Source organism: Candidatus Coxiella mudrowiae (assembly GCA_001077715.1).
GTDB lineage: Bacteria > Pseudomonadota > Gammaproteobacteria > Coxiellales > Coxiellaceae > Coxiella > Coxiella mudrowiae.
Genome location: CP011126.1, coordinates 1 through 922746 on the forward strand (window position 1 = coordinate 1; position 922746 = coordinate 922746).

Here is a 922746-nt window from a genome sequence, read left to right on the forward strand (position 1 = left end):
AACGCTAAATTTGTAAACATATCCTATGTCAGTGCCAACATCTTTATGGGACAAGTGTCTTAATTATTTGCGTGACGAAATTCCGCCGCAACAATATAACACTTGGATTCGACCCTTACACGCTGTGGAATCTAAACAAAACGGTTTATTATTGCTGGCGCCTAACCGGTTCGTGCTTGATTGGATTAATGAGCAATTTTTAACTCGAATTCGAGAACTTCTCGACGAATTAACTGAAACACCTCCGAAAATAGAGCTACAAATTGGGAATAAATCTTCCACAGAAGCTGATCCAAAAAACGGGATTAACACGCCTATCCATAAGACAATTGTTGGAACCCCGCTTGTTCATTCACACACCAATATCAACAGCAATTTCACTTTTGAAACATTTGTGGAAGGTAAATCTAATCAGCTTGCCCGAGCAGCTGCTACCCAAGTAGCGGAAAACCCGGGTCAGGCCTACAACCCGTTATTTACTTATGGAGGTGTGGGTTTAGGAAAAACCCATTTAATGCATGCTGTTGGTAACGCGATTTTACAGAAAAATCCTGAAATAAAAGTCCTGTACCTACACTCAGAACGCTTTGTTGCCGATATGATCAAAGCCCTACAGCACAATGCGATGAATGACTTCAAACGTTTTTATCGTTCGGTAAATGCCTTACTGATCGACGATATTCAATTTTTTGCTGGGAAGGATCGATCACAGGAAGAATTCTTCCATACTTTTAATGCTCTTCTCGATGGTCAGCAGCAAATTATATTAACTTGTGACCGTTATCCTAAAGAAATCAATGGGTTGGAAGAAAGGCTGCAATCGCGGTTTGGATGGGGATTGACCGTGGCCATTGAACCACCGGAATTAGAAACGCGGGTGGCCATTTTAATGACAAAAGCAGAACAATTAAAAATGCATCTTCCTCATGAAGTAGCGTTCTTTATAGCGAAGCACATCCAGTCTAACGTACGAGAGCTGGAAGGTGCTCTAAAAAGGGTTATTGCTAACGCTCACTTCACAGGGCAACCAATAACGGTTGAATTTACTCGAGATGCACTTAAAGATTTGCTTACACTTCAAGCCCGCCTGATTACTATCGAAAATATCCAAAGGATCGTAGCTGAGTATTACAAGATCAAAGTAGCTGATTTATTAGCCAAACGGCGAAGCCGCTCTATTGCTCGACCTCGTCAAATGGCAATGGCTCTCGCTAAAGAACTTACGAACCATAGCCTTCCTGAAATTGGCGATTCATTTGGTGGTAGAGATCATACAACCGTATTACATGCTTGTCGTAAGGTGAGGGAACTACTTGCCACATCGCTGGATATTTTAGAAGATTATAAAAATCTGATGCGAATTTTATCCGGTTAATTTAGATGATTAGTATATTAAGGAACGCCCATGAAACTGAACTTGATTCGTGAAACCCTCTTAAAAGCTTTACAACAAGTCATTGGAGTCTTGGAACGCAAACAAACGTTACCTATTCTCTCTAATGTGTTGCTGTCCACTGAAAACAATCAGCTTTCCATTACAGGCACAGATCTGGAGGTTGAATTAATAGGGCAAACGAAATTGGACGATGAAAATTTAGAGGCTTCCCGCTTAACCTTACCAGGCCGAAAATTGATGGATATCTGTCGTGCTCTTCCCGAAAACGCGCCAATTGAGTTACATCGCGATAAAGAAAAAATTATATTGCGTTCAGGCCAAAGTCGCTTCATGTTATCGACCTTACCGGCCAATGATTTTCCGACGGTAGAGAAACTCGAATATCATCTCAAATTGACCCTACCCCAATATCAACTTCATCGCTTGTTGCAGCGAACTTATTTCGCCATGGCCCAGAAAGATGTTCGATATTATTTAAACGGTTTACTTCTCGAAACACATCCGACTAAATTGCACGCTGTTGCCACCGATGGTCATCGCCTTGCTTTCCACGTCTTAGGAATTGAAACTGCTATTGAGCATCGGTTGCAAGTTATTATTCCTCGAAAAGGAGTTATTGAATTATTACGACTTCTAGCTGACAACGAAGATCCTGTTACGTTAATGATTGGAAACAATCATGTGTGTGTTTCTACTACGGATTTCACCTTTACTTCCAAATTAATCGAAGGCCGTTTCCCTGATTATGAACGAGTTATTCCCAAAGGGGGTAATAAACAAATTACTATCGATCGAGATCTCTTAAAGCAAGCGCTTAGTCGAACCGCTATTTTATGTAATGAAAAATTTAAGGGAATCCGTTTCGAGCTTCGCCACGGATTATTACGTATCTTGTCCAACAATCCGGAGCAAGAAACAGCTGAAGAGGAAATTGAAATTGATTACACTAAAGAAAAATTAGATATTGGATTTAACGTTAATTATTTGCTAGACATTTTAAATGTCGTTGAGCGGGGGAACGTGGTGTTAACCTTCTCTGATTCAAACAGCAGTGTATTAGTTACTGAGGCAGAAAATCAAATAGACACTGCCTTCGTCGTCATGCCTATGCGGCTTTAATTGGATGCCAATAATTGCATCATTAAAAATCAATCAATTTAGAAACTTAAAAGAGGTGGCTATTTCACCCACTTCAGGGTTCAATTTTGTCTTTGGCCCTAATGGAGCTGGAAAAACAAGTTTACTCGAATCGATTTATTTTTTAGGAGTCGGACGATCCTTCCGAACCCATCTTACTCAACGACTTATCCAACATACGGCTGATCATTTCTCCGTATTCGTTACTATTAAGGAAAAGGAATGCCTTACCCCTCTCGGAGTTGAACGCTATCAATCGGGGGATGGACGTTTAAAACTTGATGGTGAAGCAGTTTCTAATTGGGCTTTATCGGCAAAGCAATTGCCTCTTTGTTTATTAAGCGCCATGAGTCACCGATTTTTGCTGGACGGTCCAAAAATTCGTCGGCAATTTTTAGATTGGCTATTGTTTCATATGGAACCTACTTTTTTTCCTGCATGGCAACGGATTCAACGCTCATTGAAACAACGTAATGCGGCCCTGAAATCACAACTTCCACTCGATGAAATTACTCATTGGGACCAATTGCTTGCTGAAGACGCTGAGTCTGTTGATCTATTACGGCAGAACATTGTCTCTGAGTTCAAGACTCTATTTAGCCAGGTGCTGCAACATTTTTTGCCTAACCAAAGCATTCTGACTCATTATTATCGAGGTTGGCCTGAAAAAAAATCTCTGTTGGATCAGCTCCAATCTAATCTCAGGCAAGATTTACAGCGCGGTTATACCCAGAGTGGACCTCAACGCGCCGACTTTCGACTTTTAATTCGTGATATCCCGGCTCAAGATATTCTGTCTCAAGGACAACAAAAGCTCGTTACTTACGCACTCCATCTTACTCAAGGACTTTTTTTCAAAGAGAAAACTCAAACCACACCGATTTACTTAATCGATGACCTACCAGCCGAATTGGACACTGAGAAGCGTCACAGAGTAATCGATTTTTTAACTCAACTGCAATCCCAAGTGTTTATCACGGGAACAAATCCCGAAGAAATTGAAACTCCCAGAAATAGGACCGTGTTTCACGTGGAACATGGAGATGTTAATTCTCTCTCTAGGGAAAAAGAGAACACTAACTTTACTTGGCTTCAAAGGCCAAATTTATATGGATTTCCTCTTCTAGAGAATTAAATATCCATTTAACTTGCAATTCACTATCCCAAAGACAATCTCCCAAATCATAATGCCACCACTCATTGCGATAGTTTAGTTTATAAATCCAACATTAATCATCAGATGAAAAAGCATTCTACGATGGGTACGATATATATTCCACTGTTGGGGATCAATCCCAAGTGGGGGATTCTATTCGTTTTCAAAAAAGTCTGTTCGAGATAATTCACTGACTTCATCAAACTCGGTACCAAAAGCCCATACTTCTCCTGAATGACTATGACCAATAGCAAGATCAACTGCTCCCCCAGAATTGTGGGGAGAAATGGCAAACTGACTGGGATCATTAGGATGCGCCGCATATTTTCTGGTTTCTTGTTCAATATTTTCCTTTCTCCAATCGGGATACTGTTTCCTCACTGTTTCACACATAAAATTAAATATATCCACCTGCGTCTCTAGAGAACGATAGGTATCAAAAAGAAGCAAGCTATAATGCGGCGCCAGCTGTTTCGCTACGATTTGTAATTGTTCCAAAACAGAGCGACGTGTTAGGATATAATCTTGCATCCCTTTTCTGCCTTCATTTCGATAACTATTCAAGGGAATAAGGTGTTTTCTCTTGAGATCATACAGCATTTAGAACCTTGACGAATAACCTCAATCTCTTCCAAAGAGAGTGATTGATACTGAAAGCTAATGGGTTCATCCAATCTTTCTACTAACAAAGAATTTAATTTATCTCCATGGAGGTATCCTTCTAAGTGTCCTATAAACTTAAAAATTTATCGCCGCTGCCATCTTCGAGAAACAAAATTCTGACTAATGGGGTATGTTTCACGTGAAACATTGATTGTTCGTTTCTCTTCTCTTCAAAAGCTTAATTGAGATAACTATACTCCACAATAAACGTAACAGCTATCCTCTTTTATGATACAATTAACCCGTTATTTAGAAGAGTAGAAAGGGATCTATTTCAACCTGGTACGGAGTATAATGAACATGAGTGTCCCACAAAAATACGATTCTTCATCAATTAAAGTTCTTAAAGGCCTAGATGCCGTTCGCAAGCGACCGGGCATGTATATCGGCGATACGGATGACGGCTCTGGCCTTCACCATATGGTATTCGAAGTTGTTGATAACTCCATTGACGAAGCACTTGCTGGTTTTTGTACTCATATCTGGGTAATTATTCACGCCGATTCGTCTGTTACTGTCCGGGACAATGGACGGGGAATTCCTACAGGAATTCATCCGGAAGAAGGTCGCTCAGCGGCAGAAGTTATTATGACTGTGCTCCATGCGGGTGGAAAATTTGATAAAAACGTCTACAAAGTGTCTGGCGGTCTTCACGGTGTAGGGGTTTCAGTAGTCAATGCCCTTTCGGAAGAGCTTCATATGACCATCCACCAAAATGGAAATGTTCATTATCAACTCTACAAAATGGGACTTCCTCAAGCCCCTTTAACAGTAACAGGAAAAAGTGATAAAACCGGAACGGAAATTCGCTTTAAACCCAGTTCTGATATTTTTAGTGATACCGAATTTCATTATGATATTTTAGCCAAACGACTCCGTGAACTTTCCTTTTTAAATTCGGGAGTGCGCATCGAGCTCCTCGATGAACGGAGTGGGAAAGAAGATGTCTTCGAATACGAAGGAGGTATCAAAGCGTTCGTTGAGCACCTCAATAAGAATCCCCCCCCCCTTCATCCAGATGTTTTTCATTTTGCTACCGAAGAGAAAGACATCGTTCTGGAAGTGTCAATGCAATGGAATGATGGATTTCAAGAAACCATCTTTTGCTTCACTAACAACATCCCCCAAAGTGATGGCGGAACACATTTAGCTGGATTTCGGGCCGCATTGACTCGGACTCTTAACAATTATATTGAAAATGAAGGGCTTACTAAAAAAAGTAAGGTCGCTATAAGCGGTGATGATACTCGTGAAGGATTAACAGCCGTTCTTTCCGCCAAAGTACCTGACCCCAAATTTTCATCGCAAACAAAAGACAAATTGGTCTCCTCGGAAGTTAAGCCCGTAGTTGAAAGCGCAGTGGCTGAAAAATTTCGCAACTACCTATTAGAGAATCCCAAACAAGCACGTGCTATTGCCCTAAAAATCGTCGATGCTGCCCGAGCGCGAGAAGCGGCGCGCAAAGCGCGCGATATGACGCGACGGAAAAACGTACTTGATCTCGGTGGATTGCCTGGAAAATTAGCCGATTGCCAAGAAAAAGATCCAGCCCTATGTGAACTATTTTTAGTTGAGGGGGATTCGGCTGGCGGCTCAGCCAAACAAGCTCGTGATCGCTGCTATCAGGCTATCTTACCTTTAAAAGGTAAGATTCTTAATGTAGAGAAATCCCGATTTGAGAAAATGCTTTCTTCTGCCGAAGTTGGTACGTTAATCACTGCCATCGGTTGTGGAATTGGTCGCGAAGAATATAATCCTGATAAATTACGTTATCATCGAATCATAATGATGACCGATGCGGATGTCGATGGTTCCCATATTCGCACGCTTTTGCTCACTTTTTTCTATCGGCAAATGCCGGAACTGATCGAACGGGGTCATATTTACATTGCCCAACCGCCCCTGTATAAAGTGAAAAAAAACAAGCAAGAACAATATGTTAAAGATGATCTAGCACTCAACGCCTTGCTGCTCCAATTGGCCTTGGAGGGTGCCGAACTTTACGTAAACGCTCATGCTCCAGCCATTAGCGGATCAGCACTCGAACGTTTGGCTTCTCATTATCAGACTACTGCGAGAATCCTCAAGCGTTTAAGCAAACGTTACCCATCTCCTATTTTAGAACAGTTACTGGAAATTACTCCGTTAACGGTGGAACAGCTTAATAATAAGTCACAAGTAAGCGCTTGGATAAAAGAATTAGAAAACAAACTTTCAGGGCAAAAAATGGAAACCGGTACGCGATACCATCTTTCTCTGAAAAAAGACGAGGAACGGGAACTATATTTCCCTGTTGTTTCAATCACTAGCCATGGAATCACTCAAAAGTACCTTTTTAATCAAGACTTTTTTAGCTGTGCCGATTATCGTCACGTTGTTAATTTATATAGAGAAATATCAGGATTAATTGAGGCTGGAGCCTACATGAAACGTAATAATAAACAACAAGGAGTGAGTTCTTTTAGAGACGCATTAAACTGGCTTATTGAAGAAGGAAAAAAGGGATTAACAATACAACGCTATAAAGGTTTAGGTGAAATGAACCCTGAACAATTATGGGAAACTACAATGGATCCAGAAACTCGCCGCCTCTTATCTGTTGGTATCGAAAATGCTGTAATGGCAGACGAAATTTTTACTACTTTAATGGGCGACCAGGTTGAACCTCGCCGCATCTTCATCGAACAAAATGCATTGGCTGTTGAGAATCTAGACGTTTAAACAAACTATCCACTAAGTGTCGTATACTTAATCATTTTTACACTCTATGGTTTCGGCATTTCATACCGAGTTATGAAATTAACTCATCTACAGTGGCCTATAATAATTAAAGGATTAGCGTTCAAGGAAGAGGCAAATAGCAGAACGCTCCCTTTAGAAAGGTCAAATTTCGTTCGGTTTAGTTAAGGTTCCTGTTTCTCTGTATCCCGTAGTGGGTCGGGCAGAAGTTCATTTTCATCTATTATTTATAGTCACAATATAGCTGTCACAATATAGCTCGTATTCTTTATAAACGCGTGAACAAAGAGGCAGCGAAGAAGTTCCTTAGAATAAAATTGTAAAGGCTTATGAATACGATGCGGAGATTATGTTGTTGTTAAAGAAAAAGAGCTTAAAAAAGCAGCTCTAGAAAGCACCCAAAGCATAGAAATAGAGAGTTTCCTGCCCCGAAAAGAAGTCGACTATGTATAGCCTTATTACGCAGTGCGTGCCAAAGGAGAAAAAGGATATCTCATATTACGAGAGATATTTAAGAAAAACTGATACCGTAGGCATTTAAAAAATTGTGATCTATTCTAAGCAGTATTTAGCCTCTGTTTTTCCTTATAAAAATTGGCTCCTCGTTAATCTTCTACGTTTTGCAAAAGAATTCACAAAATTAGAGGATTTAAATTTACCCTCTCAAAACCATAAAACAATATAAAATAAAGAATCAACAGCTGGCGAAGAGTTAGTTAATTCCATGCTATCTAAATAGGAACCTGAAAATACCATGACGAATTTCATGAAAAAATTATGAAACAGATCGAAACGAAAATCAAAACAGGAAAAACAATTAGCTTCAAAGAAGAAGCTCCCGTTAGTTCTAACGTAGTCGATTTTATAGAATTGCTTAAGAAAAGGATTAAAGAAAAAGAAAAAAACAAAGAACCTCAGAAAAAAAAGAAAAACGACCGCTCGAAAAACAAGTGCAAGCAATAGGTAATTCGTTTTAAGTTTAAAAAAAATACCACTAAAAACCCGATTTCTCGTAAACCCATGAGCCCGAGGGCGAAATCATCTCACCATCAAATCAACCTGTTTTTATAGTTCAGAAACATGATTCCTCTTATATCTACTACGATCTTCGATTAGAAAAGGTATTTTAAAAAGTTAGTCCACTCCCAAAGGTTCTTAATTAAATTCTGATATAAAGCGGCTTTCTGTCCAAGTAGAATATCATTCTATGGAATATACAAATTTTAAAGTCAATATCACTAAAGGTCATTATAAAGTCGCCGGCGTTATTATATAGGATCTTGGAACATTAGAACCAAAAAAAATCCTTGTGAAAGTTTAGCCAGAAAGCTCGTTTTAACTCTTAATTGGAAAAAATTAAAAGGAAAGTAGTATTTAGTTAGGAATTAGACGCGGATAAAAAAAATAGTTATTAATTAAAAAAAGACAATTATGGTAATTCCTCTTTTGATATCGACGATGAACCTTTTAGTATAATCAGCGGTGCGTCCGTAGAAGAAATAGAGAAATTTCACTCTCCACTGGATATCTCATTGATAGAAGGCAATAAAATTAAAAATTCCTGCTTTCATTAAACCACAATTCGCTAAATTATTCAGCTCGATACATAATTCCTCCGAATGGATTAATAAAATTAAATTCGATAGTTATCAAATTATCTGTATTATAAAAACAATTACTTACTCGTAAAAAAAACAACATTAGACTTTAAAATTAGAACTCCTAGTTAATAAGGTAAAAATAATTCTTGTTAATAATACAATTTTAGATAGAGAAATAGTTGTTTTAGATGAGGAAAGCCGATCCGATTTTCAAATTTTACAAAATGTCCTAAGAACTAAAAGTCAAAATGAAATAAAATATTGTACCTTTGATATTCATTTTTCGAAAATTTCGATCTTTCATAAACGCATTTATTAAAACGCAAAGAGCTGTTAAAAAAATATTTTCTCGTTGGAGCGAAAAGAATTCTAATATACTTCATTCGAACCATATAAAAGGAAATGAAAAAGTATATTTAACAGAACCTAGAAATCGGGTCTCAAGGGTATCATTTCTAAAAGAGTAGATTCCTCTTACGAAAAAAAAGAACGAGTAGCTGATTAAAAACTAAATTTAAAAATCAGCAGGAATTTGTCATTGGAAGTTATATAGATTCTATCGGCGAAGAATCTTATTTTGGCGCTTTACTTTTTGGGTATTTTTAAGAAAAAAACCTTAATTATTCTGTCAGAATAGAAACTAGTTTTACTCAGTTATGGTTAAAACAAGTGTATCAAAAATTGATGTATAGAAAACAAACTAAATCTGCTTTTAGGGAGGTACCTGATTTTGAAAAATCCTCCACGCATTAGGTAAAACCCACTCTTGTTGCTGAAATCAAATTTTTAAATGGAGAGAAAATAAACGATTGAGACAGCTTATCTTTAAAGGATCGTACAAAGATAAAAAAGCTCAACAAATAAAATTAGAATCAATCCTATCAAAAAATAAAATTTCGACGAATAAAAATTTAATTCCTAGGAAAAAACTGAAAAATAAAGAAAAAATATTGTATCCCAAAAATTGGATTATCAAGCGCCAATTGACTAAATTTTATTTAAAAAATTTCTGACTGGTTGTTACCATACGTCATTCATTCTACCTTGATGCTACTACGCTATCCTGATAGATATAATAATGCGAAACCTTTCATTTACGGTGTAGAGCTTCAAGAAAAGAGTAAAAAAAGAATTTATGTAACTATCTGAGATTAAAAAGGGTCTTATTATTTTAATTCAAATGGAAGTTTTAAAAATTCATCCCTGGAATAGCCGAGACAACCATATCGAAAAGTTTAACTACCTAATCTTCGACCTCAATCCTCACCCCAAAGTTAATTGGAAAAGTATAATTAAATGCAAAAAAAAATTCAAGGAAGTTTTAAATTTTTTAAGTCTTAAAAGCTTTGTAAAAACATCTAGTGGAAAGGGATTAGATTTATATGTTCTCATTCCTCCTCATTCCAATTGTAATAAATTTTATTATTTCGCTCATCAATTGGCGAAATTAATTTTAAAAATTAATCCACGGCTTTACTACACGGCTGAGCTAATTAAATATAGGCGGATTAACAAAATATTTATAGATTATATTTGAAACAATCGAGGAGATATTTGTGTAGCTGCTTATAGAACTAGAGAAAAAACACGTTTTTCATCTCTACGACAATTCTCTGAGAAGAATTATTTTCAATCAAATCTAAATTATCAATATAATATGGAAAATATATTTCGTCTCCTGAAAGCGTTAAAAAAAGATTCACTGGAAGATTTCTTTACTATTCAGAAAAAATCACTAAAAAAAATGTGAAACATTTTCAACAATAAATTGAAAATTTAATCATTGATTGTTATAACGTTTACAAGAACTGTAAAATTAGGCACCATAATTTGCTTACGATCTTTCTATAAAATCGTATATCGAAAATGAATGTTAATAACTTTTCTAATACATTACTTACTGTAATACGGTCGTTTATACCGAAAGGCTCATAAAATAAAATCAAAAAACTAGAAAGCACATTGGAAAACATATTCTTTAGGATAAATCCCAATGAAAAACCAGTTAATCTCAAGTCAGTCGCCAGAGCAGTTACGTTAATACCCATCGTTCCTAAAGCAGTAATGCCTCTAACTACTAGCACCATTACATAACCAATCTGACCATAATTGCAACAAATAGTGGCGTCCTAAGCTCGATTAGGATAAAAAATAAAGAATTAAATAACGAACAATCAGAGCGACAAATCAAGCAGCGAAAAAAATCAGGACTCTCACTGAAATTTTAGGAAGAACACCCCATAATTTTGGAGTAGATAATAGTCATCCCTAATTCAATTGGTTTTAAATTATCCATGGTTAGTCTCCTTTTTTAAAGCGAAAAAATAAACTATAAAATATACTAGTTGTTCTCTTTTCGCGATAAATTTCCCAATTACTAGGAAGAATAAATGATATATTCTTTTCAGCTTCAACGTAAATATAAGCTTGTGGGGCAAGAATTTTTGTTTTCTCTAACCAAAGAGCAGCTTGATTGATAAGCCTTTGGTAAAAGGGTGGATCAAGAAAAACAATATTAAAAGGAACATTTTTTAGCTTGGGAATTTCTGAAGTAAATTCTTCACAAACAAATTCAGTATTTGTAGTATTTAAAATTTCTGCATTTTTCTGTAGGGTTTCAATAACGTTCTTTGAGCGATCAAGAAAGGTAACGTGAGCACATCCTCGGGACAAAGCTTCAAAACCCAAGGCTCCACTACCTGCAAACAAATCTAAACAATAAGCATCCTTGATATAAGGAGATAACCAATTAAAGAGGGTTTCCCGAATACGATCCGCAGTGGGTCGCAATTCTGGTAAGGAAGGAAAATCGATTTTCCTTCCTCGCCATTTTCCACCAATGATTCGTAATTTTCGTGGTAAATGCTGAACCATAAAAACCTATTACCTGGATTTTTTGGTACGCGTAGTAAGTCTTGTTCTTAACATTTATCCTACCTTCTTTTTCGGATGTAATACTCTCTTTAGTGTTTTAGTCCACTCTCGCTTCGACTCTTTGCCCAAGGAAAAAGACAAATCATTTAATGTGCTTTTTTTACCCACCACAATAACTGTCATTTCTTTAGGATGAATGAATTTTGCAAACGTAGCCTTTACTTGCTCCTCGGTTACCGCTTGTATTTTTTTTGTGATACGTATCAAGATAATTTAAAAGCAAATAATAAAATATAATATTTGTCACGTTGGCTAATAAATTCGCATTCGTAGATAATTTCATACTGAAATTACTAACAATATTTTTCTTTGTAACTTCTAAACTGGCATACATTTAAGCCTTTTTTAACAAACCTCCGCAACGCCGTTTGCGCCACTTCTAAAGCTTCATGCGCCTTGGGTATTCGCGTTTTTCAGTCCTATATAAAAAGTATCTCCATATTTTAAAGATGATAAACTACTGTAAGCGCCATAAGAAAGTATTTGTTAAAGAAGCTACCCCAAATTATTTCGATCGTAGGAAGAACCAACAGAAAAAACAGCTTCAATATCCACCATTGGAATTTCTGGCTCGCTTACAAAATAAACATCCATCCCATTTTTTTGTTTGTCAATACTGAATTTTGGGCTAAGGCTTTTTTTAACTCAGCAAGACTATAATCTTGAGTAGGGATCCCCATTATTGTGAATTGGTTACTATGCAATTGGTATGGATCGTAACTTGCTTGGGCCATATTGGCAATTTAATTTCCTCGAACTAAATCACGAGAAATCGGGAACTTATCACTACCATCCAACAAAGTAAAGTGGCTAAAACATCCACGGCATAAGCCTGCCATTGCTCTTTAGTTATCGTTAAGGAGGGGTGTGATATCGCATCATCTGTAATTTAGCGGGGAGCCGAACATAAATTAATTTCGTGCCTAACGAAGAAATTTCCGTTTGTGGTTTTAAATTCGGAATTTGTGGTTTTAAATTCGGAACAGGATGCGAGCTAATTAGGCCAAAATATTCTTTGGCTAACGCCAATATATTTTGTAGTTTAACATCCCCTAACTATTACGAGGATGGCATTATATAGGTACATACCAAGTATGGTACCAATTTTGCACGTCTTGCACCCTTTGCTTTGCACCCTCATGTGTTGAAGATCCGTCATCCAACCAATAGCTTGATGATGATATGGATTATTAACAAATGCTGTTGCTATAAAGCGTTCAAGAAGTTAAGGCGACAGGGTTATCATCAAAACGCATTCGCCGTTCTTCCATGACCACTTGAATTTCTTTATTTAAAGTCAGCTGGATTAAGTAATAAATTTCTCATGCGATCAGCTTCTAGATTAAATGCAATAGGTAGCTGATCAGAACTCACGTTCAAAATGAACAATAAAATCGTCGGCGGTCATAGCATTTTACTCAGCACCGAGGTCACTTATAGTCTTTTCGAAAACACCAGCGGGATATTTTTCCGTGCCACGAAAAATCATATATTCCAGTACATAAGAAATCCCCGTGATACCATCGGATTCACAACTCCCTCCAACTTTATACCAGACCAAAGAAAACATGACTAGTGCGTGATGGTCTTCTTCAAGAATCAATTTGAGGCCATTTTTCAATTGATATTCATGAATAGCGGCTGCTTGAGCTTCCCCGACCCAAACAATAAATAATTAATAAACTAATTAAACTGCATTGCTTTAGTATTCTATGCCCTGCAACCGTTCAATGTTACGATACAATTCACATTGTATCTGTTTTCAACAGGAATGCCATCTATGATATTTCGGTTTTCAAAATCAAAACGTCACGCAGAAGAAGCTAACGAAGAAGAGCTCCCTTTACCGCCAAAGAAGAAATGGCTCGGCCGGCTTAGTGAAAGTTTAAAACGCACCCGTCATCGATTCAGCGATAGGTTGGGAAATCTAATTCTCGAAAAAAAAACAATTGATGCTACACTTCTAGAAGAATTAAAAACGATTCTGCTCTCAGCTGATGTAGGTGTGGAAGCCAGCCAAACTATCCTCAGTAATCTCTCTCAACAAATTACTTGGAAGTCGTTAGCCGATTCAACGGAACTAATTAATGCGCTCAAAAATCAATTGCTTTCAATTCTTGAACCTTGTCAAAAACCTCTGGAAATCACTCAATCGCCTTTTGTTATTTTAATGGTGGGAGTCAACGGCGTAGGAAAAACAACTACCATCGCTAAGCTTGCTTATTTCTACCAGTCTCAAGGAAAGAGAATTATGCTAGCGGCAGGTGATACTTTCAGAGCAGCTGCTATCGAGCAACTTCAAACATGGGGAGAACATAATAATATGCCTGTGATCGCTCAACGTCCAGGCGCAGATAGCGCTTCCGTTATCTACAACGCACTAGAAGCAACGAGCACAAGAAATTATAATATATTAATCGCTGACACCGCCGGTCGCTTGCACACTCAATTACATCTTATGGATGAGTTAAAAAAAATTAAGCGCGTCATGAAAAAGGTCAATCCTGAAGCGCCTCACGAAATTCTGCTTGTTATTGATGCAGGAACGGGACAAAATGCACTCAATCAAGCAAACCAATTTAATGAATATATTGGACTGACAGGCATCGTCCTCACTAAATTAGATGGAACAGCAAAAGGAGGTGTAATTTTCGCCATCGCTCAGAAAATGCATTTGCCTATCCGTTTTATCGGTATTGGCGAACAAGTCGATGACTTAAGACCTTTTAATGCTAAAGAATTTATCGACGCATTATTTTAAGGAGTCATTCGTGATTCGTTTTATCAACGTCACCAAAAACTATTCAAACGGAAATCAAGCACTTAATAATATTTCTTTTAATTTGAAACAAGGAGAAATGGCCTTCTTGACTTGGTATTCGGGAGCCAGAAAAACTACATTATTAAAACTGATGATGATGGTAGAATGTATTACTCGATGGCAAATTTATATAAATAATCGAAATTTATCACGCCTTTCCAAAAGACAAATCCCCTATTTATGCCACCATATAGGGATGATTTTTCAGAATCCCCAATTACTTTAACATACCATCGCACCGTTTTTGATAATGTTGCTATTACCTTAGTTATTTCAGGCTATCGGCATCAAGAAATTAACCGGTGTGTTCGTGCAGCATTGAATAAAGTCAGATTATAATAAAGTCAGATTATTAAAAAAAGAAAATTTATATCCTTCTACTCTATCGAGTGGTGAAAACCAACGTACGTATCGGGATTGCATGGGCTATTATTAACAAACCAATGATTGTTTTAGCTGACGAACCTACGTGTAGTTTAGACCCTGGTAGTTTAGACCCTGAGCGAGCCTTTTATTTATTTTACAAAACTTCCAAGCTCTAAGCAAACCCTGAAATGGACAAGAAACTATTTCGCTTTATCTAAAATTAAATTACTCCAGAATCCTAAATAAAAACATTCATTGCTCAGCTCAAAAAATCGCAACGATATTTTCCACATTCAATATATTTCTCCTTCCTTGGGTTGGGGCTTAATGAATTAAAAAAAATCGATGTCTCTCAAAAATGTAATTGATACCTTAATAATCCAATCCGTTGCCTCCAGATCGTTGTTTCTTCCAAAAATAATAATTTCCATAATTTGTAAGGTTTAATAATGGACCTTAAGTCCTTTGCTTTAGTAGATACCGAGCAATTCGATTTAACGTGGGTAAAACGCTTGCATTATTTTGTCGTTCTTGGACAACGAATTATCGACACCTTAGCCATTTTATTTGGGATCGGAATAATTTTAATTATCGGCAATACCATTCGATTAACGACAGAGAGCCATCACCAAGAAATTATTATTCTCAAATTAGTGGGAACTACGCCTAGCTTCATTCGCCGTCTTTTGCCTTATCCTGGTTTCTTTTATAGCTTATCTGGTGGTTTTCTCGCATGGCTTAATTGTTATAGTTTAATGTTGTGGGCAGTTGCCTCCAACGTTGAACATTTGGCAGCTACTTACAATAACCATTTCCTGATTATAAGCGGCGCGAGCGTCCAAGTCGGCTTCGAAATACTCTTTTTTTCAATTTTTATGGGTCTCTGCGGATCTTGGCTCGCCATCTATCGCCAAGAGCCTGTTTTCAAATTCGCTAGCAGGCTAACTATTCCCAAACGTTCTTTGCACTTAGCTAAAAAGCCTATTCCATAGTCGTTCACGTGCTTCTCGATCTATCCTCTTTCTCGTCTTCAATAAGGGTCTCTAAAAGAGTATCCTTAAACGCCGCATTTCTTGTCGATACAGACTAACGAGTTCCTAAAAAAGGCTTAGGGCGATTGCCTTCTGATATAGCCTAAATAACTTTCTCTTTGACATATCTCATTTCCCCCTCATCCTTATCTTCTGAAAAAAAGTAAACTGGTCTAAATGACTGATAACACCTTATTCATCCTGTCTCTCAATACAAATCCCATTCGCTACAACAGTGTTTAACTTTCTCAGTATAGTGTGCAATAAGTTCTTCTATTGGTTTTGGCCGCTGGGGCCGGGCCACAATCCACTATTTTGGAAATCACTTGCCTCATTGCATAGAACATGGCTTCAGGAGCACACCCTGCTCGAGAAAATTCATAATCTTGTACCCAACCCGTCGTATCCCAAGAAGAATCTTCTTTAATCGTAATACCATTCCACGCACAGTACGCTTTAACGGAATCACAATAACGAGACCAATCGTGTTTTTTCCCTATTTCCTCTCAGACCTTCACTATTTACATAATACCGCCAGCAAGTTCTTTTATAGCCTAACACCATAGTTAGTAAAGTATGGTTTAATTAAACTCTGATTTGAAGTTTCAAATAATGCATATAAACCTTGCTTTAATTTCATTATTTCCTCCATCCGCTATCATTCTCATTATACGAATAAAAAATGAGATTATGACAACAACTCTCTGAAATTACGAGAGAGCCACATAGCACTGATCCGGAAACAATGTTAAAATAAGCGCTCTCAAAAAATATCAACCTATTTAAATATTGAACAAAATACGCCATGAATCAATTTCTAACACAAGTAGAAGAACGATCATTATCGATTGGAAGTTTAGGTAGCTATATTAGCTGGGTCAATCGTATTCCCATGCTAAGCGCCAAGGAAGAACACGAACTCGCTACCCAATTTCGGCAAAACAATGATCTTGAAGCAGCCAGAAAGCTCGTCCTTTCCCACCTACGATTTGTTGTTCGGATTGCACGAGGGTATTCGGGTTATGGCTTATCTCAAGCAGACTTAATTCAAGAAGGGAATATTGGCTTGATGAAGGCCGTTAAACGATTTAACCCTAAAATAGGTGTTCGCTTGGTCTCCTTCGCTATTCATTGGATCCGCGCTGAAGTACATGAATTTATTCTTAAAAATTGGCGTATTGTTAAAATTGCCACCACCAAAGCACAGCGAAAACTCTTTTTTAATCTGCGTAAACATGCAAAAAAACGAGGCTGGTTTAGTGACCACGAGGTAGCCGCTTTAGCCGAAGAGCTCAACCTAAATGCCAAAGATGTGCGACAAATGGAAGAAAGGCTAAACAGCCACGATGAAGCTTTTGACGGTATTGATGATGAGGGTGATGGAGGAAATGCAGGCTGGGCTGCACCAGCCCATTACCTGGAAGATAAACGCTATAATCCCGCTATACAATTAGAGCGAAGTGACTGGTCAGAAGATCAAGAACAGCGCCTTCATAAAGCACTTGAGATCTTAGATGAACGCAGTCGAGATATTCTCCATCAACGTTGGCTAAATGAAGAAAAGCTCACTCTGAATGAATTAGCAGAAAAATATACGGTTTCAGCAGAACGAATTCGTCAACTCGAAAAAAACGCTATGCAGAAAATTCGCGAGGCAATGACTGCTTAATCTTCAATTTTATAAAGAAGGAATTATCGTGAAAAAATGTTTTACTTTGTCCACTGTGTTTTCAGTTGCAATTCTGAGCGCTAATTTTAGCATAGCTGCTCCCTTAAATCCACCAACTGTGCCTCAACCTCCTGACGTCAGAGCACCAGCAGAAACCGCAACGTTCACACCCGAACAAAAACAAGAAATAGAAAAAATTATTTACGAGTATTTGATTAACAACCCCGAAGTATTAGTAGAGTCCTCCCAGGGATTACAAAAGGAAGAAGAAGCTCGACAACAACAACAAACTCAGGTGGCGATTAAGAAGAATGCACAAAAGCTCTTTCAAGATCCAGCTTCACCCATGGCAGGCAATCCGAATGGGAACGTTACGTTAGTAGAATTCTTCGATTATCAATGCAGTCACTGTAAGGAAATGAACCCGGTGATTCAAAATTTAGTAAAACAAAATAAAAACCTTCGTCTCGTTTTCAAAGAACTTCCCATTTTTGGAGGTCAATCCCAATTTACTGCTAAAGCTTCCTCGGCATCCCTAAGACAAGGCAAATATTACGCTTTTCATGGTGCCCTCCTTAGCGTCGATAAGCCATTAACCAATAAAATTGTTTTTCAAACGGCAGAAAAAGTGGACCTAAATGTAGACCAGTTGAAAAAGGATATGGAAGACTATTCTATCCAAGAACAACTTAAAGATAATTTCCAATTAGCACAGGCTTTACAACTGGTCGGTACTCCAACTTTCGTTGTGGGTAATAAATCGCTAGATCAATTTCATTTTATTCCTGGAGCGACTTCGCAGAAAAATATGCAAGATGCGATTAACCAAGTGGCGAATGCCAATACGAAAAATAAATAAAAGCTATTACCCACCTTTTATTTTCGATCTTCAACCACAGAAGAGGGAAAAATAGTGTTTTTATTGGTATTTTATTTGAGTAGCTTCCGGGTACCGGGTACTTGTCTGGCTTTCCATTCCAGATCGTGATAAAAGTCTGCAAATGAAATCATCACAACGGATCAATTTTCAGCAAACCATCTTCACCTTGCACGAATACTGGGACCAGCAAGGTTGTGTTTTGCTCCAACCTCTAGACATTGAAGTAGGAGCAGGCACCTTTCATCCGGCTACTTTTTTACGGGCGATCGGTCCTGAACCTTGGCGAGCTGCTTATGTTCAACCTTCTCGACGACCTACGGATGGTCGATATGGAAATAACCCCAATCGCACCCAACATTATTATCAATATCAAGTCGTCTTAAAACCCTCCCCGGATAATATCCAGGAACTCTATCTCGGTTCATTAAAAGCATTGGGGATCGATCCTTTAACCCACGATATCCGCTTCGTAGAAGACAATTGGGAAGCTCCGACATTAGGTTCCTGGGGGGTGGGATGGGAAGTTTGGCAAGATGGAATGGAAATTAGTCAGTTTACTTATTTTCAACAAATCGGTGGCCTTTCATGCAAACCTGTAACTGGGGAAATTACTTATGGTTTAGAACGATTAGCCATGTTTCTCCAAGGTGTAGACAACATATTTGATTTAATCTGGACAGAAGGGTCTGATAGACCTATCACCTATGGTCAAATTTTCCATCAAAACGAAGTTGAAATGTCAGCTTATAATTTTGAACACGCCAATGTGGACTCTCTCTTCAATCATTTTGATTTTTACGAAAAAGAGGCTGAACGATTAATTAAAGCAAAAATTCCTCTTGCAGCTTATGAAATGGTATTAAAAGCTTCCCATACTTTTAATCTTTTAGATGCCCGAAAAGCTATTTCGGTTACCGAACGGCAGAGTTATATCTTGCGCGTTAGAAAATTAGCCTATGCGGTAGCAAAAGCGTACTACTCAGCGAGAGAAGAACTTGGTTTTCCAATGTTAAAGGCAGCGAGAGTGTAATGCTTACCCAAGATTTTTTGTTGGAAATTGGTTGCGAAGAATTACCTCCACGTACCTTGGATAAATTATCGTGTACCTTGTCTCAAAATATTAAAAGAGAACTCGAAAAAGTTGAGCTGTCTTTCGAATCTATTCACCGTTATGCAACCCCTCGCAGATTAGCGGTATTAATAAAAAGTTTAACATCGGAACAGCCACCACGTACTTTAGAACGTCAAGGTCCTAGCGTAAAAGCGGCCTTTACTAAAGATGGCACCCCCACAATAGCCTGTTTAGGATTTGCTCGTTCCTGCGGTGTTTTAACGGATCAGCTTCAAATAAAAGAAAGAGAAAAAAAAGCATTTATTTATTGTCGAATTAAACAGCCGGGCCAAGCCACCTGTAAATTACTTCCCGAAATTATTCAATCTGCCATCAAAAACCTCTCTATTCCTAAAGCAATGCGCTGGGGGAGTCATCCTGAATCTTTTGTGCGCCCGGTTCGTTGGGTAACAATGTTATTTGATAAAGAGATCGTACCAACAACCCTTTTAGGCCATGCAGCGGATCGCAAAACGTTTGGGAATCGTTTCCATCACCCAAAGGGTATTACCATCACCCAACCTAGCGACTACCAGCAATTACTGCTAAACCATGGAATGGTTATCGCTGATTTTGATAAGCGACGCGAAAAAATCCGCGAGTTAATTAAAAAAACTGCGGCCTCAAAAGGAGAAGTAATAATTGATGAGGATCTACTAAAAGAAGTAACTGGGATGGTCGAATGGCCCGTAGCACTATTGGGCCATTTTAAACTGGGGTTTCTAAAGCTTCCCCCTGAAGTATTAATCACCACCATGAAAGTTCACCAACGCTGCTTCCCTATAAAAAATAATCAAGGTGATCTCTTGCCTTATTTTATTCTCATCAGCAATATTGCAAGCAAAGATCCTAAATACGTTATTGAAGGAAATGAGCGAGTCATAAATGCAAGATTATCAGATGCCTCCTTTTTCTATCACAACGACCTTAAAGTATCACTCGAAAGTCGACTCCGAAAACTATCAGGAATTATTTTTCAGCAACAATTGGGAACCCTAGCGGATAAAACTACACGCATATACAAACTTACTGATTTCATTGCCAAGCAAATTAAAGTCGATGAAAAGCTAACAAAAAGAGCGGCCTTATTAGCCAAATGTGATTTGCTCAGCGAAATGGTTTATGAATTTCCCAGTTTACAAGGGACAATGGGTTATTATTATGCTTTACATGATAAAGAATCTAACATCATCGCCCAAGGAATTAAAGATCATTATTTACCGAGGTTTTCAGGAGATGAGCTTCCAAAAAACTTAGAAGGGGTCTGCGTGGCTTTAGCAGATCGCTTAGACACACTTATCGGCATTATCGGTATCAATAAATCCCATACGGGCGATAAAGATCCATTTGCCTTGCGCCGAGCCGCTCTAGGAATTTTACGCCTTTTAATTGAAAAAGAACTTCCACTTGATTTATTAGAGTTATTAAAAGAATCAGAAAAAAATTATATTCACCAATTACCCAACCATAATGTGGTCAATCAATCCTTCAATTTCATTATCGAACGGCTTCGCGCTTGGTATCTTGAAAAAAATGTATCTCCTGCAGTTTTTATGGCAGTCCTTTCTGCTCATCCTACAGAACCACTTGATTTTGATCGGCGTATTAAGGCCGTTCAGTATTTTCAAACCTTGCCTGAAGCTAACGCCCTAACGGCTGCCTACAAGCGGGTAAGCAATATTTTAAAAAAACAATCGTCCGAAATGGCGGCCGATCATATCGATACTTCTCTATTCGATTCGGATGTGGAACGCGACCTAGCCGAAGCACTTAAAATTCATACAAAATCAGTCAATAATCTGTACAAAAAATCGGACTATACGAAAGCATTAAGTGAATTGGCCACATTAAAAGATCCTATTGATACGTTCTTCGATAAAGTCATGGTAATGGTCGACGACAAAAAAAAACGTAACAATCGATTAGAACTCTTAACGTCGCTGAGACAGTTATTTACAAAAATTGCTGATATTTCTTTGTTAACATGAATGTCCCCCGAAAAATCAGCGCTTATTCTAAGCGAAGTAATTGAAAAAAAGATCGCTGACGACTCTTTTACCCTACCAAAAAAATAATAAAGAGCAATCGCTTTTACAAAAGCTTTATTCTTTTACAAAAGCTTTATTATGGAGTTTTACGTTGGTACTTTAAATTAAAAATCATTACTCAAGCGTTGCTGCGTTCACCCTTAATTGAGAATTAATTTAACTAAAATAAGTCGAGATAATTATCTTAAATTGCTAAAGGAAAATAGAATTTCTGCACAAAAACTGGATCTCACGCCTACTGCCATTTATCTCAAAGAACCTTGTCCCGTTTACCAATTGCCCGGATTTGATAAAGGTTATATTGTTCTGTGCAAGACATATCAGGACAATATGCTGCTTATCTTTTGAACCTAGAGAATGATCAAACTGTTTTAGACGTGTGTACTGTGCACCGGGCAATAAAACCACTCACATTCTCGAACTTAACCACCCGTTGCGACAATTGATTGTATTATAGATAAAAGCGAACAACGATTAACAAGGATTAAAGAAAATGTGATTCGTTTAGGATCTATCACAAAAATCATTATAACTTTTATAGAGGCTGATGCGCCCTAACCAAATCAATGGGCAGGGAAGAAAAATTACCTTCGAGTGAATTCTACTCGACGGCCCCTGTTGTACCTCTGGCGTCATCAGACGTCATTCGGATATCAAATTACTCCGCCAACCTTCGGATATAACCCAATAACACTATGAAGAACAATTGCGTCTTCTAAGCAGTCTATGGCAGCTACTAAAACCCCGAAGGTGCCTTGCCTTACTTTACTCAACGTGTTCCATCTTGCCTGATGAAAATGAAAAAGTCATTAATGCTTTTTTAACGACGCAAACTACCACCAAAACATCCGCCCTAAAGGTTCTAGGGGCTATTTCATTAATTCACGGAATTTAAATTCTTCCCGGTCAAAATAGAGGCGATGGATTTTACTATGCGCTATTAAAAAAAATTATTCCTTAAGGCGTACAGCTAACACATCACATTTTGCACCATGTAAGACAGTGTTGGCTGTTGAGCCTAGAAGCAATTGGATGCCATGCCGGCCATGACTGCCCACCAGAATCAAATCAACTCCCAAGCTTTCCGCTTGATCCAAAATAAGAAATTTCGCTGGTCCAATTTTTACAATCTGGTGGTCTGAAGGAACATTCAAATTTGAGGAAATATTTTTTATGGATTTCTTAGCTTCTTCAAATAACATATCCTCTACATCCATACCTACAGAAATGCCATAGGCAGCACCGTAGCTACTCATACGTTCCACGGCATGAACCAAATACAATTCAGTCCCTTCTTCCACCATTAACTCTTTAGCTTTTTTAATAAGTAGTTGATCACTCGTTAAGTCTAATGACAAAGCAAGAAGAATTTTCTTATAGGCCATAACTAAGTCCTTTTCAGAAAGGAACTTTATTATAGCGCTGTTAATCATAATCCTTCAAGGATCAAAACTATGGATAACTTGTTATTAATAGGATCAATAGCTTGGATCGCCCCCAACTTATCCACAAATATCCACAGGATATTCTAATTTAACTCCTGCAGAGATTCACAGTGGACTACACTAACAACTCATTAATTTTTAAAAGCTATTAGCCTTATAAACAGTATCAACAGGTTCAAAAACAACTATCAAATAAATTAATATTTAGTTTTAGTGTTTGAAAAACTTGATAGAGACAAAATTACTGAAAGCTATCAGCAGTCTCTGGCTAGCCGTAAATCTGAGCCGGAAATTCTTAGAAAGCAATTCGTTTGTTTGACACGCTGGCGCACCCTGATTTATGATTACGGATCTTTTAATTACCTTGATTAGGTGAACAGTTATGAAACGAACCTATCAGCCCAGCAAACTGAAGCGAAATCGCACACATGGCTTTCGGACACGCATGGCTATTAAAAATGGTCGTCAAGTATTAAATCGGCGCCGAGCAAAAGGCAGAAAACACTTAGTAGTTTGATGAATCATGACTTCTCTACGAGTTGGCGAATCCGTACCACAGCTGAATTTCACCGCGTTTACTTGGGACGTCAACGTTTGTTAGGACATTACTATTTGCTCTATTTTAAAAACAATAACTTAGGTTATCCTCGTTTAGGTGTTGTAGCCAGCCGAAAAAGCTTAAAAAAAGCCGTAATGCGAAATCGTGCAAAACGAATAGTGAAAGAAGATTTTCGTCTTCAAAAGCATCGTCTACCCTCAATAGACATTGTTTTTATAGCAAAATCTCGATCAGAGGAGGTAAGCAAAAAAGAGTTGCATGAATGTGTAAACCGATTATTCAATCAATTGATCATGTAATCCGAAGTATCTTCCTCGGAATGATTAAAATTTATCAATACGTTATAAGTCCTTATGTAGGAAGCGCTTGTCGGTTTTATCCAAGTTGTTCTCGTTATGCTGAAACCGCTTTTAGCCGATTCAATGTAGTAAAAGCGATTTATTTAACCCTTTTCCGGCTCTTAAAATGCCACCCTTTCGATTCGGGGGGGATAGATCAGGTTCCTAAAAACTACAAAAAGTTGACGTAATGACGGATATTAAAAAAGCGATTTTATATATCATTGTGGCCCTTTTAGCTATTGCGCTTTTTAACGCTTGGATGAGTGATTACCCGCCTGATCTGGAGCAAAAACCTAAATCGGTGGGTACGGAAGTGAATGGAAAAACATCCACAGACTATACTCCACCCACGTTCACGCCGGGTACGGCAGAAAAAACCAGAACTGAAGTAGCTGTAGCTTCTACTCTGAATCAAGAAAAAGCTTTCGGAAGGTGGTTAGTTACCGTTAAAACCGACGTTTTGGAACTGGCTATCGACACTCACGGAGGAAATATTGTCTCAGCTAAGTTGCCTAAATATCCGATCTCCTTAGAAGAAAAGCAAACCTGTTTTCAAATTTTGAGTAACGATACGGACCGTTTTTACATCGCTCAAAGCGGCCTAACTAACTTGAATGGGCAAGTTCCTATTCATTACATGGCACAAAAAAAACAGTATGAATTAGCGGATAATCAAAATGAGCTTATTGTTCAATTAAGGGCCCAGACTCCAAATGGCTTGCACATCAGCAAAACCTATACTTTCCATCGCAATGATTATGCTGTGCAGATTGGATACCAAGTGCATAATGGCACAGCTAAACCCTGGGAAGGTAGCCTCTATACTCAAATTACACGGCGCGAGCCTACGGCTGAACACAGGCATTTTTATCTACGAAGTTATAACGGTGTGGCCATTTCCAGTCCGCAAATACCTTACGAAAAGGTAACTTATGAAGCAATGGATAAGCAAAATATTAATCGCACTTCCAAAGATGGCTGGATTGCCATGCAACAGCATTATTTTTTAAGCGCTTGGATTCCAGGCAATCCGGATTTTACGTATCATTATTACAGCCATGTCATTCCCTCTGGAACTGGCCCTAATCTTTACGTTATTGGTTTTGTTAGTCCTCAAATGAGTGTAGCCTCTGGGGAAACAGCTACAAGCTATGCAACATTTTATGTTGGTCCCGAGGTTGTAAAACGCTTAAAAGCATTAGCACCTGGACTAGATCGTACTATTGATTATGGCTGGTTATGGCCAATTTCGACCTTGTTATTTTGGATCATGAGCGCCATCCACGCGGTGGTTAAAAATTGGGGATGGACTATCGTCCTGACGACGATTCTCATCAAAATTGTTTTTTATTGGTTTTCTGCAAAAAGCTTCCGATCGATGGCTCGAATGCGTGAAATGCAGCCTCGTTTGCAAGCCTTAAAAGAGCGCTATGGTGATGATCGACAAGCATTAAGCCGCGCTACAATGGAACTTTATCGTAAAGAAAAAATTAATCCATTGGGTGGCTGTTTACCCATGCTAATCCAGATTCCGGTATTTATTGCATTTTATTACGTGATTATTGAAAGTGTGGAATTGCGCCAAGCGCAATTTATTCTTTGGATTCACGATTTATCTGTTAAAGATCCCTATTATATTCTGCCTATTTTAATGGGGGTGAGTATGTTAGCTCAGCAATCGCTATCACCAACCTCTCCCGATCCCGCCCAACAAAAAGTGATGTGGATTTTGCCAGTTATCTTTACGGTATTTTTTATCAATTTTCCTGTCGGTCTCGTACTGTATTGGTTAGCTAACAACGTGGTACAAACTTTACAGCAATGGTATGTGAATAAAATCTACGAAAGTCATAAAGCTAAATTAAAAATTCGACGGGAAAGAAAGAAGAAATAAAAATTCTACAAAAGGTGTAATACGTGTCTTATTCAATAAAAAAATCTTTGGCTTTTAGTTAACCTCCTCTGAGTCCGGGTTTTCAGTCCTTGACAATGTTATTTATATTTATCCACTTCTGTTCTGCTAGAGCCTTTCCACCTTTTTACCTGATTTAGAAAGACTATGCATTCGTTGTGATTGAGTCTTTTTTCTATATGAGATCGTCCTCCAGCACCTTCGGCCAGCAGTTTTTATTCCGCCTGATAGGCCTGCCATAACAACCTTATAAATACCACTTAGAAAATAAAAAAATCACCTTTTATACTTAAAAAATTATAGTACTTTTATTCAGCCTTTATATTTACCACTTATTTTAGATGGTAATGAGCAACTATAACTGGTTGAAGGCCTAAGGGTGGTAAGATTGTGTTATGATTAACATTTTTTGTATTAGGGTTAGTATCCAATGAAATCATTGCATAAAACCATTGCCGCGCTAGCCACTCCAGCAGGTCGAGGAGGGATAGGTATTATTCGCGTTTCAGGTCCGAGCACGCTCCATATTGCGAAAAAAATCATAGGATTTATTCCTAAACCGCGGTATGCCACCTTGAGTGTATTTAAAGATTCCGAGGGCGCCTTCCTCGATGAAGGAGTTGCCTTGTATTTTCCAAAGCCTAATTCTTTTACAGGTGAGGACGTATTAGAATTACAGGGGCATGGTGGGCCGGTAATTATGGATAGGCTTTTAAAAAATATTATCCAACTAGGAGCTCGATTAGCCCGGCCTGGAGAATTTTCCGAAATAGCTTTTTTAAATAATAAAATTGATTTAGTTCAAGCTGAGGCCATTTCGGATTTAATTAATGCTACTTCGGAACAAGCAGCACGTTCAGCGATTCGTTCGCTCCAAGGTAAATTTTCTAAGCGAATTAATGAATTGGTTAAAGGACTAGTTGAGTTACGCACCTATATTGAAGCAGCTATCGATTTTCCCGAAGAAGAAATTGATTTTTTTACAGATAAAATCCTCCAAGAAAAGCTCGAAAAATTATTAAAAAAGGTCGAAGAAATTGAAACAACAGCAAAACAAGGAGCTCTATTGCGGGATGGTGTCACTGTTGTTATTGCAGGTGAACCCAATGTAGGAAAATCCAGTCTATTGAACTTTTTAAGCGGGCAAGAAACAGCAATCGTTACGGATATTGCAGGTACTACTCGTGATATTTTGCGAGAATCAATTCATATTGATGGGATGCCGATTCACCTATTGGATACGGCGGGATTACGAATTACTCAGGATATCATAGAAAAAGAAGGTGTTCGGCGAACTAAAAAAGCTCTTGAGCGAGCCGATCTTATTTTACTAATGGTAGATGCTTCTCAAGCTTCATCAAGAATGATCAAAAAAACTTTAGCCAATCTTTTCTCTGAAAAAGAAAGTCGAGTTCTAATTATTGTTATTGAAAATAAAATTGATCTGACGGGAGAAAAACCATCAAAGGAAAAGAGCGATTACCTACGGATTAAACTTTCCGCTAAGACAGGAGCCGGTATTGAAATTTTAAAAGAACATTTAAAAGAAATAGTGGGATTAGAAACGACGAATGAAAGTAATTTTATCGCTAGAGGTCGTCATTGTGATGCCATTAGAAGAAGCAGAACGTTTCTTCAAAGTGCTTACGAGCAATTGGTTCATCAAAGAGCGGGTGAACTCGCAGCAGAAGATCTCCTTCATGCTCAGCAAGCTCTATCAGAAATTACCGGTGAATTTACCTCTGATGATTTGCTGGAAAAAATATTTTCGAAATTTTGCATTGGAAAATGATCAAAATAAGAAGTAATCGCTTTATAAAACAATGAATTGTGCTAAAATTCGCCACATGAAAAGTACCACTCAACAATTCGACGTTATTGTAGTTGGAGGGGGCCACGCGGGAACCGAAGCGGCTTTAGCAGCTGCGCGGATGGGTGCTCGAACTTTATTACTTACCCATAACATCGAAACACTCGGACAAATGTCTTGTAATCCTGCAATTGGTGGAATTGGTAAAACCCAGTTGGTTAAAGAAATAGATGCCTTGGGGGGTATCATGGCTTATGCGACTGATCAAGCTGGCATTCACTTTCGCACTCTTAATTCACGGAAGGGCCCAGCAGTTCGCGCGACCCGTGCCCAAGCTGATCGCACTCTCTACAAAGCATCCATCCGCCGAGCATTGGAAAATCAGCCAAACCTCTGGTTATTTCAACAAGCAGTGATTGATTTAATCCAAGAGCATAACCGAGTGAAAGGTGTCGTTACCCAAATAGGTCTTTGCTTTCATGCTCTTGCTGTCATATTGACCGTTGGAACTTTTTTGGGGGGTAAAATTCACATTGGTATAAAAAATTACAGCGGTGGTCGTATGGGGGATCCTCCCGCCCTCGCCCTCGCTGAGCAATTACGAACTATGCCCTTTCGGGTAGAACGGTTAAAAACTGGGACACCTCCGAGGATTGATGGGCGGACCATTGATTATTCTCAACTGGAAGAACAATTGGGTGACCAACCCCTACCTGTGATGTCCTATTGGGGAAAGGTAAGAGAACATCCGAAGCAAATTTCCTGTTTTATTACTCATACTAACGAAAAAACCCATGACATTATTCGCTCGGGATTGAAAACCTCGCCACTCTTTTCCGGCGTTATTGAAGGCATAGGACCCCGTTATTGTCCTTCTATCGAAGATAAAGTGGTTCGGTTTCAAGATCGTCTTTCACATCAAATCTTTTTAGAACCAGAAGGATTGAATACCCCTGAAGTTTATCCTAATGGCGTTTCTACGAGTTTAGATTTTGATGTCCAAGTGGATTTTATACACAGCATAAAAGGATTAGAGAATTGCCACATTACCCGCCTGGGCTATGCTATTGAATATGATTATTTTGATCCGCGTGACTTAAAATCTTCTTTAGAAACGAAGTATCTACCCGGACTTTATTTCGCAGGGCAAATTAACGGCACCACAGGTTATGAAGAGGCAGCAGCTCAAGGCCTTATTGCTGGAATTAATGCTGCTTTGCAAATTCAAGAGCGTGAGCCTTGGACGCCGGGGCGTGATGAAGCGTACATTGGGGTTTTAATTGATGATCTCATTACCCGAGGTACTAAAGAACCCTATCGCATGTTCACGAGTCGTTCGGAATATCGGTTATTGTTGCGCCAAGACAATGCAGATTTACGACTGACCCAAAAAGGATGGGAATTGGGGTGCGTGGACAATTTCCGGTGGGAATCTTTTATCCGTAAAAAGGAAATGATTGAGAAAGAACAACAACGATTAAAAAAATATTTGATTAAACCCAATACAATTATGGCGCAAGCTATTGAAACACGGTTTCAACAAACGTTAGAACGAGAATATTCTTTATTAGATCTTTTGCGTCGGCCAGAAATTACTTATTACCAATTGATGGATATTGAAAAGTTAGGGCCAGCAGTTTTAGATGCGGTTGCGGCTGAACAAATCGAAATTCAAGCAAAATACGAAGGCTATTTAGCCCACCAACGGGTGGAAATTTCCCGTCAAAAAAAATATGAAAGCGCACCAATTCCTCCAACAATGAATTATGAAGAAATTTCTGGTTTATCCAATGAGGTCCGCCAAAAATTACTGGAAATTAAACCTACTACCGTGGGTCAAGCAGGTCGCATTCCCGGAGTTACTCCTGCAGCAATTTCTTTATTGCTTGTTCATTTTAAAAAAAGAGGAATTTTCTGAGCATCCCACTTTTTTTCTACAGCATGTTTCTTCCTTAGCTTAAAAGCGATGAGGGAAAAATTAAAGAAAAACATCGAGGTTTTGAAAATTAATATCTCGGAAAGAGCGCAGCAAACGATGTTCGATTTTATTATTTTTCTTCAAAAAAGGACAAACTGTTTTAGATATTGGAAGTAGGGGCGGTTTTCCAGGGCTGCCTTTAGAATTGACCTGTCCAGATAAACATTTTACTCTACTCAATAGAAAATCCAAGAAAATCGCTTCCTTACGCTAGACGGTACTCATTTTTAGTTAACTAACGTAAGCGTGGTAGAATCCTGGGTAGAAATATATCAGCCCAAAGGATACTTTGAAGAGCAATCACGGCTCGCGCTTTTGGTCCTATAAGTTAATTGTGGATCAGAGCCAACATTTACTTTGCCCCCACGGACGATGGTTTATAATGAAAGGCACCTATCCGACGGAGAAATTACAAGAGCGATCGAACAATCCGATTTGGGTACATCGCTTGCTTGTGCCAGGTTTAACAGCGGAGCGTCATCTTGTCGAGATTGAAAACAGCAATAATTGCCGTAGCCAACCAAAAAGGGGGAGTCGGTAAGACCACGTCAGCGGTCAACCTCGCAGCTTCGTTAGCGGCAGCGAAACGCCGTATTTTGTTAATTGATATAGATCCGCAAGGTAGTGCCACGGTGGGCTCGGGAGTGGACAAACAAACCATTACTTCTTCAACTAACGATGTCCTTTTGGGGAATGTTACTGTACAACAGGCTATGATCTCTACAAGTTGGAAATACGATTTACTCCCTGCCAATGGTGGACTTACCGTGGCTGAAGTCCGCTTATTGAAAGCAGGACAGAGGGAATATTGTTTAGAAGAAGCGTTAAAGTCCATTAAGAATGCGTATGATTTTATTTTGATCGATTGCCCTCCTTCTTTAAATATGTTGACGGTGAATGCGTTAGTCGCGGCAGACAGTGTTTTAATTCCCATTCAATGTGAATATTATGCTTTAGAAGGTTTAACTAGTTTGCTGTCGAGTATCGAGCGGATTCGAAAAGCGGCCAACCCCGCGCTGAAAATTGAGGGATTATTACGAACAATGTACGATGGGCGCAATCGGCTGACTGTGGAAGTTTCCGAACAGTTACTCGCCCATTTTGGTGAGAAAGTTTATAAAACAGTTATTCCCCGAAATGTTCGTTTAGCAGAAGCACCCAGCCATGGTTTGCCCGTGATGAAATATGATAAAAGTTCTCAGGGGGCAGATGCCTATTTAGCTTTAGCGGGAGAAATAATGTGTTATCATGAGGTATTACAATGACACAAAAGCGGGGTCTTGGACGAGCATTAAGTGAGCTGGGATTAAATGAATTACTGACTGACATTAACTACTCAAGCGCGTCATTTTCCCAAAACAGCGAATTAAAGAAATTATCAATCGAGAAGATCCAGCCGGGTCGTTATCAGCCGCGGCAGCACATAAATAAAGAAGCCTTAAAAGAATTGGCCAGTTCGATTCGTTCACAGGGTATCATTCAACCTATTGTCGTTCGATCTCTTGGTACTCATTACGAAATAATTGCCGGTGAGCGTCGTTGGCGAGCAGCACAGTTAGCTGGACTGAAGGAAATTCCTGTTGTTATTCGCTCAATTTCTGATCAGGCCGCCATAGCCATCTCGCTTATTGAGAATATTCAGCGACAAAATTTAAATGTTATAGAAGAAGGAGTTGCTTTGCAACGATTATTAAATGAATTTTCCATGACTCATCAGGAAGTGGCTGAAGCTGTTGGTAAATCCCGTGCGAGCGTTACTAATCTATTGCGACTCTTAAAATTGAATTCTGATGTCCGTCAATTGCTCGAAGAAGGTCATTTAAATATGGGCCATGCTCGGGCTTTATTGGCGGTAGAGGAGGGGGTGCGTCAAAGCAACATAGCTAAAGACATTGTAAATAAAGGTTTGTCTGTGCGCGAAACGGAAAAATTAATTCGCCAGTTACAAGAGAATGGAAAAAGTCAAATACTTCGTACTTTTTCGGATCCAGACGTTGCACGCTTACAAAAGGATTTATCAGATAAATTAGGTGCTACAGTGGCTATTCGGCATAATCCAAAAGGTAAGGGTAAACTTATCATTCATTATAATAGCACGGATGAATTGGAGGGAATTTTAGAACGAATACGATAATAATGATGATTTATTTTTTATGGATAAACCGAAAGTTCAAATTAAATCCAAACTCATTGTCATTACTCATCAATTTTTATTGGGTTTAGGAGCTAGATCGCGCTGCCCGCTTTCTTACTCTTAAAGTTCATTTAGATTGTGATTTAGGAAATTGGAAGCCTAGAAAAAGCTGAATTATTTAATTAGTATTGAGAAATCTTTTGGCGTTGAATTGCCCGAATCCTTAATAGCGGAAGCGAAGCGATTAAAAGACTTGGTGGAAATAATAAAAGAAGCGCAACCTTTCTTGATACAGAGGAAAAAGCGAGAACTTATTTCAAAGCTTCCTCCCACTCATACAGCCCATTTTTTAGAAAAAAAATTAATCGAAGTTGTAACTCTTTATGCAAAAAATTATCTTAAACAGCAAAATATTTATTTACAGAATGAACGAAGAGATGAAACTATTATCTGCTACGAAGAATTTTTTAGTAAAGCAAAAACCTTCGCTAACGGATTAATTTATAAAGGCTTAACGTCCTGAGAAACCATTGCTATTATGCTTCCTACCTTGTGTGAATTTTTTTATGCTTTTTAGGAACTCTACTTACCGGTGGTATCCCTGTTCATCTTTATCCTCCGTTTCATATGGATCAACTTAAAAAGTATGCAAACTTTTGGTCGTGCTAAGTGTGAAGCACTTATATTGCAAACGGTTTAAACTCTATAGATTTTAAAATGAGGACTTTTTTCCTGTTTACGGGTTATCAGAATGTTCTTTAGCACTCACCTTTCCGCGACTGAATCGCTCGTCGCGCATCGATCGCATTAAACGATTTCCTTTTAAAAAAGAAGGAACAGCTGTACCTGTTTTGTTTGGAGAAAAAAATTATTATGAATTTGTTTCTTGCGGAAGCGTATTAAAAAAATCATGAAATTCGTATTTTTGATGGGTGATAATAACCAACTAGTGGCGGAACGAACGGTAGGAAGTATTCAATTTAAAGGACTTTCTGCCATGCAAGGTTATTGTCGAAATAATCAGGAGACTCAGGCAGCTTTTCATCAAGGCTGCTGAGATACACGCGATCTTGGTTATTTAGTTAGTCAACGGAGAACTTTTTATTACGAGAAGTAAAAAAAGATTTAATCGTTAAAGCCGGTCATAATTATTACCCTACCTAAATTGAAGAAATTGTTAGTCTGGTTGAAGGGATGCGCAGAGGTTCGGTAGTAGCATTTGGAGTTAAAGATAAAAAATCAGCCACCAAAAAGTTGATTATCGTTGCTGAAATAAAAAGTTTTGATGAAAAATCACGTTGAGATAGAGAACAAAATTGTCAGCAGGATGGATGGTTTCACAAATGGGGCTTCCCTACCCGATGAAGTAATCTTAGCATCGGCGCACGCGGTTCTAAAAAACATCCAGCGGAAAATTCCGCCGCTCTTCCTGCCAACAAGCGTATCTCGCTGGAAAATTAAGTTGTACATTTCTTCACCAAAATAGCAATTGGCTAAATTATTCTTCCAAGGTACACTTAAATTAAGAAGATAAAAAAATGTAATATTTATCTGGGGAAAGATTCTATATAATTATAATATTTATCTCTTTGTTATTCTAGTGGTAACGATTCCATTTTTATAGTTGTTAGTAGATATTTTACCATCCCAAAAATCAGCCTCGCTATTTAAATATTGGGCGCAATTAATTTTGAGATTGAAGTTATCTCTAACCATAATTGAGGGAAAAGAAAATATCAATAAGGAGGCGAAAGTCTATGTGGTAAATCAGATAAATTATATTGATATTATAATTTTAGTAAGTATTTTTCTGGAAGGAATTGATTTTATTGGTAAAATGGAATATTAAAAATTCCAATGATAAAAAGCTTTATTAAACAACTAAATTTACTAACTGTCGATCACATGGATTTTTCTAAAAGTTGCTCAGATACTAATTACATTGAAGAAAGGCTAAGCAAAGACGATCCATACTTATTTTTCCCGAAGCGAAGTTTAGTTGCGCAACGGGAATACGCCCTTTTAAATTAGGCACTTTAAAAATAGCTGTTGAATATTGAATCAGTGAACTCCCATTCGTCCTATTGCTATTTTTGGGCGAGGAAAATCCTACGTGCTACTCGTTTTTTGCTTAAACCAGCAAAAGTCAAAATTACTACCTGTCCATCTTTTTCCTGAAGGAATAGACTGTGATGAGATATGCGATTGCAACATCAAACACGCCTGCTAATTGACAAATATACGGTCAAACATACGAGAGAACAAACCATTAATTTAATAACAGCGAGATTTTCTGAGGGAAGTTAGCTATTAATACTTCAAAAATAATAAAACGAGGAATTATCACTTTGGCTTTATATGACTTAGCTAACTCTGCTTTTTCTACGGTGATTTTGACTTTTATTTTTTCTCCTTATTTTACTGAAAAAGTAGTTATTAATAATTTGTGGAGACTTTTCGTAATGGGGAACAGTTATTGCTATAGCAGGATTATGCATTGCTCTTTTAAATCCGCCCTTTGGGACTATTGCCGATTATGAAGGCCGGAGAAAACCCTGGGTGATGATTTTTGTGGGATTATCTATATTTTCAAGAGCCCTACTCCTAGGTTTACTCAACCCAATTCTGTTTATGTAATGTGGGAGCTTTGGTTTGGCTCGTATTTGGCGAAATCAGGGTAGAGGTAATATAGTATTTTATAATTCCATGCTGGGGGGGCTGTGGGATTTAGCACCTAAAAAAATATTTAGGTCGTATTTCAGGGTTGGGGTGGGGTTTATTAGGCTATCTTGGGGGACTTGTTAGTTTGTTAATTGCGCTCTTTGCATTTATTCCAGGTAATCTTGTTTAGCATTAATAATGCGACGCAAGAACATATTCGGGTGATAAGACCTTTTGTAACGTGCTAGTATTTTATTTTTTTCTTTGCCTTTGTAATTGGGACGCCTGATCGCCATCCTACTCGAATGCCTTATAAGCAAGCAGTACGGTTGAGTTTGAAATAATTTTGACAAACGCTTCGCCGATTGCCTAAGTACAAAGAAGCCTTTAAATTTTTAATCGCGCGCATGATATATATCGATGGCTTTAATAGCATCTTTGCTTTCGGACGAATTTATACGGCACGAAGATTTGGTGTGAGTTTTACATAAGTGGTTCTTCAGTTTGGGATCACTTTAAATATCGTGGCCTGTTTAGGAACTATAGTTTTTGCATAGTTAGATGATTTTTTGGGCCCAAATCTAAGATCTTAATTTCCTTGGGAATTATTTTACTCAGTAGTATTGCTATAGCCTTAGTAAAAACCCCATTTTTTTTAGTTTTTGGAATGGTGTTTATCTTTAGTGGTAGGCCCTGTCAATGCTGCTAGTCGATCATTAATGATTAAGCTAGCGCCGCCCTCATAATGACCAAGATGTTTGGCCTTTATGCATTTTCGGGGAAAGTCAAAGACTTTATGGACCCTTGGTTTATTGGCCTCTTTACAGTTCTTTTCAGTAGCCAACGGGTGGGAATGAGTGTGGTATTTTAGTTTTTAGCTCTTGGAGGACTTATTTTATTTTTTGTGAATGTCACTAAAAGAGACTTATTTTTTAAAGCATTGAATTTATTTTCTCAACTTCTGTATATTTTTGACTTAATCTTGAAACCAGCCTATCATTCAAGAAAGGCTCAACAATTAGGAGGTCCTGAATTGTTACCTTTTTTGTGATTGCTCTGATTGCCACCATATTTAGATTTACAGGTATATTTTCAGCTTTACTTCAGCTAGGATTGTGAAAGTTCTATTCATTAGCAGCTCTCCTCTTAAGGAGTAGGGATGACTAGTGAAATATAAGGAAATTAATCATACTGACTTGAGTACTAATATTTCTTGTTATTGCGCTCATCACAGCGCTTTTGGCTTTACCGGTATTACTACGAGTGTGTCCACGAGCATGACTAAGGTTATCTTATTCATATTTTTGGTTCTTTTTATTTTTTTCTTTTCTTTTCTTTTTATTATCTTATTGATAATTTATATAATATATTTTGAGGACACGAAAGAAGGATGCTAGAGATGCCGATGTATCAACCAACTGCATCAATGTTCACTGTGGAATCGCATTCCTAACAGGAGCTTCTGATTAACCTTGCTACCCCTGCCAAAAATCTATATACTCGCGAAATTCTAACCGTTTTTCGATGGCAGTGGAGGGGGCTTCATGCGTCAAAAGTCTCCTCTAAATAAGGTGACGCGATCAGCTCGCGTGATTGCTTACCGGCTAGTTGGACTGCAAGCAATGATCGTAGTTGTCGTTGCCTTGGGATGGTGGTGGATAAAGGGGGTGATAGAGGGTCTGTCTGTGCTTCTAGGAGGTATGGCCTGTTTGTTACCGAGTCTCTATTTTGCTCATTGTTTATTTGCTACCACAAGCCCTCGAGTGGTCAAACAAAGTATGGTCAGCTTCTATTTAGGAGAAGTGATCAAATTGGCACTAAGTGCTGGAATGGTAATTGTAATTATCTTATACATCTCAGTTTCTATTGTGCCGTTTATTATGGGATTTGTGGGAGCTCAATTTGGATTTTGGCTCGCAGCATTAGTTGTTAAATTAGATTTAAATTAGATAGGGTGTAAATGAGCACACAGGCTAACTTAACATCAGCCGAATATGTTCAACATCATATGGTACATTGGAAGTTGAACCTGCATAATTTTACATTTACGGATGGCGGCTTTTGGACACTTAATCTCGATACACTTATTATTTCTATAGTGCTTGGTCTCTTATTTCTTACTCTCTTTTATATGATTGCACGGCGTGCAACAGTCAATACTCCCGGGAAAGGACAAAATTTTGTAGAAATGGCTGTGGAAGCAGTCGACAATACCGTTAAAGATTCTTTTCATGGCGATCGAAGTTTAGTGGCGCCGCTAGCGCTAACTATTTTCATTTGGGTATTTTTAATGAATTTTATGGATCTTGTGCCCGTTGATTTAATACTCCGCTTGTTTGATTTTGCTGATGTAGAGCATTTCAAAGCAGTTCCTACCGCAGACCCCACCTTGACCTTTGCTATGTCGATTACTGTTTTTATTTTGGTTATTTTTTACAACTTCAAAATGAAAGGCGCTATCGGCTTAGGGAAGGAAGTTTTAAGCCGACCATTTGGCTGGTATCTCATGCCTATTAATGTAATTTTTCGTTTAATTGATGAAGGGGTTAAACCGATTTCCTTGGCGTTGCGACTTTTTGGAAATCTTTTTGCAGGAGAATTAATTTTCATATTAATTGCGTTGTTACCCTGGTGGAGTCAATTTACATTAGGCATGGTTTGGACTGTATTCCACTTGTTGGTGATCACAGTTCAGGCATTTATTTTTATGATGTTGACGGTTGTATATATCAGCCTCGCAGCGGAATCACATTAATATTAAAGAGGAGAAGTTGGATGAATATTGCTCAGTTAATTGCAAGTGTGCAAGGGCTTTCAGCGATTGCAGCAGGCTTATTTATTGGGCTTGCAGCTATGGGAACGGCCATTGGCTTTGGGATGCTCGGGGGGAAGTTTTTGGAAGGTGTGGCTCGACAGCCTGAATTGTCCACTATGTTAATGATTCGTATGTTTTTAATGGCAGGATTAGTAGATGCATTTGCGGCTATCTCGCTGGTGATGGGTTTAATTTTGATTTTTGCTCGAAATCCATTTTTGAATGCCGTAGTGAAAGCTGTAGGCAGAGCCGCCGCTGGTCAATAAAACCAAGCTTAGTTCGTGGATCGGTGAGTGGAAGTGCGAAGTGAAAAGAGGTAATTAGAGTGGATATTAATGTGTCGTTGATTGTACAAATGCTAGTTTTTATAGTCTTTATTGGATTAACGATGAAGTTTATATGGCCGCCAATGATAAAGGCACTAGAAACTCGGCGTAAAAATATCGCGGATGGATTAGCTGCTGCGGAAAAGGGACATAAGGAGCTTAAACTAGCAGAAATTAAAGCGAAAGAAGCATTAGTAGAAGCGAAAGCACAAGCGGCTCAAATAATTGAACAAGCAAACCAACGCGCGAATCACATAATTGAAACTGCTAAAAATAAAGCGCGCGAAGAAGGGGCACAACTTTTGCAGTTAGCAAAAAATGATATTGAACAGAAATACAATGCGGCAAAGACGGAATTGCTTAAGCAGGTATCCGAGATCGCCGTGGCAGGCGCGCAAAAAATTTTGCAACGTGAAGTAGATAAAGCCAGCAATGATCATTTGGTTGATGAATTGGTTAGTGAGATTTAAGGATGGCCTTACATTTAACACTTGCAAGACCCTACGCCAAAGCACTCTTTGCGGAAGCTAAAGAGACAGATCAATTAGCCTCTTGGTGGACAGTGTTAAATGCACTTGCAAAAATTATTAAAAATAAATCAATAATTCCAATAATTAATGATCCCAATATTTCAAATAAAGAAACAAAAGATTTATTGCTTGAGCTACTTTCTGAAATTAATCCAGAAACTACTGATATCCCAAAAGAAAGATTGGAGAATTTTCTTCAATTACTGATGAATGAAAAAAGATTAATTGCTTTACCCAATATCGCTTTGCTCTACTTTAATCTTTTAAGTGACTATCAAGGTGTAACAGAGGCTGAAATTATATCGGCTTTTTCTTTAAGTAATCACCAGCGAAAACAAGTTAAAAAGAAGCTGGAAAAACGATTTAATGCCAAAGTGAAATTAAAAGTCACAATCGATGAATCTTTGATAGGAGGCGCTATTATTCGCGCTGGTAATTGGGTCATGGATGGTTCTATTAGAGGCAAGCTAACCCGATTGTCAGAAAATTTAAAGGGGTAATATTTTATGACGAGGCAATTACGAGCAGCTGAAATTAGCGACATTATTAAATCGCGGATTGAAAAGTTTGGTATTAAAGCTGAAGAGCGTACAGAAGGCACTATCGTTAATCTCAAAGATGGTATTGTTCGAGTTTATGGGCTGCGCGATTTTATGTTCGGGGAAATGATCGAATTTCCAGAAAATACCTTTGGTTTAGCGTTTAACCTCGAGCGTGATTCAGTCGGGGCCGTCGTAATGGGGCCGTATGAACATTTAGAAGAAGGGATGACGGCCCGCTGTACCGGACAAATTTTGGAAGTTCCCATGGGCGAAGCTTTGTTAGGACGAGTAGTGAATGCTCTGGGTAAGCCTATCGACGGCAAGGGTCCTATTGAAACCACACTCACTTCCCCAATTGAAAAAGTTGCACCCGGCGTAATTACTCGAAAATCTGTAGATACACCTTTGCAAACTGGAATTAAATCAATCGATGCAATGGTTCCGATTGGTCGTGGTCAACGGGAATTGATTATCGGCGATCGTCAAACAGGAAAAACTGCTATTGCTATTGATACGATCATTAATCAAAAGAATACCGGTGTAAAATGTATTTACGTTGCCATTGGGCAAAAGCAGTCCTCCATTGCAGCCGTGGTGCGCAAATTAGAAGAACACGGAGCGATGGAGCACACCATTATTGTGAATGCAAGTGCTTCAGAAGCGGCTGCTTTACAGTATTTAGCTCCCTATGCGGGATGCTCGATGGGAGAGTATTTTAGAGATCGTGGGCAAAATGCATTAATTATTTATGATGATTTAACTAAACAGGCCTGGGCGTATCGTCAAATATCCCTTTTATTACGTCGCCCACCGGGACGTGAAGCTTACCCGGGCGATGTCTTTTATTTACATTCCCGATTATTGGAAAGAGCAGCCCATGTTAATGAACACTATGTAGAACAATTTACCGAAGGAAAAGTAAAAGGTAAAACCGGTTCGCTTACAGCATTACCCATTATTGAAACTCAAGCGGGTGATGTCTCGGCATTCATTCCAACCAATGTGATATCAATTACGGACGGACAAATTTATTTAGATGTTAATTTATTTAATGCTGGTATTCGTCCTGCTATTAATGCTGGTTTATCTGTTTCGCGAGTGGGTGGGGTAGCACAAACTAAAATTATTAAAAAATTGATTGGCGGTTTGCGAATTGCTTTGGCGCAATACCGTGAGTTGGAAGCTTTTGCTCAATTTGCATCCGATTTGGATGAAACTACTCGCAAACAATTAGAGCATGGACAGCGAGTAATTGAAGTGCTGAAACAACCTCAATACCAGCCCTTAAGCGTTGCAGAGATGGCCATTTTATGGTACGTCGTGAATAATAATTATTTGGAAGATGTAGAGTTGAAAAAAGTAGTAGATTTCGAAAAATCCTTAATAAGTTTTGTTCACGATCAGCATCAAGATTTATTAGATGAGATTAATAAGAATCCGGATTATTCCGAGTGGGTGATTGAAAAAATTAAAGCCGTTATAGAGGAATTTAAGAAAACACAGGCTTATTAATTCTGGATATTGATTTAATTATAACATTATGTCTAAAGCACAAGAAATACGAACAAAGATTGCCAGCATTAAAAATACGCAAAAAATTACGCGAGCAATGGAGCTTGTGGCAGCGAGTAAAATGCGAAAAGCGCAGGATCGCATGGCGATGTCTCGACCGTATGCTGATAAAATTCGCAAAGTCATTAGCCATGTAGCTGCAAGCCATGCTGAATACGCTCATCCTTATTTGGAACAGCGCAAAGTAACGGAGCACATAGGTTATATCATAGTGACTACGGATCGAGGCTTGTGTGGTGGGTTAAATATTAATTTATTTCAGGCCGCTGTGACGGAAATGAAAAAATGGAATGAAGAAAATATTGGAATTGATTTATGTGTTATTGGTCGAAAAGGTGAAGCCTTTTTCAGCCGTTATCGAGGCAATGTTATAGCTGTGGCAGATCATTTAGGGGATGAACCCAAAGTGCAAGATATTATCAGCTTGGTGAAAGTGATGCTGGATCGCTTTAACGACAAGAAAATTGATGCCATTTATATTGCTACCAATGAATTTGTAAATACTATGATCCAAAAACCGGTTATTCGCCAATTACTCCCCTTGGTAGCTGATAAAAAAGAAGTTGAAGAAGATTTTTGGGATTATATTTATGAGCCTGATGCCTCTAAAGAGTTATTAGAGATGTTATTAGTTCGGTATATTGAATCGCAGGTGTATCAAGCTGTCATTGAGAATATCGCTTGTGAACAAAGTGCGCGTAGGGTAGCTATGAAAAATGCGACAGAAAATGCTGGGCGATTAATCGATGAGTTACAGCTCATTTATAATAAAGTGCGTCAGGCTGGGATAACCAGGGAAATTGCGGAGATTGTCACAGGTGCTTCAGCAGTAGAATAAATTGAGAAAAAATGAGGTAACGCGAATGACAACGATTGGTACTATTACCGAAATCATTGGCGCTGTGGTTGATGTGGAATTTCCACGCAAGGCTATTCCTAAAGTCTATGATACTCTTCAGGTTAGTGATAACCAGTTGACATTGGAAGTCCAGCAGCAGCTTGGCGATGGCGTAGTCCGCACCATTGCTATTGGTACTACCGAGGGATTAAAACGAGGTATTGCTGTCGTAAATACTGGAAGGCCGATTGAGGTTCCGGTCGGGGAAAAAACGTTGGGGCGCATTATGAATGTTCTCGGTGACCCGATTGATGAAGCTGGTCCTATCAATGCGAAAGAACGGCTGCCTATCCATCGTGCGGCTCCTTCTTTCATTGAACAATCGGGAACCACCGAATTATTAGAAACCGGCATTAAAGTGATTGATTTACTATGTCCCTTCGCTAAAGGAGGTAAGGTAGGGCTCTTTGGCGGTGCAGGCGTAGGTAAAACCGTGAATATGATGGAATTAATTCGCAATATTGCTATTGAACACAGTGGTTATTCCGTTTTTGCCGGTGTAGGGGAACGGACTCGTGAAGGAAATGATTTCTATCAGGAAATGAAAGAATCCCAAGTCTTGGATAAAGTAGCCTTGGTATATGGCCAAATGAACGAGCCTCCAGGGAATAGGCTCCGAGTTGGTTTGACAGGACTTACCTTGGCGGAAGCCTTTCGGGACGAAGGTCGTGATGTGTTGTTATTTATCGATAACATTTTCCGCTACACATTAGCGGGTGTAGAAGTTTCCGCTCTTTTGGGTAGGATGCCCTCCGCAGTAGGTTACCAGCCTACTTTGGCCGAAGAGATGGGCGCGCTTCAAGAGCGAATCACATCTACTAAAACTGGTTCTATTACCTCTATCCAAGCAGTATATGTACCTGCCGATGATTTAACGGATCCTTCTCCGGCCACAACTTTTGCTCACTTAGATGCTACCGTGGTTCTTTCTCGTCAAATAGCTGAACGAGGTATTTATCCCGCAATTGATCCTCTTGATTCCACGAGTCGCCAACTTGACCCATTGATCATTGGCGAAGAGCATTATCGGGCTGCTTGCAGTGTTCAAGAAACACTCCAAAGGTACGAAGAATTAAAGGACATTATAGCTATTTTAGGAATGGATGAGCTTTCCGAAGAAGACAAGCTCTCTGTCCGTCGGGCGCGTAAAATCCAGCGCTTTTTGTCTCAACCTTTCTTTGTCGCCGAGGTATTTACAGGGGCTTCGGGTAAATACGTTTCGTTGCAGGATACCATTCGTGGGTTCAAAGGCATTATCAATGGGGAATATGACGAACTCCCTGAGCAAGCCTTTTATATGGTTGGGAGCATCGAAGAGGCGACTGAAAAGGCGAAGTCTTTATAATTATTTTCAAGGGATTTTTTGGAAACCGCCTTGCCTAAGGGCGACCTGTAGGAAGAAAAATTGCTGAGATCAGGTGTTTATGAAGAAAAGTCGTGAAATATTGATTGTTGAAAACTATGGCTAAAACAATGCAATTAGAAATCGTCTCAGCTGAGGCTGGTATATTTAGCGGCAAATTTGAGAAAATTATTGTCACGGGAAGTATGGGTGAGCTTGGTATCTACCCAGGGCATCGTCAGCTCTTAACTTCTTTGAAGCCAGGGCAAATCAGTGCTGTTTTAGAAAACGGCAAAGAAGAAGTATTTTATATATCGGGTGGAATGCTAGAAGTCCAGCCAGAGATCGTTACAGTTTTGGCAGATACAGCTTTACGTGCTGCTGATTTGAATGAAGCTGCTGTGATCGCCGCTAAAGAAGAAGCAGAGTGCCGATTAAGTGAGCAAAAGGCAGGAATTGAATATTCACGCGCAATGACGGAGCTCGCAGAAGCTGCCGCTCAGTTGCGTGCCATCCAGATGATTCGCAAACGCGCAAAAGGTTAAAGGATTTATAATGAGAGATTTTGAATGGGGTTAAGCATCGTCATTTTAGCAGCCGGCAAAGGAAAGCGAATGACTTCGAATATTCCTAAGGTCTTACATTCCTTGGCTGGCGTCCCCCTTTTAGAACGGGTAGTAAAGACGGCGCAAACTTTAAATGCTGATACAATTTATGTAGTCTATGGAAATGGAGGAAAGCAGGTCCGAGAAAAATTGGGTTATTTACTAGTTAATTGGGTCGAACAAGAAAAACAATTAGGCACAGGTCATGCTCTGCTACAAGCTATCTCCTTTTGTCATGATGACGATCAAGTTCTTGTTCTGTATGGAGATGTTCCACTTATTTCTTCTCAAACTCTCATGGGTTTATTACAAAACACACCCCCTAACGGGCTAGGATTAGTTGTTGCTGAATTACCGGATCCTCATGGGTTTGGACGAATTATTCGTGATGAATACGAAAATATCATTAGCATTGTGGAGCATAGAGATGCGAATGACCAACAACGAAAAATATGTGAAATTAATACCGGTATTCTGACTGCTTCGGCGAAGAATTTAAAAAACTGGTTACCCCGCCTAACTAACAACAATTGCCAACAAGAATACTACCTCACCGATACGGTGGCTTTAGCAGTCGCTGCAGGTTGTCCCGTGAAAAGTGTTAAGACCCCTTTTCATGAAGAAGTACAAGGTGTTAATGATCGTTGGCAATTAATTCATTTGGAGCGTTATTATCAGCGCTTAATGGTCCAGAAATTAGCCTTGAATGGGGTAACGATTGCTGATCCGGACCGAATAGATATTCGAGGTGAAAAGATTCAGGTCAGTCACGATGTTTTTATTGACGTTAATGTAGTTTTGGAAGGAGAAATTCAATTGGGAGCCAATGTGAGAATCGGCCCCAACGTTATTTTAAAGAACGTTATTATTGGTAATGATACGGAAATTCACGCAAATAGTATCATCGAAGGTGCCAGCATTGCAGCCCATTGTAGCGTCGGCCCATTTGCTCGCATTCGATCTGACAGTATTTTGGAAAAAGGAGCTAAAGTAGGAAATTTTGTAGAAATAAAAAAAACAATTTTGGGACCCAATAGCAAAGCCAACCATTTAACCTATCTCGGCGATGCTTCCATCGGCAAAAATGTTAATATTGGTGCCGGGACAATTACTTGTAATTACGATGGAGTTAATAAATGGGAAACTAAAATTGAAGATGGCGCTTTCATCGGCTCGAATACCTCTCTTGTTGCACCCATAATTATAGGAGAAGAAGCCACCATTGGAGCCGGTTCCACAATCACCCAAAATGCCCCTCCTCATCAACTGACCCTAGCTCGCAAACGCCAGCGCACCATTGAAGGTTGGCGCCGTGCGAAAGAATCCCAAGAGAATACTTCAGAAGATCATTCCTCTGAATAAAGATTTGCTCTAATAAATAGAGCATGGTAGATTTTTTTTGGATTGGCAGGAAGAAATATTTCTTTTATCAAATTAATCTAAAAAAACTTCTAAAAAATTAACTTACACCTATATATTTTTTAAAAAAATTTCAAATTAACGTGTCGTGAGGCAAACATCAATTCCATAACTTTTTTAAGGATGGGTTAAGGCTAGATAGATAATTTATTTTTTCTGAAAATATAAAGGATAAAAAATCATCTGTCGATTTTTCTCCGAGAAAATTTTTATCGCTCCGGCCAAGAAAAATCCAGATAATGCCATCCATTCCCCGGTAACACAATTTTAGATCAATTATTTCTCTATACTCAAGAACATCTATATATTTTGGTAATCTTAGAGAAGATGTTGGATAAGTAGTTAATTGTTTAAAATATATAAAAACCAATTTTGATTTTATTGCTTTTTTCGTCGAGCATCGTACGAATATCTGCCATTACCAAGATGATGCTGACTACGATCATTCTGTTCGTTATTTTTATGATGGTAGAACGCCTTTAAAAATTGCTGAACGTGACGGAAAAAATGGGGTGATTCGTGATTTTTTTGGGACGAGTCTGCATTTTAATTTCTATAGCAACTCTTTGGAAGCTCGAGGAGCACTTGCGCTTCATGTCCAAGAATTTGAGGATGACGTTCTATTTATGAAAAATAAAGGATACTTTGATTATTCGTTTGGTGTATCGAAGCACGGACGAGTGGAGCAATGGCTATCACAGCAGGCATTCGCAAAAGCGGTTTAACTTTAGATATTCTTTTTGAAAGTTTTTCCCATACAGGGGTGTTTAATAATCCCACCATTTCTGATTCTCTAAAAAGAAAGAAGGAACAACAATTTATTGCGCTTTATCTTTTCAAAAATACCTAAATGCATATTGCTCTTATATTTATTCGACTGCAAGAGTACTAGGTTTTTTGACGGATGTACAAACAATTGAACTTACCGAAGAGCACATCGATCGTTATATTAGAGAAATATTAGCAATTGATGATAATCATCAAAAATCGCAATTATCGGCAGAAGATATAAGCCGTCTTTATAAAAATCATTGAAATCAATGTTTCTACCTATCTTTTAAATAAGGCTAAAACTGGTGTGGAATATTATTTTTTTACTGAAAAATCTACAGGGGATTTTGTTGCCTTTTATAAAAAGTCTCTCAATTCTACATCCTTTGGGTGTTGAAGAAGCGCGTGTCACAAAAATTAAGAGGCGGATCTGACTGTCTTTGCTGTTGGACAGTGTTAAACAATTTGAGACGCTTACTCAAAAATCTCTATCCATCCCTAAAGCATATCGAAGATTTTTTTAATTCTTTACATAAGCACTTTCGTGAGCTTATTGAACATTCCTGCGCGTAAGTCAGCTGGTTTTTTATTCTTACTTGGTAAATATGAACGTGATTTGGAACGTATCTTCACATCGCCCGATAATATGGGTAAAAATTGTCGATTACTCCATTTGGTTGCCAAATTTCAACCGCCGGAAATCTTGTTAACGGTTAATAAAGAAAGTCAGTATTCAGGCTATTGATAGGATCTTAATTTTGCAAACTACTTCGGAACTTTCTAGGAAAGTAACTCCTTTGCAGGCAGTAGCTGAAAATCAACCGGCGAAAGCATTTTTGGTACTGTTAAATAAAAAAATTAGAAAGAAAATTAGTCAAAGCAAATTAGTTCGCAGTGGATGCTACCTTAAATATAGCCGATGTGGATGGTAGGAATCTACTTAGCTACGTTGTTCGCTATCAACCGGCGGAGTCCGGTTAGGGTTTTAAGTGATGCTTTCGTTAAGTAACCTGCTGAAGTGATCGAGTCATTTTTAGCTAAAGTCAGTACAAATTCTTTTGGGAAAGCGTTATTTTTAAAAAAACTCTAAATATCAAGAAGATTTTTTATGTGTCGCTTGCTGCCTGCCCTGCCAACAGAAGTATTTCTAGCATTTATAAACAAAATTAGTACAGTTATACTGGATGCAGCCTTAATTCTGCGGGCCAATGATGGAAGAATTTCCTTAATGACAGCTGCCATCTCTCAATCTGAGACCGGGTTTATGGTATTGATTGATAAAGCAACCTCTTCAGCAATTAATAAAACGCTTAACCTTATTGCTCGACAATGGATGGACCCTTTTATATGTTACATGCTGTTGCCCGCAACCAACCAGAATAAAGTTTTACCAATTTTGTAAGTAAAGCGAGTTCTGAAGCCTTGTCTTGCGCTCTGACTAAAAAAAACCAGAGGCGGCCAGACCAGTTTGGATATTTGTATAAAAGAGCAAAACTGGAATGCCACATTGCAGTTAATAAATAAGGTATCCAATGATGCATTAACGCAAGCCGTTTCCCATGGGGAATACAATATATCTTTTAAAAGCCTTATTTACTATCCTTCACGAGGCATCTCAGTTGAACTCTTTCCCCGCATTACGGGAAAAAAATTATTACGGCTATGATACGATTTTTAAAAAAACTGCAAATTTTAGCTGTAGAAAGATTTATTTGTCAGGCTAAACCCTTCAATTTAGATGGCGGTTTGTCCAGCGTACTTTTTGCCTAACCAAGAAAATCCCGATGATAGTTTAGAAATATTCACGTTACGCTTTCTATTAAGCTATGAGCCATCACCCGAATTATCCATAGAATGCTTCGCTTCTTGGAAGTGTCGAGAAATTTATATCATCAGTTTAACTAGTTTTCGTTATAATCTTCATTCGTCACAAACCATTCGCAGTATGTTGTTAGAAAATGGTCATGGGGGCATCCTATCCCGAAGAGGAAGAAAACCACGAGGTGATGCATGAGTTGTGCCAAGGCATTTGGCAAAAAGGTCTTGGTTCATTGATGGAATATCGAGCGTTACTCGCTCAAGCTCAAAACCCTTAGTTAAATCAGTTATTATTCTTGATGGATAAAATAGGGATTGTATTTAAGAGGATCTACAATTTTTCCTATCCTGAAAATTTCTTAAAAAGAATAGACAATCTAGCTACTGTTGCAGCAACAAGTAGTCTTTTAATTAAAATTGTCAAAGAAAAAAAATAGTTCACAGTTTTTAAAACGATTAAAAATCAGTTATTGTTATCAGCCTAATTTGAGAATCGAACCTCCGAAGGATGCCACCCATAAGTATCGCTATTTGACAGGTAGTTTAGAACCTCCACCGGTTCTTGTAACCTTATTAAGATTTGTAAAGGACATACACGTGAGCTATCTATGACATGGATTTCCCAAAACTTACAAACTCCTCTTTATGGAGAGTAGTGGAATAAAGAATGCTTGGTTGGGTTTGGATTTGATCGCCAAGCGTGTTGTTATTAAGGCTATGTTGTTTTCGGATAAGGGAACTTATTATCGAGATTGGATGGAAGAATACAATAAGGTTAAGTGCTATGCCGCGATTGGATAGCTCCCTTAAATTTCACAGAAGAACAAGCCTTATTTATTGGTCGTGATTCACCGCAATCGCAAAAATTGGCCAATCCAGTGCCAAACACGTGTCCAGAAAACCTTAGGCCTTACATTCCCTATTGTCTTTTATGATGCGCATCGGAATATACTCCTCCCCTACCACGAAGGAATTTTTAGAAATAGAGAAGAGAACAAAACAATCCATGTTAGGATACTTGATTTTTTTAGAAAAAAGAGTCGCTTTCTTTCTCCTCGAAAAAGCTGATCTCTGCTCGGCTCTTAGTACGAAGGTAGAGGACTGGATTAACACCAAAGCAATCTCTCTCGGAAAGCTGCTTAAGATAAAGTAAGTGTTGCAGACGCTGTTTTTTCTGTTATCACGAAAATAAAAAATGCCCCTTTCGTCTCTTTAAATCAGTCACCCCATCCAGTGAGATGGGGTAGTGAATGGGTCAGACACAGAATTTTTTAACTTTACTTGATTCATCGGAAATTTTTTCTTGTGCCTGTTTTTTTGACTAACCGAGCCTTTACTATTCCAGAGCATATAGTCCAATACTTGAGGAGTTCTCGATGGTGCGGCCCGAGGTTCGCCTAATTCTTTAATGACATCAACGGCTATCGAAGTAGGCATTGATAATATGTTTTCGACATAATTGGCAAGAGCTATAAGATCTTCTACGGGTTTTTTTTGATGGCTTGAGTCAGTCGCCTTTGATTTTAAAATAAGAGGAATTTCCACTTGTCGACTTAATTTATTTTTAAAAGTATTTAAGTAGGCGGGAATAAAGCGATAGAGACTGTTCGCAATGCTCGGGTGTAGATAAATGGGAGATAATGCTAAATCTAAAAAAATCAAATGCTAAGCGAAAATAGGCATTTGAATTAATTAGTTCTAACAAATTTTTGAGTCGCTAGCAGCCAGCTGTTCCGGGTAAAAAAGCACTGCTTATTATTACTAAAAATATGGTAGAGCAAATGCAAGTAGGGTCTGTTATTGTGAATGTGGCAGCTCCCATGGGTGGCAATTGTGAACTCATGGAAGCGGGAAAAATAATAAACCATCACGGCGTAAAAATTATTGGTCCACTCAATTTAGCCAGTGGACTAGCTCGCGATGCCAGCCAACTTTATGGAAGCAATTTAATTAATTTTCTCCAATTATTGTTAAATGAAAAAATGAAATTGCTATCGATTGGCAAGATGAAATCCTTGCTAAGAGCGTGGTTAGTAAAGGTGATAAATTATGATTGAATTAATTGCAGCTCTTTATATCGTAATGTTAGCGGCATTTGCTGGATATGAAATAATTGGGCGAGTTATGAGTATTTTACATACGCCGTTAATGTCCTAATGTCCGGAACTAATTTTATTCATGGGATTGTGTTGATCGGTGCAATGGTAGTGCTGGGAACTTCTCATACAGCAGTTATTCAAACGATCAGTTTTATTGGCGTTTTAATTGCAACCATCAATGCTGTAGTCGGCTATGTGGTCAAGCTACAAATGCTTTCTTTATTTAAAAAAGTCAGGATAAGGAAAGGTTGTGATTCATTTTATCCAGTTTGGTTATTTTTTCGCGGCTATTTTATTTCTGCTTGGATTAAAAAATGAGCTATCCTCGAATGGCTAGATTTGGTGTTGTCGTGGCTTGGATTTCTAGAAAAAGAGTGGTGATCACCGTAATGCCTCAAATTATCCCATTGTACAATGGCATAGGTTGTGGCGCGGCTAGCTGCTATCGCGGTTAGCGAAGCTTTGCACTCGGATCCTTCTTTTATCAATTTATTATTAGCACTCATTTTGGTGGACTGATCGGCATGATCGCCTTTAGTGGAATCTTAGTAGCTTTTACCAAACTCCAAGGTGTTATTCCGAAAACTATTACTCTCCTATTCCACAATGTAAGGATGGCAGTTTTAGGATTAATTATATTAGGTCTTTATAGGGGTAATTCTTTTTTATTTATTCAGAAAATTATTCTTTATTGGCTATTTATTTCGGTTTGTTATTTTTGTACGGCCTCTTTATGACGCTGCCGATTGGTGGCGCCAATATGCCCGTGGTAATTTCATTGTTTAATTCAATGAGAGGTTTAGCAGTTGCTTTTAAAGGCTTTGTTTTAAGCAATCCATTAATGATACTGGCTGGCATAGTGGTTGGAGCGTTGGGAACCTTGTTAACTTGATTAATGGCTAAGGACATTAATCAATCGGTAAGAGCTATTTTATTAACGCCATATTGAGAAGCCAGCGAAACAGATCAAGCTATTGAGGGAACCTCGAAGCTGATCAATGTAACCGATGCGCTAGTAATGTTAGGGAGTAATGTTAGGGAGTAATGTTAGGGAGTAATGTTAGGGAGTAATGTTAGGGAGTAATGTTAGCGTATTCCAAAAAATCATTATCGTTTCTATAGTATGACAGTCTAGTATGACAGTCGCTCAAGCCCAAAATAAAGTCTGGGAATTAGCAAAACTTTTGATGGATCAATATATTCAAGTTAAATTTGCTATTCACCCTATCGCGGGTCGCATTCTGGGTCATATGAACGTGTTAGCGGAAGCAGGTGTGTGCCCTATGATTACGTCTTCACCATGGATGAAATTAATGAAGAATTTGCCACGACGGATGTGGCTGTGGTCATTGGCGCCAACTACATCGTTAATCCCGTTACCAGTCAATCGCCTGACAGCCAACTCTACGGCTTACCCGTACTTCACGTCGAACGGGCCAAAAACGGTGATCGTAATTAAACGGGGTGAAGGCCGAGGCTTTTCTGGGGTTGAGAATGGGCTTTTTTATATGGATCACATCTGAATGTTATATGGCAATGCCAAAACAGTGATGGGCAAACTAATTCGAGCAGTGATAGCAGATTAATGAGAACATTTATAGAGTACGCCCTTTTGTCATTAAGCTTCTTTTTGCCAATTTCCATCTGTGCAGATTAACGTCGCACCAGAGGCGTCACTCCTGTTTGTTGCCTGAAGGACATTATTATTAATTAGAGAATCTTCAACAAGAGGCAGTATCAAAACGCATCCAGAGCTGTCTTCGCCGACGTGACAGCGGTAGTGGTATTCGCTATAAAGCTGGCAATCATAGCCAGTCCCTATCTTCTCCTCAAGCAATCATAATCGGCAAGAACCGGAATAACTCCAAGAGAAACTAAAAATCCCATACTTATACTTACAAAAATAAATTTTTTATACTTTTTTATAAGGAATTTCTAGAGAGATTGGCATTTAAAATGCTTTAGGAGATCATTAATTTCTAGGTCTTTTACACTCAATCGCTTTATTCTTTAGGGCAAGTGTACTGTCTACTATTTTTTCCCAGTTCAATGTAGAAGCACATTATGAAAAGAGAACTGGCATAATAGTCCCTTACTACGAGTTCTCTTCAATAGAGCATGATTTGAGCGCAATATCTACGATCGAATCTAGAATCGACTGTGATTGTGGGTGGTACCTGTACCTGGCTCCGCAGGTTCCGTAGCAGATTCCTGAACAACTGTCCGGCGGGTCAATAGTTATGTCAGGTTTTCCAGATATAGAATATGGCTTGGATTAAGGTAGAGGATATTTTAAGTCTCCAAAGTGACCTTGCAATAAACTCAAAGCAGTTACTGTCGCCGTTTCGGTACGTAAGACCCGGGGTCCGAGATACAAACGGATAAAATTGTTGGCCACTGCTTGGTGAACTTCATCCTCACTTAATCCTCGCTACTTAATCCTCGCTCAGGACCGATCAAGATCGTAACCCGCTCAATATTTTGGCTAAAATTAGAAAGTGTTTTTTGACCACTTAAGTCGAAAACAAAAGAGATCCCGTCTCGTTTTTGCTATAGCCAGTTATTTAAATGTTGCGGCTGATTTATTTCAGGAAGGTGAGCTCGACCCAATTGTTCGCAGGCACTTATTACTACCCCCTCCAAATGTGAAAATCGCCGCCCTACTTTTGCACTCCGGTCAGTGATCAAAGGGGTAATACGTTTGACTCCCAGTTCAACAGCTTTTTGTAAAACGTAATACATTTTATCGCTGTGGGAAATTCCTTGACCAAGTTCGATAAATAAAGGTGATTCGGTAGAGGCTGCGTACTGACTTTGAATGGCTACCTCTATCTGTTTTTTCTGAATGTGTACAATTTCCGCTTTGTAATCATGACCATCGCAATTAAATAAAACAATCATCCATCCTTCTTTGACACGCAATACATTCAACAAATAGTGACAATTACGTGAATCTAAAGCAATCGTCGTGTTTATTTTTAATTCTTCATGGTAAAATTTCCGAGGAATTCGCGTAAATTACTCAACTTACCAGAAATTTTCTTTCTATTATAGCATTTTATCCCCTTTAAGAACGCTGTATAATATCGTCGATGAATAAAATGAATGTTGAAATTGATCTACCCCAATTCAGTTCTATTGTGCTTAGTGATGTCGAAGAATCGCTGGATCAATTGCTGAGTAAAAGTCGAGGCAAAATCGAACAACTTGTCGTGTCAGGGAAAAATTATACTTGGCAAACTTTAATGCAACCTTTAGAAGATATTAACGATCAATTACATTGTTATTGGGCGCCCATTAGTCATCTCAATGCAGTTGTCAATTCTCCACTTTTGCGAGAAGTTTACCATGCATGTCTTCCTAAATTATCGAAATATACTACCGAAATTAGTCATCATTATGGTCTTTATCAAGCCATTCAATCGCTAGCCGATGGTATCGAATACCAAAAATTAAATAAAGCACAGCGCAAAGTTGTCGATAATGAAATTCATAACTTTAAATTAGCTGGCATTAGTTTGCCGCCTGAAAAAAAACAGCGTTTTGCAGAATTAGCAGAAACATTGTCACAACTTCAAAATAAATTTGAAGAAAATTTATTAGATGCTACTCAGGGGTGGTTTAAACAGGTTACAGATGAAAATGAACTGCGTGGTTTGCCACCTCATGCAATAACGCTGGCTCATCAAACAGCGGCACAACGCGAATTAGAGGGTTGGATATTTACGTTAGAAATTCCTTCTTATTTGGCTGTTATGACATATGCGAATTCTCGAGCATTACGACAAGAAATGTTGACGGCTTTTGTCACTCGTGCATCAGATCAGGGTCCCAATGCGGGAAAATGGGATAATACACAAGTAATAGAAAAAATTCTTAATGCTCGTTTGGAATTGGCGCAATTGCTTGATTTTAGAAATTTTGCTCAATATTCTCTAGAAACGAAGATGGTTAAGGAGCCCAAAAAAGTTCTCGAATTTTTAAATCAATTGGTAAAGGCCTCGCTTCCAAAAGCAAAGGAAGAGTTTAAAGAACTTTGTGAATTTGCAAGAAAAAATCTAGGAATTAAAAAATTAGAATCATGGGATATTGCATATACAGCTGAAAAATTATGTCAGCAGAGGTACGCTATTTCTCAAGAAGATTTGCGACCATATTTTCCAGAGGCACAAGTGGTTCAAGGGCTATTTAATGTCGTAAATCGTTTATTTCAGATCTCTGTAAGGCTGATGGTCGATGTAGATATTTGGCATCCCGATGTGCGCTGCTATGCGGTGTATGATGCACAAGATCAATTGCGCGGTTATTTTTATTTTGATCTTTATGCTCGTGAAAATAAGCGAGGTGGTGCGTGGATGGATGATCCTCGTTTAAGACGCCGATTATCCAATAGAGAAGTGCAACTTCCCGTAGCTTTTGTTAACTGTAATTTTAATCCGCCGGTAGCTAATCACCCTGCTCTCTTTAGTCATGACGAAGTGGTGACATTATTTCATGAATTTGGCCACGCGATTCAGCATATGCTTACTAAAATCGATTACGCAGAGGTTTCAGGAATTCATGGAATTCCCTGGGATGCTGTGGAATTAGCAAGTCAATTTTTAGAAAATTGGGCGTGGCAAAAAGAATCACTACTTATGCTCGCCAAGCATTATCAAACTGGTGAACCTTTGCCTGATGAATTATTTCAGAGAATGCATAAAGCGCGAAATTTTCAAGCAGCGATGCAAATGATACGTCAATTGGAATTCGCTTTATTTGATATGCGATTGCATATGGAATTTGATCTTTCTATAAAAAACCAAGTACAAAAACTTCTCGACGAAGTTCGTCAAGAAGTTTGTGTTGTTCCTATAGCGGCATTTAATCGATTTCAAAACAGTTTTTCTCACATTTTTTCGGGGAGTTACGCAGCAGGCTATTATAGTTATAAATGGGCGGAAGTAATGGCTGCCGATGCATTTTCGCTTTTCCAAGAGAAAGGAATATTTAACTCCCATAGCGCACAACAGTTTTTAACTTATATCTTAGAGCCAGGTGGTTCTGAAGAGCCCATGCATTTATTCAAAGCTTTTCGTGGACGAGAGCCAAAAATAGAAGCTTTATTACACCAAAAAGGTATTAAGCCTTCTTAGAAAGCTATAAGTAGCAAAAATTATGTTATATTTACAAGGACTTGGTCATTATCATCCCCTAAATGTCATAGATAACGCTTTTTTTAGAATCCTTAAATTATTAATACAAATAATGAATGGATTATAGATCGTGTTAGCATTCGCGAGCGGCGGACTGCATTTTCATTAAGTTATATTAAAAACACCTACAATAAAAATCCAATTGAGGCATATTATTCACCTCGAAGAACCACATCTTCAAGGTGCTGTAAAAGCTATTAATCAAGCGCTAGATCGAGAGATCGAGCAGGTATTAGTCCGAAGCAGGTGGAATTGATTGTATTGGGTGGTAGTGTATTTCAATACAACAATCTGGCTAATGCGAATATAATTGCTCATGCGTTAGGCGTTCAAGCAATGAGTCTGTATATCAATACCGGTTTTTCTTCTTTTACAATGCAATTACATTATTTAAGTCATTTGGATTTGATGGCTTTACCTGAATACACTGTTGTTAATCTCGAATTTTTAAAAAGTTTTGTCGATTTTTCGAATGGCTGATCTGCCGTGTTGTTTGGAGATTCTGTAGGTGCTGCTGTGTGTATTTAAGAAAATATATAAAAGTGTGCATGATGGTGTTTAAGAGATTCTTTTATTGGTTAGAATCCATTAGATTGGGAGGGAGCTGATGACAGCTAGAATTAGGGGACGTTTTACTCAAGGAGAGCCTCACGTTTAGCGCTTTACCATTACAAAAACCTGCCAAACGCTCACGCATTTAATAGAGCGCAATCAAGTGGAAGAGGATAAAGTCTATTTTATTGGACATCAATCTAACTTGCTTGTTCTTCAATCGGTTGTTTCTGGGGTGGGTATTTCACCAACTCAACATCTTTACAATATCGATCGGTTTGGCAATTGTGGGGCAGCACAGGCGCACCGGTAGTATTTTCTCAGCACTGGGAATCATTTAGAGCTGGCTGATCAAGTTGCTCTTTGTACCGTTGGCTCTGGGTTAATTTGGGGCAGTTTGCTTTTTGAAAAATGTGAGTAGTTATAAAAATCAGTTACGAATCGTTCAAAAATAAAAAAACGTTTTCATAAATGGAAATGGTCGCATTAACATTGGGTCACTTAATTGAAGACTTGCCCGCCGAGGGAATTCCTGCCCTTCTGGGACCGCCTCTCTTAATGGTAGATCGAATTATCGAAGTCGAGCATCGCAGAAGTCATAGCAAAATTATTGCAGAATCCGATGTTCATTTAGACGATTGGTTTTTTTAATATCATTTCCATCACTATCCTGTTCAGCCAGGATTTTTAGGTGTCGATGAGATTTGGCAATTATTAGGGTCTTTACATTGTACTTCGAGGAGGAGTGGGATCTGGACGCGCATTAGGCGCCAAAGAAATTGATTTTTTTGGCAGATTAGAGCGCATAACAAAGTCGTTCGCTATGAAGTGGCAATTCGCCGTTATTCTCATTTAGCACAGCAGGGTGTTTTGTTAGTGTTGGGTGAGGGGAATGTCTTCGTAGAAGATAAACACGTCTGTAGATGATGAACACGTCTATAAAATTACTGAGGTAAAAGTGTGTTCATTCTTATAATATTTGTTATGAAGATTAACCCTTAAAATCCAAAAGGGCCATAGGAGGGTGTGATGAGGCTACAATCGGAGAGTGGGAGTGAGCTGATAGAAACAGAAACGCTTATACAGCCTTTTACTTCAGCTGAATTAGTAGAGGCGCTGCCTCATCAAAAGCTGCTCCTTCAGTTTGTTGATAAAATTTTATTAGTTAATGACGATTATATTGAGGGGAAATATAAATTTAAACTAACAGAATCTTTTTATTCGGGACATTTTCTAAGGACATTTTTGCAGAAATCCAGTAACTCCTGGCGTAATTTTATTAGAATCCCTTCCTTAAGTTGGTATAGTGGCATTTACCCTTTACTTATTCCTTTACTTATTATTAAAAGAATATAAAAGGCCTTAAAAAAATTGCTGGCTCTTTTTACCGAAGCCAACGTTGGATTCTTATCGCCAACACATCCGGGTGATACTATTCATATTCGAGCAGAAAAATAGATGTGGTGCCGAAAAAAATAAGACGTCACGCCCAAGCTTAGAATTCTGAAAGACGCCTTGTGTGTCAAGGCGAAATAGCAGGGATAGGAGCACCAATCGAATGAGTCATTCAGTTGCGATAACGGGATTAGGAGTTGTTGCCTCGAATTGGTAATTCCGTCAATCAATTTGAGCACGCTTTACGCCATGGCATTTCAGGTATCCGCTATTATTCGGAGCTGAAAGAATTAAATTTTGCCTGACAGGTAGGAGGGATTCCTCAAAATATCGAAACAATTGATCAAACGTATTTTCTGAAGAAGAATTATTATCTATGAATACCAGTATGATTTATGCGGCTATTGCGATAGTAGATTGTTGACGAGATGCAGGATTTCAATATTCTAAAGAAAATAAAGAAACTGTTGATTGTCAAACGGGAGCGGTGATTGGGACGGACTTGGCGGTATTGATACTGTGGGCAAAAGATTAGTTCCAGGTTTTGATTTGGGTTGTGTAAAACGTTTAGGCAGCACCATGTGGTCGAATAAAAATAATAATGAGCGCCACCAGCGCAAAAATCGGTGGATTTTTAGGTTTAGGCGGATAACTGTCTAATATTTTGAGCACGTGCAGTTCGGGAAGCGAAGCTATTCTATTGATAGTGCTTTTTACTATTTAAAAAATGGAAAGCATCTCGAAATTGGTAGGCGGTGTGGAAGGTTATTCACCCTATATTTGGTTGGCTTTCGATGCGATACGAGTTTTGGGGAAAGGGTTTAATGAAACACCAAAAAAAGCTTCGCGACCAATAAGTGCTTCGGCCACTGGTTTTATGCCTTCTGTCGGAGCTGACATTCTGATGCTGGAAACTCTAGAGAGCGCCCAAAACAGAGATGCCAAAATTTATGCTAAAATTTTAGGAATAAATGTAAATACCAGGGGTCAACGTCAAGGGAGGTCGATAACTGTGCCTAATCCCATCGGCGTGCAGCTTTGTATTCAAGGAGCCGTTGAAGAAGCAAAAATTTCTCCTTCGTAAATTGATGCTATTATATGGACATTTGATTGGAACGATGGCAGACAAATTAGAACTTAAAAATTGGGCGGTGGCTTTAAATTGCAAGCTACAACAATTACCTTGGGTAAATTCTACAAAATCGCTAATTGGACAAGCATTAGGTGGTGATGGAGGGATAGAGGCTGTCGCTTCAGTTTTGTAATTACACAAAGAGTTTATTTATGGATCGTTAAATTGCTAAGATATCCATCCCGAATTAGAAGTGTTTCAAGATAGAATCATTCAGTAGACTCAAGAAAAATTCATTAATATTTTAACTAAAGCAAGTTTCAGTTTAGTGATGTGAATACTTGTTTAATTATGAAGCGTTGGTCATGAAAATCGAGGGTAAACGCCCTGGAGTCCCTTCGTTAATACCAATTGCCATAATTGATACGTGAGAGAACGAAAAGTACGAGTCAATGGATGCAAAAATAATCACACATCCGGTAAAAACGTTTATCGTATTTCTGAAGATACTGTTTTTTAATTTCCTCTCAGCTTGCTTTAAAGTTTCTATTCCCAAGCCATTAAAGTTTTATCATAATAGGGACCAAAATTATGCCAATCTTCCATAACGGATAAATTCTCAAGCGCTTTTCCAATTTGGGTAATAGAGCGTATTTGCCCGTTGGGAAAAATGTATTTATCAAATCAGGTGTTACCGCTTTTAGTAGATATATTTTCTACAATGGTCTGGAGTAGAAAAATTCGATTATTTTTTTTAAATAATTACGAATGGATTTTAAAAAAAAGTTCGATAATTTTTGTAACAGACATGTTTAAACATACCTAAGGAAGTAATGCGGTCAAATTTTTTGTTCAGATCAATTTCATGATAATCTTTTAACTCAACTATAACTGTCAACCTTTTCAATGCTCTTTCGCATATTCGCTTTGTTCCTCAAAAACTGTCACACCGTGTACTTTGACACCGTAATGTTTTGAAGCATACTTGGCTAAAGAACCCAAGCCACAACTGATATCTAAGTAAACTCATACCCGGTTTAGTTGGAGTTTTTGACAAACTAAATCTAATTTTGCTTGTTGAGCTTGTTTTAAATTTTCTGATTTCTGATAATAAGCACATGTATAAGTCATGTAAAAATTAAGCATTCGGATATAAAGTTCGTTGCCTATATCGTAATGGGTTTTAGAAACGATATAAGAATAAGCCTGTTTTTTTATTGAAATTTCATGAAATAATGTATGGCCAAACGAAATAGAAATTTTTTATCCTGATTAACTTTTGGTTTAAATTAGCGCACACAATTTGCGATATGAATTGACTAATATTCTCAAAATCCTACCAGCCATCCATATAGGATTTTCCGAGCCCCAACGTGACTTGGTGTAATACTCGATCATAAATTTGTTCATTGTGAACTTTGACGTTGAAAGGTCGGGATCCGTTAATTTGGATTCCAGCTAAAGCCAGTAATTCTTGACAGAGTTTTTTTAGATTTTTGAATTTTGGACTGATTAACTATTCAATAACGCTCCTTGTTTTCGTTAATACACCAAATTTATTAGAGGAAGTCAATCTTCCTTCTCCTTTAAGAGAAGTTAAAGTAACGATCAATGTATCCAAGTAGCGAGAGAGTATATTAGCATTTTGCCCACAATTGAATTGTACAGTATTTAATACTTGGATGGATCAAAAATTCTTTTTTGATTTAAAAACTAATAATATGCCTTTTATTAGAGAATATGTCTTTTATTAGAGAAGATAGAAATATGGATAAAACTGCAATATTCAACAAAGTTAAAGAGGTCGTAACACCCTTTAGTAAAGCGCCGGATGCGGTAGCTCATGCAACCTCCTCTTCTTGATTTACGGAAGATCTACAAATCAATTCACTGTGTTTAATTAATATTATTCTGGAATTTGAGGATGCGTTTGATATTAAAATTTCCTATGAATAGGCCAATGGAATTTTAACAATTTAGGACGCCATCAACTTAATCAGTAGTCAGTTGGAATCTGCTGTTTACTATGATTTATTTAGGAAATGATATCGTCGATTGAGCCTGGGACGCATAAAAAAATTCTGGATGTTCGTTTTTTGAAGACAGTTTTTTCCCTTTTGAACAAGAATCGATTTTGGCAGAAGTAAATCCAATAAAAAGGCTGCTTACAAAGAATGTAGTAAGCATATTCTCGAGCTTTGTTTTTCGCTTAAATTATTTTTTTGTCGGCGTCGGATTTAATTAAAATCCAACGACAGGAATTTTTTTTTACAGATTTTATATGTCAATTTTGGCGGAATGAATTGCTCCTTAAATTTAAAATAAAAAATGTAGTCAAAGAGGTTATTCATGCAGTTGCTTTGGTAGGAGAGCCAGCGATATCTTTTAGTTTTCGTCCAGTAATAACTTTCTTTCAACGTTTGAGGGGGCGGAAATTCCTACCAAGAAGAGTCAACCGCCGTAAGAACACTCGTAAAGGATTGGGCTAGGTCCGCCAGGTTGGGAAATCATATCAGAGTGGAAACGATCAAAAATTAAAGTAAAAAAACGTCTGGGTTCGCTATGTCTTTATTCAACGAACGATGATTTATCTTCCTTTCAATTCAGCCTGGCTTACTATGGTAGATGGGTTGGATTTGCACTACTGTCAAAAGGGATCGTCTGATGAACCAGGGAGAGAAAATTCCTTTTGGATTTGACGAAATAATCTTTAATAAAAGACGAGAATGGATGAAAGCGCAAGGATTAAATTGGCAACCTTGTGCCACAGAGCTTAGTGGCTCCTTCTCCTTGCGAGGATTAATTGAAAATCACATCAGACAAGTATTCTATTCCGATAGGATTAGCTGGGCCGTGTATTGTAAAAGGCACTTATCTGTAAGGAACTTATTATATTCCTATTGCCACGTTGGAGGGGACATTAACTCTATCGATGTCCCAGGGATTTAATGAAGCAGCTCAATGTGGAGGGATTTAAACGCAATATTTCTAACAAATTTTATCCCGGAGTTTCATATTTTCCTTTGCCGATCAAGAAAAAATACCTATTTTTTACGGTGGATTGATGATAATTTTCTAAATTTAAAAGAAGTTGTAGAAAAAACAGAACATGGTAAGATTTTAAAAATTGAGCAATATCAAATCTATCATTAGTTTATAATTGATTTTTTTATACGATAGCAGAAGTAGCAGCAAAAAATATGACAACCTTTTGCACGCATGAGGCCTGTCAGTTTATTAAAGCTAAGTTAGGATAAGAATTTGCTTTTTTCTAGTTGTTAAAATCAAACTTTTAATTCCGATAAAAATCCTTCTGCAAAAACGCTTCTTACTGGTCGTTGGCACAAAGTAATTACTTCTTGCACGTTTTCGGCTGAAGTTTGTGAAAACTTTTTAGGATCTTCTCCCGAAGCCTTAACGGATGAGATACGGATGGCTCGTTATGGAAGCGGAATGGCAAGTATCGTCGGCGTCAATTTCCATGTAGCAAACGTATTGACCGCTATTTATCTCGCTACATGTCAAGATTGTCCTTGTGTAGCTAAAAATGTGTTAGGATAATTTGATGTGATATTTTTTCCTAAAATTAATGATGTTAAATTTATATTAACTCTTCCCTTGATAACTGTCGGAACCGTTGGCGGTGTTACAAGACTTCCATAGCAGAAAGATAATTTAAAATTAATAGATTGTCTAGGAGAAAATTTTTCAAAACGATTTTCAGAGCTCGTGGGCGTGAGTGCTTTAGCTTTGGAAATATCCTTAGGAGCCGCTATGATAGCTAATAAATTTGCTCGGGCTCATCTCGGGCTCATCTGCGATTTGGTCCAAGGAGAAAAAGGTATAAATCTAATGCAAAAGGTTAGAGATTATTTCTATAAACTGGGATTTAAATAGTTTTTTTTTAATAGTTTTTCATTGCTACTGTCGTTTTTATGTATATGATCGTCAACATTTTCTAGAAGATTCTTACGTTTTATCCAGTAATTACTCCAGCTATATGGATATGCCCGCTTTCATCTTAGCTGAGGGACGTCCGTTTAAAGAATTTAGTATGTTAGTGGTGAAAGACTATTTTTTAAATCGTGAAGGAATGACATCTTTTCCTTAGAAATTAATGAATTTAATTGCGGTCGATAGAAAAAATCCGATAAAAGCTCTAAGAGATATTAAACGATATTGAAAAGACTTTAAAGAGAATAATTATAAATTGATTATTTACTCTGAAGGAATACACTAAAAAAATCGAATTTTTGGATTTCAAAAAAGGTACTACCTTTATTGCACTTGCCCTCCAATTACTACCCATCGTCCCTGTCTACATTGAAGGGACTAGTCAAGCCCTTTCTAAAGAAGCGTGGATGGGTTAGGCCGTGGCGAATAAAGGTTTATATCGGTGAGCTGATTTATCCCAAAACGTTTATAGCAAGTTTTTCTAAACTTTCGGTTTCTCAAGCTTCGTATGATCCAAGAAATTTATATAGCTATTACGCAACTAAGAAATTGGCATTATCAAAAAAAATAACTATCAGCTAGTTAGGGAGTAAACTCATATGATTATGAAATGGTTCGGTTTGGTAGCAGAAAATAAACAGGCTGATTTGGTCAAGATGCCAAAATTTTTGCCTTATCTAGAATGCATCATTGGCTGTAATGTTGCAGAAAAATATTCACCTATCGCATTTAAAAAAATTAATTGGCTCCGCTTCACATCAATCAAGCGTTTTTAACCCATTTGAGTAGCAGCTTTAGAGTAGATCAGCTTTTACAAACTAAATTACAACGACTTCGTCATGCTTATTGGAAAAGTTTCCAAGGCCTTTACCGCATTCGCCAAGGATTGATTTCGCGGGCTTCGGATTTGGTTGTTTATCCTGAAACCACAGAGCAAGTGGTAGTGCTTCTAAGTCTCACTTTAGAAAACGACATTTACATTATCCTCTTTGTAGGTGGAACTAATATCGTTGGAAATGATAGTTTTGTGTGATCTATAATGAATTAATAAAATTATGGAAGTAGACGACTGTTCTCGTTTGCCTATTATTCAAGTGGGGACATTGGGACCTGAATTAGAAGCGCAATTGAATGCTAAAGGTTTTTCTTTAGGTCATTTCCCGATTCTTTTCAATTTTCGACGTTAGAGGATGGATTGCTATATGATCCGTAGGGATGCAATCGGATCAATATGGTTCTATTAGCGATATGGTTTTAGCATTAGAAATAGTAACGCCTAAAGGCATAATTAACAAAAGTCCTGTGCCCCATGCTTCTTGTGGACCTGATCTGTAAGAATTATTTATTGGTAGCCAAGGAAAATTGGGAATGATTACTCAAGCGACGGTCAAAATACACTCACTGCCTGAAAAGGAATATTTTAGTGCTATCTTATTTCCCACTTTTATCTAAGGAACTAAGGCTCTTCAACACTGTGCGGTCGAAAAGAAATTGCTCCATATGATGTGATTAATGGATAATGACGAAACGGATTTAAGTGTTCATCTAAGACCAAAAGAGCTAAGATTTAAAGCTTTAGTTTATTCCTTAAGTAAAGCCTACTTACGAAGATTTAAATTCTTTCATCCCAAGCAATACGTTTGTATGATTCTAGCTTTCCGGAGTTCTTCGCGAGAAATTCACTAAAAGAAAAGGAATGTTTTGGCTATTTGTCGTGCTTATGGTGATTTAGTGGAACAATCTATAGGAAAAGCTTGGTATGCCTCGAAAATACGACTACCCTTATTTAGGGGATGTCGTGATGGATTTTGGTTGTGCGGTAGATGTGGCTGAAACGGCTACTTCGTGGTTGAATGTAGAAAATTTATATTAAAAAGTAAAAGCGGCCAGTTATCAGGCTCTTAAGGAATGCACCGAAGCAGTTGTTCAAAATAAAATTAGCCAGCTTGTCTAGTAAGGATGCCATCTTTCACATAATTATTAGAACATGCTTCTTTCCCGAAAGCGAACATACTTTAGAACAGTATTGGCATGTTAAAAATGATTCAAACGATTGTAGATTATGGCGGAGCATTATCTCATCATCATAGCATCGGTTATGAACACGAACCCTGGCTGAATCAATATATAGGTAGGTACGATATATAGATTACAATAAGCAGAGACATTTTAGATAACGTAAAACGAACTTTTGATCCAAATAATATTTTAAGTTCGAAAGAAAAACTTGATTTCGAGCTCGCTCAAACAAAGGAACATGCGAATAAGAAATCTTTATTGGCGTATTTTTATTCATCAATCTTCAAAAGTGATTTTAATTACAGGAAGTTTTAGAAGCCTTAGCAAGGCAAGGCACTAGCGATTCTATGCCAAGAAAGGTTATAATTTGCTATTAACTGGTCGGAATGAAGGAGTATGTAGGAAAGTGCAAAGCAATGTCGATCAAATAAAGTAGAAAATGAAAGATCAAAAAAAAGACTGTATTGGTAATATTGCCTCTTTCTACTCTTTTTTGCAGTCCCCCAATTTTATATGTCGCTACTAAATCGTTTGTAAAATCTTTTTAGCTAGATTTGGTAGCCGAAATTAAGAAGCAGCGGTATTTAAGTAAGTTATGCATCTCATGGGTCAACTCAGACACAATTTCATCGACGAATCGGCAGAAATGTGGAAGGCAGTTCTTTTACGTTATCGGCTTCAAGAGTAGCTCAAGTTATTTATAGAGGTATAAAGAAACATTGCTTAATAATTATTCCTGGGTGATACAATCGATTTTTTGTGTGGGCCGCTCGAATAGTTCCCACAATTTGGTTGCCTAAGTTGATTAGTTGGGCTGTTTATTGATTAAGAACATAAGAACATCTGATGGATAATCGTTATTTTATTTTGAATAATTAGGCTAAATTTAATTTATTTTTTATTTCCAAATAGATCTTTATTCTTCTCAGTCTTTCATAGATTTTCAATTGGAAAATTACCCAATTCATCCAACCCATCGTAATGCAATAATAGCGATCTAAAGTATGATGATGTAAGTTGTGATTAGCCAGAGTTAAAAGAAGGCGGTCCTTTTTTGTAAGTAATAAATGATTATTGGAGGCTCTCTCATGTGAGCCTATTTATGAATTTGATTTGTGAAAAGTAACTCTTCGGAAAGAACAAGAATAAAAACATAAAAGATAAAATTTAATAAATTGGTAGGATAAGATAAAAACAAAGCGGGAAAAATTATTAAATTGGCTTCAATTGTGTTATTTCCATTTGTTTCTAAAAAATTATTTTGGATTATTTCTAAGCGATCTATATGATGATTTCGGAATGGTTTAATAAACTATTTTTGATATGCTTATTTTGAATATCGATATTATAGATAATATAGTGTATCAAACTAGATATAAAATCTGCGAAAAATAACAGCAAGAAAAAATAAGCGGTTAATCTAACCAATTAACATTAAATGACGGTTTAAAAAATCGAGATAATAAATAAAAATATCCAAAAATGGCAAAAGTAATAACTGCTGTATCAACGCAGAGCGCTCCTAGCTTAAACTTTTCCATTAATTGGATTGTAGCATGATTAGAAAGGAGTTCAAGTAGATGGGAAACTGTTTTATGTTCAGAAAGAAAATTCTATCTTCTATTTAAGTAGAATTCTTTTCCTTTCTGCGAAGGCTTTTCAATTTCGGTTTCCCTATTCATATAGACAGGGACCTTGCTTTATTTTAAATAGGAAACAAGCGGAGATAAGCCTCACATAGGTTAAAAATGTGCCGGTGGTTTAAAAATTTATTCGCTATTTTGGTTATAACCTTTTATTTGTTAATTTCAGAATTTTTAGTGCTGTCAGTTATCATTTTAGCTGGTTTTTTCTTTGTTCTCGACGTTAAATCTTGGCGTCAAACTCTTCGAAGGTTCCCTTTAAGTATTCCCCTGTTATGGACAGGTTTTTCTAACTGGATATTGTGTCTGCGCCTCTGCGCCCTGGCTACCATTGGAGAATTGAAGGGGACGCCGACTTAGATCCTAAGTCCTGGTAAATTAATTAGCAATCATTGTTTAGCACTTGTATTAGTGTTAGTCTATGTCTTCAATCGTAAGATTCCCTCTATTAAATTCTTTATGAAAAGAGAATTATTATGGCAGTTACCTTTAGTTGGATTAGGCTGTTGGTTATTTAGGATATCCTTTCTTACATCGCCATTCGACTAGAGCTATTCGTAAGCGTCTGGAGTTAAAAGAGAGGCCGAGATATTAAAATTACAGAGAATGCTTGCAATAGATTTAGAGAGTTTCTAACCACAATAATGAACTTTTTGGAAGATACTCGTTTTAGTTCTGCCAAACATCAAAATCAAACATCACTTTATCTGAATTTGCTGAGATCGAAAGGCGCGTGAACAATCATTGTGCTAAATAAGTTGCATGACAAACTTAATGGTATTTTAAATGTAAAAATCTATTATTCTAAGGATCTTTCTTTTTGGAAATTTTTTGAGGCGAACCTTCGAAATTATGGTTCATTATTATGGTTCATTACGAACTATTACCAATAACTCCGAATCTTGTTATTAATCCGAAGATCATCAATTTCGTCTTAACTTTCAAGAGTGGTTAAATTCTTTATTAAAAAGTAAGGATTTACTATTGGAAGAAATACAACGGGAAGCGGCGGTTTCCCTCCTCGCCAATATCCTCACGTAAAAATACTTATCTTTCCAAACATCGTATTTCAAATTTTAATTAAAATGAGTATATTTATTGAGAAAGGAGAAATGGATGAAATTTTTTAACTCCAATGAGTGGGCTCTTATCCTTGTGGGTTCTAGCGGGTTTTAGATTAGCGAGTGCCAAAAAATTAGCGTTGGCGGGAATGAATTTATTTATAGTCCATTGCGACCGTCGGTGGAGCGATGGTAAAAATCAATCAATCTTTCAATGAAATTAGATCGTATGGAACGCAGTTTTGGTCTTGCAATATGGACGGCATTGAGTTAAAGAGGGTCAAGCTGAAATAATCGAACAGCTCAAATCAGCTCTAGAAGAACAAGGAAGAATTAAAGTTTTACTGCATTCCATTGCCTTTGGCAATTTAAAACCGATTGTTCCCGAAAAACCAACAGGGAAAACCCAATACTGGCCTTAAGGATTTTGCGACGGCATTAGGTATGCTTCCCGAAGCTCTAAAAAGAAAAAGTGAGTCATCATGAACAATATTTGCCTGAATTGTCTTTATTGTCTTTATTGTCTTTATTGTCTTTATTGTCTTTATTGTCTTTATTGTCTTTATTGTCTTTATTGCAACTCCCTCAATATAGTGAGCGCTTATCAAATAGGAAGATATCGTCAATACCATAGTATGAGCATCAGCCTTTTGACATGGACTCAGATGCTCCATCAACAGATCCTTTCTGTAAAAGACGCTCGAGTAATCAGTTTTACTAGTGAAGGCAACGAAGTGGCGTGGGCGGGGTTATGTTGCGGTCTTTGCTGCCAAGGTGGCGCTTGAGGCCGTGTCTCCCTCTATTGCTGTGGAATTTGCCGCCTATGGTATTTCGTTGTAACCTACTTCAGCCCGGAGTAACAGACACACCAGCATTGTGTTTAATTCCCCGGGGTAACTGCATGAAGGCAGTTGTGAAAATGAAAAACACCTTTAAGCGACTTACTCAGCCAGAAGATGTAGCGAACATGGTGGCATTATTAGCGATAGCAGAATCTGCGTGGATTAATGGAACCATTATTCGCGTGGATGGTAGTGAAAAAAATCGGAAGTTTATAATTAATTAGAAGTGAGAAAGAATGTCAAAAGACAACCTTAAAAAAACGGCAGCGCTGGAGGCTATTCAATATATCAAAAATATTGACATTATTGGTGTTGGCACTGGATCCACCGTGAATTATTTTATCGATGCGCTCGCTGAGATGAAACACCAAATCGAGGGAGCGGTGGTTAGTTCTGTTGTTACGAAAAGACGCTTAAAAGAAAAAGGGGTTCCTTTAATTGATCTTAATTCGGTTTCAAATTTGGAAGTGTATATAGATGGCGCAGATGAATTTAATAAACATTTTTATCTTATCAAGGGTGGCGGGGGCGCACTGACAAGCGAGAAAATTATCGCTGCTGCCTCTAAGCATTTTATTTGCGTGGCAGATGAAAGCAAACAAGTCGACGTTTTGGGTAAATTTCCTTTGCCCATCGAAGTTATTCCAATGGCCCGAAGTTTCGTCGCGCGTGAAATTGTAAAATTAAAAGGCGATCCTGTTTATCGTCAAGGGTACATTACCGATAATGGCAATGTTATTTTGGATGTTCATAATTTAAATATCCTTGATCCATTGGAACTTGAAAGAACACTGAATAATATCCCTGGCGTTGTCAGTAACGGACTTTTTGCTTATCGTCCCGCGGATACTTTACTCGTGGGAACTTCTGCTGGTGTTAAACTTTACAGAAGATCACAAATATAAATCAGGAGTTTCGAATACAAAATTTGACCCCTTGCACTTCTTTCTATCCTGGGTATAATGGCTCGCTCTAAAGCTTATCTATGGGCACGCTTTGATCGAATCTCGTGAGATTCCAAGGAGAACTATATAAAAAGGAAGTTCTGCGTGAAACTGCCACCGCTTTGGTAAGGTGGCTTTAAGATAAAGGAAGTTTATCATGTTAGTCCTAACAAGAACACTTGGTCAGCGTTTAATCATCGGCAAAGATGAGAAAGTCAAAACTAAAACAACCGAAACAACCGAAACCTCAGCACATTCAACTACTCTTCGGGGTGATTTATCCAACGAAAAGATTGTCATAACAGTCTTGGAAGTTCGAGGTAATCAAGTGCGAATTGGTATCGAGGCGCCGAAACATATTCCAGTCCATCGAGAAGAAATTTATCAGCGCATTCAGAACGAAGAAAAGACAAAAGTACCTGAAACGGAAAAAATCGAGCAAGAATAACCTCCTTTAAATCCCTGATAGTGGAGTCTCCCCCCCCACACACACAAAAAAAAGGGGGGGATCAATTAATTTTTAACTGCCCTCCGCTCTCCTCTACCATTTCGTCGTACACGTCTTGTCCGATTAAAAGGTTTATAGAATAATGAGTTATGTTTGAGAAGGACGATAATATCGGTGTTTCCCATTTTGTTGCGTAAAGACCAGAAATAAGAAGATTCGGTTAATACCATTTTAAAATAAGGAAATCTTTCTCGAAAAGAGGTATAATCCGTCCATCTGAAGTTACCATGGGAGTATCTGATGACAACAATGCAAAGGGTTTTAGATCCTCAACAGGTAAAGTTGTACAGTAACCTTTGTACCCTCGAAAAAAAAGAAAAACAGACCTATGAGGCGTTAGCCGCCTTAGTCACTTACTTAGATAACAAACGCCAAGGATGGGAACTCTCCGATTTTAATAAATTTAAAAAAGAAGTTTTAAAGAGCGCTGGTGAATTGGCCCTTTGTGAGAAGGCTAAAGGAGCTTGGCATGAACCCAAATTCAACGTGAAACATTACGAACGAGCGATTTTATATGCCTCGAATTCCACCTATCGGGACATGGCCATCCAGGCAGCTAACAAAGATTTGAATGAAGAGGCTATGGGTGAACTCATTACTGCCCTTTCTCGAGATTGCCGGCGGATTTCACGGGAATTGAAAGAAATCACTGCCGAATGGCGAAAATCCCGAGCCCTTTTTTCCAACTACAATCCCTTATGGCAGAGTATGGTTGAGCCCATATTTGAAGAGAGCACGGAGCGCCTTCACAGTTGATAAAATGAATGCTCTATCATCCTGCTGATCTGCTCAGCGAAGACATCGTATATTTAGCCAAACGTTCGTCTTCTGATTTCTGATTCTGAAGGTGAGAATCGTACTCTTTGAAAGAAATGAACGGTGTCTCCTATACAGCTAGCTGCTTTTACGGAGCTCGATTGGTGATATTCTCCTACCGGCGGAGTATTTTCATTTTTGCACGAATTGTTAAAAGCATCGAGGATGAAACCCAGGCAGGTCTTGATACTATCAAAAACAGCTCTCACATACGTTCCACGGAGACTTTTCCAGTAAGCTCATATTTTCAGTGCAAAAGACGATAACTCGATCATCTGTGGTCTTTACATCCAAATAAATCTCTTTGAGTTCATTAACAGAAAAAATATTTTTATGTAATTTACTATATCTATCATGGAAGAGAGAAAACTCCACCTTAATTTCCGTTAATATTTCTCGGGCGTCTCTATTTCTCCAAAAGGATCCCTGATAGATCCCTATTGCTCTCGATGTGAATTCAATTTCATTATTCAAATAACTTATTCTCTTAGTAATTTTGGGTTCAATTTTTTCTCATAAAAAAGGTTAAGAGAATAACTTAATTGCCGCCGAGTATCACAAATTTTATTTTCAAAATGGGTTTTGCAAGCATTGAAAGATTCAGATTCCGAAATTGCCTAATTCCAAGCTTTAAGTTTCTTGGTTAAAGATTCAAATCGTTCTAGTTCTTCGAGTGTAGGAATTTTGTTGCCATTTGTTTTTGTAGAAAATTCTCTAATTGAAACCTAAATTCTGCAATTAACCCTATCAGTTATTAATCGTATTGATGCTTCTAAATGTGTTCGAAATTGTTGGAGAGTTTCTTTCCATCTGTTAAGAACACGAGCGCTTGCGTTATTACGTACCTTGCTGGCTAGCGGGAGTTCTGTTAAAAGCGTGATCATTTCTGGAAAAAAATATTTCAGATTCTATTTCATAGCAGGTTATATCTTGATATTTTTTCAGCATCGGCCTTTAGTTCCAATATTTTTGCTCGGAGCTCTTCAATAGCTTTATTACACTGAATTATTAGCTTCTAATTGTACAATTGAAAGATTGTATTCATGAATGAGGGTTTCTTTAAATCGAATTTATTTTAATATTTTCTCTTCTTGTATATCCAATCTGAACTCTTCTTTTTTCTTTTTCAGCTCTGAAATATAAGCCTCAATCTCAAGGAATGGTTTTATTAATTGATAAGTTATACTAAAAAAGAGCTTAAAGGAATAATAAGATTCAATCCAGTCAGAAAGATTAGGCGAATTATTTTTTCAAAGAATCTCGCGTTGATTTTAGTAGCCAGCCTTAATTTTACTGTCGAGTATTTTAAAAATGTGAATTTGTGCTGAAGAGGGTCTGTTGCCAAATTAATAACGACCCATGATGCTTCTACCATGGTAACTATATAAAAAATCGGGATCTGCCTCTGCTTCTGATTAAAATTGTTTCCAAGAATCTAAACTTTTATGTGAATTGGTTATTCTACCTTTTCAATTTTTTAGTCAAAGTGTCATTTTGAGAGGGGTCTGTCTGATAATTTTCAAGACCTTTTTTAACGCCGGAAAAGATTAGTTTAAAAGATTAGTTTATTAATAGATATGAAGGGAAGTTCAATATCTTTAGCTTTCGCTTTGCCTTCAAGGAAGACTGGAATTTCAAAGTGCTTCGCTAGGATGCTAACAGGTTTTGGCTGAGTAGTCTTTAAAAAATCCTCATAGCTTAAAGGAGAAAGTTTTTCTTAGGAACGTCTTCTTTCGTGAAGTTAGTATATTGATTTTTAATGATATTTTTTTATATTCTAAGCCTTTTTGCAAGACTTTCTTTCTTTTTAAAAAGAATTGTTCGATAGTAGTATCGGATCTATTTTTTAGAGAATCCAGAATATTTTAAGACAGCTTTTATTTTTAATGAGGAATATAATTCTTCCAAATCTCTATAAGTTCGTTCTCTAAAGAGAGTAGCAATTTTACGATTCGTTTCTTTTACTAAATTTAAGAACCGTGCTTTTAATAATTTGCGAAGCTCTTTTCCTGTTTTTTTAAAAGCTAATGTTATCAACAGTTTATCAGTTACACGACGATAGAGTGGTGCATCGGGAAAATCTTTGACAAAAATAAATTCATATAAAGATAAAAACGTTAGTTAACTAAAAATTTTATTTGATCAGATGATAACTTTGCGGAGAATTATTCTAAAAAATTATTTAATCCAAAGCTGAGACGAGAAAATTCTTTAGTAAGTGTTTCTCTTTTAGAAGCCCTAAATAGCCCGCCTTTATTGAGTATTCTCTCATTAGCTTTCCTTTTTCGTTAAGCTAATTTGTTGAACTAAGAATATTTAATTGTTTTAATAACTTATTTAGTTTAAGAAAATTTTAAAATAAGTAAGAATTTTAAACAAGTTTTTTTAAACTTGAGTGGTTTACGTTTTAGGAGGTTATGAATGCAAGTTCCATTCCAAATAATATTGCGTAATATTGAGGCTACAGAAGCTATTGAAAATCGAATTCATAAAAAAGTGGATAAACTCAATCAATATTCTGATCAAATTATTTCTTGTCATGCTGTAGTAGAATTGCCAAAACGGAATCAACACCAAGGTAAGCTGTATAATGTGTGGATTAATCTCACATTACCTGGAAAAGAATTGATCGTAAATCGCAATGCAGAAGAAGATTTGTATGTTTCAATTCGTGATGCCTTTGATGATATGGCTCGATAAGTGGAAGAAGTCATGCGAATGCGCGAGGGCCAAATTAAATCTCACCCGAATTATTGCAGGGTAAAATTGTCTGTCTTTTCAAAGAAGATGATTTTGGTTTTATAGCAACTCCTAATGGCGATAAATTTTATTTTAATGGTTCCAACGTTGTTAATCATAGCTTTGATAAGTTGGAAAAGACGATGGTACTCAGGTCCATCGAGTGAGTGCTAAAGAACAATAATATTCGCTATTTTAAATCTACAGTTAAAATCTCGTCTAATAAGCGACTCGCCCCAAAACGGACAGTATTTGGAGAAATCCATTCTTTGCCCATATTTTTTTCCACTAATTGAAAATAAGCTAGCGCTTGTTCAATGGTGCGAACTCCACCAGATATTTTTAAACCAATTTTTTTCTCCAGATAATTTTTTATGGCCTCTAAAATTAATTCAACGGCTTCGGGAGTAGCGCCGGTAGTTGTTTTTCCTGTAGAAGTTTTAATAAAATCGGCTCCTGTCTGAATAGCCAAATTAGTAGCGCTGAAAATAACATCATGATTAATTAAGGCCCCTGTTTCAATGATAACTTTTAATACAGTAGGAGGTGTGCAAATACCCCGGCAAACTTGTAGAAATTCTTTGACGCTGCTTGTATTTCCTTCCAAATAGGTGGCGTAAGGCATAACTACATCGATTTCATCTGCCCCATCGGCGATTGATTGTTTAATGGTTTCGATACAATCAGTTATTAATTGATTTCCGTTAGGAAAATTGGCGACTGTTGCCACTTTTACGGGTGTGTTCATTAATAATTTATACGTGAGTTTAACAAATTGAGGATAAATACAGACAGCTGCTATAAAACCATAAGGTGTCTTTGCTTTATGGCATAATTTCTCAATAGTTTGGAGGGTATCCTCCTGGTCATCTAAGCTAGTTAAATCAATCAAAGGGATTAGCTTTTTAGTGGTATTTTCAGCTTTCATGATAGATATTGTTCGATAAAGGTTAAGATTAATCGGGTCAAATTTTCTGTAGCTAATTTTACCCCCCGTAATGTTTGTTCATGGGTAACTTTTTCTTCCGTCATTCCAGCGGCGAAATTACTGACGACGGAAATTACTGCAACGCGCATCCCACAATGTCGAGCGATGACTACCTCGGGAATAGTAGACATACCCACAACATCTGCGCCTAGAAGTTGATAGGCCTTAATTTCAGCGGGTGTTTCAAAAGCCGGTCCCAAGACACCAATATAAACCCCTTCTGGTAAATCGATAGATAAGTGATCTACAATTTGTAAAAATTTAGTACGAAGAATTGGATCGTAAGCATCCTCCATGCTAACAAAGCGAGATCCAAAATCATCTTCGTTGGGACCTACCAGAGCGTTATTAAATTGAAAATTTATGTGGTCTTTAACTAAAACCAAACTGCCAGGTTTGAGGTTTTCTCGTAAGGAACCTGCAGCGTTCGTAGCTAACCAAGTTTCACACCCCAGTAGTTTTAAAGTGCGAACCATAGTTTTAATGGAATTATTATCAACTCCTTCATAATGATGAGCGCGTCCTCGTAGGCAAGCTACCGGAATGCCTTTGATTTTACCTAAATAGAGTTTACCAGCATGGCCTTCAATTTTAGGTTTATGGAAACTCGGTAATTGATGATAAGAAATAATGATGGGCTCTTCAATTTGCTCAGTTAATTCGCCTAAACCTGAGCCCAGAACGATAGCCAATCGGGGTTGAAAATCGGGAGCATAATGTCGAATTTCTTTTAAAGCATCGTAAGAAGCGAGTGTCATTATTTAAACTTCCGTTAATAATTGTAAATGATTGCCAGTCTGTTGAGCGTGATCAACCAAAAAGCTGATTTGTTGTATTATTTTATACAAAAAAATAACGTTTAAGGATGCTAGAGTATTTTCAATTTGAAAAAGCGATTGTTGTACTTTAATTTGTAATTGGTCGGTCTGATATTCCGTATTGTTAAGTTGCTTGATTAGTTTATCTACATAATCCGTTTGTTTTCTCCGAAAGCCTGAGGCTAATAATTCATCAAGTTCATTGATTGCCTCTTGTGCTTGTGCTGAAGCTTTTACGCAATGATTTAAAAAATTTTTAAATTTGGTTACGAGAGGTGAAGGAATTTCCATTCGATGTCCGATCATAATTGCTGCAATATCCTTAGCGGTATTAGCTATTTTATCCTGCTTGGCCAGTAAGTCCAGAAAATCACCACGAGGTACCGGTAGTAGCAAACTTTTAGGTAAATGACGACGAAAATTCCATTTTAGTTCATCTGCTTCGTTTTCAAATTGAATAATAGTTTGATGCACGCTCGAAGCTTGTTTCCAATCTTGCGCGATAAGCGCCTCAAAAAAAGTGGGAGAACGACCGAACATGTCTAAGATTGAAGTTTGTGGCAACATAAAATTAGTATATCAACTTTTCGAGTCCGGCCTCAATCATCTTTTTGATGGCTTTTGGGAGCTCTTTACTTATTTTATCAGTAATCCAATTAGCTACGATAGTACTTATGGAACAGCATTCATGATTTAATAGCTTACTTAGTCCATAAATGGCCGCCGGCCCCCATTTCGAAATTAGTAATAACATGCTGGATCACTTTAAAGCTTCGTGCCATTTCAAGAAAATCTAAGCTAGCCAAAGGTGCACGTAGTTGACAATATTGCAGGCCATAAAATCCAATTAACGAAATGGTCAGTCCTTGATGTTCATCTTTAGAAAATAAATTTAGCAATGAAGATGTAGCTTTGGGAGCATAAAAATTACCAGTAACGAGAAATGAATAAAAATGATTTTTTAGATCTTGGGTTAATTTATCGTCAGTATTGGAATTAGCTTAAAAATTTATTAATCCATCGAAACCAATTGCGCGTTCTGAAACAACGTAACTGTCGACTGATATTTCGGGTTGCAATGCTACAGCCGTTCTGAATCGAATAAACCGCAATCTGGTTAATTTGGATTTTATTTTAAGCTCTTTAAAATCGACGTTAAATAAGGCATTGGCTTCATTGATAATTATGTCAATATTACCCTCCGAGCCTATGTCAATTCTAATAATGGATAACCGATGATTGCTAATTTTTTCAGTGTGAATGATGAATTCTCGTTTCGATTTTTTTATTTCAATGCAATCAAAATAACGCAAGACTAATTTGGCGTGTATAGGGTCCCCAACTAAAATAATAGTTTCAGCCAGTTCACCAGGAAATAAATCCAGGTGATAAATGCTGCCCTGTGGGCTCAAAAAATAACGCGGTTTTTGGTATTGGCATAATTACTTTTGCCAGCTCCTTAGTTAAGGAAAGGAAAGGATTATTGGGTAAGCCGTACTAAGAAAATTAACAGCGCCACTCAACGAGAACGGTGTAATTAAAGCCCTTGTCCCCTTTCATCTCTTGCTTTAGCAGCAGGAAGCTAGTTGATTATCCCCATATCTTTTGGGTTGTCCTATTTCAACGACTCATAATATTGTGGAAGCTGTTATTGGCTTTGGTTTAATGGTTCTAAGAGTTCAGGCTATTTATTGGCATTAAGTCGTCAATATCATTATAAATTGGACTGTCACCCCTTTAATCGCCTGCCTTATAGCTTATTTTTTATTTCGTAGTGTGCAATCGCTTATTTTTGAGAGCGAGAAGTCTCATCCACAATACTAAACGCTATGTACTTGGTATATTTTTTAGTAAGTTTAATAATTAGTTTAGTAACTTTTTTTGAATGGCTTAAAACATATTGGTCTAAAAATTCCAGAATTTATGCGTGGTGATTTCTATTTTTATTAGTCTTTTATTGGCTTATAGACCATCTATTGTTGCGGCGGATCCCCATTAGATCAAATGACAGCGCCCATATAATTTTCCAAAGATGGAAAAAATATTTGGTGTTCTCATGATTTTTACTGCTTGCGCTATGGCTTTTGCTCATGGGTCTAACGATGTAGCCAATGCCATTGAACTTTTGTCAGCTGTTGTCGGAATTGTTAAAGGAGGAGCAGTACTGGCGGAAGCTCGAATACCCTTTGGGATTTTGCTCTTAGGTGCTGCAGGAATTGTGAGTAGTCTTGCCATGTATGACTATAGGGTAATTGCAACTATCGATACAGATATTACTCAATTAACGCCGAGCCGTTGTTTTACTGCTCATCTGGCTACTGTTACTACAGTGGTTGTCGCCTCTGCTTCGGGGTTGCGTTGCCTATTTCGACTACCTAAACTTTAGTGGGTGTGCGGTATTGGGGGTAGGATTTTCGTGAGGTATTGGCGCTTTGAATCTTTCCATTATTAGGCATATCTTTATGTTCTGGATTATTACCCTACCTGCTGGCGCTTTATTCGCAATTGTTTATTTCTACCTTTTGAAACTGGTTCTTTCGCACAGTTTATAGATTGGTTCCCTCGGACAAGCCGCGGGACAACACCAATGTCTCTCTAGGATTAACTTAATAAAAGTTAAGTAGAGTACCTAGACTAGGGAATGATGAGGAATGTTTATGGTATCAAGTAACCCTCTAACTCCAGAAGTTATACGTTGCCTGCTTAAAAAATTAAATTATGCCTATGGACATTGGTTAAGAACTCAGGACCAACGATTGCAGGAACAGAGTGAACAGGAAATGCTCTATTTTTTATTACGAGAGGATAGCGATCGTGAAAATAAAAGGAATTTAATCGCCTCTACTTTATTTTAATCAATTGGCTCTTGATCCCTCTGCTGCCCCTTGTGAGAAAGAAGAAGGTTTTAACCAAATGCTGATAGAGTTTCGCCAACAAGCGGAAAAATTATGGCAAATATTGAGAGCGGATTCGCTGGAAAGGGCTGTGACAGGTTTAGTCATTTTCAATAGTTATGCGCAAGGACTTAGCCCGCAACCTCAAGCACTTATCGAGGAAAATCCGAATCGATACATTATTCAGTGTCTCGATTTTTTAAAATATTATTTGCTCCCTTTTGCTTATTACAATTCGAATTATTTCAAAGGAATTTTTTGCTCGCGATATGGGTTCACACCAGATGCCTGGCTCCGTCAGGGAATTTATCCGCGTAATGGAAACGTTGAAGCGGATACGAAAGAAAAAGAAAATACTTTCTTGCTAAAAATGTATAATTGAAAAAAAGAGGGATGGTTGCGGTTGGTAATCCCTACCAAAAAAATCTATCCTTAGACCTTTCTCGTTCCCTGAGACAAACTTTTCCTAAAACTATTCCCTGTTTACCCCCTTCCCAAAAGCGGTCTAAGTTACTCCCTTAACATGCAAGCAATTTAACATGTAATTCACTTATAACAAGAACATAGCGCCATAGGACTAACGTATAAATCCATTAATTCTCTCTCCAAAACCTGAAAATATATATATTCATTATATATATTCATTCAAACAATTAAATATTTTTTTTATTATTTATCAGGGAGCTAGAGAGATCTAGCAAATTATGAAATTAACTTAGTGTTTATTGAAAGATATCTCACAAGACGTGCTAAGTCTCTTAAAGATAGGCGATGTATCTGGGTAAATCCCGAACCACAAATAAAAAAGTGCAGCATTATGTTCTATTAACATGCCCAGGCCATCAAAACATTTATTAGCACCTTGACGTTTGGCCCATTGTAAAAATGGCAGAGCGATTTTTCTATAGGAAAGATCATAACAACAAGTCTTAGGTCCTATGATCGCTGCTGGCAAAGAGGGAAACTTACCGTGGTGACCTAAGCTAGTAGCATGAATGATAATGTCATAAGGTATGGGTTTTAAATCATTATAACCGATGCCCTGAAGTTCTCCCCGTAAATGGAAATTCGAAGCTAATTCGCTCGCCTTGGATACAGTTCGATTAACTATGACAATTTGTGTTGGTGTGGTATTCATTAATGGGCCTAAAATCCCTTGAGTGGCACCACCTGCTCCTAAAATTAGGATGGATTTTTGAGCGAGAGTGATATTGTGGTTGCACGTTAAATCTTGTACGAGTCCTAAGCCATCATAATTAACTCCATAAATAGTGCCATCATCGAGAAATTGCAAAGCACTCGCAGCTTGAGCTTCTTTTGCTTCACGACTCTGTTTATTCGACAGTTTGTAGGCTTCATATTTGAAAGGTAAAGTGATATTGGCTCCTTTACCTCCTTCTTTTTGAAATTCTTTTAATACCTTAGGAAAATCATTAAATGGAGCTTTTATTTTTAGATAACGAAACGTTCGTCGGGTTTGTTCTTTAAAAGCTTGAAAAATAATAGGCGATAAACTGTGATCGACAGGATTACCAATAATTGCATATTTATCCATGTTTATTTTTTCCCAAGGGATGTATAAGATTTCGCATATACGATCTTCGAGGTGGGTATAGAAATGATTTTTTCACGAAACCATTAATGATAACGAATGATAACATCCCATTATTTTATGTTTGTAGATAGCCTTCTAAAGTAGGCCTCCCCCCGCCATGGGGCCCGTCTTGGCATGGATACGCTCAGAATTAGTTAACGCTGACATATGCCCAGCCAGGGTACCATCTTTGCCGTCTATAGGCAAAGCTTTTAGTAAAAGCTTTTAGTAAAGGATCTCGAATTCGCGGATGATGATAAAGATGATAAGTAAAAATAAGAAATTTAGATAGTTAGTCAGGACTAACCAGATTATAACGTGAAAGCTCCGCACCATCGTTAATTAAATTGTCTTTAAAATTTATACCAGTGGAAGCTAATATCTTTTTAAGAGCACGGAGCCCATTCTGCGAAGAACCGGCTTCTTGGTAAAAGATTTCTCCCATCTTCTGGAGAAGAGAATCCGTTGTTAGATTATCTAGAATTCTTCATGTTCAAAGGTTGTGACCTAACAAGATTTCTTTTTGATAATTGATTCTTTATTAATTAAGTCTTGTCGTAAGGGCTTGTCGTAAAAGCATTTTTTCATAACGCATTGGATTGTGTATAGCTAAAGTTCGCTGCTGGCGAGCGACCCCAAGCCCGATTTATACATCCCGCTAATCGGTAATTATTGTAATTGTCACTATAAATAGTAAGTGGACAATCCTTTTCATGTGTTGCGGTGGTTTTTATAAATTGTAAAAGTGAGCCACACCCCTAGGTAAAATGGTTTCCAACTTAGGCTGAGCGTTAATTTTTTTCTGGCAAAATATGTAATAAAAATTTATTACGATCAATAATGATCGCATTTACAGGAGCCGAATAACCATAACTTAAGTAATCCCACATCCATCCTGGTGGGTAGGGAATATCGTTATAATGGGTGTTATCAATTAAGAAACGTCCATTAATACGGCGAATGCCTAACTCTTTTAATTTTTTAATTAATTGATTTAAGAATTAATTTAAGTCCTCAGTGGTTAAGTGGTTAATTCGGGATTGCCAGAAAATTTAAGAATTAAATTCCCCTGAAAGGTGTTTCCTTTTACGGTGCCATTAGTCAATAATGCAGTTACAAATTGATAATCAGCGCCTACTAAATATAAACTAAATAATATAAAGCAGACATTGCGATAAATAATTTCTGAGTGCTGGTCGCGAGGTGTATAAATATTCTGCGCGTTTGCTGAAAAGAACGCGCCCGGTTGTTGTATTTCTTACAACTAGGCTAACGTTAACATTAGATTTTACATGGCGCGAAATTTCTTAGAGTCCGGATTGTAAATTTGAGCTTAGAGAGATTTGAGCAGTTATGGAGGTGCAAATTAGGCTAACTAAGTCCAAGGAACAATAATAATCTGGTTATTATCATTAAACTTCATCTTCCAGTTTTTTATGATCTTGCGTCACAATGAAAAGAATAATTAAGAGTAACCAGTGAAATAATGGCGATCATAATTAACCAGAAGTAGGTTTTCACAAAAATGATACCCGTAGTTAAAATGCCCAATGTGACTTGACTCCAATGAACATAAAAATAATATCTATGTAGATATCAGTCAAATATAAAGTTAATGCTAGAATAAGGAGGATAAAAACAACCCAGCCTCGCGATTATTGACAATACGTCGGCTAACGAAAATAGCGATTAAATAAACGGCAGCGATTAAACCTGTCCAATGAAGAACATATGCCAAGCATTAGCAGGAAAAATCTTATCATGACGCCGCAGGGTACCATACAAGCCACGCACAAAGTTATTGTGTAGAATCCCCCCGTGCCATTACACACATAAATATCCAAGGCATTATATATTGAATTTCCATTATGACCAGACTGGCAATAAGCAAGAAATCAGCATGCCTAAACTAACAATTAACCGTGCTTTCCATCGCTGTCCCGATTTGGATGGGAGTTTGAAGGGGGTCCTTTTTAACAGTGGGTTGCTTCTGAGCATCTCCTTAAAAAGTACGCTACTTGATCGCCAGATTGTTGTCAATTAGGTTATCACCTTTTAAAAATCTACAATGAAGATCCTTAATAATGAAGATCCTTAATTGAGTAGCCAACTGCCCAAAATCACTAAACCTCAGAGATCCTAAGAATAACGGTCTCGCGTATAGAGGTGACAAAATTGGTAAATTATGATATAAGGGTCGGTTTCCCTACGAAATTGTTTTTATTGGTTTGGTGTTGTTATGGCGTTTGTCAGTAAGCGGTTGCAGTTGTTATCTCAACTCTCCTTCCGATGGTATTTTGTGAGCTGCCTTTTAGCAACCTTTGGTTCGGGCTTAAGCTACGTTACATTGAGTTGGCTGATTTTACAAGCCGATAATTCGGTTGCGGCAGTTTCGATTTTGATGCTCTACTTTTGGGTACCAACTGTATTATTGGGGCCTTTTTTAGGGGTTATTGCCGATCGCTATTCGCGTAAATGGTTAATGGTAGGTGGCAATGCCATTCGCGGAATTGTGTTAATTTTTTTTAGTAGCCATTTTAGTCACCATATCTCTGCCTATGTAATTTATTTTCTTACAATACTATTGGGAATAGGCTTCAGTGTTTATTTGCCTGCGGCAATCGCGCTAATTCGTGAAATAGTTATTTCAGATGATTTGCTTTATGCTAACTTCACCATTGATATTGCTTATGAAATTGGGAATGTGGCAGGAATGGGTTTGGCAGGTTTTTTTGTCGCTTGGTTATCTCCAGCACCAACGATATTAGTGACGGGAATTATTTTTATTCTTTCAACATTCGCGTTGATGCGGGTTAAGCCGACGTTACAAAAAATCAAGAAAACAAAAATTTCTTATCATTTTATTGTTGATGATTTCAAGTTAGGACTTGTTTACTTACGTAATCATCCAAAATTAATTGTGATTTATTCCGTGCAGTTGCTTATCTTAGTGTCCTTTATGACAACTCCTGTTTTACTAGCGCCTTTTGTTAAGAATGCATTACAGGGTAGCATTTCTCAATTTGGGCAAATCGATGCCGCTTTGTCTGTCGGGGTCGTCGTGGGAGGAATTTTTATGCCTTGGATAGCCGATCGATGGGGGCTTAGAAAAACTTTAATGCTATTGTGTTTTTTGTTAGCTATTTTCTTTGGTTGGTTTGGAGCGAATCGCACCATCGTTGGGGCTAAGATATTGTATTTTTTCATTGGCCTCTGTTTAGCTGTATGGCCATTGATGGTAACAAAAGCGCAGCACTTGACAAGGTTTCGCTTTCAAGCTCGAATGCAGTCTATATTCAATAGCTTAAGCGGCATCCTAATTTTATTGATCTACTTATTTGTAGACATCGGAAGTTATTACATCTCCGTCCAGTGTATGTATGTGTTTGAAGTGCTTCTTGTTTTTAGTGCTTTTTGCTTATTGTGGTGTTATCGGAGTGTGTTGATGAAGGATAAAGTCGCCTGAGCGATACAAACTGTTATAAATGCAAGGGGGATGAGATAATATTAATTTAATCTTTGTCAGGTAGTCTTCAAGATTTGATAACAATATTTAAATTTAATGATGAGCCGACCTTAGTCTGGAGAAGATAGAAGAAATTTATATAATTTTAGCCAGGACTTTAAAATTTTTTTTGAAAGTCGTGCGGAATTAAAGAAAATACTTGAAAATCAAAAGAATCCAGAACGATTAGGATTAGCAGTTATTAAACAATTTACTTATTATTATGAAATCTTACTCTCTTATTCCCTAGCCTGCTACAAAAACAACAACCGTCCTCGTCATTGTATAGAGCAATTAAGACATTGGTTAAAGGCATGGACAGCCAAGTTAGAATCCTTATTGAAGTTCTCAAGCGAAAGGATCAATTAAACCGCGAAGAAGAAAACCTATTGGAACATACGTTATCAGAGCTTGCTCTCGTCAGGAAACGACGAAGGAGAGTTGACAAGTTCAGCAGGTGTATTTTCAATAACAACCGTCTACAATGAATATGGTTATAGGAATAGGGAAATGATATTTTCGGCAGAGATGCCAGTAAAAAAGAACATTTCCTCATTCGTCTCAGCACAAAAATTTAACTTCTCCTTTACACCAATTAAGCGATTAAATTCGGGTTGCCTTGTGGAACTACCATCCTAGCGAGCGATCAAAAAAGCAGCAGCGTGACTCACTAGCTGTTGTTGAGAAGTATTTAAAGGAAGAGTTGAATGATAAGCAGCTTAATGATGATGAAAAATAAAGCAATTGCCGACCCTTTTAGAAGAAGAACTACAAAAAACTTTAGAGAATCATTATTCTTTATTCTTTTAATTGGTAGTTTATTCGAATGTGGAAGACAATGTATTACAACCAGTAGCTTATGGAGTTGCTATTAAGACGCTCTTAACTAAGGTTGATGTTTACCTTGATTCTTAAGGTGTCCTCTCTTTCATTACGACACTATAATGATTAGTTACTTTTTGACTTTCTGAAAGAATTTGCTCAGCCATTTAAATAGGATTCGCATTACTGATCACATGGGTTTCTACTTATTGGAGGGTGATGATATTTGTGATACCAGAGTGCCAAAAAAAATTAGAGCTAACAGCAGAAAATAAATAAATTTAACCAAATTTTACTGCCATAAAGACTGTTTTACGGGTTGGGAAGATAGAAGATAATTCGTCGAACTCTTCTTCAATGTTCATAAAGAAATTCTTTCATCATTTTCAACTAGATTATACCGATTTTTTATTCAAACTAGCAAAAAATAATTTTAAGGTATCGTCATTAATTTGACCCGAGACAAATGCACTCCCAATCCGTTCCAATAAAACGAGGCGTAGCCGGTCATTCATTGCTTTTTTGTCCCTATGCATAGCATCTAATAAGGAATCTTGAGAAATCTCTTTAGGTAATTGAGTAGGTAAGGGAATTTGTTGGAGCAGCTCTCGAGCCCGATTTACTTCGTCAGAACGAATAAGCCCTAGGTACGAGGATAATTCAGCCGCCAATATTAAGCCCACTGCTACTGCTTCGCCATGGAGCCAATATCCATAACCTAAAAGCTGCTCGATAGCGTGGCCAAAGGTATGGCCTAAGTTCAAGAGAGCACGTTGACTAGTCTTCTCTTTTTCATCTTCACTGACAATATCTCGCTTGATTTCGCAGGCTCGTTTAATAGCAGTTTGGAGATAATCTAAGTCTCGTCGTAATAAAGAGGTAATATTTGTTTCGAGATCAATATAAAATTCCTCATCGTAGATCAGCGCGGCTTTAATAATTTCAGCAATTCCTGCATTAAATTCACGTAGAGGTAAGGTGTGAAGAGTATTGAGATCAATAATTACGGCTTTAGGCTGATGAAATGCGCCGATAAGATTTTTACCTGATGGATGATTTACAGCAGTTTTGCCACCAATAGAAGCATCAACTTGAGCCAGGAGAGTTGTTGGCAATTGGATGAAATCGACTCCTCGTTGATAACACGCCGCGGCAAAACCTGTGAGATCGCCTACGACGCCCCCTCCTAAAGCAATTAAAGTGGTGTTCCGATGATGATTAACTGCAATTAGTTTATTTAGGATTTCCTGCCACTGTTTAATATCTTTGAACTGTTCGCCATCAGGCAAGAGAAATTGATCACACTGAATATCGTGAAAAATAGTTTTTAATGGTGCAAGATAGAATGGCGCAATCGTGTCATTAGTCACGATCATTATCTGAGAGCCTTCAATGTATTGGTAAAGAAGTTTTTTGTCGTTTAAGAGATCTGCACCAATATAAATGGGATAACTAGATTCTTTGATATTAACAAAAATACAAGCAGTATTCATAAGCTTACTTTATAAATTTTTTAATATCCGTCAAAATTCGAATTGATAATTGACGAGGTTTTAAATTATCCATTCGATAAGTGAAATCAGCAATAGCTTGATACAAAGGCTCGCGTTCTTCGTTGAGTTCCTGAAGTTTTTCTTTGGAATTATTTTTGATAAAGAGAGGGCGAGCCTTCCCTTTACGAGCGATCCGTTTTAATTGTGTTTCTACTGATACCGTTAAATAGACCACGATACCGTTTTCAGATAAAGAACGGCGGTTAGTTTCATTTAATACGACCCCTCCTCCGGTGGATAAAACAATATTATTAAATTTACACAATGAAGAAATCATTTCGGCTTCGCGTTTACGAAAACCTTCTTCCCCTTCCCGATCGAAAATCCATAGGATATCTGCGCCCGTGCGTTTTTCAATTTCGATATCCGAATCATAAAAACGATTTCCAGTTAAGTTAGCGAGCTGTTTACCCACACTCGTTTTTCCAGAACCCATCGGTCCGATGAGATAGAGGTTGCTGAGTTTTTTATATTGTTGTGCATGTATCGTAATCATTTGAGGTATTTTACAAAAATTAATAATTGTTTCTGCTCATTAATGCGCTGATGGTGACGAAATATCCCTCCTAAAAGAGGAATCCTACACAAACCGGGGATTCCAGTTTCTTCCTATTGGCTAGCCTGTTCATAGATTCCGCCTAAGGCTACCGTTTCTTGATCATCAACTATTACCTCAGTGGTTAATTGTTGAGTCTGAATAGCCGGTACACCATTTGCTAAAAAGAACTTATTTTATCCTGATTGACAGAAAGTTGTAAAAGGATGCGTCTAACTAAGTAAGACAATAGGTGTCACTTTAAGGGGGAGGGTTGGCTTTTAAAATGTCACACTAGTATTCCCTTCACCAGTTTTTTTTAGTAGGAAATCTCTTCCAGCGATTCGATTACTGCTGTTTAACGATTGTTAGTCATAAGTTTAGGGCTTGAGATAACCTCTGCCTCTCCCGCTTGTTCGAGCGCCGAAAGTGCTACATCTAACAATTGACCATTTTTTAATTTGATTATAGGGATATCCGCAATATCAAATTGGATAGTAAGGTTAGAATTGTCACACATAAGTCCGTCGACAGGTTCGCTTCTATTCTGCTTGGTTCCAAATAGAATACCTAGAGAGCATAAATTGTGTTCATCGACGCTTACAATTTATGTTTTAATTAATATTTGATCGATTGGAATATTTAAGTGTTTAATAAAAGATTGAATGGACCGAATATGGGATTTCTCATCCCAAATCAAAATCTGATTGGTACGGTTATCAGACAGTGCATAATCATTCTTAGATAACAGAGTAAATTTTTTATTATTGAGTATATCTCCTATAAATTTAGCTTTAGCATAATGAATTGAAAGAAAAATTGTTTTCATCGGAGATAAGGGTTGACCTAATGTGGGAAAAGAAAAAGGATCGCGTTCCCTTGTCGCGCAAAAAACTGCATTGACTAAACTTAAAGGAATAATTGTCCATAACAGATCTCTAATCATAATAAATATTGACCTTGCAATGTAAAACGATATGGTTATTTAAAGGTCGCATTTGTAGTTGTGATATGAGAAACAAATTTGGAAAATATAATAAAATTTCAAGAAAGGCGCTCAAATTTGAAAATTCACCTTCTGCAAGCAAATCTAATTGAATAAAAGAAAATGATTTACTCTTTTCTACTTTTTCAGGTTTAATACGAATTAATCACAAATATTTTTTGTTGAGCTACTGTGGTAAGAAGGGTAATAAGCTGGTTGGTGTCCATTGGATGTTTCAGTGCTCTTAATACATTCAGATAAACTAAATTGGCTGAAAGTTAATTTTTTGATGTGAGTGAGTCGTGATTCTTTCTCATGAAGCGCTTGATCGAGATGTTGATAGTGACGAAATTGCAATCGAAGCAAGAAGGAGTAGCCTGTTACTAAGATGGCCAGATGGCTAAGGAAAAAGACAGCTGCTATTAGACAGCTATTTTAGAGGACCTTAGGTGACTGAATGACAAAAAAAAACACGGTGGTCTTGACTCATATGGGTAATAAAAATAGATGAAAATTCAGGAATTTTTTTAAGGTGCTGGATGAAAATTAGGACAGAGTTGGTTTTAAACGTCATTCCTTCGATTTTCCAGTAATTATGTTCGAATGTTAACCGAGTCAAAATATACTGAGTAAGTAGCGCCTAAATAATTTTCTTTAAAGAATAAATATTATTATGTTCTTTAAGAATTTTTTCTAGTACAAGGGCCTTAGCGATATTTTACAATAGGTAAACTTTCTAATTCCTTATTCAGCAGAGTAATATGATTTTTCTTCATAGTAATATTTTTCGATAAACTGAAATGTAGACCTTTAATAGTTATTAAAGAAATTAGAATACTAACCAGCCATAAACTAAGATGTAGAAAATAACGCCGCCGTTGCAATAGCTGTTTCTAGGGAAGAAGATTGATGTTCATTTTGGCAATCCCCAGATTTCTGAAGCAAATGCTAGCCAAAAGCGATTGTCGAACTTCTTTTCTGAGACAATTTTTGGATTAAATTATGGAGATTCAATGTTAGACGATTCAGTCTTTTTAGTATCTAAATTATCGAGTAAAAATAATTTTTTTATTCGATATTGGGATCCTGATTGATAATAAAATTGCAAAGCTCGGCGTGAATACCTATATCAAGGTCGGAATACGCTACCTGTTCGATATGTAGTAATCGTTTGTTATCGACTACGTATAAGCGGATACTTTTATCTTGGAACAAAATAAATCCAACCGGCGTGACGAGGTGGTTTATTACGTTTAAGAGCCGTGTGCATGACAGAGTATTTACATCAATGGCAAGAAATTTTATTTGCGCATTTGCACAAACCATTCTAATTTTATCGACGACGGATCTTTTAATGGCAATAATACGATGGAAAGAATTTTGTATGGGGTAATAATCATAGTAGATTTCTGCGGTGTCCAAGCCGGAATAATAAGAGAAATTTTTGTTGTAGATGGTGTTGTTTTTCACTATCAGTGGCTGTTGGATTAAAACGTATCGTTTGGTTTAACATTTTAATAATTGACCGTCAAAATGGTTTTTTTCGCCTCGATACCCCCAATTTATGGCCCAGTTTAATTAGCGCTTGCGTGAGTTTTGGAAACTCTGTGCCTGATACAATGGCCTGAGAAAGAATCTCCCAGCATCTTTTTAAGCAGCGCACCTTAATCCCTTCAATTTCGTGAGTTCTAATCCCGATTCCTACTTGAATTGAAGTTCTGGGAAACAGCATGAGTAGAGTCTAATCTTCTCCATAAACAGCACAGCAGGGATTAGGATATGTGATAAAATTCCCCGCATAGGTAAAGTCCGCCATTTTTCGGCCTACACCGTGTAGAATTTGTTTAGTTTTGCTTTTTTACCGCTGTGTTTTAATTATTACGGTCTTTATATATACATGATATACATGGAATGGCAATTGCCGGATGTGAAACCTTGCGTGATGTGTATTTGCAAGTCCCTTTACTTATTTACACGGCTGACGGCAAGTTAATCTCCCAATTTTGGGCCAAAAGGCGAATTCCGGTCACTTTAGATCAAGTGCCCAAGCCATTAATTAATACCGTACTGGCGCCACTGAGGATGCGCGTTTTTATGAACATCCTTGTATTGATTTAATTGGGTTAATTGGAATGATTCGTGCAGCAAAATCGGTAATCACAACAGGCAAGCGCTCGCAAGGTGCCAGCACCATTACAATGCAAGTCGCACGTAATTTCTTTTTAATCCGAAAGAAAAACCTATTCCCGAAAAATTAACGAAATTCTGTTGGCCTTAAAAATTGATAAGGAGCTTAGCAAAGATAAAATCCTCGAGTTGTATTTAAATAAGATTTATTTTGGAAATCGTGCTATGGGGTGGCAGCTGCAGCCGAAGTTTATTATGGAAAATTGCTTAATCAATTAATGTTACCAGAAATGTCAATGATTCCAGGCTTACCTCAAGCCCCTTCGCGAAACAATCCCCTGAAAAATCCTGAATCGGCTCTCCGGAGACGTAATCATGTAATGTATCATAGCCGTATATGTATGAAGTAGGTTTTATTAGCAGCAATATTTAGAAGCGATTAAATCGCCGATTACGGCAAAATATTATGTGGCTACTACTTTATTTAGGTGCAAGCGCCTTATGTTCGCTGAGGAAGCGAATCGTTTTTTGCGGGATGGGTTGATTGCTTACGAAGAACGACACGGATATCGCAAATCTCAAGAAAATTTGGATGCTTTTGATCACGTAACGTGGATCCAAGCATTACAGAAGGAACCTATCATCGATGGTATTTTTCCAGCAGTAGTCCTAGTAGTAGGGACTAATAATATCCAGGCGCTCCTAGCCAATGGTCAGACGACAGTCATCCTCCCCTGGAGTGGCTTGTCCTGGGCCAGAGGCTTTAGAAGAGGGCTATATCGGCTTGGCGCCTGTGCAAGAGAGTGATATTGTACGGGAAGGAAATGTTATCGAGGTTATTCAAACTTAAAATGGCCAATAGGGATTGATGCAAATTCCTTAAGTGGGGGAAGGGAAAGCTTTAGTGGCTTTGAATCCGGAAAATTGGGCTCTATTAGCGCTGGTGTGGCATTTGATTATGGGCACGCAGCAGTTTTAATCGTGTCAATCAAGCGGAGCGTCAACCTGGTTCGAATTTTAAACCTTTTCTTTATGCGGCTGCTCTAGCTAAAGGATATACGTTGGCTACTATTGATTAATGATGCACCTGTTGTTATGTTGGACTCGGATGAAAATAGTCTGTGGAGACCAATGAATGACACAAGAAAGTTTTATGGCCCCTACCTCGATTCAAATTGGCCTAATCAAGTCTCGGAATTTGGTGTCCATACGCTTGGTTGTTGCAGAAAATTGGGATTCCTTACGCGATTCATTATCTGGAACGCTTTGCTTTCGAATCCTAAATATATTACCACATATTACCACTCTCTTTCATTGGATTTTGGGGGGCAAGCCTCTCACCTCTGCAGATCGCACGGGGTTATGCGCTTTTTGCTAATGGCGGCTTTCGTGTTAATCCCCATTTTATCGCTCGAATCGAAGATCAATCACAGCATATTTTATATCAAGCTCAGCCATTGCAAGCATGTAGTGCTTACGTTACGCAAACAGCACTCCTGGCCAAGCAATTACCAAATCCCATGGCACCTCAAGTAATCACTTTTTAAACCATGTATTTAATTACTTAAGCTTTTCATGATGTTATTCGTTTAACGGGACAGGCCGTGGTGTAAAAGTGTTCAATCACGGGGATTTAGGCCGGAAAAATAGGGACAACAAACGACAAATTAGGATACGACAATATGTGTCCCTTGCACGAATAGGTGCCCAAGCCGGCTTTTGCCCATTTGGGTACAATTCATGCGTGTGGCCCTCCGAGGTCAACCCGAAGCCACTTTGTCACAACCTCCTGTGGGTATTTTGGTAATGGTTCGGCATAGACCCTCATAGCGGCCTTTTAGCCTCGCCGAATCAGTCCAATGCGATATCTAAAATATTTCGCCAACGTTATGTTCGCCAACGTTATGCGCCTACGCAATTTTCCTTCGCGCCATCATTAGTTCCTTTTTGGGGGGGTAGTAGATATGGATGGTTCTGAAGACGATGAACATTTATTTTAGTTTGGACCTAATCCTTGACGGCTGTCTCCCCAAAGTTGAATTGGGGCGAAGGTATAAATTCTCAATTTCTTTGTGTCGAAAATAAGTTATGGTGTGGTCATTCACCATTCCCACGGCTTGCATAAAAGGCATAATGGATCGTACTGCCTACAAATTTAAGTCTACGTTTTTTAAAATCTTTTAACATCGCATGGGAAATCGCAGAGGTAGAGGGAACTTGTTTGGAAGTTTGCCAGTGATTTTGAACTGAGTACCCGCTTATAAAATGCCAAATATAATCTGAGAAATTTCCCCACTCTTCCATCACTTAAAAAATGCTTAGGAATTAGTAATAACTGGCTGAATTTTTAATTTATTGCAAATAATTCCTGAATCTTTAAGCAGTCGATTTATTTTCGACTGATTATAGCGGAAAATAATCTTTGCATCGAAATTATCAAAAGCGGTCCGACAATTATCACATTTTTTTAAAATAGTTAACCAATTTAAGTCCGCCCGCATCCCTTCTAGAATTAAAAATTCGAATAACTGTCGCTCATTATATAAAGGGACGCCCCATTCAATATCATGATGGGGTGGACATATTAATTCCCTCCAATAATCAAAATAATTGAAAGCCCTTTCAACTGATCTTAACGTTTGCTCGATGTCATTATCGGTATGAGCTGAAGAGATAAATCCTGACTCAAATGCTGAAGGCGCCAAATAAATGGCGTTATTAAGCATCACATGGAAAAATTGCTGAAAATGCTTTTTTGTTGTAAGCCAGTACTTGGTCGTAGCGGTATCTGTTCCTGGGTTGTAAAAAAATAAACCAAAATACCGGAACAAAAAAAATTGGTAGTTAATGGAATTTTTTTAGCGTTAGCGAGTGTTAAAATACCGAGGATTAAGCGTTCTGTTTTCTTTCAAAACAGAATAAAAATTCTCTTTCTTAAGTTCTTTTAAAGCAGCTAAACCGGCAGCCATAGCGATAGGGTTTCCGGATAAGGTTCCTGCCTGGTATACAGATCCTTGGGGTGTAAAACAAATGATCCATGATGTTGTTCGTCCACCATAAGCACGGACAGGTATTTCTCCTCCGATGATTTTATTTAGTGCAGTTAGGATATGGTTTGATCTTATATAGACTTTGGGCAGCACCCTTCGCCACGCGGAACCCTATAATTACTTTATCAAAAATTAACAAGCTTCCGTAGCGACTACAAAGCTCCCCGCAGCCCTTTAAAAATTCAAAAAATTCAAACGTTCCAGGAACTAAATTCATATTACCTGTAATCGGTTCTACGATGATGGTGGCAATTTCATGAGAGAATGTTTCGAAAAGCGAAATCACAGAGTTTAAGTCATTAAAGGTTACCGTCAAAGTATCTTGAGTAGTACCCATTGGCACCCCCTCCCGGGAGAGCTCGGAGCTCTAAAAGTGAGGGCGCCGGATCCCGCTTTTACGAGAAGATAATCGGCATGGCCGTGGTAACACACCCCTCAAATTTGGTAATTTTATCTCGCCTATTAAAACCTCTGGCTAGTCTAAGTGCGCTCATAGTGGCTTCGGTACCAGAGTTCACCATGCGCACCTTTTCAATGGAGGGTATAAACTCATGGATGGCAGCAGTTAACTTCACTTCATTTTCACACGGGGCGCGAAAGCTCAGCCAATTTTTAACGGCTTCGTAGACCGCTTGGATAATCGCCGGATGGGAAATGGATAAGGATCGTTAGGGCCACCAAGAGCCCACGTAATCAATGAAATGGTTATTATCCGCATCAAGCGCAAGAGGTATGGGGCCCCGTACGCCTTTTCTTGATAAATCGGGGCCAGGGGCTCTCTCTCTCTACAGCGTGGAAGGACCCGCACTGGTGAATTGACTCCGCTTGGCATATAATTTTGAGATTTCTCAAAGAGAACAGCGGAGTTATTGGTCATTCGTCCTGCGTAATTAATAAGGCACTCTATTATGCTATATAAAAAATACATGTGCTTATTATGTGGTTTCATCTACGAAGAAGAAAAAGGCTGGCCCGAAGACGGCATTGCTCGCGGCACGCGCTGGGACGATGTGTCCGAAGAGTGGCTTTGCCCTGAGTGTGGTGCGATGAAATCGGATTTTGAAATGATTGAAATGTAAAGATATTTTTAGGGTTTAATAATAGCTAATATCACGATCAGTATTAATAGCACCGTCGGAATTTCGTTAAATCAGCGGTAAAATTGGTGCGAATATGGATTGTGGTCGTGTTTAAAATCCAATAAATATTTCGCATAAATGAAATGAAAAACCCAAAAAAGTGCTACTGATCCTAATTTAATATACATCCATAGATTTAATATACATCCATAGGGCATGAGAATAGTAGGGTCAATCCCAGAGAAGTAACGATAAACCAAACACAGTTGTTAAAATACCACCGGGCATCCGGGCATCATCATCCGGGCATCATCATCATTATTCCAAAAAATAGTTTTCGCTCCATAATTTTAAATCGTTCATTACTAATTTGATCTTCCGTTTGAGTGTGATACACGAAAAGTCGCGGTAGGTAAAAAAGGTTGGAAAACCAGCAAACAACAAATATAATATGGAAAGCGAGAATCCAGCGCATGTGCTGTATTGTACAAGGGCGGGAGCCTAAAGAATAAAAAATCCTTGGATGAGTTCGCTCCAAAATCTCTAAGCGGTAGAGTAACTGCAAATGTGAAAAATAAGCTAGTTGACGCTGATGTTCAATAATTAGATAATCCATTACATGGTAGATTTAGCGCGATCCCCCCTCTCCCAGCCTACCCTAATCTTTACTGACGCTGCAGCCTGTAAAGTGAAGGGACTCATTGATGAGGAAAATAATCCTCATCTAAATTTGCGGGTCTTTATCACTGGTGGTGGTTGTTCAGGATTTCAATATGGATTCACTTTCGACGAAACCATAAACCCCGATGATTTGGTTATTGAGAAAGCCTTAGAGACAAAGGGAGAAGAGGATGAATATGGCGGGAGTGGCCAAGTAGGATTGGTAAGGTTATTAGTTGATCCTTTAAGTCTTCAATACCTCAAAGGTGCTGAAATCGATTACCGTGAGGATATAAGTGGCGCCCAATTTGTGATTCGTAACCCTAATGTAAAAACTACCTGCGGTTGCGGCTCTTCTTTTGCAGCGTGATGACTGGCTTCAAGTCAGATATCAGATAGACATCGAATCGGCTGCTTTTGCCTTTGTAAAATACGGTGGGATTGGCATCCGTTAATTTAAGCGCTAATCTTGGGCGTTTAACAACGACGCGATATTTTGCTTTCTTTAAAGCGATCTCTAAGAGTTGGGGTGCATCTTCATCTTTACCTACTACATGACGTAATACCCGCATTTCTTTTTTTACGAGCGCAGATTTTTTTCCAATGGGATACATCGGGTCCGTATAAATAACATCGTAAGAAGTTTTAAGTTTTAAAAGATAACTTTGCGCTTCTGTTTCGATTAATTTTAATTTTAAGGACTTAAACCACTCAGCTGTTTGAGCGCGAGCTAAACCCTCTTTCAATAGTGCAGCGATAATGGGATTGCGTTCTAGCATAGTTACGTTACATCCGAGAGTAGCGAGAATAAAAGCGTCTCGGCCTAAGCCTGCTGTTAAATCTAAAACAGTAGGGTGGGAATAGGTTTTTAATCCAACAGCGCGAGCGATTAATTGGCCTCGGCGGCCACCTCCAAATAAGTGTCGATGAGCCAATGCTCCTTTAAGGAAATCTACATACACAGGACCGGGCGCTTTTGGATCGGTCGAACGCAGTTCAATATGAGAAGGCATGACAGTCAATAAAATAGGATAATTCTTAGTAGTATGGGTAACCAAAGCCAATTTTAATTTGGTTGCAAGTTTTTCTGCATATTGTTGACGTGATTCGTCCAAGCAAGTAACGGCGATAGTATCAGTCATCCTTTAACTCTCAGTAAGTTTGTCGCGTATGGTTAAATTGTTTTTCCAGAAAATCGACGAATTGATCCGCGATATTGATTTTAAATTGAGTTTCTAATTCTCGAATCCCGGTGGGACTGGTGACATTAATTTCTGTTAAATAATCCCCAATTACATCAAGGCCAACAAACCAAAGGCCTTTTTGACACAAGGTGGGCCCTACTTGTTGACATATCCATCGATCGTGATCAGTCAGTTCTTGTCCTACTCCTCTAGCACCTACCGCTAAATTTCCACGAAAATCGCCTTTCGCGGGAATTCGCGCTAAAGCATAAGGAATGGGTTCACCATTAATTAAAATTATTCGCTTATCGCCATCTTTAATGGCTGGAATAAATTGCTGTGCCATGACGAGCCGTTTTCCGTTGGCTGTCATTGTGTCAATAACGACAAAGACATTGGGATCCTGAGTGGTTAATCGAAAAATTGATTTACCTGCCATTGCTCCGAGTGGTTTAATTATAATTTCTTTCTGTTCCTGGAGAAAGAGTTGTAATAACTCTTTACGCGAGGTGACCAAAGTTTTTGGTGTGCATTGAGGAAACCAACTAGCGAACAATTTTTCATTAGCATCTCGTAAACTCGCCGGTTTGTTTACCACAAACAATCCCTCTTTTTCAGCAAGTTCTAGCAAATACGTTAAATAAATATAAGACATATTAAAGGGTGGATCTTTTCGCATAAGAAAAATATCGAGCCCATTTAAGGGTTGGATATAGGGGGCGCTTAACTCAAACCATGAAGAGGTGTTATCTTTCACCTGAAGACGGCGTATAAAAGCGTGGACTTTCCTATTTTGTAAAAAGATATCCGGTGCTTCCATGTAATGAAGTTCATAATTTCTCGCTTGAAGCGCCAGTAACAGAGCAAAACTTGTGTCTTTATAGACATGAATGTTAGAGATAGGGTCCATGAGGATGCCAATTTTCATTGCAATCTACTCTTTATTAAATATTAAACAATACCAATTCACGAGCTGCCGCTAATGCGGCAAGACGTGCGATTGCGCCATAAACATAAAATCGGTTCACAGACTTATTAGTTTCACAGGGTGCGCTGCAAGGGGTGTCGAATGCCATAGGAATAAAATTCATCCCCGGGGTATTTAAATTTTCGTTGGGCCCGCGACCTTTATGAATACGATAGAAACCACCGATTACATGACGACCGAATAAATATACGACAGGTTCAGCTACAGTATTTTCTTCTCCCGCTGTTTCAAAAGAATACACGCCTTCTTGGATAATCGCTTTAGTCACGGGGACGCCGCCTTTCGAAGTAGACATTCGTGTGCGTTGTTTACGATTCAGGTGACGCAGGGCTTCAGGTTCTTGAATCATCATTACGCCCATTCCATAGGTCCCAGCATCTGCTTTAATAGCCAGAAATGGCTCTTCAGTAATATTGTATTGAGCATATTTTTTTTTAACAGCGCGCAGGATACCTTCAGCACGGTTGACGAGGCATTCCTCGCCTTCTTTTTTAAGAAAATCAACTTCCGGACATTGATCGAAAAGAGTGCTAATCAACCACGGATCAAGGTTGATGAGGGAGGCGAATTCTTCGGAAACAGCTCCATAAGCTGTGAAGTGCCCTGACTTCAGGCGAGTTGCCCAGCCAAGCTGAGGGGCTGGCATGATTCGTTGGTTCAGGTTTTGAAAAATATCGGAGATGTAGCCGGATAAGTCATTATTTAATATGACACAACAGGGGAAAAAATCCCTAACTCCCACTTGGTCTCCTTTGCATTCCAAAGGTTCAATCCGTAGTTTGCGGCCTGAAGGTAATTCATGAATTTGAAACTCGGGTAATGAAGAGTCCAACGAACCAATGCGCACCTCAAATCCTGAATTTTTCAAAATTTTCTGGAGCATGGCTAAACTTTCAAAATAATAGATGTTGCGGGAATGGCTCTCGGGGATGATGAGTAGACGTGTGACATCGGGGCAAATCTCCGCTATAGTGGCTTGCACAGCTTGGATGTAAAGTGGCATATAATCCGGATTTAGATTGTTGAAGCCGGCGGGAAAGAGATTGGTGTCTACCGGCGCCAATTTAAATCCTGAGTTGCGCAGGTCTACGGATGTATAAAAAGGCGGCGGTGTTTTTAACCATTGTTCGCGAAACCACGTTTCAATATTTATTTGATGTTCGAGAAAGCGTTTTTCCAATTGGCGCAAGGGGCCAGTAAAAACAGAGGTAAATTCCAATGCAGTTGGGTTGGGAAGCATACGTTAATTTCCTATGACATTGATTTTAAAATAGAATCATCAGAGAAGGCTCTGAACTTAGCGATTCCACCGGTTCGCGTGTTAATTAACTCCATTCTCATTTTTAACGCTAGTCTTTCCAGCATCGCTGATCTGGGGGGACTTACTTTCCTAGGGTTGTTCGATTTTAACGCAATTAATTGAGTGACAAGATAATGAATTGGACTGGTAAAATCATTGGGATGCTCTTGGGCTTTTTTTTGGCTGGCCCGGTGGGCTTTATTGCCGGTTTGATTTTTGGTCATATTATTTTCGATCAAGGTTGGTTTCGCCAGTGGTTGCAATCGGTTTCTTCCTCTTGCTCCTCGCAAACTAAAGTGCAGGAAGTATTTTTTAATACCACTTTCCGCGTAATGGGTTTCGTAGCTAAATCAGATGGCCGAGTTTCTGAAAATGAAATTCGTCAAGCTCGTCATGTAATGCAACAGATGGGATTGGACGATAACATGAAACGAGAAGCCATCCGTTTATTTACTGAGGGCAAACAACCCAATTTCAACCTCGGTGTTGTTCTCAATCAATTGGGGAATACATGCCTCTTCCAACCAACTTTATTGCGAATGTTTTTGGAAATCCAGATTCAAATGGCTTATGCGGATGGGGGATGGATTAGTGAATATAAACGACAAGTATTGCAATATATTTGCGAACGTCTGGAGATAAATGGTTTCCAATATTATCAATTTGAACAACGCTTCCAAGCCGAACAAAACTATAAACGGTACCACCAAAAGTCCCCATCCAATCCCCATTCTCATTTAAACGATGCCTATAAAATATTAGGACTAACCATGAGCGCTACTAATTCTGAAATTAAAAAAACTTATCGACGCTTGATGAGTCAACATCACCCTGATAAATTGATGGCGAAAGGATTACCGCCTGAAATGATAAAAGTGGCTACTCAGAAGACTCAAAAAATTAAAAATGCTTACGAACAAATTCGAAAAGCCAGCGGAATGGCATGAAAATAAAAAATGATCCCATTTCTCGGTCAGCTGGATTGGGATAGCATGAGCAGAGAGTTTTTGAAAAAAAAAATTATTTCTGCATCAATTTTATCAGCTAATTTCGCTTGCTTAGGAGAAGAAGTAAAGCAAGTTGTAGAAGCTGGCGTTGACTATATTCATTTTGATGTGATGGATCATCATTTTGTGCCTAATTTAAGTTTTGGTCCTGTAGTATGCGAAGCGTTGCGTAAAGCCGGAATTGCTGTTCCAATTGATGTTCATCTGATGGTGAAAAAGCCGAACGATTTTATAAAAGCGTTTGCGAATGCTGGCGCCAATTTGATTACCTTTCATCCCGAAACATCAAAAAATATCGAGAAAACACTAGCATTAATTGATAAAGCGGGGATGCAAAAGGGACTTGCTTTTAATCCAGAGCAATCAGTATTGTTGCCACATACTATTTTAAAAGAAGTTGATTTAATTTTACTTATGTCGGTTAATCCAGGTTTTGCAGACCAATTTTTTATAACAAAAAGTTTGGAAAAAATCACGATCACAAGACAATTGTTAGAAGAATTGAAGAGCAATGCGATGCTTGGGATCGATGGTGGAATAAAATTAAATAATATTGGAGCGGTTTCTCAAGCTGGAACTGATTTCTTTGTAATAGGCTCTGGATTGTTTCATGCTTCGAACTATCAAAAAGAAATTAAAGCCATTCGACAACAATTGATTTAGGATTAGGAAGAGGAAAAACTTAGCAATTAAATCCAATAAGCCAGAGTTGTCATAACTTTGGCATGGAGGCCCATTAATTTTTTTATGGTATAAGGCAATTCTTTTGCCCCTGCCGATTTTGCTTTTTGCCCATGTGAGACTTCATCTTTTTGCATTTGTTCCACAATTTTCCGGCTTTTAACATCAACAGAGGAAAGTTTGTGTAAATGATTTTCTAAATGTGCCTCGACTTGTTTTTCTGTTTCTTCAACAAAACCAAGGCTCCACAGATCCCCCGATGCACCTGCTAATAGTCCTATGAGAAAGGCATTGGAGTACCAAAAAATATTTAAATAACTAGTGTATCCCCCCAATTCCTCTATGCGATCTTTGCACCATGCTAAATGATCAGTTTCTTCCTCAACCGCTGTTGCTAACATCGATTGGACCGCTGAATTTTGAGATAAAATCATTTGTCCGCGATAAAGCGCTTGAGCACATATTTCTCCACTATGGTTCACTCGCATACACCCAATACTGTTCTGTTTTTCGGAATGGGTAAGAACTGGTTCGGAAAGCTCCTTTGCTGGGCTTTGCCGGCGGGCTCTGGATTGATTAAATACGGTTTCTACAAAATTATGATATTGTAGAATGACCTCATCAAGGACCGAATAATGGCGGAGATTATTGCGCATATTTACTCTGCGGGATTAATTTAAGTACTTTTACACCGTAAAACTTTTTTCCATCTGCCGGAAAGTCATAAGCTACACGCGCTTTGCTCGCTAATGCATAAGCATTGCAACCATCTTTTAATTGTTGTGAGAAAACCAGTCGTTAATAGTCGATAACGATGATGCGGTAATTTTACCGCATAGGGGAAATCTAAAATTTGCAAGGCACCTACATGCGGATAATTGTTTGTAATGTCTTGGTACCCCGACGCTGATTTTAATTCCTTCTTAGAAATTAAGACTGGAAAAGTAATGAATTGCTCCGTTGGCATTACCAGAAAATACCCTGTTCATTGATCCGCGATGTAAACATAATCTGAATGAATAACGTCAAGAGTATTATAGCGACGAATTTCTTTAAAAATCCCCCATCCGTTAATTTAAAGAAAGTTAAAGACTGCTGGCAGACGCTCTGCTTAACCAAGAGGTTTTGGACGGAAATTTTATAATTAGCAAAGAGTTCTTTTAATTTGCATTTCGATTTATTAATGCCTTTAATACAGCTAGCAGCCTTTTCATGATCAATATCACCCTTAAAATTAGGCGTGTTCTTGATTTCTACGAAGGCAGAAAAGGTAAAAGCACTGAAGAGAACTGTTCTTATTAACCACTGAGTTAACCACCGAGCGTTCATGGGAAATCTCTACTATTTTATCTAGATTATTTTAATCATATGTCAAACATATGTCAAAAATTGTTTTTATGACAAGCATTTTGAAAGAAAGAAACGCCCGGCGTTAAAACTGACAAATATCTAGAAATCTCATATACTCCTATCACTTAACCAATTGATATCTTTTTTTATGGTAGATAATAATATACGTGTCATTATTGAGCAGCAGCCTTTAGCAGAATTCACTGAAAAAGCCTATCTCGATTATTCCATGTCAGTAATATTGGATCGCGCGCTTCCCCATATTTCTGATGGGCTAAAGCCAGTTCAGCGGCGTATCATCTATGCCATGTCAGAATTAGGCTTAAAATCAACCGCTAAGTATAAAAAGTCCGCGCGAACGGTGGGGGACGTTCTCGGTAAATTTCATCCTCACGGAGATACAGCTTGTTATGAAGCAATGGTACTAATGGCGCAACCATTTTCGTATCGCTATCCCTTTGTGGACGGACAGGGGAACTTGGGGAGCCCTGACGATCCCAAATCCTTCGCAGCGATGCGTTATACAGAAGCCCGACTTTCTTCGTATGCTCAGCTTTTATTGGCTGAACTCGAAGAGGGGACTGTGGATTGGATCTCTAATTTTGATGGCACATTACAAGAACCGGTCCTTTTGCCGGCTCGATTACCCAATGTGTTATTAAATGGGACATCAGGGATTGCAGTAGGTATGGCAACAGATATCCCTCCCCATAACCTTGCTGAGGTAGTAGATGCCTGCGTGCATTTATTGGATAACCCCGAGGCCACTTTAAAAGAAGTGATGAAATTTATCCAAGGGCCTGACTATCCAACGTCTGCCGAAATTATCACTCCTATTAGTGAAATTCGAACCATCTATCGAACAGGCCAAGGAAGCTTGCGTATGCGCGCAACGTATCGGAGAGAAAATGGGGAAGTTGTAATTTCCGCTTTACCGCATCAAGTTTCAGGTAATAGAATTTTAGAGCAGATTGCAGCGCAGATGCTTTCTAAAAAGTTACCTACTGTGAGTGATATTCGCGATGAGTCAGATCATGAAAATCCCACGCGGCTTGTTATTTCTCCTCGCTCTAATCGGGTGGACATTGATGAGCTTATGGCGCATTTTTTTGCCACAACAGATTTAGAGCACAGTTATCGGGTTAATTTAAACGTTATAGGAGTCGACGGACGGCCGCAAGTTAAAGACTTGCTGTCTCTTTTGAAAGAATGGTTGGAGTATCGAATGCAGACCATTCGGAAACGGTTACAATATCGATTGGAGATCGTTATTGAACGATTGCACATCCTGGATGGATTGATTATTGCCTTTTTGAATTTAGACGAAATTATTGCGATTATTCGCCAAGAAGATAAGCCGAAACCTGCTTTAATGAAACAATTTAAACTAAGCGAAAAGCAAGCTGATGCCATTCTCGAAATTAAATTACGTCAATTGGCTAAACTCGAAGAAAAGAAAATTCGTGAAGAACAGACGCGATTAGCTCAAGAACGCGATGAGATCGAAAAAACCTTAGCATCAAAAACAAAATTAAAAAAATTGATTCGATCGGAATTAATTTCCGATAAAAAAAATTATGACAATGGGCGTCGATCTCCTTTAATTGAAAGACCTGTTGCAAAAGCCATTCGCGAAGAAGAAATGATTCCATCGGAGCCCATTACCGTGGTTTTATCAAAAAAAGGTTGGGTTCGCGCGGCAAAAGGACACGATATTGATGGCAGGGGGCTGAATTATCGTTCAGGAGATGAATTTTTAATTCAAGCCCAAGGCCGCACCAATGAGCTGGTTATTTTTTTAGATTCAGCTGGGAAAAGCTATTCATTACCAGCGCACACATTGCCGTCCGCTCGGGGGCTAGGTGAACCCTTAACAGTTCGATTGAAACCCGAAGCTGGTGCTCAATTTGTGGCAGTTTTAATGGGTAAAAATAAAGATCTTTTCTTGTTAACTTCTGACGCCGGTTATGGATTTTTAACGACTCTAGCTAATTTATATGTAAAAAGTCGAAGTGGGAAAAGTGTAATTAAAGTCCCCAAAGGAGCACAAGTGATGGAACCTCTGTGGGTGACAGATAAAGAATCGCAATATCTCGCAGCTATTACTTCGGAAGGACGGTTGCTAGTATTCCCCATCTCTGAATTACCCGAATTACCAAAAGGAAAAGGTAATAAAATCATTCAGATTCCTCCCGCACGTTTGGTGAACCGCGAAGAATATTGTGTAGCGTTAGCATTATTGAATGAGAATAGCACCTTGATTCTTTATTCGGGAAAACGACAACTAACGCTGAGAACCAGTGATTTAACCAATTTTCAAGGTGAACGAGGATGCCGAGGTAATAAACTGCCTCGAGGCTTTCACAAGGTGGATAGTGTGAGTGTGGTTTAAAATGTAAAAAAAATTTTTGGAGAATGATAATGTACCCTCCTTGCTACATAAAAGACACATTACTAAAAGATGAAAAATTAGTTTTTACTAGGCCTCATGGAATTATTTGCGCCCCGAGAGTTTCGGCTCTGATAGTTGCTTTTTTATTTTATGTGTACAGGCCCTCTTATTTTCTCTTTTGTTCCAATCTTTTTTTGGGGGGTGGTTATGCCTTATATGAAATTTGTGGTTTTATTGCATTAATAATAGGAATTTATTGGTTAATCTCAGCTTATTTCCTATCGGACTTCGAAATACGGAATAACGGACAAGCGGGTCATTATGAAAAAGGGCTGGATCTGCCCACAATTCGTTGGAAATTTTCTTGCGTCGTTTAGAAGGAGTCGATGTTAATCAAACCGTTACAGGAAATATTTTGAATTACGGAACTTTGGTTATTACGGAAATGGGTGGTACTCATAATTTTTATACTAATGTTCTAAAGCCACTTAAATTCCGACGTTGTATCCAACGTCAAGTCAACTTGCTGATTTATAAAAAGAAGAGACTGGTGGTAGGCAATCTTAGAGAATGGTGATAACAGGTATTTTTGCTGGAGCATCTGCAATTTCTTGTACTAATTTAGGAACGAGATAACCCGGAAGGCGTTTTATCATTTCTGCAATTAAATACTGTGCTTGCACTTTACTCACTTCAAAGTGCGCAGCTCCTTGCACCCGATCAAGGAGATGTAAATAATAAGGTAAAACCCCAGCTTCAAATAAATTTTCACTTAAACGAATTAGAGTTTCTACTTGGTCATTGACATTTTTTAATAAAACAGATTGATTTAGTAAGGTCGTTCTTGTCCTCTGTAAAGAACGGAGGGTTGTCGCAACAGATTTATCGATTTCATTGGGGTGGTTACAATGGATAACAATTGTAGGTAATAATTCCGTATGATCTAACAAATGAATAAATTCATTGGTAATTCTTTCAGGGATGACAATTGGCAAACGTGTATGAATGCGCAAGCGTTTGAGGTGAGTTATTTTTTCGAGATAAGAAACGAATTCAACTAGCACGTTGTCTTTCACTGTTAAAGGATCACCCCCGCTTAAAATAATTTCGGTGATGGAGGTATCCGATTTTAAATAATCAAAAATTTTGTTCCATCCTTTTTTCCCAGGCGTATTTTCATCGTAAGGAAAATGACGACGAAAACAATAGCGACAATGAATTGCGCAAGCGCCGCTTAGTGTGAGTAGTACTCGCCCATGATATTTATGCAAGAGACCAGGGACTCGATTCAATTTCTTTTCATTGAGAGGGTCTAGGCGGTAACCTGGAGAGTTGATTAGCTCCCTTGCTTGAGATAGCACTTGCAATAATAGAGGATCTTGTGGGTTGCCCTTTTCCATGCGCGCGATAAATCCACTCGGGACCCGTAAGGGGAAATGAGTAGTCGCTTCCAGAATTTGAGGAACCATTTTCGGATCGAGTGCTAATTCGCGGCATAATTCAGCTGGATCGGTAATAGCTTTTTTTAACGATAATTGCCAATTATACATGAACTTCTCATAGAGTAAAGAGCGACTATTGTAATCTTTTCTGAGTGTAAGCGCAGCAAAAGTGATTGCATGTGCTTACGATCATCCCTAGCGTTAGTCGCTCCAAAATCACTAAACCTGACCTTAGCGAGATCTCGTCGGAGAGGCTCTTTTCAAAGGAACTCTTCGCTTAGTATTATGGAATTACCTTCACAATGGCCCAGTTCTTGGGAGGTGCTTAGGAGAAAAATGGTTTGGATAGAGCGAATAAAGCAGCGATTTTGATGATTGCTCTTGGCATTGGGATTTTTGTAGGAAATGCTAAGGCTTCTATGTGGAATAATCCCCATGGAGGAGCAACGGCGCAGAACGTACGTTATGCCGCCATTGTGGAAGCTCCCAAATCGTTAGACCTAGCTCGTGCTTATTCTTTTCCAACGAAGTTGGAATTATTGCGCAAATTTACGAACCTGCCCTACAGTATCATTATCTCAAGCGGCCGTATCAATTGATTTCTTTAACAGCAACTAAAATATACATGGTAACTTATTATGATAAAGAATGGCAGAAAATTTCCCCACTAATAAATCAAAGGAAGTGGCATACAGTACCTATGACGTTTATTTAAATTCGGGTATTTATTATCAACGGTGTCAAGCGTTCGCTGAAAACAAAGAAGGAAATTATTTATATTACCCTTTCAATAAATCTTTTTTTGGAGAATTAATACTATTGCTGATTTCCCTAGAGTGGACACTCGGGAGCTAACGTCTGATGATTATGGTTATGAAATTAAGTGGCTTGCTTCTCCTAAAGTTCATTCACCTATTTTTTGGTTAATGAGCAATTATATTTTGGAATTTCTCGAATTATAGTAAAAAATTGAAAAAAAATTATAAATAAAACCAAGAAAATGAGAGTTTTTATATCTTCGAAAATGAGAGTTTTTATATCTTCGACAATATCTGCTGAAAGGGATTGATGTCCTTGGTCGTTACCATTATCGTATTATCCTTAATCCTTAAAGGCATTTACCCTCAATTTCCCTATTGGTTGAGCATAACTTTTTTGCTCCTATCCCCCTGGGAAGCTAATCGTTTTTATTCTCAAAAAGAATTAATTGATAAAAATATTAACTTAGATGTATATCCATTTGGGACTGGCCCTTTCATTTTAGAAGAAAACAATCCAAACAAACAAATTAGCCTAATTAAAAATCTGAATTTCCATTAAGAATGGTATCCGACACAAAGCGAACCAGAAGATTTAAAAGCAGGATATTTGGAAGCTGTGGAAAACAAGTTGCTTTTATTGGTAAAAATCGTTTTTCTTTTAGAAAAAGAAAGTATTCCATGATGGAAAAAGTTTTTTAAAAAAATATTATTACAAATCGGGAATCGGTGCAGAGAGTTTTGATCAGGCTATTACTATCAACCGTCAAGGAAAAACTTACTTAACAGCGCCTTTGCAACAAAAGGAATACAATTACAAAAACGGTTGTGCCTGCAATTTTTTATGTAGGTTTTAATATCCTGAATTTAGTAGTGGATGGATATAGTGAAAATAAGAAAAAATTAAGACAAGCTATTGCTATCGAATTAGATTATGAAGAATATATTGCTATTTTTCATAACGGGCGGGGAATTCTGGCTCAAGGGCCGATTCCGCTGGGAATTTTGGGTTATTTGGAAGGAGCAAAAGGACTCAATTCTTACGTCTATGAATGGTTTTATAGAAAACTGCTGCGTCGCTCATTGGATAAAATAAAACAATTATTAGCAGAAGCTGGTTATCCGGGAGGAAGAAATTTCAAGACGGGAAATTAATTTTAAATTATGATGTATCAACAACAGGTAGCCCTGAGGATCGAACCCGATTTAGTTAGATGCGCAAGCAATTTACTAAGTTAGGAATGAAACTAAATATTCGAGCAACGCTATATAATAGATTTTAGAATAAACTTAGAAGAGGGAGGCTCAAATTTTTTCCTGAGAATGGCTTGCTGATTACCATGACTCTGAAAATTTTCTGTTTCTAATTTATTCTCCAAATAGAAAGCTAAAATATGGCGGAGAAAATTCTAGGAATTATTCTAATCCAAAAGTGGATTCCTTGTTTGAAGAGATTCGAACGATATCCGATGGAACGCCAGAAAAAAAATAATGAATTATTAAAGATTGTTCGAGAAGATAATCCTTGGATCTGGGAAATGCACCCTGTCAATTTTGTGTTGAGTCATCAATGGAATTATCCTGCAAAAATCTACAGCATAGCTAATAATACCTTGAAATACAATCAGATTGATTCTGAAAAATGAGTCAAATTACAATAAAAATGGAATCCCCTATCGTTTGGCTTTTGTTCGTTATAGGAGCTCTACTAATTATTTTATTTATTTCTCTCTTATTGGTTTAGAGAAAATAGACCAGCTATTCAGAGAATATCTTTTTCACGTTCTAACAATAATGAACGTCTTAAAACGAGAAAATAATATTTTTATTTAATCCGGCGAATATTTTATGCTATACTAGTCTTCATTCGCGTTAACTTAATTACGTTAGAGTTATTTTTTTGTTAATTAGTCTGATTCCATAGTGGCTGTACATTTAGGAAAACGATATATCACCCAAGTGGCTATTGAAAGATCGAAAATAGAACATAGATACGATAAGCCACTTTTTTATAATCATGAGGCTAAAGGATTTAAAAAACTAACGGATATCTTATTCGTCACTAAATCGTTAGGACTATTCATTTTCCACTTTGGGCGTTCAGATTAAGGACGAAATATAGGGTACGATATCCAAGAACGGATGTGACCTAGTTTGGTTATTATTGCTGACCTTGCTCGTTGGCTTAGCAATCAATATCACTTTTCCATTATTTTTAGGACTTTTTAGTATAATCATTTGAGTAATTATTATGTCTATATCCAGTTTATTTTATATCATTGCAGGATAATATATTTTGGGAAAAACGTTTTACCTGGTTCCACTGTCGGGTTAGCACGGTGCTATCGTGCTATATTTTCAGAGGGAAATATATAAAGATTATGTGTGCAGTGCCAAAGCAAAAGGCTTATCGGAATTTAATCTGCTTTACAAGCACATATTGAAGAATGGATTAATTCCAATTTTGACCAGTGGGATAGTAATTATCTCTTCGTTATTTTTAGGAAGTTTAATACTGGAATTTTTTTTGGATTCCAGGTCTAGGTAGTTAGATATATGAGGCTATCCAACAACAAGATTTCAATATAGTTCGAGTAACGGTTTTTTTGGGAATGCTATTATATATCATTGGAATTAATTCTGACAGATTTTTCGTATGTAATAGTTGATCCGAGAGTGCGATTAACAAAAGGTTAACGATGCAAATCCATTTGGCAATGTTGGTGAGGGGTTCGTTGGTTTATGGCTTATTAGTGATAGTAATTATCCTAGCAATATATATCCTAGCAATATATGCTTATCGAAAACTTCAATTTCTAAGTATTGCTACAATAATTATTCCAAAAAAAGATAGCTGTGATTTCTCGTAGTTTTGAGCTTTTACATAAATGTTGGTTTATTAGATTCTGTTCATTTCGATGTTTTTATAAAGGGATTCAGCGCTATTTAATTTTTCAATTTTTAAGTCTTTGTTAGATTTAATTATTAGTCCATTGCATATTTATAGTAAAGAAATTATTACATTGCCATATGGTTAAGAAATACAGCCTTATCTGCCGATAAAATACGATCGAGTACATCTGAAAGATCAGGAATATTTAACAAAAAAATATTATTTTTGGAATAATAACTTTTATAAGCATGATTTTTCTTTTGATTGCGTACTTGTATTACCGAAACTCTTTCTTCTTGAGTTTACTAGAAAAATCTATTCCTAGGTAAGATATTAATTTCTTGGTGTGAAGCGATAATCACTTTTGGAATTATTTGGGTGTTAATTTAGGTAGCTGGCTTTTTAGGAGGCCGATACCATCTCTATTAGGAACAGATCCAGGTAGGTACAGATTTTTTTACGCAACGGTTAAAAGTATTTGAACAGGCTTATTAATTGGAACGCTGACTTCCTTATTTATACTCCCTTTTGCTTTATTATTTGGTATGTTGGTAGGATTCTTTGGTGGTTGGTTGGTTGGTTGGTTGGTATTATCAAATATTTATATACTATTTTAAGTTCCATTCCGGGTGTTCTATTAATTGCTGCATCTATTCTGGTATTGTAAATTTTTATTGCCACTCATTCTACTTATTTCTTTACGCTACCAGAGCGAGCTAATACCCAGCTTTTAGCATTGTGCTTAATTCTCGGCGTTACGAGCTGGGGTAATTTATGCCGTTTATTAAGAGCTGAGACATTGAAATTACGGGAATAGGAGTTTATGAACGCTGCCTGAATGATAGCATGGGCAGATGGAAGATTTTTTTTCGCCATATGATGCTGAATGTTATGCATATTGTATTAATTACAGTTGTGCTTGATTTTAGTGGACTGGTGCTTGCGGAAGCCGTGTTGTCTTACGTAGGAGTAGGAGTTGATCCTACCATGTTTAGTTGGGGAAATATGATTAATAGTTCCTAATTAGAATTAGATTGTGTGGTGGCCATTGCGGAGCTTTGGTATTTATGTTTGGTTTGGTACTTGCCCCCAATTTATTTGCAGATGCTCTTAGAGATGCATTGGAGCATCAGATTAGAAAAATACGAAAAGAATAAATGCCAAAATCATTAATAGAAATTAAGGATCTCTCCATTGCCTTCGGCTTGGGAAAAAATCGAAAAACAGTAGTTTCCGATGTGGATTTAACTCTATAGCGAGGTCAATGTTTGGGCTTAGTAGGTGAGTTGGGTAGTAGGAAAAGCCTGACTGCTTTAGCTATTATGTAGTTCTTGCAGTTACGGCGCAGGTCGATGTTCGAAGTCAGATTTTATGGGAAGGTAGGAATTTATTGAATTTTTTGGAACGTGCCATGAGGCAAATACGAGGATTAAAAATAAGTATGATTTTTAGGCCGCAATTTCCGCGTTTAACCCTCTTCTCACTACCCACCAACAAATAAGTGCAATATAGCGTTGCTTTTTATCAGTCATGACTTAGCTGTGGTCTCCTAAATTGCTAAGAAAATTGCTTTCTTGAAAGCGGGATAGCTTGTAGAGTACGCTAACAGCCAGCAATTTTCAAGCAGCCTAAGGAAGCTTACACCCGTAAATTGTTAGCAGCTATACCTTCGCTTAAGACATGAGTATGTGGTTGAGAACCCCGAGCCAGCGTTGTTAACTGACAGGGGATTAAGCGTTTATTTTCCTATGTGGAAAGGAATTTTTAAACGAAAAGTAGTGGATATTAAAGCAGTCGATGGCATTGATTTATCATTATCGACGGGGTAAACTTTGGCATTGGTAGGCGAATCCAGTTGTAGCAAAATTACAACGGCTAAAGTTATTGTCTAATTACTAAGAGTTACTGCGGGGAGCATTTTTTTGAAGGGACAGATTTAGTCGGTTTCTCTGATCGGCAAATGAAACGAGTGAGAAGTAATATTCAGCTGATTTTTAAGGATCCTTACAATGTATTAAATCCTTGTCGGATGGTGGCGGATAGTATTATTGAAAGTTTTTCCACTGAGAATTTAAAGCAAAAACGCAAAGCTTTAATTGGAATATGTCGATGAATTAGATGAATTTTCAGATGGTGAGCTACAAGGTTTGATGTATTGCTCAAGCATTGGTAGTAAAACCAAATAATTAAATATTAATTACTCGATGGACCTATAAGCGCCTTAGATGTCTCTATACAAATGGAAATATTAAAATTACTAGTTTGTTATCCAGAGAGAACATCAAATTTCTTATTTGTTAATTATTTTTAATTACGCACAATTTAGTAACGTTCCTTATTTAGCTTAGCTCATAAAATTAGTGGTAATGGAAGATGGAAAGATTGTAGAGAAAGGAAGCGACCGAAGTACTATTGAAAAATCCAAATTATCCTTTATACTAAGAAATTATTGGCGTCAATTCCGTAGGATTGATTCGCTGATTAGAAACTCAAGTTAATGCTCTGAGCTTAGTGATTTTGGAACGATTAGTAGAAAGGCAGAACGAATGAATTCAACAAATGATATCATTTTTTCAGAACTTTCAGGAAAGCAAGGAAATTTAGGCCATATTCTTTTAAATCTGGAGAAGGCATTAAACGCATTAACTACTGAAATGTAGGGCGAATTGCATAATCAATTGCTCCGATAGGAAAAAAATTCTTCAATTAAATCTGTGATTAATCCGGGGGGAAGGGGATCACGCCTTTTGCGTGGGGAGGGGTGATATTTCTGCTCTCTATATCTATTATAAAGAAAAATCCACAAGCGGCAGAAGATTTCTTCCGTGCTGAGTATCTAATGATACGGCCGCTATTTTCCATTTTTAAAGCCTTATATTTCTTTTTTGGACAAAATTATCATGGGTGGCGGCGTAGGTGTATCCTTACATGGGTTACATCGTGTTGCTACGGAAAGACTTTTATTTGCGATGCCAGAAACTGGAATTGGTTTTTCCCCGACATTGGTGCTGGCCATTTTCTTTCTCGATGTCAAAATAAAATGTGGTATTACTTGGGTTTTACTGGAGAGCATATTGGGGCCGGCGATACAAAATGGTTGGGATTGGTAAATCATATTATTTAAAGTGAAAAACAAGAGGCACTTGTAAAAGCTTTGGCTGATACGCCGATTTCTTCTAAAGACCATAATCAGGTTACAGAAATTATTCGTGATTTTGAATGTAGAATAGAACCCTCAGATTTATTTAATCATAAGCAAGGTATTGCTTATTGTTTCTCGGAAGTTTCTCTTGAAGAGATTATAACGTGGTTGGAGGAATATAATGACAAATGGAGTCAAGTCACTATGAAAACTTTATTGTCTAGATCCTTTGATCCTCTACAAGTTTAAAGGTTACTTTCGAGCAGTTAAAATGCGCTGAAAAAATGAATTTCGACGCAATTATGAATATAGAATTTAATATAGCCCTTCGATTTTTTAGGTTATTTGATTTTTTTAAGGGGGTATTCGCGCCTTTATTATCGATAAAGATCAGTCACCCCAATGGCAGCCCAATAAATTAGAAAAAGTTACTCCTGAAATTGTTTATTATTTTTTTCTTGCGAAGCTAAGTTGTATATGAAATAACTACGATATGGAGAGTTTTAAAAAATTAGTTAAGCTAAAAATTGATGTGAGGAGCTATGTCTTGGATTTGCTTTTTATTCCTCTTCTTAAATACTTAGTACTTCTGGGTGCATAAAACAGCCTAGCTTGCAGCAAGTAAATGCGAACATTTATTTAGCATTAGATTACTATTAGGAGAAAATGATAATATTTTATTAGCTAATTTCTATTATAAAAAGGCGATTGCATCGGAACCTCACTCTGCCAAAGCAAGAAATAATTACGGAATGTTTCTTTTCTGTCAGGGACGTTATAAACAAGCTATGGAACAATTTCTAATTGCAGCCTATAATCCAACATATAGATATCGAGTAGCAGCTTATCAAAATATGTGCTCATGTGGAAAAATTGCCCATATCCATGGATTATAATCTGTTATTATCCTATAGCTATAGCAAATTTTTAAAATATAGCTATACTTGGATATATTTCATCTAATCTAAAGTCAAAGGGAAGACGTATGAAAATTATGAAGTTAGCTCTAGGGACAGTAGTTTCGCTATTTATCTGTGGCACCGCTTTTGCTTATTCAACGGTGATCAAAATAATGACATTATATAAAATAAAAGTGATTGTCGTTAATAATCCTATCCTACTAGCCAAGATTTTAAGTTGATCTGATAAAAAATGGAAAAATCACGAATGCAAATTCCTGCTAACTAAGGGGTTCGCTAACCTCAAAATCAACCCAATGTCAATGACAAAGACAAAGAATGCGTGGTTGTAAATATAGGTGATTTTTAAAATTGTAAATTAACTATTTCTAAAGATAATTAAAATCCTTAGATCCGAATGATCCTCTGCGATAATAATAAACAGTTATCAAAAGTTGATGTAACGGTAGAAAAGAAGGATATGATCCCATGAATTAGAAACTTATTACGATCACCTTTGAAAAAGACGCTTTAAATGCGGCGAAGATTGTCTATTAAATAATTGCTTTCACAGCAACCTGACTTCTAAATCGATGGTTCACCTTCCATTCTCAAGATCCTCGACGTGTGCGAAAATAGTTTCGATACGGCTTGATTTATTCAATAATCGGCTGTTTGCACGTAATTCTCTTTAACTATTTTGTTTATAACTACGAAGTCTTGAATTTTGACCATATTAAGACACTTTTTATTACTGCTTTTATCATAGCCTTTATCAATTTTGTCTTTTCGAAATATTTTGCCTTTAAATTTTGCCTTTAAGATAGTGTCAAATGCTCCTTCTTAAGAAACATCAGCCGTTCCTTCTGAATGAACATTAGCTGTTTGGCTCTTGAAATAGTTAGTTTTCTCATCGGTGATGAAACAGGAAAAATAAGGCTTGAGCACTCCATCCCGGCTAAGTAGTAATGGAATTCTCTTTCTTTTGAGAAATTAAAGATCGCTACTATTCCGGATTTTCTAGAAACTATTTTATTAGTTGGCTTAAACTGATTTTAAGTGGAATTATGAATTTAAATCTGACCTTATTTCGAATTTTTGTGGAATCAATTGCGTAATGCTGATCATATCCCGGTCGGTCCGTGGTCCGTGACATGTTTGAGTAAGGTTTTTCAATATTTTCCCTAAGCGGGGGCTTTGGGAAATAGATCGACATAATCGGGAGTGGTTTTAAATAATTCGTCTACGATTTCGAAAAGTTTTGAAAGTAAATGTAAATTTTTAAGCTTGCCATCATAACCACCAATATTATAACACTCTCCTATTTTGCCTTGATTTAAAATTGTTTCGATCCTGCGACAATGATTAATGATGTGTAACAAATTTCCGATTTATTGACCATCACCATAAATGGGGATCACTTTGCTCTTCAGGATATTTACTAAGCTTAAAGGAATCAATTTTTGGGGATATTGATAAGGAACATAATTTTTTCAAAAATTAGTCGTTTTTAATCCATAAGTCACATTAAATATTCTAACGACATGATCGGCAGCTGCCTTAGAATCAGCATAAGAAGAATTGGGTTTATAAGGACGATTTTTAGTAAAAGAAAGTTCATAATTTTTTAAGGTTTCAAAGACTTGGTCTGTTAAAATATAATGAAAACGATGAGTAGAAAGATTCCATTCTTCTAGCCAGTATTTTTAGCGATGGTTAATAAGGAATGTGTACTCATTACATTAGTTTCTATAAAGATATTCGAACTTGTAATGAATCGATCAACATGAGATTAGGCAGAAAAATTAACAATAGTGTCAATTTTACGTTGTAAAAAAATTCATTTAATAGGTGAATATCGTTGATGTTTCCTTTTAATAAAAGCGAAACGCGAAGAAAGAGAGTTATGCTGAGAAAGGCTATGTAGCGGATCCGCTAAATTAGCTAAATTACCTGCATAGTTGAGTTTGTCTAAAATGATAAGGGCGTCCTTAGGATAGTATTCTCTCCAATAATGAAAAAAAATTGGAGCTAATAAATCGCACACCACTACCAGTAATTAAAAGTTTTCGCATTAATTTCTCATGAAAAAATTTTAGCTTCTTTAAGTTTCACGTTGTTACTATCTTTAGTCGATAATAATGGAGGCAAATTCCTTAATAACGGCCAATCAATTGATAAATCAGGGTTATTCTAAATAATGATATGTTCATCTTCAAGATGGTAGTATTCTGTGCATTTATAAATAACGTCACATAAGGTATAAAATCCATTTGCGAAACTAGGAGGCACCGATAACAAATACTTATTTTGTGTAAAGATGAAAGCCTTGGAACTTGCCAAAAGTAGGAGAGTTTTAGCGTAAATCTATAATAACATCATAAACAATCCTCGCCGTAATCCTAACTAATTTTCCTTTCGGATAATGAAGCTGATAATGAAGTTCTCGTAAAATATTGTGAGCTGATTTACTGTGATTGTCTTGAACAAAATTAAGTGGTTTGCCATTCAACAATGCGTCGTCAAATTTTTTCTGCTGCCAGGATTCTAAAAAAATCCGCGTTTATCGGCGAAGACAATGAGTTTGATTAACTTAGCATCTTGCAATTGTGGAATTAAGCATTCCATAATTATTTCTTTACGAGGCCAGTAGATATTACATTCCAATTTTTACACACAATTGACTAAATAATTCCTGTAGCTGCTTTTTAGCATAGTTTCGGCTAAATATTTTAGTTGATTTGCATTGATAAAGCCTTTTAGATAGGCGATTTTTTCCAAATATGCGATCCCTTAATCCTTGTTCCTCTTAGATAATTTTTATAAATTGACCGGCTTCTGTTAGTGAATGATGTGTCCCAGTGTATAACCAAGCTGCTCCACAGCCTAGAATGACAACGGATAATTGTTTTTTTCTAAGTAAATTCTATTAACGTCTGTAATTTTTAACTTGCCACGAGTAGAAGGTTTAAGTTTCTTAACAAAATTGATCACTTGATTGTCATAAAAATATAACCCGGTTACAGAATAATTCGATTTTAGATTTTGAAGTTTTTCTTCTATAGAAATTGTCCGCCCTTCTTTACCAAATTTGACAACCTCATAATCCGAAAGATTGTTCACGTAATAATCAAAAACAGTTTCGCCTTGCCGTTGCTTTGTCATATCACGTAACTTAGATACAAGTTGTGACATATAAAAAATATTGTCCCTAAGAATCAAACATACTCTGTCGTTATTAATAATAAAATTACGACCGACATTAAATGCATCTGCTAAGCCGCGTGCCGCGTGGCCGATCCTGAGCTACATAGGATAAATGAATTCCCCATTGAGAGCCGTCTTTCAATAAACTTTGCATTCGGGGTAAACTTTCGGGAGTTGAGATAAGCAAAATGTCACGGATACCCACTAACATTAAAACGGATAAAGGATAGTAGATCATAGGCTTATCATAAACCAGAAATAAATGCTTATTCACCACTGCAGTGAGTGGATATAGTCGTGAGGCTGTCCCGCCCAGCCAATATAATCCCTTTCATGAGCAAAATCATATCGGAAACATTTCTCTCTTCGGAAACATTTCTCTCTCACAACTTTTGAGTTCCTTTTTGCAGCTTGGGAGAATTCCGATAGTTTTAGTGAAGCAACTTTTTGACTTGCATTTTAAAAATAATGTTATAATGGCAAACTACTTAGGTTATAAAAATAGATAGAGGAGCTTAAAAAATGCTTAGCGAATTAAAAAGGAAAGAAAATGTAGGGCAACCGATTCGAATTGGCCTTATTGGGGCAGGTGCTATGGGGTTAGGAATCGCTTGGAAAATTCGTAGAACCACTGGTGTGGAACTTGCCTTTATTGCAGAATTAATATCTAAGCAGCAGAAAAAGCAAAAAATTATGTGAAAAAGACGAGCCTTTTTGATGACACTTCAAAAGGTTTAGACGATTTCACTATTTCCCTTGATGTTCTCGTGGAATCCAGTAATTCCATTTCCCCAGCTACTCCCTATTGTTTAAAAGCGATCGAATGTAAAGTACATGTGGTATTAATAAATGCTGAGGTGGACCTTGTGATCGGGGACCCTATTTGCAGCATCAAGCGCGCAAGCAGGAAGTTATTGTGACTAGTGATTCAGGTGATCAACACGATGTCTTAATGCGGATGATTGAAGAGATTGAATTCTGGGGATTTAAGATTGTCCAGGTGGGAAATATCAAAGGATTTTTAGATCGTTATGCGACAGCAGATAGCAAACGAGAAATAGCTAAAAAATTAATCTAAATTTAATTCAATGTATTGCCTATACAGGTGGAACGAAGTTAAATATCCAGATGGCCTTAATTGCCAACGGCGCTGGACTGACACCTCTTGGTACCTAGGATGGAAAGGCCCTAAAGCGGAACAGGTCACAGAAGCACTTGATCTCTTTAATTTTAACGCTTATGAAAAGCAAGGTCGTGTTGATTATATTTTAGGCGCATAACCCCGGCGGCGGTATTTATGTAGTTGGGCGTTGTGAAGATTCTTTCCAGCGCGACTATTTAAAATATTACAAAGTTCATGATCGCTATCCTTACTACCTTTTCTATCATCCTTATCATTTATGCCATTTAGAAACCACACGTGCTATTGCATTAGCCGCTCTTTGGAATAAAGCTGTGTTAACGCCTCGTTATGACCGTTTGACGGATGTATATGTATATGCTTATGCCAAACAACCATTGAAAGCAGGTGAACACATCGCACATTATATTGGCAATGATCAAATGTACGGTTTAATTCGAATTGCAGAGGAGACTGATAATGAGAATTTGCTTCCAATCGAATTATTGGATACAGAAAAAGGAGTGCCTAAAACTCGCATTAAGCATAAACTTTCTCAGAATAAAGTAATTCGATGGTCAGATGTTGAATTACCGGACAGTGAGGTGAGCTGCTTACTCTATACTAAGCTCAAGAAAGCTTATTGAAAATAGCTGTAATGGAAACTGCTTAAGTTAATTTGAAATATATTGCTATCCTTCGGTGGAGAACCTTGTGTGTGGTCTGTATGTGGCAAGAATTCTCACTCTCCAAAGGGGTTTAAAGTAACGGTTATCGACAAAGGTGAGCGTCCAGGAGGACTTGTAACCAGCTTTCCAATATGGTGAAAATTGGTATGACATGGGTGTGCACATGCTCTACGCCTTTAATCAAGAAATTTTCTACGATATTAAAGAAATTAATTAAAGAAATTATGGGCGATGAGCGCATTGAAGTTGAACTCAATGCTAAAATCTGATGAGTGGAGGGGGAATCTTATTGCTACCTACCCACTTCAATTTCAAGATATGATTAAAGGCATTCCTTTTTTAAATTGTGTAGGCAAGTGAGTAGATTATTTTGTACCCAACTTAAAAATTATATCCCAGCACGACAATGAAGCAATGTAGAAGAAGCCTTGATCCAACTTTACGGCAGCTGCTCTATAAATTTTTTTTGAAGATTTCACTTATCGTTATTGGGAATTACATCCTCGAAATTTATCGGCTACATTTATTACTACTAAAATGGCTAAACTTACAACGATTGACGTAATAAAAAAAGGGTTTAGAAAAACTTGATATAAAATAAAATATTAAAACAACAGAAGTGCTTTAGTTAAGGAAACACTACATTATTCTCGCACGGGTTCTGAGGTGATGCCGCGATGTTTAGCGCAAACAATTATGACCTTAGGTTGGACGATAATTCAAAATTCGGAAGTTAAACATGTTATTGTTGAAAATCAGATAGTAAAAAGCGTTATACTTATTTTATCCTAAAAGATTTTCTTTATGCAGTGATACTTGGACTTGTCTTTTTATTTGGCGTTTTGCTTTTAACAGAAACCACACCCAGTACAGATATGTAATTTTGATGGGTTTATGTCTAGCTATTGAAACTCTTATATGTCCCGTTAATTATTTTCTTATTTTTCCAGTTTTAATTGCTCTAATCTGTTTAATTTTATAGTAAATTACTATGGAAAAGAATAGCACTAATTTCATTAGGATTGATTTTGCCAAGCATGATTCTAGTTGGTGGGTGTTAAATTAGGAATAAAGTAACGATGAGTATATTTTAATACAGCATTATAACAGGTCCCACAGACACTAAAGCTTTTCACCTAAAAATTATGAGCTGTATTTCAAAACTAATAACATTCAAAAAATTATTACCTTAAAACTAATATCAGAGTTATTTTGACGTATCCTAGATTAGCAATTAAAGAAATATTCAAGGGATTCATTAAATTAATGATGGGATTTAATCTGCTTATGGTAGATTTTTTCAGTATGGCTGAATATATCAATTCTTACTTTAAAATACAGCATCTATTTAAAGTGGTAGATCCATGGCAGGATAAATCAATTTTTATAGAATCTTCATAACTTTTTTATTTTTTACTATAAAGTCAGCTTGATGGTTATTAATTTATTTCTCTATTTAACGGATTCAATAATTTTTCTTATCTTATGACTCAAAATAAAGCTTAGGATTTTTGTACACTTTTTTCTTATTGGAAGTATATTTTATTTAATTGCTGTCTGTTTGAATGCAGTTTATTACACCTGTTTTCGCTTACCTTTCTAGTTGATTATTGATCTTTATACCGCTTCTGGATGCGTTACTGTATGGAGAGAATTTAAATGGAAAGATCCGAAAGAGATTTATTGCGGTCTTATTTTTCTCTCACCCAGTGAAACAAATAGCTAAGCCCATAGCTCGTATAAATTATAATTAATAATTCAAAAGGTACCTGAAATCGGGTTTAAGAAATAGTATTAGAAAAAAACATAAATAAAATACAAGGTTGCTTAATAAAAAAAGATGAGAAAAATTATTTTTGTTCATATTTTTTTCACAGAAAGATAATTTCAGCTATCAAAAAGAAATAAAGTACAACTATAAAAATTTGTATGGGAAATGAGGTTATCAGAAACGTTATCTAATCTGCCAAATAACTTTTAAATAATTTAAAAAATTTTGAAAGATGAAGTCAAGTAATGTAATGATGCTATTGGCTGAATGCATTATAATCGATATACGGATTAAAGAATTAGATCTATGAATTATCTGATCTCAATATGAGTTGCGAAAAACTAGAAATCATTTTTTCGGTTAAAGCTTTGAAATTTTGTAGTAGAAATTAAGTGGCGACATAGTTCATAAAATGCATTTCTTGAGAAAGCGAAAGTGGCCCCTGCTCTTTTAATTTAGAAATTAGAAGATCATTAGCTTGCTGTTCTGTTAAGTGTTTCTGTTTTTGGATAATATTTTTGATATAGAACCAATATAAATTTCTAGAAGTAATGTTGGTGTAAGCATACGTATTGAATAGTAATTTGTTTCTAATTTGACATCCCCCTACTAACAGGATAGTAGGTAAAGAAAACAATACCAGTGCAACTATTATTTTTTTTCTAAGAAAAATTTCGTTTTAGGAAATAATAAACTGTCCCCATGAACAAAGGGAAGATATAACGATAGCTAAACTAAGCCTTAAGAGAAAAGAAAGCAAGTAAGGTGGGGGATGATTGGAAAATAAATAGATGTCAATTAAAAATACAAGACCAATAAGGATGGCGAATGGCAAATTGGATAAAATCATGACGGTTTAACTAAAAAAAGAAAATTGAGCGAAATCAAAAGATTAAAAAAAGAGCGGCCAACGGAAAAAATAAGCTGCGATCGATGTAATAGCCTTCAATGATTAACAAACTGCTTAATGTAATTTGAACAATGATGATGGCAGAAAGATTTTATCTAAATAAAGCGAAAATTCTAGCTAAGAAAGTAGGATAGCCCTGGGGTTATTTCAAACATAAACCCATAATTTCCCTGTAAGAAGTACCTTGGCAGGGGCTAAATAACCTTGTGAATCCGGCTGAGTGATTTGATAGATATTTCGGTGATATAAAATTAAGGAAATGATTAGTTTGAGAAGTAAGGCACCCAAGCTAATACTAGCTAGCGCCCAGCGTTGAAATGTTAGACTCATTTTTTTATCTTCTTGGATATTTATTTATTGAATCATCTCACAACCAATAAAGAACAAGGAGTATATCGCAAGACTTTTCGAGTGGTGCTTCCCATAACCACATTATGCAATCGGCTATGGCCTGTAGCGTCCATAACAATTAAGTCATAATTAAAGTCTTCAGCTATATTGAGAATGACATTCGCTGGAGTTCCAAAAAGAAACTGTTTTTTTATTGTAACTCCACTGAAATCAAAGTTAATTAGAAATTGATTTAGTTTGTGGACTTGTTCTTCTCTAAATTTTTCTTCTTGTGCTTGGATTTCAGAAATTTCCATCCCCAACGGGTTGAATTGGCTGTTAGGTAGTGCAGAAACTATACAAAGCGAAGCAGAAAAACGATGACAGAGATCAACAGCGAAATGTAGCATTTTCTCAGAAGCAGGAGAACCATCAATGCCTCATAGGACTTTGGATACTCTTGAATTTTTGCATGTCGAGTAACAGCTTCTATAGTTCGTGCTCGTTTTATAATGCCCAGTAGAGAAGCCTGATTTACATTTTCCGCCTAGGATAATTAAGTCGGCGTTAATAGATTTTACAGTTTTCAGAATTAAATCAGGAGGATTGCTGTAATCGACATATAATTTTTTACGGATCTTTTTATATTAATAAGCTCGAGTTGCCATTATTACAAGCGTTGTATCGCTTCTTCCTGGTAGGTTCCAGAAGCAAACCAGTCCTTCCAAAAAAGAGGGAATCACATGGATTAAGGCAAGATCAATGGAGAACTTTTGGAAAAGATGCTTTAAAAGTTGCAGGGCTTTTCTAGAATTTGATGAAAAATCCATAGCTAATAAAACTTTAAAATGATTTTCCATAATTTATCCTTGTATGAACTGGTTTTACGCAATTGCAACGGCGGGCGAAAAAAAGACATTAAGCTGTCCTTATAGCTTGAAGTTGTTTAATATTAAAATAAGTTAGGCTGTGAAGTCTAATTTTCTTTAAAAAAAGAGCCTCTATTGCAGAACAGATTTTTTAAAAAATGGTAAGTGTTCTAGAAAGACCAGCTGGCTTAGCGTTTTATCCTAGAATTCTAGAATTAACGTATCTATTTTTTTGGAGCAAAACTATGAAAAAATGGCATTCTCTCTAATCGGAATGGGCTTAGGTTTGGTGGTAAGTACTCCTCTTTTAGCAAGTGATGCTTGCACAGATATTATCTTTCTCAGTAACGGATATGACCAAGGAGATCGATTGTCTTTTAAAATTGATTATAACAACGATGTGAAATCCTGTTGGCACGTACACCAATAATACCAACCGCGGAGAACAATTGCCTACCGAAGGAAGGCGTAACCTTTTCTAAAACATGGGTTAGTACGAATTGTTACGCGATATGTTGCGATAAAATTGAACTCCCCATTCATTTTTTTAGGGGCACATTGTTTGGTGAATATGGGTAAGCCGCAAAAGGAACTCTCAAGGTATGGCTTAATTCTAAAGACCCAAATTATCACTGCACTGAATGGTCTGGTAATTCGAGCTTACCTCATACAATTACAGTTCAAGGGTTAAGCTCATTTTTCCGGTTCTGGTGCAAGCTAGACGCACTATTTGAAAATGGCTATGGGTGGGCTCGAACCACCGACCCCAGCATTATGAATGCCGTGCTCTGACCAACTGAGCTACATAGCCATAGAGAATTTGCGATAAAAAAGTTGCATTCTGGCGATTTGTCTGAATGATGTCAAGCCACTAACTTCTTCCCCCTCCCTCCCGGAAGTATATTATATCACCATCCTGGATGATGTAATCCCTGCCTTCGAGACGCCATTTGCCTGCGTCTTTAGCTCCCTGCTCCCCTTTAAATTGAATGTAATCGTCATAGCCAATGACTTCGGCGCGGATAAAACGCTTCTCAAAATCAGTGTGTATTACACCAGCAGCTTGTGGTGCTTTGGCGCTATTTGGACAGGTCCATGCCTGGATTTCTTTAACGCCAGCGGTGAAGAAGGTAATTAAACCCAACAAGTCATAACCTGCTTGAATGAGGCGGTTTAATCCTGGTTCTTCGATATTAAGGCTTTGTAAAAATTCTATTTGTTCCGAAGGAGCAAGTTCTACGATTTCTGATTCAATAGCCGCGCAAACAGGAACTAATTTTGCATTTTCTTTTACAGCATATTTGAAGACTTGATCTAAAAAAGGATTATTAACGAAACCTTCTTCGCCCACATTCGCGACATACAGCACAGGCTTCGAAGTTAAAAGCTGATAAGGACGGAGTAGTGATTCTTCTTCTTCCGTTAAATTGAGACTTCGTAAAGGGTTCCCTTCGTTCAACCAATTTTTAAATTTTTCGAACAAAAATTGGGTATCGCGAGATTTTTTATCCCCACTTTTGGCTTCTTTGGACAACTTAATTAAAATTTTATCAACCGTTTCCATGTCGGCTAACGCTAATTCCGTATTTATCACCTCAATATCGGAAACGGGATTAATAGTTCCAGAAACATGTGTGACGTTTTCATCTTTAAAGCAGCGGACAACGTGAGCAATCGCTTGAGTTTCACGAATATTGGCCAGAAATTGATTGCCTAGCCCTTCACCTTTAGAAGCTCCAGCAACAAGACCAGCGATGTCGACAAAATTAACGGTAGTTGGAATTGTTTGTTTAGGGTTAACAACTTGAGCAATTTTTTCAAGACGCCTGTCAGGGACGGGGACGATTCCCACGTTAGGTTCAATAGTACAAAAAGGATAATTCGACGCTTCGATGCCTGCTTTGGTTAATGCGTTAAATAATGTTGATTTTCCGACGTTAGGTAAGCCAACAATGCCACATTTAAAGCCCATTTTTTCTTCTCTCACCCCATGGCTAAAAACAGAAGAAATTATATTAACTATATAAATCGCGTATTGCTTTTTGAAACTCGCCGATTACCAATTCCTCAACAATAGATAATCCTTTTTCAATCGCTGCAAGAATAGCGCTTCGATCATTTTTTGAAGGAGGAGTTAGTACATAAGGAATAACCCGATCTCTATGTCCTAGATGACCTATACCAATCCGCAAGCGATAAAAATTAGCGGTTCCTAAATGCTGAATGATATTTCGCAATCCATTGTGCCCTCCGTGCCCCCCGTTTTCTTTTAAGCGAATATCCCCCGCTGGAAAGTCCAATTCATCATGGGCCACTAAGATTTCTTGTGGGATCAATTTATAAAATTGAGTCACAGCAGCCAGCGCTAAACCACTTTCGTTCATATAAGTGGAAGGCTTAAATAACCAACAACGGTTCCATTTACCAATAAGTCCATGAAATTTATTTTCTTTACGTAAGGATTGCTGTTTTTGGTTTGCTAGGGCTTCAACGAACCAAGCTCCCGCATTATGTCGGGTCCCAGCATATTCGTCGCCCGGATTTCCGAGACCGACAATGAGTTTAATACCGTTTGCCAATGGCGATTATTCCTTTTCTTTAGCGCTCGCCTCTTCGGATTCACCGCCAGCAGTTATTTCTTCAGATCACGCCAATGGTGGTTCTTCCACAGCTTTCGCAGCAGCTAGACTAGCTTCAGCAGCTTCATCCTCAATATCTGCTTTGCTCACTCGTGGCAAATGAACACTCACAATAGGTAAATCATTTTCTTCCTCGATAGCAGTAGCCAATTCAACACCGGAAGGCAGCTTGAGATCGGACAAATGGAACGATTCATCCAAGCCCAGTTTAGAGATGTCCACTTCGATATATTCCGGTAAATCGGCAGGAAGGCATCGAATGTCCACATCAGTTTGGACATGGGAAATGATGCCGCCGGCTTCAACCCCAGGACATTCTTCCTCATGAATAAAATGTAAGGGAATGTGCATAGTTAGTTTTTTGGATGCTTTAATGCGTTGAAAATCAATATGAAGAATTTTTGGCTTAGTGTGGTGACGCTGCATATCTTTAAGGATTACTTTTTGTTTCTTATCACCAATTTTGAGTGTCAAAATCGAAGAAAAAGTGGCCTCATTCTCGAAGGCTTTCAGTACATCTTTTTGCGACAAAGCGATAGATTGAGGAGCCTTCCCTGCCCCGTACACAGTGCCTAGTACTTTGTCATCAAATCGGCGCATTCGCCGTGTCGCTTTTTTACCAGTGTCTTCACGTAATTCAGCTAAGAATTCAAAACTTTCAGTGGCCATATCTTGCCCTTCCATTTGCGAATGAGGTATTTTACTGAGGTTTAATCCAAAAAGAAACCCCGTAGACCAAAACTTCGGCGGTTTCCCAAAACTCCTTCGGTCATAGAGAGATTTTTTATATAGGATGTACTTTATTTGCAGTTGCTTCCGTTGTGGCTGGTTTTTCTTTATTACCCCAAATGGTTAATTGCTTCTCGCTTTTTTCAGGCCATAGGTGCAGCGATCATTTTTCCTTTGATGAGCAGCACTTTGTTAATTCATATTTTTTGAAAATGAAATCCCAAAAGCGTTAGCGCTCTCAGGAACTGTGTGGAGTATGAGGTTAGCGATTAGGCCCGTGTTGGGCGGAATCATAACTTCATTAATTAGTTGGCGAGCAATTTTTATTTTAAACATGCCTCTTTACCTCATTGGTTTATTTATTGTCCTCCTTTGTCTACCGCATACACCAACTGAAAAAGGTGTGAAAATTGACTGGATTGGGATTGGATCTTATTCGTAATGAGCGTGGGTACTATTGTTTTAGGAGTTCTCAGTGGAGCGGAGCAAAGCTGGACATCCAGTGAGACGTATGGCTATTTTAGTGTAGGTGGTGTAGGTTTATTGCTATTTATTGTTTGGGAAGTAAGGGCAAAACAGCTCTTACTTAATGTTCAGTTATTTGAAAAACCTTTATTTTTTCCAGCGACAATGACTTGTGCGGCTGGCGGAACATTAAGCGGGATTCCTTTATTTATTAATCCCCTGTATTTTTAAATATGGTACGCGATGTTTCCCACGCTCAATACTGGATGGTTAGTTTTTTTTAATAACACTAGCTTTTCTAATTTTTACCTTATTTCTGAACACAATAATTAAAACAATTGGTGCCTTTGGAAGTATTTTGCAGGATTTTTTTTGTGGAATAATTGGAGCTTTATTGTATTTAATTATGAATCTTTTGGTTTTGGTGATCTACATTATTTTACCTTGCATTTTTTTTGGAATTTCGTGGGCTATTTACAACACGGTGTCAGGAGTAGCCGCCAGCATGTCTGTATCTAAGAATAAAGTCAGTGTGGCTATTGGCAGTGTTTACACATTTTTTAATTTAGTGGGTTCAATATGTTTAGCTATTGCTGTTGTGATTTTTTGAAAAGTTGAATTAAGCCATTTAGCAAATTTCTTAACTCAAAAAAATTTTATTTTGACTACTTCCTAAATGGACCAAATGCGCATAGTTCTTTCTAATCCCAAAAAATCGAAAAGTATAATTTCTCATTTAGGAGAAATTGTGAATACGGCATTGGTTGGCTTTAGATATGTCTTTGTGCGAGGCTATCATGGGGTTATGTTATTTTTGGATTTTTTCTTAATAGCTTTATTATAGCTTTATTAATTATCACGAGTATCGCTTGGCTAAAATATTGGTGTTCTTTTAATCCAAAAACATCGAGCTAACGGACTCTTTTTGGTTAATACGTGAAATGGTTTCGGCAATAAGGGGACTCAACGAGATTTGTTTTATTTTGGTACAAGCTGCGGCTTCTTTTTGTAAAGGGATAGTATCGGTGACGATTAGTTCGTCAATTGTGGATTCTGTGATATTTTCAATGGAATTTCCTGACAAAACCGGATGGGTACAATAGGACGATACTGTTACGGCGCCCTTGTCTTTTAAGGCTTGAGTAGCATGGCATAGCGTGCCAGCTGTATCGACGATATCATCTACAATAACACAATGACGCCCCTCTACATTGCCAATGACATTCATGACTTCAGTTTGATTAGGTCCAGGACGACGTTTGTCGATAATAGCCAAATCTGAATCGTTTAGTCGTTTAGCAATAGCGCGAGCACGAACTACACCACCGACATCAGGAGAAACAATCATGGGATTTTCTAATTTTTCGAGTAAGCGATATTCTTCTAACGCAGTGATACTGGCATAAATATTATCCACTGGCATATAAAAGAAGCCTTGAATTTGATCTGCGTGAAGATCGACAGTGATCAATCGGGAAAATCCTACATTTTGCATCATATCAGCGATCACTTTCGTGCTAATAGGGACTCGTGAAGACCGCACCCGACGATCTTGGCGTGCGTAGCCGAAATAAGGCACAACGGCGGTAATGCTCGCAGCGGATGCTCGACGAAAAGCATCCCCCATCAAAATTAATTCCATTACATTTTCATTGACTGGATGGCCTGTTGAATGAATAAGATAGATATCTCGTCCCCGGACATTTTCTTGTATTTCAATACGAATCTCGCCATCAATAAAGCGGGTAACTAACGCGTTTCCAATAGTGGTATTCAGTTCTCTCGCTACGTTAACAGCAAGCGTGGGGTTAGCGCTACCGTGAAAAATGCGAATATCGCGAAGATTAGACACCCAATTTCCTTTATAAATAAAAAATCATAGCTGGGGTGCCAGGATTCGAACCTGGGAATGCTGGGATCAAAACCCAGTGCCTTACCGCTTGGCGACACCCCATTAATCAGATCAAAAACAGATAAATGAGCAGCCATATTAGCAGTTTTAGTAGCTCTGTCAAACTTGTATAGATTACGGACAAGCCTTTAACGTTGGTGATTTTTCTACTTCGTAAGCTCCTGATCACTCTCACTCTTCCTTGATGCTGGTTGTTCTTAAATCATCGCGGTCGGAGTCTATGTGGTTGAAAACTTAACCGACAAAATTATTATGTATAGTATATAAATTATGTATAGTATATAATAAGTGCTATTCTCTTCCACCTGTTCTTGCGTAAGATTCCTTTCGTTTAAAGGGAATAGCCCAAGTTATTTCGATAGCTTTCAAACCAAGGCGGAATAGTCCTCGTAGGGATAGAGCGCGGAGATTGTGGAAAGTCAAAGAAAGAAAGATAGAAGGGATTATCAAAATACCTAATATACAAGGGAAACTAAAAACCTAAAACTAAAAAAGATTTTTTAATGAGATTTTTATTATTTTTTATTATTGCTCCAAAATATCAGTTTTATATTTTTTATACAAGTTTTTTGAATTTTTCTTGTAAAAAAGAAACAGTAGCATCGTTCAGTTTAGAAAAAGATAAATTAATTGTTAGTCGTATTAGTCGATTTAATAATAACTCCAAATAATATTTTTAATAAATCGAGAGGGTTGGAAAACATGGATAAATCCAAGATTTCAGACGATCCTCGATCTTTGTGTGTTTTTAAGTTTAGTGCATTTTAACTCAATGACTTCCTCAGGGGTTCGGTGCTCGAGTAGAAATGCTACTGTAGTTGAAGTAATTTTTTCATTTTCATTTTCGAGTGGTTGATTTTCTTCTTTGATTTTATATCCCAAGCTTTTAGCCATATAAGTTGTGATGTAGAGATGTTGACAGCCGTCAATGAAAATATAATTTGCCAGGGCGGTCTTTTGTAAAATATTAAGTGCTTTAAAAAGCATTCTTTATGACATGTTCAGTCAAAGTTCCAGAAAAGACAACAATTTTGATGCTTTCACTTTCAGTTTTGTTTAAGAATGTGTTAATATCTTGCATATCTTCTTGAGAAAAAATACAAGCTTTTTGATAGTTGTCGAGGTAGGGTTTTATATTTTTCTCATTAAAGTCAATACCTATAAATTTAAATTTATCCGCATATGGAACATTTTTGACTTTACTTTCTAATAACTTAAGAAAATTCCCATTTCCACAGCCAGCATCTAATGATAAAGAAATTTTTATTAGTATCTAAACTTTTTTCTAATTCGCAGATTTTATCGGAAAGGAATAATTTTGGTATAAAATTTATAACCAATGACGGTTAAACATACTGCATACCGGTAAAGGTTCGCATCACCCGTTTCATTTTCATCAATTCTAAAATAAAATTTATCTTTCCTATTTCAAAGATCTAACTTTATAATAATAATAGAATTTTTTTCCATTGAAGAAAGTTTTTATTTTATCGGAAAAAGCAGTTTGTGTGAATGAAGATTGTTTATCACTAAGGTTTTTTGAGGGGGGGGGATCCGTATTTTATTTCCTAGATAGAGCCACTAAATAGGTAAATAAAAAAATTTTATTGATTCAGAAAAAGTATATTTTTTTAATTTTTATAATTGCCAAGATTTGATAATGATTTTGATAGTAAAAGGTCCTTTATTTAATATTAAAGTGTAGGGTACGATAGAATCAATTGTGGAATATCGAGAAAAACGAATGCTCCAACCCTTTTGTTGTAAGACGGTTAAATGGCCGTAGGAATCAAAGTTGCCATGATAGATGCCTGGTGCAGGGATGCCCCGGACCCAATAATAAAGATTTGAAACAGGAAGTTGCCAACCCAATTGTTGCTGCAATAATTGCTCGGGTGTGCAAGTGGTATAATGTTCTTGAGAAGAGCGCCATAACATTACCATTCCGGGTCGGCCAGATATTTCAACGCTATAAATTCCCAAGGTAGAATGGATACGAATATGATAATTAGTTCCTTTTTGTTGCCATTCATATTCGGCGATGATGGTTCTGCCAGGCTCTTTAATGCTGAATGCACCATCGATATTCCAAAGTGAAAACTGGCTTAAAGCATGATAGTGTTTTTGCCAGGATTGAGCTTGGTAGGTGACAGTAGGCTGAGTCGGCAAACGGAGGGTAGGAGTGCAGCCGGCAGTTGCTGCTAAAGTACTCAGGAGAATTAATCTTGAATAATTTTTCACGGAGAAGCTCCTTCTCTTTCTGATTTCTGATTAAAGTAGATAACCGCTTTTTTTAATAAATATATTTTTTATGAAAACCATGCAATTATTTTTCTGTGAGGATGCTTGTCCACCGTTCGCGTTAGTTGTTCCAAAATCGTTAAACCCAATAGGAGTCAAGACTTCTATAACGCTATAGGAAGGCTCTCCTTTAACATTTCAACGATTTGCTTTAAAGTAATAGCATGTTGGTCAAAAAGTTACCAAAACCAGACCCCGTTGCCCAGCTTCATAGCGATCGCTTGAAGTTAAAAATTTTAGAAGAGATTGATCGACAAGGGCCGCTCACCTTTGCGCGTTATATGAACTTAGCTCTTTATTCACTAGGTCTAGGCTATTATAGCGCTGGCGCGCATAAATTTGGAGCAGCGGGCGATTTCGTTACTGCACCTGAAATTTCTCCTATTTTTTCTCAATGTGTAGCACGTCAATGTTATCAAATATTACAAGACTTAAACGGCGGCGATATTCTCGAACTTGGTGCGGGAACTGGAATGATGGCAGTCGGTATATTAAAAGAACTTAAGCGTAATCGATGTTTACCTAATTGTTATTTCATTTTAGAAGTCAGTGCGGATCTACGAGACCGTCAAAAAACATTTCTTCGAAAAGAGCTTCCAGAATTAGTTGACAGTGTTAGGTGGCTAAATCAATTGCCCACAAATTTTGTGGGCATTATTGTCGGAAATGAAGTGATAGATGCCTTGCCAGCCCATAAATTTAAAATTGAAAATAATGCTATTAAAGAAATTTATGTAGATAGTGAAAGAGAAGAGTTTGTATGGAAAATGGCTGATCCTTCGTCGCTTGATTTAACTCAGCAAATTAAAAATTTAGGCATTGATTTTCCTACTGATTACGAATCAGAAATTAATTTATTATTGACGCCTTGGATTGCTTCGTTGGCTGATGTTCTAAAGAAAGGATTAATTTTGTTGATTGATTACGGATTCCCGCGACATGAATATTATCACCCAAATCGTAACCGAGGTACTATTGCTTCCCATTACCGACATTATAGTCATTTCGATCCACTTATTTTGCCCGGCATTCAAGATATTACCATTCATGTCGATTTTACGGCCGTTGCAGAAGCGGCTGCTCGCCATCGATTGAGTGTAGCGGGATTTATTCATCAAGCGGGTTTTTTGTTAAATTGTGGCCTCACTTCATTCACCACTTCCCCAAAAAATGTAGTAGAGCATTATCAAATTGCACAACAAATTAAGAAACTAACATTGCCTAGTGAAATGGGAGAATTATTTAAAGTAATTGCCTTAACTCGTAATTATAATTCTGCTTTACTTGGCTTTTCGAGCAGAAATCAAATAGGCCGTCTTTCCTTCTGATTATACGTTCTTCTCCCTTGGAGCGGATGAAATTAAGGGGCGAATGGCTTCCAGTCGTAGCGTTTCCAGCGCTTTTGCGAAAGCTTCTCCTTTTAATTGTCTTTCTTGTAAGCGCTTAATGTCGATTGACTTAATGGCTTTAATGGTTTTTCGGATTTTGTCATCATTTTTAGCTGAGTTAGGATAAAGCGAGCTACAAATAAAAAGAAATTGTTCAAAACGTTCGTTCCTGCGCAACGCATCAGTTTTAATGATAAAATTCAGAAACTCTTTTTCATTCATTTGGTCGATATCTTTATATAATTCTTTGAATCGTGAAACCATAGTCGCTAAATCGGAATATTCATTGGGAACTCGATATTGTAAAGTTAGTTGTTGTTGAATCGCTCCGAATGAAAGATTGCTGAATAGAGCAGTAAAGCGAAGAATAGGGGATAAAGTTTTACTTGCGATTTGAGATAAAGTGTTCATGCTTTTGTATTGATGATGGAGAGTGGGGAATAAAATAGCTAAAGCGCCACAATCGTCTAATACTGTGAAAAATCGAGTGGGTGTTTCGTTAGCGAGTGCACGTACTAGCTCTTGCCAAACACGTTCAGGTACTAATGAATTTACCTCTCCTGCACTCGTCATTTTTTTCATCAGGTCTAATGTCTCAGGATGAATAGAAAATTCAGGAAATTTGGTCGCCAAGCGAGCTAAGCGTAAAATCCGCACAGGATCTTCTTGGAAGGCGGGAGAAACATGACGTAAGACTTTATTTTTTAGATCTTGTTGACCGCCGTAAGGATCAACGAGCTTGCCCTCGGGTGATTTAGCTATAGCGTTGATGGTTAAATCGCGCCGCTTTAAATCCTCTTCGAGAGCTACATTGGGTTCCGCATAGAAGCTAAACCCTTTATATCCCTTGGCTATTTTTCGCTCTGTACGGGCGAGTGCGTATTCTTCATGAGTTTTAGGATCTAAAAACACGGGGAATTCTTTCCCAACAGGTTTAAAACCATGAGCGATCATTTCTTCGGGCGTAGCGCCTACCACGACCCAATCTTTTTCTTTTACTGGCAGCCCTAATAATTCATCCCGAACAGCTCCACCTACCAAGTAAATTTTCAATTGTGTTATCCTCTCTTCTTTATCTTCGATCCTACCACAAATGAAGATGTGCTCCCTGATAATATTTACTAGGATTCCTAAAATTTAAAATATCATTATCATGAGTAAATTACCCAAATATCTGCTCCAACACACTCTATCAAGAATAGTGGGTTGGCTCGCTGATCGACGATGGGGTTCAATTACCCGCGCGATAATCCGGCTATTTATCTGTTGCTATGGGGTTAACATGCAAGAAGCAAAAAATCCCGATATCCAATCGTACAGCTCTTTTAACGCCTTTTTTACTCGATATTTGAATCCTACATTACGACTAATAACGACTGATTCCAAAGCGGTCGCTTCTCCCGTAGATGGAATTATTAGCGAAATAGGACAATTAAAAGGTGAAACCATTCTCCAGGCGAAAAAACATAGTTATACAGTAACTGACTTATTGGGTGGCAGCACGGAACAAGCGAAACCCTTTCAGGGTGGGGCTTATTTTACGGCATATTTAGCTCCAAAAGATTATCATCGAATTCACATGCCCATCGATGGTCATTTGTTAGAGATGGTGCATATCCCTGGTCGCCTTTTTCCTGTTAATCCATTTTTGGTTCAAACCATTCCTAGGCTATTTGCTCGTAATGAGCGAGTAGTATGTTTATTCGAAACGCGAGTGGGACCTATGGCTGTAGTGATTGTAGGTGCTACCTTAGTAAGTAGTATAAATACCGTTTGGTATGGCACTGTAACCCCCCCTACCCAGCGCGCTATTTCGGTATGGGATTATCGAGAAAACAATATTAATCTAGCGCGAGGGGATGAATTAGGTCATTTTAAAATGGGTTCTACCGTGATTTTATTATTCCCTTTTCGGGGAGTGCAATGGGAGTCTCATTGGCAAACCAATAGTCGTATTTTTTTTGGTGAAAAAATTGGAACACTGCTTGCTTAGAGAATGCTTAGATAATTTATCTCAGTTTAGTCTCACTTCTATCCACTTCATAAAATTTCAGAAATTCTAATTTTGGTTTTTGCAGAGATACGTCATTCCCGCGAAAGTGGGAATCCTGAAGAGAGAATGGCTTATGCTAGGCTGGATTCCCGCTTCCGCGGAAATGACGAATTCAAAATTAGAACTGGTGACAGAGTTTAAATTTGTAGTGAAGGTTGTTATAATCCTTTGAAAAGATAAGGAATTACTATGTTATAAGGAATTGCTATGTGATTAAGTACTTCTCTCCTTGGGCTTGCTTTTTCTAGCTTTGTAGCAGTCACTTACGCGAAAACGGTGAGCGTAAATTTAAACTGGATTGCAGAAACGGATCAAGGGTCATCGATGATGGGCTCCGTTACTTTAACGGACACGAAATATGGAATGTTGATTAGCTCTAATTTGCATGGATTATCATCGGGCATTCATGGTTTTCATATTTACATGTATCCCAACTGCGGGATACGGTGGCGAAGCTCTAGGAGAACATCTTGATCCTGGAAAAACTGGACAGCATTTTGGGCCTTATAAATCAAATACCCATTTAGAAAATCTGTCGGCTTTAACTATTGAAAAAATGGTACGGCAAAATTGCCGATTTTGGCTCCGCGTTTGAAAGTTCAAGAAGTGATGGTCATTCTTTGATTATTTATGTGGGTGGTGATAATTATTCCGATCATTCTGAAAAATTAGGTGGCGGCGGTGCCCAAATTTCCTGCGCGGTAGGGGTAATCCGTTAAATAGTGTTGGAAAGATGTTGATTCGCACTATAGGGGCTAGCACTGCATTTTCTAAGCAATATCCGCTGGGAAGGTGATCACCTCCTTAATTTGTTGGGCTTTTGTTTTAACCATGAGTAATCGATCTAAGCCTAAAGCAACCCCCGCACAAGGAGGTAACCCAGTTTCTAGTGAGGCAAGAAAGCGATGATCGATCTCAATTTCGAAAAGCCCTTTCTTTTGGCGCTTTAAAATATCCTGTTCAAAGCGGTAACGTTGTTCTTGGGCATCGGTTAATTCTTCAAAGCCATTTGCGCATTCTACCCCCTCAATATACAATTCGAATCGTAAAGCGACATTTGAGTTTTCTGGGTGGATTTTAGCTAAGGTTGATTGGGAGGCCGGAAAATCATAAACAAATAAGGGTTGACCAAATCCAATTTTTGCTTCGAAAGCATGAGTGAACAGAAACTGCAATAAAATGTCCTGATCATTATAATCATTGACATTTTCGAGCGAAAATTGTCGAGCTAGAGACTGCAATTCCTTTAATGAAACTCGAAATGGGTTAATCGATAGATGTTCTGAAAATAATTCGGAATAAGTTTTTCGGACAGATTTTTTTGTGTGGAGCGTAAATTGCAATAATTCATCCATTTCGTTCATCAAATCGTGATGACTAAAACTGGGTCTATACCATTCCAATAAAGTAAACTCAGGATTATGTTGAGAGCCTGTCTCACCATTACGAAAAGCTTTACATATTTGATAAATCGCTCCACTCCCATTAGCGAGAAGCCGCTTCATGGCATATTCCGGAGAGGTTTGTAGATAATAATGGCGTTTTTCTTTATGGTTGTAATAAGCTGTTTGGAAGCTTTCAATATGAATATCAGTTACGGTGTGTTGGGATAAGAGTGGAGTTTCAACTTCTAGAACGTCTCGCTCGGCGAAAAACTGCCGAATATTGGAGTACAATTTTGCACGGAGTTGTTGATTTATAAGGGAAGCAGTTGGTCGCCAGTTTAAATCAAACATTAATTTTATTTGAATGAGCTGGAAAAGATTTATTTTTTTCCTTTTTCTTTGCTCGAATGATGCCGAAGGTTTGGATTATTTCGCCCGGGAAACGTATTCTCCACGACGGGTATCGATTTTAATTACTTCGCCTTCATTCAAAAACAATGGAACGCGTACCACAGCGCCACTTTCAAGTTTCGCACGTTTTGTACCACCAGTGGCTGTATCGCCACGAACTCCAGGTTCTGTTTCAATGATTTTTAATTCCACGAAATTGGGGGGATCAACCGATAAAGGGGAGCCGTTCCACATAGTTACGGTGCATAGCGCTTCTTCTTTGAGCCATTGTTTCGTATCCCCTACGATTTCAGACGAAGCAGCGTATTGTTCGTAAGTTTCCGACACCATGAAATGCCAAAACCCTCCATTGTTGTATAAATATTGCATTTCTACTTCGACCACGTTGGCAGCGGGCAGAGTTTCACCAGACTTAAAAGTGTGTTCCAATACCCGGCCAGTCTTCAAGTTACGGAATTTAACACGATTAAAAGCCTGACCTTTGCCGGGTTTAACGAATTCATTCTCAATGATGCTGCAAGGATCTCCATCGACCATGACTTTTAATCCACCACGGAACTCGTTTGTACTATAGGTTGCCATAAGGGTCTCTTGTGGTTAGCATCGCAAGCGTTATCATATGTTCATGTCAATGATCTTGCAAGTTGCTGTACCAACGCCGTTATATCAGTGTTTTGATTATTTAGCACCTACCTCGTTTAAGAGTGCAAAATTACAGCCTGGCATTCGTTTAAAAATTCCTTTTGGTCGGCAAGACTGCGTAGGGGTGTTAATGGGAGTAAAACCTTATTCTTCTTTTCCCTCTGCGCGTCTTAAGCTTATCCAGGCAATCCTCGACGATGAACCGCTTATTCCACCGCCTTTACTTAAATTATTTCAATGGGCGAGTGAATATTATTATTATCCGATTGGTGAAGTTATCCTAGGTGCCCTACCGCGGATTTTTCGCCAAGGGAAACGGGTTACTGAAATTAGCGAGGACGGAGGTTCGTATATTCCGCATTCTCCGTTAGATTTAAATCCCTATCAGAAAAATGCGGTTACAGAAATTGTTAGTAATCAAAATTTTCAGACCTTTTTGCTTTCAGGAATTACTGGAAGCGGCAAAACTGAAGTTTATTTGCATTCCATTGAATCGTTAATTAAGCAGCGAAAACAAGCACTGGTACTGGTTCCAGAAATTGGATTAACGCCCCAAACTGTAAAGCGATTTCGTGAACGATTTAATGTGCCCATCGCTGTTTTGCATTCTAACTTAGCGGATAAAAAACGTGCGCAAGCGTGGCTTATGGCTAAGAAAGGTGTAGCTAAAATTATTATTGGTACTCGCTCAGCTATTTTTACTCCCCTTCTTAACCTTGGCATTATTATTTTAGACGAAGAGCACGACACTTCTTTTAAACAACAATCCGCTTTTCGTTATTCTGCACGTGATTTGGCCGTAATACGTGGCCAGTTTGAAAATATTCCCGTTGTGCTTGGTTCTGCAACTCCTTCGTTAGAAAGTTTTTATAACGTTAAACGCGAACGTTATAAATTATTGCGGTTACCCTACCGGGCGGGGAAGGCTTCTTTGCCTCGTGTGACAATAACCGATTTACGTCAAAAGCAATTAATAGCTGGAATGAGCGATGAATTATTAATTACCATCGAAAACCATATTAAAAGTAACGGCCAAGTTTTATTATTTTTAAATCGCCGTGGTTACGCGCCTACTTTGATGTGTCATGGTTGCGGCTGGATAATGCATTGTAATCGTTGTGATGCGCGATTAACTTTTCACTATCAACCTCCGCGACTTTACTGTCACCACTGTGGTTCTAATAAAAAAATCCCCCCCGTTTGTCCTCAATGTAAGCATCAAGAATTAATCGATTTTGGTTTAGGTACAGAACAATTAGAAGCGGTTTTACAAAAACGGTTTCCCAATTATGACATCGTGCGTATGGATCGCGATAGTACGCGCACTAAAAATAGCATGGAAGAAAAATTGAATTTAATTCACAACCGAAAAGCACCAATTTTAATTGGCACAAAAATGATCGCTAAAGGTCATCATTTTCCTCATTTAACTTTGGTAGCAATTGTGGATGCCGACAGTGGTTTGTACAGTGCTGATTTTCGTGCCGCGGAACGGATGGGACAGTTGTTAATTCAAGTAGCTGGCCGTGCAGGTCGTGCAGAACAACAGGGGGAGGTATTTATTCAAACTCATCATCCTACAAATCCTCTGTTTACTCTTTTATTAAAAGAAGGGTACGCTATGTTTGCAGAAGTCTTATTAAAAGAACGCGAAGCTGCTCAACTGCCTCCTTTTTCTTATTTAAGTATATTACGTGCTGAATCCCAAAAACCTGGGCCTCCTTCCGAATTTTTATCAGAAATAAAACAAAAAATTCTGGTTAACAGCGGCGTGGATATTTTAGGGCCCGTTCCTGCCAGTATGGAGCGTAAAGCAGGACGTTACCGCTATCAATTACTTTTTCAATCCAAACATCGCATTGGCTTGCGTAAGGTGTTAAATCAATTGATCGCTTTGCTTTCCAGTCAGCGTGCAAAAGTCCGGTGGTCTTTGGATGTGGATCCACAAGAGACAATCTAAGAGGGCATTCTAAAAATGTTACTACCCCCTAAACTCTTTAATGAGTCAGCTTGTAGCCTATTCCTAATCGTAAATAAGTCTGAATGCGGCAAAGGTAAGTTATGGAAAAAGCTATTTAAGAGGGTCTGCGACCATAGCCGTTAAAGTGAAGATATTGAAGATTCACGGACCAATACCAATTCCAATTGAAATAATATTTCAATCCGACGGGGGAAATAAAGGCGTCCAAAAATCACCGCTGAGAGGTAATTGGCTAGCGGGAGTGAAATTAAATTTGGTTCAAATATCAATTCCTGTCGCGCCGAATTTTCTAGAGCGATAAAAATTATGGTAAATAGGAATTATAGACTTGAGGGCAATATAAACATTATAAACATTCCATGAAATTTCTTTAATAATTCCTCCAGTGGGACTGAAATTCCTCCGGTGGGACTGACGATCCAAGGGTGGGGAACGAAATAACGCATTTTGGGTAAATGATTCCAACCAATTTCAGCGGCAATAAAGCGGTTCCATTTATATCCAAGAGTAAATCCTGCCGTAAATCCATCTTTGCCATTTTTAAAATCGCCGAAGGGCGGAGCGCCTCCTTGAATAATTCCTACAAAAACTTGGTAAGGTAAATTTTCTTTCCAGTCCGGGAGTGTATATCCAGATTGCCCTTCAAAATAAAAAACGGAATAAACAGGAGGTATCGGAAAATATTCTACTTCTTCATAGCCTCCTCCTCCTCAGACCGTGATTTTATTAAAAATTACCAAATAAAAGAGAATAGAAGACAGAAACAGAAAATAAAGCGGATCATAAGAAAATCCTTTTACGCTCGAGTAAGGTCCTAAAAAGGAAACATTTTATCAGTACTTTTTGGTATTGCCTAGGCTAAAAATGTTATTCCTACTCCAAAGAATTATTATAAATAAAATAACCATCTTTTCTTTCCTCCTCCTGCGGGTTAACTGTTTGCTCAATAAGTGGAGCAAAAAAAATTCAATGAATCAAAAAATTGTTGTTTAGTCTGAGAAGTTTTTATAGAATCGAATGGTTATTAACTTTGTAGGAAAAGGATAGGCTGATGGATTTGAGCTATTTTTTTAAAGGAGAATTTCTTTCCTTGCTGTAGTGGCATTAACGACCCTACTCCCTTTGTCCACTAACGTATGCGGGTGGTGGATCCGATGTCGTGGTTTACAATCCTTGGATGGTAACTAGAGTCTGGGTTATACGGTATATCAGGATATGTTTCGTAGTGACGGACAAACACCTGTCTATCACTTTGTGATTGGTCCAGATTTTCTAACGGGAGATCAGTTCAATTTTAGATGGGAAGTGGGCGTTCAAAATGGAAATACTATGCGCCTAGTGGCACCGGAAATTGCTCCAGATAAATGGGGGTTGCCTATTAACTCCATCGTAAAACCAATGTTGGATTTCTTGCTCACATTAAGATCGGGGCGTTTTGGTAGCTCTTGCCTGTTTGTGAAATTAAAAAAAAAGGGGGGTTGCTTACGGATGTTGGGATTTTGTGGATCGTGATAGCATCCCAAGCGAGTTAGAATTAGCAGGAGAAGTTTCATGGTAGGTTTTGGTTTTTGGCTCAATGAGCCGGCGAATTTAAATTTGATGTATCAAGCGATTTTTGGGGGTAATCAGAATTTCTGGATTAATGCCGATGGCGCGACAACAGGTCATGTTGATCACATTCCAGTGCGGCACGGGGTGTTTGTTCGGATTGACGATGATGGTGTAACACCTGATTGAAAATAAGGACAGCATTATAAAAAAACTTTATTATAAAAAAATTTCTTGGCTTTTGATTACCTTACCGCTCCCTTACCGCTCCTAACTCGAATAGGAATTAGTTATGCAGTGAATCCGGCTTCAACTCAATATTTAGAGAACCGGATTCAACAATTGTAGTCTCTGGATCCTAGTAGCTCCTCGAGGCCCCCACCCAAGGATTACAAAGACCTCAGGGAGAAACTGGGGCTACAGGCCCTGGGTGTGGCGCCAGGCGGAACGTCTGGCCAAATATTGGTAAAAACTAGTAATAGTAATTTTGATATGCAATGGGTGGATCCTCCCACCCACTTATACAGTGGGACAGCAGTCTTTGGGTGGTATAGTTTTTTTGGTGGATTTTCTTCCGGACAGCATGGACTTGTTGCTAAGTGCGCTGATAGACCTTGAGAGGATATTAGATGGGGGAACTCTATTAACTCTGGCTAATGGGAATGGGGCAGGCAAGGGCTGGTGAGATGAATACCTCCTTAGCAGTTGGCCTGCCAAGCTGCTGTGAATGATTCGGCTGATTCAGCTGTCCTTTTTCTTTTGCTCCAGCTTTGCGGTATAGGGGGGGGGAATGGTACCACTCCTTGTACTCCCGAGGGAAGTCATCCTGATACGGGGGAGATTTGCTATGGGGACTGGTATTTACCTTCGATATGAGAGCTTTCACAATTGTATCAACAAAGAGATGTGGCTGCAGGGTTCAATACTAGTACTGGAATATTGGAGTTCCACCGAAACTTCAGCGACGACCGTTTACGATATCTTTTTCTTTGATGGGAGCATAAGTTGCCACGACAGGAAAAGGCGAAACTGATGCCGTCCGCTGCATCCGCGCTTTCTAAGCATTGAGTTTGGCATTTTCGAAGAGGCCGCTTGGTTTGCGGTCTCTTCTTTTTAATCAAAAGAAAATCCCCATTGTTGAAGAATTTTTTTTAGTTTTGGATCCGGTGAGGGAGTTAATTGGATAGCAGAAAATTCCGGACGCAACAGATAACGACGGCGTAAGTTTTCAAACTGATCTTGATTATTTATCAATAACTCGCGCATAGTTTGAGTTTCTCTACTGGGATCGTAGATTTTTAACAGAACATCTTCGACGGTACGACATTCCCGAATATTAACCATCGTTTTTTCTGGTAATTGTTGCAGCTCTTTAAAGCGATGGATATCTATTAGCTGAAAATGTTGTAGAAAGGCTTCATAAATCATCAGCGATGCATGCAATTTTGCTTCTTTACTGTAACCCGCAATATGCGGCGTAGCGATAGTCACTTTTTCCAATAAAGCTAAATTAACATCAGGTTCGTTTTCCCATACATCCAAACAGGCTACGATATGCTTCTGTTTTAATAAAGCTTGATTGTCTACCACTGCGCCGCGTCCTGCATTTAATAAAACGCAGCCGGGTTTTAATCTTTTTAACAAGGCATCATGGATTAAATGATAGGTAGGAAACTCGCCAGCGTTGGTTAGAGGTGTATGTAAACAAATAAGGTCCATTTCCGTAAGTGATTCTAATGGGATAGAGATGAATTCTTTTTCAGAAATGGCCCGGGGTGGATCATTATGGAAAACAGAAAAGCCTATTTTTTTCAAACGATTGGAAACGATTTTACCCAGATGGCCGACTCCAACGACAGCGGCGTTTATCGACCCTTGAGGCAATAAACCTTTTTTCCGCAAAAAAGCGATGCAGTGGAGTACGTATTCTGCGACCGACACTGCATTAGCTCCAGGAGCATAAGACCATGAGATAAGTTGTTTTGCTAACCATTCATGATCAATATGATCAAATCCTGCGGTTGTGCTGCCTACAAACTCAATGGGGGTTCCTTTTAATAAAGTAGCATTGACCTGAGTTATCGACCGCGTCAATAAAACGTTGACTCTGCTTAAATCACTTTTTTTGATATTACTGCCCGGCCTTAAAAGCAATTTGCCATAGCCTCCAAATAATTCGGTAACAAAGGGAATACGGTCGTCAGCGAGAATGGTGATCATCTTTGAAGACTATCAAGGAAGACTCCTTGAATTCAACCATAAAATCATATACGGGTTAGCTATCTTTCTCTTCAATGAGTTAGAATGTATAGCTGTTGCAACCAGGCATAGCTAGATGTTCTGATGAAAAAAGCTTTTTCTATAGGACTTTTTATAATGCTCCTAGTAATAGGAATTAGCAGCTATGTCCAACTTTCCTTTACGTTCCCCTGAAGTCAATATGATAGAAGGAAATGGAGAAGTCCTTCCTAATGCAGCGTGAGAGCCACTGCCTTTTCCTTGAGTGTTACCGCGCTGACTCAAGCATTTAAGCTTAAAAGAAGCGATTTTACTTGCTCTTCGAAACAATGCCGATCTCATTAGTAGCGAAACAGCGGGTAGTAGATAAATTTGCTCTTGAAGTTGCACGAAATGAATTTTAACCTTATATATAAATATAAATTAGGTGGGACCGCAAATTATAGCAAAGGTATTAAACCCAGTTATACCATTTTGGCCCTACGTTAACAGTAAAAACTCCCATAGGCACGCAATTAGAAGCCACTTATGGAAATGCATTTCGCGGTGGTGTCGGCGCGATGTCACGTTAACTTATGATCAGCCCTTAAAAGGGGTGGGTTGGGCGTATAACACGATTAATTTAGCCAATACCGTCAACGATGAGAAAATAGCGAAATTAACTTTTAAAAATAGTGTGATTACCGTAGTGGTCGCCGTGATCAATAGTTATCGTGCTTTGGTCGAGGATATAATAATTTGGCCATCCAAAAGCGAATAGTATTGCGTGCCTAAGAAACTGTAAGGCAAACTCGCTTACAAGTGCGAGCAGGAAAAGTAGCTCCTAGTGATTTGTTGCAACAAGAGGCAAATTTAGAATCGACGCGTTTGTCGATGATGCAGAAAGAAAGTGGCTTTGATACTGATTATCAAACCTTTTTACAATCGTTTGGTTTTGTATCAGAATTCAGAGTCTAAATTGATACCTGCATGGAGCCCACGTTTTATCACATTCCCTCTTTGGAATGTTACTATTCGTTTGGCGTTATTAAACAATATTGAGTACCAAACCCTAGTAATTCGCTTGCGGGCTATCAAACTGGCAGTAATTACAGCTAAAAACGAGGCGCGTTGGCAGCTTGATTTAAGTGCCCAGCACAACCATCGGTCAAAATGCAGGCTCCACATTTATTCCTACAACCATTACCCGAGTCTTGGCACGATTACTTCAGGAGGCAAAGGACCTAGTTTTTGGTTCACATTAAATATATCGATAGATAATGTTAAAGCGCAGAAGCAGATCATCGACGCACGAATTGTGCTGGAACAAGCAAAATCATTCTTTAGAAAAGCAATGGGAACAGCTGGTTCGCAATATAACAAACAAAATTAATCATCTGGATAATCAATATCAGCAAATTTATCGTTGCTCGGTAAGTGGTTGAATTGCAAGCACAAACTGTTTGAGATGCCGAGCTTAAATTGAAATATGTAAATGTAAAAAACAACAGTGTTTGAAGTAAATCAATTGCAAGATGAGCTACTGAAATAACAAACTAATTTAGTAGCTGCACAAATTCAATTTTTGAATTCTATTACTACCTTAAATCAAACGTTAGGGGTAAAGTTGAATAAATGGGGAATTACCTTGAGGTGTACTGATAATGAGAAATCGATCTCTATTTAAATGGAAGTTTTGTTTCATACTTATGATGGCACTTTTTTGGGTGCTTGTAAAAAAGAATAAAAAAGGCAGATGAAAATGCTCAGCCACTTGTTATTACAGCCACCATGCAGCCGAGTGTAATGAAACTATATTTTACAAGCGCATTATCTCCATGAAAATTATCGTAATGCAGTTACTAAATACCTTCAAGCGAAAAACACCTGTGAAACCAGTATCAAATCCTTTGTGGGGACTCAAGCGTTTCATGAAGCGTGTATTATTCATGATGATGAATTTCGAATGGATCGAAGTCAACATTAAACCAACGTCTTAAAACTTTTATCAAGCTCGCTTCGAGTTAGAAAAAATACTGTGAGAAAGTCAATATCGATCCCAAAAACGATTGAACGATTAAGTATCATTGATACTTTGGCTGTTGCGCAGATAATGCAAAAACAATTCCAGCATATCGAAGTAAAAGCGCCTGGGAGGGGTTTTGCACTTTTCCCTGTAAAAACTGATAACGACGATAAAGATGGAAATGGGAAATTGACCGTGGAAACGGAAGTAAAGTGAGGTCAATTATTGTTATCCATCGGAAATTTATCAGGATTTACGATGACTTTGCCGGTTAGCGAAATTAACATCAATCGACTGCAACCGGGATTAAAAGCCATTGTAACGGGAGATACTTTTCTGGGAATCACTCTTGAGGGTGTTGTAACTTCTGTCACTCAGCAGACCAACCCTCAAAAAACCGCTGGCCAAGGAGCGCTTAGCATGTTCAATATTGAAATCAAAATTTCGAACGTTAGTGAAAAAGAAAGAGACGTTATTCATGTTGGAATGACTATGAACGTCGAAATCGATGTTAAAAACCACGCCCATATTCTATTGCCTATTCAAGCAGTGTTTCAAAAAAAATGGCCAAAGCTTAGTTACTATTTTGGATCCTAAAACTGGAGAGAAAAAGACATTCCCGTCGTCCCCGGAGACACCCACATTGACGGGGATAATTATTCTTGAAGGCGTTGAACCTGGCGATAAAGTGGTGATTCATGATTAAATTTAAAAATGTCACTAAAATTTATCAGTTTGGTACTAATCGGTATGAAGCATCAAAGGGAATTAATTTTTCCATCGAAAGGGAAAGAACTGGTTGGAATTGTAGGGTCATCTAGCTCGGGAAAGACCACCATGATGAATATCTTAGGGTTGTTGGATCGCCCTACGACGGGTGAATATTATTTAAATACAAAAAATGTATCTGAATTAACCCATAATCAACGAGCAGATTTTCGGAATCGAAGCATTGGCTTTATTTTTCAGTTATTTTTTTGTTAACTCGCTTGAATGCGCTGAGTAATGTAAGTTTGCGCTTAACTTATCGTAATCTCAACCGACGTGAAATTGGAAAACGCGTGCTGACTGCTTTAGAAAAAGTGGGTATGGCTCAATTTTATCATCATAAGCCCAGTGAATTATTTAGCGATGGATATTCAACCGCTACCAGGCCAAAGTCAAACTGATGGAACCTCTCAGGTTAAGATTAATACAATACCTGAAATCCAGAAAGACTCCAATCAAATCGCCCTGATTAGCCCCCTACAACCTTTCTTTCTATACCTTCTATTATCAAAGGAAATCAAACAGAGGGTCAGGTTTTAGGGGCCACAACAATTTGTTGATAGAGGTAGTAAAATTGAAGTTGATAAAGGCCATTTCGTTTCTTAATTTAGATCTTCATAGTTTTTTTTGTGTTATTGGAAGTGATTTGGCTAAAGATTTTCTTGATAAAGGCATTTCAAACCCTATTGGGCATCAAATTTTGCTTCGAAGCTTTGTTTTTAAAATTATTGGAGTAACAAAACCTTGGCAGCCAAATTGGTTTTTGTCCGCGGAGATTAATAAAGGAGTGATTATTCCCTTGGAAGTTTGTTATTTTTTAAGTAAGGATATCCAAATCAATAATATATTATTTCGCTGAAAATGAATGAATTATATCCTCAACTAAAAGTTACTTTTAGAAGCCCTAATCAAATTATTGGCATTATGCAAAAGCAACAAGAGACATTCACTTGGGTTTTTAGGGTCCATTGGCAGTATTGCTATTAGTAGGTGGTATCGGTGTAATGAATATTATGTACGTTTCTGTTATTGAGCGGTGTCGCGAAATTAGCATTCGTATGGCTATCAGTGCTCGACGCGCTAATATGCGGCGAATGTTTTTAATTGAATCGATTATTTTAACTATTTTTTTCTGGTGTTCTGGAAATTATAATCGGTATTACTATTGCTACCGCTCTTGCATTGGCAAGAGGTTGGAGCATTCTCATTCTAATTTTTCCTCCGATTTTAGGCTTTTTGGTATCAGTGTTTGGTAGGTGTCGTTTCTGGATTTTATCCTGATCAGGCTTCGAAACTAGATCCCATTGAAACCTTACGTGGAGAGTAATTAATATAGAAGTTCCGCGACGCTAACTGGATCAGACTATCCTTAGGCTTTCAATTTTAAACTCAAAATCAACATCTTGGCACCCATCGTATAAAACCGCCGTTGGATGATTCCGGCCAGATCAGTGTGTAATAAGCGAGTTAACTAGTTTTCATTGGGATAAACATAACTAGAAGCAAAATAAATTGCCTTCGGGAATTTTTTACTTACCTTTTCTGAAATTTTTGAAATTTGTTCCACAACATTGGTGGCAAAACCTCGATAAGATTCGGTAGCGATGCTTTGCATTTGTGAATATTTAACAAGATAATCAAGTGTGGCGTGAGTTTGTTCTTTTAATTTAGTCAGCGTTGCATCACTACCAAAACTTCCAATGTCAACTTCGCCCGCGCTTATGAAGATGAAATTATAAAAGTATTGAGTAAACATTCTCAATTTTTATTAATTCTTTTCTTTCGTGCCATGTAAAATTTAATATTAAAAGCAATAAGAGAATAAGAGGCTCTGCAATAAGTTTATAGGATTGATAATGGACAGGTAATAAACTAAAAATCGCGTCAGTTCCTGCTGTGATAGAAATAGCAATTGTCAAAATGTAATCGATAATTAGAGCTGCGCCGGATACTAGCCTCGAATAAGGACCTATATAACTGAGTTGCTACTTTATAACCCCCCCCATTAGGGAATAATTTAATCACTTGGTTGTATGCCAGTACGATTAAGAAAACGGTCATAGCAGTTGCGGCTGTAAGAAAGAGGGCTAATAAGTGAGTATGACGACCCAGTGTATAAAAAAAGGACTGTTCTGGACCATAGTAAGACGAAGAAAGCCCGTCGGCCTCCCAAGCCCGATCCATGCAAGAAACGCGATTAAAGGGATGTGCCAACACGTTTCTTTCTTCATAGGATGGGGTTCCCCCCCCGCGTGGCTTTCCAAAAATTAACTCGTGTAGACGACGCATGAGGTGATTCTACTAGACTGAGATGCAAATCTAACCTCCTTCTTTTAAAGACTAACCTCACCTACCTCTTCCTCTTTTCGTTTCTCCTAACTCTACGCACAGAGAAGGGGGAAAAATAGTACCCCTCTGCTTTGGGAAATCGTTTCTTTGCAATAAATTATTTTTTATTTTTTCGGATGGAGTGGGCTCTTTCTAAAGAAAGACGCATTTGACGTCTCATTTTTGCTTCTTCGAAACGTCGTTGTTCGATTTCATTATTAATTGTTAATGGTTTTATTTCTATGGGTTTTAAATTTTTATTGACAGCGACCATTGTGACATAACAAGAATTCGTGTGACGCTTTTCACCGGTGGTGAGATTTTCGGCGATAATTTTAATGCCGACTTCCATTGAAGAACGGCCTACATAATTGACGTTTGCATAACATGTTACCAATTCACCGACGTAAATGGGTTGTTTAAAAAGCACCCCATCAACGGATAGCGTTACAACATAATGTCCGCTATAGCGTGCTGCGCAAGCATAAGCGGTCTGATCAATTAATTTAAGAATGTATCCCCCGTGAATATTACCAGAAAAATTTACCTTTTCAGGGGTCATGATCTCAGTGATGGTCAATGAATGTGGGTTCTGATGTGGGTTCTGGTATTCCACTTGGTTCTCGCTCCCGTAGGGGCTGATCGAATTCGGGATCTTGAAGAAAACGTTGAGTGAGTTCGGAAGGCAATTTAAATTTTATTGCCAGCCAGAAAGTGAAAATACAAAATACACCAATGACAACAAAATCCCAGCCGAAAGTAATAATCCCCTTCCCTCCACCAAAATTGCCGAGATAGGAAATCAAAGCAATCCCTAGAAAATAAGGCCATACCCATATAGATGCTCGCCAATGGAAAGCAAATCGCTTATCGGGCTCGATAAAATAACGGTGAAGAATCAGCACAGCAAGTCCAATGAGTAAAGCAAGTCCAAGCTTAGAAATAATCATCCATCCACTCCAGTAAGTAAGAAGGGTACAGATGTAAAATGCCCCTGCAGCCCATAATGTCACAGCAGGTAATTTAAATGGCCGGGAATGGTTAGGTAGTTGTTGGCGTAAGGCTAGCAAGCAAATAGGAGCAACGCCATAGGTTAATGCCATTAGCGAGGTGAGGAAGGCTATCATACGATTCCATCCTGGTAGTGGTGCAAAGAGGCACATTCCTAAAACAAAATTAGCAATGATAGCAATTGAAGGGTTTCCTTGAGTAGTTAGGTGTTGAAATAAAAGAGGAATGTGGCGGTTTTTACTCATGCCATACAACGCGCGTGCTCCACTACTGGTGTACATCAATGCGGCGGTTAATGGCCCAATGACTGCTCCTAGGTACAATAGAGGAAGCAGAACATCTAAATGTCCTTGATGCACAATCGCGGTAATAGGGCTTGTGCCGTCTTGCAGGTTTAGGTGTGCCCAGCCATGGGCTAAATTAATGGGTAGAAGCGAAGATAGAAAAGCAAATTGTAGCAAAAGATAAATGATCAAACAAATCACTACAGATCCAATAATGGCAAAAGGTAAAGCACGGGAAGGATTTTGGGCCTCCCCAGCCATTTCACAGGCTTGTTTAAATCCATTGAAAGCAAAAACGATGCCGCCCGTAGTGACTGCCGCAAATATGCCGTGCGTCCCGTAAGGCATGAAAGCGGTATGAGCAGGGTGAATAAGCCGAGAAGGAGCAAAATATAACGCTAAAATAACTACGGCCACCACTGTGGGGATGGCAATTTTTAAAATGGTTAATGCGCTGTTAAACCGCAATAACCAACGTAAGGAAAAAATATTAATTGCTGAAATCGTTATCATTAACACCGAAGCTAAAAAATAACCATAGATGGTTAAACCACCATCGCTGTGAACTAAGGAGGGAAAGAAATAGTTTAAATATTGCAGGACCGCCTGAACTTCCGTGGAGGCTAATGAGGCGTAGGACAGCCAGATTATCCACGAAAAAAGAAAACTTACTATAGTGCCATGTGTGTAGTGGGGAATACGAATACTGGCCCCGGTAATTGGCAACATGGCGCAAAGCTCAGCAAAAACAAAAGCAATAAGGATGGCAGCTATGCCACCAATAAGCCAAGCAAAGATCGCAGAAGGGCCTGCTAGTTCCGAAATGTAATAAGTAGTAAATAACCATCCTGAACCCAAAATTGCACTTACGGACGTGAGTAACAAAGCAAAAGGTGATATAGATCTTTTTAGCATAGCCTTAATAGTCAACCTGATTATGGCTATATTATCAGTTTTAGAGCCTTCTTAACAGTTTTTAAACAAGCATTGCAGTGAGTTTCTATAGCCTAGTCTTTTATTTTAGATTATTCTAACTGAATTCTACATTTATATTTACGGGCAAAAACCACCTTTTCTAAAGCCAAAGATTCTGATTCTGGTTCCAATTGAGTTCGCCGGCGCTGTCTTAATCCAAAAAATCTGCTCTGGTGTGTGTGAGATACATCTTTTGAAAGTGCAGCGAGTTTTAGTCTTTCCCTCGTCATCGAAAGTATTGAAGCTTGTTGTAGATTAGTATCCCACCACCGAGTTGTTTCCTGTCAATGGTGAGAAATGTACCGACCAATGGCTGCTCTATTCTCTTCCAAAGTTACCAACTTGAGAAACAAAGGTTCGTATTTCACCCAATGTTCAATGATAAATTCGATAGCTTTCGAATCGGCCGGGTAAGAGAGTACACCTAGTTATTTTCTCTAATCTGACACAACTTCATTAATGCATTGCCTTGATCGACATTCCATGGACTACCCTCTCCTGCCAGAAGCATCGCACCCCCAAACCATACAACCCTTTGCAACCCTTTGCTATCACCGATTTCTGCTGCTTTCTGAAAAGTTTTCGTGCTCCTTTCCAATCCTGCATTCCGGCCATCGCCCTTATTAAACCATAAAAGCCAAATTAACGATTGCTCTGGAAACACCGCTCTTAACAGATTTTTGCACCAAGCGGCGCTCTTTAAAGTGAATACCCAAATTATTTAAAGTGAATACCCAAATTATTTGGGCATTTGAACAACCGGATAAAGCAGTGTCCTTGTAAATAGACTATCGCTTCTTTGGGATAGGTTTTTTCTTGGCTTTCCTTTCTGAGAAGACACGCCAAATTATTTTTAGCTTACAGATTACCCTCTTCAGCGGCTTTCCTATAAAGATTTTTAGCGAGTTAAAGATTTTTGGCGAGTTTGGTATCTTTTGATAACACATTCTCCGAACTCATATAGCACCCCATCTTCGTTTTGGCCGTAGTATGTCCCTCGCTAGCAGCCGCCTCATAGGAATTAATAGCCCTTCCCTAAATTGGGTGGAATCTCTGCGTTGTAAGCTATTCCTAATAAAAATTGGGAATCGGGTATAGGGGGAAGGAAGTGCTTGGATAAATTTAAAAAAATTCCTTTGTTGATCCATGGGTTTATAGGATTGCAGATTCGGTAGTTTCGACAAAATTAAACTTTTCTTTTGCGGCATCTCCTGTTGCTGCGAGGGTAGGTCTTGGCTAACTTAACTAAATTTTCAGAATGAGATTTATCAAAAGCTTTAATATGAATAATAGCTCCTATTATGTCCATCACGTATGAGTAAAAACCTTAATTTTTTCGTTAAAAACTCATATATAAGAATAAAATTAAGTAATTATGAGCCAATTTTTCGGGCTACTCGGTTCTCTTGGCCATTTTTTATTTGTCGTGTACTGAGCTTGTTTTCCACAAAAGATATTCTCTTCCTATCCATAGAATCTTTGCTCTCCCTTTTAAATAAAGTTGCCTTTTATGGCAAGCCGATTATGATGGGGTCTGATTATGATGGGGTCTTATGATCAATAAAACTACTAAACCATTCATCCTGGTGGACGGTTCCTCTTATCTCTTTCGAGCCTACTATGCATTACCACCATTGACCACCACCAAGGGGCATCCGACGGGGGCGATGTATGGAGTCATCAATATGCTGCGAAAATTAATGACGGAGTATCAACCCGAGTATATCGCCGTCATATTTGACCCCAAAGGAAAAACATTTCGCAATGAGCTCTATAGCGACTATAAAGCGAATCGACGAGAAATGCCGGGTGAACTTTCTCAGCAAATAAAACCATTGTTTGAAATTATCAAAGCGCTTGGGTTTCCGCTCATAATTAAAGCTGGTTATGAGGCTGATGACGTTATTGCTACCTTAGCTAAGAAAGCTAAAGAAGAGGGATTGTCGGTTTTAGTTTCTACGGGCGATAAAGATTTAGCGCAAATCGTCAATGATCACGTTACTTTAGTTAACACGATGACAGACCGTCTTTTAAATCCTGCTGGCGTGGTAGAAAAATTCGGTGTTCCTCCTGAAAAAATTATTGATTATTTAAGTTTAACCGGAGATAACACCGACAATATTCCTGGCATTCCCAAAGTGGGTCCTAAAACTGCTGTTAAATGGCTAAATGAATATAGCTCGCTTGAAAATATTCAAAAACAGGCTCACGAAATAAAAGGTGAAGTGGGAAAAAATCTTCGCGCTCATTTACATGAATTACCATTAATGCGTCAATTGGTTACAGTGATTTCCGATTTACCTTTGGAAGAAAAGCCAACGGATTTGAAATTAGGATCTAAAAACCTCGAAAAATTAATTGAATTATTTACTACCTACGAATTTAAATCCTGGCTCGCAGAAATTTTAGCGCAAGAAATGATTAGATCTCCTTCTGCCACGAATTATATTACTATCTCTGACAAAAAAACTTTTGAAAAATGGGCAAAGAAATTAATAAACGCCCAAGAATTTGCTTTTCATACACAGACTACTAACTCTTCTGCTTTAGAAGCGAGTTTAGTCGGAGTTTCATTTGCCATTAAACCTAATGAAGCGGCTTATCTTCCTGTGGGCCATAGTTATGCTAACGCCCCGATTCAACTCGAAAAAACTTGGGTCCTGCAACAATTAAAACCTATTATTGGCGATTCAAAAAAAACAATTATTGGGCAGAATTTAAAATATGACAGTCAAGTGCTAGCCAAAGAAGGATTAAACATCAAAGCAAAAATGTATGATACTCAACTGGAATCTTATATTTTAAATAGCAGTAGTAGTCAACATGATTTGGATACTTTGGCTTTGCATTATCTCGGGCGTTCAACAATTAAATTTGAAGATGTTGCGGGGAAAGGGGCTAAACAAATTAACTTTAATTTAGTTTCCATTGATAAAGCATCGGCTTATGCAGCTGAAGATGCGGATGTAACCTTACAATTGCATCATAGATTAATGCCACTGATCGAAAAAGAAAAAAAATTAAAGAAAGTTTTTAACGCAATTGAAATGCCACTCATGCCTATTTTAATGCAAATGGAAATGCACGGCGTATTAATTGACGCCCAAATGTTGCGTTCACAAAGCGATGGATTGAAACAGCGCATTAACCAGCTCGAACAAGAAGCTTACAAATTGGCGGGACAAGAATTTAATCTAGGTTCACCTAAACAATTACAAAACGTTTTTTATAAAGAATTAAAACTACCCATATTTAAAAAAACTCCTGGAGGTCAGCCTTCGACGGCGGAAAATGTGTTGCAAGATTTAGCGCTCGATTATCCCTTGCCGAAAATCATTTTGGAGCACCGAAGCCTTAGTAAATTAAAATCGACTTATACCGATCGTCTACCTGAGCAGGTGAATTCATTAACCGGTCGAGTACACACGTCCTACAATCAGACTGTTACTTCGACAGGCCGTTTATCTTCGAATAACCCTAATTTGCAAAATATCCCTATTCGTACCGACGAAGGCCGGAAAATCAGACGTGCTTTTATTGCACCCTCGAGCGCTCGTATCGTGGCGGCAGATTATTCACAAGTGGAATTGCGTATTATTGCCCATATTTCACAAGACCATGGGTTAATTAAGGCATTCGAAAAAGAATGGGATATTCATAGTGCCACTGCCTCTGAAGTTTTTGGAGTGCCATTGGAACAGGTCACTTTGGAGCAACGCCGCCGTGCCAAGGCAATTAATTTTGGATTGTTGTATGGCATGTCGAGTTTTGCTTTAGGGCGCCAACTGGGTATTGAGCGCGAGCTGGCCCAAGGGTACATCGATATTTACTTTAAACGCTATCCCAAAGTCCACGAATATATGCAGAAAATTCGCACTATCGCTGCTGAACAAGGTTATGTGGAAACCTTGTTCGGGCGACGTGTGTACCTTCCCAACATTAATGCTTCTAATCTTCAACGCCGTCGGGCTGCTGAACGTGCTGCGATTAATGCGCCTATGCAGGGCACGGCGGCGGATATCATCAAAATCGCTATGATCAAAGTTAATGATTGGCTCAAGTATAATACAGATAACGCCCATTTGATCATGCAGGTGCACGACGAGCTTGTTTTTGAGGTCGATGAAAAAGATCTCGATCATGTGGTTCCGAAAATCAAAAAAGCCATGGAAGAAGCTTCCTCCCTTTCGGTGCCGCTGGTGGTTGATATTGGAGTCGGCAGCAATTGGGATGAGGCACATTAGGGTTTATGGCGTTAACTCCCCTATTGATATTAAACGTTATCCTTGCCATTTGCCATTGATTGGTCAGGAGGGAAGGCAAGCGCGACTTTTAAATGCGCGTATTCTCTGTGTTGGTGCGTGCTGTGGGGGGGGGATTGGGTTCTTCTGTATTACAATATTTAGCAGCGGCAGGTATTGGCACCTTGGGCATTATTGATGGCGATCAAGTGGAAGTATCGAACTTTCAACGACAAGTCATTTTTACACCTAAATGATGTTGGCAAGCATAAAGCGATTCAAGCAAAATATTTCCTTGAACGATTTAATCCTTCATTGCAAATAATTACTTATGAAACTTTTATAAGCGAAGATAATGCAGAAAAAACAGTGCACGATTTTGAAATTATTTTTATCGATTGCACGGATAATTATCGCTTCCATTATTTATTGAATGATGTTTGCGTTAAATTTAAAAAACCATTAATTTCAGCCAGTATTTATCAATTTCAGGGACAATGTAGCGTCTTTAATTATCAAGATGGCCCATTTTACCGTTGTTTATATGAAACATCTTCAGAAGAACTTACTGCTAATTGTGAATTAGGGGGTGTTCTAGGTGTATTGCCTGGAATTTTAGGTGGTATTCAAGCCACCGAGGCTATAAAAATTTTACTAAGCAAAGAAAAAATGCTATCCGGGCGACTGCTAGCCATCGATGATTTATCGATAAGGATATAAAGATTTATTATACTCAAAAATCCTCGGCCCGTGTTGTGTTGAGGGTAAATCAGTCAGTGATCTTTTCCCAAAAGACAAGGATCGGGGACAAATTCAGGAAATAGAAGTTACAAAGCTCTCTCAGTGGTTAGAAAAATCAAACTCAGACATTTTATATTATTTATATTAATTGATATGCGTGAACTCTATGAAAGAGATATCTGTCATATTGGCGGACTAACATATTCCGTTACAGGAACTTAACGCGTTTCTAACGATATTACCGAAAGATAAACTTATCGTTTGTTATTGCAAATCTGGTCAGCGTAACCGTTTCGCTGCACAATTACTAAAAGATAGTGGGTTTACCCAAGTTTCAAGCTTACAAAGGAGGCATGCTTACCTAGATCGATTTCATCGACCCTTCGGCTAGTGAGGCTACTAATTGTCTGCTATAACCCGTCGAATTCGTAAGCTTTCATATAACTCTAAAGACTATAACTAAATATAAGTAGAGCTGGTTTCTGATCCCATGAGGGGGGATCAAGCGGGGAACCGCTACCGGTCAATAAGTTGGCTAATTTATGAACAGTTAGTATAGTGGCCATACTCCTAGTTTCCAGATTTAATGGGAAAAATTTTAATGTTACTAACTTCAAAGTTTAAAAAACTAACTCGAGTTTAGACCTTTTTAGCTGTCTCAAGTATGGCTTTATTGCTTCAAAAAACTGTTTTGGCGACTATACGCGTTAATTTTATATAAAGAACATTTCTAAATCTTCTTGGGTTGTTTCTTACTCACCTAATCCCCTATCAGGGGGATGTGAGATTTGACAATGGTTGTCCTGAAAACGGGCCTTGTACTATCCCGGACCGCCAAACGGTAGCAATTGTTATTACAACACCTTATGGGAATGCCGATGGCCTTGTTAAGATTGAGGACAAAAATGGAGTAAGTTGTACTTACGAACATGATAATGGAACCACGGGTCAGTGTCCCTGGATTATCTATGACTTATCCATGACTGCCGTACGTTTGCTGCTGCAGTGAATAACCTTCATAATAGCGATATTTATATTTTCTCTAATTTTTAACTAACTAACTAACTAACTAACTAACTAACTAACTAACTAACAAGATCTAATGATTGATATAATGAAGAAGCTAAGGAACGGCTTTTTTTCTTTGTAATAATTTGATTAAAGGATTAATCATTTACTCTGATTAGGCATTTTGTCCTGTCTTCCAATTTGTTAAACACTGGATTTAAGCTTTGGGATTGCTCTGAACATAGGGTCTCTTATGGTCCCTTTGTTCTGAGTGCTATTGATGGGATGAGCTTGAGTCTTCTTTTTCTCGTCGTTTTAAATGCCATCATCATCGACAGGCATTCTGATTTTTTATCGGCAGTGACTTCGTAGCCACCCGAGATTTTTTATGGGTTGATGACCGTGGGTATTTTTATAGTGTGCTAGATTTAGGGAGATTTTTCTGATACGATAGGTCAGAAAACCATTATTAATTTACTTAATGGGATCGTTTCTCAGTTATTTATTGTCGGCCTTTGCGGTAGTTATCCATAGTTTGGTCTTTTTAATCTTGGGACGAGTGATTGCCACCTTTACAGCAGGTAGCCAGCCCATTGTGCAAGCTGCGATTGTGGATGTCAGTTCTGAGGAACATAAAGCGCGAAATATTGGATTGATCTTACTTATCAATCTCATTAGGCTTTATCATTGGCCCGATTATTGGAGGCGTTCTGTCAGATAGCCGTTTTGTAAGTTGGTTTGGATTTTCGACACCGCTTTATTTTTCTTCTTTAATTTCATTGTTCAATGCATTTTTATTATGCTGTCTGTTTAAAGAAACCTTCAAACAGACAGGGAAAGTGCGTATTCGATTTCATTTTCATTATGCAGTAAATATTTTTATTTCGGCTCAAGCATGAAAAAAATCAAAAATTATCCATTGTTTTTATTGGTGATAATTTATGGCTGGAATAATTTTTTTCCTTCATTTCGATGTTTATTTTACACTGCTACATATAATACCACTTTAAAGGTTTCCTTACTGCTCGCTGATATGGGAATCAGTTTTAGCATCGGTTGTGGTTATTTAGTCGATTACTTTGTAAAGCAATTTTGATTGAAAGCGGTTATAACCATCAGTTTTTTTTGACTGCTTTATTTTATAGCCTTAATTGTCCTGACCCACGAGGTTTTGTTTATTTGTAGATTTTAATGGTGTTCGTAGAGATTTCAATCGCTGTCGTTTATTCATCAATTATTCCTTGTTTTATAATTCAAGTGAGCGAAAACGAACAAGGATGGGTGATGGGCGTCACTGGCGGCATTATGGCATTGTGTTTTGGCCTCACTTCCTTTTTAACCGCTTATTTGGTGAGTTATGGTGTAAATATTACTATGATTTGGCCTCTGGTAGCGGGCATGGTTGTGAGTGGTCTTAATGGTGCTCATTTTAAAGTTCCTGTAATATTAATTCAATAAGCAGGTACTTTAAGATGCATCATCGGGAAACGGCATATTGAAAGGATTCTTCTAAAATGTGCTAAGATGTTTCCCGTATTGGGAGTCTTAGCTCCTTGACAGGTAGAAAAAGCACCTTCTTAATGAAAGAGTGGTCCACCATCCTCAGTAGGGCACCTATCTCACTTTTGATAAGCAAGAAATCGCTCTAAGAGCAAAGCGCGCTCCAGAATAATTTCTATTAAACAAAAGTAGCCATCAATTCACCCCGCTCATCATCGATGAAGCCTAGAAGGTACCCCACATATTCGATTCTATAAAAGCATTAAAAGCATTGGTTGATGAAGAACGGCGGCTAGGTATTTTTACCCTTTCGAGTTCAGTAGAATTTTCCTCTAAAGTAGGGTTTCGAGAATCTTTAGCTGGTAGAATGGGGATCACGCGCCTGTATCCTATGACGATGTAGGAAATAAATAGTCAAGCGTTTATGGATCCCTGGGTGAAGTTTAAATTTAATGACGCAAGTCCAGATAAAATCAGCTAAAATCTAAAAGCGTTGAATACATGGCTTGAGCGAAGCAGAATGCCTATTTTCTGTGGTTTAAGCGATTCTGAGGAACGAATAAGTGTTATCAATATGTTGGTTAGAGGTGATCTGTTATAGAGATTTAAAACAGCTGGAAGACGGTGACTACGACAGTGAATTAGCTGTTAATTTACTAAATATCATTGCTGCAGTGCCTCTTATCTCTTTGTCTAAGTTGGCTCATGAATTGGGTACCAAACCGGCGTTTATTAAAAAAATTTATTAGCTTTAGGATCCTTATTTTTGATATACGAATTATCATCTTTTGAAAACCCGAAGGCATACTCTCAATATAGAATATTTGAGTCGGGGGGGTAAACGCTTTGCTTGGCGGAAAACAAAGCTTCATTTCGCATCACAACAGTTTATTGACGCTTCTCAGCAATGAAATTTATGCGCAATACGGAATATGCAGGAATATGCAGGGAAATTCAAGCCGAGTCTCTATTGTTATCAGATTTGGGGCGGTACTGAGATTGATTTAATTTTAAAAACTAAAGAAAAGCTTATCGAAATTGAATGTGTAACAGTTATTGATATATCTCTCTATCAACAAAGAGGGATGAAAAGTTTCCTCAAAAAAAAATATCCGGATGCTACAGGATATTTTATTGCTCCTATCCAAAAGTCCTATCAATTGGATAAAAATATTTTGGTGATTCCTTGGAAGCATATTGGGTCACTTTCTTGCTTTAAATCAGTAAAATTTGTTTCCGCCACTATTAACAGCCGGTTGATCAATGAATATTGAAATCGTTTGGAAAGGACAAAACGCTTTAGGCGAAGGACCGATATGCATCCTTTTGAAAATGTTTTGTATTGTATTTGATATTGCGAAGCCTTTTTTACATCGATTAAATCCCGTCAGCGGTGATTACCAGTCCTGGGAAATGCCAGATTTTATTGGTGCAGTTGTGCTACGTAAAAAAAGGTGGTGTTGTGATTGCTCTCGGCAATGCAGTTTTTGGAGTGGAAATTCTTTCTTTGAAAATGACCAGGCTTGCAGCGATCGAACCCTGGAGCAATGAATTGCGCATGAATGATGGAAAATTCGATCGAGCGGGACGATTTTGGATCGGAGTGGCGAACCTTGATGTTAAAAATTCTAAATGAGGTTTATAGTGCTTAGATCTTGATGGAAATCTGACTAAAATAGAAAAAGGGATTACTATTTCAAATGGGTTGGGGGGGGGTTAGTCCGGATGATCAAATTTTTTATTATACGGACGGTTTGAAATATCAGATTTATGAATATGATTTTGATATTAATCACGGAACAATTTTAAATCAGCGTATTTTCGTCCAATTAGAAAAAAGCCCCATAGAGCCTGACGGCTTAACGATCAGTAGTGAAGGATATATTCGGCAAGCACAATGGAATAGTGGGAAAATTTTCCGTTATGCACCTGCACCAGATGTGGCCAAGAAAATAAAATCATTGAAATGCCTGTCTAACGTCCTACGAGTTGTATTTTCGGCGGATGAAATTTGGGTCGTTTATACGTGACTTCTTGCTCTCAAGGAATTGGCGAAACTGAAATTTTGCCTCCACCGGCTGGCGCAGTTTTTGCAATCCATGTTGGTGTCAAAGGCTTGAAAGAACCTAGTTTTGCGGGATTAGATTCCTTCCATCATTACCACAAGTACAGTCATTTTCAGGAAAACGGGAATCTAAAGGCTAGCCTAAGACATTCTTTCCTCTGGATCTCCGTTTTCGCTGGAATGACGGACTTTGGGTTTTTTATAGCCCTCACTACTTCTGAGGAATGATATGATCCCTAGAATATATTTTAAAAATATTTCGATTCTCATAGGCCATGAGTAGTAATTTGGGAATGTTTGTGTTATACACTTTAATATCAATAATATATCAATCCTGCTTCCCATTAACCATTGCAAATATATGATTACCTGTTCTCGCTAGAGGTTGGATTTGTGGTCTACTAGCGAGAAAGAATTCCAATGCTATTCCACTGTGACCGATTTCGCCAAATTGCGTGGTTGGTCGACATCTGTCCCCTTTAAGACAGCCACATAATAGGCCAATAATTGTAGAGGCACAGTATAGGCGATCGGAGCGATAATATCAGCCATAGTAGGCATTCGGATAGCCGAGCTATTATCCATTTTGGATTCCCAGGGAATTTGTTCATCCATGAAAATATATAACTCGCCTCCCCGCGCTTGGACCTCTTGCATATTGGATTCCAATTTTTCAATCAAGTGATCATTAGGTGCAACGACGATTACCGGCATACCTTTTTCGATTAAAGCTAAAGGACCATGTTTTAATTCACCTGCAGGATAAGCTTCTGCGTGCATATAGGAAATTTCTTTTAATTTTAAAGCGCCTTCTAAGGCAATTGGGAAAAGTGCACCACGTCCCAGAAATAAAGCATGTTGTTTATCTACAAAACGTTTGGATAATTGCTTGATAGAAGCATCTAAATCTAAGGTTTTTTGTAAAAGGTCTGGCAAATTTCGTAAATGGTTAATAATAATTTCGTGATTGTCGTTATTTCCTCGGTGGAACAAAGCCGCCAATAATAATAAAGAAACTAATTGGGTGGTAAATGTTTTAGTGGCGGCAACGCCGATTTCGATTCCCGCGCGAGTAAGAAAAACTAGATCAGCTTCACGGGCTACTGAACTGGTTGGGACATTGCAAATACCTAAGGTTGCTGCATATCCTAATTTTTTCGCTTGGCGTAGAGCTGCTAATGTATCAGCTGTTTCACCCGATTGGGACATTGCGATGAATAAAGTATTAGGTTCCACTACAGCTTTGCGATATCGATTTTCGCTGGCAATCTCTACTTGACAGGGAATGTCGGCCAAGGCTTCCAACCAATAGCGACCCACTAAAGCAGCGTGAAAACTTGTACCGCAAGCAACAATTTGAAGGCGTTTTATTTTTCTAAAAATAGATTCCGCTTTATGTCCGAGACTCTGTGGAGTCACTGTGTTATTAATTAAATGCTCAGAAATCGTATCGAGCACGCCTTGGGGCTGCTCGAAAATTTCTTTTTGCATAAAATGACAGAATTTTCCTTTTGTCGCCGTATCGTAATTAATTTTTGAAGTATAGGAAGGCCGTTCAATTAATTTTCCAGCTTGGTCGTAGATGGAAACAGTATCAATTCCAATTTTAGCGACATCTCCTTCTTCTAAATAAATAAATTGCTGAGTTACGGGAAGCAAAGCGCTGACGTCTGAAGCAATAAAATTCTCCCCAATTCCTAATCCAATGACAAGAGGGCTGCCGCAGCGAACGACGTATAATGCTTCGGGTTTTATAGTTGAAATAATGGCTAATGCATAAGCTCCCCTCAATTCTTGAATGGCTTGTTGGATGGCTGATAATAATTCCTGTTTATTTTTACTGTGGTAATGAATTAAATGCGCAATTACTTCGGTATCGGTTTCCGTCTCAAACACATAGCTTGATTTTGTGAGTTTTTGTCGAAGTGATTCGTGATTTTCAATGATGCCATTGTGAACGATGGAAATGTCATTCTCTGAGCAGTGGGGATGTGCATTTTTTTCTGTTGGTTTTCCATGCGTTGCCCAGCGAGTATGGGCAATGCCGGTATAACCCCGTAGAGGTTTTTTTTGCAGCCTTTCCGCGAGTGCTTGAACTTTACCTTTGACGCGAATTCGTTGAATTTTTGTCGTTTTTGGATGGAGAATGGCAATCCCGGCTGAATCATAGCCACGGTATTCCAAACGATTCAGACCTTCCAATAAAATATTCGCCACATGACGTTGAGCAATGGCTCCTACAATGCCACACATGTTTGGTTCCTTTATCAAAAAATTTAAGAAATGCATTATACTTCTATTTTAAGAATAATGAGAAAAGATAGAAGAAGAGATGTGAAAATTCGCACTAAAATTAGCTCTTTTAAGGATAGTTTTATATGGGTTATTAGGTTACACTGATTCCTTGCGATTAGTAGGTCGCTACTGTACTGTTCCTACTTTTTTTGACTAGTGGAATTTAATTTAAAGTCAACCACTGTTGTAGAATTGAATAGAGTAATTGGTGGTTCAGCCGTGCCGGAACAAGGAAGCCCCTATACTTATTCTTTAAAAAGCGATGAGAGAAACAAAAGAATCTCAGATGTTTTAACTTTTAATTCTGGAAAAATTAGAGGGGTCTACAATAAAGCTAATAACATTCTAACCCTAGGAGATAATACTCCAGACCCTGGAGCGTATAGTTCAGCACATTGCCCCCCAACGCTGAGTTAAGTTCCAATTCTCAACGAAGGACGTCTACGAATTAATATGAATCTCCAAATTGCGTGACCCCTCCAGACGCGTTATCATTTGCGATTTGATTTAGAGCCATCTTTGATTTAGAGCCATCAAAGGAAAGCCAATGCCATCACGCCAAGAGTGTGCCAATGCGATTCGTGCGTTGGCAATGGATGCGGTAGAAAAAGCTAATTCAGGTCATCCCGGAATGCCGATGGGAATGGCGGATATTGCGGAAGTATTGTGGCGCGATTTTCTAAAATTCAATCCCGCTAATCCCCATTGGGCGAATCGCGATCGATTTATTTTATCGAACGGTCACGGTGCTATGTTGCAATATGCGCTGTTACATTTGACCGGTTTTGATTTATTAATTGAGGATTTAAAAAATTTTCGACAGTTCCATTCACGTACGCCGGGCCATCCCGAATTTAGACATACCCCGGGTGTGGAAACGACGACTGGACCACTTGGACAAGGACTAGCCAATGGTGTCGGGATGGCGATCGCCGAACAGATTCTGGCTAGGATTTTTAATTGTGAGGCATTTCCCATCGTGGACCATCATACCTACATTTTTGTTGGGGATGGCGACCTCATGGAAGGCATTTCTCATGAAGCTTGTTCGTTAGCAGGAACCTTGGGGTTGGGGAAGTTAATTGTTTTTTATGACGATAACGGAATTTCCATCGATGGGGATGTGAGAGGATGGTTTACCGACAATACGCCAAAGCGCTTCGAAGCCTATGGATGGCAGGTCATTCCCTATATTGATGGGCATGATCCCAAGGCCATTTCCCAAGCTATTATCGCGGCAAAAAATGAAATCACCAGGCCCACCCTTATTTGCTGCAAAACGATAATTGGATACGGAGCACCTATTTTGGCGGGCCAGGCGATGACACACGGGGCTCCCTTAGGAGAAGAAGAAGTGGCCGGTGCCCGTAAAATTTTAAATTGGCCTTATCCGCCATTTGAAATTCCAGAAGAGATTTATGCTGCATGGGATGCAAAAGAAAAAGGGAAGGAATGTGAAACTCATTGGAATCAACTATTTACGGATTATGAGAAACATCATCCGGAATTGGCAAAAGAGTTTTTGCGACGACAAAAAAAATTGTTATCCGCAGACTACGCCAAAAAAATAGAAGAGTTTATTTTAAATAGGGAAGAATCCAAAGAAGACAATGCTACGCGTAAATTATCCCTACAATGTTTAAATGCTATTGCATCTTCATTACCCGAAATAATTGGCGGCTCCGCGGATTTATCAGAATCCAATTGCACGAAATGGTCTGGAGCTACCATTTTGAGTCAAGAAAACCGCCAGGGAAATTATATTGAATATGGTGTGCGTGAATTTGCGATGACAGCTATTGTGAATGGCATTGCGTTACATGGTGGCTTTATCCCCTTCGCCGGTACTTTTTTAACTTTCTCGGATTATGCGCGAAATGCTGTTCGTCTGGCAACGCTCACCCAAGCGCATTCCATTTTTGTTTATTCTCATGATTCGATTGGTTTGGGAGAAGATGGGCCTACGCATCAACCGATTGAGCAATTGCCTTCCTTGCGAATGATTCCCGGTTTGCAGGTGTGGCGTCCTTGTGACGGTACTGAAGCAGCTGTTGCTTGGCGAGAGATGATTAAACATCATGGACCTAGTTGTCTTTTGTTAACTCGTCAAAAAGTTAGGCATCAAAATCGAGATTTCCAGCAAGTGGAATTAATTGCAAGAGGAGGGTATGTATTGTGGGAAGCAACAGAACCCGCCCAAATTATTCTCATCGCGACAGGTTCTGAAGTAATGATTACTGTTGAAGCGGCGAAGGCCTTGGAAAAAAATATCCCGGCGCGAGTGGTTTCCATGCCCTGTTGTGAAATTTTTAAAAATCAAGACATTGAATATCAAAAATTGGTTTTACCTTCACACATAACCAAGCGCATTGCTATTGAGGCGGCTCATCCAGATTATTGGTATCAATTTGTTGGGCGTGAAGGTAAAGTAATTGGAATTGATCAATTTGGTGCTTCAGCACCCTATCAAATGATGTACCGTGAATATGGTTTCACTCCAGAGCGAATTATTGAAACGGTGAAAGAATTTTTCCACGAATTTGAAATTAAGGAGAAGTAGCATGACATATAAAATTGCTATTAATGGTTATGGCCGCATTGGTCGAAATATTTTACGAGCTTTTTATAAATCAAAAAAGCATCACGATTTTAAAATTGTTGCTATCAATGATTTGGGAGATATCAACACTAATGCTCATTTAACTAAATATGACTCAGTGCATGGACGGTTTCCTGCTGATGTAAGTTTTGATAAAGAGGGATTAATAATCGATGGTGATAAAATTAAAGTAGGTGCAGTAAAGAATCCAGAGCAATTGCCCTGGAGGGAACTTGATATCGATTTGGTGCTTGAATGCACGGGGCTATTTACAAGTAAAGAAAAATCCGAAGCACATTTAAAAGCAGGAGCAAAAAAAGTTTTAATTTCCGCTCCGGCTGGTAACGACATTAAAACAATTGTGTTTGGCGTTAATGAAAATATTCTTACCAAAGAAGATAAAATTATCTCTAATGCCTCTTGCACAACAAATTGTTTGGCACCCCTAGTGAAAGTATTGAATGATGAAATTGGTGTTGAACGTGGATTAATGGTAACCGTTCACTCCTACACGAACGATCAAAACCTTACCGATAGTTATCACAAAGATTTACATCGAGCGCGTGCAGCTACACAATCGATGATCCCTACTAAAACCGGAGCAGTTGCTGCTGTTGGCTTGGTATTGCCGGAACTCGATGGAGAATTAGATGGGTATGCTATTCGGGTGCCTACCATTAATGTTTCGCTCATTGACTTTACTTTCGATTCCAAAAAATCCGTGAGCGTTTCGGAAGTTAATGCTGTGATGAAAAAAGCTGCTGAGGGTAAAATGAAAGGTGTGCTTGGTTATAATGAAGAGCCGCTTGTTTCCATCGATTTTAATCATGATCCACATTCATCGGTTTTCGATGCGTGGCAAACGCGACTAATCGATAAATTAGTAAAGGTAGTCGCTTGGTACGATAATGAGTGGGGATTTTCTAATCGTATGTTGGATGTCGCGGGTGCTTTTTTAGACCCTAGATCTTAAAACAACCTTCAGTAAACGAAATGGTACCTAGGGTCTAGGAAATGCACCATACCAGTATGACTGAAGAAAGTAATATGCTAAAAAATAAAAAAATATCCTTGTTTAAATGCTTATCAATGTCTGACATTGATCTCGATAACAAACGTGTTCTCATCCGTGAGGATCTTAATGTGCCAATGGAAAATGGCAAAATTACCAATGACGAAAGAATTATTCGAGTATTGCCGACCATTGAAAAAGCACTGAAGGCGAATGGACGGATAATAATTCTGTCTCATTTAGGGAGACCACAAGAAGGAAAATTTGATCCAGACTTTTCGCTAGCTCCTATAGCAGAAGTATTAAGTAAAAAATTAAATCGCAAGGTATCACTTGTTAAAAATTGGCTTGATGGAGTTACCGTTGAATCGGGAACTGTTGTGTTGTGTGAAAATGTTCGATTTAACGTGGGTGAAAATAATAATGATTCCGCCTTAGCTCAGCGTATGGCGAAATTGTGCGATGTTTTTGTTATGGATGCCTTTGCAACGGCGCATCGCGCGCAAGCTTCCACGGTGGGGGTTGCAGAATATGCTCCAATAGCTTGCGCAGGGCCTCTCCTTGTTTCTGAAATTGAAGCTTTATCGTGGGCATTACATAATCCAAAAAAACTTGTGGTGGCTATTGTAGGCGGCGCTAAAGTCTCTTCGAAAATCCATTTATTAGAGAATTTATTAGATAAAGTCGATCAATTAATTGTAGGAGGCGGAATCGCAAATACCTTTTTGAAGGTGAAAGGTTATGCAATTGGAAAATCTTTATGCGAGAACGACTGGTTATATCATGCGCGTCAATTTTGCGAAAAAGCAGCAGAAAAAAATATTTCTATTCCACTTCCAGTTGATGTTATTGTTGCGTCTCAACTTTCTAAAGACGCAAAATCAACAGTAAAAACTGTGGATGCAATTGCAGATAATGAATCTATTTTTGATATAGGACCGAAAACATCAGCAAGCTATGCTCGTCTTATGGCTCAGGCCGGTACCATAGTTTGGAATGGTCCTGTTGGTGTTTTTGAAATCGAGGCTTTTAGTCAAGGCACCTGCGCATTAGCACAGGCAATTGCTGATAGCGATGCTTATTCTATTGCGGGAGGTGGAGATACCTTAGCTGCTTTGGATCGATTTGGTCTGACAAATCAGCTTTCTTATATTAGCACCGGCGGTGGAGCCTTTTTAGAATTTTTAGAGGGGAAAACACTTCCTCCAATTGAAATTTTAATCCAACGAGCAAAGTCTTATGAGCAAAAATAATCAACACATGTTGCGTCGTACGAAAATTATCGCGACTTTAGGTCCTGCGACGGATGACCCTTCAACTTTAGAAGAAATTATTAACGAAGGTGTGGACATTGTTCGCTTGAATTTTTCTCACGACTCTCATGAGCGTCATAAAAAACGAATTGAGATGGTGCGTAAGGCTGCTAAAAAGCAAGAACGAGTAATTGGGATTTTGGCAGACTTGCAAGGACCCAAAATTCGTATATCGAGTTTTAAACTAGGAAAAATAAAATTAAAGAAAGGGGACCAGTTTATTTTAGACGCGGATTTACCTCCTGGTGAAGGAACGAAAGAAAAAGTAGGGATTGATTATAAAAACTTGCCGCAAGATGTAAAAGCTGACGACGTGTTATTGCTAGACGATGGGCGTCTCAAATTGATCGTTCAAGATGTTGATAGAAATAAAATTATTTGTCGGGTAGTAGAGGGTGCCGAATTGTCTAACCACAAAGGGATTAATCGTTTGGGGGGGGGGCTCTCGGCAGAGTCAATGACGGAAAAAGACATTGAAGATTTAAAGTTTGTTGTCAATCTCAATGTGGACTATATAGCGATTTCATTTCCCCGGGATGCAGAAGATGTTCTTAAGGCGAAACATTTGATTCAAGGTTATAAAGTGAAAGCGGACGTCATTGCTAAAATTGAACGTGCTGAAGCTGTGAAAAATATTGACGCCATTATCGAAGCCAGCGATGGTGTTATGGTTGCTCGTGGTGACTTAGCTGTTGAGATTGGAGATGCTCAAGTGCCCTTAGTTCAAAAAGATATTATCCATCGAGTCCGTTCTCTTGATAAGCCCGTTATTATTGCCACTCAAATGATGGAGTCGATGATCCACGCTTCTGTGCCTACTCGAGCAGAAGTATCTGATGTAGCTAACGCTGTTTTGGATAATACCGATGCGATTATGCTTTCGGCCGAAACGGCAGTGGGTGACTACCCGGTGTTAGCAGTTGGAGCGATGGCCCGAACCTGTTTGGCTTCCGAATTGCAACCCCGTTCGCATACTTCGCGTCATCGTGTAGAGTGCTGTTTTAAACGCATTGATGAAGCCATTGCAATGGCAACAATGTATACAGCCAATCATTTGGACATTAAAGCAATTGTAGCCTTAACAGAATCAGGAATCACTCCTCTGTGGATGTCACGAATTCGAACAGCAATTCCTATTTATGGTTTAAGTCGTTTTGATAAATCCTTGGGGAGAATGACTCTCTATCGTGGGGTTTACCCAATTAAATTCGATCCCACTCAATATAGCCGGGAAGAGGTCAATATTGTCAATATTAAGGCTATTGAAGTTATGGAAAAACAGGGCTTATTGAAGAAAGGAGATTTGGTAATATTGACTAAAGGTGATCATATGGGTGTTGGGGGTGGTTCAAACGCTATGAAGATTTTAACCGTGGGAAAAATAGTTTAACAAACTAAGGAGGTTCTATGGCCCTAATTACGTTGCGACAATTATTAGATCATGCAGCTGAGCACGGGTATGGTGTTCCAGCTTTTAATGTTAACAACTTAGAGCAAGTACGCGCCATTATGGAAGCGGCTGATGAGACTCGAAGCCCTGTCATCGTTCAGGCCTCAGCAGGCGCCCGTCAATATGCTGGCCCCCACTTTATTCGCGCGCTCATTCTCGCGGCAACCGAAGAATGGCCCCATATTCCGATTTGTATGCATCAAGATCACGGGGCCTCTCCGGCAGTGTGCCAACGGTCTATTCAAATGGGATTCACCTCAGTGATGATGGATGGTTCTCTCCTTGAAGACCAAAAAACCCCGGCGGACTATGAATACAATGTCTCTGTAACAGAATTAACTACGAAAATGGCTCATGCTTGTGGCGTTTCAGTGGAAGGTGAGCTTGGTTGCTTAGGTTCGCTAGAAACTTTGAGGGCAGGTGAGGAGGATGGCTCAGGTGCTGAAGAAAAATTATCACGTGACCAAATGTTGACTGATCCAGAACAAGCTATTGATTTTGTTAGAAAAACAAAAGTAGACGCGCTGGCTATTGCTATTGGTACCAGTCATGGCGCTTATAAATTTTTGCAACCTCCGACGGGAGAAGTACTCGTGATTGATAGAATTAAAGCTATTCACCAACGACTTCCAGATACCCATTTGGTAATGCATGGTTCTTCGTCGGTGCCCCAAGAATGGCTTAAAATAATTAATGAATATGGTGGTAAGATTCCTCAAACTTATGGTGTACCTGTCGAAGAAATCCAAGAAGGTATTCGCTATGGCGTTCGAAAAGTCAACATCGATACCGATTTGAGGTTAGCTTTTACAAGTTCCATTCGTCGTTATCTTGTTCAAAATCCTTCTCAATTTGATCCACGAAAATACTTGGGTGAAGCACTTAAAGCAATGAAAGCCATATGCGAAATGCGTTACGAAGCCTTTGGTGCTGTGGGACAAGCCGAAAAAATTAAAGTGATTTCGCTTGAAAATATGGCCGGACGCTATAAAAATGGAGAGTTGGAGCCGCGAATTCAGGAAAAACAAGCTGTTTCCTAGTTCATTTCTAGTGCTAATTGTTCCAAAAGCTCTTGATTCAAGAGTCGATTGCTCTTAACCCCGTGGTAATCATAGCGAATAATTGTATAAATTTTGACATGAACAACGTCTTTCTCATTTAGTGGCAGCGTTATTTTCAATTAAGGAAAAAGCTATTGTAAAGAATTATATACGTTGATATATTTTAATTTTCGAGGAAAGACGAGATGATTTAAATGAAATGGTTATTTTTAAAAGGAGAGACTACTAATCAATTTGGGATTGGCAATGATGAGAATGGTCACAACAATGCCATTTCCATTCAAGCAGAACAAAGCAATAATGCGATTATTATTAATGAGCCAATGGCAATCATCCAAATGTTGAAAAAAGTAATTCATCAGTGGGATGTTCGTCCCGATCAAGTATTTGTGTAAGCAATTATTGTTCGTATTGTTCGTATTGTTCGTATTGTTCGTATTGATGAAAGTTTATTAAGACAGTTAGGTATTCAATGGGGGGGACTATCCTACCGGGAAGTGACATTAGTGTAGCCAATTTTCCTGCGGGCATTCATTGGTTTTATTCCGAAAGGGAATCTGTGAGTGCTGATTCAGGCATTGGAAACGCATACCTCCACTGATATTTTAGGCACTCCATCAATTAGAGTATTAGATAATAAATCTGCCATCATTAGCGAAGGTGAAAATATGGCGATTATTAATCGTCAATATGAAGGAACTGGTGCACCAGTTTCTGATAATTCTACGTTGCCCTTTAATACTTTTGAACGTAAAGATGTTACTTTACAATTAAAAGTAACTCTGTAAATTACCCTTGATAACACCATAAATTTAGAAATTGAGCAGCAAGACAATTCTTTGGAACCTAATTCTAATTCCAGTCCTGATAATCCCACTATCGATACTAGCAAAATTAAAACCAGTGTATTGGCAAGCAGCGGTGACATCCTCGTGCTCGGTGGATTAATTGGAGATGAAAATAAACAAAGGAAAACAAGATTCCTATTCTGGGAGATATTCCTATTTTAGGAAATTTGTTCCGCTATAAAAATCACACCATTGAAAAGAAAAATCTAATGATTTTTATTCGTTCCCTTATTTTGCATAATCGATGGGATTGGTGTAAGGAGACTTTAAAACGATATGATTATATCCGATATCAGGAGTTTTTCAAAAAGGTAGGATTGTCTCCAGATACAGATAAACCGATGTTACCGCCAATCAATAAGGAGCGGGTAGCCGATTTGCCACCCCATTTTAAAAATAACGATGACGCTTGTTAAAAATCGATCTACCACAGCCAATGAAAAATTGGTGAAAGGGCGCTTGCCTTTTAATTATGCCAAATGCCATGGGGATATTCGTTCAATTTTTTACGGAAGAGCGAATCATTCATTGTGGCTCATTCGCCACTGCTTACTCCAGAAACCGTCCTCGAATTACAGCACTATTTTAATCGCCCTATTGAATTTCGGGCAGTACAGTAACCCCAACAGGAATTTAAAACTTTATTAGCACACGCGCTTACGAAATCGGAAAAGAAACGGCTATGGCGGCATTTCATCGAATGGACGTTGATTTAAGCCAGTTGATCACGGAACTTCTACCACACGAAGATTTATTGGAAAGTGAAGACGATGTTCCAATTATTCGTCTTTTAAATGCTATTCTGATTCAAGCCATTAAGTAAATGGCATCAGATATTCATTTTGAAACTTTTGAAGAAAAATTAGTCGTTCGTTTTCGCTGTGACGGCGTTTGCGCGAAATTTTATAGCTTCCTCGAGTGTTAGTGTTATCGCCGTTCATTGTTCACGAATTATAAAGTAATGGTGAAGCTTGTAATATCGCTGAAAAACGCTTGCCTCAGGATGGCCGTATTTATCTGCGAATTGCTGGTCAGGCCGTTGATGTTCGAGTATCTACAATTCCTACACACTTCGGTGAGCGTGTCGTTTTGCGTTTGTTGGATAAACAGAGCGCCCATTTGATTTGCAAAAACTGGGTATGAGCCACGATACCTTGAGTTTAATGAAGCAATTAATTTTAAAACCCACGGTATTATTTTAGTGACCAGCCCCTACACGGGTTCGGGAAAAACAACCACTTTATATGCAGCATTAACAGCATTGAACAGCGTAGTGCGAAATATTTTAACGGTTGAAGATCCCATTGAATACTATTTACCTCAAGCAGGACAGACTCTCAAGTAAATAATAAGATCGGAATGACGTTTGCTCACGGATTGAGAGCCATTTTGCGACAAGATCCTGACACATTTGTCATGGTAAAGGAAATCCCGTGATCTAGAGACTGCCGAAATGGTGATACAAGCAAGTTTAACGAATCATTTGGTGTTAATCTACCTTACATACCAACAGTGCTGTGGGGTAATCACCCATTTGCGAGATATGGGAATTGAACGTTTTCTATTATCTTCTACTTTGATTGGTATGGCAGCCCAACGCTTAGTCCGGGTAGGGTATTGTGCGCACAATACAAACAATCGAAATTAGCGACCCCTAGTGAACTCCGGCTCTTAGGTCTTAGTGAAAGAAAATTAGTCGCTCTCTATCAACTCGTAGGTTGTCATCATTGTAACTGCAGGGGTTATCAGGGACGAACGGGTATTTATGAATTAGTAGCGGTTACCTATAAAATGCGAGATGAGATTTATTGGAATGCTAGTGAGATACTCATCGAAATTAATACTCGTAAAAATCACCGTAGTATGCAGGAAGATGGTTTTCGATGCGTTTTGAACGGAGAGACTAGATTGGGGGTGTTGCATGTGGCAGGTAAATTTTAATGGAAGCTTATAGTTATTCAGCGCTAGACTCTAAAGGAAAACGTTAAAAAGGCATACTTAAAGCCGATACAGCGCGCTAAGTCCTCCAACGATTGTGTGATTATGGATTAATGGTGCTTGAAGTTAATGAAATATCCCAGCGTCGTCCTCTTCATCAAATAGAAAAAAATTTTCTGGAAGCGTTTCTTAACGAAACGAATGAGCGCGGCAGATTTGGCATTAGCCAGACGGCAAATGGCCACCTTACTGGGAGCTGGTATTCCCTTAGACGAAGTGTTACACGCCGTAGCTAATTAATCGGAAAAATTGCAGGCTAAAAGCTTATTACTGGGCGTATGAAGTAAAGTTTTAGAAGGGCAGCTACTAGCAAGCTGGGATGGATAATTTTCCTTTCGCTTTTCCAAAGTTGTATCGCACGACGGTTGTTACTTCCAGCGAAAAGTAGGGTAAGTTGGATGAAGTATTGATAAAATTAGAAGAATATACTGAAAAAAGGCTATTCGACGGAAAATTCAATAAGAATTACTTTATACGAGTTTAATGACACTGGTTTCAATTGGAATTATAATATTTTTATTAATTTATGTAGTTCCAAAAAAACGTTGCTGTTTTTGATCAAACGCAACAATCTTTTCCTGCGGCAACTCTTGTTTTGATTGCTATTAGCTAATTTATAAAACAAACTTTATGGGTTGTATTTTTTGACTCTATTTATTTTAGGGGGGGCTATGCTTTTCAACGGTTGTTAAAAAAAGAACGATTTAGAATCTGGCGCGATCGTTTTTTGTTAAAATTAGCTCTACCGTGAAAATGTATTCGTACCATCAATAGTGCTTGTTTTGGAAGAACGTTTGGTGTTTTGAATGCAGCTACAGTTCCTGTATTAGAAGCTATGCAGGCGACATCCCAATTAATTACTGTGCTTTCGATGTGCTATACTGTAGAAGTTGCTATCGAAAAAGTCCGCGAAGGCACTAATATCCATCGTGTCTTTCAAAAAATTCTTTATTTTTCAAATATTTTTATTCATTTAGTGGCAAGTGGCGAATCCAGTGGACAATTGGAAGCAGTGTTACAAAAAGCGGTAACTACTCAAGAAGAAGATATCGCCGAGCTAATTGATGGATCATTAACACTTTTGGAACCCGTAATGATTTTATTAATGGGCAGTGTCGTGCTCTTTATCGTGCTAGCGATTATGTTGCCTATTTTTGATTTGGATTAAATGAGTAGAGGATAGAATGAAAAAAATTAAAATTAAACTATCAATAAATGGGTGGCTTCACATTGATTGAAGTAATGGTCGTGGTTGTTATCTTAGCAATTTTGGCAGCAATTGTTGTCGCGAATAATGCACCGTCCCGATTAAGCTAAGATTGCGAAAGTAAGACAAGATGTATTATCTATTAAAAATGGAATGGATCTTTATAAATTAGATAATGGTTTTTATCCCACGACTGAACAAGGAATTGAGACACTTGTTAAAAAACTCAAAACTGATCCCGTGCCCCAAGATTGGGAAAGCGGCGGCTATTTAAAGCGGCTTCCTGTTGATCCATGGGGGAACCCTTATCATTACTTAAATCCAGGTAAATAGGGTGATATTGATATTTTCACTTATGGTTCCAATAATAAACCCGACGGTGAGGGTATAACGCGACGGTGGGAAATTGGAATATTAATTAAAAATAATAAAAACCAAGCAGAGTTTACGCTGTTTAAGGTTGTCGTCGTAATGACTATTATCGCCATTATGAGGACCATTGCCTTGTTATCGCCTCATCGTTTTGATCGTGGTCGACAAGTTATGCTTTTTGCGAATCAATTAACTCGAGCTTTGAAATTAGCACAAAAAGAAGCTTTATTTAAAACTTACTAATTTTATAGATAAAATTTTAACAAAATGACTGTCATTTTTATCAATTTCAAAAAAGACTCTCATTCACTGAAGCAGAAATGGCAATTATTTAAGAATCGTCCATTCTTAAGCTCACCTCAATTTTAAGACATTCAAATCAAATTATTAAAACGAAAGAAGAATATATTTTGCGATATTGTTTTTTTTATCTAATGGAGATTTGTCTGTTTTTTAATCTATTAATTTCTAATCAGAGGCGCGATCGCGTTTATCGTTTAGAACATGATTCTAGTAGGAATATTCAATTACAAGAAATTAAATAGCTAACAGGGATTTACTTTGATTGAAGTTCTGGTAGCTTTAATTATTATTGCGGTGGTGCTAACTGCTGTTATTTTAACGATGCGTAATAGTGTTCACAGCACTGCGCATGTAAAAAATAAAATAGCAGCTCATTGGATTGGGTTGTCATGAATGTAATTACGAGCATGCAAGTTAGTTTATTATCAGCGCCTACCAATGAATCAGTGCAAAAAGGTAAAAGCACCCTTGCTTGGTGAGTGATTTAACTGAGAAACTAGCTCTGATCAAACATGGGAAAACTATTATTGACGTATTTATGTTGATGTATGGGGCAGGAGGGGTCCAGGATTAAGATCGAACATTTAATCGGGTTCATAAAATGAATTACCGAAAAAGTATTCCAAAGGGATTTACGCTTATTGAGGTTATGATTGCTTTATTTATTTTTGCCATTATTACTACAATGGCTACATTGGATTTGCAATCTATTTTTCGTATTTGGAAACATTTACGAGCAAGTGATGCTCGAATACAAGAAATTCAAACGGCTTTGACTTTAATTCAAGATGATTTTAACCAAATTATTCAGTGCCCCATTACTGAAGAAATTGGAGAGGAGTTACCATCCCTCCTCATAAATAAAACAGACAGCTTGAAATTTACACGTGGAGGATACACTAATCTAACGAGTGAATTTAAATGAAGCACGTTACAACGCGTAGCTTATGAAAAAGTAGAGACTGATTTAAATTCGTTTGTCATAGGCCGTGCCGGATCGTGCTCCGCATATTATCCCAGAGAAACGTGTCCTGTTGCATCAAGCGACTAAAATGAGTCTTCATTACGTTAATGAGAAAGGTCAAATTGAAAATACTTGCGTTTCTAACGTGAATAAAAATAATTTAGTTAAAACAACTTATTTACCTAGAGCCATCATTGTAACTTTGACACTGAAAGGAATCGGTTCTGTTAAACGAATTTTTCCTCTAGTTGGACGAGGCCTATGCGGAACAGTAAAAAGCAAAATGGAAGTGCACTTTTGAGTGCTTTATTAATTATGGCGCTATTGGAGCAACAATTGCTACCGCGCTTATCGTTTCAGAGCGTTAGCTTGTCTATCATCAACCAAACCTTATTACAAATAGGGAGCAATTGTATCTTGATCTCCAAGGTGTCCAAGATTACGCGGAAATGATCCTTTTACAAAATACCGACTTAAAAAAAATTCCAGATCTTAAGCAGTCATTTTATGGAGCAGAAGTGATTGGAATGCTCTCTGCCTAGAAAGGATTGTTTAATATCAATTGTCTGGCGCAAACGACAAATTAATCCTCTTTTATTCGTTTAATACGATATCTCATTCCGGAGATGACGTTAAAAAAGCTGTTGATTTAGCTTAAGCTGTGAGCGATTGGTTATTTCGGGAAGTTATGGGTGACATTTACTTGCAAGCCAAACCTTCTTATCGCGCAGCTGATCAGGGCATAGTTTCTCTGAGTGAATTGCGTGCAGTATCGGGAGTTAACACCCCCTTATTTTATGAAAAATTATCCTCCCATTTAACTGCTTTTCCTGAAGATCAATGTCAAATTGATATTAATTATGCTTCTATAAAGAGTTTTTTTAACACTTAATGGTGTAAAATAACACTGGAACATGCAAAAGCGCTCTATACCTGCGGGCAAGAACATAGAATTTTTTACAGAGTGAATGATTTTATTAAATTATGTCAAGCGGATAGATTAGTTGAAGCTAATGCAATTTCTGTAACAGATAACTTCTATTTATTACGAGCAGTAGCAACGCGCGATCAGCAGCAATTGAAATTGATCAGTTTGTTAATGTGATATCAAAGATAAACAAGATAAAGTTAAAATTGTATGGCAACAGTTAAACACAGAATAACTGTGATACTCAGAACTTAATAGCGATGAGACCTTTACCTGGTTAGAGTGTGACGATTCAGGAACGGTTTTTTCACAAAAAATATTAGACCATTTAGCAGAGGCATCTTAGGCTATACTTAAAGAGCGTTTATTCGTCGTGACTCCTTGTCAATATGTGCTAATATCAACACGGTTTTACTATGCCAAGACTAAATCAGCACGAATTGGATAAAGCAATTCCTTCATTTTGCGCTTATTCCTAATTTTTTTTACTATCCTTCTTATAGAAGGACAATTGTCCGTATTGATTGAGGAGGGAAGAGCTTTAGTGCGGATGAGTCGTTAAAGAGGATTTTCGACACCGCTGAATAACCTCTCTTTACTCTTACAACTTACGCTTGAGAAATGGTAGAGCCATAAACCTACTCAGATTACTGTTTACCAACATGAAAAAAATTTTCTACCAACAATTTTCAGATTTAGGCCAAAAATTTCTGTACAATGTTCTGTTATGCTTCGAGCGAGTAATTATGCGAAATTAATTAAAGAGACTCCTTTCAATTCTTTTCCACGAAAATATCGATCAAAAAAATCTCCCTATCAACAAAAATATTGGAGAATCGCCAGCATTGCTTTTGTGGTTTGGTTTTTTCTGTTATTGGGTGTACGGAAGCTGGTAGAATGGACAATTTTAAAAATGTATTCAGATCATTTACAGAAAGAGACTGTGCCCACGCTCCAGCAACTATTTCCTTACTTAAAAAGTATTACCTATGCTCGAGAACAAATTTCTCGAGAATTACATTTATTAAGAAAGTCGAATCAGAGGATTAACCATATTCATTTATTAAATCGAGTGGGAGAGATTCCCGACCAATATTCCGAAATAAACGTAGAATCAACAAGCTATCAAAACAGCCAGTTAGTTTTACAAGTTACCACTGATCAACTATCCACTGTAGGAGATTTAGTCCACGTCCTTAACCAAGCTAAACTACAGATGAAACGGAAAATGAATAATCAAAATAAAAAGATAATTGCTGAGTTGACAATCCAATGATTGAAAAATGGTAGCAATTATTAAAGAGCGCGAGCGTCGTTTGATAAATGTGGGCGGTCTTTTGATTATGAATTTATTAGTTTACTTGTTAATTCTTAGTCCTTTATCCATGGCGATCGTTAATTTGCAAACCCATATTGCCTCGCAGAAATTTTTTATCGTTTGGGCAAAGCATGCTGTGGTCAATAAATCCATAAGTTGAGACAAGAAGGGTTTGGGATAAAGCAAGCAACCCAACCTTTATTGGTAATTGCTGAGCGGACAACATTAACCGAACAAAAATTAAGTGCTTATTTACAGGAGGTGCAGAAACTTGAAAGCAATAAAGTGACATTAACTTTCCACCAGGTGCCTTTTGATGATTGGATGGATTGGGTGCAATTGCTCTCTAAAAAAATACGAAATCAATGTAGAGCAATTGAAGGCACAAAGAACGAACCCGTGGGTACCGTTGATACGATTATCGTTTTGTCAAAATAAGGTAGCTTGTCACTGAGCGAAGCGAAGAATCTCACCATATGATTAAAAACGAGATCCCTCGTTTTGCTCGGGATGAGACGTATGTTACATCCTCAGAGGAGCAGCCTGTTGAATTAGATTGGAGCGCATTAATGCCATTCACATTGCCGAATTTGGCAGCTTCTTTAAACCATTTTACTGCCTGCACGGGATTGCGGTGAACGCTAATAATACCATAGTAGAACATGTAGCGAATGGGGCATATTGAGCTTGAATGTTTCCTCTTTTAGCACAAGCATACAGCCTATATAAAAGGATTATGGAAGTCTTGTTGATGATAAGGCGCTTCCCCTTTTGCGTATAGCCAATTGGCTGTCACTGCACAACTGCCTAAAAACCTGAGGAAAACAAATAAATAATATAGAAGATATCTTCTTCCAGATAAAAATTATTTACTAATGTCAGCAATTATTTCCGAAATTTTGGGTACCGGTTTTTGGGTACCGGTAATAATAAGCTTTCTAAGCGACCATTATCATCGAGGATAACACGATTACGAAAGATATTCCAGAATAATAGCCCCTCCAGGAATCATGGACCCGACTTGATAGATTTTTGGGGTAGCCAGGTGCTGAAATTAAAGCACGCGAAGTATACCCGAGTCGGATGATAGAGAAAAAGCGATGCCTTGGAGATTTAATTGCAATGTGGTGAGGGGCATGCTGTCGAGATTTTGACTTTATTGACCGAAAAGGTGAAATTCTGAAATCGATGAAACTTCGGTGGGAACGAAATGCACTATTTTAGCCAAAGATAGCGAAAAGGAGGGCAATGAAATAAATAATAATCCCAATTGCTAGAACGAATGAATAATCAGCAAACCAAACAATGCAGTAACTAGAAGCGGCACGTGTGTGTCTTTGCATAAAAAGTCATAAAAAATAGCTAGACGTGGCATTCCTTGATTTTAGTAAAGCCCTTGGCTTTAGATAAGTTCTGATCTTTCAGGACTCGGTGAACTTCGGTCACGTTTCGCATTCTATCTCAAACAATGCTATACTTCGCCTCTTTAGGATTAAACATTTAAGCTTATGACTAAATCTGTGTCCCCTGTGTATCAAGAGGCAAAATACCTCATCAGCGCAGCTGAATTTAGCGACTTACCGCTGGACGAAGGAGCCGAGGTTGCTTTCATTGGGCGGTCTAATGCCGGAAAATCCAGCGCATTAAATGTAATTACAGGTATTAAAGGATTGGCGCGTACCAGTAAAACACCTGGTCGAACGCAAATGATAAATTTTTTTGCTTTAAATGAGAGCAAACGTTTGGTAGACTTACCCGGCTATGGCTACGCTAAAGTTCCTCGTATGGTTCAAGAGCGTTGGGAAGAGTTAGTGGATAGTTATTTAAAAAAACGGTCCTGTCTGAAAGGATTAGTGGTGGTCATGGATGTACGACATCCTTTAAAAGAAATGGATGAAGATGTGATTAAATGGGCAGTGGAGTACGATATTCCCCTTCATATACTTCTCACGAAATCGGATAAGCTCAGCCAAAGCGCAGCGAAAAAAGTTTTTAGCGACGTACAAGTACAGCTGACCACATACAGCGATAAGATATCCGCTCAATTATTTTCTTCTCACGACCGCACTATTGGTCTGGATGAAATAAAATCAGTATTAAATGACTGGTATCGATAAAATTGAAAAAAAATCAATCAAAAGGGTTGCCTTTTCAAAAAAACCTCTGTAAAGTCCCTGTATTGTAAATAACCCACCTCTTTATGGGGGGTGGGTAGTGAAGCTTTTGTTACATTACACCTGCCTAAAACCTCCCAGTAGTCCCTTAACTTAGGATTGATGACAATTCGCTAGGTCGTTTTGAATTTTTGATTTTCGAGCAAGTACAGAAAGTCAATGAACAATGACTAATAATGACCAATATAGTAGAAATGTCATGTCTTAATTTGTTTGGACGTGGTATTACTAACTTCAGTTGATGCCACTGAAATTTCTCCATCACAAAAATGGAGCATGACATGTTCTCGTTTTCAAAAAAAACATATGCAAAAAATGAAGTCGTTTCATGGCCGATCCCGAATTATTGGGATGTGGTTGCTCTATTATTGGTTTTAGCCGTTCTCGTTTTATTGGACTATGGCGCCAACGCAATGATGGCAAGGTTTGATGTGGGGAAAACCTTCCCTATTTCATTAGATCCAGTCATGTTGCCCTATTACGCGTTACGCACGGTGTTACGGATGCTGATTGCGATGTTTTTTTCATTATTATTTACCTTTATTTTTGGTACTTGGGCTGCCAAAAGCCGCCATGCGGAACGCATTATTATCCCTATGATTGACATTTTGCAGTCAGTACCTGTGCTAGGGTTTTTAACGATCACAGTGACAGCTTTTGTCGCCCTATTTCGCGGTAGTTTGTTAGGCCCGGAGTGTGCAGCATTATTTGCAATCTTTACGGCACAGGCATGGAATATGGCCTTGAGCTTTTATCAAAGCCTTCGAACTGTGCCAAATGATTTGCAAGAAGCTGCCACAATGTTGCAATTATCCGCATGGCAACGCTTTTGGCGAGTGGAAGTTCCGTTTGCCATGCCTGGTTTACTGTGGAATACCATGATGTCGATGTCGGGCAGTTGGATTTTTTTAGTAGCTTCAGAAGCTATTACTGTGGCGGGACACAATATTATGTTACCAGGTATTGGTTCTTACATCGGGATGGCCATCGAGTACGCGGACAAAATGGCCGTCGTTTATGTAATTATTACGATGATTATTGTAATTGCATTATATGATCAATTGTTGTTTCGTCCACTGGTTGCTTGGGCAGAAAAATTCAGCGCAGAAGTAAGTGTGGGAGAAAGCGAAGCACAATCGTGGGTATTAAATTTATTTCAGCGGACGCGATTTTTACGTTTTATTGGCGAATATTTTTCCTTATTAGGAAATGCAATCGTTAATTGTCGGCTCTTTCGTTATCGTTCTCCACGAAAACCATCCGAATATCGATATTTATTGCGTCGATTTTTTACTGTGAGTTGGAATGCATTTTTAATTTTAGCCCTGCTGGTCTCTTTTTTCTTGTTAATGCGTTTTATTTTAGCAGAAGTGAGTTGGACTGAGGTATTCCATGTCTTTTATTTGGGTTTTGTAACAGGATTACGTGTTAGCGTTTTGCTTATTCTCAGTTCGCTCATTTGGGTCCCCATCGGCGTTTGGGTCGGCTTACGACCCAATGTTTCTCGGGTAGTTCAACCTCTCGCGCAATTTTTAGCAGCATTTCCTGCTAATTTATTATTTTCCATTGTGGTGATCCTTATCATTCGATTTGCTTTAAATGTAAATATTTGGACTTCGCCGCTGATGGTTTTAGGGGCGCAATGGTACATTTTGTTCAACGTCATTGCTGGAGCGATGGCCTTGCCTAAAAACTTGCACCATGTTATCGGTACGTTGAATGTTAAAGGATGGCTTTGGTGGAAACGATTTATGTTGCCTGGAATATTTTCTTATTACATTACAGGTGCCATTACGGCAGCAGGTGGTGCCTGGAATACGAGTATTATTGCTGAAGCAGTGAGCTGGGGAAATACGCATTTGCAGGCAACCGGATTGGGTGCTTATATCGCATCGATTTCCCAACAAGGTGATTTTCCTCGTCTTGCTTTGGCGATTATGGTGATGTCTTTGTATGTGTTGGCATTTAATCATGGCCTGTGGAGACCGCTTTATCGACTGGCGGAAGAAAGTTTTCAGGTTAAATAAACAGGCAGAGGTTAGCGATCGTGAAAAAAAATAATTTTCCTATTATCGAAGTTAAAAGTGTGAGAAAATTATTTAAAAAAAAAGGGTTACAAGATTTATTAGTATTAGACCGTATAAATTTTAACTTAAACGAAGGAGAAATCATTGCAATTTTAGGAAAATCCGGATCTGGAAAATCTACCCTATTGCGGATAATTGCAGGTTTAATTAAACCGTCATCGGGAGTAGTGCTTTATCACGATGAACCCATTATTGCACCTGTTCCTGGATTAAGTATGGTGTTTCAACATTTTGCCTTGATGCCATGGCTCACCGTGTTAGAAAACGTTGAGTTAGGCTTAGAGGCGAGGGGTGTCCAGCGTGAAGAACGTCGCACTCGTGCTCTTAAAGCTATCGACATCGTTGGCCTTGATGGCTTTGAATCAGCTTATCCGAAAGAATTATCTGGTGGCATGTCACAGCGAGTGGGATTAGCGCGAGCATTAGTGGTAGATCCAGAAGTATTATTGATGGATGAGCCATTTTCAGCATTGGATGTATTGACCGCTGAAAATTTACGGAGTGATTTAATCGATATATGGCGTTCTGGAAAAACCAACATTAAAAATGTCATTATTGTAACCCACAATATTGAAGAAGCTGCATTTTTAGCAGATCGTATTTTGGTATTCTCAATTAATCCGGGAACCATTCGTGCTGAAGTGAACGTAGATTTACCGCATCCGCGGAACGATCAAGATCCGAAATTTTGTCAAATTGTGGACAATATTTATGGATTAATGACCAAACCTGCAGTGGAAGCTGTTCCGGAAGCGATTAAATTTAAGATGATCGATGTGGGTTATTGGTTGCCGCAAGTACCTATTTCGGAAATGATGGGCTTTATAGAAAATTTGGCCTCTTACGAGCAGAAAAAGGTAGATTTACCTGAATTAACGGAAGAGTTGCATTATGAAATTGATGACTTGTTTCCAATTATAGAAGCGCTCGAAATACTGCATTTTGCCCATGTCTCCGGAGGAGACATTGAATTAACAACGGCAGGACGTAAGCTAGCAGAAGCGAATATTTTAGAACGTAAAAAAATATTTGCGAAGCACTTAACTGAATATGTCCCTCTAGCGAGTCAAATTCGTCAAGAATTAAATGAACATCCTAATCACGAGATTTCGGAAGAACATTTTCTGGATAATCTTGAGAATTATCTCAGTGAACAAGCAGCGGACGAAGTTTTAACTACTGTCATCGACTGGGGTCGTTATGCAGAAATTTTCGCTTACGATTATAATTCGGGTATTCTAAGTTTAGAGAATCCTTAAATGAAATTTTTTTCTGAAAAGACTGAGACATTTTTATTGGATGGGCTTGCAGGCAAGCTTGAGATAATGACTACGCTGGCTAACGATTCAGAAAGAGCTGTTATGGGTGTCATCTGTCACCCTCACCCGCTATACGGTGGGACAATGCATAATAAGGTTGTGACAACGGTGGCCAAAGCGTTTGAGCAATTGGGAGCAAAAACGGTGCGGTTTAATTTTCGTGGTGTAGGGAAAAGCGAAGGGCATTATGATGATGCTTTGGGTGAAGCTGATGATTTAAGAGTAATTCTGGGATGGGTTAAAGGAGTTTGTCCGAATGACGAAATTTGGTTAGCCGGATTTTCTTTCGGCTCTTATGTGGCTGCTAAAGCGGCCAACACAGACCCTGATATCACACGACTTATCACCATCGCGCCGACGGTGAACAATTATAATTACCACGCGTTCACAAGCATTACTTGTCCTTGGTTAGTAGTGCTTGGTGCTGAGGACGAATTGGTTCCTCTGGAGCAAGTTAAAGCCTTTGTGGAACAACCCCCGGTTCCTGTCCGTTTTGTAGTGGTCGAAAAAGCCAGCCATTTTTTTCATTGCAAACTGATTGAGTTGCGAGAAGCATTGGTACGCGAATTAGTTTGAGCTCAGCTAATCTATCAGTGATTGACAGGCTATCAGGCCTTCCACTAATATAAAATCAGATTTTATATTAGTGGGAAGTTTTTTAAGGAAGTAAGCAGGCGCTTTCGAGTGGTGCTGCTAAGCGGCCCTCAACAGCTGGGAAAGATGACCTTGCTTGAACATATTGAGAAAAAGGATCGGTCTTATGTAAGTTTTGATGATTTAAATAGACGAAGTGCAATATACCTTCCATTTTGCCTTTGTTAAAATAGCTTAAACTTAAAATAGCAGATAAAAAACCTGGGATTTTGGCTAATGAGTTCTCAACAATTTGAGGTGATGAAAAATATTTCTGAATCGCTGGCGAGGGGTGTCGCTATTCTTTAAGTTAGAAGGTCTTTCCCTCTTGCAGAAGAGCAAGGCCGTATCAATTTGTGAACCATTTTTACCTGACCTTAGGACCATAAAATCACAGAAAAAATAGCAAAACCATTAAGTTTATTGGAAATTTATCATAAAATCTGATGAGGTTCCTATCCGGGTATTGTATTGAGTAATGGCGAGCATTGGGAACGCTTTTATGATTCTTACGTAACCACTTATATTCAGAGGGAGGTTTGTGACTATTTGCAAATAAATGATCAAATGGCCTTTCATAAATTCATACAAAATAATAGCAGAAAGAACGGGTCAATTAATCAATTATAGAGACATAATATACTTGAGGCTTCAGGAATTGTTTATTTATTGCAACCTTAATTTTAATAATCATACAAAACGTTTATTAAAAACACCCAAATTATATTTTATGGATACAGGGTTATATGTGCCTTTTTAACAGGTTAGTTAACCCTCGAAATATTGGAACGTGGTGCTATGGCAGGAGCTTTATTTTTACCGCGATAAAGAAAAACGAGAAGAAATTGATCTATATAATCGAAAAAATACTGTGCTCTATCCCATCGAAATAAAAAAACTGTTTTTATTAAAAATATGAGTTTCCAAAATTTTGAAGTTTTGCAAAACCTGAAAGTTCCTATTGGACATGATGGTTTGTTGTGTTCTGTTAATGCTCCTTTACCGGTCTCCAAAGAAGTTGACGCAATTCCGAATTGGATACATCTAAAATTTAAGCTTCTAACCTCTATAATTACGAAAAGCTAGCGTCATGAAGTTCGTCTAAAAGCTAGAGTTCCACTAGCCTTCCAGCTTAGAAAAGACAAGCTAACCATTTCGGGGAGAAGTGAAGGTGCTCTTAAAGTTTAACAAGAATCATTATCATTTATCCTTGACACCTTTATAAGGATAGGGAGATAATAGCGAATATCTAATTGCATCTCATTCTCATTTAGGAGTAGCGGCATTGACCCTTTCCGATTTAAATCCTGGTGACTTTGGTAGAATTTGTGGATTTCATCCCGGCAATAAGTCTTATCGGCGAAAATTACTAGCTATGGGCCTCACGCCAAATACTCAGTTTCAAGTGATCCGGCGGGCGCCACTCGGAGACCCGATACAAATACAGGTACGAGATTTTTATCTCACTCTCCGGCAATGCGAAGTCATTCAATTAAAGATTGAGCGGGTGGTAAATGAGTAAGAATTTCACTGTTGCTTTAGCCGGAAACCCTAATTGCGGGAAAACTGTAGTATTTAATGCCCTGACAGGTAGCCGTCAACGTGTAGGAAATTGGCCAGGAGTAACTGTCGACAAAAAATCTGGTTTTTTTCAGCATCAAGGTTCTCGAGTGCAAGTAGTGGATTTACCCGGGGTCTATTCGACAAGTGTAACATCGGATGCGGTCGATGAAAAAATTGCTTGCCAATATTTGTTATCGAATGAAGCCGATGTGGCCATAAATGTCATTGACGGCAGCAACCTTGAGCGCAATCTGTATCTTACTTTGCAATTATTAGAAATGAATATTCCAGTAATTTTAGCTGTAAATATGATGGATATTGTGAAACTGCGTGGTTTAAAACTGGATCTCAAACAGCTCAGTAAATTGTTAGATTCCCCAGTCGTTAGTCTGGTAGCCCGTCAAAATCAAGGTATCGACTTATTAAGAGATGCTATTTTAAAATTAAAAAAAAATCTCCGCGCTTCTAAAGTTTGCTTATCATTGCCCGTTGAAATTAATAAAGCTGCACATTTGCTTACACAAGTTGTGTCTTTTGACAACAGCCCTTTGACAGGATGGTTGGTATTACGTTTGTTGGAGGATGATTATTTAGCCAAACAAATCGTGGATGAGTCGGTTTTAAAATTCGCTAAACAGCAAATTGATTTAATTAAAATCAAGCTTAATGAGGAGCCAGATATTTTAATTGCCGACGCGCGTTACGTATTTGTTAATCAGATAGCTGGGCAGGTAACACAACTTACCAAAACGCCTCGACAATCGGTAACACAATGGATCGATCGTATTGTATTAAATCGATTTTTAGGTATACCGATATTTTTTGGGATTATGTATTTAATGTTTTTATTCGCCATTAATATCGGCGGTGCTTTTCAAAGTTTCTTTGATATTAGTACCACCACTATTTTTATTGATGGTTTAACGCATTTGCTAATATCTTGGCATTTCTCTGTCTGGGTAACTGCACTCTTAGCCAGTGGCGTTGGAAAAGGCATAAATACCACTATTACGTTTACACCTATTATTGGAGGGATGTTTTTATTTCTCGCTTTCTTAGAAGATTCGGGTTATATGGCGCGAGCTGCATTTGTGATGGACCGTTTCATGCGAGCATTAGGATTGCCAGGAAAATCGTTTGTTCCAATGATTGTTGGTTTTGGTTGTAATGTACCAGCAGTAATGGGGGCACGGACGTTAGAAAATCGGTACGATCGGGTGCTGACAGTTATGATGATGCCATTTATGTCTTGTGGGGCACGGTTAGCCATTTTTACTGTGTTTGCTAGTGCTTTTTTTCCTAAAGGAGGCGCTTCAATTATTTTTATTTCGTATTTAATAGGTATTTTAATTGCTGTCCTTTCCGGTTTAGTTTTGCGAAAAACAATCCTTCCAGGAAAACCTGCGCCTTTGGTAATGGAATTGCCGCCTTATCATGTACCTCGATTAAATTCTTTGTGTTGCCATATGTGGCAGCGATTAAAAAACTTTTTGTTTCGAGCTGGCCGATACATCATTCCCATTTGCGTAATTATTGGCGTTTTAAATTCCGTCACGGTGACCGGGAAATTAGTGCAAGACACGACACAACAGTCATTATTGTCAGCTGTTGGCCGAATGGTTACCCCTGTATTCGCTCCGCTGGGGGTGAAAACTAATAATTGGCCAGCGACGGTAGGTTTAACCACGGGTATTTTAGCGAAAGAAGTGGTTGTGGGTACGCTAAATACTTTGTATAGCGAACAGGGTCATTTAAGTGAGCAGGCTGTATTAAAATTTAATTTTGGGAGGGGGCTGTGTGACGCAGTTATATCCGTTCCACAAAATTTAAGCCAACTTGGAGATGCCTTTAAAAATCCTATTTCAGCTAATGAGGGACCGCATGAAATGAATAGAACGGCATACGGAATTATGTACAAGCAGTTTGGTGGTAAGGCTGCTGCTTTTGCCTATCTTTTATTTGTTTTATTATATTTTCCGTGTGTTTCTACAATGACAGCGATGCGACGCGAAGTCGGCAAACGGTGGGCTTTATTTTCAGTGCTGTGGAGCATAGGTTTAGCTTATGGACTAGCCGTAATTTGTTATCAAGTGTTGACTGTGTTTGATCATCCCTGGGCTACATTGGCCTGGAGTGGTAGTTTACTAATTGTTTTAGCGACGGTTGTCATCGGATTACGACAATACGCTTCGCACGAAAATAATAACGATTCACTCTTCTCGTTACGAAGATTGTGAAGCGAGGGAGTCGTAACGTGCTTTTATCCTTAAAAGCCTTTTTAAAAGAACGAAAGACAGCTAATTTGCAAGAACTGTCTTTACATTTTTGTAAAGAACCTCAAATAATGCGCTGTATGTTAGAACACTGGATACGGAAAGGAAAAATATGCCGTCTCGGGAAATCTGCTGCTTGTGGAACGAAATGCCAACTTTGCCAGCCGCAGTTTGCTGAAACCTATCAATGGATAGAAATACAGTCTTAGTTGATTGGTGGATTATGCTCCCCGGTCGCGCTAATCCACCTTACGTTATATTAGCGGCACACACAGGGGTGTAATTCGCCAGTAAAAAAAACTGGATGATCTCATCATTTCATCCACCATCATTTTCTTGTCCAATAAATAACCCAATTAAGTCAGAGAAGGCAATGGCAGATAACGAAAAGCGTCAGGAACTTTCCCATGAGGTTCGGAAGACTCCTAAAAAGCTTCATTTAGAAAATGTAGATTAGGAACGGCCTTTAACGTCCTAAGAAATTGTCTACCTAGTAAACCGCTGTTCTTTTCTGCAAATAGTAAGTAGCTCTCCTGGCCCCCTCTGCTATTCAAGGGTGGTGATTACAGCGTTTTGCTAGAGGAAGATAATAGTGATGATGGTGGAATCATCAACTCGGGGAAAGGTACACTTGTTCGTCAAGCCTTTGATACTGCTTCGGAAATGATTCTTCTGGCTCAAAAATCGGGATAGCGTAGCGTCAGGGTGATTGACGGCCACCCCACTCATGCAATGGGCGGCGTGGATGCAGGCCTCCGATGATGAATTCTTTTTAGAAGGGTATGAACCCAACGAGAAAGCACGCCAAAAGCGCGAACGCGCTAAGCGATTGAAAATACAAGATAACTTGCAATACAACATCCAGCCATGATGTGGGGCGTAATCGCTTGTCATTTTCAATGACTCGGAGACGATCATGAGCATGAACGCAAGTGATTTTTTTAAATGTCCTGTGTCTTATCTAGAAACCTGTGTCTTATCTAGAAAAAGACAGACTAAATTCTGGGATTGGCTCAAGGATTTTAATCCCAAACTTAGCCAAAGCAGCTTCATAGATTTTTCTTTCGGCATTGGTATCAGGAATTACACCAGTTAATTTCATTTTGGTTTTTTTAATTTGAGTTCTCTACTAGCTATTTCTGCAAGAAATTCACATCGTTTTTGAAAATCATTGGAGCCCGCCACCTTCAGTTTAAGATCTACTTTCGTATCTTCTATTTGTCGGGTTAACGTACCTCCTTCATTGGGAAGTTCTACTTGGTAATTGCCGTTTTTACCTGGCGTCAAATAATCTTTAAACCTGAAGTGATTTCTGGTCTGTTTTAGAAACGGTTGCAACTATTTCCTGAAATTCATTTTTAAGAAGTGTGACACCGTCAAATTTAATGGAACTCTCATTAAAACCAGGAGGAAGAGCATTTGCGCTTTTAGCCTGATAAAGACGCCATTGCTGAGTCTTCATTGACTTTAAATCGCGATATTTTGTTGTTATTTGTTCTTTTAATTTGAGTGCATGCTCATTTGAAATTAGAGGCTTATTGTCATCGAGGAGTGCATCAAAATGAATGCTACCAAAATGACTGCGGTGATTATGAAGAGCTTCGCGAATTACGGCTGGATTAGCTTCTGCATTAGCTACTGCCTTTTAAGCGTCCGCTAATGAGTCAGAAAGTTGTCCGTTAACAGATAATTGAACTAATTGTAGAAGCAGCTGTTTGTCTCAATCAAATAGTGGGCGACCTTATTATATCGTTTCATCATCAAAATGATTACCAGTTTCAAAATCAATTTCTCTTGGAAGGGGCTGCTTGTTTAAGGCTCGCCTTAGCACGAATGGATCAGTTGCATTATGGATCGAACGTCGGATTAATTCTAAAGAAGCGAATTGCTTGATAGTTTGAGTCTGATCATCGGTTAATAATTTGAATCTTCCAAATGGCCTGAAAAATTAATATTTCCCAGTAGGGCATTTTTATTCAGAGCGTCTTTTATTGCTTAAGCACCTTCGGCCTATGCTAGCGTTTTAAGAGCTTGTTTTTGTGGATCTGAGAAACCCTTAAGAGAAGAAATGGAGAGCCTAAATAAACGAAGCGCAGCGAAAATCCTTATTCTGTCCGCAGCATCATTGGTAATTATAACTTCGTCCGTATGATGATTGTCGGTTTTAAAATCTATTTCTCCTAACAAATCATGTTTGTTGAGAGCCTCTTTTAATGTTTGAGGGGAAGGCGTTTTGACAAGCTCTTGTAATAACGCTGTGCGTCTCTCATTAAGAATATTTATCGAAGCAAGCAATAGCGCCTAATGTATTTTTCGGCGGTAAGGTTTCGGAGCTCCTTAGCTTGGTCAGCACTGATGATGCTATTGTCGTTTCTATGAATCTTCATCAGCATGAAATACAACATTTCCGAAACGAGTGTGATGGGCATCTAGCGCTGTTCAAACTGCTGTGGGACTTTCGGTTGCTGTTGCCACTGCACGAAAAGCGGTATAGTCTTTTAGACTACTGGCATTATCTGTACACAACTTTTCAATGGCGTCTTTAATAGTCTTAAATGACATGTTTGTTTCCCTGAATTTTCGTTATTAGCTCAGAGTAGGAGCCGCTGGCTCAAAACTACCTCTATTCCATTTTTTGGTCTTTTTTTAGCTTTTCGTTCTTCACGTACTGTCTGTTGAAGAATCCTGATAAAAGATTGTTTTGCAGTTGCAGCAGATAGTGGATTGCCGAAAGTATGAATATCGCCTGACCTTCTAAAGCAATTATAAGTATTGCGTTTTTTGTATTTTCCTTTCTCCTAATTATTTCCCATGTATTTTTTGAATGCTTTTTCCCATTCTTCTTTAGTAGGATTTAGCGGTTGGCCTTGATCATCAAGCAATTCTTCAGGCTGACCCGATTGATTATAATTGATATACTAGGACATGTTTTTTGAGTTCTGTAAATGCTTTCTTCGAAGCAGATTTTTAAGAGCAAAGATTGTCGCTCGAAGAACGAAGGACGTTCAATTCTTTTATCAAGTTCATTAAATTCTTGAGAGAATTCATCGTAACCTTTTATTCCTTTAAAAATCGTCAAATCGGCGTAGCTTTTCAGAGCATTTTTCAGTTTTTTCTAATCTTATTTGAGCTTTTTGATTTGATTATCATAGTCTTTCTCCAACAAAAAAAGGAGTGTGGTGCGCAGCGAATTTAAATATTTCGTATTGTTGATGAAGCTCTTCAAGGTCCTTTATTAACCGCTAAAATTAGATCCAGCAAATCTGAGTAATGATCTTCATGACCCAAGGTCGGTAGTTGGGGTGGCTTTTCTCTGACACAGCCTCGCTATTCAAAGAAAAGATATTAGCAAGCACATCTATTTTTTTGGCGGTGTAGTTAATTCGTCAATGTTGTCGATGTATATTTTAGCTTGGTCTCGGATAATAGATTCTTCCCGAGAACCTAAATTATTATTCTCTAATTAATTGTTCTTTGAGTGGTCATGCTTTTTTTGATAAATTTGTAATGATTTCTTCGTTTTTAAGCAGAAGTTCTTTTTCTTCTTTTCGGATGGAAAGCTTTAGCTCTAGGCGAGAAATTTTTCTTGCCATTATTCCTTTTTTACCCCTTCTTCAGAAGGTTCGTGTGTTGAGAGTTCGTCGCGCTCGAATAATTGATTTGATTTAATTTATCAATGCAGTTAGGTACCTCCATTAACCAATTCTTGCATCGAGTTTCTCTTGCTCCTATTTCTTCGAGGAATAAAAGGGGGTTTGCTTGAGCTGGTAAATGGTTAAAACGATGAATAAAGGAATCAGGTATTCTGGTATTCCTCATGAGAACAATATGATATCAATGTTAAGACATAAAGCTTGATTTAATATTAAATGTTTAAAGTGGACCAAAGCTTTACTGAATCCCTCGAATGAGCCCGTGGGCAAAAGAAGACGACATATTTTATTTTGTCATATAGAGAGCTTAGCGTGGGTTGTTTGGGGAATACGATACCACTTCCCATTGGGTAGGGTAGAAAGGGGTAAATGAAACTTACTTAACCATTTCTTTCAATTGTTTCAAAGGACAGACTTTGATGACGTCGTGGGCAGGTTTGGCTTTAAAAGTCATTTCTTCACCGGTTAAAGGATTGACATTGCGGTCGGGCTTTAGTGGCGTGTCTGTGTTTTACTACACATTTTACCAAGCCTAGAAGAGTAAATTTACAGGCACCACCTTTGCTGCGAAGATGTATGCATAACATTAGCAAGTTCCTCTAAGACAGCACTTACATCCTTTCTACTTAGAAGGGTTGCTTCCGCTAAGTGAGACATTAATTGGGATTTAATTAGATGTGTAAATTGGTGAGGTTGGAGATTTACTTTTTTGTGTGCTGGGACGCGCGATGTTTTTCTTTGTTTAGGGGCATGTCGCGAGCAGGGGGGGATAATATCCTAGTGCTTCTAGTTCGTCGTTTAGCGGATTTCCCTTTTTTCTTTCTGGCATAAGAATTCCTTCTTTTTTATGTATTCTCGTATTCTCCATACATAATTATGTGACAGCAAAAAAACCACTTGACAAAAATAACATAGTTTCTCTGAAAAGAATATGTTTTTTCGAAGTTTTTGCTTTTGCTCAGTTTACGGGGAGTATTTTTACGTTCCCACTCCAAAATCACGAAACTCCAAGCGCTCGCTGGGTTATAGGGGCAGTGAGCTTGCATATCAACAAAAATATGCTGTATCATAATTATCTTTTTCTTCGAGTTGAGGATTCTAAACTTATGGCGACTTACATGGCAAACGCAAAAACCGTTAGCCCGCAGTGGTTGTTAGTGGATGCGAAGGGTAAAACATTGGGGCGTTTGGCGAGTCAAATTGCTATGCGCTTACGAGGTAAGCATAAACCAGAATATACTCCTAATGTTGACACAGGTGATTTTATTGTTGTTATCAACGTCGATAAGCTTTGCGTCACTGGCAAGAAACTAGAAGATAAGCAATATAATCATCATTCCGGCTATCCTGGCGGGATAAAAACAATTAATTTTAATGACTTACAGTCAAAGCATCCAGAACGTGTGTTAGAATTAGCGGTCAAAGGGATGCTACCTAAAGGGTCTTTAGGGCGTGAAATGCACCGTAAGTTAAAAATTTATGTGGGAGATCAGTATCTCCATCAAGCGCAGCAACCTGAATTGATTGACTTAGAATAGAGGTCTTTTAAGATTATGGGACAAGCGGCAAAAAAGCAAAATTTAGGCACGGGCCGTCGTAAAACGTCTTCTGCGCGGGTTTTTTTAAGAAGAGGTTCTGGAAAGATCACCGTGAATGGAAGAGAGTTAGATGAATACTTTGGTCGAGAAACCGCTCGCATGGTGGTTCGTCAACCTTTAGTAAGCCTTGATGTTCAGTCTCAATTTGATATCTATGCCACCGTTGAAGGTGGTGGTGACAGCGGCCAATCAGGTGCTATTCGCCATGGGATTACCCGAGCTTTAATAGACTATGAGGAAGAAGGTGGAAAGGGTGGTTCATGGCGCAGAGTATTGCGAAAAGCAGGATTTGTCACTCGAGATCCTCGCATGGTTGAGCGTAAAAAAGTGGGTCGTCATAAGGCACGTAAAGGTACCCAATATTCCAAACGATAATCCTGAGATAAAACGGTAAGAATGATCATGTTAAAGCGTTCCATTATGACCCTCTATTCAGGCCCTACGGACATTTATAGCCACCAAGTACGGATTGTGTTGGCGGAAAAAGGTGTCAGTGTTGACATTATCAACGTTGACGCTAATCATCCCAGCGAAGATTTGACTGAACTTAATCCCTATGGTACTTTGCCCACTCTGGTAGATCGTGATTTAGTCTTGTTTAATTCGCACATTATCATGGAATATTTGGATGAACGCTTTCCCCATCCTCCTTTGCTGCCTGTTTATCCAGTAGCTCGAGCAAAATGTCGCGTATTAATGTATCGCATTGAGCGGGATTTATACCCTCGGGTAAAGTCTATTGAAGAAGGTTCTCCTAAACAGGGGCAAGCTGAAGGTGAGGCACTCAAAAAAGATTTAGTGCTGATGGAATCGATTTTTGCAGAAAAACCTTATCTTATGAATGATGAATTCACATTAGTGGATTGTGTCTTGTCGCCATTATTATGGCGATTAAGCTATTTAGGCATTCAATTACCTCGTTCGGTAAAAGCTATCGCTAACTATGAAAATCGATTGTTTGATCGAGAATCCTTTCAAGCCAGTTTGAATGAAGCCGAACGCGAATATAGAGAGCCAAATGACTTCTAGCCCTTCCGTGAAAATGACTTCTAGCCGCCCTTATTTATTACGGGCTATTTATGAGTGGCTTATTGATAATCAATTGACTCCCTACATTATGGTTGATGCCGTGATACCGAATGTGGAAGTTCCGGAACGGTTTGTAGAAGATGGAAAAATAATTTTGAATATCGAGCCTCAAGCAGTGGGCCGATTACGAATGGGTAACGACGCGGTTGAATTTGATGCTCGTTTTTCCGGAATTGCTCATCATATTTTTATTCCTATTTCAGCAATACAAGCGATTTATGCCTTTGAAAATGGCAGGGGAATGGTATTCAACGAGGAAGAAGACGGTGGTGATGGAAACCCGCCCCCTTTAAGCCAAAAATCGCCAGTGAAAAGAGGAAGGCCAAATCTGAAAATCGTTAAATAGTTTTTCACACTCTCTGGTATACTAGCCTCATGAATTATGGTGATATCATCCATCTCATCGCAGTCATTCTTTTACCTTTATTGTTTGCAATTACTCTGCATGAAGCGGCTCATGGATGGGTAGCCAGCAAGTTAGGCGATAAGACCGCTCTCATGATGGGACGGGTTACCCTTAATCCTGTGAAACACATTGACCCTTTGGGAACTCTTATTTTGCCTATTTTAATGCTCATTTTGAGTAAATTTACGTTTGCTTTTGGCTGGGCGAAACCGGTTCCTGTTACTTGGCAGAATTTGAGAAAACCTCGCCGAGATATGGCTCTTGTGGCGTTTGCAGGGCCCTTCGCTAATTTACTTATGGCCTTATTATGGGCGGCTATTGCGAAGGCGAGTTTCACTTTGGGAAGTGGAGCAGAAGAGTCAATCTTAAGAAACGCCACGGTTTTTTTCTATAACGCGGGTATTTTTGGAATATTAATCAACGTAGTATTGATGATTCTTAATTTAATTCCCCTTCCCCCTTTAGATGGAAGTCGCATCGTTTCTGCAATATTGCCTCCTAAAGCAGCTTATAGCTATTCAAAAATAGAGCCTTATGGAATTTGGATTTTGTTGGGTCTGTTGGTGTTTGGATTACTCGGTCGAATCCTTTTATCCCCCGTTATCCACCTTTCTCAATTTATTCGTTCTCTTTTTGGATTGTAATAACCTCAACGTAATTATTCATATTCAAAGACCTTGAGCACTTTTTCCACTCCCGAAATTCGACGTGCAACATCCGCTGCCATAGCTGCTTGTTTGGGACTGACCATACCCATCAAATAGACCACTTTATTTTCAGTAACCACTTTTAGATTAGAAGAGTGCAAACCGGCTTTACCTAACATAGCCGTTCGGACTTTACTAGTGATCCACGAATCGGCAGCTTGTTGTACTGGAGAAAGGGGAGCTCCAATAGTAATTTCGTTATAAGTTCGTCGGATATGTGAAGCTTTTTCTACAATTTGATAAGCGCGATCGCAAATTTCGGGTGTTTTAGCTTGTCCTACGAGCAGCGCTACATTATTGAATACCGAAATGGTAATATGAGACTGTCCTTTTAAGAGAGGATCATTATCTAATCGGTATTGGATGATCGAGCGAGCATTATGATCCTGGTTCATCGTTCGATAAGTTCTTTGATCATAGATCACCGCCCCACCGAGTGTAGCACCGGCAGCACCTGCTACTAACACGGCAGAAACACAGCCTACAAGAGGAAAAACAAGCGTTAATAACATTATTATTTTTTTCATCGTTAATGACTCCTCAAAATCCTGCGAAGCAGAGATTTTTTATTTGCCTGATTTAAATAGTTGGTGGTCGATAATGTCACAAAGGCAATGAATAATCAGTAAATGAGTTTCTTGAATACGAGCTGTAGATTCTGCAGGAACTAGGATTTCGATATCATTGGCAGTTAACAAAGTGGCAATTTCTCCTCCATCCCGTCCCGTCAATGCAATGACCTTCATTTCACGATGATGAGCAGCATCTACAGCATTAAGAATATTTTTTGAACGGCCGCTAGTGCTAATGGCCAATAAAATATCGCCGTTCGCTCCAAGCCCTTTAATTTGTCGAGAGAAGATTTCGTTGTAGCTGTAATCGTTTGCAATTGATGTGACGGTAGAGGCGTCAGTAGTAAGTGCAATAGCTGGAAGACTCGGGCGTTCTGCTTCAAACCGATTTAGCATTTCCGACGAAAAATGTTGTGCATCCGCTGCAGATCCACCATTGCCACAACTTAGAATTTTATGATTCGAAAGCAAACACTGAACCATTAATTCCCCTGCTTGAGCAATGGGATCGACTAATACTTCAGCGGCTGTTATTTTAGTTTGAACGCTTTCATTGAAATTGTGTTTAATACGTTGAAACAAGTCCATATCAACACTCTCAAAGGAAAATCAATATTCTACCTCAATTACATTTTTTATCCACGTAATTTGGTGTGGTTCTTAGCAATGCCGATGACATCAAAGTGACAAGCTCTCCTATCGGTAAGCCGATATTTTCTAGATAATACAAAGCAGTTTTGATAAGTCGGTGGCGTTTTTAGCAAGAAATAGTAGTTACAAGATCTATAAAATGGGATGAATGACGGTAGCAAACTTCTACAAAAACTAAAGTTGATTGGTGAGACATAATTAAATCAATTTCCCCCATTTTATGTCTAAAATTTTTTCCAATGAGAATTAAGCCTTATTTTTTAAGAAAGTGACGAGCTATTTTCTCAGCATTAAAAGCAATTTTTTGAGTTAAGTAAAACATAGTTTTAAATTATCAGGAGTAAAAGAAAAGGAGCAGATAACCGAGTTTTTTTTAATTATTATTTGATTAAGTGCGGTTGGCCATTAATTATTTTTCCCCATAAGAGCTGGCGATAAATTTTCTGATTAGGCAGTAAATATAAGACGCCGGTGGGGCCATTGGTATGGTATATTGAGAAATTGAAGCCATTTTACTTAGCTTAGGCAAAATTTGATAGGCATCTAACCCCCAATGCATAGAGGCGAGATAGTTTTGATTATAGGAATTCGGCCAGAGTGTACGTATTCGTTCCTGAGTTTGTTGAAGGGATAAGGGCGATTGTTCAGGAGCTAAAACCCAAGGCATATCGTCAAATATCACGCCATCTAGATCATAGTCGATAATTACCCTAGGAGAGTAAATGGCCGAAGTTACATAGATGGAAACATCGTCTGCGTAATAGAAGCGAAGCAATGGAATAATTTGTCTTTCCTGACTGGAGTTGGCAACCAGAAAAATAGTGTCAAAATCTTCTCGCCGACATTGGCGAATTTTATTGTTTAAATTCACGTTAACTTTATAAATTAATTGTGCAGTTATCTTGTCGCCCAGAAATTCCCATTGTGTTTAAAAGGCTTGAGCAACTTTATTTCCCTAACTTCCTCGTGGTATATGATCATGAGAATATGAGTATGCTCGTCATTCCACATTCGTAGCGCTGCTTGAGTGGCTTCATCCAGTGGGGACAATCCAAATTGGAATAAATAAGGATTCCTCAGGTTAGCTAAAGTATTTAAAGCTAATATGTGGACCGATAGCGTGTGAGAATTAACAAGTACAGCAATATTCTTTTTAGTAAGTGGGCCTACAATAATATTGGCCCCTTTTTGGAGAGTATCTTGGTAAATGGCGTTAATATTTTTATGACCTGTATTGAGGCACCAAAATCGTTGGCATTGGCTCTATTCCCTGATAATAGGCGGCAAAAAAACCATTACGAATCGCATTTGCTTGTTCAGCAAGAGGGCTCTCTAGTGGTTAAGAGTAAAGCAATTTTGAGAGAGGGATGCGAATTATTTACCCACGCCGTAAATACTCGCTTATTGATATCTGTAACGGACCATTTTGTATAATCAGTGAGCAGGAGAGTAGAGTGCAGCTAAGAATCAAGAAAGCACAGGCAGTTGAAAATTTTTGCCACATGGGCAAAGTCTATCGTAGACTGAAAGAGTGTCAAGAATTACTTCTTTGTCTGGTTGTTTATACATTGTGGCTACTCCCATTGGTAATCGGAAAGATATTACCTTACGAGCGATCGAGACCCTGAAAGCGGTTGACTTAATTGCAGCGGAGGATACTCGGTACAGCAAAGGCTTATTGCAATACCATGGAATAAGTACTACTTCGCTGTCTTTACACGAACATAATGAAGTCGCTCGGACCGCTTTACTGTGTGAAAAATTAAAGCAAGGATACGATATCGCCCTTATTTCTGATGCCGGTACTCCCCTTATTAGTGATCCGGGTTATCGATTAATCAGCGCGGTGCGAAAAGCGGGGATCCGGGTAGTTCCTATTCCTGGGGCCTGCGCAGGAATCGTTGCTTTAGTTGCCTCTGGCTTGTCCACCGAACACTTTGTTTTTGAGGGATTTCTTCCTTCCAAGGGAGAAATTCGCCAAAAAAAATTAGAAGCATTAAAAACAGAGTCGCGTACCCTTATTTTTTATGAATCCGTGCATCGGATTGAGAATTTGATTAGTTTATTAAACGAAATTTTCGGTCCAGAACGTATGGCCACGATAGCCCGTGAGTTAACGAAAAAATTCGAAACTATTTATACTACATCCTTATCGGAATTAAAAAAATGGCTAAGCGAAAACTCAGAGCAACAAAAGGGCGAATTTGTGGTTCTTGTTGAGGGACATCCGGAAAAGACAAAAGAAATAAATGAGGAACATCGCCATTTATTAACGGTGTTGCTCCAAGAGTTATCGCTTAAAGAGGCGGTAGCTTTAGCAACGAAAATCAGTGGTATTTCGCGAAAACAACTTTATCCGTTAGCGTTAACTATTCAACAACAGTATCAGCATCCATCATATTAATTTCAGTGATTTGATACCGATGTCGATTGTTATTAACACGGTCTCGTAGATCTTTGCCTGGTTTGAAATGCGGTGTGTATTTGGCTTCAGTGTAAACGTGTTCGCCTGTTTTTGGGTTATGTGCTTTGCGCGGAGGACGATAATGCAAAGAAAAACTACCAAATCCTCGGATTTCAATGCGCTCCCCATGGCCTAAAGTGATACTCATTTGCTCTAAAATATGGTTAACACTGAGTTCGACATCTTTTAATGAGAGGTTTTTTTGTTTCGCTGCGATGCGATTGATCAGTTCGGACTTAACCATGCCTCTTTACCTATGTGACTGATTGTTATGAATAGCAATTATACACTAGGGCCTATTGACAATTCTACTCTTCTGGCCTTTTTTCAAGAGTTTTCCTGCAAAACCCTGCTTAGTGATTTGATCGCACAAGGCAAAGGTTATTCGAGAAGAGAAGCATACGTCACTTTAAGCTCTTTTCCAGTCTTAGGTAATATTTCTTCGTTGTCCAACAGGACCTTGTGCCCTTTTCAGGGTTAGGCGGACGGATGCCATCCACGAAAGAACTTGAGGATAGACAATATGCTCAAGAGCGTGAACTCATGCGTGCAAATTTTCCAAAGTATCGTTGGGTGAGACCAAAAGCTTAGCGTGGCAAATAATGGGTCTTTCGTCTACCGTTTCGGTTACGTAATAAACACTGACGCCGTGTTCGCGATCACCTGCCATGAGCACGCGTGCATGGGTATCAAGGCCGGGGTATTTGGGAAGGAGGGCTGGATGGATATTGAGACCATCCGTCCTTCATAATAATTTACAAAATCCCCGCTCAGTTTTCTCATAAACCCCGTTAATACAATTAATTCAGTTTGATTTATTAATAGCCTTTCGGAGAGTCTGCTCAAAACTGCTACGCTCAGCAAAGTCTCTGTGAGGAATAACCTCTGTGGGAATATGATATTTTTAGCGCCTTCCAGCCCGTATGTATCCTGTATCCGCACGGTTGCTAATAACGCCGCGTATTACTGCTAAACCGTGTTCTATTGCATCAATAATGACTTGCAAGTTGCTACCATTTTCCGAAATGAGAACGACAATGGATAATTTTTCAGATGCCATCAACTAATCACGATGCTGGGCTTTTTTGGTGGAAGAACCTTGAATTTCACCAATCACCTAAGCTTTTTCGCCCAAGGTGAGAAGCAAATCCAAAATTTTGTCTGCGTCTTTTGCGGCAACACAGAGAATCATCCCTACTCCTATATTGTAAAGTGCGGACCATTTCTTGGTCTGTAACTTTTCCTTTTTTTTGCAACCACTGAAAAATTGCTGGCCAATCCCAACTGTGGGTATTTAAGGATGGCTTTCATAGAAGAGGGTAGAACTCGAGGAATATTTTCTATTAATCCCCCGCCGGTAATATGGGCTAATATGGGCTATAGAATGAAGATTAAAATGGCGCAAAAGCCGTTTAATGGTCTGTGTATAAATTCGAGTAGAGGCAAGTAATAGCCTCCCCCCCCAAAAAAAATAGTATCTTCGAAGGCATCATTGGGCTTAACGTGGGCACAGGCAAGAATTTTATAAATTAGGAAATAGCTGTTAGAATGGGGTCCTGGTGAACTTGGCTTCCATTAATAATCTTTTCTTTTTCGACAATACCTACGCAAAATCCTACCAGGTCATAATCGGCCTCGTCATAGAGTCCGGGCATTTCCGCTGTTTTGCCACCGAGCAAGGCCATCCCTGCCGTTTCGCAGCCTTTGCCCATTCCAGTGAGAATTTGCTGTGCTTGCTCAATATTTAAGTGGACCGTAGGATAATAATCGAGGAAAAATAAGGGCTCCGCCCCGGTAGTAATAACATCGTTGATACACATGGCGACTAAATCAATACCAGTTGTGGTATCATGGCGGTTAAGATCAATGGTTAATTTTAATTTCGTTCCTATGCCGTCTGTCCATGAAACGAGGAGGAGACGCTCCATAGTCACTCGGCAATTCGAATAAGCCGCCAAATCTCCCTATGCCGCTTAAAATATCTGGCCGATGAGTGCGTTTAAAACAATAGGTTTGATCGAATTTACAAATAAGTTCGCTTTTTTGATATCTCTACACCGGCATCGGAGTAAGATAAGGGTTTTTTTAGATTCTGACATTGGGGAAAGGATAGCAAAAGAGTGCAGACAAACGGAATAGAGAAATCGTATAATTTTCTTTTGGAAAAATTTTAAGTCATAAGACCATATGATAGCTATTCGGAAAACAAAGATCGTACTTGTACTACTTGCAGTACTCTTAATTTACAGATATGGGGATGGCCATTGAGGTTCGTGATATCAGCATTGCAACGATTGCCGTTAGTGATCAATCCCTCCACAATGTTCCAGAAAAGTTTGCCGAAAGCTTCTTGAACAAGTGCTGGTTCGAATTAGTGGTGATGCGAGGATAATGACTTTACCGGTCATTCGAGATGTATTGCCTAAAATCAATAACTATGTTGAAAAATACAGCTACCTGGCTAAGGCCATTGCGGGTTGTGTTCGATAAACGGGCCATGAGGCATTTGCTGGAGAATGCGAACCAAGCGATTTGGAGCACTCACCGACCTTTGACAATGGTCTTGGTTTCTGTTCCCAATGGTTCTCAATCCGAAACGCTTGCCAGTGAGAGCCAGAATCCAACGATTCGCAAGATAAAGCAGGTCGTATTTTTAGCCGGGTCTTCCTATTATTTTCGGGCAATGGATCTGAAAGACCAGACCAATGTGACCCAATCTATCTCTACTTTGCTTTCCAATCCTCAATTACAAACAATTTCGCAGCGCTACGGTGTCGATTCTATTCTAGCAGGTTGCAGTGGTTGTAGACGCTAATGGCCAGCTTCAAGTAGAATGGGCAATTATTTTTAAACGGTACCCCTTACGAATGGCAAACAACAGGCACCGATGTTACTCAAGTCGTCATGAATGAGTATCGACTGTGTGGCAGATATCATGGCGAATCAATTTGCTACTTTTGGATATGTAAGGGCATGGAGAATCTGATTACTATGGAAGTGACCGGCATTCAAACTCTGGATGATTATGTTCACGTGATATCGCTTTTAAAGCATTTATTACCCGGAAAGTATCGGTCAGTAGCAACATGAATGCCGATATGCTTTTACTCAAAATTAAAACAGACGGCAATTTAGAGGATTTAGTGAAAGCTCTAAAATCTGCTTCTCATCTTATCGCGGAAGGTTCTCCCTTTCATCCAGGTTTAGAGGCAGCTAATTTATTTTATCGATGGAAAGCAAGTCAGCCGGTTTCCGACTTTTGGACGACGATAAACTTTTCTCCCCTTAATTAGCAATGTTAGATCAATTACCCTTACGAATTAATTTACAAGAAGAAACTACTTTCAATAATTTTTATCCGGGTAAAAACGAAACGGTTCTACATGCACTAAACGAATTATTGGAAAATAAAGGGGAATCGTTCGTTTATTTATGGGGAGAGCCAGGGGTTGGCCGAACTCACTTGCTACAAGCTTGTTGTCACGAAATGAATAGTCGTGCGCTCGAAACCATGTATTTACCTTTGCGGATATCGCAACTCACACCAGTAATTTTGTGTGGCATGGAGACAAAGCATCTCATTTGTATCGACGATATTGACGCAGTATTAAATCAAAAAGATTGGGAAGAAGCACTTTTACATTTTTACAATCGGGCACGCGAGAGCACTGAGCCAAAATTAATTATTGCAGGTAAGGATATTCCCCCGCAATTAAATTGCCAATTAGCCGATTTACGTTCGCGTTTATCCTGGGGTTTGGTTTTCCAGGTAGTTGGTTTAAGCGATACGGAAAAGATAAAAGCATTACAAATGCGTGCACATGATCGCGGTTTTGAATTGTCTGATGAAGTTGGTCAATTTTTATTGCTTTACTACACACGCGATATGTCATTATTATTTAATTTATTGGATAAATTAGATCAGGCTTCGTTGATCGCCAAACGTAAATTGACCCTACCCTTTGTTAAAACTGTTCTTGAGCGTGAATTGGTGAAAAAGAGTTATCTCATATTATAAGTGAATTGATAAGTAAATTGATAAGAACTCTCTTCGTTAGCTCTCAGTTCATTTAATTGAGTATCTTGTCGCGACTCTCTAAAGAATTCTTTGAGATACGTCATTGCTGTCTTGTGACATTGGTGCGTTTGTAGAATGGTAATAAGCAGGGATAAAAGCACTATGGCGAAACCCACTTCCAAAAATACATCTCCCAGTATTTTAATATAGGGGTGAAGGGAAGCGTCGCTTTTGGAAAAACGAGGCAAGATGCCATGAGTGTAAAGGTTTTTCAGGCTTTCAAATGCTAGAAAGAAAAATCCAAAAGCATAAAAAAGCATCCAGGGTGAACACTTTCCAGAGTTTATTAGGATATGAATACTTGCTCCAAGAATTCTGGTGAGCTATTTCATGGCTTTGATTGCCCATCAAGCAGAAGCATCTTGTGTATCAAAAAGATGACTTTGAGAATTAGCAACTGCTTCACGTATCTTTTGAATATCAAAGTGCATGGTTTTCCAGGCTGTGCCACCGCTATCACAAAAATACTAAGTGGTCCTTTGATGAACAAGCTCACGTCCGAAGTTGCTATCGCAAAACTGTGCGTGAGTCCAAATAATAGAGGTAAGCCTGCCTCCACTCCACAATAAAAAAATGCTTAAATGCCGCTCTCATCAATTTTCTGCGTGCTTCAGGAGGGGGCATTGACTTATCCCCCGATTTAAACTACTCTTGGGCATCCTCCAATGGTTAGCGCCTGATTAGTGACGTTAGCGACAGTAGCTAAGCCTTTGAGGAAAAGACCACCTGAAGCTCCCACCACAACCAATAAAGCCAGAATACCTATTCGAACCTATAAAGCCGGCTCAAAACCCCAAGCAAAATTACCAAATAAAACTGTGGCTAGCGCAGAAGCATCGAAAAGCTCTGTGGCGAGGACGCTTAATATTTTTCTTCTCGTTGCTGTGTGTGGCTAATTTAGCTGCAGTTTGCCGCCATATAGGTATTAGGGCATCGGATTGAATTACCTGCTCTGGTAGATTTCGAAAATTGACTGTAAAACTAAATTTTTCTTTTAAAAAAGGTTAATAGCTTCTTAATAGCTTCCGAATCCCAATATAAACGATTTAACTTCTTCTCATTAAGTGGGCTGAATATTAGATTGCGTATTTAAATTGAATGGGAACCAGATATCGACTGATTAAAGGCACGAGAGCTCCACTTATCAATAGCAACCACCAAGAATATTCCACATGTTTATCCGTATTGTCCTCACTCAACAGACCAACAACGGATTGATAAATATGATAAATATAAATGACTAAAAAAGCAGCGCCGAGAGGTTTGAAAATGCTTTATGCCTGGAATGTAAGTCCCACTTTTTTTTAGAGAATGTGTTTCTTCTCTGGCGAAAATAAGATCGGGTTTGAGGTTCACCATTGAATTAGCTCGGCACACAGCTTCTAAAAATGCTAAACGGCTGACATACATTTGTGCGAGAGCCTTACTAGGTTCTGTTAGATTATTGAGTATATCGGTAACCTTATTGGGAATATAAGGAAAAATTCGATCATTTTTTCTGTTTTTGGCATTGACTGGAACTGAAAGTTAAATCTCATTTCCCTAGTAATTTTTGGAATCAATAGTTTCAATATTCCAGTCACCATACAGGTCGGATTTATGCACGATGGTAACTTCATCATTAGTGGTGATAGGAATTCTTCTGGTTCTGTGAGTATGTCTAAGTGCAAAATAAAAACGTTCATTGTGATTTAAATGGGGCATTCTTTCTGCTTTAACAGCGATTTTTATTCGATCGCTTTCTGAAACGACACTGCCATAATTAGAAGTTGAAATAAGATGTTCTTGGATATCAGATGGCATTTCAATATTTCTCTACATTCATTTTATTAAAAGAAAGTATAAAAAATTTAACCTAAAACTAAAAATAATTAAAAAACAGAGATTTTTTGTCCAATAATATTTCTTGATGATTAACGATAGGTTAAATATTGTAATGATTTTTTATATTTAATTTAGAACTATCTTATCGTCGAAGGAAAATTTGTCTAAAGAAAATTTGCCTTGATGATGCCATCAATGACTTGAATCTGCTTCAATAATGTTTCGTTAATCTTGGCGTTAACATCCATCCATAGTATAAGTAATTTCCTAGTGAGATTTATTAATCATATCAATAATATTGATATTAGCCTGAGATAAAAGAGTAGAAATTTGGGCAACCATATTGGAAATATTTTTATTAGCGATGGCAATTCGATATCCCTCTGTCGGTTCAAGCTTTACTGTTAGGAAATTAACGGAATTCCGAATATAAATATTTTTCAAATAATATTTAACTTGGTCAGGAATTATTATGGTGGTCAGAAATCATTATGGCAAAATTTTCTTCAGCTTATTTGGTAGAAGTACCAAGATGAGGTAGTCAGATTACCTAGGAATATTTCTTAAATAATGCGCTAGAAAAATTACAGACATAATTTCTAATTTTATTATCAGATAATCTTTTTAATAAAGGTTCATTATCTAAAATTTCAGCGCGTACGAAATTAAGGATCACGACATTATCTTTCATTTGAGCGATGGTTTGTCTATTTATTTATAATATAATTTGTATGTGAAGTTAATGGAACGTGCACGGTAACGAAATCACTATTTTGTAGAACATCTTCTCACATTGATTCCGCTTGAATGATATCGGCAGATAATTCCCAAGCATTTCGGACCGTTATTACTGGATCATAACCGACGGCGTTCATTCCTAATCGAATAGCAGTATTAGCTACTTGAACGTCAATTTTACCTAAGCCAATAATACATATGGTTTTACCAGGAAATTCAAAGCCCGGAAAACGTTTCTTATTTTTATCAACTTGATGGGTAATAGCTTTATCGTTACCATCCAAATGTTGACTATAAATATAGTACTAAATGAATATGACGACTAACTAACATCATGCCGATAATTACCAATTCTTTTAAGGTATTTGCGTTTGCTCCTGGCATGTTCAACATAGGAACACCAGGAGAAGTCAATTATGAAACTGGAATATTGTTAACGCCGACGCCTGCGCGCTCCACTACTTTAACACTTTCAGGAAAATCTATCATGAAAATTAAATGATCGAACCAAGATTGCATTGGATTGGAACACTTAGTTAATAGCGAATATTTTTGGGATCAAATTGCGCAATACTATGAGAGGATATGTTATCTAATAAAAGTATTTTATAGACCATTATAAAATTTTCAACGACATTAATAGAATTAAGCTAATGGCAACGGGCGTGAAATACCGTTTACTCGATCGCTAACAACGAAACAAAAAATTCGTAGGATTCCACCCTATAGTTTGTTGAATTAAATGCGCTGGAAAGCCAACATGTGAAAATAGCAATTAAGAGCCAACTAGCGGGGAGCATGATACCCGAAGTGATGAAGTCAATTCCTTAAAAGAAGGTCACATTAAAAAGATAAAAATACTCTTCGTGACTGAAAGAAAAAAATCATGCAAAAACTCAATATTTAAGAGAAGAATCCTGAAAGTGTGACAGCGCTCTTACGTGAAAATCCATGATTTTCTATAAGCTAAGCAACACCCAGTTCTAATAAAGAGATAGTAGAGATAAAAGCTAGGAATAATAATACTAGAAATAATAATGAAAGAAAAAATAACCCATCGAAAATATTTCCTAACAAATATAGCTGAAAGCCGAAGAAAAGGTACAAAAAATTAAACTTGAGCCCAACTCAATTATGAGGTGATTCGCAAATACAATAAGAAAAATAACCAACCCTGCTAATAGGAGCAATAGCTGTATCAGCGAAAGAAACGGCAAGAATGGAACTGATGATAGAGATATTTTTCGGTAAATAGTTGCCAAACATAATAATAATGCCTATGGCAATGTTCAAGCTAAAAAATGCCTGACCTAACGCCAATAAAGCAACTCAGGCAGTAACTTTCTGAAAATCCGGTTTAAGAAGAAAATAACTGCCTGTTGGAAATATCCAGTGGTAGCTTGATAAATCAACTAAAATTAACATTAATATATAAGACTATAAGACGAGAAACATGAATTTCACTGTACGTTCAAGCCCACCATTTTATTCCTAAAATAATAACGGACATTTTCGTTACGACGATGATGGTGCCACTTACAAACATTTGCTACAGATTATCTTGTAGATTCTTGAAATTATTAATAGCTAGAAGTTTTGTGGTATTTTGAAATTTTCCCAGAATGTCACGTATGAAGTAATCTAACACTCAGCCTGAAATAACGACTTAGTAAGTTAAAATTAAAAAAACCGGCTAGTATGTGTATGGTAGCCCACCTAATAATTTGCAATGCAGGATCCGTTTTATTTTAAGAGATACATTTCGCAAAGCTAGTGCTGGATTACCACGTCCTATGCGACCCAATAAAACTCTCAAGGTCATTAAAGGAATACCCAACAAAATTACAACAAAACAAAGATATAAAAAAAAGACACCACCGCCATTTTATCCATCTAAATAAGGAAAGTGCCAAATATTTTTGAGTCCCACAGCTGCTTCCGCGGTGGCGAATATAAAGGAAGTTTGGGAAGTCCAGCGGGTAGCGCTGTTCATCACGTTCATTATTATTTGTTAAGCGTAGTAAGTAGTTAGTATACAATAACGCTTTACTAAAGGTAGAGTAAGAAAAATGCTTCCTGCCATTTGGCGGTTAACAGAACCGCTTGATACTATTATTTTTGATTGTGACGGAACCTTAAGTCGCATTGAGGAGATAGACTATTTAGCAGTAAGCAATCACTTTGATTCTGATGTCCGATTGTTAACAGAAACAGCGATGAATCTCACAGGAATTACACCGGATATTTATCGTAACTCCCTAGATTTAGTCCGACTTACAGCTGAGCAAGTAGCTGGTTTAGACGATTATTATTATTATGTTAATTTAACGCTTAACGCTTAACGCTTAACGCTTAACGCTTAACGCTTAACGCTAAATGCTAAATGCTAAATGCTAAATGCTAAATGCTAAATGCTAAATGCTAAGAAAGTAATATCCACTTTTCAAAACGTCTAGGAATTCCTACCTCATACGTTTTTGGAGTTGATGTGTATTTTAAAAAAAGAAAAGCAGTTTTATGGATACGAAGAAAACTCTCCGATGACTTATTGACTGGGGAAACGCGAAATAATTGAAAAGCTAATAAAGAATCATCTCTGCATTTCTTGTATTGGAAATAGAATGAATGATGTAGAAGCTGCCAATTTAGTAGAGCGGTTTATCGGGTATGGTGGAGCATATTATCGCCACCATATTTCCGAAGTATTTTATTTTTATATTAAAAAAATACATTAGCCCGTTTTACCCTTGTGCCTCACCCTTGAGAAACATAAGCAACTGTCACAGACAGAGAAAAATCTTTTTCAAAAAGGTCTGAGTCAAATCAACCAAGGAAACGTAATAATTTTAAATAGGAAAATAATTTTAAATGAAATATATCAAAGAATAGTGAACGCAAAATAGCAGAAGTTAAAATTTATTTGAATAACTTCAGGATAAAATTTGTCAGACTCTTGAAAAAGAAGATGGAGGTGAAGCTCAATTTCAAGAAGTATTGTAGGAAAAACTAAGGGAAGTCGGCTTTTGAAAGATGGTTCTATGATTGAGCAAGGTGTCGTTAATTTTTCCTATGTCTACGGCAATTTACCCGCTTCAGCTACTCAAAAACATACAGAATTAAAGGATTCTTATTTTAACGCGGAAGGAATTTCTTTAGTTATTCACGCTAAAAATTCCTATGTGCCTAGAACTCACGGTAATTTTCGATTTTTTATTGTAGAACAAGAGGATTGTGAACTGGTATGGTAGTTCGGTGGCGGATACGATTTAACACCTTATTACGGATTTAAAGAAGACTGTTGTTATTGGGACCTTGTAGCCAAACAATCTTGTGATTCTTTTAGTAAAGAAATTTTTTTCAATTTAAATCAGCGTGCGATGATTATTTTTATCTTAAACATCGAAAAAGCAGTGCGGTATAGCGGTGATATTTTTTGATGATTTAAATTAAGTGGGGATTTGAGCGCACTTTGAATTTATTAAAATTCTAGGAAATAGTTTTTTACAAGCTTATTTAGCTATTTTTAAAAGGTGAAAAGAATATCCGTATGGCGAACGTGAACATGAATTCCAAATTTATTGTCGTGGCTGCTATGTGGAATTTAATTTATTGTATGATCGAGGCACTAGTTTCGGTTTAGAGTTTTGTGGAAGAACAGAATCGATATTAATGTCGCTACCACCTCTGGTAGTGTGGTGTCCCGATTGGCAGCCGCAAACCAAGTAGTCCAGAAGCTAAACTGTTGGAATATTACTTGGTGCAAAGGGATTGGATCGTTACTCAAAACTAACGGTTCCCTAACCTGAAAGTTTGGACAAATTGGGTGTCTCATTGAGCGCAATTTACAAGAAAGTTCTAGTTTATCGGCACGGATCCCATTCTTGACAAAGTAAAAGTACCACCGTATCTTGCCTCCATGCATTTTTTTTTACATGCCCTGGATATTTCAGGCGCTGTTTTTTCCTTTTTTTCTACAGTTTTTTATGTCAAAGCTTATAAATGGGCGTGGCCGCTTGGCGCCGTAGCTACAGCAATTAATATTGTGTTGTATGGTTTAAGGGGAATTTACGGTGATATGACCTTGGCTGGGATTTACTTTCTATCGATGTTTTATGGTTGGTATCAATGGACTCGAAATAAAGAAGCTGAAAATTTAGTAATAAAAAACCTTACGCTGCCTTTAGCGCTGATTTTAAGTATTGTAGCATTTTTCGGTATGTTTATAACCGCTGAATTGTTAAATCATTTTACGAATTCCCAAGTTCCGTATATTGACGCCATCACCACAATACTCAGCTTAATCGCTCAATGGATGATTTGTAAAAAGATGATTGAGACCTGGTTTTTATGGTTTGTCGTTGATGCTTTGTACGTAGGATTGTATTTCTATAAGGGTATTCCTGCCCATAGCATTCTATTGGTAATTTACCTCGGCATGGCAATCGTAGGTTATCTCCGCTGGCGGAGGTTGAAATGCTGCGAATCAGCCACATTGTAATTATATTATTTCCAAGGAAAATAGCGATCTTAAATTTCGCTGTAAGGATATTAGATAGATGAACAGATACCTTGTTATATTAAGTTTAGCGTATAGGAATAATAATATTTCTAATTCTTTAGGAAACGTAGGAGGAGAGGTGTTATTTGAGATGAGACGACTGTGTTTCTTGCTTCGGCTATCAGCTTTTCGTCTGAGGTATAAAAAATTTTTTAATGGAATAAAATCCGTAATTTTCTTAAAAATTCTGCTGTTGAGGTAACATGGAATTTATTGTGTGCTCGAAGAGAGGCCTTTATTGCCATGTCGACATGAATTAAAAAAAGATCAAAGCCCTTTTTTGTATTATTCACTCCAGATTCCTTTTGAAAAATGGTGGCTCCTATGTTTTTCTTTCTGGAACCTGCAAGATCATTGAAAGAAACATGAAGTGGATTTGATGTCTTAGTAGCACGCCTGTCACCACCATGCCTTGACAAATGAGTCATAGTGAATCATAATTATTATATATTTTACATTAAGATTTATTTAGAGCTGAGATTATGAGTTACAAGATTCAAATAACCGTAGATGAGAAATTAAATAAGATGATCAAAGCAAGAGCTAAAGAGATGGGTCTCTCAGTCAGCTCCTATGCGCGGTTAGCTTTGATGAGTGCTGTGCCTCGTAAAGAGAATAAACTGCTGAATCAAGCCATCGTAGATATCTGATCTAAGTAATGTAGAGACCTTAACATTAACTGAATTCAATCATCAGGTTGATGATCTCTAATCCTAAAATTAGGGTAAATCAAGACGTTCAAAAAATGTCTTAAAAATACCGGCATAAGAAATTGATTTTAGAAGAACTTAAGAAAGTGGTTGATCTGTTAGTTAACAATAAAACTATTCCCGTAAAAAATATCATGATCATGAACTAAATTATAAAGGCATTCGGGAATTAAACTTAAACCTAGATAATCTTTAAACCTAGATGATCTATTGATCTACATAAAAAAGGATGAAGAGAAAATTATACTCATGGCATTAGATAGTCATTCAGAAATTTTTTTATTGCGTATCTATAAAAATACAGGATTAACTAATGGTTAGGATTATTACCCTCGATGATGTGAAAAATTTAATTCGAAAGATGACTTTGGAGAAATTTTTTTCTCAGCTGATTGAGAGATTGGAGTTGACCTTTTCCCGCTGGGATGAGTTTGAAAAAATACCTCGCGTGGCTTCAACAGTAGAGAAAGGAATTCTGGAGTTGATGCCTTTTTGGGGGAAGGATTATTATTCCGTCAAATATGTTAATGGTTACCCACATAATCCAAAGGATAATAAACAAGCAATTGTTGGAATTGGGATACTGGCAGATGTGGCGACAGGCTATCCGCTTATGATAAGCGAGATGACACTATTAACTGCTTTACGAACTGCTGCTACGGCTGCCTTAGCCTCTAAATATTTGGCTAAACTCAATTCCAGAACGTTCGCCATCATAGGTACTGGAGCGCAATCGGAATTTCAAGTGATTGCCCATAAAATTCTGTTTGATATTCAAACTATTAATTATTTTGATATCGATCCAAACGTAATGGGAAAATTTGCAAAGAATTTGTTGCCTTATGGTTTTGATTTGCAACAAAAGGAAAATGCTGAATCTAGTGTGAAAAATGCTGATATTATTACCACTCTTACAGCTTCTCGAAAACAATCAAAAATATTAAAAGAAGAATGGATAAAGCCAGGGATGAGCATAAACGTTATTGGCGGAGATTGCCCAGGTAAAACGGAATTAGATCCCAAAATTCTAGAACAAAGTAAAATAGTTATTGAATTCCTCGAGCAATCTAAATCTAAAGAGGAAGGAGAAATACAAGATTATAATTCCATGAACATTTATGCGGAATTATGGGAGTTAAGTCAAGGGAAAAAATTAGGACGCACTTCAGATGATGAAATTTTTGTTTTTGATTCTGTGGGATTTGCCTTAGAAGATTATGTGATCTTGCGGTTGGTATACAGTCTCGCAGAAGATTTCCATGTTGGGCATATGCTTGATATGGTTCCTGAAAGCAGAAATCCTAACGATTTATTTGGATTATTATCTTGAATTCAGAATTTTCCTGAGATTAATTATTAATCCAACTGTTCCCGGTTAGTACTGATCTTTAAGATACTGATTTTTAAAGAAAAGTTTTGGTCCGCTTTCGCTTTGAAGATACTACTTAAGCTTCCTAAAACGAGAATAGAAATCTCTTTTTTAAAAAACGAGATTCCTCAGCTCGGAAATGAAAGCTATCCTGCGTTAAGGGCTAAGAAGGATTAGAGCGGAAACTCATTTTAGCCCTAATTTTTTTTCCAGATAGTGGATGTCTTGTGCTCCCTTGTAAAAAGCTTCGTCCTCCATCATCATCTGATGAAGCGGGATATTAGTTTTTATTCCTTCAATTACCAACTCAGTTAAGGCGTTTTTCATGCGAGCAGTAGCTTCGGGACGATTGTCATTGTAAGCGATTAATTTGCCGATGAGGGAATCGTAATAAGGAGGAACTCGATAATCGGTATAAAGGTGAGAATCCATACGCACGCCCAAACCTCCGGGAGCATGATAAGCGGTCACCACTCCAGGAGATGGCATAAAATTTTTAGGATCTTCAGCGTTGATGCGACATTCAATCGCGTGTCCTTTTATTTCAATATCTTTTTGTTTGTAACGTAAAGGCTGTCCCGCGGCCACACGAATTTGCTCTTTTACAATATCAATACCTGTAATCATTTCGGTGACGGGGTGTTCCACCTGAACCCGTGTGTTCATTTCGATAAAATAAAATTCACCTTTTTCATAGAGAAATTCGAAGGTTCCGGCACCTAGATAATTCATAGTAATACAAGCTCGGACACACCGCTCGCCGATAGTGGCACGTTGTTCCGGTGTGATACCTGGGGCTGGAGCCTCTTCAATAACTTTTTGATGACGGCGTTGCATGGAACAGTCACGTTCTCCCAGATGAATAGCATTCCCTTTACCATCTCCAAGTACTTGGATTTCGATGTGTCGGGGGGTTTCAAGGTATTTTTCCATATAAACTTCATCCGTCCCGAAAGCAGCGGCTGCTTCTGTTCGCGTCAAAGCGATGGAATTTAATAAATCTGCCTCTTGACGAACTACGTGCATCCCTCGACCGCCGCCTCCTCCCGCGGCCTTAATTAAAACGGGATAACCAATACGGCGGGCAATTGCTATATTGGCATCGTTGTCCTTAGTTAGGACGCCATCAGAGCCAGGAATGCAAGGAAGACTGGCTTCTTTCATCGCCTTAATGGCTGAGACTTTATTTCCCATGAGGTGGATAGTGTCATGGGAAGGGCCAATAAACGTAAATTCACTTTTTTCCACTTGCTCAGCAAAATTTGGATTTTCCGCAAGGAAGCCATAGCCTGGGTGGATGGCATCAGCATGAACGATTTCGGCGGCTGAAATAACGGATGGAATGCTCAAATAGCTATTAGTACTATTGGACGGTCCAATACAAACCGCTTCATCAGCCAATCGTACGTGCATGAGATTTTGATCGGCAGTAGAATAAGCGGCTACCGTCTGTATACCCATTTCTTTACAGGCTCGATGAATGCGTAAGGCAATTTCGCCACGGTTAGCGATTAATACTTTTTTAAACATGAAGATACCCGCCTAGTCTTGTTCAATGATAAAGAGTGGTTGATCAAACTCCACCGGCTGTTCATTTTCGATGAGGCGAGCGCTAATGACACCACTTTTGTCGGCTTCAATTTTATTAAACATCTTCATTGCTTCAATAAGGCACACGGTGTCGCCCATAGAAACCCGCTGTCCAACCTCTACGAAAGGCTTGGCTCCAGGGGTTGGTGATAAATAGACCGTCCCTACCATAGGAGATTTCAAAGAGTGACCTCTTAAGGTTCCCGCGGCAGGAGCTTCCTTCGCTTCTGGTTGAGTAGGAATAGGTCTAGCAGAGGGTGCCAGTAAACCCGCTAGCACAGTAGGCGTTGGAGGAGCGATAGAAGATTGTTGTTGAGAAAATCGACTGATGCGTACTGATTCTTCGCCGGATTTTACTTCGATTTCTCCTATACCTGTTTCATTGATCAATTCGATGAGTTTTTTAATTTTACGTATGTCCATGAAGAAGTTCCTTGTAATCTGTCAGAATACTTTTACCAAATCACTATCCCGCTTTTTGCGAGAAATAACTGTGTCAGTAATTCTGCCTTACTTGGCCCCGATTGTCTAGAATTGAAAGTTATCGACTTATTCGCTGCAGATCTAGGTAAGATCTAGACTTTTTAGAGTGTATTTGATCAGAAAATACTCAAATTAGGATTAGTTTTATCCTATTTTTTAAATAAATACATATATCTTACAATGATCCCATACCGCCAAAAAGTAAAGATCTCCATGGTAAGGACTACATAAGGGAAAAGGAATTGTCCGGGATCTTTACTATTTTTTTCGTTTTTTCAAGAATTTGGTAACGTCAGGGCTCTCATTTTTAACTGTTTTAAATGATTTAAAAATTTTGAAGCCGATATCTCACCTACAATACGTGAGTTAGGGATCTCCTTACCATTGACATTAAGAAATAGGACAGTGGGTAGGGCAATGACCCCAAAGTGTCTTTCCACCAATTAATTTTCTAAATTGTTTGTGCGTGTGACATCTGCACGCAACAAACGGAAAGGTTGTAGCGCTTTTTGTACTCTTGGATTTGCAAAGGTGAATTGCTCTCCATCTTGTTTGCAGGAAATGCACCAATCCACGTAAAAATCAATTATGATAGGTTGATTGTTGAGTTTGATCTATTTTTACTTGTTGCTCGACTTCTGGAAGTGAATAAACTGAAATAAATCGCTCTTGACTCCCTTTTTGTTTTTTAACATTCCCAGAAAAGGGTGAAGCGGATTAGTATTTCTAGAAACTGCACTAGTAACCAAGGCAATTCCGTAAGTAAATAAGATTAACTCCAGGGATTTTGCTATTTTTTGCAAAGTCGTTTGCGTGGTTGAAAGAGCACCTAACGCCAGGGCAGAGCTGATAGCTAATGCAACCCACAAAGGTAGATAAACAACCCAATTAAAGCCGTGCCTACGTAAGTGCCGCTTTGCTGATTACTAATTTCTGTTAAACGCGTTTGCCATTGGGAGGGGAGTTCTAGGCTATATAATCCAAATAGAGATAAAGCCATTCCAATAAAAATTAAACTGAATAAAGCAATAACCTATCGGTTTTGAAAAACAGCTTGAACAGTACCGTCAATATATCGAAAAATAACACCGGTAAGGGCATAAGTAATTCCCATTTCCAGTACATACGTTAGGGACAAACTAAACGATCGCCAAGGATGCAGTTTTTTTGTCCGGCAATAATTGCTCGATAAAATCGGAATCATAGGCAGCACACAGGGTGTAAAGGAAAGTAATAAACCAAAACCAAAAAAACTCGCTAAAATTAGGAATAAATTTTTATGCTCCAAGAGCTGGGTTACTTTTTAAACTAATTTTTTCGCTATTTAATGAGCTCATTAAGTGTGAGTCACAATCACTAAACCATATAGGGGCACCAAATAAAAATTCAAGGGCAAAAGTTAAAACAAAAATGAAAGCACAGAATTTGAGTATTAGTAGTAGTTCTGTACAGACGAAATGGGCAAGTGGAGGAAAGCGAAATTGACAAGCTCCAGATCTTGTTTGGTGGGAGGTGTAATTTCTTTTTTTTAAAGAGATTGTTTTATCCGGAGCAATATCTACTGGTAAGGGATAAGTAGGTTACAATATAATTTCCAGCGAGGTTGAGGACTATCGTTTTTGAAGTGGGGGGATAACAATAACCTTGTTCCAAACAACCTTGATAATTTATCCGAAGATAAGGTGTTGAGGGGCTTGATTTAATTATTGGAATAGGGATTTTTAATAGCCCCGAATAAACGGGCAGTTTTCCAAGCCCTGGATAATCTTTTAGTAGCGTTTGCTTCCGGCCAGAGTGGTTGTCCTAGGTGGTCTTCGGTCGATTTGAGTGAATCAAAAGAGATGTGATTGCGGTAAATATAGAATCCCGGTTTTATCTGCCAAATGCTAATGATGGTTTGGTAATCTTTGGCTGTAGCACTGAATTGAAACGCCTCATCAACAGAGAGAGGTTGTTCAGGCATTTCAGCATTTATTGAATAGAAAATAAAAATAATCCTAAAGCGAATAAAAAACCTCTCATTTCCCATATTCTAACATACTCCCCGATAAGCGCTAACTAAGCTGTCCCCTTGGGGAAGCCATCGGCTTCAGAATCCTTATCCCACAAAATAGCGCCTCTGAGGTGTTGGGTATGGATGAATTGGCAGAGGGACTTCAATTCGTCCCAGGGATTCATACCCCACAAACTGCTTCGCAATGGGACTATACTATATAAAGTAAGAAGCAATAATTTTATTGCCTTGTGTAATATGTTATGGTTCTGATAACCCCTCACCACTTTGTAAAATGGCGTTGATATATTTGTAAGGTAACATACCGTCTTGATTATTGCGATAACGGGCCGGAAAATGACTAGGACCCGACCCACCCAAGCTTGATTAAAGCCGGCATAGGAAGAAGTCCCCCTTTCTACCCCTTAAGAAGCCGCCGAGACCATAGCTCGCAATTCCGATTTGGAGTTTATTTGCAGCAGGCACTCCGTAATCCAATACTTGTTGAGCAATCTCTTCTAAGCCGTAATTAATACTATAGGAGTGGCTGAGAAAATTGGGTTGTTGGAGCATCATCACATACGATAGCGTTCCAGGATTGCTGGTGTGATCCCAAGGACCGTGTAAATCGTAGGTTATTAGCGAAATTGCATTTACGTACGGAGCAATTGTTTTAAACCAACCAACCCGGAACGGATTTATTAATGTATTGGAGATAATCTTTATTTGGGGTAATGGTTACAGAAATATTTAAGAATAACGCCTAGGCGTTCCCGAGTTGCTTTAATTAAATTAAATAACTGATTATAGTCCGGTTAAGGTTGAGGCATCGGGTTTTTTATGAACCATCAGGGTTAATTGGGTGGTTTGAAATCATAATCAACGCCATTGACAGCTTTTTATTTGATTTAACTAATTTTGCAGCGATGCTAAAAAATGCCTCTTGGTTGGCAAAAATAGTTTGAAAGGTATCGGTAGAAACCGAATTATTTTGAATGGTATTAGCGCCACCAATGGAAATAATTTTTTTTGTGTTAGATCGATCCTACAGCTAAATTTATAAAAGCGCCGAAATTATTCATTTGCCCGACGTCTTTATCGTTGTAATTTAACAAAGCTAAATGACAACTACCTGTCGAACAGTCTTGTTGAACAGCAGTTTAGGATCTTGTCGATGATTGCGAACAAAATCTTTGCTAGGTGGCATATTCAGGGATAGTCCTGCTGTCAGATTAGCCAATAAATCGTCGAAATGTAAATGTCGGACTGAGCTCGAAGGGACACCATATTTTTGGCTTGTTGCAGAATTTAAATCCCACACTTGCAATGCAAAAATGCATAGCCGATAACATCAGATTTCTCCACTTTATCTAACATATCAAGATTAGAATTTTTTTGTTGACTGCCATACTGGCTGGGATAAGAATTATCAAAGGGGATAAGCCGCATGCTGACCATCCGGAGGAGAATATCCGGACCACTCTGTCATATAAGTCATTAAGTTAGAAAAATTTTTTAATGATGAGGATAAAAAAATAAGGGGAAAAAGGAAATCTTTATCCAACTTTTCATGCCTATTTCTCCTGTTTGTTTTTTTATCTGAGCATATTTCAGTGACAATAGGAAATTACAAAATTAGACAAGGAATTTATAATAATTTCAAAAGATTAGAAAGAATTCTCTAAAATGGATTACGCACCTGCGGCGCTAATCCACCCTACGTAGTCGATAAAATTTGACGTAATACGAATGGTAAAATACCACCGTGGTGGTAATAAGCCAATTCATTTTCGGTGTCGATTCGACAATGCAGAGAAATTTTTTCAATAATTCCGCTTTTGCGCTTGATCGTCATGATAACACACCTACTGGGACGTAAATTATTTTCTATTCCCGTAATGTCAATTACTTCGTTGCCTTCTAATTTTAAGCTTTTACGGTTAGCGCCATTTTTAAATTCGAGTGGTAAAACACCCATGCCGATTAAATTAGAACGATGGATGCGTTCAAAACTTTCCGCAATAACGGCTGTAACGCCTAACAATCGCGGACCCTTAGCAGCCCAATCACGAGAAGAGCCTGTGCCATACTCCTTCCCGGCAATTACTACCAGGGGAATATTTTCATCGCGGTATTTCATGGCCGCATCATAAATGGATAATTGCTCACCATCAGGAAAATGCTTGGTAAATCCACCCTCTACGTTCGCGTTCGATAGCATTTCGTTTCGAATTCGAATATTGGCAAAGGTGCTTCGCGTCATCACTTCATGATTTCCCCGCCGAGAACCGTAGGAATTAAAATCTTTAATTCCAATACCCTTTCCAATTAAATATTTACCGGCGGGACTATCTGGTTTAATAGCGCCTGCGGGAGAGATGTGATCTGTTGTTACGCTGTCGCCGAGAACCGCTAAAATACGTGCCCCTTTTATTTCTTTTAAAGGTTCGGGCTGGCTTTTCATATTTTCGAAAAATGGAGGTTTTTTTATATACGTAGAATCTCCTTGCCACTCAAAAGTACTGCCCGCAGACACAGCAATACGTTGCCATTCACCATGGCCTTTAAACACATCCGCATATTCTTTGTGGAACATTTCGTTGCGTACTTGCTGAACGGCTTTGGCAATTTCTGCATTCGACGGCCAGATGTCATGTAAATAAACAGGCTCGCTCTGAGCATTTATTCCTACCGGATCTTTAGTAAGATCAATTCGAGTGGTCCCAGCTAAGGCAAAAGCTACTACTAGCGGGGGCGAGGCTAACCAATTCGCTTTGACTAAAGGATGGATTCGGCCTTCAAAGTTACGATTGCCCGATAAAACAGCTGAAACAATTAAATCATTTTCTGTGATCGTTTTAGCGATCGTTTCGGGCAACGGCCCAGAGTTACCGATACAGGTGGTACAACCATAGCCTACTAGATAAAACCCAAGTTTTTCTAAGTAACTGATTAATCCTGTTTTTTGTAAATAATCTGTGACCACTTTGGATCCCGGGGCTAGTGACGATTTTACCCAAGGCTTTCTTTGTAAGCCTTTTTCCACAGCTTTTTTGGCCAGAAGGCCTGCAGCAAGCATTACGCTGGGATTTGAGGTGTTCGTGCAGCTGGTAATCGCTGCAATCATTACATCTCCATGGTGGAGATCCATATCATCGGTGCTCTTGAATGCTTGGTCTAATTCTTGATCTCGTTTGGCCATCGTAACAAAATTTTCGGTAGCTTTTTTTAAAGCAGATAGCTCAACACCATCTTGTGGCCGCTTGGGACCTGCTAGGCTCGGTTCGACCGTGGAAAGATCTAGGGAGAGCGTGTCGCTAAAAGAGGGTTCTGGCGTATTTTCGTTGTACCAGGTGCCTTGTGCTTTAGAATAGGCTTTCACCAGTTCAGTGACTTCAGGATCACGACCGGTCAATTCCATGTACTTAATAGTTTCCACATCGATGGGAAATAAACCGCAAGTAGCTCCATATTCCGGAGCCATATTGCCAATAGTTGCACGATCGGCGAGGGGGAGTTCGGCGAGACCCGGACCATAAAACTCCACAAATTTTCCCACCACCCCTTTGTGCCGCAACATTTGAGTTACCGTTAAAACAAGGTCAGTCGCAGTTACGCCTTCTCGTAATTTACCTGACAGACGAAAGCCGATCACTTCAGGAATTAACATAGAAATAGGTTGACCTAACACGGCCGCTTCTGCCTCTATACCTCCCACGCCCCATCCGAGAACTCCCAGGCCGTTGATCATAGTAGTATGACTGTCCGTCCCTACCACGGTGTCCGGGTAGGCAAACAGTTTATCGCCCATGGGGCTGGACCATACTCCCCGCCCTAAATATTCCAAATTCACTTGATGGCAGATACCGGTTCCGGGGGGGACTAATTGGAAATGGCGGAATGATTGTTGTCCCCATTTTAAAAATGTATACCGCTCATAATTTCGTTTCATTTCTATATGCACATTATTGAGGAAAGCTTTTTCATTCCCGAATTCATCCACTTGGAGCGAATGATCAATGATAAGATCCACGGGACAGTGGGGATTAATTTTAGCTAGATCACCTTTCATGGCTGCCATAGCATCGCGCATGGCGGCTAAGTCCACAAAGGCAGGAACGCCAGTAAAGTCTTGCATCAATACTCTAGCGGGCCGATAGGTAATTTCTTGGTCGGAGTCCTTTTCTCGCAGCCAATGCGCGAAAGCTTCGATGTGGTTATGGGTAACTGTTTGGCCGTCTTCATAACGTAATTGATTTTCTAGAAGAATTTTTAGTGAATACGGTAAGGAATGAATATTTGAAAGCCCTGCTTCTTCTGCTGCTAAGAGACTATGGTAGTGATAAGTTTTGCCATTAACGGTCAGTGTGCGTAATGTTTTAAATGAATCTAGCAAAATAACCTCGCCACAGAAATCGAATTCGCGCTGAGCTTATCATAATCTTTCCCTTCACCCCAACCCTCCGTTTCTGGAGCTTGTCAATTTCGCTTTCCTCCACTTGCCCATTTCGTCTGTACAGAACTACTACTAATACTCAAATTCTGTGCTTTCATTTTTGTTTTAACTTTTGCCCTTGAATTTTTATTTGGTGCCCCTATATGGTTTAGTGATTGTGGCTCACACTTAATGAGCTCATTAAAGCGAAAAAATTAGTTTAAATATGGAGAGAAAGCATGAATATACGTCCATTACATGATCGAGTGGTGGTCCATCGCCTTGAAGAAAAAGAACGCACTTCAGCAGGTGGCATCGTCATTCCAGACTCTGCCGCTGAAAAACCTTCTGAAGGAAAAATTGTCGCGGTTGGGCCCGGCAAATTTGAGAAGGGTGAGGTTCGCGCTTTGAATGTCAAAGTGGGCGATCGTATTTTGTTTGGCAAATACGCTGGCACCGAAGTCAAAGTTGGTGGCAAGGAATATGTCGTCATGCGAGAAGATGACATTATGGGTGTAATTGAAGAATAACCGACAGTGGAAATAAAGAGGTAGAAGAAAAATGACTGCAAAAGTTTTAAAGTTTTCTCATGAAGCATTACACGCAATGAGCCGTGGTGTGGATGTTTTAGCAAACGCCGTGAAGGTAACTTTGGGCCCTAAAGGTCGCAACGTTGTATTAGATAAATCATTTGGTGCTCCAACCATTACTAAAGATGGTGTGAGTGTTGCTAAAGAAATTGAGTTAAAAGATAAATTCGAAAATATGGGTGCCCAAATGGTTAAAGAAGTGGCTTCCCGCACTTCGGACGATGCTGGTGACGGCACGACAACTGCTACTGTATTAGCGCAAGCTATTTTGGTAGAGGGCATCAAGGCCGTTATAGCCGGTATGAATCCGATGGATTTGAAACGCGGTATTGACAAAGCAGTAGCCGCTTCTGTTGCAGAATTGAAACAAATTTCTAAACCCTGCGAAGATAAAACTGCCATTGCTCAAGTGGGAACCATTTCAGCTAACTCAGATGAATCTATTGGTCAAATTATTGCTGATGCAATGGAAAAGGTAGGTAAAGAAGGCGTTATTACTGTAGAAGATGGCTCTGGGTTGGAAAATGAGTTGGAAGTAGTGGAAGGGATGCAGTTCGATCGTGGTTACCTGTCACCTTACTTCATCAACAATCAACAAAACATGAGCGTAGAACTTGAAAATCCATTCATTTTATTAGTGGACAAGAAGATTTCTAATATTCGTGAATTAATTTCGTTATTGGAAAACGTTGCAAAATCCGGTCGACCACTTTTAGTAGTGGCAGAAGATGTTGAAGGCGAAGCTTTAGCAACTTTAGTAGTAAATAACATCCGTGGGGTTGTGAAAGTAGCTGCTGTTAAGGCTCCAGGTTTTGGTGATCGTCGCAAAGCGATGCTGCAAGATATTGCTGTTTTGACTGGTGCTAAAGTAATTTCTGAAGAAGTTGGATTATCACTGGAATCAGCAACTCTGGATGATTTAGGTTCCGCTAAACGTGTAGTGGTCACTAAAGAAGACACCACTATTATTGATGGCGCGGGCGATACTGGCGACATTAAAGACCGCGTCAAACAAATCCGAGCAGAAATAGAAGCAAGCACTTCCGATTATGATAAAGAGAAATTGCAAGAACGTCTGGCTAAATTAGCTGGTGGTGTTGCAGTCATTAAGGTGGGTGCTGCGACGGAAGTTGAAATGAAGGAGAAAAAAGCGCGTGTGGAAGATGCTCTTCATGCAACTCGTGCTGCTGTGGAAGAAGGGGTAGTACCTGGCGGTGGTGTGGCATTGATCCGCGTTATAAGGGCTTTGGACAATATCAACGTGGACAATGAAGATCAACGCACGGGTGTTGAAATTGCCCGTCGCGCTATGGCTTATCCACTTTCTCAAATTGTAAAAAATGCAGGAGAACAAGCTGCCGTTATCGCCGATAAGGTATTGAATTATAAAGATGTAAATTATGGTTACAATGCTGCTAAAGGCGAATATGGGAACATGATTGAGATGGGTATTCTCGATCCCACCAAGGTTACCCGCACGGCCTTGCAAAATGCAGCTTCCATTGCGGGGCTTATGATTACTACGGAATGCATGGTGACTGAAGCTCCAAAAGAGAAAGAGGAACCCATGGTTGGTGGTGATATGGGAGGAATGGGCGGTATGGGTGGTATGGGCGGTGTCATGTAATTGCCCTCAAGCTTTTATCGCTAAAAAAACCCTGCTTTAAGCAGGGTTTTTTTTATCCTTAATTAAATCTCTGATTGCTTGGCATCCCTAGTCTTATCCAATATAATCTCTGCCATATGCTCCGACGCACGCCGCTCTACGAAGAACATTCTCAGGCAAAGGCTCACTTTGTTGATTTTGCTGGTTGGGAAATGCCTCTCCATTATGGATCACAAATTGATGAGCATCACCGAGTGCGGCAGCATCTTGGTATTTTTGATGTTTCCCACATGGGTATTGTTGATATAAAAGGCGAAAATGCTACGTCTTTTTTGCGCTTTTTATTAGCTAATGATATTGCGAAACTTAAGGAGCCCTGTCGTGCGCTCTATAGCTGTATATTGAACGACACTGGAGGAGTGATCGATGATCTTATTGTTTATTATTTATCCCACTCTCATTATCGACTTGTAATTAATGCGGCAACTCGAGAAAAAGATGTGGCTTGGATGAAAAAGCAAAGCCGATCTTATCAAGTGAGTGTTAACGAGCAGCCTAAAATGTGTATTATTGCCATTCAAGGCCCTGAGGTATTTTCCGTCGCTCAAAAGGTTTTTGATGAAGCGATCAATGTAAAATTAACGCAGCTCAAGCCTTTTCAATTTATTTTGTCAGATGATTTATTGATAGCTCGTACCGGATACACCGGGGAAGATGGGCTCGAAATGATTCTTCCCGATGCACAAGCGCGCGAATTATGGCAAAGAGCGGTGCGTGGTGGAGTGAGACCTTGTGGGTTAGGAGCTCGAGATACCCTCCGTTTGGAAGCGGGGTTAAATTTATATGGCATCGACATGGATGAAACAACATCTCCCCTTTGTTCCAATCTCGGTTGGACGGTGTCTTGGGACGATCCCAACCGCAATTTTATCGGTCGTACCGCTTTAGAGAACCAATTAGACCGAGGCATTGAAGAACAGCTGATTGGATTAATCATGGAAGAGCCTGGTGTTTTTCGGAATCATCAAAAAATTTGGTTAAATAATCAGCAGAAAGGAGAAATTACCAGCGGTAGTTTTTCTCCTACCTTAAAACAGGCTATTGCCCTGGCTCGTATTCCTAATGAGGCGTTTGAGGCCGCTTCTATCGAACGGCGAGGTAAACAAATTCCGGTTAAGATAATCAAGCCGCCTTTTGTGCGTCGAGGTAAAAAAACCTTTTAAAGGAGATAAGAATGGCAGAATTTCCTGCGGAACTACGCTACAGCAAAAGTCATGAATGGGTAAGGAAGGAATCCGATGGTACTTTTACGGTGGGGGTTACGGATCATGCTCAGGAACAGCTGGGGGACCTTGTATTTGTTGAATTACCGGATGTCGATAGCCAAGTAGATGCTAGTGATGAAGTAGCTGTGGTGGAATCCGTAAAGACAGCAGCTGATGTTTACTCCCCTTTAACGGGTGAAGTGGTGGAAGTTAATGAAGCACTTCAAACGGACCCAGCCTTGGTAAATCGTGACCCTTACGGAGATGGTTGGCTTTATCGCATCAGACCTGATGACGAAAGTGAACTCGATGAGTTATTAAACGCTCCCGATTATGAAGCTTTAACACAGGAAGAATAATGCCTTTTATTCCCCATACACCTAACGATCAAAAGGAAATGTTAGCCCTTATAGGTGCTGATAACATTGAACGATTATTTGATGAGATTCCTTCTAATTTAATGCGTGCTGCACTAAAGCAGATTCCAGAAGGATTAAATGAAGCAGCTATTAGCCATCTCATGGAGGAACGTGAGCCTCAAAAATCACTATGTTTTATTGGTGCCGGTGCTTATGAACACCACATTCCGGCGGCCGTGTGGGAAATTACCACGCGAGGAGAATTTTACACGGCATATACGCCTTATCAGGCTGAAGCCAGTCAAGGAAGCCTGCAATTAATTTACGAATATCAAACCATGATGGCTGAATTGCTTGCCATAGACGTTTCTAATGCCTCTTTATACGATGGCGCCAGCGCCTTAGCTGAAGCAGCGTTGATGGCAGTCCGCCTCAAGCGAGGCAAAACACGCCGTATTTTAGTCCCAGCCACTGTCCACCCAGCTTATCGACAAGTCCTGGCATCAATTGTCCAACAGCAAAAAATTAGTGTCGAGGTTATTCCTTATGATCTTAAACAAGGAATAGTAGATTCCCAATGGCTAAGTACTGCGGATATGACAGATGTTACCGCTCTCATTATTCCACAGCCTAATTTTTTTGGCGCTTTAGAAGCTGTGGATACGTTAACAGATTGGGCTCATGGGCAGGATATTTTAGTTATTGCTAGCGTGAATCCCCTAGCAATGACCTTATTAAAACCTCCTGGACAGTGGGGACAACGAGGCGTGGACATCGTCTGTGGCGAAGGACAGCCTTTAGGGGTTCCTTTAGCTTCCGGCGGACCTTATTTTGGATTTATAGGTTGCAAGAAAGAATACTTACGGCAACTTCCAGGGAGAATCGTAGCAAGAACCGTTGATGGGGAGGGTCGTGAAGGATTTACTTTAACCCTGCAAGCCCGTGAACAACACATTCGCCGTTCTAAAGCCACCTCAAATATTTGTACTAATCAAGGGTTGGCGGTAACCGCAGCTACTATTTATTTAAGTTTACTAGGAGCAAAAGGTTTACGTGAAGTGGCATTAGCGTCCCACACAAAAGCGCGGGATTTGTTTCAGCGTTTATCGGCTCTCAAAGAAATTACGCCGATATTTACTCGACCTATTTTTCATGAATTCGTAGTTCGATTGAAAAAACCAGTAGAAAAAGTGATTAGCCAAATGGCTGAACGAGGGATTTTAGTCGGGTATTCTTTAAAAGAGGATTACCCTGAACTAGGGAATTGTCTGTTAATTTGTGTAACGGAAACGAAGACCAATGAAGATATAGCCTATTATGAGAAAGTTTTTCTTGAAATAATTCACTCAATAGACTTTTTGATTACGACAGAAAACGAGTAAAAAAAATGCTAATTTTTGAAAAATCGCAAGAAAATCGACGTGCAGGGTCGCAAAAAATTCAGGGAAAAATAGAAGCTCATGATATTCCATCAGATTTATTACGTTGGGATTTGCCGCATCTTCCTGAATTATCTGAACTTGAAGTAGTTCGACATTTCACCCAATTATCCACGGAAAATTTTTCAATTGATACGCATTTTTATCCGCTAGGTTCTTGCACAATGAAATACAACCCCCGAGCAGCTAATCGATTAGCTTCGCTCCCAGGTTATTTAAAACGCCATCCGTTAACACCTGAGCCACAAAGCCAGTCTTTTTTGCAATGTCTTTATGAATTGCAAATTATGTTGGCAGATATCACGGGAATGGAAAAAGTTTCGCTAACGTCTATGGCAGGTGCTCAAGGTGAATTTGCCGGCGTGGCAATGATAAAGGCGTATCATGAAAGTTCGGGTGATTATGAACGCACGGAAATGCTGGTACCTGAGGCTGCCCACGGCACCAATCCTGCTTCTGCCGCCATGTGCGGGTATAGTGTTAAAGAAGTGGCGACGACAACTGAAGGCGATATCGATCTTGAAAAATTGAAAAAAATGGTGGGGCCAAAAACGGCCGGTATTATGCTAACTAATCCTTCGACGTTGGGTGTATTTGAAAGGAAAATTATAGAAGTTTCGAAAATTATTCACGACGCTGGTGGCTTGCTTTATTACGATGGAGCGAATTTAAATGCGATTTTAGGAAAATATCGACCGGGTGATATGGGATTTGATGTAATGCATTTAAATTTGCATAAAACCTTTGCGACCCCGCACGGTGGAGGAGGTCCTGGTGCAGGTCCTGTAGCAGCTAGCAAAAGACTTGTAGAATTTTTACCAGTGCCAATGATTGGAAAAAATGATGAGGGATATTATTGGATCACACAAAAACACCGGACAAAAACGATTGGCCGATTATCGACTTTCATGGGTAATGCAGGTGTATTATTGCGAGCGTATATTTATTTGCGCATGTTAGGCAAGGAAGGAACTGTTAGGGTCGCTGAATTTTCTACTTTAAATGCTAATTATTTAATGAAACGTTTAGCGCAGTTAAGATTTACTTTAGCTTTCCCGAATCGGCGTGCTTCTCATGAATTTATTGTGACAGTGAAACCTTTAACTCGCCAATATGGGATAACTGCATTGGATATCGCTAAGCGATTTTTAGATTACGGATTTCATGCGCCAACGATTTATTTTCCTTTATTAATTCCTGAATGTTTGTTAATCGAGCCCACCGAAACAGAAAGTAAACAGACTTTAGATCGTTTTATAGAAGCCTTACAAAAAATTTTGGTTGAGATAAAAGATAATTCTGAAATAGTGCAGAACGCACCGCATCGTCAGCCCGTGGGGCGATTGGATGAAGTTAAAGCGGCTCGCGATTTAGATCTTCGTTGGTATCCTCCGACTCCTAAAACTCTGCTTCCAAACTCAGAAGTCACGACAACTAATTTTTTAGTTAAGGAACAAAAATAAAGTTCTTACAGTAAAATGAGCACATTAATTTTGCTTACGAGAGGTTATTTATGGCTTGTTGTGCTTGATTATGAAAGCTTTAGTTCTAAAAGAGGTAGAACGCTTTACCAGCGGGGCGTAACGGATTGGAGTGTTTCTTTGGCGAGCTTTTGTGTTTCGGTGTTAGAGTTAGTTTTTTGGGTGAAGATAACCCCTCCTGAGCCCATGTACTGGTATCATGAAGAAAAGCTATGCCTTGCCGCCACTCCACTCCAAAGATCGAGAAATTTTTCAAAAAAAGAGAAACAAAGAGAACTTTTGATTTTATTATTTATCCTGGAATTTATTACACCATAATTATCAATACCCCTACCCCTGACTAGCCTCTCACAAAATGTTCTCTAAACCATACACTAAATGATCCAAGTCCATTACTTTTCGACACGCTAGAAAAATGCCAGACATTGTGCATCTGCGGTCCGTTCCGTCATGGCGAATGGTCAGAATTTCGCCATTCCCGCCGAAAATTACGGATTGATGGGAGAATAAACCGGGAAGACGAATAGAATGGATAGGCACATTATTTTTTAATACTCCGCGAGCGGGGTTGGGAGGGGTTTCTTCTTTAGTTCCTTGAGAAGAAGCATCTACTTCCGCCATCATTTGAGCGGTTTTGATTGCAGTGCCTGAAGGAGCATCCACTTTATGAGGATGATGCATTTCAATAATTTCGGCATCTGGGAAATAGTGGGTAGCGTCCCTGGCGTATTTCATCATCAAGATGGCGCCTAAAGAAAAATTGGGAGCAATTATTCCACCCAATTTTTTTACTTGACATTGTTTCGCTAGAATACCGATCTGTTCTAAGGTTAATCCCGTAGTCCCAACTACGAGACGCGCACCCGCGTTGATAATTGTTTCCGTGTTAGTAAAAACTACGTGAGGGGTAGTGAAGTCGATGACCACGTCTGCTTCCGTCGCTTTAATAATTTCCGTTAAATTATCTTGTCGTCCCGTTCCTGCAACTAAATTAAGATCAGATTGGGCCGTAATGCTCTCTTTAACCACATGGCCCATTTTACCGTTAATTCCATTGACAATAACGTTGATCATTTAGATTGAAAATTTTTTTTTGCAAAGTCCCAATTGACTATATGCCAAAAATTATTGACATATTTGGGACGATCGTTGCGGTTATCAATGTAATAGGCATGTTCCCATATATCCCAGGTTAATAATGGTTTCTTACCCTCCGTCATGGGATTGCGAGCGTTTACTGTACTTAAGACTTCCAGTTTTCCATTTTTATCTTGGACCAACCACGCCCACCCGGAACCGAAATGATTATTAGCGGAATTGGTGAATTCTTCTTTAAACTTTTCTAATGACCCAAAATGTTCTTTTAGCGCCAAAGCAAGATCAGCGTTCGGGTCCCCACCACCCTTTGGGCTCATACAATGCCAATAAAAGGTATGATTCCAGCTTTGGGCTGCATTGTTGAAAATGCCCTCATCAGATTGCATGATAATTTCTTCAAGGGATTTTTTTTCGAGGGAAGTGCCTTTAATGAGTTTGTTCAATTTGTCCACATAAGCACGATGGTGTTTGCCATGATGGTATTCCAGGGTTTCTTGAGAAATATAGGGTTCGAGGGCGTTTAACTTATAAGGCAGATTCGGTAGTTCAAAGGCCATTTTGAGTTTCCTTCTGATTGATTTAGAAGTTCTCAGCGAAAAAACCTAAACTTAGTGATTTTCTACTCATTGGCCACCGTGTTAGTAGCCTAAAAGATCACTAAACTCAGGTGTTCACCAGGAACGGCTTATTAATATTTTTATTGCTTGACTTTCGCACGATACCACATTATAGCTACAATTTCTAGCGGCAGCCGTGCGGTTAGTGCGGTTAGTGCGGTTAGTGCGGTTAGTGCGGTTAGAATGAAAAATTTATTCTTCATATTATTTGACAAATAACCAATATAGCACTAAATTAGTACCAATTTGAATGTGGAGGTAGCATTATGGCAGTTTTAGTGGGTCGCGAAGCCCCTAATTTTATGGTCCCTGCAGTGTTGGCGAATGGCGATATTGTAGAAAACTTTAATTTAACTGAAGCCATCCAAAACAAATACGGACTGGTTTTCTTTTATCCTCTTGATTTTACATTCGTATGTCCTTCTGAGTTGATTGCTTTGGATCATGCGATTGATGAATTCCACAAACGCAATGTAGAGGTAGTGGCTGTTTCTATAGATTCACAGTTTGCCCATTATGCTTGGCGTAATGTTCCCGTAGAAAAAGGTGGGATTGGACCTGTCCGGTATACTTTAGCTGCGGACGTTTCACATAGCATTTGCGGTAGCTACGGAGTAGAACATTCCGAAGCCGGAGTTGCTTTACGTGGTGCTTTCTTAATTGATAAGCAAGGAATTGTCCGATCTCAAATTGTAAATGACTTATCGTTGGGTCGAAGCATTCCGGAAATCCTGCGCATAGTGGATGCCCTCCAATTTACCGAAGAAAATGGTAAAGTTTGTCCGGCAAACTGGAAAAAAGGTGATATTGGGATGCAGGCTTCTCCAGCAGGTGTTGCAAAATATTTGGCGGAAAATGCGAACAATTTATAAACATAATTAATTTTTTCCATTTTTTAAAGGGCGACAGTAATCTCGAGAATCTCGAACTAAAATAGATCCGCAAATATTACAATTTGCGAAGCGGGAACGTCCTTCAACTCCAGTGAAACGCAGAAAACCTCTAGCACATAGCGCAAATGTGGTCCTCGGAAATAGAAGCACATTAAACAGAACCCGTATCTGAAGCAGAGATTGTTACTTCGGAAGAAGTCCTTTAATCCTTACTCTCGTTCACTTCTTCTTTGGGCGATGATGGAGAAGGGGAAGAGTGTTGTTGCTCTTCACGCCGCCATCGTCGCCCAATTTTATTGACAATGTAACAAAATAATTCAGCTGCGCACTTGGCATCATAAATGGCAGAGTGCGCTTCATTTTTATCAAAGGGGATACGAGCCTCTCGTAGTGCTTTAGCGAGCACCGGTTTGCCAAATACGGTAGCTGCTAAAGTAGCCGTATCAAAACAGGTAAACGCGTGAAAGGGAGATTTTTTTATCTTGCAACGCTTCATGGCTGTCTGGATAAAAGATAAATCAAAATGGGCGTTGTGGCCGACGAGCACTGCTCGGCGACAGCCCTGAGTTACCACGGCTTTTTCTACAAACACGAATAATTCCTGCAATGCTTTTTTTTCTTCAATAGCAAAGCGAAAAGGGTGGTAAGGATCAATTCGCGTGATTTCTAACGACGCGGGGTCTAAAGCAGCGCCTTCGAAGGGCAGTACATGACAGGCAAATAATTCTCCAGGATGTAATTTTTTTTCTTGATTGATTTCAATTAAAACTACAGCTATTTCCAATATAGGATTTTTAAGAGGTTCCAATCCACCCGTTTCAATATCAATAACAACGGGAAGATAACCGCCAAATCGCTCTTTTAAAGGGTTTGGATGGGAGTGGTTTTCGATCATAGGTTTTAATTTACGAGTCGTCTTTACTGAGAAATCTGACTAAGTCGCCAGTTCAATGTTTCACCTGCTAACAAGGGTACCACAGTATCTGGACCAAAAGATAAGGATTGAGCAACTTGCCAAGGCTGTTTAACCAAAGTAATTTTTGTGGCATTAAATGGCAAACCGTAGAATTGTGCACCAAAACGACTGGAAAAGCCTTCTAATTTGTCTAACGCATTATGGCGATCAAATAATTCCGTATAAATTTCGATAGAGGCGGGGGCGTTGTAAATACCCGCAGCACCACAAGCTGATTCTTTTTTTGTTTGCGAATGCGGAGCACTGTCGGTGCCTAAAAAGAATTTAGGATTGCCGCTAATAGCTGCTTTAATAAGCGCAGCTTGATCCCGGCTCGTTTTTAAAAGTGGCAAACAATAATAATGAGGGTGAAGGCCGTCTTTTAGCAAATGATTTTGGGTAAGCCAAAGATGATGAGGGGTAATAGTTGCTGCGAGTGTTGACACGGCTGTCTCAGTAATAAAATCTACCCCTATTTTGGTAGAGATATGTTCCAAAACCATTCGCAGATTAGGAAAATGTTTTAATAAAGGAATTAGTTCTCGTTCAATAAAAACAGCTTCTCGGTCGAAAATTTCGACGGTTGGATCGATGACTTCTCCATGGATCAACAAAGGTAGATTGATTGATTGCAGCACCTCTAAAATGCGATAAATTTTCTGTAAGCTTTTTACACCTGCTTGGGAATGCGTAGTGGATCCTGCAAGATAAAGTTTACAAGCTACAATAAAGCTCGATTGTTTGGCAGCTTTAATTTCATTTGCTGATAAAGTATCGGTAAGATAAAGCGTCATTAAGGGAATGAATTTGGAATTAGCAGGGATGTGTTTTTTGATTCTTTCACAATATGCTTTAGCTTGTGCCACTGTCGTCACGGGCGGAACTAAATTCGGCATAACAATGGCTCGCCCAAACCTAAGAGCAATATCGGTAACTGTTCGTCCAAGATAGGAATGATCACGTAAATGGCAGTGCCAATCATCGGGTTGAATTATTGTAATCTCATTCATTTTCAATCGTGCCTAATTCAAATGTTAGCGAGAAACACTGCTAAAAATTGATTCTAGCAAAACGCATTTAACCCGTGTATATTTAAAAAACCCTTTCTCGAAAATCTCTCAGAAGGCCAGAAAAACTAAAAGGAGTTTGTGAGATTTTTGGCGAGGGTAAGCATATTTCTTACGGGTTTGTTGCTTACTTTTCCTATTGATGCTCAAAGAATCTCCAATGATGAAGAAATAAAACACAGACTTCAATAAATAAGTCACACACCGAGAAGAAGAGTTAGACCACGAAATAAATAATTTAAAAGTGGAATTGCATTACATTCAAAAGTCATAAAAGAATAATTCCTCTCCCACTATACGTGCTTTAGCCCGAGAAGAAAAAGTGAAATTAGGTTGCCACCTTATGGGTTATTTGGGATTGTTATTTTCGCGTGTTGCGATTTCGTCATGGAATTACTGTAACGACATCGTCTTTACTCGGTTTAAAAAGTGCGTTTAATGCTGCTGATTTGCTCTACACCTATCTAAAAGTATGAATGAAGATTTACTTTTATTGCGACAGCGCCATTACTTTGGACAACATATTATGGATGGCCGGAGACACGCTCAAAAATCGAGCCATTGTAGTTCTAAGCGGTGCTTTGGAAGGACAGATTATTTATAACCATGATTTTGACGGTCGAAGGAAGTAAAGGGGATATTAATCTCAGTACGGCAGTGATCGATGTGATGCCGATGGTAAGCAGTTAGGCGAATAGGTTAATTGTATTGGAGTATGATTCTTCTGACCCAAACACCGATAGCCGTGTCACCAATTCGCAGGTTTATTTAAGTCGCTGATTTTTGACCATTAGCAACCTCGATGTATCTCCAGTCTATTTCACGATAGGGTAAATGTATGTCCCTTATGGAAGATTCGGCAGAGCCATGTTAACGACGCCGTTAACGGTTTTATTAATGCCGATTGAAGCTCGGGCTGCTAGTGTGGGTTAGGTTATACGCAGAACGGCTTTTATAGTTTTATTTATAGCTTTCAAGGATTCAACAATTCTCGTTCTAGGCGCCTTTTCCGTCAGGGCGGTGTAAATACCGGTTACCAAAATGATCATTTCTCCATTGGCGCTGGGTATGTTACCAATATTGCTAATTCGCAGGGAATGCAAGATAAACGCATTAATCCATTTATAATTTATAACGGCCTTTCTTGAGGAAAATATTCAGTATGCTACCTACCTTACAGAGTTCGGCGGATTAGGAGTGACTCCTGGAAGGGATCAACTACAACATTCAGTTCCTGAGGTAGATGGGCATATAGAAGTTATGAAAGGCCCCTTTAATCTAATCCTGAAATATCTTTCCGCGACACGAACTTTTGCACCGCAAGACGTGACCTTTAACGGCGTTGGGGCCTTTATTCGTGCGGGGCACATGCCGAAATTGATTTCACCACGCGTATTCATGATAGCTCTGTTTTATTTGGATTTGCCTATGGGTCAAACTTGGGAAGCACTTACTTTTAATTTACCAAAAAATAGTTATATCTTTAGTAAGTTAGTACTTCTATTTGGAAAAATACAATGGTGGGGCTTGAATATCGTCATGATATTAACTGCAGCAGAACTGTGCTGGCAAGAAGTAACCGGTGCAGGTTTGCCTGTTTGCCTGTTTGCCTGTTTGCCTGTTTGCCTGTTTGCCTGTTTGCCTGTTTGCCTGTTTGCCTGTTTGCCTGTCCCCACAGCAAACATTGGCGGTGCCTGAAACATGGTTATCTTCCAATTTGGTGCCTATTTCTAAAATCATGTTCCCGTTAAATAATGTGTCCCCGACTTCTTTTGAGGCCGGGGTTTTTTATTTTTAGCGGACCGCTTATTCGCTAGAGACAATATTTTTTGTAAGCCTTTTCAAGGCTTCAATATAAGTTTGCTCATCAGGTAGCGTATTATTTCGTTGGGCTTCCCAAATGAAGGTGGCCATCATATCCATGATCAAATGTTCCACCTTATGGGAGTCGCCCACTTTACTCAGCAATTGTTGATAATAAGATTTGATTCCCGAGGGACGATTCGTATTCAATTGTTCCAAGAGCCCTAAATGCAAACTCATATGTAAAAAAGGATTCGTATCAGTGGTGTAGTTTTGATGAAGTTGTTCACTCAGATTATCCAAAACGCTGTGATATTCAGGGTGAACTAGGATCACTGAAATTAGTTGGCTTTCCAGGGGAGAAAGCGGCTCTTTTTTATTATATTTTTCCCAGGTGGCGAAAAATATTTTTCGTAGATGATCGCGTTCGCTCATCATTTTAATAAATCGTTTTGTGGGTATTCACATAAGTCATTAATAAAACACTCGGGGCATTTAGGATGACGTGCGGTACATATATAACGACCATGTAAAACGAGCCAATGATGAGCATCAACAAGATATTTTTTAGGAACCACCTCCATTAATTTATTTTCAACGGCTAACGGTGTCTTTCCAGGAGCTAAGCCGGTACGATTAGCTAGGCGAAAAATATGAGTATCAACGGCAATAGCAGAATGGCCAAAGGCGGTATTTAAAATAACGTTTGCTGTTTTGCGACCAACACCTGGTAGTGCTTCAAATTCTTCTCGTGTTTGGGGTATTTGTGAATGATATTTTTCTACCAATATTTTGCAAGTTTTGATGATATTTTTAGCTTTGGTGTTATATAAGCCAATAGATTTAATATGGTTCTTTAAACCTTCTTCCCCGAGATTCAACATTTTTAAAGGCGTATTCGCTACTTTAAATAGCTCTTTAGTGCTTTTGTTAACACTCACATCGGTAGCTTGAGCGGACAACATTACTGCAATTAATAATTCAAATTCCGAGAGATAAATTAATTCTGAAGTGGGTTTCGCATTCCGAGCTTTAAAGCGACGAAAAATTTCTTCGCGTTCACTTTGATTCATGACATTTTCCTTTTTGCTTGAACGCGAGCCACGGCAATCCGAATAGCCATTTGACGAGCTTCTAATGTTTGCTTAGATGTATTGGCTAATTTGGCCTCCTGATATTTGCGTTGTTGTTCAATTTTATCTCGCACGAGCCTTTTTTGACGTTTTTCATAACGTGAGCGCCATTTGTGCGCCTGCTGTTTTTGTTCTTCAACGGTAATAATAGGGGGAAGTGTTTTTATTTCAATACAATCCACAGGGCAAGCTGGGAGGCACCGCTCACAGCCTGTGCACACATCGGTAATTATTGTGTGCATAAGCTTTGAAGCACCGACAATTGCGTCGGTGGGGCAAGCTTGGATGCATTTGGTGCAACCAATACATTCCTCTTCGCGAATGATGGCTATAGCCGGCGGCTTGGCTTTTTTCTCCATTTTCTCCCTATAGGGAGCAGGGTCCTGACCTAAGCAAGTGGCTATATTGATAAGTGTGTCGATTCCACCCGGTAAACAATGGTCTATCGTAGTTTCGTTATGCACAATTGCTGTGGCGTAAGGACGGCACGCCTTGTAGTTGCATAAACCGCATTGTGTTTGAGGCAATAAGTCATCTAGTTTATTAATTAATTCTTCTTTTGTGCTCATTGAGTTAATTGGGCAGTGGCATCAGGAGTTATTCTTTGAATTAAGGGTTTAAATGGATTGATGGAATAGTTAAGTAACGGTTCTTTAAAATTTGTGAAATTTAATTCATCACAATTGAGAAATATTTCTACCCTTTTGGCAGTGTCTGGTAAAATAGGTTTTAAATAAGTGGTGAGCACTTTAAATAAATTTAATCCTTGCGTACAGACGGCTTGAACGTGATTTTCTTGTCCCACTTGTTTTGCCAACGCCCATGGTTTTTCTCTATCGATATATTGGTTAGCCCGATCAGCGAGTGTCATAATTGTACGCACAGCTTTGTTATAATTTAAGGTTTCATAACATTCTGTAATGGTTTTTTCGGCTTTTATAAAAGATTCATAGAGTGAGGATTCTAGTAGTTCATTAGCTAATTTACCTTCATGATTTTTAGTGACGAAACCGGCACACCGGCTGGCTAGGTTAACATATTTACCAATTAGATCCGCATTAACACGTTGGGTAAAATCCTCCAGATTAAAATCGATATCTTCCACTTGGGGTCCTAGCTTAGCGGCAAAATAATATCGTAAGTATTCGGGGTTCAATCGTTCTAAATATTGACGAGCAGTGATGAATGTCCTTCGAGATTTTGACATTTTCTGACCGTTAATAGTGAGATAACCGTGGACATGAATTCCTGTAGGCAAACGAAAATCTGCACCGGCGAGCATGGCTGGCCAAAAAAGAGCATGAAAATAAACGATATCTTTTCCTATGAAATGATAAAGTTCAGCTGAACTTTCTCTTTGCCAATAGAAATCAAAATTAATTTCGGGGCGTTGCTTAGTAAGGTTTTTTAAACTAGCCATGTAGCCAACGGGTGCATCTAACCATACATAAAAATATTTATCAGCCGAGCCGGGAATTTCAAAACCAAAATAAGGAGCATCGCGAGAAATATCCCAAGCTTTAAGGTCATTTGAAAACCATTCTTTTAATTTATTTGCCACTTGGGGTTGCAAATGACCCCCATTGATCCATTTTTTTAATAAATCGCTATACCGATTTAAAGAAAAAAAGAAATGTTCCGAGCGCTTTTGTATGGGTTTGGTACCCGATAAAGCGGAAACGGGATCAATTAATTCTGTGGGACTATAAGTAGCACCGCACGATTCGCAAACATCGCCGTATTGATTGGGTGAGCCACAACGAGGACAGATTCCGCGAATAAAACGGTCAGGGAGAAATATATTTTGTACTGAGTCATAGGCTTGTGAAATGGTTTCCGTGAAAATGTCGCCATTATTTTTTAATTGTTGATATATGAATTCTGATAATTTACGATTTTCAGGAGAATGAGTTGTATAAAAGTTATCAAAATCAATTAAAAAATCTGCAAAATCTTTGGCGTGTTCTTTATGCATATTAGCTACTAGAACTTCAGGAGGAATGCCCTGTTTTTGCGCAGTAACCATAATAGCGGTCCCATGAGCATCTTCCCCACAAATATAAAGACAGGAGTTATCCATGAGGCGCTGGAAGCACACCCAAATATCCGCCTGAATATACTCCACCATGTGTCCTAGATGGATAGGGCCGTTAGCATAGGGAAGAGCGGCAGTAACTAGAATGTGTCGTTTTTTTCTGTTCATGCATCAGACACTATACTCATTTTATCAGGGATTTTCATCTGGAAGTTGTTAGTTAGGCCCAGTGCGGTAATCTAGCATTTCCGCTTTGGAGAAGGCCTGGGTGAGAGGGAAGACCATCTATGATAAAATTCCCTGCATGAAACAAGCCATCCGTGACAAATTAAAACAACGTTCTATTTCAGCGCATGCAGTGCAAGTGGGACAAAAAGGAATCCCTGCGATTAAAAATATCATTGCCATTGGTTCGGGAAAAGGGGGCGTTGGAAAGTCAACTACCGCCGCCAACCTTGCCTTAGCGCTTTGTAAAGCAGGGGCTGAAGTGGGTTTGTTGGACGCTGACATTCACGGACCCAATCAGCCTATTATGCTTGGGGTCAATGATAAGCTCCAAATGAGTCCTGACAAAAAATTTATTCCCATTCGCCGGCATAACATTCAGTCGATCTCAGTGGGCTATTTGATCGATGCGCAAACTCCTATGATATGGCTTGGACCGATGGTGAGCCAAGCCTTGCAGCAATTAGTCTATCAGACGCTTTGGGAAGATCTTGATTTTCTTATTCTGGATTTGCCTCCCGGCACTGGCGATATTCCCTTAACTTTAGCTAAAAAAGTCCCTTTAGCAGGAGCAGTCATCGTTACCACCCCTCAAGATGTAGCTTTAGCCGATGCAGGCAAAGCCCTCGCAATGTTTAAAAAACTTGGTATTACGGTTTTAGGTGTCATCGAAAATATGGCCACTTATCGATGCCCTCATTGCAACCATGAAGAAGCGATTTTTGGTATAGGTGGTGGAAAAAGAATGGCTGAGGACAACGGTGTTCCTCTATTAGGACAAATACCTCTCAATATCGCTATTCGTAAAAATGCAGATGGGGGGATGCCTATAATTGTTTCAGATCCAGAGAGCTTCTTAGCAGAAATTTATCAGGATATTGCATTTGCGTTGGTGGAACAATTGTCGTTACAGCCCATTAATTATGGATTAAAATTTCCCAATATCGTCGTGGAGGGAACGAAATAATGCCAATTAAGTCAGATAAATGGATTCGCCGCATGGTGGAAACGTATGGAATGATTAATCCCTTTGAACCGAACCAAGTCCGACAAACACCATCGGGAAAAATTGTGTCTTATGGAACTTCGAGTTACGGTTATGACGTTCGTTGCGCGGACGAATTTAAAATTTTTACCAACATTAATGCTTCCATTGTCGATCCAAAAAATTTCGATCGAAATGGATTTGTGGATTTGAAAGCGGATGTTTGTATTATTCCCGCTAACTCTTTCGCTTTAGCTCGCACAGTGGAATATTTTAAAATTCCGCGGAATGTATTGACAATTTGTTTAGGAAAATCTACCTATGCGCGATGTGGAATTATCGTCAACGTCACGCCCTTAGAACCGGAATGGGAAGGGTATGTTACTTTGGAGTTTTCTAATACCACCAATTTGCCTGCTAAAATCTATGCTCATGAAGGAGTCGCGCAAATGTTGTTTTTAGAGTCTGATGAAGTCTGCGAAGTTTCTTATAAAGATCGGGGAGGGAAATATCAGGGTCAGCGAGGAGTAACTCTCCCGATAGCTTAAAATTTAGCGCGTTGAATTCTGGATAATAATCCAAAAAGAGAGCTTCTTATGCGATATTTTAATTTCCCGAAGTTGTTAAGATGGGTATTGTATTAGCCTTTCTTCTCCAAGTACCTACTTCGGCGTGGGCTTGCTTGCTAGCAGGTAATGAGATGAATTATCAGATGTTAACGACATCCTAGTTTCTAGTTAGGATCACTTTTGGTAAAATGATTTCCCGTTTTTAGTAAAAAAACGGACGGGTCGTATGACACGATACATTTTTATTACCGGCGGAGTAGTTTCTTCTTTAGGAAAGGGTATTACTTCTGCATCCCTAGGCGCGATTCTTGAAGCCCAAGGTCTCAAGGTGACTCTTCTTAAACTCGATCCTTATATCAATGTCGATCCTGGAACCATGAGTCCGTTCCAGCATGGTGAAGTATTTGTAACAGAAGACGGAGCAGAAACCGATTTAGACTTAGGACATTATGAACGCTTTGTTAATGCGACCATGACGCGAAAAAATAATTTTACGACGGGTCAGGTTTATGCCGATATCATTCGAAAAGAAAGGCGAGGCGATTACTTGGGTGGAACGATTCAAGTGATCCCCCATATTACCGATGAAATTAAAGAAAAAATTCGTGAAGGTGCTGGCGAAGTGGATGTCGCTTTGGTGGAAATTGGGGGGACTGTTGGTGATATTGAATCATTACCTTTTCTAGAAGCCATTCGTCAAATGCGCATTGAATTGGGAGAAGAACAGACCTTATTTATTCATTTAACTTTAGTACCCTATATTGCTGTTGCAGGAGAGATTAAAACTAAACCCACCCAGCATTCAGTGAAAGAGTTGCGTTCCATTGGTATTCAGCCTGACATTTTAGTCTGCCGTTCCGAAAGATCTTTGCCCGAAGCGGAGCGGGCAAAGATTGCCTTGTTTACCAACGTGGCTGTCCCGAATGTTATTTCTTTATCGGATGTGGAATCCATTTATGAAATTCCTTTAATTTTGCGTGATCAAGGATTGGGATATCGGATTTGTGAAAAATTAAAAATTAAACCCACCCCCGCTGATTTGGATGATTGGAAAAACGTAATAGCGGCGCAAAAAAATCCCCTTCATGCAGTGACTATTGCGATGGTGGGGAAATATGTGGACCTTTCGGATTCTTACAAATCATTGAGTGAAGCGCTGATTCATGCTGGTATTCATTCCAACACGCGAGTTAATATTGAATATATTGACTCTGAAGCGATTGAATTGCATGGAGTTGATTTATTAAAAAATGCAGATGCTATTTTAGTGCCGGGCGGATTTGGCTCGAGAGGCATTGAGGGAAAGATTTTAGCGGCACGTTATGCGAGAGAAAATAATATCCCTTATTTGGGAATTTGTTTGGGAATGCAGGTAGCAGTAATTGAATTTGCTCGTCATAAGGCGGCAATGAAAAATGCCAACAGCACTGAATTCGATTCCGAGAGCCCCTATCTAGTTGTAGCACTAGTGAGTGAATGGTTAGCGAAAAATGGAATGGAAAAACGGAAACCTGGAGGAGATTTGGGTGGAACAATGCGATTGGGTGGGCAAGCCTGCCAACTCAAATCTCAAACCCTAGCTCGACAACTTTATGGCAAGGATATTATTACGGAACGGCATCGCCACCGCTATGAAATTAATAATGATTGGATTGGTGAGTTGGAAAAAAGAGGACTGGTTATATCGGGACGTTCGATTGATAATCGTCTCGTAGAGATGATTGAGCTGTCCGATCACCCATGGTTTGTAGGCTGTCAATTCCATCCGGAGTTCACTTCCACTCCGCGTGAAGGTCATCCACTTTTTATTGGCTTTATTAAAGCTGCATTGACAAGACAGGAAAGAAAAGAATCGATATCCAGAATGCCTCTAGATGAAACGGGAATAAAATAAATTTTTGCACGAATCGAAACGCAGGCACCTCTTAACTTTTTTATGGAGAGACAAATTATCGCTACTAAGCCTAAAGCTTAGCCAGAACCAGGCTGATGACGAAGGACTTTACTTGTTATTTCTTGCTAATTTCTTTAGAGTGTAGTCATGAAAATTGCTGATTTTGAAGTAGGTTTAGATAAACATTTATTTTTAATTGCGGGGCCTTGCGTGATTGAAAGCGAGCAGCTTGTCTTGGACGTGGCAGGTGAGCTTAATTCAATTACCCAGAAACTTGGGATACCTTTTATTTTTAAGACTTCGTTTGATAAAGCGAATCGTTCATCTCATTTGAGTTACCGGGGTCTTGGCATTGAAAAAGGATTAGCCATACTCGAAAAAGTTAAAAAAACAATTAATGTCCCGATTTTAACGGATGTTCATGAAGATACACCATTGAATGAAGTATCTGCTGTCGTGGATGTATTACAAACTCCAGCTTTTTTATGCCGACAAAGTAATTTTATTCGCAATGTTGCAGCCTGCGGCAAACCCGTTAACATCAAAAAAGGGCAATTTCTAGCACCCTGGGATATGAAACAGGTGGTGGCTAAAGCATGGACGACAGGGAATGAAAAGATTATGGTTTGCGAGAGGGGTTACGCTTTTGGTTATAATAATTTAATTTCTGATATGCGGGCTTTGGTTATCATGCGCGAGACTAGTTGTCCTGTAGTGTTTGATGCCACGCATTCCGTTCAATTGCCGGGGGGGCAAGGAGTGAACTCCGGAGGGCAGCGTGAATTTATTCCTGTTTTAGTGCGTGCAGCAGTTGCCACCGGAATTTCTGGAATTTTTATGGAAACTCATCCGAATCCTGATCAGGCATTAAGTGATGGACCTAATTCGTGGCCGTTGGCGAAGATGCAGCCTTTGTTAGAAACGTTAAAAGCTATTGATGAAGTTGTTAAAAAATCAGCATTTATAGAAAATACTCTATCTACTCCAAATTCTGAAAAGGTTTAAGACTCAGAAAAAAATTGGGCATTAAATAAAGATGGAAAATACAAAATGTACCCAATTAAACATTTAATGCTATAGTAATAACATAGTAATAACCATGACAACTACCATTACTAACATTGATGCTCGTGAAATTTTAGACTCCCGTGGCAATCCTACCATTGCGGTGGAAGTTACGTTATCTTCACATGCGCGAGGTTTTGCCGCTGTGCCTTCTGGAGCTTCGACCAGTGAGCATGAAGCCATAGAATTGCGCGATAACGATCCTGACCGTTATGGAGGGAAGGGTGTTTTGCAAGCAGTGGAAAATGTAAATGGCCCTATTCGAGATGCTTTGTTAGGTCAAGATCCCGGCTCGCAGGAAGATATCGATCGCATCATGATTGAATTGGATGGAAGTAAAAATAAAGCCAACTTAGGTGCCAATGCGATTCTGGGTGTTTCATTAGCAATAGCTTACGCCGCCGCCAACGACGCTAATTTACCGTTGTACCGCTATTTAGGGGGCGACGGTCCTTTTAGTATGCCTGTTCCCATGATGAATATCATAAATGGTGGGGTTCACGCGAATAATAATTTGGATTTTCAGGAATTTATGATTGTTCCTCTAGGGGCTTCGACTTTTGCCGAGGCTTTACGTTATGGGACTGAAGTTTTTCATGCGTTAAAGCGCCGTTTGATATCACGGGGGTTAATGACGGCAGTAGGTGATGAGGGCGGCTTTGCGCCAGATTTATCGCACACCGAGGCAGCATTTGAATTAATTTTAGAAGCTATTGAAGATGCTCATTATATTCCGGGAAAGGATATTTATTTAGCTCTCGATGCAGCGAGCTCAGAACTCTATCAAGAAGGTTATTATCTTTTTGAAAATAATAAACTCACCGGTGAAGTGCTAATCAATCGATATATAGAATGGACTAAAAAATATCCTCTTATTTCAATTGAGGATGGACTCTCAGAAAATGATTGGGGGGGGTGGGAATTATTAACTAAACGCTTCGGAAAAAGAGTGCAATTGGTGGGGGATGATATTTTTGTCACAAACTCGAAAATTCTCGAAGAAGGTATTGAAAATGGCGTAGGAAATGCCGTTTTAATTAAACTTAATCAAATCGGGACCTTAACAGAAACGTTAGCTACAGTGGGTTTAGCTAAGAGTGCTGATTATGGCGTTATTATTTCTCATCGTTCCGGGGAAACCGAAGATACTACAATTGCTGATTTAGCGGTGGCAACTACTGCAGGGCAAATAAAAACAGGTTCTTTGTGTCGATCCGACCGGGTGGCAAAATATAATCGTCTTCTACAAATTGAGCGCGAACTCGGTGAACAAGCGCCCTATAGCGGCAGGGAAGGATTTCCTTTTTAAGAGAAAACGAGGTTAAAAATGCGAGCGATTGTTTTAATTCTCGTTGCTTTTTTCTTTTTATTACAGTACGAATTATGGTTTGCAGCAGGTGGTATTTTATCGGCCTATCGCCTTCATGAGAATCTTAATTATCAAATGGCCGCGAACAAAAAATTAGCAGAGCGTAATGCAGTATTAATGGCTGATATTTTTGACTTAAAACACGGTAATCAAGCTATAGAAGAACATGCTCGGAATGATTTAGGAATGATTAAAAAAGGCGAAGTGTTTTATCAAATTGCTAATCCTTAATCCTTCTCAGCAGTTCTAGAAGTTTCCTATGCAGGTCCAGCTTATTCATCAAAAAATAGGGTATTCATAGTTTACGAAGATATTTAGTAACGCTTGGTTTTTAATCCAATCTCGATAAATGTAGAAAATCTTTTCTTTATCGTCAAATTAGATGCAAAATGTTAAGCTTCCTCGATGAAAAATACCTCAGATAAAAAAATGCACTTATTGCTTTCAAACGATGATGGTGTTTATGCCAAAGGACTATCAATTTTAGCTAAAACGTTAAAAGAGCTCGGTTGCGTGGACGTCGTAGCGCCAGACCGTAATCGCAGCGGTGCGAGCAATTCTTTAACTTTACATGCTCCCTTGCACATGAAAAATTTAGAAAATGGGATGATCAGTGTAGAAGGAACACCTACCGATTGTGTTCATTTAGCTATTACGGGAGTGCTTCCGGAAATGCCGGATATGGTGGTGGCCGGTATTAATGATGGGGCTAATTTAGGTGATGACGTTTGGTATTCCGGTACCGTTGCTGCTGCGATGGAAGGGCGGTTTCTGGGTTTGCCCGCACTGGCTGTTTCATTAGCGGGTGAACAATTTCGTTATCATGAAACGGCAGCCAAGGTGGCTCGCCAATTAATTAATCATATTTTAAAAGATCCCTTGCCTCCGAGTACGATATTAAATATCAACGTACCGGATCTGCCCTACCATGAACTAAAAGGTTTTGAAATTACTCGGTTAGGCACTCGACATCGGGCTGAGCCGATCATTCGACAAATCGATCCTCGTGGACATCCTATCTATTGGGTAGGAGCGGCAGGAGCTGAACAGGATGCGGGACCAGGAACTGATTTTTTTGCCATCAACAATCAATGTGTTTCAATCACCCCCTTGCGGGTAGACCTTACTTATTATGAAGCTTTTGATCAATTAGCCAATTGGGTGAAACGGCTTGAAAAATAAGGGAGTCAAATTAGGGTTAATAGTTGTACTCTTGCTATTAATAGTAGTAGTAGGCTGTATGAAAAGTACGGACCTAGCCCCAGTCGTAAACGTTTGGTTGCAGCCCGATGCAAAATCAAGTTTTTATCGAGTTAAATCTGGTGACACCATTTATTCCATTGCATGGGCATTCGGTTTAGATTACCGGGTATTAGCTGCCGTAAATAATTTGAATCCTCTCTATTCGATTCGGCCAGGTGAAGTTTTGCGGATGACAATTATTCCTCGTGGGAAAAAAATTATCCCTCCAACGAGATTGGCTACACAGACGTCGTTTTCGAGAACTCCGTTAAAATACTGGCAACCACCCCATATCGCACGGCCCGTTTCCAGTTGGCATTGGCCTGCACAAGGCCGAATTATCGGACGTTATTCCGTACGAATGATAGGGAATCAAGGGATTGATATTGCGGGGCGATATGGAGAGCCTGTTCGTGCAGCCGCTGACGGGATTGTCGTTTATAGTGGTGCAGGAGTGCGAGGTTATGGTAATCTTATAATTGTAAAGCACAATGAGAGTTATCTCAGCGCTTATGCATTCAACAAACGGATCCTCGTCAAGGAAGGTAGAAGGGTTCGTTCCGGGCAGAAGATCGCTGAAATGGGGCATACTGACGCAGGATGTGTCATGCTTCATTTTGAAATTCGTCGTGACGGCAAACCAGTGAATCCGCTCCGATACTTGTCGTGAAATAATACCGAATTTCATTGAACGTGTCAGTGATGGCATGGTCGGGGATCAAGGTTTAAGGATGACCGTGAAAACAAAAAATAAAACTGCAATAAAAAAACGACCGGCGCGCAATACGAAAAAAGTTGTTCAAGATCACAGTTTAATTTTTGTGAAACAAAAGAAAAAACCTTCAAAAAAGAAGATATTCTTTTTAATAATGTTAAAGAAATTAAAGAAAAAACGCGAAAACATCGTGAGATCCGAAGTTTTGATCCTATACAAATTTATTTACGAGAATTGAGGTTTCAACCTTTATTTAAGTGCAAAAGAAGAATTAAAAATAGCACGACATAGCACGACGCGTGCATAAAGGCGACAAAGAAGCTCGTAAACAAATGATTGAGGCCAATATTGCTGCGTTTGGTGGTTAAAATCGCGCGACGCGGCATTATGTTAATCGAGGATTGCCTTTTCTCGATTTAATCGAAGAATAATCGAAGAAGGGAATTTAGGTTTAATAATCACGGTCGAAAAATTTAATCCTGAGCGAGGATTTCGTTTTTCTACTTATGCCACTTAGTAGATTCGTCAAACTATCGAAAGAGCTATTATGAATCAAAGTCGAACTATGCGGTTGCCTATTCACATCATTAAAGAATTAATATTTACTTACGCGCCAAAAAAAACTAACCCAAGAAATTGACCACGGAGCAACTCCAGAGGAAGTGGCTAATTTAGTCGATAAGCCGGTGGAAGATATTCGTTAGATTATGGATTTAGCGCCGAGTACAATGATCTACTGACATTCCCATTTTGGAAGATGGACAGAAGTTGGTGGTCGATACTTTGACGGACGACAATAACATCGATCCTGCTAAATTAATTCAAGATATCGATTTTCACGACCACATTCAACGTTGGTTAAATCAGTTGGATGAACGCTAACGTCAGGTTGTGATTCTTCGTTTTGGTTTGCGAGAGAATGAAAAAGACACCTTAGAGGCAAGTAGGTAGAGCCAGTGGGTTTGACACGCGTGAGCGCGTTCGTCAAATTCAAATAGACGCCCTAGAACAGCTGAGACATATTATAGAAATTGAGGGCGTAACTGGCGAAGAAGTGGAAGATTAAAATTTTTTCTGCCGTTTTTGCAGTTCCGAAATAGATTAGGTTTTGGCGATTGCGTAAGAGATATCCATGTGTAATTGCCGTCTGATTTGTGAAGTAATAAAAATACCCCGTAATGTTTGGTGGGATTCATTTTCGTTTATGATAATAAGCGCATAATGCGTGCGTAAATTTTTTTAACATAACGATGATGTTGCCGACTTTTGCGTGTTCCAACGTGTGCATATCAAACGCATAGATTTTATCAAGCGGGTGTCATGACTATTTTTATTAGAATGTGAGAACGTTTAATCCATCTTTCTTGGCTGATTTTAATGGGTAGTTCGCCTAAGAAATCTTCAGATCTGACAAATAATGTTGTCATTTTCATTTCGCACTAAGAGTAAATGAACACCATAGACTTTTATGGCATTCAAGGCATCATCGATGGGGTTCCTCAGGACCGACTGTGCACGCGGGGCGTTTGTGAAAAATCGGTCATTACGGCTAATGCGGGATCATCAAGATGTGCTAACTCTGGTAATTTATGCGAACGGAAGAAAGTTGTTTCAGGCGAGAGCTTAATGGTTTTTAAAGATTCATAGCGTGCCATGAAAAGAGTCCTTAGTCCTTATTCTAAATTTTTAAATAATTATATCAAGCGATACAGAGCTTAGCATCTACAGTGGCCAGTCCTCAAAAATCCCTACGATTGCGCGCTGATCGCGCAATAAAAGATGAAAACAATATTAGAATAAATGCTAAGATTGCCCAATTTCGAAGAGGACTAATGATGACGAAACCTGAAAAACCTCAAGCTTCTACACGGCGACGTTATGAAATAACTCAGGAGGATTTGCCTCTTTCCTGTCCTATGCCCGAAGATCGTCTCTGGGACGCGCATCCTCGGGTTTACTTACCTATTGAGAGCGAGGGTCACTTTGTCTGCCCTTATTGCGAAGCAGAATATATTTTGAAAGATTTTAAAAAATTTAAGGAAAAAGCTGAAACGTAATTTATGAAAAATAATAGAAAAATATTGATTATCGGGGCTGCCTGGGTAGGTGATATGGTTATGGCCCAAACGTTGTTTAAGCTACTTAAACAACGAATGCCTGAGTGCCAAATCGATGTTTTAGCGCCCGCGTGGACTAAACCGTTGTTGGATCGGATGCCTGAAGTTCAGGAGTCCTTAGATTCTCCTTTTGGTCATGGGGAATTTCGCTTGATGGATCGTTATCGCCTTGGTTTAACTTTGCGCGAGCGTCGATATGACCAGGCTATCGTATTACCTAACTCCTATAAATCAGCGTTAGTTCCCTGGTTTGCAAAAGTTCCATGGCGTACGGGGTGGATGAGGGAAATGCGCTATGCTCTTTTAAACGATGTTCGATATTTAAATAAAAAACAGTTACCCTTAATGATTCAACGCTTTATTGCCTTGGGATTAGAGAAAGGCGAATCTTTACCGGATGAGCTTCCTCATCCTGAATTACAAATCTCAGAGTCGAATGTAAATACAACTCTTCATCGATTCTCTCTATCCGCCGACACTCCTATTCTTTCCTTGTGTCCGGGAGCTGAATTTGGGCCTTCTAAACAGTGGCCTGTTGCCTATTTTGCTGAAGTGGCGAATGTTAAATTAGCTGAAGGATGGCAGGTCTGGTTATTTGGTTCTGCGAAAGATAAATCGGTGACTGACTCAATTGTTTCTTTGGTGAGCCGTCCTATCGAAAATCTTGCTGGAGTCACTCAATTGAGTGAAGCCGTGGATTTATTGTCCTTAGCCTCTTTGGTGGTGACTAATGATTCTGGTCTCATGCACATCGCAGCAGCGCTTCAGCGGCCTCTTGTTGCAGTGTATGGTTCTACTTCGCCTGATTTTACTCCGCCGTTGTCCTCTCAGGCAAAGATTTTGAAATCGTCCCTATCATGCAGTCCCTGCTTTAAGCGTCATTGTCCCTATGGACACCATCGCTGCATGGAAGAATTAACGCCGAGACGTCTCTTGGAACTCGCGGATAATTATAACCATTTCTTTTTCTTAAAAAATTTATAGGGTAACCAAGCGGCTACTAACATGAGCAAAATCGTAAATGGATATCCTAATCGCCAAGAGAGTTCAGGCATGTGAATAAAATTCATACCATAAATGCTAGCGATTAATGTTGGTAGTAAGAGAATAACAAGCCGCAATAGAAAATATTTTTATAATATTATTTTGTTCTATATTGACCATTCCCAAAGTAGCGTCCAATAAAAAATTAACTTTGTTAGTAAAAAAGAAAAATAACGCAATCCGTGAGTGAATTAATGTCCTTAGTAAGGGGGTGGTTAATTCGGCTTTGAGTTGGGCATCGGGAGGCGGCGAAACATTTTTAATCAGAAAAAGAAATTAGGCGACTAAAAGTGATTAAACTTTCTTTGTACTTTTGTGCTTAGATCACTGCTGGCTCCGATATCCTGCAAATGATACTGAAAATCACGCTTTTCTGGAAATTTTTCTTTTTGTGAACTAAATATAATTTGCGAATAATTTTCTAAGCGATGAGAAATATTTTCCAATATGTCGGCCAATCAGTCGATAGAGATATTCAACCATTCCAGTAGTAAATCTACTTCTCGAAATTTACTAGTAGATTTTTTAGATGAACGTGATTAGATGAACGTGAAATAAATAGTGCAAATGAATAAGGTTAAACGTAACGAGTTGTTATTAAAATTGTTTTTAGTTAAGATCAGAGTAACTGCATCACTTTTGGGATATGCCGTGTCAGATTTAGATATGATATTTACTGTCATATAGAGGGCATCGTTTTCTTTATAAAGACCACTCGATAATTCAATTTCTTTCATTTCTTTTCATGTAGGAATTCCTTCCCTTCCAATGCTGTCTTCGACTAGATTTTCCTCTTCCTCGGAAGGGTTTAAAAGATCGATCCAAATGGCTTCCGATAATAAATTTTTATTTTTAGCAGTTACGTGCTGAGGTGAAAATTTATTTCCTTCGGAGTAGACTTTGATCATCGGTTTTCCTTAAATGATGAAAATCCTCTAATGATTATAAAGAGTATTAACTTTGAAGTGTACTTTTAGAAGATGCTTTTTAGCATAAAGGGTATCATGCAAGAGGCTAGAATGTGCTCAATAAATATGCAGAATAGTAAACTTTAACAAGCCATGCCAGAATTACCTGAAATTGAAACCTACCGCGCAGGATTGGCCCCGCACCTCGAAGGCTTAACCATCCATTCTATTTCTATTTTCCGCCGCGACTTACGTTATCCTACGGAACCCAAATTAAACAAATTATTGGGGATCCTTAACCAAATTAATCGACGAGGTAAGTATCTTTTGTTTCATGTGTCGAAAAAACACTAATCAAGACAGCGTCTTGTTATGGCATCTTGGGATCTCTGGTTCACTACGGTTGTCTATGAAGGAAAAGTTTCTAAAACCCCATGATCATATTCAAATAGCGATAGGCTCTTACTATTTAATGTATGACGATCCGCGACGCTTTGGTTTTATAAAGTGGGTAGAAGATTTTCCTACACATCCCACCTTGCGCCAGCTAGGTCTAGAGCCCTTGTCACGAGCTTTTTCTGGAATTTATTTATATAGCGTTTTTCAAAAAAACGAGTGAACTGTAAACATGCTATCATGGAGCAACACGTTGTAGCATGTGATGTGTTGGGAATATTTATACGAATGAAGCATTGTTTGAAGCGGGCATAAATCTACGACAATTAACCTATCAACTTTCTTTGAATCAATGTGCTGCCTTAGTGCGTGCGATAAAAGCAGTTTTAAGGAAAGCAATTGCCGAGTGTGGAACTACGTTAAAAGATTTTTTAAATCCCGACGATAAACCGGGTCTTTTTAGACCGCGATTATTGATATATGGCCGGTCTGGGAAAACTTGCAGGAAATGTAATCGACCCATTATAGATTATCTACTTAGCCAACGACGCACCTATCAATGTCTGACGTGCCAACGATAGAAAACTATTCTTAGCCTTTGAGTAAAGGAGAGGGAAAAACCATCGTGGGCATCTTAATTAAATGATTCCATTTTTCTCGAGAAACTAATAGCTAGGAATAAAGCATACAAATGCAATTCTGTAGTGTCACTCAACCAAGGGTTAGCAAAACAACCCACGATCATACTGACTAATAAAATCTGAATTAAATAGCGATATTCATCGGAAAGAGAAAAGCTATATCGCCATTGTACTGCAAAATTTAATAATAAAAATGTAAGCCCAACGATTCCTAACTCAACAGCGGTATTTAAATAGCTGTTATAAGAGATTTGCATAATGCCAGTATCTTTTGTGAGTGAGGAAGGTAGCGTAGCATAAGCAGTATGAAAACTTCCGGTCCCATGGCCAATCCAGGGCTTTTCTTTATAAAGAAGGTAGCCATTTTTCATTGACTGGAAACGAATTCCAATGGACGTTTTTACTTCACCATGTCGATAATGTTCGGTATTATGTGCAATAGCCAGAATGCGAGATTGAAATTCCCTAGAGAAATGATAAGCAAGGCTGGCCAAAAAGATTGTGAGAATGAAGGCTCCCAGAAATCCCCGCCAACCAAAATGAATGATAGCCATGTATAAGAGAAGAGCTGCGAAAATAAAATATCCTGAACGTCCTTGGCTAATAAAAATAACATTAAAAATAGCAGCTAAAGCGAGCAAACCATAAATCCAAAGAAATCTAAATTTCTTCAGAAATCGATAAATGAAAATAAAGGCAGCGATAACCATTAAGAAATTTTGAATGATGTGGTCTTTAAAAACACTGCTTTCATCAAAACGAGAATGAAAAAGAAAAGCGGGATGACAATAATATTTGATGTAGGAAAGTATTAAAGTAATCACCATTGCGGCTAAAAAAGCATTGAGGATATATGGTTGCCAACGAGTTTCAGAGAAAAAGTCAACTAAAAGAGCGGCACATAATAAAATCCCAGCTTTGGAGAGTTGTCGAAATATATCTTGATAAGGCGCAATCCAATAAAAGGAGCCAATAATATAGAGCAACATCCATGCGATCAAAAAAATTGCTACAGGATTTGCCCAGATGGTTCGTATCTTCGCTTGCCAAGAATTGCTGAATAAGCTTAAGATAGTTGCAAGAGGGAATAAAATACAGGTGAGGCTAGTCGAAATTGGGAGGAGGAGAGCCGAAGCGACGAGTAGTATCCCAGCGCTTTTACCAATCCAAGTTCCTTTAAAACTCATTGTTTGCTGCATGATGATCTCGGCAACGAGTTAAATTTACTGTTAGAATAGCCGCCAGTTTAACATAAGAATATTAAAAGATGCCACATGCGTGAACTCCATATCCTCGAACCTACCTTAGCTGACCAGACTGGGCATTGCCATGGCTATGTCCAGAGTTTGATTCATGCTAATGAAACCTTTAAATATGCATTGCATATTTGGCTCGATCGGCGCGGACGTGATTTATATTCAAATGAACGCTGTCAATTGCACCATTATTTTTGGTATCGATTGCGAAAAATACAAAAGTTTTTTTGTTTGCGTTCATTGATTCAATCCAATAAAACTATTTTTATTCCAACCGCAGGTGATATGGATTTAGTTTATTTGAATTCCATTTTGAAAAGCAGAAAATATCCAGGAAAAATATTTCTTCATTTTCACCAACTTAAAATCTCTGACGAAAAGATTAACTTACTCAAGAAAATAGCTCGATGCCATCCTGAATTTATTGTCATGGCACCAACGAAAGATTTGTTAAAGATTTTTGAAGAGAGTGGCTTTCATAATTGTGCACAAGTTTTTTGTCCCAGTTATGCTCCTTTATCGCGGTGTCGTACAGTTAATTCGTTTAGAAAAGTAATTTATGCCGGGTCAGCTAGAAGCGATAAAGGCTTTCCCGAAATGGTCTCTTTTTTGGAATATTTTTCTCAAAAAGAAAAAAATACCACTTTTGAAGTACAAGCTTCGCCGCCCTCTTCAGGACGATACGACGGCAAAAGTAAAACCGCGTTATTGAGACTTAAAAAATTGCCTTTGTCAAAATTAATTTTGCATGAATCCACACTGAATCAAAAAGAATATCAGCAATTATTTATGGGAGGCATTTGTCTCTTAATTTATGATTTGGAAAGTTATCGAAATAAATTCAGTGGCGTTGCTTTAGACGCTTTTTATGCGGGATGTCCCCTGATTACTATTAGGAGTACGTGGATGGGGGAAGTTACGCAACGGTTTCAGGCAGGGGTGGCCTTGACAGACAGCTCCCCTACGAGTATTTATGAAGCTTTGGTAAAAATCCGCCAAAATTATGCTCAATTTCATGAAAATGCCAAGCAGGCTGGCAAAATTCTTATTGAAAAGCACAACCCTAAAAATACTTTTAAAATTATTGAAAAAATGAGTGGCAGCAATAAGTAAATTATCCGTATAATATTATTGCTTATAATCAAACATCGAAAATTGAAGCAGCGATTAAAAGCGTTTTATGGGCGGATGAAGTCCTTATTGTAGATTCTACAGTACCGATGATGGTACCAGAGAATTGGCAGAAAAATGCAGAAAAATTAAGCGTACGAATTGTTCAACTTCACTTTAAGGGGTTAAGGGGTTTGGAGATTTGCGGAACCAAGCGATTGCTGTGTGCTAATATGAATAGATTTTCAGTTTAGATTCGGACGAGCGTTGTACGCCAGAAGTTCGTGATAAAATTTTTTCAATAATTAATTCTGATAAAGCTGTTCATATTTATAAGGTTCCGCGCAAAAAATGTTTTTTGGGTCGTTGGATTAAATATGGTGGATGCTATCCAGATTATCGCCAACCACAATTATTTCGAAAAGGAAGTTTGAGTTATGTTAAGGATATCGTACATCAAAATTATCAATGTCACAGTAAAAAAACCATTGGTTATTTAAAAAAAAATCGATCTTACAAATTCCATTTGAGAATTTATCTGAAATGATGAACAAAGCCAATCGTTATTCGACACTTGGCGTCGATCGACTTAAAAAGCGATATGCAGAAGTATCGATGTCGTTAGACCTCACTCATACTGTTTGGACCTTCATAAAAGTTTATTTTTTAAGAATAGGTTTTTTAGATGGCTGGCCAGGTTTTATCATCGCTATATTGGCCATAGTTATGACGCATTTTATCGTTATGCCAAATTTTATGAGAAAGAAAAATTAAAAGAGATCCATAGCGTCGAGTAAACATCCTAAAGATAACGCTGCCTAGTTGTAAGCAAAAAAGTAGTATTTTTATTTTAGACAACTGTAGCTAATTTTTTAAACAACGCATCGAGACAAACCACGCGAGCGTTGCGAAAATCACCAGAGCGAGTAAATGAAACGATCCATCGATCAATTATATTTAAATCTAAAGATGCTAGTAATCGCAGCTGATAAATATTCATGTCCATAGGTGTTGCTTTAACTTCGATAGCAATGTACTGATTGTTGGGCAGCTGAATAAGAAAGTCTATTTCTTCTTTTTCCTTGGATCGTAGATCGTACAAAATAAATTTGTGGAATTTGAGCACGGTTCGTGAAAAATTGTGTTATTTCCGTTAATGTCAAATTTTCTAGAAACCCACCGAAATAAGGGCTTACTATAAGAGGTTCTGCCTGCGTCCATCCTTGAGACGAACAGCTAGAGCAACATCTTCAAAATAGAGTTTAGGAGTTTTAATGAGCCTTTAATTTAAATTATTAAAATAAGGCGAAACTACCACCCAAGATGGCGTTTTCTTCTAATAAAGCTATCCATTGATTGCAACGTGGTGGCATCGACACCAACATTTTTAGCAATGTCAGAATAATTAATCAGTTGTCCTACTTGTCCGTCTATTAATTGTAGAGCTTTAGCAAACGCTGCTTTTTTTCTCAATTCCCATTGTTGAAATAATATCTTTTTTAATAAAGGTCGTGATAAAATCGTTAAGGTAATTTATGTGGCTTATTTCTGGACTAGCATATAATTCAAGCCATCTTTCCTCGAATAAAAATAGAAGGAAATGAAAAGTGATGTGAAAAGTTTTTCAATTTGCTAATTTCATGAAGCGACAAATTATTCAGAGTAAAATAATGGGCCCTTTCTGCGAGGAATTCCTGCACAGATCGATGGAATAAAGCTTCGTTAAACCTGTAATCCATAAATCGAAAGTGATTGGGGTATTTTGAGCGTGGGATAAACGCTGTTGTTCATCCATCCGTTTTTTTGGAAAAAATTTCTGATGCTAACGTAGCTTCATTTAAGCTCAAAGGGCCACGAAATTGATCGAAAAGAGTGCTGGATTGTTATTTGCGAACTGACGCACTCCAATGTCATCAAAAAAGAACTAGCTTATAAGTTCATATATGATCCAGTAGCGAAGTTTTTTTTCGACTTCTCTCGGGCCTTGCAATATCTTTACAGGGAGGATGGATTTTTTTAACCTCTTTCATCAAAAATGGTTAAAATCTCTGAATATCCACATATTGACTATATTTAGGATCTTACCCAAAATTGGTCAAGAAGATTAAAACCATCAAAGGACGAACCAAAAAGCTAAATTGAGAACTTCAGGTTTAGAGGATTGCCAAAAGCTTCTTGACCTCTCCCTTGCCGATTTCGACGATTCTGCGCATAATAACTGCTTCAAGAAAGGCAGAAATCCCATGATGGATAAAATTGACATCCCCTCTTATCAGAAGGCACATGTAGTGGTTTATGGGGATTTAATGCTAGATCGGTATTGGTATGGTTCTGCCCTGCGGATTTCTCCTGAGGCGCCAGTACCTGTAGTTAATGTCAATCATAGTGAAGCCCGCCCTGGAGGCGCGGCGAACGTAGCCTTAAATATAGCGGCACTAGGGACTTCAGTAGAGTTGCTGGGTTTAGTGGGGGAAGATGGTGAAGCAAAAGAATTGGAATCTTTGCTTCCTTCAGATTCAATTCAGTGTCTTTTCCACCGCATTCCTAACTATCACACAGTCACAAAATTACGGATCTTAGGCCCGAACCAACAGCTTTTACGGATGGATTTTGAAAAGTGTTTAGACGTTTACCAGGATGAACCCTTGGTGCGCCGTTATGTGGAGTCTCTTTCAGGCACCAATGTTGTGGTTTTATCGGACTATGCTAAAGGTGCATTGATAAATGCTTCCATTTTAATAAAAAAAGCACGTGAAAAAGGGCTTCCTGTCTTAGTAGATCCAAAAGCTTCGGATTTTATTCGTTATGAAGGCGCTACGCTGTTAACTCCCAATTTAAAAGAATTTGAAGCAGTGGTGGGGCCTTGTAGAACAGAAGAAGAATTGAAGTCCAAGGCTCGAATCCTAATTCAAAATCATCATTTTGAAGCCATTCTCATTACCCGCGGTAAACTCGGAATGATTTTAGTTGAAAAAAATGAACTGACTGTCAGTCTGGCTGCTCATACTCGCGAAGTTTATGACGTTACTGGTGCCGGGGATACCGTCATTTCTGTAATGGCGGCTTCCCTTGCCGCTGGTTCTGATTTAATTTCTGCTGCTAAACTTGCCAATCTGGCTGCGGGTTTAGTGGTGCGAAAACTAGGTGCTGCGACAGTCACCGTCCCTGAGTTACGCCGGGCTTTGCATCAGATGACAAATTCACATGCGGGGATAATGTCGGAAGCGCAGTTGTTGCAAGCAGTGGCCGATGCGCGTGCTTATGGCGAAAGCATTGTTATGACAAACGGTTGCTTCGATATTTTACATACGGGACATATCCATTACTTGGAAGCTGCTAAGACAATGGGCAATCGGTTAATCGTGGCGGTTAATGATGATTGCTCAGTGTCGCGTTTGAAAGGAACCGAACGTCCACTTAATTCATTGCACGCACGGATGGAAGTTTTAGCAGCCTTACGTGCTGTCGATTGGGTTATATCTTTTTCGGAAGACACCCCGGCCCGTTTAATTGCTGCGGTTTTGCCTGATATTTTAGTGAAAGGCAATGATTATCAGCTGAACGAAATTGCCGGAGGAGACGCCGTTCTTAAAAACGGCGGTAAGGTATTGACCATACCAATTAAAACGGGTTTTTCCACGTCTCAATTAATTGAGAAAGTCAGAGGAGTAACGACGTGATTATTGTAACCGGTGCTGCAGGATTTATTGGAAGTAATTTATTAAAAGGTCTCAATGCCCAGGGACAAACAGAAATTATTGCTATTGACGATTTAACTGATGGCAGGAAATTTCGAAATTTAGCGGTTTCAAAATATTATGATTATCTGGATTATGAAGATTTTTTAAATCAAATTATTGCTGATCAATCGTTCGGGCGACCTATCGAAGCAATTTTCCATGAAGGGGCTTGTTCGGTAACAACCGAGTGGGATGGTCGATATATGATGCGGAATAATTATGAATATTCCAAACACCTATTGCATTATTGCATGAAACGAAAAATCCCTTTGATTTATGCATCTAGTGCTGCTGTATATGGCGGTAAACAGCAGTTTAAAGAATCAAGCGATAGCGAAATACCTTTAAACGTATACGGTTATTCAAAATGGGTCTTCGATCAATACTATTTGCAACAGTGCTCCCAAATTAACTCTCAAGTTGTTGGCCTTCGATATTTAAATGTATATGGGCCTCATGAACAACATAAAGGATCCATGGCCAGTGTGGCTTTTCATTTTATGAATCAATTACGTGAAACCGGGGTGGTTAAATTATTTGAAGGTTGGGATGGTTATTCCGATGGGGAACAGATGCGGGATTTTATCTCTGTAGAAGATGTGGTGAAAGTGAATTTATGGTTTTTGGCGAACCCAAACAAATCGGGTATTTTTAACGTCGGCACGGGCCAGGCACGCACTTTTAATGCTTTGGCAAAGATATTAATTCAATTAAATGGTGGAGGGAAAATCGAATATATCCCTTTCCCCAAAAAATTAAAAGGCGCGTATCAAAGTTTCACAGAAGCCGATATTACAAAATTGCGAGAAATCGGTTATACCAATGAATTTCTCACTCTAGAAGAAGGCTTGCGTCGTTATTTTAAATGGATGAATTTTACTTTGTATCCACAGCGAAAGCTGGACTTCTCCCTAAAATAAATAGGGCTTAAAGAAGTGGCTGCAGGGTTTTAGCCACGTATTTTTTTAGTTGCAAAAAAGGTTTACCTCGTAAGTATAGGATCCTTTGTACACAATATTACTTATTTATATTTAAATGATTACAGCTTGGTGGATTGCCGTTAGCAAATTTTAGGTAAGTGTAAGGACTATATCTACCAGTCGTAGTTGGCAGATGGTACTTGTTTGAAGTGGAAAAAATTGTCATTATTGGATAACCTTTTTCTACTAGGTTATATGGCTAGATACTTGAACAGCCAAATTAGCAGAACCCGTCACATTTATAAATGTTGGTTCATTAATGTCGATGCCATTATTATTGGTGTAACTTGCAATCACTTGCCTAGGTATAGGAAAATCTTTTAAATTGACCGATAAATTATCTGTCAAAGATGAAAGATATAATTCTGCCGTCAGTGTTTGCGCAGTTAATTCGACTGCACTTACTGTTAAGAGTGTAAGAATAAATTTTTTCATTCGATATCTCCTTAAAAAATTTGAAGTAAAGATTATAGAAATCTTTTCCAACTAATAGGTAGCACAACTAATAGGTAGCATATTTTTAAAGAGATAGGGCTAGAAAATTTAACAAATTACTTAGCTATCTGATTGATAACTTTATTCAAATCAGTAGCTGTGTTATTTTTGTCATCATCTCGGAATTTTTTCCCCCTGTAAGGCTATTAACGAAAGTGTCGCTAATAATTGCTCGTTGTCCAGATGATTTCGTTGGAGTTGACTTTGTATTTTAGCCAGAATTAATACTTACTCACGAGCGACAACCGCCGGAGAAGCAGTTTTCATTTCTTTGAACCAATCTAGATTATTGACACGTTCATTAGCCACATAATTTTACACTTGAAAAGGACTTGCGTAGCCCTTAGGGAGATTGGGATCATCGGGTATTCCAACTTTTTCGCCTAAACTTTTTACGGAAACGCGTTTCCCCATCATCATATTTATTCCTCCATCATCATATTTAAATTAGTGAGCGCTAATGATTTAGTAGCAAGTAAAGACCAAATAGCCAATTGATGTTTTTGATAGACAGGATTATTAACAAAGTTAAAGCTTCGGCACGCTTTTTAGGGCTTAAACTATTAAGTTTTGTTTTGAGATCGCTAAAATTAATTCTGTCTATTAAAGATTCATATTGTTGTGCCAGATATTGAAGATAAATTTCTGCTGCTTGTTGTCGATCGGTGGACTAAGCAGTTGCTGTAAAGAGAGAATTAAAAATTAAAATAATTATCATAAGTTGTTTCGGGCTTTCCAACTCCGTAGTTGCTTTCCATTGAATCATCTGCGTCATATAAGTAAAGAATATCGCTAGCCGGAATATTAGTAGTAAGATTAGGAATCAAATTCTTCTAATTTTTGATATCCGCAGCCATCTTGGGGTTGGTAAGTTGATTAGCATTTACTACTTGTTCAGGAAACTGAAGCATGACTTCTGAAATTTGATTTTGGGTAGTGAGTGCAGCGTTAATATGTTCTTGTTTCATACCATTATTTTTTTCGGGTTGGCTTGTAAAGCAATTTCTGGATTTTTATAAAACTGATATTTCATATTGTTAATGCTTTTTTTTGCTTTCAATTGCCAATGTCTGAATTTCAGTACCTATTTGCTTTATGGCAGCAATAACGCTGCCCATCGGATCGAGATCAGCCATTGCTGACGTGGAGCCAATTATTAACGTTATAAATGAAGTGATGCTGATGAAATGAATTTTTTTCATAATTAAACCCTTCTATTTAAAACCAGTGAATGTTAGATGATTCTTTTTTCTGTTTACGGTGAAGGTGTTGAGTTAGTGTCAACTGATAAAGATATTGGATTATCGGTTGAATTAATTGCCGTAGCAGGTAGCATGCCGCTTCCACCATCGCTACTACTTAGAGAAGAACTCTAATTAAAATTAGCAAAATAAGTGCTTAGGAAAGTACGCGTAGCTAATAAAGCGCAGCATTGATCGCCTATATTCAAATCACTACAAGAATTAGCTATACTGCACAGCTATTTAAAACAGAAGCGATATTACTCGCTGCATTTTTGTTAGAGGCTGCTAAACTGTTAAATTGAGAATCGGAATAGCTGAGATAATTGGCACATTGGGAAAGAGGAACGCTATCTGCAAAACACAAGGAAGATGTGAATAACAGAGTAACAGTGATGGATAATAAATATTTTTTTAGGCTCATAAGCCACCCTCTTCTAAAGATTGCAATATCAATTTAAAACGATCAGACCCCAAAACGCGGCCTAATAATCGCAATCGCTCAAATACTAGGTAATCGCAATCGCTCAAATACTAGGTTGCGTTTTAGGAAGGTGTCCGCAATATCGTTATCAGATTGTGAAATTTCTTCGGTGTGCATTAGTATTAGTACTTTTGTGGCAGCGCCAAGATAAGCAGTATCTAAAAAAATTAATAAGCGCAAGCCACGACCCGTTTTGGGATAAGTAATGAGTTTGATCATAGCGTCTTCTTGTTGAAGGTCTATTACCCATGTCTTCTAATGCCTTGCCCAATTCTTTTAAGGAAGACTCAAGTTCCGGATCGCCATCCAGAGTCCAATCTTCAACTCCCTCCATGAAACTAATCACGCGGTAAATGATAGGATCTTTGTAATCGTGCCAAAATTGGTGTACGGCTTTATGCGATAGATCCGGCATAAATCTTCTCCATAGAACAGAATGGAATTCTCACAGAATAGTGAGTGCATGAACCTTAAAAAAATATTAAGGAGAAATTAAAAATCGGAATCATTTAATTTTTTATTACGGAGAAGTGGCCGAATTTGTTTCCTACTTAAGTAACTCTTAATATTGTCTTAAGGAATAAGTGTTAGCATGATTGGAACCTAGTATTTTATATCCTCGAAGGAATTCTTTTAAATGAATTTCAAAAAAGTAGTAAAGAAAGGCTTTCTTTCTCGCCTAAACCCTATGTGTTGGGTAGGCTATGACCAAATTTCCGGGAATGAAAAAACTATTAAAAATCTTGTCGACGGTTTGATAGATAAGCCGACTCAATCCGCTTCACATAAAGAAACTTTTGAAGAGTGTTTACGTCGATTTAATTTAATGGAAGCAGATATCAAAAAGCGAATGCAAACGGCAATTCGCATTGTAATTTTATACTTAATATTGAATCTTGGTATGAATTGCCTATACTGTTTATTTATTCATGGATTGCCCTTAGCTTCTTTTGTTTGCGTTATTTTAACGCTTTTATTATGGGCTTATGCTTTTCGAGAACATTTTAATTATTTCCAAATGAGGCAACCTCGTTTAGGTTGCACATTTAAAGAATGGTTCATCTGCACCTTTAAGGGATAAAAACAATTAAAAAACTCTTCTCGTCGCTTTTTCTTTTGTTATTTTCCGCTAGTGCTTGGGCCGATACGATATTTACCGACTTTACTGATAACACGGAGATAAACAGTCACCATGATTTATCGATTTCCTATTTAAGCCAAATCTTTGGCACTGTCGGGAATGTACTCTATGGAACAATAGGGCAGGATGCTGGGTAAGTTATTTTATAAACTCAACGAAGGAATTATTGTGGTAGCGGGATTGTGGTTGGCTTATACGGTTTCCACCATTGTATTACCAGTCATCCAAGATGGCTCTCTTTTATGGGTCCGAATAAAAATGTCGCTCTCGTATTTTTAAATCGCTTTTGGCTTTAGCTTATTAATTCCTAATCTAGCGACAGGTTATTCATTGCTCCAAGATGTGGTAATGAAAGTAGTGGTAGAAGGCGTAGGATTAGCGGATCAGAGGATAGCAAATATTTGCTAATGCTGTTGTATGTATTCTAGTATTGATAGCCAACCTAATGCACAATCGAACAACAATACGGGGTCGCAGTTAACGCTAATCCCCCTTGTTCTATACGATGTGATTGAGGGTGATAAATACCATCAGTTTTATTTTCCAAGCGTTGGGGATTCCTTAAAGCCAAGTCAAAAAACCTATGAGGGGGGGGGTGAGATTGCCAAACAAGCGGTAAGTGAATTAGTGACGAGTTTAATGCCAGCTGAAAAAATATTATTGTTCACAAAACTCATCCGCTAATTCTTTCTTAGGTTACAATCCCGATAATGTGAGTGACAATAATGCAGGAACTTTTTTTGGAAGTTTATTAAGTTACGTCAATACCTTAGTGCCTTTGGTGCAGCTCAATACCAGCAACGCAACTTTGGCTAAAGATTTTATTGAAGAAGCACAAAACGAAGGATGGTTAAGTGCCAGTCGTTATTATTGGGATTTATCTCAAGTACAGTCGTACTATGATAGTATTTCGAATATTGGCAACTATACACCGACGGTAGTTGATGCTAACACTTCAGGGAATCCTGATAAATACTACCAAGAAGCTCGTAAAGCGTCGCTGACTTATATTCAGGCCTGTATTGAATAAATTAAAAGAATATCGCCAACTCCCAAAATTCTGGAGATACGGGTTCAGCGCCTAATCCGAGCACAGCGGGTTTCAGATCTGGTATGGGGGGGTAATTGACACCATCTTTGGTAGCGTAATCTATATCTTTGGTAGCGTAGTTTATGATATCGGTAATTTGATTTCCACTTTCTCTACTAGTAATCGTCTAGAGGTAGTAATGGTCATATAGGGACAGATCCCATACTTTTTTTGCATTCTACATAGTGTCGGGATGCGTGCTATTAATGTAGCTGTCAATATTTGATTCTGGTTTCCGGTCAGAATTGCTGTTTCCCTCTTTGCGACGGGTGTTTGTACAGCTTCCTATAATGCACAAACACCTGTCAGCGCATTACTCAGTTGGGTAAAGCCATTATTTATGGTTGTAGCAGGGAGAGATTGTGGGGTGGCTGGATTTGTGCTGGCTTATTATGTCCCCTTTATACCCCTATTTTCTTTATACCTTCTGAGTAATCGGTTGGATTATCGTGGTGATTGAAGTTATGGTGGCGGCACCACTAATCTGTTTCGGATTAAAACACTCCGAAGGACACGATTTTCTGGGTGAAGCGAAACAGATATTAATGATTCTATTGGGAGCCTTTTTGCGGCCAGTATTAATGGTAATCGGTCTCATTGCGGGAATGATTCTTTCGTATGTTTCTTTACGAATTATTGTTTATACTACCTTTTCGGGTTTAGCGAGTGATCTCTTTACAAGCTCTCCTTCCTCAGGTGCTGCGAGTGGAAGTATTCTCTGTGCTGCCCGGTACTTTGATGTGGAATTTAATTAAGGATTCAGGAAGTATTTCAGAAATTGTAATGAGCCTACTCGTATTTCCGCTTGTTCTCGTTATTTTCACTATGTTGGTTTATATGGTAACGACGCAGTGCTTCAGCTTAATTTTTACGTTACTGGACAACATCTTGTGTTAGATCAGTTCGTCGCCTCAAACAAGTTCCGCCGGACAAATGGCGCATCAAATGCAAGGGTATGTTAGTGGATTTGGGCAAACGACGCATCAAGGAATTAGTCAAGGAAGTCAATCAGTTGAAAGTAATAGTCGAGCTGTGCTGCAGTAAAAAAAGCAGGCTCAATTGAAACGTACGGAAAGCCCTAATAATTCTTCCAGTGATAATTTTTCCCAGGGAGGAGGCAACCAGTAATTAAACCTGCAGATCTACTTCTTTTTTCACTCGCTGCTCCGAGTAGGAAAGCGGAATTAAATAAAACTCTCCCCTTAAAAAAGGTGAGAGAATTGGTAAGGTAAAAAAAATCATAACGTAGCAATGGCGCGCATTTCTTTTGGAGATTGACTCGCTGAGACTTCTTCAAGTAAAGGAGTCCTTTAGGTTCTTCTTCTCCTGTTACGAAAGCAATCAAACTGGGAACTGCTTCTCAAAGTAATTTGATTCGAAATATCAAGAGCCTTGAAGGCAGTAGCACCATAATCGCTCGGAGCGGAGGAAGCTGAAGTTGAGGAGTTCCTACCAGAAAAAGACTATGTAAAAAAACTCGAACGGTACGAGGATGCTTTTTAAATAGGCACTATAAAAGTCCCGTGATCGGCTCTCTTTTCACCGCGCCCTACCGGGCGGGCGGTGAATTTTATCAGAAATGTCGACAAAAAACTTTCTAAAAAGTTCCTGCTAACATTTAGCCGTTTTTCTGTTATTTTTCTATCGATCTTAACCTACTGCTTCCAAAATTCAGCGTCTTAGCACTTCTGTGAATTTTTTTTTAACAAGATGGAAAATTTATTCCCTCAAAAATAACTTTTTTCTCTAGAAGCTTAAAAAAAACCTTAAAATATAGGTTATATACACTTCGCTTACCGCTCTCATAGGTGGATTAGAGGACAGGATAGCGTAGAAGTGTGGAAGTCTGAGTTTCATAAATACGTTAATCCTGATGGCGTTTAATAAGGGCCACAGAGAGGTTTAATAAGGGCCACAGAGAGTAATAATAGAACAAGACTTAATAGACAACATAAAAGCGAAGAATAAAAACGATATTAAAATCATATATTTCCAAGCCAAATAAAGAAAAATTATCAATGCTGAAAATTGAAATAAGGTACTGAGAAATCGATCGGTGGCACGATATTTTGTTCTATTATCTTTAGGTAAATAAGTTTGGATTAATGAATCAAATGTGTAATTGGTAGTTACGATCAAAAGAAATAAAACTAAACCTATCCTTTCAATAAGGATAGCTAAGCCTCGAGAAATTTGAGCAATAGGAAGATAATGCACAAGCGAACTCAATAGAAGAGATGGAATGCAAACTGTCAAGATAATTACACGCACTGAATATCTACGCGATAATTTTTAAATAAAGATTTCCGTTACTGGTAGACTCATCTACCCAAAAAAAACAAAGAGGTTCCAATTCAAAAGCCGGCCGAAATGAAACAAGGGCTCAATAATTTCTGGTGAATGAGAAGTTCTTTTCTGAAGATCACCTAAAAATAAACTCAAAATAACTACCAAGCCTATCAGAATCAATAATAAACTAACAATTCTAAGAATGAGTGGAAGAGGAATGTTAACAGTAAATTGATAAATTTTATGTTTTACGAAACGGCTGGCCGTAAAAATAATAAGAAAAAGAAATAAAAGAAGGCTAATGGGACTTATTCCTGCTAAAGAGCTAAGTGCTTAGGGAACTATTAGGTGGACGATTAAGAGAGTATAAAAAAAGCGAGGATTCCTGAAAAGGTAAAGGTTGTAGCAATACCTGGAAGCGAGTTGAAAATGATGCCAACAGTGCTATCGGGTTTAGTATAAAGAATACAGTGTAATGTCGTACTTTAAATAAGCGTCTCTATGAAGACAGAAACTAATTATTCCAAAACTTCTGGCAACCAGGGGCATTACTTGTCAAGGGAAAATCGCCCCAGTCAAACAAAAAATTTGAAAGTATAGAAGAAAATAAAAAAGACTGTCCTACTCTACGGAAATACAAATTCCCCCAAAATAGCCACGAGACTCAACTCTAAAATTAGAATTTTTAAAATCTAAAAATGCAATTTTTTATAGGGTTTTTCGTTTTCATGAAGAACCAGTTTTTTTATTTCTTAGTGGCATTAAAATAATTAGAGCGGCATAAAAGTAAAGATTAAATACGTTTTAGAGAAATAAAGAAGCTAAGGAAGAAACCAATGGGTTAAAAGAATGGCAAGAATAACCACCCCTAAGACTAGTGGAAGTGAAATTCTATAGCAAGCATAAAATATTTTCATGAAATTATTATTCTCAAATAAAAACTATTTTTTAAACCTCTATACGGACCCTATTTTTTTCCATATTTTCGCAGAGGCGATGTTTGACGAAGATAAGCTTATTGCACTAGCAGAAAATATTTTATAAGTCCGTGGAGAAATCAATCCTGCTTTAAATTTTTCTTCAACATCGACTCGCATAAGGTTGTCCATATTCCTCAACAAGGCGACTGGTCGTGGCCATGACTTGTTCGAGATCGCTATCCAATACAATAGAAAATCACAGATTTTTTTGTTGAAAACTAAAAACTCACGAAAAGCTGCGCGTTTGCCATCTATTGAAGGAACTAATCGCTGCCAGATGATTAAACGCAAAATTTCGACAATATCGATGGTTCGACCGATTTGCTCCTCTTGGGGAAAACTACCCACCATACGGCGAATGGTTTCTGCCACTCCATTGCTGTGCAGCGTAGTATACGGGGTGACTTGTTAATGCGGCTTCTAATACCGCACTAATCGTTTATCGTTTCATTGTCACCTGCTTTCCGCACTAAAATTAAATGCGGTTTGCTACGCAAGGCATTTCGCACTCCAGCGGAGAAAGATGGTAAATGGCACGGAATTTCTGATTGACAGACACTACCTGTAGGAGTGGTGAGAGAATCATATACATATTCGATAGGTACCTCAAAAGTGAGAATTTTCCGATGACTATCGGGCGCCTCAGCGAGTTTCTTAATGATGGCCACAAGGAGTGTACTTTTTCCTGAGCTTGGTTGCCTCTGTTACATAAATGACTTCCTCTTGCGGAGCAATGGCGTAACAGCTGAAGGTAAATTGAGTTTTGACAGAGAAGGAGATTCCGCCGGAATAGTGCGAATGATAATTTGGATTCCTTCGTGTTCGTCTACATGACATCCAGTTCCATTCACCAGATAACGAAAGATCTCATTACGATTAGGTCTTATTTCATAGTGAGTATAGATATCCTCGCCTCGCATGATTTGCGTTGTGCCATTTGGTCCGTAGATGGTATTGAGAAGATCGCCGCTTTCTGCGTTGGAGAGTTCCCGTCGTGTGACTGTTTGAATACGGCCATAGACTTCTACAACAATTGGTCGGCCTGTTTGAATTGTGATGTTGGATGCGCCGAAGCGATGACAGTAAACCAGAAATAGATCGATATACTTCGGTTCAAAACGAGAAGGTTTATGAGAATAAAACTGTGAGTTCTCTATTGACATAGTTTTTTTTATCCTTTCAACCCTGCCCAAATTCTCTTTTCTTACCTCTCACCTCGGAAGAGGGTAAGGGAGCAAAAATATGTTTTCTTCACTTCTGAGGTAGGAAAATATTACGGCGAATAACTCCCCGGCGTTAAAACGGGGTTCCAATGACTGCTACTCAGGTTGTAACGCCGATTGGGCGGTAATTTGCATAATCTCACATCATTATTAATTCAAATCTGATTGGCGTCTCCTGTAATGCCCAGCTTGGTTTTAGCGACGACAGGGGAAGTAATCATCCCTTTGAGCCAACAATTTTCGATATAACAGCATTCCCAAATAATCGCGTTTTAAACGATTTAAATTCGTTGCAAAAATTTCATTCGCTTGCTGTAGACGACCATCTTTCCAGCCTTTTTATATAAAAATTCGATATTTGAGCTTCGGATTTATCTTTTGGTAGCAATGAATCATCAGATAAATCCGGTTCTTGGTAATCAAGCTATAAATAAATACGCCAGGTGGGAGGTGCTGTTACAAACCGAGCATCTGCAATGATTTTGTAAGTTTTGTTGGTGGTGCGAATCGTGTCATCATTGGCCAGATTAAGATTAGCTTGTGATTCGACAATACCGATGGTAAAATATTATTTTTAACAAAAGCTTTTTGAATCAAAAACAGGATCAAGGCAACTTGACTGCTTTTCTAAAGCGGCATCGATATGTTCCGATCGCCATACCAAAGCACCTCGTGCACCGAGCATAATAGCGATTTCACGCAACCCTTGTTGACGAATATTATTCACCTGCCCATTTCCCGAGGGAAGTTGATTCATATTTACATAACTCATCTCTGCGAGTGGTGGCTCGTCGGCACTCCCACGATTAGCACAGCCTATTGCCATAACAGTGCTAGCGACAATAATCATCAATCTCTTTAAAAAACGGAATTGTTTCATAACTAACTCGTGTGATAACGTAGCTCGATGGTTCAAGTGGATGGATATAAAGTAATATTTGGCTTCTTTTCTACTTGATAAGTGGCGTCTCATAAAATTTCTGCTAAGGGTACATCGGTTGAATTAATTGCAACGAGTACGGGGATTACAGGTCTTTTCCCTAACACGCGCAACTTGTAACTACTGGCCCGAGCAATTTTCGCAATAAAGGCTCGATGGGGCCATTCCAATCCAAGGAAGTTTGTTAAGCCATACCAATGGTTCCTAGATTTAAAGGGGAATAATTTCGCATGCGGGTGAGTTGCCATTTGAATTAACCGATATCTGTTGCAAAGAATGGTCCACGGATACTGCCGCTTGAGCCAATTGGGCTTGAGCATTTCTATCCGTAACCCTTACAGGTGAGCTATCCTTGGTAATATAGGAAAAGGATTAACAACGAACACAATGTTTGTTTTATTGTTCTACAATTGCTTAATTAAAATAAGAGTTGCGATAAAATCCATCCTCGATTTTATTTAATCCTTTAAATTAGCTTAAATTTTATGGAAAGAACCTTAAGGTAATATTAAAATGTGATTTGTTAATGGTACATCAACTCATCAAGAGAAACGGCATCTTTGGAATAGCTGTTTTTAACAAGCTCATTGATGACATCAAGAAGACAAAATAACCAAAGTACACCCGGCATAAATTCATCGAAGGTTATTTTTACCTCTAAAAGGGATTGCTCAGTATCTTCGTAAGTAGCATCTAACGTATAACCTAAACAGAGTGAAGCCAATTAATCAGCTCGTTTTGTAAAGCCCAGTAAAAGATGGGTATCAGAAAACATTTCGGAATAAGTTATTTGGCGGCCTTTAAAAAGTAAAGTTAGCACCCATTTGGGGCATTATAGTTAGTTTGTTAGCAAGGTCCATCAATGATCCCACCAAGGAATAGCAATCTTGCGTTGCCCAGCAATAGTACTACGAAACCAGCGCCAAAATACTTCGATAGTAAAAAAACCATAGAGATTAAGAATAGTGAAAAAAGCATTTCTATCACAGAAACGATAAAAGTCTACCATTGAATATTAAATAAAAACAACAACATTAGAAAAAATGAGTTTCGTCTAATGATTTCATGCGGATCTATTTTTACTAATATTAAAAAAATTTAACACGGTTTAAAGTAACCCCCTTACCTATTTAATATTCTCTTAAGCTTCCGAGCGCAAAATGGCTCAAAGATTAAATTTCCATTAATTAGTAAGGGTAAAACATGGTAGTAAGAGCAAATGAGCCACAAAGAATTTTCCTAGGTGAAGTTACTAATAAAGTCACTCAGTTGGTAAATCTCCTTGGATCAGAAATTGATGATGTACGAGCAAGAATTTCTCTGGACAAAGCTAGCGTCAATCTGTTTTGAAAGCGGCTTGAAACGGATTCAGATTAGACACAACTTCCTCAATTTGGTATGAAATAAAACTGAATGGGAGATGGCCATGAGCTTTAGTTTGTCCAGCATTCGTTTCGAACTAAAAAACGAGAACTTAAAATTAAAACGCCATTTGATTGAGAGCGTGGATGAACAGAGTGCTCAGTTTATCCAGATGGCAAAAGCGTTCTATGCAAAAAGTCGCAGAACGGAAGACGATTATCAGCAGTTTTGTGAGGCAATATAGCAGCGGCAGAGCAGGTGTTATGCGCGGACAATTGGGATGAGTCGCTGTTCTTACGCGATATCTTGAAACCGATCCGAAAGATTTATTATGAAGAAGCTTTGGTTTTAAGAGAAAAATTAGGAGGAGATGAATCGACTAAAAAGTTGATAACACTACTAGAGCTTCCCGAAAATAAAGTAAAGTTATATGTTTCGCTCTACCAATCCAACGGCTATGATTATAAACAATGGGCGGCTCAGCTAACTTCATTGGAAAGTTACATGATTGGTCAGCCAGTTTATAAAAAATGAAGCCGATACAATGAAGACCATTCGGCTCAAGCTTTCACAGCTATCAGAAGTCTATGTTGTTGTTGCTGTTGACCCTACGCATTATTTCTGAGAAGAATCGACCGCGAAAAGATCGGATGCGAATTATATTAGTTACTTTAATGCCTGATGGTATAAAAAGCGAAAATATCCCATAATTTGTTCATCAAGAAAAGCGTTATTATTACGCAAAGCAAACGCAAGAATTAATTTTAAAATCTAACGAGATTACATAATGTACCCAGCGCAGAAAAATACGACAGATCAGAAAGCTAATTTCTTTTTGTTATTAGTTTTGTTGACTATTGGTGTAATTATTTTTGTGTGGCTAGAAAAACGCTATATTGTTGCTGGCATATTTTTTATTCGTCATTATGAAATTGAGTTAATTAAAAGCGTTTTAGATAGATTTAATGTGGTATTGAGGTTGGGTACACCTTCCTCCCATTTAAAGAGCATAACTTAATTTTTTGGCAGCACTTTATGGGTATAGGAGATAGAAATGAAATTACATTTCTTGAAATAGGAGCTCTGAGTACCGAAACCGATTTATGTTTACCTTATCCTGTAATCCTAATTTTATTAGGATTCGCTACTTGGATGTTATTTCACAATAGTTCCCCGTGGTTTCATCATAACCATTCGATGGAAAGTTTGAAGAAATCCGAGGTTGAAAATTGCTCACAAATTATACCCGTCCTTTCTTTAAATTTATTAGAACAAAATCTCGACGAAGGACCATGGGCTATGGTGAAATTATCGCTTGATTTTTTCAAAGAGCACCATGTATTGGAAATTACTAAAATTAACAAGAAAGTTTGAACAATTAAGCCCGCTCCTGTAGAACCATTATTTGTACTTCAAATGAGACCCTTATGGAAAGGGGTAGATAAGATGCTTTACCAATTCATATTAAAGCGCTTCTAGTTGTTTTTTTTTGATCGGGGACATTGTAATCACAAAGTGGCTGACGATTTATTAATTCAAATCGCAAAATCCTCCCTTCATGGAAAGTTAGATTTTAGTGGAGTGGAAGAATTACTTCTCAAATATAAAGAGTCCAAACTCATTAAGTGGCTGAAGACGCATCACGCCTACGTGGGTACATTAATGGCGACTTTATTACATATTGGAAGAGTGGAAGGGAGTGTTAACGACGGCTAAATTTTTGTAGTTAAAACCCGTCGATCGGCGTTTATGGTTTATGGTACATGTTAAATAGTGTAGGAAGGGTAGACCGCCGTTATAGAATTGGCTAGTTTATTTGCTCATTGTCGAGCAGAAAAAAAGATTAAATCGTCCTTTACGGGCTCCCATGGTTAAGGAAGTCGTAACGGCATTGGATAAGGAGATAAAAAATGTCCTTTATGTGGGCGGAAGACGAACGATGGTATACCAGAAACTCGGTTTAGAAGAAAAACACGAACATTTTTATGCGCATATCTTGCGCGACACGCGCACGTTAAGCGTACGCATTGCCGATTTCTTAAAAAATCTGCGATGGGTAGTTACTGCTTGCGATTATTACCTTTTTCTTTAGTTACTTCGCCGATATATTTTTATTGATAGGAAGAAGAACTTTGGTTCAGCAATGAAGATATGCATACGCACGTTTTAATTTTCGGATCTACAGGAAGTTGTAAAACCGAAGCAATGGTATCGTTAGCTTATAATGCACCTTTGAAAGGCAGTGGTTTTATCTATGTCGATGAAAAAGGAGATAATTCGTTTTTTGCTAAGATTTTTTCCATGGTGCGGTCCATGGGCCAAGAAGATGATTTATTGTTAATTAATTTTATGACCGGTGCTCGGGATATTATTGGTCCTCAAGAAAAAAGTTATCGAATACCTTAAATCCCTTTACAAGCGGTTCCTCGAGTATGCTCGCTCAACTTGTAGTGAGCATGATGGATAAAGCCGCTACTAAGCCTGATGGCGATATGTGGAAGGGCCGAGCAATTCGCATTTACTTAATCATTAATGAAAATTCTGGTGGCTATGCGAGATGCAAGGCATATTTTATTAGACGCTAATACTATCCATAATTATTTTCATTTACCCAAATTGGAGGCAATTGTTTTTGACAAATTATTCCTGAGAGATGGTGAAGAGCTCATTAATCTAGAGAACATGCCACCTACGGTAGTAATGGAATCTATTGTAAATTATGTATTAACACTTCCCGGATGCAATAAAGAAAAGAAAGGAAAGCAAGTTTCTCAAGTATTAGAACAGCACGGCTTTATTACCATTCAATTAGTGCGAGTGTTTACTTCGCTCGCAGATATTTATGGTCACATCATGCGAATAAATTTGGCAGAAGTAGATTTTTGCGATGTGTTGCTTAATCGTCGTATTTTGTGCGTTCTATTATCGGCATTGGAAAAATCTCAAGATGAATTATTGAGTTTGGGTAAAGTTATTGTTTATACTTTAAAGGCGATGACGGCTTCTAGTTTGGGGAACCGGACAAGATTTGCCAGATTTCCAAAAAGCTTCTAAAGAAGAAGCTTTATCGATAGTCTGTATGAAGCTTGAAGACCCTACCCTTGGAGACCCCTACCCGAAATCTGGGATTTCTTCATAAGATCAGCTGGTGAATCTTATGTGACGTATGTTGAAAGTTTTCAGGTCGATCAAGGAAAGTAGCGTATTGGATACTTATCAAGATGCTAAAGGTGCTCGTGTAGAAAAACGGGCGCGGATCGACTTATTGGATTTAAATTAAAGGAACAACGCCAGGGGAAGCACACTTTTTCTTTAAATCAAAAATCGTTCGTGAAAAGTTTTTTTATTCAGATCCTAAACCCTCAAAAAATCTGAGGCTTAATCATTTTCTTAAAGTAGATGGGCCTATTCTTAAAGTAGATGGGCCTAACGATTCCGATGCTAAGAAATTAATAAAAAGTTTTGAGTATTTTGAAAAATTAGCCGGGAAAAAATTACATTTGCTGATATAGAAGCCAGTAATGAAGAAGTAGAACAAGTTTCACAAGCTTTTAATGACAATGTGCTGTGTTAACGCCTTTGGATTGCTCGCTACTGGCCTTACGAAGATTCTTTAAGGAAACAGATATTCTCACAGATTTCTTACAAGAATTAACAGGTACAGAACAAGAGGTAGATTATTTAAATCTTTTTACACCCTTGCATTTATTGGAGCACCTGGAATGGCTTGTTATTACTAGTGATTTAAGTGAATTTAGAAAACTAATCCTCGATCGTGGCTACTGTCGTGATCAAATTGAATATATTCAACGCTTGTGTAGTACTAAAAGTAGCTAACAGGCAATGAATATTGCGATTGAGATAATTGGTGATATGGAGAAAGGGACGTAATACCCCCCCCCAAAATTAGCTTTCACGAAGATGGCAGTGATATTTCGAATGAGGTGCAGGAGATGATTTAAGCTATTTCTTTCAAGAAAAAAGAAGTAGTAGAAAAAAGCCATCAGAATAGATTTAAAATTTAAAGAGTTATTGAAGGTAGCGGGGTGAATATATTAAAAATTAATCGATTAAGACAATTTCTATTTTCCCTTTTTGTTATTTCGTTAGCGGGTTTGTCAGGATCTCTTACGTGTACCGCCATATCCTCAGAAAGGGTTACCCCCATCCCCCAACCTTCATTGTCAGAGCAGAGATTCGTGCTCATTACATTAATCAACTGCATGAGAATGGGGTGTAGGTTATAAAATTAGGGGAAATTTTGGAATTTGTTTTGTTAAGCGATTATTTATTTAACGCTAATTCCGTGAATATTCGCAGTGATTATTGTCAAGTCTTAAAAACCGTCGCAGCATTGATAAATTCCTACCATAAAGTCAGTGTAAAAATAGCTGCTTATACTGATAATTTGGGCAACATTCAAAGACAACAGGCACTAACTACACGTCAAGCTTAGGTCGTGGCCAGTTTTCTTTGAGCTCGAGGGATTAATGCTCGTTTAACTTATGCTCAAGGCTACAATCCCCAAAATGCTGTGGATTGGAATGGTAGTTTTCGAGGTTGCCATAACAATCGACAAGTTGAAATTGATTTTAGGTTTTATTCCAAATACATACCTTATGCCTAGAAGCAGAAATGATATTAGATAAAGAACAACTAGCTTTACAAAAAAATAATCTTTATCGCGATAATTATCGGCGCTTAATGAGTTATTTGATAAATATGGTCATTATTGGGCTGGGTTTATTAGCTGTTTTAAGTTATCAAATTATGACAACAGGAAAGACTACTTATTATGCAACAACCACCACAGGATGAATTATTCCTTTACAGTCTTTGGACATGCCTGTAGTGACACACGTATTTACTCCAATGGGCAGCATTGGCATCGCGTACGGCTTATAACTTGAATTTTGAGGATTATCAAAAGCAATTAAAAGTGGTGTCATCGTATTTTACAGGTGATGGTTGGGATTTTTAATGGACGCCATGAAAAGATCAAATGTTATTGATTCTTTGACTGAGAATAAATTATTTATGGCATCGGTGGTTGATGGGCCTACGGTTATTTTGGCTAAAGATATTGTTCATGGCCTATACCTGGCGCGTGCAATTACCGCTGCTCGTAATTTACACCAGTGCTAATGAAGAACGAAAAGCACACTTTGCTGTTACGATGGATATCATTCGGGTACCTGTAATTGATGCTGCTAAGAGTATTCAAATATTCAAATTAATAAGTTTAGCGTAGTCATAGAATAGTTATGGTGGAAAAAAGCGACGGATTACAATTAGTCATTTTGTAAAATGCCTTTTATCGCCATAATTATCGTGGAGCGCTAATTGCTTTATTATTTATAGTGATAATTAATTGTGTATTAAGATTTATGATTTTTTTTTGTAAATAGACCCATCGACCCATCCGCCTCAACCAACTTATTTCGCCACTACAGCCGATGGGCGAATTATCATGCTGCATCCGCTAAACGATCCAGTTTTGCCTGGATTTTATGCTGAAATGGGCGACAGATGCAGTGCGAAAATCCTTTAGCTTGGATTATGTGCGTTGGCGGGAACAACTTCAGGACGCTTCCAATAATTTCACACCCAATGGGTGGAAGTGGTTTTTGAGTAGTTTAAAAAAGTACTAATAATTTAAAATAAAAACGTTAGTGGATTTAAAAATGGTTTCTAATGCGACGCTCACAGGCGGGCCGGCCAACTATAGTTTGAAAATAAGTAGTAGGTGGCCATTTTGCTTAGAACATTAAAATGTCTTTATTAGTAAGTTACCTGAGCGAAGGACATATCATTAGTATGCCTATGGAGGTAACCCTGATTGTAGTTCGGGTGCCGGCTCAGAATTATCTGGAGCGGGTCGCAATTAACAATTTTTTAGCTCAAACAGTCAATCCGAATGTGCTGACTACGGAATGAGATGGGTAAAATTAATGAATCTTGATGAAGAAGAAGTGAGAAAATGGTGGTTCGAAAAATTTTAATAGGTTTACTAGGTTCTTGCATTTGCTTGAATATTATTCCTGTTTTAGCTGATTATAATTATGGTATTACCTCTTATAAGCTATGAATTCTCCCCCGAATACGTCTGATGCTTCTCAAGCAACTGAAAATAACTACAATAAAAATGAACGGGCACTTATCGATCTCTTATTAACTAAGGCCCGTGCAAATAATAACGCTAACAACAACACTGTTAATAATAATCAAAATGATTCTTCCTCAACTGCGATGGTACAAAATCCCTGTCTTAGTGATTAAGCATTTGCCAAAGCCATCTGTAACATGATGCCGCTTTTACTGGAAGGAATTTGCACTGTATTATTTATTTGACTAAAGTCAGCAAGCAGCAGTCGCTTCGCCAGGTATACCCCGAAGCTGACTTCAGCATCTGTGATTGTTAATTTATCGCCAGGAGCAACTCCGCCCATTATTCGTTTGTCCTCAGGTTTTGTGACATCATTGGTATTTTTAGATTCCAAAGGCGCTCCTTGGCGAATTCAAGCATGTGATTTGGGAGATCCAAACAGCTTTAACCATCCAATGGAATAAAAAAGATAACACCTTATTAGTTCCAGGAACTCAGTTATTATAAATCCCGAAATTTAGCTGTAATGTTGCAAGGTTTGGACACGCCGGTGATATTAACTTTGATACCAGGGCAACGATTCGTTGATTATCGCGTTAATTTGCGAGTACCTGAAATTGGTCTGAATGCTAACCCTGTTTTAGGCGGACTATCAGCCACAGAAAGTTCCCAATTATTAGAGGTTTTGAATGCCCGTCCCGCGGATAGTAAGTCTTTAATGATCGCTGGAGGTGGAAGCGACTGTCAAGCGTGGCTGATTAAGGGACATCTTTTTTTACGAACTCGGTTAACAGTTAGTTTTATCGCCGGGATGGGTTTCGACGATGAGTAGTTCAGACGGAACACATGCGTATGAGTTGCAGATACCCCCCCATTGTACTTGTTTCGCAACGGGGTCAATTAGTTAAGTTAATGATTGAAGCGTTATAAGATGTCAGAGTTTTTAAAAAAAATTTTTTACAAAGTTCGAAGTTCCGAGTAATTTCAACAGCAGTGGCAGTAGTAGTTGTTGTCATTTCTGTGATTGCGGTATGGCATGAAAAAGCAACAGAAAATGCATTCGAAAGCGCAGCAATAGTTGCTTCCCACCCGCTATCCAATCAATTCCAGGCGTAGGTAATCCTTTACCCAATTTTGAGCTTTCACATATGTGAAAGCTCAAAATTTGCAAAACGCATTACAGGCCAACGATACCCGACTCGGAAAAAGGCAACCAGTTTTATGCCCACCATCACGCGGCAAAGCTTTATTGGATCTCCCGAGCAATTTAAGCAAGATCAATCTCCCACTACCGCATCTCAGCCTGGAAAGAGGGGGTATCCTATTAAAAAAGTGGTTTATCTTTATAAACCCAATCTGGCTAATTGTGCTGTAGAAAATTTAAAATTAGCTCGCAATGCTGGGGTTACCACTGAAGAATTAGTCTGTCAATCTTGTTTCTGCCCCTTTTTGCGATTAGAGTGATATGCAGCAGGGGAATTAAAAGATGTAGGCTATTCAGTTGAAGAATTACAAAAATGTGGTTTTGATTTAAATCAATTAAAAGAAGCTGGTTTTAGTGCAGGTGAATTGGCTAACACTGGTTTTTCTCCAGACCAAATCAAAGCAGCAGGGTATACACCTGCGGGATTGCAAGCGGGAGGAATATTGGAAGCTGATTGTAGCGTTAGTACCTTTAAAGCAACTCGAGCTGTGGGCGCGACGGCGACTGGTTTGCGAGCGAAAGGATGTGATGCAGCTACATTGAAAGCCGCTGGTTTTTCGGCAGCCGATCTTCGCGATGCGGGTTTTACAGCAGCAGAGTTGAAAAGCCTAGGGTTTTAGGTGAAGGACTTAAAAGACGCTGGTTTTAGTACGGCGGATTTAAAGAAAGCGGGCTTTTTAGTGCCGGGGGGAATTAAAAGCCGCAGGTTTTAGTGCCTCACAATTAAAAGATGCCGGTTTTAATGCCAAGTAATTACAGGCGGCGGGCTATTCAGCAGCAGAACTTAAAGAGCAGTTAAACCAGCAGCAACAGCGTGATATGGAGGAGCAAATGGTAAGGTCAGATGAGTTTACAAGCTCGAAAATTAATGGTAGGGTGGAGTAATGACGAGGCGTAAACTTATCAAGTTGAGTTGCAACAACCCAACACCCACAAATAGTGGTGGAAGTGTTAATCGAGATACCACTATTAAAGTGACAGGACCTGTAATCAAAGCGGGAAGTATTCTTTTGCTGTTTTGGATATAGGAATCAACAGTGATGAGAAAAGTCCTATTTTGGCCACTTATTGTCACAGGCAAATTTCACAGGCAAATTAAAAGGCACCAAGTTAATTGGGAATTTTGTCCGGGTGGATAAGAAAGTATTCCTGAAATTCAATGTAATAAATGTGCCTGCTTCCGACCACACCTTATAGCGTCAATGCTGTAGCGATTGACCAAAATACGGGGCGCGTACGGCGGTTTCGGGTGCCGTTAATAACCATTATTTATTTGCGTTATGGCACTTTATTCGCTTCAGCCTTTTTATCAGAACTTTCGCAAGGAATTATTCAGTCAGATGTACTCAGGATTGCTTTTTTGGAATATGTCATACCACGTAACAAAATTAAAACCCGGTCAATATTTGGCTTTAGGTTTAGGTAATGCAGTTGAACAGTATGCGAGTGTGATGGGTCAAAATTTCAATCTTCCACCGACAATTAGGGTTCCATCGGGCACAGGTATTAGTTTGTTGTTTATGAGCGATATTATTTTTCCACAACCACTGCCGACGCATAATTGAAAATTGTTAAGAAGAGGGTGATTATTAATGAGTATTGAAAATCAAAAAAAAACAATGAGTAATGACGAGTATCAATATCCCTAATGAAGAAGTATGTTACGGAAATTACACCCTCGGAGGAGAAAGAGACTGAACCAAAGCGTATGAATTTCTTTGTTCGCTTTGTGCAGAATAATAAGCGGATTACTTTAATCATTGGCTTAGCACTTATTGTGCTTATTGCTTTTAAGGTAATGAACTTACATAAAGCAACCAATGCGGACACCGCTCAACCTGTTGTGGCGGCGAAACCCCAACCTGTAGTGACCCAGCCTGATCCAGAAATGTTGAGTGAATTAAATTGCGCTGAAACAAGGTGAGAAAAACAGCTAGGCTACCATTGGACAAAAGTTGAAAAGCCAGCTCCAAGATGTATGTAACCAGCTAACCAGCTTGCTTAGGCTTATATGCAGCAGTCGCAACTTAGCCAAGCCATGACTGCTTTGGCTGGGAAAATGAAACAACTCGTGCAGACCATTAAAAAGATCACCAAGCTCTTTCTGCTGAGAAAACTGCGAGACTGATTGCACCGACTGCACTACCGTTCGTTCCATTTAAAAGCTATTGTTCCAGGACGAGCGTGGATCATCAGCAATGATGGTTTGGCTGAGTCGGTATCCGTTGTAGAGGCGACACCGTGTTTCAATATGGAATCGTCAAAGTGGTAGATGCTGATCGTAGTATGGTTGCTCATGAGTTCCTAAAAAGTGATTGGTTATGGGGCAAATGATCGCTAGCGAGCTTGCTAGATTCGGGCCTTAGGAGAGAAAACTCATTGTGAAACCAAGAAAATGACTTCAGGAATTAACCAAAGTGTTCTTAATGCACAATTTAGGTTATATGGCGAATATGCTCGAAGTCATTGCCATTCCTTACGGGTTTGGGATGATTATTTATGATGGAGCTTTTTCGTATCAAACGGTACAGTGAGATGCGAACGTTCATGTCTTCGTTCATGTCTTATCTAAATGACCTTAGCGGGACCTTTACTCACTTTGTTAGGTGATATTTCTCTTCTTTGCCTACCTTAGTATTGCGAAGTGCTCTCTTAAACTTCTGGTCCACCAGTAACCCTTTGCAATATGGAGGCAATACTACGCGCTTTGAACAGCTTATTCCATCCTATTATTGTTTTTGTGGGATTAGATTGGTGGGGGGTTATTCGAGGGATTTTGCTTTTTTCTCAGCAGGGCATGAACAATCACAGCCAGGAATGGTAAGTAAAGCTATCCTGGATGTTTTTGGGGCATTCTCTGCGTTCATGTTCTTGGCACTTTGGATTTATTGCGATCTGTGCTAGGAATAACCTCTTCTTAAAGAATTTAATATTCAGTTAATTCTTTCCTAAAAATTTCGAAGCAAGCACGTTTAGTACGAAGGAAAGGTTTTGCTTTTCTCTTTTTATAGTTGTTACCATTTTAAATTCCCTTATAAAGATTGGGAGTGGATACTCGAGAAGGATAGTTATGCGTAGTCTTTTATTTGCTGTTAGCTTAACTGCTGGGAATCAGCAAAAAATGATGGCAGATTTTAGAATATCTTATACAAGACGAGAGGCTTTATTAAAAAAAATCTTATCCTATTTCCATTGATAATCAATATATTATCTTCATTGTAGCCTCTTATCGAGGAGTAGATTACAAAGATCAATTATTGAGCTTGTTAAATTTTTTATATTCTTTGCAGGAAGAAGGTACTATTTCTTCTGATGTGGATGATATTGCTAAGAATTATTGTTACATACTTGGACAGAAACGAGCTGAAAAGGGAATGCACAAGGAGCTTTTGGCAGAAATACTTGAAAACAAAAATGAGGAGCGTCGACAAAAAATAAACACTGCTTTTCGTTTTATTCGTTTTATATTAGAAACCCATATAATGTCGAAAAAGATAGGCTGAGGAACAGAAGTTCTCTAAGAGCTTTGGTAAATTGGTTATATCTCAAAAGAAATGGTTCTGTTCTATTTGATATTATTGTCTTGTTGCCTTCTTTGTATTTTACAGATGAAAAATTGTATTTGTTGAGAGAGAAAGTATAAATACGTTTTTTTGTCTGCTAGCGTTATTCGAGCAGCTTATGAAAAGACATCAGGAGGGGATTTTTTAAAAGAAAAGGAAAAAGTACTTCAAGCTTACCAAGCAGAAAATCAAAAAGATGAACTTATCATCCCATATGTTAAAAAAGAATTAGCTATTCTTGATCGCAAAGATTCAATGGTGAAAAGGATATTTCGGATTTTGAATACAATAGCTTTTTCAATGGCCTTCCCGGTAAAGATTTATGGTTCTTTAGTGTTGTTAAATGGCGAGGAGTTATCAACAACCATTATCGCTGATGCCTATCCACATTACTGCCGAATGTTAGCAGAAAAAGTAAACTCCCCTGAGACCAAAACAATAAAGACTACAGCTGAATTTTGGAATGCAACAATTTTATTCGAAATTTCTGACAAATTAAGAGAAATAGATTTAACGGCTGAGGCTCCAGACGTTCGAGTAGCAAAAGAGGTTTTTCTAGCTGCATATGAAGAATGCCAAAGAGGGCTTTCTGAAAACTCGCGAAAATTAGCAGAAATTAAATATTATGGCACTAAAATCCAAGCTCATTTGCCTACCCTCGTTTCTGAGAAGTTAACTCCTTGCGGATTAAAGGGATTCGATAGAACAATTTCCTTTTATGAAGCAGTAGCGAAAGGGGAAATACTTTTAGACGAACAGATCAGCGTTTAGGGACGTTATATGTTAGGTAAAGGAATTAGGGTTAGCGGTGGTGCCCAAGGTATCTATGTTTTTATTTCTAAATCAGGGTCATTTTTGTTGGCTTTATAGAGGAGTTCACGAAGATCCTTACGCGAGAACACTTTCTAAGATAATACGAGAGAATAATTGCTATGAAAATTTAATGTTGCATCATGGTGAAATTTTAGATCGTTTTAATCATCGAAATAATTTTTCGAAAATAGACCTTCACCCAAAATAATAGATCGCTGGCTTTGTTAGACATATTTCAATCACGACCCAGTGGTGGCTGCTATTTGTCGAACTAAGACCTCATGTTAATCGGTTATAAAACGAATTTAATGTTGTGCCTATCGATAAAGCAAAAAATTGTAAAGAAGAATTCTTGGCGTAGGTTGTTCAGATTGCCGAAAAATTTCAACTAAAAATGGAGATTTAAGAGAATACCTTCAAGGTTCTATGCGGTTTGCAATAGTGACAGCGCATAAAGCAATAGGAATGTCCTTTTTTTTGTGTAAGGAAGGAAAGTTATCTTATTTTCCTTCTGAGAGCAGAGAAATGCTGTAAAGACGAATAAGCATTAAAAGAGGTTTGTTATCAGAGCACAAAGAAAATCTGGGCGGATTTAGAAAAAATTCAGGTAAATCCTTCTGTGGCTGTAGGGCTGTAGGGCTGTAACGGAAAGAAGAGGAGAAATTGGAACTTAACTTCGGCTAATAATTAAAATTATAGGTAGCTCTGTATACGACTTAAAAATGCCCCTTTCCCTCCTCCCGCCGTGCGGACAACAATACCTCTCTCTTTCTATATTTGTCGTATACAGGACAGAACAAGATTCCCGGGCTTAATTTTTTCCCCTAATATTGGAGTGTTAAAATAATTCTGTAAACTTAAATGTGGAATAATTTTTATGGATTTTTTGTATAAAGATCTTGGGTTGCTCTTACAAGGGCGTACCAATAAGAAACGGCGTTTGGAATTTTTAAAAACTTTATTAAAGGTTCTAGAACCCGTTTTTGAAAAAAAGAAAAACTTTGTTGTTGGCGCAAATGAGCTTGTTAATCAACTGAGGCAACACTTAATATCAAATTTATCCAAGCTTAATCTGTTTGCGCTAGGAGACGACATTCATTTTAATCGATTGGCAGAAGAGCTCGTTATCTATGCGGATAAATATGGCGACGGCAGTGAAAGACAATACAAAGCGATTAGTAGTATCATCGCCTTACAATACTCACTGAACGAAATTTGTCGGCGGCAATTGAGAAAACTATAATATTCCTAATTTAGATCATTTAGATAGGATTTGGAATAAAAAGTCTGCTGTAATTCTACAATTACATGCCTCTTCGAATCCAGGATTTGAGAATAGCGGTGCGAGTCTTGGTCATGAGATCTGAGATCTTTCATCAGAATAAAGGGCTTAGGAGTAATTTGCGTCAGAAAAATATTTCTTTGTATCTGGTTTTAAAGAAACGGCAAATTGCTCATCGCTTGCATTAAACCTTCCAAGAATTACCTGACTAGAAATTGAGCAGTTTTTATACCAGATTTTATTATCAAAAGAATCGGCGAGTCCTCTCTCAAAAGCGAGACAGTAAAAATAGATTAGGCGTTATCTGGCTGCTGATTATTGGGTATGCATTAGGGGATTGCGCCAGGCGTAGTATTATCGCTATTAGTCGCTTTACCTTTAGTAGTCGCTTTACCTTTAGCTGTCTACTCTCTCGCTACTTTTCGTCGCGAGGGACGTGGAAATTTTGGCAGTCGCATGGTATAAGGTACTTTGTGAAAGAACAGAAGCCGTTTCAGGACTTCGATTGGGCTGGTAGACTAGAAGCTACTTCCATTAAGCGCAGGACGACGAAAGTGGAGATTCCCAGTCCCCCTATTTTTCTGCAGAGGGATTTAAGTGCCTGTTAAGCGATTTTAATATTTCCTTAAGATTACCTACGTTTAAGATTACCTACGTATAGTAAACCTAAAGAAAAATATCATTTTTTTGGAGATCGACAACTATGCAAACAAGGATAGTGCACTTATTTCGAGCACTGTTAAAACCTCTTTTGTTGGTGGCTTCAATATTTGGTGTGCTATTCGCCGGGGCTTCACCGGCTACTGCCACAACTTCTGGTATTGCCCTATCCACTATATTTCAGCTAACGTAGATTCTTCCATAAAGGAGCTTTCCACTGTCCTCAGTGATATCTCGTTGATTGCTGGAGTGGGTTTTGTTATGGCTTCTTTCTTTAAGTTCCTAAGTTCCATTAACATAAATTGAATCCTACTCAGGTAGGTACCCATCAGCTAAGGCATAACCTTTTTGTTAATTGGTGCGGGCTTAGTGTTGTTTTCTACAATGTTGCCTACAGAAAAAGTGGCTGTGTTTGGAATGTTTGCTCAGATTGATGCCGTGGAGGCAGATTCATAAGTATTATTGGTTGGAACGGTTAATTCACTGTTCAAATGGCGTTGCATAACATCGAATTAGCAGCTACGGAAGTAATTGGCGATTATTTATAGTTAGAAAGGCTGATCCAGCCTTTTCCGCCTTTCAAGAGAAAGTCCTTAAACATGATGGTTACACCTACCTGCCAATATTGTGGATTTCGAGGCAAACGACACCTTGAGGTAGTTAATCTTCACGGGAATTATCGCAATAATTGGCTTAAGAATTTAGCTACGGCTTGCAGTTTCTGCGCCCAGTGTTTTTTTCTTGAACTGATTGGAAAGGACGAATTGGGGGCGGTTATGCCACGGAAGCTCGCAATATTTATCGCAGTTTCAAACTTCGTTCTCAAGCGGTGGAGAAACAATTAGGAGAAGGTTTGAGTAATCCTGGTTTATTTGGGCAGTTGTTGGTAGATTCTCAGATGGCAAACATAGCCCCTCTTTCAATAGAACTTTTACCCCAATGTTACGCTTATTACCTAATCTAACGCGGTTTTCTTTATCCGTGGAAGCGTGGGTACAAGACGGCTTAAATGAATTAATGTTTGAGTAAGTGTAATGAAATTTATTAAACCGATTGTTGAACTTTTCGATATCTTATTTCCGTGGTTAAGTAACTCCTTAAAACAAAATACTAGCGCTTATTGCGAATTACAAACGGTGATGTCTCAGCCTGAACATGTGATTCAGGTTTATTATTAGTTATAACAAAGATGAAGTGCATGGCGAAATTAGCAAGATTTTACAGCCTGCTAAACAAACCGCAAAGAGGATTGGATTGCAATTAGGTGATTTATTTAAAGAACGAATTAATTACTTAGCTGGTTATTGTGCTCATGAAGAAATTTATTTGGTTTTATGGACGCGATTGAAATCGTTGACAAAAGAAAAACTTAAACGAGCAACGAAAGATAAACGAAAACAAATTAATAAACAAAAACTGCCTCCTTTAAAATTGACTCAGAACTTAATTGCCGTGATTCCCCGATCTTCGTGAGAATCATGATTCTTTTCGAGATTGGTGACCTTTTTTATTACCAGGCGACAAAATTACAATAAAAGAAACAAAAGGCGGCGCTAACGAAATATCTGATATTTTATGGCCTTCATTGGCGTGGCAAATATTGCCACCACGAGACGCCGAAAATTTGAATTTGCGTAGAGCTAGCGTGGGTGATCATATTTATGCCACAGTATTTATCAATTTATTTTCCAAAGATATTCAGACTTTCGCCCGCCTTTTTGCGCGGACTTTACAAACACGAATTCCCTGACGAATTTCGTTTTTGTTTGAAAGCAATGGGTTAGAAGGAACAGGTATTGGGAAATGTTGTCATTTGTTTTAAGCGTAACGTTGGCGCAAAACCGCTTAATTCATGATTCCTTGAATTTACTCAACTATATCAATTTGAACACCGATGACGGTGTGGTGAAGTTGCGGGTTTCGGCAGCAACCTGGTGGCTCCCTGAAGGGGATATTCGTTTGCTGCGAGCACGGGCGCTGCTATGTTAGCTAAAGCGATCGAAGGGTGGGGTTCCTGTGATGTATCGAAAATTCCAGAGGGGCGATACTTATGAGGGCGTTGTTTTCACGATGGTCGGTGTGTCTGGCATCATCAGCGTTGCTCTGGCGTCTATCGCCACTCTTTCTGACGTACTTTATATGTTACCGCTTTTTCGGCTGGTATCTCCTTGGGAACAGGGTGCTATATTATTCCCTTCCCCCGATGGCAAGCCCTGGGCCCTATTAACCCGGTTTGCATCAGCAAACTACATGGATCGATTTGTTTTATCCACGACCAGGTTTTTGTAAGTTGGTAAGTCTGTATTATCTAATGCGGTTAATTTGGCAGTTTGCTTGTCTACTGGAATTCAATGGTTGCCCCATATTGCGATTATCGATATAGGCCCTTCAAACAGCCGTTTAATTTTATTGTTAAAAGATGTTTTGCTCGCTGATAAGAAACATTTAGTAGCTTATCATCGTTTACGGATGTGCCAGGACTATGATGGAATTAATGATACGCAATTGGCTTCCGGGTGGTACCCTACCCCACTCGGTAGGAGTACGAGTTTTTAGTGAATTTCCTAAGTCTCTTATCAACGCCGATTGGGTTCGGAAAAACATACGACGGTGTTGGGGATATGGCGGGTTTAATATTATCGACGAACTTTACAAAAATAAAGCGGAAGATAGAAATCCTAATATCTTTGCTTTCGGAATTGAAGAAGATATCGATAGAATTTTAGAGGAAATTGCTTTTGTTCAGGATGAGTAAACAACATGGTGGGAGATCACTGATGCTTTGTTTATGTCAGGCTTTAGTCATGAAGTATTATTGGCTTAACGACATGCGCCTGTGTTAGCAGATTTTGCGGCTATTTGCCAATTATCCGCTATCTAGGATTTATACAGAAAAATTACGGTGTCCACTGGCCTTAATTCACCCTTTTGCACGAATGATTTCGAGCGCTGTACGGGAATATCTGATTATCTCGGAAGTAACTCGTTTTAGTTTAGGAGATGCTCGAGTAGTCGCGTTGGACTTAGATGAAGTCGCGTGTAGTGGAGGCGACGCCGCCAATCGCCAAACTGCTGTTATGTATATGTTGGTACGCTATGTTTTAGGGCAGTATTATTTCCTCACAGATGATAATTTGGCCGATATGCCAGAAGCCTATCGTCGCTATCACCAAATACGAATTACAGAAATTCGCGAAGATCCAAAGCGGATTGTTTTTGATGAATTCCATAAGGCCCGTAAGTGGAAAGTACAAGTTGCCTTATTGTTGCAATCCTTGGAAGATTTTGATGAAATCATGGTGGAATTTTCAACATTGGTATTTATTATGGATGCGGGGCCAGAGCAAGCCGTGCGAAAAAGCGCTGGAATTTTTGGATTAAGCTCAACAGCTGAAATTGCTTTAAAAACCCCGGTGCATGGGCCATGGGCCTTGAGAAAGAGGTGCTACCTTTTAGCCCAATTTACCACGAAGAATGGATTAAATACCCAATTGTTGACGTCCACTTTGAGGCCCATTGAGCTATGGTCGCTAAATACAACCGCGGAAGATGTCAATATTCGTAACCAGCTTTATAAGCGCGTAGGACCTAAAGAAGCATGGCGGATTTTAGCCAGTTTATTTCCTTCCGGAACTGCAACTAAAGCGTTGGAAGATCGTTATTCCGAATACAAGGAAGAAGATCGGATTATTGACGACACTGCAAAACAAAGCATTCTTTAAGGCTTAATTGACGAAATTTTAGCAAACCTGTTACTCTGAAAATGAGCGGCGCACCGTTTTATCTACATAATTTTCAATGGTTACTGGGTAGGGGTGGGTTCTGGATTGAGACCAGATCGAAGAGGATGAGGCTGGAGTGTTAATTCAGAATTATATTTTTTCTAAAATTAACTTAGTTAAGTAAGTGGTGAGTTCATAAATGTTTTCAAAATTTAGGAGGACATTCGTTTCAATCGAACATTTTCTCCCAAGTTTTGCTGTAAACGATTCTCAAGCTCTACAGCCATCAAAGAATCAATACCTAGTTCAGAAAAGTGTTTATGAATATCGATAGTTTCTTTAGAAGAACCGAGTAAGTCTACTAATTCCTGTTGGATTAGCGCGCATACCTGATTATAAATTTCGTTTTTATTTTTTTAATCATAACGAACCCACTCTCTTATTAATAAATTTTTCTTTTCAGAGATTGACCGTTTGGTTTTATTACGCCGTATTTTGCCACTAGTCGTTTTCGGTACTGTTTGAAGGGGTAATAGGCGAATTTAATAGGTTACCAATTGATAATCTCTTAAAATGTCACGTTTGATAGCGTTAATAATTTCGTCCATGACTTTTTTGTAAGTTTCTGGGTAAATTTCTTACAATAAGAAGCTGTTCTCTTCCATCCACATCGATGCTGAATGCGGCGCACGTGCCCATTCAAATGGTGGTGTGGCTTTCCTAGATCGTTTCTTCGATATCTTGGGTAATGGTTTTTTCCGTTGATTAGAATTAGATCTTTTATTCGGCCCGTTATAAACAAGTTCCCATTTTCGAGAAATCCAAGATCGCCCGTGCGCAGAAAAGGTATAATTGGATAATTGACTAAATATGCACGAAATATTTCTTCAGTCAATTCCAATCAATTCCAATAGCTTAAAGCAACACTAGGGCTATTTATCTAAATTTCCCCCATAGTTTCTTGAGGAAAAATCTCTCGAGTAGTTGGATCCATGATAATAACTTGATTAAAAGGCTTACCGTAGTTAATAAAACCCCCTGCATCTGAATCGTTTGGATTGACCGATTGTAAGCGATGTTTTTAATAAGGCTGTTCTTAAATAAAAAGAAATATCCACGTCTCGACGGCCGCTTACAAACAAAGTAGCTTCTTCCAGGCCATAACAGAAAAGAAAAAAATCTGCTTGAAATCCTGCTATTTTAAAATTCTAAATAAATCTTCTCACATTTTTTAAATGGATAGGTTTCGAACCATTGAAAAATATCTGAAAAGAAAAAAATCTAAATCATTTTTGATAATATCGGGCATTTTTTTCATGAAAATGGAAAATACAAAATTGATGTGGGGGCGTAGTTACTCGATATTGTGAAATTACTAGGAGCCAAGTGGCCAGATTTTGTAAAAAAGTATAAGGTGACATTAAATAAATAGTAGTATTTGATATAGAAGGGGAAAAAGATTCCGCTAATCAGGCCCCCACCCCATGTAATGATAAGGGGGAACCCACATAAAACCAACATCTGATGAAGTGTTGGAAGTCGCTTGAGTAATTTTCTCTAAATTATCTAGTAATTTCGTGATTATCTAGTAATTTCGTGTGTTAACATAACTCCTTTTAGTTCAGTGATAGATTCAGAGGTGTATTGGAGAAAAGCAATGTCCGTAGGTTTAATTTCTAAGGGTTGATAAGAATTGGTAAGTTGCTCTGGTAAATGACTGTTTACTATCCAAGTTAAATTATCAAATTCCCATTGGGCTAAATATATTCAGATTTTTTGAAATCCCTTGAATTAAATTATTTATAAAAGGAATGCGTGATAATAATTTTGATAAAGAGTAGTTTTTGAATTTGAGCTATAACTTCGGCGGATGAAAGAATAAGATTGGGCTTGGCGTGTTAATAATGCTAGTTAATTTTTGGCTATTTTTTTATTAGCAGGAGAATAAGTTAAAATGGGATGAAGCTGGCTAATAAACAACCATATATCACACTAATTAGTTCCAAGCTTGGAGCATAAATCAACAATACCCTATCAGAACGATTCAATATGCTCTGTATTTTCCGGCAATAATTTTAGATTTTTGTCCTAATTGGGCGGAATCGATTTGTTCTAATCGGCTAAAATCGTGGACTAAAAATATATAATTAGCTTTAGAATCAGGAGCTGTAGCACGAATTTCCGGAATTTCGGCGAGAGTATGAAATTTATATTTCATAATTAGCTCATTAAATGAATTTAAACTGTTTGCCTATCTCGCGAAAAGCATTAAGCGTAATTTCAATATCATTGTTGCTATAAGCAGCCATTGGAATTAGACGGATTAAAATGATTCCTTTGGGAACTACCAGGAAAGTAAACCCATAACGAAGATCGCACATTAGGTTCCTAGACATTTTATTACTTCAGCAACTTTTCAGCAACTTTCAGAACATCCAAATTTGAAAGCTAAACGAGAGTAACCAGTGATTTAGGGTGGAACCTAAATTGAAACCCTATTCGCGTAAACCGGTTTGAAGTTTTTTAGCATTCACCCACATTTTGTGGCGAATTTTCCGTTGGGTTTCAATAACTTTTAATGCTTTTAGAAGCGAACTAATTAGGAAGAACGTGAGTGAAAATAGAAGCCTTGGTATTACGACTCATATAAGAGAGCACCTCTTGAGGGCCAGCCGTAATGCCGCCAATGTTTGCAAATGCTTTTGCAAAAGTACTAAAGTAAAGATCTATTTCATTTTGTAATGAAAAGTGCTTTCCAGTTCCGTGTCCCTCAGGACCCATCACCCCAAATCTATGAGCATCATCCAGCATTAGGTAGGCGTTTGTATTTATTTTTTAACTGCACAATTTCTGGTAAATTAGCCAGATTGCCGTGCATCCCAAAAACACCCTCAGTGACGATGAGACATCCCACCCCCTCATTCTCTTTACGGATAATCTTGAGTTGGGGCTCTAAATCGTTCATATCATTATGTTTGAAAGGTCGAACGCGTTTTCCGGATTTATTTTGCGAAAGAAAGGCAGCATCTACGATGGAGGCGTGCGATAATTGATCGATAACTACAGTGTCTCCTCGGTCAATGACACTCGTTATGCTGTTTAGCACCACTAAATAGCCGTAGGAAGATAAAAAAGCAGCCAGCTTTTGACAAAATTTTGCCAATTTGCTTTCTAACAATAGAGAGTTGGGAGTGTTGCCAGCCATCATCCTCGCCCCCATCGGCGAGCCGCCCCCCACGTTTCCACAGCTTCTAGTGCAGCTTGTTTTATATATGGATGGTGAGCTAGACCCAAATAATTATTCACTGACTGCATGATCATATCTTGGCCATTAAATTGGATGTGCGCATCTGCAGGACTTTCAAGAACAGGATTTAAAATATCACTATACTGAATGGATAAGAGCGTTGAAAAGAACCTTTCTGCTTCATAGCATTTTGCAAAGATGTCACGATTTTCATAGAAAGATTAAATCATAATTACTTATTATCTAAAAAGTTCCGTACTCCTAGGAAAGTTCTGTATACATCAAAAAGTTTTTCAAAAGAATAGTAAATCGTTTCTCTTAGTCATCTTTGTGCTGAATCAATAGATTGACCAGGAAAAGAAGAACGATGTTTTTCTACCAGCTATGTATCGTGAATTTCCTTTGCGACTCGAAAATCATTTGCTTTTAAATAATTGTAAACTTGTTTTTTTAAGGATTCCGGTAAATCAGCAAACATATTTTCTCCCAAAAGGCTCCAATCCTTTAAAATGTAAATAGTGAAAGCATACCTAATCTTAAAGACAAAAATGAAATGGTCAATGTCTTACAGAAGGCGAAGATAAAACGGAAAATATTTTTAAGTCTGCCTTAATGTTTTTTGTCTGACTTGCTGGGCCATTTTTTAATGTAGATATCTCGTTGAGGAAAAGGAATAATAATATTATTTTTATGAAATTCACGCTTAATAGCAAAGCAAAGATCGCTCTGGATAATAAATTTTAAATTCACATTTGGAATAACACAGAGGAGACTGAAATCAAGGCTATTAAAGCCTCAAACTCTTTAAATAAAACTAATGGGGTGTTAGAGGTTCCTCTTGGATAACTTGGGAATTCTCTTGCGCGACCTCGTAAAGAATTTTTTCTACAAGTTCCACATCGCTCCCATAAGCGACACCAACATTAACTTCCAAGCGCTAAAGTTGGTTCCGAAACATGTAGTTAATATCCTCTTTTGTTATCAAATCCAAATTTGGAATGATTACATCCAATTGTTGTAAAGTAGTAATTTGCGTAGAACGAATACGAACTTTTCACAACTCCTTCAGTATCTTCCACGACAATCCGATCTCCGAGTTTAATGGGGTGCTCAGTTAAGAGTATTAACCTGAGATAAAATTGCTTACGATGCTTTGCAATCCAAATCCTATACCCACAGAAAGTGGACCAGCAATAATGGCTAAACCCGCGTAAAATCTACGCTAGCGATTACTAAAGCAAAAAGAAGCACCAAAGTAAAAGCGATGTACCCAAAAATTGATGAAAAAGCTATTTTAGCACTTTTGTCCATTCTGATATGGGTGGGGTTCTGATAAAAATAGGCACGTAACCAGCGAGTCGCTATCGTTAAGAAAGTAAAACCAGCAAGCCGATGATGATTCGAAGTGGGACAATATTAAATTTAGTAGTCTCGACCCCGTGAACAAATCCGTTTATTAACGTCCTGATAATGTAGGAAGAGATGGCCCTAAGTCAAAAGTAGTAGCAAAATATAGGAATCCCACACAAAAACGAAAATAACAAAACTTAAAGCCATTAATTCGGGTAGCCCTTTATTAGAGATAAGCTGATATAATAATTAAAACCTTTTTGAGAAAGGTATTTTTCGTCAATTAAAAGATCGACAAGAGCACTTAGAATTTTATAAATGAACCAAACAGCAATTGAATAAACAAAGGTAAGAAAAATTCCTTTCAGTAAAAAAAGAGCCAAGTAATGATAACCTAATAATTTTATGCCAATGGTGATAAAAAATGTTAAACTAAATAAAATACTTAAAAAATAACGCCAAAGGGTAGATTAATTAAGTGTAGGAATTTTGTTGATCAGCCAAATGATTAAAATAAAATTAATCGCAAGAGCATTATATAAAGAGTTCGAGGAAGTTGTAGAACATCTGAGTAAAGGACTTGATGATAAAGTAATACATAAGCGAAATAAACTAAAGAGCCCGATTAAACGATGAGCGAATGAACGATCCAATTCGGAGGGCAATTCAATCAAAGGAGAAATTGGTGGTGGAAGAGGATAAAAGAAAACCTGTATAAATATCAAAATGATGGTATAGGCCAGAAGTCCATAACTAATTGATAATGTAGGACGTGAATTTTAAACGGATGTTAAAATAAATAAATAGAGACTTGCAATAAGAAATTCTAATAAAAAAGCCATGTGTTGATAAGACGCTACTAAAAGCTTGGGTCGCGTGTTCTCCAAATATTCCTTGTTTACTTTCTTTAACAAATTGTTTTACCTATTTTTGAAACCATAGGCCTATAGGAATGGCAATAGTCAAAAATAATATAAATAGAATTAATCTAATAGTATCTAGTATCCAAAGATTGAAAGCCACTATTTTTAGAAAATACTTCCCAATTAAATTGGGAACCAATTTCTGGAAGCTTACAGAGGCTACGATTTAACCGTTCTAATAAATGCAGCTCAGATCTAAATAACTTAGTTTTTTTAATTCTTGCGCAGCAGAACTGAAAGATCCAAGAGCTTCATTGGACTGAATAATAACTAATTGGCAACTCGATTGGTGTGCTACAAATGCTTCTTTTTTTTTCTTGAAAGTATTGTCGTTGGAGGTTATTACTCGAATTAGATGTTTCTATTTCCTATTAGCTGTTGATCTATTTTTTGATCTCATCTGTAGAAGCTTTTACGCAGTTTTTAGATTGATTTTGCAAATAGGTTAGAGTGCTTAATATTCGTTCTAGTTCTTGAGTATCTAAATTTTGAGGAACGAGTAGATTAATTTCGTGTATGGTGGTATTGGCTTTTTCTAGATCAAAATTGTCTTGAGCAAAAGTGGTACCCAAAAAGATTAACAATAGAATACTCATGATGATTTTAATAAAATTAGTCATAAAGAATATTTTCAGTTAATCCCTGTTGTAATTGATCAGAGGATGCTTTTTGAAGTTTCGTTTTTTTGAAACAAGCGATATTGAACAAAGCCTTCCATTAATTAATCAGCGGTATAGTGGTGTAGCCAATAATAATTCCACTTCGAGGTGATAAAATATTAATTTCCTCAGTCCCAAATAGATCCGCTATAGTCCCTAAAAGATCCCCTTTTTCTATTTTTTGCCCAGACGCTAGAGCGTGCAATTAGAGGAGGAGAGGAGGAAGGGTTATTTTTTGCTTAGGCGGCGCAGGCAGTATCCCCAGTTCGTGCATGACCCGTAATATTCCTTGTATGCCAAATCGGATGGGTGCTTCATTAAATCGAAAAGCTTCTCCTCCTTCATATACTAAAACAGGAATATCCATTTCATTAGCTGCCTGTCTGAGCGATTTATCACGAAAATTTGAATTTAAAATTACGGAGGCACTAAAAGTGCGCGTTAATTTTTCTTTACTCGCTTGAGCTAAATTTATTCGAATTTGAGGTAGATTACGTCGATGGATAGAAGCAGAATGAAGATTAATACCATGCGTGTAATGGCTGACGATTCAATCAATAAATAATTTTGCCAAACGAGAAGCTAATGATCCTTTTCGCAGATCTGAGAAATTGCGATTAAGATCGCGACGGTTGGGAAAATAACGACATTAATAAATAAAACCATACATATTCATAATGGTAATGGCAATTAACGTCGATAAATTTTTAATGCTATTTAATTTCAATAAATGTCGAACTATTTATACACCTAGGATTTCGTTTCCATGGATACCTGCGCAAACGAATGAAACAGGTCCTGGCTTTTTACTATCGATAATGGGAATATTAACGGATGTGTACGTAAATAATTCTGATGTGGCTAAGCATAAAGCGACTATGATTTGATCGTTTTTTTTGAATAAGGTGCAGTTGAAAGCGAAGTCGATTGGGATTCTCTGTTACGATATCTAAAGAAAAAGCGTGGAGCGCTGAAGTTCTTGCACCCGTATCGATTTTAGCTTTAATCTGATCGATGCTAAACGTGGGAAGGGCAAAATCCATTCGCGCCAACCCTCCTAGGCCAACCCTAGGCCAACCCTAGGGTCCATTAAGGATACATTCGAAGATTGCTTACTCATAATATCGTCCTTGTATATATCAAAATAATAAAAGACCCCTTCTCTATCTGATATTTTACCAAAGAATTTGATCTAATTAATCTCACTTATGGACTTTAAAAAAGAGGAAGAAATAACATGAAGTCGTTTATTCCGCTAGTCTGTTTGGCTTTTTTATTAAATTCAGCTTATGCCGACAATAGTATTAAATGAGGGAAACGTTATTGTGCTCGATTTTATGCCTTATATAGGAGGAGCATATGGTAGGGGGGTAGGGTTTCGCCGGATTGGGGGGTGTAGTAAGAGGGCAGCCGCGACCTCGACACGACGGTGGCCATTAGGAGGAATTCAGTTAGGTTACCGAATGGGAAATATCCGTTTGGAAAGGTCCCTCTACTTATTATGTAAATGCATTAGAGGGTAACAACAGCGTGAAACGCCGGATAACTACTTTGATGGGAAACGTCTACTATGATTTCCATCTCAATAGTACTTCGGTTCCTTTTCTCGGTGCAGGTATCGGGGTTGGTTCATTTGTGTGGGAGGGTTAAACTTGAGGTTACTGTGCCCCCAGAACACAACGAACTCGCCTATCAAGGAATCACGGGGATGTATTTTTCTGTAAACCGGCACATCACTTTAGGCCTCGATTACCGTTTTCTGGCGTAGACAGATGGGAACGGGAGCCAAAATGTGGTAGAAGGTAGTCTGAACTATCTCTTATAAGTCTTTGACTTAGAATGAAAGATTCCATCTAGAGGGTAGGAGGAGTTTAATGGCTGATAGCACATAAATCTCGCACTTAACTGGGAAAACTCTTCTTTGGCGAGGTGCTTACTTGCCTCCTGAGATGGTAAGATGATAAAAATAACTTTCCCGAAAGGGGTGAGCAATTTACGGGCCCATAGCTCAGTTGGTTAGAGCGATCGACTCATAATCGACAGGTCCCAGGTTCAAGTCCTGGTGGGCCCATTCATTCAGGAAGCAGCCACCTATTTCGATAGTAAAAGGATATTTCATCTTACTTCTCATTTACTAAAAAGACAGCCTTTAAATTCATTATCATTATTGGGCTTGTCAATTTATTTTCTGACATGACTTTTATGAAGGGGCTCGCAGTATTACCGGCCCTTATTTAGCTATTTTGGGTGCTAAAGCCAGTGTAGTAGGGTTTTTTGTGGTAGGCTTTGGGGAATTGGTAGGTTATGGGCTTCGTTTTCTCTCAGGGTATGTAGCTCGATCGAACAGCTCGATATTGGATGATAACGATTCTTGGATATGTGCTTAATCTTTTAGCAATACCGTTTTTAGCACTTGCCGGGAATTGGGAGACAGCGGCGTTACTTATTATCTTAGAACGAGTGGGTAAAGTGAGTAGTACATACACCGCGCCTAAAGATGCCATGTTATCTTATGCCGGGCTATCACAAACCCTTAGGGTTAGGTTTTAGCCTCCACGAAGCGTTTAGATCAAGTGGGAGCTGTAGTGGGGTGGGGGCGTTGATATGGTAGATTGTTTTTAAAATCGGGTTATTTGGCTATCGTGAAAGCTTTGCTGCCTTGTTATTTCCAGCACTTCTGCACTTCTGGCACTGACCATTCTCTTTTGGTTGTATGTAATTGCTGAAGGGGATTAATTGCCACAGGTTTTTCAGATTTTTCTTTAATTGCTTTTCATTTTTAAAAAATTTCGTTGATGTCCAGGGTATGGATTCCTCTTGCTTATGCTCTCGCAATAGGAGTCGATGGGATAATTGCACTATTTTTAGGGATTTAGTATGACCGTTTTGGAATTAAGGTGATGATTGATTTTGATTATTGGAGGTTCTGCTTTCTTTTTACAGCTGGTGTTTTTAGGCCGTTTTGGAGCGGCAATATTTGGTGTCATTCTATTGAGTGTTGGAATGGGGGCTCAGGATTCTTTAATGTGTGCCATCGTGGCAAAAATGGTGTCCGCGAATAAACGAGCTTTTGTTTACCGCATTTTCAATGGAATTTATGCTCTCTTTTGGTTTATTGGAAGTTTTTTTGATGGGGGGATCCTCTACGATTTCTATTATGGGGCAGTAGTTATTTTTCTTTAGTTTCACAACTTGCTTCTTTATCTCTGCTATGGCTTATGGACTCGATGTTGAATTGGTGGATTGTCCTCTAAGGCAAAGCCCTCTAAGGGCAATCCACCAAAAGAGTACAGAGCTATTATTCTTCGGTTTCAAGAAAACTATGTAATTTTTCGGCGCGACTGGGATGACGCAATTTACGTAACGCTTTAGCTTCAATTTGTCGTATCCGTTCCCGTGTTACATCGAACTGCTTACCCACTTCTTCCAGAGTATGATCGGTATTCATATCAATTCCAAAACGCATCCGTAAAACCTTGGCTTCACGGGGCGTAAGGGTGGCTAAAATTTCACGGGTTGCCTCTACCAAACCGGCTGAAGTTGCAAAATCAATAGGCGATTCCATATTCACATCTTCAATAAAGTCTCCGAGATTAGAATCCTCATCTTCACCAATTGGTGTTTCCATAGAAATGGGTTCTTTAGCAATTTTCAGTACTTTTCTCACTTTTTCTTCGGACATATCCATGCGGCGCCCCAATTCTTCGGGGGTAGCTTCCATACCGGTTTCTTGTAAAATTTGCCGGCTAATTCGATTAAGTTTATTGATGGTTTCAATCATGTGCACAGGGATGCGAATAGTGCGCGCCTGATCGGCAATAGAACGAGTAATTGCTTGACGGATCCACCAAGTAGCATAGGTTGAAAATTTATAGCCGCGGCGGTATTCAAATTTATCCACGGCTTTCATCAAACCGATATTACCTTCCTGGATGAGATCAAGAAATTGTAAGCCGCGATTAGTGTATTTTTTTGCTATGGAAATTACCAGACGTAAGTTAGCTTCGATCATTTCCTTTTTGGCACGGCGTGATTTGGCTTCGCCAATAGCAACTCGACGATTAATTTCTTTAATTTCCTGAATAGTTAAATTGCTTTTTTCTTCTAATTGTATGAGATTTCGTTGAGCGCGATAAATCTCTTTACTATAAAGTTCCAATCGTTTTGCCTGTTCCTTATTTTCTTTTTTATATTGCTCCAACCAATTCATATTGGTTTCATTGTGAGGGAAGGATGCAATGAATTTTTTACGCGGTGTTTTTGCTTTTACCACACAATAAGCCATAATTAACCGGTCATGACTACGCGCCTCTTTTAAGAGACGAAGTAATCGTCCTGTGAGTCGATTGAATTGGCGGATAGAGAGTTTAAAGGTAGAAAAGAATTCCGCTAAGTTTCTTTGATGTTTTAAAGTAGCCGGTGTTTTCTTGCCGTAGCGTTTAATTGCATTTAAATAACGACCATAGAGAGCTTTAAGCTCCTCCATATTTTTTTGCGTTATCACTGGATCGGGGCCACTTTCACCAAATTCATCCGCGCCCTCTTCGCCGCCTTCCTCTTTTTGGTCCTCAGTTATTTCGACTTCTTTAGCAGCTTCCGGAGGCAGCCCTCTTTCTTCGTCAAAAAATCCGATAAGTAAATCGCTTAATCGGCTCTCAGTAGCTACTGTGGTTTCATATTCTTTAATAAAGGATTCAATTAGTTCCGGGTATTGGACCACAGCTCCCATTACTTGACGAATCCCCTCTTCAATTCGCTTGGCAATGACAATCTCACCTTCACGTGTTAATAATTCGACGCTACCCATCTCCCTCATATACATACGAACAGGATCTGTAGTTCGCGTTTCCGTCGCTAACACTTCTGCTACGTCATCTTTAATTTCGTCATCATCTGATTGGGTGTCTTCTTCCAAAAGCAAGGAATCCGCATCAGGGGGAATCTCGAATACCTTAATCCCCATCTCAGTGAGACGACCGATGATACCTTCCATTTGTGTGGGGTCGGCATAATCGTTCGGGAGAAGGTTAATGAGATCTTCATGAACCAAGTATCCCTTATTTTTAGCCTCTTCTAATAAGGTACTAAAACCTAACCGTTGGCTTTCAATAATATTTTCTTCTAATTTAGCAGGGGCAGAGAATGCAGGAACCGCTGTTTCTTTAGCCTTCTGCGGAGGGCTTGTTTTTTTAAGAGCTTCTTCTCCAATCTTTTTATACACAGGGATTTTCTGAGCTCTTTTTATCCCCTCCCCACCTCTATATGGCTTAGATTTCTTTGCCATGGGGTGTTTAACCGCAGGTTTTGATTTGGGTTTTACTGGAGCTTTAGCCTTGGTTTTATTGGTCTTTACTTTTTTTACACTTATTTTTTTATTTTCTTTTAAAGTATTGGATTTTTTCTTACGAGTTGGCATAAATATTCCGCTACCCTATAGTTCTTGGTTAAAATATAGCCTATTTTCTAAAGTAACTAATTAGTATGCCATTCTTCATCCGTCAAATTGAAACCCCCGAATGATTTTCTAGGTATAAGCTTGGTCAGATGAGATGGATAGTTTTCTTTATATAAGGTCAGTTGACTGTTTCGTCAAGTTCTTTCTTCTTAAGAGCTGCCATGTGTTTTCTTTTTCAGCTTGTTCTTTAAGACGTTGAATGGCGTCTTTGAGTTCAATGGCTAAATCGTCTGGTGATAAACGGGCTTCTTCGAGGAGGTGGCGCCCCACCAAATCGGCAATTAATTGGCGTTCTTGAGAGTCAGGCCATAGAGCCAGCAACTCAGCCGTTGAGTTAATCTGCTGCTTGGTTAAAAGCGTGACAACTTTGAAAAGCAATTGCATATCGGGCATTTTACTAATGGGAAGGAAATCCTTTGGAATTAGAGTAACTAACGAAGGTATTTGTGCCAGAATAGATATCGCATGATAAGCTAGAGAAAGCACTTGCGAAGGTGAAGGGGAGTGATTTGGTGAAGTACGCCCCCCCTTTTCTGAATTGTCTTCAATAAGCGAATGGATTTCATCAATTTCTATCGCTAGCCGCTTGGCAAGTTCATCAACGAGAAGCTGATAGAAGAGACCTTTGGGCATGGTACTGAGATATTCTAAGACCTTTTTAGAAAAATTGGCTTTATCAGCGATGGAATGAAGCGGAATTTCTCTTTGCAAATGTTCAAAGAACACCTCACTCAATGGAAATGCTGCTTTTATTTTTCCTTCGAAAGCATCTTTGCCGATTTTGCGAATTAAACTATCGGGATCTTCTTCTTCAGGTAAAAATAAGAAACGAATATGAATACCATCGCGCATTAAAGGCAAGCTTTCGGTAAGCGCTCTCCATGCAGCTCGCCGTCCCGCATTATCGCCGTCAAAGCAGTAGACGATTTCATTGACATACCGTAATAATTTTTTTAAATGTTGAGCATTGGTTGCCGTGCCCATCGTAGCCACAGCGTAAGGAATCTGATGTTGATGAAGAGAAATAACATCCATATAACCTTCTACAATTAGAAAGCAAGATAAATTAGCCTGCTTTTTGCAGGCTTCATACAGCCCATATAACTCGTTGCCTTTATGAAAAATTGGTGTTTCGGGGGAATTCATGTATTTAGGTTGCTTGTTACCTAAGGCTCGCCCTCCAAAAGCGATAATACGGCCCCGAACGTCGCGAATAGGGAAGATAATCCGATGACGGAAACGGTCGAAGAGATGATGATCTTTTTTAATGAGCAATCCGTTGCTAATTAGTTGGGCTTTAATTTTAGAATTCTTGGTAAATGCTTTTAAATTCTCCCAATTCGATGGTGCATATCCAAGGGCAAATTGTTTGGCGATCTCGCCTGTGAGGCCGCGCGATTTTAAATAATTAATAGCGATTGGTGAACGTTTCAATTGTTGTTGGTAATAACGAGCAATTTTTGCTAAAAGGCTATAATACTCTTCTCGTTCAGGTGAGTTAGAATGTCGAGCTTCTAGGGGAATTTCTAGGCCAAGTTGAGCAGATAAATCTGTAATGGTTTCAACAAATTCGGTACGATCAAATGCCATTAAAAAATTGATAGCATTTCCACTAGCCCCGCACCCGAAGCAATAATAGAATTGTTTCGCAGGGCTGACAGTAAATGAGGGTGTTTTCTCATTATGAAAAGGACAGAGCCCTAAATAGTTGTGACCTCTCTTTTTCAGATTTACACGCGATTGAATTAATTCCACAATATCAATACGAGATAACAGATCTTGAATGAAAGATTGTGGGATACGTCGCATAATTCTATTCTACACGCAGCTTGGATTTGTCGCAGCCGTTTCTTAACTAATGGAGTGGAGGAGGTGATCTTTTAAATCTAAATAAATTTAGACTTGACTCAAGAGGCTTTTCACTTTTACGCTAACCGCACACCCATATCGTCGATGCGATGGTCTCCTAGCTTTTCTTTCAGTAATGCTATTTACCTATTCCCCATATCTTTCAATATTGAGCTCGCCTGGGTCTCTTCAATAGCTTGCTGAACCAGCGTATCAATTTCTGTTTCGCTTATAGCTTCAGGGGGAGCTAACTTTCTAATATTTCAATCTAATATTTCAATTTCGTGTTGTTCTTTCTCAGCGAGATCAGGCTAATTACCGCTTTACATATTGGCTAATGGACTCACGACGCTGTTTGACCATTTTTTCGATTACTTTAATTGCGTCGCTCTCTTCCAGCCCATTACCATCTTGTTCTTTGGGGTTATCGATTTCACGTTGCCTTAATTACTGAAAGTAAGAAACGAATGGTACTTAGAGGGGTCCTTCTCTTGTGCCCGCATAGCAGTTTTCATATCTTCTTGAATGCGGGATTTGAGGGTCATTACTTCATGGGTCTCTTTGCTTGATGATAAGTTAATAGCGGGTCCGCTCGCGTTCTAGTGCTTCCCTTTCTTTCTGAATTTTCTTTGCGTAGCGCTTCACAGCAGCAGCTCGTTTTCGCTTACGTTTACTTGTAGGCTTTTCGTAATATTCTATTTGACGTAATTTGGTAAGGATACCCGCTTTTTCACAGGCTCGTTTAAAGCGCCGCATAGCGATATCAAAAGCATTATTATCAGGCACTTCTATCATTGGCATACGTTAATTTACCTCCAGAATTCGCAATGTTACTGGGTTTAAGAATAGAATGCAATCATCTAGGCAAGTTTTCCAGAAATTCAGAATTTCCAAGTGCATTCTGTGCATTGCTCGTATCGACAGGGACGACTCGGCCATCCTTGGCACCCCATAATAAATGGGGTTATACTAATTTTGCTTTGGCAATAATACTGGATAATTAAGAAAAGGAGGCTATATGACACATCATTATTGCGCCATTGCGCCAGGTTGGGTCTATCCGCATTTGGTTTTGCGGTTAATATTGTTCGAGCGTTGGGATTACTCATTTTCGGATGGGTCAGTTGGTGGACCGGTTGGGGTCGACCGATGGTTTCCGTAATTGAATCGATTTATTTAGGTTATGCTACCTCTGCACCTACCTTTGGGGGAACGATTGTAGGGGTGATTTGGGGATTTATGGACGGATTTATCAGTGGTGTGATTCTGACTCTGCTATTTATAATGCTTGCAGTGGCAGATGTCGCAAATGGATCGTATCGACGGTAGAAACTGGTGAAGTTCACCGCAGTTAAATTTGGAATTAAAACCCCTCGAATCACCTCATTAACCCTTAGCCCCGTAACTTAATACTCCTGTTAAGTTGTGGAGTTTTTTTATTGGAGAAAGTAATTGCAAGTTGGAACACTGCGTGAATTTCTTAAGTTAGAATCTAGTGGTGGTATTGTTCTTTTTATCGCGGCCGTTTTGGCGCTGATTCTTGAGAATACAGCATGGCGTACTTATTACGAGGCCTTGTTTAATGCCCCTCTTAGTATTCAATTAGGGCCGTTGCAATTAACTAAACCCTTATTATTATGGATTAATGATGGATTAATGACGATTTTCTTTTTATTAGTGGGTTTGGAAATTAAACGAGAAATATTTGAAGGAGAGCTTAACAGTCTTGCTAAAGCTTCGCTACCCGCAATAGCAGGACTAGGGGGGATGGTAGTCCCAGCTTTAATCTATATTTCTTTTAATTGGAGCGACCCTATCTCTCTACGGGGATGGGCAATTCCTGCCGCCACTGATATTGCGTTTTCATTAGGAATTTTGTCGTTATTAGGAAACCGATTACCTATCGGCCTTAAGATATTTTTAACAGCTTTGGCTATTTTTGATGATATTGGCGCAATTCTTATTATTGCAATTTTTTATACGCATGATATTTCCTTGATTCTCTTGCTAAGTGCGAGTCTGCTTTTAGGATTATTGTTTTTATTAAATCGATTACGTGTGACAACGATCACAGCTTATATTCTGATTGGAGTTGCTTTGTGGTTTTGCGTTTTAAAATCTGGTGTTCACGCTACCTTAGCTGGTATTGGTTTAGCTTTTGCAATTCCAATCCGCGATCAGAAAAATCCACGAATTTCGCCATTGCGCAATTTGGAACATAAATTACACTCCTGGGTAGCTTTCGGAGTGCTGCCGGTATTTGCTTTTGCGAATGCAGGTGTTTCTTTTGCGGGGATGGGTTTAGACAATTTATTCAGCCCAGTTACATGGGGAATTGCTCTAGGCTTATTTCTAGGGAAACAAATTGGAATTTGGTCGGCCTCTTGGCTGGGTATCAAAGCAGGTTGGGCTCACATGCCACATGGTGGGAATTGGCGTTCCCTCTATGGAATAAGTTTGGTAGCAGGTATAGGTTTTACTATGAGTTTATTTATTGGAACTCTCGCATTTGGCTCTGTTGGACAGCATTATTCTGCAATGGTACGATTAGGTATTATTACTGGTTCCCTCATCGCAGGAATATCGAGTTATCTAATTTTATACTTTACTTCTTCTTATCGTAGTCGACCCTCCGTAAGTAATCCCTAGACTGCATTTCTATTAGCTGGGACTGAGTCCGAGCGAATTCAAATCGAAGTGGCCCTTCCGGATAAAGGGATTTAATATTTGCTTGTGCTGAAATAATCAGACGAATTTTTACATAATAAAAAAACGTCCACTAATTTAATAAATGATGTTATTAATAAATGATGTTATTAAATTTTTTTGATCCGCACGTATAATTGTGACGTTACTGACTAAAATTGTTTTATATTTTTGTAAAAGAGCTAAAAAATCTTTTGTGGATCGCGGTATTCCAGATAAATCGAGGAAATTAAACCATGCCGTTTCTCCTGCTTGTTTCTGAATGGGAATAAGCCGGTTGAACAATTCGATAGGCATATCAAATTCTTTCTTATTTTTTGCGAAATATTGAAAAACTTTTTCCATATTTAGTTCCACTTCTTAATTCAGAGGAGTGATAAATTCCAGCCGGTACTCTAGTAATCGATAATATTGCGAAGAGCTTAAATGAAAAATTTCGGTATGCTTTTAATCAGGCTAATTGCCGAAAGAAATTTCTCACGTTGTAATCCTTTTTTGTAAATATCATCCGGAGGAATATTTGAGTTTGCGATGAAATAAATTTTCTGAACAAACAAGGCTTTTAATAAAGCGCCCAAAAGCATGGCGTCGGAAATGTTATCCACGAAAAACTCATCGAAACAAAGTACTTTTACTTCCTGTGTCAGTTTGCTAGCAATGAGATCCAATGGATTTTTGCGACTTTATAAGTGCATTAAATCATTGTGAATTCCATTCATGAACTGATGAAAATGGATTCTCATTTTATTTATTGATAGACAGACAATGGTAAAAAGGGTTAATTAGATAAGTTTTACCAAACCTCCATATCTTCCCATAAGTAAAGTCCTTTGATGGATTTTGAGGCGAAGAAAAAACGCCGAATTGAGCTTTCTTGTTTAAGAATCTCAGAATGAATATATTGCAATTGATTGACATACCTCTTTTTGTTGAGGATCTTTTTCGATGCGGCCAGCTTTTATTTAGTGTTGATAGTATTTTAAGGGAATCATTCGTCCATTAATTTTAAAGTAATTTCCGCTAATCGCTTCCCTAAGGCTTGGCAGAGATTTTTTTCTTCTGGGCTGATTGGCCACTTACTTTTGCAACCAGCCATATGGCTGGGCCCGTAAGGAGTCCCTCCGGTGGTTGTGGTAAATAATTCAGTTTCGGTATAAGGTAGGCCAACAATAAGTGCGCCATGATGGAGCAAAGGCAGCATCATGCTGAGAAGCGTAGTTTCCTGGCCCCCGTGCAAGCTGGCCGTAGAAGTGAAAAATCCAGCTGGTTTACCGATAAGCGTGCCGGATTGCCATAGCGCGCTTGTTGTATCAAGAAAATATTTTAATGGAGCGGCCATATTTCCGAATCGCGTAGGACTACCTAGGGCTAGAGCGGCGCACTTTTTTAGATCGTCGTGAGTGACGTAGGGAGGCCCTGATTGGGGAATTTCAGGTTCGACAGCTTCAGTTTTTGGAGAGACAGGAGGAACCATGCGAATTCGTGCCTCAATTCCATTAACCTTTTCCACTCCTCGCGCTACGTATTCGGCCATTTTAGCAGTGGCACCGTGATGGCTATAATAGAGTACTAACACAAATGGCATCTTTGTAAAACCTTTGATTAAAACTACTAATATAAGCCTAAAAATAAAACTTCGCTAGGGGCTAGAGGATAGGTGATTGTATTGCTAGACAGAATTCGCCTCCCGATTTTTTTGTTAAGGCTCGTTTGTTGTTGTAAAACCTAACTTTTGGCATGATAGATCAATTTTTAGCGGATTATAAGGAAAACGACAGGATGAGGAAAATTTAGCGATTCGTGAAAAAAGTGGGTCTTGCGCTTGCTTATCTTTATCGTCGTTTCCATGAAGAGGGGTATGCCTATCGCGTTACCGCTTTGGTTTATACAACTTTACATTCATTGGTTCCTTTAGCGATTGTTGTTTTTACACTTCTTTCTTTCGTTCCTGCTTTTCAAAAGGTAGGAATACGTATTCAAGATGTGATTTTGGAAAACTTTATTCCTACTTCAGCAGATAAGATATGCTTTCTCAATATTTAGATCAATTTACGAAAAATGTGATTGGCTTATTCATTATAAATATTCTTTTTTAGGTTTAGTAGCCTTGCTACTTATGTATAATTATTAACCGAGCATTTGTAGCTATTTGGCATTTCGAACATCGTTATCAATTTTCATTGCATTTTTTAATTTATTTTGTTGTTTTATTGTTGTCGCCATTTTTATTGGTTGCGCTCATGGTTTTAGGAACGTTTTTGATACAAGCGCCCTTTGTGGCAAGTTCGATTGGTTTACCCTATGTGCAAAAGCATTACTTTTATTTATTTTACCCTACTATATTAACGTTTATAACATTCACGGTATTTAATTGGGTGCTTCTTTCTGTTAGAGTAAAATTGTCTCATGCTATAATAATTGGAGGGATAGTAACAAACAACTGTATTATTTGAATTAGGAAAATTTGCTTTTGCCTTGTATTTAAATTTGTTTCCCACCTATCGAGTATTATATGGGGCCTTATCAGTAATACCTATTTTCTTAGTATGGTTATATGTATCTTGGACGATCATCCTGCTTGGAGCAGTGGTTAGTAATATAGTGGCTTGTTGTCTTCCGGAGAAATACCGTATTCCTTTAGATGTTAAATTAAAAAACACAGATGATCATGAAAATTTTTCGTTTATTTTGTTTGTTTTTTTTGTTTTCTCTAGTTTTTCCGACCTTTACGCTTCGTTTTCTCTTACCGTCAAACGAAAACAATTTATTTGGGAAAATTCAATTCGCCACTGTCCAAAACGGAGATACATTTTCCTCGATTGCCCAGCATTATGATGTTGGTTATTACGAACTCGTAGAAACCAATCCCGAAGTTGATCCGGATCATCCGATACCGGGAACGGTTTTAATTATTTCAACTCAATATTTATTGCCTCACATTCCACGAAACGGCATCGTCATCAATTTAGCCTCTATGCGTCTCTTTTATTTTCCGCAAAGAAAGAATTATTTTTATACTTTTCCTGTAGGGATTGGAAAATTTAATTGGTCTACTCCGTTAGGAAAGTTGCAGATAATTCAAAAAATTAAAAACCCTGTTTGGGTTGTTCCTGACAGTATTTTTCGTTATCGTCAAGAACAAGGCGATCCAGTACCAAAAGTGGTCCCTTCCGGTCCCGACAATCCGCTAGGTTATTATGCGTTGCGCTTATCCGAACCTACTTATTTAATCCATGGTACAAACGATCCAGGAAGCGTGGGCCGAAGAAGCAGTGCAGGTTGTATCCATTTGTATCCCGATGATATTAAAGCTCTGTTTAATATGGTGAATCTAAATACCCCCGTTTGGATTATTAATCAACCTTATGTGGTCGGTTGGAATGAGGGGAAGCTGTATATCGAGGCCCACCTACCTTTGGAAGAACAACGCAAAAAACTATTGGCAAATACTTCAGAAATAGTCACAGGACTTGTTAATAGTCTTTCAAAAACAGATGAGGCGGCTTATCAAATTGATTGGCAGAAGGCGAATGAAATCGTAAAAGAACACATTGGTGTTCCGACTTCTGTCAGTTATGCGACGACTGGATTTTAGCGCATATACATGTCTATTCGATTAACTACATAGGCGCTCGTAAAAGCCGCTGCTGCATCCCCAAGCATTTCACTGTTCTCATAGAGCCTCACTCGGATCTTGGGAAAAAAATTGATGTCGGTCCAAAAATGAAGATATTTCTAGTAATTTCTTCTGCTGCCATTGGTAAGTCAGATAAAATATATAATTTAAAAATGGAATGAGCTGTCTTCCAAGTATTTGACGGAATTTCTTTGACGAGAGTATTTTCTTGCAGGGTCTGATAGAAAGTAAAGGTGTTCTTTCTGTACGACATTGTTCATTGTTCTGGTTTTTTAAAAAAGCTTAAGACGCCTACTCCGAAGGGGACTAAAACTGTTGGCGCAAATTTAAATAAGTAGCTAAGAATCTCATTATTTTGAAGAAAAAATCTCAAAGCGGTAATTAGCAGCGAAAAACTTACGGTTGTTTCAATTCTTTTACGTTGCAATCCAAAACGCCCAGAAGCATTAATAGAAGCATTAATAGAAGCATTAATAGAAGCATTAATGACCCCCGCATGGCGCCCGAAATATTTTCTTTGCTAAGGGTTTCTAAAATTTCGAGGAAAGATAAATTTTTCTTCAAAAGAAATTCTTTGTATATATGTTTCATGAGTGGATCGAATAAATCGGGACGCTTAAAGTAAGGGGCTTTTAAGAAATTGAAAAAAATCTCGATCTGATAATTTTTCGAGTTTTTCTGCTAATGTGCTATAAAAAATAGCTATAGCAGCACGTTGATACCGAATGTCACGACTCTGCGAAGTATAGGTGCGTCGATTATCCCAATCCACACGATATTGAATGGGGTAGGAAGAACCATCAAAAATAACTTCTAGTGCTGCTAGATAAATTTCTTCTAAAGCTAGTATTTTCGGTTCCTTATTAACTTTAAGTGTACTTCCAATGCTTAAAGTAGCAGATACTATACCTGCAAAAGCGATTACTAATTTGGCCCATTCATATCGACAAAGAATACCCCTCCCGCTTATAGAGTGTGGACAGAAATTTTTCAACAATATCGGACATTATAAAGCCAAAAATAATATCCCTAAAAACGGAACCCAGGCGTTTTGGCAGCACTATGGAATTATTTGCATAAATCTGCTCATAGGAACCTTCATTAGCAGAGATATAACAAATCATGAAACTTATCTTGGCTATTCCAAGCATACAATTCCAATAAAAGGACGTTGGATTAGCGGATGAAGGATCGCCATCAAATAATTTAAGAAATCCCTGTGGCGCAAACAGTTGATCAAGGAGAGTCAGTTCATGGGAATCCTGAATATGGCGAGAATTATTCTTTAAAAAGCACAATGAAAAATTCACGAAATTTATTTATTTCCTATCCTACAATTTCTCCATTGGTCACGGTAGGAACGGTAGAGGATAATTTATTAAGAAGGTTCCGCAATAGAAGAATGCAGCAAAATCATATTTAGACCCTAAAAAACCTCTCTGGGAACAGTCTGCAACCAGGAAACGTCTTCTGCTGAAGTTGGAAGTTGTTCAAAAATATAATAAAGTATGGCGAACGTAATTACTTCTTTAAAGAGAGAATAGAAAACATCTTTTTTTTGTAACACAGTCTCATTTTGCGATTCCCTTGGGATTTGTGATTCTACTTCTTTCAAGGGCTCTAACAATGCCTGTCTATTTCTCGGACGGGATTTTTTGCCCAAACATACAGAATATTTTCGATGAGACTGATAATAATTAAAGCTTGTTTTTGTTACTTCCAGCGCTTGCGCTTGAAAGAAGCTCAATCCCCCCCTGAGGTGGTGGCGAAAAAGACATAGCGAGGCCAACCTGTGGGTAATTTATTGTATTTCAGAGTAAACCCGATATTTGGGAGGGCGATAATCGCACTGGAAATGGCGCTCATCATTTTGATAAATAGAGAAGTATTTTGTTGGTGAGGAATCTGTGCGATTATCGATTGATCGAAATTATCAAGATCGAAAGAAAATTCTTCCGGATATTCATTTTCTGAAGTAGTTTTTTCAATAGTAAGTTCCACTACTATCCGAGACTCTCCGTCTTCCGTTTCTGTTTCAATTTCGAGCTCTGCATTTGGTGTCGAGACAAAAAGTCCTACATTGAGTTCTGAACTATTTTTTTCTAAAGGCATTGCTATTGCAACGGTTCCATTTCTATCTGCCAGAGTATCTAGATGTATAGAAGTGGAAGGTTCTTTGGGTATCAGGCTCATCAAATACGATCAGTTCAGAAGTTACAGTTTCCATTGTAGCTTGCTCAGAAGATTCCTATAGTGTTTAAGTATCAATCTTTTCTAAGTTTTGTAGGCTGGTTATTAAATTAGGATTTTCAGTAGTACGCATGATCTTTCTCGAAGGTTATTATTGGTTTGCGAGTACCAAGTCCAATTAATTCTACCACCGCTAAAAAATTTATCGGAATTATCCATTGATACGTCACCCGAAGTATATTTTAATGGTGACAGAATTAATTAGATGGTTGTAAGTAGGGGTATGATAACGCCTAGGTCTTAAAGAAAGTTAAAATAAAAAGTTTATTTTAAGAGGGTGGATTTTGAGTCATGAGTTCTACACTGTTGGCGCCGGCATATTTCAGTAACACCATCATTTGAACGACTTTTCCATAGTCTACTTCCTTATCACCTTTCACATAGATTTCTTGTTTTTGATGATTTTGGTTAGCCAATTGCAAAGCTGCGGCGACTCGAGTAACTAAATCCTGAGTTGTAATTGGTTGAGAGGGTTTTTTTGCAATATTAAGAAAATAACTCCCGTGACTATCAATACTGACAATGATGGGGGCTTCTTGCTGCGGAGAAAGTGTTTTCGCAGCGGCTTGCGGAAGCTTGACATTAACGCCTTGTGTTAAAAGCGGTGCAGTTATCATAAAAATAACCAATAAAACTAACATGACATCAATATAGGGAACCACATTGATCTCAGCTAATGCTCGCTTGCGCATTTTTTTCCCTTACACTATAAGATTTTCGATGTAATAGAATTAAAAATTCTTCTTGAAAATTATCGTAAGCTTGAGTTATTTGTTCTAACCCGTTGGTAAAGCGATTGTAGGCAATTACAGCGGGTATAGCAGCGAAAAGCCCTACGGCGGTTGCAATTAAGGCTTCTGAAATTCCAGGAGCTACCATGGAAATAGTAATCTGTTGGACAGCGCCTAAAGCTCGAAACGAGGTCATTATCCCCCACACCGTCCCAAACAATCCCACATAAGGACTGGTTGAACCGACTGTTGCTAAAAAATTCAAATTACGTTCCAAAAAATCTACTTCCCGTCTTTGGGCAATACGCATGGCGCGTTGCGTTCCTTCTAAAATGGCCTCCGGATTGGGATGGGATTCTTGTCGCAAACGAGAGAATTCATTAAGTCCAGCGAAAAAAATGCTAGCCGTACTTGAGAGCTTATTCTTTTTTTCTGAGAGTTGATGATATAGCGTAGTTAAATTGCTCCCGGAGCAAAAAAGATGTTCGAACTTTTTTATTTCTTTGCGAGTTTGGAGTAATAAGAGAATCCGTTGAAAAATAATGGCCCATGAAGCAATAGAAGCCAGAAATAAAAGAGAAATTACGAGTTTAACAACAAAGCTGCCATTACTGATAAAACTCCATAGAGTGGGTTCGCCCATTTTTTCCTCTCTGTTGTATAGATTGTCGATTGATTTTACCAGAGATGGTTGAGTAGAACACCTCTTTAACCTTTAGGTTTGCGCTTTGTCTGACGGGGAGTAAGTTCAGAACCTATGGGAGTAGTTTGAGGTATCGAAATAAATTCTTTCTGTTTGTCTTTGGGTACACCCGGAGAAGTGAAACTTCGCCAAAGAACAAGAAGGGTGAGAATACTGCCAATAATAACAAAATAAATAAACAAGCCTTGTGGCCCCCTGTTTCATGCATGAAACCAGGCGCTTAAAGGACCCGTTGTGCTACCGATACTGTAAGCGAGTAAGAGACCTTGGGTGGCGGCTACAGTATTTTGCTGTGTAAAGAGTCTAGGGTATAAGTAATGCTTAAAGGATAAATAGTGAACGTTAATCCGCCAAAGAAAAATAATAAAAATTAATAAGATATAAAGGGTTTGGGATGAAGGTATTGTGATTAAGATGCTCAAAACAAGCACTAAGACCACTACTATTAAAATCGCTTTACGGCGGTCTAAGGCATCTGAAATTTTCCCCATGGGATATTGGAGTAACATTCCGTCAAAAAATAGTAGCGTCCATTAAGACCGCAACATCATTGATACTTTGCACTTGGCTGATGTACAGGGGCAATAAACCGTAGGTGGCTCCTAGGATCAATCCTGAATAAAGACATCCAAAAACACCTAATGGCGATATTCGATAAAGTTGAAAAAAGTTTAAAGCAGAAGGCTCTTCAAAATGCTGGGTGGTAGTATGTGTCATTGTTAAAGGAATGACTGATAATGAGGATAAAAGGGCAGCCATAATGAAAGGAACAATGCTTTTCAAATCACTTAGGTGTAATAAAAAATTGGCCGAGTTCTTGTGCAGCGTAAAAAGAAATCATAATAGATAGAAAGGACTTGACCACGGATACGTTGATTACTTTTAACTAAATAACCAATTTTCTATGGTAATGAGAAGTCCGTTATGCAATAACCATTCAAAAGTCGCAATATTAGCCACCATAAAGGATTAAGATAAAGTGCTTGAAATAAAATAGTGGTAGCTACCAGTGAGGCAAAAGTAGCATACACATGAATATGTCCAACCCGAATAATAAAAGGTTCAATGTGAAAAGAACCAATAATGAGGCCAGCATAATAGGCAGCGGAAATGGCACCAATCATTAAAGAGGTAGTGCCATCTAAATGCAAATGCACAGTGACCTACCTAAGTTAAGAAAAAGCCATTTCCCACTGTAAGAATGATTAAGCTTATATAACGGAGAAATAACGCTGAGGAAAACTGAAAACATTTGGTAAATTCGTTGAGCATTCTATTTTAAAATTTAGTATTAACACACCCGTTCCTTAACGGGCAGTGACTTTGCAGATGATGATTTTTAGTTCTGACCTCTATTAGGCAAAAAATTCTATTGGACAAGATAGATAAGAGTTTAGGTTAGTCCTCGATGGCTAGTCGTTCTTGCGAAGCGGGAGGGTGAGGCGTGGGTAATTTAAAATGATGGTAGGTTTGTTCCGTAGCGATACGACCACGAGGTGTACGAAGAATAAAGCCTTCTTGAATTAAATAAGGTTCAATGACGTCTTCGATAGTGCCACGTTCCTCACAAATAGCCGCCGCGAGATTCTCGATTCCGACAGGCCCTCCTTGGAATTTTTCAATAATAGTGTGAAGTAATTTTCGATCCATCAAATCTAAACCACGAGTATCGACATTTAATAAATCTAGCGCCTCCTTAGCGATATTTTCGGTAATGATTCTGGAAGCCTGGACTTCTGCAAAGTCACGAACTCGCCGAAGCAACCGATTTGCAATACGAGGAGTGCCTCTGGAACGGCGAGCAATTTCTTGGGCACCCTTTTCCTCAATATGCGCCCCTAAAATGTTGGCTGCTCGACTTACTATACGAACTAAATCGTCGGCGCGGTAAAATTCCAGACGTTGGACAATCCCAAAACGATCACGTAGAGGGGAGGTCAATAGCCCTGCACGCGTAGTGGCGCCCACTAAAGTAAAAGACGGTAAATTCAATTTAATTGAACGAGCCGTAGGACCTTCCCCAATAATGATATCCAATTGGAAGTCTTCTAACGCTGGATACAATACCTCTTCAACAGCTGGATTTAATCGATGAATTTCGTCAATAAATAACACATCGTGTGGCTCAAGATTCGTAAGCAAGGCTGCTAAATCACCTGCTCTTTCCAAAACGGGCCCCGAAGTTTGTTTTAAGCCCGCTCGCATTTCATCGGCGATAATATGGGCTAGGGTTGTTTTGCCTAATCCCGGCGGACCAAAAATTAAAACATGATCTAAGGCTTCCCGCCGTTTAATTGCTGCACGAATAAAGATATCCATTTGTTCCCGTACAGCTAATTGGCCGATGTAATCATTTAATCGCCGGGGACGAATGGAATGTTCTACTACAGGTTCGCTCGGCTCAGCAGAGGTATTAATTAAGCGATTTTCCATGACTTACACTCTTGCTACTATTTTTTTTAATGCTTGGCGAATTAAGTCCTCACTCGTTAACTCTGGCTCCTGTACTGCATTGATGGCACGCTTGGCTTCTTTAGGTTTATAACCTAACGCAATTAAAGCGCTAATAGCATCTTGAGTGGAACTGGCAAGGGGTGTATTAGTTTCGTTATGAGAAATTATATTTAACTGCCAGCTTGTTAAAGCATCTTTTGTTTCAATAATTAAACGTTCCGCCGTTTTTCGGCCAATTCCTGGAATTCTTATTAATTGATGAATATCTTGCTTGATAATACAAGACACAAATTCATCTAAGCCAACACCGGACAATATTGTTAATGCTAATTTCGGCCCAACACCATTTACTTTAATTAACGCGCGAAATAAACGACGGTCACGTTCGTTATGGAAGCCATACAGTGTATGAGCATCTTCGCGAACAACAAGATGAGTATAAAGAACTATTTCTTCACCAATATCGGGGAGGCATTGAAATATCGATAAAGGTGCTGCGATTTCATAGCCCACTCCGCTCACTTCGAGTAATAAATAGGGAGGTTGTTTTTCAAGAATAATTCCTCGAAGCTGTCCGATCATGTATCTCTTCCTTCCTTAACTTATTTATTAACTAAAATTATGCTTAGTGAATTCGTCTTGGTTGAGAGATTTTTCTGCTCACAAAATTACTCAACTAAGGAAAATTTTTGTCAAGCCCGCATTAATTTTTCGGTCAAACGGAAACTGATTGCATGGCATAAAGCAATCGCCAATGCATCAGCCGCGTCGGCCGGTGGCACTTTTTCCAATTGTAACAGCATTCGAATCATATGTTGCACTTGTGCTTTTGTAGCCGCCCCATAGCCTACGACGGCTTGTTTGATTTGACGAGCGCTGTATTCAGAGACAGGTAAGGCATAAACCGCAGTAGCTACGAGAGCGGCACCGCGAGCCTGTCCCAGTTTTAAAGCCGATTGATGATTATGAAAAGTGAATACCTGCTCGATAGCGGCTTCGTTAGGTTCATGAGTAGCGATGACGTTACGTAATCCTTCCTCGATTTGTTGGAGTCGATAATTCAAAGATTCGCCCTGGGCTTTGATTTGCCCGAATGTTATACGACCTTGTCGAGAACCTTGTGACCAAATAATTCCGTAGCCGGTAACTTGTGATCCTGGATCAATGCCAATTATAATTCGCTTCGGTTGGGCCATTCCGCTATTCTAACACTTCCTCGGGATAATCTGCGTTAGAATAAACATTTTGGACATCGTCAAGATCTTCTAACATTTCTGTCAATCGCTCCATTTGTTCGGTACTTTTTTTATCCAGTTTAACTTCCGTTGAAGCGAGCACAGTAACTTCAGCATGAGAAGGAATAAGGTTGGCGGCCTTCATGGCTTCACGCACATTCTCAAAGACTTCAGGACTTGTTAGCACATCGATACTACCATCGTCATTTGTATTTACGTCGTCAGCATCAGCCTCCAAAGCGACCTCCATAATTTTTTCTTCATTATTTCCTGGATCAAAGGTGATGAGTCCTTGTTGTTTGAATAGATAAGAAACCGATCCTTCTGCTCCCAAATTACCTCCGCACTTGCTGAAGGCATGGCGCACTTCAGCCACTGTACGATTTCGGTTATCGGTTAAACAATCCACCATTACAGCTACACCGCGAGGCCCATACCCTTCATAACGGACTTCGATTAAATTATCGGCAGCTCCTGCTCCCGCACCACGTTTAATAGCCCGATTGATGGTATCTTTCGGCATGTTAGCATTAAATGCTTTATCGACTACGGCGCGCAATCGAGAGTTGTAATTTATATCTTCAGCTCCCAAACGGGCAGCTACAGTAATTTCGCGAATCAGTTTAGTAAAAACTTTGCCTCGTTTAATGTCCTGGCGAGCTTTCGTGTGCTTAATATTGGCCCATTTACTATGTCCAGCCATGATTCACCTATTTTCTATGTTTGCTTACTTTGAGGCCTAAAGTTTCTAATTGTTGAATTTCAACGGGAGCAGGGGCATTTGTTAAAGGACAGTGTGCCGTTTGGGTTTTTGGAAAAGCAATTACATCCCGAATGTAGGAGGCTCCGGTCATGGTGGCTACTAGGCGATCCAATCCAAAGGCAATGCCTCCAATGGGCGGGCACCCAAATTGCAATGCCATGAGTAAGTGCCCAAATTGCGTTTCGGCTACTTCTTTTGAAATACCCAGAATTTTTAATATCGTGTACTGCATGTCAATGTTGTTAATACGAATGGACCCACCCCCAATTTCGCTTCCATTAAGAACCATATCGTAAGCACGTGAGAGCGACGCCCCGGGGTCAGCGATCACTTTCGTGGGATCTGTGTCTTGGGGAGCCGTGAAAGGATGATGTAACACTTGCCAATCTCCTGCGCCTTCTCGTTCAAACATCGGAAAGTCCACAATCCATAATGGCTTCCATTGTCCTACATACAAATTGCGATCGCTACATAATCGGTCGCGCAAAGCTCCAAGTGATTCGTTGACAATTTTTGCTTTATCGGCCCCGAAAAATATCAGATCACCATTTTGTGCTTGAGTGCGATGTAGAAGCTTGGAAATGATTTGGTCCGATAGAAATTTCAGGATCGGGGATTGAAGTTCTTCGCGCCCGCGGTCGACACTTTCCACTTTAATGTATGCTAGTCCTTTAGCGCCGTAGATACCTACAAATCGTGTGTAATCGTCAATTACTTTTCGCGTTAATTCGGCACCTTTCGGTAAGCGTAAAGCAACTATGCGCCCCTGCGGATCATTGGCTAGCTCTTTAAAGACTTTAAATTCGACGGTTTTCATCAGATCCGTTACGTCGACAAATTTCAAAGGATTACGAAGATCAGGCCTGTCTGTACCGTAGTTTTTAATTGCTTCCGCATAAGTCATACGTGGAAAAGGATTGGGTAAATCCACATTTAAAAAAGTGGAAAATAAATAACGGATTAAGTTTTCCATCAGATCCTGAATATCTTTCTCTTCTACAAAGGCCATTTCCAAATCGAGTTGAGTGAATTCGGGCTGGCGGTCGGCCCGGAGATCTTCATCGCGGAAGCAGCGAACGATTTGGTAATATCGATCAAAACCCGCCACCATCAAAATTTCTTTAAAAATTTGTGGCGATTGTGGCAAGGCAAAGAAATGGCCGTGGTGAGTTCGACTGGGAACAAGATAATCACGGGCCCCTTCTGGGGTAGATTTAGTTAACATGGGAGTTTCTATGTCCAAAAACCCATGCTCATCCAAAAAGCGACGAATTTCCTGAATAATATAGGAGCGCATTTTGAGGCGGTGAGCCATCTCGGGTCGTCGTAAATCGAGATATCGGTATTTCAACCGCACTTCTTCGCTTACTTCTTGGTATTCATCGATATTAAAGGGCAACGGTTTGGATTTATTTAATAGAGTTAGATGCGTTGCCGCTATTTCAACTTCGCCAGAAGTGATATTTGGATTAGCCGTTCCTTCTGGCCGTTGGCGGACGCTACCTTTAACGCTGATGACATATTCATTTCGCAGGCTTTCAGCAGTTTTAAAGGCGGAAGGGCTGGCTGGATCACAAACAACTTGAACGAGTCCTTCTCGGTCGCGTAAATCGATAAAAATTAAATCGCCGTGATTTCGACGACCCTGAACCCAGCCTGCAAGAGTAATAGTTTGTCCAATCAATGCAGAATTAATTTTATTAGTGTAATGTGTGCGCATATTTTTCTCGGCTAACGACAAGCAGCTTTGAATAGTAGTGGGAGTTACAGGACGGATCAAGAGAAATTGCTAGGACACAATAATTCGGCGAGTTCTGTCACTTTCGCCAGAATTCACAAGGCCTTAGTGGATCGCTACTAGAGGTTCGTAGTTCTAATTTCTGGTTTTGAACCTGTTTGATATACCAATTTGTGGTAGAGGACCCCTTGGATCAAGAAAACATAGGGCAATAACCATACTAGTATAAAGATGAAAATTGCTACTCCCAATAGCCTCGCATAGGGGTGGATCATAGCGCCAATTATTAATGGAATGGTAGCAACAACAAAAAAGACATAAACGATTAACACCAGAAAAAGTACCTTAAACCAAAAATGCTTAGTGATTTGAAAGGAATTTATTAAGCTTTCCCAGGGGGTATGGTTTTTATCTACGATTAAGGGAATAACTAAAATAGTAAACACATAAACTAGAATAGAAGCTGCTCCAGAAAGTAAATAAAGCCACACGGCGTAACGACCAGCGGCATCAGCAATCACTGGAAGATGGAAAATATAATTTAAGATGGTGGCAAAGAATGTGATCAAAGCCATTCCAATCATGACTTGGAAGGTTTTATGGAAATATTGATATCCACTACCAGCGTTAATTTCCTCCCCTCGAGCTCGTTTAATCGCAGTCATCACCACACCAGAAAAGAAGGGCGCGATAACGATGCTATTTAAGATGGGCATAAAAAGATAACTGTAATGCACTAAAGGCGTTTTGGGGTTGATTTGGAATATTTTAATGACTATAATTTGAATAGTAAGAGAAGCGATTCCGATTAAAATCGCAATAGCCCAAATTGGCCATTTACTTCCGTTGACAAGTCGCCACGTTTCATTGAGAACGTCTTTAATTGCAAAATATTTGCCTCCAGGTAAGCTTTCCATGATGGTTCCCCTTTCGTTTGGATAAAGCCATTTCTTGGCAATGCTTTAATTATAGCAAATGATACGATTATAAATCGGGCGATGGTGGCTTCATGGTTGGTGTAACGACGCCCAGCGAAATAATCATTCGGAACGCTTCTTCAATCGCAATATTGAGATCAATAACGTCTTTCTGAAAAACCAACATTAGAAAGCCCGATGTTGGGTTGGGAGTTGTGGGCACGAAAACTGCTAGGATGTCTTTTCCCTCATAAAGGCATTTCCTTAAAATCGTTAGCGGTCATAAAACCCACGCTCTAGGTGCCTCGACATGGAAATTCGATTAATACCACTTTTCGAAAAGATTGACCTTTTGATTGAACAAAAGCATGGATAACTTGTTTTACTGCCATATAAATACTGCGAACGAGGGGGATACGGGCTAGTATTTTCTCCCACCAGCTAATAAATTGGCGACCAATATAAAGTTAGTAACTAATAAAATCCATCAAAAAAAATAATTATTAAGGTGAAAAAATTAACCCAAAACCTGGGAAGTCATGGCCAAATAATTGGTCAGGTTGCTAACAATGAAGTAGAAGGCGGTAAAGTGCTATCTAGCTGTCTAAAAGATCAACTAGGAAACGAATAACAATAAACGTTATCCAAATGGGTAGCTAAACGAAGTAAGCCTTGTAATTAAGTAACGTCGGATAAATGGTTTTCCTTTCATCTATTCTTCTTTTTTATTTTTTTTAGTCTCTTGTAGCTTTTCTTTGGTATCTTTAATTTTTTCTCTGTCTTTGTTGTTGTCTTTGGTGATTTTGATTTTCCTTTATCGTGAAAATCGGTGACATACCAGCCTGCCCCTTTAAGCTGAAAACCAGTGGGAGAAACCAAACATTTCAAAGTTTGTTCATGACAGGTGGAACATTTAGTCACGAAGGAGTTGGTAATTTTTTGTAATATCTCAGTCCATTCTGCGCAATTTTAACATTGATATTCGTAGATCGGCATAGGATTTTTACCATTTTAGTATGTCTCTATTTTAAATATTTTGAAAGACAATTCTAGCAGAAATAAATGTGGTAGAAACTCCCTAGAGTAGAGATCGTAGGTGCTCCTGAACTTCTTCCAGAGGCTCGTCATCAAAGGCTTTTAGCCGATCCAGACTTTTTTAAATTTTCTTAAACGATTTCGCGTTCGAACTATTCAAGATTAGAGACAACCTGAGTGAAGGAAATAATTCCAAGAGCGATAAACATTAAAAAAATAAGCAAATAATATAAAGGTTGAGATATCTCTGGGTGAAGGGTATCAAAGGTGTAAGAACAAACTTTTTCATCACTTAATTGACATAAAATTTCCAATAATTGGTTCATCGAACCATTAATTACGAAAAATAATTGAGGAAGTGTAAAAGTTCTCATGATGGATATACTGAGAATGAGATATTCCCATATAAATTTTAATAATCTGTGAAAGAGAAGCTAAAATAAAGGATGTTTTTTGATATGTTATTCCATATAAAAAATCCTTCAAATTTTCTCTTTGCTTGGATAAATTTACGTTTAAAGGTCGTATAAGCTTAGCGCCTGACAGACCAAAAGCAAGAATTTCAAGATCCCATAAAGTACCTAATGAATAATTTTCACTGATTCCTAAGTAATGTTCAAGGACATGATTAACCGATAAAATTCCACCAGGTATTTTATATAAGAAAAGAAGGAATTTGAAGTAAATGATTTTTAAAATTCCTTATCATAAATTACAAAATGCTCCTAAATTTTCGTAATTTGATCTTTAATTAATATCAATTCTTCCTCATCGATACCAAATTAGATTTTGAGCACCTGATTATTAACTAAGAAAGGAATGATATACTTTTTTTCCATTTATTAGCAGGGTTTAAATTTCAAAGGAAAGTACTTTCTTGCAAATTTTGATGAATTGGTTAATTTTTTGATTAGGTAATTTCGGTCGGTAACTTAAAGATAGATAATAGTGAGAAAAGTGATCGTTGACCCAAAAAAAACCTAAATAATTGGACTTGAAATACTGTTTCCTACTTAATCGGAAAGACCATATAAGTCTAGAAATTTCATATAAAAATATATTTATGATAAGGTTTTAAATATAGGAAGAAAGAGGAAGAATTTGATAAAAAAAATTAGCTAACCGTTTTCTTTATCCTGAGGGGGTTAGTTTCCAATAGCATAATATTATTAGAATTTTTAATTAATTTTCCAGGTAAACAGAGTATCGCCGGCCGTTCTGCATAAAATACGCTGCGTGATCAAGATGATGTCACTATATATTATATCAGTTTATTATTAATAAATTCTTAAGTGGACTATAAAATAGTTGAGTAATTTTTTTAAGATGTAATTTTTTTCCGATTGGTATTTTTCTATTTAAAAAGAGAGATTAAGACTTTATTAATAAGATGCTTTTAATTCTATTAATTCTATTTTTTTTAAAAAATAATTTAATGATAAAAAAATATTTCTTCCTATTTCTAACATCTTGCCTATGGGAATAAAATAAGAAAAATAAAAAGGTTCTCTACTAATAATTACGATTAGTTTCCTGATTTCATTGTGAGTAAATTATATGAAGTTATTGGTACAAAATTTCAATTTGGAAGTCAATCACTTAAAAATGACATTGATGAAAGAGGTCTAGTAAGAGAGGAGGGAGGTGAAAATTTTAATAATTTTTTTCTTATTTTTCTAACTCTTTTTACTAATTTTCGTTGATTAAAGTAGATTCTAAAAATTCTGTTTGTTATAAATATTTTTTATATTCCGTAGCTGGAGCAATTTTCTTTGGAAAGAATTCTTTCCAAAGATTGTTTCATAAGGTTACAGTTTTCTTTATCTGATTGAAATTCAAGCCATTCGGGTCAAAATTCTACCTTAAAAGATAATGAAAATACTTTTGAAAACATTCGTAAACAATAGCCTACTAGGTTAATTTGTTTATAATCTGATGTATTTATTATTTCTTGGAAGGGAGACAGTGAAACGTATTTTTAGACAATCGCTTGAAAAAAGTTCATTGTATCCTCCTGGCAATAAAGCCTAACCTCCTTCATTATCAATACGTTGGACTCCAAGATTAAGCCAACGTAATTCTAGATCAATCTCTGAAATGTGGTTGGTTGTTATAGTTAAATAAATTCCAAAAATTTATCCATTTTTTTGTTCAAATGGAAAATAAACTTTGGTATACATGTAGGTTTTATTTCTATAAGTTTTTAACAATCCTTTCTCTGATTTATATGGCACTTGGTTTTCTTCTAAATGCTTTAAAATTTGATTTTCTAGGGCATCAAAAGTTTTCATTAGTTCAGGGTCTAAATAAAGAACATAGTCATTGTCAGAGCTTTTCGAATGAGTAAATCTTCGGGTAAAGAGACGAGATCCAACTTCGGCTATTTTGGGGTTCCCTATATCTTCAAATGAGGGAAAAATCTCTTTGTGCCTAGCATATTCATCTTAAAAATTTAATTCATTTAGCATATGAAATTGACAGATTTTTCTAGATAACTCCTAATTTGATAATTCTATTTCTAAAAAAAGTAATTAGAGCACAACTCCATTGGTATGTTAAATGATTCCAATACTCTTCCTAAAGCTCACTGCCTTAGATTAAAACTTATTTTTTTTTAAAATTTAAATTTAAATTTTCGACTTATTAAAATTACATTTTAATAATGCTACTTTTTCAAAAAAAAATATTATCTTCAAATCTATAAATACTATCTGGAAAAAATTAATATTCAGAAGATTACGATCAAAATTAAATAAAAATTTTAATAATCGTAAAAATTTTCTTGTTCTTTTTTCTTTGAATGTGTAGGAATTTTACTAGATCTGGAGTTCATGGAAGTAACTCCTTTCTTATCTTTTAATTTTTTTATATTTTTTATTTCTTTTTTTATTTTAATCTTCTTCAAGAAGTAATTATGTTTTTGTATAATAATTAAAATGGCTTTTTCTTTTAGGAGTTATTCTTTCTTTCTGGAAAAATCAGAATTATAATATTTGTATATCGCTAAATTAAATTATTCTAAAATTACTCTTTCTAAATCAGTTTGGGTGAACCAAATTCCTATTACTGCTTTTCTTGAAATTTGATTTCTATTTAATGGATACTCCATTAGCTTATCAAAAATCTCCTTTAAATAGCTTCCTAATATAGTCAAATGAGCTAAGAGAATATTTTTCAAATTGTAAAGCGAAGGAATAAGCTGAGAAAATATATAATTCATAGCTTGAGTCAGGTTATATTTCCTATGATTTGACTTGGTAAGAATATTGAAAATCTATAAATAGAGATTATATCTGCGTAATTCACAGTAGGTATTAAAGCGCGTCAGTCCATTAATGGAAGAAAGGAGAGTTAGGTAATTAATAAAAAATCCTTTTAATTTCTCTAAAGAATTTTTTTAAGGATAAATAATTTTCTTGAGATATTAATTGATCAAAGAAAATAATAATTTCTAAATAAGAATTGAGTAGTTTAGCTTTATAATTGGAGTATGGTTTCGTGTGATAAATATTGCCAAGGTAGACTTCATTACAGGGATATAATTTAGTTTTCTTTAGAAAATTCAAACATTAAATAAAGAGCATGAATAGAACTATATTTTTTTAGGAGTTGGAACTTCTGAAACTCCAATTTTTTTAAATTTTTGATGATAATTCCATTTATTAGATTTAGACGCTGAGATTCTAGGAGATTATTTACAGATTTTATGAAAAGAAGAGTCGGCATTTTTAAAAATTTCAACTTTCCAAGATGATGCGAGATTCAAAAAAAGCTAGTATTTTTTAAAATATTAAAAATAGATAGAGTTTTAGATTGGATTAAACAGACTTGATATTCATCTTTCGGAAGTTCATTTATTAGTTAAAAAGCTAATTCAAAGTTTTTAAAATGGAGGGCTTTTATAAAAGTAGGGTAAGTTCCAGGCCAATAGCCAATATAAGTAAGGATTTTTCTTTTGCTTTTCTTACAACCTTCCTTTAACGGCATTATAAAATTCCCAAGAACTATAATGGAAAGTTTCCGTAATTATGTTAAGATAGATGTTGGAAGTTTTTATTTTAACTTTCTGACGAAAAAATAAGGCGGATGAAAGATTATCTAATAGTTAGAAAATAGGTTTGAATTACGTAAACAGATCACCCAATAAATAAAAGGATCAGCCCATTTTCTGTGGTAATTATTTAATCAATGCAATAAGTAACTGCTTGCAATTTGGACGATGTTAAGTTTTTAAGTGCGATTCTTGTGAATCGAGTGATATGCTTTTTATTTGCCAGACCCACTTTCATAGTTCAGATTTACGCAATAAGTAGGAATTTTTCATATTTTCATAATCTAATCTATAGATAAATTTTGTAAAAATCTTTCAGGATTTTTTTTGTAATTTATTTAATTCAAGTTTTATTATTTCTGGTGTTATGTCGAAATTTTTTAATAGAAAAAAATAGATAATCCCATACTTTCATTGTAAATTTTAAAAAAATCAAATTATTATACCCCAATTTTTTTAACTTTAGGTATACGAGTATACGGAATAAAGATTAAGAAATATTAAAATAATTTTGTCTCTACGCGTGATAAAATAAAAATATCTATTTTGTTTTTATTCGCGGCCGCACAATTTCGACGTCCCGCGGACAAGCCGTGGAAGGATAAAATAGCTCGTTTTTTTTAAAATAAATTATTTCAATTTGATAAAACCAAAACAGGCTGCAGAGGCAACCTGTTTTAAACGTGAGTGGTTTTCTAAAGTTTTTTTATTCATCCCATCTTAGCGTACCGCCAGCTTGGTATTCAATCACGCGAGTTTCAAAAAAGTTCTTTTCTTTTTTAAGATCCATCATTTCACTCATCCAAGGAAAAGTATTTTTAGAGCCAGGAAATTGTTCGGATAAGCCAATTTGAGAAAAACGACGGTTAGCAATGTATTGTAGATAGTCTTTAAACATTTCGGCGTTTAATCCCAAGATGCCTCGTGGTATGGTGTCTTTAGCGTACTGATATTCAAGATCTACTCCCTCTAGAATTATTTTAGTGACTTCTTCTTGAAAATTTTTCGTCCATAAATGAGGATTCTCGATCTTAATTTGATTAATCACATCAATACCAAAATTTACATGCATTGATTCATCGCGCAAAATATATTGAAATTGCTCTGAAGTACCAGTCATTTTACCGCGTCGCCCCATGGCAAGAATTTGAGTAAAACCTACATAAAAGAAAAGTCCTTCAAAAACTACATAAAATGCAATTAAATCTCGCAATAAACGCTGATCAGCTTCTGGAGTTCCAGTTTTAAAAGCAGGATCTGCAAGACTTTGAGTGAAAGGCAGTGCCCACGCAGCTTTTTTAGCCACTGCGGGCAATTCCCGATACATATTAAAAACTTCCGCCTCATCTAATCCTAGACTTTCAATGATGTGTTGATAAGCATGTGTATGTAAGGCTTCTTCGAATGCTTGACGCAATATATATTGGCGACATTCAGGATTGGTGATATGCCGGTATATTGCCAATACCAAATTATTGGCTACTAAAGAATCCGCCGTTGAGAAGAAACCAAGACTTCGCTTCACAATCATTCGTTCGTCCGCGGTTAGCCCATGAGGATCTTTCCATAAGGCAATATCTGCCGTCATATTAATCTCATTAGGCATCCAATGGTTGGCACAGCCGGATAAATATTTTTGCCATGCCCACTTGTACTTGAAGGGAACTAATTGATTAAGATCAGCGTGGCAATTAATAATTTTTTTATCGTCAACTTGGATCCGTGAAGCTCCCATTTCAAGCTGTTCTAATCCTGTTGCCCCACTATGAGGGGTGCTGCTCCCTGATTCCCCGCCACCCTCTTCATCTTCCAGGTTGGAGTTGTCCTCTAAAGTGGCTACTCGTTTATTCTCAACAGGTTTTTCTGAAGTATCGCTCAAGGGGTTCGGATCATGATAATCGCCCCAATTGAGTAGGTTGCTGGTTTCTTGGTAGTTTGACATCTTTCTTCTCCTTCTTAGCTTCGGATAGATACAGCCATTCTTGGAAAACGGGAATTGGGGGTGCCAGCATTGTCATTCTTTCCCACGAATTCCCGCTCTCGTAAAAATAACTGCTTGAGATTGACTTTTCATTGACAGGCCTCGCAATCGGTGTTATCGATTGAGCAGGCATTCGGAGCAGTTTGATCTGTGACCGCATTTAGTGTTGCATCATGAATAGTCGCCTTTTCCGTTCCGGTCGCTCCCATGCTGCGTAGATAATAGGTTGTTTTCAATCCCCGCATCCAGGCCATACGATAAAGAACATCGAGTTTTTTACCCGACGGTTCTGCCATATATAAGTTAAGTGATTGTGCTTGATCAATCCATTTTTGTCGCCGCGATGCTGTTTCAACTAGCCATTGCGGTTCCACTTCAAACGCCGTCGCATATAACTTCTTAAGTTCTAAAGGAATCCGATCTATTTTTTGCACACTACCATTATAATATTTGAGGTCATGCACCATAACGTTATCCCATAAATGGCGACTTTTAAGTTCTTTGACCAAATAGGGATTTATGACCGTAAACTCGCCCGACAAATTCGATTTAACAAATAAGTTCTGATAAGTGGGCTCAATGGATTGAGAAATTCCACAAATATTGGAAATCGTTGCTGTAGGTGCAATTGCCATAACATTGGAATTGCGCATTCCATAAGTTTTGACTTCCTGACGTAATTGATCCCAATTTAACGTCTGATGAGTATTTTGTTCCAAATATTTTCCGCGATTCTTCTTCAACAATTGAATAGAGTCGATTGGTAAAATGCCCTGACTCCACAAGGAGCCTACGAAAGTTTCATAGGTGCCGCGTTCCTTAGCTAATTCTATCGAGCCTTGGATAGCATAATAGCTAATTATTTCCATGCTTTGATCTGCAAATTGTACGGCTGCTTCAGAAGTATAAGGAATCTTTTGTATGTACAAGGCATCTTGGAAGCCCATCAAACCCAGGCCGATGGGTCTATGTTTAAGGTTAGAATTACGCGCTTGTGGCACGCTGTAGTAATTAATATCGATGACATTATCCAACATCCTAATTGCCGTTTTAATAGTGCGAGCCAATTTCTCAACGTCTAATTTCCCTTCTTTCATATGATTGACGAGATTAATACTGCCCAAGTTACAAACAGCAATTTCATCTATCGAGGTATTCAAAGTTATTTCTGTACATAAATTGGAACTATGAATGACGCCGACATGTTGTTGGGGCGAGCGTAAATTGCAGGCATCTTTGAACGTCACCCAAGGATGGCCGGTTTCAAAAAGCATACTAAGAATCTTGCGCCACAATGAAACAGCGGAAATGTTTTTCGCACGAATTTCACCTCGACGAGCTTTTTCTTCATATTCGACATACGTCTTTTCAAAAGATTCACCAAATTTATCATGTAGGTTCGGCACCTCATCGGGGGAAAACAAAGTCCAAGACTCATTTTCAAAGACTCGCTTCATAAATAAATCTGGAATCCAATTGGCTGTATTCATGTCGTGAGTTCGGCGACGGTCATCACCTGTGTTTTTGCGTAAGTCCAAAAACTCTTCAATATCCATATGCCAGGTTTCTAAATAAGCACAAACAGCACCTTTGCGTTTTCCTCCTTGATTCACGGCAATAGCAGTAGCGTCAGCCACGTTTAAAAAAGGAATAACTCCCAATGATTTTCCGTTAGTGCCTTTGATATAAGCGCCCATTGCGCGTACTGGGGTCCAATCATTACCTAAACCGCCGGCATATTTAGATAATAAAGCGTTATCTTTAAGAGCGCCGTAAATACCTTCTAAGCTGTCGGGTACGGTAGTTAAAAAACAGCTAGAAAGTTGAGGGAAGAGCGTGCCTGAATTAAATAATGTCGGTGTTGAAGTCATAAAATCAAAAGAGGAAAGAACATTATAGAATTCAATTGCCCGTTCGGTGCGGTCTTTTCCTTCCGATTGAGCTAATCCCATTGCTACACGCATAAAGAAAACTTGAGGTAGTTCGATACGTACTTGATGATGATGAATTAGATAACGATCATACAGCGTTTGCAAACTCAAATAGGTGAATTGCTGATCGCATTCAGGCTTTAAAACTTGGCCCAAGCGATTTAAATCGAAGTTATTTAGATTGGGATCTAAATGCTCTGTCTCGATTCCTTTTTGAATAAATTTTTTAAAGGCTTTAGGATAATAGTGGGCAATTTCTTCATGAATTAAATCATGAGCCATGTTTAAACCATTTAGCGCTTCGCTATAGAGATCGTGTAAGAGCAATCGTGCAGTGACATAGGTGTAATTCGGTTCATTTTCTACAAGCGTCCGCGCGGTCATCACTAACGCTTTATAAATGTCTTTCAAAGCAACGCCATCAAATAGATTATCCTTTGTTTCCTCTAAAATTTTGTTGGCATCTACGTCTTCTAGATCACTGCAAGCTAAATGGACGATGCGAGTTAGCCACATATCGTCCAGAGAAACTTTGGCACCATCGTCGAGTGTTACGCGAATACCACTTTCTAGAGGGGGTGTTTTTTGTTCTTCTCGTTGTTTGCGACGTTCTTCTCGGTATAAGACGTAGGCACGGGCTACTTTATGTAGCCCCGCATACATCAGTGCGAGCTCTACTTTGTCTTGAATTGTCTCAATATGGATAGTACCCCCAGATGGCCAACGCTTTTGGAATATGGCGGTAATCTGCTCAGTAAGTCGGGTAACGATTTCTTGAACTCGATTGGAATCTTGAGCCAATTCTCCTTCTACAGCCAAGAAGGCTTTTTTCATTGCGATAGCAACACGACTGACATCGTATTTCACGACCCGCCCATCGCGCTTAATTACGTGTAATTGACCAGGCTGAACAGCGTTTAATGGAATGGTAGATTGAGAATCAAGAGCCGGTTGGTTGTTTTTGTTTGTGTTTATTTCCATGAAATCTCCTGGCCAATAAAAAATAGGGTTTGTATACAGGTTAATATTGATTGGGAATAAATTTTTTGATCTCTGGCTTGGCAGCTCACCGAATTGGTTCATTCCCTTGAACCCACAATATATGAGTATTTTCTTCCTTAATTATATGCAGAATAATGTGTTTTAGTGTGAATTGCAAGTAGAGTAACGTGGGGAAAGCTGTGGATAAAATACAGAACTCAAAATAGTTGGTTGCGGCTTAGAAGTGGAGGAGGTGCTATTTATAAATTTTTCTTGCAAAAAAAGTTATGGAAAGTCGTTAGCAAGGAAACAATGAGTTAAGATGGTGTAGTGGACCAACCAGTTATTGACAAACGTGGATTTCGATTGAGTGTTGGAATGGTTCTGGTAAACCAGCAGGGGAAAGTATTTTGGGGTCGCCGGGTAGGAGATTTAAATGCCTGGCAATTTCCTCAAGGAGGTCTTTTACCTAAATGAAACGCTGTATGAAGCGATGGTCCGAGAGCTGAAGGAAGAAATAGGTTTGACGGTTAGCGAGATTTTTTACGTGGCTGAAACCCGGAGTTGGTATCGCTACCGGTTATCCGAACGATTTCGTCGTTATGAAAATGGCAGGGCTTATTGGCCAGCGGCAAAAAATGGTTTTTGTTGTGTTTGGTAGGCGATGATGACTCCATATCTCTGATTCATTTATCGCAACCAGAATTTGACCAGTGGTGTTGGGTGGAATATTGGTACCCCGTTAATCACGTGGTGAAATTTAAACGCGCGATTTATCGTAGCGTTTTGAAAGAATTTTTCGAGTTTGTTCAACCATGATGTTAAAAATTCTTGGCCAGATTACTCAAGAAGTAAATGCTGCTCCGAATTTGGAAGAAGCCTTGACGCTTGTGGTTAAACGATTGTGTGAAGATTTACCCGCTGATGCTTGTAGTATTTTTATTTGTGATGATGTGCACGGAGAGTACGTTTTAATGGCCACCCAAGGGTTAAACAGAAAACAAGTTAGCAAAGCACGTCTCAAATTTGGGGAAGGATTAATTGGGTTAATTGGCGAGCGGGAAGAACCTATTAATTTGGCGGATGCGCCTCTTCATCCCAGTTTTAAGCGCTGCCCTGAATTAAGTGAGGACGAATATCATGGTTTTTTAGGAATTCCCATTATTGAACAAGGCGAATTGCTGGGTTTATTAATGGTCCAGCAGCGGGAGAATCGCCCTTTTGCTAAAGAAGAAGAAGCTTTCTGCGTCACTGTGGCAGTTCACTTAGCCGCTGAAATTGCTCATGCTCGCGCTAAAAGAGCATTGGAGGAATTAGGAGCTCAAAAACGGCGTCGGAAAAAAACAGAAACAGTTTTATTTGGTATACCAGGCTCTTCAGGCGTGGCTATTGGAACCGCTATGGTTGTATACCCGCCAGCAGATTTGGACGCGGTTCCTGATCAAGAAATTACAGATATCGAAATAGAAATTTCTGATTTTGAAACCGCTCTTGCTGCAGCGCGTGATGAAATCCACCGCCTACAAGTGCGAGCCAAAAATTCTCTCAGTGTAGCAGAAAATGCGCTATTCGATGCTTATCTTCGATTGCTTGATAGTCGAACTTTCATTAATGAAGTTATTGCTGAAATTAAAGGAGGACAATGGGCACAAGGGGCCTTAAAACGCGTTATTAAAAAACACGTGCTTCATTTTGAATCTTTGGAGGATCCTTATTTACGAGAACGGGCTGCTGATTTTCGAGATTTGGGGCGCCGCGTTCTGGGTCATTTACAATTTAGCGAACAAGAAGAATTGGAATATCCAAAAAATACCATCTTGGTGAGCGATGAAGTGACACCAACCTCTCTGATGGAAGTTCCTCGTGATCGTTTAAAAGGTGTGATATCTGGGACGGGATCGAATAACTCTCATGTTGCTATTTTAGCGCGTGCCTTCGGACTTCCAGCTGTGATGGGGGTGCGTGGAACTCCGCTTTTTAAATTATCTTCACAAGAACTTATTGTGGATGGTTATAATGGTCAAATTTATTTGTCTCCCTCGGCTGAGATTAAAAAAGAATTCAAAGCACTGGCTCAAGAAGAGCATCAACTCGATGAAGAATTAAAAGCATTGCGTGACTTACCTGCCGAAACAATCGATGGTCATGCGTTAGCGCTTTACGTTAATACAGGTTTGGCTATCGAGGGAGGGCTTTCGCTAAGCGTGGGTGCTGAAGGAGTGGGATTATATCGTACCGAAATGCCCTTTATGATTCGCGATCGATTTCCCAGCGAAGAAGAACAACGTATTATGTATCGGCAATTGTTAAATACGTTTGCTCCTCGTCCAGTCATCATGCGCACATTAGACATTGGGGGCGACAAAACCTTACCTTATTTCACTGTGGAAGAAGACAATCCTTTTCTTGGATGGCGAGGTATTCGAGTCACCTTGGATCATCCGGAAATTTTCTTACAACAAGTTCGTGCTATGTTGCACGCTAGCGAGGGGTTAAATAATTTATCCTTATTATTGCCGATGATTACTTCCGTAAGGGAAGTAGAAACGGCTATTCGTATGATAAATCAAGCGCACGAAGAATTAATTGAAGAAAATGTGAAAATTGAATTGCCGTCAATTGGATTAATGATGGAGGTACCAGCAACGGTTTACCAAGCTTATGAATTAGCAAAACGAGTAGATTTTCTCTCTGTTGGAAGTAATGATTTAATTCAATATTTATTAGCCGTCGATCGTAATAATCCGCGGGTAGCAAATCTTTACGATAGCCTACATCCCGCCGTTTTGCAAGCTCTAAAAATTGTCGTAAAAGCAGGGCATAAAGCAGGAAAGCCAGTTAGTATTTGTGGAGAAATGGCAGGTGATCCTCTGGCCGTAGTTTTATTGTTGGCAATGGGATTTGATATGTTGAGTATGAACGCTCGAATATTACCGCGCGTGAAATGGGTTATTCGTAATTTCTCATTAGAGAAAACCAAAGAATTATTAGAAGAAGTTTTAAAAATGGATGATCCCAAAGATATTCGTCTTCATATGGAAAATACTCTGGAAGAAGCAGGTTTGGGGGGGCTAATTCGTGCGGGAAGGTAAAAAATACTGAGTTTTCTCAGATTATTTCTGTTTGAATTCCCTGCAATAAGTCATAGGCTTGAGGAGTTTATAATGCTTCATTATCCAAATATTAATCCAATAGCCTTTAAACTAGGGTGGATTAAAGTGCATTGGTATGGACTCATGTATTTAGTGGGATTTGTATCTGCTTGGGGGTTAGCCTTATATCGTGCTCGTCAACCCCAGAGAGGGTGGAATCCGGCGCAAGTTGGCGATTTAATTTTTTACAGTGCGTTGGGGGTAATTATTGGTGGCCGGTTAGGGTACATGATTTTTTATGATTTTTTTAATTTTATTGCTAACCCGTTGACTATTTTTGAAGTATGGCATGGAGGTATGTCGTTTCATGGTGGTCTTATTGGAGTGGGAATAGCTATGTGGCTTTTCAGCCGTCGAACTAAAAAGCAATGGATGTATGTAACCGATTTTTCTGTACCTTTAGTGCCCTTAGGTTTAGCAGCAGGAAGAATCGGGAATTTCATCAACGGTGAATTATGGGGACGGGTCACAACAGCGCCTTGGGGAATGCTCTTCCCCAATGTGGGGCCTTTCCTACGTCATCCCTCACAGCTCTATGAATTCTTTTTAGAAGGAATTTTGCTCTTTATTATTATATGGTGGTTTTCTGATAAACTTCGACCGCGATTTGCGGTAACATCCTTATTCTTACTATTTTATGGATTATTTCGCTTCACGGTGGAATTTTTTCGTCAGCCCGATCCGCAATTGGGATATATTGCATTTGGGTGTTTGACTATGGGACAACTTCTATCGTTACCAATGATTATCGGCGGCGGGTTAGGTTTGTGGTGGGCATATCGGCACAGGGAACATTGAAATGATTAAACAATTCGTTAATTCGTTCTTATTATATTACTTTCATTTTGGCGGCGATATTTTTTAGAACTGAACTGAGGCATATTACTGAACTGAGGCATATTTTAGATGGATTAATTTATGTTTACAATTATATTACGCGAATGCTTGATATGATCTTTTCCGATGATGCAGCGGGAAGGCTGATTCAAAATATGATAGCCCTCTTAATTATTCCACTGCTGGCTAGCTTTATCATTGCGAGTGTATTTTGGTTGATTAAACGTGTGGCTATGCCGCATATTATGCCCGTTATATATGGGTACTTTGGTTAATCTTGCTAACAACCATGGTAGCGCAAATGCATATGATGCCATTGGCGAAGCAAGCTTCGGCAAAAAAAAATCTCGTAGTGATAGGATGATGAAACAATACCTCGAGTTTTTAAATTTCATTCTGGAACACGGTATTAGTAAGAAAAATCGAACTGGCGTTAGTACACGTAGTATTTTTAGCTACGAAATGCGGTTTGATTTGCAGCAAAGATTCCCTTTAATCACGACAAAGAAAATCCATCTAAAAAGCGTTATTTATGAATTGTTATGGTTTTTAAAAGGCGATACTAATATTCAATATTTAAATGATAATGGCGTTACTATATGGGATGAATGGGCAGATGAAAATGGGGAATTAGGGCCTATTTATGGAAAGCAATGGCGTCATTGGCAGTGTGTTGATGGGCGGATCATCGATCAAATGGAACGACTCCTTGATACTATAAAAACTAATCCTGATTCACGAAGATTGATTGTTAGTGCTTGGAACGTAGGGGAATTAGATCAAATGGCCTTGCCGCCATGTCATTTGCTTTTTCAATTTTACATAGTTGATAGCACGATTTCCTGTAAATTGACCCAACGGTCAGCAGATGCTTTTTTAGGGGTACCTTTTAATATCGCTTCTTATTCGTTATTAACGCATATGGTGGCTGAGCAATTTGATTTAAAAGTAGGAGAATTTATTTGGTCGGGAGGCGATTGTCACATTTACAATAATCACTTGGACCAAGTTCGTGAACAATTATCGCGTTCCCCTCGTGAATTACCGCAATTAAAAATCAGACGAAAACCGGCATCGTTGTACAATTACGATTTCGCTGACTTTGAAATTATTAATTACAATCCTCACCCGGCTATTAAAGCGCCGGTGGCGGTCTAGTTTTTTTTGACGCAGTTATTTTTCCAAAAACTATTGCATAGGTTTCAAATTCATCCATTAACTTCATTATAACGAACGGACCCTTAATTCGGGCTCGTGATCTACTTCCATTCCCATTTTCTTCATCCACTTTATTATTTTCATTTTCTTGAGCAGCCTCCAGATTTAGTAGCAGAGTTATCAGCTGCTGGAAAGTTTGGTGGTGCAAAAAAATCTATTTCGGAGTCTTTCTAATCTCTGATCAAATGCCTCCACTGTTCTCATAAGGAGAAAGAGCAAAGGCATTGATAAAAAAACTATTATGGTACTAATTAGCTTCAATTCATCACCACTGCAGATTAAGTGGCTTATAAGAAGTAGCGAAAAACTAAATAGCAGAAACAGTTTTTTTCTCGCCGGAAGACTTTCTTGAAGAATCGCGCATTTAAAAATTTTTCCTCTTTGATTTAATTTTTCCATTGGATAACAAAATACAGAAATCCTAATAGAAACTTAATAAAGAAAAAAATCATAAAAAATCATAGGACGCATTTAGAACGAATTGAAATCTATCGAAAATTAGACGAAGGAAACAGATCTATTGATGTTATACTTAATTTATTAAAATGGTGAATTTAAGAAAAGGCAAATGTTTAAAAAGTTCTTGATCGGATTATTTTTATTATTATTGTTATTAATAGCCCACCTTAGTTATGGTCAAGGTAATGTTTGTATTGTAAACGCCGCTACGAAAGTAGGTCTTGATGTATGATGTACTCATTCTTTATGTGAACTTACCGAAAGTACAACCTGTAGATATTTAGACATGGTGCAAAAATTGACTTGGTGAAAATAATGCCCATCTCTGTGAGATAAATGTTAATCCGAACAGTTCTTCCACTGTTACTACAGTAATGGGATCAGAGAGAAATCCTCCAATGATATTTCTAAAGCCGAGATAGGGAAATTAGATTATTTTAGAGCTTAAGCTCCCTCCTTTTAAGAGAAAATTTAATAAGCTCTCAGAAAGCGTAAATCGAAGGATGATTAAATTGCTTTTAAATAATAGTGATTATTATAATTTAAATCATAAGGTAAAAAAAAATAAGATGGCAATTAGTTGGAAGGTTTGTGATGGCAGGATGATGGGTTGTAGGTATTGTCTTCAATGTTTTTAATCGAGATGAAAGTGGGAATGATGATACCTTGGAGATGTTAGCCGAGATTGGAAAGAATTCTCTCTTTTGGGCTGCGGGCATTGCCGCAATAGGAATTGCTGTAAAAGGGATATTCTGGTGTTTTGGAAAGTTGGGAAGAGTGGATGAACAACTTGGGACTAGGCGGCTCCTTGGCTCAAGGTATGGCAGCGTCGATACCACTAGCACTATAGAAGAAGTAAGCGCAACTTAAGTCGTGTCATAGGTGTGGTGTGACTCTGATTTTCTGAAATAAAAAATTCCCTGAGGTAGGGGGGTAGACCAGGGATTTTGTTATAGGAGTTTTTTTATTAGGAATGGGCATTTAACCCATGCAACATAAGAAGCGCTTCATACAATTGGTAATCTGTTTTTGCTAATTCTAATTGAGCTTCCAATAGTTTTTTTTCTTGTTCAACCGCTGTTTTCGAGCTTTTAACCATATCATTGGGTAAATGATTTTGGAAATCTGCTTCATCGAGGGTTAAGCCCATTTCAGCAGGCTTGATGGTAAATTCGGGCACAGTAACGTTTGGAATAATTCCTTTTTCTTGAATTTCTCGACCAGCTGGGGTGTAGTACAAAGCCGTGGTTAATTTAATGGCATCGTCATGACCAATAGGCAACACAGTTTGAACAGATCCTTTTCCAAAGCTCGGCGTACCCATAATGATAGCGCGTTTATAATCTTGAAGAGCACCTGCTACGATTTCTGAAGCAGAAGCAGAGCCTCCATTAATTAACAACACCATCGGAGTGTTAGGAATTAAATCCCCCGGGGTAGCTTTGATTTCAATGTCGGCGCCGGGAACTCGACCTTTGGTATAAACAATGTAATCGTTATATTGATGAATTTTATTGGAATCGAGAAAACTATCAGCTACTCCAGCACTGACATCCAAAAGTCCGCCGGGATTATTCCGCAAATCAAGAACTAAACCTTTCAAATGACTATTGGACTCCGTTTTCAATTTAGAAATTGCCTCATGCAATTGTGTGACCACAGGCCCTTGGAAAAAGGTAATTTGAACGTAGCCGTAGCCTGGTTCCAACATCTTACTTTTTACGCTAATTAAATGAATCGGTTCGCGAGTGATATTAAAAATAAGAGGTTTATCCCTAAATTTTCGTAAAACCGTTAATGTAACACTGGTGCCTTTCTTGCCTTTTATCCTACTTACTGCTTCCGGTAAACTCATATTTTGAACCAGTTGTCCGTTAATTTTTAAGATAAAATCATTGGGTTTAATTTCGGCGCGGGCAGCAGGAGAGTCGTCTAGCGGACTAATGACTTTTAAAAGTCTATCTTTTGAAAGAGTAAGTTCAATGCCGATGCCTACAAATTCGCCCGATACAGTCGTTTTAAGCTCTTTCAAATCGTTAGTGTCGAGATAGCTGGAATGAGGGTCAAGGCTGGCGATCATGCCACTAATGGCACTATTGAACAATTCATCATTGTCAACATTCTTAATGTAATAACGGTGGATAAGGGCTATAGTGGTAAGGAAGCGTTGAATATCCTTTTTTGACAATTCATCGTTTTGATTTTCAATTTGCGTTGGCGTTATTGTTGGCAGCAATGGATGAGGAATAGCTAGGGTGGATGTCAAAAAACTCAAGCCCAAACCAAAAAATGATGTTACGAATACAATTTTACCTTTAGAAATAGATCGCAGTTTATTTCTGCTGATTGACCAGCGTAACTTCATCGATTTTCTCATCGCTCGGACCATTCATTGTAAAGGATTTAGGGGTTTAGCATTATGGCGAATGGCAAAATAAACTGCTGGTTTTTCTCATAGCCGCCGCTTCGTCCTACAGTGGCTACCAAATCGCCTTTTTGGACCACGGCACCGGACTTTATTATATAAAAAATTATTCCGTCCATAAAGTGTCATATAACCATGTCCATGGTTTATAATCAATAAAAATCCATAATCTGGCAACCACTTAGCTAGCGAAAGCTACCTTGCCAAAAGCTACTGCATAAACGAGCTCGTCTTCGGATGCTGCGATCAAGATGTCGTCTCATTTTAATTCACTGTAGTTGATTGAAGTGCCGAAATAAGGAAGAAGGGTACCTTTCATGGGCCAGGTCAAATAACCTTTTAATTTAGCAAAATCCACCTTCATCACCGCACCGCCTCACGTCGAGCGCGTTGTTCGATACCGACTAGCGTGTTTTCTAATAGTTGTTTGTTGGTTAATAATTCATCCAGTCGCTGATTTTTAGTTTGAATTTCATTACTAAGATCTGAAATGGCTTGTTGACGCTCTCGTTTTGTATTTCTAATCTAGCAAGCATTTCACGTTTAGGCAGAACGGATTTATTGGGCGAGACCTTGATGTTGAGTGGCTGAGTGGCGAACTTAATTTCGTATGCTTTTCATACCGGTTTAATTTTTCTAATAACGCAGTCTGTTTTTTTAAATTCTCTTTTATTCTTTGAAGGTGGAACCGTATCCCGTTAGAAGCTATATCCGCTGATTTAAGTTTTTTTAAATAAATGACTCGTTTATTTTGATCTTGTGACAGAACGGCTTTAATGGTTGCAATTTTATGATTATTTTTTTGAGGTCGGAAAGATCTGCTGCAGCAAAATTCAATGGAAAGATTATCTCGATTAGAAAAGTGAGAAAAAGGATAAGCAAATTCCCTTGCATATTATTTCAAAATAATTAAGTTACGTCCTGTCATTTCAAAGGGTTTTTTGAGCCCGATAAGGAAGAGCAAAGTTGGCGCTACATCATCCAAAGCGCCAATTCCTTTTTGGAATTGAGCTTTTTTCCCTACGTAAATCAATGGTACCAGATTACAGGTATGAGCTGTATGCGGTTGTTTTGTTTTTTCGTCAAACATTTTTTCTGCATTGCCATGATCGGCCGTAATTAGGGCTTCGCCGCCGGCTGATTGCAATGCTTCAAGAATACGCTTTAGGCAATTATCGATCGTGTGAATAGCCGTCTTGGTAGCCGCTTCTTCACCCGTATGGCCCACCATGTCCGGATTAGCAAAATTGCAGACAATAAGATCGTAATCACCATTTTTAATCATTTCTATGAGTTTATCTGTTACTTCCTCAGCACTCATTTCAGGTTGAAGATCATAAGTGGCTATCTTGGGCGATGGAATTAACATTCGATCCTCTCCCGGAAAAGGGGCTTCTTGACCGCCATTTAAAAAATAAGTTACGTGAGCGTATTTTTCCGTTTCAGCAAGTCGCAGTTGCCGAAGACCCAAACGAGATAAATATTCACCCAAGGTATTGGTTAACTGCATCGGTGGAAAAGCGACGGAGGCATCGAGATTTTTTTCATAGGTTGTTAGAGTTACGAAACTAGCGAGCTTTGGGGTTACTTTTCTCTCGAAAGCTGTAAAAGAGTTATCAACAAATGCGTGCGTGAGTTGCCGAGCGCGATCAGCGCGAAAGTTCATAAAAATGATGACGTCGCCATCTTGCACGGTTAGGCGTTTTCCCCCATTGCAATGGATGCTAGTCGGTTTAACAAATTCATCGGTTTCGCCTTGTTCATAAGTAAGAGCAAGCCCCTCTTCGGCGGTGGCAGCGTGATGAGTAGCAATTCCTTTAGTTAATAAATCATACGCTTTTTGGGTTCGATCCCAGCGTTTGTCGCGGTCCATAGCATAATAACGGCCGATAAGAGATGCGATCTTGGCCTGGGTAGTACCCTTAGAAGGAGATTGAGAATAACTAAGGAACTGTTTATCAATTTTTTTAATAGACGATAACGCCGATTTTGGTGGAGTATCGCGGCCGTCCAAGATAGCGTGTAAATAATTTTTTTTTACACCCTGAAGATGCACCAATTCGATCATTGCTGCAATTTGGGTATCCCGACTATGTACCCCGCCAGGTGATAACAAACCAATTATATGGACGGCTTTGTCATGCTGTTTAGCTTTTTCGATGGCATCAATAAGAACAGGATTCTTGAAAAAATCACCGCTTGAGATCGCCTCATCAATTCGAGTTAAATCTTGAGGTACTTTCCGACCGGAACCAATGTGAAGATGCCCAACTTCTGAATTGCCCATTTGCCCTTCTGGCAAGCCTACCGTACTACCCGAAGCATGCAATAGTGTATGAGGGCAATGGAGCCATAATTCGTCTAAGGTGGGTGTATTAGCGAGCTTGATCGCGTTATGGGCCGTTTCTTCACTTTCCCCGAACCCATCAAGAATAATGAGTACCATAGGTTTAGGGCGATGTTTTGCTGGTTTATTGGTTGGCTGGCTCATTCGGCAAATCTCGTTAGGTTAAGGCTTGTTAAAAAGGTGATCATTTTACCGGTTCCAAGAAGTTATTTCGAGGGGTGATCCATCCGTAGAACCTGAAAAAGGGGCTTTGAATTTTAATCCCATTTGCAGTTAAATGATGGCCATGAAAAAACAAGTTCCGTATGGTACCTGGCGATCGCCTATTAGTGCAGAGGTGGCGGCGGCTTCCTCTCGCGTTCTCATGAATATTGAATCATCCGGCGAGGATATTTATTGGCTGGAACGCCGTCCAGAAGAAGTGGGGCGGCATGTGATTATGCGCCTTTCTCCGGAAGGTAAAATGCATGCTGTTACGCCTTTTGGTTTTCATGCCCGTACTCGTGTTCACGAATATGGTGGAGGAGATTATCTCGTGGATCGGAACATAATTTATTTTGCTAATGACAAAGATCAACGTTGGTATCGCCAAAAGCTTGGCGATACCCCGAAGCCAATTACCCCTGCTGTCGAGAAAATGAAACTTCGCTATGCCGATGGGGTTATAACTCCTGATAAAAAATGGCTGATTCTCGTTCGGGAATCGCATGGAAAAACTGTTGAAAATGACCTAGTGGCTCTTTCTACGGATGGAAGCCAACAAATTAAAGTATTAGCACAAGGTTATGACTTTTATTCTTTTCCCCGTCTAAATATCTCAGGGAACAAAATTGTCTGGACTTGTTGGAATCGGCCACAAATGCCGTGGGATGGGACCGAACTTTGGCAGTCTGATATTACGGCCGAGCTTGAATTAAGCAATATTCAAAAGATTGCCGGAGGGGTGGGTGAGTTCATTTCTCAGCCACGTTTTGGTCCTGATGGAAAACTTTATTTTCTTTCAGACAAAAGTGGTTTTGGAAATATTTATTGCTACGATGGCACACAATTCGAAACTATTTGTCCAATGGAACGGGAGTGCGACTTTCCGCAATGGAATTTTAGACTCAAAAGTTATGACTTTTTAGATGAAAATCGCTTAGCTGTTATTGTAACGGATAAAGGTGAACAAACATTAGGAATCATTGAAGACAGTTATTATTCGCCTTTAAATCTGCCTTTTTCAAATTTTGCGCCGACGTTAGTAGCTAAAAATAATCGGATTATTTTTATTGGAGCAAGTCATAACAAGTTTCCTGTCTTAGTATGTTATGATATTAATCATAGTCAATTAAATATCTTATATGAGAGCACATTGCTAAAAATTGATGAAAAATACCTTTCATCGCCGAAATCGATTGAATTCCCTACAGCAGAAGGAAAATCAGCTTACGGTTTTTATTATCCTCCTTATAATGAAGATTATACAGCTCCACAAAATGAAAACCCTCCGCTAATTGTTATTAGTCACGGCGGACCCACGGGTGCTACTTCCACAGCATTAAATTTAAAAAACCAATTTTGGACCAGTCGCGGATTTGCTGTTTTTGAGGTTAATTATGGTGGCAGCACGGGTTATGGAAAAGCTTATCGAGAACGTCTAAAGGGGCAGTGGGGTGTTGTCGATGTTGCTGATTGTGTCAATGGTGCTACTTACCTAGTAAAACAAGGAGAGGTGGATCCTGAACGATTAATTATCCGTGGAGGAAGCGCCGGCGGATATACAGTATTATGTGCCTTAGTTTTTTATGACATTTTTTCATTAGGAGCAAGCTATTTTGGTATTGCGGATTTGGAAGGTTTTATGGACGACACCCATAAATTTGAGTCACATTATTTAGAAACATTAGTAGGAAATTATCTGCAAAAAAAAGCCGTTTATAAAGCTCGCTCGCCCCTTAATTGTACAGAAAAATTATCTTGCCCCATTATTTTTTTACAGGGATTGGAAGATAAAGTTGTACCACCGGCTCAAACCGAAATGATGATTGCCGAAATGAAAAAAAGGGAACTTCCTTATGCTTATGTGACCTTCACCTATGAGCAACATGGATTTAGGGACGCAAAAAATATTAAAACGGCTCTTGAAGCTGAGCTATATTTTTTCAGTCAATTTTTTCATTTTAGACCTTCCGATAACTTACCACCTATTAAGATAGAAAATCTGGATAATTTAGCTGACTGAATAGCATGAACATTAAAATAAATTTCATTGGGGTGGGGCGCGTAGGAAAAACTATCGCTAAACAAATCGTAGGTAGAAATATTGCTCTTATTCAAGGAGTTTGTAATCGCTCATTAGAAAGCGGCAAGAAAGCAATAGCCTCTATTGGACAAGGAGAGGCCTTCGCGAGCATCCAAGAATTGCCACCGGCTGACATTACTTTTATTACCACTTACGATGATGTTCTAGAAACTTGTTGCCAAAACTTGGCAAAGAGCCCTAATCTGAAATCGGGAAGCATTGTGCTCCATTGTAGTGGTTCTCTTTCATCGGATCTATTGATTTCTGTAAAAGAAAAAGATTGTTACATTGCTAGTGCTCACCCGATGCGAAGTTTTACCAAATCTTCTAATATAAGGAACGATTGTGCTACTTATTGTGCTCTCGAAGGCGATGATGAAGCGCTAAGTTTATTATCTCACCTTTTTAAAGCAATGAATTATTCGATTTATCCAATCGATAAGAAAAATAAAGTCATTTATCATGCTTCAGCCGTTTTTGCTTCGAATTATTTAGTGACCTTATGCGATAGTGCTTTATCTTGTCTAAAAAATGCAGGAGTAATGGGCGAGGACGGAATTAAAATGATTTTAAATTTAATGAAAAATACTCTAGATAATCTTGATTTTGCTCAATCAACTGAAAGAGTTTTAACGGGACCTATCAGCCGCGGTGACTTAGAGGTGATTAAGCGTCACTTACAAGCGTTGTCAAAAACCAATTTAATAGGGCTTTACAAAGTACTTGGTTTATCAACCTTAACGCTTACAAATTTACCTGATAGTAAAAAAGAAGCCCTCGCTTTAATGTTTTCATCCTGAAACGGATACTTCGAGCAAAAGTATAAAAAGGGACCCGCTTACATCCCTTGGGTGAATCAAGTATACTTGCCAAGATTTTACTATTGAACACGTTATATTATGAAAAAGTTACCTCAATTCTTTATTAATCATTGGCTTTTAGTTACAGCGTTTATAATTGCCTTGATTGCCTTATTTATTTTAGAGGCTCGAAGTAAAGGGAAAGGGCTTGGCGGAAGTAATCGTTTGACGCCTTTTCAGGCAGTCCAGTTCATTAATAATGAAAAGGCTGTAGTTATTGATATTCGTGACCCTAAAACTTTTGAGAAAGGACATATCACCCATGCGGTTAATATTCCTGCCACTGAATTTGATAAGAGTTTGAAAGGGCTCGAACAATATAAACAACAACCGTTAATCATTGTTTGTGGGATGGGCCAAAAATCTGCTTGTTTTGTAAATAAATTGCGCAAACAAGGCTATCAAAAAGTTTATATGCTCGCTGGTGGTATAGGGGCATGGTCCAATGCTAATATGCCTGTGGTGAAATGATGTGGTTAAAGTAGAAATTTACACCACTGATTATTGTCCTTATTGTTTAAGAGCCAAGGCCCTGCTTGAGCAAAAAGGAGTGGATTATATAGAAATCCGTGTGGATAAAGAACCCGCGAAATTTGAAGAAATGATCAAGCGAAGCAATGGACGACGCAGTGTTCCACAGATATTTATAAATGATCGAGGAATTGGTGGTTTCGATGACTTGTGGAAGTTAGAGCAAAGAAAAGAACTGGATAAGTTGTTAATTTCTAATAAAAATGAGGAACACTGATGGCAGAAAAACAAAACGTTAATCAGCCAAGTAATCCCCCAGAATTTGCAATCCAACGATTATATGTGAAAGATTTGTCATTTGAATCGCCACATAGCCCTCATGTGTTTTTTGAAGAATGGAATCCGGAATTAGATTTGAATTTAGCCACTAAGACAAATGATTTGGGAAACCATAACTATGAAGTGGTTTTAACCGTGAAAGCTATGGTTAAAATGAAAGAAAAAATTATTTTTATAGCTGAAATTTTTCAGGGTGGGATTTTTATTATAAAAAATTTCCCTGAGGACCAAATGCGACCAATGTTGGGAAGCTTTTGTCCTAATATCCTTTATCCCTATGCACGCGAAGTAATTACGGATATGGTTGTTCGTGGAGGATTCCCTCAGCTCTATTTGGCACCAGTGAATTTTGACTTACTCTTAGAACAGAACGATCGTTCCCAAGAGAATAACGATACTGATTGTGTGGATTAGATATGATGGATCGCCATCGTCCCCTAACTATCCTCGGTGCTGGTTCTTGGGGAACGGCTCTGGCTCTTTTATTGTCTCAGAAAGATCAAAGCGTTCGACTCTGGTCTCACGAAGAAAAACATGTGCAGGAAATGCAATCCGAAGCAATTAACCGCCGTTATTTGCCGGATCACCCCTTTCCGAAGTCGTTGTATGTTTATTATGATTTAGAAGCGAGTCTCGAAGGAGTCACGGATATATTAATCGTTGTGCCTAGTTTTGCTTTTCAGAAAGTCGTTCAACGGATTAAACCCTATGCTAATTCCCACGGCCGTATCGCTTGGGGAACTAAAGGTCTTGCAGCCGGTAATCGTTTGTTGCATGAAGTCATCGAAGTAGAATTAGGTCAATTACCTATGGCGGCATTATCGGGGCCAAGCCTTGCTACTGAGGTGGCAGCTGGATTGCCGACTGCGGTAACAGTGGCGAGTAATGATGCAGATTTTTCTCAGGATTTAATTGAACGACTACATAGTCCTTATTTTCGAGTGTATCAAAATAACGATTTGGTAGGAGTTGAAATCTGTGGAAGTGTAAAAAATATATTAGCCATTGCAGCCGGAATCAGCGATGGGTTGGGGCTGGGCGCGAATGCTCGTGCTGCTTTAATCACCCGAGGATTAACTGAGATGGGCCGTTTGGTTAAGACCTTGGGTGGCCGACAAGAAACCTTAATCGGATTGGCTGGATTAGGTGATTTAGTCCTTACTTGTACGGATAACCAATCACGTAATCGCCGGTTCGGCTTAGCATTAGGTGAGGGTGTCAGAAAGGAAAATGCCGAGCAAGCGATTGGTCAGGCGATTGAGGGTCTTTATAATACCAACCAAGTTTGGTCACTCGCAAAAAAACATAAAATTGAAATGCCTGTCACCCAGCAAATTTATCGCATTCTGCATGAAAATCTTAATCCCAAACAGGCTGTTCATGAACTTTTACATCGGTCTGCTAAAACAGAAACTTAATGCATTTTCTAAAAAAAATTATAAAATCCTTAATTAAAGCGATGAGTTGAACCAGTTGAACCAGTTGAACCAGTTGAACCAGTTGAACCAGTTGAACCCTTGTTGCCGCCAAGCTTGGTATAAAATAATAGAAACGGTGTTGGCAAGATTAATGCTGCGCTGTGTAGTAACCCCCATGGGAATGCGAATTTTCTGAAGTTCCGGAAACCCATCTCGAATATTTTGTGCTAAGCTACGACTTTCCGGGCCAAATAAAAAATATCTGAAGGCTAATAAGAGACATTGGAATAAATGGTCTTTCCTTTAGTAGTGCAGGCAAAAATGCGACGATTGGGGAACTCTTTTTTAAAGGCAATAAAATTTTCATGTTGGATAACCATTGTCCATTTATGATAATCCAATCCCGCTCGGCGCAATGGTTTTTCGTCTAGCTCAAACCTCAATGGATGAATTAAATGCAATTGAGCGCCGATATTGGCGCGCAAACAAATGATGTTGCCCGTATTGGGCGGGTGGAATCTGAGGCTGAAAAGCGCCACATGAAATATTTTAAAGCCTTTTTTCTGACACCACCCAAAAGAGAGAATCAAGGGTGATGAACTCCTAAGTGCCGTGGAGAGATTTGAGCTTCTGGATCGGGTGAATTTTGCGAATCCTCTATCTCTCCAGCATTTATTTCATCATCTCGTGTCGATAATGCATCCCGCAATTGTCTGGGTGCTTTGCGATTAGGCGCTTTTCCTTCATCCCCATGACCCGAAAAACCTACCCATCCGCGACAGAGGAGTGGAGAACAACAAGAACACAGTGCTACAAAATATAGCGAGGGCCGCTAAAGTAAAAGCGCTATCTGGGTCGAGTCGATTATCGTTAATGAAAATACTCCTAATAGGCAAAGTAATCCGAAAACCACCCTATTTTTTTGTGGGTGGTTAAATTCAGGAAGTCAATAATAGCGCCTCTGGTCGGCTCGCGAATCCAGCGATGTGGGTTCTCTATATCAGGAATCTTCTTTTTCACCCTGGGATATCGAATTCAAAATTCTGGGTCGTTGAAGAACGCGTTGACAATAATTGAAAATAGTTTGTTTTATTATTTTTTGAAGGCGAAAGGATACTTCCGGTTTCATCTCCAAACCTTTGCTCCACCAATAAGTTTCCAAAGCGCTTTGGAGCGTTTCAGGCATTCCAATATCTAAACTATTGAGGTTAATCAATTGAGGATCAGCCTCATCCGTCCTTTCTTGTTGAACTGCTGGCAGATGGTCCATTGAATCCAATGGATTTCTTGCTCGCAATTCTTGTCTCATTGAGCGTAGAAAACTTTCAGGATTTTATGTATAAAGCATATTTTCTAACTCTGTTAAGAGTGTATCTATTCAAGGAATAATCTGATTATCAAAGCTTTCCAAAAGAGATTCATTCTCGGCGTGCATAAACTCTCTCCGCTTTAGGCATTGTAGCTCGAATTAAGCGGGGCGAAAATCTATTAGAACTATCCTCCAGGGGTTACCACCTAATGTCCGTGACTGATATTTGGTGCCTTGGTCGCTTTCGTTTTAGGGAAAGGATATAATCCTTTTTGTTTTCGGCGATAACTTATTGCGTTGCTGCAAATAAATATTGCGTATAATAACCGTAGGGGTCAAAATCGGCGTTAACAGCAGGCAGATTAATCTCCGTCAAGCCCAGCACGAATATTGACCCATTTTTCAGTTCCGTAATAGTGTAACGAAGGCTTTTAGGATGTAAATAAGGCCACGGGGAGGTTGTAATCGATGGTTGAGTAAGAGCTACTTGGAAGGTTTGGAAGGTAGTTTGGTCCCAGAAAAGGGAGCACCAAATAAGTAGGTTGTTTATGGTCACTATAAAAAACCAATGTCATTCTAAAATCTTCATGATGCTTGGGGCAGGCCCATTCGCGTGGCTATATCAAAGAGCCTTTCGATTCCAACAGTCTTATTGATGATAAAACGCCAAGCTATCAATAAACATCCAATGAAATTTGCCTTGTAAAACGTCATTAGGCATCGTGGTTAACATGCCCAAATTGGTAAAGGCGGTTTTGTTAGAAGAAATATCGCGTTGCAAAGGCAGCGGTGTAATTGTTTTATAGACTTTGGTCACATGGCGGTAAACTAAGTAATCCACGGCCTGATCAAATCCAAACATTGCTCGATTAAATTTTTCATAAGGGTCTTTGAGATTGATCAAATTTTTTACACAACCGATTAAGGGCATCATCGCTCCTAGGCAAAACAACATCAAAATAGATTTTATTTTCCGCATGATTAGTTCTGAAAGTCCAAAAAGCACGAGTAGGATTGCATCCAGCAGAGCCTAATTCATCAAATCAAGGGGTAAATTATATCATGCCACAGAAGGGTTCACTCGGGTTTGCCATTTTAATTTCAGCATGATAATGAAAATGATATACTTTTTGCCGTGGCTAAAGATTTATCAAACAAAATAGTTTTAATAACTGGACCTTCTAGTGGTATCGAACGGGCTTGCGCCGAGCAATTCGTCCAGTTATAGGCACACGCCTTTTGTTGTGTGTCCGCCGTCAGAAACAATTGGTGGAAGTTGCAGAAGATATAAAAAGGCTGTTTCATACCGACGTTTATTCTTTTCCCCTCGATGTGAGAGATTTCAATTCGGTTGAAAACTAATTACATCAATTACTGGCTGAATGGCAGAATATGGATATCCTTAATAAATAATGCTGGGCTTTCTTTGGGTTTGAGAAATTTGCAAGAGGGGGAACCCAATGATTGGGATACGATGATTGATACTAATATAAATGGGGCCGTGTTGTACGTCACCTATTATGTATTACCTACAATGCTTAAACGCAACCAAGGGCATAATATTATTAACATCAATTCGCTTGCTTCCCATCAAGTTTATCCGAGTGGAGTTTTGTATATTGCGCTACCAAATTCCCACTGAGAGCGATTAGTAAAGGATTAAAAATAGATGTTCATGGTACGCCAATTCGAATAAGTTTCGTTGATCCTGGTGCTGTTGAAACTAATTTTTCACGAGTACGGTTTAATGGTGATGAGGAAAGAGCTAAAATTACCTATCAGGGGTTCATGCCACTTTCTCCTCAAGATATCGCTGAGAGGGTCGCATTTTGCACGACTTGGCCTGCCCACGTGGATGTACGAGAAATTAAAATTTATCCTACTGCGCAAACAGCTGTGCACATGGTGAATCGGAGTGAATAATGAAAATTGTGAATATAGCTGCTTATAAATTTATCACTTTAAGAAAAGAACTATTGTCGGATTTGCAAAAAGTGCTGCGAGATAAAGGAAAGGCATGTCGATTGAAAGGTACAATTTTATTAAGTTGTGAAGGGATTAACCTCATGTTGGCCGGGGAGCCCGAAGCTATTTCAGCCTTTCAAACATTTTTAGAGGATTTCCCTGAATTTAACGATTTATTTTATAAAGAAAGTTCTTCTTCAACATATCCTTTTAAAAAATTTATCGTTCGGATTAAAGAAGAAATTATCACGATGCGTTACCCCCATATTAATCCTGCAAAAGAAACGGCTTCGCATATTTCCCCTGAAACGCTTCAGCGCTGGTATCAAGAAAACCGTGATATGGTAATTCTCGATACACGTAACGATTTTGAAGTGACTATGGGAACCTTCACTAACACTATTGATCTTAATCTTCGATCATTTAGCGATTTTCCTCGGGCTATTGATAAACTGGCAGAGTCCTTGAAAGAAAAACCCGTTGTGACTTTCTGCACGGGAGGGATTCGTTGCGAAAAAGCAACTGCGGTGATGTTAAAGAAAGGATTTAAAAAAGTTTATCAACTGGATGGGGGCATCCTCAATTATTTTGAGAAATGCGGTGGAGCTTTTTTTAAAGGGAAATGTTTTGTTTTCGATGACCGAATTTCTATTGAAGCCTCATAATAATTAGATCTAGGTCCGAATCACTACACAATACCCATTGCAACAATACCAAGTGAAGTGGCGAGTACTTTTTGATAGCGCTTTAAAGAGTCACGTGGGGGATGAAAATGCTCATAGCCTCCATGAAGCGTGCCAATGTAAAAGAAGCTGCCGGCAGCAAAGGCGCTAAATAAGCTCGTGATAATAGCGGCCGTTTGCGTTTGAAGAAATGATTCAATAAAAGCAGCCACGATGATTCCAAACAGAGTCACGAAAGTAAAAGCCCATAAAATTACTTTAATTTCGTTTTCTTTTTTAATACCCCGATGTAGTCCTATCATTAAAGCAAAGCTTTCGAACCCTTTGTGAGCAAGAATAGCGATTAATAGAATCGAAACAATGCTGGCTGAATCGGAAATGCCGAGTGCGGCTCCAGCAATGAAAGCATGAACCGACAAAATTCCTGTTAACATCCAAGCACTTGCCGTACACATTTGCTCGGCGGAAATAATTTGACGTTGTTTTTCTCGCAGTATAATTGAACGCTCAAGGCTAAACAGTAGTAAAAATACACACCCCATAAGCACAATAACCAGCACATAGGAGCTCAACGCACTGAGTTTGTTCGATAGCCTCTGAACGGCGTCAGGGAATAAATGAAAAACGGCCGCCCCTAGAAAGATACCATCAGCAAAAGCATCACCCATTGATAATAAATGTTGATAACGGCGAATAAAATGTAAGGATGCAAAACCTGCCGTTAGGGTAACGATAGCAATGATAAGAGCGCTTAACCCCTTATAAGCAAATAATAACACACTAACTCTCCTAGCAGAAATACATTGGAACTGCTACATTAAACTCTACTTGTTTCAATAAATAGGTTAATTATGAATCTAGATTATTTAGATTTTGAACAACCCATTGCAGAGCTTCAGGAAAAAATTGACGAACTCCGTCGAGTGGGTAACAGCCAAGAGTTCAATCTTAGAGAAGAAGTGGCTAAGTTGGAAGAAAAAAATGTTCAATTGACGCGCCAAATCTTTTCTGATTTAAAAGCATACCAAATTGTGCAATTGGCGCGGCATCCTTTGCGCCCGCATACTGTCGATTATCTTCAGCGGATGTTTTTATATTTCAATGAGTTACACGGTGATCGCCATTACGATGACGATACTGGCATCATTGGAGGATTAGCTCGTTTAGATAATGAACCGGTTATGGTAATTGGCCAGGAAAAAGGTCGGACTACTAAGGAAAAAATCTCTCGCAATTTTGGTATGGCAAAGCCCGAAGGATTTAGAAAAGCGCTTCGGTTAATGAAACTTGCTGAACGATTTTCAATTCCGGTCATCACGTTGATTGATACGCCGGGTGCTTATCCCGGGGTGGGTGCTGAAGAACGCAATCAAAGTGAGGCCATCGCCCGAAATCTTTATGAAATGTCACAATTAAAAACTCCGATTATCTGTACCGTAATTGGGGAGGGTTGTTCCGGGGGCGCATTAGCTATTGGAGTAGGAGATCGTACTTTAATGTTGCAATATGCCTATTATTCCGTAATTTCGCCCGAAGGTTGCGCTTCTATTTTATGGAAGAGCGCTGAAAAAGCAGGTGAAGCTGCCGAAGCGCTAGGGCTAACTGCAGAACGACTCAACGAATTAGGCTTGATTGATGAAGTAGTGAAAGAACCGCTCGGGGGAGCGCACCGCGATGTCGACGCTATGCCAGCGAAACTCAAAAAACGCCTACAGTTAAATTTGTCTACCTTGCAGTCCAAACCTATGGATACTCTTTTGGAAGAACGTTATCGTCGGTGGTTAAGTTACGGCAAGGATTGAACGCGTGTTTACGCCAGAAAAACTTTCCGCGGTGTTAACTACCCTCACGAGCTATTCCCGTTTTTACATCGCCTATAGTGGGGGCCTGGATTCTCATGTCCTTTTACATGCAATGAGCGAATGTCTTAAAAAAAATCCGCTTTTGTACATTCAGGCTGTGCATATTAATCATGGACTTAATCCAAAGGCTGATCAGTGGGAGCAACACTGTCAACATATCTGTGAGAAATTAAAAGTACATTTTCAGGCGGAACGGTTAAGACTAACAATTCGTCCAGGCGATAGCATTGAAGCGGTTGCCCGAAAAGCCCGTTACGAAATATTTCGCCGTATTATTCGCGAGGATGAAAATATTTTAACAGCCCACACCCAAAATGACCAAACGGAAACTTTTTTATTGCAGTTAATGCGTGGCTCCGGTGTCAAAGGATTAAGCGCTATGCCAATGAAAAAGAAATTAGGTTCCGGACACTTATTGCGTCCGCTATTAAATTTTAATCGCTATGAATTAAAAGTTTATGCTGAAAAAAATCATTTGCATTGGATTGAAGATGATATGAATCTAGAATTGCGCTTTAATCGCAATTATCTACGCCACGAAGTATTACCTGTTTTACAGCGGCGGTGGCCGGAGGTGTTTGCCATTGTTTCACGGTCAGCAAGCCATTGTGCTGAAGCCGCTATTTTGCTTGATTTATTAGCGGATAATGATTTGCAAGCTATGCAAACAGGCTCGAAATTGGCAATTAAACCCCTTTTGCAATTAATGCCTGAGCGACAGCGAAATATTTTGCGACGGTGGATTTCTCGTGAGGGATTTCTTGCACCTCAAACCAAGCAATTAGAGCAGATGCGAAAAGACGTATTGGAGGCAAAAGAAGATGCAAATCCCATTTTTACTTATGGTGACGTAGAAGTTCGTCGATATGGAAATGAGCTGTATTTATCAGCTTTTTCACCGCTCTACGATACCAGCTTAATTATCCCTTGGGACTTTCAGGGCTGTTTGGCCCTTCCTAATAATTTAGGTATTTTGCAAGCAGTAAAACGAAAGGGTAAGGGAATTAAGACTGCACTTAATCTGTGTAGGTTAACAGTACGTTTTCGCCAAGGGGGAGAACGATGCCGAACAGTAGGGCGAAAAGAAAGTCATTCATTAAAAAAATTAATGCAAGAATGGAGAATCCCAGTTTGGCAACGCGATTCCATACCGTTAATTTATTGTAATGAAACATTAGTAGCTGTTGTGGGTTATTGTATTTGTGAGGGATTTGTTGCAAAAAGCTCAGAATGGGGGTGGGTTATTAATTTCGAGACAGGTAGATTAAAATAAATTTTATTTTACGTTTGAAGGAGTTATGAAATACCGATTGATTATTAAAATATGCATTGTGCTAGTTGCGTAGCTAGTATCGAAACTGCATTAAAAGACGTCATTGGTGTAAGATCCGTTGCGGTAAATTTTGCTACGAAACAAGCCGAAATTGAAAGGGATATATCGATCCGCAAAAATTAATTGAGGTAGTGAAAAAACAAGGATATGAGGCGTATTTTGACGTCGATGAGGGAGATTCACATACTGACGAATTTCAAAATTATTTCTGTAATTTAATCAAAAAAGCCTTTGTGGCAGCTATTGTAGGATTTCCTTTGATGATTAATAAATTTTGGCAATGGCTTCCATCCATAAATCAATCATGCATTCAATGGCTGTGGGTTATGGCTGTGGGTTATTATTATTAGATTCTTTGGTTTCTTTGTTCTTTATTCTTGGTGGCCATTGGATGAACACCTGCGTAGTTAGGCCGGGCAAAAAAGTCCCTGTGGACGGAAAATTATTGAAGGGAGTTCCCTAATTGATGAGTCATGGAAAAATTCTCGGTCTTCTCACTATTGCTCACTATTGCTCACTATTGCTCACTATTGCTCACTATTGCTCATCCAATTAAATCAGATTCTAAAAGAGTACTCGCCAGATTACGACAAATGGTATTAAAAATTATCATTTTTACTGGAGATAATCCAATTACGGCAAATGCTGTAGCTCAAGCAGTCGGGATTCAAGAAGTGATTGCTGAAGTACTTCCAGAAGATAAAGCGGAAAAAGTCAAAGAATTGCAACAAGAGGGGAAAAAGTTGCGATGGTTACTAATGGAATTAATGATGTGCCTGCATTGGCTACAGCCGACGTTGGTTTTGCCATTGAAGCGGGGACGGATGTAGTAATTGAAAGTTCTGATATTACCTTAATTAGTATTACCTTAATTAGTAGTGGATCCCTCCTAGGGGTTGTTAATGCCATTGCAATTTCTAAGGCGACATTACGCAACATTAAACAAAATTTATTTGGTGCATTTGTTTACAATACACTCAGAATTTCTATTGCGTCAGGCATTTTTTATACACTTGTGGGGCTATTATTAAGCCTATTATAGCGGATATAGCCATGTCATTATCTTCCGTGACTGTAGTAGCTAATGCCAATCGTTTTCGTTTTTTCGAAAAATAGGAAAAAATATGAGTTATTTATTTTTTTTTAATTTATCTGGAATTATTTTGATTATCTTTGTTATTTGGTGGTTTTAATTGATTCATAGGGGCAACAATATGAAGAAGACACTATTTACATGGCAGTCAAAAGTTCGCGATTATGAGCTAGATAGTCAAGGAATTGTTAACCACGCCATTTTTCTCCATTACTTTAAGTAATGTCGTAATGATTATGTGCGTTCAGTGGGTATTGATTTTTATAAATTCCATTTAAAAGGCTATGATTTAGTAGTGGTTGGGCTAGAAATCCGTTATTAAGTTAAAAGCAGAAGACAAATTTTATGTCACTGCTGAAATAGGGACTTACAATGAAAAAAGATTACAAATCGTACAAGAAATAAGAAATTTAGAAGATAAAAAATTAGTGGAAAGCGCATCTATTTCTATCGCTTGTGTGGATCAAAAAACAGGAAAAGCCTGTATGCCTAACATTTTAAAACAGCAACTTTCTCCTCAGAAATATAAGGACTTTTAAAATTTCTCTAACGATTGCGACTAATAAGAGCCTCGCTGTGTTTATGTGAGTATGCTACTATCCACGCATTGAAAAATGACAAAGCTGATGACCACAATTCCTCAAAAATTCATTCGTAATTTCTCGATTATCGCGCACATCGATCATGGTAAATCAACCTTGGCCGATCGATTTATTCAGCTTTGTGGCGGATTGACGGACCGTGAGATGAAAGCCCAAGTTCTTGATTCAATGGATATTGAACGGGAGCGGGGAATCACGATTAAGGCCCAGAGAGTCACTTTGGCCTACCAATCCCAAGATGGACATACCTATCAACTAAATTTTATTGATACTCCGGGGCATCTGGACTTTGCTTATGAGGTGTCTCGATCATTAGCGGCTTGTGAAGGCGCTTTATTAGTGGTAGATGCTGCCCAAGGCGTAGAAGCACAAACGGTAGCGACTTATTCTACGGCTATCAAACAAGGACTCGTGGTATTGCCGGTGTTGAATAAAATTGATCTACCACAAGCAAATCCTGAGCGTGCTATTCAGGAAATTGAAGATGTTATTGGCATTGAGGCACATGACGCCATTTGGGTAAGTGCTAAAGAAGGTATTGGAGTAAAAGAGCTGTTAGAGCAACTTATCGTCACCATTCCTCCACCAGTTGGTGATCCCGAAATGCCATTACAAGCTTTGATTATTGATTCCTGGTTTGACAGCTATTTGGGAGTGGTTTCTTTAGTGCGAGTCAAAGCAGGTACTTTGCGAAAGGGAGATAAGATTAAAGTGATGTCGACGGGTAAAGATTACTATGTCGATCAGGTTGGTCATTTCACACCAAAACGCCAAGCATTAGAAGCCTTAAGCGCTGGTAGGGTAGGTTTTGTGGTCGCTGGGATTAAAGACATTTTTGGTGCTCCCATAGGGGATACCTTGACGCACGCTAAAGAGTCTGCCAAAGTACCTTTGCCTGGCTTTCAGAAAGTTAAGTCTCAAGTTTTTGCCGGTTTATTTCCCATTGACTCAGATCAGTATGAAGCATTTCGAGAAGCGCTTGCTAAATTGCGTTTGAATGATGCGGCTTTATTTTATGAATCGGAATCTTCAGATGCCTTGGGATTTGGATTTCGTTGCGGTTTTCTAGGGATGCTCCATATGGAAATTGTCCAGGAACGTTTAGAGCGCGAATATAATCTTGAATTAATTACCACAGCACCCACGGTGAATTATCAAGTTGTGACGAAGCAAAATGAGATTTTATATGTCGATAATCCCAGTCAATTACCCGAAGTTAGTAAAATTGTTGAAATTCGTGAACCTATTGCTGTGGCAAATATATTGGTACCGCCTGAATTTTTAGGTGCGGTAATTAGATTGTCCGTAGAGAAACGGGGAGTCCAAAAAAAACTATTGTATCTAAGTAACCAAGTATCAATGACTTATGAAATCCCCTTGAGCGAGGTGGTATTGGATTTCTTTGATCGCTTAAAGTCTGTGAGTCGGGGGTACGCTTCGTTGGATTGCAGTTTCAACCACTTCCAAAAGGCGGATCTAGTAAAATTAGACATCTTGATCGGTGGTAAAACTGTGGATGCCTTAGCGACTATTGTGCATAAGGATCAAGCCTATTCACTAGGACGTGAATTGACAAAGCGATTAAAAGATTTAATTCCGCGACAAATGTTTGAGGTGGCTATTCAGGCAGCAATCGGTGCTAAAATAATTGCGCGTACCTCTGTGAAGGCGCTTCGCAAAAACGTGACAGCTAAATGTTATGGAGGAGACGTAACACGAAAACGAAAATTATTGGAAAAACAGAAAGCCGGTAAAAAACGTATGAAACAAGTAGGTAAAGTAGCTATTCCTCAAGAAGCATTTTTAGCTGTTTTAAGACTGAAAAATGATACTTAATTTTGCTTTTTATTTAACCATTGCGGTACTACTGACTGGAATAATTTTTCTTGTAGATTGGCTTTTCATTAAAAAACGCCGGCCCTCAAAAACCAAAGCTTCTTTTCTTTTTGAATACAGCAAAGCTTTTTCCCCCGTTTTGTTAATTGTTTGGATAGTCCGATCTTTTATCATTCAACCTTATCGCGTATCCACAGGTTCATTAGAACCCACTGTTATGCCGGGTGATTTCGTAACGGTGGAACAATTTGCTTATGGACTTCGTTTTCCCGTGATTAACAAAAAAATCTTACTTATTGGTGAGATAAAACGAGGTCAAATCGTTTTATTTCCCTGGTCTGAAAATCTCACAATTGTTTTTGTTAAGCGTGTTATTGGATTGCCCGGTGAACATATCATTCATAAAAACAAGGAACTTTATATTAATGGCAAAAAACAAAAGCAAAAATTCTTCTATGCCGCGAATGATACAAATTCATGGAGATATCAGCGACTCGTATATGTAAAAGAAGAAGATCTTAACGGCATTAAATATAAAATTTATGTGCAACCAGCTGGTGGAGAAACCGAAAATTACGATTTAGTCATTCCTCTGAGACATTATTTTATGATGGGTGACAACCGAGATAACAGTGATGACAGCCGTCAATGGAGGTTTGTTCCAGAAAAAATTTAATTGATAAGGCGTTTGGAATTTGGCTCAGTTGGGATTCCTTAAATAAATCCATTCGGTGGGTGGGGACACGTATTAGAAATGGGTTGCAATAAGCAATTTTGCTTTTATTTCTAGGAAAAATTGCATGAGTAAGCTTGATGAGTTGATGCAACATTTAGGACATCAATTTAATAATATTGGACTTTTACGAACGGCATTAAGTCACCGTAGTGTGGGGGCTCACAATAACGAACGCTTAGAATTTTTAGGAGATTCTGTTTTGGGATTTATTATTGCATCGGAATTGTATCAGCGTCATCCCCAAGCTCGGGAAGGAGAATTGAGTCGAATGCGTGCTTCTGTTGTTAACGGCGAAGTGTTATCACAATTATCGATATATTTAGGGATAAGTGACAATTTACGCTTGGGGGCGGGTGAACGTAAAAGTGGAGGGACGCGACCATCAATTTTGGCAGATGCTTTGGAGGCGGTAGTTGGTGCCATTTATCTTGATGCTGGATTAGAAAAATGCCGTCGTTGCTTGTTACATTGGTATGGCAAGCGGGTGGATGACTTATCCAAATTAACTCCCCAAAAAGATCCTAAATCTCGCCTGCAAGAATGGTTACAAGCTCGCAAACTATCCTTTCCCGTTTATGAAGTGCAGGTTAGCGGAGAAGCGCACGCTCAAACCTTTACGGCCATTTGTCATGTTCAGGGCCTGCCGTATAAAACAGAAGGTATCAGTACCACACGCCGACGAGCAGAACAAATTACTGCTTTACGTTTTCTGGAATTGGTAGATGAATAAGAATGTTACTTATTGCGGTTATGCTGCTATTATTGGTCGGCCTAATGTGGGTAAATCCTCATTACTCAACCAAATTTTAGGCTACAAATTAAGTATTACCTCGCGAAAGCCTCAAACCACTCGATATCGAATCCTAGGTGTTAAAACCTTTAAAAATATTCAAGTTATTTATGTTGATACGCCAGGTTTACATTCAGATACTCCTCGAATGATAAACCGTTATATGAATCGTATTGCCCGGCAAGCGTTGCAGGACGTTGACCTCATTCTTTTTGTTATTGAGCCTCATTGGGATGAACGCGATACTTGGGTTTTAAAACAGCTTCAAAATATTGAGACGCCGGTTTTTCTGATTATTAATAAAACAGATCAAATCAAGGCCCATTCAGAATTATTGCCTTTAATTGAAAAAGTTTCTTCCTTGTATTTGTTTAAAGAAATTATTCCTCTTTCTGCAAAAACTGACGATCAAATAGGAGTTTTGGAGCAAAAAATTAATGATCAAATGCCGGAATCACCCTTTTATTTTCCACCTGAACAAGTTACCGATCGTAGTGATCAGTTCCTGGCAGCTGAAATAATTCGTGAAAAACTCATTCGGTCATTGGGTCAAGAAATTCCTTATTCGTTGGCGGTTACGCTGGTAATGTTCCAACGGGAAGAAAAAATTCTTCGTATTTCAGCTACAATTTGGATAGAACGAAAAGGACAAAAGGAAATTGTGATAGGGAAAAACGGAGAGCGACTTAAAAAAATTGGCACAACCGTGCGTATTGATATAGAAAGATTATTCAACCAAAAAGTTTTTCTACAATTATGGGTTAAAGTCAAAAGTGGTTGGTCTGATAGTGAGCGTCTATTAAAAGAGCTGGGGTTTGAGGAATGATACATCGAATTGTTTTGGAGCCTGCTTTTATCCTGCATCGACGGCCATACAGCAATACAAGTTTAATCCTTGAATTGTTAACACTAAATTACGGTCGAATTTCTGCTCTTGCGCGAAGTGCCCGCGGGCTAAAATCACGCTATAAAGGTAAATTAGAATTATTTTTTCCTTTGCTTGTTTCATGGTCGGGACGAAGAGATTTAAAATTTTTAGGTGATTCGGAATTGAATGGAATGCCTTATCTTTTAGAAGGTGAATCTTTATTATGCGGTTTTTATTTAAATGAATTGGTATTGCGTTTATTACACCCGGACGATCCGGATTATTATTTATTTCCCCATTATCAAAATGCATTGGATCAATTATCGAAGGGTCACATAGAAGCTTCTTTACGAAGTTTTGAGAAACGGTTGTTAGAGGAACTGGGGTACGGTCTGCCTTTAGGATACGATGTCAAAAGAAATGCGCCATTCGAAGAGGATCAATTTTATCAATATATCCCTGAGCGAGGATTTTTACTCTGTGAAAAGAGTGGAGAATTAAATGTGTTTTCAGGAAAAAGTTTACTTGCCTTACGAGAAGAGGTATTCTCCAATGTGGAACTGCTTAAAGAAATAAAGCGCCTGATGCGATTGGCTCTAGGAAGATTACTTGGAAAAATCCCCCTTAAAACTCGGGAATTATTACGATAAAGGAGTATATTGATTTAAAAGGAGATGCTATGGTTCTTTTAGGTATAAATATCGATCACGTGGCCACATTGCGCCAATCGCGTAAAACTCACTACCCGGATCCGGTTGAAGCAGCTTTAATTGCAGTTGAAGCAGGCGCTGATACCATTACTATACATTTGCGGGAAGATCGACGTCATATTCAAGATGATGATGTGCGTAATTTGAAAAGACAATTGACAGTACCGTTGAATTTAGAAATGGCAGCAGCTGAAGTTATTATGCGATTTGCTGAAGAAGTTAAACCCGAGCACTGCTGTATAGTTCCCGAAAAACGAGAGGAATTAACGACAGAAGGTGGTTTAGAAGTTGCTGCCCAAAAAAAGAGTATAAAAGAAGCTTGTTCTCGTCTTGCGAATGCGGGTATCGAAGTTTCTTTATTTGTTGATCCTGATGAAAAACAAATCGATGCTGCGAAAGTTTGTGGAGCTCCTATCATTGAAATACACACAGGTCATTATGCCGATGCTAAGACTGATTACGATCAAAAACAAGAATTAGAACGCATTACTTCTGCAGCTCATTATGCTCATACTTTAGGTCTAATGGTAAATGCTGGTCATGGTTTAACAATCCATAATGCTCAACCCATTGCAGCTATTCCGGTAGTTAATGAAATGAACATTGGTCATAGTATTATTTCGCGCGCTGTTTTGATTGGTTTAGCTGAGGCTGTTAAAGAAATGAAGACATTGATCATTGCTGCAAGATAGCAAATTTGTTAATTATGGAACTTAAGTGGATTAGTATCGTTAAGCAGCCGATCAATTGTAATCCTTATTTTTAATTTAATTTAAAAGAAGATAGTTTCCAATACACCATCGGAAAAATAACGAAGAGCGCTTCCATTCTCATGCCAGGCCCTTAGTACAACGCGTTTGGCGGGTTTTTTATTTATTAAGAAATCATGGATAGCTGGGCGATGAGTGTGTCCGTGAATTAGTAATTCCACGTTCTTTTGATGCATAACACGCAGGACTTCCTCTAATGTCACGTCGGTAATTTCATTAGATAAATGGCGATTACGATTGCGACTTTTTTCACGTAATTTTTCGGCTAGTTTTCGACGAAGTGTTAGAGGAAGTGATAGCATTAATTTTTGTATCCATCGATTAGTGATTTTTCGTCGGTAAGCTTGGTGTTTGTGATCTAAAGTGCAAAGACTATCGCCGTGCATTAGTAAAACGGGTTTACCGTATAAGAAAATAACTGCAGGGTCCTCTAGGACAATCACTCCTGCATTTTTCGTGAATTTTTCTCCTATCAAAAAATCGCGATTTCCCCGTATGAAATAAATTGGTGTTCCATTTTTAACAAGAGAACGAAGTGTCAAAATAATTTTCTGGTTAAAATCAGTTTTGTCATCATCTCCTATCCAAGCTTCAAAGAAATCACCAAGAATGTAAAGTGCATCAGCCTTTGGTGCTTGGTTTTCCATGAATTGAAGAAAGAGTGCCACGACATCGGAAGCTGATTCTTTTAAATGAAGATCAGAAATAAATAAAGTGTATGATTTCATGGCCGTATTTTTCAGTGATTACTATTTCGCCTGAGGCCTTGCAGCCTGTTCTTATAATCGCAGCTTATCATAGGATCTACCCATTAAAAATCTTATTCGGATTGGATAGAAAGCGACATTGTCAACGAAATTTTCGTGTAAGCCTGTTTGTCTCGCGCCAACGTTGGAAAGCTAATTAAAAATTGTCATACTAGTGTGTTTTTGAGGAAGAGTCTAATGATTAAAAGCCGTTTTTGCCCTAGCCCTACTGGCCTTATGCACCTTGGGAATGCTCGTACAGCGCTCTTCAATTTTTTATTTGCAGAAAATAAAGAAGGAGTGTTTTTGCTCCGGATTGAAGACAGCGATGTTGAGCGCTCAAAGAAGCTGTTTGAACAAAGCCTTCAAGAAGACTTGTTGTGGATGGGGTTGGAATGGCAAGAAGGCCCGACCAAAGATAAAGGGAAGGGTCCATACCATCAGTCTAAACGGCAAGCTATTTATGACGATTATTATCAACGTCTAGAAGAAGCATGGTATGTTTATCCCTGTTTTTGTAGTGAAGAACAATTGAAGATCTCCCGTAAAATCCAAAGATCGGCCGGAAAACCACCTCGTTATGCTGGAACATGCCGTTCTCTGTCTTCAGAAGAAATAGAAAAAAAATTGACTGAAGGATTAAAGCCTACTTTGCGTTTCCGGGTACCCGATGATGAAGTTGTTAGTTTTACTGACCTCGTGCGAGGTGAACAGCGCTTTCAAACTAGCGACATCGGAGATTTCATTATTCGCCGAGCCAATGGCACCTCGTCTTTCATGTTTTGTAACGCCATCGATGATGCCTTAATGGAAGTCACTCACGTCTTGCGTGGTGAAGATCATTTAACAAATACACCCAGACAATTGTTAATTTTGCAGGCTTTAGGATTAGCTATTCCCGCTTACGGCCATATTGCTTTAATAACAGGGCCTGACGGCAGCCCTTTATCTAAACGCCACGGCAGTCGTGGTATTAAAGAATTGCGTGAAATGGGTTATTTAGCGGAAGCAGTAACGAATTATTTAGCGCGTTTGTGCCTTTATTATGAAAGCGATGAACTCTTATCTTTAATCGATTTAGCTAAAGGATTTAATATTAAATCGCTTAGTAAATCGCCTGCTAAGTTTAATGCTCAACAATTAGATTATTGGCAAAAAAAAGCCATAGAAGGTTTAGCAGGGGATCGCTTTTGGCAATGGATGGGCGAAGAATTAAAATCAAAAATTCCTCATGATAAACTCAATTTATTCTTAGAAACGGTAAAGCCTAATATAATGTTTCCTCAGGATATCCATTATTGGGTGGATGTTTGTTTTGAAGATAATTTCTCCCTACCATTTACTCCAAAAGAATTACGACACCAAACAGAAGGTAATTATTTCGAAGTAGCTTTAGAAGGATTTAAAAAATTTGATAAAGACTTGAAATCTATTATAGATTATATAAAAGAACGTTTAACTCTCAAAGGAAAAACGTTATACCGTCCTTTGCGTATCGCTTTAACAGGGGTAGAACACGGTCCTGAGCTTGCTAATTTAATTTTATTGATGGATGACAAAATTATATATAAGCGATTACATGAGGTTGACAGTGAAAATTTTTAACAGTCTTACCAAAAAAAAAGAACCGCTTAAGCTGATTGAAGCAGGGAAAGTAAAGCTTTATGTATGCGGAATTACTGTTTACGACTATAGCCATATAGGTCATGCTCGCTCATTAATTACTTTCGACATGGTCGTTCGCTATTTACGCATGCGTGGTTACGAAGTTACTTTCATTCGCAATATCACCGATGTCGATGATAAAATAATTAAACGAGCTCAAGAAAATAAAGAAAAGCCAGAAGCTTTAGCAGAACGGTTTATCCAAATTTTGCATGAAGATGAAAAGTCCTTGGACGTTTTAGCGCCTGATATTGAACCCCGAGCGACACTATATATTCCAGAAATTATCAAACTTATAGAAAAATTAATTGATAAACAACATGCCTATATTGGAGAAAATGGAGATGTTTACTTTGATGTTCGCAGCTTTAGCGAATACGGTAAATTATCGCACCGCAATCTTGATGAACTCCACCCTGGAGCGCGAGTAGAAATCAGCGAGAGTAAGCGCAATCCATTAGATTTTGTTCTGTGGAAACGAGCTAAGCTTGGAAAGGCCCAATGGAAATCACCCTGGGGAGAAGGTCGACCCGGCTGGCACATCGAATGTTCTGCAATGTCGAGTAGCCTTTTAGGGCAACCTTTTGATATTCATGGGGGAGGATTAGATCTTAAATTTCCTCATCATGAAAATGAAATCGCGCAATCGGAAGCGGCTGAAGAGAAGAAGTTTGTAAATTTGTGGATGCACACGGGACTTTTGGAAATTAACAAAGAAAAAATGTCAAAATCGCTAGGGAATATTATTTCAATTCGAGAAGTGCTAGAAACGAACGATCCAGAAGTATTGCGGTACTTCCTATTGTCAGGCCATTACCGAAGTCCCTTAAGTTATTCTAAAGAAAATTTAGGTAATAGTCATACGGCTTTAGAGCGATTTTATTTGGCAATGCGAGGCTTACCCATTACGGAGGATATAGAAACTTCTGAATATACCGAACGGTTTTGCGAAGCTATGGATGATGATTTTAATACACCAATTGCTTTTGCTATTTTATTTGAAATGATTCGAGAAATTAATCGGCTTCGGGATGCTAACCAAATAGAAAAAGCTAGAAAATTGGTAACCGAATTAAAATATTTAGGCAACGTCTTTGGTTTGTTGAATCATTCTCCTGAGCAATTTTTGCAAGGTACTAAGACCCCATCTGAAATTGAAAAAATTGAGGTACTTATCGCGACCCGTAACGAGGCGCGTCGAAATAAGGATTGGAAAGTTTCTGATGATATTCGTGACCAGTTGGTTAATCTTGGTATTATGATTGAAGATTCGCTTGAAGGCACTTCCTGGCGCAAAGAGAACTAGCAGAAATACCTAACAAATACAGTCTCTCTTGACAAAAAAGCTTTTTGCCTACTAATAAAGTCATGAGCTGTTTCCAAGCCGATTCAATTAATCCTTCCGGGAGCTTTTATCAGGTGGAAGAGTGGTAGTTTAGTGCCCATGCAGTCACACCAAGAGAAATTAAACTATTTGCGAAATATTTCAAATTCCTATGCCAAAAAAGTTAGCTTCGAGAGAATTCATCTCGGCTCATATTCCTTAAAAATGAATGTATTGATTCCATCAAAATTTATTTAACCCAATTAATTTCTACTTCTCTTGAAATCACATATTCTTATCTCATTCTTGCTTCCATCTATATTAACCGATATCTTCGATAAAGAAAAAAAGAGTTAAAAGGAGAGTAGAAAAATTGTCTTGAGAAGCAGCAAGTTTTCAATCCTATCGTGGAAATTTTTTGGCTTATTTTCAAAATAGCTGTTATGTTTACTCAAAAATTTCTGGAAGATATCATTCTAACTAATGCTGCTTTTGCCCGTCTCGTTAATGTTAAAACTTTTCATTTAAATAAATTGGAAAAAAAATTCTTAAACATCGTTAATTTTAATTTTTGGATTACTCCACATGAGTATCAAGATATCGCCCATAAATTGGAGTCTTATTCTTCTTATTTTCGAGGAAGTGCCCGTCTTACAAACGAACAAGTAGACGGTTTCGCTGACTTTCTTCTTTTCCATCGTGAGAAAGATAGGCGTCCCTAGCCTTTTATTTAACGGGTGATAGTCGTTGCATTCATTGGTCACTTTGCTGCCCCTGTAATGAGCGAGAACTTATGTCCTTGTGCGAGTATCTAAACTGACTCGTTCGATGGCTTGAGCTTATGGATTCCCAAGTTATTTATTATTTAATTTATATTCGTCGGTTAATTAAATACGCCTCAAAAAGATTCTATTTATATTCATTCTTTAATCGTCCATCGATTATTTATTATTACTCTCTTATTACTCTCTTATTACTCTCTTATTACTCTCTTATTACTCTCTTTCTGGTCGATCGATTTTTTGAAAAGCAACCGCGAGATAGAGAATTTTTTGCGTGGGCCTGTGGACTTCCAGTTGATGAATTAGAGTTCCTGGCAAGTAAGTTTTTTTTAAATATAAGACTCCATTTAAATGTGCTTTCTGAAGAATATGAAAAGACTCGGGAAGAAATCTATTTCTACGAACAAATCTACCAGTTTAACAGATCAACATCGCTCCAATCCTCTTCTTGCCGGTCGGATTTTTGGAATCCTCTAAAATCTAGAAAAACTATGCCCCAATCATCACCTAGTGGAGGAAAACGCAAGACTTCCTTCCACTCCTTCAGGTTAAAGATTAATCCTGATATTGTTTTGTACAATACGTTTCTTTAATTACAAAACCACCAATTATAAAAGCCAATAAAAATAAAATAGGAATTATTGTTAGAGCAATTTGATAAGCCTGGATGCTATAGACAGGCACCGCATTTATCATCTGCCCATCCCACAATTTATCCAGTAATAATCCTACAAAGGGCTGTAACACCACGCCAGCAAAAATGATTCCCATATTGGTGAAACCTGAGGCTGTTCCTATAGCTTGTGGTCGATTATTATCAATTACTAAACCGAATGCGATCGCCTGGCTGGAAGAAGCCGCACCAAATAACAAAAGACAAACACTCAGTGCTATTTCAGACAATGTGGGGACGTATAAAATTAAACAAGTGCTAATAAAACCGAGAGATGCGGCCGTAATGATTGGCAGACGGCGGCGCTTGATAAAATTGGTCCACCAACCAAAAATAGGACCACTGATGGCAATGCCAATCCAAATCAGAGAGAGCAGACCGGTAGCACGGACATTAGAAAAATGATGCGAGCTGGTGAGAAATAAAGCACCCCATGATGTAGCAAACAGCGCTACTGGACCCCAGATAGCAAAACCAAAGAAAGCAATCCACCAGGATTGAGAGCGCTTGAAGACATCGCGTAGATAGAATTTATTTTCTTTAGGGATAAATTTCGCATCTTGAATCAATTCAGGCTCTTTAGGTTTATCGCGGATAACAAACCAATTTAGAATTGTCAGGAGGAAGCCCACTGAAGCGATCAAATAAGAAGTGTTTTGCCATCCATAAGTTGCCGTTAAATGAGCGACAGGAGCCGACCCAATAATAGCTCCCGCACACCCCAAAACTTGAACGAGACTTGCGTAGAGAGCAAAACGTTGGGAACCTAACCAATAAGCTCCTACCCACAGCGCGCCTAGATAAGCCACAGAAGCAGTGAGACCCATAATGATTCTTGTAACGACCGCAATAGGAAAATACGTTGTAAATCCAAAGACGGCAGTTGCCACGCCGCAGATAAGAAGACCAAAAGAAAGCAAGCGTCGGGCGCCGAGTTTGTCGCACATCATGCCCACAGGAATTTGCATCACAGCATAACCATAAAAAAAACCACTGAATAAAATACTTAATTCACTCGCTTGAATTTTAAATGATCTTAGTAAATCGTGCGCCATCGCCATCGGCATTACGCGAACTAAAAAGTCATAAGCGTAAAAGGAAGAAGCTACAATTCCGATGATAAAGGAAATCAACGAAAGATAGAGTTTCGAATGCCTTGCGTTTGTTTCCATAATTACTCTCTGTCTAGTATTTATACATTTGTATTTATTCACGATGCTCCCACTTCAAAATCACTACCTCCAGTGTATTAGCAAACGCTGCGGGACCAGTTTTATTTTTGTGCTCCTTGGGAAAGGGATGCCATAATATCGGATATAATAAATAGAGAAAAGATTCATAGTGCGCCGTTATAAATGGTGTTTCATTCGTTGGTTTTTGATATTGATACTGATTTTTGGATTTGGTAGAAATATTATTGCGCAAAACGTGCCAACTAAGCTAGCAATTTTAATTGAAATCAAAGGAAGCATCAGGCCTGACACCCAAGATTTTTTTCGCACGTGGTTTAAAAAAGCACAAGAAGAATAAGCACAAGTTGTTATTCTCCAATTGGATACTCTGGGAGGATTAGCAACAGTCATGCGTGGTATCATAAAGAAGGATATTCTTGCATTTCCCCATACCGATTATTGGATATGTACCTACACCCCGCCCAGTGGCGCTCATACTACTAGTCCAGGTACCTACATTTTATATGCTATCCATATTGCTGTTATGGCGCCCGGAACTAATTTAGGTGTGGCAACACCCGTGGCTGTGGACACCCCTGGCGGCGCTGAACCTCCAAAAGAAGAGCAAAAAGATAAAAAACTGAATCAAAGAAATCGCCCTCTGAATTAAAAGCCGTTAGTGATGCCCAGAGCTTATATTCGCAGCCTAGGGCAATTCCGCGGTCGCAACGTGGAGTAGGCAGAAAAAGCAGTGGTCGAGGCCGAAAGTCTTTCTGCTGAAGAAGCACTCAAAATTAATGTTATTAACATTGTAGCACCCAATATTTCAAATTTATTAGAGCAAGTGGATGGAATGAAAACTAATTTGCAAGGCGTAATATAAAAAATAATTAATACTAAAAATTTTACTAAAAATTTTCGCGTAGAAAAAAATAGAGGTTAACTAGCGAACCCGATTTTTGGCAGTCATTACGGATCCGAGTGTGGCCTATATTTTGTTCATGATTGGTTTTTATAGAATATTTTTTAAATTTTTAAGTTCAGGATTTGTGGTTTGTGGCGTTGTGGGGGCGATTTCATTTGTACTTAATTATCACATATAGCCATTGTTACACTTGGCTTTTTTCTTTTGGTTTTTAAATCTCGCGTTTTGTTTCCAACGAAGGCCCATCGTTATTTAAAGACGCGACGAAGTCATCGTGGAGCGTTTGGAAGGATTAATTTGTTTGGTCAAGCCTCTGGAGAAAAATCAACGATAATAGTTGCAATTGTAATTGTGGCTTTAGTCTTATTGTTATTATTTTCAGCCATATTTTTAAAGAATATGAACGGGGAGTTATTTTTACCTTATGGACGTTTTTGGAAAGTCAAAGGCTTTGGTTTAATTATTGTAGTGCCTATTATTCAGAAAATTGTGCGTACCCATCTACGAACAGTGGTAATGGATGTGCCGAGTCAAGATGTGATTTCTCGTGACAATGTGTCCGTCCGAGTTAACGCGGTTGTTTATTTTCGAGTGATTGATCCTGAGCGAGCAATCATTCAGGTCAAAAAATATTACGAAGCCACCAGTCAATTAGCACAAACTACGTTGCGTTCGGTATTGGGGAATACTAATTAGATGAAATGTTGGCGAAACGAGAAAAATTAAACAAAGATATTCAGGAAATTCTGGATGGAGAAACCGATGCGTGGGGGATTGGGGGATTAGGGTTTCGAATGTAGTAAGCATGTCAATCTTAGAAGAAAGTATGGTCCGCGCCATCGAGCGACAAGCTGAGGCTGAGCAAGAAAGGCCAGCAAAAGTAATTAACATCGAAGGAGAATTCCAAGCTGCACAACGTTTAAAAGAAGTAACTGAGATTTTAGTCCAACAACCTCAATCTTTACAATTACGTTACATGCAAACCCTGATGGATTTGGCTAGCGATAGGACTTCGACTATTGTATTTCAAATGCCGATTAATCTTCTGAAAACAATTTAGAAATAATAGGTAAATTAAACCTCAGTACATGACAATTTTTTATTATCAGAAATGGTAATTTTTAAATACTTAGTATCTCTCTAAGTAGTCTTTCCCACTTTCTCCGAAAAGATGCCCTTAATTAAATTAATCTTAAAAAAATATAATTTTCAACAAACAGAATTTTAATTCAATTTTTAAAAATCATTCGTTTATTAAAAAGTGTCGTCTGCTAATATTTTAAATCTAAATTGATAGAGATTTAACGAATTTATAACGATAACTATCTTATACTACCTAATTGTACCGTATTTACTATCCTACTATATATTTCTAATCTTTTCCCATGATTAAAAGATCGAGTTTCACGCTCCTAAGTTCTGACTACGTAAGTTATTTTAAGTAGAATTATATTTGGATTTTTATTTTTAGAAATCAAGCAAGCTCAATATCTTCGCCATACCTGCTACTATGCTAGAGTTACTCTTCAATTGTAATCGATGTTAGAGTGCTTACGTTCAAATTATTCATTGGAAGTTTGGAATAGCAAAAATCATCAGATTCTATTGGAAAGTAATGGAGATTACTATTGCCAGCATCGTCTGTGCAAGATCCAAATACATTGGTTAGAAAAGAAAATTCAATTTTTATCATTGATGGTAGCTTTATAAAAAGAATCAAAGGTTTTAGCTTAATAGAGTTATTAATTGAAAGTTTTCTAGGCACATTACTTCTATTTGATTTAGTTAAATTACATTCCAGGTTCCGTAGTTGTATGCGTTGGAAATCAGATTTAGTGAAATTACAAGAAGAAGGTCAATTTTCTAGTTATTTATTAACTCAGCGTATTCAGGAAGCAGGGAATATTGGTGTGAGTAGGAAGGATTTTCTCGGAAGCAAGATAAAATTTGAGGTTACGATACGCAACATTTACCTGATACTATCCAAGGAAAAACTGCTTCTAACTCTAATATAATTATGCTAGGAAAATGTATCCATTATCGAAATAAATGGCAATTTTTAAAAACAGTCTACTTTATTTCTGATACTAACCGAAAAGATAAAAGAAAACGTATTTATCCATTATACCGAAAACCCTTGCCGTATAAGCGGCAGGAGTTAGTTAGTAATATCGACCAATTGAAAATTGAGTATGTATGTTACTTTTTGTTAAAATATAATTCTATAATTCATTATCTTATAGTAGTCCAAGTTAAGAATTGGAAAGAAATCAAAAGTGTTAAATTAGTACTGTTATTTTTCTCACCGTAAAAGTTCACAAAGGAATAGCACTTCTATGTAACGTTACGAGAAGTAAATGAAATATAAGTCACAAGAGGGGATCGCTTTAATTAGGGTACTTCTCTTTCTTTTTATAATGAGTCTGTTATTAACAACCTATCTGGAATGCATATGATTGAAATTAAGATAAGCAGAAATAGGTATGATAGAATCGTGGAATTTCAATCAACTGAGGTCGGGGCTAATAGCCGGAAGCTACTATCCTCTTAAAAATTGTTTCATTAGCGATTCTGAAGGTTAGAGTCCATTATCATGTTTAGTTATTAAACGTGGATGCTTTCAGGAAAAAACGTTATCGGATTTTTGCCAAAAAAATATTTTATCATACTAGTGTGAGTTTAATGAGTGAATATGAACATCTGCTAAAAGTTGAAAAACCCATTTTTAAGAAACAGCTAATTGATTGTCGCGTTTTCTGGAAAAATATTATGAGATAAAATTATTAAAATATTTACAAGGATAATCTCATGTTAGAAATAATAAATCGACTTTTGGGTAGTGTTGGTAATCAAAAAAGATCAAGCATTAGATTTTCTTCAGATACCTCATATTTAATATGTTTTATTAGAAATTCTAACGCTGCCTTCATAAGTTTTATGAGTAATCCATTCTTATGGACAATGATGATTACAGTAATGATCACAAGGCCCTTGTAGAATAAAATTAAATGGACTTTTATTCCATTGATGAAATCGTTCAGGTCGAAAAATATTGGGATCCTTCCATATGCAAGGAAAAAAGGATAAAATCTTCTTACTTCCTAGACAAAAAGATCAGAATAATTTTCGTTATCACTGTGTAATCTTGATAAACTATTAGAATATTGTTGAAGAACGTAGTCTACAAAAACAATATAATAGAAATAGAGATGGTATGTCTTAGCAAGTTAATTAATTCGACAGCAGAAATTCTTGGATTGAGTAGATGATTATTGAGGTTGCAGTGGTGCGCAATAATATAATTGGGGCTTTAAAGCGGAACATTCAAAAGACCGATTCGTATTTTTTCAATGACTTTCTTAATTTTTTTATCAATTTTTTTTAGTGTGAATCTTACATACCAATATTTTTGAGCTATAGAGCCTGCATAATCGAAGAGCGCCATTAATTCTCGAATCTGTTTGGATACTTCTTTTTTTGATAAGGGTAAGCTGACCCATGAATAGACAGGTTTAGTTAACAACTTTTGGATTTCTTTAATATAATACGATTTTATTTTTTGCATTCTATTTTAATATCTGATTTTAACATTCAGAAATAAAAATAATCTCTAGCTTTTTAATTTTCATATCAATCATAATTGATATGAAAATCTGTTTTCGATGCATATGCGCTTTCCTATCAAGGCCTTAGACACCTCCTTCTCCAAATAAGGACTTTTCAATCTAGCGTGGGGGTGATTTGTAGCATATGAATCTATTATTGTTACAGAATAATTTATCAGCTTCGCTACCCATCATGCAAATAGTGTTGTGAAATAGGATCCATTTTTTGAATAGGTCAGAAGAATATTTTTGACAACGTTGAGAAATAAATTCGTAAGGACAGATAAAAATGCTAACATTCTATCCAATCTATCTGATGGTATAATGGGTATTACCACTCCTTAATCATTAAAAAAAATTTATTAAATGCTAGCAGGAATTTTTTATTTGGCTATTGATAGTTGTTATTGTTTATTTTAGAATTCTTTAAAAGTTTTGAGAAAATTTTTATGTTTCGGTTCCAGTTCCATCTAATTCTTTTTTTTCAAAACTTAAACTACATTTAGGAAAAGTTTTTTTACTTCTTGAGTCGTATGATGTTCTACTTCTTTATTAAGCTTTAAAAATTTATCTTACCATTCTTCAAAATTTTTAGTCTTCTTAAGTTTTTTAATTATCTTCTCAGCCTCTTTTTCTTCCGAAATAAGGTATTTAACAATTTTTTAATCTTTTCTATCCTTTTAAGTTATGGATACTATACTTTTTGTTCTATGGTTTTATGACAAATAAGCAATTGAGAGAGATCTTGAAATATCTTCCTCTTGATTTCTTCTCGATGGGACTTGTCTTTAATCTCTTCGAAAAAATTACTAACTTTTTTATGTTCTTTGCTAAGAATGTCAATAACATTCATAATATAACCCTTCCTAATCCATTTTAAAATACTTTCCACATTAATATAATTATAAGTATAGTTTATAATTGAAATATTATTTTAAACTTAAACCTTGGTATCCTTTTAAAGCTTGAGATTTTGCTTGGCTATTAAAAATTATTGGAAGGGGATAGTCAACTCCCAAATGAATTTTAGATAATTGCATAATATTGAGGGGTATATTAGCAGGATAATGGATGTATTTGGTTGGCACATTAACGAGCTCTGGAAACTATTTTTTAATATAAATCTTCTCCAGATCAAATTTCTTGCTTTGTAAGATAAGATTAAAAAATTCGAAAATAAGATGCAGTATCTGGGCCTGAGCTAGCTATCCATTCCTATCCGAGAGCATTGTTAGCAACATCCGTGTCCAATAATGTATTCTAAAACAATTTCTCTCCCTCTCGCCAATCAATTAATAAATCTTTTACTAGAAAAGATGATACGATCATTCTTACACGATTGCGCATGTAACTTGTGTGCCACAATTCGCGCATTTCAGAATTGACTATAGGATAACCAGTCAACCCATTTTGCCAAGCTCTCAGTTAGCTTTTATTTTTTGCCATTTAAAATTTTTTTATTGATTTCAGGAAGATTCTATAATAAATGGTAAGCAAATTCATACCATATTAATTGACGCTGGAAGACGTCAGCAGACTGCCTCAGAGTTTTCTAATTTATGACAGCCTGATTTATCACAGCTAAAATTTGACAGGCGCTGATTTTTCCAAAATGGAGATAGGGAGAAAGCTGTGAAGTAGAGGGAATGTTAGGACGATTGCGTTGATTGGGATAATTTTGAGATTTTTTTTAATAAATCTTTTAAGCAAACTTGGGCATTTTTTCTCCAGGTTTCCATTAGTTGAAGCTCTGGCTCTAGTTTAGTTTTGTTGATAAAAGTTGCCAGTCTTCTAGTTTATCAGTTTCAAGATGTCTCATTTTGGATAAATTTGGAGGAACTTTTAATGGTTGTCTTGGAATTATTCAAACGCTAATTCAGTTATAATAAGGAGTAAATAATTTATAATAATTCCCTGATTTATTTTTAATCTTCTGTAGTTCTATGAGAAGGTTGGAATCAAAACTGCCTACTTCAATGGAAACAGTTCTAAATAAATTTTTTAAATGACTATCTAACTTTCTATAATAAGACTCATAAAAAGAATTCCAGTAAATTTTCTTTATTTGATATTTTTTAATAAGTTCCATTAGTATTTTTTCACTATTACCTCTTTTTAATATTAATGTTATCCCTTTATTTGTTAAAGATTTTTTTAAAGACACAATACTATGATACAACTACCAATGTTGCGCTTCGCCTATGGATTTAAGTTTATCGTCAAAAATGTATATTGAAATTAAATTACCACTCAACCTCGTTGCTTCTGTTAGAGCTACATTGTCTGACAGACGCAGGTCTTATCTAAACCAAAAAATCGTTATTACTACTATTTTCTTTCAGAGAATTTAATAGTATGAAATAATTAAGCTATTTAAAATTTATTGATTTATAAAATATATTGTAATTTCTTACGATATTCAATTAAAAATTAAAATAAATTAATATGTTCTAAAATTTTACATAAAATAGATTCTATATTCTTATTAATCCAAAAAATTTAATAGAAGATTCCAATTTTTCAGATATTAGTGAAAGAATAAAAATTGGGATAGTAAATACTATTCAAAAGGTCTGGATATAGTCTGAATTTAGTCGGGAAGAACTTAATCGAGGTTTGAGATATTTACTCATGAAAGAGGCTCCATAATATATGGATAGTAGTTTTCCTAACGATCCAGCGGAGCGACAGCGACGAGCTGTTGAAAATCTATTTGGGGTTCTATATGTGACGACTTTTGATATTACTACCGCTATTTGATTAAATCAGGTCTTAAACGGATCTTCTAATTCAGATTGCTTCGCTCCTTGTGAATGCGACACAAAAGACAAGGGAGGGCTTGTACTATGTCTGATTGTGTCATTTATTACTGTACTTTTCTCTTGGTTCGGCTGTCTTTATTCTATTGATACGCAAATAGTTGCGAATATAACTAAAAGCCCGAAGCAACGCCTATAAAAATATTTAAATCTTTAGCCCTAATTTTAAGTTTTGCAATTCCTACAGCCGGAATGATGGCTTATCTCATGCTCGAATAGGTGAGAGAAAAATTAGTCCATGAACAAGAATAGGATCTAAGTGTTTATCAAACGGTATCTATTTGTCTTCCCGTTCTATTGGGGACAGGAATAGCTGCCTTGGTGTCTTGGTTAAATAAGGAAATAATTTTCTCTCCCAAACCGAAAGCTCCAAACGCTGAGGTGTTAGCAGAGTTGAAAGTGGTTAAAGGCTTATTAAAAGCCGATTGGACTGGACAAGATGATCCAGTGTGTGTCAAAGAGTTTGTTAAAATGGTGGTCCTTGCTTATTTCAAAATTAAAGTGAAATTAGGAAATGAGGTACGAATTTTGATAAATTCAAATTCAGATGAAATTTATTTATTTATTTATTTATTTATTTATTTATTTATTTATTTATTTTGCCTATTATAACTCAACCTACTTCTAATTATCAAACTTTCGGTCAAACCCTACTTTTTCTAATAATCGACCTTTTCTTTCCGTACAAGAAAGAGAAGAAGTGGAGAGGATAGAAGAAAGTGACACAATCTCTAAGAAAAGTTTTGGTTAAAATTGGGGGAAGATCCCTGGAGTAGGAAATCACTAAGCTGAATGTTAATTAGGAGTCGTGGAATAATGCTCCCCCCTCCTAGAGGGAGGAGCAGATTAAATTAACCAGACGTTTCAATGGAAGAGACTTGAGGAAAACTATTGAGGACTGCCGTAATCCGAATAACGTGCTGAACGACTTGCTTGCTGACCCCGATTCAATAATGTATTTACGTGGGCATCGATACATAAGCCAGAGCCATTAATAGCAGAAACAGGGAAATAATAGAGTTCAAAGTCTTTTTTGTCTACTCCGGGATTGGCAATAATATTCATGTGTAAATTAGCAGGCATTCTTTGATATTCCTCGTCTTTGACTAAATGAGTAAAAGCGGTAATAAATATTATTCATTACCATAATACTCGCCGTGCCTTTAATCTTGTTAGTCATTGATTCGGTTAATTCTGATTCTGCCTAATTAAAGAGTGTTTTCATCAAGGATCCATTTTGAGTAGCAAAAGCAACTGCCAGAGCAATTCCTAAGATTTTTTGGCAGGTAAATTTGCTGTTAGAGGATTCATTTAGAACTTGCGATAAATTTAATTTTAAATCTCTCGGATATTCAGGTAATTTATCTTTATATTCTTTTAATATCGTTATTCTCCTAATTAGAAATATTTACGGTGTTTCCACCTTTTTGCCAATTGCAGGGGCATAATTCCTTAGTTTGTAAAGCATCAAGTACCTGTTAGAACTTCATGTGGATTACGCCCTACATTTAAATCATTGACCATAATAAACTGAACGGTTTGTTTAGGATCAAAAATAAATGTGGTCCGCTTTGCAGCACCTTCATTTTTATTCAGAATTCCCAATTGTTGCGACAGATTGCGTTGAATATTAGAGAGCATTGGGAAAGGTAATTCTCGAAGTTCTTCTTTTTTTACGACGCCATGCCAAATGCACGTATTCAGAATCCGTACTAATACCTAGAACTTATGAATCGCGATCAGTAAATTCGCCATGTAATAGTCCAAATTCGGCAATTTCAGTAGATCAAACAAAAGTGAAATCTTAAAGTGAAATCTTTAGGCCAGAAAAATATTACGAGCCATTTGTTCAGGTAACTTTTTTCGTCGACCTTAATGAAGGCCTTATTGATGTTATTACTAATAACACCAGTTAACGAAAAGTTAGGGAATTTTTTTACTAATCTTAATCATGTTTTTTCTACTCAATGTTCGTTTTTTGAGTTTATTGTTAGTTGGGAGCAGATAAATAAAATGGATTGTTTTTATAAAGTCGATAAGCAAAAATTATGAGTGAGGAGTGGACGGTAGTTACAATTTCTTTTTTAATAACTCAGTTACTTGCTGGGGGTTGACTTTGCCCTTGGTAGCTTTCATAATTTGGCCGACAAAAAAGGCGAATAATTTAATTTTGCCAGAGTGGTATTCTTCTACTTGCTGAGGATTACTCGTTATAATTTCATCAATGATTTTCTCAAGCTCCCTAGTGTCTGTGATTTTTTTTAGGCCTTGGCGCTCAATAATAGCATCAGCGTTGCCTTTGGTGTTCCACATTGCCTCGAATACTTGTTTTGCCATACTGCCGGATAATGTATTATCCGCGATGCGCCGTAGAAGCCCTCCTAATTGCTCTGCATTAATCGGACTTTCACTAATTTCAAGGTTATTTTTATTTAACGCAGCTGCAAGATCGCCAATGATCCAATTGGCAGCGAGCTTGGGAGAAATAGAGTTATCTATTTTTACTAAGGCCTCAAAATAATTGGCAGTTTCCATATGCTGAGTAAGAAATTTGACGTCATAGCTGCCCAACTGATAAATTTCTTGGAAGCGGCGACGTTTTTCTTCAGGTAACTCAGGAAGTTCTCTTTTAATCGAATCAATAAATTCTGAAGTAATTTCAATAGAAAGTAGATCAGGGTCCGGAAAATATCGATAGTCGTGGGCTTCTTCTTTAGTGCGCATGGTCCGAGTTTCATCTTGAACTGCATCATAAAGCCGAGTTTCTTGGATAATTTTTTTCCCAGCTTTTAAAAGTTCTTTTTGTCGAGCAACTTCAAACAAAATAGCACGCTCAACGAACCGAAAAGAATTTACATTTTTAATTTCTGTTCGTGTTCCAAATTCTTTTTCTCCCTTTGGGCGTAAAGAGATATTAACATCGCAACGGAAAGCACCTTCCTGAATCTTAGCATCACTCACGCCGATGTAACGGACTAACATATGTAAAGTTTTTAAATAAGCTACTGCTTCTTTAGATGAGCAAATATCCGGCTCAGAAACAATTTCTAATAAGGGGGCGCCTGCACGATTAAAATCGATACCGGAGTAACCTTTTACTCCTTCATGAATGGACTTTCCTGCATCTTCCTCTAAATGCGCACGGGTAATTCGAACGCGTTTAGAACTTCCCTCATCGGTTTCAATATCCAAATGACCGGCTTTAATAATAGGTAAATCATATTGACTTATTTGATAACCTTTCGGTAAATCGGGATAAAAATAATTTTTTCGGGCAAAAACAGCATGGTTTACAATGGTGGCTTGAACAGCAAGCCCAAAACGAATTGCCAATTTTATTACTTCTTTATTTAAAACAGGTAAAACGCCGGGCAACCCTAAGTCTATTGCACAGGCTTGAGTGTTAGGTTCAGCACCATAAGCTGTAGAGGCACCAGAAAAAATTTTTGATTTTGTGCGTAATTGTACGTGGACTTCTAAACCAATAACGGATTCCCATTCCATCTTAAATTTACCTCAACTCAGGCGGCAATTTTTTATGCCAATCGGTTTCTTGTTGATAACGGTGTACCATATTTAATAGCTGTGATTCTTCAAAATAATTTCCAATTAATTGAGCACCAATAGGGAGTTGGTTGATAAATCCTGCCGGAAATGCAATAGCGGGTAATCCTGCGAGGTTGACGGCGATGGTATAAATATCCGACAAATACATTGCGACGAGATCTTTTGTTTTTTCACCTAATTTGAAGGCCGGAGTGGGTGTTGCAGGAGTTAAAATAGCGTGTATCTGCTTAAAAGCTTCCACAAAATCATTTTTGATTAAATGGCGTACTTTTTGTGCTTTTAGGTAGTAAGTATCGTAATATCCTGCTGAAAGCACATAAGTGCCTACCATGATTCGGCGCTTAACTTCTGGGCCAAAACCTTCTGTACGGGAGCGTTTATAAAGATCATCGAGGTTGACAGGATTAGCACAACGATATCCATAACGCACCCCGTCGTAGCGCGCCAGGTTGGAAGAACACTCAGCAGGGGCTAACACATAGTAAACCGGTGCGGCGTACTCAGTGTGAGGTAAATTAATGTCTACTAAGGTAGCACCCATTTTTTCGAATTCTTTTTTAACAGTGTCAATAGCTTCTGCTACAGCTGAATCTAAGCCGCCACTAAAACATTCTTTGGGGAGACCGATTTTTAAACCTTTTAAGGATTGGCTCAATGTGGACAAATAATCGGGAGTGTCTTTTTTTATGCTAGTCGAATCCCTTTTGTCGTGAGCAGCCATAATATTGAGAAGCAAGGCGGCGTCTTCAGCAGTTTGAGTTAATGGTCCGCCTTGATCTAAGCTTGAAGCAAAAGCAATCATGCCGTGACGAGAAACTCGTCCGTAGGTAGGTTTTAATCCGGTGACACCGCATAAGGCGGCGGGTTGGCGGATAGAGCCTCCCGTATCAGTTCCTGTTGCTCCAGGAGTTATTCGAGCTGCTACAGCAGCCGCAGAGCCTCCTGAAGAGCCGCCGGGAATACGGCTGATATCCCACGGATTTCGGACAGGTCCGTAATAACTATTTTCATTAGAAGAACCCATCGCAAATTCATCCATATTGGTTTTACCAATTAAAACAGTTCCTGCTGCCTTCAAACGTTCTACGACTGTAGCATTGTAAGGAGCAATAAAATTGTCTAGCATTTTGGATGCGCAGCTAGTTTTAATTCCTTGGGTGCAGAAAATATCTTTATGGGCAATTGGGATGCCGGTCAGAAGAGTTGCTTCGCCTTTAGTTAAAAGTGCATCGGCTGCTTTAGCTTGTGCTAACGCTTGCTCTTCACTAATAGTGATGAAACAGTTGAATGTGGGATTAAAATTTTTAATCCGATCCAAAAAATGTTGCGTAAGTTCTACGCTCGATATTTTCTTAGCCTGCAAATCTTTGCTTAATTCAACTATGGTTTTTCGATGCATGTGTCTATCCGTTATTCTTCATTCTCAATAACCACAGGGACCATATAAAGTCCAGTTTCTACTTGAGGTGCATTTTTTTGAAATAAAGTGCGTTGATTCGATTCTGTGACAATATCTTCCCGAAAAGGTTGCGTTTCACTAGAGGAATGTGCAAGAGGTTCGATATGGGATGTATCTATCTGATTCATTTTGTCTACAAGTTTAAGAATTTCATTTAAATTTTGCCCCAACAATTGATTTTCACTTTCAGAGATATTGAGTTTGGCTAGGTTCGCAATTTTATCAATATCACTTTTGTTTAAAGTGGACATTATTTAACCCTCCATTAAGGGGTGCATTATACAGAAGACGTGGAATGGAAGACAGTCTAAGGATCCATTAGTCGTGTCTGACGTCCCTAAGCCTTTCCTCTAGTTAAGTTTTCGGTTAAAGTAAGTTTGCATTTTTTGCAACATCTCAGAGCTAATAGGAAGAGTTTCCATGTTAAAAAAATTGCGTGGTCTAGTTTCGAATGATATTTCAATCGATTTAGGTACCGCTAATACCTTAATTTATGTGGTCGAACAAGGCGGTATTGTTCTGAATGAACCTTCAGTAGTGGCTATTCGAAAAGATGTCCGGGGAGGCCAGGAAAGTGTCGCAGCCGTCGGAGCAGAAGCTAAGCGCATGTTAGGCCGTACTCCTGGCAATATCCTTGCGACTCGTCCTTTGAAGGATGGTGTTATTGCTGATTTCCATGTCACTGAAAAAATGTTGCAGTATTTTATTCATAAAGTTCATAAAACTCGTTTTTTGCGTCCCAGCCCTCGTGTTTTGATTTGTGTACCCTGTGGTTCTACTCAGGTCGAGCGTCGCGCGATTAAAGAATCTGCTTTGGGAGCTGGAGCTCGTGAGGTGTATTTGATTGAGGAACCCATGGCAGCAGCAATGGGTGCCGGCTTACCTGTCGAGGAAGCTAGTGGTTCTATGGTAGTAGATATCGGGGGGGGGACTACTGAGGTAGCGATTATTTCTTTGAGTGGGATTGTCTACGCGGAATCCGTACGTATTGGTGGTGATCGTTTTGATGAGGCTATTATTAATTATGTTCGCCGTAATTATGGAGCATTGATTGGTGAAACTACGGCAGAACGAATTAAACACGAAATTGGCGCCGCATTTCCTAGCAATGAAATTAAAGAGATTGAAGTACGTGGTCGAAATTTAGCAGAAGGTGTGCCTCGAAGCTTTACGCTTACTAATAATGAGATTCTTGAAGCCTTGCAGGAACCACTTTCGGGAATAGTCGGTGCGGTCCGTGGGGCTTTGGAACAAGCGCCGCCCGAGTTGGCTGCGGATATTGCGGAACGGGGGATGGTGCTCACAGGCGGCGGAGCTTTGTTAAAGGATATTGATCGACTCTTAATGGAAGAAACAGCTCTATCTGTGGTAATAGCGGAAGATCCACTTACCTGTGTAGCTCGTGGCGGTGGTCGAGCTTTGGAATTGATGCGATCAATGGGTGGAGAATTTCTTTCACGAGATTAATACTTAAAAGGGAATTTTGATAGGGAAAACAAGAGGAAAGTATCATTAAATTAATTTTTAAACGTTCTTCAATGCCCGGATTGCGTACCCTTATTTGTATGGGTTTGTCAATTGTATTGATTCTTTTGGACCAAAAAGCAGGTTTTTTTCAGAAGGTTCGGGCTGATTTGTCCTTAGTTGTGCTTCCTATCCAATATTTAGTGAATGCTCCTATTAAAACAATCCACTGGATTGCTACGAATATTACCACTCAACAGCAATTAATGGCGGACAATGCCCGCCTGCGGGCCCATGAGTGGTTACTGCAATCGAAATTGCAGAAACTTCTTGCTCTTGAGCGAGAAAATGCCCAGTTACGGGAATTATTAAAATCAACTTCTCGAATGGATGGCTTGCGGTTGCTTGTTGCCCAACTGTTAGCTGTGGATTTAGATCCTAATCTCCAACAAGTTGTGGTTGATAAGGGAACGCAATCACATATTTATGTGGGGCAACCTGTTTTGGATGCTTATGGCATTATTGGGCAAGTAGTTGATGTGAGCCCCTTGACGAGTAATGTTATGTTGATTTCTGATCCTAAGAGTGCTGTTCCTGTCCAAGATTACCGGAATGGTATTCGTGCTATTGCAGTCGGGTTGGGAAGCTCTGGGAAGCTCATGCTGATTAATGTCCTAGATACCAGCGATATCCAAAAAGGTGACCTTTTTATGTCTTCTGGGCTCGGGTTGCGCTATCCAGTAGGTTATCCTGTGGGGGTGGTCTCCGAGTTAACGCATAATCCTGCTAAGCGTTTTGCTACAATTGTTCTTCAGCCATCAGCCCATTTAGATCAGTCGCAACAAGTGTTAATGGTTTGGCCGGATAGGGCTTCGTTAAAAAATGCGGTACGAGAAGAGTTAGCATCTTCCTCAGTGAGGCCTAAAGAAAATGGAAGATGATATCTTTAAACAAAGAATTTTAATCGGACTCACTTTTCTAGTAGGAATGATGCTAACTATCCTGCCTCTTCCTGAATGGGTCGTATGGTACCAACCTGCCTGGGTTTTGATGATTCTTTTATTTTGGATGATTGCTATTCCCTATCGAGTCGGCATTGGCGCCGCTTTCGTAATAGGTCTTTTGCTGGATTTTCTTATGGGAACCATTTTAGGGCAACATGCGCTATTATTTACCTGCCTTGCTTATTTTTTCATTCGTTTTCAAATACCCATCCACAGCCTGCCCGCCTCGCAACAAACGATATTAGTTTTAATCACTATAGCGATATACCTCGCGTTACAATATTGGATTATGGCAATGGCGGACTCTTCTCCATTAACTGGAAAATACTGGTTGTCTCTTGTAAGTACTACGCTTTTATGGCCGTGGTTACGATTTTTATTAAACGATTACCAACACCGATTTAAATTTGGCTGATGAATTTTAAAATTTTAGTACGCCGTTGTGAAAAATGGTTGTTAATGACGGTGGCAAGCCTTGTAATTCTCTTTGCTGTATTGATTAATATCGCTCGTTTGACAATTCCCATACTTAACCATAAGCGTGATTTTTTTGAGCGATGGGCGAGTAGCGTCTTACATCAACCTGTGCACATTAGCGGCATTAAAGCAATTTGGTATGGACTTGATCCAGCCATCAGCTTTCAAGATGTGTTTATTACTGACTCTGCTCGTCAGAAATCGCTTTTACGGATCAAACAACTTTCTATCAGTATTGATCTCTTTCATAGCTTATTTGATTGGCGATTATTGCCGAGTCATTTAGTGCTTTCTGGTGCCCAGTTTGATGTTTCTGAAACATCAGCTGGAGAATTGCGTGTGCGGGGAATCGCTAATTTTAGCCGTAAACATGTGGTGGCTGATTTAGGAGATGTGAAAAATATTCTTTTATGGATATTGAATCAATCCAACGTCATGCTAAAAGCGATTAGCATCAATTATCATACATTACAGGGTAACCTAATTCCTATTAATAACTTGCGTGTTAATTTAATTAATGGAATTTTACATCATCAAATAGCCGGAGTGGGAAGTTTATTCCAAGAAGTTCCGACGCAATTCCGATTTTTGATTACGACTTCGTCTGATAATATGAGTCTTTATGTCGGAACTAAAAATGTAATTTTTAAACAATGGCTAGATACTTATTTTTTACAGAAATATTTTAAAAATTTGTCGATGATGGGGTCGGGAGAAGGGGATATACAATTATGGGCAAGGTTTCATAAAGGAATTCTTAAATCATTGCAAAGCTTAATAGCAGGTAATAATATACGATTAATCTTTAATCAGGGTCACATACTATCGCTCGATCACATCTCCGCCAATTTATATTGGAAGCCCTATGTGAATGGTTGGGGATTAGTAGGGAATGACATTTTTCTGCGAACTGGAGAAAAAAAATGGCCGGAGCATAATTTCGGTGTCCGTGTAATTTATGAGAATTCAATTCCTGCAATTTTATTCAGAACTAATTATCTTCGATTAAGAGACATTCCCCCCCTCGCTGAAAAAATAGGATATTGGCTGGAAAAATTTCAGAAACTTTATCGAAAGATTCAACCATCGGGGGAGGTTCATCGTTTCTGTTTGTTTTATTTTCCTCGAAAACAAAAACTTTATTATCATCTAAGAACCGATTTTTCTGCCTTAAGTTTTCAACCTTGGAATAATTTGCCCGGAGGTTCGCAATTATCGGGTTCGATAGATATAAATCCTTCAAGAGCAAAGCTCAAATTACAATCAAGCAGTAGCACAATTAATGTTCCAGGAATTTTTAAGGCCCCTTTAGTATTAAAGCGATTAAATTTCATTACTCAATGGCATCGCTCCTCACTGAGTTGGGATATTGATGTATCGCAAGCCTATTTAGGCAACAATGATTGGCAATGGCAGGGATGGGGGAGCTTATCCTTACCTGCAAATAAATTGCCTTATATTTCATTGCACGGAAAATTCAAAGTAGAAAATATAAATAACATCAAATCTTATTTACCATATCGTTATATGAGTTCTGATTTATCAGCCTGGTTGAATAAAGCATTTGTGGCTGGAAAAATAACTGCGGGCATTGTAGATTTGGAAGGCCCTCTAAAGAAATTTCCTTTCATCCATAAAGAAGGGCATTTTGACATGATTGCTGATGTGAACAGCGTGACATTACATTACCACCCTAAATGGCCAAATATAAAAAATATTCATGGGACAGTTGCTTTTCATAATGATAGTTTGAATATTGTCGCAGATCGCGCAGAAATAATGGGAAATCCTTTAAATCATTTAAAAGCCGCAATAGCTCATTGGGCTAAGCCCATTTTAGTGGTATGTGGTGGGTCGGTTTCTAATCTAACAGACGGCTTTCGATTTCTGCAAGCAACTCCTCTTTTAGTCGCTAAACAAATTAAAGCCATTATTCCAAATAGGCCCTTCAGAGCAAATTTAAATCTCAAAATTCCCCTAATTCAGCACGTAGCCAATACAAACGTAGATGGGAGTTTGTTTGTTAATAATGCACAATTGTTTTTAAAAAATTGGGGAATAAAACTTAATCAAGTCACTGGAAATTTTCATTTTATTAATGAAAATTTTTCAGCCAATCATATTGGAGCTCAATTTTTAGGTTCATCAATCGATTTTTCCATTGCTACTATCAATCCTGGGACGCTCTCGCCAGTGTTGCAGATTGAAATGAGTGGTCAAATCCCGATCGAGGTCTTGCAAAAGCAATTTAATTTTCCAATTTTAGACTATTTATGTGGATCAACTTCCTATCGTGCATTGTTAAAATTACGCAGCGATAATGACTCCGTAACCAATAGTTTTTCTCTAATGACTAATTTAATTGGAGTTAAATCTACGCTCCCTGCTCCCTATGATAAACTGGCGCAAGATTCTGTTTTTCTAAATGCAGCCTTATTTTTTCACAATAATAAAACCTCAGCGATTAAAGTCCATTATAGTAATCCTTTAAAAGCCAAAGCAGATACTAGTCTCAATTTATCCTCTCAATACAAAGGCTGGTCAGTAAATATAAAAAGTCCTTTAATTTTGGGCGATCTTTCAATTTTCTCCAATCATCGTGCATGGCGAGGATATTTTTTGCGATTTTATTTGCCCCAAAAAATGAAAGATAACCAAATGAAGTGGGATCCTAAAAGCTTAGATCCTAAAAGCTTACCGTCTATGGATTTAACTATTAATGATTTCCGTTATGGTAAAAATGTGTTAGGTAAATTAATAATGCAAACGTCGAAAATAAAAACCGGCTTGAATATCGATAATTTTACGGCAACAGGCCCCTTGTTTTATATTAAAGCTGTAGGAAAATGGCAGCGCAAAAAAAACCAAACAGAAACGCAGTTAGCGGGACAGTTTGTGAGTTCCAATTTGGGAACCCTCCTTAAGAAATGGGGAATTACTGAAGCTCTGGAAGGAGGAAAAGGACGAGCTGATTTTTCGTTGCAATGGTCAGGATCACCTGATCAATTTGTGGCTGCCCCTTTAAACGGTGATATTAAAATTAATTTTTATCAGGGACGCGTGACAGAATTAATTGAGGAAGCTGAATCCGAATTAGGTTTTGGTCGCCTACTTAATTTATTTAGTTTACAGTCATTACCTAAATTACCCATTAATCTTGCTAATTTTTCTAAAAAAGGATTCGCATTTAATTTATTTAAGGGAAATTTTTCTTTATCGAAAGGAGTTGCTAGAACCAAAGATGCCTCTCTAGTAGGGGATATTGCCTGGATTCAGATTAAAGGGCTTATTGGTTTTCTAAATAAAAATTATGATTTTTATTTAGAAATTGTGCCAAATATAACTTCAACATTGCCGTTGATCGTGGGTCTTGCCGGTGGGCCTTTAGCGGGAGTTATTACCTGGATTGCTAATCAAGTTTTGGCGCCGCATGTTGGCAAAGCAGCTGAGGTGAATTATCATATTGTGGGTTCTTGGAATAAGCCGGTAGTCACCTTACCTGCTCCTGCTAAAACTAATTTTCAAATGCACTGATAAATAAAGATGAGTGACTTAATTCAAATTGCTAACGATTTTCTTTTAAGACCCTTTAACCTTACTCCCAACAACTTAGAAAAAATCATGGGCCGGGCTATGGGCCCCTCTATTGATAGTGCCGACATATTTTTACAAAGCATCCAGGAAGAAAGTTGGACATTAGAAGAAGGTATTGTAAAAGGAGGTAATTTTTCCCTTGATCAAGGATTCGGCTTACGAGTTATTAGTGGCGAAAAAACAGGCTTTGCTTATGCGGACGATATCAATGCGAAAGCTCTGTTACGAGCGGCACATTCTGCAAAGAGTATTGCTTATTCCGGTGGCTCTACACTTATAGATGTCTTACATAAAGAATCAATTAAACCCCTTTATTCTCAACTCAATCCTATTAATTCAATGACTACGATAGAGAAGGTCGAATTACTACAGCGCATTGATCAATATACTCGAACTAAAGATCCCCGTGTGAAGCATGTGGTTGTCAGCCTAACAGGACGTCATGAGGTTGTGTTAGTCCTAAATAATGAAGGATCAATGGCAGCTGATTTGCGACCGTTAGTGAATTTACGAGTCCGCGTAATCGTGGAACAAAATAGCCGCCGGGAACAGGGCTCCGGGGGTGGTGGTGCTCGCTGCGGTTATGAAATGTTTTTGTCAACGGCATATTCTTACGCAGATAAAGCCGTTCGTCAGGCGTGCCAAAATTTAGAGGCTGACGATGCGCCGGCGGGTACTTTGCCGGTGGTCCTCGGAGCCGGGTGGCCGGCAGTTCTTCTTCACGAAGCTATTGGGCATGGTTTAGAAGGTGATTTTAATCGCAAGGGAAATTCTGCTTTTAGTGGACGAATAGGGGAACGGGTCGCTTCTCCTTTATGCACAGTCGTAGATGATGGAACTGTTCCGGGCAAACGAGGCTCTTTGAGCGTAGACGACGAAGGGACAGTAACGCAGAAAACAATCTTGATTGGAAATGGCATTTTAAAGAATTATATGCAAGACCGTCATAATGCTCATTTGATGAAAATGGCGCCGACCGGTAACGGTCGGCGTGAATCCTATTCGCATTTGCCTCTTCCTCGTATGACGAATACGTACCTATTGCCAGGTAAAAGCGATCCCCAAGAAATAATTGCTTCGGTAAAAAAGGGATTATATGCCGTGGATTTTTCTGGTGGCCAGGTTGATATTACTTCCGGAAAATTTGTTTTTTCTGCTAGTGAAGCCTATTTAATTGATAAAGGAAAAGTCACACGGCCTGTTAAAGGCGCCACTTTAACTGGTAACGGTCCTGATATCTTAACCAAAGTATCGATGGTGGGAAGTGATTTAGTACTTGATTCGGGGATTGGTATTTGTGGAAAAGCGGGGCAATCGGTTCCGGTCGGGGTGGGGCAACCTACCCTCAAAATCGATGCATTGACGATAGGTGGAACTGAATAACTTTCCTGTCCCGACGCTCTTAAAATCATTATAATCGGGGGCGAAATGAAGCTCAGAAATTTTAAACGCCGTGCCTTTCATTAGTTTTAGAATAAAAAATAGACCTTGGACGGAAAAATTACTAAGGCTCGGATGGGGGGCGGTTAGTTAAGTAGATGTCGCTAATTACGTTCCTTAAATCCAATTACGTCCCTAAAATAAGAAACAAAATTTCTTATGAAGCTTTGCTTGCTTGACAGTCGGAGAAAGCAGTTGGTATAACCTGAACAATCGAGGAAGGGACAAAAAAGCCCGACCATTAATCGATGGAACTACCGAGAGGAATTTATGAATAAAAATGATCTCATTGAAGTCATGGCAGAGTCGGCCGGTATTTCGAAAAATGCAGCGAATCGAGCTTTGGATGCATTTGTCGATTCTGTGACGGAATCGTTACAAAGTCGTAAGGATGTGGTCTTAGTGGGCTTTGGTAGCTTTAAAGCAAGCCCACGCGCAGCCCGAACGGGACGCAACCCCCAAACAGGGGAACCTATACAAATTCCTGCCAGTGTAGTGGCGAGATTTTCAGCAGGTAAAAAGCTAAAAGAGGCTTTGAATAGAGGTAAAAAATAAAACCGAAGTGAAATTTAAATAAACAAGAATAAATTAGGCTTGATTAACTCAGACATATCCGCTATCTTCATTGTCCCAGAGTTTTAGTAATTTTGGGGCAATTTTTTTGGTGCATTCCCCGAATAGGTAGTGCGAACACTGAAGTTCGGGTGTTCATGGAAAACGATATGGGTGCTTAGCTCAGTTGGTAGAGCGTCGCCCTTACAAGGCGAATGTCGGGGGTTCGAATCCCTCAGCACCCATTCAGGATGACAGAGGATTGAGGACAGAAGACAGATTGCTGTTGTTTCGCGACAATTAGGTTATTACCTAGTGTAGGTACACCAACTGTGTCGTCAGTCTTCTGTACAGGAGTGGTAGTTCAGTTGGTTAGAATACCGGCTTGTCACGCCGGGGGTCGCGGGTTCGAGTCCCGTCCACTCCGCCATTTCTATGAGTTAACGGCATGTTAAAAAACTTCATGAACAACATATAAAGGTTGGATTGCTGGCATCATAATGCTTATCTGTTATTTTCCTTTCTTTTATTTTCTGGGGCATTCAATATTATTTACAATCTAACGCAGGTGAAGGTAAAAGACTTTAGTGAATGGTGAAAAAATTACTGAAAACGAGTTGAACCAAATATTTCAATGCCTACAGCGAGCTTATTCGCAAAAGATTAGACACTCTCTCACTGCAATTCAGAACAATGAACTTAAACATTATACTTTACAAGGTTTTGATTTTGAATCATATTCAAGTGTATTCTGCAAAAAAAAATTGGGCTTTGATGTAAGTCCTGAACAAGTGGATTAAGTAATCATGACCCTGCCGACTTTTTAAGAAAACCGACAATTTTCTTCTTTGCAGTTTTAATAATTTCTCTCTGAAAATTCTTTATTAATAGACAATTTATGACGCAAATGAAAAATGCGTTAATAGTGTAGCAAGTGCAAAGCGGAATAATGAATAGTGCTTTTATCTTACCGAATGAAGTGAAAAGCAATTACGAATTGATTAATCAAAGACGTGATTTTCGTTACTTTATTATCCTTAGTGTTCATTTTTATGGAAAGATCAAAGTTACGCCAAAAATGGTGGCAGATTATTATTACGGACACCGCCAAGCTTTTGAAGCGTCGGAAAAGGTGAGTATTTCTTATCTCCTGCTTTCTCCTGAGATACTCCGTCATCAAGTAGTAGTAATCGATGTTGAAATTAAAAAATTAATTAAAGAATTTTATGCAAGTAGCGGAGAAAAGCGTTCTTTGGAAAAGGTGAAAGAACAAATTAAACAGGCATTAATACAACAAAAAATAAATACCCTGTTAACTAAAAAGAGTGATTAATAACTTGAATTTAAAAATTCAAACAACTCCTCTATATTTACTCGCAATGGAACGAAAGAGGAAATTACTGCTAATCCCAATATTATAGCAGCGGCATTCAGCAACGATGTGTTGAAAGACGGCAATAATAGCGATGTAATTGAGCTAAAGAATGGAAACTTAGTGATTCCAAGAATAAGAGCATGTAGTAGCCAGCTATATTCTTCCTTTAAAAACCGCTTCTGCGCAGATCCAACCTATGCTTGAAAACAATTGGTAGAAACCCAAGCGTCTTTTTCAAAAGGGAAAATCTCCAGCCGATATTACAAAAATGTATGATTTGCCATGGCATTAAAACTAATATCGCTCAAAATGATAGCTCGATTCCAAAATCCGTTCTTGCAAGTGTGTTTGCTGGTAGTTTGAAGTCCCCAATAACCATAGCGTTCTTAGGAACCGGAGATACGGCTGTGCTTTAATTGACAGGAATTAAATTAGCTAATTTTAAGGGGACTACTGACAACGAGAATGAAATTTTGGAAAAAACTTTATCGAATTATTCGGGGAAGTCTAGATTACCAATTTTATCTAAATAAAATGCACAAAATCAGGTAAGAATTAAGCTCTATTAAATCGAAAATTGATCAATTGTATTTTAATATTCATATAGAAAATTTTTTAAAAAAAAGCTATTTACCTACTTCTACTTCCTTTCTCGAGAAGATATGATAATACTGTACGAAATTCCTCTAGATTAATTCTCAAGACTGTTTAATACTTATAAGAAATTGCTTGAAAACTATGTAAGCAATTTCTGATTTTGTATGCAGAAATTTTATACTTCTTCGTATACCTTTTCAAACAACTTTTTTCTAACCGTTTAATTAAATTAAATTTTTATTTTTTCCTCTAGTATTTAGGCTTTCTTTTTGTAGAGTGCGTCTCGTTTTATTCTTTTTTTTAAGGAAACTAGGGTGATATATTGAAAGTCCCTTGATGGGAAACGTAAGTGTTTAGGAAACCTAATAGATAAGGAAGTTCAGCTGAAGTTCTCTCGGGGGGTGATAGACAAAAAAGTCCTCGGTAAACTCTAAACATGATGAGGTAGGTCTAAGGTCTGTGTGAGTCATGGATGAATTTCTGCGCAAGGAAGCCCGCTCCAGACTCCACAGATTGGAGGCTTAGAGGAACGCGGAAGCGGTCCTTTTTTTCTTTACAACCCATACTTAGACCCTTGCTGCAGAAGGTAGAATTTTAGTGAAGGAGGAGTTTTAAATAACTTCAGGTTTTTCTTTCTTATTCCTAGAGCTTTGTATTATCTTCTTGATTTCGATAGAATTGCACGGAGATTTAGCAGAGGAGCAATCATATGGGCCGTCGTCCATTGGTGGCAGGGAATTGGAAAATGCATGGAACTCTTCAGAGCATTGCTGGATTGTTAGAAGGTTTAAAACACGGGTGCGAACGAATAGAAACAGCGGAGTTACTCGTTATCCCTCCTTATATTTTCATCCCGCAATGTAAAGAAGCGTTGCTGCGAACTCAAATCTCCTGGGGAGCTCAAGACGTCTCCGAGTATGAGGTCGGACCTTACACGGGTGAAATATCAGCGACGATGTTACGCGATTTTTTGTGCCATTACGTTATCATCGGCCATTCCGAAAGGCGGAAGCTGCACGGTGAGACAAATGAATCCGTCGCGCGGAAAGTAAAGAGAGCTCTGGAAAATGGGATTCGCCCAATAATTTGTGTAGGGGAAACCGAAGCGCAGCGCGAAGCGGGGAAAACCCTTGAAATCGTTCAAGAGCAGCTTGCAGTTGTATTGCGGATGCATGATAATCGGGCCTCATTAAGCGATATCGTAATTGCTTATGAACCTGTATGGGCTATCGGAACGGGTAAAAATGCCTCTCCCGTTCAATCAGAAGAAGTTCATGCTGCTATTCGGGAGCAATTGCGACACTATGACGCCACGATAGCAGAGAATACCCGGATTTTATATGGAGGCAGTGTAAAACCAGAGAACGCAAGGGCTTTATTTACAATGGCAAATATTGATGGTGCCTTAGTGGGAGGCGCTTCTTTGAAAGCTGAACATTTTTTGAAAATAGGGGAACAATGCAATCAACTATATTAATCATTCACGTATTGATTTCGGTCTGCTTGATTGGGTTAGTATTATTGCAACATGGTAAAGGGGCTGACGCAGGGCCGGCTTTTGGTAGTGGTGCTTCTAATACGATGTTTGGAAGCACGGGCGCGACACCTTTTCTCATGAAAGTGACGATTATTTTGGCAGTTGGTTTTTTTGCTACAAGCATTGGGTTTGGTTATCTAGCCTCACGTAATCCAGGTGAGGGGATAAAAGTGCCACCCTTACAGACCCACAGCGCCGCTTAAAAATTTTTAACCTGGGACAGGCACTCAAGCGTTCATTGATATGCCGAAGTGGTGGAACTGGTAGACACGCTGTCTTGAGGGGGCAGTGGGGAAACCCGTGTCGGTTCGAGTCCGGCCTTCGGCACCAATTGTTGTTAAGAAAGCTTTGTTATATATTCTGCATCGATGCAGTAAAATCATGCCCCAGTGGGTAAAATTATACTCGACTTGTTATCTCTCCTGTGTAGAGATGACCTTAATTTTAAGGGCAATTGCAAGTGTTAGCACATTATTTTCGAATCTTGGTGTTTATTAGTATAGGTATCTTTATTGGGATGGTGGCACTGGCAATAGGTTGGTTTTTAGGACCTCGCCGACCTTATAAAGACAAATTATCTCCTTATGAATGTGGTTTTGAAACTTTTCAAGACGCCCATTTGCCTTTTGATGTTCGTTTTTATCTAGTGGCTATTCTCTTTATTATTTTTGATTTAGAGACTGTCTTTTTATTTCCATGGGCTGTCGTTTTACGTCATATTGGTTGGTTAGGGTTTTGGGCAATGATTATTTTTCTGGCAATTTTGGCGGTTGGATTTATTTATGAATGGAAACGTGGTGCTTTGGAGTGGGAATAAATGAATCAATTGTTAAGCAGAGAAGGTTTTCTCCTTACGTCGTTCGATGATTTAGTCCGATGGGCGCGGAGCGGCTCTTTATGGCCCATGACATTTGGGCTCGCGTGTTGTGCGATTGAGATGATGCAATGCGCTTCTTCTCGTTACGATTTGGATCGTTTTGGGGCAGGCTTATTTCGTCCGAGCCCCCGTCAAGCTGATGTGATGATCGTGGCCGGCACATTATGTAATAAGATGGCCCCCGCTTTGCGCAAGGTTTATGATCAAATGACTGAGCCCCGTTGGGTGATATCTATGGGTTCCTGCGCAAACGCTGGAGGATATTACCATTATGCCTATTCGGTAGTGCGAGGTTGTGATCGAATTGTGCCGGTCGATGTCTATGTGCCAGGTTGCCCGCCGACAGCGGAAGCTTTATTTTACGGGGTTATTCAGCTACGAAATAAAGTTAGGTATCGAAATATATTTGATCGAAAAGATTTAGGGGGACAGAATGTCTGATAAAAAAATTTTAACCAACGCCCTCAAAGATCGTTTTTCGACTCTCATAGAAAACCTAGATGATGAGCTCGATATAGTCACAATAGAATTACTTCCCACTTCTCTCTTAGAAGTTTGTACGGCTTTGCGAGATGAGGCTCCTTTTTATTTTGAATTGTTGTTAGATATTTGTGGTGTGGATTATTTAAAATACGGTACCAGTGAATGGCGTACCGAAGAAACAACAAACACAGGTTTTAGTCGCGGTTTTCGAAAAAACATACAAGAACAAATGATTCCCTGGAATAAGCCGCGCTTTGCTGCTGTGTATCATTTATTGTCATTACGTCATAACCAGCGTGTGCGGTTAAAAGTTTATGTGGATAATGATCCACCTATAGTGCCTTCCGTCGTCAAATTATGGAATTCAGCAGATTGGTATGAACGAGAAGCTTTCGATCTATTTGGAATTGTTTTTGATGGTCATCCCGACTTGCGACGATTGTTAACGGATTATGGTTTTGTGGGTCATCCTTTTCGTAAGGATTTTCCCTTGATTGGGGAAATCGAGCTTCGTTATGATGCAGCGCAACAACGTTGTATTTATGAACCTGTGAGTATTCAACCTCGAGTGTTAGTACCAAAAGTAATTCGTTCCGATAACCGCTATAAAAAAGGCGAATAAATGGCTGAAGTTCGTAATTTCACTTTTAATTTTGGACCGCAACATCCTGCGGCTCATGGTGTATTACGACTTATTATTGAAGTGGATGGTGAAGTAATTCAACGAGTGGATCCTCACATTGGTTTATTGCATCGTGCTACAGAAAAATTAGCAGAAAGCAAACCCTATAATCAAACGATTGGTTATATGGATCGTTTGGATTATGTGTCGATGATGGCTAATGAGCACGGTTATGTGTTAGCGATCGAAAAATTATTAGGAATCGAGCCCCCTATTCGTGCAAAATATATCCGTACCCTGTTTGATGAGATCACACGCATATTAAATCATTTATTATGGTTAGGCGCTCATGCATTGGATGTTGGAGCAATGACTGTTTTTCTTTATTGTTTTCGTGAACGAGAAGATTTAATGGATTGCTACGAGGCTGTGTCCGGAGCGCGAATGCATGCCACCTATTATCGCCCTGGAGGTGTTTACCGTGATTTACCTGATAGTATGCCAAAATATAAGGCCTCACGCTGGCATAGTGAAAAAGAAGTTAAGAAATTAAATAAAGCTCGAGAAGGGTCCTTGTTAGATTTTATCTGGGATTTTACCGAGCGATTCCCCAAATTAGTGGATGAGTATGAAGCGCTATTAACAGATAATCGGATTTGGAAACAGCGAACAGTAGGTATTGGAGTTGTTTCGCCGGAAAGAGCTTTACAATTAGGTTTTACCGGGCCAATGTTACGCGCATCGGGGGTCGAATGGGACCTCCGAAAAAAACAACCTTATGCGGCTTATGATCAAGTGGATTTTGATATTCCTATCGGCAGTGAAGGCGATTGTTACGACCGTTATTTGGTTCGCATTGAAGAAATGCGGGAGTCGAATCGAATTATTCGTCAATGTGTAGAATGGCTGCAAAAAAATCACGGACCGGTGATGATCGATGACCATAAAATCGTTCCGCCGAAACGTGAAGTTATGAAAAGGGATATGGAAGCACTCATTCATCATTTTAAATTGTTCACTGAAGGTTATATTGTTCCTGAGGGTGAGGCTTACGCAGCTGTAGAGCAACCTAAAGGTGAATTTGGAGTTTATATCGTTTCTGATGGAGCGAATAAACCCTATCGTGTTAAAGTACGAGCGGCAAGCTATCCTCATTTGGCTGCAATAAATGAAATGTGTCGTGGGCATATGATTGCTGATTTAGTCACTATTATTTCTAGTATTGATATTGTATTTGGCGAGATAGATCGTTAATGAAGAAAGAAATTAACTCCTCCATTGTTATTAGTGACGAGGTGGCAAAAGAAATTGATCGTTGGTTAGTGAAATATCCGAGCGATCAAAAGCGATCGGCCATAATACCTGCCCTATTATTTGTGCAGAAACAAAATGGTGGATGGTTGAGCGAAGCAGCAATAAATGCTGTGGCGGATTATTTAGAATTATCACGCGTATGGGCCTATGAAGTAGCCACCTTCTATGACATGTATAACTTGAAACCGATTGGTAAGCATAAAATTGGAATTTGTCAGAACGTATCGTGTTTTTTACGTGGAAGTGATGAAATCGTTGCAGGTGTTAAAAAACGCCTGGGGATCGATTTTAATGAAACCACGCCTGATGGCTTATTTACGCTAAAAAGCGTGGAATGCATGGCAGCTTGTGGGGGAGCTCCTATGTGTCAAATCGATGATCATAAATCTTACGAAAATTTAACGCCAGAAAAAATGTTAGCCATAATTGATAAATTAGAGCAGGAGTCGAAAACAAATGCTTCGTAATGCGGTTTGTTATCGGACTCTGCATTTAGATGAGCCTTGGACACTAAAATCGTATGAAAGTGTTGGAGGCTACAAAGTATTACGAAAAATACTTAAAGAAAAAACACCACCTGAAAAAATCATTAATGAAATTAAAGAATCTTCCTTGCGGGGTCGAGGAGGAGCTGGTTTTCCCACGGGATTGAAATGGAATTTTGTTCCGCGTGATAAGCAAGGACAAAAATACGTTATTTGTAATTCTGACGAAAGTGAGCCTGGCACGTTTAAAGATCGCGATATTTTGCGATTTAATCCTCATCAAGTATTGGAAGGAATTGCGATTGCCTGCTATACGCTCAGGGCGACGGTTGGTTATAATTTCTTGCGTGGTGAATTTTGGGAGCCTTTCAATCGATGCGAACAAGCATTAGTAGAAGCACGAGAAGCAGGATTAATTGGGAAGAATATTTTAAATTCAGACATTGATATTGAAATTTATAATCATTTCAGCGCTGCTGCCTATATTTGCGGGGAAGAAACGGCCCTCATGAATTCTTTAGAGGGAAAACGAGGATGGCCTCGTTTCAAACCGCCTTTCCCAGCTAATTTTGGCTTATATGGCCGTCCCAGCGTTATTAACAACACAGAAACTTTTGCTTCCGTGCCGGTGATTTTAGAAAAAGGGGGAAAATGGTTTGCGGATTTAGGATCTCCAAAAAACGGTGGGACTAAAATTTTTTCCGTAAGCGGTCATGTCGCTAAACCCGGAAATTATGAAGTTCCCTTAGGAATTCCCTTTGCCGATTTATTGGAATTAGCAGGGGGGATGCGTGAGGGTAGCGAATTAAAAGCAGTTATTCCTGGTGGTAGTTCAATGCCTGTATTGCCTGCCCACATTATAATGAAAGCCACTATGAGTTTTGATGGAATAATGGAGGCAGGGTCTATGTTGGGCTCGGGTGGCGTTATGGTGATAGATAAATCCACCTGTATGGTGAAAGTATTAGAACGGATTTCTAAATTTTATATGCATGAATCCTGCGGCCAATGCACGCCCTGTCGGGAAGGAACCGGGTGGATTTATCGGTTAGTTCATCAAATTGAGAACGGCGAAGGAACGAAACGAGATTTAGAGCAGCTCAGTCGCGTGGCTAAAGGCATCGAAGGTCGTACTATTTGTGGCTTTGGAGAGGCCGCCGCATGGCCTGTTAGTGGGATGTTAAAGCATTTTTATGATGAGTTTGGCTACCATTTGGAACATGGGAAGTGTATGGTGGAATAAGGAATGACAAAACGGTAAAGAATATGGTTGAGCTCGAAATAGACGGTAAAAAAACTACGGTGGAAGAAGGCGCTTCTATTATCGAAGCTGCGGATGAAATGGGTATTTATATTCCGCGTTTCTGTTACCACAAAAAATTATCTATCGCAGCCAATTGTCGAATGTGTTTGGTCGAAGTTGAAAAATCAGGAAAACCGCTTCCTGCCTGTGCGACGCCGGTGACTCCCGGAATGAAAGTGTTCACCAAATCTAAAAAAACCATCGAAGCTCAACGCTACGTAATGGAATTTTTGTTAATAAATCATCCGTTGGATTGCCCTATCTGTGACCAAGGGGGTGAATGTGAATTACAAGACTTAGTAATGGGTTTTGGTCGGTCTCACTCTAATTACGAAGAAACAAAACGGGCTGTGTTTAGCGAAAATATTGGTCCTTTAATTGAAACTGAAATGACTCGTTGTATTCAATGCACCCGCTGTGTGCGATTTGGAGAAGAAATTGCTGGCTTTCCTGAACTTGGAGTAATTAATCGTGGCGAGAAAGAGGCGATATCGACTTACGTTAAGCATTTTATGCAATCGGAATTGTCGGGGAATATTATTGATATTTGTCCTGTAGGTGCGTTGACGGATAAACCCGCACGGTATCGGGAGCGAGGTTGGGAACTTCGCGAGGTTCCTGCTATAGCACCGCACGATTGTGTAGGAGGAAATATTTTCTTGCACAGTCGATGGCAAGAGTTTGCCCCTCAACGTAAAATTATGCGCGCTGTTCCCCGTGAAAATGAAGTGGTAAATGAAACCTGGATGAGTGATCGTGATCGTTTCGGTCATTTTGGGCTCTATCATCCATCCCGAATTTATCAGCCTAGAATAAAAAAAGAGGGGGGATGGGTAGAGGTTGCTTGGGAAGAAGCTTTTGAAATTATTAAGAGTCGCACCCAAGCCCTCATTAAAAAATATAGTGTGAATCAATTAGGCGCACTAGTATCACCGAATGCTTCGCTGGAAGAAGTTTATTTATTCCAAAAATGGTTCCGAGGATTAGGTGGTTCCAATATCGATCACCGAATCCGTTGGCAAGATTTTCGCGATCAACACAAATTTGCGTCGTTCCCTAATTTGGGGCTGCCTATTGCTGATATCGAAAAATTGAATGCCATTTTGTTAATTGGATCGAATATTCGTTTTGAACAACCTCTGATTAGTCATCGAATTAATAAAGCCCGCTTCGAAGAGGCCAAGATATTAGCCATTAATCCCATGGACTTTCCTTTTGTTTTTGACCTTGAGGAAAGACTGATTGTTTCGCCTCAAGAATTACCAGACGCCTTAGCTCAGGTCGCCAAAATATTAGCGAGTGATGACGTCCCTGAAATTTTGGCAGAGGTTCGTTGCAAAGAAAAAGCGAAAACGATTGCGGAGGTTTTAAGAACTGCTGAAAAAGCCGCTATTTTCTTAGGAGAACATGCCTTACACCACGAAAATTCTGCTACTATTCGAGCTCTTGCGCAATTTATTGGGCAACAAAGTGGGGCAAGTGTGGGAATTCTTACAGAAGGGTCAAACAGCGCGGGTGCTTGGCTGGCCGGTGTGATTCCTCATCGAGGGCCTGCGGGCAAACAATTAAACGAAGTAGGATTTGATGCAAAAACGATGCTCACAAGGCATCCCTTGAAAGCCTATTTTATATTAAATTTGGAGCCTGAATTGGATTGTGCTTACCCTGCAAAAGCCATTAGTGCTCTAAGGAAGGGTAAATTTGTTGTTTCTTTAACAACATTTACAAATTCCCAAATGGAAACTTATGCCGATGTTATGCTGCCTATAGCACCTTTTTCCGAATCTGGTGGAACATTTGTCAATGTTGAAGGGCGCTCTCAATCATTTTTAGCCGCGAGTGCACCAGAAAAAAACTCACAAGCTGGTTGGAAGGTATTGAGAGTACTCGGCAATTATTTTAAGTTACCGGGATTTGATTATAAAAGGATTCAAGATGTCCGCCATGAAGTTTATCGAGCCATTCCGGAACTTGAGTGGGACATAGAGCAGAAAATCCACGCAGAAAGGAGACGTTCGTCTTTTTCATTAGATTCTGAATTTACACTCAAATTTCCAGGCGGGAATTCGAAATTAGCACGCCTGGCGCCTTGGCCAATGGTGCGAGTAGATAATTTAGTTCGTCGCTCCGAACCGTTACAAGAAACTTTGAGCGATCAAATGATTGCAATAGGACTCAACCGTAAAACAGCCTCTCAATTGGGACTTAAAGCGGGAGAGTGGGTTACAGCAATTCAGGGTGAAAGCCGAATTATTTTACCGTTAATGATAGAAGATCGATTAGCGAATAATACGGTATTTCTGGCATCAGGATTAGCGGAAACAGCTGGTTTTGGTCAAGCAGAAACAGCAATTACATTGGAAAGAGGCGAATAGTGGCAGACCAATTGATTACCTTGGTTTTAATTATTATTAAAATTGTCATTATTTTAATTCCATTAATGCTTGTGGTTGCTTTTTTGACGTTCGCTGAACGAAAAGTTATTGGTTATATTCAATCGCGGGTGGGGCCAAATCGCGTAGGGTTTCGAGGATTCGCTCAGCCTATTGCGGACGCACTTAAATTGCTCTTCAAAGAAATTATTATTCCAACGGCTTCGAACCGATACCTTTATATTATTGCGCCTGTGTTGTCGTTAATGCCTGCCTTGGCTGCTTGGGCCGTGATTCCTTTTGCTAAAGGATGGATATTAGCCAATATAAATGCAGGACTATTATTTCTATTTGCTATGACCTCTTTAGGAGTTTATGGAATTTTAGTTGCTGGTTGGGCATCAAATTCTAAATATGCTTTTTTTGGAGCACTTCGTTCAGTGGCCCAAGTAGTTTCTTACGAAATTCCCATGGGTTTTACTCTCGTCGGTGTTCTTATTGCAGCGGGAACCATGAATTTGCAAGGAATTATTCTTCGTCAAGCCGGAGGAATATGGCATTGGTTTTGGCTTCCGTTACTGCCGTTATTTTTAGTCTATTGGATAACAGCGGTAGCGGAAACGAATCGTGCTCCCTTTGATGTGGCGGAAGGCGAATCGGAAATTGTCGCAGGATTTCACGTTGAATATTCCGGAATCATGTTTGCGCTTTTCTTTTTGGCGGAATACGCCAATATGCTTTTAGTAGCAGGGATTGCAACAGTTATTTTTTTAGGTGGATGGCTATCACCTTTTCAAAGAATACCCTTTTTAGGCGCACTTTTTGCCTGGGTGCCTGGGATAATTTGGTTTGTACTTAAATTGTCACTTTTTGTTTTTACTTATTTTTGGATGAGGGCAACGTTTCCTAGGTATCGTTACGATCAAATTATGCGTTTATGTTGGAAAATTTTAATACCGGTAACCCTAGTATGGATAGTTGTATTAGGTTTGGCAATAGAATTTCATTTGGCACCATGGTTTTAATTAATGAAACGTTTAAAACAAATTATTAAAAGCTTCACTTTGTGGGAGCTCCTGAAGGGGCTCTCCTTAACTTTACGTTATTTTTATAAAAAGAAGATTACAATTCATTATCCTGATGAAGAGGTCCCCAGATCATTTCGTTTTCGAGGTATGCTCGCTTTGCGACGTTATCCCAATGGAGAGGAACGCTGTATTGCTTGTAAATTATGTGAAGCTGTTTGTCCTTCTTTGGCTATTACCATCGAGGCAGCTCCACGTGCGAAAGATGGCTCGCGTCGTACGACAGTTTATGATATCGATGCATTTAAATGTATTAATTGCGGCTTTTGTGAAGAGGCATGTCCTGTGGATGCCATCGTATTGACTCCTGAAATGCATTACAGCATTAAAAATCGCGGTGAAAATATTCTGACAAAGGAAAAATTATTGATGATTGGGGATATGTACGTGGAGCAAATTGCAAAGGATCGGGCGAAGGATAAAAAATATAGATAAAAAATATTAAGCCAAATAAATGTTTCCAATATACGAGGTCATATTTTTTATTTTTGCAGCTGTTTTAATTGCAGCTGCGGTGATGGTAATTATATCGCGTAACCCGGTACATGCTGTCCTTTTCCTCGTGCTCGCATTTTTTGCTAGCGCTATTTTGTGGATGATGATGCAAGCCGAGTTTTTAGCTCTGGTGTTAATCTTCGTCTACGTTGGTGCGGTCATGACTTTATTTTTATTTGTCGTAATGATGCTGAATATTCATCTTTCTAAAATACAAGAAAAATTTATAAGATTTTTGCCTTTTGGTTTAATTGCAATGTTTTTATTAATAGCCACGATGATTGTAGTAGTAAGTCCCCGTCGCTTTGGAATTACTGCTGTTTCATTCCCTCGCGTGTCTACCAATTTTAGTAACGTTAAGGCCATAGGAAGTCTTCTTTACATTGATTATCTCTATCCTTTCCAAATTGCAGCTGTCATCTTGCTTGTCGCTATTATTGCAGCAATTACATTAGCGTTTCATGGCCGCAAACCCAATACCAAGGCGCAACGAATTCCTGAGCAATTGGAGGTTAAAAAATCGGATCGCTTGCGATTAGTGAAGATGGAGATAGAGAAAACATGATTCCTCTAGGTTATTTTTTAATAATCGGCGCTATTTTATTCGGCTTGGGTTTTGCCGGAATTATTATCAACCGAAAAAATTTAATCATACTGTTAATGTGTATTGAACTTATGCTGTTAGCAGTTAATACCAATTTTATTGCCTTTGCTCAATATTTAGGAGTCAGGTCAGGGGAGTTGTTTGTATTTTTTATTTTAACTGTAGCAGCAGCCGAGTCAGCTATTGGCTTAGCAATTTTGGTTTTATTTTATCGCCGTCGTGGCAGTATTAATGTCGATGATATGAATATTTTAAAGGGTTAACCAAAGCATGATTAAGATTCTGACCTTAGTTATTGTTTTAGCCCCTTTATTAGGGTGTTTGATCGCGGGATTGGGTGGAAAACCAATTGGGCGACGAGGAGCGCAATGGGTCACTATTAGTTTAATGACTATTTCCTTTCTAAGCGCCTTTTGGGTTTTTATGTTAGTGGTTGTAGATGGTGGTCATTATTATGGAACGATCTACACTTGGGGGATCAGCGGTGAATTTCATTTTACTGTGGGTTTTATGGTGGACTCCTTAACCGCTGTTATGATGTTGATTGTTACCTTTATTTCCTTGGTAGTTCATATATACAGTATTGGTTACATGGCTGGGGATCTGGGTTATCAGCGATTTTTTTCTTACATGTCCATGTTTACTTTTGCCATGTTGATCTTGGTGATCGCCAATAATTTCTTCCAATTATTTTTTGGTTGGGAAGGAGTGGGGTTAGTTTCTTATTTATTGATTGGCTTCTGGTTTGAAAAAGAATCGGCGGCGGCGGGTAGTTTAAAAGCTTTTTTGGTTAATCGAGTAGGAGATTTCGGATTTATTCTCGGAATGGCTGCTATTTTAGATTATTTTGGAAGTCTCGATTACTATACAGTATTTTCTGCAGCTTCGGGAATTTCACAAACGACAATCAGTATTTTTCCGGGCCTCCATTGGTCCGTTCTTACGGTAATTTGCATTTTATTTTTTATTGGCGCCATGGGGAAATCCGCTCAAATGCCTTTACATGTGTGGTTACCTGAATCGATGGAAGGCCCAACACCTATCTCAGCATTAATTCATGCAGCAACAATGGTAACAGCTGGGGTATTTTTAGTGGCCCGGATGTCACCTCTTTTTGAATTATCTCAAGTAGCTTTGAGTACGGTTTTGGTTATTGGCGCCACAACTGCGCTTTTGACAGGTTTATTGGCTTTCGTTGAATTTGACATTAAACGGGTTATTGCGTTCTCCACGATGTCTCAATTGGGTTATATGATAGCGGCTAATGGGGCTTCTGCCTATTCAGCAGGAATATTTCATTTATTAACGCATGCTTGTTTTAAAGCTTTATTATTCCTGTCGACTGGATCGGTCATTATTGCGCTACATCATGAGCAAGATATGCGTAAAATGGGTAATCTTCGCAAATATTTACCTGTAACCTATATATCTTTTCTAATTGGAGCCTTATCTTTAGCAGCCATTCCTCCGTTTGCAGGCTTTTATTCTAAGGACGCTATTATTGAAGCGGTTTTCCATTCGACTATTCCCGGAGCTCAGTATGCTTATATTTGTTTACTTTTAGGAGCTTTCGTCACAGGCTATTATATTTTTCGCGCATTTTTTTTAACCTTCCATACTTCAGAACGAATGGCAACCGAATTAAAACCTATCAAAGAAACGCCTTGGAACATGAGAGGCTCTCAATGGATTTTAAGCATACCCTCAGTAATATTAGGAGCAATTCTTATTTACTGGATGCTCTATCGTGAGCCTAATTTATTAGGTTCCAGTATTAAAGTTTTGCCTCGCTACGATATTTTACAAGCGATGCGAGCAGAATTTCACAATGTTTTTTATATGGCTTATCATTCTGTTGTTACATCGCAATTTTGGACTTCCGCTTTGGGCATTTTTTCTGCTTGGGTGATGACGATTGCTCGACCACATATTCCTAGGTTGCTCGAGCAACGATTGCCTTGGTTACATCGAATTTTAGTAGCCAAATATGGTTTTGATACATTTAATTGGTTTGTCTTTGTCCGAGGTGGACGAGTGTTAGCTAATTTCTTTTTTCGAGTGGGTGATCTGAAAATACTAGATCATTTTATCGTAGATGGTTTAGGACGAAACGCGATACGGGTGGCGCGATTAATGCGTCGATTGCAATCGGGTTACATTTATCATTACGTTTTTGTAATGATTTTAGGTTTGTTGGCTTTTTTAATTTGGTTGGTATTGGCTTAAATCAATGATGTTTGAACATATACCTTTATTGAGTACACTTATTTGGTTACCCATTTTGGGGGCTATTTCTGTTGCGATGCTCAATAATCCCGAGCGAGCAACTCAAGCGCGTGTATTGGCGCTGATTATTGCTTTAATTTCTCTGACGCTTTGTATCCCACTTTATTTTAGTTTTGATACCACTGCTGTGGCAATGCAATTTACTCAGCATTTAAGGTGGATTCCGGCGCTTAAAATAAATTACGACCTCGGCGTGGATGGAATTTCAATGCCACTAGTGCTGCTCACCTGTTTTACTACTTTATTGGTTGTATTGGCTTCTTGGACGATGGTTAAGAAAAAAATAGGCCAATATTTAGCTGCTTTTTTGATAATGCAAGGTGCTGTGGTGGGGGTTCTTTCTTCGCTGGATGCGATGCTTTTTTATTTCTTTTGGGAAGCTATGTTGATTCCTATGTACCTCAGCATAGGTATTTGGGGAATGGAAAAACGTTCCTATGCCGCTATTAAATTTTTCTTATATACCTTTTTAGGCTCCGCTTTATTATTAGTGACCTTGTTATATTTGCGTACGTATTCGGGCAGTTTTTACATTCTTGATTATTATCGACTGCATATGGGAATGACCATTCAAATTTTAGTTTTCTTAGGCTTTTTCTTTGCTTTTGCTATTAAAGTGCCGATGTGGCCTTTTCATACGTGGTTACCTGATGCGCATACCGAGGCTCCGGTGGGGGGTTCGGTAGTCCTAGCTGCATTGATGTTGAAATTAGGAGGTTATGGATTTTTGCGGTTTAGTTTGCCCATTGTCCCCGACGCCAGCCGTCATTTAGATTGGTTGATGATCGGACTTTCTTTAATGGCCATTGTGTATATTGGTTTTATTGCCATTGCCCAAACAGATATGAAGAAATTAATAGCCTACTCCTCTGTCGCTCATATGGGATTCGTTACTCTAGGCGCATTTATGTTATTTATGATCATGGCGCATACCGGTAATCGTCAAGACGCCTATTTAAGTCTGGAAGGAGCAATGGTCCAGATGATTTCTCATGCTTTTGGTGCCGGAGCGATGTTTTTGGCGTTTGGGATGCTCTATGAGCAACTTCATTCCCGCTATATTCGCGATTTCGGGGGTATTGCTAAAACTATGCCTTATTTTGCTGCCTTTTTTATGGTTTTCTCAATGTCAAATGTGGGTTTGCCGGGAACGTCAGGCTTTGTAGGTGAGTTTATGATTTTACTCAGTACATTTAAGACCAGCTTTGGAATAACCTTTTTGGCTGCTTCTACATTAGTTATTGGGGCAGTATATACTTTATGGATGTATAAGCGCGTATTTTATGGCTCAATCACTAACGCTTCAGTTGCTGGGTTAACTGATATTGGCTTAATTGACAAAATTATTTTTATATTAATAACAGTAGCCGTTGTTTGTATTGGCGTTTATCCCAATTCTTTACTAAATGTATTTCACACATCCATTGGACAATTATTGCAAGAAGCCTTGCAATCAAAATTGTAGAAGGTTAACGATATGTCATCCACGTTACCAAACTTAATTCCTGCCTTACCGGAAATATTTGTATTATTTATGGCATTGGTAATTTTGATGGTGGGTATTTTTTTTGTTAGATATTCACAGATTCTCTATTATCTCGCCCAAATTACTTTAGTAGTAGTTTTTTTGTTAACATGGCGTGTTTTTTCAGTAAGCGAATTTTCAGAAAGGATCTTTACATTTCATTGCCTATTTGTTTTGGATTATTTGTCGGTTTATCTGAAGCTCTTCATTTATTTGGCGGTCTTTTTCACTTTTCTCTATGCACGGGAATATAATCAAGAACGTAAAATTCCCGTTACGGAATTTTACGTGTTAGGTCTTTTGTCCTTGTTAGGAATGATGGTTTTGGTTTCTTCGCATAATTTGATTATGGTTTTCTTGGGCCTCGAATTATTTTCTCTTCCTACTTACGCTATGGTTGCTATGGAACGTCGAAAAACTCATTGTGTTGAAGCTGGAATGAAGTATTTTGTTATTGGTGCTATCGCCTCAGGAATGTTAATTTATGGTATGTCCATGGTTTTCGGCGCTACTCGCAGCTTAGATTTAACCGAAATTGCCGCAGCAGTAAGTCAAACTCCTGTCCATCAAAATTTGATTTTAGTCTTTGGCTTAGTATTTATGATCGCGGGCATTGCTTTTAAAGTAGGAGCAGCGCCTTTTCATATATGGATTCCTGATGTTTATGAGGGAGCGCCAAGTTCGGTAACTTTATTTATTTCCACGGCACCAAAAATAGCGGCCTTTGCTATGGTTATTCGTTTATTGGTAAATGCCATGCCGGCTTTGCAGGGGCAGTGGCATCAAGTGCTCGTAGTAGTTGCAATTTTATCTATGGGTATTGGAAATTTCGCGGCTATTGCACAATCAAATATTAAACGAATGTTGGCTTATTCGTCGATCGCTCACATGGGTTATATGTTGCTTGGCGTTTTATGTGGGACGAAAGAAGGTTATGTAGCAGCTATGTTTTATATTATTACCTATAGTTTTATGACCTTAGGTGGTTTTGGGATGGTCATTTTAATGAGCCGAAGTGGCTTTGAAGCTGAAAATATTAAAGATTTCGCTGGATTAAACGATCGCAATCCGTGGTTAGCTTTCATGATGATGTTGACTTTATTTTCTTTGGCAGGCCTCCCACCATTGGTGGGGTTCATCGCTAAGGTGGGTGTTCTTGATGCTTTAATAAAAGTGCACTTGGTATGGCTTGCGGTTCTTGCCGTTTTATTTGCCATTGTGGGCACCTATTATTACATTCGAGTAGTGAAGGTGATGTATTTTGAAAACTCTGCTCTTCCTCTTGAACCTATTCAATATTCGCTCGAAATGAAAATCGCTATTTCCATTAATGGTCTAGCCGTGCTCTTTATAGGCATTTTCCCGGGTTGGTTATATGCTCTTTCATATCTGGCTTTTTGATTTTTTGGACCTAGCAATCATTTAGGTGATGATTTTCGAAGCAACTACCGCAAGTATCAAGTCATCGGTGGGCCAGTGATAGTCAGAGGACTATGTCAGCATTTATTGCTTAGGGGAACATTAATTTAAAAAAGGTGGTATCCTTTAAGAAATCATTAATTCCGATAAGATAGCCTTTCAGTCATTGATAGGAAGAGAGATCGACATGTCACGGGAAGTACTTTAAGTTGTTTTGGCTCGATGTTAAAATGCCATGGAGCTCCTATTATCATGGGGTAACCTGCTTATTCTCGTGCAGATGTATCACAGAATGATGACAAAATATTTCTACATTCGTTCGGCTTAGTGATAGGAATAGAGTTACAGAGTGCGTAACTTATTGGAAAACAAAAAAGCATGTAAATCCCCACTACGAACTCCTCCAGTTGCTGGAAAAACCCCATGATTGCAGCTCCATTTATCACTATGATCGCACTAGCATTTTTATTGCCTGAAATTATTATGGCAATCCTTCTGTTGGGATTGGGTCCTTCATTTGGTGCCGCTAATATCCGTACCGCTTACCTTCTTTTACGAAGAAGGAAAGGAATTTAAATACAGCTTTTACTAGAATCTGGAAGTGATTCCACAGTCATGGGCGAGTCACGGGCGTTCATCATCCTAGTCAATGCGGTAGTAATGATCGCTCATCCCAAGAGGGTACAAGAACAGGCGAAACCCAAGAAGCGGGGGATGTCGAACTTGCAACTCAAAGGCTTACCCCTAATTTTATCCGCATTGTTATAAAATTCACGAAGCTTGTCATTTGATTGATTTATCTATAATATAATCCCTATAATATTAATGCGATGTCGATGCGGGGTGGAGCAGTTTGGCAGCTCGTCGGGCTCATAACCCGAAGGTCGTAGGTTCAAATCCTACCCCCGCTACCAGAGATTTAGAGATTAAGTAAAATCCCGTCAAGGGTATGTTTTTAGATGAGGGAGGGGCTGTATGCCCTTTTTTATTTTTGAGGGAAGGGGATGAATCGAGCACGGAACACTACAGCGCATAATCGAACCCACGGTGGAAGCGCTCGAATTTGAGTTAGTGGGGGTTGTGAGCTTTCCTGACAAGGAGGGCAAAATGTGTTGCGAGTGACCGTAGATAGTCCTGCAGGCATAAGTCTTGACGATTGTGCCAAAATCAGTCGTCAAGTCAGTGCCGTCCTGGATGTGGAGGATCCTATAAGTGGCCATTATAATTTGGAAATCTCCTCACCGGGTTTGGGACGGCCTTTAAATACGATTCGTAATTACCGTCGATTTATGGGACGTAAAGTGAAAATACGTTTATATAAGCTACGAGAAGGGCAACGCCAGATTTGCGGCATTATTTAAGATGGTGGATGACGAAGCAGGGGGGGGTAACTCTAGAAACCGACGATATGATAGTGAAAATAGGCTGGGATGAAATAGAAAGAGCGAATTTGATGGCGGATTTTTGAGGGCTGAAAAATGAATAAAGATATTCTATTAATAGTTGACTCAATGTCTAACGAACGTGGAGTCCCGAAAGAGGTCATCTTCGAAGCTATCGAAGCGGCCTTAGCTACTGTGACGGCAAAACGTTACGATGAGGATGATGTTAAAATTTATATATCTATTGATCAAAAAAGCGGGCATTATGAAACTTTTCGCTGTTGGACAGTAGTGGAGGATGAGGAATCCTTAGAGTCGCCCGGTCAACAAATTCCCTTAAGCCGAGCGCGGGAGATTGATTCTGATTTGGAAGTAGGCGATGTCGTTGAAGAGTCTGTCGAGTCGGTAAAATTCGGTCGTATTGCGGCCCAACAAGCTAAGCAAGTTATTGTTCAAAAAGTCCGCGAAGCTGAACGAGCAAAAATTATTCAACACTATGGAAAACGGGTGGGAGAACTCCTTATTGGAGTAGCTAAGCGAGTTACTCGTGATAGTATCATCTTGGATATGGGCGAGAATGCGGAAGCATTGTTACCTCGAGAAGAGATGATTCCGCGCGAGGCTTTCCGGGTTAATGATCGTTTACGTGTTTATTTGTCCGCTGTTCGGCAGGATAAACGAGGACCTCAATTATTAGTAAGCCGTACGCGACCTGAATTTTTAATTGAATTGTTCAAAATTGAAGTACCAGAAATTGGTGAAGAAGTAATTGAAATTAAAGGTGCTGCACGAGATCCTGGTTCGCGGGCGAAAATTGCTGTTAAAACGAATGATGGTCGAATTGATCCCATCGGCGCTTGTGTGGGAATGCGGGGATCGCGCGTTCAAGCGGTTTCCAATGAATTGGGAGGCGAGCGCATCGATATTATTTTATGGGATGATAATCCCGCACAATTAGTGATTAATGCCATGGCTCCGGCAGAAGTTACATCCATCGTAGTCGATGAAGATTCTCATACCATGGACCTTGCAGTTCCCGAAGAACAATTGTCTCAAGCGATTGGGCGCAGTGGGCAAAATGTTCGTTTGGCCAGCGAATTGACCAGTTGGACGCTTAATGTCATGAGCGAAACCGAGATGGCGCAAAAACATGAAAAAGAAGCCAGCAATGTTAAATCTATTTTCATGGAAAAATTAGATGTCGATGAAGAGGTCGCGGATGCCTTAGTCCAAGAAGGTTTTACTAGCTTAGAAGAAGTAGCTTATGTTCCAAAAGAGGAACTTCAAAATGTTGAAGGGTTTGATGATGAGATCGCAAGCGAATTACAACGCCGTGCGAGCGACGTTTTACTCACGCAAGAAATTGCCAATCAAGAAGGATTAGGAGAAAAAGATTCCCTAGAAGATTTATTGACAGTCGAAGGTATGACAAAAGATTTGGCCTGTCAGCTCTTGTCTCATGAAGTAACGACTCGAGAAGATTTGGCGGAAAAATCAGTGGACGATTTAAAAGAGATCATTGATATTGATGAGGACTCTGCTGCTAAATTAATTATGGCGGCAAGGGCTCACTGGTTTGCGGAAGAATAAGTTAAGAGTTAATAAATTATGGCTGACATGAGTGTCAAACAATTGGCCGACTTAGTGCGGACAACACCGGAACGTCTTTTGGAGCAACTAAAAGAGGCGGGCGTTGCGATCTCTCAGGTCGATCAAACCGTTACTGATGATCAAAAACGCAAATTGCTTCTGCATTTAAAAACTGCTGGTAGCTCACCATCGGATAAAAAACGTTCAAAAATTATTTTAAAGCGTAAGAAACTGAGCGTTGTCAAATCGGGAAAGAAGAGCGTTAATGTAGAAATACGCTCTAAGCGTGCATATGTAAGACCCGTAGAAACATCCGAAAAAGAAGTATCCCATGAGCCTCCTGCTACTATCTCTAAAGCAGCCTTATCAGAAACAAAAAGAGCTGAGGAAGGAGAAGTAGCAAGTGCTGTGGAACCACAAGTAGCTCCTGAATCTACGGTCAACCCAGAAGTTAAAAAGAAACCCGCTGAAAGCAAAGGAGCCCCTAAAAAAGGGGCGCGTAAAGAATCACGAGGCGGACGTAAAAACGAAGAAGAGGATGAATGGGAGCGTGGAGAGCTCCATATGTCAAAACTTGCTGAGGAACGTCGTCGACGTAAGCCAAGTTCTTTCGAGACAGATAAGGCTAGCTCAAGGCTTGAGCATAGCTTTGCAAAGCCAACTGCTCCCGTTATTCGTGAGGTAACCCTTCCAGAATCCATCACCGTAGCAGATCTAGCCCGAAAGATGTCTATAAAAGCTGCGGAAGTTATAAAAACCATGATAAAAATGGGGGCGATGGTCACTATTAACCAGCGGATCGACCAAGAAACGGCGGCAATTGTCGTTGAAGAAATGGGTCATAAAGCTAAGCTTATTAAAGATGATACCGTGGAAGAAAATTTGGAGGTTACTTTAGGAGAAGTAGCGGAGGAAACCCGACTGCGGGCCCCAGTGGTGACGATCATGGGCCACGTAGATCATGGAAAAACATCGCTTTTAGACTACATTCGTCGAACTAAAGTCACGACTACTGAAGCTGGGGGTATTACTCAACATATCGGTGCTTATCATGTAGAAACCGAATTAGGAATGATCACCTTCTTAGATACGCCCGGACATGAGGCATTTACCGCTATGCGAGCTCGCGGAGCGAAATGTACAGATATTGTAGTCTTGGTGGTAGCCGCCGATGATGGGGTAATGCCCCAGACGATTGAAGCAATCCAACATGCTCGAGCGGCGAAGGTCCCCTTAGTAGTAGCCATTAATAAAATGGATAAACTAGAAGCCGACACGGATCGAATTAAAACTGAATTATCGAAACAAGAGGTTATTCCGGAAGAATGGGGTGGAGAAACCATGTTCCAGCCAATTTCGGCAAAGACGGGTGAGGGCATCGATTTCTTATTGGAACGTATTTTGCTTCAGGCTGAGGTGCTGGAATTAAAAGCTGTAGACAAGGGGCCTGCGCGAGGGATGGTAATTGAATCTCGTTTAGATAAGGGTCGGGGCCCTGTAGCTACTGTTTTAGTAATGAGTGGGGAATTGCACACAGGCGATATATTATTAGTGGGCCGCGAATATGGTCGAATCCGAGCCATGATTGGTGATGACGGTCAACCGTGCTATCAAGCGGGTCCTTCAATGCCTGTCGAGGTATTAGGGCTTTCAGGTACCGCCACGGCGGGGGAAGAAGCGGTAGTAGTTCAGGATGAACGCAAAGCCCGTGAAATTGCCCGCTTTCGTCAAGGGAAATACCGAGAAATTCGCTTAGCGAAAAAACAAACAGCTCATTTGGAACGTGTCTTCGATCGCATGAATGAAGGCGAACAAAGTGCTTTAAATATTTTATTAAAAGCAGATGTACAAGGTTCATTGGAAGCTTTGACGGAAGCTCTCAATAAATTATCGACTGATGAGGTTAAGGTAAATATTATTGCCAGTGGGGTAGGTAGAATTACGGAATCGGATGTGCATTTAGCTATTGCATCCGATGCAGTTGTTATTGGCTTTAATGTTCGGGCTGATCCACCTACGCGAGCTTTGGTGGAACGAGAAGGTGTTGATTTACGTTATTACAGGGTAATTTACAACTTAATTGATGAAGTGAAAAAAGCTCTAAGTAGATTACTCGCTCCCGAATTCGAGGAAAAAATCATGGGCCTTGTCCAAGTTCGGGAAGTTTTTCGTTCTTCCAAACTCGGTGCCATTGCTGGCTGCATGGTTGTGGAAGGGGTGGTCCGCCGTCATTTACCTATTCGTGTGTTACGTGACAACGTGGTTATTTACGAAGGACAATTAGAATCTTTGCGCCGTTATAAAGAAGACGTAGCGGAAGTTCGTCAAGGTATAGAATGTGGTATCGGCATAAAAAATTACAATGACGTGAAAGTAGACGATCAAATTGAAGTTTACGAAAAAGTTCAAGTTGAACGGAAGATTACTTAGTAATGCCAAGTCAACGTCAACAGCGAGTGGCTTACCTTATTCATCGGCAGCTAGCCGAACTTCTCAAAAAAGAAGTCCACGATCCGCGATTAGCCCTAATTTCTTTAACAGCTGTTTCTGTGTCTCCAGATTTAAAGCAAGCTAAAGTTTTTTATACATTACTCGAAGAGCAAAATCCCCAAGAAGTTCAGAAGGCTTTCCATAAAGCCACGGGTTACCTGCAGCATTTGCTCGCAGAAGCGGCTATATTTCGTTATGTCCCTAAACTAAAGTTTGCTTACGATGAGACCATTGAAAGAGCTGATAAAATTTCATTGCTTATCAAACGAGCCATTCAAGATGATAGTGAGGAGTAAGGGACAAAAAATTATAAAGCGAACCATTGATGGTGTCTTGTTATTAGATAAACCTCGAGGAATTACTTCTAACAATGCGGTGCAACGAATTAAAAATTTCTTTCATGCGAAAAAAGCAGGGCACACCGGAAATTTAGACCCTCTTGCCGATGGAATGTTACCGATATGCTTAGGTGAAGCCACCAAATTTTCTCAATATTTGTTAGACGCTGATAAAACATATCTCGTAAAAATTCGATTAGGAATCCGTACAGCGAGCGGTGATAGTGAAGCCGAAATTATTTCCCAACGTCCTGTGCCTGAATTATCGAAACATAAGTTTGAAAAAACAATGACATCATTTTGTGGGGTAATTGAACAGACTCCTTCGATGTATTCCGCGCTAAAATATAAAGGACAACCCTTATATAAATTAGCCCACCAAGGTATCGAAGTCGAACGTAAATCCCGGTGCATTACTATTTATCAATTAAATTTGCTCGATTTTAAGGGGGAAATGGCTGAACTTTATGTGCATTGTAGTAAGGGCACTTATGTAAGAACTTTAGTGGACGATTTAGGTGAAGCCTTGGGATGTGGTGCTCATGTAATAGCTTTACGTCGATTAACCGTAGTTCATTATCTCGAAGATCAAATGGTTTCTTTAGCACGCTTAGAACGAGAATATAAAAACCAGAATAAAGATTCTTTGGATAGTCATTTATTACCGATTGAAAGTATGGTTGCCCATTTTCCCGTCCTTAAGTTAAGTAAGGCGACTGTTTTTTATTTGCAGCAAGGACAACCTGTAATGGTACCGCATGCTCCTACCCAGGGCTTTGTACGGTTACGAACTCAAGCCAATCAATTTATCGGTATTGGAGAAGTGCTCACTGACGCTCGAATTGCTCCCCGGCGTCTGATAAAAACCCACTAATTTTAAACCGAGGACGGAGGACGGGTGGCAGCAGCGGAGTCCTGGTCGTCGTCTTGGTAGTGGGTGCGGTTTGTGTGGGTTCTTCTAAATCGAAACATTTTCCTAAACCGAGTGCCAGAATTAACTCAACCACTAGGCATAAGGGTGTAATGGCCATAAACTTAAGGTAAGTAGAAAAATCTCCTTTAGTTTGTTCAAAACTGTGACCAATAAGACGAAGCAGAACTCCGCCAATAAATAAAATCAAAAAGAGAATGAAGCTGAAGGTTGTAGGTGCAGGAAAAGCAATCCAGGTACAAAGCAAAAGATGATAAGAACCATAATGACCGTCATCACCACAGCCAACTTTACCGTTGAGGAAATAATAATAAACTAAAATAATAATAAACTAGAAGAGCGATTACTCCGATCCATGCGAAACTAATGTTGCCAGCGAATTGCAACTGAAATACTGATCCAACTTAAAGCAATAAGAAAGCCCAATATAACTGCAGGAATACGGATGTAGTGGGCAATTTTGTTAGCTTTTTGGCTATGATATAATCGATATTCTGGTAGTTGTTTGGCAAGCAACTCCATGTAAATACTCCTTTTTTTATCTTGATTATAAATAGGAAACCACTTCCCTTCCAAAAGCCACTGTACATTTACTTCCTCCCGTCAGCTTCCTACCCCGCGGGAAGTAGCTGAGGGATATCTGGTTAATCGACCTTGAAAAAGATGGTATGCTTTTGGTAAACGTCCCTTGATACCCTAAAGTATCGAGGATCAACTTGGAAGATAATTCACAAAGCAAGATAAGGCCATGAAAAAAAATTGCGATAATTGGTTCTACCTTTGTTTTAGTTGTCGGCTTGGCTGGGGTTGTACCCCAGGTCACAATATTCCCGGCGCCACTATAGCAGGTACTGCGGCAGGTGCGGTTGTTGGGAGCAGAGTTCTTTCATGGAGAAGGAGCTTGGATTGGTATTTTAGGCAGCGCATTGGTAGGTCGCGTTATTGTTAATTTGTTGGGAAACGAATGGACGAACAAGATCTAATTAATATGACGAATGCGGTGACTCGTACACCGATAGGTCGTGAGGCTAGTGGATGAACAGCTAAGACGTAACCGTACGTCGTCGTTCGGTCTGTGCATGAATAATACCATCGTGGCTCGCGCTATTGCCATAAATATCAAACCACCGTAAAAATAGGTGGCCAAGTTCGCAATGCTTTCGGAACAGTTTGCCAGATGAGAGAGGAGACATTATTTATATTAGACATTCTTATGCTAGACATTCTTGAAATCTTTCCCACAATCTGACTACGGAGATTACGTCAACACCACCCTAGTTTGCAAAAATTAATTGTTGAACATCAAGTCTCGATCAGCGATTTAGTTTTACCTTTATTTATCTGTAGTGGTAGTGGTAACGATATAAAAAATCCAATTGTTTCTATGCCAGGACATTACCAATGGAGCGTGGATCGATTGGATGAAGAAATTGAAGCAGTTACCGCATTAAAAATTCCTGCTGTTATTTTATTTGGAATTCCTGACCGAAAAGGATGCGCTCGGTTCAACCGCTTTCCAAACGGACGGCGTCATTCAACGCGCTATTCAACGCATCAAGGTGCAAGCTCCTCAGCTCTTGCTTATTGCTGATGTATGTTTTTGTGAATATACCAATCATGGTCATTGTGATGTCGTATATCAAAATAGTCGAGGTCATTATGATGTCAATAATGACCAAACCAATGAATTATTAATTAAACAGGCAATTAGCTTAGTTTAAGCTGGTGCTGATGTCGTTGCTCCCAGCGGTATGGTGGATGGCATAGTTAAGGCAATTCGACACGGTTTAGATAAAGTGGAATTTACGCGATATTCTTATTTTAAGTTAGGCGATTAAGTACGCATCCAGTTTGTATGGACCTTTTCGTGAAGCAGCCGAAGGGGCTCTCTAATTTGGTGATCGTAAAACTTATCAAATGGACCCCGCTAATGTGAGTTCCGCACTGCGCGAGGCAGAACTTGATAATGCGGAAGGGACGGATCTTAATAATGGTAAAACCTGTCGAATTAAGCAGCGTTTTCCTCAAATCCCGTTGGGTTCCTGTCAAGTTAGCGGAGAATTTCCAATGATTAAAGCGGCTGCGGCTCAAGGATGTCTAGATGAAACTGCCGCTATGGTAGAAAGTTTGGTGGCAATTAAACTATTAAACTGGGCTGGAGCAGATTTTATTATTACTTATTTCGCAAAAGAGCTTGCTAAAGTTTTAAACCGCAATTAGCTTAAAATCTTTAGTGTGAAGTTTTTTCTGCTCTAGGTTTTTTCCTTTAGTTAATTCAAGAGGAACAATGGCAAAAACCAAAATAATTTTTTCTTGCCAAAACTGTGACGCTCAATATGTGCAATGGCAAGGTCAATGTCGAGACTGTGGAGAGTGGAATACTATTGTTAACTGGGTGGCTGTAAAAAAGTCCTCCCATTCTCGGACGTTAGGGTTTTCCTGGACTTCTTCAATTCCTACTCTGCTGAGCAATGTGAATATACAATCCCAACCACGTTTAGCGACGGGCCTTGCGGAATTTGATCACGTATTGGGAGGCGGGTTGGTTTCCGATTCAGTTGTCTTAATCGGCGGCGACCCTGGAATAGGCAAATCTACTTTGTTGCTACAAATTTTGTGTCAAATTCAGAATAATTATTCAACTTTATACATTACGGGCGAGGAGTCGCTACAACAAATTGCTGTGCGTGCACAGCGGTTACAATTACCTAAAGATAAATTAACTTTATTAGCGGAAACGCACGTCGAACAAATTTTATCTTTAACCGAAAAATTACATCCCCAAGTGATGGTTGTTGATTCCATTCAAACGGTTTATACTGACAGTGTACCTTCTGCTCCCGGAGGAGTTAGCCAAGTACGAGAAAGTACCGCACGGCTTGTGCAATTCGCAAAACAAAAGGGAATTGCTTTATTCATTGTGGGTCATGTCACTAAGGAAGGGGCTATCGCTGGACCACGAGTTCTAGAACACATGGTAGATACTGTCCTTTATTTTGAAGAAAAAAATGATAGTCATTTTCGGGTTATTCGTGCTGTAAAAAATCGGTTTGGGGCGGTGAATGAAATTGGTGTGTTTGCTATGACCCATTCGGGGTTAAAACAAGTAAACAATCCTTCCGCTATTTTTCTCTCAAGATATGAAATGCCAGTTTCTGGAAGCGTAATTACAGTCACGTGGGAAGGCAGTCGCCCTTTGTTGGTAGAAGTGCAAGCCTTAGTGGATGAAAGTCATTTAGCAAATCCTCGCCGGGTAAGCGTGGGTTTGGAACAGAATCGTTTATCCATGCTGTTAGCCATCTTGCATCGTCACGGTGGAGTCGCTACTTATAATCAAGATGTTTTCGTTAATGCTGTGGGTGGCTTGCGGATTACTGAAACTGGCACGGATTTGGCCGTTTTATTGGCTGTGCTTTCGAGTTTACGTAATAAACCGATGGCTTCCGATTTAATTGTGTTTGGAGAAGTGGGGTTAGCAGGAGAAATTCGCCCCGTTCAAAGCGGGCAAGACCGCATTAAGGAGGCTGCAAAACATGGCTTCAAACGCGCGATTGTTCCCAAAGTAAATGCTCCCAAGTTTCCTTCAGAAGAAATGGAAATTATCGCAACGGATAAATTACAGACTGTTTTAGAAAAAATTTAGAATCCAAAAAACGTGGTAATTACCCGCTTTCCTTTTTTCCCAATAATTTTCTTTATTGATGTGAATTAGTGCTAAACATAATCCACTGCCCATTCAGCAACTGTCGCTATTTAATTCTTTGTTAAGCTTATAGCCGTTATTTTTGATTAATTTTTAAAAGAAATCAGCTCTTTTTTAGAAAAAAAGAGACCTTTCTTCATTTAAGAACGGATAGTAAGCTTTTTTCAATGTATTTTAATAGGCCTAATTTTTTTTAGGATTAATATGATTAAATCGTATCAAGAAGTAACGGCACTTTTGGGAACTTCTTGATATAGCGCATAGGGGATGTAGGATGGTGAAGCCGATCAATTTTTTCCTGGCTTTCCTTTTTTCAAATTATTTTCCTTTAGTAATTGTATTCGTATTTATTGGGAGAAAATCCTGAATGGGAAAAATTGGTGTTATTACTCAAAAATTGTCATACCGAAACCATAAAGCGACCGATTGCGACTTTTATGGGCTGGTTACTACGGGTCGTCAACCCTTCCGACCAGGAAGGTCGAGAATGGCTTCGCAAAATATTTCAATTGGATTTTGATGATTTGTTATCCGAAGAAGATCGCCGACGTAATGAAGATTTAACGGTTAATTCGCTCTTATATACCGTTAGTAAGCGATATGATTGCGCAAGGCAAAGATGAGTGGGTCCAATTATTTTTAACATACGGAGGAACCTCCGAATCTATTCAGGCTTTGGTGCTAGCAGACTATGAACCTCATTACAACAGCCTAGAAGAAATAATTTATAGAAGTTGGGGCTTCGGCGCTTTTAAAAATTTAAAATATGACACTATTATCATTATTCAGTTGCTTCAGAAAATAGATATACAAAAAGTAGTCATTTTATTTGTCCCGGAGATTACACGATTAAAGAGAAATCGGATACCCCTGTCGCTATAGTGGAAAAATCTATACGGATTAAAGAGAGCGCGTATCGATATATTGATGTTGACACATATAAGCTTTTGTTAGAAATGATTAAATCTCTGGATGTCTCAGATCACCCAGAGCTACGAAATTGACGATTAAGTGCTGAAGAGTGCCATCAATTAGAATTAATTATTTCCGGTGTGATGAATTTATATCATCGCCCGGTTACGGACTCCGCTCGATTTCTTCATGAAGAATTAGAAGCCATAATCGCTCATTGGATTGGTAATCAAAGGATCGATAAAGAGGATTTCATTGAAATCAAGTGCCGAATGGAATCGGGGTGGGCTGATTATTGTAAGAAGAGAGTTTCTTTTAGCGATGTAAAACGAACGGCTGAGAAAATGGCGAACTACTATGAACGACTCGGCTATCCGGGACACGCCCGAGCGATTTTAGCGCAATTGCCCAGGGAAAATCAGCTTTCCGTCACAGGGGTTTTCCAAACGACCGTTTCGGGTGAGATTAGCCGAAACCATACTCGTTGTGATTCAACCGCTCAATCACTACTTTCCAGAGCAGGCTTACCGGTGATTACGGGACAGCCGGTTTACGTGAGCCAAGAGGGAAGAAGAAATGACATTGAATTTCTGTCACTCATTGTTCTTGGGTTGGGAGTGGCGGGTTTTATTCTTTCCTTGACCCAGAGTATTTCCCCGCTTGGGTGTCGTGCTGTGTTTGTCAGGCTGGAAATTCTCGTTATTAAGGGCGTCATTGAGCATTGGTGGAAGTTGGGGTTTGTTTAAATTAGGTAAAAAGATCACGAATCAGGTTTGCGATAGTCCTGCGAAAGTGAAAGTGAACACTTCGCGGATTCAAGTCCCTCCCTCCAGAAGGGACCTCGTCTCCTTTCCTTTCTCATACGGGCCCTTTAGTCCAATTGCTATTCTATTGTCTCCGGGGGTCAGGTAGAATGCGCTATTAGTCCAACTAAGGAGCTTTTAAATGTACGATCCCAGTCTCACGGTAGAAGCCTTCGATCCCGAGCTTGCCCAAGCAGTTTGTGGCGAAGAGGAACGGCAAGAAGAACATATCGAGTTAATTGCTTCAGAAAATTACGTGAGTCCTCGGGTGTTAGAGCTTCAGGGATCTGTTCTAACGAATAAATATGCTGAAGGCTATCCTCATAAACGTTATTATGGGGGCTGTGAATTTATTGATATTGCTGAGCAATTGGCTATTGATCGGGCGAAAACCCTATTCAAGGCCGACTACGCCAATGTCCAACCTCATTCCGGTTCGCAAGCTAACGCAGAAGCGTACATGGCGCTTATGAATCCTGGGGATAACTTGTTGGCTATGGATCTGTCACATGGAGGGCATTTAACACATGGTACGCCAGTGAGTTTCTCGGGCAGATTTTATAAAGCAGTTCACTATGGACTAAATTTAGAAGGCGATATTGATTACGATCAAGTAGCGCAGTTGGCTAAGATGCATCGGCCAAAAGTGATTTTGGCGGGATTTTCCGCTTTTTCTGGGATAGTGGATTGGCAACGCTTCCGTGAAATGGCTGATAACGTTAATGCCTATTTTATGACCGATATTGCCCACGTGGCAGGCTTGGTGGCGGCCGGAGTTTATCCTTCTCCCGTTAACATCGCAGACGTGACGACAACCACTACTCACAAAACACTGCGAGGGCCTCGTTCCGGACTGATTTTAGCTAAGGCAAATCCCGAAGTGGAAAAGCGCTTAAATTCAGCGGTTTTTCCGGGCTCACAAGGCGGTCCTTTGATGCATGTGATCGCTGCAAAGGCTGTAGCGTTTAAGGAAGCCATGCAGCCGGAATTTAAATCTTATGCACAACAAATTTTAAAAAATGCTCAAGTCATGGTGGCCGTAATAATGGAGCGCAATTATGCTGTTGTTTCAGGCGGCACACAAAACCACATGTTTCTCGTGAGCTTATTGGATAAAGAAATATCGGGGAAGGACGCAGAGCTGGCACTGGGTCAGGCCAACATTACTGTTAATAAAAACACAGTACCCGGAGAAATTCGTTCACCGTTTATTACAAGTGGTCTTCGAATTGGAACGCCAGCCGTTACTACGCGGGGTTTTAAAGAAAAAGAAGTTTCACAACTGGGCCATTGGATTTGCGATATCTTAGATGATCCAACTAATAAAAATGTAATTGCTGATATCAAAGAAAAAGTAAGAAAATTAACTCAGCAGTTTCCCGTATATAGTCGAGAAACGGTGCTCTGCTAATGTATTGTCCTTTTTTGTAAAGCAGAAGATAGCAAGGTAATTGATTCGCGATTGGTAGAAGAAAGCGCCCAAGTGCGTCGCTGCCGTGAGTGTTTAAAATGCCAAGAACAGTTACTACTTTTGAAATGGCTGAATTAAACCTACCACGGATCATTAAACAAGACGGCCGACGCGCATACATTTGATGAAGAAAAGCTCCGTGCGGGATTATTGAAAGCGTTAGAAAACGCCCTATCCAGTACAGAGCAAATTGAAGCTGCTGTTCAACGTATCATTCATAAATTGTGAGCGAGTGGAGAATGTGAAGTGAATTCTCAGTTGGTGGGTGAGTTAGTAATGGAAAAAGTACGGGCTTTAGATGAAGTTGCTTATGTGCGATTTGCTTCGGTCTATCGCAGCTTTCAAGATATCAATGCATTTCGCGATGAAATTCGTCGTTTAAAGAGAAAGCAGAAATAAATCTAATGAAAAATAATAAACGCCACAACGCGCGGCGCTATGGCTTACAAGCCCTCTATCAATGGGCTTTTGGGAAAACACCAGCAGATGCTTTAATTAATCAATTTTCTGAAGAAAATGATATTTCTGATGCAGATCTTCTTTATTTTAAAGATTTGGTAACGGGAACCATCCAGCAGGTTGCTCTTATTGAGGAATTGATGGTAACGCATTTAGATCGCGATATTAGCGCTTTAAATCCTATAGAACTGGCAGTATTGCGTTTGGCCACGTATGAGTTGCTTTATCGAAAAGATGTGCCGTATAAGGTAATCATTGACGAAGCACTGGAATTAGTGAAAGAATTCGGTGCCCAGGAAGGCTATAAGTATGTAAACGCGGTTTTGGATGTATTAAGCAATCAGATAAGAAAAGGGGTATAAAATGCCAAGAGGTCGCGGACCACACGGTCCCAAAAAATTTCGAAAGCGAAATCAGAATAAAAAATAATAGCGGTTGTCAACAGTTCTTAGCGTATTTTGCTGGGTCTTAACTCCCAGTGTGTTAAATCCTTTTAACCGTAAAATACAGCTATTGCGCTATCCGTAAGCTTCGCCTTTTTCATTCGCGCGATAGCAAGTTACTGTTAATCGGTAATCCAGGCCCCAAGGTTAAGTCTTGTTGAATGGCTTGGGCTTTATCCAAATGAATAAGCGGTGTATTAATCTGTATGGAATTTCCCTCGACACCTGCTTAGTAGTCAGGTCCACTAGACGCTGAAAAGCAGAAATGTACTCAGGGCGGCAATCCGGACGGAGAGAGAACGACTTTAGTAATCAACTTTGGCTTGAGTCATTACTTCAAGAAATTGATCACCTTGAGCAAGACGAGTCACTTTAACAGACTCAATGTCTGGATTGAGCGATTTTAAATAGCGCTCGCTACCATCAATAATAATTTGTTTCAACCGTGCTTCATTTTCTCCATTGAAGTGAATCACAACAAAATCTCGATCACGCGGTTTACGCTTAGGTTCTACGATAATAGTGGTTCCTTCTGGGAATAAAGGCTCCATCGTGCAGCCTTTAATAACTAAGCTATAAGCTAGCTTACTGACATTGGCATCAGTAGAAACATTAAGTGAGGCTTTCTGAGTTTTGATATTGTTGCGAAAAAGAGTTCGGCCAGCTGATAGCATCTTTCTATAAAATCAAAGGGACACGATTCCATAGAGATTGAGCGGTTTCACGTTTGAGCGCTTCTTCACTGGGTAATGGTTCTTCTCCAATCGAATTGACTCACATTGACTGAGAAATATCTGGCAATGGGCTTTATTGTAGGCAATTTCGGGTTAGTGTTTTGGCCAGTAGATAATCGATGAATAATCGGTTGTGTTATGCTGGTTCGTCGAGCTAATTCACTAGCATTAATTTGGGCTAACGACATCAATGTCTTAAGATTCAAACTAAACGAAGCCATCTTTGTGTCCATATTTTCCCTTGGCTAAGCAAGAAATTATTGCTTCATGAAGGATATCAATTCTTAAATTGAGATTCCAACTATATCTTACATTTAATGATTCCTTAATCTTAATTTAATTTCCTTTTCCCTTTTGTTCCCTTTTGGCAGCAAAAAATATCCTTAAGGAATATAAAAGATTTCTTAAAAAGAGAATGATATTATCAGCGAATGGCGTTATCCGAATTTTCAATTATTGATACCTATTTTCGACAAAGTAAATCAAAATGCCTTATAGCAGGTATTGGTGATGATGCGGCCGTAATAGAAATACCCCCCGATACACAAATAGTAACTTCAATAGATACTCTAGTAAAAGATATTCATTTTTCAGTAAATACTTTACCGTGCGATTTGGGTTATAAAGCATTAGCGGTTAATCTTAGTGATTTGGCGGCAATGGGGGCAAAACCGGATACCGCATTATTGGCGTTGACCCTAGAAAAAGCTAATAAAAAGTGGCTCGAAGATTTTTCGGAAGGATTTTTTTCTTTGGCAGAACAATATGGAGTTTCTTTGATGGGAGGAGACGTAACGGCAGGACCACTTTGCATATCCATAGTTGTTAACGGCATAGTCCCGCGGGGAAAAGCTATTTATAGAAGGGGCGCCAAAGCCGGCGATTTAATTTATGTGACAGGAACGATAGGAGATGCTGGTTTAGCATTAGATTTATTAAATCAAAAACACAAAAAAATTGATCCCTTTTTATTAAAACGATTACATTGCCCTTCCCCGCGTATTAAAGCAGGCTTGGCTTTGCGTGGAATTGCGAGTGCGGCAATTGATATTTCAGATGGATTGGTGGCCGACCTCGAGAAAATTATTCAAGCTAGTGGGGTGGGCGCTAAAATTCATGCCGATCAGCTTCCTTTATCTGAAAATTTAAAACAATATTGTGCATTAAAAAAAGCCTGGAATTATGCTTTGACGTCAGGGGATGATTATGAGCTTTGTTTTACGGTGCCCCATAAAAAAAGCTCTCAATTAGAAAAACTTTTTAATAATTTGGATTGTGAATATAGATGTATTGGTGAGATTATAGAAGGGACAACTTTTTCAGTAGTGGATGATCAGAATCATCAACTAAAGATAGTAAAAAAAGGTTATGAGCATTTTTAAGAAAAAAAATAATGTTCCTCAAAGCATGTGGACGAACCCTATTGAATTCATTGCTTGTGGATTTGGTGTGGGTGCAATACCGTGGATGCCAGGTACGTTTGGCACAATGTTGGGCGTGGTTTTTTATCTTTTTTTGATCCGATTTTCTTTGCTTACTTATAGCATTATTGCACTCGTTCTTTTTATTTTTGGACTAATTATTTGTGATATTACGAATCGACACTTTGGCACTTTCGATCATCCAGCCGCTGTATGGGATGAAGTAGTCGGATTTTTATTTGTCATGATTGCTATCCCCAAAATTTGGTATTTCATTTTAATGGGTTTTATTTTATTCCGCATATTCGATATTTGGAAACCGTGGCCTATTAGTTGTCTTGAAAAAAATATTGGAGGCGGTTTGGGTGTGATGATTGACGATGTAATGGCTGCTTTATACACATGGGTAATTTTAGTTATTATTGTCAATGTCTTCAATATTTACCAATGGTCGAATAGTATTCGAAAGTAATCGTTAAAAGGGAGTTAAATCGATGAACTTACGGGGAAGGTAAAATTCATTGCGACCAGTTTATTTTCTTTCTTCGCTATTTTTTCTTCTTGCAACTTCTTTGTTGGTGGTCCTCGAAGTTCCCTCTTTTAACCTCCGGGTATTATCTGTCGGAGCTTTTGGTGCTATTTATGGTGCAGATTTTAAGCACGAGGTTAATTTTGTGGTTAATTTTCCTCCCCCGGTTCGGCCACACAAATTTTTAATTCCTATATACAACAATTCGGTTATGGAATAGGTGCTCAAGTGGGAGTTCAGTATCATTTCGATAAGCGGTATTAAATCGGGTTGGAGGCAAGCGGGTAACGAAACAGTCAACAAGGAAACAATAATTCTTTCGCACAAGTATCGACAGCTTTTGGTTTTGTGCCTCAAAATAATTAGTGAGGTTCATGAAGATACGACGACACGTAAAATGCTTGGCACTATTTGTCTTGGCATGCAATTTTTTCGCGAATAACGCGTTGGCAGGTAGATCTGAAATTCCATTTTTCTCGCCGTGGACGGTTTATATTCGTGGATTTAGTGGTATTGTGTAGGAAGTTTTGATTACCAAGGAATCTATGTAAATGCCAGTGGCATCCCAGCATTTGTTGAACCTATAGCCAGTAATTTTCATCAGAATGGTTATTCGGGCAGTGGTCAAGTAGGAGTTTGATACCAATTTTATAATCCTTGGTTTTCTAGGTGCTGAGTTTGCTGAAATGGGAAATTCCGAAACCGCCCATACAGTGGCCTCTATTCTTTCACCTGTAACTGGCGATTTAATTTTTGTCTTAGATAATAAATTTTGAGTTCGTTACAACTTGGATTTTGCAGCCCTGCTAGGAGTTAATGTTACTCTCCCAATAAGGATTTATTTAAAAGGTGGCGCTTCCTATGCTTAAATAAAACACACATGCTTAAATAAAACACACACTGATGGTTTTTAATCCAGCAGCTTTTTACCCAGCGCAAGTTTTCAGCAGATTACTCAGAGAAATTGGTGAAGTTATTTAGTTGGGTTTGGTTTTGGAATATGACTTTTGTCGTTGGATAGGGATTTTTACGGAGTATGATTATTATGATTATGGCCGGTTTAATTCCAAATACTTTGGGTACTACTATTAACCCTGACTCTGCTGTGAACGGTTCTGATTCTTATATAGTCAAAAGTGTACGTATTCATGCCTATTTGGTTCGCTTGGGACTTAATTTTGGCTTTGCGATGTAACTCTTGAGTAAAGAATTTAGAAGGAGTGAATTCATGGGTTGGGTATTTGACAGAGCATTCGGCTAGTAGCGTTTTCTCTTAATAAGTGAGAGAACGTTAGCGGGAGGCTATGAAACTTCTGTCCAAAGTCCGTGTCCGTGGATGATTTATGCAGGGGGATTTTGGTGGTTATTATCATGCCACGATATAGTATTAATTTCTTTATCAAGATAACACACTACGCAATCAGTTATTCAGCAGTGAAATCCGTCAACGAGGAATATCCTGGGAGGATATGTCGGCGCGCAGTATCATTTTAGATCCCTTTATTAGTTGGTTTGGATTTTAGTGGAATGGGACTCGCAGCTCCCCTCATTTAATAGCACATTGCGTATTAAGATACAATTTTGACCTCGCTGCAATTTTTGTAATAGATCTTACGCCCACTACCCTATATTTACACCAAGGCAGGCGGTTCTTACGCCCGATTAAAGCAAGAGTTGGTCCTTCTTTCATAGTGTTCCCACCCACGACGACAACTTCTTTCAAAAAAAAGCTTCTGCTATAATCTTTGGGGAATTGTTCTTGGTTTAGGACTTACTCGCGATGTTGGGCAATGGATAAGTTTCTTTGTGGAATATGACTTCTCCGATTATGGCAATCGTCGATTAAATACGCTCACTAACATTATCGCTTTTCCGACCACCCGCCCTTACAAATTAGTTTATACCCAACATGGAGATAATATTCAAAGCTACACACCATCCGGGCTGGTGCGGATGTGAAATTTTATCTTTGAGGCGACAACCCATATCAAATCGACGCAAAGGCACGAGGAAGACTTAGGTAATCGTTAGATTAATTATTTCCGTTCGTTTAAGGGAATTACATCCCGCTCTTTTTCACCGATATATAATTGGCAAGGACGAGCGAGTGGGTGATCCGAACTCATCATTTCCATCCAGTGAGAAATCCAACCAACGGTCCTCGATAAAGCAAAAATCACTGTAAACATATTAGAAGGAATTCCAATAGCATTTAGAGTAAGACCCGAATAAAAATCCACGTTGGGATAAAGTTTCTTTTTAATAAAATAGTCATCTTCTAACACAATTTTTTCGAGTTTTCTTGCTAATTTAAATAGCGTTTCCTCTTGTTTACTTACCACATTCAAAACTTCATGGCAGGTTTGTTGCATTACTTTTGCTCGCGGATCATAGTTTTTATAAACACGATGGCCAAAACCCATTAAACGGAAAGGATCATCTTTGTCTTTTGCTTTTTTGAGGTACTTATTAATGTTCTTCTCATGGCCTATTTCTTGGAGCATATTAAGGCAAGCTTCATTGGCCCCACCATGTGCCGCTCCCCACAGAGCACTAATTCCCGCCGAAATACATGCAAAAGGATTGGCGCCTGTAGAACCCGCCACGCGGACTGTAGTAGTCGAAGCATTTTGTTCATGGTCGGCGTGCAATGTAAAAATCCGGTCTATTGCACGAACTAATACGGGATCCGGGAGCTTTTCTTCATAAGGCGTCCCAAACATCATATGAAGAAAATTTTCGGCGTAGGACATATCCTGACGGGGATGTATAAATGCTTGGCCTATTGAATATTTATAGCTCATTGCGGCAAGAGTGGGCATTTTTGCTATCAGACGAATAGCTGATAATTCTCGATGTTTGGGATTTTTAATATCGAGAGCATCGTGATAAAACGCCGATAACGCCCCCACTGTGGAAAGTACCATGGCCATTGGGTGAGCATTACGTTGGAAGCCATCAAAGAAATGAGTTACTTGTTCATAAACATTAATGTGGTTTTTAACAAAGTGAACAAATTTTTCTTTTTGGTTTTTATTGGGTAACTCACCATACAGAAGTAAATAACAAACTTCTATGTAGTTACACAATTCGGCTAGTTGATCAATGGGGTAACCTCGATACAATAAAACACCTTGTTCACCATCGATAAAAGTAATTTTGGATTCACAAGCGGCAGTTGAATAAAAACCTACGTCTAAAGTATAAATACCGGCTTTACCAAGAGTTTTTATATTTATAGAGTCTTTACCTAAAGCGGGAGATTTAATCGGAAATTCAGCAGATTGATTACCGAAAGAGAGTTTTGCTGTAGACGTGGTCATGGATGCTCCTCATAGCAGGCAACGAACAATATTTAATTCTAAATTTATTTTCAAAGATTGACCAATTCCAATTGTAAGAAAAATTTTTTGGAATTGATACTTAAGAAGCTACTTCTTCCTTCAGCCACATCAAATCTCGGTTTGTGTTCTTTTGATAATGTCGTTATAATCACCAAGCGAGTAGCGCAAGCACCGTACAAATACCATAGCGCTATCCCTTTGATTAAAAACAGATTTCTAAAATGGAGTGATGGGATGCGTACCGAACGGCCGGTTAGGGCGGTTAATCTTGATCTCACTAAATTTCGTTTTCCACCGATGGCCCTCGTATCGATTTGCCATCGAATTTCTGGCTTTATTCTTTTTTTATGTATGCCTTTAATGTTTTATCTCCTGCATCAAGCCACGCTATCGGAAGCCTCATTTGGGGATTTGCAACAATTGCTCATCCATAACCATTGGCTAAAAGTTGCCGTATGGATCACGTTTTCTGCCACTTTGTTTCATTTATTTGCTGGCATACGCCACTTGGTAATGGATCTTGGTTTCGGGGAATCTGTCCGTGAGGGGCGCATCACGGCCTATATGGTTTTCGTGATTTCATTTATCGCTATTATATTAGCAGGAGTGTGGATATGGTAGACCGGACAAGCCGGCGCGGTTATTGCGACTGGTTCGTGCAACGCATCACCGCTTTGTTGAGCGGTATTTATGCCGTTTTTCTCATCATTTTTCTGCTTATACACCACCCCATTTCTTATGCGCAATGGCATTCCTTATTTACACATTTGGCCATGAAAATTTTTACCTTACTAGTGATTTTTAGTGTGCTATGGCATGCATGGATCGGCATGTGGACGATTTTCACAGATTATGTAAAAAATAAGCCAACCCGATTAGCATTAGAGACAATCGTTTGCTTGCTATTAGTTGCTTATTTTATATGGGCCATTGAATTTTTGTGGATAGTGCGGTGAGTGAGGTAAGCATGAATTCCATCCAAGTTAAAGAATATGACGCCTTGATTGTGGGCGCGGGTGGCGCGGGATTACGCGCTGCATTAGAAATGGCACAGTCGCGAGAATATAAAGTGGCTGTTGTTTCAAAAGTTTTTCCTACTCGATCTCACACTGTTTCTGCACAAGGAGGTATTGCAGCGGCTTTGGGAAATGTAGTTCCCGATAAACCGATATGGCATATGTACGATACCGTAAAAGGTTCTGATTATTTGGGTGATCAGGATGCCATCCAATACATGTGTGAACAAGCGCCTCCTTCCGTGTACGAATTAGAGCATTATGGTCTCCCTTTTTCCCGCTTAGACGATGGCCGTGTTTATCAGCGTGCTTTCGGCGGACATACCCGCGATTTTGGAAAAGAAATGGCACGTCGTACCTGCGCTTGCGTGGATCGAACGGGTCATGCGATGTTGCATACGCTCTATCAAAAAAATGTCGAAGCCGGAACTCACTTTTATAACGAGTGGTATGGCATTGACTTGGTTCGGGGGATTAATGGGGGGATTGTGGGCCTAATTGCTTTGAATATGGCAACGAGTGATTTGGTCTTTTTTAAATCGCGAGCGACCATTTTTGCAAGCGGCGGTGCAGGTCGTATTTATGAAACCACTAGTAACGCATATACAAACACTGGAGATGGAATTGGAATGGCCCTTCGAGCCGGCTTGCCTGTGCAGGATATGGAATTTTGGCAATTCCATCCTACGGGTATTTACGGAGTGGGGTGTTTGATTACTGAAGGGGCCCGTGGTGAAGGTGGATATCTTATTAACAAAGACGGTGAGCGGTTCATGGAACGTTATTCACCGCATTTAAAAGACCTTGATTGTCGGGATGTTGTTTCGCGTTCTATTTTACAAGAAGTTATGTCAGGAAATGGTGTAGGTCCAAAGAAGGATCACGTTTTATTGAAATTGGACCATTTAGGTGGAAAAGTATTGCGAGAGCGTTTACCCGGTATTATTGAGCTTTCAGAAAAATTTGCTAACGTTGATATCACTAAAGAACCCGTTCCGATTTTACCCACGTGTCATTATATGATGGGTGGTATCCCTACGACCATTCATGGACAAGCGCTAACCGTGGATGAAAGCGGTAATGACCAAGTAGTTGAAGGTATGTTCGCTGCCGGTGAGTGTGCTTGCGTGTCCGTCCATGGAGCCAATCGGTTGGGAACGAATTCTCTATTAGATTTGGTCGTTTTCGGACGAGCAATCGGTTTGTATTTGCAAGAAGTGTTGAAAACGGAATTAAAGCATCGTGCTGAAAATCCCGATGATATTGATAGCACTTTAGCTCGTCTCAAACGTTGGGAAAAATCGGATAATACGGAAAATCCAGTGACAATTCGTCAAGAAATGGCGAAAGCTATGTCAGAAGATTTTGGTGTTTTCCGAGATGAGAAACAAATGGAGCAAGGATTAAAGCGTTTAGAAAAATTACAAGAACGATTACAGCGAGCAAAATTGATGGACACTAGTCGGAGATTTAATAATGCACGGGTGGAAGCACTAGAACTTGATAATTTAATCGAAGTGGCTTGCGCAACGGCCGTTTGTGCTAAGCAACGTACAGAAAGCCGAGGAGCTCATTCCCGTTACGATTATAAAGAGCGCGATGACGTCAATTGGTTAAAACATACAGTTTATTTTCAAGATGGGCGCATTGATTATCGTCCTGTTAATATGAAACCCAAGGAAATGGAACCATTTTTACCTAAAGTGAGAGATTAAGGTATGAACAAAAAATCTCGAGTGATGACGTTTTCTATAATGCGTTTCAATCCCGAAACGGATAAAAAACCTTATATGCAGGATTATCAGCTGGATGTTTCCACGATACCCGGGAAAATGTTGCTCAATGCTTTGGAAGCAATTCGTGAAAAGTACCCAGACATCGGCTTGCGTCGTTCGTGTGGGGAGGGAGTATGTGGATCGGATGGAATGAATATTAATGGTAAAAATGGCTTGGCTTGTGTAACACAATTAAAAACCTTGCCGGATCGAGTAGTAGTTCGACCTTTGTCGGGTTTTCCTATTATTCGTGATTTAATTGTCGATATGGAGCAGTTTTATGCTCAGTACAAAAAAGTAAAACCTTACCTTCTCAACAATCAAGAGACCCCACAAAAGGAGCGGTTGCAATCACCTGCCGATCGTGCCAAATTAGACGGGCTCTACGAATGTATTTTGTGCGCTTGCTGTTCGTCTTCTTGCCCTTCTTATTGGTGGAATCCTGATAAATTTATTGGACCCGCAGGATTGTTATGGTCTTATCGATTTATTGCCGATAATCGGGATACTGAGAAAAAAGAACGCTTAGATGCAATGAAAGATCCTTACAGTGTTTTTCGTTGTCGAACCATTATGGATTGTGCAACTGTGTGTCCGAAGAATCTTAATCCAGCGAAAGCAATTCGACAAATTCGTATGGGGATGCTTTGTGAAAGAGAAAGTGGTGAGTAAGTTAATCGCCTCTAACCTCTCGAAAGAACGTGAGAAAGGCGAATAGCTTAGGAGAAAATAAAAAATTATGCAAAAAGAAACAGTGATGGAACAATTTCAAAAAAGTTCGTATTTAGCTGATAACAACACTGGTTACATTGAAACGCTTTACGAAAATTTTCTTAGAGATCCCAATAGTGTTAATGAAGAATGGCGCCATTATTTTCAATCCTTATCACAAGGCACTACTGTACCGGACATTTCAGATGTCAGCAATCAAGAAGAATTTCGTGAATTAGCACAGCAAGCTCGTATTGCTGCCCCGAGTGTAGCACCGGCCAGCAAGCAAACGGCGGTTGACTTATTAATTGAAGCTTATCGGCGATTTGGTCATCTCAACGCGAAGATTGACCCTTTGGGTGGCGATCGACCAGTGGATTCCCGCTTGGAATTAAATCATTACGGCCTAACGGAAGCTGATTTTAAAGAAACATTTTCAACAGTGGGTTTTTTAGATAAACCTCAAGCAACATTAAAAGAGATATATAACCATTTACGTGAAGTTTATTGCAGTTCTATTGGTGTCCAATTCAGTACCATCTCAGATGAGCGGGAGCGACATTGGTTGCGAGATTATGTAGAACATCGACTGGGTCACATTGATTTTGATAAAGAAATTAAAAGAAATATTTTACAGAAATTGGTAGCAGCAGAAACTCTCGAAAAATACCTCGATACGAAATATGTAGGCCAAGTTCGCTATTCTTTGGAAGGTGGTGAAAGTTTAATTCCCCTTTTAGACGAACTAATCAAACGGGCCCGGGGCAAGAAATTAGATGAAGTAGTAATTTGCATGGCCCATCGCGGTCGGGTCAATGTGTTATTGAATATCATGGGTCAATCGGCTGCTGAATTATTTCAAGAGTTTGAAGGCAAAAAAGATTATGGTTTGACGTCGGGGGACGTAAAATATCACCGGGGCTATTCGCGAGATGTAAAAACCGTTGAGGGTCCGATTCATTTATCGTTAGCTTTTAATCCTTCGCATTTGGAATTTATATGTCCCGTGGTAATGGGATCTGTGCGGGCACGCCAAGAAAGAAAGAATGGACAAAATCCGGATTACGCGATGGCTGTAATGATCCATGGAGACGCTTCCTTTGCGGGCGAAGGTATTGTCATGGAAGCGCTCAACATGTCGCAAACGCGAGCCTATTATGTGGGTGGTTCTATCCATATTATTTTGAATAATCAATTGGGTTTTACTACCAGCAATCCTAAAGACGCGCGATCCTCCTTGTATTGCACCGATATAGCGAAAATGCTCGATGCATCAGTATTCCATGTTAATAGTGATGATCCTGAAGCCGTGATTGCAGTTACCCAATTGGCGCTGGATTATCGAATGGAATTCCATAAAGATATCTTTATTGATCTTGTTTGTTATCGACGACGCGGCCATCAAGAGGTAGACGATCCAGTGCCGACTCAACCTGCGATGTACAAGATTATTCAAGAGCACGCCACTACTCGAGTGCTTTATGCAAAAGAACTTATTAACCAAAAGATTTGTACTTCTGAAGAAGTCGATGAATGGACAAAAAAATATCGCACTTGTCTCGATGAAGGACGACAAATGCTAGAGACTCTTCCCGATAATCTGTCGGCGCATTATGCAGTCAATTGGACTCCCTACCTCGGCCAAGAATGGGCTACTGTGGTAGTAGATACCACTGTTCCATTGAAAAAATTAAAAGTACTTGGAGAAAAGATCGCTACATTGCCTGATAGGCTTAAACTTCATCGTAAAGTCGCTGCTATTTACGAGGCAAGACTCGAAATGGCCGAAGGTAAAGCTCCAATGGATTGGGGTTTTGGTGAAATGATTGCTTATGCTTCTTTGTTAGAAGAAGGATATCCAGTTAGATTGGTGGGACAGGATTCTCGACGAGGTACTTTTTTTCATCGACATGCCGCTGTTTTTAATCAAGATACTGGAAAAGAGTATGAGCCCTTAAAACATTTAAATTCCAAACAAGCAAAAGTACATATTTACGATTCTTTACTTTGTGAAACTGGCGCACTAGGGTTTGAATATGGTTATTCCACTGCTGACCCAAAGTCATTAATTATTTGGGAGGCGCAATTTGGTGACTTTGCCAACGTGGCTCAAGTGATTGTTGATCAATTTATAAGTTCGGGATGGCAAAAATGGAATCGCCTCTCTGGTTTAGTGATGTTTTTGCCGCATGGTTATGAAGGTAAGGGTCCCGAGCATTCTTCGGCTCGGTTAGAGCGTTACTTGCAACTTTGTGCTCAGAATAATATACAAGTGTGTGTTCCTACTACACCCGCACAAATTTTCCATTTATTGCGACGTCAAGTATTACGTACTTATCGGAAACCTTTAATTGTTATGACGCCGAAGAGTTTATTACGTCATAAATTGGCGGTTTCTTCGTTAGAAGATTTAACTCATGGCCAATTGAAATTAATCATTCCCGAAATTGATAAGCAGGATCCGAAAAAAATAAAACGGGTTGTACTTTGCAGTGGTAAAGTTTATTACGATCTATTAAGCAAACGGCGCGAGAATAAATTAAATAATGTTGCTTTGATTCGTATTGAACAATTATATCCATTTCCTTATGATGAATTAAAATCGGAACTTAAAAAATATTCCAATGCGAAACAACTAATTTGGTGTCAGGAGGAACCTAAGAATCAAGGCGCTTGGTTCTGTACTCGCCATCGACTCACAAAATGTTTACAAAATAATCAAACTTTAGATTATGTAGGACGGCCTGCTTCAGCTGCGCCGGCCGCGGGTTATCCAGCACTTTATTTAAAATCGCAAAACAAATTGATTAATGAAGCTTTAGAGCTCGGAGAGGAAATTTAACATGCCCACAATTGAAATTAAAGTTCCCATGCTCCCCGAATCCGTTACCGATGCCACGGTGGCAAAATGGTACAAAAAGGAGGGTGATTCCATTTCTCGGGATGAAAACTTAGTCGACTTAGAAACCGATAAAGTAATGTTAGAAGTCCCAGCACCAAAAGATGGTATTATCAAAAAGATAGAGGTTAAAGAGGGCAGAGTTGTTAAGGCAAACGAAATTCTTGCAATATTAGAAGAAGACCATGGAGAAGGCGAAGTTGAGGAAGAAAAAAAAGAGAAAAAAGATAAAGATGAAGATGAAGTAAAAAAGAGCGAAGAAGAAGAAAAAACTAAGAAAAAATCTGAAGAAAGTGAGAGTGAGCTGAGTCCTGCTGTTCGCCGATTGGTTGCTGAAAAAGGTCTGGATGTTAACGAAATTGAAGGGAGTGGGAAAGAAGGACGAATTACGAAAAAAGATGTGGAGGATTATTTAGAAATTCAAAAAGCAAAACCTGCTGAAAAAGAAATTGGAAAAGAGGAGCCAACGGAAAAACGCGTTCCTCTTTCTCGCATTCGTCAACGAATCGCGGAACGCTTAGTTCAAGTACAGCAAGAAGCTGCATTATTAACCACCTTTAATGAAATTAATATGAAATCAGTAATGGACTTAAGGAAAAAATACCGCGATGAATTTGAGAAAAGACACAAAGTCCGCTTAGGCTTAATGTCATTTTTTATGAAAGCTTCAGTTGAAGCGCTGAAAAGATTTCCGATGGTAAATGCTTCGATTGATGGTAGCGAAATTATTTATCACAATTATTACGACATCGGGATCGCGGTAGGTACGGAACGTGGCTTAGTGGTCCCTGTTCTCAGAAATGCGGAAAATATGAGCATGGCTGATATTGAGAAGCAAATCCGAGAATATGGCTCTCGAGCTCAAGAAGGGCGTTTGGGAATTGATGAATTAACAGGGGGAACGTTCACAATTACCAATGGAGGAACTTATGGATCTCTCTTATCTACGCCAATCATTAATCCTCCTCAAACTGCTATTTTGGGAATACATAAAATTGAGGATCGACCTGTTGTAGAAAATGGAAAAATTGTCATTCGGCCAATAATGTTAGTGGCTTTATCTTACGATCACCGCGTGCTCGATGGCCGTGAAGCGGTATTATTTTTGGTAACTATTAAGGAATTACTGGAGGATCCGGCCCGTTTAGTGTTGGGGATATGATGATAATTCTACATTCTAGCCCTCAAAAGGGAGTGGTTGGATGAGGGAAGAGTAAAAAAAGAAAAAAACATGAACTTACACGAATATCAATCAAAACATCTATTAAAAAAATACAACATTCCTGTGCCTCTAGGTGAAGTGGTTTTTAATCCGGAAGCAGCTGTCGATGCGGCCAGTAAAATTGGTGGTAATCGTTGGGTAGTTAAAGCCCAAGTGCATGCAGGTGGTCGTGGAAAAGCAGGTGGTGTCTGTTTAGTCCAGAATAAAGAAGAGCTAAGGGCCGCTGTAAAAGCCTTACTAGGAACGCGTTTAGTTACCTACCAAACAGACAAACGTGGGCAACCGGTAAATCAAGTTTTAATTGAAAAAACATCTAATATCGCTCGAGAATTATATTTGGGTGCGGTAATCGATCGCTCCTCTCAGCGGATTGTTTTTATAGCTTCCACGGAGGGCGGTGTTGAAATTGAGAAAGTAGCGGAAAAATCTCCCGAGAAAATTTTAAAAATAATTGTTGATCGTGCAGTTGGATTACAACCTTTTCAATGTCGGCAATTATTCTTTGGTCTAAATTTAGATCCTGCCCAAATGCCATCATTTACGGATATTGTTATTGGGCTGTATGAATTATTTATCGAACGCGACCTGAGCTTATTAGAAATTAATCCTCTCATCGTCACTGGTTCAGGCGAACTTCTTTGTTTAGATGCAAAATTAAATGTGGATGATAACGCGCTTTATCGTCAACTGGAACTTCGTGAAATGCGTGATGCAAGTCAAGAAGACGAACACGAAACTTTAGCACAACAATGGGAATTAAGTTATATCAAATTGGATGGTAATATTGGTTGTATGGTGAACGGGGCAGGACTTGCCATGGCTACCATGGATCTTATTAAACTGGCAGGCGGTGAGCCGGCTAATTTCCTGGACGTGGCTGGAAGTGCTACCAAAGAACGGGTAACCGAAGCTTTTAAAATTATCGTCTCAGATAAAAATGTCAAAGGAATTCTCGTAAATATATTCGGCGGCATTGTTCGATGTGATTTAATCGCCGAAGGTATTATTAGTGCAGTGAAAGAAGTTAGTGTTGATGTTCCAGTAGTCGTTCGTTTAGAAGGAAACAATGCTCAATTGGGTGCAAAGAAACTTGTAGAGAGTGGCATGAACATCGTTGCTGCAAAAGGTTTTGCAGATGCCGCGAAAAAAATCGTTGAACAAGTAAAGGTGACAGCATAATGAGTATTTTAATTAATAAAGAAACCAAAGTGATTTGCCAAGGTTTTACCGGAAAAAATGGTACTTTCCACTCCGAGAAAGCATTGCAATATGGAACAAAAATGGTAGGTGGTGTGACACCGGGGAAAGGGGGACAAGAGCATTTGGGATTACCTGTTTTTAATAGCGTGCATGAAGCTGTAGATAAAACAGGCGCTGATGCCACTATGATTTTCGTTCCGGCACCTTTTTGCAAAGATTCTATTATTGAGGCCATCGATGCAGGCATAAGTTTGGTGATTTGCATTACTGAGGGAGTTCCTGTTCTTGATATGCTGACCGTTAAAGCCTATCTTAAACAGCATCCTGATGTACGTTTAATTGGGCCAAATTGCCCTGGGGTTATTACACCAGGGGAGTGCAAAATTGGAATTATGCCAGGGCATATCCATCAGCCCGGAAAAGTCGGTATTGTTTCTCGCTCAGGAACTTTGACTTATGAAGCTGTGAATCAAACCACACAATTGGATTTTGGTCAAAGTACGTGTGTGGGTATCGGGGGTGATCCTATTCCGGGCACCAGTTTTATTGATGTGTTGGAGTTATTTGAAAAGGATCCCCAAACAGAAGCCATAGTGATGGTGGGTGAGATTGGCGGTACAGCAGAAGAAGAAGCGGCGGAGTTTATTAAGTCTGATGTAAAGAAACCAGTGGTCTCCTATATTGCTGGAGTGACCGCACCCTTAGGTAAAAGGATGGGGCACGCAGGAGCTATTATTACTGGAGGAAAAGGAACTGCCGCAGATAAATATGCCGCTTTAGAAGCTGCAGGTGTTTTTACAGTAAAATCACCAGCCGAAATTGGTCAAGGAGTCGCTGAAGCAACAGGCTAGGTTGGTTCATTGGAATTGACGGAAACGAAACCACCGCAATCGATTCAACTACTAGAATCCCTTAAATTTTATTTTCTCTTTCTTCGTTATATCGAGGTGGGACTGACTTCCTTCCTCATGGATGTGGGTATTTTTGCACTGTGTTACTTGATTACTCACCAAAAACTCAGCTCTCTCGTGATTGGCCGTTTAATTTCGGCTTCTTTTAATTTTTATTTCAATAAATACTTAGTTTACCGTTCCTTGGACAAAGGGTTATTGAAACGAGAAGTCTTTCGATATTTGTTATTGGCTATTGGCATTTTCTTCATTTACTATCGAACCATTCAGCTATTAATCACGCATTTTCATATCCATATTATCGGCGCTAAAATTATCATTGATATCCTATTGTTTTGTATTAATTTTATTGTTCAAAAATACCTCTTTCAGCCTGGAATGCGAGCAGAAGTTAACTGATTCTTGTCGATACTCTCTCTTGAGGCAATGGTTCCTTGAAACTAGCCCTCCTTTTTAAGTCGTCTTTAGTTAATTGTGCTATATTTGTACATATATATGTAAAGGTATAAAAGATATGTCAGAAGTGGAGGAAAGGTTCTTAGACTGCCTCGATAGGAGGTTTGTTAATGAAGAATGGGTTAGTGATAGTAGTATCTGGCTGGATTATTGATGATGGGATCACAATAGTTTATAAAAGCTATTCCTATCCGTGAGTTACTGACAAATACTGGATGGAATGAGCGTTTCCAATGGTATTTTGCTGCCGATCCGTATTCTTAAAAGAAGTACAAAACACAAAATACTCCTCGTCGCTCAGGGAGTGATTTTTTATCTTCAATTTCAATCCGAAGAACTCACCAATAGAATAGTATATGCTTATGAAAATGGGCTATTAGTGTCCAGCGGGCGGGTTTCCGGTGGTGTGCATTATTGCGCTGACATTAAACGATCCTGTCAAATTCCCGTGGGGACCCTTCCGGGTTAAAGGTCCAGCTAAATATCATTCAACTATTTGTCCGAAACTGCATGAGAGTGCTCGTATGGATTATTGTATGTTTTTCAGCAAATATTATGCAATCTCAATCTATGGTTCCAATCATGTGCCTGCTGCTAATGTCAGTCATGGGTGCATCCGTGTTTGGGCCCTTCGGTAGCGCGATGGTTGCATAGCGATTTTATGCAGATCGGAACTGCGGTAGTCGTTAAACCCTATTAAAAAGATCGTCCTGCATTCATTCCAGTGAAGAAATGGAAAAATTCTTAGTCAGTGAAATTTTTGGGATGCCATACATCCCTTATTTCAAAAGAATTACTGAAATGTGCTTTTCTTTTTTAGCGACCCCTGGATTATGGTTACTTTAATTTAAACAATCTAAAATGCCATTGTCCTTGGAATATTATTGTAGAGACAGAAGCTTCGAAAGATTGCAAGAAGGTTTGGAAACAATTACTCGCTCGTATTCTTATTCTTAATTTACGAAAGAGTTAAAGATGGAGAGGAGAGCTTCTCTAATTTTTTTCTGCGATCAAGTAAAAACATTATTGTAGGCATTTTGGGTATCTGGATCGCGTTTATTAAATAAGCGAATAAAAGATATTTTTCTTTTTTGGGCATTCGTCGATATTTGCTTAAATTCGTTTATCGCCTTCTCTTCAGGCAGTCCTTTCTAGAATTTTTCAACTGTTTTCATGAGATCAAAAATGCCTGTGGGGATTTGGTAACTTTTACCATCGTTAAGGGACTATTTTTTACTTTCCCAAAAGCTTGAGCTGAAGCAACGTTCTTGCAAGTAACTAAGGTTACCCTCATCCAGGGGTCAACCGGTACATTATAATTTTGCTTCTATACCCTCGGGGGAAATGGTTTTCCGATAAGCCTGAATAGCACTCTCAACCCGTTTGCAACGGGAGCCTTCCTTATCGTAGTATTATCTCTATTGTTAACTGATTGTTGGCTTGGGATGTGACAAGAGCATACAACGTTGTTTGAGTTTGGTTCTTACCATTACCGAGGGCAAATAACTCCAATAGGGATGGCTTGACTTTCCTTTTCCTTTATCCAAATTCTGTCGTCCTTAGTAAGGGTAGTTTGCAAAATAAATTTATTTTCCTCGGTTAATTTTACACATTGCAAAAATCGCATTGCTAAATAAAAAGATTGCTTGTCAATTGGCAGACTCAAACAAGTTGCTCTAAGAGCACGAGAAGTGGAGTCGGCTGCATAACTGATATTGATTCCTGATTTTTTGAATCGTTCATTGGAAGGATGATCATCTATTTCCGTTGGGGGGGTACCAACCAAATATTTTGGGTAGAGGATAAGAGCGGATCATTTCTTCTGTGGGGGTGGATTGTTCTTTGGTAAAAATTGCGTGGGTAAAAATACTTCCCAATATCCTAGTTCTTTGGCATTTTTGATATCTTCTAAATTACCCAAATAATCATCGACAAACACGCCCTTAATTTTTCTATTTTCGTTGTTTATTTCTTTTAAGAGAACAAAATACGTTTAAAGTGGTCTTTTTTATAGGCCATTGTCTATGAGAATCCGCCGAAATATCAATATTTTTGATAAGTTTTTTGTCTAATTTTAGAAAATTTTCTAAATAATCGAGAATAAATTGGCCGTAGGCAGTATGAGAAGTAATAGTTAATTTGTACCCAGCGCGATAATAGGCTTCAAGTTTTGGTTTCCATTGGAGAATGAAATTGTTAAAATCCTTAAGAAGATTTTTGCGGAGGACCGAGATAAGATTTTGATATTTTAATTGTTGACCTTTTTGTTTAGCTGCTATTATTTATTGCCTGAGCCAGTTTGTTATGAAGGTGGATAGGAATTAATGTTTTATCGAAATCAAAAACAATAATTTTAGACATTGAGAGTCCTCTTTGTTAGGTTTTAATTTTCTTAATTTCTTCTCCTTTGCGTAAAGTAAAAACCTCATAGCCATGTTCAGTCACCGCAAGCGTATGCTCCCATTGAGCTGATAATCGGTGGTCCTTGGTGACGACTGTCCAATCGTCATTAAGCAGCTTAACGTGCTGTTTGCCAGCATTAATCATTGGTTCGATCGTAAATGTCATCCCCGGTTCTAAAGTAAGTCCGGTCCCAAGCTTACCATAATGAAGAACTTGCAATTCAGGTTCATGAAAGACACTACCTATGCCATGGCCACAATATTCTCGAACAACGGAATAGTGATTTTTTTCCGCATGAGCTTGGATGGCTGAACCCAGATCGCCTAATCGTGCTCCTGGCTTTACCATGGAAATTCCAATATAAAGACATTCTTGCGTAACGCGAATGAGTCGCTCCGCATGAGGTGGGATTTTGCCTACAGTGAACATTTTGCTCGTGTCGCCATGGTAGCCATCTTTGAGAACAGTCACATCAATATTGATGATGTCGCCTTCTTTTAATTTTTTATCGCCAGGAATTCCATGACACACCACATGGTTAACCGATGTGCAAATGGATTTTGGGAACCCTAAATAATTTAAAGGTGCAGGGACGGCTTTCTGAACATTCGTGATGTAGTTGTGACAAATTGTATTAAGCTCATCGGTAGAAATGCCGGGTTTTACATAAGGCTCGATTATTTCAAGTACTTCGGCGGCTAAACGACCAGCAACCCGCATCTTTTCCAACTCTTCAGATGTTTTGATGGATATTGACATTTGTAGGAGTATAGAGGCCTCACCCAAAAAGATGCAAGTTCCATTGGCCCCCCTGCACGATTAAGAATTCCTGGCTAAGCTCAGGGCTGTGGTCAGAATGCTGCAGTACCAAACTCGATCTTCCATCCCTTCTTCCTTTGTGATATAAGGGTGCAGAAAATTCACACATCTATCGACACATAAGTTTGGGGTGCCTGCTAACTTAGGTTGTATTATGGGGTAGATGGAGGTTTTAACCCGGAGATAGATATGACCGATATAACCATGCGTCAAATGCTGGAAGCTGGTGTTCACTTTGGCCACCAGACCCGTTATTGGAATCCCAAGATGGCTCCATATATTTATGGGACTCACCAAAAAATCCATATCATTAATCTTGAAGAAACATTGCCTCTTTTTCGAGAAGCATTAACATTTATTAGGGATGTGGCTTCGAAACGTGGCAAGCTTTTATTTGTAGGAACTAAATTTGCGGCTCGCGAAATCGTGAAGGAAGAAGCTATTCGTTGTGGGATGCCTTATGTGGATTACCGTTGGCTGGGAGGCATGTTGACCAACTATAAAACTATTCGGCAGTCGATTAAGCGTCTAAAAGAACTCGAAGAGCGTTTGGAAAACGAAGATAACCTTGTAGGGATGACTAAGAAAGAAATCTTGAGTTTGATGCGTGAAAAAGAAAAATTAGCTGCTAATTTATCCGGCATTAAAAATATGGGTAGTTTGCCAGATGTTTTATTCGTAATCGATGTAGGTCATGAAAAGATTGCGATTCAAGAGGCTAAGCGTTTGGGCATTCTGGTCGTAGGTGTGGTTGATACGAATGAGAGCCCTGACGACATTGATTATGTTATTCCTGGTAACGATGACGCTATTCGTGCTATTCGCCTTTATTGTAAGGCAATGGCTGATACTATTATCGATGCTCGTAGTGCTTTGGAGTTAAAAAAAGAAGAAGAGCCTAAAGAAAAAGAGAAAATTAAAGTAAAAACTACAGTGAAAAAAGTAGTAACTAAAAAGGCGAAAGTAGCTGAAAAGGTTCCTCTAGCGGGAGAGAAAACTGAAAAGCTCTTTGCCATGAAAAAAGTAGAAACACGCCCTTCGCAAAAGGAAAAATCACAGCCCCTCAAGGCCAACGCGAAATCATTAAAAAGTGAAGAGGCAAAAGTAGAAAACGAAGAAAATAAAGCTGAAGCAGAAAGTAAATAAGGGGAAAATAATGACGACAATTACGGCAGCCATGGTTAAAGAATTGCGGGAGATCACGGGTGCAGGGATGATGGCATGTAAAAAAGCCCTGCAAACCGCGAATGGTAATATGGAAGCTGCCATTAAAGAATTGCGTAAAGCAGGTGAAGCAACAGCAGCTAAACTCGCTGGCAAAAAGACAGCGGAAGGCATAGTTGTTATTGCAGTAAGCAATGATGGTAAGAAAGGTTTCATGGCAGAAATAAATTGTCAAACAGATTTTGTGGTGTGGGATGAGGGATTTTCAGCATTTGCTCAGAACGTTGTCGATCGCGGGTTAGCAGAAGGAACTACCCATATTGCCGCTACCCTTGCTCTTCCTCATCAGACTGGCTCATCGACTACGTTGGAGCAAGCCAGACGAGAGCTTATCACTAAAATCGGCGAAAATATTCAAGTTCGCCGTGTGGCATTATTATCTTCTGATGGTGTCGTTGGTCATTACTCCCATGGAAGTCGAATTGGAGTTTTAGTGGCACTTGAGGCCAAGAAATTAGCCTTAGCTAAAGATATTGCCATACATATCGCTGCATTTAATCCGCGAACCGTCCGACCGGATGATATTCCCATCGAGCTGGTAGAAAAGGAAAAAGAAATCTTAATAGCACAAGCGAAAGAAAGCGGCAAGCCTCAAAACATTATTGATAAAATGGTTGGCGGCCGCTTGAATAAATTCTTAAAAGAAATGAGTTTAGAAGGTCAAGCTTTTGTAAAAGATCCAGAAATTCTAGTAGGCGATTTGTTAAAATCGGAAAAAGCAACAGTGTCGGCATTTGTGCGTTTTGAAGTGGGCGAAGGTATCGAGAAAGATTCACAAAGTTTCGCTGATGAGGTAATGGTACAAGTACAAGGAAATCGTTAATGACGAATGGGCCACAACCGGTTTATCGAAGAGTGCTTTTAAAGATGAGTGGTGAAGCGCTTATGGGAAAAGAGAACTATGCTATTGATCCTGAAGTTTTGGATCGTATGGCAAAAGACATCACTCAAGTTTATCAACTTGGGGTGCAAGTGGCCATTGTTATCGGCGGAGGTAATTTCTTCCGGGGGGCCGCCTTGCAAAAGGCGGGTATCAATCGTATAACGGGCGATTATATGGGAATGTTAGCCACGTTGATGAATGCGTTGGCTTTGCGGGATGCCTTTGAGCGATCTAATTTACCGGTCCGGATTTTATCTGCTATCCCCATGACCGGTGTGGTCGATGCTTTCCATCGGCGCAAAGCGATCCATCATTTACAGCAAGGTCGCGTAGTAATCTTTGCTGCTGGTACCGGAAACCCTCTGGTAACTACCGATTCTGCAGCGAGTTTGCGGGGAATTGAAATTGGCGCCGATGTGGTTTTAAAAGCCACTAACGTGGATGGAGTTTATTCAGAAGACCCAGCAAAGAATCCGAAAGCGAAACTTTATAAACATTTAACTTATCAAGAAGCTTTAGAAAAAGAATTAGCGGTCATGGACCTCGCCGCGTTTTGCCAATGTCGAGATCACAATATGTCGCTTCGGGTCTTTAATATTAATAAACCGGGAACCATGCTTCGGGTTATTATGGACACAGCAGAAGGAACCTTAGTGGATTGAGGTTAAGTGAGATCCAATTCCGCCCTCCCTAGTGGAGAAAAGAAAATCAAAATCTCTTCCGCTTGCTGGAGAGATTAGGCTGAAGGTTATTATGATTAATGAGATTATCAACGACGCAAAAGCGAGAATGGAAAAAAGTGTAACAGCTTTAAAAACTGAATTGGCGAAATTAAGGGCTGGACGTGCACATCCGAGCTTGTTGGAACATGTTAAAGTGAGTTATTACAATGTCGACACACCTCTTAATCAAGTAGCAACAATTGCTATTGAAAATCCTCGGATGCTTAGGGTTACTCCTTGGGAAAAAAACATGGTTGGCCCAATTGAAAAAGCTATCCAAACCGCCGATCTGGGCTTACATCCCTCCACTGCGGGAATGGTAATTCGTGTTCCTTTGCCTCCTTTAACAGAGGAGCGTCGCCGGGAGCTTTCTCGTGTGGTGCGTGATGAGGCCGAAAAAGCGCGAGTAGCAATACGAAATATTCGTCGGGAAGCTAACAACGACTTAAAGGAATTGTTAAAAGAAAAAGAAATCAGCGAAGACGAGGAACGACGGGCGCAAACCAACATTCAAAAGCTCACCGATGAACAAATCTCAGAAGTAGAGAAAATTGCCTCCCAAAAGGAAGCAGATTTAATGGCTGTGTGATAATGAGGACTCATTTCAGGACGACTTGGGGGGGGGATGGGAAATATCTTTAAGCAAAAAAAGGTTTTTGAAATGAGTTCAAATTCTTTGCCTCGGCATGTTTCAATTGTAATGGATGGTAATGGTCGGTGGGCCAAGCGTCGCGGATTGCCAAGGATAGCGGGTCATCGAGCAGGCGCTAAAACTGTCCCGAAGGTGATTGAGTATGCCAGCAACAAGGGGATTGAAGTTTTAACACTTTTTGCTTTTAGTTTGGAAAATCAAGCTCGTCCTCAGCCGGAAGTTGATTTTTTAATGTCTTTTTTTTTAGATTCTTTAGAGCGCAATACAGACGAGCTTCACAAAAACAATATTTGTCTCCGAATTATTGGGGATCATCAAGAGTTTGATAGAAAATTATTGGCGCAAATCTATGCCTCTCAGGAACTCACCAAAAATAATAGAGGTTTAAAATTAATTATTGCCTTAAACTACAGCGGTCGTTGGGATATTGTACAGGCAGCTCAACGGTTAGGTAAGAAGATTCAGAATGGGGAAATAAATCCTGAATCAATCACAGCTAAATTATTTCAAGAATATGTATTTTTAAGCGATTTGCCCGAACCTGACTTATTAATCCGCACTAGTGGCGAACAACGTTTAAGTAATTTTATGTTATGGCAGGCTGCTTATACGGAAATTTATTTCACGCCTACGTATTGGCCTGATTTTAATTCTAATACTTTTGAGCAAGCCTTGGCGTTTTATCAAACCCGTCAACGTCGTTTTGGGTTAACGCCAGAACAGGTTGAAGAGCAGTATGTTTAAGCATCGTGTACTCACGTTGTTGGTCTTAGTTCCTCTTTTACTCTTAGCAATTCTGTATTTGCCCATGCCTTGGTTTAGCCTTTTAATTGGTGCTGTAATGCTCTGGGCGGCCTGGGAATGGTCCCCTTTAGCAGGAATAAAAAATTATTATTTTCGTACTCTCTATGTGATTACGATCCTATTGGCTCTGATAGGGACTTACTACCTCCCTATCTTTTGGGTGTTAATTATTTCCTTTATTATTTGGTTATGGGCCGCAGCGGCCGTTATTTGTTACGCAAAAGGTTTCTTTCCTATGGGCTTTCAATATAACGTAATAAAAATTGTTGTAAGCTTTTTTGTGTTAACTTCCTGTTGGGTAGTCGGAGTGGCGTTGCGTGAAGACATGGGTGGGCCGGGGTGGTTGGTATTTGGTTTAGTATTGATTTGGGCTATGGATATAGGAGCTTACTTAGCTGGTCGATGGTGGGGAAAGCGAACGCTAATTGCGCGTGTTAGTCCCAATAAAACATGGGAAGGATTGGTTGGCGGTATTGTTTTAACGTTAGCGATCGCAGTTATTATCTCTCTTGTTTTCCGTCAACCTCTTTTTCGATTGATATTAATAAGTCTCTTAGCCCTAATTACGGCTATTTTTGCGATTATAGGTGATTTATTCGAAAGTATGCTGAAACGACAAGCGGGAGTGAAAGACACGGGTCAATTACTTCCTGGTCACGGCGGCATTCTTGATCGTATTGATAGTATTCTTGCTGCACTTCCTATTTTCCTCTTAGGGTCTTTGTGGATCTGGCTAATTTAATCTTAAACCACGTTATTCTTGAAAAGAAAATCTTAAAAGCGAAAATTTATTCTTTGTTTGAAAAGCTTGGTATACCTTTTAAAGCAATTTTTAATGCAGCGTCAAGCCAAGGTGTAAAATTTTGAGGATTTTTTTTGAATTCTTCTTTTAAAGTAGGAATATTAATCCAACGAATAGCGCTGATTTCATTTTTGTTTAAATGAATTTTTTCATTAGTTAAGAACCCTACTAGCACGTGATCGTATTCATTTTCAATTAAATTATTGCTCACCTCAGCTGTGTAACGGAATTCTCCTACTTTTTTTAAGAGCATTTTTAATCCCATTTCTTCGAAAAGTCGTCTCTCGCCGGCCTCAATAATGTTTTCTCCCGGTCGTGGATGGCTGCAACAAGTATTTGTCCATAAGCCGCCACTATGATATTTTTCAGGATGACGTTGTTGAAGTAGTAATTGCCATTCGTTGTTTCGCCACGAAAAAACAAAAACTGAAAAAGCGCGATGTAATTTTCCTTCACAATGGACTTTTATTTTTTCCTCGTTTCCTAGCGGTTGATCTTTTTCATTAACGAGTATGACTTTTTGAACAATAACGTTTTTAAAAGGTAAAATTGTTTCAAGATCATGAAAGTGGTGACTTAATTTTTCCTTATCTTGTGCTAAAAATAATGACTTAATATTCGGTCCTGCATCTTGCGTAAAATAAATTTCTAATCCCTTTTCCCGAAGCATCCATATTTTTTTTAAAAGTTGAATCGTTTCAGGAGAAGAATACATTAGGGGCGGCCATGCAGCGAGCATCGTTGCATGCATTGCTAACGCATTAGATTCGGCGGCTCGTCCTAAGAGGGAGAAGTCTTTTTGAGTGATCGCTTTTTTTAGGGAGATAAGATCCTCATTCACTTTTTGAGGCCATGCGGTATAAAGCGCGGAGGTAGCTACAGTGCGTTTCATTCCTTCACGCGAGCTGGTAGTTTTTTTTTGAGAACTTACAATGTGAAGTCCAACGCATAGTTCGGGCCAATTTTGATTAAGCGGCTCTGCATAACTATCCATTCCAGCAGGATCAGTTCCGCAATGCCATTGCACAAATCCTTCAAAAACTGAGCGACACGCACTTCCGCTTCCTAACCGAGCAAGAATTGATAAAGTCTTTCCGTTTAATTGCCAACCAAAGAAATCATTCATTGCCTTGATGATAGCCGCATAACTGGAGGAGGATGAAGCAAGGCCAGCGGCAATAGGAATATTAAAATTTAGTTCCAAGCGAAAAGCTTTTATATCAAGAAACGTAAACTCCTCTAAAAAAGCCAGTAAAGGTTTGGCATAGACACTTTCTAAATTTAATAAATTGTTATTAATAATTAATTCGTGATGCAGATTTGGTGAGGAAGAAATTTTAGCGTGGGCCCCTTTATTGTTGAGTGATATTGATAAGCTTGAAGTGAAAGGTAAGTTGAGTTCTAAATTACGCTTACCCCAATATTTGCATAAAGCGATATTCGAGGGTGCAAAAGCTTGTCCAAAAGATTTAACGGGGGTTTTATTTTGTGGAGCAAGTAATTTTTGGAAAATATGATTACGTTTCATCAAAACTTGCTCCTTCAGAAGTAATGATAAGGAAAAGTTGCTTAACTCCAAGTCTTTTTTCCTCTTCATTGCGTGGGAAAAAATTAGGTGGGAGTTTCCCTACGCCAATGACACAGTCGCCCAGACCCGAGCCTGATATTTTAGCGCCTAAAATATGGGGTTGTTCTCGCAAGCTCTGAACCAAATTCTCTAAGTGTCCATTACTAACTCCAATAGCTTTCATAAGCTCTTGACCCGAATTAAAAAGATTGCCTAGGGAAATCCAATCTTTAGTATTGATGGCTGTGATTCCTTTTTTTGAGAGCTCATTCATTTGTTCATCTATTATTTGGTAATTCGTGAGTTTTTGTTGACGTCGGCTATTAACGATATCGATTGCTCGAGCTGTGGTAAGTTTGCTCCCCGAATAAACTGCCGCTAAAGGAGGAGCCCCTTTCAAAGGGGTGACCGAAAATGGTGGGTTGCTAAAAGCAATTACTCCACCGAAAATACTGGCTGCACAATCAGCGCCAGCCCCCCTTTTTTGCACTTGATGAATCACTTGCAAAGCTTCTTGCCACAGCTTTAACTTAGTTAATATTTTTTCGAGCCAACGATTTAACACTATTAATAATGCCACAGTTACTGCGGCCGAACTTCCTAATCCAAAGGAAGCGGGCAAATCAGAGTCAATTTTAATATTACAGCCGGAAGGTGGCTTTTTGAGGGCTAAGGTGGCCAATACAAATTCAAAAGGCGCTTGTAACGTAATTTGATGACGGTGAAGGGTTAGTGTGCCCAATGCGGAATCGATAAAAATCCGGTCGTCATTACGGGGCTTAAGGGTTATGGAAATAAATTTATCGATAGCAGCCACTAGCGCTGTTTTACCCTGTAACACAGCATATTCGCCGAGCAGCATTAAACTGCCGGGGGCTTTCGCTCTATACAATGCGAGTTCCTTGATTATCAGTCTGGATAGGCATAATGGAATAGCCGTATTCCTTTGCGAGGTTATTAATCGGGTTATCAGAAACAATCAAAACAGCACCGCCATTATCCCCTTGCACACTTCCCGCGCCGCAGATTTTCGCAGCTCCACCCAATTTTTCTACATCCACAATAAAATGATCTATTTTATTGGGCACCACACCAATAGTTCTTAGCAACCGGTGGTTTTGTTGAATGCACTTTTTTACGTTATTGAAGTTATGATTTTGTAGTGCTTGATCGAGTTCGTTGGTGACCGCTGAAAAATCATCCCCAATAGGACTCTTTTTAAAATAAGATGATGCTTGTGAGATGCATTCACCACTACTACTCTGCGGTTGTCCTGTTTGCACTAATTGCATTGGAAAGTCTGGAATAGGGAGTTTTTCAAACTGCCCTTTTTCATAACGCAAACATCCCCCATGATAAACTGTATGCACATCCAACCCGCTGGAGTAACCATGCTGCAAACTTTCTGATTCTACTCCTAATTTGAGATAATCTTCCAAATTGAGATTTATATCCAAAAAGTGGGTGAGTGCGTAAATTAAGCTTACTACGCTGGCGGCTGAAGACCCCATTCCACAACCAACGGGAATATTGGAGTCGGTGACAATATCAATACCTGTCGGCAATTTGCTTTTTAAACGATCTAGCACGTTGATAAACGTGAAAAGGGAAAGTTCAAAAGGTTTTTGTAAAACTTCACGAATATTTAAGTGGCCCAAGCAATATTTTTGGTATTGTTTTTTAAGCTTTCTTTTTAACTTGCGGAGCGTTTGGAGAGTAACTTCTCGCCTAAAATCAATACCCATAAAATGGAAGGAAAAATGCAAGGGTAATGTCCATCGAACAGTAGCTTCTGTATGTCGATTGATAGCCACGGCTAGTGCCGGGTGGCCATAAACCACAGCGTGCTCACCTGATAAAATCAGTTTGGCAGGCGTCCGTGTTTTTAAGAAATCTTTTTTCATCGCCCAGTTCTCAAGAATTTTCTGGCGCGTGATCTCTACTAGGTTGATTAGCCTCGTTTTCCTTACGCTCAAATTTTTCGTGCGCGCGCATGAGTTCGCCCGGATTCGTTTGTGCTGCAAGTAAGGATAGTTCTCCACACCAGACGGTAGCAGCAACAATAATAGCCAATCGCCGAGCATTTTGACCGGGTTGTGAATTATCCAAACAACCTAAAAGGCGTAAATGATTTTTAACAAAATCGTGATGTTTTCCATTGCCCACAGTACCCACAATAATATTAGGTAGCGTAACAGAAAAATAGAGGTCGCCGTTGCACACTTTAGCGTGAGTAAACCCTTGAGAGCCTTCGACGATATTAGCAACGTCTTGCCCCGTCGCGAGGTAAATAGCGTAGAGCAAATTAGCAAAATGCGCATTTGCAGTGCGCAAACCGCCTGAAACTATTGAGCCCATTAAATTCTTTTTAATATGAAGATTAACCAAGGCTTCTGGTGTAGTTTTCAAGCGCTCTTGACACACAGCGTGGGGAATTAACATATCAGCAATAACGTATTTGCCCCGACCTAATAAGCCGTTGATAGCAGATACCTTCTTGTCTACGCAGATATTACCCGAAATGGAGACGTATTTGAGGCTGGGGTAGTTTTCTAGGAGCCAACTAATCACTGCATCCGCTGCTTTAGTCAGCATATTATGTCCAGAAGCGTCGCCTGTTGTGGCTTCGAGACGTAGGAACAAAAGGTTACCTACTACTTGGGTGTGCCAACTTACATTGCGGCAGAAACGACTGGTGCTGGAAACAACTTGTGCGATCGCTTCGTTCTTGTTGAGTTCATTCAGTACGAGCATTACCGAATGTGCGTCCTCGCCCTCCAATAAAATAGAACGAGTCATCCGGTCATCGAATATTGTGCACTGGAGGCCAGCAGATTTTCGGGTAACGCTGGCTCCGCGATTGGTCGAAGGCCACATAGGAGTTTCGAAAGTAGCGAGAGGAACCTCAACTTCGGTATTCACTTCAGAACCAATAATTTTAATCGGTCCGATAGTTTTAACGGGAATTGGTATCGTTTCTTGCATGCCCGCATGATACACAAAGCAAGAAGACAATACTACTTTGTTAGGCGGTCAAGGACTATAATCGGGAGGCTACATTTACGATATCGCCTAAGGCGGCAACCTTCTAAATGTTCCTGATTGCCGATGATGCCGAGGACGACGGGCCCACTCGAAAGAGGGTAAAGAGGGTAAAGTTTGGGGAGAAGGGGAGGGGCAACGATGCCCCCTCAGTTCCTTAGGGTGCCATGTGAGAGCGCCTGGAAGATTAGGGCGGCTATTTTGAAGGGGAGGCAAAGTATGGTTAAGCTGCGTAGGGTACCAAAGAGCATGGATAAGGAGAGGAGTTGATTATCGCTGATTTCCAGACTCTGGAGGTTGGGTCGGTGCAGGAGTTGCAAGGAGAGGGGGTTAGGGAATAAAGCAGGGGAATAAAGCAGTCGATGGCACGGAGCGAGTTGGCGCGTTGTGCATGGTGATAGCGGCTTGTTGGGCCACGAGGGTGAGGAAATGAAGCTGCTCGGGAAATAAAGGCTTGGCTTAAGGAATGATGCTCACCATAGAGGGAGGAGGGGCGATGGGGTGTTTTTTAAAACGGATGGGAAGGGCGATAGTGGATTTAAGGGATAAGGTGGAAAAACGTTCGAGGAAGGGGTTGGGAAAATTGCTGTACTCCCCGGTAAAATTGAGGGGCTCGGATTTTCTGAAGGCACGATGGATTTCGATACGACTTTTTGCCGTACGGATCAGTTGCGCTAAAACTAAGGCGCCGGGGTAGTAGAGGTAAAAATGATTATTAAAGGTAAACGGATGGCCCGAGAATGGCCTTCTCAAAGGCTTCCTGATAATGACTCAGATAATAATATTTTTCCATTTGCTGAATAAAATCAAACGCACGTGATATTTCGCCATGGTATTTTAAAACTAACTCTTTTGGCGGTGGTTGATTCAACATAAAAGCAATAATGCCAACCATCACTACTATAGATCTTTTTATCTCGATGTTTGCTTTTCGAAGAAAACTAATTTTATCGACCGCGTCGATTATTTCCTGATAAATGTTATTGAGAATTTCTCCCGATTCAAAGCGGTACATAAAATGATAGCCGATACTGTGGTTCGCATATTCGGGATTACCCTACCCTCCTCGAGGCACCTTGCGAAATTCAATTTCAAATCAGAAATACGATCGCGAATATCGTATCGTACGTAGTAAAGCCAAGGGTTTAGTAATCCTTTAATGAAGATGAAAGCCATACAGATTTTATCTTTTAGCGCATTTACTTTCATTAATTTTAAGGATAAATTACACAGGCGACGTCCTAACTTAAAATCGCCGATGGCCAAAGCAAAAAATCCCAATGTGCTAAAAGTACCGGTACCCACCCCACCGTACCACCGTTAAATTTTTCGGGAGTGAGTTTTTTAAAAATGGAATGTTATCAACCGATAGGGTCTTTTAAAATCTGTGGTATTGGGCAGCTTTGTCAGAAGTGTGTGTATTGGCTGGAAAAAACATTTAGTGGCCTCTTCTGGGGGCAGGACTAGCCGTTCGCCTATGTGGGTCGTAAGCTTCAAGTTCCAGTAACCGTATTTGTTCCTTACTACCACCCATCCTTTGTTTATTAAACATATGGAAGCGGAAAATGCCCTATTAAAAATTGAAGATGATGTGTGGGATGAAACCAATGAGATTGTTCAACCATTTGTACGAAAGATTTGTACGAAAGATTTGTACGAAAGATTTGTACGAAAGATCGATGGCGGATTTGTCCCTCCTTTTGATCATTCAGAAATTTGGGCCGGTCACTCCACGTTGATAGATGAAGTGGTTACCCAAATAAAAAAGCCAGCCGCTATTGTTGTGGCTGTAGGTGGTGGTGGACTTTCTTGCCGTATTTTGGAAGGTATCGATATAGGTGGAACGATGTTCCTTTGTTTGGCGTAGAAACTGAGGGCGCAGCTTCCTTTACCGGGGTGATTGAAGCCAACTGGTAGTAATCTTACCAAAAATTGACACTATCGCTACCTCTTTAGGTGCAAAGCGTAAATTATTTGATTGGACTAAAAAAACATTCTATTACGTCTTTAGTAGTTACTGATAAATGAGCCCATTAAATTCTTTTTAATATGAAGATTAACCAAGGCTTCTGGTGTAGTTTTCAAGCGCTCTTGACACACAGCGTGGGGAATTAACATATCAGCAATAACGTATTTGCCCCGACCTAATAAGCCGTTGATAGCAGATACCTTCTTGTCTACGCAGATATTACCCGAAATGGAGACGTATTTGAGGCTGGGGTAGTTTTCTAGGAGCCAACTAATCACTGCATCCGCTGCTTTAGTCAGCATATTATGTCCAGAAGCGTCGCCTGTTGTGGCTTCGAGACGTAGGAACAAAAGGTTACCTACTACTTGGGTGTGTCAACAACTTACATTGCGGCAGAAACGACTGGTGCTGGAAACAACTTGTGCGATCGCTTCGTTCTTGTTGAGTTCATTCAGTACGAGCATTACCGAATGTGCGTCCTCGCCCTCCAATAAAATAGAACGAGTCATCCGGTCATCGAATATTGTGCACTGGAGGCCAGCAGATTTTCGGGTAACGCTGGCTCCGCGATTGGTCAAAGGCCACATCTGTTTTCTCTCGGCAGATTATTGCTAATTCTTCCACATCATCGACCGATCAGATAGAAACTATCACTGAGCCAATGTTGTAGATAATGTTGTAGATTCTGAAGTGTTAGAGGTTTTAAATTAAGTTCAACGAACTGACTGGGTATTGTCTTTAAAGACTGAAGCGCTGGCGTCAAAGGGTGAATATCAGTAACTTCGGTGGAACGGTAAGCACCCAAAATTAAAACATTTTTAAGCTCAAATTTTTGAGTCAGCAAAGCGAACAATTGAATAGCGCTAACGGAAGCTTATTGCCAATCATTAAGAAAGAGTGTCAATGGTTTTAAATAAGAAGCAGAAATTTGAAGGAATTCTGAGAAGGCGTATTCAAATCGCATCTCGAGCACTTCAGCACTTAAGAATTCTGTACTGATCATCATACTAGGGAAAATCCTTTTTAACTTAGGGACCATTCGGGCGAGAAAAGGAAGATTAATACCAACGGTTGCTTGGACAGCTTCCACCCATCGCACATAAGTTTTTTCATCTTGCTCAAGTTCTCAAGTTTATAAGATAGCTTCGATAGCTTCGATAGCTTCGGTGACGGTAATCCAAGCGCTGTAGGGAGTGGTTCGATGGAGCTGATCGAATTTTCCTTTGGCGGTAAAGCCGCCGTGGAGGGTGATGTATTTTTCGACTTCGCGGATGATGGAAGGTTTTCTCGACGTCGGGAGGCCCGGCGATAAAGAGTGCTTTTAAGGGTTGGGCTCGATCAAGGAATTGAGTGACTTCCTGAATGAGGCGCTTTCGTCCATAGAGTTTTTAAGTGAGGGCGAAACGTTCGGGGAGATCGGCCGATGGCGATGTGGAAGGACTTGCGTTCCCCGGCTTTGAGCATCCGCAGACAGGTTTCCAAATCTTTGATGGGCGCATGAGCACTTTAGATTTAGCGAGCGGCTTTTGCACGATCTGAGTTAAAACGGGCGGGGATGTTGGGATTAAGCTGAGTTAAATTGGGTGGTGCTTTAAGTAAGGAGGTGCGCTTGAATTAATTCGAGGGGATCGCCTTGGAAAGGAGGTTATCCGGCCGAGCAGTTTAAAGAGGGTGGCATCGAAGGTATAAAAATCGGTGCGATAATCGATGGGGCGATGGATGTGCCTGGTTTGTTTAGGGGCCATGTGGGAGAAAACTGCCTTCGAATTCGCCTTCGTGGGGTTGGGTTTTCAAAGAAGCTTTTTGAGCGAGGCTGAAATCAAAAAGGGTGATGGTAAGATTTTTGGGATCGACGAGGATATTGTCGGGTTTAATATCTTTATGGACGATTTTGGCTTTGTGGATTTGGGTGAGGATCTGCAACAGGCGCAAAGCAAGTGTCAAAATCGTGGTGAGCGAGGGTTTTTCTTTATCGACAAACTGATCTACTGATCTAAGGTTAAATCGGGTTCAGCTTTTAAGATTAAGACGAGTTGGAGCCCGACCTGCTCAAGAGCGAGGGCTTTGGGGATGCCCTTTAATTAAGGGTTTCTTGCAGGAGTTGGAATTCGTATTCAAGTCCGCTCATTGAGCTTGTGATCGGCGGTCGTGAGAAGAGTGAGTTTGATGAGGACAGAGGTATAGTTGGGAGTCCGAAGGCTTGAGCGCGATAGTAGGCGAAGAAATCGCCGCGGGCGAACAATTGAATGTCCGTATAGCCAGAGATTTCTAAAGGGTCCATCGGCGCCATCCGTTGTCTTTCCTGGATTTTTTCACGTACTTATAATTGTACTTGATTTCTTGATTTTTCGATCAATATTCTCGGCTCTTCCAACCTACTTTTTCCCTAAAGCGAGAAATTAGAAGCAAGATTGGTTATCGTTAGGCACAGAATTCAATCTATTCAATCTAGGGGATAAAAGTTTACAGTGATACTCGCAAAAACTATTAGCGTTTATCTCTCGGCTATGGATAATCGTAAATCGGGTGTTATAATTTTTCCCTTGTTATAATTTTTCCCTCTATTTGGTCTTTAGCACGAAGGATTTGTGACGCACTGAAATATAGCGAATTGTTGACAGACCTAAGCTAAGGATAAGGAATAATTAGGAAAAGGTGCCTTATTATCATGAGAGTTCATAAACGCTTCTTATTCACGATTCCACTAATTGTTTTCTGTCTTTCTTTTAGTTTGTCAGCCTATGCTTTTGTTATCCGTTCTATTCAAATCCAAGGCTTGCAAGGGATTTCGGAAAGCACAGTTCGCAGTTATCTTCCGATCCATGAAGGGCAAGAATATTTTTCCCGGCGCGGCCAAGCCATTATTAAAGCACTCTATAAAACGGGATTTTTTGACAATGTTCAACTGAATCGCCGTGGGGAAGCTCTTATTATTACCGTAAAAGAACGTCCCACAATAAGTTTGATTCGTCTTAGCGGTAATAAACCTATTACTAGTAAAAAATTGCGGTACATTTTGAACAAATTGGGAATTGTAGAGGGGCAGACCTTTGATCCTACTAAATTAAAGAAAATCGAGCAGGGGTTGGAACAGAAATATGGTGTAATGGGATACCACGCAGCCCATATATCGACTAACGTCATTAGAGAGTCTTGCAATCGCGTAGCGCTCTATATCAATATTAATGAGGGCAGGATTGCGAAAGTCCTCTCCATTCAATTTGTTGGAAATTGCGCATTTAGTGCTCGCACTTTGCGCAGCCAGTTTAAATTAACAACTCCTGGTTTATTTACATGTATTAGCCACGCCGATCGTTATTCACAAATTAAATTAGAAGAAGATTTAGAAAGACTCATTACATTTTATTTAAATCATGGTTATTTACGTTTTCGAGTTGTTTCCCACGACGTTCGATGCTCGCAGGATAAACAAAGTGTTTATATCACGGTTTACGTCAATGAAGGACCGGTATACCGAATTAATGGTTATGAGATAAGTGGTGAGACTTACGGTTTTAAAGAGCGACTTTATAGATTAATTACATTAAAACCCGGTGATATATTTTCTCGCCAAGCCATAATTGATACCAACACAAAAATCGGTAATTTCCTAGCAGATCGGGGCTACGCATTTGCGAGAGTGACAATCATTCCAACAATTGATGATCAACAACATTTGGTCCATATAAATTTTACTATAGTGCCTGGTGAACGGGTTTATGTACGGCGGATTAATTTCCTCGGCAATCAACGAACGGATCAAGAAGTATTGCGTGGAGAAATGCCTCAATACGAAGGAAGCATATACTCTTTATCAAAAATTGAAGAATCCAAACGACGCTTAGAATTACTGAATTATTTGTCCGACGTTACTTACACGCCGCAACCGGTACCCAACTCTCGTGACCAAGTGGATTTATATTATTATGTCAAAGAAGTTGCAGCAGGGAGAGCCAGCATTCAAGGTGGTTATTCAGACGTCTATGGTTTTTTGTATGGCGCCAGTATATCGGAACCCAATTTTATGGGAACGGGGAAGTACGTCTCGATTGGATTTCAAAATAGTCAATATCAACAAAATTATTTCATCAGTTATAACAATCCTTATTACACGACATGGGGCTTACGGCTAGGCTTCTCAATTTATTATTCTCGTATTAAACCGAATGCAAAATTTAACCTTGCCTCTTATTTAGAAGATGGTTATGGAGCCGATGTCACCTACGGCTATCCTGTTTCGGAACGTAATTCAATTACGTTTGGTTACGGATTGGAACATATCACTATCAGTCATGTCGATATCGCTAACGCTGCACCGAGTGTGCTGGCTTTTTGTGGCACCACTAACGGGGTGCAAAATACCAGTGCCAACTATAACCAAGTTAAATTGACAGCAGGGTGGGTTTACAATGGGCTTGACCGTGCTATTTTCCCAACTAAAGGTCTTTATACGGGATTAGGCTTGGAAGTAGGTGTTCCTCTTTTTAAATCCAGTTTGGATTATTATTTGGCAACGTACGCAGCAAAATATTATCAACCATTGGGTCATGGGTTTATTTTAAATTTATTAGAAACCCTCGGTTATGGAGACAAATTCGGTCATGATCGGTTGCCCTTTTTCAAAAACTTTTTTGCTGGAGGAATTGGCTCTGTTCCTGCTTTTGCTCCAAATTCATTAGGTCCAAAGAATCGTTATCCACTTGGTAGTGATTTCGGCGCTATTGGTGGTAATTTAGAAACTATTTTTGGAGTGCATTTAATTTTGCCGCAATTTAGTCAAAAGGTTCGTACTGCCATTGTGTTTGATGCAGGAAATGTTTTTCAGGTACCTCGATTTCCAGGAGATATCGCAATTCCAGCACGGGGCGGTGTTTCTGATCCTGAGGCGAATATCCGGCCACAGATTATCCAAGACGATAAATTTTCTCTTAAAAATTTACGCCCCTCGTTGGGTGTTTCTGTAGAATGGTACACGCCTTTTGCGCCAATCGATTTCACTTTAGCCTTCCCGCTGAATCGTCGAGCAGGGGATAATTTCCAAGCATTTCAATTTTCTTTTGGGATGAGCTTGTAAGGGGAAGAGTTGAGCGGAGCTTGGTTTAGATACGAACCTGAACTATAATGGGCGCTACTTTATTTTAAGGAGAACGTCATGATGAAGCGCTTATTTGCAGCCACCTGTTTATCAGTGGCAATAAATTGGACAGCGGCTGCTATTGGGCAAACCGTGGGAAGGGTGGATATGCGGCAAATTTTTCAAGCATCACCGCAGGTTAAGAATATCAATACCCAGCTTGAAAAAAAATTTTCACCACAACGTGAAAGAATTATTAATTTAGGTAAATCCTTGCAAGAGGATGCTAAAAAATTTCAACGCAATGAGGCAGTAATGAGTGAAAAAGAAAAGCAAGATCTAAAAAATAAAATTGATGAAAAACAAAAGGAACTTCAGCAAGCACAAGTCGAATTTCAGCAAGGATTATATAATGCACAGAATAAAGCCATGGCTGAATTTATGACAAAAATTTCAGGCGCTGTAAGAGCTGTTGCTGAAAAAGAGAAAGTGGATTTGGTTTTACCAAAGGACACCGTACTCTATGCGAGAGATAGTAAAGATATCACCTCAGACGTGATTTCCAAATTGAAATAGCCTTTAATTTTGTGATCAAATTTGAAATAACTTATACACTCAATGAATTAGCAAACGCCATCGGTGCCACGGTGAAGGGCCATGGTGATTGCAAAATTCATAATATCGCTTCAATTGTGAACGCTCAGCCCGGAGAAATAAGTTTCCTTGCAGATCGCAAGTATCAAAAATATTTAACAAAAACAAAAGCTTCGGCATTATTATTAGATAAAAAGTTAGCAAAAAACTGTCCTATAAACGCCCTTATTATGCCGAACCCTAAGCTGGGATTTATCAAACTATTAGCTTTATTGCGACCTGAAGTGAGACCAAAGCCAGGTATTCATCCCACTGCTGTTATCGGAGAGAATTGTCAAATCGATCCGATTGTGTACGTTGGGGCTTATGCTGTCATAGAAGATGAAGTGGTGATTGGTTCTCGAACCATTATCGGAGCAGGAACGAGTATTGGCCGCGGCAGTCAACTGGGCGTAGATTGTTGTTTGTATAATCGGGTAACTTTATACCATCACACCATTATGGGTGATCGAAATATTCTTCACAGTGGTGTCGTTATTGGTGCAGATGGATTTGGTTTAGCTCAAGATGAACAACGTCGATGGATTAAGATTCCTCAAGTGGCACGAGTGGTCATTGGAGACGATGTAGAAATTGGAGCTAACACCACAATTGATCGAGGAGCACTTGAAGATACGGTAATTGGAAATGGCGTTAAATTGGATAATTTAATTATGATTGGCCATAACGTTCGCATAGGCGATCATACAGCGATTGCTGGCTGTGCTGGTATCGCTGGAAGCACTACTATTGGACGCCATTGCATGATTGGTGGCGGTGCAGGTCTTAATGGCCATATTGATATTTGTGACAACGTCGTTATTACGGGTATGAGCATGATCCAAAAATCAATTACTAAGCCCGGGGTGTATTCGTCAGGGACGGGAATGCAACCCAGTCGTGAATGGCACAAAAGTGTCATTAGGTTTTGGCAACTCGAGGAACTCGCAAAAAGATTAAAACGATTAGAGAGGTTGTACGATGATCGTGATGGAAACCAGCGAGATTAAAAAATATATCCCCCATCGATATCCCTTTTTGTTGGTTGACCGGGTGATAGCGATGGAAAAACACAAGTCCTTAGTGGCAATTAAAAATATCACGGCTAATGAACCTTTCTTTATCGGACATTTTCCTGTTCGTCCAGTAATGCCAGGCGTTTTGATTATTGAGTCTTTAGCACAAGCAGCGGGGATTTTAATTGTTAAATCCCTTGATTTACCTGAATACCATGAGGATATTTATTTTTTTGCTGGTGTGGATAATGCACGATTTAAGCGCGTCGTCGAACCGGGTGACCAATTAGTTTTAGAAGTCAAAGTACTTAAATCGGGACGTTTGTGGAAATTTGAGGGAGAGGCAAAGGTTGAAGGACAGCTTGCCTGTAAAGCCAAATTTATCACAATAAGAGACAAAAAGAGTGATTGACGAACGAGCACTTATTCATCCTAGCGCAAAAATTGGTTCCGATGTAACTGTTGGTCCCTGGACTTTCATTGGTGAAAATGCCGTAATTGGGGATGATACTCAAATCGACGCTCATGTCATGATTGGAAAAAATACTGTGATAGGAAAAAATAATAAAATTTATCCGTATGCCTCTATTGGTTCTGATCCTCAACACATCAGGTATAAAGGTCAAGAAACTCGGCTAGAGATTGGAAATAGCAACGTCATTCGTGAATTTGTGACTATTAATCGCGGGACCTACGAAGGCCATGGTGTGACCTCCATCGGTCATAATAATTATTTGATGGCCTATTCTCATGTGGCCCATGACTGTCGAGTGAGAAGTCATGTTATTTTTGCTAATACTGCTTCAATTGCAGGGCATGTTGAAGTAGGCGATCATGCAAATTTAGGTGCTTTTTCGGGAGTTCACCAGTTTTGTCGGATTGGTGCTTATTGTTTTCTAGGACGTGCAGCAAAGGTTTATCAAGATATTTTGCCTTACATGCTTGTTACTGGAAATCCCGGTATTCCCACAGCGTTGAATTCAGTCGGGTTGCGGCGCCATGGTTTTAATTCTAAGACGATGCAGTCGTTGAAATTGGCATATCGGCTAATTTACCGTACTAATCTTAAATTAGAAGATATCCGAATTGAGCTTGAAAAATTAGCCGTGGAAACTCCAGAGATTAATCAATTGTTGTTGATGATTAATAGCTCCACTCGTGGATTTGCACGTTATAAAAATAATGAGCAACTTTCAACACACGATAATCTTGCTTAATCTGATTTTCTCAGTTCTTTTTAGGACTCCTTTAGTTTAGGTAACCTTATTAAAAAATTGGTAATGAGAATCGATAAAAGACTAATGAGTGTTCCGGCTAAAATATCAATTAAGAAATGCCACCCAGAGGCCAATGTAGCAACTAGGACCATGAGACTAAATAAATAAAGCTATAGGATAAAAAATTATCTTACGTGGCCGGACAGGCATAAGCTATTAGAATTGCCCAGATTGTATGAAAAGAAGGGAAGCTTATTAATCGCTTCATGGAAAGAAAGCTTGATAATGATGAATGGCCTCAAACTGTGTTATTAAATAACGTTGGGCTTTTATAAAGGGAACGGAATGAATAATGCTGGACGGAGCGGTTGAAGCTGAAGCCCAGAAATAGTAGATAGAAAAACCTAACAAACAAGAAATTAGAAACTAAATATTTATTTATATACTTGAGTGGCCTCATTTAAGAGCGGTGAGCAATAAGGGGACAATTTTTATTGCTAAAAACAAGCTTGCATAAATAATCCTGAGAAATTGTGCTAGAGCTTGCTTACGGATGAATTTCTTGAAGAAAGTCGACCAAATTAAAATGGAGTAGGTTATCTAAGTGGTAAAATAGATGATCTTGTAAAAGAAAGGGTGTAGTTAAAATAGCACTATCGGCAAACAGCATAATTATAAGCACAGAGAAAATCATACCCAATGTCTTAAAAAAAGACTGTAATGTGGTTGTTTATTGGCAAGATAGATGCCTAATCCATAAAACAGGGGCATGAAGCAAATGAATAAATCCTTTTTCAGAAGAATTGAAAAATAGGGAACCATTATATAGTGGTGAGTAAAGTCGTTGACGACTAAACAAAGTCCCGAAAGGAGAAGGATCGGAACAGATAAATAAAAAAAACAACCAATCGTTACGTGTTGTTATATTCAAAAGGATCTTATCTAACGCTAATTTGCGTAACTAGCATAAAGGATAATCCGGAAATATTAAAAATATTAACTTATTGATTATATTTAATTTTTTATACTTACAGCCCCAGTCAGCGAATGAATTGATGAGTAGGTTTTAAACTGATGGCGGGCTTGTTTTCTAAGTAAAGGGTGAAGCTTTGGTCCTCTCCGTTAGGGAGCAGTACTACTTAATTTAAGATCTTTTATTTTCCCCAGAGTAATGATTTTCATTTCGGTAGCGTAATAACCTCGCTGCATTTTAACATCCGGTATAACAAAATAAATTTTATCTAGATTTTCTGTAGTTTCATCTAGAATTTGGTGGTTATTTTTAATTAAATTATTAAATTCTTCGCTTAAAGGGATATATTTAGTGTTTTCAATTTGGCGGCGAAGCATCCGTTTTAAGGGGGATTTTTATTGTTAATCAAATGCTTATAACTTTCTACGTTCATGGCAATAATAGGTTCATTTTCTTCTCGTTTGTTATCCTTATTAAGATCGGCGTAAATAATATTGCCGTGTAATTCCCTTTCATTTATAGGCTCAGTTTCCATTATCATTTCATTATTGCTTTCTAAAGTTTGATGATTAGAAAAATTATTACGATGGAAAAATTTTGATTTTAAAAACAAGTTATTATTAGGATAATAAATTACTAACAACGCATTGTCTTTCATAATATCGATAATTGGTTTGGTAAGGAAAATAAGAACAGCAGAGTAGCCCCAACTACGACCGACCGGCTCTTCCATATTTTTTTATAAATTCTTCATTTACATACCAAGCTCCATGTATGACGATAAAACGATTATAAGCATTGTCATTGAACCCTTATTTCTAGACCATATAATTTTAAAGAGCTCCATGGTGTCTATTATAAGCTTTTCCAGTATTATATATTCCAATGCTACTCGCTTTTCAGAAAAAATTGGATGATAAAATTCCTGAGGTAAGTCCATGAGACAAATGTGTATGAAATAACAATTTATTGTTTACGAGATCAAAAACCCAAAGGCGTTTTTTCGCTGGATGGTAAGGAATAATCGATTATGGTCAATATATTGTTATGTTCACTGTCATATTGTTTGGCGCATTCCAAAGCGGTAGCAATTTTCTTGATAACTTATGAATTTAATGTTGGTGCTTCTTCACGCAACCTCATTTTTATATCGTTAAATTGCTTAATTTGGTCAGGGAGAGGATTTTGATCATTTGCTGAAAAAGCGGAAGTGGTGTCTTTAGAACTTGCTCCCTGTGTCTGTGTGCGATGATTTTCCTCTTTACAAGAAAAGATACTTACTAACATTACTGCTAGAACTAATAATCAGTATCGTTTTTATAACTCTTACCTAATTCCGATAATTATCAATCTTCTACCTAATTAATATGGCTCAAAAAATGATCAGATTTTAAAATAAAAAGATTAAATAAATTAAGAAGTTATCAGTTTTAGGGCGATCTTTGCGGTTTTGAGGGAGGCTCCACTATCCCCTAGCTTAGCCCGGAGCGGTTTTAACTTATTTAAACAAGTCTGTCGATAAGAGTGATCTTCTAACAAGCGATAAATTTCGTTAGCAATAGCCTGAGGAGTGGCTTGATGCTGAATAAACTCAGGGGTGATGGGTTCTTCAGCCACTAAGTTAGAGAGCCCAATAAATGGGACTTGAATAAGCCGTTTTCCTAACCAATAGGTGAGAGGGCTCACTTTGTAGAGAATAACAAAAGGAATTTGATGTAAAGCAATTTCTAATGTAACTGTGCCAGAAACAGCAATGGCGGCATCACATACAGACAGTACATTATAAGTATTGTCCTCAATAATTTTAATGTCTGAAAATAAATAATTGTGAACATCTTGAGAAGACAAATTAGGTGCCAGTGGCAACACAAATTGAGCATTAGGGAGGCGCTCTTTAATAAGGCGCGTAGCAGAAGTTATAATGGGCAACAAGCGGGCAATCTCCCGGGAACGACTTCCGGGAAATAAGCCAATAATGGGCTTTTCTGTTGATAAATCGAATTTTTGATACACTTTTTCGCGCGGCAAAGTGGGTACTGTAATGTCAATTAACGGATGTCCAACTAAACTGACGGAAATATTTTCTCGTTGATATAATCTTTCTTCGAAAGGGAATAAAACCCCCATGTGATCTACATATTTTTTTATTTTTTTAATACGGCCATATCGCCATGCCCATATTTGCGGACTTACATAATAAAGAACTTTAATTCCTGCTTTTTTAGCCTGTTTAGCCATATGTAAATTAAAACCCGGATAGTCAATAAAAATTACTAAATCAGGTCGTTCGATCTTAAAGTGATTTTTTAGGCACTGGCGAGCCGCAAGTATATCACCCAATTGAGAAATTATTTCTGATACTCCAACGACTGCTAGTTTTTCGGCCTCAATAAAGATATTAACTCCTGCCTCACGCATTCTTTTCCCGCCCATACCAGCCACTTTCAATTGTGGATCAAGGAATTTCAGTGATTTTGCAAGATGAGCGCCAAGTAAATCTCCCGAGGCCTCACCTGCTATGATTAAAATCTGTTTTGAATGAGTGTTCATTTTAAGAAATAGCGATTGAAGAAATTGGAAATAATTCGTTAGTTCGTCGCACAATTAATGAAATTTCTAAAGCTGTCGCCAAAGCCCGTTTCCCCTCTTCTCCGGAAACCAGAGGAAGTTTGTTATGGATAATAGAATCCAGAAACGCTGATATTTGATCAAGCAACGCATCGCCTTTTTCAAACCGCTCAACTTGACGGGTGATTTCAGGAATTCCTGGATACATTTCTTGAGTGCCTTTGCGATGGATGGCAATTTTTTTATGATCGAGGTCAATAGCAATATAGTTATCGTGCTGGAAAATTCGAAGTTTGCGCTTAGTTTTGAGGTTTACACGGCTGGCCGTTACATTGGCCATGCATCCGTTGCTAAATTCAATACGGGCATTGGCAATATCAATATAAGGAGATAGCACGGAGGCGCCGCTGGCAGAGATATTTTGGATATCCGCTTTCACAATGGATTGGATGATGTCGATATCGTGAATCATCAAATCTAATACTACATTAACATCACTGCCTCGCAATTTGAAGGGAGCCAGACGCAGCGATTCAATAAACCGAGGATTAGAAATTTGAGATTCTACGGCTTTTACAGCGCTATTAAAACGTTCGAGATGACCAATTTGGAGAATGACCTTATTTTTCTGGGCAGCAGAAATTAAGTCGTCGGCCTCTTCCAAAGAAGTAGCAATGGGCTTCTCTAAGAGAACGTGGACCCTATTGTCTAAAAAAAAGCGTCCCACTCTATGATGCAAAGGGGTGGGAACTGCGATGCTCACTGCATCCACAAGGCCAAGGAGAGACTGGTAATTGATTACGGATTTAACGTTTAATTCGTTGGCTTTCGAATGACACCGTTCAGGGTCGATATCACAAACGGCCACAAGCTCTGAATGCGGTAAATCAGCATACTTTTCTGCATGATATTTGCCCAAATAGCCAACGCCAATTACGGCTGTTCTAATCTTCTTCATCGCTATGCTTCAGCGCCCTTTTCCATTCCGAAGGAGGCGTAATAGTGGCATTTTTTGCCAAGTGAATCAATATAAAGGCATTTTAGCTCATTGGCAGCGACGAATGGAACCAGTTCATCTCGCTACTAGATGACTGAAGGAGACAGTCATAAATCAACATGATACCCTTGAACCATATAACGCTGAAGAAAGATCGCAGTATTACCTATATTGTCTTAGCAAATCTTAGTAAAATCAACTTTGATAAAAGCATTCTTTACATTCTTATAAGAACCCTAATTATTTATGTGTATCCCATTTTTTTTGCTGCGTATGGGTTGGGCAATAAGCGATTTAACTTTGAAACAGGGTTCGATTTTGTTTTAATCATTTATTATCGGTGCAGTTTAAGCGGTACCATCAACGGCCCCTTTACGCTCTTAGAAGCGGATAGCCGGCTTGGCTTTGCTTATTTTTCTTGATTAGTTGTTCGCTATAGGAGCTTTCCACTACAGCGAATTTGGAACTTTGATAAAAGGGATATCCACCATTCTAATTAAGAATGGAGAGGTAATTTGGAAAAATTTCAAAAATCAAGTAACTGATCATGATTTATGAGAAATGATTCGAGAGAAACTAAATGAGGCGGATTAGAAAAATGTAAAAAAAAGAAGATCGTTTGGAGCGTTCTGGAAAAGTGAGTTTTGTTAAAAATAAATAAAATTAATTATTTCTCAACTTTTGGGGCTGCATGATTTATAACTTCGCCGCCAGCTTGTAAATCTTGGCCGAAACCATGAATAGTATGACAACCCGATAAAAAGAATAAAAAGGGCGCTGTAAGAAAGATAATTTTTAAATAGGTCTTAATCATCTCGTCGCTTCCTATCCAAGTTATGGTATGGCTTATTATACTCAACTCTTATTGAAGTTCTAGCTCCTTAAAAAATTAGTTTCACTTGACTTTTCTCACAGGAGGAAAGGACGTAGTTCTGGCTCTTCTTCCCTGGAACATTATAGAATGTGGTATATGATTGATGAATTTTTTATCCAGAAAGCGCTTCTCTTGGCGAAGCAAGCTGAAAAAAATCAAGAGGTGCCGGTGGGTGCAGTTTTGGTAAAAGATAACGAAATTATTGGAAAGGGATTTAACCATCCTATTGGATTAACCGACCCTACGGCTCATGCAGAATTACTTTCGATCCGCGAGGCTGCCAAAAATCTCGGTAATTATCGATTAGTTGGTACGACTCTCTATGTCACTTTAGAACCCTGTGCAATGTGCCTTGGCGCGATGATTCATGCTAGAATTCAGCGCCTCGTTTTTGGCGCTTTTGACCCACGTGATGGTGCTGTTAAAAGCGTTTTTCAACTTTTGAATGAACCACGGCTTAATCATCACATTTCTTGGACAGGCGGAATTTTAGTGGATGAATGTGCTCATGTGCTAAAAAATTTTTTCCAAGCCCGTCGTTAGTAATTTTCCCCATACACGACAAAATAAAAACACCCCTTTCGGTCTTCTGCGTAAAAGTGAAGCCTGACTAGAAGACGGTGGGTGGGTTGGTAGGTTGTCGTATTCGGCTCCAAAGCAGGATGCTAAGAGGCCGGGTGAGTTTGTCATAGGTTTAGGGATGTTAAGTGGTCTGTTTACCCTGTGTAAATAGCATACGTAAGGGCAGGATTAAGGATTTTTGTGGCTGAATCAATAATGATTTTGGGAAACACACTTTCAAAAATTGGCTTAATCCTCTTATTCCTGAATATCGTGACCCACACCGCTTAAAGAGACCTTTTCCTATAGTGGCATTATGGATGATGATGGCTTCACATTATTCATATAAACAAATAGTTACGGTAATTGCTTTTAAGACCTGCAAGAAATAAGAATTTTGTAGAGATTCGTAATAAGAGAGATCATTAACCTTTGCTGGGTCAGAAAATAAACTATGGAAATTAGGGAATTGACCTTGAGAAGCGGCAAAGGTTTGTACTTCAGAATACATAGTTGAAAGACGCTAGTTAAAGAATTTACCCAGGCGAAAATACGTCACTGCTAATAAACTGTAGCCAGCGGTTCTATTCAGATTGGCTGTTCGTTAAGCTCGCTCCAAGGTTGCTGAAATTTGCTCCTCGCTTATTTCTTTATTTTCGAGTATAAGATTTTTGAATGTTTTTAAATCTCTCATATTGAGCCGATCCATACCAAAGATAATCTCCAAAAAATTTCTCCCAGATTAACTACTTACGTTTCTTTCCCTCAGTATCGGCATGCTGATATTGAATATAACAATATTGACCCGCCGAAATATCAAACGGATTTTGAGAGTTAGCAATATCATCGTGTTGTGTTTTAAGTCAATGGCGTTTTAAGCGGACACAGAGAGTTGGCAAATAATTAATTCAAAATTAATTAATCCAAAATTGGTCTAGTCAATGATCAAGGATGACGAATCAGATACTTTTTGCTTTCGAATTTTCATAAACAAGTTCGACCAATGTAGTAAATTACAATCTCCTCAGAAAATTCTTTAAGAGCGCTAATTTTGTTTTGATTACTTCATCAGTCTTTTGAATAAACTCTAAAATACGATTTTCCAATTGTTCAGTAGTAAAAATTAGAGGAGAAAGTTCTAAATCTTCGATCGAGGAGAAGGTTAAAAAAAATCAGATCGCGCTCTCGATTGTTGACTATTCTTTTGCCGCATAACAAATCCGCATCTTTAGAGAAGATCCCTATCATAGTGGAGATGAAAATTCAAATGGAATTGGAGTTTTCAGTGATTCCCTCCGGTTGATACGCTGGCGGTTTGTGATTTTACTTCATCGGGTTTTTAAACCTGATATACTATCGGCCGTTCTTCATTTAGATTTAGTAAGGAATGGTCATGACACTTACGGTTTCAGTAGGTAAGGATATCAATAATTTTAATACAATTATTGAAATTCCTATGAACGGAGGCGAAGTTAAGTATGAATACAATAAAGAATTTCGGTTTTTGACCGTTGACCGATTTATCCCTACGGCCATGCGCTATCCTTGTAATTATGGATTCGTACCAAACACCCTAGCGGAAGATGGTGACCCCCTCGATGTGTTAGTAATGACGCCAGTGCCCCTACAGCCCGGAACGTTGATGCGTGTTCGAGCGGTAGGTTTGATGCGAATGGAAGATGAAGCTGGGAAAGATAGTAAAATTTTAACATTTCCTCTCGCTAAAGCCTGCAGAGAATATGAATCTATTCAATCTATTAAAGATGTATCCCCTTTCCTACTTGATATCATCGCCTATTTCTTCGAACACTATAAAGATTTGGAGCCCACTAATAAATGGGTCAAAGTGAAAGGCTGGGAGGATAAGGATGCGGCAGAAAAAGAATTTCAGGCGAGTATTAGACGTTTTGAGAAAAGCTAAGGGCTTAGGAGTGCATGACTGATATAACCCAACTTTTTTTTGAGAAACCATTCGATCCTGACTGGATACGGCCGACATTAAATGAAGCCTATCGAATGGATGAAACTGCTCGTATAAAGCAATTATTGGAATTGATTAATTTTACCCCAGCCATTGAACGTGCTGTGAGTCAATTGGCAGAAAAATTAGTCATCGCCGTGCGGGAAAAGGAAAAAGAGAAGGGTGGTATCGAAGGCTTTATGATGCATTATGACCTTTCTACCGAGGAAGGAATTTTATTAATGTGTCTTGCGGAAGCTTTATTACGTGTCCCAGATAAACAAACTGAAAATTTATTAATTCGGGATAAATTGATCAGTGCGGAATGGAATAAATATGTGGGTGCGAGTGAATCCGCCTTTGTGAATTTTGCTAGATGGGGATTAGCGCTTTCAGGAAAAATATTAAAAAAAGAAAAAGACGGACAATTAAAAACCATTTGGAGTAATCTCATCCGAAAAAGTGGCGAACCTGTTATTCGCAAAGCGATCCGTGAAGCAATGAAATTAATGAGCGAGCATTTTGTTTTAGGCCGTACTATTGAAGAGGCTATTAAGCGCTCGCAGATCGCTTTAAAAGAGGGTTTTCGATATTCTTACGACATGTTGGGCGAAGTGGCACGAACGCAGAGCGATGCTGATCGATATTATGATTCCTATTATTATGCCATTAGCGCTTTAGGAAAAAGTCACGACACACAAAACATTTACGAAGCGCCGAGTATTTCCGTTAAATTATCTGCATTGTATCCTCGCTATGATTTTAAAAAACGCGAAGAAGCAGTACCTTTTTTAATTGAACGCGTAAAAGAATTGGTTCTGCATGCAAAAGCACAGAAAATTGGCATGACTATTGACGCGGAAGAAGCCGATCGATTAGATATGTGCCTGGACATTTTCAAAGGATTATTCACAGACAATGCTTTTTCTGGATGGGAAGGTCTTGGCCTCGCTGTCCAAGCTTATCAAAAGCGCGCTTTGCCATTAATTGAATGGTTAATTGAATTGAGCCACCAACAAAAACGCCGTATTCCCGTTCGTCTGGTGAAGGGAGCTTATTGGGATTCCGAAATAAAGCTAACTCAAATGGAAGGATTGATTAATTACCCTGTTTTTACGCGGAAAGTGAATACGGATATTTCTTATATTGCTTGCGCAAAGAAGATGTTAAGTGCTCAAGACGCTCTTTATCCGCAATTTGCTACTCATAACGCCTATTCGGTTGCAGCGATTTTAACACTAATGGATCCTCGTTATGAGGATTACCAATTTGAGTTCCAAAATCTACAGGGTATGGGTAAGGCTTTACATCATTATGTCGTTACAAAATTAAATCTGCCCTGCCGAATTTATGCGCCGGTAGGGTATTATGAAGATTTGCTGCCTTATCTCGTTCGGCGATTATTAGAAAATGGAGCTAATAGTTCGTTTGTCAATCGAATCGCGGATAAAACGGTGCCAATTTCCTACCTGATCAAAAGCCCGGTTGAAAAAATTGAGACGTTGGGAGAAATTCCTAATCCTAAGATTCCCTTGCCTAGGAATCTCTTTGCTAAAGCGCGATTAAATTCAATAGGAAGAGATTTAAGCAATTATGCGGAATTAAAACCTCTAGCTGAATCGATCCATAATGCACTAGAAAAAACGTGGCAAGCATCGCCATTCTTACGTGAGATTAAAAAGGGTAAAGCTGTTTTTGATCCGGCCGATAATCGACGCCAGATTGGTGTGATTGAATTAGCAGATGAATCCGATGTAGAAAAAGCCATTATAATCGGGTCTTCGGCTTTCCCCGCCTGGGATCAGAAAGGGGTAGACGCGCGCGCTAACATTATGCGAAAAATGGCGGACTTGTTAGAAGAACATCAAGCCGAATTAATGGCCTTGGTTGTGCGTGAAGGAGGAAGGACTCTCCAAAATGCCTTATCGGAAGTTCGCGAGGCTATTGATTTTTGTCGTTATTATGCCGAGCAGGGTGAAAAACAGCTAAATGACACAGTGTTTCTGGGTTACACTGGAGAAAACAATGTGCTGCGAATGAATGGTCGCGGTATTATCTTGTGTATTAGTCCCTGGAATTTTCCGGTAGCTATATTTACAGGACAAATCGCTGCAGCGTTAGTAACGGGGAATGCCGTAATTGCTAAGCCCTCGGGAGAAACACCTTTAACGGCAGCCAAGGTCACTCATTTATTTCACGAAGCAGGTGTGCCTGCAGAAATTTTACAATTAATGCCAAGTCCTGGAGGAACTGTAGGGCAAGCATTAATTGAAAATCCCAAAATCAGCGGAATTATATTTACGGGTTCTGATAATACCGCCCGTCATATTCAAAAAACATTAGCTAATCGATCTGGGCCCATCGTCCCCTTTGTGGCAGAAACATCTGGTATTAATGCCATGATAGTGGATTCAACGGCACTGCCCGAACAATTGGTTCAAGATGTGATTGTTTCTGCTTTCGATAGCGCAGGCCAACGTTGTTCTGCTCTTCGCATTTTATATGTTCAGGATGATATTGCCGATAATGTAATAAAAATGTTAGCAGGTGCGATGGCCGAAATTAAAATAGGGGATCCCATGTTATTAACCACCGATGTGGGACCCGTTATTGATGCTAAGGCTCAAGCAACTTTGCAAAAACATGCTGCTTTTATGCAAAAAGAAGGGAAATTAATTTACAAAGTTGATTTGCCCCTAGCAGCAACTCATGGAACATTTGTAGCTCCCCAAGCTTATGAATTATCTAGCTTAAACTTGATTAAAGACGAGGTTTTTGGACCTATCTTGCATGTTCTGCGATATCGACGCCAGGATCTGGATAAAGTGATAGACGATATTAATGGTTTGGGATATGGGCTCACCTTTGGCATCCAGAGCCGTATCGATGAAACGATAGATTATATTCAGCGTCGTATTAATGCAGGTAATATTTATGTCAATCGCAATATGATTGGGGCTGTCGTAGGTGTTCAGCCTTTTGGGGGAAGCTGGTTATCCGGCACAGGGCCTAAAGCCGGTGGGCCGCATTATTTGCCTCGTTATTGCGTAGAAAGCACGTTGACGGTCAATACAACAGCCGCTGGTGGAAACACCTCTTTGATGGCGATGGAAGACTAATAATATTTCAACGTTAACTCTATACGAGTAAGGGAGCGTGGATTAAAAAGGTTATCTTCAAGGTGAGAAGGTGAATTCAAAGCTTTTCCTTGTTAAGATGTACCTCTCGCTAAAAACAAAAACTCGGGAGACAGTGAATGAAACCATTAATTTTACCCTTCCTAGGAATCACTCTGCTTGCCGGTGCAACTGTGCAAGCGGCAACGTTTGTTAACTACGGAACAGTATAAGTTAAGTTATTCCATGGGGTTATGACCGGAAAAGCTTTTCAAAAACATGAAATTAAAATTAATCCTCAAATTTTCTTCCCAGGCCGTAAGCGACGGTTATTCGGGTAAAAAAAACGCAAATGACTGACGAAGAAATGCACACTACGTTAGAACAATTCCAGCAGCGAGCAATACAAAATTGCAGACTTAGATGAAAAGAGAAGCTCAACAAAATGCTCAAAAAGGACAAGCTTTTTTGCCGCTAATAAAATAAACCTGGTATAAAAACTCTAGCCGATAGTCTGCAATAGAAAATCTTGCACGAAGGTAAAGGCGAAAGTCCTTCTTTGAATAACATGCTCACTGTTAATTCTGAAGGTGGATTATTAGATGATACTGTATTTGATAGCTCTTACAAGCGTAGTAAGCCTGCAACATTCCCAGTAAAGACTGTGATTAAAGGATGGCAAGAAGCATTGGTTCATATAAAACCCGGTGTAATATGGGAAATTTATGTGTCACCCCAATTAGCTTATGGTGACAAAGGTGCTCCAAGCGCAATTGCATCTAATGAAACTCTGATTTTTAAGGTGAATTTAATTTCTGTAAATAAAAAATAAAAAAAAATTCTTCCATTCATGAAAAAAGAGGAATTCTGCCCCTCTCTTACCGTAGAGAGGAGGGGTGCTTTATAATTTCTTTATTTCTCCTTTTTTTCAAAAGGAACGGATCACGGATCGATGAAGATTATAAGCTTAGATTCAGATATGCTATTTTTGCAAGGTTCTTAGGTTTATACTCCATTTCGTCAACAACAAGTCCTCTAACATTTGCAAGAAAACAACCCAAGGCCAGCGCTGTCGAAGCGATTTATGGCTATTTTGTTGAATGTGAAAAACCCTTTAAACCCTGGAGAGCAAGAGCGATTGGAGCGCTTGTTGCCAAATGCTCATTTTTCCGATTATCCGAAATTATCGAAAGATTTTTTCATGTTGGGTACTCCTTCGTTTAGGAACCCTGTCTCCCTGGTCATCCAAAGCCTCTGAAATTGCGCGCAATTGCGAACTTCCCATAACTCGGATTGAGTGGGGGATTTTCTATCGCGTTTCGGGAGTTTCGCGAAAGAATAAACAAGATTCTCAAAGGGTGGCGTTAGAATTATATGATCCATTAATCGAATCAATTTTACTTTCTTCCAACGAATTGTTTCGATTGTTTCAATATCCACCACTTTTAAACTTTGTTTGTATTCCTTTACTGGAAAAAGGAAAAGCTGCATTGCTGCAAGCAAATCAATTGTTAGGTCTCGTGCTAAGTAATGAAGATATTCAGTATTTATTAAAAGCCCTTCATCAATTAAATTGGAATCCGACGGACGTTGAATTAATGATGTTTATTCAGGTAAATTCCGAGCATTATCGAGATAAAATTTTTAATGCGAAGTGGCGAATCGATGGACAATTAAAAGAAGAATCTTTATTTGCAATGATTCGTCATACTTATCAAGTAAATCCGAAATAAGTATTTGTAGCGTATCGGGATAATGCGGCAATTATCAAAGGTTCAGCCAGTCACTTTCTTGAGATTAACCCTCTCACGCATCATTATGAAAGCAAAAAAGAATGTTTGCATCCCGTTTTGAAAGCAGAAAACGCATAATCACCCTACTGCTATATCTCCTTTCCATATTCCTGATTTCTATCAACCCTGGGAGAAAGATTTTAAAAATCCAAAATCACTGACGTCTCCATTGGGTATTATGCTACAGGGACCTATCGGTGCGGCTTCGTTTAATAATGAATTTGGACGTCCAAATGTTTGTGGTTATTTTCTGACGTTAGAATATAGAGGAAATTTTGATGCACAAATCGATACGCAAGGAGAAATTATTTCTTACGGTTATCGTAAGCCCATCATGATTGCTGGGGGAATTGGGAAAATTCACCATTCGCAAGTTGAAAAACAATCTTTTGAAGAAAAAGCATTATTAATAGTCATTGGTGGTCCAGCTATGACTATTGGTTTAGGAGGTGGCTCTGCCTTTTCTCGAAGTAGTAACGAAGCCACCGAGGCATTGGATTTTGCGTCCGTTCAACGTTCGAATCCTGAAATGCAGCGTCGGACACAAGAATTAATTAATGGATGTGTTTCTCTGGGAGAAAAAATCCTATTTTGAGCATTCATGATGTGGGGGCTGGGGGTTATTCAAATGCATTTCCAGAATTGATTGAAGCCAGCGAATGTGGGGAGAATTTGAGTTGTGGGATATTCCGAATTCTGAACCTGGAATGACGCCCATAGAAATATGGTGTAATGAAGCACAGGAACGATTTGTTCTGGCTATTAAATTCAGAATCGCTAGAGATATTTCGCGTTATTGCTGAACGTGAGTGATGTCCTTTTGAAGTCGTTGGTTATGTTAAACAGCAAAAAAATTGGTAGTGAATGACAATTATTTTCACACTCCTACTATTGATGTTGCCGTTGTCCTTATTGTTTTTGAAGGCATGTCACCTATGCAGCGAGAAGATCGGCGACGATCTCCTAGAACCACGCTTTTCGATACTACGGGGGGGATAGATTGGGCCAAAGCTATTAAACGTGTTTTACACTATCCCTCGGTGGCCGATAAAAGTTTTTTAATTACTATTGTACTATTGGTGATCGTTCTGTGGGGGGGTCTTGCGTGATCAAATGGTTGGGCCCTGGCAAGTGCCAGTGGCGGATGTGGCAGTGACAGCGAATAGTTTTGTAGGTTATCAAGGAAACAAGCCTTGGCCATGGATGAACGAGCGCCCCTGGCGATGATTAATCCTGTTGCATCGGCGAGAATGGCGGTCGGCGAAGCCATCACTAACATAGCTGTTGCGTCTATTGATGAAATTTCCCAAGTAGTTTTGTCGGCGAATTGGATGGCAACAGCGAATTTTCCAGGAGAGGGGACAAATTTGTATGAAGCCGTTCGAGCCGTTGTGAAAGAATTATGTCCCGCGTTGGGAATTTGTATACCAGTAAGTAAGGATTCCTTATCTATGCATTCTTCTTGGCAAGACGGCAACCAAAAGTGAAGTGTGGTGTCACCGCTTTCCTTAATTATTACCGCAACGGGGCACCTACAGATGTGCGCCATACTCTTACTCCGCAATTGCAAACCGATGTGGGCGAGACTCAATTGTCGCTCATTGATTTGGGCAAAGGAGCCCATTTATTTAGGAGGTTCTTGTTTAGCTCAAGTTTATAATGAGATAGAAGATCAACTGCCTGATGTTAATGACCCTTCCTTATTACATAATTTTTTCAAGCGATTAAAACGCTCAGCCGTAAAAAAATATTATTAGCTTATCACGATCGTTCCGATGGAGGGTTGTTAGCAACTTTATGTGAAATAGCTTTTACCGCTCACACGGGAATTACCATTGAGTTAAAATCATTAGGTAGTAACTCCCCAATAGTGAGTATGTTTACTGAGGCCTTAGGGTTAGGGGCTGTTATTCAAGTTAAGAAAGAAAATGTTGTGGATGTATTAACAATATTAGAAAAATACGAATTAAAAATACATGCGCACATACCTTGGAGAGCTAAATGAAGCGGATGAATTTATTTTGAATTTCCAAGGAAAACAGTTTTTCAGGAAAGTCATAGCGTCCTGCATCGATGGTGGAGCGAGACAAGTTATCGGTTGCAGGCTTTACGAGATAATCCGGATTGCGCTAAACAGCAATTTGATAAATTATTACATAAAGACCACCCCAGTCTTATAGTCTTATAGCAGAAATTACTTTTGATAATAAAGAAAATGTTTCGCTTCCTTACATTAACGTAGGAGCTCGACTGCGGGTTTCTATTTTACGTGAGCAAGGAAGTAATGGTTATCGAGAAATGGTTGCCGCTTTTTATTTTGCGGGTTTTGATAGCATTGATGTTCACATGAGTGATTTATTAAACAAATGGATTAATTTAAGTGATTTTAAAGGGTTGGCTGCTTGTGGAGGTTTTTCCTTATGGAGATGTACTAGGTGCTGGTCGTGGCTGGGCACAATCGATTTTAATGCATCCAAGAATTTCTGATGAATTCGCTTTATTTTTCCAGAGTCATGATCGTTTCGCTTTAGGCATTTATAACGGTTTCCAGCTTTTTTCCCATTTAAAATTAATAATTCTAGGTGCTAAAGATTGGCCTGTTTTCGAACGCAATACTTCAGAACAATTCGAAGCACATCTTTCCTTGATAGAAATTCCTGAATCTCCTTCATTCCTTTTCCAAGGAATGAGTGGTAGTCGTCTTCCTATTGTAGTTTCTCATAGTGAAGGACGTGCCGTATTTGAAGTGGAACAAGAGCAGCGAATAAAAAAATAAACTTATTGCTTTGCGTTTTATTGATCCTTGTGGAATTCCTTTCCTACCATCGATTATCCTGTGAATCCCAATGGTAGTCTAGCTGGAATCACAGGTCTTACCACCCCGGATGGTCGGATAACTATTCTTATGCTTCATCCTGAACGAGTTTTTCGTACAATTCAATTTTCTTGGCATCCAAAAGAATGGAATAAAATGAGTTCGTGGATTGTGGATTCAGATGTTCTGCAATGCGCGGGCATGGATAAATTGATTGTATTGATCATTATTTGTAGTGTGGTACACCATAATTTTTTTTAGATTTAGAAATAATTAAAAGGAGAATGGTTATGACATCAAATTTTTTAGGTCTTATAGATGATCATGCTGGTCCTTTCTTATTTTTTCAGGATCTTATTCCAAATATTAAATTTTCTACGTTTGCCGAGGGTGCAGTTTGTTTGGCTGTTCTTTACCTACCTCCGTTTTAAATGCGTTGGCTGCTGTTAATGCTGAACGAGCTGGAGGTTTACAATCCACCCAGTATTTAATCAAGCTTTTAAATGAAGCAAGTCAGCGGGGGGTTGCTTATGGTGCAATTATATTAATTGCTTCTGAAGCAGTACTCTTTTTTTTAAATAAACGTTATTTTTTTGATTCAGGAAAAGCCATTATTGATCTTCTAAAACATGTAGTGTTAACCTCCGGTTCTTTACTGCCTTATAGAAACGTAAGAGAAGAGGACCGGGTTGGTTTAGGTTAGACGATTATATTCACTTGGTCGCTATTAACAAGCCTTATTTTTTGCAGAAATCGGTCGAAAGCCTTATCTTTTTGGGTATTCCTGATGAGGTAGTAGGTTTTTTTATTGAGTTTTTTTAGTTTATAAAGCTGCCCATTTCGCGAGTACATTAAATTTTATTTCTTCTCTTGAGGATAAAAATGACTCTTCTAGGTATTTAAAAAATTGGAATTATTATTAAATGATTTTAATTTTTGGTTAGAAATAAGAAATGGAAATGGTTCAGGAAGCTGTGGAGGAATTTTTGAAGCACGTCGAGAACCATTGGCCCAATTTACCCAAAAAAGAGAATAGAAAGAATTTTGTAAGGCATTTCTTCTCTAATTGGGAAGATACTTTGTCTTTCATCGTCGATAGTTATTACCTTAAATTGGCTGCCAGCTGTTCAGGGGATTGAAACTTTTACCCAAATCCAGATAGGGTCGGACCATCATTATCAAAATATATCTTCAATCATGGTGGGAGCAACGCTCCTCACCACTTTCTTTTATAGAAAGAATATTAATGAATTCCCCGAACAGCTGATAAAAACAATTATTTCTATTTTACAAAACCTTAGAAAAAGAAGTTATTGGAGTGCGAAAAAAATATTTTTTCTCACAAGCATAGCTGGGGCCTCAAGCTATTTCTCAGACCTCGGTTTCAAACTTATTGTAGAGACGTCGTTGCAAGACGGATATTTTTCTTATTCGGAAAATTTAGCAAATATCATGCCGGGCAGGTGTGTTAACGGCTGTGGTTTTGATGTTATGGTCTCATTTGAAATTTTTAAATAATCAGAGCATTCAAGAGCAAGTTGATACTAATAAAATTGAGCGTGTAGATTTACGTGTTGCTAAATCGTTTTTAGCTAACAATAATTTTTGTTTATTTCCTAATAAATAGGTCGAACAATAGTGAGTCATTAGATGTACCAGATTTTCATGAGCATTTAATTCTACAAATTTAAATTTTTGATTTACTATTTTTTATTACAATGAAAGAATTAATAATTAATTATTTTCCTGAATAATTTATTCGGGATGCTAATTAACTACAAGCACGGACCAATGGTTCCCAATTTATCTTCTGCAGGGAGATGAGGGGAGATAGCAAGAAATATTAAGTTTTATTTTATTAGGTAAGTAAAAATGATAGCGTTGAAAGGACACTTGCACCGCAATCTTTTAATGAATTATTTTGTTTCTCTAACTAATAATTCTGCCTATCTACTCAATCCTTTTGGAATTATGTTCCAACAGTGGATGTCGACGCTTTGTATAAATTCCCGTCAACAATTATTAAAGCCAGAAAAATAAAAGTCTGAAATTTTCCTACGCCAACTATTTTTTTCCTGATTTCGGATTGGAAATTCTAATGAAGGAAAAAATGATTTTGATTTCGATAAAACCCTTGAAGGGATTGCTAAATTTAAATGGTAGCCAGAGCTGGATGATATGGTAGTAATTATTTTCCTACATCTTCTTGAAACAAACTGACAGCTCTTGGAATTATTGGTTAAAAATTATGGCCTACAAAGTAAAAATGTGGTTATTCTCGGCAAGCCATATTCTACTTATCTGGCGGTTGTGGAACAACTTGAAAAAAAGTGGATTTCATATCATTCCATTACCGCCACTTCTCCAATGGGGCGGTATTGACGAAGTCATAGGTACGAGAGCACGGCGTGCTTAGGATAAGACATTATCACTTTTATAATCCAATTTCTGCCAGACAGAAAAAAACCGATTCTTTTAATTTTTAATGATGTAAGGACTACCTTAGCCCCTTGTATGCTCAGTGAAGTATTCAAATTATCCGAATTCGTCATCGGCGCTCAATTGACCGTCTCTGGCGATGAATCTAAGACGTATCCTTATCCTATTTTCAACCGGGAATATCCTCACAAGTAGTTCAGATCGCTTTCGAAAGAGTAGAAAAAAACAATCGAATTTGAAGTACTTTTGGTAATGAATGGTAGAAAGCCAATTATTTGCGTGGCTGGATTTGGTGAGATGGGGAAACGATTTGCTTTAGAGATAGCAAAGAATTTAGAGATAGCAAAGAAATATAAAGTCCTGGTGTATGATGCGAAGCCAGAGCTTATGATTGAGTTGCCCTCCGGGATTACTAAGTTAAGTAGTCTTTCTAATTTGTTTGCGCATTCAACGATTGTGGTTGGGTGTACTTCAAAAGATATTACCGAGTCTAATGCTGTGCAGGAAGTTGTTCAGTATAGTCAAACACCTAAATGGCTTTTTAGTTTGTCTTCAGGAGATAAAGAATTCTTATCGATTTTTAAAATTAATACAAACTTTTTACTAAAGGCTATGACGTTATCCCAAAGGATATTCATGCAGACGTTGCAATGATAAATGAATTAGATACCCGGATAGTAGTCAAAAATGGTGGTAATCCCATCAATTTCTGTGGTGAAAAGGCTATGTACAGTGTGTCCCCTCAAGGAATATTGTTGGGATTGATGGGATTAAGCTTCCTTCAGGCTAAAGCACTTGCTAATGCCGGGATAACGGTACGCTGACGAAATCATGATCTGTCTGTATGGCCAAACTGAACTTTTATACGATCACATACGAAGAAATTAAGACTCAGAGTTGGCGCAAAAGTTTGCAAGACAATCGGAAGATGAAATAAAAGCTGGAATATTTCGTTTTGTTATGGAAAATCCAAAAGGGATTTTTATTGAATCGTCTGAACTGACAGCCTCTTCGAGAACTGTCTCTCCAATGGGACATTAATATTAAAATACTATAAGGAAAATAGGGAAATGAAAGAATTTTTAGGAAAAAATATTTAAGGTGCTTTTTATATAAGAAAAAAATATCGAGATTTTTCCGCGAAATGTAGTGGTTTTCACTCCTGGAAGCCTCTATTGGAAAGATCGTCAAGGCCGATATTTGGGCTGTAATGATTTTATGGTGAAAACCCCTGGCTTACGCTCGACTCCAGAACTTATTGGTAAAACCGATTACGATTTTTGGGGTGATGTTGCCAAAGTTATCATGGAAAATGACCGTTACGTAATGGAAACAGGAGAAATTAAACATTACGAAGAAACTGTGACAATTCCCAGTAGTAAAACCTTATATTTCATGGGTATTAAAATGCCACTTCGGGATGAAAACGATCAAATTGTTGGGGTGATTGGCAATTATCTAGATATTACGGAATTAAAAAAAATTTAGGAAAAATTAAAAGAAGCTAAAGAAAAAGAAGAAGCTGCTAATCGTGCCAAATCAATTTTTTTAGCTAATATAAGTCATGATTTAAAAATTCCCTTGAGTGGTATTATCAGTATAGCTGAAAATTTAAGTTATAGATTAAGAGCGACCCAAGAGACAAAAAAAGCATCGATTACATTATGCAATCAGGCAAACAATTATTAGAGTTATTAAATGGCATTATTGACATTGCTAAAACTGAACAGCATTAACTTCCAGATCAAGAAGTAGATTTTAGTCCTAAGTTATTGTTAAATGAATTGATCTAACTCATGATGTCTTCCATAGAAGGCAAACAGCTGAAGCTTGAAACCCATTATGATTCGTCGATTTCTTCTAATGTTTGTAGCTAATCGGCTTTTGATTCATCGAATTATATTAAATTTGTTATCTAATGCGATTAAATTCACTAATAAGGGAAAAATTACAGTATCTTTCTTTTTAGAGGACTTGGGAGAAAATCAGGTTAACTTAAAAATTGATATCTCAGATACTGGTATTGGTATACTTGAAAATAGAGACGATAAAATTTTTGAATCTTTTACGCGATTGATTCCTTTCTTTGAAAATAAATATCCTGGGACTGGATTAGGACTTTATATTGTTAAACTATACCTCGAACAATTAGGCACAAAATAAAGGTTTAAAGTTAAAGGCTTAAAGTCAAGTTGGCGTCGGTAGCACTTTTACGTGTCATATTGCTATAAGGATTTCTCAAAGCTCAATCAATTTTGAAGATCCAGATGAAATTGATATTGCTAAAGAAATTATTTAGGAACTGCAGCCGGTTTCCTGTGCGCATATTAGTGATTGAAGACGATCCTACCACACAATATTGCAGTAAAAGAAAAGCTAACTAGTCTTGGTTATCAACCTTTCGTGGTTAAACTGGGAAAAGAGGATTTAGAAGCTGCTAAGGTCCAATCTTTTGATTTCATCTATTAATACGTCATTAAGTAATACGTCATTAAGTCCGGGCAATAATCAATCGTTTGGTGTTTAAGAGGAAAAGAATAAAACGTGTTGATCCTTTAAAAGAACATTTTTACCAAAATGAAAAAATTATTGATTTAGAGTTAGGCATCCAATTAATGGATGCCGACCTCCAAAAAGTAAAAAGTATTTTGAAAGATTTGATAAACGAATTGTTAATTTAAGAGGAAGCCTTGCAAAAGTTGTATCAAGAAAACAACAGGACTAAGCTGCTTAAGCTTGTCCATCGTTTGTATGGTTGGTTTGTGTTATTTATTGCCCTACACCGCGGTTGAAACGGGCCTTTAGTTTTTTAGAGAGGGCACTGAAATTAAACTGCGACGACCCTGCAGAGATCGATAACCGATTCAAGGTGGCGCTCCAAGAAATTAAGCAATTGCAAAATGCTTACGCTAAAATGACTTAATCCTTGGAATGAAGATCGACAATAGGCTTATCGGTAAAAAGATATTCTCGCAATTCTTTATCAAAACCTGGGTCATTACGCCGAATCCATTCTAGAACCATGAGAGAAACAATGGCTTGATCCATGATACGTGTGTGGGAAGTTAATCCTCCGAGAGGTTCATGATAGCCTTCACTAGACATCGCATCCACTCGTAGTGTTTACGTATTAGATTATGGCTGTAAATTTACAATACTCTACCGTAGTTTGCAAAATGTAGGCTCTCGACTACTACTACTTTGAAGCCTTGAGTTAAGATCAGGCTTTTTCTAGCGAATCGATTAATACTTTTAAAAATCGCGCAATTTCTCCGCCTGTAATCAATCGGTGATCGCTAGTTACAGAGAGTGGCAATACTCGATGAATTGCGAGCTGGCCATTTTCAGGCATTACTTGTTTCCTTATGCGACCGACACCAATGACAGTGACCATGGGGGGCAGTAAAATGGGATTTGCATAGCGCCCTGCAAAGGTCCCAAAATTGGATAACATAATTGTGGCACTACGAAGGTCTTCGGAAAGAAAGCTTCGGGTTTGGGCCATCTCTTTAAAGCGATCTACTTGTTGGCGTAACTCGTTATCCTTTCGATGAATAACATCTTTTAAAACAGGGATATATAAGCCATGGGGGGTATCAACTGCTATCCCGATATTGATATTTTCTTTTATTTGATAGCCCATTTCCTCGCCATCGAAATAAGCGTTCATGATGGGAACTTCTTTGCAGCCCTCTTGAATAGCTCGAATTAGCCGGATCGTAATATCTTGTTGACCTTCCCAGGCCTGAATATCTGCGTCATCCACTAAGCTAACAGGAACGACGTCTCGATGGGATTGGTTCATGCTGAGAACCATTGCACGCCGCACATTGGATAAAGGGGTAAGCCCTCCTTCGATTGGAGTGCTTTTCGAAGAAGTTTTCTGTAATTGAGCGGCTTGCTTAACTTCGTCGGTAGTAATCATTTCCCCTTGAGGTTTAATGGTGGAAAGATCCACTCCAAGCTGCTTAGCGAGCATTCGCACCGCCGGCGTTGTTTTAACAACGTTTCTTTCTTCGGATTTTTGAACAGTAATGCCCGTAGCTGCTTCTTTTAAGACAGTTTCACCGGTTTCAATGGCGCCAACGACCGTCCCAGCGTCTTGAGAGGTTACTTCTTCAGCCTCTCCTTCAAAACCGATTAAAGAGTGACCCGTTTTGATGATATCTCCTGGCTTGCCAAATAATTTTTCAATTTTACCGGCAAAGGGAGAAGGAACGTCTACAAGTGCTTTTGCAGTTTCCATAGCGACTAGCGACTGATCCACAGCCACTTCCTCGCCTTCTTTCACGTACCATTCACGAATTATGGCATCAGGCAAGCCTTCTCCAAGGTCTGGTAATTTAAAAAATTTCATTAAGAAAACTCCATCAACGGTTGTACCGCTTTAACGATCCGGTGGGTGCTGGGCATGTATTTTTTTTCTAATTGGAAATAGGGCATTATGGTATCATATCCCGCTACGCGCTTAATGGGTGCCAATAAAGAGAGTAAGCCTTGCTCCGCAATACCTGCTGCAATTTCCGCTCCAACTCCGCCGATTAATGGGGCTTCATGAATGATCACGCAACGCCCTGTTTTTTCGATAGAATGCAAGATAGTATCCATATCCAGCGGTTTTACGGTGGCAACATCGATTATCTCTGCTTCGATACCTTGTTGAGCCAGTTGATTCGCCGCTTCCATAGTCTCTTTGATCATGGCTCCCCACGTAATGAGGGTGACATCAGATCCTTCACGCAAAATGAAACATTGATCCAAGGGAAGCGCTTTCCCATCATCAGGGACTTCTTGCTTTACCAAACGATAGATCCGCTTTGGTTCTAAAAAAAGAACAGGGTCGGGGTTGCGGATAGAAGCTAATAACAGCCTGTAAGCCCGAGCGGGAGAAGAAGGAATAACGACCCTTAATCCCGGAATGTGAGCAAACAGGGCTTCCATACTTTCTGAATGGTGCTCCGGAGCATGGATACCGCCGCCAAAAGGAGCGCGATAAACAATAGGACAATGTAATCGACCTCGAGTTCGATTCCGCAATCGCGATGCATGGCTCAAAATATGATCTAAACCAGAATAAATAAATCCTTCAAATTGAAATTCGGCAACAGGTTTTAAGCCCTGAGCCGCCATTCCTATTGAAATCCCCGCGATCATACTTTCAGCTAATGGCGTATCTAAAACTCGCTCCGGTCCAAATTTTTCGAGCAATCCTACGGTAGCGCGGAAAACCCCGCCATTGATACCAACGTCTTCTCCTAGCACAATAACCGAATCGTCCTTCGTCATTTCATAGGCCAACGCTTGATTGACTGCTTCAACCAATGTAATATAGGTCATTCCCCTTCTCCAATAAGCTCATGACGTTGTTTTTTAAGCGATTTTGGTAGTTCCGCATAGAGATAGTCAAACATATCTGTCGGTTTAGGTAGTGGCCTATTTAAAAATTCCTTCACGATTTGATCGACTTCGTTGGCTAATTCCGTTTGCAATTTCGTTTCTTGGTCTCGCGACCACAGTCCTTGAGATTCCAAATAATAGCCAAGCCGAGCAATAGGCTCGCGTTTCCAAGCTATTTTTAGCTCTTCGGAAGGGGTATAGCGGCTCGCATCATCGGCAGTGGTATGATCACACAAACGATAAGTGATGGCCTCAATTAAGGTAGGGCCACCTCCTACCCGTGCTTTTTCTAGAGCTTTAGAAACAGAATAACGGACAGCAATGACGTCGTTACCGTCTACTTGCCATCCATCAAACCCTCCGGCGATGGCTTTTTGGGCTAAAGTTTGGCAACTGGTTTGTTGATTACGGCCTACCGAAATAGCCCATTGATTATTATTGACCACAAAAACCACCGGCAATTGCCAGCATCCAGCTAGATTAATTGCTTCGTAAAAATCGCCTTTAGAAGTGCCGCCATCTCCACAAATCGTTACTACAGCACGATGTTGTTTTCGATATTTAATAGCATAGGCAACTCCAGCGGCGTGCAAAAGTTGCCCGGCAATAGGAACACAATTGGGAAAATCGTCTTTAACGTTAGGATTAGAGTAATTGCTACCTCGCTCATCTCCTCCCCAATAAGTTAAAAATTCTGATAATTTTATTCCTCGTTCGAGGTAGGTTCCTTGATCCCGATAGTAGGGGCAAAAAATATCTTCGGCTTGCATGGCATTTCCCATGCCAATTCCCACTGCTTCTTGCCCTCGAGAAGAGGGGTAGGTGCCCATTTTTCCGGTGCGTTGAAGGTTAACGGCCTTGTTATCGAAGTGGCGAATGAGAGCCATCTGACGGTAAAGATACAACAGAGTATCAGGATTTGCAAATTCAGGAAAAGTCTGGGTAGGGTGACTGTTCGCATCGAGAAACTGTAAATATTGAACGGCAAAGTTGGCAACAGTGGTCGTTTGGGGTGTCATACCGTCTCCAGATAATGAGAATTCGCGGCAGCAAGTTTTTCTTTAGCCATTAAATCGGCTACTTCGGTGGTTGGTTTGTTTTCTTTAATGGAACGGTTAAATAATTCTAAAAGACGGTCGTATAATTTTTCGATTAATTTGTTAGCGACATCTACGGTATGATAATCATGCACTGAAGCTGCTTGAATTAATCCTCCGGCATTAATAACGTAATCGGGAACGTAGAGAAATCCGCGTTGATGAGCAATAACACCATATTTTCGATGAGCAAGTTGGTTATTAGCTGGGCCTGCAATAATGGGGGCCTTAATTCGGTTGAGTGTATTTAAATTAATGACACCGCCAATAGCAGCAGGCGAGAAAATATCGCATTTTACGTCGTAAATTTTCTCGGGAGAGACCACTGTGGCTTTAAATTCATCCACAAAGGGTTGGGTCGCTTCGGACTTAGGATCGCAGATAGTGAAGGTTGCCCCTTGTTGGTGCAAAAGTTTGGCTAAATAGTAAGCGGTTTTGCCGGCACCTTGTAGAGCGATGTGTAAGCCCTCTAAATTATCACTATTCCATTTAAATTTAACGGCGGCTTGTAATCCACGAAAAACGCCTTTCGAAGTGAAAGGGGAGGGATCACCTTGGATTTCATCGGTTCCTGCAGCCCCGATTACGTCGGATGTGCGCTCAGCTATGATATCCATATCCTTTGTCGTTGTTCCGATATCCATGGCTGTGATGTATCGTCCGTTCATGTCATGAACAAAATCACCAAAAGAACGAAAAAGTGCTTCTCGGTTGTAAGTGATGGAGGGCTTCATAATGACGGCCTTAGCTCCGCCGTGAGGAAGATCGCTGAAAGCGGCTTTTAGGGTCATCATATAGGATAAGCGTAAAGCATCTTTTAACGCTGAGCCTATCGACGGGTAATGGTAGAAACGACAACCACCAATAGCGGGCCCCCGTTTAGTGCTGTGAATAGCAATGATAGTTTGGAGTCCACTCGCGGGATCAATTTTAGTATGAATGTCACCAAAGCCGAGCATTCGGGCATAACGTATCAAGCCTTCGTGCGTGGGATGATTTCGCTTACTTGCTTGTGGCATAAATGAAATCCTTGTAATAACTCGGAAAAAAGGTGCACCAATAGTAGCAAGGATTTTGGTAATATGTAAGAGGAGGATTTTTTTGTTACAGCTTAATTTACCAAAAATAATTGCTTATCGGGGAGTGCCTTTAGTTACATCTGAAAATACATTATCTTCGCTTCGAGCTGCCAAGCAATTAGGTGCAAAATTAGTGGAATTTGATGTGCGCTTGACGAAAGATAAGCAGGCGATTATTTTGCACGACCCTTGGCTGGTGGACTACAAATGGCTTGGGTTTAGTAACTAAATTAACGAAAGCTAACGAAAGCAGATATTTCTGAGCTCGACGCAGGCAGTTGGTTCAGTAGGGATTTTGTCCATGCGTGTACCCAGCTTTATTGAATATATACAACAAGCAGCGGAATTAAATTTAGAAATTAATATTGAATTAAAAGCAACTGTTTCTGACGCAGAGAAATTAGTAAAACAACTTGCTTTGGGATTAAAAGCCTATACTGGCCGGATTATTTTCTAAAACCTTTAATTTCCAGTTTTTCGTCTGCTTGTTTGTAGGCAATGCGAAAAGAGGGCGATCATTTTTTGCTGGGTTATATTTTTAATACCTGCCCTAGGAAATGGTAAGTATTGTTGGAAATGCATCAATGCGTATTGATTCATCTAAATTATAAGAAATTAAATCCAGAAAGAATCAAAGCTATTAAACAAGCCTCTTACTATTTATTTGTTTATACTGTTAACGATGCAGATGTTGCTCGAAGTTTGTTTACCTAAAGGGTTGGATGCTGTTTTCAGTGATAATTCTTGTTTATTTAGAAGCTAATGAATAATAATCCTGAAGTTTATTTAAAACAGGCATTGGAGCTTGCTGAAATTCGGCGGGGATTTTGTGCACCAAATCCCGCAGTAGGGGCTATTTTAGTCAAAGACAATAAAATTATTTCTACAGGATTTCATAAGCGGAGCGGGCTTCCCCATGCGGAAGTAGAAGCTATTAATTCTGCTGGTGAAAATGCGAAAGGAGCAGATTTGTATGTTACTTTGGAACCCTGCTGCCATTACGGAAAAACACCACCCTGTACTGATTTGATTATCAAAACTGGAATAAAAGCAGTTTATTATAGCTTGGCTGATCCTAATCCGAATGTTTTTAATAAAGGGGCTCAAGTGCTAAAACAAGCAGGAATTGATTGTTTTTTGGTGGAGACACCTGAAATTAAATCCTTTTATGAAAGTTATTCCTATTGGACGGCTAACAAGCGATCTTGGATAACCATCAAATTAGCACTTAGTTTGGACGGTAAAATTGCGGGGATTAAAGGCAAACCTCTCGCTCTGACTGGAGAAGAATTGAAACTTTACACCCATGAATTTCGAAAAAAAAGTGATGCGTTGCTGACGACAATAAATACAATTTTGCAGGACGATCCTCAATTAAATGTACGTCTTGTCAACGAGACAATAAAAAAGCTGGTTTATATTCTCGATTCTGATCTACGCTTACCGTCAAATGCCTGTATCCATCGGACGGCAGAAAAGTTAGTTGTTTTTCATAAAGAACCTGCTAATAAGAAGCGTAAACAAGCCCTTGCTGAAAGAAATATCCGTTGTGTCGGAGTAACTGGAACCAAAGAAGGTTTGGACCTTAATCAAGTTTTAAGTACGATTGGAGCGGATGGAGTTCACGATCTTTGGGTGGAAGCAGGGGGGGGATGCTTTCAATCTTTTTTGCATAAAAGATTAATTCATCGTGCTTTAATTTATGTTGCCCCTAAAGTTATGGGTGATCAAGCTACCTCTGCTTTTCAATTGCCTTTTGATTTTCAAGAGCATCGCATTCAATGGCGTCAGATTGGGCAGGATGTTGTGTGCGATATCAAGTTTTGAATTAAATTTAGAGAGTTTCATTTCAGTCCCTCCCTAAATCCAGTCAGCGTGGTCGTTAGCTGAAGCAATGCTTAGAACGATAGTTGACTTCCTGGTCAGATTTGTTACTGTACTACTAAAAAAGACCTTCAGGGCGGGGTGAAAGTCCCTAATGGCTGTGATTTTTTTTGTAAAATGAGCCCGCAAGCTTCTCTCAGTTTGGGAGGGCAGATAGTGAATTCCAGAGCTGACGGTTAAAGTCTGGATGGAAGAAAGTGGGGAAACTACTAGCTTTATTATTTCCTTTCGATAATTAAGCCCTTTGGTCGTGATTGTAGATTGTAGATACCATTCTGTTTTAATGTAGTGAGTGGAGATTATGTTTACGGGTCTTGTTGACCATTGCGCAGCAATACAGTCTATTGAAATGTTGCCGGAACGGACAGTGGTATATATTGAGACGCAATTTCTGGATTTGCAGCCTGGAGAAAGCATTGCAGTGGATGGCGTTTGCGTGACCGTTGTCGAAGCGAAATTGAACGGTTTCATTTGTGAATTATCTTCCGAAACTTTAGCACGTACCTCAGCACGCTTTTATAAAATAGGCGATCGGGTCAATTTGGAGCGTGCTTTACGATTAATGGACCGAATGGGGGGCCACTTTGTCACAGGTCATGTCGATCAAACCATTATATTAACATCTAAAGAAGAAGAGACTAAATTCGCCCGAATGGTTTTTAATGGTATTTCAGAAGAATCTCAACTTTATATGATAAAAAAAGGCAGTGTAGCAATAAATGGAGTGAGTTTAACAATTAACCATGTAATGAAAGATGTCTTTTTCGTGATGTTAATTCCTCACACGTTAGAGAAAACAAATTTAAAAGATTTGGTAATAGGGCGCGAGGTGAATGTCGAATTTGATTTAATAGCAAAAATTACTGTTCAAACAACACGGGAGATAATATCTAATGAACAAAGCGTTTGATAGTATCGAAACTGCTTTAAAGACTTTGCGTGAAGGCGGAATGATTATTCTGGTTGATGATGAATCTCGAGAAAACGAAGGCGATTTGATTGTCGCTGCCGAACACGTTACGGCTGACCAGATTAATTTTATGGCTCAATATGGAAGAGGTTTAATTTGTTTGGCAATGATGGCTAACGATTTTGAACGTTTAAATATTCCTATGATGGCTGCTCGAAATCGATCATGTTATCAAACTCCTTTTGGGGTATCTATTGAAGGAGCTTATGATGTCACAACAGGAATCTCAGCTCAGGATCGAGCTCGCACAATTCGTATCGCGATTGATGAGAAAAGCGGGCCTGACGATATTGTTATGCCCGGCCATATTTTTCCCTTGAAAGCGAAAGATGCAGGGGTTTTAGCCCGGCCGGGGCATACTGAAGGAAGTGTCGATTTGTGTCGTTTGGCAGGATTGAAGCCAGCCGCTGTTTTATGTGAGGTGTTGAGTGAAGATGGTAGTATGGCGCGTTTGCCCGATTTACAACACCTTGCCGAACGCCATCAGATTCCGCTTGTCAGTATTCATGATTTGATTACTTATCGCATCAATCATGAAATTTTGATTGATGAAATTTCTGCTTCCACGTTGCCACTTAAAAATCAAGGTAAATTTACAATTAAAACTTTTCGTAGTTGGATTGATAATTTAGAACACGTGGCTTTAATTAGTCAGAAAAAGTCAAGTGATAAATCCTGTCTGGTACGTGTTCACTCGGAATGCCTAACAGGCGATGTGTTTGGCTCTTCCCGCTGCGATTGCGGTTGGCAATTGGAAGCCGCGTTAGATGAAATCTCTAATCGTGGAGGAATTTTACTTTATCTACGCCAAGAGGGTCGTGGCATTGGTTTAGGGAATAAAATAAAAGCCTATGCTTTGCAAGAAAAAGGCTTGGATACGGTAGAAGCGAATCATCACCTTGGTTTTGCAGCAGATTTGCGGGATTATGGGTTGGCAGCGCAAATATTGCGGGTTTTGGGAGTGCGAAAAGTTTGTTTATTAACCAATAACCCTAACAAAGTTGCAGGTTTAAGGCGTTATGGAATCGAAGTTTTAGAACGGGTAGCTTTAGAAGCAGTCCCAATAGGCGATAATATTCGTTATTTAAAAGCAAAACGAGAAAAATTGGGTCACTTGTTAAATTTAACAGCGGAGCCGATTAATGACACGTCAACTTAAATTCGCTATTGTGGTTAGTCAATTTAATCAACCAGTGATGGAGAAATTATTAACTGGAGCTCTGGCTCGTTTAGCGGAGTTGGATGTTAAAGAAAATCAGATTAAAACGGTTTGGGTGCCGGGGGCGGTGGAAATTCCATTAATGGCAAAACGAGTAGCAAAAACTAAACGTTATGATGCCATTGTTTGCTTAGGCGCAGTCATCCGAGGAGAGACTAATCATTATGATTACGTCTGTCAGCAAGTAAGCTTGGGATGTCAACAAGTAGCCTTAGAATATGAAATACCCGTTATTTTTGGTGTTTTGACCACGCAAAATAAAGAACAAGCTTTTGCCCGTGCAGGCGGAGAGCGAGGTAATAAAGGGACTGAGGCTGTAAACGCAGCAATGATGATGATTGAAAGTATAAGAGATATTGAAGTTGATGCATAATAGTAAAAATCCCATTTTGCAAGGTATTTCTAATTGGTTTGTTCGTCATTTTTCGGACCCAGAAGCATTGGCCCTGTTTTTCACCTTAGTCTTTGGTTTTTTATTAATTGAATTTTTTGGGAAATTTTTATTGCCAGTAGTGATAAGTGTGGTGCTTGCTTATCTCTTTGCTTCACCGGTGCGGTGGTTGGAACAATGGCGGGTTCCCCACTGGCTTGCGGTTACGCTAGTCTATCTCTTTTTCTTAGGTCTTTTTGTACTTGCTCTTTTTGGTTTGCTGCCATTAATGTGGAAACAGCTTGTTAGCATGGTGCATGAATTTCCTCGGGCTATTACTAAAGGCCAAGCGTGGATGACTGAGTTCATGCACCACTATCCCAAATTGTTTCCGACGGATCCGCTAACCAACTTTGCTGTTTATTTACATCAGCAATCAGCCCGAATTGGACAATTTATTTTATCCTTTTCCCTAGCTTCGATCCCTGGCATTATTGAGATTATTCTTTATTTTTTATTAGTGCCTTTACTCGTATTTTTCTTTTTAAAAGATGGGAAAGCTATTAGTATTTGGCTCAGCTGTTTTTTACCAGAGCGACGTGGACTTATTCGAATTGTCTGGCAGGAAATGAATGAAAAAATCGGTGCTTATGTTCGGGGGCGGGTGGTTGAAGTAATTATTGTTAGCTTTGTTTCGGTTATCGCTTTTGCGTTATTAGGACTGAAATACGCCTTTTTATTAGGGGTGCTATTAGGGTTGTCTGTGATTGTGCCCTATATTGGCGCAGCGATCGTTACTATTCCTATTGGTATTGTGGGTTTAATGCAATGGGGCTTATCCGCGCATTTTGCTTATTTAATGATTGTTTATGCTGTAATTATCACTTTAGATGGAAATTTATTGGTACCACTTTTCTTTTCAGAAGCTATGGATCTACATCCAATTATAATTATTTTATCAGTTCTGGTTTTTGGCGGTATTTGGGGATTCTGGAGTGTATTTTTTGCTATTCCCTTAGCTACGTTGGTGAAAGCAGTATTAAATGCGTGGCCAAAAGCTAAAAAAGTAAATGATCCGAAACAAGGAGAATTACCGATTGTGCTAAAAAGTAGCACAGAAGAGGGATAAAATTCAGCAATTACGGAATACGAAATTATTTTTCGCTTTCTTCCTTGCTACCAAAGTCGCTACCAAAGAGGCTAGCTGCAGACATTACTTTTTCTTGGGTAATTTTAATAACTTTTTGATTGGCGTGGTTTAAAGCGGCTTTGATGAGATCTTCAATAACTTCTTTTGATTCTTTTAGAAGTTCGTTAGAGAGAATGAGGTTGATGACTTCATGTTGAGCTGTAAGGGTTACTTGAACCATGCCAGCACCCGATTCACCGGTAACTTCAATTTTTGATAATTTCTCCTGCGCTTTCTGCATCATCTCCTGAATTTTTTTTGAATTTTTCATCAAATCACCGAGATTAAATTTGCCACCAATCATTGCCACCTCTTCAATTTAATTGTAATTTTCAATAGGTACTCTGGAATGGAACGCGTAACTTAATGTACCACCGTCGAGGTATTCCAATTCACCACCAATTGGCACGCCATGGGCAATGCGCGAACACTTTATTTTAGTCTGATCTATGTGATTTGCAATATAATGTGCTGTTGCTTTTCCTTCCATGGTTGCATTGGTAGCGATAATGAGTTCTGTGATGGTTTCGTTCCGCAAGCGTTCAATGAGAATAGGAATTCCAATTTCGTAAGGCCCTATGCCATCTAAGGGAGAAAGACGTCCTTGAAGCACAAAATAACGACCTGAATAGATCTGAGTTTGCTCGAGGGCAGCTACGTCGGCTGGACTTTCTACCACGCATAAGAGAGTCGGATTACGTTTTGGATTACCACAAATGTCACATACATCTTGTTCAGTGTAAATCCGGCATAATTGACACTCTCCAACTTGGCTAATAGCGGATTGTAGAGATTCGGCTAAAGCCAATCCCTTGGCTCGTCTGGATTTTGCAAGAAGATGAAAAGCCATCCGTTGTGCAGATTTGGGCCCCACGCTGGGTAAGCTTTGAAGCGAAGTTATAAGCTGTTTTATGAGTGGGCTAAACAAAGATCTCTCTCTTAGTTGGTAGAACCGTCCGTAAGGGCTTCTTGTCGACCATCTTCTCCTTCTCTACCTTCTTCTATGGAAATATTGCTAATATGATCAGGTATATGCATATTTTGAAGAGGTTCAATTGTCTTAGATTGGGTGGTTTTTTGAATAGCTTCGCTCAAATTTTTCCAGGCTTCGCGAATATGCCATTTAAATTCCTTAACCCCGCCTTGTAATGCGCGCTCGTCAAATTCAATATCTTCAAAATTATAAGTTGCCGTCATTGTAATCCGAACTGTTTTTTTGTGCGATTCACCGACTAATTTCATATCAGCTAGATTGGAATAGGTAGACTGCATCTGTTGCTGCATGTCCATAATGCTGTTTTTTATGTTTGCCAGTTAGGCGATTATCGGTTTCTGGTAATGTTGCCATTGAAATACCCACTTAATTTGGATAGTTATCATTTTTCGTCCCGCCTTTTATGCTTTTTCTTCATGCGGAATAATGCTTTCCTTTACCACAGTCGCGTTGAAAGTTTGCATTATCCGCTGAACCTGATGATCATTCAAAATTCTTTTTTCCGCTTCCATCTGGCGATTTTGAGCTACTTTTTCAGCGATGGCAGAGGGTGTTTCTCCGGAATTTTCGCTGACATCAATTTTCACACTGATAGATCGATTAAAATATTTGCTTACTGCTTCCGAGATTCTTTGGACCTGTTTTTCTTGCAGCAAGGGTTTTTGTTTGGGATTTAAAGTTAAATGCAAATGCGTTTCAGTTTTTCGGTTGAGACTGCATTGTTGTGCTAAAGCAAGAGCAGCGCCTGTCAAATTTAATTGAGGTAGTAGTTGATACCATTGAATTTCTTCAGATGATGAAGAAGAGTGCGTTGAGCTAGCCGTTTTCTGAGAAGGTTTATTTTTAATTTCTGGCGACGTCGATTCAGGGTAAAAGGCAAGCATTCGTAATAGCGTCATTTCAAATCCCATTTGTGGACTCGGAGAATAGGGTAAATCTCGTTGCCCTAATAGGCCAATTTGATAGAAGAGCTGCACATCTTCGCCGTGAAGGAGGTTCGCTAGCTGGCGCAGTCGTTCATTATCGTTTTCAATTTGGGCGTCAGGAACCGCTTGAATAACTGCAATTTGGTGAAGTAAGCCCAATAATTCGCTAAGAGCATTAGAAAAATCCGCTCCCTGTTGTGACAGTTTGTTGATACAGCTCAGCAGATCATTTCCCTCTTTGTGGGTAAGGGCCTCTAGGATATTAAACAATAAAGTCGGTTCAATGATTCCGAGCATAGTCTTCATATCAGCTGTAAGGACCTTCCCATTCCCGTAAGCTATCCCTTGATCTAAAAGACTCAAAGCGTCGCGAACGCTTCCATTAGCAGCTTGAGCTAATAGATCGAGTGCTGCCTTTTCAAATTCAATATTCTCTTCTTCTAAGATGCTTTCACAATGAGTGGTAATTTGGGCCGGTAAGAGCGGGGTGAGGTGAAACTGCAAGCAGCGGGATAAGATGGTTATGGGTAATTTATGATACTCTGTAGTGGCAAGGATGAATTTAACATGGCTAGGCGGTTCTTCCAGAGTTTTTAACAAGGCGTTAAAACTATGACCCGAAAGCATGTGCACTTCGTCAATTAGATATACTTTAAACCGGCCTTTCATTGGCGTATATTGAATGTTATCCAGCAGCTCCCGCGTATCTTCTACTTTGGTGCGAGAGGCTGCATCTACTTCAAAAAGATCGGGGAATCGACCGGAATCGATTTCTTTACAACTTCCACAGATATTGCAGGGATTAGCGGTAATACCTTTTTCACAATTAAGACATTTAGCGAGCAGTCGCCCTAGAGTCGTTTTACCTACGCCCCGGGTGCCGGTGAATAGATAAGCGTGATGGAGATATTGTTGATTAAGAGCGTTACTTAGGGCCTGAATAACCGGCGCTTGACCGATCACTTCTTGAAAGCATCGAGGACGCCATTTTCGTGCTAAGACTTGATGAACCATCGATCCATTCCTAAAAAAGCAGCCACAAAAGCCACACCCGGCACCCAAATCCACCGGTTACCGTTGCTCCCTTCCGGGCCTGGCGGGGTTTACGGCAATTTGTCGCGAGGAGGGACCTCGGTGGCCACCGAACTTAGCATACGTATCGTATCATATTCCAAACGTCCATCTGTGCGGCAAGATTGGCCGTAGATGGGTTCTCCATCCTTAGTGTACGACTAGCCAGATGTCGGAGAGGGAGGGATTCGAACCCTCGGGTACGGGTTAGCGCACACACGATTTCCAGTCGTGCCTCTTCAACCACTCGAGCACCTCTCCTGTCACGTTCTAGAAATCCTATTCTCAGTTATCCCCACAATAACGCGAAAGTGATCCAGATTAAACTAGAATGCCGATAAGTGCAATAAGTTAGCCCCGTGGACTCATCTAGTTTTCGGTAGTGTGGTACGCGTTCTAGGGGCCCCTTTTTGCGAAGTGGGGTGAGCTGAGAAAGCCTACTTCCGGAAATTCCGCACAATTTGCCCAAAAGGTAGTATAACTATTTGATTTTAAAATAGTATTAAGAAAGGGCTTGCCGAAGGATCTGGAAATATATCTCAGAAAGATTATCAAGACCTGCAATGGCAGTATTCTCATTAACGTGGTGAGCGGTTTTATTGACAGGCCCCTAGTTCAACGACTTCACAACCAGCAGCAGCCAGAAATTGGCCATCGGAAGTTCCACCATATGTATTGGATTCAGTCTCACGCTGGCAAATTTCTTTAATGGTTTCACGGGTGATCTCTGCTAATTTGCCATTCCCGCTAAAAAAAGGTTGGCTGGAGAGGTTCCACTGGATCTCATATTTAAGCTGTTGTTGGTCGAGAATCGTTTCGAATTTTTTTTGAAGTATTTCTGGAGAATGGATAGGGGAGAAACGAAAATTAAATTTGGCTTTTAATTTTGCTGGAATGATATTAGCGCCCCCCCCATCTGCTTCAATATGATAAAACTGCAACGAAGTAGGGGTAAAATAATCATTTCCTTGATCCCAAGTCGTTTTTGCTAAAACATCAAATGCTTGAAAACAGCGATGAATGGGATTATCAGCTAAATTTGGGTAGGCGATATGGCCTTGCTTGCCGAAAATAGTGAGGTAACCGTGAAGTGATCCCCGCCGGCCGATTTTAATGGCATCGCCCAAGGCTTTATTGCTGCTGGCTTCACCCACGATACAATAATCCATTTTTATATTCTTTTTTTGTAAATGTTCCACTATCTTGCGCGTTCCATTTTTTGCTGGGCCTTCTTCATCACTGGTAATGATGAATCCGATTGTACCGTTATGATCGGGGTATTGCTTAACAAATTTTTGGGCGGCAACGACCATAGCGGCTAACCCGCTTTTCATGTCAGCAGCTCCTCGGCCATAAAGATATCCGTTTTTTTCTGTAGGAACGAAGGGGGGAGACATCCATTGTGTTTCATCTCCGGGCGGGACAACATCAGTGTGGCCTGCAAAAATAATGAGCGGTGAGCTTTTACCGTGCCAAGCCCATAGATTGCTGACTTCTGCAAAGGGTAAACGTTCGTATTGAAATCCTGTGGAGGTTAAGTGCTCAATTAAAATGTCTTGGCAACCAGCGTCATGGGGAGTGATAGAAGGACGTTCGATGAGTTGTTTTAAAAGTTTTAGTGTGTCGCTCATATTAATTTTCGCGTAAAAGTTCATTTAGGGAAATTTTGTTTCGAGTTTTTTCATCCACCTGTTTAATGATGATGGCGCTGTATCGGTTGTAATTTCCTTCTGGAGAAGGAAGGCTCCCCGATATAACTACAGAACCGGAAGGAATTCGTCCGTAAGTAATTTGTTTAGTGAGTCGATTATAAATAGGAGTACTTTGGCCGATGAACATACCCATGGAAATAACGGCACCTTTTTCAATAATAACCCCCTCTACAATTTCAGAGCGCGCACCAATGAAACAGTCATCTTCAATAATAGTAGGATGTGCCTGTAAAGGTTCAAGAACGCCACCGATGCCAGCACCGCCAGAAAGGTGAACATTTTTTCCAATTTGCGCGCAAGAACCCACGGTGGCCCAGGTGTCAATCAAGCTTCCTGAATCGACATAGGCACCAATATTGATATAACTTGGCATAAGTACTGTATTCCGGGCTAAATAAGCGCCTTTCCGTACAATTGCATGGGGAACAATGCGGATCCCTTGTCCGCTGAATTCCGCTTGGTGATCATTCTTTAAAGGGATTTTGTCATAGAAAGAAGCGTAACCTCCTTTAAAGGTTTTGAGAGGCTCGATTTTAAAATAAAGTAAAATGGCCATTTTAACCCATTCATTGGTCCTCCATTGCTCATTACGTTTTTCAGCAATACGAATTTCTCCCCGATCCAGCAGTTCAATAGTTTGATGTACAGTTTCACGAATTTTGTTCGGAGTAGTAGTGTTGCTGGTGAATTCGTCTTTGTTGTGATAAGCCTCTTTGATAAGGCGCTGGAGGTCACTCATTAGGTATCCCTTTGGTTTTCAGTTGCTGTATAATAACAGATATTCCTTATAGGAAAGAAGTCTTGCGTTCGATGGATTGTCTATGCAAGGTTTTCTGCCATAAGGTCTTTTTTAGCAAGGAATCTCTGTTGACGCATTTTAACATCGACAGTATCATGTTTTTCTTTCTTAAGACCGCGGGGTATAGCGCAGTCTGGTAGCGCGCCTGCTTTGGGAGCAGGATGTCGGGGGTTCAAATCCCTCTACCCCGATTCAGATCGTAGTGATTTTTTTTGTTTGAGTTTGATTTCTAACTTAAACTTGATCCTCGAGTGTAGTTACATGATTATAACTAACGGTATGCGCCCGTAGCTCACTCGGATAGAGCATCGGCCTTCTAAGCCGAGGGTAGCAGGTTCGAATCCTGCCGGGCGCGTTTCAGAGGACTGAAGGCAGAAGTAGTACTAGTACTCCGGGTACAAAAATAATTAATTGTGGTACGAAGTAAATGACTTAATGGTGGGCGTAGCTCAGTTGGTAGAGCCCCGGATTGTGATTCCGGTTGTGTCGTGGGTTCGAGTCCCATCGTCCACCCCATTTCTGATCGTATTACTTGGCCTAAGCTCCTGCTGGAGGCACACACTTGGAAAAGCAAATCATACCTGTTTTATTAGCTGGGGGTATTGGGAGCCGATTGTGGCCTGTCTCTCGGGAAAGCTATCCAAAACAATTTTGTAAGTTATTTGATGATCTATCCTTGCTGCAAAAAACGGCGGAAAGAGCCCGATATGTTTCTGGCATTTCGGATTTAATCGTAGTTACAAACGAAAATTATTATTTTTTATGTCGGGATCAATTGGAGGCTATTGGTTTTACGAATGTTCATTACATTTTAGAGCCTTATCCAAAAAATACAGCTCCAGCCCTTGCTTTAGCTGCTCAATATGCCTGCAAGTATATAGACCCTAATACTACCTTACTCGTATTACCTTCCGATCATTACTTAAGTGATCACGTTGCTTTTAAAAGCACAGTAGAAACAGCGCTTCACTTAGCTAAAAAAAATCATCTTGTTATATTTGGTGTTAAACCCCATTCGCCTAAAACCTGTTATGGATATATCGAAAAAGGAGACCCGTTCGCAACCGGATTTCGGGTGAGTCGCTTTATTGAAAAGCCCTCATTTCAAAAATCAAAAAAATTCATTTCCCAAGGAGGATTTTATTGGAATAGCGGCATGTTTTTATTTAAAGCTCAAACGTACTTAACTGAATTAGAAAATTTAGCCAATGATATTTTTATTGAAACTCAAAAGGCTTTTCGAGTTGCAAAGAAACAATCTGAATTTTTTCGAGTGAGTAAAAATTTTAATTCCTGTCGAGAAGGCTCTATTGATTATGAGCTTATGGAGAAAACCAATAAGGCAGTTATGTTGCCGCTTTGCACTCAATGGAATGATCTTGGCTGTTGGTCATCGGTGGGGGAAACAGGAAAGCCTGATGCTGAGGGTAATGTCCAATATGGCAATGTGCTGATGAGCAAATGCCAGAATTGTTTAGTTAGTTCTGAAGGCAGGCGAGTAGTTGTCATTGGTGTGAAGGATCAAGTGATTGTAAGTACTCCCGATGCTATTTTGGTGATTGATAAAGATCATGCCCAAGAAGTAAAAGCTGCTGTAGAACAGATGAAGTTGCAACAAGATTCTGTTGCTACTGAGCATAGGCGAATTTATCGTCCGTGGGGGTATTACGAAAAATTAGCTTCGGGCGTGGGATATCAGGTAAAATATTTAGTGGTTAATCCTCGCGCAGCACTTTCCTTGCAGTTACATCATTGTCGTTCCGAGCATTGGGTTGTGGTCAGCGGCGAAGCCGAAGTTGTTAATGGTGAAGATCACTTTCGTTTATTTCCTAATCAATCTACTTATATCGAAAAAGAAACCAAACATCGATTCAGCAATCTCAGTGACCAACCCTTATTAATGATTGAGGTGCAAAGTGGCGATTATTTAGGAGAAGACGATATTGTGCGGTTTGAGGATGTTTATGGGCGGATGAATAATGTATTAATCTGATAATACTGATTATCTCTTTAAAACTTACTTGACTATTTTTCAAGAAATACACCTTAATCCAAAACGAACCGCGTTTTTATGAATTTTTTTAGATTATTATAACGATCGGGAAAAATTCGCTTAATTACCCTTAATAACTTAGAAACAAATTGATATTGGACCATTTTTAAAATTTGTCTTTTTATTATTAATTTTAAAATTTTTATTTTTCCATTGTTTTGTTTATCGATTGGATAGCTGAGTAGAGAGATTTCTTTAATGATTCCTGGGATATATATTTTTTTTCTAAAAAATTTTTTGTTTATTCTGGGATAGAGATCTGTAATATGAGCATAAATTGTTTCTGGTTTAGAGATTCTTCTCGCAGGAACATTTGTGTTGAACATAGTTGAAAGCGCAAGGAAATAATTTGTTAGATTATTATAAGTGCCAAGATTTATTTCCCCAATTGGGGATTTTTTAATGAATCTTATTGATTTATTTTTCTTGGTAGAGAGAATATTCACATGGGGTCTAATAAGCTCTTCTAAATTTGGTTGAAAATGTGATGTTTGCTCACGGAGGCAAAGAATTTTGAAGCCGCGATAATTTTGAAGCGACTTTGCATATTCCATGAAAATAGTCAGGGAGTGGTTAGAAAGAATTGCTGAGAAATCAATAACTAATCCATCAAAGAAATTAAGGCTCTCTGGTTCTTGAATAATGGATTGAGCTATGAATTGACTCGAAAGAAAATAAACATTGTGTTTTATAAATTTAGTATAATTTTTTATGTTTTCAAGGCCCTTTAAATTGGGGTAATAGAAAATTAATATATTTAATTTTTTGTCTTCAATCGTTTTAGGATTGATTTTTATCTCTTTCAGGCCCTGTACAATTGCATTAACACACAGCTTAAATCGTTTATCATAGGATGTTCTTTTTGCAGTTGAAAGTCGTTTTTCAAGTAGGTCCTTGTCAAAACGCTCTTTACTAGCTTGACGAATTGCCTTCTCAAAGTCGTCTACATTGGATGCAAAATGAATAACTTTTTCTTTGTCTTCTTTTATTAAATTATCAATCGGTGTGCTTACCACTGGTAAGCCACTAGCTAAATATTCGTATGTTTTTAGAGGGAAAGATACTTTGATAAAGTTTTTTTGCACGAATGGAATAATCCCCACTGTTGATCGATAAGCTATTTCTCTAAGTTGTTCGAGCTGCATTAATCCTAAATATTTTACATTTTCATGAGCCATGAGATTTTTCCAACCTTGATCATTTTCAAAAACGACTTTTCCACAAAATACAAATTTCCAATCCTTCATTCTCTTTACGAGTTGATTGAGTAAATTGTAATCAAGTTTGTTAAAAATATTACCCTGATAGAAAGCTATATTTTCTTGTGTTGGAATATTTTTTCGGGCAAATAAGGAATAAAATTGATAATCACAACCATTGTTTATAACAATAGAGGAACCTGTATAGTTACCGTTAGTATGGTAGCTTTCTTGAATACCTTGTGATACACAGATTAATAAATCGGTTGCTTTTAATGCTAGTTGGTCGAGATTATATAAGGATGTTTCCTTCTGAAAAGTTATGGGACCATCATAGGAATAAAAAGCTTCAGTAGCGTGATAGACTACAAAAGGAAAATAAGTTGAATGGATAAATTCCCAAAAATTGCAATTATAAATCCAGGCGAGAGGCCAATTTATATTTTTTTCTTTTAATGCTTTGGTAAGTAATTGATTTTGGATCGAACCATATTCGTTATATATATGCAATAAGGTGACATTAGATAGTTCAGTTTTTTCAAACTTATAAGCCGGTTTATCAAGATCAGCTTGAATAAAGATTACAGGGGCTATGGTCGATAAGCGCTTTGAATAATGATAACGATTACTTCGCATTTCCGTATGCCAATTAGACCAGGTGAACATAATGATGCTGTCTATTTTACTTTTCAGTGCTTCTAAGGCTTGATTAATTGTCATTCTATTCCTTTCTCTGATTAGTCTATATCATATTCAAGACATATTGTTTCCATTTTGAAGTAATAATTTCTCTCCATTCTCGACTGCCTGGGGATGATATATTTATTTGGAATGTTTTCTTTAGCCAATCGACTTCCGGAGCAGGAAAACCTAATTTATCTACTCGCAGTCTAACATCCTCTGGGACTATGCCTTTTATAGCTTCGCGTAAAACAGCTTTAGTGTAGCCTTTATTTATTCTAAGCGATACAGGAAGGGATAAACAAAATTCAACGATGTCTTTGGAAATAAAAGGAACGCGAGATTCTATAGAAAATGCCATGGAATTCCTATCCTCATAGCGGAGCAGTTGTGGTAAGTTTGAATCACAAACCAAATCTTTGAGTTGTTCCTCAAAATCCCCTTGGGGCTGGTTAAGTTGAAATAATCTGCATTCATACTCATCAACAAATTCGCTTTTAGAATTTATAGATAAATTTGGATTTAATAAATTATTGCATTTAGTCTTTAGATAATATTTAACAAAATTAGAGAATGATTTTTTCTCAAGAGAGATATTCATTCTCTTTTTTGCTGCTCGCAATTCTTGGCGGTAAAGAATATAATTTCCTTTATTCAGTAAAGAATTTAGATAAATAGGTAGACAGCCTAGATAACCTGCAAGCATTTCATCTGGTCCTTGACCATCCAAAATTACTTTTATTTGGGAAGTGGAAATTTGTTTAAAAATTGTATATTGAGCAAAAATGCTGATACTTCCAAAAGGCTCATCTTGAATAGAAATTAACTTAGATAATTCATTTTGAAAAGATTCATAGGTGGGCTCGACATATATTGCTATAGCTCCAGATAATTCAACAACTCTTTTTGCCCAATGAGACTCATTAAGGTGGGTATGATTCGGATAATAGATAGTAAAAGTTTGAAGGGGTTTCCCTTTTTGCAATCTGCTAACAACAGAGACAATTGTTGAAGAATCGATACCGCCACTCAGACAAGAACCTATCTGAACGTCACTTCGCATATGAAGTTTAATACTTTGAATAATAAGATGACGCAAATTTAATGCTGCATCGCCTAAGGAGATTTTTTTGATGGTTTTAGAGGGAGCCGTCCAATAGCGAATAAAATTTAATTTTCGAAGCGGTTTATTTAGATCGATAATACTGTAATGTGCATGGGGAAATCGTTTAATGTATTTAAAAAACGTCCAATCTTTTCTTTCTAAAAAGGCATTTTCAATAAAAAGTTGGACGGATACATCATCAATTTCATTAAATCTTGAATGAGCGACTCTTAAAGCTTTGGGTTCGGAGGCAAAAAATAAATTATCTTGAACAATTCCGTAATAAAGTGGCTTTATAGCAAATCGATCTCTCGATAAAATAATTTTTTTTTCGATCAAATCATATAGTGCTAAGGACCACATTCCAATAAATAAAGAAAAAGCATTGTGTCCCCAATGACGAAAGCATTCGAGAATAACTTCAGTGTCGGAATTAGAATTAAAAATACTTTTTCTTTTTTCACATTTTTTACGAAGTTCTATATAGTTATAAATCTCACCATTATAAGTCAATACATAACGACCATCATAACTGAGCATAGGTTGTGCAGCATGATTCGTCAAATCGATGATTGAAAGTCGTCTATGACCCAAAAACACACGACGGTCGGATGAATACCAAGTTCCTTCACCATCTGGTCCTCTATGGAGCAAAGCATTCTTCATTTTCTCGATTAAGAGATCCGAATTAAGTGAGACGTTGTTAAGAGATATGATCCCTACGATACCGCACATAATTTATGTTTGTCTAAATTTGAAGCTTTTTCAAAGTATAATGTATGTTTTTTCTATTATCTAGAACTTTTTAAAAAATAACTTAGAAAAGAAACATATTTCTCTTAAATTGAAGTGAATTCTTTTTTTCTGACGAACAAAATTTAACCATTTAACTTAGTAGGTTGCACGAGTCTATTTGACTTTTTTTAGAGTGATGTATTTTATTTTTCATAGAGAAGATTGAGGTTTTAAGGTTAAATTTAACAATATTAAGCGAATATCTAAGGTATGGGACAATTACTATAGGGATAAATATAATTTTGGACTTTTTAGAAAATTGCTTATCTATGTAACCGTACAATGAGATAAATTTCTGTTCATTACATCTAGGGGTTTGGTTTTTAAGTACTTTGTCACATTGCATTTGAGCGATACCTATGCGAATTCCTCCATTTAAAACGAGACCATTTAAAATAAGAAAGTAAGTTCCTGGGCTTAATTGAAAAGTCGGTGATATAAGTTGATAACCCATTGCCGTACTGCTAGTTTTTATTAAAAAAGAGTGATTAAAATTTTTTATTAATATCGCGCTTTTAGCTTTTAAACTAGCGATTGAGTGCAGAATATTCAGACTTCCACCCTTCTGCGGGAGGTTGTTTCAGCATTGTTTGGGACGCATAATTCAAAGGGGATATGTAATAAGCGTAAGGACCGTATTGATCCAATTCCTTAGATTGGATACTTAGAGAAGTTGTTTGTGGGGTTGCCCAATAGTTTCTATTATCAGTAGAATTAAGAAAAGATTGATAATTTTCAAAGTAATAGAGAAGATCTGATGGTTTATATCTGTCAGTGTTTAGACTTCCAATGACGGTATGAAAAAACGTGTCGATATCATTTCTTGAATAGAAATTTATCATTTCAGCGGATGGAATTTTATGCCCTGAGGCAACTTGATTAAAAGTAGCTTTTGCTATGAGGCCGATAGTAGGATCAAGAAGTAAAGGGATTCCTGTATATTTAGTAAAAATTTGCACATGATTTTCGATGATTCCGCTGTTCCAACCGACAAATATTATTTTTATTGGAGCAATCGGATGCAGCAATCGATATAATTCGTAGGTTACCCTGAAATAATCTGAGCAAACTAAAGATGAGCATGCTAAGTCTGTCTGGAGAGAATGGGAAGAAGGTGGGGGTGATCAGACGCCATAAGGCTTTAATTTATAAGCCACGAGAGTTGCAAAAACTATTTTGCGACCCATATCATTTAACTGAGAAAATAGTTTTCCTAACGCTGTAGTAAAGGTGGTTTCATATTTCTTATAGTTAGGTGTATATAGTATTTGGGTTTTTCTGAATTATGTTCAATATTGCTTTGGATAGAAATGGTGTTTTTTCTGGCAATCCAACGGATTTAATTGTTATTGACAGAGCGCTGATCATTAAAACAATTTTTAAGAATAACAAAAATTTTCGCTTTCGAAATAAATTTACCTTAACATTTAAACATAGAAAATCCTTTAAAGAATTTATAAATAGCCACCATTTTAATAGCCACCATTTTGCAATTTTATTTTAATTGTGACAGATATTGCTTAGTTTTTAATTACTTTCTTTTTCTTTAGGGGATTATTTTATTATTTTAATCTTATATTGTGTCAGTATTATCCTTTTAAGGCAATTTTTATCGTGGAATCGATTCGCAATGAGAAGGCTTTGATATTTGAAGCTTTCTTGCCGTCTAGAAACTAGATAGAGTGAACAATGGAAACTTTTCTTTAGCTATTTAAATTACAAGGGAGTTTATTAGATGTTATTCCAAGCAAAAAATTAAATAGAAAAAGTCCTAAGTTTTGGAAAGAAGATGGAACAATTCTAATACCAAATATTGGACTGAGCACAATGTAACTTTTCATAGGCTGTTTAATTCGATAGAGGAATCATTGGTCTATTTCCATTGGCGTAATGATCAATATTAGAATTATATAGAATTGATGCCTTTAAAAGGCTACGACAATAAAGTCATTTTAGACTTTAGTTATAGAACTCATCACCATTTAATTGGTTTTTGGCCATTATTTCAAACCTAAAAAGCTAATAAGTGCTGATGTTTCATCCTCTTCTCTTGAAGAAGCAAGAGGTGTCGGTTAGAAATACATAAAATAGAAACGGAATTAGTCCGATTAGATGAGAACTCTTCAAAGTTACTATTTGAGGCCGATTCAATTGATCATATCCATAGTTCCGGTGTTATTCCACCATATACAAAATCCAGAAAAAGTTCTAAATGAATTCAAAAGAATTTTAAAACTGGGCGGATCCACACGTGTAATGGTTTATAATTATAACAGCTTATGGGTACATCTTCATTAAGAGGATTTTTGAAGGTGTCAATATACTAATATGGATTTAATTGAAGCATTTAGTGAGACAACAGATGGTAGTAGATTGTCCTCGCTCAGTTTATTATTTTTCTGAAGAATTAATTGCTTTAAATAAAATAATTGGATTAAAGTGTAGTTATCTTGGCGCTGCAATCTCAATATTTGAGATGTCTTTATTATCAAAACGCTTTGATGTGATAAGATAATGAATTTAGCTCTACCGAGTGAGCATCGTAATTTTCTTTTGTCATTGACTTTTGATGAAAAGGATATGTGAAATATCGTGATGAATATGGATGGATCGATCGCTGTAAAAGTTCAGCGATTTTCATTTCCAAATTCAATTTTTAATATTCGATTTATTTGAGATACTATTAAGGGACCAAATTTTGTACGTATTGATAAGGGAAATTTATGCCAGATTAGTTTGGCATAATTAATAAATTTAGATTCCTTCTTTATAATTATTGAGTCTTTAAGCTTTTTAAGCGAAAGTTTAAAAGATGAATGGCGATATTCTTTATAATGAAATGACGCAGCACATCTATTATAAACTTTTCCCAATTTCATGAGTTCTAGTAAAGAAATCTTATTGTCTTTGATGATTAAATCTGCAGAAGGAAGTAAGCGTTTCTCCATATTATTCCAAAAATTGTTTGGATATTGGAAATCCGTTAAGGGATTAGATTGTCTATAAATATCATAAATTAAAGGTATTTTAAGTAGATTTTTTAGCATTATTCCAGCAGGGAGAGTATTAAAATCACAAGCAATAATTGCTGATACATTCTGAAAACGGCAACCTAAGGAGAATAAAGTAGAATTGACATACACAAAATTATTGACAAATAGATGGAAATCGTTTAACTTATCAATAGTTTTTAAAAATTGAGATGTTAAATTTTCTTCCGCATTCGCGATTAGAGTAAGCCTGGCGAGTTCCAGCTGCGCTGGGCAATATACTTTTTCGTTTATTTCTAACCAAGTTTGTGTATCATAGTTGTGGGGTGCAGTAACTCGAAGAGTTCCATCCTGCATTTGTTTAGCGTCTATGTCATTACTGAGATTATTGATAGCAAGAAGATGTATAGCTCCAAAATTAGCAAGCTTTTTCTTTATTTTGCAGAAATGGCTCTTGATTGAAAAAGCATCAGCATCCAGAAACAAGAAATGCTTAGAACGCTTTGTTGATCTAATGTTTATAGTATATTTTAGCTTTTTGTTTTCTGCTATTTTATCTATTGCTGTATCAAAGTGTTTGGCGAAATTTTCTATCCAATAATCGTGTTTTAGAATAATATCTTGATAGGCTTGTTCTACGATAGCTGTTCTGTTTTCTTCGGAAGAAAAAAAATTACAAACTTCATCAAAATTAGAATAATCTTTTTTTAGAGGTACATAATGGACCCAAGGCTTTAGAATATTTGAGTACTCTCCTTCATATAAGATTTGGAGAGTTTTTGTGGCAACAGCTTCAAAGTGTCTGGGTGATATCTGGTTGTAATCTATTTTCTCACCAATTGATTCAAGTAATTCAAGAATGCGTTCGGCAACTTCTGGATCGTTTTCATTTTCCAACTGATAAGTGGATTTAAGTTCTAAAAATCGCTTTTCTAAAGAACCATCCAAATCAAAAATATTTGCTCCAGACTCAACGCCTAATACGGCTTTACAATTTCCTAAAAAATTATACCACTCATCTCCCTTTTTGCGGTCTTCCCATCGACTGGATATATCGACGACTAATCCTTTTTGTTTAGCGAGGACTCGTACATCGTAACCGATTTTACGCTTCTCGTAAGCTAATTGGCCAAAAATCAAGGGTTGAATTGATCCGCGATAGCCGATGTCAATTTTGCGACCCTCTAGAGGGTAACTAAATTGACGCATTTTTTGGGTGACGTAACCTGTTAACATTTGATAAAACTTAATATTACCTACTATTTCTTCAGGATAGACTTTGTGCCTTTCCGATTCTTTTAAGCAGGTGAATATTAAATCGAATTTATTATGCCCAATATATTCTGCTACTTGACGTGTATTAAATTGTTCGTCTTGCTTAAATAAAATTTTTAAGCCCTGATAATCTCGAAAATGAATGTTGAGATTGCTATCGAGGTAGCGAAGATTTTCTAGATTATAGGATATTGTATTATGAATGACTATTCCTTTATAATGGGTAATATCTATTTCTGCAGGAATTTTGTAATAAGGTCCTTGATGTTTAAAAAAATTCAATACATGAATATTAAATTTAGAAAACCTTTTTAGGTTTATATTTTCAGGAATTGTGGCAATCCCTTGTGGGTCGAGATAACAAAGTAACAGAAGCGAATGCTTTGTTCTATTCATGTCTTTTCCCTCACAATCTTATGATTATGAGCATACTGTAGCTAATTTAGAAGTGCTTATTATAGAGTCTTCCATTATTTTGACTCCTCCAAAACTACGCATATTTCCATGTTCTAACCACAATACCTTGTTGCAATATGTTTTTATAATTTCATTTGAATGCGAGGCCATGACCACGATATTTGATTTTTCGACAAAACTATCCATCCGTTTTTTTGCTTTGGATTGAAAGGCGGTATCACCAGCGCCAAAAATTTCATCAATTAAAAGAATATCGGGATCCACTATGGTAGAAAGAGCAAATGCCAATCTAACAGCCATACCAGTAGAATATTTTTTAATTGGCATGGCGAGATACTCACCCATTTCAGTAAACTCTTCAATATCTGGAATTAAAGACTTTATTTCTTTTTTAGAAAGACCTAATAACATTCCACGAATTTTTATATTTTCATAACCATTCAATTCAGGTTGCATTCCAATATTTATATCAAGTAAGGACGCGACTTTACCATCGATTTCTACTCTCCCGAATTTAGGAGCAAATACTCCAGCCAAAACTCTGAGTAAAGTGCTTTTACCAGAACCATTATGACCTATTAACCCCAAACGGTCACCGTGTTTTAAAGAAAAAGAAATATCGTTTAGGGCTTTTACAGCTACGGAACTGCCATTTATTAGTTTTAATTTTCCTCCTGTAGCAGCGTTTAAGATACTCTTTTTAAGAGAACGTTGATTTACCCTGTATAAAGGGTATTCAAGGTGAAGATTTTCTATGTGTATGGATGACATTTTATTAATCTTTATAAATCATAACCAAAAAGGTACTTTGTGCCTTTGAGTGTTGAAAATTAGTGAAACTAAAATAAACCCTATTAAAAAAAAGGACAATCCGAAATACCAAGAATTGGTTTGTGGCGCACTCCCAAGCAGCGGAGCCCTGATTAAGTCAATAAGATAGGTCACAGGATTGAATATGATTATTTTTGAAGCATTTTTAACCAGATGTGGCATCCAGGTTATGGGAGAGATAAAAAATAATACTTGAATCAGGCTCGTGATGAGGGGAGGCATATCTCTATATCGTGTACTAATTATACCAATAAATAAGCTAATAAATATAAGATTAGAGGCAACGATTAAAAAACCAGGGAAAAATAAAAGAGCATATTTAGTTATTTTTATTTTGAAGATGAAGATTACCATCAGATAAACAACTAAATTATGAATAAAAATCAAAATATTACGCCAGAGTGTTTGATATACGAATAGAGTAAAAGGCAATTTAATTTGATAGAGGTAAGGTTTTGCCATGATAAACATATCACAGCTATCGATCATGACCGAGGATATGAAAGTCCATGCTAATAACCCGCATGTTAGGAAAGGGATGTATTCTTGTAGTGATTGATGAAATAATCTGGAGTATACAATCCCTAAGGCTACTAGAAAAATTGACAGATTTAAAGTGATCCATAAGGGACCCAATACTGATCCCATATAACGTTGGCGAATGTCCATCCACCCTAAGTGAAGCCAGATTTTGATGTGGGTTGTTAAGGATAGGAAATCCTCTAATGTATTGAAAAGCTTTTTTAGCATTGTCTCTTTGATTTCTCCTTAATGCTAATATAGTAACGTATAGAAATAATTCCTAAAATTTTTAATCTAAAAGTGGTTATTTAAAAACCTGTTTGCTTAAACTAAAATTCATTTTATTTTCTGAAGGATTTTGTTTGCTCCGTACCTAGCTATATAGGAGCGTATTGTGTCAGCATTGTCGTTTAAAGGCAAGGTTTCAACGTTCACAATCAACGTTAGGTGCATTAAAATGGAATCCACTTTCAATCCCTCACTGGAGGATGAATTTCAGATAAAACACAGTTTCTTTCCAATAATTAGGCTTTACCATGACTCAAATGGAAGCTAATGTGGTTGATGGGAATACGACACGACTACAGACCTATTAAAAATCCATGGCTTAACTCGTAATACGACAGCACTATATTTAATAAGCTGGGCTATTTTCTTGCCTACCTCGTTTATTTTTTATCTTATTACTTTTCCATATAAAGGCTTCGATTATACATATCATGGCTTTTATCTTTACTCTTTGGCCTAGCTCGCACATTGATTTATTTCAGGGCGTTGTTTTTCAGATCTTTAATAATGCCTTTTAGATAAAGCTCAGGGTTAAAAATTATCTATTTTTTTTAAGAACTTAAAGCTATCATGGCCTGTATTATCGGTATTAGTTTTTTCTTTTGTTTGCGCAATAAATTGACACCTTCATTTACGTTGCCGCTTTCTCTCACCTTTCTACTCAATACTAAGACTACTTTTATTTTTAACTATCGAACCGTTCCCATTTACATGTTGATGCTTATTTATTGCTGTCTTCATGTTTCATCTAAATTACATCATTCTTATGCAAGATACAGTTAGCTCTCATTGGGTGCAATGCTTTATTCTTTAGCGATACTATCGAACATTTCTCTTGTGCCATTGATCCTAGTTATTGATTTATTTTTTTTCTAGTCCTAAGAGAAGATAAGTTCTCAGCAAGCCGTTCTTTGGTTTTTCATGGTGTGCTTTTGATTAGTTTTTCTTTGCTTTTCTATCTCTTTGAGAGTAATACTCATTTCTTAACTCACAAATTTCATAAGGTAAATTTATTACGAAGATCTATAGAACATGGACGTGAGTTTCTCCTTCCTTTCTTGTAGCATGTAAAGATTCCACTTTTTCCTTTATCATAGATTTTATCATTAATTTATATTTATCCTAAAAATCAATGAAAAATAGCAATGTCCTAAGTAAAGGGATTGTATTTTTTATTGCATTATTATTAATAATAGTAATAATAGGAGAAAACTCTCATTACTTTCTTCATCGACCTGTTATTCTGACGCTTTATAACTATGCACTAACCTCAATTTTATTTAGCTATGTAGTCTTAGTTTTATTATTTTCCTGGGGACTTTACAATCGGCGCTTTACTTTAATTTTATTCTTACACTAGGGGAATGACTTTATTAAGTATTAGTGCACAATCGGGTCCATTATGGCATTTTTTTCTCATGAGCCCTATTTATTTAATGCTTTGTGCCTATCTCTTACAGGAAGGTGTAGATTCTCAGAAATTTAATAAATTTATTATCTTTATAGCTCTCTTGACGGTATGTATTATAACCACTTTTATCCAAAGCAATTACACGTATCGTATCAATTTTTCTTATAAAAATAAGATCTTAATTAATTCTTCTATTTTCAGTAAATTTTTGTTAGTTCAGAGAAAAAAGTAAATTAATCTAAATAATTCCTATACATTTAATAATGAGTCTTTGATTGATTTTCATTGTATATTTATCTACTTTCCACTCAAGAAAGGCTTCACGATTTGTTCTCTTTTGACAGATAATTTTTTCTCGTTCAATCAGGTACTCATCATTAATAAACAGAGCGCCCCAAGGCCGGAGGTAATATTTTTCGTATGGTGGAAGCTAATTTGCTCCCATATTTCTAATTGAGCCTAGTGCTTTCCCTTGGTAATCTACCATTAGCCCTTGTGCGCCATCCTCAATAACAAATAGAGCATATCTTTTTGAAATCGAGAGGATAGTATTCATATCGCAAGCAATCTCAGCATAATGAATAGGCACAATCGCCTTGGTGTGTTTTGTAATCGCATGTTCAATTTTAGTTTTTTCTATGTTCAGTGTATCGGGTCGAATATCAATAAAAACAGGCTTTGCAACTCGCAATACAAATGCGGTCGCTGTTGAAACAAATAGAAAGGATGACATAATCACTTCGTTAGTGGGTTAGATATGTGTCAATAACGCTACCATTTCTAATGTGCTGGTGCATGAATGAGTGAGTAAAACTTTTGGTGGCTGTTAACTTAGCCAGTTTAGATTCAACGGAATTAGTGAAATGAGCAGATTCGATGCTTTTAGGATCTAACCGCTCTGCAATACGCTTTTGCGTATTGAAGGCAAAATAAGGCATATGAAATTTGATAACCACTTTGTATCATCCTGATGATTGTGTTGTATTAATTTTGAGAATAATCTTTCTGTTACCTTGGTATCCAGTTCTGCATAATATAACATGTCACCATTTTTTTTGAAAGTCATCTGTAGGTAAATTTAATTTGTATTGCACAATCGCTGAAGGGTAGATAAATTAAATATTCGTTTTGATGAGAGAGAAGCGAATTTTCATCCTCAAATTAAAGAACATCTGTAAAACAGCGAGTTATCTCAATTTATAATCTTCGTATTTGGTGTGCTACATTTCTTTTCAGCGGTATTTTGGGATAACTTCAGTGATGTACCTACACATTGAATTTACTACTGGAAAGTATGATGATTACATTAAATTTACCGGCCAGACAATCAAAACCGAGAGCGAATGGCATAACCCATGTCCTTGACAAAAAGAAAAAATTTGTTTGCTTAGAGAAGCAGAAATAACGGTTTGTTTTGGTAGAGCACTTTTTGAATATTTTTATATTCATGATCAAGTAGAGCAATATGCCTTTTGTCTACATAGGGGAAGTAGATTGTATTGAAGTTTCTGATGGTATAATTAGCATCCCATTAAAAGAGAAGTTGGTGTTTATTGAGAATTTTTTAAAATCATTCAAACTTCTCGCTGAAATTGGTAGTAAAGATCCTGAGATAGTAGTTGCCCCTTACAAATGGTCGCAAGAAATAAAAGATACTTTTAATGCTGGCGCATACAAAATAGTAACTGAAGGTTGTGAAAGTGGTACAGTGGAGGTTTCTCGGACCTCTGGAGAAATTCGGAAAGAACTACTAATAGAAAAAAAATATTAAAAGCTGCTCAACTTTAATAGTTTTATTTTTGAGGCTCCCCAAAAAGCACAACAAACTTAGTTTATTTAAAGAGTTTGGTGAAAATGTTAATCTAAGAAATATTAGAAATATTGCACCGAATGAAATTATTTCACTAGAAACGCTAAGGTTGGGTTTGCGAAGTGATACCCTTTTAAATTTTCACAAGAGATCCTTAGAAGTTAATGGGGTTTGAGATGATAAAAAGCCAAAGACGCATATGCGATAGGCTTAGTAAGAAAGCATCATCTTTACTTTTAAATTCTGCTTATAAATTTGAATTTAATGATTGGGATATTCTGTTTAATGGAATGTCTAAGGCTGATATTGCGCATGCAATTATGATGATTGAGGAAGAACTGATTCCTCAATTAGAAGGAAGTATACTTCTTTCTGCACTGCTTCAACTGGATAAATGCTCTTTAGTTGAAAATTTATTTGATCCTTCCTTTGGAGATGTTTATACAAATCAGGAACACTACTTTAAAGAACAAATTGGTGCTTCGGCTGGATGGCTTCATGCAGGGCAAGCAAGAAGAGAATGCTCCACGATAGGGCTCCTCTTAGCAATGAGAAAGCGATTATTAAGACTTGCCGAATCCTTAGTAGCTTTATCTAAGGCGATTTTGGAACAGGCTTCCAAAAATCTTGAAACCATAATGCCTGATTTTACTTACCTACTTACCTACTTACCTACTTACCTACTTACCTACTTACCTACTTACCTACTTACCTACTTAAAATATGCTCAACCTACTACCTTCGCACATTATCTTTTGACATTTAAATCTTCTCTATTGAGAGACTTTAAATATTTGGAAAAATACTTTAACTGCTTAAATCATAGCTTATTGGTTGTAGTTCTGTACGCTAGGGATGCCATGTCGTGTGTCGACATTCCATTAGAGAATTATTCTAATCTCGTAGCAATTGCTGTTAATATTAATAGGCTTATAGAAGAGATCCAAATTTGATCAATAGTTGATATCGGCTTTATTGAATTAGATGATGCACATTTCAGAACTAGCATCATTATGCTTCAGAAAAAGAATTCGTATAGATTATCTTATTTTAAAGGTTTAACAGGCCTTATCATTGGACGTTCATCAGGCTTAGCTTCAATTAGGAAGGACTGTTCTAGGCAGCCCGATAATCGTATATTTGCTTATGGAGAATTGCCTCGCTCAATTGATTTGATTATTGAAGGAATTGACTTGGTTTAAGAAATAATCTCACAGCTTGATGTTAAAAAGCACACTATGAAATAAAAAGCACAATAAAAAGCACTAAATGGCTTTTCTAATAAGGCCGATTTAGCAGAAATGTTGATACATCGACATCATCTAAGTTATGCAATGGCACATCGCATAGTAGGTAAAGCTATCAGACAGTCGATAAATAATGGCTCGGATTACATGACTTTGGAGGTTTCGAATGAGGCAGAAGCCAGTTTGAATTACTTGCGTGATCACGCTAAAAAAATTCGAGCTAGTGACAGATCCTTATCAAATTGTTGCTTGAGACAAGGAGAAGGAAATGCAACGATAGAAAGTGTAGCTAGAATGATTGATGGTTGTCAAACTAAAACGCAACACTTTGAAAAGTAGCTATTTGAAAAAACGAATAAGCATAACTATTGGATAAAAAAAATTGATGAACATAGATGAAAATATGATCTAAAAAAAGAAATCCTCAGCTTGTGGATTGAGAAGATTTTTTTTAAATAAGCTTTCGCAAATAGAGTTTCATAGTATGAATGTCTAATTTCAAAATATCCTTATTTTAGATGGCGGTGAGCAGAAAGTTCCTTTCATTTAATTAGCCAAAGACAATAGGTTATAACGTATTTTTAGCTGATTACAATTAAAATTGTCGTGGATGTCGTCTTGTTAATAGAAGTAAAAATATAAGTACATTTTCTATAGACGACTGTTATAATTATGAAAGAGAAATCTAGACTAGTCATGTTTTAAGCAATGGTACTGATCGACAAGTATATACCGTATATAACTGCGCTAAAATTTCTGAAAAAATAAAACTATTTTATCCTGTTATATCCTGTTAGTTCTAAAAAAATCACTGATTTGAACGAACAAAGGATAGATGAAAGAAAAATTATTATAGAATGATTTGCCAACGCCTAGTTATTTTATTCTGGATAAAACAGACTTTGTAAATTTCGGTTCATTGAAGTTTTCTTTAAGTTATTAAACCTATAAACAGTCAGGGATAAAAAGGTATTCATGTGCTTTCTAAAGAAACTAACGTTGAAGATATAAAAAGATATATTGAAGATCCTATTTCCTATAGTCGATTTCAGAAAATAATTATTAAGAAATATTATCCAGGATAGGAGATTACAGAAAATTATTTGGTGAAAGCGGGTGTGGTATATGACATTATAGTTAATGACCACTTACTTTAATGACGATATTATTTTTTAGGTTGTGTAAGAAACATAAATACCCCTCTATTATAACTATAAAATCGAAAATTAAAAATAATATTAGGTCGATATCTCAACAGGTCACTCATTCTATTTTTTCTTTAGTTATTTCTAAGAAGAACAATTTCTAAGAAAATAAGATTAAAAGAATTTTAACTACGAAAGTATAAATTTTCTACTAGCCAGTTCTAGTATAATTATAAAAATTGATTCTCCTTCATAAATAATAGGTAAAATTTTAGTAAAAGTAGAGGATGAAATCAATGAAGTACGATCATCAACTTCGAGAATTGGTTATTTTCTTGTTTGCGAAAACTCTAAATGGACGTATTTGAATTCTTTGAAATATTTTTATAGCCATTTTCATATTTATGATTCTCATAAAAACGATTTGTTATATTATAATATTTATGAATAGAGAAAAATTTAAATTATGGAAATAGATAAATTTTATAAAAAGATGAAAGAGTGATCCTCTGTAAGAAGTTTCGTTCCTAATGAAGGTATCTCTTTAAAGGATCAAGCTTCAATAATTGAAGATATACAGATGAGCTCTTCAAGTTTTAACTTACAAACCTGTTCAATAATTTTAGTTGAATATAAAAAGCTTTTGGATAAATTGTCCGAGACTGTGGCAAGAAAAAATTTATTAAGGATGTAAGTCTTTTTTTAAATATTTTGTATTCACTTACATAAAATGGATTATGTTACAAAAAAAAGCTGGTTATTTTTTTATTATCAATCTCAATTTCTTTAATCAAATTTGATTGATATTATTGATGCTGACTTAGCTTTACAAACTACGGAAACAACAACAGAATCTTTGGGCTATGGAATTTTTATTGGGAACTGTGAGAAATTATATGGATATCCTTATAGAAAAGCTCGAACTTCCTGATAAGATTATTCCAATTGTTGGTTTGTATATTGGATATCTAATGAAAAAGAATAAGAAAAAAAAGTCTTCTCATAAAAGGTATATTCTCAAAAGATAAATATAATAAAAAAGCTGTTGAGTAAGCCATTAAGAAATATAGTTTATATAGTAAATTCTGGATATTATTATGAAAGTAAATTCCCTATTCACGATGTTAAGGTTGTTAAATCTAAGAATTTAATTAAATATAGTTGGATTGAACATGCTGCTAGAAGAGTAGCTACTCTTAATGTTTATAAAGATAGGGTTAAATTAAAAAGAAATTATTTCAAAAAATGGTTTTAGATTTAAATAATATATTTTAATATTTTTTCTTTCTCAGAGTTAAAATTTTTTATTTTAGTTTCTTCTAAAAATTGCATTAATGTTTTTATTAAAAATAGTTTTTTTCCTTTCTATTGCATTGATTAATTGAATTAAGTATTCACCAATAAAGCCAAGTGCTAAAATAAAAAAATTATACCATGTAATGATAAAACTGTCATTAACGATACTAAGACAGGAACCGATGAGTGAGAAATAATTTTTAGATACAAAAATATAGAGAAAAAAGAAAAATTGCCATAAAAAAATAAAGCTGAGTCTAGTCAATTGACGCATTATAAATGAAGAGTTATTGAAAATTAAGTTAAAGAAAAGAGAGAACAATTTTTTTATAGAATAATTAATTTGATCATATTTTTGATAGTGGTTGGTTATATCTATATTAACTATATCTTTCGTAACGGAAAAAATTAACTATGATAATACGGGATTTTCTACTCTTTGAGCTAAAATGACATCTACAATTTTTTGCCTCATCATCAGAAAAGGACCTATCTGAACATCTTTTGATTTTCAAGCTACTTTGTAATTAAATCAGCCTTTCATACGGATAGTAAAGCACTTGAAAAGCTGATTATTTTTTCAAGGAAATCAGATACCACTACATTGTGTTCTTTCTTTTCTAACAGTTTATTAAAATCGTAAGAAGAATATTGTAAGTCATCATCTATAATAAATATGAACTCACCCAACGACAGAATCATACCTGTGATCACGGAACCTTATCGACCAAAATTACATGTTAATTTTCGTATTTTAAGTTACAAATGATTTTTGATTAATTCGAAAAGTATCTGCCATGTGGATTGATTTAGAGAAAAATCGTCAACTATGATAACTATGATAACTTCGTAAGTAGAAATTTTTAATTTTGAAAATGCTGTTTCTATAAGAACCACTAGCTTTTGTAAGAATGCATCGCTATTAAAAATAGGAACAATAATGGAATAGAGGACCATTGTGAACTCTCTTTATACAGTCCTATTAATAGCGATTCATTCAACTTAATGGAGAAATTACTCTCTCTTAGTTTTCCAATATCGATTATTAAGATATTCTATATAAATAGACTTAGTTTTTTCAAGAACAAAAATTGATCGGTTAAATGAACTGCCTCTGTTAATGGTAAAGAAACTCATTTTTAGTATTTTACAATACTATTTCTATGAGTGATCTCTAAGATGGGACTATTAATGAGATCTTGTATCAGTTGTGGATATAATTATGATTCCTTGAGTTAGATATGTAAAAAATGTAACTATATACCCTCAGATAATGAAAGTAATTATCCTTTTCTTAGTTTCTCTAAAAGGTTGATGGAACAAGTTAAGTATTACTTCGATCGATCTACTTTAAAATACCTTTTTAGGCTTGAAGAAAAAAAATTTTGGTTCCAAGACCCAAAAAAATAATTATAAAATTTATCAAAAAATATTTTTCCAATTCTGAATCATTATTCGAATCAGGTTGTGGAACGGGTTTTTCTTTAAGAAAGATGGAACAATCTTTGTTGGTCCATAATTTACATGGGCTCATATCTATTTGGAATCTTTATCTTTTGCTAAAAAGCGATTAGACAATTGTGTAACTTTATATAAAATGGATGAGCAGTTAAAATTTCCTTTCATTAAAAGTTCGATGTGATTTGTGCTTTTAATGTCCTTAAGAATATTAAAAATGATAGAGAGGTCATAAAACAAATTCAAAAAGTGTTAAAACTGAAACGTAGTTTATTGCTTACCGTTCCACAGCACCCTGGCTTATGGGAGTCACACTGATTGATCTGCTTATCATGTTCGCTAGTACGAGTCACAAGAATTAAAATAAAAACTCAAAGATAATGGCTTTGGAATTATTTTATGTGATTATTTTGACATCTTTACTATATTTAATGTGGATATCGTGAAAGTACTCCAAGAGAGAACATGCAGAACTTTTGCTCTCCTTTATGATGAATGTATTAGTTCGAGGGATCTTAACGATTGAAGCGAAACTAATCAGATTAGGATTAGCTTTTCCTGTAGGAGGAATTCAGATCATCATAGTAAAAAAACTTTAACGAGATTTTTTTATTATAATTAATTTTTAGAAAGATTTCTATCTGCTATTAATTGAATATATAAAGAATTTCATAATGAATAATATTCTCTATAGAAAAATAAAAAATTTTTTGATTGTTTCCTTTTTTTAAATATTTTTTTAGGTAGATGTCTTTTGCCTGATGAAATTTTCTTCTTTGAATTTTAATAACTTCGTAATTGTGTTGCTGAACTATTTTACTCTATTTACTATTATAACTTTAGCGTTAAGAGTGTTTGTCTAGAAATATATATTAAAACTTGAATCCTTTTCAAAAAAAATCTATCTTTTAACACTATTGTTCCAATACTTTTATTAGTAGAAAGTCACATTCTTTTCAAGAACATATAATGTTGAGTAATTTAGTAAGAACTTTCATTATATTTTCAGGCTTAATACTTTTATTTGAATGAAATGATAATAATAATAATTAGCATTAGAATTTTTTTACTAATTTCGTTTGGTTCAATCTCACTTAAGAAGGATGAAAATCAGAATAAAATATTCTTTTAAATTTATAAGTTTTTTTAGGATATAGATCTTTCATTCTTGTGGTGATCTCTTCAACGCTATTAATGTATCTTGTTCCTTTGAAATACTTCTCATTGATTCTTAGAATTAACTATGTGGCAACGAATTTTCTTTCTGCGTTAGTATTAAAAGAAAAAAATTAGTTTAAGTATATAGATGGCTTGCGCTGAAATTACAGAAGACTGCATTATTTTTAATATTTAGAGAAACATTCCCTGTAACTTAAAACTATTGAAAGGAATGAATATTTTTTGATATTATCTCTTGATTTAATAAATTCGATCGCTTCTAAGGAAATAAATTTCAAAGAATAGTACGAAGAGTAGATACCAATAATTTCTAAGCTATATTATCTACTAATTTTTTTATATCTATATTATCTAATATTCCTAAATCAAGGATTAATGAAAAAAGCTTCTTACGGTAGTTATAATAATCTAATTTTGAGTTATACCCATATAAGTTTAATACTAATTTAAATACTGAATGAAATACATATGGCATGACGATCAGACTATTTTCTATTCATATACTGCTTTCTTTACTTGGCTTTTTAAATTCTTTCTTCAGCATAAAACAGAATTATCATTATTAAATTTATCAAATTGAAATTTAAGGAAAACAATATACCTCAGTTGTCTTATATCATCTTATTAGATATGGGTTTAATAATTAGGATGAGCAGCGTTCTTTATTTTCCTATGGTAAGACTTAAAATACATGTGGGGGATAGGAACCCCTAACAACTTAATTGACCCTACTCAAATTCTACTCACACCATTTCTGATTTTATTCTTTATTTTCTATTGTTAGGATGTTAAATCTAAATTTTATACTAATAAAAATAGTATTGTCCTTTTCCTCCTACTACTTCTTTGCATGTTAATAAAGCCTATCTTCACAATTACCATTACTATCAGTTTTGTTGTAATTTTTAGGTTAATCAACTATAAGTGTTATTTAATAATACTTTATCTCTTAAGTCATTTGTTAATTTAATTACCTTCATTATTAGTTATTCTGTATTAGAACCATGTATTAGAAAGTAGGCCTAGTTTGAGGAATGTGACAATCGCACTATTTAAGGTATTAGATCTCTACACAAATTATCTTTTATATGATTTCATGAAAAGTATTTTATTTCCTTTTTTAGTTTTGATATTTAGCTTTCAGAAAAAAAGTTTCTTTAGAAATAAAATTAGCTTGGATTTGTGTTTTTGTTAGATATTGCTAAATTACCTTTCTAGAATTTAGTGCTCTCGCTTTGAAAGCCATAAATTTTTGGTAGGAATATCAAAATAATTTAACTTTACTATACTTAATCTCTGTTAATTAATTATTAATATCGACTCATTATCAAAATTCTAAACTTTTTAAATTTTCTCTTTTTTTATTAGTACTCTGTTTTTTTCTTCACGCTTCATAAATTTTTTATTATTTTTAGGTGAGAATTTTTTTATAAATATTAGCTATTCTCTTCCATAAAGAACGAAGAAATTTTGAGAATGGCTTTTTAATAAGCATAACTCAATTTAGGACATTCAGTTCTAGAGTTAGCCCAATTGAGAAAAAAGATTTTATTTACCGAAATAAAACTGTTCTCCACTCATTAAGAAGTTCTTTAGGGTAATAAAAATAGCGATGAGGATATCAACATCCCAATTCTTTGGAGTTAAATTAAAAAAATTACCGACATGTTTTCCTTTGAAAATACGTCTCCACAATGACTAATTCGAGCTCTGGATAATGACGTAATTTCGTATTCACAGTCATTTCAAAAGCTTTCTATTAAGCTTTATAATATTCAGGAGCTTCCTGTTCGACCCTGAAATATTTTCTCTAATACTTTTTTGTTAAAAATAAAATCTTTAGATAACTTTGCCAAGGTTTCCTAGAGTTTTTTTTGAATTTTTTGTTTCTAATTATTTTTATAATAAATATTTGTAATGTTGCGATATCATATGGATTTCTTTTAGGGGTAATTATCGTAGTTCAATAAGGGAGAGCGAAGACATTATATTGAATATTTGGTATACTTTTAAAATAATCAAGAAATAAAATCGATTTAATTTAATCACTAATTCATTGATGGAAAAATTTAAAGTTGAACACTTTATTTACTATCGAATTCCATTTAATTCAAGCACCTATGGCGGGTAGAGTTATAACGCCGGAACTTATTGCTGCTGTATGCAATGTCGGTGGTTTAGAGTCTCTAGGGGCTGAATACATAAGCCCCTCTGAAATGAAGGAATTCATTGATAAAATTGGTCAACTCACGGATAAGCTGTTTCAGTCAATTTATTTATTCTAGAAAAACATTCAGAAACCTAAAAGCAACAGATGCAAATGGCAGAGTAGATTAATCAAGTTTGCTCAGAGTTTAAGGTGATAGTTGATCTTTTAGATCCCACTACGTTCCATTTTTTGATGAGTAATTAGAAGGTATTCTTAATGAAAAAAAATACTATATTTAGCTTTACTTTTAGAATTTCTGACGTCTATTGGATAAAGTGTTTAAAGGAAAAAGCTATAAAAATATTTGGAACTGTAAATTTTTTATCGGAATCAAGAACATTAGAAAAAGCAGGAATAGATGCTATCGTCGCGCAATCTTATGAGGTAGAAAGCTATCGCAGAATGTTCATAGGTAAACCCGCTAATTTCTCATCGGTAGATTTTCTTTAATTCCCAAGTTAGCTGACGATATCAACCTTCCCGTTATCATCGCTGGTGGCATTATGGATGCTAGAGGGATTTTGGCAGCACTAATATTAGACGCTGATCGTGTTCAAATGGGAACAGCTTTTTTGACTTGTACTGAAGCGGGAGTTCATCTCGAGTATAAAAATAAATTAATAAAATCTGAGTACGACGATACAACATTAATAACCTTTTTCTTAGGCAGATTAGCACCAGGAAATCCGTAATAAATTTATTTGATCAATGAATAGTAACATTGCGTACTCTTTAGATTATCCCATCTAAAATGCATTAACTAAAATTATTTGAAAAGCGGAGGTGGAACAAAATAACCTTGAATTTATGTCTCTGTGGGCGGGTCAATCGGCTTATCTTTGCGAAGGGTCATCAGAAAAGAAATTAATTGCTCAGTTAAAAAATGAGATTAATAGTTTATTGGGAGTGGGCCAATAATCCTAAGGATGTTATGTTTTTTTTGGATAATTGATGCAACGTTACTATATTTCCTTTTGAATCAAGAATAACAGCCATTCGGCACACAGGCGATGAAAAAATATCGATCTTAAACGTTACGCCATCTGGTTTAAGTTGATTAACCAGTTTATCTAACTCCTAAACTTCAAAAGAAATCGTTCCGCCGGAATTGGCAGTAGGAGAAACATCTTGAGTTAAGTTATTTATAAAAAACAACTTCCTTCGGGAAGATCGTATTTAACCGAGGCACTTTGAGCCGATATTTTTTTTGGTTTTAAGTAGAGTTTATTCTCATAGAAATTTCGAGCTTGATTCAGGTCTTTAGCCGGATACATTATAAAGGCGACCTTTTTGATTATTACTATTTTCTTAAAAAAATTAATCGGTTGATATTGATGATGCTGTATTTTATCACGAATTTATGGCTCTGGGTCAATGATATCTTATAATTTAGAATGGCAGATTTCGTTTCTGGTTTCGTTCTAAGGAGGCCATATAATTATGGAATTGTATGATACAACACAGCATGTATTTTTGGATAATGAAAACTTTGTTAGAATAACAAATCAGGCTGCGGAACAGAAACCTAGCGAAAGATCATGGAAACAAACTTTCCGGGGTAAGAGAATGAGAGGTTGTACTTCATGAATAAGGAATCTGATATGACGATACAGACACGGATATGGACACATGGGTAGTGGGATGGAGAACGCTAGTATAACAACAAAGCAACTCAAGCAAGATGTAGAAGAGATTTTTTCTGCACTTCAAGTAAGGATCAGGAGAACAAGCTTGAAGCAATAAAAGCTTCTGACGATTCATTAATTAGCAAATGGCAGATTTTCTTAGTTATTATCTTGTCAGCATAAATCAAAGTGGAAAAGAAATTAGGCTTTAGTGATGATCAATCGGGCATATCTGCTTTGAATAAAGTTCTCATAGAACGACAAGCTGACAAAAGCCTATAAATCAATTAAATTGAAAGAAGTGTCGAAAAAGTGGAATTATTTTTTGGAAAAAACGTTTGACATACATACGACTAAACAACTCACGCTAAAGGAAGTTCAAGATTTAATTACAGATATAGCAGTGGCCATGACTGCCGATGATTTCTTAAGAAGTATTGATGGGATGATAGAGCTCATTAGTAAAAATGCATCAATACTTGAAAAGAGAAAAGCATTGTTAAATATCTTATTACCATTGCATTTGTTAGTAATCGAAAAACATTATCTTTATGGAGAGCAAGGATACGTACAAGCACAAAAAAGCATTGATGGATTACTCTATTATGATCCTTTTATTATGGAGTAGGTGACTTATGCGTAGATAATCGTTTTTGAACGGGCAAAATTGCTATAAGATAATCAAGCTAAACACTTGGACTAATGATTTCTTATGTTGGCTCGTTTGCTTTATAAATTTGTTCAGTACAAAAGGTCTAATTGAATTTCAGCGCGTTCGTATTTAGATACATAGGTATGGGATCTTAATCTTTTTTGCAATATCAATTTGACGAATTCACTTCTTTTTAAGGTATGTTTGAAGCAGTTGTCTCATGATGCGGATGACGGCAAGCTGGATTGGAAGTTTTCACTTTAGATAATTAAATTAGTATTGAAAACTACTGCTGAGTTTGTTTTCTTTCATCTTTCCTCAATTCATAAGGGCAAGTAAACGATTAAAATTTTAAAAAGGGGCTTTCACTTTGGCAAAAAAGCATGATCATTTTATCATGGATAGGCTCCCCTTATTCCTTAGTAGATTAAGAATTAATCGATGTGGTCGATTTGTTGGGTGAAATTAAAGTAGTCAACCTTGACGTTAATAACGGTGGCGTTATGGTTAAGTTCCCAAAATTATGCACAGGAAGCCCGAGGACACAGAACGGCAACGTGGTATTTTTGGCCTTTTGGTTTTATAGTAAAATTTGGGCCGTTAGCTCAGTTGGTAGAGCAGCTGACTCTTAATCAGCGGGTCCACGGTTCGAACCCGTGACGGCCCATTTGAAATCAACAGCTTATTTCACTACTATCTGCAATATTTCAGCATTTCGGGAGGGGAAAATGGTGGGGATTTTAGGTTGACAGTGTAGCAGGGTTAATTGCGCTGGTTTGATTGCGATATGCTTTATTCGCTGTTTCAATGAAATTTTTAATTTCAGCGGCAGAGTAATGCGTTGTAATTCGATCCGACTTGTGACCTAAAAGATCTTGTCGATCTTCTAACATAACTCCGGCTGCGCGTAGCCATCTTCCAAATGTATGCTTGAGGTCATGCACCACATTTGGGGTAATCCCACGGCTGGCTGTGTCTTTTTTTGCCGTTTCATTAAGTATCACTAAGCAGTCTTCACTGTTTTTCACATTACGTTTCGGAATAATAAATACGCTGGCTGGTATTTAATTTCGGAATAGCCATCTCCCATTCCCAACGTAATCGATATACTTCCTGTTCACGACAACCGGTATTTACTTTAAACAATGCCATTCTCTGTAAATGCAATGGCAATGCGGTAAATAGCCGATCTTGTTCCACCAAATTTAATGGATAAGGTTCGCGCTTATCGTCTTCTTTAAGTAATCGAATTTTGGGAACAGCTGCCAGCCACGTTAAACCATTTTCATCCATCCACTCACTGGCCGCCAAATTAAGCATTTGTCCGACAGTTTGTAAAGCGGAATTAAATGGTACGATTCTTCACACCTTCTTGCTGACGAGCATCAATAAAAGGTTGTAAAGATCCATGGTGGATCGTTTCAAGAGTGAGCTTACCAATGTAAGGATCTAACACTTTAATCCATCGTTTATCTTCTCTTAGAGAAGTTTTGGATTGTTTTTTCTTTAAATAACGTTCGGCAGCTTTACGGAAAGTGTGTTTATGACGGGTTCCAAATACGATGCTTTGTTGAAGATAATCAATACGTTTAGATAAAATAAATTCTGTTTTAAGCAAATCACGAGTTCCCGTACTCTAAAAAGCCCTGAAGTTCGTTTTCGTCTCATAAATTAGCTTCTGCTAGTTATGGAACGTACACTTCGAGCTTTACACTGCTCCACCCCATCGATCTAAATCAAGCCGGTCAAAGGTGATACCTTACCTTGAATGCCGATATGCAATTTTGGTAAAGTTAGTCGTACTTCCTTATTAAACCGATTTTTATTCATCCCGAAATATCGTCAAGTCTCTTTCAGACGAATTAATCGAGGTTGTATAGAACTTCTGCATAACTGAATTAAAATAATTCGAGGCAGGTCATGCGAAGATGGTCTCTAAGAAAAGGAGATCTTGATACGATGAAAGATTTAATTCAATTCCGTAAAATGAAAATCATGAATTGTAATTTTAATCTTTCCAATAGCTATTTTAAATGATCGGGTATTCGGGTGGAATAGCAATTGGAATTGGAGGGATTATTATTGAAAAAGCGGGTGGGAGAATATTAAAAAACAATCTGAAACTGATTACTTATCTGACACGCTTCATCCTGCCGTTACCTATTTTTGGCAAGTTAAAAATAGGTAACGGCAGGATGAAGCGTGTTAAAAAGAATTTCATGTAAAGTGGACATAGGTTTTGTGTTGGTTAAAAAGGGAAAATTTTGTTGGTCTAAAAATAGTGATACTCCTTGTTTAGGAAAGTTTTTTTCTTTAACATTCATAACATGAACAGTTGGCTTTACTCTCTATATTTTTCTCAACTATCCAACATAATAATCATTATCAGGTACCTGATAGCGGTCGCTTAAATCAAACAATCTGGGCTGCATCTGCTCACTCCTTGCCGTCTACTCAAGATTCCACTCATTTTAAGAGATTTTTGACTATTTCAAGAAATACCCTTAAGAAACTGTTAATTCTATTTAGCTACAATGTATAACTCGTGTTAGTGATATTCTTAGATAAACTGCCATTTGGAGCTTTTAAAAATGAGACGCATGCCTAAAAAAGATCACGAGTGCTTTAAAGAAAAAAATGGGCGAAAAAGATTTTTAGAATTTGAGTCGTTTGTTTATTTTGCTTGGTCTTGGTGTTGAGGAAGACACCCAAGTTCATGATCAAAGTGTTAGTATTCCCGCTGACCGAGTCGATTTCGATACACTAAAAGAACAATTGGAAATAATGGCGTAGAAATCTCCAGTTTAGAAAACTTTCCTCGCTTTTGTTGATGGAGATCAAATACAGATAGATGTAATTGTGTGCAAAAGCATTTTCGATCACGAATGGGTTAGGGAGACTCTACAGGTATAACAGATGAAATCGATCCCTTGGTAGAATATATAGCTGAGAATGAAGAGAAACGTGGCTTAGTTCCCGGATAATGCATGGAATAGTTAACAATCTTTTTATAGCTGCTTAATCTTACTGATTACCTTATTGCTTAGTGGGTGCCCAGTTCTTATTTCCAGCCAGCTTAGAAGATATTTCTCCACTTAACAACGATTTTTACTCAAATTTAACATCCGCTTGTGTTCCCGGTCTTGATTTCGGTTTTTAAAGTTATCGCTGGGAGCGTATGGGTCAATAAAAAATATCCTTTAAAACCAGGTAACATACGAAATTTCATTGTTTATAAATATAGCCCCTACTGCCGATGCCGCTAAAGCTGAACGATTTAATAAAGCCAACTGCGAAATTGTCAAATGCCATAACGGCATTAGAATGGTGGTAACGACACCAATAATAAAAAGATCGTAAGCCACCCGTAAAAAAAAACCAATACCCGTCGTAAAGACAATGCGCCAATGGAGTGCTTTAATATTGCCATTGTCATGGTCCGTCAGTTCATTCTTTACAACAATAAATGAGCCCATTATATACAAGTCCCATATCCGGATAATCCAATACTAGAGGTTTAGAGAGCAAATATTCAGCCGTATGCGTTGTCCAACCACTTTGAGTTTCTGCACGGCTTTCTTTCCATTTGCTAAAGTCACTGCACCCTAAATACATCAAAGCGACCAATTGCATTTGTTGATTGGGCTCTAAATTATTAATAGTCTCTTTATTAATAGTCTCTTTGAGTTCGAGGTAAGTGAGATCGTTTTGATGATCAGAAAGGATTTGCATGAAATCTTCTTCACTCAGCTCGTTGACATTTTCCGGAATCACGACCCCCTCTTTAGCATGAAATTTTCGAGCACGAACGATAATATCACAAACGATGAGTGGACTTAGATCAAAAGTCATAGCTTTCTTCCTGAATAGAAGAATAAACATACCAATCAGGATTAGAAGACACAAGTGGTAAGTTTCACTGCCGTTCGCACGGCTTTTGTGAAGTGATCTCTCTGTGATCCATCCTCGCCCTCTAGCGCTTTTATTGCTGTAAATCATAGAACTGAGACGTTAGCCGAGAATCGTTGAGAAAGGGATATTTTGTTTGACATTCCGGTTAATCTGATATATTGATAGCGAAAAATATTGGGGTAATCGTTAGAATAGGTTTTATATGCAGAAATGAAACTTCAGACCATTGCTTCCATCGCTGAAAGCAGGCCGATACAGCCTGTTTTTGCTTTTAGGCCCGCTGCCATAGGGCGCGCGGTTAATTACTTTCGCACCCAATTTAAAGGACGAATCTTATATGCGGTAAAAACTAACCCTGAACAACATGTTATCCAATTGGTGCATTCCCATGGTGTAACTGCGTTCGATGTGGCTTCCTATGAAGAAATTTGTACCATCAAAGAATATGTTCCCTCGGCTGAACTTTATTTCATGCATCCAGTGAAATCGCCTTACGCGATTCGCGAAGCTTATTTTAATTACGGTGTTCGTCATTTTTCTCTCGATTGCTTAGACGAGCTGAATAAAATTTTGCGTTGTACTGAAAATGCCAAAGACCTTTGCTTACATTTACGGCTTGCTATTCCAAATGCGTTTGCTGAATTCAATTTGGCAGAAAAATTTGGCATTAATCTACACGAAGCCCCTGAGTTACTAAAAACCATACGGAAAGTGGCTTGCAAGCTGGGTGTCACGTTTCATGTGGGTTCGCAATGTATGCACCCTGATGCCTACCGAATCGCCATTCGAATGGCTGATAAGGTAATTAATGAAGCAGGCGTAGAAATTGAATATTTTAACGTAGGTGGGGGGGTTCCCTCCATTTATCCGGGCATGATTCCGCCGGCGTTGTATATTTATTTCAAGGCGATTCATACAGAATTTGCGAAAATAGCCCACAACCGACCTCATTTGGAATTGCTTTGCGAACCAGGTCGTTCAATAGTAGCAGAAAGCACCTCTGTAGTGGTGAATGTCGAGCTGCGAAAAGACGATATGCTTTACATCAATGATGGCACTTACGGAAGCCTTTTTGACGCTGGTATTCCCCATTTTATTTTTCCAGTCCACTTGTTGCGTTCAAATCGTCCTACGGACAGAGATCTTTTACCCTTTAGTTTTTACGGTCCAACTTGTGATTCTTTGGATTACATGAAGGGTCCTTTCTATCTTCCTAACGATATTCAAGAGGGTGATTATATCGAAATCGGCCAGATGGGCGCTTATGGTCGAACTTTGTCTACTAAATTCAACGGATTCAAGCAAAAAGAGGGCGTTGTTCTGATTTCGGATGAGCCTCTTATGACGATGTATTCGGACGACTACATCACGCAAGAACCCCTTGAAGTCATTGCTGCTTAATTTTTATTAACCCGTGAGGAAATCATTGATGAAAAATCAAACCTTGCCGACCTCTTCTTTGAAAAAAGAATTGTTGCAACAAACAGTTGAACATATTGATATTACCCGTTTTGACGCCCGTCCGATTGTTGATGCGATGGATCGAATGTCATTTACCTCTCGAGATCTTGCCAGAGCAACGCAGATTTTTAACCGAATGCTTCAAGACAAGGAATGCAGTATTGTTTTGACTATCGCTGGGTCAACTTCGGCTGGCGGTTGCATGAAATTATATGCCGATTTAGTGAAATACAATATGGTGGACGCCATTGTGGCAACCGGTGCTAGCATCGTGGATATGGATTTTTTTGAAGCCTTAGGTTTTCGCCATTATCAAGGTACGCCGGCAGTGGATGATCGGCAATTACGTGATTTATATATCGATCGAATTTACGATACCTATATCGATGAAGAAGATTTGCAACGATGTGATCATGCCATTTTTGAAATTGCTAATAGACTTGAGCCTCGTCCTTATAGCTCGCGTGAATTTATTCAGGCTGTGGGTGCTTTTTTGCAGGAAGGAAAGGCCAAAAAAGAAGATTCGTTAGTGCAGCTGGCCTATGAAAATGATGTACCGATCTTTTGTCCTGCTTTTACTGACTCTTCAGCAGGTTTTGGATTGGTACTCCATCAAGTAAAAAATCCTGCTAAGCATTTAACTATCGATTCCATCCGAGATTTTCGTGAGTTAACAGAAATTAAAATTCAAGCAGGGACAACTGGATTATTAATGATCGGGGGTGGTGTTCCAAAAAATTTTGTTCAAGACACGGTAGTTTGCGCAGAAGTTATTGGAAAGTCGGTGGATATGCATAAGTACGTTATTCAAATAACTGTAGCAGACGTGCGCGATGGAGCGTGTTCCAGTTCGACCCTTAAAGAAGCTTGTTCCTGGGGCAAAGTAGATACGTCCTATGAGCAAATGGTTTATGCAGAAGCTACGTCCGTATTGCCGTTATTAACAAGCGATGCTTATCATCGAGGTTTTTGGAAAGATCGGTCGCGCCGACGCTACGCTCGGTTGTTTAATGAGTAATCGAAATAATGAAATGCCTTCCTCCTAAACAAGCTTTTTTAGGTTTGGACACTCAAGATGCCATGAGTTATGAAAACGCAAAGGCTGTCATAATTCCCTTTGGATTGGAGCAGTCTGTAAGCTATGGCGGGGGTACTGCCAAGGGACCCGCCGCGATGATTCAAGCCTCGCATGAGGTGGAGTTATTTGATGAAGCCCTTTGGTACGAGCCTTACCGTGACATCGGTATTGTAACCTTGGAAGAGCCCAAGATCGAAAATGACATACCAAAAGCATTGCAGCAATTGGAGGGGTTAGTAGAACGTGTTCTAGAAGACAAAAAGTTTCCCTTTATTTTTGGAGGAGAGCATTCGATCACTGTGGGCTCTATCCGCTCGTTTGTTAAACGGTGTCCTAATTTAGCAATTTTGCATTTTGATGCGCATGCAGATTTGCGCGATGGATACCATGGCGAACATTTTTCTCATGCCTCGACAATTCGGCGTTGTTTAGATCATCCGAATATCGAAGTTGTTTCAGCTGGCATTCGAAATATTTCTGCGGAGGAAATTTATTTTTTTGAAGCCAATCAAAAACGAATTCATATTTATTGGGCAAAAGATAAGAAAAATTGGGACATAAAAAAAATTATTGCTCCCTTAAAAAACCGTCCCATTTATCTCACATTTGATGTGGATGGATTTGATGCAAGTTTAATGCCTGCCACTGGAACGCCGGAGCCAGGTGGATTATTTTGGAATGATGCGCTCGAAATTATTGCTGCAGCGAGCCAGGTGGGGACTATTGTTGGCGCCGATATTAATGAATTAGCGCCCATTCCTTATTTTCACAGTTGTGATTTTTTAGCAGCTAAACTGGCTTATAAAATTCTTTCTCTAGCCTTCGTTTAGGGGAGACGTCCTGTTCTTCCCTCACTTTTTTCCACGATGTGTTTTTTTATTAACGTAATTGGCATAGCTTTTAATTGCAATGACTAAACGGTTTACAAACGTTTTACGTATCTCTTTAGAAAAATCTACTAAAAATTTAACCACTCCGAGTCCTAAAATACTCACTCCAAAATATTTGTCTATTAATGCAAATATATTAGGGGTGGTTGATTTTAATTGAGCTTTAGTACGGGAAGCTTTATTTTACTCAAAATTTTTAACAGAAACACTGAAGAAATTGCCACAAGAAGGACGATAAGACCGCAAGTTAATGCAATGAGGGCGGTGCTCAAATGAATATTCAGATAAAGGTAAAGAGAAACAATGACAAATCCCAAGCCGAGCAGCACCAATATCCAAACAAGACACAAAAGAACAATGCCGATTATAAAGGTTGTCATCATTTTTTACGGGTCAATAAGCGACTTACTATACTGGCTAATAAACTAGCGCCAAAAGGATAACCTACTGTGGCTAACTAACCGTTTCTTTTTACATTTTGCTTCAACTGTATCTAAAGTATGTTTGCCCGAGTAATGAGGTTATCTTTCATCGCTTCAGCTTCGCTTTTACTGCATTCAGTTATCATTGCTAAAATTAGCGAATTCTTGTCTAAGATCTCCGTTTTTAGTTACTTTGGGCATGGCCATTCTCCTTTGTGATTCTAAAAGAAATATAGCAACGGTGAATGGGAATGCGGATGGAGGTTTAAAAATTCAAATTCTTATTCACTTTCAGTCTAAAGTTCTTTTATTTTGCTAATACTAAAATCCCAAGCTTTTGTGGGCATAAGGTTTGGGGGGAATGACAAGTTCATTAGGATTTGTTGATACATCGACCAATATTGGGGCATCCTTAATTTCGAAAGCTTGTTTTACAGCATTTTCGAGCTAGTCATGACTTTCCACGCGGATACCTTCGCCGCCCATTGCTTTAGCACATTCAGTGAGGTTGGGGTTATGCAACGTAAACGTAACCCCCATTCCGGATATTCGGCAGCCTCCATTTTCATCCGCACTAACCCTAACTTATCGTTATTAAATACAAAAGCTTTAATGGGAAGTTTGTAAGTTACCATGGTAAAATAAAATCTCCCATAAGCATCGTAAAGCCGCCATCTCCGCAAAGGGCGACTACCGAATGTTTTCGGGTCAAGCGCTTGAATACCAATGGCTTGAACAAAAGCATTTGCCATTGAGGCCAGGTTAAAAGAGGCAATAAAATCGCGCCTTCCTTTCATTTGTATGTGGCGTGCCATCCAAATAATGGGCTTACCCGTACGTATCCGCGGTAGAGACAGCGTCCTTACTAGCATAGTGATCGATGTAATGGGCTAAGGCTTGGGGGCGAACGTAATCCTTATTGCTATGAGAAACGCGTTTTAAAATAAAGTAGCCTCCCATTTTTGGCGTTTTTCCTGCGCTTTCTTTAAATGAGAATCGTGTTTTTTTAGCGAATCATGGGGAATAGGGTTGTGACAGTTTTTTACATCTTTTTGGGAGGGTTCCGATGTCTGAGGGGACCGATAGGTGAGCAACTCCTTGACACGCTAACGCCGTTTGCGCAGCTAATAAACCTAAACGAGGCATTTGCTCGGGGGGGATAACAGTTTCATTATAAACAGAGATATCGTCGAACAACTGATCTAGATTAATTTCTTCGTGATAATCCCTTCCAATTTCATCTCGCGGTGTCTGAACTGTAAGGGCTAACACAGGAGCGTATTCGTATTTGGCATCGTACAATCTATTTATAAGATAAACGATAAACGACACCGGGTCCCACCGTTCCTACACAAGGGCCCAGTTTTTCAGTCAATTTAGCTTGGGTTCCTGCAGCGAAAGCACCCATTTCTTCGTGGCGTGAACAGTGATCCATTCGAAACGTTTATGTTTGTCAGTTCTTAGTGCATCGGCAAGATGATTAATGGCATCTCTCTAAAAACTCCGAAAATTTGTTGATTGCTGCATCCATGAATAATGTTGAGCATCATTTCCCATAGGGTAATACTCATGGTAGTTTCCTTAATAATAGCCTCTTATTATTAAAGAATAGATGTCACCTGTTTCTTTGTCAAACGTCTTATATTTTTCTTCTATTCGCTGAGTTCCTCACTCCTGTCCTATTTTTAAAGTCAAAAAATTGGACAATTTCATGAGCAACCACTTGCTTAAAAACTAAATAGGTAAATAAATAATTTTAAAATTCCATTTTCTTGGAAGGCGAGGGAAACGAGTTTTATTTTAGAACAGATTATTTTAGAACAGATATAAAAGTTTCTACAATTATCAAAATTTTTCCGGATCAAGAGGTATTGCATTGCGCCGGCAATTGAAGGTTAAGTAGTTTGCCTGAGGTGGAATCCCATATAAAGCGCTATGCGGAACAGGCCGAACTGACAACTACAATTAACGCTCAAAATATAATAAAAATGGATAGTGCAGGCACTTTACTTTTTCACACTTTAATAAGCCAGCTCCAATCATTAGAGAAAAGTTTAGAAATTCAAGGGTTGAATCAAAATACTAAAACTTTTACGGCCATTTTGTGCGAGTTCGCTCCTTTGATTACTGACATTATTGCGGCAGGACGAACGAGTACAGCATTTACAGTACAAATTAGCACTATGAAGGTGAATGAGGAAATCGACGTGCTGAATACAATGGGTGTATCCCCACTTGAACCTCTCGTTTTACCAAAATTTTTTACCTTATTAATCACGTTAACCTTGCTGATGGCTTGGGCAGATATTTTTGCAGTTTTTGGTAGTATGCTCATGGCTAAATCCCAATTAGACATTGGCTATGTGGCTTATTTAGACCGATTTCAGCATGCTATTCCTCTGCGTCATTATGTATGGGGTATGGGGGGTGTCGGGTTGATTAAAGCCTAAGGTATTCGGCTTAATTATTGCAGCTGTGGGTTGTTTTCAAGGTTTTCAAGTGGGCTGCGCAGATAGCGTAGGTCAAAAAACTACTCAAAGCGCAGTGCAATCCATTTTTCTTATTATCATTGCCGATGCTATTTTTTCTGTGATATTTAGCTGGCGAGGTATCTGATGGCTGCTTCTGAACCTTCTCAGCCTCTGATTGAGATTCGTGGTTTGCGTAATCAATTGGGGAGGGGAGCTTATTCACGAGGAGTTAGAATTATTCATTAATCGAGGAGAAATCGTTGCCATCATCGGTCCTAGCGGATGCGGTAAAACAATTTTATTGCACAGTATTTTGAAGCTTCAAAAACCTACAGCTGGAGATATTCAAGTTTTTGGTGTAAACGTAGCTAATTGTACAGAAGCCGAAGCTTTGTCCGTACAGCGGTGATGGGGAGTAATGTTTCAAAGCTCTGCGTTATTCAGTTCACTGTGCGTTTTAGAAAATGTTCTTTTTCCGTTACAGGAATATTTAAATTTAGAATCAGATACACAAACAGAAATTGCACTAACTGGATTAGAGTGATGCAGCGAATAAATACCCTGCCAAGAAGCTTAGCGGAGGTATGAAAAAACGTGCTGCCTTAGCCCGTACTATCGCATTAGACCCAGAACTTCTATTTCTCGATGAACCGACTACTGGATTGACTACTGGATTAGATCCTAAAAGCGCGAGCGAAATGGATGAATTAATTTTATATCTAAAAGAAATATCTAAAAGAAACTCTTGGATTAACGGTGGTTTTAGTAACTCACGATCTCGATACACTATGGCGAGTTTCTGAACGGATTGTTTTTTTAAGTGAAAGAAAAGTTTTAGCGGCTATGTCAATGTCCCAATTGGTTCGGCACCCGCATCCTACTGTTCAAGAGTATTTCAGTCGTGGTCGAAGCGCTTTTAAACACCGACAAATCTACAATACTTAGAAGTATCGGGGATAGGTCCTCAAACCCCAGTGCGATTTAATGGAGTTAAAATGGGTTACGTGCAAAAGATTGAATTAAATCGGGCCGATTTTCAGCAAGTAATTTTGAAGTTAAAAATTAGAGAGAAACACCTGTCACCACAAGCACTATTGCGACATTACCGATCCGAAGGAATTATGAGAACAGATTATGTAGCTTTAAAAGCATTGACCGCCACGGCCCCCGCTGTTATAATCATTCAATCCGGTGAAAAATATTCTGTTATTCCTTCCAAGCCCTCCTTGTTAATGAAATCCTCCTTGTTAATGAAATCCTCCTTGTTAATGAAATCCTCCTTGTTAATGAAATCCTCCTTGTTAATGAAATTGAGTACCGCTTTAGAGGAAGTTACTAAAACGATTAAAGAATTGAGTGACAATATAGAAAGAATTGAGTGACAATATAGAAAAAGTTTTTGATGAAAAAATCGCCGAGCAATTACTGCCAGTTTAGCCAATTTACAGAAAATAACGATGACATTGGCAGCTAATTCACAAAATATTAATTCAACCATGATCTCTATGAAAAAGTTTATGTCTAATAGTGCCAAATCCAGTGAACAGTTACCATCGATAATGCACCAATTAAATAGCATTTTAGCCGGGATGAAATTAACCGCGTACCAATTTGAATAACAGGACGAAGTATGAAATTGACAGTGCGGGATGCTCAATACAACTATGCAAAACGTATCCACTCAAATGATGCCCAGTGTCCAACAATTACTTGATAAATTCAATGTAATGGTTGTTCATTTACAACAATTAAGTAGGGATTTAGAACACAATCCATCAATTTTAGTTAGAGTTAAATATCCTTCTCCACCAGGTCCGGGAGAGAAATAATGGGAATTTTTAAAATGCATTTTATTTTATGCATTTTATTTTTTATTTACCCTTTCCTTTCCTTAGGTGCTTGCGGTCTTATAGCTGTTCCGCCAATATCCTAATTATCAACTTGAGGATTTGCATTCGATAAAAGTACCACCTGCTAAATCATTTGACTTTAGTTTCTACACCAATGGCTAGCTCCGGCTAGAAAACTTCAGGAATGATTTATGGAATGATTTATATGCTGACTCCCTATCAATTGAGCTCTTATGCCATATGCCAGTAGTCAGTGGGTTGCGCCACCTTCTCAAATATCTTTATTTTTTTGAGTGTTGCGTCAAACGGAACATTTTTTTACAATAATTTCATTACCCTTTTTTTGTAGGGTTAACATTATTTTGACACTCTTTTATTGAAATTGCAACAAGAATTTTTCTTTCCTAATTAGTCAGGTTCGGTTAACCGTTCAAGCTTCGTTAATTAAAAGTTCAAAAATAACCGAATTATGGCAAGTCAGATTTTAGAAGTTCTTATTCCGGCACCGAGTAATAACCCTTATGGAAGTGTTTGTCAGCTAATCGCGCGGGGCCGCTATTATTGGTCATCGCATTGCTTTATTTTGTGCTGCTCATGCGCGATAAATGCTGCGATAAATGCTATTTAATTATTTCTGATGGTGAATTGACAGTTCACTAGTGTTTGCTTGGGGAGACCGCAACTGTGATCTTGTAGGATGGTATTATATTCCCAGGTGGTGTTTTTTAAGTCTTCAATATTAATTCAATATTAAAAGGATAATAAACACTGGATAGTAAAACTACCCATTGACCATCGCTTGCTTTATAGATGCAGGTAGATGCAGGCAATGCGCTTTTTGGCAGGAGAATATACAGCTCCTCCAAAATTTTTTGCTTCTAAAATTACGTTTAAAGGAGTGGGCTGATAAGATTTTCAAACGGGGGGGGAATTATTAGAAGTCCAATAGCTTTTGCTATTTTGCTGTAAATTGGTGGGGGCAAGTGGCTCCCCAAATCTGCCAAGCAAAACCGATTCCTAAAATGGTTATCCCAATCTTCCTGAGTAACGATTGACGCATCGTCTCTTCTTTTTTACTTTCAATAGAGAACCTAAATAATTATAGCCAATCGGTGTATTATTAAATTATCCTTCCCGTTAGAAGGGAAGGTTCAAGCAAGGAATACTAATGCCTAAAACTGAAATTGGCCTGTTCCACTTAAATTAAGAAAAGGCAGATAAGGCTAAGACTACTAAAGAATTAGATTTAGAAAAGTATATCTATGCCGCCGGTATTGTCCATAGCAAGGATTCTTTTTATGCGCGTCAGTTTAGCGCTTCTTAATTAAGAGGAAATGTGGAGCCATATGGAGCAATTAAGAAAAGGTGGCGTATTTGTTGCCACAGAAATGGAAAGTTTTATTATTTTTACCTTAGCCAGTTTGTACAGTTATCGCTTTTCAAAAGGCTTTCAAAAGCCAAGTGAGATTATTAAAGTAGGTTTGATACTCACTATTATCCGTGGGATAAGACGCCCGTCCGTTCCAATAAGGAACTTATCGGAAAGGCTATTCAGCGTGCTCTAGATATTGGCATTCACAGCATTAAATTTCTATTCGACTTAGAGAACGAGAGTAAGTGGATAGGCACCTGCAAGCCTAAAGTCGACGTGACTGCGGTAATCTAGTTCCCATCGAAGCTTTCCAACTGTCTGCCCTTTCCTTGGAAGCTATTTTTGGGATAGTAAGTAATAACAACATCACTTACTCGCTGTAATTTCTCCCCATTAGAGGAAAAATGAGATTGAGGATAATAACTGAAGGTAATATCGGCCGATCCGACGGACTTTTCCTTCATTCCCTGAGATGCTGGGACAGTCGGATTGAAAACGGGGATTTATCGTGAGCGGCGAGGGCCCATTGTTGAAGGGAATTTTATTTCCGTAATATTTAAAGTTAAAGGCTAGGAAAAGGACAGTTAGCTGAAGAGCATGAATAATAACTGATGGGGACACTCCTCCGACTTCTGCAATCTTTCCACTGTTTCCATTGAGGGCCGAAGAAGGGTAATACTTGATGTTAAGCCCATCCGTTGATGGCATGGCTTGTTTATGTCCGATGATTTGATTAAGTTGGTGGAGCGTTTCCATTTTGGCATCATTCGCTTTGACAGATTCCAAATAGCCATAAACACTAACATAGAAGGTCACTTTGCGGAGTTTTGATGAGCACGGCTTAAAGGAAGCCATAACCGTCCGTGACTTGGGTTATAATTGTTACCTTCGGCGAAGCCTAATAAGGGAATAAGCAAGGCTATAATAAACTTAAAAGTGTTGGATTATAGGCTCTTTTGGCGCATGTGAAACTCCGCTAGGATGTTCGATTTGGCTTATATAAAGTATAAATGCCAAAATCTAGCATTGGATTATTTTTGCCAAGGGGCTTGAGTGGCTATGGTATTTAGTGTTCAATATGCCCCCTTAACTATATGAAATTACTGCGAGAGTGGCGGAATTGGTAGACGCGTTGGATTTAGGTTCCAGTAGGTAATCCCTGTGAGAGTTCGAGTCTCTCCTCTCGCACCACTGAACCTCTCTTAAAATTGTCTGGTTGAGTAAGGCCTTGCTAAAAATCGACGAGACTTAGCTCCTCATAGTAGAATTTCAAGACAGGTTCGAGAAGAAAATAGGCAAAGGTTTTATGTCATCAATAGAAAAGGTTGGGGGATTGAAACAGCGTTTGACGGTCACAGTCCCAGCCGAAGATATCGAGAAAGCTTATCAAAGCAGGCTTAAAAAGGTTACCCAAACGGCAAAATTGCCTAAATTTCGACCCGGAAAAGCGCCTCTTAAGAACGTGGAGCGGCGGCTTGGCAAGTCTATTCTCCAAGAGGTAGTGGGGGAGCTTGTTGTAGATACTCTGAGGAGGGCTGTTGAAGAAAATCACTTACACATTGCTGGTAAGCCTAAAGTGGAGCTCGGACAAGTATTACGAGGACAGCCTCTTAAATATGTCGTTAATTATGAAATTTATCCCGAAATTACCCTCAATACGCTCGAAGGTGAAAAGATAGAACGGTTAAACATAAACGTGTCCGAAAAGGACGTGGCTAACATGATTGAATCATTGCGTACTCAGTCCGCCGAATGGAAAGAAGCGGATCGAGCAGCAAAATCTGGAGACCGGGTTATCATCGATTTTGAGGGCACTCTTGATGGTAAAGCCTTTGAAGGCAGAAGTGCTAAAGAGTTTCCATTAGAGCTGGGTTCCCATCGCATGATTCCTGGCTTTGAAGAAGGAATTGAAGGAATAAAGCCGGGCGAGACCAAAGCCATCGACGTCACTTTTCCGACGGAATACCCAAGCGAAAATCTGGCAGGTAAAGCAGCTACCTTTATGATAAAGCTGCATAAAGTGTTAGAGCCTGAACTTCCCACCTTCGATGATAAGTTCGTCGAAAAGCTCGGTATTAAAGAGGGGGGTGTAGAGGCGCTCCGAGCAAAGGTGAAGGAAAATATCGAAAAAGAAGTTCACCGTTACGCTGAAAATAACTTGAAAATGACGGTCTTAGATAAATTGGTTGAGCGTAATCCCATTGAGGTACCCGAAGTGTTGGTTGAGGCAGAAATTGAGCACCTCCAAAATATGACTCGTCAACAAATTGCAAGCCAGATGGGCAAAACCGACGAAGCCAAAAAATTAGAACTGCCACGGGAGCCTTACCTTGAGCGAGCAAAAAAACGCGTGGTATTAGGTTTATTGCTTGGTGAAGTAATCAAACAACACGATATCCAGGCAGACTCTGCGCAAATCAGGTCACGGATTGAGGAAATAGCAGCTGCTTATCCCAAGCCCGAGGAAGTGGTTTCCTGGTATTATAATAAAAAGATGCTTGCCGAGGTCGAATCGGTTGTTCTCGAAGATCAAGCAGTAGCGGTGCTATTGAACCAGCTTGAAGTTGAAGAACGAGACGTAACTTATGAGGAAGCAGTCCAACAAGCACAACAAGGTGATTGATGATGAGTGTCTTAATTCCCATGGTGGTTGAGCAAACGTCGCGAGGCGAACGAGCTTATGATATCTATTCACGTCTTCTAAAGGAACGAATTATTTTTCTAATTGACCAGATTGAAGATCACATGGCCAATTTAGCCATCGCACAAATGCTTTTTTTAGAATCGGAAAATCCCTTTAAGGAAATCAATCTTTATATAAATTCTCCTGGAGGTTCGGTGAGTTCAGCAATGGCAATTTATGACACCATGCAATTTGTAAAACCTGATGTACGTACTTTATGTTTTGGACAAGCCGCCAGTGCTGGTGCCTTGCTTCTTGCCTCAGGGGCTCATGGAAAAAGACAATGCTTGCCGAATTCTTTGGTGATGATTCACCAGGTATTAGGCGGATATCAAGGTCAAGGTACTGACATTCAAATTCATGCCAAACAAACCAAGCGAGTCAGTGACCAGCTGACGGAAATTTTGGCCAAACATACGGGAAAAAGTTTCGAGAAAATTGAAAGAGACACGAACCGCGATTATTTCTTAACGCCGGAAGAGGCTTTGGAGTATGGCTTAATTGATTCGATAGTGACAGAACGACCCTAGCATTGAAATAAGTAATTTTGATCCCCATTTTCAGAAGAGGTAGTGAGGTAAGTAAATGAGTGAAGAAAAACCACAAGTTTTATATTGTTCGTTCTGTGGCAAAAGTCAGCATCAAGTTCGCAAATTAATCGCAGGTCCCGCTGTTTTCGTATGTAACGAATGCGTAGATTTATGTAATGACATCATTCGTGAAGAAGAAATTGCTCATGCTGTTGAGGTTCAGAAAAAACTTCCAACACCATCAGAAATTCATCGATTATTGGATGAATACGTCGTTGGTCAAGACTTCGCTAAGAAAGTATTAGCTGTTGCCGTGTACAATCATTACAAACGATTGAGTTCGCACACTAAAAAGGACGATGGTGTTGAAATTAACAAAAGTAATATTCTTTTGATTGGTCCAACTGGTTCCGGAAAAACTTTATTAGCGCAAACATTAGCTAAAATATTAAATGTTCCTTTTGCTATTGCAGATGCAACTACATTGACCGAAGCGGGATATGTGGGCGAGGACGTTGAAAATATTGTTCAAAAACTATTACAAAAATGCAATTACGATGTCGAAAAAGCAAAAACGGGGATTATTTATATTGACGAAATCGATAAAATTGCTCGTAAAACAGATAGTCCCTCATTGACTCGCGATGTTTCGGGCGAAGGAGTGCAGCAAGCTTTATTGAAATTAATCGAAGGTACGGTTGCTTCTATTCCTCCTCAAGGTGGCCGAAAACATCCGCAGCAAGAATATTTGCGAGTAGATACGTCCAACATTTTATTCATTTGCGGAGGAGCATTTGTTGATTTGCATAAAATTATTCAGCATCGTACGGATAAAAGTGGTATTGGTTTTGCTGCGGAGGTACGTTCGAAAGACGATTCCACAAATACTTCAGAATTAATTAAGCAAACGGAACCGGAGGATTTAATTAAATTTGGTTTAATTCCGGAATTTGTTGGACGGCTGCCTGTTATCGCCACTTTGGAAGAATTGAATGAAGATGCTTTAATTCGTATTTTAACAGAACCGAAAAATGCGTTGGCTAAGCAGTATCATAAATTGTTTGAATTGGAGAGTGTGCAAATTGATTTTCGTAAAGATGCTTTGCGGCAAATTGCTAAGCGAGCGATTCAGCGAAAAACAGGGGCGCGTGGATTACGCTCCATTGTTGAACACACTCTACTGGATTTGATGTACGAGCTTCCAACCGTCGTTGGTTTGAAGAAAGTCGTAATCGATGGAGGTGTTATTAATCAAACTTCGCCGCCGTTATTTATTTGTGATAAAGAAAAAATTCCTCGTAAGGTGGCTCAAGAATAATAAGGGATACGACATGGTAGAAGCAGCAGTCGAGAAATTGGAATTACCATTATTACCATTGCGTGATGTCGTGGTATTCCCCCATATGGTGATTCCTTTATTTGTGGGTCGGGCTGAATCGGTCAAAGCGTTGAAAATGGCCATGTCGCAGGATAAGCGGGTTTTTCTAGTCGCCCAAAAGGATGCTAATAATGACTCGCCGGGGCAAAAAGATCTTTATGAAATAGGAACGATTGCTACTGTCTTGCAATTATTACAATTGCCGGATGGTACTGTTAAAGTGTTAGTGGAAGGCTCAGAGCGGACTAGACTCATTCATTTAGAAAAAAAAGAAAATTATCTACAGGTTGAAATTAAACTCTTACAAGAAGAAGGCACAGAAGGCGGCGATAAAACGGAGCTGCAAGCGTTGGCTCGTGCCGTCCTTGATCAATTTGAGCAATTAGTAAAAATAAGTAAAAAAATTCCTCCGGAACTTTTGCCCTCTTTAGCAAGTATTGATGATCCTGGCCGTTTGGCTGACAGTATTGCAGCCCACATGACAATTAAATTAGATTCCCGTCAAAAGATTCTCGAAATTCTCTCTGTTAAAGAACGATTGGAAGTTTTACAAAAAGTTTTAGCTCAAGAATTGGATTTAGTTGAAGTTGAAAAACGAGTTCAAGGCCGAGTTCGGCAACAGGTGGAAAAAAGTCAGCGCCAGTATTACTTAAGTGAAAAAATAAAAGCCATTCAACAAGAGTTAGGTGAATTAGAAGAAGGTAGCCCTGTTGATGAGCAACACCAATTGCTCGAAAAGATTGAAAAAGCTGGGATGCCTTTAGAAGCTAGAGAAAAGGCAGTGGCTGAATTGAATAAATTAAAAATGATGCCGCCGATGTCGGCGGAAGCTACGGTTAGCCGCAATTATCTGGATTGGTTGCTTCAAGTTCCTTGGAAAAAGCGCACCAAAATCAGCAAAGATTTGAAGCTCGCCGAAGAAATTTTAGAAGCAGATCATTATGGATTAGAAGAAGTTAAACAACGAATTTTGGAATATTTAGCCGTACAACAGCGCGTGCGAAAATTAAAAGGCCCTATTTTATGCTTAGTTGGACCGCCTGGAGTAGGTAAAACTTCATTAGGACAATCAATCGCAAATGCGACAGGCCGTAAATTTGTTCGCATTTCCTTAGGAGGTATCCGAGATGAAGCTGAAATTCGTGGCCATCGTCGAACTTATATTGGCGCTCTTCCTGGAAAGATCATTCAAAAGATGGCAAAAGCTGGTGTTCGAAATCCATTATTCATGCTAGATGAAGTAGATAAAATGGCATCGGATTTTAGAGGCGATCCTGCCGCTGCTCTTTTAGAAGTTCTGGATCCGGAACAAAACCACGCTTTTAGCGACCATTATCTGGAAGTGGATTATGATCTTTTGGATGTTATGTTCATTGCCACAGCAAATTCTCTTAATATCCTCCCGCCATTGTTAGACAGGATGGAAGTCATTCGACTAGCCGGCTATACAGAAGAAGAAAAGTTGAATATCGCTAAACGTTATTTAATTCCACGTCAGCTTGAGTTAACGGGATTAAAACGAAAAGAAATGCTTATTTCTGATGGTGCGATTTATGAAATTATTCGGTATTACACGCGGGAAGCTGGGGTTCGAGGTCTGGAAAGAGAAATCGCAAAATTGTGTCGAAAAGTCGTTAAAGAAATTTTGACAGCGAAAGAAAAATTAAAACGAGCTAAAAAGGAAAAGCCCATCAAGCAGCGTCAAATAACCGTCCGCAATTTAGGAAAATATTTAGGTGTAAAACGTTATCGTTTTGGATTGGCTGAGGAAAAAGACCAAATTGGGCAAGTGACCGGTTTAGCTTGGACAGAATTTGGAGGAGAGCTTTTAACAATAGAAGCTCAAGTAATCCCTGGAAAAGGTAAATTCTTACATACCGGGCGCTTAGGAAATGTCATGCAAGAGTCAATTCACGCAGCCACTACGGTGGTACGGAGTCGCTCAACTGGATTGGGTGTTCCGGATGATTATTTCCAAGTGCATGATTTTCATATTCACGTTCCTGAGGGCGCCACACCAAAAGATGGCCCAAGTGCTGGTATTGGGATGTGCACCGCTCTAGTTTCAGCAATTACGCGAATTCCCGTACGATCTGATATTGCTATGACAGGTGAAATCACTTTGCGTGGTGAAGTACTTCCCATTGGAGGATTAAAAGAAAAATTGTTAGCTGCGCTCCGAGGTAATATAAAACATGTGATCATTCCTGAGGACAATAAACGAGATTTAAAGGAGATACCGGCCATCGTGACTCATGGTTTAAAAATCCACCCCGTAAAATGGATTGATCAAGTATTTGAATTAGCTCTGACTCATATCCCCGAAGTGGAAGCTCCTGTCAAAACTTCTCCGTTGAAAACATCAAGCAAAATCTGTAAGGAAGATCGACGGACTCAAACGCATTAATTATTGTTTATTTTCATGGCCAACAATCAGGAAAAATTACAATTCGATATCTTGCGTCTTTTAGATCGTGCAAAAAAGCGAGTGGATCAAGTTGAAATTAGTGCAGGTATCGAAACGGGTTTTTCAGTAGATGTTCGTCTGGGGGCTGTAGAAACCGTCGAGCATCATCGTGAGAATTCTCTTGATATTACAATTTATCATCAACAACGTACAGGTAGTGCGAGCACTTCGGATTTATCTTTTGAAGCGATGGAAACTGCTTTTGATAAAGCTTGTACTATTGCCCAATTTACTCAGGAAGATCCCTATGCCGGATTAGCAGACGTCGCGGACATGGCCTTGGATTATCCCAATTTGACGCTTTATCACCCCTGGCAAATTACCCCTAAAGAAGCTATTGAACTCGCCATAGAATGTGAAACCGTTGCGCGAAAATATGATCCTCGAATCAAAAATTCCGATGGCGCTACGGTGAATACGTATGATTCTTTTAGAATTTATGCGAATTCTCACGGATTTTTAGGTCACTATCCTTCGACCATTCATAGTATGAGTTGCAGTTTGGTTGCTGAACAAAACAACCAAATGCAGCGCGATCATGATTACACTTTGGCCCGTAGTTCCGATAAATTGTTGCCAATTAATCTTATTGCTCAACACGTAGCAGAAAAGACAATTCGTCGATTAGGAGCTAGAAAAATAACGACACGTCGCTGTCCTATTATTTTTGATGCACCTGTGGCCAAAGGAATGTGGCGATCCTTAATTTCGGCTATTCAAGGCAGTAATTTATACCGTGACGCTTCTTTTTTATGTGGCCAATTACATCAGCAGATCTTTCCTAAATTCATTACTATTTATCAGGAGCCGCATTTGCCCGGCGAAATTGGCAGCGCACCTTTTGATGAAAATGGCGTTAAAACTCGAAAAATAAATTATGTAGAAAATGGAGTGTTAACTAATTATATTTTAGACGCATACTCGGCAAGAAAATTAGGAATGAAGACTACGGGAAACGCGGAAGGAGTTTTTAATTTATTTATAACCGCTGGTGATAAGGACTTAATCGATTTATTTAAAGAAATGCAAACAGGCTTGTTTGTTACGGACTTGATGGGCCAAGGTGTTAACTTATTAACGGGAAATTATTCGCGTGGGGCTTTTGGCTATTGGATTGAAAATGGTGAAATTCAATATCCCGTCGAAGAAATTACTATTTCGGGTAATTTGAAAGAAATGTTTAAACAAATCCAAGTGGCCGCTAACGATATCGATCCCCGTAGCAGCATCAAGACCGGATCAATCTTAATAGAGCAGATGACCGTCGCAGGGGAATGATCTTCTAATCTCCATAAAATAGGGTGGATTAGTTAGTGCCGCTAGGCACGTAATCCCCTCTCTTTGTCTCCAAAATTGTTTTAACTAATTAATTTTTAATAAATTTTATAACGCCGTCAATAAGAAAACCTTAACTTTTCTCTGTTACACTAAATCATATCCCTCTGATGAGATCCGATAATGAAAAAAATCAGAGCTTCAAAAGTTACTTTCCCACTATGACCACCAAAAGGGCTGGAGAAGAAGAATCCTTGGAGAGCGCCTCCAGAAATTTTCGCATTAAAAGCGTTTTGTGAGACCCCAGAATATCAAAATTTAGCGGATGATGACGAAGTTTTATATGCACGTTTCCGCTTGATTCTTCGAGAAGACTAGACAACAAATTACGGATAGTTTTCTTGGCAGAACAAATTTATCTAGAAAAAGTAAAGCAAGCTCCAGATTGTTTGTGTAATGGAAGTCAGAAATTCCAGCAATTAAAAATACGGAAACTTTTTATTATCAAACTCCCATTGAGGATATCCCATTGGGAAACTACCTCATTTTAGATGGCTATGCTTTCGATGTGGAGGAGTTGGAAGCCTATGCAAGTGTGTCATCAAATAAATTATACATTAATTAATCGTCATATTACAGATCCTGGAGTTGATAAATCATTTCCAGATCTGTCAAAAGAAAAATTAAGGAATTATCCTATTCTTGGCGAATTCGCAAGAGCTTTAGATAAATCAATTAAGTGATCAAAAAGCTAATATCATTAAACTGGAGACAGTGATCGCTGTATATCAAATGCTTATTGGGATTAACAAGCTTTTTCATAATCACAAAGACGATAATGTTGTTGCTGCTGCACGAGAACGTCAACTTGAGCATGATTCTGATCGAATGCAAGGTGGAATTAAAGTTTCAGCAAGTATTGGCGTTCAGCGGAAGTTTCAGAATCATGCAGTAACTCTTAGCCCTCAAGAACAAGAAGCTTTAGATAAATATTTAATTCGCATCCCCCATTTATAGGGGGCGGGGCCTATATTACCGCCGGTGTCATTTGCTTGGGCTTTAGTAGGTGGTGATCATCAATGCATTCAGATCTTGCAATTTTATTTATGGTGTTTTGTTTTAGATTTTTATCCTAATCTTCGGATAGAAGAGCAAGCATCACCTTCGAGCAAGCATCACCTTCGAGCAAGCATCACCTTCTGTCCCTTTAGGCTAGCAATTCGGGAAAACACCAAGGCAAAAAAGCGGGTTAGAGAGAGGATCTGCTTCATTCAGCAGAAGAACGAGCTTTTAATAAATTTATCCTCAGAGTTAATTTTTGCTTTTATCAACAATTATTAGGGATCCTAATTAGTAATCGGTTAAATTCTAAGCAGCTAATACCACTGCTTAGTGTGAGTAATTCCCTTATGAGATTTGCTCAAAGACGAAGGATAGATTTTCAATCAACCATAGCCCATAACCAAATTCCAGCATTTTATATGGCATTATTAACGCTAGGAGTGCGATTAATTCAAAATTCAGAAAATGCACATCTGGGAAGATGTGGTTATTGGGCCGCTCGCTACAGTAATCCGAATGATGGCCTCCTTAAGGGATGGCCTTCCTTACGGGGTGTGGGAAATCGTCTTTATGATTACCGTTCTCAATTTTGGAGGGGTGTAAGCAACGATGCCGTTTACAAGATCATCAGATCTATAATGCGCTTAATGAAGCAGTGCAAACACAGGGAGGAATGAAAGCGATAGATGAGCTGCCAGAAAAGCACCGAGAGTAATTAGAGTAAGATAAGAGCTTTCACCTGTATCAAATTAATAGTGATTCATGTATTCGCTTCTTATTCTTCTTCCCGCGCGCAGTGTAAAATAGCACGTCAAATACGTGCTATTTTAGGAGATTCCTCTCGCTGACGCTCGGGATCACGTGTTCTCTCTCGAGGGTGATGTGTGCTCTCTCTCGGGATAACGTACTCTCTTGGGATGATGTGCTCGGATAGGGTGCCGACCAAATCCATTCATAAAAGTTTCAGTGCCTGTCTGGAAGTAGTTAATGCTTACTCTTCCTCACCGAACTTGTTATTAATTAATTCTTCAATCGCTGCGGCAGATTCTTTCTCATCATCCCCGGTGACGGTAAGCTCGATTTCGGAGCCGCAGTTGACGGCGAGCACCATAAGGCACATGAGACTTTTGGCATTGACTTCACGATCGTTGTAACGGACTAAGGTTTCGCTTTGGTAACGAGAGGCGAGATTAGTGAGTTTTATAGCAGCTCGAGCATGTAAGCCTAGCTTATTAATAATTTTTAGGTTTTTTCGGATCATTATTTTTTCTCATTTGAAACCGTTATTAAAATTAACACTGGAATCATAGCCTTCTTTTTTCAAGACTTGATTGCGTACCAGCGTTTCAATTAGAAGGGGCAAGTTTCTTCCTGCATAAACAGGAAGTATTATTTTAGGGAGGATTACTCCTAAAATTGTTTCCTCTTCGCAGACAGGATTAAGGGGATCCACAATCTCAAGTTTATCCTTAGGCTTGATTAAGGTAATTATTAAACTAATTTCATAGTGAGAAATAATTGCATCGGTTCCGAAGAGCTTAGAGACATCGAGCATTCCAACATCTGAAATTAAAATATAACCGCAGGCAACGGCAGGACAATTACCAATTAATTGATTATGTTGGTAGACAACATCAACCATATCATCACAAATCATTTGGTGACCACGATCTAGCAAAGCGAGAGTTAATTCGCTTTTGCCAATATTGGGTTCACCCATAATTAAAACGCCTAATTTATCAATGACAAGAAAATTGGCATGTAAGGATGTGGGTGTGCAGTTAGTAGAAAGCCCCGAAGTCATTTCGGCGCTTGGATAGGGTGACATTATCGGTGATCGCCTTTTTTAGCTTTGTATTTTGCTAATTGTATTTGCAATTTTTGGATTAAAAGGTCGACCGTTTTATACATATCCTCAGATTCCGCCTGAGCGTTAATTTTGCTGCCCGGTAATTGGAGATTGGCATCTGCAATCTGACGAATTTTATTGACATGAAAGGTAATATGGATATTAGTGATTTCATCAAAACAGGGATGTAATCGCTTTAATTTTTTTTCAGTAAGTCCACGTAAGGCTGGTGAAATATGTAAGCCATGACCTGTCATTTGAATTTGCATAGTACACCTCCTTTTTTATTATTAACATTTTAATTTTTTGTAAATCATTTGGGTTCTTAGATAATTCTATAAATCAAATTCATTTCCCAAATAAACTTCGCGTACGCTTTGGTTGTTTAATATTTCCTGGGACGTTCCTGTGGCGATAATACTCCCTTCATTAACAATATAGGCGCGCTCGCAAATATTCAGTGTTTCCCGAACATTGTGATCTGTAATTAAAATTCCAATACCACGTTCCCGTAAATGAATAATAATTCTTTTGATATCAAGAACCGAAATGGGGTCAATACCGGCGAAAGGTTCGTCGAGTAAAATAAATTTAGGATCCATAGCTAAAGCACGTGCGATTTCCACACGGCGTTTTTCTCCGCCTGATAAGCTGTATCCTGGGATATCTCGCAAATGCTCAACATGAAATTCTTGGAGTAAAGATTCACATTTCTCTTTGCGCTGCTGCTTGGATAAATCTTTACGAAGCTCAAGGATAGCCATGATATTGTTAGCTACTGATAATTTTCTGAAAATAGAGGTTTCTTGAGGTAAATAACCTATTCCCAACCGGGCGCGTTTATGCATAGGATAGAAGCTAATGTTTTCCTGATCTAAGAAAACCTCACCGCTATCTGCGGTAACTAAACCTACCATCATGTAAAAACTCGTAGTTTTACCTGCCCCATTGGGACCCAAAAGTCCTATAATCTGGTTGCTGATGGATAGCGAAACATCTTTCACCACTCGGCGCGATTTGTATTTTTTTTGTAATTGTTTGGCGCTTAAAGTTGGCATGGCTATTACGGTTCAACCACCATTGTCGTAGTGTTTTTTTCGCCCAGATTGATGGAAATCACGGTTTGTTTTTTTAATATCATACCAGATATGCGGCTCAGTTAAGATATTTTGATTTTGAGTTACCCGAGCATTTTTAATTAACACCACCTGAGCTTTGGGAGGATAATAAATGATCGTATTAGCTTCTGCATAGAGGCGAGCTTTATCTGTATTGGGAAGGGTGGTGTATAATGGAGGTGGGACCACCAATGACGAGAATCCGAGCGATTCGATTTGTAAGGGGATTGTTATAGACGATTTTGTCTCTAAAAAATTGGGTAGGCCCCTGGGGGGGGTATACACATGCTCTTTGTAAATAGTGATGTGATCGGAACGTTGGTAAATGATCTCGCTAGCCCGGACATGGTAAGGTTTAAATTGATCACTAGAGAGGAGACTCGAGGTCAGAGTCGGAATGCCGAGTAATAAAGCCTATTCATTATTCTCAGAATCTCTATTATTTCTTTATCGTTTTTTAGGGTGGTTGGCGTTCGCTTCATAAACACCTCGAGAATGTGAAAGTAAATGAATGAGACCTTTTTTTAGATCGGCGGTCATGCCTGTAGCTTTCAGCAAGGAGTCGGGACGAACAATGGTAACAGGTTGATCTGTTTGAGCAAAAGAGCGACGGGGAAAGATAGTCATATCCTGGGTGGTAATTGTAGTTTCTACTTCCATTGCTTGAGAGGGTTCGTGAATTTTTACGTGGTCCCACAAATAAATCCATTCAATTCCATTTTGGCTTTTACCGTGATCAGCATGAATAGTCCAAGGCACATGTTGAGAAGTGTAAATAAGGTAGTGAGGCGAGGTGAGACGAGAAGAATTTTTATAGGGGAAGTGAACGATAAAGGGGGAAACTAAATGGCTGTGTAAGTCACCCTGATCATCATATTGATAATAATCGACCTCACGCATAAAAGTATTGGGTTGATGGTCTAATTGTTGCTTTAGAAGCTTTTCGTGAGGAAGGGAGTTGGGGAACATCAGTGCCGTTGTAAGACAAGCGAGAACGATTAAAATTAAGCTAAACCCGACATTTTTATTCATGGCTGATTTGAAGGGAGAATTAAATCACAAACTTCACGCACAGCTCCTTCTCCACCGCGTTTTGTCGTACTCCAATGCGCTGATGAATGAACGGCGGGTACCGCATTGGCAACCGCAATCGCTAAGCCGACTCTCTGCATTATGGACAAATCAGGCAAGTCATCACCCACGTAAGCCACTTCTTTTTCCTCCAGTTGTAATTGAGAAAGCAATTCCTCATAAGGAATGCGCTTGTCACGTTCACCTTGAAAGACGTGTGAAATGCCTAACTCTTTCGCTCGTCGAAAGACGGCTTGATTTTCTCGACTGCTTATAATCGCCACCTCAACACCCGCCTGCAACAAGCGTTTGATTCCAAGTCCATCTTGGACATGAAAAACTTTTAACACCTCTCCATCGGTGCTATACCAGAGCCGGCCATCCGTGAGCACTCCATCCACATCAAGGATTAAGAGCTTGATGTACCGAAATTTATCGAGTGAGACTACTTCCATGCGCCCTAAATAACCCCCGCGCGTAAAAGATCATGCATATGGATGACACCCAAGGGGTAACGCTCTTCATCGGTAACGACAAGTGAAGTGATTTTATGTTCATGCATAACTTTGAGTGCTTCGGCCGCTAAAAGTTTCGGACGAATAGTAATCCCATTTTTAGACATAACTTCTTTGATTGGTGTCCGGTGAATATCGTAACCTTTGTCTAATGTGCGACGCAGATCGCCATCTGTGAAAACCCCTACTAAACGACCATTGTCGCCAATAACAGCCGTCATCCCCAAGCTCTTTTTAGTAATTTCGACCAAAGCCTCATCTAACATACAATCCGGTTTTACCGCCGGGATGTGATCTTTAGTATGCATAAGGTCATCGATGTGAAGCAAAAGGCGTCTTCCTAAGGCGCCTCCCGGATGGACCCGGGCGAAATCGTTTGCCGTGAAACCCCGAGCTTCAAGAAGTGCAATTGCTAAGGCATCTCCCATAACTAAAGTGGCCGTAGTACTAGAAGTAGGTGCTAGCCCCAGGGGGCACGCTTCTTGCTGAACACTGACATCGATGACCGTATCAGCAGTACGGGCTAAACTGGATTGAAGTTTGCCCGTGAAAGTGAGAAGGGGGATGCCTAATCTTTTGATTGTAGAAAGAATATTAATAATTTCAGGAGTCTCGCCTGAATAAGAAATCGCCAGGGCGACATCTTCTCCAGTAATCATACCAATATCGCCGTGGCTGGCTTCTCCGGGGTGAACATAAAATGAAGGGGTCCCTGTGCTGGCAAGGGTGGCGGAAATTTTTCGAGCAATGTGCCCAGATTTGCCCATTCCTAAGACAACCACCCGTCCTTTGGAAGCTAGGATGGTTTTACATGCTGTGGCAAAGTCTTTGTTAATGCGCTCTTGTAAGAATTGGATTGCTCGCAATTCTGTAGCAATGACGGCTTTTCCAAGCGTGTAAAATTTCTCACTGTCGCCCATAAGAAAAATACTAATGAATCACTGTATGAGTTTCGGTATTATAGGCAAAGTTATAACATGAATCACGGTGTTTATGAGTGTTGTTATTGCACGTAATTTAAGTTATTCCAGAAAGAATAATCTCATCTTCAACAAAATTAATTTCGAAATTGCCCGCGGGAAGGTGACGGCAATCATGGGGCCGAGTGGAAGTGGTAAAACAACTTTATTGCGATTATTGAGTGGGCAAATTAAGCCTTTTGAAGGAAGTCTTGAGGTTAATGGAATAAACAGCCTTTCTCTATCCCGTTCCAAATTAAATCAATTACGCCGAAAAATGGGCGTGTTATTTCAGCAAGGAGCGCTTTTTACAGATTTGAATGTATTTGAAAATGTGGCCTTCCCTTTGCGTGAACATACTAATCTGCCGGACGATATGATTCGAGATTTAGTTTTAATGAAATTAGAGTCAGTGGGATTGCGTGGGGCTACTTCTCTCTTCGTCAATCAATTGTCTGGAGGGATGATTCAACGAGTGGCTTTAGCTCGAGCAATTATGCTCGATCCTGAATTAATGTTGTATGATGAGCCTTTTTCAGGGCAAGACCCGATTAATCGTGGTATTTTGCTGAGATTAATTCGTAAATTAAATAAAGCATTAGGTATGACTAGCGTCCTCGTTTCTCATGATTTTATGGAAGTAACCGCCATTTCAGATTACATTTATGTAATTGCCGGTGGAAAGATTATTGGCAGCGGGTCTTCTGAAGTAATTAAAACGGCGCAAGACCCTCAAATCCGACAATTCGTGAATGGTTTTGCAGATGGTCCAGTTCACTTTCGTTATCCTGCATCCGATTATCGCCAGGATTTATTGTTGTGATTGTTCGAATTCAATCTTTGGGCCACTTGGGTATTGAGTATTGTCGGCGTATCGGGCAATCGGGATTTTTTTTATTGCAAGTAATCGTGCAACGTCCGCGTTGGTTAAGAATTTGGCCTTTATTAGCTGTTCAATTGTATCGCGTAGGTGTGCTGTCTTTAGCTGTTGTTTTATTATCGGCTTTATTTATTGGGATGGTTGTCTCTTTGCAAGGCTATCATATTTTGCAAAAATTTGGCGCGTTGCAGGAGTTGGGACAATTATTAGCCTTGACCATCATTCGAGAATTAGGCCCTGTTATCACAGCTCTATTGTTTGCTGGTCGTGCTGGTTCGGCTTTAACGGCTGAGATTGGTCTTATGCGAGCTACGGATCAATTGGAATGCATGGAAACAATGGGAGTGGATCCGCTTTGGCGGGTAATTGCGCCGCGGTTTTTGGCAGGATTAATTGCCTTACCGCTTTTAACACTCTTATTTAATCTAACGTCTATTTATGGTGGTCATTTAGTGGTTGTTGGTTGGATTGGGTTGAACAATAATTTCTTTTGGTCGAACATGCAGGCGGTAGTAAGTTTTCGTGGCGATATTTTGAATGGTGTGATTAAGAGTATGGTTTTTGCACTGATTATTACTTGGATCGCGCTGTATCAAGGATATTATTCAGAACCGAATGCTGCGGGAATGAGTCGAGCAACGACAAAAACAGTAGTTTATTCGTCCACAATAGTATTAGCTTTAGATTTTATTTTGACGGCTCTGATGATGGGGGGCTGGTAATTTGAGTAATCGAACGATTGAATTTATGGTTGGCCTTTTTATGATTGCGGGGTTTTTAGCGTTAATAGCTTTGGCATTTAAAACAAGTGGATTAAAATCCCTAGGCGAAGAAAATTATTATGTTATCAAAACTGAGTTTGACAACATCGGTGGTTTAAAGGTTCGTGCGCCGGTAATGATTTCCGGTGTTACTGTAGGGCAAGTAATGAAAATTACCTTAGACAGGAACAACTTTCAGGCTTTGGTCGTTCTGCAAATCAATAAAAAGATAAATAACTTGCCCGCAGATACCTCAGCGACGATATTAACTCAAGGATTATTCGGAGCGAATTATATTGAATTGATGCCGGGTTTTGCATCAGTCAATTTAAAAAATAATGATTGGATTAAAACCACTCATTCCGCACTAATCTTAGAAAATTTAATTGGTCAATTTATTTATAATTTTAAAAAATAATCTTTAATTTTTTATTCTGTAACAACGGTAGAGCAATATGAGAATAATTAAGCGATTATTAGAAGAATCTATGGTAATTTTTTTGAAAAAATTAATTAAAAATGCTATTTTTATTATATTACTATTCTTTTGCAGTTTTGCCTCGGCGAGTACCTCTCCTCTTATTTCCTTACAAGATATTGCGAACAAGATGATTTCTGAATTACAGCAGCATCAATCCCAATTAAAGAATAATCCACAACTGATTAATCAGATCGTTAATCAACAATTGATTCCCCATATTGATGTGGATCGAATGGCTGGCTCTGTCATTGGTCGTCATTATTGGCAAACAGCCACCCTTGCGCAACGCAAATTGTTTATTCGGGAATTTGAAAAAATGGTCGTTTCTACTTATTCAATGGCACTCAGTTTTTATGATGAAGACCAAATCAAGTTTCGTCCACTGCAGTCCAGGGTAGCCAATCAAAAGGAAGTAAATGTGGAGAGCGTAATCCTCCGGCGAAATGGTCAACGAATTCCCATTAGCTATAATTTAGTTAACAATGGACGCCAATGGAAGGTCTATGATTTCAGCATTGAGGGAATCAGTTTGGTACAAAGTTACCGCTCCCAATTTTCAGGAATACTTGCTCAGGGAGGACTCGCCGCCTTATTGAAACGCTTGGTTGCCAACAACCGGAGATTTTAATGACATCAAACGTGTTTAAGGTTAGTGGCGCAATCACTTTTGAGACAGCATTGGCCTTGCGGAAAAGGGGTGATCGCTGGATTGAAAAAGAGAAAGACATTTTGGTTGATTTTCAAGCCGTGGATCAATGTAATAGTGCTGGATTGGCTGTCATGACGGCGTGGTTACGCCAGGCAAAACGACTTAATAAATCTGTTGGATTTATTAAGATCCCCAGTTCGTTGCGGGTGATCGCTGCCGTTTGTGGGATGACAGAGATTTTAGGGATCAAATAAAGCCATATGGACAAATTAATTATTGTAGGCGGTGTGCCTTTAAATGGCGCCATACGCATATCAGGGGCAAAAAATGCTGTTTTGCCAATTTTAGCAGCCACGCTATTGATTGGAGAGCCAGTTATCTTAAGTAATATTCCCCACCTCAATGACGTGACTACTATGATTGAATTGTTAGGTCGGATGGGGGCGCAAATTACCATTGACGAACGTATGAGTATCGAAGTGGATTGTTCGATTATTCAGAATGTTCATGCTTCTTATGAATTGGTAAAGACTATGCGTGCCTCCATTCTCGTTCTAGGGCCTTTATTAGCTCGCTATGGAGAAGCAGAAGTTTCTTTGCCTGGGGGATGTGCCATTGGTTCTCGGCCTGTGGATGTTCACATCGATGGGATGCAAGTGTTGGGTGCCAATGTGAAATTAGTGGATGGTTTTATTCGAGCTAACGTAGACGGACGTTTAAAAGGTACGGAATTGAATTTAGGCAAAATTACAGTGACAGGGACAGAAAATCTCATTATGGCAGCAAGCTTGGCGGAAGGTCAAACCATCATCCATAATGCGGCTTGTGAGCCTGAAGTTCAGGATTTGGCCAATTTTTTGAATAAGATGGGTGCGCGAATTTTCGGAGCTGGGACAGACACCATCGTTATCGATGGCGTTGATCGCTTATCGGGAGGGCATTACCATGTTTTACCCGACCGAATAGAAGCAGGAACCTACTTGGTTGCCGCAGCGATGACACGAGGGCATGTCCGAATCAAAGACGTCCTACCAAAAACCTTGGGGGTTATCTTGGAAAAACTCCACGAGGCGGGAGCGCGGATTAAAATTGGAGATGATTGGATCGACCTTGATATGGAAGGGCGACGACCCAAAGCGGTCGATGTTAATACGGCTCCTTATCCTGAAATGCCTACTGATATGCAGGCTCAATTTATGGCACTTAATGTGATTGCTCAAGGTAATGCTGTTATAACCGAAACTGTTTTTGAAAATCGATTTATGCATGTGCACGAGTTGCGCCGAATGGGGGCCGATATTAAATTGCAAGGCAGCAAAGCCTTCATTCGCGGGAAAGAAAAATTAACCGGTGTGCCGGTTATGGCAACAGATTTACGTGCTTCAGCTGGGTTAGTTTTAGCGGGCCTCATGGCACGAGGCAATACCATAGTCGATCGGATTTATCATATTGACCGAGGCTATGAATGTATCGAAGAAAAGCTAGCACAATTGGGAGCAGAAATTCGTCGTGTTTCTTCCCATGTGTATGCGATAGAAGATGCTGCTCAAAGAGGACGGTTATAATAATTCTTATTGAAAAGGATGTTCCTGAGGGAACCCCATTAATTTTCTTATCCATCCCGGTAATGTAAATCTTTGTTGAAGCGCTGCGTCAATAGAGTATTTTCCTATGCCTATGCCTAGTACAGCAGCGAAACTTATATAGTAATACGCTCCTCCCTATACATCACAGGGTATTCCCACCCACCACCTGGATTGTCCCAGATAAACCCAAGATGAAAGTGTTTTCCTAAAACAGTTGCGATTAGGAGGTAAAGAGGAGGTAAAGAGGAGGAGGTAAAGAGTAATTCCGATGGAGCCAAGACGGGTGAAAAATCCAAGTCCGATGGCTATAGTGCCTCTGAGCTCGCAAAGCCCTGCTAAAGTTACAATAAAATTAGGATCTGCGATTGATTTCTAGATCAATGAAAGCTTTTACATTTGCACGAAACGAGATCGGTCCAGCGAATAATTTTTCTGCAAAATGACCAATTAAGTTGTAACCAATATAGAGGTGAACAAAAGTCAAGTGCTATTCAAAGGCATTAAGTCGGATGGGAATTCCGTAAGGAAACTTCTGACTTACCTCGAAATGAATGACATTTTGATAGGCGGTATTTTGATAGGCGGTATAAAAAAATAAAATTATTAGAAGTAAAAAAACTAAGGAGGATTGGTGTGGCTGAAATAAATAAATTATTTATTCCTAGAATTCGAATTACTGTAAGAATAAAAAATACAGCAAGCGAAAATCCCACGCGCGGGGATTTATAAGTTAGCGTTAAAAAAACAACGGCTAACACGTTCCATAGCAAAAAAAAAGCAAATGCCATCTACAAAAAAAAGGTAAAAGAAGGTAAATAAAAATATTATAATTAAAGTAATAAGGGTGAGTAACCAGGCTATACTAATTATTACTAATTATTCCAGAATAAAAATTCTTAAACATTTTGTTTTCCTCGAGCTCGTGAAGCGAACAACGTTAAGGCAGACCCAAAGAAAATTAAATTGATACCCACGAATAATCCTATTGTCCAAGTATAATATTGGGTCAAGCCGGTCCAAATGGCAAAAGAAAGAATCAAAGCGATGATGCCGCTGACTAAAAGCCATTTCCAATGTTTATTTTTTCTCGAATATGAAGAGAAAGTGCGACTTTCGGTAATCCCCTTATCGGTGATAAAGTAAGCACAACAAGTCTGGAGATTATTAGGGCGCCTAACAGAGTGAAGGCAAAAGAACGAAAAATACTGGCGATTTGATTGTGCATAAGTCCAATAGGCGCATAGATGGCAGCGAGAGTAATTTTCATAGCGATCACCGCGAAAGTAATCTCTTTGCTTCCTTTCGATCGTTGCTATTAGGGGTTTTCACCACTCTCAATATGGCGATAAATTTTTCTAACATGACAATAGCATCATCAACCACTAATCCAATGGATAACACCAAAGCAAGTAGAGTAATGACATTAATGCTAAGGCCGAATAAATACATGGCGCCAAAAGAGACAATTAAACAGATGAGGATAGTAGGAGCAATAGGCAAAATGACTGTGCATAAACGTCCCAAGAACAAAAAAAGATGATGAAAATTAAACATAAAATGGCCATGCCAATAGAAAGATATACTTCATGAACAGATTCGTTCATGTAAGTAGAAATATCGAAGGAGGGAACGATTTCCATCCCTTGCGGTAATTGTGGTTTCAGTTGTGTGAGTAATTGATTAACGTTCTTTGCTGCTTCAATAGGGTTAGCATCGGTGGTATTGTTTATGCTCAGTAATACACCAGGCTTGCCATTAAGCGTTACAATACTTTAGTCTGAATATGTCATCGCCTAATTTTGCTTCCCCCGATGTCTTTAACGCGAATAAGATAGCTATTGCTATTTTTTACAATATAATATTATTAATATTAAATTCATTGGCGGTATGGAGTTTAGTTTCGGCCGTAATGGGGTAATTAATAGAAGTTCCCTTAATTTTGCCGGTCGGAAGCTCAATATTGCTGTTTTAAATGGCTGCTTGAACATCATTAACGCTCAATCCCAGCGCCGCCATTTTTTTTCGGAATCCAACCAAATGTGGATGGCATATTGATTGGCGCCTGCTACCTCTACGTCAGTAATTCCCGATATTTGTTCGATTTTTTGAACGCTCTCTCATTGAATGCGCTAAATCCCACGTCCATTAAACTCGTATTGCTCCAACCCACTTAACAACGGGGGCACTAACGCTGCTTGGCAATTGTGAACGGGCTTGTTCGACTTTATCGCGTATTTGGTTAGCAATTTGATAAAAGTCAGAGCCGGATTTTAAGGTCAATTGGACGAAGCTTTCGCCTTAAAAGCTTTGGGATATCATATTATCAATACCTTGAATGCCACTAATCCCTTCTTCCAGTGGAGTGGTGATGCTTGATTCAACTAATTTTGCATTAGTGCCCAGGTAAGAGGTCGTAATATTGATAATATTTTTTTCGAATTTGGAAAAAACGGATGTTGAGACTATTAAATCCCATTATCCCAATTACAGAGGACAAGATAATACTAGCGCGAGGACCGGTCGTTTAATACAGATTTTGGGAGAGATTCATTGGACAATCTTCACTCTTTCCTCGTTGTTAATTTGATCCTGCCCGTGGTAATAATTTGGTCGCCTTTCCCTAACCCCGAAATAATTTGCACCTTTCAATAAGGGTGTGCGCGCTACTTTTACCGGCACTGAAACCGCTTTGTTTTATTTAACTTCGAAGACGTAGTAGCCATTTAGGCTCGTGAATAAACTATTTTCTAGGATTAAAATAGCATTCTTTAAAATGCCTAAAGTTTGTGAAACAGTGATAAATTGACCCTGTTTTAAAATTCCTTTTTCGTTATTTAACAAAGCATGAGTTTCAACGGCTTAAGAATTGGTATCGATAAGGAGCGAAGTAATTGACTTTAGCCTTGAAACTTTGATCTGGAAGAAAGTCCGCCGTGATTAAAACCGGCTGATCCAATTTTATTTGCGGAACAAATCGGCTTGGTAAATTGTAAACGAGATTTAATTCTTATGTTGATCAATCAATGTCATGACTTTTTCTCAAGGGCTCACATAATCGCCTAAACTAAATTGTTTAGCTCCAATATAGCCACTTTAAAGGCGCCGTCAGAGTAGTTATATCTTGTAAAGCCGTTTGATCGGTTTTAAGAAGAGCCTAATCTTTGTCTAGAGCGATTTCGTCATTATAGAGCGTGGCTTGCAGAATTAAACCTTGTTTTAGAGCTTTTAAATCACGTTGAAATTGTAACTGACTTAATTCTAAATCTGCCTGCGCAGCCGCTACGTCGTCTTGTTGTTTTCGATTGTCTAACTGGATAAGAACTGAGCCGGTTTTGACGAATGTGCCTCCTGGTGTGAAAGCTATTTTAGTAACATACCCCGCCACTTTTGGACTGATGTCTGTCTGATTATTTGCTAAAGTCCCGGTCGCTGTGGCCCCGTAGGCATATCGGTCACCTCCACAGGACTTAATTTACCCAAACGGGGAAAACTGACGGGGCGGCTGTTTTTTTATGTGAAGAAAATACGAAAACTCCAACGACAATCACGCAAATGGCTGCACCTAGGGCAAATAAAAATTTCGTACATCTTTTCATCAATTGCTGCTACTGCGTTGGCTGAATCACTAAAAATAATTGTTCGGAATCTCGCGCTACCTTTAGCAGTAATTGCTTAGGTTTTTTCTCTGCAATATTCATTAATTCGCTTACTGTGGGAGTTACTTGATTGTTAGCGCTCAAAATAATATCCCCCGGTTGTAAACCAGATAATGCGCCCTCACTGTGATCATCGATGCTGGTGACCAAAACACCGCTTAAAAATGTACTATCTAGTTCGAGATCACTAAATTTCTGTAACCGCATTCCTCCCAAAAATGGAACTTTACGTTCCAGAAGCACATCTTTAGGATCACCTACTGTAGCTGTTAATTTTTCGGTTTTGTGGTTGCGCAGTACGGTTAAATGGATGGTCGTTCCAGGTCGTACTAATCCGAGCATGTTGTGTAATTGTTCAGAAGTATGGATAGGACTCTGGTTGACGCATTCAATGATGTCTTGTACTTGAAGACCGGCTTTCTCCGCGGAACTACCAACAACGACCTTAGTCACTAAAGCGCCCTCGCTGTGTTTTAAATTGAGGGCATTAGCCAGTTCAGGAGTGATATTTTGGGCAGTCACTCCGAGCATACCTCGCTCCACTTTTCCATATTTAATTAATTGTTCGGCGACGCTTTTGACCATATTGCTAGGGATGGAAAAGCCGATGCCGATATTTCCGGCAGAGGGTGTGACAATCGCTGTATTGATACCCACTAATCGACCTTGTAAATCAATTAACGCACCTCCTGAGTTGCCGGGGTTGATGGGGGCATCCGTTTGGATAAAACTTTGAAAGTTATCAATACGAGGTTCTTGGCGGTCTAAAGCACTGACGACACCAGAAGTCACCGTTTGAGTTAACCCAAAGGGGCTACCGATAGCTACCACGAAATCCCCTACTTTCAGTTGGTTGGAATTGCCAAAGGGAAGTTGGGTTAAATGTTTTGCTTTAATTTGAATCACAGCAAGATCAAATCCTTCGTCTTTTCCGATTATTTTAGCTCGATATCGACGACCGTCTTTAAGAGTTATTAACATAATTTTTTGGTCTTTTATCACGTGAGCATTGGTAACAATGTAACCTTTTTGGGCATCGATAATGACGCCTGAGCTAACGCCCAGAACTTTTGTAGGAGTTAAATCTTGCTCAGTTTCCGGTTGGAATGGGTTAACTGGTTTTGGAATGAGTTTTTCCACAGCGATATTAACGAGGCTGGGAGTAGCTTTACTCAACATAGGTGCAAGACTGGACACTACTTTGCCATTGAAGTCGGGAGCTAAATGTGCATAACCACTGAAAGGAAAAAGAGAAAGTGCCAGGGTAATACTACTGATAATAACGCATGCTAATTTTTTCATACTCACTCACCACTTTAAGATACTAGTGAATTTCAATGGACTATAGTTTACCGCTTTCTTAGGTATTGATCCATATAACCGTCGCCATTCGACCAGTTTGTCCTTTTTCTCGACGATAAGAATAAAAAAGCTGGTGATTGAAATAGGTACAAAAGTGACCTCCGTAAATACGGTGGACGCCTAAATGATTGAGATTGATGGTGGCTAACTGATAAATGTTAGCCAACCAGAGCGGTCGTCTTTGTGGGCGGTAAAGGCCTTTTGATAATCCGTATGACGGTTAAGAAAAGCTTGCCGAACCTCCTCTCCAACTTCAAAGCCCAGGGGCCGATAGCGGGCCCGAGCCATACCAGAAAATCATTGGGTGGAGCTTCAAACACTGCAAAAGTATAGTTAATTATTCCCGCCAAACCTCGCCAACCCGCATGGACGGCCGCAATTTCACAGCCTTTAGTACCGGTGATCAAAATTGGTAAGCAATCAGCTGTTAGAATGGCACAAACTTGTTGACGCACGTTGCAGTAAGCGGCATCGGCTGTGGGAGGGGAAGTAGGTAGTTGATTAAGACAAATAATTTGGTTACTGTGGATTTGGTTAAGCCACACACGGGGGGTAGCGAGCAATTCTAAGGACTGGATTAATTTTTGTCGGTTGGCTTGGACGATTACGGGATTATCATCCACATGAAGAGCTAAATTGCCTGCCTGGCGGGTAGTAGTGGCAGCTTTAATATGAGGGAAGTGCTGGCCAATCGGGAAAGATAAAGTTAGGTGGCATGGGCATTGTCTTGTGCTAAAGATTTTAATAAATCCAGCATATCTTTGGGTAGAGGAGCGTGCCACTCCATCGTTTGCTGGGTCAAAGGATGAGATAGCTGCAAAGTGGTTGCATGAAGCGCTTGACGATGAAAAGCTTTTAGAGTAGCTTTGAGTGAGTTGGAAAGGAAAGCGGGAACACCGATATGACTGCCATAGACGGGATCCCCGACGAGGGGATGATGAATATGGGCCATATGGACACGGATTTGATGGGTGCGGCCCGTTTCTAACCGAATTCGAATGTGCGTGTGTGCTCGATAGCGTTGAAGAATGCGAAAATGAGTGATTGCTTCTTGGCCATTGTTGAGGACGGCCATACGAGTGCGATGTATCGAATGACGTCCAATTGGAGCACTGATGGTTCGACCGGAAATAGGTATACCTTTTACAATAGCTTCATATTCTCGACTAATTTTTCGTGTTTTCATGGCTTTGGTTAATGCATGATGGGAGATTAAATTACGAGCGATTACAAGGAGCCCTGAAGTGTTTTTATCCAATCGATGAATGATTCCTGCGCGAGGGAGAATAGCTAATTGGGGATCATAATGAAGTAAGGCATTGATTAATGTGTGGTTGAGAATACCGGCCCCAGGATGGACCACCAGCTCTGCGGGTTTATTAATAATAAGTAATGCTTCATCTTTGTAAAGGATGTTTAAAGGCAGTGCCTGAGCAATCCATCGTTCACTGGGGGCAAGGTGCGTGGTTATTTCAATCAGTTGATCGACTTGTACTTTTTCCCGTGTAAGCATTTTTTGAGTGCCATCGACGCGAACATGTCCGGCTTGAATCCAATTTTGTAGTTGGGAGCGAGAATAATCGGGAAATAACTTAGCCAAAGCTTGGTCAAGACGTACTCCCACTAATTCAGTCGGAACGATGCCTTTTAAAGAAATTTTTTGGGGATTCATGGAGGCATGATATCAGATTCTGTAAGCCTTGACCCTCGCCTACTTTCTCATATCCTTCTTCATGAGATGAGCGATAAAAACCACGGTTTCGTTCTAGAATGAGTTGCTCTATAATGGCTGCGTTTTTTATAATTGCTAGCACAAGCAAGAAGAAGGACTCATGAAAAAGTTATTTTTTATTCTTACTTTTCTTTATCTCTGCGTTTTAACGAGTTGTGCAGGAAAAGACGTTGATCCTTACCAAGCGTATCGTGGGAAAACCTCGATCGAATTATTTACGGCTGGTGAAAAAGCTCTGGCGAAAAAAAATTATTCAGAAGCTGTCAAAAATTTTGAAGCGTTGGATGCCATTTATCCGTTTGGTCCCCATGCCCAACAGGCTCAGCTCGATGTTATTTACGTTTATTATAAAAATGGAGATATTGCTTCAGCTATCGTTGCAGCTGATCGTTATATTCGATTATATCCCCGAGGCCGTCATGTGGATTATGCTTATTACATGCGAGGGATTGTTGGATTTGACTTAGGATTATCTTGGGTACAAAAATTAGCGGGCGTAAATCCTGCGTCTCGCGATATAAGTACTTTGCAACAATCTTATAGAGCTTTCGCTACGCTCGTAGATACGTTTCCCCAAAGCCCTTATGTTCCCGATGCGTTGACACGTATGAAATATATTCGTAATTTAATGGCCCAACGCGAAATTATGATTGCCCAATTTTATCTGAAACGCCACGCTTATGTCGCAGCTGCTAATCGCGCTACGTACGTAGTGCAACATTTTCAAGGTTCGCCAGAGGTGATCAAAGGCTTGGCGATTATGGTCCAAGCTTACCGTGCGTTAGATCTGCCAAAAATGGCGGATTCCAGCTATCAGTTATTAAAAATTAATTATCCAAATTCACCTGAGCTCAGAAAGTTACCCGGCTGAAATTCTTTGTAAATTAAGCTAAGTAATTTGGTATCCAAAAAGAAAGCGCTTGCTTTAATATTTCTTTATTTGGTTGGTTTAGAAATGAAATCATTCATACCAGCCGCGAGCCACCGTTGTTTAATTGGGCCGTTTTTCGACGTTAATGCGATAATCGATGTGCGCTACGATTTCCGTGGAATGATTTCACAAACTTCGATGCCATTCATATCGGTTAACTGAATGTCTAAAAAATAAGGTCGTAATTGTTTCGATAAAAAGCTAAGGCTATTTTGCCGTCTTTGACCAATCGCACTTTACAATTTAAATTTTTAAGGAACGAAAGATGGATTTGCTGCATAAGCGAATTGTCTTCTACGAGTAAAATATGGGGCTTTTGTAATTGGTTTTTTATAATTTCTGAAAAAGCGGATACCATAATTAATTGGTGTAGCATCATCCCTGTTCTCCATGATAACAATTACCGCCTAAAAAATGAGGCGACAACAAGCTACACTAAACATGTCAGGCGATGTGTGGTGAACATCTCCGTGTATGTCTGAGAGAAGTAGTGTGCGAGCTATCGCTTCAAACCTTTTTTCAGGCCAATCAATACTTTTATTAAAAGCATGTTGGCCTTTTTTGTTTTGTCCCGGATATTGAACTAAATTTGGTACAAATGGTACATACAGATATTTGCTATTTTTATGTGAGATATTTCTTACCTTACAGGGAAGAGGGTGGGAAGCTGAGGAGTCAATCATGAAAGAGGTGAAGGATGAGCGGGTTAGCCCGAGCAAAGCCTGTTCAAGCTGTGAGGGAAATGACCCAATTATCTCGACGAGAATTTGCCAAAAAACGAGTATTGCCAACACGACCTTACAGCACTAGGAAGGCGGAAAAAACACACTTTGCTAGAAAAATTGGTTCGACTCTATATTAAAGCGCTTTTAAATCTCGGTGTGTCCATTGTAGTTAGGATTGGTTAATGCATAGAACAGGCCCTGTGCCTCAATACGTGGGGCAAGTGGTTTTTCAGGAGGAGCCGATGGTTTTGCAAATAAGTAAAATCTCAACTACAAAGCAGAAGTAAGATGAGAATATCCAAGAAGAATTGGATTTATTTTTAAAGAAAAAATAAAATGCAGTCCAGTTTGTAATACCCGATGATGCTATGGAGCCCCGTTTCATAAAAGCAGAATGTAGCAGGCAGGCATTCACAGTTATGCGAAAAATATTGAGAAATTAATTGGTTTGGATTGTATTATTTTAATACAATGTGGTGATATGTTAGTATGAACCTTATTTAAAGGCGATATTGAGGGTTATGATCATCTGAGCCCCATCAAACAGAAAACAAAAGTATCCAAGCCTTTTATTTATAATGCTGAACTTGTGAGTGCTGCTCCTGTAATTTTGGCAAGACGAAAATCCCCTATTTAATAAAGTTTTTATGTTAAACTCACTGTGATTAGCTCAAGGAATTATTGTTAGACACGCCTCATTATTACAGCACGGTTGCTGTCTTAGGTGCCCATCTTTTTCGTCGCTTACTTCACACATAGCTATAATCATCATCCCTTTTCTTTACTATTCCTATTCCATTTCTGTCGCCCGTTTTTTGGGTTTGTCACTTCATTCCTTATTGTTAGTTATCATAGCAATAGTTATTTTATTTGAAATCGTACGCTTGAGACGTAAATGGGTTTTATGGGGGCAGCGTAAACGCGAAGGGCGTATGGTTTCTTCTTTTGCCTGGACCGTTATTAGTCTTTGTGTGGTTTTATTATTGGCACTCGGAAAACAATACGCTATTCCCATTATTGCTTCCTGTTCTCTCGTTGATCCCCTCCTTGGCGAATTACGAGACATACCCGATTAGGCACAACGTGGATTTTTTTCTGGGTGTGGTTGTTGTCATGCTAATTTGGTGGTTGGCGAGCTCATGGTTTAAGATTGATTGGCTTCTTGGTTTATTAATGGGGCCTTTGGTAGTGATGGTAGAATGGAGAAACTTTCAATGGATTGATGATAATGCATTGATGATGTTGATTCCGCTGTTGGTCATTTTAATTCTCTATCGATAAATGGAAAGGCAGGTAAGTTTCAATTAGATTGTTAGAAAGGAGTATGCTGTGTTGGCCTTGGTCTGGATTCTTTTATTCCTTATCGTGAGACTTGTTCTTGCATTTAATCGGGCTTTCTTGATTGTTTGGATAATTAGTTATGTTTTTGTTCTTTTTTCTTGTTTACGCTTTTAGTAAAGCCACTTTTTGGGGTTCTAGTTAGCTTATGGGTTGTATTTTTAATATTATCCGTTTTATTCAATGTATTGTCATTACGCCGAAAAATTTTTTCATGTAAACTTTTATCTTTACTATACCGTCAACGAATGCCCCAATTATCAATAACGAAACGTGAAGCATTGACTGCAGGAAATGTAGGGTGGGAAGGAGAATTGTTTAGTTGGAATGCCCGATTGGTATAAATTACAAAGCATTCCTAAAGACAAATTATCAGTGGAAGAACAGGCATTTTTAGATGGCTCTGTCGAAGATTTAATGTGGCCATGATCGATGATTAGGATATAAATCAACAATTTTTTAATATTCCAAACCAAATTCGGGATCATTTAAAAAAAACAAGGTTTTTTTGGATTTATTATTCCTAAATTCTACAGCAGCAAAGAATTTTCCACTTTAGCACATAGCCAAATAATCGCCAAAATCGCCAGAATGAGTATTGCTGTTGGAACTGTAGTGAGTGTTCCCAACTCATTAGGCCCGGTGGAATTATTGCTTGCTTATGGAGCTGAAAAACAAAAAAAATTATTATTTGCTCCGTTTAGCAAAGGGTGAAGAGATCCCTTGTTTTGCTCTAACAAGCTCTGTTGCAGGATCGGATGCTAGTGCAATTAAAGATTACGGCATAGTTTGTCATCACGAATTTAACGACGAACGAGGGCTAGCTATTCGATTAAATTGGAATAAACAGTATTACCTAGCTCCTGTAGCTACTTTGCTCGGTCTGGCCTTTAAACTCTATGATCCAGATCGGCTTAATTGGAGATCAAGAAAATATCGGAATTACCTGTGTAATTAATTCCGGTACAAACTTCTGGTGTCGTAATTAGATGCAGACATTCCCCCCCTATGCTCAGAGTTTCCAAATGGTCCCACTCAAGGTAAAGACGTTTTTATTCCGATCGATTCTATTATTGGAAGAGTGAAAATGGCGGGACATGGATGGCGAATTTTGATGGAGAGTTTAGCAGCAGGACACAGAAAGCCTTAACACGTATTGGGAGGTATGGATTTTTAATTGAAGCGCTGCGTTTGTTTACAGTAGCTGAAGTGGATCAAGGTTATAAATCAGCTTTAGCTTCAGTGATCAGTAAATATCACATTACTCAATTGAGTAGATAAGTAGTTAATCACGCCATGGATATCCACGGAGGTAAAGGAATTTGCATGGGTCCTCATAATTATTTAGCTCAAGGTTTCATTGAAAGCCCAATGGGTATCACTGTTGAAGGAGCTAATATTTAACAAGATCAATTATTATCTTAGGTCAGGGAGCTCTTTGTTTCCACCCCTACGTTTTAAAATAGATGAAAGCTTCTCAAAAAGGCAAATTAGAGAAATTCGATGAAGCTATTTTTTCTCATTTAGGGTATTTCTTTTCCAATCGTGTACGCGCTTTTTTCTGGCATTGAGTAAAGGACGTTTTGCTCGTGTTCTACTTGGCGAACTGAAATGCTATTACCAAAAATTTTCACAACTCTCAGCAGCATTTGCTCTTGTTTCTGATGTTGTGATGCTGACAATGGGCCGATCAATTGAATCGAAAAGAAAGATTATCTGGGCGATTAAGCAATATTTTTAGTTATCTTTATATCGGCTCTGAAGTAATGAAATATTATGAATTCGAAAATGAAAGAGAAATGGAATTAGTTATGGGGTGGGTTCGTGAAAGTTTATTATATCACATAGAGCAGGAGTTCAATGAATTTTTAGTAAATTTGCTCCATCAAGGATTAGCTAGATTTTTATGCTCTATTGTGCTTCTTTTGGGAAAACAGATAAAACCTCCTACAAAAAAATTAGGTGAAATGGATACAGAATTATTTTTGTATCTAAGTCAGGTTCGAGAACGTTTATCAAAGCATGTTTATATTAAAAAAACACCAAATAATCTGATCAGTTTAATCTAAATAGATTTAAATAAAGTTATTTCTGTAGAGTCTTTAAAGAAAAAAAATAAATCTTGCTCTTTGTAAAAAATAAAATTAGTGGAAAGACTTGTCTAGAAAAAAATCAAAATGGTAGAAGAAAAAACAATAATTAGAGCCGATGAAGCGAAACAGTTACAGGAAGCTTATCCAATGAGGTTACGAATTATTGCCGTTGATGATTTCGCGTCGGACGAATAATATCCAGATTTTGACCAAAGGAGAGGAACTAATGGATAAAAAGTAGTTAAAAACCTATCCTGTTGGGGTACCTGAAACCATAGAGGTTAAAAATTATCGCTCATTCAACGAGGTAAACGAGGTATTCGAAGATTATTATAGACAATTTGGAATCCAAACCGCTTTTATAAATTTCAATGTGTCCTTGACTTATTACAATCAATTAGATAATTTAAGTCTCGATTTTTCTGCTTATTTATAAAAATACCTTAAAATGAAAAAAGGTGAACGTTTTTCAATTATATTTCCTAATGTGTTGCAATTTCCAATTGCTATGTTTTGTGCTCTTCGGTCGGGAGTGGTCGTTGTTAATTGTAATCCACTTTATACTGAACGAGAATTTGATTTTCAATTAAAAGACGACGATGTGACGGAACTTATTGTGCTGGAAAATTTCGCGAACGTTCTTTCTTCTACTTTAGAAAAAGTAGATCTCAAACATATTATTGTAACGAAATGGGTGATTGCCTTGTCTGGAAAGCCCCTATTGCTATTTAGTTTTAAAATATATAAAGAAAATGGTACCATCGTTGGATAAAGTTAATGTTCAAGGGGATGATATTGCTTTTTTACAATATACCGGAGGAAAAACTGGTGTGCCAAAGTAGCGATGTTAACTCACCGTAATATATATCCTGTCCAATGTTGCTCAATGGTATGGGTAAAGACAGCCTTATCTGTGGGGCAAAAAACTGCTCTAGCGACGCTCTTACTATATCCTATTTTTTCGTTGACTGTTTGTTGTTTTTGTTTTATTGGTTTGGGTGCTAAATGTTTATTGATCACAATCTTCGAGATATTAAAGATTTCATTAAAACATTAGAAAAGAGACCATTAACGGTTTTAGTTAGTATTAATACACTTTTCAATTTATTATTAAAATCACACGGATTTTTTCGATCTGATTTAACTTAATTAAAATTGACTATCGGCGGTAGGATGGCTGTTCAAAAATCAGTTTCTGATAGGTGGTTTGAAAAATAGGTAAAAATTGTTGTAGAAGGTTATGGCCTAACTGAAGCAAGCCCCATAGTGAACATAAACCTATCTTTTAACGATAGTATTAGTTTTCCGGTTCCGAATACAGATGTGTCCATTCGGAATGATAAAAATAAAAAAGTACCCTTGATGAGGAAGGTGAGCTTTGTGTACGTGGACCGCAATTAATGAAAGTCTGTTGGAAAAAAATCAGATGAAACCGAGAAAGTGATTTACAAAGAAGGATGGCTCTTTACCGGTGATATTGTTCGAATGGATAAAAATGGTTTCATTTATTTATTGGATCGCAAGAAAAGATATGATTATTGTTTCCCAATTTTAATTTGTATCCTAATGAAATTGAAGAGGTGTTGTCTTCTCATCCCAGCATTCGCGAAGCAGCTGTCATTAGTGTGCCTAGTGAAAAATCCGGCGAAAAAATTAAAGCTTTTATTATAAAGAAGGATAAATCCTTAACAGAAGAAGATGTTCTAAGATTTTGTCGTAATCAACTGACAGCCTATAAAGTTCCTAAAGTAATTGAATTTCAAGACGATCTACCGAGGTGATAGATTTTTATAGATTACTATTCGAATTTTTTCTTTTAGTTCATCAGTGAGGGAATTATTTTTACAAAGAACTACGAATAAAATAATACGTTCATCATCTTGCCAATCCTGACTAGTTGCCAAGCAATCGACGATTTCATCAAATTTTTCAACTTGCTAGTAAATTTCTGCTGTACCAATCTGAACACCACCGGGATTGAAGCTTGTGTCGGAGCGGCCATAAATAATGATGCCATTGTGTTTGGTGATTTGGGCATAGTCTCCGCATGCGCTCAAACGTCGGGATATTTGTCAAAATAAGCTTTTTGATATTTTTTCTATCTGGATCATTCAAAAAATAAATAGGCATTGCAGGAAAGGGTGCTGTACAAACCAATTTGCCTTTTTTTGTCGATAACGGGTTTTCCTGCTTCATTAAAAATCTTTACATTCATTCCGAGACCAACACATTGCAATTCATCCCGCTAAACCGGCAGTAGAGGATTCCCAAAAGCGAAACAAGAGATAATATCGCTATCTCAGAAATTGATGACAGTTGTACGTTTGTTTTTACTTCTTGATACATATAATCAAAACTTCTCAGTAATAAAGGTGAACCTATATTTAAAATTGTTTTTAAATTTGATAAAAGGTACGTTTTTTTAGGTTTTAAATTTAACTTATCAGAAGATTCTGTAATTTTTGCTCCAACGTCTAAAATAGAAATGGTTACTTTTTCGATTAAATCAAAAAGGGTTGTAGGAGTGAGATGAAAAAGCGCTTCATTATAAAGGATGACTGTAGCCCCGACAAAAAGGCTGCTGACTAACCAATTTCACATCATCTAGCTGCACGTGGTATAAAAGAAAATGCGATCTTCAGGTGTAAGTCAGTATGTAAAATTAATTCTTTCAAATGTTGAATTAACGTGCCACGAGCGCTGTGTACCATACATTTAGGTTTTTCAGTGGTACCTGAAGAATAAAGAATGTAAATCGGATGATTAAAGGGTAATTGTTCAAAATAAAAGTTCTTGGAATTACTTTTTAAGCAATTGCGATAAAATTTAGAATTTTTTAGTGAGTTGAGGGCTAATTTTTCTTCGGTGATTGAGACAATAATAGTCTGGATTAGTGAAGGTAGAAAATTTTTTAATTGGCGAATTTTTTAAATGATGAAAGGTCTTGCCCTTATAAGAATAGCTTTCTACCGCGAACAATACTTTTTGTTCGATTTGCTCGAAACGATCGACCAATCCTTCCAAACCAAAATCTGAGGAGTAGGCCGACCAAATAGAGCCAATGCTGGTAAGTCGCCAGCATAGCGACAACAGTTTCAATCCGATTAGACATAAAGCCAAACGACACGGTCACCCGGTTTAACCTGGCGTTGGCATAGAAAAGTAGCAATAGCAGCAACTTTGTTAAAAAGCTTATTCTAAGTAAAAGTTTTAAAATCGCTTAGCTCTGAAATAAAGATTAAGGCGGGATGGTGCTCCCTTCGAGGTAATAAATTTTCAGCGAAATTGAGTTTTTCTCCTAAAAACCATTTCGTATCTTGTATCTGGGCAGCTTTTTAGTATTTCAGTAGGTTTTTGAGATTCTTTTACTTTACAAAATTCCCCAACTGACTGCCAAAAAAAGAGTTGGATATTCAATTGACCAACGATAGAGCTTTGGATAATAGTCAATTTTTAAGCAAAATCGTGTATTAATAAAAGGAATAAGGTGTGTCATTTAGCTTTGCGTCAGAGCCTCTTTAAGAGGGTCTCCACAATGGCTGTTCCGTCATCGCTTATACCTCGCGTTTCCGTAAGGAGATAGTATTGCACGAATTTGTATCTGATGCTAAGTTACATTCCTCCAATGTAGGCACGTAGCTCAGTGGTAGAGCACCACCTTGACATGGTGGGGGTCGTTGGTTCGATACCAATCGTGCCTACCAGTTTAGCCCGAAGCATCCTATAATTTAGAAAAAAATTAATAAGATATAGAATTTTGGTGCAGGACCTCTCGCTAGCTCTCTCAAAAGAATCTAATAAAAGTTTGCTTACCTCTGTTTAAAGCAAATCGGCCAAAACCCCCAGGTTAGTGGGATTAAAAGTTTCATCTCATAACGATTAAATTATTTTGCTTCCCAAAATTTTTATCGTTCTGTAGGTTTTTATTTTTTTTAGAGTTTTTTTCCTTTAGACAACAAAGTTTTAATAGGGTTTTAAGATATTCAAACTTACCGAAGAATTGGTTAAGAGTTCCTTGGAAATTTTCTTTTTATAGCCCATCTCTTGTAAAATTTTATATAAAGCAGGGAAGCTATTGGCAATTAAATTTGAAATATAATTGATCGTTAAAAATGCTGTCGATAGTGCTTTAGAAACTTTTCTTGCTTCAAGATTGTAAAGTATATCCACAATTTCTTGACTGCTTAAATTGGCTAGAAAGAAAAAGATAACTTGTTTTTCTCGTTTAGTTAAATAAGGGGGGTTGCGAGCTTTACCTCCAGTTTGAGCGTAAGAAGTTTTATTCAGATAGTGATAGAAATTTAGGATATTCATTTTAAGATCTTGAAATAAAATGCCTACGACGTTATTGGTTGAAGAGTTAATTAAAAGAGTTTTAATGGCAATATAAGGTATCAATCTGTTATAAAATCGATTAATTTTTGAGAACCATCTTCGGTGAGCGGCTGCTCATTCATAACTAGTTGATCTTATTAAGTTATAATTAATTCAAAATTACGATCGTTATCGTATAGCAGCGGCAGACAAATCCTTTTGCCGATAATTTCTTTTGCCTCAATACCCATGTGTTGAGCGAAATAATCAGACCAAAAATATGTTCTGATCGGCAGTTTTTTTACGTTCATCATTTAATTATAGGCATCGCCTGAGACAAGAAAGATATAGAGGTTACAATTTTTTTTAAAAAAAGTATCATCAGAAGAATCAACTGGGCGAGATGTTTCAGCCATGTTATTTTAGATCCATTAGGGACTGATAAACTTCATTATAGTCTTGGATTGGTTAAATACAAAAAAAACCTATTTATTATGTCTAATTTTATTGATTAGCTTTCCTTCCGTATCAGCAGTATTGATTAGTCGTGCATTGCCAGCTATTAGTGATTTTTTTCATGTCTCAAATGGCTATACTCAGAAATTTATTATTATTATTTTTGTGATTGGATATGCGTTAAGACAACTTATCTATTCACCTTTTACTAATCGGGTTTGGTCGTAAAATTGTAACGCATTTGAGAATTAGTCTTTATTTATTAAGTTGTTTAATTTTTTTAATTGGTATTTACCTCCATAGCCTTGAAATTGTTTTTTGGGGCCGCTTTCTTATAGAATTGGGTTCAGCCGTATGAATGATTATTAGTTTTACGATCATTAATGATTTTTATTTTTCTGAACAAGCTCGTCTGCTAGTAAGTTATACCGTATTGGCGTATGCATTTATTCCTGTATTTTCTATCAAATTGGGTAGTTTTGTTACAACACATATATCCTGGGTTGGTTGTTTCTATTTTTATTTGATACGGTATTATTATTTTTTTATTACTACGTAGTTACCAGAAACGCTGGTGACCCCAGAATCACATCGCTCTAAGATTCAAAACGTTACTTCGTAGTTATTTTCAAGCGTTGACTACGTGGTGTGTAGCTTTATTTTCAATTTTATGCACTAATGACGACGTTTATTTATATTGTGGCCAGTCGTGTTCTCTTTTTAGGTATCGATGAAATTGGATTAACCTCTGCCCATTATGGGATGCTGCTGATTATTCCGTACAGTGGATAATTTATCAGCGCCTTATCGGCTAGAAAAATCAGTCAACGACTATCCGATTATCAAGTCATGTCATTGGGTTATGGAAGTACTATTTTTAGAAGTCTATTAATGTTTATTTGTTTTTTGTTTCATTATATAAATGTATTTAGCTTAATGATTCGCATTTTTTTATTATGATGGGCTTACCAATGACCTATAGTAGTGTGAGCGTGATGGCGTTAGTTGGTTACGAAGAAAAAGCTACTGGAGCCGCCATTATGAGTTTTATAACAATGAGTGTCACCTTAGTAGCGGTATTCGTGTTAACCCTGCTACCAAGAAAAAATCCGCTTATGATGAGAATGCTGTTTATTGTTATTTTAGCATTCGCTATATTAGCCTTTTGGAAGGCTAATATAGCGATTTGGCGACAGCTAATTTCTTAGCTTTTAATCTGATTAATTTTTATATGCCTATCTTTATAGGCTTGATACTGTTCGAAAAAGAAATTGGCTATAGTTGCCTTTCCCTTTGTTAAAAGTGGATGTTCATTAATCTTGGAAAAGGATTGAATTTCAATAAGGCTATTAGTTTGAAATATTTCAGTGGCCTTTAAAAGATCCTCGGGATATAGGATTTTCTCAGTTATCGGTTTTCCTATTTGAGCAGCAATTTTGATAATTGTATCTCGGGTAATTCCAGGCAAAAGACCGTCCTCAATTCGAGGAGTAAATATTTTTTCATTAATCAAAGCAAACAAATTTCCAATGCTTGTTTCAGTGATAGCACCTTTCGTATTAAGCATTAAACCTTCGTGATATCCTGCTTTAATAGCTTCTTGTCTTGCCAATATGAGTTCTAAACAATTTAAGTTCTTTAATCGGCTTAAAAGAGAAGCTTCATTTCGCTTAATATCTGTAATGTAAAGTGTAGGCGAAATTGGGCGGGATGAGCTAGAAAGTGTAACAGTGATCAATAAGGTAGGGGATGGATTAAGAGGTGCTTGAATCCCTTTTGGCGAAGGGCCCCGACTCAAGGTGATTCGAAGAGAAGCTGCTGTCGATATTCGATTAATTTCTAACAGTTGTTTGCATTGGTTTTTCAGTTCGATTAGGGAGAATTTAAAAGGAATTTCTAATTTTAAAGCGGAAGCTGCCAGCCGATGGTAATGTTCCTGAAAGAAAAGTAAATGCCCTTTTTCAACTTTAATAGTTTCAAATAAACCGTCTCCCAATAAAAATCCTCGGTCATTACTATGAATGACTGGTGAATCCATTGAATCAATATTGTTGTTTATTAGAATCTTCATAAGATAGAGTAATGAAATTATCGATTAATTGGAGCCCTTGTTCTGTCAAAATAGATTCTGGATGAAATTGTACGCCGAATGTGAGATAAACGCGATGGCGAATCGCCATAATCTCGCCTTCTTGACTTTCTGCCATAATTTCCAAGCAATCAGGGATCTGATTTTTGCTGATAATGAGTGAATGATAGCGACCTGCAGAAAAAGGATTACGAATTTTAAAAAAAAGAGATTGTTGATTGTGGTGGATCCGACTGGCTTTCCCATGCATGGGATAATGAGCACGGCATACCTGTGCGCCAAAGGCATATCCGATAGCTTGATGTCCCAGACATACTCCTAAAAGAGGAATATGAGGGGAGAAGCGTTTGATAACATTGAGGGAAATGCCGGTTTGAGTGGGTCCCCCAGGGCCCGGGGAAATTACGATATGAGAGGGCTTAAGCGTTTCTATTTCGGTGAGGGTGATTTTATCATGACGATATATTAATATCGGATGGCCTAAGATCTCAAAATATCGACCTAAGTTATAGACAAAAGAATCATAATTATCAATGAGCAGAATCATAGTGTGAAAGATTTTACACAATACGACAGACAAAACAAATCAGCTGCACCACTTCCAGCGAAGGTTTGTGGGTTTTAGCGATTTATACTAGGCAAGGGTAAAGAAAATGTCGAATACAGAGCAGCCTTATTGGGCTTCTATCCCTTATCGAGATCCATTTGAATACGCTGTGATCTTCCACAAATTAAATTATTTTGTCTTTTTAGATAGTATGAAATTTGATCCGAAACTGGGAAGATACAGTTATATTGCTATAGATCCATTCGCTACGCTTATTTATCGCGATGATAGAATTTATTTTAATAATAAGGTGGTTGGGACAGAAAATATTTTTACGTTTCTACATAATAAATTAAAATCATTATCACTCTCGTTAAATCCTGAGTTGCCTCCTTTTCAGGGAGGAGCGGTGGGGTTTTTTAGCTATGATTTAACAAGGAATTTGGAAAATTTACCAAATTATGCTGTGGACGACATGCGTTATCCACGCTTGGCAGTAGGATTTTATGATTTAATCATTTCCTTTGATCATGTTAAAAAACAAGCATGGGTTATTTCTTCCGGATTGCCTGAAAAAAATAATGAAAAAAGAAAACGTCGTTTGCAGTTACGTCTTTCTTGGTGTTTACAGAAATTGGAAAATGTTAAAACTCCACAATTAATTGACGAACCATCGGTGATGGAAAATGATATTCGTGGGTACTTTACTAAAAAAACATATATGGAAGCGGTAGAGAAATGTCGTCATTATATTTTGGACGGCGATATCTTTGAGGTAAATTTGTCACAAAGATTCCAGTGTGTTTTTCCAGATAATTGCGAATTTTCGCTTTATCAGCGAATTCGTGCAATAAATCCCGCGCCCTTTGGAGCTTTTGTTCGTTTTGATGACACAACTATTGTTTCCAGTTCTCCCGAACGGTTTTTAAAAGTGCAAGATCGTTTAGTGGAAACAAGGCCGATTAAAGGAACTATTAAGCGTTCACGTGATGCAAAGGAAGATGAGCTATTAGCTCAGAAACTAGCGACGAACATTAAAGATCGTGCCGAGAATACGATGATTGTAGATTTAATGCGAAATGATTTATCGAAGGTTTGTCTTTCCAATTCGATTCATGTTCCTGCGTATTGTCAGATAGAAAGTTATGAGACAGTCCATCATTTGGTGTCGGTTATTGAAGGAAAACTAAAAAATCAGTATCAGGCTGTCGATTTATTACGAACAGCTTTTCCGGGAGGTTCTATTTCAGGCGCTCCTAAAATAAGAGCTATGGAAATAATTGAAGAATTAGAGCCTACGCGACGAGGACCTTATTGCGGCAGTGTAGGGTATATTGGGTTTGATGGTAGTATGGATACTTCAATTCTTATTCGAACCTATCTTTTTAAAGATCAAATAGTTACATTTCAAGTGGGTGGAGCGATTGTCCTAGATTCGGACGCTCTTTCAGAATACGAAGAGACACTTACTAAAGCTGAGGCTTTAAAAAAAGCATTAATTAGCAAAGAAAAGATATAGAGAAATGGACGGTATCGGGGTGTTATTTTAAACGTTGCGATAGGTATAAACGGTGGAATATACTATTTGTATGCGTTTATCTATTTTTATATGCCTAATTACATTTATAGCTTTTCCTTTAGTAGTTAAGGCAGGGAATCAAAATATAGAACGCATTTTTACTTAAAAAGGAACAGTATGGCACGTGGGGTTTATTCGCGGTTTCCTGTAAAATCCAGCCTAACTAATCCATCAATTTATTTTTTCGGATCTAAAGAAATAAATAATAATGCTATGACAGCGCGGTCTATTGGCAATTTTGTTGGTATTCGAATGCAATGTCAGGTCGCGACCTGCATATACCGCAATGCTCAAGGCGAAACTAATTCAATAACCAATAACGGAGATATTGACGAGTTGGGTTATATTAAAGGCTAACCACCTACTCAGTGTGTGACAGGGTAGCTGTTAGAATGTTCAAGGAATACTGTAGAATAATTCGCGTTTGTTTTCTGTGTAAAGATTCCCCCATCACCGATTCTTAAAATAAAACCGACATGCCAAAAGTTATTTTATCTTCAGATGCCGATTCTCCCTTACTAAGCTCGATATTTTTTGAAAGTCCCATAATTTTGATTGTGTTCAAATTCAGTAAATAAATTGAATCTAGGAAACAATCGATAATATCGATAATAAGGTCTTACAATGTAGCGTATTTGCATTAAACCACTGCCAATTTCTCTAATTTAGTAAATAGATCTGAATTTTCAGATCGAGTTGCCAAATTTTTTTCTTCCTGAATCTTTTCTGATAGTTTTTGATCAAATGAAGTTAAATTTTGCTGTGGGGTTGATAAGGTGGGAAAAGGAAGAAGCCTTTGGATCGTTTGGCGACGCTCTTCTTTTATTTCTAAGATAGGCTTTGAACGCTATATTTCTAAACTGTGCGTTAAGCACCATTCCCAGCTTATGATCTCCTTCTAGCTTTCTTGAACATAAGTTCGCAAGCATTTGCGCATGGCTATCGTGTAGGGGTGCGGTGCGGTCGTATAAATAAAACCTAATATTAAATCTAGTAACTTCCAATCTAACTTAATTACTTTTAATACTTTGGGACGAACTTGGCTTCCATGTTCAAGCAGAGGCCGCAAAATTTTTTCTCTAAAAAGTGCTATTTCTTTTTTTCCTCTCAATTGCTTTGGGGGTAATTGAGAATACTGCTCTAGGGCATAATCGAATAAAGTTTGTATTTTTGTTTGATGGTCAGTATCTTCTCTATTTATAAGACACCAATCTAAGGGTACTTTTGATGTCCCAGTTCTTTTAGCTCCAGTTACCTCCATTTCTAAATGAGCCTTTCTTAATTCTGGATTTTCTTTACTTCGACACGATATATAAAATTTCTACATATATTTCGCTTCGTTCTCAATAAGCGTTGTACAATTGTCATTTCCTGTTCCATCAGATTTTCGCTTTCCATAGTTTTGCTTTTCTTCGTTGTAAGCCCCTTTTTGTTGTTCGTGTTGATAAATTTCTGCTTGAGCAAGAAGCTCCCTTTGCTTCTCTCGAATTTTAAAAAGAGCTGTAGGGAAGGTGATAGCCTGTAATAAATTTCTCAGTGCATTCATTCGTTCTCCTTCTAGGCGTTGTTCGATATATTTTTGAATCATCAATCGAAATTCATGATTCATCGGCTAGGGAATTAAAATTGGCTGACATAATTTATCAATTAGTTCGTCCATTTTTTTTAGATAATGAAGAATTATTTTTTACTTTTTTGTAAATAATTTCTTTTCGGCATAATAGTATAACTTCAATTAAAATCTTTAATAACTGAGAATATCTTTCTATTCGTGGTACATGAAAGTTAAATTTCCATTATGGATAAATATCCATTATGGATAAATATTAATTACATCCTAGTGCTAAACGAAGTTCCTTTGGATTGCGCCATTCGACAGCCTCTTTCGGAAGTCTAATCTGAATCGTTCCCGCACGTTAAAGCTTTTTTTCTGTTTTTGCTCGAAAAGAAAAATATTTATTTCGGGCATATTCAATAAGGCTAATAATGGATCTGATTCTACTCTCTATGGAAAAAATTTCATCTTCCAAAGAGAACGAAATCTTTTTGGTCCTATTTCATATTTCTCTGCTTTTATCAAAACACTATTAATTTGTTTTTTTATGTCATAGAGAGCGTCTACATAGAGAGCGTCTATTAGAGTAGTCATCGAAGAAGCGAGACTCTAATGGCTCTTTTTTTCCAGGAGCGATTAGATAATTTGCACGTCGTCTCATTTTCTGCCAATTCTTGAGGGAGAGTTCTGAATTTTTGTGCTAAAAGCTTCTTCGAGTTGACTCTGTAAAACGCTCCATTCTTTGTCCGCTACTTCAACGATTGGGGAGAATGTATGTTTTCTTGAAAATTCTAATAAAACTTTCTTTTTTTTCTGAAGTACTTGGAGCTGGATAATTCTTTGTAACCATTTTTGATACGTGTCCTTCCATACTACTCTTCCCTCCATTTTTAGTAAGATTAAATGGAGTTCTATTAAGTCCCCTTCGTTAAGGTCCTGTTGTAATTGGCTAATAACTGCCTTTCGCGCTTCTCTTTCTTGTTCTGCCAGTTCTTTCGGAATAAGAGTATTAGTCTATATCTATAAACGTGTGGTAGGTCGCATGTAATGACGCTTAGTGTAAACTTGAAATCAGTGAAATTTGACTTATTTTCGGATTCAATTTCAATGATGAATGTGAGGAGAACTTTATTTTTTTAAATTAGATAAAAATTAGCTAAAAAATGGACTTCTTCAATGAGGAACCTCCAAAATGAGAAAAAACCAAGAAAAATTAAGAAAAAGAAAAATATTCCTTAAGAAGGGTTAACGCTTTACGAGGTCTTAAATTGTCAAAAAAATAGCAGGATGCTACCATCTTGCGTACTTTCCCATAAGGGTTCCATTATGCCAGTGATCAAACTTCCGGATGGAAGCATAAAAGGATTTTCTGAACTTGTGACTGTTCAAGAAGTCGCCGAGTCTATTGGTGCTGGGCTTGCTAAGGCGGCATTAGCAGCAAAAGTCGATGATTGCTGGGTGGATACATCTTATCTCCTTCAGGAAGATGCCTCTCTTAAAATTATTACTGACAAAGATCCCGAAGGGCTGGAAATTATCCGCCATTCTACGGCGCATCTTTTAGCTCATGCCGTTAAAGAATTATTTCCGACGGCCCAAGTCACTATTGGCCCGGTAATTGAAGATGGGTTTTATTACGACTTTGCTTTTGAACGTTCTTTTACCCCTGAGGATCTGGAAAAAATTGAGAAAAAAATGCATGAGATTGCAGAGGCTAATTTAAGAGTGGAACGAAGAGTATTAACTCGTGAAGAAGCTTTAGCTCTTTTTGAAGGGATGAATGAGAAATATAAGGTTGAGATTATCCGTGACATTCCTGCGGAGGAAACAGTAACGGCCTATCAGCAAGGTAATTTTATTGATCTTTGTCGCGGCCCTCATATACCACGTACGGGTTTATTGAAATTGAAAGCTTTTAAATTAACAAAATTAGCAGGGGCATACTGGCGAGGCGATAGTAAAAACGAAATGTTGCAGCGAATTTATGGAACGGCATGGGCTGATACTAAAGCCTTAAAAAGCTATTTGCATCGTCTTGAAGAGGCTGAAAAACGTGACCATCGGGTGCTCGGGAGGAAAATGGATTTATTTCATTTTCAATCGGAATCGCCGGGGAGTGTATTTTGGCATCCGAAAGGATGGAGCATTATCCTTCAAGTGCGCGAATATATTCGCAATCTCACCCACAAGTACGGTTATCAGGAAGTCAATACGCCGCAGCTCATTGAAGCAAAGTTATGGGATAAATCGGGTCACTTAGAGAAATTCGGCGATGATATTTTTAGCTTGTCGATGGAACCCCAGCAGTATGTTATCAAACCAATGAGCTGTCCGGCCCATGTTCAGATATTTAATCAAGGCATCAAAAGCTATCGTGATTTACCCATTCGTTACTCCGAATTTGGTGTCTGCCACCGCAATGAGCCGTCAGGTACTTTGCATGCTTTAATGCGGTTGCGCGGTTTTGTTCAAGATGATGGGCATATTTTTTGTACGGAGGCACAGATCCAAGGCGAGGTGTTGGCTTTTATCGATCAGTTGCACCAAGTCTATGCCGATTTCGGCTTTAATGAAGTTATTCATAAATTATCTACCCGGCCCGAAAAGCGAGTTGGGAGTGATGAAGTATGGACTAAGGCGGAGCAAGCTTTGGCAAAAGCATTGGACGAAAAGGGTGCGAATTGGGAGATCTTGCCAGGGGAAGGGGCTTTTTATGGACCGAAAGTTGAATTTTCTTTGCGAGATTGCTTAGGGCGAGTGTGGCAATGCGGCACCGTGCAAGTCGATTTTTCGATGCCGGAACGATTGGGAGCATATTACATTGACGAAGATGGCTCCAAAAGAACTCCTGTAATGGTCCATCGCGCTATATTGGGCTCATTTGAGCGCTTTTTAGGAATTTTATTAGAAGAGTATGCCGGCAAACTGCCCCTCTGGTTAGCTCCTGTTCAAGTGGTAGTTATGAATATTACCGATCGGCAAGCCGATTATGTCAAGGAAATCGTAGAAAATCTTCAAAATTTGGGCATTAGGGCCACATCGGACTTGAGAAATGAGAAGATCGGCTTTAAAATCCGCGAACACACTATTGCGCGTTTACCTTATCAGGTTATCATTGGTGACCGCGAAGTTGCCGATAAAACCCTCACAGTACGCGCAGTGGAACGTGATGAAAAGCCGACTGGTCTCACGTTGGAAGAGTTTGTTCGCCAATTGCAGGCAGAAATTTATCAGCATAGCAGAAAGTCGCCAGTAGAATTAACTATTTGAGGAGATAATATATCAGATTGAAACGAACACGCGTCAATAAGCAAATCCGTCTCCCGGAAGTGCGATTGATTGACGAGAAGGGCGAGCAAATGGGGATCGTGAAAATTGATTGGGCTTTAACCCTCGCTGAAGAAGCAGGATTGGATTTAGTTGAAGTTTCTCCAACGGCTAAACCGCCCGTTTGCCGTATTATGAATTTTGGTAAGTATCAGTTTGAGCAAAGCAAACGAAAAGCAGCTCAAAAGAAAAAGCAACGGTTAATTCACCTTAAAGAAGTGAAATTCCGTCCCACAACGGATGTGGGGGATTACCAGGTTAAGTTGCGTAAAATTGCAGATTTTTTAGAACGTGGGGACAAGGTAAAAGTAAGTTTGCGTTTCAGAGGACGAGAAATGCAACATCGTGAGTTAGGATTAGAGCTGCTAAATCGCGTCAAGCGCGATTTAAGAAGTATTGTTATCGAACAAGAGCCGAAGCTGGAAGGTCGCCAAATGACAATGGTGGTTATGAAAGGCAAAGGTGAGAGTAATAAAACGAAGAGTGAGAGTGATGCCGAAATTAAAGACTAATCGTGGGGCTACGAAACGGTTTAAAACAACAGGTCAAGTCGCTATTAAGCGAGCTACGGCTAATCATAATCATATTTTGACGAAAAAATCGCAAAAACGGAAACGCCGGTTGCGCAAGTTGCATCAAGTCGCTAAAAGCGACGTTAAGGGAATTGAGGAAATGCTGAGAGTTTGAGTTGCTTTTAAGAATTTTTATACTGGAGATATAACATGCCAAGAGTAAAACGAGGCGTTACCGCAAGGGCCCGTCATAAAAAAATATTGAGTAAAGCAAAAGGCTATTATGGTGCGCGCAGTCGGATCTATCGTGTGGCGAAACAAGCCGTAATTAAAGCGGCCCAGTACGCTTATCGTGATCGCAAACAGCGAAAGCGTCAATTTCGTGCTTTATGGATTGTTCGTATTAATGCGGCTGCACGAGAGCACGGACTCTCCTATAGTCGCCTGATAAATGGCTTAAATAAAGCGGCGATTCTTATGGATCGCAAAATATTAGCGGATTTGGCCGTTAAGGATAAAGTTGCCTTTGGGAAATTAGCTGAGAAAGCCAAGCATGCATTAAGTGAATAATGATGCGCGAACCATGCAGGCTCAATTAAAATCTTTATTACAAGCTGCTAAAAAATTCATTGATGAAGCGACCGATGAGCCGACCTTGGAGAAAATTCGTGTTAATTATCTCGGCAAAAAGGGGGAACTGACCCAATTGCTCAAATCATTAGCGGAACTTTCCCCCGAAGAGCGCCCTCAATTCGGAAAGTCGATTAATGAAGTTAAGTATGAAATTCAGACTTTACTCACTGAGAAATCTACACAGCTGCGGGAAAAAGCCCTTCATAAAAAATTAACACAAGAAAAAATTGACGTTACTCTCCGTGGTCGTTATACCAGCCTTGGTACGATCCACCCCATTGCTCGAGTTTCTGAACGAGTAACTCAATTGTTTATTTCGTTAGGTTTTCAGGTTGTCGAGGGTCCAGAAATTGAAGATGAGTATCATAATTTTGAGGCATTAAATATTCCCTCAAGTCATCCTGCTCGGACAATGGTAGATACCTTTTATTTTTCAGACAATCAGTTATTACGAACCCATACTTCCAATGTGAAAATACGTGAAATGAAAAAACACGGTGCACCAATTCGACTAATTGCATTAGGGCGAGTATATCGACGCGATTTTGATCCCACCCACACCCCCATGTTCCATCAAGTAGAGGGCCTTGTAGTAGATAAACAATGTACTTTTTCGGACCTAAAAGGCTTATTACAGCAATTTTTAAATTGTTTTTTTGAAACCGAATTTCGTTTGCGTTTTCGTCCTTCTTATTTCCCTTTCACCGAACCTTCGGCCGAAGTTGATATCTATCAACCGGCTACCGACAGCTGGTTAGAAGTCTTGGGTTGCGGTATGGTTCATCCCAATGTCTTACGTAACGTGAACATTGACCCTGATGAATATAATGGTTTTGCTTTTGGTATTGGTTTGGATCGATTAGCTATGTTGCTTTATAGCGTACCCGATTTGCGTCTCTTTTTCGAAAATGACTTATGCTTTTTGAGGCAGTTTTAATTCATGAAATTAAGTGAAATTTGGCTTCGTGAATGGGTAAATCCCTTAGTTAACACGGAGCACTTAGCAGAACAACTTACTTTATTTGGCTTAGAGGTCGACTCTGTCAATTCTGTTGCTCACTCCTTTGAAAAGGTGGTGGTAGGAGAAGTGTTATCGGTAGAAAAACATCCCGATGCGGATCGACTGTCCTTTTGCCGAGTCAATGTGGGGGAAAGCGAGGCCTTAGAAATTGTCTGTGGAGCAGCAAATGTTCGCGTTGGCTTGAAGGTCCCTGTTGCTCTAATTGGTGGCCAAGTGGGCGAGCTGAAAATTAAAAAAACTAAATTGCGAGGTGTGGTTTCCTATGGAATGATATGCTCAGAACGTGAGCTGGGCTTGTCGGAGGATCAAAACGGATTCATCATGGAGCTTACTTCCGATGTTGCTGTCGGTAAAGATTTACACGATTGTTTGCAATTAAAGGATTCTGTTTTTGATATTGGCCTAACTCCTAATCGAGGTGATTGTGCTAGCGTGCGAGGAATTGCTAATGAAGTGGGCGCCATTAATCGGCTTTCTGTGAAAGCACCTAAAGTAGCCCGCGTAACACCCGTTATCGATGCTATTTTTCCTATTGGGATACAAGCCAAAGAAGCTTGTCCGTATTATGTAGGTCGGATTATTCGTGATATTGATAGTGATGCCCAAACTCCGCTTTGGATGCGAGAACGATTACGCCGTAGTGGATTGCGCTCTATCCATCCTGTTGTAGATGTCCTGAATTATGTGATGTTGGAATGGGGTCAACCTATGCATGCATTCGATTTCGATCAATTGTCTGGCGAGATTCGTGTGCGCTATGCAAGTTCCGATGAAAAAATTACTTTGATCGATAGAACCGAAGTTACTTTGAATAATCGCACTTTGGTTATTGCAGATGAAAACCAAGTACACGCTATTGCAGGTATTATGGGGGGCGCTAATTCGGCCGTTAACGAAAGAACAAAAAATATCTTTTTGGAAAGTGCTTATTTTACGCCAAGTAATATTGCGTTAACGGCACGACATTACGGTTTAAATACAGATTCTTCGTATCGATTTGAGCGAGGTGTGGATTTCCAACTGCAAAAACTTGCAATGGAGCGTGCAACGGAATTGTTATTGACCATTACGGGTGGAAAACCAGGTTTTATTGAAGATCAACGCATTGAAGAAACTTTTCCCTCCATTAAAAAAGTCGGTTTACGTCGTGAACGAATTAAGCACCTCTTGGGAGTGGAAATTGCTGATAAAGAGATTCACCAGATCTTAGGTTTTTTGGGGATGACCCTTCAGCCAGAAATAAATGGCTGGCACGTAACTGTGCCGAGTTATCGTTTTGATATTACCCAAGAAGTCGATTTAATTGAAGAAGTAGCGCGATTGCACAGCTATGAACGAATTCCTCAAACTATTATGAAACGTAAAATGGTTTTGTCACCCGTGGCGGAGACAGAAGTAAGCTTGGCTCGGATCCGGCGTTTAATGGTTGACCGTGGGTATAACGAGGCCGTGAATTATAGTTTTGTGGATGATAAATTGCAGAATAAGCTTAATCCCAATTTGGAATCCCTTGCTCTTTCTAACCCAATTACGAACGATATGAACGTCATGCGCAATAGTTTATGGCCTGGGCTTGTTACTGCAGCGAAATACAATCAATCTCGTCAAATTGAGCGCATGAGACTTTTTGAAATTGGCAGATGTTTTATCCATCAAAAAAGAAAATGGCAGCAGATAACTAAAATTGCTGGTTTGATTGTGGGGAATGCCAGTAACTTGCAATGGGGGGAAAAAAAACGGCCAGTCGATTTTTATGACATGAAAGGAGACCTAAGCACGCTACTCTCCCTTACCCACGCTGAAAAGGATTTCGATTTTATACGAGCAGAGCACCCTGCCTTGCACCCGGGACGATCCGCCGCTCTCTACTTTAAAGAAGCTTGTATCGGCTATTTGGGCGCCTTGCATCCTGTGCTGGTCCGAGAGTTAGGCTTTGGGAGCATTCCTTACCTGTTTGAGTCAGAACTTGAAGCCCTTACAAAGACGAGGTTATCTCACTATCAATCCGTCTCTAAATTTCCTACGGTTCGTCGTGATCTTGCCGTTGTAGTGGATCGAGACGTTGAAGCTTCGCGAATTGAAGAAGAAATTGCTCAAAATGCTGGACATTTATTGATCATGAGCGAAATTTTTGATATATATGAAGGCGGTGAACATATTGAATTTGGGGGGAAAAGTGTCGCTTTGGGGTTGACCTTTCAAAACCCATCACGCACTCTAATAGACGAAGAGATCAAACAGGTCATTGAACGTATAATCGCTGCTCTTGAGCGTAAGTTCAATGTCAAATTGAGGACATAGCTGATGGCACTCACAAAAGCTGACTTGGCAGAACATTTATTTAATGTGGTAGGCTTGAATAAGCGAGAGGCAAAAGAGTTAGTTGAATTATTTTTTGAGGATATCCGCCTTTCGTTAGAAAGGGGAGAACCGGTGAAATTGTCGGGATTCGGTAATTTTAATCTGCGTGACAAAAAGCAACGTCCCGGACGCAATCCTAAAACCAGCGAAGAAATTCCTATTACGGAGCGGCGTGTTGTGACATTCCGTGCTGGCCACAAACTCAAATCCAGGGTGGAGAAAAATGTCAAATCAGAAGAAAGGGAATCCTAAACCGGAAAGCGAATTACCCCCTATTCCCGAAAAGTTATATTTTACAATTGGTGAAGTTGGCAAACTCTGTGAGTTACGTACTCACGTTTTGCGTTATTGGGAGCAAGAATTTTCTCCGCTGTCGCCTTTAAAACGACGAGGTAACCGTCGTTACTATCAATTGAAAGACGTTTTGCTGGTGCGAAAAATCCGCCGTTTACTTTATGAAGAAGGTTATACCATTGAAGGAGCTAAACAGAAGCTTTCTGAAGATACTTCGCATGATAAAAGAGAATATAAAGCCTACGAAACTATCCGTCGTGCTATTTCAGAACTGGAAAGGATTGCAGCTGGTTTGGAAATGGCTTGAGATGTAGATCCATTAGCGTCTCTTCGCTTAACCAAGGGCGCTAATCACTCCTAAATCCACTTCATCGCGGTGTCCCTCGCCATACCCTGAAACGCAATAAGCTTGATTTACGTTTGAAATTTGTGTTTTTATTAAAATTTTCAAGGTAATTTATGGAACGTCCTCAGTTTATTCAACAGATCAGTGATTCTTTTAAAGTAAACTCGGCAGTCGCTATTTTAGGTTCTCGGCAATGTGGAAAGACGACGACAGAGAAATTAGGACTTAATTATCCAAGGAAACTCGCTAGTTGCTAAAGAGAAGAAGCATAACCGTCATCAACGTTCCTCATAATGCCATTGTAAATTGAATAAGTGGGGTCTTATAATTATAATACAAGATTTGATTCGGGGCGTAGCGCAGCCTGGTAGCGCACTTGCATGGGGTGCAAGGGGTCGCAGGTTCAAATCCTGCCGTCCCGATTTCTAAATAAGTCAAACCTTTCCCAATTGTAGGGCACTTTATCATGAACATAATACTCTAACCCGTAAACGATAATTTTTAAAGTTTCGAAAGCCATAAACGCGCCGCTGAATCAATTTCATTTTGCGATGGAAGGCCTTCAGTGATAGCCATTATTTTAGTGAAACGCCACATATGAACCACTTCTTCCCGCCATTAAGGTGTTAATTACTCTAACTTCGATTAAAGTGCCCCTTTTTCGGGTAGAGTCCGCTTAGATCTAGGATCCGTTTTAGTACGTTAAGCGATTGGAGTGGGATAAGCACATCGATTTCAAACAGGATAATGTCATTATTTCTTTAACAGCGGATATTGTTAAAGTGGCCAAGCCGTACAAAGTTCCGTTGGATGTAGAAACATCAAAAGTTATTCGATTATGGTACGAACAAACGAAGGTTGTGCATAAAGGAAGGGTATGGGTTTTTTCCGGAAAAAATCCAGGCGAGCATATCACCAATGTGAAGAAGTTCTAGAATAATTTGAAAAAGAGCGCAGCCATCGAAAGTTTTACCTAGTATGATCAACGACACGATTTCGCGTCACAGCACGTGATGAGTGGTACTGATTTGTATACGGTGATAGAGTTGTTTGGGGGTATTCTGATCTATAAGACCACAAAAAAAAGTATGTTCATCTGGCGGTGGAACATAACATATTGATTGCCCAGCAGTTAGCCAAGCGGTGTAGCGGAATGCTTAAAGAAAAAAAGATTAACTCGTGGGTTCATCGATTTCATGCTATAACTTATTAATAAGATTAAGATGGGAGTAAGATGATGTCACGCCAACTAGCCACGACAAAAATGTCTTCTCGAGGGCAAATAGTGATCCCAGAAGAAATACGAGAACAATTAGGTCTTGAAACAGGAACAAAATTTGTGGTTATTGCTGAGAATGACACCGTCGTGCTTAAAACGATAACTCCGCCTTCAAAAAAAGAACTCAAGGCTTTGTTATCAAAAGTTAGAAAGTAAGTTAAAAAAATCAGGTATTGAACATGAACAAAGAGCGAAGTAGAAAAAATAATTAAGGCGGAAAGAACCAAGGCCAAAAAAGTTAAAAACGTGGAATAGCTTTGTGAAGGTGGTTGTAGATATCAATGTATTAATTTCTGGAATGGGTGGGCTAGCTAGCGCACCGCAAAACATAATTGACGCCCGGATAGAGGATAAATTCACTGTTGTCGCTACACCAAAAATTGTAGAGGATATAAGGAGAATGTCTGACATTTTTTCTAAAAAATATGCTCATCTCGAATTTGAGCATATTGTTAATAAACTTTTATTTGCAGTAAAATTGTTTGAACCAGAAAAGCTTATGGAAGGAATTAGCTGTGATTTAGGTGACGGATAAATTTATAGTCTGTGCGCTGAGTGCAGAAGCGAAAGTTATTATCAGTGGAGACTCTGATCTTTTGTAGGTATCGGCCTATCAGGGAATTTCAGTGTTAAAGCTCAAATCTTTTTTTGGATCGATTTGGAGGTAAATAATTAAATACAAGTTGCTAGCATTGGTTATCAGTGGTCTTACTGATAACCAATGCTTACGTTAGCTAAACGAAGAAAAAAGTACTGTGTCAAGCATTGGTTCAGTATATAAGTCATTATTTAATCCCCACAATACCAGCTACAAAACCTATGAAAAACGATTTGAACAAGTATGTGTAAAAGAGCCGATATTGACCATCGTCACGGTCTTCGCCACTACTCTGCACAGATGCACTATAAAGAATTAACGGGCTGGGATTGTCCTGCCAAAGGTGCCCCGACAAAAGAAGACATGAATGCTCAACAACGAGTGATTGATCGTGCCGCTTGCTTGCAGCTAAGCTTGGATTTATGCCATTCCCATATTAGCATCGTACAAGTTTATGTAAAATAAGTTTTTTAATATTTTATTTAGATTTTATTTAGAAAAAAATCGATAAGGCAAGAGATATCATGGCATTGGTTCAAATTAACAATCGGGTCCATCGATTAGCGCTAGGCCAGCGTGGTGATTACAAACGAAAAAAAATCCAACACCCAACCATTGGGCACGGGTTTTGATTTTTTTAAAATTTTTTTTTAAAAAAATCAAAAACGAATTGAAGCATTAATGATGATGTACTTGTTTGTATATAATTATTCCTATATGTAAGGAATATTTTTTATCAAAAGTATCTAAGTTGCCTAAATTAAAAATTTTTTTAGTCGGTATATTCTGATGGGGTGATGGAATAAAAACTTCGCTATTATCAGCTGTGAAATTTTGATCACTGGACATTCGGTAGGTGCGGAGCAAATCTTCAAATTTCGACTGTTCTAGATGTTCCTTTTATTATTTGTTTGCAAAAGATGATATTAAAAAAAAGAGGGAATGCTATCAATAGAGTAAAAAAAAATTATACATGCGCATATTATTCCCTTATAAGTATAAATAATACAAAAATGTCTACGACTAAAATTTCATTTCCTTATTTGGAACAGCAAGGTATTATCTAGTTCCTGCTCCCGCATAGGCTTGGTAATCGTTTCACAAAGCCTTCCTTTCATGTTTCCACAATGTAGTTAAGATATTGATAGGGCTTCAGGCCTATGTTAAATCGATCAAATGCAACACACAGTCGCAAACTCCAGTTTAAATTGCCTTGTTTAACCAAGTAGGGCTGTGTTTTTCTATTTGCATTACCTTTCCCATTCTTCCATTCAAATTATTCTCATTAGCAGCCTGTCATAGGGTGTGCCACTGAATTGTTTACAGCCCTAGGCAGCTAGGCAGGTAAATTTTATGTAAGGTGAATAAGCGCTTTTCGAATAATTCGATTGGCGAAGTCATTTAATTTTTAACATAAATAGGGTTAATGAGGTATTTTATGAAAACTTTAAAAAAAGTAGGACTATCCTTAACGTTGCTCGGTGTTTTAGAAAGCGCGGTTGCAATACCACCACCGCCTCCAAAAGTAACCTATGACTATTATGGTTTATAATGGAACTTCGGCAAAAGTTTCGTTTGCGGCTAATTTTCATGGTCCGTTTAGTTATTCGGGTAATGTAGCAGGTAAGCAAACAACCTATGTGTATGGGGAGGGTTACGGAACGAGTACCTTAACGCTGGGTGATTTAACTAACCCAGCGGGTGAATGTGTGGTCACCAATAGTGGTGGCACTGACGATTATTTAAAGTACCAAGCCAATGGGGACTCAAGGGTTCGTCTGTAAGTTCTAGCAGGACCAACGGTTGTTTTAACGCTAACGGCATCTATAAAGGAAATCTATCTTGGATAACCCTTTCTAGGGTTATCCAACTATCGAAGCGATTAATGACAGAAATAACACAACTTTATTCAACTAAAATTAACAGCTATATATTTTTCAAAAATTTTGTTGCTAATTATTTATTTTGTTGAAGTATTCACCGGAAATTGTAAATAAGCAGAGTGTTGATTGGCTGCTTCCAGATAAAGGCATCGAACTTATTGCTACTTCAACTTTAATGGCCGTCTTTCAGGATTTTGTATTTCAGAGATGGACATAACAGAAGCTGTCCAGAGAAAGAAATAACTGTTTGATTTTTTCACAATATAACTTGCTGTATATTTCATGTCCTTCTTTAGTTGCCTCGGTAAGGCGGCTTGTATTTGCTAGTTTTTGGGATTCTTCTTCGCATGCAGGTATAAATTTGTGATAGGATTTGCTTTTAATAAATTTGGCCGTAGCGCTTTTCTAAGGGGGGGTAAAGAAATTTATATTTTTCAAAATATTTAAACCTATTTAGTCATCAGTTTTTATTATTAATCCTCTCTTTTTTGTTTATTAATTAATTGTCTTTAAAATTATCGGAAAGCATTCTAGCACGCTTTTACTAGTAAACGAAAATAGGAAAAAGATAATTAGTCATTATAGCTTTGTCTACGACATTGATGGGCGGGTTGGTACAAGTATTAAAGTTTTCGTTGTTGAAGGAAAGAAAAACGATCTCGATTTTACCAGCATCTTTCCTCTTCGATTTTCTAATAATGGTTGTCAAAGATAATAATATTGCCGTCTTTCGGAGAATTTAAATTAGCGGTCAGAGTTTTACAGTAAGGATGAGCGATGTATACTTCTCTATCATAATTGTTTTCATAATCCTTGTATTGGTAAGTTTATATTGTTTATTTCGATCTTGGAAAGTGACTGAACTGAAGTGCATTTTATCTCTCTTTATATTACTTTTAGTGATTTTCCCGGCGGCAACTGAATTAATATAACTTACCTTGCCCTAAAAATTTTATCTATTCGGCCGTTACTTTTTGAGTTAAAGCACTCTTTAAGACAATTTTTTTACTTTTGTCCACTTCTGTCATTATGTCGCTGAGTTTTTTTTAATTATCTTTCAATTGATAATTCACCTTTTGTCCATAATAACGCTTTTTCTGGAATTTTGGGATTGAGGGTAGGGGTCGAACGTGCAAATAATTTGGGGTTTGTGGTTTCAAAATAAGTTCCCCCGCCAGAATAATATTGCCAAGGATCGTTGAACCCAAACGTTAGTAGATCTCCATTGTCGTTGGTGAAATTAGCAGAAGCGGTTAAGCCTGGACTGCCCACTGAATAAGATAGTAATCTTTGTTTTTTGATAGGGAGGTAAGTGACTAGGATTGACTATCACTTTCTGGATAGTGCCTGGTGGTTCGTTAGGGGCATAGATATCCCGGTAACATATTGTTTTATCAGTGTTATTCTCCACAGCGACTACTAGTTTTTGTAATGGATTTCCTAAACCCAATACTGGAACTAGCAATATCAAGAAAATAGTTAATCGAATCATTTCCTTGCCTCCTTATATTACCTAGACTTGAATTCCATAGCAGAAAAACGGAGTGGGAACGAGTATTCTATCATTTTGATTAAAAAATAGACAGAATAAGGGTAATACTTAAAATGCCATAACGACTGATGGAACGGGAGAGGGGGGTATCCGAACTTCTGAGTCATTATACCAGCCTTGAATTCTATTTTTGCGAAGCGAACGCTATTTATTGGAGGGGATAAATTGTTTTAACTTTCCGGTTTCTGGATAGTGCGGTATTATATCCAAAAATTTAATGTATATGTCAGGATTTTTGACGTCAGCTTGGTTCGAATAAGCTGGAAACTAACGATTTTTGCAAATTCTCCCTATTAATATTTTTAGTGGCAACTACACGAATAATAGCGCCATTTTGAGTTTGCTCAACTTGATATTCAATAATATTAGGATCCTGTCCCAAGACATGTCAAAACGTCATAGGATGAACTTGAATATTATGTGCATAACAGAACCAATCATCGGCACCACGCCCCTAAATAGTTCGGGATAACATTAATTGAAACAGCATCATCAATGACATAACGAATCAAGGGTTTCCCCGGTTACAAGAATAGTCTCCATAACGAAGCACGGAAAAGAACCTGAAAATATCATTGCCGGTTTAAAAAATAAAGTATCACTCAATTTGACGATACAATTAAAATTAAATAATGCACACCTCATGAAATGTGCCGTCGACAGATTCGTAATCGTCCAATTGAATGATTATATGGTTGAGTAAGAATTATCAAAGAAATATCCATGGAAATAATAAAAAATTATCTTAAATTCGAAATTCCTATTTGCATTTACTCTCAAAAATATCGATTTGTTCGGCCTAAAATTAGGAAGTTCATTAGTTTAGTCACTCAAAAATTAGATATCCGAATATAAGATAATTAAAATATTCATTGTTTGTCTTCCCACAGCGTTATAAAATCGACGGAAGAATTATACCTTTCCATGGCAGAAATCGATGAAATTTTTAAAGTATTAGTTAATTTTTTAAAATTAAAACGGATTAGTCAATGCATAGAATTTTTTTAAAAAATTTCTGGATTTTTGGTTTAGGAAGTAATAAATAGTTGATGTTATAACTGTGGTAGCAATTGCAATTAGTACTAATATAGTGAAAAAGTAGCAGTAATTAATATATGGTGTTCCATTCCTATATTCAAAAGAGTTAATTCCATGAGGCTTCTTAAATTCATTAAAGCATCAGTGGTAAATACATTTTACCAACTTTTACTGTGTATTTTTTCAGCTAGAGTGCATCTTGCTCCTTTTTCTAAAATTGCTAAGAAGATGATAATAAGAGTGACCAATCCGATTTCTAAAGAATTTAATGGATCTATTTGAGTATTAAGACTAGAAAAAAGATACGAAATAAAAAGGCAGTAGTGAGATATTCAATTTTCACGCCTATCTGATAAGAAAATTCTCCACGAGGAAAAGCGGATCCAACGATAAATTCTCAAAAAATAGCATATATTTTAATATAATCTGTAACCAAGAGCTTAACATCACAATGCTTAGAACAATAGCTAAAATAGAAATAGTCAAATCTTTTTCTTGCTCTATGAGACAAACTAATTTTGATAATAATATTTTGCCAATAGAAATCATAAAAATGACATAAATAATTGCGCCAATAATAGGGATAATAGCTATAATCACGATTTGATCATTGTTTCTAACAATAGCCATAATAACGGCGAGCAAACACCAAGTGATTGCATCAATTTCTGCTCCAGAAGTAATAGTTAATGTTCCCAATTTTGTTCGGGCTATGTCGATTTCATAAAGAATTCTCACTAACATAGGAAAAGCAGTAATGGAGAGTGCGGTATCTAAATATAACATAGCAGGAAGTAGAGGAATATGATCTTGAAAAAGATAATTGAGGTCATGAATAAAGGGAGTGTAACCAGTTCTTAAAATAAAGGGAAACAATGAGCTTGTTAAAAAGACAGTGCAAGCTTTATTTAGATTTTTTCTAATAGCGCTCATATTTTTAATTCTAGACCAATAAAAAAATATGTAAAGAATTACCCTAATATCGATGAAAAAATTCTTAATTTGATTTCCCAGAGATATTTAATTCGCTACGGAAAACTGGGTTTTAGTGAAAACAAACTCTTTTTCCAAACTCAAAACGTAACCAATACTATTTTTTCGAAAATAGAAAAGCATAAAGAATATTATTTTAAGATAGATCGTCATGAAGATTTTTTAGAAATTACAATTAAAAATAAAATGCAGATTAAGTTATTAGAAGAGTTATTAGAAGCAGTAAACTGTTGTCGTTTTGCTTCCCAAATTCTAAAGGTGATATTCTCTAAAGAAGATAAGCATTATCTGAACGAAAGAAAAATAAACTAAATTTATCACCTGAATCTAGAGCTTCTCACTTTTTGGTTGATTAAGGAGCTGATCCCCTACTTATCATTAGAAATAGGCCACATATTCATTGACGAGGTTGTCAATTTCCTATTTTGGATACTCGCCGAATTAAAAGTAAAGAAAAGCTAAATGAGGAGCATGAAAAAAAACAGTTCATGAAATTATCGATTTTGGTTTTTGGAAATGGGATTCTGAAGATTTATACGAAAGCAATATAGACTTGGTTATTAATTCTTGGAATGATCTCTCTTATTGGGTCTTTATCTTTGTCCTTCCCCTTTTAAAAATATAGAATCGAGTGTTGCAGGTCGCTATTACGTTACAATTATTGAAGGAAAATTTGAGCCAAGATTAATTTGAGAATTGGCGCTACTCAAGCATGGAATATACACTTAGAAAATGGCGAGATCATTAGATTTTTAATATTTGATCAAACCTTCAACTACAGTTCTGAGCTTAAGGAATACTTTAGCAAAAAAAACAGAACTAATCTCGCTGAAAAAATTTCTGGAGAAAATTTACACATAGCTTATGAAATATAGTCACAGTTTAAAAAGAATTTTCTGGCATTTCGATAAAGCAATTAGAATGATCTGTAGAATGAGTAAATTAAGATTGATAAATCAATTTTGATAGAGGCCTTTATAATGATTGGTGTTACTACCTAACACGATAAGTTCAAATTAAAGCGTGCAGACTTCATTTTTAAAGATTATAATAAAATTGATCTTTGAATAAAAATGTTCTCTTAATTTCTCTTTAATTAAAGGAATAAAAAAGAAGGGAGATTTATAAATATAAGAAAGTTTGTTATGGTTGTTAGATGCTCATTACGATAGAATCTGGATACGGCAGTTTTTATAAAACGAACTTGATTTGGAAAAAGCATATATCTATATTCTACATTAACATTTGGTTTTAGCGTGAATCCCAATAGTATCCATACTTACCATGTCAATTATGATTGCCTTCAAAAGGGAAATGTTAAAGCCCTGTTTTTAAATGTAGGGGATTACGATTTATTAAAAAGTTTAGATATGGTTGATGCTTTATATGATTTGAGAGTTCAATATTTTGAAGAAGTTGCTATTTGTACGAATTTTGCTGAGATAATTAAAGCTGCGGAGAAAGGAAAGTTAACGTTCATTTTTTCTGTCAAAGGGCCTTGCATTTTTGAGGGACAAGTGGATCTTTTAAAAAATTGGCATCGTTTGGGAATTAGGGTCGTTAATTTTATGGATGGTTAAGGCATTGAAGTCTTTCCAGAAAATGCAAAACTCTTTTTTAAAGAAAAGATGAAGGAGATTCAGAAACATTATTTGTAAATTAGGACTAGTATCGAAAAAATATTTATCTCCTTCAAATAGGACTACGTTATATAAACGTGAAAAAGGTTTATCGAAATTTAATAGAGAAGCTTTAAAAATAATGGAAAAATTAAATATTGTGTGTGATCTTTCTCATTCTAATGACGTTTCATTTTAGAAGACAATCGAGGAAATTTCTGTAAAAGTTTGTGTTACCCACAGAAATTAGGCAAAATTTTGTGGGCACAGTTGAAATCTCACTGACGATATGATGAAGGTCCTAGAAAAACGTAGAGGGGTGCTAGGGCTTTGTTTTTTATAGTCCTTATGTCAGTGAACAAAACCCTATTTTATAAGATTTTGTTCAACATATTCTTCATGCAATCGATATGATGGGTGATGAATATGTCGGGATTCGAGGTGATTATGATAGTGTTCCATTTGATTCTTAGATCGTTATCAAAAATCCTGCTATAATGCAAAAACATTTGGAAATGTTTCGATAAAAAAGAAGTCAATAGAGCTACCTTATAAAAAATTGCCCACCAAATTTTTTTAGGTTATTAGAATGATTTAATTAAAAATTAAATAACAATTTCAAATATTGAATTTAATGAGAGAAAAAAGTAGAGAGCTTAGTCTGGAAGATAAAATGATTTTTGTTATTTCAGACTACTTTTAAAGACGAATTTATGTTTAATTAATTCTAAATGTTTTTCAACAGTGTGGCGCGAGATATTGCATTCTTGAACTATTTCTTTATGGGTCTTTCCAAGCAAATAATTCCTTTAGATAAAATTTTTTGTTAAGAAAACTTTGTTATAAAGATAATCTAAATAATATCGGTTGGTTTTAAATTCGCTAGATGGAAAAGAAAAATTATAAGAGTTTGTTATATTAGAAGTTAATTTAATATTGTCATCACTTAGTTGAGCTTTTTGAGTTATAGCTTTTTCTTATTTTTTTAAAATAGTAAGTAAATTCAATTGATTTCTCAGAAATGTCAAACAACTTTTTTGGCAATATGAGCTTCTTTTATCGAAAGAAAATAAAATACTTCAGAAAAATTTTTAGTGCAAAAGAAATAAGATAAATAAATGCTGCTACGAATCCCATATTCTCTCATTTTCTAAGTTTCGTCGGGATTTTCATTTCTTAAGAAGAAATCCAACGAAATAATAGAAGAGTCAGCATTAAAATGAAAAGTGTTCTCAAAATTTTTCTTATAATGATTGCAAGAATTATAGAGATAATGTAGCCATGGGAGATTCCTGCCTATGAGAGTTGTACGTTGCTGAAATTTAAAGGTGGAATAAAGAATAAAAAAAGAATTGATTTCATAGTCCCTCAATACTTGCCTGATTTAATTCGCTCTAATTGATCATGACAAGATAAATCGAAGTACTTTTCAATCGATTTTGGGTGTTTTCTTGCATGGTTAAATGGACTCTAAAGAGATTTTACTTAACTAATTTAGCATAAGTCAGTTAAAATTTAAATAGGCAATTATCAATTTAGAGGGTTTTAAAATTGATTAATGCCTGTGAATCGTTCGAATATTCATCTTGATCTGGCAGAGTAGGAGATTGTATCTTAAATAAACCAAATTCATAAGCTAATCGTTTAAATAAGCCTGGAGCGGGACGACATGAAAGATAATACTGTTGTTTTTCTTTTGGTGATAATAAGATGCCATCTACCGTTACTGGTTTAAGAGATGCATCATTACGTTGTTGAATACAAGATTGGAAGAACTAGGAGGAAGTTCGAATCGCTTAATTGCTTTTTCAGACCAACCGAAGGAAATAGTGCCTCACAGACTTCTGAAGATCGGTTTGAAAGTGAGAGCCTGGGCAATGCGCCCTTTGAGTTTACGATTAAGTAAGAGAATAATTAATCATTTTTGAACAATGACCGTAGTTCTTCTTTCGCTTGTGTTTAAATCTTTTTCTGTTGGTCAGTCAATTTCTTTCCTGCTTGATTGATATAGAAATTAAGCATCGACATGGCAGATTGATAAGGAGTTCCTTTTTGATGCTTGCTGGCTACAGCCGATTTTTTTAAGGATTTTGAAATTCTTTTGGGATCTTTTCCAACTAAAAACCCCTACGTCAAGGTCAAGCGCATTTCTGCTTTCGGTAACTTTTGTGACCATCTTTGTTTGTTTTCTTTTGTCATATTTTTATTATAGTGAACAAATTTAATGTGTTTGACACAACAAGGAAATACCTTTCTCTTATCGTTAATTGAAAAAGGACTTCTGTTTTGAACCTCTTGATTCTTACTTCAAAAATGATAAATTGTTTCTCAAAGCTTTTTAGAGGTAATTGATGGATAAAAGACTATTAGAAATACTAGCTTGTCCGCTTTGTAAAGGGAAATTGGTATATAAGCAAGATGCGGAAGAGCTTCTTTGTCGCTTTGACAAGCTAGCCTACCCTATTCAAGGGGGAATCCCAGTTATGTTGGCTGACAAAGCCCGTTCATTAATAGAAGAGAGGTAGGATGGAATTCCGAGTCATCATACCAGTTCGTTATGATTCTAGCCGCCTACCCGGTAAAGCCTTGGCAGATATCGCCGGTAAGCCGATGATTCAACACGTCTACGAATGTGCCGTGAAAAGTGGTGCGGAAGATGTTGTGATCGCGACCGATGATAAACAAATAAGTAAAGTAGCAGAAGATTTTGGGGCAATGGTTTGTATGACTTCTTCTGATCATCAGTCGGGAACGGAACGCATCGCAGAAGCTGTTGTTGCTTTGGGTTTGGAGGACGATGAAATTGTAATCTGTTTGCAAGGTGATGAACCCTTGATTACCCCGGAGGCTATTCGAAAACTAGCAGAGGATCTGGAGGAACATGATAATGTAAAAGCAGCTTCTCTCTGTACACCGATTACGGATATTGACGAATTGTTTAATCCTAATACCACCAAAGTGGTTTTGAATCGTCGAAATTATGCTCTTTATTTTAGTCATGCTCCTATCCCGTGGGATCGCTCTACTTTTAATAATAAAGAAAGTATTAAATTAAATGGCTATTATTTCCGCCATGTAGGTATTTATGCTTATCGGGTAGGATTTTTAGAAGAATACCTTTCTTGGGATAGCTGCTCTGCTGAAAAGCTCGAAGCTTTAGAACAACTGCGTATCTTATGGCACGGCGGTCGTATTCACATGGTAGTTACAAAAAAAAAATGCTTGCCTGGCGTTGATACGGAAGAGGATCTTCAACGCGTTCGCGAATATTTCAAGTAAATTAAATTAAGTAAAGCATGGAAAAGCTTTATGTAAAAACCCCGGTCATTAAATCTCGACCCATTCAAAAAATTTTTCGGGAGTGAGTTTTTTAAAAATGGAATGTTATCAACCGATAGGGTCTTTTAAAATCTGTGGTATTGGGCAGCTTTGTCAGAAGTGTGTGTATTGGCTGGAAAAAACATTTAGTGGCCTCTTCTGGGGGCAGGACTAGCCGTTCGCCTATGTGGGTCGTAAGCTTCAAGTTCCAGTAACCGTATTTGTTCCTTACTACCACCCATCCTTTGTTTATTAAACATATGGAAGCGGAAAATGCCCTATTAAAAATTGAAGATGATGTGTGGGATGAAACCAATGAGATTGTTCAACCATTTGTACGAAAGATTTGTACGAAAGATTTGTACGAAAGATTTGTACGAAAGATCGATGGCGGATTTGTCCCTCCTTTTGATCATTCAGAAATTTGGGCCGGTCACTCCACGTTGATAGATGAAGTGGTTACCCAAATAAAAAAGCCAGCCGCTATTGTTGTGGCTGTAGGTGGTGGTGGACTTTCTTGCCGTATTTTGGAAGGTATCGATATAGGTGGAACGATGTTCCTTTGTTTGGCGTAGAAACTGAGGGCGCAGCTTCCTTTACCGGGGTGATTGAAGCCAACTGGTAGTAATCTTACCAAAAATTGACACTATCGCTACCTCTTTAGGTGCAAAGCGTAAATTATTTGATTGGACTAAAAAAACATTCTATTACGTCTTTAGTAGTTACTGATAAATGAGCCCATTAAATTCTTTTTAATATGAAGATTAACCAAGGCTTCTGGTGTAGTTTTCAAGCGCTCTTGACACACAGCGTGGGGAATTAACATATCAGCAATAACGTATTTGCCCCGACCTAATAAGCCGTTGATAGCAGATACCTTCTTGTCTACGCAGATATTACCCGAAATGGAGACGTATTTGAGGCTGGGGTAGTTTTCTAGGAGCCAACTAATCACTGCATCCGCTGCTTTAGTCAGCATATTATGTCCAGAAGCGTCGCCTGTTGTGGCTTCGAGACGTAGGAACAAAAGGTTACCTACTACTTGGGTGTGTCAACAACTTACATTGCGGCAGAAACGACTGGTGCTGGAAACAACTTGTGCGATCGCTTCGTTCTTGTTGAGTTCATTCAGTACGAGCATTACCGAATGTGCGTCCTCGCCCTCCAATAAAATAGAACGAGTCATCCGGTCATCGAATATTGTGCACTGGAGGCCAGCAGATTTTCGGGTAACGCTGGCTCCGCGATTGGTCAAAGGCCACATCTGTTTTCTCTCGGCAGATTATTGCTAATTCTTCCACATCATCGACCGATCAGATAGAAACTATCACTGAGCCAATGTTGTAGATAATGTTGTAGATTCTGAAGTGTTAGAGGTTTTAAATTAAGTTCAACGAACTGACTGGGTATTGTCTTTAAAGACTGAAGCGCTGGCGTCAAAGGGTGAATATCAGTAACTTCGGTGGAACGGTAAGCACCCAAAATTAAAACATTTTTAAGCTCAAATTTTTGAGTCAGCAAAGCGAACAATTGAATAGCGCTAACGGAAGCTTATTGCCAATCATTAAGAAAGAGTGTCAATGGTTTTAAATAAGAAGCAGAAATTTGAAGGAATTCTGAGAAGGCGTATTCAAATCGCATCTCGAGCACTTCAGCACTTAAGAATTCTGTACTGATCATCATACTAGGGAAAATCCTTTTTAACTTAGGGACCATTCGGGCGAGAAAAGGAAGATTAATACCAACGGTTGCTTGGACAGCTTCCACCCATCGCACATAAGTTTTTTCATCTTGCTCAAGTTCTCAAGTTTATAAGATAGCTTCGATAGCTTCGATAGCTTCGGTGACGGTAATCCAAGCGCTGTAGGGAGTGGTTCGATGGAGCTGATCGAATTTTCCTTTGGCGGTAAAGCCGCCGTGGAGGGTGATGTATTTTTCGACTTCGCGGATGATGGAAGGTTTTCTCGACGTCGGGAGGCCCGGCGATAAAGAGTGCTTTTAAGGGTTGGGCTCGATCAAGGAATTGAGTGACTTCCTGAATGAGGCGCTTTCGTCCATAGAGTTTTTAAGTGAGGGCGAAACGTTCGGGGAGATCGGCCGATGGCGATGTGGAAGGACTTGCGTTCCCCGGCTTTGAGCATCCGCAGACAGGTTTCCAAATCTTTGATGGGCGCATGAGCACTTTAGATTTAGCGAGCGGCTTTTGCACGATCTGAGTTAAAACGGGCGGGGATGTTGGGATTAAGCTGAGTTAAATTGGGTGGTGCTTTAAGTAAGGAGGTGCGCTTGAATTAATTCGAGGGGATCGCCTTGGAAAGGAGGTTATCCGGCCGAGCAGTTTAAAGAGGGTGGCATCGAAGGTATAAAAATCGGTGCGATAATCGATGGGGCGATGGATGTGCCTGGTTTGTTTAGGGGCCATGTGGGAGAAAACTGCCTTCGAATTCGCCTTCGTGGGGTTGGGTTTTCAAAGAAGCTTTTTGAGCGAGGCTGAAATCAAAAAGGGTGATGGTAAGATTTTTGGGATCGACGAGGATATTGTCGGGTTTAATATCTTTATGGACGATTTTGGCTTTGTGGATTTGGGTGAGGATCTGCAACAGGCGCAAAGCAAGTGTCAAAATCGTGGTGAGCGAGGGTTTTTCTTTATCGACAAACTGATCTACTGATCTAAGGTTAAATCGGGTTCAGCTTTTAAGATTAAGACGAGTTGGAGCCCGACCTGCTCAAGAGCGAGGGCTTTGGGGATGCCCTTTAATTAAGGGTTTCTTGCAGGAGTTGGAATTCGTATTCAAGTCCGCTCATTGAGCTTGTGATCGGCGGTCGTGAGAAGAGTGAGTTTGATGAGGACAGAGGTATAGTTGGGAGTCCGAAGGCTTGAGCGCGATAGTAGGCGAAGAAATCGCCGCGGGCGAACAATTGAATGTCCGTATAGCCAGAGATTTCTAAAGGGTCCATCGGCGCCATCCGTTGTCTTTCCTGGATTTTTTCACGTACTTATAATTGTACTTGATTTCTTGATTTTTCGATCAATATTCTCGGCTCTTCCAACCTACTTTTTCCCTAAAGCGAGAAATTAGAAGCAAGATTGGTTATCGTTAGGCACAGAATTCAATCTATTCAATCTAGGGGATAAAAGTTTACAGTGATACTCGCAAAAACTATTAGCGTTTATCTCTCGGCTATGGATAATCGTAAATCGGGTGTTATAATTTTTCCCTTGTTATAATTTTTCCCTCTATTTGGTCTTTAGCACGAAGGATTTGTGACGCACTGAAATATAGCGAATTGTTGACAGACCTAAGCTAAGGATAAGGAATAATTAGGAAAAGGTGCCTTATTATCATGAGAGTTCATAAACGCTTCTTATTCACGATTCCACTAATTGTTTTCTGTCTTTCTTTTAGTTTGTCAGCCTATGCTTTTGTTATCCGTTCTATTCAAATCCAAGGCTTGCAAGGGATTTCGGAAAGCACAGTTCGCAGTTATCTTCCGATCCATGAAGGGCAAGAATATTTTTCCCGGCGCGGCCAAGCCATTATTAAAGCACTCTATAAAACGGGATTTTTTGACAATGTTCAACTGAATCGCCGTGGGGAAGCTCTTATTATTACCGTAAAAGAACGTCCCACAATAAGTTTGATTCGTCTTAGCGGTAATAAACCTATTACTAGTAAAAAATTGCGGTACATTTTGAACAAATTGGGAATTGTAGAGGGGCAGACCTTTGATCCTACTAAATTAAAGAAAATCGAGCAGGGGTTGGAACAGAAATATGGTGTAATGGGATACCACGCAGCCCATATATCGACTAACGTCATTAGAGAGTCTTGCAATCGCGTAGCGCTCTATATCAATATTAATGAGGGCAGGATTGCGAAAGTCCTCTCCATTCAATTTGTTGGAAATTGCGCATTTAGTGCTCGCACTTTGCGCAGCCAGTTTAAATTAACAACTCCTGGTTTATTTACATGTATTAGCCACGCCGATCGTTATTCACAAATTAAATTAGAAGAAGATTTAGAAAGACTCATTACATTTTATTTAAATCATGGTTATTTACGTTTTCGAGTTGTTTCCCACGACGTTCGATGCTCGCAGGATAAACAAAGTGTTTATATCACGGTTTACGTCAATGAAGGACCGGTATACCGAATTAATGGTTATGAGATAAGTGGTGAGACTTACGGTTTTAAAGAGCGACTTTATAGATTAATTACATTAAAACCCGGTGATATATTTTCTCGCCAAGCCATAATTGATACCAACACAAAAATCGGTAATTTCCTAGCAGATCGGGGCTACGCATTTGCGAGAGTGACAATCATTCCAACAATTGATGATCAACAACATTTGGTCCATATAAATTTTACTATAGTGCCTGGTGAACGGGTTTATGTACGGCGGATTAATTTCCTCGGCAATCAACGAACGGATCAAGAAGTATTGCGTGGAGAAATGCCTCAATACGAAGGAAGCATATACTCTTTATCAAAAATTGAAGAATCCAAACGACGCTTAGAATTACTGAATTATTTGTCCGACGTTACTTACACGCCGCAACCGGTACCCAACTCTCGTGACCAAGTGGATTTATATTATTATGTCAAAGAAGTTGCAGCAGGGAGAGCCAGCATTCAAGGTGGTTATTCAGACGTCTATGGTTTTTTGTATGGCGCCAGTATATCGGAACCCAATTTTATGGGAACGGGGAAGTACGTCTCGATTGGATTTCAAAATAGTCAATATCAACAAAATTATTTCATCAGTTATAACAATCCTTATTACACGACATGGGGCTTACGGCTAGGCTTCTCAATTTATTATTCTCGTATTAAACCGAATGCAAAATTTAACCTTGCCTCTTATTTAGAAGATGGTTATGGAGCCGATGTCACCTACGGCTATCCTGTTTCGGAACGTAATTCAATTACGTTTGGTTACGGATTGGAACATATCACTATCAGTCATGTCGATATCGCTAACGCTGCACCGAGTGTGCTGGCTTTTTGTGGCACCACTAACGGGGTGCAAAATACCAGTGCCAACTATAACCAAGTTAAATTGACAGCAGGGTGGGTTTACAATGGGCTTGACCGTGCTATTTTCCCAACTAAAGGTCTTTATACGGGATTAGGCTTGGAAGTAGGTGTTCCTCTTTTTAAATCCAGTTTGGATTATTATTTGGCAACGTACGCAGCAAAATATTATCAACCATTGGGTCATGGGTTTATTTTAAATTTATTAGAAACCCTCGGTTATGGAGACAAATTCGGTCATGATCGGTTGCCCTTTTTCAAAAACTTTTTTGCTGGAGGAATTGGCTCTGTTCCTGCTTTTGCTCCAAATTCATTAGGTCCAAAGAATCGTTATCCACTTGGTAGTGATTTCGGCGCTATTGGTGGTAATTTAGAAACTATTTTTGGAGTGCATTTAATTTTGCCGCAATTTAGTCAAAAGGTTCGTACTGCCATTGTGTTTGATGCAGGAAATGTTTTTCAGGTACCTCGATTTCCAGGAGATATCGCAATTCCAGCACGGGGCGGTGTTTCTGATCCTGAGGCGAATATCCGGCCACAGATTATCCAAGACGATAAATTTTCTCTTAAAAATTTACGCCCCTCGTTGGGTGTTTCTGTAGAATGGTACACGCCTTTTGCGCCAATCGATTTCACTTTAGCCTTCCCGCTGAATCGTCGAGCAGGGGATAATTTCCAAGCATTTCAATTTTCTTTTGGGATGAGCTTGTAAGGGGAAGAGTTGAGCGGAGCTTGGTTTAGATACGAACCTGAACTATAATGGGCGCTACTTTATTTTAAGGAGAACGTCATGATGAAGCGCTTATTTGCAGCCACCTGTTTATCAGTGGCAATAAATTGGACAGCGGCTGCTATTGGGCAAACCGTGGGAAGGGTGGATATGCGGCAAATTTTTCAAGCATCACCGCAGGTTAAGAATATCAATACCCAGCTTGAAAAAAAATTTTCACCACAACGTGAAAGAATTATTAATTTAGGTAAATCCTTGCAAGAGGATGCTAAAAAATTTCAACGCAATGAGGCAGTAATGAGTGAAAAAGAAAAGCAAGATCTAAAAAATAAAATTGATGAAAAACAAAAGGAACTTCAGCAAGCACAAGTCGAATTTCAGCAAGGATTATATAATGCACAGAATAAAGCCATGGCTGAATTTATGACAAAAATTTCAGGCGCTGTAAGAGCTGTTGCTGAAAAAGAGAAAGTGGATTTGGTTTTACCAAAGGACACCGTACTCTATGCGAGAGATAGTAAAGATATCACCTCAGACGTGATTTCCAAATTGAAATAGCCTTTAATTTTGTGATCAAATTTGAAATAACTTATACACTCAATGAATTAGCAAACGCCATCGGTGCCACGGTGAAGGGCCATGGTGATTGCAAAATTCATAATATCGCTTCAATTGTGAACGCTCAGCCCGGAGAAATAAGTTTCCTTGCAGATCGCAAGTATCAAAAATATTTAACAAAAACAAAAGCTTCGGCATTATTATTAGATAAAAAGTTAGCAAAAAACTGTCCTATAAACGCCCTTATTATGCCGAACCCTAAGCTGGGATTTATCAAACTATTAGCTTTATTGCGACCTGAAGTGAGACCAAAGCCAGGTATTCATCCCACTGCTGTTATCGGAGAGAATTGTCAAATCGATCCGATTGTGTACGTTGGGGCTTATGCTGTCATAGAAGATGAAGTGGTGATTGGTTCTCGAACCATTATCGGAGCAGGAACGAGTATTGGCCGCGGCAGTCAACTGGGCGTAGATTGTTGTTTGTATAATCGGGTAACTTTATACCATCACACCATTATGGGTGATCGAAATATTCTTCACAGTGGTGTCGTTATTGGTGCAGATGGATTTGGTTTAGCTCAAGATGAACAACGTCGATGGATTAAGATTCCTCAAGTGGCACGAGTGGTCATTGGAGACGATGTAGAAATTGGAGCTAACACCACAATTGATCGAGGAGCACTTGAAGATACGGTAATTGGAAATGGCGTTAAATTGGATAATTTAATTATGATTGGCCATAACGTTCGCATAGGCGATCATACAGCGATTGCTGGCTGTGCTGGTATCGCTGGAAGCACTACTATTGGACGCCATTGCATGATTGGTGGCGGTGCAGGTCTTAATGGCCATATTGATATTTGTGACAACGTCGTTATTACGGGTATGAGCATGATCCAAAAATCAATTACTAAGCCCGGGGTGTATTCGTCAGGGACGGGAATGCAACCCAGTCGTGAATGGCACAAAAGTGTCATTAGGTTTTGGCAACTCGAGGAACTCGCAAAAAGATTAAAACGATTAGAGAGGTTGTACGATGATCGTGATGGAAACCAGCGAGATTAAAAAATATATCCCCCATCGATATCCCTTTTTGTTGGTTGACCGGGTGATAGCGATGGAAAAACACAAGTCCTTAGTGGCAATTAAAAATATCACGGCTAATGAACCTTTCTTTATCGGACATTTTCCTGTTCGTCCAGTAATGCCAGGCGTTTTGATTATTGAGTCTTTAGCACAAGCAGCGGGGATTTTAATTGTTAAATCCCTTGATTTACCTGAATACCATGAGGATATTTATTTTTTTGCTGGTGTGGATAATGCACGATTTAAGCGCGTCGTCGAACCGGGTGACCAATTAGTTTTAGAAGTCAAAGTACTTAAATCGGGACGTTTGTGGAAATTTGAGGGAGAGGCAAAGGTTGAAGGACAGCTTGCCTGTAAAGCCAAATTTATCACAATAAGAGACAAAAAGAGTGATTGACGAACGAGCACTTATTCATCCTAGCGCAAAAATTGGTTCCGATGTAACTGTTGGTCCCTGGACTTTCATTGGTGAAAATGCCGTAATTGGGGATGATACTCAAATCGACGCTCATGTCATGATTGGAAAAAATACTGTGATAGGAAAAAATAATAAAATTTATCCGTATGCCTCTATTGGTTCTGATCCTCAACACATCAGGTATAAAGGTCAAGAAACTCGGCTAGAGATTGGAAATAGCAACGTCATTCGTGAATTTGTGACTATTAATCGCGGGACCTACGAAGGCCATGGTGTGACCTCCATCGGTCATAATAATTATTTGATGGCCTATTCTCATGTGGCCCATGACTGTCGAGTGAGAAGTCATGTTATTTTTGCTAATACTGCTTCAATTGCAGGGCATGTTGAAGTAGGCGATCATGCAAATTTAGGTGCTTTTTCGGGAGTTCACCAGTTTTGTCGGATTGGTGCTTATTGTTTTCTAGGACGTGCAGCAAAGGTTTATCAAGATATTTTGCCTTACATGCTTGTTACTGGAAATCCCGGTATTCCCACAGCGTTGAATTCAGTCGGGTTGCGGCGCCATGGTTTTAATTCTAAGACGATGCAGTCGTTGAAATTGGCATATCGGCTAATTTACCGTACTAATCTTAAATTAGAAGATATCCGAATTGAGCTTGAAAAATTAGCCGTGGAAACTCCAGAGATTAATCAATTGTTGTTGATGATTAATAGCTCCACTCGTGGATTTGCACGTTATAAAAATAATGAGCAACTTTCAACACACGATAATCTTGCTTAATCTGATTTTCTCAGTTCTTTTTAGGACTCCTTTAGTTTAGGTAACCTTATTAAAAAATTGGTAATGAGAATCGATAAAAGACTAATGAGTGTTCCGGCTAAAATATCAATTAAGAAATGCCACCCAGAGGCCAATGTAGCAACTAGGACCATGAGACTAAATAAATAAAGCTATAGGATAAAAAATTATCTTACGTGGCCGGACAGGCATAAGCTATTAGAATTGCCCAGATTGTATGAAAAGAAGGGAAGCTTATTAATCGCTTCATGGAAAGAAAGCTTGATAATGATGAATGGCCTCAAACTGTGTTATTAAATAACGTTGGGCTTTTATAAAGGGAACGGAATGAATAATGCTGGACGGAGCGGTTGAAGCTGAAGCCCAGAAATAGTAGATAGAAAAACCTAACAAACAAGAAATTAGAAACTAAATATTTATTTATATACTTGAGTGGCCTCATTTAAGAGCGGTGAGCAATAAGGGGACAATTTTTATTGCTAAAAACAAGCTTGCATAAATAATCCTGAGAAATTGTGCTAGAGCTTGCTTACGGATGAATTTCTTGAAGAAAGTCGACCAAATTAAAATGGAGTAGGTTATCTAAGTGGTAAAATAGATGATCTTGTAAAAGAAAGGGTGTAGTTAAAATAGCACTATCGGCAAACAGCATAATTATAAGCACAGAGAAAATCATACCCAATGTCTTAAAAAAAGACTGTAATGTGGTTGTTTATTGGCAAGATAGATGCCTAATCCATAAAACAGGGGCATGAAGCAAATGAATAAATCCTTTTTCAGAAGAATTGAAAAATAGGGAACCATTATATAGTGGTGAGTAAAGTCGTTGACGACTAAACAAAGTCCCGAAAGGAGAAGGATCGGAACAGATAAATAAAAAAAACAACCAATCGTTACGTGTTGTTATATTCAAAAGGATCTTATCTAACGCTAATTTGCGTAACTAGCATAAAGGATAATCCGGAAATATTAAAAATATTAACTTATTGATTATATTTAATTTTTTATACTTACAGCCCCAGTCAGCGAATGAATTGATGAGTAGGTTTTAAACTGATGGCGGGCTTGTTTTCTAAGTAAAGGGTGAAGCTTTGGTCCTCTCCGTTAGGGAGCAGTACTACTTAATTTAAGATCTTTTATTTTCCCCAGAGTAATGATTTTCATTTCGGTAGCGTAATAACCTCGCTGCATTTTAACATCCGGTATAACAAAATAAATTTTATCTAGATTTTCTGTAGTTTCATCTAGAATTTGGTGGTTATTTTTAATTAAATTATTAAATTCTTCGCTTAAAGGGATATATTTAGTGTTTTCAATTTGGCGGCGAAGCATCCGTTTTAAGGGGGATTTTTATTGTTAATCAAATGCTTATAACTTTCTACGTTCATGGCAATAATAGGTTCATTTTCTTCTCGTTTGTTATCCTTATTAAGATCGGCGTAAATAATATTGCCGTGTAATTCCCTTTCATTTATAGGCTCAGTTTCCATTATCATTTCATTATTGCTTTCTAAAGTTTGATGATTAGAAAAATTATTACGATGGAAAAATTTTGATTTTAAAAACAAGTTATTATTAGGATAATAAATTACTAACAACGCATTGTCTTTCATAATATCGATAATTGGTTTGGTAAGGAAAATAAGAACAGCAGAGTAGCCCCAACTACGACCGACCGGCTCTTCCATATTTTTTTATAAATTCTTCATTTACATACCAAGCTCCATGTATGACGATAAAACGATTATAAGCATTGTCATTGAACCCTTATTTCTAGACCATATAATTTTAAAGAGCTCCATGGTGTCTATTATAAGCTTTTCCAGTATTATATATTCCAATGCTACTCGCTTTTCAGAAAAAATTGGATGATAAAATTCCTGAGGTAAGTCCATGAGACAAATGTGTATGAAATAACAATTTATTGTTTACGAGATCAAAAACCCAAAGGCGTTTTTTCGCTGGATGGTAAGGAATAATCGATTATGGTCAATATATTGTTATGTTCACTGTCATATTGTTTGGCGCATTCCAAAGCGGTAGCAATTTTCTTGATAACTTATGAATTTAATGTTGGTGCTTCTTCACGCAACCTCATTTTTATATCGTTAAATTGCTTAATTTGGTCAGGGAGAGGATTTTGATCATTTGCTGAAAAAGCGGAAGTGGTGTCTTTAGAACTTGCTCCCTGTGTCTGTGTGCGATGATTTTCCTCTTTACAAGAAAAGATACTTACTAACATTACTGCTAGAACTAATAATCAGTATCGTTTTTATAACTCTTACCTAATTCCGATAATTATCAATCTTCTACCTAATTAATATGGCTCAAAAAATGATCAGATTTTAAAATAAAAAGATTAAATAAATTAAGAAGTTATCAGTTTTAGGGCGATCTTTGCGGTTTTGAGGGAGGCTCCACTATCCCCTAGCTTAGCCCGGAGCGGTTTTAACTTATTTAAACAAGTCTGTCGATAAGAGTGATCTTCTAACAAGCGATAAATTTCGTTAGCAATAGCCTGAGGAGTGGCTTGATGCTGAATAAACTCAGGGGTGATGGGTTCTTCAGCCACTAAGTTAGAGAGCCCAATAAATGGGACTTGAATAAGCCGTTTTCCTAACCAATAGGTGAGAGGGCTCACTTTGTAGAGAATAACAAAAGGAATTTGATGTAAAGCAATTTCTAATGTAACTGTGCCAGAAACAGCAATGGCGGCATCACATACAGACAGTACATTATAAGTATTGTCCTCAATAATTTTAATGTCTGAAAATAAATAATTGTGAACATCTTGAGAAGACAAATTAGGTGCCAGTGGCAACACAAATTGAGCATTAGGGAGGCGCTCTTTAATAAGGCGCGTAGCAGAAGTTATAATGGGCAACAAGCGGGCAATCTCCCGGGAACGACTTCCGGGAAATAAGCCAATAATGGGCTTTTCTGTTGATAAATCGAATTTTTGATACACTTTTTCGCGCGGCAAAGTGGGTACTGTAATGTCAATTAACGGATGTCCAACTAAACTGACGGAAATATTTTCTCGTTGATATAATCTTTCTTCGAAAGGGAATAAAACCCCCATGTGATCTACATATTTTTTTATTTTTTTAATACGGCCATATCGCCATGCCCATATTTGCGGACTTACATAATAAAGAACTTTAATTCCTGCTTTTTTAGCCTGTTTAGCCATATGTAAATTAAAACCCGGATAGTCAATAAAAATTACTAAATCAGGTCGTTCGATCTTAAAGTGATTTTTTAGGCACTGGCGAGCCGCAAGTATATCACCCAATTGAGAAATTATTTCTGATACTCCAACGACTGCTAGTTTTTCGGCCTCAATAAAGATATTAACTCCTGCCTCACGCATTCTTTTCCCGCCCATACCAGCCACTTTCAATTGTGGATCAAGGAATTTCAGTGATTTTGCAAGATGAGCGCCAAGTAAATCTCCCGAGGCCTCACCTGCTATGATTAAAATCTGTTTTGAATGAGTGTTCATTTTAAGAAATAGCGATTGAAGAAATTGGAAATAATTCGTTAGTTCGTCGCACAATTAATGAAATTTCTAAAGCTGTCGCCAAAGCCCGTTTCCCCTCTTCTCCGGAAACCAGAGGAAGTTTGTTATGGATAATAGAATCCAGAAACGCTGATATTTGATCAAGCAACGCATCGCCTTTTTCAAACCGCTCAACTTGACGGGTGATTTCAGGAATTCCTGGATACATTTCTTGAGTGCCTTTGCGATGGATGGCAATTTTTTTATGATCGAGGTCAATAGCAATATAGTTATCGTGCTGGAAAATTCGAAGTTTGCGCTTAGTTTTGAGGTTTACACGGCTGGCCGTTACATTGGCCATGCATCCGTTGCTAAATTCAATACGGGCATTGGCAATATCAATATAAGGAGATAGCACGGAGGCGCCGCTGGCAGAGATATTTTGGATATCCGCTTTCACAATGGATTGGATGATGTCGATATCGTGAATCATCAAATCTAATACTACATTAACATCACTGCCTCGCAATTTGAAGGGAGCCAGACGCAGCGATTCAATAAACCGAGGATTAGAAATTTGAGATTCTACGGCTTTTACAGCGCTATTAAAACGTTCGAGATGACCAATTTGGAGAATGACCTTATTTTTCTGGGCAGCAGAAATTAAGTCGTCGGCCTCTTCCAAAGAAGTAGCAATGGGCTTCTCTAAGAGAACGTGGACCCTATTGTCTAAAAAAAAGCGTCCCACTCTATGATGCAAAGGGGTGGGAACTGCGATGCTCACTGCATCCACAAGGCCAAGGAGAGACTGGTAATTGATTACGGATTTAACGTTTAATTCGTTGGCTTTCGAATGACACCGTTCAGGGTCGATATCACAAACGGCCACAAGCTCTGAATGCGGTAAATCAGCATACTTTTCTGCATGATATTTGCCCAAATAGCCAACGCCAATTACGGCTGTTCTAATCTTCTTCATCGCTATGCTTCAGCGCCCTTTTCCATTCCGAAGGAGGCGTAATAGTGGCATTTTTTGCCAAGTGAATCAATATAAAGGCATTTTAGCTCATTGGCAGCGACGAATGGAACCAGTTCATCTCGCTACTAGATGACTGAAGGAGACAGTCATAAATCAACATGATACCCTTGAACCATATAACGCTGAAGAAAGATCGCAGTATTACCTATATTGTCTTAGCAAATCTTAGTAAAATCAACTTTGATAAAAGCATTCTTTACATTCTTATAAGAACCCTAATTATTTATGTGTATCCCATTTTTTTTGCTGCGTATGGGTTGGGCAATAAGCGATTTAACTTTGAAACAGGGTTCGATTTTGTTTTAATCATTTATTATCGGTGCAGTTTAAGCGGTACCATCAACGGCCCCTTTACGCTCTTAGAAGCGGATAGCCGGCTTGGCTTTGCTTATTTTTCTTGATTAGTTGTTCGCTATAGGAGCTTTCCACTACAGCGAATTTGGAACTTTGATAAAAGGGATATCCACCATTCTAATTAAGAATGGAGAGGTAATTTGGAAAAATTTCAAAAATCAAGTAACTGATCATGATTTATGAGAAATGATTCGAGAGAAACTAAATGAGGCGGATTAGAAAAATGTAAAAAAAAGAAGATCGTTTGGAGCGTTCTGGAAAAGTGAGTTTTGTTAAAAATAAATAAAATTAATTATTTCTCAACTTTTGGGGCTGCATGATTTATAACTTCGCCGCCAGCTTGTAAATCTTGGCCGAAACCATGAATAGTATGACAACCCGATAAAAAGAATAAAAAGGGCGCTGTAAGAAAGATAATTTTTAAATAGGTCTTAATCATCTCGTCGCTTCCTATCCAAGTTATGGTATGGCTTATTATACTCAACTCTTATTGAAGTTCTAGCTCCTTAAAAAATTAGTTTCACTTGACTTTTCTCACAGGAGGAAAGGACGTAGTTCTGGCTCTTCTTCCCTGGAACATTATAGAATGTGGTATATGATTGATGAATTTTTTATCCAGAAAGCGCTTCTCTTGGCGAAGCAAGCTGAAAAAAATCAAGAGGTGCCGGTGGGTGCAGTTTTGGTAAAAGATAACGAAATTATTGGAAAGGGATTTAACCATCCTATTGGATTAACCGACCCTACGGCTCATGCAGAATTACTTTCGATCCGCGAGGCTGCCAAAAATCTCGGTAATTATCGATTAGTTGGTACGACTCTCTATGTCACTTTAGAACCCTGTGCAATGTGCCTTGGCGCGATGATTCATGCTAGAATTCAGCGCCTCGTTTTTGGCGCTTTTGACCCACGTGATGGTGCTGTTAAAAGCGTTTTTCAACTTTTGAATGAACCACGGCTTAATCATCACATTTCTTGGACAGGCGGAATTTTAGTGGATGAATGTGCTCATGTGCTAAAAAATTTTTTCCAAGCCCGTCGTTAGTAATTTTCCCCATACACGACAAAATAAAAACACCCCTTTCGGTCTTCTGCGTAAAAGTGAAGCCTGACTAGAAGACGGTGGGTGGGTTGGTAGGTTGTCGTATTCGGCTCCAAAGCAGGATGCTAAGAGGCCGGGTGAGTTTGTCATAGGTTTAGGGATGTTAAGTGGTCTGTTTACCCTGTGTAAATAGCATACGTAAGGGCAGGATTAAGGATTTTTGTGGCTGAATCAATAATGATTTTGGGAAACACACTTTCAAAAATTGGCTTAATCCTCTTATTCCTGAATATCGTGACCCACACCGCTTAAAGAGACCTTTTCCTATAGTGGCATTATGGATGATGATGGCTTCACATTATTCATATAAACAAATAGTTACGGTAATTGCTTTTAAGACCTGCAAGAAATAAGAATTTTGTAGAGATTCGTAATAAGAGAGATCATTAACCTTTGCTGGGTCAGAAAATAAACTATGGAAATTAGGGAATTGACCTTGAGAAGCGGCAAAGGTTTGTACTTCAGAATACATAGTTGAAAGACGCTAGTTAAAGAATTTACCCAGGCGAAAATACGTCACTGCTAATAAACTGTAGCCAGCGGTTCTATTCAGATTGGCTGTTCGTTAAGCTCGCTCCAAGGTTGCTGAAATTTGCTCCTCGCTTATTTCTTTATTTTCGAGTATAAGATTTTTGAATGTTTTTAAATCTCTCATATTGAGCCGATCCATACCAAAGATAATCTCCAAAAAATTTCTCCCAGATTAACTACTTACGTTTCTTTCCCTCAGTATCGGCATGCTGATATTGAATATAACAATATTGACCCGCCGAAATATCAAACGGATTTTGAGAGTTAGCAATATCATCGTGTTGTGTTTTAAGTCAATGGCGTTTTAAGCGGACACAGAGAGTTGGCAAATAATTAATTCAAAATTAATTAATCCAAAATTGGTCTAGTCAATGATCAAGGATGACGAATCAGATACTTTTTGCTTTCGAATTTTCATAAACAAGTTCGACCAATGTAGTAAATTACAATCTCCTCAGAAAATTCTTTAAGAGCGCTAATTTTGTTTTGATTACTTCATCAGTCTTTTGAATAAACTCTAAAATACGATTTTCCAATTGTTCAGTAGTAAAAATTAGAGGAGAAAGTTCTAAATCTTCGATCGAGGAGAAGGTTAAAAAAAATCAGATCGCGCTCTCGATTGTTGACTATTCTTTTGCCGCATAACAAATCCGCATCTTTAGAGAAGATCCCTATCATAGTGGAGATGAAAATTCAAATGGAATTGGAGTTTTCAGTGATTCCCTCCGGTTGATACGCTGGCGGTTTGTGATTTTACTTCATCGGGTTTTTAAACCTGATATACTATCGGCCGTTCTTCATTTAGATTTAGTAAGGAATGGTCATGACACTTACGGTTTCAGTAGGTAAGGATATCAATAATTTTAATACAATTATTGAAATTCCTATGAACGGAGGCGAAGTTAAGTATGAATACAATAAAGAATTTCGGTTTTTGACCGTTGACCGATTTATCCCTACGGCCATGCGCTATCCTTGTAATTATGGATTCGTACCAAACACCCTAGCGGAAGATGGTGACCCCCTCGATGTGTTAGTAATGACGCCAGTGCCCCTACAGCCCGGAACGTTGATGCGTGTTCGAGCGGTAGGTTTGATGCGAATGGAAGATGAAGCTGGGAAAGATAGTAAAATTTTAACATTTCCTCTCGCTAAAGCCTGCAGAGAATATGAATCTATTCAATCTATTAAAGATGTATCCCCTTTCCTACTTGATATCATCGCCTATTTCTTCGAACACTATAAAGATTTGGAGCCCACTAATAAATGGGTCAAAGTGAAAGGCTGGGAGGATAAGGATGCGGCAGAAAAAGAATTTCAGGCGAGTATTAGACGTTTTGAGAAAAGCTAAGGGCTTAGGAGTGCATGACTGATATAACCCAACTTTTTTTTGAGAAACCATTCGATCCTGACTGGATACGGCCGACATTAAATGAAGCCTATCGAATGGATGAAACTGCTCGTATAAAGCAATTATTGGAATTGATTAATTTTACCCCAGCCATTGAACGTGCTGTGAGTCAATTGGCAGAAAAATTAGTCATCGCCGTGCGGGAAAAGGAAAAAGAGAAGGGTGGTATCGAAGGCTTTATGATGCATTATGACCTTTCTACCGAGGAAGGAATTTTATTAATGTGTCTTGCGGAAGCTTTATTACGTGTCCCAGATAAACAAACTGAAAATTTATTAATTCGGGATAAATTGATCAGTGCGGAATGGAATAAATATGTGGGTGCGAGTGAATCCGCCTTTGTGAATTTTGCTAGATGGGGATTAGCGCTTTCAGGAAAAATATTAAAAAAAGAAAAAGACGGACAATTAAAAACCATTTGGAGTAATCTCATCCGAAAAAGTGGCGAACCTGTTATTCGCAAAGCGATCCGTGAAGCAATGAAATTAATGAGCGAGCATTTTGTTTTAGGCCGTACTATTGAAGAGGCTATTAAGCGCTCGCAGATCGCTTTAAAAGAGGGTTTTCGATATTCTTACGACATGTTGGGCGAAGTGGCACGAACGCAGAGCGATGCTGATCGATATTATGATTCCTATTATTATGCCATTAGCGCTTTAGGAAAAAGTCACGACACACAAAACATTTACGAAGCGCCGAGTATTTCCGTTAAATTATCTGCATTGTATCCTCGCTATGATTTTAAAAAACGCGAAGAAGCAGTACCTTTTTTAATTGAACGCGTAAAAGAATTGGTTCTGCATGCAAAAGCACAGAAAATTGGCATGACTATTGACGCGGAAGAAGCCGATCGATTAGATATGTGCCTGGACATTTTCAAAGGATTATTCACAGACAATGCTTTTTCTGGATGGGAAGGTCTTGGCCTCGCTGTCCAAGCTTATCAAAAGCGCGCTTTGCCATTAATTGAATGGTTAATTGAATTGAGCCACCAACAAAAACGCCGTATTCCCGTTCGTCTGGTGAAGGGAGCTTATTGGGATTCCGAAATAAAGCTAACTCAAATGGAAGGATTGATTAATTACCCTGTTTTTACGCGGAAAGTGAATACGGATATTTCTTATATTGCTTGCGCAAAGAAGATGTTAAGTGCTCAAGACGCTCTTTATCCGCAATTTGCTACTCATAACGCCTATTCGGTTGCAGCGATTTTAACACTAATGGATCCTCGTTATGAGGATTACCAATTTGAGTTCCAAAATCTACAGGGTATGGGTAAGGCTTTACATCATTATGTCGTTACAAAATTAAATCTGCCCTGCCGAATTTATGCGCCGGTAGGGTATTATGAAGATTTGCTGCCTTATCTCGTTCGGCGATTATTAGAAAATGGAGCTAATAGTTCGTTTGTCAATCGAATCGCGGATAAAACGGTGCCAATTTCCTACCTGATCAAAAGCCCGGTTGAAAAAATTGAGACGTTGGGAGAAATTCCTAATCCTAAGATTCCCTTGCCTAGGAATCTCTTTGCTAAAGCGCGATTAAATTCAATAGGAAGAGATTTAAGCAATTATGCGGAATTAAAACCTCTAGCTGAATCGATCCATAATGCACTAGAAAAAACGTGGCAAGCATCGCCATTCTTACGTGAGATTAAAAAGGGTAAAGCTGTTTTTGATCCGGCCGATAATCGACGCCAGATTGGTGTGATTGAATTAGCAGATGAATCCGATGTAGAAAAAGCCATTATAATCGGGTCTTCGGCTTTCCCCGCCTGGGATCAGAAAGGGGTAGACGCGCGCGCTAACATTATGCGAAAAATGGCGGACTTGTTAGAAGAACATCAAGCCGAATTAATGGCCTTGGTTGTGCGTGAAGGAGGAAGGACTCTCCAAAATGCCTTATCGGAAGTTCGCGAGGCTATTGATTTTTGTCGTTATTATGCCGAGCAGGGTGAAAAACAGCTAAATGACACAGTGTTTCTGGGTTACACTGGAGAAAACAATGTGCTGCGAATGAATGGTCGCGGTATTATCTTGTGTATTAGTCCCTGGAATTTTCCGGTAGCTATATTTACAGGACAAATCGCTGCAGCGTTAGTAACGGGGAATGCCGTAATTGCTAAGCCCTCGGGAGAAACACCTTTAACGGCAGCCAAGGTCACTCATTTATTTCACGAAGCAGGTGTGCCTGCAGAAATTTTACAATTAATGCCAAGTCCTGGAGGAACTGTAGGGCAAGCATTAATTGAAAATCCCAAAATCAGCGGAATTATATTTACGGGTTCTGATAATACCGCCCGTCATATTCAAAAAACATTAGCTAATCGATCTGGGCCCATCGTCCCCTTTGTGGCAGAAACATCTGGTATTAATGCCATGATAGTGGATTCAACGGCACTGCCCGAACAATTGGTTCAAGATGTGATTGTTTCTGCTTTCGATAGCGCAGGCCAACGTTGTTCTGCTCTTCGCATTTTATATGTTCAGGATGATATTGCCGATAATGTAATAAAAATGTTAGCAGGTGCGATGGCCGAAATTAAAATAGGGGATCCCATGTTATTAACCACCGATGTGGGACCCGTTATTGATGCTAAGGCTCAAGCAACTTTGCAAAAACATGCTGCTTTTATGCAAAAAGAAGGGAAATTAATTTACAAAGTTGATTTGCCCCTAGCAGCAACTCATGGAACATTTGTAGCTCCCCAAGCTTATGAATTATCTAGCTTAAACTTGATTAAAGACGAGGTTTTTGGACCTATCTTGCATGTTCTGCGATATCGACGCCAGGATCTGGATAAAGTGATAGACGATATTAATGGTTTGGGATATGGGCTCACCTTTGGCATCCAGAGCCGTATCGATGAAACGATAGATTATATTCAGCGTCGTATTAATGCAGGTAATATTTATGTCAATCGCAATATGATTGGGGCTGTCGTAGGTGTTCAGCCTTTTGGGGGAAGCTGGTTATCCGGCACAGGGCCTAAAGCCGGTGGGCCGCATTATTTGCCTCGTTATTGCGTAGAAAGCACGTTGACGGTCAATACAACAGCCGCTGGTGGAAACACCTCTTTGATGGCGATGGAAGACTAATAATATTTCAACGTTAACTCTATACGAGTAAGGGAGCGTGGATTAAAAAGGTTATCTTCAAGGTGAGAAGGTGAATTCAAAGCTTTTCCTTGTTAAGATGTACCTCTCGCTAAAAACAAAAACTCGGGAGACAGTGAATGAAACCATTAATTTTACCCTTCCTAGGAATCACTCTGCTTGCCGGTGCAACTGTGCAAGCGGCAACGTTTGTTAACTACGGAACAGTATAAGTTAAGTTATTCCATGGGGTTATGACCGGAAAAGCTTTTCAAAAACATGAAATTAAAATTAATCCTCAAATTTTCTTCCCAGGCCGTAAGCGACGGTTATTCGGGTAAAAAAAACGCAAATGACTGACGAAGAAATGCACACTACGTTAGAACAATTCCAGCAGCGAGCAATACAAAATTGCAGACTTAGATGAAAAGAGAAGCTCAACAAAATGCTCAAAAAGGACAAGCTTTTTTGCCGCTAATAAAATAAACCTGGTATAAAAACTCTAGCCGATAGTCTGCAATAGAAAATCTTGCACGAAGGTAAAGGCGAAAGTCCTTCTTTGAATAACATGCTCACTGTTAATTCTGAAGGTGGATTATTAGATGATACTGTATTTGATAGCTCTTACAAGCGTAGTAAGCCTGCAACATTCCCAGTAAAGACTGTGATTAAAGGATGGCAAGAAGCATTGGTTCATATAAAACCCGGTGTAATATGGGAAATTTATGTGTCACCCCAATTAGCTTATGGTGACAAAGGTGCTCCAAGCGCAATTGCATCTAATGAAACTCTGATTTTTAAGGTGAATTTAATTTCTGTAAATAAAAAATAAAAAAAAATTCTTCCATTCATGAAAAAAGAGGAATTCTGCCCCTCTCTTACCGTAGAGAGGAGGGGTGCTTTATAATTTCTTTATTTCTCCTTTTTTTCAAAAGGAACGGATCACGGATCGATGAAGATTATAAGCTTAGATTCAGATATGCTATTTTTGCAAGGTTCTTAGGTTTATACTCCATTTCGTCAACAACAAGTCCTCTAACATTTGCAAGAAAACAACCCAAGGCCAGCGCTGTCGAAGCGATTTATGGCTATTTTGTTGAATGTGAAAAACCCTTTAAACCCTGGAGAGCAAGAGCGATTGGAGCGCTTGTTGCCAAATGCTCATTTTTCCGATTATCCGAAATTATCGAAAGATTTTTTCATGTTGGGTACTCCTTCGTTTAGGAACCCTGTCTCCCTGGTCATCCAAAGCCTCTGAAATTGCGCGCAATTGCGAACTTCCCATAACTCGGATTGAGTGGGGGATTTTCTATCGCGTTTCGGGAGTTTCGCGAAAGAATAAACAAGATTCTCAAAGGGTGGCGTTAGAATTATATGATCCATTAATCGAATCAATTTTACTTTCTTCCAACGAATTGTTTCGATTGTTTCAATATCCACCACTTTTAAACTTTGTTTGTATTCCTTTACTGGAAAAAGGAAAAGCTGCATTGCTGCAAGCAAATCAATTGTTAGGTCTCGTGCTAAGTAATGAAGATATTCAGTATTTATTAAAAGCCCTTCATCAATTAAATTGGAATCCGACGGACGTTGAATTAATGATGTTTATTCAGGTAAATTCCGAGCATTATCGAGATAAAATTTTTAATGCGAAGTGGCGAATCGATGGACAATTAAAAGAAGAATCTTTATTTGCAATGATTCGTCATACTTATCAAGTAAATCCGAAATAAGTATTTGTAGCGTATCGGGATAATGCGGCAATTATCAAAGGTTCAGCCAGTCACTTTCTTGAGATTAACCCTCTCACGCATCATTATGAAAGCAAAAAAGAATGTTTGCATCCCGTTTTGAAAGCAGAAAACGCATAATCACCCTACTGCTATATCTCCTTTCCATATTCCTGATTTCTATCAACCCTGGGAGAAAGATTTTAAAAATCCAAAATCACTGACGTCTCCATTGGGTATTATGCTACAGGGACCTATCGGTGCGGCTTCGTTTAATAATGAATTTGGACGTCCAAATGTTTGTGGTTATTTTCTGACGTTAGAATATAGAGGAAATTTTGATGCACAAATCGATACGCAAGGAGAAATTATTTCTTACGGTTATCGTAAGCCCATCATGATTGCTGGGGGAATTGGGAAAATTCACCATTCGCAAGTTGAAAAACAATCTTTTGAAGAAAAAGCATTATTAATAGTCATTGGTGGTCCAGCTATGACTATTGGTTTAGGAGGTGGCTCTGCCTTTTCTCGAAGTAGTAACGAAGCCACCGAGGCATTGGATTTTGCGTCCGTTCAACGTTCGAATCCTGAAATGCAGCGTCGGACACAAGAATTAATTAATGGATGTGTTTCTCTGGGAGAAAAAATCCTATTTTGAGCATTCATGATGTGGGGGCTGGGGGTTATTCAAATGCATTTCCAGAATTGATTGAAGCCAGCGAATGTGGGGAGAATTTGAGTTGTGGGATATTCCGAATTCTGAACCTGGAATGACGCCCATAGAAATATGGTGTAATGAAGCACAGGAACGATTTGTTCTGGCTATTAAATTCAGAATCGCTAGAGATATTTCGCGTTATTGCTGAACGTGAGTGATGTCCTTTTGAAGTCGTTGGTTATGTTAAACAGCAAAAAAATTGGTAGTGAATGACAATTATTTTCACACTCCTACTATTGATGTTGCCGTTGTCCTTATTGTTTTTGAAGGCATGTCACCTATGCAGCGAGAAGATCGGCGACGATCTCCTAGAACCACGCTTTTCGATACTACGGGGGGGATAGATTGGGCCAAAGCTATTAAACGTGTTTTACACTATCCCTCGGTGGCCGATAAAAGTTTTTTAATTACTATTGTACTATTGGTGATCGTTCTGTGGGGGGGTCTTGCGTGATCAAATGGTTGGGCCCTGGCAAGTGCCAGTGGCGGATGTGGCAGTGACAGCGAATAGTTTTGTAGGTTATCAAGGAAACAAGCCTTGGCCATGGATGAACGAGCGCCCCTGGCGATGATTAATCCTGTTGCATCGGCGAGAATGGCGGTCGGCGAAGCCATCACTAACATAGCTGTTGCGTCTATTGATGAAATTTCCCAAGTAGTTTTGTCGGCGAATTGGATGGCAACAGCGAATTTTCCAGGAGAGGGGACAAATTTGTATGAAGCCGTTCGAGCCGTTGTGAAAGAATTATGTCCCGCGTTGGGAATTTGTATACCAGTAAGTAAGGATTCCTTATCTATGCATTCTTCTTGGCAAGACGGCAACCAAAAGTGAAGTGTGGTGTCACCGCTTTCCTTAATTATTACCGCAACGGGGCACCTACAGATGTGCGCCATACTCTTACTCCGCAATTGCAAACCGATGTGGGCGAGACTCAATTGTCGCTCATTGATTTGGGCAAAGGAGCCCATTTATTTAGGAGGTTCTTGTTTAGCTCAAGTTTATAATGAGATAGAAGATCAACTGCCTGATGTTAATGACCCTTCCTTATTACATAATTTTTTCAAGCGATTAAAACGCTCAGCCGTAAAAAAATATTATTAGCTTATCACGATCGTTCCGATGGAGGGTTGTTAGCAACTTTATGTGAAATAGCTTTTACCGCTCACACGGGAATTACCATTGAGTTAAAATCATTAGGTAGTAACTCCCCAATAGTGAGTATGTTTACTGAGGCCTTAGGGTTAGGGGCTGTTATTCAAGTTAAGAAAGAAAATGTTGTGGATGTATTAACAATATTAGAAAAATACGAATTAAAAATACATGCGCACATACCTTGGAGAGCTAAATGAAGCGGATGAATTTATTTTGAATTTCCAAGGAAAACAGTTTTTCAGGAAAGTCATAGCGTCCTGCATCGATGGTGGAGCGAGACAAGTTATCGGTTGCAGGCTTTACGAGATAATCCGGATTGCGCTAAACAGCAATTTGATAAATTATTACATAAAGACCACCCCAGTCTTATAGTCTTATAGCAGAAATTACTTTTGATAATAAAGAAAATGTTTCGCTTCCTTACATTAACGTAGGAGCTCGACTGCGGGTTTCTATTTTACGTGAGCAAGGAAGTAATGGTTATCGAGAAATGGTTGCCGCTTTTTATTTTGCGGGTTTTGATAGCATTGATGTTCACATGAGTGATTTATTAAACAAATGGATTAATTTAAGTGATTTTAAAGGGTTGGCTGCTTGTGGAGGTTTTTCCTTATGGAGATGTACTAGGTGCTGGTCGTGGCTGGGCACAATCGATTTTAATGCATCCAAGAATTTCTGATGAATTCGCTTTATTTTTCCAGAGTCATGATCGTTTCGCTTTAGGCATTTATAACGGTTTCCAGCTTTTTTCCCATTTAAAATTAATAATTCTAGGTGCTAAAGATTGGCCTGTTTTCGAACGCAATACTTCAGAACAATTCGAAGCACATCTTTCCTTGATAGAAATTCCTGAATCTCCTTCATTCCTTTTCCAAGGAATGAGTGGTAGTCGTCTTCCTATTGTAGTTTCTCATAGTGAAGGACGTGCCGTATTTGAAGTGGAACAAGAGCAGCGAATAAAAAAATAAACTTATTGCTTTGCGTTTTATTGATCCTTGTGGAATTCCTTTCCTACCATCGATTATCCTGTGAATCCCAATGGTAGTCTAGCTGGAATCACAGGTCTTACCACCCCGGATGGTCGGATAACTATTCTTATGCTTCATCCTGAACGAGTTTTTCGTACAATTCAATTTTCTTGGCATCCAAAAGAATGGAATAAAATGAGTTCGTGGATTGTGGATTCAGATGTTCTGCAATGCGCGGGCATGGATAAATTGATTGTATTGATCATTATTTGTAGTGTGGTACACCATAATTTTTTTTAGATTTAGAAATAATTAAAAGGAGAATGGTTATGACATCAAATTTTTTAGGTCTTATAGATGATCATGCTGGTCCTTTCTTATTTTTTCAGGATCTTATTCCAAATATTAAATTTTCTACGTTTGCCGAGGGTGCAGTTTGTTTGGCTGTTCTTTACCTACCTCCGTTTTAAATGCGTTGGCTGCTGTTAATGCTGAACGAGCTGGAGGTTTACAATCCACCCAGTATTTAATCAAGCTTTTAAATGAAGCAAGTCAGCGGGGGGTTGCTTATGGTGCAATTATATTAATTGCTTCTGAAGCAGTACTCTTTTTTTTAAATAAACGTTATTTTTTTGATTCAGGAAAAGCCATTATTGATCTTCTAAAACATGTAGTGTTAACCTCCGGTTCTTTACTGCCTTATAGAAACGTAAGAGAAGAGGACCGGGTTGGTTTAGGTTAGACGATTATATTCACTTGGTCGCTATTAACAAGCCTTATTTTTTGCAGAAATCGGTCGAAAGCCTTATCTTTTTGGGTATTCCTGATGAGGTAGTAGGTTTTTTTATTGAGTTTTTTTAGTTTATAAAGCTGCCCATTTCGCGAGTACATTAAATTTTATTTCTTCTCTTGAGGATAAAAATGACTCTTCTAGGTATTTAAAAAATTGGAATTATTATTAAATGATTTTAATTTTTGGTTAGAAATAAGAAATGGAAATGGTTCAGGAAGCTGTGGAGGAATTTTTGAAGCACGTCGAGAACCATTGGCCCAATTTACCCAAAAAAGAGAATAGAAAGAATTTTGTAAGGCATTTCTTCTCTAATTGGGAAGATACTTTGTCTTTCATCGTCGATAGTTATTACCTTAAATTGGCTGCCAGCTGTTCAGGGGATTGAAACTTTTACCCAAATCCAGATAGGGTCGGACCATCATTATCAAAATATATCTTCAATCATGGTGGGAGCAACGCTCCTCACCACTTTCTTTTATAGAAAGAATATTAATGAATTCCCCGAACAGCTGATAAAAACAATTATTTCTATTTTACAAAACCTTAGAAAAAGAAGTTATTGGAGTGCGAAAAAAATATTTTTTCTCACAAGCATAGCTGGGGCCTCAAGCTATTTCTCAGACCTCGGTTTCAAACTTATTGTAGAGACGTCGTTGCAAGACGGATATTTTTCTTATTCGGAAAATTTAGCAAATATCATGCCGGGCAGGTGTGTTAACGGCTGTGGTTTTGATGTTATGGTCTCATTTGAAATTTTTAAATAATCAGAGCATTCAAGAGCAAGTTGATACTAATAAAATTGAGCGTGTAGATTTACGTGTTGCTAAATCGTTTTTAGCTAACAATAATTTTTGTTTATTTCCTAATAAATAGGTCGAACAATAGTGAGTCATTAGATGTACCAGATTTTCATGAGCATTTAATTCTACAAATTTAAATTTTTGATTTACTATTTTTTATTACAATGAAAGAATTAATAATTAATTATTTTCCTGAATAATTTATTCGGGATGCTAATTAACTACAAGCACGGACCAATGGTTCCCAATTTATCTTCTGCAGGGAGATGAGGGGAGATAGCAAGAAATATTAAGTTTTATTTTATTAGGTAAGTAAAAATGATAGCGTTGAAAGGACACTTGCACCGCAATCTTTTAATGAATTATTTTGTTTCTCTAACTAATAATTCTGCCTATCTACTCAATCCTTTTGGAATTATGTTCCAACAGTGGATGTCGACGCTTTGTATAAATTCCCGTCAACAATTATTAAAGCCAGAAAAATAAAAGTCTGAAATTTTCCTACGCCAACTATTTTTTTCCTGATTTCGGATTGGAAATTCTAATGAAGGAAAAAATGATTTTGATTTCGATAAAACCCTTGAAGGGATTGCTAAATTTAAATGGTAGCCAGAGCTGGATGATATGGTAGTAATTATTTTCCTACATCTTCTTGAAACAAACTGACAGCTCTTGGAATTATTGGTTAAAAATTATGGCCTACAAAGTAAAAATGTGGTTATTCTCGGCAAGCCATATTCTACTTATCTGGCGGTTGTGGAACAACTTGAAAAAAAGTGGATTTCATATCATTCCATTACCGCCACTTCTCCAATGGGGCGGTATTGACGAAGTCATAGGTACGAGAGCACGGCGTGCTTAGGATAAGACATTATCACTTTTATAATCCAATTTCTGCCAGACAGAAAAAAACCGATTCTTTTAATTTTTAATGATGTAAGGACTACCTTAGCCCCTTGTATGCTCAGTGAAGTATTCAAATTATCCGAATTCGTCATCGGCGCTCAATTGACCGTCTCTGGCGATGAATCTAAGACGTATCCTTATCCTATTTTCAACCGGGAATATCCTCACAAGTAGTTCAGATCGCTTTCGAAAGAGTAGAAAAAAACAATCGAATTTGAAGTACTTTTGGTAATGAATGGTAGAAAGCCAATTATTTGCGTGGCTGGATTTGGTGAGATGGGGAAACGATTTGCTTTAGAGATAGCAAAGAATTTAGAGATAGCAAAGAAATATAAAGTCCTGGTGTATGATGCGAAGCCAGAGCTTATGATTGAGTTGCCCTCCGGGATTACTAAGTTAAGTAGTCTTTCTAATTTGTTTGCGCATTCAACGATTGTGGTTGGGTGTACTTCAAAAGATATTACCGAGTCTAATGCTGTGCAGGAAGTTGTTCAGTATAGTCAAACACCTAAATGGCTTTTTAGTTTGTCTTCAGGAGATAAAGAATTCTTATCGATTTTTAAAATTAATACAAACTTTTTACTAAAGGCTATGACGTTATCCCAAAGGATATTCATGCAGACGTTGCAATGATAAATGAATTAGATACCCGGATAGTAGTCAAAAATGGTGGTAATCCCATCAATTTCTGTGGTGAAAAGGCTATGTACAGTGTGTCCCCTCAAGGAATATTGTTGGGATTGATGGGATTAAGCTTCCTTCAGGCTAAAGCACTTGCTAATGCCGGGATAACGGTACGCTGACGAAATCATGATCTGTCTGTATGGCCAAACTGAACTTTTATACGATCACATACGAAGAAATTAAGACTCAGAGTTGGCGCAAAAGTTTGCAAGACAATCGGAAGATGAAATAAAAGCTGGAATATTTCGTTTTGTTATGGAAAATCCAAAAGGGATTTTTATTGAATCGTCTGAACTGACAGCCTCTTCGAGAACTGTCTCTCCAATGGGACATTAATATTAAAATACTATAAGGAAAATAGGGAAATGAAAGAATTTTTAGGAAAAAATATTTAAGGTGCTTTTTATATAAGAAAAAAATATCGAGATTTTTCCGCGAAATGTAGTGGTTTTCACTCCTGGAAGCCTCTATTGGAAAGATCGTCAAGGCCGATATTTGGGCTGTAATGATTTTATGGTGAAAACCCCTGGCTTACGCTCGACTCCAGAACTTATTGGTAAAACCGATTACGATTTTTGGGGTGATGTTGCCAAAGTTATCATGGAAAATGACCGTTACGTAATGGAAACAGGAGAAATTAAACATTACGAAGAAACTGTGACAATTCCCAGTAGTAAAACCTTATATTTCATGGGTATTAAAATGCCACTTCGGGATGAAAACGATCAAATTGTTGGGGTGATTGGCAATTATCTAGATATTACGGAATTAAAAAAAATTTAGGAAAAATTAAAAGAAGCTAAAGAAAAAGAAGAAGCTGCTAATCGTGCCAAATCAATTTTTTTAGCTAATATAAGTCATGATTTAAAAATTCCCTTGAGTGGTATTATCAGTATAGCTGAAAATTTAAGTTATAGATTAAGAGCGACCCAAGAGACAAAAAAAGCATCGATTACATTATGCAATCAGGCAAACAATTATTAGAGTTATTAAATGGCATTATTGACATTGCTAAAACTGAACAGCATTAACTTCCAGATCAAGAAGTAGATTTTAGTCCTAAGTTATTGTTAAATGAATTGATCTAACTCATGATGTCTTCCATAGAAGGCAAACAGCTGAAGCTTGAAACCCATTATGATTCGTCGATTTCTTCTAATGTTTGTAGCTAATCGGCTTTTGATTCATCGAATTATATTAAATTTGTTATCTAATGCGATTAAATTCACTAATAAGGGAAAAATTACAGTATCTTTCTTTTTAGAGGACTTGGGAGAAAATCAGGTTAACTTAAAAATTGATATCTCAGATACTGGTATTGGTATACTTGAAAATAGAGACGATAAAATTTTTGAATCTTTTACGCGATTGATTCCTTTCTTTGAAAATAAATATCCTGGGACTGGATTAGGACTTTATATTGTTAAACTATACCTCGAACAATTAGGCACAAAATAAAGGTTTAAAGTTAAAGGCTTAAAGTCAAGTTGGCGTCGGTAGCACTTTTACGTGTCATATTGCTATAAGGATTTCTCAAAGCTCAATCAATTTTGAAGATCCAGATGAAATTGATATTGCTAAAGAAATTATTTAGGAACTGCAGCCGGTTTCCTGTGCGCATATTAGTGATTGAAGACGATCCTACCACACAATATTGCAGTAAAAGAAAAGCTAACTAGTCTTGGTTATCAACCTTTCGTGGTTAAACTGGGAAAAGAGGATTTAGAAGCTGCTAAGGTCCAATCTTTTGATTTCATCTATTAATACGTCATTAAGTAATACGTCATTAAGTCCGGGCAATAATCAATCGTTTGGTGTTTAAGAGGAAAAGAATAAAACGTGTTGATCCTTTAAAAGAACATTTTTACCAAAATGAAAAAATTATTGATTTAGAGTTAGGCATCCAATTAATGGATGCCGACCTCCAAAAAGTAAAAAGTATTTTGAAAGATTTGATAAACGAATTGTTAATTTAAGAGGAAGCCTTGCAAAAGTTGTATCAAGAAAACAACAGGACTAAGCTGCTTAAGCTTGTCCATCGTTTGTATGGTTGGTTTGTGTTATTTATTGCCCTACACCGCGGTTGAAACGGGCCTTTAGTTTTTTAGAGAGGGCACTGAAATTAAACTGCGACGACCCTGCAGAGATCGATAACCGATTCAAGGTGGCGCTCCAAGAAATTAAGCAATTGCAAAATGCTTACGCTAAAATGACTTAATCCTTGGAATGAAGATCGACAATAGGCTTATCGGTAAAAAGATATTCTCGCAATTCTTTATCAAAACCTGGGTCATTACGCCGAATCCATTCTAGAACCATGAGAGAAACAATGGCTTGATCCATGATACGTGTGTGGGAAGTTAATCCTCCGAGAGGTTCATGATAGCCTTCACTAGACATCGCATCCACTCGTAGTGTTTACGTATTAGATTATGGCTGTAAATTTACAATACTCTACCGTAGTTTGCAAAATGTAGGCTCTCGACTACTACTACTTTGAAGCCTTGAGTTAAGATCAGGCTTTTTCTAGCGAATCGATTAATACTTTTAAAAATCGCGCAATTTCTCCGCCTGTAATCAATCGGTGATCGCTAGTTACAGAGAGTGGCAATACTCGATGAATTGCGAGCTGGCCATTTTCAGGCATTACTTGTTTCCTTATGCGACCGACACCAATGACAGTGACCATGGGGGGCAGTAAAATGGGATTTGCATAGCGCCCTGCAAAGGTCCCAAAATTGGATAACATAATTGTGGCACTACGAAGGTCTTCGGAAAGAAAGCTTCGGGTTTGGGCCATCTCTTTAAAGCGATCTACTTGTTGGCGTAACTCGTTATCCTTTCGATGAATAACATCTTTTAAAACAGGGATATATAAGCCATGGGGGGTATCAACTGCTATCCCGATATTGATATTTTCTTTTATTTGATAGCCCATTTCCTCGCCATCGAAATAAGCGTTCATGATGGGAACTTCTTTGCAGCCCTCTTGAATAGCTCGAATTAGCCGGATCGTAATATCTTGTTGACCTTCCCAGGCCTGAATATCTGCGTCATCCACTAAGCTAACAGGAACGACGTCTCGATGGGATTGGTTCATGCTGAGAACCATTGCACGCCGCACATTGGATAAAGGGGTAAGCCCTCCTTCGATTGGAGTGCTTTTCGAAGAAGTTTTCTGTAATTGAGCGGCTTGCTTAACTTCGTCGGTAGTAATCATTTCCCCTTGAGGTTTAATGGTGGAAAGATCCACTCCAAGCTGCTTAGCGAGCATTCGCACCGCCGGCGTTGTTTTAACAACGTTTCTTTCTTCGGATTTTTGAACAGTAATGCCCGTAGCTGCTTCTTTTAAGACAGTTTCACCGGTTTCAATGGCGCCAACGACCGTCCCAGCGTCTTGAGAGGTTACTTCTTCAGCCTCTCCTTCAAAACCGATTAAAGAGTGACCCGTTTTGATGATATCTCCTGGCTTGCCAAATAATTTTTCAATTTTACCGGCAAAGGGAGAAGGAACGTCTACAAGTGCTTTTGCAGTTTCCATAGCGACTAGCGACTGATCCACAGCCACTTCCTCGCCTTCTTTCACGTACCATTCACGAATTATGGCATCAGGCAAGCCTTCTCCAAGGTCTGGTAATTTAAAAAATTTCATTAAGAAAACTCCATCAACGGTTGTACCGCTTTAACGATCCGGTGGGTGCTGGGCATGTATTTTTTTTCTAATTGGAAATAGGGCATTATGGTATCATATCCCGCTACGCGCTTAATGGGTGCCAATAAAGAGAGTAAGCCTTGCTCCGCAATACCTGCTGCAATTTCCGCTCCAACTCCGCCGATTAATGGGGCTTCATGAATGATCACGCAACGCCCTGTTTTTTCGATAGAATGCAAGATAGTATCCATATCCAGCGGTTTTACGGTGGCAACATCGATTATCTCTGCTTCGATACCTTGTTGAGCCAGTTGATTCGCCGCTTCCATAGTCTCTTTGATCATGGCTCCCCACGTAATGAGGGTGACATCAGATCCTTCACGCAAAATGAAACATTGATCCAAGGGAAGCGCTTTCCCATCATCAGGGACTTCTTGCTTTACCAAACGATAGATCCGCTTTGGTTCTAAAAAAAGAACAGGGTCGGGGTTGCGGATAGAAGCTAATAACAGCCTGTAAGCCCGAGCGGGAGAAGAAGGAATAACGACCCTTAATCCCGGAATGTGAGCAAACAGGGCTTCCATACTTTCTGAATGGTGCTCCGGAGCATGGATACCGCCGCCAAAAGGAGCGCGATAAACAATAGGACAATGTAATCGACCTCGAGTTCGATTCCGCAATCGCGATGCATGGCTCAAAATATGATCTAAACCAGAATAAATAAATCCTTCAAATTGAAATTCGGCAACAGGTTTTAAGCCCTGAGCCGCCATTCCTATTGAAATCCCCGCGATCATACTTTCAGCTAATGGCGTATCTAAAACTCGCTCCGGTCCAAATTTTTCGAGCAATCCTACGGTAGCGCGGAAAACCCCGCCATTGATACCAACGTCTTCTCCTAGCACAATAACCGAATCGTCCTTCGTCATTTCATAGGCCAACGCTTGATTGACTGCTTCAACCAATGTAATATAGGTCATTCCCCTTCTCCAATAAGCTCATGACGTTGTTTTTTAAGCGATTTTGGTAGTTCCGCATAGAGATAGTCAAACATATCTGTCGGTTTAGGTAGTGGCCTATTTAAAAATTCCTTCACGATTTGATCGACTTCGTTGGCTAATTCCGTTTGCAATTTCGTTTCTTGGTCTCGCGACCACAGTCCTTGAGATTCCAAATAATAGCCAAGCCGAGCAATAGGCTCGCGTTTCCAAGCTATTTTTAGCTCTTCGGAAGGGGTATAGCGGCTCGCATCATCGGCAGTGGTATGATCACACAAACGATAAGTGATGGCCTCAATTAAGGTAGGGCCACCTCCTACCCGTGCTTTTTCTAGAGCTTTAGAAACAGAATAACGGACAGCAATGACGTCGTTACCGTCTACTTGCCATCCATCAAACCCTCCGGCGATGGCTTTTTGGGCTAAAGTTTGGCAACTGGTTTGTTGATTACGGCCTACCGAAATAGCCCATTGATTATTATTGACCACAAAAACCACCGGCAATTGCCAGCATCCAGCTAGATTAATTGCTTCGTAAAAATCGCCTTTAGAAGTGCCGCCATCTCCACAAATCGTTACTACAGCACGATGTTGTTTTCGATATTTAATAGCATAGGCAACTCCAGCGGCGTGCAAAAGTTGCCCGGCAATAGGAACACAATTGGGAAAATCGTCTTTAACGTTAGGATTAGAGTAATTGCTACCTCGCTCATCTCCTCCCCAATAAGTTAAAAATTCTGATAATTTTATTCCTCGTTCGAGGTAGGTTCCTTGATCCCGATAGTAGGGGCAAAAAATATCTTCGGCTTGCATGGCATTTCCCATGCCAATTCCCACTGCTTCTTGCCCTCGAGAAGAGGGGTAGGTGCCCATTTTTCCGGTGCGTTGAAGGTTAACGGCCTTGTTATCGAAGTGGCGAATGAGAGCCATCTGACGGTAAAGATACAACAGAGTATCAGGATTTGCAAATTCAGGAAAAGTCTGGGTAGGGTGACTGTTCGCATCGAGAAACTGTAAATATTGAACGGCAAAGTTGGCAACAGTGGTCGTTTGGGGTGTCATACCGTCTCCAGATAATGAGAATTCGCGGCAGCAAGTTTTTCTTTAGCCATTAAATCGGCTACTTCGGTGGTTGGTTTGTTTTCTTTAATGGAACGGTTAAATAATTCTAAAAGACGGTCGTATAATTTTTCGATTAATTTGTTAGCGACATCTACGGTATGATAATCATGCACTGAAGCTGCTTGAATTAATCCTCCGGCATTAATAACGTAATCGGGAACGTAGAGAAATCCGCGTTGATGAGCAATAACACCATATTTTCGATGAGCAAGTTGGTTATTAGCTGGGCCTGCAATAATGGGGGCCTTAATTCGGTTGAGTGTATTTAAATTAATGACACCGCCAATAGCAGCAGGCGAGAAAATATCGCATTTTACGTCGTAAATTTTCTCGGGAGAGACCACTGTGGCTTTAAATTCATCCACAAAGGGTTGGGTCGCTTCGGACTTAGGATCGCAGATAGTGAAGGTTGCCCCTTGTTGGTGCAAAAGTTTGGCTAAATAGTAAGCGGTTTTGCCGGCACCTTGTAGAGCGATGTGTAAGCCCTCTAAATTATCACTATTCCATTTAAATTTAACGGCGGCTTGTAATCCACGAAAAACGCCTTTCGAAGTGAAAGGGGAGGGATCACCTTGGATTTCATCGGTTCCTGCAGCCCCGATTACGTCGGATGTGCGCTCAGCTATGATATCCATATCCTTTGTCGTTGTTCCGATATCCATGGCTGTGATGTATCGTCCGTTCATGTCATGAACAAAATCACCAAAAGAACGAAAAAGTGCTTCTCGGTTGTAAGTGATGGAGGGCTTCATAATGACGGCCTTAGCTCCGCCGTGAGGAAGATCGCTGAAAGCGGCTTTTAGGGTCATCATATAGGATAAGCGTAAAGCATCTTTTAACGCTGAGCCTATCGACGGGTAATGGTAGAAACGACAACCACCAATAGCGGGCCCCCGTTTAGTGCTGTGAATAGCAATGATAGTTTGGAGTCCACTCGCGGGATCAATTTTAGTATGAATGTCACCAAAGCCGAGCATTCGGGCATAACGTATCAAGCCTTCGTGCGTGGGATGATTTCGCTTACTTGCTTGTGGCATAAATGAAATCCTTGTAATAACTCGGAAAAAAGGTGCACCAATAGTAGCAAGGATTTTGGTAATATGTAAGAGGAGGATTTTTTTGTTACAGCTTAATTTACCAAAAATAATTGCTTATCGGGGAGTGCCTTTAGTTACATCTGAAAATACATTATCTTCGCTTCGAGCTGCCAAGCAATTAGGTGCAAAATTAGTGGAATTTGATGTGCGCTTGACGAAAGATAAGCAGGCGATTATTTTGCACGACCCTTGGCTGGTGGACTACAAATGGCTTGGGTTTAGTAACTAAATTAACGAAAGCTAACGAAAGCAGATATTTCTGAGCTCGACGCAGGCAGTTGGTTCAGTAGGGATTTTGTCCATGCGTGTACCCAGCTTTATTGAATATATACAACAAGCAGCGGAATTAAATTTAGAAATTAATATTGAATTAAAAGCAACTGTTTCTGACGCAGAGAAATTAGTAAAACAACTTGCTTTGGGATTAAAAGCCTATACTGGCCGGATTATTTTCTAAAACCTTTAATTTCCAGTTTTTCGTCTGCTTGTTTGTAGGCAATGCGAAAAGAGGGCGATCATTTTTTGCTGGGTTATATTTTTAATACCTGCCCTAGGAAATGGTAAGTATTGTTGGAAATGCATCAATGCGTATTGATTCATCTAAATTATAAGAAATTAAATCCAGAAAGAATCAAAGCTATTAAACAAGCCTCTTACTATTTATTTGTTTATACTGTTAACGATGCAGATGTTGCTCGAAGTTTGTTTACCTAAAGGGTTGGATGCTGTTTTCAGTGATAATTCTTGTTTATTTAGAAGCTAATGAATAATAATCCTGAAGTTTATTTAAAACAGGCATTGGAGCTTGCTGAAATTCGGCGGGGATTTTGTGCACCAAATCCCGCAGTAGGGGCTATTTTAGTCAAAGACAATAAAATTATTTCTACAGGATTTCATAAGCGGAGCGGGCTTCCCCATGCGGAAGTAGAAGCTATTAATTCTGCTGGTGAAAATGCGAAAGGAGCAGATTTGTATGTTACTTTGGAACCCTGCTGCCATTACGGAAAAACACCACCCTGTACTGATTTGATTATCAAAACTGGAATAAAAGCAGTTTATTATAGCTTGGCTGATCCTAATCCGAATGTTTTTAATAAAGGGGCTCAAGTGCTAAAACAAGCAGGAATTGATTGTTTTTTGGTGGAGACACCTGAAATTAAATCCTTTTATGAAAGTTATTCCTATTGGACGGCTAACAAGCGATCTTGGATAACCATCAAATTAGCACTTAGTTTGGACGGTAAAATTGCGGGGATTAAAGGCAAACCTCTCGCTCTGACTGGAGAAGAATTGAAACTTTACACCCATGAATTTCGAAAAAAAAGTGATGCGTTGCTGACGACAATAAATACAATTTTGCAGGACGATCCTCAATTAAATGTACGTCTTGTCAACGAGACAATAAAAAAGCTGGTTTATATTCTCGATTCTGATCTACGCTTACCGTCAAATGCCTGTATCCATCGGACGGCAGAAAAGTTAGTTGTTTTTCATAAAGAACCTGCTAATAAGAAGCGTAAACAAGCCCTTGCTGAAAGAAATATCCGTTGTGTCGGAGTAACTGGAACCAAAGAAGGTTTGGACCTTAATCAAGTTTTAAGTACGATTGGAGCGGATGGAGTTCACGATCTTTGGGTGGAAGCAGGGGGGGGATGCTTTCAATCTTTTTTGCATAAAAGATTAATTCATCGTGCTTTAATTTATGTTGCCCCTAAAGTTATGGGTGATCAAGCTACCTCTGCTTTTCAATTGCCTTTTGATTTTCAAGAGCATCGCATTCAATGGCGTCAGATTGGGCAGGATGTTGTGTGCGATATCAAGTTTTGAATTAAATTTAGAGAGTTTCATTTCAGTCCCTCCCTAAATCCAGTCAGCGTGGTCGTTAGCTGAAGCAATGCTTAGAACGATAGTTGACTTCCTGGTCAGATTTGTTACTGTACTACTAAAAAAGACCTTCAGGGCGGGGTGAAAGTCCCTAATGGCTGTGATTTTTTTTGTAAAATGAGCCCGCAAGCTTCTCTCAGTTTGGGAGGGCAGATAGTGAATTCCAGAGCTGACGGTTAAAGTCTGGATGGAAGAAAGTGGGGAAACTACTAGCTTTATTATTTCCTTTCGATAATTAAGCCCTTTGGTCGTGATTGTAGATTGTAGATACCATTCTGTTTTAATGTAGTGAGTGGAGATTATGTTTACGGGTCTTGTTGACCATTGCGCAGCAATACAGTCTATTGAAATGTTGCCGGAACGGACAGTGGTATATATTGAGACGCAATTTCTGGATTTGCAGCCTGGAGAAAGCATTGCAGTGGATGGCGTTTGCGTGACCGTTGTCGAAGCGAAATTGAACGGTTTCATTTGTGAATTATCTTCCGAAACTTTAGCACGTACCTCAGCACGCTTTTATAAAATAGGCGATCGGGTCAATTTGGAGCGTGCTTTACGATTAATGGACCGAATGGGGGGCCACTTTGTCACAGGTCATGTCGATCAAACCATTATATTAACATCTAAAGAAGAAGAGACTAAATTCGCCCGAATGGTTTTTAATGGTATTTCAGAAGAATCTCAACTTTATATGATAAAAAAAGGCAGTGTAGCAATAAATGGAGTGAGTTTAACAATTAACCATGTAATGAAAGATGTCTTTTTCGTGATGTTAATTCCTCACACGTTAGAGAAAACAAATTTAAAAGATTTGGTAATAGGGCGCGAGGTGAATGTCGAATTTGATTTAATAGCAAAAATTACTGTTCAAACAACACGGGAGATAATATCTAATGAACAAAGCGTTTGATAGTATCGAAACTGCTTTAAAGACTTTGCGTGAAGGCGGAATGATTATTCTGGTTGATGATGAATCTCGAGAAAACGAAGGCGATTTGATTGTCGCTGCCGAACACGTTACGGCTGACCAGATTAATTTTATGGCTCAATATGGAAGAGGTTTAATTTGTTTGGCAATGATGGCTAACGATTTTGAACGTTTAAATATTCCTATGATGGCTGCTCGAAATCGATCATGTTATCAAACTCCTTTTGGGGTATCTATTGAAGGAGCTTATGATGTCACAACAGGAATCTCAGCTCAGGATCGAGCTCGCACAATTCGTATCGCGATTGATGAGAAAAGCGGGCCTGACGATATTGTTATGCCCGGCCATATTTTTCCCTTGAAAGCGAAAGATGCAGGGGTTTTAGCCCGGCCGGGGCATACTGAAGGAAGTGTCGATTTGTGTCGTTTGGCAGGATTGAAGCCAGCCGCTGTTTTATGTGAGGTGTTGAGTGAAGATGGTAGTATGGCGCGTTTGCCCGATTTACAACACCTTGCCGAACGCCATCAGATTCCGCTTGTCAGTATTCATGATTTGATTACTTATCGCATCAATCATGAAATTTTGATTGATGAAATTTCTGCTTCCACGTTGCCACTTAAAAATCAAGGTAAATTTACAATTAAAACTTTTCGTAGTTGGATTGATAATTTAGAACACGTGGCTTTAATTAGTCAGAAAAAGTCAAGTGATAAATCCTGTCTGGTACGTGTTCACTCGGAATGCCTAACAGGCGATGTGTTTGGCTCTTCCCGCTGCGATTGCGGTTGGCAATTGGAAGCCGCGTTAGATGAAATCTCTAATCGTGGAGGAATTTTACTTTATCTACGCCAAGAGGGTCGTGGCATTGGTTTAGGGAATAAAATAAAAGCCTATGCTTTGCAAGAAAAAGGCTTGGATACGGTAGAAGCGAATCATCACCTTGGTTTTGCAGCAGATTTGCGGGATTATGGGTTGGCAGCGCAAATATTGCGGGTTTTGGGAGTGCGAAAAGTTTGTTTATTAACCAATAACCCTAACAAAGTTGCAGGTTTAAGGCGTTATGGAATCGAAGTTTTAGAACGGGTAGCTTTAGAAGCAGTCCCAATAGGCGATAATATTCGTTATTTAAAAGCAAAACGAGAAAAATTGGGTCACTTGTTAAATTTAACAGCGGAGCCGATTAATGACACGTCAACTTAAATTCGCTATTGTGGTTAGTCAATTTAATCAACCAGTGATGGAGAAATTATTAACTGGAGCTCTGGCTCGTTTAGCGGAGTTGGATGTTAAAGAAAATCAGATTAAAACGGTTTGGGTGCCGGGGGCGGTGGAAATTCCATTAATGGCAAAACGAGTAGCAAAAACTAAACGTTATGATGCCATTGTTTGCTTAGGCGCAGTCATCCGAGGAGAGACTAATCATTATGATTACGTCTGTCAGCAAGTAAGCTTGGGATGTCAACAAGTAGCCTTAGAATATGAAATACCCGTTATTTTTGGTGTTTTGACCACGCAAAATAAAGAACAAGCTTTTGCCCGTGCAGGCGGAGAGCGAGGTAATAAAGGGACTGAGGCTGTAAACGCAGCAATGATGATGATTGAAAGTATAAGAGATATTGAAGTTGATGCATAATAGTAAAAATCCCATTTTGCAAGGTATTTCTAATTGGTTTGTTCGTCATTTTTCGGACCCAGAAGCATTGGCCCTGTTTTTCACCTTAGTCTTTGGTTTTTTATTAATTGAATTTTTTGGGAAATTTTTATTGCCAGTAGTGATAAGTGTGGTGCTTGCTTATCTCTTTGCTTCACCGGTGCGGTGGTTGGAACAATGGCGGGTTCCCCACTGGCTTGCGGTTACGCTAGTCTATCTCTTTTTCTTAGGTCTTTTTGTACTTGCTCTTTTTGGTTTGCTGCCATTAATGTGGAAACAGCTTGTTAGCATGGTGCATGAATTTCCTCGGGCTATTACTAAAGGCCAAGCGTGGATGACTGAGTTCATGCACCACTATCCCAAATTGTTTCCGACGGATCCGCTAACCAACTTTGCTGTTTATTTACATCAGCAATCAGCCCGAATTGGACAATTTATTTTATCCTTTTCCCTAGCTTCGATCCCTGGCATTATTGAGATTATTCTTTATTTTTTATTAGTGCCTTTACTCGTATTTTTCTTTTTAAAAGATGGGAAAGCTATTAGTATTTGGCTCAGCTGTTTTTTACCAGAGCGACGTGGACTTATTCGAATTGTCTGGCAGGAAATGAATGAAAAAATCGGTGCTTATGTTCGGGGGCGGGTGGTTGAAGTAATTATTGTTAGCTTTGTTTCGGTTATCGCTTTTGCGTTATTAGGACTGAAATACGCCTTTTTATTAGGGGTGCTATTAGGGTTGTCTGTGATTGTGCCCTATATTGGCGCAGCGATCGTTACTATTCCTATTGGTATTGTGGGTTTAATGCAATGGGGCTTATCCGCGCATTTTGCTTATTTAATGATTGTTTATGCTGTAATTATCACTTTAGATGGAAATTTATTGGTACCACTTTTCTTTTCAGAAGCTATGGATCTACATCCAATTATAATTATTTTATCAGTTCTGGTTTTTGGCGGTATTTGGGGATTCTGGAGTGTATTTTTTGCTATTCCCTTAGCTACGTTGGTGAAAGCAGTATTAAATGCGTGGCCAAAAGCTAAAAAAGTAAATGATCCGAAACAAGGAGAATTACCGATTGTGCTAAAAAGTAGCACAGAAGAGGGATAAAATTCAGCAATTACGGAATACGAAATTATTTTTCGCTTTCTTCCTTGCTACCAAAGTCGCTACCAAAGAGGCTAGCTGCAGACATTACTTTTTCTTGGGTAATTTTAATAACTTTTTGATTGGCGTGGTTTAAAGCGGCTTTGATGAGATCTTCAATAACTTCTTTTGATTCTTTTAGAAGTTCGTTAGAGAGAATGAGGTTGATGACTTCATGTTGAGCTGTAAGGGTTACTTGAACCATGCCAGCACCCGATTCACCGGTAACTTCAATTTTTGATAATTTCTCCTGCGCTTTCTGCATCATCTCCTGAATTTTTTTTGAATTTTTCATCAAATCACCGAGATTAAATTTGCCACCAATCATTGCCACCTCTTCAATTTAATTGTAATTTTCAATAGGTACTCTGGAATGGAACGCGTAACTTAATGTACCACCGTCGAGGTATTCCAATTCACCACCAATTGGCACGCCATGGGCAATGCGCGAACACTTTATTTTAGTCTGATCTATGTGATTTGCAATATAATGTGCTGTTGCTTTTCCTTCCATGGTTGCATTGGTAGCGATAATGAGTTCTGTGATGGTTTCGTTCCGCAAGCGTTCAATGAGAATAGGAATTCCAATTTCGTAAGGCCCTATGCCATCTAAGGGAGAAAGACGTCCTTGAAGCACAAAATAACGACCTGAATAGATCTGAGTTTGCTCGAGGGCAGCTACGTCGGCTGGACTTTCTACCACGCATAAGAGAGTCGGATTACGTTTTGGATTACCACAAATGTCACATACATCTTGTTCAGTGTAAATCCGGCATAATTGACACTCTCCAACTTGGCTAATAGCGGATTGTAGAGATTCGGCTAAAGCCAATCCCTTGGCTCGTCTGGATTTTGCAAGAAGATGAAAAGCCATCCGTTGTGCAGATTTGGGCCCCACGCTGGGTAAGCTTTGAAGCGAAGTTATAAGCTGTTTTATGAGTGGGCTAAACAAAGATCTCTCTCTTAGTTGGTAGAACCGTCCGTAAGGGCTTCTTGTCGACCATCTTCTCCTTCTCTACCTTCTTCTATGGAAATATTGCTAATATGATCAGGTATATGCATATTTTGAAGAGGTTCAATTGTCTTAGATTGGGTGGTTTTTTGAATAGCTTCGCTCAAATTTTTCCAGGCTTCGCGAATATGCCATTTAAATTCCTTAACCCCGCCTTGTAATGCGCGCTCGTCAAATTCAATATCTTCAAAATTATAAGTTGCCGTCATTGTAATCCGAACTGTTTTTTTGTGCGATTCACCGACTAATTTCATATCAGCTAGATTGGAATAGGTAGACTGCATCTGTTGCTGCATGTCCATAATGCTGTTTTTTATGTTTGCCAGTTAGGCGATTATCGGTTTCTGGTAATGTTGCCATTGAAATACCCACTTAATTTGGATAGTTATCATTTTTCGTCCCGCCTTTTATGCTTTTTCTTCATGCGGAATAATGCTTTCCTTTACCACAGTCGCGTTGAAAGTTTGCATTATCCGCTGAACCTGATGATCATTCAAAATTCTTTTTTCCGCTTCCATCTGGCGATTTTGAGCTACTTTTTCAGCGATGGCAGAGGGTGTTTCTCCGGAATTTTCGCTGACATCAATTTTCACACTGATAGATCGATTAAAATATTTGCTTACTGCTTCCGAGATTCTTTGGACCTGTTTTTCTTGCAGCAAGGGTTTTTGTTTGGGATTTAAAGTTAAATGCAAATGCGTTTCAGTTTTTCGGTTGAGACTGCATTGTTGTGCTAAAGCAAGAGCAGCGCCTGTCAAATTTAATTGAGGTAGTAGTTGATACCATTGAATTTCTTCAGATGATGAAGAAGAGTGCGTTGAGCTAGCCGTTTTCTGAGAAGGTTTATTTTTAATTTCTGGCGACGTCGATTCAGGGTAAAAGGCAAGCATTCGTAATAGCGTCATTTCAAATCCCATTTGTGGACTCGGAGAATAGGGTAAATCTCGTTGCCCTAATAGGCCAATTTGATAGAAGAGCTGCACATCTTCGCCGTGAAGGAGGTTCGCTAGCTGGCGCAGTCGTTCATTATCGTTTTCAATTTGGGCGTCAGGAACCGCTTGAATAACTGCAATTTGGTGAAGTAAGCCCAATAATTCGCTAAGAGCATTAGAAAAATCCGCTCCCTGTTGTGACAGTTTGTTGATACAGCTCAGCAGATCATTTCCCTCTTTGTGGGTAAGGGCCTCTAGGATATTAAACAATAAAGTCGGTTCAATGATTCCGAGCATAGTCTTCATATCAGCTGTAAGGACCTTCCCATTCCCGTAAGCTATCCCTTGATCTAAAAGACTCAAAGCGTCGCGAACGCTTCCATTAGCAGCTTGAGCTAATAGATCGAGTGCTGCCTTTTCAAATTCAATATTCTCTTCTTCTAAGATGCTTTCACAATGAGTGGTAATTTGGGCCGGTAAGAGCGGGGTGAGGTGAAACTGCAAGCAGCGGGATAAGATGGTTATGGGTAATTTATGATACTCTGTAGTGGCAAGGATGAATTTAACATGGCTAGGCGGTTCTTCCAGAGTTTTTAACAAGGCGTTAAAACTATGACCCGAAAGCATGTGCACTTCGTCAATTAGATATACTTTAAACCGGCCTTTCATTGGCGTATATTGAATGTTATCCAGCAGCTCCCGCGTATCTTCTACTTTGGTGCGAGAGGCTGCATCTACTTCAAAAAGATCGGGGAATCGACCGGAATCGATTTCTTTACAACTTCCACAGATATTGCAGGGATTAGCGGTAATACCTTTTTCACAATTAAGACATTTAGCGAGCAGTCGCCCTAGAGTCGTTTTACCTACGCCCCGGGTGCCGGTGAATAGATAAGCGTGATGGAGATATTGTTGATTAAGAGCGTTACTTAGGGCCTGAATAACCGGCGCTTGACCGATCACTTCTTGAAAGCATCGAGGACGCCATTTTCGTGCTAAGACTTGATGAACCATCGATCCATTCCTAAAAAAGCAGCCACAAAAGCCACACCCGGCACCCAAATCCACCGGTTACCGTTGCTCCCTTCCGGGCCTGGCGGGGTTTACGGCAATTTGTCGCGAGGAGGGACCTCGGTGGCCACCGAACTTAGCATACGTATCGTATCATATTCCAAACGTCCATCTGTGCGGCAAGATTGGCCGTAGATGGGTTCTCCATCCTTAGTGTACGACTAGCCAGATGTCGGAGAGGGAGGGATTCGAACCCTCGGGTACGGGTTAGCGCACACACGATTTCCAGTCGTGCCTCTTCAACCACTCGAGCACCTCTCCTGTCACGTTCTAGAAATCCTATTCTCAGTTATCCCCACAATAACGCGAAAGTGATCCAGATTAAACTAGAATGCCGATAAGTGCAATAAGTTAGCCCCGTGGACTCATCTAGTTTTCGGTAGTGTGGTACGCGTTCTAGGGGCCCCTTTTTGCGAAGTGGGGTGAGCTGAGAAAGCCTACTTCCGGAAATTCCGCACAATTTGCCCAAAAGGTAGTATAACTATTTGATTTTAAAATAGTATTAAGAAAGGGCTTGCCGAAGGATCTGGAAATATATCTCAGAAAGATTATCAAGACCTGCAATGGCAGTATTCTCATTAACGTGGTGAGCGGTTTTATTGACAGGCCCCTAGTTCAACGACTTCACAACCAGCAGCAGCCAGAAATTGGCCATCGGAAGTTCCACCATATGTATTGGATTCAGTCTCACGCTGGCAAATTTCTTTAATGGTTTCACGGGTGATCTCTGCTAATTTGCCATTCCCGCTAAAAAAAGGTTGGCTGGAGAGGTTCCACTGGATCTCATATTTAAGCTGTTGTTGGTCGAGAATCGTTTCGAATTTTTTTTGAAGTATTTCTGGAGAATGGATAGGGGAGAAACGAAAATTAAATTTGGCTTTTAATTTTGCTGGAATGATATTAGCGCCCCCCCCATCTGCTTCAATATGATAAAACTGCAACGAAGTAGGGGTAAAATAATCATTTCCTTGATCCCAAGTCGTTTTTGCTAAAACATCAAATGCTTGAAAACAGCGATGAATGGGATTATCAGCTAAATTTGGGTAGGCGATATGGCCTTGCTTGCCGAAAATAGTGAGGTAACCGTGAAGTGATCCCCGCCGGCCGATTTTAATGGCATCGCCCAAGGCTTTATTGCTGCTGGCTTCACCCACGATACAATAATCCATTTTTATATTCTTTTTTTGTAAATGTTCCACTATCTTGCGCGTTCCATTTTTTGCTGGGCCTTCTTCATCACTGGTAATGATGAATCCGATTGTACCGTTATGATCGGGGTATTGCTTAACAAATTTTTGGGCGGCAACGACCATAGCGGCTAACCCGCTTTTCATGTCAGCAGCTCCTCGGCCATAAAGATATCCGTTTTTTTCTGTAGGAACGAAGGGGGGAGACATCCATTGTGTTTCATCTCCGGGCGGGACAACATCAGTGTGGCCTGCAAAAATAATGAGCGGTGAGCTTTTACCGTGCCAAGCCCATAGATTGCTGACTTCTGCAAAGGGTAAACGTTCGTATTGAAATCCTGTGGAGGTTAAGTGCTCAATTAAAATGTCTTGGCAACCAGCGTCATGGGGAGTGATAGAAGGACGTTCGATGAGTTGTTTTAAAAGTTTTAGTGTGTCGCTCATATTAATTTTCGCGTAAAAGTTCATTTAGGGAAATTTTGTTTCGAGTTTTTTCATCCACCTGTTTAATGATGATGGCGCTGTATCGGTTGTAATTTCCTTCTGGAGAAGGAAGGCTCCCCGATATAACTACAGAACCGGAAGGAATTCGTCCGTAAGTAATTTGTTTAGTGAGTCGATTATAAATAGGAGTACTTTGGCCGATGAACATACCCATGGAAATAACGGCACCTTTTTCAATAATAACCCCCTCTACAATTTCAGAGCGCGCACCAATGAAACAGTCATCTTCAATAATAGTAGGATGTGCCTGTAAAGGTTCAAGAACGCCACCGATGCCAGCACCGCCAGAAAGGTGAACATTTTTTCCAATTTGCGCGCAAGAACCCACGGTGGCCCAGGTGTCAATCAAGCTTCCTGAATCGACATAGGCACCAATATTGATATAACTTGGCATAAGTACTGTATTCCGGGCTAAATAAGCGCCTTTCCGTACAATTGCATGGGGAACAATGCGGATCCCTTGTCCGCTGAATTCCGCTTGGTGATCATTCTTTAAAGGGATTTTGTCATAGAAAGAAGCGTAACCTCCTTTAAAGGTTTTGAGAGGCTCGATTTTAAAATAAAGTAAAATGGCCATTTTAACCCATTCATTGGTCCTCCATTGCTCATTACGTTTTTCAGCAATACGAATTTCTCCCCGATCCAGCAGTTCAATAGTTTGATGTACAGTTTCACGAATTTTGTTCGGAGTAGTAGTGTTGCTGGTGAATTCGTCTTTGTTGTGATAAGCCTCTTTGATAAGGCGCTGGAGGTCACTCATTAGGTATCCCTTTGGTTTTCAGTTGCTGTATAATAACAGATATTCCTTATAGGAAAGAAGTCTTGCGTTCGATGGATTGTCTATGCAAGGTTTTCTGCCATAAGGTCTTTTTTAGCAAGGAATCTCTGTTGACGCATTTTAACATCGACAGTATCATGTTTTTCTTTCTTAAGACCGCGGGGTATAGCGCAGTCTGGTAGCGCGCCTGCTTTGGGAGCAGGATGTCGGGGGTTCAAATCCCTCTACCCCGATTCAGATCGTAGTGATTTTTTTTGTTTGAGTTTGATTTCTAACTTAAACTTGATCCTCGAGTGTAGTTACATGATTATAACTAACGGTATGCGCCCGTAGCTCACTCGGATAGAGCATCGGCCTTCTAAGCCGAGGGTAGCAGGTTCGAATCCTGCCGGGCGCGTTTCAGAGGACTGAAGGCAGAAGTAGTACTAGTACTCCGGGTACAAAAATAATTAATTGTGGTACGAAGTAAATGACTTAATGGTGGGCGTAGCTCAGTTGGTAGAGCCCCGGATTGTGATTCCGGTTGTGTCGTGGGTTCGAGTCCCATCGTCCACCCCATTTCTGATCGTATTACTTGGCCTAAGCTCCTGCTGGAGGCACACACTTGGAAAAGCAAATCATACCTGTTTTATTAGCTGGGGGTATTGGGAGCCGATTGTGGCCTGTCTCTCGGGAAAGCTATCCAAAACAATTTTGTAAGTTATTTGATGATCTATCCTTGCTGCAAAAAACGGCGGAAAGAGCCCGATATGTTTCTGGCATTTCGGATTTAATCGTAGTTACAAACGAAAATTATTATTTTTTATGTCGGGATCAATTGGAGGCTATTGGTTTTACGAATGTTCATTACATTTTAGAGCCTTATCCAAAAAATACAGCTCCAGCCCTTGCTTTAGCTGCTCAATATGCCTGCAAGTATATAGACCCTAATACTACCTTACTCGTATTACCTTCCGATCATTACTTAAGTGATCACGTTGCTTTTAAAAGCACAGTAGAAACAGCGCTTCACTTAGCTAAAAAAAATCATCTTGTTATATTTGGTGTTAAACCCCATTCGCCTAAAACCTGTTATGGATATATCGAAAAAGGAGACCCGTTCGCAACCGGATTTCGGGTGAGTCGCTTTATTGAAAAGCCCTCATTTCAAAAATCAAAAAAATTCATTTCCCAAGGAGGATTTTATTGGAATAGCGGCATGTTTTTATTTAAAGCTCAAACGTACTTAACTGAATTAGAAAATTTAGCCAATGATATTTTTATTGAAACTCAAAAGGCTTTTCGAGTTGCAAAGAAACAATCTGAATTTTTTCGAGTGAGTAAAAATTTTAATTCCTGTCGAGAAGGCTCTATTGATTATGAGCTTATGGAGAAAACCAATAAGGCAGTTATGTTGCCGCTTTGCACTCAATGGAATGATCTTGGCTGTTGGTCATCGGTGGGGGAAACAGGAAAGCCTGATGCTGAGGGTAATGTCCAATATGGCAATGTGCTGATGAGCAAATGCCAGAATTGTTTAGTTAGTTCTGAAGGCAGGCGAGTAGTTGTCATTGGTGTGAAGGATCAAGTGATTGTAAGTACTCCCGATGCTATTTTGGTGATTGATAAAGATCATGCCCAAGAAGTAAAAGCTGCTGTAGAACAGATGAAGTTGCAACAAGATTCTGTTGCTACTGAGCATAGGCGAATTTATCGTCCGTGGGGGTATTACGAAAAATTAGCTTCGGGCGTGGGATATCAGGTAAAATATTTAGTGGTTAATCCTCGCGCAGCACTTTCCTTGCAGTTACATCATTGTCGTTCCGAGCATTGGGTTGTGGTCAGCGGCGAAGCCGAAGTTGTTAATGGTGAAGATCACTTTCGTTTATTTCCTAATCAATCTACTTATATCGAAAAAGAAACCAAACATCGATTCAGCAATCTCAGTGACCAACCCTTATTAATGATTGAGGTGCAAAGTGGCGATTATTTAGGAGAAGACGATATTGTGCGGTTTGAGGATGTTTATGGGCGGATGAATAATGTATTAATCTGATAATACTGATTATCTCTTTAAAACTTACTTGACTATTTTTCAAGAAATACACCTTAATCCAAAACGAACCGCGTTTTTATGAATTTTTTTAGATTATTATAACGATCGGGAAAAATTCGCTTAATTACCCTTAATAACTTAGAAACAAATTGATATTGGACCATTTTTAAAATTTGTCTTTTTATTATTAATTTTAAAATTTTTATTTTTCCATTGTTTTGTTTATCGATTGGATAGCTGAGTAGAGAGATTTCTTTAATGATTCCTGGGATATATATTTTTTTTCTAAAAAATTTTTTGTTTATTCTGGGATAGAGATCTGTAATATGAGCATAAATTGTTTCTGGTTTAGAGATTCTTCTCGCAGGAACATTTGTGTTGAACATAGTTGAAAGCGCAAGGAAATAATTTGTTAGATTATTATAAGTGCCAAGATTTATTTCCCCAATTGGGGATTTTTTAATGAATCTTATTGATTTATTTTTCTTGGTAGAGAGAATATTCACATGGGGTCTAATAAGCTCTTCTAAATTTGGTTGAAAATGTGATGTTTGCTCACGGAGGCAAAGAATTTTGAAGCCGCGATAATTTTGAAGCGACTTTGCATATTCCATGAAAATAGTCAGGGAGTGGTTAGAAAGAATTGCTGAGAAATCAATAACTAATCCATCAAAGAAATTAAGGCTCTCTGGTTCTTGAATAATGGATTGAGCTATGAATTGACTCGAAAGAAAATAAACATTGTGTTTTATAAATTTAGTATAATTTTTTATGTTTTCAAGGCCCTTTAAATTGGGGTAATAGAAAATTAATATATTTAATTTTTTGTCTTCAATCGTTTTAGGATTGATTTTTATCTCTTTCAGGCCCTGTACAATTGCATTAACACACAGCTTAAATCGTTTATCATAGGATGTTCTTTTTGCAGTTGAAAGTCGTTTTTCAAGTAGGTCCTTGTCAAAACGCTCTTTACTAGCTTGACGAATTGCCTTCTCAAAGTCGTCTACATTGGATGCAAAATGAATAACTTTTTCTTTGTCTTCTTTTATTAAATTATCAATCGGTGTGCTTACCACTGGTAAGCCACTAGCTAAATATTCGTATGTTTTTAGAGGGAAAGATACTTTGATAAAGTTTTTTTGCACGAATGGAATAATCCCCACTGTTGATCGATAAGCTATTTCTCTAAGTTGTTCGAGCTGCATTAATCCTAAATATTTTACATTTTCATGAGCCATGAGATTTTTCCAACCTTGATCATTTTCAAAAACGACTTTTCCACAAAATACAAATTTCCAATCCTTCATTCTCTTTACGAGTTGATTGAGTAAATTGTAATCAAGTTTGTTAAAAATATTACCCTGATAGAAAGCTATATTTTCTTGTGTTGGAATATTTTTTCGGGCAAATAAGGAATAAAATTGATAATCACAACCATTGTTTATAACAATAGAGGAACCTGTATAGTTACCGTTAGTATGGTAGCTTTCTTGAATACCTTGTGATACACAGATTAATAAATCGGTTGCTTTTAATGCTAGTTGGTCGAGATTATATAAGGATGTTTCCTTCTGAAAAGTTATGGGACCATCATAGGAATAAAAAGCTTCAGTAGCGTGATAGACTACAAAAGGAAAATAAGTTGAATGGATAAATTCCCAAAAATTGCAATTATAAATCCAGGCGAGAGGCCAATTTATATTTTTTTCTTTTAATGCTTTGGTAAGTAATTGATTTTGGATCGAACCATATTCGTTATATATATGCAATAAGGTGACATTAGATAGTTCAGTTTTTTCAAACTTATAAGCCGGTTTATCAAGATCAGCTTGAATAAAGATTACAGGGGCTATGGTCGATAAGCGCTTTGAATAATGATAACGATTACTTCGCATTTCCGTATGCCAATTAGACCAGGTGAACATAATGATGCTGTCTATTTTACTTTTCAGTGCTTCTAAGGCTTGATTAATTGTCATTCTATTCCTTTCTCTGATTAGTCTATATCATATTCAAGACATATTGTTTCCATTTTGAAGTAATAATTTCTCTCCATTCTCGACTGCCTGGGGATGATATATTTATTTGGAATGTTTTCTTTAGCCAATCGACTTCCGGAGCAGGAAAACCTAATTTATCTACTCGCAGTCTAACATCCTCTGGGACTATGCCTTTTATAGCTTCGCGTAAAACAGCTTTAGTGTAGCCTTTATTTATTCTAAGCGATACAGGAAGGGATAAACAAAATTCAACGATGTCTTTGGAAATAAAAGGAACGCGAGATTCTATAGAAAATGCCATGGAATTCCTATCCTCATAGCGGAGCAGTTGTGGTAAGTTTGAATCACAAACCAAATCTTTGAGTTGTTCCTCAAAATCCCCTTGGGGCTGGTTAAGTTGAAATAATCTGCATTCATACTCATCAACAAATTCGCTTTTAGAATTTATAGATAAATTTGGATTTAATAAATTATTGCATTTAGTCTTTAGATAATATTTAACAAAATTAGAGAATGATTTTTTCTCAAGAGAGATATTCATTCTCTTTTTTGCTGCTCGCAATTCTTGGCGGTAAAGAATATAATTTCCTTTATTCAGTAAAGAATTTAGATAAATAGGTAGACAGCCTAGATAACCTGCAAGCATTTCATCTGGTCCTTGACCATCCAAAATTACTTTTATTTGGGAAGTGGAAATTTGTTTAAAAATTGTATATTGAGCAAAAATGCTGATACTTCCAAAAGGCTCATCTTGAATAGAAATTAACTTAGATAATTCATTTTGAAAAGATTCATAGGTGGGCTCGACATATATTGCTATAGCTCCAGATAATTCAACAACTCTTTTTGCCCAATGAGACTCATTAAGGTGGGTATGATTCGGATAATAGATAGTAAAAGTTTGAAGGGGTTTCCCTTTTTGCAATCTGCTAACAACAGAGACAATTGTTGAAGAATCGATACCGCCACTCAGACAAGAACCTATCTGAACGTCACTTCGCATATGAAGTTTAATACTTTGAATAATAAGATGACGCAAATTTAATGCTGCATCGCCTAAGGAGATTTTTTTGATGGTTTTAGAGGGAGCCGTCCAATAGCGAATAAAATTTAATTTTCGAAGCGGTTTATTTAGATCGATAATACTGTAATGTGCATGGGGAAATCGTTTAATGTATTTAAAAAACGTCCAATCTTTTCTTTCTAAAAAGGCATTTTCAATAAAAAGTTGGACGGATACATCATCAATTTCATTAAATCTTGAATGAGCGACTCTTAAAGCTTTGGGTTCGGAGGCAAAAAATAAATTATCTTGAACAATTCCGTAATAAAGTGGCTTTATAGCAAATCGATCTCTCGATAAAATAATTTTTTTTTCGATCAAATCATATAGTGCTAAGGACCACATTCCAATAAATAAAGAAAAAGCATTGTGTCCCCAATGACGAAAGCATTCGAGAATAACTTCAGTGTCGGAATTAGAATTAAAAATACTTTTTCTTTTTTCACATTTTTTACGAAGTTCTATATAGTTATAAATCTCACCATTATAAGTCAATACATAACGACCATCATAACTGAGCATAGGTTGTGCAGCATGATTCGTCAAATCGATGATTGAAAGTCGTCTATGACCCAAAAACACACGACGGTCGGATGAATACCAAGTTCCTTCACCATCTGGTCCTCTATGGAGCAAAGCATTCTTCATTTTCTCGATTAAGAGATCCGAATTAAGTGAGACGTTGTTAAGAGATATGATCCCTACGATACCGCACATAATTTATGTTTGTCTAAATTTGAAGCTTTTTCAAAGTATAATGTATGTTTTTTCTATTATCTAGAACTTTTTAAAAAATAACTTAGAAAAGAAACATATTTCTCTTAAATTGAAGTGAATTCTTTTTTTCTGACGAACAAAATTTAACCATTTAACTTAGTAGGTTGCACGAGTCTATTTGACTTTTTTTAGAGTGATGTATTTTATTTTTCATAGAGAAGATTGAGGTTTTAAGGTTAAATTTAACAATATTAAGCGAATATCTAAGGTATGGGACAATTACTATAGGGATAAATATAATTTTGGACTTTTTAGAAAATTGCTTATCTATGTAACCGTACAATGAGATAAATTTCTGTTCATTACATCTAGGGGTTTGGTTTTTAAGTACTTTGTCACATTGCATTTGAGCGATACCTATGCGAATTCCTCCATTTAAAACGAGACCATTTAAAATAAGAAAGTAAGTTCCTGGGCTTAATTGAAAAGTCGGTGATATAAGTTGATAACCCATTGCCGTACTGCTAGTTTTTATTAAAAAAGAGTGATTAAAATTTTTTATTAATATCGCGCTTTTAGCTTTTAAACTAGCGATTGAGTGCAGAATATTCAGACTTCCACCCTTCTGCGGGAGGTTGTTTCAGCATTGTTTGGGACGCATAATTCAAAGGGGATATGTAATAAGCGTAAGGACCGTATTGATCCAATTCCTTAGATTGGATACTTAGAGAAGTTGTTTGTGGGGTTGCCCAATAGTTTCTATTATCAGTAGAATTAAGAAAAGATTGATAATTTTCAAAGTAATAGAGAAGATCTGATGGTTTATATCTGTCAGTGTTTAGACTTCCAATGACGGTATGAAAAAACGTGTCGATATCATTTCTTGAATAGAAATTTATCATTTCAGCGGATGGAATTTTATGCCCTGAGGCAACTTGATTAAAAGTAGCTTTTGCTATGAGGCCGATAGTAGGATCAAGAAGTAAAGGGATTCCTGTATATTTAGTAAAAATTTGCACATGATTTTCGATGATTCCGCTGTTCCAACCGACAAATATTATTTTTATTGGAGCAATCGGATGCAGCAATCGATATAATTCGTAGGTTACCCTGAAATAATCTGAGCAAACTAAAGATGAGCATGCTAAGTCTGTCTGGAGAGAATGGGAAGAAGGTGGGGGTGATCAGACGCCATAAGGCTTTAATTTATAAGCCACGAGAGTTGCAAAAACTATTTTGCGACCCATATCATTTAACTGAGAAAATAGTTTTCCTAACGCTGTAGTAAAGGTGGTTTCATATTTCTTATAGTTAGGTGTATATAGTATTTGGGTTTTTCTGAATTATGTTCAATATTGCTTTGGATAGAAATGGTGTTTTTTCTGGCAATCCAACGGATTTAATTGTTATTGACAGAGCGCTGATCATTAAAACAATTTTTAAGAATAACAAAAATTTTCGCTTTCGAAATAAATTTACCTTAACATTTAAACATAGAAAATCCTTTAAAGAATTTATAAATAGCCACCATTTTAATAGCCACCATTTTGCAATTTTATTTTAATTGTGACAGATATTGCTTAGTTTTTAATTACTTTCTTTTTCTTTAGGGGATTATTTTATTATTTTAATCTTATATTGTGTCAGTATTATCCTTTTAAGGCAATTTTTATCGTGGAATCGATTCGCAATGAGAAGGCTTTGATATTTGAAGCTTTCTTGCCGTCTAGAAACTAGATAGAGTGAACAATGGAAACTTTTCTTTAGCTATTTAAATTACAAGGGAGTTTATTAGATGTTATTCCAAGCAAAAAATTAAATAGAAAAAGTCCTAAGTTTTGGAAAGAAGATGGAACAATTCTAATACCAAATATTGGACTGAGCACAATGTAACTTTTCATAGGCTGTTTAATTCGATAGAGGAATCATTGGTCTATTTCCATTGGCGTAATGATCAATATTAGAATTATATAGAATTGATGCCTTTAAAAGGCTACGACAATAAAGTCATTTTAGACTTTAGTTATAGAACTCATCACCATTTAATTGGTTTTTGGCCATTATTTCAAACCTAAAAAGCTAATAAGTGCTGATGTTTCATCCTCTTCTCTTGAAGAAGCAAGAGGTGTCGGTTAGAAATACATAAAATAGAAACGGAATTAGTCCGATTAGATGAGAACTCTTCAAAGTTACTATTTGAGGCCGATTCAATTGATCATATCCATAGTTCCGGTGTTATTCCACCATATACAAAATCCAGAAAAAGTTCTAAATGAATTCAAAAGAATTTTAAAACTGGGCGGATCCACACGTGTAATGGTTTATAATTATAACAGCTTATGGGTACATCTTCATTAAGAGGATTTTTGAAGGTGTCAATATACTAATATGGATTTAATTGAAGCATTTAGTGAGACAACAGATGGTAGTAGATTGTCCTCGCTCAGTTTATTATTTTTCTGAAGAATTAATTGCTTTAAATAAAATAATTGGATTAAAGTGTAGTTATCTTGGCGCTGCAATCTCAATATTTGAGATGTCTTTATTATCAAAACGCTTTGATGTGATAAGATAATGAATTTAGCTCTACCGAGTGAGCATCGTAATTTTCTTTTGTCATTGACTTTTGATGAAAAGGATATGTGAAATATCGTGATGAATATGGATGGATCGATCGCTGTAAAAGTTCAGCGATTTTCATTTCCAAATTCAATTTTTAATATTCGATTTATTTGAGATACTATTAAGGGACCAAATTTTGTACGTATTGATAAGGGAAATTTATGCCAGATTAGTTTGGCATAATTAATAAATTTAGATTCCTTCTTTATAATTATTGAGTCTTTAAGCTTTTTAAGCGAAAGTTTAAAAGATGAATGGCGATATTCTTTATAATGAAATGACGCAGCACATCTATTATAAACTTTTCCCAATTTCATGAGTTCTAGTAAAGAAATCTTATTGTCTTTGATGATTAAATCTGCAGAAGGAAGTAAGCGTTTCTCCATATTATTCCAAAAATTGTTTGGATATTGGAAATCCGTTAAGGGATTAGATTGTCTATAAATATCATAAATTAAAGGTATTTTAAGTAGATTTTTTAGCATTATTCCAGCAGGGAGAGTATTAAAATCACAAGCAATAATTGCTGATACATTCTGAAAACGGCAACCTAAGGAGAATAAAGTAGAATTGACATACACAAAATTATTGACAAATAGATGGAAATCGTTTAACTTATCAATAGTTTTTAAAAATTGAGATGTTAAATTTTCTTCCGCATTCGCGATTAGAGTAAGCCTGGCGAGTTCCAGCTGCGCTGGGCAATATACTTTTTCGTTTATTTCTAACCAAGTTTGTGTATCATAGTTGTGGGGTGCAGTAACTCGAAGAGTTCCATCCTGCATTTGTTTAGCGTCTATGTCATTACTGAGATTATTGATAGCAAGAAGATGTATAGCTCCAAAATTAGCAAGCTTTTTCTTTATTTTGCAGAAATGGCTCTTGATTGAAAAAGCATCAGCATCCAGAAACAAGAAATGCTTAGAACGCTTTGTTGATCTAATGTTTATAGTATATTTTAGCTTTTTGTTTTCTGCTATTTTATCTATTGCTGTATCAAAGTGTTTGGCGAAATTTTCTATCCAATAATCGTGTTTTAGAATAATATCTTGATAGGCTTGTTCTACGATAGCTGTTCTGTTTTCTTCGGAAGAAAAAAAATTACAAACTTCATCAAAATTAGAATAATCTTTTTTTAGAGGTACATAATGGACCCAAGGCTTTAGAATATTTGAGTACTCTCCTTCATATAAGATTTGGAGAGTTTTTGTGGCAACAGCTTCAAAGTGTCTGGGTGATATCTGGTTGTAATCTATTTTCTCACCAATTGATTCAAGTAATTCAAGAATGCGTTCGGCAACTTCTGGATCGTTTTCATTTTCCAACTGATAAGTGGATTTAAGTTCTAAAAATCGCTTTTCTAAAGAACCATCCAAATCAAAAATATTTGCTCCAGACTCAACGCCTAATACGGCTTTACAATTTCCTAAAAAATTATACCACTCATCTCCCTTTTTGCGGTCTTCCCATCGACTGGATATATCGACGACTAATCCTTTTTGTTTAGCGAGGACTCGTACATCGTAACCGATTTTACGCTTCTCGTAAGCTAATTGGCCAAAAATCAAGGGTTGAATTGATCCGCGATAGCCGATGTCAATTTTGCGACCCTCTAGAGGGTAACTAAATTGACGCATTTTTTGGGTGACGTAACCTGTTAACATTTGATAAAACTTAATATTACCTACTATTTCTTCAGGATAGACTTTGTGCCTTTCCGATTCTTTTAAGCAGGTGAATATTAAATCGAATTTATTATGCCCAATATATTCTGCTACTTGACGTGTATTAAATTGTTCGTCTTGCTTAAATAAAATTTTTAAGCCCTGATAATCTCGAAAATGAATGTTGAGATTGCTATCGAGGTAGCGAAGATTTTCTAGATTATAGGATATTGTATTATGAATGACTATTCCTTTATAATGGGTAATATCTATTTCTGCAGGAATTTTGTAATAAGGTCCTTGATGTTTAAAAAAATTCAATACATGAATATTAAATTTAGAAAACCTTTTTAGGTTTATATTTTCAGGAATTGTGGCAATCCCTTGTGGGTCGAGATAACAAAGTAACAGAAGCGAATGCTTTGTTCTATTCATGTCTTTTCCCTCACAATCTTATGATTATGAGCATACTGTAGCTAATTTAGAAGTGCTTATTATAGAGTCTTCCATTATTTTGACTCCTCCAAAACTACGCATATTTCCATGTTCTAACCACAATACCTTGTTGCAATATGTTTTTATAATTTCATTTGAATGCGAGGCCATGACCACGATATTTGATTTTTCGACAAAACTATCCATCCGTTTTTTTGCTTTGGATTGAAAGGCGGTATCACCAGCGCCAAAAATTTCATCAATTAAAAGAATATCGGGATCCACTATGGTAGAAAGAGCAAATGCCAATCTAACAGCCATACCAGTAGAATATTTTTTAATTGGCATGGCGAGATACTCACCCATTTCAGTAAACTCTTCAATATCTGGAATTAAAGACTTTATTTCTTTTTTAGAAAGACCTAATAACATTCCACGAATTTTTATATTTTCATAACCATTCAATTCAGGTTGCATTCCAATATTTATATCAAGTAAGGACGCGACTTTACCATCGATTTCTACTCTCCCGAATTTAGGAGCAAATACTCCAGCCAAAACTCTGAGTAAAGTGCTTTTACCAGAACCATTATGACCTATTAACCCCAAACGGTCACCGTGTTTTAAAGAAAAAGAAATATCGTTTAGGGCTTTTACAGCTACGGAACTGCCATTTATTAGTTTTAATTTTCCTCCTGTAGCAGCGTTTAAGATACTCTTTTTAAGAGAACGTTGATTTACCCTGTATAAAGGGTATTCAAGGTGAAGATTTTCTATGTGTATGGATGACATTTTATTAATCTTTATAAATCATAACCAAAAAGGTACTTTGTGCCTTTGAGTGTTGAAAATTAGTGAAACTAAAATAAACCCTATTAAAAAAAAGGACAATCCGAAATACCAAGAATTGGTTTGTGGCGCACTCCCAAGCAGCGGAGCCCTGATTAAGTCAATAAGATAGGTCACAGGATTGAATATGATTATTTTTGAAGCATTTTTAACCAGATGTGGCATCCAGGTTATGGGAGAGATAAAAAATAATACTTGAATCAGGCTCGTGATGAGGGGAGGCATATCTCTATATCGTGTACTAATTATACCAATAAATAAGCTAATAAATATAAGATTAGAGGCAACGATTAAAAAACCAGGGAAAAATAAAAGAGCATATTTAGTTATTTTTATTTTGAAGATGAAGATTACCATCAGATAAACAACTAAATTATGAATAAAAATCAAAATATTACGCCAGAGTGTTTGATATACGAATAGAGTAAAAGGCAATTTAATTTGATAGAGGTAAGGTTTTGCCATGATAAACATATCACAGCTATCGATCATGACCGAGGATATGAAAGTCCATGCTAATAACCCGCATGTTAGGAAAGGGATGTATTCTTGTAGTGATTGATGAAATAATCTGGAGTATACAATCCCTAAGGCTACTAGAAAAATTGACAGATTTAAAGTGATCCATAAGGGACCCAATACTGATCCCATATAACGTTGGCGAATGTCCATCCACCCTAAGTGAAGCCAGATTTTGATGTGGGTTGTTAAGGATAGGAAATCCTCTAATGTATTGAAAAGCTTTTTTAGCATTGTCTCTTTGATTTCTCCTTAATGCTAATATAGTAACGTATAGAAATAATTCCTAAAATTTTTAATCTAAAAGTGGTTATTTAAAAACCTGTTTGCTTAAACTAAAATTCATTTTATTTTCTGAAGGATTTTGTTTGCTCCGTACCTAGCTATATAGGAGCGTATTGTGTCAGCATTGTCGTTTAAAGGCAAGGTTTCAACGTTCACAATCAACGTTAGGTGCATTAAAATGGAATCCACTTTCAATCCCTCACTGGAGGATGAATTTCAGATAAAACACAGTTTCTTTCCAATAATTAGGCTTTACCATGACTCAAATGGAAGCTAATGTGGTTGATGGGAATACGACACGACTACAGACCTATTAAAAATCCATGGCTTAACTCGTAATACGACAGCACTATATTTAATAAGCTGGGCTATTTTCTTGCCTACCTCGTTTATTTTTTATCTTATTACTTTTCCATATAAAGGCTTCGATTATACATATCATGGCTTTTATCTTTACTCTTTGGCCTAGCTCGCACATTGATTTATTTCAGGGCGTTGTTTTTCAGATCTTTAATAATGCCTTTTAGATAAAGCTCAGGGTTAAAAATTATCTATTTTTTTTAAGAACTTAAAGCTATCATGGCCTGTATTATCGGTATTAGTTTTTTCTTTTGTTTGCGCAATAAATTGACACCTTCATTTACGTTGCCGCTTTCTCTCACCTTTCTACTCAATACTAAGACTACTTTTATTTTTAACTATCGAACCGTTCCCATTTACATGTTGATGCTTATTTATTGCTGTCTTCATGTTTCATCTAAATTACATCATTCTTATGCAAGATACAGTTAGCTCTCATTGGGTGCAATGCTTTATTCTTTAGCGATACTATCGAACATTTCTCTTGTGCCATTGATCCTAGTTATTGATTTATTTTTTTTCTAGTCCTAAGAGAAGATAAGTTCTCAGCAAGCCGTTCTTTGGTTTTTCATGGTGTGCTTTTGATTAGTTTTTCTTTGCTTTTCTATCTCTTTGAGAGTAATACTCATTTCTTAACTCACAAATTTCATAAGGTAAATTTATTACGAAGATCTATAGAACATGGACGTGAGTTTCTCCTTCCTTTCTTGTAGCATGTAAAGATTCCACTTTTTCCTTTATCATAGATTTTATCATTAATTTATATTTATCCTAAAAATCAATGAAAAATAGCAATGTCCTAAGTAAAGGGATTGTATTTTTTATTGCATTATTATTAATAATAGTAATAATAGGAGAAAACTCTCATTACTTTCTTCATCGACCTGTTATTCTGACGCTTTATAACTATGCACTAACCTCAATTTTATTTAGCTATGTAGTCTTAGTTTTATTATTTTCCTGGGGACTTTACAATCGGCGCTTTACTTTAATTTTATTCTTACACTAGGGGAATGACTTTATTAAGTATTAGTGCACAATCGGGTCCATTATGGCATTTTTTTCTCATGAGCCCTATTTATTTAATGCTTTGTGCCTATCTCTTACAGGAAGGTGTAGATTCTCAGAAATTTAATAAATTTATTATCTTTATAGCTCTCTTGACGGTATGTATTATAACCACTTTTATCCAAAGCAATTACACGTATCGTATCAATTTTTCTTATAAAAATAAGATCTTAATTAATTCTTCTATTTTCAGTAAATTTTTGTTAGTTCAGAGAAAAAAGTAAATTAATCTAAATAATTCCTATACATTTAATAATGAGTCTTTGATTGATTTTCATTGTATATTTATCTACTTTCCACTCAAGAAAGGCTTCACGATTTGTTCTCTTTTGACAGATAATTTTTTCTCGTTCAATCAGGTACTCATCATTAATAAACAGAGCGCCCCAAGGCCGGAGGTAATATTTTTCGTATGGTGGAAGCTAATTTGCTCCCATATTTCTAATTGAGCCTAGTGCTTTCCCTTGGTAATCTACCATTAGCCCTTGTGCGCCATCCTCAATAACAAATAGAGCATATCTTTTTGAAATCGAGAGGATAGTATTCATATCGCAAGCAATCTCAGCATAATGAATAGGCACAATCGCCTTGGTGTGTTTTGTAATCGCATGTTCAATTTTAGTTTTTTCTATGTTCAGTGTATCGGGTCGAATATCAATAAAAACAGGCTTTGCAACTCGCAATACAAATGCGGTCGCTGTTGAAACAAATAGAAAGGATGACATAATCACTTCGTTAGTGGGTTAGATATGTGTCAATAACGCTACCATTTCTAATGTGCTGGTGCATGAATGAGTGAGTAAAACTTTTGGTGGCTGTTAACTTAGCCAGTTTAGATTCAACGGAATTAGTGAAATGAGCAGATTCGATGCTTTTAGGATCTAACCGCTCTGCAATACGCTTTTGCGTATTGAAGGCAAAATAAGGCATATGAAATTTGATAACCACTTTGTATCATCCTGATGATTGTGTTGTATTAATTTTGAGAATAATCTTTCTGTTACCTTGGTATCCAGTTCTGCATAATATAACATGTCACCATTTTTTTTGAAAGTCATCTGTAGGTAAATTTAATTTGTATTGCACAATCGCTGAAGGGTAGATAAATTAAATATTCGTTTTGATGAGAGAGAAGCGAATTTTCATCCTCAAATTAAAGAACATCTGTAAAACAGCGAGTTATCTCAATTTATAATCTTCGTATTTGGTGTGCTACATTTCTTTTCAGCGGTATTTTGGGATAACTTCAGTGATGTACCTACACATTGAATTTACTACTGGAAAGTATGATGATTACATTAAATTTACCGGCCAGACAATCAAAACCGAGAGCGAATGGCATAACCCATGTCCTTGACAAAAAGAAAAAATTTGTTTGCTTAGAGAAGCAGAAATAACGGTTTGTTTTGGTAGAGCACTTTTTGAATATTTTTATATTCATGATCAAGTAGAGCAATATGCCTTTTGTCTACATAGGGGAAGTAGATTGTATTGAAGTTTCTGATGGTATAATTAGCATCCCATTAAAAGAGAAGTTGGTGTTTATTGAGAATTTTTTAAAATCATTCAAACTTCTCGCTGAAATTGGTAGTAAAGATCCTGAGATAGTAGTTGCCCCTTACAAATGGTCGCAAGAAATAAAAGATACTTTTAATGCTGGCGCATACAAAATAGTAACTGAAGGTTGTGAAAGTGGTACAGTGGAGGTTTCTCGGACCTCTGGAGAAATTCGGAAAGAACTACTAATAGAAAAAAAATATTAAAAGCTGCTCAACTTTAATAGTTTTATTTTTGAGGCTCCCCAAAAAGCACAACAAACTTAGTTTATTTAAAGAGTTTGGTGAAAATGTTAATCTAAGAAATATTAGAAATATTGCACCGAATGAAATTATTTCACTAGAAACGCTAAGGTTGGGTTTGCGAAGTGATACCCTTTTAAATTTTCACAAGAGATCCTTAGAAGTTAATGGGGTTTGAGATGATAAAAAGCCAAAGACGCATATGCGATAGGCTTAGTAAGAAAGCATCATCTTTACTTTTAAATTCTGCTTATAAATTTGAATTTAATGATTGGGATATTCTGTTTAATGGAATGTCTAAGGCTGATATTGCGCATGCAATTATGATGATTGAGGAAGAACTGATTCCTCAATTAGAAGGAAGTATACTTCTTTCTGCACTGCTTCAACTGGATAAATGCTCTTTAGTTGAAAATTTATTTGATCCTTCCTTTGGAGATGTTTATACAAATCAGGAACACTACTTTAAAGAACAAATTGGTGCTTCGGCTGGATGGCTTCATGCAGGGCAAGCAAGAAGAGAATGCTCCACGATAGGGCTCCTCTTAGCAATGAGAAAGCGATTATTAAGACTTGCCGAATCCTTAGTAGCTTTATCTAAGGCGATTTTGGAACAGGCTTCCAAAAATCTTGAAACCATAATGCCTGATTTTACTTACCTACTTACCTACTTACCTACTTACCTACTTACCTACTTACCTACTTACCTACTTACCTACTTAAAATATGCTCAACCTACTACCTTCGCACATTATCTTTTGACATTTAAATCTTCTCTATTGAGAGACTTTAAATATTTGGAAAAATACTTTAACTGCTTAAATCATAGCTTATTGGTTGTAGTTCTGTACGCTAGGGATGCCATGTCGTGTGTCGACATTCCATTAGAGAATTATTCTAATCTCGTAGCAATTGCTGTTAATATTAATAGGCTTATAGAAGAGATCCAAATTTGATCAATAGTTGATATCGGCTTTATTGAATTAGATGATGCACATTTCAGAACTAGCATCATTATGCTTCAGAAAAAGAATTCGTATAGATTATCTTATTTTAAAGGTTTAACAGGCCTTATCATTGGACGTTCATCAGGCTTAGCTTCAATTAGGAAGGACTGTTCTAGGCAGCCCGATAATCGTATATTTGCTTATGGAGAATTGCCTCGCTCAATTGATTTGATTATTGAAGGAATTGACTTGGTTTAAGAAATAATCTCACAGCTTGATGTTAAAAAGCACACTATGAAATAAAAAGCACAATAAAAAGCACTAAATGGCTTTTCTAATAAGGCCGATTTAGCAGAAATGTTGATACATCGACATCATCTAAGTTATGCAATGGCACATCGCATAGTAGGTAAAGCTATCAGACAGTCGATAAATAATGGCTCGGATTACATGACTTTGGAGGTTTCGAATGAGGCAGAAGCCAGTTTGAATTACTTGCGTGATCACGCTAAAAAAATTCGAGCTAGTGACAGATCCTTATCAAATTGTTGCTTGAGACAAGGAGAAGGAAATGCAACGATAGAAAGTGTAGCTAGAATGATTGATGGTTGTCAAACTAAAACGCAACACTTTGAAAAGTAGCTATTTGAAAAAACGAATAAGCATAACTATTGGATAAAAAAAATTGATGAACATAGATGAAAATATGATCTAAAAAAAGAAATCCTCAGCTTGTGGATTGAGAAGATTTTTTTTAAATAAGCTTTCGCAAATAGAGTTTCATAGTATGAATGTCTAATTTCAAAATATCCTTATTTTAGATGGCGGTGAGCAGAAAGTTCCTTTCATTTAATTAGCCAAAGACAATAGGTTATAACGTATTTTTAGCTGATTACAATTAAAATTGTCGTGGATGTCGTCTTGTTAATAGAAGTAAAAATATAAGTACATTTTCTATAGACGACTGTTATAATTATGAAAGAGAAATCTAGACTAGTCATGTTTTAAGCAATGGTACTGATCGACAAGTATATACCGTATATAACTGCGCTAAAATTTCTGAAAAAATAAAACTATTTTATCCTGTTATATCCTGTTAGTTCTAAAAAAATCACTGATTTGAACGAACAAAGGATAGATGAAAGAAAAATTATTATAGAATGATTTGCCAACGCCTAGTTATTTTATTCTGGATAAAACAGACTTTGTAAATTTCGGTTCATTGAAGTTTTCTTTAAGTTATTAAACCTATAAACAGTCAGGGATAAAAAGGTATTCATGTGCTTTCTAAAGAAACTAACGTTGAAGATATAAAAAGATATATTGAAGATCCTATTTCCTATAGTCGATTTCAGAAAATAATTATTAAGAAATATTATCCAGGATAGGAGATTACAGAAAATTATTTGGTGAAAGCGGGTGTGGTATATGACATTATAGTTAATGACCACTTACTTTAATGACGATATTATTTTTTAGGTTGTGTAAGAAACATAAATACCCCTCTATTATAACTATAAAATCGAAAATTAAAAATAATATTAGGTCGATATCTCAACAGGTCACTCATTCTATTTTTTCTTTAGTTATTTCTAAGAAGAACAATTTCTAAGAAAATAAGATTAAAAGAATTTTAACTACGAAAGTATAAATTTTCTACTAGCCAGTTCTAGTATAATTATAAAAATTGATTCTCCTTCATAAATAATAGGTAAAATTTTAGTAAAAGTAGAGGATGAAATCAATGAAGTACGATCATCAACTTCGAGAATTGGTTATTTTCTTGTTTGCGAAAACTCTAAATGGACGTATTTGAATTCTTTGAAATATTTTTATAGCCATTTTCATATTTATGATTCTCATAAAAACGATTTGTTATATTATAATATTTATGAATAGAGAAAAATTTAAATTATGGAAATAGATAAATTTTATAAAAAGATGAAAGAGTGATCCTCTGTAAGAAGTTTCGTTCCTAATGAAGGTATCTCTTTAAAGGATCAAGCTTCAATAATTGAAGATATACAGATGAGCTCTTCAAGTTTTAACTTACAAACCTGTTCAATAATTTTAGTTGAATATAAAAAGCTTTTGGATAAATTGTCCGAGACTGTGGCAAGAAAAAATTTATTAAGGATGTAAGTCTTTTTTTAAATATTTTGTATTCACTTACATAAAATGGATTATGTTACAAAAAAAAGCTGGTTATTTTTTTATTATCAATCTCAATTTCTTTAATCAAATTTGATTGATATTATTGATGCTGACTTAGCTTTACAAACTACGGAAACAACAACAGAATCTTTGGGCTATGGAATTTTTATTGGGAACTGTGAGAAATTATATGGATATCCTTATAGAAAAGCTCGAACTTCCTGATAAGATTATTCCAATTGTTGGTTTGTATATTGGATATCTAATGAAAAAGAATAAGAAAAAAAAGTCTTCTCATAAAAGGTATATTCTCAAAAGATAAATATAATAAAAAAGCTGTTGAGTAAGCCATTAAGAAATATAGTTTATATAGTAAATTCTGGATATTATTATGAAAGTAAATTCCCTATTCACGATGTTAAGGTTGTTAAATCTAAGAATTTAATTAAATATAGTTGGATTGAACATGCTGCTAGAAGAGTAGCTACTCTTAATGTTTATAAAGATAGGGTTAAATTAAAAAGAAATTATTTCAAAAAATGGTTTTAGATTTAAATAATATATTTTAATATTTTTTCTTTCTCAGAGTTAAAATTTTTTATTTTAGTTTCTTCTAAAAATTGCATTAATGTTTTTATTAAAAATAGTTTTTTTCCTTTCTATTGCATTGATTAATTGAATTAAGTATTCACCAATAAAGCCAAGTGCTAAAATAAAAAAATTATACCATGTAATGATAAAACTGTCATTAACGATACTAAGACAGGAACCGATGAGTGAGAAATAATTTTTAGATACAAAAATATAGAGAAAAAAGAAAAATTGCCATAAAAAAATAAAGCTGAGTCTAGTCAATTGACGCATTATAAATGAAGAGTTATTGAAAATTAAGTTAAAGAAAAGAGAGAACAATTTTTTTATAGAATAATTAATTTGATCATATTTTTGATAGTGGTTGGTTATATCTATATTAACTATATCTTTCGTAACGGAAAAAATTAACTATGATAATACGGGATTTTCTACTCTTTGAGCTAAAATGACATCTACAATTTTTTGCCTCATCATCAGAAAAGGACCTATCTGAACATCTTTTGATTTTCAAGCTACTTTGTAATTAAATCAGCCTTTCATACGGATAGTAAAGCACTTGAAAAGCTGATTATTTTTTCAAGGAAATCAGATACCACTACATTGTGTTCTTTCTTTTCTAACAGTTTATTAAAATCGTAAGAAGAATATTGTAAGTCATCATCTATAATAAATATGAACTCACCCAACGACAGAATCATACCTGTGATCACGGAACCTTATCGACCAAAATTACATGTTAATTTTCGTATTTTAAGTTACAAATGATTTTTGATTAATTCGAAAAGTATCTGCCATGTGGATTGATTTAGAGAAAAATCGTCAACTATGATAACTATGATAACTTCGTAAGTAGAAATTTTTAATTTTGAAAATGCTGTTTCTATAAGAACCACTAGCTTTTGTAAGAATGCATCGCTATTAAAAATAGGAACAATAATGGAATAGAGGACCATTGTGAACTCTCTTTATACAGTCCTATTAATAGCGATTCATTCAACTTAATGGAGAAATTACTCTCTCTTAGTTTTCCAATATCGATTATTAAGATATTCTATATAAATAGACTTAGTTTTTTCAAGAACAAAAATTGATCGGTTAAATGAACTGCCTCTGTTAATGGTAAAGAAACTCATTTTTAGTATTTTACAATACTATTTCTATGAGTGATCTCTAAGATGGGACTATTAATGAGATCTTGTATCAGTTGTGGATATAATTATGATTCCTTGAGTTAGATATGTAAAAAATGTAACTATATACCCTCAGATAATGAAAGTAATTATCCTTTTCTTAGTTTCTCTAAAAGGTTGATGGAACAAGTTAAGTATTACTTCGATCGATCTACTTTAAAATACCTTTTTAGGCTTGAAGAAAAAAAATTTTGGTTCCAAGACCCAAAAAAATAATTATAAAATTTATCAAAAAATATTTTTCCAATTCTGAATCATTATTCGAATCAGGTTGTGGAACGGGTTTTTCTTTAAGAAAGATGGAACAATCTTTGTTGGTCCATAATTTACATGGGCTCATATCTATTTGGAATCTTTATCTTTTGCTAAAAAGCGATTAGACAATTGTGTAACTTTATATAAAATGGATGAGCAGTTAAAATTTCCTTTCATTAAAAGTTCGATGTGATTTGTGCTTTTAATGTCCTTAAGAATATTAAAAATGATAGAGAGGTCATAAAACAAATTCAAAAAGTGTTAAAACTGAAACGTAGTTTATTGCTTACCGTTCCACAGCACCCTGGCTTATGGGAGTCACACTGATTGATCTGCTTATCATGTTCGCTAGTACGAGTCACAAGAATTAAAATAAAAACTCAAAGATAATGGCTTTGGAATTATTTTATGTGATTATTTTGACATCTTTACTATATTTAATGTGGATATCGTGAAAGTACTCCAAGAGAGAACATGCAGAACTTTTGCTCTCCTTTATGATGAATGTATTAGTTCGAGGGATCTTAACGATTGAAGCGAAACTAATCAGATTAGGATTAGCTTTTCCTGTAGGAGGAATTCAGATCATCATAGTAAAAAAACTTTAACGAGATTTTTTTATTATAATTAATTTTTAGAAAGATTTCTATCTGCTATTAATTGAATATATAAAGAATTTCATAATGAATAATATTCTCTATAGAAAAATAAAAAATTTTTTGATTGTTTCCTTTTTTTAAATATTTTTTTAGGTAGATGTCTTTTGCCTGATGAAATTTTCTTCTTTGAATTTTAATAACTTCGTAATTGTGTTGCTGAACTATTTTACTCTATTTACTATTATAACTTTAGCGTTAAGAGTGTTTGTCTAGAAATATATATTAAAACTTGAATCCTTTTCAAAAAAAATCTATCTTTTAACACTATTGTTCCAATACTTTTATTAGTAGAAAGTCACATTCTTTTCAAGAACATATAATGTTGAGTAATTTAGTAAGAACTTTCATTATATTTTCAGGCTTAATACTTTTATTTGAATGAAATGATAATAATAATAATTAGCATTAGAATTTTTTTACTAATTTCGTTTGGTTCAATCTCACTTAAGAAGGATGAAAATCAGAATAAAATATTCTTTTAAATTTATAAGTTTTTTTAGGATATAGATCTTTCATTCTTGTGGTGATCTCTTCAACGCTATTAATGTATCTTGTTCCTTTGAAATACTTCTCATTGATTCTTAGAATTAACTATGTGGCAACGAATTTTCTTTCTGCGTTAGTATTAAAAGAAAAAAATTAGTTTAAGTATATAGATGGCTTGCGCTGAAATTACAGAAGACTGCATTATTTTTAATATTTAGAGAAACATTCCCTGTAACTTAAAACTATTGAAAGGAATGAATATTTTTTGATATTATCTCTTGATTTAATAAATTCGATCGCTTCTAAGGAAATAAATTTCAAAGAATAGTACGAAGAGTAGATACCAATAATTTCTAAGCTATATTATCTACTAATTTTTTTATATCTATATTATCTAATATTCCTAAATCAAGGATTAATGAAAAAAGCTTCTTACGGTAGTTATAATAATCTAATTTTGAGTTATACCCATATAAGTTTAATACTAATTTAAATACTGAATGAAATACATATGGCATGACGATCAGACTATTTTCTATTCATATACTGCTTTCTTTACTTGGCTTTTTAAATTCTTTCTTCAGCATAAAACAGAATTATCATTATTAAATTTATCAAATTGAAATTTAAGGAAAACAATATACCTCAGTTGTCTTATATCATCTTATTAGATATGGGTTTAATAATTAGGATGAGCAGCGTTCTTTATTTTCCTATGGTAAGACTTAAAATACATGTGGGGGATAGGAACCCCTAACAACTTAATTGACCCTACTCAAATTCTACTCACACCATTTCTGATTTTATTCTTTATTTTCTATTGTTAGGATGTTAAATCTAAATTTTATACTAATAAAAATAGTATTGTCCTTTTCCTCCTACTACTTCTTTGCATGTTAATAAAGCCTATCTTCACAATTACCATTACTATCAGTTTTGTTGTAATTTTTAGGTTAATCAACTATAAGTGTTATTTAATAATACTTTATCTCTTAAGTCATTTGTTAATTTAATTACCTTCATTATTAGTTATTCTGTATTAGAACCATGTATTAGAAAGTAGGCCTAGTTTGAGGAATGTGACAATCGCACTATTTAAGGTATTAGATCTCTACACAAATTATCTTTTATATGATTTCATGAAAAGTATTTTATTTCCTTTTTTAGTTTTGATATTTAGCTTTCAGAAAAAAAGTTTCTTTAGAAATAAAATTAGCTTGGATTTGTGTTTTTGTTAGATATTGCTAAATTACCTTTCTAGAATTTAGTGCTCTCGCTTTGAAAGCCATAAATTTTTGGTAGGAATATCAAAATAATTTAACTTTACTATACTTAATCTCTGTTAATTAATTATTAATATCGACTCATTATCAAAATTCTAAACTTTTTAAATTTTCTCTTTTTTTATTAGTACTCTGTTTTTTTCTTCACGCTTCATAAATTTTTTATTATTTTTAGGTGAGAATTTTTTTATAAATATTAGCTATTCTCTTCCATAAAGAACGAAGAAATTTTGAGAATGGCTTTTTAATAAGCATAACTCAATTTAGGACATTCAGTTCTAGAGTTAGCCCAATTGAGAAAAAAGATTTTATTTACCGAAATAAAACTGTTCTCCACTCATTAAGAAGTTCTTTAGGGTAATAAAAATAGCGATGAGGATATCAACATCCCAATTCTTTGGAGTTAAATTAAAAAAATTACCGACATGTTTTCCTTTGAAAATACGTCTCCACAATGACTAATTCGAGCTCTGGATAATGACGTAATTTCGTATTCACAGTCATTTCAAAAGCTTTCTATTAAGCTTTATAATATTCAGGAGCTTCCTGTTCGACCCTGAAATATTTTCTCTAATACTTTTTTGTTAAAAATAAAATCTTTAGATAACTTTGCCAAGGTTTCCTAGAGTTTTTTTTGAATTTTTTGTTTCTAATTATTTTTATAATAAATATTTGTAATGTTGCGATATCATATGGATTTCTTTTAGGGGTAATTATCGTAGTTCAATAAGGGAGAGCGAAGACATTATATTGAATATTTGGTATACTTTTAAAATAATCAAGAAATAAAATCGATTTAATTTAATCACTAATTCATTGATGGAAAAATTTAAAGTTGAACACTTTATTTACTATCGAATTCCATTTAATTCAAGCACCTATGGCGGGTAGAGTTATAACGCCGGAACTTATTGCTGCTGTATGCAATGTCGGTGGTTTAGAGTCTCTAGGGGCTGAATACATAAGCCCCTCTGAAATGAAGGAATTCATTGATAAAATTGGTCAACTCACGGATAAGCTGTTTCAGTCAATTTATTTATTCTAGAAAAACATTCAGAAACCTAAAAGCAACAGATGCAAATGGCAGAGTAGATTAATCAAGTTTGCTCAGAGTTTAAGGTGATAGTTGATCTTTTAGATCCCACTACGTTCCATTTTTTGATGAGTAATTAGAAGGTATTCTTAATGAAAAAAAATACTATATTTAGCTTTACTTTTAGAATTTCTGACGTCTATTGGATAAAGTGTTTAAAGGAAAAAGCTATAAAAATATTTGGAACTGTAAATTTTTTATCGGAATCAAGAACATTAGAAAAAGCAGGAATAGATGCTATCGTCGCGCAATCTTATGAGGTAGAAAGCTATCGCAGAATGTTCATAGGTAAACCCGCTAATTTCTCATCGGTAGATTTTCTTTAATTCCCAAGTTAGCTGACGATATCAACCTTCCCGTTATCATCGCTGGTGGCATTATGGATGCTAGAGGGATTTTGGCAGCACTAATATTAGACGCTGATCGTGTTCAAATGGGAACAGCTTTTTTGACTTGTACTGAAGCGGGAGTTCATCTCGAGTATAAAAATAAATTAATAAAATCTGAGTACGACGATACAACATTAATAACCTTTTTCTTAGGCAGATTAGCACCAGGAAATCCGTAATAAATTTATTTGATCAATGAATAGTAACATTGCGTACTCTTTAGATTATCCCATCTAAAATGCATTAACTAAAATTATTTGAAAAGCGGAGGTGGAACAAAATAACCTTGAATTTATGTCTCTGTGGGCGGGTCAATCGGCTTATCTTTGCGAAGGGTCATCAGAAAAGAAATTAATTGCTCAGTTAAAAAATGAGATTAATAGTTTATTGGGAGTGGGCCAATAATCCTAAGGATGTTATGTTTTTTTTGGATAATTGATGCAACGTTACTATATTTCCTTTTGAATCAAGAATAACAGCCATTCGGCACACAGGCGATGAAAAAATATCGATCTTAAACGTTACGCCATCTGGTTTAAGTTGATTAACCAGTTTATCTAACTCCTAAACTTCAAAAGAAATCGTTCCGCCGGAATTGGCAGTAGGAGAAACATCTTGAGTTAAGTTATTTATAAAAAACAACTTCCTTCGGGAAGATCGTATTTAACCGAGGCACTTTGAGCCGATATTTTTTTTGGTTTTAAGTAGAGTTTATTCTCATAGAAATTTCGAGCTTGATTCAGGTCTTTAGCCGGATACATTATAAAGGCGACCTTTTTGATTATTACTATTTTCTTAAAAAAATTAATCGGTTGATATTGATGATGCTGTATTTTATCACGAATTTATGGCTCTGGGTCAATGATATCTTATAATTTAGAATGGCAGATTTCGTTTCTGGTTTCGTTCTAAGGAGGCCATATAATTATGGAATTGTATGATACAACACAGCATGTATTTTTGGATAATGAAAACTTTGTTAGAATAACAAATCAGGCTGCGGAACAGAAACCTAGCGAAAGATCATGGAAACAAACTTTCCGGGGTAAGAGAATGAGAGGTTGTACTTCATGAATAAGGAATCTGATATGACGATACAGACACGGATATGGACACATGGGTAGTGGGATGGAGAACGCTAGTATAACAACAAAGCAACTCAAGCAAGATGTAGAAGAGATTTTTTCTGCACTTCAAGTAAGGATCAGGAGAACAAGCTTGAAGCAATAAAAGCTTCTGACGATTCATTAATTAGCAAATGGCAGATTTTCTTAGTTATTATCTTGTCAGCATAAATCAAAGTGGAAAAGAAATTAGGCTTTAGTGATGATCAATCGGGCATATCTGCTTTGAATAAAGTTCTCATAGAACGACAAGCTGACAAAAGCCTATAAATCAATTAAATTGAAAGAAGTGTCGAAAAAGTGGAATTATTTTTTGGAAAAAACGTTTGACATACATACGACTAAACAACTCACGCTAAAGGAAGTTCAAGATTTAATTACAGATATAGCAGTGGCCATGACTGCCGATGATTTCTTAAGAAGTATTGATGGGATGATAGAGCTCATTAGTAAAAATGCATCAATACTTGAAAAGAGAAAAGCATTGTTAAATATCTTATTACCATTGCATTTGTTAGTAATCGAAAAACATTATCTTTATGGAGAGCAAGGATACGTACAAGCACAAAAAAGCATTGATGGATTACTCTATTATGATCCTTTTATTATGGAGTAGGTGACTTATGCGTAGATAATCGTTTTTGAACGGGCAAAATTGCTATAAGATAATCAAGCTAAACACTTGGACTAATGATTTCTTATGTTGGCTCGTTTGCTTTATAAATTTGTTCAGTACAAAAGGTCTAATTGAATTTCAGCGCGTTCGTATTTAGATACATAGGTATGGGATCTTAATCTTTTTTGCAATATCAATTTGACGAATTCACTTCTTTTTAAGGTATGTTTGAAGCAGTTGTCTCATGATGCGGATGACGGCAAGCTGGATTGGAAGTTTTCACTTTAGATAATTAAATTAGTATTGAAAACTACTGCTGAGTTTGTTTTCTTTCATCTTTCCTCAATTCATAAGGGCAAGTAAACGATTAAAATTTTAAAAAGGGGCTTTCACTTTGGCAAAAAAGCATGATCATTTTATCATGGATAGGCTCCCCTTATTCCTTAGTAGATTAAGAATTAATCGATGTGGTCGATTTGTTGGGTGAAATTAAAGTAGTCAACCTTGACGTTAATAACGGTGGCGTTATGGTTAAGTTCCCAAAATTATGCACAGGAAGCCCGAGGACACAGAACGGCAACGTGGTATTTTTGGCCTTTTGGTTTTATAGTAAAATTTGGGCCGTTAGCTCAGTTGGTAGAGCAGCTGACTCTTAATCAGCGGGTCCACGGTTCGAACCCGTGACGGCCCATTTGAAATCAACAGCTTATTTCACTACTATCTGCAATATTTCAGCATTTCGGGAGGGGAAAATGGTGGGGATTTTAGGTTGACAGTGTAGCAGGGTTAATTGCGCTGGTTTGATTGCGATATGCTTTATTCGCTGTTTCAATGAAATTTTTAATTTCAGCGGCAGAGTAATGCGTTGTAATTCGATCCGACTTGTGACCTAAAAGATCTTGTCGATCTTCTAACATAACTCCGGCTGCGCGTAGCCATCTTCCAAATGTATGCTTGAGGTCATGCACCACATTTGGGGTAATCCCACGGCTGGCTGTGTCTTTTTTTGCCGTTTCATTAAGTATCACTAAGCAGTCTTCACTGTTTTTCACATTACGTTTCGGAATAATAAATACGCTGGCTGGTATTTAATTTCGGAATAGCCATCTCCCATTCCCAACGTAATCGATATACTTCCTGTTCACGACAACCGGTATTTACTTTAAACAATGCCATTCTCTGTAAATGCAATGGCAATGCGGTAAATAGCCGATCTTGTTCCACCAAATTTAATGGATAAGGTTCGCGCTTATCGTCTTCTTTAAGTAATCGAATTTTGGGAACAGCTGCCAGCCACGTTAAACCATTTTCATCCATCCACTCACTGGCCGCCAAATTAAGCATTTGTCCGACAGTTTGTAAAGCGGAATTAAATGGTACGATTCTTCACACCTTCTTGCTGACGAGCATCAATAAAAGGTTGTAAAGATCCATGGTGGATCGTTTCAAGAGTGAGCTTACCAATGTAAGGATCTAACACTTTAATCCATCGTTTATCTTCTCTTAGAGAAGTTTTGGATTGTTTTTTCTTTAAATAACGTTCGGCAGCTTTACGGAAAGTGTGTTTATGACGGGTTCCAAATACGATGCTTTGTTGAAGATAATCAATACGTTTAGATAAAATAAATTCTGTTTTAAGCAAATCACGAGTTCCCGTACTCTAAAAAGCCCTGAAGTTCGTTTTCGTCTCATAAATTAGCTTCTGCTAGTTATGGAACGTACACTTCGAGCTTTACACTGCTCCACCCCATCGATCTAAATCAAGCCGGTCAAAGGTGATACCTTACCTTGAATGCCGATATGCAATTTTGGTAAAGTTAGTCGTACTTCCTTATTAAACCGATTTTTATTCATCCCGAAATATCGTCAAGTCTCTTTCAGACGAATTAATCGAGGTTGTATAGAACTTCTGCATAACTGAATTAAAATAATTCGAGGCAGGTCATGCGAAGATGGTCTCTAAGAAAAGGAGATCTTGATACGATGAAAGATTTAATTCAATTCCGTAAAATGAAAATCATGAATTGTAATTTTAATCTTTCCAATAGCTATTTTAAATGATCGGGTATTCGGGTGGAATAGCAATTGGAATTGGAGGGATTATTATTGAAAAAGCGGGTGGGAGAATATTAAAAAACAATCTGAAACTGATTACTTATCTGACACGCTTCATCCTGCCGTTACCTATTTTTGGCAAGTTAAAAATAGGTAACGGCAGGATGAAGCGTGTTAAAAAGAATTTCATGTAAAGTGGACATAGGTTTTGTGTTGGTTAAAAAGGGAAAATTTTGTTGGTCTAAAAATAGTGATACTCCTTGTTTAGGAAAGTTTTTTTCTTTAACATTCATAACATGAACAGTTGGCTTTACTCTCTATATTTTTCTCAACTATCCAACATAATAATCATTATCAGGTACCTGATAGCGGTCGCTTAAATCAAACAATCTGGGCTGCATCTGCTCACTCCTTGCCGTCTACTCAAGATTCCACTCATTTTAAGAGATTTTTGACTATTTCAAGAAATACCCTTAAGAAACTGTTAATTCTATTTAGCTACAATGTATAACTCGTGTTAGTGATATTCTTAGATAAACTGCCATTTGGAGCTTTTAAAAATGAGACGCATGCCTAAAAAAGATCACGAGTGCTTTAAAGAAAAAAATGGGCGAAAAAGATTTTTAGAATTTGAGTCGTTTGTTTATTTTGCTTGGTCTTGGTGTTGAGGAAGACACCCAAGTTCATGATCAAAGTGTTAGTATTCCCGCTGACCGAGTCGATTTCGATACACTAAAAGAACAATTGGAAATAATGGCGTAGAAATCTCCAGTTTAGAAAACTTTCCTCGCTTTTGTTGATGGAGATCAAATACAGATAGATGTAATTGTGTGCAAAAGCATTTTCGATCACGAATGGGTTAGGGAGACTCTACAGGTATAACAGATGAAATCGATCCCTTGGTAGAATATATAGCTGAGAATGAAGAGAAACGTGGCTTAGTTCCCGGATAATGCATGGAATAGTTAACAATCTTTTTATAGCTGCTTAATCTTACTGATTACCTTATTGCTTAGTGGGTGCCCAGTTCTTATTTCCAGCCAGCTTAGAAGATATTTCTCCACTTAACAACGATTTTTACTCAAATTTAACATCCGCTTGTGTTCCCGGTCTTGATTTCGGTTTTTAAAGTTATCGCTGGGAGCGTATGGGTCAATAAAAAATATCCTTTAAAACCAGGTAACATACGAAATTTCATTGTTTATAAATATAGCCCCTACTGCCGATGCCGCTAAAGCTGAACGATTTAATAAAGCCAACTGCGAAATTGTCAAATGCCATAACGGCATTAGAATGGTGGTAACGACACCAATAATAAAAAGATCGTAAGCCACCCGTAAAAAAAAACCAATACCCGTCGTAAAGACAATGCGCCAATGGAGTGCTTTAATATTGCCATTGTCATGGTCCGTCAGTTCATTCTTTACAACAATAAATGAGCCCATTATATACAAGTCCCATATCCGGATAATCCAATACTAGAGGTTTAGAGAGCAAATATTCAGCCGTATGCGTTGTCCAACCACTTTGAGTTTCTGCACGGCTTTCTTTCCATTTGCTAAAGTCACTGCACCCTAAATACATCAAAGCGACCAATTGCATTTGTTGATTGGGCTCTAAATTATTAATAGTCTCTTTATTAATAGTCTCTTTGAGTTCGAGGTAAGTGAGATCGTTTTGATGATCAGAAAGGATTTGCATGAAATCTTCTTCACTCAGCTCGTTGACATTTTCCGGAATCACGACCCCCTCTTTAGCATGAAATTTTCGAGCACGAACGATAATATCACAAACGATGAGTGGACTTAGATCAAAAGTCATAGCTTTCTTCCTGAATAGAAGAATAAACATACCAATCAGGATTAGAAGACACAAGTGGTAAGTTTCACTGCCGTTCGCACGGCTTTTGTGAAGTGATCTCTCTGTGATCCATCCTCGCCCTCTAGCGCTTTTATTGCTGTAAATCATAGAACTGAGACGTTAGCCGAGAATCGTTGAGAAAGGGATATTTTGTTTGACATTCCGGTTAATCTGATATATTGATAGCGAAAAATATTGGGGTAATCGTTAGAATAGGTTTTATATGCAGAAATGAAACTTCAGACCATTGCTTCCATCGCTGAAAGCAGGCCGATACAGCCTGTTTTTGCTTTTAGGCCCGCTGCCATAGGGCGCGCGGTTAATTACTTTCGCACCCAATTTAAAGGACGAATCTTATATGCGGTAAAAACTAACCCTGAACAACATGTTATCCAATTGGTGCATTCCCATGGTGTAACTGCGTTCGATGTGGCTTCCTATGAAGAAATTTGTACCATCAAAGAATATGTTCCCTCGGCTGAACTTTATTTCATGCATCCAGTGAAATCGCCTTACGCGATTCGCGAAGCTTATTTTAATTACGGTGTTCGTCATTTTTCTCTCGATTGCTTAGACGAGCTGAATAAAATTTTGCGTTGTACTGAAAATGCCAAAGACCTTTGCTTACATTTACGGCTTGCTATTCCAAATGCGTTTGCTGAATTCAATTTGGCAGAAAAATTTGGCATTAATCTACACGAAGCCCCTGAGTTACTAAAAACCATACGGAAAGTGGCTTGCAAGCTGGGTGTCACGTTTCATGTGGGTTCGCAATGTATGCACCCTGATGCCTACCGAATCGCCATTCGAATGGCTGATAAGGTAATTAATGAAGCAGGCGTAGAAATTGAATATTTTAACGTAGGTGGGGGGGTTCCCTCCATTTATCCGGGCATGATTCCGCCGGCGTTGTATATTTATTTCAAGGCGATTCATACAGAATTTGCGAAAATAGCCCACAACCGACCTCATTTGGAATTGCTTTGCGAACCAGGTCGTTCAATAGTAGCAGAAAGCACCTCTGTAGTGGTGAATGTCGAGCTGCGAAAAGACGATATGCTTTACATCAATGATGGCACTTACGGAAGCCTTTTTGACGCTGGTATTCCCCATTTTATTTTTCCAGTCCACTTGTTGCGTTCAAATCGTCCTACGGACAGAGATCTTTTACCCTTTAGTTTTTACGGTCCAACTTGTGATTCTTTGGATTACATGAAGGGTCCTTTCTATCTTCCTAACGATATTCAAGAGGGTGATTATATCGAAATCGGCCAGATGGGCGCTTATGGTCGAACTTTGTCTACTAAATTCAACGGATTCAAGCAAAAAGAGGGCGTTGTTCTGATTTCGGATGAGCCTCTTATGACGATGTATTCGGACGACTACATCACGCAAGAACCCCTTGAAGTCATTGCTGCTTAATTTTTATTAACCCGTGAGGAAATCATTGATGAAAAATCAAACCTTGCCGACCTCTTCTTTGAAAAAAGAATTGTTGCAACAAACAGTTGAACATATTGATATTACCCGTTTTGACGCCCGTCCGATTGTTGATGCGATGGATCGAATGTCATTTACCTCTCGAGATCTTGCCAGAGCAACGCAGATTTTTAACCGAATGCTTCAAGACAAGGAATGCAGTATTGTTTTGACTATCGCTGGGTCAACTTCGGCTGGCGGTTGCATGAAATTATATGCCGATTTAGTGAAATACAATATGGTGGACGCCATTGTGGCAACCGGTGCTAGCATCGTGGATATGGATTTTTTTGAAGCCTTAGGTTTTCGCCATTATCAAGGTACGCCGGCAGTGGATGATCGGCAATTACGTGATTTATATATCGATCGAATTTACGATACCTATATCGATGAAGAAGATTTGCAACGATGTGATCATGCCATTTTTGAAATTGCTAATAGACTTGAGCCTCGTCCTTATAGCTCGCGTGAATTTATTCAGGCTGTGGGTGCTTTTTTGCAGGAAGGAAAGGCCAAAAAAGAAGATTCGTTAGTGCAGCTGGCCTATGAAAATGATGTACCGATCTTTTGTCCTGCTTTTACTGACTCTTCAGCAGGTTTTGGATTGGTACTCCATCAAGTAAAAAATCCTGCTAAGCATTTAACTATCGATTCCATCCGAGATTTTCGTGAGTTAACAGAAATTAAAATTCAAGCAGGGACAACTGGATTATTAATGATCGGGGGTGGTGTTCCAAAAAATTTTGTTCAAGACACGGTAGTTTGCGCAGAAGTTATTGGAAAGTCGGTGGATATGCATAAGTACGTTATTCAAATAACTGTAGCAGACGTGCGCGATGGAGCGTGTTCCAGTTCGACCCTTAAAGAAGCTTGTTCCTGGGGCAAAGTAGATACGTCCTATGAGCAAATGGTTTATGCAGAAGCTACGTCCGTATTGCCGTTATTAACAAGCGATGCTTATCATCGAGGTTTTTGGAAAGATCGGTCGCGCCGACGCTACGCTCGGTTGTTTAATGAGTAATCGAAATAATGAAATGCCTTCCTCCTAAACAAGCTTTTTTAGGTTTGGACACTCAAGATGCCATGAGTTATGAAAACGCAAAGGCTGTCATAATTCCCTTTGGATTGGAGCAGTCTGTAAGCTATGGCGGGGGTACTGCCAAGGGACCCGCCGCGATGATTCAAGCCTCGCATGAGGTGGAGTTATTTGATGAAGCCCTTTGGTACGAGCCTTACCGTGACATCGGTATTGTAACCTTGGAAGAGCCCAAGATCGAAAATGACATACCAAAAGCATTGCAGCAATTGGAGGGGTTAGTAGAACGTGTTCTAGAAGACAAAAAGTTTCCCTTTATTTTTGGAGGAGAGCATTCGATCACTGTGGGCTCTATCCGCTCGTTTGTTAAACGGTGTCCTAATTTAGCAATTTTGCATTTTGATGCGCATGCAGATTTGCGCGATGGATACCATGGCGAACATTTTTCTCATGCCTCGACAATTCGGCGTTGTTTAGATCATCCGAATATCGAAGTTGTTTCAGCTGGCATTCGAAATATTTCTGCGGAGGAAATTTATTTTTTTGAAGCCAATCAAAAACGAATTCATATTTATTGGGCAAAAGATAAGAAAAATTGGGACATAAAAAAAATTATTGCTCCCTTAAAAAACCGTCCCATTTATCTCACATTTGATGTGGATGGATTTGATGCAAGTTTAATGCCTGCCACTGGAACGCCGGAGCCAGGTGGATTATTTTGGAATGATGCGCTCGAAATTATTGCTGCAGCGAGCCAGGTGGGGACTATTGTTGGCGCCGATATTAATGAATTAGCGCCCATTCCTTATTTTCACAGTTGTGATTTTTTAGCAGCTAAACTGGCTTATAAAATTCTTTCTCTAGCCTTCGTTTAGGGGAGACGTCCTGTTCTTCCCTCACTTTTTTCCACGATGTGTTTTTTTATTAACGTAATTGGCATAGCTTTTAATTGCAATGACTAAACGGTTTACAAACGTTTTACGTATCTCTTTAGAAAAATCTACTAAAAATTTAACCACTCCGAGTCCTAAAATACTCACTCCAAAATATTTGTCTATTAATGCAAATATATTAGGGGTGGTTGATTTTAATTGAGCTTTAGTACGGGAAGCTTTATTTTACTCAAAATTTTTAACAGAAACACTGAAGAAATTGCCACAAGAAGGACGATAAGACCGCAAGTTAATGCAATGAGGGCGGTGCTCAAATGAATATTCAGATAAAGGTAAAGAGAAACAATGACAAATCCCAAGCCGAGCAGCACCAATATCCAAACAAGACACAAAAGAACAATGCCGATTATAAAGGTTGTCATCATTTTTTACGGGTCAATAAGCGACTTACTATACTGGCTAATAAACTAGCGCCAAAAGGATAACCTACTGTGGCTAACTAACCGTTTCTTTTTACATTTTGCTTCAACTGTATCTAAAGTATGTTTGCCCGAGTAATGAGGTTATCTTTCATCGCTTCAGCTTCGCTTTTACTGCATTCAGTTATCATTGCTAAAATTAGCGAATTCTTGTCTAAGATCTCCGTTTTTAGTTACTTTGGGCATGGCCATTCTCCTTTGTGATTCTAAAAGAAATATAGCAACGGTGAATGGGAATGCGGATGGAGGTTTAAAAATTCAAATTCTTATTCACTTTCAGTCTAAAGTTCTTTTATTTTGCTAATACTAAAATCCCAAGCTTTTGTGGGCATAAGGTTTGGGGGGAATGACAAGTTCATTAGGATTTGTTGATACATCGACCAATATTGGGGCATCCTTAATTTCGAAAGCTTGTTTTACAGCATTTTCGAGCTAGTCATGACTTTCCACGCGGATACCTTCGCCGCCCATTGCTTTAGCACATTCAGTGAGGTTGGGGTTATGCAACGTAAACGTAACCCCCATTCCGGATATTCGGCAGCCTCCATTTTCATCCGCACTAACCCTAACTTATCGTTATTAAATACAAAAGCTTTAATGGGAAGTTTGTAAGTTACCATGGTAAAATAAAATCTCCCATAAGCATCGTAAAGCCGCCATCTCCGCAAAGGGCGACTACCGAATGTTTTCGGGTCAAGCGCTTGAATACCAATGGCTTGAACAAAAGCATTTGCCATTGAGGCCAGGTTAAAAGAGGCAATAAAATCGCGCCTTCCTTTCATTTGTATGTGGCGTGCCATCCAAATAATGGGCTTACCCGTACGTATCCGCGGTAGAGACAGCGTCCTTACTAGCATAGTGATCGATGTAATGGGCTAAGGCTTGGGGGCGAACGTAATCCTTATTGCTATGAGAAACGCGTTTTAAAATAAAGTAGCCTCCCATTTTTGGCGTTTTTCCTGCGCTTTCTTTAAATGAGAATCGTGTTTTTTTAGCGAATCATGGGGAATAGGGTTGTGACAGTTTTTTACATCTTTTTGGGAGGGTTCCGATGTCTGAGGGGACCGATAGGTGAGCAACTCCTTGACACGCTAACGCCGTTTGCGCAGCTAATAAACCTAAACGAGGCATTTGCTCGGGGGGGATAACAGTTTCATTATAAACAGAGATATCGTCGAACAACTGATCTAGATTAATTTCTTCGTGATAATCCCTTCCAATTTCATCTCGCGGTGTCTGAACTGTAAGGGCTAACACAGGAGCGTATTCGTATTTGGCATCGTACAATCTATTTATAAGATAAACGATAAACGACACCGGGTCCCACCGTTCCTACACAAGGGCCCAGTTTTTCAGTCAATTTAGCTTGGGTTCCTGCAGCGAAAGCACCCATTTCTTCGTGGCGTGAACAGTGATCCATTCGAAACGTTTATGTTTGTCAGTTCTTAGTGCATCGGCAAGATGATTAATGGCATCTCTCTAAAAACTCCGAAAATTTGTTGATTGCTGCATCCATGAATAATGTTGAGCATCATTTCCCATAGGGTAATACTCATGGTAGTTTCCTTAATAATAGCCTCTTATTATTAAAGAATAGATGTCACCTGTTTCTTTGTCAAACGTCTTATATTTTTCTTCTATTCGCTGAGTTCCTCACTCCTGTCCTATTTTTAAAGTCAAAAAATTGGACAATTTCATGAGCAACCACTTGCTTAAAAACTAAATAGGTAAATAAATAATTTTAAAATTCCATTTTCTTGGAAGGCGAGGGAAACGAGTTTTATTTTAGAACAGATTATTTTAGAACAGATATAAAAGTTTCTACAATTATCAAAATTTTTCCGGATCAAGAGGTATTGCATTGCGCCGGCAATTGAAGGTTAAGTAGTTTGCCTGAGGTGGAATCCCATATAAAGCGCTATGCGGAACAGGCCGAACTGACAACTACAATTAACGCTCAAAATATAATAAAAATGGATAGTGCAGGCACTTTACTTTTTCACACTTTAATAAGCCAGCTCCAATCATTAGAGAAAAGTTTAGAAATTCAAGGGTTGAATCAAAATACTAAAACTTTTACGGCCATTTTGTGCGAGTTCGCTCCTTTGATTACTGACATTATTGCGGCAGGACGAACGAGTACAGCATTTACAGTACAAATTAGCACTATGAAGGTGAATGAGGAAATCGACGTGCTGAATACAATGGGTGTATCCCCACTTGAACCTCTCGTTTTACCAAAATTTTTTACCTTATTAATCACGTTAACCTTGCTGATGGCTTGGGCAGATATTTTTGCAGTTTTTGGTAGTATGCTCATGGCTAAATCCCAATTAGACATTGGCTATGTGGCTTATTTAGACCGATTTCAGCATGCTATTCCTCTGCGTCATTATGTATGGGGTATGGGGGGTGTCGGGTTGATTAAAGCCTAAGGTATTCGGCTTAATTATTGCAGCTGTGGGTTGTTTTCAAGGTTTTCAAGTGGGCTGCGCAGATAGCGTAGGTCAAAAAACTACTCAAAGCGCAGTGCAATCCATTTTTCTTATTATCATTGCCGATGCTATTTTTTCTGTGATATTTAGCTGGCGAGGTATCTGATGGCTGCTTCTGAACCTTCTCAGCCTCTGATTGAGATTCGTGGTTTGCGTAATCAATTGGGGAGGGGAGCTTATTCACGAGGAGTTAGAATTATTCATTAATCGAGGAGAAATCGTTGCCATCATCGGTCCTAGCGGATGCGGTAAAACAATTTTATTGCACAGTATTTTGAAGCTTCAAAAACCTACAGCTGGAGATATTCAAGTTTTTGGTGTAAACGTAGCTAATTGTACAGAAGCCGAAGCTTTGTCCGTACAGCGGTGATGGGGAGTAATGTTTCAAAGCTCTGCGTTATTCAGTTCACTGTGCGTTTTAGAAAATGTTCTTTTTCCGTTACAGGAATATTTAAATTTAGAATCAGATACACAAACAGAAATTGCACTAACTGGATTAGAGTGATGCAGCGAATAAATACCCTGCCAAGAAGCTTAGCGGAGGTATGAAAAAACGTGCTGCCTTAGCCCGTACTATCGCATTAGACCCAGAACTTCTATTTCTCGATGAACCGACTACTGGATTGACTACTGGATTAGATCCTAAAAGCGCGAGCGAAATGGATGAATTAATTTTATATCTAAAAGAAATATCTAAAAGAAACTCTTGGATTAACGGTGGTTTTAGTAACTCACGATCTCGATACACTATGGCGAGTTTCTGAACGGATTGTTTTTTTAAGTGAAAGAAAAGTTTTAGCGGCTATGTCAATGTCCCAATTGGTTCGGCACCCGCATCCTACTGTTCAAGAGTATTTCAGTCGTGGTCGAAGCGCTTTTAAACACCGACAAATCTACAATACTTAGAAGTATCGGGGATAGGTCCTCAAACCCCAGTGCGATTTAATGGAGTTAAAATGGGTTACGTGCAAAAGATTGAATTAAATCGGGCCGATTTTCAGCAAGTAATTTTGAAGTTAAAAATTAGAGAGAAACACCTGTCACCACAAGCACTATTGCGACATTACCGATCCGAAGGAATTATGAGAACAGATTATGTAGCTTTAAAAGCATTGACCGCCACGGCCCCCGCTGTTATAATCATTCAATCCGGTGAAAAATATTCTGTTATTCCTTCCAAGCCCTCCTTGTTAATGAAATCCTCCTTGTTAATGAAATCCTCCTTGTTAATGAAATCCTCCTTGTTAATGAAATCCTCCTTGTTAATGAAATTGAGTACCGCTTTAGAGGAAGTTACTAAAACGATTAAAGAATTGAGTGACAATATAGAAAGAATTGAGTGACAATATAGAAAAAGTTTTTGATGAAAAAATCGCCGAGCAATTACTGCCAGTTTAGCCAATTTACAGAAAATAACGATGACATTGGCAGCTAATTCACAAAATATTAATTCAACCATGATCTCTATGAAAAAGTTTATGTCTAATAGTGCCAAATCCAGTGAACAGTTACCATCGATAATGCACCAATTAAATAGCATTTTAGCCGGGATGAAATTAACCGCGTACCAATTTGAATAACAGGACGAAGTATGAAATTGACAGTGCGGGATGCTCAATACAACTATGCAAAACGTATCCACTCAAATGATGCCCAGTGTCCAACAATTACTTGATAAATTCAATGTAATGGTTGTTCATTTACAACAATTAAGTAGGGATTTAGAACACAATCCATCAATTTTAGTTAGAGTTAAATATCCTTCTCCACCAGGTCCGGGAGAGAAATAATGGGAATTTTTAAAATGCATTTTATTTTATGCATTTTATTTTTTATTTACCCTTTCCTTTCCTTAGGTGCTTGCGGTCTTATAGCTGTTCCGCCAATATCCTAATTATCAACTTGAGGATTTGCATTCGATAAAAGTACCACCTGCTAAATCATTTGACTTTAGTTTCTACACCAATGGCTAGCTCCGGCTAGAAAACTTCAGGAATGATTTATGGAATGATTTATATGCTGACTCCCTATCAATTGAGCTCTTATGCCATATGCCAGTAGTCAGTGGGTTGCGCCACCTTCTCAAATATCTTTATTTTTTTGAGTGTTGCGTCAAACGGAACATTTTTTTACAATAATTTCATTACCCTTTTTTTGTAGGGTTAACATTATTTTGACACTCTTTTATTGAAATTGCAACAAGAATTTTTCTTTCCTAATTAGTCAGGTTCGGTTAACCGTTCAAGCTTCGTTAATTAAAAGTTCAAAAATAACCGAATTATGGCAAGTCAGATTTTAGAAGTTCTTATTCCGGCACCGAGTAATAACCCTTATGGAAGTGTTTGTCAGCTAATCGCGCGGGGCCGCTATTATTGGTCATCGCATTGCTTTATTTTGTGCTGCTCATGCGCGATAAATGCTGCGATAAATGCTATTTAATTATTTCTGATGGTGAATTGACAGTTCACTAGTGTTTGCTTGGGGAGACCGCAACTGTGATCTTGTAGGATGGTATTATATTCCCAGGTGGTGTTTTTTAAGTCTTCAATATTAATTCAATATTAAAAGGATAATAAACACTGGATAGTAAAACTACCCATTGACCATCGCTTGCTTTATAGATGCAGGTAGATGCAGGCAATGCGCTTTTTGGCAGGAGAATATACAGCTCCTCCAAAATTTTTTGCTTCTAAAATTACGTTTAAAGGAGTGGGCTGATAAGATTTTCAAACGGGGGGGGAATTATTAGAAGTCCAATAGCTTTTGCTATTTTGCTGTAAATTGGTGGGGGCAAGTGGCTCCCCAAATCTGCCAAGCAAAACCGATTCCTAAAATGGTTATCCCAATCTTCCTGAGTAACGATTGACGCATCGTCTCTTCTTTTTTACTTTCAATAGAGAACCTAAATAATTATAGCCAATCGGTGTATTATTAAATTATCCTTCCCGTTAGAAGGGAAGGTTCAAGCAAGGAATACTAATGCCTAAAACTGAAATTGGCCTGTTCCACTTAAATTAAGAAAAGGCAGATAAGGCTAAGACTACTAAAGAATTAGATTTAGAAAAGTATATCTATGCCGCCGGTATTGTCCATAGCAAGGATTCTTTTTATGCGCGTCAGTTTAGCGCTTCTTAATTAAGAGGAAATGTGGAGCCATATGGAGCAATTAAGAAAAGGTGGCGTATTTGTTGCCACAGAAATGGAAAGTTTTATTATTTTTACCTTAGCCAGTTTGTACAGTTATCGCTTTTCAAAAGGCTTTCAAAAGCCAAGTGAGATTATTAAAGTAGGTTTGATACTCACTATTATCCGTGGGATAAGACGCCCGTCCGTTCCAATAAGGAACTTATCGGAAAGGCTATTCAGCGTGCTCTAGATATTGGCATTCACAGCATTAAATTTCTATTCGACTTAGAGAACGAGAGTAAGTGGATAGGCACCTGCAAGCCTAAAGTCGACGTGACTGCGGTAATCTAGTTCCCATCGAAGCTTTCCAACTGTCTGCCCTTTCCTTGGAAGCTATTTTTGGGATAGTAAGTAATAACAACATCACTTACTCGCTGTAATTTCTCCCCATTAGAGGAAAAATGAGATTGAGGATAATAACTGAAGGTAATATCGGCCGATCCGACGGACTTTTCCTTCATTCCCTGAGATGCTGGGACAGTCGGATTGAAAACGGGGATTTATCGTGAGCGGCGAGGGCCCATTGTTGAAGGGAATTTTATTTCCGTAATATTTAAAGTTAAAGGCTAGGAAAAGGACAGTTAGCTGAAGAGCATGAATAATAACTGATGGGGACACTCCTCCGACTTCTGCAATCTTTCCACTGTTTCCATTGAGGGCCGAAGAAGGGTAATACTTGATGTTAAGCCCATCCGTTGATGGCATGGCTTGTTTATGTCCGATGATTTGATTAAGTTGGTGGAGCGTTTCCATTTTGGCATCATTCGCTTTGACAGATTCCAAATAGCCATAAACACTAACATAGAAGGTCACTTTGCGGAGTTTTGATGAGCACGGCTTAAAGGAAGCCATAACCGTCCGTGACTTGGGTTATAATTGTTACCTTCGGCGAAGCCTAATAAGGGAATAAGCAAGGCTATAATAAACTTAAAAGTGTTGGATTATAGGCTCTTTTGGCGCATGTGAAACTCCGCTAGGATGTTCGATTTGGCTTATATAAAGTATAAATGCCAAAATCTAGCATTGGATTATTTTTGCCAAGGGGCTTGAGTGGCTATGGTATTTAGTGTTCAATATGCCCCCTTAACTATATGAAATTACTGCGAGAGTGGCGGAATTGGTAGACGCGTTGGATTTAGGTTCCAGTAGGTAATCCCTGTGAGAGTTCGAGTCTCTCCTCTCGCACCACTGAACCTCTCTTAAAATTGTCTGGTTGAGTAAGGCCTTGCTAAAAATCGACGAGACTTAGCTCCTCATAGTAGAATTTCAAGACAGGTTCGAGAAGAAAATAGGCAAAGGTTTTATGTCATCAATAGAAAAGGTTGGGGGATTGAAACAGCGTTTGACGGTCACAGTCCCAGCCGAAGATATCGAGAAAGCTTATCAAAGCAGGCTTAAAAAGGTTACCCAAACGGCAAAATTGCCTAAATTTCGACCCGGAAAAGCGCCTCTTAAGAACGTGGAGCGGCGGCTTGGCAAGTCTATTCTCCAAGAGGTAGTGGGGGAGCTTGTTGTAGATACTCTGAGGAGGGCTGTTGAAGAAAATCACTTACACATTGCTGGTAAGCCTAAAGTGGAGCTCGGACAAGTATTACGAGGACAGCCTCTTAAATATGTCGTTAATTATGAAATTTATCCCGAAATTACCCTCAATACGCTCGAAGGTGAAAAGATAGAACGGTTAAACATAAACGTGTCCGAAAAGGACGTGGCTAACATGATTGAATCATTGCGTACTCAGTCCGCCGAATGGAAAGAAGCGGATCGAGCAGCAAAATCTGGAGACCGGGTTATCATCGATTTTGAGGGCACTCTTGATGGTAAAGCCTTTGAAGGCAGAAGTGCTAAAGAGTTTCCATTAGAGCTGGGTTCCCATCGCATGATTCCTGGCTTTGAAGAAGGAATTGAAGGAATAAAGCCGGGCGAGACCAAAGCCATCGACGTCACTTTTCCGACGGAATACCCAAGCGAAAATCTGGCAGGTAAAGCAGCTACCTTTATGATAAAGCTGCATAAAGTGTTAGAGCCTGAACTTCCCACCTTCGATGATAAGTTCGTCGAAAAGCTCGGTATTAAAGAGGGGGGTGTAGAGGCGCTCCGAGCAAAGGTGAAGGAAAATATCGAAAAAGAAGTTCACCGTTACGCTGAAAATAACTTGAAAATGACGGTCTTAGATAAATTGGTTGAGCGTAATCCCATTGAGGTACCCGAAGTGTTGGTTGAGGCAGAAATTGAGCACCTCCAAAATATGACTCGTCAACAAATTGCAAGCCAGATGGGCAAAACCGACGAAGCCAAAAAATTAGAACTGCCACGGGAGCCTTACCTTGAGCGAGCAAAAAAACGCGTGGTATTAGGTTTATTGCTTGGTGAAGTAATCAAACAACACGATATCCAGGCAGACTCTGCGCAAATCAGGTCACGGATTGAGGAAATAGCAGCTGCTTATCCCAAGCCCGAGGAAGTGGTTTCCTGGTATTATAATAAAAAGATGCTTGCCGAGGTCGAATCGGTTGTTCTCGAAGATCAAGCAGTAGCGGTGCTATTGAACCAGCTTGAAGTTGAAGAACGAGACGTAACTTATGAGGAAGCAGTCCAACAAGCACAACAAGGTGATTGATGATGAGTGTCTTAATTCCCATGGTGGTTGAGCAAACGTCGCGAGGCGAACGAGCTTATGATATCTATTCACGTCTTCTAAAGGAACGAATTATTTTTCTAATTGACCAGATTGAAGATCACATGGCCAATTTAGCCATCGCACAAATGCTTTTTTTAGAATCGGAAAATCCCTTTAAGGAAATCAATCTTTATATAAATTCTCCTGGAGGTTCGGTGAGTTCAGCAATGGCAATTTATGACACCATGCAATTTGTAAAACCTGATGTACGTACTTTATGTTTTGGACAAGCCGCCAGTGCTGGTGCCTTGCTTCTTGCCTCAGGGGCTCATGGAAAAAGACAATGCTTGCCGAATTCTTTGGTGATGATTCACCAGGTATTAGGCGGATATCAAGGTCAAGGTACTGACATTCAAATTCATGCCAAACAAACCAAGCGAGTCAGTGACCAGCTGACGGAAATTTTGGCCAAACATACGGGAAAAAGTTTCGAGAAAATTGAAAGAGACACGAACCGCGATTATTTCTTAACGCCGGAAGAGGCTTTGGAGTATGGCTTAATTGATTCGATAGTGACAGAACGACCCTAGCATTGAAATAAGTAATTTTGATCCCCATTTTCAGAAGAGGTAGTGAGGTAAGTAAATGAGTGAAGAAAAACCACAAGTTTTATATTGTTCGTTCTGTGGCAAAAGTCAGCATCAAGTTCGCAAATTAATCGCAGGTCCCGCTGTTTTCGTATGTAACGAATGCGTAGATTTATGTAATGACATCATTCGTGAAGAAGAAATTGCTCATGCTGTTGAGGTTCAGAAAAAACTTCCAACACCATCAGAAATTCATCGATTATTGGATGAATACGTCGTTGGTCAAGACTTCGCTAAGAAAGTATTAGCTGTTGCCGTGTACAATCATTACAAACGATTGAGTTCGCACACTAAAAAGGACGATGGTGTTGAAATTAACAAAAGTAATATTCTTTTGATTGGTCCAACTGGTTCCGGAAAAACTTTATTAGCGCAAACATTAGCTAAAATATTAAATGTTCCTTTTGCTATTGCAGATGCAACTACATTGACCGAAGCGGGATATGTGGGCGAGGACGTTGAAAATATTGTTCAAAAACTATTACAAAAATGCAATTACGATGTCGAAAAAGCAAAAACGGGGATTATTTATATTGACGAAATCGATAAAATTGCTCGTAAAACAGATAGTCCCTCATTGACTCGCGATGTTTCGGGCGAAGGAGTGCAGCAAGCTTTATTGAAATTAATCGAAGGTACGGTTGCTTCTATTCCTCCTCAAGGTGGCCGAAAACATCCGCAGCAAGAATATTTGCGAGTAGATACGTCCAACATTTTATTCATTTGCGGAGGAGCATTTGTTGATTTGCATAAAATTATTCAGCATCGTACGGATAAAAGTGGTATTGGTTTTGCTGCGGAGGTACGTTCGAAAGACGATTCCACAAATACTTCAGAATTAATTAAGCAAACGGAACCGGAGGATTTAATTAAATTTGGTTTAATTCCGGAATTTGTTGGACGGCTGCCTGTTATCGCCACTTTGGAAGAATTGAATGAAGATGCTTTAATTCGTATTTTAACAGAACCGAAAAATGCGTTGGCTAAGCAGTATCATAAATTGTTTGAATTGGAGAGTGTGCAAATTGATTTTCGTAAAGATGCTTTGCGGCAAATTGCTAAGCGAGCGATTCAGCGAAAAACAGGGGCGCGTGGATTACGCTCCATTGTTGAACACACTCTACTGGATTTGATGTACGAGCTTCCAACCGTCGTTGGTTTGAAGAAAGTCGTAATCGATGGAGGTGTTATTAATCAAACTTCGCCGCCGTTATTTATTTGTGATAAAGAAAAAATTCCTCGTAAGGTGGCTCAAGAATAATAAGGGATACGACATGGTAGAAGCAGCAGTCGAGAAATTGGAATTACCATTATTACCATTGCGTGATGTCGTGGTATTCCCCCATATGGTGATTCCTTTATTTGTGGGTCGGGCTGAATCGGTCAAAGCGTTGAAAATGGCCATGTCGCAGGATAAGCGGGTTTTTCTAGTCGCCCAAAAGGATGCTAATAATGACTCGCCGGGGCAAAAAGATCTTTATGAAATAGGAACGATTGCTACTGTCTTGCAATTATTACAATTGCCGGATGGTACTGTTAAAGTGTTAGTGGAAGGCTCAGAGCGGACTAGACTCATTCATTTAGAAAAAAAAGAAAATTATCTACAGGTTGAAATTAAACTCTTACAAGAAGAAGGCACAGAAGGCGGCGATAAAACGGAGCTGCAAGCGTTGGCTCGTGCCGTCCTTGATCAATTTGAGCAATTAGTAAAAATAAGTAAAAAAATTCCTCCGGAACTTTTGCCCTCTTTAGCAAGTATTGATGATCCTGGCCGTTTGGCTGACAGTATTGCAGCCCACATGACAATTAAATTAGATTCCCGTCAAAAGATTCTCGAAATTCTCTCTGTTAAAGAACGATTGGAAGTTTTACAAAAAGTTTTAGCTCAAGAATTGGATTTAGTTGAAGTTGAAAAACGAGTTCAAGGCCGAGTTCGGCAACAGGTGGAAAAAAGTCAGCGCCAGTATTACTTAAGTGAAAAAATAAAAGCCATTCAACAAGAGTTAGGTGAATTAGAAGAAGGTAGCCCTGTTGATGAGCAACACCAATTGCTCGAAAAGATTGAAAAAGCTGGGATGCCTTTAGAAGCTAGAGAAAAGGCAGTGGCTGAATTGAATAAATTAAAAATGATGCCGCCGATGTCGGCGGAAGCTACGGTTAGCCGCAATTATCTGGATTGGTTGCTTCAAGTTCCTTGGAAAAAGCGCACCAAAATCAGCAAAGATTTGAAGCTCGCCGAAGAAATTTTAGAAGCAGATCATTATGGATTAGAAGAAGTTAAACAACGAATTTTGGAATATTTAGCCGTACAACAGCGCGTGCGAAAATTAAAAGGCCCTATTTTATGCTTAGTTGGACCGCCTGGAGTAGGTAAAACTTCATTAGGACAATCAATCGCAAATGCGACAGGCCGTAAATTTGTTCGCATTTCCTTAGGAGGTATCCGAGATGAAGCTGAAATTCGTGGCCATCGTCGAACTTATATTGGCGCTCTTCCTGGAAAGATCATTCAAAAGATGGCAAAAGCTGGTGTTCGAAATCCATTATTCATGCTAGATGAAGTAGATAAAATGGCATCGGATTTTAGAGGCGATCCTGCCGCTGCTCTTTTAGAAGTTCTGGATCCGGAACAAAACCACGCTTTTAGCGACCATTATCTGGAAGTGGATTATGATCTTTTGGATGTTATGTTCATTGCCACAGCAAATTCTCTTAATATCCTCCCGCCATTGTTAGACAGGATGGAAGTCATTCGACTAGCCGGCTATACAGAAGAAGAAAAGTTGAATATCGCTAAACGTTATTTAATTCCACGTCAGCTTGAGTTAACGGGATTAAAACGAAAAGAAATGCTTATTTCTGATGGTGCGATTTATGAAATTATTCGGTATTACACGCGGGAAGCTGGGGTTCGAGGTCTGGAAAGAGAAATCGCAAAATTGTGTCGAAAAGTCGTTAAAGAAATTTTGACAGCGAAAGAAAAATTAAAACGAGCTAAAAAGGAAAAGCCCATCAAGCAGCGTCAAATAACCGTCCGCAATTTAGGAAAATATTTAGGTGTAAAACGTTATCGTTTTGGATTGGCTGAGGAAAAAGACCAAATTGGGCAAGTGACCGGTTTAGCTTGGACAGAATTTGGAGGAGAGCTTTTAACAATAGAAGCTCAAGTAATCCCTGGAAAAGGTAAATTCTTACATACCGGGCGCTTAGGAAATGTCATGCAAGAGTCAATTCACGCAGCCACTACGGTGGTACGGAGTCGCTCAACTGGATTGGGTGTTCCGGATGATTATTTCCAAGTGCATGATTTTCATATTCACGTTCCTGAGGGCGCCACACCAAAAGATGGCCCAAGTGCTGGTATTGGGATGTGCACCGCTCTAGTTTCAGCAATTACGCGAATTCCCGTACGATCTGATATTGCTATGACAGGTGAAATCACTTTGCGTGGTGAAGTACTTCCCATTGGAGGATTAAAAGAAAAATTGTTAGCTGCGCTCCGAGGTAATATAAAACATGTGATCATTCCTGAGGACAATAAACGAGATTTAAAGGAGATACCGGCCATCGTGACTCATGGTTTAAAAATCCACCCCGTAAAATGGATTGATCAAGTATTTGAATTAGCTCTGACTCATATCCCCGAAGTGGAAGCTCCTGTCAAAACTTCTCCGTTGAAAACATCAAGCAAAATCTGTAAGGAAGATCGACGGACTCAAACGCATTAATTATTGTTTATTTTCATGGCCAACAATCAGGAAAAATTACAATTCGATATCTTGCGTCTTTTAGATCGTGCAAAAAAGCGAGTGGATCAAGTTGAAATTAGTGCAGGTATCGAAACGGGTTTTTCAGTAGATGTTCGTCTGGGGGCTGTAGAAACCGTCGAGCATCATCGTGAGAATTCTCTTGATATTACAATTTATCATCAACAACGTACAGGTAGTGCGAGCACTTCGGATTTATCTTTTGAAGCGATGGAAACTGCTTTTGATAAAGCTTGTACTATTGCCCAATTTACTCAGGAAGATCCCTATGCCGGATTAGCAGACGTCGCGGACATGGCCTTGGATTATCCCAATTTGACGCTTTATCACCCCTGGCAAATTACCCCTAAAGAAGCTATTGAACTCGCCATAGAATGTGAAACCGTTGCGCGAAAATATGATCCTCGAATCAAAAATTCCGATGGCGCTACGGTGAATACGTATGATTCTTTTAGAATTTATGCGAATTCTCACGGATTTTTAGGTCACTATCCTTCGACCATTCATAGTATGAGTTGCAGTTTGGTTGCTGAACAAAACAACCAAATGCAGCGCGATCATGATTACACTTTGGCCCGTAGTTCCGATAAATTGTTGCCAATTAATCTTATTGCTCAACACGTAGCAGAAAAGACAATTCGTCGATTAGGAGCTAGAAAAATAACGACACGTCGCTGTCCTATTATTTTTGATGCACCTGTGGCCAAAGGAATGTGGCGATCCTTAATTTCGGCTATTCAAGGCAGTAATTTATACCGTGACGCTTCTTTTTTATGTGGCCAATTACATCAGCAGATCTTTCCTAAATTCATTACTATTTATCAGGAGCCGCATTTGCCCGGCGAAATTGGCAGCGCACCTTTTGATGAAAATGGCGTTAAAACTCGAAAAATAAATTATGTAGAAAATGGAGTGTTAACTAATTATATTTTAGACGCATACTCGGCAAGAAAATTAGGAATGAAGACTACGGGAAACGCGGAAGGAGTTTTTAATTTATTTATAACCGCTGGTGATAAGGACTTAATCGATTTATTTAAAGAAATGCAAACAGGCTTGTTTGTTACGGACTTGATGGGCCAAGGTGTTAACTTATTAACGGGAAATTATTCGCGTGGGGCTTTTGGCTATTGGATTGAAAATGGTGAAATTCAATATCCCGTCGAAGAAATTACTATTTCGGGTAATTTGAAAGAAATGTTTAAACAAATCCAAGTGGCCGCTAACGATATCGATCCCCGTAGCAGCATCAAGACCGGATCAATCTTAATAGAGCAGATGACCGTCGCAGGGGAATGATCTTCTAATCTCCATAAAATAGGGTGGATTAGTTAGTGCCGCTAGGCACGTAATCCCCTCTCTTTGTCTCCAAAATTGTTTTAACTAATTAATTTTTAATAAATTTTATAACGCCGTCAATAAGAAAACCTTAACTTTTCTCTGTTACACTAAATCATATCCCTCTGATGAGATCCGATAATGAAAAAAATCAGAGCTTCAAAAGTTACTTTCCCACTATGACCACCAAAAGGGCTGGAGAAGAAGAATCCTTGGAGAGCGCCTCCAGAAATTTTCGCATTAAAAGCGTTTTGTGAGACCCCAGAATATCAAAATTTAGCGGATGATGACGAAGTTTTATATGCACGTTTCCGCTTGATTCTTCGAGAAGACTAGACAACAAATTACGGATAGTTTTCTTGGCAGAACAAATTTATCTAGAAAAAGTAAAGCAAGCTCCAGATTGTTTGTGTAATGGAAGTCAGAAATTCCAGCAATTAAAAATACGGAAACTTTTTATTATCAAACTCCCATTGAGGATATCCCATTGGGAAACTACCTCATTTTAGATGGCTATGCTTTCGATGTGGAGGAGTTGGAAGCCTATGCAAGTGTGTCATCAAATAAATTATACATTAATTAATCGTCATATTACAGATCCTGGAGTTGATAAATCATTTCCAGATCTGTCAAAAGAAAAATTAAGGAATTATCCTATTCTTGGCGAATTCGCAAGAGCTTTAGATAAATCAATTAAGTGATCAAAAAGCTAATATCATTAAACTGGAGACAGTGATCGCTGTATATCAAATGCTTATTGGGATTAACAAGCTTTTTCATAATCACAAAGACGATAATGTTGTTGCTGCTGCACGAGAACGTCAACTTGAGCATGATTCTGATCGAATGCAAGGTGGAATTAAAGTTTCAGCAAGTATTGGCGTTCAGCGGAAGTTTCAGAATCATGCAGTAACTCTTAGCCCTCAAGAACAAGAAGCTTTAGATAAATATTTAATTCGCATCCCCCATTTATAGGGGGCGGGGCCTATATTACCGCCGGTGTCATTTGCTTGGGCTTTAGTAGGTGGTGATCATCAATGCATTCAGATCTTGCAATTTTATTTATGGTGTTTTGTTTTAGATTTTTATCCTAATCTTCGGATAGAAGAGCAAGCATCACCTTCGAGCAAGCATCACCTTCGAGCAAGCATCACCTTCTGTCCCTTTAGGCTAGCAATTCGGGAAAACACCAAGGCAAAAAAGCGGGTTAGAGAGAGGATCTGCTTCATTCAGCAGAAGAACGAGCTTTTAATAAATTTATCCTCAGAGTTAATTTTTGCTTTTATCAACAATTATTAGGGATCCTAATTAGTAATCGGTTAAATTCTAAGCAGCTAATACCACTGCTTAGTGTGAGTAATTCCCTTATGAGATTTGCTCAAAGACGAAGGATAGATTTTCAATCAACCATAGCCCATAACCAAATTCCAGCATTTTATATGGCATTATTAACGCTAGGAGTGCGATTAATTCAAAATTCAGAAAATGCACATCTGGGAAGATGTGGTTATTGGGCCGCTCGCTACAGTAATCCGAATGATGGCCTCCTTAAGGGATGGCCTTCCTTACGGGGTGTGGGAAATCGTCTTTATGATTACCGTTCTCAATTTTGGAGGGGTGTAAGCAACGATGCCGTTTACAAGATCATCAGATCTATAATGCGCTTAATGAAGCAGTGCAAACACAGGGAGGAATGAAAGCGATAGATGAGCTGCCAGAAAAGCACCGAGAGTAATTAGAGTAAGATAAGAGCTTTCACCTGTATCAAATTAATAGTGATTCATGTATTCGCTTCTTATTCTTCTTCCCGCGCGCAGTGTAAAATAGCACGTCAAATACGTGCTATTTTAGGAGATTCCTCTCGCTGACGCTCGGGATCACGTGTTCTCTCTCGAGGGTGATGTGTGCTCTCTCTCGGGATAACGTACTCTCTTGGGATGATGTGCTCGGATAGGGTGCCGACCAAATCCATTCATAAAAGTTTCAGTGCCTGTCTGGAAGTAGTTAATGCTTACTCTTCCTCACCGAACTTGTTATTAATTAATTCTTCAATCGCTGCGGCAGATTCTTTCTCATCATCCCCGGTGACGGTAAGCTCGATTTCGGAGCCGCAGTTGACGGCGAGCACCATAAGGCACATGAGACTTTTGGCATTGACTTCACGATCGTTGTAACGGACTAAGGTTTCGCTTTGGTAACGAGAGGCGAGATTAGTGAGTTTTATAGCAGCTCGAGCATGTAAGCCTAGCTTATTAATAATTTTTAGGTTTTTTCGGATCATTATTTTTTCTCATTTGAAACCGTTATTAAAATTAACACTGGAATCATAGCCTTCTTTTTTCAAGACTTGATTGCGTACCAGCGTTTCAATTAGAAGGGGCAAGTTTCTTCCTGCATAAACAGGAAGTATTATTTTAGGGAGGATTACTCCTAAAATTGTTTCCTCTTCGCAGACAGGATTAAGGGGATCCACAATCTCAAGTTTATCCTTAGGCTTGATTAAGGTAATTATTAAACTAATTTCATAGTGAGAAATAATTGCATCGGTTCCGAAGAGCTTAGAGACATCGAGCATTCCAACATCTGAAATTAAAATATAACCGCAGGCAACGGCAGGACAATTACCAATTAATTGATTATGTTGGTAGACAACATCAACCATATCATCACAAATCATTTGGTGACCACGATCTAGCAAAGCGAGAGTTAATTCGCTTTTGCCAATATTGGGTTCACCCATAATTAAAACGCCTAATTTATCAATGACAAGAAAATTGGCATGTAAGGATGTGGGTGTGCAGTTAGTAGAAAGCCCCGAAGTCATTTCGGCGCTTGGATAGGGTGACATTATCGGTGATCGCCTTTTTTAGCTTTGTATTTTGCTAATTGTATTTGCAATTTTTGGATTAAAAGGTCGACCGTTTTATACATATCCTCAGATTCCGCCTGAGCGTTAATTTTGCTGCCCGGTAATTGGAGATTGGCATCTGCAATCTGACGAATTTTATTGACATGAAAGGTAATATGGATATTAGTGATTTCATCAAAACAGGGATGTAATCGCTTTAATTTTTTTTCAGTAAGTCCACGTAAGGCTGGTGAAATATGTAAGCCATGACCTGTCATTTGAATTTGCATAGTACACCTCCTTTTTTATTATTAACATTTTAATTTTTTGTAAATCATTTGGGTTCTTAGATAATTCTATAAATCAAATTCATTTCCCAAATAAACTTCGCGTACGCTTTGGTTGTTTAATATTTCCTGGGACGTTCCTGTGGCGATAATACTCCCTTCATTAACAATATAGGCGCGCTCGCAAATATTCAGTGTTTCCCGAACATTGTGATCTGTAATTAAAATTCCAATACCACGTTCCCGTAAATGAATAATAATTCTTTTGATATCAAGAACCGAAATGGGGTCAATACCGGCGAAAGGTTCGTCGAGTAAAATAAATTTAGGATCCATAGCTAAAGCACGTGCGATTTCCACACGGCGTTTTTCTCCGCCTGATAAGCTGTATCCTGGGATATCTCGCAAATGCTCAACATGAAATTCTTGGAGTAAAGATTCACATTTCTCTTTGCGCTGCTGCTTGGATAAATCTTTACGAAGCTCAAGGATAGCCATGATATTGTTAGCTACTGATAATTTTCTGAAAATAGAGGTTTCTTGAGGTAAATAACCTATTCCCAACCGGGCGCGTTTATGCATAGGATAGAAGCTAATGTTTTCCTGATCTAAGAAAACCTCACCGCTATCTGCGGTAACTAAACCTACCATCATGTAAAAACTCGTAGTTTTACCTGCCCCATTGGGACCCAAAAGTCCTATAATCTGGTTGCTGATGGATAGCGAAACATCTTTCACCACTCGGCGCGATTTGTATTTTTTTTGTAATTGTTTGGCGCTTAAAGTTGGCATGGCTATTACGGTTCAACCACCATTGTCGTAGTGTTTTTTTCGCCCAGATTGATGGAAATCACGGTTTGTTTTTTTAATATCATACCAGATATGCGGCTCAGTTAAGATATTTTGATTTTGAGTTACCCGAGCATTTTTAATTAACACCACCTGAGCTTTGGGAGGATAATAAATGATCGTATTAGCTTCTGCATAGAGGCGAGCTTTATCTGTATTGGGAAGGGTGGTGTATAATGGAGGTGGGACCACCAATGACGAGAATCCGAGCGATTCGATTTGTAAGGGGATTGTTATAGACGATTTTGTCTCTAAAAAATTGGGTAGGCCCCTGGGGGGGGTATACACATGCTCTTTGTAAATAGTGATGTGATCGGAACGTTGGTAAATGATCTCGCTAGCCCGGACATGGTAAGGTTTAAATTGATCACTAGAGAGGAGACTCGAGGTCAGAGTCGGAATGCCGAGTAATAAAGCCTATTCATTATTCTCAGAATCTCTATTATTTCTTTATCGTTTTTTAGGGTGGTTGGCGTTCGCTTCATAAACACCTCGAGAATGTGAAAGTAAATGAATGAGACCTTTTTTTAGATCGGCGGTCATGCCTGTAGCTTTCAGCAAGGAGTCGGGACGAACAATGGTAACAGGTTGATCTGTTTGAGCAAAAGAGCGACGGGGAAAGATAGTCATATCCTGGGTGGTAATTGTAGTTTCTACTTCCATTGCTTGAGAGGGTTCGTGAATTTTTACGTGGTCCCACAAATAAATCCATTCAATTCCATTTTGGCTTTTACCGTGATCAGCATGAATAGTCCAAGGCACATGTTGAGAAGTGTAAATAAGGTAGTGAGGCGAGGTGAGACGAGAAGAATTTTTATAGGGGAAGTGAACGATAAAGGGGGAAACTAAATGGCTGTGTAAGTCACCCTGATCATCATATTGATAATAATCGACCTCACGCATAAAAGTATTGGGTTGATGGTCTAATTGTTGCTTTAGAAGCTTTTCGTGAGGAAGGGAGTTGGGGAACATCAGTGCCGTTGTAAGACAAGCGAGAACGATTAAAATTAAGCTAAACCCGACATTTTTATTCATGGCTGATTTGAAGGGAGAATTAAATCACAAACTTCACGCACAGCTCCTTCTCCACCGCGTTTTGTCGTACTCCAATGCGCTGATGAATGAACGGCGGGTACCGCATTGGCAACCGCAATCGCTAAGCCGACTCTCTGCATTATGGACAAATCAGGCAAGTCATCACCCACGTAAGCCACTTCTTTTTCCTCCAGTTGTAATTGAGAAAGCAATTCCTCATAAGGAATGCGCTTGTCACGTTCACCTTGAAAGACGTGTGAAATGCCTAACTCTTTCGCTCGTCGAAAGACGGCTTGATTTTCTCGACTGCTTATAATCGCCACCTCAACACCCGCCTGCAACAAGCGTTTGATTCCAAGTCCATCTTGGACATGAAAAACTTTTAACACCTCTCCATCGGTGCTATACCAGAGCCGGCCATCCGTGAGCACTCCATCCACATCAAGGATTAAGAGCTTGATGTACCGAAATTTATCGAGTGAGACTACTTCCATGCGCCCTAAATAACCCCCGCGCGTAAAAGATCATGCATATGGATGACACCCAAGGGGTAACGCTCTTCATCGGTAACGACAAGTGAAGTGATTTTATGTTCATGCATAACTTTGAGTGCTTCGGCCGCTAAAAGTTTCGGACGAATAGTAATCCCATTTTTAGACATAACTTCTTTGATTGGTGTCCGGTGAATATCGTAACCTTTGTCTAATGTGCGACGCAGATCGCCATCTGTGAAAACCCCTACTAAACGACCATTGTCGCCAATAACAGCCGTCATCCCCAAGCTCTTTTTAGTAATTTCGACCAAAGCCTCATCTAACATACAATCCGGTTTTACCGCCGGGATGTGATCTTTAGTATGCATAAGGTCATCGATGTGAAGCAAAAGGCGTCTTCCTAAGGCGCCTCCCGGATGGACCCGGGCGAAATCGTTTGCCGTGAAACCCCGAGCTTCAAGAAGTGCAATTGCTAAGGCATCTCCCATAACTAAAGTGGCCGTAGTACTAGAAGTAGGTGCTAGCCCCAGGGGGCACGCTTCTTGCTGAACACTGACATCGATGACCGTATCAGCAGTACGGGCTAAACTGGATTGAAGTTTGCCCGTGAAAGTGAGAAGGGGGATGCCTAATCTTTTGATTGTAGAAAGAATATTAATAATTTCAGGAGTCTCGCCTGAATAAGAAATCGCCAGGGCGACATCTTCTCCAGTAATCATACCAATATCGCCGTGGCTGGCTTCTCCGGGGTGAACATAAAATGAAGGGGTCCCTGTGCTGGCAAGGGTGGCGGAAATTTTTCGAGCAATGTGCCCAGATTTGCCCATTCCTAAGACAACCACCCGTCCTTTGGAAGCTAGGATGGTTTTACATGCTGTGGCAAAGTCTTTGTTAATGCGCTCTTGTAAGAATTGGATTGCTCGCAATTCTGTAGCAATGACGGCTTTTCCAAGCGTGTAAAATTTCTCACTGTCGCCCATAAGAAAAATACTAATGAATCACTGTATGAGTTTCGGTATTATAGGCAAAGTTATAACATGAATCACGGTGTTTATGAGTGTTGTTATTGCACGTAATTTAAGTTATTCCAGAAAGAATAATCTCATCTTCAACAAAATTAATTTCGAAATTGCCCGCGGGAAGGTGACGGCAATCATGGGGCCGAGTGGAAGTGGTAAAACAACTTTATTGCGATTATTGAGTGGGCAAATTAAGCCTTTTGAAGGAAGTCTTGAGGTTAATGGAATAAACAGCCTTTCTCTATCCCGTTCCAAATTAAATCAATTACGCCGAAAAATGGGCGTGTTATTTCAGCAAGGAGCGCTTTTTACAGATTTGAATGTATTTGAAAATGTGGCCTTCCCTTTGCGTGAACATACTAATCTGCCGGACGATATGATTCGAGATTTAGTTTTAATGAAATTAGAGTCAGTGGGATTGCGTGGGGCTACTTCTCTCTTCGTCAATCAATTGTCTGGAGGGATGATTCAACGAGTGGCTTTAGCTCGAGCAATTATGCTCGATCCTGAATTAATGTTGTATGATGAGCCTTTTTCAGGGCAAGACCCGATTAATCGTGGTATTTTGCTGAGATTAATTCGTAAATTAAATAAAGCATTAGGTATGACTAGCGTCCTCGTTTCTCATGATTTTATGGAAGTAACCGCCATTTCAGATTACATTTATGTAATTGCCGGTGGAAAGATTATTGGCAGCGGGTCTTCTGAAGTAATTAAAACGGCGCAAGACCCTCAAATCCGACAATTCGTGAATGGTTTTGCAGATGGTCCAGTTCACTTTCGTTATCCTGCATCCGATTATCGCCAGGATTTATTGTTGTGATTGTTCGAATTCAATCTTTGGGCCACTTGGGTATTGAGTATTGTCGGCGTATCGGGCAATCGGGATTTTTTTTATTGCAAGTAATCGTGCAACGTCCGCGTTGGTTAAGAATTTGGCCTTTATTAGCTGTTCAATTGTATCGCGTAGGTGTGCTGTCTTTAGCTGTTGTTTTATTATCGGCTTTATTTATTGGGATGGTTGTCTCTTTGCAAGGCTATCATATTTTGCAAAAATTTGGCGCGTTGCAGGAGTTGGGACAATTATTAGCCTTGACCATCATTCGAGAATTAGGCCCTGTTATCACAGCTCTATTGTTTGCTGGTCGTGCTGGTTCGGCTTTAACGGCTGAGATTGGTCTTATGCGAGCTACGGATCAATTGGAATGCATGGAAACAATGGGAGTGGATCCGCTTTGGCGGGTAATTGCGCCGCGGTTTTTGGCAGGATTAATTGCCTTACCGCTTTTAACACTCTTATTTAATCTAACGTCTATTTATGGTGGTCATTTAGTGGTTGTTGGTTGGATTGGGTTGAACAATAATTTCTTTTGGTCGAACATGCAGGCGGTAGTAAGTTTTCGTGGCGATATTTTGAATGGTGTGATTAAGAGTATGGTTTTTGCACTGATTATTACTTGGATCGCGCTGTATCAAGGATATTATTCAGAACCGAATGCTGCGGGAATGAGTCGAGCAACGACAAAAACAGTAGTTTATTCGTCCACAATAGTATTAGCTTTAGATTTTATTTTGACGGCTCTGATGATGGGGGGCTGGTAATTTGAGTAATCGAACGATTGAATTTATGGTTGGCCTTTTTATGATTGCGGGGTTTTTAGCGTTAATAGCTTTGGCATTTAAAACAAGTGGATTAAAATCCCTAGGCGAAGAAAATTATTATGTTATCAAAACTGAGTTTGACAACATCGGTGGTTTAAAGGTTCGTGCGCCGGTAATGATTTCCGGTGTTACTGTAGGGCAAGTAATGAAAATTACCTTAGACAGGAACAACTTTCAGGCTTTGGTCGTTCTGCAAATCAATAAAAAGATAAATAACTTGCCCGCAGATACCTCAGCGACGATATTAACTCAAGGATTATTCGGAGCGAATTATATTGAATTGATGCCGGGTTTTGCATCAGTCAATTTAAAAAATAATGATTGGATTAAAACCACTCATTCCGCACTAATCTTAGAAAATTTAATTGGTCAATTTATTTATAATTTTAAAAAATAATCTTTAATTTTTTATTCTGTAACAACGGTAGAGCAATATGAGAATAATTAAGCGATTATTAGAAGAATCTATGGTAATTTTTTTGAAAAAATTAATTAAAAATGCTATTTTTATTATATTACTATTCTTTTGCAGTTTTGCCTCGGCGAGTACCTCTCCTCTTATTTCCTTACAAGATATTGCGAACAAGATGATTTCTGAATTACAGCAGCATCAATCCCAATTAAAGAATAATCCACAACTGATTAATCAGATCGTTAATCAACAATTGATTCCCCATATTGATGTGGATCGAATGGCTGGCTCTGTCATTGGTCGTCATTATTGGCAAACAGCCACCCTTGCGCAACGCAAATTGTTTATTCGGGAATTTGAAAAAATGGTCGTTTCTACTTATTCAATGGCACTCAGTTTTTATGATGAAGACCAAATCAAGTTTCGTCCACTGCAGTCCAGGGTAGCCAATCAAAAGGAAGTAAATGTGGAGAGCGTAATCCTCCGGCGAAATGGTCAACGAATTCCCATTAGCTATAATTTAGTTAACAATGGACGCCAATGGAAGGTCTATGATTTCAGCATTGAGGGAATCAGTTTGGTACAAAGTTACCGCTCCCAATTTTCAGGAATACTTGCTCAGGGAGGACTCGCCGCCTTATTGAAACGCTTGGTTGCCAACAACCGGAGATTTTAATGACATCAAACGTGTTTAAGGTTAGTGGCGCAATCACTTTTGAGACAGCATTGGCCTTGCGGAAAAGGGGTGATCGCTGGATTGAAAAAGAGAAAGACATTTTGGTTGATTTTCAAGCCGTGGATCAATGTAATAGTGCTGGATTGGCTGTCATGACGGCGTGGTTACGCCAGGCAAAACGACTTAATAAATCTGTTGGATTTATTAAGATCCCCAGTTCGTTGCGGGTGATCGCTGCCGTTTGTGGGATGACAGAGATTTTAGGGATCAAATAAAGCCATATGGACAAATTAATTATTGTAGGCGGTGTGCCTTTAAATGGCGCCATACGCATATCAGGGGCAAAAAATGCTGTTTTGCCAATTTTAGCAGCCACGCTATTGATTGGAGAGCCAGTTATCTTAAGTAATATTCCCCACCTCAATGACGTGACTACTATGATTGAATTGTTAGGTCGGATGGGGGCGCAAATTACCATTGACGAACGTATGAGTATCGAAGTGGATTGTTCGATTATTCAGAATGTTCATGCTTCTTATGAATTGGTAAAGACTATGCGTGCCTCCATTCTCGTTCTAGGGCCTTTATTAGCTCGCTATGGAGAAGCAGAAGTTTCTTTGCCTGGGGGATGTGCCATTGGTTCTCGGCCTGTGGATGTTCACATCGATGGGATGCAAGTGTTGGGTGCCAATGTGAAATTAGTGGATGGTTTTATTCGAGCTAACGTAGACGGACGTTTAAAAGGTACGGAATTGAATTTAGGCAAAATTACAGTGACAGGGACAGAAAATCTCATTATGGCAGCAAGCTTGGCGGAAGGTCAAACCATCATCCATAATGCGGCTTGTGAGCCTGAAGTTCAGGATTTGGCCAATTTTTTGAATAAGATGGGTGCGCGAATTTTCGGAGCTGGGACAGACACCATCGTTATCGATGGCGTTGATCGCTTATCGGGAGGGCATTACCATGTTTTACCCGACCGAATAGAAGCAGGAACCTACTTGGTTGCCGCAGCGATGACACGAGGGCATGTCCGAATCAAAGACGTCCTACCAAAAACCTTGGGGGTTATCTTGGAAAAACTCCACGAGGCGGGAGCGCGGATTAAAATTGGAGATGATTGGATCGACCTTGATATGGAAGGGCGACGACCCAAAGCGGTCGATGTTAATACGGCTCCTTATCCTGAAATGCCTACTGATATGCAGGCTCAATTTATGGCACTTAATGTGATTGCTCAAGGTAATGCTGTTATAACCGAAACTGTTTTTGAAAATCGATTTATGCATGTGCACGAGTTGCGCCGAATGGGGGCCGATATTAAATTGCAAGGCAGCAAAGCCTTCATTCGCGGGAAAGAAAAATTAACCGGTGTGCCGGTTATGGCAACAGATTTACGTGCTTCAGCTGGGTTAGTTTTAGCGGGCCTCATGGCACGAGGCAATACCATAGTCGATCGGATTTATCATATTGACCGAGGCTATGAATGTATCGAAGAAAAGCTAGCACAATTGGGAGCAGAAATTCGTCGTGTTTCTTCCCATGTGTATGCGATAGAAGATGCTGCTCAAAGAGGACGGTTATAATAATTCTTATTGAAAAGGATGTTCCTGAGGGAACCCCATTAATTTTCTTATCCATCCCGGTAATGTAAATCTTTGTTGAAGCGCTGCGTCAATAGAGTATTTTCCTATGCCTATGCCTAGTACAGCAGCGAAACTTATATAGTAATACGCTCCTCCCTATACATCACAGGGTATTCCCACCCACCACCTGGATTGTCCCAGATAAACCCAAGATGAAAGTGTTTTCCTAAAACAGTTGCGATTAGGAGGTAAAGAGGAGGTAAAGAGGAGGAGGTAAAGAGTAATTCCGATGGAGCCAAGACGGGTGAAAAATCCAAGTCCGATGGCTATAGTGCCTCTGAGCTCGCAAAGCCCTGCTAAAGTTACAATAAAATTAGGATCTGCGATTGATTTCTAGATCAATGAAAGCTTTTACATTTGCACGAAACGAGATCGGTCCAGCGAATAATTTTTCTGCAAAATGACCAATTAAGTTGTAACCAATATAGAGGTGAACAAAAGTCAAGTGCTATTCAAAGGCATTAAGTCGGATGGGAATTCCGTAAGGAAACTTCTGACTTACCTCGAAATGAATGACATTTTGATAGGCGGTATTTTGATAGGCGGTATAAAAAAATAAAATTATTAGAAGTAAAAAAACTAAGGAGGATTGGTGTGGCTGAAATAAATAAATTATTTATTCCTAGAATTCGAATTACTGTAAGAATAAAAAATACAGCAAGCGAAAATCCCACGCGCGGGGATTTATAAGTTAGCGTTAAAAAAACAACGGCTAACACGTTCCATAGCAAAAAAAAAGCAAATGCCATCTACAAAAAAAAGGTAAAAGAAGGTAAATAAAAATATTATAATTAAAGTAATAAGGGTGAGTAACCAGGCTATACTAATTATTACTAATTATTCCAGAATAAAAATTCTTAAACATTTTGTTTTCCTCGAGCTCGTGAAGCGAACAACGTTAAGGCAGACCCAAAGAAAATTAAATTGATACCCACGAATAATCCTATTGTCCAAGTATAATATTGGGTCAAGCCGGTCCAAATGGCAAAAGAAAGAATCAAAGCGATGATGCCGCTGACTAAAAGCCATTTCCAATGTTTATTTTTTCTCGAATATGAAGAGAAAGTGCGACTTTCGGTAATCCCCTTATCGGTGATAAAGTAAGCACAACAAGTCTGGAGATTATTAGGGCGCCTAACAGAGTGAAGGCAAAAGAACGAAAAATACTGGCGATTTGATTGTGCATAAGTCCAATAGGCGCATAGATGGCAGCGAGAGTAATTTTCATAGCGATCACCGCGAAAGTAATCTCTTTGCTTCCTTTCGATCGTTGCTATTAGGGGTTTTCACCACTCTCAATATGGCGATAAATTTTTCTAACATGACAATAGCATCATCAACCACTAATCCAATGGATAACACCAAAGCAAGTAGAGTAATGACATTAATGCTAAGGCCGAATAAATACATGGCGCCAAAAGAGACAATTAAACAGATGAGGATAGTAGGAGCAATAGGCAAAATGACTGTGCATAAACGTCCCAAGAACAAAAAAAGATGATGAAAATTAAACATAAAATGGCCATGCCAATAGAAAGATATACTTCATGAACAGATTCGTTCATGTAAGTAGAAATATCGAAGGAGGGAACGATTTCCATCCCTTGCGGTAATTGTGGTTTCAGTTGTGTGAGTAATTGATTAACGTTCTTTGCTGCTTCAATAGGGTTAGCATCGGTGGTATTGTTTATGCTCAGTAATACACCAGGCTTGCCATTAAGCGTTACAATACTTTAGTCTGAATATGTCATCGCCTAATTTTGCTTCCCCCGATGTCTTTAACGCGAATAAGATAGCTATTGCTATTTTTTACAATATAATATTATTAATATTAAATTCATTGGCGGTATGGAGTTTAGTTTCGGCCGTAATGGGGTAATTAATAGAAGTTCCCTTAATTTTGCCGGTCGGAAGCTCAATATTGCTGTTTTAAATGGCTGCTTGAACATCATTAACGCTCAATCCCAGCGCCGCCATTTTTTTTCGGAATCCAACCAAATGTGGATGGCATATTGATTGGCGCCTGCTACCTCTACGTCAGTAATTCCCGATATTTGTTCGATTTTTTGAACGCTCTCTCATTGAATGCGCTAAATCCCACGTCCATTAAACTCGTATTGCTCCAACCCACTTAACAACGGGGGCACTAACGCTGCTTGGCAATTGTGAACGGGCTTGTTCGACTTTATCGCGTATTTGGTTAGCAATTTGATAAAAGTCAGAGCCGGATTTTAAGGTCAATTGGACGAAGCTTTCGCCTTAAAAGCTTTGGGATATCATATTATCAATACCTTGAATGCCACTAATCCCTTCTTCCAGTGGAGTGGTGATGCTTGATTCAACTAATTTTGCATTAGTGCCCAGGTAAGAGGTCGTAATATTGATAATATTTTTTTCGAATTTGGAAAAAACGGATGTTGAGACTATTAAATCCCATTATCCCAATTACAGAGGACAAGATAATACTAGCGCGAGGACCGGTCGTTTAATACAGATTTTGGGAGAGATTCATTGGACAATCTTCACTCTTTCCTCGTTGTTAATTTGATCCTGCCCGTGGTAATAATTTGGTCGCCTTTCCCTAACCCCGAAATAATTTGCACCTTTCAATAAGGGTGTGCGCGCTACTTTTACCGGCACTGAAACCGCTTTGTTTTATTTAACTTCGAAGACGTAGTAGCCATTTAGGCTCGTGAATAAACTATTTTCTAGGATTAAAATAGCATTCTTTAAAATGCCTAAAGTTTGTGAAACAGTGATAAATTGACCCTGTTTTAAAATTCCTTTTTCGTTATTTAACAAAGCATGAGTTTCAACGGCTTAAGAATTGGTATCGATAAGGAGCGAAGTAATTGACTTTAGCCTTGAAACTTTGATCTGGAAGAAAGTCCGCCGTGATTAAAACCGGCTGATCCAATTTTATTTGCGGAACAAATCGGCTTGGTAAATTGTAAACGAGATTTAATTCTTATGTTGATCAATCAATGTCATGACTTTTTCTCAAGGGCTCACATAATCGCCTAAACTAAATTGTTTAGCTCCAATATAGCCACTTTAAAGGCGCCGTCAGAGTAGTTATATCTTGTAAAGCCGTTTGATCGGTTTTAAGAAGAGCCTAATCTTTGTCTAGAGCGATTTCGTCATTATAGAGCGTGGCTTGCAGAATTAAACCTTGTTTTAGAGCTTTTAAATCACGTTGAAATTGTAACTGACTTAATTCTAAATCTGCCTGCGCAGCCGCTACGTCGTCTTGTTGTTTTCGATTGTCTAACTGGATAAGAACTGAGCCGGTTTTGACGAATGTGCCTCCTGGTGTGAAAGCTATTTTAGTAACATACCCCGCCACTTTTGGACTGATGTCTGTCTGATTATTTGCTAAAGTCCCGGTCGCTGTGGCCCCGTAGGCATATCGGTCACCTCCACAGGACTTAATTTACCCAAACGGGGAAAACTGACGGGGCGGCTGTTTTTTTATGTGAAGAAAATACGAAAACTCCAACGACAATCACGCAAATGGCTGCACCTAGGGCAAATAAAAATTTCGTACATCTTTTCATCAATTGCTGCTACTGCGTTGGCTGAATCACTAAAAATAATTGTTCGGAATCTCGCGCTACCTTTAGCAGTAATTGCTTAGGTTTTTTCTCTGCAATATTCATTAATTCGCTTACTGTGGGAGTTACTTGATTGTTAGCGCTCAAAATAATATCCCCCGGTTGTAAACCAGATAATGCGCCCTCACTGTGATCATCGATGCTGGTGACCAAAACACCGCTTAAAAATGTACTATCTAGTTCGAGATCACTAAATTTCTGTAACCGCATTCCTCCCAAAAATGGAACTTTACGTTCCAGAAGCACATCTTTAGGATCACCTACTGTAGCTGTTAATTTTTCGGTTTTGTGGTTGCGCAGTACGGTTAAATGGATGGTCGTTCCAGGTCGTACTAATCCGAGCATGTTGTGTAATTGTTCAGAAGTATGGATAGGACTCTGGTTGACGCATTCAATGATGTCTTGTACTTGAAGACCGGCTTTCTCCGCGGAACTACCAACAACGACCTTAGTCACTAAAGCGCCCTCGCTGTGTTTTAAATTGAGGGCATTAGCCAGTTCAGGAGTGATATTTTGGGCAGTCACTCCGAGCATACCTCGCTCCACTTTTCCATATTTAATTAATTGTTCGGCGACGCTTTTGACCATATTGCTAGGGATGGAAAAGCCGATGCCGATATTTCCGGCAGAGGGTGTGACAATCGCTGTATTGATACCCACTAATCGACCTTGTAAATCAATTAACGCACCTCCTGAGTTGCCGGGGTTGATGGGGGCATCCGTTTGGATAAAACTTTGAAAGTTATCAATACGAGGTTCTTGGCGGTCTAAAGCACTGACGACACCAGAAGTCACCGTTTGAGTTAACCCAAAGGGGCTACCGATAGCTACCACGAAATCCCCTACTTTCAGTTGGTTGGAATTGCCAAAGGGAAGTTGGGTTAAATGTTTTGCTTTAATTTGAATCACAGCAAGATCAAATCCTTCGTCTTTTCCGATTATTTTAGCTCGATATCGACGACCGTCTTTAAGAGTTATTAACATAATTTTTTGGTCTTTTATCACGTGAGCATTGGTAACAATGTAACCTTTTTGGGCATCGATAATGACGCCTGAGCTAACGCCCAGAACTTTTGTAGGAGTTAAATCTTGCTCAGTTTCCGGTTGGAATGGGTTAACTGGTTTTGGAATGAGTTTTTCCACAGCGATATTAACGAGGCTGGGAGTAGCTTTACTCAACATAGGTGCAAGACTGGACACTACTTTGCCATTGAAGTCGGGAGCTAAATGTGCATAACCACTGAAAGGAAAAAGAGAAAGTGCCAGGGTAATACTACTGATAATAACGCATGCTAATTTTTTCATACTCACTCACCACTTTAAGATACTAGTGAATTTCAATGGACTATAGTTTACCGCTTTCTTAGGTATTGATCCATATAACCGTCGCCATTCGACCAGTTTGTCCTTTTTCTCGACGATAAGAATAAAAAAGCTGGTGATTGAAATAGGTACAAAAGTGACCTCCGTAAATACGGTGGACGCCTAAATGATTGAGATTGATGGTGGCTAACTGATAAATGTTAGCCAACCAGAGCGGTCGTCTTTGTGGGCGGTAAAGGCCTTTTGATAATCCGTATGACGGTTAAGAAAAGCTTGCCGAACCTCCTCTCCAACTTCAAAGCCCAGGGGCCGATAGCGGGCCCGAGCCATACCAGAAAATCATTGGGTGGAGCTTCAAACACTGCAAAAGTATAGTTAATTATTCCCGCCAAACCTCGCCAACCCGCATGGACGGCCGCAATTTCACAGCCTTTAGTACCGGTGATCAAAATTGGTAAGCAATCAGCTGTTAGAATGGCACAAACTTGTTGACGCACGTTGCAGTAAGCGGCATCGGCTGTGGGAGGGGAAGTAGGTAGTTGATTAAGACAAATAATTTGGTTACTGTGGATTTGGTTAAGCCACACACGGGGGGTAGCGAGCAATTCTAAGGACTGGATTAATTTTTGTCGGTTGGCTTGGACGATTACGGGATTATCATCCACATGAAGAGCTAAATTGCCTGCCTGGCGGGTAGTAGTGGCAGCTTTAATATGAGGGAAGTGCTGGCCAATCGGGAAAGATAAAGTTAGGTGGCATGGGCATTGTCTTGTGCTAAAGATTTTAATAAATCCAGCATATCTTTGGGTAGAGGAGCGTGCCACTCCATCGTTTGCTGGGTCAAAGGATGAGATAGCTGCAAAGTGGTTGCATGAAGCGCTTGACGATGAAAAGCTTTTAGAGTAGCTTTGAGTGAGTTGGAAAGGAAAGCGGGAACACCGATATGACTGCCATAGACGGGATCCCCGACGAGGGGATGATGAATATGGGCCATATGGACACGGATTTGATGGGTGCGGCCCGTTTCTAACCGAATTCGAATGTGCGTGTGTGCTCGATAGCGTTGAAGAATGCGAAAATGAGTGATTGCTTCTTGGCCATTGTTGAGGACGGCCATACGAGTGCGATGTATCGAATGACGTCCAATTGGAGCACTGATGGTTCGACCGGAAATAGGTATACCTTTTACAATAGCTTCATATTCTCGACTAATTTTTCGTGTTTTCATGGCTTTGGTTAATGCATGATGGGAGATTAAATTACGAGCGATTACAAGGAGCCCTGAAGTGTTTTTATCCAATCGATGAATGATTCCTGCGCGAGGGAGAATAGCTAATTGGGGATCATAATGAAGTAAGGCATTGATTAATGTGTGGTTGAGAATACCGGCCCCAGGATGGACCACCAGCTCTGCGGGTTTATTAATAATAAGTAATGCTTCATCTTTGTAAAGGATGTTTAAAGGCAGTGCCTGAGCAATCCATCGTTCACTGGGGGCAAGGTGCGTGGTTATTTCAATCAGTTGATCGACTTGTACTTTTTCCCGTGTAAGCATTTTTTGAGTGCCATCGACGCGAACATGTCCGGCTTGAATCCAATTTTGTAGTTGGGAGCGAGAATAATCGGGAAATAACTTAGCCAAAGCTTGGTCAAGACGTACTCCCACTAATTCAGTCGGAACGATGCCTTTTAAAGAAATTTTTTGGGGATTCATGGAGGCATGATATCAGATTCTGTAAGCCTTGACCCTCGCCTACTTTCTCATATCCTTCTTCATGAGATGAGCGATAAAAACCACGGTTTCGTTCTAGAATGAGTTGCTCTATAATGGCTGCGTTTTTTATAATTGCTAGCACAAGCAAGAAGAAGGACTCATGAAAAAGTTATTTTTTATTCTTACTTTTCTTTATCTCTGCGTTTTAACGAGTTGTGCAGGAAAAGACGTTGATCCTTACCAAGCGTATCGTGGGAAAACCTCGATCGAATTATTTACGGCTGGTGAAAAAGCTCTGGCGAAAAAAAATTATTCAGAAGCTGTCAAAAATTTTGAAGCGTTGGATGCCATTTATCCGTTTGGTCCCCATGCCCAACAGGCTCAGCTCGATGTTATTTACGTTTATTATAAAAATGGAGATATTGCTTCAGCTATCGTTGCAGCTGATCGTTATATTCGATTATATCCCCGAGGCCGTCATGTGGATTATGCTTATTACATGCGAGGGATTGTTGGATTTGACTTAGGATTATCTTGGGTACAAAAATTAGCGGGCGTAAATCCTGCGTCTCGCGATATAAGTACTTTGCAACAATCTTATAGAGCTTTCGCTACGCTCGTAGATACGTTTCCCCAAAGCCCTTATGTTCCCGATGCGTTGACACGTATGAAATATATTCGTAATTTAATGGCCCAACGCGAAATTATGATTGCCCAATTTTATCTGAAACGCCACGCTTATGTCGCAGCTGCTAATCGCGCTACGTACGTAGTGCAACATTTTCAAGGTTCGCCAGAGGTGATCAAAGGCTTGGCGATTATGGTCCAAGCTTACCGTGCGTTAGATCTGCCAAAAATGGCGGATTCCAGCTATCAGTTATTAAAAATTAATTATCCAAATTCACCTGAGCTCAGAAAGTTACCCGGCTGAAATTCTTTGTAAATTAAGCTAAGTAATTTGGTATCCAAAAAGAAAGCGCTTGCTTTAATATTTCTTTATTTGGTTGGTTTAGAAATGAAATCATTCATACCAGCCGCGAGCCACCGTTGTTTAATTGGGCCGTTTTTCGACGTTAATGCGATAATCGATGTGCGCTACGATTTCCGTGGAATGATTTCACAAACTTCGATGCCATTCATATCGGTTAACTGAATGTCTAAAAAATAAGGTCGTAATTGTTTCGATAAAAAGCTAAGGCTATTTTGCCGTCTTTGACCAATCGCACTTTACAATTTAAATTTTTAAGGAACGAAAGATGGATTTGCTGCATAAGCGAATTGTCTTCTACGAGTAAAATATGGGGCTTTTGTAATTGGTTTTTTATAATTTCTGAAAAAGCGGATACCATAATTAATTGGTGTAGCATCATCCCTGTTCTCCATGATAACAATTACCGCCTAAAAAATGAGGCGACAACAAGCTACACTAAACATGTCAGGCGATGTGTGGTGAACATCTCCGTGTATGTCTGAGAGAAGTAGTGTGCGAGCTATCGCTTCAAACCTTTTTTCAGGCCAATCAATACTTTTATTAAAAGCATGTTGGCCTTTTTTGTTTTGTCCCGGATATTGAACTAAATTTGGTACAAATGGTACATACAGATATTTGCTATTTTTATGTGAGATATTTCTTACCTTACAGGGAAGAGGGTGGGAAGCTGAGGAGTCAATCATGAAAGAGGTGAAGGATGAGCGGGTTAGCCCGAGCAAAGCCTGTTCAAGCTGTGAGGGAAATGACCCAATTATCTCGACGAGAATTTGCCAAAAAACGAGTATTGCCAACACGACCTTACAGCACTAGGAAGGCGGAAAAAACACACTTTGCTAGAAAAATTGGTTCGACTCTATATTAAAGCGCTTTTAAATCTCGGTGTGTCCATTGTAGTTAGGATTGGTTAATGCATAGAACAGGCCCTGTGCCTCAATACGTGGGGCAAGTGGTTTTTCAGGAGGAGCCGATGGTTTTGCAAATAAGTAAAATCTCAACTACAAAGCAGAAGTAAGATGAGAATATCCAAGAAGAATTGGATTTATTTTTAAAGAAAAAATAAAATGCAGTCCAGTTTGTAATACCCGATGATGCTATGGAGCCCCGTTTCATAAAAGCAGAATGTAGCAGGCAGGCATTCACAGTTATGCGAAAAATATTGAGAAATTAATTGGTTTGGATTGTATTATTTTAATACAATGTGGTGATATGTTAGTATGAACCTTATTTAAAGGCGATATTGAGGGTTATGATCATCTGAGCCCCATCAAACAGAAAACAAAAGTATCCAAGCCTTTTATTTATAATGCTGAACTTGTGAGTGCTGCTCCTGTAATTTTGGCAAGACGAAAATCCCCTATTTAATAAAGTTTTTATGTTAAACTCACTGTGATTAGCTCAAGGAATTATTGTTAGACACGCCTCATTATTACAGCACGGTTGCTGTCTTAGGTGCCCATCTTTTTCGTCGCTTACTTCACACATAGCTATAATCATCATCCCTTTTCTTTACTATTCCTATTCCATTTCTGTCGCCCGTTTTTTGGGTTTGTCACTTCATTCCTTATTGTTAGTTATCATAGCAATAGTTATTTTATTTGAAATCGTACGCTTGAGACGTAAATGGGTTTTATGGGGGCAGCGTAAACGCGAAGGGCGTATGGTTTCTTCTTTTGCCTGGACCGTTATTAGTCTTTGTGTGGTTTTATTATTGGCACTCGGAAAACAATACGCTATTCCCATTATTGCTTCCTGTTCTCTCGTTGATCCCCTCCTTGGCGAATTACGAGACATACCCGATTAGGCACAACGTGGATTTTTTTCTGGGTGTGGTTGTTGTCATGCTAATTTGGTGGTTGGCGAGCTCATGGTTTAAGATTGATTGGCTTCTTGGTTTATTAATGGGGCCTTTGGTAGTGATGGTAGAATGGAGAAACTTTCAATGGATTGATGATAATGCATTGATGATGTTGATTCCGCTGTTGGTCATTTTAATTCTCTATCGATAAATGGAAAGGCAGGTAAGTTTCAATTAGATTGTTAGAAAGGAGTATGCTGTGTTGGCCTTGGTCTGGATTCTTTTATTCCTTATCGTGAGACTTGTTCTTGCATTTAATCGGGCTTTCTTGATTGTTTGGATAATTAGTTATGTTTTTGTTCTTTTTTCTTGTTTACGCTTTTAGTAAAGCCACTTTTTGGGGTTCTAGTTAGCTTATGGGTTGTATTTTTAATATTATCCGTTTTATTCAATGTATTGTCATTACGCCGAAAAATTTTTTCATGTAAACTTTTATCTTTACTATACCGTCAACGAATGCCCCAATTATCAATAACGAAACGTGAAGCATTGACTGCAGGAAATGTAGGGTGGGAAGGAGAATTGTTTAGTTGGAATGCCCGATTGGTATAAATTACAAAGCATTCCTAAAGACAAATTATCAGTGGAAGAACAGGCATTTTTAGATGGCTCTGTCGAAGATTTAATGTGGCCATGATCGATGATTAGGATATAAATCAACAATTTTTTAATATTCCAAACCAAATTCGGGATCATTTAAAAAAAACAAGGTTTTTTTGGATTTATTATTCCTAAATTCTACAGCAGCAAAGAATTTTCCACTTTAGCACATAGCCAAATAATCGCCAAAATCGCCAGAATGAGTATTGCTGTTGGAACTGTAGTGAGTGTTCCCAACTCATTAGGCCCGGTGGAATTATTGCTTGCTTATGGAGCTGAAAAACAAAAAAAATTATTATTTGCTCCGTTTAGCAAAGGGTGAAGAGATCCCTTGTTTTGCTCTAACAAGCTCTGTTGCAGGATCGGATGCTAGTGCAATTAAAGATTACGGCATAGTTTGTCATCACGAATTTAACGACGAACGAGGGCTAGCTATTCGATTAAATTGGAATAAACAGTATTACCTAGCTCCTGTAGCTACTTTGCTCGGTCTGGCCTTTAAACTCTATGATCCAGATCGGCTTAATTGGAGATCAAGAAAATATCGGAATTACCTGTGTAATTAATTCCGGTACAAACTTCTGGTGTCGTAATTAGATGCAGACATTCCCCCCCTATGCTCAGAGTTTCCAAATGGTCCCACTCAAGGTAAAGACGTTTTTATTCCGATCGATTCTATTATTGGAAGAGTGAAAATGGCGGGACATGGATGGCGAATTTTGATGGAGAGTTTAGCAGCAGGACACAGAAAGCCTTAACACGTATTGGGAGGTATGGATTTTTAATTGAAGCGCTGCGTTTGTTTACAGTAGCTGAAGTGGATCAAGGTTATAAATCAGCTTTAGCTTCAGTGATCAGTAAATATCACATTACTCAATTGAGTAGATAAGTAGTTAATCACGCCATGGATATCCACGGAGGTAAAGGAATTTGCATGGGTCCTCATAATTATTTAGCTCAAGGTTTCATTGAAAGCCCAATGGGTATCACTGTTGAAGGAGCTAATATTTAACAAGATCAATTATTATCTTAGGTCAGGGAGCTCTTTGTTTCCACCCCTACGTTTTAAAATAGATGAAAGCTTCTCAAAAAGGCAAATTAGAGAAATTCGATGAAGCTATTTTTTCTCATTTAGGGTATTTCTTTTCCAATCGTGTACGCGCTTTTTTCTGGCATTGAGTAAAGGACGTTTTGCTCGTGTTCTACTTGGCGAACTGAAATGCTATTACCAAAAATTTTCACAACTCTCAGCAGCATTTGCTCTTGTTTCTGATGTTGTGATGCTGACAATGGGCCGATCAATTGAATCGAAAAGAAAGATTATCTGGGCGATTAAGCAATATTTTTAGTTATCTTTATATCGGCTCTGAAGTAATGAAATATTATGAATTCGAAAATGAAAGAGAAATGGAATTAGTTATGGGGTGGGTTCGTGAAAGTTTATTATATCACATAGAGCAGGAGTTCAATGAATTTTTAGTAAATTTGCTCCATCAAGGATTAGCTAGATTTTTATGCTCTATTGTGCTTCTTTTGGGAAAACAGATAAAACCTCCTACAAAAAAATTAGGTGAAATGGATACAGAATTATTTTTGTATCTAAGTCAGGTTCGAGAACGTTTATCAAAGCATGTTTATATTAAAAAAACACCAAATAATCTGATCAGTTTAATCTAAATAGATTTAAATAAAGTTATTTCTGTAGAGTCTTTAAAGAAAAAAAATAAATCTTGCTCTTTGTAAAAAATAAAATTAGTGGAAAGACTTGTCTAGAAAAAAATCAAAATGGTAGAAGAAAAAACAATAATTAGAGCCGATGAAGCGAAACAGTTACAGGAAGCTTATCCAATGAGGTTACGAATTATTGCCGTTGATGATTTCGCGTCGGACGAATAATATCCAGATTTTGACCAAAGGAGAGGAACTAATGGATAAAAAGTAGTTAAAAACCTATCCTGTTGGGGTACCTGAAACCATAGAGGTTAAAAATTATCGCTCATTCAACGAGGTAAACGAGGTATTCGAAGATTATTATAGACAATTTGGAATCCAAACCGCTTTTATAAATTTCAATGTGTCCTTGACTTATTACAATCAATTAGATAATTTAAGTCTCGATTTTTCTGCTTATTTATAAAAATACCTTAAAATGAAAAAAGGTGAACGTTTTTCAATTATATTTCCTAATGTGTTGCAATTTCCAATTGCTATGTTTTGTGCTCTTCGGTCGGGAGTGGTCGTTGTTAATTGTAATCCACTTTATACTGAACGAGAATTTGATTTTCAATTAAAAGACGACGATGTGACGGAACTTATTGTGCTGGAAAATTTCGCGAACGTTCTTTCTTCTACTTTAGAAAAAGTAGATCTCAAACATATTATTGTAACGAAATGGGTGATTGCCTTGTCTGGAAAGCCCCTATTGCTATTTAGTTTTAAAATATATAAAGAAAATGGTACCATCGTTGGATAAAGTTAATGTTCAAGGGGATGATATTGCTTTTTTACAATATACCGGAGGAAAAACTGGTGTGCCAAAGTAGCGATGTTAACTCACCGTAATATATATCCTGTCCAATGTTGCTCAATGGTATGGGTAAAGACAGCCTTATCTGTGGGGCAAAAAACTGCTCTAGCGACGCTCTTACTATATCCTATTTTTTCGTTGACTGTTTGTTGTTTTTGTTTTATTGGTTTGGGTGCTAAATGTTTATTGATCACAATCTTCGAGATATTAAAGATTTCATTAAAACATTAGAAAAGAGACCATTAACGGTTTTAGTTAGTATTAATACACTTTTCAATTTATTATTAAAATCACACGGATTTTTTCGATCTGATTTAACTTAATTAAAATTGACTATCGGCGGTAGGATGGCTGTTCAAAAATCAGTTTCTGATAGGTGGTTTGAAAAATAGGTAAAAATTGTTGTAGAAGGTTATGGCCTAACTGAAGCAAGCCCCATAGTGAACATAAACCTATCTTTTAACGATAGTATTAGTTTTCCGGTTCCGAATACAGATGTGTCCATTCGGAATGATAAAAATAAAAAAGTACCCTTGATGAGGAAGGTGAGCTTTGTGTACGTGGACCGCAATTAATGAAAGTCTGTTGGAAAAAAATCAGATGAAACCGAGAAAGTGATTTACAAAGAAGGATGGCTCTTTACCGGTGATATTGTTCGAATGGATAAAAATGGTTTCATTTATTTATTGGATCGCAAGAAAAGATATGATTATTGTTTCCCAATTTTAATTTGTATCCTAATGAAATTGAAGAGGTGTTGTCTTCTCATCCCAGCATTCGCGAAGCAGCTGTCATTAGTGTGCCTAGTGAAAAATCCGGCGAAAAAATTAAAGCTTTTATTATAAAGAAGGATAAATCCTTAACAGAAGAAGATGTTCTAAGATTTTGTCGTAATCAACTGACAGCCTATAAAGTTCCTAAAGTAATTGAATTTCAAGACGATCTACCGAGGTGATAGATTTTTATAGATTACTATTCGAATTTTTTCTTTTAGTTCATCAGTGAGGGAATTATTTTTACAAAGAACTACGAATAAAATAATACGTTCATCATCTTGCCAATCCTGACTAGTTGCCAAGCAATCGACGATTTCATCAAATTTTTCAACTTGCTAGTAAATTTCTGCTGTACCAATCTGAACACCACCGGGATTGAAGCTTGTGTCGGAGCGGCCATAAATAATGATGCCATTGTGTTTGGTGATTTGGGCATAGTCTCCGCATGCGCTCAAACGTCGGGATATTTGTCAAAATAAGCTTTTTGATATTTTTTCTATCTGGATCATTCAAAAAATAAATAGGCATTGCAGGAAAGGGTGCTGTACAAACCAATTTGCCTTTTTTTGTCGATAACGGGTTTTCCTGCTTCATTAAAAATCTTTACATTCATTCCGAGACCAACACATTGCAATTCATCCCGCTAAACCGGCAGTAGAGGATTCCCAAAAGCGAAACAAGAGATAATATCGCTATCTCAGAAATTGATGACAGTTGTACGTTTGTTTTTACTTCTTGATACATATAATCAAAACTTCTCAGTAATAAAGGTGAACCTATATTTAAAATTGTTTTTAAATTTGATAAAAGGTACGTTTTTTTAGGTTTTAAATTTAACTTATCAGAAGATTCTGTAATTTTTGCTCCAACGTCTAAAATAGAAATGGTTACTTTTTCGATTAAATCAAAAAGGGTTGTAGGAGTGAGATGAAAAAGCGCTTCATTATAAAGGATGACTGTAGCCCCGACAAAAAGGCTGCTGACTAACCAATTTCACATCATCTAGCTGCACGTGGTATAAAAGAAAATGCGATCTTCAGGTGTAAGTCAGTATGTAAAATTAATTCTTTCAAATGTTGAATTAACGTGCCACGAGCGCTGTGTACCATACATTTAGGTTTTTCAGTGGTACCTGAAGAATAAAGAATGTAAATCGGATGATTAAAGGGTAATTGTTCAAAATAAAAGTTCTTGGAATTACTTTTTAAGCAATTGCGATAAAATTTAGAATTTTTTAGTGAGTTGAGGGCTAATTTTTCTTCGGTGATTGAGACAATAATAGTCTGGATTAGTGAAGGTAGAAAATTTTTTAATTGGCGAATTTTTTAAATGATGAAAGGTCTTGCCCTTATAAGAATAGCTTTCTACCGCGAACAATACTTTTTGTTCGATTTGCTCGAAACGATCGACCAATCCTTCCAAACCAAAATCTGAGGAGTAGGCCGACCAAATAGAGCCAATGCTGGTAAGTCGCCAGCATAGCGACAACAGTTTCAATCCGATTAGACATAAAGCCAAACGACACGGTCACCCGGTTTAACCTGGCGTTGGCATAGAAAAGTAGCAATAGCAGCAACTTTGTTAAAAAGCTTATTCTAAGTAAAAGTTTTAAAATCGCTTAGCTCTGAAATAAAGATTAAGGCGGGATGGTGCTCCCTTCGAGGTAATAAATTTTCAGCGAAATTGAGTTTTTCTCCTAAAAACCATTTCGTATCTTGTATCTGGGCAGCTTTTTAGTATTTCAGTAGGTTTTTGAGATTCTTTTACTTTACAAAATTCCCCAACTGACTGCCAAAAAAAGAGTTGGATATTCAATTGACCAACGATAGAGCTTTGGATAATAGTCAATTTTTAAGCAAAATCGTGTATTAATAAAAGGAATAAGGTGTGTCATTTAGCTTTGCGTCAGAGCCTCTTTAAGAGGGTCTCCACAATGGCTGTTCCGTCATCGCTTATACCTCGCGTTTCCGTAAGGAGATAGTATTGCACGAATTTGTATCTGATGCTAAGTTACATTCCTCCAATGTAGGCACGTAGCTCAGTGGTAGAGCACCACCTTGACATGGTGGGGGTCGTTGGTTCGATACCAATCGTGCCTACCAGTTTAGCCCGAAGCATCCTATAATTTAGAAAAAAATTAATAAGATATAGAATTTTGGTGCAGGACCTCTCGCTAGCTCTCTCAAAAGAATCTAATAAAAGTTTGCTTACCTCTGTTTAAAGCAAATCGGCCAAAACCCCCAGGTTAGTGGGATTAAAAGTTTCATCTCATAACGATTAAATTATTTTGCTTCCCAAAATTTTTATCGTTCTGTAGGTTTTTATTTTTTTTAGAGTTTTTTTCCTTTAGACAACAAAGTTTTAATAGGGTTTTAAGATATTCAAACTTACCGAAGAATTGGTTAAGAGTTCCTTGGAAATTTTCTTTTTATAGCCCATCTCTTGTAAAATTTTATATAAAGCAGGGAAGCTATTGGCAATTAAATTTGAAATATAATTGATCGTTAAAAATGCTGTCGATAGTGCTTTAGAAACTTTTCTTGCTTCAAGATTGTAAAGTATATCCACAATTTCTTGACTGCTTAAATTGGCTAGAAAGAAAAAGATAACTTGTTTTTCTCGTTTAGTTAAATAAGGGGGGTTGCGAGCTTTACCTCCAGTTTGAGCGTAAGAAGTTTTATTCAGATAGTGATAGAAATTTAGGATATTCATTTTAAGATCTTGAAATAAAATGCCTACGACGTTATTGGTTGAAGAGTTAATTAAAAGAGTTTTAATGGCAATATAAGGTATCAATCTGTTATAAAATCGATTAATTTTTGAGAACCATCTTCGGTGAGCGGCTGCTCATTCATAACTAGTTGATCTTATTAAGTTATAATTAATTCAAAATTACGATCGTTATCGTATAGCAGCGGCAGACAAATCCTTTTGCCGATAATTTCTTTTGCCTCAATACCCATGTGTTGAGCGAAATAATCAGACCAAAAATATGTTCTGATCGGCAGTTTTTTTACGTTCATCATTTAATTATAGGCATCGCCTGAGACAAGAAAGATATAGAGGTTACAATTTTTTTTAAAAAAAGTATCATCAGAAGAATCAACTGGGCGAGATGTTTCAGCCATGTTATTTTAGATCCATTAGGGACTGATAAACTTCATTATAGTCTTGGATTGGTTAAATACAAAAAAAACCTATTTATTATGTCTAATTTTATTGATTAGCTTTCCTTCCGTATCAGCAGTATTGATTAGTCGTGCATTGCCAGCTATTAGTGATTTTTTTCATGTCTCAAATGGCTATACTCAGAAATTTATTATTATTATTTTTGTGATTGGATATGCGTTAAGACAACTTATCTATTCACCTTTTACTAATCGGGTTTGGTCGTAAAATTGTAACGCATTTGAGAATTAGTCTTTATTTATTAAGTTGTTTAATTTTTTTAATTGGTATTTACCTCCATAGCCTTGAAATTGTTTTTTGGGGCCGCTTTCTTATAGAATTGGGTTCAGCCGTATGAATGATTATTAGTTTTACGATCATTAATGATTTTTATTTTTCTGAACAAGCTCGTCTGCTAGTAAGTTATACCGTATTGGCGTATGCATTTATTCCTGTATTTTCTATCAAATTGGGTAGTTTTGTTACAACACATATATCCTGGGTTGGTTGTTTCTATTTTTATTTGATACGGTATTATTATTTTTTTATTACTACGTAGTTACCAGAAACGCTGGTGACCCCAGAATCACATCGCTCTAAGATTCAAAACGTTACTTCGTAGTTATTTTCAAGCGTTGACTACGTGGTGTGTAGCTTTATTTTCAATTTTATGCACTAATGACGACGTTTATTTATATTGTGGCCAGTCGTGTTCTCTTTTTAGGTATCGATGAAATTGGATTAACCTCTGCCCATTATGGGATGCTGCTGATTATTCCGTACAGTGGATAATTTATCAGCGCCTTATCGGCTAGAAAAATCAGTCAACGACTATCCGATTATCAAGTCATGTCATTGGGTTATGGAAGTACTATTTTTAGAAGTCTATTAATGTTTATTTGTTTTTTGTTTCATTATATAAATGTATTTAGCTTAATGATTCGCATTTTTTTATTATGATGGGCTTACCAATGACCTATAGTAGTGTGAGCGTGATGGCGTTAGTTGGTTACGAAGAAAAAGCTACTGGAGCCGCCATTATGAGTTTTATAACAATGAGTGTCACCTTAGTAGCGGTATTCGTGTTAACCCTGCTACCAAGAAAAAATCCGCTTATGATGAGAATGCTGTTTATTGTTATTTTAGCATTCGCTATATTAGCCTTTTGGAAGGCTAATATAGCGATTTGGCGACAGCTAATTTCTTAGCTTTTAATCTGATTAATTTTTATATGCCTATCTTTATAGGCTTGATACTGTTCGAAAAAGAAATTGGCTATAGTTGCCTTTCCCTTTGTTAAAAGTGGATGTTCATTAATCTTGGAAAAGGATTGAATTTCAATAAGGCTATTAGTTTGAAATATTTCAGTGGCCTTTAAAAGATCCTCGGGATATAGGATTTTCTCAGTTATCGGTTTTCCTATTTGAGCAGCAATTTTGATAATTGTATCTCGGGTAATTCCAGGCAAAAGACCGTCCTCAATTCGAGGAGTAAATATTTTTTCATTAATCAAAGCAAACAAATTTCCAATGCTTGTTTCAGTGATAGCACCTTTCGTATTAAGCATTAAACCTTCGTGATATCCTGCTTTAATAGCTTCTTGTCTTGCCAATATGAGTTCTAAACAATTTAAGTTCTTTAATCGGCTTAAAAGAGAAGCTTCATTTCGCTTAATATCTGTAATGTAAAGTGTAGGCGAAATTGGGCGGGATGAGCTAGAAAGTGTAACAGTGATCAATAAGGTAGGGGATGGATTAAGAGGTGCTTGAATCCCTTTTGGCGAAGGGCCCCGACTCAAGGTGATTCGAAGAGAAGCTGCTGTCGATATTCGATTAATTTCTAACAGTTGTTTGCATTGGTTTTTCAGTTCGATTAGGGAGAATTTAAAAGGAATTTCTAATTTTAAAGCGGAAGCTGCCAGCCGATGGTAATGTTCCTGAAAGAAAAGTAAATGCCCTTTTTCAACTTTAATAGTTTCAAATAAACCGTCTCCCAATAAAAATCCTCGGTCATTACTATGAATGACTGGTGAATCCATTGAATCAATATTGTTGTTTATTAGAATCTTCATAAGATAGAGTAATGAAATTATCGATTAATTGGAGCCCTTGTTCTGTCAAAATAGATTCTGGATGAAATTGTACGCCGAATGTGAGATAAACGCGATGGCGAATCGCCATAATCTCGCCTTCTTGACTTTCTGCCATAATTTCCAAGCAATCAGGGATCTGATTTTTGCTGATAATGAGTGAATGATAGCGACCTGCAGAAAAAGGATTACGAATTTTAAAAAAAAGAGATTGTTGATTGTGGTGGATCCGACTGGCTTTCCCATGCATGGGATAATGAGCACGGCATACCTGTGCGCCAAAGGCATATCCGATAGCTTGATGTCCCAGACATACTCCTAAAAGAGGAATATGAGGGGAGAAGCGTTTGATAACATTGAGGGAAATGCCGGTTTGAGTGGGTCCCCCAGGGCCCGGGGAAATTACGATATGAGAGGGCTTAAGCGTTTCTATTTCGGTGAGGGTGATTTTATCATGACGATATATTAATATCGGATGGCCTAAGATCTCAAAATATCGACCTAAGTTATAGACAAAAGAATCATAATTATCAATGAGCAGAATCATAGTGTGAAAGATTTTACACAATACGACAGACAAAACAAATCAGCTGCACCACTTCCAGCGAAGGTTTGTGGGTTTTAGCGATTTATACTAGGCAAGGGTAAAGAAAATGTCGAATACAGAGCAGCCTTATTGGGCTTCTATCCCTTATCGAGATCCATTTGAATACGCTGTGATCTTCCACAAATTAAATTATTTTGTCTTTTTAGATAGTATGAAATTTGATCCGAAACTGGGAAGATACAGTTATATTGCTATAGATCCATTCGCTACGCTTATTTATCGCGATGATAGAATTTATTTTAATAATAAGGTGGTTGGGACAGAAAATATTTTTACGTTTCTACATAATAAATTAAAATCATTATCACTCTCGTTAAATCCTGAGTTGCCTCCTTTTCAGGGAGGAGCGGTGGGGTTTTTTAGCTATGATTTAACAAGGAATTTGGAAAATTTACCAAATTATGCTGTGGACGACATGCGTTATCCACGCTTGGCAGTAGGATTTTATGATTTAATCATTTCCTTTGATCATGTTAAAAAACAAGCATGGGTTATTTCTTCCGGATTGCCTGAAAAAAATAATGAAAAAAGAAAACGTCGTTTGCAGTTACGTCTTTCTTGGTGTTTACAGAAATTGGAAAATGTTAAAACTCCACAATTAATTGACGAACCATCGGTGATGGAAAATGATATTCGTGGGTACTTTACTAAAAAAACATATATGGAAGCGGTAGAGAAATGTCGTCATTATATTTTGGACGGCGATATCTTTGAGGTAAATTTGTCACAAAGATTCCAGTGTGTTTTTCCAGATAATTGCGAATTTTCGCTTTATCAGCGAATTCGTGCAATAAATCCCGCGCCCTTTGGAGCTTTTGTTCGTTTTGATGACACAACTATTGTTTCCAGTTCTCCCGAACGGTTTTTAAAAGTGCAAGATCGTTTAGTGGAAACAAGGCCGATTAAAGGAACTATTAAGCGTTCACGTGATGCAAAGGAAGATGAGCTATTAGCTCAGAAACTAGCGACGAACATTAAAGATCGTGCCGAGAATACGATGATTGTAGATTTAATGCGAAATGATTTATCGAAGGTTTGTCTTTCCAATTCGATTCATGTTCCTGCGTATTGTCAGATAGAAAGTTATGAGACAGTCCATCATTTGGTGTCGGTTATTGAAGGAAAACTAAAAAATCAGTATCAGGCTGTCGATTTATTACGAACAGCTTTTCCGGGAGGTTCTATTTCAGGCGCTCCTAAAATAAGAGCTATGGAAATAATTGAAGAATTAGAGCCTACGCGACGAGGACCTTATTGCGGCAGTGTAGGGTATATTGGGTTTGATGGTAGTATGGATACTTCAATTCTTATTCGAACCTATCTTTTTAAAGATCAAATAGTTACATTTCAAGTGGGTGGAGCGATTGTCCTAGATTCGGACGCTCTTTCAGAATACGAAGAGACACTTACTAAAGCTGAGGCTTTAAAAAAAGCATTAATTAGCAAAGAAAAGATATAGAGAAATGGACGGTATCGGGGTGTTATTTTAAACGTTGCGATAGGTATAAACGGTGGAATATACTATTTGTATGCGTTTATCTATTTTTATATGCCTAATTACATTTATAGCTTTTCCTTTAGTAGTTAAGGCAGGGAATCAAAATATAGAACGCATTTTTACTTAAAAAGGAACAGTATGGCACGTGGGGTTTATTCGCGGTTTCCTGTAAAATCCAGCCTAACTAATCCATCAATTTATTTTTTCGGATCTAAAGAAATAAATAATAATGCTATGACAGCGCGGTCTATTGGCAATTTTGTTGGTATTCGAATGCAATGTCAGGTCGCGACCTGCATATACCGCAATGCTCAAGGCGAAACTAATTCAATAACCAATAACGGAGATATTGACGAGTTGGGTTATATTAAAGGCTAACCACCTACTCAGTGTGTGACAGGGTAGCTGTTAGAATGTTCAAGGAATACTGTAGAATAATTCGCGTTTGTTTTCTGTGTAAAGATTCCCCCATCACCGATTCTTAAAATAAAACCGACATGCCAAAAGTTATTTTATCTTCAGATGCCGATTCTCCCTTACTAAGCTCGATATTTTTTGAAAGTCCCATAATTTTGATTGTGTTCAAATTCAGTAAATAAATTGAATCTAGGAAACAATCGATAATATCGATAATAAGGTCTTACAATGTAGCGTATTTGCATTAAACCACTGCCAATTTCTCTAATTTAGTAAATAGATCTGAATTTTCAGATCGAGTTGCCAAATTTTTTTCTTCCTGAATCTTTTCTGATAGTTTTTGATCAAATGAAGTTAAATTTTGCTGTGGGGTTGATAAGGTGGGAAAAGGAAGAAGCCTTTGGATCGTTTGGCGACGCTCTTCTTTTATTTCTAAGATAGGCTTTGAACGCTATATTTCTAAACTGTGCGTTAAGCACCATTCCCAGCTTATGATCTCCTTCTAGCTTTCTTGAACATAAGTTCGCAAGCATTTGCGCATGGCTATCGTGTAGGGGTGCGGTGCGGTCGTATAAATAAAACCTAATATTAAATCTAGTAACTTCCAATCTAACTTAATTACTTTTAATACTTTGGGACGAACTTGGCTTCCATGTTCAAGCAGAGGCCGCAAAATTTTTTCTCTAAAAAGTGCTATTTCTTTTTTTCCTCTCAATTGCTTTGGGGGTAATTGAGAATACTGCTCTAGGGCATAATCGAATAAAGTTTGTATTTTTGTTTGATGGTCAGTATCTTCTCTATTTATAAGACACCAATCTAAGGGTACTTTTGATGTCCCAGTTCTTTTAGCTCCAGTTACCTCCATTTCTAAATGAGCCTTTCTTAATTCTGGATTTTCTTTACTTCGACACGATATATAAAATTTCTACATATATTTCGCTTCGTTCTCAATAAGCGTTGTACAATTGTCATTTCCTGTTCCATCAGATTTTCGCTTTCCATAGTTTTGCTTTTCTTCGTTGTAAGCCCCTTTTTGTTGTTCGTGTTGATAAATTTCTGCTTGAGCAAGAAGCTCCCTTTGCTTCTCTCGAATTTTAAAAAGAGCTGTAGGGAAGGTGATAGCCTGTAATAAATTTCTCAGTGCATTCATTCGTTCTCCTTCTAGGCGTTGTTCGATATATTTTTGAATCATCAATCGAAATTCATGATTCATCGGCTAGGGAATTAAAATTGGCTGACATAATTTATCAATTAGTTCGTCCATTTTTTTTAGATAATGAAGAATTATTTTTTACTTTTTTGTAAATAATTTCTTTTCGGCATAATAGTATAACTTCAATTAAAATCTTTAATAACTGAGAATATCTTTCTATTCGTGGTACATGAAAGTTAAATTTCCATTATGGATAAATATCCATTATGGATAAATATTAATTACATCCTAGTGCTAAACGAAGTTCCTTTGGATTGCGCCATTCGACAGCCTCTTTCGGAAGTCTAATCTGAATCGTTCCCGCACGTTAAAGCTTTTTTTCTGTTTTTGCTCGAAAAGAAAAATATTTATTTCGGGCATATTCAATAAGGCTAATAATGGATCTGATTCTACTCTCTATGGAAAAAATTTCATCTTCCAAAGAGAACGAAATCTTTTTGGTCCTATTTCATATTTCTCTGCTTTTATCAAAACACTATTAATTTGTTTTTTTATGTCATAGAGAGCGTCTACATAGAGAGCGTCTATTAGAGTAGTCATCGAAGAAGCGAGACTCTAATGGCTCTTTTTTTCCAGGAGCGATTAGATAATTTGCACGTCGTCTCATTTTCTGCCAATTCTTGAGGGAGAGTTCTGAATTTTTGTGCTAAAAGCTTCTTCGAGTTGACTCTGTAAAACGCTCCATTCTTTGTCCGCTACTTCAACGATTGGGGAGAATGTATGTTTTCTTGAAAATTCTAATAAAACTTTCTTTTTTTTCTGAAGTACTTGGAGCTGGATAATTCTTTGTAACCATTTTTGATACGTGTCCTTCCATACTACTCTTCCCTCCATTTTTAGTAAGATTAAATGGAGTTCTATTAAGTCCCCTTCGTTAAGGTCCTGTTGTAATTGGCTAATAACTGCCTTTCGCGCTTCTCTTTCTTGTTCTGCCAGTTCTTTCGGAATAAGAGTATTAGTCTATATCTATAAACGTGTGGTAGGTCGCATGTAATGACGCTTAGTGTAAACTTGAAATCAGTGAAATTTGACTTATTTTCGGATTCAATTTCAATGATGAATGTGAGGAGAACTTTATTTTTTTAAATTAGATAAAAATTAGCTAAAAAATGGACTTCTTCAATGAGGAACCTCCAAAATGAGAAAAAACCAAGAAAAATTAAGAAAAAGAAAAATATTCCTTAAGAAGGGTTAACGCTTTACGAGGTCTTAAATTGTCAAAAAAATAGCAGGATGCTACCATCTTGCGTACTTTCCCATAAGGGTTCCATTATGCCAGTGATCAAACTTCCGGATGGAAGCATAAAAGGATTTTCTGAACTTGTGACTGTTCAAGAAGTCGCCGAGTCTATTGGTGCTGGGCTTGCTAAGGCGGCATTAGCAGCAAAAGTCGATGATTGCTGGGTGGATACATCTTATCTCCTTCAGGAAGATGCCTCTCTTAAAATTATTACTGACAAAGATCCCGAAGGGCTGGAAATTATCCGCCATTCTACGGCGCATCTTTTAGCTCATGCCGTTAAAGAATTATTTCCGACGGCCCAAGTCACTATTGGCCCGGTAATTGAAGATGGGTTTTATTACGACTTTGCTTTTGAACGTTCTTTTACCCCTGAGGATCTGGAAAAAATTGAGAAAAAAATGCATGAGATTGCAGAGGCTAATTTAAGAGTGGAACGAAGAGTATTAACTCGTGAAGAAGCTTTAGCTCTTTTTGAAGGGATGAATGAGAAATATAAGGTTGAGATTATCCGTGACATTCCTGCGGAGGAAACAGTAACGGCCTATCAGCAAGGTAATTTTATTGATCTTTGTCGCGGCCCTCATATACCACGTACGGGTTTATTGAAATTGAAAGCTTTTAAATTAACAAAATTAGCAGGGGCATACTGGCGAGGCGATAGTAAAAACGAAATGTTGCAGCGAATTTATGGAACGGCATGGGCTGATACTAAAGCCTTAAAAAGCTATTTGCATCGTCTTGAAGAGGCTGAAAAACGTGACCATCGGGTGCTCGGGAGGAAAATGGATTTATTTCATTTTCAATCGGAATCGCCGGGGAGTGTATTTTGGCATCCGAAAGGATGGAGCATTATCCTTCAAGTGCGCGAATATATTCGCAATCTCACCCACAAGTACGGTTATCAGGAAGTCAATACGCCGCAGCTCATTGAAGCAAAGTTATGGGATAAATCGGGTCACTTAGAGAAATTCGGCGATGATATTTTTAGCTTGTCGATGGAACCCCAGCAGTATGTTATCAAACCAATGAGCTGTCCGGCCCATGTTCAGATATTTAATCAAGGCATCAAAAGCTATCGTGATTTACCCATTCGTTACTCCGAATTTGGTGTCTGCCACCGCAATGAGCCGTCAGGTACTTTGCATGCTTTAATGCGGTTGCGCGGTTTTGTTCAAGATGATGGGCATATTTTTTGTACGGAGGCACAGATCCAAGGCGAGGTGTTGGCTTTTATCGATCAGTTGCACCAAGTCTATGCCGATTTCGGCTTTAATGAAGTTATTCATAAATTATCTACCCGGCCCGAAAAGCGAGTTGGGAGTGATGAAGTATGGACTAAGGCGGAGCAAGCTTTGGCAAAAGCATTGGACGAAAAGGGTGCGAATTGGGAGATCTTGCCAGGGGAAGGGGCTTTTTATGGACCGAAAGTTGAATTTTCTTTGCGAGATTGCTTAGGGCGAGTGTGGCAATGCGGCACCGTGCAAGTCGATTTTTCGATGCCGGAACGATTGGGAGCATATTACATTGACGAAGATGGCTCCAAAAGAACTCCTGTAATGGTCCATCGCGCTATATTGGGCTCATTTGAGCGCTTTTTAGGAATTTTATTAGAAGAGTATGCCGGCAAACTGCCCCTCTGGTTAGCTCCTGTTCAAGTGGTAGTTATGAATATTACCGATCGGCAAGCCGATTATGTCAAGGAAATCGTAGAAAATCTTCAAAATTTGGGCATTAGGGCCACATCGGACTTGAGAAATGAGAAGATCGGCTTTAAAATCCGCGAACACACTATTGCGCGTTTACCTTATCAGGTTATCATTGGTGACCGCGAAGTTGCCGATAAAACCCTCACAGTACGCGCAGTGGAACGTGATGAAAAGCCGACTGGTCTCACGTTGGAAGAGTTTGTTCGCCAATTGCAGGCAGAAATTTATCAGCATAGCAGAAAGTCGCCAGTAGAATTAACTATTTGAGGAGATAATATATCAGATTGAAACGAACACGCGTCAATAAGCAAATCCGTCTCCCGGAAGTGCGATTGATTGACGAGAAGGGCGAGCAAATGGGGATCGTGAAAATTGATTGGGCTTTAACCCTCGCTGAAGAAGCAGGATTGGATTTAGTTGAAGTTTCTCCAACGGCTAAACCGCCCGTTTGCCGTATTATGAATTTTGGTAAGTATCAGTTTGAGCAAAGCAAACGAAAAGCAGCTCAAAAGAAAAAGCAACGGTTAATTCACCTTAAAGAAGTGAAATTCCGTCCCACAACGGATGTGGGGGATTACCAGGTTAAGTTGCGTAAAATTGCAGATTTTTTAGAACGTGGGGACAAGGTAAAAGTAAGTTTGCGTTTCAGAGGACGAGAAATGCAACATCGTGAGTTAGGATTAGAGCTGCTAAATCGCGTCAAGCGCGATTTAAGAAGTATTGTTATCGAACAAGAGCCGAAGCTGGAAGGTCGCCAAATGACAATGGTGGTTATGAAAGGCAAAGGTGAGAGTAATAAAACGAAGAGTGAGAGTGATGCCGAAATTAAAGACTAATCGTGGGGCTACGAAACGGTTTAAAACAACAGGTCAAGTCGCTATTAAGCGAGCTACGGCTAATCATAATCATATTTTGACGAAAAAATCGCAAAAACGGAAACGCCGGTTGCGCAAGTTGCATCAAGTCGCTAAAAGCGACGTTAAGGGAATTGAGGAAATGCTGAGAGTTTGAGTTGCTTTTAAGAATTTTTATACTGGAGATATAACATGCCAAGAGTAAAACGAGGCGTTACCGCAAGGGCCCGTCATAAAAAAATATTGAGTAAAGCAAAAGGCTATTATGGTGCGCGCAGTCGGATCTATCGTGTGGCGAAACAAGCCGTAATTAAAGCGGCCCAGTACGCTTATCGTGATCGCAAACAGCGAAAGCGTCAATTTCGTGCTTTATGGATTGTTCGTATTAATGCGGCTGCACGAGAGCACGGACTCTCCTATAGTCGCCTGATAAATGGCTTAAATAAAGCGGCGATTCTTATGGATCGCAAAATATTAGCGGATTTGGCCGTTAAGGATAAAGTTGCCTTTGGGAAATTAGCTGAGAAAGCCAAGCATGCATTAAGTGAATAATGATGCGCGAACCATGCAGGCTCAATTAAAATCTTTATTACAAGCTGCTAAAAAATTCATTGATGAAGCGACCGATGAGCCGACCTTGGAGAAAATTCGTGTTAATTATCTCGGCAAAAAGGGGGAACTGACCCAATTGCTCAAATCATTAGCGGAACTTTCCCCCGAAGAGCGCCCTCAATTCGGAAAGTCGATTAATGAAGTTAAGTATGAAATTCAGACTTTACTCACTGAGAAATCTACACAGCTGCGGGAAAAAGCCCTTCATAAAAAATTAACACAAGAAAAAATTGACGTTACTCTCCGTGGTCGTTATACCAGCCTTGGTACGATCCACCCCATTGCTCGAGTTTCTGAACGAGTAACTCAATTGTTTATTTCGTTAGGTTTTCAGGTTGTCGAGGGTCCAGAAATTGAAGATGAGTATCATAATTTTGAGGCATTAAATATTCCCTCAAGTCATCCTGCTCGGACAATGGTAGATACCTTTTATTTTTCAGACAATCAGTTATTACGAACCCATACTTCCAATGTGAAAATACGTGAAATGAAAAAACACGGTGCACCAATTCGACTAATTGCATTAGGGCGAGTATATCGACGCGATTTTGATCCCACCCACACCCCCATGTTCCATCAAGTAGAGGGCCTTGTAGTAGATAAACAATGTACTTTTTCGGACCTAAAAGGCTTATTACAGCAATTTTTAAATTGTTTTTTTGAAACCGAATTTCGTTTGCGTTTTCGTCCTTCTTATTTCCCTTTCACCGAACCTTCGGCCGAAGTTGATATCTATCAACCGGCTACCGACAGCTGGTTAGAAGTCTTGGGTTGCGGTATGGTTCATCCCAATGTCTTACGTAACGTGAACATTGACCCTGATGAATATAATGGTTTTGCTTTTGGTATTGGTTTGGATCGATTAGCTATGTTGCTTTATAGCGTACCCGATTTGCGTCTCTTTTTCGAAAATGACTTATGCTTTTTGAGGCAGTTTTAATTCATGAAATTAAGTGAAATTTGGCTTCGTGAATGGGTAAATCCCTTAGTTAACACGGAGCACTTAGCAGAACAACTTACTTTATTTGGCTTAGAGGTCGACTCTGTCAATTCTGTTGCTCACTCCTTTGAAAAGGTGGTGGTAGGAGAAGTGTTATCGGTAGAAAAACATCCCGATGCGGATCGACTGTCCTTTTGCCGAGTCAATGTGGGGGAAAGCGAGGCCTTAGAAATTGTCTGTGGAGCAGCAAATGTTCGCGTTGGCTTGAAGGTCCCTGTTGCTCTAATTGGTGGCCAAGTGGGCGAGCTGAAAATTAAAAAAACTAAATTGCGAGGTGTGGTTTCCTATGGAATGATATGCTCAGAACGTGAGCTGGGCTTGTCGGAGGATCAAAACGGATTCATCATGGAGCTTACTTCCGATGTTGCTGTCGGTAAAGATTTACACGATTGTTTGCAATTAAAGGATTCTGTTTTTGATATTGGCCTAACTCCTAATCGAGGTGATTGTGCTAGCGTGCGAGGAATTGCTAATGAAGTGGGCGCCATTAATCGGCTTTCTGTGAAAGCACCTAAAGTAGCCCGCGTAACACCCGTTATCGATGCTATTTTTCCTATTGGGATACAAGCCAAAGAAGCTTGTCCGTATTATGTAGGTCGGATTATTCGTGATATTGATAGTGATGCCCAAACTCCGCTTTGGATGCGAGAACGATTACGCCGTAGTGGATTGCGCTCTATCCATCCTGTTGTAGATGTCCTGAATTATGTGATGTTGGAATGGGGTCAACCTATGCATGCATTCGATTTCGATCAATTGTCTGGCGAGATTCGTGTGCGCTATGCAAGTTCCGATGAAAAAATTACTTTGATCGATAGAACCGAAGTTACTTTGAATAATCGCACTTTGGTTATTGCAGATGAAAACCAAGTACACGCTATTGCAGGTATTATGGGGGGCGCTAATTCGGCCGTTAACGAAAGAACAAAAAATATCTTTTTGGAAAGTGCTTATTTTACGCCAAGTAATATTGCGTTAACGGCACGACATTACGGTTTAAATACAGATTCTTCGTATCGATTTGAGCGAGGTGTGGATTTCCAACTGCAAAAACTTGCAATGGAGCGTGCAACGGAATTGTTATTGACCATTACGGGTGGAAAACCAGGTTTTATTGAAGATCAACGCATTGAAGAAACTTTTCCCTCCATTAAAAAAGTCGGTTTACGTCGTGAACGAATTAAGCACCTCTTGGGAGTGGAAATTGCTGATAAAGAGATTCACCAGATCTTAGGTTTTTTGGGGATGACCCTTCAGCCAGAAATAAATGGCTGGCACGTAACTGTGCCGAGTTATCGTTTTGATATTACCCAAGAAGTCGATTTAATTGAAGAAGTAGCGCGATTGCACAGCTATGAACGAATTCCTCAAACTATTATGAAACGTAAAATGGTTTTGTCACCCGTGGCGGAGACAGAAGTAAGCTTGGCTCGGATCCGGCGTTTAATGGTTGACCGTGGGTATAACGAGGCCGTGAATTATAGTTTTGTGGATGATAAATTGCAGAATAAGCTTAATCCCAATTTGGAATCCCTTGCTCTTTCTAACCCAATTACGAACGATATGAACGTCATGCGCAATAGTTTATGGCCTGGGCTTGTTACTGCAGCGAAATACAATCAATCTCGTCAAATTGAGCGCATGAGACTTTTTGAAATTGGCAGATGTTTTATCCATCAAAAAAGAAAATGGCAGCAGATAACTAAAATTGCTGGTTTGATTGTGGGGAATGCCAGTAACTTGCAATGGGGGGAAAAAAAACGGCCAGTCGATTTTTATGACATGAAAGGAGACCTAAGCACGCTACTCTCCCTTACCCACGCTGAAAAGGATTTCGATTTTATACGAGCAGAGCACCCTGCCTTGCACCCGGGACGATCCGCCGCTCTCTACTTTAAAGAAGCTTGTATCGGCTATTTGGGCGCCTTGCATCCTGTGCTGGTCCGAGAGTTAGGCTTTGGGAGCATTCCTTACCTGTTTGAGTCAGAACTTGAAGCCCTTACAAAGACGAGGTTATCTCACTATCAATCCGTCTCTAAATTTCCTACGGTTCGTCGTGATCTTGCCGTTGTAGTGGATCGAGACGTTGAAGCTTCGCGAATTGAAGAAGAAATTGCTCAAAATGCTGGACATTTATTGATCATGAGCGAAATTTTTGATATATATGAAGGCGGTGAACATATTGAATTTGGGGGGAAAAGTGTCGCTTTGGGGTTGACCTTTCAAAACCCATCACGCACTCTAATAGACGAAGAGATCAAACAGGTCATTGAACGTATAATCGCTGCTCTTGAGCGTAAGTTCAATGTCAAATTGAGGACATAGCTGATGGCACTCACAAAAGCTGACTTGGCAGAACATTTATTTAATGTGGTAGGCTTGAATAAGCGAGAGGCAAAAGAGTTAGTTGAATTATTTTTTGAGGATATCCGCCTTTCGTTAGAAAGGGGAGAACCGGTGAAATTGTCGGGATTCGGTAATTTTAATCTGCGTGACAAAAAGCAACGTCCCGGACGCAATCCTAAAACCAGCGAAGAAATTCCTATTACGGAGCGGCGTGTTGTGACATTCCGTGCTGGCCACAAACTCAAATCCAGGGTGGAGAAAAATGTCAAATCAGAAGAAAGGGAATCCTAAACCGGAAAGCGAATTACCCCCTATTCCCGAAAAGTTATATTTTACAATTGGTGAAGTTGGCAAACTCTGTGAGTTACGTACTCACGTTTTGCGTTATTGGGAGCAAGAATTTTCTCCGCTGTCGCCTTTAAAACGACGAGGTAACCGTCGTTACTATCAATTGAAAGACGTTTTGCTGGTGCGAAAAATCCGCCGTTTACTTTATGAAGAAGGTTATACCATTGAAGGAGCTAAACAGAAGCTTTCTGAAGATACTTCGCATGATAAAAGAGAATATAAAGCCTACGAAACTATCCGTCGTGCTATTTCAGAACTGGAAAGGATTGCAGCTGGTTTGGAAATGGCTTGAGATGTAGATCCATTAGCGTCTCTTCGCTTAACCAAGGGCGCTAATCACTCCTAAATCCACTTCATCGCGGTGTCCCTCGCCATACCCTGAAACGCAATAAGCTTGATTTACGTTTGAAATTTGTGTTTTTATTAAAATTTTCAAGGTAATTTATGGAACGTCCTCAGTTTATTCAACAGATCAGTGATTCTTTTAAAGTAAACTCGGCAGTCGCTATTTTAGGTTCTCGGCAATGTGGAAAGACGACGACAGAGAAATTAGGACTTAATTATCCAAGGAAACTCGCTAGTTGCTAAAGAGAAGAAGCATAACCGTCATCAACGTTCCTCATAATGCCATTGTAAATTGAATAAGTGGGGTCTTATAATTATAATACAAGATTTGATTCGGGGCGTAGCGCAGCCTGGTAGCGCACTTGCATGGGGTGCAAGGGGTCGCAGGTTCAAATCCTGCCGTCCCGATTTCTAAATAAGTCAAACCTTTCCCAATTGTAGGGCACTTTATCATGAACATAATACTCTAACCCGTAAACGATAATTTTTAAAGTTTCGAAAGCCATAAACGCGCCGCTGAATCAATTTCATTTTGCGATGGAAGGCCTTCAGTGATAGCCATTATTTTAGTGAAACGCCACATATGAACCACTTCTTCCCGCCATTAAGGTGTTAATTACTCTAACTTCGATTAAAGTGCCCCTTTTTCGGGTAGAGTCCGCTTAGATCTAGGATCCGTTTTAGTACGTTAAGCGATTGGAGTGGGATAAGCACATCGATTTCAAACAGGATAATGTCATTATTTCTTTAACAGCGGATATTGTTAAAGTGGCCAAGCCGTACAAAGTTCCGTTGGATGTAGAAACATCAAAAGTTATTCGATTATGGTACGAACAAACGAAGGTTGTGCATAAAGGAAGGGTATGGGTTTTTTCCGGAAAAAATCCAGGCGAGCATATCACCAATGTGAAGAAGTTCTAGAATAATTTGAAAAAGAGCGCAGCCATCGAAAGTTTTACCTAGTATGATCAACGACACGATTTCGCGTCACAGCACGTGATGAGTGGTACTGATTTGTATACGGTGATAGAGTTGTTTGGGGGTATTCTGATCTATAAGACCACAAAAAAAAGTATGTTCATCTGGCGGTGGAACATAACATATTGATTGCCCAGCAGTTAGCCAAGCGGTGTAGCGGAATGCTTAAAGAAAAAAAGATTAACTCGTGGGTTCATCGATTTCATGCTATAACTTATTAATAAGATTAAGATGGGAGTAAGATGATGTCACGCCAACTAGCCACGACAAAAATGTCTTCTCGAGGGCAAATAGTGATCCCAGAAGAAATACGAGAACAATTAGGTCTTGAAACAGGAACAAAATTTGTGGTTATTGCTGAGAATGACACCGTCGTGCTTAAAACGATAACTCCGCCTTCAAAAAAAGAACTCAAGGCTTTGTTATCAAAAGTTAGAAAGTAAGTTAAAAAAATCAGGTATTGAACATGAACAAAGAGCGAAGTAGAAAAAATAATTAAGGCGGAAAGAACCAAGGCCAAAAAAGTTAAAAACGTGGAATAGCTTTGTGAAGGTGGTTGTAGATATCAATGTATTAATTTCTGGAATGGGTGGGCTAGCTAGCGCACCGCAAAACATAATTGACGCCCGGATAGAGGATAAATTCACTGTTGTCGCTACACCAAAAATTGTAGAGGATATAAGGAGAATGTCTGACATTTTTTCTAAAAAATATGCTCATCTCGAATTTGAGCATATTGTTAATAAACTTTTATTTGCAGTAAAATTGTTTGAACCAGAAAAGCTTATGGAAGGAATTAGCTGTGATTTAGGTGACGGATAAATTTATAGTCTGTGCGCTGAGTGCAGAAGCGAAAGTTATTATCAGTGGAGACTCTGATCTTTTGTAGGTATCGGCCTATCAGGGAATTTCAGTGTTAAAGCTCAAATCTTTTTTTGGATCGATTTGGAGGTAAATAATTAAATACAAGTTGCTAGCATTGGTTATCAGTGGTCTTACTGATAACCAATGCTTACGTTAGCTAAACGAAGAAAAAAGTACTGTGTCAAGCATTGGTTCAGTATATAAGTCATTATTTAATCCCCACAATACCAGCTACAAAACCTATGAAAAACGATTTGAACAAGTATGTGTAAAAGAGCCGATATTGACCATCGTCACGGTCTTCGCCACTACTCTGCACAGATGCACTATAAAGAATTAACGGGCTGGGATTGTCCTGCCAAAGGTGCCCCGACAAAAGAAGACATGAATGCTCAACAACGAGTGATTGATCGTGCCGCTTGCTTGCAGCTAAGCTTGGATTTATGCCATTCCCATATTAGCATCGTACAAGTTTATGTAAAATAAGTTTTTTAATATTTTATTTAGATTTTATTTAGAAAAAAATCGATAAGGCAAGAGATATCATGGCATTGGTTCAAATTAACAATCGGGTCCATCGATTAGCGCTAGGCCAGCGTGGTGATTACAAACGAAAAAAAATCCAACACCCAACCATTGGGCACGGGTTTTGATTTTTTTAAAATTTTTTTTTAAAAAAATCAAAAACGAATTGAAGCATTAATGATGATGTACTTGTTTGTATATAATTATTCCTATATGTAAGGAATATTTTTTATCAAAAGTATCTAAGTTGCCTAAATTAAAAATTTTTTTAGTCGGTATATTCTGATGGGGTGATGGAATAAAAACTTCGCTATTATCAGCTGTGAAATTTTGATCACTGGACATTCGGTAGGTGCGGAGCAAATCTTCAAATTTCGACTGTTCTAGATGTTCCTTTTATTATTTGTTTGCAAAAGATGATATTAAAAAAAAGAGGGAATGCTATCAATAGAGTAAAAAAAAATTATACATGCGCATATTATTCCCTTATAAGTATAAATAATACAAAAATGTCTACGACTAAAATTTCATTTCCTTATTTGGAACAGCAAGGTATTATCTAGTTCCTGCTCCCGCATAGGCTTGGTAATCGTTTCACAAAGCCTTCCTTTCATGTTTCCACAATGTAGTTAAGATATTGATAGGGCTTCAGGCCTATGTTAAATCGATCAAATGCAACACACAGTCGCAAACTCCAGTTTAAATTGCCTTGTTTAACCAAGTAGGGCTGTGTTTTTCTATTTGCATTACCTTTCCCATTCTTCCATTCAAATTATTCTCATTAGCAGCCTGTCATAGGGTGTGCCACTGAATTGTTTACAGCCCTAGGCAGCTAGGCAGGTAAATTTTATGTAAGGTGAATAAGCGCTTTTCGAATAATTCGATTGGCGAAGTCATTTAATTTTTAACATAAATAGGGTTAATGAGGTATTTTATGAAAACTTTAAAAAAAGTAGGACTATCCTTAACGTTGCTCGGTGTTTTAGAAAGCGCGGTTGCAATACCACCACCGCCTCCAAAAGTAACCTATGACTATTATGGTTTATAATGGAACTTCGGCAAAAGTTTCGTTTGCGGCTAATTTTCATGGTCCGTTTAGTTATTCGGGTAATGTAGCAGGTAAGCAAACAACCTATGTGTATGGGGAGGGTTACGGAACGAGTACCTTAACGCTGGGTGATTTAACTAACCCAGCGGGTGAATGTGTGGTCACCAATAGTGGTGGCACTGACGATTATTTAAAGTACCAAGCCAATGGGGACTCAAGGGTTCGTCTGTAAGTTCTAGCAGGACCAACGGTTGTTTTAACGCTAACGGCATCTATAAAGGAAATCTATCTTGGATAACCCTTTCTAGGGTTATCCAACTATCGAAGCGATTAATGACAGAAATAACACAACTTTATTCAACTAAAATTAACAGCTATATATTTTTCAAAAATTTTGTTGCTAATTATTTATTTTGTTGAAGTATTCACCGGAAATTGTAAATAAGCAGAGTGTTGATTGGCTGCTTCCAGATAAAGGCATCGAACTTATTGCTACTTCAACTTTAATGGCCGTCTTTCAGGATTTTGTATTTCAGAGATGGACATAACAGAAGCTGTCCAGAGAAAGAAATAACTGTTTGATTTTTTCACAATATAACTTGCTGTATATTTCATGTCCTTCTTTAGTTGCCTCGGTAAGGCGGCTTGTATTTGCTAGTTTTTGGGATTCTTCTTCGCATGCAGGTATAAATTTGTGATAGGATTTGCTTTTAATAAATTTGGCCGTAGCGCTTTTCTAAGGGGGGGTAAAGAAATTTATATTTTTCAAAATATTTAAACCTATTTAGTCATCAGTTTTTATTATTAATCCTCTCTTTTTTGTTTATTAATTAATTGTCTTTAAAATTATCGGAAAGCATTCTAGCACGCTTTTACTAGTAAACGAAAATAGGAAAAAGATAATTAGTCATTATAGCTTTGTCTACGACATTGATGGGCGGGTTGGTACAAGTATTAAAGTTTTCGTTGTTGAAGGAAAGAAAAACGATCTCGATTTTACCAGCATCTTTCCTCTTCGATTTTCTAATAATGGTTGTCAAAGATAATAATATTGCCGTCTTTCGGAGAATTTAAATTAGCGGTCAGAGTTTTACAGTAAGGATGAGCGATGTATACTTCTCTATCATAATTGTTTTCATAATCCTTGTATTGGTAAGTTTATATTGTTTATTTCGATCTTGGAAAGTGACTGAACTGAAGTGCATTTTATCTCTCTTTATATTACTTTTAGTGATTTTCCCGGCGGCAACTGAATTAATATAACTTACCTTGCCCTAAAAATTTTATCTATTCGGCCGTTACTTTTTGAGTTAAAGCACTCTTTAAGACAATTTTTTTACTTTTGTCCACTTCTGTCATTATGTCGCTGAGTTTTTTTTAATTATCTTTCAATTGATAATTCACCTTTTGTCCATAATAACGCTTTTTCTGGAATTTTGGGATTGAGGGTAGGGGTCGAACGTGCAAATAATTTGGGGTTTGTGGTTTCAAAATAAGTTCCCCCGCCAGAATAATATTGCCAAGGATCGTTGAACCCAAACGTTAGTAGATCTCCATTGTCGTTGGTGAAATTAGCAGAAGCGGTTAAGCCTGGACTGCCCACTGAATAAGATAGTAATCTTTGTTTTTTGATAGGGAGGTAAGTGACTAGGATTGACTATCACTTTCTGGATAGTGCCTGGTGGTTCGTTAGGGGCATAGATATCCCGGTAACATATTGTTTTATCAGTGTTATTCTCCACAGCGACTACTAGTTTTTGTAATGGATTTCCTAAACCCAATACTGGAACTAGCAATATCAAGAAAATAGTTAATCGAATCATTTCCTTGCCTCCTTATATTACCTAGACTTGAATTCCATAGCAGAAAAACGGAGTGGGAACGAGTATTCTATCATTTTGATTAAAAAATAGACAGAATAAGGGTAATACTTAAAATGCCATAACGACTGATGGAACGGGAGAGGGGGGTATCCGAACTTCTGAGTCATTATACCAGCCTTGAATTCTATTTTTGCGAAGCGAACGCTATTTATTGGAGGGGATAAATTGTTTTAACTTTCCGGTTTCTGGATAGTGCGGTATTATATCCAAAAATTTAATGTATATGTCAGGATTTTTGACGTCAGCTTGGTTCGAATAAGCTGGAAACTAACGATTTTTGCAAATTCTCCCTATTAATATTTTTAGTGGCAACTACACGAATAATAGCGCCATTTTGAGTTTGCTCAACTTGATATTCAATAATATTAGGATCCTGTCCCAAGACATGTCAAAACGTCATAGGATGAACTTGAATATTATGTGCATAACAGAACCAATCATCGGCACCACGCCCCTAAATAGTTCGGGATAACATTAATTGAAACAGCATCATCAATGACATAACGAATCAAGGGTTTCCCCGGTTACAAGAATAGTCTCCATAACGAAGCACGGAAAAGAACCTGAAAATATCATTGCCGGTTTAAAAAATAAAGTATCACTCAATTTGACGATACAATTAAAATTAAATAATGCACACCTCATGAAATGTGCCGTCGACAGATTCGTAATCGTCCAATTGAATGATTATATGGTTGAGTAAGAATTATCAAAGAAATATCCATGGAAATAATAAAAAATTATCTTAAATTCGAAATTCCTATTTGCATTTACTCTCAAAAATATCGATTTGTTCGGCCTAAAATTAGGAAGTTCATTAGTTTAGTCACTCAAAAATTAGATATCCGAATATAAGATAATTAAAATATTCATTGTTTGTCTTCCCACAGCGTTATAAAATCGACGGAAGAATTATACCTTTCCATGGCAGAAATCGATGAAATTTTTAAAGTATTAGTTAATTTTTTAAAATTAAAACGGATTAGTCAATGCATAGAATTTTTTTAAAAAATTTCTGGATTTTTGGTTTAGGAAGTAATAAATAGTTGATGTTATAACTGTGGTAGCAATTGCAATTAGTACTAATATAGTGAAAAAGTAGCAGTAATTAATATATGGTGTTCCATTCCTATATTCAAAAGAGTTAATTCCATGAGGCTTCTTAAATTCATTAAAGCATCAGTGGTAAATACATTTTACCAACTTTTACTGTGTATTTTTTCAGCTAGAGTGCATCTTGCTCCTTTTTCTAAAATTGCTAAGAAGATGATAATAAGAGTGACCAATCCGATTTCTAAAGAATTTAATGGATCTATTTGAGTATTAAGACTAGAAAAAAGATACGAAATAAAAAGGCAGTAGTGAGATATTCAATTTTCACGCCTATCTGATAAGAAAATTCTCCACGAGGAAAAGCGGATCCAACGATAAATTCTCAAAAAATAGCATATATTTTAATATAATCTGTAACCAAGAGCTTAACATCACAATGCTTAGAACAATAGCTAAAATAGAAATAGTCAAATCTTTTTCTTGCTCTATGAGACAAACTAATTTTGATAATAATATTTTGCCAATAGAAATCATAAAAATGACATAAATAATTGCGCCAATAATAGGGATAATAGCTATAATCACGATTTGATCATTGTTTCTAACAATAGCCATAATAACGGCGAGCAAACACCAAGTGATTGCATCAATTTCTGCTCCAGAAGTAATAGTTAATGTTCCCAATTTTGTTCGGGCTATGTCGATTTCATAAAGAATTCTCACTAACATAGGAAAAGCAGTAATGGAGAGTGCGGTATCTAAATATAACATAGCAGGAAGTAGAGGAATATGATCTTGAAAAAGATAATTGAGGTCATGAATAAAGGGAGTGTAACCAGTTCTTAAAATAAAGGGAAACAATGAGCTTGTTAAAAAGACAGTGCAAGCTTTATTTAGATTTTTTCTAATAGCGCTCATATTTTTAATTCTAGACCAATAAAAAAATATGTAAAGAATTACCCTAATATCGATGAAAAAATTCTTAATTTGATTTCCCAGAGATATTTAATTCGCTACGGAAAACTGGGTTTTAGTGAAAACAAACTCTTTTTCCAAACTCAAAACGTAACCAATACTATTTTTTCGAAAATAGAAAAGCATAAAGAATATTATTTTAAGATAGATCGTCATGAAGATTTTTTAGAAATTACAATTAAAAATAAAATGCAGATTAAGTTATTAGAAGAGTTATTAGAAGCAGTAAACTGTTGTCGTTTTGCTTCCCAAATTCTAAAGGTGATATTCTCTAAAGAAGATAAGCATTATCTGAACGAAAGAAAAATAAACTAAATTTATCACCTGAATCTAGAGCTTCTCACTTTTTGGTTGATTAAGGAGCTGATCCCCTACTTATCATTAGAAATAGGCCACATATTCATTGACGAGGTTGTCAATTTCCTATTTTGGATACTCGCCGAATTAAAAGTAAAGAAAAGCTAAATGAGGAGCATGAAAAAAAACAGTTCATGAAATTATCGATTTTGGTTTTTGGAAATGGGATTCTGAAGATTTATACGAAAGCAATATAGACTTGGTTATTAATTCTTGGAATGATCTCTCTTATTGGGTCTTTATCTTTGTCCTTCCCCTTTTAAAAATATAGAATCGAGTGTTGCAGGTCGCTATTACGTTACAATTATTGAAGGAAAATTTGAGCCAAGATTAATTTGAGAATTGGCGCTACTCAAGCATGGAATATACACTTAGAAAATGGCGAGATCATTAGATTTTTAATATTTGATCAAACCTTCAACTACAGTTCTGAGCTTAAGGAATACTTTAGCAAAAAAAACAGAACTAATCTCGCTGAAAAAATTTCTGGAGAAAATTTACACATAGCTTATGAAATATAGTCACAGTTTAAAAAGAATTTTCTGGCATTTCGATAAAGCAATTAGAATGATCTGTAGAATGAGTAAATTAAGATTGATAAATCAATTTTGATAGAGGCCTTTATAATGATTGGTGTTACTACCTAACACGATAAGTTCAAATTAAAGCGTGCAGACTTCATTTTTAAAGATTATAATAAAATTGATCTTTGAATAAAAATGTTCTCTTAATTTCTCTTTAATTAAAGGAATAAAAAAGAAGGGAGATTTATAAATATAAGAAAGTTTGTTATGGTTGTTAGATGCTCATTACGATAGAATCTGGATACGGCAGTTTTTATAAAACGAACTTGATTTGGAAAAAGCATATATCTATATTCTACATTAACATTTGGTTTTAGCGTGAATCCCAATAGTATCCATACTTACCATGTCAATTATGATTGCCTTCAAAAGGGAAATGTTAAAGCCCTGTTTTTAAATGTAGGGGATTACGATTTATTAAAAAGTTTAGATATGGTTGATGCTTTATATGATTTGAGAGTTCAATATTTTGAAGAAGTTGCTATTTGTACGAATTTTGCTGAGATAATTAAAGCTGCGGAGAAAGGAAAGTTAACGTTCATTTTTTCTGTCAAAGGGCCTTGCATTTTTGAGGGACAAGTGGATCTTTTAAAAAATTGGCATCGTTTGGGAATTAGGGTCGTTAATTTTATGGATGGTTAAGGCATTGAAGTCTTTCCAGAAAATGCAAAACTCTTTTTTAAAGAAAAGATGAAGGAGATTCAGAAACATTATTTGTAAATTAGGACTAGTATCGAAAAAATATTTATCTCCTTCAAATAGGACTACGTTATATAAACGTGAAAAAGGTTTATCGAAATTTAATAGAGAAGCTTTAAAAATAATGGAAAAATTAAATATTGTGTGTGATCTTTCTCATTCTAATGACGTTTCATTTTAGAAGACAATCGAGGAAATTTCTGTAAAAGTTTGTGTTACCCACAGAAATTAGGCAAAATTTTGTGGGCACAGTTGAAATCTCACTGACGATATGATGAAGGTCCTAGAAAAACGTAGAGGGGTGCTAGGGCTTTGTTTTTTATAGTCCTTATGTCAGTGAACAAAACCCTATTTTATAAGATTTTGTTCAACATATTCTTCATGCAATCGATATGATGGGTGATGAATATGTCGGGATTCGAGGTGATTATGATAGTGTTCCATTTGATTCTTAGATCGTTATCAAAAATCCTGCTATAATGCAAAAACATTTGGAAATGTTTCGATAAAAAAGAAGTCAATAGAGCTACCTTATAAAAAATTGCCCACCAAATTTTTTTAGGTTATTAGAATGATTTAATTAAAAATTAAATAACAATTTCAAATATTGAATTTAATGAGAGAAAAAAGTAGAGAGCTTAGTCTGGAAGATAAAATGATTTTTGTTATTTCAGACTACTTTTAAAGACGAATTTATGTTTAATTAATTCTAAATGTTTTTCAACAGTGTGGCGCGAGATATTGCATTCTTGAACTATTTCTTTATGGGTCTTTCCAAGCAAATAATTCCTTTAGATAAAATTTTTTGTTAAGAAAACTTTGTTATAAAGATAATCTAAATAATATCGGTTGGTTTTAAATTCGCTAGATGGAAAAGAAAAATTATAAGAGTTTGTTATATTAGAAGTTAATTTAATATTGTCATCACTTAGTTGAGCTTTTTGAGTTATAGCTTTTTCTTATTTTTTTAAAATAGTAAGTAAATTCAATTGATTTCTCAGAAATGTCAAACAACTTTTTTGGCAATATGAGCTTCTTTTATCGAAAGAAAATAAAATACTTCAGAAAAATTTTTAGTGCAAAAGAAATAAGATAAATAAATGCTGCTACGAATCCCATATTCTCTCATTTTCTAAGTTTCGTCGGGATTTTCATTTCTTAAGAAGAAATCCAACGAAATAATAGAAGAGTCAGCATTAAAATGAAAAGTGTTCTCAAAATTTTTCTTATAATGATTGCAAGAATTATAGAGATAATGTAGCCATGGGAGATTCCTGCCTATGAGAGTTGTACGTTGCTGAAATTTAAAGGTGGAATAAAGAATAAAAAAAGAATTGATTTCATAGTCCCTCAATACTTGCCTGATTTAATTCGCTCTAATTGATCATGACAAGATAAATCGAAGTACTTTTCAATCGATTTTGGGTGTTTTCTTGCATGGTTAAATGGACTCTAAAGAGATTTTACTTAACTAATTTAGCATAAGTCAGTTAAAATTTAAATAGGCAATTATCAATTTAGAGGGTTTTAAAATTGATTAATGCCTGTGAATCGTTCGAATATTCATCTTGATCTGGCAGAGTAGGAGATTGTATCTTAAATAAACCAAATTCATAAGCTAATCGTTTAAATAAGCCTGGAGCGGGACGACATGAAAGATAATACTGTTGTTTTTCTTTTGGTGATAATAAGATGCCATCTACCGTTACTGGTTTAAGAGATGCATCATTACGTTGTTGAATACAAGATTGGAAGAACTAGGAGGAAGTTCGAATCGCTTAATTGCTTTTTCAGACCAACCGAAGGAAATAGTGCCTCACAGACTTCTGAAGATCGGTTTGAAAGTGAGAGCCTGGGCAATGCGCCCTTTGAGTTTACGATTAAGTAAGAGAATAATTAATCATTTTTGAACAATGACCGTAGTTCTTCTTTCGCTTGTGTTTAAATCTTTTTCTGTTGGTCAGTCAATTTCTTTCCTGCTTGATTGATATAGAAATTAAGCATCGACATGGCAGATTGATAAGGAGTTCCTTTTTGATGCTTGCTGGCTACAGCCGATTTTTTTAAGGATTTTGAAATTCTTTTGGGATCTTTTCCAACTAAAAACCCCTACGTCAAGGTCAAGCGCATTTCTGCTTTCGGTAACTTTTGTGACCATCTTTGTTTGTTTTCTTTTGTCATATTTTTATTATAGTGAACAAATTTAATGTGTTTGACACAACAAGGAAATACCTTTCTCTTATCGTTAATTGAAAAAGGACTTCTGTTTTGAACCTCTTGATTCTTACTTCAAAAATGATAAATTGTTTCTCAAAGCTTTTTAGAGGTAATTGATGGATAAAAGACTATTAGAAATACTAGCTTGTCCGCTTTGTAAAGGGAAATTGGTATATAAGCAAGATGCGGAAGAGCTTCTTTGTCGCTTTGACAAGCTAGCCTACCCTATTCAAGGGGGAATCCCAGTTATGTTGGCTGACAAAGCCCGTTCATTAATAGAAGAGAGGTAGGATGGAATTCCGAGTCATCATACCAGTTCGTTATGATTCTAGCCGCCTACCCGGTAAAGCCTTGGCAGATATCGCCGGTAAGCCGATGATTCAACACGTCTACGAATGTGCCGTGAAAAGTGGTGCGGAAGATGTTGTGATCGCGACCGATGATAAACAAATAAGTAAAGTAGCAGAAGATTTTGGGGCAATGGTTTGTATGACTTCTTCTGATCATCAGTCGGGAACGGAACGCATCGCAGAAGCTGTTGTTGCTTTGGGTTTGGAGGACGATGAAATTGTAATCTGTTTGCAAGGTGATGAACCCTTGATTACCCCGGAGGCTATTCGAAAACTAGCAGAGGATCTGGAGGAACATGATAATGTAAAAGCAGCTTCTCTCTGTACACCGATTACGGATATTGACGAATTGTTTAATCCTAATACCACCAAAGTGGTTTTGAATCGTCGAAATTATGCTCTTTATTTTAGTCATGCTCCTATCCCGTGGGATCGCTCTACTTTTAATAATAAAGAAAGTATTAAATTAAATGGCTATTATTTCCGCCATGTAGGTATTTATGCTTATCGGGTAGGATTTTTAGAAGAATACCTTTCTTGGGATAGCTGCTCTGCTGAAAAGCTCGAAGCTTTAGAACAACTGCGTATCTTATGGCACGGCGGTCGTATTCACATGGTAGTTACAAAAAAAAAATGCTTGCCTGGCGTTGATACGGAAGAGGATCTTCAACGCGTTCGCGAATATTTCAAGTAAATTAAATTAAGTAAAGCATGGAAAAGCTTTATGTAAAAACCCCGGTCATTAAATCTCGACCCATTCAAAAAATTTTTCGGGAGTGAGTTTTTTAAAAATGGAATGTTATCAACCGATAGGGTCTTTTAAAATCTGTGGTATTGGGCAGCTTTGTCAGAAGTGTGTGTATTGGCTGGAAAAAACATTTAGTGGCCTCTTCTGGGGGCAGGACTAGCCGTTCGCCTATGTGGGTCGTAAGCTTCAAGTTCCAGTAACCGTATTTGTTCCTTACTACCACCCATCCTTTGTTTATTAAACATATGGAAGCGGAAAATGCCCTATTAAAAATTGAAGATGATGTGTGGGATGAAACCAATGAGATTGTTCAACCATTTGTACGAAAGATTTGTACGAAAGATCGATGGCGGATTTGTCCCTCCTTTTGATCATTCAGAAATTTGGGCCGGTCACTCCACGTTGATAGATGAAGTGGTTACCCAAATAAAAAAGCCAGCCGCTATTGTTGTGGCTGTAGGTGGTGGTGGACTTTCTTGCCGTATTTTGGAAGGTATCGATATAGGTGGAACGATGTTCCTTTGTTTGGCGTAGAAACTGAGGGCGCAGCTTCCTTTACCGGGGTGATTGAAGCCAACTGGTAGTAATCTTACCAAAAATTGACACTATCGCTACCTCTTTAGGTGCAAAGCGTAAATTATTTGATTGGACTAAAAAAACATTCTATTACGTCTTTAGTAGTTACTGATAAATGAGCCCATTAAATTCTTTTTAATATGAAGATTAACCAAGGCTTCTGGTGTAGTTTTCAAGCGCTCTTGACACACAGCGTGGGGAATTAACATATCAGCAATAACGTATTTGCCCCGACCTAATAAGCCGTTGATAGCAGATACCTTCTTGTCTACGCAGATATTACCCGAAATGGAGACGTATTTGAGGCTGGGGTAGTTTTCTAGGAGCCAACTAATCACTGCATCCGCTGCTTTAGTCAGCATATTATGTCCAGAAGCGTCGCCTGTTGTGGCTTCGAGACGTAGGAACAAAAGGTTACCTACTACTTGGGTGTGTCAACAACTTACATTGCGGCAGAAACGACTGGTGCTGGAAACAACTTGTGCGATCGCTTCGTTCTTGTTGAGTTCATTCAGTACGAGCATTACCGAATGTGCGTCCTCGCCCTCCAATAAAATAGAATGAGTCATCCGGTCATCGAATATTGTGCACTGGAGGCCAGCAGATTTTCGGGTAACGCTGGCTCCGCGATTGGTCAAAGGCCACATCTGTTTTCTCTCGGCAGATTATTGCTAATTCTTCCACATCATCGACCGATCAGATAGAAACTATCACTGAGCCAATGTTGTAGATAATGTTGTAGATTCTGAAGTGTTAGAGGTTTTAAATTAAGTTCAACGAACTGACTGGGTATTGTCTTTAAAGACTGAAGCGCTGGCGTCAAAGGGTGAATATCAGTAACTTCGGTGGAACGGTAAGCACCCAAAATTAAAACATTTTTAAGCTCAAATTTTTGAGTCAGCAAAGCGAACAATTGAATAGCGCTAACGGAAGCTTATTGCCAATCATTAAGAAAGAGTGTCAATGGTTTTAAATAAGAAGCAGAAATTTGAAGGAATTCTGAGAAGGCGTATTCAAATCGCATCTCGAGCACTTCAGCACTTAAGAATTCTGTACTGATCATCATACTAGGGAAAATCCTTTTTAACTTAGGGACCATTCGGGCGAGAAAAGGAAGATTAATACCAACGGTTGCTTGGACAGCTTTCACCCATCGCACATAAGTTTTTTCATCTTGCTCAAGTTCTCAAGTTTATAAGATAGCTTCGATAGCTTCGATAGCTTCGATAGCTTCGATAGCTTCGATAGCTTCGGTGACGGTAATCCAAGCGCTGTAGGGAGTGGTTCGATGGAGCTGATCGAATTTTCCTTTGGCGGTAAAGCCGCCGTGGAGGGTGATGTATTTTTCGACTTCGCGGATGATGGAAGGTTTTCTCGACGTCGGGAGGCCCGGCGATAAAGAGTGCTTTTAAGGGTTGGGCTCGATCAAGGAATTGAGTGACTTCCTGAATGAGGCGCTTTCGTCCATAGAGTTTTTAAGTGAGGGCGAAACGTTCGGGGAGATCGGCCGATGGCGATGTGGAAGGACTTGCGTTCCCCGGCTTTGAGCATCCGCAGACAGGTTTCCAAATCTTTGATGGGCGCATGAGCACTTTAGATTTAGCGAGCGGCTTTTGCACGATCTGAGTTAAAACGGGCGGGGATGTTGGGATTAAGCTGAGTTAAATTGGGTGGTGCTTTAAGTAAGGAGGTGCGCTTGAATTAATTCGAGGGGATCGCCTTGGAAAGGAGGTTATCCGGCCGAGCAGTTTAAAGAGGGTGGCATCGAAGGTATAAAAATCGGTGCGATAATCGATGGGGCGATGGATGTGCCTGGTTTGTTTAGGGGCCATGTGGGAGAAAACTGCCTTCGAATTCGCCTTCGTGGGGTTGGGTTTTCAAAGAAGCTTTTTGAGCGAGGCTGAAATCAAAAAGGGTGATGGTAAGATTTTTGGGATCGACGAGGATATTGTCGGGTTTAATATCTTTATGGACGATTTTGGCTTTGTGGATTTGGGTGAGGATCTGCAACAGGCGCAAAGCAAGTGTCAAAATCGTGGTGAGCGAGGGTTTTTCTTTATCGACAAACTGATCTACTGATCTAAGGTTAAATCGGGTTCAGCTTTTAAGATTAAGACGAGTTGGAGCCCGACCTGCTCAAGAGCGAGGGCTTTGGGGATGCCCTTTAATTAAGGGTTTCTTGCAGGAGTTGGAATTCGTATTCAAGTCCGCTCATTGAGCTTGTGATCGGCGGTCGTGAGAAGAGTGAGTTTGATGAGGACAGAGGTATAGTTGGGAGTCCGAAGGCTTGAGCGCGATAGTAGGCGAAGAAATCGCCGCGGGCGAACAATTGAATGTCCGTATAGCCAGAGATTTCTAAAGGGTCCATCGGCGCCATCCGTTGTCTTTCCTGGATTTTTTCACGTACTTATAATTGTACTTGATTTCTTGATTTTTCGATCAATATTCTCGGCTCTTCCAACCTACTTTTTCCCTAAAGCGAGAAATTAGAAGCAAGATTGGTTATCGTTAGGCACAGAATTCAATCTATTCAATCTAGGGGATAAAAGTTTACAGTGATACTCGCAAAAACTATTAGCGTTTATCTCTCGGCTATGGATAATCGTAAATCGGGTGTTATAATTTTTCCCTTGTTATAATTTTTCCCTCTATTTGGTCTTTAGCACGAAGGATTTGTGACGCACTGAAATATAGCGAATTGTTGACAGACCTAAGCTAAGGATACTGGTGTTCTTAAAAAAATTCCTCTCGTCAGAGGGAGGGCAATAATTTTTTCTCCGGCGAGTTATTGATTCCCTCTATTATCCTCGTCCTCGGGAATTTTATTAGCAGTATTTTTCTCGTTTTCTGGATAGAAATTTTTGTTACTATTAGTGTGCTTTGGATATTCCGAAGGATGTTCAAATTTAGAGTCCATAAAGGGTAAAGGGGACGAGGGTGGAGTGGACATTGGCAGCGGGTTTATATCGACCCTATCATCCGCTAGTGCAGAGAACGAAGTCCCCGACTGTTGCATGTGGTATCCAGAATGACTACCTTGGCCGCCACCTCGATGGTGATCTCGGCGCCCACCCCGGGTACCCCGACGTGAACGACTACTATTGCTGCTTCGAGGATGATGGCGTTTAGCGTCCCCCGGGTGACCAGCCACGGATGAGGATCTATGAGGGCGCTCTCCTGAATAGCGTCTTCTTTCACCCCTTCGAGGCAATTGCGTTGCCTGCTGAGGGGGGGGGGGAGTCTCTAGGTGAGGATTTTGCCTCTTCTTCAGCACCGAACATCTTTGCCATTAGGCGCTTAAATAAGCCGCCGCTGGGTGTTTTTCGGGTGGCAGCTGCTGTAGGAGGGGTTTCTTCTGTAGACAAGAATTGTTGAATTACCGGTTCTGGTAGCGGTTTAATTTCTTGTTTTTGGAGTGTTTCAGCTTTAAAAACTTTGGCCAATTTATAACTTGGCATCCCTTTGCCATGTTCCAGACTCGCCGAATCAATTTTAATCTGCTTTAATTGATAAAGCGGCGTTTCCATGTATTGATTAGAAATAATCGTTATTTTTACAGGATAATGTTTTTCAATATCCCTTAAGATTTCTCGTTTTTCATTAATTAAATAAATGGCCAAATCCACGGGCGCCTGTAATTGGAAATGGATATTCTTAGCTTTAGAAGCTTGTTCCTGAATTAAATGAATAATTGAAAGTCCTAGCGATTCTATACTGCGAATGGTGCCTTCACCATCACAGCGAGGGCAGGCTATTTGAGTTGATCGAGTTAGAGAAGAACGCAACCGCTGGCGGGACATTTCCAATAAACCAAATCGCGAAATCCGTCCAATTTGGATACGGGCGCGGTCTTGCTTCAAAGCGTTACGTAAACAATTTTCAACTTCCCGCTGATTACGAATGGGTGTCATATCAATAAAATCGATGACAATGAGGCCACCGATATCGCGAATACGTAATTGACGAGTAATCTCTTCGGCGGCTTCTAAATTCGTGGAAAGCGCTGTTTCTTCAATACTTGCTCCGCGAGTAGCCCGCGCTGAATTAATATCAATGGCTACAAGTGCCTCGCTGTGATCAATAATCAACGATCCACCGGACGGAAGTCGGACTTCACGCTGGTGGGCATTTTCAATTTGTTGTTCGATTTGGAATCTACTAAAGAGAGGTAATTGATCCCGATAAAGCTTTAAACGCTCAATGAATTGGGGGCGAACCTGACTGATATAATAGCAAGCATTTTGATAGGATTGCTCATTATCAATAAGGATTTCTTCAATATCCTGACGCAGGTAGTCGCGAATGGCGCGGATGATGACATCGCTTTCTTGATGAATAAGGTAAGGACCTGGTTTGGCTACTGCTGCTTGTTTAATAGCTTCCCAATAGCGCAATAAGATTTTAAAGTCCCACTCGAGTTCTTCTTTTGCGCGCCCAAGCCCAGCAGTGCGTACAATTAAGCCCATTTCTTCGGGGAGGCTCAATTGATTAATAGTTTCCCGCAATTGATCGCGTTCTTCCCCTTCAATTCGACGCGAAATACCACTGGCCCGCGGGTTATTAGGCATCAGAACTAAAAAAGACCCCGCTAAACTGATAAACGTGGTCAGTGCCGCTCCTTTTGTTCCCCGTTCTTCCTTGTCGACTTGAACGACGAGCTCTTGACCAACTTTAAGTACCCGATTGATATCAATGGTATCAATCTCTTGTGACATATCTTGGAGAAAATACTCGCGGGAAATTTCTTTTAAAGGCAAGAATCCATGTCGTTCGCCACCATAATTAACAAACACTGCTCCTAAGCTAGGTTCGATGCTGGTAATAATGCCTTTATAGATATTAGATTTTTTTTGTTCTTGGCCAGGGATTTCAATATCAAGATCAACAAGCTTGGAATTTTCAGTAATTGCTACGCGCACCTCATGGAGCTGAGTTGCGTTAATCAGCATTCTTTTCATTTGTTCAACCTATTCTCTTAGGGCGCTCAACCGCAAGCTTGGGCTTGGAGGTTCGCCGAGAAACCGCTCTTGGGAGCGCCGCATTAAATACAAAATAATCATGTTCGTTCTATTGGTTGCTAGTACATGATAAAATCTATATAAAATCTATCGTTTCCCAGCTGGCAATTTGGGTTTTATTGCGTGTCATTCCTGTGAATTTAAGACACAAACCTGGAATATAACCTATCTCATTCTGCAGATCCCCTTGGGGGATAACAGGACTAAATTGATACAGCTGACTTTTTTTGCACCAATTTCTCACATTTTTACGTTATGATATCATGACGGACAACCCGACTATAGCAGGCTTTGTTCTATAAAACCATATAGTTTGTAACTTAAAGGATCCTATTTTGACCCTAACTTGCATTATAATTTATGATTCTCATGCTGGGCAACGATTGGACAATTTTTTAATTAGCCGTTTAAAGGGGATGCCTTCGGCACGGATTTATCGTGCTATTCGAAAAGGTGAAGTAAGAGTAAATAAAAAACGGGCGAGTGCCGATTATCGACTCGCCATCGGCGATTCGGTACGTATACCTCCTTTGCACCAATCGACTATAAAAAAACCGACAACACCTGATAAATCTTTATTAATATCGCTTGAAATGCGTATTCTTGTCGAAGAAGCTGATTTCTTAGTTATTGATAAACCCGCGGGCTTACCTGTACACGGAGGAAGTGGAATTAATGGAGGTCTAATCGAAGCATTACGCATAATGCGGCCTAAAAATGGATCGTTGGAATTGGTACATAGGTTGGACCTGGAAACATCTGGTTGTTTGGTTGTGGCCAAGAAACGCAGCCTTCTTGTGGCACTTCATGCTCTACTGACTCAACGGAAGGTTGTGAAGCAATACCTTTTGCTGGTGAAGGGGCTGTGGCAGGGAGGGGAAAGACGAGTCGAAGCCCCTTTGAAAAAGAATATCCTGCAAAGCGGTGAGAGGATGGTAAAAGTCGATGAAAATGGAAAAATGGCATTGACTCTTTTTCGACCAATTATTTCTTATTCAAATGCTACACTCCTCGAAGCGCGACCTTTAACAGGTCGCACCCATCAAATTCGGGTCCATACCGCTCATATGGGTCATCCGATTGCGGGAGATGAAAAGTATGGAGACAAGGTTTTTAATGAGAAAATGAAGAGGTTGGGATTGCGACGATTATTTTTGCATTCTGCAGGAATTGCGTGTTGTTGGGATAGTCGTGTCCTAGGGGTTTGTGCGCTTTTGGATGCTGATTTGTTTCATTTTCTTAAGATTTTAAAATAGAGAGAAATTTAGAGTTAAATAGTTTTTAACTAACAATGGCTTCGAGGGATCGTTTTTGAGTGCGATACTATAATTAGGGTTATGAAAGTTAATTAGGGTTATGAAAGTGTCCACAAGGACTTTAGTATATCTCATTGCTGACATTCACGGGCAAATTGATTTTTTGCGGACCTTGCTTGAAGCTATTCAAAAGGATGCCTCACACCATCCCTTTCGAAATGTTCTATTACATTATGAGATTATATTGACCGTGGCTTCCATTCTTATCGAGTGATCGAAGGTTTACTTTCTTTAGCCACTCATTTTGAAACTCGATATTTAAAAGGTAATCATGAAAGCCTGTTTTAAATTTTATTAAAGATCCTGAAGAAGGTATTCTTTATCCTGAAGAAGGTATTCTTTGGCTAAGTAATGGTGGGTGGTTCTACCTTAAATTAGCTATGGATTTGTGATGTGACGGAATTGCCTCAGAATCCAGAGGACCTATCGGTGGTTTAGGAGAAGATTTTACAGTTGATGCCAAAAGAGCATCTGGAATTTTTAAAATCGCTTCGGTTGCATTATCAATTGGGAGATTATTTTTTTTACCCATACGGGTGTGCGATCTGGGATTCCATTGGACCAGAAAAATGAAGATGATTTGTTATGGATTTGGAGTGAATTCTTAAAATTCCAAAGAAGATTTTGGAAAAATTATTGTACATGAGACATACCATAGTGAAAACTCCTGAAATACACCTTAATCGAATTGCGTTGGATACGGGTGCTTTTTATACTTGAACATTAACGTGTTTAGTATTGGGTGGCGAGGAATGCTATTTGTTACAAACTCGTGTTTAGTCGCGGATTAGCGTGACTAAATCCAATTGTTGATGATCAAGCCCACGCCAATACTATTGGTATAGTGATTATATTCAATTAAACTTTGCCCATACCCGCTAAAGAATTGAATGTAACCGTGAAGTAATCCATGAATGGGAAAAGAATAAGAAAGTTCGATGGCACCACGTTTAAATCGGCTTTCAATTGTATTGCGAAACATTAATGAAATAGACTTGTTGATGGAACGTCGAAGCAAAAAACCATTCGCCCATATCCCAGAAATCGGCAAATGTCAGGGTTATGAATGTCACTCGAATCCGATTTAAAAATTAAAATTCAGGGGTTTATATCCATCATCCAATGAGACCCTGTAAACGTAAAGTGTAAAAAGAGACGATTCCAGCTTCTTTCTAATTCGTCTTCCCAACCATTGGATTGATGATTAATTCCAAGAGCAATTAAACTGTTGCGAGAAAAATGATCGCTTAAAAAAAGCTGTGGTTCGTAATTCGTTTCGCGAAAAAACTGAGACTTAGCGTAAAATTGCCACTAGGAAGAGTTGTGTATAGGAGACATTAAAGTGAAACGTTACTTCCAAACAATGTCATACCATAAGGGAAATTGCACACTCATTTGGCCTTTAAATTCTTCACTCTTCAGTGGTTTATTTTTAGGCGTATGGCCTTCATAAATAGATTGGTACGGTCGCCCTCCAGGTATAATAATACGGTAGGATGGTAAGTGGGTTCATAAAAGCTAATACCCGCACGCGTTTTTATAACTTGACGTTGTTGAGCTAAACGCCTTTCCAGAATCGATTGCTGAGCGGGACTGAGTGTAACTTAGAATTTTTTCTAACTTAGCTTCAAAATGGACCGGTTGTTTTCAAACTACTTTATAGTGGTAATGTTTTTTCTTTTATCGTAGTATTTTTTATCGTAGTACTTTATATGTTAACAATTGGCTTTAGTTATAATGTTCTTAGATTTTTTAGGGGGCTGAGAGTCAGCAAGCATTGAATTGGCATAGGAGCTATTCTGAACAAGAGCTATTGCTAAAATAGCAATAAATAATGCCAATTTTCTTCTGAGCCTTTTTTTCATGTCCGAATAATACCAAAATCCTTAGTAGATACAAATTCATTTTTGTCGCAATAATTTCTTGAGCTTGGGAAGAGAATAGGTATTAACAACATCTTTTTCAGGCCAACATGGAATGGGCCACATCAATCTCAAATTCAAGGTAATTGATTTGATTGATGGTGTGGGCATCAGTTAAAATTGCCATTTTAACTGCTATTTTAGCCATTTTGAAATGAACATCATCTAAGTTTAAACGTTCGGGTTGGGCATTAATTTCTAGGATGCACCCATTCATTTTTGCCGCTTCAATTAGTCTTTCCACATTAACAAAATAGGGATCGCGGCGCCGAATGAGTCGCCCTCTGGTATGGCCTAGTATATTAAAGTAGGGGTTTTCTATGGCGCGAAGAATACGTTTAGTTTGTTTTTTTTGATAAATTAAATTTGTAATGAATAGAGCAAACTGCTAAATCTAATTCTTTAAGGTCTAATTTTCTGTCTTCTAAAATATCGACTTCAATTGATTTCAAAATAGTAAAACCGTTGAATTTTTCATTAAGCTTGTTAATAATTTTAATTTGTTCCATAAAGTGCTTTTTGTTCAAACCTCGTCCCACGGAAAGATGCTGTGAATGATCCGTGATGGCGAGATATTCATAACCTTTTTCTTGGACTGCCTTTACCTATTTCTTCAATGGAGTAGCGTCCGTTGGTAGCTTTTGTATGAAAATGCAAATGCCCTCGAATATCTTTATTAAAGTAATTAATTTCAGTAATTGATGTTTTAGAGCAGCTTCAATTTCACCATAATTTTCAATAAGTTCGGGTTCTATGTAAGAGATACCAAAATAATTCATAAAATTCTTTTTCGGTTTTTCTGGCGATTTGCTTTTTATCTTTTTAAATACACCATACTTATTTACTTTCATTTTTTTATAGCCATTCTGCCGATGCCGATGGCTATATTATTATGAGATTTTCATTCCGTGAAATAATGTAAGGCAAAACCATAACTTTTTTGTAGGATTGATTGCTCTCAAATAAACTTGGACACCAGAATGTAAAACTCCAGTTGAGCGAATGGTTCCGTGAGAAATAACGGGTGATATTCTATCAAATTCAGTAAGGTATTCAATAATTTTTTACCATTATTAGCAACGGCGATTAGATCGAGGTCACCTACGATTTCTTTACGTCATTGATAGCTTCCGGTGATAGCAATTTTTTTAATCCCGGGGCTGTTTTTAAAATAAGTTAGAAAATAAGTTGCTAAGGGAACTGCAATTTTTTCGGAGTCAATCAATTTAATACGAGGCTTTCCTCGTTCCAAGGCTTTGATGCTTGCTAAGATGGGCTTTTTTATTTTTTCCAAAACCGTGCAAGCCTTCAATATCAGCATGTACTAATGCTCTTTTTAAATCGGCTGAGTTTTTAATATCCAAATTATCATGTAGCATTTTTATGCGCTTTGGGCCTAAACCCTCGATCAGCAACAGCTCAGCAAGTGCCATAGGCATTTTTTCTCAAGTTGTTCTAAGTGGGGTAATTTGCCTATTTTAACTATAATTTTATTTTTTCTACTAGAGCTTCTCCAATACCGGGTAATTCGGTTAAATTTTCGCCTTCCCTTAGCATATCTACTACACTCTGAGGTAATTCGTTGATAAGCCGGACGGCGGAGCGGTATGGCATGGATACGAAAAGAATTTTCTCCTTGAATTTCTAAGAGATCTGCGAGCTTGTTGAGTAGAACAGAGCAATCTCGGGATTATGAATTTGCACTTCAGCCTTCAGCCTCCGAATATTCTTTATTTATTTTAGTGTTCAGTGAACCTCTTGATTATCATTTTGGAAAGTTTAGATCGCCGGTAGTTCACTCACTGGTGGCAGTTTGACACCCATCCTATTCCCATATACCATTGCCTCGCTAGATTTGGATGGGTGGTGGGTGATCGATTACCATTAAAAATCAATCCCTTTGAACTTTGCGATCGGTGGGTAACCTTAAGAAGGTGAAGTGCCTTTAAAGGAACTAACGTGACTGCTTCCCTTGGTGGAAAATCCGAGAGAGGTGGTAGTGGTTTTTTTTGAGTTTGGCCAAGAAAAGTTTGGGTTTCGTTTTATTAAAGTTGGTGTCCAGACCTACCTCACATTCGAATTCGAGCGTTATGGCGAAGCAGTGAGCTATGATATAAACGTAAGGCCTTGTATTAAGTCCGGTAAGGGACGATGATGAGGCAAAGCGATTGCCGCGCAAGCCTATGAACCATTGTTAGTTACTGATGAGAGAGTAACTTTAATAGAACTAAATAGAAGAAGAATTATTGCTCAGCTTACCGGATGATCCCAAAGCACGAGCAATGTCAGACCTTGGAGTAGAGAGAATGGCAGTACAAAAAAGTCGTAAAACTCGTTCAAGACGCGGTATGCGTCGCTCACATGATAATTTGCGCGCTCCCGTATTATCCAAAGATCCCGTGACGGGGGAAACGCATCTGCGGCATCATATTAGTCCAGAAGGATATTATAAAGGCCGTGAAGTTATTACTTTAGAAGAGTCTTACGAAGACGAAGAGTAACCATTAATGGTGAAGACAATCGCACTGGATGCCATGGGTGGTGATCACGGTCCCAAAGTCATTGTGCCCGCGGTATTGTCAATTCTTAAGAAATACTCCCATGTCAAACTTCTCTTAGTGGGCAAAGAGGAGCGGCTTCGTCCCTTAATAACAGAGGGTGGCAAAGCGGTGGGGGATCGATGGGAAATTGTGCACGCCACTGAGGAGGTAGCAATGGACGAAGTTCCTTCTCAAGCGCTTCGGACGAAGAAAGATTCTTCGATGCGAGTGGCTATAAATTTAGTAAAAAAAAATCGGGCGCAGGCTTGCGTCAGTGCGGGCAACACTGGTGCTTTGATGGCAATAGCCCGTTATGTTTTTAAAACCTTACCAGGTATTGACCGACCCGCTATTATCGCTTCGTTTCCTACCAAAAATGAACGGGAAGTTCGAGTTTTGGATTTGGGTGCTAACATTGATTCCAGCCCTGAAAATTTATACCAATTTGCTGTGATGGGGTCTATTTTAGCAGCGGCTGCCGATAGCATCCCCAACCCCAGAGTGGGATTGCTAAACGTTGGTGAAGAAGAAATTAAAGGGAACGAGCTAGTAAAAAAGGCCAACGAGCTTTTTGAGAAAAGCAAAGCAATTAATTATATTGGGTACGTGGAAGGTGACTCCATCTTTGATAATGTCGCCGATGTAGTTGTCTGTGATGGCTTTGTGGGGAACGTGGTATTAAAAGCTACAGAAGGCGTAGCAAAATTAATTGCGCAATATGCGCGGGAAGCTTTCAAAGAGGCCTGGTGGACCAAATTGGCGGTATTACCCGCTATCCCTATTTTTAAACGCTTAATAAAGCGAGTCGATCCTGAAGGTTATAATGGAGCAACCTTTTTAGGCTTAAATGCGATTGTGATAAAAAGTCACGGTAGTGCCAATGTTAATGCTTTCGTTTCGGCTGTGGAAGAAGCCATTCTTGAAGTCGATAAAAATATTCCACAGCTAATTAAAGAAAAAGTGAGCAGTGTGCTTAAGGAGTCTGAGAGCTAATGATGTATTCGCGTATTTGGGGAGTTGGTAGCTATATCCCGGAACAAATCCTCAGCAACGAGGATTTGGAGAAAATGGTTGAAACTTCAGACGAATGGATAATGAAACGGGTGGGCGTGCGAGAACGCCATATTATCGCTACGAGCCCTGATAACACTACCACGATGGCAGTCAATGCTTCCAAACGTGCTATTGAAATGTCTGGGATTGACCCTTCCACTATTGATATGGTTATCGTGGGAACGGCTACGGCAGAATATTATTTTCCAAGTACGGCTTGTTTAGTCCAGCGCTATTTAAATTTAAGAGATGATATTCCTGCTTTTGATTTAAATGCGGCGTGTGCAGGATTTGTGTATGGATTAAGCGTTGCAGATCAATATATTTGCACGGGCGGTGCTAAAACCGTTTTGGTCATTGGAGTGGATTCTCTAACGAAAATAGTGGATTGGCAAGACCGAAGTACCTGCATTTTATTTGGGGATGGAGCTGGAGCGGTAATTTTGCAAGCCGATAAAGAACCGGGAATCCTAAAAATAATTCTCCACGCTAATGGCAACTACGCAGACTTAATTACTTCCAAAAGTCCTATATGGGATCGCGAATTAAATGAGTTTCCCTTGCGAATGCGGGGTAATGAAGTTTTTAAAGTGGCTGTGACGAAATTAGGAGAAATTGTTGATGAGACTGTGGAAAAGAGCGGCCTTAAAAGATCGGATATTGATTGGTTGATACCTCATCAGGCAAATATGCGGATTATTCAAGCCATAGCTAAACGCCTTGGCTTACCTCTGGAGCGGGTTATTTTAACTATTGAAAAACATGGGAACACCTCTACTGCTTCTATTCCTTTAGCCCTCGACGTTGCTGTTCGATCAGGCAAAATCCAGCGTGGTGAAACCTTATTGTTAGAAGCCTTTGGAGCAGGATTAGCGTGGGGTGCTGCTCTATTAAAGTATTAATGGAGAAATAATAACATCATGCCTCTACCATTTGCTTTAGTATTTCCAGGTCAAGGATCTCAACACCTGGGGATGCTCCGAGAATTAGCCCAAGAGCAACCTTTAGTTAGAGAAACCTTTGACGAAGCATCTTCTGTTCTGGGATATGATTTGTGGGCGCTGACCCAACAGGGTCCTCAAGAAAAACTGGACCAAACTCAATTTACCCAACCCGCTCTGTTGGTAGTCGATGTCGCTATTTTTCGGTGTTGGGAGGATTTAGGGGGGTCTCCACCTCAAGCGATGGCTGGTCATAGTTTGGGGGAATACGCGGCCTTGGTTTGCGCGAAAGCAGTGAGATTTACAGATGCTGTCCAATTAGTAGAAAGCCGAGGTCGCTACATGCAAGAGGCGGTGCCCCCAGGTGAAGGAGCAATGGGAGCGATTATTGGTTTAAGTGAATCGCAGATCGAAGCAATATGCGAAAAATCGGCCCAGAGCGCGGTCGTGAGGCCTGCCAATTTAAATTCTCCTGCTCAAACGGTAATATCTGGAGATGCATTGGCTGTGGAACGTGCTCTTGCGTTGGCTAAAACTAAGGGCGCTAAAATTGCTAAGCGCATTCCCGTCAGTGTGCCTTCTCACTCCCCTTTGATGCAGCCGGCGGCTCAACGTCTTGCGCGAGATTTAGCCGGGGTAACCATGACTTCGCCTACGATTCCTGTGATCCATAATACAGATGTGGCTGAGCATCAGGGGGGTGAGGCAATTCGCACTGCGTTGGTGAAGCAACTCGTAGATCCTGTGCGATGGGTAGAAACTATCCAAAAAATGGTAAAGCGAGGAATAAAATTCTTTGGAGAGTGCGGACCGGATAATAAATTAGCGGGTTTGAATAAGCGCATCGAACGCCGAAGCAAAACATTCCCACTGACAACGACAGAGTTAATTTTAGCTGCCCTAGAGTGGGTGAAGTAAAAAAAAGCCATTAGTTAAATGAAGAGGAATATAAGGTATGTTTATTGAAGAAAAAATTGTGTTAATCACGGGAGCCTCTCGTGGCATTGGATTAGCAATTGCTAAAGAAGCAGGTCTTCAAGGAGCTATTGTTCTTGGAACAGCTACCTCCGAAGAGAGTGCTCATAAAATTACTCAAATCTTCGCTGAGAAAGGTTTTAAAGGAAAAGGGTATGCTTTAAACGTTTGCGACCCAGAAGCTATGAAAACTATTTTGGCTAAGATGCAGGAAGACTTCGGTTCGGTGGACATTCTCATTAATAACGCTGGTATTACTCGTGATAACATCTTTCTCCGCATGAAGTCTGAAGAATGGGAGGCCGTTATTGAAACTAATTTGAATGGTGTTTTCCATTTGACTAAGGCGTGTTTGAAGTCAATGCTTAAGAAGCGGTGGGGCCGGATTATCAATATTACTTCGGTCGTAGCCATTATGGGAAACCCCGGGCAAGCAAATTATATCGCTGCTAAAGCTGGCCTTATAGGTCTTACGAAAGTTATCGCTGTGGAACATGCTGCTTATGGCATTACAGCGAATTGTATCGCTCCTGGCTTTATTGAAACGGAAATGACAGGCGAATTGTCAGAAAAGCAACAAGAAGCTATTTTGACTCGGGTGCCCATGAAACGAATGGGACGTCCCGAAGAAATCGCTAAAGCTGCAGTTTATTTATCCTCCGATGGAGCTGGATATATAACCGGAGAGACATTGCATATTAATGGTGGAATGTGTATGGTATAGCGCTTGAATACAAGTAACAAAATGTTACTATTAACCGAATTCACTTATTTAGTTTTTAAGAAGGGGAGCCGAAAATATGGCAACAGTTGAAGAACGAGTCAAAAAGATTATCATTGAGCAATTAGGAGTAAAAGAAGAAGAAGTCACTAATGATGCTTCATTTGTAGATGATCTCGGTGCTGATTCTTTAGATACGGTTGAGCTGGTGATGGCATTGGAAGAGCAATTCGATACTGAAATCCCCGATGAAGAGGCAGAAAAGATTACGACCGTTCAGCAAGCGATTGATTATATTAAATCGCATTCTGCAAGTGAATCTACTGATTAACTGATCAATTTTTAAATTGTAGTTTTTTCTGCTTGGTCTCTGAGGAGCGCTAAATTGGGGAATCGACGCGTTGTGATAACAGGCTTAGGAGTAGTAACCCCAGTGGGGAACAATGTTCCAGATATGTGGGCTGCCCTTTTAGAAGGTAAAAGCGGAGTTGCCCGCATTACGCGCTTTGATGCATCCGCTTTTGCCACGCAAATTGCAGCAGAAGTAAAAAATTTTGATCCGAATCTGTCCTTAGACCCTAAGGAAGTTCGACGAACAGATGTTTTTGTTCAATTCGCTGTAGAGGCATCTCGCCAAGCCATCGAAGACGCTGGGCTTGTCGTTGATGAAAACAATCCTTCTCGAGTAGGTGTTGCCATTGGTTCTGGGATTGGGGGAATGCCCTGGATTGAAAGATATCATCAGACGCTATTGAGCGATGGACCTCGAAAAATTTCACCTTTTTTTATCCCTGGTGCCATCATTAATATGGCATCTGGGATAGTGTCTATAAACTACAATTTGAAAGGCCCTAACATTTCCATCGTTACTGCTTGTACCACAGGTCTTCATAATATCGGCCATGCTGCCCGAATTATTGCAGATAATGATGCGGATGCCATGGTAGCGGGAGGAAGCGAAATGGCTACAACGGCTTTAGGGATTGGCGGATTTTCAGCGGCGCGGGCACTTTCAAGCCGAAATGATGAACCAGAAAAAGCCAGTCGTCCTTGGGATAAGGATCGAGATGGTTTTGTATTAGGTGAAGGAGCGGCATCGGTGGTATTAGAGGAATTGGAACACGCAAAAAAGCGTGGCGCCCCCATTTACGCGGAAGTGATTGGCTTCGGAATGAGCGGGGATGCTTTCCATATGACGGCGCCTGCTCCGGGTGGTGAGGGTTTTTACGCTTGTATGAAAAATTCCTTGGTCGATGCCGGGATTCCTGCTGAAGAAGTAGATTATGTTAATGCTCATGGCACTTCTACACAGGCGGCGGATCATCTGGAAGCGCTGGCTATCAAAAAAATTTTTGGGAATCATGCTTATAAATTAGCCGTAAGTTCTACAAAATCAATGACGGGTCATATGTTAGGGGCCGCGGGGGCAGTTGAAACGGTGATTTCGGTTTTGGCTATTCGAGATAACGTGGCGCCACCGACGATTAATTTAGAACATCCCGATGAAGACTGTGACTTAGATTTTGTCCCTCAGATAGCGAGGGAAATAAACATTACTACAGTGATGTCAAATTCTTTTGGATTTGGGGGAACCAACGGTACGTTGGTGCTAAGGAAGGTATAGACTTTATTTCATGTCGTTATTTAAAAAAAATCGTTTTCATTATTGCTGCCCTTTTTATTTTAATTTTGGGAACGTGGTTTGCTATTGTGTGACATCCATCGTTTTGTTTATATGCCCATGCGTAGTGAAAGAGAAGTACAACAAGCGGCTACGATCAAAATACCGCCCGCAACTGGGGTTCGTTATTTAGCTTACCATTATATTCCAAGGGGGGGGTGATAAAGCATACACAAATTTTTATTTTATTAGCTCACCTTACGAAAGATGCTCCTTTATTAAAATAAAAGCGGGAGAGTATCAAGTTAGACGCACTATGACTGCGCGAGAGTTATTAGACAATATTGTGGCAGGAAAAGTGAAACAACGAAGCGTCACCTTTATTGAAGGATGGACCTTTCGTCAAGTCAAAGAAGCGTTAGAAGCCAACTCTCATATTCTGCATACGATTAATGAACTGAGCGACCAACAAATCATGGCAAAATTGGGAGACAATCGACATCCTAAAGGGCTATTTTTCCCTGACACTTATTTTTTCACTTGGGGAGAGACTGATTTTCAAATATTGCGCCGAGCTTACGATCGAATGCAAACAATTTTGAAGAAAGCTTGGCAAAGTCGGTCAAAGAATTTACCTTATAAAAATTCCTATCAAGCGCTTATTGTTGCTTCATTAACAGAAAAAGAAACTGCATTATCCAAAGAGAGTCTTGAAATAGCTGGAGTGATCTTGCGACGTTTAAAAAAAGAATGCCTTTACAAGTAGATCCCACGGTTTTGTATGGATTGGGGCGGCCTTACGACAGCCCGATTATTAAAGAAGACCTAGTCTCTAATACCCCTTATAATACTTATCAAAATTATGGGTTGCCTCCAACGCTAATTGATATGCCATCGCGGGGATCTATTTTGGCTGCTGTAAATCCTACTCCTGGGGAGGCCTTCTATCATGTGGCTCGGGGGGGGATGGGAGCCATGTATTTTTCGCTACGTATCAAGCCCATCGTGAAAAATACCAACAGAATGATAAAGAAATCATCATAATTCCACCATGGGTCATGGGTGGCACCTTATCTATCACTGGGAGAAAAATATGGAAGATGAACGAGGGTGTTTTATATCCTTCGAAGGAATTGAAGGGGTAGGAAAAACTACAGCGCTCCGATACATCCGCGAGCGCCTGGAGGTTGATCATATTCCTTACGTCGTTACCCGAGAGCCGGGTGGTACGCTCATTGCCGAAGCCATTCGTGAAGTGTTTCTCAATCATTACAACGAAATGATGTGCCCCGATACCGAATTATTATTAATGTTTGCAGGACGTGCACAAAATATTGTACAAGTGGTTTTGCCAGCTTTGCGGCGGGGGCAGTGGGTATTGTCCGATCGTTTTACCGACGCGAGTTTTGCCTATCAAGGCGGGGGCCGTGGAATCGCGGTTAAACACATCGAAGAATTAGCACGATGGGTTCAGGGTAATTTAAAACCGGATCTCACTTTTTTATTGGACGCACCCGTTTCGATTGGTTTAAGTCGCGTAAAGAGCCGCGGAGCGAGAGATCGAATTGAAGCAGAGGGTCTGGAATTTTTCAAGCGAGTACGGGAGAGCTATCTTGCTCAAGCGCGATGCGAACCCAAACGGTTTCGAGTAATTCATGCAGATCAGGAATTATCGGTGGTTAGAGAGCAATTACGCCAGGTAATCGACCCGCTATTAGCAAGCAGACCTTTCTCAAAGTAAAATTAGAGGCTAAGAACTAAATGATTTACCCGTGGCAACAAAAGCAGTGGGACAAAATTGTAGCTTGTCATCAGCAAGGTCGGATGCCTCATGCTCTCCTTTTAACCGGTAGTCGTGGTTTAGGTAAATCAAGGTTTGCTAAATCGTTAGCAGAATTAATTCTTTGTAAGCGCAACCAAACAGAAGCCTGTGGGATATGTCGAGGCTGCCAATTATTTCGTGTCGGGAACCATCCCGATTTTTTTGAGGTGAGTATGGAAGAAAAAAGTAAAACTATTAAAGTGGTACAAATTCGCGAGCTAATTGACGCGCTCAATCAAACTTCGCAACAGGGCCATTATCAAGTAGTGATTCTTTCACCTGCTGAAGCAATGAATCGAGCAGCGGCTAACGCGTTTTTAAAGACTTTGGAGGAACCTTCAGGACAAGTTCTCTTAATCTTGGTTACTCATCAGCCTGGAGCTTTACCCCCAACTATCGTTAGTCGATGTCAACGAGTCCTATTTAAGGCTTATTCTGACTCAGCGGTACTTCAATGGGTAGAAGCACAGATTAAGGGAGATAAAAATAAAGCACTTCAATTATTAACAGTAGCGAATTATGCTCCATTACAAGCGATAGAATTAGAATCGCTAAATTATTTGCCATTGCGGGATCGTTTATTGAAGTCACTAATAAACACAGTAACGCAACGTGAATCGGCCGTGATGGTTGTGAATGCTTTATTGAAAGAAGATATTAAATTAATTTTGCATATTATAATTATCTTTCTTATGGGTGTTCTGCGCCTGCAGCTTAATTGTCATGATTTTGTCCTTAACGTAGATCATTTGCCACTTTTACAGGAGTTATCATCGGTATTGTCACAGGAAAAGTTGCTTGAAATATTGCAACAGTTGCAAGAAACTTGGCGGGTGGTTACGGGATCAATAGCAGTAAACTCACAATTGCTTTTAGAAGAAATTTTTTTAATGTTGGAAACGCACAAATGTTAGTTGATTCACATTGTCACTTGGATATGCTCGATTTAACCCCCTATAATGGGAAATTAAAATCTTTAATTGAAAAAGCGAAAAATGTCGGCGTTGAAAACATTCTTTGTGTAGGTGTTGACTTAGTAAATGCACCAAGGGTTATTGAAATTGCAGAACAATTTAATAATGTTTCTGCGAGTGTAGGCCTTCATCCTAGTGAAAAAGTAGATCATGAACCTTCTATGGCGGAATTAGTTGAACTAGCTAGTCATCCTAAAGTAATAGCCATTGGCGAAACAGGTTTGGATTACTACTATAATAAAAGTTGTTTGGAGGAGGAGATACGAGATCGTTTCCGTCGCCATATTCAAGTGGCTGTAAAACTCGCTAAGCCATTAATTATCCATTCTCGCAATGCCCAAGTTGACACCATACAAATTATGCAGGAAGAAAATGCAAAAGCAGTGAGTGGAGTGATGCATTGCTTTACAGAAAGTTGGGAAATGGCGCAGCAAGCGATGGATTTGGGCTTTTATATTTCTTTCTCTGGTATTGTGACTTTTAAAAATGCTAAAAATGTCGCTGAAGTTGCTGAACGGGTTCCTTTAGAAAAGATGCTAATCGAAACGGATGCTCCTTATTTAGCTCCTGTCCCGTTTCGAGGTAAGAAAAATGAACCGCAATATGTGCTCTATGTAGCCGAATTCATTGCGAAATTAAAAAATACTTCTCTAAACGAAATCGCTCGAAAAACTACCGAAAATTACTATCGATTATTTAATTTATAAGTTTATTTATAATTATTAAGTTTATTTATAAGTTTATTTATAAGTTTATTTATAAGTTTATTTATAAGTTTATTTATAAGTTTATTTATAAGTTTATTTATAAGTTTTATAAGTTAGTGCATGCCTATATCATGGTTTTTATCGGATCGGTTTCGGGCAATTCAATCCCACAAATTGTCTCTAACAGAATGGCCGCCACCTGGTAACCTGGTAGGGGTCGTTAGCGCCTGGTCGGCGGTCTAATATAGCCGTATCTTCGCGAAGCTACAGGCCGCGGAATTGGAACGGAATCACCACGATTACCAATGCCGGAAGAAAATTGTGAGATATGAGCCGTTTCATGCTTTCCAGTAAGCGCCTGTTCCTCTAATCTATCCCCGTATACGGCGATATGCGCTTCATGGTGCTCCTGGAGAGCCGCTCAATAGTCTGGTTATAGCTTCTTTGCCTGTTTTTGAATCACGCACGGCTTTAATCGAGAAATTAGTCTGTTTACCAGTTCCATTCCAATCCCCTTTGATACGGATTTCGGGCGAAGGGTAGCAAGTAATACCGTACTCTTCTCCAATGCAATACAGTAACCATCGAGCGAGCCAAAGGTGGTCTCAGAAACAGTCAGGGAATCAGGGGTTTCATCATCTGTCCTGGTATCACTTCCCCATTCGTGCCAAAGAGCATAATTCCGGCATCCAAACAAGCGTTGGCGTGTTCTTCCACTACTTCCACTACTTCCACTAAAAGGATGGCCAAATTACTTCAATCTACCCCTACACCACAATAGAAAGGCCCTTGAGGAGCAGTATAACCTTGATCGGGCCAGCCCGAGTGGCTGAGCACCCTGAAAGAGCGTATATTCTTATTCAAATCCAATCCAGGGTTCTTGTTTAGCAGCTCCGTTGGCCATAATTTGCCTCAACCGTGTTCGCGTATTGGAAGGATGAGGAGAGCAACCGTCCAGATTTAGAACCTCACAAAGGAGCAAATAATTACCTTCTCTTATAAATAGGATCTTTAAGGATGCACGGGTTTTAATATCAAATCAGAGCCATTACCTGTCGCTTGATAGGTGGAAGAGCTGTCTGAATCCCTAGTCGGGAAAGTCTGCCATGCTAATCTCCTGGGTGAGAGGGTATTTAATAACTCGAATTTGGATCGCAATTTCTGAGTTGGCTCAGCGCTATCCATCCAAATATAAGTGGCTTGAGTAAACATAGGTTTGAATCTCGATTTAAGTTAGCTTTTCATTAACCGTTTTAACCAGGGGCTTAGTGCAAATAAGCCTAAGCCCACAATAAAAGTAAGGATTGCATTATTCACAAAGGCGTGTCTATAGATTTCGCTTGCAGCATGAATATCTTGGACTTGGTGAGAAACCCTAGCTGCTTCGGCCAAAAATCCTGAGAGCTGCCCTCCGAATCCCAATGCCATAAACCAAATTCCCATCATTAACCCTGTAAGATGAGGAGGAGACAACTTTGTCACCATGGATAAACCGATAGGAGAGAGGAGCATTTCCCCAAGAGTTAAAAAGAAATAAAAAATCAGGATCCCGAGCGGATGAACCAAACCGCTTGCTTCGGTCCAATGGGTAACCAGTGCCAATAAAAGCATAGCAAGAGCGGTGGAAAACATCGCCAACGAAAATTTTGTTCCGGGTGTTGGGTCTAGTTTTTTAGTATGCAGACGTTGCCATAAGGAAGCTAAGAAAGGTCCCAATAAAATAATAAAAATGGATTCTAGAGCGATAAATGCCGGTGAAGGAATGAATATACCAAAAATATTTCGATCGACAATCCGCTGTGTAAATAAATTAACGGAGGCAAAAGCTTGAAAAAAGATTCCCCAAAAAACAATGGAAGCGATAACGATAATAATTAGAGCAAGAAATTTATTCCGAACTTGTTTTTCCAAGCGACTGCTTATAATGAACAAAACAATGAGGATAAAAACACCAAGAATTAATTGGAACAAGCTAGCAAAAGAGTTACTGCTCAACAAAAAATAAGCGATAATAATAGTCAGAACAAAGAGTATAAGAAGATTACTTTTATAGCGCAACCAACGCAAAAATGCAGGCGAAATTTGATTAGGAGGGATAGGAAGCCCTCGATTTTCGAAAGTCTTGAAACCGAAGCAGAATGTCAATAGGGTGATAGCGATACCAACTCCTGCACTAAGGAAGGCTATATTCCACCCGAATTTTTCTTGAATAAAGCCAGCACTTCCCAAGGCTAATAAACCGCCTAGGTTAATGCCAATGTAAAATAAAGTGAAACCCGCGTCACGACGAGGGTCGTCTTCATAATAAAATTCGCCTAAAAAGCTTGAAATATTAGGCTTTAATAGTCCATTGCCTACTACGAGAATTGAAAGACTAAGGAACAGCAATTTTTGACCAGCAATACCTAGCAAGAAATAGCCAATGCCTAAAAAAATGGCGCCCACAAGAATAGCATAACGAGCGCCAAACACTCGATCAGCCAAATAGCCCCCTGCCAAAGGAGCTATGTAAACGAGTGCCGTAAACTCGCCGAGAATCATGTAAGCCTGTAAATCAGCAAAGTTAAGCGCGCTGGTGAGATAGAGGATCAGAAGGCTTTGGGTAATATAGAAACTGAAGCGCTCCCACATCTCAGTGAGAAATAAAGGTGTGAGCGCACGAGGTTGTTTCATAATTCGACCTAGGTAAGTTCAAAGCTACATAATTGACCATATCTAATAAAGAAATTCAAGACTGAATTAGGCAAGAGCTTTTGAAAAAAAACATTCCTAAAGAGGAAGTAGCTAAGGTGCAAGGAAAAGTTAAGGCGATTCATTTTCCGAAGTAATAACAAACATTTCAATATCATGGAAACGTCCATTGAAATAGCGATATTTTTTCATCGACCCCTCCCATGAAAAACCTGTTTTTTTGAGGGTAGCGATAGAAGCGCTGTTTTCCTTTAAAGTAATTGCTTCAATCCGGTGGACTGCTATTTTTTTAAAGCAAAATTCAATTACCTTGAGCAATGCTTTTGTCATGATGCCTCTATCCCAATAATCACGAGAGAGATCGTAACAAATTTCAGCGTGATAGTGTTGATTGTTAATATAAAGACCAATAGCGCCAATCATGTAGTCGTCTTCTTTGCGTGCAAGTGTCGAATAAATGCCGCGTTTGTATTTGAAAAGGTCTCGACAATAATGAATTTCAGAAGTGGCCTCGGCTAGATTTCGAGGGTTAGAAGCGAGAATATAACGAGCGACTTCTGGGTTCGTGTAGTATTCGAAGAAAGCTTCTACATCCCTAACAATATCAATATCTAAAATTGGGAATCTTTCATTATAAAAAGTATGGATCATGATTTATTTTGGGTTTTCTTTCGCTCTCTTTCAATGGAAGATCATTATAGGAGCTCAAGCTTAAGAAAATATTAAAGAAACGGGGTGGTTTCAATGCTCGGTATACGATGAAAACTAGTAAGTCGTGAGAAGAGGATATCTGTGTTTTTCTATTTTTGTCCTAATTTTTTGGATTAGTTATCTTCCGATTCGGCGAGGAAAAAGCAAATTACAAAATCTCGTTAGAGTGTTTAATCACGAAATAATCGAATCAATTCTAATTTTATCTTTTTATTTAAATTAAAATTAGCACTTCAAAATTTTTGGAATTACTAAAAATAAATTTGAAATGGTAAGCTTGTATCCCGACGATGGTTATTGTTATTATTTAAAGTTAACATTAGGACAATAGCGAAAATGTAATTTAAAAAGGAAGTTTTTTGGATAAAAAAATCGTTCGACGCGAAGTATCAAAATTAACTGAAGGTCTTGAGCATCCTAATCCCGTTTTACGGCGGATTTATCAGGCAAGAAATATTAATTCACCGGATGAATTATCCCGCGAGTTAAAAAATTTGTTACCTTACTCTTTATTGTCCGGCATCGATAAAGCAACGAAGCGGCTAATTCAAGCTCTCAAAGAGCAACAGCATATTATGATTATTGGAGATTTCGATGCGGATGGAGCAACAAGTACTGCTTTAACAGTAAGAGCGCTGCGTGAATTCGGGCTAAAAAACGTTTCTTATCTGGTTCCCAATCGATTTGCCTATGGCTATGGCTTGACGCCAGAAATTGTAGAGGTAGCTTCCACTCGACAGCCTGATTTAATTATTACGGTTGACAATGGAATTTCAAGTCATACGGGTGTTGTCCGAGCAAATCAATTAGGAATCGATGTTCTAATTACCGATCATCACCTCCCGGGCGAGCAATTGCCACCTGCGTGTGCAATTATAAATCCTAATTGCAAAGAAGATAAATTTCCTAGTAAATGTTTGGCGGGCGTAGGGGTGGCTTTTTATCTTATGTTGGCATTTCGTGCCCAACTAAAAAAAAATAATTGGTTTGAACGAAGTGGGTTCGATTGCCCCAATATGGCGAAATTTTTGGATTTTGTCTCACTGGGCACCGTGGCCGATATTGTGTCATTAGATAAAAATAATCGGATATTGGTTCATCAAGGGTTACAACGTATTCGGGCAGGCCAAGCCCATGAAGGAATTTTGGCATTATTGGAAGTTTCCGGGCGTAAACGAGAAAAATTGCGGGCTACAGACCTTAGTTTCGCCATCGGTCCACGATTAAATGCGGTCGGACGCTTAGATGATATGAGTTTAGGCGTTGCTTGTCTCTTGGCGGATAACAGAAATACGGCTTTAGATATTGCCTATCGATTGGATGATTTAAATAAAGAGCGGCGAGTTATTGAGTCCCAAATGCAAAAAGAGGCATTTAGTGCCATTGATCACCTTAATTTAAGTCAGCAGTTGCCACCTGGCGTTTGTTTATATAAGGAAGAATGGCATCAAGGGGTTGTTGGATTGGTAGCCTCCCGAGTGAAAGAACGGGTTCATCGCCCCACGATTGCTTTTGCAAAAATGAGTGATAATACTCTAAAAGGATCTGCCAGATCTATTTCTGGGCTTCATATTCGCAATGTGCTAGAAGCTGTTGCTACTAAATACCCAGGCCTAATAACCAAATTTGGGGGCCATGCTATGGCAGCAGGTCTTAGCTTGCCTTTAGATCACTATGAAGAGTTTCAACAAGTATTTGCTTCAGAAGTGGGAAGAAATTTTAATGAGGAAGACCTTCAGCTGCGATTAATAAGTGATGGAGAATTAACTTCGGAAGAGTTAACTCTTGAGCTTGCTGAGTTAGTAGAGCAGGCGGGGCCCTGGGGGCAAGGCTTTCCAGAGCCTGTTTTCGATGGTTGTTTTAAATTGGTTAATCAACGGGTAGTAGGCCAGCGGCATTTAAAGTTAATTTTGCAAGTTCCTGAGCATAATTATTATCTAGATGGTATTGCTTTTCATGTTAATCTGGAAGAGTGGCCTAATTTCCATTGTGAATACGTACACTTAGCCTATCGTTTAGATATTAATGAATTTCAAGGGCGCAGGAAATTACAACTTTTGGTAGATCATATTCAAGCGCAAACTGTTCCTTAAAGAATGGCATTTTTTCATTAACTGCTTCAAAGTGATGGCGGGGGTTCTGTTGACATTATTTCCCCCTTGTTGTCTAATCTTTCTGATAAGGAGGAAAAGATGTCTCTAAAATCAAAAGGTTGTTCTGAGTTTCTTATTTCATGTCAGAAGGCAGGAACTACAGAACGACTGAATGAACTTTTTGATTTATTATTTAGCTTCGAAGAAAAGAGCAATTGGCAATGTACGTGGAATTAATATGTGAGCTGATAAAAGGAGAAAAAACTCAGCGAGAAATTTCTAACGACCTTGATGTTAGTATTGCCAAAATTACTCGTGTTTCAAACGCGTTAAAGATAATTGATGACAAAGTCAAAACATTTATAAAACAACATTTAATTAATAAAAGAGGTTAGTCATGACTAATTCTAGTAAAAAATTTGATTTACAAGGTATTTTAAATAACATTAAGTCAATGATTAGTCCAGAAGGCAGCACACCTGATGTTAATCCTGATGATGCAATTAGTATCAAAATTTCTGAGCTTAGTTTATTGACGCAACAATTGGCCAAAACACATGCTGAGCAAGCTAAGGAATTTACTAGAATTAATCGATTACTTAATGATTTATTCAAGGATATAGAAGCATTGCGTAATCCACTAGAAACGGAATTGCCTGAATCTTCAGAATCCTCTGTCACTTCGGAGATTAAACCCTCAGAAGAGGAAAAAGAAAAAATAAGAAAAACATAATTTATTAAGTTGGTTGTTTTAGCTTTTCGATTTTTAGCTAAGTAGTTTCAGAGTTAATCTTCAATGTGATTAATTTTTTTTGTGGTTTTACGTAGGTCTCTTTTACCAGAAAGCTTGCTAGTATCAACGATAGAGAATATTGAGTAGGGGTAGGGACATAAAACTAAAACTAATAATAAAGTCAGTTATTGAAAGAGAAGAGCTCTTAACCGAAGATTTGATAAATAAACTCATTAAGGGCGGGATAATCCCGCCAAACAAAATTATTAATTCGTTATTTAAGCCCATTCCAGAAGCTCTAGTCGTGATTGTGGTTTTCTCGGAAATAATTGCAAATTCCAAGTTTTTCCATGAAACTGCGATACCTACTAAAAAGAAGAAAAGGTCGTATAATCAATGTGCCTGTATAGGTGCATAGGTGATTAGCGTTGTATCCAATAATCCCTACGCATTCACAAAAAAAATAAGCGTGGGTTTTCGACTCTTTGTTATATCCGAGAAAGTCTCCAGCAAAGGACACCGGATAGCAAAACCAAACCAGGTGAGAGAAATGATGTCAGCAGCTAGTGCCTGAGAAAGGCCTCTTGATTCAAGATAATTAATACACAAATAGCACCAAGAATAACAATGGATGAATAAATACTCGCTGAAGAAAAAGCAATATACCACATTTGCGAGTTTTGAAATAAAAATTACAAGAGTTGAAAATTTTTTTATGTCTTTTCAAGTAAACCAATATTTCTTGACTACGTGGTTTATTTTTTACAATAAGCAAAATTAGGAAAGTTAAAATAACTCCAAATACGCCAATGGTAGCAAGATCTAGACGCCAATTACTATGAACTTGGGCTAAAAAATGAAATCAATGAACCACCAGCTAGAAGTGTGGCCCCATCGTTCCAACAAATTGTGAGGCGCCTGAAAAAAAAATCCAAAATAATGTCGCGGAAACCAAGTTGCAGCAATTAATAAGAAAATAAAGGCAAAAGAGGAACCAAAGCCCATGAGCGCTCGACTGAAAAAAGCGGAAGTGAATCCTGTAGCGTGTGAAAATAATAATGCTGAACCAGCGTAAATCAAAGCGGAAAAAAATGATAATTCATTTGACTCTAAATTTATTTGCTAAAATCCGAACTTGGATTTGTATGATAGCATAAGCGATGTAATAAGCGGAGCCAATAAGAGCAAAAGATTCTAGAGAAAGATGCAAATCTAGGATAATTTGTGGTGCCACAATCCAAATAAATGTTCTAAGAAAGAATTCGTATATAAAAAAACAGGAGCTAATAGCCATATAATGAGACCAATGAATAAAATTGGTGATTTCTTTATGATTGCCATAACAATTATTCGGATTCTTTAAATTCTTCGATACTTTTTCTTTCCATTTTTGTAGATTGGGAGAGGCTTTTTCTATTTCTGAAAAAACGGCGACTTGGAAGAAGATTTCGCCTTCATGTACTAACGGTAAATTATTTTTACTTACGATAATTCCTTCTTAGGGTTTAGTAATAGTAACATTTTCTGTACCTCCGAAAGGATCTTTAATTACACATAAAACTTCGCCTTTGGAAATATTCTGTCCCAATTTTAATTTGGAAAAACTAATTCCACTGTTTGAAGCACAAACCCAAACTGTGCCTTTAGTAAAAAAAATATCAAGTATCTTTTTGAAGATGACGTCCTAAGTCGGTTATTATGGTTAAATTTTGCATTACATTAAAAATTCCTTTAATACCTATTTTGATGGCATACTCATCAAAACACATAGCTTCGCCAGCTTTATAGATTAACAAAGGAATTCCTTTATTTGCAGTTAATGCACATAATGAGCCTTTTTCGATAAGGGGTGTCCGAAATTACTGGAGCGTCAAATAAAGCGGCTAATTGTTTAGCAGTTTCGTCATAGAAATTAACATAAATTTAAGTTAAATTATTATGGTTTAAAAGAACTCTCTAGAAATCAATACAATAATTAGCTTTTATTAATTTTCTTGAGTGAAAAGATTGGCAAGATGTGCGGCATGAGAGCTGTATTTAAAGCCTGGAAAGCTTCAATCAAAGTGGATCCGGCCAGTAATGAGATCGTACACGTTCATAACCGGGATAGCAATAAAATTTTCTCGCAAGCGTTTTTAAGAAAGGTTGTTCTAATAAAAGATTAATTATTTTTGTACCATTAAGTTGATCACCATGTAGAAAGGACCTTTTTCTTTTCCGTGAACGACTTTAATATAAGCATGTATATAGGCACACAACTGAATAATTCAGGCAGAGGTAATGCCAAAGAAATTCGTTCACCCATGTAAATCGTTTTATTACAAATTTTAATCGGTGCATTTTTTATAATACGTAAACAATCAGCCTAATAGATTTAGACCAGAACTTCAAAAATAAGCAAATTAAGATGTACTCAAAATTGCTATTTTCTTAATTATCTTACCCCAGAACTGAATTATTTAGCTAAATTTCGCTCTTCCGTAAGCTCATGATTAATTTTTGTCTCAACTCTTTATACTAGGAATGCTTGGATAGAAAGTGAAGATCGAAGTATAATTAAAATTCCTTTTTTCTAGAATATTATATTGAAATTACTTTGAGTGCCATAAAAGCCGATGTAGGTGGTATTAGCGGTCATACCTGACCTACAGCTAAAATACTGGATGCTATTCAAACGTTGTTGAAAGAACACATCAATTCTGGATTATTAATCAATGAGCTTGTTACGTTTACAGGTAACGATATTGCTATTATTTTTTTCACATCAGAAAGTCTTAGGAAATGAAGAAGTGCATGTGGGTTCTTCATGGCAAGCTTTTCTTTCTAAGTACTAATGTAAAAAAAAATAAAGGTAATTATGGGGCGAGCCAAAATTTACTGGTCGATGCACCTTCCGGAAACGTTCGAGGTTCAGGCCCAGGAGTTTCAAAAATTAAATTCACTTTTAATTCTCAGAAAGAACATCGACCTACAAAATCTTTTAATATATTCGCTGGCGATAAATGTAGTCTTGGAGCGTTTAACCTTATTTTATATTTAGTTTTTTCGATCCCATACATAATGGTGGATTACTATTAAGTCTTAAAATACATATGGAATAGACGTTTACCATCATTGATATGGATTATAAGTTAGAAAGCTAAGATCAAATTATTAAACTGGACGTTCCCGCCCGAACAAGCGTTAGATGTCCCCGCTTTATTACAAAATTCCAATCGCTATGCCATCGAAGAAATTCATTTACGTTTTAAGCTAGAAGAGTAGGTAGTTTCTCTTTCAGAAACTTGTCTGAATAATATTACACGAAAATATAGAGGAAAAGATAACCTTATTACAATTATACGTAATCAAAAAAATTTCTCAACCTCGGAAGGAATTATCGAGACCTATGCGACGATTAATTAGATTATCAGTGTGGAAGATCATGGTTCCTATAATATGACTCAATTACCTTCCCCTATTAATACTCCAGTTATAGGTCTTTATTATCATCCGTTATTATCATCCGTTAATTTCAGATATTAGATTTTCTATGAATTAATATGGACAATTTGATAAGCGCTATGTTAACTTTTTTTGTAAATCTGGCCTGGGATTATGCTCGCTATGTTTCGCAACGGCGCACCACAGAAATCTATCGACAAGGCTTTTTAGGTGTAACGATAGCGCAACAGGCAGAAATTGCTTATACAGGGCTAATCGACACTTGGAAAAAACTTAATGAAGAGTTTGAATTAAGAAAATATATAGTTAACAGAAACACGAAAAGGTGTTAATAAGTACCTTAAGATATCCACGTTTTAAAATAGAAAGCTAAATAAAACAGAAAACGATACATCTCAATTAGTAAATTTATTACAAAAACTAGCATATTTGATGTCATTAGAAATCGTGAAAGAACAAATAGTAGCTAATATTGCTAACTATAAAATGATCATCGCCGAACAAAAAAAATATAATCGTAGCTTTAATTTCTTTCAGATGCTATCAACAATTCAGAATATCTTGAAAATACTTATACATTGACACATTAATCATTAATGAAAATTACCGAAGCCAGTGAATTAGCAATCGATTGCTAGAATTAGTAGAAAAATATGTTATCAAGCATAGAGCCAATGTAATGGGGCTTATTACTTCTAATAATCAAATAGAAATCAGAACACATGCTTTTTATGAATATCTAGGAAATAAAGACTATTTCGATCTAAATTACTCTTATTTCAAAAAAAATTTAGTTGAATATGAAGCTATGTCAATGAAGGAAATTTTTTTTCGATAAGGAAAAAGCACTGAAATTGATGATCGTTTATTTCTATTTATGCGCTTTCAGATCTTTATTTATAGAGGTATAATGAAGGTAGATTAGTTGATTTGAAGCCATTGTTCTCTTTAAAAAATGATGAATCAAAAATATTTAAATTGAAAAATTTATTCAGAAGTTTTTGTATTGAGGATCTGGAAAAAGCTAAAGATTTTTACAATAATATTCTTAGCTTAGATTTTAAAGAAGAAAAGGATATGGAATTAGAGCTAGCCATTAGGAAATGGTACAGTTATTTTTATTTATCAAAAAGAAAATCATCAACCATCGACCTATACAGTATTAAATTTTGAGGTTGATGATATTGATTAAGCAGTCGATCTACTTACTAAGAAAGGAATACGCTTTGAACAATACACCGGCAAATTACAAACTGATAAAAAAGGAATATTCCGTGGCAATTTTAAGAAGAAATACTTAAATATAGCTTAGTTCAAAGATCATGCTGGAAATATTATCTCGAAAGATATTTTCATCCGTATTAGTAATATTTTTACTAAATTAAATTACTACAATCATAATTTTTCCTACAAATAAACCTACCTTGAAAAAATATTTTTACGATTGTTGAGAAATTCAAGTTTGAAAAATTTGATAGTTAATAGTACTCCTGCTAAAACTTCAAAAAATGTTAATATAAAGAAAGATCTACAAAGAAAGGATTTAAAAAGGTGCCCTGAAAGTGTGTATGTAACTATGGAATCCAACCTTTAGGAGATACTTAAATCTGCTTTCTAACAATTCGACTTACTTTATAAAAACTACTGATAATTTATAAACTCCAATTCACGATCAAGATAGGTAAGAACATTAATTTATTGATAATATAGTCATGTATCTTTGATTAACATAGGTATTCCTTTACCGTTATTTAATGGTACTATCAATATAATATTCAGTTTAGAAATTTTCAATTAATCATGGAGTTACAAATTTATATAATCTAACTATGAATAAAGAAGAAATTTTTTAAATTACAAAAATTCCGTAACGCTTACAATATAATAATTAATTACTATTAACTATTGAATTTTTGATAATACAACTTTGCAGAAATTGATCTCAAATGGGTTTCAACAATTCTATTTGAAAATTTATTTGTAAAATTATCATAAGCGCTTAGATTGCTTTTTAATTCATTTCTAAAATATAAGGGACAATATGAAATCTTACTTTAGCTCGATCAAAAATATGAAATTTTTATTTCATTGTCTTCTCAAGTTTCTATGGTTTTCTAGTTTTTCTTTGAGAGATGCGTGAAGGAATTTTTTTCCAGCGTATTAATCTTATGGAATTAAATCTTATCAGACAGAGAAATTTGTCTCACGCTATTTAAATTCTATACGATCAACAGCAGAGATCGAGTTTGTGTCATAAGTTCAACTAGTTATTGTCGTGAAATTAATTTTGATGATACGATTTGATCGCCTACTTTATAATGCTTCCAATACTAATATTTTCTGCGGCCTGTCGATCAAAAATTCAGGTTTTCAATTGCTAAAATACTTTTATTATTAAATCTCCACGTTAATGCAATAGAAAAATATGATTTTTTTCGATTATTGAATATCACGTGTTTTATACTTAATATAAAAAAATTTTTTCTTTTTTTTAAACGATGGTATTTTAATAATTTCTTTAAAGCTTTACTTTTGCTAAACTAACTGCTTTCAGAATAAATAAAATCAAATTAGATCCGAATTATTAGATTCTATAAATAATTTGACGTTTTCTTTTCTGTTGGTTTGTTAAAATTCCAAGATGATGTTAGTTTTCTCGTAGTTTCAAAAAAACTTTTGGGTAGTCCGAGAACGGGGTTCAGTGTCGTCATACGTGATTGCAATTGTTTCGGATAGAAGCAATAATGGTAGGGAGCCTAAGGTGTTATCTTTTTTGTCAGTTGGAAGATTTGCTTTGATGAGAGGGACCTCAATTTTTCATAATTCTTCGCTTTAATGTGTAGAAAATCGTGTGTTTGTGCATAATCGTTAAATAAGGTGATGGCTATTTCAAAGCCATCCACTGTGGTACCGTCGAAATCAAAAATCAGGTTTGCCATCGGTTTTCGCTTTACTAATTCCATCTGCCATTGTACGATAGGATGGCCTTTGTCCCTAAGGCAAGGAAGTGCTAATGTTCCGATTTTGCTTCACTGCTGATATAATTTTATTGCTCTTCGGCTGTTATTCTGTTGACAACCCTACAAAGGAATTGAGCGCCATTGAGGATCGTATCGAAATACTCTCAGATCCCCCGATGGGGAATTTAAAAATATTACTTATGGTATTTCTACTAAGGATACCATGGTTAAGCGCTGGTTATTGCAAACGCCCAGTGTTTTAGGGCAATGTCCATCCACTGTTCTTTTATTATTGCTATGGGTGCGCGACTTGTAAAATAACCTTTAGTTTGACTATTTTCTATTTAGACAGTGATTGTAAGAGACAGAGTCCCTTGTAGACACCTCAATGATTTTTATGATGGTGCTCATGGTAGTGATGTAAAAATGTGCTTAGGACATTCTAGAAAATTTTTAGATGCTATTTATAATGTCATTATCTCTGCCTATCACACCGTGGATATTACGACTACAGCCTTTCCCAGATCACCGCTGCTTTTTGGCGAGCATTTGCAATGCATTGACGTATTTAGTAATACAAAATTGACCAATAACTGTTCGCATTTTACAAGGAGTTTATCCTTTTGAGGCACCGAAGAGAGAAATTGCTAAACGTAAGTTAAAAAAAATGGTATTTTACAACGTAATCCTGATTACTTGTGATCATTAAAGCAAACGATTCAACAAAAAGCACCTATGCTTCTCTAAAAATCTATGTCGGTAGTATCCGTACTTGTGAAGATGGTACGGATTGTGGTGGGAAAGTCATTATCGCAGCGCTTTTCGCTCAATCATGCAAAAAAAATCATTGCTGTGGATGGTAACACGGTTCTAACCGGTGGACACAATTTACGAACGCGTGAATATCTTGAAAATGCTTCGGTATATGACGTTAGTATTTAAATTCATGGCCAAGCTGAATTGGCCGCTGATCGATTTGTCAATCAATTATGGCGTTACATTTGTAAATACAAAGAAACAAAAAAGTGAGATTATTGCCGACTTGCAATCCTATTTTCACGGACAGTATCAAGAGAAGCGTATTTACTAAATTTTGATATTAAAAAATTATCGGATCAACTGTATCAGGGTGATATTGCTGTTATGGCGCTTGCGTGATTGCGAGTTGGTATGTTTGCTCCAGGGCAGCGACCTGATAATCAAAGCGAAGTAGCACGAACGTTATTTTTTAAACGAGCTAAAAAAGTAATTCGCATTTCACAACAAGACATCCGTTATCAAACTAAAAAATACGTATTTTAGCTACCGACGAATGCCTCTGGGGATACACTAGCTACTCTTGGGAAATTCCTGCTTAACAAAGGTAATATTTATATTGTCCTCAGAAATTACAAAAGTAGTTTGAATTGATACATATTCTAATAATGTTCTCTTGGAAAGCATGGCTGATAAATTGCATGGAATTGCGCAGAAATTAAATAGCAAACGCGATCATCCCTATTCTCTAGATCGATTGAATCAAGAGTTATGCCAGCACTTGCATCTTGCTTATATTCGGTTTTCTGACAATGTGCCTCGTTGGGATGCGAAACATGCCATTGCCAATCACGCTAAAATTTGGGTGGTTGACGATCGTCTTTTTTATGTGAGTTCTCATAATTTATATCCGTCTAATTTACAGGAATTCGGCTATGTGATCGATAATAAAAAAAATTAATAAAAGAATTTTTAAATCAATACTGGAATAAACTCTGGTACTATTCGAAGACTACTGCTATTTCCAACAATCCAGGAAAAAATTGTTATTTTTTGCATTTACATTAACCTAACGTCTAACCTAACGTCTCAAGTAAATCCAGAAAATATGACTGAGCAATTCACACTTAACATAAATTTAAAAAATATTTTGAATTTTGATCGAAGACGTTTTAGCTCCCATACAACGCATAAGCGAAGGAGACGTATACTTTCCGATTTTTAATAGAATTCCAGTGAGTTAACACGCCGAAAGGAGGTGATATTAATATTTCAATGTTAGAAGATTTTAAGAGGAGCCTGTAAAATGTTAGAATTAAAGTCATTGGTTCGAAAGGAAAATTTATAGAAGAAGCAGAGCAATTTATAGATTATTTTAAAATAAAATCCCAGGGGTCGATAATCTGAAATATTTTTCTACATCGTCTATCCGAAAGATAGTATTTATGGTACGAAATGAGTAGTGATTGGGTTGGGGTGACGATGTAACCTGACTTTATATAGTTTGACGCACAACGGTTGGTAAATCCCTGCCGGTTCAACGTAAGAAGCAATGCATAGAACCGTTTATGACACTTTTGGTCAACATTTCGAGGGGGGGGATTTAAGTGATTACTCCTGAACAGTGTATATGGGTTCTTATTTTGAAAATTGTTTCGAGAAGACTGACTATGATCCGCTGGATAATATCAATTTGGCTCAATAGCAATTAAGTTGTGTATTATTTCAGAGAATCAATGAATTCTGTTGTAAATGTGGATGAAAGGGATATGAATGGTAACTTCACTCCCACAAAAGTCCCGAAAGGCTTGAGCAGGGCATAATTGAAAACGCAATGGTTATAATTAAGTGGTTGATTTTATGTTGATTATTGGCTCCTCGGGAGGGACTTGAACCCCCGACCAAGTGATTAACAGTCACCTGCTCTACCGACTGAGCTACCGAGGAGTGTTGGTAGAAAGAGAAGTCGTATGTTACCGATCAATGAGCTGAGAATCAACTGACTTAATTAATTCAGCAGGATGCTAAACGGTTCTGTAAAGGAAAATTCAGAGCCGTTACCAGGGTTCTTAATGATCAAGCACACTGGATAACCGATCCAGTGCCTCTTTAAGTTTTTCATTGCTAGTAGCACAAGAAAGGCGGATGTGTCCTGGCGAGCCAAAGGCACTTCCAGGAACTACGGCTACATTAGTTTTATCGAGCAAATGTGTAGAAAGTTCGATATCGGAGGATAGTTTAAGTCGTTTAATAGTCTCTGTGACATCTGGAAAAAGATAGAAAGCACCATCCGCGGGAATGCACCTCATGCCCTTCATTTGATTGAGTGCTTGCAAGGTCAAGTCGTGACGTGCTTTGTAAGCCTCGTACATATAACTAAAATAACCACGGTTATAACCTAGAGCGGTAGTTGCTGCCACTTGAGCAATTGAATTGGGACAAGAAGTACTTTGAGATTGAATTTTTTTCATGGCTTGAACAATGGCTTTAGGAGCGGCAGCATAACCAATCCTCCATCCTGTCATAGCAAAGGCTTTCGAAGCGCCATTAATCACAATGGTTCGATCCCGTAATTTAGGGCATGCATTCACAATATTAGCAAAATGATCTTGTCCCCATAAAATGTACTCATAAATATCGTCAGAGAGAATTAACACTTTTGAATACTTCAATAATATTTCCGCTAGAGCTTCTAATTCCGATTTGCTATAAACCACCCCAGAAGGATTGCTCGGACTGTTTAAAATTAATAAGCGGGTTTTTGGTGTTATGGCTTCTTCTAATTGCTGAGGGGTTATTTTAAAATTTTGGGAGAGTGTGGTTTGGATAATAATTGGGACTGCTTCAGCCATTTTCACCATAGGGGGGTAACTTACCCAGTAAGGTGCTGGAATGATTGCTTCGTTACCTGCATTCAATACAGCCATGATGGCATTGTAAATAGATTGTTTCGCTCCATTACTCACAATGATTTCGTTAGGCTCGTAATCCAATTGATTATCATGACTCAATTTATGAGCAATAGCCATTTTTAAAGCAGGAGTGCCTTCAATATTAGTATATTTAGTAAACCCTTGTTGGATCGCTTCTATCGCAGACTGTTTGATAGGATTGGGGGTATCAAAGTCCGGCTCACCGGCGCTAAGACTAATTACATCGTGTCCTTGATTTTTCAATTCCCGAACTAAGTCAGAAACAGCCACTGTAGGGGAAGGCTTGATTTGTTGCGCTCTAGTGGATAAGACGTCGTTCATGATATAAGTTTCTTTGATATTGCAGTCGGTAGAGTAGCGGAAAATAAAATTGTAAACAATGAGAAATTCCTCTCAACTTTAGAGTGGAGTGAGGGGTAGTTAAGAAATGACAAAAACCTTTAAACTCATATCGAAATTCAAACCCAGCGGTGATCAACCTCAAGCTATAGAGAAATTGGTGGTCGGTTTAGAGGATGGTCTGGCGTACCAAACGCTTTTAGGAGTAACGGGGTCTGGAAAAACATTTACCATTGCTAATGTGATTGAAAGGCTTCAACGTCCGGCTTTAATTCTGGAGCCAAACAAAACTCTCGCTGCCCAATTTTATTCTGAAATGCGGGAATTTTTCCCTGAGAACGCTGTAGAATATTTTGTTTCTTATTATGATTATTATCAACCCGAAGCCTACGTACCCAGTTCAGACACGTATATTGAAAAAGATGCTTCCATAAATGAGCACATTGAACAAATGCGCTTATCTGCTACCAAAGCGTTAACTGAGCGCCGAGACGCTATTATCGTGGCAACGGTATCAGCCATTTATGGCTTGGGTGATCCTGATTCCTACTTAAAAATGCTTCTCCATTTAAAAAGAGGCGATCAAGTTGATCAGCGTCAAATATTACAGCAGCTAGCTGAATTACAGTACACCCGAAATGATTTAGAATTGCGCCGAGCAACCTATCGTGTACATGGTGATGTTATTGATATTTATCCGGCGGACTCCGAACGGGAAGCTGTTCGAGTAGAGTTGTTTGATGACGAAGTTGAAAATATTAGTTTTTTTGATCCATTGATAGGTGAAATGTTAAGACGAGTTCCGCGAATCACTATTTACCCAAAAACTCATTATGTCACGCCCCGTGAAAAACTATTAACAACTGTTGATCAAATTAAGTTGGAATTAAATGAGCGTTTGGCGGAATTAGAGAGGACAAATAAGTTAGTGGAACGCCAACGTTTGGAACAACGCACCAATTTTGATTCAGAAATGATCCTAGAGCTGGGATATTGCAGTGGGATTGAAAATTATTCTCGCTATTTATCAGGTCGAAATGTTGGAGAGCCACCGCCGACTTTAATGGATTATTTACCTAAAGATGCATTACTCATTATTGACGAATCCCATGTCACAATTCCTCAGTTGGGTGGAATGTACAGAGGCGATCAGACGCGCAAAGAAACCTTAGTAGAATATGGTTTCCGCTTACCGTCTGCGTTGGACAATCGACCGTTGCGGTTTGATGAATTCGAAAAATTAGCCCCCCAAACTATTTTTATTTCCGCAACGCCTGGCCCTCATGAAAAGCAAAGAAGCGATCAAGTGGTAGAATTGTTGGTACGTCCTACGGGATTGATCGATCCAGAAATTGAGGTGAGACCAGTAGCCACCCAGGTAGACGATTTATTATCGGAAATTAGAAAACGAGTTCAACAAAATGAACGCGTATTAGTAACTACCTTAACCAAGCGAATGGCTGAAGATTTGACTGAATATTTTTCCGAGCATGGTGTGCGGGTTCGCTATTTGCATTCGGATATTGACACCCTGGAACGAGTCGAAATTATCCGCGATTTGCGGTTGGGTGCATTTGATGTATTGGTGGGAATTAATTTGTTGCGTGAAGGTTTAGATATTCCGGAAGTATCATTAGTAGCAATTTTGGATGCTGATAAAGAAGGATTTTTGCGCTCCGAACGATCTTTGATTCAGACAATAGGCCGGGCAGCAAGAAATTTACATGGGAAAGCTATTTTATATGCCGATAAAATTACCGACTCCATAAAGCGTGCCATAGAAGAAGCAGAAAGAAGGCGTCAGGTACAAGTTCTGTATAATAAAAAACATAATATTACTCCGAAGAGCGTCGAAAAGGCAATCACAGAAATAATAGAGGAGGTTCACGTATATAACAAAAAAGGGTGCTTTGTAAGTGAAGCTCAACAGGTAGCTGAAGAAGAAGCGCAATACATTTCTATGTCATTCAAGCAGTTAGCCAAATATTTGCGTAATTTAGAGGAAGAAATGTATCGTCATGCTCGAAATTTAGAGTTTGAAGAAGCGGCATTGGTACGGGATAAAATTCAGCATATTCGAAAAGATATTCTGGAAGTGAAAAATAAGGAAAAACTACATGATTAAAAATATCGACCTTACAAAATAGGTAATGGCTATTGGTTACTAGATATTTTGTTGGTTATATTTTTAGAAACATGAATTTTTATTTGTTTCTTTTTATCTGGGGATAGCTTGCTTTTCTCTGCTGGGTTACTCCGTTTCACAAGGATTTCTTAAAATTTGGATCTTAGTCTCAGCGATCATCATTACTGCCATTTTAGGCTACTTTTTAGCTTATTGGGTGGGCGAAGCTGGGTGATTCGCTTTTAAAGCAGAAGGATACTTTTTGGTTTAAGATTTTTGGTTTAAGAAAAGTTATTTGGTTTAAGCTATTTGGTTTAAGCGAAGAAATTCTATAATTAGGTACGGAGGGAAATCAGTGATTTTGGGAAGATTGGTTCCAGTTATTCGTACTTTTGTTCCCGTTGTCGCTGGGATGACGCAAAATAGGATTATTATCGTTACAGTGTTTTTAATATCGTTGGTGCTCTTGTTTGGGCTGGAGGAATTTCCTTCTATAGGTTATACTATACACTGGTAAATATATTTTATTGGTTGTATTGATTATTATTTTTATGTCTTTATCTGGTATCTGGCACATTATAAAAAAAATCGTTTTTCTAATTCCTCTTCCTTCCCTTTAAGTTGTTCTTTCGTCCAACGGCCCTGGTGCTGCAAGCTTGAAACAAATATATTGCAGAGTGAAAAAACTATCTGGAAGAATGTTGCTGCATGGTAGTTAACGCAATGGCTACTTTGGATCGAGAGGGTCGATCTAAATAATTGCAAATTAATTGCCCTGTTTTTATTAGTCGATTTAAATCAACTCCGCATTGGATTTCCATACCATTTAATAAATAAACGACGTCTTCTGTAGCGACATTTCCACCAGCACCTGGCGCATAAGGGCAGCCCCCGAGACCACCAACGGCGCTATCAATAGTAGTAATTCCTTTTTCTAAACTGACATAAATGTTTGTTAGCGCTTGTGCATAAGTATCATGAAAATGAACGGCTAGTTTTTCCACAGGAATTTTCTCGGAAACTACATCGATCAGCTGCTGTGCTTTAAACGGTGTCCCAACCCCAATTGTGTCTCCTAACGAAATTTGGTAACAGCCTAAGCAAATTAATTTTTCAGCTACTTGGAGTACTTGTTGTGGTGATATATCTCCTTCATAAGGACAACCCAGTACGCAAGAAACATAACCCCGAACAGCAATAGCATTTTGCTTCGCTCGTTCAATTACTCGTGTGATGCGATTTAAACTTTCTTCAATCGAACAATTGGTGTTTTTTCGAGAAAAGGTTTCTGAAGCAGCAGTAAATACAGCAATTTCTGAGGGTTTGGCCACCAATGCGTCGTCGAAACCATGCTCATTAGGTACTAATGCCGTATAACGAACATTAGGGTACCGTTTAATTTTATTCATAATCTCCGTATGATCCTTCATCTGGGGAATCCATTTAGGAGACACAAAGCTAGTTGCTTCAATGACTGATAAGCCAGTCTGTGACAATTGATTAATAAATTTAATTTTCAATTCAGTAGGCACCATGGAAGCTTCGTTCTGAAGTCCGTCTCGCGGACCCACTTCTACGATCGTAACTTTTTGGGGTAGAGGCATCAGGTTACAATAGTTTCTAATTTGGCAAAAGCTTTATAGGGTAAAGCGCGATCTACCCATTTTAAACTGTCTTTGAGTATGCGCTTAATATCTAATTTTGTAAATTCACCTTGTTTAAGTAATTGTTTGCCTGCCACCCACACATCGCTCACTTGGAGTCGGTTAGTCGCATACACTAAATGTGATATGGGATTAAAGACGGGTTGAGTGAGATAAGAGCTTAAGTCCACAGCAACTATATCGGCCAATTTCCCAATTTCGAGTGAGCCAATTTTATTTTCTAATCCTAGTATTTTAGCTCCATTCAAAGTTGCCATCTTAATAGCTTCTTCAGCTGGTAGATGCGTGGGGTCTGCGCCTGATACTTTAGCAGTAAAAGCAGCGGTTCTCATTTCGCCGAATAAATCGAGATCGTTATTGCTCGCTGCTCCATCCGTGCCAATGGCTACATTGACTCCTGCTCGTAGAAGTTTGGCGATGGGAGCAATGCCACTAGCGAGCTTTAAATTAGATTCTGGACAATGAACCACATTGGTTTGCGTTTTTCGAACAAGCTCAATTTCTTTTGGTGTCAGTTGTGTCATGTGCACGGCGATTAGGTGTTGGGATAATAAACCAAGCTCATGCAATCGAGCGAGTGGTCTTTTTCCATATTCCTGTAAACCTTGTTCAATTTCATGTTTTGTTTCATGGATGTGCATGTGAACAGGCAGATTGTATTGTTCAGATAATTTTATAATTTCTTTTAAAGCTGTGTCGCTGACTGTATAGGGTGCGTGTGGTGCTAAAGCCCAGGAAATGAGGGGGCGGATCTCATTTTTGGTTAGAGTTTCTTTTGCACGAGATAAATAAGTTTTTTCGTCTTTGGCCCACTCAGTAGGAACATTCATCACAAGTATTCCAACACAAGCGCGAATACCTGCTTCACTAGCAACTTGAGCAATTGTGTCATGAAAAAAATAATGGTCATTAAAACAGGTTGTTCCACCGCGCAACATTTCAGCAATAGCCAATTCGGTTCCTGTGCGAACAGATTCTGCATTGATCAAAGCTTTTTCAGCAGGCCAGATATGTTTTTGTAACCAATCCAGTAATTGGAGGTCATCTGCTAATCCACGGAAAAGATTCATTGGAGTGTGCGTATGAGAATTGACCAAACCCGGCATTATCACATGGTCTTCCAAATTTAGATAATCTGTGGTGCGATATTTTTGCTTAGCTTTTTCTAGAGATAGAAGGTCAATAATATATTCGCCGCGAATGACTAAAGCATGACGCTCTAGAATTTGATTCTGGGGCGCGATTGGGAGAATCCACCGTGCACTGATGAGTAAATCAATATTTTCCATAAAAAATACCTCCATAATAAACGGATGTCATAGTAACGGAATGATAATGCTCGGTCTAGTTGATATTCTCTGCATCGCATTAAGCAGAAAATCTACCTTTGCTTACAAGCCCACTAAGATGTGATATAATATTCCTCTTTGTACAGAGAGGTAACAAATTGTTTTAATTGGAAAAAACAGAGGAAGCGTCATGGCGGAATTTGCACATGAAATTATTCCCATCACTATCGAAGATGAATTGAAACAATCCTACCTCGATTATGCTATGAGTGTGATTGTGGGTCGAGCATTACCGGATGTGCGGGATGGATTGAAGCCAGTGCATCGTCGGGTTCTCTATGCGATGAGTGAATTAGGAAATGATTGGAATAAACCGTACAAGAAATCTGCTCGGATTGTGGGGGATGTGATTGGTAAATACCATCCTCATGGCGACGTTGCTGTCTATGACACAATAGTAAGAATGGCGCAGCCTTTTAGCCTCCGTTATTTGTTGATTGATGGCCAAGGTAATTTTGGTTCTGTTGATGGCGATGCACCTGCAGCTATGCGCTATACCGAAATTCGGTTGTCGCGATTTGCTGACGCCTTAATGGCAGATCTCGATAAAGAAACCGTGGATTATGTTCCCAATTATGATGAAACTGAAACGGCACCGTTTGTTCTGCCTACTCGTATTCCCAACTTATTAGTCAATGGTTCTTCAGGTATTGCGGTAGGAATGGCGACTAATATTCCTCCTCATAATTTGAATGAAATTATTGATGCTACTCTAGCGTTAATTGATAATTCGGATTTAACTGTAGAAGAACTCATGCGTTATGTACCCGGGCCTGATTTTCCAACGGCAGGAATTATTAATGGTCGTAACGGCATTATCCAAGCATATAAAACCGGCCGAGGGCGTATTTATGTGCGTGCGAAAGTTGACATCGAAGTTACAAAAAGTGGGCGTTCCCAAATTATTGTTTCTGAACTTCCTTATCAAGTGAATAAAGCACGCTTGTTGGAAAAAATTGGCGAATTAGTGCATGAAAAGAAAATTGAAGGGATTTCTGGGTTGCGCGATGAATCCGATAAGCGCGGTATGAGAATGCTGATTCAAGTAAGTCGTGCTAATAATGCGGAAGTTCTACTCAATAATCTTTATGCCCAGACCCAATTGCAAACGGTATTTGGTATTAATATGGTGGCTTTAGATGACGGTCAACCACGCGTATTAAATTTAAAGCAGTTACTAAGTGCTTTTTTACAACACCGTCGAGAAGTTGTAACGCGCCGAACTCTTTTTGAATTACGTAAAGCTCGCGAAAGAGCACATATTTTGGAAGGGCTTGGAGTCGCTCTGGCCAATATCGACGAAGTAATTGCTCTTATTAAAAAAGTGAAAACTCCTAGGATTGCTAAAGAAAACTTATTAGCAAGAGCATGGAAACCTGGGGAGGTGGCGAGATTATTACAAAAAATGGAAAGCGATCGCACTCGTCCTAAGAATTTAAAGCTTGAATACGGATTGCAAACCGACGGTTATCATTTGTCGCCGGCACAAGCGCAAGCTATTTTAGATTTGCGTTTGCATCAATTAACTGGTCTCGAAAGCAATAAAATTCGTGAAGAATATATTGCTATTATCGATTACATTGGTGAATTAATTTCGATTATTTCTGATCCTAATAAATTATATCAAGTTATTCGGGATGAATTAATTGACGTCAAAACTCAATTTGGCGATGCGCGTCGAACTGAAATTTTCGATGTTAAATCGGATCTAACAAATGAAGATTTAATTCCTGAGGAACATTTATTTGTAACTTTGTCGCACGAGGGTTATATCAAATCGCAATCGTTAAGTAGTTATCAAGTCCAACATCGAGGGGGACGAGGTAAGCTTGCTGCAGCAGTAAAGGAACAAGATTTCGTAAAAAATATTCTCGTGGCAAATTCCCATGATACGATTTTATGTTTTTCTACTTACGGAAAAGTATATTGGCTTAAGGTTTATCAAGTGCCGCAAGGTGGTCGCACTTCACGCGGACGTCCGGTCGTTAATTTACTTCCGTTGGCTAAAGACGAACACATTTCTACTATATTGTCTATACGTCATTATGACAAATCTCATTTTGTTTTTATGACTACAGCTCAAGGCTCGGTGAAAAAAGTTACATTAGCTGAATTTTCTCAACCCCGAACGAATGGGAAAATTGCATTAGCATTGAAAGAAGGGGATCGCTTAGTAGGAGTTGATATTACTGATGGAAATAAAGAAGTAATGCTCGTGACTGATGTGGGCAAAGCCATTCGTTTTCATGAAAATGAAGTACGTGAAATGGGGCGCTCAGCACGGGGAGTGCGTGGAATTAAATTGAAAGAAAACCAAAGTGTAATTGCGTTAATTATTGTAAAACCAGGAGGGTATATTTTAACAACAACTATACATGGCTATGGACAACGCACGACTATAGAAGATTACCGACCCACAGGTCGAGGCGGCCAAGGTGTTATTGCCATTCGTGTCAATCGTCGTAACGGAAATGTAGTTTCCGCCGCCCAAGTGTTTGATAACGATGAAGTATTGTTAATTAGCGATAAGGGTACTTTAGTTCGCATCCGTGTGAATGAAATTTCACAAATGGGGAGAAACACTCAGGGAGTTCGATTGATTCAGTTGGCACAAGAAGAATCTTTAGTGGGAATGGAGGCTATTTCTGCAGAATTAATAGGAGAACAGGAATAAGGGTTAAAATATCAGCACAAGGATTTTTTTATGTCTCGTATTTACAATTTTTCTGCTGGTCCAGCCATGTTGCCAGAAACGGTTTTTTGCACGGTAGGTGATGAATTATTAGATTGGCACGGCACCGGAATGTCGATAGCGGAAGTTTCCCACCGTGGTGAAGAATTTAAAAAAGTCGTTGAAGAGTCGGAACATGATCTTAGAGAGCTATTGGCGATTCCGGAAAATTATCGGATTTTATTTTTGCAGGGTGGGGCTCGATTGCAATTCTCTATGGTGCCCATGAATTTAATGGGTAACCATAAGGCTGCAGTTTACGTCGATTCCGGAATTTGGTCCCAACAGGCGATTGAAGAAGCAAAACGTTATTGCAATCTTCATTTAGCGGCGAGTGCAAGGAGTTTCCATTATAAAACCCTTCCTGATCAAGCTACCTGGGATATTCCCCAAGAGGCAGCGTATTTATATTACGTTGATAATGAGACAGTAAACGGAATTGAATTTCCCTTTATTCCTGAAACGAGCTTGACCTTGGTTTGTGATATGTCATCAAATTTATTATCGCGTCCTTTTGACGTCTCGCGATATGGATTGATTTTCGCTTGTGCTCAAAAAAATATTGGAATGGCCGGATTGACGATCGTAATCATTTGTGAAGATTTATTAAATCGAAATCCTCTTCCAGCAACTCCCAGTTTTTTGCATTATGCCTTACACGTCAAAGAAAATTCGTTATGGAATACACCACCGACATTTGCTTGGTATATTGCGGGTTTAGTTTTTAAATGGTTAAAAAAGGAAGGAGGCCTTTCGGCTCTAGCTGAACGTAATGAACGAAAAGCGAAAAAATTTTACAATGCTATTGATAAAAGTAATTTTTATCATAATGCAATCGATCCTAAATATCGTTCGAGAATGAATGTTGTTTTTACCTTAGCAGATGAAAATCTTAATTTTCTTTTTTTGAAAAAAGCTGCAGAAAATGGTTTGGCAAATTTGAAGGGGCATCGTTTGGTAGGCGGGATGCGAGCTAGCATTTATAATGCGATGCCAGAATCCGGCATCGATGCCTTAATTGATTTTATGCAACAGTTTGAAAAACAGCACGGTTAAGAAGATGGACTATTACATTATCGCATCAAATAATTTAAATGGCGAAATTTGTGTTCCGGGTGACAAATCGATTTCTCATCGAGTGGTGATTTTAAGCGCTATTTCTGAAGGACGAACGCAGGTGAATGGTTTTTTAATGGGTGCCGATAACCTAGCTACAATAAGCGCCTTTCAAAAAATGGGTGTCACTATCGAAGTGATCGAAGATGAAAATATATTATTAGTGGACGGAGTGGGAAAGGATGGATTAACTGCTCCACCCGATGTTATTGATTGTGGTAATTCGGGAACAGCTATTCGATTATTAACCGGCTTATTAGCAGGACAATCCTTCACTACTACTCTCACGGGTGACCAGTCTTTAAGGCGTCGTCCCATGAAGTTTATTATTGATCCTTTGGTGCAAATGGGTGGAAAAATTGAATCGGCTGAAAACGTGCCTCCACTTAAAATTAGCGGAAATTCTAATTTAAAAGGGATTCATTATCATTTACCTATCGCAAGCGCTCAAGTGAAATCTTGCTTATTATTAGCAGGATTATATGCGCAGGGGGAAACTTGCATCACAGAACGAGTGCCTTCTCGTGATCACACGGAGCGGCTGTTAACGCATTTTAATTACCCTGTGCGAGTCGAAAATCTTCGTACTTGTCTCTATGGGGGAGGTATTCTTAAAGCAAGAGATATTTCGATTCCTGGCGATATTTCATCGGCCGCTTTTTTCATTGTAGCAGCAACTATCACACCTGGTTCTTCTGTTTGTTTGCGCCAGGTAGGTCTAAATCCTACACGTCTTGGTATTATAAATTTATTAAAAATGATGGGTGCGAATATTGAGATTGTAACTCATCAAGAAAAAAATGGAGAACCTGTTGGTGATATTTGCGTGCGCTATGCTCCTCTTGATGGTATTGAAATTCCGCAAGAACAAGTGTCGCTCGCTATTGATGAATTTCCTATTCTATTAATTGCTGCCGCTGCTGCGCGAGGGCAAACTGTATTGCGAGGTGCCAAAGAATTACGAGTAAAAGAAACTGACCGCATTGCTGCTATGGCAGAGGGGCTGCAAAAGTTAGGAATTAAAGTAGAATCGCTTCCTGATGGACTCATTGTTCAAGGAGGGAAGTTTCAAGGTGGAACGATTTTCAGTTACGACGATCATCGCATTGCCATGGCGTTTGCAATTGCAGGGACTGTAGCAAAAGCTCCTGTGCGTATTCACAATTGTAAGAATGTTAAAACTTCTTTTCCTAATTTTGTTGAGTTAGCGAATGAAATAGGAATGGAATTAAAGGTTCTTTAAATTTAGGCAGAGATCTTTAATCCTTTCCAGTGGAACGAAATATGACTAATCTAAAAAAACAAGCCCCGGTTATTACCATTGATGGTCCTTCCAGTTCTGGAAAAGGGACTATTGCTCTTAGAGTCGCTCAAGCTTTACATTGGCATTTTTTGGATAGTGGGATTATTTACCGTGCGATAGCTTGGGCATTATCTTACTACGGTGTTTCCTTAGCAGACCAGAAAGGGATTGCTGATCTTCTAAAACGACTTCAAATAGCAGTCGAAAGCCAGCCTGTTGTTAGAAAGCTAAAAGTTAGTTGTGATAACCATGATATTACGGAGGCCATCCGAACCGAAAAGTGTGGCGCTTTGGCTTCTAAGGCTTCGGCCTTGTCGGTGGTTCGGCAAGCCCTTCTTAAATACCAGCATGATTTTCGTCGTTGGCCGGGATTAGTGGCTGATGGTCGCGATATGGGAACGGTTGTTTTTCCCAACACTACTCTTAAATTCTATTTTGATGCCGATCCACAAGAACGCGCTTACCGGCGCTATAGGCAGTTGCAAAGACGAGGGATTAATGTTAGCCTGCGTGACATCCAAGAAGATTTGGAGGAGCGTGATCACCATGACGTTAACCGAATAATTTCTCCTACCAAACCCGCAGCGGATGCTCTGATTATCGATACCACTAAATTAAGTATCGAAGAAGTCTTTGTAAAGGTTATGAACCACATCAAAGAGCGGGGACTTGGTTAATTAAGTTAGGGGTCTTGCCTATCTGTTTAGACAGGATAAAATTTAACGATAACCCATACCTTTGGTATAGTTAAAAATAATGTGTGAGTGCATGAGCGAAAATTTTGCTGATTTATTTGAAAAAAGTTTAATAGAAACTGATTTACGGCCTGGTGCCTTAGTTAAGGCTACTATTGTTGAAATTGGACCCGACCGGGTAATTGTTAATGCCGGTCTTAAATCCGAAGGAGTTATACCTGCTTCTGAATTCCGCCACGAAGAAATTCACGTGGGTGATAAAGTGGATGTGGTGGTTGATACTCCTGACAATGGTTTTGGTGAAACCCGCTTATCACGTGAAAAAGCACGCCGTACGAAAGCTTGGAGCCAGGTTGAAAAATCTTATAAAACCGGAGAATTGGTTAAAGGCAAGATCGTAGAACGGGTTAAAGGCGGATTTACTGTGGAAATCAATTCAATTCGCGCTTTTTTGCCGGGTTCTTTAGTAGACCTCAAACCCATTCGAGACCCAGATTCCCTCAAAGATACCGAACATGATTTCAAAATTATTAAGATGGATCGCCATCGAAATAATGTTGTTGTTTCCCGACGTGCCGTAATGGAGGCTGAATCTAGCGCTGAGCGTCTCGCTCGATTAGAGGAACTCCAGGAGGGGCAAGAAGTTAAAGGGATTATTAAAAATATTACTGATTACGGTGCTTTTGTCGATTTAGGAGGCGTTGATGGTTTGCTCCATATCACTGATATGGCTTGGAAACGCCTCAAACATCCGAGTGAGTTGCTTGATATAGGGGATGAGGTTCACGTTAAAGTTCTCAAATTTGATCGCGATAAAAATCGTGTGTCGTTAGGAATGAAACAATTGGCCGATGACCCCTGGTTAAATATTAAACGACGCTACCCCGTAAACTCGCGAGTATTTGGAAAAGTAACCAATATCACGGATTACGGTTGCTTTGTTCAACTCGAAGAGGGTGTGGAAGGGTTAGTCCATACTTCTGAATTGAATTGGACTAATAAAAATATTCATCCCAGTAAAGTGGTTCAACCTGGAGAAGAAGTCGAGATTATGGTGCTTGAAATCGACGAAGAGCGTCGTCGTATTTCATTGGGGATTAAACAATGCAAGCACAATCCATGGCAAGAATTCGCTGAAAAACATCAAAAATATGAAAAAATTACAGGTAAAATTCGCTCCATTACCGATTTTGGCATGTTTATTGGATTGGAGGGCGATATCGATGGCCTCGTACATTTATCCGATATTTCTTGGTCAGAAAGTGGTGAGGAAGCAATTCGTCGTTATAAGAAAGGTGATGAAGTGGAAGCCATTATCTTGGCGATCGATCCTGAACGTGAGCGAGTTTCTCTGGGGATCAAACAGCTCGAAGGCAATCCAGTAGAAGAGTTCCTGGAAAAACACGATAGAGATGCGACCATCCAAGCCAAAGTAAAAGAAATTGAAAGAAAACAAGCTACTTTAGAATTGGGCGAGCAGGTGTTTGGTCAAATGCGCTTAGCAGACTACACCTATGATCGTGTAAAAGATTTGACAGAGGAACTCAATGTAGGTGATGAAATCGCAGTCAAAATCATTAATGTTGATCGTAAAAATCGTCTCATTCAAGTATCTCATAAAGCTGTGGAAGGACGTTCTGATAATGGAAGTCGGACAGTAACTGATGTGCCGACGAAAACTACTTTGGGAGATCTCCTCAAAGAGCAAATGCAAAACAAATAAGAAAAGTAGATCGATAAATTCGATAAATCCTTCAGGTAAAACTGTCTCCTGTTTCTCCCCTTATAAGGGGAGAAACAGCACTATTTCTCTCTTTATCCCATTATAAGTCTCTACAAAATTATTCCTCTGAAGCGCTCTGCGTTTTTATGAGCCAAGCATCTCTTATTAATTTCAGGTAGAATATGACTTGGAAAACTCCTCGAGTAACTGAATGAAGGATGGACTTATGCGTTACATTTTATATCTTTTTTGGATATTAATTATTTTGTTAGGTATTACCTTTGCTGCTCTTAATCCGCAAAAAATAGTTCTCAATTATTATCTGGACACACAAGCCATTTATTTGCCGTTGATAATTTTATTAGCATTGTTGGTTGGTGCAGCATTAGGAATTATCGTTTTGTTGCCTTCCTGGATTAAAAATAAAAACACCGTTCGTCAGCTTAAATATAAGGTAAAACAAATCGAACAAGAAGTGGAAAATTTACGAACTATTCCAATTAAGGATGTTCATTAGTGATCGTCGAAACACTTTTTTTATTATTGCCTGTAGCAGCCGTCGGAGGGTGGTTTGCGGGTCATCGAGTTTCATTTAGAAATAATTCTAAATTGTCGCCCGCTTTGCGCCACAATTATTTTAAGGGTTTAAATTATTTAATCAATGAACAGCCTGACAAAGCTGTCGATGTTTTTATTAAATTACTCGAGGTTGATACAGATACGGTAGAAACGCATTTAGCATTGGGTAGTCTATTTCGTCGCCGTGGCGAAGTCGATCGTGCTATTCGTGTTCATCAAAATTTAATTGCTCGACCCCAACTTGCCAAAGAACAGCGATTTCATGCTTTATCTGAATTAGGGCAAGATTATTTGCGAGCTGGGGTATTGGATCGTGCAGAACGTTTATTTCTTGAGCTCGTAGAAATGGGGGAAGAGAATCAAGGCAGCTTACGATTTTTGTTACACATTTACCAGCAAGAGAAAGATTGGCAAAAAGCAATTGAGACTGCGCAAAAATTATTGGCCTTGGGTGAGCCTGTTCGAGATATTATTGCTCAATACCATTGTGAATTGGCTGAACAACTGATTGATAAAGGACACCCTTCGCAGGGCGCTTATTACTTAAAGAGAGCACAAGCCATAGATCCTAATTGTGTCCGTGCCAGTTTGCTTCAGGCTCGTCAAGAAAGTGCTGAGAAACATTATAAAGAGGCCATTGGATGTTATAAACGTGTCATCGATCAAGATCCCGATTATATTTCCGAAGTGGTGGCAGCGCTTGTTGAATGTTACCAGCATATAAATGAAGAAGAAAAATTGGTTGTTTTTTTTAAAGAGTGCTTAGTGCGATATTCTCGAATTTCGCTCGTATTAGCTATTTCAGATTATTTGCAACGTCAAGAAGGAGAGAAGGTTGCTATTGAGTTTGTAGCCCGACAAATTCAGCGACAACCCTCCTTGCGAGGGCTTGCCCATTTGGTGAGCTTATATCTACTCAATTCCAGTGGCGATACTAGAAATAAGCTATTAATTTTGAAGAGATTTATTGAGAAACTGCTGGCAGATAAGCCTATCTATCGATGTTCCCATTGTGGTCTTTCTGGAAAAATGTTGTTTTGGCTTTGTCCGAGTTGCCAACATTGGAACACAGTAAAGCCTATTCAAGGCTTGGAAGGAAACTGAAATGGAAAAGAAGGCTGAACCTAAAATTATCGTTTCTATTGATGCCGACACTCGGGATCAAGCATATGAAGAAGTGTCTTCATTAGACCCCCAATTATGTCATCTTAAAATTGGAAATATTTTATTTACACGTTATGGGCCTTCGCTCGTTGAAGAACTAATGCACAAGGGTTATCAAATTTTTTTGGATTTAAAATTTCATGATATTCCGCAAACAGTAATTGGTGCTTGTCGTGCGGCTGCGCTTTTAGGCGTATGGATGATTAATATTCATATCTTGGGTGGACGAACTATGCTGGAAACTGTGGTCGATTCGCTACAAAACGTGGCGATTGCTAAAAAACCGCTTTTAATCGGCGTTACGGTTTTAACGAGTTTAGATAGCAACGACTTAAAAACGTTAGGAATTAACGACGATCTATCCGTGGTGGTTTCCCGTATGGCAATGCTGGCTAAAGAATCGGGATTGAATGGGGTAGTCTGTTCAGCGCATGAAGTATCTGCTTTACGTAAACAATTGGGATCAAATTTTTTATTAGTAACGCCTGGTATTCGTTTGGCGATGGATCAAAAAAATGATCAGAAACGTACCATCACACCCGAAGCGGCTATTAAAGCGGGAAGCAATTATCTCGTCATTGGTAGACCCATAACCCAATCTAGAAACCGGAGAGAAACCTTACAAAGGATTACGAATTCGATAAAAAAAGTGATCTAACGAATCATAAACATCCCCACATACCGATGACCCTGTATTGTTCTTTTTAAAATTCAAATGTTCATTGGAGCATTTTTTCTGTACAAGCAAAGCCCGCTGCCGTTAGCAGATATCATCGCACATCAGTAGCTTCACAGAAATTGGGACCTATCAATATCAACACCGATGATATCAGTCCTTTGGTTACCCTTAAGGGGATTGGGTCTAAAAAAAGCGAAATCCGTTGTGGCGTATCGTCAAAAACAGCATAATTTTAAATCGATATAAGATTTGGCTTCTGTCCAGGGTATCGGAAAAAAAACTATCGATCGAATCGTTAAAAATAATCCGAATTGCCTGACGGTAAATTCTTTAGAACTTAGTAGTAGCCTGGATTGCCATCCCACAATTCAGGCTATTACTCTGTAATAAATCCCGCTTGAATAGTCTTTTTAACGCTTGTTATCATGTTCCTCTTGTAGTGGATCAATAGAAGTGTTCAATTTTTTAGGTCAGTAGGAGAGGTGAATTATGGAACTATTAAAAAGTGGTGTAATTGCATTTTTAGCTTCGTTATTTTGTATTTGGCTCTTACGACCTTTAGCTATCCGAATTGGGTTTGTGGACCGTCCCAATGGACGGAAATGGCATAAAAAAAATGTCCCTTTGATTGGGGGAATCGCTTTATTTTTTTCTTTTTGCTTTGCTTTATTAGCACTTTCAACATCGTTACTTCCTTATCGAGGAATGTTAGAAGGCAGCAGCATTTTAGTGCTTATGGGCGTGGTAGATGATTTTAGAGATTTAAGTTCTAAGCTGCGCTTGGTGGGCCAATTATTTGCGGCATTGCTGATGATTATTTGGGGGAATGTGATCCTTTCTAATTTGGGTAATTTATTTTTTGGGGGGGATTTGAAAATAGGTTTATTGGCAATACCTTTAACGGTATTAGTGGTATTAGCTAATATTAATGCGATGAATATGGTCGATGGTCAAGATGGCTTAGCCGGGGGTGTTGCTTTAGGACAAGCGGTTTTATTACTCTTTTTAAGTGCGCAGTTACAATGCTTTTTGGATTTTCAATTCTTATTTATTTTAATTATTTTGCTAATTGTTTTTTTAAGTTTTAATATGCGATTTCCCTGGCGCAGACATGCCAGTATTTTTTTGGGAGATTCTGGAAGTACCTTTATCGCTTTCCTATTAGCGTGGTTTGCAATTGACTTATCCCAGAAAAATTCTGAATTGATTAAGCCTATGACGATTCTGTGGATAATGGCTTTCCCTCTTTTCGATTTGATAAATGTCATTGTCTTGCGAGTTCGACAACGAAAGCCCATATTAGTAGCTAGTCGGGACCATTTTCATCATGTCCTACATGTGGCAGGTTTGAATGCTTCTTTATCTACTTTGTTATTATGTACTTTATCCTTTATTTTAGGGCTGATTGGATTGGGAATGAGTTATCTCAGAATTTCTGATGCCTGGCAGTTCATTTTGTGGATAGCAGCTTTATTGTTATACATTTACATTGTAGAACTCACTCGCAAGCCTCTGATTACCAGCGTCAGCTTAGAAGCGGTGACGACTCAGGAAGGCTGAAAAACGACTTTTACTCAGTTAATTTATTTATAAGTAGTAAGGAGCTAATTCTATTTCTTCCCTGACTCCCAGGGTGAGGAATGTTCTCTTCGCCAAAGCGTGCTAGGAAATGCACTTAGTAAAAGTTTTTTAGAAAGGAAGGGATAGGGTGAATTAATCTTGTATCTAAAAAATCATTTTCGGAATTTTGCTTTCTCTTTGGTGATTATACTCAATTACCGTTTCGATACTAACCTACTCAGAAAAGATAAGGACATCCTTATTTTTTTATTTGATGGCTCTATTTGATACTAAAAAAAAGATTTTTTCGTGAGTAATGAAAAGAGTACGAAATTTCCATTGGGCGAAGTAATCGCTTTTCTTAATGCAACTGCATTTCCTTCAATAGATGAATTTTTCAGATAGTTGTTAAAAAAAAATCTTTAATAGCATGGTGATAGTTTCAAATGTTTTTTCATCCAAGAAGTTCTCATAATTTCCATAAAATTAAGTTTAGTTTGGAGTATCTGATTCTTGAGTAAACGCTTCGAAAAGATCCACCAAATGTTGTGAATGGACTTTGTGGAAACTTTCAATTATAGAATGGACATCTTTGAAACGACGCATAAAAACTCCTTTTAACGTTTTCATTTAAGACTTAATATATCGGGAATTTGTTGTAAATATTTAAGAATTTTATCAAGTGATTCTAAATTTTTAATTTCGATAGTAAGATTGATGTAACAACAATTTTCTAACTTATTCACATAGCTTTTTAATCCTAAAATTGAAATATTTTCATTAGTGATTGTATTAGTAACCTCGCGAATAATGCTAGGCTGATTATCAGCGATAATCATAACATCGATGGAATATTGTTTAGGTAAAGATTCATCCCGGTGGATTATTGTGACCTGCTGGGGACGATATTTAAGAGAGCCTGCTGGATATTAAAGCAATCTTGATGATGGATGGTTATTCCTCGTCCCTGAGTAATATAACTAACAATAAGATCGCTTGGAATGGGTTGGCAATACCGGGCCTAATTGGGTTAACAAATTACCTATTCTTTCCAGGCTGATGTAGGGACCAATTTTTGTTTGAAGCATTTCTGGTGGTGTAAGAAATGTTTGAGGCTCTGGAGTTTTTTTCTGAGGCTCGAAGGTAGTTCAATACCGACTGGATTTCTAATATCGCCTGCACCAAATAGCGGCTAACAAATCTGTTACGAAAGCGAAATTAAAAGAAGATATAGATTTGATTAAGAGCCTGTTTGTGAAAACCGGTTTTGGGATACTTTTTTCCCAGATTGCTTCTCCAGAGATTTTGAAATCCTGCTGTAATCAGGGTCCAGGTAGGGAAAAGCTCAATCTTCCATTTGCCATTTAAGTTGACTGACCATAGGCGATTAGATAATGGCGCGTAAAGATCCATAATTTTTTAGGCAATATCTTTTTGTAAAGAAGAACATTGATTGCGTAAAAAACGTAAGGTAACTAATCGCTCTGCTAATTTGATGAGTACGATACGAATATCGTCCACCATCGCCAATAAAATTTTCCACAGATTATCAATGAAATTTTTTGTTGAGAAAATTCACTAGCTCGAAGCGATATCTGATCAATAATATCCATGTGACAGACACCAATTTAATTACAGTGTCATCGATTTGGCTAGTTAATACCTCATTTTATTCTTTCAATTGTGTAAAGGCGGGATAAATTAACGCAGCAGCGAGTGTCTGATTATCACAACGGAGGTGTCGCAATTCGGAGGCGATGGCTAACCCTTTTTCCACTAGATCTTCTTTGAGCGCGGGATCACTTAATTATTCTGCCAATAAACAGGCCGCTCTTAACAGATGATTGTTTCGTTGCTTGTCTATTTGAGGCAACCATTGTTGAACTTTTTCTAACATTTTGTAAATAATGCTATGGCTTCTATATGATTGCTGTGAGGGAACATATCAATGAGACCTATATGGTTTTTAACAAATAACTACCCTTTAATAATAAATAACTACCCTTTTAATAATTCTTTCGCATCTTCTGCCAACGTTGTCGGATTGCAAGAGATATATACAATGTGTGGGTTATAACATTGGTTTTTACTATCCATTGTATGAGTGCTTTGGCGCCGCTACAGGGAGGATCTAATATGATTTTATCATAACAGGCGTTTTGCCAATTCTTCGCTGTAAGGGGAATGGAATAAATCTTCACAAAAAAAATCTGCATTTGAAATAGAATTATTTTGGATATTTATTTCTGCTTGTTCGACAGCGGTAAAATCGGTTTCAACTTCTACAACGTGCTTCACATATTTAGCCAAAAGTAATGAAAAATTACCGATACTACAAAATAAATCAATTAGTAGTTGTAGTTGGTCCTGAGACTTTAAATCAAGCACCATTAATGCTTGGTTAATCATTTGCAGATTAACGGAAGTAAGTATTTATTTAAATAAATTGATGAGGTAGAAATTGGATGGCGAGTTTCTTATTTTCTAAATGATAAGTTAAAGAATTCTTTTCTTTTTTGGCCAATACCAAATAAATGCTATCGAGTCTTTTAGGCTGTATTCTTTTAGGCTGTATTCTTTTAGGCTGTATAAATAAAGTATTAATTGGTATTCATTAGAAAAAGCGCAAAGTTTTTTCAGATCGGAAGGAGGAATAGGTGAAAGGTGTCTAACCGATAATAGCAGCTTGTTGATCACCCACTGCAATTTTTATTTGAGCAATCTTATTGTGTATTTCAAGTTGATATAAGAGTGTGCTAAAAACTCCAATATGTAGACTGATTTGAGGGGTCTACAATTTCACAGCGTTGAATATCAGCCACATAACGAGCATTTATTTCGCGAAATCTGATCAAAACTTTATCTTTATTACATATTTTACGATCAATCGCGCTTTTCGACGATAACCCCAGAGAGAACTTTGAATGGGTTTCATGAGTAATGCTGGTTGAATGCATTGCGAAGATAATGTTTCCAAAAGTCGTTCGGTTTTATAATTAATTTTCTGATCCTCTGAAGGATTTTGGAGTTCACAGGCCACCACATACGTCAAAATTGGCAGCATTGCGGTTGTGCTGTGCCAGCGAGTTTATTTTGTTGCATTGAATTTCTCATAGTCTGGACACTTCACTTCACCGCAGGCACAATAGTACCTCTATGAGTCTAGCCATTGCCATTCTGGGCGCTATTATAGCCATCTTCAGTATCATCATTTTGCATGAGTTAGGGCATTTTGTTGTTGCCTGTGCCTGCGGTATTAAAGTATTGCGTTTTTCTATTGGCTTTGGTAAGGCACTTTGCAAATGGAAGGGAAAGAGTGGGACGGAATATATTTTGGCTCTCTTGCCTCTAGGAGGCTATGTAAAAATGTTAGGAGAGGGCGATGAGATTACATCTGCTAAAGATGCCCATCGTGCCTTCAATCAAAAACCTCTTTTTATCCGAATGCTGGTCGTTCTTGCTGGACCGTTCACTAATTTTTTGTTAGCGCTGATTTCCTTCTGGGGGGTGTATCTGATGGGCGTGACTCATACTCGACCTATTGTGGGCGAAGTTGTCCCCCATTCAATCGCAGCGCAAGCAGGAATCAAACCAGGTGACGAATTAGTAGAAATCGATGGGAAAGCGATTAAAAACTGGCAGCAGGCTTTAATGGCAATAATTGCTCTAATGGGTGATCGGAATGAAATGGAGATGATGGTTAAGCCTCAAAATTCCTCTCAAGAAAGTTTGCGGAATTTGGAATTATTGAAGTGGAATTTAGATCAGCGCAGTCCAGATGTGTTTAAAAGCTTGGGTTTGCTTCCTTATCAACCGCGAATTCCTCCCGTCATCAATTCAGTAATGAAAGGGTCGCCAGCGGAAAGAGCGCAATTGCAACAGGGTGATCGCGTGAAGGCGATCAATGGTCAGCCCGTGAAAGACTGGCTAGAAGTGGTTAATATCGTCCGACAAAAACCAAATGAGAAAATTCAACTTACAGTAACGCGGAATGATAAAACTCATCTAATTTCCTTAACAACGGGTAAAAAGTATATGGAAGAGACAACGGTAGGTTATTTAGGTGTTTTATCGCAACCACCCCCTCAATGGCCTGATAATTTAATTTACAAAGAAGAGTATTCGTTCTGGGGAGCTTGGCGGTCGGCGGTAGAGCAAACTTGGCGGCTTTTGACTTTTAATGCGATGGTTATGGTAAAAATGATCATCGGCAAGGTTTCTATCCACACCCTTGGAGGTCCCATTACGGTATTTCAGGCGGCTGGGAAAGCAATCCAAGCTGGATTTCAAGTCTATTTAGGCTTTATTGGCTTTATTAGCTTAACAATTGGTTTCATTAACTTATTACCCATCCCAGGATTAGATGGTGGACATCTTTTGTTTCAGATAATTGAGGGTCTTTTTCGCCGTCCTGTACCTGAACGCATTCAAATTATTAGTTTAACCCTAGGTGTGGTATTCTTCATTTTCCTAATGGTTCAGGCGACAATTAACGACATCGCTCGTTTATTCTCGTTTATTTTTTAAATCATAAATTTGACTCATCTTTTATTGAATGTCTCAAGGGAGTTGTTAAGTTATTTCTAAAAAAATTAGAGAGATATTGTCATTTTTTTGCATACTCACCAATAAATAAAAATAATTTACCATATAACCCATTGAAAAATAATTTTACGATAATTTTTCTCTAAATTCATATTGTAGAGAATTTTTGTTCTCAATTAGGGAGCTCTGTTACCTTTAAATGATGAGTTAATATGGAAATTCGTCTTGGTTTTAGAAAAAAAAGAAATATAGTTTTACAGGATATGTTAGACCGCACAGGTCAGATAGCAAAGGTGAGCTTTAAAATAAACAATCACGGAGGATCTTTTATGAGAAAAGCAACTTGCTAGTGTTGTTGTAATTATCAGGCTTATTATGCATATGTAAAATCTTGCTGACTATTTTTACGGGGACTTCTCTCCCAAGTCGTTATACGGCTAATCAGTCGTTGCAATATCCATACTATATGTCTTAATTTAAGTAAGATCATTTTGATAAATTTATTTCCCCAAACCTGTCCACTATTCTTTATGGATGGCGGGTTTTTTTATCGTCATTGAGTTGAGGATGCTTTTAAGAATAGTTGCATTCTTTGATATTTTTGTCACAAAATGGATTTTACGCAATAAGTCAATGAACATTAAAGGGATAGTGGTGGCTATGACGCGAAGTAAATGCTTTTTTATAGCTCTTGAAATCGAAATTCTCCTCTCTTTTTTCTAGTAGGCAGTTGTTCCTCGTAGTCGAGAAGTCATAGCTGCGCAGTAATCTTTTATAGGGACAACAGCATGCTCTCATAATGTATTTTTACGGAAATATGACTGTTCGTTAAGCAAAATCGAGCTTGCTGAGGAACGAGGTGATCCTGATGTGCAATATGATTTGGGTTATATGTATTTTTATGGGATTGGAACTGTGCGCGATACCGATGTTGCGCTGCTTTGGATATGTCGAGCGGCAGCTCAAGAACAACCTTTGGCGATTCGAGCTACCCAAATTCTAAATCGGAAAGAATATCTGATGATGGGTGAGGTAAGCGGTCCTACCTAAAATGCTACGGGTCAAGTAACATCCAAGGCTGTTCGTCCTTCACTCCATAGGATAGAGTCAGTGTCTCAACTTAAGCAATAAGCAACTGGATATTCATGGCGCCAATACCCGGCCCGGGTACCGACGGAGCCTTTACATGAACATTTTCCCAGTTATCGAAGTAAATCATCACAAAAACTTAAAAAAGGCAATCGGAAACGCGGTCTCCACAATTAACTCAACGGGCCACTCCTCAAACAGCGTTGAGTGTGGCAGAGAAGGCTTTACTTAACTTAATTCATAGGGTGGACTATACCATCCTAATTGATGGCAAGCGTTGATTTGCCCACTATCAAAAGTTTTATTAAGCAGCATGACTTGTCGAAGAAGGCAAGCTATGTTTTGTGGGGGGTCTTCTGGAGGACACACAAATGGTATATGGTTCTCTATGGCTGTTTTAAAACTCCTGCGGAGGCTATAGTTTTCATTCAACGGGTACCTAAACCAACCCCCTGCTGGGTAAAATCCCTAAGAACTGTGAAACTAGAGATTCAGGTACAGGTAAGAGCCTAAAAACTGGTTATTTTTTCATTGTTTTGTTGGATTTTGCGGGAAATCCGTATATAGTGACAAAATTGTGATCCACTACTACGAGGAGTACCCATGTCAGTTCGGTCTTTGACTGCGCAACCTAAACCTTTTTATCTCATCTTTTTCATCGAAATTTGGGAACGATTTGGATTCTATGGAGTACAAGCGCTGCTCGTCTTATACATGGTCCAACGATTGGGTTATCAAGATAGTCATGCTGACTTCCTTTTTGCTGCTTTTAGTGCATTAGTTTTTTTACTTCCCTGTTTAGGCGGATATATAGGTGATAAAGTATTAGGAACTAAACGGACGATTTTATTGGGTGCAGTAGTTTTAGCACTGGGCTATTTATTATTATCCTTGCCAGAAATTTCCAGCCATCATCTTGCACTTCCCTTAGCTTTTATTGCAGTGGGGGTGGGGCTCTTCAAAGCCAATCCTTCCAGTTTGCTCTCAAAAGTTTACGAGGAGACACCTCATAATCTAGATAGTGGTTTTACCTTATATTACATGGCCATTAATATCGGTGCAGCCATTTCAATGAACCTCACCCCCATTTTAAATAAAATTTTTGGTTGGCATGTGGCTTTTTCTGTTTGTTGTGCTGGAATAATCCTTGCTATTTTGAACTTTCTTTTTATGCGGAAGACTATAGTTGGCGTTGGGTCTAACCCTGACCAAAAGCCTATGCGCTGGGATTATTTTAGCTATGTTTTATTGGGAACAGTGGGGTTAATCGTTGGGAGCAATTTTTTATTAAATCATTATCAAATGGTGTCTTGGCTTCTTTTGGGTGGGACTATCACTTTACTCTTCTCTTATATGACGTTAATTGCTAAAGCAGCGCCGGAAGAACGAAAAGGGATGTTTTTATTTATAATTTTATTCACTCAAGGTGTTGTTTTTTTCGTATTATATTTCCAAATGCCAACGTCGTTGTCATTGTTTGCTTTGCGCAATGTTCATCACTCAATACTTGGCATTCCGATTCAAGCGGCTCAATTTCAAATGCTAAATTCATTTTGGGTAATGGCAATGAGCCCAGTAATGGCTTGGTTTTACCAGGGATGGCATAAACATAATCGGGATTTATCATTACCAGCTAAGTTTTCATTAGGAACGCTTTTAGCTGGATTAGCCTTCTTATGCTTGTCATTGGGTTCTCTCTTCAATCACCACGGAGTAATTTCGGGTATGTGGTTGGTTTTTTCCTATTGGTTGCAAAGTACTGGAGAACTTTTGGTAAGTGCTCTTGGTTTGTCCTTGGCGGCCCGCTATGTGCCACAACGGTTTATGGGATTCACTATGGGCCTTTGGTTTCTGTGTGCTTCGATCGCTAGCATCATTGCAGGCAAAGTAGCTAGCATCGCCAGCATTCCTGCGAATATTTCCAAAGATCCTTATTTATCATTGCCTATTTATAACCACTTATTCATAAAAATTGGTTTAACGACGGTTGCTATTTCACTGGCCATGTTTACTTTGGTACCTCTTCTTAAGAAACTAACGGGAAATGACCGACAGGTAAGTGGTGAGCAAGTGGCGGATAGCTTATCGGAAAATCAGTTGGCGGAATTAGTGAATAATAAAGCCTAAGTAGCATCATCTTAGCTGGGACATTTTTCCCCTCCAAGGCCCCTAGACCTAGGGCCTTTTGCGCTTTCTTCTCTTGTCTGATTTCGGTAGACTAGAATCAATAATCATGTACTTAAAGACAATTAAACTCGCAGGATTTAAATCATTCGTTGATCCTACTTTAATTCCCATTCGTGGTGCCATGAGTGCCATTGTTGGACCTAATGGGTGTGGTAAATCGAATGTGGTGGATGCAATTCGTTGGGTCATTGGTGAAACCTCAGCGAAACAGTTGCGAGGACAGTCCATGAGCGATGTTATTTTTAATGGTACTACATCACGTAAACCGGTGGGGAGGGCTTCTATTGAGCTTCATTTTGACAATAGCGATGGTCGAGTAGGGGGAGCATATGCCCAATATGCTGAAATTGCCATTCGGCGAGAAGTAGAGCGCGATGGACAATCCAATTATTTTGTCAATGGAACGCATGTACGCCGACGCGACGTGGTGGACATCTTTTTAGGAACGGGGCTTGGGACTCGGAGCTACGCCATCGTCGAACAAGGAATGATATCCAATCTTGTCGAAGCAAAGCCTGAAGAATTGCGGGCGTATATCGAAGAAGCTGCGGGGATCTCCAAATATAAAGAACGTCGCCGTGAAACAGAAAATCGGATGTGCCACACTCAAGAAAATTTAGGTCGAGTCAATGAGATTTGTGAGGAATTGGCTAAGCAATTGCGTCATTTGAAGCGACAAGCGAATGCTGCAAAGCGTTATAAACTTTATAAAAAAGAGGAACGTTTATTAAGCGCCCAAATTAAAGCATTACAATGGCAAGGATTAAACCGTAAGATTTTAGAATTTGATCAAATGATTGATCGACAACACACATTACGAGAGGGAAAGCAAAGTGATCAACATCATATCGAAACCGAAATAGAAAAAATACGAGCACAATTAACAGAAATAAATGAAAAATATCAGGAAGTTCAGAAAGAATATTACGGGTTAGGAGTTGACATTGCCCGCTTGGAACAACACATTAAAGATACGCAAGAAAAAAATCAGCGGTGGCAAATGGAATTAGAAGAAAATGAAGGCGTTTGGAAAGAATTGCAAAACAATACTGCAGAATGTGAAGAACAGATTACTGAGTTGAAAGCGGAACTAGAGCGCTTAAAGCCCCAATCATCTACTATTAAAACCATTGCAATTACTGCTGCACAGGCCTTAGCAGAGGTGGAAGCGAATATGAATCGGTGGCAAGAAATATGGGAGGCTTTCCAAGCTGAGACGTCACAAATAGCCAGTCAGTTTGAAGTGATGCGCACGAAAAAAGAGCATTGCGAGCAACAATTAACTGAATTAGAAAAACGCCGTCAGCAATTTCAGCAGAATTTGAATCAGTTACAGCTTGAGAAGCTGCATAGTGAAATTTCTCCTTTGGAGGATCGATCGGCAATGCTAAGCAAAAACCTCAAAGAAACCCAAGCTCAGTTACAAACCTTTGCTAATGAAATTGCACTCCAACGAGAAGCGAATAAGGTGTTGCGTGCGGAATTGCAAACCTTGTATCAGGCTTTACAAGCTACGGAAGCGCGTGCGGCTTCGTTAGAGGCTTTGCAAAAATTGGCCTTAGAAGACACTAGTGAAGGTGTCAATAAATGGCTTTCCCGTCAAAGTTTAAAAGAGAACCCTCGATTAGGTCAAAACTTAACAGTAAATTCTGGGTGGGAAATTGCCGTAGAAACTGTATTGGGCGGATATTTTGATACAGTTTGTGTGGATTCATTGGAAGCATTTATTTCTCCTGTGACTCAACTCTCTGCGGGTAGGCTCACTCTCGTGGATCGAAGTACAATATCTGCAGAACCGTCTCAGGACAATAAAGCAACCCTTTCCAGCCAAATAAATAGCGATTGGCCTTTTCAGCATTGGTTAGCGGGGATTTATATTGCTGATTCTTTAGAGGAAGCTCAGCAATTGCAGCCTTCATTGCAAAATAATGAATCTGTGATAACTCATGAGGGAGTATGGTTAGGACCAAACTGGATCCGTATTTCTAAAATGCAGCATGCACAAAACGGATTTTTGGTCCGAGAGAAAGAGTTGAAACAATTGAAAAGCGACATTATTGAACAACAGGAAAAATGTAACGACCAAGAAGCACTTTTGAAGGAAGGCGAACAAAAATTAATTCAGCAAGAAGCAGATCGTGAATCACTGGTTCGGCTTTATCAAGAATTAAGTTCAGAAGCGACGACAATAAAAACTACCTTGAGCGCTAAAAGAGCGAGGTTGAAGGATGCCAAACAGCGACAGCTTCACCTGAAAGAATCGCTAAGCGATTGCGAGCAGAAAATAATCGAATACCAAAGGAAATTAGAATTCATCAAAACCAAAGCTCACTCCTTGAGCGATTCCAAAAAACAATTGATCACCCGGCGTGAGGAATTATTGCGGGAACGCGATCATTATAAACAAGCATTAGTTGAGCGCCGAGAAGAAGATCATCAAAAACGTAAAGAGGCTGACGAATTAGAACTTCGTTTATCGAGCAGTGAGGATCAATTGAATTTATTAAAACAAACCATTGTGCGAGATCAGCGACAATTAAAACAATTGACAAAGCGGCGGGAAACATTATCTCAGTACTTATCAGAAGGAGACAAACCTTTAGAAGCATTGAATCAAGAATTACAAGCACAATTGGATAAGCGATTGACTATTAAAAAAAAATTGCGTGAAGTCGAGGAAAATTTAGAAGAAATTAATCAAACTTTACATCGTCTTGAAAGCGAACGTTTCGCCACACAAAAAGCACTTAATGAAACTCAAGCTCAATTAGAGGAGTGTCGGATGCAACGGCAAACGGTAAGTGTGCGTCAAACTACTATTCAAGAACAATTAAATGAAAACGGATTTAATTATGAGCAATTGATGCGCGAATTACCTGAAGAAGCTGAAATTAATACTTGGCAAGAAAAACTCGATCACGTGGTGGAGCATATTCAACAAATGGGTCCAATCAATTTAGCAGCTATCGAAGAATATGAAAATATTAATGAAAGAAAAAGCTACTTAGATAAACAACATGCAGATTTAACAGAAGCTTTAGAAATTTTAAAAAATGCTATTCATAAGATTGATCGTGAAACGCGTGCTAAGTTTCAAGAAACTTATGATCGAGTCAATCAGCAATTTCAATCATTATTTCCATGCATTTTTGGTGGGGGTCGTGCAGCTTTGGGAATGACGGATGCCAACCTATTAACTACAGGTATTATTGTTCGTGCGCAACCACCTGGGAAACGAAATGTTACTATCCATATGTTATCCGGGGGTGAAAAAGCATTAACCGCTGTTGCTTTGGTCTTTTCTTTATTTCAGCTAAATCCGGCACCCTTTTGCGTTTTAGATGAGGTGGATGCACCGTTAGATGATATTAATGTTGGGCGCTTCTGCCAGTTGCTTAAAGAGATGTCAAAAGAGGTGCAATTTTTAGTAATTAGTCATAACAAAGTAACCATAGAAATGGCCGATTATCTGATGGGTGTCACCATGCAGGAGCCGGGTGTTTCACGCATCGTTTCCGTCGATATGAAGGAGGCTATTCGGATGGTGGAGGTGGCTTAGAAGGGATAGGTAAATTTTATGTGGTTCACTTTATTTTTAATATTTCTGTTGATAGGGGGGGTGTTGGATTCTATGGATTCGTTAGTGAAGACGGTTGGTAGATCGTCGGAGTTACTGTCCAGAATCATTGCTCTCGAAAGATTTCCAAAATGGCAAGGCGGAAATCGATATAGACGATGCTTTATTGTGACTCTCTATCTAATGGCACCTCCAGAATATACTTATAATGGGTATGAATTTATTGCAGGCCTTATTAGCAGCCGGCTTGCAGTATGGTGAGAAAAATATTTTCATCTGAATTGTCTAAAATGGGTAGTTTTTCTTGTCCTAATTTGGGTTGTTATTTCTTTTATTAAAGCGTGTGCCGGACCCAATGACGGCTTTTAATAGTATGTTAGAAACGGCAAGGGCAGTTAAGTGAAGATTTGGGTGGTAAAGTGTGGGATGAATTAAGAGCGGAAACCTTTAAATATGGATAAAGTTGCACAAATTCGAACTCGGATTCGTCATTTTGAAGAATCTCAACGGATACAGGATTTTTTTTGAAGAAAATACATCAGTTAAAGTATAGGTAAAACGTGGCGGTTCCTGAAAAGATTCGCAAGCAGGTCAAGCAGTTACGTAAAGAGATTAACGATTACGATTATCGATATTACGTTTTGTCGGAGCCTGTTATCCCCGATTCGATTTATGATCAGCTTTTTCACGAATTAAAACAATTAGAAGAAAAATATCCGGAATTAATTGTGTCTACCTCGCCCACGCAAAGAGTAGGTTCTGAACCACTTAAAACGTTTAAAACTGTTTTTCATGAAATTCCTATGTTATCTCTAGATAATGTGTTTGACGAATCAGGGTTGCGGGCCTTTGATAAAAGAATTCGACAGCGATTGAAATCGAACGGACCCATTGAATATACTTGCGAACCTAAAATGGATGGTGTGGCATTGAGTTTGCTTTACGAAAAAGGTGAATTGATTCGTGCCGCAACGCGGGGTGACGGCTTTGCCGGAGAAGATGTTACTCAAAATGCCCGGACTATTTCGACAATTCCTTTGCAATTACGTGGCCACGATTTTCCTCGAGTCGTTCAGATACGGGGGGAAGTATTAATGCCGCGAGAAGGGTTTGAAAAATTTAATCGTGAGGCAGAAAAACGAGGAAAAAAAGTGTTCGCAAATCCCCGCAATGCTGCTTCAGGGAGTTTACGCCAATTGGATCCACGAATTACAGCGAAACGCCCTTTAATTTTTTATGGTTATTTCCTAGGACTAGTTAGAAGTAGTGATTTACCCCAAAAACATAGCGACGTTCTGGTGCGATTTAAAAAATGGGGGATCCCAGTTATTTCTGAAACGATGGTAGTGGAAGATATCAAAGCTTGTTTTGGTTATTATGAACATTTACGAAAAATTCGGGACATGATTCCTTTCGATATCGATGGCGTGGTTGTGAAAGTTAATTCTCTTTCTTTGCAAGAAAAATTAGGTTTTGTATCACACGCACCAAGGTGGGCAATCGCTTATAAATTTCCAGCTCAAGAAAAAATGACTGTGGTAAACGACATTGAATTTTATGTGGGACGAACGGGTGCGGTAACGCCAGTAGCGCGATTGGAACCCGTTTCCGTTGGAAGGGTAACGGTCAGAAATGCTACTTTGCATAATTTCAATGAACTTCGTCGAAAAGATATTCGTGTGGGTGATACGGTTATTGTACGCCGGGCTGGCGACGTGATTCCCGAAATCGTTGCGCCTTTATTAGCAAAACGGCCCAAGAATGCCAAAGTAATAAAAATTCCCACTCGTTGTCCGGTATGTCAGGCGGAAGTTATAAAACCCGAAGGTGAAGCCGTAGCTCGGTGTATGGGCGGTTTATATTGTCACGCTCAATTACGAGAAACCATTAAACATCTTGTTTCGCGCCGAGCAATGGATATTGAGGGGTTAGGTGACAAATTAGTCACTTTGTTTACTAATGAAAAATTAATTAGAGATATAACGGGCATTTATGAACTGGATAAAGCTGCTCTTTTGGCTTTGCCTAGAATGGGTAAAAAATCTGCCGAAAATTTATTGACTGCCATTGAAAAAAGTAAAAAAACTACTTTACCACGATTTTTATATGCGTTAGGAATCCGCGGAGTTGGTGAAACAACAGCTCGAACTTTAGCTCAGCATTTTCAGGAACTTGAACCACTAATGAAAGCTTCTAGTGAGGAGCTGTTAGCTATTAAAGATATTGGCCCAGTCGCCGTTGAGAATATTAGAGGTTTCTTCCAACAAAAATATAATGTTAAATTAATCAATAAATTAATCCGACTTGGCATTCAATGGTCAAAAGAAAAAGTGACCTTGGAATCACGAGTTGCTGGAAAAACTTTTGTGTTATCTGGTAGTTTAAAAACCTTAACACGGGACGAAGCAAAAGAAAAAATTGAACGTCTTGGTGGTAAAGCTAGTAGCAGTGTCTCTAAAAATACCGATTATTTAGTGTATGGGAAAAATCCTGGTAGCAAATACGGAAAAGCAAAGGAATTAAAAATACCTATCATTGATGAAAAATCTTTTTTAGAATTGCTAAAAAAATAATCAAAAAATATGCTCTCCGATCGGTTTTCGGAAATTATTAACAAAAAAAATTATTTTTGATATTTTTATCGTACAAAAATAATTTTTATATAAAATTAACTTATTAAATTTTCAATTATCAATTCTATCAAAAAAAAATTAAATTTCTATGTCCTATAAGAATAGAAAAGTAGAGATATCGTTATCCATCACCTAGTTTAATTAATCTATTTCATCCAGTTAAAATGGTTGTATCCCTATCCAGTATCTTTTACAAAAAATAAATATTTATTTAAAAACTAAATACTTAAAGAAAATATATTTTATAAATTGTAAAATAACTTAATAAAAAATTATTTTAATTTTAATAGGGAAATTTTATATAAGATTTTTCGTGCTCTTATAATTCATGATAGAATTAAAAATATCGCAACTAGCGCTAAATTTATTAGGACTAATGAATTTTCGGAAACTATTTCGTATGTTTATAATCAAATTATAGAGATCAATTACGATAAAATAGAATCTAAAGAAGATGCAGAGGAAAAAAAATCGAGAATGTTATATTTTTGATAATTTTTAGATATTTTCATACATAATAAAAAACTAGCTTTATTTTTTTTATAAATTATGTAAATAATTTTTGTATGAATAGAAATGTATCAAAGTAAATAGATTTATTTTTTTTTAAGATATCTGAAGACTACTTGATAGAAAAAATAAACGGTCCGTTACGTTTTACTAAATATATGAATGATGAGGCTTGTGAAATACTATGAAGTGATATGGTTGGTTATCTCAGTTTCTTTAAATATTATCGTGATAGCAGAGACCCAAGATATAGCGGAAGAAAAGAAACGATTAAATTTTTAGTTCTTATGGCTAAAAAGATTTTTTCACTAGATGCTCATAAAAGCAATTTTTTTTATTAGATAGAGTTAGTAAATCTATAAAAGATTTAGCTAAAAAATTAATTAAAGTTACTCCAGATGCTAATAATCTTAAAAGATATTAGTGAGGGGTTAACCGAGGAAATGATTGACCGTGTTATTGTCTTATTAGTTGCGAATAGGTTTGAATTTTCTAAGCTTGCCGACACTGAATATAAAATTGAAATTGAGCGAATTTTAAATCATCAGAAAGGACTAGATAATAAAGAGCTCTCAAATATTCTCAAAGGAGATAATGGAGAGCCTGATTTGATTATGCATGCGGAAGATCAGCCAATAAATCATCTGTTTTCCAAAAATTAGAGCTTCAAGTTCCTCCCGATTTATCGTTTTTGGAACATAAGACTCTGTCTTCCTCTACATCAAATACATTCCCACCAACTTCGTCAGCGCTACGGTCACCACTGCCTCCAGCGCTTCCACCATTTCCGCTAAAGGAAAATCACACTGTTACAAACCAAAACAATCAATCGCAGCAGACGCCTAAAGTAGGCAATTTTAGCTTGGCTGATTTTAGTAAAGTGGAATTAAAAAAAATTCTAGAGAAAGATAAACAAAAAACTTCCTCTGTTTCTGATGAACTCGACCTAAAAACAATTTTAGATTTTAAAAACAAATTAAAAAAACTTAAGATACCAGAGAAATCAAAAGAGGAACCACCATTGAATGATGTGGCATCAATATTAGTAAGCCGTATGGCTATGGAATTAAGTGACTCTGAATCAGAAAAAGGATCAGGAAATTAGAGTTCAGATGAATGGTTTGATTGAAAGGAGGAACTAGATCCCCCCGAAGGGAAAAATGGAAAAGAGAAATCATCAGGTTCCTAAACTTCGGCTGAAAGCGATCAGACAAAAGCAGGAGAACAATTTCGGAACGACCAGTCTACATCGTATTCATCGTCTACAGTTGTGCCTATAGATCAAGTTACAGAGGTGGAATCGCGAGTTACTCGAAAACCTAGTTGGCTAAAAAATTAATTCGGATTGTTTAAAAGAACTTCTAATGCTATTTCTGGAAGAAAAACTAGTGTTAAAAAAAGCTGATCAGAAGGAAATGTCTTCCCAGACGGCATCAGAGAACTCTTTTTCGAAATAAACTAACTAAAATGAGATAAAACAATGGCTACACAATTTTGGGAAAATCAAAAAAATCGATAAACTATATTATGACTATTCCTTATATTATGACTATTCCTTGCGCTCCTTGATTAAGGACGCTGGTACAAGAGAAGAATGTAAAAAAATCTTTACTAAATCGTGGAGCAACATGTAAATGAAAAATTTAAAGTGGTCAAGATTTGTTCGATAACCTACAAAGGGAAAGAACGGCGTATTTTGTTTAATTACGGTTTATATTTCTTTCCAGGATGGAAAAGCTTTAGTGGTAATAAAGACAACCTTTTAGAGACAAGTAATTTTGTTAAAATATACCAGGCCTATTATAGTTTAACATTGGATGACAAACGTGAAGTCGTTCAAGTGTGTCTAAAGTGGACATGGTTGTAAAAGCGCAAAAATTAGAAAGCTCACGAAGGGTCAGCTAATTTTCTTAAAGAAAGAAAAAGAAGATATTGAAAAAGAATTAGAAATTACACAACAGGCCCATGGGCATAATGTGAGTTCTGTTCTATTCAGAAAAACAAAAACGGGTAAAGAAAAAACTTAATTATGCTATGGATAAATTTCAAGGAGTTACGCTTAAAAAAAATCTTGAAAAACAAAGTGGAACTGGATTTAAATATCTGTAGTTGTTTATTAATTGACCAAAAAGTAATCAAAGAAATATCAGAAATATCAGAAATATCAGAAATATCAGAAATATCAGAAATTCATGATAAGGGTATTCGACATAGAGATTTAAATCCATCCCATCAAATATTTTATTTGATCTTGAAAGAAAAGAAAGTGTAGTTTTAGATTTTGGTTTGTCTGAAACTCAGGATAGTTTTTTGCTAAGAGCGATACTTAAATATTTGTCGTACGATATACAGTCTAAAAAGACTTTTACCTTTGAGGATGATCTCTATGCAATAGGCGTTTCGTTAAAGAAATTATTTCAGTTGAGTAAAGAAGAGAAATCTTATTTGAAAGATTGTGATCTAGGTTGGCTATGCCGACTGTGGGCTATACCGACATGTATCAGAAACTTAATGATCGAGTCTATGACGGATTTCAATCCTAATAGAAGTACAAGCCAGGAAATGACAGATATTTTTTCTGGTATGTATATATATAAATCTTAGTAAGGGAAGAGTTACTAAGGCTTAAAAACGGATTAGAAAAAATTGAACCCTGTGAAGAGAAAGAAAATTTACTAACCTGTATTAATTTAGAATTAAAGGAGAAAAATTTTATAGAAAAACCAAATCATTCTATTGAATGAAAAGTTGCAGAATGAAGCCAAAGCCTTACTACTAAGCCTTACTACTAATTGATGAAAAAGAAAAACAAAATTCACACGGATTATTTTAAGGGCTTGAAAGGATTCTCAATGATTGTGATTTACCGATTTACCGAGCTCTTTATATAGAATTAAGGCTAAACTCGGCTATCAAAAAAGACTTCTTTTTTATTCTGCAATGTAGATTAAATACTCTGAAAAGAGCCGAGTAAGAAACATCTTTGTACTGAGGGCCCTCTTTCATTTAAGAGCGATTAAAGCTTGCGTTATACTTTAGGTTATATTAATTTGCACATATGCTGAGCTCTAAGCTATAATATGAAGCATACAACAAAGGGATAAGACCATGAAATTTTTTGTTATTATTCTTATTTTATTGGTTTTGATAGGCGGCTACGCTGTAGCAACTTACAACAGTTTAATTGCCTTAATAGAAGCAATTCGCAACAATAACAAACAAATCGATATTCAATTGGACCGACGATATAAAGTATTTGAATCGTTAATCGATGTTGTTAAAAAATACATGGATTACGAACGTTCCACTTTAAAAGACGTGGTAGCATTACGTAACCAAGCACAAACGGCGAAACAGGCAGGTGACGATGATGCCCGTATGAAGGCAGAGAATAAAATATCCACGATTCTTAGCGGATTACATGTCGCATTTGAGCAGTATCCTGATCTTAAAGCAAATCAAAATGCAATGCAGTTGCAAGAGACAATTGTTAATACTGAAAATAAATTGGCTTACGCTAAACAAGCTTATAACGATAGTGTTGAACATTACAATGCGAAGAAGAAAATGGTCTTTCCCTCAATAGTTGTTCGTACATTTCCTAATAAATTAGATTTTGATTTTCCTTATTGGCAATTGCGGCCGGAAAAAATTCAGGAACAAGAGAATTATAAAGTGCAGTTATAGGTCTCTATATGGGTTCTATTCATGGTTTTAAATCAACTGCCGTTGATTGGCGAGAGTCATTACGACGAAACCAACGGCGAACCGTTTTAGTTATTATTACTTTTATATTAATTTATTTAGCGATTGGGCTTCTTATCGATCTCTACATTTACGAAGGCCATTATCCAATGGCTACGGTTCCCCAACTTTTTACAGCGCTAATTACCTTAAAAATATTTCCCACTGCTGCATTTGTTACCGGATTAATTGCGCTATTTTCTTTGTATGTGACATTTACTTTCCATCATAAATTAATGCTTCTTGGTACCGATTATCGGGAAATTACTTCCAGCACTGCTAAAACTGTTCAAGAAAAGATACTTTATAATGTCGTAGAAGAATTAAAGGTCGCTGCGACGCTTAAATTTATGCCTAAAGTTTATATAATAGATGCGGATTATATGAACGCGTTTTCTAGTGGTTTTGCTGAAAAGTCGGCAATGGTTGCTATTACTAATGGCCTTTTAATGAAATTGGATCGCAGCGAATTAGAAGCTGTTATGGCACATGAAGTTAGTCACATTCGCCATATGGATATACGCTTAACTTTAACAGCTTCTGTGCTCGCTAATATTCTTTTGCTTTTTGTGGATATTCTCTTTTTTAGTGCTCTTTTTGGTGGGCGTTCCCGAGAAAATGGAGCGCGAAATCAGTTAGTTATTTTCATATTAATGTTGCGCTATTTATTACCTTTAGTAACTATGCTATTAATGCTTTATCTAAGTCGGATCCGAGAATATATGGCTGACGCGAGCTCCGTAGAATTAATGCGTGATAATGAACCTTTAGCGCGGGCACTATTAAAAATTCAAGACGATCATATACAAAATAGAGACGAATACGCATCTCAATATACGCGAACTCCCCATGAAAGCGTTCGGCAAGCGGCCTATATTTACGATCCAATCAAGGCGGGTATCGAACCCAGAAATTCATTAAGCGATCTTTTTTCAACACATCCTTCCCTTATTAAGCGTTTAGCAGCTATTGGGTATAAACTTAAAAGGTAAGCTGCATTTTCATTCCTGAAGAGGAAAAATTAAGAGTTTCGCAGTAAGATTAAATAACATTCAACAGGTTCTTTTTTTTGTGTGTGTAAGAAATAACGTTATTGAATTGTAATATCTCAAAATTATTTTCTTTTCTTTGATAAGGGAGATTAGATAATTTTTAGAATGGGCATAGGGCATAGCGAATCATTTGTTTTAACTTATAAGTGAACTTATTAGTTCTTTCCACAGAAAATGCGGAAAAACCTCCAAACTGTAAGGTTTTTGCTTCTTTAAAAATATCATAAAAATTAATGAGTTAAGTAAATAGATCTGTTACTAGAAAATCGAGATCATGATATTTTTAAAAGCCTCTTCTTCGAATGATTTATTTTCAAAAGGATATTATAGATATTTTTATTTTTAGCTATCAAAAGAATTTTTTCTGAAAGATCAACACCGATTAATTCTTTTGCTAATGGTTTAAAATATTCGCCACAGAGACCTGTTCCACAGCCGAAATTAAGAATTCGTTACGATGGGGGTATCATCTTCTTCAAGTCATCTTCAAATTCGTTTTGAATAGCTTTATAGAGTTCTTATGGAACTGGGTATTGAAAATGTAAGGTCCAAATGCTAATCATAGGTTGTTAGCATATTCGTCGAAAAGATGTTGAACGTAAGCCTTGGGCGTCGCTAGGGAGAGTTTATTTCTTCTTTTTCGGGATTGAGGTTTTATAAGTTAAAGCTTTTTTATAATGTTGGATCGCTGGGTTTGTTTTATTTATTTATTTTTAAATAAATGGCGGCGATGTTTAAATGAACTTCTAAATAATCTATTTTTAATTCAAGTATTTGTTTAAAATAAGCAATTGCTTCACGATGTCGTTCTTGGTACATGTGCAACACACTGGTATTGTAATAACAATCTATGGTTGGCACTTTTCTAATTGACAGAGATAATGAGCAAGAGCAAGCTTATGTTCTCTCCTCGCTGTATGTACATAAGTGGTAGCTAGAGCATAATGATAATCAGGCTGATTGGAATTCAACGAAAGGGCGTTAGTAAAATGATTAATTGCTTCTTGAAATTGATTATTTTTGATATAAGCAAGGTCGCAGTCATATTGGCGCAGGTATTTTCCGGCTCGAGTTCTATATGATTTTTTATAATAAGCAATAGCTTGAGGATAATTTCCTCGATGTAAATAAATGTGATCCAATTGACTGATCGCTTGAGTATAGCGAGGAGAAATTGCAAGTGCTTTTCTTTAATTCAGAAATAGTTTGATGATGATTTTCTTGCTTAATCAAAAGTCGTGCATAATTATAATGAGCGTTGGCGAAATTAGGCCGCAACGCAATTTCTTATTAGATACTCCCTTTCAGCGTAGTCCCATTTTTTTTCTAAAAAAAGCAATTACCGGTATTTTTATAGGCAGTAGCATCGTTATAGGGTTGGAGTTGAATGGTCTTATTATACGTTACAGTTGCCTCAATGAGGGTGTTATTGGAGAGACAGGATATTGCCTCTACTATTTTGGAAAGCGGGATTTTCTTCCGGTTCTAATTGAACAGCTTGATCCAGATAGATAAGCGCTTCATTCTGTCGCCCTAATTCGGATAGAATAATTCCTGAACCATGGTAAGGCTTCTGTTTCAGTGGGATCTTCTTGAAAAACCTCTTGATAATTTTTCAAGGCCTTTTTGAGCTTTCCTTTCTGATATTTTTGCAAGGCGCACTCAAGAAGCTTTTTGATCATATTGTTTGTGAATCGCTTGACTCAATTGATAAACGGTCATGGCGTAAATTATACGCGGATTATACTGCATAATCACAATAAAATTTGGGAAAATGAGCCAGTATTCAGGGCCATTGGCTCCTTGGAGCTGAACCAGTGCTGATGTTTGAGAGGGAGAAATTGGAGTTGAGGAGTCTATTCCTTTATTTTTCAAATAGTTAATGATCCTCATTTTCTTTGCTTTTTTGGAAATCAGCGAGGATCTCAAGGGCTTTTGATGAGTGAGTGTGCATGCGATGGGTTGATTCTTTTGCCATCCATGGGTATGCAGAAAATTAGCGACACTAACGATGGCGTCATTATTGTCTTTCATAAGGTCGATACCACCTTCTTGAGAATAATTCACTACATAGTGTCGATAGGCGCTGGGCATGAATTGAGGAATACCAATAGCGCCTGCATAGGAACTTTTTATTAAAAAAATGGGTAATTGTTGTTCTTCGGTCAGTAAAAAAAATTGAGCAAGTTCGTGCAAGAAAAATTTGGCACGAGCTTTGTAATGAAAAGCTAAAGTGGTTAGGGCGTCTAAGGCGGAATAGTTCCCAACTTGTTGAGCATAATTGGTTTCAATGCCTATAATGGCTATGATAATTTCAGGAGGGATACCATATCTATGGTGAGCATACTCTAAGGCGTGTTGATGGGCTTTCCAATAATTGACACCATCCTGAATATGCGTTTCTGTTAGAAAATAATCGCGGTAAACCTTCCAAGGTTTTGCTTCGTACGGATGGGTAATCTTATAGATGACTTCTTGATTGTATTTAGCGTGAGAAAGGATATTAATAAGTTTTTTACGCTCAAATCGATAATGTTTTACCATATAATTAATGAACGTATTGGCTTTCAAAGGCAATTGCGATGCCTTAGTGGGTTCAGCAGCAATGGCGGTGGTACTGAATAATAAGATATAGAGTGCTGCCAGAAACTCTTTTAATAACATGTAAATCCCTCTTTAATTAGAGTTCTAAATAAACGCATTAGGTGTTTCCAGCAACTACTCTGCCTAAATTAACTAGGCCATAATTTTTTATGTGTATGTATCGACATGATAATACCAAATCCGGCCATTGTCGTAATAATAGAACTGCCTCCATAGCTAATAAGCGGCAGGGGTACACCGACAACTGGTAAAATACCAACAACCATTCCTGTATTAACTAATGCAGACAAAATAAATGTTAAACTTAAACTTCCGCTTAATAAACGGCCATAAGTATCCTGAGCTTGATTGCTTATATATAAACAGCGGATAAAAATAACTAAGAAAAGGGTAAGCAAGATAAGACAGCCAATAAAACCAAGCTCTTCGCCGCTCACGGCAAAAATAAAATCAGTCGCATGAGCCGGTAAAAATTGAAGATGTGATTGTGTCCCATGTAGCCATCCTTTGCCAAATAGACCCCCAGAACCGAGAGCGATTTTTGATTGTATAATATGATAGCCGCTTCCTAAAGGATCCCTTTCTGGGTTAAAGAAGGTTAACACCCGCTCTTTTTGGTAAGGATGCATAAAATGCCAGAAGAGGGGCGTACTCAACGCACCTAAAGCAAGAAAAACCAAAATTAATCGCCAATTTATTCCGGCTAATAATAAAACGGACCAGCCTGAAATTCCTATGATTATGGCGGTTCCCAAATCAGGTTGTTTCGCAGTTAGAATAGCAGGGAATATTAAAAGTACCAGAGAAAAAAATAAGGGTGTTTTCTGAGGGGGTAATTTTTTATTACTGAAATAATAAGAAAGCATCATGGGCATGGCCAGTTTCATAATTTCAGAAGGCTGTAAATGAAAAAATCCCAAATCAAACCAACGTCGTGCCCCTTTACCAATATTTCCAAAAGCCAATACGCTAATTAATAGAAACAATCCAAAACTGAATGCCCAAGGTGTCCATTGATAATAAAATTTCGGAGAAATATGAGCAAAGAAGAACATCACCATAAAACCGACTAATAGCCAGGATAGTTGCTTAATCATAACACTCAAATTTTGGTTGCTGGCACTGAACAAAATAAAAAGACCAAACACAGCAAGAACAGAAACCAGAACCACTAGCCAAGGATCAATATGTAATGACTGCCAGCGCAGCTGAGCGACTCGTCGTTTAAGTTGCGTTTCGTAATTTAAGGGACTAAATGGGATTAAGTTTTTGATCATTCCTTTTTGGATGTTTTAAAATAATAATTCATAATCTCCCCCGTCATTTTATCAGCCATGGCACTATGCTCAACCACTACTGCGACGGCAATTTGCGGGTGTTCTACTGGGGCGAAAGCGATGAAAAGATGATTATTGCGTAGTCGTTTGGGAATATTGGTTCGGCTTTTGTCTTCTTCGTGTTGATGACCATAAACTTGAGCGGTTCCGGTTTTAGCTGCAACAGAGAATCCCGGATGTTTGCCAAAAAATTCAGCACTACCCCAAGGTTTATCGACTACATCTTGCATAGCATGGATGACAATATCCCAGTTGAGGGGATTTTTTAATATCACCGGCGGCTCTGAAATAGGTGATTGGACTTTTTCATTTCCATTTGGCATGATGGTTTTTAATAACAACGAGGGACGATATCGTTTGCCCCGTTCAGCCAAGATGCTAACCGCTTGAGCCAGTTGCAAAGGGGTAACAAGAAAAAATCCTTCTCCAATACCTGTTTCTATGGTGTCTCCCGTATACCAAGGGTAACCTTTGAATCCCATTTTCCAATGTGGAGAAGGTACAAGCCCGGGGACCTCTTCAAGTAAATCGATGCCTGTTAAGTAACCAAAACCAAAGCGATGTAATATAGCGTCCATGCGTTCAATACCTAAAGCTACCGCTAGGTTATAAAAATAAACATCGCACGAAACGGTAATGGCTCTACTTACATTAACCCATCCATGTCCTCCTATTCGCCAATCGTGATAAATATGGTGAGTGTTAGGCAGTTGAAACCAACCCGGATCATAAATTTGATATTGTGGGGTTATAATTCCCTCATCTAACCCCATTAACGCTAAAAAAGGTTTCACGGTTGAGCCAGAAGCAAACTGCCCCCGAATGGCCCTATTGTAAAGGGGGTGGTCGGGTGAATTTAGCAATTTTTGGTATTCTTCTTGACTTAATCCCGATACAAAAGGGTTGGAGTCAAAACTGGGATTAGTGACTAGAGCTAAAACTTGTGCCGTGTCTGGTTGCATAATGACGATAGCACCGCTTTTATCACCCAAAACCTTTTTTGCTTCGGCTTGTAATTTACTGTCAATAGTCAAATAAATAGTATCCCCAGGTACAGGGGGAATTTCCTTTAAAATACGTACGGCCCGTCCACTGGCATTGATTTCAGCCTCTTCAGCGCCCATTTTTCCATGAAGTTGTTTTTCATAGTATTTTTCAATACCGGTTTTTCCAATCACATCATCAGTGGTGTAACACTCTGCACCAACTTGATGTAATTCACGGGGATTGATTCGCCCCACATAACCTAAGACGTCGCTGGTAGTATCGGCCAGGGGGTAATAACGCATCATTTGTGTTTCAATACGCACAGTCGGAAATTGATAACTGTTAACATAAAAACGAGCAACTTCTTCGTTAGTTAATTTATATTTTATAGGAACGGGTTGATAAGGACGGTATTGATATAAAATATGATGAAATTGTTTCACTTCTTCGTTAGAGATTGGAATAATTTTTGTTAATCGTTTTATTATTTCATCCAAATGCTTAGTATCATTCGGAATAATAACTAATGTATAAGCTAGAATATCCTTCGCCAAAAGTACTCCATTTCGATCGAAGATTAAACCGCGGTTAGGTTGGATAGGTATAACATTTAATAAATTATCCTGAGACAATGTGGAGTAGAAGTAATGGCTTTTAATTTGGAGATAAATCAAGTGTCCTATAAGAGCGAAGACAAAGAAAAGAATAAAGAAAAACGCGCTAAAACTACGATTTTTAAATAATCGCGTTTCAAATTGAATATTTTTAAGGGCCAATCGTACTTTTCTCATACGTTGGTATTTTGTCATTAACGATGATAAGGATGATTGGCCATATATTCCAAGCTCTATAAATTTGCTCTGCAATAACAATACGAACTAATGGATGAGGCAGAGTTAATTGAGTAAGGGAACAAACCCAATTGGCTTTTTCAAAACAAAGAGGTACAAGTCCTTCTGGACCTCCAACTAACAAATTTATTGCTCGACCTTTGTCCCGCCAGTCCGCCATTTTTTGGGATAAAATTAGTGTATTAATTTCTTCCCCAGTTCTATTAAGAACGATAATTTCACCCTCTTTAGAAATGGCTTCAAGCAGAATTTGGCTTTCTTTAAGAATTATTTTTGCGAGATCGGCGTTTTTAGTCCACCTTAATGCTGGAATTTCAATAAGATTTAAAGCGAAATTCCGAGGTAGACGATCAACATAATTGACCCAATCTGATAACCTTTTCCCTATGGCAATGAGATTAATCTTCATAACGTTAACGAGCGTTTTCTACCATACTCCACAACTTTTCGAGACTATAAAAATTGCGGACTTCGGGAAGCATGATGTGGATAATCACATCATGTAGATCAATTAGGATCCATTCTGCTTCAGTTTCACCCTCTACTCCAAGAGGCCGTACTCCATTTTCTTTCGCTCGGCGAATGACCTTATCAGCTAATGCATTAGCGTGGCGTTTTGAAGTGGCACTACAAATGATGACATGATCGGCTAGATCGGTTAGGGCCGTGACGTCGAATTCGCTGATTTGTAACCCTTTTTGCTCATCTAAAGTATTAATGACTAACTTAACAAGTTCACCACTTTTCATTGGCTGTGTATTACTCCATAAGGTAAAAATTCTCAATCATAGCTGGATTCCTCATTCCGAACAAGCTGGATCGGGGGAAGAGTTAAGGGCTACTCGTTAAGCTCAAAATGTTAGCCGAAAATCCCGCAGAAGAGTCAAATAGGAAATAAAGAGGATTTCGGCTGTACGTTTCCAGACTCCTGGGAGTATTAAAGTATGACAATACCTTACAGGTGCGGACTGCATTGCCAAACAGCATGTCTTGCTTGCCGATAATCGTGGTAGCAACCGTACTGGTGCATCCCGAAGAAATGACAGGGGGACGACGGGTAAATACCACAACTTACGTACCGTAACCTTTCATGATGGCGCCAATGAAGATCTCCCTCCCTATCGGGAAACCCGAACAGGTTGATAACAACCCAGACCCCTCGGCGATAAGAATAATATTGAGCTAATTGAGTAGATTTGTTGATTTGGGAGTTTTGCCCTGGTGTGGATAAAGTCGAACTCACAGGCAGCTAGTAGGGAAGCTACTAACAAAAGGGAAGCTACTAACAAAGTTGAAAAACACGATTTTAATTTTCCCATATATTTTCTCCTCATTCCCTACATAAAACTTTAGCATATCCTTGTCCGTAAATTCGCCTACGTAAGTTATAACTAATTAATAATTAAAAAGTTATTAATTTTTTTTAAATCCAGCGCATTTATCGATAAAGACCATACTTTTTTATGTATTCAAGTACGCTTTTAGGGAGCATGGATTCTACAGCCGAGTAATTACCTTTCGCTAAATAACCTCTAATTTCAGTGGCGCTAATTGGGTAAGTATGAAGTTGTTGAAACAATATTTTTCCTGAGAGAAATTCTGCCAGATCATCAGGATCTTCGGTTCGATGTTGGAGTAAGATTTCTAACCATTTCGCGGTAGGTAAATAGTAATTTTCTCGATTTATCACGATCAAATGACAATAGGTTAAAAATTCTGTATAGTGGTGCCAGAGATTAAAATCAGCAAAAGCGGCGGTGGAAAGAATGAAACATAGGGAGTGATCGGGAAATGAATTTCGTAAATATTGGAGAGTATAAATGGTATAAGAAATTTCTTTTCTTACAACTTCGACATCATTAACAGAAAAAATAGAACGATTACTGATAGTGTGTTTTATCATTTCTAAGCGGTCTATTGGACTGGCTATAGGTTGTGGGCGATGAGGCGGTTGTCCACAAGGGATTAATTGAATGTTTTTGAAAGTAAGTTTTTCTACTAATTGACTAAGAATGTCTATGTGTCCGTTATGAATTGGATCGAATGTTCCTCCAAATAATCCTAATAATGGGAAGCTCATCGTAATTCCTTCCCTGCAATAGCTAAACTTAATGTCTCTAATTCTTGCCAAGCATTGCCAGGAATTATCCCCTTTATAATCCAATCTACTTGTTTTGAGTGTTGCAATAATTTGGCAATAAGTTGGGGATTGAGGCGTGAGAGCGCCATTTTCAAAGGTTGCTTACGCGTTTGCCATTGCGATGCTAATAATTGTGAGAGGGATTTTCCATTTTTAAGTTCCTTAAAAAGCATATAAAGGTTGCGTAATTCATGGGTAAGCGACCACAATACTAAAGGAGCAGCTTCTTTGTCGACAAACTTCAAAGCTAACAAAATTCGAGTAACTCGTGATATTTTACCTAACAATGCAGCTTCTGTTAAATCAAAAACCGTAAAGCATGCGTTATCATTAATGACAGTGCTTACGGATTGTGGGGGGATTGGTTTATTTTGATAAAGTAAACGCAATTTTTCTATCGCTTGTTGGGTGGCTAATAAATTTCCTTCTGTCAATTCCGCAAGAAGATTTATACTTTCCATGTCGACAGTTAGATCAAATTTTTTAAAACGTTGTGCAATCCAGGTCGGCAATTCTTGAGTGGATATTGGCCAAAGTGGGATAACCGCCCCTAATTCAGAAACAGCTTTATACCACCTGGTTTTCTGTTGTGTGGCTGTTAGTTTGTTAGTAACAATTAGCAATCGTTTGTTAGGTGGTGGGTTCTCCAAATAGCGTAGTAATATTTGAGTTCCTCTCTCGTCAAATTTTGCTTGAGGGTTCCGTATTTCAATAAATGTTTTCTCACTGAAGAGATTGAAATTGTCGATAGCAGTGTCGAGTGCTTTCCAATTAAATCCCGTTTCAATAAAGAATAATTCTCCTTGCTGGAAGCCTTGCTGCCGGGCAGCCTTTCGAATGCTATCCCGAGTTTCTTGTACCAAAAGTGGGCTGTCTGCACATATAAGATAAATGGGTAAAAGTGATTTTTGGTTTAGATGGGTGTCAAGTTGCTTGGATGATATTTGCATTTTACCTCCAGTTTTGCCCTTGCCCCCTTCCGCAAACGGAAGGGGAAATAAAGTTCCTCACTATCTCCTATGGGGGGACGGGTGGGGGAAAGTAACTAAATCTTTATAAATCAAAGACACCATCGTTCTGGTCATCTCTTGCTTCATTAGTCGGGTAGCGTTAGGAGTATATATTTGATTAGTATTTTGTATTAACCGACGTCGTAAAGTTAAATTTTTAGGACCCATTAATATTTGCCCGTTGACTGTTTCTAAGTCAAAGTCAACACTTAATAAATAAGTGTAAAATGTTCCTGTGCTGCTATATAAAATAGCAGGGATGAGAGGTTCCCAATTGATATTAATAATTCGAAGGATAACCGGAGCGTCTTCTCTTGTTTTAGTTAAGTGGACGTTTAATGCTTGAAGCGTCCGGCTTAATTGAATAGTAAGTAGATCATAGGGATTAGGAGAATCAATATAAAGAATACAAAGATAGGGAGGAATATCATTGGGCGATCGTAGTTTAAATCCACATCCTGCCACTGTGCTACAAATAAGCGTACCAATTAAAAGAATGAAAATCGCTCGGATTTTATTTGCCATGCGTTTTATACCACGATGTTGACCAATTTTTGAGGTACGACAATGACTTTTTTAATTTTTTTATCAGAAATATAACGTTGGACATTATCTTGATTTAAGGCAGCGTTTTCAATTAATTCGTCCGAAGTATCCGAAGAAACTTGAATTCGAGCTCGTAATTTCCCGTTGATTTGAACAACCATTTCAACTTGAGAAGTTTGTAGGGCTTTTGAATTTGGCTTAGGCCAGGAAGAATTTAAAATATTTTCCCCAAATCCTAAGGATTGCCAAAGAAAGTGGGTAATATGAGGGGTAATAGGCGACAACAAGCGCAATAATATTCCTAAACCTTCATGAATTAAACGTGATTCTGCCTCATTGTCTGTGGTTAATTTTATAAGTAAATTTAAAATTTTCATTGTAGCCGAAACGACTGTATTAAATTGATAACGCTCTATATCGTTATTAGCTTGTAGTAAATGTTCGTGTACCGCTTGTCGAATGTGCTTGTGCTCAGAAGTTTCCCATTGGTAATAGTTTCGTTCTTTTTGCTTATTAATGGCTAGTAGAGTATCTTTAACCCGATCAGAGAAACTCCACAATTTTTTTAGAAAACGGTGGGCACCTTCGACACCATTATCTGACCATTCTAAATCTTGTTCTGGTGGAGCGGCAAAAATTATAAAAAGCCGAACAGTATCCGATCCGTATTTTTTTACCAATGATTGAGGGGTAACTACATTTCCTTTGGATTTTGACATTTTTGCACCATCTTTTAAAACCATCCCTTGAGTAAGTAATCGTGAAAAGGGCTCATTAGAATTTAACAAACCAAGATCTCGGAGCACTTTATGAATGAAGCGCGCGTAAAGCAAATGCATGACAGCATGTTCAATGCCTCCAACATACTGGTCTACGGGAGTCCAATATTTAGCGCGATCATCTAGCATGGCACTATCTTGATCGGGACAAGTATAACGAGCGTAATACCAGGAGGATTCGACAAAAGTATCCATTGTATCTGTTTCACGTACAGCGGCTTTATCGCAGACCGGACATTTGGTTTTATAAAATTCGGGGCTCTCTTTTAACGGAGAGCCATGGCCAGTGGGAATTATATTTTCTGGCAAGAGGACAGGAAGTTGATTTTCGGGTACTGGAACGGTGCCGCAACTTTTGCAATAAACAATAGGAATGGGTGTTCCCCAATAGCGTTGGCGCGAAATACCCCAATCACGCAAGCGATAATTTGTTTGTCGATTACCGCGTCTGTGGGTTTTTAAATAATCTACAATGACATCGAACGCTTTTTCTGAGTCAATCCCGTCAAATGGTCCTGAGTTAAAAAGTTTTCCGGGACTAATATAAGCGGTTTGATCGTAATTCCATTCACTCTCGTGAATAGGTTTAATAACTGGCTTAATGGGCAGATTGTATTTCAGAGCAAATGCATGATCACGTTCATCGTGAGCCGGCACTGCCATGACCTCGCCGGAAGCGTATTCCATTAAGACAAAATTCGCAATCCAGATAGGTAATTTTTCCTGAGTGATCGGATGAATGGCAAAAAGACCCGTTGCAATGCCTTCTTTTTCTTGAGTAGCTACATTCGCTTCCGCCACACATGTTTGTCCGCATTTTTTTAAAAAAGCAGCCACTTTTTTGCTTTTTTTAGCGCGTGCTTTTGCAAGAGGATGTTCAGGAGCTATTACAATATACGAAACTCCCATGAGAGTATCTGGACGCGTAGTGAAAATCTCTAATTTATCGGGACTTTTTTCTAGAGCAAAAATTACTGTTGCCCCGTGAGATTGACCAATCCAATTCCGTTGCATTGTAATAACTTGTTTGGGCCACTCTTTCAATTCATCGAGATCTTTAAGAAGCTCTTCACTATAATTGGTAATTTTAAAAAACCATTGAGAGATTTCGCGCTGTTCTACAGGGACACCTGAACGCCATCCCCGTCCATTAATTACTTGCTCATTAGCTAACACGGTCTCATCAACAGGGTCCCAATTAACGATGGAGTTTTTTTTGTAAGTGAGACCTTTTTTGTAGAGCTGGAGAAAGAGCCATTGTTCCCACCGGTAATAGCTAGGATCACAAGTAGCAATTTCTCGGGACCAATCGTAAGCAAAACCCAATTGTCTAAATTGTTTTCGCATTCTTTTTATGTTTCTACGGGTCCATTTCGCTGGAGGCAGTTTTCGTTGAATAGCGGCATTTTCTGCGGGTAGACCAAAGGCATCCCATCCCATGGATTGCAAGACATTTCGGCCTTTATGAAATTGGTAACGAGCAATTAGATCTCCAATGGTATAGTTGCGGACATGTCCCATATGGAGCTCCCCGCTTGGGTAGGGAAGCATTGCTAAACAGTAAAATTTTTCTTTGCTTAAATCTTCTTTAATTTCAAAGCATTCATTTTCTTTCCAGTAATTTTGGGCAGCTTGCTCAATATCTAATTGGGTATAGGGTGAATTCATAGTCAGCTAGGATACCTCAGTGGTTAAGCTGATGGAAGTAGCGCCGTAGCTTAAGGAAATATTAAATTTGATTAAAAAGTTGACTATTGTTAATAATAGTCTATTGTACAAAAAATAATTGTTAAGGTAAAGAGAGGTTTCTATGGAGAGGAAGGATTTACCAAAACGGAGAGTGGTCTAGGAGCAGAATTGGTGTTTATTAGAAAAAGCAGGACTAGTTATTTGGCTCCCAAGAGTCCAATTTTATAGACCAGGGATGTTAATCCTCGTGTATCCCTCTTCATTTTTGCTCGAGAGCAAGCGTCATCAATTTTTGTTGCAGCACTTATCAAAATTAAGCCACCTGACTACTTCCCAATATGAATTTTTCTATGAGGGATTAGTAAAACGATTTGTCGATTTTTTACAGATTTTGCCTACGAGTTTAGGGGAACCCCCTTAGGCAGTTTAATGAATGAAGGCTTATTTACGGGGGTAAATTCATTAGAAACATTACCTTTAACCAGCACTTCCCAGTGCGACTGCATAGGAACGTTATGCGGTATTCTCAACCGCTTTTCTGCTAAAGGTGGTCAATGTAGTCGTCAATCAAAAGCTTTTTATTACTGATGAAGAGGGAAATTTCGTTAATGAATGGAATCCTTTTGAGGGCCCTTTAACGGCAATCAAAAAAAAGCAGATTTTTATAAAATTATGTCTTTTTCTCTTCTGCTTATCAGCGAAATGCTTCTTCCATCACTCCTGTTTTAGCTCACTAGCTCTTATATAAAGAGGGATTTTTGTGGTTATCTAGAGCGATAGGCTAATTTTTTTCAGATGATTGGCTACAACTCTTTAGGAGGATAGGATACGGAAGGATCTGGAAGATTTTCTATACCATTCAATTATTCAAACATGCGGGAGACGGTTTATTGATACCTTGCCTGCTATCCTCGTGTAACTTAATGAATCTCCTGCAACAGCTTACTCTAATGCTTTTGCTTTTTTACAATGGTTAAAGAAAGGATTGGAAACCAAGCAAATTAAAGTAAATATAGCCGATGCAGGAGTTCATGTAATTCGTGAAGGTATTTTTTAGAAAAAGCAGGTATATTTAAACAATATATCGATCTACACCTAAAAACACTGGTTAATCTCTTCACGGTCTACCAACAATTCGGTAATTTATTCGGTCTTACGAAATTGAGCGGTAGCAATTATCGATTTGAACAACTTTTTTTGAGAATATCCGGATTTTGAAAAAAATAAATTTAGCATCGATTTTATAAGCCCCTTGGGTACTCGAGCGAATTCAATTCGAGAGGGAGTGCTTATTGCTGATCCTAATTTAATTTTCACTCGAAGTGACATTCCTTTGGCAACACCCTATTTAAAATCTTTACCAAACACGAATCGGCCTGAAAATATTCCTTTTATTTCTTCTAAAACCCCTGATATGATACCTAAAATAAGCTCTAAATTAATTCTAGCAAAAGAAAAATAATTACTATCCCTAATATAGGGTAGTAGTTCCATTTCATTAAGGGAGTTTTTCCACTCATTGGTGTTATTTGACCCGTCAAGACAATAAGTTTATTTTGTGGAACCGATTGGTGTATTTTTCCTGAGGGATCTATAATTGCAGTTATACCTGTGTTAGTGCTATAGATCAAATAACGTCCTGTTTCTAAAGCGCGCATCTGGGTAATTTGGAGTTGTTGAGCAGAAGCGATAGTGTCATTAAACCAACTATCATCGCTCACTACCACGATAAATGCTTTTCCCTCCATACTATTTAGTACTTCAAATGGATAAGCAATTTCATAACAAATAAAAGGAGCAAAGGAAATATTTTTTGCATAAATAGCGGGCTGGTTCCATGGTCCGGAGCTTAAGTCTGACATAGGGATATTGAAATATTTTATTACGCTAGAAAACAATCTGGTAAGCGGCAGATATTCTCCGAAAGGTACTAAATGACGTTTTAAATAAAGTCCATGTCCCTCACCTAAAACTGTAAGCCCATTAAAAACTTGTTGAGTTTTTTCGTGATAAATTGGAATTCCAGCAATGAGAGCTGTTTGATTTTCCTTTGCTTTTTTATTCAAGGAATCCATAAAAGAAGGAATTTGTTGAGAATAAATAGGAATTCCGGCTTCGGGCCATACAATAATGTCACTTTGCCAGTGTTTCGATGTTTCCGCATAATAGGTGTGAAGAATTGAAAATAAGCAGTTAATATCCCACTTAATGGTTTGATAGATATTCCCTTGAACTATACTTACTTGAAGAATCTTTTTTTGAGGGTGGGTCCATTGTCTGGTTGTCAAACTTCCTCCCATAAGTAGCAAAATGACAATAACAAGAACGCTTAATATTTTTATTTTGATCTCTTTATAAAAAAATAAAAGATACAGACATCCACTAATTAAAGCCACAATTAAGGATACGCCATAGACCCCAATAAGAGGAGCAAAACCTTTTAAAGGAAAATGAATTTGGCTATACCCCAGAAAAAGCCAGGGAAAACCAGTGAACAATTCACTTCGAAGCCATTCCCAAATTACCCACCAAGCGGGAAAAGCAAACAATGAAGTTGTCACCATTGATTTGCGACGGAAAAGTAAAGAAAAGGAAAAACCCTGGATGGCAATAAATACTGATAAAATAAAAATAAACAGGATAGTAATTAAAACTGCTAAAGGAACATTAGCATTTCCAAATTTATGTATGCTGACATAAATCCAGGAGGTCCCGATTCCAAAAAATCCCAAACCAAATAACCATCCTCGCCATAAACTTTGTAAAGGAGTGTAACGCTCCCAGATGGATAATAAAATTGCTGGAGAAATAAAAGCAATTGGAAACCAATTGGCTGGCGCAAAAGCTAGAGCTAAGAGAGCGCCAGCGAGTATTGCGAAAAGGTTAAAAAAAATTTTATTCATTCTCGGCAATCTTCCAGGTTAAACGAAGTAATTGGATACTTCGTTTATTAGCTAACATGATGGTTATTTTTAAGGAATTGATTTCAATCACTCAATTGTATCGAAATTTTCTTTACTAATTTTAGTTCCAAAATAATCGTTGAAATCTTCAATTGGCGTCAGTGCTTGGACGATAAATTCATTTTCACTAAGTTGAGTAATATTAGGTTCTTCCTCTACGACATCAGTTTCATCTTCAATACTACGGACAATTTGTTCCAAAACATCTTCAATAGTAATTAGTCTGGAAACGCCACCATACTCATCGACCATAATAGACATATGGTAGCGTTTTAATCGAAATTCTTTCAATAAAATGTCTAGCAGTTTACTCTCGGGAATAAAAACAGCCGGCCGTACGAGATCTTTAATTTGAATTTTTGCTTATTTTTCTTCAATAGTATATTGAAGAAAATCTTTAGCAAGTAAAATGCCAATCACTTCATCACGGCTTTCACTAATTACCGGAAAGCGACGAGAATTTTTGGAATCAATGATAAGAGGGAGCGCTGACGGGGAGGGGCATCATGATTGATTACTACCATTTGAGCACGAGGAATCATGACATCACGAACTTTCATTTCGGAGACTTTTAAAACACCTTCAATCATCGCTAATGCCTCGCGATTGAGCAGTTAGCAGTTCACGTTCTTTCGCATCGTGAAGGAGTTCAATTAATTATTCACGGTCTTTGGGTTTTCGTAGTAAAACGTGACTTAAGCGTTCTAGCCAGGATCGGTGCGGGTGTGGTTCGTCGCTCATTGTTTTTCACTGGTTTTATAAAAGGGATTATTGTATAACAAATATTACCCATCTTCATAAGGATCCTTATAGCTGAGATAGCCGAGCTGAGACAATATGTTAATTTCTAATCCTTCCATTTCTGCGGCTTCTTGTATTTCGATATGATCGTATCCTAACAAATGTAATACTCCGTGAATGACAAGATGGGCAAAATGAGCTTCTAAGGATTTATTTTGTGCTTCAGCCTCTTCGGCGACTATAGGAGCGCAGATAGCTAAATCTCCAAGTGAATCCGAGGACAAGCCAAGAATAGGGTCTTCGGAAAAAGACAAAATATTCGTGGGCCCTTTTTTGTGGCGATAAGTTTCGTTCAATACGGCGCTTTCTTCGCGGTCAATAAAGCGAATTGTTAATTCGGATAAATTTTTATCTAAGGTTGCTGGAACAAATTGAAAAGCAGTATTGACCCATTTCTGTAATTGTGAAAGAGTAGGAAGGGAAGAAAATTGGGTTGCATTTTGGACTTCAATATGAAGCTTCATTCTCTTCTTCGTATGCTTCGATAATCCGCTGAACCACAGGGTGACGAACAATATCATTTGATTTGAAAAAAGTAAATTGGATTTCATCAATGTCCCGCAATAGGGGAATAGCGTGTCGTAAACCGGATTCTGTATATTTGGGCAAATCAGTTTGGCTGCCATCTCCTGTGATTACCGCTTTAGAACGAAAACTTATACGAGTTAAAAACATTTTCATTTGTTCTTTAGTGGCGTTTTGTGCTTCATCCAAAATCAGAAATAAATCGTTTAATGTTCGCCCGCGCATATACGCCAATGGTGCAATTTCAATGCTTCCTTTTTCTAATAATTGATTTACTTTAACAAGCCCCAGCATCTCAAAAAGCACGTCGTATAAATGACATAAGTAAGGATCAATTTTTTGGGTTAAATCTCCAGGCAAATAACCCAATTTTTCTCCAGCTTCCACAGCAGGACGTGTTAACACAGTGCGGGAAACTTCTTCTTTTTCTAAAGCTGCAATTGCACATGCAACAGCCAGAAATGTTTTCTCAGTTCCTGATTGACCAATCCCAAAATTAATATCGTACTTCTGCATGGCATTGAGGTAATGCTGTTGATTAGGGGTACGTGCCTTCACCCGTAATTGGCTGACTTTAAGTTCGTATTCGGCTTTTTCTTTATGCGAACTTTCGGGAGTTTGATAATTGATTTCTTGAATATGCAGCAAAACTTCATTGGCTGTAATATTTCGTCGATAGGCTGTTTCTTTATAAAGACTTTTCAACACTTCTGCCGCTTTGTCTACAGACTTGGGAATGCCAATTGGGAATGCCAATAATTTCGAAGTTATTGCTGGGATTATTAATTTCTACCCCGAGATAGCGTTCAATCAAATGCAAATTTTCATCAAATTGACCGCGAAGCCTGGCGAGCCGTTTATTGTTATCTGGCGTTAATTTGATCCGTCGTGTTGATTCAGAAGGTTCCAACTTATCGTCCTTAACACACTTCGCCCAACAAGGAATTTAGGCGGGCTTCTTTAATTCTAATTGTCACCATTTTTCCAATCAATGCTCCTTCTCCTACAAAATTCACCACTCGATTATTTTCTGTTCGACCGCTGAGTTGATCAGGGTATTTTTTTGAGGGTCCCGTAACTAAAACCCGTTGTTGAGTTTCTACCATCGATTGGCTGATTTCCGCAGCTTTTATTTGGATACGATTTTGTAAAATTGCTAAACGTTCTTTTTTAACCGTAAGAGGGACATCATCGGGTAATTGGGCAGCAGGCGTACCCGGGCGAGGACTATAAATAAAACTGAAAGAATGGTCGAAACCAATCTCGTGAATGAAATTTATGGTAGATTGGAAATCTGCCTCTGTCTCTCCCGGAAAACCGACGATAAAATCTGAAGAAATACTAATGCTAGGTCGAACCTGACGCAGTTTACGAATTTTGGATTTAAATTCGAGGGTGGTATAGTTACGTTTCATAGCCACTAAGATTCGGTCAGAACCACTTTGGACCGGTAAATGGAGGTGATTGACCAGTTTGGGCTCTTCGGCATAAGCATCAATTAAATTTTCTGAAAAAGCAGAAGGGTGAGAAGTGGTAAAGCGAATTCTCTTTATTTCTTCGATGGCCGCCAAATAATGAATGAGTAAAGCTAAGTCGGCTATCTGCCCGTCATGCATAAGACCACGATAATCATTAACATTTTGACCGAGCAAGGTAATTTCTCGAACGCCTTGCTGGGTTAAACTGACGACTTCAGCAATGACGTCATCAAATGGCCGGCTAATTTCCTCACCCCGTGTATAAGGGACCACGCAAAAGGTACAATATTTGCTGCATCCTTCCATAATGGAAACAAAAGCTGAGGGACCCTCTGCGCGAGGTTCAGGCAAGCGATCAAATTTTTCAATTTCCGGGAAAGTTATGTCTATAACCGATTTTTTAAATTGGGCTACTTTCTTTAACAGTTCCGGCAATCGGTGTAAGGTCTGTGGCCCGAAAACGATGTCTACAAAGGGGGCACATCTTAAAATACTATCTCCTTCTTGGCTTGCCACACAACCTCCAACGCCAATGATCACATGAGGTCGTTTTTCTTTTAAGGGCCTCCATCGCCCTAATTCAGAAAATACTTTTTCTTGAGCTTTTTCTCGTACAGAGCATGTGTTAAGTAATAGAACATCCGCGCTTTCGAGATTAGAAGTCAACTCCAGGCCATGAGAAACATGAAGAACATCCGCCATTTTGGCAGAATCGTACTCATTCATCTGGCAGCCGTGTGTTTTAATGTAAAGCTTCTTCATGAGTGATCAAATTCTACACAGTAATCAATGCACTAATCAATATCTGGATTCATCTTTGGCAAAGCGTTAAGCATCATTCAGCTAAGATAACCTTTTTCGTTTTATTCAATGACTTTCCACTTCTTCATCGGGCACCGTCGTTGGAATACCCGTGGTCACTTCTTCTTCGAAACGAGCGAGTGTATCTTTCACATGCTTATCACTGGCTCGAAACGAAACAGCCAGATAAAGGGAAATAAGCGATAAAATACCAAGATATAAAAAATCCCAGCCAAAGGAAATCGCTTCGCGCCCTCCACCGTAAGAGCCTAAATAGGAAATAAGGCTCAGTCCAATTAGATAAGGCCACATCCAAAGAGAAGCGCGCCAATTCATATGGATGCCACGAGGGCGTTCAGAAAACAATCGATAAATGATGAAGAGCAAAAAAGACACCACCAAACTAATTCCCAATTTAGAAACGACACCCCAGCCTGTCCAATATATGATGAGAGTACAAATATAAAAGCCAATGAAACTCCATATCGTTGCTAATGGTAAACGAAAAACTCGTTTATGGTTTGGCAATTGATAACGCAGCGATAAACAACAAATAGGCCCCGTGATGTAAGAAAGGGCGATAATTGATGACATGAATTCCGCCATAGCATACCATCCTTGGAAGGGTAAGAAAAATGTCATGCCAACAATAAAATTAATAAGAACGGCTTTGGCAGGAATCCCTTTTTTATTTACCTCTTGCAAAAATTTAGGTAATTGGCGGTTAGTGCTTAATCCATACAAAGTTCGCGCTGCACTGGTACTATAGACAAGACCTGCGGCACTTGTGGCCACTAGCGCATCGACATAAATCAAAATTGCCATCCAAGAGAGGCCTAGCGTCATCAAAAGCCCAGCTAAAGGCCTTGCATCACCAATAAAATGTATGTAGAGCCAACCTTTTGATAAGCTGTGAGGACTTAAGGCACCAATGAAACCAATTTGAAATAGTAAATGAATAATTAATACGATAGCTAAACTGCCAAGAATAGCAACCATAACAGTACGGCTTGGATTTTCTGCCTCCCCTGCGAGTTCCACCGCCTGTTTAAAACCATTAAAAGCAAACAAAATGCCTCCAGTGGCTAACGCAGCGAAAACTCCTTTCCAACCATTGGGGAGGAATCCACCGTATCGGAGATTAGCAAAATTATGTGGATGAAAAGACACGATCATAAGCACAATAGCAGTCAAAATGGGAATAATTAACTTCCAAAATGAGAAAATGTTATTGAGACGAGTAATGAAGCGGATGGAATAAATATTAATCAAGCTAAAGCCCATCATCATAAACGTAGCGATAAGATAACCTTCTGAACTCAACCCATGTACGCCAGCGCCATGTTGGCGAATCAAATCGGGCCAGTAGTTGGTAGAATATTGGATCATCGCCTGAACTTCAGTGGCTGGGGCTGTCATTAAATTAAACCACGTAATCCAGCCAAAAAATAAGCTGACGAAGGTTCCATGAGTTAATTGGGGAAATCGCGTACTCCCCCCAGTAATGGGAAACATGGTGGCTATTTCTGCATAGGTGAGTGCGACAATCACTACCAACACTCCCCCGAAAATCCAAGCTAGGATTGAAGCAGGTCCCGCTAAACGGCCCACGTACAAGAAGCTAAAGAGCCATCCGGAACCAATCATAGCGCTCACAGCAGACATCATTAAACCAATTGGACCAATGCGTCGTTTGTAAGCATGAATATTGTTCATAACATCTCCTGGCATGACCAGAAATTTAGAGGAGATAATTATCCACTAACTTCAAGCTCATGGCGCACAAACGCTGAGATTATAACTGCTTTTCCCTAGTGGGTTCAAATCACACTGCTACAGGATAATAAATGAACAAGCAAATGAAGAACCTCTAAATATAGTTCGAGCGAATGAGCTAGGGAGGGTTGGAGGGTTAGGGGGGGTTCTTCCCAAATTATTACATTTCGTTCTCGCAATATATGGGTGACTTTTAAGTTAAAAAACAACGAACAAAATTTTCTTTCGCTTCTCGGTTGGTTTTCTTTTCATTCTATTTCCTTTGGGCCTTTAACACAAAGTTTATGACTTGTGCCTCTTCTTGAGAAATAATCGATTGGGGGATTAGAAAGTTTTGTCTCGGCCTTAAGTAAAGCGATAACAAAATCTTTATGTTTGTTTTTTTCTGCTAAATAGAGGGCTTTCGAACCTTCGTAGGTTTGAATATTTTTTAAGGTATTTTTATATTGAGTATTGAGGATTTTCTTTTTCGCTAAGAAAAAACTGAATGTTCCCCAAAGCTCCTACCAAAGCAGTAGCTTGAATCGGAGTTAGCCCTTCAGGAGGAAGGAAGGCGGAAAGTGTACGCCTGCTTGCCCTAAGGTCAGGAGGCAATCCCAATGCCCGTTTTGAGCGGCTTCACAACCTACCTCAGCTGCTCTTCTGCTATATTTTTAATCTACTGCTGAATGGTCAGCAGAGTGAGTAAGTAATCAATAATTTCTTTCCAGCTATTTTTAACCGCTATCGCGCTAAGATGGAAAAAATAGCGAAATTAAAGCTTATTTTTTGATCGTAAATTTGGCCAAGTAAACCGCTGGAAATAGTTCGCAGGTAACCGATGGATCCAGCCTGGTTATTGTGGCGAGTGAAAAGCAGTAAAAAAATATAATTTGCCTATTTTTAGTGCGAATTAGAGATGTGCAATGCGCTGCTCTAGCACCCGAGGTAATGGACTTGGACCTGTTTTTGCAGCGTAATCAATTGATGCTCGAAGATATTGATTATTAGGAAATTAATGAAGCCTTTGTAGCTACCGTATTGGCTTGTATAACGGCGTGGGCGTTGGAACTAGTGGTGCGTGCTTAGTGCTTCATTTATTAGAGATATTAAAACGTAAAAAAGCCAAACGAGGCATTGCAGCTCTTTGCATTGGAGGGGGGAAGCGGAAAAATTTTATTGGAGAGGGAATAATTATGGTTGAAAAATAAACTTGCAAACATTGGCGGATGAAAACGGACGATGAAGAAATTCTTTGTCTTACGATTGACCGCGAAGATGTGTCGATTAATTCCATGAATCGAGAGATTTTCACAGAATTTGATCAGATTCTTGATTTCCCTTGTAGACGAAAAACCCAAACCAGTTATTTTATTATCCAGAAAGAAAATAGGATTTATTGCCTGTGCTGATATTAAGCAATTTGTAGATTTAAAAAACGAAGAAGAAGCTTTTGACCTCATTTACCAGGCTTAATTAGTACTGGATAAATTGGAAGCCTTGTCTATACCAACCGTTACCATGATTACTGATTTTTGTTTGGGTGGTGGCTTAGAAGTGGCTTTAGCATGTCGCTATCAGGTGGCTAAAGATGATAAAGCCAGGATTATTGCCTTTCCGGAAGTAAAATTAGGAATTCATCCAGGATGGGGGTGGAACCATTCGTCTGCCTAAATTGATTGGTGCACCTAAAGCAATGAACATCATGTTACAAGGTGCGGCTATTTCCGCGAAAAAAGCTCCTAAATTAGGTATTGTGGATGTAGTAGCCGTGTGTTGCCCACGAGAATTAAAGCGCACTGCTCATTATTTCGATTTACAAAAACCTACTCCCGAGTTAATCGAGCCCCCATTATCCTGCCCCTTATGCTATCGTGGATAATTGGATGAAATCTGGTGTTAGTCAAGATCGTTATTTAACAGAAGCCAAATCTATTGTGAAATTAATGCTCATAGAAAATAGCAGTTATGGTGGTTCGGGTGTGATGGGGAGGGATATTGCAGCTTGGTGTACTCTTCAGAGAATGTGGGTAACTTTACAAGATCAATCCGCAGAAAAACTAGTGCCAGCCATTAGGCGAGTCTATTCTTTGTATAAGAAAAAGTTGGAGGTGCCTCGATTAATCCAAGAAGCGATGGATCGTTTACAACCCGATGCAGAAGGGAACGGGATTTGTACGGCAGATTTAATTATTGAAGCTGTATTTGAAGACCTAAAAGTAAAACAGAATCTCTTTAAATCAATTAAGCCGCAATTAAAATCGGAAGCCATTTTAGCAACAAACAGCATCCAGTCTTTCTTTGGATGAGCTGGCTTCGATTTTAAAAAATCCAGAACGATTAGTAAATCCAGAACGATTAGTGGCGATTCATTTTTTCAACCCAGTAGCAAAAACCGCCCTTGGTTGAAGTGGCGAAAGGTCAAAAAACGGCTCCTGCTATTTTTGAAAAGCGGTAGCTTTTGTAGGGGAGATTGATAAATTGCCTTTGTTCGTTAGCATTAGACCGGATTTTTTTAGTTAATCGGGCAATTATGGCGTATTTGTTAGAAGCTAATCGATATTTAATGGATGGATTTTCTATGGAATTAATTGATAAGGCGGCAGTAGATTTCGGAATGCCAGTGGGACCTATTGAATTAGCGGATCAAGTTGGATTGGATATTTGTTTGTCGGTAGCCAATCATTTGAACCGTTTTTATGAGGATGAAATTGCTCAAAGGTTGGAAGCTTTAGTTAAAGAGGCTATCTCGGAGTGAAAACTGGCCAAGGATTTTATCAGTATCGAGACGGAAAAGGCAGGAGCAAAAAATATGTCGAGTGAGTCTGCTAATTCCTGATTTGACGAATCGATTAATATTACGACTTTTAAACGAAGTAATGAAATGTTTGCATGAAAGTGTTGTTGAAAATGAGGATCTGGCAGACGCCGGAGTTATATTCGGTACAGATTTCGGACCTTTTCGTGGAGGGCCTATTCATTATGCCAAAAGCATAGGTACGAAAGAAATAATAAAAACTTTAGAACGCTTGAAGCAACAATACGGTGAGCGATTTGCTCCTAGAGTGTGTTAGCAATGAGTTTATACCCTGCAGGGCAAGAGCCCCTTTCTTATTTAATTGGCCAGTCTTTGAAAATATTACGGAGTTATTTTTAAAGCAATATTTCCTGTAACTCTACTAGGCGCTGTCATTAAAAATCTGTATTCGCATTTGGGAAGTATATCTTCCCGCCATTGGTTGTATTTGATCCTATTTTTCATTATCGTTTTGTTAGAAATTTATCTGTGGGTGGGGTGGTCGCTTTGTATGAAGCCGATGCAATTTTTAAGGGCATACTGATAAAATTAATTCAAGTATTTAGAAATGTCTACTTTAAGTTCTCATTAGTGTATTCGGAATTTTTTATTTTTATTATTGGTGCTTGTTTATTATTTTTTATTGGTTACTTCTTAAGTAATTTAATTGCATTATTTTTTTGTGCATTAACCTCTTTTCGAACTTTGTTAGTATTAGTTTTTATTGGCTTCTCTTTGATGATTTTCTTTGTTTTATTTTTTCCTTTTGTACTCTAATTGGTGTTGAAGCGGCTGAGTGTATGGGAAGGATTTCATTAAAGTGCATGCTAGGTAGGATATAAAAACTGGTTACGAGTTTTTGTCTTATACTCTGCCTATCTATTTTTTCTTCTTATTGTTTTGCCAACAACTTTACGCGGTAAATGGCTAATGGAGCATCATTTAAGTTTAATTTTTGATGCCATTATGCCATTATATTTTTAGTTTTTGGACCATTTTTAATTTACCATTTTTCTTTTAAACGACTTGCGATTCCCCTAGGGGGTATACATTAATCGCAATGAGTTTTGAGAAGATTTATCTTATTTTAGTCGACTAGGATTTTAGTCGACTAGGTAAGGTTTAAGAATAGGTAAAAAGTGTCTGTTAAATTCTTTCAGCACTGCTTGGTTTTCACTCCATAATTTTATTTCCAAATAGTGGGATTGGATACAATATCCCAAATTGGACTGGGAATCGCGCATTAATTTTTCTAACTGACTGGCTAAAAGCCCTTCATTAGCATTAATTAACAGCCAAGATTTTCAATAAATTTTGTAAGGATAGTTTTTTTTGCAATTTCGGCAAAACAAGGTCGTGAAAAATAGGAAACCATTATTTTGGTGGCCCTAGTAACATAAAAATGTGTTTCTCTTGGTGCTGAAAATAGCAAGCTGCTGCTGTTCCGTTAGTGTTGTGGATGGGTTCGGCGCCTTCTGGTAATAATCGCTTGTTGACGATTAGTGTCCAGAATAGGGTATCCTTTATTTAGTAAGTCAATCAACAATCCATTGCAAAGCTTCCTCACGAAAAACTAAGCGACAACTTAAAGCGGATGAAAGAACATAACGCGTGCGATAATTAACAGTGGGTCCAAACTTTCCAATCATAATCAATCAAGGCAAGGCTTCGTGACTGGAAAATAAATAACGAATGGCTTGCTTAATTTCTTGTTGATCATCCTCAACGATAATTCGCTGACCGGGCCTGGATATTATTTTTAATTAATAGTATGAACAAAATGAGTGGCATTTGTTTGAAGGGTATCCCCGTTGATAAGCTTTTTCCCGGTAGCAACGAAATCGACTCGTTTTTTTATTCCGACCATTCGTGTTCTAGATATTGAAGCTTGTCGGGGGTATCCGCCCAATCATCAGCGTCTTCCGGAGCTTCTTTTTTGGCAGTAATAATAGGCCACTGCTTGGCAAGTTCTGCATTGAGTTTTAGAAAAGATTGCTTTTCTTCGGGTAAGTCGTCTTCAGCAAAGATAGCATCGACGGGGCATTCCGGAACGCAAAGATTGCAATCAATGCATTCGTCGGGATCGATGACTAGCATGTTGGGCCCTTCGTGGAAACAATCTACAGGACAGACTTCCACGCAGTCTGTGTACTTGCAACGTATACAATTATCGATTACAATAAAAGTCATATCATAATAGCTCCCTGGAAATTATAGTGTAACGAAAAATGTAATTAAAGCTATTATTAATTGCCCTAAAATTAAAATCGTATTTCTATAACAAAAACAACTTCAGTGAGCACTTATGGTAACGGCGGATGATATCAAAAGTTGGATTGAAGCTGGTTTGTCCGAGAGCCAAGTTGTTTTTGTGGAGGGAGATGGGCAGCATTTTGAAGCAGTGGTTTTATGTTCTGCATTTGAAGGCAAAAACCGAGTAGCTCGTCATCGTATGGTTTACGATGCTCTTGGGAATCGCATGGAATCCGATATTCACGCCCTTTCTTTAAAAACGTATACGCTGGATGAGTATAAAACGATTCCCAGCTAAATCTGGCTTAGTGATTTTAGAGTGACTAGCACCAAGGATACGTGAGAGATGAGCCATGGACCTACAGAGCAGAAAAATCACAAAAATCACTAAGCCAGATTTAGCTGGGAATCGTTAACAAAGAGGTTAATAATGAGTACCCAAGAAGAAATTCGACAACAAATAGAAACTAACCCTATTGTGTTGTATATGAAAGGAACGCCTGACTTTCCTCAATGCAGCTTTTCAGGACGTGTGGTTCATATTCTGCGCCAATGTGGAGCCTACTTTACGAGCTTTAACGTTTTAGAGTCATCCGAGCTTCGTCAAGGAATTAAAGATTTTTCCAATTGGCCTACGATTCCCCAACTCTATATCAATGGTGAGTTTATTGGCGGAAGTGATATCGTTAGCGAACTGTTCAAAAGCGGAGAGTTAACGAAATTGCTGGAAGGCTTGTAGTTATTACTCAAAATCCCATAAAGTTTTTCTTTTTACACTGGGGGAAGGAGTATTTTGTAAATGAAAAATTCGTTTATATTTCTTGATTTCGGCTACCTGCGTAGCTGACCATGCGTGGTTTTGATTAAAATCAGCCAAACGCTTATCAATTTCGCTAATGTAAGCTCCTGAAGTCTTTTGATAATTATTTTTCTTTCTAAACATAAGCCTCTGCTAAAATGTGGTGCCTGATGAGTTATAGTTAGATTAAAATAAGATGAAATGGATGTACTTTCCATGACTAATTTACCGCTGGTTCTGAAAGGATTCAACTTTCCAGAATTATTTACGATAAATGGGCTTTCAAAGCTGGATGCTGCTTTTCTGATTTTTCTAAAAACAAAAGATGAACTCTTGCACGCACGACTTCTGCGGTATCGAGAAAAAGAACCCTTAAAACCTCAAGAGATCAGCGAGTTAATCATTGCCTGTGGGCCTCTTTTGGAAACTTTTATTGCAGATTTTTTTTCAATTGAGAAGTCGGTCAACCATTTGCGTGTGGCTACTTTAAAAGAAAACACCATTTTTGCTTTCAAAAAATTCTATGTCTTGCGTCAAGCACGCAGGCTGCTCAAAAAGGCAAATTTAATAGAAAGTTTTTCACTATTAGATCAATGGGTAACTGATCAATTAGAAGAAAATAGATTAAATGAATCTGATCGAGAATGGGCCATTGCTCGGTGGGGACAGCAGTTATTAGAAGCACCTGAAGATAATGTAGCATTTATTGAAAAACTTACTTCCTGGTGTATTGCCGCCCTGACTCAATTAGAAGGAAAGAATGCAGTAAGAGGATGGATAAGCTTTCATTTACACAAACATCTAAATTATGAAAATTTAGTAGAAACGGTTGCTATTCCTGAAGATGCAGTGGGACGTCTAGAGGGGCTGCCGGAATCGCGCCGTTATCGGGACGGCTTCACTCTGACCGATTCGCGGATGGAACGGCGCGAAGCAATGTCCCATGTTCATTATTGTATTTATTGTCACAAAACTGATGGCGATTTTTGTTCCAAAGGATTTCCAGTAAAAAAAGGCGATCCAAATCAAAATCTAAAAATTAATCCTTTAGGTGAAACTTTAACAGGATGTCCCTTGGATGAAAAAATTTCCGAAATGCATGTCTTGAAAAAGAAGGGCTATGCAATTGCTGCTCTGGCCACTGTTATGATCGATAACCCTATGTGCCCGGCTACAGGGCATCGTATTTGCAATGATTGCATGAAAGCTTGCATTTACCAAAAACAGGAGCCCGTTAACATTCCTCAGACTGAAACACGAGTTTTAACGGACGTATTGGAATTACCCTGGGGCGTGGAGATCTATGATTTGCTTACGCGTTGGAATCCCTTACGGCAAGAACAATACCTACCTAAAGCTTATAATGGGAAAAAAGTGTTGATTATGGGGATGGGGCCTGCTGGTTTTGCATTGTCACATTTTCTTTTGATGGAAGGCTTTTCTGTTGTGGGAACTGATGGTTTGAAGATTGAACCCTTGCCTTCTGATTTTATTGCTGAGCCTATTCGAAATTATGTGGATCTAAAAAAGCAGCTGGACAATCGGGTAATGGCCGGTTTTGGTGGAGTTGCCGAATATGGAATTACTGTGCGTTGGGATAAAAATTTCTTAAAGCTAATTTACATCAGTTTATTAAGGCGTCCCTATTTTCAAGTATTTGGCAGCGTTCGTTTCGGCGGCACTTTATTGGTTGAAGATGTATGGCGTTTGGGTTTCGATCATTTAGCAATAGCTGTGGGGGCTGGTTTGCCGCGCGAATTGCAGATTCCAAATAGTTTAGCCCCAGGGATGCGCCAGGCCAACGATTTTTTAATGGCACTTCAATTAACTGGTGCTGCTAAATCCTCAAGCTTGGCTAATTTACAAGTGCGCTTGCCCGCCGTAGTGATTGGAGGCGGATTAACCGCCATCGATACGGCTACGGAAGTTCAAGCGTATTATATCGCTCAAGTAGAAAAAATAACTCAACGATATGAAAAGCTTAGCGAATTCTTTGGAGAAAAAGCTGTAAGGTCTCATTTTGATGAAGTTTCATTGGAAATTTTAGATGAATTTCTTAATCACGGGCGAGCTGTCGGCGCGGAGCGCCTGAAAGCAAAAGAAGAAGATCGACCGGTTGATTTAGTAAAGCTTCTCCGAGGATGGGGTGGGGTAACTATAGCTTATCGCCGGACTATGCAAGAGTCTCCTGCTTATAAACGTAACCACGAGGAGATAATAAAGGCCTTAGAAGAAGGTATCTATTACGCTGAGGGTCTAGAACCAAAAGCCGTGAAATTAGATGCCCAAGGTTGGGCAATAGCTTTAGTATGTCAATGTCGTGTCATGGATGAGGAAGGGGTTTGGATGGTGACGGATGAGGATCAAACCTTGCCTGCCCGATCCATTTTCGTGGCGACTGGAGCTAAGCCTAATATCGCCTATGCTTATGAGCATAGAGATACTTTCTCTCGTGAAGACTTTAATTACCAACGATTTGAATTTAAAGATAATCAATTAAAAGAAGTTAGTGAAGAAGGTCACTGTAAAATTGAGGATTTTGGACCCTTTACAAGTTATGAAAAGGGCGAGCATCGAGTAAGTTTTTTAGGCGACACACATCCCGTTTTCCATGGAAGTGTCGTGAAAGCTATTGCCTCCGCTAAGCGGACCTATCCGAAAATTGTCAAAGCACTCGGACATAATCATCGGTTTAATGGAGACGTGATTGAATATAATAAATTCCGTGACCAGATGGCCACTCTTTTTGAAGCGAAGGTGATAGCAGTTCGACGACATTCTCCTGCCATGGTGGAATGCCGAATTAGAGCATTAATGGCAGCCCGTAACTTTCGAGCGGGCCAATTTTATCGATTGCAGAATTTCGAATGCTTATCACCCCTTATTGGCAATACACGGTTACAAACGGAAGCCTTGGCAATGATTGGTGTAAATCAAAATGCCGATCCAGATGTAGTGAGTTTTATGGTTTTGGAGCATGGGGCAAGCTCCAGATTGGTAGCAACCTTAAAACCGGGCCAGCCGATTTCCATTATGGGACCGACAGGTTGTTATAGCAAAATTTCTACAGAAAGCCAGAAAAATATAATGATTATTGGAGGGGCTCTAGCTGCTTCACATTTGCTTTCTTTAGGGCCTGCATTGCGGAAAGTGGGGCATCGCGTGTTCTATGTGGCCTTAATGGAAACGGCTAATGAGCTTTACTGCCAGGAAGAATTAGAGGCGGTAAGCGATGTTGTTTTCTGGCTGACTCAAAAGGGTGGAAGAATTAAAGCGCGACGTTCTCAAGATAGAGCCGCGCAGGGAGAACTTATTTCCGTTTTGCGCCGCTACGCAATAGAGCAACCATCCCTTCCGCTGCAAACGATCGATCGTGTGTACGTAATCGGTTCGACTCATCTTCTTCGGCAAGTTCAAAAAGGTCGAGAGGGCCTATTAAAGGAATATTTCAAACCTGAAGCAGAATTTGTCGCTTCGGTTTATGGGCCAATGCAATGCATGATGAAAGGGGTATGTGCCCAATGTTTGCAATGGCAAATCGATCCTAGCACAGGGAAGCGGACAAAAGCCGTTTATGCTTGTTCTTGGCAACATCAGCCTATAGAATTGGTGGATATTAAAAATATCGAAGAGCGTTTTTCTCAGAACCGAACTCAGGAAATTTTATCCAATTTGTGGCTGGATTACCTGTTTGCGACAGAAAAGATTGAGCGTGTGTGAAAGGCTCGCTATAATTTGTCCTTGCCACCATGGAGCTAGGCGGACATGGAAGCAGAGCAATTGATGAATGATCAGGACATTGTGATTCCTGATGTGCGTGATCAAGACAGTTACTAAGAAGGGCATATTGCTAATGTCTTGTATTTTCAATGGAAAAACTGCAAGAATATTTTGAAAAGGCCGATAAGAAAAGCTTGTTTAGTTTACTGCTATCATGGAATTAGCATCAATCGGGTGCTCAAATTTTAGTAGAGCAGGGTTTTAAGGAGCTTTACAGTTTAATCGGTGGGTTCGAGAAATGGAGACACACCACCCCGCATCCGATGCAAATAAATAGTGTCTTCATTAACATTGATTCCGGAACTCAATCAAAGTATTGCGCGTATTGCCGATTTCTTATAAAGGAAAATGCTGTGGTAGTTACGCATTATTATTACACACCGGCCTGAAATTCAACTTTTAGCAGATAACACAGAGGCGGTTTTGTGGGCGATTCCTTGTGGCCCATGGGATCAGTTTGGGATGGTTCATTCCGATGCGACGTTGGTTGTTGCTGGTGTGCGGTTTATGGGTGAAAGTGCAAAAATATTAAGCCCGGAAAAACGAATTTTAATACCTACTTGTGAAGCTACCTGTTCGCTTGATCTTTCCTGTCCTGTTGACGAATTTTCCCGATTTTGTAATGAGCTCCTGATCGATACCTTGGAAATTACATCCAATAAGAGAACAGAGGTTGATTTAATTTTATGGAATGGGGCTTGTATTCTGCATAAAGAGTTTAAAGGAGAAGCTTTGGCGGCTTTACGAAAAGAATATCCTCAAGCGGCCGTTTTAGTGCATCCCGAATTACCTGCTTCCGTTATTGAACAAGCAGATGTGGTAGGTTCTACTTCGCAGTTGTTAAAAGCATCACAAGAGTTACCTAATTCCACTTTTATTGTGGCGACTGATCACGGCATTTTTTAAAAAATGCAGCAGCAATCGCCTCATAAAACTTTCATTGAAGTGCCCCCTGCTGGGCAGGGGGCAACGTGTCGAAGCTGTGGACATTGTCCCTGGATGGCTGTAAATAGGTTACAAAATTTGGAGCAGTCTTTACTCACCAGCAATAATGAAATTTTATTGGATGCTGAAATTATAGCTAAAGCTAAAATTCCTCTTCAGCGAATGCTCGATTTCAGCTATGGATATCAAAAATCAGAAATAAATTTTCATGTTGAATCCCCCTTTTGGTTCAATAGAAAGGGAACGACAGTTCATGAGCATTCTTGAGAATGAAAAGTTACAATGTAAACTAGACGTTTTAAAGTTAGAAAAAATTCGTCATTCATATTTTTTTATGTTGTGATCAGATCAGGCCAAACCTCAATGCTGTTCAGAGAATATAGGATTAGAGTCATGGGAATATTTAAAACGACGATTAAATGAATTAAATTTAACGGGTGCGGGAGGAATTTACCGAAGGAAGGCGAATTGCTTGCGAGTTTGCAATTTTCTGCCAAGAGCCAATTGCCGTAGTTTATCCCAATCGTATTTGGTATCACTCCTGCACTCCGGAAGTCATCGAACGAATTATCCAAGAACATTTTATTGGCGGAAAGCTTGGATAAGAGTATATTTTATTTAAAAGAAATGAAAGTTAATATTCATTTAAAAAAATTAAAAAGCATTTTTAAAGCTCCTGTTGAGTATTATTTAACTCACGAGAGCGGTGAAATTTTATTGAATGCCTGGTTAGGTAAATCTATTTCATTCAACTATGCAGGATCAATTTATTGTATTCAATGCGCTCGTAAAACTAATAAAAGTTTTCAGCAAGGATTTTGTTTTCCTTGTTTGAGGCGACTGCAAGAGTGTGATCTTTGTATTATCCACCCGGAACGCTGTCGAGTAGAAAAAGAAGGGTGCCCTATCGAGGATTGGGCTCACGTCAATTGTCATCAAAATCATGTGGTTTATATAGCAAATTCTTCAGGTCTAAAAGTAGGCATTACCCGAGAAACGCAGGTTCCCACACGCTGGATTGATCAAGGCGCCATTCAAGGGGTGCCTATTTTACAGACGAAAAATCGTTATCAAGCAGGCATGATAGAGGTTAGCTTAAAAGCCTTCATCGCTGATCGTACGGATTGGCGGCGAATGTTAAGAAATGATATTGAAGAAATGGATTTAATTTCTGCACGAGATGCTTTACTAAAGGAAGCCGACTCCTCTCTTTCCAGAGTGATAAACCAATTTAAAGATGGAGATATTCGGAAACTCGAAACAACGCTGGTCACTCGATTAAATTACCCTGTTTTAGAATATCCGAATAAAATAAAAGCCCTTTCATTTGAAAAGACACCCACCATTATGGGATTCCTTTTAGGAATTAAAGGACAATATCTTATTTTAGATACCGGAGTGATTAATATACGGAAATATGGGGGTTATAATGTCGAATGTATGGTCTTATAAATGGGATATCTAATTCGATTTTTATCTGAAGAATTCAACATTATCGGCATCAGTGGGGTCCTTTTGGTTTTGTTAGCTTATTGTTTATTACAAATGAATAAGCTTAATCAAAGTAGTATTACTTATTCCCTCCTAAATTTTATAGGTTCAGGATTTATTTTAATATCTTTATATTTTTCGTGGAATTTAGCTTCTGGCATCATAGAAATTGCTTGGCTTTTGATTAGTTTGTTTGGTCTAACTAAAGCAATTTATTTTCGTAGAGAGATTAGATTAACTAATCTCAATTCTGGATAAGTGTATAGTTTTTATTCAAGAGATAATTGTATTTTACACCCTCTTTGTTTGTTTTTCAGGCATAAGCAATCAATGCACCCGAGACATTTTTGAAATAAGACAACAATTGTTATAGTTTCGCTCAGGCTCATTATCCCTTTACAATCCAGTCAATTGGGGTTTGGGTAATAAATACACCAATTTTTGTTTCAATACTGCTTCCAAAAGTCATCAAGATCGCAAAAAAAATCTCCATGATTGGTGCCAGCATCATCAACTTCTGTTGTGCAAAATCGGGGTCAAATTATACTGGCATCAATCCTTTTTTCGATATTTTTAAATAATTGAATTAGCTCTTATCTAGAATTGAGGTTATTTTAGATTTAGACAACCAGGATTAGTCATTGAGGTCGAATGTACGCTATAATTTTGTAATTGAGGTAATAAATTAAGTTAAGTCACTGAAACGATGATCAAAAAAAATAACAAAGTTCCTTTATATGCTAGCTATTTCGTTTTAGTTCTTTTTGCAACTGAGAGTATTCCGATGTCTCATGGATTTGTAAATGGGTCAAGGATGCCGATAACAATTAATTCTGTTGACACACACTGTACGTACAAGGAGTCCACTTATGCTTCACGGGAATTTACCCTTTATCCAGAGAAAAATCAATCCTCTATTTTCGGTTAGACCTTTTTCGCGGGGGTTCCTGCGTTGGGGGATGAGGGCTACATTGATTACACAATTTATGCTTTTGGGGGTAAATCTGGGAAGTGTTGGACTTTGGGAGGTCCAAAATATTCCCTGTTCGTAATGGAGTAGATAACCATATACAAATCTAGCCAAAGCTGATGTTAGACAAGGCCAAATTCTTTTATATAGGGTCGTTAAGTAGTATTCCTGCTCCTTGCGGACCAGGAAAAAAGGCATGATATTGTCGTTAAAGCTTCCGGAGTGCAGAAACAAATATTTGCGCTTGTTCAAGTTGTAGTTCTTAAATAAAACCTCGTCCCTCTTGGGAGGTTATTCCTGATAAGAAATTCAGGCTATAAAAAATCTTGTGCTTTCATTCAAGCATCGTCCACGAATTTAGTTAAATAATTGCGGGCCGGACGGAGTCGGGTAAAAGAACGAGATAATGGTCGCTTCTTTTAAGCGTTGGGCAAATTGAAGAGCGGAACTACACGGCGGAGCCGAAGAGCTGCGCGCCGACGAGAGCTTCTTTGCGAATTAAGCGTCTTACCATTAGGAAAAAATCTTTGTCATTCATGTCATCTAAAATTTCTTGTGCAGTATTCAATAATGGATTTCAGGGTTTTTGTGAATTGGGAATTTCTGTATTTATTTTTTTTGCTAGTGAAGTATGACTTTCATGGTTCTCATAAGCAGCTTCCGTAGGTGTGCGATAAATTTTAGCGTCCAGCACTTCTCTAGGCACCACTTGTTTTTCATGGCTCATTTTTTCAGCATAGTGATAAAGTTCACAAGGCAAAGATTTACCGATGCGTTGAAAACAAACAATGGGGGGTTTCCAATAGCTTGAAGTATGTTGTCGAGAATCGTAGAAAGAAAGTATAACTTAACCTCAATTCTAGATAAGAGCTAATTCAATTATTTAAAAATATCGAAAAAAGGATTGATGCCAGTATAATTTGACCCCGATTTTGCACAACAGAAGTTGATGATGCTGGCACCAATCATGGAGATTTTTTTTGCGATCTTGATGACTTTTGGAAGCAGTATTGAAACAAAAATTGGTGTATTTATTACCCAAACCCCAATTGACTGGATTGTAAAGGGATAATGAGCCTGAGCGAAACTATAACAATTGTTGTCTTATTTCAAAAATGTCTCGGGTGCATTGATTGCTTATGCCTGAAAAACAAACAAAGAGGGTGTAAAATACAATTATCTCTTGAATAAAAACTATACACTTATCCAGAATTGAGATTAACTAAATTGAGGTTAACTATTTGATCTTCTTTTTTAAACCCGCAACATGATCATCCCTCCTAGCAGAACGAAAATTAAAATGCTTCCCATGCCTAGTACGTTGTGTTGCAAAAAAGGATATAGTTGCATAGCCGAAGAGGAGGGAAGCCAAGGAAGGTGGTTAACAATCGCCCGCTGACGGCATAAAGTCTGAATATTTGGGCTATTTTTCTGGAGGTCATATTCGCGCACCATTAAACTTTGACTCGCAGCCGTCACGGATTCGAAGGAAAGCCCGAACAGAAGAAGCAATTATCTAAAAAAATAACAGATTGGGTAAAAATTACGATAATAAGCTCAATAGAGGTTTTGAGGTAAACACCAATAGAAGTTGTAGGCTTAGCAAAAAAGATGATCAACTCAGCCAACTAAAAGGGCCCCGAGAGCTTTTGTAATGTTAAGGCTAACCCTAAGGATTTAATAACTCTTCTGGCGTGAAATTAAAAGTGTCTGCACCATAAATGCCTCCCAAAGCAATTAAGGTTATCATGCCATCAGTGTAGATCATTCGAGCTAATAAAAAAATAAAAAGATTGAGAGTTTGTTTTATAGAATGAGAGGTTTGTTTGAGCTCCTTTAATTCTAGTCTGGTGGCTTGTTTCAAAGGATATTGATAAAGAGGGTCTGTCTTGAAAAAAAGAAAAATCGGAAAGCTAAATATAGCGAACTAGATTGCTACAAATAATGTGGTTAGACAAATATGAGAAAAAGATTCAATATTTAACGACGTAGGTTTAGCAAGTAGCAAAAATAAAGCGATAATCAGTGATAGCAGTGCGCCCAAATTTCTAATGGCCTAACCTAAGCTTGAAATACGGCCTACTGTTGCTAAAATATTTTTAGAAACAGTAGGCAAGATCGTATTATAAAAAATAAAGCAGACTTCACAGGCAATGGGGATGTGAAAACCACGACAAAGCGGTGGCTAAAATAACAACATAAGTACTAATGAACAGCCATAATTTTCTTTTACCCACGTAATCGGCAATAGCCCCTAAACTTAGGGCTTAATAATAGCCGTGAGAAATCTGGTAAGAGCAATTGTCTAACCCCAAAGACGCGTTCCTGTAATTGTATTAGGTGCTATATGTTGTGTGAAATAGGGAGGAAAAACGAAGGTTAATATAATTGAGGCAAATGCTGAAGCGGCAAAATTATGACTATACTAAGAAACAAGTTGTATTCAGTTACCAAGGATTTTTGGAGGTCACCTTCCTTGCATCATAACTCCTTATAGATTAGTCTTTTCTAGTTTAAGTTAAAATGTAAGTTTAAGTTAAAATGTAAGAATGAACAATTGATGCTGTGATTAATCAGTTTAATCTTAAATGAGTAATTCTACTGTACCTTACCAGACATCGGAAAGCTTTTTGGAGTAATCTCTACAACGTTGGAGCAGAATTTTAACAGGCTTATCATTAGAATTTTCTTGTAAAATTTCTTCAAATATTTTTTTAGCTTTAGCAAATTCAGCAGCTTAGTATAATTTCCAGGCCTCTTTAAAATTTTTTAAAGTTGCCTTTTTAATTTTGGCATTGGGTTGTACATTGATAATTTTGTATATAATAATTACATCTGTTTTATCACGCGAACCTATTTAATCGATTTCGAAATTGATATTTTTCGGGTTCTTGTAAATTAAATTGTGAATAAATTGGTCGTTTACTAGAAATGGGGGGTGATAAAAGCAAGTTAAACTTTCCAATTCTGAAGCAATATCGACTACTCTTCCAAAGTCGGTGCCCTCCAGACTTTGTTCGCTTCCAATGATTCACAAAATGACATTTCCAATGCTAAGACCAATTCCGTGGGATAGATAAAGTTTTCAAAGCCTTTTGATTCAAGTGTTTTATTGAAAGACTTGACTTGCGTCCAAAGCTTGATCAGCGCTTTTTGAAAACAGTACAATGAAGGAATCACCAATATATTTATTACAATATATTTATTATCCTCCATATTTGTTAATGTCTGGCGTGATTGCACTTAAAATACTTATTAATTAATAAAGATCTTGCTGGAAGATAATTTTTTAGAAATTGACGCAAAACTGGGGAAATCGGAAATTATAATGGACAGAGATATTAATTTGTTATCTCCTAATTTTAATTCTGGTAGATTATTGCAGCCCAGGGATTTTAATAGCATCTTGGGAACAAAGCGATCAATAGATTAATAGAGGATAGCATTTTCAATAGCGATGGCAGCTTGCTTTGCAGTAAGTTGGAGGAATTCCACATGTTCCTCTAAGTAAGCTTGAGATAATTTATGATGTTCATAATAGAATAACTTAATTAGAGTTTTTTTAAAATAATTGGGACAACAATGGCTGATTTAATTTATTTTGCTTCCTCGCGTTCCGCATATTTGATAAAATCAATGGGAAGGCCCTTTCGACCACCGAGATTCTCTGAATGAGCGACAGCCATTTCATTTCTGTTATAAGCATACTTGCCTTCAATAAAGATGAGATTTTTTTTAAGAATAAAAAGATACGATCTAAATTGGTTTGATTTGAAATTTCAGTTAATAACTTTTTGATTAATGAGGATAAGTTAGTTTCTGATGTGAGAGAATTTCTAATTTTTAACATATTGTCAAAGTCGATGACCTGCGATAAACGAACTAATTCTTCATAGGGGAAAGAGGTGGCTGTGAGATCTTTATGAGCTCCCTCTTCTGAAAGTTACTCCTTAAAAGGGTTTCTCTAATTGAAGTACTTTTCGATTAAATCCAAAAGCTTTGTAGTTATGATAAGTGTGATGCAGATAATATTTAAAGCCAATTTTTCTCTGTTTGGCCATAAAATAAAGCAGCTAATTCATAAGCTAAAGCCGTGTCTAACAAATGTTGTCTTTCTTTAGTTTGAGTAATAGTTTTTTTATAAAATTCTTCAACTTTATTCTCGTTATTTCTAAGTGAATAAAATTTCGCTAGAAGGAGATAATATCGTTGTAGATAATTAGTAGGATTTAAGGATACAATTTTTTTATATCTTTTTAATAATTTTAATAGTAAGCAATAATATTTGATTTTATCCTTTTTTTGTTTTTAATCGAGAAATTATATTAAAAAGTAATAAGCCCTTATAATAAATAAAAACTAAATTAATGGGGTATCCTTGAGAATGGTGCTTAGATTAAAATTATTTCCAGTTTCATAGGCTTCTTGGTAATTCCCCGTAATTCCCTAGATAATAGTGTTTTTCTGTTTCATAGATAAAATGAAGGGCTTGTGATGTTTTGCTACGGTATTCTAATTCAGGTACTTCTATAAAGGGTTGGTTCAACATAAAAGGAGATAATGAGACCATAAGGTGAAAGGTCCTGACCAGTTCAGTTCGAGCAATTTTTAAAGCTTAAACCTTTAAGAAAATTTCTTTTATTTCTTAATAGTAATTATATAGACTTTCGTCACTTTCAAATTTAATCATGAAATAATACCTGATGCTATAAGTGGTATATTCGACATTTCCTTCCTGAAAGCATCTGAAAAAATTTATTTTAAGGTGGGAATGCAATCACGAATGTGATGAAGCCAAAGGCTGATAAAGCCTTTTACATGAAAGACTCCTAAGCTAATTTTATTGTTTAATTCTTTCGTTTGGCAGATTTAAAATCATTACGTTTTTTGAGTTCATCTAGCTCATTTTGTATGGATTTAACAATAACTTCGTTAATTTTTCGTAATCTTTCTGAAAGAATATGGCTGATATTCTGGCTGATGAGCGATAATATTTGCACATTCTTTTTGATAGGTTCCATAGGAATTTCAATAAGTTTACTATCGATTAAAGAAACCATCAAGGTAGATCGAGGTTTATCTTCTATGAGGACCATTTCTCCAATGGTGTTATTAGTAGAAAGTATAGAAACCTCGTAAATATGGCCGGTTGCTTTATAAATTTTTCTAATGGAAACGGATCCGGAAACGATTATGTAAAATGATTCGCTTTGTCGCTTTCTAAAAATAGCGTATCTCCTTGTAAAACCATAAGCTTTAACATCCCGCAAACCGTTACATGAATAATGATAAAGCCAAATTTTTGCTTTTATGGATATCTCCAGGGTGATCAGCTGATTAAAATCACTGTACACACCATATTCTATTGTTCATCCGTTCTATAATCGTGAAAATAAGATCTGCACTTTGATAATAGGTTCGATAGCGATCTAGTAAAAATTGTGTATCCGTAGTAATAAACATTTTAGTATTATCTACTGTAAAAAATAGTCCATAGATAGGAAGTAATTTTTTTTACTGTGAACATGAATAGTTCTTACCATTTCAAAATCAATGATTTCCTAGGTAAAATATTATTTTCGTAAATGGGGAAGATGGTAAAATAAGTTTGAATGATGGCTGGTGGGGATTCACCTTTTAAAAATTGTAGTCCTCCGGATAATACATTATTCCAAAGAATAGCTATCATAGAGGGATAAATGAAAAGTTTAGTTTTTTTTGCGTTAGGGTCGAAAAAAGTAGAAGAGGCAAGCCATTCAATCTCGCCCACATGATTAAAATGAAAGTGATTGATATAAACACCGTCGATATCCTGGTAAGAGAGATGCGCTGCCTGCAGTGAATGTTGCACATCCGTACCATAAATCAATTAAAAGGTGTTTATATTGGGACTTTCTAAAACAATATCTGCTTGGAAATTATTAGAAACGTCAGTAAAGGCTGCTTCGGAGCCAAGAAATATTAATTTCACTTGAGACTCCTTTCTCTAATTAAAGTAAAAGTAAGTATGGGTGAATATCTTGCTTTTGTGCGAAAAATTTAATGACAACATGATATTTCCGAAGTTTAGTGTAGGTACGTGATTAGATATTATCCACCTTTATGTTCAGGCTAATTTTAACACTTTTCCTTTGCCTGCCTTTCCACCATTTTTTCTAGGAATTTAATGAACGAATAACTAAAAATCATGGAAGCGGATGGGGTTTGGGATGGTATATTGGCGCTTTGGCCATCCCTTGGCTAGGGAACCAATTGGGCTTAACCTACCATTCTAAAATCTATTTTTCGTTAAATGGTGTAAGCCAATTTCAAGGAAGAGATCTTACAGGCGCTCTCGTTCCGGATCGGAGTATCGCATTTGATTTTTCAAGACTGGCAATCATTCTCTTTAGAGATTTTCAAGCCTTGAGTAAAGAATTTGGACTTTATGGATTCGTTTATTATATCTTCTGGAGCATTATGAAAACGGTTACGGTTCAGAACATAGCGGTATCTATTCCTCCCTATCCCAGCCACCTTCACGGTTAATTTTAATTATCGAAACACCTGGCGTTACGGTTTAGTGGCACAATATACGCTCACGAAATGGATTTTTACACTAGGAGTAAATAGTGACCAAACTCCTATTCGCCCCCCCAAAAAAAATCGAGGTTTATTCTTCCCCGAGACGAGTTTGATTGGAATCGATACCTCAATAATGAGAAAAATAACGGAACATGTTGGATTAACGTTGGTATATGCACATCGTTTCTTTTATAAGGGAAGCCTGGATAATGAATTCGCGGGTGTTACAACGATAGGCCTTAATAGACCTGTGTCAGATTTTGTAGGTTTTGAGTTGAGTTACTTAGAGTAAGGAAAGAGTGACAGCTGGTGGGAACGATCTTCCATAACCGATTCCCAACAAACTACCGCAAAAACTTCCCTTTAGTTTTCTAGAGGAGGTTAGGTCCATTTCCGTATTTCCTTGAAGAATCGTCCCTTTTACCCTCATGGCGTATAATCTGATATTAATCCGATATATTTAGATAATAGACATTTAAAAACTCCTTTTTCTGTAAGATATGTCTTACAAATTTAAAGCTCCATTAAGAGTTCATTAAGAAATTGGTGGCCTAACGGCAGAACAATTAAGTGGTTATTTTCTAATTTGAGAAGTTTTCCTTTTTTGATAGTTTTAAGCCAAGAAGAAATAGCATGGGGTTCAAGTCTGGTTCGTTGTGTAAAAAGCGTAAGGGGAATCGGTTTTTGCAAACGAAGCGCATTCATCATAAATTCGAGGGGAAGCTCTTCTGAATGCAAACTTCGTTGACCTTCTAGGTTGACCTTCTAGAAAGGAATTTTGGGGATGCATGTAAAATCGAGGATTTTTGATATTCCAATAGCGAAAAATTTCATTTTCGAAAGTTAATTTGCTATGCGCTCCGGCCCAAATGCCGAGATAATCACCAAACTCCCAATAATTGATGTTATTCTGACAGAAATAATTATCCCGACAATAAGCAGAAACTTCATATTGATAAAAACCTTGTTGTTTAATAATTGTTGTCCCTTTACTTGCATTTCCCAAATATAATCGTCTGAAGGAAGTACAGGTGGATGTTTGTAGAAAAAAGTTTGTGGTTCTAGTGCTAATTGATACCACGAAATATGCGTAGGATCTAATTCGATTCCATTTTTCAAGTCAAAGAGCGCATCTTCAATTTTTTGTTTCGGCAAGCCAAACATTAAATCGATATTTATGTTTTTAAATCCTTCCCGTTTTGCAGTTTGGATAGCTTACTTAGCATTCTCGGCAGTATGAATGCGACCTAGTTTTTTTAATTTATCATCTTGAAAACTTTGTATACCAAGAGACAAGCGATTAATGCCTATTTTTTGATAGCCATTGAACCGAGACTGCTCAACGCTTCCGGGATTAGCTTCCAGGGTAATTTCGACTTCCTCTTTTAAGGTTAACACTTTTTTCATTTCATAAAATAATTTTTCGTAAGCTGACGCAAAGAATAAACTAGGTGTCCCTCCGCCAATAAAGATGGTATAAATAGGGTGATCAGCGATGAAGGACAGTCGTTGTTTGAGATCGCTAAGAAAAGCCTGAACGTAATTTTCTTCCGGAAGAGGGTTGATGTAAAGCGTGAGAATTAAAATCACAATAAGGGTATTTTCGGAGACACCAGGGTATATGGACATACAAACTGAGTGGTATAACTGACATCATAGAATTTTATCATTTTCATGTCCGAGCGTGAAAATGAGATTTGAATATGAGTAAAAAACCAAGCATTATCGATAAAACCGTCATTGCGCGAAGTCGATTATTCGAAATCGAAGAGTTGCATCTGCGCTTTTCCAATCGAGAGGAACGCTATTTTGAACGTATTCGTGGGCGCGGGTGCGGTGCTGTAATGATTATTCCTCTGTTAGATAGCGAAACGATATTGCTGGTTCGGGAGTATAGTATGGGAGTGAATGATTATGTGCTAGGGTTCCCAAAGGGCAGCGTTGAAAAAGGGGAAGAACTTTTGCTTACAGCCGAGCGCGAATTGAAAGAAGAAGTAGGCTATGGTTCGCGTAATATGTCGATTATCGCTTGTTTTAGTGCTTCTCCTGGCTATTTAGATTCCATGATGCATATCATTTTAGCGACAGACCTTTATCCGGAAGCCATTCATGGTGATGAACCAGAGCCCTTAGAGGTTATTCCATGGAAGCTTTCTAGAAGAAACGAATTGCTCGTTCATCCTGAATTTCATGAAGCACGAAGCGTAGCTGCCTTGTTTTTATTGGAGCATTCTCAGCATGGCTAATGATTGGCATCACCAGGTAGATTCGCTCATCTTATTGGTCAAACACGCGGGAGCAGGAATTTTAAAATTTGCCCGGTTTCCCAAAGAAGCTATGCGGATTCAAGGAAAACATGATAATACCTTATTGACCGAAGCAGATCTTTGCGCACATGGGATTTTGTATGAAGGATTACAGTCCTTAACCCCGAATATACCCATTTTGTCCGAGGAGGGTGAGATTCCTTCTTATGAAGCTCGCAGTCGGTGGCAGCGCTATTGGTTACTGGATCCTTTGGATGGTACGCGAGGTTTTGTAGAGAGACTTGACGAATTTACAGTGAATATTGCTTTAATTGAAAAGCATCAGCCTATCTTTGGAGTGGTGTATGCGCCTGTCCAAAAGGAATGTTATTTTGCTCATCAAAAACACGGAGCTTTTAAGCAGATCGAGGATAATGTTCCTCAACAGATTCATACGCGGAAAATGAATTGGCAAGCTTTTTCTGTTTATTTAGGTGAGTTTTTACATTCCCCTCGGCTGCCTCGTCTATTTGAAACCATTCCCGCCGCCAAGGTTGTTCGATTAAATAGTTCTCTAAAATTTTGTCGGATCGCCGAAGGAGAAGGGGATCTCTATCCTCGTTTTGGAAACACTAGTGAATGGGATACCGCAGCCGCGCAATGCGTTTTGAGGGCAGCTGGTGGTAGAATAGTTGATTTAAGTGGTAAAGCCCTACAATATAACGCCAAGCCATCGCTCACTAATCCCCCCTTTATTGCAGTGGGCGATCCTACACAGAAATCGGAAATTATTGCATTATTGGAAACAAAGAGGGGAGAAAAGTGACCAAGCATGTCAAAGTTGTAGTAACGGGTGCCGCTGGACAAATTGGTTATGCTTTATTGTTTCGTTTAGCTTCAGGCCAGGCATTTGGTTTAGATAGCACCCTTGATTTACATTTACTCGAAATCGAACCGGCGTTGTCGGCATTGAAAGGGGTCGTGATGGAATTAGAGGATTGTGCTTTTCCCTTATTGTGCAATATCGTAGTGACTTCGGATCCTAAGGTTGCCTTTAACAATGTTAATTGGGCGCTTTTAGTAGGTTCGGCGCCCCGAAAAGCAGGTATGGAGCGTAAAGATTTATTAGAGAAGAATGGTGGAATTTTTGCTGCGCAAGGAAAAGCGCTTAATGAAAATGCAGCAAATGACGTTCGAATTTTCGTTGTAGGTAACCCCTGCAATATCAATTGCCTTATTGCTATGAATCATGCTCCAGACATCCCTAATGATTGTTTTTATGCTATGACAAGACTTGACCAAAATCGGGCTATTGGTCAGTTAGCTCTTAAAGCTGAGGTGGGAGTGATGGCTGTAAAAAATATGATTATTTGGGGAAACCATTCTTCCACCCAGTACCCGGATTTCTACCATGCCACAATTAATAGCAAATTGGCCTCAGACGTAATTCGTGATAAAAAGTGGTTGACGGAAGAATTTATTCCTCTAATTCAACAACGTGGTGCTGCTGTCATTAAAGCTCGAGGAACCTCGTCGGCTGCTTCAGCTGCTAATGCCGTGATCGATAGCGTATGGAGTTTAATCAATACGACTCCTGTCGATGACAGCTATTCCGTCGCTTTATGTTCACAAGGGCAATACGAGGTCGATGAAGGCTTGATTTTCTCATTTCCCTGCCGGACGGAGAACGGAATTATTAAAGTTATTGAGGAGATTACGCATAATGAATTCGGTCAGCAAAAATTTCAAGCAACTTTAAATGAGCTTCGTGAAGAGCGTGATGCGGTAAAAGAATTAGGGCTTATTCAAGCTTAGATCCCTTTACTTCTTTCGTTTCTTAAAATTTTCTTTGGACTACCTCCCTCGGTTCGTTGCCTGTATTTTCCAGGAGTAACTTTTACTACATTTATGAATAAAAACAAAATGGAAGAAATTTCATGAAGAATATATCTAAACTGATGGTGTCTCTTTTTATTGCTATTTTTTTGACCACCAAGAGTTGGACACAAAAAGGAGCTTGTAAATATCCACCAACTCACGCTTTGCATGTTATATTACAAAATGCTAGCAATTCAGGTTAGCCAAATTACACCGTTGAGTTTTCAAGTGGTCAGTGCTGGATATTCTGTTCTTTCAGGAAAAATTTGTCTTATAAAAGAGTTTAACAATAGCTGGAAAGCTAATAAAAAGCCCCGTTGCTAAATAAAATAACAATAAAATTACATCGATAAAGAGGTGGCCGCTTTTTCCAATTCGATGAGAATGTCATAATCCCTTAAGAGTTGCTCTTTGTCTTTGTTAACTATAATAAAACGAATACCACGGTATCAGAGCCAATGCTTTAGGTGATTTTTTAAGTAGGTGCCTGGAGATTTCAATATTAAATGATCGTAATACGAAGAGAGAATCTTTAACAGAGCGATATTTAACGGCTTAATTTTATGTGGTTGCTAGTTTTGCAACAGGGAATTAAATCCGTGACAAAATAAGTGAAAAGAAGGCTGGGCTACTCGACAGCTTTTTATAGGGCTAACGTTCACGCTAATTATTACAGCAAGCGAATAAATGAATTAGATATACTATTGGTCATGAAATATGTTCTCGGTATTGAAACATCGTGTGATGAATCTTCAGTAGCGCTCTATGACGGAGAGCAGGGGTTATTGGCACATCGTATCTATAGCCAAATTGCTTTGCATTCGCAGTATGGGGGGGTGGTTCCTGAACTCGCCTCACGCGATCATATCCGAAAAATCTTACCTTTAATTGAAGGGACGCTCGATGATGCTAAGTTAGTGAAAGGTGATCTTAATGGTATCGCTTATACCAAGGGTCCGGGCTTAATTGGTGCGTTGATGGTGGGAGCTTCTATCGCGAAAAGTTTAGCTTATTCTTTAAGTTTACCTATTGTGGGGGTGCATCACATGGAAGCTCATTTAATGGCGGTGCAACTAGAGCAGGAAACGCCCAATTATCCATTTATTGCCCTGTTAGTTTCAGGGGGGCATACGATGTTAGTTCTGGTTAAGGAGCCCGGTCGATATAAAATTTTGGGTGAAAGTGTAGATGACGCGGTAGGAGAATCCTTTGATAAAACAGCGAAGTTGCTGGGATTAACTTACCCTGGGGGTCCTGCTCTAGCTCAATTGGCGAAAGAAGGGAACCCCAATCGATTTTATTTTCCTCGGCCAATGATAAAACAACCTCATCTTAATTTTAGTTTTAGTGGTTTAAAAACCCATGCGGTTAATTGCTTTAAACAATATGGCAATGAGAGGCAAACGCGCGCTGATATCGCTCGTGCTTTTGAAGAGGCAGTTGTAGATACTTTGGTACGTAAGTGCCTCCGTGCCATTAAAAAAATGCGAATTAATACCCTTATCTTGGTGGGTGGCGTAGCAGCCAACAAAAAATTGCGCCAGCGTTTAAATGAAGCTGTAAGTAAAGAAGAGGGGAAAGTTTATTATCCCCGTCAAGAATTTTGTACTGATAACGGTGCTATGGTGGCTTATACTGGATGGCTAAGACTCAAGGGAGGTGAATGCGAGGATAGAAGTATCTGCGTTAGACCTCGTTGGCCAATGAGGGAATTGACTGAAATTCCTCTTTCCTAAAATTGAATTTTTCCTTCGGTGCCTTTACGCAGACGCTGGATATTTTCCCAATGTTTCCATACAACAAGAATTGTCATCAATAAAACTGGGAAAAAATAATCAGCATAAGCACCACCAATCATCATATAGATAGGTGCTGCGACAGCAGATACCAAAGTGGCCACTGAGGAATAACGAAAAAGGTAAGCAATAATAAGCCAAGTGGCAATAAGGAATAAGCCAATCCAAAAAGACAAACCTAAAAAAGCACCCAACATGGTAGCAACACCTTTGCCACCTCTAAATTTAAAATACAGAGGAAAAACATGTCCAATGACTACTAATAAGGCTATACAAGCTAAGCTTACGCCGTACACACCTAAAAAACGGGCAATCAAAACGGCAATTAACCCTTTTAGAGCGTCACCTAATAATACGTAGAGTGCTGCTTGTTTTCCTGCCATGCGTAGCATGTTGGTAGCGCCCGCATTTCCTGATCCGGTGCTTCGTGGATCCCGGAAGCACATAAGCTTTGCGAGGATAATCGCAAATGAAAGTGAGCCTATGAGGTAAGCTAGTATGATGCTAATAAAAAATGCCATGTTATTAGTCCGTTACTTAAATTTAAATTATCATATCGATTTTCTGTTAGAATGTCCACTGCCTCTGGAGCGTGGAGATTTAGTTAGGTTAGATTTTTAAGAGATGTTTCCGGTAATAACGTAATTCTGCAATGGAATCACGTATATCTTGCAAAGCCAGATGTTGAGATTCTTTAACAGATCCTGTCATTATCTGTGGAGCCCAACGTTGAGCGAGAATTTTTAAGGTGGTCACATCCAGATGACGATAATGAAAGAATTGATCCAAATTTGGCATATAATGATGCAAAAATCGTCGATCTTGACAAATAGAATTGCCGCATAAAGGTGATTTTTTAGGTGGCACATAATCTTTAAGAAAATCCAACGTTTCTGTTTCAGCTTGGCTCTCGGTAATGCTGCTTTTTTTTGCTCGGTCGATTAACCCGGAAGCAGTATGGTGAGAAGTGTTCCAACTGTCCATGGTTTCTAATAATTCAGTAGGTTGGTGAATAGCAAAAACAGGTCCTTCTGCAATGATGTCGAGATTGCTATTTGTTACTATTGTTGCAATTTCAAGAATGCGATCTTTATCCGAATTCAGTCCTGTCATTTCCAGGTCGAGCCAGACAAGATTTTCTTCATTGAAGGTCATGGGAGTAAATATTAATCTCGCAAGGATTTAATTGGCAGCAGTGTAACAAAATCTTCGTCATTCAACCACTTTACTTGAACGTTCTAGCACTCTTACAAATTTTCGTTGCTGATTCCATTGGGCACGTGGCCTGTAGCAACATGTTCAGCGGCGGATTGGCAGTGTCCTTTTTGATCGTCAAAAAAAATATCAGCACCAAAGCTGCGTAAAAAATTACTCTTTTCTAGCCCACCAATGAATAAAGCTTCATCAATTCGGATGTTCCAAGCCCGTAAAGTTTTGATAACGCGTTCGTGCGCGGGGGCTTGTCGTGCGGTGACTAAGGCAGTGCGAATAGGACATTGATCCGCAGGAAATTGGCTTTGCAATCGTTGAAGTGCTTCAAGGAAGCCCTTGAAAGGACCGCCAGGGAGCGGATTATTCGCTGCCTTTTTTTCATTAATCGTAAATGCGGAAAGTCCTGCTTGTTGATAGATACGTTCAGCTTCATCTGAAAATAAAACAGCATCGCCGTCAAAGGCAATACGTAGCTCAGGATTCGTGTTAGGTGGCGGTTTGACAGAAGGAAGAATGGTGGCTGCTGCGTAACCCATATTTAATGCCTGTTTTACATCTTCTGGATTAGCGGATAGAAATAGATGAGCTTTAAAAGGCTCTATGTATCTATAAGGACTTCGACCGCCTGTAAAAGCTGCTCGAGTAATATTTATTTGATAATGCTGAATACTATTAAAAATTCGCAGTCCCGTATCCGCACTATTGCGGGAAAGCAAAATTATCTCGACTAAATCATTATTTTGATTAAGGGTTAAAAATTTTTTAACCAGAGGAAAAGCAAGACCGGGTTCCAGTATATAGTTTTCGTGTTGGATTTGATAACGGGCGTAGCTGTCAACGCCGTATTTTTCATAAATTGCGTTGCTTCCATCGAGATTAAATAAAGCTCGAGATGAAATTGCAACCACAAGTTTGTTAGAAATATCGGCTGGCACTGAGAACTCCTCTAAAGAATATTATCGCACAGATTGAGCTTCCATTCACACCAGCCCTGACAAAGAGGAAAATAGAGGCCTAATTTAATAGGTCGATCTTCCAAAAGCTGGAAAGCTTTTGCGTATCGATTTAATTGGGATTCATACAAAATGCGCTGTTTCTGCAGGAAGAGAGATAGATTGGGCTCACTACGAGTGGCAGATTTGTAATCTATAATCCATCTCACACCTTGATCATCAATAAACGTGCGATCCACAACATAATGGATAAACTCATTTTTATCCATCATCGAAATGCAATATTCGCTTTGATGTTGGTAGTGAGGTGACAAAATCCATCGCCCCTTTGGGTGAGATAAGGTCAGGCGAATGGCTTTTTCAATTAAGGTTACTGAAGAATTTAGTTTAGAAAATAAAATTCCTAACTGAAGGAGTCGACGTTTAATAAATGATTTGCTGTTTATAATTCGTTTTTCATCCCAGGATTCAACTCCTTCAATTGAAATTTTTTCCAGAAGTTGATGAATAACAGTACCCACTGTCCTTTGAAATTGATCTTGGAGAGGGCTCGGGGAGAGAAGCTTTTCGGTTGAAGGATAAGAAGGAGTTATAAACAGTATTGGAGTAGTCCATTCGCTTGATAAGCGATATAAGCATTTGCGTTGTTTTGATTCTAAAGGTTTCGTCTCTTTATAAAGAGAAATTGATTTTTTAATTTCTTCTTCACAAACATCCCAAAGCAAATTTGCAAAACTCCCGTTGGGAGGAGAAGTAATAATTGACGAAGCTTCTTCTCTTTTAAGAATAAGAAAAAAATGTAATCCGATTTTTGCTCGTGTAGCAGCGACATAAAATAATCGAACAATTTCATTGTCGGATTTTTTCTTTTCTATTTGTTTTAAGTAGACATAAAGAGGATCTGATTTTTCTGTTGCAGCTTTTAGAGGAGCCAAAATAAGATCGGAAATACCTGTTGGGAGAGGCCGCTCCAACCATTGCAGCAAAAAATCCTCTTTGGCTTTTGGAGTTCGCTCGAGACTTGGAACAATAACGTGATCAAACTCCAATCCTTTTGCTTTATGAATCGTCATAATTTGAATTGCTTGTGGATTAGGATTATCAATGGGAGCGTATAATTGGCGAAGCTTTTTAATTAAACGTTTAATAGTAAATTCATTCTCTATTGATTCTAATAAATTAAAATAAGCACGAACGCTTACCAATTCGCTGGGGCTATTTAAACAAGCAGGACCTCCCAACGCGATCCAAACGGTTTCAATCCAAATGGCTAAGGGCAAGCGATCGCGATTGTGCAAGGCATGAGATAAAATGGGAGTAATTCGTTCCAGACGTTTTTTTCCATCAAAAGTTAAATCTTTCAGGGTTTCTTTTTTTTGCAAAGTAAGCCACAAAGGTTCGTTTCTACTATGAAGGCATAGACGATGGATATCTTGCAAAGTCAAACCACACCACGGAGCACGTAAAATAGCGAGCCATGCAATGCGATCACCAAGATGATGAAGAGCTCGAGTAAGAGATAATAAGTCTATGATTTCAGTTCGATAACCTAATTCTTCGATTTCTACAGCATTAAAAGGAATTGAAGCATTTCGAAGAGCTGGAATGATTTCTAGTAAATGTGAACGGGAACGAACTAATAGAGCAATAGTAGTGTTATCATTTTGAGTGCGATGAGTTTGAATGATTTCTATAATTTTCTGTGTTTCCTCTTCAGATGAGGCAAGTGAGTGAAAATTAACTTCTGCCTTCCCAGGAAAATTCTCATTAGTTGCCTGAGACGGCGAGTAAGGAATTGAGCCTAACCAACTATTAGCTTCTGTAGGGAAAAGGTTTTTAAAAACAAAATTAAACCATTCAATTAATGTTTTTTGTGAACGAAAATTATTACATAAAATAAGCGGAATTAAGCGAATGTTACCAATACCTTTATCTTCTACTTGTAAAAATAAACCCACTTCGGCTTGACGAAAACGATAAATTGATTGCATTGGATCACCCACTAAAAAAATCGTTCGTCCATCGTTAGGCTGCCATCCGGCGATAAGTGCTTCAATTAAACGAAATTGGATGATCGAAGTATCTTGAAATTCATCGATAAGTAGATGGTGAATTTGCGTATCAAGCTGTAAAGCATAATCAGAAGGCTGGTCAATGTTGCCTAGAGCACGTAGAGCTCCAAGGCTGACTTCTGTGAAATCAACAATGTTATGATCTTTAAAAATTACTTGAAGTTGCGCTACTAATAAAGGAAGCAAACTAATAAGCGACTTAAGAATGCGCCACTGATTTTGAGTGTAATTAATAGGAGGGCAATTTTGTATTTCTTGTAGTGCCATTCGCAAAGGATTATTAGATTGAAATTGTTCTAATAAATTCTGCATTTGTAACTTCTGTTGTTTATAACGTGCATCGCTTGGAAATCCAACCGACTTATCGATTCTTTTTCGCCACTCACCCCTTTGGGTTAGAAGTAAATTAGCTATTCCTTTCCATGCTGAAAGATTTTGGATGTTTATTTTCGGCAGTTCAGTAAGGGGGGCACAAGCACTAATGGCATCACCGGGTTTTATTTTTTGTATATTAACACTAGAAAATTGAATCAAAGGGATAAGTTGATTAGCTAAAGGTTGATTAGCTAGAGTGTTATCTATTAAATCATGTGCCTTTTGCATGGCATCTAATGCAATAAATTCCAATGCTTTTTCAAGTTTCTTTTTAAGTAAATCTGGATTCGAATAATAGTCGATAATATGTCCTATCCATTGTTCACGGTGGCTCAGCATTTTTATTAATAATTTTTCCAATAAATCTACTTTATTGTCTAAATGTAATAAAAGTGGTTCAAGAATGCTTGTGTAATTCTCCGACATTAATAATTTTTCTATGGCACACCGATAGAATACTTCTATTTCATCGTCTTCTCTTGTTACGGGTGGAGCACCGAAACCTGTTAAAATAGGCATCTGCAAACAAATCTGATGAGCCAGTGCATCGATAGTTAAAATGCGTAAACGATTGGCGTTGATTTCCAGTTGCCAGTGAAAAAGTTTATTTCTTTCTACAACTTTTTTTGCGAGCATCCAAGTGAGAGCTTTGTGGTCATCTTTGGGTCTTGGTTGATTTTTTGCTTCATTGAGGGCTTTTAAAATTCGTTCGCGCATTTCTATAGCGGCTTTTCGTGTGAAAGTAATGGCAACGATTTCTTCGGGCATAGAGCTTGCGCTAAGTAATTTTAAAAACCGTTGGATTAATAGTTCTGTTTTACCTGATCCCGCAGGAGCTTGTACGATATACGATTGAGTCGGGTCCAGTGCTTGTTGTCGAATTGCTTGATCACTCATTCCTCTTCTCCGACACGACATAACGGATGTAAACCACAAAATTTGCAAGTGGTTTTAATATCGAAGGGGTTGACTTCAGCTTTTCCTAATGAAAAATCGATTGCTAATTGGTGAAGAATGGTTTTCCAATGGTCGAGCAAACTTTTCCATGGAAGAGGCGCAGAACCCATATTATTAAAAGGTTTTTCTTCAGAAACTAGCCATCCTTTAAAGCTGATTTTTTTACTGGAAACTTCAGCATAAGCAATTCCCACCACATCGCGGGCGGCAAACGTACAATATAACGGAAGTTGAACGTTCTTCAGACGATTGCCTAACCAATCGGTAACTTGATTTTTATCATTAGTTTTATAATCGATTATAAAATTTCCCCCCTTGACTTTATCAATTCGGTCAATCCGTACATGAAGATTAAGTGGTCCTATTTTTATAAATCGATCTGTTTCTTGTTGACTTACATTAAAAGGAGGACGATTTTTTTCAAGTAATAGCCATCGTTTAATTAAATGTTTAATCCGTTTTTTCTCTACACGAAAGAAAAGGGAATCCGAACCAAAAGAAAAAGATAATTCATTTATAGTTTCATCTATTAGAGTTTCTAACTCAATATCAGAATAATTAATCAAATTTTGCCAATTTTTAATTTTTTTCCAGAGGACATCCAAGGCATGATGTACAAAATTACCTCGATTTGCGCCACTTAAACCAATTTGAGGTTGTTCCAAGGGTTTTGCTCGTAATCGTATTTCAGCAAAAGCTTGGAAAGGACAAGCGGATTGACTTTGTAATATTCTACTTCCGCCTTTTATAAATTCTCCTTCTTGAAGGGGGGGGGCTTGATTGTCCTCGATTTTTTCGATGTGTTTGCTTTTAAATAGGTTCTCGCTTAATGTTTCGAAAAAAGGCAGGCGCAATTCCTCAATGTTTACTTGTGGGAAATCAAGAATGAGAGGGCTGGGAGATAATTGGACCTCTTGATCTTGTAAGGACACGCTTAAAATAACCTCTGAGGCGCTGTTTATTAATCGCTGCTGAAGTTGCAAAGCATAATCCGACTCACGTTTGAAAGAAGAGTGGGGCATTTGGTGGCGTCGTTGTAAGCCGATGGGTAAAAATGGATTAGGCTTTGGCGGTGATGGCCAATTCTTATTATCTAATCCCATTATCCAAAGACTATCGAATTCAAGTCCTGTGGCCTCTAATAATCCCAAGATTTGAATAGAAGCATTTTGAGCGGATTGAGGTTGGAAAAGAGTTTTACTGGCTAGTTGCCACAACAGCTGAAAAGCTTGTTTTCTTGTTTGTGGAGGAATTAGAGAGTCGAATTCAACAAACTCTTGCAACATTTCCTTCCAACGCTCTAATTGTTGGTATTCTTTACTATCCAAAGAACGCTGTCCAGGCCATCCCAAGGCAGAAAGTTCTTTTTTAAAGTGCTCTATCCACTCACTTGGAAAAAGAGTCCCGGGAGGTCTTTCGAGAGATAACCATTGTTGGTAACGAATTTTAAGGGTGGCAGCGGGAAATTTTTTTTGCAGCTCGTCCAAATGATATAAAATAGATGTTGAATTTGTTTGCCACTGCTTTGTTTCTCGTAATTTTACATCTAGCATGGCAGCAAGATAGGAATTATCACCCATGCTATTCACGTAGGGTGAGCAAAAAAGTGTACCCAATTCCATAACCTCGATATGAAAGGGATTTAATGCCAGTATGTTAAGCGCAGTTTTAACTAAAGGGAGATGAGCTAATGGTTCACCAGCAGAGATATTAAAATTTTTATCCGATCCAAATACATTTTGGAAAAGCCGGCAGATTTGTGAACGATGTTCGGTAAGGGCGGGTATAACACAGCCAATTCTTTTTGAAGAATTTTTTTGCCATTCATTGTAAGCCCATCGCGCCATTGTTTGAATTTCTGCTTCGCGCTCTTTGAAACTGAGGCGGTGAATGTAGTTTTTTGGGTGAGGGCGGCTTAAATAACATGAAATAATAGTTTTCTCTGCGAGCCCATTCAGAAATTGTTGTATCGTCGGTATTAATTCATCAAAACCCAGGAGGATAATCTTTTGGGGTAGATTTAGATGGGGAATTAATCCTTCTAACTGCTTGGGTAACTCTACTGCATTGATTAATTTTTGTTTTTCGAGTTCGGTTTCGAATTGATAGGCCCATTGAATAAAACACTGGACTTCACTATTGGCTTCTGGCTCAAGATCCTTTAAAGATAAATTCCAACCTTTTATTAATTGCCACGCTTTCTTGGCGAGGTTAGCCGTCTGAGGAGAAAGTCCTAGAATTTTTTGCCAAAGGACTTCTTCTTGGACATCGCTGAGCAAAAAACCTTGAGTGGATTCACAATGCTGCCAACAATGAGAAAGCCAAGTGTTTAAAGGTAAAATTGTTGGTCTTAACCAGGCTTTTTTCCCTACCTTGATTTGATAGTGAGCATATTGCTCTTGAAGGTAGTAGCTTAAACGGCGATTAGCAGTCAGAACAACAATGTCCTTATCTAATGTAGGGAATAACTCACAATACATTGCAGTCAATTTCCGTTGAAGTTCATTTCAAAATTGTCAAGTTGCTAACAGGTCTAACGTATAATAAAAACTCTGTCAAACTTTTTCGAATTGCTTGCCACAAAATCCTTCAAAAACAGTTAACTAATTGAAAATATGAAATTAATTTTCTTTGCTTATTTTGTTTTCAATCTGTCTTGAAGGTTGTGATATCAATAGATTAAAAGCCATTCTGACAAAATACCCACAAAGTTATCCACAGAAATTGTGAATAATGGGAAAAGTGACATGAAAGTCTAATCCTTTTACGCTTTTAGGCGTTTTAATGGAGATTTCCGCACTATGTAATTTGGCAATTTAAAACACAATACTAGGGCCACTTGCGTATGTGTATTTAAAACATATGTGTATTTAAAACAGATAAAAGGTGTACGCAGTTCATGAGTAGTATCAGCGGTAAAGCATTTTTTACGCTCAAAGTCCTCTTTTAATCGACCGAAAAGATTTTTTAATTCACTCACCAAGAGTTTAATTTCGGAAGGCACGGCTTCTAAATCTAGAGGTTCTAAATAACTGGGTGCGTGGTGGCGAACTTCGTAAGTGACTTTTTAATGTATTTAAGCTTCGACCTACGATAATCCAAATTAAAAATCCTAGAAAAGGGTAGGTAATTAGCATGAGTAATTAGCAGCATGACAAAAATAGAATTTTGAGTCAGCTGGTTTTCGAGCTGCTGGCGATAATTCGATCGTTCGGCAATCATGAAGGTAAGTTGGGTTTTTGGGGTCATAAAGTGTATTAATGCGTCAAGATTTTCTATGAATCCACAAGGTAGATAAACGTTCATTACCATTGGAAAAGGGAATGCGTGGTATTCCTGCAGAATAGGGAATTAACTTCCCCTGGTTATTCCATATTTGGAATTCAAGGTGACTGCTTGCTTTTTTATTTGCCATTAATTCTTCACGTTGTTCTTCAGTAATCCTGGGATCGGTTGTAGTAGTTAGAGATTTAGTACTAGATTTGAGAAGATTATATTGAATGGGAAAGAGAGATCTTTATGTTGGGTTCCATAATCTCTAAAAAAGCACGAATCCGTTCCGCGGTGTGAATGAGTTGGATGTCTAATTAGGTTTGAATGTCTTTATGAGCTAAAAAAAGGTTACCAATAATTACTAGTGATGCGATAAGGGTAGTAATACTCAGCAATAAATTGATGAGTAAAAACGTACGGATCGATGGTGCCATTCAAACTTTTTTCTATCATGTAACCTACACCACGAATGGTGCGTATAAGCTTTAGCCCCAAATCGTTTGCGCAAGTTATGAATATGAGCTTCTAATGCATTGCTATCGATATTTTCTCCCCAACCATATAATGTTTGGTTGAGTTGTTCGCGTGAGATAACCTGCCAAGCGTTTTCAAGCAATTTTTGGAGAAGCCCAAACTCTTCGAGAGACCATAACTTCCTTCCCCTTGAAAGTGACCACGTGCGATGCAGGATCCAAGGTAATTTCGCCATAAGTAATAATTAACTTAGCGCGAGATTTGGAACGTCGTTGCATGGCTCGTCGCATTCGAGCACAGAGCTCATCGAGGTCAAACGGTTTTTTGAGATAATTATCCGCTCCCTCATCTAACCCTTTGATTCAATCATCCATAGTATCTCGTGCCGTTAGAATGACCAAGAACGTCTAAACCGGAACATTTCGGTAGGCATAGATCGAGAACAATGATCTCAAAAGTTTCATGGGCGGAAAAAAACTTCATGGGCAGCTTAGCCATCTTTAACCCAGTCGATTGTATGTCCGTAATGTTTTATCCTGTTCGGATACCTTTTTTTAATGGATTACTCAGTGACTTAAACACACAAAACGCTAAATCAACTGATTACGTTCTTACATCTTACATGATAAAATAAGACTACTTAATAATTCACATTAAATTAAATATATAATAGTTTAATTTTGCTTTAAATACAAGTACTTTTCTTAATCCAGCATTGTTTTCTGCTGAAAATAGAGGTTCCAACTGTGGCACATGATTATATCTCCTCCACCGAGGAAATAATTGAAAAAATAATGGGTTATCCTAAAAAGCACACACCGAAAAACGGAATCACCCTACTTGTTAAATTCATCCGACTTTTTTATGTCAACGTTTCCATGGAAGACATTCAAGAGCGTTCCGTCGCGGATTTATATGGGATGGTTAATTCTCAATGGGAGTTGATGTTTCACCGCAGGTCTAAAGAAACAAAAATTCATGTATTTAATCCTAATTATGAGGGTGATGGTTGGCAGTCTACCCATACGATTATACAAGTCATAACCAACGATATGCCTTTTTTAGTCGATTCTATTCGTATGGAAATCAATCGGTTAGGACTTACTACCCATTTAATGATCCATATGGGTGGCATTAAAGTTTGCCGAAACAAAAAGCATCAAATTGATGACGTACTCGCTTACTATGTGGAACATTATCAAGAGAGTGTCATGGAAGCGCCAATTCATATGGAGATAGATCGCCAAACGGAGACTAAAGTATTGGCGGATATTCAACGTAATATTCGTCGAGTTTTAAGGGATGTGCGAGCTGCGGTCGAAGATTGGGAGTTGATGCAACAGCGGGTTCAAGAAGCTATTAAAGACTTAGACCCAACGAAGATAATTCAACATCCGGAAGAAATTAACGAAACCAAAGCGTTTTTAAATTGGTTACTGGATAATCATTTTATTTTCTTAGGTTTTCGTGACTATGAAATGGTTGGAGAAGGAAAAGAGCGGGCTTTACGGTTAATTCCCGATTCGGGTTTAGGCGTTCTGCGCGATCACGCGCACAGTAAAATGTTACGACAGTATTCTGATTTGCCAAAAGCGGCACGTAAAATGGCGCTGTCAACCGATCAAATATTAATTATGTCGAAAACAAATACCATGTCGACAGTCCATCGGCCTACCTATACAGATTATATTGGAGTTAAACGCTTTAATGAAAAGGGAGAATTAATTGGTGAGCGCCGTTTTATTGGTCTTTATACTTCGGATGTTTATCGATCGGATCCCCGGGTAATACCTATTATTCGGCTCAAGGTAGAGTCCGTTTTGAAGCGCTCGCGATTGCCTACTAAAAGTCATTTTGGGAAGGACTTGTTACATATATTGGCTACTTTACCCCGGGATGATTTATTTCATGCAACGACCGATGAATTATTTGAATGGGTAATGGGAATTTTACATTTACAAGAACGTCGTCGTATTCGTTTATTTGTGCGGAAGGATGCTTATGGTCGTTTTGTTTCCTGTTTGGTTTACGTGCCACGCGATACTTTTACAACCGATTTAGTGATGCGAATGCAGGATATTTTAGTTAAAGCATTTCAGGGACTGGATGTTACATTTACTACTTATTTTTCTGAATCAATATTAGCTCGTATTCATTTTGTAATCCGTATTAATCCACGGCGTTTACTCGAATATGACATAAAGGAATTAGAAGAAAAATTGGTGGCTATTGGTGTTTCTTGGGAGGATGAATTTTATAAATACGCCCTGGAGTTTTTTGGTGAAGAACGGGGTAATGATATTTTTTCTCGATATCGTCATGCTTTTCCCTTCAGTTATCGAGAAGAATTTAAAGCCCAACAAGCGGTATTTGATGTTGCTCATATTGAAAAATTATCGAAAACCCATCAATTAGAAATGAGTACCTACCGTCCGCGTGGAGTAGCTAAGGACGTTATTCGCTTTAAACTATTTCGTCCCGATTTTACCGTACCTTTATCAGATGCATTGCCCATGTTGGAAAATATGGGTTTGCGGGTAATAGGAGAACAACCTTACGAATTAACGTTCCGAGATGGGCATAAAATTTGGATTAATGATTTTCTTATGACTTATGCTAAAGAGCCAAAGTTCGAAATCGAAATGGTTAAGACAATTTTTCAAGAAGCTTATCAAAAAATTTGGTTTGGAGTGGCTGAAGATGATAGTTTGAATCGATTGGTCTTGGAAGCTCAATTGACTTGGCGAGAAATTTCAGTTTTTCGTGCTTATATGAAATATTTTCGACAAGTAGCTTTTACCTTCAGTGAAGGATATATAGCGGATGCTTTGGTTGATAATCCAAAGGTCGCACGGCTCCTCATTGAATTATTTCAAAGTTATTTTGATCCTAAGCGAACATCTGAATCAAAAGAACAGTTAGAAAATATCGAACAAAATATTCAAAAAGAATTAGACGCTGTAGCTGTTCTCGATGAAGATCGAATTCTAAGACGATATCTAGATTTAATTCACGCCACTTTGCGTACGAATTATTTTCAAATGGACGAAGAAGGGAATCCAAAATCTTATCTTTCTTTTAAATTGGACTCTTCAAAAATTCCCGATATGCCCTTACCTCTTCCGAAGTATGAAATATTTGTTTATTCACCTCGATTCGAAGGCGTTCATTTGCGTTCTGCCAAAGTGGCTCGAGGAGGAATACGCTGGTCGGATCGGCGAGAGGATTATCGGACAGAAATACTTGGTTTAATGAAAGCTCAGCAAGTTAAAAATTCCATTATTGTGCCGGCAGGTGCGAAAGGAGGATTTTACCCAAAGTGTTTGCCCTTAGAGGGAATTCGTGAGGAAATTATGCAAGAAGCAATTTTCTGCTATCGGAATTTTATCCGTGGCCTCTTAGATTTGACGGATAACTTAAAAGATGGAGAAATCATTCCACCCCCAAATACAGTCTTTTACGATGGACCCGATCCTTATCTCGTAGTTGCCGCTGATAAAGGTACAGCGACATTTTCAGATATTGCGAATATTGTAGCAATTCAAAAGGGTTATTGGATGGGGGATGCTTTTGCGTCAGGAGGATCAACCGGTTATGACCATAAAAAAATGGGAATTACTGCAAGAGGCGCGTGGGTGGCTGCAAAACGTCATTTCCAAGATTTAGGAATCAATTTGGATGAATCAGAAATAACGGTAGTTGGTATCGGGGATATGAGTGGCGATGTATTTGGAAATGGAATGTTATTGTCAAAACATATTAAATTAGTAGCGGCCTTCGATCATCGGCATATTTTTTTAGATCCGGATCCTCAACCGGAGCTCAGTTATCAAGAACGGTTGCGATTGTTTAATTTACCTCGTTCCAGTTGGGATGATTATGACCGAACTTTATTATCCAAAGGTGGAGGAGTTTACTCTCGATCAGCTAAAGCGATTCGGTTATCGCCAGAAGCACGAATCCTCTTAAATCTCGAAAAAGAAATAATCGTACCAAATGAATTAATTTGCGCTATTTTGAAAGCACGAATGGACATGATTTGGAATGGAGGAATTGGTACTTATATTAAATCGAGCAATGAAAAAAATAGCGATGTTGGTGATCGCAGTAACGATAATTTACGTGTAAACGCTAAGAATGTTCGCGCACGAGTTATATGTGAGGGAGGAAATTTGGGGGTTACCCAATTGGGTCGAATTGAATTTGAATTAAAGGGAGGAAAACTTAATACTGATTTCATTGATAATTCTGCAGGCGTTGACTGTTCTGATCACGAAGTGAATATTAAAATTCTATTGAATCAGATCGTGGTCAGAGGAGATATGACCGAAAAGCAGCGTAACCAGTTATTAGCCAGCATGACAGATGAAGTGGCTCAATTAGTTTTGCAAGATAATTATTTTCAAAATAAAGCTATTAGTTTGGCGTCCTATTTGACGGTGCAGGATTTAAATTTGAATATCCAATTTCTTAATGCTCTGGAACAAGAGGGGAAAATTAATCGAGCGTTGGAGTTTCTTCCAGATGATAATGAGTTGCTTAAGCGTCGAGCTGCGGGAATAGGATTTACCCGACCTGAATTAAGCATTCTCTTTGCTTACAGCAAAAATATTCTAAAAGCGAAGATTAAAAAATCGGAATTAGCAAAAGACCCCTATTTGTCGCAATATGTAAGCTATGCGTTTCCCAGACCATTGCGACGCCGATTTGCTAATCAAATGAAGGAACACTATCTTGCTAAAGAAATTATTGCTACACAACTTAGCAATCAACTTGTTTCAATGATGGGTATTACCTTTATCTATCAAATGCAAGATGAAATGGGCGTTTCAGTTTCTTTAATTACCCGTGCTTTTGTGACGGCTTTGAAAATATTTAAAATGGAGGATTTGTTAAAAGAAATCGACTCCTTAAATTCCAAAGTTGATCCGGCTGTCCAATATCAAATTAATGTAGACGCTATTCGTCTCATTCGTCGAGCGACGCGCTGGCTGTTGCGTCATCGTCGAGAAGATCTTGACATTGCCTCTACTATTGCACATTTCCGAGATCATGTTACAGCTATATATATTCGTTTACCTAAACTATTGTTAGGGGCTGATAAATTAGCAATGGATGAACAGCAGAGCACTCTGGTAAACCAAAATGTTTCAGCAGAATTGGCATTACGTATAGCAGGCACGGCTCCGCTTTTTCACGCGTTAAATATTGTTGAGGCGGCAACCACTCACCATGAAGAAGTCTTTCGTGTAGCAAAAATTTATTTTATGTTGGTGGACCGATTAGATTTATTTTGGTTTCGTAAAAGGATTAACGCTTATCCCGTTGATGACCGCTGGTCAGTTTTGGCGAGAGCCGGCTATAAAGGTGATTTAGATTGGATTCAGCGAGAATTGACGGTACGAGTCTTATTGGATACAAAAGCGCGCAGTATTCCAGGAAAGGTTAAAGAATGGCTCACTCGACATGAGACTATGATTCGACGTTGGCAAGCGATTTTAGCGGCAATGCGTAATGCGGATAAAAAAGACTTTGCTATACTCTTCGTAGCCATTCGGGAGTTGTTCGATTTAACAGCAAGTACGGCCAAAGAATCATGAGGATACGGTATGCTGGATTACGTTTCACGCTTCGTGACTCTTAACGGAACAAAAATGGATTATTTGGAAGCCGGCTCAGGGAAGCTGGTCCTTTTTATCCATAGAATGCCGATCTCATCTTATTTGAGGCGTCATATTCTTCCTGATTTATCGGACACTGCGCATTGTCTTGCGTTGAATCTAATGAGGATAGGAAAGTCGGATAAACCTGATATTGATTATACAGTTTTTGAGCATATTGATTATGTTAATCAGTTTATTGAGACGTTAAATCTAAAAGATATAACTTTGGTTGTTCATGGATGGGACTCCGTAATTAGATTCGATTCTGCCAAACGTAATAATGCGAATGTTAAAGCGTTAGCATTTTTTGAATCACACATTCACCAAGCTACGGATTAGAAAACATTATCATTACCAGTTCAACAATTAGCTACCTTATTACATCGTCTGGACACGAGTTATCGAGCTATTATTGAACAAAATTATCTTAATTTAATAAATTATTACCTTCAGGAATATTATTTAAGCTCAGCGAAGAAGATATGGAGCATTATCGTCATCGTCGTCCCTTTTTAACAAAAGAAAGTCAAAGCCGCTATGGCAACATGTTTAGGATTTGCCCTTGAATGAAACTGAAGGACCTATCATAGAGTTAATGAAAAAATATTCGCATTGGTTACAAAAATCCCGCAACAGAAATTAATGATGTATGCGGTACCCGGTTTTATGACAACAATAGGCACTGTTCAATGGGTAAAAAATAACCTAACTAATTTAACGCTCGTCGAATTTCGGGACGTATTACATTTTGCACAAGAATCTATTCCTGATATCTTTTCGCACGAGTTGTGAAAATGGTATGTAAATAACTTTAAATAGCAATCCTTGCATTTCTGCAAAAATACCCCTAAGATTTTTATGTGGCGTTAATTCACTAACTTGAAAGGATCAAAATTATGAGTAAAAAAGGCGTTGTCATTGCTTCAGCTGTTGCTGCTGTTGTTCTTTTAACCGGTTGTATTCCACGGGAACCTATGCCAGTGGTTCAACCTGTTTATCAAACAGGTCCAAACACAAAATTGGGTCCGACCCATCATCATTGCAAATGTTATCACCATCATCATTGTGTTCGTTGCAATCATACGCATATGTAAGCTGAATGCGCTATTAAAAAAGCCAGGTGTCATGCCTGGCTTTTTTTATGGTATTTCGTAACTATATTCAGTTCTCGGGAATTTAGAGAAAGTTCAGTTTTGCGTTGATGAACTTTTTGGTGCGATAGTACGATAGTACGATAGATAGATGAATAGTTATGTTAGTTCTTCTTTAAGACTAAGGGTATCAACATGAGTTGGTATTTCCACTTTTTCAATTTTATTAAATCGCCCGGTAATTTTTTTGGACGATTTTTGCACTTCTGCGATTCCTTCGTAGGCCATATTGATGTGTCGCGATAAATTATCCATCCGCTTTTGGAAACGATCAAAGTCTTTGCTAAGCATGTTTAAATGTTCTCGAATGATATGCACTTGTTTACGAGTAGCTGCATCTTTAAGAACGGCTCTGGCAGTCGTTAAAATTGCCATCATCGTTGTGGGAGATACTAACCATACGCGGGATTGATGAGCTTTTTCGACTAAATCAGGGTAGCTAGCATGAATTTCGGCAAATACGGCTTCTGCGGGAATAAACATTACAGCACCATCAGCCGTTTCTCCAGAAATAATATATTTATTTGCGATGTCTCGAATATGTTTTTTAATGTCAGTTCGGAATTGTTTTTCCGCGTTAATGCGTTCTCCTTCCGACAGGTGGGTGTTATGAATTTGCTGGTAGCTTTCGAGGGGAAATTTTGCATCGATGACGATATTACCCGTCGGTTCCGGTAAAAATAAAATGCAATCACAACGTTTGCCGTTGCTTAACGTGTGTTGGAGTGCATAATGGGATTTTGGTAGCATATTATCAATTAAATGGGTTAATTGCACTTCTCCAAAAGCACCGCGTGAACGCTTATCGGATAATATTTCTTGTAGAGTCACCACACTGCTTGATAATTCAGTGATCTTTTTCTGAGCTTCATCAATAATGGTCAATCGTTTAACGACATCGGTGAATGTAGCCGTTGTTTTCTCGAAACCTTCCGCTAATTTACGATCCACGTGACCGCTAATTTCTTTGAGTCGTTCTTGTGTTTCATGAGTGAGTTTCTCCACTTGATTGCCTAAACTTTTCGCATGAGTGGCAAGCGTGGCCCCCACTTGTTCGTGAACGCTTTGCATATTCTGCACGAGACTGTCTTGAATTAATTTCAAACTCTTTATTTGGTGCTCATCAAATCGCCGTCGTTGCTCGTTTTGTTCTTTTTGCTGTTGGTTAATAAGAAGTTGAACAAAATTCCGTTGTTCGTCAGCGTGTTTAAGTCGATCCTGAATAGTGAATAACTGTTGGCCAAAGGTTTTATACAAGCGATAATGTTGTTTTACTGCTAGATAGATCAAAATACCTACCCCGATACTGATTAGGGTAGAAGTCCCAAGAATAATCAGTATTGATTGGCAATCCATCATAGTATAATAATACGCGAATTTTAGGAGATTGTATGGTTGCTCGTTTGCCTCAAGATCGAGTAGTTAGTATTGGTGAATGCATGATCGAAATAGTCCCGCAAAATGATCGCAATTTTCATATTTAGTCGAAAAATGTTAGAGGAATGGTTAGCAGAAGGAATCCAAGTTTCTTTCGTACGACAGATTTCTACCAAGCTATCTCGTTTGTATTTTATTCAAAAACAATGAGGAAGGTGAACAATTCTTTTTATTATTATCAATCACAGTCGCCTGCACGTGAATTATTTGAAGGTGAGGAGGGTGATCGTTTATCTCAATCATTGCTAAAATTCAACACGATTTATTTATCAGGAATTACGATGGCTATTCTGCACAAAGCCGGACGTACTCTAAACTTATCGACTGTCTTCAGGAAGCGCGTCAGAGCTGTTATAAACCAAATATTGAAAGTGACGACAATAGGGTTAATAGGGTTGCCATCGTTTTCGGACGAAGAAACGCTTTTGAGTGAGAAAAATCCATAAGTAACCGTGGAGCGGTTTCATGACTGTGGGGTTGAAAAAGTGGTGATGAAACAAGGTGATAAAGGGTATTGGTTATCTGATCGCACGGGTCAGAGGCAGATTACTATCGAAAAAGCACCGCAAGTGGTTAACACCAGTGGAGCGGGATATTCTTTTAATGGTGTTTATTTGGAGGCCCGCCTTGAGGGCCAGAGACTCCCCAGAGGAGGCTTCTCATAAAGCTGCTCGGATAGCCGCTATTGTCGTTAGCCAAGTGGGGCTATAGTGACGATGGATTGATTTTAGATTATAATTTTCAAAAGCTTCGTACGAGGAGATGAATCACTAGAATAAGCGTTTCAGTAGTATTGGAAGCAGTTCTTTCTTTTATGGCGATGAATGTTTTTGCAAAGAATTGTTTTATTGAGGTCAAGAACGAAGGAAATAGTGCCGTGAGAAATTAATCAAACCAATAAATCCTCAAGAGAAAATGTTTGTAACTTTTCCTTGTCAAAATGTTCCTGTTGTTTAAGGTCATCAATAAAGGTGCCATTAGAAGTACTATTTTAAATTTAAGGACGATCTTTTAAAGCAATTTTTAAATGAAGAGGATAACCCCCAAGCATACCTTAATTTTTCCTCGTGACTTCGAGGCAGTCTATAGTTAGAGAACACTCAATGTAGTGATTGTCAAACCGATTTGGGAATGCCCGGAAAGCCCGCCTGTCTAGAACCGGATTGTCCTTGTAATCCTTGTTGATAAAGTCACTGTTCTGAACTAAAGAATAAGGGGATTTTGAACAAAATCCCCTTGCTTGCATTTATTGCGATGAGTATAAAAATTAGCATAGAATTAGTCGAAAAGGGGATAGAATTAATGTTCAGTGGAAGCTTAGTTGCTGTTGTCACACCTATGAAGTCAGATGGGAAAATCGATTATAAGGGTTGGGAAAAGCTGATTTATTGGCACCTGGCCAGCGATACTGATGGATTGGTTATTCTAGGTTCGACTGGTGAAGCACCAACAATCACTTTTAAAGAACGAACAAAAATGATTCGCCAAGTAGTTGATCAAGTTAATGAAGAAATTCCAGTGATTGTGGGTACGGGTTCTAATTCAACTTCCTATACCATAGAGTTAACTCAACATGCAATGGAATCTGGTGCTGATGCTGCATTAATAGTCACCCCTTATTACAATAAACCTACTCAAGAAGGGCTTTTCCAACATTTTCAAGCGATTGCAGGGGCTGTACCTGTTCCTCAAATACTTTATAATGTGCCTTCCCGAACCGCTTGTGATCTCCTACCCGAAACAATACTCCAATTAGCGGAATGTTGTACCAATATAATTGGTATTAAAGAAGCGACAGGAGACATCGGACGGGTTAGGCAATTATTGCAACAGGGTAATCGATTAGATTTATTCAGTGGAGATGATAATACCGCAATGGACTTTATGTTGGCAGGTGGTAAAGGTGTGATTTCGGTGATTGCGAATATTTTGCCGAAGAAATTTCACGCTTTATGTGGGGCAGCAATTTCTGGTAAGATGGACCTCGCAAAAAAATACAATGACGAATTGTCGCCTTTATATAAATTACTCTTTGTTGAATCCAACCCTATCCCTATTAAATGGGCATTATCTCAAATGGGAATGATTCCTGAAGGCATTCGTTTGCCTTTAACACCTTTTAATGAAAAATACCATAACGAAATGCGAGAGGCGATGCATCGAGTAGGTATCAAAAATTTGTGATGGAGTAACTACTATGCGATATACAGCATTATTAACGACAATAACAACGCTTGTATTTTTAGGGAGCTGTGCAAAGTATTCCGACGATTATATTATTAATTCTCGAACAATCGCTCCTTTGGTTGTATTTTCAAATACGCCTATAAAAAAAGGACAGAATTATTATCCCGTTCCAAATACACCTTCCGTAAAGCAAAAAGCTTCGCAACTTCCACCGGGCAGCAATTTAGAGCAGTTTCAAAACCAAATTCAATTGCAATCATCACCTGCCAGCCAAAAAAATCTAGTTGCGATGCAACCTTCTATTGATAAACAATCCAGTTTAATTATGTCTGACAATATTAGTCAGGCTTGGATGAAGATAGGGCGTGCCTTACAAAAAACTTCTTACCAGATACTGGACCAAGACAGCACGTTAAGTTCTTTTTATATTTTAGATATCAAAAGTACGAATAATAAAATTATTAAAGCGACTCCAATTTATCGAATTTATCTGAAGCCTCGAGGGAACCAAACGCAAGTAGTTTTGTTAAATAAAAATAACCAACCTACAGCGAAGGATGTAACCCAACGGATATTATCAGCTATTCAACAAAAAATGCCTTAAAGGAGTAAAAGATGAATTTAACGAAACAAAGATTACATTATAGTGGAAAAGTTAAATCCATGTATGAGACCGGAATTTTTAATTGCAGAATTTCGTTATGATACCACAGCGTTTGATGGCGAAAAACACGAAAAATTAGCCAGAAAGGGAATAGTTAATAATAAAATTAATGCCCATATCATGTAGGTGTTAAAAGATTTTGGCATTCTTATCCATTTTGAAAGATTAATTGCATCTAATGAATCCATTGTTCGTTGTCTTAAAATGATTCCTCTCGAATGTGTTGTACGTAATATTGCTGCCGGCAGCTTATGTCGTCGTTAAGTTTCGGGTGGGCGACTCAGGCACAACTTGATCATATGAAAGCACTGTCGTTGAAAATTAATAAGGTGCTTTTTGCCTTGTTCTCAAATCCTAATTTTATTTTAGTAGATGCAAAGTATGAATTTGGTGTCAGTGATGGTGAAGTTTATCTGGGCGATGAAATAAGCCCCGATTCCTGCTGTATCTGGGACGCAAAAACAAAAGAACCTATGGATAAAGACTGATTTCGTAAGGATCTAGGCCGGGTGGTTGAATCCTACCAAGAAATTGCTCATCGTTTACAAGTTCCCTTAAACTAGTCGTTTTATTTTCGGCGGGTGTTCGTTTTTTTGCGATGGGCTCGTTTTAGCTCAGTTCTAAATTTGCTAGCTAATTCCTATTTCTATAGAATGGTTCCTCCCTCCTAGGAGAGGTACCGAAGTGGCCATACCGGCACCGACTCGAAATCGGCTGAGGCCTTTACCGGCCTACGCGGGTTCGAATCCCGCCCTCTCCGCCAATTTAGTTCTGAGCTAAAACGAGCCCATCGCATTTATATCAGTCGCTGAAATGCATGGAAGAAAGAGGTGCTATTGAAAGTTCTCATCACATTTGACAAGTATGTAGCCAAATTTTTCGATTGCAATATCAACTGCCCTCTTTAAGCAGCAGGAGATGCAGTATTCGCTATCTTTCCAGCTTTTTCTATGAATTTCCGCTCAGGAAGTGCTCTAAAGAAACCAAAAATGTTTGCCTTGAGCTAGTGAAGAATAAATTTTATCTTTTCAACAAATGATTGACGTGCGTAATTATCAGGCAAAAGCAAGGTATTCTCACAAAGTCTTTTCTTAAATTTTTCTATATCGCGATTGAGTGCGTCGTTTCTTAGTTCAACAACAACCTCCCTTTGTTTCTGAACACTAAGCCAGTTTACCAGCTTTCCTCTAAGTTCAGTTAAACGGTTCAGACACAATTTTTCTAAAGCAATGGCTTGATGGTATCTAGCAAATGTGTCTTGAGCAGATTTTTGGCTTTTCAAAAAAAGTTTGTACTTTATCAGTATTAGTTCGATTTAATGGCGGTCCAATAAACTTTATAGCTATAGTATTTGGGTTATTCTCTATTAGTATCTGCTCAAGGTATTTGAAGAAAAGAAGATGAAGAATAGGTATCTGATGACACTCGGTAAAAAAGTTTTTTGGATCAGATCATTTAATTCTGGATAAATATCTTGTTGGTTATAGTCACCATACTTTTGCTTAAAATCTTCATCGTTATTTGTCATAAAAATAACGATCTCACTTGCTATAGCATTACATGTTTCTAAATCTATTTATTTGTTAATACAGGGTTTTTCAATTTTTCTAAAGGTAAATAATTTCGTTGTTTAACTTCTTTCGTCATAACCATCTCCCTCGTTAAAGTAAAATGTCAATTACAATAAAAATTTTACTCCGCTTTTAAAGGTTAAATATTGCAACTTAAAAATGCCTCTGCTGTGACTAATGGAGTACAGAGTGAAGCACTAGCTTTAGTGATAAAAGGCATCTTCCGATAACAACTAAATTTTATTAAAGTTTTTCTAGTTAGTACTCGTTATGTCACTTTTTACCACCAGGAAAAAAATGGGTATTTTAAGGGTACTTTATTAAATTTAATTTTTTCAAATTTATAATAATCAAATAAGATATTCTTGTAATTCAATAGTCGCCCTCTCCGCCATTAACTTATCTATATCCGTCTGTATCTGTCTATAACCCATTTTTACTTCTAATTTTTTATGGTATTGTTTGTCCACTAATATAGACCTCCCAGGTTCCTTCCAGGTTCCTTATGAATCGCAAATTACTTCTCAAATTTGTTCTGAAGAACATTTTAATGTATATTTATATTGATATTGAGTTGTCTCCCTAAGGAGAATGGAGGAAAAATATAGATAAATTTTTTCATTTTTTTGATAAAAAAGCAGCAAGGATCATAGATAATGGTGTTACTTTTAGTATCAAGGTATAAGTACTTTAATAGTGATCACTTGGTTCATCAGTGGCTTTTTTAAAATTCTCAGACACTTGGCAGCTTGTTATTAACACCGCTACGACTATTAATCTTTTTGATTCTTTTCCTGATTCAGAATACTCAAAACCGGGATACCGAAAATATCCAAATTAAATTGGATGAATTAATCAAGGTAAATAAAAAGGCAGATCACTCCGTGATGGATTTGGATTGACTATCCGATAAACAATTAAAAAAGCTTGAAGAGGCCTATAAAAAACTGGTAAATGAAAATTAAAAATCATGAGAAACGGCTCAAGGTGAAGGAAAGCATAGGGAAATAAATTAAACTTTATTTCAAGAGTTAATTTACTGATTTTGAAAAGAGATTAATAATTACGACTCCAGACACAATTAAAAATAACCCTATTATTGCGAAGGCATCCAAATGCTGTTGGGAAACAACCTACCTAAATAAGTGAAATAAACACTAAATAAAATACTATTTCGTAACCAATGATTACAATAATGGACGGTCCGAATTTAGCAAAACCCTCAGAAACTTTAAGAGCAGAGGTGCTGATTAATTTAGAAATAATTATGATAAAAAATAATTTTCTAATTAAAAAGGGAATATTAACCTATAATCACAGTTTTTTTATTCATAAATTCTTGAATGCCTTCTTCTCCTAACTCTCGCCCGTACTCAGAATTTTTGACGCCCCCCAAAAGGCAGGCGTGGATCAGATTTGACGAAAGTGTTGATGGCACACGGTACCACAGCCTGAAGTCTTCGAGCGGCGATATTCTCACCTCGTGTGGTATTTTTTGTAAAAACGGCAGCGCCCGAGACCAAATTTTGAATCGTTAGCTAATTCAATTGCTTTTTCTTCATCTTTAGCGCGAATAAGGGCAATTACGGGCCCAAAAATTTCTTCATTAAACACTCATTGACCTGGATTCACTATTGATAACAGTGTAGGAGGAGGATAATAGAAGCCTTTACTTTTGAGAATTTCTCCTCCTGTTTCTAATAGGGTGCCATTTTCAATGGAATCACGAACTTGTTGATATACGTTGTCCCATAAATCAGAATGGGCTAGGGGACCAAGATCAGTTTCTTGTTTTAAAGGATCGCCCATTTGATAGGATTTCATTTTTTCGAAGATGAGATCTTTGAAGTCGTCATAAACGGTATCTACAATAATTAACCGCTTTTCAACGATGTAGGATTGTCCGGAATTAAGCAGTCTCGCATTTTTGATTTGGTTTTTACAATTCGAGGTTTTTAGAAATTCTTCGGCCTGTTCAGCATAGTTAGTAATCGCAAATCCAGGCACATTTTTTTTAACTTCCGCTTCGCCGGCGGTAATTGGCTTACCCATTTCTTTTGCCATTAATTTTGCGTAATCTCTTTTATCTGCAAGTAATAATTCAGCCACCTGGTGTAATTTTTCTCTACGCTCTGTAAAACTGACCGTATGCTGATTTTCGTAAGCCTCGTGTACTTTATAAATAACTTCTTCAATTTCTTGATCGGACATTTCTTCATATTCTTTGAGTACTTTCCCAATACTCGGATTAACGGTTTGTATTGTCATCCTTATTTCCTCAACAAAATGATGCGGATTCGCTTCTTTCCAGAGTTTTTGATATCTTTTACATTTTTTCGGAATTCGCCCCTTCAAAATATCTTTAGGTTTAAGGTAAGGAAAAATTTCATCATAAGGTAATAGAGCCGCATCTCGGCTCACGCCCCGGTATATGAAAGGGTTATAAATCTTCTGGGCGGTTCAAGTCCGGCAACGCCTAATACTTCAAGGAAACTTTCAAGGAAACTTTTTAGGCTGCTTTCATGGAATTTTTTTATACAAAAAATAGCTTTTTCATCAATGTGAAGGGCATAGCGGCGTTTCGGATCTTGGGTAGTAACGCCTGTGGGACAGATGTTGAGGTGGCAGCGGTGTGACTGCACTATAACCTAGAGCAAACATCATTCCACTTGTGCTATTTAAAATATCTGCTCCAAGAGCAATTTTTGTTAGTATATCGAAGCCAGTAATGACCTTGTTACTGCCAATTAATCGGATATGTGGGCGGGGCACCAATGCCTACTAAGCAATTATTATGCGCAAATATCAAGCCTTCATTAAGTGGCATGTACGCGGTCGAAAAATTCTAAGGGCACCGCACCTGTACCCCCCCTTCTGAACCATATATGACGATAAAATTCGGATAAATCTCCATTTCTAATATGACTTTGCAAATAACCATAAATTCCTCAAGGATGCCAATACAAAGCTTGAACGCAGTCGGCTTTCCGCCACTAAGTTCCCGAAGCTCTTGTACAAACTCCAGTAAACCAATGGGAGTTTAAAAGTAGAGTGCATAGTGGGGCGGATATACAATTCCACACCAGTTTCTACTCCGTGTGCTTCTGCCAATTCTTTATTAACTTTTGCCCCGGAGAGAATAGCATTATGTGACGGTTTAGCACCTTGAGATATTTTTATTTCCACCATTCTAACGTTAGGAATTCGAGACCTTGCTTTAAATTGTTCTGGGTCAAATTTTCCCTCTTTGGTGCGGCAACCAAAATAAGCGGTGCCAATTTTACACAGGAGATTGCCGCCTTCAATTAAATAGTATTTACTTAATCCCCCTTCGCCCATATCTTGATGGAAATTGCCCATCTTTGCACCACGATTTAAAGCCCGAATTGCTTCGGGGCTCATGGCTCCAAAACTCATAGCAGAGATTTAAAGCGAGAGGTGGAATAGGGCTTACTATACTACTCACATAGCTAGGCTTGTGTACATCCAGCTGAGTTTTGAAGGGCTTGGTATCTACACTTTTTTACTCGCTTGTAAACGAGAAATTGCTGAACCTGGGTAAAAACGGAGCACCTTCTTCCTCGTCTTCGATAAAATAAGCGTGGATTTCTGGACGAATACCGAGGAGGATATGGCGCCAGTGCCTCAAAACGGGATAATTCCTTAAAATATTATTGCTAAAATATTTCTTTCTTTTTGAAAGATATCATAGAGCCTGACAAAAAAAGAGGGCTAGCCATAATAAGACCCCACAAAATAGGAGGCCAAAAAAAGCTACAATAAAAATTGCTATAAAGACAATTGCTTAATTAAATAAAAATAATTTTTTAATATACGGTATTTTTAACTAGTTAATAATTGAATTGAAATGCGCTTCTAAATTTTGCACAATAACTAACTATGAAAAAATTTTGGAAAGCCAGTAATTTTGATTATTATTTGCCCCGCAATTAATTGCGCAACAGCCTTTGCCAAAATGATCCGCTAGCCGATTGTTATGCATTGATCGCAGTCAAAAAACGATATCTTATCAACAACTTATTCATTTTGTTAACTTTGTGGAACCCAACGATTTAATTGTGATTTAATTGTTTTGAACGATACCAAAGTCATTTCTGCTCGCTTGTTAGGTTATAAAGAAACAAGAGAAAAATTAGAATGTCTCATTGAACGTATTTTATCGTCCAACCGATTTTTGGCTCATATACCAGTGAGCAAAGCACCCGGAGCGGGAAGTCGAATTATTATTAGAGATAATTTTGAAATTCTAGTCACGGATCAGCATGAGGATTTATTTGAATGCGCTTTGGATCTCTCACTATCGCTCTTAGATTTGTTACATAAATATGGGCAAATACCTTTGCCCCCTATATTCACCGGAATCTTAATAAAGAGGACCAATGTCGCTATCAAACAATTTTTGCTGAAAAAGAAGGAGCTATCGCAACACCCATGACAGGGTTACATTTTGACAATGACACATTTAAGCTTCTGCGTAAAAAAAACATTGCTTTCGCACGTGTTACGTTACATGTGGGAGACGAAACTTTTCAACTCGTTCGCGTGTGGAATCTTTGTGTGAGCATCGGATGCATATAGCGAATGGATGGAAGTTCCTCCCTCCATGTGTAAGGCTATCAAGTTGTGTCATGAAAACAACGTCGGGTAATTGCCATCGGGACGACAGTTATGCGCTCTTTAGAGACAGCTGCCAGAAGTGGAGAATGCCAACCCAATATATGATTATTGGGGAGACTGATTTATTTACCCTGGATTTAAATTTAATTGCGTGGATATGTTGTTAACTAATTTTCACTTCTCAAAATCTACTTTGTTGATGCTGGTCTGTGCTTTTGGTAGTTATGAATTAATAATGGAAGCTTACCAAGAGGCAGTTAAGAAAGAATATCGATTTTTTAGTTATGGTGTGATCCAATGTTGATTTCATAGAAGCCCTTAGCTAAGCTACATGCCCTAATAATAGCTAGGAGATACTCGTGACATATCAACATATTTGTATTCCCACCCAAGGTGAAAAGATTACGGTTAACAATGAAGGTAGTTTAAATATACCGAACCAACCGATTATTCCCTATATAGAAGGAGATGGCATCGGGGTGGATATTACGCCAGTGATGAAAAATGTTATCGATGTAGCAGTAGAGAAGGCCTATAAGGGAAAGCACAAGTTGGCGTGGATGGAAGTTTACGCGGGTGAGAAAGCCACCAAAGTGTATGGAAAAGACATTTGGCTGCCCGATGAAACTTTGGAAGCGATTAAAACGTATCAGATAGCTATTAAAGGTCCTCTTACCACGCTTGTCGGCGGAGGGATTCGTTCGTTAAATGTAGCGCTTCGTCAAAATTTGGATCTCTATGTCTGTCTTCGTCCTGTGCGTTATTTCAAAGGTGTGCCAAGCCCGCTGAAGGCGCCTGAAAAAGTGGATATGGTTATTTTTAGAGAAAATTCAGAAGATATTTATGCGGGCATTGAATGGAAGGCAGGAAGCCCAGAAGCCATTAAACTTATCAATTTTTTACAAAAAGAAATGGGGGTAAAGAAAATCCGTTTTCCGAAAATGGCAGGTATTGGAATTAAGCCCGTTTCTCAAGAAGGAAGCACTCGGCTCATACGTCGAGCGATTCAATATGCCATCGATAACAATAGCGATTCCGTAACCTTTGTTCACAAAGGCAATATTATGAAATTTACGGAAGGTGCCTTCAAAGATTGGGGCTATGAGGTGGCCGTTAAAGAATTTGGCGCAAAACCATTGGGTAGTGGTCCTTGGCATTCGTTTAAAAATCCAAAGTCGGGTGAAACCATAATTATTAAGGACATAATTGCTGATGCTTTTTTACAGAAAATTCTTTTGCGACCCTCTGAATATAGTGTTATCGCTACCCTCAATTTGAATGGTGATTATATTTCGGATGCTTTAGCAGCAGAAGTTGGCGGAATTGGTATTGCTCCCGGTGCTAACTTAAGCGATACCATTGGTTTATTCGAAGCGACCCATGGTACCGCACCTAAATATGCGGGACAAGATAAAGTCAATCCGGGTTCTCTCATTTTGTCCGCTGAAATGATGCTACGTTACCTCGGTTGGGGAAAAGCAGCAGATTTGGTGATTAAAGGAATTGAATGTGCCATTGAGCGTAAAATGGTAACCTACGATTTTGCTCGTTTGATGGATGATGCTCACGAGGTTAGTACGTCCCAGTTTGGCAAGACAATTATCGAGCATATGTAAGGGCTTATCACCGCTTGCCACAAGGGCAGGGGTTGTGGGTAGAGCGAGTCAAAGAGAATTAAGTCCTGGGAGTCTGGCTTATAGATTTATGACTAACGGTCATAGTCATTTCTACGATGCCAAATAGTCCTAACTCCTGGACACAGACTTGAAATTTGCTTATCTGTTTCCGGGCTATTGGTTTGGTTAACTTAATTAATCTCTTCTCGTCGGAAAATTAGCAGATAAATAGCCTCTAATGTTTAAATATCACCATCTTCAAAAGCGGGTCTCAGTCTCGTGGCATGTTGTTTTAAAGCATATTGAATAAGTTTTTTGGGAGTTCATCTGATGTTTGAATGACTTTCAATTTTTGAAAGAGTTTTCTCGTCGTTAATAGGGGCGACAGACCCCCCTTCTGAAAGGCAATCTAATACTTTTCAGTAATCACTTTAGGTTTTCGTTGTATAATTGCATAAACGAGAGCCGATAGAGGGCCAATTTTTGCTTAACTCCCTTACGCTTTTAAGGAGCAAAAAGCCCATGAGAATTGGGAGCTGCAGAATAGCCTGATGTGGTTGATCTTGCTCCGCCAATACGCGGAGTATTCTCATTCTGCTCCTCCTCAAGCTTGTTGACTCCTTCTTCCAGGTGGTTTCCTTAGCCATCCTTTCGGCGAAATTCGTTAAGCTGGCTTATCTCTTCGATCAACTTATGATTTAACATAATCTTAAAACGGTAAAGGATCTTAAAAAAATGCTTATAACTACTTGTAAATCAAAATAAAAAAGTGTCAATACGACGAATCTCCCACAAGAGTAGGAAAAACTTTTTTCTTTTTACCACATTTAAGAATAAGTGGAGAGGATGTTAATCACTTAGCGTAGGAGGAGGGAGGGCCCCGGGGTCATGTTTAGTAAAACTCTGGAGAAGACCTTAAATTGCGCGTTTTTCCAAGCTTGAGATAGGCGTCATGAATTTATCACCGTTGAACACCTTTTGCTGGGCCTTTTTGGATAACCCCGAAGGAGCAAGAGTGCTTACCGCTTGCGAAGCCAATTTGGATCGCTTAAAGGTGGGTTTTGGTATCTTTAATGGCGATTTTATGATGTCCAATATAACGACCCTCCCGAAGTGACAGGAACGAACATTTTAACTGCCATTTTTAGTGAGCCTAAAAGTCAAGCAGTTTATTTCTTGAGCCAAGAGAATATTAGCCGAATCGATATTATCAATTATACCACTCAAGGTATCATTAAACCCTGCCATGAGACCCGTTTTATCCCAGATCATCATCAAATGTCAGAAGGCACTGGAATGCAAGAAACCACGGTGGATGAAAATCTAATCGATCTTTACACAATAAATTACGCAAGAGCGTGGAGTAGACGCGTAGACCCGATTATTGGTCGGCAAGAAGAGTTAATGCGTTATATTTAAATTCTTTGTCGACGAACTAAAAATAATCCTTTTTTATTGGTAGGCGATACAGGGGTAGGTAAAACGGCTATTGTGGAAGGATTAGTGCAATTAATTGTGCAAAACTGAGTACCGAAACCTCTTTCTCATGGCACTGTTTATTCTTTGGATTTAGGGATATTACTTTCAGGTACCAAATATTGGGGTGATTTTGAAAAACGGTTTAAGTCGGTATTAAAGGGCCTTAAGTCGAGAAGCTGGCGCGATTGTATTTATTGATTTGATGAGATTCATAATTTAATTGGTGTGTGGGTCAGCTATCGGCGGCACCATGGATGCGTTAAATTTGATTAAACCACTTTATTAACCATAGGCGAACTCTGTTGTATGGGGACCTACTACTCTATGAAGAGTTTCGTAATTTCTTTTCGAAAGACCATGCCTCATATTGTCGCCAAGATGGCACGAATCCCTATTTATAATATTACTCAAAAATATTACTCAAACCGATAAAGAATTGTTACTGGAATTACCTAAGCAACTTAAAAAAGTAGTTTTTGGGCAAAGTAAAGCGGTGGAAGCTCTGTGTAACGCTATTAAATTATTGAGTGCGGGCTTAAATAATGCTGATACCAGCCAGTAGGATCATTTTTGTTAGCAGAGGTCCTACTAGGAAGTAGGTAAAACTGAAGTCACTCGTCAACTAGAAAGTGCATTGGGGATTGAGTTAATTCGATTTGATATTGTCGGAATATATAGAACGTCATACGGTCTCTCGTTTAATTGGAGCCCCCTTTTAATTACTTGGAATTCGACGATACTTAAGATTTTAGCATGGAAGCGAAACAATGGCTGGCCGAGCATGGTGCTGAGCATGGTTATAATAAAAAAATGGGTGCCTGCCTCAATGGCCAGCATAATCCAAGAGAAATTAAAAATTCCTTTGGCGGACCAGTTATTATTTGGAGAACTCCATGTGAAGGAGACGAAATTGTAGTCGACGTAGTGGAAGGGTCAGCTGACTATTCAACATTTAGTGAATAATTTACAGGAGGACTATTCTTCTATTCTTCTGATTGAGCAGATTTTCTTCCTGCTTCACGATATACAATTCGGCCCCGGCTTAAATCATAAGGAGTTAATTCTATGATCACTTCGTCACCCGTTAGAATGCGAATATAGTGTTTGCGCATCCGCCCAGAAATATGGGCTGTGACGACATGACCATTTTCAAGCTTAACTCTGAAAGTTGTGTTAGGCAGCGAATCAATCACTACCCCTTTCATTTCAATAGATTCTTCTTTTGGCATAAGACTTGATTCTGTTTAAAAAAAGTAATAGTGCCTGAAATAGTCTCTTTAATCAATAGGTTTTTAAATCCCAAGAAAGTCAAAGTGTTAATTCATTTAAGAAAGCTAACTCTACTTCGTTATTATCATCTTGGATGGTGAAGAGAAAGACCTGTCTGAACAGATCTAGCAAAGAATTCGAGTTGAGAAAACTATTTTTTTAGATTATGGAGAAGAGTTTGCCGAAGCAGTTGCTAAAGATGGCCTTTATAAAACAACCAGTTTATGGTCACGAGTAAGTAGTGCATCAGCAGACGCTTTTGCAAAAGGTTAAGGAGGACATTTTGTTGAGGCGCTTAGCTCGAGCAGTAATTAAGGAAACGCGATTAAACTCTCTTACCTATGATCTTCATGAGCTCGTTAATGAGGTTTTTTGAAGTAGTCACTCTGTGAATAAGCTCAAATAGCGCTCCGCATCCAGCGCTGCCATACAACCCATTCCTGCGGCGGTGATGGCTTGCCGATATACGTGGTCGGTAACGTCGCCCGCCGCAAATACACCCGGAATGTTAGTGGCGGTAACGTTGCCTTCTAAACCGGATTTGGCGCGTAGGTAACCTGCCTCATTCATATCGAGTTGGTCCTTAAAGATTTTTGTATTAGGGTCATGACCAATGGCGATAAACAAACCATCGATGCGGAGTTCTTGAGTTTTCTCATCTTGAACATTTTTAAGACGAACGCTGGTTACGCCTTGATCATTGCCGAGGACTTCGTCAACTACGTGGTTCCATTCAATGTTGATATTTCCATTCTCCACTTTTTTCATTAATTGTACAGTAAGCATTTTTTCGGAACGTAATTTATCCCGACGATGAATGAGTGTCACATGAGAAGCGATATGGAAGAGGTAAAGAGCTTCCTCTACGGCTCTATTTCCGCCCCCTACAACAGCGACTTTTTTCCCGCGATAAAAAAAACCGTCACAGGTGGCACATGACGAAACTCCTTTGCCCATATAAACCTTTTCCGAAGGTAGTTCCAAATAGCGGGCGGAAGCCCCTGTAGCTATGATTAAAGCATTACAAGTGTAAGTGCTGCTATCACCGGTGAGAACAAAAGGCCGAACTTTTAAATTTGCTTCACGAATATGGTCAAAAATTATTTTGGTATCAATACGTTCTGCATGTTTTTGCATTCTCTTCATAAGTTGAGGACCTTGTAATCCCGGTGCTTCGCCAGGCCAATTATCCACATCTGTGCTAGTCATTAATTGCCCGCCTTGTTCAATTCCCGTGATCATAATAGGTTTGAGATTAGCGCGGGCGGCATAGATGGCTGCAGTACAGCCGGCGGGACCTGAGCCTAGAATGATAAGAGAATGGTGTTGTTCATTATTCATGATTTTATCTGATTTAGGTGTTTGTTAGAGAATTATTCGGGCTATAATACTAACCGCAATTATCCAGCAGTTCTAGTGTTCATTTAATGACGGGTGCGATTAGAACTGAGATTTTTTCTCTCCCAGTTCTAATTGCATTTTCATCGACATAGATGAAGGAGTTCCGATGAAGCGAGGTAAAAAGTGCAAAAAAATAGAAAAGGAAACGAAGATCAATTCTCGAACGAGTTTAAGCTATCGTTTGCGCGAAGGATGTTTTATTTTAGTGCTCACATTTTCCGTTTTCTTCCTTCTTGCCCTAGTGAGTTATCACCCCTCAGACCCGAGTTGGTCGCATAGCGTAGCAATTAAAAAAGTGGCTAATGTTACAGGAGAAATAGGGGCATGGATTTCTGATTTTCTTTTATACACGGCTGGATACTTAGCTTATCTTTTTCCTTTCATTCTTTCCTTTGCTGGATGGATTTTCTTCCGAAATCGACATAAACAACGGACTGAACCTCTCATAATATGGTCTTTGGTTCTTTTACGTTCTCTGGGATTTTTATTGCTGTTATTAGCAGGCACAGGGTTGGCTGTTATTCATTTGTCTTTCTCACCTTCTCATCTTCCGTTTAATGCAGGTGGAATACTCGGCACTGTGGTGGCGGGAACATTACTGCCTATTTGTAATAGGGTGGGAACCACATTAATTTTGTTTTCTTTCCTAATGATTGGAATCACTTTATTCACCGGCTTATCTTGGTTTTGGTTTTTGGAATTTTTTGGTGGAGTTTTAATGAAGCTCGCAAAATTAACAAAAGAACAGTTGCGAGTAATTTCATGGAAAGATTTATTTCCCATACCCTCCCTCAGAAATCAAGAGGTATCGGTCGCTATTCCTCAAATTAAACTGGTAGAGCCGGCATTCATTCCAGAACCGCAGGAAATGAATACTAAACCAAAAATCGCTGAACGTCCCAAATTGGAAATTGTGGATACAGAGTTTAAAGCACCTCGATTTAAAGGTTCTGTGATCATTCCAGATCTTTCTTTGCTGGATAAACCCGTTAAGGATCATGAAGCCTCTTATTCCGAAGAGGAATTACAACAAAGGTCTAAAGAATTGGAATTACGTTTGGCAGACTTTGGAGTTCAGTCTCAGGTGGTAGCCGTCCATCCTGGGCCTGTGGTAACTCGTTTTGAGTTAGAGCTGGCTGCTGGGACAAAGGTAAGTCGGGTAACTAACTTAGTGAAAGATTTGGCTCGTTCTTTGTCGGTGATCAGTGTGCGAGTGGTTGAAGTCATCCCAGGTAAATCCGCTATTGGCATTGAGCTCCCTAATAAGGTTCGGGAGGTAGTGTCCTTGTATGAAGTTTTAGCCACTAAGCAGTATCAAAATGCACGATCCAGTTTAACGTTGGCATTAGGGAAAGATATCGGGGGTCACCCGGTCATCGTTGATTTAGCAAAAATGCCTCATTTGTTAGTAGCAGGCACAACGGGTTCCGGTAAATCCGTTAGTTTGAATGTCATGTTGTTAAGCCTTCTTTATAAAGCTACTCCGAAACATTTACGCCTTATCCTTATTGATCCCAAGATGCTGGAACTTTCTGTTTATGAAGGGATCCCCCACTTGCTCACTCCCGTAGTGACTGACATGAAAGACGCAGCTTCAGCGTTACGTTGGTGTGTGGCCGAAATGGAGCGGCGTTATCGTCTCATGGCTTCGTTGGGAGTACGTAATATCCTGGGCTACAATGCTAAAGTGCGAGAGGCGAGTGAAGCCGGAGTGCCTTTGCTAGACCCCCTTCAAAGCAATGAAGAAGGGAAGCTGCCAGAGCTCCAAGAGTTGCCACAGATTGTAGTAATTGCGGACGAATTTGCGGACATGATGGTAGTAGTAGGCAAAAAAGTCGAGACCCTCATCGTTCGCCTCGCGCAAAAAGCTCGCGCAGCAGGGATTCATTTAATTTTTGCTACTCAACGACCCTCTGTAGATGTGATTACGGGTTTAATAAAGGCTAATATTCCTACCCGTGTTGCTTTCCAAGTTTCTTCCAAAATTGATTCGCGGACTATTTTGGATCAACAAGGAGCAGAACAACTATTGGGCCATGGAGATTTGCTTTACTTAGCCCCGGGTACGGGAGTCCCGGTTCGAGTCCATGGCCCTTATGTCAAGGATGAAGAGGTGCATCGCGTAGCGAAATATCTGAAGAAGAGCAGCGAAGCCAATTATCTAGAAGGAATTCTCGATGAAATGACGGCTCAGGATCTAAGAGGATTTACAGAAGCTGCTTTAGGGGGTGGATCCGAGGAAGGCGAACGAGACCTCCTTTACGACCAAGCGGTAGAGGTCGTTATTCGGTCTCGGCGGGTTTCTGTGTCGAGTATTCAACGCCGCTTTAAGATTGGGTATAATCGAGCTGCCCGAATCGTGGAAGCCATGGAAATAGCCGGTGTGGTTAGTCCCATGGAAAATAATGGAACCCGCGAAGTGCTGGTTTCCTCACAAGAAAATTAAAATGGTGAACCCGCGAAGGTTCTAAATAATGTGTTTGGGTCAAAAATCGGCTTATTAAAAAATAATACAATGAATTATTATAAAAATAACTTATTTTTTTTTCTATTATTTCTGCTTATCCCTTTAGTTGGTATTGCAGTTGATCAACCTGATGCCACCTCTCAGTTAAGTCAATTGCTGTCCGGTTTTCACACTTATCAGGCTACATTCAGACAAACAACTTTCGATAGTGAAGAACGAGTAATCCAACAAAGTCGGGGCCGAATAATGATCAAACGGCCGGGGCGTTTTCGGTGGGAAACAAATATTCCTACCAATCAAATTATCATCACCAACGGAAAAACCTTATGGGTTTATAATAAAGATTTATCTCAAGCTAGCAAACAACCACTGGCAAAAAGAACAAATATTAATCCTGCCTCTTTGTTATCAGGTTCTATAAAAGATTTAAAACAAAACCTTACAATAACAAGTTCACTAAATGATGGCACTGTAGTGTTTGAATTAGTGCCTCGAATTAAAAAAGATCTCGATTTTAAATGGATCCGATTAAAATTTTTTCAAAAGCAACTGACAGAAATGACCGTATTAAATAATTTAGAGGAAAGAAGTATTTTTCAATTTAAAAAAATTAAAATTAACCAACTGCTAGCAGATCACTTATTCGAATTTAAACCCTCGCGTGATGTTGATGTCATCAAAAAATTAATTTTATTCCCCTTGCTATTTGAATGCGTCCTGTCCTCACTCACTGGAGGAATTTATTGGTCAAGAGCATTTATTAGGTGGTAAGGATAAGGATACCCCCCTTTTTCAGTGAATAGAAAATGGAAAATTACATTCCATGATATTTGTGGGGGCCTCCGGGAAATGGGTAAAACAATGTTGGCAGAAATAATGGCTCAAAAAAGTGGCGCGTGTGAGATTTTTGTCTGCTGTTTTAGTGGGTGTAAAGGATATTCGTGATGTAGTAAAGCGGGCAGAGCAAGCTCAGGATATTTATCAGCCGACCATTTTATTTGTTGTTGACGAGGTTCACCGCTTTAATAAAGCTCAACAGGATGCTTTTTTGCCTTATGTAGAACAAGGGCACTATTACTTTAATTAGTGCTACAACGAAAAATCTCTCTTTCCAATTAAACAACGCCTTATTGTTGCGAACACGAGTATATGTATTAAAAGAATTAGCTGAAGCGGATTTATTAAATATCTTAGAGAAAGCTCTCAAAGACCCCGAACGAGGATTGGGCAAAAAACCTTAGAAATTCTTCCTTCGTTGTGTGAACGTATCGTAAAATTTTCCGATGGCGATGCTCATCAGTGTTTAAATATTTTAGAAATCCTGGATAACTTTGCTGCGAAGAAAAAGAAAAATGGGTGGTGGAAGAGGGTGGTTGATAAAGTCCTTACCGATTTTATGTCGCAAGGCGCATTTTACGAATGGCAAGTGAAGATATTGGAAACGCAGACCCTCGCGCATTACAAATAGTCCTTGATGCTTGGGAAACTTATGAGCGAGTGGGGAACAGCAGAGAGAGAATTTACCTTGGCGCAAGCTGTAGTTTATTGCGGCTTGTGCACCTAAAGCAATGCAAGTTTATAAAGCCTTCAATGCCGCGTGCCATGATGCCAAGCAGTAGGGCAGTTTGGAAGTTTCACTTTATTTACGCAATGCACCTATCAAATTAATGAAATCCTTAGTTATGGAAAAGAGTATCGATACGTGCACAATGAGCCCAATGGGTTTGCTGCAGGAAGTAAATTAATTCCCAGAAGCGTTAAAAGATCGTCAATATTATTTTTGATTAAATAGAAGGTTAGAAAAATTAAAAAAACTTGAAAATTTAAGAATCCTGAATGAATGGGCACAGCTTAGAGAGATGATTGCTGTATTAATTGGTGGATTCTATTGGTTCTTTATCCTGCTTTCTGATTTCTCGCTCTGTTAATGAAATTTTACCTAAAAATTTTTCCTGGGGAATTTTGGTTGTCAATCTAATTGGTTCCTTTCTTATTGGGATTTTGTCAGGCATGTTAGTCGGTCGATTTGCTTTATCAGCTGCTTGGCGAGCAGGGGTCTTTATAGGCTTCTTGGGATGGTTTACCACTTTCTCCAGCTTTAGCTTTGATACTGTCTCTTTATTTAAATCGCATGCTTTCGGTGCTGCTCTTGCTAATATCGGCGCCTCTTTGATATTGTCATTCACGGCAACTGATAATAGGCCTTTGGTTAGGTCGAGTGATTATTTTTTTGAGGAAACATTGTGTTAGATCCTAAATTGTTACGCCAAAACTTAAATGAAGTGGCGCAAAAATTGCGTCGCCGCGGTTTTGAATTCGATAAAAATTTTTTTTTAGAGCTTGAAGAGAAGCGAAAAGCTTACCAAACAGCCACTCAATCGCTGAAGACTCAACGTAATCAATTATCCAAAATGATTGGGATGGCGAAATCGAAAGGTGAGGATGTTCCACTTTTAATGGCTGATGTTTTAAAGCTGGGAGAGCAATTAAACCGACACGAGTCTTTGCTCGAGACTGTTCAAAGAGAATTATTAGACTTTCAATTATCACTTCCAAATTTACCTAACGACTCCATTCCCGATGGTAAGAGCGAAAATGATAACCGAGAAATTCGCAAATGGGGTGAGATACCTTATTTTGATTTTTCTCTTAAAGACCATATTTCTTTAGGAGAAGGTCAAGTGGATTTCGAAGCAGCGGCTAAATTATCAGGTGCGCGGTTTGTTGTTTTACGGGGTGGATTAGCTCGGATGCAGCGCGCTCTGGCACAATTTATGCTGGATTTGCATATCGAAGACCACGGCTATCAGGAAATGTATGTTCCTTATTTAGTTCATGAGGAATGCTTGTACGGTACTGGGCAATTACCTAAGTTTCGAGAAGATCAATTTAAGGTATCAGGAGAGTGGGACTTTTTTTTGATTCCGACAGCAGAAGTGCCTTTGGTTAATTTAGCCCGAGATGAGGTTTTTGAAAGTAACCAATTGCCTAAGAAGTGGGTAGCCCAAACACCGTGTTTTCGAAGTGAGGCAGGTTCTTATGGAAAGGATGTTCGCGGAATGATTCGCCAGCATCAATTTCAAAAAGTGGAACTTGTTCAATTAGTAAAGCCAGAAAGTTCTTATAAAGCTTTAGAAGAATTAACGGGCCAAGCGGAAAGGGTATTGCAGTTGTTAAACCTGCCTTATCGAGTGGTAGAACTATGTACTGGTGATTTAGGATTTTCTGCGGCTAAGACTTATGATTTGGAAGTTTGGTTACCCGTTCAGAAACGCTATCGAGAAATTTCTTCTTGTAGCAATTGTGAAGCCTTTCAAGCTCGTCGAATACAGGCGCGCTGGCGAAATCCTGAGACAAGAAAACCCGAATTGCTCCATACTCTCAATGGTTCAGGCCTTGCCGTGGGCCGTACTTTAATTGCTATCATGGAAAATTACCAGCAAGTGGATGGTCGCATTCTTGTTCCAGAGGTATTGAAACCTTATATGGGAGGAATAGATTATTTAGAATTTGCTTAACCCTCTCCGAGGAGAAAATTAAGTAGTTAGAGAAATTAATTGATGAAATGAGAGTCGTGGTTTTCTTGAGGGGCATACGCGAACACAAAACTACCACTCTTAATTTTTAATACGTAGTTAGGAAATTTAGAATCGATAGCAAAACATACCAATCTACCTCCTTACTAAGTGACCTTATTTGAGCGAAGGTACTGCTAGCGTACCACCAAAAGCTGAGTGAAAAAGAACGTCCTACTTAAACATTTTTATATGGATTATACCGCCTATATTTGTATCTTTAGTTAATCTGTATAATTACGCTTCTAATCGATTAATAATCTTTCTTTTGATTTGCCACCTATAGGCTCAATTAAACAGACCACATGATATACAATTGGTTATCCCTTTATTTTTAACTAATTGAAAATATTAAATTTTATTGGGCTGTTTACTTGCGGAATCTTTTAAAGATCTAGATAGACTCTAGTAATGCTTATACAAGGATTGCCGTATATAATGAGGCAATCAGCTTGCCAGAAGGGGGCAGGGTGTGTATAAAAAGAATGTCCGAGCTTGAGGAGAAGGACGTCCGGAGGTCATCTTATTAACTGGAGAGATGGCAGAGTGGTTGAATGCGGCGGTCTTGAAAACCGTTGAGGGGCAACTCCTCCCAGGGTTCGAATCCCTGTCTCTCCGCCAGCTATTGAACGATTATGATCATTTCTGATCCTAAAGCTTATCTGGCCACCCTTCCAACAGAGCCAGGTGTATACCAAATGAAAGACTCCCACGGGGAAACCCTTTATGTGGGTAAAGCACGGAATTTGCAAAAGCGAATAAGTAGTTACTTTCACCGCCGTCTCAATAGCAAAACTCAAGCAATGATGGCACAAGTTTATGCCATCCAAACCACTATTACTCGTAACGAAAATGAAGCACTTTTATTAGAAGCGAGTTTTATCAAACAGTTCCAACCGCGTTATAATGTACTGTTACGGGATGACAAGTCTTATCCTTATCTTTATCTTGCTACCCAGCAGAAATTTCCTCGACTAGATTTTTACCGTGGATCTAAAAAAGTTCCAGGTCGTTATTTTGGGCCTTATCCTACACCAGGGTCTGTTCGAGAAAGCTTAGCATTAATTCAAAAATTATTTAAGTTGCGCCAATGCAGTGATTCCTTTTTTAAAAACCGAACCCGTCCTTGTTTACAATACCAAATTAAACGGTGTATGGCGCCTTGTGTGGGTTATGTTGATGAACCCAGCTATCGGAGCCAAGTAGAAGATGCTATTTTATTTCTTGAAGGAAAAAATGATAAAATTATCAATAAATTAAATAATATAATGGAGATAGCTTCTGAAGAATTAAATTTTGAAGAGGCGGTCTATTATCGAGACCAGATTCGGCAATTGCGCCAGATTCAAAAGCAACAGTTCATTATGAGTGGGAAGGAGGATGTGGACGTAATTGGCGTCTCACAAACCAGCGGAGCTATTGGGCTTGCGATTTTATTCATTCGGACAGGTCGCATTATTGGGCATAAACCTTTTTTCCCCGATATGCCTAAGGGGGTGACGGTGCAGACCGCCCTGGCAGAATTTATTCCCCAATATTATTTAAGTCCTCTACGCAATGGTGACATTCCTGAACGGATTGTAACTAGTGAGCCCTTGCCTGAGCGGCTATGGATTCAGCGAGCTCTATCTTCGAGTTTACAGCGAAAGCTAGTGATTACTGATCAAAAGCGCGCACCCTATAAGCAGTGGCAGCAGATGGCTATTCGCAATGCGCGACAAACCCTTTCTCAACATTTAGCGGAAAGAAATACCTTCGTAATTAAATTAGAAGCCTTACAGGAAGTCTTACAATTGCCTAACCCTATTTCCCGTATCGAGTGTTTTGATATAAGTCATTCTCTTGGAGAGGCCACTATTGGCTCTTGCGTTGTTTTCGGAGAAGGGGGGGCGATAAAACGCGATTACCGACGATTTAATATTTCCGGTCTCCAAGCGGGAGATGATTACGGAGCCATGGGGCAAGTCCTTGTGCGACGTTACATACGATTGAAAGAAGGAGAAGGCTTTTTACCTGACCTCTTAATGATCGATGGAGGTAAGGGGCAATTGCGATTAGCGGCAAAAGTATTAGAAGAATTACAAGTAAATGAGGTGATCTTGCTCGCTATAGCCAAGGGCCCTGCTCGAAAATCCGGATCAGAAAAGATATATATTTGGGGGCGAGAAGAAGAAATCTGTCTTCCTTCTGATAATGAGGCTTTTCACTTGATTCAACAAATTCGTGATGAAGCTCATCGATTTGCTATCACAGCACATCGGGCCAAACGGGCCAAACGTAGGGTTGAATCTCCCTTGCAGCAGGTGGAAGGGATTGGGCCCAAACGTCGCCGTGAATTGTTACGATATTTTGGAGGGTTACAGGAACTTCAAAAGGCGAGCGTGGAAGAAATTGGCAAGGTTCCGGGTATTAGTGAGAAATTAGCTAAATCCATCTACTACTCTTTGCACGGTTCTTCTAATGAACTTGACCTCTTAAGTAATCGCCGTAGAATTTTACTATGAATATTGCGATTTTCCTTACCCTGACCCGACTTTCCTCTATTCCTATTTTTGGTCTTTTTTATTATTTACCTTTTAGATGGGCTCACCCGGTTGCTGCGATAATTTTCGTATTTGCTGCACTAACAGATTGGCTGGACGGTTATGTAGCTCGAAGTTTATCACAAGCGACTGATTTAGGGGCATTCTTAGATCCTGTAGCCGACAAATTACTAGTAGGAGCAGCATTAGTTCTGGTGGTTGGAGAATGTTATGTAGGGTATTTAGCGATTCCTGGAGCGATTATCATTTGTCGAGAAATAATTATCTCCGCTCTGCGGGAATGGATGGCAGAATTAGGCAAATGTACCAGTATGGCTGTCACCTTTCTCTCGAAGATTAAAACGACTCTCCAGATGATCTCTTTGATTTTATTGATTTGGTATGTGCCTGGGGCGCCCTCGTGGATCTTACTGAGCGGGGTAATTTTTTTGTGGGTTGCGGCTCTTCTGACCATATGGACAATGGTTCTTTATTTAAAGATAGCCTGGCAAGACTTGACAACCAGTCATGAAAGGTAATAATAACAGTCTAACTATAAATGAAGCACTAAATGAAGCACTCTGGCAGAAAGCTACTTTAGGTCAATCCACGAGTCAGTTAAATACCAGGGTATCCAGAAATTAGCTTAAATTGGCGGGAATAGCTCAGTTGGTAGAGCACAACCTTGCCAAGGTTGGGGTCGCGAGTTCGAATCTCGTTTCCCGCTCAAACTTTTTTAATCTTTTTTTTGCAAAATGCATCTTGCCTAACATAATGGGAAATGTCTAATATAATTTCCTCACTCTGTTGGTATTCGCTCTTGAACATCGCGCCGCGCATACACTTGCTTTGTAATTTTAACAGAAGCGTGGTCCCCCCCGCCACGTTGCGCGACTTGCTGCTTCTAACCCTTTCCTTGTCAGCCATAAAAGTAACCGTCATAGCCCGTATATCATGAAAGGTAAATCGTTCTTCAATTAGTTTCAATTTTATTTCTTGATCCATAAGTAGTCTCCATATCCTCTTAAACCCTTCTCCAGTATAGACTTTCTCGAATGTATTACAAAATAAATTATCGGTGGGCGGTTTTTAACGATGCCATCTAGATATAAAAGTAGACTATCAACTAAATTTCTAAGCTTCTTAGACTAACTGACGAGATAGAATAATTTATTTTTGTTTCCCAAAAGGTAAATAGCTTCTTTGGTCAGATTAGACCACCGCTTGACAGCCAAAATTTCTACTTGCCTTGCCTTTTGTAAGGTAGACAAATTCCATGATGAGTTGAATCATTAATTGAATCATTAAAGGGGCTGATTGTTGAACGGCTGGAAATTCCCACGGCTTAATTAAGCGATCCCGAGGTTTTTCTTTTATATAGAGATATCAATGCAGGGATTACTATCGGTTATTCCTCATCGGATCGCTGATTTATAAACCTGGTTAAGACATGATTTATCTTTATTTGTTGCTCCGCTCATCCATATAGCGATAAACATTTTTTCGCCGAATGTCTTCTGGTCGCATGTGTCCAAATACCAATGTAAGATTTCGTAAAGAGCGTAATTTGTTTTCTCGAGTACTTTCATCAATGTAATTCAATTCTTGCTTTTTAAATCAAATAAAAAGATCTTTCATCAGTTTGGGTGATTCGTTATTAGCCATCAATTCATGATAAGCTACGAAAGCTTTAGCACGATTTTGACTGAGATTAATCTCCATTTATTATTTTTGACATAAAAATACGAACCATGATTTTAAAGTACATGTTTTGAGGAAGCGTTTTATTATACTTTCAAGATCGTCATCTCAGTTTTCAGACAATCGGTGACGAGGTATTTTTTTTGAGCCTGATTATTTTTATCACGATAGGTTTCGAGCGTAAGGGTACACCGTCCGGCATTAGCTTGACAGTGGACACGCTGGTAAGCTCACCTTGTTGATAGATAGCAGTTCTCAAGTCTGCTTGCCTCACAGAAGTGTTTTAACTTCCAAATCATTTTGGGTGTATTGACGAGGTAGTCAAACGCCACACTTTCGTTACCCTGGGCATCGCGAATTGTGAGGAGAAGTTTAATCATTTGATTTTGGCTGTTGAGCGAAATTTCATCGGAGGCTTTTTTTGACAAAAAAGACCACCTCACCGGGTTTAACTGAGGTATTGAAGGTATTGGCGTTCTCCCCATACCTCAATTTGAGGGCTTCTTGCTCGGATACGAGTTTAAACAACATTAAACGATGCTCCTTTGTTCTCCAGTGTTGATTAAAAAGGGCTTTGGCTTTAGAGGATCGTGAATAGCCCACAAACGCATTATTTTTTGATCGGATGCGATCTTCTAAGTTTTGCGCCGCAAAATAGGTTTCTTTCCACCAGCTGTGCGCTCTGTTAGCATACTTGCCGATATCGTACGAAGAGGTGTATTTGAGATTTGAGATCATAAATAGTGTTCCATTTGATGACATAGGCACAGTAAATACTTATCGAGTGGTTTTTTTCACGGATTGCTACCAAAGGCCAGCAGAGCAAACATGGGTAAGCTCTGTGACCCCTTGCTGAGGGGTTTTGTGTCTTACAAAACTGCCTTCGCAAGTTGGCTCGAACGGTGTTTTCAAATTCAATGTCTTTTTTCATCGCTTGGGTCGGTTGTTTTTTTTCACGATGCAGCAGAGCTAAGAACTGATTTCGTTCAACGGCTTCGTCATTATCCGATAATCGATACCATACCACTCAAACCCGTTAGAGTCTGGGTGTGATGAATCTCCTAGCCATTAGCCTTTGTCGTGTTGTCAAAAAAAGCGTCTGGTTTTTAGGTCAAATTCGACTTCGATCTTTTTGGTTTAAGGTCTCGTAGAATTTATTAACGGCGTTGACATTTTTCAGTTTGTTGCTTTCAGAAATGAGTGATTCTATGAGTGATTAATAGCATTTGGTTAATTGCAGATTTTTCTTAAGCTTTTCCTGAGTTAATTTGACGATTTTCTTGCTAATAAAGGTGTTTCCTTTCAATTCGAGATCCGGCACTTCCATCCAGTGTGCTAAGTTCAACGAATTTTTGGCATAATATTTTTGGGAAGGGAAAAATTAATAGTTCGTTTGTCAGCGATCATTTCCATATAAGCCATAAAATCGGGTTCTTTGACGATATCTTTGCGCGTACTGCTGGCACAATCGGGAGGTTTATCGTTTGTTCACCATTTTTTTCTTCGGACCTAGTGATCGAAAAAAATGAGCGATTTATTTTTTTTGATTTAAGCAGTTGAAATAAATTATAAATAGTTTCCAACCTACAAAGAAGGGCATCGAAAAAAAGGGGGTACGCGATGCATACCATTATCAACATCGATGCAGACGGAGTTTGGAATAAGGCCAGTGTTGTTTTTTCCGATGCCGGTTGTCCACAAATTAACCCTTTAAAGGTTTTCTTTTCAGTGAGTTCGTGAGGTTGAGTTAAGAAAGCCATGATAGAATTTCCTTTGTTAAAAGCCACTATATTAGTACATGTCTGAAGAACTTAATGATTTTAACTGATCATTGATTTGATCGCGTTTGCTTCCTTAAGCACTTAAAAGCCAACATCCCAAAAATTAACAAAACCTGAAAAGGATTTAAAATGGGCTTAAGAGCTGTCAATAAATCACATTTTTTTGAGCTTGGGCTTAAAGGAAAGTTATTAAATCTCTCATGTGGGCAAAATTTGGGCTCTATTCGAAGAAGAGCTTTAATTGCTCATGCTTTTCGTTCAAAACATAAAAAAGATTATTTGTATATTCTCGGGTCAATTTTTCAAAGGCTGCTTCCTAAGCTTCTGACAATAATGTGTAGCCTTTTTTATATATAATTTACTTTGCTTACAGTTATAGAAAAAGACAGAAAAATTTTCTGTCTTTTTTAGGTTGTAATCTTATTTTGTAGTCTCGACAGGTTGTCCCACAGTAGGGAACTAAATTTTCTTTTTTTATATTTTCCCTCCATTTTCGATTCGCAATGTCGATAATCTTGTGTCCAATCAGGGGGCTTAAAATGACGAATGAGCGTTTTCAGTTCATCAAATAGTGGCATTAGATTTTTTAAGAGCTTCTTGAGTCTCTTCAAGCTCCTTAGTCATTTTTTACCAATGCAAAGCGTTTAATAAACATAAATACACTTCTCCCAATAGATTTGTAAGTTTCATATTTGAGCATGGGGCTCTCCTTTTAGCTTTTTAAGTGAATAGGTGAAAACAGTATTAAAAAGCAGAGGAGGTAAAAAGCAGAGGAGGGCTCTTTTTTTAAAATAAAGAGAAATGACTCCAGAAATCGAAATTAAGATCTTCGGTATAGTGTGTAGACTACTTGTCTAGGATAGGTTGGAATTAGTTAATGTCTAAACACTTAGGAATTGATGTAGGTCTTAGCGGAGTGATGGCATTGGTGGATGGAAAATGATCCTACTTGGACTTTGTCGATCTACCTACACGAGAGAAAGCACTTCCAAAAGCGCTAAAAAAAGAATTGGATGGCAAAAAGATTTTGTCGATGCTCTACGATATCGTATGGAACATGATTTCTTCAACAATCTCATTCCACAATTCAAAAGGAGTTTTTTTATGCGTGAGTTAATTATTCACTGTGTGGTAGCGATAAGCATCGGATTTAAAGTTGCCCTTTTAGCGCTTTTTTTAACTAAACATGGTTTTTTATTGAACCATCGATGGGTGCTCTTTGTCTTTTGCTTTTTGCTGACATTGTGGCTGACAAATTTGCTAAGCCGCATTTCTAAATATTTTCTTGACCGTTAACTAAACCTAATAGGAGAGAACAATGAATAGCAAAGAACTAGCGATCCTTATGAGCGGGATGATAGTGGCATTACTTTTTATAATGGTTGGCGCAATAACTCTTGAAGGATACACACCAACAATGACAAAATTGAAATTAGCTGCGCCCCTCAAGTCAACAAAAAAAGATGGTTTTGCACAAAGTCCAATCTACTTATTAAAAACGCTTCGACGACGGAGGGCCAGTAATAACTATAACCAAAGATTACATACAAACTAATTTTGTGCTATTTTGTAGTAAACATACCAAAGCTAATGAAATAAAATGTAGGGAACCCTTTTTCTAGATGGAGGGCGAAATCGAAAAAACTTATTCAGCAAACGTAATTTAGAATCTGAAAAAGCTGATCTTCAATTGTCTGCCATGAAGCTTCAGAAAATGATCTATTTGGCTCATGGCGCTTGGTTAGAAACTCGAAATAAACCCTTAATTAACGAATCTATAGAAGCATGGCGTTATGGTCCACTTATTCGTAGCTTGTATGAAGCAATTAAAGGGAATGGCTTAAAAATACTAACCTTTCTCATTCTCAATGAGAAAGGACAACCTTATGAGATTGATGATGATACAGAAATTATCGAATTCTTAGAGAAAGTTCGCGAATCTACTTTACCTTTGACCTAAATTCAAATCTCTAATTGGAATTGGAGTCATGAAACAGAAGGCCCATGGAATAAAGTTTACAATGAACCTCAAGGGTAATACAGGATACGCAACGATCAGTAATGAATTATTGAAATGTTATTTTTAAAAGGAAGCCAAAATAACTAATGGATTACGAAAAGTAAGTTCATTGATGCGCTTGTTGAACATGAAACTCAAAAAATAACTAATCCCACTATTACCCATCCCACTATTACCCTAAGAAGAAGCCAATAGCTATAAAAAAATGGGTCAAGAATAGAATGGCTTTCTATGCGAGAGACGCCAGGAAATGTTGTTTATGATTTGAACATAAAAAGCTTTGCTTCATTTGGACTAATTCTTACAAGATTTGTTATTTTAATATTTGTTGCTGTATGTATATTGTATAGAATATTGTATAGATCCCAAAATTCCTAAATTATTAAAAGCTCTTCGAGGGGGGGTATATTTCTTTTTTTCCTGATTCAGCCAAAGATTCTGGATAAGCTCCTCTCTATCAAGGCGATGCCAATTCGTGACAATCTGTCAAAGGATTTGAAGCACACATAAAAGAAGAGTAGTATCAGTTGTCCTGCCGACAGGGTATAAGGCCTCTTAAGGTGTGGGGGAGGGTTTTGTTTTTACTAAGTATTTCACAAAAGTCGGCGCTATAATAAAAAAAGTGAGGGATGTAACGTTGATGGTTACTCCCTTTGCGAAGGTAGCCCTGAGGCGTGACAAGAGTCCCTCATTGTACTAGTAAATTAAAATGGAAGTAGAACATAGGTGATAAACTCCTATATCGAAAAACACTATCTATCACATCCGAAATTTATAAAGATTATTTATTACTATTATTACTACATGAAAAAAGGGAGTTTGACCATTTAAGTACTATTATTGATTAAGCTTATAACGCAAGAATTGCAGATCCATAAAGAGGTTGATAAGCATGCTACGGATGAAGAAAACTTGCTTTTTCCGGAAGTTGCAGAAAAAAATAAGCGAGCTTGAACTAAGACGATTAGCGGCGAAGATGCGCGAATACAGAAACAAGCATGAGAACAGTTTTATAACAGTTTTATCGAGAAAGTTAAAGAGAAAATTACAAAGGTTAGGAATCAATGTTAGAAGTTGAACGTTAGAAGTTGTAAGTCTGGTGAATATCCAGTTCCATAATGTGATGTTCGTCGAGAAGTTTTTTTAAAACCTTAACCTTAATATAATAACCTCCAAAATATAATAATCTCCAAGTACAATTAATACATAGTTAGTGTGAAGACATAAGACATAGTTAGTGCTGAAGAGGGTGCTAAAGTTAATCAGGATAATTTGAATGTTAGGCATTACTTATGTGAGCCGCCCAGAAATTCCATAAAAAAAATTAGTTGACCTCTGTCAGGATATTCTGGTATTTAACAAGTAGGTATTCATGATGGATGATTTTATTTGATTCTAGATGGGCAACTCTTTACGGGCATTGAGATTAATCGATAAAATCAACCGTCCAGTTAGCTTCTCGATTTATCAACACAATCTGATTCTGATTAAGGCGCTCCCCTTTATCTTGATCTAATAATGGTGATTACTATTATAATCACTAAATAGCAGAGGAACTTAAAATAAAAGCTATCCATACCTTACCTTAGATCCCTACTACGATGCTACAAAGTCTTCCGGAACGAAACAAGGGCGGCTTTTCACACAAAAAAACCAAATAAAAAAGAGCGCAAGCAATAAATCGAATGGCAATAATGTTAATGCAATACGGTAATCCATTACTGAAAAATGAGGTGCTCCGTTTAACATCTTTCCTGACCAAAAAATATCCAATATCTTGCCTACTAAAGGTTCATTTATGGCTCCAAAAATGGCGTCGCCCATATTAATCAAGGCGATAACAGTTGCAGCCAAGGCAGCTTTATTAATTTCCTTCCCTACCGCAAATGCAAGCATGAAAGAGCCTATTCCAAAACCAAATAAGAATAAAAAAGTGCCTATCCAGTAAGTAGACGAATAGGAATTGTAAATTACTAAAATGAGCGCCACTAAGCCGAAGATAGTCCCCAAAATCATTGTGGGGATTCGTTTATTAAATCGGTCGGCTAAATAGCCCAATGCCGGGCCTCCAATGGCTACCCCAATAAACGCAAGGGAAATGAGACCAGCCGCTTGCGTTTTACTAAGTTGGTAAGCTTCTTGTAAGAAAGGATTGCCCCAAAGTCCCCCAAAAACAGCGACAGGAGCGAATGAAAGACCACTGTAAAGAGCTAGCAGCCAATTCTTTTTATTTTTCAATAATTCTAAAATATCTTTTAGAGTAATGTTCTTGCAATGAGAGGATAATATAAGTGGCTGTTGATTTTTATCACGAATGAGTAGATAAAAAAGACTGGCAACAAAAATGCCTAAAAAACTACAAAACATCAGACTGTGCCGCCATCCAATGTTTTGAACCAAAAACCCTAAAGGAGCTTCCCCACATATCGCTCCGACCATAGCTGCAGTTGCTAATAATCCTCCAACAAAGGCAAAGCGATGGGGTGAAAACCAAATAGCAGCCAGCTTCATATAACTAATCGTGGCAAATGCCGCACCTACTCCTATTAACATACGTGCCATTTCTGCAAGCCCTAAAGAATTGGCACGTGCAAAAATCACAGAAGCGATGGCGCAACAGAGAATCGCTAGAGTGGTTAAAAGACGAGGACTATATTTGTCTAATAAAACACCAACGAATAATTGAGCCACTACATAGGTGTAGAAGTATGTGGCGGCTAAATTACCTAATCCTACCCCACTAACGTGGAAAACTCGCATTAAATCCTCCGTCATAACGCTTGGGGAAACTTGTAGTAGATATTTGTAAAATAAAAAAAGAGCGCTTAGAACAATAACTAAAGTAGGGTAGAAATAAGTCCATCGGCTTGCAGAAAAATCACTTGCAACAGAATGGTCGCTATTTTCGTCAATAACTGGATATTGCATTATTGCTAACTTACCGAAACTTTGCCTTATTGTCAAAATTCATCCAAGCTATCTGAAGCATCCCTTCTTTTAACCTTTACATGGTTAACTCAATTAAAACATGGTTAACTCAATTAAAGTTGTTGTATGATAAATGAAAGGATGAAAAGTGTTGGTAATGGGAATGGAGGTAGGTTGAAAGATGAGGTCGCACTATTTAAATTTTGCAGCGACTTGTTTATTAGTGGTACTTATTGTTTACATTTTATTTATCGGCCGAACTTTTTTCTTGCCTTTGGCTTTACTATATAGCCTTGGTGCTTTCGTACATTGACCAAATTCTATCAGCGCCTTCCTTATGGGATTAGCCCTGCCCTTACCTATTATTACTTATTACTACTGCTCTTTTCGTTTATCTTTTCTTTTTGCAGCTCCAGCTTATCCCAGCTTATCCCAGCTTATCAAGGAAAGTTACAACAAATAATGAATTGGATTAATTCGGTGATTGATACGCGGCTTCATCTGGCTCAATTAATCAATTAATTAGACAAATAGATTTAATAAGAGAGACACTTTATTTTATTGTCCCTCGCTTTTGGGGCCGCAATCTTGGGCACAATTGGCCTATTTTTAAGCTTACCTAATTGTTCTAGCCAAGATTCCTCGATCAAGAGCAATTGCCATTATGTTATCGGGCTAAGGATAAGTGGGATTCGGATTAAACTTATATTTTTTTAGCTAATGTTAAACCGTCGCCTATAGGAATAAGGCTAATTTCAACCCGTTTATCTTGGTAAATTTTCTGATTAAGTGCACGTATGGCTTGAGTGCTTTCGCTTTGATCTAACTTATTCGCTACCTTTCCCTGCCAAAGAACATTATCCAAAGCAATTACTCCCCCAGAACAAAGGAGTTTTAAAGATTCTTCATAATAAAGATTCATATTTGGTTTATCCGCATCAATATAAATAAATTCGTACTGATTGGTTTGTTTGGTGTGGATTAATTGTGCCAATGTTTCTGAAGCAGGTGCAAGTCGCAATTCAATTCTGTTACTAAGTCCTGCTTTTTGCCAATACTGTCTCGCAAGGTTCGTCGTTTTTTCATTGACATCGCAAGTGATAATCTTGCCATTGGGAGGTAGTGCTTGAGCCATTGCCATAGTGACATACCCAGCGAAAGTGCCCACTTCAATTATTTTCCGAGCACGAACGAGCTTAACTAATAGTGCTAGTAATTGGGCTTGCTCTGGAGCTGTTTGAATCTTATGCGTTGGAAAAAGGCGAGTGGTTTCTTTGCGCAATTCTCTTAAAATAAGTGATTCACGTAAAGATACCTTTAAAAAATAGTCATACAGACTGGGTGTCAAAAATGTGGTATTTGTGGACATCATACCTATTGTATTTACTGTATCCGCCTACCGCAAATCTTTTCTGACATCCAATTAGAAGTTGGCGATGTTTTTGATATTCGTAGCGTCCCATTTTTATACGAAATGCATCAATACGCGTATTACGGTATTGTAAAAAAGTTAATCTACGCTCGGGTTGAGTGCGCGGATCAAGATGAAGAACTTTTCAGCTTGGAGGGGGCTGTAATCGCGCTAAAAGCTTTGTCAAAAATTGCCGAGCTGTATTCCTTTTGCAATGGCTTCTTCCCGAAGCTGTTTCACCAATGTTATTGAACCAAGGAACTGACAGCCACCACATTTAACTCCTTAGGGAGCTAGTCGAATGATTCTCCATTTATGATCTTCTTTTAAATAACAAAAGCGATCATGAAGACGATGTTCTTGGCCGGTCCAAAATTCCATCTGAGTCGGAACTAATCGAAAACCGCCCCAAAACTCAGGACACCGTACTTCCTCAGGAAATTTTTCTCGATATTTTTTATATCGATTAAGTAAATACTCTCGGTTAGGAATTTCTTGGCTTTGTTCCGAGATCCATGCGCTAATTTGGCTTTCATAGGGACGCGTTTCAAAATAAGTCTCCGATTCTTCACACATCAGTTTTTCAACATGCCCTTCTCCACGTACTTGCTTATAAATTTCTGGCCAATAAAATACCCATGCCGCATAAGGGTTTTCGGATAAATCAATAGCCTTTCGACTATGATAATTAGTAAAAAAAAGAAAACCGCCTTTAGTAATCCCTTTGTATAACACCGTACGCGCAGTGGGTCTTGACTTCGAGTTAGCAGTGGCCAAAGTCATCGCTGGTGGGTCATGGACTTTCTTTCGAACAGCCTCGTCATACCATAACTTAAATTGCTTTAGAGGGTCTTCTAGGAGATCCAGTCGGAACATTTAATACTCCTGGCTAATTAAGAGCGATCTATTATGAAATAATCTTTTCCGACTTGCCACTTTCTTTTGCTAAGTGGATTGTTGGTACAGCAATGAGAATAATCATGATCCACAAATCGATACAGTAAATGTTCATCTCGTCCTTTAGGAATTCCTAATCGCCGAGTCTTTATAATTTTGGTAGGACGATAACCCTGATGGCTAATAATAAATCGTTGTGGGGAAAATTTTTTTTGATTCCAATCTTTCACGCGTAAATTAAGGGATTTACATAACAAAGTTTGGCCGGAACAAAGTTGTTCGGGTTTTCGGTATTCGGGTTTGTTTTTAAAAGGGTTTAATTTCTGCATAATAGTTACCATCACTTCAAAATTTTCAACACCCTCATAAGGCACAGCGGATTTAATCAAAACAGCATTCCCTTCGCCGCGGCAACTAATATTTAAAGAATCACCTCCTCGGGCATAATACATATAGATGGTTCCTGCAGGCATAAATAAAGCTTTGCGCTTTTCGGTAAAACCTAGCGAGGCATGACTTGCTTTCTCATGAATATAATATGCTTCTGTTTCAATAACTTGGGCACATAGCCAAAAAGTTTGGTAGCGCACTCGAATGACTTTCCCCAGTAAATCTTGAGCTACTTCAAGCGCATTTCGATCAAAAAAGTCGCTGGTTAAATTTATCTTATTGCGTATCATAAGCCGTTAAAAATTCTTCAAGCCGCTTTACTTCCTCCGATAAAGTAAGTCCCAGTTTCGTTCGACGCCAAAGTATCTCTTCACTAGTCCACTAGTCCTGGCCCATTCGTGCTTTAAAAGATAACGAACTTCTTTTTCATATAATCCCCCATCAAAATAAAGGCCTAGATCTTTAAGACTAATCGCATTTTCTAAAAGTACGTCAATCAACGCTCGATAACTATTTGTGTAAAGTAACAAAATTGTTTGGGGAAGCCAATAGTATTTTTTTGCTATTTTTAACAAAAATTCTTCAAAATTGGCAGCTTTTTGATTTCACCTCCCGGCAGAACGGAATTTGCAGTCCAAGGAGGGAAGCGCCCATATTTGGGAAATAAGGCTTCTAACTGTAAGAGGACACACTCGGCTAAGAGTCAGAAATTTGTACTCTATTGAGATCCCCATCAAAAGGAACATCGGTAAGGAATTTCAAAAATTACCCGCTTATTTAAATTCTCAAAATGTAGGCATGATTCCCGTCATACAATTTAGGTACTACTAGATGATTTCCCTTTACCAGGCGGAGGAGCGAAGTAGAAGACGTTTTCGTTACAGTCTCCGTGACCTCCTTTATACAAGGACCCGCTGCATTTACGATGGCTTTTCCCAAAAGGACCCTTTCTATTTTGGTTAAATTGATCATAATAAATTAACTCGCCAGTGATCTCTTTCTCGTATCGCTGAACGACAAATAGTTCAAGTAAAAATCGTAGCTCCTTTTTCTTTTGCTCCTAGTGCATTAGTAAAAACCAACCGAGCATCTTCTACGTGGCAATTCATATAAGAAAATCCCATCTTGAAATTTTTCTTTAAGGGGGCACCTTTGGAAATTTTAGGTAAGTTTAATTTTTTGAGCTTTTTAGTCGTTTGCGGCGCGATAAGTAATGATAAAAAACAATCCTAAACGAATCATACAAGCAGGCCGGAGATGATTATCATGAGGCAGCACAAATTTGAGAGGTTTTATAGCGAATTCAAAATTGAGAATCCAGTTTAATGAATGATAAAGCTATTATAGTTCTTTGGAGGAAATATCCAAGCTTTAGCGAGCAGATCGTCACTTCATTTCTAAAATGAATCCCCAGAAACGTGAAGAACTCTCAGGGCTAGCAAAAAGTCATAAAAAAGATTATTAATCCCTCAAACCCACCCATTTTTTCATAAGTAAATAAGTGATGCCAAATAGAATAACAACAAAAGCCAGCATCAAAAAATAAGAAAGAATAAGTCGACTCCCTCCTCCTACAATACCAAAAAATCCATATCGAAAATTATTAACAATGTAGCTAATAGGATTTAGATAGGAAACATGTTGCCATACCAGAGGTAATAAATTAATCGAATAAAAAACACCACCCAAATGAGTTAATGGAGTTAAAACAAAAGTAGGTATGATTGAAATATCATCAAAACTTTTTGCATAAATAGCATTGATTAAGCCAGCCAGTGAAAAAATACTGGATGCTAAAAGCGCCGTTAGTATAATTGTAATTAGGGAGTGGATATGTAAATGTGTAAAAAAAAGTGCAATAATGGACACAATAATTCCGACAATAATTCCGCGCAAAAGACCGCTACTCATGAAACCTAAAAGTATCGTTATGTTAGAAGCTGGAGAAACTAATATTTCTTCAATATGCCGTTGAAATTTCGCTCCAAAAAAAGCGGATACCGCACTAGCATACGAGCTAGTAATTATATTCATCATAATAAGACCAGGAGCAATAAATTGAACGTATTTATATCCTCCCATAAATCCTACTCGAGTTCCAATAACTCGCCCAAAAATAATAAAATAGAGAATGCTTGTTATTGCAGGAGGCAATAAAGTTTGGGACCAAATTCTCAGAATGCGTTTTAATTCCGCAACGACAATCGTTTGATAGGCTATTCGGTCTTGTTTAAAACCCATTATTTTTCTGCCGTCAATTTGAGAAATAATTCTTCCAACCGATTGGCTTTATTTCGCATACTATTTACTTCAATTTTGTGTCGTTTTAAGTCCTCAAATAAACCACTTAAGGTTTGTTCTTTAAGGACTTCAACTTCCAGAGTTCGAGAATCCTTTATCCAAAATTGATAACCTTCTATCATAGGTAATTTTTCTAGGGGTTGATCGAGGTAAAGAATAAATCGTTCAGCATCAAATTTAGTTAGAATATCTGCCATAGTGGTATTTTCGATAATTTCCCCATGATCAATTATGGCAATATTGCGGCATAAATATTCAGCTTCTTCAAGATAATGAGTTGTTAAAATAATTGTTATTCCTTGTTGATTTAATTCTTGCAAGAATTTCCACATGGAGCGTCGAATTTCAGTATCTACCCCCGCTGTTGGCTCATCCAAAATTAACATACGCGGCCTGGGAATAAGGGCTCGTGCAATCATCAACCGACGCTTGAATCCTCCTGAGAGTTGCCGGGCCATACCATTACGCTTTTCCCATAGCCCTAATTGCTTTAAATATTTTTCCGCTTGGGGCATCGCGTTTTTTCGAGAAATACCATAATAACCTGCTTGTTGAAGTACGATATCGAGTACCGATTGAAAAATATTAAAATTAAATTCTTGAGGAACAACTCCTATACAAGCCTTAGCTGCTGCAAAATCTTTATCAATATCGTACCCATAAACAACTACTTTCCCACTGGTTTTATTTGCTAGGGAGGTAATAATCCCGATTGTCGTCGATTTTCCAGCCCCATTAGGACCAAGTAGCGCAAAAAAATCACCTTCACTTACTGAAAAGTTAATACCTTTCAAAGCTTGAAGGCGGTTTGTGTATGTCTTTTTTAAATTTTCTATGATAAGTGCTTTCACGTATAAGCGTGCTGTTCTCTTGACTTAGCAATTCGGACCACTAACGATCGTCCTTGTAAATCTTTGCCATGTGCACTTAATGCTTTAACAGCTTGTTTTGCACTAGTATAAGTCACAAACGCATAGCCCTTAGAGCAGCCCGTACGAAAGTTTCTTACTATTTTAATGGTTTCAATAACCCCGAAACGGGAAAAATGATTATGTAAATCATTCTCGCCGACATGGTAAGGTAAATTACCTACATAAATTTGATCACTAGAAAAATCTTCGGAGGATTGATCTAACTCCATTCGATCTCTTCCTCGAAATACCGAAACAGCAATGATAAAAAGTAGCAATGCGAAACATACTAATGCTGTAAAAATAATTGAATTTGTTGACATGGCATTCCCATTGTTATTTAAAAAAAATTAAAACGTTAAGTAATTGTAAAGAAGGTGAAAGGGCTTGTAAACTTGTAAAGATCAAAAAAAGTGACCCCATTTATTCAAGATGGTCATGTTTTTTTTATGCCAGAAAAAAATTAAATTTATAAGCCCCACTTGCTATAACATGGAATACCCTACTCCGATTCCGCCATAAGGCTGTGGGAATATAGGTAGTTGAAACACATGCAACGCCGATCTTTACAAAAACTTTGGAGCCATTGGGAAGCACCACTATACCTTTCCAAGCTGCATAAATTTTAGTATCACCTTCTTTGACGGTACATACAGCCATTATACTTTTATATTTGGAAAACGGGTATAATCTAGCCCTCTAAAGCAAAAAAAATTATTAAATTGATAACCACGACCAGTACTATAAACAATGCGATTCTCATCATGTAGAATTGAGATTATCAATCGGGGTATGGGTTATTTCCGTCACCTAACGTTCCATCCACATAAAGCCACTAACCATTAAACCTGACCATTAAGATTGCTAAGGGCGCCTTCCCCCAAACCGGCTATACTAAAAGGCTGTAATATAATGAAAAACAAAAAAATATAATCTATTTCAAATTTTTTAGTAAGTTAGATAAGTGTTAAAATTACAATCTTGCCTTGTAAGAGCGCGTTGTGTTATACATCTCACTCGTAATTTGCGCAATCTATGAAAGGAATATCTAACTATCTTATATAGAACAGGGTGACTTGTAACAAGGCTGTTACTCCACCTTCCCTTGAATTGCAAGAGAGGAAACAGCCTATGTCATCTAAATTCCTAGTTTCAATAGTAAGTTTGTGTGTTGCTAGTGCTTTAACTTCTTCGTTGGCAGCGACAAATCAACAAATCAACAAGCGAATTGACCATCTTCAGGAACAAATCAATCAACTTCGAGCACAGCAAAAAAAATCTCAAAACAAACCCACTCATACACACCATTATCAAGAGTACACCTGCCCAAATGGTAAATGTGTCTACCATACCTCTCGTTTAGGGATAGGCCCCTATCTAAATACCCAAGAGAGTTTTGATGGGTCGGAACTTATCATCAATACTCCCACCGTCCGAGAAGATTCTCAGATACTTCTTAACCAGTATCAATTGGAACAGGAATGTAGAGAGATGGGAATCCCCACTCCTCCCCTCCCACGTGTAATCTTTAGTGGAAAATTGGAAGGCCAGCTAGCTTATGGGAGCACTTACGCGGGATCAAGAACGGCAAATATCAAATTTAGTGGTGCAGAATTGGATACCTATATTCAAGGAAATCTGTGGGTATCTGGTTATATGGCCTTAGATTACGATCCCGATGAGTTGGTAGACGGATCACGTGTGTTTATGAATCGCGCTTTTGTTACGATCGGAAATCTAAGTCGATTTCCTTTTTATACAAGTATTGGTCAAGTGTATGTAGCGTTTGGGCGGTATAACAGTTTAATGATCAGCTCCCCAGTGACTTTGGGACTCGGACGAACCCGTGCTCGCGCTTTGACAGTTGGCTACCAAACTGGTAAGAACGCTTTGCATGCTGAAGTATATGGTTATCAAGAACTAACCAACAATCTGTCTCGTAGTAATCAAAACAATCAATGGGGGACGGATATTGGTTATGAATTTAATAATGGGGGTCGCGTAAGTGGCGAAGTGGGGGCAAGCTTGATTTCTAACTTCGCAGATTCACAAGGAATGCAAGCCACGGTGTTTTTACATGATGAAACCTTGCATCATACCGTACAAGCAATTGATTTTTATGGAAGTCTTGCCATTGACCCTGTGGTTTTCATTGCGGAATATGTAGGGGCTTTAAGGAGTTTTGACGTTGCTGATGTCAGCTTTGGCAACCAAGGCGCTCGCCCTACTGCTTTCCACGCCGAAGCAAACTACACCTTCCATACGGGTTCAAAGCCTAGCTCTCTTGGCATTGGGTACGGGCACACCACCCAAGCTTTAGCTCTAGGCCTACCTCAAAACCGCTATAGCATTTTCTATAATGTTAGTATTTGGAGAGATACGAATTTTGCTTTGGAATATCGACACGATATTAATTACTCACGAAACGCAATCAGTATCGGAATCAATCCTACCCCCTCAGGTATTGCTGCTGATTTAGGCAAAAGCGATAACGTTGTAACGGCGCAATTTGACCTTTATTTCTAAAAAAACAGTCCGTTGGCTTAAAAATCAACCCCTCTTTTTTCAGAAGAGGGGTTTTCTTTTTTTAGTTTGATAAAATTCAAATCTTAAATTTTATGACCTAATCGTCTTCCGCGTTTTTCAAATTTGGTAATGCCACCGTGATCTCTTGAGATTAAAAATCCCCCCCTCCACGCGCTAGGTTTTCTAAACACTTAAAATCGCTTACAACAGGCATCATTTGCATCGCATAAGTCCTCCCAGTTCATAGCCAACCGTAATCGACCACCCTTCTTAAGCTTTTGAGCAGCTAAGGTTAGCTTGAATGAGGCGTCTTTTTGGACCAAGGATCAGAAGAGAAAATATTTATTCGGGAAAGTGTTTTATCTGCAACTCCTTCTTACAAGACTTCTACAGCATCTTGTTGTGGGTTGTGGCAGATACGAACATTCTGAATGCCCTGTGCTTTTAGAGTTGACATCAGCGTGACGATACCCGGTCGGTACACCTCTATCCCAAGAAAATTAAGGTTGGGATTCATTTTGGTTATAGCTAATAAAGCTTGCCAATTACAAAACCAATTTCTACTATTACCTCACCACTTCTTGAAAATTTTTTTTAATCAATCAGTTTTGAGAAAAAAATTGATCCCATACGTTGGCCATAGAGATTCCAAGACAAATTTTTGTCCTGGAGTAAGATGCCCTTCGCGACAAACAAAAATGCGAATAGTTCGCTTGATAGCTTTATCATTAATTAAACTGGATTCTCAATTTTGAATTCGGTAGCATTTTACTCAACAGGCAGCCTGCATTTTATGTGAGTCTCCTGTCTAAGACAAGAAGCCTAGCTGAGAACTCTAATTTTATGTAGTTTTGCGGGTGTAGTTCAATGGTAGAACATAAGCTTCCCAAGCTTAGAACGTGGGTTCGATTCCCATCACTCGCTCATTATTAAATGGGGGAAGGTTATACACAATTTTCTTTAAGATTCTAGCCGGCATTTTGACTGTCATCGTTGCAGTATTTGTTATCTCAGTCATTATTTTAATAAAGGTAGTCAATCCAAACGATTACAAAAATCGCATCGACCAATTCGTCTAAAATGAAACAAGCCATCATTTGATCTTAAAAGGCAACATGGGCTGGTCCTTTATCCCCTCATTAGGAGCGGATCTTAAGCAAGTAGAATTAACTAACCCTCAAGGATTTCCTGGACCAAATTTAGCCAAAAAATGAATTTATTGCTCAAGCAAGCGCCTTACTCAACCGTCAAACACCACAGCACCTCTTTTTAAAGAATAATAAAGAAACTACTTTTTAAAGAATAATAAAGAAACTACTTTTCTACGCTGACAGGCACTTACACCATTGAAAAAGGTATTGTCCAAAATAACGACCTTAAAATGGACAGAGGTCAAGTGAGAGCAACCGGGTTAGACATTATCAATTTGCCTAATAATAATCCTAATAATAATATTGATTACAAGCTAACAGAAGACTACATGAAACGAGGGGACCAACAAACCAATTTGAAGTGCCTATTCTTAATTAGAGGCACGCTTTTAGTTCCCCCAACATTCGGCCTGACTTATCAAGTTTAGCCACAAAAGTATTAACTAATGAAATTAAGAAAAAAGTAGAAAAATATACAGATAAGATTGGCAAGAAATTGAATCTAGATAAATTTATTAAAAATTTATTAGGAATGGATTCCCAACAATTTTCACAGGCTGCATTGCTTTGGTTTAAGCGTTTTGGCCGCCACGATCTTCCTTGGCAAAAGGATACCACTCCTTATCGAGTCTGGGTTTCCGAGATTATGCTGCAACAAACACAAGTTGTGACAGTAATCCCCTACTTCAAACGTTTTATGGATCGATTTCCAACTCTTACAACTTTAGCTTTGGCAAATATTGATGAGGTTCTTGCTCATTGGTCGGGCCTAGGTTACTACGCCCGTGCCCGTAATCTTCATCACACCGCGCAAATTATTCACAAAAAATATCAGGGTCAATTTCCTACTACAGTAGAAAATTTGACCTTATTACCCGGCATCGGCCAATCGACGGCAGGGGCTATTTTATCATTTGGGATGCATCGATATGCGGTGATTTTGGATGGCAATATAAAGCGTGTGTTAGCTCGTTACCATGCTTTGAATATCCCAATTAATCAATCGGATGGGATCAATTTATTATGGGATTTAGCAAAAAAATACACTCCTCGAAAGGACTGTTGGAATTACAATCAAGCCATGATGGATATTGGCGCTATGATATGCACCCGCACAAAACCTAAGTGCGCTCTTTGTCCTTTAAAAAAAAACTGCTTTGCTAATCAACAAGCTCGTCAAACCGAACTTCCTATCAAGAAACCCAAAATAAATCGACCACGCAAAAGCATCTATTTGGTCTTACTGCAAAATACCAAAGGCCATATTCTGTTGGAAAAACGGCCTCCCGTAGGAATATGGGGCGGATTATGGAGCTTTCCGGAATGTCCTATAGATGAAAATATCGAAAGTTGGTGTCGGACAAAATTTAATATTGGCGATACTATCAAACTCAAACGATGGAACTCTTTTTTTCACAAATTTAGCCACTTTGAGCTAGAAATTAAACCGATTTTACTGCAGATTGGCGTGAGAGCTTCGCAAATTATGGAAGGTGAATTCCAAATCTGGTATAAAAAAGACTTTCCCCTGCCGGGAGGGGTTGCTGCACCAGTATCACGATTACTTGAACAATTAAAGCACGATAAATAATATGACCCGCCGTATCTTCTGTCAAAAACTAGGTAAAGAGGCTGATGCGCTAAATTATCAACCCTATCCGGGCGAATTGGGACAACGCATTTACAAACAAATTTCTGAACAAGCTTGGGAAGCCTGGCTTTCTCATCAGACCATGCTAATTAATGAATATCGCCTGAGTCTCATTGACCCAAAAGCTCGTTATTTCCTCCAACAAGAGATGAAAAAATTCCTCTTTGGAACGGAAAGTGAGAAGCCGCCAGGTTACCTTGCTGAAGAAACTTAACCGCTCTTATTCACATGACAACTAGGCTCTCCTGCATCTTTTTGGCACAGAGGAATATGATGTTGCTGGCAAAAATGTTTCGATACTAACTGGCATGGTGGATCAGGTTCGCTCTGGAAAGCAACAGCAAGACAAGTCTCCTGATCTTTAAATATGGTATTGAAAGTAAGGGGCAACTGGGCGATAAAGAAAGCAGCACGCAGGAAAGCGTGTCAAAATACAAACTAATAAGGCGATGAAGAGAAGTTTACATCTTGTGGCATGCACAGGCACCAAGGATATTCTCCTGAGGAAAGCATCTTCATCAGGACCTCAAAGAAAATAATTCTCTTAGGCATAGACAGAAATATTAACCACTAGCATTAAACATAAACACGACATTAAAGAGTGTACTCGCATGTTAACTCCTATTTTTTATGTAAGTTTAGGATATTGGCGATACTAATCAATACTGGGGTTTTTGCTTTGTTGAAACTTAATTTGCTAGAACAGTAAATTTGTATCAAACTTATTTTGTCTTTAATTAATTTTTCTAAGGAGTATCTATGAACCCGTTAACACACGATACCCTAAAATCAAAATAATATTTTGAAAAAAAATAGCTTTCTTCACAGGACCGCTGTAAGTCTCTAAAATTATTAAGAAAAATAAGGAAGTTTCTGATAGTGGATATTCGTGCTTCCGATGATTATCAAAAAGGTCATGTTCCTAGGGCGATCAATCTTCCCCTAAAAGAATGGGACAAAGTAGCTGAAAAATTAGATAAAAAAAACTAATATTGTTTGTTATAGCCACGTGTGCGATTTAGCAACTAAAGATGCTGTAAAATTTGCAGATTAAGGGTTTCCTGTAATGCAAATGGATGGAGGCTTTAAGGCTTGGGGCAATCAAAAACTTAAAATTGAGAAATGATATTGACTTTAAAGGCGAGCTCAAGCACTATAAGGGCCCTTTCTCGGCCAGATAGCTCAGTCGGTAGAGCAGAGGACTGAAAATCCTCGTGTCGGCAGTTCAATTCTGCCTCTGGCCACCATAAAATCAATATATTACACTGCATTTTTTACTTCCACAAAATTTGATGTGGAAGAATTGTGGAAGTCGAACGATGTCATACGGAGGAACGTTAGGGTTGGGGTGCTTGTTTTTCTTCCACATACTTTCTCTTTAGCTTCCAATGGTTTTCCAAAAATAAAATTTTCTCGGTAAAAAATTGTTTTATATTTCGATAAATGCTTGCGTTTAGACATATTTGTGTTTAGACATATTATTTTCTCTGAGTAGTTTTTTCATTGGTGCGGCTTGCTAACGGGAGCCTCACTGAAACTATGCCATAAGACACCGATAAGCGATAACGGATTTAATGATAAGGCAGCATCTCTACCTCATGGTTTTAAACGACTGAATTAGAAAACGCTTTTAAAATCAGATCGACTTTATTAGGCTTTTTATGTGAAATTTGTAGTTCCTTTTACTTTTGCAATTAAAAATTTTGATACTCCATATCAAAAAAAGCGGAATTGTGTTGGTTAGGTAGATTCTTCATTTTTTAAACTCTGACAATATACTTTTTAATTGATCGTGACAAGAACTCTATCAAACTGACTCGCTTGTGAAGATCTAATATCGCCTTTAATAAACCGAATCCTTAGTTTTTTCTTACTTGCTTTGATCTTTAGCCTGTATCTTCTAGTTAATATCTGAGCTAGTTACTTAAAAACCATGTTCTGTTAATTAAGAAACTTGAGATCCTGTTCCGAAAGTGAAATCAAGAACAATCTTTAACTTATATTTCTTCAATATTTTTCTATCGTTTTATTATAATTGCATAGAAAGATTCATTAAATACATTATAATTTTTGTACTCTCATTGTAATGCGTTAGTTTGGTGCTTTTTTGTAAAGGAGATAGAAAAAAATTATCAATCTCATTCTATAGACAAACGATAAGACACATATTCATTACCTAAGTTAAAACCATAACTCTCATAAACCGTAAGAACGTCGAGATTGTTATGGTCAGTTTTTAGAATAATTCGAAATACACAATTTTTTATAGAAAATTATTTGATGTGATTAAGCAAGGCCTTCCCATAGGCCTTGCCTCTGTACATTTCGTCAATATACAAGTTTTGAAAGATCAAAATTTTACTGAGCGATAAGCTGCTAAATAATGGATAGAGCTAAGAAATCCTAACAGCATGATGATGTTTAGGGTCTGAAGTGTCATATGCAAGAAATACTATAACTTCTTATTGACGTAAACATGTCTTAATAAACGAAATATTTTTTGTCTCTCATGCGAGTGCTTATAAAAAGTCTAATAAGCTTCTAATAGCGGAGTAATGCTATCTATGTCATGTTCGTTAGCTTGTTTAATCAAATAGGATATTGTCATGATCAAGAATCTTTAAATCGTAAAAACAGTTATATATATATGAAATAAAATTTCATGTAAAACTAATTATTTTTTATTATGAACCCAATCAATTTCTTTCTTTTCAGATATCTTTAGATAATCCCAATTGTTTTTAAGGTATCCACGTCGGTCATTGACAAATTGTTCTGATAGACAAGTTTTTAAATCTGCATATTTCCTTCCTTCATGGATGAGGCTTCATCGATGAGATTTTAGATAATCACGGAAACGATGTCTGGCTATCTCTGGGTTTGCTACTTGAAATGTATAAATATGATGCCTTCGTTTATCTTCACACTTAACAAAAAATCAACGGCTAGAAATATTATATTCACCCTACTCTTTGTATTCTAACTTTTCTATCTGATCATCGCATTTATCAACTTGATCTATATTCTTAACTTCAAGGACAATGTCGATTGTTGGTTTAGCAGAAAGACCTGGTACTGATGTACTACCAATATGATGAATTTCAAAAAAAAATTATCAGAAAAAATTGATTTAATTCGTTCATCTTCTTCCTTAAACTAGTTTGGACAATCAGGATTATATAGTATCACTTCAATAATTTTTTTTCTTTTATTAAAATTAAATCCTCTATGTCATTGGGTGCTGATTTAAAAATTGACCTATCCCTTCGTTTCTCAACTTGCAAGAAGGGCAGTCATTACAGCCTAACTCAGGAATACTGCGATAATAGGTCACTGTTTTCTTGAGCAGATATTTCAATATACCCAACTGATATCCTAATTCCATGGCTTCCTTTTTTGTCATTTCGAAAAGCTGTTCGTATTTCAAAATTATCTCCGTTTAAATCAATTTGCATAATTTTTAAATAAATCTATGTAGTCACGATTACAATCGCCATAACCTGAACTAGCAGATTCACTTCCTATAATACCCATATAAATACATTGAGGGCCAAGATGCTGCGCGTGAATAGAAGCTAGCCTTGCCCATTAATCCATTACGACTAATCACTAACGTGTTCTTAGGATTTTCCTGCTGCTCGTCTTTAATTTCCGCTGTACTATCCATCAAAGCATTATGAGTAATTTTTTTCAAATAATCGATCAATAGATAACTCAACATGATCCACATTTTACTCTTCACAAATTTTTCTCGCATGTTCCAATTCCAATGAATGAGGTTATCCATATTTAAAGGATATACTTAATACATTTCTCGGACTAAACTTCTTAATGGCTACCGCTAAACACAAGGATAAATTAATGCCATCCGAATGAACAATAATCGTTTTTTTCTTCATTTGCTTCCTAGATCTTGAAATTTATGAATTTAATTCTTAACATCTCCTAGATTTTATAACGTATACCCGATATCACGTATCAAGCTCCTAAATTTGGGACAGCCATGGGAGACCTTTGCACTGTGTTGTAATTTGGTGTTTTTGGAATGTTAGGACAACTCCAAACGTGAACCACTTTTTTTCTTCTACCTCACATAATCATGAGAAAGCAAGAGAGCCAATTCTGAATTAGCAACCAATATGGATTGTTCTCCTAATATTTTCCAAATGAGAGTTATTGATTAAAAATCTTCTAAGCCATTGAAATAATATCACAGTGCCTTCTTCAATATCAGTTTTTTCCACTCTGAGCTGATCCTCGTCCGACAAACGGAGGCAGTATTTATTCCAAGAGATAATTGTGATCGCGCCAGTAATAACCGTCAAATCTTTATAATCAGCATCGGTTTTTTGACAAGCTTCTTGCCCACGACTGAAGATGGTTTCATACATCATTGAAGTTACATTATCCGTTAACAGTTGCAGGCTTTCATAACCGAACCGTAGGTACACTGCACATATGGTTTCATCCGATACCCATGATTTATTTATAAAAGGAACACTTGAGATGCCATGATTAAAATTCTCAACTATTCGATTTGGAAAATTTTGAAAAACTGCACAAGTTCTCTCAAAAGTGTTGTACGTTCAACATAAATATTAACTTCTTTCTCTGCGCTCAGCATTTTCGGGAGAAACCCAAGTACTACTCCAGCTAACTATTGGACGTACATACACTCCCTTTTTTCAGCATTGGCTGTCTGGTGAGAAAAGTGGGCCATAGAAAGTTCCTTTTCTGTGATAAGGGCCTTTGTTGTAAAGCCAAAATCCCTTTAAACGATTGTGTAAATTGCCCTTCTCATAAGCCTGCCAATGCCTCCTGGAGGAACCAATGATAGTAAATCTTACAGTTTACTAACCTTTGTACTTTTAACCCACCTTCTTCCCATTCATCAAACAGTCTCAACATATTTTAATCGCTATCTATAACATAATATTAAATTAATCCACACCTATCTCACGACTATTGATTCCGACATCGGTAAATCTTTATTTTTTTGTAATCATACTCAGAGTTTGCTTTCTAGCGAAACTTTAATAGGAAAAAATTGGTCAGGATTTTTTAATACAAAGATACTA

The 922746-nt window shown here is 38.4% G+C and carries 922 protein-coding genes, 29 tRNA genes, 2 other RNA genes, 96 pseudogenes and 2 riboswitches; of the genes and pseudogenes, 645 read left to right on the plus strand and 404 right to left on the minus strand.

Annotation, left to right across the window (positions count from 1 at the left end):
• The first annotated feature begins 25 nt into the window (after nucleotides 1–25).
• The 3 genes and pseudogenes from dnaA to recF form a co-directional block, all read left to right on the plus strand.
• The gene (dnaA, locus tag CleRt_RS00005; RefSeq protein WP_048874730.1) at nucleotides 26–1375 is read left to right on the plus strand and encodes a chromosomal replication initiator protein DnaA; all 1350 of its coding nucleotides are present in this window, start codon (nucleotides 26–28) and stop codon (nucleotides 1373–1375) included.
• A 30-nt stretch (nucleotides 1376–1405) separates the two neighbouring features.
• Nucleotides 1406–2515, plus strand: a complete 1110-nt coding sequence (dnaN, locus tag CleRt_RS00010) for a DNA polymerase III subunit beta (protein WP_048874731.1) — start codon at nucleotides 1406–1408, stop codon at nucleotides 2513–2515.
• A gap of 4 nt (nucleotides 2516–2519) precedes the next feature.
• Nucleotides 2520–3590, plus strand: a pseudogene (gene recF, locus CleRt_RS00015) (DNA replication/repair protein RecF); the annotation flags it as partial.
• Nucleotides 3591–3842: 252 nt separating this feature from the next.
• Here the strand turns inward: recF and CleRt_RS00020 are convergent.
• On the minus strand, nucleotides 3843–4289 hold the full coding sequence (locus tag CleRt_RS00020) for a M15 family metallopeptidase (RefSeq protein ID WP_048874732.1): 447 nt from the start codon (nucleotides 4287–4289) through the stop codon (nucleotides 3843–3845).
• 357 nt (nucleotides 4290–4646) lie between these two features.
• Here CleRt_RS00020 and gyrB point away from each other — a divergent pair, with 357 nt between their 5' ends.
• Both gyrB and ligD read left to right on the plus strand, forming a co-directional pair.
• Nucleotides 4647–7073, plus strand: a complete 2427-nt coding sequence (gyrB, locus tag CleRt_RS00025; RefSeq protein WP_157870734.1) for a DNA topoisomerase (ATP-hydrolyzing) subunit B — start codon at nucleotides 4647–4649, stop codon at nucleotides 7071–7073.
• A gap of 2784 nt (nucleotides 7074–9857) precedes the next feature.
• Nucleotides 9858–10229, plus strand: coding sequence for a non-homologous end-joining DNA ligase LigD (gene ligD / locus CleRt_RS13680; protein WP_442778088.1), 372 nt, complete (start codon nucleotides 9858–9860; stop codon nucleotides 10227–10229).
• A 262-nt stretch (nucleotides 10230–10491) separates the two neighbouring features.
• On the opposite strand, the gene CleRt_RS10860 is transcribed toward ligD, so the two are convergent.
• The 4 genes from CleRt_RS10860 to CleRt_RS10865 all read right to left on the minus strand — a co-directional run bounded on the left by CleRt_RS10860 (nucleotide 10492) and on the right by CleRt_RS10865 (nucleotide 13247).
• Entirely contained in the window at nucleotides 10492–10779 is a 288-nt protein-coding gene (locus CleRt_RS10860; RefSeq protein WP_306686705.1) for a mechanosensitive ion channel domain-containing protein, read from the minus strand.
• 211 nt (nucleotides 10780–10990) lie between these two features.
• Nucleotides 10991–11566, minus strand: coding sequence for a 16S rRNA (guanine(966)-N(2))-methyltransferase RsmD (gene rsmD, locus CleRt_RS00040; protein WP_048874734.1), 576 nt, complete (start codon nucleotides 11564–11566; stop codon nucleotides 10991–10993).
• A 54-nt stretch (nucleotides 11567–11620) separates the two neighbouring features.
• Nucleotides 11621–11833 (minus strand): hypothetical protein, encoded by a 213-nt coding sequence (locus CleRt_RS00045; protein WP_048874735.1) that lies wholly within the window; start codon nucleotides 11831–11833, stop codon nucleotides 11621–11623.
• Nucleotides 11834–13040: 1207 nt separating this feature from the next.
• Nucleotides 13041–13247 carry an insulinase family protein gene (locus CleRt_RS10865; RefSeq protein ID WP_053097798.1) on the minus strand — a complete coding sequence of 69 codons (207 nt, stop codon included), beginning with the start codon at nucleotides 13245–13247 and terminating at the stop codon, nucleotides 13041–13043.
• Nucleotides 13248–13409: 162 nt separating this feature from the next.
• On the opposite strand from CleRt_RS10865, the gene ftsY reads away from it, so the two are divergent.
• The 9 genes and pseudogenes from ftsY (at nucleotide 13410) to CleRt_RS13690 (ending at nucleotide 22447) form a co-directional block, all read left to right on the plus strand.
• On the plus strand, nucleotides 13410–14387 hold the full coding sequence (ftsY, locus tag CleRt_RS00055; RefSeq protein ID WP_048875736.1) for a signal recognition particle-docking protein FtsY: 978 nt from the start codon (nucleotides 13410–13412) through the stop codon (nucleotides 14385–14387).
• 10 nt (nucleotides 14388–14397) lie between these two features.
• Nucleotides 14398–14932, plus strand: a pseudogene (locus CleRt_RS00060) (cell division ATP-binding protein FtsE); the annotation flags it as partial.
• Nucleotides 14933–15262: 330 nt separating this feature from the next.
• Nucleotides 15263–15805, plus strand: a complete 543-nt coding sequence (locus CleRt_RS10610; RefSeq protein WP_200899563.1) for a cell division protein FtsX — start codon at nucleotides 15263–15265, stop codon at nucleotides 15803–15805.
• Nucleotides 15806–16649: 844 nt separating this feature from the next.
• The gene (gene rpoH, locus CleRt_RS00070) at nucleotides 16650–17513 is read left to right on the plus strand and encodes an RNA polymerase sigma factor RpoH (RefSeq protein WP_048874736.1); all 864 of its coding nucleotides are present in this window, start codon (nucleotides 16650–16652) and stop codon (nucleotides 17511–17513) included.
• 28 nt (nucleotides 17514–17541) lie between these two features.
• A complete protein-coding gene (locus CleRt_RS00075) occupies nucleotides 17542–18372 on the plus strand; it encodes a DsbA family protein (protein WP_053097802.1) in 831 nt (276 codons plus the stop codon).
• Between the two features lie 142 nt (nucleotides 18373–18514).
• Entirely contained in the window at nucleotides 18515–19423 is a 909-nt protein-coding gene (glyQ, locus tag CleRt_RS00080) for a glycine--tRNA ligase subunit alpha (protein ID WP_048874737.1), read from the plus strand.
• Nucleotides 19423–21492: a glycine--tRNA ligase subunit beta gene (gene glyS / locus CleRt_RS00085; RefSeq protein WP_048874738.1), complete on the plus strand. Its 2070-nt coding sequence runs from the start codon at nucleotides 19423–19425 to the stop codon at nucleotides 21490–21492. Before glyQ ends, glyS begins: the two co-directional genes overlap by 1 nt.
• 204 nt (nucleotides 21493–21696) lie before the next feature.
• Complete coding sequence (locus CleRt_RS13685) at nucleotides 21697–21900, plus strand: hypothetical protein (RefSeq protein WP_371440235.1); 204 nt, start codon at nucleotides 21697–21699, stop codon at nucleotides 21898–21900.
• Nucleotides 21901–22150: 250 nt separating this feature from the next.
• Nucleotides 22151–22447 (plus strand): annotated as a pseudogene (locus CleRt_RS13690) (hypothetical protein).
• A 55-nt stretch (nucleotides 22448–22502) separates the two neighbouring features.
• On the opposite strand, the gene CleRt_RS00090 reads toward CleRt_RS13690, so the two are convergent.
• A complete protein-coding gene (locus CleRt_RS00090; RefSeq protein ID WP_048874739.1) occupies nucleotides 22503–22937 on the minus strand; it encodes a universal stress protein in 435 nt (144 codons plus the stop codon).
• Nucleotides 22938–23379: 442 nt separating this feature from the next.
• Here CleRt_RS00090 and rpmH point away from each other — a divergent pair, with 442 nt between their 5' ends.
• From rpmH to CleRt_RS12805, 27 genes and pseudogenes are all read left to right on the plus strand, one after another.
• On the plus strand, nucleotides 23380–23514 hold the full coding sequence (gene rpmH / locus CleRt_RS00095) for a 50S ribosomal protein L34 (RefSeq protein ID WP_048874740.1): 135 nt from the start codon (nucleotides 23380–23382) through the stop codon (nucleotides 23512–23514).
• Nucleotides 23514–23855 carry a ribonuclease P protein component gene (rnpA, locus tag CleRt_RS00100; RefSeq protein WP_048874741.1) on the plus strand — a complete coding sequence of 114 codons (342 nt, stop codon included), beginning with the start codon at nucleotides 23514–23516 and terminating at the stop codon, nucleotides 23853–23855. The genes rpmH and rnpA overlap by 1 nt, the downstream gene beginning before the upstream one ends.
• The gene (gene yidD, locus CleRt_RS00105; RefSeq protein ID WP_048874742.1) at nucleotides 23819–24085 is read left to right on the plus strand and encodes a membrane protein insertion efficiency factor YidD; all 267 of its coding nucleotides are present in this window, start codon (nucleotides 23819–23821) and stop codon (nucleotides 24083–24085) included. The genes rnpA and yidD overlap by 37 nt, the downstream gene beginning before the upstream one ends.
• On the plus strand, nucleotides 24085–25791 hold the full coding sequence (gene yidC / locus CleRt_RS00110; protein WP_048874743.1) for a membrane protein insertase YidC: 1707 nt from the start codon (nucleotides 24085–24087) through the stop codon (nucleotides 25789–25791). Before yidD ends, yidC begins: the two co-directional genes overlap by 1 nt.
• Before the next feature lie 448 nt (nucleotides 25792–26239).
• The gene (mnmE, locus tag CleRt_RS00115) at nucleotides 26240–27601 is read left to right on the plus strand and encodes a tRNA uridine-5-carboxymethylaminomethyl(34) synthesis GTPase MnmE (RefSeq protein ID WP_048874744.1); all 1362 of its coding nucleotides are present in this window, start codon (nucleotides 26240–26242) and stop codon (nucleotides 27599–27601) included.
• 55 nt (nucleotides 27602–27656) lie between these two features.
• Nucleotides 27657–29537: a tRNA uridine-5-carboxymethylaminomethyl(34) synthesis enzyme MnmG gene (mnmG, locus tag CleRt_RS00120; protein ID WP_048875738.1), complete on the plus strand. Its 1881-nt coding sequence runs from the start codon at nucleotides 27657–27659 to the stop codon at nucleotides 29535–29537.
• A 166-nt stretch (nucleotides 29538–29703) separates the two neighbouring features.
• Nucleotides 29704–29811, plus strand: coding sequence for an RsmG family class I SAM-dependent methyltransferase (locus CleRt_RS13695; protein WP_371440277.1), 108 nt, complete (start codon nucleotides 29704–29706; stop codon nucleotides 29809–29811).
• 277 nt (nucleotides 29812–30088) lie between these two features.
• Entirely contained in the window at nucleotides 30089–30862 is a 774-nt protein-coding gene (locus tag CleRt_RS00125; RefSeq protein WP_048874745.1) for a ParA family protein, read from the plus strand.
• A complete protein-coding gene (locus tag CleRt_RS00130) occupies nucleotides 30853–31731 on the plus strand; it encodes a ParB/RepB/Spo0J family partition protein (protein WP_442778089.1) in 879 nt (292 codons plus the stop codon). The genes CleRt_RS00125 and CleRt_RS00130 overlap by 10 nt, the downstream gene beginning before the upstream one ends.
• Nucleotides 31732–31942: 211 nt before the next feature.
• On the plus strand, nucleotides 31943–32254 hold the full coding sequence (locus tag CleRt_RS10870) for a hypothetical protein (RefSeq protein ID WP_048874747.1): 312 nt from the start codon (nucleotides 31943–31945) through the stop codon (nucleotides 32252–32254).
• A gap of 387 nt (nucleotides 32255–32641) precedes the next feature.
• The gene (locus CleRt_RS10875) at nucleotides 32642–32788 is read left to right on the plus strand and encodes a hypothetical protein (protein ID WP_235379052.1); all 147 of its coding nucleotides are present in this window, start codon (nucleotides 32642–32644) and stop codon (nucleotides 32786–32788) included.
• Nucleotides 32789–33698: 910 nt separating this feature from the next.
• Nucleotides 33699–33791: pseudogene (locus CleRt_RS13700) on the plus strand (hypothetical protein); the annotation flags it as partial.
• A gap of 2145 nt (nucleotides 33792–35936) precedes the next feature.
• Nucleotides 35937–36341 (plus strand): ATP synthase subunit I, encoded by a 405-nt coding sequence (locus CleRt_RS00155; protein ID WP_048874751.1) that lies wholly within the window; start codon nucleotides 35937–35939, stop codon nucleotides 36339–36341.
• An 11-nt stretch (nucleotides 36342–36352) separates the two neighbouring features.
• Nucleotides 36353–37147, plus strand: coding sequence for a F0F1 ATP synthase subunit A (gene atpB / locus CleRt_RS00160; RefSeq protein WP_048874752.1), 795 nt, complete (start codon nucleotides 36353–36355; stop codon nucleotides 37145–37147).
• 20 nt (nucleotides 37148–37167) lie between these two features.
• Nucleotides 37168–37473 (plus strand): F0F1 ATP synthase subunit C, encoded by a 306-nt coding sequence (atpE, locus tag CleRt_RS00165; protein ID WP_048874753.1) that lies wholly within the window; start codon nucleotides 37168–37170, stop codon nucleotides 37471–37473.
• Between the two features lie 59 nt (nucleotides 37474–37532).
• Nucleotides 37533–38003, plus strand: a complete 471-nt coding sequence (locus CleRt_RS00170; protein ID WP_048874754.1) for a F0F1 ATP synthase subunit B — start codon at nucleotides 37533–37535, stop codon at nucleotides 38001–38003.
• Between the two features lie 2 nt (nucleotides 38004–38005).
• Nucleotides 38006–38563: a F0F1 ATP synthase subunit delta gene (locus tag CleRt_RS00175; RefSeq protein ID WP_048874755.1), complete on the plus strand. Its 558-nt coding sequence runs from the start codon at nucleotides 38006–38008 to the stop codon at nucleotides 38561–38563.
• A gap of 6 nt (nucleotides 38564–38569) precedes the next feature.
• Nucleotides 38570–40117: a F0F1 ATP synthase subunit alpha gene (gene atpA / locus CleRt_RS00180; protein ID WP_048874756.1), complete on the plus strand. Its 1548-nt coding sequence runs from the start codon at nucleotides 38570–38572 to the stop codon at nucleotides 40115–40117.
• A gap of 28 nt (nucleotides 40118–40145) precedes the next feature.
• Entirely contained in the window at nucleotides 40146–41015 is an 870-nt protein-coding gene (gene atpG, locus CleRt_RS00185) for a F0F1 ATP synthase subunit gamma (RefSeq protein ID WP_048874757.1), read from the plus strand.
• Between the two features lie 25 nt (nucleotides 41016–41040).
• Nucleotides 41041–42420, plus strand: coding sequence for a F0F1 ATP synthase subunit beta (gene atpD, locus CleRt_RS00190; RefSeq protein ID WP_048875739.1), 1380 nt, complete (start codon nucleotides 41041–41043; stop codon nucleotides 42418–42420).
• Nucleotides 42421–42536: 116 nt separating this feature from the next.
• Nucleotides 42537–42962 (plus strand): F0F1 ATP synthase subunit epsilon, encoded by a 426-nt coding sequence (locus CleRt_RS00195; protein ID WP_048874758.1) that lies wholly within the window; start codon nucleotides 42537–42539, stop codon nucleotides 42960–42962.
• 24 nt (nucleotides 42963–42986) lie between these two features.
• A complete protein-coding gene (glmU, locus tag CleRt_RS00200) occupies nucleotides 42987–44384 on the plus strand; it encodes a bifunctional UDP-N-acetylglucosamine diphosphorylase/glucosamine-1-phosphate N-acetyltransferase GlmU (RefSeq protein WP_048874759.1) in 1398 nt (465 codons plus the stop codon).
• Between the two features lie 745 nt (nucleotides 44385–45129).
• Complete coding sequence (locus CleRt_RS09540) at nucleotides 45130–45291, plus strand: hypothetical protein (protein ID WP_157870737.1); 162 nt, start codon at nucleotides 45130–45132, stop codon at nucleotides 45289–45291.
• A gap of 47 nt (nucleotides 45292–45338) precedes the next feature.
• Nucleotides 45339–45476, plus strand: coding sequence for a hypothetical protein (locus CleRt_RS09545; RefSeq protein ID WP_157870738.1), 138 nt, complete (start codon nucleotides 45339–45341; stop codon nucleotides 45474–45476).
• 280 nt (nucleotides 45477–45756) lie between these two features.
• Entirely contained in the window at nucleotides 45757–45957 is a 201-nt protein-coding gene (locus CleRt_RS00205) for a hypothetical protein (RefSeq protein ID WP_048874760.1), read from the plus strand.
• 363 nt (nucleotides 45958–46320) lie between these two features.
• Nucleotides 46321–46614: a hypothetical protein gene (locus CleRt_RS00210; RefSeq protein WP_048874761.1), complete on the plus strand. Its 294-nt coding sequence runs from the start codon at nucleotides 46321–46323 to the stop codon at nucleotides 46612–46614.
• 562 nt (nucleotides 46615–47176) lie between these two features.
• Nucleotides 47177–47308, plus strand: a complete 132-nt coding sequence (locus CleRt_RS12805) for a hypothetical protein (RefSeq protein ID WP_306686708.1) — start codon at nucleotides 47177–47179, stop codon at nucleotides 47306–47308.
• Between the two features lie 943 nt (nucleotides 47309–48251).
• On the opposite strand, the gene CleRt_RS00225 is transcribed toward CleRt_RS12805, so the two are convergent.
• The gene (locus CleRt_RS00225; RefSeq protein WP_048874764.1) at nucleotides 48252–48692 is read right to left on the minus strand and encodes a hypothetical protein; all 441 of its coding nucleotides are present in this window, start codon (nucleotides 48690–48692) and stop codon (nucleotides 48252–48254) included.
• 65 nt (nucleotides 48693–48757) lie between these two features.
• Here CleRt_RS00225 and CleRt_RS00230 point away from each other — a divergent pair.
• The 4 genes and pseudogenes from CleRt_RS00230 to CleRt_RS14465 all read left to right on the plus strand — a co-directional run.
• Nucleotides 48758–49071, plus strand: a pseudogene (locus CleRt_RS00230) (NAD(P)(+) transhydrogenase (Re/Si-specific) subunit alpha); the annotation flags it as partial.
• Between the two features lie 8 nt (nucleotides 49072–49079).
• Nucleotides 49080–49383: pseudogene (locus CleRt_RS00235) on the plus strand (NAD(P) transhydrogenase subunit alpha part 2).
• A gap of 437 nt (nucleotides 49384–49820) precedes the next feature.
• Nucleotides 49821–50021 carry an NAD(P)(+) transhydrogenase (Re/Si-specific) subunit beta gene (locus CleRt_RS10880; protein WP_053097804.1) on the plus strand — a complete coding sequence of 67 codons (201 nt, stop codon included), beginning with the start codon at nucleotides 49821–49823 and terminating at the stop codon, nucleotides 50019–50021.
• 384 nt (nucleotides 50022–50405) lie between these two features.
• On the plus strand, nucleotides 50406–50588 hold the full coding sequence (locus CleRt_RS14465) for an NAD(P)(+) transhydrogenase (Re/Si-specific) subunit beta (RefSeq protein ID WP_306686709.1): 183 nt from the start codon (nucleotides 50406–50408) through the stop codon (nucleotides 50586–50588).
• 816 nt (nucleotides 50589–51404) lie between these two features.
• On the opposite strand, the pseudogene CleRt_RS12810 reads toward CleRt_RS14465, so the two are convergent.
• Nucleotides 51405–51548, minus strand: a pseudogene (locus CleRt_RS12810) (16S rRNA (uracil(1498)-N(3))-methyltransferase); the annotation flags it as partial.
• A 131-nt stretch (nucleotides 51549–51679) separates the two neighbouring features.
• Nucleotides 51680–52138 carry an RsmE family RNA methyltransferase gene (locus CleRt_RS12815; protein ID WP_306686876.1) on the minus strand — a complete coding sequence of 153 codons (459 nt, stop codon included), beginning with the start codon at nucleotides 52136–52138 and terminating at the stop codon, nucleotides 51680–51682.
• A gap of 92 nt (nucleotides 52139–52230) precedes the next feature.
• Here CleRt_RS12815 and CleRt_RS00250 point away from each other — a divergent pair, with 92 nt between their 5' ends.
• From CleRt_RS00250 to CleRt_RS10915, 8 genes and pseudogenes are all read left to right on the plus strand, one after another.
• Nucleotides 52231–54264, plus strand: a complete 2034-nt coding sequence (locus CleRt_RS00250) for a M3 family metallopeptidase (protein WP_235379054.1) — start codon at nucleotides 52231–52233, stop codon at nucleotides 54262–54264.
• Nucleotides 54265–54570: 306 nt separating this feature from the next.
• Nucleotides 54571–54804, plus strand: coding sequence for a hypothetical protein (locus CleRt_RS10890; RefSeq protein ID WP_048874767.1), 234 nt, complete (start codon nucleotides 54571–54573; stop codon nucleotides 54802–54804).
• A 235-nt stretch (nucleotides 54805–55039) separates the two neighbouring features.
• The gene (locus CleRt_RS10895) at nucleotides 55040–55189 is read left to right on the plus strand and encodes a 3-oxoacyl-[acyl-carrier-protein] synthase III C-terminal domain-containing protein (RefSeq protein WP_235379056.1); all 150 of its coding nucleotides are present in this window, start codon (nucleotides 55040–55042) and stop codon (nucleotides 55187–55189) included.
• Between the two features lie 164 nt (nucleotides 55190–55353).
• Nucleotides 55354–55659, plus strand: a pseudogene (locus CleRt_RS10900) (hotdog family protein).
• Between the two features lie 243 nt (nucleotides 55660–55902).
• Nucleotides 55903–56232, plus strand: a complete 330-nt coding sequence (locus tag CleRt_RS00265) for a hypothetical protein (protein WP_157870741.1) — start codon at nucleotides 55903–55905, stop codon at nucleotides 56230–56232.
• 510 nt (nucleotides 56233–56742) lie between these two features.
• A complete protein-coding gene (locus tag CleRt_RS10905; protein ID WP_235379058.1) occupies nucleotides 56743–56931 on the plus strand; it encodes a hypothetical protein in 189 nt (62 codons plus the stop codon).
• A gap of 67 nt (nucleotides 56932–56998) precedes the next feature.
• Complete coding sequence (locus CleRt_RS10910) at nucleotides 56999–57355, plus strand: beta-ketoacyl-[acyl-carrier-protein] synthase family protein (RefSeq protein ID WP_235379060.1); 357 nt, start codon at nucleotides 56999–57001, stop codon at nucleotides 57353–57355.
• A 34-nt stretch (nucleotides 57356–57389) separates the two neighbouring features.
• On the plus strand, nucleotides 57390–57536 hold the full coding sequence (locus tag CleRt_RS10915; protein ID WP_235379062.1) for a hypothetical protein: 147 nt from the start codon (nucleotides 57390–57392) through the stop codon (nucleotides 57534–57536).
• Nucleotides 57537–57889: 353 nt separating this feature from the next.
• Here the strand turns inward: CleRt_RS10915 and CleRt_RS13710 are convergent, their stop codons facing one another.
• The 3 genes and pseudogenes from CleRt_RS13710 to CleRt_RS13720 all read right to left on the minus strand — a co-directional run bounded on the left by CleRt_RS13710 (nucleotide 57890) and on the right by CleRt_RS13720 (nucleotide 58603).
• A complete protein-coding gene (locus CleRt_RS13710) occupies nucleotides 57890–58015 on the minus strand; it encodes a class I SAM-dependent methyltransferase (protein WP_157843829.1) in 126 nt (41 codons plus the stop codon).
• A 103-nt stretch (nucleotides 58016–58118) separates the two neighbouring features.
• A complete protein-coding gene (locus CleRt_RS13715) occupies nucleotides 58119–58250 on the minus strand; it encodes a class I SAM-dependent methyltransferase (RefSeq protein WP_162198802.1) in 132 nt (43 codons plus the stop codon).
• A pseudogene (locus tag CleRt_RS13720) lies at nucleotides 58247–58603 on the minus strand (class I SAM-dependent methyltransferase). The gene CleRt_RS13715 and the pseudogene CleRt_RS13720 overlap by 4 nt, the downstream one beginning before the upstream one ends.
• A gap of 2043 nt (nucleotides 58604–60646) precedes the next feature.
• On the opposite strand from CleRt_RS13720, the pseudogene CleRt_RS12820 reads away from it, so the two are divergent.
• The 3 genes and pseudogenes from CleRt_RS12820 to CleRt_RS10935 form a co-directional block, all read left to right on the plus strand.
• Nucleotides 60647–60904: pseudogene (locus CleRt_RS12820) on the plus strand (hydroxymethylglutaryl-coenzyme A reductase family protein); the annotation flags it as partial.
• A 1135-nt stretch (nucleotides 60905–62039) separates the two neighbouring features.
• Nucleotides 62040–62330: a hypothetical protein gene (locus CleRt_RS10930; protein WP_235379064.1), complete on the plus strand. Its 291-nt coding sequence runs from the start codon at nucleotides 62040–62042 to the stop codon at nucleotides 62328–62330.
• A gap of 1007 nt (nucleotides 62331–63337) precedes the next feature.
• The gene (locus CleRt_RS10935; RefSeq protein WP_235379239.1) at nucleotides 63338–63445 is read left to right on the plus strand and encodes an FAD-linked oxidase C-terminal domain-containing protein; all 108 of its coding nucleotides are present in this window, start codon (nucleotides 63338–63340) and stop codon (nucleotides 63443–63445) included.
• Between the two features lie 746 nt (nucleotides 63446–64191).
• Here the strand turns inward: CleRt_RS10935 and CleRt_RS13725 are convergent.
• Nucleotides 64192–64416 (minus strand): fatty acid desaturase CarF family protein, encoded by a 225-nt coding sequence (locus tag CleRt_RS13725; protein WP_082160373.1) that lies wholly within the window; start codon nucleotides 64414–64416, stop codon nucleotides 64192–64194.
• Nucleotides 64413–64625 carry a fatty acid desaturase CarF family protein gene (locus CleRt_RS13730; RefSeq protein ID WP_082160374.1) on the minus strand — a complete coding sequence of 71 codons (213 nt, stop codon included), beginning with the start codon at nucleotides 64623–64625 and terminating at the stop codon, nucleotides 64413–64415. The genes CleRt_RS13725 and CleRt_RS13730 overlap by 4 nt, the downstream gene beginning before the upstream one ends.
• Nucleotides 64626–66502: 1877 nt before the next feature.
• On the opposite strand from CleRt_RS13730, the gene CleRt_RS10940 reads away from it, so the two are divergent.
• The 6 genes from CleRt_RS10940 (at nucleotide 66503) to hpf (CleRt_RS10955) (ending at nucleotide 71830) form a co-directional block, all read left to right on the plus strand.
• Nucleotides 66503–66805 (plus strand): hypothetical protein, encoded by a 303-nt coding sequence (locus CleRt_RS10940; protein WP_235379066.1) that lies wholly within the window; start codon nucleotides 66503–66505, stop codon nucleotides 66803–66805.
• A gap of 38 nt (nucleotides 66806–66843) precedes the next feature.
• Nucleotides 66844–67086 carry an SDR family oxidoreductase gene (locus CleRt_RS10945; RefSeq protein ID WP_235379068.1) on the plus strand — a complete coding sequence of 81 codons (243 nt, stop codon included), beginning with the start codon at nucleotides 66844–66846 and terminating at the stop codon, nucleotides 67084–67086.
• A 12-nt stretch (nucleotides 67087–67098) separates the two neighbouring features.
• The gene (gene rpiA / locus CleRt_RS00295; RefSeq protein WP_048874768.1) at nucleotides 67099–67767 is read left to right on the plus strand and encodes a ribose-5-phosphate isomerase RpiA; all 669 of its coding nucleotides are present in this window, start codon (nucleotides 67099–67101) and stop codon (nucleotides 67765–67767) included.
• Between the two features lie 196 nt (nucleotides 67768–67963).
• Nucleotides 67964–68254: a carbon storage regulator gene (locus CleRt_RS13735; protein ID WP_048874769.1), complete on the plus strand. Its 291-nt coding sequence runs from the start codon at nucleotides 67964–67966 to the stop codon at nucleotides 68252–68254.
• Between the two features lie 300 nt (nucleotides 68255–68554).
• Nucleotides 68555–69070, plus strand: coding sequence for a hypothetical protein (locus CleRt_RS00305; RefSeq protein ID WP_048874770.1), 516 nt, complete (start codon nucleotides 68555–68557; stop codon nucleotides 69068–69070).
• 2481 nt (nucleotides 69071–71551) lie between these two features.
• Nucleotides 71552–71830 carry a ribosome hibernation-promoting factor, HPF/YfiA family gene (hpf, locus tag CleRt_RS10955; protein WP_235379070.1) on the plus strand — a complete coding sequence of 93 codons (279 nt, stop codon included), beginning with the start codon at nucleotides 71552–71554 and terminating at the stop codon, nucleotides 71828–71830.
• 229 nt (nucleotides 71831–72059) lie between these two features.
• Here hpf (CleRt_RS10955) and deoC read toward each other — a convergent pair whose 3' ends face one another.
• The 5 genes from deoC to CleRt_RS00345 form a co-directional block, all read right to left on the minus strand.
• Complete coding sequence (gene deoC, locus CleRt_RS00325) at nucleotides 72060–72797, minus strand: deoxyribose-phosphate aldolase (RefSeq protein ID WP_048874773.1); 738 nt, start codon at nucleotides 72795–72797, stop codon at nucleotides 72060–72062.
• Nucleotides 72794–73615 (minus strand): purine-nucleoside phosphorylase, encoded by an 822-nt coding sequence (locus CleRt_RS00330; protein WP_048874774.1) that lies wholly within the window; start codon nucleotides 73613–73615, stop codon nucleotides 72794–72796. The genes deoC and CleRt_RS00330 overlap by 4 nt, the downstream gene beginning before the upstream one ends.
• Nucleotides 73616–73618: 3 nt before the next feature.
• The gene (locus tag CleRt_RS00335; protein ID WP_048874775.1) at nucleotides 73619–74242 is read right to left on the minus strand and encodes a TIGR00153 family protein; all 624 of its coding nucleotides are present in this window, start codon (nucleotides 74240–74242) and stop codon (nucleotides 73619–73621) included.
• Nucleotides 74243–74376: 134 nt separating this feature from the next.
• The gene (locus tag CleRt_RS00340) at nucleotides 74377–74574 is read right to left on the minus strand and encodes a hypothetical protein (RefSeq protein ID WP_048874776.1); all 198 of its coding nucleotides are present in this window, start codon (nucleotides 74572–74574) and stop codon (nucleotides 74377–74379) included.
• Nucleotides 74575–74676: 102 nt separating this feature from the next.
• The gene (locus tag CleRt_RS00345) at nucleotides 74677–75087 is read right to left on the minus strand and encodes a nucleoside phosphorylase-I family protein (protein WP_048874777.1); all 411 of its coding nucleotides are present in this window, start codon (nucleotides 75085–75087) and stop codon (nucleotides 74677–74679) included.
• A 620-nt stretch (nucleotides 75088–75707) separates the two neighbouring features.
• Here CleRt_RS00345 and CleRt_RS10960 point away from each other — a divergent pair.
• From CleRt_RS10960 to CleRt_RS00360, 3 genes are all read left to right on the plus strand, one after another.
• Entirely contained in the window at nucleotides 75708–76061 is a 354-nt protein-coding gene (locus CleRt_RS10960) for an inorganic phosphate transporter (RefSeq protein WP_053097807.1), read from the plus strand.
• Between the two features lie 271 nt (nucleotides 76062–76332).
• Nucleotides 76333–76530 (plus strand): hypothetical protein, encoded by a 198-nt coding sequence (locus CleRt_RS00355; RefSeq protein ID WP_048874778.1) that lies wholly within the window; start codon nucleotides 76333–76335, stop codon nucleotides 76528–76530.
• Nucleotides 76531–76534: 4 nt separating this feature from the next.
• Nucleotides 76535–76951: a hypothetical protein gene (locus CleRt_RS00360; protein WP_048874779.1), complete on the plus strand. Its 417-nt coding sequence runs from the start codon at nucleotides 76535–76537 to the stop codon at nucleotides 76949–76951.
• Between the two features lie 333 nt (nucleotides 76952–77284).
• Here CleRt_RS00360 and aroE read toward each other — a convergent pair whose 3' ends face one another.
• The 4 genes from aroE to CleRt_RS12830 form a co-directional block, all read right to left on the minus strand.
• The gene (gene aroE / locus CleRt_RS00365; protein WP_048875740.1) at nucleotides 77285–78124 is read right to left on the minus strand and encodes a shikimate dehydrogenase; all 840 of its coding nucleotides are present in this window, start codon (nucleotides 78122–78124) and stop codon (nucleotides 77285–77287) included.
• Nucleotides 78125–78455: 331 nt separating this feature from the next.
• On the minus strand, nucleotides 78456–78608 hold the full coding sequence (locus CleRt_RS10965) for a D-alanyl-D-alanine carboxypeptidase (RefSeq protein ID WP_235379072.1): 153 nt from the start codon (nucleotides 78606–78608) through the stop codon (nucleotides 78456–78458).
• Nucleotides 78609–78954: 346 nt separating this feature from the next.
• A complete protein-coding gene (locus tag CleRt_RS12825) occupies nucleotides 78955–79149 on the minus strand; it encodes a D-alanyl-D-alanine carboxypeptidase (RefSeq protein ID WP_306686877.1) in 195 nt (64 codons plus the stop codon).
• 35 nt (nucleotides 79150–79184) lie between these two features.
• The gene (locus tag CleRt_RS12830; protein ID WP_306686878.1) at nucleotides 79185–79268 is read right to left on the minus strand and encodes a hypothetical protein; all 84 of its coding nucleotides are present in this window, start codon (nucleotides 79266–79268) and stop codon (nucleotides 79185–79187) included.
• A 1134-nt stretch (nucleotides 79269–80402) separates the two neighbouring features.
• Between CleRt_RS12830 and CleRt_RS00375 the strand changes: the two genes are divergently transcribed.
• A complete protein-coding gene (locus CleRt_RS00375) occupies nucleotides 80403–81629 on the plus strand; it encodes an MFS transporter (RefSeq protein WP_048874780.1) in 1227 nt (408 codons plus the stop codon).
• Nucleotides 81630–82885: 1256 nt separating this feature from the next.
• Here CleRt_RS00375 and aroB read toward each other — a convergent pair.
• The 6 genes and pseudogenes from aroB to CleRt_RS09590 form a co-directional block, all read right to left on the minus strand.
• A complete protein-coding gene (gene aroB / locus CleRt_RS00380; protein ID WP_048874781.1) occupies nucleotides 82886–83983 on the minus strand; it encodes a 3-dehydroquinate synthase in 1098 nt (365 codons plus the stop codon).
• A gap of 4 nt (nucleotides 83984–83987) precedes the next feature.
• A complete protein-coding gene (locus CleRt_RS00385) occupies nucleotides 83988–84539 on the minus strand; it encodes a shikimate kinase (RefSeq protein ID WP_048875741.1) in 552 nt (183 codons plus the stop codon).
• A pseudogene (locus CleRt_RS10975) lies at nucleotides 84536–84742 on the minus strand (secretin GspD/PilQ domain-containing protein). The gene CleRt_RS00385 and the pseudogene CleRt_RS10975 overlap by 4 nt, the downstream one beginning before the upstream one ends.
• Nucleotides 84743–84936: 194 nt before the next feature.
• Nucleotides 84937–85098: a hypothetical protein gene (locus CleRt_RS10980; RefSeq protein ID WP_157870744.1), complete on the minus strand. Its 162-nt coding sequence runs from the start codon at nucleotides 85096–85098 to the stop codon at nucleotides 84937–84939.
• A gap of 87 nt (nucleotides 85099–85185) precedes the next feature.
• Nucleotides 85186–85524 (minus strand): hypothetical protein, encoded by a 339-nt coding sequence (locus CleRt_RS10985; protein WP_082160376.1) that lies wholly within the window; start codon nucleotides 85522–85524, stop codon nucleotides 85186–85188.
• Nucleotides 85525–86631: 1107 nt separating this feature from the next.
• Complete coding sequence (locus CleRt_RS09590) at nucleotides 86632–87033, minus strand: hypothetical protein (protein ID WP_157870746.1); 402 nt, start codon at nucleotides 87031–87033, stop codon at nucleotides 86632–86634.
• 441 nt (nucleotides 87034–87474) lie between these two features.
• Between CleRt_RS09590 and CleRt_RS13740 the strand changes: the two genes are divergently transcribed.
• From CleRt_RS13740 to CleRt_RS13760, 5 genes and pseudogenes are all read left to right on the plus strand, one after another.
• Nucleotides 87475–87681, plus strand: a complete 207-nt coding sequence (locus CleRt_RS13740) for a hypothetical protein (RefSeq protein WP_235379076.1) — start codon at nucleotides 87475–87477, stop codon at nucleotides 87679–87681.
• A 14-nt stretch (nucleotides 87682–87695) separates the two neighbouring features.
• Nucleotides 87696–87821, plus strand: coding sequence for a transglycosylase domain-containing protein (locus tag CleRt_RS13745; protein WP_371440236.1), 126 nt, complete (start codon nucleotides 87696–87698; stop codon nucleotides 87819–87821).
• A gap of 10 nt (nucleotides 87822–87831) precedes the next feature.
• A pseudogene (locus CleRt_RS13750) lies at nucleotides 87832–88100 on the plus strand (transglycosylase domain-containing protein).
• Between the two features lie 58 nt (nucleotides 88101–88158).
• Nucleotides 88159–88497: a hypothetical protein gene (locus CleRt_RS13755; protein WP_157870747.1), complete on the plus strand. Its 339-nt coding sequence runs from the start codon at nucleotides 88159–88161 to the stop codon at nucleotides 88495–88497.
• A gap of 542 nt (nucleotides 88498–89039) precedes the next feature.
• On the plus strand, nucleotides 89040–89237 hold the full coding sequence (locus CleRt_RS13760) for a hypothetical protein (RefSeq protein WP_235379241.1): 198 nt from the start codon (nucleotides 89040–89042) through the stop codon (nucleotides 89235–89237).
• Between the two features lie 550 nt (nucleotides 89238–89787).
• Here CleRt_RS13760 and CleRt_RS12840 read toward each other — a convergent pair.
• The 3 genes and pseudogenes from CleRt_RS12840 to hemL form a co-directional block, all read right to left on the minus strand.
• The gene (locus tag CleRt_RS12840; protein WP_306686880.1) at nucleotides 89788–89994 is read right to left on the minus strand and encodes a DNA-3-methyladenine glycosylase I; all 207 of its coding nucleotides are present in this window, start codon (nucleotides 89992–89994) and stop codon (nucleotides 89788–89790) included.
• A 14-nt stretch (nucleotides 89995–90008) separates the two neighbouring features.
• Complete coding sequence (locus CleRt_RS12845; protein WP_306686881.1) at nucleotides 90009–90275, minus strand: DNA-3-methyladenine glycosylase I; 267 nt, start codon at nucleotides 90273–90275, stop codon at nucleotides 90009–90011.
• Nucleotides 90276–90299: 24 nt separating this feature from the next.
• Nucleotides 90300–91617, minus strand: a pseudogene (gene hemL / locus CleRt_RS11010) (glutamate-1-semialdehyde 2,1-aminomutase); the annotation flags it as partial.
• A 31-nt stretch (nucleotides 91618–91648) separates the two neighbouring features.
• Between hemL and CleRt_RS00415 the strand changes: the two are divergent.
• Nucleotides 91649–91819: a rubredoxin gene (locus tag CleRt_RS00415; RefSeq protein WP_048874783.1), complete on the plus strand. Its 171-nt coding sequence runs from the start codon at nucleotides 91649–91651 to the stop codon at nucleotides 91817–91819.
• Between the two features lie 298 nt (nucleotides 91820–92117).
• Here CleRt_RS00415 and CleRt_RS14470 read toward each other — a convergent pair whose 3' ends face one another.
• Complete coding sequence (locus CleRt_RS14470; RefSeq protein WP_442778087.1) at nucleotides 92118–92435, minus strand: CopD family protein; 318 nt, start codon at nucleotides 92433–92435, stop codon at nucleotides 92118–92120.
• A 3-nt stretch (nucleotides 92436–92438) separates the two neighbouring features.
• Here CleRt_RS14470 and erpA point away from each other — a divergent pair, with 3 nt between their 5' ends.
• Nucleotides 92439–92849, plus strand: coding sequence for an iron-sulfur cluster insertion protein ErpA (gene erpA / locus CleRt_RS00425; protein WP_048874784.1), 411 nt, complete (start codon nucleotides 92439–92441; stop codon nucleotides 92847–92849).
• On the opposite strand, the gene CleRt_RS00430 is transcribed toward erpA, so the two are convergent.
• Genes CleRt_RS00430 through gshA form a run of 3 tightly spaced genes read right to left on the minus strand, consistent with a single transcriptional unit; the run spans nucleotide 92815 to nucleotide 95891 of the window.
• Nucleotides 92815–93621, minus strand: coding sequence for a class I SAM-dependent methyltransferase (locus tag CleRt_RS00430; RefSeq protein ID WP_048874785.1), 807 nt, complete (start codon nucleotides 93619–93621; stop codon nucleotides 92815–92817). The genes erpA and CleRt_RS00430 overlap by 35 nt on opposite strands.
• A gap of 10 nt (nucleotides 93622–93631) precedes the next feature.
• Entirely contained in the window at nucleotides 93632–94591 is a 960-nt protein-coding gene (gene gshB / locus CleRt_RS00435; protein ID WP_371440237.1) for a glutathione synthase, read from the minus strand.
• A gap of 16 nt (nucleotides 94592–94607) precedes the next feature.
• Nucleotides 94608–95891: a glutamate--cysteine ligase gene (gshA, locus tag CleRt_RS00440; protein WP_048874787.1), complete on the minus strand. Its 1284-nt coding sequence runs from the start codon at nucleotides 95889–95891 to the stop codon at nucleotides 94608–94610.
• Nucleotides 95892–96085: 194 nt separating this feature from the next.
• Here gshA and djlA point away from each other — a divergent pair, with 194 nt between their 5' ends.
• Both djlA and rpe read left to right on the plus strand, forming a co-directional pair.
• Nucleotides 96086–96898: a co-chaperone DjlA gene (djlA, locus tag CleRt_RS00445; RefSeq protein WP_048874788.1), complete on the plus strand. Its 813-nt coding sequence runs from the start codon at nucleotides 96086–96088 to the stop codon at nucleotides 96896–96898.
• 9 nt (nucleotides 96899–96907) lie between these two features.
• Complete coding sequence (gene rpe / locus CleRt_RS00450; protein ID WP_235379078.1) at nucleotides 96908–97621, plus strand: ribulose-phosphate 3-epimerase; 714 nt, start codon at nucleotides 96908–96910, stop codon at nucleotides 97619–97621.
• A gap of 26 nt (nucleotides 97622–97647) precedes the next feature.
• On the opposite strand, the gene coq7 is transcribed toward rpe, so the two are convergent.
• Together coq7 and CleRt_RS11015 are read right to left on the minus strand one after the other, a co-directional pair.
• Nucleotides 97648–98295, minus strand: coding sequence for a 2-polyprenyl-3-methyl-6-methoxy-1,4-benzoquinone monooxygenase (gene coq7 / locus CleRt_RS00455; protein WP_048874789.1), 648 nt, complete (start codon nucleotides 98293–98295; stop codon nucleotides 97648–97650).
• A gap of 65 nt (nucleotides 98296–98360) precedes the next feature.
• Nucleotides 98361–98606, minus strand: coding sequence for a hypothetical protein (locus CleRt_RS11015; protein WP_235379080.1), 246 nt, complete (start codon nucleotides 98604–98606; stop codon nucleotides 98361–98363).
• A gap of 531 nt (nucleotides 98607–99137) precedes the next feature.
• Between CleRt_RS11015 and parC the strand changes: the two genes are divergently transcribed.
• A complete protein-coding gene (gene parC / locus CleRt_RS00465) occupies nucleotides 99138–101381 on the plus strand; it encodes a DNA topoisomerase IV subunit A (protein WP_048875743.1) in 2244 nt (747 codons plus the stop codon).
• Nucleotides 101382–101410: 29 nt separating this feature from the next.
• A complete protein-coding gene (locus tag CleRt_RS11020; RefSeq protein WP_235379082.1) occupies nucleotides 101411–101758 on the plus strand; it encodes a hypothetical protein in 348 nt (115 codons plus the stop codon).
• Between the two features lie 186 nt (nucleotides 101759–101944).
• Here CleRt_RS11020 and epmB read toward each other — a convergent pair whose 3' ends face one another.
• Nucleotides 101945–102931: an EF-P beta-lysylation protein EpmB gene (gene epmB, locus CleRt_RS00475; RefSeq protein ID WP_048874790.1), complete on the minus strand. Its 987-nt coding sequence runs from the start codon at nucleotides 102929–102931 to the stop codon at nucleotides 101945–101947.
• 233 nt (nucleotides 102932–103164) lie between these two features.
• Between epmB and CleRt_RS11030 the strand changes: the two genes are divergently transcribed.
• From CleRt_RS11030 to CleRt_RS09625, 12 genes and pseudogenes are all read left to right on the plus strand, one after another.
• Nucleotides 103165–103422, plus strand: a complete 258-nt coding sequence (locus tag CleRt_RS11030) for a hypothetical protein (RefSeq protein ID WP_235379086.1) — start codon at nucleotides 103165–103167, stop codon at nucleotides 103420–103422.
• A gap of 469 nt (nucleotides 103423–103891) precedes the next feature.
• The gene (locus CleRt_RS11035; RefSeq protein WP_235379088.1) at nucleotides 103892–104143 is read left to right on the plus strand and encodes a hypothetical protein; all 252 of its coding nucleotides are present in this window, start codon (nucleotides 103892–103894) and stop codon (nucleotides 104141–104143) included.
• 266 nt (nucleotides 104144–104409) lie between these two features.
• Nucleotides 104410–104736: an ABC transporter substrate-binding protein gene (locus CleRt_RS11040; RefSeq protein ID WP_235379090.1), complete on the plus strand. Its 327-nt coding sequence runs from the start codon at nucleotides 104410–104412 to the stop codon at nucleotides 104734–104736.
• A 239-nt stretch (nucleotides 104737–104975) separates the two neighbouring features.
• On the plus strand, nucleotides 104976–105227 hold the full coding sequence (locus CleRt_RS11045; RefSeq protein ID WP_235379092.1) for a hypothetical protein: 252 nt from the start codon (nucleotides 104976–104978) through the stop codon (nucleotides 105225–105227).
• Nucleotides 105228–105964: 737 nt separating this feature from the next.
• Nucleotides 105965–106129, plus strand: a complete 165-nt coding sequence (locus tag CleRt_RS13775; protein WP_371440238.1) for an ABC transporter permease subunit — start codon at nucleotides 105965–105967, stop codon at nucleotides 106127–106129.
• Nucleotides 106130–106896: 767 nt separating this feature from the next.
• Nucleotides 106897–107631: pseudogene (locus CleRt_RS14475) on the plus strand (ABC transporter permease); the annotation flags it as partial.
• A 531-nt stretch (nucleotides 107632–108162) separates the two neighbouring features.
• Nucleotides 108163–108303, plus strand: coding sequence for a hypothetical protein (locus CleRt_RS11055; RefSeq protein WP_235379094.1), 141 nt, complete (start codon nucleotides 108163–108165; stop codon nucleotides 108301–108303).
• A gap of 131 nt (nucleotides 108304–108434) precedes the next feature.
• Nucleotides 108435–108587 (plus strand): hypothetical protein, encoded by a 153-nt coding sequence (locus tag CleRt_RS11060; protein WP_235379096.1) that lies wholly within the window; start codon nucleotides 108435–108437, stop codon nucleotides 108585–108587.
• A gap of 787 nt (nucleotides 108588–109374) precedes the next feature.
• A pseudogene (locus CleRt_RS00490) lies at nucleotides 109375–109865 on the plus strand (enoyl-CoA hydratase/isomerase family protein).
• Between the two features lie 115 nt (nucleotides 109866–109980).
• Nucleotides 109981–110097: an enoyl-CoA hydratase/isomerase family protein gene (locus CleRt_RS12850; RefSeq protein WP_306686883.1), complete on the plus strand. Its 117-nt coding sequence runs from the start codon at nucleotides 109981–109983 to the stop codon at nucleotides 110095–110097.
• Between the two features lie 193 nt (nucleotides 110098–110290).
• Nucleotides 110291–110512 carry a tetratricopeptide repeat protein gene (locus CleRt_RS13780; protein WP_371440279.1) on the plus strand — a complete coding sequence of 74 codons (222 nt, stop codon included), beginning with the start codon at nucleotides 110291–110293 and terminating at the stop codon, nucleotides 110510–110512.
• Between the two features lie 89 nt (nucleotides 110513–110601).
• A complete protein-coding gene (locus CleRt_RS09625) occupies nucleotides 110602–110757 on the plus strand; it encodes a hypothetical protein (protein ID WP_157870749.1) in 156 nt (51 codons plus the stop codon).
• Nucleotides 110758–111699: 942 nt separating this feature from the next.
• Here the strand turns inward: CleRt_RS09625 and CleRt_RS08640 are convergent.
• The 5 genes and pseudogenes from CleRt_RS08640 to rfbA form a co-directional block, all read right to left on the minus strand.
• A complete protein-coding gene (locus CleRt_RS08640) occupies nucleotides 111700–111897 on the minus strand; it encodes a hypothetical protein (RefSeq protein WP_082160378.1) in 198 nt (65 codons plus the stop codon).
• A gap of 111 nt (nucleotides 111898–112008) precedes the next feature.
• Nucleotides 112009–112182: pseudogene (locus CleRt_RS13785) on the minus strand (GDP-mannose 4,6-dehydratase); the annotation flags it as partial.
• A gap of 526 nt (nucleotides 112183–112708) precedes the next feature.
• Nucleotides 112709–112858, minus strand: coding sequence for a dTDP-4-dehydrorhamnose 3,5-epimerase family protein (locus tag CleRt_RS13790; protein ID WP_371440239.1), 150 nt, complete (start codon nucleotides 112856–112858; stop codon nucleotides 112709–112711).
• A gap of 13 nt (nucleotides 112859–112871) precedes the next feature.
• On the minus strand, nucleotides 112872–113072 hold the full coding sequence (locus CleRt_RS13795) for a dTDP-4-dehydrorhamnose 3,5-epimerase family protein (protein ID WP_371440280.1): 201 nt from the start codon (nucleotides 113070–113072) through the stop codon (nucleotides 112872–112874).
• 113 nt (nucleotides 113073–113185) lie between these two features.
• A pseudogene (rfbA, locus tag CleRt_RS00500) lies at nucleotides 113186–114057 on the minus strand (glucose-1-phosphate thymidylyltransferase RfbA).
• A gap of 187 nt (nucleotides 114058–114244) precedes the next feature.
• Here rfbA and CleRt_RS11065 point away from each other — a divergent pair.
• The 4 genes and pseudogenes from CleRt_RS11065 to CleRt_RS11080 form a co-directional block, all read left to right on the plus strand.
• Complete coding sequence (locus tag CleRt_RS11065; protein ID WP_235379097.1) at nucleotides 114245–114421, plus strand: hypothetical protein; 177 nt, start codon at nucleotides 114245–114247, stop codon at nucleotides 114419–114421.
• A gap of 184 nt (nucleotides 114422–114605) precedes the next feature.
• Nucleotides 114606–114800: a hypothetical protein gene (locus tag CleRt_RS11070; protein ID WP_235379098.1), complete on the plus strand. Its 195-nt coding sequence runs from the start codon at nucleotides 114606–114608 to the stop codon at nucleotides 114798–114800.
• A gap of 10 nt (nucleotides 114801–114810) precedes the next feature.
• The gene (locus CleRt_RS11075) at nucleotides 114811–115002 is read left to right on the plus strand and encodes a hypothetical protein (RefSeq protein WP_235379099.1); all 192 of its coding nucleotides are present in this window, start codon (nucleotides 114811–114813) and stop codon (nucleotides 115000–115002) included.
• A 10-nt stretch (nucleotides 115003–115012) separates the two neighbouring features.
• Nucleotides 115013–115489, plus strand: a pseudogene (locus tag CleRt_RS11080) (homoserine dehydrogenase); the annotation flags it as partial.
• Between the two features lie 2870 nt (nucleotides 115490–118359).
• Here the strand turns inward: CleRt_RS11080 and CleRt_RS08660 are convergent.
• The 3 genes from CleRt_RS08660 to CleRt_RS00525 all read right to left on the minus strand — a co-directional run bounded on the left by CleRt_RS08660 (nucleotide 118360) and on the right by CleRt_RS00525 (nucleotide 119402).
• Nucleotides 118360–118542 (minus strand): hypothetical protein, encoded by a 183-nt coding sequence (locus CleRt_RS08660; RefSeq protein ID WP_082160380.1) that lies wholly within the window; start codon nucleotides 118540–118542, stop codon nucleotides 118360–118362.
• A 32-nt stretch (nucleotides 118543–118574) separates the two neighbouring features.
• Complete coding sequence (locus tag CleRt_RS00520) at nucleotides 118575–118979, minus strand: universal stress protein (protein ID WP_306686884.1); 405 nt, start codon at nucleotides 118977–118979, stop codon at nucleotides 118575–118577.
• 210 nt (nucleotides 118980–119189) lie between these two features.
• Nucleotides 119190–119402, minus strand: coding sequence for a putative universal stress family protein (locus CleRt_RS00525; RefSeq protein WP_048874793.1), 213 nt, complete (start codon nucleotides 119400–119402; stop codon nucleotides 119190–119192).
• 262 nt (nucleotides 119403–119664) lie between these two features.
• Here CleRt_RS00525 and CleRt_RS09630 point away from each other — a divergent pair, with 262 nt between their 5' ends.
• A complete protein-coding gene (locus CleRt_RS09630) occupies nucleotides 119665–119841 on the plus strand; it encodes a hypothetical protein (RefSeq protein WP_157870750.1) in 177 nt (58 codons plus the stop codon).
• A gap of 307 nt (nucleotides 119842–120148) precedes the next feature.
• Here CleRt_RS09630 and CleRt_RS00530 read toward each other — a convergent pair.
• From CleRt_RS00530 to CleRt_RS00545, 4 genes are all read right to left on the minus strand, one after another.
• Nucleotides 120149–120222, minus strand: a tRNA-Met gene (locus CleRt_RS00530).
• Between the two features lie 60 nt (nucleotides 120223–120282).
• Nucleotides 120283–121383 (minus strand): redox-regulated ATPase YchF, encoded by a 1101-nt coding sequence (ychF, locus tag CleRt_RS00535; protein WP_048874794.1) that lies wholly within the window; start codon nucleotides 121381–121383, stop codon nucleotides 120283–120285.
• A gap of 43 nt (nucleotides 121384–121426) precedes the next feature.
• Nucleotides 121427–121990: an aminoacyl-tRNA hydrolase gene (pth, locus tag CleRt_RS00540; protein ID WP_048874795.1), complete on the minus strand. Its 564-nt coding sequence runs from the start codon at nucleotides 121988–121990 to the stop codon at nucleotides 121427–121429.
• A 66-nt stretch (nucleotides 121991–122056) separates the two neighbouring features.
• Nucleotides 122057–122719, minus strand: a complete 663-nt coding sequence (locus CleRt_RS00545; RefSeq protein WP_048875744.1) for a 50S ribosomal protein L25/general stress protein Ctc — start codon at nucleotides 122717–122719, stop codon at nucleotides 122057–122059.
• A 277-nt stretch (nucleotides 122720–122996) separates the two neighbouring features.
• Here CleRt_RS00545 and CleRt_RS13805 point away from each other — a divergent pair, with 277 nt between their 5' ends.
• From CleRt_RS13805 to CleRt_RS00560, 3 genes are all read left to right on the plus strand, one after another.
• Nucleotides 122997–123221: an MFS transporter gene (locus CleRt_RS13805; RefSeq protein WP_371440281.1), complete on the plus strand. Its 225-nt coding sequence runs from the start codon at nucleotides 122997–122999 to the stop codon at nucleotides 123219–123221.
• Nucleotides 123221–123475, plus strand: a complete 255-nt coding sequence (locus tag CleRt_RS00555) for a hypothetical protein (RefSeq protein ID WP_048874797.1) — start codon at nucleotides 123221–123223, stop codon at nucleotides 123473–123475. Before CleRt_RS13805 ends, CleRt_RS00555 begins: the two co-directional genes overlap by 1 nt.
• A 175-nt stretch (nucleotides 123476–123650) precedes the next feature.
• Nucleotides 123651–123854 carry a hypothetical protein gene (locus CleRt_RS00560; RefSeq protein WP_157870752.1) on the plus strand — a complete coding sequence of 68 codons (204 nt, stop codon included), beginning with the start codon at nucleotides 123651–123653 and terminating at the stop codon, nucleotides 123852–123854.
• A 282-nt stretch (nucleotides 123855–124136) separates the two neighbouring features.
• Here the strand turns inward: CleRt_RS00560 and CleRt_RS00565 are convergent, their stop codons facing one another.
• The 5 genes from CleRt_RS00565 to lolB all read right to left on the minus strand — a co-directional run bounded on the left by CleRt_RS00565 (nucleotide 124137) and on the right by lolB (nucleotide 127421).
• Nucleotides 124137–125096: a ribose-phosphate pyrophosphokinase gene (locus CleRt_RS00565; RefSeq protein WP_082160382.1), complete on the minus strand. Its 960-nt coding sequence runs from the start codon at nucleotides 125094–125096 to the stop codon at nucleotides 124137–124139.
• A gap of 30 nt (nucleotides 125097–125126) precedes the next feature.
• Nucleotides 125127–125198 (minus strand) — tRNA-Gln (locus CleRt_RS00570).
• Nucleotides 125199–125876: 678 nt separating this feature from the next.
• A complete protein-coding gene (locus CleRt_RS00575) occupies nucleotides 125877–126143 on the minus strand; it encodes a hypothetical protein (RefSeq protein ID WP_048874799.1) in 267 nt (88 codons plus the stop codon).
• Nucleotides 126133–126429, minus strand: coding sequence for a methyltransferase domain-containing protein (locus CleRt_RS13810; protein ID WP_082160383.1), 297 nt, complete (start codon nucleotides 126427–126429; stop codon nucleotides 126133–126135). The genes CleRt_RS00575 and CleRt_RS13810 overlap by 11 nt, the downstream gene beginning before the upstream one ends.
• 365 nt (nucleotides 126430–126794) lie before the next feature.
• Complete coding sequence (lolB, locus tag CleRt_RS00580) at nucleotides 126795–127421, minus strand: lipoprotein insertase outer membrane protein LolB (protein WP_048874800.1); 627 nt, start codon at nucleotides 127419–127421, stop codon at nucleotides 126795–126797.
• Between the two features lie 200 nt (nucleotides 127422–127621).
• Here lolB and CleRt_RS00585 point away from each other — a divergent pair, with 200 nt between their 5' ends.
• Complete coding sequence (locus tag CleRt_RS00585) at nucleotides 127622–128785, plus strand: class I SAM-dependent methyltransferase (RefSeq protein WP_048874801.1); 1164 nt, start codon at nucleotides 127622–127624, stop codon at nucleotides 128783–128785.
• Here the strand turns inward: CleRt_RS00585 and CleRt_RS00590 are convergent, their stop codons facing one another.
• Entirely contained in the window at nucleotides 128786–129907 is a 1122-nt protein-coding gene (locus tag CleRt_RS00590) for a tRNA nucleotidyltransferase/poly(A) polymerase-related protein (RefSeq protein WP_306686885.1), read from the minus strand.
• A gap of 91 nt (nucleotides 129908–129998) precedes the next feature.
• On the opposite strand from CleRt_RS00590, the gene asd reads away from it, so the two are divergent.
• Both asd and CleRt_RS11085 read left to right on the plus strand, forming a co-directional pair.
• Nucleotides 129999–130838, plus strand: coding sequence for an archaetidylserine decarboxylase (asd, locus tag CleRt_RS00595; protein WP_048874803.1), 840 nt, complete (start codon nucleotides 129999–130001; stop codon nucleotides 130836–130838).
• Nucleotides 130839–131446: 608 nt separating this feature from the next.
• A complete protein-coding gene (locus CleRt_RS11085; protein ID WP_235379101.1) occupies nucleotides 131447–131617 on the plus strand; it encodes a hypothetical protein in 171 nt (56 codons plus the stop codon).
• A gap of 51 nt (nucleotides 131618–131668) precedes the next feature.
• Here CleRt_RS11085 and epmA read toward each other — a convergent pair whose 3' ends face one another.
• Nucleotides 131669–132634 carry an elongation factor P--(R)-beta-lysine ligase gene (gene epmA / locus CleRt_RS00605; protein WP_048874804.1) on the minus strand — a complete coding sequence of 322 codons (966 nt, stop codon included), beginning with the start codon at nucleotides 132632–132634 and terminating at the stop codon, nucleotides 131669–131671.
• Between the two features lie 75 nt (nucleotides 132635–132709).
• Complete coding sequence (efp, locus tag CleRt_RS00610) at nucleotides 132710–133276, minus strand: elongation factor P (protein WP_048874805.1); 567 nt, start codon at nucleotides 133274–133276, stop codon at nucleotides 132710–132712.
• A gap of 37 nt (nucleotides 133277–133313) precedes the next feature.
• Here efp and CleRt_RS00615 point away from each other — a divergent pair, with 37 nt between their 5' ends.
• The 4 genes from CleRt_RS00615 to CleRt_RS09635 all read left to right on the plus strand — a co-directional run bounded on the left by CleRt_RS00615 (nucleotide 133314) and on the right by CleRt_RS09635 (nucleotide 137483).
• Nucleotides 133314–135296, plus strand: a complete 1983-nt coding sequence (locus CleRt_RS00615) for a primosomal protein N' (RefSeq protein ID WP_235379102.1) — start codon at nucleotides 133314–133316, stop codon at nucleotides 135294–135296.
• Nucleotides 135297–136532: 1236 nt separating this feature from the next.
• Nucleotides 136533–136829, plus strand: a complete 297-nt coding sequence (locus CleRt_RS00625) for a hypothetical protein (RefSeq protein ID WP_048874808.1) — start codon at nucleotides 136533–136535, stop codon at nucleotides 136827–136829.
• 39 nt (nucleotides 136830–136868) lie between these two features.
• Nucleotides 136869–137054, plus strand: coding sequence for a hypothetical protein (locus tag CleRt_RS00630; RefSeq protein WP_048874809.1), 186 nt, complete (start codon nucleotides 136869–136871; stop codon nucleotides 137052–137054).
• A 273-nt stretch (nucleotides 137055–137327) separates the two neighbouring features.
• Nucleotides 137328–137483, plus strand: coding sequence for a hypothetical protein (locus CleRt_RS09635; protein ID WP_157870753.1), 156 nt, complete (start codon nucleotides 137328–137330; stop codon nucleotides 137481–137483).
• A 495-nt stretch (nucleotides 137484–137978) separates the two neighbouring features.
• Here the strand turns inward: CleRt_RS09635 and CleRt_RS00635 are convergent, their stop codons facing one another.
• A complete protein-coding gene (locus CleRt_RS00635) occupies nucleotides 137979–139085 on the minus strand; it encodes a 4-phosphoerythronate dehydrogenase (RefSeq protein ID WP_048874810.1) in 1107 nt (368 codons plus the stop codon).
• A 907-nt stretch (nucleotides 139086–139992) separates the two neighbouring features.
• Between CleRt_RS00635 and CleRt_RS11090 the strand changes: the two genes are divergently transcribed.
• The 7 genes from CleRt_RS11090 to CleRt_RS09655 all read left to right on the plus strand — a co-directional run bounded on the left by CleRt_RS11090 (nucleotide 139993) and on the right by CleRt_RS09655 (nucleotide 143132).
• Nucleotides 139993–140475 carry a hypothetical protein gene (locus CleRt_RS11090; RefSeq protein ID WP_235379103.1) on the plus strand — a complete coding sequence of 161 codons (483 nt, stop codon included), beginning with the start codon at nucleotides 139993–139995 and terminating at the stop codon, nucleotides 140473–140475.
• 645 nt (nucleotides 140476–141120) lie between these two features.
• A complete protein-coding gene (locus CleRt_RS09640; protein ID WP_157870754.1) occupies nucleotides 141121–141324 on the plus strand; it encodes a hypothetical protein in 204 nt (67 codons plus the stop codon).
• 9 nt (nucleotides 141325–141333) lie between these two features.
• The gene (locus CleRt_RS09645; protein ID WP_157870755.1) at nucleotides 141334–141705 is read left to right on the plus strand and encodes an HlyD family secretion protein; all 372 of its coding nucleotides are present in this window, start codon (nucleotides 141334–141336) and stop codon (nucleotides 141703–141705) included.
• A 240-nt stretch (nucleotides 141706–141945) separates the two neighbouring features.
• Nucleotides 141946–142092, plus strand: a complete 147-nt coding sequence (locus CleRt_RS11095; protein WP_235379104.1) for an ATP-binding cassette domain-containing protein — start codon at nucleotides 141946–141948, stop codon at nucleotides 142090–142092.
• The gene (locus CleRt_RS11100; protein ID WP_235379105.1) at nucleotides 142086–142277 is read left to right on the plus strand and encodes a P-loop NTPase family protein; all 192 of its coding nucleotides are present in this window, start codon (nucleotides 142086–142088) and stop codon (nucleotides 142275–142277) included. Before CleRt_RS11095 ends, CleRt_RS11100 begins: the two co-directional genes overlap by 7 nt.
• 173 nt (nucleotides 142278–142450) lie before the next feature.
• Complete coding sequence (locus CleRt_RS09650) at nucleotides 142451–142735, plus strand: ABC transporter permease (RefSeq protein ID WP_157870756.1); 285 nt, start codon at nucleotides 142451–142453, stop codon at nucleotides 142733–142735.
• Nucleotides 142736–142844: 109 nt separating this feature from the next.
• Entirely contained in the window at nucleotides 142845–143132 is a 288-nt protein-coding gene (locus CleRt_RS09655; protein WP_053097811.1) for an FtsX-like permease family protein, read from the plus strand.
• 113 nt (nucleotides 143133–143245) lie between these two features.
• Here the strand turns inward: CleRt_RS09655 and CleRt_RS08675 are convergent.
• The 4 genes and pseudogenes from CleRt_RS08675 to CleRt_RS00680 all read right to left on the minus strand — a co-directional run bounded on the left by CleRt_RS08675 (nucleotide 143246) and on the right by CleRt_RS00680 (nucleotide 147138).
• Nucleotides 143246–144165, minus strand: a pseudogene (locus CleRt_RS08675) (hypothetical protein).
• A 157-nt stretch (nucleotides 144166–144322) separates the two neighbouring features.
• Nucleotides 144323–144766 carry an acyl-CoA thioesterase gene (locus CleRt_RS00670; protein WP_048875746.1) on the minus strand — a complete coding sequence of 148 codons (444 nt, stop codon included), beginning with the start codon at nucleotides 144764–144766 and terminating at the stop codon, nucleotides 144323–144325.
• Between the two features lie 4 nt (nucleotides 144767–144770).
• Nucleotides 144771–146414, minus strand: coding sequence for an APC family permease (locus CleRt_RS00675; RefSeq protein WP_082160491.1), 1644 nt, complete (start codon nucleotides 146412–146414; stop codon nucleotides 144771–144773).
• Between the two features lie 484 nt (nucleotides 146415–146898).
• Nucleotides 146899–147138, minus strand: a complete 240-nt coding sequence (locus tag CleRt_RS00680; protein WP_048874813.1) for a hypothetical protein — start codon at nucleotides 147136–147138, stop codon at nucleotides 146899–146901.
• A gap of 889 nt (nucleotides 147139–148027) precedes the next feature.
• Between CleRt_RS00680 and polA the strand changes: the two genes are divergently transcribed.
• The 10 genes and pseudogenes from polA to CleRt_RS12860 form a co-directional block, all read left to right on the plus strand.
• Entirely contained in the window at nucleotides 148028–150718 is a 2691-nt protein-coding gene (gene polA, locus CleRt_RS00690) for a DNA polymerase I (RefSeq protein WP_048874815.1), read from the plus strand.
• A 92-nt stretch (nucleotides 150719–150810) separates the two neighbouring features.
• Complete coding sequence (locus tag CleRt_RS12855) at nucleotides 150811–150972, plus strand: HesA/MoeB/ThiF family protein (protein WP_306686717.1); 162 nt, start codon at nucleotides 150811–150813, stop codon at nucleotides 150970–150972.
• On the plus strand, nucleotides 150914–151435 hold the full coding sequence (locus tag CleRt_RS11105; protein ID WP_306686719.1) for a HesA/MoeB/ThiF family protein: 522 nt from the start codon (nucleotides 150914–150916) through the stop codon (nucleotides 151433–151435). The genes CleRt_RS12855 and CleRt_RS11105 overlap by 59 nt, the downstream gene beginning before the upstream one ends.
• Nucleotides 151436–151658: 223 nt before the next feature.
• Nucleotides 151659–151847: a rhodanese-like domain-containing protein gene (locus tag CleRt_RS11110; RefSeq protein ID WP_371440282.1), complete on the plus strand. Its 189-nt coding sequence runs from the start codon at nucleotides 151659–151661 to the stop codon at nucleotides 151845–151847.
• A 390-nt stretch (nucleotides 151848–152237) separates the two neighbouring features.
• Nucleotides 152238–152465 (plus strand): hypothetical protein, encoded by a 228-nt coding sequence (locus CleRt_RS00700; RefSeq protein WP_157870757.1) that lies wholly within the window; start codon nucleotides 152238–152240, stop codon nucleotides 152463–152465.
• Between the two features lie 480 nt (nucleotides 152466–152945).
• Nucleotides 152946–153185, plus strand: coding sequence for a hypothetical protein (locus tag CleRt_RS00705; protein WP_048874817.1), 240 nt, complete (start codon nucleotides 152946–152948; stop codon nucleotides 153183–153185).
• Between the two features lie 470 nt (nucleotides 153186–153655).
• Nucleotides 153656–153922, plus strand: a complete 267-nt coding sequence (locus tag CleRt_RS00715) for a hypothetical protein (RefSeq protein WP_048874819.1) — start codon at nucleotides 153656–153658, stop codon at nucleotides 153920–153922.
• 605 nt (nucleotides 153923–154527) lie between these two features.
• A complete protein-coding gene (locus CleRt_RS11115; protein WP_235379106.1) occupies nucleotides 154528–154713 on the plus strand; it encodes a hypothetical protein in 186 nt (61 codons plus the stop codon).
• 183 nt (nucleotides 154714–154896) lie between these two features.
• Nucleotides 154897–155238, plus strand: a complete 342-nt coding sequence (locus CleRt_RS11120; protein WP_235379107.1) for a DUF4143 domain-containing protein — start codon at nucleotides 154897–154899, stop codon at nucleotides 155236–155238.
• Nucleotides 155228–156104: pseudogene (locus CleRt_RS12860) on the plus strand (SMP-30/gluconolactonase/LRE family protein); the annotation flags it as partial. The gene CleRt_RS11120 and the pseudogene CleRt_RS12860, both read left to right, overlap by 11 nt.
• A gap of 348 nt (nucleotides 156105–156452) precedes the next feature.
• Here CleRt_RS12860 and glmS read toward each other — a convergent pair.
• The gene (glmS, locus tag CleRt_RS00730) at nucleotides 156453–158282 is read right to left on the minus strand and encodes a glutamine--fructose-6-phosphate transaminase (isomerizing) (RefSeq protein WP_048874820.1); all 1830 of its coding nucleotides are present in this window, start codon (nucleotides 158280–158282) and stop codon (nucleotides 156453–156455) included.
• Between the two features lie 589 nt (nucleotides 158283–158871).
• On the opposite strand from glmS, the gene tkt reads away from it, so the two are divergent.
• The 37 genes and pseudogenes from tkt to CleRt_RS12870 all read left to right on the plus strand — a co-directional run bounded on the left by tkt (nucleotide 158872) and on the right by CleRt_RS12870 (nucleotide 184617).
• Entirely contained in the window at nucleotides 158872–160884 is a 2013-nt protein-coding gene (gene tkt, locus CleRt_RS00735; protein ID WP_048874821.1) for a transketolase, read from the plus strand.
• Between the two features lies 1 nt (nucleotide 160885).
• Nucleotides 160886–161896: a type I glyceraldehyde-3-phosphate dehydrogenase gene (gene gap / locus CleRt_RS00740; protein ID WP_048874822.1), complete on the plus strand. Its 1011-nt coding sequence runs from the start codon at nucleotides 160886–160888 to the stop codon at nucleotides 161894–161896.
• A 74-nt stretch (nucleotides 161897–161970) separates the two neighbouring features.
• The gene (locus CleRt_RS00745; protein ID WP_048875748.1) at nucleotides 161971–163188 is read left to right on the plus strand and encodes a phosphoglycerate kinase; all 1218 of its coding nucleotides are present in this window, start codon (nucleotides 161971–161973) and stop codon (nucleotides 163186–163188) included.
• Nucleotides 163175–164638, plus strand: coding sequence for a pyruvate kinase (pyk, locus tag CleRt_RS00750; protein WP_082160385.1), 1464 nt, complete (start codon nucleotides 163175–163177; stop codon nucleotides 164636–164638). Before CleRt_RS00745 ends, pyk begins: the two co-directional genes overlap by 14 nt.
• A gap of 17 nt (nucleotides 164639–164655) precedes the next feature.
• Nucleotides 164656–165738: a class II fructose-bisphosphate aldolase gene (fba, locus tag CleRt_RS00755; RefSeq protein WP_048874823.1), complete on the plus strand. Its 1083-nt coding sequence runs from the start codon at nucleotides 164656–164658 to the stop codon at nucleotides 165736–165738.
• Between the two features lie 215 nt (nucleotides 165739–165953).
• Entirely contained in the window at nucleotides 165954–166154 is a 201-nt protein-coding gene (locus CleRt_RS00760) for a secretin N-terminal domain-containing protein (RefSeq protein ID WP_048874824.1), read from the plus strand.
• Nucleotides 166155–166322: 168 nt separating this feature from the next.
• Nucleotides 166323–166783 (plus strand): annotated as a pseudogene (locus CleRt_RS11130) (type II secretion system protein GspD); the annotation flags it as partial.
• Between the two features lie 33 nt (nucleotides 166784–166816).
• Nucleotides 166817–167023 carry a hypothetical protein gene (locus CleRt_RS00770; RefSeq protein WP_048874826.1) on the plus strand — a complete coding sequence of 69 codons (207 nt, stop codon included), beginning with the start codon at nucleotides 166817–166819 and terminating at the stop codon, nucleotides 167021–167023.
• A gap of 266 nt (nucleotides 167024–167289) precedes the next feature.
• Nucleotides 167290–167430, plus strand: coding sequence for a hypothetical protein (locus tag CleRt_RS09660; protein ID WP_157870759.1), 141 nt, complete (start codon nucleotides 167290–167292; stop codon nucleotides 167428–167430).
• A gap of 155 nt (nucleotides 167431–167585) precedes the next feature.
• On the plus strand, nucleotides 167586–167750 hold the full coding sequence (locus tag CleRt_RS13815) for an ATPase, T2SS/T4P/T4SS family (RefSeq protein ID WP_442778090.1): 165 nt from the start codon (nucleotides 167586–167588) through the stop codon (nucleotides 167748–167750).
• Between the two features lies 1 nt (nucleotide 167751).
• Nucleotides 167752–167952: pseudogene (locus CleRt_RS08685) on the plus strand (ATPase, T2SS/T4P/T4SS family); the annotation flags it as partial.
• A 14-nt stretch (nucleotides 167953–167966) separates the two neighbouring features.
• Nucleotides 167967–168044: a hypothetical protein gene (locus CleRt_RS13820; protein WP_157870941.1), complete on the plus strand. Its 78-nt coding sequence runs from the start codon at nucleotides 167967–167969 to the stop codon at nucleotides 168042–168044.
• A gap of 16 nt (nucleotides 168045–168060) precedes the next feature.
• Nucleotides 168061–168255 (plus strand): ATPase, T2SS/T4P/T4SS family, encoded by a 195-nt coding sequence (locus CleRt_RS13825; RefSeq protein WP_157870762.1) that lies wholly within the window; start codon nucleotides 168061–168063, stop codon nucleotides 168253–168255.
• Nucleotides 168225–168548 carry an ATPase, T2SS/T4P/T4SS family gene (locus tag CleRt_RS08160; RefSeq protein ID WP_053097813.1) on the plus strand — a complete coding sequence of 108 codons (324 nt, stop codon included), beginning with the start codon at nucleotides 168225–168227 and terminating at the stop codon, nucleotides 168546–168548. The genes CleRt_RS13825 and CleRt_RS08160 overlap by 31 nt, the downstream gene beginning before the upstream one ends.
• Nucleotides 168549–169371: 823 nt before the next feature.
• Nucleotides 169372–169773, plus strand: a complete 402-nt coding sequence (locus tag CleRt_RS08690) for a type II secretion system F family protein (protein WP_306686886.1) — start codon at nucleotides 169372–169374, stop codon at nucleotides 169771–169773.
• A gap of 47 nt (nucleotides 169774–169820) precedes the next feature.
• Entirely contained in the window at nucleotides 169821–169922 is a 102-nt protein-coding gene (locus CleRt_RS13830; RefSeq protein WP_371440240.1) for a type IV pilin protein, read from the plus strand.
• Nucleotides 169923–169965: 43 nt separating this feature from the next.
• Entirely contained in the window at nucleotides 169966–170145 is a 180-nt protein-coding gene (locus CleRt_RS13835; protein WP_371440241.1) for a type II secretion system protein GspG, read from the plus strand.
• A 138-nt stretch (nucleotides 170146–170283) separates the two neighbouring features.
• A complete protein-coding gene (locus CleRt_RS09680) occupies nucleotides 170284–170427 on the plus strand; it encodes a hypothetical protein (protein WP_157870764.1) in 144 nt (47 codons plus the stop codon).
• Between the two features lie 312 nt (nucleotides 170428–170739).
• Nucleotides 170740–170880: pseudogene (locus CleRt_RS08695) on the plus strand (prepilin-type N-terminal cleavage/methylation domain-containing protein); the annotation flags it as partial.
• Nucleotides 170881–171088: 208 nt separating this feature from the next.
• The gene (locus tag CleRt_RS00795) at nucleotides 171089–171412 is read left to right on the plus strand and encodes a PulJ/GspJ family protein (protein WP_048874828.1); all 324 of its coding nucleotides are present in this window, start codon (nucleotides 171089–171091) and stop codon (nucleotides 171410–171412) included.
• A gap of 64 nt (nucleotides 171413–171476) precedes the next feature.
• Nucleotides 171477–171752, plus strand: a complete 276-nt coding sequence (locus tag CleRt_RS00800) for a type II secretion system protein GspJ (protein ID WP_048874829.1) — start codon at nucleotides 171477–171479, stop codon at nucleotides 171750–171752.
• Nucleotides 171753–171861: 109 nt separating this feature from the next.
• The gene (locus CleRt_RS12865) at nucleotides 171862–171993 is read left to right on the plus strand and encodes a hypothetical protein (protein ID WP_306686721.1); all 132 of its coding nucleotides are present in this window, start codon (nucleotides 171862–171864) and stop codon (nucleotides 171991–171993) included.
• A 146-nt stretch (nucleotides 171994–172139) separates the two neighbouring features.
• A complete protein-coding gene (locus CleRt_RS00805; RefSeq protein ID WP_162198803.1) occupies nucleotides 172140–172343 on the plus strand; it encodes a type II secretion system protein GspK in 204 nt (67 codons plus the stop codon).
• Between the two features lie 72 nt (nucleotides 172344–172415).
• Nucleotides 172416–172556 (plus strand): hypothetical protein, encoded by a 141-nt coding sequence (locus CleRt_RS09685; protein ID WP_157870765.1) that lies wholly within the window; start codon nucleotides 172416–172418, stop codon nucleotides 172554–172556.
• A 550-nt stretch (nucleotides 172557–173106) separates the two neighbouring features.
• On the plus strand, nucleotides 173107–173655 hold the full coding sequence (locus CleRt_RS00810; RefSeq protein WP_048874831.1) for a GspL/Epsl periplasmic domain-containing protein: 549 nt from the start codon (nucleotides 173107–173109) through the stop codon (nucleotides 173653–173655).
• Between the two features lie 7 nt (nucleotides 173656–173662).
• Nucleotides 173663–173857 carry a type II secretion system protein M gene (locus CleRt_RS00815; protein ID WP_048874832.1) on the plus strand — a complete coding sequence of 65 codons (195 nt, stop codon included), beginning with the start codon at nucleotides 173663–173665 and terminating at the stop codon, nucleotides 173855–173857.
• Nucleotides 173854–174135 carry a type II secretion system protein M gene (locus tag CleRt_RS00820; protein ID WP_048874833.1) on the plus strand — a complete coding sequence of 94 codons (282 nt, stop codon included), beginning with the start codon at nucleotides 173854–173856 and terminating at the stop codon, nucleotides 174133–174135. Before CleRt_RS00815 ends, CleRt_RS00820 begins: the two co-directional genes overlap by 4 nt.
• 38 nt (nucleotides 174136–174173) lie before the next feature.
• The gene (locus CleRt_RS09690) at nucleotides 174174–174335 is read left to right on the plus strand and encodes a hypothetical protein (RefSeq protein WP_157870766.1); all 162 of its coding nucleotides are present in this window, start codon (nucleotides 174174–174176) and stop codon (nucleotides 174333–174335) included.
• Nucleotides 174336–175205: 870 nt separating this feature from the next.
• Nucleotides 175206–175814 carry a ribosome biogenesis GTP-binding protein YihA/YsxC gene (gene yihA / locus CleRt_RS00825; protein ID WP_048874834.1) on the plus strand — a complete coding sequence of 203 codons (609 nt, stop codon included), beginning with the start codon at nucleotides 175206–175208 and terminating at the stop codon, nucleotides 175812–175814.
• Nucleotides 175815–176152: 338 nt separating this feature from the next.
• Nucleotides 176153–177898, plus strand: a complete 1746-nt coding sequence (locus CleRt_RS00830) for an ABC transporter permease (RefSeq protein WP_048874835.1) — start codon at nucleotides 176153–176155, stop codon at nucleotides 177896–177898.
• Nucleotides 177895–179217 (plus strand): ABC transporter ATP-binding protein, encoded by a 1323-nt coding sequence (locus tag CleRt_RS00835; protein WP_082160391.1) that lies wholly within the window; start codon nucleotides 177895–177897, stop codon nucleotides 179215–179217. The genes CleRt_RS00830 and CleRt_RS00835 overlap by 4 nt, the downstream gene beginning before the upstream one ends.
• A complete protein-coding gene (locus tag CleRt_RS00840; RefSeq protein ID WP_048874837.1) occupies nucleotides 179218–179853 on the plus strand; it encodes an alpha/beta hydrolase in 636 nt (211 codons plus the stop codon).
• An 850-nt stretch (nucleotides 179854–180703) separates the two neighbouring features.
• Nucleotides 180704–180829 carry a DUF4143 domain-containing protein gene (locus CleRt_RS14535; protein WP_503465673.1) on the plus strand — a complete coding sequence of 42 codons (126 nt, stop codon included), beginning with the start codon at nucleotides 180704–180706 and terminating at the stop codon, nucleotides 180827–180829.
• 333 nt (nucleotides 180830–181162) lie between these two features.
• On the plus strand, nucleotides 181163–181432 hold the full coding sequence (locus CleRt_RS00845) for a FeoA family protein (protein ID WP_048874838.1): 270 nt from the start codon (nucleotides 181163–181165) through the stop codon (nucleotides 181430–181432).
• Nucleotides 181425–183710, plus strand: coding sequence for a Fe(2+) transporter permease subunit FeoB (gene feoB / locus CleRt_RS00850; RefSeq protein WP_048874839.1), 2286 nt, complete (start codon nucleotides 181425–181427; stop codon nucleotides 183708–183710). The genes CleRt_RS00845 and feoB overlap by 8 nt, the downstream gene beginning before the upstream one ends.
• Nucleotides 183707–183955 carry a FeoC-like transcriptional regulator gene (locus CleRt_RS00855; protein ID WP_235379109.1) on the plus strand — a complete coding sequence of 83 codons (249 nt, stop codon included), beginning with the start codon at nucleotides 183707–183709 and terminating at the stop codon, nucleotides 183953–183955. Before feoB ends, CleRt_RS00855 begins: the two co-directional genes overlap by 4 nt.
• A gap of 500 nt (nucleotides 183956–184455) precedes the next feature.
• Complete coding sequence (locus tag CleRt_RS12870; RefSeq protein ID WP_306686724.1) at nucleotides 184456–184617, plus strand: hypothetical protein; 162 nt, start codon at nucleotides 184456–184458, stop codon at nucleotides 184615–184617.
• 105 nt (nucleotides 184618–184722) lie between these two features.
• Here the strand turns inward: CleRt_RS12870 and CleRt_RS12875 are convergent, their stop codons facing one another.
• From CleRt_RS12875 to CleRt_RS12880, 4 genes are all read right to left on the minus strand, one after another.
• Nucleotides 184723–184848 carry a hypothetical protein gene (locus CleRt_RS12875; protein WP_306686726.1) on the minus strand — a complete coding sequence of 42 codons (126 nt, stop codon included), beginning with the start codon at nucleotides 184846–184848 and terminating at the stop codon, nucleotides 184723–184725.
• On the minus strand, nucleotides 184845–185033 hold the full coding sequence (locus CleRt_RS00865; RefSeq protein ID WP_048874840.1) for a hypothetical protein: 189 nt from the start codon (nucleotides 185031–185033) through the stop codon (nucleotides 184845–184847). Before CleRt_RS00865 ends, CleRt_RS12875 begins: the two co-directional genes overlap by 4 nt.
• 723 nt (nucleotides 185034–185756) lie before the next feature.
• Nucleotides 185757–186041, minus strand: coding sequence for a hypothetical protein (locus CleRt_RS00870; protein ID WP_048874841.1), 285 nt, complete (start codon nucleotides 186039–186041; stop codon nucleotides 185757–185759).
• A gap of 144 nt (nucleotides 186042–186185) precedes the next feature.
• A complete protein-coding gene (locus CleRt_RS12880; RefSeq protein WP_306686727.1) occupies nucleotides 186186–186308 on the minus strand; it encodes a hypothetical protein in 123 nt (40 codons plus the stop codon).
• 2197 nt (nucleotides 186309–188505) lie between these two features.
• Here CleRt_RS12880 and rplM point away from each other — a divergent pair.
• Genes rplM through CleRt_RS00900 form a run of 5 tightly spaced genes read left to right on the plus strand, consistent with a single transcriptional unit; the run spans nucleotide 188506 to nucleotide 191136 of the window.
• Nucleotides 188506–188937 carry a 50S ribosomal protein L13 gene (gene rplM / locus CleRt_RS00880; RefSeq protein WP_048875751.1) on the plus strand — a complete coding sequence of 144 codons (432 nt, stop codon included), beginning with the start codon at nucleotides 188506–188508 and terminating at the stop codon, nucleotides 188935–188937.
• Between the two features lie 15 nt (nucleotides 188938–188952).
• Nucleotides 188953–189372 carry a 30S ribosomal protein S9 gene (gene rpsI / locus CleRt_RS00885; protein ID WP_048874843.1) on the plus strand — a complete coding sequence of 140 codons (420 nt, stop codon included), beginning with the start codon at nucleotides 188953–188955 and terminating at the stop codon, nucleotides 189370–189372.
• A 27-nt stretch (nucleotides 189373–189399) separates the two neighbouring features.
• Nucleotides 189400–190026 carry a glutathione S-transferase N-terminal domain-containing protein gene (locus CleRt_RS00890; RefSeq protein ID WP_082160392.1) on the plus strand — a complete coding sequence of 209 codons (627 nt, stop codon included), beginning with the start codon at nucleotides 189400–189402 and terminating at the stop codon, nucleotides 190024–190026.
• Nucleotides 190027–190039: 13 nt separating this feature from the next.
• Complete coding sequence (locus CleRt_RS00895; protein ID WP_048875752.1) at nucleotides 190040–190432, plus strand: ClpXP protease specificity-enhancing factor; 393 nt, start codon at nucleotides 190040–190042, stop codon at nucleotides 190430–190432.
• A gap of 29 nt (nucleotides 190433–190461) precedes the next feature.
• The gene (locus tag CleRt_RS00900) at nucleotides 190462–191136 is read left to right on the plus strand and encodes a site-2 protease family protein (protein ID WP_048874845.1); all 675 of its coding nucleotides are present in this window, start codon (nucleotides 190462–190464) and stop codon (nucleotides 191134–191136) included.
• A 14-nt stretch (nucleotides 191137–191150) separates the two neighbouring features.
• Here CleRt_RS00900 and CleRt_RS00905 read toward each other — a convergent pair whose 3' ends face one another.
• The 5 genes from CleRt_RS00905 to CleRt_RS12890 all read right to left on the minus strand — a co-directional run bounded on the left by CleRt_RS00905 (nucleotide 191151) and on the right by CleRt_RS12890 (nucleotide 193640).
• Complete coding sequence (locus CleRt_RS00905; RefSeq protein ID WP_048874846.1) at nucleotides 191151–191726, minus strand: BON domain-containing protein; 576 nt, start codon at nucleotides 191724–191726, stop codon at nucleotides 191151–191153.
• A gap of 39 nt (nucleotides 191727–191765) precedes the next feature.
• On the minus strand, nucleotides 191766–192359 hold the full coding sequence (locus tag CleRt_RS00910; protein ID WP_048874847.1) for a phosphoheptose isomerase: 594 nt from the start codon (nucleotides 192357–192359) through the stop codon (nucleotides 191766–191768).
• 169 nt (nucleotides 192360–192528) lie between these two features.
• Nucleotides 192529–192639: a YraN family protein gene (locus tag CleRt_RS11140; RefSeq protein WP_306686729.1), complete on the minus strand. Its 111-nt coding sequence runs from the start codon at nucleotides 192637–192639 to the stop codon at nucleotides 192529–192531.
• A gap of 192 nt (nucleotides 192640–192831) precedes the next feature.
• Nucleotides 192832–193293, minus strand: coding sequence for a penicillin-binding protein activator (locus CleRt_RS12885; protein WP_306686731.1), 462 nt, complete (start codon nucleotides 193291–193293; stop codon nucleotides 192832–192834).
• A gap of 26 nt (nucleotides 193294–193319) precedes the next feature.
• Complete coding sequence (locus tag CleRt_RS12890; protein WP_306686887.1) at nucleotides 193320–193640, minus strand: penicillin-binding protein activator; 321 nt, start codon at nucleotides 193638–193640, stop codon at nucleotides 193320–193322.
• Here CleRt_RS12890 and CleRt_RS11145 point away from each other — a divergent pair.
• Both CleRt_RS11145 and rsmI read left to right on the plus strand, forming a co-directional pair.
• Nucleotides 193623–193856 (plus strand): hypothetical protein, encoded by a 234-nt coding sequence (locus CleRt_RS11145; RefSeq protein WP_235379111.1) that lies wholly within the window; start codon nucleotides 193623–193625, stop codon nucleotides 193854–193856. The two genes, CleRt_RS12890 and CleRt_RS11145, sit on opposite strands and share 18 nt — an antisense overlap.
• Before the next feature lie 97 nt (nucleotides 193857–193953).
• Complete coding sequence (gene rsmI, locus CleRt_RS00920; RefSeq protein WP_371440242.1) at nucleotides 193954–194826, plus strand: 16S rRNA (cytidine(1402)-2'-O)-methyltransferase; 873 nt, start codon at nucleotides 193954–193956, stop codon at nucleotides 194824–194826.
• Here the strand turns inward: rsmI and ihfB are convergent.
• The 4 genes from ihfB to CleRt_RS13840 all read right to left on the minus strand — a co-directional run bounded on the left by ihfB (nucleotide 194792) and on the right by CleRt_RS13840 (nucleotide 196814).
• A complete protein-coding gene (gene ihfB, locus CleRt_RS00925) occupies nucleotides 194792–195130 on the minus strand; it encodes an integration host factor subunit beta (protein WP_048874849.1) in 339 nt (112 codons plus the stop codon). The genes rsmI and ihfB overlap by 35 nt on opposite strands.
• Nucleotides 195131–195427: 297 nt before the next feature.
• Nucleotides 195428–195613 carry a formyltransferase family protein gene (locus CleRt_RS11150; protein ID WP_371440283.1) on the minus strand — a complete coding sequence of 62 codons (186 nt, stop codon included), beginning with the start codon at nucleotides 195611–195613 and terminating at the stop codon, nucleotides 195428–195430.
• Between the two features lie 177 nt (nucleotides 195614–195790).
• Nucleotides 195791–195946, minus strand: a complete 156-nt coding sequence (locus CleRt_RS11155; RefSeq protein ID WP_235379113.1) for a hypothetical protein — start codon at nucleotides 195944–195946, stop codon at nucleotides 195791–195793.
• A 469-nt stretch (nucleotides 195947–196415) separates the two neighbouring features.
• Complete coding sequence (locus CleRt_RS13840) at nucleotides 196416–196814, minus strand: AIR synthase related protein (protein ID WP_235379114.1); 399 nt, start codon at nucleotides 196812–196814, stop codon at nucleotides 196416–196418.
• A gap of 509 nt (nucleotides 196815–197323) precedes the next feature.
• On the opposite strand from CleRt_RS13840, the gene CleRt_RS11165 reads away from it, so the two are divergent.
• The 3 genes from CleRt_RS11165 (at nucleotide 197324) to hda (ending at nucleotide 198904) form a co-directional block, all read left to right on the plus strand.
• Nucleotides 197324–197701: a DUF2066 domain-containing protein gene (locus CleRt_RS11165; RefSeq protein WP_306686734.1), complete on the plus strand. Its 378-nt coding sequence runs from the start codon at nucleotides 197324–197326 to the stop codon at nucleotides 197699–197701.
• A gap of 283 nt (nucleotides 197702–197984) precedes the next feature.
• Nucleotides 197985–198179 carry a hypothetical protein gene (locus CleRt_RS11170; protein ID WP_235379115.1) on the plus strand — a complete coding sequence of 65 codons (195 nt, stop codon included), beginning with the start codon at nucleotides 197985–197987 and terminating at the stop codon, nucleotides 198177–198179.
• A gap of 2 nt (nucleotides 198180–198181) precedes the next feature.
• Nucleotides 198182–198904: a DnaA regulatory inactivator Hda gene (gene hda, locus CleRt_RS00940; RefSeq protein WP_048874850.1), complete on the plus strand. Its 723-nt coding sequence runs from the start codon at nucleotides 198182–198184 to the stop codon at nucleotides 198902–198904.
• A gap of 1602 nt (nucleotides 198905–200506) precedes the next feature.
• Here hda and CleRt_RS00955 read toward each other — a convergent pair.
• The 3 genes from CleRt_RS00955 to CleRt_RS12910 all read right to left on the minus strand — a co-directional run bounded on the left by CleRt_RS00955 (nucleotide 200507) and on the right by CleRt_RS12910 (nucleotide 201810).
• Nucleotides 200507–200767: a hypothetical protein gene (locus CleRt_RS00955; RefSeq protein ID WP_048874853.1), complete on the minus strand. Its 261-nt coding sequence runs from the start codon at nucleotides 200765–200767 to the stop codon at nucleotides 200507–200509.
• 571 nt (nucleotides 200768–201338) lie between these two features.
• A complete protein-coding gene (locus CleRt_RS12900) occupies nucleotides 201339–201479 on the minus strand; it encodes a hypothetical protein (protein WP_306686737.1) in 141 nt (46 codons plus the stop codon).
• 97 nt (nucleotides 201480–201576) lie between these two features.
• Entirely contained in the window at nucleotides 201577–201810 is a 234-nt protein-coding gene (locus tag CleRt_RS12910) for an NAD(P)-dependent oxidoreductase (RefSeq protein WP_306686738.1), read from the minus strand.
• A 50-nt stretch (nucleotides 201811–201860) separates the two neighbouring features.
• Here CleRt_RS12910 and CleRt_RS11180 point away from each other — a divergent pair, with 50 nt between their 5' ends.
• The 7 genes and pseudogenes from CleRt_RS11180 to ocd all read left to right on the plus strand — a co-directional run bounded on the left by CleRt_RS11180 (nucleotide 201861) and on the right by ocd (nucleotide 208124).
• Nucleotides 201861–202028, plus strand: coding sequence for a hypothetical protein (locus tag CleRt_RS11180; RefSeq protein WP_235379116.1), 168 nt, complete (start codon nucleotides 201861–201863; stop codon nucleotides 202026–202028).
• Between the two features lie 1567 nt (nucleotides 202029–203595).
• Nucleotides 203596–203868, plus strand: a complete 273-nt coding sequence (locus tag CleRt_RS11185) for an HAD family hydrolase (protein ID WP_235379117.1) — start codon at nucleotides 203596–203598, stop codon at nucleotides 203866–203868.
• A 696-nt stretch (nucleotides 203869–204564) separates the two neighbouring features.
• Nucleotides 204565–204963 (plus strand): annotated as a pseudogene (locus CleRt_RS12915) (coproporphyrinogen III oxidase).
• A 157-nt stretch (nucleotides 204964–205120) separates the two neighbouring features.
• The gene (locus tag CleRt_RS12920; RefSeq protein ID WP_306686739.1) at nucleotides 205121–205252 is read left to right on the plus strand and encodes a coproporphyrinogen III oxidase; all 132 of its coding nucleotides are present in this window, start codon (nucleotides 205121–205123) and stop codon (nucleotides 205250–205252) included.
• Nucleotides 205253–205442: 190 nt separating this feature from the next.
• A complete protein-coding gene (pnuC, locus tag CleRt_RS00975; protein ID WP_048874854.1) occupies nucleotides 205443–206024 on the plus strand; it encodes a nicotinamide riboside transporter PnuC in 582 nt (193 codons plus the stop codon).
• A gap of 542 nt (nucleotides 206025–206566) precedes the next feature.
• Nucleotides 206567–206734 (plus strand): hypothetical protein, encoded by a 168-nt coding sequence (locus CleRt_RS09715; RefSeq protein ID WP_157870771.1) that lies wholly within the window; start codon nucleotides 206567–206569, stop codon nucleotides 206732–206734.
• A gap of 373 nt (nucleotides 206735–207107) precedes the next feature.
• The gene (gene ocd, locus CleRt_RS00985; protein ID WP_048874856.1) at nucleotides 207108–208124 is read left to right on the plus strand and encodes an ornithine cyclodeaminase; all 1017 of its coding nucleotides are present in this window, start codon (nucleotides 207108–207110) and stop codon (nucleotides 208122–208124) included.
• A 225-nt stretch (nucleotides 208125–208349) separates the two neighbouring features.
• Here the strand turns inward: ocd and accC are convergent, their stop codons facing one another.
• From accC to acnA, 8 genes and pseudogenes are all read right to left on the minus strand, one after another.
• Nucleotides 208350–209693: an acetyl-CoA carboxylase biotin carboxylase subunit gene (gene accC / locus CleRt_RS00990; RefSeq protein WP_048874857.1), complete on the minus strand. Its 1344-nt coding sequence runs from the start codon at nucleotides 209691–209693 to the stop codon at nucleotides 208350–208352.
• A 12-nt stretch (nucleotides 209694–209705) separates the two neighbouring features.
• Entirely contained in the window at nucleotides 209706–210176 is a 471-nt protein-coding gene (gene accB / locus CleRt_RS00995) for an acetyl-CoA carboxylase biotin carboxyl carrier protein (RefSeq protein ID WP_048874858.1), read from the minus strand.
• Nucleotides 210177–210679: 503 nt separating this feature from the next.
• A complete protein-coding gene (locus CleRt_RS11190; protein WP_371440284.1) occupies nucleotides 210680–210850 on the minus strand; it encodes a thioredoxin family protein in 171 nt (56 codons plus the stop codon).
• Between the two features lie 239 nt (nucleotides 210851–211089).
• Nucleotides 211090–211449 (minus strand): annotated as a pseudogene (locus CleRt_RS14480) (cytochrome c biogenesis protein CcdA).
• A gap of 329 nt (nucleotides 211450–211778) precedes the next feature.
• Entirely contained in the window at nucleotides 211779–211982 is a 204-nt protein-coding gene (locus CleRt_RS12925) for a protein-disulfide reductase DsbD domain-containing protein (protein ID WP_082160393.1), read from the minus strand.
• Nucleotides 211936–212199, minus strand: a complete 264-nt coding sequence (locus CleRt_RS12930; protein WP_306686742.1) for a protein-disulfide reductase DsbD domain-containing protein — start codon at nucleotides 212197–212199, stop codon at nucleotides 211936–211938. Before CleRt_RS12930 ends, CleRt_RS12925 begins: the two co-directional genes overlap by 47 nt.
• A gap of 1338 nt (nucleotides 212200–213537) precedes the next feature.
• The gene (locus CleRt_RS09730) at nucleotides 213538–213678 is read right to left on the minus strand and encodes a hypothetical protein (protein WP_157870772.1); all 141 of its coding nucleotides are present in this window, start codon (nucleotides 213676–213678) and stop codon (nucleotides 213538–213540) included.
• A 268-nt stretch (nucleotides 213679–213946) separates the two neighbouring features.
• Nucleotides 213947–216625: an aconitate hydratase AcnA gene (gene acnA / locus CleRt_RS01020; RefSeq protein WP_048874863.1), complete on the minus strand. Its 2679-nt coding sequence runs from the start codon at nucleotides 216623–216625 to the stop codon at nucleotides 213947–213949.
• 278 nt (nucleotides 216626–216903) lie between these two features.
• Here acnA and CleRt_RS01025 point away from each other — a divergent pair, with 278 nt between their 5' ends.
• From CleRt_RS01025 to CleRt_RS01055, 7 genes are all read left to right on the plus strand, one after another.
• Nucleotides 216904–217194 carry a co-chaperone GroES gene (locus tag CleRt_RS01025; RefSeq protein ID WP_048874864.1) on the plus strand — a complete coding sequence of 97 codons (291 nt, stop codon included), beginning with the start codon at nucleotides 216904–216906 and terminating at the stop codon, nucleotides 217192–217194.
• A 31-nt stretch (nucleotides 217195–217225) separates the two neighbouring features.
• Nucleotides 217226–218881 carry a chaperonin GroEL gene (gene groL / locus CleRt_RS01030; protein ID WP_048874865.1) on the plus strand — a complete coding sequence of 552 codons (1656 nt, stop codon included), beginning with the start codon at nucleotides 217226–217228 and terminating at the stop codon, nucleotides 218879–218881.
• Between the two features lie 74 nt (nucleotides 218882–218955).
• The gene (gene gcvT, locus CleRt_RS01035) at nucleotides 218956–220083 is read left to right on the plus strand and encodes a glycine cleavage system aminomethyltransferase GcvT (RefSeq protein WP_235379119.1); all 1128 of its coding nucleotides are present in this window, start codon (nucleotides 218956–218958) and stop codon (nucleotides 220081–220083) included.
• A gap of 11 nt (nucleotides 220084–220094) precedes the next feature.
• Nucleotides 220095–220484 carry a glycine cleavage system protein GcvH gene (gene gcvH, locus CleRt_RS01040; RefSeq protein WP_048874867.1) on the plus strand — a complete coding sequence of 130 codons (390 nt, stop codon included), beginning with the start codon at nucleotides 220095–220097 and terminating at the stop codon, nucleotides 220482–220484.
• A complete protein-coding gene (gene gcvPA / locus CleRt_RS01045) occupies nucleotides 220484–221866 on the plus strand; it encodes an aminomethyl-transferring glycine dehydrogenase subunit GcvPA (RefSeq protein WP_048874868.1) in 1383 nt (460 codons plus the stop codon). The genes gcvH and gcvPA overlap by 1 nt, the downstream gene beginning before the upstream one ends.
• Before the next feature lie 5 nt (nucleotides 221867–221871).
• Nucleotides 221872–223386, plus strand: coding sequence for an aminomethyl-transferring glycine dehydrogenase subunit GcvPB (gcvPB, locus tag CleRt_RS01050; protein ID WP_048874869.1), 1515 nt, complete (start codon nucleotides 221872–221874; stop codon nucleotides 223384–223386).
• A 60-nt stretch (nucleotides 223387–223446) separates the two neighbouring features.
• Nucleotides 223447–223722 carry a hypothetical protein gene (locus CleRt_RS01055; RefSeq protein ID WP_162198804.1) on the plus strand — a complete coding sequence of 92 codons (276 nt, stop codon included), beginning with the start codon at nucleotides 223447–223449 and terminating at the stop codon, nucleotides 223720–223722.
• 30 nt (nucleotides 223723–223752) lie between these two features.
• Here CleRt_RS01055 and dapB read toward each other — a convergent pair whose 3' ends face one another.
• Together dapB and CleRt_RS01065 are read right to left on the minus strand one after the other, a co-directional pair.
• Complete coding sequence (gene dapB, locus CleRt_RS01060; RefSeq protein ID WP_048874871.1) at nucleotides 223753–224478, minus strand: 4-hydroxy-tetrahydrodipicolinate reductase; 726 nt, start codon at nucleotides 224476–224478, stop codon at nucleotides 223753–223755.
• A complete protein-coding gene (locus CleRt_RS01065) occupies nucleotides 224475–225059 on the minus strand; it encodes a superoxide dismutase (protein ID WP_048874872.1) in 585 nt (194 codons plus the stop codon). Before CleRt_RS01065 ends, dapB begins: the two co-directional genes overlap by 4 nt.
• A gap of 326 nt (nucleotides 225060–225385) precedes the next feature.
• Between CleRt_RS01065 and CleRt_RS01070 the strand changes: the two genes are divergently transcribed.
• Entirely contained in the window at nucleotides 225386–225991 is a 606-nt protein-coding gene (locus CleRt_RS01070) for a peroxiredoxin (protein ID WP_048874873.1), read from the plus strand.
• Nucleotides 225992–226214: 223 nt separating this feature from the next.
• Here CleRt_RS01070 and CleRt_RS01075 read toward each other — a convergent pair whose 3' ends face one another.
• Both CleRt_RS01075 and pyrC read right to left on the minus strand, forming a co-directional pair.
• Nucleotides 226215–226907: an exonuclease domain-containing protein gene (locus CleRt_RS01075; protein ID WP_048874874.1), complete on the minus strand. Its 693-nt coding sequence runs from the start codon at nucleotides 226905–226907 to the stop codon at nucleotides 226215–226217.
• Nucleotides 226908–226930: 23 nt separating this feature from the next.
• On the minus strand, nucleotides 226931–227977 hold the full coding sequence (pyrC, locus tag CleRt_RS01080; RefSeq protein ID WP_048874875.1) for a dihydroorotase: 1047 nt from the start codon (nucleotides 227975–227977) through the stop codon (nucleotides 226931–226933).
• A 1254-nt stretch (nucleotides 227978–229231) separates the two neighbouring features.
• Here pyrC and CleRt_RS11205 point away from each other — a divergent pair.
• Nucleotides 229232–229732, plus strand: a complete 501-nt coding sequence (locus CleRt_RS11205) for a hypothetical protein (RefSeq protein WP_053097815.1) — start codon at nucleotides 229232–229234, stop codon at nucleotides 229730–229732.
• A gap of 108 nt (nucleotides 229733–229840) precedes the next feature.
• On the opposite strand, the gene CleRt_RS01090 is transcribed toward CleRt_RS11205, so the two are convergent.
• From CleRt_RS01090 to metG, 4 genes are read right to left on the minus strand one after another with little or no spacing between them, the layout of a single operon-like run.
• Nucleotides 229841–230275 (minus strand): DUF1841 family protein, encoded by a 435-nt coding sequence (locus CleRt_RS01090; protein ID WP_048874876.1) that lies wholly within the window; start codon nucleotides 230273–230275, stop codon nucleotides 229841–229843.
• Nucleotides 230272–230910: an endonuclease III gene (gene nth / locus CleRt_RS01095; RefSeq protein WP_048874877.1), complete on the minus strand. Its 639-nt coding sequence runs from the start codon at nucleotides 230908–230910 to the stop codon at nucleotides 230272–230274. The genes CleRt_RS01090 and nth overlap by 4 nt, the downstream gene beginning before the upstream one ends.
• Nucleotides 230907–231539, minus strand: a complete 633-nt coding sequence (locus CleRt_RS01100) for an RnfABCDGE type electron transport complex subunit B (RefSeq protein ID WP_048874878.1) — start codon at nucleotides 231537–231539, stop codon at nucleotides 230907–230909. Before CleRt_RS01100 ends, nth begins: the two co-directional genes overlap by 4 nt.
• Nucleotides 231536–233173 (minus strand): methionine--tRNA ligase, encoded by a 1638-nt coding sequence (metG, locus tag CleRt_RS01105; RefSeq protein WP_048874879.1) that lies wholly within the window; start codon nucleotides 233171–233173, stop codon nucleotides 231536–231538. The genes CleRt_RS01100 and metG overlap by 4 nt, the downstream gene beginning before the upstream one ends.
• Nucleotides 233174–233309: 136 nt before the next feature.
• Here metG and CleRt_RS01110 point away from each other — a divergent pair, with 136 nt between their 5' ends.
• From CleRt_RS01110 to CleRt_RS10650, 9 genes and pseudogenes are all read left to right on the plus strand, one after another.
• A complete protein-coding gene (locus CleRt_RS01110; protein WP_048874880.1) occupies nucleotides 233310–234197 on the plus strand; it encodes an Mrp/NBP35 family ATP-binding protein in 888 nt (295 codons plus the stop codon).
• Nucleotides 234197–234763, plus strand: a complete 567-nt coding sequence (gene dcd / locus CleRt_RS01115; protein WP_048874881.1) for a dCTP deaminase — start codon at nucleotides 234197–234199, stop codon at nucleotides 234761–234763. Before CleRt_RS01110 ends, dcd begins: the two co-directional genes overlap by 1 nt.
• A gap of 247 nt (nucleotides 234764–235010) precedes the next feature.
• The gene (gene pyrG / locus CleRt_RS01120) at nucleotides 235011–236678 is read left to right on the plus strand and encodes a CTP synthase (RefSeq protein WP_048874882.1); all 1668 of its coding nucleotides are present in this window, start codon (nucleotides 235011–235013) and stop codon (nucleotides 236676–236678) included.
• Nucleotides 236679–236825: 147 nt separating this feature from the next.
• Nucleotides 236826–237683 (plus strand): 3-deoxy-8-phosphooctulonate synthase, encoded by an 858-nt coding sequence (kdsA, locus tag CleRt_RS01125; protein WP_048874883.1) that lies wholly within the window; start codon nucleotides 236826–236828, stop codon nucleotides 237681–237683.
• A gap of 94 nt (nucleotides 237684–237777) precedes the next feature.
• Nucleotides 237778–239052: a phosphopyruvate hydratase gene (eno, locus tag CleRt_RS01130; RefSeq protein WP_048874884.1), complete on the plus strand. Its 1275-nt coding sequence runs from the start codon at nucleotides 237778–237780 to the stop codon at nucleotides 239050–239052.
• 18 nt (nucleotides 239053–239070) lie between these two features.
• Nucleotides 239071–239343 carry a cell division protein FtsB gene (gene ftsB / locus CleRt_RS01135; protein WP_048874885.1) on the plus strand — a complete coding sequence of 91 codons (273 nt, stop codon included), beginning with the start codon at nucleotides 239071–239073 and terminating at the stop codon, nucleotides 239341–239343.
• 198 nt (nucleotides 239344–239541) lie between these two features.
• Nucleotides 239542–240294 (plus strand): 5'/3'-nucleotidase SurE, encoded by a 753-nt coding sequence (gene surE, locus CleRt_RS01140; protein ID WP_048875753.1) that lies wholly within the window; start codon nucleotides 239542–239544, stop codon nucleotides 240292–240294.
• Between the two features lie 58 nt (nucleotides 240295–240352).
• Nucleotides 240353–241024, plus strand: coding sequence for a peptidoglycan DD-metalloendopeptidase family protein (locus tag CleRt_RS01145; protein ID WP_048875754.1), 672 nt, complete (start codon nucleotides 240353–240355; stop codon nucleotides 241022–241024).
• Nucleotides 241025–241106: 82 nt separating this feature from the next.
• Nucleotides 241107–242135 (plus strand): annotated as a pseudogene (locus CleRt_RS10650) (sigma-70 family RNA polymerase sigma factor); the annotation flags it as partial.
• 433 nt (nucleotides 242136–242568) lie between these two features.
• On the opposite strand, the gene CleRt_RS11210 reads toward CleRt_RS10650, so the two are convergent.
• Nucleotides 242569–242724 (minus strand): hypothetical protein, encoded by a 156-nt coding sequence (locus CleRt_RS11210; RefSeq protein WP_235379121.1) that lies wholly within the window; start codon nucleotides 242722–242724, stop codon nucleotides 242569–242571.
• 177 nt (nucleotides 242725–242901) lie between these two features.
• Here CleRt_RS11210 and CleRt_RS01165 point away from each other — a divergent pair, with 177 nt between their 5' ends.
• Together CleRt_RS01165 and waaF are read left to right on the plus strand one after the other, a co-directional pair.
• The gene (locus CleRt_RS01165) at nucleotides 242902–243126 is read left to right on the plus strand and encodes a zinc-finger domain-containing protein (protein ID WP_048875755.1); all 225 of its coding nucleotides are present in this window, start codon (nucleotides 242902–242904) and stop codon (nucleotides 243124–243126) included.
• Nucleotides 243127–243129: 3 nt separating this feature from the next.
• A complete protein-coding gene (waaF, locus tag CleRt_RS01170; protein WP_048874887.1) occupies nucleotides 243130–244170 on the plus strand; it encodes a lipopolysaccharide heptosyltransferase II in 1041 nt (346 codons plus the stop codon).
• Here waaF and CleRt_RS10655 read toward each other — a convergent pair.
• Together CleRt_RS10655 and CleRt_RS09745 are read right to left on the minus strand one after the other, a co-directional pair.
• On the minus strand, nucleotides 244137–244256 hold the full coding sequence (locus CleRt_RS10655; protein WP_200899568.1) for a CorA family divalent cation transporter: 120 nt from the start codon (nucleotides 244254–244256) through the stop codon (nucleotides 244137–244139). The genes waaF and CleRt_RS10655 overlap by 34 nt on opposite strands.
• A 717-nt stretch (nucleotides 244257–244973) precedes the next feature.
• On the minus strand, nucleotides 244974–245138 hold the full coding sequence (locus CleRt_RS09745) for a hypothetical protein (protein WP_157870773.1): 165 nt from the start codon (nucleotides 245136–245138) through the stop codon (nucleotides 244974–244976).
• A gap of 153 nt (nucleotides 245139–245291) precedes the next feature.
• Here CleRt_RS09745 and CleRt_RS12935 point away from each other — a divergent pair, with 153 nt between their 5' ends.
• From CleRt_RS12935 to CleRt_RS13845, 3 genes are read left to right on the plus strand one after another with little or no spacing between them, the layout of a single operon-like run.
• A complete protein-coding gene (locus tag CleRt_RS12935; RefSeq protein WP_048874888.1) occupies nucleotides 245292–245492 on the plus strand; it encodes a DNA-formamidopyrimidine glycosylase family protein in 201 nt (66 codons plus the stop codon).
• Nucleotides 245473–245757, plus strand: coding sequence for a DNA-formamidopyrimidine glycosylase family protein (locus tag CleRt_RS12940; protein ID WP_082160395.1), 285 nt, complete (start codon nucleotides 245473–245475; stop codon nucleotides 245755–245757). The genes CleRt_RS12935 and CleRt_RS12940 overlap by 20 nt, the downstream gene beginning before the upstream one ends.
• Nucleotides 245758–245812: 55 nt before the next feature.
• The gene (locus tag CleRt_RS13845; RefSeq protein WP_082160396.1) at nucleotides 245813–246115 is read left to right on the plus strand and encodes a hypothetical protein; all 303 of its coding nucleotides are present in this window, start codon (nucleotides 245813–245815) and stop codon (nucleotides 246113–246115) included.
• Nucleotides 246116–246168: 53 nt separating this feature from the next.
• Here the strand turns inward: CleRt_RS13845 and CleRt_RS01190 are convergent, their stop codons facing one another.
• Nucleotides 246169–247374, minus strand: a complete 1206-nt coding sequence (locus CleRt_RS01190; protein WP_048874891.1) for an O-antigen ligase family protein — start codon at nucleotides 247372–247374, stop codon at nucleotides 246169–246171.
• 75 nt (nucleotides 247375–247449) lie between these two features.
• Here CleRt_RS01190 and CleRt_RS01195 point away from each other — a divergent pair, with 75 nt between their 5' ends.
• Entirely contained in the window at nucleotides 247450–248544 is a 1095-nt protein-coding gene (locus CleRt_RS01195) for a glycosyltransferase (RefSeq protein ID WP_048874892.1), read from the plus strand.
• 847 nt (nucleotides 248545–249391) lie between these two features.
• Here CleRt_RS01195 and CleRt_RS01205 read toward each other — a convergent pair.
• The gene (locus CleRt_RS01205; RefSeq protein WP_162198798.1) at nucleotides 249392–249643 is read right to left on the minus strand and encodes a DUF4143 domain-containing protein; all 252 of its coding nucleotides are present in this window, start codon (nucleotides 249641–249643) and stop codon (nucleotides 249392–249394) included.
• A gap of 209 nt (nucleotides 249644–249852) precedes the next feature.
• Nucleotides 249853–250014, minus strand: coding sequence for a hypothetical protein (locus CleRt_RS09750; RefSeq protein WP_157870775.1), 162 nt, complete (start codon nucleotides 250012–250014; stop codon nucleotides 249853–249855).
• Between the two features lie 770 nt (nucleotides 250015–250784).
• Between CleRt_RS09750 and hldE the strand changes: the two genes are divergently transcribed.
• Nucleotides 250785–252221 (plus strand): bifunctional D-glycero-beta-D-manno-heptose-7-phosphate kinase/D-glycero-beta-D-manno-heptose 1-phosphate adenylyltransferase HldE, encoded by a 1437-nt coding sequence (hldE, locus tag CleRt_RS01210; protein WP_048874894.1) that lies wholly within the window; start codon nucleotides 250785–250787, stop codon nucleotides 252219–252221.
• Complete coding sequence (gene rfaD / locus CleRt_RS01215; RefSeq protein WP_048874895.1) at nucleotides 252218–253201, plus strand: ADP-glyceromanno-heptose 6-epimerase; 984 nt, start codon at nucleotides 252218–252220, stop codon at nucleotides 253199–253201. The genes hldE and rfaD overlap by 4 nt, the downstream gene beginning before the upstream one ends.
• A gap of 246 nt (nucleotides 253202–253447) precedes the next feature.
• Here the strand turns inward: rfaD and CleRt_RS01220 are convergent, their stop codons facing one another.
• From CleRt_RS01220 to icmW, 5 genes and pseudogenes are all read right to left on the minus strand, one after another.
• Nucleotides 253448–253696 carry a hypothetical protein gene (locus tag CleRt_RS01220; RefSeq protein ID WP_048874896.1) on the minus strand — a complete coding sequence of 83 codons (249 nt, stop codon included), beginning with the start codon at nucleotides 253694–253696 and terminating at the stop codon, nucleotides 253448–253450.
• 893 nt (nucleotides 253697–254589) lie between these two features.
• Nucleotides 254590–254724: a hypothetical protein gene (locus CleRt_RS12945; protein ID WP_306686747.1), complete on the minus strand. Its 135-nt coding sequence runs from the start codon at nucleotides 254722–254724 to the stop codon at nucleotides 254590–254592.
• Between the two features lie 69 nt (nucleotides 254725–254793).
• Nucleotides 254794–254958 carry a hypothetical protein gene (locus CleRt_RS11220; protein WP_235379122.1) on the minus strand — a complete coding sequence of 55 codons (165 nt, stop codon included), beginning with the start codon at nucleotides 254956–254958 and terminating at the stop codon, nucleotides 254794–254796.
• A 265-nt stretch (nucleotides 254959–255223) separates the two neighbouring features.
• Nucleotides 255224–255421 (minus strand): hypothetical protein, encoded by a 198-nt coding sequence (locus CleRt_RS01230; protein WP_048874897.1) that lies wholly within the window; start codon nucleotides 255419–255421, stop codon nucleotides 255224–255226.
• 78 nt (nucleotides 255422–255499) lie between these two features.
• Nucleotides 255500–255896, minus strand: a pseudogene (gene icmW / locus CleRt_RS01235) (type IVB secretion system protein IcmW).
• 222 nt (nucleotides 255897–256118) lie between these two features.
• On the opposite strand from icmW, the gene icmV reads away from it, so the two are divergent.
• From icmV to CleRt_RS08180, 4 genes are all read left to right on the plus strand, one after another.
• On the plus strand, nucleotides 256119–256562 hold the full coding sequence (gene icmV, locus CleRt_RS01240) for a type IVB secretion system protein IcmV (protein WP_048874898.1): 444 nt from the start codon (nucleotides 256119–256121) through the stop codon (nucleotides 256560–256562).
• 477 nt (nucleotides 256563–257039) lie between these two features.
• The gene (locus CleRt_RS08170) at nucleotides 257040–257306 is read left to right on the plus strand and encodes a hypothetical protein (RefSeq protein ID WP_053097817.1); all 267 of its coding nucleotides are present in this window, start codon (nucleotides 257040–257042) and stop codon (nucleotides 257304–257306) included.
• A 28-nt stretch (nucleotides 257307–257334) separates the two neighbouring features.
• A complete protein-coding gene (locus CleRt_RS08175) occupies nucleotides 257335–257652 on the plus strand; it encodes a hypothetical protein (RefSeq protein ID WP_053097819.1) in 318 nt (105 codons plus the stop codon).
• A 512-nt stretch (nucleotides 257653–258164) separates the two neighbouring features.
• Nucleotides 258165–258467: a hypothetical protein gene (locus CleRt_RS08180; protein WP_053097821.1), complete on the plus strand. Its 303-nt coding sequence runs from the start codon at nucleotides 258165–258167 to the stop codon at nucleotides 258465–258467.
• A 2490-nt stretch (nucleotides 258468–260957) separates the two neighbouring features.
• Here the strand turns inward: CleRt_RS08180 and dotB are convergent.
• The 6 genes and pseudogenes from dotB to CleRt_RS14540 all read right to left on the minus strand — a co-directional run bounded on the left by dotB (nucleotide 260958) and on the right by CleRt_RS14540 (nucleotide 264153).
• Nucleotides 260958–262144, minus strand: a pseudogene (dotB, locus tag CleRt_RS01260) (Dot/Icm type IV secretion system ATPase DotB).
• A 255-nt stretch (nucleotides 262145–262399) separates the two neighbouring features.
• Nucleotides 262400–262504: a type IV secretory system conjugative DNA transfer family protein gene (locus CleRt_RS12950; protein WP_306686888.1), complete on the minus strand. Its 105-nt coding sequence runs from the start codon at nucleotides 262502–262504 to the stop codon at nucleotides 262400–262402.
• Between the two features lie 124 nt (nucleotides 262505–262628).
• Nucleotides 262629–263084, minus strand: a pseudogene (locus tag CleRt_RS12955) (type IV secretory system conjugative DNA transfer family protein).
• A 32-nt stretch (nucleotides 263085–263116) separates the two neighbouring features.
• A pseudogene (gene dotD / locus CleRt_RS08185) lies at nucleotides 263117–263516 on the minus strand (type IVB secretion system lipoprotein DotD); the annotation flags it as partial.
• Between the two features lie 151 nt (nucleotides 263517–263667).
• Nucleotides 263668–264004 (minus strand): annotated as a pseudogene (locus CleRt_RS01275) (type IV secretion IcmS family protein).
• Entirely contained in the window at nucleotides 264004–264153 is a 150-nt protein-coding gene (locus tag CleRt_RS14540; protein ID WP_157870778.1) for a hypothetical protein, read from the minus strand. Before CleRt_RS14540 ends, CleRt_RS01275 begins: the two are co-directional and overlap by 1 nt.
• A gap of 194 nt (nucleotides 264154–264347) precedes the next feature.
• Between CleRt_RS14540 and CleRt_RS09765 the strand changes: the two genes are divergently transcribed.
• The 25 genes and pseudogenes from CleRt_RS09765 to CleRt_RS01365 all read left to right on the plus strand — a co-directional run bounded on the left by CleRt_RS09765 (nucleotide 264348) and on the right by CleRt_RS01365 (nucleotide 281926).
• Nucleotides 264348–264494 (plus strand): hypothetical protein, encoded by a 147-nt coding sequence (locus tag CleRt_RS09765; protein WP_157870779.1) that lies wholly within the window; start codon nucleotides 264348–264350, stop codon nucleotides 264492–264494.
• A 270-nt stretch (nucleotides 264495–264764) separates the two neighbouring features.
• A complete protein-coding gene (gene icmQ, locus CleRt_RS11230) occupies nucleotides 264765–265040 on the plus strand; it encodes a type IVB secretion system protein IcmQ (protein ID WP_235379123.1) in 276 nt (91 codons plus the stop codon).
• Nucleotides 265041–265293: 253 nt separating this feature from the next.
• Complete coding sequence (locus CleRt_RS11235) at nucleotides 265294–265524, plus strand: hypothetical protein (RefSeq protein ID WP_235379124.1); 231 nt, start codon at nucleotides 265294–265296, stop codon at nucleotides 265522–265524.
• Between the two features lie 17 nt (nucleotides 265525–265541).
• Complete coding sequence (locus tag CleRt_RS11240) at nucleotides 265542–265880, plus strand: hypothetical protein (RefSeq protein ID WP_235379125.1); 339 nt, start codon at nucleotides 265542–265544, stop codon at nucleotides 265878–265880.
• Between the two features lie 141 nt (nucleotides 265881–266021).
• Entirely contained in the window at nucleotides 266022–266222 is a 201-nt protein-coding gene (locus CleRt_RS11245; protein ID WP_235379126.1) for a secretion/conjugation apparatus DotM-related subunit, read from the plus strand.
• A gap of 223 nt (nucleotides 266223–266445) precedes the next feature.
• Nucleotides 266446–268468: pseudogene (locus CleRt_RS01290) on the plus strand (phosphoesterase).
• A gap of 299 nt (nucleotides 268469–268767) precedes the next feature.
• Nucleotides 268768–268962: an OmpA family protein gene (locus tag CleRt_RS10660; RefSeq protein WP_200899566.1), complete on the plus strand. Its 195-nt coding sequence runs from the start codon at nucleotides 268768–268770 to the stop codon at nucleotides 268960–268962.
• 179 nt (nucleotides 268963–269141) lie between these two features.
• The gene (locus tag CleRt_RS12960) at nucleotides 269142–269324 is read left to right on the plus strand and encodes a hypothetical protein (protein WP_306686752.1); all 183 of its coding nucleotides are present in this window, start codon (nucleotides 269142–269144) and stop codon (nucleotides 269322–269324) included.
• 88 nt (nucleotides 269325–269412) lie between these two features.
• On the plus strand, nucleotides 269413–269487 hold the full coding sequence (locus tag CleRt_RS12965; protein WP_306686890.1) for a hypothetical protein: 75 nt from the start codon (nucleotides 269413–269415) through the stop codon (nucleotides 269485–269487).
• Nucleotides 269488–269543: 56 nt separating this feature from the next.
• Nucleotides 269544–269757 (plus strand): annotated as a pseudogene (locus tag CleRt_RS12970) (DotI/IcmL/TraM family protein).
• Between the two features lie 153 nt (nucleotides 269758–269910).
• Complete coding sequence (locus CleRt_RS12975; RefSeq protein WP_306686891.1) at nucleotides 269911–270057, plus strand: DotI/IcmL/TraM family protein; 147 nt, start codon at nucleotides 269911–269913, stop codon at nucleotides 270055–270057.
• On the plus strand, nucleotides 270017–270157 hold the full coding sequence (locus CleRt_RS12980; protein WP_306686753.1) for a DotI/IcmL/TraM family protein: 141 nt from the start codon (nucleotides 270017–270019) through the stop codon (nucleotides 270155–270157). Before CleRt_RS12975 ends, CleRt_RS12980 begins: the two co-directional genes overlap by 41 nt.
• A gap of 121 nt (nucleotides 270158–270278) precedes the next feature.
• Complete coding sequence (locus tag CleRt_RS12985; RefSeq protein WP_306686754.1) at nucleotides 270279–270443, plus strand: DotI/IcmL/TraM family protein; 165 nt, start codon at nucleotides 270279–270281, stop codon at nucleotides 270441–270443.
• 147 nt (nucleotides 270444–270590) lie between these two features.
• The gene (locus CleRt_RS11250) at nucleotides 270591–270785 is read left to right on the plus strand and encodes a hypothetical protein (protein WP_235379127.1); all 195 of its coding nucleotides are present in this window, start codon (nucleotides 270591–270593) and stop codon (nucleotides 270783–270785) included.
• 132 nt (nucleotides 270786–270917) lie between these two features.
• On the plus strand, nucleotides 270918–271076 hold the full coding sequence (locus CleRt_RS12990; RefSeq protein ID WP_306686756.1) for a DotH/IcmK family type IV secretion protein: 159 nt from the start codon (nucleotides 270918–270920) through the stop codon (nucleotides 271074–271076).
• A gap of 62 nt (nucleotides 271077–271138) precedes the next feature.
• Complete coding sequence (locus tag CleRt_RS12995) at nucleotides 271139–271444, plus strand: DotH/IcmK family type IV secretion protein (RefSeq protein WP_306686757.1); 306 nt, start codon at nucleotides 271139–271141, stop codon at nucleotides 271442–271444.
• On the plus strand, nucleotides 271437–271520 hold the full coding sequence (locus tag CleRt_RS13000; protein WP_306686892.1) for a hypothetical protein: 84 nt from the start codon (nucleotides 271437–271439) through the stop codon (nucleotides 271518–271520). Before CleRt_RS12995 ends, CleRt_RS13000 begins: the two co-directional genes overlap by 8 nt.
• 85 nt (nucleotides 271521–271605) lie before the next feature.
• Complete coding sequence (locus tag CleRt_RS13005) at nucleotides 271606–271728, plus strand: hypothetical protein (RefSeq protein WP_306686758.1); 123 nt, start codon at nucleotides 271606–271608, stop codon at nucleotides 271726–271728.
• A gap of 105 nt (nucleotides 271729–271833) precedes the next feature.
• A complete protein-coding gene (locus CleRt_RS11265) occupies nucleotides 271834–272076 on the plus strand; it encodes a hypothetical protein (protein WP_048874902.1) in 243 nt (80 codons plus the stop codon).
• Between the two features lie 30 nt (nucleotides 272077–272106).
• Nucleotides 272107–273381, plus strand: a pseudogene (locus CleRt_RS14485) (TrbI/VirB10 family protein); the annotation flags it as partial.
• 83 nt (nucleotides 273382–273464) lie between these two features.
• Complete coding sequence (locus CleRt_RS11285) at nucleotides 273465–273740, plus strand: hypothetical protein (protein ID WP_235379130.1); 276 nt, start codon at nucleotides 273465–273467, stop codon at nucleotides 273738–273740.
• 1333 nt (nucleotides 273741–275073) lie between these two features.
• Nucleotides 275074–275319 carry a hypothetical protein gene (locus tag CleRt_RS01340; protein WP_157870780.1) on the plus strand — a complete coding sequence of 82 codons (246 nt, stop codon included), beginning with the start codon at nucleotides 275074–275076 and terminating at the stop codon, nucleotides 275317–275319.
• A gap of 150 nt (nucleotides 275320–275469) precedes the next feature.
• The gene (locus tag CleRt_RS01345) at nucleotides 275470–276150 is read left to right on the plus strand and encodes a hypothetical protein (protein ID WP_048874906.1); all 681 of its coding nucleotides are present in this window, start codon (nucleotides 275470–275472) and stop codon (nucleotides 276148–276150) included.
• A 919-nt stretch (nucleotides 276151–277069) separates the two neighbouring features.
• A complete protein-coding gene (locus tag CleRt_RS01350; RefSeq protein WP_048874907.1) occupies nucleotides 277070–277435 on the plus strand; it encodes a hypothetical protein in 366 nt (121 codons plus the stop codon).
• 1733 nt (nucleotides 277436–279168) lie between these two features.
• Nucleotides 279169–281926 (plus strand): annotated as a pseudogene (locus CleRt_RS01365) (type IV secretion protein IcmB).
• A 142-nt stretch (nucleotides 281927–282068) separates the two neighbouring features.
• On the opposite strand, the gene CleRt_RS13850 reads toward CleRt_RS01365, so the two are convergent.
• The 9 genes and pseudogenes from CleRt_RS13850 to CleRt_RS11290 all read right to left on the minus strand — a co-directional run bounded on the left by CleRt_RS13850 (nucleotide 282069) and on the right by CleRt_RS11290 (nucleotide 287996).
• Entirely contained in the window at nucleotides 282069–282257 is a 189-nt protein-coding gene (locus CleRt_RS13850; RefSeq protein ID WP_082160494.1) for an acyl carrier protein, read from the minus strand.
• Nucleotides 282258–283900: 1643 nt separating this feature from the next.
• On the minus strand, nucleotides 283901–284074 hold the full coding sequence (locus CleRt_RS09770; RefSeq protein ID WP_157870781.1) for a hypothetical protein: 174 nt from the start codon (nucleotides 284072–284074) through the stop codon (nucleotides 283901–283903).
• Between the two features lie 10 nt (nucleotides 284075–284084).
• Nucleotides 284085–284252 carry a hypothetical protein gene (locus CleRt_RS10530; protein WP_162198806.1) on the minus strand — a complete coding sequence of 56 codons (168 nt, stop codon included), beginning with the start codon at nucleotides 284250–284252 and terminating at the stop codon, nucleotides 284085–284087.
• Between the two features lie 199 nt (nucleotides 284253–284451).
• On the minus strand, nucleotides 284452–284667 hold the full coding sequence (locus CleRt_RS01370) for an aminotransferase class I/II-fold pyridoxal phosphate-dependent enzyme (RefSeq protein WP_048874908.1): 216 nt from the start codon (nucleotides 284665–284667) through the stop codon (nucleotides 284452–284454).
• Nucleotides 284657–285076 carry an aminotransferase class I/II-fold pyridoxal phosphate-dependent enzyme gene (locus CleRt_RS01375; RefSeq protein ID WP_162198807.1) on the minus strand — a complete coding sequence of 140 codons (420 nt, stop codon included), beginning with the start codon at nucleotides 285074–285076 and terminating at the stop codon, nucleotides 284657–284659. Before CleRt_RS01375 ends, CleRt_RS01370 begins: the two co-directional genes overlap by 11 nt.
• A 636-nt stretch (nucleotides 285077–285712) precedes the next feature.
• Nucleotides 285713–285853, minus strand: a complete 141-nt coding sequence (locus CleRt_RS13855; protein WP_371440243.1) for a hypothetical protein — start codon at nucleotides 285851–285853, stop codon at nucleotides 285713–285715.
• Nucleotides 285854–285917: 64 nt separating this feature from the next.
• Entirely contained in the window at nucleotides 285918–286037 is a 120-nt protein-coding gene (locus CleRt_RS13860; RefSeq protein ID WP_371440244.1) for a hypothetical protein, read from the minus strand.
• Between the two features lie 3 nt (nucleotides 286038–286040).
• Nucleotides 286041–286182 (minus strand): annotated as a pseudogene (locus tag CleRt_RS13865) (mechanosensitive ion channel domain-containing protein).
• Nucleotides 286183–287759: 1577 nt separating this feature from the next.
• Nucleotides 287760–287996, minus strand: a complete 237-nt coding sequence (locus CleRt_RS11290) for a hypothetical protein (RefSeq protein ID WP_235379131.1) — start codon at nucleotides 287994–287996, stop codon at nucleotides 287760–287762.
• A 311-nt stretch (nucleotides 287997–288307) separates the two neighbouring features.
• On the opposite strand from CleRt_RS11290, the gene CleRt_RS14545 reads away from it, so the two are divergent.
• Nucleotides 288308–288499 (plus strand): hypothetical protein, encoded by a 192-nt coding sequence (locus CleRt_RS14545; protein ID WP_048874910.1) that lies wholly within the window; start codon nucleotides 288308–288310, stop codon nucleotides 288497–288499.
• 363 nt (nucleotides 288500–288862) lie between these two features.
• Here the strand turns inward: CleRt_RS14545 and CleRt_RS01390 are convergent, their stop codons facing one another.
• Nucleotides 288863–289078: a putative ATP-dependent zinc protease gene (locus CleRt_RS01390; RefSeq protein ID WP_048874911.1), complete on the minus strand. Its 216-nt coding sequence runs from the start codon at nucleotides 289076–289078 to the stop codon at nucleotides 288863–288865.
• 527 nt (nucleotides 289079–289605) lie between these two features.
• Here CleRt_RS01390 and CleRt_RS09780 point away from each other — a divergent pair.
• The 3 genes from CleRt_RS09780 to CleRt_RS10665 all read left to right on the plus strand — a co-directional run bounded on the left by CleRt_RS09780 (nucleotide 289606) and on the right by CleRt_RS10665 (nucleotide 291218).
• Nucleotides 289606–289803 carry a hypothetical protein gene (locus tag CleRt_RS09780; RefSeq protein WP_157870782.1) on the plus strand — a complete coding sequence of 66 codons (198 nt, stop codon included), beginning with the start codon at nucleotides 289606–289608 and terminating at the stop codon, nucleotides 289801–289803.
• Between the two features lie 229 nt (nucleotides 289804–290032).
• A tRNA-Ile gene (locus tag CleRt_RS01395) sits at nucleotides 290033–290106 on the plus strand.
• 833 nt (nucleotides 290107–290939) lie between these two features.
• A complete protein-coding gene (locus tag CleRt_RS10665; RefSeq protein ID WP_048874913.1) occupies nucleotides 290940–291218 on the plus strand; it encodes an MFS transporter in 279 nt (92 codons plus the stop codon).
• A 115-nt stretch (nucleotides 291219–291333) separates the two neighbouring features.
• On the opposite strand, the gene rpoD is transcribed toward CleRt_RS10665, so the two are convergent.
• The 4 genes from rpoD to rpsU all read right to left on the minus strand — a co-directional run bounded on the left by rpoD (nucleotide 291334) and on the right by rpsU (nucleotide 296139).
• Entirely contained in the window at nucleotides 291334–293451 is a 2118-nt protein-coding gene (gene rpoD, locus CleRt_RS01410) for an RNA polymerase sigma factor RpoD (protein WP_048874914.1), read from the minus strand.
• A gap of 147 nt (nucleotides 293452–293598) precedes the next feature.
• The gene (gene dnaG, locus CleRt_RS01415) at nucleotides 293599–295299 is read right to left on the minus strand and encodes a DNA primase (protein WP_157870783.1); all 1701 of its coding nucleotides are present in this window, start codon (nucleotides 295297–295299) and stop codon (nucleotides 293599–293601) included.
• A gap of 354 nt (nucleotides 295300–295653) precedes the next feature.
• Complete coding sequence (locus CleRt_RS13010) at nucleotides 295654–295770, minus strand: GatB/YqeY domain-containing protein (protein ID WP_082160495.1); 117 nt, start codon at nucleotides 295768–295770, stop codon at nucleotides 295654–295656.
• Between the two features lie 144 nt (nucleotides 295771–295914).
• Complete coding sequence (gene rpsU / locus CleRt_RS01420) at nucleotides 295915–296139, minus strand: 30S ribosomal protein S21 (protein WP_048874916.1); 225 nt, start codon at nucleotides 296137–296139, stop codon at nucleotides 295915–295917.
• A gap of 348 nt (nucleotides 296140–296487) precedes the next feature.
• Here rpsU and CleRt_RS11300 point away from each other — a divergent pair, with 348 nt between their 5' ends.
• Together CleRt_RS11300 and nhaA are read left to right on the plus strand one after the other, a co-directional pair.
• Nucleotides 296488–296667: a hypothetical protein gene (locus tag CleRt_RS11300; protein ID WP_235379132.1), complete on the plus strand. Its 180-nt coding sequence runs from the start codon at nucleotides 296488–296490 to the stop codon at nucleotides 296665–296667.
• 123 nt (nucleotides 296668–296790) lie between these two features.
• Entirely contained in the window at nucleotides 296791–297987 is a 1197-nt protein-coding gene (gene nhaA / locus CleRt_RS01430; RefSeq protein ID WP_048874917.1) for a Na+/H+ antiporter NhaA, read from the plus strand.
• Here nhaA and zapE (CleRt_RS13015) read toward each other — a convergent pair.
• From zapE (CleRt_RS13015) to wrbA, 4 genes are all read right to left on the minus strand, one after another.
• Nucleotides 297944–298093, minus strand: coding sequence for an AFG1/ZapE family ATPase (gene zapE / locus CleRt_RS13015; protein ID WP_157870945.1), 150 nt, complete (start codon nucleotides 298091–298093; stop codon nucleotides 297944–297946). The genes nhaA and zapE (CleRt_RS13015) overlap by 44 nt on opposite strands.
• 29 nt (nucleotides 298094–298122) lie before the next feature.
• Complete coding sequence (zapE, locus tag CleRt_RS13020) at nucleotides 298123–298389, minus strand: AFG1/ZapE family ATPase (protein WP_162198808.1); 267 nt, start codon at nucleotides 298387–298389, stop codon at nucleotides 298123–298125.
• A gap of 77 nt (nucleotides 298390–298466) precedes the next feature.
• The gene (zapE, locus tag CleRt_RS13025) at nucleotides 298467–298712 is read right to left on the minus strand and encodes an AFG1/ZapE family ATPase (protein ID WP_157870785.1); all 246 of its coding nucleotides are present in this window, start codon (nucleotides 298710–298712) and stop codon (nucleotides 298467–298469) included.
• A gap of 320 nt (nucleotides 298713–299032) precedes the next feature.
• Nucleotides 299033–299629, minus strand: a complete 597-nt coding sequence (wrbA, locus tag CleRt_RS01440) for an NAD(P)H:quinone oxidoreductase (RefSeq protein WP_048874918.1) — start codon at nucleotides 299627–299629, stop codon at nucleotides 299033–299035.
• 215 nt (nucleotides 299630–299844) lie between these two features.
• Here wrbA and CleRt_RS11305 point away from each other — a divergent pair, with 215 nt between their 5' ends.
• The 3 genes and pseudogenes from CleRt_RS11305 to CleRt_RS01450 all read left to right on the plus strand — a co-directional run bounded on the left by CleRt_RS11305 (nucleotide 299845) and on the right by CleRt_RS01450 (nucleotide 301639).
• Nucleotides 299845–300087 (plus strand): YihY/virulence factor BrkB family protein, encoded by a 243-nt coding sequence (locus tag CleRt_RS11305; protein WP_235379133.1) that lies wholly within the window; start codon nucleotides 299845–299847, stop codon nucleotides 300085–300087.
• 405 nt (nucleotides 300088–300492) lie between these two features.
• Nucleotides 300493–300636 (plus strand): annotated as a pseudogene (locus CleRt_RS13030) (YhjD/YihY/BrkB family envelope integrity protein); the annotation flags it as partial.
• Between the two features lie 70 nt (nucleotides 300637–300706).
• Complete coding sequence (locus CleRt_RS01450; protein WP_235379134.1) at nucleotides 300707–301639, plus strand: L,D-transpeptidase family protein; 933 nt, start codon at nucleotides 300707–300709, stop codon at nucleotides 301637–301639.
• A gap of 438 nt (nucleotides 301640–302077) precedes the next feature.
• Here CleRt_RS01450 and CleRt_RS09805 read toward each other — a convergent pair whose 3' ends face one another.
• Nucleotides 302078–302245 (minus strand): hypothetical protein, encoded by a 168-nt coding sequence (locus CleRt_RS09805; protein WP_157870786.1) that lies wholly within the window; start codon nucleotides 302243–302245, stop codon nucleotides 302078–302080.
• A gap of 52 nt (nucleotides 302246–302297) precedes the next feature.
• Nucleotides 302298–302678 carry a hypothetical protein gene (locus tag CleRt_RS01455; protein ID WP_048874920.1) on the minus strand — a complete coding sequence of 127 codons (381 nt, stop codon included), beginning with the start codon at nucleotides 302676–302678 and terminating at the stop codon, nucleotides 302298–302300.
• 222 nt (nucleotides 302679–302900) lie between these two features.
• On the opposite strand from CleRt_RS01455, the gene CleRt_RS01460 reads away from it, so the two are divergent.
• A complete protein-coding gene (locus tag CleRt_RS01460; protein ID WP_048874921.1) occupies nucleotides 302901–303104 on the plus strand; it encodes a hypothetical protein in 204 nt (67 codons plus the stop codon).
• A gap of 3 nt (nucleotides 303105–303107) precedes the next feature.
• Here CleRt_RS01460 and CleRt_RS01465 read toward each other — a convergent pair whose 3' ends face one another.
• The 18 genes from CleRt_RS01465 to CleRt_RS01545 all read right to left on the minus strand — a co-directional run bounded on the left by CleRt_RS01465 (nucleotide 303108) and on the right by CleRt_RS01545 (nucleotide 322451).
• Entirely contained in the window at nucleotides 303108–303428 is a 321-nt protein-coding gene (locus CleRt_RS01465; RefSeq protein ID WP_048874922.1) for a hypothetical protein, read from the minus strand.
• Complete coding sequence (locus tag CleRt_RS01470; RefSeq protein WP_048874923.1) at nucleotides 303425–303874, minus strand: hypothetical protein; 450 nt, start codon at nucleotides 303872–303874, stop codon at nucleotides 303425–303427. The genes CleRt_RS01465 and CleRt_RS01470 overlap by 4 nt, the downstream gene beginning before the upstream one ends.
• Before the next feature lie 326 nt (nucleotides 303875–304200).
• Complete coding sequence (tolR, locus tag CleRt_RS01475) at nucleotides 304201–304623, minus strand: protein TolR (protein ID WP_048874924.1); 423 nt, start codon at nucleotides 304621–304623, stop codon at nucleotides 304201–304203.
• Nucleotides 304601–305305, minus strand: coding sequence for a protein TolQ (tolQ, locus tag CleRt_RS01480; protein WP_048874925.1), 705 nt, complete (start codon nucleotides 305303–305305; stop codon nucleotides 304601–304603). Before tolQ ends, tolR begins: the two co-directional genes overlap by 23 nt.
• Nucleotides 305306–305370: 65 nt before the next feature.
• Complete coding sequence (locus CleRt_RS11315) at nucleotides 305371–305547, minus strand: hypothetical protein (protein ID WP_235379135.1); 177 nt, start codon at nucleotides 305545–305547, stop codon at nucleotides 305371–305373.
• 18 nt (nucleotides 305548–305565) lie between these two features.
• Complete coding sequence (locus CleRt_RS11320) at nucleotides 305566–305874, minus strand: MFS transporter (protein ID WP_235379136.1); 309 nt, start codon at nucleotides 305872–305874, stop codon at nucleotides 305566–305568.
• A gap of 4 nt (nucleotides 305875–305878) precedes the next feature.
• On the minus strand, nucleotides 305879–306148 hold the full coding sequence (locus CleRt_RS11325) for a hypothetical protein (protein WP_235379137.1): 270 nt from the start codon (nucleotides 306146–306148) through the stop codon (nucleotides 305879–305881).
• 119 nt (nucleotides 306149–306267) lie between these two features.
• The gene (locus CleRt_RS11330) at nucleotides 306268–306522 is read right to left on the minus strand and encodes an MFS transporter (RefSeq protein WP_235379138.1); all 255 of its coding nucleotides are present in this window, start codon (nucleotides 306520–306522) and stop codon (nucleotides 306268–306270) included.
• 241 nt (nucleotides 306523–306763) lie between these two features.
• Entirely contained in the window at nucleotides 306764–307798 is a 1035-nt protein-coding gene (ruvB, locus tag CleRt_RS01490; protein WP_048874926.1) for a Holliday junction branch migration DNA helicase RuvB, read from the minus strand.
• A 3-nt stretch (nucleotides 307799–307801) separates the two neighbouring features.
• Nucleotides 307802–308401: a Holliday junction branch migration protein RuvA gene (ruvA, locus tag CleRt_RS01495; protein ID WP_048874927.1), complete on the minus strand. Its 600-nt coding sequence runs from the start codon at nucleotides 308399–308401 to the stop codon at nucleotides 307802–307804.
• Between the two features lie 110 nt (nucleotides 308402–308511).
• Nucleotides 308512–309015 (minus strand): crossover junction endodeoxyribonuclease RuvC, encoded by a 504-nt coding sequence (ruvC, locus tag CleRt_RS01500; RefSeq protein WP_048874928.1) that lies wholly within the window; start codon nucleotides 309013–309015, stop codon nucleotides 308512–308514.
• Nucleotides 309016–309019: 4 nt separating this feature from the next.
• Nucleotides 309020–309757, minus strand: a complete 738-nt coding sequence (locus tag CleRt_RS01505) for a YebC/PmpR family DNA-binding transcriptional regulator (RefSeq protein ID WP_048874929.1) — start codon at nucleotides 309755–309757, stop codon at nucleotides 309020–309022.
• A gap of 7 nt (nucleotides 309758–309764) precedes the next feature.
• Entirely contained in the window at nucleotides 309765–311597 is a 1833-nt protein-coding gene (aspS, locus tag CleRt_RS01510; protein ID WP_157870788.1) for an aspartate--tRNA ligase, read from the minus strand.
• Nucleotides 311598–311674: 77 nt separating this feature from the next.
• Complete coding sequence (locus CleRt_RS01515; RefSeq protein WP_048874931.1) at nucleotides 311675–312472, minus strand: hypothetical protein; 798 nt, start codon at nucleotides 312470–312472, stop codon at nucleotides 311675–311677.
• A 296-nt stretch (nucleotides 312473–312768) separates the two neighbouring features.
• Nucleotides 312769–312933 (minus strand): DUF502 domain-containing protein, encoded by a 165-nt coding sequence (locus CleRt_RS11335; RefSeq protein WP_306686894.1) that lies wholly within the window; start codon nucleotides 312931–312933, stop codon nucleotides 312769–312771.
• A 726-nt stretch (nucleotides 312934–313659) separates the two neighbouring features.
• On the minus strand, nucleotides 313660–313881 hold the full coding sequence (locus CleRt_RS01525; protein WP_048874932.1) for a hypothetical protein: 222 nt from the start codon (nucleotides 313879–313881) through the stop codon (nucleotides 313660–313662).
• 4383 nt (nucleotides 313882–318264) lie between these two features.
• Nucleotides 318265–319500: a ribonucleotide-diphosphate reductase subunit beta gene (locus CleRt_RS01540; protein WP_082160399.1), complete on the minus strand. Its 1236-nt coding sequence runs from the start codon at nucleotides 319498–319500 to the stop codon at nucleotides 318265–318267.
• A gap of 128 nt (nucleotides 319501–319628) precedes the next feature.
• Nucleotides 319629–322451, minus strand: a complete 2823-nt coding sequence (locus CleRt_RS01545; RefSeq protein WP_048874935.1) for a ribonucleoside-diphosphate reductase subunit alpha — start codon at nucleotides 322449–322451, stop codon at nucleotides 319629–319631.
• 330 nt (nucleotides 322452–322781) lie between these two features.
• On the opposite strand from CleRt_RS01545, the gene CleRt_RS13870 reads away from it, so the two are divergent.
• The 7 genes from CleRt_RS13870 to CleRt_RS01580 all read left to right on the plus strand — a co-directional run bounded on the left by CleRt_RS13870 (nucleotide 322782) and on the right by CleRt_RS01580 (nucleotide 328987).
• Entirely contained in the window at nucleotides 322782–322928 is a 147-nt protein-coding gene (locus tag CleRt_RS13870) for an NUDIX hydrolase (RefSeq protein ID WP_371440245.1), read from the plus strand.
• Nucleotides 322929–322944: 16 nt separating this feature from the next.
• Nucleotides 322945–323112, plus strand: coding sequence for an NUDIX hydrolase (locus CleRt_RS13875; RefSeq protein ID WP_371440246.1), 168 nt, complete (start codon nucleotides 322945–322947; stop codon nucleotides 323110–323112).
• A 157-nt stretch (nucleotides 323113–323269) separates the two neighbouring features.
• Nucleotides 323270–325543 (plus strand): phosphoenolpyruvate--protein phosphotransferase, encoded by a 2274-nt coding sequence (gene ptsP / locus CleRt_RS01555; protein ID WP_048874936.1) that lies wholly within the window; start codon nucleotides 323270–323272, stop codon nucleotides 325541–325543.
• Nucleotides 325544–325615: 72 nt separating this feature from the next.
• The gene (gene lgt / locus CleRt_RS01560) at nucleotides 325616–326401 is read left to right on the plus strand and encodes a prolipoprotein diacylglyceryl transferase (RefSeq protein ID WP_048874937.1); all 786 of its coding nucleotides are present in this window, start codon (nucleotides 325616–325618) and stop codon (nucleotides 326399–326401) included.
• Nucleotides 326402–326803: 402 nt separating this feature from the next.
• A complete protein-coding gene (locus CleRt_RS01570; protein WP_048875757.1) occupies nucleotides 326804–327598 on the plus strand; it encodes a thymidylate synthase in 795 nt (264 codons plus the stop codon).
• A gap of 628 nt (nucleotides 327599–328226) precedes the next feature.
• Complete coding sequence (locus tag CleRt_RS13035) at nucleotides 328227–328349, plus strand: hypothetical protein (protein ID WP_306686767.1); 123 nt, start codon at nucleotides 328227–328229, stop codon at nucleotides 328347–328349.
• A gap of 440 nt (nucleotides 328350–328789) precedes the next feature.
• The gene (locus CleRt_RS01580; RefSeq protein ID WP_048874939.1) at nucleotides 328790–328987 is read left to right on the plus strand and encodes a hypothetical protein; all 198 of its coding nucleotides are present in this window, start codon (nucleotides 328790–328792) and stop codon (nucleotides 328985–328987) included.
• Between the two features lie 97 nt (nucleotides 328988–329084).
• On the opposite strand, the gene CleRt_RS01585 is transcribed toward CleRt_RS01580, so the two are convergent.
• Entirely contained in the window at nucleotides 329085–330383 is a 1299-nt protein-coding gene (locus CleRt_RS01585) for a S41 family peptidase (protein WP_235379139.1), read from the minus strand.
• Between the two features lie 1054 nt (nucleotides 330384–331437).
• On the minus strand, nucleotides 331438–333033 hold the full coding sequence (gene gpmI, locus CleRt_RS01595; RefSeq protein ID WP_048874941.1) for a 2,3-bisphosphoglycerate-independent phosphoglycerate mutase: 1596 nt from the start codon (nucleotides 333031–333033) through the stop codon (nucleotides 331438–331440).
• Nucleotides 333034–333175: 142 nt separating this feature from the next.
• Here gpmI and CleRt_RS01600 point away from each other — a divergent pair, with 142 nt between their 5' ends.
• The 6 genes from CleRt_RS01600 (at nucleotide 333176) to CleRt_RS01625 (ending at nucleotide 338261) form a co-directional block, all read left to right on the plus strand.
• Nucleotides 333176–335113, plus strand: a complete 1938-nt coding sequence (locus CleRt_RS01600) for a S9 family peptidase (protein ID WP_048875758.1) — start codon at nucleotides 333176–333178, stop codon at nucleotides 335111–335113.
• A 5-nt stretch (nucleotides 335114–335118) separates the two neighbouring features.
• Nucleotides 335119–335973 (plus strand): Rossmann-like and DUF2520 domain-containing protein, encoded by an 855-nt coding sequence (locus tag CleRt_RS01605; RefSeq protein WP_048874942.1) that lies wholly within the window; start codon nucleotides 335119–335121, stop codon nucleotides 335971–335973.
• Nucleotides 335974–336072: 99 nt separating this feature from the next.
• Nucleotides 336073–336504, plus strand: coding sequence for a rhodanese-like domain-containing protein (locus tag CleRt_RS01610; RefSeq protein WP_048874943.1), 432 nt, complete (start codon nucleotides 336073–336075; stop codon nucleotides 336502–336504).
• A gap of 1 nt (nucleotide 336505) precedes the next feature.
• Complete coding sequence (gene grxC / locus CleRt_RS01615) at nucleotides 336506–336781, plus strand: glutaredoxin 3 (RefSeq protein WP_048874944.1); 276 nt, start codon at nucleotides 336506–336508, stop codon at nucleotides 336779–336781.
• Nucleotides 336781–337257 carry a protein-export chaperone SecB gene (gene secB / locus CleRt_RS01620; RefSeq protein ID WP_048874945.1) on the plus strand — a complete coding sequence of 159 codons (477 nt, stop codon included), beginning with the start codon at nucleotides 336781–336783 and terminating at the stop codon, nucleotides 337255–337257. Before grxC ends, secB begins: the two co-directional genes overlap by 1 nt.
• 2 nt (nucleotides 337258–337259) lie before the next feature.
• Nucleotides 337260–338261: an NAD(P)H-dependent glycerol-3-phosphate dehydrogenase gene (locus CleRt_RS01625; RefSeq protein WP_048874946.1), complete on the plus strand. Its 1002-nt coding sequence runs from the start codon at nucleotides 337260–337262 to the stop codon at nucleotides 338259–338261.
• A gap of 33 nt (nucleotides 338262–338294) precedes the next feature.
• On the opposite strand, the pseudogene CleRt_RS01630 reads toward CleRt_RS01625, so the two are convergent.
• The 3 genes and pseudogenes from CleRt_RS01630 to CleRt_RS13040 form a co-directional block, all read right to left on the minus strand.
• A pseudogene (locus tag CleRt_RS01630) lies at nucleotides 338295–338809 on the minus strand (tRNA (cytidine(34)-2'-O)-methyltransferase).
• A 452-nt stretch (nucleotides 338810–339261) separates the two neighbouring features.
• On the minus strand, nucleotides 339262–339570 hold the full coding sequence (locus tag CleRt_RS01635) for a hypothetical protein (protein WP_048874947.1): 309 nt from the start codon (nucleotides 339568–339570) through the stop codon (nucleotides 339262–339264).
• Between the two features lie 649 nt (nucleotides 339571–340219).
• Nucleotides 340220–340525 (minus strand): MlaA family lipoprotein, encoded by a 306-nt coding sequence (locus CleRt_RS13040; RefSeq protein ID WP_162198809.1) that lies wholly within the window; start codon nucleotides 340523–340525, stop codon nucleotides 340220–340222.
• Between the two features lie 471 nt (nucleotides 340526–340996).
• On the opposite strand from CleRt_RS13040, the gene CleRt_RS11350 reads away from it, so the two are divergent.
• The 3 genes from CleRt_RS11350 to trhO all read left to right on the plus strand — a co-directional run bounded on the left by CleRt_RS11350 (nucleotide 340997) and on the right by trhO (nucleotide 342200).
• Nucleotides 340997–341212 (plus strand): SDR family NAD(P)-dependent oxidoreductase, encoded by a 216-nt coding sequence (locus tag CleRt_RS11350; protein WP_235379140.1) that lies wholly within the window; start codon nucleotides 340997–340999, stop codon nucleotides 341210–341212.
• 146 nt (nucleotides 341213–341358) lie between these two features.
• On the plus strand, nucleotides 341359–341493 hold the full coding sequence (locus CleRt_RS13045; protein ID WP_306686768.1) for a hypothetical protein: 135 nt from the start codon (nucleotides 341359–341361) through the stop codon (nucleotides 341491–341493).
• A complete protein-coding gene (gene trhO, locus CleRt_RS01650; protein ID WP_048874949.1) occupies nucleotides 341493–342200 on the plus strand; it encodes an oxygen-dependent tRNA uridine(34) hydroxylase TrhO in 708 nt (235 codons plus the stop codon). The genes CleRt_RS13045 and trhO overlap by 1 nt, the downstream gene beginning before the upstream one ends.
• Nucleotides 342201–342223: 23 nt before the next feature.
• Here trhO and CleRt_RS01655 read toward each other — a convergent pair whose 3' ends face one another.
• Nucleotides 342224–342997, minus strand: a complete 774-nt coding sequence (locus tag CleRt_RS01655; protein WP_048874950.1) for a ZIP family metal transporter — start codon at nucleotides 342995–342997, stop codon at nucleotides 342224–342226.
• Nucleotides 342998–343069: 72 nt separating this feature from the next.
• Between CleRt_RS01655 and CleRt_RS01660 the strand changes: the two genes are divergently transcribed.
• The 11 genes from CleRt_RS01660 (at nucleotide 343070) to pdxJ (ending at nucleotide 352740) form a co-directional block, all read left to right on the plus strand.
• Entirely contained in the window at nucleotides 343070–344020 is a 951-nt protein-coding gene (locus CleRt_RS01660; RefSeq protein ID WP_048874951.1) for an acetyl-CoA carboxylase carboxyltransferase subunit alpha, read from the plus strand.
• A gap of 4 nt (nucleotides 344021–344024) precedes the next feature.
• Entirely contained in the window at nucleotides 344025–345353 is a 1329-nt protein-coding gene (gene tilS, locus CleRt_RS01665) for a tRNA lysidine(34) synthetase TilS (RefSeq protein ID WP_235379141.1), read from the plus strand.
• Nucleotides 345354–345404: 51 nt separating this feature from the next.
• Nucleotides 345405–345536 carry a cation transporter gene (locus CleRt_RS11355; RefSeq protein ID WP_235379142.1) on the plus strand — a complete coding sequence of 44 codons (132 nt, stop codon included), beginning with the start codon at nucleotides 345405–345407 and terminating at the stop codon, nucleotides 345534–345536.
• 8 nt (nucleotides 345537–345544) lie between these two features.
• The gene (locus CleRt_RS11360) at nucleotides 345545–345763 is read left to right on the plus strand and encodes a hypothetical protein (protein ID WP_048874952.1); all 219 of its coding nucleotides are present in this window, start codon (nucleotides 345545–345547) and stop codon (nucleotides 345761–345763) included.
• A 123-nt stretch (nucleotides 345764–345886) separates the two neighbouring features.
• Nucleotides 345887–346243, plus strand: a complete 357-nt coding sequence (locus CleRt_RS11365; RefSeq protein WP_048874953.1) for an HAD family hydrolase — start codon at nucleotides 345887–345889, stop codon at nucleotides 346241–346243.
• 889 nt (nucleotides 346244–347132) lie between these two features.
• On the plus strand, nucleotides 347133–348944 hold the full coding sequence (gene lepA, locus CleRt_RS01680; protein WP_048874954.1) for a translation elongation factor 4: 1812 nt from the start codon (nucleotides 347133–347135) through the stop codon (nucleotides 348942–348944).
• Complete coding sequence (lepB, locus tag CleRt_RS01685) at nucleotides 348934–349620, plus strand: signal peptidase I (RefSeq protein ID WP_235379144.1); 687 nt, start codon at nucleotides 348934–348936, stop codon at nucleotides 349618–349620. The genes lepA and lepB overlap by 11 nt, the downstream gene beginning before the upstream one ends.
• Before the next feature lie 124 nt (nucleotides 349621–349744).
• On the plus strand, nucleotides 349745–350410 hold the full coding sequence (rnc, locus tag CleRt_RS01690; protein WP_048874955.1) for a ribonuclease III: 666 nt from the start codon (nucleotides 349745–349747) through the stop codon (nucleotides 350408–350410).
• Nucleotides 350403–351296: a GTPase Era gene (gene era / locus CleRt_RS01695; RefSeq protein WP_048874956.1), complete on the plus strand. Its 894-nt coding sequence runs from the start codon at nucleotides 350403–350405 to the stop codon at nucleotides 351294–351296. The genes rnc and era overlap by 8 nt, the downstream gene beginning before the upstream one ends.
• The gene (gene recO / locus CleRt_RS01700) at nucleotides 351293–351988 is read left to right on the plus strand and encodes a DNA repair protein RecO (RefSeq protein WP_048874957.1); all 696 of its coding nucleotides are present in this window, start codon (nucleotides 351293–351295) and stop codon (nucleotides 351986–351988) included. Before era ends, recO begins: the two co-directional genes overlap by 4 nt.
• A 29-nt stretch (nucleotides 351989–352017) precedes the next feature.
• Nucleotides 352018–352740 (plus strand): pyridoxine 5'-phosphate synthase, encoded by a 723-nt coding sequence (gene pdxJ, locus CleRt_RS01705; RefSeq protein WP_048874958.1) that lies wholly within the window; start codon nucleotides 352018–352020, stop codon nucleotides 352738–352740.
• A gap of 80 nt (nucleotides 352741–352820) precedes the next feature.
• Here pdxJ and CleRt_RS01710 read toward each other — a convergent pair whose 3' ends face one another.
• Complete coding sequence (locus tag CleRt_RS01710; protein ID WP_048874959.1) at nucleotides 352821–353546, minus strand: UDP-2,3-diacylglucosamine diphosphatase; 726 nt, start codon at nucleotides 353544–353546, stop codon at nucleotides 352821–352823.
• A gap of 216 nt (nucleotides 353547–353762) precedes the next feature.
• Between CleRt_RS01710 and gltX the strand changes: the two genes are divergently transcribed.
• The 3 genes from gltX (at nucleotide 353763) to CleRt_RS01725 (ending at nucleotide 357275) form a co-directional block, all read left to right on the plus strand.
• A complete protein-coding gene (gene gltX, locus CleRt_RS01715) occupies nucleotides 353763–355169 on the plus strand; it encodes a glutamate--tRNA ligase (protein ID WP_048874960.1) in 1407 nt (468 codons plus the stop codon).
• Complete coding sequence (cysS, locus tag CleRt_RS01720; protein WP_157870792.1) at nucleotides 355150–356535, plus strand: cysteine--tRNA ligase; 1386 nt, start codon at nucleotides 355150–355152, stop codon at nucleotides 356533–356535. Before gltX ends, cysS begins: the two co-directional genes overlap by 20 nt.
• A 461-nt stretch (nucleotides 356536–356996) precedes the next feature.
• Complete coding sequence (locus CleRt_RS01725; protein ID WP_157870793.1) at nucleotides 356997–357275, plus strand: cyclin; 279 nt, start codon at nucleotides 356997–356999, stop codon at nucleotides 357273–357275.
• Between the two features lie 615 nt (nucleotides 357276–357890).
• On the opposite strand, the gene CleRt_RS01730 is transcribed toward CleRt_RS01725, so the two are convergent.
• A complete protein-coding gene (locus CleRt_RS01730) occupies nucleotides 357891–359180 on the minus strand; it encodes an MFS transporter (RefSeq protein ID WP_048874963.1) in 1290 nt (429 codons plus the stop codon).
• A 409-nt stretch (nucleotides 359181–359589) separates the two neighbouring features.
• On the opposite strand from CleRt_RS01730, the gene CleRt_RS11370 reads away from it, so the two are divergent.
• The 5 genes and pseudogenes from CleRt_RS11370 (at nucleotide 359590) to CleRt_RS08795 (ending at nucleotide 362120) form a co-directional block, all read left to right on the plus strand.
• Complete coding sequence (locus CleRt_RS11370) at nucleotides 359590–359850, plus strand: Clp protease/crotonase-like domain-containing protein (protein WP_235379145.1); 261 nt, start codon at nucleotides 359590–359592, stop codon at nucleotides 359848–359850.
• A gap of 81 nt (nucleotides 359851–359931) precedes the next feature.
• The gene (locus CleRt_RS13050) at nucleotides 359932–360063 is read left to right on the plus strand and encodes a Clp protease/crotonase-like domain-containing protein (RefSeq protein WP_306686770.1); all 132 of its coding nucleotides are present in this window, start codon (nucleotides 359932–359934) and stop codon (nucleotides 360061–360063) included.
• Nucleotides 360064–360181: 118 nt separating this feature from the next.
• A complete protein-coding gene (locus CleRt_RS14490; protein ID WP_442778091.1) occupies nucleotides 360182–360283 on the plus strand; it encodes a hypothetical protein in 102 nt (33 codons plus the stop codon).
• 152 nt (nucleotides 360284–360435) lie between these two features.
• Nucleotides 360436–361165, plus strand: a pseudogene (locus CleRt_RS01745) (slipin family protein).
• A 568-nt stretch (nucleotides 361166–361733) separates the two neighbouring features.
• Complete coding sequence (locus CleRt_RS08795) at nucleotides 361734–362120, plus strand: PilW family protein (protein ID WP_082160401.1); 387 nt, start codon at nucleotides 361734–361736, stop codon at nucleotides 362118–362120.
• A 1295-nt stretch (nucleotides 362121–363415) separates the two neighbouring features.
• On the opposite strand, the gene CleRt_RS01755 is transcribed toward CleRt_RS08795, so the two are convergent.
• The 4 genes and pseudogenes from CleRt_RS01755 to CleRt_RS11385 form a co-directional block, all read right to left on the minus strand.
• Complete coding sequence (locus CleRt_RS01755) at nucleotides 363416–363670, minus strand: hypothetical protein (protein ID WP_048874966.1); 255 nt, start codon at nucleotides 363668–363670, stop codon at nucleotides 363416–363418.
• A 969-nt stretch (nucleotides 363671–364639) separates the two neighbouring features.
• The gene (locus CleRt_RS13880; protein ID WP_235379146.1) at nucleotides 364640–364798 is read right to left on the minus strand and encodes an FAD-binding domain-containing protein; all 159 of its coding nucleotides are present in this window, start codon (nucleotides 364796–364798) and stop codon (nucleotides 364640–364642) included.
• A 172-nt stretch (nucleotides 364799–364970) separates the two neighbouring features.
• The gene (locus CleRt_RS11380) at nucleotides 364971–365084 is read right to left on the minus strand and encodes an FAD-binding domain-containing protein (RefSeq protein WP_235379248.1); all 114 of its coding nucleotides are present in this window, start codon (nucleotides 365082–365084) and stop codon (nucleotides 364971–364973) included.
• Nucleotides 365085–365586: 502 nt separating this feature from the next.
• Nucleotides 365587–365964: pseudogene (locus CleRt_RS11385) on the minus strand (deoxyribodipyrimidine photo-lyase).
• Nucleotides 365965–366850: 886 nt separating this feature from the next.
• On the opposite strand from CleRt_RS11385, the gene CleRt_RS01770 reads away from it, so the two are divergent.
• A complete protein-coding gene (locus CleRt_RS01770) occupies nucleotides 366851–367141 on the plus strand; it encodes a hypothetical protein (RefSeq protein ID WP_048874967.1) in 291 nt (96 codons plus the stop codon).
• 276 nt (nucleotides 367142–367417) lie between these two features.
• Here the strand turns inward: CleRt_RS01770 and CleRt_RS11390 are convergent, their stop codons facing one another.
• From CleRt_RS11390 to gatC, 6 genes and pseudogenes are all read right to left on the minus strand, one after another.
• Complete coding sequence (locus CleRt_RS11390; protein WP_235379148.1) at nucleotides 367418–367612, minus strand: carboxymuconolactone decarboxylase family protein; 195 nt, start codon at nucleotides 367610–367612, stop codon at nucleotides 367418–367420.
• A gap of 311 nt (nucleotides 367613–367923) precedes the next feature.
• Nucleotides 367924–367989 (minus strand): annotated as a pseudogene (locus CleRt_RS14495) (peroxiredoxin); the annotation flags it as partial.
• Between the two features lie 7 nt (nucleotides 367990–367996).
• Entirely contained in the window at nucleotides 367997–368170 is a 174-nt protein-coding gene (locus CleRt_RS14500) for a redoxin domain-containing protein (protein ID WP_306686771.1), read from the minus strand.
• A 429-nt stretch (nucleotides 368171–368599) separates the two neighbouring features.
• Nucleotides 368600–370033 (minus strand): Asp-tRNA(Asn)/Glu-tRNA(Gln) amidotransferase subunit GatB, encoded by a 1434-nt coding sequence (gene gatB, locus CleRt_RS01785; protein ID WP_048874968.1) that lies wholly within the window; start codon nucleotides 370031–370033, stop codon nucleotides 368600–368602.
• 7 nt (nucleotides 370034–370040) lie between these two features.
• A complete protein-coding gene (gene gatA / locus CleRt_RS01790; RefSeq protein ID WP_048874969.1) occupies nucleotides 370041–371495 on the minus strand; it encodes an Asp-tRNA(Asn)/Glu-tRNA(Gln) amidotransferase subunit GatA in 1455 nt (484 codons plus the stop codon).
• Nucleotides 371496–371506: 11 nt separating this feature from the next.
• Entirely contained in the window at nucleotides 371507–371806 is a 300-nt protein-coding gene (gene gatC, locus CleRt_RS01795; protein WP_048874970.1) for an Asp-tRNA(Asn)/Glu-tRNA(Gln) amidotransferase subunit GatC, read from the minus strand.
• Nucleotides 371807–371975: 169 nt separating this feature from the next.
• On the opposite strand from gatC, the gene CleRt_RS01800 reads away from it, so the two are divergent.
• The 34 genes and pseudogenes from CleRt_RS01800 (at nucleotide 371976) to truB (ending at nucleotide 405139) form a co-directional block, all read left to right on the plus strand.
• Entirely contained in the window at nucleotides 371976–373022 is a 1047-nt protein-coding gene (locus tag CleRt_RS01800; RefSeq protein ID WP_048874971.1) for a rod shape-determining protein, read from the plus strand.
• Between the two features lie 41 nt (nucleotides 373023–373063).
• Nucleotides 373064–373960, plus strand: a complete 897-nt coding sequence (mreC, locus tag CleRt_RS01805) for a rod shape-determining protein MreC (RefSeq protein WP_048874972.1) — start codon at nucleotides 373064–373066, stop codon at nucleotides 373958–373960.
• Entirely contained in the window at nucleotides 373950–374438 is a 489-nt protein-coding gene (mreD, locus tag CleRt_RS01810) for a rod shape-determining protein MreD (RefSeq protein ID WP_048874973.1), read from the plus strand. Before mreC ends, mreD begins: the two co-directional genes overlap by 11 nt.
• Complete coding sequence (locus CleRt_RS08195; RefSeq protein ID WP_053097825.1) at nucleotides 374438–378034, plus strand: YhdP family phospholipid transporter; 3597 nt, start codon at nucleotides 374438–374440, stop codon at nucleotides 378032–378034. The genes mreD and CleRt_RS08195 overlap by 1 nt, the downstream gene beginning before the upstream one ends.
• A gap of 9 nt (nucleotides 378035–378043) precedes the next feature.
• Nucleotides 378044–379477 (plus strand): metalloprotease TldD, encoded by a 1434-nt coding sequence (gene tldD, locus CleRt_RS01825; RefSeq protein ID WP_048874974.1) that lies wholly within the window; start codon nucleotides 378044–378046, stop codon nucleotides 379475–379477.
• Nucleotides 379478–379804: 327 nt separating this feature from the next.
• Nucleotides 379805–380089, plus strand: a complete 285-nt coding sequence (locus tag CleRt_RS01830) for an HU family DNA-binding protein (protein WP_048874975.1) — start codon at nucleotides 379805–379807, stop codon at nucleotides 380087–380089.
• Between the two features lie 169 nt (nucleotides 380090–380258).
• Nucleotides 380259–380331 (plus strand) — tRNA-Val (locus CleRt_RS01835).
• 108 nt (nucleotides 380332–380439) lie between these two features.
• A tRNA-Asp gene (locus tag CleRt_RS01840) sits at nucleotides 380440–380516 on the plus strand.
• Nucleotides 380517–381035: 519 nt separating this feature from the next.
• Complete coding sequence (locus tag CleRt_RS01850; RefSeq protein ID WP_048874977.1) at nucleotides 381036–381419, plus strand: hypothetical protein; 384 nt, start codon at nucleotides 381036–381038, stop codon at nucleotides 381417–381419.
• Nucleotides 381420–382767: 1348 nt separating this feature from the next.
• A complete protein-coding gene (tpiA, locus tag CleRt_RS01855; protein WP_048874978.1) occupies nucleotides 382768–383535 on the plus strand; it encodes a triose-phosphate isomerase in 768 nt (255 codons plus the stop codon).
• Nucleotides 383517–383798, plus strand: coding sequence for a preprotein translocase subunit SecG (secG, locus tag CleRt_RS01860; protein WP_048874979.1), 282 nt, complete (start codon nucleotides 383517–383519; stop codon nucleotides 383796–383798). The genes tpiA and secG overlap by 19 nt, the downstream gene beginning before the upstream one ends.
• 42 nt (nucleotides 383799–383840) lie before the next feature.
• Nucleotides 383841–383925: transfer RNA gene (locus tag CleRt_RS01865), tRNA-Leu, on the plus strand.
• A 124-nt stretch (nucleotides 383926–384049) separates the two neighbouring features.
• Entirely contained in the window at nucleotides 384050–384412 is a 363-nt protein-coding gene (locus tag CleRt_RS01870) for an NADH-quinone oxidoreductase subunit A (protein ID WP_157870795.1), read from the plus strand.
• On the plus strand, nucleotides 384413–384913 hold the full coding sequence (locus tag CleRt_RS01875; protein ID WP_048874981.1) for a NuoB/complex I 20 kDa subunit family protein: 501 nt from the start codon (nucleotides 384413–384415) through the stop codon (nucleotides 384911–384913).
• Nucleotides 384906–385577 carry an NADH-quinone oxidoreductase subunit C gene (locus CleRt_RS01880; protein WP_048874982.1) on the plus strand — a complete coding sequence of 224 codons (672 nt, stop codon included), beginning with the start codon at nucleotides 384906–384908 and terminating at the stop codon, nucleotides 385575–385577. Before CleRt_RS01875 ends, CleRt_RS01880 begins: the two co-directional genes overlap by 8 nt.
• Nucleotides 385578–386831 (plus strand): NADH-quinone oxidoreductase subunit D, encoded by a 1254-nt coding sequence (locus tag CleRt_RS01885; RefSeq protein ID WP_048874983.1) that lies wholly within the window; start codon nucleotides 385578–385580, stop codon nucleotides 386829–386831. It begins immediately after the preceding gene.
• The gene (gene nuoE, locus CleRt_RS01890; protein WP_048874984.1) at nucleotides 386831–387358 is read left to right on the plus strand and encodes an NADH-quinone oxidoreductase subunit NuoE; all 528 of its coding nucleotides are present in this window, start codon (nucleotides 386831–386833) and stop codon (nucleotides 387356–387358) included. The genes CleRt_RS01885 and nuoE overlap by 1 nt, the downstream gene beginning before the upstream one ends.
• Complete coding sequence (gene nuoF, locus CleRt_RS01895) at nucleotides 387348–388619, plus strand: NADH-quinone oxidoreductase subunit NuoF (protein ID WP_048874985.1); 1272 nt, start codon at nucleotides 387348–387350, stop codon at nucleotides 388617–388619. Before nuoE ends, nuoF begins: the two co-directional genes overlap by 11 nt.
• Before the next feature lie 23 nt (nucleotides 388620–388642).
• Complete coding sequence (gene nuoG, locus CleRt_RS01900; protein WP_048874986.1) at nucleotides 388643–391054, plus strand: NADH-quinone oxidoreductase subunit NuoG; 2412 nt, start codon at nucleotides 388643–388645, stop codon at nucleotides 391052–391054.
• Entirely contained in the window at nucleotides 391054–392076 is a 1023-nt protein-coding gene (gene nuoH / locus CleRt_RS01905; protein ID WP_048874987.1) for an NADH-quinone oxidoreductase subunit NuoH, read from the plus strand. The genes nuoG and nuoH overlap by 1 nt, the downstream gene beginning before the upstream one ends.
• A 3-nt stretch (nucleotides 392077–392079) precedes the next feature.
• A complete protein-coding gene (gene nuoI / locus CleRt_RS01910; RefSeq protein ID WP_048874988.1) occupies nucleotides 392080–392571 on the plus strand; it encodes an NADH-quinone oxidoreductase subunit NuoI in 492 nt (163 codons plus the stop codon).
• A 19-nt stretch (nucleotides 392572–392590) separates the two neighbouring features.
• Nucleotides 392591–393196, plus strand: a complete 606-nt coding sequence (locus tag CleRt_RS01915) for an NADH-quinone oxidoreductase subunit J (protein WP_082160403.1) — start codon at nucleotides 392591–392593, stop codon at nucleotides 393194–393196.
• The gene (gene nuoK, locus CleRt_RS01920) at nucleotides 393193–393498 is read left to right on the plus strand and encodes an NADH-quinone oxidoreductase subunit NuoK (protein WP_048874989.1); all 306 of its coding nucleotides are present in this window, start codon (nucleotides 393193–393195) and stop codon (nucleotides 393496–393498) included. Before CleRt_RS01915 ends, nuoK begins: the two co-directional genes overlap by 4 nt.
• Nucleotides 393499–393505: 7 nt before the next feature.
• Complete coding sequence (gene nuoL, locus CleRt_RS01925) at nucleotides 393506–395461, plus strand: NADH-quinone oxidoreductase subunit L (RefSeq protein ID WP_048874990.1); 1956 nt, start codon at nucleotides 393506–393508, stop codon at nucleotides 395459–395461.
• Between the two features lie 4 nt (nucleotides 395462–395465).
• On the plus strand, nucleotides 395466–396986 hold the full coding sequence (locus CleRt_RS01930) for a complex I subunit 4 family protein (protein ID WP_082160404.1): 1521 nt from the start codon (nucleotides 395466–395468) through the stop codon (nucleotides 396984–396986).
• Between the two features lie 12 nt (nucleotides 396987–396998).
• Nucleotides 396999–398447 (plus strand): NADH-quinone oxidoreductase subunit NuoN, encoded by a 1449-nt coding sequence (gene nuoN / locus CleRt_RS01935; RefSeq protein WP_048874992.1) that lies wholly within the window; start codon nucleotides 396999–397001, stop codon nucleotides 398445–398447.
• Between the two features lie 441 nt (nucleotides 398448–398888).
• Complete coding sequence (locus CleRt_RS09820; protein WP_157870796.1) at nucleotides 398889–399041, plus strand: hypothetical protein; 153 nt, start codon at nucleotides 398889–398891, stop codon at nucleotides 399039–399041.
• A gap of 39 nt (nucleotides 399042–399080) precedes the next feature.
• Complete coding sequence (locus CleRt_RS09825) at nucleotides 399081–399233, plus strand: hypothetical protein (protein ID WP_157843707.1); 153 nt, start codon at nucleotides 399081–399083, stop codon at nucleotides 399231–399233.
• A gap of 69 nt (nucleotides 399234–399302) precedes the next feature.
• A tRNA-Met gene (locus tag CleRt_RS01940) sits at nucleotides 399303–399379 on the plus strand.
• Between the two features lie 94 nt (nucleotides 399380–399473).
• Nucleotides 399474–399933: pseudogene (gene rimP / locus CleRt_RS13060) on the plus strand (ribosome maturation factor RimP).
• Between the two features lie 10 nt (nucleotides 399934–399943).
• Nucleotides 399944–401437, plus strand: coding sequence for a transcription termination factor NusA (gene nusA / locus CleRt_RS01950; RefSeq protein ID WP_048874993.1), 1494 nt, complete (start codon nucleotides 399944–399946; stop codon nucleotides 401435–401437).
• 18 nt (nucleotides 401438–401455) lie between these two features.
• Entirely contained in the window at nucleotides 401456–403867 is a 2412-nt protein-coding gene (gene infB / locus CleRt_RS01955; protein ID WP_048874994.1) for a translation initiation factor IF-2, read from the plus strand.
• Nucleotides 403868–403869: 2 nt separating this feature from the next.
• Entirely contained in the window at nucleotides 403870–404223 is a 354-nt protein-coding gene (rbfA, locus tag CleRt_RS01960) for a 30S ribosome-binding factor RbfA (protein WP_048874995.1), read from the plus strand.
• Nucleotides 404210–405139: a tRNA pseudouridine(55) synthase TruB gene (truB, locus tag CleRt_RS01965; protein ID WP_442778092.1), complete on the plus strand. Its 930-nt coding sequence runs from the start codon at nucleotides 404210–404212 to the stop codon at nucleotides 405137–405139. Before rbfA ends, truB begins: the two co-directional genes overlap by 14 nt.
• On the opposite strand, the gene CleRt_RS11400 is transcribed toward truB, so the two are convergent.
• Nucleotides 405093–405443, minus strand: coding sequence for a hypothetical protein (locus CleRt_RS11400; RefSeq protein WP_235379150.1), 351 nt, complete (start codon nucleotides 405441–405443; stop codon nucleotides 405093–405095). The genes truB and CleRt_RS11400 overlap by 47 nt on opposite strands.
• 1032 nt (nucleotides 405444–406475) lie before the next feature.
• Between CleRt_RS11400 and CleRt_RS13065 the strand changes: the two are divergent.
• The 8 genes and pseudogenes from CleRt_RS13065 (at nucleotide 406476) to nusB (ending at nucleotide 412906) form a co-directional block, all read left to right on the plus strand.
• Nucleotides 406476–407034: pseudogene (locus CleRt_RS13065) on the plus strand (porphobilinogen synthase).
• A gap of 79 nt (nucleotides 407035–407113) precedes the next feature.
• Nucleotides 407114–407416, plus strand: a complete 303-nt coding sequence (locus tag CleRt_RS13070) for a porphobilinogen synthase (protein ID WP_306686790.1) — start codon at nucleotides 407114–407116, stop codon at nucleotides 407414–407416.
• A gap of 67 nt (nucleotides 407417–407483) precedes the next feature.
• Nucleotides 407484–408839, plus strand: coding sequence for a DNA repair protein RadA (gene radA / locus CleRt_RS01985; RefSeq protein WP_048874997.1), 1356 nt, complete (start codon nucleotides 407484–407486; stop codon nucleotides 408837–408839).
• A 440-nt stretch (nucleotides 408840–409279) separates the two neighbouring features.
• Complete coding sequence (locus CleRt_RS01990) at nucleotides 409280–409522, plus strand: hypothetical protein (protein WP_162198810.1); 243 nt, start codon at nucleotides 409280–409282, stop codon at nucleotides 409520–409522.
• Nucleotides 409523–409954: 432 nt separating this feature from the next.
• A complete protein-coding gene (locus CleRt_RS02000; RefSeq protein WP_048875000.1) occupies nucleotides 409955–410557 on the plus strand; it encodes a hypothetical protein in 603 nt (200 codons plus the stop codon).
• A 199-nt stretch (nucleotides 410558–410756) separates the two neighbouring features.
• Nucleotides 410757–412025: a serine hydroxymethyltransferase gene (gene glyA, locus CleRt_RS02005; protein ID WP_048875001.1), complete on the plus strand. Its 1269-nt coding sequence runs from the start codon at nucleotides 410757–410759 to the stop codon at nucleotides 412023–412025.
• A pseudogene (gene nrdR / locus CleRt_RS02010) lies at nucleotides 412025–412484 on the plus strand (transcriptional regulator NrdR). The gene glyA and the pseudogene nrdR overlap by 1 nt, the downstream one beginning before the upstream one ends.
• 5 nt (nucleotides 412485–412489) lie before the next feature.
• Complete coding sequence (gene nusB, locus CleRt_RS02015; RefSeq protein WP_048875002.1) at nucleotides 412490–412906, plus strand: transcription antitermination factor NusB; 417 nt, start codon at nucleotides 412490–412492, stop codon at nucleotides 412904–412906.
• Nucleotides 412907–413292: 386 nt separating this feature from the next.
• Here nusB and CleRt_RS13075 read toward each other — a convergent pair.
• Nucleotides 413293–413942 (minus strand): annotated as a pseudogene (locus CleRt_RS13075) (S24 family peptidase).
• Nucleotides 413943–414152: 210 nt separating this feature from the next.
• Here CleRt_RS13075 and thiL point away from each other — a divergent pair.
• From thiL to CleRt_RS09840, 4 genes are all read left to right on the plus strand, one after another.
• Nucleotides 414153–415103: a thiamine-phosphate kinase gene (gene thiL, locus CleRt_RS02025; protein WP_048875003.1), complete on the plus strand. Its 951-nt coding sequence runs from the start codon at nucleotides 414153–414155 to the stop codon at nucleotides 415101–415103.
• Nucleotides 415090–415614, plus strand: coding sequence for a phosphatidylglycerophosphatase A family protein (locus CleRt_RS02030; protein WP_048875004.1), 525 nt, complete (start codon nucleotides 415090–415092; stop codon nucleotides 415612–415614). The genes thiL and CleRt_RS02030 overlap by 14 nt, the downstream gene beginning before the upstream one ends.
• Nucleotides 415615–416716: 1102 nt before the next feature.
• Entirely contained in the window at nucleotides 416717–416866 is a 150-nt protein-coding gene (locus tag CleRt_RS09835; protein WP_157870797.1) for a hypothetical protein, read from the plus strand.
• A 611-nt stretch (nucleotides 416867–417477) separates the two neighbouring features.
• Entirely contained in the window at nucleotides 417478–417630 is a 153-nt protein-coding gene (locus tag CleRt_RS09840; protein WP_157870798.1) for a hypothetical protein, read from the plus strand.
• 77 nt (nucleotides 417631–417707) lie between these two features.
• Here CleRt_RS09840 and gltA read toward each other — a convergent pair whose 3' ends face one another.
• On the minus strand, nucleotides 417708–418994 hold the full coding sequence (gene gltA / locus CleRt_RS02045; protein WP_048875007.1) for a citrate synthase: 1287 nt from the start codon (nucleotides 418992–418994) through the stop codon (nucleotides 417708–417710).
• Nucleotides 418995–419081: 87 nt separating this feature from the next.
• Between gltA and sdhC the strand changes: the two genes are divergently transcribed.
• The 10 genes from sdhC (at nucleotide 419082) to CleRt_RS08205 (ending at nucleotide 429674) form a co-directional block, all read left to right on the plus strand.
• Nucleotides 419082–419636: a succinate dehydrogenase, cytochrome b556 subunit gene (sdhC, locus tag CleRt_RS02050; RefSeq protein WP_235379154.1), complete on the plus strand. Its 555-nt coding sequence runs from the start codon at nucleotides 419082–419084 to the stop codon at nucleotides 419634–419636.
• Complete coding sequence (gene sdhD, locus CleRt_RS02055) at nucleotides 419624–419971, plus strand: succinate dehydrogenase, hydrophobic membrane anchor protein (protein WP_157870799.1); 348 nt, start codon at nucleotides 419624–419626, stop codon at nucleotides 419969–419971. Before sdhC ends, sdhD begins: the two co-directional genes overlap by 13 nt.
• A gap of 11 nt (nucleotides 419972–419982) precedes the next feature.
• Nucleotides 419983–421746, plus strand: coding sequence for a succinate dehydrogenase flavoprotein subunit (sdhA, locus tag CleRt_RS02060; RefSeq protein ID WP_048875010.1), 1764 nt, complete (start codon nucleotides 419983–419985; stop codon nucleotides 421744–421746).
• 3 nt (nucleotides 421747–421749) lie between these two features.
• Nucleotides 421750–422478, plus strand: coding sequence for a succinate dehydrogenase iron-sulfur subunit (locus CleRt_RS02065; protein ID WP_082160405.1), 729 nt, complete (start codon nucleotides 421750–421752; stop codon nucleotides 422476–422478).
• Between the two features lie 85 nt (nucleotides 422479–422563).
• Nucleotides 422564–425359 carry a 2-oxoglutarate dehydrogenase E1 component gene (locus tag CleRt_RS02070; protein WP_442778093.1) on the plus strand — a complete coding sequence of 932 codons (2796 nt, stop codon included), beginning with the start codon at nucleotides 422564–422566 and terminating at the stop codon, nucleotides 425357–425359.
• A 1-nt stretch (nucleotide 425360) separates the two neighbouring features.
• Entirely contained in the window at nucleotides 425361–426578 is a 1218-nt protein-coding gene (gene odhB, locus CleRt_RS02075; RefSeq protein WP_048875012.1) for a 2-oxoglutarate dehydrogenase complex dihydrolipoyllysine-residue succinyltransferase, read from the plus strand.
• A 36-nt stretch (nucleotides 426579–426614) separates the two neighbouring features.
• The gene (sucC, locus tag CleRt_RS02080; protein ID WP_306686791.1) at nucleotides 426615–427817 is read left to right on the plus strand and encodes an ADP-forming succinate--CoA ligase subunit beta; all 1203 of its coding nucleotides are present in this window, start codon (nucleotides 426615–426617) and stop codon (nucleotides 427815–427817) included.
• Nucleotides 427817–428689 (plus strand): succinate--CoA ligase subunit alpha, encoded by an 873-nt coding sequence (sucD, locus tag CleRt_RS02085; RefSeq protein WP_048875013.1) that lies wholly within the window; start codon nucleotides 427817–427819, stop codon nucleotides 428687–428689. The genes sucC and sucD overlap by 1 nt, the downstream gene beginning before the upstream one ends.
• Before the next feature lie 9 nt (nucleotides 428690–428698).
• Entirely contained in the window at nucleotides 428699–429148 is a 450-nt protein-coding gene (locus CleRt_RS02090) for a GtrA family protein (protein ID WP_235379155.1), read from the plus strand.
• 277 nt (nucleotides 429149–429425) lie between these two features.
• Nucleotides 429426–429674, plus strand: coding sequence for a hypothetical protein (locus CleRt_RS08205; protein WP_053097830.1), 249 nt, complete (start codon nucleotides 429426–429428; stop codon nucleotides 429672–429674).
• A 1020-nt stretch (nucleotides 429675–430694) separates the two neighbouring features.
• On the opposite strand, the gene CleRt_RS02100 is transcribed toward CleRt_RS08205, so the two are convergent.
• Together CleRt_RS02100 and map are read right to left on the minus strand one after the other, a co-directional pair.
• On the minus strand, nucleotides 430695–430991 hold the full coding sequence (locus CleRt_RS02100) for a hypothetical protein (protein ID WP_048875014.1): 297 nt from the start codon (nucleotides 430989–430991) through the stop codon (nucleotides 430695–430697).
• Nucleotides 430992–431581: 590 nt separating this feature from the next.
• Nucleotides 431582–432367, minus strand: coding sequence for a type I methionyl aminopeptidase (map, locus tag CleRt_RS02105; protein ID WP_048875015.1), 786 nt, complete (start codon nucleotides 432365–432367; stop codon nucleotides 431582–431584).
• A 249-nt stretch (nucleotides 432368–432616) separates the two neighbouring features.
• Between map and rpsB the strand changes: the two genes are divergently transcribed.
• The 6 genes from rpsB to CleRt_RS02135 all read left to right on the plus strand — a co-directional run bounded on the left by rpsB (nucleotide 432617) and on the right by CleRt_RS02135 (nucleotide 437454).
• Nucleotides 432617–433573, plus strand: a complete 957-nt coding sequence (gene rpsB / locus CleRt_RS02110; protein WP_053097832.1) for a 30S ribosomal protein S2 — start codon at nucleotides 432617–432619, stop codon at nucleotides 433571–433573.
• A gap of 10 nt (nucleotides 433574–433583) precedes the next feature.
• Nucleotides 433584–434474 carry a translation elongation factor Ts gene (gene tsf / locus CleRt_RS02115; protein ID WP_048875016.1) on the plus strand — a complete coding sequence of 297 codons (891 nt, stop codon included), beginning with the start codon at nucleotides 433584–433586 and terminating at the stop codon, nucleotides 434472–434474.
• Complete coding sequence (pyrH, locus tag CleRt_RS02120) at nucleotides 434474–435196, plus strand: UMP kinase (RefSeq protein ID WP_048875017.1); 723 nt, start codon at nucleotides 434474–434476, stop codon at nucleotides 435194–435196. The genes tsf and pyrH overlap by 1 nt, the downstream gene beginning before the upstream one ends.
• Before the next feature lie 91 nt (nucleotides 435197–435287).
• A complete protein-coding gene (gene frr / locus CleRt_RS02125) occupies nucleotides 435288–435845 on the plus strand; it encodes a ribosome recycling factor (RefSeq protein WP_048875018.1) in 558 nt (185 codons plus the stop codon).
• A 36-nt stretch (nucleotides 435846–435881) separates the two neighbouring features.
• On the plus strand, nucleotides 435882–436652 hold the full coding sequence (uppS, locus tag CleRt_RS02130; RefSeq protein WP_082160406.1) for an undecaprenyl pyrophosphate synthase: 771 nt from the start codon (nucleotides 435882–435884) through the stop codon (nucleotides 436650–436652).
• Nucleotides 436645–437454 carry a phosphatidate cytidylyltransferase gene (locus CleRt_RS02135; protein ID WP_048875019.1) on the plus strand — a complete coding sequence of 270 codons (810 nt, stop codon included), beginning with the start codon at nucleotides 436645–436647 and terminating at the stop codon, nucleotides 437452–437454. The genes uppS and CleRt_RS02135 overlap by 8 nt, the downstream gene beginning before the upstream one ends.
• A gap of 46 nt (nucleotides 437455–437500) precedes the next feature.
• Here CleRt_RS02135 and mvaD read toward each other — a convergent pair whose 3' ends face one another.
• The 6 genes from mvaD to CleRt_RS02165 form a co-directional block, all read right to left on the minus strand.
• Nucleotides 437501–439042 (minus strand): diphosphomevalonate decarboxylase, encoded by a 1542-nt coding sequence (mvaD, locus tag CleRt_RS02140; protein ID WP_048875020.1) that lies wholly within the window; start codon nucleotides 439040–439042, stop codon nucleotides 437501–437503.
• Nucleotides 439032–439973, minus strand: coding sequence for a mevalonate kinase family protein (locus CleRt_RS02145; protein WP_235379156.1), 942 nt, complete (start codon nucleotides 439971–439973; stop codon nucleotides 439032–439034). Before CleRt_RS02145 ends, mvaD begins: the two co-directional genes overlap by 11 nt.
• The gene (gene mvk / locus CleRt_RS02150; RefSeq protein WP_048875021.1) at nucleotides 439966–440985 is read right to left on the minus strand and encodes a mevalonate kinase; all 1020 of its coding nucleotides are present in this window, start codon (nucleotides 440983–440985) and stop codon (nucleotides 439966–439968) included. Before mvk ends, CleRt_RS02145 begins: the two co-directional genes overlap by 8 nt.
• Before the next feature lie 10 nt (nucleotides 440986–440995).
• Nucleotides 440996–442066, minus strand: a complete 1071-nt coding sequence (locus CleRt_RS02155) for a hydroxymethylglutaryl-coenzyme A reductase family protein (RefSeq protein ID WP_048875768.1) — start codon at nucleotides 442064–442066, stop codon at nucleotides 440996–440998.
• Between the two features lie 516 nt (nucleotides 442067–442582).
• A complete protein-coding gene (locus CleRt_RS09845; RefSeq protein WP_157870800.1) occupies nucleotides 442583–442876 on the minus strand; it encodes a hypothetical protein in 294 nt (97 codons plus the stop codon).
• On the minus strand, nucleotides 442839–443138 hold the full coding sequence (locus CleRt_RS02165) for a hypothetical protein (RefSeq protein WP_048875023.1): 300 nt from the start codon (nucleotides 443136–443138) through the stop codon (nucleotides 442839–442841). The genes CleRt_RS09845 and CleRt_RS02165 overlap by 38 nt, the downstream gene beginning before the upstream one ends.
• A gap of 498 nt (nucleotides 443139–443636) precedes the next feature.
• Here CleRt_RS02165 and CleRt_RS08210 point away from each other — a divergent pair, with 498 nt between their 5' ends.
• Nucleotides 443637–443990, plus strand: a complete 354-nt coding sequence (locus CleRt_RS08210; RefSeq protein ID WP_048875133.1) for a PALP domain-containing protein — start codon at nucleotides 443637–443639, stop codon at nucleotides 443988–443990.
• A 149-nt stretch (nucleotides 443991–444139) separates the two neighbouring features.
• On the opposite strand, the pseudogene CleRt_RS02175 reads toward CleRt_RS08210, so the two are convergent.
• From CleRt_RS02175 to CleRt_RS13890, 3 genes and pseudogenes are all read right to left on the minus strand, one after another.
• Nucleotides 444140–444679, minus strand: a pseudogene (locus CleRt_RS02175) (hydroxymethylglutaryl-coenzyme A reductase family protein); the annotation flags it as partial.
• 38 nt (nucleotides 444680–444717) lie between these two features.
• Nucleotides 444718–444945: a hypothetical protein gene (locus tag CleRt_RS09850; protein ID WP_235379157.1), complete on the minus strand. Its 228-nt coding sequence runs from the start codon at nucleotides 444943–444945 to the stop codon at nucleotides 444718–444720.
• A gap of 881 nt (nucleotides 444946–445826) precedes the next feature.
• Entirely contained in the window at nucleotides 445827–446036 is a 210-nt protein-coding gene (locus CleRt_RS13890; protein ID WP_080606372.1) for a protein kinase domain-containing protein, read from the minus strand.
• A 724-nt stretch (nucleotides 446037–446760) separates the two neighbouring features.
• Here CleRt_RS13890 and bamA (CleRt_RS02190) point away from each other — a divergent pair.
• From bamA (CleRt_RS02190) to lpxA (CleRt_RS02210), 5 genes are all read left to right on the plus strand, one after another.
• Nucleotides 446761–449166, plus strand: a complete 2406-nt coding sequence (gene bamA, locus CleRt_RS02190; protein ID WP_048875025.1) for an outer membrane protein assembly factor BamA — start codon at nucleotides 446761–446763, stop codon at nucleotides 449164–449166.
• A 78-nt stretch (nucleotides 449167–449244) separates the two neighbouring features.
• Nucleotides 449245–449742: an OmpH/Skp family outer membrane protein gene (locus CleRt_RS02195; RefSeq protein WP_048875026.1), complete on the plus strand. Its 498-nt coding sequence runs from the start codon at nucleotides 449245–449247 to the stop codon at nucleotides 449740–449742.
• A 14-nt stretch (nucleotides 449743–449756) separates the two neighbouring features.
• A complete protein-coding gene (lpxD, locus tag CleRt_RS02200; protein ID WP_082160497.1) occupies nucleotides 449757–450809 on the plus strand; it encodes a UDP-3-O-(3-hydroxymyristoyl)glucosamine N-acyltransferase in 1053 nt (350 codons plus the stop codon).
• Nucleotides 450790–451227: a 3-hydroxyacyl-ACP dehydratase FabZ gene (fabZ, locus tag CleRt_RS02205; protein WP_371440251.1), complete on the plus strand. Its 438-nt coding sequence runs from the start codon at nucleotides 450790–450792 to the stop codon at nucleotides 451225–451227. Before lpxD (CleRt_RS02200) ends, fabZ (CleRt_RS02205) begins: the two co-directional genes overlap by 20 nt.
• On the plus strand, nucleotides 451220–452032 hold the full coding sequence (lpxA, locus tag CleRt_RS02210; RefSeq protein ID WP_048875028.1) for an acyl-ACP--UDP-N-acetylglucosamine O-acyltransferase: 813 nt from the start codon (nucleotides 451220–451222) through the stop codon (nucleotides 452030–452032). The genes fabZ (CleRt_RS02205) and lpxA (CleRt_RS02210) overlap by 8 nt, the downstream gene beginning before the upstream one ends.
• A 1122-nt stretch (nucleotides 452033–453154) precedes the next feature.
• Here the strand turns inward: lpxA (CleRt_RS02210) and CleRt_RS08215 are convergent.
• The 7 genes and pseudogenes from CleRt_RS08215 to CleRt_RS02235 form a co-directional block, all read right to left on the minus strand.
• Nucleotides 453155–453382 carry a hypothetical protein gene (locus tag CleRt_RS08215; RefSeq protein ID WP_053097834.1) on the minus strand — a complete coding sequence of 76 codons (228 nt, stop codon included), beginning with the start codon at nucleotides 453380–453382 and terminating at the stop codon, nucleotides 453155–453157.
• Nucleotides 453383–453387: 5 nt separating this feature from the next.
• Nucleotides 453388–453738 carry a hypothetical protein gene (locus tag CleRt_RS08220; protein ID WP_053097836.1) on the minus strand — a complete coding sequence of 117 codons (351 nt, stop codon included), beginning with the start codon at nucleotides 453736–453738 and terminating at the stop codon, nucleotides 453388–453390.
• Nucleotides 453716–453970, minus strand: a pseudogene (locus tag CleRt_RS13895) (murein L,D-transpeptidase catalytic domain-containing protein). The gene CleRt_RS08220 and the pseudogene CleRt_RS13895 overlap by 23 nt, the downstream one beginning before the upstream one ends.
• Before the next feature lie 139 nt (nucleotides 453971–454109).
• Nucleotides 454110–454292, minus strand: coding sequence for a hypothetical protein (locus CleRt_RS08225; RefSeq protein WP_053097838.1), 183 nt, complete (start codon nucleotides 454290–454292; stop codon nucleotides 454110–454112).
• 126 nt (nucleotides 454293–454418) lie between these two features.
• Nucleotides 454419–455555: a lipid-A-disaccharide synthase gene (lpxB, locus tag CleRt_RS02220; protein WP_048875029.1), complete on the minus strand. Its 1137-nt coding sequence runs from the start codon at nucleotides 455553–455555 to the stop codon at nucleotides 454419–454421.
• Nucleotide 455556: 1 nt separating this feature from the next.
• Complete coding sequence (locus CleRt_RS02225) at nucleotides 455557–456531, minus strand: Gfo/Idh/MocA family protein (protein WP_048875030.1); 975 nt, start codon at nucleotides 456529–456531, stop codon at nucleotides 455557–455559.
• Nucleotides 456532–457237: 706 nt separating this feature from the next.
• Complete coding sequence (locus CleRt_RS02235; RefSeq protein WP_048875031.1) at nucleotides 457238–457384, minus strand: entericidin A/B family lipoprotein; 147 nt, start codon at nucleotides 457382–457384, stop codon at nucleotides 457238–457240.
• A 156-nt stretch (nucleotides 457385–457540) separates the two neighbouring features.
• On the opposite strand from CleRt_RS02235, the gene tadA (CleRt_RS02240) reads away from it, so the two are divergent.
• From tadA (CleRt_RS02240) to CleRt_RS09880, 22 genes and pseudogenes are all read left to right on the plus strand, one after another.
• Nucleotides 457541–457987, plus strand: a complete 447-nt coding sequence (gene tadA, locus CleRt_RS02240; protein WP_048875032.1) for a tRNA adenosine(34) deaminase TadA — start codon at nucleotides 457541–457543, stop codon at nucleotides 457985–457987.
• Nucleotides 457988–459398: 1411 nt separating this feature from the next.
• Complete coding sequence (gene ppa / locus CleRt_RS02245) at nucleotides 459399–459926, plus strand: inorganic diphosphatase (protein ID WP_048875033.1); 528 nt, start codon at nucleotides 459399–459401, stop codon at nucleotides 459924–459926.
• 14 nt (nucleotides 459927–459940) lie between these two features.
• Complete coding sequence (putA, locus tag CleRt_RS02250; protein WP_048875034.1) at nucleotides 459941–463084, plus strand: bifunctional proline dehydrogenase/L-glutamate gamma-semialdehyde dehydrogenase PutA; 3144 nt, start codon at nucleotides 459941–459943, stop codon at nucleotides 463082–463084.
• A gap of 137 nt (nucleotides 463085–463221) precedes the next feature.
• Nucleotides 463222–463913 (plus strand): annotated as a pseudogene (locus CleRt_RS13900) (FKBP-type peptidyl-prolyl cis-trans isomerase).
• A 325-nt stretch (nucleotides 463914–464238) separates the two neighbouring features.
• Complete coding sequence (locus CleRt_RS11430; protein WP_235379159.1) at nucleotides 464239–464814, plus strand: phosphoribosylformylglycinamidine synthase family protein; 576 nt, start codon at nucleotides 464239–464241, stop codon at nucleotides 464812–464814.
• A gap of 238 nt (nucleotides 464815–465052) precedes the next feature.
• Nucleotides 465053–465469, plus strand: coding sequence for a hypothetical protein (locus tag CleRt_RS11435; RefSeq protein ID WP_235379160.1), 417 nt, complete (start codon nucleotides 465053–465055; stop codon nucleotides 465467–465469).
• Nucleotides 465436–465585: an AIR synthase-related protein gene (locus CleRt_RS13905; RefSeq protein ID WP_371440247.1), complete on the plus strand. Its 150-nt coding sequence runs from the start codon at nucleotides 465436–465438 to the stop codon at nucleotides 465583–465585. The genes CleRt_RS11435 and CleRt_RS13905 overlap by 34 nt, the downstream gene beginning before the upstream one ends.
• A gap of 149 nt (nucleotides 465586–465734) precedes the next feature.
• Nucleotides 465735–465983 carry a hypothetical protein gene (locus tag CleRt_RS11440; RefSeq protein ID WP_235379161.1) on the plus strand — a complete coding sequence of 83 codons (249 nt, stop codon included), beginning with the start codon at nucleotides 465735–465737 and terminating at the stop codon, nucleotides 465981–465983.
• Nucleotides 465976–466101: a hypothetical protein gene (locus CleRt_RS13080; protein WP_306686792.1), complete on the plus strand. Its 126-nt coding sequence runs from the start codon at nucleotides 465976–465978 to the stop codon at nucleotides 466099–466101. Before CleRt_RS11440 ends, CleRt_RS13080 begins: the two co-directional genes overlap by 8 nt.
• Nucleotides 466074–466361 (plus strand): hypothetical protein, encoded by a 288-nt coding sequence (locus CleRt_RS11445; RefSeq protein WP_235379162.1) that lies wholly within the window; start codon nucleotides 466074–466076, stop codon nucleotides 466359–466361. The genes CleRt_RS13080 and CleRt_RS11445 overlap by 28 nt, the downstream gene beginning before the upstream one ends.
• Before the next feature lie 51 nt (nucleotides 466362–466412).
• Entirely contained in the window at nucleotides 466413–466631 is a 219-nt protein-coding gene (locus CleRt_RS11450) for a hypothetical protein (RefSeq protein WP_235379163.1), read from the plus strand.
• 26 nt (nucleotides 466632–466657) lie between these two features.
• Complete coding sequence (locus CleRt_RS11455) at nucleotides 466658–466879, plus strand: hypothetical protein (RefSeq protein WP_235379164.1); 222 nt, start codon at nucleotides 466658–466660, stop codon at nucleotides 466877–466879.
• 293 nt (nucleotides 466880–467172) lie between these two features.
• On the plus strand, nucleotides 467173–467361 hold the full coding sequence (locus CleRt_RS13085; protein ID WP_306686793.1) for a phosphoribosylformylglycinamidine synthase subunit PurQ: 189 nt from the start codon (nucleotides 467173–467175) through the stop codon (nucleotides 467359–467361).
• Nucleotides 467279–467950: pseudogene (locus CleRt_RS11460) on the plus strand (phosphoribosylformylglycinamidine synthase subunit PurQ). The gene CleRt_RS13085 and the pseudogene CleRt_RS11460 overlap by 83 nt, the downstream one beginning before the upstream one ends.
• A gap of 136 nt (nucleotides 467951–468086) precedes the next feature.
• On the plus strand, nucleotides 468087–468392 hold the full coding sequence (locus CleRt_RS02265) for a hypothetical protein (RefSeq protein ID WP_048875035.1): 306 nt from the start codon (nucleotides 468087–468089) through the stop codon (nucleotides 468390–468392).
• 1169 nt (nucleotides 468393–469561) lie between these two features.
• Nucleotides 469562–469729, plus strand: coding sequence for a hypothetical protein (locus CleRt_RS09865; RefSeq protein ID WP_157870804.1), 168 nt, complete (start codon nucleotides 469562–469564; stop codon nucleotides 469727–469729).
• A 651-nt stretch (nucleotides 469730–470380) separates the two neighbouring features.
• A complete protein-coding gene (locus tag CleRt_RS02270; protein WP_048875036.1) occupies nucleotides 470381–470782 on the plus strand; it encodes an NAD(P)-binding domain-containing protein in 402 nt (133 codons plus the stop codon).
• Nucleotides 470779–470952, plus strand: a complete 174-nt coding sequence (locus tag CleRt_RS09870) for a hypothetical protein (protein WP_157870805.1) — start codon at nucleotides 470779–470781, stop codon at nucleotides 470950–470952. Before CleRt_RS02270 ends, CleRt_RS09870 begins: the two co-directional genes overlap by 4 nt.
• Nucleotides 470953–471277: 325 nt before the next feature.
• Nucleotides 471278–471616: a PAS domain-containing protein gene (locus CleRt_RS02275; RefSeq protein WP_048875037.1), complete on the plus strand. Its 339-nt coding sequence runs from the start codon at nucleotides 471278–471280 to the stop codon at nucleotides 471614–471616.
• 54 nt (nucleotides 471617–471670) lie between these two features.
• Nucleotides 471671–471817, plus strand: a complete 147-nt coding sequence (locus CleRt_RS13910) for a histidine kinase dimerization/phospho-acceptor domain-containing protein (RefSeq protein ID WP_157870947.1) — start codon at nucleotides 471671–471673, stop codon at nucleotides 471815–471817.
• Between the two features lie 141 nt (nucleotides 471818–471958).
• Nucleotides 471959–472291, plus strand: a complete 333-nt coding sequence (locus CleRt_RS02280; protein WP_157870806.1) for an ATP-binding protein — start codon at nucleotides 471959–471961, stop codon at nucleotides 472289–472291.
• A 356-nt stretch (nucleotides 472292–472647) separates the two neighbouring features.
• Nucleotides 472648–472809, plus strand: coding sequence for a hypothetical protein (locus CleRt_RS09880; protein WP_157870807.1), 162 nt, complete (start codon nucleotides 472648–472650; stop codon nucleotides 472807–472809).
• Between the two features lie 238 nt (nucleotides 472810–473047).
• Here the strand turns inward: CleRt_RS09880 and CleRt_RS02285 are convergent, their stop codons facing one another.
• The 5 genes and pseudogenes from CleRt_RS02285 to CleRt_RS02305 all read right to left on the minus strand — a co-directional run bounded on the left by CleRt_RS02285 (nucleotide 473048) and on the right by CleRt_RS02305 (nucleotide 477645).
• Nucleotides 473048–473233 carry a ferritin family protein gene (locus CleRt_RS02285; protein WP_048875039.1) on the minus strand — a complete coding sequence of 62 codons (186 nt, stop codon included), beginning with the start codon at nucleotides 473231–473233 and terminating at the stop codon, nucleotides 473048–473050.
• Nucleotides 473234–473348: 115 nt separating this feature from the next.
• Nucleotides 473349–474485: a dihydrolipoamide acetyltransferase family protein gene (locus CleRt_RS02290; RefSeq protein WP_048875040.1), complete on the minus strand. Its 1137-nt coding sequence runs from the start codon at nucleotides 474483–474485 to the stop codon at nucleotides 473349–473351.
• On the minus strand, nucleotides 474485–475465 hold the full coding sequence (locus CleRt_RS02295) for an alpha-ketoacid dehydrogenase subunit beta (RefSeq protein ID WP_048875041.1): 981 nt from the start codon (nucleotides 475463–475465) through the stop codon (nucleotides 474485–474487). Before CleRt_RS02295 ends, CleRt_RS02290 begins: the two co-directional genes overlap by 1 nt.
• The gene (pdhA, locus tag CleRt_RS02300; protein ID WP_048875042.1) at nucleotides 475462–476544 is read right to left on the minus strand and encodes a pyruvate dehydrogenase (acetyl-transferring) E1 component subunit alpha; all 1083 of its coding nucleotides are present in this window, start codon (nucleotides 476542–476544) and stop codon (nucleotides 475462–475464) included. The genes CleRt_RS02295 and pdhA (CleRt_RS02300) overlap by 4 nt, the downstream gene beginning before the upstream one ends.
• Nucleotides 476541–477645 (minus strand): annotated as a pseudogene (locus tag CleRt_RS02305) (Leu/Phe/Val dehydrogenase). The gene pdhA (CleRt_RS02300) and the pseudogene CleRt_RS02305 overlap by 4 nt, the downstream one beginning before the upstream one ends.
• Nucleotides 477646–477723: 78 nt before the next feature.
• Here CleRt_RS02305 and CleRt_RS11465 point away from each other — a divergent pair.
• The 7 genes from CleRt_RS11465 to CleRt_RS02335 all read left to right on the plus strand — a co-directional run bounded on the left by CleRt_RS11465 (nucleotide 477724) and on the right by CleRt_RS02335 (nucleotide 483273).
• A complete protein-coding gene (locus CleRt_RS11465) occupies nucleotides 477724–477930 on the plus strand; it encodes a glycerophosphodiester phosphodiesterase (RefSeq protein ID WP_235379165.1) in 207 nt (68 codons plus the stop codon).
• 72 nt (nucleotides 477931–478002) lie between these two features.
• Nucleotides 478003–478158 (plus strand): hypothetical protein, encoded by a 156-nt coding sequence (locus CleRt_RS11470; RefSeq protein WP_235379166.1) that lies wholly within the window; start codon nucleotides 478003–478005, stop codon nucleotides 478156–478158.
• Between the two features lie 305 nt (nucleotides 478159–478463).
• Nucleotides 478464–479528, plus strand: a complete 1065-nt coding sequence (gene ribD / locus CleRt_RS02315; protein ID WP_048875044.1) for a bifunctional diaminohydroxyphosphoribosylaminopyrimidine deaminase/5-amino-6-(5-phosphoribosylamino)uracil reductase RibD — start codon at nucleotides 478464–478466, stop codon at nucleotides 479526–479528.
• Between the two features lie 120 nt (nucleotides 479529–479648).
• Nucleotides 479649–479788: riboswitch (FMN riboswitch) on the plus strand.
• Nucleotides 479789–479886: 98 nt separating this feature from the next.
• The gene (locus CleRt_RS02320) at nucleotides 479887–480495 is read left to right on the plus strand and encodes a riboflavin synthase (RefSeq protein WP_048875045.1); all 609 of its coding nucleotides are present in this window, start codon (nucleotides 479887–479889) and stop codon (nucleotides 480493–480495) included.
• On the plus strand, nucleotides 480479–481714 hold the full coding sequence (gene ribB, locus CleRt_RS02325; RefSeq protein WP_048875046.1) for a 3,4-dihydroxy-2-butanone-4-phosphate synthase: 1236 nt from the start codon (nucleotides 480479–480481) through the stop codon (nucleotides 481712–481714). The genes CleRt_RS02320 and ribB (CleRt_RS02325) overlap by 17 nt, the downstream gene beginning before the upstream one ends.
• Complete coding sequence (gene ribH / locus CleRt_RS02330; RefSeq protein ID WP_048875047.1) at nucleotides 481698–482147, plus strand: 6,7-dimethyl-8-ribityllumazine synthase; 450 nt, start codon at nucleotides 481698–481700, stop codon at nucleotides 482145–482147. The genes ribB (CleRt_RS02325) and ribH (CleRt_RS02330) overlap by 17 nt, the downstream gene beginning before the upstream one ends.
• Nucleotides 482140–483273: an AI-2E family transporter gene (locus tag CleRt_RS02335; protein ID WP_082160409.1), complete on the plus strand. Its 1134-nt coding sequence runs from the start codon at nucleotides 482140–482142 to the stop codon at nucleotides 483271–483273. The genes ribH (CleRt_RS02330) and CleRt_RS02335 overlap by 8 nt, the downstream gene beginning before the upstream one ends.
• A gap of 25 nt (nucleotides 483274–483298) precedes the next feature.
• Here CleRt_RS02335 and CleRt_RS02340 read toward each other — a convergent pair whose 3' ends face one another.
• The 8 genes and pseudogenes from CleRt_RS02340 to dapD (CleRt_RS02375) form a co-directional block, all read right to left on the minus strand.
• Nucleotides 483299–483637 (minus strand): YbaB/EbfC family nucleoid-associated protein, encoded by a 339-nt coding sequence (locus CleRt_RS02340; RefSeq protein WP_048875048.1) that lies wholly within the window; start codon nucleotides 483635–483637, stop codon nucleotides 483299–483301.
• 15 nt (nucleotides 483638–483652) lie between these two features.
• On the minus strand, nucleotides 483653–484261 hold the full coding sequence (gene recR / locus CleRt_RS02345; RefSeq protein WP_048875049.1) for a recombination mediator RecR: 609 nt from the start codon (nucleotides 484259–484261) through the stop codon (nucleotides 483653–483655).
• A gap of 11 nt (nucleotides 484262–484272) precedes the next feature.
• Nucleotides 484273–484681 (minus strand): annotated as a pseudogene (locus tag CleRt_RS02350) (YbaB/EbfC family nucleoid-associated protein).
• 47 nt (nucleotides 484682–484728) lie between these two features.
• Nucleotides 484729–486267: a DNA polymerase III subunit gamma/tau gene (dnaX, locus tag CleRt_RS02355; RefSeq protein WP_048875050.1), complete on the minus strand. Its 1539-nt coding sequence runs from the start codon at nucleotides 486265–486267 to the stop codon at nucleotides 484729–484731.
• A 24-nt stretch (nucleotides 486268–486291) separates the two neighbouring features.
• Nucleotides 486292–486386: signal recognition particle sRNA small type (ffs, locus tag CleRt_RS08815), an RNA gene on the minus strand.
• A gap of 111 nt (nucleotides 486387–486497) precedes the next feature.
• A tRNA-Ser gene (locus CleRt_RS02365) sits at nucleotides 486498–486585 on the minus strand.
• Nucleotides 486586–486826: 241 nt separating this feature from the next.
• Nucleotides 486827–487955: pseudogene (dapE, locus tag CleRt_RS02370) on the minus strand (succinyl-diaminopimelate desuccinylase).
• Between the two features lies 1 nt (nucleotide 487956).
• Complete coding sequence (dapD, locus tag CleRt_RS02375) at nucleotides 487957–488775, minus strand: 2,3,4,5-tetrahydropyridine-2,6-dicarboxylate N-succinyltransferase (RefSeq protein WP_048875052.1); 819 nt, start codon at nucleotides 488773–488775, stop codon at nucleotides 487957–487959.
• Between the two features lie 177 nt (nucleotides 488776–488952).
• Here dapD (CleRt_RS02375) and CleRt_RS02380 point away from each other — a divergent pair.
• The 4 genes from CleRt_RS02380 (at nucleotide 488953) to CleRt_RS02395 (ending at nucleotide 490828) form a co-directional block, all read left to right on the plus strand.
• A tRNA-Pro gene (locus CleRt_RS02380) sits at nucleotides 488953–489026 on the plus strand.
• Between the two features lie 90 nt (nucleotides 489027–489116).
• Nucleotides 489117–489190: transfer RNA gene (locus CleRt_RS02385), tRNA-Arg, on the plus strand.
• A gap of 83 nt (nucleotides 489191–489273) precedes the next feature.
• Nucleotides 489274–489351, plus strand: a tRNA-His gene (locus CleRt_RS02390).
• A 46-nt stretch (nucleotides 489352–489397) separates the two neighbouring features.
• Nucleotides 489398–490828, plus strand: coding sequence for a mannose-1-phosphate guanylyltransferase/mannose-6-phosphate isomerase (locus CleRt_RS02395; RefSeq protein ID WP_048875053.1), 1431 nt, complete (start codon nucleotides 489398–489400; stop codon nucleotides 490826–490828).
• A 53-nt stretch (nucleotides 490829–490881) separates the two neighbouring features.
• Here CleRt_RS02395 and CleRt_RS02400 read toward each other — a convergent pair whose 3' ends face one another.
• From CleRt_RS02400 to CleRt_RS02415, 3 genes are all read right to left on the minus strand, one after another.
• Nucleotides 490882–492807, minus strand: coding sequence for a glycosyltransferase (locus CleRt_RS02400; protein ID WP_048875054.1), 1926 nt, complete (start codon nucleotides 492805–492807; stop codon nucleotides 490882–490884).
• A gap of 22 nt (nucleotides 492808–492829) precedes the next feature.
• Nucleotides 492830–494608, minus strand: a complete 1779-nt coding sequence (gene asnB, locus CleRt_RS02405; RefSeq protein ID WP_082160410.1) for an asparagine synthase (glutamine-hydrolyzing) — start codon at nucleotides 494606–494608, stop codon at nucleotides 492830–492832.
• A gap of 587 nt (nucleotides 494609–495195) precedes the next feature.
• Nucleotides 495196–495627, minus strand: coding sequence for a hypothetical protein (locus CleRt_RS02415; RefSeq protein WP_162198811.1), 432 nt, complete (start codon nucleotides 495625–495627; stop codon nucleotides 495196–495198).
• Nucleotides 495628–496780: 1153 nt separating this feature from the next.
• Between CleRt_RS02415 and CleRt_RS13915 the strand changes: the two genes are divergently transcribed.
• Nucleotides 496781–496966 (plus strand): methyltransferase domain-containing protein, encoded by a 186-nt coding sequence (locus CleRt_RS13915; RefSeq protein ID WP_371440248.1) that lies wholly within the window; start codon nucleotides 496781–496783, stop codon nucleotides 496964–496966.
• Nucleotides 496967–497295: 329 nt separating this feature from the next.
• Here CleRt_RS13915 and CleRt_RS02425 read toward each other — a convergent pair whose 3' ends face one another.
• The 4 genes from CleRt_RS02425 to CleRt_RS10675 all read right to left on the minus strand — a co-directional run bounded on the left by CleRt_RS02425 (nucleotide 497296) and on the right by CleRt_RS10675 (nucleotide 503141).
• The gene (locus tag CleRt_RS02425) at nucleotides 497296–499329 is read right to left on the minus strand and encodes a hypothetical protein (RefSeq protein WP_048875059.1); all 2034 of its coding nucleotides are present in this window, start codon (nucleotides 499327–499329) and stop codon (nucleotides 497296–497298) included.
• A 24-nt stretch (nucleotides 499330–499353) separates the two neighbouring features.
• Nucleotides 499354–500121, minus strand: a complete 768-nt coding sequence (locus tag CleRt_RS02430; protein ID WP_048875060.1) for an ABC transporter ATP-binding protein — start codon at nucleotides 500119–500121, stop codon at nucleotides 499354–499356.
• An 18-nt stretch (nucleotides 500122–500139) separates the two neighbouring features.
• A complete protein-coding gene (locus CleRt_RS02435; RefSeq protein WP_048875061.1) occupies nucleotides 500140–500931 on the minus strand; it encodes an ABC transporter permease in 792 nt (263 codons plus the stop codon).
• A gap of 1901 nt (nucleotides 500932–502832) precedes the next feature.
• Nucleotides 502833–503141: a DegT/DnrJ/EryC1/StrS family aminotransferase gene (locus CleRt_RS10675; protein ID WP_306686795.1), complete on the minus strand. Its 309-nt coding sequence runs from the start codon at nucleotides 503139–503141 to the stop codon at nucleotides 502833–502835.
• A 726-nt stretch (nucleotides 503142–503867) separates the two neighbouring features.
• Here CleRt_RS10675 and CleRt_RS13090 point away from each other — a divergent pair.
• From CleRt_RS13090 to CleRt_RS13925, 5 genes and pseudogenes are all read left to right on the plus strand, one after another.
• Nucleotides 503868–504173, plus strand: coding sequence for a phosphosulfolactate synthase (locus tag CleRt_RS13090; RefSeq protein ID WP_048875063.1), 306 nt, complete (start codon nucleotides 503868–503870; stop codon nucleotides 504171–504173).
• Nucleotides 504174–504201: 28 nt separating this feature from the next.
• Nucleotides 504202–504387 (plus strand): phosphosulfolactate synthase, encoded by a 186-nt coding sequence (locus tag CleRt_RS13920; protein ID WP_157870809.1) that lies wholly within the window; start codon nucleotides 504202–504204, stop codon nucleotides 504385–504387.
• A 115-nt stretch (nucleotides 504388–504502) separates the two neighbouring features.
• A complete protein-coding gene (locus CleRt_RS02455) occupies nucleotides 504503–505165 on the plus strand; it encodes a lyase family protein (RefSeq protein ID WP_157870810.1) in 663 nt (220 codons plus the stop codon).
• 333 nt (nucleotides 505166–505498) lie between these two features.
• A pseudogene (locus CleRt_RS02460) lies at nucleotides 505499–505798 on the plus strand (hypothetical protein); the annotation flags it as partial.
• A 1326-nt stretch (nucleotides 505799–507124) separates the two neighbouring features.
• Nucleotides 507125–507298, plus strand: a pseudogene (locus CleRt_RS13925) (hypothetical protein); the annotation flags it as partial.
• Nucleotides 507299–508659: 1361 nt separating this feature from the next.
• On the opposite strand, the gene CleRt_RS13930 reads toward CleRt_RS13925, so the two are convergent.
• Nucleotides 508660–508857 (minus strand): glycosyltransferase, encoded by a 198-nt coding sequence (locus CleRt_RS13930; protein WP_048875067.1) that lies wholly within the window; start codon nucleotides 508855–508857, stop codon nucleotides 508660–508662.
• Between the two features lie 3755 nt (nucleotides 508858–512612).
• On the opposite strand from CleRt_RS13930, the gene CleRt_RS13935 reads away from it, so the two are divergent.
• The 5 genes from CleRt_RS13935 (at nucleotide 512613) to CleRt_RS02495 (ending at nucleotide 515690) form a co-directional block, all read left to right on the plus strand.
• Nucleotides 512613–512822, plus strand: a complete 210-nt coding sequence (locus CleRt_RS13935; RefSeq protein WP_048875068.1) for a nitronate monooxygenase — start codon at nucleotides 512613–512615, stop codon at nucleotides 512820–512822.
• 355 nt (nucleotides 512823–513177) lie between these two features.
• Nucleotides 513178–513438 carry a nitronate monooxygenase gene (locus CleRt_RS13940; RefSeq protein ID WP_082160414.1) on the plus strand — a complete coding sequence of 87 codons (261 nt, stop codon included), beginning with the start codon at nucleotides 513178–513180 and terminating at the stop codon, nucleotides 513436–513438.
• A gap of 91 nt (nucleotides 513439–513529) precedes the next feature.
• Nucleotides 513530–513664, plus strand: a complete 135-nt coding sequence (locus CleRt_RS13095) for a hypothetical protein (RefSeq protein WP_306686796.1) — start codon at nucleotides 513530–513532, stop codon at nucleotides 513662–513664.
• A gap of 1008 nt (nucleotides 513665–514672) precedes the next feature.
• Nucleotides 514673–514999: a hypothetical protein gene (locus CleRt_RS02490; RefSeq protein WP_157870811.1), complete on the plus strand. Its 327-nt coding sequence runs from the start codon at nucleotides 514673–514675 to the stop codon at nucleotides 514997–514999.
• Between the two features lie 618 nt (nucleotides 515000–515617).
• Nucleotides 515618–515690: transfer RNA gene (locus tag CleRt_RS02495), tRNA-Lys, on the plus strand.
• 73 nt (nucleotides 515691–515763) lie between these two features.
• On the opposite strand, the gene CleRt_RS02500 is transcribed toward CleRt_RS02495, so the two are convergent.
• The 3 genes from CleRt_RS02500 to CleRt_RS02510 are packed head-to-tail and all read right to left on the minus strand — an operon-like array spanning nucleotide 515764 to nucleotide 516641.
• A complete protein-coding gene (locus tag CleRt_RS02500) occupies nucleotides 515764–516027 on the minus strand; it encodes a tyrosine-type recombinase/integrase (protein ID WP_235379167.1) in 264 nt (87 codons plus the stop codon).
• Between the two features lie 25 nt (nucleotides 516028–516052).
• Nucleotides 516053–516343, minus strand: a complete 291-nt coding sequence (locus CleRt_RS02505) for a hypothetical protein (protein WP_048875072.1) — start codon at nucleotides 516341–516343, stop codon at nucleotides 516053–516055.
• Between the two features lie 25 nt (nucleotides 516344–516368).
• Entirely contained in the window at nucleotides 516369–516641 is a 273-nt protein-coding gene (locus CleRt_RS02510) for a hypothetical protein (RefSeq protein WP_048875073.1), read from the minus strand.
• A gap of 415 nt (nucleotides 516642–517056) precedes the next feature.
• Here CleRt_RS02510 and CleRt_RS09885 point away from each other — a divergent pair, with 415 nt between their 5' ends.
• On the plus strand, nucleotides 517057–517248 hold the full coding sequence (locus tag CleRt_RS09885) for a hypothetical protein (RefSeq protein WP_157870813.1): 192 nt from the start codon (nucleotides 517057–517059) through the stop codon (nucleotides 517246–517248).
• 445 nt (nucleotides 517249–517693) lie between these two features.
• Nucleotides 517694–517816: a hypothetical protein gene (locus CleRt_RS13100; protein ID WP_306686797.1), complete on the plus strand. Its 123-nt coding sequence runs from the start codon at nucleotides 517694–517696 to the stop codon at nucleotides 517814–517816.
• Between the two features lie 407 nt (nucleotides 517817–518223).
• Here the strand turns inward: CleRt_RS13100 and CleRt_RS10680 are convergent, their stop codons facing one another.
• Both CleRt_RS10680 and CleRt_RS02520 read right to left on the minus strand, forming a co-directional pair.
• Complete coding sequence (locus CleRt_RS10680) at nucleotides 518224–518499, minus strand: hypothetical protein (RefSeq protein ID WP_048875074.1); 276 nt, start codon at nucleotides 518497–518499, stop codon at nucleotides 518224–518226.
• Nucleotides 518471–518875, minus strand: coding sequence for a DUF3775 domain-containing protein (locus tag CleRt_RS02520; protein WP_048875075.1), 405 nt, complete (start codon nucleotides 518873–518875; stop codon nucleotides 518471–518473). The genes CleRt_RS10680 and CleRt_RS02520 overlap by 29 nt, the downstream gene beginning before the upstream one ends.
• Nucleotides 518876–519145: 270 nt before the next feature.
• On the opposite strand from CleRt_RS02520, the gene CleRt_RS02525 reads away from it, so the two are divergent.
• Genes CleRt_RS02525 through speB (CleRt_RS02535) form a run of 3 tightly spaced genes read left to right on the plus strand, consistent with a single transcriptional unit; the run spans nucleotide 519146 to nucleotide 522304 of the window.
• Entirely contained in the window at nucleotides 519146–520336 is a 1191-nt protein-coding gene (locus tag CleRt_RS02525) for a type III PLP-dependent enzyme (protein ID WP_048875076.1), read from the plus strand.
• A gap of 28 nt (nucleotides 520337–520364) precedes the next feature.
• Nucleotides 520365–521414, plus strand: a complete 1050-nt coding sequence (locus CleRt_RS02530; RefSeq protein WP_048875077.1) for a 1,9-bis(guanidino)-5-aza-nonane synthase — start codon at nucleotides 520365–520367, stop codon at nucleotides 521412–521414.
• An 8-nt stretch (nucleotides 521415–521422) separates the two neighbouring features.
• A complete protein-coding gene (speB, locus tag CleRt_RS02535; protein ID WP_048875078.1) occupies nucleotides 521423–522304 on the plus strand; it encodes an agmatinase in 882 nt (293 codons plus the stop codon).
• A 913-nt stretch (nucleotides 522305–523217) separates the two neighbouring features.
• Here speB (CleRt_RS02535) and CleRt_RS02540 read toward each other — a convergent pair.
• The 4 genes from CleRt_RS02540 to CleRt_RS13110 are packed head-to-tail and all read right to left on the minus strand — an operon-like array spanning nucleotide 523218 to nucleotide 524221.
• Nucleotides 523218–523601 (minus strand): thiamine pyrophosphate-dependent enzyme, encoded by a 384-nt coding sequence (locus CleRt_RS02540; protein ID WP_048875079.1) that lies wholly within the window; start codon nucleotides 523599–523601, stop codon nucleotides 523218–523220.
• A gap of 13 nt (nucleotides 523602–523614) precedes the next feature.
• On the minus strand, nucleotides 523615–523746 hold the full coding sequence (locus tag CleRt_RS13105; protein ID WP_306686798.1) for a hypothetical protein: 132 nt from the start codon (nucleotides 523744–523746) through the stop codon (nucleotides 523615–523617).
• A 54-nt stretch (nucleotides 523747–523800) separates the two neighbouring features.
• Entirely contained in the window at nucleotides 523801–524088 is a 288-nt protein-coding gene (locus CleRt_RS02545; RefSeq protein WP_048875080.1) for a thiamine pyrophosphate-binding protein, read from the minus strand.
• Between the two features lies 1 nt (nucleotide 524089).
• Entirely contained in the window at nucleotides 524090–524221 is a 132-nt protein-coding gene (locus tag CleRt_RS13110; RefSeq protein ID WP_306686799.1) for a hypothetical protein, read from the minus strand.
• Nucleotides 524222–524699: 478 nt separating this feature from the next.
• On the opposite strand from CleRt_RS13110, the gene CleRt_RS08235 reads away from it, so the two are divergent.
• The 5 genes and pseudogenes from CleRt_RS08235 (at nucleotide 524700) to CleRt_RS09895 (ending at nucleotide 527086) form a co-directional block, all read left to right on the plus strand.
• A complete protein-coding gene (locus tag CleRt_RS08235) occupies nucleotides 524700–525236 on the plus strand; it encodes an MlaE family ABC transporter permease (protein WP_306686814.1) in 537 nt (178 codons plus the stop codon).
• A 49-nt stretch (nucleotides 525237–525285) separates the two neighbouring features.
• Nucleotides 525286–525402, plus strand: coding sequence for an ABC transporter permease (locus CleRt_RS13115; RefSeq protein WP_306686800.1), 117 nt, complete (start codon nucleotides 525286–525288; stop codon nucleotides 525400–525402).
• Nucleotides 525399–526202: pseudogene (locus CleRt_RS02555) on the plus strand (ABC transporter ATP-binding protein). Before CleRt_RS13115 ends, CleRt_RS02555 begins: the two are co-directional and overlap by 4 nt.
• A 5-nt stretch (nucleotides 526203–526207) precedes the next feature.
• Nucleotides 526208–526639, plus strand: a pseudogene (locus tag CleRt_RS02560) (MlaD family protein); the annotation flags it as partial.
• Nucleotides 526640–526921: 282 nt separating this feature from the next.
• Entirely contained in the window at nucleotides 526922–527086 is a 165-nt protein-coding gene (locus tag CleRt_RS09895; protein WP_162198812.1) for a hypothetical protein, read from the plus strand.
• 1786 nt (nucleotides 527087–528872) lie between these two features.
• Here the strand turns inward: CleRt_RS09895 and CleRt_RS02570 are convergent.
• Complete coding sequence (locus CleRt_RS02570; protein WP_162198813.1) at nucleotides 528873–529295, minus strand: hypothetical protein; 423 nt, start codon at nucleotides 529293–529295, stop codon at nucleotides 528873–528875.
• A 289-nt stretch (nucleotides 529296–529584) separates the two neighbouring features.
• Here CleRt_RS02570 and CleRt_RS02575 point away from each other — a divergent pair.
• The 8 genes from CleRt_RS02575 to CleRt_RS09900 all read left to right on the plus strand — a co-directional run bounded on the left by CleRt_RS02575 (nucleotide 529585) and on the right by CleRt_RS09900 (nucleotide 538477).
• Nucleotides 529585–529670 (plus strand) — tRNA-Leu (locus CleRt_RS02575).
• Nucleotides 529671–529770: 100 nt separating this feature from the next.
• Nucleotides 529771–531102, plus strand: coding sequence for a trigger factor (tig, locus tag CleRt_RS02580; RefSeq protein WP_306686815.1), 1332 nt, complete (start codon nucleotides 529771–529773; stop codon nucleotides 531100–531102).
• Between the two features lie 2 nt (nucleotides 531103–531104).
• Complete coding sequence (clpP, locus tag CleRt_RS02585) at nucleotides 531105–531692, plus strand: ATP-dependent Clp endopeptidase proteolytic subunit ClpP (RefSeq protein WP_048875772.1); 588 nt, start codon at nucleotides 531105–531107, stop codon at nucleotides 531690–531692.
• A 55-nt stretch (nucleotides 531693–531747) separates the two neighbouring features.
• The gene (clpX, locus tag CleRt_RS02590) at nucleotides 531748–533010 is read left to right on the plus strand and encodes an ATP-dependent Clp protease ATP-binding subunit ClpX (RefSeq protein ID WP_048875083.1); all 1263 of its coding nucleotides are present in this window, start codon (nucleotides 531748–531750) and stop codon (nucleotides 533008–533010) included.
• Between the two features lie 13 nt (nucleotides 533011–533023).
• Nucleotides 533024–535477: an endopeptidase La gene (lon, locus tag CleRt_RS02595; RefSeq protein ID WP_048875084.1), complete on the plus strand. Its 2454-nt coding sequence runs from the start codon at nucleotides 533024–533026 to the stop codon at nucleotides 535475–535477.
• Nucleotides 535478–535480: 3 nt separating this feature from the next.
• Nucleotides 535481–536815, plus strand: a complete 1335-nt coding sequence (gene pmbA, locus CleRt_RS02600) for a metalloprotease PmbA (protein WP_235379168.1) — start codon at nucleotides 535481–535483, stop codon at nucleotides 536813–536815.
• A 789-nt stretch (nucleotides 536816–537604) separates the two neighbouring features.
• A complete protein-coding gene (locus tag CleRt_RS02605) occupies nucleotides 537605–537829 on the plus strand; it encodes a hypothetical protein (RefSeq protein ID WP_157870818.1) in 225 nt (74 codons plus the stop codon).
• A 510-nt stretch (nucleotides 537830–538339) separates the two neighbouring features.
• On the plus strand, nucleotides 538340–538477 hold the full coding sequence (locus tag CleRt_RS09900) for a hypothetical protein (protein WP_157870819.1): 138 nt from the start codon (nucleotides 538340–538342) through the stop codon (nucleotides 538475–538477).
• A 388-nt stretch (nucleotides 538478–538865) separates the two neighbouring features.
• Here CleRt_RS09900 and CleRt_RS02610 read toward each other — a convergent pair whose 3' ends face one another.
• The 8 genes from CleRt_RS02610 to CleRt_RS02645 all read right to left on the minus strand — a co-directional run bounded on the left by CleRt_RS02610 (nucleotide 538866) and on the right by CleRt_RS02645 (nucleotide 543347).
• Entirely contained in the window at nucleotides 538866–539135 is a 270-nt protein-coding gene (locus CleRt_RS02610) for an HPr family phosphocarrier protein (protein ID WP_048875086.1), read from the minus strand.
• Between the two features lie 9 nt (nucleotides 539136–539144).
• Entirely contained in the window at nucleotides 539145–539702 is a 558-nt protein-coding gene (locus CleRt_RS02615; RefSeq protein ID WP_235379169.1) for an HPr kinase/phosphorylase, read from the minus strand.
• Entirely contained in the window at nucleotides 539702–539992 is a 291-nt protein-coding gene (hpf, locus tag CleRt_RS02620) for a ribosome hibernation-promoting factor, HPF/YfiA family (RefSeq protein WP_048875087.1), read from the minus strand. The genes CleRt_RS02615 and hpf (CleRt_RS02620) overlap by 1 nt, the downstream gene beginning before the upstream one ends.
• Nucleotides 539993–540058: 66 nt before the next feature.
• On the minus strand, nucleotides 540059–540781 hold the full coding sequence (gene lptB / locus CleRt_RS02625) for an LPS export ABC transporter ATP-binding protein (protein ID WP_048875088.1): 723 nt from the start codon (nucleotides 540779–540781) through the stop codon (nucleotides 540059–540061).
• A gap of 12 nt (nucleotides 540782–540793) precedes the next feature.
• On the minus strand, nucleotides 540794–541030 hold the full coding sequence (locus CleRt_RS11480) for an LptA/OstA family protein (RefSeq protein ID WP_235379170.1): 237 nt from the start codon (nucleotides 541028–541030) through the stop codon (nucleotides 540794–540796).
• A 258-nt stretch (nucleotides 541031–541288) separates the two neighbouring features.
• The gene (lptC, locus tag CleRt_RS02635) at nucleotides 541289–541873 is read right to left on the minus strand and encodes an LPS export ABC transporter periplasmic protein LptC (protein ID WP_048875089.1); all 585 of its coding nucleotides are present in this window, start codon (nucleotides 541871–541873) and stop codon (nucleotides 541289–541291) included.
• A complete protein-coding gene (locus CleRt_RS02640) occupies nucleotides 541870–542367 on the minus strand; it encodes a KdsC family phosphatase (RefSeq protein ID WP_048875090.1) in 498 nt (165 codons plus the stop codon). Before CleRt_RS02640 ends, lptC (CleRt_RS02635) begins: the two co-directional genes overlap by 4 nt.
• A 5-nt stretch (nucleotides 542368–542372) precedes the next feature.
• Nucleotides 542373–543347, minus strand: a complete 975-nt coding sequence (locus CleRt_RS02645) for a KpsF/GutQ family sugar-phosphate isomerase (protein ID WP_048875091.1) — start codon at nucleotides 543345–543347, stop codon at nucleotides 542373–542375.
• Between the two features lie 73 nt (nucleotides 543348–543420).
• Here CleRt_RS02645 and CleRt_RS02650 point away from each other — a divergent pair, with 73 nt between their 5' ends.
• From CleRt_RS02650 to murA (CleRt_RS02675), 6 genes are read left to right on the plus strand one after another with little or no spacing between them, the layout of a single operon-like run.
• Entirely contained in the window at nucleotides 543421–544209 is a 789-nt protein-coding gene (locus tag CleRt_RS02650; RefSeq protein ID WP_048875092.1) for an ATP-binding cassette domain-containing protein, read from the plus strand.
• Nucleotides 544206–544988 (plus strand): lipid asymmetry maintenance ABC transporter permease subunit MlaE, encoded by a 783-nt coding sequence (gene mlaE, locus CleRt_RS02655; RefSeq protein WP_048875093.1) that lies wholly within the window; start codon nucleotides 544206–544208, stop codon nucleotides 544986–544988. The genes CleRt_RS02650 and mlaE (CleRt_RS02655) overlap by 4 nt, the downstream gene beginning before the upstream one ends.
• A gap of 1 nt (nucleotide 544989) precedes the next feature.
• Complete coding sequence (gene mlaD, locus CleRt_RS02660; RefSeq protein WP_157870820.1) at nucleotides 544990–545445, plus strand: outer membrane lipid asymmetry maintenance protein MlaD; 456 nt, start codon at nucleotides 544990–544992, stop codon at nucleotides 545443–545445.
• A 37-nt stretch (nucleotides 545446–545482) separates the two neighbouring features.
• On the plus strand, nucleotides 545483–546136 hold the full coding sequence (locus tag CleRt_RS02665) for an MlaC/ttg2D family ABC transporter substrate-binding protein (protein ID WP_048875094.1): 654 nt from the start codon (nucleotides 545483–545485) through the stop codon (nucleotides 546134–546136).
• The gene (locus CleRt_RS02670; protein ID WP_048875095.1) at nucleotides 546136–546411 is read left to right on the plus strand and encodes an STAS domain-containing protein; all 276 of its coding nucleotides are present in this window, start codon (nucleotides 546136–546138) and stop codon (nucleotides 546409–546411) included. Before CleRt_RS02665 ends, CleRt_RS02670 begins: the two co-directional genes overlap by 1 nt.
• Before the next feature lie 6 nt (nucleotides 546412–546417).
• Nucleotides 546418–547722 carry a UDP-N-acetylglucosamine 1-carboxyvinyltransferase gene (gene murA / locus CleRt_RS02675; RefSeq protein ID WP_048875096.1) on the plus strand — a complete coding sequence of 435 codons (1305 nt, stop codon included), beginning with the start codon at nucleotides 546418–546420 and terminating at the stop codon, nucleotides 547720–547722.
• A 156-nt stretch (nucleotides 547723–547878) separates the two neighbouring features.
• On the opposite strand, the gene CleRt_RS13120 is transcribed toward murA (CleRt_RS02675), so the two are convergent.
• The 9 genes and pseudogenes from CleRt_RS13120 to rluD (CleRt_RS02700) form a co-directional block, all read right to left on the minus strand.
• The gene (locus CleRt_RS13120; RefSeq protein WP_306686816.1) at nucleotides 547879–548109 is read right to left on the minus strand and encodes a DoxX family protein; all 231 of its coding nucleotides are present in this window, start codon (nucleotides 548107–548109) and stop codon (nucleotides 547879–547881) included.
• 691 nt (nucleotides 548110–548800) lie between these two features.
• Nucleotides 548801–549297, minus strand: a pseudogene (locus CleRt_RS11485) (efflux RND transporter permease subunit).
• The gene (locus CleRt_RS11490) at nucleotides 549210–549512 is read right to left on the minus strand and encodes an efflux RND transporter permease subunit (protein WP_306686817.1); all 303 of its coding nucleotides are present in this window, start codon (nucleotides 549510–549512) and stop codon (nucleotides 549210–549212) included. Before CleRt_RS11490 ends, CleRt_RS11485 begins: the two are co-directional and overlap by 88 nt.
• Nucleotides 549513–550041: 529 nt before the next feature.
• Nucleotides 550042–550209 carry an efflux RND transporter permease subunit gene (locus CleRt_RS13125; protein WP_306686818.1) on the minus strand — a complete coding sequence of 56 codons (168 nt, stop codon included), beginning with the start codon at nucleotides 550207–550209 and terminating at the stop codon, nucleotides 550042–550044.
• Nucleotides 550210–550897: 688 nt separating this feature from the next.
• The gene (locus CleRt_RS11500; RefSeq protein ID WP_235379171.1) at nucleotides 550898–551128 is read right to left on the minus strand and encodes an efflux RND transporter periplasmic adaptor subunit; all 231 of its coding nucleotides are present in this window, start codon (nucleotides 551126–551128) and stop codon (nucleotides 550898–550900) included.
• A 220-nt stretch (nucleotides 551129–551348) separates the two neighbouring features.
• Nucleotides 551349–552701 (minus strand): Do family serine endopeptidase, encoded by a 1353-nt coding sequence (locus CleRt_RS02690; protein ID WP_048875097.1) that lies wholly within the window; start codon nucleotides 552699–552701, stop codon nucleotides 551349–551351.
• Between the two features lie 58 nt (nucleotides 552702–552759).
• On the minus strand, nucleotides 552760–552927 hold the full coding sequence (locus CleRt_RS13130; protein ID WP_306686802.1) for a laccase domain-containing protein: 168 nt from the start codon (nucleotides 552925–552927) through the stop codon (nucleotides 552760–552762).
• A complete protein-coding gene (locus tag CleRt_RS02695) occupies nucleotides 552920–553384 on the minus strand; it encodes a purine nucleoside phosphorylase YfiH/LACC1 family protein (RefSeq protein WP_306686803.1) in 465 nt (154 codons plus the stop codon). The genes CleRt_RS13130 and CleRt_RS02695 overlap by 8 nt, the downstream gene beginning before the upstream one ends.
• An 83-nt stretch (nucleotides 553385–553467) precedes the next feature.
• Nucleotides 553468–554433, minus strand: a complete 966-nt coding sequence (gene rluD, locus CleRt_RS02700; RefSeq protein WP_048875098.1) for a 23S rRNA pseudouridine(1911/1915/1917) synthase RluD — start codon at nucleotides 554431–554433, stop codon at nucleotides 553468–553470.
• Nucleotides 554434–554593: 160 nt separating this feature from the next.
• Between rluD (CleRt_RS02700) and CleRt_RS02705 the strand changes: the two genes are divergently transcribed.
• Nucleotides 554594–555364: an outer membrane protein assembly factor BamD gene (locus tag CleRt_RS02705; RefSeq protein WP_048875099.1), complete on the plus strand. Its 771-nt coding sequence runs from the start codon at nucleotides 554594–554596 to the stop codon at nucleotides 555362–555364.
• Between the two features lie 226 nt (nucleotides 555365–555590).
• On the opposite strand, the gene CleRt_RS11505 is transcribed toward CleRt_RS02705, so the two are convergent.
• Entirely contained in the window at nucleotides 555591–555803 is a 213-nt protein-coding gene (locus CleRt_RS11505; RefSeq protein WP_235379172.1) for a response regulator, read from the minus strand.
• A gap of 1230 nt (nucleotides 555804–557033) precedes the next feature.
• Between CleRt_RS11505 and CleRt_RS11510 the strand changes: the two genes are divergently transcribed.
• From CleRt_RS11510 to CleRt_RS02740, 8 genes and pseudogenes are all read left to right on the plus strand, one after another.
• Nucleotides 557034–557225 carry a hypothetical protein gene (locus tag CleRt_RS11510; RefSeq protein ID WP_235379173.1) on the plus strand — a complete coding sequence of 64 codons (192 nt, stop codon included), beginning with the start codon at nucleotides 557034–557036 and terminating at the stop codon, nucleotides 557223–557225.
• A 7-nt stretch (nucleotides 557226–557232) separates the two neighbouring features.
• Nucleotides 557233–557430, plus strand: a complete 198-nt coding sequence (locus CleRt_RS11515) for a hypothetical protein (RefSeq protein ID WP_235379174.1) — start codon at nucleotides 557233–557235, stop codon at nucleotides 557428–557430.
• 564 nt (nucleotides 557431–557994) lie between these two features.
• Nucleotides 557995–558201, plus strand: a pseudogene (locus tag CleRt_RS08860) (acyl-CoA dehydrogenase family protein); the annotation flags it as partial.
• Nucleotides 558202–558588: 387 nt separating this feature from the next.
• Nucleotides 558589–558768 (plus strand): hypothetical protein, encoded by a 180-nt coding sequence (locus tag CleRt_RS02725; protein WP_048875101.1) that lies wholly within the window; start codon nucleotides 558589–558591, stop codon nucleotides 558766–558768.
• Nucleotides 558769–559027: 259 nt separating this feature from the next.
• Nucleotides 559028–559228: pseudogene (locus tag CleRt_RS13945) on the plus strand (acyl-CoA dehydrogenase domain-containing protein); the annotation flags it as partial.
• Complete coding sequence (locus CleRt_RS02730; protein WP_048875102.1) at nucleotides 559182–559556, plus strand: acyl-CoA dehydrogenase domain-containing protein; 375 nt, start codon at nucleotides 559182–559184, stop codon at nucleotides 559554–559556. The pseudogene CleRt_RS13945 and the gene CleRt_RS02730, both read left to right, overlap by 47 nt.
• Nucleotides 559557–560028: 472 nt before the next feature.
• Nucleotides 560029–560352, plus strand: coding sequence for an AMP-binding protein (locus CleRt_RS02735; RefSeq protein ID WP_048875103.1), 324 nt, complete (start codon nucleotides 560029–560031; stop codon nucleotides 560350–560352).
• A gap of 766 nt (nucleotides 560353–561118) precedes the next feature.
• On the plus strand, nucleotides 561119–561361 hold the full coding sequence (locus CleRt_RS02740) for an AMP-binding enzyme (RefSeq protein WP_048875104.1): 243 nt from the start codon (nucleotides 561119–561121) through the stop codon (nucleotides 561359–561361).
• A 1045-nt stretch (nucleotides 561362–562406) separates the two neighbouring features.
• On the opposite strand, the gene CleRt_RS11520 is transcribed toward CleRt_RS02740, so the two are convergent.
• A complete protein-coding gene (locus tag CleRt_RS11520) occupies nucleotides 562407–562670 on the minus strand; it encodes a hypothetical protein (protein ID WP_053097854.1) in 264 nt (87 codons plus the stop codon).
• 539 nt (nucleotides 562671–563209) lie between these two features.
• Between CleRt_RS11520 and CleRt_RS02750 the strand changes: the two genes are divergently transcribed.
• Nucleotides 563210–563284: transfer RNA gene (locus tag CleRt_RS02750), tRNA-Val, on the plus strand.
• A gap of 259 nt (nucleotides 563285–563543) precedes the next feature.
• Here CleRt_RS02750 and CleRt_RS02755 read toward each other — a convergent pair.
• Nucleotides 563544–563894 (minus strand): hypothetical protein, encoded by a 351-nt coding sequence (locus CleRt_RS02755; RefSeq protein WP_162198814.1) that lies wholly within the window; start codon nucleotides 563892–563894, stop codon nucleotides 563544–563546.
• Between the two features lie 1427 nt (nucleotides 563895–565321).
• Between CleRt_RS02755 and CleRt_RS02765 the strand changes: the two genes are divergently transcribed.
• Nucleotides 565322–565558 (plus strand): hypothetical protein, encoded by a 237-nt coding sequence (locus tag CleRt_RS02765; RefSeq protein ID WP_157870824.1) that lies wholly within the window; start codon nucleotides 565322–565324, stop codon nucleotides 565556–565558.
• Here CleRt_RS02765 and CleRt_RS02770 read toward each other — a convergent pair.
• Together CleRt_RS02770 and CleRt_RS02775 are read right to left on the minus strand one after the other, a co-directional pair.
• The gene (locus tag CleRt_RS02770; RefSeq protein ID WP_235379175.1) at nucleotides 565555–566388 is read right to left on the minus strand and encodes an aminodeoxychorismate lyase; all 834 of its coding nucleotides are present in this window, start codon (nucleotides 566386–566388) and stop codon (nucleotides 565555–565557) included. The two genes, CleRt_RS02765 and CleRt_RS02770, sit on opposite strands and share 4 nt — an antisense overlap.
• A gap of 4 nt (nucleotides 566389–566392) precedes the next feature.
• The gene (locus tag CleRt_RS02775) at nucleotides 566393–566986 is read right to left on the minus strand and encodes an anthranilate synthase component II (protein WP_048875109.1); all 594 of its coding nucleotides are present in this window, start codon (nucleotides 566984–566986) and stop codon (nucleotides 566393–566395) included.
• A 106-nt stretch (nucleotides 566987–567092) separates the two neighbouring features.
• Here CleRt_RS02775 and pabB (CleRt_RS02780) point away from each other — a divergent pair, with 106 nt between their 5' ends.
• Nucleotides 567093–568505, plus strand: coding sequence for an aminodeoxychorismate synthase component I (gene pabB / locus CleRt_RS02780; RefSeq protein WP_048875110.1), 1413 nt, complete (start codon nucleotides 567093–567095; stop codon nucleotides 568503–568505).
• A gap of 177 nt (nucleotides 568506–568682) precedes the next feature.
• Entirely contained in the window at nucleotides 568683–568922 is a 240-nt protein-coding gene (locus CleRt_RS02785; RefSeq protein WP_048875111.1) for a hypothetical protein, read from the plus strand.
• Nucleotides 568923–569463: 541 nt separating this feature from the next.
• On the opposite strand, the gene CleRt_RS02790 is transcribed toward CleRt_RS02785, so the two are convergent.
• Complete coding sequence (locus tag CleRt_RS02790; protein WP_048875112.1) at nucleotides 569464–569826, minus strand: BTB/POZ domain-containing protein; 363 nt, start codon at nucleotides 569824–569826, stop codon at nucleotides 569464–569466.
• 60 nt (nucleotides 569827–569886) lie between these two features.
• Nucleotides 569887–570174 (minus strand): hypothetical protein, encoded by a 288-nt coding sequence (locus CleRt_RS02795; RefSeq protein ID WP_048875113.1) that lies wholly within the window; start codon nucleotides 570172–570174, stop codon nucleotides 569887–569889.
• Nucleotides 570175–571446: 1272 nt separating this feature from the next.
• On the opposite strand from CleRt_RS02795, the gene thrS (CleRt_RS02805) reads away from it, so the two are divergent.
• The 9 genes from thrS (CleRt_RS02805) to CleRt_RS02845 all read left to right on the plus strand — a co-directional run bounded on the left by thrS (CleRt_RS02805) (nucleotide 571447) and on the right by CleRt_RS02845 (nucleotide 579036).
• Nucleotides 571447–573390, plus strand: coding sequence for a threonine--tRNA ligase (gene thrS / locus CleRt_RS02805; protein ID WP_048875115.1), 1944 nt, complete (start codon nucleotides 571447–571449; stop codon nucleotides 573388–573390).
• Between the two features lie 17 nt (nucleotides 573391–573407).
• Nucleotides 573408–573959, plus strand: a complete 552-nt coding sequence (infC, locus tag CleRt_RS02810; RefSeq protein ID WP_235379176.1) for a translation initiation factor IF-3 — start codon at nucleotides 573408–573410, stop codon at nucleotides 573957–573959.
• Nucleotides 573940–574134 (plus strand): 50S ribosomal protein L35, encoded by a 195-nt coding sequence (gene rpmI, locus CleRt_RS02815; protein ID WP_048875117.1) that lies wholly within the window; start codon nucleotides 573940–573942, stop codon nucleotides 574132–574134. Before infC (CleRt_RS02810) ends, rpmI (CleRt_RS02815) begins: the two co-directional genes overlap by 20 nt.
• 35 nt (nucleotides 574135–574169) lie before the next feature.
• Complete coding sequence (gene rplT, locus CleRt_RS02820; protein ID WP_048875118.1) at nucleotides 574170–574529, plus strand: 50S ribosomal protein L20; 360 nt, start codon at nucleotides 574170–574172, stop codon at nucleotides 574527–574529.
• Between the two features lie 13 nt (nucleotides 574530–574542).
• Nucleotides 574543–575529, plus strand: coding sequence for a phenylalanine--tRNA ligase subunit alpha (gene pheS / locus CleRt_RS02825; protein WP_048875776.1), 987 nt, complete (start codon nucleotides 574543–574545; stop codon nucleotides 575527–575529).
• A gap of 3 nt (nucleotides 575530–575532) precedes the next feature.
• On the plus strand, nucleotides 575533–577914 hold the full coding sequence (pheT, locus tag CleRt_RS02830) for a phenylalanine--tRNA ligase subunit beta (RefSeq protein ID WP_048875119.1): 2382 nt from the start codon (nucleotides 575533–575535) through the stop codon (nucleotides 577912–577914).
• Nucleotides 577915–577917: 3 nt separating this feature from the next.
• Nucleotides 577918–578226: an integration host factor subunit alpha gene (locus CleRt_RS02835; RefSeq protein WP_048875120.1), complete on the plus strand. Its 309-nt coding sequence runs from the start codon at nucleotides 577918–577920 to the stop codon at nucleotides 578224–578226.
• Nucleotides 578198–578575, plus strand: coding sequence for a MerR family transcriptional regulator (locus CleRt_RS02840; RefSeq protein WP_048875121.1), 378 nt, complete (start codon nucleotides 578198–578200; stop codon nucleotides 578573–578575). The genes CleRt_RS02835 and CleRt_RS02840 overlap by 29 nt, the downstream gene beginning before the upstream one ends.
• Nucleotides 578576–578962: 387 nt before the next feature.
• Nucleotides 578963–579036 (plus strand) — tRNA-Pro (locus CleRt_RS02845).
• 42 nt (nucleotides 579037–579078) lie between these two features.
• Here the strand turns inward: CleRt_RS02845 and CleRt_RS09910 are convergent.
• A pseudogene (locus CleRt_RS09910) lies at nucleotides 579079–579232 on the minus strand (transposase); the annotation flags it as partial.
• Between the two features lie 92 nt (nucleotides 579233–579324).
• Between CleRt_RS09910 and CleRt_RS02850 the strand changes: the two are divergent.
• The 5 genes from CleRt_RS02850 to CleRt_RS02870 all read left to right on the plus strand — a co-directional run bounded on the left by CleRt_RS02850 (nucleotide 579325) and on the right by CleRt_RS02870 (nucleotide 582275).
• Nucleotides 579325–579549 (plus strand): hypothetical protein, encoded by a 225-nt coding sequence (locus tag CleRt_RS02850; protein WP_048875122.1) that lies wholly within the window; start codon nucleotides 579325–579327, stop codon nucleotides 579547–579549.
• A gap of 299 nt (nucleotides 579550–579848) precedes the next feature.
• Nucleotides 579849–580049 carry an AbrB/MazE/SpoVT family DNA-binding domain-containing protein gene (locus CleRt_RS02855; protein ID WP_082160420.1) on the plus strand — a complete coding sequence of 67 codons (201 nt, stop codon included), beginning with the start codon at nucleotides 579849–579851 and terminating at the stop codon, nucleotides 580047–580049.
• 103 nt (nucleotides 580050–580152) lie between these two features.
• Nucleotides 580153–580428, plus strand: coding sequence for a PIN domain-containing protein (locus CleRt_RS02860; protein ID WP_048875124.1), 276 nt, complete (start codon nucleotides 580153–580155; stop codon nucleotides 580426–580428).
• A 306-nt stretch (nucleotides 580429–580734) separates the two neighbouring features.
• Complete coding sequence (locus CleRt_RS02865) at nucleotides 580735–580956, plus strand: hypothetical protein (protein WP_048875125.1); 222 nt, start codon at nucleotides 580735–580737, stop codon at nucleotides 580954–580956.
• 1067 nt (nucleotides 580957–582023) lie between these two features.
• Nucleotides 582024–582275 carry a hypothetical protein gene (locus tag CleRt_RS02870; RefSeq protein WP_048875126.1) on the plus strand — a complete coding sequence of 84 codons (252 nt, stop codon included), beginning with the start codon at nucleotides 582024–582026 and terminating at the stop codon, nucleotides 582273–582275.
• Nucleotides 582276–583424: 1149 nt separating this feature from the next.
• Here the strand turns inward: CleRt_RS02870 and CleRt_RS02875 are convergent.
• Together CleRt_RS02875 and CleRt_RS02880 are read right to left on the minus strand one after the other, a co-directional pair.
• On the minus strand, nucleotides 583425–583646 hold the full coding sequence (locus CleRt_RS02875; RefSeq protein ID WP_048875127.1) for a hypothetical protein: 222 nt from the start codon (nucleotides 583644–583646) through the stop codon (nucleotides 583425–583427).
• Nucleotides 583647–585309: 1663 nt separating this feature from the next.
• Nucleotides 585310–585897 carry a cation:proton antiporter domain-containing protein gene (locus CleRt_RS02880; protein ID WP_048875128.1) on the minus strand — a complete coding sequence of 196 codons (588 nt, stop codon included), beginning with the start codon at nucleotides 585895–585897 and terminating at the stop codon, nucleotides 585310–585312.
• Between the two features lie 69 nt (nucleotides 585898–585966).
• Here CleRt_RS02880 and CleRt_RS02885 point away from each other — a divergent pair, with 69 nt between their 5' ends.
• Both CleRt_RS02885 and CleRt_RS13135 read left to right on the plus strand, forming a co-directional pair.
• A complete protein-coding gene (locus tag CleRt_RS02885; RefSeq protein ID WP_048875129.1) occupies nucleotides 585967–586269 on the plus strand; it encodes a hypothetical protein in 303 nt (100 codons plus the stop codon).
• Nucleotides 586270–587213: 944 nt separating this feature from the next.
• Nucleotides 587214–587537, plus strand: coding sequence for a membrane dipeptidase (locus CleRt_RS13135; RefSeq protein WP_048875131.1), 324 nt, complete (start codon nucleotides 587214–587216; stop codon nucleotides 587535–587537).
• 722 nt (nucleotides 587538–588259) lie between these two features.
• On the opposite strand, the gene CleRt_RS13950 is transcribed toward CleRt_RS13135, so the two are convergent.
• Both CleRt_RS13950 and CleRt_RS11530 read right to left on the minus strand, forming a co-directional pair.
• A complete protein-coding gene (locus CleRt_RS13950) occupies nucleotides 588260–588376 on the minus strand; it encodes a helix-turn-helix transcriptional regulator (protein ID WP_082160422.1) in 117 nt (38 codons plus the stop codon).
• A 1159-nt stretch (nucleotides 588377–589535) separates the two neighbouring features.
• Nucleotides 589536–589673, minus strand: a complete 138-nt coding sequence (locus tag CleRt_RS11530) for a DUF3175 domain-containing protein (protein ID WP_235379203.1) — start codon at nucleotides 589671–589673, stop codon at nucleotides 589536–589538.
• Nucleotides 589674–589927: 254 nt separating this feature from the next.
• Here CleRt_RS11530 and CleRt_RS08880 point away from each other — a divergent pair, with 254 nt between their 5' ends.
• From CleRt_RS08880 to CleRt_RS02905, 3 genes are all read left to right on the plus strand, one after another.
• Nucleotides 589928–590101 (plus strand): Trm112 family protein, encoded by a 174-nt coding sequence (locus CleRt_RS08880; RefSeq protein WP_082160423.1) that lies wholly within the window; start codon nucleotides 589928–589930, stop codon nucleotides 590099–590101.
• A gap of 1 nt (nucleotide 590102) precedes the next feature.
• Nucleotides 590103–590855 carry a 3-deoxy-manno-octulosonate cytidylyltransferase gene (gene kdsB, locus CleRt_RS02900; protein WP_048875132.1) on the plus strand — a complete coding sequence of 251 codons (753 nt, stop codon included), beginning with the start codon at nucleotides 590103–590105 and terminating at the stop codon, nucleotides 590853–590855.
• Between the two features lie 260 nt (nucleotides 590856–591115).
• Complete coding sequence (locus CleRt_RS02905) at nucleotides 591116–591469, plus strand: PALP domain-containing protein (protein WP_048875133.1); 354 nt, start codon at nucleotides 591116–591118, stop codon at nucleotides 591467–591469.
• A gap of 149 nt (nucleotides 591470–591618) precedes the next feature.
• Here CleRt_RS02905 and CleRt_RS02910 read toward each other — a convergent pair.
• The 3 genes and pseudogenes from CleRt_RS02910 to CleRt_RS13955 all read right to left on the minus strand — a co-directional run.
• Nucleotides 591619–592158: pseudogene (locus tag CleRt_RS02910) on the minus strand (hydroxymethylglutaryl-coenzyme A reductase family protein); the annotation flags it as partial.
• A 38-nt stretch (nucleotides 592159–592196) separates the two neighbouring features.
• On the minus strand, nucleotides 592197–592424 hold the full coding sequence (locus tag CleRt_RS09925) for a hypothetical protein (RefSeq protein WP_235379157.1): 228 nt from the start codon (nucleotides 592422–592424) through the stop codon (nucleotides 592197–592199).
• An 881-nt stretch (nucleotides 592425–593305) separates the two neighbouring features.
• Complete coding sequence (locus tag CleRt_RS13955) at nucleotides 593306–593515, minus strand: protein kinase domain-containing protein (protein WP_080606372.1); 210 nt, start codon at nucleotides 593513–593515, stop codon at nucleotides 593306–593308.
• A 724-nt stretch (nucleotides 593516–594239) separates the two neighbouring features.
• On the opposite strand from CleRt_RS13955, the gene bamA (CleRt_RS02925) reads away from it, so the two are divergent.
• From bamA (CleRt_RS02925) to lpxA (CleRt_RS02945), 5 genes are all read left to right on the plus strand, one after another.
• A complete protein-coding gene (gene bamA / locus CleRt_RS02925; protein ID WP_048875025.1) occupies nucleotides 594240–596645 on the plus strand; it encodes an outer membrane protein assembly factor BamA in 2406 nt (801 codons plus the stop codon).
• A gap of 78 nt (nucleotides 596646–596723) precedes the next feature.
• Complete coding sequence (locus tag CleRt_RS02930) at nucleotides 596724–597221, plus strand: OmpH/Skp family outer membrane protein (protein ID WP_048875026.1); 498 nt, start codon at nucleotides 596724–596726, stop codon at nucleotides 597219–597221.
• A gap of 14 nt (nucleotides 597222–597235) precedes the next feature.
• On the plus strand, nucleotides 597236–598288 hold the full coding sequence (gene lpxD / locus CleRt_RS02935) for a UDP-3-O-(3-hydroxymyristoyl)glucosamine N-acyltransferase (RefSeq protein WP_082160497.1): 1053 nt from the start codon (nucleotides 597236–597238) through the stop codon (nucleotides 598286–598288).
• Nucleotides 598269–598706 carry a 3-hydroxyacyl-ACP dehydratase FabZ gene (gene fabZ, locus CleRt_RS02940; protein ID WP_371440251.1) on the plus strand — a complete coding sequence of 146 codons (438 nt, stop codon included), beginning with the start codon at nucleotides 598269–598271 and terminating at the stop codon, nucleotides 598704–598706. The genes lpxD (CleRt_RS02935) and fabZ (CleRt_RS02940) overlap by 20 nt, the downstream gene beginning before the upstream one ends.
• The gene (gene lpxA / locus CleRt_RS02945; RefSeq protein WP_048875028.1) at nucleotides 598699–599511 is read left to right on the plus strand and encodes an acyl-ACP--UDP-N-acetylglucosamine O-acyltransferase; all 813 of its coding nucleotides are present in this window, start codon (nucleotides 598699–598701) and stop codon (nucleotides 599509–599511) included. The genes fabZ (CleRt_RS02940) and lpxA (CleRt_RS02945) overlap by 8 nt, the downstream gene beginning before the upstream one ends.
• Nucleotides 599512–600633: 1122 nt before the next feature.
• Here the strand turns inward: lpxA (CleRt_RS02945) and CleRt_RS08265 are convergent.
• The 7 genes and pseudogenes from CleRt_RS08265 to CleRt_RS02970 all read right to left on the minus strand — a co-directional run bounded on the left by CleRt_RS08265 (nucleotide 600634) and on the right by CleRt_RS02970 (nucleotide 604863).
• Complete coding sequence (locus CleRt_RS08265; protein WP_053097834.1) at nucleotides 600634–600861, minus strand: hypothetical protein; 228 nt, start codon at nucleotides 600859–600861, stop codon at nucleotides 600634–600636.
• 5 nt (nucleotides 600862–600866) lie between these two features.
• Nucleotides 600867–601217: a hypothetical protein gene (locus CleRt_RS08270; protein WP_053097836.1), complete on the minus strand. Its 351-nt coding sequence runs from the start codon at nucleotides 601215–601217 to the stop codon at nucleotides 600867–600869.
• Nucleotides 601195–601449 (minus strand): annotated as a pseudogene (locus tag CleRt_RS13960) (murein L,D-transpeptidase catalytic domain-containing protein). The gene CleRt_RS08270 and the pseudogene CleRt_RS13960 overlap by 23 nt, the downstream one beginning before the upstream one ends.
• A gap of 139 nt (nucleotides 601450–601588) precedes the next feature.
• Nucleotides 601589–601771: a hypothetical protein gene (locus CleRt_RS08275; RefSeq protein ID WP_053097838.1), complete on the minus strand. Its 183-nt coding sequence runs from the start codon at nucleotides 601769–601771 to the stop codon at nucleotides 601589–601591.
• A 126-nt stretch (nucleotides 601772–601897) separates the two neighbouring features.
• Nucleotides 601898–603034: a lipid-A-disaccharide synthase gene (gene lpxB, locus CleRt_RS02955; RefSeq protein WP_048875029.1), complete on the minus strand. Its 1137-nt coding sequence runs from the start codon at nucleotides 603032–603034 to the stop codon at nucleotides 601898–601900.
• Nucleotide 603035: 1 nt separating this feature from the next.
• Nucleotides 603036–604010, minus strand: a complete 975-nt coding sequence (locus tag CleRt_RS02960; protein ID WP_048875030.1) for a Gfo/Idh/MocA family protein — start codon at nucleotides 604008–604010, stop codon at nucleotides 603036–603038.
• Between the two features lie 706 nt (nucleotides 604011–604716).
• Nucleotides 604717–604863: an entericidin A/B family lipoprotein gene (locus CleRt_RS02970; RefSeq protein WP_048875031.1), complete on the minus strand. Its 147-nt coding sequence runs from the start codon at nucleotides 604861–604863 to the stop codon at nucleotides 604717–604719.
• Nucleotides 604864–605019: 156 nt separating this feature from the next.
• On the opposite strand from CleRt_RS02970, the gene tadA (CleRt_RS02975) reads away from it, so the two are divergent.
• From tadA (CleRt_RS02975) to CleRt_RS09955, 22 genes and pseudogenes are all read left to right on the plus strand, one after another.
• Entirely contained in the window at nucleotides 605020–605466 is a 447-nt protein-coding gene (tadA, locus tag CleRt_RS02975) for a tRNA adenosine(34) deaminase TadA (RefSeq protein WP_048875032.1), read from the plus strand.
• A gap of 1411 nt (nucleotides 605467–606877) precedes the next feature.
• Nucleotides 606878–607405 (plus strand): inorganic diphosphatase, encoded by a 528-nt coding sequence (gene ppa, locus CleRt_RS02980; RefSeq protein WP_048875033.1) that lies wholly within the window; start codon nucleotides 606878–606880, stop codon nucleotides 607403–607405.
• Between the two features lie 14 nt (nucleotides 607406–607419).
• Nucleotides 607420–610563 carry a bifunctional proline dehydrogenase/L-glutamate gamma-semialdehyde dehydrogenase PutA gene (gene putA, locus CleRt_RS02985; RefSeq protein ID WP_048875034.1) on the plus strand — a complete coding sequence of 1048 codons (3144 nt, stop codon included), beginning with the start codon at nucleotides 607420–607422 and terminating at the stop codon, nucleotides 610561–610563.
• A gap of 137 nt (nucleotides 610564–610700) precedes the next feature.
• Nucleotides 610701–611392: pseudogene (locus CleRt_RS13965) on the plus strand (FKBP-type peptidyl-prolyl cis-trans isomerase).
• Nucleotides 611393–611717: 325 nt separating this feature from the next.
• On the plus strand, nucleotides 611718–612293 hold the full coding sequence (locus CleRt_RS11545) for a phosphoribosylformylglycinamidine synthase family protein (RefSeq protein WP_235379159.1): 576 nt from the start codon (nucleotides 611718–611720) through the stop codon (nucleotides 612291–612293).
• 238 nt (nucleotides 612294–612531) lie between these two features.
• Nucleotides 612532–612948: a hypothetical protein gene (locus CleRt_RS11550; RefSeq protein WP_235379160.1), complete on the plus strand. Its 417-nt coding sequence runs from the start codon at nucleotides 612532–612534 to the stop codon at nucleotides 612946–612948.
• Nucleotides 612915–613064 (plus strand): AIR synthase-related protein, encoded by a 150-nt coding sequence (locus CleRt_RS13970; protein WP_371440247.1) that lies wholly within the window; start codon nucleotides 612915–612917, stop codon nucleotides 613062–613064. The genes CleRt_RS11550 and CleRt_RS13970 overlap by 34 nt, the downstream gene beginning before the upstream one ends.
• Before the next feature lie 149 nt (nucleotides 613065–613213).
• The gene (locus tag CleRt_RS11555) at nucleotides 613214–613462 is read left to right on the plus strand and encodes a hypothetical protein (protein ID WP_235379161.1); all 249 of its coding nucleotides are present in this window, start codon (nucleotides 613214–613216) and stop codon (nucleotides 613460–613462) included.
• Complete coding sequence (locus CleRt_RS13140; RefSeq protein WP_306686792.1) at nucleotides 613455–613580, plus strand: hypothetical protein; 126 nt, start codon at nucleotides 613455–613457, stop codon at nucleotides 613578–613580. The genes CleRt_RS11555 and CleRt_RS13140 overlap by 8 nt, the downstream gene beginning before the upstream one ends.
• A complete protein-coding gene (locus tag CleRt_RS11560; protein ID WP_235379162.1) occupies nucleotides 613553–613840 on the plus strand; it encodes a hypothetical protein in 288 nt (95 codons plus the stop codon). Before CleRt_RS13140 ends, CleRt_RS11560 begins: the two co-directional genes overlap by 28 nt.
• Nucleotides 613841–613891: 51 nt before the next feature.
• Nucleotides 613892–614110, plus strand: a complete 219-nt coding sequence (locus CleRt_RS11565) for a hypothetical protein (RefSeq protein ID WP_235379163.1) — start codon at nucleotides 613892–613894, stop codon at nucleotides 614108–614110.
• A gap of 26 nt (nucleotides 614111–614136) precedes the next feature.
• Nucleotides 614137–614358, plus strand: a complete 222-nt coding sequence (locus CleRt_RS11570) for a hypothetical protein (RefSeq protein ID WP_235379164.1) — start codon at nucleotides 614137–614139, stop codon at nucleotides 614356–614358.
• Between the two features lie 293 nt (nucleotides 614359–614651).
• Nucleotides 614652–614840, plus strand: coding sequence for a phosphoribosylformylglycinamidine synthase subunit PurQ (locus tag CleRt_RS13145; RefSeq protein WP_306686793.1), 189 nt, complete (start codon nucleotides 614652–614654; stop codon nucleotides 614838–614840).
• Nucleotides 614758–615429 (plus strand): annotated as a pseudogene (locus CleRt_RS11575) (phosphoribosylformylglycinamidine synthase subunit PurQ). The gene CleRt_RS13145 and the pseudogene CleRt_RS11575 overlap by 83 nt, the downstream one beginning before the upstream one ends.
• 136 nt (nucleotides 615430–615565) lie before the next feature.
• On the plus strand, nucleotides 615566–615871 hold the full coding sequence (locus tag CleRt_RS03000; RefSeq protein WP_048875035.1) for a hypothetical protein: 306 nt from the start codon (nucleotides 615566–615568) through the stop codon (nucleotides 615869–615871).
• A gap of 1169 nt (nucleotides 615872–617040) precedes the next feature.
• A complete protein-coding gene (locus CleRt_RS09940) occupies nucleotides 617041–617208 on the plus strand; it encodes a hypothetical protein (RefSeq protein WP_157870804.1) in 168 nt (55 codons plus the stop codon).
• A 651-nt stretch (nucleotides 617209–617859) separates the two neighbouring features.
• Entirely contained in the window at nucleotides 617860–618261 is a 402-nt protein-coding gene (locus CleRt_RS03005) for an NAD(P)-binding domain-containing protein (RefSeq protein WP_048875036.1), read from the plus strand.
• Nucleotides 618258–618431 (plus strand): hypothetical protein, encoded by a 174-nt coding sequence (locus CleRt_RS09945; RefSeq protein WP_157870805.1) that lies wholly within the window; start codon nucleotides 618258–618260, stop codon nucleotides 618429–618431. The genes CleRt_RS03005 and CleRt_RS09945 overlap by 4 nt, the downstream gene beginning before the upstream one ends.
• Before the next feature lie 325 nt (nucleotides 618432–618756).
• The gene (locus CleRt_RS03010; RefSeq protein WP_048875037.1) at nucleotides 618757–619095 is read left to right on the plus strand and encodes a PAS domain-containing protein; all 339 of its coding nucleotides are present in this window, start codon (nucleotides 618757–618759) and stop codon (nucleotides 619093–619095) included.
• Nucleotides 619096–619149: 54 nt separating this feature from the next.
• On the plus strand, nucleotides 619150–619296 hold the full coding sequence (locus CleRt_RS13975) for a histidine kinase dimerization/phospho-acceptor domain-containing protein (RefSeq protein WP_157870947.1): 147 nt from the start codon (nucleotides 619150–619152) through the stop codon (nucleotides 619294–619296).
• 141 nt (nucleotides 619297–619437) lie between these two features.
• Entirely contained in the window at nucleotides 619438–619770 is a 333-nt protein-coding gene (locus CleRt_RS03015; RefSeq protein WP_157870806.1) for an ATP-binding protein, read from the plus strand.
• A gap of 356 nt (nucleotides 619771–620126) precedes the next feature.
• The gene (locus CleRt_RS09955) at nucleotides 620127–620288 is read left to right on the plus strand and encodes a hypothetical protein (protein WP_157870807.1); all 162 of its coding nucleotides are present in this window, start codon (nucleotides 620127–620129) and stop codon (nucleotides 620286–620288) included.
• Nucleotides 620289–620526: 238 nt separating this feature from the next.
• Here CleRt_RS09955 and CleRt_RS03020 read toward each other — a convergent pair whose 3' ends face one another.
• The 5 genes and pseudogenes from CleRt_RS03020 to CleRt_RS03040 form a co-directional block, all read right to left on the minus strand.
• On the minus strand, nucleotides 620527–620712 hold the full coding sequence (locus CleRt_RS03020) for a ferritin family protein (protein ID WP_048875039.1): 186 nt from the start codon (nucleotides 620710–620712) through the stop codon (nucleotides 620527–620529).
• A gap of 115 nt (nucleotides 620713–620827) precedes the next feature.
• Nucleotides 620828–621964, minus strand: coding sequence for a dihydrolipoamide acetyltransferase family protein (locus CleRt_RS03025; RefSeq protein ID WP_048875040.1), 1137 nt, complete (start codon nucleotides 621962–621964; stop codon nucleotides 620828–620830).
• Nucleotides 621964–622944, minus strand: coding sequence for an alpha-ketoacid dehydrogenase subunit beta (locus CleRt_RS03030; RefSeq protein WP_048875041.1), 981 nt, complete (start codon nucleotides 622942–622944; stop codon nucleotides 621964–621966). The genes CleRt_RS03025 and CleRt_RS03030 overlap by 1 nt, the downstream gene beginning before the upstream one ends.
• Nucleotides 622941–624023 (minus strand): pyruvate dehydrogenase (acetyl-transferring) E1 component subunit alpha, encoded by a 1083-nt coding sequence (gene pdhA, locus CleRt_RS03035; protein ID WP_048875042.1) that lies wholly within the window; start codon nucleotides 624021–624023, stop codon nucleotides 622941–622943. The genes CleRt_RS03030 and pdhA (CleRt_RS03035) overlap by 4 nt, the downstream gene beginning before the upstream one ends.
• Nucleotides 624020–625124: pseudogene (locus CleRt_RS03040) on the minus strand (Leu/Phe/Val dehydrogenase). Before CleRt_RS03040 ends, pdhA (CleRt_RS03035) begins: the two are co-directional and overlap by 4 nt.
• 78 nt (nucleotides 625125–625202) lie before the next feature.
• Here CleRt_RS03040 and CleRt_RS11580 point away from each other — a divergent pair.
• From CleRt_RS11580 to CleRt_RS03070, 7 genes are all read left to right on the plus strand, one after another.
• The gene (locus tag CleRt_RS11580; RefSeq protein ID WP_235379165.1) at nucleotides 625203–625409 is read left to right on the plus strand and encodes a glycerophosphodiester phosphodiesterase; all 207 of its coding nucleotides are present in this window, start codon (nucleotides 625203–625205) and stop codon (nucleotides 625407–625409) included.
• Between the two features lie 72 nt (nucleotides 625410–625481).
• On the plus strand, nucleotides 625482–625637 hold the full coding sequence (locus CleRt_RS11585) for a hypothetical protein (protein ID WP_235379166.1): 156 nt from the start codon (nucleotides 625482–625484) through the stop codon (nucleotides 625635–625637).
• A 305-nt stretch (nucleotides 625638–625942) separates the two neighbouring features.
• Entirely contained in the window at nucleotides 625943–627007 is a 1065-nt protein-coding gene (gene ribD / locus CleRt_RS03050) for a bifunctional diaminohydroxyphosphoribosylaminopyrimidine deaminase/5-amino-6-(5-phosphoribosylamino)uracil reductase RibD (RefSeq protein ID WP_048875044.1), read from the plus strand.
• Between the two features lie 120 nt (nucleotides 627008–627127).
• Nucleotides 627128–627267: riboswitch (FMN riboswitch) on the plus strand.
• A 98-nt stretch (nucleotides 627268–627365) separates the two neighbouring features.
• Nucleotides 627366–627974, plus strand: coding sequence for a riboflavin synthase (locus tag CleRt_RS03055; protein WP_048875045.1), 609 nt, complete (start codon nucleotides 627366–627368; stop codon nucleotides 627972–627974).
• Entirely contained in the window at nucleotides 627958–629193 is a 1236-nt protein-coding gene (ribB, locus tag CleRt_RS03060; RefSeq protein ID WP_048875046.1) for a 3,4-dihydroxy-2-butanone-4-phosphate synthase, read from the plus strand. Before CleRt_RS03055 ends, ribB (CleRt_RS03060) begins: the two co-directional genes overlap by 17 nt.
• The gene (gene ribH, locus CleRt_RS03065; RefSeq protein WP_048875047.1) at nucleotides 629177–629626 is read left to right on the plus strand and encodes a 6,7-dimethyl-8-ribityllumazine synthase; all 450 of its coding nucleotides are present in this window, start codon (nucleotides 629177–629179) and stop codon (nucleotides 629624–629626) included. The genes ribB (CleRt_RS03060) and ribH (CleRt_RS03065) overlap by 17 nt, the downstream gene beginning before the upstream one ends.
• Nucleotides 629619–630752 carry an AI-2E family transporter gene (locus CleRt_RS03070; protein ID WP_082160409.1) on the plus strand — a complete coding sequence of 378 codons (1134 nt, stop codon included), beginning with the start codon at nucleotides 629619–629621 and terminating at the stop codon, nucleotides 630750–630752. Before ribH (CleRt_RS03065) ends, CleRt_RS03070 begins: the two co-directional genes overlap by 8 nt.
• Before the next feature lie 25 nt (nucleotides 630753–630777).
• On the opposite strand, the gene CleRt_RS03075 is transcribed toward CleRt_RS03070, so the two are convergent.
• From CleRt_RS03075 to dapD (CleRt_RS03110), 8 genes and pseudogenes are all read right to left on the minus strand, one after another.
• Nucleotides 630778–631116: a YbaB/EbfC family nucleoid-associated protein gene (locus CleRt_RS03075; RefSeq protein WP_048875048.1), complete on the minus strand. Its 339-nt coding sequence runs from the start codon at nucleotides 631114–631116 to the stop codon at nucleotides 630778–630780.
• A gap of 15 nt (nucleotides 631117–631131) precedes the next feature.
• Nucleotides 631132–631740 carry a recombination mediator RecR gene (gene recR / locus CleRt_RS03080; protein ID WP_048875049.1) on the minus strand — a complete coding sequence of 203 codons (609 nt, stop codon included), beginning with the start codon at nucleotides 631738–631740 and terminating at the stop codon, nucleotides 631132–631134.
• Nucleotides 631741–631751: 11 nt separating this feature from the next.
• Nucleotides 631752–632160, minus strand: a pseudogene (locus CleRt_RS03085) (YbaB/EbfC family nucleoid-associated protein).
• Nucleotides 632161–632207: 47 nt separating this feature from the next.
• The gene (gene dnaX / locus CleRt_RS03090; protein WP_048875050.1) at nucleotides 632208–633746 is read right to left on the minus strand and encodes a DNA polymerase III subunit gamma/tau; all 1539 of its coding nucleotides are present in this window, start codon (nucleotides 633744–633746) and stop codon (nucleotides 632208–632210) included.
• Between the two features lie 24 nt (nucleotides 633747–633770).
• Nucleotides 633771–633865: signal recognition particle sRNA small type (ffs, locus tag CleRt_RS08895), an RNA gene on the minus strand.
• A gap of 111 nt (nucleotides 633866–633976) precedes the next feature.
• A tRNA-Ser gene (locus CleRt_RS03100) sits at nucleotides 633977–634064 on the minus strand.
• Between the two features lie 241 nt (nucleotides 634065–634305).
• A pseudogene (gene dapE / locus CleRt_RS03105) lies at nucleotides 634306–635434 on the minus strand (succinyl-diaminopimelate desuccinylase).
• A 1-nt stretch (nucleotide 635435) separates the two neighbouring features.
• Nucleotides 635436–636254, minus strand: a complete 819-nt coding sequence (gene dapD / locus CleRt_RS03110; RefSeq protein ID WP_048875052.1) for a 2,3,4,5-tetrahydropyridine-2,6-dicarboxylate N-succinyltransferase — start codon at nucleotides 636252–636254, stop codon at nucleotides 635436–635438.
• A gap of 177 nt (nucleotides 636255–636431) precedes the next feature.
• Here dapD (CleRt_RS03110) and CleRt_RS03115 point away from each other — a divergent pair.
• From CleRt_RS03115 to CleRt_RS03130, 4 genes are all read left to right on the plus strand, one after another.
• A tRNA-Pro gene (locus CleRt_RS03115) sits at nucleotides 636432–636505 on the plus strand.
• 90 nt (nucleotides 636506–636595) lie between these two features.
• Nucleotides 636596–636669 (plus strand) — tRNA-Arg (locus CleRt_RS03120).
• An 83-nt stretch (nucleotides 636670–636752) separates the two neighbouring features.
• A tRNA-His gene (locus CleRt_RS03125) sits at nucleotides 636753–636830 on the plus strand.
• Between the two features lie 46 nt (nucleotides 636831–636876).
• Nucleotides 636877–638307 (plus strand): mannose-1-phosphate guanylyltransferase/mannose-6-phosphate isomerase, encoded by a 1431-nt coding sequence (locus tag CleRt_RS03130; RefSeq protein WP_048875053.1) that lies wholly within the window; start codon nucleotides 636877–636879, stop codon nucleotides 638305–638307.
• Nucleotides 638308–638360: 53 nt separating this feature from the next.
• Here the strand turns inward: CleRt_RS03130 and CleRt_RS03135 are convergent, their stop codons facing one another.
• The 3 genes from CleRt_RS03135 to CleRt_RS03150 form a co-directional block, all read right to left on the minus strand.
• Complete coding sequence (locus CleRt_RS03135) at nucleotides 638361–640286, minus strand: glycosyltransferase (protein ID WP_048875054.1); 1926 nt, start codon at nucleotides 640284–640286, stop codon at nucleotides 638361–638363.
• A 22-nt stretch (nucleotides 640287–640308) separates the two neighbouring features.
• A complete protein-coding gene (asnB, locus tag CleRt_RS03140) occupies nucleotides 640309–642087 on the minus strand; it encodes an asparagine synthase (glutamine-hydrolyzing) (RefSeq protein ID WP_082160410.1) in 1779 nt (592 codons plus the stop codon).
• A gap of 587 nt (nucleotides 642088–642674) precedes the next feature.
• Nucleotides 642675–643106: a hypothetical protein gene (locus tag CleRt_RS03150; protein ID WP_162198811.1), complete on the minus strand. Its 432-nt coding sequence runs from the start codon at nucleotides 643104–643106 to the stop codon at nucleotides 642675–642677.
• 1153 nt (nucleotides 643107–644259) lie between these two features.
• Between CleRt_RS03150 and CleRt_RS13980 the strand changes: the two genes are divergently transcribed.
• Nucleotides 644260–644445 (plus strand): methyltransferase domain-containing protein, encoded by a 186-nt coding sequence (locus CleRt_RS13980; protein WP_371440248.1) that lies wholly within the window; start codon nucleotides 644260–644262, stop codon nucleotides 644443–644445.
• Nucleotides 644446–644774: 329 nt separating this feature from the next.
• Here CleRt_RS13980 and CleRt_RS03160 read toward each other — a convergent pair whose 3' ends face one another.
• The 4 genes from CleRt_RS03160 to CleRt_RS10685 all read right to left on the minus strand — a co-directional run bounded on the left by CleRt_RS03160 (nucleotide 644775) and on the right by CleRt_RS10685 (nucleotide 650620).
• Complete coding sequence (locus CleRt_RS03160) at nucleotides 644775–646808, minus strand: hypothetical protein (protein WP_048875059.1); 2034 nt, start codon at nucleotides 646806–646808, stop codon at nucleotides 644775–644777.
• Nucleotides 646809–646832: 24 nt separating this feature from the next.
• The gene (locus CleRt_RS03165; protein ID WP_048875060.1) at nucleotides 646833–647600 is read right to left on the minus strand and encodes an ABC transporter ATP-binding protein; all 768 of its coding nucleotides are present in this window, start codon (nucleotides 647598–647600) and stop codon (nucleotides 646833–646835) included.
• Between the two features lie 18 nt (nucleotides 647601–647618).
• A complete protein-coding gene (locus CleRt_RS03170; protein ID WP_048875061.1) occupies nucleotides 647619–648410 on the minus strand; it encodes an ABC transporter permease in 792 nt (263 codons plus the stop codon).
• Between the two features lie 1901 nt (nucleotides 648411–650311).
• Nucleotides 650312–650620, minus strand: coding sequence for a DegT/DnrJ/EryC1/StrS family aminotransferase (locus CleRt_RS10685; RefSeq protein ID WP_306686795.1), 309 nt, complete (start codon nucleotides 650618–650620; stop codon nucleotides 650312–650314).
• Nucleotides 650621–651346: 726 nt separating this feature from the next.
• Here CleRt_RS10685 and CleRt_RS13150 point away from each other — a divergent pair.
• From CleRt_RS13150 to CleRt_RS13990, 5 genes and pseudogenes are all read left to right on the plus strand, one after another.
• Entirely contained in the window at nucleotides 651347–651652 is a 306-nt protein-coding gene (locus tag CleRt_RS13150; protein ID WP_048875063.1) for a phosphosulfolactate synthase, read from the plus strand.
• Nucleotides 651653–651680: 28 nt separating this feature from the next.
• Nucleotides 651681–651866: a phosphosulfolactate synthase gene (locus CleRt_RS13985; RefSeq protein ID WP_157870809.1), complete on the plus strand. Its 186-nt coding sequence runs from the start codon at nucleotides 651681–651683 to the stop codon at nucleotides 651864–651866.
• A gap of 115 nt (nucleotides 651867–651981) precedes the next feature.
• Complete coding sequence (locus CleRt_RS03190) at nucleotides 651982–652644, plus strand: lyase family protein (protein ID WP_157870810.1); 663 nt, start codon at nucleotides 651982–651984, stop codon at nucleotides 652642–652644.
• Between the two features lie 333 nt (nucleotides 652645–652977).
• Nucleotides 652978–653277, plus strand: a pseudogene (locus CleRt_RS03195) (hypothetical protein); the annotation flags it as partial.
• Nucleotides 653278–654603: 1326 nt separating this feature from the next.
• Nucleotides 654604–654777, plus strand: a pseudogene (locus CleRt_RS13990) (hypothetical protein); the annotation flags it as partial.
• 1361 nt (nucleotides 654778–656138) lie between these two features.
• Here the strand turns inward: CleRt_RS13990 and CleRt_RS13995 are convergent.
• Nucleotides 656139–656336, minus strand: a complete 198-nt coding sequence (locus CleRt_RS13995; RefSeq protein ID WP_048875067.1) for a glycosyltransferase — start codon at nucleotides 656334–656336, stop codon at nucleotides 656139–656141.
• Between the two features lie 3755 nt (nucleotides 656337–660091).
• Between CleRt_RS13995 and CleRt_RS14000 the strand changes: the two genes are divergently transcribed.
• The 5 genes from CleRt_RS14000 (at nucleotide 660092) to CleRt_RS03230 (ending at nucleotide 663169) form a co-directional block, all read left to right on the plus strand.
• The gene (locus tag CleRt_RS14000) at nucleotides 660092–660301 is read left to right on the plus strand and encodes a nitronate monooxygenase (protein ID WP_048875068.1); all 210 of its coding nucleotides are present in this window, start codon (nucleotides 660092–660094) and stop codon (nucleotides 660299–660301) included.
• A gap of 355 nt (nucleotides 660302–660656) precedes the next feature.
• Nucleotides 660657–660917, plus strand: coding sequence for a nitronate monooxygenase (locus CleRt_RS14005; protein WP_082160414.1), 261 nt, complete (start codon nucleotides 660657–660659; stop codon nucleotides 660915–660917).
• A 91-nt stretch (nucleotides 660918–661008) separates the two neighbouring features.
• Nucleotides 661009–661143, plus strand: coding sequence for a hypothetical protein (locus tag CleRt_RS13155; RefSeq protein WP_306686796.1), 135 nt, complete (start codon nucleotides 661009–661011; stop codon nucleotides 661141–661143).
• Between the two features lie 1008 nt (nucleotides 661144–662151).
• The gene (locus tag CleRt_RS03225) at nucleotides 662152–662478 is read left to right on the plus strand and encodes a hypothetical protein (RefSeq protein ID WP_157870811.1); all 327 of its coding nucleotides are present in this window, start codon (nucleotides 662152–662154) and stop codon (nucleotides 662476–662478) included.
• A 618-nt stretch (nucleotides 662479–663096) separates the two neighbouring features.
• A tRNA-Lys gene (locus tag CleRt_RS03230) sits at nucleotides 663097–663169 on the plus strand.
• Nucleotides 663170–663242: 73 nt separating this feature from the next.
• Here CleRt_RS03230 and CleRt_RS03235 read toward each other — a convergent pair.
• The 3 genes from CleRt_RS03235 to CleRt_RS03245 are packed head-to-tail and all read right to left on the minus strand — an operon-like array spanning nucleotide 663243 to nucleotide 664120.
• Entirely contained in the window at nucleotides 663243–663506 is a 264-nt protein-coding gene (locus CleRt_RS03235; RefSeq protein WP_235379167.1) for a tyrosine-type recombinase/integrase, read from the minus strand.
• 25 nt (nucleotides 663507–663531) lie between these two features.
• A complete protein-coding gene (locus CleRt_RS03240) occupies nucleotides 663532–663822 on the minus strand; it encodes a hypothetical protein (RefSeq protein ID WP_048875072.1) in 291 nt (96 codons plus the stop codon).
• Between the two features lie 25 nt (nucleotides 663823–663847).
• Nucleotides 663848–664120 (minus strand): hypothetical protein, encoded by a 273-nt coding sequence (locus tag CleRt_RS03245; RefSeq protein WP_048875073.1) that lies wholly within the window; start codon nucleotides 664118–664120, stop codon nucleotides 663848–663850.
• A 415-nt stretch (nucleotides 664121–664535) separates the two neighbouring features.
• Here CleRt_RS03245 and CleRt_RS09960 point away from each other — a divergent pair, with 415 nt between their 5' ends.
• Nucleotides 664536–664727 carry a hypothetical protein gene (locus CleRt_RS09960; protein WP_157870813.1) on the plus strand — a complete coding sequence of 64 codons (192 nt, stop codon included), beginning with the start codon at nucleotides 664536–664538 and terminating at the stop codon, nucleotides 664725–664727.
• 445 nt (nucleotides 664728–665172) lie between these two features.
• Nucleotides 665173–665295: a hypothetical protein gene (locus tag CleRt_RS13160; protein ID WP_306686797.1), complete on the plus strand. Its 123-nt coding sequence runs from the start codon at nucleotides 665173–665175 to the stop codon at nucleotides 665293–665295.
• Between the two features lie 407 nt (nucleotides 665296–665702).
• On the opposite strand, the gene CleRt_RS10690 is transcribed toward CleRt_RS13160, so the two are convergent.
• Nucleotides 665703–665978: a hypothetical protein gene (locus tag CleRt_RS10690; RefSeq protein ID WP_048875074.1), complete on the minus strand. Its 276-nt coding sequence runs from the start codon at nucleotides 665976–665978 to the stop codon at nucleotides 665703–665705.
• Nucleotides 665950–666354, minus strand: a complete 405-nt coding sequence (locus CleRt_RS03255) for a DUF3775 domain-containing protein (RefSeq protein ID WP_048875075.1) — start codon at nucleotides 666352–666354, stop codon at nucleotides 665950–665952. Before CleRt_RS03255 ends, CleRt_RS10690 begins: the two co-directional genes overlap by 29 nt.
• A gap of 270 nt (nucleotides 666355–666624) precedes the next feature.
• Between CleRt_RS03255 and CleRt_RS03260 the strand changes: the two genes are divergently transcribed.
• From CleRt_RS03260 to speB (CleRt_RS03270), 3 genes are read left to right on the plus strand one after another with little or no spacing between them, the layout of a single operon-like run.
• Complete coding sequence (locus tag CleRt_RS03260) at nucleotides 666625–667815, plus strand: type III PLP-dependent enzyme (protein WP_048875076.1); 1191 nt, start codon at nucleotides 666625–666627, stop codon at nucleotides 667813–667815.
• Nucleotides 667816–667843: 28 nt separating this feature from the next.
• Complete coding sequence (locus CleRt_RS03265) at nucleotides 667844–668893, plus strand: 1,9-bis(guanidino)-5-aza-nonane synthase (protein ID WP_048875077.1); 1050 nt, start codon at nucleotides 667844–667846, stop codon at nucleotides 668891–668893.
• Between the two features lie 8 nt (nucleotides 668894–668901).
• The gene (speB, locus tag CleRt_RS03270; RefSeq protein ID WP_048875078.1) at nucleotides 668902–669783 is read left to right on the plus strand and encodes an agmatinase; all 882 of its coding nucleotides are present in this window, start codon (nucleotides 668902–668904) and stop codon (nucleotides 669781–669783) included.
• 913 nt (nucleotides 669784–670696) lie between these two features.
• Here speB (CleRt_RS03270) and CleRt_RS03275 read toward each other — a convergent pair.
• The 4 genes from CleRt_RS03275 to CleRt_RS13170 are packed head-to-tail and all read right to left on the minus strand — an operon-like array spanning nucleotide 670697 to nucleotide 671700.
• Entirely contained in the window at nucleotides 670697–671080 is a 384-nt protein-coding gene (locus CleRt_RS03275) for a thiamine pyrophosphate-dependent enzyme (protein WP_048875079.1), read from the minus strand.
• 13 nt (nucleotides 671081–671093) lie between these two features.
• Nucleotides 671094–671225, minus strand: coding sequence for a hypothetical protein (locus tag CleRt_RS13165; RefSeq protein ID WP_306686798.1), 132 nt, complete (start codon nucleotides 671223–671225; stop codon nucleotides 671094–671096).
• A gap of 54 nt (nucleotides 671226–671279) precedes the next feature.
• Nucleotides 671280–671567, minus strand: coding sequence for a thiamine pyrophosphate-binding protein (locus CleRt_RS03280; protein WP_048875080.1), 288 nt, complete (start codon nucleotides 671565–671567; stop codon nucleotides 671280–671282).
• 1 nt (nucleotide 671568) lies between these two features.
• Complete coding sequence (locus CleRt_RS13170) at nucleotides 671569–671700, minus strand: hypothetical protein (protein ID WP_306686799.1); 132 nt, start codon at nucleotides 671698–671700, stop codon at nucleotides 671569–671571.
• A 478-nt stretch (nucleotides 671701–672178) separates the two neighbouring features.
• Between CleRt_RS13170 and CleRt_RS08285 the strand changes: the two genes are divergently transcribed.
• From CleRt_RS08285 to CleRt_RS09970, 5 genes and pseudogenes are all read left to right on the plus strand, one after another.
• Nucleotides 672179–672715: an MlaE family ABC transporter permease gene (locus CleRt_RS08285; protein WP_306686814.1), complete on the plus strand. Its 537-nt coding sequence runs from the start codon at nucleotides 672179–672181 to the stop codon at nucleotides 672713–672715.
• A 49-nt stretch (nucleotides 672716–672764) separates the two neighbouring features.
• Nucleotides 672765–672881: an ABC transporter permease gene (locus CleRt_RS13175; RefSeq protein ID WP_306686800.1), complete on the plus strand. Its 117-nt coding sequence runs from the start codon at nucleotides 672765–672767 to the stop codon at nucleotides 672879–672881.
• Nucleotides 672878–673681 (plus strand): annotated as a pseudogene (locus CleRt_RS03290) (ABC transporter ATP-binding protein). The gene CleRt_RS13175 and the pseudogene CleRt_RS03290 overlap by 4 nt, the downstream one beginning before the upstream one ends.
• A gap of 5 nt (nucleotides 673682–673686) precedes the next feature.
• Nucleotides 673687–674118, plus strand: a pseudogene (locus CleRt_RS03295) (MlaD family protein); the annotation flags it as partial.
• 282 nt (nucleotides 674119–674400) lie between these two features.
• Entirely contained in the window at nucleotides 674401–674565 is a 165-nt protein-coding gene (locus CleRt_RS09970; protein ID WP_162198812.1) for a hypothetical protein, read from the plus strand.
• Nucleotides 674566–676351: 1786 nt separating this feature from the next.
• Here the strand turns inward: CleRt_RS09970 and CleRt_RS03305 are convergent.
• A complete protein-coding gene (locus tag CleRt_RS03305; RefSeq protein ID WP_162198813.1) occupies nucleotides 676352–676774 on the minus strand; it encodes a hypothetical protein in 423 nt (140 codons plus the stop codon).
• Nucleotides 676775–677063: 289 nt separating this feature from the next.
• On the opposite strand from CleRt_RS03305, the gene CleRt_RS03310 reads away from it, so the two are divergent.
• The 8 genes from CleRt_RS03310 to CleRt_RS09975 all read left to right on the plus strand — a co-directional run bounded on the left by CleRt_RS03310 (nucleotide 677064) and on the right by CleRt_RS09975 (nucleotide 685956).
• A tRNA-Leu gene (locus tag CleRt_RS03310) sits at nucleotides 677064–677149 on the plus strand.
• A gap of 100 nt (nucleotides 677150–677249) precedes the next feature.
• Complete coding sequence (gene tig / locus CleRt_RS03315) at nucleotides 677250–678581, plus strand: trigger factor (protein WP_306686815.1); 1332 nt, start codon at nucleotides 677250–677252, stop codon at nucleotides 678579–678581.
• Nucleotides 678582–678583: 2 nt separating this feature from the next.
• Nucleotides 678584–679171, plus strand: coding sequence for an ATP-dependent Clp endopeptidase proteolytic subunit ClpP (clpP, locus tag CleRt_RS03320; protein WP_048875772.1), 588 nt, complete (start codon nucleotides 678584–678586; stop codon nucleotides 679169–679171).
• Between the two features lie 55 nt (nucleotides 679172–679226).
• Complete coding sequence (clpX, locus tag CleRt_RS03325) at nucleotides 679227–680489, plus strand: ATP-dependent Clp protease ATP-binding subunit ClpX (RefSeq protein WP_048875083.1); 1263 nt, start codon at nucleotides 679227–679229, stop codon at nucleotides 680487–680489.
• A gap of 13 nt (nucleotides 680490–680502) precedes the next feature.
• Nucleotides 680503–682956: an endopeptidase La gene (gene lon / locus CleRt_RS03330; RefSeq protein WP_048875084.1), complete on the plus strand. Its 2454-nt coding sequence runs from the start codon at nucleotides 680503–680505 to the stop codon at nucleotides 682954–682956.
• Nucleotides 682957–682959: 3 nt separating this feature from the next.
• Nucleotides 682960–684294: a metalloprotease PmbA gene (gene pmbA / locus CleRt_RS03335; protein WP_235379168.1), complete on the plus strand. Its 1335-nt coding sequence runs from the start codon at nucleotides 682960–682962 to the stop codon at nucleotides 684292–684294.
• A gap of 789 nt (nucleotides 684295–685083) precedes the next feature.
• Entirely contained in the window at nucleotides 685084–685308 is a 225-nt protein-coding gene (locus tag CleRt_RS03340; protein WP_157870818.1) for a hypothetical protein, read from the plus strand.
• Nucleotides 685309–685818: 510 nt separating this feature from the next.
• Entirely contained in the window at nucleotides 685819–685956 is a 138-nt protein-coding gene (locus CleRt_RS09975) for a hypothetical protein (protein WP_157870819.1), read from the plus strand.
• 388 nt (nucleotides 685957–686344) lie between these two features.
• On the opposite strand, the gene CleRt_RS03345 is transcribed toward CleRt_RS09975, so the two are convergent.
• The 8 genes from CleRt_RS03345 to CleRt_RS03380 all read right to left on the minus strand — a co-directional run bounded on the left by CleRt_RS03345 (nucleotide 686345) and on the right by CleRt_RS03380 (nucleotide 690826).
• Nucleotides 686345–686614 (minus strand): HPr family phosphocarrier protein, encoded by a 270-nt coding sequence (locus CleRt_RS03345; protein ID WP_048875086.1) that lies wholly within the window; start codon nucleotides 686612–686614, stop codon nucleotides 686345–686347.
• A gap of 9 nt (nucleotides 686615–686623) precedes the next feature.
• Nucleotides 686624–687181, minus strand: coding sequence for an HPr kinase/phosphorylase (locus tag CleRt_RS03350; RefSeq protein ID WP_235379169.1), 558 nt, complete (start codon nucleotides 687179–687181; stop codon nucleotides 686624–686626).
• A complete protein-coding gene (hpf, locus tag CleRt_RS03355; protein WP_048875087.1) occupies nucleotides 687181–687471 on the minus strand; it encodes a ribosome hibernation-promoting factor, HPF/YfiA family in 291 nt (96 codons plus the stop codon). Before hpf (CleRt_RS03355) ends, CleRt_RS03350 begins: the two co-directional genes overlap by 1 nt.
• Nucleotides 687472–687537: 66 nt before the next feature.
• Nucleotides 687538–688260 (minus strand): LPS export ABC transporter ATP-binding protein, encoded by a 723-nt coding sequence (gene lptB, locus CleRt_RS03360; RefSeq protein WP_048875088.1) that lies wholly within the window; start codon nucleotides 688258–688260, stop codon nucleotides 687538–687540.
• A gap of 12 nt (nucleotides 688261–688272) precedes the next feature.
• A complete protein-coding gene (locus CleRt_RS11595) occupies nucleotides 688273–688509 on the minus strand; it encodes an LptA/OstA family protein (RefSeq protein ID WP_235379170.1) in 237 nt (78 codons plus the stop codon).
• A gap of 258 nt (nucleotides 688510–688767) precedes the next feature.
• A complete protein-coding gene (gene lptC, locus CleRt_RS03370) occupies nucleotides 688768–689352 on the minus strand; it encodes an LPS export ABC transporter periplasmic protein LptC (RefSeq protein WP_048875089.1) in 585 nt (194 codons plus the stop codon).
• Nucleotides 689349–689846 (minus strand): KdsC family phosphatase, encoded by a 498-nt coding sequence (locus CleRt_RS03375; protein WP_048875090.1) that lies wholly within the window; start codon nucleotides 689844–689846, stop codon nucleotides 689349–689351. The genes lptC (CleRt_RS03370) and CleRt_RS03375 overlap by 4 nt, the downstream gene beginning before the upstream one ends.
• 5 nt (nucleotides 689847–689851) lie before the next feature.
• Nucleotides 689852–690826, minus strand: coding sequence for a KpsF/GutQ family sugar-phosphate isomerase (locus tag CleRt_RS03380; RefSeq protein WP_048875091.1), 975 nt, complete (start codon nucleotides 690824–690826; stop codon nucleotides 689852–689854).
• 73 nt (nucleotides 690827–690899) lie between these two features.
• Between CleRt_RS03380 and CleRt_RS03385 the strand changes: the two genes are divergently transcribed.
• The 6 genes from CleRt_RS03385 to murA (CleRt_RS03410) are packed head-to-tail and all read left to right on the plus strand — an operon-like array spanning nucleotide 690900 to nucleotide 695201.
• Complete coding sequence (locus tag CleRt_RS03385; protein WP_048875092.1) at nucleotides 690900–691688, plus strand: ATP-binding cassette domain-containing protein; 789 nt, start codon at nucleotides 690900–690902, stop codon at nucleotides 691686–691688.
• Complete coding sequence (gene mlaE / locus CleRt_RS03390; RefSeq protein ID WP_048875093.1) at nucleotides 691685–692467, plus strand: lipid asymmetry maintenance ABC transporter permease subunit MlaE; 783 nt, start codon at nucleotides 691685–691687, stop codon at nucleotides 692465–692467. The genes CleRt_RS03385 and mlaE (CleRt_RS03390) overlap by 4 nt, the downstream gene beginning before the upstream one ends.
• A 1-nt stretch (nucleotide 692468) precedes the next feature.
• A complete protein-coding gene (gene mlaD, locus CleRt_RS03395; RefSeq protein WP_157870820.1) occupies nucleotides 692469–692924 on the plus strand; it encodes an outer membrane lipid asymmetry maintenance protein MlaD in 456 nt (151 codons plus the stop codon).
• Between the two features lie 37 nt (nucleotides 692925–692961).
• Nucleotides 692962–693615: an MlaC/ttg2D family ABC transporter substrate-binding protein gene (locus CleRt_RS03400; RefSeq protein WP_048875094.1), complete on the plus strand. Its 654-nt coding sequence runs from the start codon at nucleotides 692962–692964 to the stop codon at nucleotides 693613–693615.
• Complete coding sequence (locus tag CleRt_RS03405) at nucleotides 693615–693890, plus strand: STAS domain-containing protein (RefSeq protein ID WP_048875095.1); 276 nt, start codon at nucleotides 693615–693617, stop codon at nucleotides 693888–693890. The genes CleRt_RS03400 and CleRt_RS03405 overlap by 1 nt, the downstream gene beginning before the upstream one ends.
• A gap of 6 nt (nucleotides 693891–693896) precedes the next feature.
• Entirely contained in the window at nucleotides 693897–695201 is a 1305-nt protein-coding gene (murA, locus tag CleRt_RS03410) for a UDP-N-acetylglucosamine 1-carboxyvinyltransferase (protein WP_048875096.1), read from the plus strand.
• 156 nt (nucleotides 695202–695357) lie between these two features.
• Here the strand turns inward: murA (CleRt_RS03410) and CleRt_RS13180 are convergent, their stop codons facing one another.
• From CleRt_RS13180 to rluD (CleRt_RS03435), 9 genes and pseudogenes are all read right to left on the minus strand, one after another.
• Nucleotides 695358–695588: a DoxX family protein gene (locus tag CleRt_RS13180; protein WP_306686816.1), complete on the minus strand. Its 231-nt coding sequence runs from the start codon at nucleotides 695586–695588 to the stop codon at nucleotides 695358–695360.
• Between the two features lie 691 nt (nucleotides 695589–696279).
• A pseudogene (locus tag CleRt_RS11600) lies at nucleotides 696280–696776 on the minus strand (efflux RND transporter permease subunit).
• Complete coding sequence (locus CleRt_RS11605) at nucleotides 696689–696991, minus strand: efflux RND transporter permease subunit (RefSeq protein ID WP_306686817.1); 303 nt, start codon at nucleotides 696989–696991, stop codon at nucleotides 696689–696691. Before CleRt_RS11605 ends, CleRt_RS11600 begins: the two are co-directional and overlap by 88 nt.
• A gap of 529 nt (nucleotides 696992–697520) precedes the next feature.
• A complete protein-coding gene (locus tag CleRt_RS13185; RefSeq protein WP_306686818.1) occupies nucleotides 697521–697688 on the minus strand; it encodes an efflux RND transporter permease subunit in 168 nt (55 codons plus the stop codon).
• A 688-nt stretch (nucleotides 697689–698376) separates the two neighbouring features.
• The gene (locus tag CleRt_RS11615; RefSeq protein WP_235379171.1) at nucleotides 698377–698607 is read right to left on the minus strand and encodes an efflux RND transporter periplasmic adaptor subunit; all 231 of its coding nucleotides are present in this window, start codon (nucleotides 698605–698607) and stop codon (nucleotides 698377–698379) included.
• Nucleotides 698608–698827: 220 nt separating this feature from the next.
• Complete coding sequence (locus CleRt_RS03425; protein ID WP_048875097.1) at nucleotides 698828–700180, minus strand: Do family serine endopeptidase; 1353 nt, start codon at nucleotides 700178–700180, stop codon at nucleotides 698828–698830.
• A 58-nt stretch (nucleotides 700181–700238) separates the two neighbouring features.
• The gene (locus tag CleRt_RS13190; protein WP_306686802.1) at nucleotides 700239–700406 is read right to left on the minus strand and encodes a laccase domain-containing protein; all 168 of its coding nucleotides are present in this window, start codon (nucleotides 700404–700406) and stop codon (nucleotides 700239–700241) included.
• Nucleotides 700399–700863 carry a purine nucleoside phosphorylase YfiH/LACC1 family protein gene (locus CleRt_RS03430; RefSeq protein ID WP_306686803.1) on the minus strand — a complete coding sequence of 155 codons (465 nt, stop codon included), beginning with the start codon at nucleotides 700861–700863 and terminating at the stop codon, nucleotides 700399–700401. The genes CleRt_RS13190 and CleRt_RS03430 overlap by 8 nt, the downstream gene beginning before the upstream one ends.
• Nucleotides 700864–700946: 83 nt before the next feature.
• Nucleotides 700947–701912, minus strand: coding sequence for a 23S rRNA pseudouridine(1911/1915/1917) synthase RluD (gene rluD / locus CleRt_RS03435; RefSeq protein WP_048875098.1), 966 nt, complete (start codon nucleotides 701910–701912; stop codon nucleotides 700947–700949).
• 160 nt (nucleotides 701913–702072) lie between these two features.
• On the opposite strand from rluD (CleRt_RS03435), the gene CleRt_RS03440 reads away from it, so the two are divergent.
• On the plus strand, nucleotides 702073–702843 hold the full coding sequence (locus CleRt_RS03440) for an outer membrane protein assembly factor BamD (RefSeq protein ID WP_048875099.1): 771 nt from the start codon (nucleotides 702073–702075) through the stop codon (nucleotides 702841–702843).
• A 226-nt stretch (nucleotides 702844–703069) separates the two neighbouring features.
• Here the strand turns inward: CleRt_RS03440 and CleRt_RS11620 are convergent, their stop codons facing one another.
• Entirely contained in the window at nucleotides 703070–703282 is a 213-nt protein-coding gene (locus CleRt_RS11620) for a response regulator (RefSeq protein ID WP_235379172.1), read from the minus strand.
• Between the two features lie 1230 nt (nucleotides 703283–704512).
• Here CleRt_RS11620 and CleRt_RS11625 point away from each other — a divergent pair.
• The 8 genes and pseudogenes from CleRt_RS11625 (at nucleotide 704513) to CleRt_RS03475 (ending at nucleotide 708840) form a co-directional block, all read left to right on the plus strand.
• Nucleotides 704513–704704 (plus strand): hypothetical protein, encoded by a 192-nt coding sequence (locus tag CleRt_RS11625; RefSeq protein ID WP_235379173.1) that lies wholly within the window; start codon nucleotides 704513–704515, stop codon nucleotides 704702–704704.
• Nucleotides 704705–704711: 7 nt separating this feature from the next.
• Entirely contained in the window at nucleotides 704712–704909 is a 198-nt protein-coding gene (locus CleRt_RS11630; protein WP_235379174.1) for a hypothetical protein, read from the plus strand.
• Between the two features lie 564 nt (nucleotides 704910–705473).
• Nucleotides 705474–705680, plus strand: a pseudogene (locus tag CleRt_RS08940) (acyl-CoA dehydrogenase family protein); the annotation flags it as partial.
• Between the two features lie 387 nt (nucleotides 705681–706067).
• Nucleotides 706068–706247 carry a hypothetical protein gene (locus CleRt_RS03460; protein WP_048875101.1) on the plus strand — a complete coding sequence of 60 codons (180 nt, stop codon included), beginning with the start codon at nucleotides 706068–706070 and terminating at the stop codon, nucleotides 706245–706247.
• Nucleotides 706248–706506: 259 nt separating this feature from the next.
• A pseudogene (locus CleRt_RS14010) lies at nucleotides 706507–706707 on the plus strand (acyl-CoA dehydrogenase domain-containing protein); the annotation flags it as partial.
• A complete protein-coding gene (locus CleRt_RS03465; protein ID WP_048875102.1) occupies nucleotides 706661–707035 on the plus strand; it encodes an acyl-CoA dehydrogenase domain-containing protein in 375 nt (124 codons plus the stop codon). The pseudogene CleRt_RS14010 and the gene CleRt_RS03465, both read left to right, overlap by 47 nt.
• A gap of 472 nt (nucleotides 707036–707507) precedes the next feature.
• Nucleotides 707508–707831 carry an AMP-binding protein gene (locus tag CleRt_RS03470; protein WP_048875103.1) on the plus strand — a complete coding sequence of 108 codons (324 nt, stop codon included), beginning with the start codon at nucleotides 707508–707510 and terminating at the stop codon, nucleotides 707829–707831.
• 766 nt (nucleotides 707832–708597) lie between these two features.
• Nucleotides 708598–708840, plus strand: a complete 243-nt coding sequence (locus CleRt_RS03475) for an AMP-binding enzyme (RefSeq protein WP_048875104.1) — start codon at nucleotides 708598–708600, stop codon at nucleotides 708838–708840.
• A 1045-nt stretch (nucleotides 708841–709885) separates the two neighbouring features.
• Here CleRt_RS03475 and CleRt_RS11635 read toward each other — a convergent pair.
• Complete coding sequence (locus CleRt_RS11635; protein WP_053097854.1) at nucleotides 709886–710149, minus strand: hypothetical protein; 264 nt, start codon at nucleotides 710147–710149, stop codon at nucleotides 709886–709888.
• Nucleotides 710150–710688: 539 nt separating this feature from the next.
• Between CleRt_RS11635 and CleRt_RS03485 the strand changes: the two genes are divergently transcribed.
• Nucleotides 710689–710763 (plus strand) — tRNA-Val (locus CleRt_RS03485).
• Nucleotides 710764–711022: 259 nt separating this feature from the next.
• Here CleRt_RS03485 and CleRt_RS03490 read toward each other — a convergent pair.
• Nucleotides 711023–711373, minus strand: a complete 351-nt coding sequence (locus CleRt_RS03490) for a hypothetical protein (protein WP_162198814.1) — start codon at nucleotides 711371–711373, stop codon at nucleotides 711023–711025.
• Nucleotides 711374–712800: 1427 nt separating this feature from the next.
• Here CleRt_RS03490 and CleRt_RS03500 point away from each other — a divergent pair.
• The gene (locus CleRt_RS03500) at nucleotides 712801–713037 is read left to right on the plus strand and encodes a hypothetical protein (protein WP_157870824.1); all 237 of its coding nucleotides are present in this window, start codon (nucleotides 712801–712803) and stop codon (nucleotides 713035–713037) included.
• On the opposite strand, the gene CleRt_RS03505 is transcribed toward CleRt_RS03500, so the two are convergent.
• Complete coding sequence (locus tag CleRt_RS03505) at nucleotides 713034–713867, minus strand: aminodeoxychorismate lyase (RefSeq protein ID WP_235379175.1); 834 nt, start codon at nucleotides 713865–713867, stop codon at nucleotides 713034–713036. The two genes, CleRt_RS03500 and CleRt_RS03505, sit on opposite strands and share 4 nt — an antisense overlap.
• Before the next feature lie 4 nt (nucleotides 713868–713871).
• On the minus strand, nucleotides 713872–714465 hold the full coding sequence (locus CleRt_RS03510; RefSeq protein ID WP_048875109.1) for an anthranilate synthase component II: 594 nt from the start codon (nucleotides 714463–714465) through the stop codon (nucleotides 713872–713874).
• Between the two features lie 106 nt (nucleotides 714466–714571).
• Here CleRt_RS03510 and pabB (CleRt_RS03515) point away from each other — a divergent pair, with 106 nt between their 5' ends.
• Nucleotides 714572–715984, plus strand: coding sequence for an aminodeoxychorismate synthase component I (gene pabB / locus CleRt_RS03515; RefSeq protein WP_048875110.1), 1413 nt, complete (start codon nucleotides 714572–714574; stop codon nucleotides 715982–715984).
• 177 nt (nucleotides 715985–716161) lie between these two features.
• Nucleotides 716162–716401 (plus strand): hypothetical protein, encoded by a 240-nt coding sequence (locus tag CleRt_RS03520; RefSeq protein WP_048875111.1) that lies wholly within the window; start codon nucleotides 716162–716164, stop codon nucleotides 716399–716401.
• A 541-nt stretch (nucleotides 716402–716942) separates the two neighbouring features.
• Here the strand turns inward: CleRt_RS03520 and CleRt_RS03525 are convergent.
• Nucleotides 716943–717305, minus strand: coding sequence for a BTB/POZ domain-containing protein (locus CleRt_RS03525; RefSeq protein ID WP_048875112.1), 363 nt, complete (start codon nucleotides 717303–717305; stop codon nucleotides 716943–716945).
• Nucleotides 717306–717365: 60 nt separating this feature from the next.
• Entirely contained in the window at nucleotides 717366–717653 is a 288-nt protein-coding gene (locus CleRt_RS03530; RefSeq protein ID WP_048875113.1) for a hypothetical protein, read from the minus strand.
• 1272 nt (nucleotides 717654–718925) lie between these two features.
• Here CleRt_RS03530 and thrS (CleRt_RS03540) point away from each other — a divergent pair.
• From thrS (CleRt_RS03540) to CleRt_RS03580, 9 genes are all read left to right on the plus strand, one after another.
• Nucleotides 718926–720869 carry a threonine--tRNA ligase gene (thrS, locus tag CleRt_RS03540; protein WP_048875115.1) on the plus strand — a complete coding sequence of 648 codons (1944 nt, stop codon included), beginning with the start codon at nucleotides 718926–718928 and terminating at the stop codon, nucleotides 720867–720869.
• Between the two features lie 17 nt (nucleotides 720870–720886).
• Nucleotides 720887–721438 carry a translation initiation factor IF-3 gene (infC, locus tag CleRt_RS03545; protein ID WP_235379176.1) on the plus strand — a complete coding sequence of 184 codons (552 nt, stop codon included), beginning with the start codon at nucleotides 720887–720889 and terminating at the stop codon, nucleotides 721436–721438.
• Nucleotides 721419–721613: a 50S ribosomal protein L35 gene (gene rpmI / locus CleRt_RS03550; RefSeq protein ID WP_048875117.1), complete on the plus strand. Its 195-nt coding sequence runs from the start codon at nucleotides 721419–721421 to the stop codon at nucleotides 721611–721613. Before infC (CleRt_RS03545) ends, rpmI (CleRt_RS03550) begins: the two co-directional genes overlap by 20 nt.
• A gap of 35 nt (nucleotides 721614–721648) precedes the next feature.
• A complete protein-coding gene (gene rplT, locus CleRt_RS03555) occupies nucleotides 721649–722008 on the plus strand; it encodes a 50S ribosomal protein L20 (protein ID WP_048875118.1) in 360 nt (119 codons plus the stop codon).
• A gap of 13 nt (nucleotides 722009–722021) precedes the next feature.
• Nucleotides 722022–723008: a phenylalanine--tRNA ligase subunit alpha gene (gene pheS / locus CleRt_RS03560; RefSeq protein WP_048875776.1), complete on the plus strand. Its 987-nt coding sequence runs from the start codon at nucleotides 722022–722024 to the stop codon at nucleotides 723006–723008.
• Nucleotides 723009–723011: 3 nt separating this feature from the next.
• Nucleotides 723012–725393: a phenylalanine--tRNA ligase subunit beta gene (gene pheT / locus CleRt_RS03565; protein WP_048875119.1), complete on the plus strand. Its 2382-nt coding sequence runs from the start codon at nucleotides 723012–723014 to the stop codon at nucleotides 725391–725393.
• Nucleotides 725394–725396: 3 nt separating this feature from the next.
• Nucleotides 725397–725705, plus strand: coding sequence for an integration host factor subunit alpha (locus CleRt_RS03570; RefSeq protein WP_048875120.1), 309 nt, complete (start codon nucleotides 725397–725399; stop codon nucleotides 725703–725705).
• Nucleotides 725677–726054 carry a MerR family transcriptional regulator gene (locus CleRt_RS03575; protein WP_048875121.1) on the plus strand — a complete coding sequence of 126 codons (378 nt, stop codon included), beginning with the start codon at nucleotides 725677–725679 and terminating at the stop codon, nucleotides 726052–726054. The genes CleRt_RS03570 and CleRt_RS03575 overlap by 29 nt, the downstream gene beginning before the upstream one ends.
• Before the next feature lie 387 nt (nucleotides 726055–726441).
• A tRNA-Pro gene (locus CleRt_RS03580) sits at nucleotides 726442–726515 on the plus strand.
• A 42-nt stretch (nucleotides 726516–726557) separates the two neighbouring features.
• Here CleRt_RS03580 and CleRt_RS09985 read toward each other — a convergent pair.
• Nucleotides 726558–726711 (minus strand): annotated as a pseudogene (locus CleRt_RS09985) (transposase); the annotation flags it as partial.
• 92 nt (nucleotides 726712–726803) lie between these two features.
• On the opposite strand from CleRt_RS09985, the gene CleRt_RS03585 reads away from it, so the two are divergent.
• The 5 genes from CleRt_RS03585 to CleRt_RS03605 all read left to right on the plus strand — a co-directional run bounded on the left by CleRt_RS03585 (nucleotide 726804) and on the right by CleRt_RS03605 (nucleotide 729754).
• Nucleotides 726804–727028 (plus strand): hypothetical protein, encoded by a 225-nt coding sequence (locus CleRt_RS03585; RefSeq protein WP_048875122.1) that lies wholly within the window; start codon nucleotides 726804–726806, stop codon nucleotides 727026–727028.
• A gap of 299 nt (nucleotides 727029–727327) precedes the next feature.
• A complete protein-coding gene (locus CleRt_RS03590) occupies nucleotides 727328–727528 on the plus strand; it encodes an AbrB/MazE/SpoVT family DNA-binding domain-containing protein (protein WP_082160420.1) in 201 nt (66 codons plus the stop codon).
• Between the two features lie 103 nt (nucleotides 727529–727631).
• The gene (locus CleRt_RS03595) at nucleotides 727632–727907 is read left to right on the plus strand and encodes a PIN domain-containing protein (protein ID WP_048875124.1); all 276 of its coding nucleotides are present in this window, start codon (nucleotides 727632–727634) and stop codon (nucleotides 727905–727907) included.
• Nucleotides 727908–728213: 306 nt separating this feature from the next.
• On the plus strand, nucleotides 728214–728435 hold the full coding sequence (locus CleRt_RS03600) for a hypothetical protein (protein WP_048875125.1): 222 nt from the start codon (nucleotides 728214–728216) through the stop codon (nucleotides 728433–728435).
• A 1067-nt stretch (nucleotides 728436–729502) separates the two neighbouring features.
• Nucleotides 729503–729754: a hypothetical protein gene (locus CleRt_RS03605; protein WP_048875126.1), complete on the plus strand. Its 252-nt coding sequence runs from the start codon at nucleotides 729503–729505 to the stop codon at nucleotides 729752–729754.
• Between the two features lie 1149 nt (nucleotides 729755–730903).
• Here CleRt_RS03605 and CleRt_RS03610 read toward each other — a convergent pair.
• Together CleRt_RS03610 and CleRt_RS03615 are read right to left on the minus strand one after the other, a co-directional pair.
• Nucleotides 730904–731125 (minus strand): hypothetical protein, encoded by a 222-nt coding sequence (locus CleRt_RS03610; RefSeq protein WP_048875127.1) that lies wholly within the window; start codon nucleotides 731123–731125, stop codon nucleotides 730904–730906.
• Nucleotides 731126–732788: 1663 nt separating this feature from the next.
• Nucleotides 732789–733376 (minus strand): cation:proton antiporter domain-containing protein, encoded by a 588-nt coding sequence (locus CleRt_RS03615; protein WP_048875128.1) that lies wholly within the window; start codon nucleotides 733374–733376, stop codon nucleotides 732789–732791.
• A 69-nt stretch (nucleotides 733377–733445) separates the two neighbouring features.
• Between CleRt_RS03615 and CleRt_RS03620 the strand changes: the two genes are divergently transcribed.
• Nucleotides 733446–733748 carry a hypothetical protein gene (locus CleRt_RS03620; RefSeq protein WP_048875129.1) on the plus strand — a complete coding sequence of 101 codons (303 nt, stop codon included), beginning with the start codon at nucleotides 733446–733448 and terminating at the stop codon, nucleotides 733746–733748.
• 944 nt (nucleotides 733749–734692) lie between these two features.
• A complete protein-coding gene (locus CleRt_RS13195) occupies nucleotides 734693–735016 on the plus strand; it encodes a membrane dipeptidase (protein WP_048875131.1) in 324 nt (107 codons plus the stop codon).
• Nucleotides 735017–735738: 722 nt separating this feature from the next.
• Here the strand turns inward: CleRt_RS13195 and CleRt_RS14015 are convergent.
• Nucleotides 735739–735855, minus strand: coding sequence for a helix-turn-helix transcriptional regulator (locus CleRt_RS14015; RefSeq protein WP_082160422.1), 117 nt, complete (start codon nucleotides 735853–735855; stop codon nucleotides 735739–735741).
• A 1159-nt stretch (nucleotides 735856–737014) separates the two neighbouring features.
• Nucleotides 737015–737152 (minus strand): DUF3175 domain-containing protein, encoded by a 138-nt coding sequence (locus CleRt_RS11645; protein WP_235379203.1) that lies wholly within the window; start codon nucleotides 737150–737152, stop codon nucleotides 737015–737017.
• Nucleotides 737153–737406: 254 nt separating this feature from the next.
• Between CleRt_RS11645 and CleRt_RS08960 the strand changes: the two genes are divergently transcribed.
• The 3 genes from CleRt_RS08960 to CleRt_RS08315 all read left to right on the plus strand — a co-directional run bounded on the left by CleRt_RS08960 (nucleotide 737407) and on the right by CleRt_RS08315 (nucleotide 738922).
• Nucleotides 737407–737580, plus strand: coding sequence for a Trm112 family protein (locus tag CleRt_RS08960; protein ID WP_082160423.1), 174 nt, complete (start codon nucleotides 737407–737409; stop codon nucleotides 737578–737580).
• A gap of 1 nt (nucleotide 737581) precedes the next feature.
• Nucleotides 737582–738334, plus strand: a complete 753-nt coding sequence (kdsB, locus tag CleRt_RS03635) for a 3-deoxy-manno-octulosonate cytidylyltransferase (protein WP_048875132.1) — start codon at nucleotides 737582–737584, stop codon at nucleotides 738332–738334.
• A gap of 345 nt (nucleotides 738335–738679) precedes the next feature.
• Nucleotides 738680–738922 (plus strand): pyridoxal-phosphate dependent enzyme, encoded by a 243-nt coding sequence (locus CleRt_RS08315; RefSeq protein ID WP_053097856.1) that lies wholly within the window; start codon nucleotides 738680–738682, stop codon nucleotides 738920–738922.
• Nucleotides 738923–739071: 149 nt separating this feature from the next.
• On the opposite strand, the pseudogene CleRt_RS03645 reads toward CleRt_RS08315, so the two are convergent.
• The 5 genes and pseudogenes from CleRt_RS03645 to CleRt_RS03665 form a co-directional block, all read right to left on the minus strand.
• A pseudogene (locus tag CleRt_RS03645) lies at nucleotides 739072–739611 on the minus strand (hydroxymethylglutaryl-coenzyme A reductase family protein); the annotation flags it as partial.
• A 38-nt stretch (nucleotides 739612–739649) separates the two neighbouring features.
• Nucleotides 739650–739877 (minus strand): hypothetical protein, encoded by a 228-nt coding sequence (locus tag CleRt_RS10000; RefSeq protein WP_235379157.1) that lies wholly within the window; start codon nucleotides 739875–739877, stop codon nucleotides 739650–739652.
• A gap of 908 nt (nucleotides 739878–740785) precedes the next feature.
• Nucleotides 740786–740995, minus strand: coding sequence for a protein kinase domain-containing protein (locus CleRt_RS14020; RefSeq protein WP_080606372.1), 210 nt, complete (start codon nucleotides 740993–740995; stop codon nucleotides 740786–740788).
• A gap of 754 nt (nucleotides 740996–741749) precedes the next feature.
• Nucleotides 741750–742175 carry a hypothetical protein gene (locus CleRt_RS14025; RefSeq protein WP_371440249.1) on the minus strand — a complete coding sequence of 142 codons (426 nt, stop codon included), beginning with the start codon at nucleotides 742173–742175 and terminating at the stop codon, nucleotides 741750–741752.
• A 49-nt stretch (nucleotides 742176–742224) separates the two neighbouring features.
• Nucleotides 742225–743922: pseudogene (locus CleRt_RS03665) on the minus strand (Rne/Rng family ribonuclease); the annotation flags it as partial.
• A 395-nt stretch (nucleotides 743923–744317) separates the two neighbouring features.
• On the opposite strand from CleRt_RS03665, the gene CleRt_RS03670 reads away from it, so the two are divergent.
• Nucleotides 744318–745238, plus strand: coding sequence for an RluA family pseudouridine synthase (locus CleRt_RS03670; RefSeq protein ID WP_048875136.1), 921 nt, complete (start codon nucleotides 744318–744320; stop codon nucleotides 745236–745238).
• Between the two features lie 856 nt (nucleotides 745239–746094).
• On the opposite strand, the pseudogene CleRt_RS14030 reads toward CleRt_RS03670, so the two are convergent.
• The 6 genes and pseudogenes from CleRt_RS14030 to CleRt_RS13210 all read right to left on the minus strand — a co-directional run.
• Nucleotides 746095–746939: pseudogene (locus CleRt_RS14030) on the minus strand (phospholipase A); the annotation flags it as partial.
• A gap of 321 nt (nucleotides 746940–747260) precedes the next feature.
• Nucleotides 747261–747437 (minus strand): PHP domain-containing protein, encoded by a 177-nt coding sequence (locus CleRt_RS11660; protein ID WP_235379177.1) that lies wholly within the window; start codon nucleotides 747435–747437, stop codon nucleotides 747261–747263.
• Between the two features lie 121 nt (nucleotides 747438–747558).
• Nucleotides 747559–747747 carry a PHP domain-containing protein gene (locus CleRt_RS11665; protein WP_235379178.1) on the minus strand — a complete coding sequence of 63 codons (189 nt, stop codon included), beginning with the start codon at nucleotides 747745–747747 and terminating at the stop codon, nucleotides 747559–747561.
• A 78-nt stretch (nucleotides 747748–747825) separates the two neighbouring features.
• Nucleotides 747826–748071 (minus strand): hypothetical protein, encoded by a 246-nt coding sequence (locus CleRt_RS11670; protein ID WP_235379179.1) that lies wholly within the window; start codon nucleotides 748069–748071, stop codon nucleotides 747826–747828.
• A 266-nt stretch (nucleotides 748072–748337) separates the two neighbouring features.
• Entirely contained in the window at nucleotides 748338–748541 is a 204-nt protein-coding gene (locus CleRt_RS11675; RefSeq protein ID WP_235379180.1) for a hypothetical protein, read from the minus strand.
• 161 nt (nucleotides 748542–748702) lie between these two features.
• Nucleotides 748703–748834, minus strand: coding sequence for a helix-hairpin-helix domain-containing protein (locus tag CleRt_RS13210; protein ID WP_306686806.1), 132 nt, complete (start codon nucleotides 748832–748834; stop codon nucleotides 748703–748705).
• Between the two features lie 692 nt (nucleotides 748835–749526).
• Here CleRt_RS13210 and rpmF point away from each other — a divergent pair.
• From rpmF to CleRt_RS03740, 12 genes and pseudogenes are all read left to right on the plus strand, one after another.
• Nucleotides 749527–749721, plus strand: a complete 195-nt coding sequence (rpmF, locus tag CleRt_RS03690) for a 50S ribosomal protein L32 (protein WP_048875778.1) — start codon at nucleotides 749527–749529, stop codon at nucleotides 749719–749721.
• Between the two features lie 6 nt (nucleotides 749722–749727).
• The gene (plsX, locus tag CleRt_RS03695; protein WP_048875138.1) at nucleotides 749728–750753 is read left to right on the plus strand and encodes a phosphate acyltransferase PlsX; all 1026 of its coding nucleotides are present in this window, start codon (nucleotides 749728–749730) and stop codon (nucleotides 750751–750753) included.
• Nucleotides 750753–751715, plus strand: coding sequence for a beta-ketoacyl-ACP synthase III (locus CleRt_RS03700; RefSeq protein ID WP_048875139.1), 963 nt, complete (start codon nucleotides 750753–750755; stop codon nucleotides 751713–751715). The genes plsX and CleRt_RS03700 overlap by 1 nt, the downstream gene beginning before the upstream one ends.
• 18 nt (nucleotides 751716–751733) lie before the next feature.
• Nucleotides 751734–752672, plus strand: a complete 939-nt coding sequence (gene fabD, locus CleRt_RS03705) for an ACP S-malonyltransferase (protein ID WP_048875140.1) — start codon at nucleotides 751734–751736, stop codon at nucleotides 752670–752672.
• Nucleotides 752673–752709: 37 nt separating this feature from the next.
• On the plus strand, nucleotides 752710–753453 hold the full coding sequence (fabG, locus tag CleRt_RS03710) for a 3-oxoacyl-ACP reductase FabG (RefSeq protein WP_048875141.1): 744 nt from the start codon (nucleotides 752710–752712) through the stop codon (nucleotides 753451–753453).
• A 76-nt stretch (nucleotides 753454–753529) separates the two neighbouring features.
• A complete protein-coding gene (gene acpP / locus CleRt_RS03715; RefSeq protein WP_048875142.1) occupies nucleotides 753530–753781 on the plus strand; it encodes an acyl carrier protein in 252 nt (83 codons plus the stop codon).
• A 54-nt stretch (nucleotides 753782–753835) separates the two neighbouring features.
• A complete protein-coding gene (gene fabF / locus CleRt_RS03720; protein WP_048875143.1) occupies nucleotides 753836–755074 on the plus strand; it encodes a beta-ketoacyl-ACP synthase II in 1239 nt (412 codons plus the stop codon).
• A gap of 84 nt (nucleotides 755075–755158) precedes the next feature.
• Complete coding sequence (locus CleRt_RS13215) at nucleotides 755159–755293, plus strand: hypothetical protein (protein ID WP_306686807.1); 135 nt, start codon at nucleotides 755159–755161, stop codon at nucleotides 755291–755293.
• Nucleotides 755294–755387: 94 nt separating this feature from the next.
• Nucleotides 755388–756115 (plus strand): annotated as a pseudogene (gene mltG, locus CleRt_RS11680) (endolytic transglycosylase MltG).
• 49 nt (nucleotides 756116–756164) lie between these two features.
• Nucleotides 756165–756812 carry a dTMP kinase gene (gene tmk, locus CleRt_RS03730; RefSeq protein ID WP_048875144.1) on the plus strand — a complete coding sequence of 216 codons (648 nt, stop codon included), beginning with the start codon at nucleotides 756165–756167 and terminating at the stop codon, nucleotides 756810–756812.
• A 20-nt stretch (nucleotides 756813–756832) separates the two neighbouring features.
• Entirely contained in the window at nucleotides 756833–757807 is a 975-nt protein-coding gene (locus tag CleRt_RS03735) for a DNA polymerase III subunit delta' (protein WP_048875145.1), read from the plus strand.
• A complete protein-coding gene (locus CleRt_RS03740; protein ID WP_048875146.1) occupies nucleotides 757801–758574 on the plus strand; it encodes a TatD family hydrolase in 774 nt (257 codons plus the stop codon). Before CleRt_RS03735 ends, CleRt_RS03740 begins: the two co-directional genes overlap by 7 nt.
• 615 nt (nucleotides 758575–759189) lie before the next feature.
• Here CleRt_RS03740 and CleRt_RS13220 read toward each other — a convergent pair.
• The 3 genes and pseudogenes from CleRt_RS13220 to CleRt_RS03755 all read right to left on the minus strand — a co-directional run bounded on the left by CleRt_RS13220 (nucleotide 759190) and on the right by CleRt_RS03755 (nucleotide 761916).
• Nucleotides 759190–759324, minus strand: coding sequence for a hypothetical protein (locus CleRt_RS13220; protein ID WP_306686808.1), 135 nt, complete (start codon nucleotides 759322–759324; stop codon nucleotides 759190–759192).
• A gap of 483 nt (nucleotides 759325–759807) precedes the next feature.
• Nucleotides 759808–761287 (minus strand): annotated as a pseudogene (locus CleRt_RS03750) (peptide MFS transporter).
• An 89-nt stretch (nucleotides 761288–761376) separates the two neighbouring features.
• Nucleotides 761377–761916, minus strand: a complete 540-nt coding sequence (locus CleRt_RS03755; protein ID WP_048875148.1) for a GNAT family N-acetyltransferase — start codon at nucleotides 761914–761916, stop codon at nucleotides 761377–761379.
• Nucleotides 761917–762335: 419 nt separating this feature from the next.
• Here CleRt_RS03755 and recJ point away from each other — a divergent pair, with 419 nt between their 5' ends.
• The 6 genes from recJ (at nucleotide 762336) to CleRt_RS13235 (ending at nucleotide 768578) form a co-directional block, all read left to right on the plus strand.
• Nucleotides 762336–764069 (plus strand): single-stranded-DNA-specific exonuclease RecJ, encoded by a 1734-nt coding sequence (gene recJ, locus CleRt_RS03760; protein ID WP_082160424.1) that lies wholly within the window; start codon nucleotides 762336–762338, stop codon nucleotides 764067–764069.
• A gap of 221 nt (nucleotides 764070–764290) precedes the next feature.
• Nucleotides 764291–764464, plus strand: a complete 174-nt coding sequence (locus CleRt_RS11685; RefSeq protein WP_235379204.1) for a Trp family transcriptional regulator — start codon at nucleotides 764291–764293, stop codon at nucleotides 764462–764464.
• A gap of 2 nt (nucleotides 764465–764466) precedes the next feature.
• Nucleotides 764467–764802, plus strand: a complete 336-nt coding sequence (locus CleRt_RS03770) for a hypothetical protein (protein WP_235379181.1) — start codon at nucleotides 764467–764469, stop codon at nucleotides 764800–764802.
• A 2793-nt stretch (nucleotides 764803–767595) separates the two neighbouring features.
• Nucleotides 767596–767880 (plus strand): fructose 1,6-bisphosphatase, encoded by a 285-nt coding sequence (locus CleRt_RS13225; protein ID WP_306686809.1) that lies wholly within the window; start codon nucleotides 767596–767598, stop codon nucleotides 767878–767880.
• A gap of 219 nt (nucleotides 767881–768099) precedes the next feature.
• Nucleotides 768100–768207, plus strand: coding sequence for a hypothetical protein (locus tag CleRt_RS13230; RefSeq protein ID WP_306686820.1), 108 nt, complete (start codon nucleotides 768100–768102; stop codon nucleotides 768205–768207).
• Nucleotides 768208–768365: 158 nt separating this feature from the next.
• Nucleotides 768366–768578 (plus strand): fructose 1,6-bisphosphatase, encoded by a 213-nt coding sequence (locus tag CleRt_RS13235; RefSeq protein ID WP_306686810.1) that lies wholly within the window; start codon nucleotides 768366–768368, stop codon nucleotides 768576–768578.
• 2424 nt (nucleotides 768579–771002) lie between these two features.
• Here the strand turns inward: CleRt_RS13235 and CleRt_RS14035 are convergent.
• Nucleotides 771003–771209 carry an HAD hydrolase-like protein gene (locus tag CleRt_RS14035; RefSeq protein ID WP_048875150.1) on the minus strand — a complete coding sequence of 69 codons (207 nt, stop codon included), beginning with the start codon at nucleotides 771207–771209 and terminating at the stop codon, nucleotides 771003–771005.
• 750 nt (nucleotides 771210–771959) lie between these two features.
• Between CleRt_RS14035 and CleRt_RS10005 the strand changes: the two genes are divergently transcribed.
• The 3 genes from CleRt_RS10005 (at nucleotide 771960) to CleRt_RS03800 (ending at nucleotide 772923) form a co-directional block, all read left to right on the plus strand.
• Complete coding sequence (locus CleRt_RS10005) at nucleotides 771960–772148, plus strand: hypothetical protein (protein ID WP_162198815.1); 189 nt, start codon at nucleotides 771960–771962, stop codon at nucleotides 772146–772148.
• 216 nt (nucleotides 772149–772364) lie between these two features.
• Complete coding sequence (locus CleRt_RS10010) at nucleotides 772365–772508, plus strand: hypothetical protein (RefSeq protein WP_157870829.1); 144 nt, start codon at nucleotides 772365–772367, stop codon at nucleotides 772506–772508.
• Between the two features lie 139 nt (nucleotides 772509–772647).
• Nucleotides 772648–772923: a phospholipase D-like domain-containing protein gene (locus CleRt_RS03800; protein ID WP_048875151.1), complete on the plus strand. Its 276-nt coding sequence runs from the start codon at nucleotides 772648–772650 to the stop codon at nucleotides 772921–772923.
• Nucleotides 772924–773833: 910 nt separating this feature from the next.
• Here CleRt_RS03800 and CleRt_RS03805 read toward each other — a convergent pair.
• Nucleotides 773834–773909 (minus strand) — tRNA-Asn (locus CleRt_RS03805).
• 122 nt (nucleotides 773910–774031) lie between these two features.
• Nucleotides 774032–775216 (minus strand): pyridoxal phosphate-dependent aminotransferase, encoded by a 1185-nt coding sequence (locus CleRt_RS03810; protein WP_048875152.1) that lies wholly within the window; start codon nucleotides 775214–775216, stop codon nucleotides 774032–774034.
• Nucleotides 775217–775322: 106 nt separating this feature from the next.
• Here CleRt_RS03810 and uvrB point away from each other — a divergent pair, with 106 nt between their 5' ends.
• The gene (uvrB, locus tag CleRt_RS03815; protein ID WP_048875153.1) at nucleotides 775323–777359 is read left to right on the plus strand and encodes an excinuclease ABC subunit UvrB; all 2037 of its coding nucleotides are present in this window, start codon (nucleotides 775323–775325) and stop codon (nucleotides 777357–777359) included.
• 686 nt (nucleotides 777360–778045) lie between these two features.
• On the opposite strand, the gene CleRt_RS03820 is transcribed toward uvrB, so the two are convergent.
• Together CleRt_RS03820 and CleRt_RS03825 are read right to left on the minus strand one after the other, a co-directional pair.
• A complete protein-coding gene (locus tag CleRt_RS03820; RefSeq protein WP_048875154.1) occupies nucleotides 778046–778963 on the minus strand; it encodes a hydroxymethylglutaryl-CoA lyase in 918 nt (305 codons plus the stop codon).
• A pseudogene (locus CleRt_RS03825) lies at nucleotides 778963–780315 on the minus strand (TRZ/ATZ family hydrolase); the annotation flags it as partial. The gene CleRt_RS03820 and the pseudogene CleRt_RS03825, both read right to left, overlap by 1 nt.
• Nucleotides 780316–780502: 187 nt before the next feature.
• Between CleRt_RS03825 and gyrA the strand changes: the two are divergent.
• The 9 genes from gyrA (at nucleotide 780503) to CleRt_RS03870 (ending at nucleotide 791922) form a co-directional block, all read left to right on the plus strand.
• Complete coding sequence (gene gyrA / locus CleRt_RS03830) at nucleotides 780503–783046, plus strand: DNA gyrase subunit A (protein WP_048875156.1); 2544 nt, start codon at nucleotides 780503–780505, stop codon at nucleotides 783044–783046.
• A 30-nt stretch (nucleotides 783047–783076) separates the two neighbouring features.
• Nucleotides 783077–784159: a 3-phosphoserine/phosphohydroxythreonine transaminase gene (gene serC, locus CleRt_RS03835; protein WP_048875157.1), complete on the plus strand. Its 1083-nt coding sequence runs from the start codon at nucleotides 783077–783079 to the stop codon at nucleotides 784157–784159.
• 4 nt (nucleotides 784160–784163) lie between these two features.
• A complete protein-coding gene (gene aroA / locus CleRt_RS03840) occupies nucleotides 784164–785462 on the plus strand; it encodes a 3-phosphoshikimate 1-carboxyvinyltransferase (protein ID WP_048875158.1) in 1299 nt (432 codons plus the stop codon).
• 41 nt (nucleotides 785463–785503) lie between these two features.
• The gene (cmk, locus tag CleRt_RS03845; protein WP_048875159.1) at nucleotides 785504–786199 is read left to right on the plus strand and encodes a (d)CMP kinase; all 696 of its coding nucleotides are present in this window, start codon (nucleotides 785504–785506) and stop codon (nucleotides 786197–786199) included.
• 91 nt (nucleotides 786200–786290) lie between these two features.
• Nucleotides 786291–787940, plus strand: a complete 1650-nt coding sequence (rpsA, locus tag CleRt_RS03850; RefSeq protein WP_048875160.1) for a 30S ribosomal protein S1 — start codon at nucleotides 786291–786293, stop codon at nucleotides 787938–787940.
• 226 nt (nucleotides 787941–788166) lie between these two features.
• Nucleotides 788167–788457 (plus strand): lipopolysaccharide assembly protein LapA domain-containing protein, encoded by a 291-nt coding sequence (locus CleRt_RS03855; RefSeq protein ID WP_048875781.1) that lies wholly within the window; start codon nucleotides 788167–788169, stop codon nucleotides 788455–788457.
• The gene (gene lapB, locus CleRt_RS03860) at nucleotides 788457–789623 is read left to right on the plus strand and encodes a lipopolysaccharide assembly protein LapB (RefSeq protein ID WP_048875161.1); all 1167 of its coding nucleotides are present in this window, start codon (nucleotides 788457–788459) and stop codon (nucleotides 789621–789623) included. The genes CleRt_RS03855 and lapB overlap by 1 nt, the downstream gene beginning before the upstream one ends.
• A gap of 1 nt (nucleotide 789624) precedes the next feature.
• Nucleotides 789625–790341, plus strand: a complete 717-nt coding sequence (gene pyrF / locus CleRt_RS03865; protein ID WP_048875162.1) for an orotidine-5'-phosphate decarboxylase — start codon at nucleotides 789625–789627, stop codon at nucleotides 790339–790341.
• Between the two features lie 510 nt (nucleotides 790342–790851).
• A complete protein-coding gene (locus tag CleRt_RS03870; RefSeq protein ID WP_048875163.1) occupies nucleotides 790852–791922 on the plus strand; it encodes an MraY family glycosyltransferase in 1071 nt (356 codons plus the stop codon).
• Nucleotides 791923–792548: 626 nt separating this feature from the next.
• On the opposite strand, the gene CleRt_RS11690 is transcribed toward CleRt_RS03870, so the two are convergent.
• From CleRt_RS11690 to CleRt_RS03885, 4 genes are all read right to left on the minus strand, one after another.
• A complete protein-coding gene (locus CleRt_RS11690; protein ID WP_371440252.1) occupies nucleotides 792549–792809 on the minus strand; it encodes an ACT domain-containing protein in 261 nt (86 codons plus the stop codon).
• A complete protein-coding gene (locus CleRt_RS14550) occupies nucleotides 792806–792925 on the minus strand; it encodes a hypothetical protein (protein WP_503465669.1) in 120 nt (39 codons plus the stop codon). The genes CleRt_RS11690 and CleRt_RS14550 overlap by 4 nt, the downstream gene beginning before the upstream one ends.
• Before the next feature lie 416 nt (nucleotides 792926–793341).
• Entirely contained in the window at nucleotides 793342–793497 is a 156-nt protein-coding gene (locus CleRt_RS11695; protein ID WP_371440253.1) for an HD domain-containing protein, read from the minus strand.
• Nucleotides 793498–794067: 570 nt separating this feature from the next.
• A complete protein-coding gene (locus CleRt_RS03885; RefSeq protein WP_306686821.1) occupies nucleotides 794068–794355 on the minus strand; it encodes a methyltransferase in 288 nt (95 codons plus the stop codon).
• 723 nt (nucleotides 794356–795078) lie between these two features.
• Between CleRt_RS03885 and rseP the strand changes: the two genes are divergently transcribed.
• From rseP to htpX, 9 genes are all read left to right on the plus strand, one after another.
• The gene (gene rseP, locus CleRt_RS03895) at nucleotides 795079–796449 is read left to right on the plus strand and encodes an RIP metalloprotease RseP (protein WP_048875168.1); all 1371 of its coding nucleotides are present in this window, start codon (nucleotides 795079–795081) and stop codon (nucleotides 796447–796449) included.
• 888 nt (nucleotides 796450–797337) lie between these two features.
• Entirely contained in the window at nucleotides 797338–797517 is a 180-nt protein-coding gene (locus tag CleRt_RS03900) for an SEL1-like repeat protein (protein WP_053097860.1), read from the plus strand.
• A gap of 642 nt (nucleotides 797518–798159) precedes the next feature.
• Nucleotides 798160–799683 (plus strand): oligopeptide:H+ symporter, encoded by a 1524-nt coding sequence (locus CleRt_RS03910; RefSeq protein ID WP_048875170.1) that lies wholly within the window; start codon nucleotides 798160–798162, stop codon nucleotides 799681–799683.
• Between the two features lie 106 nt (nucleotides 799684–799789).
• Nucleotides 799790–803302: a chromosome segregation protein SMC gene (smc, locus tag CleRt_RS03915; protein ID WP_048875171.1), complete on the plus strand. Its 3513-nt coding sequence runs from the start codon at nucleotides 799790–799792 to the stop codon at nucleotides 803300–803302.
• Nucleotides 803303–803880: 578 nt separating this feature from the next.
• Nucleotides 803881–805893, plus strand: coding sequence for an NAD-dependent DNA ligase LigA (gene ligA / locus CleRt_RS03925; RefSeq protein WP_048875173.1), 2013 nt, complete (start codon nucleotides 803881–803883; stop codon nucleotides 805891–805893).
• 1013 nt (nucleotides 805894–806906) lie between these two features.
• Nucleotides 806907–807125 carry a hypothetical protein gene (locus tag CleRt_RS03930; protein WP_157870831.1) on the plus strand — a complete coding sequence of 73 codons (219 nt, stop codon included), beginning with the start codon at nucleotides 806907–806909 and terminating at the stop codon, nucleotides 807123–807125.
• Nucleotides 807126–807325: 200 nt separating this feature from the next.
• A complete protein-coding gene (locus CleRt_RS10025) occupies nucleotides 807326–807568 on the plus strand; it encodes a hypothetical protein (RefSeq protein ID WP_157870832.1) in 243 nt (80 codons plus the stop codon).
• Between the two features lie 2003 nt (nucleotides 807569–809571).
• Entirely contained in the window at nucleotides 809572–810150 is a 579-nt protein-coding gene (locus CleRt_RS03955; RefSeq protein WP_048875179.1) for a LemA family protein, read from the plus strand.
• Between the two features lie 8 nt (nucleotides 810151–810158).
• Complete coding sequence (gene htpX / locus CleRt_RS03960) at nucleotides 810159–811199, plus strand: zinc metalloprotease HtpX (RefSeq protein ID WP_048875180.1); 1041 nt, start codon at nucleotides 810159–810161, stop codon at nucleotides 811197–811199.
• 332 nt (nucleotides 811200–811531) lie between these two features.
• Here the strand turns inward: htpX and CleRt_RS14040 are convergent, their stop codons facing one another.
• The 3 genes from CleRt_RS14040 to CleRt_RS11705 all read right to left on the minus strand — a co-directional run bounded on the left by CleRt_RS14040 (nucleotide 811532) and on the right by CleRt_RS11705 (nucleotide 812401).
• A complete protein-coding gene (locus CleRt_RS14040; protein ID WP_371440254.1) occupies nucleotides 811532–811708 on the minus strand; it encodes a methyltransferase domain-containing protein in 177 nt (58 codons plus the stop codon).
• A 250-nt stretch (nucleotides 811709–811958) separates the two neighbouring features.
• Complete coding sequence (locus CleRt_RS11700; RefSeq protein WP_235379182.1) at nucleotides 811959–812120, minus strand: hypothetical protein; 162 nt, start codon at nucleotides 812118–812120, stop codon at nucleotides 811959–811961.
• The gene (locus tag CleRt_RS11705; protein WP_235379183.1) at nucleotides 812108–812401 is read right to left on the minus strand and encodes a tetratricopeptide repeat protein; all 294 of its coding nucleotides are present in this window, start codon (nucleotides 812399–812401) and stop codon (nucleotides 812108–812110) included. The genes CleRt_RS11700 and CleRt_RS11705 overlap by 13 nt, the downstream gene beginning before the upstream one ends.
• 109 nt (nucleotides 812402–812510) lie before the next feature.
• On the opposite strand from CleRt_RS11705, the gene CleRt_RS11710 reads away from it, so the two are divergent.
• The gene (locus tag CleRt_RS11710; RefSeq protein ID WP_235379184.1) at nucleotides 812511–812774 is read left to right on the plus strand and encodes a hypothetical protein; all 264 of its coding nucleotides are present in this window, start codon (nucleotides 812511–812513) and stop codon (nucleotides 812772–812774) included.
• A gap of 147 nt (nucleotides 812775–812921) precedes the next feature.
• On the opposite strand, the gene mltB is transcribed toward CleRt_RS11710, so the two are convergent.
• The 9 genes from mltB to leuS all read right to left on the minus strand — a co-directional run bounded on the left by mltB (nucleotide 812922) and on the right by leuS (nucleotide 823181).
• The gene (gene mltB / locus CleRt_RS03970; protein ID WP_048875181.1) at nucleotides 812922–813923 is read right to left on the minus strand and encodes a lytic murein transglycosylase B; all 1002 of its coding nucleotides are present in this window, start codon (nucleotides 813921–813923) and stop codon (nucleotides 812922–812924) included.
• Between the two features lie 68 nt (nucleotides 813924–813991).
• A complete protein-coding gene (gene rodA / locus CleRt_RS03975) occupies nucleotides 813992–815140 on the minus strand; it encodes a rod shape-determining protein RodA (RefSeq protein WP_048875182.1) in 1149 nt (382 codons plus the stop codon).
• Entirely contained in the window at nucleotides 815137–816978 is a 1842-nt protein-coding gene (gene mrdA, locus CleRt_RS03980; protein WP_048875783.1) for a penicillin-binding protein 2, read from the minus strand. Before mrdA ends, rodA begins: the two co-directional genes overlap by 4 nt.
• Nucleotides 816953–817447, minus strand: coding sequence for a 23S rRNA (pseudouridine(1915)-N(3))-methyltransferase RlmH (rlmH, locus tag CleRt_RS03985; protein ID WP_235379185.1), 495 nt, complete (start codon nucleotides 817445–817447; stop codon nucleotides 816953–816955). Before rlmH ends, mrdA begins: the two co-directional genes overlap by 26 nt.
• Nucleotides 817448–817451: 4 nt before the next feature.
• The gene (rsfS, locus tag CleRt_RS03990; protein WP_048875183.1) at nucleotides 817452–817787 is read right to left on the minus strand and encodes a ribosome silencing factor; all 336 of its coding nucleotides are present in this window, start codon (nucleotides 817785–817787) and stop codon (nucleotides 817452–817454) included.
• A 689-nt stretch (nucleotides 817788–818476) separates the two neighbouring features.
• Nucleotides 818477–819118 (minus strand): nicotinate-nucleotide adenylyltransferase, encoded by a 642-nt coding sequence (gene nadD, locus CleRt_RS03995; RefSeq protein ID WP_048875184.1) that lies wholly within the window; start codon nucleotides 819116–819118, stop codon nucleotides 818477–818479.
• Nucleotides 819115–820128: a DNA polymerase III subunit delta gene (gene holA / locus CleRt_RS04000; protein ID WP_048875185.1), complete on the minus strand. Its 1014-nt coding sequence runs from the start codon at nucleotides 820126–820128 to the stop codon at nucleotides 819115–819117. Before holA ends, nadD begins: the two co-directional genes overlap by 4 nt.
• 60 nt (nucleotides 820129–820188) lie before the next feature.
• Complete coding sequence (locus tag CleRt_RS04005; RefSeq protein WP_048875186.1) at nucleotides 820189–820713, minus strand: LPS-assembly lipoprotein LptE; 525 nt, start codon at nucleotides 820711–820713, stop codon at nucleotides 820189–820191.
• Between the two features lie 5 nt (nucleotides 820714–820718).
• The gene (gene leuS, locus CleRt_RS04010) at nucleotides 820719–823181 is read right to left on the minus strand and encodes a leucine--tRNA ligase (protein WP_048875187.1); all 2463 of its coding nucleotides are present in this window, start codon (nucleotides 823179–823181) and stop codon (nucleotides 820719–820721) included.
• Nucleotides 823182–824172: 991 nt separating this feature from the next.
• Between leuS and CleRt_RS11715 the strand changes: the two are divergent.
• A pseudogene (locus tag CleRt_RS11715) lies at nucleotides 824173–824259 on the plus strand (conjugal transfer nickase/helicase domain-containing protein); the annotation flags it as partial.
• 376 nt (nucleotides 824260–824635) lie between these two features.
• On the opposite strand, the gene lnt reads toward CleRt_RS11715, so the two are convergent.
• From lnt to CleRt_RS04045, 6 genes and pseudogenes are all read right to left on the minus strand, one after another.
• Nucleotides 824636–826105, minus strand: coding sequence for an apolipoprotein N-acyltransferase (gene lnt, locus CleRt_RS04020; protein ID WP_048875188.1), 1470 nt, complete (start codon nucleotides 826103–826105; stop codon nucleotides 824636–824638).
• Nucleotides 826098–826906, minus strand: a pseudogene (locus CleRt_RS04025) (CorC family transporter). The gene lnt and the pseudogene CleRt_RS04025 overlap by 8 nt, the downstream one beginning before the upstream one ends.
• A gap of 44 nt (nucleotides 826907–826950) precedes the next feature.
• Nucleotides 826951–827430, minus strand: coding sequence for an rRNA maturation RNase YbeY (ybeY, locus tag CleRt_RS04030; protein WP_048875189.1), 480 nt, complete (start codon nucleotides 827428–827430; stop codon nucleotides 826951–826953).
• Nucleotides 827414–828401, minus strand: a pseudogene (locus CleRt_RS04035) (PhoH family protein). Before CleRt_RS04035 ends, ybeY begins: the two are co-directional and overlap by 17 nt.
• A gap of 10 nt (nucleotides 828402–828411) precedes the next feature.
• The gene (miaB, locus tag CleRt_RS04040) at nucleotides 828412–829731 is read right to left on the minus strand and encodes a tRNA (N6-isopentenyl adenosine(37)-C2)-methylthiotransferase MiaB (protein WP_048875190.1); all 1320 of its coding nucleotides are present in this window, start codon (nucleotides 829729–829731) and stop codon (nucleotides 828412–828414) included.
• Between the two features lie 105 nt (nucleotides 829732–829836).
• Nucleotides 829837–831486: an APC family permease gene (locus tag CleRt_RS04045; RefSeq protein ID WP_048875191.1), complete on the minus strand. Its 1650-nt coding sequence runs from the start codon at nucleotides 831484–831486 to the stop codon at nucleotides 829837–829839.
• Between the two features lie 796 nt (nucleotides 831487–832282).
• Here CleRt_RS04045 and CleRt_RS14045 point away from each other — a divergent pair.
• The 8 genes and pseudogenes from CleRt_RS14045 to CleRt_RS11750 form a co-directional block, all read left to right on the plus strand.
• Nucleotides 832283–832719, plus strand: a pseudogene (locus tag CleRt_RS14045) (thiolase family protein); the annotation flags it as partial.
• 138 nt (nucleotides 832720–832857) lie between these two features.
• The gene (locus CleRt_RS11725) at nucleotides 832858–833001 is read left to right on the plus strand and encodes a hypothetical protein (RefSeq protein WP_235379188.1); all 144 of its coding nucleotides are present in this window, start codon (nucleotides 832858–832860) and stop codon (nucleotides 832999–833001) included.
• Between the two features lie 24 nt (nucleotides 833002–833025).
• Complete coding sequence (locus tag CleRt_RS11730) at nucleotides 833026–833199, plus strand: enoyl-CoA hydratase-related protein (protein ID WP_235379189.1); 174 nt, start codon at nucleotides 833026–833028, stop codon at nucleotides 833197–833199.
• Nucleotides 833200–833230: 31 nt separating this feature from the next.
• A complete protein-coding gene (locus tag CleRt_RS11735) occupies nucleotides 833231–833407 on the plus strand; it encodes a hypothetical protein (protein WP_235379190.1) in 177 nt (58 codons plus the stop codon).
• 4 nt (nucleotides 833408–833411) lie between these two features.
• A complete protein-coding gene (locus tag CleRt_RS13240) occupies nucleotides 833412–833834 on the plus strand; it encodes a 3-hydroxyacyl-CoA dehydrogenase NAD-binding domain-containing protein (protein WP_306686812.1) in 423 nt (140 codons plus the stop codon).
• Nucleotides 833827–833934: a hypothetical protein gene (locus CleRt_RS13245; protein ID WP_306686813.1), complete on the plus strand. Its 108-nt coding sequence runs from the start codon at nucleotides 833827–833829 to the stop codon at nucleotides 833932–833934. The genes CleRt_RS13240 and CleRt_RS13245 overlap by 8 nt, the downstream gene beginning before the upstream one ends.
• A gap of 64 nt (nucleotides 833935–833998) precedes the next feature.
• Nucleotides 833999–834283, plus strand: a complete 285-nt coding sequence (locus CleRt_RS11745) for a 3-hydroxyacyl-CoA dehydrogenase family protein (protein WP_235379191.1) — start codon at nucleotides 833999–834001, stop codon at nucleotides 834281–834283.
• Between the two features lie 61 nt (nucleotides 834284–834344).
• Nucleotides 834345–834599 carry a hypothetical protein gene (locus CleRt_RS11750; RefSeq protein ID WP_235379192.1) on the plus strand — a complete coding sequence of 85 codons (255 nt, stop codon included), beginning with the start codon at nucleotides 834345–834347 and terminating at the stop codon, nucleotides 834597–834599.
• 1577 nt (nucleotides 834600–836176) lie between these two features.
• On the opposite strand, the gene fdxA is transcribed toward CleRt_RS11750, so the two are convergent.
• Nucleotides 836177–836512, minus strand: coding sequence for a ferredoxin FdxA (gene fdxA / locus CleRt_RS04060; protein ID WP_048875192.1), 336 nt, complete (start codon nucleotides 836510–836512; stop codon nucleotides 836177–836179).
• A gap of 115 nt (nucleotides 836513–836627) precedes the next feature.
• Between fdxA and CleRt_RS04065 the strand changes: the two genes are divergently transcribed.
• Both CleRt_RS04065 and grxD read left to right on the plus strand, forming a co-directional pair.
• Nucleotides 836628–836873, plus strand: a complete 246-nt coding sequence (locus CleRt_RS04065; protein ID WP_048875193.1) for a BolA family protein — start codon at nucleotides 836628–836630, stop codon at nucleotides 836871–836873.
• Between the two features lie 132 nt (nucleotides 836874–837005).
• Nucleotides 837006–837314 (plus strand): Grx4 family monothiol glutaredoxin, encoded by a 309-nt coding sequence (grxD, locus tag CleRt_RS04070; RefSeq protein ID WP_048875194.1) that lies wholly within the window; start codon nucleotides 837006–837008, stop codon nucleotides 837312–837314.
• Between the two features lie 3 nt (nucleotides 837315–837317).
• On the opposite strand, the gene CleRt_RS04075 is transcribed toward grxD, so the two are convergent.
• A complete protein-coding gene (locus CleRt_RS04075) occupies nucleotides 837318–837518 on the minus strand; it encodes a CBU_0585 family protein (RefSeq protein ID WP_048875195.1) in 201 nt (66 codons plus the stop codon).
• A gap of 57 nt (nucleotides 837519–837575) precedes the next feature.
• On the opposite strand from CleRt_RS04075, the gene CleRt_RS04080 reads away from it, so the two are divergent.
• From CleRt_RS04080 to CleRt_RS14505, 6 genes and pseudogenes are all read left to right on the plus strand, one after another.
• A complete protein-coding gene (locus tag CleRt_RS04080) occupies nucleotides 837576–841094 on the plus strand; it encodes an FAD-dependent oxidoreductase (protein WP_082160426.1) in 3519 nt (1172 codons plus the stop codon).
• Nucleotides 841095–841139: 45 nt separating this feature from the next.
• A pseudogene (locus CleRt_RS11755) lies at nucleotides 841140–841431 on the plus strand (rhodanese-like domain-containing protein).
• A 185-nt stretch (nucleotides 841432–841616) separates the two neighbouring features.
• A pseudogene (locus CleRt_RS04085) lies at nucleotides 841617–842366 on the plus strand (quinolinate synthase).
• Nucleotides 842353–842692, plus strand: a pseudogene (locus tag CleRt_RS04090) ((2Fe-2S) ferredoxin domain-containing protein); the annotation flags it as partial. The pseudogenes CleRt_RS04085 and CleRt_RS04090, both read left to right, overlap by 14 nt.
• A 34-nt stretch (nucleotides 842693–842726) precedes the next feature.
• A complete protein-coding gene (locus CleRt_RS04095) occupies nucleotides 842727–843551 on the plus strand; it encodes a DUF2797 domain-containing protein (RefSeq protein WP_048875784.1) in 825 nt (274 codons plus the stop codon).
• The gene (locus tag CleRt_RS14505; protein WP_048875197.1) at nucleotides 843552–843848 is read left to right on the plus strand and encodes a CBU_0592 family membrane protein; all 297 of its coding nucleotides are present in this window, start codon (nucleotides 843552–843554) and stop codon (nucleotides 843846–843848) included.
• Nucleotides 843849–845137: 1289 nt separating this feature from the next.
• Here CleRt_RS14505 and CleRt_RS11760 read toward each other — a convergent pair.
• The 5 genes from CleRt_RS11760 to CleRt_RS11770 all read right to left on the minus strand — a co-directional run bounded on the left by CleRt_RS11760 (nucleotide 845138) and on the right by CleRt_RS11770 (nucleotide 850411).
• Nucleotides 845138–845287 (minus strand): hypothetical protein, encoded by a 150-nt coding sequence (locus tag CleRt_RS11760; protein ID WP_235379193.1) that lies wholly within the window; start codon nucleotides 845285–845287, stop codon nucleotides 845138–845140.
• Nucleotides 845288–845814: 527 nt separating this feature from the next.
• The gene (locus CleRt_RS10030) at nucleotides 845815–846039 is read right to left on the minus strand and encodes a hypothetical protein (RefSeq protein ID WP_157870833.1); all 225 of its coding nucleotides are present in this window, start codon (nucleotides 846037–846039) and stop codon (nucleotides 845815–845817) included.
• 190 nt (nucleotides 846040–846229) lie between these two features.
• Nucleotides 846230–846481 (minus strand): MFS transporter, encoded by a 252-nt coding sequence (locus CleRt_RS04105; protein ID WP_157870949.1) that lies wholly within the window; start codon nucleotides 846479–846481, stop codon nucleotides 846230–846232.
• Between the two features lie 2926 nt (nucleotides 846482–849407).
• Nucleotides 849408–849914, minus strand: a complete 507-nt coding sequence (locus CleRt_RS11765; protein WP_235379194.1) for a Crp/Fnr family transcriptional regulator — start codon at nucleotides 849912–849914, stop codon at nucleotides 849408–849410.
• Nucleotides 849915–850096: 182 nt separating this feature from the next.
• On the minus strand, nucleotides 850097–850411 hold the full coding sequence (locus CleRt_RS11770; protein ID WP_235379195.1) for an MBL fold metallo-hydrolase: 315 nt from the start codon (nucleotides 850409–850411) through the stop codon (nucleotides 850097–850099).
• A gap of 353 nt (nucleotides 850412–850764) precedes the next feature.
• Between CleRt_RS11770 and CleRt_RS08320 the strand changes: the two genes are divergently transcribed.
• Nucleotides 850765–851088 (plus strand): hypothetical protein, encoded by a 324-nt coding sequence (locus tag CleRt_RS08320; protein WP_053097862.1) that lies wholly within the window; start codon nucleotides 850765–850767, stop codon nucleotides 851086–851088.
• 549 nt (nucleotides 851089–851637) lie between these two features.
• Here the strand turns inward: CleRt_RS08320 and CleRt_RS11775 are convergent.
• The 3 genes from CleRt_RS11775 to CleRt_RS11785 form a co-directional block, all read right to left on the minus strand.
• Nucleotides 851638–851862, minus strand: a complete 225-nt coding sequence (locus CleRt_RS11775) for a hypothetical protein (RefSeq protein WP_235379196.1) — start codon at nucleotides 851860–851862, stop codon at nucleotides 851638–851640.
• A gap of 105 nt (nucleotides 851863–851967) precedes the next feature.
• Nucleotides 851968–852288 carry a hypothetical protein gene (locus CleRt_RS11780; protein WP_235379197.1) on the minus strand — a complete coding sequence of 107 codons (321 nt, stop codon included), beginning with the start codon at nucleotides 852286–852288 and terminating at the stop codon, nucleotides 851968–851970.
• Nucleotides 852289–852339: 51 nt separating this feature from the next.
• Nucleotides 852340–852714, minus strand: a complete 375-nt coding sequence (locus tag CleRt_RS11785) for a radical SAM protein (RefSeq protein WP_235379198.1) — start codon at nucleotides 852712–852714, stop codon at nucleotides 852340–852342.
• A gap of 113 nt (nucleotides 852715–852827) precedes the next feature.
• Here CleRt_RS11785 and nudE point away from each other — a divergent pair, with 113 nt between their 5' ends.
• The 4 genes from nudE (at nucleotide 852828) to tsaD (ending at nucleotide 856984) form a co-directional block, all read left to right on the plus strand.
• Entirely contained in the window at nucleotides 852828–853370 is a 543-nt protein-coding gene (nudE, locus tag CleRt_RS04130; protein WP_048875200.1) for an ADP compounds hydrolase NudE, read from the plus strand.
• Complete coding sequence (cysQ, locus tag CleRt_RS04135; protein ID WP_048875201.1) at nucleotides 853363–854196, plus strand: 3'(2'),5'-bisphosphate nucleotidase CysQ; 834 nt, start codon at nucleotides 853363–853365, stop codon at nucleotides 854194–854196. The genes nudE and cysQ overlap by 8 nt, the downstream gene beginning before the upstream one ends.
• Nucleotides 854193–855185, plus strand: a complete 993-nt coding sequence (locus tag CleRt_RS04140) for a malate dehydrogenase (protein WP_048875202.1) — start codon at nucleotides 854193–854195, stop codon at nucleotides 855183–855185. Before cysQ ends, CleRt_RS04140 begins: the two co-directional genes overlap by 4 nt.
• 773 nt (nucleotides 855186–855958) lie before the next feature.
• Complete coding sequence (gene tsaD / locus CleRt_RS04145; RefSeq protein ID WP_048875203.1) at nucleotides 855959–856984, plus strand: tRNA (adenosine(37)-N6)-threonylcarbamoyltransferase complex transferase subunit TsaD; 1026 nt, start codon at nucleotides 855959–855961, stop codon at nucleotides 856982–856984.
• On the opposite strand, the gene plsY is transcribed toward tsaD, so the two are convergent.
• From plsY to CleRt_RS14060, 9 genes and pseudogenes are all read right to left on the minus strand, one after another.
• Nucleotides 856981–857565, minus strand: a complete 585-nt coding sequence (gene plsY / locus CleRt_RS04150) for a glycerol-3-phosphate 1-O-acyltransferase PlsY (protein WP_048875204.1) — start codon at nucleotides 857563–857565, stop codon at nucleotides 856981–856983. The two genes, tsaD and plsY, sit on opposite strands and share 4 nt — an antisense overlap.
• A gap of 88 nt (nucleotides 857566–857653) precedes the next feature.
• Nucleotides 857654–858199, minus strand: coding sequence for an oligoribonuclease (orn, locus tag CleRt_RS04155; protein ID WP_048875205.1), 546 nt, complete (start codon nucleotides 858197–858199; stop codon nucleotides 857654–857656).
• A gap of 92 nt (nucleotides 858200–858291) precedes the next feature.
• Nucleotides 858292–859191, minus strand: coding sequence for a 5'-nucleotidase (locus tag CleRt_RS04160; protein WP_048875206.1), 900 nt, complete (start codon nucleotides 859189–859191; stop codon nucleotides 858292–858294).
• A gap of 11 nt (nucleotides 859192–859202) precedes the next feature.
• A complete protein-coding gene (locus CleRt_RS04165; protein ID WP_048875207.1) occupies nucleotides 859203–862553 on the minus strand; it encodes a UvrD-helicase domain-containing protein in 3351 nt (1116 codons plus the stop codon).
• Nucleotides 862550–865093: a PD-(D/E)XK nuclease family protein gene (locus CleRt_RS04170; RefSeq protein ID WP_048875208.1), complete on the minus strand. Its 2544-nt coding sequence runs from the start codon at nucleotides 865091–865093 to the stop codon at nucleotides 862550–862552. Before CleRt_RS04170 ends, CleRt_RS04165 begins: the two co-directional genes overlap by 4 nt.
• A 350-nt stretch (nucleotides 865094–865443) precedes the next feature.
• A pseudogene (locus CleRt_RS04175) lies at nucleotides 865444–866281 on the minus strand (ATP-binding protein); the annotation flags it as partial.
• Nucleotides 866235–866381 (minus strand): hypothetical protein, encoded by a 147-nt coding sequence (locus tag CleRt_RS14050; protein ID WP_371440285.1) that lies wholly within the window; start codon nucleotides 866379–866381, stop codon nucleotides 866235–866237. The pseudogene CleRt_RS04175 and the gene CleRt_RS14050, both read right to left, overlap by 47 nt.
• Before the next feature lie 49 nt (nucleotides 866382–866430).
• A pseudogene (locus CleRt_RS14055) lies at nucleotides 866431–866502 on the minus strand (DNA-binding response regulator); the annotation flags it as partial.
• Nucleotides 866495–866650 carry a hypothetical protein gene (locus CleRt_RS14060; protein ID WP_371440250.1) on the minus strand — a complete coding sequence of 52 codons (156 nt, stop codon included), beginning with the start codon at nucleotides 866648–866650 and terminating at the stop codon, nucleotides 866495–866497. The pseudogene CleRt_RS14055 and the gene CleRt_RS14060, both read right to left, overlap by 8 nt.
• Nucleotides 866651–867154: 504 nt before the next feature.
• Between CleRt_RS14060 and CleRt_RS04185 the strand changes: the two genes are divergently transcribed.
• From CleRt_RS04185 to CleRt_RS04195, 4 genes are all read left to right on the plus strand, one after another.
• Nucleotides 867155–871960: an NAD-glutamate dehydrogenase gene (locus tag CleRt_RS04185; protein WP_048875785.1), complete on the plus strand. Its 4806-nt coding sequence runs from the start codon at nucleotides 867155–867157 to the stop codon at nucleotides 871958–871960.
• A gap of 9 nt (nucleotides 871961–871969) precedes the next feature.
• On the plus strand, nucleotides 871970–872362 hold the full coding sequence (locus CleRt_RS11790; protein WP_235378817.1) for an alpha/beta fold hydrolase: 393 nt from the start codon (nucleotides 871970–871972) through the stop codon (nucleotides 872360–872362).
• Between the two features lie 273 nt (nucleotides 872363–872635).
• Nucleotides 872636–872815, plus strand: coding sequence for a hypothetical protein (locus CleRt_RS11795; protein ID WP_235378819.1), 180 nt, complete (start codon nucleotides 872636–872638; stop codon nucleotides 872813–872815).
• A gap of 104 nt (nucleotides 872816–872919) precedes the next feature.
• Nucleotides 872920–873117 carry a hypothetical protein gene (locus tag CleRt_RS04195; protein WP_048875209.1) on the plus strand — a complete coding sequence of 66 codons (198 nt, stop codon included), beginning with the start codon at nucleotides 872920–872922 and terminating at the stop codon, nucleotides 873115–873117.
• Between the two features lie 156 nt (nucleotides 873118–873273).
• Here the strand turns inward: CleRt_RS04195 and CleRt_RS04200 are convergent, their stop codons facing one another.
• Entirely contained in the window at nucleotides 873274–874530 is a 1257-nt protein-coding gene (locus tag CleRt_RS04200) for a DNA recombination protein RmuC (protein ID WP_082160499.1), read from the minus strand.
• A 572-nt stretch (nucleotides 874531–875102) separates the two neighbouring features.
• On the opposite strand from CleRt_RS04200, the gene CleRt_RS11800 reads away from it, so the two are divergent.
• The 5 genes and pseudogenes from CleRt_RS11800 to CleRt_RS04225 all read left to right on the plus strand — a co-directional run bounded on the left by CleRt_RS11800 (nucleotide 875103) and on the right by CleRt_RS04225 (nucleotide 878225).
• The gene (locus CleRt_RS11800) at nucleotides 875103–875276 is read left to right on the plus strand and encodes a PfkB family carbohydrate kinase (protein ID WP_235378821.1); all 174 of its coding nucleotides are present in this window, start codon (nucleotides 875103–875105) and stop codon (nucleotides 875274–875276) included.
• 637 nt (nucleotides 875277–875913) lie between these two features.
• Nucleotides 875914–876795, plus strand: coding sequence for a 4-hydroxy-tetrahydrodipicolinate synthase (dapA, locus tag CleRt_RS04210; RefSeq protein WP_048875786.1), 882 nt, complete (start codon nucleotides 875914–875916; stop codon nucleotides 876793–876795).
• Between the two features lie 13 nt (nucleotides 876796–876808).
• Nucleotides 876809–877402 carry an NlpB/DapX family lipoprotein gene (gene bamC, locus CleRt_RS04215; protein WP_048875211.1) on the plus strand — a complete coding sequence of 198 codons (594 nt, stop codon included), beginning with the start codon at nucleotides 876809–876811 and terminating at the stop codon, nucleotides 877400–877402.
• Between the two features lie 11 nt (nucleotides 877403–877413).
• Nucleotides 877414–878025 (plus strand): annotated as a pseudogene (locus CleRt_RS04220) (phosphoribosylaminoimidazolesuccinocarboxamide synthase).
• A 107-nt stretch (nucleotides 878026–878132) separates the two neighbouring features.
• Nucleotides 878133–878225, plus strand: a tRNA-Ser gene (locus CleRt_RS04225).
• A 240-nt stretch (nucleotides 878226–878465) separates the two neighbouring features.
• Here the strand turns inward: CleRt_RS04225 and CleRt_RS04230 are convergent.
• Nucleotides 878466–878744: a hypothetical protein gene (locus CleRt_RS04230; protein ID WP_048875212.1), complete on the minus strand. Its 279-nt coding sequence runs from the start codon at nucleotides 878742–878744 to the stop codon at nucleotides 878466–878468.
• A gap of 1004 nt (nucleotides 878745–879748) precedes the next feature.
• Here CleRt_RS04230 and CleRt_RS14065 point away from each other — a divergent pair.
• Nucleotides 879749–879935: pseudogene (locus CleRt_RS14065) on the plus strand (low affinity iron permease family protein).
• 235 nt (nucleotides 879936–880170) lie between these two features.
• Here CleRt_RS14065 and CleRt_RS11805 read toward each other — a convergent pair.
• The 4 genes and pseudogenes from CleRt_RS11805 to CleRt_RS11815 all read right to left on the minus strand — a co-directional run bounded on the left by CleRt_RS11805 (nucleotide 880171) and on the right by CleRt_RS11815 (nucleotide 882435).
• On the minus strand, nucleotides 880171–880335 hold the full coding sequence (locus tag CleRt_RS11805; RefSeq protein ID WP_306686823.1) for an SMR family transporter: 165 nt from the start codon (nucleotides 880333–880335) through the stop codon (nucleotides 880171–880173).
• Between the two features lie 174 nt (nucleotides 880336–880509).
• Nucleotides 880510–881301: pseudogene (locus tag CleRt_RS09040) on the minus strand (aldehyde dehydrogenase family protein).
• A gap of 149 nt (nucleotides 881302–881450) precedes the next feature.
• A complete protein-coding gene (locus tag CleRt_RS11810; protein ID WP_235378824.1) occupies nucleotides 881451–881675 on the minus strand; it encodes a glutamate synthase-related protein in 225 nt (74 codons plus the stop codon).
• 274 nt (nucleotides 881676–881949) lie between these two features.
• Nucleotides 881950–882435: a glutamate synthase-related protein gene (locus tag CleRt_RS11815; RefSeq protein ID WP_235378825.1), complete on the minus strand. Its 486-nt coding sequence runs from the start codon at nucleotides 882433–882435 to the stop codon at nucleotides 881950–881952.
• Nucleotides 882436–882933: 498 nt separating this feature from the next.
• On the opposite strand from CleRt_RS11815, the pseudogene queA reads away from it, so the two are divergent.
• The 4 genes and pseudogenes from queA (at nucleotide 882934) to CleRt_RS10045 (ending at nucleotide 887729) form a co-directional block, all read left to right on the plus strand.
• A pseudogene (gene queA, locus CleRt_RS04240) lies at nucleotides 882934–883983 on the plus strand (tRNA preQ1(34) S-adenosylmethionine ribosyltransferase-isomerase QueA).
• A 41-nt stretch (nucleotides 883984–884024) separates the two neighbouring features.
• The gene (gene icd, locus CleRt_RS04245) at nucleotides 884025–885287 is read left to right on the plus strand and encodes an NADP-dependent isocitrate dehydrogenase (protein ID WP_235379207.1); all 1263 of its coding nucleotides are present in this window, start codon (nucleotides 884025–884027) and stop codon (nucleotides 885285–885287) included.
• A gap of 888 nt (nucleotides 885288–886175) precedes the next feature.
• Nucleotides 886176–887479 (plus strand): annotated as a pseudogene (locus CleRt_RS09045) (Clp protease N-terminal domain-containing protein); the annotation flags it as partial.
• Nucleotides 887480–887519: 40 nt separating this feature from the next.
• Nucleotides 887520–887729 (plus strand): hypothetical protein, encoded by a 210-nt coding sequence (locus tag CleRt_RS10045; protein ID WP_053097879.1) that lies wholly within the window; start codon nucleotides 887520–887522, stop codon nucleotides 887727–887729.
• Nucleotides 887730–887749: 20 nt separating this feature from the next.
• Here the strand turns inward: CleRt_RS10045 and infA are convergent, their stop codons facing one another.
• Nucleotides 887750–887995 carry a translation initiation factor IF-1 gene (gene infA, locus CleRt_RS04255; protein WP_048875214.1) on the minus strand — a complete coding sequence of 82 codons (246 nt, stop codon included), beginning with the start codon at nucleotides 887993–887995 and terminating at the stop codon, nucleotides 887750–887752.
• A gap of 421 nt (nucleotides 887996–888416) precedes the next feature.
• The gene (gene trxB, locus CleRt_RS04260; RefSeq protein ID WP_048875215.1) at nucleotides 888417–889376 is read right to left on the minus strand and encodes a thioredoxin-disulfide reductase; all 960 of its coding nucleotides are present in this window, start codon (nucleotides 889374–889376) and stop codon (nucleotides 888417–888419) included.
• Between the two features lie 166 nt (nucleotides 889377–889542).
• Here trxB and CleRt_RS04265 point away from each other — a divergent pair, with 166 nt between their 5' ends.
• The 11 genes and pseudogenes from CleRt_RS04265 to CleRt_RS04305 all read left to right on the plus strand — a co-directional run bounded on the left by CleRt_RS04265 (nucleotide 889543) and on the right by CleRt_RS04305 (nucleotide 898727).
• On the plus strand, nucleotides 889543–891882 hold the full coding sequence (locus tag CleRt_RS04265) for a DNA translocase FtsK (RefSeq protein WP_048875216.1): 2340 nt from the start codon (nucleotides 889543–889545) through the stop codon (nucleotides 891880–891882).
• 69 nt (nucleotides 891883–891951) lie between these two features.
• Nucleotides 891952–892587, plus strand: a pseudogene (gene lolA, locus CleRt_RS04270) (outer membrane lipoprotein periplasmic chaperone LolA); the annotation flags it as partial.
• A gap of 205 nt (nucleotides 892588–892792) precedes the next feature.
• Nucleotides 892793–892990, plus strand: coding sequence for a hypothetical protein (locus tag CleRt_RS11820; protein ID WP_235378827.1), 198 nt, complete (start codon nucleotides 892793–892795; stop codon nucleotides 892988–892990).
• A gap of 168 nt (nucleotides 892991–893158) precedes the next feature.
• The gene (locus tag CleRt_RS11825) at nucleotides 893159–893371 is read left to right on the plus strand and encodes a hypothetical protein (protein WP_235379249.1); all 213 of its coding nucleotides are present in this window, start codon (nucleotides 893159–893161) and stop codon (nucleotides 893369–893371) included.
• A complete protein-coding gene (locus CleRt_RS11830) occupies nucleotides 893323–893571 on the plus strand; it encodes an AAA family ATPase (RefSeq protein ID WP_235378830.1) in 249 nt (82 codons plus the stop codon). Before CleRt_RS11825 ends, CleRt_RS11830 begins: the two co-directional genes overlap by 49 nt.
• Nucleotides 893572–893781: 210 nt before the next feature.
• On the plus strand, nucleotides 893782–894153 hold the full coding sequence (locus tag CleRt_RS14070; RefSeq protein ID WP_157870834.1) for a fluoride efflux transporter FluC: 372 nt from the start codon (nucleotides 893782–893784) through the stop codon (nucleotides 894151–894153).
• Entirely contained in the window at nucleotides 894147–895421 is a 1275-nt protein-coding gene (serS, locus tag CleRt_RS04285; protein ID WP_048875218.1) for a serine--tRNA ligase, read from the plus strand. The genes CleRt_RS14070 and serS overlap by 7 nt, the downstream gene beginning before the upstream one ends.
• Nucleotides 895422–896010: 589 nt before the next feature.
• A tRNA-Ser gene (locus CleRt_RS04290) sits at nucleotides 896011–896099 on the plus strand.
• Nucleotides 896100–896113: 14 nt separating this feature from the next.
• Nucleotides 896114–897982 carry an excinuclease ABC subunit UvrC gene (gene uvrC, locus CleRt_RS04295; protein WP_048875219.1) on the plus strand — a complete coding sequence of 623 codons (1869 nt, stop codon included), beginning with the start codon at nucleotides 896114–896116 and terminating at the stop codon, nucleotides 897980–897982.
• Nucleotides 897979–898539, plus strand: coding sequence for a CDP-diacylglycerol--glycerol-3-phosphate 3-phosphatidyltransferase (pgsA, locus tag CleRt_RS04300; protein WP_048875220.1), 561 nt, complete (start codon nucleotides 897979–897981; stop codon nucleotides 898537–898539). The genes uvrC and pgsA overlap by 4 nt, the downstream gene beginning before the upstream one ends.
• 115 nt (nucleotides 898540–898654) lie before the next feature.
• Nucleotides 898655–898727: transfer RNA gene (locus tag CleRt_RS04305), tRNA-Gly, on the plus strand.
• Here CleRt_RS04305 and CleRt_RS04310 read toward each other — a convergent pair.
• Both CleRt_RS04310 and CleRt_RS04315 read right to left on the minus strand, forming a co-directional pair.
• Nucleotides 898727–899005, minus strand: coding sequence for a hypothetical protein (locus CleRt_RS04310; protein WP_048875221.1), 279 nt, complete (start codon nucleotides 899003–899005; stop codon nucleotides 898727–898729). The two genes, CleRt_RS04305 and CleRt_RS04310, sit on opposite strands and share 1 nt — an antisense overlap.
• 1101 nt (nucleotides 899006–900106) lie before the next feature.
• Complete coding sequence (locus tag CleRt_RS04315; RefSeq protein ID WP_048875222.1) at nucleotides 900107–900439, minus strand: hypothetical protein; 333 nt, start codon at nucleotides 900437–900439, stop codon at nucleotides 900107–900109.
• A gap of 2757 nt (nucleotides 900440–903196) precedes the next feature.
• On the opposite strand from CleRt_RS04315, the gene CleRt_RS04345 reads away from it, so the two are divergent.
• Complete coding sequence (locus tag CleRt_RS04345) at nucleotides 903197–903442, plus strand: type II toxin-antitoxin system antitoxin SocA domain-containing protein (protein WP_053097881.1); 246 nt, start codon at nucleotides 903197–903199, stop codon at nucleotides 903440–903442.
• Between the two features lie 1656 nt (nucleotides 903443–905098).
• On the opposite strand, the gene CleRt_RS04350 is transcribed toward CleRt_RS04345, so the two are convergent.
• From CleRt_RS04350 to CleRt_RS04385, 7 genes are all read right to left on the minus strand, one after another.
• Nucleotides 905099–906430 (minus strand): MFS transporter, encoded by a 1332-nt coding sequence (locus tag CleRt_RS04350; RefSeq protein WP_048875229.1) that lies wholly within the window; start codon nucleotides 906428–906430, stop codon nucleotides 905099–905101.
• Between the two features lie 703 nt (nucleotides 906431–907133).
• Nucleotides 907134–907802 (minus strand): O-methyltransferase, encoded by a 669-nt coding sequence (locus CleRt_RS04355; RefSeq protein WP_235378832.1) that lies wholly within the window; start codon nucleotides 907800–907802, stop codon nucleotides 907134–907136.
• A 324-nt stretch (nucleotides 907803–908126) separates the two neighbouring features.
• Nucleotides 908127–908717, minus strand: coding sequence for a pyridoxamine 5'-phosphate oxidase (gene pdxH / locus CleRt_RS04360; protein ID WP_048875231.1), 591 nt, complete (start codon nucleotides 908715–908717; stop codon nucleotides 908127–908129).
• Between the two features lie 17 nt (nucleotides 908718–908734).
• Entirely contained in the window at nucleotides 908735–909418 is a 684-nt protein-coding gene (locus tag CleRt_RS04365) for a DNA-3-methyladenine glycosylase (RefSeq protein WP_048875232.1), read from the minus strand.
• Nucleotides 909419–910589: 1171 nt separating this feature from the next.
• Entirely contained in the window at nucleotides 910590–911369 is a 780-nt protein-coding gene (locus tag CleRt_RS04375; RefSeq protein WP_048875234.1) for an ABC transporter permease, read from the minus strand.
• On the minus strand, nucleotides 911369–912280 hold the full coding sequence (locus CleRt_RS04380) for an ABC transporter ATP-binding protein (protein ID WP_048875235.1): 912 nt from the start codon (nucleotides 912278–912280) through the stop codon (nucleotides 911369–911371). The genes CleRt_RS04375 and CleRt_RS04380 overlap by 1 nt, the downstream gene beginning before the upstream one ends.
• Nucleotides 912277–912663, minus strand: coding sequence for an RNA-binding protein (locus CleRt_RS04385; RefSeq protein WP_048875236.1), 387 nt, complete (start codon nucleotides 912661–912663; stop codon nucleotides 912277–912279). The genes CleRt_RS04380 and CleRt_RS04385 overlap by 4 nt, the downstream gene beginning before the upstream one ends.
• A gap of 808 nt (nucleotides 912664–913471) precedes the next feature.
• On the opposite strand from CleRt_RS04385, the gene CleRt_RS04395 reads away from it, so the two are divergent.
• Nucleotides 913472–914866, plus strand: a complete 1395-nt coding sequence (locus CleRt_RS04395) for an LbtU family siderophore porin (RefSeq protein WP_157870835.1) — start codon at nucleotides 913472–913474, stop codon at nucleotides 914864–914866.
• A 376-nt stretch (nucleotides 914867–915242) separates the two neighbouring features.
• On the opposite strand, the gene CleRt_RS14075 is transcribed toward CleRt_RS04395, so the two are convergent.
• Complete coding sequence (locus CleRt_RS14075; RefSeq protein ID WP_082160427.1) at nucleotides 915243–915383, minus strand: tRNA (guanine(46)-N(7))-methyltransferase TrmB; 141 nt, start codon at nucleotides 915381–915383, stop codon at nucleotides 915243–915245.
• Nucleotides 915384–915719: 336 nt separating this feature from the next.
• Here CleRt_RS14075 and CleRt_RS04400 point away from each other — a divergent pair.
• The 3 genes from CleRt_RS04400 to CleRt_RS04415 all read left to right on the plus strand — a co-directional run bounded on the left by CleRt_RS04400 (nucleotide 915720) and on the right by CleRt_RS04415 (nucleotide 917882).
• Nucleotides 915720–915790, plus strand: a tRNA-Gly gene (locus CleRt_RS04400).
• A 723-nt stretch (nucleotides 915791–916513) separates the two neighbouring features.
• A complete protein-coding gene (gene mutY / locus CleRt_RS04410; protein WP_235378834.1) occupies nucleotides 916514–917608 on the plus strand; it encodes an A/G-specific adenine glycosylase in 1095 nt (364 codons plus the stop codon).
• Nucleotide 917609: 1 nt separating this feature from the next.
• Nucleotides 917610–917882, plus strand: a complete 273-nt coding sequence (locus tag CleRt_RS04415) for an oxidative damage protection protein (RefSeq protein ID WP_048875240.1) — start codon at nucleotides 917610–917612, stop codon at nucleotides 917880–917882.
• Here CleRt_RS04415 and CleRt_RS14555 read toward each other — a convergent pair.
• Entirely contained in the window at nucleotides 917879–918058 is a 180-nt protein-coding gene (locus CleRt_RS14555) for a hypothetical protein (RefSeq protein ID WP_503465666.1), read from the minus strand. The two genes, CleRt_RS04415 and CleRt_RS14555, sit on opposite strands and share 4 nt — an antisense overlap.
• A gap of 489 nt (nucleotides 918059–918547) precedes the next feature.
• Here CleRt_RS14555 and CleRt_RS11840 point away from each other — a divergent pair, with 489 nt between their 5' ends.
• Nucleotides 918548–918658, plus strand: a complete 111-nt coding sequence (locus CleRt_RS11840; protein ID WP_235378835.1) for a rhodanese-like domain-containing protein — start codon at nucleotides 918548–918550, stop codon at nucleotides 918656–918658.
• A 181-nt stretch (nucleotides 918659–918839) separates the two neighbouring features.
• Nucleotides 918840–918915 (plus strand) — tRNA-Phe (locus tag CleRt_RS04425).
• Nucleotides 918916–920633: 1718 nt separating this feature from the next.
• On the opposite strand, the gene CleRt_RS13250 is transcribed toward CleRt_RS04425, so the two are convergent.
• From CleRt_RS13250 to CleRt_RS04435, 4 genes are all read right to left on the minus strand, one after another.
• Complete coding sequence (locus CleRt_RS13250) at nucleotides 920634–920768, minus strand: GrpB family protein (protein ID WP_306686825.1); 135 nt, start codon at nucleotides 920766–920768, stop codon at nucleotides 920634–920636.
• A gap of 126 nt (nucleotides 920769–920894) precedes the next feature.
• On the minus strand, nucleotides 920895–921095 hold the full coding sequence (locus CleRt_RS10700) for a 7-cyano-7-deazaguanine synthase (RefSeq protein WP_200899545.1): 201 nt from the start codon (nucleotides 921093–921095) through the stop codon (nucleotides 920895–920897).
• An 87-nt stretch (nucleotides 921096–921182) separates the two neighbouring features.
• Nucleotides 921183–921425 (minus strand): adenine nucleotide alpha hydrolase family protein, encoded by a 243-nt coding sequence (locus CleRt_RS10705; protein ID WP_235378837.1) that lies wholly within the window; start codon nucleotides 921423–921425, stop codon nucleotides 921183–921185.
• A 370-nt stretch (nucleotides 921426–921795) separates the two neighbouring features.
• Nucleotides 921796–922062: a hypothetical protein gene (locus CleRt_RS04435; RefSeq protein WP_048875241.1), complete on the minus strand. Its 267-nt coding sequence runs from the start codon at nucleotides 922060–922062 to the stop codon at nucleotides 921796–921798.
• Between the last annotated feature and the right edge of the window lie 684 nt (nucleotides 922063–922746).

Coding starts and splice junctions, on each gene's coding strand:
- dnaA (WP_048874730.1), top strand. CDS start 26: ATGTCAGTGCCAACATCTTTATGGGACAAGTGTCTTAATTATTTGCGT.
- dnaN (WP_048874731.1), top strand. CDS start 1,406: ATGAAACTGAACTTGATTCGTGAAACCCTCTTAAAAGCTTTACAACAA.
- CleRt_RS00020 (WP_048874732.1), bottom strand. CDS start 4,289: ATGCTGTATGATCTCAAGAGAAAACACCTTATTCCCTTGAATAGTTAT.
- gyrB (WP_157870734.1), top strand. CDS start 4,647: ATGAACATGAGTGTCCCACAAAAATACGATTCTTCATCAATTAAAGTT.
- CleRt_RS10860 (WP_306686705.1), bottom strand. CDS start 10,779: ATGGTGCTAGTAGTTAGAGGCATTACTGCTTTAGGAACGATGGGTATT.
- rsmD (WP_048874734.1), bottom strand. CDS start 11,566: ATGGTTCAGCATTTACCACGAAAATTACGAATCATTGGTGGAAAATGG.
- CleRt_RS10610 (WP_200899563.1), top strand. CDS start 15,263: ATGGACCTTAAGTCCTTTGCTTTAGTAGATACCGAGCAATTCGATTTA.
- rpoH (WP_048874736.1), top strand. CDS start 16,650: ATGAATCAATTTCTAACACAAGTAGAAGAACGATCATTATCGATTGGA.
- glyQ (WP_048874737.1), top strand. CDS start 18,515: ATGAAATCATCACAACGGATCAATTTTCAGCAAACCATCTTCACCTTG.
- glyS (WP_048874738.1), top strand. CDS start 19,423: ATGCTTACCCAAGATTTTTTGTTGGAAATTGGTTGCGAAGAATTACCT.
- CleRt_RS00090 (WP_048874739.1), bottom strand. CDS start 22,937: ATGGCCTATAAGAAAATTCTTCTTGCTTTGTCATTAGACTTAACGAGT.
- rpmH (WP_048874740.1), top strand. CDS start 23,380: ATGAAACGAACCTATCAGCCCAGCAAACTGAAGCGAAATCGCACACAT.
- rnpA (WP_048874741.1), top strand. CDS start 23,514: ATGAATCATGACTTCTCTACGAGTTGGCGAATCCGTACCACAGCTGAA.
- yidD (WP_048874742.1), top strand. CDS start 23,819: ATGTGTAAACCGATTATTCAATCAATTGATCATGTAATCCGAAGTATC.
- yidC (WP_048874743.1), top strand. CDS start 24,085: ATGACGGATATTAAAAAAGCGATTTTATATATCATTGTGGCCCTTTTA.
- mnmE (WP_048874744.1), top strand. CDS start 26,240: ATGAAATCATTGCATAAAACCATTGCCGCGCTAGCCACTCCAGCAGGT.
- mnmG (WP_048875738.1), top strand. CDS start 27,657: ATGAAAAGTACCACTCAACAATTCGACGTTATTGTAGTTGGAGGGGGC.
- CleRt_RS10875 (WP_235379052.1), top strand. CDS start 32,642: ATGAAATTCGTATTTTTGATGGGTGATAATAACCAACTAGTGGCGGAA.
- CleRt_RS00155 (WP_048874751.1), top strand. CDS start 35,937: ATGCGTCAAAAGTCTCCTCTAAATAAGGTGACGCGATCAGCTCGCGTG.
- atpB (WP_048874752.1), top strand. CDS start 36,353: ATGAGCACACAGGCTAACTTAACATCAGCCGAATATGTTCAACATCAT.
- atpE (WP_048874753.1), top strand. CDS start 37,168: ATGAATATTGCTCAGTTAATTGCAAGTGTGCAAGGGCTTTCAGCGATT.
- CleRt_RS00175 (WP_048874755.1), top strand. CDS start 38,006: ATGGCCTTACATTTAACACTTGCAAGACCCTACGCCAAAGCACTCTTT.
- atpA (WP_048874756.1), top strand. CDS start 38,570: ATGACGAGGCAATTACGAGCAGCTGAAATTAGCGACATTATTAAATCG.
- atpG (WP_048874757.1), top strand. CDS start 40,146: ATGTCTAAAGCACAAGAAATACGAACAAAGATTGCCAGCATTAAAAAT.
- atpD (WP_048875739.1), top strand. CDS start 41,041: ATGACAACGATTGGTACTATTACCGAAATCATTGGCGCTGTGGTTGAT.
- CleRt_RS00195 (WP_048874758.1), top strand. CDS start 42,537: ATGGCTAAAACAATGCAATTAGAAATCGTCTCAGCTGAGGCTGGTATA.
- glmU (WP_048874759.1), top strand. CDS start 42,987: ATGGGGTTAAGCATCGTCATTTTAGCAGCCGGCAAAGGAAAGCGAATG.
- CleRt_RS09540 (WP_157870737.1), top strand. CDS start 45,130: ATGGCTATCACAGCAGGCATTCGCAAAAGCGGTTTAACTTTAGATATT.
- CleRt_RS00210 (WP_048874761.1), top strand. CDS start 46,321: ATGTGTCGCTTGCTGCCTGCCCTGCCAACAGAAGTATTTCTAGCATTT.
- CleRt_RS12805 (WP_306686708.1), top strand. CDS start 47,177: ATGGGGGCATCCTATCCCGAAGAGGAAGAAAACCACGAGGTGATGCAT.
- CleRt_RS00250 (WP_235379054.1), top strand. CDS start 52,231: ATGAATGTTGAAATTGATCTACCCCAATTCAGTTCTATTGTGCTTAGT.
- CleRt_RS10910 (WP_235379060.1), top strand. CDS start 56,999: ATGGAAAGCATCTCGAAATTGGTAGGCGGTGTGGAAGGTTATTCACCC.
- CleRt_RS10915 (WP_235379062.1), top strand. CDS start 57,390: ATGGCAGACAAATTAGAACTTAAAAATTGGGCGGTGGCTTTAAATTGC.
- CleRt_RS10935 (WP_235379239.1), top strand. CDS start 63,338: ATGATTCAAACGATTGTAGATTATGGCGGAGCATTATCTCATCATCAT.
- CleRt_RS10940 (WP_235379066.1), top strand. CDS start 66,503: ATGAACAATATTTGCCTGAATTGTCTTTATTGTCTTTATTGTCTTTAT.
- CleRt_RS10945 (WP_235379068.1), top strand. CDS start 66,844: ATGGTATTTCGTTGTAACCTACTTCAGCCCGGAGTAACAGACACACCA.
- rpiA (WP_048874768.1), top strand. CDS start 67,099: ATGTCAAAAGACAACCTTAAAAAAACGGCAGCGCTGGAGGCTATTCAA.
- CleRt_RS13735 (WP_048874769.1), top strand. CDS start 67,964: ATGTTAGTCCTAACAAGAACACTTGGTCAGCGTTTAATCATCGGCAAA.
- CleRt_RS00305 (WP_048874770.1), top strand. CDS start 68,555: ATGACAACAATGCAAAGGGTTTTAGATCCTCAACAGGTAAAGTTGTAC.
- hpf (WP_235379070.1), top strand. CDS start 71,552: ATGCAAGTTCCATTCCAAATAATATTGCGTAATATTGAGGCTACAGAA.
- deoC (WP_048874773.1), bottom strand. CDS start 72,797: ATGAAAGCTGAAAATACCACTAAAAAGCTAATCCCTTTGATTGATTTA.
- CleRt_RS00330 (WP_048874774.1), bottom strand. CDS start 73,615: ATGACACTCGCTTCTTACGATGCTTTAAAAGAAATTCGACATTATGCT.
- CleRt_RS00335 (WP_048874775.1), bottom strand. CDS start 74,242: ATGTTGCCACAAACTTCAATCTTAGACATGTTCGGTCGTTCTCCCACT.
- CleRt_RS10960 (WP_053097807.1), top strand. CDS start 75,708: ATGGAAAAAATATTTGGTGTTCTCATGATTTTTACTGCTTGCGCTATG.
- CleRt_RS00355 (WP_048874778.1), top strand. CDS start 76,333: ATGGTATCAAGTAACCCTCTAACTCCAGAAGTTATACGTTGCCTGCTT.
- aroE (WP_048875740.1), bottom strand. CDS start 78,124: ATGGATAAATATGCAATTATTGGTAATCCTGTCGATCACAGTTTATCG.
- CleRt_RS10965 (WP_235379072.1), bottom strand. CDS start 78,608: ATGGGAGAAATCTTTTACCAAGAAGCCGGTTCTTCGCAGAATGGGCTC.
- CleRt_RS00375 (WP_048874780.1), top strand. CDS start 80,403: ATGGCGTTTGTCAGTAAGCGGTTGCAGTTGTTATCTCAACTCTCCTTC.
- aroB (WP_048874781.1), bottom strand. CDS start 83,983: ATGAATACTGCTTGTATTTTTGTTAATATCAAAGAATCTAGTTATCCC.
- CleRt_RS00385 (WP_048875741.1), bottom strand. CDS start 84,539: ATGATTACGATACATGCACAACAATATAAAAAACTCAGCAACCTCTAT.
- CleRt_RS10980 (WP_157870744.1), bottom strand. CDS start 85,098: ATGTGTGACAATTCTAACCTTACTATCCAATTTGATATTGCGGATATC.
- CleRt_RS10985 (WP_082160376.1), bottom strand. CDS start 85,524: ATGATTAGAGATCTGTTATGGACAATTATTCCTTTAAGTTTAGTCAAT.
- CleRt_RS13740 (WP_235379076.1), top strand. CDS start 87,475: ATGGCAATTGCCGGATGTGAAACCTTGCGTGATGTGTATTTGCAAGTC.
- CleRt_RS13745 (WP_371440236.1), top strand. CDS start 87,696: ATGATTCGTGCAGCAAAATCGGTAATCACAACAGGCAAGCGCTCGCAA.
- CleRt_RS12840 (WP_306686880.1), bottom strand. CDS start 89,994: ATGGAAGAGTGGGGAAATTTCTCAGATTATATTTGGCATTTTATAAGC.
- CleRt_RS00415 (WP_048874783.1), top strand. CDS start 91,649: ATGCTATATAAAAAATACATGTGCTTATTATGTGGTTTCATCTACGAA.
- CleRt_RS14470 (WP_442778087.1), bottom strand. CDS start 92,435: ATGGATTATCTAATTATTGAACATCAGCGTCAACTAGCTTATTTTTCA.
- erpA (WP_048874784.1), top strand. CDS start 92,439: ATGGTAGATTTAGCGCGATCCCCCCTCTCCCAGCCTACCCTAATCTTT.
- CleRt_RS00430 (WP_048874785.1), bottom strand. CDS start 93,621: ATGACTGATACTATCGCCGTTACTTGCTTGGACGAATCACGTCAACAA.
- gshB (WP_371440237.1), bottom strand. CDS start 94,591: ATGAAAATTGGCATCCTCATGGACCCTATCTCTAACATTCATGTCTAT.
- gshA (WP_048874787.1), bottom strand. CDS start 95,891: ATGCTTCCCAACCCAACTGCATTGGAATTTACCTCTGTTTTTACTGGC.
- djlA (WP_048874788.1), top strand. CDS start 96,086: ATGAATTGGACTGGTAAAATCATTGGGATGCTCTTGGGCTTTTTTTTG.
- rpe (WP_235379078.1), top strand. CDS start 96,908: ATGATCCCATTTCTCGGTCAGCTGGATTGGGATAGCATGAGCAGAGAG.
- coq7 (WP_048874789.1), bottom strand. CDS start 98,295: ATGCGCAATAATCTCCGCCATTATTCGGTCCTTGATGAGGTCATTCTA.
- CleRt_RS11015 (WP_235379080.1), bottom strand. CDS start 98,606: ATGCCAACGGAGCAATTCATTACTTTTCCAGTCTTAATTTCTAAGAAG.
- parC (WP_048875743.1), top strand. CDS start 99,138: ATGGTAGATAATAATATACGTGTCATTATTGAGCAGCAGCCTTTAGCA.
- CleRt_RS11020 (WP_235379082.1), top strand. CDS start 101,411: ATGTACCCTCCTTGCTACATAAAAGACACATTACTAAAAGATGAAAAA.
- epmB (WP_048874790.1), bottom strand. CDS start 102,931: ATGTATAATTGGCAATTATCGTTAAAAAAAGCTATTACCGATCCAGCT.
- CleRt_RS11035 (WP_235379088.1), top strand. CDS start 103,892: ATGTCCTTGGTCGTTACCATTATCGTATTATCCTTAATCCTTAAAGGC.
- CleRt_RS11045 (WP_235379092.1), top strand. CDS start 104,976: ATGGCGGAGAAAATTCTAGGAATTATTCTAATCCAAAAGTGGATTCCT.
- CleRt_RS11060 (WP_235379096.1), top strand. CDS start 108,435: ATGAAACGAGTGAGAAGTAATATTCAGCTGATTTTTAAGGATCCTTAC.
- CleRt_RS09625 (WP_157870749.1), top strand. CDS start 110,602: ATGAAAATTATGAAGTTAGCTCTAGGGACAGTAGTTTCGCTATTTATC.
- CleRt_RS11065 (WP_235379097.1), top strand. CDS start 114,245: ATGCTTAGCGAATTAAAAAGGAAAGAAAATGTAGGGCAACCGATTCGA.
- CleRt_RS11075 (WP_235379099.1), top strand. CDS start 114,811: ATGTATTGCCTATACAGGTGGAACGAAGTTAAATATCCAGATGGCCTT.
- CleRt_RS08660 (WP_082160380.1), bottom strand. CDS start 118,542: ATGAGTCTAACATTTCAACGCTGGGCGCTAGCTAGTATTAGCTTGGGT.
- CleRt_RS00525 (WP_048874793.1), bottom strand. CDS start 119,402: ATGGAAAATCATTTTAAAGTTTTATTAGCTATGGATTTTTCATCAAAT.
- CleRt_RS09630 (WP_157870750.1), top strand. CDS start 119,665: ATGGCATTCTCTCTAATCGGAATGGGCTTAGGTTTGGTGGTAAGTACT.
- ychF (WP_048874794.1), bottom strand. CDS start 121,383: ATGGGCTTTAAATGTGGCATTGTTGGCTTACCTAACGTCGGAAAATCA.
- CleRt_RS00545 (WP_048875744.1), bottom strand. CDS start 122,719: ATGGCCACTGAAAGTTTTGAATTCTTAGCTGAATTACGTGAAGACACT.
- CleRt_RS00555 (WP_048874797.1), top strand. CDS start 123,221: ATGAGCGTGGGTACTATTGTTTTAGGAGTTCTCAGTGGAGCGGAGCAA.
- CleRt_RS00560 (WP_157870752.1), top strand. CDS start 123,651: ATGAATCTTTTGGTTTTGGTGATCTACATTATTTTACCTTGCATTTTT.
- CleRt_RS00575 (WP_048874799.1), bottom strand. CDS start 126,143: ATGCTTTTTAAAGCACTTAATATTTTACAAAAGACCGCCCTGGCAAAT.
- CleRt_RS00585 (WP_048874801.1), top strand. CDS start 127,622: ATGTTGGTCAAAAAGTTACCAAAACCAGACCCCGTTGCCCAGCTTCAT.
- asd (WP_048874803.1), top strand. CDS start 129,999: ATGAGTAAATTACCCAAATATCTGCTCCAACACACTCTATCAAGAATA.
- epmA (WP_048874804.1), bottom strand. CDS start 132,634: ATGTTTGATTTAAACTGGCGACCAACTGCTTCCCTTATAAATCAACAA.
- efp (WP_048874805.1), bottom strand. CDS start 133,276: ATGGCAACCTATAGTACAAACGAGTTCCGTGGTGGATTAAAAGTCATG.
- CleRt_RS00615 (WP_235379102.1), top strand. CDS start 133,314: ATGTTCATGTCAATGATCTTGCAAGTTGCTGTACCAACGCCGTTATAT.
- CleRt_RS00625 (WP_048874808.1), top strand. CDS start 136,533: ATGTTTCGTAGTGACGGACAAACACCTGTCTATCACTTTGTGATTGGT.
- CleRt_RS00630 (WP_048874809.1), top strand. CDS start 136,869: ATGGTAGGTTTTGGTTTTTGGCTCAATGAGCCGGCGAATTTAAATTTG.
- CleRt_RS00635 (WP_048874810.1), bottom strand. CDS start 139,085: ATGATCACCATTCTCGCTGACGACCGTATTCCCTTTGTTACCGAATTA.
- CleRt_RS11095 (WP_235379104.1), top strand. CDS start 141,946: ATGATGAATATCTTAGGGTTGTTGGATCGCCCTACGACGGGTGAATAT.
- CleRt_RS00670 (WP_048875746.1), bottom strand. CDS start 144,766: ATGACCCCTGAAAAGGTAAATTTTTCTGGTAATATTCACGGGGGATAC.
- CleRt_RS00675 (WP_082160491.1), bottom strand. CDS start 146,414: ATGCTAAAAAGATCTATATCACCTTTTGCTTTGTTACTCACGTCCGTA.
- polA (WP_048874815.1), top strand. CDS start 148,028: ATGATCAATAAAACTACTAAACCATTCATCCTGGTGGACGGTTCCTCT.
- CleRt_RS12855 (WP_306686717.1), top strand. CDS start 150,811: ATGCGCGTATTCTCTGTGTTGGTGCGTGCTGTGGGGGGGGGATTGGGT.
- CleRt_RS11105 (WP_306686719.1), top strand. CDS start 150,914: ATGGCGATCAAGTGGAAGTATCGAACTTTCAACGACAAGTCATTTTTA.
- CleRt_RS00705 (WP_048874817.1), top strand. CDS start 152,946: ATGGGATCGTTTCTCAGTTATTTATTGTCGGCCTTTGCGGTAGTTATC.
- CleRt_RS00715 (WP_048874819.1), top strand. CDS start 153,656: ATGGTGTTCGTAGAGATTTCAATCGCTGTCGTTTATTCATCAATTATT.
- CleRt_RS11120 (WP_235379107.1), top strand. CDS start 154,897: ATGCAGGAATATGCAGGGAAATTCAAGCCGAGTCTCTATTGTTATCAG.
- glmS (WP_048874820.1), bottom strand. CDS start 158,282: ATGTGTGGCATTGTAGGAGCCATTGCTCAACGTCATGTGGCGAATATT.
- tkt (WP_048874821.1), top strand. CDS start 158,872: ATGCCATCACGCCAAGAGTGTGCCAATGCGATTCGTGCGTTGGCAATG.
- gap (WP_048874822.1), top strand. CDS start 160,886: ATGACATATAAAATTGCTATTAATGGTTATGGCCGCATTGGTCGAAAT.
- CleRt_RS00745 (WP_048875748.1), top strand. CDS start 161,971: ATGCTAAAAAATAAAAAAATATCCTTGTTTAAATGCTTATCAATGTCT.
- pyk (WP_082160385.1), top strand. CDS start 163,175: ATGAGCAAAAATAATCAACACATGTTGCGTCGTACGAAAATTATCGCG.
- fba (WP_048874823.1), top strand. CDS start 164,656: ATGGCCCTAATTACGTTGCGACAATTATTAGATCATGCAGCTGAGCAC.
- CleRt_RS00760 (WP_048874824.1), top strand. CDS start 165,954: ATGAAATGGTTATTTTTAAAAGGAGAGACTACTAATCAATTTGGGATT.
- CleRt_RS00770 (WP_048874826.1), top strand. CDS start 166,817: ATGATTTTTATTCGTTCCCTTATTTTGCATAATCGATGGGATTGGTGT.
- CleRt_RS09660 (WP_157870759.1), top strand. CDS start 167,290: ATGGCGGCATTTCATCGAATGGACGTTGATTTAAGCCAGTTGATCACG.
- CleRt_RS13820 (WP_157870941.1), top strand. CDS start 167,967: ATGACGTTTGCTCACGGATTGAGAGCCATTTTGCGACAAGATCCTGAC.
- CleRt_RS13825 (WP_157870762.1), top strand. CDS start 168,061: ATGGTGATACAAGCAAGTTTAACGAATCATTTGGTGTTAATCTACCTT.
- CleRt_RS13830 (WP_371440240.1), top strand. CDS start 169,821: ATGGGTGGCTTCACATTGATTGAAGTAATGGTCGTGGTTGTTATCTTA.
- CleRt_RS13835 (WP_371440241.1), top strand. CDS start 169,966: ATGGATCTTTATAAATTAGATAATGGTTTTTATCCCACGACTGAACAA.
- CleRt_RS09680 (WP_157870764.1), top strand. CDS start 170,284: ATGACTATTATCGCCATTATGAGGACCATTGCCTTGTTATCGCCTCAT.
- CleRt_RS00795 (WP_048874828.1), top strand. CDS start 171,089: ATGAATTACCGAAAAAGTATTCCAAAGGGATTTACGCTTATTGAGGTT.
- CleRt_RS00805 (WP_162198803.1), top strand. CDS start 172,140: ATGGGTGACATTTACTTGCAAGCCAAACCTTCTTATCGCGCAGCTGAT.
- CleRt_RS00810 (WP_048874831.1), top strand. CDS start 173,107: ATGCTTCGAGCGAGTAATTATGCGAAATTAATTAAAGAGACTCCTTTC.
- CleRt_RS00815 (WP_048874832.1), top strand. CDS start 173,663: ATGGTAGCAATTATTAAAGAGCGCGAGCGTCGTTTGATAAATGTGGGC.
- CleRt_RS09690 (WP_157870766.1), top strand. CDS start 174,174: ATGATTAAAAACGAGATCCCTCGTTTTGCTCGGGATGAGACGTATGTT.
- yihA (WP_048874834.1), top strand. CDS start 175,206: ATGACTAAATCTGTGTCCCCTGTGTATCAAGAGGCAAAATACCTCATC.
- CleRt_RS00830 (WP_048874835.1), top strand. CDS start 176,153: ATGTTCTCGTTTTCAAAAAAAACATATGCAAAAAATGAAGTCGTTTCA.
- CleRt_RS00840 (WP_048874837.1), top strand. CDS start 179,218: ATGAAATTTTTTTCTGAAAAGACTGAGACATTTTTATTGGATGGGCTT.
- feoB (WP_048874839.1), top strand. CDS start 181,425: ATGAGTAAGAATTTCACTGTTGCTTTAGCCGGAAACCCTAATTGCGGG.
- CleRt_RS12875 (WP_306686726.1), bottom strand. CDS start 184,848: ATGAAATTAACTGGTGTAATTCCTGATACCAATGCCGAAAGAAAAATC.
- CleRt_RS12880 (WP_306686727.1), bottom strand. CDS start 186,308: ATGTCATTTAAGACTATTAAAGACGCCATTGAAAAGTTGTGTACAGAT.
- rplM (WP_048875751.1), top strand. CDS start 188,506: ATGGCGACTTACATGGCAAACGCAAAAACCGTTAGCCCGCAGTGGTTG.
- rpsI (WP_048874843.1), top strand. CDS start 188,953: ATGGGACAAGCGGCAAAAAAGCAAAATTTAGGCACGGGCCGTCGTAAA.
- CleRt_RS00890 (WP_082160392.1), top strand. CDS start 189,400: ATGTTAAAGCGTTCCATTATGACCCTCTATTCAGGCCCTACGGACATT.
- CleRt_RS00895 (WP_048875752.1), top strand. CDS start 190,040: ATGACTTCTAGCCGCCCTTATTTATTACGGGCTATTTATGAGTGGCTT.
- CleRt_RS00900 (WP_048874845.1), top strand. CDS start 190,462: ATGAATTATGGTGATATCATCCATCTCATCGCAGTCATTCTTTTACCT.
- CleRt_RS00905 (WP_048874846.1), bottom strand. CDS start 191,726: ATGAAAAAAATAATAATGTTATTAACGCTTGTTTTTCCTCTTGTAGGC.
- CleRt_RS00910 (WP_048874847.1), bottom strand. CDS start 192,359: ATGGACTTGTTTCAACGTATTAAACACAATTTCAATGAAAGCGTTCAA.
- CleRt_RS11140 (WP_306686729.1), bottom strand. CDS start 192,639: ATGGGGGAAATTGATTTAATTATGTCTCACCAATCAACTTTAGTTTTT.
- ihfB (WP_048874849.1), bottom strand. CDS start 195,130: ATGGTTAAGTCCGAACTGATCAATCGCATCGCAGCGAAACAAAAAAAC.
- CleRt_RS11155 (WP_235379113.1), bottom strand. CDS start 195,946: ATGGCATCTGAAAAATTATCCATTGTCGTTCTCATTTCGGAAAATGGT.
- CleRt_RS13840 (WP_235379114.1), bottom strand. CDS start 196,814: ATGGAGCGTCTCCTCCTCGTTTCATGGACAGACGGCATAGGAACGAAA.
- CleRt_RS11165 (WP_306686734.1), top strand. CDS start 197,324: ATGTTGAAAAATACAGCTACCTGGCTAAGGCCATTGCGGGTTGTGTTC.
- CleRt_RS11170 (WP_235379115.1), top strand. CDS start 197,985: ATGCTTTTACTCAAAATTAAAACAGACGGCAATTTAGAGGATTTAGTG.
- hda (WP_048874850.1), top strand. CDS start 198,182: ATGTTAGATCAATTACCCTTACGAATTAATTTACAAGAAGAAACTACT.
- CleRt_RS00955 (WP_048874853.1), bottom strand. CDS start 200,767: ATGCCATCTGATATCCAAGAACATCTTATTTCAACTTCTAATTATGGC.
- CleRt_RS12900 (WP_306686737.1), bottom strand. CDS start 201,479: ATGAAAGATAATGTCGTGATCCTTAATTTCGTACGCGCTGAAATTTTA.
- CleRt_RS11180 (WP_235379116.1), top strand. CDS start 201,861: ATGCCGATAATTACCAATTCTTTTAAGGTATTTGCGTTTGCTCCTGGC.
- CleRt_RS11185 (WP_235379117.1), top strand. CDS start 203,596: ATGCTTCCTGCCATTTGGCGGTTAACAGAACCGCTTGATACTATTATT.
- pnuC (WP_048874854.1), top strand. CDS start 205,443: ATGCATTTTTTTTTACATGCCCTGGATATTTCAGGCGCTGTTTTTTCC.
- CleRt_RS09715 (WP_157870771.1), top strand. CDS start 206,567: ATGAGTTACAAGATTCAAATAACCGTAGATGAGAAATTAAATAAGATG.
- ocd (WP_048874856.1), top strand. CDS start 207,108: ATGGTTAGGATTATTACCCTCGATGATGTGAAAAATTTAATTCGAAAG.
- accC (WP_048874857.1), bottom strand. CDS start 209,693: ATGTTTAAAAAAGTATTAATCGCTAACCGTGGCGAAATTGCCTTACGC.
- accB (WP_048874858.1), bottom strand. CDS start 210,176: ATGGACATACGTAAAATTAAAAAACTCATCGAATTGATCAATGAAACA.
- CleRt_RS12930 (WP_306686742.1), bottom strand. CDS start 212,199: ATGCCTGAACAACCTCTCTCTGTTGATGAGGCGTTTCAATTCAGTGCT.
- CleRt_RS09730 (WP_157870772.1), bottom strand. CDS start 213,678: ATGCGGCTTATCCCCTTTGATAATTCTTATCCCAGCCAGTATGGCAGT.
- CleRt_RS01025 (WP_048874864.1), top strand. CDS start 216,904: ATGAATATACGTCCATTACATGATCGAGTGGTGGTCCATCGCCTTGAA.
- groL (WP_048874865.1), top strand. CDS start 217,226: ATGACTGCAAAAGTTTTAAAGTTTTCTCATGAAGCATTACACGCAATG.
- gcvH (WP_048874867.1), top strand. CDS start 220,095: ATGGCAGAATTTCCTGCGGAACTACGCTACAGCAAAAGTCATGAATGG.
- gcvPA (WP_048874868.1), top strand. CDS start 220,484: ATGCCTTTTATTCCCCATACACCTAACGATCAAAAGGAAATGTTAGCC.
- gcvPB (WP_048874869.1), top strand. CDS start 221,872: ATGCTAATTTTTGAAAAATCGCAAGAAAATCGACGTGCAGGGTCGCAA.
- dapB (WP_048874871.1), bottom strand. CDS start 224,478: ATGATCAACGTTATTGTCAATGGAATTAACGGTAAAATGGGCCATGTG.
- CleRt_RS01065 (WP_048874872.1), bottom strand. CDS start 225,059: ATGGCCTTTGAACTACCGAATCTGCCTTATAAGTTAAACGCCCTCGAA.
- CleRt_RS01070 (WP_048874873.1), top strand. CDS start 225,386: ATGGCAGTTTTAGTGGGTCGCGAAGCCCCTAATTTTATGGTCCCTGCA.
- CleRt_RS01075 (WP_048874874.1), bottom strand. CDS start 226,907: ATGATCGAAAACCACTCCCATCCAAACCCTTTAAAAGAGCGATTTGGC.
- pyrC (WP_048874875.1), bottom strand. CDS start 227,977: ATGAATGAGATTACAATAATTCAACCCGATGATTGGCACTGCCATTTA.
- CleRt_RS01090 (WP_048874876.1), bottom strand. CDS start 230,275: ATGATGAGCGAACGCGATCATCTACGAAAAATATTTTTCGCCACCTGG.
- nth (WP_048874877.1), bottom strand. CDS start 230,910: ATGAATCAAAGTGAACGCGAAGAAATTTTTCGTCGCTTTAAAGCTCGG.
- CleRt_RS01100 (WP_048874878.1), bottom strand. CDS start 231,539: ATGAGCACAAAAGAAGAATTAATTAATAAACTAGATGACTTATTGCCT.
- metG (WP_048874879.1), bottom strand. CDS start 233,173: ATGAACAGAAAAAAACGACACATTCTAGTTACTGCCGCTCTTCCCTAT.
- CleRt_RS01110 (WP_048874880.1), top strand. CDS start 233,310: ATGAAACAAGCCATCCGTGACAAATTAAAACAACGTTCTATTTCAGCG.
- dcd (WP_048874881.1), top strand. CDS start 234,197: ATGCCAATTAAGTCAGATAAATGGATTCGCCGCATGGTGGAAACGTAT.
- pyrG (WP_048874882.1), top strand. CDS start 235,011: ATGACACGATACATTTTTATTACCGGCGGAGTAGTTTCTTCTTTAGGA.
- kdsA (WP_048874883.1), top strand. CDS start 236,826: ATGAAAATTGCTGATTTTGAAGTAGGTTTAGATAAACATTTATTTTTA.
- eno (WP_048874884.1), top strand. CDS start 237,778: ATGACAACTACCATTACTAACATTGATGCTCGTGAAATTTTAGACTCC.
- ftsB (WP_048874885.1), top strand. CDS start 239,071: ATGCGAGCGATTGTTTTAATTCTCGTTGCTTTTTTCTTTTTATTACAG.
- surE (WP_048875753.1), top strand. CDS start 239,542: ATGCACTTATTGCTTTCAAACGATGATGGTGTTTATGCCAAAGGACTA.
- CleRt_RS01145 (WP_048875754.1), top strand. CDS start 240,353: ATGAAAAGTACGGACCTAGCCCCAGTCGTAAACGTTTGGTTGCAGCCC.
- CleRt_RS11210 (WP_235379121.1), bottom strand. CDS start 242,724: ATGGCACGCTATGAATCTTTAAAAACCATTAAGCTCTCGCCTGAAACA.
- CleRt_RS01165 (WP_048875755.1), top strand. CDS start 242,902: ATGATGACGAAACCTGAAAAACCTCAAGCTTCTACACGGCGACGTTAT.
- waaF (WP_048874887.1), top strand. CDS start 243,130: ATGAAAAATAATAGAAAAATATTGATTATCGGGGCTGCCTGGGTAGGT.
- CleRt_RS10655 (WP_200899568.1), bottom strand. CDS start 244,256: ATGAATTTTATTCACATGCCTGAACTCTCTTGGCGATTAGGATATCCA.
- CleRt_RS09745 (WP_157870773.1), bottom strand. CDS start 245,138: ATGATCAAAGTCTACTCCGAAGGAAATAAATTTTCACCTCAGCACGTA.
- CleRt_RS12935 (WP_048874888.1), top strand. CDS start 245,292: ATGCCAGAATTACCTGAAATTGAAACCTACCGCGCAGGATTGGCCCCG.
- CleRt_RS12940 (WP_082160395.1), top strand. CDS start 245,473: ATGTGTCGAAAAAACACTAATCAAGACAGCGTCTTGTTATGGCATCTT.
- CleRt_RS01190 (WP_048874891.1), bottom strand. CDS start 247,374: ATGCAGCAAACAATGAGTTTTAAAGGAACTTGGATTGGTAAAAGCGCT.
- CleRt_RS01195 (WP_048874892.1), top strand. CDS start 247,450: ATGCGTGAACTCCATATCCTCGAACCTACCTTAGCTGACCAGACTGGG.
- hldE (WP_048874894.1), top strand. CDS start 250,785: ATGATGGATAAAATTGACATCCCCTCTTATCAGAAGGCACATGTAGTG.
- CleRt_RS01220 (WP_048874896.1), bottom strand. CDS start 253,696: ATGAAAAAATTTATTCTTACACTCTTAACAGTAAGTGCAGTCGAATTA.
- CleRt_RS12945 (WP_306686747.1), bottom strand. CDS start 254,724: ATGAAACAAGAACATATTAACGCTGCACTCACTACCCAAAATCAAATT.
- CleRt_RS11220 (WP_235379122.1), bottom strand. CDS start 254,958: ATGAAAAAAATTCATTTCATCAGCATCACTTCATTTATAACGTTAATA.
- CleRt_RS01230 (WP_048874897.1), bottom strand. CDS start 255,421: ATGAGCCTAAAAAAATATTTATTATCCATCACTGTTACTCTGTTATTC.
- icmV (WP_048874898.1), top strand. CDS start 256,119: ATGAATTTCAAAAAAGTAGTAAAGAAAGGCTTTCTTTCTCGCCTAAAC.
- CleRt_RS08170 (WP_053097817.1), top strand. CDS start 257,040: ATGTATTCTAGTATTGATAGCCAACCTAATGCACAATCGAACAACAAT.
- CleRt_RS14540 (WP_157870778.1), bottom strand. CDS start 264,153: ATGGTAGACTTTTATCGTTTCTGTGATAGAAATGCTTTTTTCACTATT.
- CleRt_RS09765 (WP_157870779.1), top strand. CDS start 264,348: ATGGTAGTAAGAGCAAATGAGCCACAAAGAATTTTCCTAGGTGAAGTT.
- CleRt_RS11235 (WP_235379124.1), top strand. CDS start 265,294: ATGTACCCAGCGCAGAAAAATACGACAGATCAGAAAGCTAATTTCTTT.
- CleRt_RS11240 (WP_235379125.1), top strand. CDS start 265,542: ATGGGTATAGGAGATAGAAATGAAATTACATTTCTTGAAATAGGAGCT.
- CleRt_RS12960 (WP_306686752.1), top strand. CDS start 269,142: ATGATATTAGATAAAGAACAACTAGCTTTACAAAAAAATAATCTTTAT.
- CleRt_RS12980 (WP_306686753.1), top strand. CDS start 270,017: ATGCTGAAATGGGCGACAGATGCAGTGCGAAAATCCTTTAGCTTGGAT.
- CleRt_RS12985 (WP_306686754.1), top strand. CDS start 270,279: ATGTCTTTATTAGTAAGTTACCTGAGCGAAGGACATATCATTAGTATG.
- CleRt_RS11250 (WP_235379127.1), top strand. CDS start 270,591: ATGAATTCTCCCCCGAATACGTCTGATGCTTCTCAAGCAACTGAAAAT.
- CleRt_RS12995 (WP_306686757.1), top strand. CDS start 271,139: ATGTTGCAAGGTTTGGACACGCCGGTGATATTAACTTTGATACCAGGG.
- CleRt_RS13000 (WP_306686892.1), top strand. CDS start 271,437: ATGAGTAGTTCAGACGGAACACATGCGTATGAGTTGCAGATACCCCCC.
- CleRt_RS11265 (WP_048874902.1), top strand. CDS start 271,834: ATGCCCACCATCACGCGGCAAAGCTTTATTGGATCTCCCGAGCAATTT.
- CleRt_RS11285 (WP_235379130.1), top strand. CDS start 273,465: ATGAAGAAGTATGTTACGGAAATTACACCCTCGGAGGAGAAAGAGACT.
- CleRt_RS01350 (WP_048874907.1), top strand. CDS start 277,070: ATGGATTTTTTGTATAAAGATCTTGGGTTGCTCTTACAAGGGCGTACC.
- CleRt_RS09770 (WP_157870781.1), bottom strand. CDS start 284,074: ATGAAATATAAATTTCATACTCTCGCCGAAATTCCGGAAATTCGTGCT.
- CleRt_RS10530 (WP_162198806.1), bottom strand. CDS start 284,252: ATGTCTAGGAACCTAATGTGCGATCTTCGTTATGGGTTTACTTTCCTG.
- CleRt_RS01370 (WP_048874908.1), bottom strand. CDS start 284,667: ATGCTGGATGATGCTCATAGATTTGGGGTGATGGGTCCTGAGGGACAC.
- CleRt_RS01375 (WP_162198807.1), bottom strand. CDS start 285,076: ATGGGGGCGAGGATGATGGCTGGCAACACTCCCAACTCTCTATTGTTA.
- CleRt_RS11290 (WP_235379131.1), bottom strand. CDS start 287,996: ATGACTAATTTTATTAAAATCATCATGAGTATTCTATTGTTAATCTTT.
- CleRt_RS14545 (WP_048874910.1), top strand. CDS start 288,308: ATGACCCGTAATATTCCTTGTATGCCAAATCGGATGGGTGCTTCATTA.
- CleRt_RS01390 (WP_048874911.1), bottom strand. CDS start 289,078: ATGGATTTTGCCCTTCCCACGTTTAGCATCGATCAGATTAAAGCTAAA.
- CleRt_RS09780 (WP_157870782.1), top strand. CDS start 289,606: ATGATTTCCATCTCAATAGTACTTCGGTTCCTTTTCTCGGTGCAGGTA.
- rpoD (WP_048874914.1), bottom strand. CDS start 293,451: ATGCCAACTCGTAAGAAAAAATCCAATACTTTAAAAGAAAATAAAAAA.
- dnaG (WP_157870783.1), bottom strand. CDS start 295,299: ATGCGACGTATCCCACAATCTTTCATTCAAGATCTGTTATCTCGTATT.
- rpsU (WP_048874916.1), bottom strand. CDS start 296,139: ATGCCAATGATAGAAGTGCCTGATAATAATGCTTTTGATATCGCTATG.
- CleRt_RS11300 (WP_235379132.1), top strand. CDS start 296,488: ATGGTTTCCGTAATTGAATCGATTTATTTAGGTTATGCTACCTCTGCA.
- zapE (WP_162198808.1), bottom strand. CDS start 298,389: ATGGAAAAAGTTTTTCAATATTTCGCAAAAAATAAGAAAGAATTTGAT.
- wrbA (WP_048874918.1), bottom strand. CDS start 299,629: ATGCCATTTGTGTTAGTACTCTATTATAGCCATCACGGTGCCACTGCT.
- CleRt_RS01450 (WP_235379134.1), top strand. CDS start 300,707: ATGATCATGAAAATTTTTCGTTTATTTTGTTTGTTTTTTTTGTTTTCT.
- CleRt_RS01470 (WP_048874923.1), bottom strand. CDS start 303,874: ATGAGCCTGATACCCAAAGAACCTTCCACTTCTATACATCTAGATACT.
- tolR (WP_048874924.1), bottom strand. CDS start 304,623: ATGCGCAAGCGAGCATTAGCTGAGATCAATGTGGTTCCCTATATTGAT.
- tolQ (WP_048874925.1), bottom strand. CDS start 305,305: ATGGGCGAACCCACTCTATGGAGTTTTATCAGTAATGGCAGCTTTGTT.
- CleRt_RS11320 (WP_235379136.1), bottom strand. CDS start 305,874: ATGTTACTCCAATATCCCATGGGGAAAATTTCAGATGCCTTAGACCGC.
- ruvB (WP_048874926.1), bottom strand. CDS start 307,798: ATGGAAAATCGCTTAATTAATACCTCTGCTGAGCCGAGCGAACCTGTA.
- ruvA (WP_048874927.1), bottom strand. CDS start 308,401: ATGATCGGACAGCTTCGAGGAATTATTCTTGAAAAACAACCTCCCTAT.
- ruvC (WP_048874928.1), bottom strand. CDS start 309,015: ATGGCCCAACCGAAGCGAATTATAATTGGCATTGATCCAGGATCACAA.
- CleRt_RS01505 (WP_048874929.1), bottom strand. CDS start 309,757: ATGGCTGGACATAGTAAATGGGCCAATATTAAGCACACGAAAGCTCGC.
- CleRt_RS01515 (WP_048874931.1), bottom strand. CDS start 312,472: ATGGAAAGCTTACCTGGAGGCAAATATTTTGCAATTAAAGACGTTCTC.
- CleRt_RS01525 (WP_048874932.1), bottom strand. CDS start 313,881: ATGAGAACTTTTACACTTCCTCAATTATTTTTCGTAATTAATGGTTCG.
- CleRt_RS01540 (WP_082160399.1), bottom strand. CDS start 319,500: ATGTCAAACTACCAAGAAACCAGCAACCTACTCAATTGGGGCGATTAT.
- CleRt_RS01545 (WP_048874935.1), bottom strand. CDS start 322,451: ATGGAAATAAACACAAACAAAAACAACCAACCGGCTCTTGATTCTCAA.
- CleRt_RS13875 (WP_371440246.1), top strand. CDS start 322,945: ATGGTCCGAGAGCTGAAGGAAGAAATAGGTTTGACGGTTAGCGAGATT.
- ptsP (WP_048874936.1), top strand. CDS start 323,270: ATGTTAAAAATTCTTGGCCAGATTACTCAAGAAGTAAATGCTGCTCCG.
- lgt (WP_048874937.1), top strand. CDS start 325,616: ATGCTTCATTATCCAAATATTAATCCAATAGCCTTTAAACTAGGGTGG.
- CleRt_RS01570 (WP_048875757.1), top strand. CDS start 326,804: ATGAAACAATACCTCGAGTTTTTAAATTTCATTCTGGAACACGGTATT.
- CleRt_RS13035 (WP_306686767.1), top strand. CDS start 328,227: ATGTTTAAAAAGTTCTTGATCGGATTATTTTTATTATTATTGTTATTA.
- CleRt_RS01580 (WP_048874939.1), top strand. CDS start 328,790: ATGTTAGCCGAGATTGGAAAGAATTCTCTCTTTTGGGCTGCGGGCATT.
- gpmI (WP_048874941.1), bottom strand. CDS start 333,033: ATGAGCCAGCCAACCAATAAACCAGCAAAACATCGCCCTAAACCTATG.
- CleRt_RS01600 (WP_048875758.1), top strand. CDS start 333,176: ATGAAAAAACAAGTTCCGTATGGTACCTGGCGATCGCCTATTAGTGCA.
- CleRt_RS01605 (WP_048874942.1), top strand. CDS start 335,119: ATGAACATTAAAATAAATTTCATTGGGGTGGGGCGCGTAGGAAAAACT.
- CleRt_RS01610 (WP_048874943.1), top strand. CDS start 336,073: ATGAAAAAGTTACCTCAATTCTTTATTAATCATTGGCTTTTAGTTACA.
- secB (WP_048874945.1), top strand. CDS start 336,781: ATGGCAGAAAAACAAAACGTTAATCAGCCAAGTAATCCCCCAGAATTT.
- CleRt_RS01625 (WP_048874946.1), top strand. CDS start 337,260: ATGATGGATCGCCATCGTCCCCTAACTATCCTCGGTGCTGGTTCTTGG.
- CleRt_RS01635 (WP_048874947.1), bottom strand. CDS start 339,570: ATGAGACAAGAATTGCGAGCAAGAAATCCATTGGATTCAATGGACCAT.
- CleRt_RS13040 (WP_162198809.1), bottom strand. CDS start 340,525: ATGTTGTTTTGCCTAGGAGCGATGATGCCCTTAATCGGTTGTGTAAAA.
- CleRt_RS13045 (WP_306686768.1), top strand. CDS start 341,359: ATGCCACTTTCTCCTCAAGATATCGCTGAGAGGGTCGCATTTTGCACG.
- trhO (WP_048874949.1), top strand. CDS start 341,493: ATGAAAATTGTGAATATAGCTGCTTATAAATTTATCACTTTAAGAAAA.
- CleRt_RS01660 (WP_048874951.1), top strand. CDS start 343,070: ATGAATCTAGATTATTTAGATTTTGAACAACCCATTGCAGAGCTTCAG.
- CleRt_RS11355 (WP_235379142.1), top strand. CDS start 345,405: ATGCATTGTGCTAGTTGCGTAGCTAGTATCGAAACTGCATTAAAAGAC.
- CleRt_RS11365 (WP_048874953.1), top strand. CDS start 345,887: ATGGAAAAATTCTCGGTCTTCTCACTATTGCTCACTATTGCTCACTAT.
- lepA (WP_048874954.1), top strand. CDS start 347,133: ATGACCACAATTCCTCAAAAATTCATTCGTAATTTCTCGATTATCGCG.
- lepB (WP_235379144.1), top strand. CDS start 348,934: ATGATACTTAATTTTGCTTTTTATTTAACCATTGCGGTACTACTGACT.
- rnc (WP_048874955.1), top strand. CDS start 349,745: ATGAGTAAGCTTGATGAGTTGATGCAACATTTAGGACATCAATTTAAT.
- era (WP_048874956.1), top strand. CDS start 350,403: ATGAATAAGAATGTTACTTATTGCGGTTATGCTGCTATTATTGGTCGG.
- recO (WP_048874957.1), top strand. CDS start 351,293: ATGATACATCGAATTGTTTTGGAGCCTGCTTTTATCCTGCATCGACGG.
- pdxJ (WP_048874958.1), top strand. CDS start 352,018: ATGGTTCTTTTAGGTATAAATATCGATCACGTGGCCACATTGCGCCAA.
- CleRt_RS01710 (WP_048874959.1), bottom strand. CDS start 353,546: ATGAAATCATACACTTTATTTATTTCTGATCTTCATTTAAAAGAATCA.
- gltX (WP_048874960.1), top strand. CDS start 353,763: ATGATTAAAAGCCGTTTTTGCCCTAGCCCTACTGGCCTTATGCACCTT.
- CleRt_RS01725 (WP_157870793.1), top strand. CDS start 356,997: ATGTTTACTCAAAAATTTCTGGAAGATATCATTCTAACTAATGCTGCT.
- CleRt_RS01730 (WP_048874963.1), bottom strand. CDS start 359,180: ATGGAAACAAACGCAAGGCATTCGAAACTCTATCTTTCGTTGATTTCC.
- CleRt_RS11370 (WP_235379145.1), top strand. CDS start 359,590: ATGCGTGGTATCATAAAGAAGGATATTCTTGCATTTCCCCATACCGAT.
- CleRt_RS14490 (WP_442778091.1), top strand. CDS start 360,182: ATGATTGGTTTTTATAGAATATTTTTTAAATTTTTAAGTTCAGGATTT.
- CleRt_RS01755 (WP_048874966.1), bottom strand. CDS start 363,670: ATGCAAAAAATAAAATCGTATTATATTAAAGAAATCCAAAAGTTGTTA.
- CleRt_RS11380 (WP_235379248.1), bottom strand. CDS start 365,084: ATGCGCGAATTGTGGCACACAAGTTACATGCGCAATCGTGTAAGAATG.
- CleRt_RS11390 (WP_235379148.1), bottom strand. CDS start 367,612: ATGCCTGCTAATTTACACATGAATATTATTGCCAATCCCGGAGTAGAC.
- CleRt_RS14500 (WP_306686771.1), bottom strand. CDS start 368,170: ATGCTCTCTAATATTCAACGCAATCTGTCGCAACAATTGGGAATTCTG.
- gatB (WP_048874968.1), bottom strand. CDS start 370,033: ATGGAATGGGAATCCGTTATTGGTTTAGAAGTCCACGTACAATTACGC.
- gatA (WP_048874969.1), bottom strand. CDS start 371,495: ATGCATCGAAAAACCATAGTTGAATTAAGCAAAGATTTGCAGGCTAAG.
- gatC (WP_048874970.1), bottom strand. CDS start 371,806: ATGTCCACTTTAAACAAAAGTGATATTGATAAAATTGCGAACCTAGCC.
- CleRt_RS01800 (WP_048874971.1), top strand. CDS start 371,976: ATGTTAAAAAAATTGCGTGGTCTAGTTTCGAATGATATTTCAATCGAT.
- mreD (WP_048874973.1), top strand. CDS start 373,950: ATGGAAGATGATATCTTTAAACAAAGAATTTTAATCGGACTCACTTTT.
- CleRt_RS08195 (WP_053097825.1), top strand. CDS start 374,438: ATGAATTTTAAAATTTTAGTACGCCGTTGTGAAAAATGGTTGTTAATG.
- tldD (WP_048874974.1), top strand. CDS start 378,044: ATGAGTGACTTAATTCAAATTGCTAACGATTTTCTTTTAAGACCCTTT.
- CleRt_RS01830 (WP_048874975.1), top strand. CDS start 379,805: ATGAATAAAAATGATCTCATTGAAGTCATGGCAGAGTCGGCCGGTATT.
- CleRt_RS01850 (WP_048874977.1), top strand. CDS start 381,036: ATGAATAGTGCTTTTATCTTACCGAATGAAGTGAAAAGCAATTACGAA.
- tpiA (WP_048874978.1), top strand. CDS start 382,768: ATGGGCCGTCGTCCATTGGTGGCAGGGAATTGGAAAATGCATGGAACT.
- secG (WP_048874979.1), top strand. CDS start 383,517: ATGCAATCAACTATATTAATCATTCACGTATTGATTTCGGTCTGCTTG.
- CleRt_RS01875 (WP_048874981.1), top strand. CDS start 384,413: ATGAATCAATTGTTAAGCAGAGAAGGTTTTCTCCTTACGTCGTTCGAT.
- CleRt_RS01880 (WP_048874982.1), top strand. CDS start 384,906: ATGTCTGATAAAAAAATTTTAACCAACGCCCTCAAAGATCGTTTTTCG.
- CleRt_RS01885 (WP_048874983.1), top strand. CDS start 385,578: ATGGCTGAAGTTCGTAATTTCACTTTTAATTTTGGACCGCAACATCCT.
- nuoE (WP_048874984.1), top strand. CDS start 386,831: ATGAAGAAAGAAATTAACTCCTCCATTGTTATTAGTGACGAGGTGGCA.
- nuoF (WP_048874985.1), top strand. CDS start 387,348: ATGCTTCGTAATGCGGTTTGTTATCGGACTCTGCATTTAGATGAGCCT.
- nuoG (WP_048874986.1), top strand. CDS start 388,643: ATGGTTGAGCTCGAAATAGACGGTAAAAAAACTACGGTGGAAGAAGGC.
- nuoI (WP_048874988.1), top strand. CDS start 392,080: ATGAAACGTTTAAAACAAATTATTAAAAGCTTCACTTTGTGGGAGCTC.
- CleRt_RS01915 (WP_082160403.1), top strand. CDS start 392,591: ATGTTTCCAATATACGAGGTCATATTTTTTATTTTTGCAGCTGTTTTA.
- nuoK (WP_048874989.1), top strand. CDS start 393,193: ATGATTCCTCTAGGTTATTTTTTAATAATCGGCGCTATTTTATTCGGC.
- nuoL (WP_048874990.1), top strand. CDS start 393,506: ATGATTAAGATTCTGACCTTAGTTATTGTTTTAGCCCCTTTATTAGGG.
- CleRt_RS01930 (WP_082160404.1), top strand. CDS start 395,466: ATGATGTTTGAACATATACCTTTATTGAGTACACTTATTTGGTTACCC.
- nuoN (WP_048874992.1), top strand. CDS start 396,999: ATGTCATCCACGTTACCAAACTTAATTCCTGCCTTACCGGAAATATTT.
- CleRt_RS09820 (WP_157870796.1), top strand. CDS start 398,889: ATGATTGCAGCTCCATTTATCACTATGATCGCACTAGCATTTTTATTG.
- CleRt_RS09825 (WP_157843707.1), top strand. CDS start 399,081: ATGGGCGAGTCACGGGCGTTCATCATCCTAGTCAATGCGGTAGTAATG.
- nusA (WP_048874993.1), top strand. CDS start 399,944: ATGAATAAAGATATTCTATTAATAGTTGACTCAATGTCTAACGAACGT.
- infB (WP_048874994.1), top strand. CDS start 401,456: ATGGCTGACATGAGTGTCAAACAATTGGCCGACTTAGTGCGGACAACA.
- rbfA (WP_048874995.1), top strand. CDS start 403,870: ATGCCAAGTCAACGTCAACAGCGAGTGGCTTACCTTATTCATCGGCAG.
- CleRt_RS13070 (WP_306686790.1), top strand. CDS start 407,114: ATGGACCCCGCTAATGTGAGTTCCGCACTGCGCGAGGCAGAACTTGAT.
- radA (WP_048874997.1), top strand. CDS start 407,484: ATGGCAAAAACCAAAATAATTTTTTCTTGCCAAAACTGTGACGCTCAA.
- CleRt_RS02000 (WP_048875000.1), top strand. CDS start 409,955: ATGAATTTATATCATCGCCCGGTTACGGACTCCGCTCGATTTCTTCAT.
- glyA (WP_048875001.1), top strand. CDS start 410,757: ATGTACGATCCCAGTCTCACGGTAGAAGCCTTCGATCCCGAGCTTGCC.
- nusB (WP_048875002.1), top strand. CDS start 412,490: ATGAAAAATAATAAACGCCACAACGCGCGGCGCTATGGCTTACAAGCC.
- thiL (WP_048875003.1), top strand. CDS start 414,153: ATGGCGTTATCCGAATTTTCAATTATTGATACCTATTTTCGACAAAGT.
- CleRt_RS02030 (WP_048875004.1), top strand. CDS start 415,090: ATGAGCATTTTTAAGAAAAAAAATAATGTTCCTCAAAGCATGTGGACG.
- CleRt_RS09835 (WP_157870797.1), top strand. CDS start 416,717: ATGATTATGGCCGGTTTAATTCCAAATACTTTGGGTACTACTATTAAC.
- gltA (WP_048875007.1), bottom strand. CDS start 418,994: ATGACCACGTCTACAGCAAAACTCTCTTTCGGTAATCAATCTGCTGAA.
- sdhA (WP_048875010.1), top strand. CDS start 419,983: ATGAATTCCATCCAAGTTAAAGAATATGACGCCTTGATTGTGGGCGCG.
- CleRt_RS02065 (WP_082160405.1), top strand. CDS start 421,750: ATGAACAAAAAATCTCGAGTGATGACGTTTTCTATAATGCGTTTCAAT.
- CleRt_RS02070 (WP_442778093.1), top strand. CDS start 422,564: ATGGAACAATTTCAAAAAAGTTCGTATTTAGCTGATAACAACACTGGT.
- odhB (WP_048875012.1), top strand. CDS start 425,361: ATGCCCACAATTGAAATTAAAGTTCCCATGCTCCCCGAATCCGTTACC.
- sucD (WP_048875013.1), top strand. CDS start 427,817: ATGAGTATTTTAATTAATAAAGAAACCAAAGTGATTTGCCAAGGTTTT.
- CleRt_RS08205 (WP_053097830.1), top strand. CDS start 429,426: ATGAGCGTTTCCAATGGTATTTTGCTGCCGATCCGTATTCTTAAAAGA.
- map (WP_048875015.1), bottom strand. CDS start 432,367: ATGTCAATATCCATCAAAACATCTGAAGAGTTGGAAAAGATGCGGGTT.
- rpsB (WP_053097832.1), top strand. CDS start 432,617: ATGACCGATATAACCATGCGTCAAATGCTGGAAGCTGGTGTTCACTTT.
- tsf (WP_048875016.1), top strand. CDS start 433,584: ATGACGACAATTACGGCAGCCATGGTTAAAGAATTGCGGGAGATCACG.
- pyrH (WP_048875017.1), top strand. CDS start 434,474: ATGACGAATGGGCCACAACCGGTTTATCGAAGAGTGCTTTTAAAGATG.
- frr (WP_048875018.1), top strand. CDS start 435,288: ATGATTAATGAGATTATCAACGACGCAAAAGCGAGAATGGAAAAAAGT.
- uppS (WP_082160406.1), top strand. CDS start 435,882: ATGGGAAATATCTTTAAGCAAAAAAAGGTTTTTGAAATGAGTTCAAAT.
- CleRt_RS02135 (WP_048875019.1), top strand. CDS start 436,645: ATGTTTAAGCATCGTGTACTCACGTTGTTGGTCTTAGTTCCTCTTTTA.
- mvaD (WP_048875020.1), bottom strand. CDS start 439,042: ATGAAACGTAATCATATTTTCCAAAAATTACTTGCTCCACAAAATAAA.
- mvk (WP_048875021.1), bottom strand. CDS start 440,985: ATGAAAAAAGATTTCTTAAAAACACGGACGCCTGCCAAACTGATTTTA.
- CleRt_RS02155 (WP_048875768.1), bottom strand. CDS start 442,066: ATGCAAGAAACGATACCAATTCCCGTTAAAACTATCGGACCGATTAAA.
- CleRt_RS02165 (WP_048875023.1), bottom strand. CDS start 443,138: ATGTACCGCTTTGAATCGGGAGAAATTCTCAATAACATTTATCAGGAA.
- bamA (WP_048875025.1), top strand. CDS start 446,761: ATGAGAGTTCATAAACGCTTCTTATTCACGATTCCACTAATTGTTTTC.
- CleRt_RS02195 (WP_048875026.1), top strand. CDS start 449,245: ATGATGAAGCGCTTATTTGCAGCCACCTGTTTATCAGTGGCAATAAAT.
- fabZ (WP_371440251.1), top strand. CDS start 450,790: ATGGAAACCAGCGAGATTAAAAAATATATCCCCCATCGATATCCCTTT.
- CleRt_RS08215 (WP_053097834.1), bottom strand. CDS start 453,382: ATGCTTCGCCGCCAAATTGAAAACACTAAATATATCCCTTTAAGCGAA.
- CleRt_RS08220 (WP_053097836.1), bottom strand. CDS start 453,738: ATGGAAGAGCCGGTCGGTCGTAGTTGGGGCTACTCTGCTGTTCTTATT.
- CleRt_RS08225 (WP_053097838.1), bottom strand. CDS start 454,292: ATGTTAGTAAGTATCTTTTCTTGTAAAGAGGAAAATCATCGCACACAG.
- lpxB (WP_048875029.1), bottom strand. CDS start 455,555: ATGAACACTCATTCAAAACAGATTTTAATCATAGCAGGTGAGGCCTCG.
- CleRt_RS02225 (WP_048875030.1), bottom strand. CDS start 456,531: ATGAAGAAGATTAGAACAGCCGTAATTGGCGTTGGCTATTTGGGCAAA.
- CleRt_RS02235 (WP_048875031.1), bottom strand. CDS start 457,384: ATGATTAAGACCTATTTAAAAATTATCTTTCTTACAGCGCCCTTTTTA.
- tadA (WP_048875032.1), top strand. CDS start 457,541: ATGATTGATGAATTTTTTATCCAGAAAGCGCTTCTCTTGGCGAAGCAA.
- ppa (WP_048875033.1), top strand. CDS start 459,399: ATGACACTTACGGTTTCAGTAGGTAAGGATATCAATAATTTTAATACA.
- putA (WP_048875034.1), top strand. CDS start 459,941: ATGACTGATATAACCCAACTTTTTTTTGAGAAACCATTCGATCCTGAC.
- CleRt_RS11430 (WP_235379159.1), top strand. CDS start 464,239: ATGCTCATTTTTCCGATTATCCGAAATTATCGAAAGATTTTTTCATGT.
- CleRt_RS11435 (WP_235379160.1), top strand. CDS start 465,053: ATGCTACAGGGACCTATCGGTGCGGCTTCGTTTAATAATGAATTTGGA.
- CleRt_RS13905 (WP_371440247.1), top strand. CDS start 465,436: ATGTGTTTCTCTGGGAGAAAAAATCCTATTTTGAGCATTCATGATGTG.
- CleRt_RS11445 (WP_235379162.1), top strand. CDS start 466,074: ATGGATGAACGAGCGCCCCTGGCGATGATTAATCCTGTTGCATCGGCG.
- CleRt_RS11450 (WP_235379163.1), top strand. CDS start 466,413: ATGTGCGCCATACTCTTACTCCGCAATTGCAAACCGATGTGGGCGAGA.
- CleRt_RS13085 (WP_306686793.1), top strand. CDS start 467,173: ATGGTTGCCGCTTTTTATTTTGCGGGTTTTGATAGCATTGATGTTCAC.
- CleRt_RS09865 (WP_157870804.1), top strand. CDS start 469,562: ATGATAGCGTTGAAAGGACACTTGCACCGCAATCTTTTAATGAATTAT.
- CleRt_RS02270 (WP_048875036.1), top strand. CDS start 470,381: ATGAATGGTAGAAAGCCAATTATTTGCGTGGCTGGATTTGGTGAGATG.
- CleRt_RS09870 (WP_157870805.1), top strand. CDS start 470,779: ATGATAAATGAATTAGATACCCGGATAGTAGTCAAAAATGGTGGTAAT.
- CleRt_RS02285 (WP_048875039.1), bottom strand. CDS start 473,233: ATGTCTAGTGAAGGCTATCATGAACCTCTCGGAGGATTAACTTCCCAC.
- CleRt_RS02290 (WP_048875040.1), bottom strand. CDS start 474,485: ATGAAATTTTTTAAATTACCAGACCTTGGAGAAGGCTTGCCTGATGCC.
- CleRt_RS02295 (WP_048875041.1), bottom strand. CDS start 475,465: ATGACCTATATTACATTGGTTGAAGCAGTCAATCAAGCGTTGGCCTAT.
- pdhA (WP_048875042.1), bottom strand. CDS start 476,544: ATGACACCCCAAACGACCACTGTTGCCAACTTTGCCGTTCAATATTTA.
- CleRt_RS11470 (WP_235379166.1), top strand. CDS start 478,003: ATGCGTGTACCCAGCTTTATTGAATATATACAACAAGCAGCGGAATTA.
- ribD (WP_048875044.1), top strand. CDS start 478,464: ATGAATAATAATCCTGAAGTTTATTTAAAACAGGCATTGGAGCTTGCT.
- CleRt_RS02320 (WP_048875045.1), top strand. CDS start 479,887: ATGTTTACGGGTCTTGTTGACCATTGCGCAGCAATACAGTCTATTGAA.
- ribB (WP_048875046.1), top strand. CDS start 480,479: ATGAACAAAGCGTTTGATAGTATCGAAACTGCTTTAAAGACTTTGCGT.
- ribH (WP_048875047.1), top strand. CDS start 481,698: ATGACACGTCAACTTAAATTCGCTATTGTGGTTAGTCAATTTAATCAA.
- CleRt_RS02335 (WP_082160409.1), top strand. CDS start 482,140: ATGCATAATAGTAAAAATCCCATTTTGCAAGGTATTTCTAATTGGTTT.
- CleRt_RS02340 (WP_048875048.1), bottom strand. CDS start 483,637: ATGATTGGTGGCAAATTTAATCTCGGTGATTTGATGAAAAATTCAAAA.
- dnaX (WP_048875050.1), bottom strand. CDS start 486,267: ATGGTTCATCAAGTCTTAGCACGAAAATGGCGTCCTCGATGCTTTCAA.
- dapD (WP_048875052.1), bottom strand. CDS start 488,775: ATGAGTGACCTCCAGCGCCTTATCAAAGAGGCTTATCACAACAAAGAC.
- CleRt_RS02400 (WP_048875054.1), bottom strand. CDS start 492,807: ATGACAATTAATCAAGCCTTAGAAGCACTGAAAAGTAAAATAGACAGC.
- asnB (WP_082160410.1), bottom strand. CDS start 494,608: ATGTGCGGTATCGTAGGGATCATATCTCTTAACAACGTCTCACTTAAT.
- CleRt_RS13915 (WP_371440248.1), top strand. CDS start 496,781: ATGAGAACTCTTCAAAGTTACTATTTGAGGCCGATTCAATTGATCATA.
- CleRt_RS02425 (WP_048875059.1), bottom strand. CDS start 499,329: ATGAATAGAACAAAGCATTCGCTTCTGTTACTTTGTTATCTCGACCCA.
- CleRt_RS02430 (WP_048875060.1), bottom strand. CDS start 500,121: ATGTCATCCATACACATAGAAAATCTTCACCTTGAATACCCTTTATAC.
- CleRt_RS02435 (WP_048875061.1), bottom strand. CDS start 500,931: ATGCTAAAAAAGCTTTTCAATACATTAGAGGATTTCCTATCCTTAACA.
- CleRt_RS13090 (WP_048875063.1), top strand. CDS start 503,868: ATGCCTTTTGTCTACATAGGGGAAGTAGATTGTATTGAAGTTTCTGAT.
- CleRt_RS02455 (WP_157870810.1), top strand. CDS start 504,503: ATGTCTAAGGCTGATATTGCGCATGCAATTATGATGATTGAGGAAGAA.
- CleRt_RS13930 (WP_048875067.1), bottom strand. CDS start 508,857: ATGGTCCTCTATTCCATTATTGTTCCTATTTTTAATAGCGATGCATTC.
- CleRt_RS02505 (WP_048875072.1), bottom strand. CDS start 516,343: ATGCTTAATTTGGCGGCCAGTGAGTGGATGGATGAAAATGGTTTAACG.
- CleRt_RS09885 (WP_157870813.1), top strand. CDS start 517,057: ATGATCGGGTATTCGGGTGGAATAGCAATTGGAATTGGAGGGATTATT.
- CleRt_RS10680 (WP_048875074.1), bottom strand. CDS start 518,499: ATGGGCTCATTTATTGTTGTAAAGAATGAACTGACGGACCATGACAAT.
- CleRt_RS02520 (WP_048875075.1), bottom strand. CDS start 518,875: ATGACTTTTGATCTAAGTCCACTCATCGTTTGTGATATTATCGTTCGT.
- CleRt_RS02525 (WP_048875076.1), top strand. CDS start 519,146: ATGAAACTTCAGACCATTGCTTCCATCGCTGAAAGCAGGCCGATACAG.
- CleRt_RS02530 (WP_048875077.1), top strand. CDS start 520,365: ATGAAAAATCAAACCTTGCCGACCTCTTCTTTGAAAAAAGAATTGTTG.
- speB (WP_048875078.1), top strand. CDS start 521,423: ATGAAATGCCTTCCTCCTAAACAAGCTTTTTTAGGTTTGGACACTCAA.
- CleRt_RS02540 (WP_048875079.1), bottom strand. CDS start 523,601: ATGGCACGCCACATACAAATGAAAGGAAGGCGCGATTTTATTGCCTCT.
- CleRt_RS13105 (WP_306686798.1), bottom strand. CDS start 523,746: ATGGGAGGCTACTTTATTTTAAAACGCGTTTCTCATAGCAATAAGGAT.
- CleRt_RS13110 (WP_306686799.1), bottom strand. CDS start 524,221: ATGGATCACTGTTCACGCCACGAAGAAATGGGTGCTTTCGCTGCAGGA.
- CleRt_RS09895 (WP_162198812.1), top strand. CDS start 526,922: ATGCAAAACGTATCCACTCAAATGATGCCCAGTGTCCAACAATTACTT.
- clpP (WP_048875772.1), top strand. CDS start 531,105: ATGAGTGTCTTAATTCCCATGGTGGTTGAGCAAACGTCGCGAGGCGAA.
- clpX (WP_048875083.1), top strand. CDS start 531,748: ATGAGTGAAGAAAAACCACAAGTTTTATATTGTTCGTTCTGTGGCAAA.
- lon (WP_048875084.1), top strand. CDS start 533,024: ATGGTAGAAGCAGCAGTCGAGAAATTGGAATTACCATTATTACCATTG.
- CleRt_RS02605 (WP_157870818.1), top strand. CDS start 537,605: ATGCTTATTGGGATTAACAAGCTTTTTCATAATCACAAAGACGATAAT.
- CleRt_RS09900 (WP_157870819.1), top strand. CDS start 538,340: ATGCACATCTGGGAAGATGTGGTTATTGGGCCGCTCGCTACAGTAATC.
- CleRt_RS02610 (WP_048875086.1), bottom strand. CDS start 539,135: ATGATCCGAAAAAACCTAAAAATTATTAATAAGCTAGGCTTACATGCT.
- CleRt_RS02615 (WP_235379169.1), bottom strand. CDS start 539,702: ATGTCACCCTATCCAAGCGCCGAAATGACTTCGGGGCTTTCTACTAAC.
- hpf (WP_048875087.1), bottom strand. CDS start 539,992: ATGCAAATTCAAATGACAGGTCATGGCTTACATATTTCACCAGCCTTA.
- lptB (WP_048875088.1), bottom strand. CDS start 540,781: ATGCCAACTTTAAGCGCCAAACAATTACAAAAAAAATACAAATCGCGC.
- lptC (WP_048875089.1), bottom strand. CDS start 541,873: ATGAATAAAAATGTCGGGTTTAGCTTAATTTTAATCGTTCTCGCTTGT.
- CleRt_RS02640 (WP_048875090.1), bottom strand. CDS start 542,367: ATGGAAGTAGTCTCACTCGATAAATTTCGGTACATCAAGCTCTTAATC.
- CleRt_RS02645 (WP_048875091.1), bottom strand. CDS start 543,347: ATGGGCGACAGTGAGAAATTTTACACGCTTGGAAAAGCCGTCATTGCT.
- CleRt_RS02650 (WP_048875092.1), top strand. CDS start 543,421: ATGAGTGTTGTTATTGCACGTAATTTAAGTTATTCCAGAAAGAATAAT.
- CleRt_RS02665 (WP_048875094.1), top strand. CDS start 545,483: ATGAGAATAATTAAGCGATTATTAGAAGAATCTATGGTAATTTTTTTG.
- CleRt_RS02670 (WP_048875095.1), top strand. CDS start 546,136: ATGACATCAAACGTGTTTAAGGTTAGTGGCGCAATCACTTTTGAGACA.
- murA (WP_048875096.1), top strand. CDS start 546,418: ATGGACAAATTAATTATTGTAGGCGGTGTGCCTTTAAATGGCGCCATA.
- CleRt_RS02690 (WP_048875097.1), bottom strand. CDS start 552,701: ATGAAAAAATTAGCATGCGTTATTATCAGTAGTATTACCCTGGCACTT.
- rluD (WP_048875098.1), bottom strand. CDS start 554,433: ATGAATCCCCAAAAAATTTCTTTAAAAGGCATCGTTCCGACTGAATTA.
- CleRt_RS02705 (WP_048875099.1), top strand. CDS start 554,594: ATGAAAAAGTTATTTTTTATTCTTACTTTTCTTTATCTCTGCGTTTTA.
- CleRt_RS11505 (WP_235379172.1), bottom strand. CDS start 555,803: ATGATGCTACACCAATTAATTATGGTATCCGCTTTTTCAGAAATTATA.
- CleRt_RS02725 (WP_048875101.1), top strand. CDS start 558,589: ATGGCGAATTTTGATGGAGAGTTTAGCAGCAGGACACAGAAAGCCTTA.
- CleRt_RS02735 (WP_048875103.1), top strand. CDS start 560,029: ATGAAAAAAGGTGAACGTTTTTCAATTATATTTCCTAATGTGTTGCAA.
- CleRt_RS02755 (WP_162198814.1), bottom strand. CDS start 563,894: ATGAATATCCTAAATTTCTATCACTATCTGAATAAAACTTCTTACGCT.
- CleRt_RS02765 (WP_157870824.1), top strand. CDS start 565,322: ATGACCTATAGTAGTGTGAGCGTGATGGCGTTAGTTGGTTACGAAGAA.
- CleRt_RS02770 (WP_235379175.1), bottom strand. CDS start 566,388: ATGGATTCACCAGTCATTCATAGTAATGACCGAGGATTTTTATTGGGA.
- CleRt_RS02775 (WP_048875109.1), bottom strand. CDS start 566,986: ATGATTCTGCTCATTGATAATTATGATTCTTTTGTCTATAACTTAGGT.
- pabB (WP_048875110.1), top strand. CDS start 567,093: ATGTCGAATACAGAGCAGCCTTATTGGGCTTCTATCCCTTATCGAGAT.
- CleRt_RS02785 (WP_048875111.1), top strand. CDS start 568,683: ATGGCACGTGGGGTTTATTCGCGGTTTCCTGTAAAATCCAGCCTAACT.
- CleRt_RS02790 (WP_048875112.1), bottom strand. CDS start 569,826: ATGGAGGTAACTGGAGCTAAAAGAACTGGGACATCAAAAGTACCCTTA.
- CleRt_RS02795 (WP_048875113.1), bottom strand. CDS start 570,174: ATGAATCATGAATTTCGATTGATGATTCAAAAATATATCGAACAACGC.
- thrS (WP_048875115.1), top strand. CDS start 571,447: ATGCCAGTGATCAAACTTCCGGATGGAAGCATAAAAGGATTTTCTGAA.
- rpmI (WP_048875117.1), top strand. CDS start 573,940: ATGCCGAAATTAAAGACTAATCGTGGGGCTACGAAACGGTTTAAAACA.
- rplT (WP_048875118.1), top strand. CDS start 574,170: ATGCCAAGAGTAAAACGAGGCGTTACCGCAAGGGCCCGTCATAAAAAA.
- pheS (WP_048875776.1), top strand. CDS start 574,543: ATGCAGGCTCAATTAAAATCTTTATTACAAGCTGCTAAAAAATTCATT.
- pheT (WP_048875119.1), top strand. CDS start 575,533: ATGAAATTAAGTGAAATTTGGCTTCGTGAATGGGTAAATCCCTTAGTT.
- CleRt_RS02835 (WP_048875120.1), top strand. CDS start 577,918: ATGGCACTCACAAAAGCTGACTTGGCAGAACATTTATTTAATGTGGTA.
- CleRt_RS02840 (WP_048875121.1), top strand. CDS start 578,198: ATGTCAAATCAGAAGAAAGGGAATCCTAAACCGGAAAGCGAATTACCC.
- CleRt_RS02855 (WP_082160420.1), top strand. CDS start 579,849: ATGATGTCACGCCAACTAGCCACGACAAAAATGTCTTCTCGAGGGCAA.
- CleRt_RS02865 (WP_048875125.1), top strand. CDS start 580,735: ATGTGTAAAAGAGCCGATATTGACCATCGTCACGGTCTTCGCCACTAC.
- CleRt_RS02870 (WP_048875126.1), top strand. CDS start 582,024: ATGACTATTATGGTTTATAATGGAACTTCGGCAAAAGTTTCGTTTGCG.
- CleRt_RS02880 (WP_048875128.1), bottom strand. CDS start 585,897: ATGAGCGCTATTAGAAAAAATCTAAATAAAGCTTGCACTGTCTTTTTA.
- CleRt_RS08880 (WP_082160423.1), top strand. CDS start 589,928: ATGGATAAAAGACTATTAGAAATACTAGCTTGTCCGCTTTGTAAAGGG.
- kdsB (WP_048875132.1), top strand. CDS start 590,103: ATGGAATTCCGAGTCATCATACCAGTTCGTTATGATTCTAGCCGCCTA.
- bamA (WP_048875025.1), top strand. CDS start 594,240: ATGAGAGTTCATAAACGCTTCTTATTCACGATTCCACTAATTGTTTTC.
- CleRt_RS02930 (WP_048875026.1), top strand. CDS start 596,724: ATGATGAAGCGCTTATTTGCAGCCACCTGTTTATCAGTGGCAATAAAT.
- fabZ (WP_371440251.1), top strand. CDS start 598,269: ATGGAAACCAGCGAGATTAAAAAATATATCCCCCATCGATATCCCTTT.
- CleRt_RS08265 (WP_053097834.1), bottom strand. CDS start 600,861: ATGCTTCGCCGCCAAATTGAAAACACTAAATATATCCCTTTAAGCGAA.
- CleRt_RS08270 (WP_053097836.1), bottom strand. CDS start 601,217: ATGGAAGAGCCGGTCGGTCGTAGTTGGGGCTACTCTGCTGTTCTTATT.
- CleRt_RS08275 (WP_053097838.1), bottom strand. CDS start 601,771: ATGTTAGTAAGTATCTTTTCTTGTAAAGAGGAAAATCATCGCACACAG.
- lpxB (WP_048875029.1), bottom strand. CDS start 603,034: ATGAACACTCATTCAAAACAGATTTTAATCATAGCAGGTGAGGCCTCG.
- CleRt_RS02960 (WP_048875030.1), bottom strand. CDS start 604,010: ATGAAGAAGATTAGAACAGCCGTAATTGGCGTTGGCTATTTGGGCAAA.
- CleRt_RS02970 (WP_048875031.1), bottom strand. CDS start 604,863: ATGATTAAGACCTATTTAAAAATTATCTTTCTTACAGCGCCCTTTTTA.
- tadA (WP_048875032.1), top strand. CDS start 605,020: ATGATTGATGAATTTTTTATCCAGAAAGCGCTTCTCTTGGCGAAGCAA.
- ppa (WP_048875033.1), top strand. CDS start 606,878: ATGACACTTACGGTTTCAGTAGGTAAGGATATCAATAATTTTAATACA.
- putA (WP_048875034.1), top strand. CDS start 607,420: ATGACTGATATAACCCAACTTTTTTTTGAGAAACCATTCGATCCTGAC.
- CleRt_RS11545 (WP_235379159.1), top strand. CDS start 611,718: ATGCTCATTTTTCCGATTATCCGAAATTATCGAAAGATTTTTTCATGT.
- CleRt_RS11550 (WP_235379160.1), top strand. CDS start 612,532: ATGCTACAGGGACCTATCGGTGCGGCTTCGTTTAATAATGAATTTGGA.
- CleRt_RS13970 (WP_371440247.1), top strand. CDS start 612,915: ATGTGTTTCTCTGGGAGAAAAAATCCTATTTTGAGCATTCATGATGTG.
- CleRt_RS11560 (WP_235379162.1), top strand. CDS start 613,553: ATGGATGAACGAGCGCCCCTGGCGATGATTAATCCTGTTGCATCGGCG.
- CleRt_RS11565 (WP_235379163.1), top strand. CDS start 613,892: ATGTGCGCCATACTCTTACTCCGCAATTGCAAACCGATGTGGGCGAGA.
- CleRt_RS13145 (WP_306686793.1), top strand. CDS start 614,652: ATGGTTGCCGCTTTTTATTTTGCGGGTTTTGATAGCATTGATGTTCAC.
- CleRt_RS09940 (WP_157870804.1), top strand. CDS start 617,041: ATGATAGCGTTGAAAGGACACTTGCACCGCAATCTTTTAATGAATTAT.
- CleRt_RS03005 (WP_048875036.1), top strand. CDS start 617,860: ATGAATGGTAGAAAGCCAATTATTTGCGTGGCTGGATTTGGTGAGATG.
- CleRt_RS09945 (WP_157870805.1), top strand. CDS start 618,258: ATGATAAATGAATTAGATACCCGGATAGTAGTCAAAAATGGTGGTAAT.
- CleRt_RS03020 (WP_048875039.1), bottom strand. CDS start 620,712: ATGTCTAGTGAAGGCTATCATGAACCTCTCGGAGGATTAACTTCCCAC.
- CleRt_RS03025 (WP_048875040.1), bottom strand. CDS start 621,964: ATGAAATTTTTTAAATTACCAGACCTTGGAGAAGGCTTGCCTGATGCC.
- CleRt_RS03030 (WP_048875041.1), bottom strand. CDS start 622,944: ATGACCTATATTACATTGGTTGAAGCAGTCAATCAAGCGTTGGCCTAT.
- pdhA (WP_048875042.1), bottom strand. CDS start 624,023: ATGACACCCCAAACGACCACTGTTGCCAACTTTGCCGTTCAATATTTA.
- CleRt_RS11585 (WP_235379166.1), top strand. CDS start 625,482: ATGCGTGTACCCAGCTTTATTGAATATATACAACAAGCAGCGGAATTA.
- ribD (WP_048875044.1), top strand. CDS start 625,943: ATGAATAATAATCCTGAAGTTTATTTAAAACAGGCATTGGAGCTTGCT.
- CleRt_RS03055 (WP_048875045.1), top strand. CDS start 627,366: ATGTTTACGGGTCTTGTTGACCATTGCGCAGCAATACAGTCTATTGAA.
- ribB (WP_048875046.1), top strand. CDS start 627,958: ATGAACAAAGCGTTTGATAGTATCGAAACTGCTTTAAAGACTTTGCGT.
- ribH (WP_048875047.1), top strand. CDS start 629,177: ATGACACGTCAACTTAAATTCGCTATTGTGGTTAGTCAATTTAATCAA.
- CleRt_RS03070 (WP_082160409.1), top strand. CDS start 629,619: ATGCATAATAGTAAAAATCCCATTTTGCAAGGTATTTCTAATTGGTTT.
- CleRt_RS03075 (WP_048875048.1), bottom strand. CDS start 631,116: ATGATTGGTGGCAAATTTAATCTCGGTGATTTGATGAAAAATTCAAAA.
- dnaX (WP_048875050.1), bottom strand. CDS start 633,746: ATGGTTCATCAAGTCTTAGCACGAAAATGGCGTCCTCGATGCTTTCAA.
- dapD (WP_048875052.1), bottom strand. CDS start 636,254: ATGAGTGACCTCCAGCGCCTTATCAAAGAGGCTTATCACAACAAAGAC.
- CleRt_RS03135 (WP_048875054.1), bottom strand. CDS start 640,286: ATGACAATTAATCAAGCCTTAGAAGCACTGAAAAGTAAAATAGACAGC.
- asnB (WP_082160410.1), bottom strand. CDS start 642,087: ATGTGCGGTATCGTAGGGATCATATCTCTTAACAACGTCTCACTTAAT.
- CleRt_RS13980 (WP_371440248.1), top strand. CDS start 644,260: ATGAGAACTCTTCAAAGTTACTATTTGAGGCCGATTCAATTGATCATA.
- CleRt_RS03160 (WP_048875059.1), bottom strand. CDS start 646,808: ATGAATAGAACAAAGCATTCGCTTCTGTTACTTTGTTATCTCGACCCA.
- CleRt_RS03165 (WP_048875060.1), bottom strand. CDS start 647,600: ATGTCATCCATACACATAGAAAATCTTCACCTTGAATACCCTTTATAC.
- CleRt_RS03170 (WP_048875061.1), bottom strand. CDS start 648,410: ATGCTAAAAAAGCTTTTCAATACATTAGAGGATTTCCTATCCTTAACA.
- CleRt_RS13150 (WP_048875063.1), top strand. CDS start 651,347: ATGCCTTTTGTCTACATAGGGGAAGTAGATTGTATTGAAGTTTCTGAT.
- CleRt_RS03190 (WP_157870810.1), top strand. CDS start 651,982: ATGTCTAAGGCTGATATTGCGCATGCAATTATGATGATTGAGGAAGAA.
- CleRt_RS13995 (WP_048875067.1), bottom strand. CDS start 656,336: ATGGTCCTCTATTCCATTATTGTTCCTATTTTTAATAGCGATGCATTC.
- CleRt_RS03240 (WP_048875072.1), bottom strand. CDS start 663,822: ATGCTTAATTTGGCGGCCAGTGAGTGGATGGATGAAAATGGTTTAACG.
- CleRt_RS09960 (WP_157870813.1), top strand. CDS start 664,536: ATGATCGGGTATTCGGGTGGAATAGCAATTGGAATTGGAGGGATTATT.
- CleRt_RS10690 (WP_048875074.1), bottom strand. CDS start 665,978: ATGGGCTCATTTATTGTTGTAAAGAATGAACTGACGGACCATGACAAT.
- CleRt_RS03255 (WP_048875075.1), bottom strand. CDS start 666,354: ATGACTTTTGATCTAAGTCCACTCATCGTTTGTGATATTATCGTTCGT.
- CleRt_RS03260 (WP_048875076.1), top strand. CDS start 666,625: ATGAAACTTCAGACCATTGCTTCCATCGCTGAAAGCAGGCCGATACAG.
- CleRt_RS03265 (WP_048875077.1), top strand. CDS start 667,844: ATGAAAAATCAAACCTTGCCGACCTCTTCTTTGAAAAAAGAATTGTTG.
- speB (WP_048875078.1), top strand. CDS start 668,902: ATGAAATGCCTTCCTCCTAAACAAGCTTTTTTAGGTTTGGACACTCAA.
- CleRt_RS03275 (WP_048875079.1), bottom strand. CDS start 671,080: ATGGCACGCCACATACAAATGAAAGGAAGGCGCGATTTTATTGCCTCT.
- CleRt_RS13165 (WP_306686798.1), bottom strand. CDS start 671,225: ATGGGAGGCTACTTTATTTTAAAACGCGTTTCTCATAGCAATAAGGAT.
- CleRt_RS13170 (WP_306686799.1), bottom strand. CDS start 671,700: ATGGATCACTGTTCACGCCACGAAGAAATGGGTGCTTTCGCTGCAGGA.
- CleRt_RS09970 (WP_162198812.1), top strand. CDS start 674,401: ATGCAAAACGTATCCACTCAAATGATGCCCAGTGTCCAACAATTACTT.
- clpP (WP_048875772.1), top strand. CDS start 678,584: ATGAGTGTCTTAATTCCCATGGTGGTTGAGCAAACGTCGCGAGGCGAA.
- clpX (WP_048875083.1), top strand. CDS start 679,227: ATGAGTGAAGAAAAACCACAAGTTTTATATTGTTCGTTCTGTGGCAAA.
- lon (WP_048875084.1), top strand. CDS start 680,503: ATGGTAGAAGCAGCAGTCGAGAAATTGGAATTACCATTATTACCATTG.
- CleRt_RS03340 (WP_157870818.1), top strand. CDS start 685,084: ATGCTTATTGGGATTAACAAGCTTTTTCATAATCACAAAGACGATAAT.
- CleRt_RS09975 (WP_157870819.1), top strand. CDS start 685,819: ATGCACATCTGGGAAGATGTGGTTATTGGGCCGCTCGCTACAGTAATC.
- CleRt_RS03345 (WP_048875086.1), bottom strand. CDS start 686,614: ATGATCCGAAAAAACCTAAAAATTATTAATAAGCTAGGCTTACATGCT.
- CleRt_RS03350 (WP_235379169.1), bottom strand. CDS start 687,181: ATGTCACCCTATCCAAGCGCCGAAATGACTTCGGGGCTTTCTACTAAC.
- hpf (WP_048875087.1), bottom strand. CDS start 687,471: ATGCAAATTCAAATGACAGGTCATGGCTTACATATTTCACCAGCCTTA.
- lptB (WP_048875088.1), bottom strand. CDS start 688,260: ATGCCAACTTTAAGCGCCAAACAATTACAAAAAAAATACAAATCGCGC.
- lptC (WP_048875089.1), bottom strand. CDS start 689,352: ATGAATAAAAATGTCGGGTTTAGCTTAATTTTAATCGTTCTCGCTTGT.
- CleRt_RS03375 (WP_048875090.1), bottom strand. CDS start 689,846: ATGGAAGTAGTCTCACTCGATAAATTTCGGTACATCAAGCTCTTAATC.
- CleRt_RS03380 (WP_048875091.1), bottom strand. CDS start 690,826: ATGGGCGACAGTGAGAAATTTTACACGCTTGGAAAAGCCGTCATTGCT.
- CleRt_RS03385 (WP_048875092.1), top strand. CDS start 690,900: ATGAGTGTTGTTATTGCACGTAATTTAAGTTATTCCAGAAAGAATAAT.
- CleRt_RS03400 (WP_048875094.1), top strand. CDS start 692,962: ATGAGAATAATTAAGCGATTATTAGAAGAATCTATGGTAATTTTTTTG.
- CleRt_RS03405 (WP_048875095.1), top strand. CDS start 693,615: ATGACATCAAACGTGTTTAAGGTTAGTGGCGCAATCACTTTTGAGACA.
- murA (WP_048875096.1), top strand. CDS start 693,897: ATGGACAAATTAATTATTGTAGGCGGTGTGCCTTTAAATGGCGCCATA.
- CleRt_RS03425 (WP_048875097.1), bottom strand. CDS start 700,180: ATGAAAAAATTAGCATGCGTTATTATCAGTAGTATTACCCTGGCACTT.
- rluD (WP_048875098.1), bottom strand. CDS start 701,912: ATGAATCCCCAAAAAATTTCTTTAAAAGGCATCGTTCCGACTGAATTA.
- CleRt_RS03440 (WP_048875099.1), top strand. CDS start 702,073: ATGAAAAAGTTATTTTTTATTCTTACTTTTCTTTATCTCTGCGTTTTA.
- CleRt_RS11620 (WP_235379172.1), bottom strand. CDS start 703,282: ATGATGCTACACCAATTAATTATGGTATCCGCTTTTTCAGAAATTATA.
- CleRt_RS03460 (WP_048875101.1), top strand. CDS start 706,068: ATGGCGAATTTTGATGGAGAGTTTAGCAGCAGGACACAGAAAGCCTTA.
- CleRt_RS03470 (WP_048875103.1), top strand. CDS start 707,508: ATGAAAAAAGGTGAACGTTTTTCAATTATATTTCCTAATGTGTTGCAA.
- CleRt_RS03490 (WP_162198814.1), bottom strand. CDS start 711,373: ATGAATATCCTAAATTTCTATCACTATCTGAATAAAACTTCTTACGCT.
- CleRt_RS03500 (WP_157870824.1), top strand. CDS start 712,801: ATGACCTATAGTAGTGTGAGCGTGATGGCGTTAGTTGGTTACGAAGAA.
- CleRt_RS03505 (WP_235379175.1), bottom strand. CDS start 713,867: ATGGATTCACCAGTCATTCATAGTAATGACCGAGGATTTTTATTGGGA.
- CleRt_RS03510 (WP_048875109.1), bottom strand. CDS start 714,465: ATGATTCTGCTCATTGATAATTATGATTCTTTTGTCTATAACTTAGGT.
- pabB (WP_048875110.1), top strand. CDS start 714,572: ATGTCGAATACAGAGCAGCCTTATTGGGCTTCTATCCCTTATCGAGAT.
- CleRt_RS03520 (WP_048875111.1), top strand. CDS start 716,162: ATGGCACGTGGGGTTTATTCGCGGTTTCCTGTAAAATCCAGCCTAACT.
- CleRt_RS03525 (WP_048875112.1), bottom strand. CDS start 717,305: ATGGAGGTAACTGGAGCTAAAAGAACTGGGACATCAAAAGTACCCTTA.
- CleRt_RS03530 (WP_048875113.1), bottom strand. CDS start 717,653: ATGAATCATGAATTTCGATTGATGATTCAAAAATATATCGAACAACGC.
- thrS (WP_048875115.1), top strand. CDS start 718,926: ATGCCAGTGATCAAACTTCCGGATGGAAGCATAAAAGGATTTTCTGAA.
- rpmI (WP_048875117.1), top strand. CDS start 721,419: ATGCCGAAATTAAAGACTAATCGTGGGGCTACGAAACGGTTTAAAACA.
- rplT (WP_048875118.1), top strand. CDS start 721,649: ATGCCAAGAGTAAAACGAGGCGTTACCGCAAGGGCCCGTCATAAAAAA.
- pheS (WP_048875776.1), top strand. CDS start 722,022: ATGCAGGCTCAATTAAAATCTTTATTACAAGCTGCTAAAAAATTCATT.
- pheT (WP_048875119.1), top strand. CDS start 723,012: ATGAAATTAAGTGAAATTTGGCTTCGTGAATGGGTAAATCCCTTAGTT.
- CleRt_RS03570 (WP_048875120.1), top strand. CDS start 725,397: ATGGCACTCACAAAAGCTGACTTGGCAGAACATTTATTTAATGTGGTA.
- CleRt_RS03575 (WP_048875121.1), top strand. CDS start 725,677: ATGTCAAATCAGAAGAAAGGGAATCCTAAACCGGAAAGCGAATTACCC.
- CleRt_RS03590 (WP_082160420.1), top strand. CDS start 727,328: ATGATGTCACGCCAACTAGCCACGACAAAAATGTCTTCTCGAGGGCAA.
- CleRt_RS03600 (WP_048875125.1), top strand. CDS start 728,214: ATGTGTAAAAGAGCCGATATTGACCATCGTCACGGTCTTCGCCACTAC.
- CleRt_RS03605 (WP_048875126.1), top strand. CDS start 729,503: ATGACTATTATGGTTTATAATGGAACTTCGGCAAAAGTTTCGTTTGCG.
- CleRt_RS03615 (WP_048875128.1), bottom strand. CDS start 733,376: ATGAGCGCTATTAGAAAAAATCTAAATAAAGCTTGCACTGTCTTTTTA.
- CleRt_RS08960 (WP_082160423.1), top strand. CDS start 737,407: ATGGATAAAAGACTATTAGAAATACTAGCTTGTCCGCTTTGTAAAGGG.
- kdsB (WP_048875132.1), top strand. CDS start 737,582: ATGGAATTCCGAGTCATCATACCAGTTCGTTATGATTCTAGCCGCCTA.
- CleRt_RS08315 (WP_053097856.1), top strand. CDS start 738,680: ATGAAACCAATGAGATTGTTCAACCATTTGTACGAAAGATTTGTACGA.
- CleRt_RS11660 (WP_235379177.1), bottom strand. CDS start 747,437: ATGAATGGGTGCATCCTAGAAATTAATGCCCAACCCGAACGTTTAAAC.
- CleRt_RS11670 (WP_235379179.1), bottom strand. CDS start 748,071: ATGAAAGTAAATAAGTATGGTGTATTTAAAAAGATAAAAAGCAAATCG.
- CleRt_RS11675 (WP_235379180.1), bottom strand. CDS start 748,541: ATGCTGATATTGAAGGCTTGCACGGTTTTGGAAAAAATAAAAAAGCCC.
- CleRt_RS13210 (WP_306686806.1), bottom strand. CDS start 748,834: ATGCCATACCGCTCCGCCGTCCGGCTTATCAACGAATTACCTCAGAGT.
- rpmF (WP_048875778.1), top strand. CDS start 749,527: ATGGCAGTACAAAAAAGTCGTAAAACTCGTTCAAGACGCGGTATGCGT.
- plsX (WP_048875138.1), top strand. CDS start 749,728: ATGGTGAAGACAATCGCACTGGATGCCATGGGTGGTGATCACGGTCCC.
- CleRt_RS03700 (WP_048875139.1), top strand. CDS start 750,753: ATGATGTATTCGCGTATTTGGGGAGTTGGTAGCTATATCCCGGAACAA.
- fabD (WP_048875140.1), top strand. CDS start 751,734: ATGCCTCTACCATTTGCTTTAGTATTTCCAGGTCAAGGATCTCAACAC.
- fabG (WP_048875141.1), top strand. CDS start 752,710: ATGTTTATTGAAGAAAAAATTGTGTTAATCACGGGAGCCTCTCGTGGC.
- acpP (WP_048875142.1), top strand. CDS start 753,530: ATGGCAACAGTTGAAGAACGAGTCAAAAAGATTATCATTGAGCAATTA.
- tmk (WP_048875144.1), top strand. CDS start 756,165: ATGGAAGATGAACGAGGGTGTTTTATATCCTTCGAAGGAATTGAAGGG.
- CleRt_RS03735 (WP_048875145.1), top strand. CDS start 756,833: ATGATTTACCCGTGGCAACAAAAGCAGTGGGACAAAATTGTAGCTTGT.
- CleRt_RS03740 (WP_048875146.1), top strand. CDS start 757,801: ATGTTAGTTGATTCACATTGTCACTTGGATATGCTCGATTTAACCCCC.
- CleRt_RS03755 (WP_048875148.1), bottom strand. CDS start 761,916: ATGATCCATACTTTTTATAATGAAAGATTCCCAATTTTAGATATTGAT.
- CleRt_RS11685 (WP_235379204.1), top strand. CDS start 764,291: ATGTACGTGGAATTAATATGTGAGCTGATAAAAGGAGAAAAAACTCAG.
- CleRt_RS03770 (WP_235379181.1), top strand. CDS start 764,467: ATGACTAATTCTAGTAAAAAATTTGATTTACAAGGTATTTTAAATAAC.
- CleRt_RS13225 (WP_306686809.1), top strand. CDS start 767,596: ATGTGGGTTCTTCATGGCAAGCTTTTCTTTCTAAGTACTAATGTAAAA.
- CleRt_RS13235 (WP_306686810.1), top strand. CDS start 768,366: ATGTTAACTTTTTTTGTAAATCTGGCCTGGGATTATGCTCGCTATGTT.
- CleRt_RS14035 (WP_048875150.1), bottom strand. CDS start 771,209: ATGGAATTAGTAAAGCGAAAACCGATGGCAAACCTGATTTTTGATTTC.
- CleRt_RS10005 (WP_162198815.1), top strand. CDS start 771,960: ATGTCGGTAGTATCCGTACTTGTGAAGATGGTACGGATTGTGGTGGGA.
- CleRt_RS03800 (WP_048875151.1), top strand. CDS start 772,648: ATGGCTGATAAATTGCATGGAATTGCGCAGAAATTAAATAGCAAACGC.
- CleRt_RS03810 (WP_048875152.1), bottom strand. CDS start 775,216: ATGAACGACGTCTTATCCACTAGAGCGCAACAAATCAAGCCTTCCCCT.
- uvrB (WP_048875153.1), top strand. CDS start 775,323: ATGACAAAAACCTTTAAACTCATATCGAAATTCAAACCCAGCGGTGAT.
- CleRt_RS03820 (WP_048875154.1), bottom strand. CDS start 778,963: ATGCCTCTACCCCAAAAAGTTACGATCGTAGAAGTGGGTCCGCGAGAC.
- gyrA (WP_048875156.1), top strand. CDS start 780,503: ATGGCGGAATTTGCACATGAAATTATTCCCATCACTATCGAAGATGAA.
- serC (WP_048875157.1), top strand. CDS start 783,077: ATGTCTCGTATTTACAATTTTTCTGCTGGTCCAGCCATGTTGCCAGAA.
- aroA (WP_048875158.1), top strand. CDS start 784,164: ATGGACTATTACATTATCGCATCAAATAATTTAAATGGCGAAATTTGT.
- cmk (WP_048875159.1), top strand. CDS start 785,504: ATGACTAATCTAAAAAAACAAGCCCCGGTTATTACCATTGATGGTCCT.
- rpsA (WP_048875160.1), top strand. CDS start 786,291: ATGAGCGAAAATTTTGCTGATTTATTTGAAAAAAGTTTAATAGAAACT.
- CleRt_RS03855 (WP_048875781.1), top strand. CDS start 788,167: ATGCGTTACATTTTATATCTTTTTTGGATATTAATTATTTTGTTAGGT.
- pyrF (WP_048875162.1), top strand. CDS start 789,625: ATGGAAAAGAAGGCTGAACCTAAAATTATCGTTTCTATTGATGCCGAC.
- CleRt_RS03870 (WP_048875163.1), top strand. CDS start 790,852: ATGGAACTATTAAAAAGTGGTGTAATTGCATTTTTAGCTTCGTTATTT.
- rseP (WP_048875168.1), top strand. CDS start 795,079: ATGAGTCTAGCCATTGCCATTCTGGGCGCTATTATAGCCATCTTCAGT.
- CleRt_RS03910 (WP_048875170.1), top strand. CDS start 798,160: ATGTCAGTTCGGTCTTTGACTGCGCAACCTAAACCTTTTTATCTCATC.
- smc (WP_048875171.1), top strand. CDS start 799,790: ATGTACTTAAAGACAATTAAACTCGCAGGATTTAAATCATTCGTTGAT.
- CleRt_RS03930 (WP_157870831.1), top strand. CDS start 806,907: ATGATTGACCGTGTTATTGTCTTATTAGTTGCGAATAGGTTTGAATTT.
- CleRt_RS03955 (WP_048875179.1), top strand. CDS start 809,572: ATGAAATTTTTTGTTATTATTCTTATTTTATTGGTTTTGATAGGCGGC.
- htpX (WP_048875180.1), top strand. CDS start 810,159: ATGGGTTCTATTCATGGTTTTAAATCAACTGCCGTTGATTGGCGAGAG.
- CleRt_RS11710 (WP_235379184.1), top strand. CDS start 812,511: ATGAGCGTTGGCGAAATTAGGCCGCAACGCAATTTCTTATTAGATACT.
- mltB (WP_048875181.1), bottom strand. CDS start 813,923: ATGTTATTAAAAGAGTTTCTGGCAGCACTCTATATCTTATTATTCAGT.
- rodA (WP_048875182.1), bottom strand. CDS start 815,140: ATGATCAAAAACTTAATCCCATTTAGTCCCTTAAATTACGAAACGCAA.
- mrdA (WP_048875783.1), bottom strand. CDS start 816,978: ATGAGAAAAGTACGATTGGCCCTTAAAAATATTCAATTTGAAACGCGA.
- rlmH (WP_235379185.1), bottom strand. CDS start 817,447: ATGAAGATTAATCTCATTGCCATAGGGAAAAGGTTATCAGATTGGGTC.
- rsfS (WP_048875183.1), bottom strand. CDS start 817,787: ATGAAAAGTGGTGAACTTGTTAAGTTAGTCATTAATACTTTAGATGAG.
- nadD (WP_048875184.1), bottom strand. CDS start 819,118: ATGAGCTTCCCATTATTAGGATTATTTGGAGGAACATTCGATCCAATT.
- holA (WP_048875185.1), bottom strand. CDS start 820,128: ATGCAAATATCATCCAAGCAACTTGACACCCATCTAAACCAAAAATCA.
- CleRt_RS04005 (WP_048875186.1), bottom strand. CDS start 820,713: ATGGCAAATAAAATCCGAGCGATTTTCATTCTTTTAATTGGTACGCTT.
- leuS (WP_048875187.1), bottom strand. CDS start 823,181: ATGAATTCACCCTATACCCAATTAGATATTGAGCAAGCTGCCCAAAAT.
- lnt (WP_048875188.1), bottom strand. CDS start 826,105: ATGAATAAAATTTTTTTTAACCTTTTCGCAATACTCGCTGGCGCTCTC.
- ybeY (WP_048875189.1), bottom strand. CDS start 827,430: ATGAAGCTTCATATTGAAGTCCAAAATGCAACCCAATTTTCTTCCCTT.
- miaB (WP_048875190.1), bottom strand. CDS start 829,731: ATGAAGAAGCTTTACATTAAAACACACGGCTGCCAGATGAATGAGTAC.
- CleRt_RS04045 (WP_048875191.1), bottom strand. CDS start 831,486: ATGAACAATATTCATGCTTACAAACGACGCATTGGTCCAATTGGTTTA.
- CleRt_RS11735 (WP_235379190.1), top strand. CDS start 833,231: ATGTTACAAGGTGCGGCTATTTCCGCGAAAAAAGCTCCTAAATTAGGT.
- CleRt_RS13240 (WP_306686812.1), top strand. CDS start 833,412: ATGAAATCTGGTGTTAGTCAAGATCGTTATTTAACAGAAGCCAAATCT.
- fdxA (WP_048875192.1), bottom strand. CDS start 836,512: ATGACTTTTATTGTAATCGATAATTGTATACGTTGCAAGTACACAGAC.
- CleRt_RS04065 (WP_048875193.1), top strand. CDS start 836,628: ATGGTAACGGCGGATGATATCAAAAGTTGGATTGAAGCTGGTTTGTCC.
- grxD (WP_048875194.1), top strand. CDS start 837,006: ATGAGTACCCAAGAAGAAATTCGACAACAAATAGAAACTAACCCTATT.
- CleRt_RS04075 (WP_048875195.1), bottom strand. CDS start 837,518: ATGTTTAGAAAGAAAAATAATTATCAAAAGACTTCAGGAGCTTACATT.
- CleRt_RS04080 (WP_082160426.1), top strand. CDS start 837,576: ATGGATGTACTTTCCATGACTAATTTACCGCTGGTTCTGAAAGGATTC.
- CleRt_RS04095 (WP_048875784.1), top strand. CDS start 842,727: ATGAAAGTTAATATTCATTTAAAAAAATTAAAAAGCATTTTTAAAGCT.
- CleRt_RS14505 (WP_048875197.1), top strand. CDS start 843,552: ATGGGATATCTAATTCGATTTTTATCTGAAGAATTCAACATTATCGGC.
- CleRt_RS11760 (WP_235379193.1), bottom strand. CDS start 845,287: ATGAGCCATGAAAAACAAGTGGTGCCTAGAGAAGTGCTGGACGCTAAA.
- CleRt_RS11780 (WP_235379197.1), bottom strand. CDS start 852,288: ATGTTTGGCTTGCCGAAACAAAAAATTGAAGATGCGCTCTTTGACTTG.
- nudE (WP_048875200.1), top strand. CDS start 852,828: ATGAGTAAAAAACCAAGCATTATCGATAAAACCGTCATTGCGCGAAGT.
- cysQ (WP_048875201.1), top strand. CDS start 853,363: ATGGCTAATGATTGGCATCACCAGGTAGATTCGCTCATCTTATTGGTC.
- tsaD (WP_048875203.1), top strand. CDS start 855,959: ATGAAATATGTTCTCGGTATTGAAACATCGTGTGATGAATCTTCAGTA.
- plsY (WP_048875204.1), bottom strand. CDS start 857,565: ATGGCATTTTTTATTAGCATCATACTAGCTTACCTCATAGGCTCACTT.
- orn (WP_048875205.1), bottom strand. CDS start 858,199: ATGACCTTCAATGAAGAAAATCTTGTCTGGCTCGACCTGGAAATGACA.
- CleRt_RS04165 (WP_048875207.1), bottom strand. CDS start 862,553: ATGAGTGATCAAGCAATTCGACAACAAGCACTGGACCCGACTCAATCG.
- CleRt_RS04170 (WP_048875208.1), bottom strand. CDS start 865,093: ATGTATTGTGAGTTATTCCCTACATTAGATAAGGACATTGTTGTTCTG.
- CleRt_RS14060 (WP_371440250.1), bottom strand. CDS start 866,650: ATGCGACGAGCCATGCAACGACGTTCCAAATCTCGCGCTAAGTTAATT.
- CleRt_RS04185 (WP_048875785.1), top strand. CDS start 867,155: ATGGGTTATCCTAAAAAGCACACACCGAAAAACGGAATCACCCTACTT.
- CleRt_RS11790 (WP_235378817.1), top strand. CDS start 871,970: ATGCTGGATTACGTTTCACGCTTCGTGACTCTTAACGGAACAAAAATG.
- CleRt_RS04195 (WP_048875209.1), top strand. CDS start 872,920: ATGAGTAAAAAAGGCGTTGTCATTGCTTCAGCTGTTGCTGCTGTTGTT.
- CleRt_RS04200 (WP_082160499.1), bottom strand. CDS start 874,530: ATGGATTGCCAATCAATACTGATTATTCTTGGGACTTCTACCCTAATC.
- CleRt_RS11800 (WP_235378821.1), top strand. CDS start 875,103: ATGAAACAAGGTGATAAAGGGTATTGGTTATCTGATCGCACGGGTCAG.
- dapA (WP_048875786.1), top strand. CDS start 875,914: ATGTTCAGTGGAAGCTTAGTTGCTGTTGTCACACCTATGAAGTCAGAT.
- bamC (WP_048875211.1), top strand. CDS start 876,809: ATGCGATATACAGCATTATTAACGACAATAACAACGCTTGTATTTTTA.
- CleRt_RS11815 (WP_235378825.1), bottom strand. CDS start 882,435: ATGAGCCCCGAAGCAATTCGGGCTTTAAATCGTGGTGCAAAGATGGGC.
- CleRt_RS10045 (WP_053097879.1), top strand. CDS start 887,520: ATGGAAGCGAAACAATGGCTGGCCGAGCATGGTGCTGAGCATGGTTAT.
- infA (WP_048875214.1), bottom strand. CDS start 887,995: ATGCCAAAAGAAGAATCTATTGAAATGAAAGGGGTAGTGATTGATTCG.
- trxB (WP_048875215.1), bottom strand. CDS start 889,376: ATGAATAATGAACAACACCATTCTCTTATCATTCTAGGCTCAGGTCCC.
- CleRt_RS04265 (WP_048875216.1), top strand. CDS start 889,543: ATGAAGCGAGGTAAAAAGTGCAAAAAAATAGAAAAGGAAACGAAGATC.
- CleRt_RS11830 (WP_235378830.1), top strand. CDS start 893,323: ATGGCAAGTGAAGATATTGGAAACGCAGACCCTCGCGCATTACAAATA.
- uvrC (WP_048875219.1), top strand. CDS start 896,114: ATGATCATTTCTGATCCTAAAGCTTATCTGGCCACCCTTCCAACAGAG.
- pgsA (WP_048875220.1), top strand. CDS start 897,979: ATGAATATTGCGATTTTCCTTACCCTGACCCGACTTTCCTCTATTCCT.
- CleRt_RS04310 (WP_048875221.1), bottom strand. CDS start 899,005: ATGGATCAAGAAATAAAATTGAAACTAATTGAAGAACGATTTACCTTT.
- CleRt_RS04315 (WP_048875222.1), bottom strand. CDS start 900,439: ATGATCTCAAATCTCAAATACACCTCTTCGTACGATATCGGCAAGTAT.
- CleRt_RS04345 (WP_053097881.1), top strand. CDS start 903,197: ATGATCTATTTGGCTCATGGCGCTTGGTTAGAAACTCGAAATAAACCC.
- CleRt_RS04350 (WP_048875229.1), bottom strand. CDS start 906,430: ATGCAATATCCAGTTATTGACGAAAATAGCGACCATTCTGTTGCAAGT.
- CleRt_RS04355 (WP_235378832.1), bottom strand. CDS start 907,802: ATGATGTCCACAAATACCACATTTTTGACACCCAGTCTGTATGACTAT.
- pdxH (WP_048875231.1), bottom strand. CDS start 908,717: ATGTTCCGACTGGATCTCCTAGAAGACCCTCTAAAGCAATTTAAGTTA.
- CleRt_RS04365 (WP_048875232.1), bottom strand. CDS start 909,418: ATGATACGCAATAAGATAAATTTAACCAGCGACTTTTTTGATCGAAAT.
- CleRt_RS04375 (WP_048875234.1), bottom strand. CDS start 911,369: ATGGGTTTTAAACAAGACCGAATAGCCTATCAAACGATTGTCGTTGCG.
- CleRt_RS04385 (WP_048875236.1), bottom strand. CDS start 912,663: ATGTCAACAAATTCAATTATTTTTACAGCATTAGTATGTTTCGCATTG.
- CleRt_RS04395 (WP_157870835.1), top strand. CDS start 913,472: ATGTCATCTAAATTCCTAGTTTCAATAGTAAGTTTGTGTGTTGCTAGT.
- CleRt_RS14075 (WP_082160427.1), bottom strand. CDS start 915,383: ATGAATCCCAACCTTAATTTTCTTGGGATAGAGGTGTACCGACCGGGT.
- CleRt_RS04415 (WP_048875240.1), top strand. CDS start 917,610: ATGACCCGCCGTATCTTCTGTCAAAAACTAGGTAAAGAGGCTGATGCG.
- CleRt_RS10705 (WP_235378837.1), bottom strand. CDS start 921,425: ATGCGAGAAAAATTTGTGAAGAGTAAAATGTGGATCATGTTGAGTTAT.
- CleRt_RS04435 (WP_048875241.1), bottom strand. CDS start 922,062: ATGATGTATGAAACCATCTTCAGTCGTGGGCAAGAAGCTTGTCAAAAA.